Annotated in this window: 804 protein-coding genes, 2 tRNA genes, 9 pseudogenes and 3 riboswitches (1 of these 818 only partly in view); of the genes and pseudogenes, 396 read left to right on the top strand and 419 right to left on the bottom strand. The window is 69.8% G+C overall.

The genetic code is table 11. The annotated features are described in order from the left end of the window. On the top strand, positions 1–631 hold the 3' portion of the coding sequence (locus ACGFJ2_RS10385) for a TetR/AcrR family transcriptional regulator (RefSeq protein WP_393466792.1). The gene continues 143 nt to the left of window position 1, outside the view; 631 of the gene's 774 nt are visible here — the last part of the coding sequence; the start codon falls outside the window, past its left edge; the stop codon is at positions 629–631. Between the two features lie 59 nt (positions 632–690). Here ACGFJ2_RS10385 and ACGFJ2_RS10380 read toward each other — a convergent pair whose 3' ends face one another. The 8 genes from ACGFJ2_RS10380 to ACGFJ2_RS10345 all read right to left on the bottom strand — a co-directional run bounded on the left by ACGFJ2_RS10380 (position 691) and on the right by ACGFJ2_RS10345 (position 9795). Next, positions 691–1482: a hypothetical protein gene (locus tag ACGFJ2_RS10380; RefSeq protein WP_393466789.1), complete on the bottom strand. Its 792-nt coding sequence runs from the start codon at positions 1480–1482 to the stop codon at positions 691–693. A gap of 8 nt (positions 1483–1490) precedes the next feature. Further along, positions 1491–2069, bottom strand: a complete 579-nt coding sequence (locus tag ACGFJ2_RS10375; RefSeq protein ID WP_225290471.1) for an ATP/GTP-binding protein — start codon at positions 2067–2069, stop codon at positions 1491–1493. Continuing rightward, positions 2050–2412, bottom strand: a complete 363-nt coding sequence (locus ACGFJ2_RS10370) for a DUF742 domain-containing protein (RefSeq protein WP_357942881.1) — start codon at positions 2410–2412, stop codon at positions 2050–2052. The genes ACGFJ2_RS10375 and ACGFJ2_RS10370 overlap by 20 nt, the downstream gene beginning before the upstream one ends. 26 nt (positions 2413–2438) lie before the next feature. After that, positions 2439–2861 carry a roadblock/LC7 domain-containing protein gene (locus ACGFJ2_RS10365; RefSeq protein ID WP_214641598.1) on the bottom strand — a complete coding sequence of 141 codons (423 nt, stop codon included), beginning with the start codon at positions 2859–2861 and terminating at the stop codon, positions 2439–2441. 25 nt (positions 2862–2886) lie between these two features. After that, the gene (locus tag ACGFJ2_RS10360; RefSeq protein ID WP_393466786.1) at positions 2887–5796 is read right to left on the bottom strand and encodes a nitrate- and nitrite sensing domain-containing protein; all 2910 of its coding nucleotides are present in this window, start codon (positions 5794–5796) and stop codon (positions 2887–2889) included. Positions 5797–5927: 131 nt separating this feature from the next. Further along, on the bottom strand, positions 5928–8153 hold the full coding sequence (locus ACGFJ2_RS10355) for a [protein-PII] uridylyltransferase (RefSeq protein WP_357942877.1): 2226 nt from the start codon (positions 8151–8153) through the stop codon (positions 5928–5930). Beyond that, positions 8150–8488: a P-II family nitrogen regulator gene (locus ACGFJ2_RS10350; RefSeq protein ID WP_184756141.1), complete on the bottom strand. Its 339-nt coding sequence runs from the start codon at positions 8486–8488 to the stop codon at positions 8150–8152. Before ACGFJ2_RS10350 ends, ACGFJ2_RS10355 begins: the two co-directional genes overlap by 4 nt. Continuing rightward, the gene (locus tag ACGFJ2_RS10345) at positions 8485–9795 is read right to left on the bottom strand and encodes an ammonium transporter (protein ID WP_357942875.1); all 1311 of its coding nucleotides are present in this window, start codon (positions 9793–9795) and stop codon (positions 8485–8487) included. Before ACGFJ2_RS10345 ends, ACGFJ2_RS10350 begins: the two co-directional genes overlap by 4 nt. Positions 9796–9984: 189 nt before the next feature. On the opposite strand from ACGFJ2_RS10345, the gene ACGFJ2_RS10340 reads away from it, so the two are divergent. After that, positions 9985–10899, top strand: a complete 915-nt coding sequence (locus tag ACGFJ2_RS10340; protein WP_357942873.1) for an iron-siderophore ABC transporter substrate-binding protein — start codon at positions 9985–9987, stop codon at positions 10897–10899. Here the strand turns inward: ACGFJ2_RS10340 and ACGFJ2_RS10335 are convergent, their stop codons facing one another. Further along, on the bottom strand, positions 10900–11697 hold the full coding sequence (locus ACGFJ2_RS10335) for an alpha/beta hydrolase (RefSeq protein WP_357942871.1): 798 nt from the start codon (positions 11695–11697) through the stop codon (positions 10900–10902). A 113-nt stretch (positions 11698–11810) separates the two neighbouring features. On the opposite strand from ACGFJ2_RS10335, the gene ACGFJ2_RS10330 reads away from it, so the two are divergent. Beyond that, entirely contained in the window at positions 11811–12380 is a 570-nt protein-coding gene (locus ACGFJ2_RS10330; RefSeq protein WP_357942869.1) for a TetR/AcrR family transcriptional regulator, read from the top strand. 147 nt (positions 12381–12527) lie between these two features. On the opposite strand, the gene ACGFJ2_RS10325 is transcribed toward ACGFJ2_RS10330, so the two are convergent. The 4 genes from ACGFJ2_RS10325 to ACGFJ2_RS10310 form a co-directional block, all read right to left on the bottom strand. After that, positions 12528–13469, bottom strand: coding sequence for a sigma-70 family RNA polymerase sigma factor (locus ACGFJ2_RS10325; protein WP_357942866.1), 942 nt, complete (start codon positions 13467–13469; stop codon positions 12528–12530). A gap of 105 nt (positions 13470–13574) precedes the next feature. Beyond that, the gene (gene hutI, locus ACGFJ2_RS10320) at positions 13575–14738 is read right to left on the bottom strand and encodes an imidazolonepropionase (RefSeq protein WP_393466779.1); all 1164 of its coding nucleotides are present in this window, start codon (positions 14736–14738) and stop codon (positions 13575–13577) included. Then, complete coding sequence (locus tag ACGFJ2_RS10315) at positions 14735–16081, bottom strand: formimidoylglutamate deiminase (protein WP_393466776.1); 1347 nt, start codon at positions 16079–16081, stop codon at positions 14735–14737. The genes hutI and ACGFJ2_RS10315 overlap by 4 nt, the downstream gene beginning before the upstream one ends. A gap of 143 nt (positions 16082–16224) precedes the next feature. Further along, the gene (locus tag ACGFJ2_RS10310) at positions 16225–16911 is read right to left on the bottom strand and encodes an SDR family oxidoreductase (protein ID WP_393466773.1); all 687 of its coding nucleotides are present in this window, start codon (positions 16909–16911) and stop codon (positions 16225–16227) included. Positions 16912–16964: 53 nt separating this feature from the next. On the opposite strand from ACGFJ2_RS10310, the gene ACGFJ2_RS10305 reads away from it, so the two are divergent. The 3 genes from ACGFJ2_RS10305 to ACGFJ2_RS10295 are packed head-to-tail and all read left to right on the top strand — an operon-like array spanning position 16965 to position 19205. Beyond that, positions 16965–17498 carry a PadR family transcriptional regulator gene (locus ACGFJ2_RS10305; protein ID WP_357942857.1) on the top strand — a complete coding sequence of 178 codons (534 nt, stop codon included), beginning with the start codon at positions 16965–16967 and terminating at the stop codon, positions 17496–17498. A gap of 10 nt (positions 17499–17508) precedes the next feature. After that, positions 17509–18462 (top strand): ATP-binding cassette domain-containing protein, encoded by a 954-nt coding sequence (locus ACGFJ2_RS10300; protein WP_393466769.1) that lies wholly within the window; start codon positions 17509–17511, stop codon positions 18460–18462. Next, entirely contained in the window at positions 18459–19205 is a 747-nt protein-coding gene (locus ACGFJ2_RS10295) for an ABC transporter permease (RefSeq protein WP_393466766.1), read from the top strand. The genes ACGFJ2_RS10300 and ACGFJ2_RS10295 overlap by 4 nt, the downstream gene beginning before the upstream one ends. 62 nt (positions 19206–19267) lie before the next feature. Here the strand turns inward: ACGFJ2_RS10295 and ACGFJ2_RS10290 are convergent, their stop codons facing one another. After that, on the bottom strand, positions 19268–20092 hold the full coding sequence (locus ACGFJ2_RS10290; protein WP_393466763.1) for a MurR/RpiR family transcriptional regulator: 825 nt from the start codon (positions 20090–20092) through the stop codon (positions 19268–19270). A 234-nt stretch (positions 20093–20326) separates the two neighbouring features. Next, positions 20327–22039: an ABC transporter ATP-binding protein gene (locus tag ACGFJ2_RS10285; RefSeq protein WP_393466760.1), complete on the bottom strand. Its 1713-nt coding sequence runs from the start codon at positions 22037–22039 to the stop codon at positions 20327–20329. A gap of 219 nt (positions 22040–22258) precedes the next feature. On the opposite strand from ACGFJ2_RS10285, the gene ACGFJ2_RS10280 reads away from it, so the two are divergent. From ACGFJ2_RS10280 to ACGFJ2_RS10270, 3 genes are all read left to right on the top strand, one after another. Continuing rightward, positions 22259–23635: a DUF4331 domain-containing protein gene (locus tag ACGFJ2_RS10280; protein WP_357942849.1), complete on the top strand. Its 1377-nt coding sequence runs from the start codon at positions 22259–22261 to the stop codon at positions 23633–23635. Between the two features lie 162 nt (positions 23636–23797). Then, the gene (locus ACGFJ2_RS10275; RefSeq protein ID WP_393466757.1) at positions 23798–25003 is read left to right on the top strand and encodes a tetratricopeptide repeat protein; all 1206 of its coding nucleotides are present in this window, start codon (positions 23798–23800) and stop codon (positions 25001–25003) included. Next, positions 25000–26478 carry a nickel/cobalt transporter gene (locus ACGFJ2_RS10270; RefSeq protein ID WP_393466754.1) on the top strand — a complete coding sequence of 493 codons (1479 nt, stop codon included), beginning with the start codon at positions 25000–25002 and terminating at the stop codon, positions 26476–26478. The genes ACGFJ2_RS10275 and ACGFJ2_RS10270 overlap by 4 nt, the downstream gene beginning before the upstream one ends. Positions 26479–26526: 48 nt before the next feature. On the opposite strand, the gene ACGFJ2_RS10265 is transcribed toward ACGFJ2_RS10270, so the two are convergent. Then, positions 26527–27276, bottom strand: coding sequence for a TetR/AcrR family transcriptional regulator (locus ACGFJ2_RS10265; protein WP_393466751.1), 750 nt, complete (start codon positions 27274–27276; stop codon positions 26527–26529). Between the two features lie 120 nt (positions 27277–27396). On the opposite strand from ACGFJ2_RS10265, the gene ACGFJ2_RS10260 reads away from it, so the two are divergent. Together ACGFJ2_RS10260 and ACGFJ2_RS10255 are read left to right on the top strand one after the other, a co-directional pair. Continuing rightward, entirely contained in the window at positions 27397–28611 is a 1215-nt protein-coding gene (locus tag ACGFJ2_RS10260) for an FAD-dependent monooxygenase (RefSeq protein WP_393466748.1), read from the top strand. 145 nt (positions 28612–28756) lie between these two features. After that, positions 28757–29074 carry a hypothetical protein gene (locus tag ACGFJ2_RS10255; RefSeq protein ID WP_393466745.1) on the top strand — a complete coding sequence of 106 codons (318 nt, stop codon included), beginning with the start codon at positions 28757–28759 and terminating at the stop codon, positions 29072–29074. A 372-nt stretch (positions 29075–29446) separates the two neighbouring features. On the opposite strand, the gene ACGFJ2_RS10250 is transcribed toward ACGFJ2_RS10255, so the two are convergent. Then, positions 29447–30061, bottom strand: a complete 615-nt coding sequence (locus ACGFJ2_RS10250) for a DUF4232 domain-containing protein (protein WP_393466742.1) — start codon at positions 30059–30061, stop codon at positions 29447–29449. Between the two features lie 439 nt (positions 30062–30500). Here ACGFJ2_RS10250 and ACGFJ2_RS10245 point away from each other — a divergent pair, with 439 nt between their 5' ends. Further along, a complete protein-coding gene (locus tag ACGFJ2_RS10245; RefSeq protein ID WP_393466739.1) occupies positions 30501–31931 on the top strand; it encodes a WD40 repeat domain-containing protein in 1431 nt (476 codons plus the stop codon). 397 nt (positions 31932–32328) lie between these two features. Further along, entirely contained in the window at positions 32329–32517 is a 189-nt protein-coding gene (locus ACGFJ2_RS10240; RefSeq protein ID WP_393466736.1) for a hypothetical protein, read from the top strand. On the opposite strand, the gene ACGFJ2_RS10235 is transcribed toward ACGFJ2_RS10240, so the two are convergent. Then, on the bottom strand, positions 32514–33269 hold the full coding sequence (locus tag ACGFJ2_RS10235) for a hypothetical protein (protein ID WP_393466734.1): 756 nt from the start codon (positions 33267–33269) through the stop codon (positions 32514–32516). The two genes, ACGFJ2_RS10240 and ACGFJ2_RS10235, sit on opposite strands and share 4 nt — an antisense overlap. A 64-nt stretch (positions 33270–33333) precedes the next feature. Continuing rightward, positions 33334–34038, bottom strand: a complete 705-nt coding sequence (locus tag ACGFJ2_RS10230) for a FadR/GntR family transcriptional regulator (protein ID WP_393467014.1) — start codon at positions 34036–34038, stop codon at positions 33334–33336. A gap of 108 nt (positions 34039–34146) precedes the next feature. Here ACGFJ2_RS10230 and ACGFJ2_RS10225 point away from each other — a divergent pair, with 108 nt between their 5' ends. From ACGFJ2_RS10225 to ACGFJ2_RS10190, 8 genes are all read left to right on the top strand, one after another. Next, on the top strand, positions 34147–35523 hold the full coding sequence (locus ACGFJ2_RS10225; RefSeq protein WP_393466731.1) for a glutamine synthetase family protein: 1377 nt from the start codon (positions 34147–34149) through the stop codon (positions 35521–35523). Between the two features lie 5 nt (positions 35524–35528). Beyond that, a complete protein-coding gene (locus ACGFJ2_RS10220) occupies positions 35529–36872 on the top strand; it encodes an aldehyde dehydrogenase family protein (protein WP_357942827.1) in 1344 nt (447 codons plus the stop codon). A gap of 5 nt (positions 36873–36877) precedes the next feature. Continuing rightward, positions 36878–37642, top strand: coding sequence for a 3-oxoacyl-ACP reductase (locus ACGFJ2_RS10215; protein WP_357942825.1), 765 nt, complete (start codon positions 36878–36880; stop codon positions 37640–37642). Positions 37643–37680: 38 nt separating this feature from the next. Further along, complete coding sequence (locus ACGFJ2_RS10210; RefSeq protein ID WP_393466727.1) at positions 37681–38370, top strand: gamma-glutamyl-gamma-aminobutyrate hydrolase family protein; 690 nt, start codon at positions 37681–37683, stop codon at positions 38368–38370. Positions 38371–38462: 92 nt separating this feature from the next. Beyond that, a riboswitch (glycine riboswitch) is annotated at positions 38463–38560 on the top strand. Between the two features lie 130 nt (positions 38561–38690). Then, the gene (gene gcvT, locus ACGFJ2_RS10205) at positions 38691–39776 is read left to right on the top strand and encodes a glycine cleavage system aminomethyltransferase GcvT (RefSeq protein WP_357942822.1); all 1086 of its coding nucleotides are present in this window, start codon (positions 38691–38693) and stop codon (positions 39774–39776) included. Next, positions 39773–40162: a glycine cleavage system protein GcvH gene (gene gcvH, locus ACGFJ2_RS10200; RefSeq protein ID WP_357942820.1), complete on the top strand. Its 390-nt coding sequence runs from the start codon at positions 39773–39775 to the stop codon at positions 40160–40162. Before gcvT ends, gcvH begins: the two co-directional genes overlap by 4 nt. Positions 40163–40214: 52 nt before the next feature. After that, positions 40215–41591: an L-serine ammonia-lyase gene (locus tag ACGFJ2_RS10195; RefSeq protein ID WP_393466722.1), complete on the top strand. Its 1377-nt coding sequence runs from the start codon at positions 40215–40217 to the stop codon at positions 41589–41591. 45 nt (positions 41592–41636) lie between these two features. After that, on the top strand, positions 41637–41837 hold the full coding sequence (locus ACGFJ2_RS10190; protein WP_393466719.1) for a hypothetical protein: 201 nt from the start codon (positions 41637–41639) through the stop codon (positions 41835–41837). Positions 41838–42153: 316 nt separating this feature from the next. Here the strand turns inward: ACGFJ2_RS10190 and ACGFJ2_RS10185 are convergent, their stop codons facing one another. After that, positions 42154–42990: a helix-turn-helix transcriptional regulator gene (locus tag ACGFJ2_RS10185; RefSeq protein WP_357942815.1), complete on the bottom strand. Its 837-nt coding sequence runs from the start codon at positions 42988–42990 to the stop codon at positions 42154–42156. A gap of 87 nt (positions 42991–43077) precedes the next feature. Between ACGFJ2_RS10185 and ACGFJ2_RS10180 the strand changes: the two genes are divergently transcribed. From ACGFJ2_RS10180 to ACGFJ2_RS10160, 5 genes are all read left to right on the top strand, one after another. Continuing rightward, a complete protein-coding gene (locus ACGFJ2_RS10180; protein WP_357942813.1) occupies positions 43078–43986 on the top strand; it encodes an SDR family NAD(P)-dependent oxidoreductase in 909 nt (302 codons plus the stop codon). Positions 43987–44062: 76 nt separating this feature from the next. After that, entirely contained in the window at positions 44063–44662 is a 600-nt protein-coding gene (locus ACGFJ2_RS10175; RefSeq protein ID WP_393467011.1) for a transposase, read from the top strand. Positions 44663–44896: 234 nt separating this feature from the next. After that, positions 44897–45154, top strand: coding sequence for a Txe/YoeB family addiction module toxin (locus ACGFJ2_RS10170; protein ID WP_393466715.1), 258 nt, complete (start codon positions 44897–44899; stop codon positions 45152–45154). 78 nt (positions 45155–45232) lie between these two features. After that, positions 45233–46105: an SDR family NAD(P)-dependent oxidoreductase gene (locus ACGFJ2_RS10165; RefSeq protein WP_393466712.1), complete on the top strand. Its 873-nt coding sequence runs from the start codon at positions 45233–45235 to the stop codon at positions 46103–46105. Positions 46106–46115: 10 nt separating this feature from the next. Continuing rightward, positions 46116–46664, top strand: coding sequence for a MerR family transcriptional regulator (locus ACGFJ2_RS10160; RefSeq protein ID WP_393466709.1), 549 nt, complete (start codon positions 46116–46118; stop codon positions 46662–46664). A 5-nt stretch (positions 46665–46669) separates the two neighbouring features. Here the strand turns inward: ACGFJ2_RS10160 and ACGFJ2_RS10155 are convergent, their stop codons facing one another. Together ACGFJ2_RS10155 and ACGFJ2_RS10150 are read right to left on the bottom strand one after the other, a co-directional pair. Next, positions 46670–47170 (bottom strand): hypothetical protein, encoded by a 501-nt coding sequence (locus ACGFJ2_RS10155; RefSeq protein WP_357942805.1) that lies wholly within the window; start codon positions 47168–47170, stop codon positions 46670–46672. Positions 47171–47228: 58 nt separating this feature from the next. Further along, the gene (locus tag ACGFJ2_RS10150) at positions 47229–47828 is read right to left on the bottom strand and encodes a DUF6286 domain-containing protein (protein WP_357942803.1); all 600 of its coding nucleotides are present in this window, start codon (positions 47826–47828) and stop codon (positions 47229–47231) included. A gap of 134 nt (positions 47829–47962) precedes the next feature. Between ACGFJ2_RS10150 and ACGFJ2_RS10145 the strand changes: the two genes are divergently transcribed. Then, positions 47963–49156 carry an amino acid deaminase/aldolase gene (locus tag ACGFJ2_RS10145; RefSeq protein ID WP_393466705.1) on the top strand — a complete coding sequence of 398 codons (1194 nt, stop codon included), beginning with the start codon at positions 47963–47965 and terminating at the stop codon, positions 49154–49156. A 7-nt stretch (positions 49157–49163) separates the two neighbouring features. On the opposite strand, the gene ACGFJ2_RS10140 is transcribed toward ACGFJ2_RS10145, so the two are convergent. Then, a complete protein-coding gene (locus ACGFJ2_RS10140; RefSeq protein WP_357942799.1) occupies positions 49164–49496 on the bottom strand; it encodes a DUF3618 domain-containing protein in 333 nt (110 codons plus the stop codon). Positions 49497–49639: 143 nt separating this feature from the next. Here ACGFJ2_RS10140 and bcp point away from each other — a divergent pair, with 143 nt between their 5' ends. Further along, positions 49640–50113 (top strand): thioredoxin-dependent thiol peroxidase, encoded by a 474-nt coding sequence (gene bcp / locus ACGFJ2_RS10135; RefSeq protein ID WP_393466702.1) that lies wholly within the window; start codon positions 49640–49642, stop codon positions 50111–50113. Positions 50114–50203: 90 nt separating this feature from the next. Continuing rightward, a tRNA-Leu gene (locus ACGFJ2_RS10130) sits at positions 50204–50286 on the top strand. Positions 50287–50317: 31 nt separating this feature from the next. Here the strand turns inward: ACGFJ2_RS10130 and ACGFJ2_RS10125 are convergent. Next, complete coding sequence (locus tag ACGFJ2_RS10125; protein WP_393466699.1) at positions 50318–54115, bottom strand: S8 family serine peptidase; 3798 nt, start codon at positions 54113–54115, stop codon at positions 50318–50320. Positions 54116–54269: 154 nt separating this feature from the next. Here ACGFJ2_RS10125 and ACGFJ2_RS10120 point away from each other — a divergent pair, with 154 nt between their 5' ends. After that, positions 54270–55292, top strand: a complete 1023-nt coding sequence (locus ACGFJ2_RS10120) for a helix-turn-helix domain-containing protein (protein WP_358197111.1) — start codon at positions 54270–54272, stop codon at positions 55290–55292. Here ACGFJ2_RS10120 and ACGFJ2_RS10115 read toward each other — a convergent pair. After that, positions 55289–55798 carry a hypothetical protein gene (locus tag ACGFJ2_RS10115; protein WP_357942791.1) on the bottom strand — a complete coding sequence of 170 codons (510 nt, stop codon included), beginning with the start codon at positions 55796–55798 and terminating at the stop codon, positions 55289–55291. The genes ACGFJ2_RS10120 and ACGFJ2_RS10115 overlap by 4 nt on opposite strands. A 146-nt stretch (positions 55799–55944) precedes the next feature. Between ACGFJ2_RS10115 and ACGFJ2_RS10110 the strand changes: the two genes are divergently transcribed. The 4 genes from ACGFJ2_RS10110 (at position 55945) to ACGFJ2_RS10095 (ending at position 61137) form a co-directional block, all read left to right on the top strand. Continuing rightward, entirely contained in the window at positions 55945–57126 is a 1182-nt protein-coding gene (locus ACGFJ2_RS10110) for a sensor histidine kinase (protein ID WP_393466695.1), read from the top strand. Next, positions 57126–57776, top strand: a complete 651-nt coding sequence (locus ACGFJ2_RS10105; protein WP_393466692.1) for a response regulator — start codon at positions 57126–57128, stop codon at positions 57774–57776. Before ACGFJ2_RS10110 ends, ACGFJ2_RS10105 begins: the two co-directional genes overlap by 1 nt. Before the next feature lie 105 nt (positions 57777–57881). Next, positions 57882–58634: an ABC transporter ATP-binding protein gene (locus ACGFJ2_RS10100; protein ID WP_357942785.1), complete on the top strand. Its 753-nt coding sequence runs from the start codon at positions 57882–57884 to the stop codon at positions 58632–58634. Between the two features lies 1 nt (position 58635). Then, a complete protein-coding gene (locus ACGFJ2_RS10095) occupies positions 58636–61137 on the top strand; it encodes an ABC transporter permease (RefSeq protein ID WP_393466689.1) in 2502 nt (833 codons plus the stop codon). A 125-nt stretch (positions 61138–61262) separates the two neighbouring features. Here the strand turns inward: ACGFJ2_RS10095 and ACGFJ2_RS10090 are convergent, their stop codons facing one another. The 5 genes from ACGFJ2_RS10090 to rph all read right to left on the bottom strand — a co-directional run bounded on the left by ACGFJ2_RS10090 (position 61263) and on the right by rph (position 66741). Beyond that, a complete protein-coding gene (locus tag ACGFJ2_RS10090) occupies positions 61263–61532 on the bottom strand; it encodes a hypothetical protein (RefSeq protein ID WP_357942781.1) in 270 nt (89 codons plus the stop codon). Further along, a complete protein-coding gene (locus tag ACGFJ2_RS10085) occupies positions 61529–62182 on the bottom strand; it encodes a toxin glutamine deamidase domain-containing protein (RefSeq protein ID WP_393466686.1) in 654 nt (217 codons plus the stop codon). The genes ACGFJ2_RS10090 and ACGFJ2_RS10085 overlap by 4 nt, the downstream gene beginning before the upstream one ends. Before the next feature lie 1406 nt (positions 62183–63588). Then, entirely contained in the window at positions 63589–65370 is a 1782-nt protein-coding gene (locus ACGFJ2_RS10080; protein WP_393466683.1) for a molybdopterin-dependent oxidoreductase, read from the bottom strand. 64 nt (positions 65371–65434) lie between these two features. Then, entirely contained in the window at positions 65435–66025 is a 591-nt protein-coding gene (rdgB, locus tag ACGFJ2_RS10075) for an RdgB/HAM1 family non-canonical purine NTP pyrophosphatase (protein ID WP_357942775.1), read from the bottom strand. Then, the gene (gene rph, locus ACGFJ2_RS10070) at positions 66022–66741 is read right to left on the bottom strand and encodes a ribonuclease PH (RefSeq protein WP_225290424.1); all 720 of its coding nucleotides are present in this window, start codon (positions 66739–66741) and stop codon (positions 66022–66024) included. The genes rdgB and rph overlap by 4 nt, the downstream gene beginning before the upstream one ends. Positions 66742–66794: 53 nt before the next feature. Between rph and ACGFJ2_RS10065 the strand changes: the two genes are divergently transcribed. Further along, positions 66795–68048, top strand: coding sequence for an MFS transporter (locus tag ACGFJ2_RS10065; protein WP_357942773.1), 1254 nt, complete (start codon positions 66795–66797; stop codon positions 68046–68048). A gap of 7 nt (positions 68049–68055) precedes the next feature. On the opposite strand, the gene ACGFJ2_RS10060 is transcribed toward ACGFJ2_RS10065, so the two are convergent. The 3 genes from ACGFJ2_RS10060 to ACGFJ2_RS10050 form a co-directional block, all read right to left on the bottom strand. Then, the gene (locus tag ACGFJ2_RS10060) at positions 68056–68808 is read right to left on the bottom strand and encodes an MBL fold metallo-hydrolase (protein ID WP_393466678.1); all 753 of its coding nucleotides are present in this window, start codon (positions 68806–68808) and stop codon (positions 68056–68058) included. Next, complete coding sequence (gene murI, locus ACGFJ2_RS10055) at positions 68805–69629, bottom strand: glutamate racemase (protein ID WP_357942769.1); 825 nt, start codon at positions 69627–69629, stop codon at positions 68805–68807. Before murI ends, ACGFJ2_RS10060 begins: the two co-directional genes overlap by 4 nt. Before the next feature lie 74 nt (positions 69630–69703). Then, positions 69704–70495, bottom strand: a complete 792-nt coding sequence (locus tag ACGFJ2_RS10050) for a thioesterase family protein (protein WP_357942767.1) — start codon at positions 70493–70495, stop codon at positions 69704–69706. A 125-nt stretch (positions 70496–70620) separates the two neighbouring features. On the opposite strand from ACGFJ2_RS10050, the gene ACGFJ2_RS10045 reads away from it, so the two are divergent. Beyond that, positions 70621–70944, top strand: a complete 324-nt coding sequence (locus ACGFJ2_RS10045) for a hypothetical protein (RefSeq protein ID WP_357942765.1) — start codon at positions 70621–70623, stop codon at positions 70942–70944. Positions 70945–71111: 167 nt separating this feature from the next. Next, on the top strand, positions 71112–72938 hold the full coding sequence (locus tag ACGFJ2_RS10040; RefSeq protein ID WP_357942763.1) for a DUF3352 domain-containing protein: 1827 nt from the start codon (positions 71112–71114) through the stop codon (positions 72936–72938). Between the two features lie 57 nt (positions 72939–72995). Here the strand turns inward: ACGFJ2_RS10040 and ACGFJ2_RS10035 are convergent, their stop codons facing one another. The 5 genes from ACGFJ2_RS10035 to clpS form a co-directional block, all read right to left on the bottom strand. Then, positions 72996–73943: a PLP-dependent cysteine synthase family protein gene (locus ACGFJ2_RS10035; RefSeq protein WP_225290417.1), complete on the bottom strand. Its 948-nt coding sequence runs from the start codon at positions 73941–73943 to the stop codon at positions 72996–72998. Between the two features lies 1 nt (position 73944). After that, positions 73945–74217, bottom strand: coding sequence for a MoaD/ThiS family protein (locus ACGFJ2_RS10030; protein WP_225290416.1), 273 nt, complete (start codon positions 74215–74217; stop codon positions 73945–73947). Positions 74218–74357: 140 nt separating this feature from the next. Beyond that, positions 74358–74759 carry a M67 family metallopeptidase gene (locus ACGFJ2_RS10025; protein WP_357942759.1) on the bottom strand — a complete coding sequence of 134 codons (402 nt, stop codon included), beginning with the start codon at positions 74757–74759 and terminating at the stop codon, positions 74358–74360. Positions 74760–74769: 10 nt separating this feature from the next. After that, positions 74770–75300 carry a DUF2017 domain-containing protein gene (locus ACGFJ2_RS10020; RefSeq protein WP_393466672.1) on the bottom strand — a complete coding sequence of 177 codons (531 nt, stop codon included), beginning with the start codon at positions 75298–75300 and terminating at the stop codon, positions 74770–74772. 10 nt (positions 75301–75310) lie between these two features. Continuing rightward, the gene (gene clpS / locus ACGFJ2_RS10015; protein ID WP_372454859.1) at positions 75311–75586 is read right to left on the bottom strand and encodes an ATP-dependent Clp protease adapter ClpS; all 276 of its coding nucleotides are present in this window, start codon (positions 75584–75586) and stop codon (positions 75311–75313) included. 64 nt (positions 75587–75650) lie between these two features. Between clpS and ACGFJ2_RS10010 the strand changes: the two genes are divergently transcribed. The 3 genes from ACGFJ2_RS10010 (at position 75651) to ACGFJ2_RS10000 (ending at position 78342) form a co-directional block, all read left to right on the top strand. Further along, positions 75651–76934: a nicotinate phosphoribosyltransferase gene (locus ACGFJ2_RS10010; protein WP_357942755.1), complete on the top strand. Its 1284-nt coding sequence runs from the start codon at positions 75651–75653 to the stop codon at positions 76932–76934. A 15-nt stretch (positions 76935–76949) separates the two neighbouring features. Further along, positions 76950–77519 carry a nicotinamidase gene (locus tag ACGFJ2_RS10005; RefSeq protein ID WP_358197170.1) on the top strand — a complete coding sequence of 190 codons (570 nt, stop codon included), beginning with the start codon at positions 76950–76952 and terminating at the stop codon, positions 77517–77519. Between the two features lie 208 nt (positions 77520–77727). Next, a complete protein-coding gene (locus ACGFJ2_RS10000; RefSeq protein WP_393466668.1) occupies positions 77728–78342 on the top strand; it encodes a hypothetical protein in 615 nt (204 codons plus the stop codon). Here the strand turns inward: ACGFJ2_RS10000 and ACGFJ2_RS09995 are convergent. Continuing rightward, positions 78332–78709 carry an anti-sigma factor antagonist gene (locus tag ACGFJ2_RS09995; protein ID WP_357942749.1) on the bottom strand — a complete coding sequence of 126 codons (378 nt, stop codon included), beginning with the start codon at positions 78707–78709 and terminating at the stop codon, positions 78332–78334. The genes ACGFJ2_RS10000 and ACGFJ2_RS09995 overlap by 11 nt on opposite strands. Before the next feature lie 269 nt (positions 78710–78978). On the opposite strand from ACGFJ2_RS09995, the gene ACGFJ2_RS09990 reads away from it, so the two are divergent. Next, positions 78979–79110, top strand: a complete 132-nt coding sequence (locus ACGFJ2_RS09990) for a hypothetical protein (RefSeq protein WP_393466665.1) — start codon at positions 78979–78981, stop codon at positions 79108–79110. Here ACGFJ2_RS09990 and ACGFJ2_RS09985 read toward each other — a convergent pair. The 6 genes from ACGFJ2_RS09985 to ACGFJ2_RS09960 form a co-directional block, all read right to left on the bottom strand. Further along, on the bottom strand, positions 79107–80855 hold the full coding sequence (locus ACGFJ2_RS09985; protein WP_357942745.1) for a DEAD/DEAH box helicase: 1749 nt from the start codon (positions 80853–80855) through the stop codon (positions 79107–79109). The two genes, ACGFJ2_RS09990 and ACGFJ2_RS09985, sit on opposite strands and share 4 nt — an antisense overlap. Before the next feature lie 133 nt (positions 80856–80988). Further along, entirely contained in the window at positions 80989–81654 is a 666-nt protein-coding gene (locus tag ACGFJ2_RS09980; RefSeq protein WP_357942743.1) for a hypothetical protein, read from the bottom strand. Positions 81655–82372: 718 nt separating this feature from the next. After that, positions 82373–83899, bottom strand: a complete 1527-nt coding sequence (locus ACGFJ2_RS09975) for an MFS transporter (RefSeq protein WP_357942741.1) — start codon at positions 83897–83899, stop codon at positions 82373–82375. A 75-nt stretch (positions 83900–83974) separates the two neighbouring features. After that, positions 83975–84958 carry a zinc metalloprotease gene (locus ACGFJ2_RS09970; protein WP_357942739.1) on the bottom strand — a complete coding sequence of 328 codons (984 nt, stop codon included), beginning with the start codon at positions 84956–84958 and terminating at the stop codon, positions 83975–83977. A 77-nt stretch (positions 84959–85035) separates the two neighbouring features. After that, entirely contained in the window at positions 85036–85287 is a 252-nt protein-coding gene (locus ACGFJ2_RS09965; protein ID WP_357646610.1) for a DUF3039 domain-containing protein, read from the bottom strand. Positions 85288–85406: 119 nt separating this feature from the next. Continuing rightward, entirely contained in the window at positions 85407–87017 is a 1611-nt protein-coding gene (locus tag ACGFJ2_RS09960; protein ID WP_393466659.1) for an MFS transporter, read from the bottom strand. A gap of 153 nt (positions 87018–87170) precedes the next feature. Here ACGFJ2_RS09960 and ACGFJ2_RS09955 point away from each other — a divergent pair, with 153 nt between their 5' ends. Beyond that, positions 87171–87782 (top strand): TetR family transcriptional regulator, encoded by a 612-nt coding sequence (locus ACGFJ2_RS09955; RefSeq protein ID WP_358197190.1) that lies wholly within the window; start codon positions 87171–87173, stop codon positions 87780–87782. A gap of 31 nt (positions 87783–87813) precedes the next feature. Here the strand turns inward: ACGFJ2_RS09955 and ACGFJ2_RS09950 are convergent, their stop codons facing one another. After that, positions 87814–88392 (bottom strand): YqgE/AlgH family protein, encoded by a 579-nt coding sequence (locus tag ACGFJ2_RS09950; protein ID WP_225290402.1) that lies wholly within the window; start codon positions 88390–88392, stop codon positions 87814–87816. A 121-nt stretch (positions 88393–88513) separates the two neighbouring features. On the opposite strand from ACGFJ2_RS09950, the gene ACGFJ2_RS09945 reads away from it, so the two are divergent. Next, positions 88514–89038 carry a hypothetical protein gene (locus tag ACGFJ2_RS09945; protein ID WP_393466656.1) on the top strand — a complete coding sequence of 175 codons (525 nt, stop codon included), beginning with the start codon at positions 88514–88516 and terminating at the stop codon, positions 89036–89038. Between the two features lie 117 nt (positions 89039–89155). On the opposite strand, the gene ACGFJ2_RS09940 is transcribed toward ACGFJ2_RS09945, so the two are convergent. Further along, complete coding sequence (locus ACGFJ2_RS09940; RefSeq protein ID WP_357942731.1) at positions 89156–89767, bottom strand: TetR/AcrR family transcriptional regulator; 612 nt, start codon at positions 89765–89767, stop codon at positions 89156–89158. Between the two features lie 66 nt (positions 89768–89833). Between ACGFJ2_RS09940 and ACGFJ2_RS09935 the strand changes: the two genes are divergently transcribed. After that, entirely contained in the window at positions 89834–91234 is a 1401-nt protein-coding gene (locus ACGFJ2_RS09935) for an MFS transporter (RefSeq protein ID WP_393466652.1), read from the top strand. 253 nt (positions 91235–91487) lie between these two features. Here ACGFJ2_RS09935 and ACGFJ2_RS09930 read toward each other — a convergent pair whose 3' ends face one another. Genes ACGFJ2_RS09930 through ACGFJ2_RS09915 form a run of 4 tightly spaced genes read right to left on the bottom strand, consistent with a single transcriptional unit; the run spans position 91488 to position 95066 of the window. Next, positions 91488–92897, bottom strand: a complete 1410-nt coding sequence (locus tag ACGFJ2_RS09930; RefSeq protein ID WP_357942727.1) for an NAD-dependent malic enzyme — start codon at positions 92895–92897, stop codon at positions 91488–91490. Between the two features lie 56 nt (positions 92898–92953). After that, the gene (locus ACGFJ2_RS09925) at positions 92954–93583 is read right to left on the bottom strand and encodes a cytidylate kinase-like family protein (RefSeq protein ID WP_357942725.1); all 630 of its coding nucleotides are present in this window, start codon (positions 93581–93583) and stop codon (positions 92954–92956) included. Positions 93584–93592: 9 nt separating this feature from the next. Next, the gene (locus ACGFJ2_RS09920) at positions 93593–94531 is read right to left on the bottom strand and encodes a tetratricopeptide repeat protein (protein WP_357942723.1); all 939 of its coding nucleotides are present in this window, start codon (positions 94529–94531) and stop codon (positions 93593–93595) included. Continuing rightward, the gene (locus tag ACGFJ2_RS09915; protein WP_393466648.1) at positions 94515–95066 is read right to left on the bottom strand and encodes a MarR family winged helix-turn-helix transcriptional regulator; all 552 of its coding nucleotides are present in this window, start codon (positions 95064–95066) and stop codon (positions 94515–94517) included. Before ACGFJ2_RS09915 ends, ACGFJ2_RS09920 begins: the two co-directional genes overlap by 17 nt. Positions 95067–95299: 233 nt before the next feature. Here ACGFJ2_RS09915 and ACGFJ2_RS09910 point away from each other — a divergent pair, with 233 nt between their 5' ends. The 3 genes from ACGFJ2_RS09910 (at position 95300) to ACGFJ2_RS09900 (ending at position 97665) form a co-directional block, all read left to right on the top strand. Then, on the top strand, positions 95300–96661 hold the full coding sequence (locus ACGFJ2_RS09910; RefSeq protein ID WP_393466645.1) for a hypothetical protein: 1362 nt from the start codon (positions 95300–95302) through the stop codon (positions 96659–96661). A gap of 27 nt (positions 96662–96688) precedes the next feature. After that, on the top strand, positions 96689–97360 hold the full coding sequence (locus ACGFJ2_RS09905; protein ID WP_357942717.1) for a DUF4230 domain-containing protein: 672 nt from the start codon (positions 96689–96691) through the stop codon (positions 97358–97360). Positions 97361–97512: 152 nt separating this feature from the next. After that, a complete protein-coding gene (locus ACGFJ2_RS09900) occupies positions 97513–97665 on the top strand; it encodes a hypothetical protein (protein WP_225290392.1) in 153 nt (50 codons plus the stop codon). A 107-nt stretch (positions 97666–97772) separates the two neighbouring features. Here the strand turns inward: ACGFJ2_RS09900 and ACGFJ2_RS09895 are convergent, their stop codons facing one another. Further along, the gene (locus ACGFJ2_RS09895; RefSeq protein WP_357942715.1) at positions 97773–98957 is read right to left on the bottom strand and encodes an acetyl-CoA C-acetyltransferase; all 1185 of its coding nucleotides are present in this window, start codon (positions 98955–98957) and stop codon (positions 97773–97775) included. Positions 98958–99041: 84 nt separating this feature from the next. On the opposite strand from ACGFJ2_RS09895, the gene mce reads away from it, so the two are divergent. The 3 genes from mce (at position 99042) to ACGFJ2_RS09880 (ending at position 102167) form a co-directional block, all read left to right on the top strand. Further along, positions 99042–99491, top strand: a complete 450-nt coding sequence (gene mce / locus ACGFJ2_RS09890) for a methylmalonyl-CoA epimerase (RefSeq protein ID WP_357942713.1) — start codon at positions 99042–99044, stop codon at positions 99489–99491. A 166-nt stretch (positions 99492–99657) separates the two neighbouring features. Next, entirely contained in the window at positions 99658–100950 is a 1293-nt protein-coding gene (locus ACGFJ2_RS09885) for a DivIVA domain-containing protein (protein WP_357942711.1), read from the top strand. A gap of 131 nt (positions 100951–101081) precedes the next feature. Next, positions 101082–102167 carry an AI-2E family transporter gene (locus ACGFJ2_RS09880; protein WP_358427093.1) on the top strand — a complete coding sequence of 362 codons (1086 nt, stop codon included), beginning with the start codon at positions 101082–101084 and terminating at the stop codon, positions 102165–102167. A 114-nt stretch (positions 102168–102281) separates the two neighbouring features. Here ACGFJ2_RS09880 and ACGFJ2_RS09875 read toward each other — a convergent pair whose 3' ends face one another. The 6 genes from ACGFJ2_RS09875 to ACGFJ2_RS09850 form a co-directional block, all read right to left on the bottom strand. Beyond that, positions 102282–103073: an alpha/beta fold hydrolase gene (locus ACGFJ2_RS09875; RefSeq protein ID WP_357942707.1), complete on the bottom strand. Its 792-nt coding sequence runs from the start codon at positions 103071–103073 to the stop codon at positions 102282–102284. Positions 103074–103286: 213 nt separating this feature from the next. After that, a complete protein-coding gene (locus ACGFJ2_RS09870) occupies positions 103287–104048 on the bottom strand; it encodes an SDR family NAD(P)-dependent oxidoreductase (RefSeq protein WP_393466637.1) in 762 nt (253 codons plus the stop codon). Positions 104049–104160: 112 nt separating this feature from the next. Beyond that, a complete protein-coding gene (locus tag ACGFJ2_RS09865) occupies positions 104161–110298 on the bottom strand; it encodes an RHS repeat domain-containing protein (protein ID WP_393466634.1) in 6138 nt (2045 codons plus the stop codon). A gap of 164 nt (positions 110299–110462) precedes the next feature. Further along, positions 110463–113570, bottom strand: coding sequence for a LamG-like jellyroll fold domain-containing protein (locus ACGFJ2_RS09860; protein WP_393466631.1), 3108 nt, complete (start codon positions 113568–113570; stop codon positions 110463–110465). A 372-nt stretch (positions 113571–113942) separates the two neighbouring features. Beyond that, the gene (locus ACGFJ2_RS09855; RefSeq protein ID WP_357942699.1) at positions 113943–114647 is read right to left on the bottom strand and encodes an alpha/beta fold hydrolase; all 705 of its coding nucleotides are present in this window, start codon (positions 114645–114647) and stop codon (positions 113943–113945) included. A gap of 65 nt (positions 114648–114712) precedes the next feature. Then, positions 114713–115003 carry an ATP/GTP-binding protein gene (locus tag ACGFJ2_RS09850; RefSeq protein WP_393466628.1) on the bottom strand — a complete coding sequence of 97 codons (291 nt, stop codon included), beginning with the start codon at positions 115001–115003 and terminating at the stop codon, positions 114713–114715. 152 nt (positions 115004–115155) lie between these two features. Here ACGFJ2_RS09850 and nucS point away from each other — a divergent pair, with 152 nt between their 5' ends. From nucS to ACGFJ2_RS09825, 5 genes are all read left to right on the top strand, one after another. Beyond that, on the top strand, positions 115156–115818 hold the full coding sequence (gene nucS / locus ACGFJ2_RS09845) for an endonuclease NucS (protein WP_357942695.1): 663 nt from the start codon (positions 115156–115158) through the stop codon (positions 115816–115818). A 74-nt stretch (positions 115819–115892) separates the two neighbouring features. Beyond that, positions 115893–117203 carry a carotenoid oxygenase family protein gene (locus tag ACGFJ2_RS09840; protein ID WP_393466625.1) on the top strand — a complete coding sequence of 437 codons (1311 nt, stop codon included), beginning with the start codon at positions 115893–115895 and terminating at the stop codon, positions 117201–117203. Positions 117204–117206: 3 nt separating this feature from the next. Further along, on the top strand, positions 117207–117767 hold the full coding sequence (locus ACGFJ2_RS09835) for a GNAT family N-acetyltransferase (protein ID WP_393466623.1): 561 nt from the start codon (positions 117207–117209) through the stop codon (positions 117765–117767). Between the two features lie 37 nt (positions 117768–117804). After that, positions 117805–119277 (top strand): aldehyde dehydrogenase family protein, encoded by a 1473-nt coding sequence (locus ACGFJ2_RS09830; protein WP_393466620.1) that lies wholly within the window; start codon positions 117805–117807, stop codon positions 119275–119277. Between the two features lie 63 nt (positions 119278–119340). Then, the gene (locus ACGFJ2_RS09825; protein ID WP_357942688.1) at positions 119341–119964 is read left to right on the top strand and encodes a TetR/AcrR family transcriptional regulator; all 624 of its coding nucleotides are present in this window, start codon (positions 119341–119343) and stop codon (positions 119962–119964) included. A gap of 201 nt (positions 119965–120165) precedes the next feature. On the opposite strand, the gene ACGFJ2_RS09820 is transcribed toward ACGFJ2_RS09825, so the two are convergent. The 4 genes from ACGFJ2_RS09820 to ACGFJ2_RS09805 form a co-directional block, all read right to left on the bottom strand. Next, positions 120166–120483, bottom strand: coding sequence for an STAS domain-containing protein (locus ACGFJ2_RS09820; protein WP_357942686.1), 318 nt, complete (start codon positions 120481–120483; stop codon positions 120166–120168). 89 nt (positions 120484–120572) lie between these two features. Further along, positions 120573–121742, bottom strand: coding sequence for a histidine kinase (locus ACGFJ2_RS09815; protein WP_357942684.1), 1170 nt, complete (start codon positions 121740–121742; stop codon positions 120573–120575). 30 nt (positions 121743–121772) lie between these two features. Then, complete coding sequence (locus ACGFJ2_RS09810) at positions 121773–122882, bottom strand: ABC transporter permease (protein ID WP_393466616.1); 1110 nt, start codon at positions 122880–122882, stop codon at positions 121773–121775. Beyond that, positions 122879–123775 carry an ABC transporter ATP-binding protein gene (locus ACGFJ2_RS09805; protein ID WP_393466613.1) on the bottom strand — a complete coding sequence of 299 codons (897 nt, stop codon included), beginning with the start codon at positions 123773–123775 and terminating at the stop codon, positions 122879–122881. Before ACGFJ2_RS09805 ends, ACGFJ2_RS09810 begins: the two co-directional genes overlap by 4 nt. Positions 123776–123902: 127 nt before the next feature. Between ACGFJ2_RS09805 and ACGFJ2_RS09800 the strand changes: the two genes are divergently transcribed. Further along, a complete protein-coding gene (locus ACGFJ2_RS09800) occupies positions 123903–124493 on the top strand; it encodes a cob(I)yrinic acid a,c-diamide adenosyltransferase (RefSeq protein WP_393466610.1) in 591 nt (196 codons plus the stop codon). A gap of 134 nt (positions 124494–124627) precedes the next feature. Here ACGFJ2_RS09800 and ACGFJ2_RS09795 read toward each other — a convergent pair whose 3' ends face one another. From ACGFJ2_RS09795 to rpmE, 19 genes are all read right to left on the bottom strand, one after another. Then, entirely contained in the window at positions 124628–125008 is a 381-nt protein-coding gene (locus ACGFJ2_RS09795; protein WP_357942676.1) for a DUF2550 domain-containing protein, read from the bottom strand. A gap of 64 nt (positions 125009–125072) precedes the next feature. Beyond that, positions 125073–125474: a F0F1 ATP synthase subunit epsilon gene (locus tag ACGFJ2_RS09790; RefSeq protein WP_225290371.1), complete on the bottom strand. Its 402-nt coding sequence runs from the start codon at positions 125472–125474 to the stop codon at positions 125073–125075. 61 nt (positions 125475–125535) lie between these two features. Continuing rightward, a complete protein-coding gene (gene atpD / locus ACGFJ2_RS09785; protein WP_357942674.1) occupies positions 125536–126981 on the bottom strand; it encodes a F0F1 ATP synthase subunit beta in 1446 nt (481 codons plus the stop codon). Position 126982: 1 nt separating this feature from the next. Further along, positions 126983–127885, bottom strand: coding sequence for a F0F1 ATP synthase subunit gamma (locus ACGFJ2_RS09780; protein ID WP_357942672.1), 903 nt, complete (start codon positions 127883–127885; stop codon positions 126983–126985). Between the two features lie 3 nt (positions 127886–127888). Continuing rightward, complete coding sequence (gene atpA / locus ACGFJ2_RS09775) at positions 127889–129538, bottom strand: F0F1 ATP synthase subunit alpha (protein ID WP_357942670.1); 1650 nt, start codon at positions 129536–129538, stop codon at positions 127889–127891. 24 nt (positions 129539–129562) lie between these two features. Continuing rightward, positions 129563–130384: a F0F1 ATP synthase subunit delta gene (locus ACGFJ2_RS09770; protein WP_393466603.1), complete on the bottom strand. Its 822-nt coding sequence runs from the start codon at positions 130382–130384 to the stop codon at positions 129563–129565. Beyond that, positions 130381–130932, bottom strand: a complete 552-nt coding sequence (locus ACGFJ2_RS09765) for a F0F1 ATP synthase subunit B (RefSeq protein ID WP_393466600.1) — start codon at positions 130930–130932, stop codon at positions 130381–130383. Before ACGFJ2_RS09765 ends, ACGFJ2_RS09770 begins: the two co-directional genes overlap by 4 nt. Positions 130933–130960: 28 nt before the next feature. Then, entirely contained in the window at positions 130961–131200 is a 240-nt protein-coding gene (gene atpE / locus ACGFJ2_RS09760; RefSeq protein ID WP_357942664.1) for an ATP synthase F0 subunit C, read from the bottom strand. 74 nt (positions 131201–131274) lie between these two features. After that, positions 131275–132066: a F0F1 ATP synthase subunit A gene (gene atpB, locus ACGFJ2_RS09755; RefSeq protein ID WP_357942662.1), complete on the bottom strand. Its 792-nt coding sequence runs from the start codon at positions 132064–132066 to the stop codon at positions 131275–131277. Positions 132067–132133: 67 nt separating this feature from the next. After that, entirely contained in the window at positions 132134–132349 is a 216-nt protein-coding gene (locus ACGFJ2_RS09750; protein ID WP_214641702.1) for an AtpZ/AtpI family protein, read from the bottom strand. Between the two features lie 65 nt (positions 132350–132414). After that, complete coding sequence (locus ACGFJ2_RS09745) at positions 132415–132837, bottom strand: hypothetical protein (RefSeq protein WP_393466596.1); 423 nt, start codon at positions 132835–132837, stop codon at positions 132415–132417. Between the two features lie 131 nt (positions 132838–132968). Further along, positions 132969–134258 (bottom strand): MraY family glycosyltransferase, encoded by a 1290-nt coding sequence (locus ACGFJ2_RS09740; RefSeq protein ID WP_357942658.1) that lies wholly within the window; start codon positions 134256–134258, stop codon positions 132969–132971. 70 nt (positions 134259–134328) lie between these two features. Beyond that, positions 134329–135594: a serine hydroxymethyltransferase gene (gene glyA / locus ACGFJ2_RS09735; RefSeq protein ID WP_393466592.1), complete on the bottom strand. Its 1266-nt coding sequence runs from the start codon at positions 135592–135594 to the stop codon at positions 134329–134331. Positions 135595–136076: 482 nt separating this feature from the next. Beyond that, positions 136077–136454, bottom strand: coding sequence for a hypothetical protein (locus tag ACGFJ2_RS09730; RefSeq protein ID WP_357942654.1), 378 nt, complete (start codon positions 136452–136454; stop codon positions 136077–136079). Next, positions 136454–138370, bottom strand: coding sequence for a hypothetical protein (locus tag ACGFJ2_RS09725; protein ID WP_393466589.1), 1917 nt, complete (start codon positions 138368–138370; stop codon positions 136454–136456). The genes ACGFJ2_RS09730 and ACGFJ2_RS09725 overlap by 1 nt, the downstream gene beginning before the upstream one ends. A 213-nt stretch (positions 138371–138583) precedes the next feature. Further along, a complete protein-coding gene (locus tag ACGFJ2_RS09720) occupies positions 138584–139231 on the bottom strand; it encodes an L-threonylcarbamoyladenylate synthase (RefSeq protein WP_225290359.1) in 648 nt (215 codons plus the stop codon). 117 nt (positions 139232–139348) lie between these two features. Further along, positions 139349–140203 carry a peptide chain release factor N(5)-glutamine methyltransferase gene (prmC, locus tag ACGFJ2_RS09715; protein ID WP_357942650.1) on the bottom strand — a complete coding sequence of 285 codons (855 nt, stop codon included), beginning with the start codon at positions 140201–140203 and terminating at the stop codon, positions 139349–139351. Continuing rightward, positions 140200–141252 (bottom strand): peptide chain release factor 1, encoded by a 1053-nt coding sequence (gene prfA, locus ACGFJ2_RS09710; protein WP_357942648.1) that lies wholly within the window; start codon positions 141250–141252, stop codon positions 140200–140202. The genes prmC and prfA overlap by 4 nt, the downstream gene beginning before the upstream one ends. A gap of 89 nt (positions 141253–141341) precedes the next feature. Continuing rightward, positions 141342–141560, bottom strand: a complete 219-nt coding sequence (gene rpmE / locus ACGFJ2_RS09705; protein ID WP_225290356.1) for a 50S ribosomal protein L31 — start codon at positions 141558–141560, stop codon at positions 141342–141344. Between the two features lie 277 nt (positions 141561–141837). On the opposite strand from rpmE, the gene ACGFJ2_RS09700 reads away from it, so the two are divergent. Then, the gene (locus tag ACGFJ2_RS09700; protein ID WP_358197206.1) at positions 141838–142812 is read left to right on the top strand and encodes a hypothetical protein; all 975 of its coding nucleotides are present in this window, start codon (positions 141838–141840) and stop codon (positions 142810–142812) included. Here the strand turns inward: ACGFJ2_RS09700 and ACGFJ2_RS09695 are convergent, their stop codons facing one another. The 5 genes from ACGFJ2_RS09695 to thrC form a co-directional block, all read right to left on the bottom strand. Continuing rightward, positions 142813–143448 carry a response regulator transcription factor gene (locus tag ACGFJ2_RS09695; RefSeq protein WP_357942644.1) on the bottom strand — a complete coding sequence of 212 codons (636 nt, stop codon included), beginning with the start codon at positions 143446–143448 and terminating at the stop codon, positions 142813–142815. Between the two features lie 9 nt (positions 143449–143457). Further along, positions 143458–144669: a sensor domain-containing protein gene (locus tag ACGFJ2_RS09690; RefSeq protein WP_357942642.1), complete on the bottom strand. Its 1212-nt coding sequence runs from the start codon at positions 144667–144669 to the stop codon at positions 143458–143460. Positions 144670–145245: 576 nt separating this feature from the next. After that, a complete protein-coding gene (rho, locus tag ACGFJ2_RS09685) occupies positions 145246–147345 on the bottom strand; it encodes a transcription termination factor Rho (protein ID WP_357942640.1) in 2100 nt (699 codons plus the stop codon). 456 nt (positions 147346–147801) lie between these two features. After that, the gene (locus ACGFJ2_RS09680; RefSeq protein ID WP_358197209.1) at positions 147802–148773 is read right to left on the bottom strand and encodes a homoserine kinase; all 972 of its coding nucleotides are present in this window, start codon (positions 148771–148773) and stop codon (positions 147802–147804) included. A gap of 207 nt (positions 148774–148980) precedes the next feature. Then, positions 148981–150039, bottom strand: coding sequence for a threonine synthase (gene thrC / locus ACGFJ2_RS09675; protein ID WP_357942635.1), 1059 nt, complete (start codon positions 150037–150039; stop codon positions 148981–148983). Positions 150040–150197: 158 nt separating this feature from the next. Here thrC and ACGFJ2_RS09670 point away from each other — a divergent pair, with 158 nt between their 5' ends. Continuing rightward, positions 150198–151712 (top strand): glycosyltransferase, encoded by a 1515-nt coding sequence (locus ACGFJ2_RS09670; protein ID WP_393466580.1) that lies wholly within the window; start codon positions 150198–150200, stop codon positions 151710–151712. A 9-nt stretch (positions 151713–151721) separates the two neighbouring features. Here the strand turns inward: ACGFJ2_RS09670 and ACGFJ2_RS09665 are convergent, their stop codons facing one another. Next, positions 151722–153371 carry a glycosyltransferase gene (locus tag ACGFJ2_RS09665; RefSeq protein ID WP_358197211.1) on the bottom strand — a complete coding sequence of 550 codons (1650 nt, stop codon included), beginning with the start codon at positions 153369–153371 and terminating at the stop codon, positions 151722–151724. A 26-nt stretch (positions 153372–153397) separates the two neighbouring features. Next, on the bottom strand, positions 153398–154507 hold the full coding sequence (locus ACGFJ2_RS09660) for a glycosyltransferase family 2 protein (RefSeq protein WP_393466577.1): 1110 nt from the start codon (positions 154505–154507) through the stop codon (positions 153398–153400). Positions 154508–154744: 237 nt separating this feature from the next. Here ACGFJ2_RS09660 and ACGFJ2_RS09655 point away from each other — a divergent pair, with 237 nt between their 5' ends. The 6 genes from ACGFJ2_RS09655 to ACGFJ2_RS09630 all read left to right on the top strand — a co-directional run bounded on the left by ACGFJ2_RS09655 (position 154745) and on the right by ACGFJ2_RS09630 (position 161404). Beyond that, entirely contained in the window at positions 154745–155182 is a 438-nt protein-coding gene (locus ACGFJ2_RS09655; RefSeq protein WP_357942626.1) for a hypothetical protein, read from the top strand. After that, complete coding sequence (locus ACGFJ2_RS09650) at positions 155179–156675, top strand: glycosyltransferase (protein ID WP_358197212.1); 1497 nt, start codon at positions 155179–155181, stop codon at positions 156673–156675. The genes ACGFJ2_RS09655 and ACGFJ2_RS09650 overlap by 4 nt, the downstream gene beginning before the upstream one ends. Next, positions 156672–158639, top strand: coding sequence for a glycosyltransferase (locus ACGFJ2_RS09645; protein WP_393466573.1), 1968 nt, complete (start codon positions 156672–156674; stop codon positions 158637–158639). Before ACGFJ2_RS09650 ends, ACGFJ2_RS09645 begins: the two co-directional genes overlap by 4 nt. Beyond that, complete coding sequence (locus ACGFJ2_RS09640) at positions 158636–160312, top strand: glycosyltransferase (protein ID WP_393466570.1); 1677 nt, start codon at positions 158636–158638, stop codon at positions 160310–160312. Before ACGFJ2_RS09645 ends, ACGFJ2_RS09640 begins: the two co-directional genes overlap by 4 nt. 222 nt (positions 160313–160534) lie before the next feature. Further along, positions 160535–160741 carry a hypothetical protein gene (locus ACGFJ2_RS09635; protein ID WP_393466567.1) on the top strand — a complete coding sequence of 69 codons (207 nt, stop codon included), beginning with the start codon at positions 160535–160537 and terminating at the stop codon, positions 160739–160741. Between the two features lie 210 nt (positions 160742–160951). Further along, entirely contained in the window at positions 160952–161404 is a 453-nt protein-coding gene (locus ACGFJ2_RS09630) for a hypothetical protein (RefSeq protein ID WP_393466564.1), read from the top strand. Between the two features lie 452 nt (positions 161405–161856). Here ACGFJ2_RS09630 and ACGFJ2_RS09625 read toward each other — a convergent pair whose 3' ends face one another. Continuing rightward, the gene (locus ACGFJ2_RS09625) at positions 161857–162252 is read right to left on the bottom strand and encodes a RidA family protein (RefSeq protein ID WP_357943104.1); all 396 of its coding nucleotides are present in this window, start codon (positions 162250–162252) and stop codon (positions 161857–161859) included. Positions 162253–162378: 126 nt separating this feature from the next. Between ACGFJ2_RS09625 and ACGFJ2_RS09620 the strand changes: the two genes are divergently transcribed. Continuing rightward, entirely contained in the window at positions 162379–163353 is a 975-nt protein-coding gene (locus tag ACGFJ2_RS09620; RefSeq protein ID WP_357942607.1) for a WYL domain-containing protein, read from the top strand. Positions 163354–163495: 142 nt separating this feature from the next. After that, on the top strand, positions 163496–165739 hold the full coding sequence (locus ACGFJ2_RS09615; protein ID WP_393466561.1) for a hypothetical protein: 2244 nt from the start codon (positions 163496–163498) through the stop codon (positions 165737–165739). 66 nt (positions 165740–165805) lie between these two features. On the opposite strand, the gene ACGFJ2_RS09610 is transcribed toward ACGFJ2_RS09615, so the two are convergent. Together ACGFJ2_RS09610 and ACGFJ2_RS09605 are read right to left on the bottom strand one after the other, a co-directional pair. After that, entirely contained in the window at positions 165806–166102 is a 297-nt protein-coding gene (locus ACGFJ2_RS09610) for a hypothetical protein (RefSeq protein ID WP_393466558.1), read from the bottom strand. A gap of 370 nt (positions 166103–166472) precedes the next feature. Next, positions 166473–166907, bottom strand: coding sequence for a nitroreductase family deazaflavin-dependent oxidoreductase (locus ACGFJ2_RS09605; protein ID WP_393466555.1), 435 nt, complete (start codon positions 166905–166907; stop codon positions 166473–166475). Between the two features lie 80 nt (positions 166908–166987). On the opposite strand from ACGFJ2_RS09605, the gene ACGFJ2_RS09600 reads away from it, so the two are divergent. Then, positions 166988–170356: a WD40 repeat domain-containing serine/threonine protein kinase gene (locus ACGFJ2_RS09600; protein WP_393466552.1), complete on the top strand. Its 3369-nt coding sequence runs from the start codon at positions 166988–166990 to the stop codon at positions 170354–170356. Here the strand turns inward: ACGFJ2_RS09600 and ACGFJ2_RS09595 are convergent. Both ACGFJ2_RS09595 and ACGFJ2_RS09590 read right to left on the bottom strand, forming a co-directional pair. Continuing rightward, a complete protein-coding gene (locus ACGFJ2_RS09595) occupies positions 170353–170565 on the bottom strand; it encodes a DUF397 domain-containing protein (protein WP_393466549.1) in 213 nt (70 codons plus the stop codon). The genes ACGFJ2_RS09600 and ACGFJ2_RS09595 overlap by 4 nt on opposite strands. Then, positions 170556–171377 carry a helix-turn-helix domain-containing protein gene (locus ACGFJ2_RS09590; RefSeq protein ID WP_393466546.1) on the bottom strand — a complete coding sequence of 274 codons (822 nt, stop codon included), beginning with the start codon at positions 171375–171377 and terminating at the stop codon, positions 170556–170558. Before ACGFJ2_RS09590 ends, ACGFJ2_RS09595 begins: the two co-directional genes overlap by 10 nt. A 233-nt stretch (positions 171378–171610) precedes the next feature. On the opposite strand from ACGFJ2_RS09590, the gene ACGFJ2_RS09585 reads away from it, so the two are divergent. Next, a complete protein-coding gene (locus ACGFJ2_RS09585; RefSeq protein WP_393466543.1) occupies positions 171611–172027 on the top strand; it encodes an ATP-binding protein in 417 nt (138 codons plus the stop codon). Between the two features lie 572 nt (positions 172028–172599). Here the strand turns inward: ACGFJ2_RS09585 and ACGFJ2_RS09580 are convergent. Beyond that, positions 172600–173121, bottom strand: a complete 522-nt coding sequence (locus tag ACGFJ2_RS09580) for a hypothetical protein (RefSeq protein ID WP_358177991.1) — start codon at positions 173119–173121, stop codon at positions 172600–172602. Between the two features lie 164 nt (positions 173122–173285). Next, positions 173286–174236: an NADP-dependent oxidoreductase gene (locus ACGFJ2_RS09575; protein ID WP_393466540.1), complete on the bottom strand. Its 951-nt coding sequence runs from the start codon at positions 174234–174236 to the stop codon at positions 173286–173288. A gap of 48 nt (positions 174237–174284) precedes the next feature. On the opposite strand from ACGFJ2_RS09575, the gene ACGFJ2_RS09570 reads away from it, so the two are divergent. Beyond that, a complete protein-coding gene (locus tag ACGFJ2_RS09570) occupies positions 174285–174908 on the top strand; it encodes a TetR/AcrR family transcriptional regulator (RefSeq protein ID WP_393466538.1) in 624 nt (207 codons plus the stop codon). A 74-nt stretch (positions 174909–174982) separates the two neighbouring features. Here the strand turns inward: ACGFJ2_RS09570 and ACGFJ2_RS09565 are convergent, their stop codons facing one another. Further along, positions 174983–175474 carry a MarR family winged helix-turn-helix transcriptional regulator gene (locus tag ACGFJ2_RS09565; protein WP_393466535.1) on the bottom strand — a complete coding sequence of 164 codons (492 nt, stop codon included), beginning with the start codon at positions 175472–175474 and terminating at the stop codon, positions 174983–174985. A gap of 73 nt (positions 175475–175547) precedes the next feature. Here ACGFJ2_RS09565 and ACGFJ2_RS09560 point away from each other — a divergent pair, with 73 nt between their 5' ends. Then, entirely contained in the window at positions 175548–176828 is a 1281-nt protein-coding gene (locus tag ACGFJ2_RS09560) for an MFS transporter (protein WP_393466532.1), read from the top strand. On the opposite strand, the gene ACGFJ2_RS09555 is transcribed toward ACGFJ2_RS09560, so the two are convergent. Further along, a complete protein-coding gene (locus tag ACGFJ2_RS09555; protein WP_393466529.1) occupies positions 176821–177393 on the bottom strand; it encodes a TetR/AcrR family transcriptional regulator in 573 nt (190 codons plus the stop codon). The genes ACGFJ2_RS09560 and ACGFJ2_RS09555 overlap by 8 nt on opposite strands. A gap of 103 nt (positions 177394–177496) precedes the next feature. Between ACGFJ2_RS09555 and ACGFJ2_RS09550 the strand changes: the two genes are divergently transcribed. After that, positions 177497–178432 carry an SDR family oxidoreductase gene (locus ACGFJ2_RS09550; RefSeq protein WP_393466527.1) on the top strand — a complete coding sequence of 312 codons (936 nt, stop codon included), beginning with the start codon at positions 177497–177499 and terminating at the stop codon, positions 178430–178432. Positions 178433–178535: 103 nt separating this feature from the next. On the opposite strand, the gene ACGFJ2_RS09545 is transcribed toward ACGFJ2_RS09550, so the two are convergent. From ACGFJ2_RS09545 to ACGFJ2_RS09535, 3 genes are all read right to left on the bottom strand, one after another. Then, positions 178536–179309, bottom strand: coding sequence for a TIGR03084 family metal-binding protein (locus ACGFJ2_RS09545; RefSeq protein ID WP_393466524.1), 774 nt, complete (start codon positions 179307–179309; stop codon positions 178536–178538). Between the two features lie 116 nt (positions 179310–179425). Further along, entirely contained in the window at positions 179426–180094 is a 669-nt protein-coding gene (locus tag ACGFJ2_RS09540) for an SGNH/GDSL hydrolase family protein (RefSeq protein WP_393466521.1), read from the bottom strand. Positions 180095–180196: 102 nt separating this feature from the next. Next, positions 180197–181681: an MFS transporter gene (locus tag ACGFJ2_RS09535; RefSeq protein WP_393466518.1), complete on the bottom strand. Its 1485-nt coding sequence runs from the start codon at positions 181679–181681 to the stop codon at positions 180197–180199. Positions 181682–181894: 213 nt separating this feature from the next. Here ACGFJ2_RS09535 and ACGFJ2_RS09530 point away from each other — a divergent pair, with 213 nt between their 5' ends. Then, a complete protein-coding gene (locus ACGFJ2_RS09530) occupies positions 181895–182509 on the top strand; it encodes a TetR/AcrR family transcriptional regulator (protein ID WP_357942560.1) in 615 nt (204 codons plus the stop codon). Between the two features lie 245 nt (positions 182510–182754). Here ACGFJ2_RS09530 and ACGFJ2_RS09525 read toward each other — a convergent pair whose 3' ends face one another. From ACGFJ2_RS09525 to ACGFJ2_RS09500, 6 genes are all read right to left on the bottom strand, one after another. Then, positions 182755–183351, bottom strand: coding sequence for a hypothetical protein (locus ACGFJ2_RS09525; protein ID WP_393466515.1), 597 nt, complete (start codon positions 183349–183351; stop codon positions 182755–182757). 222 nt (positions 183352–183573) lie between these two features. Continuing rightward, entirely contained in the window at positions 183574–184035 is a 462-nt protein-coding gene (locus tag ACGFJ2_RS09520) for a hypothetical protein (RefSeq protein ID WP_357942556.1), read from the bottom strand. A gap of 253 nt (positions 184036–184288) precedes the next feature. After that, positions 184289–185578 carry a homoserine dehydrogenase gene (locus ACGFJ2_RS09515; protein WP_393466511.1) on the bottom strand — a complete coding sequence of 430 codons (1290 nt, stop codon included), beginning with the start codon at positions 185576–185578 and terminating at the stop codon, positions 184289–184291. Beyond that, positions 185575–186957, bottom strand: a complete 1383-nt coding sequence (gene lysA, locus ACGFJ2_RS09510; RefSeq protein ID WP_393466508.1) for a diaminopimelate decarboxylase — start codon at positions 186955–186957, stop codon at positions 185575–185577. Before lysA ends, ACGFJ2_RS09515 begins: the two co-directional genes overlap by 4 nt. Before the next feature lie 121 nt (positions 186958–187078). Continuing rightward, positions 187079–187681, bottom strand: a complete 603-nt coding sequence (locus ACGFJ2_RS09505) for an anticodon-binding protein (RefSeq protein ID WP_393466505.1) — start codon at positions 187679–187681, stop codon at positions 187079–187081. Positions 187682–187884: 203 nt separating this feature from the next. Next, positions 187885–189732 (bottom strand): hypothetical protein, encoded by a 1848-nt coding sequence (locus ACGFJ2_RS09500; protein WP_393466502.1) that lies wholly within the window; start codon positions 189730–189732, stop codon positions 187885–187887. Positions 189733–189802: 70 nt separating this feature from the next. Here ACGFJ2_RS09500 and ACGFJ2_RS09495 point away from each other — a divergent pair, with 70 nt between their 5' ends. Both ACGFJ2_RS09495 and treS read left to right on the top strand, forming a co-directional pair. Further along, complete coding sequence (locus ACGFJ2_RS09495; protein ID WP_357942546.1) at positions 189803–191437, top strand: asparagine synthetase B family protein; 1635 nt, start codon at positions 189803–189805, stop codon at positions 191435–191437. Positions 191438–191698: 261 nt separating this feature from the next. Next, positions 191699–193411, top strand: a complete 1713-nt coding sequence (gene treS / locus ACGFJ2_RS09490; RefSeq protein WP_357942544.1) for a maltose alpha-D-glucosyltransferase — start codon at positions 191699–191701, stop codon at positions 193409–193411. Here treS and ACGFJ2_RS09485 read toward each other — a convergent pair. The 3 genes from ACGFJ2_RS09485 to ACGFJ2_RS09475 are packed head-to-tail and all read right to left on the bottom strand — an operon-like array spanning position 193403 to position 196938. Beyond that, entirely contained in the window at positions 193403–195670 is a 2268-nt protein-coding gene (locus tag ACGFJ2_RS09485) for an FtsX-like permease family protein (RefSeq protein WP_357942542.1), read from the bottom strand. The genes treS and ACGFJ2_RS09485 overlap by 9 nt on opposite strands. A gap of 39 nt (positions 195671–195709) precedes the next feature. Next, positions 195710–196435, bottom strand: coding sequence for an ABC transporter ATP-binding protein (locus tag ACGFJ2_RS09480; RefSeq protein WP_357942540.1), 726 nt, complete (start codon positions 196433–196435; stop codon positions 195710–195712). Then, on the bottom strand, positions 196432–196938 hold the full coding sequence (locus ACGFJ2_RS09475; protein WP_358177959.1) for a PadR family transcriptional regulator: 507 nt from the start codon (positions 196936–196938) through the stop codon (positions 196432–196434). Before ACGFJ2_RS09475 ends, ACGFJ2_RS09480 begins: the two co-directional genes overlap by 4 nt. A gap of 128 nt (positions 196939–197066) precedes the next feature. Here ACGFJ2_RS09475 and ACGFJ2_RS09470 point away from each other — a divergent pair, with 128 nt between their 5' ends. The 9 genes from ACGFJ2_RS09470 to ACGFJ2_RS09430 all read left to right on the top strand — a co-directional run bounded on the left by ACGFJ2_RS09470 (position 197067) and on the right by ACGFJ2_RS09430 (position 206800). Next, positions 197067–198314: an ABC transporter substrate-binding protein gene (locus ACGFJ2_RS09470; RefSeq protein WP_357942536.1), complete on the top strand. Its 1248-nt coding sequence runs from the start codon at positions 197067–197069 to the stop codon at positions 198312–198314. 7 nt (positions 198315–198321) lie between these two features. Then, complete coding sequence (locus tag ACGFJ2_RS09465; RefSeq protein WP_393466496.1) at positions 198322–199647, top strand: ABC transporter substrate-binding protein; 1326 nt, start codon at positions 198322–198324, stop codon at positions 199645–199647. 11 nt (positions 199648–199658) lie between these two features. After that, positions 199659–201038, top strand: coding sequence for an ABC transporter permease subunit (locus ACGFJ2_RS09460; RefSeq protein WP_357942531.1), 1380 nt, complete (start codon positions 199659–199661; stop codon positions 201036–201038). Then, positions 201035–201934, top strand: coding sequence for a carbohydrate ABC transporter permease (locus tag ACGFJ2_RS09455; RefSeq protein WP_393466493.1), 900 nt, complete (start codon positions 201035–201037; stop codon positions 201932–201934). The genes ACGFJ2_RS09460 and ACGFJ2_RS09455 overlap by 4 nt, the downstream gene beginning before the upstream one ends. A gap of 101 nt (positions 201935–202035) precedes the next feature. After that, a complete protein-coding gene (locus ACGFJ2_RS09450; protein WP_393466490.1) occupies positions 202036–203424 on the top strand; it encodes a M1 family metallopeptidase in 1389 nt (462 codons plus the stop codon). 69 nt (positions 203425–203493) lie between these two features. Next, positions 203494–204171, top strand: a complete 678-nt coding sequence (locus ACGFJ2_RS09445) for a uracil-DNA glycosylase (protein WP_225290308.1) — start codon at positions 203494–203496, stop codon at positions 204169–204171. Between the two features lie 10 nt (positions 204172–204181). Next, positions 204182–204505 (top strand): hypothetical protein, encoded by a 324-nt coding sequence (locus ACGFJ2_RS09440; RefSeq protein WP_357646772.1) that lies wholly within the window; start codon positions 204182–204184, stop codon positions 204503–204505. Positions 204506–204587: 82 nt separating this feature from the next. Next, positions 204588–204878, top strand: a complete 291-nt coding sequence (locus ACGFJ2_RS09435; protein ID WP_357942525.1) for an MTH1187 family thiamine-binding protein — start codon at positions 204588–204590, stop codon at positions 204876–204878. A gap of 326 nt (positions 204879–205204) precedes the next feature. Continuing rightward, complete coding sequence (locus ACGFJ2_RS09430) at positions 205205–206800, top strand: FAD-dependent monooxygenase (RefSeq protein WP_357942523.1); 1596 nt, start codon at positions 205205–205207, stop codon at positions 206798–206800. A 67-nt stretch (positions 206801–206867) separates the two neighbouring features. Here the strand turns inward: ACGFJ2_RS09430 and ACGFJ2_RS09425 are convergent, their stop codons facing one another. From ACGFJ2_RS09425 to ACGFJ2_RS09410, 4 genes are read right to left on the bottom strand one after another with little or no spacing between them, the layout of a single operon-like run. After that, the gene (locus ACGFJ2_RS09425; RefSeq protein WP_393466485.1) at positions 206868–207689 is read right to left on the bottom strand and encodes an ABC transporter permease; all 822 of its coding nucleotides are present in this window, start codon (positions 207687–207689) and stop codon (positions 206868–206870) included. Next, the gene (locus ACGFJ2_RS09420; protein WP_357942519.1) at positions 207686–207895 is read right to left on the bottom strand and encodes a hypothetical protein; all 210 of its coding nucleotides are present in this window, start codon (positions 207893–207895) and stop codon (positions 207686–207688) included. The genes ACGFJ2_RS09425 and ACGFJ2_RS09420 overlap by 4 nt, the downstream gene beginning before the upstream one ends. Continuing rightward, positions 207892–208821 carry an ABC transporter ATP-binding protein gene (locus tag ACGFJ2_RS09415; protein ID WP_393466482.1) on the bottom strand — a complete coding sequence of 310 codons (930 nt, stop codon included), beginning with the start codon at positions 208819–208821 and terminating at the stop codon, positions 207892–207894. The genes ACGFJ2_RS09420 and ACGFJ2_RS09415 overlap by 4 nt, the downstream gene beginning before the upstream one ends. Next, complete coding sequence (locus tag ACGFJ2_RS09410; RefSeq protein WP_393466479.1) at positions 208821–209618, bottom strand: ABC transporter permease; 798 nt, start codon at positions 209616–209618, stop codon at positions 208821–208823. Before ACGFJ2_RS09410 ends, ACGFJ2_RS09415 begins: the two co-directional genes overlap by 1 nt. A 62-nt stretch (positions 209619–209680) precedes the next feature. Here ACGFJ2_RS09410 and ACGFJ2_RS09405 point away from each other — a divergent pair, with 62 nt between their 5' ends. Then, the gene (locus ACGFJ2_RS09405) at positions 209681–210604 is read left to right on the top strand and encodes a winged helix-turn-helix transcriptional regulator (RefSeq protein WP_393466476.1); all 924 of its coding nucleotides are present in this window, start codon (positions 209681–209683) and stop codon (positions 210602–210604) included. An 88-nt stretch (positions 210605–210692) separates the two neighbouring features. Here the strand turns inward: ACGFJ2_RS09405 and ACGFJ2_RS09400 are convergent, their stop codons facing one another. After that, complete coding sequence (locus ACGFJ2_RS09400; RefSeq protein WP_393466473.1) at positions 210693–211643, bottom strand: hypothetical protein; 951 nt, start codon at positions 211641–211643, stop codon at positions 210693–210695. Positions 211644–212036: 393 nt separating this feature from the next. Between ACGFJ2_RS09400 and ACGFJ2_RS09395 the strand changes: the two genes are divergently transcribed. Next, positions 212037–212378 carry a DUF4240 domain-containing protein gene (locus ACGFJ2_RS09395; protein WP_393466470.1) on the top strand — a complete coding sequence of 114 codons (342 nt, stop codon included), beginning with the start codon at positions 212037–212039 and terminating at the stop codon, positions 212376–212378. A 295-nt stretch (positions 212379–212673) separates the two neighbouring features. Here ACGFJ2_RS09395 and ACGFJ2_RS09390 read toward each other — a convergent pair whose 3' ends face one another. The 4 genes from ACGFJ2_RS09390 to glgX form a co-directional block, all read right to left on the bottom strand. Continuing rightward, positions 212674–213972 (bottom strand): hypothetical protein, encoded by a 1299-nt coding sequence (locus tag ACGFJ2_RS09390; protein WP_393466467.1) that lies wholly within the window; start codon positions 213970–213972, stop codon positions 212674–212676. 152 nt (positions 213973–214124) lie between these two features. Further along, positions 214125–215876, bottom strand: a complete 1752-nt coding sequence (gene treZ, locus ACGFJ2_RS09385; RefSeq protein ID WP_393466464.1) for a malto-oligosyltrehalose trehalohydrolase — start codon at positions 215874–215876, stop codon at positions 214125–214127. Then, positions 215866–218067, bottom strand: coding sequence for a malto-oligosyltrehalose synthase (treY, locus tag ACGFJ2_RS09380; protein ID WP_393466461.1), 2202 nt, complete (start codon positions 218065–218067; stop codon positions 215866–215868). Before treY ends, treZ begins: the two co-directional genes overlap by 11 nt. Beyond that, positions 218060–220153, bottom strand: a complete 2094-nt coding sequence (glgX, locus tag ACGFJ2_RS09375; RefSeq protein WP_393466458.1) for a glycogen debranching protein GlgX — start codon at positions 220151–220153, stop codon at positions 218060–218062. Before glgX ends, treY begins: the two co-directional genes overlap by 8 nt. Before the next feature lie 219 nt (positions 220154–220372). On the opposite strand from glgX, the gene mscL reads away from it, so the two are divergent. Together mscL and ACGFJ2_RS09365 are read left to right on the top strand one after the other, a co-directional pair. Next, positions 220373–220792 carry a large conductance mechanosensitive channel protein MscL gene (mscL, locus tag ACGFJ2_RS09370; protein WP_393466455.1) on the top strand — a complete coding sequence of 140 codons (420 nt, stop codon included), beginning with the start codon at positions 220373–220375 and terminating at the stop codon, positions 220790–220792. Between the two features lie 80 nt (positions 220793–220872). After that, complete coding sequence (locus tag ACGFJ2_RS09365; RefSeq protein WP_357942496.1) at positions 220873–221448, top strand: hypothetical protein; 576 nt, start codon at positions 220873–220875, stop codon at positions 221446–221448. 27 nt (positions 221449–221475) lie between these two features. Here ACGFJ2_RS09365 and ACGFJ2_RS09360 read toward each other — a convergent pair whose 3' ends face one another. Further along, positions 221476–222387 carry a threonine/serine dehydratase gene (locus ACGFJ2_RS09360; protein ID WP_393466452.1) on the bottom strand — a complete coding sequence of 304 codons (912 nt, stop codon included), beginning with the start codon at positions 222385–222387 and terminating at the stop codon, positions 221476–221478. A gap of 74 nt (positions 222388–222461) precedes the next feature. Here ACGFJ2_RS09360 and pip point away from each other — a divergent pair, with 74 nt between their 5' ends. Next, positions 222462–223433: a prolyl aminopeptidase gene (gene pip, locus ACGFJ2_RS09355; RefSeq protein ID WP_393466449.1), complete on the top strand. Its 972-nt coding sequence runs from the start codon at positions 222462–222464 to the stop codon at positions 223431–223433. Here pip and ACGFJ2_RS09350 read toward each other — a convergent pair. Further along, the gene (locus ACGFJ2_RS09350; protein WP_357942489.1) at positions 223378–223935 is read right to left on the bottom strand and encodes a phosphatase PAP2 family protein; all 558 of its coding nucleotides are present in this window, start codon (positions 223933–223935) and stop codon (positions 223378–223380) included. The two genes, pip and ACGFJ2_RS09350, sit on opposite strands and share 56 nt — an antisense overlap. 161 nt (positions 223936–224096) lie before the next feature. Here ACGFJ2_RS09350 and ACGFJ2_RS09345 point away from each other — a divergent pair, with 161 nt between their 5' ends. Then, entirely contained in the window at positions 224097–224891 is a 795-nt protein-coding gene (locus tag ACGFJ2_RS09345; RefSeq protein WP_357942487.1) for a universal stress protein, read from the top strand. Here ACGFJ2_RS09345 and ACGFJ2_RS09340 read toward each other — a convergent pair. Together ACGFJ2_RS09340 and ACGFJ2_RS09335 are read right to left on the bottom strand one after the other, a co-directional pair. Next, on the bottom strand, positions 224863–225993 hold the full coding sequence (locus ACGFJ2_RS09340) for a glycosyltransferase (RefSeq protein WP_357942485.1): 1131 nt from the start codon (positions 225991–225993) through the stop codon (positions 224863–224865). The two genes, ACGFJ2_RS09345 and ACGFJ2_RS09340, sit on opposite strands and share 29 nt — an antisense overlap. Continuing rightward, positions 225990–226961 (bottom strand): glucosyl-3-phosphoglycerate synthase, encoded by a 972-nt coding sequence (locus tag ACGFJ2_RS09335; protein WP_393466444.1) that lies wholly within the window; start codon positions 226959–226961, stop codon positions 225990–225992. The genes ACGFJ2_RS09340 and ACGFJ2_RS09335 overlap by 4 nt, the downstream gene beginning before the upstream one ends. 105 nt (positions 226962–227066) lie before the next feature. On the opposite strand from ACGFJ2_RS09335, the gene ACGFJ2_RS09330 reads away from it, so the two are divergent. Together ACGFJ2_RS09330 and ACGFJ2_RS09325 are read left to right on the top strand one after the other, a co-directional pair. Then, complete coding sequence (locus ACGFJ2_RS09330) at positions 227067–228020, top strand: Gfo/Idh/MocA family oxidoreductase (protein ID WP_357942481.1); 954 nt, start codon at positions 227067–227069, stop codon at positions 228018–228020. Next, positions 228013–229116: a zinc-binding alcohol dehydrogenase gene (locus ACGFJ2_RS09325; protein WP_393466440.1), complete on the top strand. Its 1104-nt coding sequence runs from the start codon at positions 228013–228015 to the stop codon at positions 229114–229116. The genes ACGFJ2_RS09330 and ACGFJ2_RS09325 overlap by 8 nt, the downstream gene beginning before the upstream one ends. Positions 229117–229125: 9 nt before the next feature. Here ACGFJ2_RS09325 and ACGFJ2_RS09320 read toward each other — a convergent pair. From ACGFJ2_RS09320 to ACGFJ2_RS09310, 3 genes and pseudogenes are all read right to left on the bottom strand, one after another. Then, positions 229126–230370: pseudogene (locus tag ACGFJ2_RS09320) on the bottom strand (hypothetical protein); the annotation flags it as partial. Then, entirely contained in the window at positions 230301–231086 is a 786-nt protein-coding gene (locus tag ACGFJ2_RS09315) for a sugar phosphate isomerase/epimerase family protein (RefSeq protein ID WP_358177923.1), read from the bottom strand. The pseudogene ACGFJ2_RS09320 and the gene ACGFJ2_RS09315, both read right to left, overlap by 70 nt. Continuing rightward, positions 231083–232090: a zinc-binding alcohol dehydrogenase gene (locus ACGFJ2_RS09310; protein WP_393466437.1), complete on the bottom strand. Its 1008-nt coding sequence runs from the start codon at positions 232088–232090 to the stop codon at positions 231083–231085. Before ACGFJ2_RS09310 ends, ACGFJ2_RS09315 begins: the two co-directional genes overlap by 4 nt. Positions 232091–232487: 397 nt before the next feature. Here ACGFJ2_RS09310 and ACGFJ2_RS09305 point away from each other — a divergent pair, with 397 nt between their 5' ends. Genes ACGFJ2_RS09305 through ACGFJ2_RS09290 form a run of 4 tightly spaced genes read left to right on the top strand, consistent with a single transcriptional unit; the run spans position 232488 to position 236762 of the window. Then, positions 232488–233849, top strand: a complete 1362-nt coding sequence (locus ACGFJ2_RS09305) for an ABC transporter substrate-binding protein (RefSeq protein WP_393466434.1) — start codon at positions 232488–232490, stop codon at positions 233847–233849. Further along, the gene (locus tag ACGFJ2_RS09300) at positions 233846–234766 is read left to right on the top strand and encodes a carbohydrate ABC transporter permease (protein ID WP_393466431.1); all 921 of its coding nucleotides are present in this window, start codon (positions 233846–233848) and stop codon (positions 234764–234766) included. The genes ACGFJ2_RS09305 and ACGFJ2_RS09300 overlap by 4 nt, the downstream gene beginning before the upstream one ends. After that, positions 234753–235598, top strand: coding sequence for a carbohydrate ABC transporter permease (locus tag ACGFJ2_RS09295; RefSeq protein ID WP_357942468.1), 846 nt, complete (start codon positions 234753–234755; stop codon positions 235596–235598). The genes ACGFJ2_RS09300 and ACGFJ2_RS09295 overlap by 14 nt, the downstream gene beginning before the upstream one ends. Before the next feature lie 3 nt (positions 235599–235601). Beyond that, the gene (locus ACGFJ2_RS09290; protein WP_357942466.1) at positions 235602–236762 is read left to right on the top strand and encodes an ROK family transcriptional regulator; all 1161 of its coding nucleotides are present in this window, start codon (positions 235602–235604) and stop codon (positions 236760–236762) included. Between the two features lie 10 nt (positions 236763–236772). Here ACGFJ2_RS09290 and ACGFJ2_RS09285 read toward each other — a convergent pair whose 3' ends face one another. Further along, positions 236773–237522 (bottom strand): helical backbone metal receptor, encoded by a 750-nt coding sequence (locus ACGFJ2_RS09285; protein ID WP_393466427.1) that lies wholly within the window; start codon positions 237520–237522, stop codon positions 236773–236775. Between the two features lie 144 nt (positions 237523–237666). Between ACGFJ2_RS09285 and ACGFJ2_RS09280 the strand changes: the two genes are divergently transcribed. Beyond that, positions 237667–238470, top strand: a complete 804-nt coding sequence (locus tag ACGFJ2_RS09280; RefSeq protein ID WP_393466424.1) for an SAM-dependent methyltransferase — start codon at positions 237667–237669, stop codon at positions 238468–238470. A 103-nt stretch (positions 238471–238573) separates the two neighbouring features. Here ACGFJ2_RS09280 and tpx read toward each other — a convergent pair whose 3' ends face one another. From tpx to ACGFJ2_RS09260, 4 genes are all read right to left on the bottom strand, one after another. Next, positions 238574–239074 carry a thiol peroxidase gene (tpx, locus tag ACGFJ2_RS09275; RefSeq protein ID WP_357942460.1) on the bottom strand — a complete coding sequence of 167 codons (501 nt, stop codon included), beginning with the start codon at positions 239072–239074 and terminating at the stop codon, positions 238574–238576. An 81-nt stretch (positions 239075–239155) separates the two neighbouring features. After that, on the bottom strand, positions 239156–242407 hold the full coding sequence (icmF, locus tag ACGFJ2_RS09270) for a fused isobutyryl-CoA mutase/GTPase IcmF (RefSeq protein ID WP_393466421.1): 3252 nt from the start codon (positions 242405–242407) through the stop codon (positions 239156–239158). A gap of 141 nt (positions 242408–242548) precedes the next feature. Further along, the gene (locus tag ACGFJ2_RS09265) at positions 242549–243397 is read right to left on the bottom strand and encodes a CHAP domain-containing protein (protein ID WP_393466418.1); all 849 of its coding nucleotides are present in this window, start codon (positions 243395–243397) and stop codon (positions 242549–242551) included. A 191-nt stretch (positions 243398–243588) separates the two neighbouring features. Beyond that, positions 243589–244359, bottom strand: coding sequence for a PP2C family serine/threonine-protein phosphatase (locus ACGFJ2_RS09260; protein ID WP_225290266.1), 771 nt, complete (start codon positions 244357–244359; stop codon positions 243589–243591). Positions 244360–244435: 76 nt separating this feature from the next. Here ACGFJ2_RS09260 and ACGFJ2_RS09255 point away from each other — a divergent pair, with 76 nt between their 5' ends. The 6 genes from ACGFJ2_RS09255 to ACGFJ2_RS09230 all read left to right on the top strand — a co-directional run bounded on the left by ACGFJ2_RS09255 (position 244436) and on the right by ACGFJ2_RS09230 (position 252041). After that, positions 244436–246184: an N-6 DNA methylase gene (locus tag ACGFJ2_RS09255; protein ID WP_357942454.1), complete on the top strand. Its 1749-nt coding sequence runs from the start codon at positions 244436–244438 to the stop codon at positions 246182–246184. A 43-nt stretch (positions 246185–246227) separates the two neighbouring features. Continuing rightward, positions 246228–247118 carry a serine/threonine-protein kinase gene (locus ACGFJ2_RS09250; RefSeq protein WP_358177909.1) on the top strand — a complete coding sequence of 297 codons (891 nt, stop codon included), beginning with the start codon at positions 246228–246230 and terminating at the stop codon, positions 247116–247118. An 87-nt stretch (positions 247119–247205) separates the two neighbouring features. Continuing rightward, the gene (locus tag ACGFJ2_RS09245; RefSeq protein ID WP_393466413.1) at positions 247206–250061 is read left to right on the top strand and encodes a BTAD domain-containing putative transcriptional regulator; all 2856 of its coding nucleotides are present in this window, start codon (positions 247206–247208) and stop codon (positions 250059–250061) included. Between the two features lie 169 nt (positions 250062–250230). Further along, a complete protein-coding gene (locus tag ACGFJ2_RS09240; protein ID WP_393466410.1) occupies positions 250231–251226 on the top strand; it encodes a LacI family DNA-binding transcriptional regulator in 996 nt (331 codons plus the stop codon). An 84-nt stretch (positions 251227–251310) separates the two neighbouring features. Beyond that, positions 251311–251553 (top strand): hypothetical protein, encoded by a 243-nt coding sequence (locus ACGFJ2_RS09235; RefSeq protein WP_357942446.1) that lies wholly within the window; start codon positions 251311–251313, stop codon positions 251551–251553. Positions 251554–251564: 11 nt separating this feature from the next. After that, positions 251565–252041: a hypothetical protein gene (locus ACGFJ2_RS09230; protein WP_357942444.1), complete on the top strand. Its 477-nt coding sequence runs from the start codon at positions 251565–251567 to the stop codon at positions 252039–252041. Positions 252042–252102: 61 nt separating this feature from the next. Here ACGFJ2_RS09230 and ACGFJ2_RS09225 read toward each other — a convergent pair whose 3' ends face one another. Then, positions 252103–253113, bottom strand: a complete 1011-nt coding sequence (locus ACGFJ2_RS09225; RefSeq protein WP_393466406.1) for a helix-turn-helix domain-containing protein — start codon at positions 253111–253113, stop codon at positions 252103–252105. 142 nt (positions 253114–253255) lie between these two features. Between ACGFJ2_RS09225 and ACGFJ2_RS09220 the strand changes: the two genes are divergently transcribed. The 3 genes from ACGFJ2_RS09220 to ACGFJ2_RS09210 all read left to right on the top strand — a co-directional run bounded on the left by ACGFJ2_RS09220 (position 253256) and on the right by ACGFJ2_RS09210 (position 254719). Continuing rightward, complete coding sequence (locus ACGFJ2_RS09220; RefSeq protein ID WP_357942440.1) at positions 253256–253597, top strand: glyoxalase; 342 nt, start codon at positions 253256–253258, stop codon at positions 253595–253597. Between the two features lie 121 nt (positions 253598–253718). Then, positions 253719–254132 carry a VOC family protein gene (locus ACGFJ2_RS09215; RefSeq protein ID WP_393466403.1) on the top strand — a complete coding sequence of 138 codons (414 nt, stop codon included), beginning with the start codon at positions 253719–253721 and terminating at the stop codon, positions 254130–254132. A 122-nt stretch (positions 254133–254254) separates the two neighbouring features. Then, the gene (locus tag ACGFJ2_RS09210) at positions 254255–254719 is read left to right on the top strand and encodes a YdeI/OmpD-associated family protein (protein ID WP_393466400.1); all 465 of its coding nucleotides are present in this window, start codon (positions 254255–254257) and stop codon (positions 254717–254719) included. 471 nt (positions 254720–255190) lie between these two features. Here the strand turns inward: ACGFJ2_RS09210 and ACGFJ2_RS09205 are convergent, their stop codons facing one another. Both ACGFJ2_RS09205 and ACGFJ2_RS09200 read right to left on the bottom strand, forming a co-directional pair. Then, entirely contained in the window at positions 255191–255544 is a 354-nt protein-coding gene (locus ACGFJ2_RS09205) for a hypothetical protein (RefSeq protein WP_358177896.1), read from the bottom strand. A gap of 47 nt (positions 255545–255591) precedes the next feature. Further along, entirely contained in the window at positions 255592–256191 is a 600-nt protein-coding gene (locus tag ACGFJ2_RS09200) for a dihydrofolate reductase family protein (protein ID WP_357942432.1), read from the bottom strand. A gap of 163 nt (positions 256192–256354) precedes the next feature. Here ACGFJ2_RS09200 and sigJ point away from each other — a divergent pair, with 163 nt between their 5' ends. Both sigJ and ACGFJ2_RS09190 read left to right on the top strand, forming a co-directional pair. Further along, positions 256355–257251 carry an RNA polymerase sigma factor SigJ gene (sigJ, locus tag ACGFJ2_RS09195; protein WP_393466396.1) on the top strand — a complete coding sequence of 299 codons (897 nt, stop codon included), beginning with the start codon at positions 256355–256357 and terminating at the stop codon, positions 257249–257251. Further along, positions 257248–258066 carry an NAD(P)H-binding protein gene (locus tag ACGFJ2_RS09190; protein WP_393466393.1) on the top strand — a complete coding sequence of 273 codons (819 nt, stop codon included), beginning with the start codon at positions 257248–257250 and terminating at the stop codon, positions 258064–258066. Before sigJ ends, ACGFJ2_RS09190 begins: the two co-directional genes overlap by 4 nt. A gap of 6 nt (positions 258067–258072) precedes the next feature. On the opposite strand, the gene ACGFJ2_RS09185 is transcribed toward ACGFJ2_RS09190, so the two are convergent. Then, complete coding sequence (locus ACGFJ2_RS09185) at positions 258073–258849, bottom strand: hypothetical protein (protein WP_393466390.1); 777 nt, start codon at positions 258847–258849, stop codon at positions 258073–258075. Positions 258850–258900: 51 nt separating this feature from the next. Here ACGFJ2_RS09185 and ACGFJ2_RS09180 point away from each other — a divergent pair, with 51 nt between their 5' ends. Continuing rightward, positions 258901–259368: a DoxX family protein gene (locus ACGFJ2_RS09180; protein ID WP_393466387.1), complete on the top strand. Its 468-nt coding sequence runs from the start codon at positions 258901–258903 to the stop codon at positions 259366–259368. Positions 259369–259696: 328 nt separating this feature from the next. Here ACGFJ2_RS09180 and ACGFJ2_RS09175 read toward each other — a convergent pair whose 3' ends face one another. From ACGFJ2_RS09175 to ACGFJ2_RS09115, 13 genes and pseudogenes are all read right to left on the bottom strand, one after another. Beyond that, positions 259697–260074, bottom strand: a complete 378-nt coding sequence (locus tag ACGFJ2_RS09175; protein ID WP_357942422.1) for a nuclear transport factor 2 family protein — start codon at positions 260072–260074, stop codon at positions 259697–259699. Between the two features lie 208 nt (positions 260075–260282). Then, on the bottom strand, positions 260283–261440 hold the full coding sequence (locus tag ACGFJ2_RS09170; RefSeq protein WP_393466383.1) for a hypothetical protein: 1158 nt from the start codon (positions 261438–261440) through the stop codon (positions 260283–260285). 721 nt (positions 261441–262161) lie between these two features. Further along, positions 262162–263205, bottom strand: coding sequence for a hypothetical protein (locus ACGFJ2_RS09165; RefSeq protein WP_358177881.1), 1044 nt, complete (start codon positions 263203–263205; stop codon positions 262162–262164). Between the two features lie 14 nt (positions 263206–263219). Beyond that, positions 263220–263459 (bottom strand): TrfB-related DNA-binding protein, encoded by a 240-nt coding sequence (locus ACGFJ2_RS09160; RefSeq protein WP_357942416.1) that lies wholly within the window; start codon positions 263457–263459, stop codon positions 263220–263222. 181 nt (positions 263460–263640) lie between these two features. Further along, positions 263641–264147 (bottom strand): annotated as a pseudogene (locus ACGFJ2_RS09155) (IS5/IS1182 family transposase); the annotation flags it as partial. 198 nt (positions 264148–264345) lie between these two features. Then, positions 264346–264720 (bottom strand): hypothetical protein, encoded by a 375-nt coding sequence (locus ACGFJ2_RS09150; protein WP_393466380.1) that lies wholly within the window; start codon positions 264718–264720, stop codon positions 264346–264348. Between the two features lie 145 nt (positions 264721–264865). Next, positions 264866–265243, bottom strand: a complete 378-nt coding sequence (locus ACGFJ2_RS09145) for a hypothetical protein (protein ID WP_357942412.1) — start codon at positions 265241–265243, stop codon at positions 264866–264868. A 48-nt stretch (positions 265244–265291) separates the two neighbouring features. Further along, positions 265292–265819 (bottom strand): carboxymuconolactone decarboxylase family protein, encoded by a 528-nt coding sequence (locus ACGFJ2_RS09140; RefSeq protein WP_393466377.1) that lies wholly within the window; start codon positions 265817–265819, stop codon positions 265292–265294. Further along, positions 265816–267336, bottom strand: a complete 1521-nt coding sequence (locus ACGFJ2_RS09135) for a glycoside hydrolase family 13 protein (RefSeq protein ID WP_393466374.1) — start codon at positions 267334–267336, stop codon at positions 265816–265818. The genes ACGFJ2_RS09140 and ACGFJ2_RS09135 overlap by 4 nt, the downstream gene beginning before the upstream one ends. Before the next feature lie 3 nt (positions 267337–267339). Beyond that, positions 267340–268272, bottom strand: coding sequence for a carbohydrate ABC transporter permease (locus ACGFJ2_RS09130; protein ID WP_393466371.1), 933 nt, complete (start codon positions 268270–268272; stop codon positions 267340–267342). Beyond that, positions 268269–269135: a sugar ABC transporter permease gene (locus tag ACGFJ2_RS09125; RefSeq protein WP_358177871.1), complete on the bottom strand. Its 867-nt coding sequence runs from the start codon at positions 269133–269135 to the stop codon at positions 268269–268271. The genes ACGFJ2_RS09130 and ACGFJ2_RS09125 overlap by 4 nt, the downstream gene beginning before the upstream one ends. A 5-nt stretch (positions 269136–269140) precedes the next feature. Beyond that, the gene (locus ACGFJ2_RS09120; RefSeq protein WP_357942402.1) at positions 269141–270490 is read right to left on the bottom strand and encodes an extracellular solute-binding protein; all 1350 of its coding nucleotides are present in this window, start codon (positions 270488–270490) and stop codon (positions 269141–269143) included. 143 nt (positions 270491–270633) lie between these two features. Then, the gene (locus ACGFJ2_RS09115) at positions 270634–271620 is read right to left on the bottom strand and encodes a LacI family DNA-binding transcriptional regulator (protein WP_357942400.1); all 987 of its coding nucleotides are present in this window, start codon (positions 271618–271620) and stop codon (positions 270634–270636) included. Between the two features lie 237 nt (positions 271621–271857). Here ACGFJ2_RS09115 and ACGFJ2_RS09110 point away from each other — a divergent pair, with 237 nt between their 5' ends. Continuing rightward, positions 271858–275121, top strand: a complete 3264-nt coding sequence (locus ACGFJ2_RS09110; protein WP_393466366.1) for a discoidin domain-containing protein — start codon at positions 271858–271860, stop codon at positions 275119–275121. A 219-nt stretch (positions 275122–275340) separates the two neighbouring features. Here ACGFJ2_RS09110 and ACGFJ2_RS09105 read toward each other — a convergent pair whose 3' ends face one another. Continuing rightward, a complete protein-coding gene (locus ACGFJ2_RS09105) occupies positions 275341–276213 on the bottom strand; it encodes a sugar kinase (RefSeq protein ID WP_357942396.1) in 873 nt (290 codons plus the stop codon). Positions 276214–276404: 191 nt separating this feature from the next. On the opposite strand from ACGFJ2_RS09105, the gene ACGFJ2_RS09100 reads away from it, so the two are divergent. After that, entirely contained in the window at positions 276405–277142 is a 738-nt protein-coding gene (locus ACGFJ2_RS09100; RefSeq protein ID WP_357942394.1) for a hypothetical protein, read from the top strand. Positions 277143–277311: 169 nt separating this feature from the next. After that, complete coding sequence (locus tag ACGFJ2_RS09095) at positions 277312–278016, top strand: maleylpyruvate isomerase family mycothiol-dependent enzyme (RefSeq protein ID WP_393466361.1); 705 nt, start codon at positions 277312–277314, stop codon at positions 278014–278016. Between the two features lie 18 nt (positions 278017–278034). Here ACGFJ2_RS09095 and ACGFJ2_RS09090 read toward each other — a convergent pair whose 3' ends face one another. From ACGFJ2_RS09090 to ACGFJ2_RS09080, 3 genes are all read right to left on the bottom strand, one after another. Further along, the gene (locus tag ACGFJ2_RS09090) at positions 278035–278262 is read right to left on the bottom strand and encodes a DUF3040 domain-containing protein (protein WP_357942390.1); all 228 of its coding nucleotides are present in this window, start codon (positions 278260–278262) and stop codon (positions 278035–278037) included. An 85-nt stretch (positions 278263–278347) separates the two neighbouring features. After that, on the bottom strand, positions 278348–278593 hold the full coding sequence (locus ACGFJ2_RS09085; protein WP_219526926.1) for a type B 50S ribosomal protein L31: 246 nt from the start codon (positions 278591–278593) through the stop codon (positions 278348–278350). Between the two features lie 28 nt (positions 278594–278621). Then, positions 278622–279383, bottom strand: a complete 762-nt coding sequence (locus ACGFJ2_RS09080; RefSeq protein WP_393466357.1) for an SDR family NAD(P)-dependent oxidoreductase — start codon at positions 279381–279383, stop codon at positions 278622–278624. Between the two features lie 42 nt (positions 279384–279425). Here ACGFJ2_RS09080 and ACGFJ2_RS09075 point away from each other — a divergent pair, with 42 nt between their 5' ends. The 3 genes from ACGFJ2_RS09075 (at position 279426) to ACGFJ2_RS09065 (ending at position 282741) form a co-directional block, all read left to right on the top strand. After that, complete coding sequence (locus ACGFJ2_RS09075) at positions 279426–280619, top strand: MFS transporter (RefSeq protein WP_358177860.1); 1194 nt, start codon at positions 279426–279428, stop codon at positions 280617–280619. A 4-nt stretch (positions 280620–280623) separates the two neighbouring features. Beyond that, positions 280624–282432, top strand: coding sequence for a DNA helicase RecQ (gene recQ, locus ACGFJ2_RS09070; protein ID WP_357942384.1), 1809 nt, complete (start codon positions 280624–280626; stop codon positions 282430–282432). Positions 282433–282537: 105 nt separating this feature from the next. Then, entirely contained in the window at positions 282538–282741 is a 204-nt protein-coding gene (locus tag ACGFJ2_RS09065) for a hypothetical protein (protein ID WP_393466353.1), read from the top strand. A 12-nt stretch (positions 282742–282753) separates the two neighbouring features. Here ACGFJ2_RS09065 and ACGFJ2_RS09060 read toward each other — a convergent pair whose 3' ends face one another. Both ACGFJ2_RS09060 and ACGFJ2_RS09055 read right to left on the bottom strand, forming a co-directional pair. Continuing rightward, a complete protein-coding gene (locus ACGFJ2_RS09060; RefSeq protein WP_357942381.1) occupies positions 282754–283350 on the bottom strand; it encodes a helix-turn-helix domain-containing protein in 597 nt (198 codons plus the stop codon). Positions 283351–283386: 36 nt separating this feature from the next. Beyond that, positions 283387–283728: a hypothetical protein gene (locus ACGFJ2_RS09055; RefSeq protein ID WP_393467029.1), complete on the bottom strand. Its 342-nt coding sequence runs from the start codon at positions 283726–283728 to the stop codon at positions 283387–283389. 18 nt (positions 283729–283746) lie between these two features. On the opposite strand from ACGFJ2_RS09055, the gene ACGFJ2_RS09050 reads away from it, so the two are divergent. Further along, entirely contained in the window at positions 283747–283896 is a 150-nt protein-coding gene (locus tag ACGFJ2_RS09050; protein ID WP_393467027.1) for a hypothetical protein, read from the top strand. A gap of 24 nt (positions 283897–283920) precedes the next feature. On the opposite strand, the pseudogene ACGFJ2_RS09045 reads toward ACGFJ2_RS09050, so the two are convergent. Further along, positions 283921–284130, bottom strand: a pseudogene (locus tag ACGFJ2_RS09045) (maleylpyruvate isomerase N-terminal domain-containing protein); the annotation flags it as partial. A 252-nt stretch (positions 284131–284382) separates the two neighbouring features. On the opposite strand from ACGFJ2_RS09045, the gene ACGFJ2_RS09040 reads away from it, so the two are divergent. The 5 genes from ACGFJ2_RS09040 to ACGFJ2_RS09020 all read left to right on the top strand — a co-directional run bounded on the left by ACGFJ2_RS09040 (position 284383) and on the right by ACGFJ2_RS09020 (position 288165). After that, positions 284383–286011: a CocE/NonD family hydrolase gene (locus ACGFJ2_RS09040; protein WP_393466350.1), complete on the top strand. Its 1629-nt coding sequence runs from the start codon at positions 284383–284385 to the stop codon at positions 286009–286011. Positions 286012–286080: 69 nt separating this feature from the next. After that, complete coding sequence (locus ACGFJ2_RS09035) at positions 286081–286227, top strand: hypothetical protein (protein ID WP_357942377.1); 147 nt, start codon at positions 286081–286083, stop codon at positions 286225–286227. Between the two features lie 252 nt (positions 286228–286479). Then, the gene (locus tag ACGFJ2_RS09030) at positions 286480–286962 is read left to right on the top strand and encodes a hypothetical protein (protein ID WP_393466346.1); all 483 of its coding nucleotides are present in this window, start codon (positions 286480–286482) and stop codon (positions 286960–286962) included. A gap of 127 nt (positions 286963–287089) precedes the next feature. Continuing rightward, positions 287090–287419 (top strand): hypothetical protein, encoded by a 330-nt coding sequence (locus ACGFJ2_RS09025; protein ID WP_357942373.1) that lies wholly within the window; start codon positions 287090–287092, stop codon positions 287417–287419. Between the two features lie 206 nt (positions 287420–287625). Further along, positions 287626–288165 carry a hypothetical protein gene (locus tag ACGFJ2_RS09020; RefSeq protein ID WP_393466343.1) on the top strand — a complete coding sequence of 180 codons (540 nt, stop codon included), beginning with the start codon at positions 287626–287628 and terminating at the stop codon, positions 288163–288165. 12 nt (positions 288166–288177) lie between these two features. Here ACGFJ2_RS09020 and ACGFJ2_RS09015 read toward each other — a convergent pair whose 3' ends face one another. After that, complete coding sequence (locus tag ACGFJ2_RS09015; RefSeq protein WP_393466340.1) at positions 288178–288987, bottom strand: alpha/beta hydrolase; 810 nt, start codon at positions 288985–288987, stop codon at positions 288178–288180. A gap of 75 nt (positions 288988–289062) precedes the next feature. On the opposite strand from ACGFJ2_RS09015, the gene ACGFJ2_RS09010 reads away from it, so the two are divergent. The 5 genes from ACGFJ2_RS09010 to ACGFJ2_RS08990 all read left to right on the top strand — a co-directional run bounded on the left by ACGFJ2_RS09010 (position 289063) and on the right by ACGFJ2_RS08990 (position 294300). Then, entirely contained in the window at positions 289063–290199 is a 1137-nt protein-coding gene (locus tag ACGFJ2_RS09010) for an NAD-dependent epimerase/dehydratase family protein (protein ID WP_357942367.1), read from the top strand. Continuing rightward, complete coding sequence (locus ACGFJ2_RS09005) at positions 290186–290875, top strand: PIG-L family deacetylase (RefSeq protein ID WP_358177839.1); 690 nt, start codon at positions 290186–290188, stop codon at positions 290873–290875. Before ACGFJ2_RS09010 ends, ACGFJ2_RS09005 begins: the two co-directional genes overlap by 14 nt. Continuing rightward, on the top strand, positions 290872–291804 hold the full coding sequence (locus tag ACGFJ2_RS09000) for a methionyl-tRNA formyltransferase (RefSeq protein ID WP_393466336.1): 933 nt from the start codon (positions 290872–290874) through the stop codon (positions 291802–291804). The genes ACGFJ2_RS09005 and ACGFJ2_RS09000 overlap by 4 nt, the downstream gene beginning before the upstream one ends. Next, on the top strand, positions 291789–293744 hold the full coding sequence (locus tag ACGFJ2_RS08995) for an NAD-dependent epimerase/dehydratase family protein (protein WP_393466333.1): 1956 nt from the start codon (positions 291789–291791) through the stop codon (positions 293742–293744). Before ACGFJ2_RS09000 ends, ACGFJ2_RS08995 begins: the two co-directional genes overlap by 16 nt. Positions 293745–293892: 148 nt before the next feature. After that, entirely contained in the window at positions 293893–294300 is a 408-nt protein-coding gene (locus ACGFJ2_RS08990) for an ester cyclase (RefSeq protein ID WP_357942358.1), read from the top strand. Between the two features lie 8 nt (positions 294301–294308). On the opposite strand, the gene ACGFJ2_RS08985 is transcribed toward ACGFJ2_RS08990, so the two are convergent. The 3 genes from ACGFJ2_RS08985 to ACGFJ2_RS08975 are packed head-to-tail and all read right to left on the bottom strand — an operon-like array spanning position 294309 to position 297578. Continuing rightward, entirely contained in the window at positions 294309–296105 is a 1797-nt protein-coding gene (locus ACGFJ2_RS08985) for a N,N-dimethylformamidase beta subunit family domain-containing protein (RefSeq protein ID WP_393466330.1), read from the bottom strand. Beyond that, positions 296102–297346 (bottom strand): condensation domain-containing protein, encoded by a 1245-nt coding sequence (locus ACGFJ2_RS08980; protein WP_357942354.1) that lies wholly within the window; start codon positions 297344–297346, stop codon positions 296102–296104. Before ACGFJ2_RS08980 ends, ACGFJ2_RS08985 begins: the two co-directional genes overlap by 4 nt. Continuing rightward, a complete protein-coding gene (locus ACGFJ2_RS08975) occupies positions 297339–297578 on the bottom strand; it encodes an acyl carrier protein (protein ID WP_357942352.1) in 240 nt (79 codons plus the stop codon). Before ACGFJ2_RS08975 ends, ACGFJ2_RS08980 begins: the two co-directional genes overlap by 8 nt. Before the next feature lie 144 nt (positions 297579–297722). Between ACGFJ2_RS08975 and ACGFJ2_RS08970 the strand changes: the two genes are divergently transcribed. Genes ACGFJ2_RS08970 through ACGFJ2_RS08955 form a run of 4 tightly spaced genes read left to right on the top strand, consistent with a single transcriptional unit; the run spans position 297723 to position 312302 of the window. Beyond that, the gene (locus ACGFJ2_RS08970) at positions 297723–299132 is read left to right on the top strand and encodes a class I adenylate-forming enzyme family protein (RefSeq protein WP_393466326.1); all 1410 of its coding nucleotides are present in this window, start codon (positions 297723–297725) and stop codon (positions 299130–299132) included. A 2-nt stretch (positions 299133–299134) separates the two neighbouring features. Beyond that, the gene (locus tag ACGFJ2_RS08965) at positions 299135–300619 is read left to right on the top strand and encodes a condensation domain-containing protein (RefSeq protein ID WP_393466323.1); all 1485 of its coding nucleotides are present in this window, start codon (positions 299135–299137) and stop codon (positions 300617–300619) included. After that, positions 300616–306834 (top strand): amino acid adenylation domain-containing protein, encoded by a 6219-nt coding sequence (locus tag ACGFJ2_RS08960; RefSeq protein WP_393466320.1) that lies wholly within the window; start codon positions 300616–300618, stop codon positions 306832–306834. Before ACGFJ2_RS08965 ends, ACGFJ2_RS08960 begins: the two co-directional genes overlap by 4 nt. Then, the gene (locus tag ACGFJ2_RS08955) at positions 306831–312302 is read left to right on the top strand and encodes an amino acid adenylation domain-containing protein (protein WP_393466317.1); all 5472 of its coding nucleotides are present in this window, start codon (positions 306831–306833) and stop codon (positions 312300–312302) included. The genes ACGFJ2_RS08960 and ACGFJ2_RS08955 overlap by 4 nt, the downstream gene beginning before the upstream one ends. Here the strand turns inward: ACGFJ2_RS08955 and ACGFJ2_RS08950 are convergent. From ACGFJ2_RS08950 to ACGFJ2_RS08935, 4 genes are all read right to left on the bottom strand, one after another. Continuing rightward, positions 312276–313331, bottom strand: coding sequence for a 2-oxo acid dehydrogenase subunit E2 (locus ACGFJ2_RS08950; protein ID WP_393466314.1), 1056 nt, complete (start codon positions 313329–313331; stop codon positions 312276–312278). The two genes, ACGFJ2_RS08955 and ACGFJ2_RS08950, sit on opposite strands and share 27 nt — an antisense overlap. After that, positions 313324–314304, bottom strand: coding sequence for an alpha-ketoacid dehydrogenase subunit beta (locus ACGFJ2_RS08945; RefSeq protein ID WP_393466311.1), 981 nt, complete (start codon positions 314302–314304; stop codon positions 313324–313326). The genes ACGFJ2_RS08950 and ACGFJ2_RS08945 overlap by 8 nt, the downstream gene beginning before the upstream one ends. Then, positions 314301–315179: a thiamine pyrophosphate-dependent dehydrogenase E1 component subunit alpha gene (locus tag ACGFJ2_RS08940; protein ID WP_393466308.1), complete on the bottom strand. Its 879-nt coding sequence runs from the start codon at positions 315177–315179 to the stop codon at positions 314301–314303. Before ACGFJ2_RS08940 ends, ACGFJ2_RS08945 begins: the two co-directional genes overlap by 4 nt. 176 nt (positions 315180–315355) lie before the next feature. Beyond that, positions 315356–316525: an FAD-dependent monooxygenase gene (locus tag ACGFJ2_RS08935; protein ID WP_393466305.1), complete on the bottom strand. Its 1170-nt coding sequence runs from the start codon at positions 316523–316525 to the stop codon at positions 315356–315358. Positions 316526–316593: 68 nt separating this feature from the next. Here ACGFJ2_RS08935 and ACGFJ2_RS08930 point away from each other — a divergent pair, with 68 nt between their 5' ends. Continuing rightward, positions 316594–317157: a TetR/AcrR family transcriptional regulator gene (locus ACGFJ2_RS08930; protein ID WP_393466302.1), complete on the top strand. Its 564-nt coding sequence runs from the start codon at positions 316594–316596 to the stop codon at positions 317155–317157. An 11-nt stretch (positions 317158–317168) separates the two neighbouring features. Here the strand turns inward: ACGFJ2_RS08930 and ACGFJ2_RS08925 are convergent, their stop codons facing one another. After that, on the bottom strand, positions 317169–317570 hold the full coding sequence (locus ACGFJ2_RS08925) for a hypothetical protein (RefSeq protein ID WP_357942331.1): 402 nt from the start codon (positions 317568–317570) through the stop codon (positions 317169–317171). Between the two features lie 107 nt (positions 317571–317677). On the opposite strand from ACGFJ2_RS08925, the gene ACGFJ2_RS08920 reads away from it, so the two are divergent. Genes ACGFJ2_RS08920 through ACGFJ2_RS08905 form a run of 4 tightly spaced genes read left to right on the top strand, consistent with a single transcriptional unit; the run spans position 317678 to position 320281 of the window. Then, a complete protein-coding gene (locus ACGFJ2_RS08920) occupies positions 317678–318151 on the top strand; it encodes a methylated-DNA--[protein]-cysteine S-methyltransferase (protein WP_393466299.1) in 474 nt (157 codons plus the stop codon). An 11-nt stretch (positions 318152–318162) separates the two neighbouring features. Beyond that, positions 318163–318849, top strand: a complete 687-nt coding sequence (locus ACGFJ2_RS08915; RefSeq protein WP_358177807.1) for a 2OG-Fe(II) oxygenase — start codon at positions 318163–318165, stop codon at positions 318847–318849. Next, the gene (locus tag ACGFJ2_RS08910) at positions 318846–319646 is read left to right on the top strand and encodes a hypothetical protein (protein WP_393466295.1); all 801 of its coding nucleotides are present in this window, start codon (positions 318846–318848) and stop codon (positions 319644–319646) included. Before ACGFJ2_RS08915 ends, ACGFJ2_RS08910 begins: the two co-directional genes overlap by 4 nt. Then, complete coding sequence (locus tag ACGFJ2_RS08905) at positions 319643–320281, top strand: alpha-ketoglutarate-dependent dioxygenase AlkB family protein (RefSeq protein WP_393466292.1); 639 nt, start codon at positions 319643–319645, stop codon at positions 320279–320281. The genes ACGFJ2_RS08910 and ACGFJ2_RS08905 overlap by 4 nt, the downstream gene beginning before the upstream one ends. Before the next feature lie 31 nt (positions 320282–320312). Here ACGFJ2_RS08905 and ACGFJ2_RS08900 read toward each other — a convergent pair whose 3' ends face one another. Both ACGFJ2_RS08900 and ACGFJ2_RS08895 read right to left on the bottom strand, forming a co-directional pair. Then, a complete protein-coding gene (locus ACGFJ2_RS08900) occupies positions 320313–320783 on the bottom strand; it encodes a hypothetical protein (protein WP_393466289.1) in 471 nt (156 codons plus the stop codon). 351 nt (positions 320784–321134) lie between these two features. After that, positions 321135–322019: a LysR family transcriptional regulator gene (locus ACGFJ2_RS08895; RefSeq protein WP_358177576.1), complete on the bottom strand. Its 885-nt coding sequence runs from the start codon at positions 322017–322019 to the stop codon at positions 321135–321137. 89 nt (positions 322020–322108) lie between these two features. Between ACGFJ2_RS08895 and ACGFJ2_RS08890 the strand changes: the two genes are divergently transcribed. From ACGFJ2_RS08890 to ACGFJ2_RS08880, 3 genes are all read left to right on the top strand, one after another. Continuing rightward, entirely contained in the window at positions 322109–322477 is a 369-nt protein-coding gene (locus ACGFJ2_RS08890; protein WP_357942318.1) for a VOC family protein, read from the top strand. Positions 322478–322594: 117 nt separating this feature from the next. Further along, the gene (locus ACGFJ2_RS08885; RefSeq protein WP_393466286.1) at positions 322595–323872 is read left to right on the top strand and encodes a serine hydrolase domain-containing protein; all 1278 of its coding nucleotides are present in this window, start codon (positions 322595–322597) and stop codon (positions 323870–323872) included. A gap of 93 nt (positions 323873–323965) precedes the next feature. Further along, positions 323966–324460, top strand: coding sequence for a hypothetical protein (locus tag ACGFJ2_RS08880; protein WP_393466283.1), 495 nt, complete (start codon positions 323966–323968; stop codon positions 324458–324460). An 80-nt stretch (positions 324461–324540) separates the two neighbouring features. Here the strand turns inward: ACGFJ2_RS08880 and ACGFJ2_RS08875 are convergent, their stop codons facing one another. The 3 genes from ACGFJ2_RS08875 to ACGFJ2_RS08865 form a co-directional block, all read right to left on the bottom strand. Beyond that, a complete protein-coding gene (locus tag ACGFJ2_RS08875; RefSeq protein ID WP_358177570.1) occupies positions 324541–325446 on the bottom strand; it encodes a CAP domain-containing protein in 906 nt (301 codons plus the stop codon). A gap of 131 nt (positions 325447–325577) precedes the next feature. Then, positions 325578–326375 carry a M56 family metallopeptidase gene (locus ACGFJ2_RS08870; protein ID WP_393466279.1) on the bottom strand — a complete coding sequence of 266 codons (798 nt, stop codon included), beginning with the start codon at positions 326373–326375 and terminating at the stop codon, positions 325578–325580. Beyond that, a complete protein-coding gene (locus ACGFJ2_RS08865; protein WP_357942308.1) occupies positions 326372–326758 on the bottom strand; it encodes a BlaI/MecI/CopY family transcriptional regulator in 387 nt (128 codons plus the stop codon). Before ACGFJ2_RS08865 ends, ACGFJ2_RS08870 begins: the two co-directional genes overlap by 4 nt. Positions 326759–326826: 68 nt before the next feature. Here ACGFJ2_RS08865 and ACGFJ2_RS08860 point away from each other — a divergent pair, with 68 nt between their 5' ends. The 7 genes from ACGFJ2_RS08860 to ACGFJ2_RS08830 all read left to right on the top strand — a co-directional run bounded on the left by ACGFJ2_RS08860 (position 326827) and on the right by ACGFJ2_RS08830 (position 333292). Then, a complete protein-coding gene (locus ACGFJ2_RS08860; RefSeq protein WP_393466276.1) occupies positions 326827–327690 on the top strand; it encodes a class I SAM-dependent methyltransferase in 864 nt (287 codons plus the stop codon). 35 nt (positions 327691–327725) lie between these two features. Further along, on the top strand, positions 327726–328355 hold the full coding sequence (locus ACGFJ2_RS08855; RefSeq protein ID WP_357942304.1) for a methyltransferase domain-containing protein: 630 nt from the start codon (positions 327726–327728) through the stop codon (positions 328353–328355). Between the two features lie 250 nt (positions 328356–328605). Continuing rightward, the gene (locus ACGFJ2_RS08850) at positions 328606–329442 is read left to right on the top strand and encodes a transporter substrate-binding domain-containing protein (protein ID WP_393466273.1); all 837 of its coding nucleotides are present in this window, start codon (positions 328606–328608) and stop codon (positions 329440–329442) included. A 15-nt stretch (positions 329443–329457) separates the two neighbouring features. Beyond that, positions 329458–330105 (top strand): amino acid ABC transporter permease, encoded by a 648-nt coding sequence (locus ACGFJ2_RS08845; protein WP_393466270.1) that lies wholly within the window; start codon positions 329458–329460, stop codon positions 330103–330105. Beyond that, on the top strand, positions 330102–330914 hold the full coding sequence (locus tag ACGFJ2_RS08840; protein ID WP_393466267.1) for an amino acid ABC transporter ATP-binding protein: 813 nt from the start codon (positions 330102–330104) through the stop codon (positions 330912–330914). Before ACGFJ2_RS08845 ends, ACGFJ2_RS08840 begins: the two co-directional genes overlap by 4 nt. After that, positions 330911–332086: an aminotransferase class V-fold PLP-dependent enzyme gene (locus tag ACGFJ2_RS08835; protein ID WP_393466264.1), complete on the top strand. Its 1176-nt coding sequence runs from the start codon at positions 330911–330913 to the stop codon at positions 332084–332086. Before ACGFJ2_RS08840 ends, ACGFJ2_RS08835 begins: the two co-directional genes overlap by 4 nt. Before the next feature lie 105 nt (positions 332087–332191). After that, complete coding sequence (locus ACGFJ2_RS08830; protein WP_393466262.1) at positions 332192–333292, top strand: HoxN/HupN/NixA family nickel/cobalt transporter; 1101 nt, start codon at positions 332192–332194, stop codon at positions 333290–333292. A gap of 3 nt (positions 333293–333295) precedes the next feature. Here the strand turns inward: ACGFJ2_RS08830 and ACGFJ2_RS08825 are convergent, their stop codons facing one another. Both ACGFJ2_RS08825 and ACGFJ2_RS08820 read right to left on the bottom strand, forming a co-directional pair. Next, the gene (locus ACGFJ2_RS08825; protein WP_393466259.1) at positions 333296–334708 is read right to left on the bottom strand and encodes a hypothetical protein; all 1413 of its coding nucleotides are present in this window, start codon (positions 334706–334708) and stop codon (positions 333296–333298) included. A gap of 54 nt (positions 334709–334762) precedes the next feature. Next, a complete protein-coding gene (locus ACGFJ2_RS08820; protein WP_358177555.1) occupies positions 334763–335452 on the bottom strand; it encodes an AraC family transcriptional regulator in 690 nt (229 codons plus the stop codon). Positions 335453–335562: 110 nt separating this feature from the next. Here ACGFJ2_RS08820 and ACGFJ2_RS08815 point away from each other — a divergent pair, with 110 nt between their 5' ends. Further along, entirely contained in the window at positions 335563–336192 is a 630-nt protein-coding gene (locus tag ACGFJ2_RS08815; RefSeq protein ID WP_357942290.1) for a TetR/AcrR family transcriptional regulator, read from the top strand. 39 nt (positions 336193–336231) lie between these two features. Then, positions 336232–337344 carry a hypothetical protein gene (locus ACGFJ2_RS08810; protein WP_393466255.1) on the top strand — a complete coding sequence of 371 codons (1113 nt, stop codon included), beginning with the start codon at positions 336232–336234 and terminating at the stop codon, positions 337342–337344. A 68-nt stretch (positions 337345–337412) separates the two neighbouring features. Here ACGFJ2_RS08810 and ACGFJ2_RS08805 read toward each other — a convergent pair whose 3' ends face one another. After that, a complete protein-coding gene (locus ACGFJ2_RS08805) occupies positions 337413–337613 on the bottom strand; it encodes a heavy metal-associated domain-containing protein (protein ID WP_357942286.1) in 201 nt (66 codons plus the stop codon). An 80-nt stretch (positions 337614–337693) separates the two neighbouring features. On the opposite strand from ACGFJ2_RS08805, the gene ACGFJ2_RS08800 reads away from it, so the two are divergent. From ACGFJ2_RS08800 to ACGFJ2_RS08760, 9 genes are all read left to right on the top strand, one after another. After that, positions 337694–338866 (top strand): NAD(P)/FAD-dependent oxidoreductase, encoded by a 1173-nt coding sequence (locus ACGFJ2_RS08800; RefSeq protein WP_393466252.1) that lies wholly within the window; start codon positions 337694–337696, stop codon positions 338864–338866. A 42-nt stretch (positions 338867–338908) separates the two neighbouring features. After that, positions 338909–339781, top strand: a complete 873-nt coding sequence (locus tag ACGFJ2_RS08795) for a F510_1955 family glycosylhydrolase (RefSeq protein ID WP_393466249.1) — start codon at positions 338909–338911, stop codon at positions 339779–339781. Positions 339782–340051: 270 nt separating this feature from the next. Beyond that, positions 340052–341425: an MFS transporter gene (locus tag ACGFJ2_RS08790; protein WP_357942280.1), complete on the top strand. Its 1374-nt coding sequence runs from the start codon at positions 340052–340054 to the stop codon at positions 341423–341425. Positions 341426–341680: 255 nt separating this feature from the next. Next, the gene (locus ACGFJ2_RS08785) at positions 341681–343399 is read left to right on the top strand and encodes a VanW family protein (protein WP_393466246.1); all 1719 of its coding nucleotides are present in this window, start codon (positions 341681–341683) and stop codon (positions 343397–343399) included. 346 nt (positions 343400–343745) lie between these two features. Then, positions 343746–345365 (top strand): ABC transporter substrate-binding protein, encoded by a 1620-nt coding sequence (locus ACGFJ2_RS08780; protein ID WP_393466243.1) that lies wholly within the window; start codon positions 343746–343748, stop codon positions 345363–345365. Further along, positions 345362–346321, top strand: a complete 960-nt coding sequence (locus ACGFJ2_RS08775) for an ABC transporter permease (RefSeq protein ID WP_357942274.1) — start codon at positions 345362–345364, stop codon at positions 346319–346321. The genes ACGFJ2_RS08780 and ACGFJ2_RS08775 overlap by 4 nt, the downstream gene beginning before the upstream one ends. Then, positions 346318–347169, top strand: coding sequence for an ABC transporter permease (locus ACGFJ2_RS08770; RefSeq protein WP_357942271.1), 852 nt, complete (start codon positions 346318–346320; stop codon positions 347167–347169). The genes ACGFJ2_RS08775 and ACGFJ2_RS08770 overlap by 4 nt, the downstream gene beginning before the upstream one ends. Further along, complete coding sequence (locus ACGFJ2_RS08765; protein WP_393466239.1) at positions 347166–348857, top strand: ABC transporter ATP-binding protein; 1692 nt, start codon at positions 347166–347168, stop codon at positions 348855–348857. Before ACGFJ2_RS08770 ends, ACGFJ2_RS08765 begins: the two co-directional genes overlap by 4 nt. Before the next feature lie 16 nt (positions 348858–348873). Continuing rightward, the gene (locus ACGFJ2_RS08760; protein ID WP_393466236.1) at positions 348874–349629 is read left to right on the top strand and encodes a hypothetical protein; all 756 of its coding nucleotides are present in this window, start codon (positions 348874–348876) and stop codon (positions 349627–349629) included. Positions 349630–349645: 16 nt separating this feature from the next. Here the strand turns inward: ACGFJ2_RS08760 and ACGFJ2_RS08755 are convergent, their stop codons facing one another. Both ACGFJ2_RS08755 and ACGFJ2_RS08750 read right to left on the bottom strand, forming a co-directional pair. Beyond that, positions 349646–350752: a serine hydrolase domain-containing protein gene (locus ACGFJ2_RS08755; protein ID WP_357942264.1), complete on the bottom strand. Its 1107-nt coding sequence runs from the start codon at positions 350750–350752 to the stop codon at positions 349646–349648. 222 nt (positions 350753–350974) lie between these two features. Then, entirely contained in the window at positions 350975–351670 is a 696-nt protein-coding gene (locus ACGFJ2_RS08750; protein WP_357942262.1) for a helix-turn-helix domain-containing protein, read from the bottom strand. A gap of 131 nt (positions 351671–351801) precedes the next feature. On the opposite strand from ACGFJ2_RS08750, the gene ACGFJ2_RS08745 reads away from it, so the two are divergent. Both ACGFJ2_RS08745 and ACGFJ2_RS08740 read left to right on the top strand, forming a co-directional pair. After that, positions 351802–352836: an alpha/beta hydrolase-fold protein gene (locus ACGFJ2_RS08745; protein WP_393466231.1), complete on the top strand. Its 1035-nt coding sequence runs from the start codon at positions 351802–351804 to the stop codon at positions 352834–352836. A 70-nt stretch (positions 352837–352906) separates the two neighbouring features. Continuing rightward, positions 352907–354070, top strand: a complete 1164-nt coding sequence (locus ACGFJ2_RS08740) for a sensor histidine kinase (protein ID WP_393466228.1) — start codon at positions 352907–352909, stop codon at positions 354068–354070. A gap of 38 nt (positions 354071–354108) precedes the next feature. Here ACGFJ2_RS08740 and ACGFJ2_RS08735 read toward each other — a convergent pair whose 3' ends face one another. Next, entirely contained in the window at positions 354109–357309 is a 3201-nt protein-coding gene (locus ACGFJ2_RS08735; protein WP_393466225.1) for a BTAD domain-containing putative transcriptional regulator, read from the bottom strand. Positions 357310–357368: 59 nt separating this feature from the next. Here ACGFJ2_RS08735 and ACGFJ2_RS08730 point away from each other — a divergent pair, with 59 nt between their 5' ends. Further along, the gene (locus tag ACGFJ2_RS08730) at positions 357369–358886 is read left to right on the top strand and encodes an MFS transporter (protein ID WP_393466222.1); all 1518 of its coding nucleotides are present in this window, start codon (positions 357369–357371) and stop codon (positions 358884–358886) included. 5 nt (positions 358887–358891) lie between these two features. Here the strand turns inward: ACGFJ2_RS08730 and ACGFJ2_RS08725 are convergent, their stop codons facing one another. The 3 genes and pseudogenes from ACGFJ2_RS08725 to ACGFJ2_RS08715 all read right to left on the bottom strand — a co-directional run bounded on the left by ACGFJ2_RS08725 (position 358892) and on the right by ACGFJ2_RS08715 (position 363693). Continuing rightward, positions 358892–360118, bottom strand: a complete 1227-nt coding sequence (locus tag ACGFJ2_RS08725; protein WP_393466219.1) for an RNA polymerase sigma factor — start codon at positions 360116–360118, stop codon at positions 358892–358894. Beyond that, positions 360118–360533: pseudogene (locus tag ACGFJ2_RS08720) on the bottom strand (YciI family protein). Before ACGFJ2_RS08720 ends, ACGFJ2_RS08725 begins: the two are co-directional and overlap by 1 nt. A gap of 286 nt (positions 360534–360819) precedes the next feature. Further along, on the bottom strand, positions 360820–363693 hold the full coding sequence (locus tag ACGFJ2_RS08715; RefSeq protein ID WP_393466216.1) for an AAA family ATPase: 2874 nt from the start codon (positions 363691–363693) through the stop codon (positions 360820–360822). A gap of 109 nt (positions 363694–363802) precedes the next feature. Here ACGFJ2_RS08715 and ACGFJ2_RS08710 point away from each other — a divergent pair, with 109 nt between their 5' ends. After that, positions 363803–364267: an SAM-dependent methyltransferase gene (locus ACGFJ2_RS08710; RefSeq protein WP_364012007.1), complete on the top strand. Its 465-nt coding sequence runs from the start codon at positions 363803–363805 to the stop codon at positions 364265–364267. Positions 364268–364281: 14 nt separating this feature from the next. Beyond that, complete coding sequence (locus ACGFJ2_RS08705) at positions 364282–365451, top strand: FAD-dependent monooxygenase (RefSeq protein ID WP_393466212.1); 1170 nt, start codon at positions 364282–364284, stop codon at positions 365449–365451. A 2-nt stretch (positions 365452–365453) separates the two neighbouring features. Here ACGFJ2_RS08705 and ACGFJ2_RS08700 read toward each other — a convergent pair whose 3' ends face one another. Beyond that, positions 365454–365876, bottom strand: a complete 423-nt coding sequence (locus ACGFJ2_RS08700) for a hypothetical protein (protein WP_357942244.1) — start codon at positions 365874–365876, stop codon at positions 365454–365456. A 75-nt stretch (positions 365877–365951) separates the two neighbouring features. Between ACGFJ2_RS08700 and ACGFJ2_RS08695 the strand changes: the two genes are divergently transcribed. Beyond that, positions 365952–366569, top strand: a complete 618-nt coding sequence (locus ACGFJ2_RS08695; RefSeq protein ID WP_393466209.1) for a TetR/AcrR family transcriptional regulator — start codon at positions 365952–365954, stop codon at positions 366567–366569. Here ACGFJ2_RS08695 and ACGFJ2_RS08690 read toward each other — a convergent pair. Both ACGFJ2_RS08690 and ACGFJ2_RS08685 read right to left on the bottom strand, forming a co-directional pair. Further along, positions 366529–366915, bottom strand: a complete 387-nt coding sequence (locus tag ACGFJ2_RS08690; protein ID WP_393466206.1) for a nucleotide pyrophosphohydrolase — start codon at positions 366913–366915, stop codon at positions 366529–366531. The genes ACGFJ2_RS08695 and ACGFJ2_RS08690 overlap by 41 nt on opposite strands. Before the next feature lie 67 nt (positions 366916–366982). After that, positions 366983–367885 carry an alpha/beta hydrolase gene (locus ACGFJ2_RS08685; RefSeq protein ID WP_357942238.1) on the bottom strand — a complete coding sequence of 301 codons (903 nt, stop codon included), beginning with the start codon at positions 367883–367885 and terminating at the stop codon, positions 366983–366985. A gap of 68 nt (positions 367886–367953) precedes the next feature. Between ACGFJ2_RS08685 and ACGFJ2_RS08680 the strand changes: the two genes are divergently transcribed. After that, complete coding sequence (locus ACGFJ2_RS08680) at positions 367954–368514, top strand: helix-turn-helix domain-containing protein (protein WP_393466203.1); 561 nt, start codon at positions 367954–367956, stop codon at positions 368512–368514. A gap of 8 nt (positions 368515–368522) precedes the next feature. On the opposite strand, the gene ACGFJ2_RS08675 is transcribed toward ACGFJ2_RS08680, so the two are convergent. From ACGFJ2_RS08675 to ACGFJ2_RS08650, 6 genes are all read right to left on the bottom strand, one after another. Then, positions 368523–369128 (bottom strand): response regulator transcription factor, encoded by a 606-nt coding sequence (locus tag ACGFJ2_RS08675; protein ID WP_357942234.1) that lies wholly within the window; start codon positions 369126–369128, stop codon positions 368523–368525. After that, the gene (locus ACGFJ2_RS08670; RefSeq protein ID WP_357942232.1) at positions 369125–370303 is read right to left on the bottom strand and encodes a histidine kinase; all 1179 of its coding nucleotides are present in this window, start codon (positions 370301–370303) and stop codon (positions 369125–369127) included. The genes ACGFJ2_RS08675 and ACGFJ2_RS08670 overlap by 4 nt, the downstream gene beginning before the upstream one ends. Next, positions 370300–371127 (bottom strand): hypothetical protein, encoded by an 828-nt coding sequence (locus ACGFJ2_RS08665; protein WP_393466199.1) that lies wholly within the window; start codon positions 371125–371127, stop codon positions 370300–370302. Before ACGFJ2_RS08665 ends, ACGFJ2_RS08670 begins: the two co-directional genes overlap by 4 nt. 95 nt (positions 371128–371222) lie before the next feature. Beyond that, positions 371223–371717, bottom strand: coding sequence for an SRPBCC domain-containing protein (locus ACGFJ2_RS08660; RefSeq protein ID WP_393466196.1), 495 nt, complete (start codon positions 371715–371717; stop codon positions 371223–371225). Between the two features lie 139 nt (positions 371718–371856). Then, entirely contained in the window at positions 371857–372501 is a 645-nt protein-coding gene (locus tag ACGFJ2_RS08655; protein ID WP_393466193.1) for a response regulator, read from the bottom strand. Then, the gene (locus tag ACGFJ2_RS08650; RefSeq protein ID WP_393466190.1) at positions 372498–373745 is read right to left on the bottom strand and encodes a sensor histidine kinase; all 1248 of its coding nucleotides are present in this window, start codon (positions 373743–373745) and stop codon (positions 372498–372500) included. Before ACGFJ2_RS08650 ends, ACGFJ2_RS08655 begins: the two co-directional genes overlap by 4 nt. 133 nt (positions 373746–373878) lie before the next feature. On the opposite strand from ACGFJ2_RS08650, the gene ACGFJ2_RS08645 reads away from it, so the two are divergent. The 8 genes from ACGFJ2_RS08645 to ACGFJ2_RS08610 all read left to right on the top strand — a co-directional run bounded on the left by ACGFJ2_RS08645 (position 373879) and on the right by ACGFJ2_RS08610 (position 383485). Then, a complete protein-coding gene (locus tag ACGFJ2_RS08645) occupies positions 373879–375030 on the top strand; it encodes an alpha/beta hydrolase family protein (protein ID WP_393466187.1) in 1152 nt (383 codons plus the stop codon). A gap of 126 nt (positions 375031–375156) precedes the next feature. Next, positions 375157–375600: a MarR family transcriptional regulator gene (locus tag ACGFJ2_RS08640; RefSeq protein WP_358177505.1), complete on the top strand. Its 444-nt coding sequence runs from the start codon at positions 375157–375159 to the stop codon at positions 375598–375600. 13 nt (positions 375601–375613) lie between these two features. Beyond that, complete coding sequence (locus tag ACGFJ2_RS08635) at positions 375614–376411, top strand: aminotransferase class IV (protein ID WP_393466183.1); 798 nt, start codon at positions 375614–375616, stop codon at positions 376409–376411. Positions 376412–376443: 32 nt separating this feature from the next. Further along, positions 376444–377250, top strand: coding sequence for an alpha/beta fold hydrolase (locus tag ACGFJ2_RS08630; RefSeq protein WP_393466180.1), 807 nt, complete (start codon positions 376444–376446; stop codon positions 377248–377250). A 94-nt stretch (positions 377251–377344) separates the two neighbouring features. Further along, a complete protein-coding gene (locus ACGFJ2_RS08625) occupies positions 377345–377767 on the top strand; it encodes a YbaB/EbfC family nucleoid-associated protein (protein WP_393466177.1) in 423 nt (140 codons plus the stop codon). Between the two features lie 101 nt (positions 377768–377868). Continuing rightward, positions 377869–380034, top strand: a complete 2166-nt coding sequence (locus tag ACGFJ2_RS08620) for a hypothetical protein (protein ID WP_393466174.1) — start codon at positions 377869–377871, stop codon at positions 380032–380034. After that, positions 380031–381152, top strand: a complete 1122-nt coding sequence (locus ACGFJ2_RS08615) for a DUF58 domain-containing protein (RefSeq protein ID WP_393466171.1) — start codon at positions 380031–380033, stop codon at positions 381150–381152. Before ACGFJ2_RS08620 ends, ACGFJ2_RS08615 begins: the two co-directional genes overlap by 4 nt. Then, positions 381140–383485 carry a transglutaminaseTgpA domain-containing protein gene (locus ACGFJ2_RS08610; protein ID WP_393466168.1) on the top strand — a complete coding sequence of 782 codons (2346 nt, stop codon included), beginning with the start codon at positions 381140–381142 and terminating at the stop codon, positions 383483–383485. Before ACGFJ2_RS08615 ends, ACGFJ2_RS08610 begins: the two co-directional genes overlap by 13 nt. A 218-nt stretch (positions 383486–383703) precedes the next feature. Here ACGFJ2_RS08610 and ACGFJ2_RS08605 read toward each other — a convergent pair whose 3' ends face one another. Beyond that, positions 383704–384408 (bottom strand): TetR/AcrR family transcriptional regulator, encoded by a 705-nt coding sequence (locus ACGFJ2_RS08605; protein ID WP_357942207.1) that lies wholly within the window; start codon positions 384406–384408, stop codon positions 383704–383706. Here ACGFJ2_RS08605 and ACGFJ2_RS08600 point away from each other — a divergent pair. Next, positions 384401–385963, top strand: coding sequence for a carboxylesterase/lipase family protein (locus tag ACGFJ2_RS08600; RefSeq protein ID WP_393466165.1), 1563 nt, complete (start codon positions 384401–384403; stop codon positions 385961–385963). The two genes, ACGFJ2_RS08605 and ACGFJ2_RS08600, sit on opposite strands and share 8 nt — an antisense overlap. Before the next feature lie 117 nt (positions 385964–386080). Here the strand turns inward: ACGFJ2_RS08600 and ACGFJ2_RS08595 are convergent, their stop codons facing one another. Beyond that, the gene (locus ACGFJ2_RS08595) at positions 386081–386665 is read right to left on the bottom strand and encodes a TetR/AcrR family transcriptional regulator (protein WP_357942203.1); all 585 of its coding nucleotides are present in this window, start codon (positions 386663–386665) and stop codon (positions 386081–386083) included. Positions 386666–386767: 102 nt separating this feature from the next. On the opposite strand from ACGFJ2_RS08595, the gene ACGFJ2_RS08590 reads away from it, so the two are divergent. From ACGFJ2_RS08590 to ACGFJ2_RS08560, 7 genes are all read left to right on the top strand, one after another. Then, on the top strand, positions 386768–387817 hold the full coding sequence (locus ACGFJ2_RS08590; protein ID WP_357942202.1) for an aldo/keto reductase: 1050 nt from the start codon (positions 386768–386770) through the stop codon (positions 387815–387817). A 258-nt stretch (positions 387818–388075) separates the two neighbouring features. Next, complete coding sequence (gene ilvA / locus ACGFJ2_RS08585) at positions 388076–389329, top strand: threonine ammonia-lyase IlvA (protein WP_393466161.1); 1254 nt, start codon at positions 388076–388078, stop codon at positions 389327–389329. 305 nt (positions 389330–389634) lie between these two features. After that, positions 389635–394683 (top strand): fibronectin type III domain-containing protein, encoded by a 5049-nt coding sequence (locus ACGFJ2_RS08580; protein WP_393466158.1) that lies wholly within the window; start codon positions 389635–389637, stop codon positions 394681–394683. 62 nt (positions 394684–394745) lie between these two features. Next, a complete protein-coding gene (locus tag ACGFJ2_RS08575) occupies positions 394746–396005 on the top strand; it encodes a hypothetical protein (protein ID WP_393466155.1) in 1260 nt (419 codons plus the stop codon). Between the two features lie 137 nt (positions 396006–396142). Continuing rightward, the gene (locus ACGFJ2_RS08570) at positions 396143–397072 is read left to right on the top strand and encodes a hypothetical protein (protein WP_393466152.1); all 930 of its coding nucleotides are present in this window, start codon (positions 396143–396145) and stop codon (positions 397070–397072) included. Between the two features lie 495 nt (positions 397073–397567). Continuing rightward, the gene (locus ACGFJ2_RS08565) at positions 397568–398509 is read left to right on the top strand and encodes a DUF5996 family protein (protein ID WP_393466149.1); all 942 of its coding nucleotides are present in this window, start codon (positions 397568–397570) and stop codon (positions 398507–398509) included. Between the two features lie 57 nt (positions 398510–398566). After that, complete coding sequence (locus ACGFJ2_RS08560) at positions 398567–400027, top strand: hypothetical protein (protein WP_393466146.1); 1461 nt, start codon at positions 398567–398569, stop codon at positions 400025–400027. Positions 400028–400037: 10 nt separating this feature from the next. On the opposite strand, the gene ACGFJ2_RS08555 is transcribed toward ACGFJ2_RS08560, so the two are convergent. The 3 genes from ACGFJ2_RS08555 to ACGFJ2_RS08545 all read right to left on the bottom strand — a co-directional run bounded on the left by ACGFJ2_RS08555 (position 400038) and on the right by ACGFJ2_RS08545 (position 403919). After that, a complete protein-coding gene (locus ACGFJ2_RS08555; RefSeq protein ID WP_393466143.1) occupies positions 400038–401963 on the bottom strand; it encodes a serine/threonine protein kinase in 1926 nt (641 codons plus the stop codon). A 118-nt stretch (positions 401964–402081) separates the two neighbouring features. Then, entirely contained in the window at positions 402082–403299 is a 1218-nt protein-coding gene (locus ACGFJ2_RS08550; RefSeq protein WP_393466140.1) for a hypothetical protein, read from the bottom strand. After that, on the bottom strand, positions 403296–403919 hold the full coding sequence (locus ACGFJ2_RS08545) for a hypothetical protein (protein WP_357942182.1): 624 nt from the start codon (positions 403917–403919) through the stop codon (positions 403296–403298). Before ACGFJ2_RS08545 ends, ACGFJ2_RS08550 begins: the two co-directional genes overlap by 4 nt. A 127-nt stretch (positions 403920–404046) precedes the next feature. Here ACGFJ2_RS08545 and mycP point away from each other — a divergent pair, with 127 nt between their 5' ends. The 9 genes from mycP to ACGFJ2_RS08500 all read left to right on the top strand — a co-directional run bounded on the left by mycP (position 404047) and on the right by ACGFJ2_RS08500 (position 410667). Then, positions 404047–405183 (top strand): type VII secretion-associated serine protease mycosin, encoded by a 1137-nt coding sequence (mycP, locus tag ACGFJ2_RS08540; RefSeq protein ID WP_357942180.1) that lies wholly within the window; start codon positions 404047–404049, stop codon positions 405181–405183. 96 nt (positions 405184–405279) lie between these two features. Beyond that, positions 405280–405606, top strand: a complete 327-nt coding sequence (locus ACGFJ2_RS08535; protein WP_357942178.1) for a WXG100 family type VII secretion target — start codon at positions 405280–405282, stop codon at positions 405604–405606. A gap of 28 nt (positions 405607–405634) precedes the next feature. Continuing rightward, a complete protein-coding gene (locus ACGFJ2_RS08530) occupies positions 405635–405934 on the top strand; it encodes a WXG100 family type VII secretion target (protein WP_357942176.1) in 300 nt (99 codons plus the stop codon). A gap of 8 nt (positions 405935–405942) precedes the next feature. Then, the gene (locus tag ACGFJ2_RS08525; protein WP_393466135.1) at positions 405943–406332 is read left to right on the top strand and encodes a hypothetical protein; all 390 of its coding nucleotides are present in this window, start codon (positions 405943–405945) and stop codon (positions 406330–406332) included. Between the two features lie 8 nt (positions 406333–406340). Next, a complete protein-coding gene (locus ACGFJ2_RS08520; protein WP_393466132.1) occupies positions 406341–407672 on the top strand; it encodes a hypothetical protein in 1332 nt (443 codons plus the stop codon). A 3-nt stretch (positions 407673–407675) separates the two neighbouring features. Then, positions 407676–408002: a hypothetical protein gene (locus ACGFJ2_RS08515; RefSeq protein WP_393466129.1), complete on the top strand. Its 327-nt coding sequence runs from the start codon at positions 407676–407678 to the stop codon at positions 408000–408002. 66 nt (positions 408003–408068) lie between these two features. Further along, entirely contained in the window at positions 408069–408827 is a 759-nt protein-coding gene (locus ACGFJ2_RS08510) for a hypothetical protein (RefSeq protein ID WP_393466126.1), read from the top strand. After that, the gene (locus ACGFJ2_RS08505; protein WP_393466123.1) at positions 408827–409258 is read left to right on the top strand and encodes a hypothetical protein; all 432 of its coding nucleotides are present in this window, start codon (positions 408827–408829) and stop codon (positions 409256–409258) included. Before ACGFJ2_RS08510 ends, ACGFJ2_RS08505 begins: the two co-directional genes overlap by 1 nt. Positions 409259–409395: 137 nt before the next feature. Then, the gene (locus tag ACGFJ2_RS08500; RefSeq protein WP_393466120.1) at positions 409396–410667 is read left to right on the top strand and encodes an aldehyde dehydrogenase family protein; all 1272 of its coding nucleotides are present in this window, start codon (positions 409396–409398) and stop codon (positions 410665–410667) included. 45 nt (positions 410668–410712) lie between these two features. Here the strand turns inward: ACGFJ2_RS08500 and ACGFJ2_RS08495 are convergent, their stop codons facing one another. From ACGFJ2_RS08495 to ACGFJ2_RS08470, 6 genes are all read right to left on the bottom strand, one after another. Beyond that, positions 410713–411774, bottom strand: coding sequence for an NmrA family NAD(P)-binding protein (locus ACGFJ2_RS08495; RefSeq protein ID WP_393466117.1), 1062 nt, complete (start codon positions 411772–411774; stop codon positions 410713–410715). After that, positions 411734–412768, bottom strand: coding sequence for an alpha/beta fold hydrolase (locus ACGFJ2_RS08490; protein WP_393466114.1), 1035 nt, complete (start codon positions 412766–412768; stop codon positions 411734–411736). The genes ACGFJ2_RS08495 and ACGFJ2_RS08490 overlap by 41 nt, the downstream gene beginning before the upstream one ends. 30 nt (positions 412769–412798) lie before the next feature. After that, positions 412799–412984 (bottom strand): hypothetical protein, encoded by a 186-nt coding sequence (locus tag ACGFJ2_RS08485; protein ID WP_393466112.1) that lies wholly within the window; start codon positions 412982–412984, stop codon positions 412799–412801. A gap of 800 nt (positions 412985–413784) precedes the next feature. Further along, positions 413785–414879 (bottom strand): NmrA family NAD(P)-binding protein, encoded by a 1095-nt coding sequence (locus tag ACGFJ2_RS08480; protein WP_393466109.1) that lies wholly within the window; start codon positions 414877–414879, stop codon positions 413785–413787. 523 nt (positions 414880–415402) lie between these two features. Further along, complete coding sequence (locus tag ACGFJ2_RS08475; RefSeq protein WP_393466106.1) at positions 415403–416218, bottom strand: oxidoreductase; 816 nt, start codon at positions 416216–416218, stop codon at positions 415403–415405. Positions 416219–416315: 97 nt separating this feature from the next. Further along, positions 416316–416885, bottom strand: a complete 570-nt coding sequence (locus ACGFJ2_RS08470; RefSeq protein WP_357942152.1) for a TetR/AcrR family transcriptional regulator — start codon at positions 416883–416885, stop codon at positions 416316–416318. 279 nt (positions 416886–417164) lie between these two features. Here ACGFJ2_RS08470 and ACGFJ2_RS08465 point away from each other — a divergent pair. Then, positions 417165–417311 (top strand): annotated as a pseudogene (locus ACGFJ2_RS08465) (zinc-binding dehydrogenase); the annotation flags it as partial. 14 nt (positions 417312–417325) lie between these two features. Here ACGFJ2_RS08465 and eccCa read toward each other — a convergent pair. Next, positions 417326–421324, bottom strand: coding sequence for a type VII secretion protein EccCa (gene eccCa, locus ACGFJ2_RS08460; protein WP_393466103.1), 3999 nt, complete (start codon positions 421322–421324; stop codon positions 417326–417328). Positions 421325–421454: 130 nt separating this feature from the next. Between eccCa and eccD the strand changes: the two genes are divergently transcribed. Then, a complete protein-coding gene (eccD, locus tag ACGFJ2_RS08455) occupies positions 421455–422846 on the top strand; it encodes a type VII secretion integral membrane protein EccD (protein ID WP_358177420.1) in 1392 nt (463 codons plus the stop codon). Positions 422847–422939: 93 nt separating this feature from the next. Beyond that, positions 422940–424769 (top strand): ABC transporter ATP-binding protein, encoded by a 1830-nt coding sequence (locus ACGFJ2_RS08450; RefSeq protein WP_393466100.1) that lies wholly within the window; start codon positions 422940–422942, stop codon positions 424767–424769. Here ACGFJ2_RS08450 and pta read toward each other — a convergent pair. The 3 genes from pta to ACGFJ2_RS08435 all read right to left on the bottom strand — a co-directional run bounded on the left by pta (position 424731) and on the right by ACGFJ2_RS08435 (position 428049). Beyond that, the gene (gene pta, locus ACGFJ2_RS08445; protein ID WP_393466097.1) at positions 424731–426833 is read right to left on the bottom strand and encodes a phosphate acetyltransferase; all 2103 of its coding nucleotides are present in this window, start codon (positions 426831–426833) and stop codon (positions 424731–424733) included. The two genes, ACGFJ2_RS08450 and pta, sit on opposite strands and share 39 nt — an antisense overlap. 176 nt (positions 426834–427009) lie before the next feature. Beyond that, entirely contained in the window at positions 427010–427225 is a 216-nt protein-coding gene (locus ACGFJ2_RS08440) for a DUF397 domain-containing protein (protein ID WP_357942140.1), read from the bottom strand. Beyond that, positions 427210–428049 carry a helix-turn-helix transcriptional regulator gene (locus ACGFJ2_RS08435; protein ID WP_357942138.1) on the bottom strand — a complete coding sequence of 280 codons (840 nt, stop codon included), beginning with the start codon at positions 428047–428049 and terminating at the stop codon, positions 427210–427212. Before ACGFJ2_RS08435 ends, ACGFJ2_RS08440 begins: the two co-directional genes overlap by 16 nt. A gap of 198 nt (positions 428050–428247) precedes the next feature. Between ACGFJ2_RS08435 and ACGFJ2_RS08430 the strand changes: the two genes are divergently transcribed. Both ACGFJ2_RS08430 and ACGFJ2_RS08425 read left to right on the top strand, forming a co-directional pair. Next, positions 428248–428700 (top strand): ATP-binding protein, encoded by a 453-nt coding sequence (locus tag ACGFJ2_RS08430; protein ID WP_393466092.1) that lies wholly within the window; start codon positions 428248–428250, stop codon positions 428698–428700. A 550-nt stretch (positions 428701–429250) separates the two neighbouring features. Next, positions 429251–430123: an NmrA/HSCARG family protein gene (locus tag ACGFJ2_RS08425; protein ID WP_357942134.1), complete on the top strand. Its 873-nt coding sequence runs from the start codon at positions 429251–429253 to the stop codon at positions 430121–430123. Between the two features lie 7 nt (positions 430124–430130). Here ACGFJ2_RS08425 and ACGFJ2_RS08420 read toward each other — a convergent pair whose 3' ends face one another. Next, positions 430131–430421 (bottom strand): hypothetical protein, encoded by a 291-nt coding sequence (locus tag ACGFJ2_RS08420; RefSeq protein WP_393466089.1) that lies wholly within the window; start codon positions 430419–430421, stop codon positions 430131–430133. A 503-nt stretch (positions 430422–430924) separates the two neighbouring features. Here ACGFJ2_RS08420 and eccB point away from each other — a divergent pair. After that, complete coding sequence (eccB, locus tag ACGFJ2_RS08415; protein WP_393466086.1) at positions 430925–432322, top strand: type VII secretion protein EccB; 1398 nt, start codon at positions 430925–430927, stop codon at positions 432320–432322. 45 nt (positions 432323–432367) lie between these two features. Here the strand turns inward: eccB and ACGFJ2_RS08410 are convergent, their stop codons facing one another. The 4 genes from ACGFJ2_RS08410 to ACGFJ2_RS08395 all read right to left on the bottom strand — a co-directional run bounded on the left by ACGFJ2_RS08410 (position 432368) and on the right by ACGFJ2_RS08395 (position 440631). Continuing rightward, entirely contained in the window at positions 432368–433456 is a 1089-nt protein-coding gene (locus tag ACGFJ2_RS08410; protein ID WP_393466083.1) for a transglycosylase SLT domain-containing protein, read from the bottom strand. Continuing rightward, on the bottom strand, positions 433453–433743 hold the full coding sequence (locus ACGFJ2_RS08405; protein ID WP_357942126.1) for a hypothetical protein: 291 nt from the start codon (positions 433741–433743) through the stop codon (positions 433453–433455). Before ACGFJ2_RS08405 ends, ACGFJ2_RS08410 begins: the two co-directional genes overlap by 4 nt. A gap of 22 nt (positions 433744–433765) precedes the next feature. After that, positions 433766–434764, bottom strand: a complete 999-nt coding sequence (locus ACGFJ2_RS08400) for a winged helix-turn-helix domain-containing protein (protein ID WP_357942124.1) — start codon at positions 434762–434764, stop codon at positions 433766–433768. Between the two features lie 473 nt (positions 434765–435237). Beyond that, positions 435238–440631: a VWD domain-containing protein gene (locus ACGFJ2_RS08395; protein ID WP_357942122.1), complete on the bottom strand. Its 5394-nt coding sequence runs from the start codon at positions 440629–440631 to the stop codon at positions 435238–435240. Between the two features lie 317 nt (positions 440632–440948). Between ACGFJ2_RS08395 and ACGFJ2_RS08390 the strand changes: the two genes are divergently transcribed. Continuing rightward, positions 440949–441851: a hypothetical protein gene (locus ACGFJ2_RS08390; protein WP_357942120.1), complete on the top strand. Its 903-nt coding sequence runs from the start codon at positions 440949–440951 to the stop codon at positions 441849–441851. A gap of 11 nt (positions 441852–441862) precedes the next feature. Here the strand turns inward: ACGFJ2_RS08390 and ACGFJ2_RS08385 are convergent, their stop codons facing one another. From ACGFJ2_RS08385 to ACGFJ2_RS08375, 3 genes are all read right to left on the bottom strand, one after another. Beyond that, positions 441863–443287, bottom strand: coding sequence for a lanthionine synthetase LanC family protein (locus tag ACGFJ2_RS08385; protein WP_358177403.1), 1425 nt, complete (start codon positions 443285–443287; stop codon positions 441863–441865). A 63-nt stretch (positions 443288–443350) separates the two neighbouring features. Further along, positions 443351–443830 (bottom strand): DUF1707 domain-containing protein, encoded by a 480-nt coding sequence (locus ACGFJ2_RS08380; RefSeq protein ID WP_357942116.1) that lies wholly within the window; start codon positions 443828–443830, stop codon positions 443351–443353. After that, positions 443827–444543, bottom strand: a complete 717-nt coding sequence (locus ACGFJ2_RS08375; protein ID WP_357942114.1) for a phosphotransferase — start codon at positions 444541–444543, stop codon at positions 443827–443829. Before ACGFJ2_RS08375 ends, ACGFJ2_RS08380 begins: the two co-directional genes overlap by 4 nt. 294 nt (positions 444544–444837) lie before the next feature. Between ACGFJ2_RS08375 and ACGFJ2_RS08370 the strand changes: the two genes are divergently transcribed. From ACGFJ2_RS08370 to ACGFJ2_RS08350, 5 genes are all read left to right on the top strand, one after another. Then, the gene (locus tag ACGFJ2_RS08370; protein WP_357942113.1) at positions 444838–445674 is read left to right on the top strand and encodes an ABC transporter ATP-binding protein; all 837 of its coding nucleotides are present in this window, start codon (positions 444838–444840) and stop codon (positions 445672–445674) included. Next, on the top strand, positions 445664–446485 hold the full coding sequence (locus ACGFJ2_RS08365) for an ABC transporter permease (RefSeq protein WP_357942111.1): 822 nt from the start codon (positions 445664–445666) through the stop codon (positions 446483–446485). The genes ACGFJ2_RS08370 and ACGFJ2_RS08365 overlap by 11 nt, the downstream gene beginning before the upstream one ends. An 84-nt stretch (positions 446486–446569) precedes the next feature. Beyond that, positions 446570–451282, top strand: a complete 4713-nt coding sequence (locus tag ACGFJ2_RS08360) for an SDR family NAD(P)-dependent oxidoreductase (protein WP_393466075.1) — start codon at positions 446570–446572, stop codon at positions 451280–451282. Next, the gene (locus ACGFJ2_RS08355) at positions 451279–455112 is read left to right on the top strand and encodes an SDR family NAD(P)-dependent oxidoreductase (protein ID WP_393466072.1); all 3834 of its coding nucleotides are present in this window, start codon (positions 451279–451281) and stop codon (positions 455110–455112) included. The genes ACGFJ2_RS08360 and ACGFJ2_RS08355 overlap by 4 nt, the downstream gene beginning before the upstream one ends. Beyond that, positions 455109–456269: an acyl-CoA dehydrogenase family protein gene (locus ACGFJ2_RS08350; protein WP_357942105.1), complete on the top strand. Its 1161-nt coding sequence runs from the start codon at positions 455109–455111 to the stop codon at positions 456267–456269. The genes ACGFJ2_RS08355 and ACGFJ2_RS08350 overlap by 4 nt, the downstream gene beginning before the upstream one ends. Here the strand turns inward: ACGFJ2_RS08350 and ACGFJ2_RS08345 are convergent. The 11 genes from ACGFJ2_RS08345 to ACGFJ2_RS08295 are packed head-to-tail and all read right to left on the bottom strand — an operon-like array spanning position 456264 to position 495478. After that, on the bottom strand, positions 456264–456920 hold the full coding sequence (locus ACGFJ2_RS08345) for a 4'-phosphopantetheinyl transferase family protein (protein WP_393466069.1): 657 nt from the start codon (positions 456918–456920) through the stop codon (positions 456264–456266). The genes ACGFJ2_RS08350 and ACGFJ2_RS08345 overlap by 6 nt on opposite strands. Continuing rightward, on the bottom strand, positions 456917–457702 hold the full coding sequence (locus tag ACGFJ2_RS08340; protein ID WP_393466066.1) for a thioesterase II family protein: 786 nt from the start codon (positions 457700–457702) through the stop codon (positions 456917–456919). The genes ACGFJ2_RS08345 and ACGFJ2_RS08340 overlap by 4 nt, the downstream gene beginning before the upstream one ends. Positions 457703–457708: 6 nt before the next feature. Next, positions 457709–458767: an HAD-IIIC family phosphatase gene (locus ACGFJ2_RS08335; RefSeq protein ID WP_357942099.1), complete on the bottom strand. Its 1059-nt coding sequence runs from the start codon at positions 458765–458767 to the stop codon at positions 457709–457711. Then, on the bottom strand, positions 458764–459921 hold the full coding sequence (locus ACGFJ2_RS08330; protein ID WP_358426185.1) for an acyl-CoA dehydrogenase family protein: 1158 nt from the start codon (positions 459919–459921) through the stop codon (positions 458764–458766). The genes ACGFJ2_RS08335 and ACGFJ2_RS08330 overlap by 4 nt, the downstream gene beginning before the upstream one ends. After that, positions 459918–460169 carry an acyl carrier protein gene (locus tag ACGFJ2_RS08325; RefSeq protein ID WP_357942095.1) on the bottom strand — a complete coding sequence of 84 codons (252 nt, stop codon included), beginning with the start codon at positions 460167–460169 and terminating at the stop codon, positions 459918–459920. Before ACGFJ2_RS08325 ends, ACGFJ2_RS08330 begins: the two co-directional genes overlap by 4 nt. Before the next feature lie 26 nt (positions 460170–460195). Continuing rightward, positions 460196–461041, bottom strand: coding sequence for a 3-hydroxyacyl-CoA dehydrogenase NAD-binding domain-containing protein (locus tag ACGFJ2_RS08320; RefSeq protein ID WP_357942093.1), 846 nt, complete (start codon positions 461039–461041; stop codon positions 460196–460198). A gap of 28 nt (positions 461042–461069) precedes the next feature. Next, positions 461070–470702 carry an SDR family NAD(P)-dependent oxidoreductase gene (locus ACGFJ2_RS08315; protein ID WP_393466060.1) on the bottom strand — a complete coding sequence of 3211 codons (9633 nt, stop codon included), beginning with the start codon at positions 470700–470702 and terminating at the stop codon, positions 461070–461072. 41 nt (positions 470703–470743) lie between these two features. Further along, on the bottom strand, positions 470744–475726 hold the full coding sequence (locus ACGFJ2_RS08310) for an SDR family NAD(P)-dependent oxidoreductase (RefSeq protein ID WP_393466057.1): 4983 nt from the start codon (positions 475724–475726) through the stop codon (positions 470744–470746). A 32-nt stretch (positions 475727–475758) separates the two neighbouring features. Beyond that, a complete protein-coding gene (locus ACGFJ2_RS08305; protein WP_393466054.1) occupies positions 475759–481242 on the bottom strand; it encodes an SDR family NAD(P)-dependent oxidoreductase in 5484 nt (1827 codons plus the stop codon). 27 nt (positions 481243–481269) lie between these two features. Continuing rightward, the gene (locus tag ACGFJ2_RS08300) at positions 481270–486795 is read right to left on the bottom strand and encodes a type I polyketide synthase (protein ID WP_393466051.1); all 5526 of its coding nucleotides are present in this window, start codon (positions 486793–486795) and stop codon (positions 481270–481272) included. Next, positions 486785–495478: an SDR family NAD(P)-dependent oxidoreductase gene (locus tag ACGFJ2_RS08295; protein WP_393466047.1), complete on the bottom strand. Its 8694-nt coding sequence runs from the start codon at positions 495476–495478 to the stop codon at positions 486785–486787. Before ACGFJ2_RS08295 ends, ACGFJ2_RS08300 begins: the two co-directional genes overlap by 11 nt. Positions 495479–495923: 445 nt before the next feature. On the opposite strand from ACGFJ2_RS08295, the gene ACGFJ2_RS08290 reads away from it, so the two are divergent. After that, complete coding sequence (locus ACGFJ2_RS08290) at positions 495924–497297, top strand: condensation domain-containing protein (protein WP_393466044.1); 1374 nt, start codon at positions 495924–495926, stop codon at positions 497295–497297. 117 nt (positions 497298–497414) lie between these two features. On the opposite strand, the gene ACGFJ2_RS08285 is transcribed toward ACGFJ2_RS08290, so the two are convergent. The 3 genes from ACGFJ2_RS08285 to ACGFJ2_RS08275 are packed head-to-tail and all read right to left on the bottom strand — an operon-like array spanning position 497415 to position 500437. After that, positions 497415–498638 carry a pyridoxal-dependent decarboxylase, exosortase A system-associated gene (locus ACGFJ2_RS08285; protein ID WP_393466041.1) on the bottom strand — a complete coding sequence of 408 codons (1224 nt, stop codon included), beginning with the start codon at positions 498636–498638 and terminating at the stop codon, positions 497415–497417. After that, positions 498635–500188: an acyl-CoA ligase (AMP-forming), exosortase A system-associated gene (locus ACGFJ2_RS08280; RefSeq protein WP_393466038.1), complete on the bottom strand. Its 1554-nt coding sequence runs from the start codon at positions 500186–500188 to the stop codon at positions 498635–498637. The genes ACGFJ2_RS08285 and ACGFJ2_RS08280 overlap by 4 nt, the downstream gene beginning before the upstream one ends. Before the next feature lie 9 nt (positions 500189–500197). Beyond that, positions 500198–500437 carry a phosphopantetheine-binding protein gene (locus ACGFJ2_RS08275; RefSeq protein WP_357647193.1) on the bottom strand — a complete coding sequence of 80 codons (240 nt, stop codon included), beginning with the start codon at positions 500435–500437 and terminating at the stop codon, positions 500198–500200. A 273-nt stretch (positions 500438–500710) separates the two neighbouring features. Here ACGFJ2_RS08275 and ACGFJ2_RS08270 point away from each other — a divergent pair, with 273 nt between their 5' ends. From ACGFJ2_RS08270 to ACGFJ2_RS08260, 3 genes are read left to right on the top strand one after another with little or no spacing between them, the layout of a single operon-like run. Next, entirely contained in the window at positions 500711–502417 is a 1707-nt protein-coding gene (locus ACGFJ2_RS08270; RefSeq protein ID WP_393466035.1) for a condensation domain-containing protein, read from the top strand. 21 nt (positions 502418–502438) lie between these two features. Beyond that, positions 502439–503323: a hypothetical protein gene (locus ACGFJ2_RS08265; RefSeq protein ID WP_393466032.1), complete on the top strand. Its 885-nt coding sequence runs from the start codon at positions 502439–502441 to the stop codon at positions 503321–503323. 39 nt (positions 503324–503362) lie between these two features. Continuing rightward, a complete protein-coding gene (locus ACGFJ2_RS08260) occupies positions 503363–504517 on the top strand; it encodes a cysteine desulfurase family protein (protein WP_393466029.1) in 1155 nt (384 codons plus the stop codon). A 53-nt stretch (positions 504518–504570) separates the two neighbouring features. Here the strand turns inward: ACGFJ2_RS08260 and ACGFJ2_RS08255 are convergent, their stop codons facing one another. From ACGFJ2_RS08255 to ACGFJ2_RS08165, 19 genes are all read right to left on the bottom strand, one after another. After that, complete coding sequence (locus tag ACGFJ2_RS08255) at positions 504571–505569, bottom strand: hypothetical protein (protein WP_393466026.1); 999 nt, start codon at positions 505567–505569, stop codon at positions 504571–504573. Between the two features lie 26 nt (positions 505570–505595). Next, the gene (locus ACGFJ2_RS08250; protein ID WP_358177358.1) at positions 505596–506774 is read right to left on the bottom strand and encodes an ABC transporter permease; all 1179 of its coding nucleotides are present in this window, start codon (positions 506772–506774) and stop codon (positions 505596–505598) included. Then, a complete protein-coding gene (locus tag ACGFJ2_RS08245) occupies positions 506771–507949 on the bottom strand; it encodes an ABC transporter permease (RefSeq protein WP_358177356.1) in 1179 nt (392 codons plus the stop codon). The genes ACGFJ2_RS08250 and ACGFJ2_RS08245 overlap by 4 nt, the downstream gene beginning before the upstream one ends. Positions 507950–507951: 2 nt before the next feature. Beyond that, on the bottom strand, positions 507952–508890 hold the full coding sequence (locus ACGFJ2_RS08240; RefSeq protein WP_357942061.1) for an ABC transporter ATP-binding protein: 939 nt from the start codon (positions 508888–508890) through the stop codon (positions 507952–507954). Further along, on the bottom strand, positions 508887–509882 hold the full coding sequence (locus ACGFJ2_RS08235; RefSeq protein WP_393466021.1) for a nitrous oxide reductase family maturation protein NosD: 996 nt from the start codon (positions 509880–509882) through the stop codon (positions 508887–508889). Before ACGFJ2_RS08235 ends, ACGFJ2_RS08240 begins: the two co-directional genes overlap by 4 nt. Further along, entirely contained in the window at positions 509870–510424 is a 555-nt protein-coding gene (locus ACGFJ2_RS08230) for a hypothetical protein (RefSeq protein ID WP_393466018.1), read from the bottom strand. Before ACGFJ2_RS08230 ends, ACGFJ2_RS08235 begins: the two co-directional genes overlap by 13 nt. Before the next feature lie 56 nt (positions 510425–510480). Continuing rightward, on the bottom strand, positions 510481–511269 hold the full coding sequence (locus ACGFJ2_RS08225; RefSeq protein WP_393466015.1) for an alpha/beta fold hydrolase: 789 nt from the start codon (positions 511267–511269) through the stop codon (positions 510481–510483). An 11-nt stretch (positions 511270–511280) separates the two neighbouring features. Further along, the gene (locus ACGFJ2_RS08220) at positions 511281–512141 is read right to left on the bottom strand and encodes a nuclear transport factor 2 family protein (protein ID WP_393466012.1); all 861 of its coding nucleotides are present in this window, start codon (positions 512139–512141) and stop codon (positions 511281–511283) included. A 1-nt stretch (position 512142) separates the two neighbouring features. Further along, positions 512143–512568: a phosphopantetheinyl transferase gene (locus ACGFJ2_RS08215; protein WP_357942051.1), complete on the bottom strand. Its 426-nt coding sequence runs from the start codon at positions 512566–512568 to the stop codon at positions 512143–512145. Then, complete coding sequence (locus ACGFJ2_RS08210; RefSeq protein WP_393466009.1) at positions 512565–513470, bottom strand: ACP S-malonyltransferase; 906 nt, start codon at positions 513468–513470, stop codon at positions 512565–512567. The genes ACGFJ2_RS08215 and ACGFJ2_RS08210 overlap by 4 nt, the downstream gene beginning before the upstream one ends. Before the next feature lie 52 nt (positions 513471–513522). Next, the gene (locus ACGFJ2_RS08205) at positions 513523–514389 is read right to left on the bottom strand and encodes an alpha/beta fold hydrolase (RefSeq protein ID WP_393466006.1); all 867 of its coding nucleotides are present in this window, start codon (positions 514387–514389) and stop codon (positions 513523–513525) included. After that, positions 514386–515627 carry an FAD-dependent oxidoreductase gene (locus tag ACGFJ2_RS08200; RefSeq protein WP_357942045.1) on the bottom strand — a complete coding sequence of 414 codons (1242 nt, stop codon included), beginning with the start codon at positions 515625–515627 and terminating at the stop codon, positions 514386–514388. Before ACGFJ2_RS08200 ends, ACGFJ2_RS08205 begins: the two co-directional genes overlap by 4 nt. Further along, positions 515624–516388 (bottom strand): nitroreductase family protein, encoded by a 765-nt coding sequence (locus ACGFJ2_RS08195; RefSeq protein ID WP_358177336.1) that lies wholly within the window; start codon positions 516386–516388, stop codon positions 515624–515626. Before ACGFJ2_RS08195 ends, ACGFJ2_RS08200 begins: the two co-directional genes overlap by 4 nt. Beyond that, positions 516385–518631: a beta-ketoacyl synthase N-terminal-like domain-containing protein gene (locus ACGFJ2_RS08190; protein WP_393466002.1), complete on the bottom strand. Its 2247-nt coding sequence runs from the start codon at positions 518629–518631 to the stop codon at positions 516385–516387. Before ACGFJ2_RS08190 ends, ACGFJ2_RS08195 begins: the two co-directional genes overlap by 4 nt. Positions 518632–518656: 25 nt before the next feature. Then, positions 518657–519721: a glycine cleavage T C-terminal barrel domain-containing protein gene (locus ACGFJ2_RS08185; protein WP_357942039.1), complete on the bottom strand. Its 1065-nt coding sequence runs from the start codon at positions 519719–519721 to the stop codon at positions 518657–518659. Positions 519722–519724: 3 nt separating this feature from the next. Next, the gene (gene fabZ / locus ACGFJ2_RS08180) at positions 519725–520210 is read right to left on the bottom strand and encodes a 3-hydroxyacyl-ACP dehydratase FabZ (protein ID WP_393465999.1); all 486 of its coding nucleotides are present in this window, start codon (positions 520208–520210) and stop codon (positions 519725–519727) included. Beyond that, positions 520207–520497 (bottom strand): acyl carrier protein, encoded by a 291-nt coding sequence (locus tag ACGFJ2_RS08175; protein WP_225290089.1) that lies wholly within the window; start codon positions 520495–520497, stop codon positions 520207–520209. Before ACGFJ2_RS08175 ends, fabZ begins: the two co-directional genes overlap by 4 nt. A gap of 172 nt (positions 520498–520669) precedes the next feature. Beyond that, positions 520670–521449 (bottom strand): 3-oxoacyl-ACP reductase family protein, encoded by a 780-nt coding sequence (locus ACGFJ2_RS08170; RefSeq protein ID WP_357647233.1) that lies wholly within the window; start codon positions 521447–521449, stop codon positions 520670–520672. A 57-nt stretch (positions 521450–521506) separates the two neighbouring features. After that, entirely contained in the window at positions 521507–521641 is a 135-nt protein-coding gene (locus ACGFJ2_RS08165; protein ID WP_358178036.1) for a hypothetical protein, read from the bottom strand. Between ACGFJ2_RS08165 and ACGFJ2_RS08160 the strand changes: the two genes are divergently transcribed. Beyond that, complete coding sequence (locus tag ACGFJ2_RS08160) at positions 521588–523198, top strand: FAD-dependent monooxygenase (protein WP_393467007.1); 1611 nt, start codon at positions 521588–521590, stop codon at positions 523196–523198. The genes ACGFJ2_RS08165 and ACGFJ2_RS08160 overlap by 54 nt on opposite strands. Here ACGFJ2_RS08160 and ACGFJ2_RS08155 read toward each other — a convergent pair. From ACGFJ2_RS08155 to ACGFJ2_RS08145, 3 genes are all read right to left on the bottom strand, one after another. Beyond that, positions 523114–524625 carry a BTAD domain-containing putative transcriptional regulator gene (locus ACGFJ2_RS08155; protein ID WP_393465994.1) on the bottom strand — a complete coding sequence of 504 codons (1512 nt, stop codon included), beginning with the start codon at positions 524623–524625 and terminating at the stop codon, positions 523114–523116. The two genes, ACGFJ2_RS08160 and ACGFJ2_RS08155, sit on opposite strands and share 85 nt — an antisense overlap. A gap of 389 nt (positions 524626–525014) precedes the next feature. Continuing rightward, complete coding sequence (locus ACGFJ2_RS08150) at positions 525015–525701, bottom strand: 4'-phosphopantetheinyl transferase superfamily protein (protein ID WP_357942028.1); 687 nt, start codon at positions 525699–525701, stop codon at positions 525015–525017. Positions 525702–525703: 2 nt separating this feature from the next. Beyond that, positions 525704–526552 carry a metallophosphoesterase gene (locus ACGFJ2_RS08145; RefSeq protein WP_357942026.1) on the bottom strand — a complete coding sequence of 283 codons (849 nt, stop codon included), beginning with the start codon at positions 526550–526552 and terminating at the stop codon, positions 525704–525706. 335 nt (positions 526553–526887) lie between these two features. Between ACGFJ2_RS08145 and ACGFJ2_RS08140 the strand changes: the two genes are divergently transcribed. Next, on the top strand, positions 526888–527853 hold the full coding sequence (locus ACGFJ2_RS08140) for an aldo/keto reductase (protein WP_357942024.1): 966 nt from the start codon (positions 526888–526890) through the stop codon (positions 527851–527853). Positions 527854–527925: 72 nt separating this feature from the next. Here the strand turns inward: ACGFJ2_RS08140 and ACGFJ2_RS08135 are convergent, their stop codons facing one another. The 3 genes from ACGFJ2_RS08135 to ACGFJ2_RS08125 form a co-directional block, all read right to left on the bottom strand. Continuing rightward, positions 527926–528594, bottom strand: coding sequence for a response regulator transcription factor (locus ACGFJ2_RS08135; RefSeq protein WP_357942022.1), 669 nt, complete (start codon positions 528592–528594; stop codon positions 527926–527928). Then, the gene (locus ACGFJ2_RS08130; RefSeq protein WP_393465989.1) at positions 528575–529297 is read right to left on the bottom strand and encodes a sensor histidine kinase; all 723 of its coding nucleotides are present in this window, start codon (positions 529295–529297) and stop codon (positions 528575–528577) included. The genes ACGFJ2_RS08135 and ACGFJ2_RS08130 overlap by 20 nt, the downstream gene beginning before the upstream one ends. A 450-nt stretch (positions 529298–529747) precedes the next feature. Continuing rightward, a complete protein-coding gene (locus ACGFJ2_RS08125) occupies positions 529748–530677 on the bottom strand; it encodes a UbiA family prenyltransferase (RefSeq protein ID WP_357942020.1) in 930 nt (309 codons plus the stop codon). A gap of 228 nt (positions 530678–530905) precedes the next feature. Here ACGFJ2_RS08125 and ACGFJ2_RS08120 point away from each other — a divergent pair, with 228 nt between their 5' ends. The 3 genes from ACGFJ2_RS08120 to ACGFJ2_RS08110 are packed head-to-tail and all read left to right on the top strand — an operon-like array spanning position 530906 to position 536385. After that, positions 530906–531676: an AfsR/SARP family transcriptional regulator gene (locus ACGFJ2_RS08120; RefSeq protein ID WP_357942019.1), complete on the top strand. Its 771-nt coding sequence runs from the start codon at positions 530906–530908 to the stop codon at positions 531674–531676. A gap of 2 nt (positions 531677–531678) precedes the next feature. Further along, positions 531679–533502 carry a 2-isopropylmalate synthase gene (locus ACGFJ2_RS08115; RefSeq protein WP_357942018.1) on the top strand — a complete coding sequence of 608 codons (1824 nt, stop codon included), beginning with the start codon at positions 531679–531681 and terminating at the stop codon, positions 533500–533502. A 30-nt stretch (positions 533503–533532) separates the two neighbouring features. Further along, complete coding sequence (locus ACGFJ2_RS08110; RefSeq protein ID WP_393465984.1) at positions 533533–536385, top strand: AAA family ATPase; 2853 nt, start codon at positions 533533–533535, stop codon at positions 536383–536385. A gap of 110 nt (positions 536386–536495) precedes the next feature. On the opposite strand, the gene ACGFJ2_RS08105 is transcribed toward ACGFJ2_RS08110, so the two are convergent. Then, the gene (locus tag ACGFJ2_RS08105; protein ID WP_393465981.1) at positions 536496–537917 is read right to left on the bottom strand and encodes an acyl-CoA carboxylase subunit beta; all 1422 of its coding nucleotides are present in this window, start codon (positions 537915–537917) and stop codon (positions 536496–536498) included. 232 nt (positions 537918–538149) lie between these two features. Between ACGFJ2_RS08105 and ACGFJ2_RS08100 the strand changes: the two genes are divergently transcribed. The 7 genes from ACGFJ2_RS08100 (at position 538150) to ACGFJ2_RS08070 (ending at position 547651) form a co-directional block, all read left to right on the top strand. Beyond that, the gene (locus ACGFJ2_RS08100; RefSeq protein ID WP_393465979.1) at positions 538150–541374 is read left to right on the top strand and encodes a GH92 family glycosyl hydrolase; all 3225 of its coding nucleotides are present in this window, start codon (positions 538150–538152) and stop codon (positions 541372–541374) included. Between the two features lie 122 nt (positions 541375–541496). Further along, positions 541497–542354 (top strand): iron uptake transporter permease EfeU, encoded by an 858-nt coding sequence (efeU, locus tag ACGFJ2_RS08095; protein ID WP_357942011.1) that lies wholly within the window; start codon positions 541497–541499, stop codon positions 542352–542354. After that, a complete protein-coding gene (gene efeO / locus ACGFJ2_RS08090; protein ID WP_358177303.1) occupies positions 542347–543486 on the top strand; it encodes an iron uptake system protein EfeO in 1140 nt (379 codons plus the stop codon). The genes efeU and efeO overlap by 8 nt, the downstream gene beginning before the upstream one ends. Before the next feature lie 13 nt (positions 543487–543499). Further along, positions 543500–544753 (top strand): iron uptake transporter deferrochelatase/peroxidase subunit, encoded by a 1254-nt coding sequence (gene efeB / locus ACGFJ2_RS08085; protein ID WP_358177300.1) that lies wholly within the window; start codon positions 543500–543502, stop codon positions 544751–544753. Positions 544754–544943: 190 nt separating this feature from the next. Beyond that, positions 544944–545498, top strand: a complete 555-nt coding sequence (locus tag ACGFJ2_RS08080; RefSeq protein ID WP_393465974.1) for a LemA family protein — start codon at positions 544944–544946, stop codon at positions 545496–545498. Further along, entirely contained in the window at positions 545498–546931 is a 1434-nt protein-coding gene (locus ACGFJ2_RS08075; protein ID WP_393465971.1) for a DUF2207 family protein, read from the top strand. The genes ACGFJ2_RS08080 and ACGFJ2_RS08075 overlap by 1 nt, the downstream gene beginning before the upstream one ends. A gap of 162 nt (positions 546932–547093) precedes the next feature. Further along, positions 547094–547651, top strand: coding sequence for a hypothetical protein (locus ACGFJ2_RS08070; RefSeq protein ID WP_357942001.1), 558 nt, complete (start codon positions 547094–547096; stop codon positions 547649–547651). A 129-nt stretch (positions 547652–547780) separates the two neighbouring features. Here the strand turns inward: ACGFJ2_RS08070 and ACGFJ2_RS08065 are convergent, their stop codons facing one another. Further along, the gene (locus ACGFJ2_RS08065; RefSeq protein WP_357941999.1) at positions 547781–548287 is read right to left on the bottom strand and encodes a helix-turn-helix domain-containing protein; all 507 of its coding nucleotides are present in this window, start codon (positions 548285–548287) and stop codon (positions 547781–547783) included. Positions 548288–548389: 102 nt separating this feature from the next. Between ACGFJ2_RS08065 and ACGFJ2_RS08060 the strand changes: the two genes are divergently transcribed. Both ACGFJ2_RS08060 and ACGFJ2_RS08055 read left to right on the top strand, forming a co-directional pair. Further along, a complete protein-coding gene (locus ACGFJ2_RS08060; RefSeq protein WP_357941997.1) occupies positions 548390–549175 on the top strand; it encodes an SDR family oxidoreductase in 786 nt (261 codons plus the stop codon). Positions 549176–549200: 25 nt separating this feature from the next. Beyond that, positions 549201–549560: a nuclear transport factor 2 family protein gene (locus ACGFJ2_RS08055; RefSeq protein ID WP_357941994.1), complete on the top strand. Its 360-nt coding sequence runs from the start codon at positions 549201–549203 to the stop codon at positions 549558–549560. 115 nt (positions 549561–549675) lie between these two features. Here the strand turns inward: ACGFJ2_RS08055 and ACGFJ2_RS08050 are convergent, their stop codons facing one another. After that, entirely contained in the window at positions 549676–550239 is a 564-nt protein-coding gene (locus tag ACGFJ2_RS08050) for a CGNR zinc finger domain-containing protein (protein WP_393465966.1), read from the bottom strand. A 29-nt stretch (positions 550240–550268) separates the two neighbouring features. Between ACGFJ2_RS08050 and ACGFJ2_RS08045 the strand changes: the two genes are divergently transcribed. The 4 genes from ACGFJ2_RS08045 (at position 550269) to ACGFJ2_RS08030 (ending at position 554359) form a co-directional block, all read left to right on the top strand. Next, a complete protein-coding gene (locus tag ACGFJ2_RS08045; RefSeq protein WP_393465963.1) occupies positions 550269–551168 on the top strand; it encodes an arginase family protein in 900 nt (299 codons plus the stop codon). Between the two features lie 149 nt (positions 551169–551317). Next, entirely contained in the window at positions 551318–552061 is a 744-nt protein-coding gene (locus ACGFJ2_RS08040) for a sugar phosphate isomerase/epimerase family protein (protein ID WP_393465960.1), read from the top strand. Then, positions 552058–553161, top strand: a complete 1104-nt coding sequence (locus ACGFJ2_RS08035) for a Gfo/Idh/MocA family oxidoreductase (RefSeq protein WP_357941986.1) — start codon at positions 552058–552060, stop codon at positions 553159–553161. The genes ACGFJ2_RS08040 and ACGFJ2_RS08035 overlap by 4 nt, the downstream gene beginning before the upstream one ends. Before the next feature lie 187 nt (positions 553162–553348). Then, on the top strand, positions 553349–554359 hold the full coding sequence (locus ACGFJ2_RS08030; protein ID WP_393465956.1) for an ABC transporter substrate-binding protein: 1011 nt from the start codon (positions 553349–553351) through the stop codon (positions 554357–554359). Here the strand turns inward: ACGFJ2_RS08030 and ACGFJ2_RS08025 are convergent. Both ACGFJ2_RS08025 and ACGFJ2_RS08020 read right to left on the bottom strand, forming a co-directional pair. Continuing rightward, positions 554356–555156: a transporter substrate-binding domain-containing protein gene (locus ACGFJ2_RS08025; protein WP_358177285.1), complete on the bottom strand. Its 801-nt coding sequence runs from the start codon at positions 555154–555156 to the stop codon at positions 554356–554358. The genes ACGFJ2_RS08030 and ACGFJ2_RS08025 overlap by 4 nt on opposite strands. Next, on the bottom strand, positions 555153–556481 hold the full coding sequence (locus ACGFJ2_RS08020; RefSeq protein ID WP_358177282.1) for a hypothetical protein: 1329 nt from the start codon (positions 556479–556481) through the stop codon (positions 555153–555155). Before ACGFJ2_RS08020 ends, ACGFJ2_RS08025 begins: the two co-directional genes overlap by 4 nt. A 143-nt stretch (positions 556482–556624) precedes the next feature. Here ACGFJ2_RS08020 and ACGFJ2_RS08015 point away from each other — a divergent pair, with 143 nt between their 5' ends. Together ACGFJ2_RS08015 and ACGFJ2_RS08010 are read left to right on the top strand one after the other, a co-directional pair. Beyond that, on the top strand, positions 556625–557527 hold the full coding sequence (locus tag ACGFJ2_RS08015) for an NAD(P)/FAD-dependent oxidoreductase (protein WP_393465952.1): 903 nt from the start codon (positions 556625–556627) through the stop codon (positions 557525–557527). Between the two features lie 127 nt (positions 557528–557654). Then, complete coding sequence (locus ACGFJ2_RS08010) at positions 557655–558917, top strand: hypothetical protein (RefSeq protein ID WP_393465949.1); 1263 nt, start codon at positions 557655–557657, stop codon at positions 558915–558917. Between the two features lie 80 nt (positions 558918–558997). On the opposite strand, the gene ACGFJ2_RS08005 is transcribed toward ACGFJ2_RS08010, so the two are convergent. The 5 genes from ACGFJ2_RS08005 to ACGFJ2_RS07985 form a co-directional block, all read right to left on the bottom strand. Beyond that, a complete protein-coding gene (locus ACGFJ2_RS08005) occupies positions 558998–560671 on the bottom strand; it encodes a DUF4434 domain-containing protein (protein ID WP_393465946.1) in 1674 nt (557 codons plus the stop codon). 126 nt (positions 560672–560797) lie between these two features. Further along, on the bottom strand, positions 560798–563380 hold the full coding sequence (locus tag ACGFJ2_RS08000; protein ID WP_393465943.1) for a family 78 glycoside hydrolase catalytic domain: 2583 nt from the start codon (positions 563378–563380) through the stop codon (positions 560798–560800). Positions 563381–563396: 16 nt separating this feature from the next. Next, positions 563397–564224: a carbohydrate ABC transporter permease gene (locus ACGFJ2_RS07995; RefSeq protein WP_357941970.1), complete on the bottom strand. Its 828-nt coding sequence runs from the start codon at positions 564222–564224 to the stop codon at positions 563397–563399. Next, on the bottom strand, positions 564221–565171 hold the full coding sequence (locus ACGFJ2_RS07990; RefSeq protein WP_358536375.1) for a sugar ABC transporter permease: 951 nt from the start codon (positions 565169–565171) through the stop codon (positions 564221–564223). The genes ACGFJ2_RS07995 and ACGFJ2_RS07990 overlap by 4 nt, the downstream gene beginning before the upstream one ends. Then, positions 565168–566475, bottom strand: coding sequence for an ABC transporter substrate-binding protein (locus ACGFJ2_RS07985; protein ID WP_393465938.1), 1308 nt, complete (start codon positions 566473–566475; stop codon positions 565168–565170). The genes ACGFJ2_RS07990 and ACGFJ2_RS07985 overlap by 4 nt, the downstream gene beginning before the upstream one ends. Before the next feature lie 249 nt (positions 566476–566724). Here ACGFJ2_RS07985 and ACGFJ2_RS07980 point away from each other — a divergent pair, with 249 nt between their 5' ends. Beyond that, on the top strand, positions 566725–567615 hold the full coding sequence (locus tag ACGFJ2_RS07980) for an NAD-dependent epimerase/dehydratase family protein (RefSeq protein WP_393465935.1): 891 nt from the start codon (positions 566725–566727) through the stop codon (positions 567613–567615). On the opposite strand, the gene ACGFJ2_RS07975 is transcribed toward ACGFJ2_RS07980, so the two are convergent. Next, positions 567605–569572 carry a family 10 glycosylhydrolase gene (locus ACGFJ2_RS07975; protein WP_393465932.1) on the bottom strand — a complete coding sequence of 656 codons (1968 nt, stop codon included), beginning with the start codon at positions 569570–569572 and terminating at the stop codon, positions 567605–567607. The two genes, ACGFJ2_RS07980 and ACGFJ2_RS07975, sit on opposite strands and share 11 nt — an antisense overlap. Positions 569573–569761: 189 nt before the next feature. On the opposite strand from ACGFJ2_RS07975, the gene ACGFJ2_RS07970 reads away from it, so the two are divergent. The 11 genes from ACGFJ2_RS07970 (at position 569762) to ACGFJ2_RS07920 (ending at position 583186) form a co-directional block, all read left to right on the top strand. Beyond that, positions 569762–571273 carry an N-acetylmuramoyl-L-alanine amidase gene (locus tag ACGFJ2_RS07970; RefSeq protein ID WP_393465929.1) on the top strand — a complete coding sequence of 504 codons (1512 nt, stop codon included), beginning with the start codon at positions 569762–569764 and terminating at the stop codon, positions 571271–571273. 216 nt (positions 571274–571489) lie between these two features. Further along, on the top strand, positions 571490–572581 hold the full coding sequence (locus ACGFJ2_RS07965; protein ID WP_357941958.1) for an ABC transporter ATP-binding protein: 1092 nt from the start codon (positions 571490–571492) through the stop codon (positions 572579–572581). Beyond that, a complete protein-coding gene (locus ACGFJ2_RS07960) occupies positions 572574–573728 on the top strand; it encodes an ABC transporter ATP-binding protein (RefSeq protein ID WP_393465925.1) in 1155 nt (384 codons plus the stop codon). The genes ACGFJ2_RS07965 and ACGFJ2_RS07960 overlap by 8 nt, the downstream gene beginning before the upstream one ends. Next, positions 573725–574684: a sugar ABC transporter permease gene (locus tag ACGFJ2_RS07955; protein ID WP_357941954.1), complete on the top strand. Its 960-nt coding sequence runs from the start codon at positions 573725–573727 to the stop codon at positions 574682–574684. The genes ACGFJ2_RS07960 and ACGFJ2_RS07955 overlap by 4 nt, the downstream gene beginning before the upstream one ends. A 95-nt stretch (positions 574685–574779) precedes the next feature. Further along, positions 574780–575532 (top strand): carbohydrate ABC transporter permease, encoded by a 753-nt coding sequence (locus ACGFJ2_RS07950; RefSeq protein WP_357647321.1) that lies wholly within the window; start codon positions 574780–574782, stop codon positions 575530–575532. Positions 575533–575543: 11 nt separating this feature from the next. Then, entirely contained in the window at positions 575544–575807 is a 264-nt protein-coding gene (locus tag ACGFJ2_RS07945; RefSeq protein ID WP_393465922.1) for a DUF2160 family membrane protein, read from the top strand. A gap of 19 nt (positions 575808–575826) precedes the next feature. Further along, positions 575827–577590, top strand: a complete 1764-nt coding sequence (locus tag ACGFJ2_RS07940; RefSeq protein ID WP_393465919.1) for an ABC transporter substrate-binding protein — start codon at positions 575827–575829, stop codon at positions 577588–577590. Between the two features lie 90 nt (positions 577591–577680). Further along, positions 577681–579795 (top strand): ATP-dependent RecD-like DNA helicase, encoded by a 2115-nt coding sequence (locus tag ACGFJ2_RS07935; protein WP_393465916.1) that lies wholly within the window; start codon positions 577681–577683, stop codon positions 579793–579795. A gap of 53 nt (positions 579796–579848) precedes the next feature. After that, positions 579849–581072, top strand: a complete 1224-nt coding sequence (locus ACGFJ2_RS07930) for an acyl-CoA dehydrogenase family protein (protein WP_393465914.1) — start codon at positions 579849–579851, stop codon at positions 581070–581072. 312 nt (positions 581073–581384) lie between these two features. Next, positions 581385–582569: a helix-turn-helix domain-containing protein gene (locus tag ACGFJ2_RS07925; protein WP_393465911.1), complete on the top strand. Its 1185-nt coding sequence runs from the start codon at positions 581385–581387 to the stop codon at positions 582567–582569. A gap of 5 nt (positions 582570–582574) precedes the next feature. Further along, positions 582575–583186, top strand: a complete 612-nt coding sequence (locus tag ACGFJ2_RS07920) for a hypothetical protein (RefSeq protein WP_393465909.1) — start codon at positions 582575–582577, stop codon at positions 583184–583186. On the opposite strand, the gene ACGFJ2_RS07915 is transcribed toward ACGFJ2_RS07920, so the two are convergent. Continuing rightward, positions 583162–583440, bottom strand: coding sequence for a hypothetical protein (locus tag ACGFJ2_RS07915; protein WP_393465906.1), 279 nt, complete (start codon positions 583438–583440; stop codon positions 583162–583164). The two genes, ACGFJ2_RS07920 and ACGFJ2_RS07915, sit on opposite strands and share 25 nt — an antisense overlap. A 10-nt stretch (positions 583441–583450) precedes the next feature. Between ACGFJ2_RS07915 and ACGFJ2_RS07910 the strand changes: the two genes are divergently transcribed. Beyond that, the gene (locus ACGFJ2_RS07910) at positions 583451–583615 is read left to right on the top strand and encodes a hypothetical protein (protein ID WP_393465904.1); all 165 of its coding nucleotides are present in this window, start codon (positions 583451–583453) and stop codon (positions 583613–583615) included. Positions 583616–583858: 243 nt separating this feature from the next. On the opposite strand, the gene ACGFJ2_RS07905 is transcribed toward ACGFJ2_RS07910, so the two are convergent. Continuing rightward, positions 583859–584284 (bottom strand): hypothetical protein, encoded by a 426-nt coding sequence (locus ACGFJ2_RS07905; protein WP_393465902.1) that lies wholly within the window; start codon positions 584282–584284, stop codon positions 583859–583861. Between the two features lie 498 nt (positions 584285–584782). On the opposite strand from ACGFJ2_RS07905, the gene ACGFJ2_RS07900 reads away from it, so the two are divergent. Next, entirely contained in the window at positions 584783–584977 is a 195-nt protein-coding gene (locus ACGFJ2_RS07900) for an acyl-CoA dehydrogenase family protein (protein ID WP_393465899.1), read from the top strand. Positions 584978–585141: 164 nt separating this feature from the next. Here the strand turns inward: ACGFJ2_RS07900 and ACGFJ2_RS07895 are convergent, their stop codons facing one another. From ACGFJ2_RS07895 to ACGFJ2_RS07865, 7 genes are all read right to left on the bottom strand, one after another. Further along, the gene (locus ACGFJ2_RS07895) at positions 585142–585372 is read right to left on the bottom strand and encodes a GntR family transcriptional regulator (RefSeq protein ID WP_393465897.1); all 231 of its coding nucleotides are present in this window, start codon (positions 585370–585372) and stop codon (positions 585142–585144) included. Positions 585373–585955: 583 nt separating this feature from the next. Beyond that, complete coding sequence (locus ACGFJ2_RS07890) at positions 585956–586441, bottom strand: NUDIX domain-containing protein (RefSeq protein WP_393465894.1); 486 nt, start codon at positions 586439–586441, stop codon at positions 585956–585958. A 10-nt stretch (positions 586442–586451) separates the two neighbouring features. Further along, positions 586452–586625, bottom strand: coding sequence for a hypothetical protein (locus tag ACGFJ2_RS07885; RefSeq protein ID WP_393465892.1), 174 nt, complete (start codon positions 586623–586625; stop codon positions 586452–586454). A 34-nt stretch (positions 586626–586659) separates the two neighbouring features. Continuing rightward, positions 586660–587469, bottom strand: coding sequence for an NAD(P)-dependent oxidoreductase (locus ACGFJ2_RS07880; protein WP_393467003.1), 810 nt, complete (start codon positions 587467–587469; stop codon positions 586660–586662). A 78-nt stretch (positions 587470–587547) separates the two neighbouring features. Next, on the bottom strand, positions 587548–588390 hold the full coding sequence (locus tag ACGFJ2_RS07875; RefSeq protein ID WP_393465889.1) for an MBL fold metallo-hydrolase: 843 nt from the start codon (positions 588388–588390) through the stop codon (positions 587548–587550). Positions 588391–588684: 294 nt separating this feature from the next. Next, entirely contained in the window at positions 588685–589650 is a 966-nt protein-coding gene (locus tag ACGFJ2_RS07870) for a zinc-dependent alcohol dehydrogenase family protein (protein WP_393465886.1), read from the bottom strand. Positions 589651–589753: 103 nt separating this feature from the next. After that, positions 589754–590377 (bottom strand): TetR/AcrR family transcriptional regulator, encoded by a 624-nt coding sequence (locus tag ACGFJ2_RS07865; protein ID WP_393465884.1) that lies wholly within the window; start codon positions 590375–590377, stop codon positions 589754–589756. Between the two features lie 177 nt (positions 590378–590554). On the opposite strand from ACGFJ2_RS07865, the gene ACGFJ2_RS07860 reads away from it, so the two are divergent. The 6 genes from ACGFJ2_RS07860 (at position 590555) to ACGFJ2_RS07835 (ending at position 596191) form a co-directional block, all read left to right on the top strand. After that, entirely contained in the window at positions 590555–591040 is a 486-nt protein-coding gene (locus ACGFJ2_RS07860; RefSeq protein WP_393465882.1) for a nuclear transport factor 2 family protein, read from the top strand. A 25-nt stretch (positions 591041–591065) separates the two neighbouring features. Further along, on the top strand, positions 591066–591785 hold the full coding sequence (locus tag ACGFJ2_RS07855) for a hypothetical protein (protein ID WP_393465879.1): 720 nt from the start codon (positions 591066–591068) through the stop codon (positions 591783–591785). A gap of 236 nt (positions 591786–592021) precedes the next feature. Further along, positions 592022–592774, top strand: coding sequence for an SDR family NAD(P)-dependent oxidoreductase (locus tag ACGFJ2_RS07850; RefSeq protein ID WP_393465877.1), 753 nt, complete (start codon positions 592022–592024; stop codon positions 592772–592774). 347 nt (positions 592775–593121) lie between these two features. Further along, on the top strand, positions 593122–593460 hold the full coding sequence (locus tag ACGFJ2_RS07845) for a nuclear transport factor 2 family protein (protein ID WP_393467000.1): 339 nt from the start codon (positions 593122–593124) through the stop codon (positions 593458–593460). Between the two features lie 73 nt (positions 593461–593533). After that, complete coding sequence (locus ACGFJ2_RS07840) at positions 593534–594124, top strand: flavodoxin family protein (RefSeq protein WP_393465874.1); 591 nt, start codon at positions 593534–593536, stop codon at positions 594122–594124. Positions 594125–594196: 72 nt separating this feature from the next. Beyond that, entirely contained in the window at positions 594197–596191 is a 1995-nt protein-coding gene (locus tag ACGFJ2_RS07835; RefSeq protein WP_393465871.1) for a hypothetical protein, read from the top strand. A 900-nt stretch (positions 596192–597091) separates the two neighbouring features. Here ACGFJ2_RS07835 and ACGFJ2_RS07830 read toward each other — a convergent pair. The 6 genes from ACGFJ2_RS07830 to ACGFJ2_RS07805 form a co-directional block, all read right to left on the bottom strand. Beyond that, on the bottom strand, positions 597092–597625 hold the full coding sequence (locus ACGFJ2_RS07830) for an NUDIX domain-containing protein (RefSeq protein WP_393465868.1): 534 nt from the start codon (positions 597623–597625) through the stop codon (positions 597092–597094). 519 nt (positions 597626–598144) lie between these two features. After that, complete coding sequence (locus ACGFJ2_RS07825; RefSeq protein WP_393465865.1) at positions 598145–599410, bottom strand: ABC transporter substrate-binding protein; 1266 nt, start codon at positions 599408–599410, stop codon at positions 598145–598147. Positions 599411–599415: 5 nt separating this feature from the next. After that, entirely contained in the window at positions 599416–600447 is a 1032-nt protein-coding gene (locus ACGFJ2_RS07820) for a branched-chain amino acid ABC transporter permease (RefSeq protein WP_393465862.1), read from the bottom strand. Continuing rightward, a complete protein-coding gene (locus ACGFJ2_RS07815) occupies positions 600444–601325 on the bottom strand; it encodes a branched-chain amino acid ABC transporter permease (RefSeq protein WP_393465859.1) in 882 nt (293 codons plus the stop codon). The genes ACGFJ2_RS07820 and ACGFJ2_RS07815 overlap by 4 nt, the downstream gene beginning before the upstream one ends. Positions 601326–601327: 2 nt before the next feature. Beyond that, positions 601328–602044, bottom strand: a complete 717-nt coding sequence (locus ACGFJ2_RS07810; RefSeq protein ID WP_393465857.1) for an ABC transporter ATP-binding protein — start codon at positions 602042–602044, stop codon at positions 601328–601330. Further along, positions 602041–602799, bottom strand: a complete 759-nt coding sequence (locus ACGFJ2_RS07805; protein WP_357941897.1) for an ABC transporter ATP-binding protein — start codon at positions 602797–602799, stop codon at positions 602041–602043. The genes ACGFJ2_RS07810 and ACGFJ2_RS07805 overlap by 4 nt, the downstream gene beginning before the upstream one ends. A gap of 183 nt (positions 602800–602982) precedes the next feature. Here ACGFJ2_RS07805 and ACGFJ2_RS07800 point away from each other — a divergent pair, with 183 nt between their 5' ends. From ACGFJ2_RS07800 to ACGFJ2_RS07785, 4 genes are read left to right on the top strand one after another with little or no spacing between them, the layout of a single operon-like run. Continuing rightward, complete coding sequence (locus ACGFJ2_RS07800; protein ID WP_393465853.1) at positions 602983–604392, top strand: PucR family transcriptional regulator; 1410 nt, start codon at positions 602983–602985, stop codon at positions 604390–604392. Next, complete coding sequence (locus ACGFJ2_RS07795) at positions 604379–605860, top strand: long-chain fatty acid--CoA ligase (protein WP_393465850.1); 1482 nt, start codon at positions 604379–604381, stop codon at positions 605858–605860. The genes ACGFJ2_RS07800 and ACGFJ2_RS07795 overlap by 14 nt, the downstream gene beginning before the upstream one ends. A gap of 47 nt (positions 605861–605907) precedes the next feature. Further along, positions 605908–606687 (top strand): SDR family oxidoreductase, encoded by a 780-nt coding sequence (locus ACGFJ2_RS07790; RefSeq protein ID WP_393465848.1) that lies wholly within the window; start codon positions 605908–605910, stop codon positions 606685–606687. A 14-nt stretch (positions 606688–606701) separates the two neighbouring features. Then, positions 606702–607523 carry a hypothetical protein gene (locus tag ACGFJ2_RS07785; protein WP_393465845.1) on the top strand — a complete coding sequence of 274 codons (822 nt, stop codon included), beginning with the start codon at positions 606702–606704 and terminating at the stop codon, positions 607521–607523. An 18-nt stretch (positions 607524–607541) separates the two neighbouring features. Here the strand turns inward: ACGFJ2_RS07785 and ACGFJ2_RS07780 are convergent, their stop codons facing one another. After that, positions 607542–609674, bottom strand: coding sequence for an alpha/beta hydrolase-fold protein (locus ACGFJ2_RS07780; protein WP_393465843.1), 2133 nt, complete (start codon positions 609672–609674; stop codon positions 607542–607544). A 187-nt stretch (positions 609675–609861) separates the two neighbouring features. Between ACGFJ2_RS07780 and ACGFJ2_RS07775 the strand changes: the two genes are divergently transcribed. From ACGFJ2_RS07775 to ACGFJ2_RS07765, 3 genes are all read left to right on the top strand, one after another. Further along, positions 609862–610674, top strand: coding sequence for an SAM-dependent methyltransferase (locus ACGFJ2_RS07775; RefSeq protein WP_393465841.1), 813 nt, complete (start codon positions 609862–609864; stop codon positions 610672–610674). A gap of 124 nt (positions 610675–610798) precedes the next feature. Then, a complete protein-coding gene (locus tag ACGFJ2_RS07770) occupies positions 610799–615061 on the top strand; it encodes a HAMP domain-containing protein (RefSeq protein WP_393465838.1) in 4263 nt (1420 codons plus the stop codon). A gap of 45 nt (positions 615062–615106) precedes the next feature. Next, positions 615107–617473 carry a SpoIIE family protein phosphatase gene (locus ACGFJ2_RS07765; protein ID WP_393465836.1) on the top strand — a complete coding sequence of 789 codons (2367 nt, stop codon included), beginning with the start codon at positions 615107–615109 and terminating at the stop codon, positions 617471–617473. A gap of 78 nt (positions 617474–617551) precedes the next feature. Here ACGFJ2_RS07765 and ACGFJ2_RS07760 read toward each other — a convergent pair whose 3' ends face one another. Together ACGFJ2_RS07760 and ACGFJ2_RS07755 are read right to left on the bottom strand one after the other, a co-directional pair. Next, a complete protein-coding gene (locus tag ACGFJ2_RS07760; RefSeq protein ID WP_357941879.1) occupies positions 617552–618343 on the bottom strand; it encodes a SigB/SigF/SigG family RNA polymerase sigma factor in 792 nt (263 codons plus the stop codon). A 178-nt stretch (positions 618344–618521) separates the two neighbouring features. Continuing rightward, positions 618522–619298, bottom strand: a complete 777-nt coding sequence (locus ACGFJ2_RS07755; RefSeq protein WP_358177205.1) for a phosphotransferase — start codon at positions 619296–619298, stop codon at positions 618522–618524. A 226-nt stretch (positions 619299–619524) separates the two neighbouring features. Between ACGFJ2_RS07755 and ACGFJ2_RS07750 the strand changes: the two genes are divergently transcribed. The 4 genes from ACGFJ2_RS07750 to ACGFJ2_RS07735 are packed head-to-tail and all read left to right on the top strand — an operon-like array spanning position 619525 to position 621615. Beyond that, positions 619525–620037, top strand: a complete 513-nt coding sequence (locus ACGFJ2_RS07750) for a hypothetical protein (RefSeq protein ID WP_357941875.1) — start codon at positions 619525–619527, stop codon at positions 620035–620037. Between the two features lie 49 nt (positions 620038–620086). Beyond that, on the top strand, positions 620087–620902 hold the full coding sequence (locus tag ACGFJ2_RS07745) for a hypothetical protein (protein WP_393465832.1): 816 nt from the start codon (positions 620087–620089) through the stop codon (positions 620900–620902). After that, positions 620899–621297 (top strand): YbaB/EbfC family nucleoid-associated protein, encoded by a 399-nt coding sequence (locus tag ACGFJ2_RS07740; protein WP_358177200.1) that lies wholly within the window; start codon positions 620899–620901, stop codon positions 621295–621297. The genes ACGFJ2_RS07745 and ACGFJ2_RS07740 overlap by 4 nt, the downstream gene beginning before the upstream one ends. Positions 621298–621300: 3 nt before the next feature. Then, entirely contained in the window at positions 621301–621615 is a 315-nt protein-coding gene (locus ACGFJ2_RS07735) for a YbaB/EbfC family nucleoid-associated protein (protein WP_357941868.1), read from the top strand. Between the two features lie 61 nt (positions 621616–621676). On the opposite strand, the gene ACGFJ2_RS07730 is transcribed toward ACGFJ2_RS07735, so the two are convergent. Then, a complete protein-coding gene (locus ACGFJ2_RS07730; protein ID WP_393465828.1) occupies positions 621677–622150 on the bottom strand; it encodes an RrF2 family transcriptional regulator in 474 nt (157 codons plus the stop codon). An 83-nt stretch (positions 622151–622233) separates the two neighbouring features. On the opposite strand from ACGFJ2_RS07730, the gene ACGFJ2_RS07725 reads away from it, so the two are divergent. Then, on the top strand, positions 622234–622977 hold the full coding sequence (locus tag ACGFJ2_RS07725) for an SDR family oxidoreductase (RefSeq protein ID WP_393465826.1): 744 nt from the start codon (positions 622234–622236) through the stop codon (positions 622975–622977). Here the strand turns inward: ACGFJ2_RS07725 and ACGFJ2_RS07720 are convergent. After that, positions 622974–623879 (bottom strand): hypothetical protein, encoded by a 906-nt coding sequence (locus tag ACGFJ2_RS07720; RefSeq protein WP_393465823.1) that lies wholly within the window; start codon positions 623877–623879, stop codon positions 622974–622976. The genes ACGFJ2_RS07725 and ACGFJ2_RS07720 overlap by 4 nt on opposite strands. Before the next feature lie 54 nt (positions 623880–623933). Then, on the bottom strand, positions 623934–624629 hold the full coding sequence (locus tag ACGFJ2_RS07715; RefSeq protein ID WP_357941860.1) for an SDR family NAD(P)-dependent oxidoreductase: 696 nt from the start codon (positions 624627–624629) through the stop codon (positions 623934–623936). A 101-nt stretch (positions 624630–624730) separates the two neighbouring features. On the opposite strand from ACGFJ2_RS07715, the gene ACGFJ2_RS07710 reads away from it, so the two are divergent. Further along, complete coding sequence (locus ACGFJ2_RS07710) at positions 624731–625573, top strand: helix-turn-helix transcriptional regulator (protein ID WP_393465821.1); 843 nt, start codon at positions 624731–624733, stop codon at positions 625571–625573. 216 nt (positions 625574–625789) lie between these two features. Next, entirely contained in the window at positions 625790–626764 is a 975-nt protein-coding gene (locus ACGFJ2_RS07705; protein WP_357941854.1) for a rhomboid family intramembrane serine protease, read from the top strand. A gap of 60 nt (positions 626765–626824) precedes the next feature. On the opposite strand, the gene ACGFJ2_RS07700 is transcribed toward ACGFJ2_RS07705, so the two are convergent. Both ACGFJ2_RS07700 and ACGFJ2_RS07695 read right to left on the bottom strand, forming a co-directional pair. Further along, the gene (locus tag ACGFJ2_RS07700) at positions 626825–627034 is read right to left on the bottom strand and encodes a DUF397 domain-containing protein (protein ID WP_358177182.1); all 210 of its coding nucleotides are present in this window, start codon (positions 627032–627034) and stop codon (positions 626825–626827) included. After that, positions 627024–627950, bottom strand: coding sequence for a Scr1 family TA system antitoxin-like transcriptional regulator (locus ACGFJ2_RS07695; RefSeq protein WP_393465817.1), 927 nt, complete (start codon positions 627948–627950; stop codon positions 627024–627026). Before ACGFJ2_RS07695 ends, ACGFJ2_RS07700 begins: the two co-directional genes overlap by 11 nt. Before the next feature lie 54 nt (positions 627951–628004). Between ACGFJ2_RS07695 and ACGFJ2_RS07690 the strand changes: the two genes are divergently transcribed. From ACGFJ2_RS07690 to ACGFJ2_RS07680, 3 genes are all read left to right on the top strand, one after another. Then, positions 628005–628418 carry an ATP-binding protein gene (locus tag ACGFJ2_RS07690; RefSeq protein ID WP_357941848.1) on the top strand — a complete coding sequence of 138 codons (414 nt, stop codon included), beginning with the start codon at positions 628005–628007 and terminating at the stop codon, positions 628416–628418. Positions 628419–628646: 228 nt separating this feature from the next. Beyond that, complete coding sequence (locus ACGFJ2_RS07685) at positions 628647–629405, top strand: SDR family oxidoreductase (protein ID WP_358177177.1); 759 nt, start codon at positions 628647–628649, stop codon at positions 629403–629405. Between the two features lie 16 nt (positions 629406–629421). Continuing rightward, positions 629422–629877: a MerR family transcriptional regulator gene (locus tag ACGFJ2_RS07680; protein WP_357941844.1), complete on the top strand. Its 456-nt coding sequence runs from the start codon at positions 629422–629424 to the stop codon at positions 629875–629877. Here ACGFJ2_RS07680 and ACGFJ2_RS07675 read toward each other — a convergent pair. The 3 genes from ACGFJ2_RS07675 to ACGFJ2_RS07665 all read right to left on the bottom strand — a co-directional run bounded on the left by ACGFJ2_RS07675 (position 629862) and on the right by ACGFJ2_RS07665 (position 632871). Beyond that, on the bottom strand, positions 629862–630971 hold the full coding sequence (locus ACGFJ2_RS07675) for a hypothetical protein (protein WP_393465814.1): 1110 nt from the start codon (positions 630969–630971) through the stop codon (positions 629862–629864). The two genes, ACGFJ2_RS07680 and ACGFJ2_RS07675, sit on opposite strands and share 16 nt — an antisense overlap. Before the next feature lie 148 nt (positions 630972–631119). Further along, positions 631120–631443: a peptidase inhibitor family I36 protein gene (locus tag ACGFJ2_RS07670; RefSeq protein WP_357943098.1), complete on the bottom strand. Its 324-nt coding sequence runs from the start codon at positions 631441–631443 to the stop codon at positions 631120–631122. Positions 631444–631623: 180 nt separating this feature from the next. Beyond that, on the bottom strand, positions 631624–632871 hold the full coding sequence (locus tag ACGFJ2_RS07665; protein WP_393465811.1) for a hypothetical protein: 1248 nt from the start codon (positions 632869–632871) through the stop codon (positions 631624–631626). 121 nt (positions 632872–632992) lie between these two features. Between ACGFJ2_RS07665 and ACGFJ2_RS07660 the strand changes: the two genes are divergently transcribed. Beyond that, positions 632993–633487 (top strand): DUF1772 domain-containing protein, encoded by a 495-nt coding sequence (locus ACGFJ2_RS07660; protein WP_357941838.1) that lies wholly within the window; start codon positions 632993–632995, stop codon positions 633485–633487. Positions 633488–633565: 78 nt separating this feature from the next. Further along, on the top strand, positions 633566–634507 hold the full coding sequence (locus tag ACGFJ2_RS07655) for a hypothetical protein (protein ID WP_393465809.1): 942 nt from the start codon (positions 633566–633568) through the stop codon (positions 634505–634507). 41 nt (positions 634508–634548) lie between these two features. On the opposite strand, the gene ACGFJ2_RS07650 is transcribed toward ACGFJ2_RS07655, so the two are convergent. Both ACGFJ2_RS07650 and ACGFJ2_RS07645 read right to left on the bottom strand, forming a co-directional pair. After that, positions 634549–635889, bottom strand: coding sequence for a 6-phospho-beta-glucosidase (locus ACGFJ2_RS07650; protein ID WP_358177165.1), 1341 nt, complete (start codon positions 635887–635889; stop codon positions 634549–634551). Between the two features lie 10 nt (positions 635890–635899). Continuing rightward, positions 635900–636658 (bottom strand): DeoR/GlpR family DNA-binding transcription regulator, encoded by a 759-nt coding sequence (locus ACGFJ2_RS07645; RefSeq protein ID WP_357941832.1) that lies wholly within the window; start codon positions 636656–636658, stop codon positions 635900–635902. Between the two features lie 131 nt (positions 636659–636789). Between ACGFJ2_RS07645 and ACGFJ2_RS07640 the strand changes: the two genes are divergently transcribed. The 5 genes from ACGFJ2_RS07640 to ACGFJ2_RS07620 are packed head-to-tail and all read left to right on the top strand — an operon-like array spanning position 636790 to position 643821. Further along, a complete protein-coding gene (locus tag ACGFJ2_RS07640) occupies positions 636790–638043 on the top strand; it encodes a PfkB family carbohydrate kinase (RefSeq protein WP_393465806.1) in 1254 nt (417 codons plus the stop codon). 4 nt (positions 638044–638047) lie between these two features. Further along, complete coding sequence (locus tag ACGFJ2_RS07635; RefSeq protein ID WP_358177162.1) at positions 638048–639418, top strand: extracellular solute-binding protein; 1371 nt, start codon at positions 638048–638050, stop codon at positions 639416–639418. Then, a complete protein-coding gene (locus tag ACGFJ2_RS07630) occupies positions 639415–640299 on the top strand; it encodes a sugar ABC transporter permease (protein ID WP_358177159.1) in 885 nt (294 codons plus the stop codon). Before ACGFJ2_RS07635 ends, ACGFJ2_RS07630 begins: the two co-directional genes overlap by 4 nt. Then, positions 640296–641123 carry a carbohydrate ABC transporter permease gene (locus tag ACGFJ2_RS07625; protein ID WP_357941824.1) on the top strand — a complete coding sequence of 276 codons (828 nt, stop codon included), beginning with the start codon at positions 640296–640298 and terminating at the stop codon, positions 641121–641123. The genes ACGFJ2_RS07630 and ACGFJ2_RS07625 overlap by 4 nt, the downstream gene beginning before the upstream one ends. Positions 641124–641139: 16 nt before the next feature. Beyond that, on the top strand, positions 641140–643821 hold the full coding sequence (locus tag ACGFJ2_RS07620) for a sugar-binding protein (RefSeq protein ID WP_393465801.1): 2682 nt from the start codon (positions 641140–641142) through the stop codon (positions 643819–643821). An 87-nt stretch (positions 643822–643908) separates the two neighbouring features. Here ACGFJ2_RS07620 and ACGFJ2_RS07615 read toward each other — a convergent pair whose 3' ends face one another. After that, complete coding sequence (locus ACGFJ2_RS07615; protein ID WP_357941819.1) at positions 643909–644529, bottom strand: hypothetical protein; 621 nt, start codon at positions 644527–644529, stop codon at positions 643909–643911. A gap of 422 nt (positions 644530–644951) precedes the next feature. Between ACGFJ2_RS07615 and ACGFJ2_RS07610 the strand changes: the two genes are divergently transcribed. Together ACGFJ2_RS07610 and ACGFJ2_RS07605 are read left to right on the top strand one after the other, a co-directional pair. Beyond that, positions 644952–646661 carry a hypothetical protein gene (locus ACGFJ2_RS07610; RefSeq protein WP_393465799.1) on the top strand — a complete coding sequence of 570 codons (1710 nt, stop codon included), beginning with the start codon at positions 644952–644954 and terminating at the stop codon, positions 646659–646661. 13 nt (positions 646662–646674) lie between these two features. Further along, positions 646675–647016, top strand: a complete 342-nt coding sequence (locus ACGFJ2_RS07605) for a hypothetical protein (RefSeq protein WP_393465797.1) — start codon at positions 646675–646677, stop codon at positions 647014–647016. A gap of 508 nt (positions 647017–647524) precedes the next feature. Here ACGFJ2_RS07605 and ACGFJ2_RS07600 read toward each other — a convergent pair. Beyond that, positions 647525–648373: a slipin family protein gene (locus ACGFJ2_RS07600; RefSeq protein WP_393465794.1), complete on the bottom strand. Its 849-nt coding sequence runs from the start codon at positions 648371–648373 to the stop codon at positions 647525–647527. Between the two features lie 590 nt (positions 648374–648963). On the opposite strand from ACGFJ2_RS07600, the gene ACGFJ2_RS07595 reads away from it, so the two are divergent. Together ACGFJ2_RS07595 and ACGFJ2_RS07590 are read left to right on the top strand one after the other, a co-directional pair. Continuing rightward, on the top strand, positions 648964–649302 hold the full coding sequence (locus ACGFJ2_RS07595; RefSeq protein WP_393465792.1) for a histidine kinase: 339 nt from the start codon (positions 648964–648966) through the stop codon (positions 649300–649302). A gap of 590 nt (positions 649303–649892) precedes the next feature. Continuing rightward, positions 649893–650369, top strand: a complete 477-nt coding sequence (locus ACGFJ2_RS07590) for a pyridoxamine 5'-phosphate oxidase family protein (RefSeq protein ID WP_393465790.1) — start codon at positions 649893–649895, stop codon at positions 650367–650369. Between the two features lie 246 nt (positions 650370–650615). Here ACGFJ2_RS07590 and ACGFJ2_RS07585 read toward each other — a convergent pair whose 3' ends face one another. Then, positions 650616–651143 carry a hypothetical protein gene (locus ACGFJ2_RS07585; protein WP_393465788.1) on the bottom strand — a complete coding sequence of 176 codons (528 nt, stop codon included), beginning with the start codon at positions 651141–651143 and terminating at the stop codon, positions 650616–650618. 276 nt (positions 651144–651419) lie between these two features. On the opposite strand from ACGFJ2_RS07585, the gene ACGFJ2_RS07580 reads away from it, so the two are divergent. Then, positions 651420–654332, top strand: a complete 2913-nt coding sequence (locus ACGFJ2_RS07580) for a BTAD domain-containing putative transcriptional regulator (protein WP_393465786.1) — start codon at positions 651420–651422, stop codon at positions 654330–654332. Here ACGFJ2_RS07580 and ACGFJ2_RS07575 read toward each other — a convergent pair. Beyond that, entirely contained in the window at positions 654321–656600 is a 2280-nt protein-coding gene (locus ACGFJ2_RS07575) for a hypothetical protein (RefSeq protein ID WP_393465783.1), read from the bottom strand. The genes ACGFJ2_RS07580 and ACGFJ2_RS07575 overlap by 12 nt on opposite strands. 289 nt (positions 656601–656889) lie before the next feature. Between ACGFJ2_RS07575 and ACGFJ2_RS07570 the strand changes: the two genes are divergently transcribed. Beyond that, complete coding sequence (locus ACGFJ2_RS07570; RefSeq protein WP_393465780.1) at positions 656890–657687, top strand: calcium-binding protein; 798 nt, start codon at positions 656890–656892, stop codon at positions 657685–657687. Between the two features lie 84 nt (positions 657688–657771). Here ACGFJ2_RS07570 and ACGFJ2_RS07565 read toward each other — a convergent pair whose 3' ends face one another. From ACGFJ2_RS07565 to ACGFJ2_RS07550, 4 genes are all read right to left on the bottom strand, one after another. Then, positions 657772–659385: an AbfB domain-containing protein gene (locus tag ACGFJ2_RS07565; protein ID WP_393465777.1), complete on the bottom strand. Its 1614-nt coding sequence runs from the start codon at positions 659383–659385 to the stop codon at positions 657772–657774. Between the two features lie 68 nt (positions 659386–659453). Then, positions 659454–661214, bottom strand: a complete 1761-nt coding sequence (locus ACGFJ2_RS07560; RefSeq protein WP_393465774.1) for an RNA polymerase sigma factor — start codon at positions 661212–661214, stop codon at positions 659454–659456. A gap of 201 nt (positions 661215–661415) precedes the next feature. Then, positions 661416–662075 (bottom strand): response regulator transcription factor, encoded by a 660-nt coding sequence (locus ACGFJ2_RS07555; protein ID WP_357941801.1) that lies wholly within the window; start codon positions 662073–662075, stop codon positions 661416–661418. Continuing rightward, positions 662072–663334 carry a sensor histidine kinase gene (locus tag ACGFJ2_RS07550; RefSeq protein ID WP_393465770.1) on the bottom strand — a complete coding sequence of 421 codons (1263 nt, stop codon included), beginning with the start codon at positions 663332–663334 and terminating at the stop codon, positions 662072–662074. Before ACGFJ2_RS07550 ends, ACGFJ2_RS07555 begins: the two co-directional genes overlap by 4 nt. Positions 663335–663518: 184 nt before the next feature. Here ACGFJ2_RS07550 and ACGFJ2_RS07545 point away from each other — a divergent pair, with 184 nt between their 5' ends. The 4 genes from ACGFJ2_RS07545 (at position 663519) to ACGFJ2_RS07530 (ending at position 669650) form a co-directional block, all read left to right on the top strand. Continuing rightward, positions 663519–664226, top strand: coding sequence for a hypothetical protein (locus ACGFJ2_RS07545; RefSeq protein ID WP_357941797.1), 708 nt, complete (start codon positions 663519–663521; stop codon positions 664224–664226). Positions 664227–664363: 137 nt separating this feature from the next. Beyond that, a complete protein-coding gene (locus ACGFJ2_RS07540; protein ID WP_393465767.1) occupies positions 664364–665389 on the top strand; it encodes a permease in 1026 nt (341 codons plus the stop codon). Then, the gene (locus tag ACGFJ2_RS07535; protein WP_393465764.1) at positions 665386–666090 is read left to right on the top strand and encodes a TIGR03943 family putative permease subunit; all 705 of its coding nucleotides are present in this window, start codon (positions 665386–665388) and stop codon (positions 666088–666090) included. The genes ACGFJ2_RS07540 and ACGFJ2_RS07535 overlap by 4 nt, the downstream gene beginning before the upstream one ends. Positions 666091–666308: 218 nt before the next feature. Continuing rightward, positions 666309–669650 carry a S8 family serine peptidase gene (locus ACGFJ2_RS07530; protein WP_393465761.1) on the top strand — a complete coding sequence of 1114 codons (3342 nt, stop codon included), beginning with the start codon at positions 666309–666311 and terminating at the stop codon, positions 669648–669650. A gap of 136 nt (positions 669651–669786) precedes the next feature. On the opposite strand, the gene ACGFJ2_RS07525 is transcribed toward ACGFJ2_RS07530, so the two are convergent. From ACGFJ2_RS07525 to ACGFJ2_RS07510, 4 genes are all read right to left on the bottom strand, one after another. Then, complete coding sequence (locus tag ACGFJ2_RS07525) at positions 669787–670722, bottom strand: methyltransferase (protein WP_357941789.1); 936 nt, start codon at positions 670720–670722, stop codon at positions 669787–669789. A 108-nt stretch (positions 670723–670830) separates the two neighbouring features. Further along, positions 670831–671610 (bottom strand): ABC transporter permease, encoded by a 780-nt coding sequence (locus ACGFJ2_RS07520; protein ID WP_393465757.1) that lies wholly within the window; start codon positions 671608–671610, stop codon positions 670831–670833. Further along, positions 671607–672380 (bottom strand): ABC transporter permease subunit, encoded by a 774-nt coding sequence (locus ACGFJ2_RS07515; protein WP_357941785.1) that lies wholly within the window; start codon positions 672378–672380, stop codon positions 671607–671609. Before ACGFJ2_RS07515 ends, ACGFJ2_RS07520 begins: the two co-directional genes overlap by 4 nt. Continuing rightward, positions 672377–673363 carry an ABC transporter substrate-binding protein gene (locus ACGFJ2_RS07510; protein WP_357941783.1) on the bottom strand — a complete coding sequence of 329 codons (987 nt, stop codon included), beginning with the start codon at positions 673361–673363 and terminating at the stop codon, positions 672377–672379. Before ACGFJ2_RS07510 ends, ACGFJ2_RS07515 begins: the two co-directional genes overlap by 4 nt. Before the next feature lie 575 nt (positions 673364–673938). Here ACGFJ2_RS07510 and ACGFJ2_RS07505 point away from each other — a divergent pair. The 4 genes from ACGFJ2_RS07505 to ACGFJ2_RS07490 all read left to right on the top strand — a co-directional run bounded on the left by ACGFJ2_RS07505 (position 673939) and on the right by ACGFJ2_RS07490 (position 679119). Further along, positions 673939–676581: a nitrate- and nitrite sensing domain-containing protein gene (locus tag ACGFJ2_RS07505; protein WP_393465753.1), complete on the top strand. Its 2643-nt coding sequence runs from the start codon at positions 673939–673941 to the stop codon at positions 676579–676581. After that, a complete protein-coding gene (locus ACGFJ2_RS07500) occupies positions 676578–677000 on the top strand; it encodes a roadblock/LC7 domain-containing protein (protein ID WP_393465751.1) in 423 nt (140 codons plus the stop codon). The genes ACGFJ2_RS07505 and ACGFJ2_RS07500 overlap by 4 nt, the downstream gene beginning before the upstream one ends. 153 nt (positions 677001–677153) lie before the next feature. Then, positions 677154–678458, top strand: a complete 1305-nt coding sequence (locus ACGFJ2_RS07495) for a PHB depolymerase family esterase (protein ID WP_357941778.1) — start codon at positions 677154–677156, stop codon at positions 678456–678458. Between the two features lie 82 nt (positions 678459–678540). Beyond that, positions 678541–679119, top strand: a complete 579-nt coding sequence (locus tag ACGFJ2_RS07490) for a TetR/AcrR family transcriptional regulator (protein ID WP_357941776.1) — start codon at positions 678541–678543, stop codon at positions 679117–679119. Positions 679120–679126: 7 nt separating this feature from the next. Here the strand turns inward: ACGFJ2_RS07490 and ACGFJ2_RS07485 are convergent, their stop codons facing one another. Continuing rightward, complete coding sequence (locus ACGFJ2_RS07485; protein ID WP_357941774.1) at positions 679127–680077, bottom strand: M56 family metallopeptidase; 951 nt, start codon at positions 680075–680077, stop codon at positions 679127–679129. Between the two features lies 1 nt (position 680078). Next, positions 680079–680453 carry a BlaI/MecI/CopY family transcriptional regulator gene (locus ACGFJ2_RS07480; RefSeq protein ID WP_357941772.1) on the bottom strand — a complete coding sequence of 125 codons (375 nt, stop codon included), beginning with the start codon at positions 680451–680453 and terminating at the stop codon, positions 680079–680081. 154 nt (positions 680454–680607) lie between these two features. Between ACGFJ2_RS07480 and ACGFJ2_RS07475 the strand changes: the two genes are divergently transcribed. Continuing rightward, positions 680608–681966 (top strand): glycosyltransferase family 4 protein, encoded by a 1359-nt coding sequence (locus ACGFJ2_RS07475; RefSeq protein WP_393465747.1) that lies wholly within the window; start codon positions 680608–680610, stop codon positions 681964–681966. Here ACGFJ2_RS07475 and ACGFJ2_RS07470 read toward each other — a convergent pair. The 3 genes from ACGFJ2_RS07470 to ACGFJ2_RS07460 are packed head-to-tail and all read right to left on the bottom strand — an operon-like array spanning position 681896 to position 684088. After that, positions 681896–682291, bottom strand: a complete 396-nt coding sequence (locus ACGFJ2_RS07470) for a tautomerase family protein (protein ID WP_357941768.1) — start codon at positions 682289–682291, stop codon at positions 681896–681898. The genes ACGFJ2_RS07475 and ACGFJ2_RS07470 overlap by 71 nt on opposite strands. Before the next feature lie 25 nt (positions 682292–682316). Continuing rightward, entirely contained in the window at positions 682317–682874 is a 558-nt protein-coding gene (locus tag ACGFJ2_RS07465; RefSeq protein WP_393465745.1) for a TetR/AcrR family transcriptional regulator, read from the bottom strand. Positions 682875–682924: 50 nt separating this feature from the next. After that, positions 682925–684088: an FAD-dependent monooxygenase gene (locus ACGFJ2_RS07460; RefSeq protein WP_393465743.1), complete on the bottom strand. Its 1164-nt coding sequence runs from the start codon at positions 684086–684088 to the stop codon at positions 682925–682927. A 226-nt stretch (positions 684089–684314) separates the two neighbouring features. Between ACGFJ2_RS07460 and ACGFJ2_RS07455 the strand changes: the two genes are divergently transcribed. The 6 genes from ACGFJ2_RS07455 to ACGFJ2_RS07430 all read left to right on the top strand — a co-directional run bounded on the left by ACGFJ2_RS07455 (position 684315) and on the right by ACGFJ2_RS07430 (position 690405). Then, a complete protein-coding gene (locus tag ACGFJ2_RS07455; protein ID WP_357941762.1) occupies positions 684315–684812 on the top strand; it encodes a hypothetical protein in 498 nt (165 codons plus the stop codon). A 74-nt stretch (positions 684813–684886) separates the two neighbouring features. Beyond that, positions 684887–686248: an ATP-binding protein gene (locus ACGFJ2_RS07450; RefSeq protein ID WP_357941760.1), complete on the top strand. Its 1362-nt coding sequence runs from the start codon at positions 684887–684889 to the stop codon at positions 686246–686248. 48 nt (positions 686249–686296) lie between these two features. Then, complete coding sequence (locus ACGFJ2_RS07445) at positions 686297–688585, top strand: glycoside hydrolase family 95-like protein (RefSeq protein WP_393465740.1); 2289 nt, start codon at positions 686297–686299, stop codon at positions 688583–688585. 166 nt (positions 688586–688751) lie between these two features. Next, positions 688752–689177, top strand: coding sequence for a hypothetical protein (locus ACGFJ2_RS07440; protein WP_357941757.1), 426 nt, complete (start codon positions 688752–688754; stop codon positions 689175–689177). Then, a complete protein-coding gene (locus ACGFJ2_RS07435; protein WP_358177103.1) occupies positions 689171–689404 on the top strand; it encodes a helix-turn-helix transcriptional regulator in 234 nt (77 codons plus the stop codon). The genes ACGFJ2_RS07440 and ACGFJ2_RS07435 overlap by 7 nt, the downstream gene beginning before the upstream one ends. After that, a complete protein-coding gene (locus tag ACGFJ2_RS07430; RefSeq protein ID WP_393465737.1) occupies positions 689401–690405 on the top strand; it encodes an NAD(P)-dependent alcohol dehydrogenase in 1005 nt (334 codons plus the stop codon). The genes ACGFJ2_RS07435 and ACGFJ2_RS07430 overlap by 4 nt, the downstream gene beginning before the upstream one ends. A 155-nt stretch (positions 690406–690560) precedes the next feature. Here ACGFJ2_RS07430 and ACGFJ2_RS07425 read toward each other — a convergent pair whose 3' ends face one another. Both ACGFJ2_RS07425 and ACGFJ2_RS07420 read right to left on the bottom strand, forming a co-directional pair. Further along, complete coding sequence (locus ACGFJ2_RS07425) at positions 690561–691223, bottom strand: hypothetical protein (RefSeq protein WP_393465735.1); 663 nt, start codon at positions 691221–691223, stop codon at positions 690561–690563. A gap of 157 nt (positions 691224–691380) precedes the next feature. After that, complete coding sequence (locus ACGFJ2_RS07420) at positions 691381–692388, bottom strand: hypothetical protein (RefSeq protein WP_393465733.1); 1008 nt, start codon at positions 692386–692388, stop codon at positions 691381–691383. 230 nt (positions 692389–692618) lie between these two features. Between ACGFJ2_RS07420 and ACGFJ2_RS07415 the strand changes: the two genes are divergently transcribed. The 4 genes from ACGFJ2_RS07415 (at position 692619) to ACGFJ2_RS07400 (ending at position 696321) form a co-directional block, all read left to right on the top strand. Next, positions 692619–693344 carry a helix-turn-helix transcriptional regulator gene (locus ACGFJ2_RS07415; RefSeq protein ID WP_357941747.1) on the top strand — a complete coding sequence of 242 codons (726 nt, stop codon included), beginning with the start codon at positions 692619–692621 and terminating at the stop codon, positions 693342–693344. A 117-nt stretch (positions 693345–693461) separates the two neighbouring features. Beyond that, positions 693462–693989: a hypothetical protein gene (locus ACGFJ2_RS07410; RefSeq protein WP_393465731.1), complete on the top strand. Its 528-nt coding sequence runs from the start codon at positions 693462–693464 to the stop codon at positions 693987–693989. A 148-nt stretch (positions 693990–694137) separates the two neighbouring features. Further along, positions 694138–695058: a M23 family metallopeptidase gene (locus ACGFJ2_RS07405; RefSeq protein WP_357941743.1), complete on the top strand. Its 921-nt coding sequence runs from the start codon at positions 694138–694140 to the stop codon at positions 695056–695058. A 126-nt stretch (positions 695059–695184) separates the two neighbouring features. Continuing rightward, positions 695185–696321 carry an FAD-dependent oxidoreductase gene (locus ACGFJ2_RS07400; protein WP_393465729.1) on the top strand — a complete coding sequence of 379 codons (1137 nt, stop codon included), beginning with the start codon at positions 695185–695187 and terminating at the stop codon, positions 696319–696321. A gap of 84 nt (positions 696322–696405) precedes the next feature. Here ACGFJ2_RS07400 and ACGFJ2_RS07395 read toward each other — a convergent pair whose 3' ends face one another. Next, complete coding sequence (locus ACGFJ2_RS07395) at positions 696406–696534, bottom strand: hypothetical protein (RefSeq protein ID WP_393465727.1); 129 nt, start codon at positions 696532–696534, stop codon at positions 696406–696408. A gap of 128 nt (positions 696535–696662) precedes the next feature. On the opposite strand from ACGFJ2_RS07395, the gene ACGFJ2_RS07390 reads away from it, so the two are divergent. From ACGFJ2_RS07390 to ACGFJ2_RS07375, 4 genes are all read left to right on the top strand, one after another. Next, the gene (locus ACGFJ2_RS07390) at positions 696663–697865 is read left to right on the top strand and encodes a hypothetical protein (protein ID WP_393465725.1); all 1203 of its coding nucleotides are present in this window, start codon (positions 696663–696665) and stop codon (positions 697863–697865) included. A 188-nt stretch (positions 697866–698053) separates the two neighbouring features. Next, positions 698054–699091 carry an ABC transporter substrate-binding protein gene (locus tag ACGFJ2_RS07385; RefSeq protein WP_225289951.1) on the top strand — a complete coding sequence of 346 codons (1038 nt, stop codon included), beginning with the start codon at positions 698054–698056 and terminating at the stop codon, positions 699089–699091. Then, on the top strand, positions 699088–700680 hold the full coding sequence (locus ACGFJ2_RS07380; protein WP_393465722.1) for a sugar ABC transporter ATP-binding protein: 1593 nt from the start codon (positions 699088–699090) through the stop codon (positions 700678–700680). The genes ACGFJ2_RS07385 and ACGFJ2_RS07380 overlap by 4 nt, the downstream gene beginning before the upstream one ends. Beyond that, positions 700673–701770 (top strand): ABC transporter permease, encoded by a 1098-nt coding sequence (locus ACGFJ2_RS07375; RefSeq protein WP_357941723.1) that lies wholly within the window; start codon positions 700673–700675, stop codon positions 701768–701770. Before ACGFJ2_RS07380 ends, ACGFJ2_RS07375 begins: the two co-directional genes overlap by 8 nt. Before the next feature lie 133 nt (positions 701771–701903). Here ACGFJ2_RS07375 and ACGFJ2_RS07370 read toward each other — a convergent pair whose 3' ends face one another. Beyond that, positions 701904–702857 carry a zinc-binding dehydrogenase gene (locus ACGFJ2_RS07370; protein WP_393465720.1) on the bottom strand — a complete coding sequence of 318 codons (954 nt, stop codon included), beginning with the start codon at positions 702855–702857 and terminating at the stop codon, positions 701904–701906. A gap of 231 nt (positions 702858–703088) precedes the next feature. On the opposite strand from ACGFJ2_RS07370, the gene ACGFJ2_RS07365 reads away from it, so the two are divergent. Both ACGFJ2_RS07365 and ACGFJ2_RS07360 read left to right on the top strand, forming a co-directional pair. Continuing rightward, entirely contained in the window at positions 703089–703172 is an 84-nt protein-coding gene (locus ACGFJ2_RS07365; protein ID WP_357943094.1) for a putative leader peptide, read from the top strand. A gap of 94 nt (positions 703173–703266) precedes the next feature. After that, on the top strand, positions 703267–704556 hold the full coding sequence (locus tag ACGFJ2_RS07360) for a dicarboxylate/amino acid:cation symporter (RefSeq protein ID WP_357941719.1): 1290 nt from the start codon (positions 703267–703269) through the stop codon (positions 704554–704556). Positions 704557–704612: 56 nt separating this feature from the next. Here the strand turns inward: ACGFJ2_RS07360 and ACGFJ2_RS07355 are convergent, their stop codons facing one another. After that, positions 704613–705212: a TetR/AcrR family transcriptional regulator gene (locus ACGFJ2_RS07355; RefSeq protein ID WP_393465718.1), complete on the bottom strand. Its 600-nt coding sequence runs from the start codon at positions 705210–705212 to the stop codon at positions 704613–704615. Positions 705213–705279: 67 nt separating this feature from the next. On the opposite strand from ACGFJ2_RS07355, the gene ACGFJ2_RS07350 reads away from it, so the two are divergent. After that, entirely contained in the window at positions 705280–706194 is a 915-nt protein-coding gene (locus ACGFJ2_RS07350) for an NAD-dependent epimerase/dehydratase family protein (RefSeq protein ID WP_393465716.1), read from the top strand. 10 nt (positions 706195–706204) lie between these two features. Here ACGFJ2_RS07350 and ACGFJ2_RS07345 read toward each other — a convergent pair whose 3' ends face one another. Both ACGFJ2_RS07345 and ACGFJ2_RS07340 read right to left on the bottom strand, forming a co-directional pair. Next, on the bottom strand, positions 706205–706555 hold the full coding sequence (locus ACGFJ2_RS07345; protein WP_357941712.1) for a hypothetical protein: 351 nt from the start codon (positions 706553–706555) through the stop codon (positions 706205–706207). Between the two features lie 73 nt (positions 706556–706628). Then, a complete protein-coding gene (locus ACGFJ2_RS07340) occupies positions 706629–707042 on the bottom strand; it encodes a hypothetical protein (RefSeq protein ID WP_393465714.1) in 414 nt (137 codons plus the stop codon). 208 nt (positions 707043–707250) lie between these two features. Between ACGFJ2_RS07340 and ACGFJ2_RS07335 the strand changes: the two genes are divergently transcribed. Both ACGFJ2_RS07335 and ACGFJ2_RS07330 read left to right on the top strand, forming a co-directional pair. Next, complete coding sequence (locus ACGFJ2_RS07335; RefSeq protein ID WP_393465711.1) at positions 707251–708501, top strand: sensor histidine kinase; 1251 nt, start codon at positions 707251–707253, stop codon at positions 708499–708501. Beyond that, positions 708486–709133 (top strand): response regulator, encoded by a 648-nt coding sequence (locus ACGFJ2_RS07330; RefSeq protein ID WP_393465709.1) that lies wholly within the window; start codon positions 708486–708488, stop codon positions 709131–709133. The genes ACGFJ2_RS07335 and ACGFJ2_RS07330 overlap by 16 nt, the downstream gene beginning before the upstream one ends. Before the next feature lie 7 nt (positions 709134–709140). Here the strand turns inward: ACGFJ2_RS07330 and ACGFJ2_RS07325 are convergent, their stop codons facing one another. Then, positions 709141–709701, bottom strand: a complete 561-nt coding sequence (locus ACGFJ2_RS07325; RefSeq protein ID WP_393465706.1) for a TetR/AcrR family transcriptional regulator — start codon at positions 709699–709701, stop codon at positions 709141–709143. A gap of 133 nt (positions 709702–709834) precedes the next feature. Here ACGFJ2_RS07325 and ACGFJ2_RS07320 point away from each other — a divergent pair, with 133 nt between their 5' ends. Further along, positions 709835–710608 (top strand): SDR family NAD(P)-dependent oxidoreductase, encoded by a 774-nt coding sequence (locus ACGFJ2_RS07320; protein ID WP_393465703.1) that lies wholly within the window; start codon positions 709835–709837, stop codon positions 710606–710608. 97 nt (positions 710609–710705) lie between these two features. Here the strand turns inward: ACGFJ2_RS07320 and ACGFJ2_RS07315 are convergent, their stop codons facing one another. After that, positions 710706–711377 (bottom strand): hypothetical protein, encoded by a 672-nt coding sequence (locus ACGFJ2_RS07315; RefSeq protein ID WP_358177056.1) that lies wholly within the window; start codon positions 711375–711377, stop codon positions 710706–710708. 92 nt (positions 711378–711469) lie between these two features. On the opposite strand from ACGFJ2_RS07315, the gene ACGFJ2_RS07310 reads away from it, so the two are divergent. From ACGFJ2_RS07310 to ACGFJ2_RS07300, 3 genes are all read left to right on the top strand, one after another. Further along, positions 711470–712096, top strand: a complete 627-nt coding sequence (locus tag ACGFJ2_RS07310; RefSeq protein ID WP_393465700.1) for a TetR/AcrR family transcriptional regulator — start codon at positions 711470–711472, stop codon at positions 712094–712096. 101 nt (positions 712097–712197) lie between these two features. Next, entirely contained in the window at positions 712198–712410 is a 213-nt protein-coding gene (locus ACGFJ2_RS07305; RefSeq protein ID WP_393465697.1) for a hypothetical protein, read from the top strand. Positions 712411–712566: 156 nt separating this feature from the next. Beyond that, complete coding sequence (locus ACGFJ2_RS07300; RefSeq protein WP_393465694.1) at positions 712567–712836, top strand: hypothetical protein; 270 nt, start codon at positions 712567–712569, stop codon at positions 712834–712836. 48 nt (positions 712837–712884) lie between these two features. On the opposite strand, the gene ACGFJ2_RS07295 is transcribed toward ACGFJ2_RS07300, so the two are convergent. Further along, a complete protein-coding gene (locus ACGFJ2_RS07295; protein WP_357941693.1) occupies positions 712885–713343 on the bottom strand; it encodes a carboxymuconolactone decarboxylase family protein in 459 nt (152 codons plus the stop codon). Between the two features lie 231 nt (positions 713344–713574). Here ACGFJ2_RS07295 and ACGFJ2_RS07290 point away from each other — a divergent pair, with 231 nt between their 5' ends. Together ACGFJ2_RS07290 and ACGFJ2_RS07285 are read left to right on the top strand one after the other, a co-directional pair. Further along, complete coding sequence (locus ACGFJ2_RS07290) at positions 713575–715854, top strand: ATP-binding protein (protein WP_393465691.1); 2280 nt, start codon at positions 713575–713577, stop codon at positions 715852–715854. Positions 715855–715974: 120 nt separating this feature from the next. Next, complete coding sequence (locus ACGFJ2_RS07285) at positions 715975–716460, top strand: DUF1801 domain-containing protein (RefSeq protein WP_357941690.1); 486 nt, start codon at positions 715975–715977, stop codon at positions 716458–716460. 54 nt (positions 716461–716514) lie between these two features. Here ACGFJ2_RS07285 and ACGFJ2_RS07280 read toward each other — a convergent pair whose 3' ends face one another. The 17 genes from ACGFJ2_RS07280 to ACGFJ2_RS07200 all read right to left on the bottom strand — a co-directional run bounded on the left by ACGFJ2_RS07280 (position 716515) and on the right by ACGFJ2_RS07200 (position 735372). Further along, positions 716515–717372 (bottom strand): 2OG-Fe(II) oxygenase family protein, encoded by an 858-nt coding sequence (locus ACGFJ2_RS07280; RefSeq protein WP_357941688.1) that lies wholly within the window; start codon positions 717370–717372, stop codon positions 716515–716517. A gap of 185 nt (positions 717373–717557) precedes the next feature. Next, positions 717558–718235, bottom strand: coding sequence for a response regulator transcription factor (locus tag ACGFJ2_RS07275; RefSeq protein WP_393465687.1), 678 nt, complete (start codon positions 718233–718235; stop codon positions 717558–717560). A gap of 48 nt (positions 718236–718283) precedes the next feature. After that, the gene (locus tag ACGFJ2_RS07270) at positions 718284–719246 is read right to left on the bottom strand and encodes a nucleoside hydrolase (protein ID WP_357941684.1); all 963 of its coding nucleotides are present in this window, start codon (positions 719244–719246) and stop codon (positions 718284–718286) included. Further along, positions 719239–719964 carry a GntR family transcriptional regulator gene (locus ACGFJ2_RS07265; RefSeq protein WP_357941682.1) on the bottom strand — a complete coding sequence of 242 codons (726 nt, stop codon included), beginning with the start codon at positions 719962–719964 and terminating at the stop codon, positions 719239–719241. The genes ACGFJ2_RS07270 and ACGFJ2_RS07265 overlap by 8 nt, the downstream gene beginning before the upstream one ends. Next, on the bottom strand, positions 719961–720890 hold the full coding sequence (locus ACGFJ2_RS07260; RefSeq protein ID WP_393465683.1) for a ribokinase: 930 nt from the start codon (positions 720888–720890) through the stop codon (positions 719961–719963). The genes ACGFJ2_RS07265 and ACGFJ2_RS07260 overlap by 4 nt, the downstream gene beginning before the upstream one ends. Continuing rightward, on the bottom strand, positions 720887–721798 hold the full coding sequence (locus ACGFJ2_RS07255; RefSeq protein WP_358177036.1) for a hypothetical protein: 912 nt from the start codon (positions 721796–721798) through the stop codon (positions 720887–720889). The genes ACGFJ2_RS07260 and ACGFJ2_RS07255 overlap by 4 nt, the downstream gene beginning before the upstream one ends. Positions 721799–721809: 11 nt before the next feature. Continuing rightward, a complete protein-coding gene (locus ACGFJ2_RS07250) occupies positions 721810–723876 on the bottom strand; it encodes a N,N-dimethylformamidase beta subunit family domain-containing protein (RefSeq protein WP_393465680.1) in 2067 nt (688 codons plus the stop codon). 4 nt (positions 723877–723880) lie between these two features. After that, positions 723881–725104: an ABC transporter permease gene (locus ACGFJ2_RS07245; protein WP_393465677.1), complete on the bottom strand. Its 1224-nt coding sequence runs from the start codon at positions 725102–725104 to the stop codon at positions 723881–723883. Then, the gene (locus tag ACGFJ2_RS07240) at positions 725101–726237 is read right to left on the bottom strand and encodes an ABC transporter permease (protein ID WP_393465674.1); all 1137 of its coding nucleotides are present in this window, start codon (positions 726235–726237) and stop codon (positions 725101–725103) included. Before ACGFJ2_RS07240 ends, ACGFJ2_RS07245 begins: the two co-directional genes overlap by 4 nt. 29 nt (positions 726238–726266) lie before the next feature. Then, a complete protein-coding gene (locus ACGFJ2_RS07235) occupies positions 726267–727286 on the bottom strand; it encodes a BMP family ABC transporter substrate-binding protein (protein WP_357941670.1) in 1020 nt (339 codons plus the stop codon). 68 nt (positions 727287–727354) lie between these two features. Continuing rightward, positions 727355–728137 carry an HAD hydrolase family protein gene (locus tag ACGFJ2_RS07230; RefSeq protein ID WP_393465670.1) on the bottom strand — a complete coding sequence of 261 codons (783 nt, stop codon included), beginning with the start codon at positions 728135–728137 and terminating at the stop codon, positions 727355–727357. Further along, positions 728134–729036 (bottom strand): ATP phosphoribosyltransferase, encoded by a 903-nt coding sequence (gene hisG / locus ACGFJ2_RS07225; protein ID WP_393465667.1) that lies wholly within the window; start codon positions 729034–729036, stop codon positions 728134–728136. The genes ACGFJ2_RS07230 and hisG (ACGFJ2_RS07225) overlap by 4 nt, the downstream gene beginning before the upstream one ends. A gap of 9 nt (positions 729037–729045) precedes the next feature. Next, positions 729046–729531, bottom strand: a complete 486-nt coding sequence (locus ACGFJ2_RS07220) for an NUDIX domain-containing protein (protein WP_393465665.1) — start codon at positions 729529–729531, stop codon at positions 729046–729048. Continuing rightward, positions 729528–731306 carry an ABC transporter ATP-binding protein gene (locus ACGFJ2_RS07215; RefSeq protein ID WP_393465662.1) on the bottom strand — a complete coding sequence of 593 codons (1779 nt, stop codon included), beginning with the start codon at positions 731304–731306 and terminating at the stop codon, positions 729528–729530. Before ACGFJ2_RS07215 ends, ACGFJ2_RS07220 begins: the two co-directional genes overlap by 4 nt. After that, the gene (locus tag ACGFJ2_RS07210; protein ID WP_393465659.1) at positions 731303–733051 is read right to left on the bottom strand and encodes an ABC transporter ATP-binding protein; all 1749 of its coding nucleotides are present in this window, start codon (positions 733049–733051) and stop codon (positions 731303–731305) included. Before ACGFJ2_RS07210 ends, ACGFJ2_RS07215 begins: the two co-directional genes overlap by 4 nt. 28 nt (positions 733052–733079) lie before the next feature. Further along, positions 733080–734129, bottom strand: coding sequence for a Gfo/Idh/MocA family oxidoreductase (locus ACGFJ2_RS07205; RefSeq protein ID WP_357941659.1), 1050 nt, complete (start codon positions 734127–734129; stop codon positions 733080–733082). Continuing rightward, positions 734122–735372, bottom strand: a complete 1251-nt coding sequence (locus ACGFJ2_RS07200; RefSeq protein WP_393466996.1) for an aminotransferase class III-fold pyridoxal phosphate-dependent enzyme — start codon at positions 735370–735372, stop codon at positions 734122–734124. The genes ACGFJ2_RS07205 and ACGFJ2_RS07200 overlap by 8 nt, the downstream gene beginning before the upstream one ends. Positions 735373–735674: 302 nt before the next feature. Here ACGFJ2_RS07200 and ACGFJ2_RS07195 point away from each other — a divergent pair, with 302 nt between their 5' ends. The 7 genes from ACGFJ2_RS07195 to ACGFJ2_RS07165 all read left to right on the top strand — a co-directional run bounded on the left by ACGFJ2_RS07195 (position 735675) and on the right by ACGFJ2_RS07165 (position 742257). Then, a complete protein-coding gene (locus tag ACGFJ2_RS07195) occupies positions 735675–736376 on the top strand; it encodes a phosphoribosylaminoimidazolesuccinocarboxamide synthase (RefSeq protein WP_357941657.1) in 702 nt (233 codons plus the stop codon). Then, complete coding sequence (locus tag ACGFJ2_RS07190; RefSeq protein ID WP_357941654.1) at positions 736363–737067, top strand: SDR family NAD(P)-dependent oxidoreductase; 705 nt, start codon at positions 736363–736365, stop codon at positions 737065–737067. The genes ACGFJ2_RS07195 and ACGFJ2_RS07190 overlap by 14 nt, the downstream gene beginning before the upstream one ends. A 16-nt stretch (positions 737068–737083) precedes the next feature. Then, a complete protein-coding gene (gene hisG, locus ACGFJ2_RS07185) occupies positions 737084–737974 on the top strand; it encodes an ATP phosphoribosyltransferase (protein ID WP_358177015.1) in 891 nt (296 codons plus the stop codon). After that, positions 737968–738393, top strand: a complete 426-nt coding sequence (locus tag ACGFJ2_RS07180) for a hypothetical protein (protein ID WP_393465654.1) — start codon at positions 737968–737970, stop codon at positions 738391–738393. The genes hisG (ACGFJ2_RS07185) and ACGFJ2_RS07180 overlap by 7 nt, the downstream gene beginning before the upstream one ends. A 14-nt stretch (positions 738394–738407) precedes the next feature. Beyond that, a complete protein-coding gene (locus tag ACGFJ2_RS07175; RefSeq protein WP_393465651.1) occupies positions 738408–739646 on the top strand; it encodes a CynX/NimT family MFS transporter in 1239 nt (412 codons plus the stop codon). 30 nt (positions 739647–739676) lie between these two features. Next, on the top strand, positions 739677–741137 hold the full coding sequence (locus ACGFJ2_RS07170) for a cation:proton antiporter (protein WP_393465648.1): 1461 nt from the start codon (positions 739677–739679) through the stop codon (positions 741135–741137). A 127-nt stretch (positions 741138–741264) separates the two neighbouring features. Then, positions 741265–742257, top strand: a complete 993-nt coding sequence (locus tag ACGFJ2_RS07165; protein ID WP_393465646.1) for an aldo/keto reductase — start codon at positions 741265–741267, stop codon at positions 742255–742257. A gap of 50 nt (positions 742258–742307) precedes the next feature. Here the strand turns inward: ACGFJ2_RS07165 and ACGFJ2_RS07160 are convergent, their stop codons facing one another. After that, entirely contained in the window at positions 742308–743798 is a 1491-nt protein-coding gene (locus tag ACGFJ2_RS07160) for a nucleoside hydrolase-like domain-containing protein (protein WP_393465643.1), read from the bottom strand. A 227-nt stretch (positions 743799–744025) separates the two neighbouring features. Between ACGFJ2_RS07160 and ACGFJ2_RS07155 the strand changes: the two genes are divergently transcribed. From ACGFJ2_RS07155 to ACGFJ2_RS07115, 9 genes are all read left to right on the top strand, one after another. Beyond that, positions 744026–745057 (top strand): sugar phosphate isomerase/epimerase family protein, encoded by a 1032-nt coding sequence (locus ACGFJ2_RS07155; protein ID WP_393465640.1) that lies wholly within the window; start codon positions 744026–744028, stop codon positions 745055–745057. Next, positions 745054–745962, top strand: a complete 909-nt coding sequence (locus ACGFJ2_RS07150) for a transketolase (protein WP_393465637.1) — start codon at positions 745054–745056, stop codon at positions 745960–745962. The genes ACGFJ2_RS07155 and ACGFJ2_RS07150 overlap by 4 nt, the downstream gene beginning before the upstream one ends. After that, complete coding sequence (locus tag ACGFJ2_RS07145; RefSeq protein ID WP_357941636.1) at positions 745959–746912, top strand: transketolase C-terminal domain-containing protein; 954 nt, start codon at positions 745959–745961, stop codon at positions 746910–746912. Before ACGFJ2_RS07150 ends, ACGFJ2_RS07145 begins: the two co-directional genes overlap by 4 nt. Continuing rightward, positions 746912–748393: a glycerol kinase gene (locus ACGFJ2_RS07140; protein WP_393465634.1), complete on the top strand. Its 1482-nt coding sequence runs from the start codon at positions 746912–746914 to the stop codon at positions 748391–748393. Before ACGFJ2_RS07145 ends, ACGFJ2_RS07140 begins: the two co-directional genes overlap by 1 nt. Next, positions 748390–749040, top strand: a complete 651-nt coding sequence (locus tag ACGFJ2_RS07135) for a DUF2291 domain-containing protein (protein ID WP_357941632.1) — start codon at positions 748390–748392, stop codon at positions 749038–749040. Before ACGFJ2_RS07140 ends, ACGFJ2_RS07135 begins: the two co-directional genes overlap by 4 nt. Further along, entirely contained in the window at positions 749037–750572 is a 1536-nt protein-coding gene (locus ACGFJ2_RS07130; RefSeq protein ID WP_393465630.1) for a sugar ABC transporter ATP-binding protein, read from the top strand. Before ACGFJ2_RS07135 ends, ACGFJ2_RS07130 begins: the two co-directional genes overlap by 4 nt. After that, positions 750565–751740, top strand: a complete 1176-nt coding sequence (locus ACGFJ2_RS07125) for an ABC transporter permease (RefSeq protein ID WP_393465627.1) — start codon at positions 750565–750567, stop codon at positions 751738–751740. The genes ACGFJ2_RS07130 and ACGFJ2_RS07125 overlap by 8 nt, the downstream gene beginning before the upstream one ends. A 127-nt stretch (positions 751741–751867) precedes the next feature. Continuing rightward, the gene (locus tag ACGFJ2_RS07120; protein WP_357941627.1) at positions 751868–752878 is read left to right on the top strand and encodes a D-ribose ABC transporter substrate-binding protein; all 1011 of its coding nucleotides are present in this window, start codon (positions 751868–751870) and stop codon (positions 752876–752878) included. 113 nt (positions 752879–752991) lie between these two features. Further along, positions 752992–753960 carry a sugar-binding domain-containing protein gene (locus tag ACGFJ2_RS07115; protein ID WP_357941625.1) on the top strand — a complete coding sequence of 323 codons (969 nt, stop codon included), beginning with the start codon at positions 752992–752994 and terminating at the stop codon, positions 753958–753960. 84 nt (positions 753961–754044) lie between these two features. On the opposite strand, the gene ACGFJ2_RS07110 is transcribed toward ACGFJ2_RS07115, so the two are convergent. Next, a complete protein-coding gene (locus tag ACGFJ2_RS07110) occupies positions 754045–754599 on the bottom strand; it encodes an RICIN domain-containing protein (protein WP_358176987.1) in 555 nt (184 codons plus the stop codon). A 235-nt stretch (positions 754600–754834) separates the two neighbouring features. Here ACGFJ2_RS07110 and ACGFJ2_RS07105 point away from each other — a divergent pair, with 235 nt between their 5' ends. Further along, on the top strand, positions 754835–756328 hold the full coding sequence (locus ACGFJ2_RS07105; RefSeq protein WP_393465623.1) for a M20/M25/M40 family metallo-hydrolase: 1494 nt from the start codon (positions 754835–754837) through the stop codon (positions 756326–756328). Between the two features lie 76 nt (positions 756329–756404). Here ACGFJ2_RS07105 and ACGFJ2_RS07100 read toward each other — a convergent pair whose 3' ends face one another. Further along, the gene (locus ACGFJ2_RS07100) at positions 756405–757094 is read right to left on the bottom strand and encodes an alpha/beta fold hydrolase (RefSeq protein WP_393465620.1); all 690 of its coding nucleotides are present in this window, start codon (positions 757092–757094) and stop codon (positions 756405–756407) included. 206 nt (positions 757095–757300) lie between these two features. After that, positions 757301–758062 carry a DUF2637 domain-containing protein gene (locus tag ACGFJ2_RS07095; protein WP_357941616.1) on the bottom strand — a complete coding sequence of 254 codons (762 nt, stop codon included), beginning with the start codon at positions 758060–758062 and terminating at the stop codon, positions 757301–757303. Positions 758063–758402: 340 nt separating this feature from the next. On the opposite strand from ACGFJ2_RS07095, the gene ACGFJ2_RS07090 reads away from it, so the two are divergent. Next, on the top strand, positions 758403–759662 hold the full coding sequence (locus tag ACGFJ2_RS07090; RefSeq protein ID WP_393465617.1) for an ROK family protein: 1260 nt from the start codon (positions 758403–758405) through the stop codon (positions 759660–759662). Positions 759663–759732: 70 nt separating this feature from the next. Here ACGFJ2_RS07090 and ACGFJ2_RS07085 read toward each other — a convergent pair whose 3' ends face one another. Further along, positions 759733–760488: an SRPBCC family protein gene (locus tag ACGFJ2_RS07085; RefSeq protein ID WP_393465614.1), complete on the bottom strand. Its 756-nt coding sequence runs from the start codon at positions 760486–760488 to the stop codon at positions 759733–759735. A gap of 49 nt (positions 760489–760537) precedes the next feature. Continuing rightward, on the bottom strand, positions 760538–761482 hold the full coding sequence (locus ACGFJ2_RS07080) for a C45 family autoproteolytic acyltransferase/hydolase (protein ID WP_393465611.1): 945 nt from the start codon (positions 761480–761482) through the stop codon (positions 760538–760540). A 507-nt stretch (positions 761483–761989) separates the two neighbouring features. On the opposite strand from ACGFJ2_RS07080, the pseudogene ACGFJ2_RS07075 reads away from it, so the two are divergent. Together ACGFJ2_RS07075 and ACGFJ2_RS07070 are read left to right on the top strand one after the other, a co-directional pair. After that, positions 761990–762193, top strand: a pseudogene (locus ACGFJ2_RS07075) (hypothetical protein); the annotation flags it as partial. A gap of 39 nt (positions 762194–762232) precedes the next feature. After that, positions 762233–762664 carry a hypothetical protein gene (locus ACGFJ2_RS07070; RefSeq protein WP_393465609.1) on the top strand — a complete coding sequence of 144 codons (432 nt, stop codon included), beginning with the start codon at positions 762233–762235 and terminating at the stop codon, positions 762662–762664. A gap of 19 nt (positions 762665–762683) precedes the next feature. Here ACGFJ2_RS07070 and ACGFJ2_RS07065 read toward each other — a convergent pair whose 3' ends face one another. Next, entirely contained in the window at positions 762684–763466 is a 783-nt protein-coding gene (locus ACGFJ2_RS07065) for a hypothetical protein (RefSeq protein WP_393465606.1), read from the bottom strand. Between the two features lie 422 nt (positions 763467–763888). Here ACGFJ2_RS07065 and ACGFJ2_RS07060 point away from each other — a divergent pair, with 422 nt between their 5' ends. The 5 genes from ACGFJ2_RS07060 (at position 763889) to ACGFJ2_RS07040 (ending at position 767905) form a co-directional block, all read left to right on the top strand. Next, positions 763889–764239, top strand: a complete 351-nt coding sequence (locus ACGFJ2_RS07060) for a hypothetical protein (RefSeq protein WP_393465603.1) — start codon at positions 763889–763891, stop codon at positions 764237–764239. A gap of 61 nt (positions 764240–764300) precedes the next feature. Beyond that, positions 764301–764960 (top strand): DUF305 domain-containing protein, encoded by a 660-nt coding sequence (locus ACGFJ2_RS07055; RefSeq protein WP_364009669.1) that lies wholly within the window; start codon positions 764301–764303, stop codon positions 764958–764960. Positions 764961–765486: 526 nt separating this feature from the next. Then, positions 765487–766431, top strand: a complete 945-nt coding sequence (locus ACGFJ2_RS07050; protein ID WP_358176961.1) for a C40 family peptidase — start codon at positions 765487–765489, stop codon at positions 766429–766431. Positions 766432–766580: 149 nt separating this feature from the next. Next, the gene (locus tag ACGFJ2_RS07045) at positions 766581–766952 is read left to right on the top strand and encodes a BlaI/MecI/CopY family transcriptional regulator (protein ID WP_357941598.1); all 372 of its coding nucleotides are present in this window, start codon (positions 766581–766583) and stop codon (positions 766950–766952) included. Beyond that, positions 766949–767905, top strand: a complete 957-nt coding sequence (locus tag ACGFJ2_RS07040) for a M56 family metallopeptidase (protein WP_364009665.1) — start codon at positions 766949–766951, stop codon at positions 767903–767905. Before ACGFJ2_RS07045 ends, ACGFJ2_RS07040 begins: the two co-directional genes overlap by 4 nt. Positions 767906–768243: 338 nt before the next feature. On the opposite strand, the gene ACGFJ2_RS07035 is transcribed toward ACGFJ2_RS07040, so the two are convergent. Together ACGFJ2_RS07035 and ACGFJ2_RS07030 are read right to left on the bottom strand one after the other, a co-directional pair. Next, on the bottom strand, positions 768244–768975 hold the full coding sequence (locus ACGFJ2_RS07035; RefSeq protein ID WP_357941594.1) for a CHAP domain-containing protein: 732 nt from the start codon (positions 768973–768975) through the stop codon (positions 768244–768246). Between the two features lie 14 nt (positions 768976–768989). Continuing rightward, a riboswitch (cyclic di-AMP (ydaO/yuaA leader) is annotated at positions 768990–769144 on the bottom strand. A 177-nt stretch (positions 769145–769321) separates the two neighbouring features. After that, positions 769322–769762, bottom strand: a complete 441-nt coding sequence (locus ACGFJ2_RS07030) for a C40 family peptidase (protein WP_393465598.1) — start codon at positions 769760–769762, stop codon at positions 769322–769324. A 556-nt stretch (positions 769763–770318) separates the two neighbouring features. Beyond that, a riboswitch (cyclic di-AMP (ydaO/yuaA leader) is annotated at positions 770319–770465 on the top strand. 12 nt (positions 770466–770477) lie between these two features. Between ACGFJ2_RS07030 and ACGFJ2_RS07025 the strand changes: the two genes are divergently transcribed. Continuing rightward, positions 770478–771149, top strand: coding sequence for a CHAP domain-containing protein (locus ACGFJ2_RS07025; protein ID WP_364009659.1), 672 nt, complete (start codon positions 770478–770480; stop codon positions 771147–771149). 225 nt (positions 771150–771374) lie between these two features. On the opposite strand, the gene ACGFJ2_RS07020 is transcribed toward ACGFJ2_RS07025, so the two are convergent. After that, complete coding sequence (locus ACGFJ2_RS07020) at positions 771375–771782, bottom strand: four-helix bundle copper-binding protein (protein ID WP_393465594.1); 408 nt, start codon at positions 771780–771782, stop codon at positions 771375–771377. Between the two features lie 220 nt (positions 771783–772002). Here ACGFJ2_RS07020 and ACGFJ2_RS07015 point away from each other — a divergent pair, with 220 nt between their 5' ends. The 12 genes and pseudogenes from ACGFJ2_RS07015 to ACGFJ2_RS06960 all read left to right on the top strand — a co-directional run bounded on the left by ACGFJ2_RS07015 (position 772003) and on the right by ACGFJ2_RS06960 (position 781837). Then, the gene (locus tag ACGFJ2_RS07015; RefSeq protein ID WP_358176952.1) at positions 772003–772365 is read left to right on the top strand and encodes a BlaI/MecI/CopY family transcriptional regulator; all 363 of its coding nucleotides are present in this window, start codon (positions 772003–772005) and stop codon (positions 772363–772365) included. After that, the gene (locus ACGFJ2_RS07010) at positions 772362–773312 is read left to right on the top strand and encodes a M56 family metallopeptidase (RefSeq protein WP_393465591.1); all 951 of its coding nucleotides are present in this window, start codon (positions 772362–772364) and stop codon (positions 773310–773312) included. Before ACGFJ2_RS07015 ends, ACGFJ2_RS07010 begins: the two co-directional genes overlap by 4 nt. An 18-nt stretch (positions 773313–773330) precedes the next feature. Beyond that, positions 773331–773768 (top strand): hypothetical protein, encoded by a 438-nt coding sequence (locus ACGFJ2_RS07005; RefSeq protein ID WP_393465588.1) that lies wholly within the window; start codon positions 773331–773333, stop codon positions 773766–773768. Between the two features lie 69 nt (positions 773769–773837). Beyond that, entirely contained in the window at positions 773838–774410 is a 573-nt protein-coding gene (locus ACGFJ2_RS07000) for a peptidoglycan binding domain-containing protein (protein ID WP_393465585.1), read from the top strand. After that, positions 774322–774615: pseudogene (locus tag ACGFJ2_RS06995) on the top strand (peptidoglycan binding domain-containing protein); the annotation flags it as partial. The gene ACGFJ2_RS07000 and the pseudogene ACGFJ2_RS06995, both read left to right, overlap by 89 nt. 42 nt (positions 774616–774657) lie before the next feature. Beyond that, on the top strand, positions 774658–775344 hold the full coding sequence (locus ACGFJ2_RS06990) for a VanW family protein (RefSeq protein WP_393466993.1): 687 nt from the start codon (positions 774658–774660) through the stop codon (positions 775342–775344). A gap of 153 nt (positions 775345–775497) precedes the next feature. Further along, on the top strand, positions 775498–777936 hold the full coding sequence (locus tag ACGFJ2_RS06985; RefSeq protein WP_393465583.1) for a heavy metal translocating P-type ATPase: 2439 nt from the start codon (positions 775498–775500) through the stop codon (positions 777934–777936). A gap of 171 nt (positions 777937–778107) precedes the next feature. After that, complete coding sequence (locus ACGFJ2_RS06980) at positions 778108–778881, top strand: SDR family NAD(P)-dependent oxidoreductase (protein ID WP_357941578.1); 774 nt, start codon at positions 778108–778110, stop codon at positions 778879–778881. A gap of 43 nt (positions 778882–778924) precedes the next feature. Next, positions 778925–779491 carry a HoxN/HupN/NixA family nickel/cobalt transporter gene (locus ACGFJ2_RS06975; RefSeq protein ID WP_393465579.1) on the top strand — a complete coding sequence of 189 codons (567 nt, stop codon included), beginning with the start codon at positions 778925–778927 and terminating at the stop codon, positions 779489–779491. A gap of 88 nt (positions 779492–779579) precedes the next feature. Next, positions 779580–779942, top strand: coding sequence for a hypothetical protein (locus tag ACGFJ2_RS06970; protein WP_357941572.1), 363 nt, complete (start codon positions 779580–779582; stop codon positions 779940–779942). Positions 779943–780000: 58 nt separating this feature from the next. Then, positions 780001–781551, top strand: a complete 1551-nt coding sequence (locus tag ACGFJ2_RS06965; protein WP_393465576.1) for a multicopper oxidase family protein — start codon at positions 780001–780003, stop codon at positions 781549–781551. A gap of 97 nt (positions 781552–781648) precedes the next feature. Further along, on the top strand, positions 781649–781837 hold the full coding sequence (locus tag ACGFJ2_RS06960; RefSeq protein ID WP_357941568.1) for a hypothetical protein: 189 nt from the start codon (positions 781649–781651) through the stop codon (positions 781835–781837). Positions 781838–781861: 24 nt separating this feature from the next. Here ACGFJ2_RS06960 and ACGFJ2_RS06955 read toward each other — a convergent pair whose 3' ends face one another. From ACGFJ2_RS06955 to ACGFJ2_RS06935, 5 genes are all read right to left on the bottom strand, one after another. Beyond that, positions 781862–782482 (bottom strand): MerR family transcriptional regulator, encoded by a 621-nt coding sequence (locus ACGFJ2_RS06955; RefSeq protein WP_357941566.1) that lies wholly within the window; start codon positions 782480–782482, stop codon positions 781862–781864. A gap of 65 nt (positions 782483–782547) precedes the next feature. Further along, entirely contained in the window at positions 782548–783549 is a 1002-nt protein-coding gene (locus tag ACGFJ2_RS06950) for a hypothetical protein (protein WP_357941564.1), read from the bottom strand. 210 nt (positions 783550–783759) lie between these two features. After that, the gene (locus ACGFJ2_RS06945) at positions 783760–784206 is read right to left on the bottom strand and encodes a hypothetical protein (RefSeq protein ID WP_358206910.1); all 447 of its coding nucleotides are present in this window, start codon (positions 784204–784206) and stop codon (positions 783760–783762) included. 213 nt (positions 784207–784419) lie between these two features. Then, positions 784420–785037: a DUF305 domain-containing protein gene (locus ACGFJ2_RS06940; protein WP_357941560.1), complete on the bottom strand. Its 618-nt coding sequence runs from the start codon at positions 785035–785037 to the stop codon at positions 784420–784422. 57 nt (positions 785038–785094) lie between these two features. Next, the gene (locus ACGFJ2_RS06935; protein ID WP_393465570.1) at positions 785095–785688 is read right to left on the bottom strand and encodes a DUF6153 family protein; all 594 of its coding nucleotides are present in this window, start codon (positions 785686–785688) and stop codon (positions 785095–785097) included. Here ACGFJ2_RS06935 and ACGFJ2_RS06930 point away from each other — a divergent pair. Continuing rightward, positions 785647–786042, top strand: a pseudogene (locus ACGFJ2_RS06930) (recombinase family protein); the annotation flags it as partial. The gene ACGFJ2_RS06935 and the pseudogene ACGFJ2_RS06930 overlap by 42 nt on opposite strands. Positions 786043–786357: 315 nt before the next feature. On the opposite strand, the gene ACGFJ2_RS06925 reads toward ACGFJ2_RS06930, so the two are convergent. Together ACGFJ2_RS06925 and ACGFJ2_RS06920 are read right to left on the bottom strand one after the other, a co-directional pair. After that, complete coding sequence (locus ACGFJ2_RS06925) at positions 786358–786780, bottom strand: hypothetical protein (protein WP_393465567.1); 423 nt, start codon at positions 786778–786780, stop codon at positions 786358–786360. Positions 786781–787001: 221 nt separating this feature from the next. Beyond that, positions 787002–787073, bottom strand: a tRNA-Arg gene (locus ACGFJ2_RS06920). 116 nt (positions 787074–787189) lie between these two features. Between ACGFJ2_RS06920 and ACGFJ2_RS06915 the strand changes: the two genes are divergently transcribed. Next, on the top strand, positions 787190–787576 hold the full coding sequence (locus tag ACGFJ2_RS06915; protein WP_357941552.1) for a response regulator: 387 nt from the start codon (positions 787190–787192) through the stop codon (positions 787574–787576). Between the two features lie 406 nt (positions 787577–787982). Here the strand turns inward: ACGFJ2_RS06915 and ACGFJ2_RS06910 are convergent, their stop codons facing one another. After that, a complete protein-coding gene (locus ACGFJ2_RS06910; RefSeq protein WP_358206073.1) occupies positions 787983–790727 on the bottom strand; it encodes an AAA family ATPase in 2745 nt (914 codons plus the stop codon). A 103-nt stretch (positions 790728–790830) separates the two neighbouring features. On the opposite strand from ACGFJ2_RS06910, the gene ACGFJ2_RS06905 reads away from it, so the two are divergent. Continuing rightward, on the top strand, positions 790831–791451 hold the full coding sequence (locus tag ACGFJ2_RS06905) for a LysE family translocator (RefSeq protein WP_357941548.1): 621 nt from the start codon (positions 790831–790833) through the stop codon (positions 791449–791451). Between the two features lie 4 nt (positions 791452–791455). Beyond that, the gene (locus ACGFJ2_RS06900) at positions 791456–792001 is read left to right on the top strand and encodes a TetR/AcrR family transcriptional regulator (protein WP_357941546.1); all 546 of its coding nucleotides are present in this window, start codon (positions 791456–791458) and stop codon (positions 791999–792001) included. 90 nt (positions 792002–792091) lie between these two features. Here ACGFJ2_RS06900 and ACGFJ2_RS06895 read toward each other — a convergent pair whose 3' ends face one another. The 4 genes from ACGFJ2_RS06895 to ACGFJ2_RS06880 all read right to left on the bottom strand — a co-directional run bounded on the left by ACGFJ2_RS06895 (position 792092) and on the right by ACGFJ2_RS06880 (position 796523). After that, the gene (locus ACGFJ2_RS06895) at positions 792092–793288 is read right to left on the bottom strand and encodes a hypothetical protein (protein ID WP_358206059.1); all 1197 of its coding nucleotides are present in this window, start codon (positions 793286–793288) and stop codon (positions 792092–792094) included. A gap of 9 nt (positions 793289–793297) precedes the next feature. Further along, positions 793298–793678, bottom strand: a complete 381-nt coding sequence (locus ACGFJ2_RS06890; RefSeq protein WP_357941542.1) for a Rid family detoxifying hydrolase — start codon at positions 793676–793678, stop codon at positions 793298–793300. Positions 793679–793704: 26 nt separating this feature from the next. After that, complete coding sequence (locus ACGFJ2_RS06885; protein ID WP_393465559.1) at positions 793705–794730, bottom strand: alanine racemase; 1026 nt, start codon at positions 794728–794730, stop codon at positions 793705–793707. 248 nt (positions 794731–794978) lie between these two features. After that, positions 794979–796523 carry an amidohydrolase family protein gene (locus ACGFJ2_RS06880; protein WP_357941538.1) on the bottom strand — a complete coding sequence of 515 codons (1545 nt, stop codon included), beginning with the start codon at positions 796521–796523 and terminating at the stop codon, positions 794979–794981. A 242-nt stretch (positions 796524–796765) separates the two neighbouring features. Between ACGFJ2_RS06880 and ACGFJ2_RS06875 the strand changes: the two genes are divergently transcribed. Next, entirely contained in the window at positions 796766–797215 is a 450-nt protein-coding gene (locus ACGFJ2_RS06875) for a hypothetical protein (protein ID WP_357941536.1), read from the top strand. Positions 797216–797227: 12 nt separating this feature from the next. On the opposite strand, the gene ACGFJ2_RS06870 is transcribed toward ACGFJ2_RS06875, so the two are convergent. Together ACGFJ2_RS06870 and ACGFJ2_RS06865 are read right to left on the bottom strand one after the other, a co-directional pair. After that, complete coding sequence (locus ACGFJ2_RS06870; protein WP_393465555.1) at positions 797228–800512, bottom strand: DUF4153 domain-containing protein; 3285 nt, start codon at positions 800510–800512, stop codon at positions 797228–797230. Next, positions 800509–801192 (bottom strand): response regulator transcription factor, encoded by a 684-nt coding sequence (locus ACGFJ2_RS06865; RefSeq protein ID WP_357941532.1) that lies wholly within the window; start codon positions 801190–801192, stop codon positions 800509–800511. Before ACGFJ2_RS06865 ends, ACGFJ2_RS06870 begins: the two co-directional genes overlap by 4 nt. A 72-nt stretch (positions 801193–801264) precedes the next feature. Here ACGFJ2_RS06865 and ACGFJ2_RS06860 point away from each other — a divergent pair, with 72 nt between their 5' ends. The 3 genes from ACGFJ2_RS06860 to ACGFJ2_RS06850 all read left to right on the top strand — a co-directional run bounded on the left by ACGFJ2_RS06860 (position 801265) and on the right by ACGFJ2_RS06850 (position 803575). Next, complete coding sequence (locus tag ACGFJ2_RS06860; RefSeq protein WP_393465552.1) at positions 801265–802119, top strand: arylamine N-acetyltransferase; 855 nt, start codon at positions 801265–801267, stop codon at positions 802117–802119. Between the two features lie 44 nt (positions 802120–802163). Continuing rightward, positions 802164–803267, top strand: a complete 1104-nt coding sequence (locus ACGFJ2_RS06855; RefSeq protein ID WP_358206024.1) for a protein kinase — start codon at positions 802164–802166, stop codon at positions 803265–803267. Positions 803268–803383: 116 nt separating this feature from the next. Next, positions 803384–803575 (top strand): hypothetical protein, encoded by a 192-nt coding sequence (locus ACGFJ2_RS06850; RefSeq protein ID WP_357941526.1) that lies wholly within the window; start codon positions 803384–803386, stop codon positions 803573–803575. A 36-nt stretch (positions 803576–803611) separates the two neighbouring features. Here the strand turns inward: ACGFJ2_RS06850 and ACGFJ2_RS06845 are convergent, their stop codons facing one another. Both ACGFJ2_RS06845 and ACGFJ2_RS06840 read right to left on the bottom strand, forming a co-directional pair. Next, complete coding sequence (locus ACGFJ2_RS06845; RefSeq protein ID WP_357941524.1) at positions 803612–803923, bottom strand: DUF3817 domain-containing protein; 312 nt, start codon at positions 803921–803923, stop codon at positions 803612–803614. A 2-nt stretch (positions 803924–803925) separates the two neighbouring features. Beyond that, positions 803926–804711: an SURF1 family protein gene (locus ACGFJ2_RS06840; RefSeq protein WP_357941522.1), complete on the bottom strand. Its 786-nt coding sequence runs from the start codon at positions 804709–804711 to the stop codon at positions 803926–803928. Positions 804712–804816: 105 nt separating this feature from the next. Here ACGFJ2_RS06840 and ACGFJ2_RS06835 point away from each other — a divergent pair, with 105 nt between their 5' ends. Then, on the top strand, positions 804817–804987 hold the full coding sequence (locus ACGFJ2_RS06835; RefSeq protein ID WP_357941520.1) for a hypothetical protein: 171 nt from the start codon (positions 804817–804819) through the stop codon (positions 804985–804987). A 161-nt stretch (positions 804988–805148) separates the two neighbouring features. After that, positions 805149–806603: a flavin-containing monooxygenase gene (locus ACGFJ2_RS06830; RefSeq protein WP_393465546.1), complete on the top strand. Its 1455-nt coding sequence runs from the start codon at positions 805149–805151 to the stop codon at positions 806601–806603. Here the strand turns inward: ACGFJ2_RS06830 and ggt are convergent. Beyond that, the gene (gene ggt / locus ACGFJ2_RS06825; RefSeq protein ID WP_357941516.1) at positions 806600–808369 is read right to left on the bottom strand and encodes a gamma-glutamyltransferase; all 1770 of its coding nucleotides are present in this window, start codon (positions 808367–808369) and stop codon (positions 806600–806602) included. The genes ACGFJ2_RS06830 and ggt overlap by 4 nt on opposite strands. 93 nt (positions 808370–808462) lie before the next feature. Here ggt and ACGFJ2_RS06820 point away from each other — a divergent pair, with 93 nt between their 5' ends. From ACGFJ2_RS06820 to ACGFJ2_RS06810, 3 genes are all read left to right on the top strand, one after another. Next, the gene (locus ACGFJ2_RS06820) at positions 808463–809575 is read left to right on the top strand and encodes a sensor histidine kinase (protein ID WP_393465543.1); all 1113 of its coding nucleotides are present in this window, start codon (positions 808463–808465) and stop codon (positions 809573–809575) included. Then, complete coding sequence (locus tag ACGFJ2_RS06815; RefSeq protein ID WP_357941512.1) at positions 809572–810222, top strand: response regulator transcription factor; 651 nt, start codon at positions 809572–809574, stop codon at positions 810220–810222. Before ACGFJ2_RS06820 ends, ACGFJ2_RS06815 begins: the two co-directional genes overlap by 4 nt. A 319-nt stretch (positions 810223–810541) precedes the next feature. Then, the gene (locus ACGFJ2_RS06810; RefSeq protein WP_393465540.1) at positions 810542–812029 is read left to right on the top strand and encodes an AAA family ATPase; all 1488 of its coding nucleotides are present in this window, start codon (positions 810542–810544) and stop codon (positions 812027–812029) included. Positions 812030–812084: 55 nt separating this feature from the next. On the opposite strand, the gene ACGFJ2_RS06805 is transcribed toward ACGFJ2_RS06810, so the two are convergent. The 4 genes from ACGFJ2_RS06805 to ACGFJ2_RS06790 all read right to left on the bottom strand — a co-directional run bounded on the left by ACGFJ2_RS06805 (position 812085) and on the right by ACGFJ2_RS06790 (position 817942). Beyond that, a complete protein-coding gene (locus ACGFJ2_RS06805) occupies positions 812085–812693 on the bottom strand; it encodes a hypothetical protein (RefSeq protein WP_393465537.1) in 609 nt (202 codons plus the stop codon). Between the two features lie 644 nt (positions 812694–813337). Beyond that, a complete protein-coding gene (locus ACGFJ2_RS06800) occupies positions 813338–813913 on the bottom strand; it encodes an XRE family transcriptional regulator (RefSeq protein WP_357949459.1) in 576 nt (191 codons plus the stop codon). Further along, the gene (locus ACGFJ2_RS06795) at positions 813913–814602 is read right to left on the bottom strand and encodes a hypothetical protein (protein WP_393465534.1); all 690 of its coding nucleotides are present in this window, start codon (positions 814600–814602) and stop codon (positions 813913–813915) included. The genes ACGFJ2_RS06800 and ACGFJ2_RS06795 overlap by 1 nt, the downstream gene beginning before the upstream one ends. Before the next feature lie 40 nt (positions 814603–814642). Next, a complete protein-coding gene (locus ACGFJ2_RS06790; RefSeq protein ID WP_393465532.1) occupies positions 814643–817942 on the bottom strand; it encodes an ATP-binding protein in 3300 nt (1099 codons plus the stop codon). A gap of 167 nt (positions 817943–818109) precedes the next feature. Here ACGFJ2_RS06790 and ACGFJ2_RS06785 point away from each other — a divergent pair, with 167 nt between their 5' ends. Beyond that, positions 818110–818592, top strand: a complete 483-nt coding sequence (locus tag ACGFJ2_RS06785) for a hypothetical protein (protein WP_357949449.1) — start codon at positions 818110–818112, stop codon at positions 818590–818592. Between the two features lie 62 nt (positions 818593–818654). Here ACGFJ2_RS06785 and ACGFJ2_RS06780 read toward each other — a convergent pair whose 3' ends face one another. Together ACGFJ2_RS06780 and ACGFJ2_RS06775 are read right to left on the bottom strand one after the other, a co-directional pair. Then, on the bottom strand, positions 818655–819578 hold the full coding sequence (locus tag ACGFJ2_RS06780; protein WP_393465529.1) for a hypothetical protein: 924 nt from the start codon (positions 819576–819578) through the stop codon (positions 818655–818657). A gap of 243 nt (positions 819579–819821) precedes the next feature. Continuing rightward, positions 819822–820094, bottom strand: coding sequence for a hypothetical protein (locus ACGFJ2_RS06775; protein ID WP_393465526.1), 273 nt, complete (start codon positions 820092–820094; stop codon positions 819822–819824). 55 nt (positions 820095–820149) lie between these two features. Between ACGFJ2_RS06775 and ACGFJ2_RS06770 the strand changes: the two genes are divergently transcribed. The 3 genes from ACGFJ2_RS06770 (at position 820150) to ACGFJ2_RS06760 (ending at position 824393) form a co-directional block, all read left to right on the top strand. Beyond that, complete coding sequence (locus ACGFJ2_RS06770) at positions 820150–820710, top strand: hypothetical protein (RefSeq protein WP_393465523.1); 561 nt, start codon at positions 820150–820152, stop codon at positions 820708–820710. Between the two features lie 150 nt (positions 820711–820860). After that, positions 820861–821298, top strand: coding sequence for a hypothetical protein (locus ACGFJ2_RS06765; protein ID WP_393465520.1), 438 nt, complete (start codon positions 820861–820863; stop codon positions 821296–821298). Positions 821299–821363: 65 nt separating this feature from the next. Beyond that, the gene (locus ACGFJ2_RS06760; protein WP_393465518.1) at positions 821364–824393 is read left to right on the top strand and encodes a tetratricopeptide repeat protein; all 3030 of its coding nucleotides are present in this window, start codon (positions 821364–821366) and stop codon (positions 824391–824393) included. Positions 824394–824462: 69 nt separating this feature from the next. On the opposite strand, the gene ACGFJ2_RS06755 is transcribed toward ACGFJ2_RS06760, so the two are convergent. Further along, entirely contained in the window at positions 824463–825560 is a 1098-nt protein-coding gene (locus ACGFJ2_RS06755; RefSeq protein WP_393465515.1) for a DUF418 domain-containing protein, read from the bottom strand. Between the two features lie 119 nt (positions 825561–825679). On the opposite strand from ACGFJ2_RS06755, the gene ACGFJ2_RS06750 reads away from it, so the two are divergent. Both ACGFJ2_RS06750 and ACGFJ2_RS06745 read left to right on the top strand, forming a co-directional pair. Continuing rightward, a complete protein-coding gene (locus tag ACGFJ2_RS06750) occupies positions 825680–826849 on the top strand; it encodes a sensor histidine kinase (protein ID WP_393465512.1) in 1170 nt (389 codons plus the stop codon). Continuing rightward, positions 826846–827502: a response regulator gene (locus ACGFJ2_RS06745; protein WP_393465509.1), complete on the top strand. Its 657-nt coding sequence runs from the start codon at positions 826846–826848 to the stop codon at positions 827500–827502. The genes ACGFJ2_RS06750 and ACGFJ2_RS06745 overlap by 4 nt, the downstream gene beginning before the upstream one ends. 62 nt (positions 827503–827564) lie before the next feature. On the opposite strand, the gene ACGFJ2_RS06740 is transcribed toward ACGFJ2_RS06745, so the two are convergent. Beyond that, a complete protein-coding gene (locus ACGFJ2_RS06740; protein ID WP_393465506.1) occupies positions 827565–828347 on the bottom strand; it encodes an alpha/beta fold hydrolase in 783 nt (260 codons plus the stop codon). A 35-nt stretch (positions 828348–828382) separates the two neighbouring features. Continuing rightward, positions 828383–828946 (bottom strand): permease, encoded by a 564-nt coding sequence (locus ACGFJ2_RS06735; protein WP_393465503.1) that lies wholly within the window; start codon positions 828944–828946, stop codon positions 828383–828385. A gap of 236 nt (positions 828947–829182) precedes the next feature. On the opposite strand from ACGFJ2_RS06735, the gene ACGFJ2_RS06730 reads away from it, so the two are divergent. Further along, positions 829183–831897 carry an AAA family ATPase gene (locus ACGFJ2_RS06730; protein ID WP_393465501.1) on the top strand — a complete coding sequence of 905 codons (2715 nt, stop codon included), beginning with the start codon at positions 829183–829185 and terminating at the stop codon, positions 831895–831897. Between the two features lie 108 nt (positions 831898–832005). Here the strand turns inward: ACGFJ2_RS06730 and ACGFJ2_RS06725 are convergent, their stop codons facing one another. Both ACGFJ2_RS06725 and ACGFJ2_RS06720 read right to left on the bottom strand, forming a co-directional pair. After that, entirely contained in the window at positions 832006–832923 is a 918-nt protein-coding gene (locus ACGFJ2_RS06725; protein ID WP_393465498.1) for a CU044_5270 family protein, read from the bottom strand. Beyond that, on the bottom strand, positions 832920–833516 hold the full coding sequence (locus ACGFJ2_RS06720) for an RNA polymerase sigma factor (RefSeq protein WP_393465495.1): 597 nt from the start codon (positions 833514–833516) through the stop codon (positions 832920–832922). Before ACGFJ2_RS06720 ends, ACGFJ2_RS06725 begins: the two co-directional genes overlap by 4 nt. 359 nt (positions 833517–833875) lie before the next feature. On the opposite strand from ACGFJ2_RS06720, the gene ACGFJ2_RS06715 reads away from it, so the two are divergent. Further along, entirely contained in the window at positions 833876–834127 is a 252-nt protein-coding gene (locus ACGFJ2_RS06715; protein WP_393465493.1) for a hypothetical protein, read from the top strand. 239 nt (positions 834128–834366) lie between these two features. Here ACGFJ2_RS06715 and ACGFJ2_RS06710 read toward each other — a convergent pair whose 3' ends face one another. Further along, positions 834367–834885: an ATP-binding protein gene (locus tag ACGFJ2_RS06710; protein ID WP_393465490.1), complete on the bottom strand. Its 519-nt coding sequence runs from the start codon at positions 834883–834885 to the stop codon at positions 834367–834369. Positions 834886–835086: 201 nt separating this feature from the next. Between ACGFJ2_RS06710 and ACGFJ2_RS06705 the strand changes: the two genes are divergently transcribed. Further along, positions 835087–836442, top strand: coding sequence for a helix-turn-helix domain-containing protein (locus tag ACGFJ2_RS06705; protein WP_393465487.1), 1356 nt, complete (start codon positions 835087–835089; stop codon positions 836440–836442). 97 nt (positions 836443–836539) lie between these two features. Here the strand turns inward: ACGFJ2_RS06705 and ACGFJ2_RS06700 are convergent, their stop codons facing one another. From ACGFJ2_RS06700 to ACGFJ2_RS06685, 4 genes are all read right to left on the bottom strand, one after another. Beyond that, entirely contained in the window at positions 836540–836926 is a 387-nt protein-coding gene (locus ACGFJ2_RS06700; RefSeq protein WP_393465484.1) for a Uma2 family endonuclease, read from the bottom strand. Beyond that, entirely contained in the window at positions 836838–837728 is an 891-nt protein-coding gene (locus ACGFJ2_RS06695) for a trypsin-like peptidase domain-containing protein (protein ID WP_393465481.1), read from the bottom strand. Before ACGFJ2_RS06695 ends, ACGFJ2_RS06700 begins: the two co-directional genes overlap by 89 nt. Before the next feature lie 175 nt (positions 837729–837903). Then, positions 837904–838428 (bottom strand): ATP-binding protein, encoded by a 525-nt coding sequence (locus ACGFJ2_RS06690; protein WP_393465478.1) that lies wholly within the window; start codon positions 838426–838428, stop codon positions 837904–837906. Between the two features lie 469 nt (positions 838429–838897). Continuing rightward, the gene (locus tag ACGFJ2_RS06685; RefSeq protein ID WP_393465475.1) at positions 838898–839299 is read right to left on the bottom strand and encodes a winged helix-turn-helix transcriptional regulator; all 402 of its coding nucleotides are present in this window, start codon (positions 839297–839299) and stop codon (positions 838898–838900) included. Positions 839300–839416: 117 nt separating this feature from the next. Here ACGFJ2_RS06685 and ACGFJ2_RS06680 point away from each other — a divergent pair, with 117 nt between their 5' ends. After that, the gene (locus tag ACGFJ2_RS06680) at positions 839417–840037 is read left to right on the top strand and encodes an NADPH-dependent F420 reductase (protein WP_393465473.1); all 621 of its coding nucleotides are present in this window, start codon (positions 839417–839419) and stop codon (positions 840035–840037) included. A gap of 29 nt (positions 840038–840066) precedes the next feature. Here the strand turns inward: ACGFJ2_RS06680 and ACGFJ2_RS06675 are convergent, their stop codons facing one another. Then, positions 840067–841545, bottom strand: a complete 1479-nt coding sequence (locus tag ACGFJ2_RS06675; protein WP_393465470.1) for an FAD-dependent monooxygenase — start codon at positions 841543–841545, stop codon at positions 840067–840069. 56 nt (positions 841546–841601) lie between these two features. On the opposite strand from ACGFJ2_RS06675, the gene ACGFJ2_RS06670 reads away from it, so the two are divergent. From ACGFJ2_RS06670 to ACGFJ2_RS06645, 6 genes are all read left to right on the top strand, one after another. Beyond that, the gene (locus tag ACGFJ2_RS06670) at positions 841602–841799 is read left to right on the top strand and encodes a helix-turn-helix domain-containing protein (RefSeq protein WP_214633670.1); all 198 of its coding nucleotides are present in this window, start codon (positions 841602–841604) and stop codon (positions 841797–841799) included. Between the two features lie 27 nt (positions 841800–841826). Continuing rightward, positions 841827–842294 carry a Clp protease N-terminal domain-containing protein gene (locus ACGFJ2_RS06665; RefSeq protein WP_357949390.1) on the top strand — a complete coding sequence of 156 codons (468 nt, stop codon included), beginning with the start codon at positions 841827–841829 and terminating at the stop codon, positions 842292–842294. A 170-nt stretch (positions 842295–842464) separates the two neighbouring features. Further along, entirely contained in the window at positions 842465–843214 is a 750-nt protein-coding gene (locus tag ACGFJ2_RS06660) for a class I SAM-dependent methyltransferase (RefSeq protein WP_393465467.1), read from the top strand. Positions 843215–843355: 141 nt separating this feature from the next. After that, entirely contained in the window at positions 843356–843595 is a 240-nt protein-coding gene (locus ACGFJ2_RS06655; RefSeq protein WP_358180005.1) for a hypothetical protein, read from the top strand. A gap of 317 nt (positions 843596–843912) precedes the next feature. Beyond that, positions 843913–844947: a sulfite exporter TauE/SafE family protein gene (locus ACGFJ2_RS06650; protein ID WP_393465464.1), complete on the top strand. Its 1035-nt coding sequence runs from the start codon at positions 843913–843915 to the stop codon at positions 844945–844947. A 52-nt stretch (positions 844948–844999) separates the two neighbouring features. Continuing rightward, entirely contained in the window at positions 845000–846388 is a 1389-nt protein-coding gene (locus tag ACGFJ2_RS06645) for a tetratricopeptide repeat protein (RefSeq protein ID WP_357949378.1), read from the top strand. 27 nt (positions 846389–846415) lie between these two features. Here the strand turns inward: ACGFJ2_RS06645 and ald are convergent, their stop codons facing one another. Further along, entirely contained in the window at positions 846416–847531 is a 1116-nt protein-coding gene (gene ald / locus ACGFJ2_RS06640; protein ID WP_357949376.1) for an alanine dehydrogenase, read from the bottom strand. A gap of 29 nt (positions 847532–847560) precedes the next feature. Continuing rightward, positions 847561–848943 (bottom strand): aspartate aminotransferase family protein, encoded by a 1383-nt coding sequence (locus ACGFJ2_RS06635; RefSeq protein ID WP_357949373.1) that lies wholly within the window; start codon positions 848941–848943, stop codon positions 847561–847563. Positions 848944–849174: 231 nt separating this feature from the next. Here ACGFJ2_RS06635 and ACGFJ2_RS06630 point away from each other — a divergent pair, with 231 nt between their 5' ends. Further along, a complete protein-coding gene (locus ACGFJ2_RS06630) occupies positions 849175–850530 on the top strand; it encodes a dipeptidase (RefSeq protein ID WP_357949370.1) in 1356 nt (451 codons plus the stop codon). 38 nt (positions 850531–850568) lie between these two features. Here ACGFJ2_RS06630 and ACGFJ2_RS06625 read toward each other — a convergent pair whose 3' ends face one another. Next, entirely contained in the window at positions 850569–851519 is a 951-nt protein-coding gene (locus tag ACGFJ2_RS06625) for an Lrp/AsnC family transcriptional regulator (RefSeq protein WP_357949367.1), read from the bottom strand. Between the two features lie 85 nt (positions 851520–851604). Between ACGFJ2_RS06625 and ACGFJ2_RS06620 the strand changes: the two genes are divergently transcribed. Both ACGFJ2_RS06620 and ACGFJ2_RS06615 read left to right on the top strand, forming a co-directional pair. Beyond that, the gene (locus ACGFJ2_RS06620) at positions 851605–852429 is read left to right on the top strand and encodes an NAD(P)H-binding protein (protein ID WP_393465459.1); all 825 of its coding nucleotides are present in this window, start codon (positions 851605–851607) and stop codon (positions 852427–852429) included. Between the two features lie 89 nt (positions 852430–852518). Continuing rightward, the gene (locus ACGFJ2_RS06615) at positions 852519–853112 is read left to right on the top strand and encodes a hypothetical protein (RefSeq protein WP_357949362.1); all 594 of its coding nucleotides are present in this window, start codon (positions 852519–852521) and stop codon (positions 853110–853112) included. 2 nt (positions 853113–853114) lie between these two features. Here the strand turns inward: ACGFJ2_RS06615 and ACGFJ2_RS06610 are convergent, their stop codons facing one another. From ACGFJ2_RS06610 to ACGFJ2_RS06590, 5 genes are all read right to left on the bottom strand, one after another. Continuing rightward, complete coding sequence (locus tag ACGFJ2_RS06610; RefSeq protein ID WP_357949358.1) at positions 853115–853708, bottom strand: TetR family transcriptional regulator; 594 nt, start codon at positions 853706–853708, stop codon at positions 853115–853117. An 83-nt stretch (positions 853709–853791) separates the two neighbouring features. Further along, a complete protein-coding gene (locus ACGFJ2_RS06605) occupies positions 853792–854502 on the bottom strand; it encodes a sulfotransferase family protein (protein ID WP_357949356.1) in 711 nt (236 codons plus the stop codon). 149 nt (positions 854503–854651) lie between these two features. Then, positions 854652–855194: a TetR/AcrR family transcriptional regulator gene (locus ACGFJ2_RS06600; protein ID WP_393465455.1), complete on the bottom strand. Its 543-nt coding sequence runs from the start codon at positions 855192–855194 to the stop codon at positions 854652–854654. A 41-nt stretch (positions 855195–855235) separates the two neighbouring features. Then, positions 855236–855745 (bottom strand): pyridoxamine 5'-phosphate oxidase family protein, encoded by a 510-nt coding sequence (locus ACGFJ2_RS06595; protein ID WP_393465452.1) that lies wholly within the window; start codon positions 855743–855745, stop codon positions 855236–855238. 75 nt (positions 855746–855820) lie between these two features. Next, the gene (locus ACGFJ2_RS06590) at positions 855821–856351 is read right to left on the bottom strand and encodes a cysteine dioxygenase family protein (RefSeq protein ID WP_357949348.1); all 531 of its coding nucleotides are present in this window, start codon (positions 856349–856351) and stop codon (positions 855821–855823) included. 92 nt (positions 856352–856443) lie between these two features. Between ACGFJ2_RS06590 and ACGFJ2_RS06585 the strand changes: the two genes are divergently transcribed. From ACGFJ2_RS06585 to ACGFJ2_RS06575, 3 genes are all read left to right on the top strand, one after another. Continuing rightward, complete coding sequence (locus ACGFJ2_RS06585; RefSeq protein WP_393465449.1) at positions 856444–857304, top strand: LysR family transcriptional regulator; 861 nt, start codon at positions 856444–856446, stop codon at positions 857302–857304. A gap of 110 nt (positions 857305–857414) precedes the next feature. Continuing rightward, entirely contained in the window at positions 857415–858047 is a 633-nt protein-coding gene (locus ACGFJ2_RS06580) for a LysE family translocator (RefSeq protein WP_357949343.1), read from the top strand. A 173-nt stretch (positions 858048–858220) separates the two neighbouring features. Further along, a complete protein-coding gene (locus tag ACGFJ2_RS06575; protein WP_393465446.1) occupies positions 858221–860050 on the top strand; it encodes a hypothetical protein in 1830 nt (609 codons plus the stop codon). Here ACGFJ2_RS06575 and ACGFJ2_RS06570 read toward each other — a convergent pair. From ACGFJ2_RS06570 to ACGFJ2_RS06550, 5 genes are read right to left on the bottom strand one after another with little or no spacing between them, the layout of a single operon-like run. Then, entirely contained in the window at positions 860008–861597 is a 1590-nt protein-coding gene (locus ACGFJ2_RS06570) for an acyl-CoA synthetase (RefSeq protein ID WP_393465443.1), read from the bottom strand. The genes ACGFJ2_RS06575 and ACGFJ2_RS06570 overlap by 43 nt on opposite strands. Next, positions 861597–862745: a thiolase domain-containing protein gene (locus ACGFJ2_RS06565; protein ID WP_393465440.1), complete on the bottom strand. Its 1149-nt coding sequence runs from the start codon at positions 862743–862745 to the stop codon at positions 861597–861599. Before ACGFJ2_RS06565 ends, ACGFJ2_RS06570 begins: the two co-directional genes overlap by 1 nt. A gap of 2 nt (positions 862746–862747) precedes the next feature. Then, positions 862748–863767 carry a thiolase domain-containing protein gene (locus ACGFJ2_RS06560; protein WP_357949332.1) on the bottom strand — a complete coding sequence of 340 codons (1020 nt, stop codon included), beginning with the start codon at positions 863765–863767 and terminating at the stop codon, positions 862748–862750. Further along, complete coding sequence (locus ACGFJ2_RS06555; protein ID WP_393465437.1) at positions 863767–864663, bottom strand: Zn-ribbon domain-containing OB-fold protein; 897 nt, start codon at positions 864661–864663, stop codon at positions 863767–863769. Before ACGFJ2_RS06555 ends, ACGFJ2_RS06560 begins: the two co-directional genes overlap by 1 nt. Beyond that, positions 864653–866203 carry an acyl-CoA synthetase gene (locus ACGFJ2_RS06550; RefSeq protein ID WP_357949326.1) on the bottom strand — a complete coding sequence of 517 codons (1551 nt, stop codon included), beginning with the start codon at positions 866201–866203 and terminating at the stop codon, positions 864653–864655. Before ACGFJ2_RS06550 ends, ACGFJ2_RS06555 begins: the two co-directional genes overlap by 11 nt. Positions 866204–866395: 192 nt before the next feature. Here ACGFJ2_RS06550 and ACGFJ2_RS06545 point away from each other — a divergent pair, with 192 nt between their 5' ends. Then, positions 866396–867205, top strand: a complete 810-nt coding sequence (locus ACGFJ2_RS06545; protein WP_393465434.1) for a crotonase/enoyl-CoA hydratase family protein — start codon at positions 866396–866398, stop codon at positions 867203–867205. A 52-nt stretch (positions 867206–867257) separates the two neighbouring features. Here ACGFJ2_RS06545 and ACGFJ2_RS06540 read toward each other — a convergent pair whose 3' ends face one another. Next, entirely contained in the window at positions 867258–868364 is a 1107-nt protein-coding gene (locus ACGFJ2_RS06540) for a nitronate monooxygenase family protein (RefSeq protein ID WP_225295762.1), read from the bottom strand. Positions 868365–868501: 137 nt separating this feature from the next. Next, the gene (locus ACGFJ2_RS06535) at positions 868502–869419 is read right to left on the bottom strand and encodes a DUF3068 domain-containing protein (RefSeq protein ID WP_357949320.1); all 918 of its coding nucleotides are present in this window, start codon (positions 869417–869419) and stop codon (positions 868502–868504) included. A gap of 280 nt (positions 869420–869699) precedes the next feature. On the opposite strand from ACGFJ2_RS06535, the gene ACGFJ2_RS06530 reads away from it, so the two are divergent. Together ACGFJ2_RS06530 and ACGFJ2_RS06525 are read left to right on the top strand one after the other, a co-directional pair. Then, on the top strand, positions 869700–870419 hold the full coding sequence (locus tag ACGFJ2_RS06530) for a class I SAM-dependent methyltransferase (RefSeq protein ID WP_393465430.1): 720 nt from the start codon (positions 869700–869702) through the stop codon (positions 870417–870419). A gap of 80 nt (positions 870420–870499) precedes the next feature. Then, positions 870500–871681: an acyltransferase family protein gene (locus ACGFJ2_RS06525; RefSeq protein WP_393465427.1), complete on the top strand. Its 1182-nt coding sequence runs from the start codon at positions 870500–870502 to the stop codon at positions 871679–871681. Here the strand turns inward: ACGFJ2_RS06525 and ACGFJ2_RS06520 are convergent. From ACGFJ2_RS06520 to ACGFJ2_RS06500, 5 genes are all read right to left on the bottom strand, one after another. Further along, positions 871599–875654, bottom strand: coding sequence for an alpha-(1->3)-arabinofuranosyltransferase family protein (locus tag ACGFJ2_RS06520; protein ID WP_393465424.1), 4056 nt, complete (start codon positions 875652–875654; stop codon positions 871599–871601). The genes ACGFJ2_RS06525 and ACGFJ2_RS06520 overlap by 83 nt on opposite strands. Beyond that, the gene (locus ACGFJ2_RS06515) at positions 875651–876754 is read right to left on the bottom strand and encodes a glycosyltransferase family 4 protein (RefSeq protein WP_358179975.1); all 1104 of its coding nucleotides are present in this window, start codon (positions 876752–876754) and stop codon (positions 875651–875653) included. Before ACGFJ2_RS06515 ends, ACGFJ2_RS06520 begins: the two co-directional genes overlap by 4 nt. Beyond that, the gene (locus ACGFJ2_RS06510) at positions 876751–877554 is read right to left on the bottom strand and encodes a glycosyltransferase (RefSeq protein ID WP_357949306.1); all 804 of its coding nucleotides are present in this window, start codon (positions 877552–877554) and stop codon (positions 876751–876753) included. Before ACGFJ2_RS06510 ends, ACGFJ2_RS06515 begins: the two co-directional genes overlap by 4 nt. 11 nt (positions 877555–877565) lie before the next feature. After that, entirely contained in the window at positions 877566–877700 is a 135-nt protein-coding gene (locus tag ACGFJ2_RS06505; protein ID WP_263655675.1) for a hypothetical protein, read from the bottom strand. A gap of 101 nt (positions 877701–877801) precedes the next feature. After that, a complete protein-coding gene (locus ACGFJ2_RS06500) occupies positions 877802–879400 on the bottom strand; it encodes a hypothetical protein (RefSeq protein WP_393465421.1) in 1599 nt (532 codons plus the stop codon). A 98-nt stretch (positions 879401–879498) separates the two neighbouring features. Here ACGFJ2_RS06500 and ACGFJ2_RS06495 point away from each other — a divergent pair, with 98 nt between their 5' ends. Next, positions 879499–881343, top strand: a complete 1845-nt coding sequence (locus ACGFJ2_RS06495; protein ID WP_393465418.1) for a hypothetical protein — start codon at positions 879499–879501, stop codon at positions 881341–881343. 58 nt (positions 881344–881401) lie between these two features. On the opposite strand, the gene ACGFJ2_RS06490 is transcribed toward ACGFJ2_RS06495, so the two are convergent. Next, a complete protein-coding gene (locus ACGFJ2_RS06490) occupies positions 881402–883579 on the bottom strand; it encodes an acyl-CoA dehydrogenase (protein ID WP_358179966.1) in 2178 nt (725 codons plus the stop codon). 62 nt (positions 883580–883641) lie between these two features. Continuing rightward, complete coding sequence (locus tag ACGFJ2_RS06485) at positions 883642–884646, bottom strand: hypothetical protein (RefSeq protein WP_357949297.1); 1005 nt, start codon at positions 884644–884646, stop codon at positions 883642–883644. Between the two features lie 79 nt (positions 884647–884725). Here ACGFJ2_RS06485 and ACGFJ2_RS06480 point away from each other — a divergent pair, with 79 nt between their 5' ends. Genes ACGFJ2_RS06480 through ACGFJ2_RS06470 form a run of 3 tightly spaced genes read left to right on the top strand, consistent with a single transcriptional unit; the run spans position 884726 to position 888243 of the window. Beyond that, on the top strand, positions 884726–886153 hold the full coding sequence (locus ACGFJ2_RS06480) for an AMP-binding protein (RefSeq protein ID WP_393465414.1): 1428 nt from the start codon (positions 884726–884728) through the stop codon (positions 886151–886153). 18 nt (positions 886154–886171) lie between these two features. Beyond that, a complete protein-coding gene (locus ACGFJ2_RS06475; protein ID WP_393465411.1) occupies positions 886172–887236 on the top strand; it encodes a S1C family serine protease in 1065 nt (354 codons plus the stop codon). 44 nt (positions 887237–887280) lie between these two features. Next, positions 887281–888243 (top strand): ArsR/SmtB family transcription factor, encoded by a 963-nt coding sequence (locus tag ACGFJ2_RS06470; RefSeq protein ID WP_393465408.1) that lies wholly within the window; start codon positions 887281–887283, stop codon positions 888241–888243. A gap of 55 nt (positions 888244–888298) precedes the next feature. Here the strand turns inward: ACGFJ2_RS06470 and ACGFJ2_RS06465 are convergent, their stop codons facing one another. From ACGFJ2_RS06465 to ACGFJ2_RS06435, 7 genes and pseudogenes are all read right to left on the bottom strand, one after another. After that, on the bottom strand, positions 888299–888835 hold the full coding sequence (locus ACGFJ2_RS06465) for an OmpA family protein (protein ID WP_357949287.1): 537 nt from the start codon (positions 888833–888835) through the stop codon (positions 888299–888301). Then, a complete protein-coding gene (locus ACGFJ2_RS06460; protein WP_393465405.1) occupies positions 888819–889418 on the bottom strand; it encodes a hypothetical protein in 600 nt (199 codons plus the stop codon). The genes ACGFJ2_RS06465 and ACGFJ2_RS06460 overlap by 17 nt, the downstream gene beginning before the upstream one ends. Positions 889419–889498: 80 nt before the next feature. Then, positions 889499–892576, bottom strand: a complete 3078-nt coding sequence (locus ACGFJ2_RS06455) for a BTAD domain-containing putative transcriptional regulator (protein ID WP_393465402.1) — start codon at positions 892574–892576, stop codon at positions 889499–889501. A gap of 165 nt (positions 892577–892741) precedes the next feature. Beyond that, positions 892742–893140, bottom strand: a complete 399-nt coding sequence (locus tag ACGFJ2_RS06450) for a hypothetical protein (protein WP_393465399.1) — start codon at positions 893138–893140, stop codon at positions 892742–892744. 60 nt (positions 893141–893200) lie between these two features. Beyond that, entirely contained in the window at positions 893201–893341 is a 141-nt protein-coding gene (locus tag ACGFJ2_RS06445) for a hypothetical protein (RefSeq protein ID WP_357949276.1), read from the bottom strand. A gap of 150 nt (positions 893342–893491) precedes the next feature. Beyond that, a complete protein-coding gene (locus ACGFJ2_RS06440) occupies positions 893492–894376 on the bottom strand; it encodes a hypothetical protein (RefSeq protein ID WP_393467025.1) in 885 nt (294 codons plus the stop codon). A gap of 76 nt (positions 894377–894452) precedes the next feature. Continuing rightward, positions 894453–894968, bottom strand: a pseudogene (locus ACGFJ2_RS06435) (protein kinase); the annotation flags it as partial. Between the two features lie 89 nt (positions 894969–895057). On the opposite strand from ACGFJ2_RS06435, the gene ACGFJ2_RS06430 reads away from it, so the two are divergent. Both ACGFJ2_RS06430 and fusA read left to right on the top strand, forming a co-directional pair. Beyond that, complete coding sequence (locus ACGFJ2_RS06430; protein WP_357949273.1) at positions 895058–895183, top strand: hypothetical protein; 126 nt, start codon at positions 895058–895060, stop codon at positions 895181–895183. A gap of 95 nt (positions 895184–895278) precedes the next feature. Beyond that, positions 895279–897336, top strand: a complete 2058-nt coding sequence (gene fusA, locus ACGFJ2_RS06425) for an elongation factor G (protein WP_393465395.1) — start codon at positions 895279–895281, stop codon at positions 897334–897336. 105 nt (positions 897337–897441) lie between these two features. Here fusA and ACGFJ2_RS06420 read toward each other — a convergent pair whose 3' ends face one another. Genes ACGFJ2_RS06420 through ACGFJ2_RS06410 form a run of 3 tightly spaced genes read right to left on the bottom strand, consistent with a single transcriptional unit; the run spans position 897442 to position 901366 of the window. Further along, a complete protein-coding gene (locus ACGFJ2_RS06420; protein ID WP_393465392.1) occupies positions 897442–898182 on the bottom strand; it encodes a DUF2071 domain-containing protein in 741 nt (246 codons plus the stop codon). 20 nt (positions 898183–898202) lie between these two features. Further along, a complete protein-coding gene (locus ACGFJ2_RS06415) occupies positions 898203–900626 on the bottom strand; it encodes an FtsX-like permease family protein (protein ID WP_393465389.1) in 2424 nt (807 codons plus the stop codon). Positions 900627–900631: 5 nt separating this feature from the next. Continuing rightward, positions 900632–901366 (bottom strand): ABC transporter ATP-binding protein, encoded by a 735-nt coding sequence (locus tag ACGFJ2_RS06410; protein WP_393465386.1) that lies wholly within the window; start codon positions 901364–901366, stop codon positions 900632–900634. Positions 901367–901464: 98 nt separating this feature from the next. Between ACGFJ2_RS06410 and ACGFJ2_RS06405 the strand changes: the two genes are divergently transcribed. Further along, positions 901465–902073: a DNA-binding response regulator gene (locus ACGFJ2_RS06405; protein WP_393465384.1), complete on the top strand. Its 609-nt coding sequence runs from the start codon at positions 901465–901467 to the stop codon at positions 902071–902073. On the opposite strand, the gene ACGFJ2_RS06400 is transcribed toward ACGFJ2_RS06405, so the two are convergent. Continuing rightward, positions 902070–904241, bottom strand: a complete 2172-nt coding sequence (locus ACGFJ2_RS06400; protein WP_393465381.1) for a histidine kinase — start codon at positions 904239–904241, stop codon at positions 902070–902072. The two genes, ACGFJ2_RS06405 and ACGFJ2_RS06400, sit on opposite strands and share 4 nt — an antisense overlap. 151 nt (positions 904242–904392) lie before the next feature. Here ACGFJ2_RS06400 and ACGFJ2_RS06395 point away from each other — a divergent pair, with 151 nt between their 5' ends. Next, positions 904393–905856, top strand: coding sequence for an alpha/beta hydrolase (locus tag ACGFJ2_RS06395; RefSeq protein WP_393465378.1), 1464 nt, complete (start codon positions 904393–904395; stop codon positions 905854–905856). A 46-nt stretch (positions 905857–905902) separates the two neighbouring features. Here ACGFJ2_RS06395 and ACGFJ2_RS06390 read toward each other — a convergent pair whose 3' ends face one another. Then, on the bottom strand, positions 905903–906169 hold the full coding sequence (locus tag ACGFJ2_RS06390) for a cell division protein CrgA (RefSeq protein WP_393465375.1): 267 nt from the start codon (positions 906167–906169) through the stop codon (positions 905903–905905). Positions 906170–906393: 224 nt separating this feature from the next. Here ACGFJ2_RS06390 and ACGFJ2_RS06385 point away from each other — a divergent pair, with 224 nt between their 5' ends. Further along, entirely contained in the window at positions 906394–907062 is a 669-nt protein-coding gene (locus ACGFJ2_RS06385; RefSeq protein ID WP_393465373.1) for a DUF6069 family protein, read from the top strand. Between the two features lie 64 nt (positions 907063–907126). After that, positions 907127–909823, top strand: coding sequence for an AAA family ATPase (locus tag ACGFJ2_RS06380; RefSeq protein WP_393465370.1), 2697 nt, complete (start codon positions 907127–907129; stop codon positions 909821–909823). Here ACGFJ2_RS06380 and ACGFJ2_RS06375 read toward each other — a convergent pair. Together ACGFJ2_RS06375 and ACGFJ2_RS06370 are read right to left on the bottom strand one after the other, a co-directional pair. After that, entirely contained in the window at positions 909809–912202 is a 2394-nt protein-coding gene (locus ACGFJ2_RS06375) for an FtsX-like permease family protein (protein WP_393465367.1), read from the bottom strand. The two genes, ACGFJ2_RS06380 and ACGFJ2_RS06375, sit on opposite strands and share 15 nt — an antisense overlap. Further along, a complete protein-coding gene (locus ACGFJ2_RS06370; protein WP_357949499.1) occupies positions 912196–912927 on the bottom strand; it encodes an ABC transporter ATP-binding protein in 732 nt (243 codons plus the stop codon). The genes ACGFJ2_RS06375 and ACGFJ2_RS06370 overlap by 7 nt, the downstream gene beginning before the upstream one ends. A gap of 218 nt (positions 912928–913145) precedes the next feature. Between ACGFJ2_RS06370 and ACGFJ2_RS06365 the strand changes: the two genes are divergently transcribed. Beyond that, complete coding sequence (locus tag ACGFJ2_RS06365; RefSeq protein WP_393465364.1) at positions 913146–913664, top strand: DUF4142 domain-containing protein; 519 nt, start codon at positions 913146–913148, stop codon at positions 913662–913664. 26 nt (positions 913665–913690) lie between these two features. Here ACGFJ2_RS06365 and ACGFJ2_RS06360 read toward each other — a convergent pair whose 3' ends face one another. Further along, positions 913691–915565: an MOSC domain-containing protein gene (locus tag ACGFJ2_RS06360; protein WP_393465361.1), complete on the bottom strand. Its 1875-nt coding sequence runs from the start codon at positions 915563–915565 to the stop codon at positions 913691–913693. Positions 915566–915709: 144 nt separating this feature from the next. On the opposite strand from ACGFJ2_RS06360, the gene ACGFJ2_RS06355 reads away from it, so the two are divergent. Next, positions 915710–915961 carry a hypothetical protein gene (locus ACGFJ2_RS06355; RefSeq protein ID WP_357949241.1) on the top strand — a complete coding sequence of 84 codons (252 nt, stop codon included), beginning with the start codon at positions 915710–915712 and terminating at the stop codon, positions 915959–915961. 10 nt (positions 915962–915971) lie between these two features. Here the strand turns inward: ACGFJ2_RS06355 and ACGFJ2_RS06350 are convergent, their stop codons facing one another. From ACGFJ2_RS06350 to ACGFJ2_RS06330, 5 genes are all read right to left on the bottom strand, one after another. Then, on the bottom strand, positions 915972–916169 hold the full coding sequence (locus ACGFJ2_RS06350) for a hypothetical protein (RefSeq protein ID WP_393465358.1): 198 nt from the start codon (positions 916167–916169) through the stop codon (positions 915972–915974). A 91-nt stretch (positions 916170–916260) separates the two neighbouring features. Beyond that, positions 916261–917337: a tyrosine-type recombinase/integrase gene (locus tag ACGFJ2_RS06345; RefSeq protein ID WP_393465355.1), complete on the bottom strand. Its 1077-nt coding sequence runs from the start codon at positions 917335–917337 to the stop codon at positions 916261–916263. A 250-nt stretch (positions 917338–917587) separates the two neighbouring features. Beyond that, positions 917588–918334, bottom strand: coding sequence for an SDR family NAD(P)-dependent oxidoreductase (locus tag ACGFJ2_RS06340; protein ID WP_393465353.1), 747 nt, complete (start codon positions 918332–918334; stop codon positions 917588–917590). Continuing rightward, the gene (locus ACGFJ2_RS06335; protein ID WP_393465350.1) at positions 918331–919311 is read right to left on the bottom strand and encodes an alpha/beta fold hydrolase; all 981 of its coding nucleotides are present in this window, start codon (positions 919309–919311) and stop codon (positions 918331–918333) included. The genes ACGFJ2_RS06340 and ACGFJ2_RS06335 overlap by 4 nt, the downstream gene beginning before the upstream one ends. After that, positions 919308–920192 carry a zinc-binding dehydrogenase gene (locus tag ACGFJ2_RS06330; protein ID WP_393465347.1) on the bottom strand — a complete coding sequence of 295 codons (885 nt, stop codon included), beginning with the start codon at positions 920190–920192 and terminating at the stop codon, positions 919308–919310. Before ACGFJ2_RS06330 ends, ACGFJ2_RS06335 begins: the two co-directional genes overlap by 4 nt. Positions 920193–920319: 127 nt before the next feature. Here ACGFJ2_RS06330 and ACGFJ2_RS06325 point away from each other — a divergent pair, with 127 nt between their 5' ends. Next, positions 920320–921267: a LysR family transcriptional regulator gene (locus ACGFJ2_RS06325; RefSeq protein ID WP_393465345.1), complete on the top strand. Its 948-nt coding sequence runs from the start codon at positions 920320–920322 to the stop codon at positions 921265–921267. 114 nt (positions 921268–921381) lie between these two features. On the opposite strand, the gene ACGFJ2_RS06320 is transcribed toward ACGFJ2_RS06325, so the two are convergent. Together ACGFJ2_RS06320 and ACGFJ2_RS06315 are read right to left on the bottom strand one after the other, a co-directional pair. After that, positions 921382–922215 (bottom strand): Tn3 family transposase, encoded by an 834-nt coding sequence (locus tag ACGFJ2_RS06320; RefSeq protein ID WP_393465342.1) that lies wholly within the window; start codon positions 922213–922215, stop codon positions 921382–921384. Positions 922216–922279: 64 nt separating this feature from the next. After that, the coding region (locus ACGFJ2_RS06315; RefSeq protein ID WP_393465339.1) for an HNH endonuclease at positions 922280–922746 on the bottom strand (467 nt) is incomplete at its 5' end.

Genomic DNA, 922746 nt, shown 5'->3' with positions numbered 1-922746 from the left:
CGAGGGCCTCCAGGCGCTGTCGATGCGCCGCGTCGCCGAGCGGCTGGGCGTCGGCACGATGTCGCTTTACACGTACGTGCCGGGCAAGCCGGAACTACTCGACGTCATGCTCGACACCGTGTACGGCGAGACTGCCAGGCCGGAGGAATCGCCCGGCGGCGACTGGCGAGCCAGGCTGACGCTCATCGCCAAGGAGAACTGGGCGCTCTACCAGCGCCACCCCTGGCTCCTGCAGGTGGCGACCAACCGGCCGGTGCTGGGACCGAACACCACGGCCAAATACGACTACGAGCTGCGCGCCGTCGATGGCATCGGGCTGACGGACGTGGAGATGGACTCGGTAATCACCTTGGTGACCGGGTTCGTGCACGGCACGGCCCGGGGGGCGGTGGAGGCCGCGCAGGCGGAGAGCCAGACCGGGCTGACGGACGAGCAATGGTGGGCGGCGCACGCGCCGTTCCTCAGCCGAATCACCGACCCGGCGCGCTGGCCCACGGCCTCCCGCGTCGGACAGGCCGCGGCGGAGGCCCTGGGCGGCGCCTACAGCGCGGAACACGCCTTCGAGTTCGGCCTCGAACGCGTCCTCGACGGCATCGACGCCCTGATCACCCGGCGCGCCGGATCGGCCTAGCCCGGAAGGGTCACCCAGCGGGTCGGATCGGCCTGGCGATCCCCGTTCCGCCGGTTCCGCTAGTGGTCGGCCGCCTGCTTGACGGTGGGTGCGGGGCGGCGATCAGGCAGGCCCGCGGTGGCGAGCGCGTTGCCGAGTTGCCGGTCCGTAGGCGGTACAGTCCAGGTCAGGCCGGGTCCGCCGTTGGCGATCGCGCTCGTCAGCACGCTCCGGAGCACCACCTCGTCGGGTGCCCCCGGCTGCCGGGCCCGCGACTCGTCGTACTGGTCACGGATTCGGGCCAGGTCGAGCAGCAGCGTGGTGCCGGGCCGCCCGTCGTCATCCGGCACGGCGACCCCCTGCGGGCTAAGGCCGTCCCCACCCGGTACGGCGACTCCCAGCACGCCCAGAGCGCTCCCACCAGGTACGGCGGCCTCAGAGCGGATGATCGCGCGCACCCTGGCGGCAAAGCCGTCGCCATCCGTCCAGCCGGGACGCAGGTGCAGCACCCCCGGCTCCTCGGTGGCCAGGAAGCCGGCCAGCAGCGCGCCGACCGTGGTCTGCGGGTCGTGCATGGCCGCCTGCCCCCGCGCGGCGAAGCGGCCGGCGAGCAGGTCGAGCGAGATGAGCCGCGGCGGCTCGAACACCGTCAGGACACCGCACTCCCCGCCGATGTCCACCGCGTTCCCCGCGTCGGCGTAGGCCCTCAGACCTTCCAGCAGCGCGGTCGCGGCCTCTTCGTCCAGCCGCGTCTCCCACCCCGCCCTGGGCCCAGCCTCAGGCACGCCGGATGATCCCGATACAGCGACACGGCGGGACCACCAGACGGCCACGCCGAGCACCACGGCGGCGGCCGCGAGCGCGATCCACATGATGCCCGCTAGGAGACGGGCGCCGCGCGCAGGCGAACGACGTGCTCCACGAGCGAGATCAGCGTCCCCTTCACCGACTCGCGGTGCCGCGCGTCCGTACGCACGATCGGCACGTTCGACGACAGCGCCAGCGCCTCGCGCACCTCTTCCTCCGAGTGCGGGAACTGACCCTCCCAGCCGTTGACGCCGACCACGAACGGCAGCTTGGCCTCTTCGAAGTAGTCGATCGCCGGGAAGCTGTCGGCCAGGCGCCGCGTGTCGAGCAGCACCACGGCGCCGATCGCGCCGCGCACGAGGTCATCCCACATGAACCAGAACCGGTGCTGTCCCGGTGTGCCGAACAGGTAAAGGATCAGGTCACGGTCCAGCGACACGCGCCCGAAGTCCATGGCGACGGTCGTCGTCTGCTTGTTCGGCGTCATGCCGAGGTCGTCGATGCCCGCGGACGCGTCGGTCATCACCGCTTCCGTGGTGAGCGGCAGGATCTCGGACACCGCCCCCACGAACGTCGTCTTGCCGACGCCGAACCCGCCCGCGACGACGATCTTCGTCGACGTGAGGCCGGGGCTAGAGCCTGCGAAGTCCACTGAGCACCCTTTCGAGCATGTTGAGGTCTGGCTGTCCCTCGCTGAGACGTGGCTGGTGCAGGCGGACAAGTCCTTCGTCGGACATGTCCGCCACGAGCACTCGAGCCACGCCCAGCGGGACGCGGAGCAGGGCCGAGATCTCGGCGACCGACCGGAACGAGCGGCAGAGCTGCATGATGGCCTCCTGCTCGGGAGTGAGCATGGACATCTCGTCATCCGGTATGGACATCGACGAGATCAGCGTCTCCATCGCCAGGTGGTAGCGCGGCTCTGAGCGGCCGCCGGTCACCGCGTACGGACGGAACAGGGGCTCATCGTCCCCGGTTCCGTCAATGCCGTACACGGCCCTCCCCCTTCAGTTCCATTGCATCACCGCGTCCTGGCCGCCTGAAGCTCCGCCCGCAGGGCCGGCGTCAGCGCCTGGCCCGCCCTGTCGACGAGCAGCGTCATCTGGTACGCCACCAGTCCCATGTCGCAGTCGATCCCCGCCAGCACAGTGAGGACGGAGCCGTCGCTGATCGCCATCACGACGAGCAGCCCGCGCTGCATCTCGACGACGGTCTGCGACACGGAGCCGCCCTCGAACACCCGGGACGCGCCCACGGTCAGGCTCAGCAGGCCCGCGGACACCGCGGCGAGCTGGTCGGCGCGGTCCGGCGGGAAGCCCTCGGAGCTGGCCAGGCAGAGGCCGTCGGCCGAGACGACGACGGCATGCGCGACTCCGGGCGTGTTCCGCACGAAGTCGGTGATCAGCCAGTCGAACCTGTGGGCCTCATGGCTAAGGGTGGTCACTCGCCCTCCCCGGCAGGACGCTCCATCACTGTTGTTCCTCCTGTCCACGTACTTCCGCACGACCCCGGCGTACTCCCTGCTGGAAGCTCGCCAACCTGCTGCGCGACCGCTCGGCGGAGACTGGTGGCATCGGGACCTGCCGCTGCGACTGCTGCGGTTGGCCGGCCGTACCAGGAACCAGGTTCGCCTTCGGAGTGCGCTTGGGTAGCCCCGAGGACGTGGTGCCCCCAAGGCTGGGATCGCTCGCGGCGGCCGCCGCCTGCCAACCGGCGTCAGCGGGGTTTCGCCACGAATCCTCCACAGAGAGTATGGCTTGTGCGGGGGTCGACTCATCCCGGCCCGGCGAATCCGGTGCCCGCTCTTCCGACGGCCGGCGGAACCAGGCGGATTCCACGGCGGCGAAGATCGGCAGGAACTCCTCCTGACCGGGCTCCATGGGCGAGACGTCCACCGACGGCGGCGCGTCCTGCCTACGCGGCTCACCGGTGCTGTAGGGCGTCTGGAACGCGCCATCAGAGCCGGGACCGGGGTAGGAGGGGAAGGAACCGGTACGTTCCTGGCTGGGGTACGACGGGGGCTGGGCCGGATACTGCGGCCCGGCGGCCGGCGGCTGCACCGGATACGCGCGGCCGGGCGACCGCGGCCCCTGGTCCGGCGTGGGATACGACTGCGGCTGGCTCGGGCTGGGGTACGACGGCGACTGGCTCGGGTACGACGGGAAGCCGCCCGAGTCGAAGGACGGCCGGTGCGCCCCACCGTCCGTGTCGGCGGTGAAGGGACGCGACGGCCCCGAGCCGGTGTCGAAGGAGTCGAAGCTGGCGAACGACCGGAACGTGCCGTTGGGCGCGGGCACGCCGTTGGACGGTGTTGCCGACGGCACGCCGTTCGCGGGCATGCCGTTCGGAGGTGTACCGGCGCCGAACCCGGGCCGCTGGGGCAGCGGCGGCCGGGAGCCGTCGGGGATCAGCGACGGCGGCAGCAGCACCATGGCGATCAGCCCGGTGCCTTCGCCCTTGCGCAGCTGGACCCGGATGCCGTGGCGCAGCGCCAGCCGGCCGACCACGAACAGGCCCATCCGCCGCGACACCGACACGTCCACGACCGGCGGCTCGGCCAGGCGCCGGTTGGCCTCGGCGAGCTCGTCGTCGGTCATGCTGATGCCGACGTCGTTCACCGACAGCAGTGCGCCGCCGCCTTCGATGAGGCTGCTCGACACCACGACGTTGGAGTTGTTCGGGGAGAACTGGATGGCGTTCTCGACCAGCTCGGCCACCAGGTGGACGAGGTCGTTGGCCGCGCTGCCGAGCACCGAGGTGGCTCGGTGCACCTTGACCTGGACGCGCTCGTAGCCCTCGACCTCCGACAGCGCCGCGCGGACCACGTCGACCAGCTTGGCCGGCTGACTGCGCCGGCGAGTGGCCTCGTGCCCGGCCAGGACCAGGAGGTTCTCCGAGTTGCGCCGCATACGGGTGGCCAGGTGGTCGAGCTTGAATAGGTCGGCCAGGCGGGCGCCGTCCTGCTCGCCCTTCTCCAGGCCGTCGATCAGTGAGATCTGCCGCTCGACCAGCGTCTGGGTGCGGCGCGAAAGGTTGACGAACATCGAGCTGATGTTGCTGCGGAGGTCGGCCTCCTCGCCCGCCAGCCGTACGGCCTGGCGGTGCACCTGGTCGAAGGCCCTGGCCACGTCGCCGATCTCGTCGTCGCCCTCGATCTCGATCGGGCGGACGTCGGCGGGGGCGTCACCGGTGACGCGGAGCTTGCGCACCACGTCGGGCAGCCGGAACCCGGCGATCTCCAGGGCCTCGGTGCGCAGGCGGCGCAGCGGCGTGACCATCGAGCGGGCGATCGCGACGGTGAACAGCAGGACGAGCAGCAGCAGCGCCACGATGAGCACACCGGCGATGATCGCGTTGCGGGTCTCGGAGTCGCGTAGCTCCTGGCTGCGCAGCGCCACCTTCTGGCTCAGGTCGCCCTCGATCGAGTGGAGGATGTCGATGGCGGTGGCGTTGTCGTCGAACCACTGGTCCGGCGCCGGCTTCTTGGGGTCGGTCTGGGCGAGCAGGTCGTCCCTGATCCTGACGCCCGGCGCCTTACCGGCGGCGAGGGTGATGGCGCGGGCCTTGGTCAGCTCGGTGTTGTAGTACTCGGGCGCCGTCAGCGCCTTCGACAGCGCGAGACCGACGACCGGTCCGGCCTCCTGGCCGACGGAGGCGATCTCCGCGCGCTGCCTGGCGTTGGAGGCGATGAACCGCTCGACCTCCTTGGCGTCCACGCTCGCGGAGTTGTAGTAGCCCTTGAGCAGCTGGACGCGCTGCTTGGAGACCTCCTCCTTCGCGCGCGCCAGCGCGCTCAGCGCGCGGAACTGGCCGATGATCTGCGAGTCGTCGCTGAGCAGGCTCAGCTCGTCGTGCAGCTTGAGCAGCGTGTCGAGCAGCGAGTCGTAGCGGGTGGTGTCCTTCTGGCCCTCGCTGCGGGTCCTGTTCAGGACGTTGAAGTCGTAGCGGGCCCGCTTGACCGCGTTGAGCACGCGGTCGCCGTAGGACTCGTCCATGACCGCCATGTCGGCCTGCACGGTCCTGACCAGCGCGTCGACCTTCGCCTTGCGCTCTTTGTACGGCTCGGTGAGCTTCTTGCGCACCCTGCTGGAGGCGGCCAGCCAGCCGCCGGTGTCACGCTCCAGCCCGAGCGCTTGTACCAGGTCGCGGATGTGACCTGCCTGCTCCGCGGCGAGTGCCGTGCGGTCGTAGTCGCCGATGCTCTGGACCGAGCCCACCACGCGCGCTCCCCCGAGCACGACTCCCGCCATGGTGGGAACGAGGACCAGCGCGGTGAGACGCCATCTCACGCGCCAGTTACGCAGCCCCAGCCGGGGCAGCAGCCGCTTTCCGCGGGCCTGCCTGGCGGTTTGGCCGCCTTCGGAGTTCCCCGTAGTCACTGCTTCCGCTACCCCTCAATCATCCCGTTCCGTCGGCGGGTTGAGCCCGTCCACTAGGTAAAGCACCCGACTTTCCCGGCAAAACGGGCACGTCGCTGCAAAACATACCCGTAACTCGTGTGTGCTGTTGGTTATCGAAGTGCCGCAAGCACCTGATCGCGGACCAGGGTCCGCTGGGCGCCGTCGCTGAGGGGCCGTCCGGCACGATCGACCACGTAGAAGACGTCCACCGCCTCCGCGCCGAGAGTCTCCACGCGAGCGGCCCTCACGTCAAGACCACATTCGCCGAAAGCCCGTCCAATGCGCCACAGGAGTCCCGGTCTGTCATGGGCCCTGACTTCAACGACGGTAGCGGTCGCCGAGGCATCGTCTACCAAGGTGACACGGGGTGGAGCGACAGGAACACGAGGGGGTCTCATAGACCTGGTACGGCGGGCAAGACGCTGCTCGATGTCAAGGCGCCCAGCAAGGACCAGACGGAGATCGGCCTCCAGCGTGGCGGGGTCCGGCGGGGTGCCGTATTCGGGGATGACGGAGAACTCGATCACCGCGGTGGAGCCGGCGGCGGCGGACGAGGCGGAGCGGACGATCAAGCGATGCGCGGCCAGCACGCCGGCGGCGCTCCACAGAAGCCCGGCCCGGTCGGGGGCGACGACCGTGACGGCTCCCCCATGGACGCGGATGGCGGCGCCGCCGTGACGGGCCAGCGCGGCCTGCTCGGCCGACAGGCTGGGCGCCTTGGGCGGCGGCGCGCCGGACAGCACGGAGCGGACGCGGCGCACGAGGTCGGCGACGAGCCCGGCCTTCCAGGCGTTCCAGGCGGCCGGGCCGGTGGCGTGCCCGTCGGAGACGGCCAGCGCGGCGAGCAGGTCCAGCACCTCGCGCGAGCCGACCGTGCCGGCGACCTTCTCGATCGTGACGGGGTCGTCGAGGTCCCTGCGGGTAGCGGTCTCGGGCAGCAGCAGATGGTGGCGTACGACGGTGGCCAGCGTCTCGACGTCAGCGGCGGGCAGGCCGATGCGGGTCCCGATGTCGCGGACCACGACCTCGCCGGTCGCCGAGTGGTCACCGGGCCAGCCCTTGCCGATGTCGTGCAGCAGCGCCGAGATCAGCAGCAGGTCGGGGCGGGAGACCTCGCGGGTGTGGCTGGCGGCGTTGGCGGCGGCCTCGATCAGGTGCCGGTCGACGGTGAACCGGTGGATCGGGTTGCGCTGCGGGCGGTGTCGTACGCGCTCCCAGTCAGGAAGCAGCCTGACAAGAATGCCCGCTTGGTCAAGCTCCTCCCAGACGGGCACGGCGGCCCGGCCCGCGCCCAGGATGGACACCAGCGCGTCACGGGCCTCCTCGGGCCACGGCACGGGCATGGGGGGCGACTGAGCAGCCAGGACGGACATGGTGGCGGGGGCGAGCGGCAGCCCCGAGTCGGCCGCCGCGGCGGCGGCGCGCAGCACCAGGACCGGGTCCTTGCGCGGGTCGACGCCACGCGCGAGCACCACTTCACCACCGTGCTCGACCACGCCGTCGGCCAGCGGCCGGCGGCCCCGTGGAGCCGGTCCCGACACCAGCCTGTCAACCGTGCGCCAGGTGGCGTCGAAGGCGTGAGAGATCGTCCGGCCCGCCTCGGCGAGCCTGCGCATCAGGGCCTCGGCGTCGAGCAAGCCGAGCAGCCCGGCGACGGCTTCCTGCTCCTGGAGCACCAGTCTGTCGGTGCCTCGCGCGGTGACGGTGTGCAGGGCGTGGCGTACGTCGAGGATGAACTCATAGGCCTCACGCGCCCGGGGACCGGGCGCGGAGGCGACCCAGGCCGCTGCCACAGCCTGCATGGCTTGGACGTCGCGAAGGCCGCCGCGGCCGTCCTTGAGGTCGGGTTCGAGAAGGAAGGCCAGCTCGCCGCTGGCCTGTGCGCGCCGGTCCGCCGCCTCACGCAGCTCGCCGAGCCGGCGGCGGGAGTCGGCGCGCCACTCGGCGAGCACGGACTCCCTGGCCTTCTTCGTCAGCTCGGGATCGCCCGCTATGTGCCTGGCCTGGATGAGGCCAAGCACGGCTTTGAGATCGTCGCGGGCGACCGCCACGGCCTCGTCCACGGTTCGCACCGAGTGGTCGAGGCCGACGGCGGAGTCCCAGATCGGATACCAGACGCGGTCGGCGATCCGCGCCACGTCGTCCCTGCCGTTGTGCAGGAGGACGAGGTCGAGGTCGCTGCCGGGGGCCAGTTCGCCGCGCCCCAGGCTCCCTACGGCGACCAGTGCGACGTGCTCGCCGTCACTCGCCGTACGGAAGAGGTCTTTGAGCCAGCGGTCAGTGTCCGCGGCCCGCTCCTTGCGGGCCGCGGCGTAGGTACGAGCCTCACCCCTCACAGGGCCTCTGGACCCCGTTCTCCGGTGCGGACCCGGATCACCGTGTCGACCGGGACGGACCACACCTTGCCGTCACCGATCTTGCCTGTCTGAGCCGCCTTGACGATGACGTCGATCACGTCCTCGGCGTCCTCCTCCTCGGTCAGCACCTCGAGGCGCACCTTGGGGACCAGGTCCACCTGGTATTCGGCGCCGCGGTAGACCTCGGTGTGGCCGCGCTGCCGGCCGTAGCCGCTGGCCTCGCTGACCGTCATGCCCTTGACGCCGAACTGTTCGAGGGCGGCCTTCACGTCGTCCAGCTTGAACGGCTTGATGACGGCGGTGATGAGCCTCATGCTTCCACCTTCTTGGTTACCGGGGCCAGAGGGCCGTTCGGGGAGCTCACGCCCGAGGCGTGGACCGTACCGAGGTCGTATCCCGTCTCGGCGTGGGTGGTGACGTCGATGCCGGTGACCTCGTCCTCGACCGGGATGCGGAAGCCCATCGTCTTGTCGATGATCTTACCGATGACCCAGGTCACGATGAAGGAGTAACCGCCGACCGCGATCGGGCCGAGCACCTGGAGACCGAGCTGGGTGAAGCCGCCGCCGTAGAAGAGGCCCTTGTTCTGCTGGTCCAGGAAGGGGTACACGGCCAGGAAGCCGAGCGAGACGGCGCCGATCACGCCGCCGACCAGGTGCACGCCGACCACGTCGAGCGAGTCGTCGAAGTTGAAGCGGTACTTCAGGCCGACCGCGTAGGCGCACACCGCGCCGGCGATCAGGCCGAGCAGCATCGCGGCCCACGGGTCGATGAACCCACAGGCGGGGGTGATGGCGACCAGACCGGCGACCGCGCCGGAGGCGACGCCGAGGCTGGTGGCGTGGCCGTCGCGCAGCTTCTCCACCACGATCCAGGCGCCGGCCGCGACGGCGGTGGCGATCTGGGTGTTCATGAACGCCAGGCCGGCCGTGCCGTCGACCGCCAGCTCGGAGCCCGCGTTGAAACCGAACCAGCCGAACCACAGGAGGCCCACACCGAGCAGCACCAGTGTCAGGTTGTGCGGCCGCATCGGCTCCTTGCGCCAGCCCTTGCGCTTGCCCAGCACCAGGGCCAGCGCCAGCGCCGCGGCACCGGCGTTGATGTGGACCACCGTGCCGCCGGCGAAGTCCTCGATGCCCAGGGCGTTCAGCCAGCCGGTGCCCCACACCCAGTGGGCGATGGGGAAGTAGACGATGCTCGCCCAGATGAAGCTGAACAGCACCCAGGCGCCGAACTTGGCCCGGTCTGCGATGGCGCCGCTGATCAGAGCGACGGTGATGATGGCGAACGTCAGCTGGAAGGCCGAGAAGACCAGGCTGGGCATGCCGGTGCCGTCGGGCTTGGTGGCCGTCTCGACCAGGCTCTGCAGCCCGAGGGCGTCGAGACCACCGACGAAGTTGTTCAGCCACGACATGCTGTTGTCGGTGAACGCCAGCGAGTGTCCGTAGAGCACCCAGGCGATGGTGACGGTGATGATGCTGACGAACGACATCATCATCATGTTCAGGACACTCTTGGCCCTGGTCATGCCCCCGTAGAAAAACGCGAGCCCTGGTGTCATGAGCAGCACCAGCGCGGTGGCCGCTAGCATCCAGGCCGTCGTGCCGCTGTCGATCTTCACGACGCGACCCTCCTTACATGTGACGTGTGGCCACAGCGTGTTCGCCCGGAGTTTCGTGGCTCGACCGGGTGTGTTTCACATTCGTGAATCTCGTCCCACTGGTGTTTCGTCCATGTTTCGGACCGCGCGTTCCGAATATTCGGGCATAGACTTAGGCTTGCCTAACCTAATCGATCAAGGGATCCCCCAATGCGTCTGGCGTTCCTGCTGCCCCTTCTCGTGCTCGCCGCCTGCGGCACCTCCACCACCGCCCAGCAGGCGGGGCCGACCAGGACGGTCACCCACGCCATGGGCCAGACGAAGGTGCCGATGGAGCCGAAGCGGGTCGTGGTTCTCGACACCGACAAACTCGACACGATGGTCTCGCTGGGCCTGGCCCCCGTGGGCGCGGCCCAGGCCACCGAGAGCCAGGCGTGGCCGAAGTACCTCGGCTCGGCGCTGTCGGCGACCAAGGCGGTCGGCACCCTCCAGCAGCCGAACATCGAGGCCATCATGGCGCTCAAGCCGGACCTCATCCTCGGCACCAAGTTCCGGCAGGCGGCCTTCTACGACAAGCTCAGCAAGATCGCCCCGACCGTGTTCACGGAGAAGGTCGGCGTCACCTGGAAGCAGAACTTCCTGCTCGACGCCGAGGCCCTGGGCAAGAAGGACCAGGCGGCCGGGCTGCTGTCGGCCTACGAGACGCGGGCCAAGCAGGTCGGCGCCAAGTACGCGAAGCTGAAGGTGAGCATCGTCCGCTTCATGCCGACGGAGATCCGGATGTACGGCCCCGAGTCCTTCAGCGGCATCGTCGTCGGCGACGCCGGCATCCCCCGCCCGGAGACGCAGATGCTGGCCACGCAGCAGGACAAGCGCTTCGGCAAGCTGAGCCAGGAGAACATCGCCCAGGCCGACGCCGACGCCGTCTTCTACACCGCCTACGGCCAGGCGGCGGCCAAGAGCCAGGCGTCGGTGACCGGCGGCCCGCTCTGGAAGAACCTCGGGGCGGTCAAGTCGGGCAACGCCCACAACGTGGACGACGAGGTCTGGATGCTCGGCATCGGCGTCACGGCCGCCGGCGGGATCCTCGACGACCTGGACAAGTACCTGGCCCCGCTCGCCTGATCAGCCCCAGAACCGGCGCAGGTGCGGCACCAGCTCGCCGGCCCGCTCGTCGGGGAAGAACAGCCGCCCGCCCTCGATCTCCACGATCTCCTTCACGCCAGGGATCGTGTCGCGCAGCCAGCGGGCCCAGCTCACGTCGAAGAAGACGTCGCCGGTCCCCCACACCACCAGGGTCGGCACGGCCAGCACGGTGAGCAGCGGCTCGATCGCGATCATGTCCTTGGCGTCGATCGAGGTCAGCAGCCGCTCGAAGGCCCGCCCGCCGTCGGGCTTGTCGAAGATCGGCCGCAGGTAGTGGTCGACCAGGTCCGCCGGATCGTCGATGCGCTCATAGCCGTCGCCGAGCGCCGTCCGGGCCAGCAGCTCCGGCTGGTCCAGCAGCGCGGCGGTCAGCGGCGCGAGCTCGCCCCGGGCGGCCAGGTCGACCGTGGGCTGGAAGGTCTCCGGCGGCGTGTTGGTGTGGACGTCGCAGTTGGTGAGCGTGAGTGAGCGCAGCCGCTCCGGGTGGCGTACGGCGAAGACCTGCGCCACCGCGCCGCCCGTGTCGTTGGCCACCAGGTCGACCTGGTCCAGCCCGAGCTCGGCGCAGAGCTCCTCCACCGCCTCGGCCATCGCGGGGATGGAGAGGTCGTCGCGCGGCGCGCTGCCGCCGTGCAGGGGCAGGTCGATCGCCACGCACCGGCGCTCGTCGCGCAGCTCGGCGATGACGTTGCGCCAGAGGTAGGAGCTGGTGCCTACGCCGTGCACGAACAGGGCGACCGGTCCGTCGCCGACGTCCACGTAACTGATGTCGTTCATGATCTTGTGTCCTCATGCCTGGATTACAAACCGACTGTCGGTATATGAAATTACAGACCGACTGTCGGTTTGTCTATGGCCTGCGGGCAGAGGTCCGCTTCTACAGTGGTTCCATGAACCTCAAGGCGGAACGCGGCGCGGCCACCCGCGACCAGCTCCTCGCGATCGCCACGCGGCTGTTCGCCGAGCACGGCTACGAGGGCACCTCGATCGAGGCGGTCCTCCAGGAGTCGGGGCTGAGCCGAGGCGCCCTCTACCACCACTACGCGGGCAAGGACGCGCTGTTCGAGGCGGTGCTGGAGGCGACGGAGGCGGGGATCGGCGTCAAGATCGTCGAGGCGGTCGCGGGCATCACCGACCCCGCCGAGGCGCTGCGGGCCGGCGTTCTGGCCTGGATCAGGCTCGCGGGCGATCCGGTGATCCAGCGCATCGTGCTGATCGACGCGCCGTCGGTGCTGGGGTGGGAGCGGTGGCGGGCGATGGAGGAGCGCTACTCCTTCGGCATGCTGAAGGGCGCGCTACGCGCCACGGACGCCATCCCCGACGGCTTCCTGGACCTGCACGCCCACATGCTGCTGGCCGCCATCAACGAGAGCGCCCTGCTGGTCGCCAGGGGCGGCGAGCGCGAAACGGCGGAGGCGGCGGTAGAGGAGTTCCTCCGGCGCATCCTGCACCACCCCTGAAGACGGCTGGGATCCACGGACCGGGGCCAAGAATGCGCACGTCACGGCGCCCAGCCCGCGCCACCGGAGGAGCGTGCCCCTGGACAGACGGCAACCGAGCACGGCGGGTGGGGCCCACCGTGCTCTGCCGTAAAAGAAAATTGGTTGTTATGCCGCCGCGGTGGCCATCTTCCGCAGCCGGGCCAGCGCGTCGCGCTCGATGCGGCGGGCGCGGTCGCGACCGATGCCGTAGCGTTCGCCCACCTCGGTCAGGGTGTGCTCGCGACCGTCCACCAGCCCATAGCGCCAGCGCAGCATGTCGCGGGTGTCACCCTCGAGATCGGTGAGCCACTGGTCGAGCCGCTCGCGCTCCAGGATGTCGATCGCCTGCTGCTCCGGATCGGCCCAGGTCTCGTCGGCGATCATGTCGCCCAGCTCGGTCTCGTCCTCGTCGCCCACCCCGAGCTGCAGCGACACCGGGTCCGACGCCCAGCGGCGCAGCTCCCGAACCCGCTCGATCGGCAGCTCCAGGATCCCGGCGAGGTCCTCGTCGGTCGGCTCGACGTCGAACTCCGCCAGCATGTCCCGGCGCACCCGCATCAGCCTGGTCATCTGCTCACCCGCGTGGGTGGGCAGCCGCACCGGCCGCGCCTGCTCGTGGATGGCCCGGCCCACGGACTGCCTGATCCACCACGTGGCGTACGTCGAGAACTTGTAACCCCGCTTGTAGTCGAACTTCTCCACCGCCCGGACCAGCCCCAGGTTCCCCTCCTGGACCAGGTCGATCAGCGGCATCCCGCGGCCGGAGTATTTGCGGGCCACCGCCACCACCAGGCGAAGGTTCGCCTGGATGAACTCGTCTTTCGCCCGCCGGCCGGAGACCGCGACGCGCTCCAGCTCCTCATCGGCCGCGTCACCGATGCGCGGCTCCGCACCCCCGCTGTCGAGCAGCTGCTCGGCGAAGAGGCCCGCCTCGATGCGCTTGGCGAGCTCCACCTCTTCCTCCGCCGTGAGCAGCGGGACCCGCCCGATCTCCGCCAGGTAGGTCCCCAGCAGATCGCGATCAGCGACGTGCTGCTCCTGCGTGCGACTCCCCGTAGGCCTTGCCATCCCCAGGCACCTCGTTCCGCAGCTACGTTCTTATCCGGCCAACGTCCGGCCAGATGCAAAGATTCCCTAAAGGGCTACGACCAGGGGACGGTTCTGGATGTCCTCCTAAAGGAGGAGACCACCGAGAAACACCTGGTGAACGAGGGGAACACCCGGCCGATAGGCGAGATGGACGTAGGACGGAGCGTCGAGCACGACGAGGTCCGCGCGGGCTCCCGGTAGCAACCAGCCTACGTCCGTACGCCGCAGCGCGCGGGCCCCTCCACGGGTCGCGGCCCTGACCGCCTCCAGCGGCGTCATGCCCATCTCCCGCACGGCCAGCGCCACGCAGAACGCCATCGACGAGGTGTATGAGGAGCCGGGATTGCAGTCGGTGGCCAGCGCGACGACCGCCCCCGCGTCGAGCAGCCTCCTGGCGTCGGGGTAGGGCGAGCGGGTGGAGAACTCGGCGCCGGGCAGCAGCGTCGCCACGGTGCCAGGGGCGTCCTTCGGGGCGCAGGCGGCCAGCGCGTCGACGTCGGCGGCGCTCAGGTGGGTGCAGTGGTCGGCCGAGGCGGCGCCTACCTCGCAGGCAATCTGCACGCCGGGCCCCTCACCGAGCTGGTTGGCGTGCACCCTGGCCTGCAGCCCCGCCTTGATCCCGGCCGCCAGCACCGCTCTGGTCTGGTCGCCGTCGAAGGCGCCGCGCTCGCAGAAGGCGTCCACCCACTTGGCGTACGGCGCGCACGCCCGCAGCATCTCGCCGGTGACCAGCCGCACGTAGTCGTCGGCCCCGATGCCCGACGGCACCACGTGCGCCCCGAGGTAGGTGGTCTCGTCGGTCAGGCCAGTGGCGATCTCCAGCGAGCGCCGTTCGTCCTCGACGGTCAGCCCGTAACCGCTCTTGATCTCCACGGTCGTGGTGCCCTGCGCCCGCATCTCGCCGGCCAGGGCGGCGGCCCTCGTCGCCAGCTCCGCGTCGGAGGCGGCGCGCGTGGCGGCGACCGTGGTCCTGATGCCGCCACCGGTGTAGGGCACGCCGGACATGCGCGCCTGGAACTCGTGCGTCCGGTCACCGGCGAACACCAGGTGCGCGTGGCTGTCCACGAACCCCGGGATGACGGCCCGGCCCCCGGCGTCCACCCGCTCGTCGGCGTCCGGCGCCCGCTCCGCCGGGCCCACCCAGGTGACCAGGCCGTCCTCGGCGACCAGCGCCGCGTCCTCGATCTCCTCCCGCTCCGGATCCCCGGTGTAGAGCAGCTTGATCCCGTCGAACAGCACAGAGGTCATCGAACCCATCCAATCGCCTCGGTCAGCATGGCGCCCACGTCGCCCAGCGTGTGCCGCCCGTCCGACACGACGCGCCGGCCACCTGAGATCACCGAGTGCACGTCGGCCGCCGTCGCCGCGAACACCACCGCCTCCACCCCGCCGGCACCCGCCGTACGGACCGAGTCGAGGCGTACGGAGACCAGGTCCGCCCAGGCGCCCGGCACCAGCAGCCCGGCGTCGGGGAAGCCCAGCGAGGTGTGGCCCGCGGCCGTGGCGGCGGTCAGGAGCTCCTCGGCGCGCCAGTGGCCGCGCTCGCCGGTGGCCAGCCGTTCGTCCAGCTCGACCGCCCTGGCCTCCTCGAACAGGTCGACGACGGCATGGCTGTCGGAGCCGAGCGTGATGGGCGCGCCGCGGTCGAACAGCGTCCTGGCGGGCCCGATGCCGTCGGCCAGGTCGCGTTCGGTGGTGGGGCACATGCAGATGTGCGTGCCCGACTGGGCGAGCAGCTCGATGTCGACGTCGCTCAGGTGGGTGGCGTGGACGGCGGTGGAGCGCGGTCCGAGCACGCCCCGCTCGTGCAGCACCTGCACCGGGCTGGCCGCGTACATCTCCACGCACGCGGCGTTCTCGGCCCGCTGCTCGGAGACGTGCGCGTGCAGCGGCGCCGCGTGGTGGCGGGAGAACTCGGCGACCACCGGCATCTGCTCCGCCGGTACGGCCCGCACCGAGTGGACGGCCGCGCCGATCTCCACGTCGGGCTGCCCCTTGTAGGCGGCGGCCAGCTCGTCGGCCCGGCTCGCCCACCGGTCGGCGTCCCCGTCCCCGAAGCGCACCTGCGCCCCCACCAGTCCCGTGCCGCCACCGGCCGCCGCGCCTGTGCCGATGCCGCCCGTCAGGTAGCAGGTGTCGAGCAGCGCGATGCGCAGGCCCGCGTCTCGGGCGGCCTGGATGAGCGCGTGGCCCATCGCGTTCGCGTCGTCGTACGGCCGGCCGTTCGGCGCGTGGTGCAGGTAGTGGAACTCGCCCACGCAGGTGACCCCCGCCAGCGCCATCTCCGCGTACGCGGCCCTGGCCAGGGCGAGATAACGGTCCGGGTCGAGCGCCGCGGCCACCTCGTACATCCGCTCCCGCCACGTCCAGAAGTCGCCCGCGCCCGCCTGCGTGATGCCGCGCAGCGCCCGGTGGAAGGCGTGGGAGTGGGCGTTGGCCAGGCCGGGCATCGTCAGGCCCGCCAGGCGTTCGGCGCCGTCAGGGTCGCCCTGCGTCACGTCGGCGATCCGGGTCCCGTCGACCCTGATGAGCACGCTTTCGTGGACGCCGTCGGGCAGCCAGGCGTGCTCGCACCAGTAGGTCACCGACACAGGTCCTCCAGAACGTTCGCGAGAGCGACGACCCCCGCCTCGCAGTCTGCCTGCTCGGCATGCTCGTCCGGGGATTGGGACACGCCGGTGGGATCGCGTACGACCCCCGGCGGGGGCGAGGACGCGGTAGTGAATGAATCCATTCAGTTGACCGGGCCCGCGCTGGGCCGCAGCGTGAGCTCGGTCAGGTGCGCATCGGGCCCGGCGTTGACGATGGCCAGCACCGCGCGGGCCACGGACTCGGGCTTGAGGTATTTGTCGGGCTCGTAGTCGCCGCCCTCTTGCTCACGGACGCCGCGCTGCATGTCGGTGTCCACCCGGCCCGGGTAAATGGTGGTCACCCTGAGCTCGGTCTCCTCCTGGCGCAGCGCGTCGGCGAAGGCCCGCAGCGCGAACTTGCTCGCCGCGTAGGCGCCCCAGCCGGGGTTCGCCCGGAGCCCGGCGCCGGAGTTGACGCAGATCACATGACCGCCGGCCCCTCTGAGCGCGGGCAGCAGCAGCCGGGTCAGCTCGGCGACGGCGATCACGTTGAGCTCCATCGTCCTGCGCCACACGTCGGTCTTCAGTTCCGCGACCTTGCCGAGCAGGCCGATCCCGGCGCTGTGCACCAGCAGGTCGAGTCGCTCGACGCCCGCCACGTCGGCCTCGGTGACCTCGGTCAGCTCGACCGGCCACACCCTGGCATCGGGCAGTTCGGCCGCCAGGGCGGCCAGCGCGTCGCGGTCGCGGCCGCCGAGGATGACGTGGTGCGTGGGCCCCAGCGCTCTGGCAATCGCTTCGCCGACACCACGGGAGGCGCCGGTGACCAGCGCGATCGGTCGTTCAGTCATGCGGCTCAGTTTATGACCTTGACATGAGTTCAAATTTGACTACAAACTTGTATATGTCTTCTTCAACCCGTGTGCTCATCCTCGGTTGCCTCCTCGACAAGCCGCTCAACGGATACCAGGTCCGCCGGCATCTGGAGGTGATGGGCGCGGAGCACTGGGCCAACGTGGCGTTCGGCTCGATCTATCACGGGCTGAGCAAGATGGCCGAAGAGGGCCTGCTTGAGGTGGTCGAGAGCGGCAAGGGCGGCAAGACGGTCTACGAGATCACCGAGGCGGGCCGCAGGGACTTCCACCGGCAACTGCTCGAGACCTGGTACGACATCAGGCCGATCATCGATCCCTTCCAGGTGGCGCTCACGTTCATGGACCGCCTGCCCAAGCAGGAGATCCTCGACGCGCTCGACGGCAGGATCCGGCAGCTCAGGATGTCGATCGAGACGATGGAGAGCATCTACGGCGTCAAGCAGCGCTACGGCGCCCCCCGGCACGTCGACGAGAACCTCCGCCTGACCGTCGCCATGCTCGCCGCACACCTCGACTGGGCGGAGAAGGCGGTCACCAGAGTCGAGAACGACGAACTACCGTAAGGAGCCGCAAATGATCATTGAGGCGCACGGCTTACGCAAGACATTCGTCACCAGAGGCAGAAGGGGCACCCAGACCGTGGAAGCGGTCCGTGGTGTCGACCTCGAAGTGGGCAAGGGCGAGATCTTCGGCGTCCTCGGCCCGAACGGCGCCGGCAAGACGACCACGATCAGAATGCTCGCCACGCTGATCACGCCCGACGCCGGCACGGCCACCATCGCCGGGCACGACCTGCTCAAGGCACCCGGCGCCGTCCGGCGCAACCTGGGCTACGTCAGCCAGGCCGGCGGGGTTGAGGAGAGCACCACGCCACGAGCGCAGATCATCATGGCCGCGAAGATCCACAGTGTGCCCGACCCGGCCGGGGCCACGGCCGACGTGCTCGCCAGGTTCGACCTGACGGAGATCGCCGACCGGCCCGGCCGTACTCTCTCCGGCGGCCAGAAACGGCGCGTGGCCATCGCGCTCGGGCTGGTGCACAGCCCGCCGCTGCTCTTCCTCGACGAGCCCACCACCGGGCTCGACCCCCAGAACCGCGCCAATCTCTGGGACCGCGTCAGGCAGCTGCGCGAGCTCGGCACCAGCGTGCTGCTCAGCACCCACTACCTCGACGAGGCCGACGCGCTGTGCGACCGGCTGGTGATCGTCGACCACGGCCTGGTGGTGGCCGAGGGCACGCCGGGCGAGCTCAAGCGCGAGGTCGCCGACGACGTCGTCACGCTCAGGCTGGACGAGACGGAGCGGGCCGCCGCAACGCTCAAGCCGTACGCCCGCGAGACGCGCGTCGACGACGACGTGCTGCGCGTGTACGTCGACGACGGCGAGCACGCCCTGCCCACACTGCTGCGGGCGCTGGAGGAGCAGCGCCTCGCCCTGTCCTCGATCGCGCTCGACCGCGCCACCCTCGACGACGTCTTCCTGGCCAAGACCGGCCGATCCCTGCGCGACACCGGAGCCGCCGCATGATCCGCCACACGCTGCTTTTTCTGGTGTACGAGCTGCGCAACACGTTCAGGAACCCGATCTGGCCGCTGTTCGGCATCGTCCAGCCGGTGGTGTACCTGCTGCTGTTCGGCCCGCTGGTGGCGGGTGCCGCCGGGCAGCCCATCTCCGCGCAGCTCACGAGCTTCGCGCCGGGCATGCTGGTGATCACCGCGCTGTTCGGGGCGATCGGCGTCGGCTACGGCATGATCTACGAGCTGCGCAGCGGCGTCCTGGAGCGCATCGCGGTCAGCCCCGCCTGGCGCCCGTCGATCGTGCTCGGCCGCACACTCCGCGACGGGGTCGTGCTCATGCTCCAGTCGGTCGTGGTGATCGTGATCGCGCTGGTCATGGGCATGCGCGCCAGCCTGCCCGGGCTCGTCGTCATGGTGCTGCTCATCGCGGTGACCGGCCTGTTCTCCTCCGGCATCGCGTACGGTCTGGCGCTGTCGCTGCGGGACGAGAACGGCATGGCGCAGATCATGCAGTTCTTCGCCCTGCCCGTGATGCTGCTGTCGGGGGCGCTGCTGCCGATGACGCTGGCGCCGGAGTGGATGCGGAAGGTGGCCGTGTTCAATCCGATGTACCACCCGGTGGTGGCGGGGCGGGCGCTGTTCGCGGGGAATCTGACCGACGTGTCGATCCCGATCGCGTTCGCGGTCATGCTGGTGCTGGCCGCGCTGACCGTGACCTGGTCGGTGCGCTCACTGCGCCGGATCGCCGGTTAGCCCCAAGCCGGTCGGGCCGGAACCGGAACCGGTCAGACCGGAAGCGGGCGGCCCGGAACCGGTCAGGGGAGATCGCCGGTGACGAATGTGCCGGTCTCGTCGGTCATCCGCTCGTACTCCTCCAGCCGGGCCTGGGTACGCAGCGGCGCGGCGTCGGCCATGGCATCGACCAGGGCCATGGCCAGCGTGAGCGGCGCCGCGTGGGAGTCGAACACCAGCCGGTCCCCCACCGGCGCGTCGAGCACCACCTCGGCGGGGAAGTCGGCTTTGTCGCAGATGGCGGCGATCCGCAGGCCCAGCTTCTCGGCGTACTCCAGGGCGTGCATCACCTCGGCCGGATAGCGCGGCAGCACCACGGCGAGCAGCCATTCGGCGCCCGCCCGCCGCGCGGCGTGCAGCCCCTCGATCAGCTCGGAGCCGCCGTGCGTCAGCAGCCGCACTTCCGGATGGATCCGCCGCGCGTAGTAGGCGAAGGTGGTGGCCAGCCCGCAGGAGACCCGCAGCCCCAGCACCGGGAGCGGCTCGGTGGCGGCCAGCGACTCCCCCAGCTCCTTCAGCGGCAGGCCCGCCAGCCGCTCCCTGACTGCGGCCAGGTTACGGATCTCACTGTCGATGGCGCCCTGGAGCAGGCTCTCCTCCGGCGGCCCGCCCAGCACCAGCGGGCGCAGCGCCTGCCGCAGCTCCGGATAGCCGGCGAAGCCGAGCACCATGGCGAACCTCGTCACGGACGGTTGGCTCACCCCTGACCGCTCGGCCAGCTCGACGCTGGACAGGAAGATCGCCTCGTCGAGATGCTCGGACAGGTAGTGGGCGATCCGCCGCTGCACCGGAGAAAGTCGCCGCCCGTCGAGAAGCCCGGCCAGACCACTGTGGTATCCACCTGTCACAGCAGCTCCAACACTATCTGTCCGACTTCTCATCCCTCCCGCGCCAGGTGGATCCACCCGGCCGGCGGCTCGTTGCCGGGGAACAGCTCCAGGATGGCCCGGTTGTCGGGCCTTGCGGCGCTCGCCCGGCGCGAGCCCTGAATGAGCATATTCACCTATGTCACTCGCAGTACTGGCCCGGTTCACCCAGACAGGGCTGGGCCCGCCAAGGGGCGGCACGTTCGGAAGACGGGGCTAGCTCACCAGGAACTGGGTCGCGGCCAGTTCGCGGTAGAGGTCGTCCTGGCCCACCAGTTCGTCGTGCGTACCGACCGCGCGTACCCCGCCCGCCTCCATGACCACGATGCGGTCCGCGTTGGTCACCGTCGACAGCCGGTGCGCGATGACGAGGACGGTCGTCTCGGCGGCCACCTCGGCGATGACCTCGCGCAGCCGGAGCTCGTTGACCGCGTCCAGCTGCGAGGTGGCCTCGTCGAGCAGGAGCAGCCTGGGCTTGCGCAGCAGCGCCCTGGCGATCGCCACCCGCTGCCGCTCGCCGCCCGACAGCAGCACACCCCGGTGTCCGACGGCCGTCTCGAGCCCCTCGGGCAGCCTGGCGACCAGGTCGTCCAGGCGGGTGCGGGTGATCGCGCGTCGCAGCTCCTCCTCGGTGGCGTCCTGGGCGGCGAAGAGCAGGTTCTCCCTGAGCGTGCCCGCCAGCACGGGCGCGTCCTGCTCGACATAGCCCAGCGTGGCCCGCAGCTCGGCGAGCGGCCAGTCGCGGATGTCCCGGCCGTCGACCGTGATCAATCCGTCCTGGTGCTCGTAGAACCGCTCCAGCAGGGCGAACACCGTCGACTTGCCCGCGCCCGACGGCCCGACGAGCGCGGTCAGCCCGCCGGGCGGCACCTCGAAGCTGACCCCGTCGTGCACGATCGGCCGGTCGTCCCCGTACCGGAACACCACGTCCTCGAACCGCACCCCGGCCGGCCGCGCCGCGAGGAGTGCCGGAACCGTGGCGCCGACGGGCTCGGCGGGCAGGTCCTCGATCTCCTTGATCCGCTTCATCGCCGCCAGGCCCTGCTGCAGCTGCACCATGCCCTCGACGATCTGCCCGATCGGCGCGACCAGGTAGAACAGGTAGAGCAGGAACGCGATCAGCGACGAGACCTCCAGCACGCCCGAGGCGACCCGCGCCCCGCCGACGGCCAGCACGCACAGGAAGGCGATCTGCACCGTCATCCAGGTCGCCACGCCGGCCAGCGAGGTCCACCCGGCCACCTGCAGCCCCCGGTCGCGAGCGCGCGTGGCGGCGCCGCCGACGACCGCGATCTCGCGCTCCTCCGCGCCGCTGGCCTTGACCGTCCGGTACGCCTGCAGCGCCCGGTCGAGCACGGCGCCCATCTCGCCGACGGCCTCCTGGGCCTGCTTCTGCGCCCGCTGGATCCTGGGCATCACCAGCCCGGTCAGCCCGCCGATCACCACCACCACGAGCAGAGTGACCAGCAGCAGCACGCCGTCCATGGTCGCCATCATGATGATCGCGCCGGCCATCATGAACACCGCGCCGATCGAGTTCACGACCCCGTTGGTCAGTACGGCCCGCAACAGCGTCGTGTCACCGGTCACCCGCGACAGCAGGTCGCCGGGCTTGAGCCGGTCCACGTCGGCGACCTTGAGCCGGAACATCCGGTCGATGAGCCGGCGCCGCGCGCCCAGCACGATGCCCTCGCCGGTGCGCTCCATCAGGTACGTGCCCAGAGCCGACACCACCGCTCCGACCAGCACCGCCACGGTCAGCCCGAGCAACGGCCCGGCCATCGACCGGTCCTGGCCGAAGGCGTCCACCACGTACTTGGCCAGCAACGGCATCGCCAGGCCCGCCGCCGAGCCGACCAGGCCGAGTAACCCCCCGAGCACCAGGATCTTCCTGTGCGGGCGCATGTAGGCGAGCAGCTCTCTGATCACCGTGTCTCCTCTCGCGACATATCCCGAAAACCCAACGAACGGCGGATCGCGATCCGCACCCGTCAACCTAAATTGACGACCAAAGTATGTCAACCTTCGTTGACGTCTCATTCTCGAGGAGGAGAAGACACATCCGTTCGCGGAGTTGCGACGAATACGCCGTCGAGGAACCCGGCCGGAACCTCTCGATCTCGATCAGCACTCTCGAAAGGACCGAACATGGAGCTCCGGATCAACCGGCGCGCTCTAGTCGGACTGGGCGTCGCGGCGGCGTTGACCGCCTCCTCGTTCGCCCTGCTCCGTACCGACTCCGGCGACGCTTCCTCGCACCGCGAGGCGCCGATGATCGCGGGGGACCCGCGTAACGACAACACCGACGTGTACGCGTTCGTCAGCCCCGACAAGGCCGACACGGTGACGCTGCTGGCCAACTGGATCCCGTTCCAGGAGCCGCAGGGCGGCCCGAACTTCTACACGTTCGACACCAAGTCCCGCTACAACATCAAGATCGACAACGACGGCGACGCCAAGCCCGACATCGTCTACCAGTGGACCTTCCGCGATGAGGACCGGCGCGGCAACGCCACGTTCCTGTACAACAACGGGCCCGTCACCTCGCTCCACGACGAGAACCTGCTCTTCCGCCAGCACTACACGCTCAGGCGGATCACCGAGGGCGGCACCAGGACGCTCATCTCGGACGGCATCGTCGCGCCGAGCAACGTCGGCCCCGCCTCGATGCCCGACTACGGCACGCTGCGCGCCCAGTCACTGAAGAGCCTCCCGAACGGCGGCAAGGCCTACGCCGGCCAGTCCGACGAGGCGTTCTTCCTGGACCTGCGCGTCTTCGACCTGCTCTACGGCGGCAACCTGTCCGAGGTCGGCCAGGACACCACCAAGGGCTACAACGTGAGCACCCTGGCCGTCCAGGTGCCCGCCCACGACCTGGCGCTCCGGGGCGACGCCCGGCGCAACCCGGTGGTCGGCATCTGGTCCACCACGGACAAGTGGCGCCCGAACGGCTACGTCCAGGTCTCCCGCCTGGGCAACCCGCTGGTCAACGAGGTCGTGATGCCGGCCGGTCTGAAGGACGCGTTCAACTCGCTGCCCCCGGTCAAGGACGCCGGAATCCCGGCCGTGGTCAAGCGCGTCACCGACCCCGAGGTGGCCAGGCTGCTGGAGGGCATCTACGGCATCAAGGCGCCGGCGACCCCGCGTGGCGACCTGGTCGAGATCTTCCTGACCGGCATCGCCAAGGGCAACGGGCCGATCAAGGCCGACCTGAACTCGCAGACCCTCAACAAGGACGCCGGCCGGCTGCGGCCCGCCGAGATGCTGCGGCTCAACATGGCGGTCCCGCCGTCCAAGGACCCCAACCGGCTCGGCGTGCTGGCCGGTGACCTGGCGGGCTTCCCGAACGGCCGCCGCCTGTCCGACGACGTCGTGGACATCTCGCTGCAGGCCGTGGCGGGCGCCGCGCTGTCCGGCAAGCTCGTCCCGGGTCTGACGGACAAGGTCGACAAGAACGACAAGCCCATCCTGGACTCGTTCCCGTACATCCCGCTGCCCAGCAACGTGGCGGTGAACCAGCGGTGAGCCCCGACCGGTCGGCCTCCTCTCCGGGCCGGCCGGTCCCTCCGCGGCGGGCCCGTCTCCCAAACTCCCGCCGCGCCCCCGGCCGGCCGGCCTTGTCCCCCGTCAGGGCCGGCCGGCCCTCGACCCGTCCGCGCCGACCCCTTCCGATCTCCGGAGCCTTGGATGCGATCCCTCGCCTTTGCCGGTGGCCTCGTCGTGGCCAGCGCGCTGGCCGTCACGGCCTACGCCGTCTACGCCCCGCCGGCGACCTCTACTGGAACCACGCAGGCCGTGACCTTCACGGAGACGCTGCAGGCCCGCCTGAAGCGCCTGCCCGGCGACTACCGCGGCTGGGCCCAGCTCGGCCTGGAGTACGTCGACCAGGCCAGGGTCACCGGCGACCCGTCGTACTACACCAAGGCCCAAGGCGCCCTGGCCACCGCCGCCCGGCTGAACCCGGCCGATGACGCGGTCCTGACCGGCCAGGCGGCGCTCGCCGCCGGCCGCCACGAGTTCTCCGACGCGGTACGTCTGGCGCAGCGGGCCATCGGCGTCAACCCCTACAGCGCGGTGGCGCACGGGGTGCTGGCCGACGCGAAGACGCAGCTCGGCGACCTGAACGGGGCCTCGAAGGCCGTGGACAGGATGATGGGGCTGCGTCCCGGCGTGGCGTCGTTCGCCCGCGCCTCCTACGCGGCCGAGCTGCGGGGCGACCGGACGGGGGCGCGCAAGTTCCTGGAGTACGCCCAGAACGACGCCTACGCCCCGGCGGACGTCGCCTACACCCGCTACTACCTGGGCGAACTGGCCCTGCATTCGGGCGACCTGGCCGCGGCCGGCGACTGGTACGCCAAGGCGCTCCAGGCCTACCCCGCCTACACCCCCGCGCTCGCCGGACAGGCCAGGGTCGCGGCGCTCGGCGGGCGGACGGCCGAGGCCCTCGATCTCTACCAGCGGGTGGTCGAGCGGCTGCCGCTGTCGCAGTACCTGATCGAGCAGGGCGAGACCCGGATCAAGGCGGGCCTGAAACCGGACTGGACCCTGCTGGAGGCCCAGCGGAAGCTGTTGCGGGCCGCGGGGGTGCGGGACGACCTCACCTGGGCCGAGTTCGAGGCCGATCACGGCGACCCGGCGCTGGCCGTACGGCATGCCAGGACCGAGTACGCGCGCAATCCCAACCTCGTCGCCGCCGACGCGCTCGGCTGGGCCCTGTTCAACGCGGGCAAGCCGCGCGAGGCCCTGCCGTACGCGAAGAAGGCCACCTCGACCGGCTGGCGCAACCCGCTGCTCGGCTACCACCGCGCCCGGATCGAGCGCGCGCTCGGCAAGCCCGCGCGCGTGCCTCCGGGCTTCGATCCGTCCCTGCCCGCACTGGCGAGGTTCTCATGAGGGTGCTCCGGCTCGGCCTGCTGTCCGTCGTCGCGGGCCTGGTGTTGTCGACGTGCGCCTCGGCGCTGTTCGTGGCGGCGGCGCGGGCGGAGACGGTGGCCCGGCATCCGCTCGGGAACTTCACCGTCAACCACTACAACGGGCTGCGCCTGCGGCCCGACCGGGTGGAGAACGAGGCGGTCGTGGACGCGGCGGAACTGCCGACGCTCCAGGCGAAACCGGGCGTGGACGGCTCGTACGCGGCCAGGACCTGCGCCACGCTGGCCGCCGCCCAGCGGCTCACCGTCCGGGGTACGGCGGTGCCGTGGCGAGTGTCGCGTTCGGCGTTCGCCTACGCTCCGGGGCAGGGCGGTCTGCAGACCAGCCGCCTGACCTGCGGGCTGGTCGCCGAGGCCCGGGTGTCGGGCGCGGTGTCCTTCACCGACGCGTTCGAGCAGGAACGGATCGGCTGGCGCGAGATCACCGCCGTCGGCGATGGGGTACGGCTGACCCAGTCGTCCGTGCCGGCGGTCAGCGTGAGTAACGAGCTGCGCGAATACCCGGAGGACCTGCTGACCGACCCGCTCGACCAGCGCACCGCCGCCGTCACCGTCGGCGGCGGCGCCTCCGCCCTGTCCGGCGGCTCCCCCGGCTCCGGCGGTACGCCTTCCGGGCTCGGCACGATCAGCGTCGGTGGACCGATCGGGGACGCGCTGGCGGCGCTGGACCGGACGTTCACCGGCCTGGTCGGCGCCGACTCGCTCACCGTGCCGCTCGGGCTGCTGGCCGTGGCCCTGGCGATGCTCCTCGGGGCCGGGCACGCGCTGATCCCCGGACACGGCAAGACGATCATGGCCGCGTACCTGGCCGGGCGGCGCGGACGACCGCGTGACGCCCTGGTCGTGGGGGCCACGGTGACGGCCACGCACACGGTCGGGGTGCTGGTGGTGGGCCTGCTGCTGAGCGCGTTCACGGCGCTGGCCGGGGAGGCGGTGCTGGGGTGGCTGGGGGTGGCCAGCGGCGTGCTGATCGCCTTCATCGGCCTGCGCCTGCTCCTGTCCACCCGCCGCGCCACCGGTCAGGGGCACGGCCACGGGCATGGCCACGGTCACGGTCACGGCCATGCGCACGAGCACGGCCACGGGCATGGGCATGGGCATGGGCACGAGGGCTCGACGCGGGCCGGGCTACTGGGGATGGGAGTGGCGGGCGGGCTGGTGCCGAGCCCGTCGGCGCTCATCGTGCTGCTGGGGGCGATCGCGCTGGGTCGTACCTGGTTCGGGGTGGCCCTGGTCACGGCGTACGGCCTCGGCATGGCGGCGACGCTCACCGTGACGGGCCTGCTGCTGGTCAAGCTCGTCGACCGCCTCGAACGGCGCGCCTCACGGGGGCGGGGCCTCGCCGCCCGGCTGTCCACCCTGGCGCCGCTGGGCACGGCCGGCATGGTGATGCTGCTGGGCGCGGGCCTGGCCCTCCGCTCGGCCATCGCGCTCTAGCCCGCCCCAGGACCACCGCACCCTGGCTCGCCTCGGGGCCGCCACGCTCTAGCTCGCCCCGGGGCCGCCGCGCTGACGGATGAGCGTGTCCACGCCGTCCAGGATCCGGGCGAGGCCGAAGGAGTAGTCGAAGCGCCGCTCCGGCTCGGCGGTGTCCGCCGGATAGTCGAAGGCGCCCGCGTCGACCGCCGTGCGCAGGGCCGGAAAGCGCCGCGCGTCGACGAGGTCGCCGAGCAGCGCGCTGTAGGCGGCGATCGACTCCCCCGAGGCGGCGGGGCCGAGATGCGCGCTCATCCGCGCGGTGGTGAGCATGTAGTTGGCGATCAGCAGGACCACGCCCGCTTTGTCGCTTTCGGGGAGCCCGGTGTCGCGCAGCGCGCCCAGGGCGCGATCGGTCCACGCCAGCTGGTTGGGGGTGATCGGCGGTCCGGTGACGGGCAGGTCCACGATCCAGGTGTGGGCGCGCAGCATCACCCACTGCGCCGCGCACCAGCGCTCCAGGCCGAGCCGCCAGTCGTCGCAGGGCTCGTCGAGCTCGGCGGGCACGGCCGCGACCGTGTCCAGCATCAGCAGCAGCAGCTCATTCTTGCTCTTGACGTGCCGGTAGAGCGACATCGTGGTGAAGCCCAGCCGCTCGGCGACCCTGGCCATCGACACGGCGTCAAGGCCGCCGGCGTCGGCCAGCTCGACCGCCGCGCGGGCGATGCGCGGCGGGCTGAGCCCCTGCCTGGGTTCAGGCGCCGGCTCGTCGAGTCTTCCCCAGAGCAGGTCGAGCCCCGGCGGCAGCTTGTCGTTCATGGTCCTCACCTTCGCGCATCGTCCTCACCTTTCGCGACGTCCGTCCATCCCCGCCGCCGTCGCCGAGGGGCTCGGCCGCACGCTTGCGCTCTCGTCAAGTGTATGACATACACTCAGTGTATGACATACACAGCATTGATCATCGGTGGTGGGATAGCGGGCTCGTTATGCGCGGTCGCCCTGCGCAAGGTGGGGATCACGCCGTTCGTCTATGAGGCGTACGACCGGACCGCGGACCACACGGGCGCCTTCCTGACGCTCGCGGTGAACGCGCTCGACGCCTTGCGCGCCCTCGATGTCGACCTCGGCGACGTCGGCTTCGACACGCCGCGCATCGTGTTCACCAACGGCTCCGGAAGGCGACTCGGCGAGCTGCCGTACGGCACCGCCCTGCTGGACGGCACGGTGAGCCGGACCGTCAAGCGGGCCGACCTCTACCGCGCCTTCCGCGAGCTGGCCGTCCGATCCGGCGTGCGCGTCGAGTACGGCAAGCGGCTCGTCGACGCCGAGAGCACCGGCGACGGGGTGCTGGCGAGGTTCGCCGACGGCACCTCGGTCCGCGGCGACCTGCTCATCGGCGCGGACGGCCTGCGGTCACGTACCCGCGAGATCATCGACCCGCACGCTCCGGACGCGCGCTACGGCGGGCTGCTCAACACGGGCGGCTACGCCCGCGGCGTCTCCACCGGCTGCGAGCCGGGCACGATGAACGCGATCTTCGGCAAGCGCTGCTTCTTCACCCACACGACGCATCCGAGCGGCGAGGTGTGGTGGGCGGCGAATCCGGCCCAGGCCGCCGAGCCCACCCCCGCAGAACTGGCCGCGATCACCCCCGAACAGTGGCGGTCCCGGCTGATCGACCTGTTCCGGCACGATCGCGGGCCCGCCGCGGACATCATCGCGGCGACCGGCGAGAGCTTCGCGGGCTGGAGCACCTACGACGTGCCGACCGTACCGAAGTGGCACGACGACCGGATGGTCATCATCGGCGACGCGGCCCACGCGACCGCCCCCTCGATCGGGCAGGGCGCGGCCATGGCCATCGAGGACACCGTCGTGCTGGCCAAGTGCCTGCGGGACAGCCCGGACATCGCCGCCGCGTTCGCCGCCTACGAACGGCTACGGCGCGAGCGCGTGGAACGCGTCGTCGCGCAGGGCAATCGCACCGGCGGCTGGAAGACGCTCGGTCCCGTCGCCCGGGTGCCGCGTGACCTGATCATGAGCCTGGCCATGAAACAGATGGCCCGCACCGGCAACGACCCGAGCCGCTGGATCTACGAACACCACATCGACTGGGACAAACCACTCCAAGAGGTGCCCTCCGAAGCCCGTTGAGCGTCTCGACCACTTCTTACCGAGGATCGGTGGGCAGGTCGGCGCTTCAGGGCTGCCGCACCCCCGTCTCGGTGGCCGCCGCATAGCCGGCGAGCATGGCGAACGCGACGTCACGTGCGGCGTCGTCGCAGCCGACAACCCCAGCGTGACCAAAGCGTGGACCGACGCCGGGTTCAAGAACGCGGTCATCGCTCATGGCGTCGGCCTGGGCCTCGATGTGGAAGTGGTGCCCCGCGACCCCCACACCATCGGGTTCGCGCCGCTGCCCAAGCGCTGGGTGGCCGAGCAGGTCTTCGGCATGCTGATGCTGCACCGCCGGCTGGCGCGTGACTATGAGGCGCTGCCCACCAGCTCCGAATCGATGATCTACTGGTCGATGACCGACAACATGACCCGGCGGTTGACCAGGCCGACCACCCCGACCACCCCAACCTGGCGCCAACCCAGCCAGACGCCGACATAGCAGGCTGGGGCGCGAATACGCGCGTTTCTGGAGTGCCTGGCCGAACGCCAAGCCGCCGCACAAGCCGAAGCCGACCGGCTGCACAAGCAGATCGCCGAACTATCCGCGCAGCTGAGCGCGGCCGAACAGGTGCTGTCCCGGCTGCGCATCACCCGCGACACGATCCTGGAAATGACCGGCGACCTGCCCGAATCCAGCCCCGAGGCGACCTCGCTCCCGCCCGCCTACCAGCAGACCTGGCGATCGTAGAGCAAGCACCGGACGGGCTGCGCGCCAAGGACATCTGCCGGATGATGAACACAGGGCTGGAGCCCAAGCACACCGAGAACATGCGCGCCAAGCAGTTCCTCGGTCATGGTCGACGTCGGAGCGTCACCTCGCGGTTGGCCAGGGAACGTCGCTGATGCGCCCCCCTTCAGGGGTTCGGGGGCTACTCGCCGGTTCCCAAGCGGTAACGCCCAGGCGGCCGGTCGAGCCGAGGTCGAAGTTGCCGGGGACGCGGTGGCCGCCGACCACGAGGGTGGTGCCGAGCGCGGGTGGGTGATCGGTGCCACCGTACGTGTTGCGCCACACCAGGGTGAAGCGGGCGGAGCGGCCCGGGCGGAGGGACAGGATTCTGGAGCCGGGGTCCTTGACCGCGGTCGTGACCTGTCGTGCACCTCTGTCGATCTCGATGTCGAGTGGCTCGCCGGCCTTGTCCAAGAGGCGGACGCGGGGGTAGCCGTGGACGCTGCGTACCTTGTTGCCGCAGTTGGTGAGGGTCACGGTCTGGACGCGGAGCCCCATGGCGGCGTTCGGCTCCTCGGCGGTCAACGACGTCCCCGAGCCGGGGCAGGACGGCGTGGGGGAAGGGGACCACGACGTCGGCCGCGGTGCGATCGTGGAGTGGTACGGGCCGACCGGCGCGGCGCCTGGCCCGTCTACGCCGCAGCCGGCGAGGCAGAGCACAAAAAGGGAGAACGCCCGGACGGCGGACATGACGGTCATCGGCCCCATCTTGCCGGACCGCCGAGGAAAGGACCGCCGGGTGGGATGGCGATCGTTGCCGTTCGACGCCAACCACCTTGGCGATGCCCTCTCTGTCAGATTCCCCGGTTCTCCATCTTCAGGCTCCGTCAGTGGTGTTCCAGTCCAGGATTCCGGGTCCGCGGAAAAACTGCCGCACCTCGTCGGCCCGGCCGCCACTCAGCCGCAGGGCGAGGGCAAGACTCGTGACAATAGCAAGCGGCCCAAGGGTTCGCTTCCGCTAGAGACACCGCGCGAGGTGGTGGGCGAGCCGGCCACGAAAGGGCTGAACACTCCGCCGCCGCTGACATGGGAATCCTCCCCGACTGTCACTGGATCAGCACAAGCGGCGAACGACAGCCGGCTCGCTGGTATTCGCGCAGTCTCTCATGAAGCCCCCTAGGGAGATAGATTTGATCTGATGGAGACTTTCAGCGAACACCCGTCGAATCCAAGTACTGGCAACGAACCATCTCCAGGGGAAAGGCGAGGCCGCTCGCTGTGGCTTCGCGTCGTCATCGGTTTGGTATGTGTTGCGCTGGTGGCGGCCGTGCCTATATATGTGCACCAGCAAGATTTGCTGGTCTCCCAAGCACGGGCGATTGCCCTCGACGGCGTCAAACAACGCGATCACGATTGGTATGCCGCAAAGCTATTAGGCTACGTTGCCGTGGGGATCCACTCGGATGATTACACTACATCTGCACTTGCGGATACGCTCGCCATAGAGCGTCGTGGCCTATTTCCGGGCAGTGCGACCATTGTCGATGTCGCGTTGGCTGCCGACGGCAGAACGGCGCTTATCTCTGACGCCCAGGAGGGCTACGGAATTTGGCAACTCCAGGGAAAGGGTCCTGAGTCAGGCAGAGAGAATCTTCAGGCCACCAGAACGGGCACCCTTGGTGCTGGGTCTGGGCCGATAGCCCTGTCCTCGGATGGGCGGAGGGCGGTAACAGGCGAAGACGTGAGCGGCGGCATCGATGTGTGGGATCTGGGCGATCCTGATAGGCCGTCCAGGACGCCCGTGCGTAAAGGTGACTACCGCGAACAGCTTCTCGAGTTGTCGTTGACCGCTGACGGCACGACCCTGTTCGCAGGGTTCGAGGACGGTTCCATTGAGATCTGGAATCTGGGTGCCGGACGGAAGCCAAGGCAGCTGGCGCGCAGGCATGAACATGCGTCTGGAGTTCGTATTTTATCCGGGACATCCGATGGTAAAACGCTGCTTACTGTCAGCGATGATTCTGCAATTTTCTGGTCCATGACTGATCCGAGCCGGCCCACCAAGCTTGCGGAGCTCAAAAGCGCGACACTCGAGCCGGAGGTGCGCGAATGGAGCAGTGGCGCGCTTAGCGCAGATGGCAAGAGGGCGATAATCGGACGAGGAGTGTGGGATACGACCAATCCGCAGTCGCCGACTCATCTGGGTGATTTGTCTATTATCCCCGAATGGGCGACTCCGGTGGCAATCTCCTATGACGGATCTATTGCTGTCACAGTGGATGATGAGCCAAGCGGTCCGGCGAGTTCTGACCCAGTTATCGTGTGGGGGCTGAAGGACGGCTACCGCCCGGTCAGCTTGGCAACGCTCAGAACGCCCGAGTCCGAGAGCTGGCTGGTGGCCATGAGCAAGGACGGAAGAACATTAGCCGTGGGGACGAGAACGGGAGGTGCCTATTCGTGGCTACTGCCCAACCTGCGCAAGGGTTTCATGGAGGACGCTTGTAGAGAGTCTCCGCCCCTTCCGCCCGTGCCGGGTTTTTGGGAGTCCGTAAGTACCGAGTCACCTCCCGACGTACTGGGCAAGAGGCCGTTTGCCATATGTCCTCTTGGCGGCAGGTCAGGGAAGTGAGCCTGTCGCTCAGTAAAGCGGCAGAATCGGGAGATGAATGAGCCGGTAAAGGCCAGCTTGCGGTAGTTGAGCCTGTTGTGCCCTTCGGGAAGTTGCCGACCGCCGTCGCCGCTGGGCCCGCTGCATTGCTGCAGCGGGCCTCAGAACCGGCCATGCCCGTTTCCGAGCAACCGGCTCAAGCAAGCTCCGTGGGCTCGCGGGCTGCCAGAAGTGCTGGCCGGTGTCGGCGGTCGGCCGACGGTGGCAGTGGGTGTGGATCAGGCGTGGGGCGGCGGGTTTGTCCGGCTTGCCGTTGCCCCTATCAGCGGTGATCGCGTGTTTGCAGATCGCGGTGCGGGTGACCTTGAGCCACTGTTCCCACTGGCTGGGGGTTTGCGGCTCGCTACGGCGCGAGCGCGTGGAACGCGTCGTCGCGCAGGGCAAGCGCACCGGCGGCTGGAAGACGCTCGGTCCCGTCGCCCGCGTGCCCCGCGACCTGATCATGAGCCTCGCCATGAGACGCATGGCCCGCACCGGCGACAACCCGAGCCGGTGGATCTACGAACACCACGTCGACTGGGACGAACCCGTCTACAGCGCGGGCTAGATCTGCCGGCGTCCACGCCGGGTGGAGGGCAGGTCGTGCCGCCCCGAGACGAACTCCTGGACCGCGATCTTGGCCCTGATCACCGGCCGGCGCCACCGTTCCTCCCGGTGCGCGGCCGTGGCCAGCCTCCGCGGGCGCCGCTTCTGGTAGAACAGGTGGGCCCACGGAGACCCGGGCCTGGCCAGCCGCACCGCGCCCACCAGCAGCAGCACGGGCACGAACAGGCCCACTATCCCGGTCCAGATCTTTCCCTTCAGCAGGGTGATCACGGCGAGCACCATGTTCGCCACGAGCAGCGCACCCGGGTTGACCGGGGTCCCGTAGTCGAACGACAGCGGCCGGAGCCCGGTGAGCAGCAGCCCCGTCATCGCGACCGCGATGAACACCGCGTCGACCGAGGTGCGGCCCTCTTCCTCCCAGTACACGTCGTGCAGGTGCAGGATCAGCGCGAACTCGTCCAGCACCAGCGCCGACCCGATCCCGAAGACGGCGGCCGCCGCGGCGTAGGCCACCTGCGACGCCGAGGACACGATCAGCCCGCTGACCCCGCCGACCAGCATGAGCACGACCCCGAACACCACGTGGTGGATGTGCATCTCGCCCACGTTGACGTTGCGGAACCAGCCGACCTTCGCCCTGATCAGCCGCACGTTGACGCGGGTGGCCACGAAGGCCCCGATGAGCGCGACGAAGAAACAGAACAGCGGCAGCCGTCCCGTGTCGACAATGCTCAGCTCGAACCAGTTCCCCATGACCTTGAAAACGATGCTACGAGGCCAATCGTCATCCCTTGACCATTTGGACCGGGAAACGAACTCAAGACAGGAACGCGCGCAGCAGCGCCGCCGTGCCCTCCAGGTGCTCCGCCACTGCTCGGCGGGCCCCTTCCGGGTCGCCCGCCAGGATGGCCGCCACGATCGCCTCGTGCTGGCGGGCGGAGTGGTCGAGGTTCACCTGGAGCATCGGGATGGCGTTGAGGAGGTCGCTGACCCGCAGGCGCGCGTCGGCGCAGGCGGTGGCGAGCAGGGCGGAGCCGGTCAGCTCGGCGATCGAGAGGTGGAAGGCCGTGTCCAGCCGCCGGTAGTCCCCGATGCCCGCCTTGTTGAGTGCCGCGAGCCGGCCGCGCAGGAGGGAGCGCTGGTCGTCGGTCAGCGTGGCCGCCGCCAGCACCGCCGCCGCGCCGCATTCGACCGCCATGCGGAAGGTCAGCGCGTCGGCGAGGTCGGCCGTGCCCATGTCGGCCACGACCCTGCGCAGGTCGCCGCTCTCCGGCGGGGGCGGGGCGTAGGTGACGAACGCGCCGCCGTATCGGCCGCGCCGTACGTCGAGGTAACCGGCGTCTTGGAGCGCCCGGATCGCCTCGCGCAGCGTCACCCGGCTGATGCCGAGCTGAACGGCCAGTTCACGCTCCGGGGGCAGTTTCCGGCCCGGCGCGACCACGCCGAGCTTGATCGCCTGGAGCAGCCGTTCTACCGTCTCCTCGAAGGCGTTTCCTGCCCTGACCGGCCGTAACACCGTCATCAACCGCGCCGAGTCGTCCAACGTGTCCTCAGGTCTTGACAAGCGATCCCCATATGCACATCAATGGTCTAAGAGTAGCCCAATTAGCGGGAAAGCGAGCGAACTTCTGTGAGCGAGCGAGGTCTTCCACAGCCCGGAGCGCTGTCCGTCGACGAGTTGCGTGACGAGGTGGCCGCCGGACGGGTCGACACCGTGCTGCTCGCCATCGCCGACATGCAGGGCAGGTTGCAGGGCAAGCGGCTGTCGGCGCGCTACTTCCTGAACGAGGTGCTGGGGCACGGCTCCGAAGGCTGCAACTACCTGCTCGCCGTGGACGTGGACATGAACACGGTCGACGGCTACGCGATGTCGTCGTGGGAGCGCGGCTACGGCGATTTCGTGATGAAGCCCGATATTTCCACGTTGCGGTGGGTTCCGTGGCAGGAGGGCACCGTCATGCTCATGGCGGACCTGACCTGGGAGAACGGCGACGACGTGACCGCCTCGCCGCGGCAGATCCTGCGCGCGCAGCTCGCCCGGCTCGCCGACCGCGGCCTGGCCGCCTTCGTGGGCACCGAGCTGGAGTTCATCGTGTACGAGGACAGCTACGAGGACGCGTGGAAGCGCGCGTACCGCGACATGTCCCCCGCGAACCTCTACAACGTCGACTACTCCCTCCTCGGTACGGCCCGCATCGAACCCCTCCTTCGCCGGATAAGGCGGGACATGGAGGGAGCTGGGCTGTACGTCGAGTCCGCCAAGGGCGAGTGCAACCTGGGCCAGCACGAGATCGCCTTCCGCTACGACGAGGCGCTGAAGACCTGCGACAACCATTCCATCTACAAGAACGGCGCCAAGGAGATCGCGGCTCAGGAGGGCAAGTCGATCACCTTCATGGCCAAGCCGAACCAGCGCGAGGGCAACTCCTGCCACATCCACATCTCGTTGCGGAGCGTGCACGGCGACCCGGTGATGGCGGGCGACGGCCCCCACGGGCTGTCCGAGCTCGGCGCCCGCTTCATCGCCGGGCAGCTGGCCCACATGCGCGAGCTCACCCTCTTCTACGCCCCGAACATCAACTCCTACAAGCGCTACGTCCCCGGCAGCTTCGCCCCCACGGCCGTCAAATGGGGCGTGGACAACCGCACCTGCTCGCTCCGGCTCGTCGGCCACGGGGAGTCGCTGCGCATCGAGAACCGGGTGCCGGGCGGCGACGTGAACCCCTACCTCGCGGTGTCGGCGCTGATCGCGGCCGGGCTGCGCGGCATCGACGAGGAGCTGCCGCTGGAGGACGCGTTCGGCGGCAATGCCTACGACTCCGGCGCCGAGACCGTGCCCCACACGTTGCGGGACGCGCTGGCGCTGTTCGAGGGGTCGAAGCTGGCGCGGGAGACGTTCGGCGACGACGTGGTGGCGCACTATGCGAACAACGCCCGGATCGAGCTGGCCGCCTTCGACGCGGCTGTCACGGACTGGGAGCTGTTCCGGGGTTTCGAGCGGATGTGAGCACGATGCAGATCATCAATCCGGCGACGGAGGAAATCCTCGCCGACGTGGAGCTGGCCGACGCGGCCGAGGTCGACCGGGCCGTGGAGCGTGCCAGGCGGGCCTACCAGGGTTGGCGCGACGTGTCGCCCGGCGACCGGGCGCGGCTGCTGCGCCGCTTCGCCGACCTGGTGGACGAGCACCGGGAGGAGCTGGCCCTGCTGGAGCTCACGAACTCCGGCCACCCGATCGGCAACGCCCGCTGGGAGGCGGGCGCGGTACGCGACGTGCTGCACTTCTACGCCGGCGCCCCCGAGCGCAACCACGGCAAGCAGATCCCGGTGCCCGGTGGCGTGGACATCACCTTCCAGGAGCCGCTGGGCGTGGTGGGCGTGATCGTGCCCTGGAACTTCCCGATGCTCATCATGAGCTGGGGCGTCGCCCCGGCCCTGGCCGCGGGCAACACGGTGATCGTCAAGCCCGCCGAATGGACCCCGCTGACCGCGCTGAGGCTGGCCGAGCTGGCCCTCGCCGCGGGCCTCCCCGAGGGGGTGCTCCAGGTGCTGCCTGGGGCAGGGGAGGTCGCGGGGGCCCGCCTGGTCGAGCATCCGCAGGTGGCCAAGATCGTGTTCACCGGCTCGACCGAGGTGGGCAAGGAGATCGCCGCCAAGGCAGCAACCCAGGTAAAGCGGATAACCCTCGAACTAGGCGGCAAATCCGCAAATATCGTGTTTGCGGACTCGGATCTGGAAAAAGCGGCGAAAACGGCGCCGTATGCCGTCTTCGATAACTCTGGGCAGGACTGCTGCGCCCGATCCAGGATCCTGGTGCAGGCGGAGGTCTACGACGCGTTCCTGGAGCTGCTGCTGCCGGCCGTACAGAATGTCAGGGTCGGCGACCCGCTCGACGAGAGCACCGAGATGGGCCCCCTGATTAGCGCCGAACATCTGGAACGGGTGCGCGGCTTTATCGACGGCCCGTCGTACTGGCAGGGCGACTGTCCGCAGGGCAAGGGGTTCTGGTTCCCGCCGACGGTCCTGACGCCGGCGCTCACCGACCGGGCGTTCACCGAGGAGATCTTCGGGCCGGTGGTGTCGGTGGTGCCGTTCGCGGACGAGGCGGAGGCGGTGCGGATCGCCAACGACACGCCGTACGGCCTGAGCGGCTCCATCTGGACCCGCGACGTCGGCCGGGCGCTGCGCGTCGCGCGAGCCGTGGAGGCGGGCGCGCTGTCGGTGAACTCGCACTCCTCGGTCCGCCACTGGACGCCGTTCGGCGGCTTCAAGGAGTCCGGCCTCGGCCGGGAGCTGGGCCCGGACGCCCTCATGGCGTTCACCGAGACCAAGAACGTCTTCATCTCAACGGAGTGACACACATGCAGCGTTTGCACAACCGCGTCGCCGTGATCACCGGCGCGGGCGGCGGCATCGGCCTGGCCACCGCGCGGCGGTTCGCCGAAGAGGGCGCCAAGGTGGTCTGCGCCGACGTCGACGAGGAGGCGGGCACCAAGGCCGCCTCCGAGGTGGGCGGGCTCTTCGTCAAGGTCGATGTGACCAGCGAGGACGACGTCGTCCGGATGTTCCGGACGGCGTACGACACCTATGGCTCCGTCGACATCGCCTTCAACAACGCGGGCATCTCGCCGCCCGAGGACGACTCGATCCTGGAGACCGGCATCGAGGCGTGGCGGCGGGTGCAGGAGGTGAATCTGACGAGCGTCTACCTGTGCTGCAAGCACGCGATCCCGTACATGCAACGGCAGGGCAAGGGCTCGATCATCAACACCGCGTCGTTCGTGGCGGTGATGGGGTCGGCGACGTCGCAGATCTCGTACACGGCCTCGAAGGGCGGGGTGCTCGCGATGTCGCGCGAGCTCGGCGTCCAGTTCGCGCGCGAGGGGATCCGGGTGAACGCGCTGTGCCCGGGGCCGGTCAACACGCCGCTGCTGAAGGAGCTGTTCGCGAAGGACCCTGAGCGGGCCGCGCGGCGCCTGGTGCACGTGCCGGTGGGGCGCTTCGCCGAGGCGTCGGAGATCGCGGCGGCGGTGGCGTTCCTGGCCAGCGACGACGCCTCCTTCATCACGGGCTCGGAGTTCCTCGTCGACGGCGGCATCTCGGGCGCGTACGTCACGCCTCTTTAGGAAGGACCTTTAGGAAGGGAACTTTAGGAAGGGAAGTTGTGGAGCGACCCGTCATCGGGATCACGTCCTATGTCGAGCCTGCCCGCTACACCGTGTGGGAGCTGCCGGTCGCCCTGCTGCCGTACATGTACGTGGAGCAGGTGGTCCGGGCCGGCGGGCAGCCGGTGATCCTGCCGCCCGCCGGGTCGCCCGCCCGGCTGGTGGCGCGGTTGGACGGGTTGATCCTGGCCGGTGGTGGTGATGTCTCGCCCGAGCGGTACGGCCAGGAGCCACACGACCAGACCGGCTACATCCGGAAATTTCGGGACACGGCGGAGTTCGCGGTGATCGAGGCGGCTCTTGAGGCCGACCTGCCCTATCTCGGGATATGTCGGGGCATGCAGGTGCTCAACGTCGCGCTCGGCGGGACCCTGCACCAGCATCTGCCCGATGTGGTGGGACACACCGGGCACTCCCCCGCACCCGGCGAGTTCGGCCACCTGCCCGTCCGGCCCGTCGCGGGAACTCTCGTCGGCAAGGCGCTCGGGGCCGAGCCGGTGGCCGTGCCGCACTACCACCACCAGGCCATCGACCGGCTCGCGCCCGGCCTGACCGTGTCCGCCGTGGCCGACGACGGCACGATCGAGGCGGTGGAGCTGGACTCCCAGACGTTCGCCATGGCCGTGCAGTGGCATCCGGAGGCGGCGAAGGACTGCGCGCTGTTCGAGGCGCTCGTCGCCACCTGCTGAGCCGCCCCCGGTACAGCCCTTTTGGCCCCAAGCGACCGGATCCGCACGCGACAACTCCCCCATAACAGCACTAGGCTTGCGGACATCACCGTCGAAACCGTGCGGGAGAGTGTCCTGGCATCCGGCCAGGTCCCCTGAAGGAGCAAGCCCTCCCCGCGAACCTCTCAAGGCAAAGGACCGCACGGACGAGGTGTCCTCTGGAAAGCAGGCCTGGCGGCCTCGCCGAAGGTGAAAGTCCGGCAAATTACGGGCGAAGCTCTCAGGCACCCATGACAGAGGGGGAGGATGTCTGGCATCCGATCCTGCCCTGAGGTGCGCATATGTCACGTCCTACACCGCTCCGAGAGGTCCACGAGAGCCTCGGCGCGACATTGACCGATTTCGCCGGGTGGCTGATGCCGCTCCGCTACGGCAGCGAGTCCGCCGAGCACAACGCCGTGCGCCAGGCGGCCGGGCTGTTCGATCTCTCCCACATGGGCGAGATCTTCGTGACCGGGCCTCAGGCGGGTCAGGCACTCGACTACGCGCTGGTGGGACACCTGTCAGCGCTCGCGCCCGGCCGGGCCCGCTACACCATGATCGTGAACGAGCATGGCGGGGTGCTGGACGACCTGATCGTCTACCGGCTCGGGGACGAGGAGTTCATGGTGGTGGCTAACGCCTCCAACTATGAAAAAGTCGGGGAAGAGCTGAAAAATCGCGCCAAGTCGTACAACGCGGTGGTCGAGGATCGCTCGGAGCAGTACGCGCTGATCGCCGTCCAGGGGCCGCGCGCGCAGGAGATCCTCGCCACGCTCACCGACGCCGACCTCGCCGGGCTGAAGTACTACGCGGGCCTGCCCGGTCTGGTCGACGGGCGGCAGGCGCTCATCGCGCGCACCGGCTACACGGGCGAGGACGGGTTCGAGCTGTTCGTGGCCAACCAGGACGCCGTCCCGCTCTGGCACGCGCTGACCGAGGCCGGCCGGCCGTACGGGCTGCGGGCGGCGGGTCTGTCCAGCCGTGACACGCTCAGGCTCGAAGCGGGCATGCCGCTGTACGGCAACGAGCTCGGCGTCGAGCTGACCCCGTTCGACGCGGGGCTGGGCAGAGTGGTGAAATTCGACAAGCCGGGCGACTTCGTCGGCAGGTCGGCGCTGGAGGCGGTCAAGGACACGCCGCCGCGGCGCCGGCTCGTCGGACTGGTCGCGCGGGGTCGCCGGGTGCCGCGCCACGGATACCCGGTGACCAAGGACGGCGCCGTCGTCGGCGAGGTCACCAGCGGGGCACCCTCCCAGACCCTGGGTAAGCCCATCGCCATGGCCTACGTCGACAATGGGGCCGACGCAGGTCTGGCCGTGGACATCCGGGGCAGCCATGAACCTATGGACCTCATTGAGCTGCCCTTTTACAGGAGGAACAAGTGAGCAACATCCCAGACGACCTGAGCTACACCAAGGAGCACGAGTGGGTGGCCGGGCTCGACGACGGCATCACCGTGACCATCGGCATCACGGCCTACGCGGCCGAGGCGCTGGGTGATGTCGTCTTCGTGCAGCTTCCGGAGGTCGGCTCGACCGTCGAGGCGGGCGACTCCGTGGGTGAGGTCGAGTCGACCAAGTCGGTGAGCGAGATCTACACCCCCGTCGGCGGCGAGATCGTCGAGGTCAACCAGGCCGTCGTGGACGATCCGTCGCTGGCCAACAGCGACTCCTACGGCGACGGCTGGATGTTCCGCGTGCGCGTGGAAGGCGACCCCGAGGACCTGCTCACCGCCGAGGAGTATTCGGCGCTCACCTCAGGCGAGTCCTGACCCACCCGCCGGGGTCCTGCCGGACCCCGGCCCTTCTGAAGGGCGCCCATCAATGGCGATCAGCGTCTTCGACCTGTTCAAGATCGGCATCGGCCCGTCGAGCTCACACACCGGCGGTCCCATGGCCGCCGCGCACAAGTTCGCGCGCGGTCTGCACGACGACGACCTGCTCACGCGTACGGCCCGCGTCGAGGCGATCCTGTACGGCTCGCTCGGCCTGACCGGCAAGGGCCACGGCAGCGACAAGGCCGTCCTGCTGGGGCTGTCGGGCGAGAAGCCCGAACTCGTCGACGTGGACTCCATCGACGCGCGCCTGGCCGCGATGCGCGAGTCCGGCACGGTCCGGCTCTACGGCACGCACGAGATCCCCTTCGTCGTGGGCGAGGACCTCGTCTTCGAGCGCAAGATCTCCCTGCCCGAGCACCCGAACGGCATGCGCTTCACCGCCTTCTCCGCATCGGGCGAGAAGCTGCGCGAGAAGGTCTACTTCTCGGTCGGCGGCGGCTTCGTGGTGGACGAGCAGGCCACCGGCGCCGACCGCATCAAGCCTGACGACACCGTTCTGCCCTACCCCTTCACGACCGGGGACGAGCTGCTCAAGCACTGCTCCAACACGGGTCTGTCCATCTCCGCGCTGATGCTGGAGAACGAGCAGGCGTTCGGCCGCTCCGCCGCCGAGATCCGCGCGCAGATCCTGCACCTGTGGCAGGTCATGTGCGAGTGCGTCGAACGCGGCATCGCCAAGGAGGGCGTGCTGCCGGGCGGTCTCAAGGTCAAGCGCCGCGCGAACCGCCTCCACCGCCGCCTGCAGACCGAGTCGCCGAAGACCGACCCGCTGCACGCCATGGACTGGGTGTCGCTGTTCGCGCTGGCGGTCAACGAGGAGAACGCCGCGGGCGGCCGCATCGTCACCGCTCCCACGAACGGCGCCGCGGGCATCATCCCCGCCGTTCTGACCTACTACTCCCGCTTCATCCCGCACGCCGACGACGACGGCATCGTCCGCTTCTTCCTCACCGCGGCGGCGATCGGCGTCCTGTTCAAGGAGAACGCCTCGATCTCGGGCGCCGAGGTCGGCTGCCAGGGCGAGGTCGGCTCGGCCTGCTCCATGGCCGCCGCGGGCCTCACAGAGGTCCTGGGCGGCACGCCCGAGCAGGTGGAGAACGCGGCGGAGATCGGCATCGAGCACAACCTGGGCCTGACCTGCGACCCGATCGGCGGTCTGGTCCAGATCCCGTGCATCGAGCGCAACGCCGTGGCCTCCATCAAGGCCATCGCCGCGGCCCGCATCGCCCTGCGCGGCGACGGCCGGCACTTCGTCGCCCTGGACAAGGCCATCAAGACGATGCGCGACACCGGCAAGGACATGCTCGACAAGTACAAGGAGACCTCGCGCGGGGGCCTGGCCGTCAACGTGATCGAGTGCTGACATTCGGCACCTGAGAACGTCGCAGAGAGCAGGTAGCGTGAGAGCATGACGGCACATCACCGCGACGAGGTCATCACCGTCCCTCGTGACGAATATGAGGCGCTCAAGGCCGAGGTCAGGCGGCTGCGCCGAGAGCTGGGACGCCAGCAGGCCTTGCTAGCCATCATGGACAACGCCGCCAACCCAGGCCGGCTGCGAACGTTCACGCGCGACGAGCTGGCCGCCGAGTGGGGCATCAGTGGCTGACCGGCGTATCGCCTTCCCTGAGCGTGCGTGGGAACAGATCGAGGCCCTGCCAGAAGTGCTGCGGAGACCCGTTCAGCTCGCCATTTTCACCCTCCTGGACGAGCCACGACCTACGCTCGCCGACCCATGGACGGCGTCCCAGACGCCTACGAGCTGAATCTCGTCCGCGACGATGTAACCATCTGGTACACGGTTACCTTGCACGAAGGTGCGGAAGTGATCACTATTCAAGTGGTCCGTCCAAATCTCTGATTGCCTGTGTGATCCATGGCCGCATGAGGCGCCCACAACAGGCTCTTCGCAGTTGAGGGTGTAGTCAGCTCCCGAACTGTGCCGATCCAACGACGCGGAGCAGGTCGAGCTTGCTGGCGGCGTCGGTTCCCGGTCGAGTGCTGTACACCATTACTCGGAGGTCCGAGTCCAGTGTCGTGAGCACGTCGCAGTCCAGCGTGACGAGGCCGACCGCGGGGCTGTCGATCGTCTTGGGCTGTGATCTGCGCGGGGTAAGAGCGAAGGTGTCGTACTGCTCAGCGAACTCAAGACTGCTCTCTCGGAGGTCTCGGACCAGCTCGGCGAGGGTGCGGTCGTTCGGGTACACGGCGGTGGCACGCCGAAGGTCGGCAGTGAGCTGTCGTCCGAACTGCTGGTGTTCCTCCTTGGTGTGGACCACGTGGTTCGGCAGGTCTCGGAAGTGGCGCCAGACCAAGTTCCGTTCTCGGGTCGGTAGCCGCTCGCTTAGTTCGAACAAGGAGACCCACAGCGCGTTTGCCACGACCAGGTCCCAGCTCGCGGTGAACACGGCCACTGGTGTGTGGGCAAGACTGTCCATGATTCGTGCGACACCCGGCCCGACGTGCTGCGGGACGCATCCGGACGCCGGCGTCTGTGCGCCGGCCGCGCGCCAGAGCAGGTCATGTTCCGCAGCGGACAACCTCAGTGCCCGGGCCAACGCCCCCAGTACCTGCGGTGAGGGGTGTCGCGCGCGTCCCTGCTCGAGCCGGACGAGGTAGTCGACCGAGATCCCAGCGAGTGATGCCAGCTCCTCTCGGCGCAGCCCGGGCGTCCGCCGAAGCCCAACGTCGGGTATTCCGACCTCGGCCGGTGTCACCCGCTCGCGCCAGGAGCGCAACGCACGGGACAGTTCGGGACTCATGTCCTCACTGTCGCACCCGCAGCATGATCACCGGGTGGTACTGGTAGTACCTGGAACGACCCAGGTCGTTGCACGGACGCTGGTGGCATGTCGAACCCAGTCGCAGTAATCACCGGGGCAAGCGGAGGCATCGGCGAGCAGATCGCGGTCGGTCTCGCTGATGCGGGCGCCACGGTCATCATGGTCGCGCGCAGCCTGGAGCGCCTGAGCTGGGCGTCGGAGCGGGTCGCACACTCCGTCCCCGGGGCGAGCATCGAGATCGACCCGGTCGATTTTGCCGACCTGGCCGAGGTGCGCGCGTTGGCCCAGCGACTGATCCCGCGCCAACCGAGTGTGGTGGTCAGCAACGCCGCGGTGATCGCACCGCTGGACGACCGCACGCCTGCTGGCCTGCACCGAACCCTTGCGGTGAACCACCTGGCGCCGTACCTCCTGCTGCGCCTGCTCGCAGCGAACCTGCCAGAAGCTGCGCGGCGATTCATCGTCGTGGGCGCATCGCCGCGCGCGCTCGCGCGGGTGCCGGTCGACCTGGATGACCTGAATACCGAGACTCGACGGGGACTCGGCTGGCCGCCCAGCTTCCGGCCGTTCGTAGCCTATGCCCGGACCAAGAACATGAACACGATGTTCGTCTATGCGATGGCCCAGCGCCTCGCCGGCACCTCCACGACCATCAACGGAGCCCACCCGGGCATCATCAAGGGAACCGGCCTAAGCCGGCACGATCGGGGCGCGCTGAAGCTCTTCGGCTCGACGCTGAACCTGTTTACGCCCGCCAGCGAGGCTGGCGCCCAGACCCCGCTCTGGCTTGCGACGGACCCCGCGGTCGAGGGAGTCACCGGCTCGTTCTTCGTGGATCGCACGGCTACCAGCACCGCTTCGCACACAACCGATCCTGTCCGCATCGAAGCCTTGTGGCGCGAGAGCGCACGCCTTGTCGGCATGCCCGCCGGCAACGACAGGGACGAAGCGCCAGATGCCGGTCATCAAGGTTAGCCTCGCAAAGGCCCAACGCCCAGTGAAAGCACACGTGAGCGACCTTCGGCGGCGGGCCCGGACGCGACAACTCGCCGTGCCTGACGCTGCCCCTGACCGAAGCTTCGGCTGCCCTGACCTGACCACCTTCTGCCGGCTCGACGTGCTCGGCCTCGAAGTCATCGGGCAGCGGCTCGAACCGGATCGCGCGGTGCTGGCGTGTCGGGTGGTCGAGCCCGACCAGTGGTGCCGGCGCTGCGGATGCGAAGGGACGCCACGTGACACCGTGACCCGGCGGTTGGCGCACGAGCCGTTGGGCTGGCGCCCCACGACCCTCGTCCAGCACCTCACTGTCGCCCGTGTCGCCGAGGGCCTCGGAGTCGCATGGAACACCGCCAACGATGCTGCCCTGGCCGAGGGCAAGCGGGTGCTGATCGATGATCCCGGCCGGTTCGACGGCGTCACGGTAATCGGGGTGGACGAACATGTGTGGCGCCACACCCGCCGCGGCGACAAGTACGTGACCGTGATCACCGACCTGACGCCCATCCGCGGCAACGGCCCGACCGAAGCGATCAACGGCCAACTCGAACACCTCCGCGGCTCCGCCCTCGGATTCCGCAACCTCACCAACTACATCGCCAGATCCCTGCTCGAAACCGGCGGCTTCAGACCGCAACTACACCCTCGACTGTGAAGAGCCCCACAACAGACGGCGATCGGCGGGGTGTACCGACCACATGAATGGACAAGGCCAATCAAGACGATGCGCCAGACCGGAGCGGACATACTGGACAAGTACCAGGAGACCTCGCGAGACGGCCTACCTGCTACGTTCCCCCGCCAACGCCCGTCGGCTGATCGAGTCGTACCAGGAGGCGGTCACTGGACGCCACGAGCGCTACGAGCTACTGGACGACGAGGCTCCCCGGTGAAGGTCGCCTTCACCAGCCAGGGCTGGGCGGACTACGTCCATTGGCAGACTGCCGACCGGCAGCTCCTCAAGCGGATCAACCGGCTCATCGAGGACGCGTCGCGCGACCCCTTCGAGGGGATCGGGAAGCCTGAGTCGCTCAAGTACGCGCTCGCTGGCGCATGGTCGCGGCGCATCACCGAGGAGCACCGCCTGGTGTACCTGCCCATGGACGACGAGATCGTCGTCCTGCAGGCCCGCTACCGCTACGAGTAGAAAGCCGATTCCCGTGCGGACCGCGCGCCTGGAAGCGAGTTTGCGTTCGAGCGCGCTCAAAGCCATAGCGTCGCCGACATGACGACACAGACACAGACACAGACCTGGATCATCACCGGCGCGTCCCGCGGGCTCGGGCGCGCACTCGCGGAGGCGGCGCTCGCGGCGGGCGACCACGTGGTGGCGGCGGTACGCCGGCCCGAGAGCGTGGCCGACCTGAAGGCCGCCTACCCGGACGCCTGCCTGATCGCCACGTTCGACGTCCGGGACACCACCGCCGCCGCGGACCTCGTACGGGACACCCTCGACCACTTCGGACAGCTCGACGTGCTCGTCAACAACGCGGGCCGGGGCATGGTCGGCGCGGTCGAGGAGATCGGCGACGCGCAGCTGCGTGAGCTGATGGACCTGCACCTGTTCGGCCCGGCCGCGCTCGTCCGCGCGGCGCTGCCCGCGATGCACGCGCGGGGCACCGGCACGATCGTGCAGATGAGCAGCCAGGGTGGGCGGATGTCCTTCCCCGGCGTGTCGGCGTACTCCGCGTCGAAGTTCGCCCTCGAAGGCTGGTCCGAGGCCCTGGCCGGGGAGGTCGCGCCGCTCGGGATCCGGGTGATGATCGTCGAGCCCAGCCGGTTCAGGACCGGCTTCCACGCCGGCGACGTGCTGGAGTTCGTCGAGGAGTCCGAGACCTACCGTGGCCTGCTCGCCGCTGTCCGGGCGGACATGGCCGGGGCCGACGGCCTCCAGGAAGGAGACCCGGCGCGGGCGGCCGAGATCATCGTCTCCCTCGCGCACAGTGACGAGGTGCCGCTGCGGCTGCCGCTCGGGCGCGAGGCGGTCGAGCGCATCTCGGGTGCGTACCGGCGCGGCCTGGACGAGGTCGAGCGGTGGGCCGAGACCTCCCGCAGCGCCGACTTCGAGGGTGTCCCGGCGGCGGTACGCCCGATTTAAGCTGGTTGTCATGGCCACCGACGAACTGATGACCAGGGCGCTCGAAACGCTCGGGGACGACGGCCCGCTGTCGGTCGAGGCGATCCACCGCCTCACCGACCTGGCCGACGTACCCGAGTCGATGACGATCGCCGAGCTCGCCGACCTGCTCGACATCTCGCCCCACACGCTGCGCTACTACGAGCGGGCCGGGCTGGTCGAGGTGGCCCGCGACGGCAACGGTCATCGCGTCTACGACGCCCAGGCGGTGCGGCGCCTGGTGTTCCTCACCCGGATGCGGCTGTCCGGCATGCCGATGCGCGACCTGCAGCACTACATCTCGCTCGTCGACGCCGGGCAGCACACCACACCCGAGCGGCTCGACCTGCTGATCGAGCATCGCGACACCATCCGCCGCCGGATCCGTGAGCTGACCCTCTCCCTCACGGCGGTCGAGTACAAGATCGCCACGTATGGGGGCTCGACCGGGCCGGACGTTCAGGCCCTCGACGCCATCGCCGGCGCGGACCGCACCGCACTGCCGCACGAGCCGCCGCGACGGGCACTACCGGCGGACTGACGCCGTCAGCGGCGGACGTGGACCCGGACCACGGTGCCGACCTCGTCGTCGCGGACCTCTCGGCGGATCCGGCTGACGATCTCCCGGTCCAGTTTGTGGACCACCGCGCCGACGTCGGCCGAGGCGGGGCAGCAGAGGGAGATGCGCAGGCGGGCGGCGTCTCCGACCACGCGGGCGCTGACCCCGGTGAGACCCTCCACGTCCTTGAGGCCGATACAGAGCATGGCCGTACCCGTGCCGCTACGGGTGCCGCGGCGGCCCCACCCGAGGCAGAGCAGCAGCCAGCGGAACGTCACCAACGCCAGTACCAGCATGACCAGCGCCACCAGCCACAAGGCCCAGGTCTGGTCGGCGATCGTCTGGGCGGTCCGGTCCGGCAGCACCTTGGCGCGCGGTGACATGCCCGGCAGCTTGTCCTTGCCGCGCAGCCAGGCGTAGCCGCCCAGGAGCAGCAGCAGCCCGCCGACCACGGCCAGGCCGATCCGGTTACCCGCGTACTGCCGCATCACAGCCCCCTCCGGTTGCCCACGCACTGCCGCATCCGGTTGCCCACGTACGGCCGCATCACAGCCCTCTCCGGCGCAGCCGTACGACGACCTCGCCCGCGGCCAGGGTGCCCACGCCCGCCAACCGGTCACCGACCGCGGTGCCGACCTGCTTGAGCATCGAACCGGAGCTCTCCGGGCCGGTGATGACCACGACCTCGATCGTCCGCCTGCGCAGCCGTACCCGCGCTCGTTGCACGCCGTCGACCTCCTGGGCGACGGCCCGCAGCGTACGGCGGAGGCCGGCCCGGGTGATGCCGATGACGATCAGCGGGTCGGACGTCTCGACCGGCACGAGCCTGCACCGGCCGGGTACGGCGGCCAGCAGCAACATCACGACCCCCACGGCCATGGTCACCACGGCGGGCAGGGACAGCTGCCCCCACGCCCGATGGGCCGCGAGGTCGAGGAGGTCGGACACCGGCAGCCAGCCGAGCGGCCGGCCCAGCAAGGCGGAGACCACCTCGGCGGCGGCGAGCCACAGCCCGGCGGTCAGCGTGAGTGCCACGACGGTCCCGGCGGGCGTACGCGCCGGTCTGAGCACCCGGCCCGACCTGCGCAGCGGGCTCTCCTGCGCGACGATCCCGGCGCCGGACAGTATCTGCTGGAGGGTGGTCACAACGCCACAGGTACACGGATCGGGCATGGTCCGGACCATGCCCTCGCCGCCGGTTTGCAGGATCATTACGAGGGCCGCAATTAAGATGAACTGCCCTCATATTCATTCGCCCGATATGTCGTTAAGCTGCCTTTATGAACGATCTCCGCCGCTATGACAGCGCAACCAGAGCGCTCGAGCCGCCGTTGGCGATCCTCGATCTCGCGGCCATACGCGCCAACGCGGCCGATCTCGTACGGCGGGCGGCCGGCAAGCCGATCCGGGTGGCGAGCAAGTCGATCCGCTGCCGCTCGGTCATGGAACGCATCCTGGCCATGGACGGCTTCCAGGGCATCATGGCCTTCACGCTGCCCGAGGCGCTCTGGCTGGTCGAGCGGGGGTTCACCGACGTACTCGTGGCCTACCCGACGGCCGACAGGCAGGCGCTCGCGACGCTGGCCGGGGACGCGCGGGCGGCCGGTGAGATCACGCTGACCATCGACGCCGCCGAGCATCTCGACTACGTCGACGACGCGGTGGCGGCGGTCCGTTCACGGGCGGAGATCCGGTTATCGATGGACCTCGACGCGGGATATGTCGCCCTGGGCGGCAGATTCCGGGCGGGGACCCTGCGCTCCACGATCCGCGAGCCCGAGCAGGCCGCCGACCTGGCCGCCGACATCGCCAAGCGGCCCGGCTTCCGTCTGGCGGGTCTGATGGCGTACGAGGGGCAGATCGCGGGGGTCGGCGATGACCAGCCGGGCAACGCCGCGTATGTCCGGGCCATCCGGATCATGCAGAGCCTGTCGGCCCGCGAGCTGGTCCTGCGCCGCGGCCGCCTCGTGAACGCCGTCCGGCAGGTCTGCGACCTGGAGTTCGTCAACGGCGGCGGCACCGGCTCCGTCGAGCGGACCGTGCGGGAGAAGGCGATCACCGAGGTGGCGGCGGGCTCCGGGTTCTTCCATCCGCGGCTCTTCGACTTCTACCGCGCCTTCACCGGCCGGCCGGCCGCGCTGTTCGCGCTCCCGGTCGTGCGGCGGCCGGGGCCGGACGCGGTGACGGTGCTCGGGGGCGGCTATCTGGCCTCCGGGCGGCCGGGGACGAGTCTGCTGCCGCAGCCGTACCTGCCCGCCGGGCTTCGTTACACGCGGGACGAGGGTGCGGGTGAGGTGCAGACGCCGCTGCTCGGTCAGGCGGCCCGGGATCTGCGGGTGGGCGACCGGGTCTGGTTCAGGCACGCCAAGGCGGGCGAGATGTGCGAGCGCTTCAGCGAGCTGCACCTCGTCGACGGGGACACCGTCGTGGAGACCGCCCCGACGTACCGGGGGGAGGGCCGGACGTTCCTCTGACGCCGCGTTAGAAGCGGCGGCGACGGCGGCGCCAGAGGGTGATGGCGGCGCCGACCACCAGCACGACCCCCACGCCGATCAGCACCGGTGCCAGGCTGGGACGCTCCTCGGCCCACAGCTGGTCGGGGTCGTCGGCGTACTCGACGGGGCGCTGCGTCACCCCGAGCGCGTCGCCGACCGAGGTCACCAGATTGCTCGCCCGCGTCTTCACATCCGCCACCGTGCGCTCGGCGACCCGCTTGGGGCTCACCCGGTCGGCGATGGCGTCGACCGTGTCCGCCAACTCCGCGCGCGTCCGCGCGATCCGCCGCTCCAGCTCGTCGGGATCGGTGTCAGCCATGGCTCTCCTTTCGGCCGCGCTCCGTGCGAGCTCCGCCCGGTGATCGTTGAAGCGCTCTTCGCTGATCAGTCTGTCAGGTCGGCGACCCGCCCGGCACTCCGGGCAGGCCGGTAGGTTTTGCACGACGAACTCTGGAGGGCCCCATGACCGAAACCAAGCTCGCGCCCGGCGACGCCGCGCCCGAGTTCACCCTTCCCGCCGCCGACGGCGAGACCGTCTCCCTCGAGACCTACCGCGGCCGGCGGGTGATTCTCTATTTCTACCCCGCCGCGATGACGCCGGGCTGCACCAAGCAGGCGTGCGACTTCCGCGACAACCTCGGCCAGCTGACCGCCGAGGGTTTCGTGGTGCTCGGCGTGTCGAAGGACAAGACGGCCAAGCTGGTTAAGTTCGCCGAGCGTGACTCGCTCACCTTCCCGCTCCTGTCGGATCCCGAGCTCGACGTGCACAAGGCGTACGGGGCTTACGGCACCAAGAAGCTGTACGGCAAGGAGGTCGTCGGCGTGATCCGCTCGACCTTCGTCATCGACGCCGACGGCAAGATCGAGCAAGCTCTCTACAACGTGAAGGCGACCGGTCACGTGGCGAGCCTGAAGAAGAAGCTCGGCCTGGCTTGATAGGCCAGGGGCCCGTCCGGTCATGCGACGGGCCCCCAGCGCACTGCCGGGACGCTAAACTCGGCTCAGGCCCGCTCTGGCAGGGGCTGCGCGGGCGTGGCGAAATGGCATACGCGGCAGGTTTAGGTCCTGTTGGTGGCGACACTGTGGGGGTTCGAGTCCCCCCGCCCGCACCTCCTCCTCGGCTACCTCAGCCTCCTCGGGCTACCTCAGCGCGTACGCCCTGATCACCTCCTGCGACAGGCTCGCCCCGCGCGTGTCGGTGGCCTTGAGGCGCAACGAGACGACTGCGGCGGACCGCGGCCGGTCCAGCGTGGCCTCGTAGGCGCCGTTCCCCTTCGAGGTGAGCCGCCGGACCGCGCGCCACGAGGCGCCGTCGTCGTACGACACCTCCAGCGACACGTCCTTGATCGGGGCGGCCGCCGAGCCGTCCTGGTGGCGCAGGGTCAGGCCGAGCCGCGGCGAGGTGGCCTGGTTCTTCAGGTCCGTCGCCACGTCATAGTCGGCGAGCAGCAGCGGGACCGTCGTGCCCGACCCGGCGTCGTGCTGTGACGGGAACGTCCACGCCGTCTTCGTCCTGGTCGACAGCCGGGCCCAGGTGGCGCGGTTCTCGACGTCGTACTCCATCCGATACGTGGCGGCGGCGGCCGGCAGGAGCAGTATCCCCTGGGGGCGCCGCTCGGTCTGCGCCAGCAGCGTGTCCCCCTGGTACAACCGCCAGCCGGTCTTCATGCCGGTCTCGAAGTTGTCGGTCTGGGCGACGCCGGTGTTCCGCCCCGCGTCGATGAGCCCCCACATGTCGACCTGGAGCAGGTCGCCCTCCCTGCGCAGCGGCCGAACCTTACCCGGGCCGGGCAGCAGCGGCTGCTTGAACCAGGTGCGGCCGATCCGCTCCCCGGCCCGGAAGGGCGCGTCGTCGGGGCCCGCGACGCCGATGTGGGCCTGGTCGTGCTCCCACGTGTAGTTGTACGGCCGCTCCGGCGTCTCCATGCTGCTGCTCCAGCGCACCTCGGGACCGGCGGTGAGGTAGTCGACCCGGTCGCGCGGCGTACGCGGGACGGGCCGGCCGGTGTCCCAGGAGGTGGTCTCCCACGGCTGCCAGCCGAAGCGGTTCTCGGAGAGCGTCACGTCGTCGGCGAGCTGGCTGAAGAAGTCCGAGTCCACCCGGGCCAGGGACTTCGCCCGCAGGGTGTGGTCGGGCCGGTCCCTGATCCCGCCCTCCTCGCTGAGGTACAGGTCGTACACGTACGGACTGGCCACGACGCCCTTGGCCAGGACCGGCACCGGCAGTTTGCGCAGCCGTTCGGCCAGCCGGGCGCCCTCCTTGCCGGTGAGCGCGACGGTCGGGACCTTCAGCTTCACCCCGCTCTCGGACACCGGCAGGTCTCCGTACACCGCGACCATCCGGGCCCCGGCCGCCGCGGCGGCGTTGGACTGGGCGGCGACCGTCAGGTCGGCCGTGCGGCGGATCAGCGCGAGCCGGCCGCGCAGGTCACGGCCCTTGAGGTCCGCGGGTGTGCCGGTCCCGGCGTCCACGGCCAGGAGCAGCGCGGAGCCGTCGAGGCGGGGGAAGTCGGCCGACACGTCGCTGAACCAGACGGGGTCGACGTAGTCGGGGTTCAGCTCCAGCCCGGCGGTCCTCAGGGTGATGGCGGGGGCCTCCAGGTGCCAGCGGGTGGCGAGGGCGAACCGGCCCTTGGTGACGCGCTTCGTGGGCTGCAGGTAGTACGTCTCGTCGGCGCTCTCGTCCTGGAGGACCGTCTCGGTGAGGGGCGTGCCCTTGACGGGCGCGCGGGTCCAGATGAGCTTGGTCGCGGTGCCCCTGTTCCGCTTGGTCACGTGGTCGGGCGTGTCGACCCGCATCTCGACCGCCTTGCGGGCGTCGAGCACGACCTTGGTGTCACCGGTGACCTTCAGCTCGGGCTCACCGGTGAAGCTCAGGTTGAGCACGGTGCCGCGGTCGGCGTAGGCCATGCTGTCGACCGACGGGCGCAGGGTGTTGATGACGCCGAGCACGGAGTAGGTGCCGGGCGGCACCAGCACGCACGAGGCACCCGGGTCGCTCTCGCACCGCCGCACCGGATCCCCGGGCATCTCGCGGCCGTCGCGGGTCCCGTCGTCCACGTTCAGCGCGGCGGCGTACGCCTGCGCGGGGCGGCCGTCCCTGGCGATCCCGCTCACCCGCAGCCGGACCCGCTTGACCTCGACGTTGCCGGTCAGCGAGGTACGGATCGGCGGCCCCTGGCGCGGCGTCGCGACGAGCTCCGCGCGCTGCCGCCCCGCCTGCGCCTTGGCCGGGTCGAGGGTGAGCCGCACCGTGGCCTGCGCCCCGCCGGGCAGGGACAGCTCGGCGGGCGAGACGCTGAACGGGCCGCCGGTGGCCAGGCCGAGGGTGACCGGGGTCTTGCCGGGATTGCGGTAGGTGACCTCGCGGGTGACCGGCGGGCCGGAGGACAGCTCGGACAGCCCGAAGTCGACCGCGCCCTCGGCGGTCAGCACCGGCTCCCCGAGCGCCGTGGCCACGTCCACCCGGCCGGTGCCCCGCTTGTCCACCGGGGTGTCGGGCATGGGCTTGGCCGTACCCATGAGCAGGGACTTCAGCTCCCCGGCCGAGATGCCGGGGCGTGACTGCCGCAGGAGCGCGGCGGCCCCGGCGACGTGCGGGGTGGCCATGGAGGTGCCGGACAGGCGGGTGTAGTGCTCGTCCACCGGCTCGCCGAGCGAGGTGCCCTTCGCCCGCGCCGCGACGATGCCGACGCCCGGCGCGGTGATGTCGGGCTTGACCGCGCGTTCCAGCCCGACGGGTCCGAAGCTGGAGAACTCGGCCAGCCGGTCCTGGCCGTCGACCGCGCCCACGGTCAGCGCGGCGGGAGCGTCTCCCGGGCTCCCGACGCAGGCTTCGCAGCCCCTGTTGCCCGCCGCCACCACGAACAGCGTTCCGTAGCCCGCGTACAGCGCGCCCAGGGCGTCGGTGAGCGGCCCGCCGGGGCTGGGGTCGCCCAGGCTCATGTTCACGATGTCGGCGTGCTTCTCCCCCGCCGCCCATTCCATCCCGTCGATGATCCAGGAGCTGAGCCCTTCGCCGTTGGCGTCCAGGACCCGGCCGTTGAGCAGCTTGACGCCGGGCGCGACGCCCTTGCGCGAGCCGCCGGAGGCCGCGCCGCTGCCCGCGATGATGTCGGCGACGTGCGTACCGTGCCCGAACTCGTCGGTGGCGCTGCCGCTGTCGGTGAAGTCGCGCTCGTCGGCGACCTTCCCCGCCAGGTCCGGGTGCCCGGTGTCGACGCCGGTGTCCAGGACCGCGACCGTCGTGCCCGCGCCGTCGTAGCCCGCCGACCACGCGGCCGGCGCGCCGATCTGCGGCACGCTGCGGTCCAGCGCCGGTTCCACCTTGCGGTCCAGCCAGATCTTGGTGACGCCGTCGAGCGGGCTCTTCGTACGGCCCGTGGCCAGCGCGGACAGCTCACCGCCGAAGCCCCGCGCCGCGCTCTTGGCCAACCGGACGCCCGAACCGCCGATGCTCTCCAGCGTGCGGACCGCCTTCAGCGCGGGGACGGCCGGCATCGCGCTCTGTTTCCCGTACGTGACGATGAGGGAGATGGCGTCCGACCGCTCGTCGGTGTAGCCCTGCGCGGCGAGGGCGGTCACGTTGAAGAGCTCGGGGTCGAGGCGGCCGGGGACCAGCCCCTCCACGTCGCTGGGCAGCACGGTGAGTTGCCCGGCGTCCTCGGTGATCCGGAAACGGGCCGGCGGCCCGTCCCCGCGCGGGGCGGCGGTGACGCTCGCTTTCTGGCGGCCGTCGGCGGCGACGGCGACGTGCACCTGGTCGCCGGTGATCAGCGTGATGTCGTAGCCGTGCTTGGCGGGGTCCGGCGCCAGAGCCGGAGCGCGGTCGGTCCGCGCGAGCGCCGGAGCGTCCGCCCGCGCGCCCGTACCGGTGATCGTGGTGACCGCGGCCACCGCCAGGGAGGCGGCCACCGCTGTCCAACGCCTGGGCCTCATCGGCCACCTCCAGAAGGCGAGAAATGTGCCGACCCAATTCCTAGTGATCTGGGGGCGTTCCGGTCCATAGGTCTCGTCTGGCGAGATCCCGACTTGTCGTAAACCCGCCTGGGCTACGCTCGCGTTCGAGACGACAGGACAGCGGGGGGCTGGCATGGCGCAACGGCGGTTACTGGAGGGCCTCGGTGTCAGCGTCGCCGAGGAGACGGCCTACCGTGCGCTGCTCCGCCACGGGCCCGCGACGCTGAGCCAGCTGGCCACCGAGACCGGCGCGTCCACCGCCGCCATCCGCCGGATGCTGCCCCGGCTGGAGGACCTCGGGCTGATCTCCCGGGTGGCCGGCCGGCCCCTGCGGCTGATCGCCACGCCGCCGAACATCGCCATCGACGTGCTGGTGGCCCGCCGCCAGGAGGAGATCACGCACAGCCGGGCCGCCGCGGCACTGCTCGCCACCGAGGTGGCCGACCGCACCGGACCGCATCCGGAGGAGGTGCTGGAGGTGGTGACCGGCCGTTACGCCGTCGCCCGCCGCTACCTCCAGCTCGAACGCAGCGTCACGGCCGAGATGCTCGTGCTGGTGCGCCCGCCGTACGCGGTCGACATCCTGGACGATCAGGAGAACCAGCAGCGCGCCGCCCACCAGGGCCCGGTCGTCCGGGGCATCTACGGGCCGCTGGCGTTCGAGGAGCCCGGCATGCTGGAGCACACGCGGCAGGCCATCGCCGACGGCGAGCAGGCCCGGCTGGGGCAGGTGCCCGTCAAGCTGGCCATCGCCGACGGCCGCACGGCCATGTTGCCGCTGGTGTCCGACGAGGACCGGGCGGTGGAGAGCGCGCTGGTCGTCCATCCGTCGGCGCTTCTCGACGCGCTCGTCGGGCTGTTCGAGGTGCTGTGGCAGGCGGCCGTGCCACTGCGGCTGTCAGCGGACCCGGCCGCGCACATCGAACGGGACGTGTGGCCACAGCCGGGCGACACCGAAGTCCTCGCCCTGCTGGCGGTGGGGATGAAGGACGACGCGATCGCGCGGCAGCTCGGTCTCAGCCCGCGTACGGTGCAGCGGCGGGTGCAGGAGCTGTGCGAGCGGCTGGGGGCCCGTACGCGGTTTCACGCCGGGTTCCTGGCCGCGCAGCACGATCTGCTGGTCCTGGATCGCGGGCCTGGCCTGCGGGCGCCTTAACCGGTCTTGGTGGGCATCGGCGTGGGCATGACGCTGGGGGGCATCATCGTAGGCACCGCCGTGGGCAACGGATACGGAGTCGCGGGCATCTGATACGGGCCGGGGTACGGCGGCAGCCGCCGGCAGTAACTCCCGCCAGGGCCCGGACGACAGTCCTGGTAGCCGGGATAGCGCTCCCAGTCCTGCCAGTAGACGCGGGCGGTGTCGCCTCGGTGGACCATGCCGCTGATCACCGCCACGGCGCCGCCCCCGAGCACGCCGCCGATGATCAGCCCGATCAGGCCCGCACCGATGATCTGCGTGGGCTTCAGCCGGAAGAAGTCGTGGAAGCTGTCAGAGCGCGGATGTGGAGCCGTTGTCGCCCAACTGCCTCCGGGCGGCGGACCCGAGACTCGGGTGGTCGCCGCTTCCGCTTCGGGGGGAGCGGCGGGCCGGTCTCCAGGGGTCGGGTCGCGTGGCGCTTCCTCTTCGCCACGCGACCCGGCGTCACGATCATGATCCGCCATCACGATCTCCCTTTACTCGCCCCTCAGGGCGCTCCCAAAGACAAGAGTGCCCTACGTCCCGTAAGGCTGATGTAAGACCTGAGTCGTACCCAAACCTCCCCCTACAGACTGACAAACCCATGCCGAAGCCTCCGTATCGTAATGATGTGTTCGGCAGGGTAATGGGATGGTCGGGACGCCATGGCAGGCTCATGGACGCCCTCCGGGTGGCGCCGCTGGCGGTGTTCTGCCTGTTCATGGCCGTGCCGTACGGGCAGAACGGCCCGTTCGACAACGGCAACCTGTACATCGGGGTGGCCGGCTACCTCGGGCTCTGCGCGGTGCTGATCGTCCCGCTGCTGTGGCGGCGGGACCGGCCGCTGACCGTCTTCGCGATCCTCTCACTGGCCTGTTTCGGGCAGTGGCTGGCCAAGATCGATCCGATGCCGGCCAACATCGCCGTGCTGGTGGCGCTCTACTCGGTGGCCTTCCGGTGCAGGTTCCCGTGGGCGGTCGCCGCGGGCGCGGTGGCCGAGGTCGGCGTGCTGCTGGTCATGGTGCACTGGCAGGCGCCGACGTTCAGCCTCTTCTTCAGCGGCTCGATCCTCGTCGTGACGGTCTGGCTGACCGGCCTGTACGCCAAGACCCGCAGCCGCTATCTGGAGAGCCTGGAGGAACGGGCGGAACGGGCCGAGCGCGAGCGCGACCAGCAGGCCCGGATGGCGGCCGCAGCCGAGCGCACCAGGATCGCCAGGGAGCTGCACGACGTGGTGGCCCACAACGTCAGCGTGATGGTGGTCCAGGCCGACGGGGCCGGGTACGCCATCGACAGCGACCCCGACCAGGCGCGGCAGGCGGTACACGCGATCTCCAAGACCGGACGCGAGGCGCTCGCCGAGATGCGCAGGCTGGTCGGCGTCCTGCGGGAAGACGGGTCCGACGGGACGGACTACACCCCGCAGCCGGGCCTCGCCCAGCTGGAGGAGCTGGTGCGCGGCGCGGGCGTGCCCGCGCGGCTGCGGATCGGGGGCCCGCCGGGCGAGCTGCCCGAGGGGCAGCAGCTCGCGGTCTACCGCATCGTGCAGGAGGCGCTGACGAACGCGCTCAAGCACGGCGGCCCCGGCGTCCGCGCGCTGGTCGAGCTACGGTACGCCGGGCGCGAGCTGGTCGTGCGGGTGACCGACGACGGCAGGGGCGCGGCGGCACCACGCAGCCCCGACGGGCACGGGCTGGTGGGAATGCGCGAGCGGGTCGGCATGTACGGCGGACAGGTGGCGGCCGGGCCGAGATCAGGTGGCGGGTTCGAGGTGCTGGCCAGGCTGCCGGTGCCGGGCACGAGGGCGGCCTGATGATCCGGGTGATGCTGGTCGACGACCAGGAGTTGCTGCGCGCCGGGTTCCGGATGGTGCTGGGCGCCCAGCCCGACATCGAGGTGGTCGCCGAGGCCGGTGACGGGGTGCGGGCGCTGGAGGTGCTGCGCGAGGTCGAGGTGGACGTGGTGCTCATGGACGTACGCATGCCGGGGATGGACGGCGTGGAGGCGACCCGGCGCATCGACGGCCCCAAGGTGCTCATCCTGACCACCTTCGACCTCGACGAGTACGCCTTCGCGGCGGTCAAGGCGGGCGCCTCGGGCTTCCTGCTCAAGGACGTGCCGCCGGCCGACCTGCTGACCGCGATCAGGTCGGTGCACGCGGGCGACGCCGTGGTGGCGCCGAGCACGCTCAAGCGGATGCTCGCCAAGTTCGCCGCGCAACTGCCGACGGAGGAGCTCGCGGCCGCGTCGGAGCTGACGCCACGCGAGCGCGAGGTGCTGCTCATGGTGGCCCGCGGCCTGTCCAACCTGGAGATCGCCACCGAGCTGGAGGTGGCGGAGGCCACGGTCAAGACCCACCTGGGCCGGGTGCTGGCCAAGCTGGGGCTGCGGGACCGCGCCCAGGTGGTGGTCTACGCGTACGAGGCGGGCCTGGTGGTCCCGTCACGTCAGCCGAAAGGCTGACCCGGGTCATCTCAGGACCTACACGAAACCCCTCCTCGGGGCCCATATTTCCTGCATTTTCCGCTTCTAGGTTGGTCACGTTCCCGCAGACGACAAGGAGTGAACGTGACCCTCACCGATATCCGGCGACAGGCCCCTGAGGCGGTGGTGGCCAAAGCGCTGACCAAGGTGTACGGCCAAGGCGACGCGCGGGTCCACGCCCTTCGTGGCGTGGACGTCGCCTTCGCGACGGGCGCGTTCACCGCGATCATGGGCCCGTCCGGTTCCGGCAAGTCCACGCTGATGCACTGCCTGGCCGGGCTCGACACCGCGACCTCCGGCACCGTGCACATCGGCGACGTGGAGCTCACCGGGCTCAACGACAAACAGCTCACGCTGCTGCGCCGCGAGCGGATCGGCTTCATCTTCCAGGCGTTCAACCTGCTGCCGACACTGACCGCCGAGCAGAACATCCGCCTGCCCCTGGAGATCTCCGCCCGCCAGCCGGACCGGCTGCTCTTCGACCGCGTCATCGAGACCGTCGGGCTGCGCGACCGGCTCGCCCACAAGCCGACCGAACTGTCCGGCGGCCAGCAGCAGCGCGTCGCCGTGGCCAGGGCGCTGATCAGCAAGCCACAGGTGATCTTCGCCGACGAGCCGACGGGCAACCTCGACTCGCGAAGCGGCGCCGAGGTGCTGTCGTTCCTGCGCACCTCCGTACGCGAGCTCGGCCAGACCATCGTCATGGTCACGCACGACCCGGTGGCCGCGGCGTATGCCGACCGCGTGGTCTTCCTGCGCGACGGCGAACTGGTCAGCGAGATCAACGCGCCCTCACCGCAGTCGGTGCTCGACACGCTGATGAAGCTGGAGGCCTGAGTTGCTGAGGACGACTCTGGCCGGGCTGCGCGCGCACAAACTGCGGCTGCTGCTCACCTCACTGGCGATCACGCTGGGGGTCGGCTTCATCGCCGGTACGTTCGTGCTGACCGACACCATGAAAGCCGGCCTGTCGCAGCAGGCCACGGCCGAGGCGGACAAGGTCGGCCTGGCCGTGCTGCCCGAGGACCCCGAGGCGGTGTTACCGGAACGCCTGCTCGACCAGGTACGCGGCCTGCCCGGCGTGCTGGAGGCGCAAGGACTGATCCGCGGCAGCGCGCCGTTGCTGGGCAAGGACGGCAAGGTGGTCGGGAACGCGCCGACCACGGCCGTCTCGATCGTGACCGGCCGCCTCGACCGCACCACCATAATCAGCGGCACCGGCCCCGGATCCGACGACCAGGTGGCGGTGCTCGACAAGAACACCGCCAAGGCCCAGGGCCTCAAGCTCGGCGACACGATCACCGTGCTCGACTCCCGGCACCGCGAGCAGCGGTTCAGGCTGGTCGGCATCATGGACACCGGCCTGGACCAGATGCTGGCCTACACCGGCGCGATCGGCTTCACCCCGGCCACGGCTCAGCGGATGACCGGCGCCAAGGGCTTCGCCGAGATCGACATCGCGGGCGACGGCGCGGCGCTCAAGCAGGCGGTCACCTCCGCCGCCTCCGCCGCCGGAGCGGGAGCGGTGGTCAAGACGGGCGCGGAGCTCGCCAAGGGCCTGGCGGCCGAGTCCGGCATCCAGATGGAGTCGCTGACCACCGGCCTGCTGCTGTTCGGCCTGGTGGCCATGCTCGTGGCCGCGCTGGTCATCTACAACACCTTCAACATCCTCGTCGCACAGCGGGCCAGGGAGATGGCGCTGCTGCGCTGCATCGGCGCCACTCGCGGGCAGGTGTTCGGCTCGATCATCCTGGAGTCCACCGCCGTCGGCCTCCTGTCGTCCGCGCTCGGCCTGCTCGCGGGCTACGGCCTCGGCGCGGCCACGCTGGCCGTACTCGGCGCGCTCGACGCCCCGCTGCCCACGAACGCGGCCATCGCGCTGACGCCGGTCACGACGCTCAGCGGGCTGGGCCTCGGCCTGCTGGTCACCGTGGGGGCGGCGCTGCTGCCCGCGCGGGCCGCCACCCGGGTCGCGCCGATCGCGGCGCTGCGCACGCAGGTGGAGGAGCAGACGTTCCGTACCGGCGTCGTACGCGTGCTGCTCGCCACGCTCTTCCTCGTCGCCGGGCTCGGCACGGCCGGCTACGGGGCGCTGGTGATGGAGCCGGGCCAGATGGTGCCGCTCTTCGTCGTCACGGGCGGCGGCGCGCTGACCTTCCTGGCGGTACTGATCCTCGGACCGGTGCTGGTCAAGCCGCTGAGCGCGCTGATCGGCTGGATCCCGGCCAGGCTGTTCGGCGTACCGGGACGGCTGGCCGTGGACAACTCCGGACGCAACCCCCGCCGGGCCGCCACCACGACCGTGGCGCTGACGATCGGCGTGACGCTCATGACGCTGATCTCGGTGGTCACCGCCTCGACGCGGGTGACGATGACGACCAAGCTCGACAACCAGTTCCCCGTCGACTACCTGGTGGCCACCCAGGAGCGCGACGCCGCCGTCCCCCGGTCGGTGGCCGACTCGCTGCGGCGCAGTCCGGAGCTGTCCTCGGTCGTACAGATCCGCGCGGCCAAGGCCAAGATCTCCGGCTCCGGCAATTCGGTGCAGGTCGGCACCTTCAACGGACCCTTCAAGCCGGAGGTACGGTCCGGTTCGATGGACCGGCTTGAGCCGGGGCAGGTCGCGGTGACCGCCCCCGCGGCCGGCCGGTTCGGGCTACGGGTCGGCGGCACGGTCGCGGTGCGGACCGCCAAGGCCGGGACCGTCACGTTGCGGGTGGTCGCCGTTCTCTCGGGCGATGCGTCCCTGCCGATGTTCACCGTGGCCGAACGGCCCTTCGACGAGTACTTCGGCCAGATACCCGACACGCGGGTGATGGTGAACATCAAGGACGGCGTACCCACCGCACAGGCCCGCAAGGCGGTGGACGCGGCGACGGCGGCCTACCCGATGGTCCAGGTGACGAGCGCGACGGAGGTACGCGGGCAGTTCGACGACACGCTGGACATGCTGCTGATGATCATCACCGGGCTGCTGGGCCTGGCGATCCTGATCTCGCTGCTCGGCATCGCCAACACGCTGTCGCTGTCGGTACATGAACGGACCAGGGAATCGGCGCTGCTGCGGGCCCTCGGGCTGACCAGGCCACAGCTGCGGCGGATGCTCTCGGTGGAGGCGCTGGTGCTCGGGCTCATCGGGGCGGTGGTCGGGGTGGTGCTCGGCGGCGTGTTCGGGTGGGCGGCGATGCGGGCGATGATCGACGGCGCCTGGTTCGTGCTGCCGGTGGGGCAGATCGTGCTGTTCGTGGTGCTGTCGGGGCTGGCCGGGGTGCTGGCCGCGGTACTGCCTGCGCGGCGGGCGGCTCGGGCGTCGATCGTGGGCTCACTAGCAACCGGATAAACCCCGACAAATCACGATAAAAACGGCAACTTCCGGAAAGGAACTATGCGGGACGGCGAGCCGCATCCCTCGTCGTCCCGCACCCCGCCTCCGCCGCTCCTCTGGTGAGCGAGGGGTACGGCCGATCAGCGGGGGGTACGGCCGGGCCAGAGCTCGGCGACCGTTTCCGGATCGAGAAGCGGCCGGGTGACCACCTCACCGGACACCTTGTCGATCACGATGCAGCCCCCGCCGACCGTACTGGGCAGGGTCGCCGGGTCATCGAGCTCAGGCTCTCGCACCCAAGCGACATAACCCTCATTGAACCCATGAATCCCCACCGAGACGGAGTCGTCCGCCCGCCGCACCCCGTTGAAGTACTCCTCCGCCAATGCCCTGGCCTGGTCGAGGTTCATCGCAGTTGCCCCTGCCTGTCGACGATCACGCAGAACACCCCGGTCACGGTTGTATAGGGCGGTTCGACGGCCATGTGGCCCCGCTGGGCATCGATCCAGATCACCTCGCCGCCCGAGTTGACGGCGTTCCACGCATGAGACCCGCCACCGGGCCAGCGCACCACGATCACGGCCGCCGCCCCGTGCCCCGCCTCCAGCAGCCGCCGCGCCACCATCGGATAGGCGTGCCGCCCCTGCCCCAGGTACTGGAACCGCTGCCCCACCCACCGCTCGATCCGCGCAGTGCCCCCGACCTCACCGGTGACCTGCGGCCGCCCGATCCGGTCGTACTCCGCCACCCTCGGCGCCGCCGCAGCGGGCTCGCCGTGCCAGGTGGACAGTACGGCCAGCGCGCAGTCGGCGGCGTTGGACGCACGAAACGGGTCATCGGCCGGACCGCCACCGTTGATCAGCCTGACCCACGTGCCACGCGGATCGGGAAACCGCGTACCGAGCGGAATCGCCAGCGCCAGATCGTGCTCCACCTGCGCATCGGGCTTCGCCAGCCCTCCGGGCACCCCGTAGGGCCGGTAACCGGCCAACCTCGGCGGCCGATGCGACCGCTCGAACCAGTCCCGCTCAGCGACCGTCTGCCGCCCAGCCGCCCCCACCCCATTCCCCTGCCACCCAGAGCCTCCGGCGCCAACCTCCTGCCGACCAGCACCCCCGCCCCCGGCCCCCTGCCACCCAGAGCCTCCGGCACCAACCTCCTTTGGACCAGCACCCCCGTCCCCCTGCCACCCAGAGCCTCCGGCGCCAACCTCCTGCCGAGCAGAACCTCTGGCGGCCCCGTGCCACCCGGAGCCTCTGGTTCCGGCCTCCTGCCGACCAGGACCGCTGGTCCCGGCCCCGTGCCGCCCAGTTGTCCCGACCCCGGTTTCGCTCAGGGCGGCCGGCCCGACCCCACCTCCCTGAGGCCCAAGCGCCGCAGCGCCCGAGGGCGTCGAAACGCTGTCGGGCGGGAGCCCCAGAATGGCCGCCGCCGGCCCCACCCCGGCTCCGCGCGGAACAGGCGCCACGACCCCACCTTCTTGGGACCCAACCGCCGCAACGCCCAATCCCGGCGAAACGCTGTCCGGCGAGAGCCCCAGAATGGCCGCCGCCGACCCCCCGAACATCCCTGCCCCACCCGTCGCCCCAGCGCCCGGCCCATCCGCACCACCGCTAACCCCGCCGCCGCTGATCCCGCCGCCGGTAATCCCCGCGCCCTCCACGAACGCCGAGCCACCTGCTGAGCCCGGCCTACTCCCGGAGTCCAAGCCGCTCCCGGTCACCGAGCCACGCCCGGAGACGGCACCGCTCCCGGAGGCCAGGCCATTCCCGGAGACCGAGCCGCTCGCGGGCGCGGGCCCGGGGGCCACAGCTGATTCCCCCACTTGTGCCGTGTCACCCGGCACACCGCTCGACGCCTTGTGCCGGGGGATGGCAGGCGCACCGTGTCGCCCGACCGACGAGGCGCCCCGCGAGGCCCCCGACCATGCGGACACGGAACCAGCCGAGGGCGTGGGTGGGTGGGCAGCCGACGTCCCAGCTACGGTCGACCCGCCAACCACAGCCGACCGCTCCGGCGGGGCCGGCCATCGCGCGGCCGACCTCCCGACGGACGGACCCGATAGCGCGGTCAGTGAGGCGCCCCACGGAGTCCCCGGCCATTCGGGTAGCGGGTCGGGCGATGAGTGGGCGGGAGAGGGCGAGCTGGGCGATACGTGGGCGGAAGACGGCGATGGGTGGGCAGAAGAGGGCGGGGCCGGGGTCGAGAGGGGGGAGGCGAGTAGGTCCGAGTCGGCGGCGCGCTCATAGTCGCGCCACCTGACCCCGTCACCCACCACAGGGTCGTAATGCCCCTCGGGAAGGACCCCCCGCACGCTGGACTTGCGGTCGCGGAACACGTCCTGCCTCCTGTCATGGCTCGACGACCGATCGTAGGGCGACGAGCCATCTCGAGGAGGGGAAGTCAGCAAGTTTTGGCGGTCCCAACCAGCCCCCGTACCTGCGCAAACAGGGAGAAGGGCCGCGCTCAGGCAACGTTGATCTGGATGGAGTGCCAGCCGCTCGCGCCGTCAGGCGCGGGTGGCGCCTGCTGTTCGGTCTGGGTACGGCCGGCCGCGTCCGTGGCCCGGACCTCGATCGTGTGCTTGCCGGCAGTGAGGTCCCAGTCGAGCGACCACTGACGCCACGTGTCGGGGCCCGGCACCTGGGCCAGCTTCGCCTGCCGCCACTCACTCCGGTCGACGCGTACCTCCACCGCGTCGATCCCCGTGTGCTGCGCCCAGGCCACCCCCGCGATCGTGGTACGGCCGGCCGTCACCGACGCGCCCGGCTTGGGCAGGTCGATGCGGGACTCCGTCTTGATGGGCCCCTTGGCGGACCAGCCGCGCGGCGTCCAGTACGCCTCGTCCCTGTCGAACCGGGTCACCTTGACGTCCACCACCCACTTGGTCGCCGAGACGTACCCGTAGAGGCCGGGCACCACCTGGCGTACCGGGAAGCCGTGCTCGACGGGCAGGGCCTCGCCGTTCATCGCGATGGCGAACAGCGCGTCGCGCCCGTCCATCACCACGTCGACCGGGGTTCCGGCGGTGAAGCCGTCGTCGGAGGTGGACAGCAGCATGTCGGCGCCGGACTGGAGGCCCGCGTCGCGCAGCAGGTCGGCCATCCGGGCGCCGAGCCAGCGGGCGTTGCCGATGTACTCGCCGCCGACCTCGTTGGACACGCAGGTCAGCGTGACGTACGACTCGGTGAGGGGGCGCTTCAGCAGGTCGGCGTACGTGATCTCGACCGGTCGGTCCACCATCCCGTGGATGCGGAGCGTCCACTGCCGGGGATCGACATGCGGCACGATGAGCGCGGTATCGACCCTATAGAAGTCCTGATTTTTCGTGACGAATGGGGAAAGGCCGCGTATGCCGAAATCCGTTCCTTGGGGCAGTGGTTTGGCCGCCACCCTGGGCCTGGGCAGCGCGACCGCCACCCGGGCGGTCTCCGCCGTCTGCCGCCCGCCGAGCACCCGCCCGGCCAGCGTGGCGGCTCCCGCGACCACCACACCGCCCGCGACGCCGCCGAGCAGCCGCCGCCGGTCGAACGAGTACGGCTCCGCCCCGGTCCGCATCACGGCAGGCCGCTCAGCCTCATCGCCGGGAGCCCCCGAAAAATCAGTGGGGGATCCGCCGCTGCCAGACTCAACATCCGAAGCCGACGAAGCCGGCGCCTTGACGCCCGAAGCCGCCGTCGCGCCCGAAGCCGACCGAGCCGCCGCCCTGACGCCCGAACCACCCGAAGCGCCCGAACCACCCGAAGCGCCCGAAGCGCCCGAAGCGGACGAGCCCAGGACCGCCGCCCCCGCGCCCTCGTACGACTCCCGCACGCCCCGCGCCAGCAGCCACGTGAGCGCCCAAGCCCCGACACCGACCCCCACCACGGTCGGCACCACGTCGAGCGCTCCCGCGCCCGGCCGGGTCACCACCGCCGCGATGCCCACGACGCCGAACACCCCGAGCCCCACCAGCCCGTACGCCACCCGGTGCCGCGCCAGCACGCCGATGACCGCCGCCACCACCGCGAGCACCACCAGCACACCCGCGATGAGCACGGTCTTGTCGTTCGAGCCGAAGTTGCTGATGGCGAACTCTTTGAGCCACGCGGGCGTGTTGTCCACGACCACGTTGCCCACGGCCACCACGGGAAAGGCCGCGGGCTTCAGCACCCCGGCGACGAGCTGCGCGACGCCGAGCGCCACAGCCCCGGCCACCACTCCCGCCAGCGCCCCAGCCCAGGCCGGCATCACATCGTTCTTCTGCACAATTCTGACGCTACGCCTCTGGCGGCCGATGGTTCTTACACGATGGTTACGTCAGCTCGCACAGTCAGCTCGCGATGAGGTCGCGCACGATCGGGGCGAGGGCGCGGAAGGCGCGGCCCCGGTGGCTGATGGCGTCCTTCTCGTCGGCGGAGAGCTCTGCCGCGGTGCGGGTCTCGCCCTCGGGCACCAGGATCGGGTCGTAGCCGAACCCGTTGGTGCCGCGGGGCGTCGTGACCAGGTGGCCCGCCAGCGTGCCCTCGACCACGCGCCACTCCCCCGACGGCAGCGCCAGCGCGGCCGCGCACGCGAAGTGGGCGGCCAGCTTGTCGGCGGGCACGTCGGAGATCTGTGCCAGCAGCAGGTCGAGGTTGGCCTTGTCGTCGCCGTGGCGGCCGGACCAGCGCGCCGAGAACACCCCGGGCATGCCGTTGAGCACGTCGACGCAGAGGCCGGAGTCGTCGGCCACCGCGGGCAGCCCCGAGCCCTGCGCCACGGCGTGTGCCTTGAGCAGGGCGTTTTCCTCGAAGGTGACGCCGGTCTCGGCCACCTCACCGATCGAGGGGAACTCCTCGAGCCCGACGATGTCGAACCCCGACAGGATCCGGCGCAGCTCGGCGATCTTGCCCGCGTTACGGGTGGCCAGGACGATTTTCATGCTCCCAGCGCCTCCTGCTGGATCAGGGTGAGCTCCTCGCAGCCGGTGACGGCCAGGTCGAGGAGCTGGTTGAGCGCGGCGCGGTCGAACGGCGCGCCCTCGGCGGTGCCCTGCACCTCGACGAAGCTGCCGGCGCCGGTCATCACCACGTTCATGTCGGTCTCGGCCGCCACGTCCTCGGTGTAGCAGAGGTCGAGCATCGGGACCGAGCCGACCACGCCGACCGAGACGGCGGCCACGGAGTCGACCAGCGGCTCGCCGGGGCACATCCGGCGCTCGCGCATCCACGCGACGGCGTCGGCCAGCGCCACGTAGGCGCCGGTGATCGCGGCGGTCCTGGTGCCGCCGTCGGCCTGCAGGACGTCGCAGTCGAGCAGGACGGAGTTCTCGCCCAGGGCCTTGTAGTCGACGCAGGCCCGCAGTGAGCGGCCGATCAGCCGGGAGATCTCGTGCGTGCGCCCGCCGATCTTCCCGCGGACCGACTCGCGGTCATTGCGGGTGTTGGTGGCGCGCGGCAGCATCGCGTACTCGGCCGTGACCCAGCCCTGGCCGCTCCCCCGGCGCCAGCGCGGCACGCTGTCCTGGACCGATGCGGCGCACAGGACCCGGGTGCCGCCGAACTCCACCAGCACCGAACCTTCGGCATGGGTAATCCATTGCCTGGTAATGGTGATGGGGCGGAGCTGATCGGGGTTTCGGCCATCCTGTCGCGACATGCAGATCACCCTATCTCCGCGCCGCAACGCTCTTGACCGAATGTGTCCGACACATGGATCCTTACGCAATGACAACGGGGGTGTTGCGAAACCCTGACTTTCTCCGGTTCCTCAGTTCGCACGTGGCCAACGAACTCGGAGCCAACATTTCCCGCGTGGCGCTCCCTTTGGTCGCCGTGCTGGCTCTGCACGCCGGACCCCTTGAGGTCGGCGTGCTCTCTGCGCTGCAGACGGCGGCGTTCCTCGCGATCGGCCTGCCCGCGGGGGTCTGGGTCGACCGATTGCGCAGGCGCCGCGTGATGGTGACCTCCGACCTGGTCAGGTGCCTCCTGCTGGCGAGCATCCCGGTCAGCGACGCGCTCGGGCTGCTGTCGGTCGGCATGCTGTACGTGGTCGCGCTGCTGGCCGGCACCGCCCAGGTCTTCAACGACGTCGCCGACCAGACCTACCTGCCGGAGCTGGTGAGCAGAGACCGGCTGAGCGACGGCAACTCCAAGCTCGAGTTCGTCCGGTCGAGCGGCTCGCTCGCCGGTCCCAGCCTGGGCGGCGCGCTCGTACAGCTGATCGGCGCCTCGCGCACGATGTTGGCGACCGCGCTGGCCGCGTTGGGCTCCCTGGTCTTCCTGAGCGCCATCAAGACGCCCGACCAGGCGCCGGTCGCCGAGGAACGCCCGCGGATGCGCCAGGGCATCGCCGAAGGGCTCGGGTTCGTCTGGCGCGACCGGCTGTTACGGGCGATCGTCGTCACGACCGCGGCGACGAACCTGAGTCTCAGCGGTGTGATCAGCCTGTCCGTGCTGTTCCTGGCCGACGTGGTCCGGCTGCCGCCCGGCCTGATCGGCGTCATGCTCATGTCGGGCGCGGTCGGCGGGCTGCTCGGCGGCCTCACCGGGAGCCGGTTATTCAGCAGGTACGGCACGGCGAGGGTGACCTGGCTGGCCATCGCCGTCACCTCGCCCTTCGGCCTGCTGCTGCCCATGACGCAGGCCGACTGGCGGGTCGCCTTCTTCGCTATCGCCTCGATCGCGCTGTCATGGGGCGCGATCATCTACAACGTCGGCCAGCTCACCTACCGGCAGACCGTCACGCCGGAGCGCATGCTGGGGCGGGTCAACGCGACGGTCAGGTTCATCGTCTGGGGCACGATGCCGCTGGGCGCGTTGCTCGGCGGCATCGTGGCTCAGCACATCGGGGTGCGAGAGGCCCTGTGGGTCTTCATGGGCGCGCGGCTGCTGTCGTTCCTGCCGCTGATGTTCTCGCCGCTGCCGCGGCTGCGGGACTTCTCGCAGATTCAAGCCAAGTCGTGAGACAGGCTCAGGCCAGGTCGTAGACGGCCCCGCTGCGGGCCAGGTCGATCGGGCCGCTGTAGCCGCCCCGGCAGGCGTCGTCCAGGATCCGCTGCTGGTCGTTCCAGGGGACGAGGTGGGTGAGCACCAGCCGGCCCACCCCGGCCTTGGCGGCGTGCTCGGCGGCCTGGCGGCCCGACATGTGCAGGTCAGTGGGCAGCTCCGGCTGGTCGAGGAACGACGACTCGCACAGCATCAGGTCGACGCCGGCGGACAGCCGCACCACTTCGGCGGACTCGCCGGTGTCGCCCGAGTAGGCCAGGCTCCGGCCGCCGTGTGTGACGCGGAAGCCGTACGCCTCGACCGGGTGGTTGACCTGACCGGCGACCACCGTGAACGGCCCGATTTCGAACGGACCCGGTGCGAGCGGTACGAAGTCGAAGGCCGTCTCCATGCCCGGCTCCTCCGGCATGCCGTAGGCGGCGGCCAGGCGGCGCGGCGCGTCGGCGGGCGCGTGGACGGGCACCTTGGGGTACGGCGCGGCCGGCCCGTAGGTCCGGGCCACGTGGTAGGCGCACATGTCGAGGCAGTGGTCGGCGTGCAGGTGGCTCAGGCAGATGGCGTCCACGTCGTAGAGCCCGATATGGCGTTGCAGCACTCCCAGGGACCCGTTGCCGAAGTCGAGGAGCAGCCTGAAGCCCTCGGCCTCGACGAGATAGCAGGACGAGGGGCTGTCGGGGCCGGGAAAGCTCCCCGAACAGCCGATGATGGTCACCTTCATGCGGGCCTCCCGTTAGAGGTAGTACCCCCCACTGGTGTGACTTCGACCGCATCGATCTCCGGGCCGAGGAAACGTCGCCCGAGCCGGGCGAAGAGCAAGGAGTCGCCTGTGGCGCGGAAGCGATGCCGGGGGGTGGCCTCGCTCCCTGCCGCCATGTCACGGTCGTGCAGGATGCGGTAGACGTCCTTGGCCGTCTCGTCGGCGCTGGAGACGAGCGTCACCCCGTCACCGGCGACATAGGAGATCGCGCCGGTGAGCAGCGGGTAGTGGGTGCAGCCGAGGATCAGCGTGTCGCACCCGGCCGCCCTGATGGGGGCCAGGTAGTCGCGCACGACCTCGATGAGCTCCTCGCTCGCCGTCTCGCCGCGTTCGACGTACTCCACCAGGCGTGGGGCGGCCACGCCGGTGAGCTGTACGTCGGGAGCCGCGGTGAAGGCGTCGTGATAGGCCATGGACTCGATGGTCGCCCTGGTGGCGATCACACCGACCCTGCCGGTGCGGGTGGCGCGCACCGCGCGCCGGGTGGCGGGCTGGATCACCTCGACGACCGGCACGTCGTAACGCTCGCGCGCGTCGCGCAGCACGGCGGCACTGGCGCTGTTGCACGCGATCACGAGCATCTTGACGTCGTTCTCGACGAGGTGGTCCATCACCTCCAGCGCGTAGGCCCGTACCTCGGCCAGGCGTTTGGGCCCGTACGGCTGGCGGGCCGTGTCGGCCACATAGGTGATGGATTCATGGGGCAGCTGGTCGATGATCGCCCTGGCGACCGTCAGCCCGCCCACCCCGCTGTCGAAGATCCCAATGCTCGCGTCCGGCACCTTTAGAGGGTAGGCGACCTGCGACATTCTCACTGCGTAAGAATGCTCACAGTTGAATGCTCACAGTCAGCGCGTCAGCCGCGGCCCACCCGCGCGAGCTGGCGGCACTGGGCGACCAGCCTGCCCTCGGAGTCCCACGCCTCGACCTCTTCGTCGAACCAGCCGTCCGAGATGAGGCGGCCGCTGCCGATCAGCGTGAGCCAGCCGGGGGCGGGCAGCGCCCGCAGGTGCCAGGTGAGGTCCACGGTGGGCGCCCAGCCCCGCGCTCCGGCCGAGAACACCACGGGCGGCAGCGCGTCCACGGCCAGCGCGAGCACGTAGGGGTCGGGGTCCTGGGGCTCGGCCATCCTGAAGTACGCCCTGGACTCGGGCCGGCCGCTGGGCTCGCCGGTCAGCCAGCCGATCGTGGGCGGGTCGAAGAGCATTTCCATCCGGGCGTTGAGCGTCATGTTGGACTCGGGCTTGGGCTCGGGCAGCTTGGCGCATTCTTCCGGCCGCGGCATGACATAGATGGATTTATCGGCGTAAGTGGGCTCGACGTCGTGCAACGTGGCCGTGGTGATCAGGCTCTCGATCTGCGCCACCCCGTCCTGGACGAGCGTCGCCCGGGTGAAGGCCGCCGTCCTGCCCGCCTTGAGCTGCTCGATCCGAACCCGGGCGGGGCCGGGCACGGGCGCCTTGAGGAACTGGGCGGACGTGCTCACCGGGTGCTCGAACGGCGACGCGTCCACGACCGCGCGCAAAATCACCGCCAGCAGGTAGCCGCCGTTGAGCGGGCCACCGATCACATAGCCGGGGTCGAGGCAGACGTCGTAGGTGGTCTCGTCGACCCGGATCGCCTGCGTGGCCTCGTCGAACTTGGTCATCGGTGCCGCCCTCGAATCAATCTGGAACTATATTCTAGTAGCCACACAGTCTATTGCAGACCCAGAACATCGGGCCATCAGCGTGCCTACCTGCGAAAACGCCCTCTCGCTGAGACAGTTCGATCATGGGAAGCGTTACCGAACTCATCGGGCAGTCGGTCTGGGACCCCAACGGGGTGTGGGTCGGCCACGTCGTCGACATCCGCGTGATCAAGCACAAAGGCGAACTGCAACAGAGCGCCACCGTCTACGGCCTGGTGGTCTCGGCCCACCGCAGGCCCCTGCTCTGCCTGACTCGCGACTTGCACGGCCGCTGGGGCTGGTTCTCCCGGGCGTTGGCGCGGGTGCTTTATGTGGGATCCACTTTCGTCCCATGGTCGAGCGTCACCGATCACGACGGCGGAGAGGTGCACATCAGCACTTCTCGAAAGGAACTCTCACGGGTCTAAGTACATTGCAAGCGTCCGTCTAGCAACATCAGCTACCGTCTCTGTGGTCATAAGTCCACATTGTGAGTTGAGTGATGTCTGCTAATAATCCCCCGAGTGGCCAGGATCCGAATCGGACGACGGCATACCGCTGGAACCAGGAGCAGCAGCCCGAGAACCCACCGACAATGCCATTGTCATCACAGGGCCAGCCGTATCCTCCGCAGCAGTCCTACCAGCAGCCTCAGTACGGCCAGCAAGCCCCGACAGGGCAGCAGCCGTCCTATGGGCAGCAGGCGTCTTACGGGCAGCAGGGCCCCCAGTATGGGCAACAGCCTTCATACGGCCAGCAGCCATATGGCCAGCAACAGCCCCAATATGGGCAGCAGCCGCCTTCGTACGGCCAGCAGGCCCCCACGTACGGCCAGCAGGCCCCGACCGGACAGCAGCCTTCCTACGGGCAGCAATCCCCCCAGTACGGGCAGCAGAGCTTTGGGCAACAGGCGTTTGGCCAGCAGGAACAGTACGGCCAGGCCGGTTGGCAGCAGCAGGGCCCCGAGGGCTTCGGCCCCGCCGAGCCCGCCAAGAAGAGCCGCAAGGGCTGGATCATCGCCATCGCCTCCGCGCTGGCCGTGGTCCTGCTCGGCGGCGGCGCGGTCTGGGCGGTCGGCGCGATCGGCGGCGGCGGCACGCAGCCGCACGAGGTGCTGCCCGCCAGCTCGATCGCCTATGTACGGCTCGACCTGGACCCGGCGGCCAACCAGAAGGTGGCGCTGTTCCAGATCGCCAGGAAGTTCACCGTCACCAAGGACACCTTCAAGGGCGACGACCCGCGCCAGGCGCTCTTCGACCTGACGCAGGACAGCGGTTTCTCCAAGGTCGACTTCGCCAAGGACGTCGACCCCTGGCTGGGCAGCAGGATCGGCCTGGCCATCGTCCCGTCGGGCGGCAAGGAGCCCGACTACGCCGTGGCCGTCCAGGTCAAGGACGAGGCGCAGGCCAAGGCGGGCATCACCAAGCTGATGGGCAAGGAGAAGTTCGGCCTGGCCTTCCGTGACGACTACGCGCTGGTGACCTCCAGCCAGTCGCTGGCCGACAAGTACGCCGCCGAGACCACCAGCCTCGCCGACAACGCCGAGTTCAACGACGACGTGAACGCGCTCGGTGAGCAGGGCGTGCTGTCGTACTGGGCGCACCTCGGCAAGGTCGGCGAGCTGGCGGTGACCGACAAGTCGAGCGAGGAGGCCAAGGCGCTCGAGCAGGTCAAGAACGCCAGGTTCGCCGGAGCGCTCCGCTTCGACAGCTCCTACGCCGAGCTGGCCGGTATCGTCAGCGGCGCCGAGGGCATGATCGACGGTGACCTGGAGCCCAGCAAGCTGTCGACGCTCCCCGCCTCGACCGCGGGCGCGCTGTCCTACTCGGGCCTCGACCAGATCATCACCAAGAAGTGGGCCGAAATCGAGCAGTCCGTCGCGGCGTCGCCGGCGGGGGCCCAGTTCAAGCAGTTCATCGACCAGGCCAAGCAGACCTACGGCCTGCAGCTGCCCGACGATCTGGCCACGATCCTCGGCAAGAACCTGACCCTCGCGGTCGACGCCCAGGGCCTGGACAGTGACAAGATCAAGGGCGGCCTCCGCATCACGACGGACCCGGCCAAGGCGCAGGCCGTCTACGACAAGATCCAGAAGGCCATGACGTCCAGCGGTCAGCCCGCTCCCCAGCTCGCCAAGGTCGCGGGTGACGGCACGTTCACGGTGGCGACCACCGACGAGTACGCCAAGGCTCTGGGTGGGGAGGGCACGCTCGGCGAGAGCGAGACCTTCAAGACCGCGATCCCGGACGGCGACGATGCCACCTTCGCCCTGTTCGTGGACCTCGACAAGGTCGAGAAGTACTACCTGCAGAGCATGGAGGGCGACGACAAGGCCAACGCCCAGGTTCTGAAGGCGGTCGGTATGAGCGGCAAGCAGACCGCCACCGAGGCCACCTTCTCGCTGCGGGTCCTGTTCAACTAGCACGAACACGAGTGGCCGCCCCCTACCTGGGGGGCGGCCACTGTCATGCGGTCACTGTCATGCCCAGAGCTGGCCTTCGAGGCGGTGCTCGGCCTCGTCCAGGGTGCCTTCGTAGGCGCCCGTGGACAGGTACTTCCAGCCTCCGTCGGCGACCACGAAGACGACGTCGGCGCTCTCCCCCGCCTTCACCGCCTTGGCGGCCACGCCCAGAGCGGCGTGCAGCGCCGCCCCCGTGGACACCCCGGCGAAGATCCCCTCCGCGGCGAGCAGTTCGCGGGTACGGCGCAGCGCGTCGGCCGAGCCCACCGAGAACCGCGTGGTGAGCACGGACTCGTCGTAGAGCTCCGGGATGAACCCTTCGTCCACGTTCCGCAGCCCATAGACCAGCTCGCCGTAACGCGGCTCGGCGGCCACGATCCGCACGCCGGGCACGCGCTCGCGCAGGAAGCGCCCCACCCCCATGAGAGTCCCCGTCGTGCCGAGCCCGGCGACGAAGTGGGTCACGGTGGGCAGGTCTTCAAGGATCTCGGGCCCGGTCGACTCGTAGTGGGAGCGCCAGTTGGCCGGATTGCCGTACTGGTAGAGCATCACCCAGTCCGGGTGCTCGGCCGCGAGCTCCTTGGCCACCCGTACAGCCTCGTTGGAGCCCCCCGCCGCTGCGGACGAGATGATCTCCGCCCCCCACATGCGCAGCAGCTGGCGGCGCTCCTCGGAGGTGTTCTCCGGCATGACGCAGATCAGCTTGTAGCCCTTGAGCTTGGCCGACATCGCCAGGGAGATGCCGGTGTTGCCGCTGGTGGGCTCCAGGATCGTGCAGCCGGGTGTGAGCAGCCCGTCCTTCTCGGCCTGCTCGACCATCCAGAGCGCGGGCCGATCCTTGATCGACCCGGTCGGGTTGCGGTCTTCGAGCTTGGCCCAGAGGCGTACCTCGGCCGACGGCGAGAGCCGGGGAAGGCCGACGAGCGGCGTGCGACCGACCGAGTCGATCAACGATTCGAAGCGCATGTCACCCGCCGGCGACGGCGGGCAGCACGGTCACCGTGTCGCCGTCGGACACGGGCGTGCCGAGGCCGCCGAGGAAGCGCACGTCCTCGTCGTTGAGGTAGACGTTGACGAAGCGGCGCAGGTTGCCCTGGTCGACCAGGCGGTCCTTGATCCCGGGGTGCAGGGACTCAAGGTTGCTGATCAGCTCGTCGAGGGTGGCGCCCTCGGCGTCGACGGCTTTGGCGCCGGCGGTGTACGTACGAAGAATGGTCGGAATGCGAACCTCGATGGCCATCGCGGTCAGTCTCCTCGGGTCAGGTCGTCGTCCCATCGGCAGCAACGCCGACGGCTGAACACGGATTCCTGATCAGCGACAGTCGTAGACGACGACAGCCGGGGTATGCGCGAAGAGGTAGCTCTGCACCGGCCGGACCATCATGGTACGAACCTTACCTCTTCCTCTGTTATCGCCCCATCGAGGATCCGGTACGAGCGAAACTCCGTCTCGTTCTCGTCCCTGGTCGAGACCAGAACGTAGTGGGCGTCCGGCTCTGAGGCGTAGGTCACGTCGGTGCGCGAGGGGTAGGCCTCGGTCGCCGTGTGGGAGTGGTAGATCACGACGGGCTCCTCGTCGCGGTCGTCCATCTCGCGCCAGACGCGCAGCTGCTCCAGCGAGTCGAAGCGGTAGAAGGTGGGCGAGCGCTCGGCGTTCTCCATCGGGACGAACCGCTCGGGCACCCCGCCCCGTCCCGCGATCACGCCGCACGCCTCGTCCGGGTGGTCGGCCCGCGCGTGGGCAATGATCTTGTCCACGAGTTCCTGCGAGATGGTCAGCATGTCGGGGAAATTACCAGAGGGCCCGGACCAGGGTGTCCTGCAGGTAGGTCAGCCAGTCGTAGGTGACGTAGGCCGGGTAACGAGGGTCGTCCTCGGACATCGTGGCGATCTCGTCGTGGATCTCCTCGGTCACCTCGAGCTTGGTGCCGAGGGCCAGCCGTACGTCGTTGAGCGAACGCAGCCACGCCTGGGCCTGCTCGGGCGTCAGCTCGCTGCGGCCCGGCCGGGCGCTGTCGAGCATGGTCTGCGCGTCGGCGCGCTTGCCGTCGCGCAGCGTCGCCTCGGTGTAGCGGCGGAACTCCGCCGCCTCCTTCTCATCCTGGTAGGCCGAGGGGAACAGGCGGGCGAGCACCGGATCGGACGGCGCCGCCCCGGCCCCGACGCCGATCCCGAGCGCCCGCTCCAGCGGGTCGTCGCCCGTCTCGCCCGGCGCCACCAGGCCGAGCACCTGGGTGACCAGCGAGCGCAGGATCGACACCTCCGCCGCCTCGAACTCCGCGATGACGCCGCCGCCGTCCCGCGTCGAGAACCCCGAGTTCACGTGTGCCGCCTCACTTGACCGAATCCGGCTGAACCGTCGCCCACAGCCCGTAGGAGTGGAGGATCTGCACGTCGCGCTCCATCTCCTCCCGGGTGCCGCTGGACACGACGGCTTTGCCTTTCTTGTGCACGTCCATCATGAGTTTTTCGGCCTTCTCCTTGGAGTAGCCGAACACCGTCTGGAAGACGTACGTCACGTAGGACATGAGGTTGACCGGGTCGTTCCAGACGATCGTCACCCATGGCAGGTCGGGCCGGACGTCCGTTGACGGACGCTCGACGGCCATTGGAGCAGTGCTACCCACATCCCCCATCCTGCCCTACCCCGGCCGTAGTCTTCGAGTCGTGGCAATGACCATGAGCACTGCGTTGCTCACAGATCACTATGAACTGACGATGCTTCAGGCGGCACTGCGGAGCGGCGCCGCCCACCGGCGGGCGGTTTTCGAGGTGTTCGCCCGGCATCTACCGGGCGGACGGCGCTACGGGGTTGTCGCCGGGACGGGACGTGTCCTGGACGAGCTGGAGAACTTCCGTTTCGGTGACGAAGAGCTGACCTATCTGCGGGAGAACGAGGTGGTCGACGAGGCGACCCTCGATTTCCTCGCCGGCTACCGGTTCTCCGGAGACGTCTATGGTTACCGCGAGGGCGACGTCTACTTCCCCGCCTCCCCGATCATGGTGGTGGAAGGAACGTTCGCGGAGGCCGTACTCCTGGAGACTTTGACCCTTTCCATCCTCAATCATGACTGCGCCATCGCCTCCGCCGCCTCCCGGATGACGAACGCGGCGGGCAAGCGCCCGATCATCGAGATGGGCTCGCGCCGTACGCACGAGTGGGCCGCCGTGGCCGCCGCCCGCGCCGCCTACATCGCCGGGTTCGCCTCCACCTCCAATCTGATGGCCGGGCGGGTCTACGGCGTACCGACGGCCGGTACGGCGGCGCACGCGTTCACGCTGCTACACGACTCCGAGCGGGACGCGTTCGAGGCCCAGATCGCCACCCTCGGCCCGGAGACCACGCTGCTGGTCGACACCTACGAGGTGGCCGACGCGGTCCGCACGGCGATCGAGCTGGCCGGCGCCAAGCTGGGCGCGGTGCGGATCGACTCGGGCGACCTGGCGGCGGCCGCGCAGGAGGTACGCGAGCAGCTCGACGCGCTCGGCGCCTTCAACACGCGCATCGTGGTCACCTCCGACCTGGACGAGTACGCCATCGCCGCCCTGGCCGCCGCCCCCGTCGACGGCTACGGCGTGGGCACCTCGCTGGTGACGGGCTCGGGTGTGCCCACCGCCGCGCTGGTGTACAAGCTGGTGGCGCGCGAGACCGCGGCGGGCGTCATGGAGCCGGTCGCCAAGCGGTCGGTCGGCAAGCCGTCACGCGGGGGGCGCAAGGAGTCCTACCGCCTGTTCGACGAGAGCGGGCACGCCGACACCGAGCTGATCACCACGTCGGGACCGGCGCCGGAGGGCGGCGTGCGGCTGCTGCACCAGCTCGTACGAGACGGCGAGGTCATCGGCAGGGAGCCGTTGACCGCGGCCCGCGAGCGACACGCCGAGACGATCGCACACCTGCCCCAGGAGGCGCTGCACCTTGGCAGGGGGTATGCGGCGATCGCCACGGAGTTCGCCTGACGTATGGTGCTTCGTATGGGGACCGCGCTGATCATCGTGGATGTGCAGAACGACTTCTGCGAGGGCGGGAGTCTGCCCGTGGCGGGCGGTTCCGAGGTGGCCGCCGCGATCACCCGCTACGTGGACGACCACGGCTACGACCACGTGGTGGCCACCCGCGACTACCACGTCGACCCGGGCGGCCACTTCTCCGACACCCCCGACTACGTGACGACCTGGCCCGCGCACTGCGTCGCGGGCACGCCGGGGGCGGACTTCCACCCGGCGTTCGACGTCTCGGCGGTGGAGGAGGTCTTCTCCAAGGGCGCCCACGCCGCCGCGTACAGCGGGTTCGAGGGCGCCTCCGGTGACGACGTGTCGCTGGCCGCCTGGCTGGACGAGCACGGGGTGAGCGAGGTGGACGTGGTGGGGATCGCCACGGACCACTGCGTCCGCGCCACGGCCCTCCACGCGGTCCAGCACGGCCTGGCCGTACGCGTGCTGCTCGACCTCACGGCCGGGGTGGCACGGGAGACCACGGACCGCGCGCTGGCGGAACTGAGGGCCGCGGGCGCCGTCCTGCAGGGCACACCGTCCGTGGGCTGACTTTCTTTCGCACGCCGACTTTCTTTCGCGCGGCGACTTTCTCTCGCGCGCCGTTCGTGTGCCGCCCATCGCAGGCCGCGTGGAGCGTCAGCCACGAAGAGTACGCGATGCGCGACGCTGCGGTCATGTGATATCCAGAAGGCGAACGCTCTCCGCGCCCACCCCGCCACGGAGAGCGATATGACTTCTTTCTGGTGTGAGGTTCCCCATGCTCACCTTTTCCCTCGGCCTCGCCTGGCTGCTGCTCGCCCCGCTCAGCCTCTGGGTGCTCGTCCGCGGACGCAACGGAGCCAGGGTCGGGGCCGTGGTGACGCTGGCACTGCTGGAGGCGGCCACGGTCGCGATGACCGCCGAGGAGCGGGAAGCCGCGGTCGTCGCCCATGAGGCGCCGCCGAGCGTGTTCTCGATGGCGTGCGCGGCGCGTACGCCGATGCCGCAGACGGCCCGGCTGAGCGGCGCGCGCGACGATCTCACGCTGTCCTGGCCCGCCGCGCCCGACGAGTGCGCGACGGCGCAGGTCACGCTCCGCCCCAAGGGACGCGGGCTGCGCGTCTGGATCCGCGAAGGGCCGACGGTCGGCGAGGGCAAGGAGGCGCGTACGGTGCCCGTACACGTTGTCGGGGGCGCTGCCTCGCTGCGAGTGCCGCTCGACCCGCCGGCCCCCGCGCGGCTCAGCCCGGTCGACGGCCGCACCGGCCACCGCATCCCAGCCGCAACCGACGACCGTCCTGGCACCTCAGCCGGGACCGCGGAACGTCCCGGCACCTCAGCTGAACATCCTGGAACCCCAGCAGCGACCGACAGACGACGTCCTATGAGATGACGGAGCCCTGCCGCAGCGCCTCGTCCAGATCGGCGTAGACCTCGAACGCGTGCCGCAGCCCTGTGATGAACAGCACCCGCCCCATGACCCCTTGAACCCCGCCCAGCAGCAACCGGGTCCCCCTGGCCTCGCACCGCTGCAGCACTTCGACCAGCTCGTTCATCCCCAGGGAGTCGCAGAAGGTGATCTCCCGCAGGTCCATGATCAGGACGGGCATCGCCGGGTGCGCCCAGACGCGCTCCATGTGCTCCCGGAAGACGGGCACCGCGGAGGCGTCGAGATCGCCGTTCAGCCGGGTGACGATGGCGTTTCCCGAGAGGCCGGAAGTGACGACGAACGTCGATTTACCCGTGGCCCCAGCTGACATGGAAGAAATCCTTCTGTTCATCCAAGGCAGCCATCGTGGGTCGTAGCCGATGCGGCTGGGCGTCCGCCGAAAGGCCACCGCGATGTGACCAACTGTGTTACTCACCTCTGGATCGGCGCCCGGCACGGCCATGAACAGGCTCTTCGCTGCCGTGTCCTAACCGTGACACCATTCGGGGCCCATGGCCACCGGATCGCGAAGATCCCTATCACGCCCGGCTTGGGGTCACCCGGCGAGACGGGTTCATCTCCGCCCGCCTGGTCCAGGACATGAACGATCACGTCTGTCTGGTCCAGGACATGGGCAATCACGTCGGCCTGGTCCAGGACGTGCCTGTGGACGACCACGTCGGCCTGGTCACCCGGCGAGGAGGGAACCCCCTCGCCGGGCGGCTGCGCTAGCGCCGCTGGGTGGCCCACTGGCGGATCTTGGCGATCCGCTCCTGGATCTCGGCGGCCGTGGCCTGGGCGATGGGCGGCCCGCCGCACGCCCGGCGCAGGTCCGAGTGGATGACACCGTGGGGTTGGCCGGTGCGGTGGTTCCAGGCGCCCACGAGGCCGTTGAGCTCCCGCCGGAGCTCGGCGATCTGCTCGTGCGGCGCCAGCGCGGGCGGTGCGCTCTCGGCCTTCTTGGCCTTGGCCGCCTGCTGGTCCGACTGCCGCTTGCGCAGCAGCGTGGCCACCTGGTCGGGCTCCAGCAGGCCGGGCAGGCCGAGGAAGTCCTCCTCCTCCGCCGAACCGACCTCCGCCCCGGTGCCGAACTCGCCGCCGTCGTAGAGCACCCGGTCGAACGTCGCCGAGGTCTCCATCATCTCGAACGGCAGCTCGTCACCAAGGACGTCTGGATTGTCCTTCTTCCTGTTGGCCTGTTCGAGCAGGCTGTCGTCCAGCCCGTCCTCCGGCGGACGGCGGTTGAGCACGTGGTCGCGCTCCAGCTCCATCTCGTTGGCCAGGCCCATGAGGGTCGGCACCGAGGGCAGGAACACCGAGGCCATCTCACCGCGCTTGCGGGCCCGCACGAAACGCCCGACCGCCTGGGCGAAGAACAGCGGCGTGGAGGTCGAAGTGGCGTAGACGCCCACGCACAGCCGCGGGATGTCGACGCCTTCGGACACCATCCGGACCGCCACCAGCCAGCGATCATTGGACGCGGCGAACTGCTTGATCTTGTTCGACGCCCCCGGATCGTCGGAGAGCACGACGGTGGCGCCCTCGCCGGAGATGTTGCGCAGGTGCCGGGCGTAGGCGCGGGCCGCCTCGTGGTCGGTCGCGATGACCAGGCCACCGGCGTCGGGGACACCGCGCCGCACCTCCGTCAGCCGCCGGTCGGCGGCCTCCATGACCTGGCGGATCCAGTCGCCCTTGGGGTCGAGCGCGGCGCGCCAGGCCTGGGAGAGCTGGTCCTTGGTGAGCGGCGTGCCCAGCGTGGCGGCGAGCTCGTCGCCCGCGCGGGTGCGCCACTTCATCTCCCCGGAGTAGGCCAGGAAGATGACCGGCCGGACGACGCCGTCGTCGAGGGCCGGGCCGTAGCCGTAGGAGAAGTCGGAGACGCTGCGCTTGAGGCCCTCGGTGTCCTCCTCGTAGCCGACGAACGGGATCGGGTTGTCGTCGGACCTGAAGGGCGTGCCGGTCAGCTGGAGCCTGCGGGTGGCCGGCTCGAACGCCTCACGGATGCCATCGCCCCACGACTTGGCGTCGCCCGCGTGGTGGATCTCGTCGAAGATGATGAGCGTCTTGCGGGCCTCCGTGCGCGCCCTGTGGAGGGCGGGGTGCATGGCGACCTGCGCGTAGGTCACGGCCACGCCGGTGTAGTCGCGGGAGGTGGCGCCCTGGCTGTTCTTGAACTCGGGGTCGATGCCGATGCCGACCTTGCTGGCGGCGTCGGCCCACTGGCGCTTGAGGTGCTCGGTGGGAGTGACGATGGTGATCGCCCGGATCACCCCATTGGCGAGCAGCTCGCTGGCGATGCGCAGGGCGTAGGTCGTCTTGCCCGCGCCCGGCGTCGCCACGGTGAGGAAGTCACGCGGCTCGCGCCTGAAATACAGGTCGAACGCCTCCTGCTGCCAGGCACGCAACTTGGGGGCGGTGCCCCATGCGGCGCGGTCGGGGTAGGAAGGCGAAAGGTGGGATGCGGCGAAGGTGCTCACCGCATCACCTCTGGGGTTCGTGTGCTTCGCTGTCTCACAGTGACCCAAGAGTAATCGGGCCCACCGACAAGACGTGCCGTGCACCGGGGATCCTGGCCAAGCTCATCCTTGCGTGCTAAGGGGCGTACGGGGCTTATCGCACGCTCGACATCACCGCGTCGAGCGCCTGCCTTCGGGTGGTTTCTTCGGGTTGGAGCAGGCCAACGAGCAGCACTGCCTTGCCGTCCCGGGTGAGGAGTGTGACACGTAGGTAGGCGGGTGTGTTCGCCACATCCTGGTATTGCGCTCGTAGCGCACGCGTGTGCCCTTGCGGGAGAACTTTGTCCTCCACGATGTCGACCTTGTCGCCTTTGAGCAGCAGCCTGGAGTACAGCTCCGCCGCGTCCTTTGTGGCCTTCGTCACGTCGGCCGTGGGATCGGGGACCGGCCTGGCCATGACGAGCGCGCCTCCGCTCCTGGCGGCCGAAGTGAATCCGGTCACAGGCGGCACCCCGGCCTCCTGCCACCCCGCCGGCAGCGTGATCGTCACCCCCGCCCGAGAGTCGCTCAGGCTCGCCGTCGCGGGCGTTGGGGCGACCAGCCGCAGTACGACCATGACCAGCGCCGCGATCAGCCCGGTGGCCAGGAGCAGTGTGAGCACCGCCCCGGCAGGCCGCCGCCACCGGCGCCCCCGTACCCGCCCTGACAGGCCGGGATCGGCGGGCACCCCGTAGTGGCGGGCGGACGGGGGCAGGGACTCCCAGGGCACCTGCGGATCGCCGTCGTCCCGCTCGAGCCCTCGCCCGGCGGTGCGCCGCAATTGCGGATTCCAGAGATCCTCCGGCTCGTCCCCCTCCTCGCCCTCGGGATCGCCCCTCCCGTGCCACGAATACCCCCCACCGACCTCGTCATCGTCGCTTGCAGACCCCCGCCGCACCCACCCGAGCCCCCCGGTCAAGGGACCGCGCCGCGCGGCCCCGCCATCGCGCTCGGGGCCCCGCCGTGAGGAACCGTCATCGTCCAGGGGGTCCCGCCGTGAAGCCTGGCCCTCGCGCAGGGGATCCCGCGCGGCCCGGCCATCGCGTAGAGGGTCCCGCGCCGTCCCGTCCTCGCGTAGAGGGTTCCGCGCGGCCTCGTCATCGCGCGGGGCGCCCCGCCGCGAGGACCCGCCATCGCGTACGGGCTCCCGCCGCCCGACCCGCGGGTACGGATCCCCGCCCCTGCGCCCCGGACTCGGCGCCTCCTCGCGCCGCTGAGACGCCGTGCCAGATGACCGCTGAGGCTCGGGGTCAGACGACTGCTGGGACTGGGGGTCAGACGACTGCTGGGACTGGGGCTCGGACGACTGCTGGGGCTCGGGGTCGTCGGGTGGAGGTGCGGGAGGTGTACGGCGGTGCCTGGCTCCCGAGCTCGGCGGCCAAACGCGGCGATCGTCCTCCATGACACCTCCTGCCCGCTGTCCTATCACTCCTGCCCGCGCGGGTCCGGCGTTCCGTGATCGCTGTGACAGGAGGGACAAGAATCACCCTTGAACCGGGTCAGTCGGAACGAGTGCGAGAGGCGAGAAGGGTCGCCGCGAGGGATATGGCCGACATCAGACAGCAGATGACCACGAAGCCCCGCGCGATCATCCCCGGGCTGTGCCCGATGACGTTGATCAGCGCGCCGCCGAGCCCCACCGCCAGCGCGGACCCCAGCATGTCCGTCACCGAGAGCGCGGCGGAGTTGGCCCCCTGCTCGTTGACCGGCGACTGCTTGAGCGCCGTGACGCTGACCGTGGTCATTCCTATGCCCATGCCGAACCCCGCCACGATCCACGCCGGCACCGCGACCCAGCCGGTGACCCCGGGCAGGACCGACAGCAGCCCGAGCAGTACCCCCGTCATGACGCAGGCGGCTCCCATCCTGATCCGCCTGTGCGGCTCGACCGAGCGCCTGCTCTGCAGGTAGGACCCGGTCGACCAGCCGAGGGCCCCGGTCGTGAGCGCGATGCCCGCCGCCGTGGGGCCGAACGACTTGACCTGCTGGAGGGCGAGGGGAATGAAGGAGTTCACGCCGAAGAAGGCCGCCGAGAACAGGCCCCGCATCATGATCGTGGTCGGCAGCCCCCGGCTGAAGCGCAGAGCGCCCGGCGGCAGCAGCTTGGCCAGGCCGTACCCGAGGCAGATCAGCCCCACCAGGACCGCGACGGCGCTCGGCACCGGCGAGACATGAAGCTTGTCCACGCCGTACAGCAACACGCCCGCCCCACCTGCTGAGGCGGTGGCGGCCACGGTCATCGCCAACGGCCTGGAACGCGCCCCCTCCACCGACCCACCACCCGCGCCAGACGAGCCAGACGAATCGGATGAGCCGAGCGAGCCCGATGACCTGGACGACCCGGACGACCCGGACGGCACCGACGAGCCGGGCAAGTCGGCCGAGCCCGCGTCCCCGGAGGCGTGGGACGCGTCCGGCTCGTGGGCGGGCTTGTTCAGGGCGGGGACCAGCATGACCAGGGCAGGCACCACGAGCGGGATGATCCCGAAGAACACCCACCGCCACCCCCACGTGTCCGCCACGAACCCGGCCACGGCCGGTCCGACCATGGCGGGCACCACCCACGCCGCCGACAGCCCCGCGAACACCTTCGGCCGCACGTCGGCCGGATACACCCGGGCGATCATCACGTACACGGCGACGATCGTGCATCCCGCGCCCAGCCCCTGCACGGCCCGCGCGGCCAGGAACAACACCTTGGTCGACGCCGCCCCCGCCAGCCCCATCCCGACCACGAACAGCACCACCCCGACCAGGAACGGGATCGTGTACCCCCGCCGGTCCGACCAGAGCCCGGACACCACGTTCGCGAACAGGCTGGCGATGAGGAAGGCCGAGAAGCTCAGGCCGTAGAGGTCGAGCGCGTCGAGTTGCTGGGAGATGACCGGCATGACGACGCCCACCGACATGCCCTCGAAGGCGATCAGCGTGATCACCAGCAGGATGCCGATGGTGGCCGTCCGATAGGCCGAACCGAAGATGCGAGGTTGATCGTACGGAGTGTCGAGTGCCTTCGGTGCTGTCACCCAAACATCCTAGTTGTGCCGCTATTTCAGGACGACGCGCCATCAGCGCGACGCCCATGTCATCGCGACGCCCCGTCAGAGGGCGGGCAGCGAGCCCCGACCCCGGTAGACGGCCCACATCTGGTGCATGCGTTTCGCCTGCTCAGCCGTGAACTCCCACATGCACCGGTCATGCGCGTAGTCCATGTAGTTGTGGATGGGGTCCAGACCCCGCTCCGCGCAGGTCTCCTTGGAGTCGGGGCAGCCCTCCGTGGGCCTGGCCTCGGGTGGGGTGTCGGCGATGCCGTCGCCCGGGTACGCGCAGCCGTTCTCGAAGGTGTGGAAGAGGCCGAGCCAGTGGCCGATCTCGTGTACGCCGGTGTAGCCGCGGTTGTAGTTGACCAGCGCGCCGCCGGGCAGGCTGCGCCAGTCGATGACGACGCCGTCGAGGGTGGGGCTGTCCTTGTACCAGTAGGGGTAGGTGGAGAAGCCGAGGACGAGGTCGCCCAGCTGGCCGATATAGAGGTTCAGGGTCTCGGGGCCGCCGCGGCGCAGGGCGGACTTCATGGCGCGCTCGTTGCCGATCGGGTCGATGAACCAGGAGGCGTCCTCCTTGACCGAGATGCCGTCGAGGCGGAAGCGCACCCCGGTGGCGGCGCCGCCCAGCGCGCCGCTGTAGGCGGAGTTGAGCGCGTCGATCTGCGCCCTGACGTCCGCGTTGGAGGCCCGCCTGGCGCCGTCGGTGAGTACGTGCACCCAGGTAGGAACGATCACCTCGTCCGGGACCGTCACTCCGGCGAGCCGCTGGGCGAGCTCGTCCAGCACCTGCTCCACGTCCCGTGGCCTGGGCTGCCGCGGCCCCAAGGACCGCGGATCGTCCCCCAGCCCCCCACCCGGCCTGGGCAACCCACCGTCGCGGGCCACGGCGCCATCGTGGGCAGCGCGCAGACCCACCTCGCGCGGCGAGTCCGCGGCGGCGCAGTCAGGTGCGGCCGGGGCCCCCGAGGCGGGACGGAGCGGCGGTGTGAGCCCGGCCGCGAGCAGGCATGCCAACGAGACGGCGGTCGCGCGCCGGGCCATGCAATCCCCCGTTACGGTATGAGTAGGTCCGTATGCAGACCGTAGCTCTACCGTGGGTGATCACACGTGATCAACACTCACTCGTTGTCGTCGTCGCCGCCCGACGGCAGCCCCTCGTAGATCTCCTTGCACTCGGGGCACACCGGATATTTCTTGGGGTCGCGGCTGGGCACCCAGACCTTGCCGCACAGGGCCCGGATCGGCGTGCCGGTTACCATGCTCTCGGTGATCTTGTGCTTGTCCGCGTAGTGCGCGAACCGCTCATGATCGCCGTCGCCATGCGACGTCCGCGGGGTGGTCTCCTGCTCAGGGAGGATCTTCGTGCTCACGCCACCGAGTCTATGCCCGCCTCCGAGCGCGTCTTCCCGGTCGAGATCGTTCAGCCCACCCCTTGGACACGCGTACGGCCCCCGCCACCAGGCGAGGGCCGTACAGATGAAAAGAAGGGTCAGCCCATGTGCACCGGCGCGCCCTCGGTCTTGCGGCCGCTCTTGACGAACAGCGCCAGGACCGCGGTGAGGACCGCGATGCAGGTGCTGACCAGGAAGGCCAGGTGCATGCCGTCCATGAACGCGTTGTGCACGGCCCCGCCCACCAGTTGCTGGAGCTGCTGCGGGGTGCCGGCCGGGAGCCCGCCGAACGCGGCGGCCTTCTCCAGCAGCGACAGCTGGTCCGCCGGGAGCCCCTTGGCCGTCTGGCCGAGGTAGCCGGGCAGCTTGCTGGAGATCTCGGAGGCCATGACGGCGCCCAGGATCGCGGTGCCGAGCGCGCCGCCGACCTGCATGGCCGACTGCTGCAGACCGCCCGCGACACCGCTGAGCTGGATCGGGGCGTTGCCCACGATGATCTCGGTGGCGCCGACGAAGACCGGCGAGAGGCCGAACGCCAGCAGTACGAACGGGATGCCGCTCTCGATGAACGAGGCGTCGATGCTCAGCTGCGACATGAGGAACATCGCGGCCGCGGTGATCAGCAGGCCGGTGGCCATCGTGATCTTCGGGCCGACCCTGCCGATCATCATGCCGGCCAGCGGCGAGGCCACGATCATGCCGGCGCTCATCGGCAGCATGCGCAGGCCCGCGTCCAGCGGGCTCAGACCGTGAACGCCCTGGAAGAAGAAGCCGAGGAAGAACATCGCGCCGAACATCGCGAACGCCACCATCATCATCAGCACGGTACCGATGGAGATGGACGGGTTCTTGAACAGCGACAACGGGACCAGCGGCTCCTTGGCCTTGCTCTGCCAGAAGATGAAGGCGGCGATGAGCACCACGAAGCCGGCGATGAAGGCGAGCGTCGTGCTGTCGCCCCAGCCCCACTCGGGGGCCTTGATGATCGTCCAGACGAGCGCGAACATCGCGCCCGACAGCAGCACCACGCCGAGCCAGTCGATCCTGGCCAGCGACGGGACGCGGTTCTCCTTGATGAGGAAGATGCCCATGATCAGGGCGATGATCCCGACCGGCGCGTTGATGAAGAAGACGGACTGCCAGCTGACGTTCTCGACCAGGACGCCGCCCACGATCGGGCCGGCCGCGCTGGACAGGCCGATGATGGCGCCCCAGGCGCCCATGGCCGCGTTCAGCTTCTCACCGGGGAAGGCACCACGCAGCAGGGCAAGGGCGGCAGGCTGAAGCAGGGCGCCGAACAGGCCCTGCAGCACGCGCAGCGCGATCAGCGCGCCGACCGGCGACAGGCCAGGAATGATGTCCGACAGCTGCTGGCTGAGGCCGATGCCGATCGAGGAGAGCGCGAACCCCGCAACGCCGATCAGGAAGACACGCTTGTGTCCGAACAGGTCCCCGAGCTTGCCCGCCGTGATCAGGAACACCGCCAGCGCCAGCAGGTAACCGCTGGTCACCCACTGCAGATCGGACAGCGAAGCGCCCAGATCGTGCTGGATGGACGGGTTGGCGATGCCGACCACTGTGCCGTCGAGCATCACCATGATGACGCCCAGGCAGACCGCCAGAAGCACCAGCCATGGGTTGCCGCCCCCGGTCCCCGTCTCCCTGGGGCCGGGCGACGACGGCGCGTCGACCGTCCTCGCGTGAGCCATGAAGTCCCCCTCAATGCCGCCCCATAACGGGGCATAAGTCACTTAAGCCTCAGGTAATCTATGGCAGTCCATGACAGATGACAAACGAGTTTTATTTGTCGGACTATGACTTATGGCACACTATGACAGGAAGGTTTCTAGGGAGTGACGCAAGTGGGTCTAAGGGAACGCAAGAAGGAGAAGACGCGCCTGGCGATCCTCGACGCCGCGCTCGACCTGTTCCTCGAACAAGGGTACGACTCGACCACCGTGGACCAGATAGCGGGGTCGGTCGAGATCTCCCCGCGGACGTTCTTCCGCTACTTCACCAGCAAGGACCATCTCGTGCTCTGGTACCACGACCAGGGCGAGGAGATCATGCAGGAGACCCTGCGGACCCGCCCGGCCGATGAGCCCCCGTTCACCTCGATGATCCACGCGGTGCGCGCGGTCGCGCACGACATGGACGACTCAACACCCGAGGACACGGCGAGATTCCTGAAGTTGCGGCGGCTTCTTGAGGAGAATCCGCGCCTGGTCGGCCTGTCTGTCGCCAGAGGCGCGGAGACGGAGCGGCGCCTGGCCGTCGAGATCGCCGCCCGCAGGGGCGTCGACGTTACGACCGATCAGCGTTCGCACCTTATCGTCGCGTTCGCGATGTCGATCCTCCGGGTCGGGTTCGAGTGCCCGCAGGCCGACTTGACGGACGTACGGATCATCGTGGACCGCATGGAGGAGACTCTCGAACTCGCCCAGAACGCCTTCCGCCCCGGCTGGGACGTCTAGCTCGGCGCCGGATCGTCGCTCGCGGACACCGCTAGTTCAGTGTCGGGTCGTCCGGGCAGGTTGCCACGAAGGCCAGTTCGCCCGGCTGACGCCGGAGGACGTTGCGCCACAGGGAGCCGGGGTCGGTGTGGAAGGTGTCGCCCACCTCCGAGTCGACGACGTACCAAGCCCCTTCGGCGATCTCGCTCGCCAGTTGCCCGGACGTCCAGCCGGCATAACCGGCGAAGATTCGCATCTGCGCGATCTCGCCCTGCAGGATCTCCGGCGGCGCGTCCAGGTCGACGGTGCCCAGGCGGGAGACGGCGGGTGTGCCCGCGTGCAGCCTGCGCCAGCCCAGCGGCTCCTCGCCGCTCGGCACCGCGGCCAGCGCCAGCGCGCTGTCGGTCTGCACCGGACCGCCCTCGAACAGCACAGGTGGCCCGGTCACCAGCGGGTCCCACACCGGCAGCACCTGCGTCACCGAGATGTCGCTCGGCCTGTTCAGCACTACGCCGAGAGTGCCGCCGTCGAGGTCGTGTTCGAGGATCAGCACGACGCTACGACGGAAGTTGGGGTCGTCGAGAAGCGGCGTCGCCACCAGTAAACCGCCGACGTAGATCGCTTCCGCCATACCTCCATCATGAAGGGTCAACCCCACATCTCGCTCCCCCACCACCTGGATGTTACTTTCTGTAGTCATATGGGCACCATAGGTATCAAGATCGCCATCCTGTGGGGCTCGGGAGGAGCTAATGCCCATCGCGAACCGTCGCACGCTCGCCCTCCTGCCACTCGGCGCGTGGCTGCTCCTCCCCGCGACCATGGGGGCCTGGGCGGGATCCCATCCCGGTGACCCGTTCACGATGTCCGCCGGGTGGACCGACTGCGGGAGCGGGCGGACGCTGGTCACGTTGCGCAACCAGACTCGCGAGCCGGCCCGCTTCGACCTCAAGGCCGGCTCGACCAGCCTCGCCACCGGATCCATCCCCGCCCGCAAGTCGGTGACCCGGAACGTCCATGTCCGCCGGGGCCACAGCATGGAGATCGAGGCGTTCTCGGTCACCGCCGACCAGCCCGACACGCTGATCGACTCGACGCGGGTACGCAACAGCTGCTCCCGACGCCAGAGTCGCCACCTCCCCCATACGAGCCGCCACCTCCCCCGCACCGGCCCGCCGACCGACCTGCTCGCCAAACTGGCCACGGCGGGTGGACTGCTCCTCACCGGCGCGGTCTTCTGGTGGTACAGCTCCGTCTGGCCACGCGGGTCCTTCTGATCCCACACGACCCGAGCCCGAACGACCCGATCGCGCATGGCCTGGTCCCGTACGGTCCGAGCCCGTACGCCCTGATCTCACGCCTGATCCCGTGCGGCAACGCGACGGGCAAGGCCGTCACCCGATGAAGGCCCCATTGCGGGCCGCCACGAGAGCGCGCGTCGCCGACCGCTCGGCCGTCGCCTTGTCCACCGGCTCCTTGGTGACCAGCAGGCGGTAGTAGAGGGGGGCCGAGATCGCCCGGATGACCTCGTGGCCGTCGGTGCCCTCCGGGAGCTCGCCGCGCCCGATCGCCAGGTCGATTGATTTGCCCCACTCCGCGATCCGGCGCTCGTAGAAGGTGCTCAGGGCGGCCGCCGCCTCCTTGTCGCAGGTGGCCGCCGCGATGACGGCCTGCAGCGTGGCGCCCAGGCGTTCGTCCGTGATGGCGGCCAGGACGCTCAGGGCGTTGGCGCGCAGGTCCTCCTCGATCGTGCCGGTGTCCGCGTGCGCGGCGGACTGGTCGGCCAGCTCGGTCATGAGGTCGGCCACCAAGCCCGCCGTACCGGCCCAGCGGCGGTAGACCGTGGTCTTCCCGACGCCCGCCCGGGCGGCCACCGCGTCCATGCTGAGGCCGTGGAAGCCGTGGAGCACCAACTCGTCCTGGGTGGCTTCCAGAACCGCCGCCCGAACCCGGGCCGTGCGGCCACCGGGGCGCACCGTTCCAGCCAAACGGGAATCCTGTTCCATTAAGGCTCCTTAGCGTGCTAGCGTCATCTCATCTTAACGGAACTAGAGACCCATTAGGGGGATGACATGTCCGTGGCCTTGCAAGCCGTCCGTATGACGGGGCGGCAGCGGCTGGTCCTGGTGCTGTTGCTCGGCTCCCAGTTCATGCTCGCCGTCGACTTCTCCATCCTGAACGTCGCCCTGCCGGTGATCGGCGCCGGACTCGGGTTCGAGCTGGCCGACCTGCAGTGGGTGGCTACCGCGTTCGCGCTCGCGGCGGCCGGGTTCACGTTGCTGTTCGGCCGGATCGCGGACCTGTTCGGGCGACGCCGGTTGTTCCTGGGCGGGATGGCGCTGCTCGGGCTCTCCTCGCTGGCCGGCGGGCTGGCCGGCTCGCACGGCATGCTCCTGGTCGCCAGGGTGGCCCAGGGGCTGGCCACCGCCGCCGTCACCCCGGCCGCTCTGGCGCTGCTGACCACCTCGTTCCCCGAGGGGCCGCTGCGGGCGCGCGCGCTGGGACTGAACGGGGCACTCATGTCAGCCGGATTCACCTCCGGAGCGATCCTGGGCGGGCTGCTGACGGACCTGCTGAGCTGGCGGTGGGCGTTCTTCGTGAACGTCCCGGTCGCGCTCGCCGTCCTGGCCGCCGCCCCGGCCCTGCCCGCCGAGAGCCGCCCCGCGGACCGGCCCAAGATGGACCTTCCGGGCGCGGTGACAGTGACCACGGGCCTGCTGGCCCTGGTGTACGGACTCACCCGCGCGGGCGAACACGGCTTCGCCGACCCGGCCGGGATCGGCGGGCTGCTGACGGGGGCGGGGCTGCTGGTCACGTTCTGGTTCGTCGAACGGCGGGCGCAGGCACCGCTGGTGCCGGTGACGATCCTGGCCAGGGCCAGCGTGAAGTGGGGCAACCTCGCGGGGTTGGTCGCGTTCGCCACGGAGACCTCACTGGTCTTCCTCATGACCCTCTACCTGCAGAAGGTCCTCGGCTACTCGCCCCTGGCCACGGGGATGGCGTTCGGCGTGCTCGGGCTCGGCACGGTTCTCGGCGGACTCGCGGCCCCGCGCGTGCTGTCCCGCCTCGGCAACCGCAGGACACTGGCGACCGGCTTCGCGGTGCAGGCCGCGGCGACGGCGGCGTTGGCCCTGCTCGGCCCGGAGGCAGGCTGGATCTGGCTGCTCCTGGTGGCCACCTTCGTCGGCGGTGTCGGCAACATGCTGGCGATCGTCGCCTTCATGGTGACCGCCACCTCGGGCCTGCCCGCCTCCGAACAGGGCCTGGCGACGGGACTGGCCACCATGACGCAGCAGATCGGCATCACGATGGGCATCCCGATCATGAGCGCGATAGCGACGGCCGCCATGGGCACGATCCTGCGAGGAGTGACGACCGCGGTCCTGATCAACGCGGCCCTGGTCCTGGCCATGGCAGCCCACACCGCGCTCAGAAGGGAAGATCGCACAGGAACGCAGCCAGCCGGCCGCTGAACATCTCCGACGAGGCGGGCGCCGGGGACCGGTCACCACCCACGGCCGGCGCCACAACCTCGTCCTCCGGGCGGACTACCGCATCATCCCACCGGTCACGGAAGAGTCGCCACCGGCTCAGAAGACGCCGTAACGGCGCCCCGCCACGCACCGGTCAGCGGCCGTCTTCCTGGAGGCCCTCAACCCCGGTCGGCGGGTGGCGGTGGGAGCGGCTGTGCCGTAAAGAAGGCGATTGTCTGCTTCTAAAAAGCAATCAGGCTTCTGTGAAGCCCCGCGCACGCCCACCCGCCGAGTCGCGGACGGCGGCGGCCACGGCCGTCGCCACGTCCGGGTGGAACACGCTGGGCACGATGTAGTTGGGCCCGAGCTCCTCCGGAGACACCACGGCCGCCAGCGCGTGCGCCGCCGCCAGCAGCATCTCCTGGCTCACCTCGGTCGCCTGGGCGTCGAGCAGGCCGCGGAACACGCCCGGGAACGCCAGCACGTTGTTGATCTGGTTGGGATAGTCGGAGCGGCCGGTCGCCACCACGGCCGCGTGCTCGCGGGCGTCGTCGGGCGACACCTCGGGCTCCGGGTTGGCCAGGGCGAACACCACCGCGCCGTCGGCCATCGTGGCGATGTCGTCGCCGGTCAGGATGCCCGGCGCGGACACCCCGATGAACACGTCGGCGCCCTTGACCGCCCCGCGCAGGTCGCCCGAGTAGCCTTCGGCGTTGGTGTGGTCGGCGATCCAGTGGAGCGACTCGTCGAGGTCGTCGCGACCCTTGTGCACGGCGCCGAGGTAGTCGCAGACGATGACGTTGCGCGCGCCCGCCGCGAGCAGCAGGCGCAGCACCGCGTTGCCCGCCGCGCCCGCGCCCGCCATGGCGATCTTGACGCCCTCGATGGGCTTGCCCACCACGCGCAGCGCGTTGGTGAGCGCGGCCAGCACGCAGATGGCGGTGCCGTGCTGGTCGTCGTGGAAGACCGGGATGTCGAGCAGTTCGCGCAGCCGCCGCTCGACCTCGAAGCAGCGCGGCGCGCCGATGTCCTCGAGGTTGATGCCGCCGAAGCCGGGCGCGATGACCTGGACCGTGCGGACGATCTCGTCGACGTCCTGCGTGTCGAGGCAGATCGGCCAGGCGTCGATGCCCGCGAAGCGTTTGAACAGGGCCGCCTTGCCCTCCATGACCGGCAGCGCCGCCTCCGGGCCGATGTTGCCCAGGCCGAGCACGGCGGAGCCGTCGGTGACGACGGCGACCGTGTTGCGCTTGATGGTCAGGCGCCGCGCGTCCTCCTTGTTGCGCGCGATGGCCATCGACACGCGCGCCACACCGGGGGTGTAGGCCATGGACAGCTCGTCGCGGTTGCGCAGCGGGACCTTCGACACCATCTCGATCTTGCCGCCGAGGTGCATGAGGAAGGTGCGGTCGGAGACCTTGTGGATGACCACGCCGTCGACGGATTCGAGCTGGTCGACGATCTCCTGCGCGTGGTCGGTGTCCCTGGCCGCGCAGGTGACGTCGATGCGCAGCTTCTCGTGACCCGCGTTGGTGACGTCGAGCGCGGTGACCACACCACCCGCCGACTCCACGGCGTGGGTGAGCTGGCTGACGGCCTTGCCGCCTGCGGGCACCTCAAGCCGCACGGTGATCGAGTACGAGACACTAGGGACGGTCGCCACGTCAATTGCTCCTTCGGGACTGACCAAGAAGTTATCCCATGGTAGGGCGGGTTCGGTCAGTCGAGTGCCTCGGCCGCCGTCGCGATCAAATCTACGCACGTCGCTACAGGAATACTCGTACTATCGATAACCAGGTGATATAGGGACGAATCCGACGGGTCCGCCCGATAGAAGTGGCGCACGTACGCCGTGCGCGCGCGGTCGTTGTCCTCGACGATCTTGCGCGCCTCGCGCTCGCTGAGCTCGCCCAGCGTGGCGGTCTGCCGTACCCGGCGTTTGAGCGGAGCGTCGAGCCTGACGTGCAGCGCGCCGGGATGGTCGGCCAGCACGAGAGCGCCCGCCCTGCCCAGGAAGACACCGCCCCGGTCCCGCGCCGTGTCCACGAGCAGGCGTTCGGTACGGCGGACGAACTCCTCCTGCGCGATCGGCATCGCGCCGGGGACGTACATGTCGACGCCGCCGAAGGTGACCGTCGGCAGCCGCATCGCGCCGGAGAGCAGCCGGCCGAGGCCGTGTTCGGCCCGGTCGTCGTGGGCCAGCGCCTCCTCCAGCGTGCAGCCGAGCTCCTCGGCGACGGCGCTGGGGATGGCCCGATCGACGAAGGGCACGCCCAAGCGTTCGGCCACGGCCGGACCTATGTGGCTACCGGCCGTGCCATATGTCGCCGAGATCGTGACGACCCGCATATAACCAGGTTAGAACAACGCGCTGGACAAAGCTCTACGTGCCTTGGCCAAAGAAGGGTCTTCGGCGGGTAGCGCGTCGAACAGGCCGAGCAGGTGACGCCTGGCCTTGTCCCGGTCGTCGCCCGAGGTGCGCTTGACCACGCCGATGATCCGGTCGAACGCCTCGTCGATCGCGCCCGACAGCATCTCCAGGTCGGCGGCGAGCAGCTGGGCGTCGATGTCGGCCGGGTCCTGCAGGCGACGCTGCACGTCGGCCGGGTCGACGTCGGCGGTCCGCTTGATCAGGCCGACCCCCGCCAGCCCCATCTTCGCGTCCTCGTTGGCCGGCGAGCGGGCCAGCAGCCGCTGGTAGGCCGCCTCGGCGGCGTCGAGGTCGCCCTTGTCGACGGCCTCCTCGGCGGCCAGCACGTCGGGGTCGGCGGGCGGGCCGGCGGGCTCGTCCTGCTGCTCTCCCACGTCGGCCGGGCGGGCGTCAGGGTTGGCCTGGTAGAACTGCTCGACGGCGCCCATCAGCTCGTCGAGCCAGCGGCGCACCTCCTGCTCGGGCAGCACCTGCTGGAAGCCGGTGACGGCCTGCCCCTGGAAGATGGCCAGCACGGTCGGCACCGCCTGCACCCGCAGCGCCTGCGCGATCTGCGGGCTGCCGTCGACGTTGACCTTGGCCAGGATCGCCCGGCCGCCCATGTCGCCGACCACTTTCTCCAGCACCGGGCTGAGCTGGGCGCTACCGGGAGCACGTGGCGACCACAGGTCGAGGACGACCGGCACGCTCATCGAGCGGTCGATGACCTCGGTAGTGAACGTCTCCTCGGTCACGTCGATGATCGAACCCGACGCGGCCGCCTGGGGACCCCCGGCCTCCCGCCGGGACTGTGCCTCGAGTGCCTGCTTACGCGCGCCCAGATCAACGGCTCCGTAGAGCGACCCAGGCCTAGAGAAGTCCGCCATGCTCCTCATCTTGCCGCATGGACGCGGCGGAGAAGTCACCCGCCGCCACCCTCAGCGTGCGCAACCGGTCAAAGAGCTGCCGCAGCTCGTCCTCGCCGTACATGGTCAGACCGAAGTCCGCCGCCATCAGATCGGCCGTGGCCCGTTGTACGACGTCACGTCCGGCGTCGGTGATCTCGGCGAGCACCCCGCGGCCGTCCTGCGGATTGGGCATCCGGCAGACGAATCCCGACTTCTCCAGCCGGTCGATGGTGTTGGTCACACTCGTCGGATGCACCATGAGCCGCTCGCCGATCTTCCACAGCGGAAGGGCTCCGGACCTGCTGAAGGTCAGCAGCACCAGGGCCTCGTACCTGGCGAAGGTCAGCCCGTACGGCTTGAGGAGCGAGTCGAGTTGCGACAGCAGGATCTGGTGGGCTCTCATGATCGAGGTGACGGCGGCCATGGCGGAGGAGGCCCCGAAGTGAGCGCGCCAGGTCTCCGCGGCGCGGTCGATGGGATCGAACGGCAGGTTGAGCGGCTTGGGCTGCGACACAGCGCTACCGTAGCGCGCCGCTCGTCCTGATTAGTATGGTTACGGAGAGCGATCGGACTCACGGCTTGACCAAGAATCCGGACGTCAATCATCACGCTCCGTTATGGTTCTCGCATCGATGGTGACGCGGAAGCCAAGTTCATTCGCCGTGGGGACCGGCCCGAACTGAATCGCTTCCGCCGCGCCGACATCGGGGCACGGGGGGTGCTTGGTGATCTTCAATGGAAAAACGGGTGCGTGAGCACGCGGGCGTTACACGTGAGGAGTTGAAGCAGAGCGCGGCCGTCACGGTTGCCGTGCTCCTTGCGCTCGGCTTGATCGCGGCGTGGAGCGTCCTGATTCCTGGTGTAGACGCGTGGGAAAATATCGTGGCCGCGGTCATCGGTTCGCTCCGGCTGACCGGGCCCGTGGCTGCCGCCTTCGCCGCGTGGGTGGCGATGCGCAAGCGCAGGGCGCTGCGCGGCCGCTCACTGACGACCTGGCGGGCGCTGAAGGCCCCGCTGGCGATCGTCGTGGTGGTGCTGGGCTCGTTCAGCGCGACCGTGCTGGTGCTGGCCATCAAGACGGTGCTCACCGAGCAGTCGGGCCGGCTGAGCCTGGCCGGGCTCGGTGTGGGCATGGCCGGGCTGGCCCTCTACTCGGTGATCGGGTGGATCACGGGCTGGCTGCTGCCCAGGGCCTACACGCCGCCGCTGGCCGGGCTGGCCTGCTACGGGCTGTTCACCTGGCTGGCCGGCGGCCGGGGCTGGGCCGACAAGCTGGCGCCCGGCACGGGCGAGCCGTACGACCTGTTCCAGGGGCTCGGCGGCACGGCGTTCCTCGACCAGACGGTCTGGTTGCTGGGCATCACGGCGGCGCTGCTGCTCGGCTGGGCGGCGGTGGTGACCAGGCAGGCCCTGGTGCTGGCGTGCGCGCTGCTGGCCGTGCTCGCCGCGGGCACGGGTGTGGCCCGGCTGCTGGGCGCGACCAAGCCCGCCGCCGCCCAGGGGATCGCCTACAGCTGCCAGGACTGGCCGATCACGGTCTGCCTGCATCCGGGCATGCGCGCGGGCCTGACCGAACTGGGCGCGGCCTTCACCAAGATCGCGTCGCGGCTGGCGGGCACGCCCGCCGGGTTCACCCGGGTCGAGCAACGGCCGCTGGAAGAGCCGCTGCAGCCGTCCGCCGGGCTCGCGCAGATCCACGTGCCCGACCTGTCGGCGGGCTTCGCCGACGAGGCCGTGTACGAGTACGTCGAGTCGCTGGCCGCCAAGTGCCCCGACACGCCCGCCGGCGGCTACCGCGAGATCGTGGTGGCCTGGCTGCGCGGCGAGCCGCTGCCGGGCGGGCCGCTGCCGGAGCACCAATACGCGGCGGCCTGGTTCTCCGGGTTGAGCGAGCACCAGCGGCGCGAGTGGCTGCGCATGTTCTTCAGCGACTTCCAGGCGTGCAAGCTGTCGAGTACGCACTTCGGCGGCGGGCCGGCGGGTGCCGCGGCGGCTCCGGTGGCGGCCTCTACGGGCTCGCCACAGGTCTATCCGGTCTATCCGAATCCCAGCGACGAAGAGGGCTCTGCCGACTGGGGATCGGAGATGTCACCTAAAAGCTGGCAATGATGATCGATCGTCGGGTAGTCAACCGCCATGACGACTTCCCAAACGGCGCCCCCCGCGGTCACACCGCAGCGGCGCCGCCGGTGGCGATATCTGGCCGGGTTCCTGGTCGTGGTGGTTCTGCTCGTGGTCGGCGGCCGCCTGGCCTGGTCCTGGCTCAATCCGTTCGGCGAGCAGACCATCGACCGCAGCCAGCCGGTGCTCCTGCAGTCCATCAAGGACCTGAGCCGGTTCGAGGCGGCGACCGGCAACTTCCAGGTCGTGGTCGACCTGGAGAAGGACGCCCGCTTCCTGCCCGACGCCATCAAGGGCAGCCGGACGCTGTTCGTGGGGGCGGGCAACGTGGACGCCTACGTCGATTTCTCCGGCATGGCGGCCAACGGCGTGACGGTCTCGAAGGACCGTAAGGAGGCCACGATCCGCCTGCCCCGCGCGCAACTGGAGAAGCCGAACCTCGACAACCGGCGTTCCTATGTCTTCGCGCAGCAGCGTGGGCTGCTGGACCGCGTACAGGGCTTCCTGTCGTCGTCTCCGGACGACCAGCGGGAGCTGTACGTCCTGGCCGAGACCAAGATCTCCGAGGCCGCGGCGGCCAGCGACCTGCGGGCCCGCGCCGACACCAACACCAAGGCCATGCTCGAAGGGATGCTCAAGTCGCTCGGGTTCGCCAAGGTGACGGTGAAGTTCGCCGACCAGCCCTAAGTGCCTTAGGTCCTCCGACCGGCGCCCTAGGTATCTCCTCATGTCGGCCTACGACCGCAGATAGGGCATCCGCCCGATGTGGCGGCAGGGGCCTTAGGAGCAATCTGGAAAGTGCCAGGGAAGAGGACCGAAAAGAAACCGGGAGCATTCGGATGAACGCCGAACTCGAATACGTCGTCATGAAGAACCACGCGGACGAGCTGCGCGAGGCCGCGGCCGAGCACCGCCGGGTACGCGAGGCGCTGAAGGGACAGAAGGCCGAGCGTCGTCACCGCTCGGTGTTCGCCAGATTCCTCTCCTCATGACCACCGCCAAGAAGCCCGGCCGCAACCTCCCTCGCGGCCGGGCCTACCTACCTCCGTAAGCCGAAGGGGTGAGAGCCGAGCTCTCACCCCTTCGGCGTATGCGGCCTCTAGGCGGGTACGCGGATGATGAGCGCGTCACCCTGGCCGCCGCCACCGCACAGCCCGGCCGCGCCCAGGCCGCCGCCCCGGCGCTTGAGCTCGTGGGCCAGCGTGAGCACGATGCGGGCGCCCGATGCGCCGATCGGGTGGCCGAGCGCGATGCCGCCGCCGTTGACGTTGACCCGGTCGAGGGGCACGCCCAGTTCCTTTGCCGACTGGAGCACCACGCTGGCGAACGCCTCGTTGATCTCCACCAGGTCGAGGTCGCCGACGCTCAGGCCCTGCTTGGCCAGGGCCTGCTTGATGGCGTTGGCCGGCTGCGACTGCAGCGAGGTGTCGGGCCCCGCCACGTTGCCGTGCCTGCCGATCTCCGCCAGCCAGGGCAGCCCCAGCTCCTCGGCCTTGGCCTTGGACATCACGACCACGGCGCAGGCGCCGTCGGAGATCTGCGAGGCCGAGCCGGCCGTGATCGTGCCGTCGGCGGCGAACGCCGGCCGCAGCCCGGCCAGCGTGTCCACGGTGGTGTCGCCGCGGATGCCCTCGTCCTCCTTGACGACCACCGGCTCGCCGCGCCGCTGCGGGAGCTCCACCGGAACGATCTCGTCCTCGAAGACGCCGTTCTTGGTGGCCGCGGCGGCCAGCTGGTGGGAGCGGGCGGAGAGCGCGTCCTGCTCCTCGCGGCCGATGCCGAGGCGGGCGTTGTAGCGCTCGGTGGACTCGCCCATCGCGCACTGGTCGAACGCGCAGAACAGCCCGTCGTGCGCCATCGAGTCGAGCACTTCGGCGCCGCCGTACTTGACGCCCTTGCGCATGCCCGGCAGCAGGTGCGGCGCGTTCGTCATCGACTCCATGCCACCCGCCACCACGATGTCGAACTCGCCCGCGCGGATGAGCTGGTCGGCCAGGGCGATGGCGTCGAGCCCCGACAGGCAGACCTTGTTGATGGTGAGTGAGGGGACGGTCATGGGGATGCCCGCCTTGACCGCGGCCTGGCGGGAGGGGATCTGCCCGGCGCCCGCCTGGAGCACCTGGCCCATGATCACGTATTCGACGTCCTCCGGCGACACGCCGGCGCGTTCCAGGGCGGCCTTGATGGCGATGCCCCCGAGCTCCACGGCGGGCAGCCCGGACAGGGCGCCCAGCAGTCTGCCGATCGGCGTACGAGCTCCGGCTACGATGACGGACCCAGACATGGCGACGGCCTCCTGTGCACGTGAGGGGTTCTTTGACACCATACCCACGAGTAGGTGCACGCTCGCTATGGAGGCAGGCCACACATGTTCATGCGGATCGACCACATCGGTATCGCCTGTCACGACCTCGACGCCAAGATCGCGCTATTCTCGGACACGTTCGAGCTGACCGTCGTCGCGCGCGAGGTCAATGAGGAGCAGGGGGTCCGGGAGGCCATGCTCCACATCGCCGACGGCGAGGGCGGGAGCTCCTACATTCAGTTGCTGGAGCCGTTGTCCCCCGACACGCCGGTGGGAAAGTTCCTGGCGAGACGGGGCGAGGGGGTGCATCACGTGGCGTTCGGCGTGCCGGACGTGGCCGAGGCGATGGATCGGTTGGCGGGCAAGGGTGTGCGGCTGCTCGATGAGCGTCCGCGACACGGCTCGATGGGGTCGGAGATCGCGTTTGTGCACCCCAAGGACGTGGGAGGAATGCTCACTGAGCTCGTACAGGCCACCGAGTCCCCAGCAAACCCCAAAACCGCTCGTATGTAACTAGTCACGCAGATAGTCGGACGGGGCTTCTCAGGCGGCACTAGCGGAGTACGCTGGCTTTCCACCGGACAAGGCGCCTGCCGCGAGGCACAGGCTCCTGGCTCGGCTGTCCCGAACCCCCCGTCCGGCCCGTGTAGCCGTCTCGACAACCCAGGATCGAGCCTCCATGCAGTCCGACATCGACGCCCAGCTCAACAATTTCTTCGAGGATGCCCCAGCACGCGAGTTCGACGTCGTGCTGCGTGGTTATGACCGCCACCAGGTCCACGATCATCTGAAGCAGCTCGACGGCGAACTCCGCCAGTCCCGCGAGCAGGTGACGTCCCTGCAGCGCGATCTATCCGACTCCCAGCGCCAGTTGCAGGAGCAGGAGCGCCCGACCTACTCCGGTCTCGGCGCCCGCATCGAGCAGCTGCTGCGCCTGGCCGAAGAGCAGGCCACCGAGCTCGTCCAGGCCGCGCGGTCCGAGGCCAACGAGATCAAGGCCGCCGCCAAGGTCGAGGCCGCCGACGTACGGGCCGCCGCCGAGGCCGAGGCCGCCGACAAGCGGGCGCAGGCGACGCGTGAGAGCGACGAGATGCGCACCAGCGCCGAGCGCGACGCGGAGGAGACCCGCTCGACCGCTCGCCGCCTGGCCGACGAGCTGACCAACACCACCGAGCGCGAGGTCGCCAAGCTGCGGGCCACCGCCGACCACGAGGTGGCGGAGAAGCGCGCCGACGCCGAGCGCGAGATCGCCAAGCTGCGCACGACGACCGAGCGCGAAGTGGCGCAGCTGCGGGCCTCGACCAAGCGCGAGCGCGACGAGGTGCTGACCACCGCGAAGCGGCAGGCCGACGAGATGCGGGCGCAGGCTCAGCGGGTGCTGGAGGAGTCCGAGGCCAAGCGGGCGCAGGACGAGGCGGAGTTCGAGATCCAGCTCGCGTCGCGGCGTGAGGAGGCCGAGCGCCAGGAGGCCGAGCGCCACGCCACCGCGCAGGCCAACACGCAGAAGCTGGTCGCCGAGGCCGAGCAGCGCGCGGCCACGGCCGAGTCGCGGGCCACGAAGGCCACCCAGCAGGCCGACCAGACCAGGCGCGAGGCCGACCTGCACGCCAAGCAGCTGGTCGCCAACGCCCGCAAGAGCTCCGAGACGATCGTCGCCGAGGCCAAGTCCAGCGCCGACACCATAGTGACCGAGGCGAAGAACGACGCGGAGCGCACGCGCACCGCGATGCAGCGCCAGGTCGACGAGCTCACCCGCCAGCGCGACAGCATCACCAGCCACCTGGCGCAGCTGCGTCAGCTGCTCGGTGGCGCCGCTCTGCCGGGCATGGAGCCCGAGCCCGCCGTCACGGCGGCTCCGCCGAAGCCGGCGATCGCGGCAGCGGCACCCGCACCGGCCAGCGACAAGCCCGCACCGGCCCCCGCCAAGGCGGAGTCCAAGGGTGAGGACGACGCGGAGTGGTGGCAGGAGTAGCCGTCACATAACCGACTACACGGGGGTGGGCTGACGGCTGAAGAGAGCCTGGTGACCTTGGGGTCGCTAGGCTCTCTTTGTTGTTCCGAACGGCATGTGTCGTGGTTTGTCGCAATTCCCAGGAGACCCCCGTGTCAGCAGAAGCCGAATCCCCTGCCGTGGCGGACGTCGCCAAGACCCCGCCGTACGCGCTGCCGCTGTCTCGGGGGCCGTTCACGTTCGGGCTGATCGGCGGGCTGGGCGTGCTGACCGCGATCGCGATCGCGCAGATGGTCGTCAGCTCGTTGAGCGTGATCGTCCTGATCGTGGTGGCGATGTTCCTGGCGGTCGGGCTGAACCCGGCCGTCGAGGCGTTGCAACGGCGCGGGCTGGCCAGGCGAGGGGCGATCTCGATCGTGTTCGCCGGGGTGATCGTGGCGTTCGCGCTGTTCGGGCTGGCCGTGGTGCCGCCGGTGAGCAAGCAGCTGGCCGAGTTCATCGCGGCCGTGCCCGGCTACGTGACCGAGCTCAGCAACCATCCGACGCTCCGGCAGCTCGACGCCGACTACCAGATCCTGCCGAAGCTGGCCACGTTCGTCACCAGCGAGCTGGGGCCCTCGCTGGCCAGCGGGGTCGTGGGGGCGGGGCTGGTGGTGCTGGACGGCGTGTTCACCACGGTGACGCTGCTGGTGCTCATGCTGTACTTCCTCGGCTCCCTGCACACCATCAAGTCGTACATGCTCAAGCTGGTCCCGGCCTCCCGGCGGGAGCGGACCGGTGAGATCACCGAGCAGATTCTCGACGGCATCGGCGGCTATGTCGCCGGCAACGTCCTCATCTCGGTCATCGCGGGCGTGCTGACCTGGATCTTCCTGTCGATCGTTGGCGTGAAGTACGCGCTGGCGCTGGCGCTGGTGGTCGCGCTCACGGACCTGATCCCGCTCGTCGGCGCCACCATCGGAGCGGTGCTGGTGACGGGGGTCGGGCTGCTCCAGTCGCTGCCCGTGGGGATCGCGTGCGCGGTGTTCTTCGTGATCTACCAGCAGGTCGAGAACTACCTGATCTATCCGCGCGTCATGAAGCGCTCCGTGGACGTGGCGCCGGCGGTCACGGTGATCGCCGCGCTGTTCGGCGGCGCGCTGCTCGGCATCGTGGGCGCGCTGGTGGCCATCCCGGTCGCGGCGGCCATCGCGCTGATCATCCGCGAGTTCGTCCTCCCCCGCCAAGCCCGCGCCTGACCACCCGTCGGCCCGCCAAGCCCGCGCCTGACCGTCCGTCGGCCCGCTGCGGGCCGACGGACGCGGCACGAGCCGGACGGACGCGGCACGCACGGACGGACGCGGTGCGGGCAGTCAGCGTGGTCGGGTGGCGCCGCCGAGTTCGGTGTCGAGGAACTTCGCCACGGCCGCGTTGAACGCCTCCGGCTGCTCGACCGCCGTCAGGTGCCCGGCCTTCGGAATGATCTCCAGCCGCCCGTCGGGTACGGCCCGCGCCATCGCCTCCGCGTCGGCCACGGTCGCCAGCTCGTCCTCCTCCCCCACCACGACCAGCAGCGGCACCTTGAGCGCGGCCAGCGTGTCGAAGGAGTCGGGCCGCCCGGCCATCGCCCGCTGCGCCCACGCCACCGCACCGGGTGGAGCCGACTGCACGAGCCCCTTGACCCGGCCGAACACCATGGCACGGCGCTCCTTGGTGGTCGGCCCGATCAGCGCGGGCAGCACCTCGGACACCAGCACCGCGCTGCCGTCGGACAGGACCGCCTGGGCGATGCGCTCCCTGTTGGCGCGGGCGGGCTCGGGATCCGGGCTCGCCTTGGTGTCGGCGAGTATCACGCCCTGCACCCGGTCGGGATGGCGACGGCAGAACGCCATCGTCACGTAGCCGCCCATGGACAGGCCGCCGATGACCGCCCGGTCGATTCCCTCTGCGTCGAGCAACCTGGCGACGTCGTCGGCCATGACCTCGACCGACGGCTCTTCCTCCCCCAGGCGCGACCCCCCGAAGCCGCGCAGGTCAGGCGTGATCACACGGCATGACCTGGCCAATCCTTCGCGCTGTGCCAGCCACATGGCCGACGAGAGCGGAAAGGCGTGAAGCAGTACGACCGGGAGTCCCGTACCGGCTGATCTCGTGTAAAGCTGCACGGACGATACGGTAGACCTCTTCGCCCCGACAATCACTGCACGGCTTATGCCGATATTCGCCGCTGTGCTGACCGCTTTATGAAACACCAGTCTTTTTTACGGCCGGCAGCGGCCGGCCCCACCCGCCATACGCGGCCGGGCCCCCTCCAGGGAAACGCTCCTCCGGTTCCCCGGCTGAGCACCGTGACGTGCGCGTTCTTGACCATCCCTGCCCTATCCGATGGCCGTGGCGCCCCCATCGATGAACAGCACCTGACCCGTCATATAGGCAGCAGCCGGACTAGCCAGAAAAACCGCCGGGTGCGCCATTTCCTCCACCGTCCCCCAACGACGCATCGGGACACTCGACACCGTCGCCTCGTTCGTCGCGGCGTCTTCCCACAGGTTCCGGTTCAGGCCGGTGGCCGTCCACCCCGGGCACAGGGCGTTGACCCGTACCCCGGCCCGCGCCCATTCCACGGCCAGGGTCTTGGTCAGCGCCACGACGCCCGCCTTCGCCGCCGCGTATGAGGCGAGGAACGGCGCGCCCAGCGCCGCCACCGACGCCACGTTGATGACCGTGCCGGTGCCCCTGCCCAGCAGATGAGGCGCCACCGCGTGACAGACCGCCATGGCCGAGTCGAGGTTGAGCCGGATGATCTTGTCCCAGCCGGACAGGCGCAGATCCTTGAACTCGACCAGGAAATTCGACCCGCCGGCGTTGTTGACGACGATGTCGAGGTGGCCGAGCCCGTCGATCGCCCCCGCCACGGCGCCTGCGGCCGCGTCGCGGTCGGTGAGGTCGGCGGGCAGGACGACGGCGCGCCGCCCCAGCGCCTCGACCTCCTTGGCGACCTCGGCCAGGGCGTCGGCCGAGCGGGACACGAGCGCCACGTCGGCCCCCGCCTCGGCGTAGGCCAGCGCGATGGCCCGCCCGATCCCCTTCGACGCCCCGGTGACCAGGGCCTGCTTACCGGTGAGATCGAACGCGCCCATGGGGCCTCCTCGCCTCGGAACCGAACAAGATTCTAGGGGCCAGGGTCCGGGAACGCCACCGGCGCGGAGCTGCGAGAGCCCCGCGCCGGTCCATCATCGGCTGAACAGAGTGCTAACCCAAGCCACCCAGGATGGTGTCGATCGTGTCAATGACGTTGTCCACGATCTTCTGGCTTCGGGCGCCCAGTTCAGCGATCGCGCCGGACCTCCTGGTCAACTCGATCTCCTCATTCCTCCAGAGCTGCTTCTCTCCCTGCCCGGCGCCGGCGCGCGGCGGGAGGTTCGTCGGCGGCCGGCCTTCGGGGTACATCCTGCCGTTGCCGTAAACGGTGTAGGACTGGGTCGGCTGTGTGGTGCCGTCGTTGCGATAGACCTGGCTCGGCCTTGGCTGTGCCGGCTGCCGGCTCGCCCTGGGCGGCGACTGCCGCTGTACCGCCCGTTGGCTGGTCGGCCGGTGCGCCGGACGTTGCCGTGCCTGCTGGATCCCGCGTGGGAGCCGGCCTGCCCGGTGGTTTCGCGCCCTGGCCGCCGCCGCGGCCCGCCTCTTCGCCGCCGCCTCCGCGGCCTCCCTTCTGGCCTGCCGTTTCGCCGCCGCCGCGGCCCGTCGTCTCGCCGCCGCGGCAGCGGCCTTCTTGGCCTTCTCGGCCGCCTTCTTCCTGGCCGCCGCCAGTGCCTTCTTCTTGGCCGCCGCAGCGGCCTTCTTCTTGGCCAGCTCCAGGGCCTTCTTCCTGGCCAGTGCCGCCGCCCGGCGCTTGGCCGCCGCGATGGCCGCGCGTCTGGCCGCCGCCCGTGCCGCCGCCAGCGCCGCCCGCCTGGCCGCCGCCTGGGCCAGCTTCCTGGCGATGATCCGGGCCGCGATCCTGGCCGCGATGCCGACGGCGATCCAGAACAGCTGCCCGTCGGGGTCGCTCATGGTGACGGGGCTGTTGTTGGCATAGGCGTAGGCGTTGAGCTGCTGCGGGTCCTCCTCATCGATGATGGGGTCGACCGACAGGAAGCGGCCGTTCTTGGCGTCGTACTCGCGGGCGCCGAGGTGGACCAGCCCGGTCGTCGGGTCGTTGCCGCCACCGACGAAACCGCGCTGGCCAGGCCACCAGGGTGGTGCCGACCCCCGGTCCTCGCCGAACGGCGTCATCCTCCTGATGGCCAGCTCACCGGTCCCGGCGTTGACCGCGGCCTGTCCGGTGCCCTGGTGGTCGTTGGCCAGGAAGTAGACCTGGTTGTCCGGCGTGCGGACCGCGATGGGCTGGTCGTTGATGGTGTAGTAGCGGGTCTGCTCGACCGCGTCCTTGGCGAAGTCGAAGCGCAGCTCCATGTCGTCGACGTACAGGGTGGCCTCGGTCGTGGTCTTGCGGAGCAGCCGCTCGCCGTCCGCGTCGTACACGAACGAGGTCGTCTTGCCCGCCTCCGTCACCGACTCCAGGTTGCCCTCGGCGTCCCAGACCAGGGATTGGTCCGAGTTGCCGACCTTGCGCCTGGTGGTGTTGCCCGCCTCGTCATAGGCGAACACGTCCGCCCCGACGCTCTGGAGCGCGTGCGGCTGCTTGCCGCCCGCCGCCGGGTAGGCGGAGGTGCGGACGGATTCGGCCGCGCCGCCCCAGGCGTGCTTGGTCTCCTTGGTCCGGTTGCCGGTGGCGTCGTAGGTGTAGCTGGTCGCGTAGGGGGCCACACCGCCGATCTTGTCCGACTGCGGGGTGCCACTGGCGCAGTCGTCGGTGGCCGTCCACGCCGAGGTCATGCGGCGCAGATGGTCGTACTTGAAGCACTGCGTGTCCTGACCGCCCGCCCGCTCGGCGATCTTGGTGACGTTGCCCACGGCGTCGTAGGTGTAGTTGAGGTCGAGGTCGGTGGCCGCCGCGCTCTCCCTGTCCAGCCGCATCCTGGTCAGCCTGCGGGTGGCCTCGTCGTGGGTGTAGGTGAGCCAGGTCTTCTTCCCGCCGGCGCCCAGCTCGTACTGCAGGGTCTCGCCGAGCTTGGAGTAGCGGGTAGCGGTCACGTATGACGACAGGCCGGTGACCTTGGTCGGCTGGCTGAGCTCGTCGTAGGAGTAGACGACCGACTCCTCCGCCAGGCCGCCCGCCGCGGGGAAGCTGACGGACTGGACCTGGTCGTCGAGCGTGTAGCGGGTGTTGAGCTGGTACGAACCGGCCAGCTTGCCCTCCCGCTCGGGGACGGTGACGGTCTGGCGCAGCGAGCGGTAGCTCGAGTCGATGGCGTTGATCTCCGCCTTGTACGCCTGCCCGCCCGCGTAGCGGATGCTGGCGTTCAGGTGGCCCTTGGCCAGCGCGTCGTACTTCCACTCGGCCAGCAGCGGACCGGTCGCGGAGCCGTCGCGCAGCTCCTTCTTGCGGCCCAGCTCGTCGTAGCCGTACCAGAGGGTCTTGCCGCGGGCGTCGGTCGTGGTGACCAGCTCGTCGGCGTCGTTGTAGGTCATCGAGGTGACGCCCTTGTCGGGGTCCTCGGTCTTGATCTCCCGTCCGCGCAGGTCGTAGTGGTGGCGCCACACGTTGCCCGCGGGGTCGGTCACGGTGGACAGCTGTCCCGCGGGGTCGTAGGTGTACTTGGTGGACTCGTACTCGCCGGTCGGGGTCGCGCCCTTGTACTGGCGCAGCTCGATGAGGCGGTCGTCGGCGTCGCCGATGCGGGTCGTCGCGGTGCCGCCCGGCGGCGGCGTCACGTGGATCCGGTCGCCCTCCTGCGTGGCGCTGACCCGGTACTTCTCCACGCCCTTCGCCTTGAGGACCTGGGCGTTGACGTCGCCGGCGCCGTCGAAGGACGACACGACCTGGGTCGGCACGTCGGCGTCGGCCACCGCGAGCAGCTCGGTGGACGGCGTTCCGGTGGCGAAGTAGCCGGTGTTGGACTTGGCCGCCTCGCCGAGCGAGTTGTAGACGGTGTCGGTGATCGTGCGCCCGTCACGCAGCGCGGGGTCCTGCGTCTGGTCGTCGCGGGGCGCGGGCTCCTGGGTCTGGCGCTCGCGCATCAGGCCGTCGTACAGCTCGTGGCTGGTGGTGTAGCCGCCGTCCGCGCGCAGCGTCTTCGTGGTGACGACGCTGGGGCCGTCGTTGCGCATCAGGTAGGAGTACTCGGTGTTCGGCGTCTGCCCGGCCTCCTTGCTCCGGTCGGGCTGCCAGACCTTGACCAGGCGGCCGAGCGCGTCGTGCTCCATGTCGACGCGACGGTTGTTCGCGTCGATCTCGGCGACGGGCTCGCCCCAGGCCGGTTCGAGCAGGGTGCGGTCGACGTGGCCGAGCTGGTTGGTCTCCGTGATCTCCGTCGCGGGGGCGCCCGCGGTCGGGGTGTAGGTGGTCACGGACTTGGTGCCGACCGCGTCGGTCTCGCTGGTCTCGCGGCCGTAGGTGTCGTAGGTGTGGGTGCTGTCGGTGGTCGTCGTGCCGTCCCCGGTGGCGAGCTGGACGGCGGTCACGTCGCCCTTGCTCGGTGCCTGGCCGTACGCCTTGCCGTCGTACTGGACCCGCTGGTCGGAGATCACGTCACCGGCGGCCAGCGCGGACACTCCGGTGCCGCAGCCGGCGGCGACCTTCTGGATCCTGCTGGTGTAGTCGAGCATCCAGGCCGTGTCGTTGCGGGCGTAGGTGTAGCGGGTGCACTGGTCGTCGTCGGCGCTGGCCAGGTCCCCCTTCTCCTCCACCTGGGTCAGCAGGCCCTTGGCGTCGTACGCGCGCTCCTTGCCGGTACGCCGCCACTTGCCGCCGCTCAACGCGGTGCGGGTGACCATCGACTTGGGCTCGACCGCGTACGCGGTCTTGGTGACGCCGCCCTGCGTGGACTCGGCGGTCTTGAGCGACCACGGCTCCTCGGCGGTCGCGGTCAGGATGGCCCCGCCGTCGCCGTCGTAGAGGATCTCCTCCCGCTCGAACCCGGACAGCTGGTCGAGGTCGTCCAGCTTGCCGCCCTCGGAGTCCACGACCTGCACGTCGCGCTTGGACCCGTCGGCCTGACGGTCGCCGTCCATGCCGCGGAAGTACCTGAACTCCGTGAGCGTGCGCTTGGTGTCCTGGCCGTCGCCCTCGCGCACCCGTACCCGGCCGAACCCGCGCCAGTCCGACCACGTGCGGTGCTCGGGCTTGACGAGGATGTTCTCGGCGTAGCGCCAGGCGCCGCCGTCCAGATACTCGTAGTCGGTGACCACGTTCGGCGAGCCCGCGACCCGGTCGGCCTCCACCGTCTGCGTCACCACGTACTTGTGGAACCAGTCGGTGACCTCGGCCTCGTTCGCCGGGGCCCAGCGCTGCGGGAAGCAGCGCCTGGTGTTCTTGTCGGCGGCCGGCAGGTCTCCCGGCTTGCAGTCGGCCGGGGCGTAGTTGATCCGGAGCTCGCCGCCGCTCTCGTTGTTCACGGCCTGGACGCGCCACTTGACCAGCGGGGCGCGGCCCTCGTTGGCGTCCACCCTGTTGGGCAGCTGGACACCGGTGAAGGTGATCTTCGGCAGCGTGATCGTGCCGCCCACGTGGCCGCTCTGCTGGATCGAGGCCAGCCACAGCGACGGGCTGAGGCCGTCACCGGTGGCGGGGAACTGGTGCGTCAGCGTCCAGGAGTCCACCGGGCAGTACTGCGCGCCACCGCACTTGGCGGTGTCGGTGTTGACCACCTGGGTGGTGACCTTGGACAGCCGCTTGCGCGTGAAGAACGTCGGTGACAGGCGGTCGGTGCACTTCACCCCGGAGTCGCAGATCTGGTCGAACGGGACGTCCGGCCAGCTGCTCGCGGTCTCCTTCTTGAGCTGGTCGGCGGCGCAGGTGATCGTCCCGCTGGGCAGGCAGCGCTCGGCCACGTCGAAGACCACGCGGGCCGCGGGCGCCTTGGTGAACAGCTCGTTCTGCAGGTAGCCGTAGTCGATGCGGGTGAGGTAGCCGCTGCGCGCGTACAGGGTGCCCAGCTCGGGCTTCATGTTGCGGCCGTAGTAGTTGTTCTCCAGGGCGTACCAGTAGGTGGTGGCGTTGCCGTGGGTGTCCACCGCGTAGTCCAGGTTCCACCGGTAGGCCTGCTGGCACCAGGCGTTGGCCGGGGTGCTGTTGTAGCAGGGCTCGCCGCTGTTGTTGCCGAACACCGGCACGGTCTGGACCGACTTCGTCTCCGGCTTGCCGGTGGCCCAGCCGGGCAGGCGGTTCAGGCCGAAGGTGAACTGGGTGCCGTCGGCGGTCGTGACGCGCCAGTACTCACCGTTGTTGTCGCCGTTCACGGCTCCGGTGAGGTATTCGATCCGGGTGCCGTCGTCGCGCTTGGGGCGCCACTGCTTGGTGGTGGCGTCCTTGACCAGCTCGACGGCCGAGTTCCCGAGGGAGAGCGTCGCGTTGTCCTGGTCCCAGCACAGGTCGCCGGTCTTCTTGCCGTCGATCATGCAGGACTTGTAGCGGCGTTCGACGTAGCCGCTGGGGTTGAGCTCGAAGCCCTCACCGGCCCAGGAGGGCTGGTTGTTGGTGGAGGCGGTACGGCCGTCCACACTCTGGGAGGAGTAGTCGATCGACAGGTCCGGCTCGTCACCGCCCAGCGCGGGCGGCGCGCGTAGCTCGTAACCCCAGCTGAAGTCGCCGGACTGGGCGCCGACGCTCCACTGTGCCGAAGGGGCGAGCGAGGTGGCCGCGTGGTCGCCCGACGAGCCCGAAGGGGCCGCCGTCAGCGCGTACATCGCCGGCATGTCCACGTCGGCGGTCAGCGTGCCCGCCTTGGTGTCGTTGTCGCCCGGCACCGGCTGGGGCTGCGGGCAGCCGGTCGCGGTGGCGGTCAGTACGCACTCGTCCAGCCGTACGAGCCGCAGCCGGGCGCCGTAGTCGCCGCCGGAGGCGTAGCGGAAGCCCGAGTAGTCGATCGCCAGGCGGGTCTTCCCGCTCTTGGCCGCCAGTCCCTGCCCCGGTGAGACCCGCAGGGCCAGGCCGAGCAGGCCGGCCCGCTGGGTCTGGGCGGGGTCCAGCAGCTCGACGCGGGCGGGGGTGGGAGAGGCCGCCGCCTTGGCGGTTTTCGTGCCCGCCTTCGGCGCGGCCAGGCGGATCGGGAAGGTGTCGGCGCCGAGCGTCCTGGCCTGCGCGTCGCCCGTCGTGGTCAGCTCGACCGTCTGCGCCTTAGGCCAGGTCGTGCCTGGTGGCGCCTTCCACGCCTGTTTCTGCGCCGGATCGGCCTGCGGCGGCAGCACCGGGACCTTCTTCCCGGTTACCGGCGTCTCTTTCTGCACGTTCGGCGCGGAACGGGTCGCGGCCTGGGCGGGCATCCCCGACACCAGTGTCGAGACCATGACCACGGTCAGTGTGGCCGCCAGCCGGCGGGGCCACGACGTCCGTTTCGCGGGTTGCTGTAAACGATTCCAGTAGGCTTCCGGCAGGTCTAACTCGCTCGGTTGATCCATTTCGACCTCTCCCGGTCTATGGGGGGTTACTGGGCGACTAGGTCTATGGGGGATTACTGGGCGGCTAGTTGAGAGATTTGCTCGGCGTTGAGCACACCGTCATAGGTGCGGACGTCGTCCACGGTTCCCGGCCAGTAGCCGGCGAAGACGCCCGCGGTCTTGGCCCGGCCGAGCTGCAGCGGGCCGGTGGCGTTCCACGCGCTTACGTGGTCGGTGATGGTGCTGGTCGACAGGCGGCCGTTGACGTAGACGCGCAGCTCGCCCTGGAGCGGGTCATAGACCCCGGCCACATGGGTCCACTCCATCGGCGCGGGTACGGCGTCGGACCGCGTGCGCACCAGCGCGGCGGTGTCGGTGTCGGCGGCGGCCATGCCGAGCACCCACCGCCCCTGCTCCTTGTCGAAGCCGAGCTGGAAACCGCTGGCCCGGGTGCCGGATTGGGAGACGGCGGCGGCGTCGCGGGTCGGCAGGTAGTCGAGCTGCGTCCAGACCGCGACGGTGAACCCGGCCTTGGTGTTGACGGCGGGCGCGCCGGCCTGCGCGTGGCCGTTGACTCCATCGAGCGCCAGGCCGCCGTCCAGCCAGCCCTCACCCCAGGTCGCGGCGCCGGCCAGTGTCGCGGCCGTGCCCTTGCCGGAGGAGTCGGCGGCGGTGGTGCCGGACTCCTCGTCCAGCTTCCAGTGCCCGACCAGCGTCGCGGCGCTGTTCACCAGGTCGGCGACCTCGTCGGCGAACATGGCTCGCCCATAGACGCGGACCTCGTCGAGGTCGCCGGGCCAGAATTCGGCCGCCGCCCCGTTGACCGTCCCCCTGCCGATGGCCAGCGCCCCGGTCGCGTCCCATGGCTGGGTGAAGGGGACCGTCGACTCCAGCCGTCCGTTGACGTACAGGGACAGCTCCCTGGCCGCCGCGTCGTACACGCCGGTGAGATGGGTCCACTCGCCGAGCCTCGGCGCCGCCGCCGACAGCGCGCGCACGCTCTGCGCCCCGTCGGCGTCCGCGACGGTACGGCTCAGCGCCCAGCGGTCGTCGGCCTTGGAGTACTGCAGCGCGAAGCCACCGGCCCGCGTACCGCCCTGGCTGACCGCTGTCGCGTTGGCGTTCGCGCTGGTCAGCCGGGCCCAGGCGGTGACGGTGAAGTTGCCCTGGGTGGACACGGCGGGGCCGTTGGTCTGCGCCTGGCCGCTCACTCCGTCCAGCCGCAGGCCCAGTCCGGTCCTGCCGGTCGTCCAGGTGGCCTGGCCGGACAGGGTGGCGTGGTGGGCGTTCGTACGGTCGGCGGCCACAGTGCCCTGGCCCTCGTCGAGTGCCCAGTGGCCGTCGGGGCCGGTGCCCGCGTTGACGTTGAACAGGTAGGTGCGGATCGGGCCCTGCTGTCCGGCGCGGTCCTTGCTGCGTACCGACAGCACGTTGGGGCCGTCATGCCGCGGGGTCAGCTGGATCGTCGCCGTGCCGTCCGCCTGGCCGGCCGCGACCTCCGTCTTCGGCGTGGTGTCGAGCCCGTAGACGTAGGTGGCGACGTCGGAGACGCCGTTGGGGGTGAAGGTGAAGGAGCCGGCCCGGCCGACGCCGTCGTTCCAGCCGCCCTCGGGGTACTGCGACGACGTCACGCCCGGCTCCTTGCCGGGAGCGGAGGCGTCGACCGTGGCCTCGCACCAGGGGCCCCAGGCGCTGTTGGCCTTGCCGTCCTCGGCGCGGACCCGCCAGCGGATCACCGAACCGTCGGCGTAGGCGCCCGCGGGAACCTGCGCGTAGAAGGCGCTGCCCGTGCTCTGCAGCCCGGTGACGTACTCGCTGACCTTCACACCGGCCGCGGTCCACCACTCGAACCGGCCCTTGACCGAGTTGTCGACGTCACGCAGCTTGGCCCACAGCTTCGGCGTCGTGCCGCCGATGACCGGCCGCGCGTCCCCGGAGACGCAGGCGCCTCCCGGGTCCGACCACATGTCGGCCGCGACGGGCACGGACGGCAGCGAGTTGTACTCGATCACCAGGCTCGGGTTGTTCTTGAACTTCTTCCAGCCGTAGTTGTCGCCCTCGTCCGTCGCCCTGAGCCCGATGGTGATGTTGGGCCAGCTCTTGGCGGCGGCGTCCACGACCTGGCTGGTGACATTGAACTCCACGCCGCCGGGCAGGCAGGACGATCCCCAGCCCTTCGCCACGTTCTGGGTGTCGAGGAGCTTGACCCACGTCGGCTGCTTGTTCCAGGTGGTGGCCTTGCTGATGGAGTTGGTGGACCAGGCTTCGACCGGCCGCTTGGTGCACGAGTAGGACCACGTCTCGTACGTCCGCAGCGTCCCCTTGATGATCTGCTTGCCGTGGATGGTCGAGCCGGTGTTCATCTGGAAGAACGACCTGTTGGTCTGCCCGGGGACGTGTCCCGCCCTGGCGACGTCGTTGGCGTTCAGGAAGTTGGAGGTGGGGTTGTTGCTCCAGACGGAGGTCCACGCGCCCCGGGCCGCCGAGAAGAACGGGTCCAGGTAGATGGGATAGCGGGTCGCCGGGTCCTCGATCATGCCGCGATGCGGCTTGAGCAGCAGCTTCTTGCCCACGAGCCGCAGGCCCATCACCTCGTGCCGGGCGTCGGCGGGTGAGCCTTCGCCGGCGGCCAGCGTGCGCGCGGCCGAGGATCCGGAGGAGTCCCACATCATCGGCGGCGAGGCGGTGAAGATCGTGCCGCCGTTCGCGTCGTTGGCCTCGAGGTTGCCGCCTTCGGTGGACTTCATCGACAGGCCGGCGGTCGAGATCGGGAAGCTCAGCTCGGTCAGGGCCTTGTTCTCGGCCGCCGCCCGCGACTTGACCACCAGGAGATGCGAGAAGCCGTCGACGTCCGCCTTCACCTGGAGATCCACGCCCGGCAGCACTTCGGCGTAGGTCGCGGTGTCACCGCTCAGCGTCGGCTTGGGCAGCTGCCCCGGCCAATTGAGTTCCATTGCCTTGGCGCCGCGGGCCATCCGGGCGAGCGGCGCGCCGCCCCCGCCGGAGAAGCGGAGATCCACCGAGGTGGCGACCGGGGCGATCGACCCGTCCGGCTGAAACCGGAGTGCCGCGTCCGCGGCCACCCAGCCGCCTGCCTTGCGGACGCGTACCGGCCGCGCGTACTGCTCCAGGAGGAGGGTGCCGCCCGGCTGGGCGAAGACCTGGCGCGTCTCGGTGCGCATCGACTCCACCTCGACCGGCCGGCCGTCCCGGCGGGCCAGGGCGAGAGCGGATTTCTCCGCCGGGGTCCCCGCGTTCGTGCTCTGTTCTCGGAGAACGGTGTCCGTGCTCTTCTGTCGCGCGCTGGCGACGGCATCCAGATGATCAAGGGGCCCTGCAACTACCGCCCCTGCCAACATCACCACGACCAGACCACGAACTACGCGCATCCACCCTCGCCGCTGCCGAGCCGGAGACGCCACGCAGGTCAGGCCCGCCCGGCGACGCCGCGATCTTCAATTGACGATCGGATTGTCACCCGCGATAGAGGATTCGTCTAGATCTTTCGGCGGATTTCATCAAGAACTACACGATGTCCGAAAATAATCGCCAACTCAGGCGTCGACGGGCAGCGGGGCCGCGGCCGGGTTCACCCGGCTGACGATCTGATCCAGCACGATGCGTACGTAAGGCTCGCCCACCCACAGGTGCTTGGCCCCGTCGACCCCGATGACCTCGGCCTGCGGCACCCGCGCGAAGCGCCGCCTGGCCTCCTCGGGCCGCAGGTAGTCGTCGAACTCCGGCACCAGCGCCACCAGCGGCCGGCCGAATTCGGCCCACGCGTCCAGGTCCTCGTCCGTGGCCCGGTGCAGCGGCGGCGAGAGGAGGATGGCGCCCTCCACGAGCGGGTCGCGGGCCCATTTCAGCGTCAGCTCGGTGCCGAACGACCAGCCGACCGCCCACACGTGCGGCAGGTCGTGGTATTCGGCGTACTCCAGCGCCGCCGCCACATCGAACCGCTCCCCCTCCCCTCCGTCGAAGGTGCCGGAGGAGGTGCCACGCTCGGAGGAGGTGCCGCGCGTGTTGAAGCGGAGCACGGCCAGGTCGGCCAGGGCGGGCAGGCGGTTGGCCGCCTTCTTGAAGACGTGGCTGTCCATGAACCCGCCGTGGGTGGGCAGCGGATGGAAGGTGACGAGTGTCGCCACGGGGGGCCGGTCGAGGGGCAGGGCCAGCTCCCCGACCAGGGTCTGGCCGTCGGCCGTGTGCAACTCGATCGGCTCTCGCCGGGCGGGCAGCACCGTCGCCGCGCGAATCTCCAAGGTCGGTCCCTTCAGTGTGATCTTGCCCCTTGGGGGGCGGGGGCTGGGGGCGGGGGCGGGGCCGCTCAGTAGCGACTGCGGCCAGGGCCGCGATCCAGTCTCTTTCGCCAGCAGGCCGGATGCCAATGGCGACGCTCGTCGTCGCCGCCGCTCCAGCTCGGCCAGGCCACCAGGTGCGGCTGGCCGCCGCGGATCTCCTGGTCGCAGCCGGGGCAACGGTAGTCCTTGGCCGAGGAGGAGCCGGTGAGCATGCGGACTTTCCACTCGCCGTCCGGCCATTCCTCCACCCGCTCCATGCCCCCGGGCAGGCCGAGCGGGCGCGACGACTCCCTGCGGCGGGCGCGGCGCGGGCTCATGGCTCCGCCCGTACGAATGGCTCCGCCCGTACGAATGGCTCCGCCCGAACGGACATCTCGCCGGCCCCCGCGCCCCTTGGGCCGGGGGCGACCACTCCCACCATCGCGAACGCCATGCGTCCAGTTTTCCAGAGCCGGTAGGGTTGGCCGTCATGCGGCTGGTCATCGCGCGATGCAGCGTGGATTACATCGGACGGCTCACGGCTCACCTGCCGATGGCGCCGAGGCTCATTCTCATCAAGGCGGACGGCAGCGTGTCCATCCACGCCGACGACCGGGCTTTCAAGCCGCTCAACTGGATGAACCCGCCGTGCAAGCTCAAGGAGGACGGCCAGACCTGGACCGTCACCCACGGCAAGTCCGGCGAGAAGCTGGTCCTGACGATGGACGAGGTCCTCCACGACTCCAGCCACGAGCTCGGCGTCGACCCCGGTCTGATCAAGGACGGCGTCGAGGCGCACCTTCAGGAGTTGCTCGCCGAGCACATCACGACGCTGGGCCCCGGCTACACGCTGGTCCGCCGCGAGTACATGACGGCGATCGGCCCGGTCGACATCCTGTGCCGCGACGCGGTCGGCGCGACGGTGGCGGTCGAGATCAAGCGCCGCGGCGAGATCGACGGCGTCGAGCAGCTGACCCGCTATCTGGAGCTGCTCAACCGCGACCCGCTGCTGACCCCGGTCCGCGGCGTCTTCGCCGCCCAGGAGATCAAGCCCCAGGCCCGCGTGCTGGCCACCGACCGGGGTATCCACTGCGTCACGCTCGACTACGACGCGCTGCGCGGGATCGAACCGGAGAACCCCACGCTCTTCTGATACACACCACGTTCCTGTGTTGACATGTCACGACTAGACATTCTAGTTTTGACCTATCAAGATTGGAGCGTGATATGACGACGCCCTTCTACCTGAGCGGCAACCTCGCCCCCGTCTCCGACGAGACCGAGGCCCACGACCTCCCCGTCTCCGGCGCCCTGCCCACCGAGTTGACCGGGCGATATTTCCGTAACGGACCCAATCCAAAGCCGGGCTTCGACCCCGGCCACTGGTTCGGCGGAGCGGGGATGCTGCATGGCGTACGGATCGTCCGGGGCCGGGCGGAGTGGTATCGAAACCGGTGGGTTCGCACCAAGAAGTTCACCGACGACGCGCCCTTCATCGGCGAGCGCGGCGTCGACCTGGCCGCCGTCACGGCCAACACCTCCGTGATCAGGCACGCCGACCGGATCTTCGCGCTCGTCGAGAACGGCCTGCCGTACGAGATGACGCCGGAGCTGGCCACGGTCGGCCCGTGCGACTTCGGCGGGCGGCTGACCACGGCCATGACCGCGCATCCCAAGGAGGACCCGGCCACCGGCGAGCTGCACTTCTTCGGCTACGGCTACGCCCCGCCGTACGTCACCTACCACCGCCTGTCGGCGGGCGGCGAGCTGGTGGAGAGCCGGGAGATCGAGGTGCCGAAGTCGACGATGATGCACGACTTCGCCGTCACCGAGCACTACCTGGTCTGGCTCGACCTGCCCTTCGTGTTCGAGGCCGGGCGCGCGGGCGGCATGCCGTACGCCTGGGAGGACGGATACGGCGCCCGGATCGGCGTGACGCCCAGGCAGGGCGGCCCGACCCAGTGGTTCGAGGTCGACCCGTGCTACGTCTTCCACGTCGGCAACGCGTGGGAGGACGCGGACGGCCGGATCGTGCTCAACGGCGCCCGCTACTCGCGGGAGTCCTTCACCCGGGTCTGGGCCCGCATCGGCAACACCGGGGACCCGGCCAGGCACGCGGCCACGATCGGCGGCGCGACACTGCACCAGTGGACGCTCGACCCGGCGTCCGGCCTGGTCAAGGAGGAGGCGCTCGACGACCGGGGCATCGAGTTCCCCACGTTCGCCGACGACCTGCTGGGCCGCCCCAGCCGCTACCTGTACACGGTGGGCGAGAACTCTAACTCCATCGTCAAGTACGACCACCAGACCGACACCGCTCAGGTCAGGATGACCGGCGACGACACGGGCGAGGCGGTGTTCGTGGCGGCCGAGGGGGCGCGGGCCGAGGACGAGGGCTGGCTGCTGTCGGTGGTCACCACGGGCGGCAGCTCCGAGCTGCTGGTGCTCGACGCGAGCGACCTTTCGGACGTGGCGTCGATCCGGCTGCCCCAGCGCGTCCCGGCCGGCTTCCACGGGACGTGGCTGGCGGAGGGCTGAGCCATGGACCTCGCACTCGTCGCGGACCCGGCCGTCATCGAGCTGGCCGGTGAGGTGCTGGCCAGGGCGTTCCACGATGACCCGGTGGTCAGGTGGCTGCTGCCGGACGATCCGGGCACGGCGCTGATGTTCACCACGCTCGCCCGCTACAGCCACGCGATCACCGAGGCCGCCTACGACGCCGAGGGCGCGATGGCGGGGGCCGCGCTCTGGGATCCGCCGGGTCACCAGCCGGACGAGGCCGGCCTCCCCGGCTTCGTCGAGGCCATGGGCGAGCGGGTGTCGCACGGCATGGTGCTGGAGGAGACGTTCGCCGCGCACCGGCCCGCCGAGCCGCACTGGTACCTGGCGCAGATCGGCACGCTGCCCGAAGTGCGGGGCCGCGGCGTGGGCGGGGCGCTGCTGCGAACCGGTCTGGCCCGATGCACCGGGCTGCCCGTCTACCTGGAGTGCAGCAAGGAGTCCAACGTGTCGCTCTACGAGAAGTACGGATTCCACGTCACCGAAGAGTTCCGGCTCCCCGACGGGCCACTCGTGTGGGGCATGTGGCGGGCGGCGTCCTGAGCTGGTAAGTGACGGCTTACCGGTCTAGGGTGACGCCATGACCACGCTGACGTTCGACTCACTGAACCCGGCTACCGGCGAGGTCGTCGGAAGTCACCCCAAGCAGTCCGCCGAGGGCGTACGCGATGCCGTCGGCCGGGCCGAGCAGGCCGCGACCTGGTGGGCCGGGCTGGCTCCCGCCGAGCGCAGGCGCCGCCTGCTCGACTACAAGGCCGTGCTCACCCAGCACCTCAGGGAGCTGGCCGGGCTCGTGCACGAGGAGACGGGCAAGCCGGTCGGCGACGCCACGCTGGAGATGGTGCTGGCGATCACGCACCTCGACTGGGCGGCCCGCAACGCGGCCAAGGTTTTGGGGCGGCGCCGCGTCTCGACCGGGGTGATCGGCCTCAACCTGGCCGCCACGCTCGAATACCTGCCGCTGGGCGTGGTCGGTGTGATCGGGCCGTGGAACTATCCGGTCTTCACGCCGATGGGCTCGATCGCGTACGCGCTCGCGGCCGGCAACGCGGTCGTCTTCAAGCCGAGCGAGCTCACCCCCGGCGTCGGGGTACGTCTGGCGGAGCTGTTCGCCGAGTCGGTGCCGGAGCAGCCGGTGTTCCAGACCGTGACCGGGCTCGGGGAGACGGGCGCGCTGCTGGCGAAGGACCCGCGGGTCAAGAAGGTGGCGTTCACCGGCTCGACCGCCACGGCCAAGCGGGTCATGGCGGCCTGCGCCGAGAACCTGACGCCGATCGTGACCGAGTGCGGCGGCAAGGACGCGTTCATCGTCGACGCCGACGCCGACCTGAAGGCCGCCGCCGACGCCTGTCTGTGGGGGGCGATGTCCAACGCCGGGCAGACGTGCGTGGGTGTCGAGCGGGTGTACGTCGTGGACGCGGTCTATGAAACTTTCATGCGCGAGCTGTCGGACCGGGTCGCCACGGTCAAAGCCGGCGAGGACTACGGGCCGATCACCATGCCGGGCCAGCTGGACATCATCCGGCGCCACATCGACGACGCCACCAAGTCTGGAAAAGTCGTGACAGGTGGCCCCGGCTCGGTGCGGGCGCCGTACGTCGACCCGGTGATCGTCGAGGACGTGCCGGAGGACTCCCCCGCGGTGCGCGAGGAGACGTTCGGCCCGACGATCACCGTACGGCGCACCCGCGACGCGCGGGAGGCGCTGGAGCTGGCCAACGCCTCCGCATATGGGCTGGCCGGCACGGTCTTCTCCGGCAACGCGCGCCGGGCGACGGAGCTGGCCCGGCTGATGCGTACCGGGATGACGGCCGTCAACTCGGTCATCTCGTTCGCCGGAGTGCCCGCGCTGCCGTTCGGCGGAATCGGCGATTCCGGCTTCGGGCGCATCCACGGGGCCGACGGGTTGCGGGAGTTCGCCAGGCCCAAAGCGATCAGCCGTCAACGCTTCGCGATGCCCGGCATGAACCTGACTTCGTTCAGCAGAGCCCCCGCTGAGCTTGAGCGGCTGATCAGGCTTGTCACGTTCTTGCACGGCCGACGTAAGAGATAAAGTATATGCTCTTTCCCAAAACGGATCATCCGTCCATAATTGTGTGCTCTGGGGGCCACGATCATGTTGGACGGGTGGAATGTGAACCGGTCTTACCGGGGAATGTCGGCTGAGCAAAGGCTGGCGGACAGACGCGAGCGGCTGATGACAGCCGCCTACACGCTATACGCGAAGCCAGGTTTCGTGGCTACGACCATCGAAAGGCTGTGCTCGGAGGCCCGGATCTCGAACCGCGCCTTCTACGAATGTTTCGGCGGCCGTGAGGAACTTCTTCAGGCGCTGCACGAGCGGTGCGCGGAGGAAACCCTCGCCGTTGTGGCCAAGGCGTTACAAGAGGCGCCTGCGACCCTGGACGACAGGATGCAGGCCGGGATTCGCGCGTATATCGAGTTCTCCACGGCCGACTGGCGTCGCGCCCGCATCATGCACCTTGAGGTACGCAGGTCGGGCGACATTCTGACCGCTTCCCGGCAGCGGGCCGTCGACTCCTTCGCCCGCCTTGTCGAGGAGGCGGCGGCGGAATTCCCTCTGGGCGCCGAACCGAATCGACGCCTGGTGGCGCTCGGGGTTATTGGAGCGCTACAAGAGCTGCTCATCGAATGGCTGCTGTCGGAGGAGCCGCCGTCCATCGACGAACTGGTCGGTGTGGCCGTACACATCTTCGGCAGATCCCTCGGTTCGCCGTGAGGCGCTGATTACGGTTCGTGTTTATCTGGCGATCTGGTAAGGAGATAATCACCAAGCTAAAGGGTGATATCTGAGTTCCAGAAACTACTACCGCGTGTGGGAGTATGGCCGCGGAAAAGAGGGCGAGCAGCGGCTGATCGCTGCTCGCCCCTATATATCGCGACATCCCGGCGCACTCCCGAGCACCCGCCGGGCGCCGCTTCAGGCCACCGCGGCTGCCTGAATCTCTACCCGCAGGACCCGATTCAGCCGGGTCACCGCCAAGACCCGCATGATCCGCGGTGGCACCCCCCGAAGAACGAGGTGGCGTTGCACGCTGAGCGCGCGCCGATGCGTGCCCACGAGCACTCCGAGACCGGTGGCGTCGATCATCTCCAGCTTGGAGAGGTCGAGGATCAGATCGCCCTCGCCGGAGTCGACCGCGTCGTGCAGACGTTCCCGCACCCCCGCCGACGTGCCCGCGTCGAGCCGCGCTCCGATCCGCACCACCTGGGCCTTGGGATTGCCCCGGACGCGCATGCCACCTCCTCAGTCACGCCGCACACCTCACGCGGCGTATTCATACCCTTCCGCAGGGCGTCCGCCGAGGTGAACCCGGCACCGTCCCCCTACCCACGCAGCGGAAGTGACACAACCGCCCGCAGAAGGAACTCTCCATCGCCTGTGGGACGGGCCGTCACCTTGCCGCCGATGTCCGCCAGCCGCTCCCCCATGCCCGTCAGGCCACTGCCCAGGTCGGACACCTGATGGCGGACCACTCCGTCGTTGCGCACGCTCAGCTCCGCCTCCTCCTCGGTGAAGCGGAGGGTGATCTCGCAGAAAGAGGCCGTACTGTGCTTGAGCACGTTCGTCGCCGCCTCGCGGACCGCGTAGGCGAACACGGGCGCCACGCCGCCGGGCGGCTCGCGGTAGGGCAGCAGCAGCTCGCAGCGGACGCCGGCCGCTTCGAGTACGCCTTTCACGCTATTCAGCTCAGCGCTCAGGTCAAGTTCGCGATAGCCGCGCACCGCCTGGCGCAGCTCCCGCAGCGCCGTCCTGGTCAGGGTGTTCACCGCCACCATCTCCGCCTTCGCGGCGACGGCGTCGGCGGCCGACAGCCGTACGGCCAGCTCGGTCTTGACCGCGATGGCCGAGAGCTGGTGCCCCACGAGATCGTGCAGGTCCCTGGCGAAGCGCAGCCGCTCCTCCGCGACCGCCAGCCGGGTGTGCGCCTCCCTGCCCTCGTGAGCCTGTACGGCGAGCGTGTAGATCCACGCCCAGAACCGGTTGGACGGCGGCAGCAGGGCGCACATGATCGCGTAGACGAGTCCCAGGGCGAGGACCGCCCCATCGTCGTACGGAACGAGGATCGACACGAGGGGCTGTCCCATGAGGAGGGTGACGACGCCCAGCCCGGTGCCAACCGCGGCCGTACCCACTGCCAGGCCCACAGCCGCCCACACGCGGATATTGATCAGCGCCACGGACACCCAGGCCAGCAGCCCGAAGCCCCATCCGAACGGGTCGGCGCCCCCCAACACCGCGGCGAGGACGGCGAGAGCGCCGGCCGCCACCACCTCTCTCGTGAGGTAGCGGCGCTCCAGGACGGCGCGGGTGATGCGCAGGAAGAGCCAGGTGAAGACGATCAAGGCGATCATCGCGGGCACGATGCGCAGCCAGGAGAGCGTGCCGGTGGCGAGGCCGCCGAGGGTCGCCAGGGCGATGCCGACCCACGTCATCACGATCATGGAGTTCAGCACGCACAGGGAGATGCGCCGCGCCCGCCTGATCGCATCCATCTATTTCGCGTCCACCTGTTTCGGGTCCATCTATTTCGCGCGCAGCACGTCGCCGAGCTTGACCCTGGCCCCGGTCCGCAGCACCGCCCGCTCGTACACCTTCGCGCCGAAGGACAGCACCCCCGCCACGGCGAGCACCATCAGCACCGTGGACAGCCCGATCTCCCAGAGCGGCACGTCGGCGGCGGCCATCCGCACCGGCATGACCATCGAGGAGAACGGCGGCACGAGCGAGGCGACCCTGGCCAGCGTCCCGGTGGGGTCGGTGGTGGCGTAGAAGGCACCGAAATAGGTCACCATGATCAGCATGGTCAGGGGAGACATCACGTTGCTCACCTCCTCCTGCCGGGAGACCAGTGAGCTGAGCGCGGCCGCGAGCGTGGCGAAGAAGGCGTAGCCGAGTACGAACCAGAGCAGCACTCCTGCCACGATCCCCGGCAGGCCGGGCGGGAAATCCACCGCGATGCCCGAGACGAGCGAGGCCGACACCCCGACCACCAGAATCGTGACGAGGTTGATCAGGCCGAGCGCGCCCAAGCCGATGATCTTGCCGGCGAGCAGCTGCCACGGCCGGACCGAGGTGAGCAGGATCTCCACGATCCGGCTGCCCTTCTCCTCCACCACTCCCATGGCGACCATCATGACCTGTCCGATGATCAGCATGAAGAGCACGAGGACGAGCACCACGGCGATCCCGGTCCTGGCGGCCTGGTAGCGGGTGTCGGCACCCACGGACACCATCTGGAGCGGCGGGATCGACACGCCTGCGGCGCCCAGCTTGAGCTCCCGGTTGGTGCTCTGCAGCAGCACGCCCAGCTCGGACTCGATCTCGCCGTCGGTGAGCACCTTGGCGTTGTTCACCAGCGCCACGTCCACATCGCCGTCGAGCACCGCCTTCTTGGCCGCCGCCTCGTCGGGGAACGTGCGCCACTCGAACTCCGCCTCCGGCAGGGCCGCCTTGAGCGGCAGTTGCTGGGAGTTCACAGTGCCGATCTTGTACGAATCAGGGCGGTCCAGGACCTTCGGCGCGAACGCCACCGCGCCCACCAGTACGGCGGTGATGAGCAGTCCGATGACGAAGGCCTTCGTCCGGATATGGGTGGTGATCTCGCGCCTCGCCACCAGCATCACGCTGTTCACGCCACGGCCTCCTTGAAGATCTCGGTCAGGGTCGGCTGTTCGGCGCCGAAGTGCTCGACCTGCCCGGCCTTCATGGCGCGGCGCAGGATCTCCTGGCCATCCCCGTCGGTGGTGAGCAGCACATGCCGATCGCCGGTGACGGTGACGGTGCCCGGCAGGCCGTCGGCCCACCCGGGCGCCGGGTCGCGCACCACGACGCGGAGCGTACGGCCCTCCGCCGCCCGCAGATCGCCGACCGTACCGCTGGCCACCATCCGGCCCGCTGCCACGATGCCGACCGAGTCGCACAGCCGCTCCACCAGCTCCAGCTGATGGCTCGAGAAGATCACCGGTACGCCCCCGCGACACCGCTCCTGCAACACCGTGGCCAGCGCGTCCACCGCGATCGGGTCGAGCCCGGAGAACGGCTCGTCGAGCACCAGCACCTCGGGATCGTGCACCAGCGCCACCGCGAGCTGCACGCGCTGCTGGTTGCCCAGCGACAGCGCCTCGACCGCGTCACCCCGGCGCTCGGTCAGGCCCAGCCGCTCCAGCAGGTCGTCGGCCGCCGTCCTGGCCGCCGCGGCGTCCATACCGTGCAACCGGCCGAAGTACTCGACCTGCTCGGCGACCCGCATCTTCTGGTACAGCCCCCGCTCCTCGGGCATGTAGCCGAACCGCCGCCGGTCGTTGTACTCCAGCGGCCGGCCCTGCCAGCCGACCGAGCCTTCATCAGGCTGCAGCACACCCATGACGATCCGCATGGTGGTCGTCTTGCCGGCGCCGTTCGCGCCGACGAACCCGAACATCTCGCCCGCCCGTACGGCGAAGCTGATCCCGTCGAGGGCCACCTTGCCCTCCGGCGCGTCCGGCCCACCGGCGAAGCGCTTACGCAGCTCGCTGATCTCGAGCATCAGATCCTCTCCTTAGTCATGCAAGCCATCGTCTCGGGCGGCGCCGCACGCTGGTAGTCGTGCAAATCACCGACGCCGTATGCGCCCCGCGTCCGTTCCGGGTGACTTTTGTCATTACGCTGACCTCATGACGCGTGCCGACAAGGACAAGCCGGTCGTCCTCTCCCGGATCTACACCCGCACCGGAGACGACGGCACGACCACGCTGAGCGACATGAGCCGCACCGCCAAGACCGACCTCCGCCTGGCGGCCTACGCGGACGTGGAGGAGGCGAACGCCCATCTGGGCCTGGCCATGTCGCACGGCACGCTGCCGATGGAGCTGACGGCGGTGCTGATCCGCGTCCAGAACGAACTCTTCGACGTGGGCGCCGACCTGGCGACGCCGGTCACGGACAATCCGGAGTTCCCGCCGCTGAGGGTCGAGCAGTCCTACATCGACTGGCTGGAGGCGCGGTGCGATGAGTTCAACGAGCAGCTCAAGCCACTGCGCAGCTTCATCCTCCCCGGCGGCGACCCGTCGATAGCCGGGCTGCACGTGGCAAGGGTCACCGTCCGGCGCGCGGAACGTACGACGTGGGCGGCGCTGGAAGCGCACGAGGACATGAACCCGCTGACGGCCAGATACCTCAACCGCCTGTCAGACCTGCTGTTCATCCTGTGCAGAGTCGCCCACGCGGGCGGCGAGATCCTCTGGAAGCCAGGCGGCACCCGCTAACTCCCTTTAGGGACCTCAGCCCCCACGGGCCGCGTTCTTCTGCTCCCCCGAAGGGGGTATCCCTCCCAAGGGACCTCAACCACCACGGACCGTCACAAAGACCGAAACGGTCGCGTGACGAACCCCACCGGAGCCTAGGCGACGTCCAGATAAGCGCTCGGCGGCGCGGACTCAAGCCAGGCGAGAAACCCGGTCAGCGCGTCCGCACTCATCGCCAGCGAGATGTCCCGCGTGGTGCCAGAGCAGTCCACCGCGAAGAACCCACTGTCCAACTCCCGCCGCGAGGAAACGACGAGGCCCCGCCTCGCGATAGCGTGGCGGGGCCTGAGTCGCAGACCTATGAGCGGGATCCAATGGAGCTCCCCGTCGGCGTAGCGGGCTACCCCGCGCTGCCAGCCGTGGTCTCCCACGCGCAGGCGGCAGGGCACACTCCCCCGGGAGCGGGCCACCAGGAGCCCGCGCAACACCACCAGGACGGCGACCAGCAGCACACAGATGAGAACCGTCGCTACCAAGCCGCCCCCTTGCATCAAACCCGCTTCAAAAAACTAGACCTCAAGGATCTAGACCTCAAAGGATCTAGACCTCTTCGCCGGCCGCACGCAGCCGGGCCTTGGCACGCTTGGCCTCGACGGCCGCGTCGGCGTCCGCCTGGTCGGCCTCGATCGAGGCCTGCGCCCGTTCGAGAGCGTCACGGGCCGCCGCGATGTCGACCTCCGAGCCGAGCTCGGCGACCTCGGCGAGCACGGACACCTCGTCGTCGGCCACGGAGATGAATCCGCCGTGGACCGCCGCGACCAGGTCGCCCTTGCCCTCCCGCTTCACGCGCAGCACGCCGCCCTCGACGAGGACGCCGAGCACAGGTGCGTGTTGCGGCATAATACCGATCTCGCCGTCCACGGTCTTGGCAATCACCATGTCGGCCTCGCCCGACCAGATCTCACGCTCGGGCGAGACAACGCCTACTCGTAGCTTCGCCACGTAGGCTCCTTTCCGGACAGGAGTGGGGGTACGGCTCGCGCCATACCCCCACCACGGGCGATCAGCGCTCGAGTTCCTTGGCCTTGGCGATGGCCTGGTCGATGCCGCCCACCATGAAGAACGCCTGCTCGGGCAGGTGGTCGTACTCGCCGGCGCACAGGCCCTTGAAGGAGCGGATGGTCTCCTCCAGCGGCACGTTCTCGCCGGGCTGGCCGGTGAACGCCTCGGCGGCGTACATCGGGTGCGACAGGAACCGCTCGATACGGCGGGCCCGCTGGACGGTCACCTTGTCCTCTTCCGACAGTTCGTCGATACCGAGGATGGCGATGATGTCCTGGAGCTCGCGGTACTTCTGCAGGATCCGCTTGGTCTCCTGGGCCACCGCGTAGTGCTCCTCGCCCACGATCTGCGGGTCGAGGATGCGGGAGTTGGAGTCGAGCGGGTCCACCGCGGGGTAGATGCCCTTCTCCGAGATCGGCCGGGAGAGCACGGTCTGCGCGTCGAGGTGCGCGAACGCGTTGTGCGGGGCCGGGTCGGTGATGTCGTCGGCGGGCACGTAGATCGCCTGCATGGAGGTGATCGAGTGACCACGCGTCGAGGTGATGCGCTCCTGGAGCACACCCATCTCGTCGGCCAGCGTGGGCTGGTAACCCACGGCCGACGGCATACGGCCGAGGAGCGTGGACACCTCGGAGCCGGCCTGCGTGAAGCGGAAGATGTTGTCGATGAAGAGCAGCACGTCCTGCTTCTGCACGTCGCGGAAGTACTCCGCCATCGTCAGCGCCGACAGGGCGACCCGCAGACGGGTGCCCGGCGGCTCGTCCATCTGACCGAAGACGAGCGCGGTGTCCTTGAGGACGTCCGCCTCTTCCATCTCCAGCCAGAGGTCGTTGCCCTCACGGGTGCGCTCGCCGACGCCGGCGAACACCGAGGTGCCACCGAAGTTGCGGGCGACCCGGCGGATCATCTCCTGGATGAGGACGGTCTTGCCCACACCCGCGCCGCCGAACAGGCCGATCTTGCCACCCTGTACGTACGGCGTGAGCAGGTCGATGACCTTGATGCCCGTGACGAGCAGCTCGGTGCGCGACTCGAGCTGGTCGAACGGCGGCGACGGCCGGTGGATGCCCCACTTCTCGTTGATCTTGAGAGAAGCGGTCGGCACGTCCAGCGACTCGCCGAGCGTGTTCCACACGTGACCCTTGACGACGTCGCCGACGGGCACCGAGATCGGCAGGCCGGTGTCCGTGACGGCCGCACCCCGGACCACACCGTCGGTGGGCTGCATGGAGATGGCCCGGACGATGTTGTCACCGAGGTGCTGGGCGACCTCGAGGGTCAGCAGCTTGGTGTCCTCACCGAGGGTTACGTCGATGGTCAGCGCATTGTAGATGTCGGGCATCGCCTCGACGGGGAACTCCACGTCGACGACGGGCCCTGTGACCCGAGCCACGCGGCCGACACCGGCCGCGGGGGTCTCAACGGTCTCAACAGCCTCTGCAGTCATTTCACTCTTTCCCCGCTGCGGCGTCAGCGAGCGCGTTGGCGCCACCGACGATCTCGCTGATTTCCTGGGTGATCTCCGCCTGACGAGCCTGGTTCATCTGCATGGTGAACACGCGGATCAGCTCGTTGGCGTTGTCCGTGGCGGACTTCATCGCGCGGCGACGCGCGGCCTCCTCTGAAGCCGCCGACTCCAGCAGCGCCGTGAAGATGCGGGACTCCACGTAACGCGGCAGCAGCGACTCGAGTACGTCGGCCGCGGTGGGCTCGAACTCGAAGTAGGGCGGGATCGCGTCGCTCTCGCTCGCCTCGGTCTCCTCGACCTCCAGCGGCAGGATGCGCTTGACCACGACGTTCTGCGTGAGCATCGAGACGAACTCGGTCGAGACGATGTGGATCTCGTCGATCCCGTTCTCGTCCTTGAACGACTCGATCAGCAGCTCGGCGATCTCCTTGGCGTCGCTGTAGGCGGGCTTCCTGGAGAAGCCGACCCACTGCCCGCCCATCGTCCGGTTGCGGAAGGAGTGCCAGGTGACACCCTTACGGCCGGTGACGAACGGGATGACCTCCAGGCCGCGGGTCTTCAGCAGTCCGCGCAGGGCCTCGGCCTCGCGCAGGACGTTGGCGTTGAAGCCGCCGCAGAACCCACTGTCGCTGGTGACGACGAGCACGCCCGCCTTGGTGGGATTGTCCTTCGCCACGGTCAGCGGATGGTCGACGCTCGCCGCGTTGCTGACGACACCGGTGACGGCGCGAGTGATCTCACGCTCGTACGGCAGCGCCGCCTGCATCCGCATCTGCGCCTTCACGATCCGCGAAGAGGCGATGAGCTCCTGAGCGCGGGTGATCTTGGCGGTCGACTTGACCGACTTGATCCGCCGCCGCAGCAGCCTTAGCTGGGCACCCATGGGCTACTTCTTCTCCGCCGAGCGGACGACCTTGCGAATCTTCTCCTGGCCGACCTCGCCCTCTTCGAGCGGTGCGACCGGCTCGTCCTTGACCAGGAGCTCGCCGGAGAAGGTGGTGAAGGACTTCTTGAACTCCGTGATGGCGTCCTTGAGCACGGTCACCGTGTCGTCCAGCAGATCGTTGGTCTCACGGATGCTGTCGAAGACACCCTTGTGCTTGCTCTGCAGGTAGTCCAGGAACTCCGACTCGAAGCGGCGGATGTCCTCGACCGGCACCTCGTCGAGCTCACCGGTGGTGCCGGCCCAGACCGACACGACCTCGCGCTCGACCGAGAACGGCGAGTACTGGGCCTGCTTGAGCAGCTCGGTCAGGCGCTGACCGCGCTCCAGCTGAGCCTTGGACGCCGCGTCGAGGTCGGACGCGAAGGCCGCGAAGGCCTCCAGGTCGCGATACTGCGACAGCGACAGACGCAGCGTGCCCGCGACCTTCCGCATCGCCTTGATCTGCGCCGAGCCACCGACTCGCGAGACCGAGATACCGACGTTGATGGCGGGGCGGATACCGGCGTTGAAGTAGTCGGTCTCCAGGAAGCACTGCCCGTCGGTGATGGAGATGACGTTGGTCGGGATGAACGCCGAGACGTCGTTACCCTTGGTCTCGATGATCGGCAGACCGGTCATCGACCCCGCGCCCATGTCGTTGGAGAGCTTGGCGCAGCGCTCCAGCAGGCGGGAGTGGAGGTAGAAGACGTCGCCCGGGAAGGCCTCACGGCCCGGCGGACGGCGCAGCAGCAGCGAGACCGCGCGGTAGGCGTCGGCCTGCTTGGTCAGGTCGTCGAAGACGATGAGAACGTGCTTGCCCTGGTACATCCAGTGCTGCCCGATGGCGGAACCGGTGTAGGGCGAAATGTACTTGTAGCCCGCGGGGTCGGACGCCGGGGCGGCGACGATCGTGGTGTACTCGAGCGCGCCCGCCTCCTCGAGGCGAGCCCGCACCTGGGCGATCGTCGAGCCCTTCTGGCCGACCGCGACGTAGACGCAGCGCACCTGCTTGTCCGGGTCACCGGACGCCCAGTTCTCGCGCTGGTTGATGATGGTGTCCACGGCGATCGCGGTCTTGCCGGTGCCACGGTCACCGATGATCAGCTGACGCTGGCCACGGCCGATCGGCGTCATGGCGTCGATCGCCTTGATGCCGGTCTGCAGCGGCTGCTTCACCGGCTGCCGCTGGACGACCGAGGGGGCCTGGAGTTCGAGGGCGCGCAGGCCCTCGGACTCGATGGCGCCCTTGCCGTCGAGCGGGTTGCCGAGGGGGTCGACCACGCGGCCGAGGAAGCCATCGCCGACGGGCACGGACAGGACCTCGCCCGTCCGGCGGACCGTCTGGCCCTCCTCGATGCTGCTGAAGTCGCCCAGGACCACGACACCGATCTCGCGGGTGTCGAGGTTGAGTGCCAGGCCGCGCGTGCCGTCCTCGAACTCGAGCAGCTCGTTCGCCATCGCCGAGGGAAGGCCGGAGACATGGGCGATGCCGTCGCCACAGTCGACGACGGTCCCGATCTCCTCGCGCGCGGCGCCTTCCGGTTCGTACGCCTGGACGAAGCGCTCAAGCGCGTCCCGGATCTCGTCCGGCCGGATCGTAAGCTCCGCCATCTCTTCTCTGTCTCCTCTATCGCCCTAGCCGGCCAACCGGCGGCGGACTTCTTCGATTCGTCCCACAATGGTGGTGTCGATGATCTCGTCGCCGATGCGGACCGAGAAACCACCGAGCACTCGGGGATCCACTTCGACGTTGACGTGCACGTCGCGACCGTAAGAGGTGCGCAGCCACGCCGTGAGACGCTGCTTCTGCTCCCCGGTCAGCTCGACCGCGGTGCGCACCGTCGCGACGAGGCGCTGGCGCTGCTGCGCCACCAGCCGGCTGAACTCCTCCAGGCCTGCCTCCAGGCTACGCCCACGAGGATGCACGACCACCTGCGTGATCAGACGCAGGCTGGTGGGGGCGGCACGGCCACCGAGCAGGTCCTGCAGCAGCTGCCGCTTGCCCTCCTCGGGAGCGGCCGCGTCGGTGAGGGCCAGGCGGAGCTCGAGGTTGGCGGCGACGATCCGGCCGAAGCGGAAGAGCTCGTCCTCCACGTCGTCCAGCTTGCCCTGCGCCTCGGCCTCCGCGGCCGCGGCGACGACGCCGAGCCGTTCGAGCACGTCGGCCACGTCTCCGGCGCGCGACCACTTGACCTCGACCGCGGCCTCGGCCGTGGCGAGCGCGGCCGCGCTGACCTTGCCATCGAGCAGATTCCGGATGACCTGCGCCTTCTGAGCACCGGGCCGGGCCGGGTCCGACAGGGCCCGGCGCAGTCCGTGCTCACGGTCCAGCAGGTCCGCGATCGCGTTGAGGTCCTCGGCCAGCCGGCCCAGGTCCGCCGAGCCCGCCACAGCGTTGAACCGCTCCTCGACCACGGCGAGCGAGTCTTTGCTGAGGCCCCTCATCTGGTCGCTCACCGCACCGCCTGCGCGTCCGAGCGCTCCAGCTCGTCGAGGAACCGGTCGATGACGCGGCTCTGCCGGGCCTCGTCCTCCAGGGACTCACCAACGATGCGGCCGGCCAGGTCGGTCGACAGCCGGCCGATCTCGGTACGGAGCTGGGCGAAGGCCGCCTGCCGGTCCGCCTCGATCTGGGCGTGCGCCGCCTCGACGAGACGGCGGGCCTCGGCCTGCGCCTCCTCGCGGAGCTCTGCCCGGATCTCCGCGGCCTGCTCGCGAGCCTCCTCACGGAGACGAGCCGCTTCCTGCCTGGCCTCGGCCAGCTGTTCGCGGTACTGCTTCTGCAGGTTCAGGGCCTCGGCCTGAGCGTCTTCCGCTCTCTTTATGCCGCCTTCGATAGCTTCGGTCCGCTCGGCCAGCGTCTTCTGGATACGCGGGACGAGCAGCTTACCGACTACAAAAAGGACGACGAAGAACGAGAAGATACCGACGACGAGCTCGAATGTGTGCGGGATGAGGGGGTTGGACCCCTCCTCCGCGGCCAGGAGCGTAGCTGCCTTGATCATGGATGCAGCCTTTCGTCAGAAGGGGTGATCAGGAGGCGCCGATGTTCTGGAAGATGAACGGCGCGACCAGACCGAGCAGGGCCAGGGCCTCGGTGAGGACGAAGCCGAGGAGCATGTTCTGGCGGATCAGGCCGTAGGCCTCGGGCTGACGCGCGATGGCCTGCACGCCCTGACCGAAGATGATGCCGACGCCGATGCCGGGGCCGATGGCGGCAAGACCGTAACCGATGGCGGTGACGTTGCCGGAGACCTCAGCGAGAACGCTCATTGCTGTATTCCTTTACTGGACGGCCGGTGAAGCGATGTCTCCACCGGTCATGGATATTCCGGTATGGATGGTTCTCAGTGCTCGGGGTGAAGTGCGTTGCCGATGTACATCGACGCCAGCATGGCGAACAAGAACGCCTGCAGGAACTGGATGAAGATCTCGAAGCCGGTGAAGATGATGGTCATGATCACGCCGATGACGCCGACGGGGGCGCCCAGCGGAGTCAGCTTCTCGAACAGGAACCAGAAGCCCACCATGCTGAAGAACGCGAGGAGCATGTGACCGGCGAACATGTTCGCGAACAGTCGGACGGCGTGCGTGAACGGCGCGATGATCAGGTTCGACAGGAACTCGATCGGCGACAGCAGGATGTAGATCGGCTTGGGCAGTCCCGGCGGGAACATCATGTTCTTGAAGTAGCCGATCGCGCCCTGGTGCTTGACGCCCAGGTAGACCTTCAGCACGTAGATCGAGATCGCGAGCACGGCCGGGAAGGCGATGTGCGAGGCCACGGGGAACTGGAGCAGCGGGACGACGCCCATGATGTTCCACACGAACACCAGGAAGAACAGCGTCAGCAGCAGGCCCATCCACCGGTCGGCGTCCTTGCCCAGGAAGGGCCGGGCGACCTGGTCGCGGACGAACATGTAGCCGTATTCGGCCACGTTCTGAACGCCCCGTGGCACGATCTTCGGGCTGGCGAAGGCTGCCCAGCAGAAGCCGATCACGATGATCGAGCTGAGGATCGCGAGAAGAACCGGCTTGGTGAACCAGTCCACCCCGGGAATGATGGGGGCGAAATTGAACAGTTCATCAGGCGACGGCGCCTTGAACTGATCGTCGGCGAGGACCGTCAGCGCACTCACGCGGCGTTCCCTTCAACGTCGTAGCGGATCACAAGGGTTTCCTCAGCGAAGTGGTCGCGCCGTGCGGCTAGCGACCGTACTTGCGGTAGACCAGGTACACGGACAGCACGATCCCCAGGACGACGCCTATAGGGAAGAACGCGGACGTGTCGAGCCAACGGTCCAGCAACCAGCCGCCGCCGCCGTAGATCGCCATCCCGGCGAGCAGGTAGCTGGGGATCGACCATGCGGCGTTGGCGAAGTCCTGACCGTCGTCTTCCGGTCGGCGTTCCTGTTCGCTCATCGCGGGGCCGACGATAGCAGGCAAGTAGAGGACTAGTCATATCGGACCCCATCCCTTTACCAGCCTCATGGGCCACCGTTCCCCGGGACCTTGGCTTCGGGGTCGACATAAAGCATTTTTGTCTTCATGAACGCCCGGACCTCGAAGGCCGTCCAGACGAGCGTGCATACCACGACGGACCAGGCAAAAGCCTTGTTGTTCCACGCCGTGGTGTCGCCGAAGGCCGCCAGCATCGCCATGATGGCGATGACTTTGATGAGGTAGCTCACCATGGCGACGATGGCCATGAGTTGCGGGGACACTCGGGCCGCGTAGGAGACGGCCACCACGCTGATGCTGAAGAAGACACCGACGAGCGCCGTGCCGATGGCCGCGCCCAGCGCTCCCTTCGCTCCCGACAGGAGCAGGGCCACGACCACGGCGACCACCCCAACCGCGAGGGTGGGGATCGCGGCACTCTTGAGTACGCGCACGTCGTTGGCCTGCATCGGTGCTCCAGTAAGCATGTTATCAAGCGAGCGTTTGCTACCCCCAAAGCCGGTGCATTGGGGGCCCCTGCTCGTGAAAGATATCACAAGCTCACTGAAGACCGCTTTTACCTGCCGTTTCTAGTTCGCGATCATGAACGGCCTGGAACGGCAGGAATGACCGGTTTCGCCGCAGCGCTCGCCCGCTCCTGCGACGGACCCGGCGGCGGTCCGACGGGCGGCGGGACCTGCCGCCTGACCTCGGCTTCCGGCACGATCGGCGGCATGGGGCCGGTGGGCGGGCCGTCGTCGTCGGACCTGCCGCGGGAGTGGAGGCCGCCCCTGCCCCGCCAGCGTGGCGCGGCCATCAGGACCAGCACACCGAGCGCGAGCAGGATGACCACCGGGAACAGCAGGATGGGCACACCGATCGTGGACAGCGCGACGATGCCGAACGCGAACAGGAACGTCCACGCGTACATGATCAGCACAGTGCGGCGGTGGGAGTGGCCGATGTCGAGCAGGCGATGGTGCAGGTGACCGCGGTCGGGCGCGAACGGCGACATGCCGTGCGAGGTGCGCCGCACGACGGCGGTGATCAGGTCGATGAGCGGGAGCACCAGCACCGCGGCGGGCACGAGCAGCGGCAGCAGCACCGGCACCCGGTTCATGCCCTCGATGACCGACGGGTCGACCGGCGTCACGGTGACGATCGAGGAGGCGAGCACGAGCCCGATGAGCATCGCCCCGGTGTCGCCCATGAAGATCTTCGCGGGATGGAAGTTGTGCGGCAGGAATCCCAGGCAGCAGCCGATGAGGATGGCGGCGATGGCCGCCGTGGTGGCGATGCGGTCGCCGCTGATGCTCTGTTTGAGGAAGATCGAGTAGGCCCAGGTGGCCATGCCCGCGATGCAGACGATGCCCGCCGCCAAGCCGTCGAGGCCGTCGACGAAGTTGACCGCGTTGATCGCCACCACCACGACCATGATCGTGATGACGGTGCTCAGTGTGTAGTCGAGGCTGGTGGAGCCGCCCCAGTCCTTGGGCAGCGGGATGTAGGTGAGCCGCAGGCCGAACCAGACGAGCACGCCGGCGGCCGCGATCTGGCCGGCCAGCTTGATGAAGGCGTCCATGCCCCACCAGTCGTCGAGGAACCCCGTCAACGTGATGAGGCCGCCCGAGATGATCAACGCCATCACCGGGTTGCCCTCGGCCTCGCTCAGCACCTTGCCGGTGTTGGTCAGCTCGCTGGCCACCAGCAGCCCGACGACCAGCCCGCCGTACATGGCCAGACCGCCCAGTCTCGGCGTCGGCGTGGTGTGCACGTCGCGTTCGCGGACCTCGGGCATGGCGCCGATGCGGATGGCGAAGCGGCGCACCAGCGGGACGAGCAGATACGTCACCGCTGCCGCAATGAGCGCCATGAACAGGTATTCGCGCACGGACCTAGTTTCCTGGATGCTCCGACCGGCTGTGACCGGAAATCGACACACACCAGCTTAATTTTGGCTCTTAATATTGGCTGTCATATGGCTGGAAGGCCCCCACCAGGGCCGCGACCCGCCCCTTGACCTCGGCCGCAGTGCCCGGATGGCGTACGGCCTGCACGAGCAGGGCCCCCACTTCCTTCAACTCCTGGGGCCCCATCCCCTGAGTGGTGAGACACGGAGTGCCGACACGTATCCCGGAGGTCACGGCCGGAGGCTCCGGATCGTACGGGATCACGTTCCGGTTGAGCGTGATCCCCGCCGCGGCGCACCGCCGCTCGGCCTCGGCGCCCGACACGCCCAGTTCGCGCAGGTCGATGAGCATCAGATGCGTCTCCGTGCCGCCTGACACCGGCCGCATCCCCTCGGCCGCCAGGGAGTCGCACAGGGCCTGGGCATTGGCGACCACCTGCTTGGCGTACGCGCCGAACTCGGGCCGCAGCGCCTCGCCGAACGCCACCGCCTTGGCCGCCACGGCGTGCATGAGGGGACCGCTCTGGATGAACGGGTACACCGCCCGGTCGATCCGCGCGGCGAGCTCCGCCGTACAGAGGATGCCGCCCCCGCGCGGTCCGCGCAGCGCCTTGTGCGTGGTGTAGGTGACCACGTCCGCGTACGGCACGGCGGACGGAATGGCGCCACCGGCCATCAGCCCGATCGGATGCGCCACGTCGGCGAGCAGCCAGGCGCCCACCTCGTCCGCGATGCCACGGAAGACGGCGAAGTCGATCAGCCGGGCGTAGGAGGTGGCGCCACAGACGATCACTTTTGGCTGGTGCCGCAGCGCGAGGTCCCGTACTTCGTCGTAGTCGATGAGTTCGGTGTCCCGTCGCACCCCGTATGACACGACGTCGAACCATCTTCCCGAGAAGTTCACCTTCGAGCCATGGGTGAGATGACCGCCGTGCAGCAGGTCCATGGCCAGCATGGTGTCGCCGGGCTGCAGCAGGGCCGCGTACGCCGCGAGATTGGCGGAGGCCCCCGAATGGGGCTGCACGTTGGCGTGCTCGGCCCCGAACAACCTCAAGGCCCGCTCGATCGCCAGCCGCTCCGCCCGGTCGACGACCTCGCAGCCACCGTAGTAGCGATGGCCCGGGTAGCCTTCGGCGTACTTGTTGGTCAGGGTGGATCCGAGGGCGGCGAGGACCGCCGGGGAAGCGAGATTCTCACTCGCGATCAGCTGGAGACCACCGCGGACCCGTTCCAGCTCGTCGAGCAGCACCTGAGCCAGCTCGGGGTCCTGCCGCTGGAGCCGTCCAAAGTCCGGACCGTAGTAGGGCGCTACACCCATTCTCCCACTGTACGGCCATTTGTCCGTTTTTCCCATGCCCCACCGTCGTTCCGGCAGTCAGGCGGGCTGCCGGAGCGCTGCTCCACGAACGCGCGCCGACCATCCGTCCTTCCTCTACCTGACGGGAACCCCAGCCACGACGGACCGTCATCTTCCACTCCCCCGACGGAGGACCCGCCCGAAGGGACCCAAGCCATCACGGACCGCCTCCTCCGCTCCCCCCGGGGCCGCTCGACGGCACCCCAACCCCCACGAACCGTCTTCCCCTACTCCTCGCAGGGGATATCCCTCCAAAAGATCCCAGCCACGTCAGACCGTCACCGAGATTGAGACGGTCGGGTGACCGAAACACCGGGGGACCGTTGGGGCCGCCGCCCCCGACGAGGCGACCAGCCGAGCAGCCGGTGTGACGGCCAGTCGAGTGACTGGGCTCAGCATCGACCCAGCCGAGCGGTCAGGTGGGCGGTCAGTGGGTCGGGCTGTCAGGAGAACGCGTGAGGGGCGCCGATCGCACTGGGCACCCAGCGAGGCGTGTCGGCGGCCTCCTCGCTGATCGACGTCAGCACGGCCTGACGGTAGAGGGCGAGCCTGGAGCGCCACGCGCCGATGTCCTCGACGTAGCGGGTGCCCACAGGGGCATCCCACGTCTGCGGGCTCTTGGCAAGCTGGTACGCCTTGTCAAGGGCCGTTGTGAGGCCCTCTAGCAGGGGTAGGACGGTCTGCCAGGCGGTGACCAGGCGCTGGTACTCGGGATTGAACTCCCAGGCCCTTGGGTGGGCTTCCAGGGGGTTGCCGTTACCGTTGACGGGCGGGTTCTCGCCCGGTTGGCGGGGTTGAGGGGCGGGCGGGTCCAGGTACATCACACGCTCCTCTCGTGGGTCCCCGGCTCGATTGTGCCGGGCGGCCCATCAGGCTGAATGTCTCTGAGCGCCCACTCGCCCTTGCCGTACTCGCCCTGTGGCACCTGCACGCTCGGCATGTCCATGGGCGGAACGTCACGGGCGTGTTCGACCAGGGTGCTGAGCGCGTCGGTGTCCAGCGGCTTCACGTCGATGGAGACGACGTCGCCGGCCCACTTCCCGGCATCTGCCCCTTGTGCCGCGTAGACGGTCGTAGCGGTGGTCTCGCGGGTGGAGGTGTCGGCGGGCGGGGGCGTCGCGCTGTCGGTGGCAGGCGGCGGGGTGGAGCCACCCTGATCCGCCGACGGCTCGGTAGGTGGCACCACGACCGGTTCACCGACAGTGGGCATCGAGACATCCGTGGCCCGCTGCCCCGACGGATTGGTCGGTGTCGTGTCACCTGCTCTGTGGTCGGGCACCTGCTGACCCGGCGGGTTGGTGGGCGTCGCATCACCCGCCTTCTGATCCGGAACCTGCTGACCCGGCGGATCCGCCGGTGTGACCACCGAACCGTCGCCGGTCGAGCGCGTTCCCGTGTCCGTTCCCTGGCACTCGCCGGTGTCGGTCGTGGCCGTGGGTGTGTCCGCCGTCGCGGTGGAGTCGGCTGTCTGGGCCGTAGCGGCCGTGTCCGCCGTCGAGCCCGATATGTCGTCTACGGACCGCGTGCCGGTTGCGGAGGCTATATCTCCAGTTGATGGGGTGTGGTGGCCCGTGGATGAGGTTGCACTGCCGGGGTCGATCGTCCCCGGCTGGCCGTCGGGGCTGATGTGCCTGGGTGCCCACTCGCCCGTGCCGTACTCGTCCGCCGGGACCTCCACCCTCGGCATCTCGGCCGGCTGGACGTCGCGCGCGTGGTCCACCACCGTCGACACCGCGTCGGGGTCCAACGGCTTGGCGTCGATGGACACTACGTCGCTGCCGTTGTTGGCCCAGGCGTTGACGTCCGCGCCGTGCGTGGACGCGTCGCCGGAGACCGAGGGCATCTCGGCGGGCTGCACCTTCTCGATGTCGTCGAGCAGCGCCCGCAACTCTTCGGCCGTAGGCGGATCAATGGGCACCTGGAGCACCTTGACACCGTCGACCACGATGACCCGAGGTTTGTGCGGGTCGGAGTCGTCGGGATGGTCCTTGGCCGGGGTGTCGATGATCCCGCTGTCGGAGTCGGCGCCGCGATCTCGCCTGCTGGCGATGTCGTCGTCCTTGGGCTCGTCACCGGTGTCAGGCGTGATGTTGTCGACATCCGGTTTGTCGTCACCCGTCTTGGCGTCCGGCTTGTCCGCACCGGTCTTGGCGTCCGGTTTGTCGTCATCGCAAGCCTTAGCATCAGGCTTGTCTTCGCCTGTCTTCGCGTCCGGCTTATCGTCGGTCTTCGCGTCCGGTTTATCGCCCGTCTTCGCGTCCGGCTTGTCATCCCTCTTCGCGTCAGGCTTATCGTCCGTCTTGGCATCCGGCTTATCGCCCGTCTTCGCGTCGGGCTTGTCCTCGCCGGTTTTGGCGTCCGGCTTGTCGGCAGGGGTGTCGTCGTCCGCTCGCGGGTTCTCGTACTTGGACCGCTCATCGCCTCGGTCCTTCTTGGGCTCGTCGCCGTCCTTGGCGTCGCTGCCCACCGTCGGCGCGGCCTCCTTGGCCTGATCCCCCATCCGCGGGTGATCGGCCTTCTTCTCCAGCAGCCCAAGCCGGGCCGTCACGTCACGGACCATCACCTCGGCGGCGTCGGCCACCTGGACCGGGCGATGGGTGGTCTGGGTGGCCAGACCCGCCCCGCTCATGACCTGCCCGACACGGCCCTCGACCGACCGCATCTGCGTGACCGCGTGCTTAACCTCGGCCAGCAGATCACGGACCAGCTTGGGATCCATGCCGTCGAACTTGCCCATGGGTCACTCCCGGACGTCTCGCCGCTCCGGACTTCACCGTAAGGGCCTGCTGGCATCGCCGCAGCCGGGATAATCAGACGGTATACGTCAGGCGTCCCTTCAAGCCGCACACGCCGACCGGACAAACCGAATAAACCCGCCGGGCAAACCAGTCGGACGGGCATACGAGACGAGCCGGGTGGACGAACAGACCAAGGCCGACAGGCCCCGTGGTCAGTCGTCCGTGGCGACGTAGCCGATGATGCCGCGCAGTTTCTCCACCGGGATCGCCCCCCGCCTGAGCATCCGCGGCACCGCCGTGGTCAGGTCCAGGATCGTGGACGGTGTGTTGTCCGTGGTCTTGCCGCCGTCCAGGTAGACCGCGACCGACTCACCCAGCTGCTCCTCGGCCTCCGCCGCCGTGACGGCCGCCGGGGCGCCCGAGCGGTTGGCGCTGGAGACGGCCATCGGGCCGGTCTCCTTCAGCAGGTCGAGCGCGACCGGGTGGAGCGGCATGCGCAGCGCGACCGTGCCCTTGGTCTCGCCCAGGTCCCAGGACAGCGCCCGGTTGGCCTTGCAGACGAGCGTGAGCGGACCGGGCCAGAAGGCGTCGATGAGGTCCTGACCGTACGGTCCCAGGTCGTCGACCAGGGCGTTGGCCGCCCTGACGGTGCCGACGAGGACCGGTGGCGGCATGTCGCGGCCGCGGCCCTTGGCCTCGAGCAGGGCGGTGATCGCCGCGGGAGTGAAGGCGTCGGCGCCTATCCCGTAGACCGTGTCGGTCGGCAGCACTACCAGCTCGCCGCGGCGTACGGCGGAGGCGGCCTCCGTCAGGCCCTCGGCCCGCTGCTCCATGTCCGTGCAGTCAAAGCGTCTTCCCACGGTCTTATCGCCTCGCTCCGCTCGGCGGGGAGCGGTGCTCTCGAGGCTCCCCCCTCCTCATTCGATCACTTCGCGACCTCTCGCCGTCAGGAGAAGGCCGCGCCGCTCGCGTGCATCCTAGTCCTGGCCAAGTCTGGCCGTGACGAAGCGGTCCCTGCGGGTCAGATCCTGCCGCAGCCGTACGTCCCGCCAGCCGTTGTCCTCAGGGAACGTCAGGTAGACGGCCCTGCCCTGCTCGTCGGCGTGTTCGACGGAGACCCAGCCACCGGGGCGCAGCAGGCGGCGCGCGGTACGTTCGACGGCGCGTACCTCACCCAGACCGTCGTCCCCGGTGCCGTAGAGGGCCCGTGAGGGGTCGTAGTCGCGCACCTCGGGGTCGCGCGGAATCGCGCCAGGAGGGATGTAGGGCGGGTTGGAGATGACCAGGTCGACCTTGCCGTTGAGCTCGGGCAGGGCTTCGGCCAGGTCGTCCGGATGCAGGTGGGTGCGGCCCTGGCCGTGTTCGGAGATGTTGCGCTTGGCCCAGCCGTACGCGCCGGGGTCGACCTCGACCGCGTGCACCTCGGAGAGCGCGACCTCCTGGGCGATCGACAGCGCGATCGCGCCCGAGCCGGTGCCGAGGTCGACGACCAGGGGCGCGGCGACGTCCATCGCGCGCAGCGTCTCGATGGCCCAGCCCGCCATGACCTCGGTCTCGGGCCGGGGTACGAACACGCCGGGCCCGACCGCGAGCTCCAGGTAGCGGAAATAGGCGTGGCCGGTGATGTGCTGCAGCGGCTCGCGGGCCTCGCGCCTGGCGACGCCCTCCCAGAAGAGCGCGTCGAAGTCGGCGTCCTTGACCGTGTGCAGCTCGCTCCTGCGCACGGCGTGGACGAAGGCCGCGATCTCCTCCGCGTCCGTACGCGGTGAGGGCACACCTGCCTCGGCCAGCCGTGCGGTGGCGAGGGCGATTTCGTCCAGCAGAAATGTCATGAGTGTTGTGCGAGCTTCTCCGCCATTTCGGCGTCGATGAGGGCCTGGGTGACGGCGGTGAGCTCGCCGTCGAGAACTTGGTCGAGGTTATACGCCTTGAAGCCGACTCGGTGGTCGGAGATGCGGTTTTCCGGGAAGTTGTACGTGCGAACCCGCTCGGAACGGTCGACCGTCCGCACCTGCGACTTGCGTTCGGCCTGCGCGGCGGCCTCGGCCTGCTCCTGGGCGATGGCCAGCAGCCGGGCGCGCAGGATGCGCAGCGCCGACTCCTTGTTCTGGAGCTGGCTCTTCTCGTTCTGGCAGGAGACCACGGTGCCCGTGGGCAGGTGGGTGATCCGGACCGCCGAGTCGGTGGTGTTGACGCTCTGGCCGCCGGGGCCGCTGGAGCGGTAGACGTCGATGCGCAGCTCGTTGGGGTCGATCTGGACCTCGACGTCCTCGGCCTCGGGGTAGATGAGCACGCCCGCGGCGCTGGTGTGGATGCGGCCCTGCGACTCGGTGACGGGCACCCGCTGCACACGGTGTACGCCGCCCTCGAACTTGAGCCTGGACCACACGCCCTCGTCGCCCTTGGCCTTGATCGCGACCGTGACGTCCTTGTAGCCGCCCAGGTCGGAGTGCTGGGTGTCGATGATCTCGGTCTTCCAGCCGAGCCGCTCCGCGTAACGCAGATACATCCGGAGCAGGTCGCCGGCGAACAGCGCGGACTCCTCGCCGCCCTCGCCCGCCTTGATCTCCATGATGATGTCTTTGTCATCGTTGGGGTCACGCGGGATGAGCAGGTGTTTGAGCCGCTCTTCGAGGCGCGGGATGCGCTCCTCGATCTCGGCCGCCTCCGCGGCGAAGCCCTCGTCCTCGCCCGCCAGCTCCTTGGCCGCGGCCAGGTCGTCGCGGGCCGACGCCAGCTCCCGGTAGGTGCCCACGATCGGGGTCAGCTGCCGGTAACGCCTGCCGAGAGTGCGGGCCTTGTTCTGGTCGGCGTGCACGGCGGGATCGGCGAGCTGCAGCTCCAGCTCGGAATACTCCTTGAGCAACTCGTCGAGATTCACCGTGTGTCCTTCGTCTGGGGTGTAACGGTCTCTTCACCAAGAACGCCGACCCGGCGCACGTGAGTGCGTCCGGGTCGGCGTCGGTGAAGCTAGTTGCCCGAGGACTTCTTGCCGAAGCGCTTCTCGAAGCGCGCGACCCGGCCGCCGGTGTCGAGGATCTTCTGCTTGCCCGTGTAGAACGGGTGGCAGGCCGAGCACACGTCGGCGTGGATGACGCCGTTCTTGGCGGTGCTGCGGGTGGTGAACGTGTTGCCGCAGGTGCAGGAGACCTGGGTCACGTTGTAGGCGGGGTGGATGTCGGGCTTCATTGCTGTCCTTTCGAGGTGCGGTCGCCGGGTCGCCAGAAGTCGCGATCAAACGCGGGCGGGAGCCGGAACCGCTGCGGGTCAGCTACCAGTGTGCCAGATGCTGTAACCGTCCCAGGCCACTGGGCATTCCCGGAACCTTATAGCGGACTCACTGCCGTCACATTAGGCTCCCGCGCACAAACCATTACTTTTATCCCATAAGGACTGCGATCAGATGAAGAAGGGGCTGCGGTCGCTACTCGCGACCGCTACGGGGGCCGCGCTTCTCCTCGGATGCGTGAACCTCTCGGCCGCGCAAGCGGCCAGTGCTGGAAGCGACTTCAACGGGGCGGCCACGTCGGACGCGTTCATCCCGGTCGACCGGGACATCGAAGTCAGCGTCACTCTCAGGCTGAAGGACCCGGCGACCGTCACGGCGGCCGTCACTGGCAGCATCACTCCGCCCGGCAAGTCGGGACGGGACGTGGACTTCGACTTCCGGCCGTCTCCGGCGAGCAAGGCCACGGAGACGACGATCACCGGCAGGTTCGGCATCGGCAAGGACGACCCCGCCGGCGACTGGAAGCTGAACGTCAGTGTCCCGCGTGCCTCGGGCACCGGAAACAACGCCTTCGTCCTCAATGTCTCCGGCAAGCAGGGCATCACCAGCGGCGGCGTCACGCCCAACCCGGTGCGCCTGGTCAAGGGCAAGGACGTCAAGGTCTCGGTGAAGGCTTCGGTGACCGATGCGGAGTCGGTCTCCGCCAAGCTCATCAGCGAGGAGTCCAACGAGTCCTACGACCTGGGCGACCTGGAGCGCGGCTCCGACGGCTATTACCGCGGCAGCACGTTCTTCAGCGACGACACGCCTCCCGGCGACTGGACGCTGGAGGTGTACGCCAACCGCGGCGGCCAGTCGCTCAAGGGCGTCAGCTCCTTCACCGTCGTCGCCCCGGTGGGCGGCGCCTCGAAGAAGGCCAAGGTCAGGATCACGATCAAGGCCCCGGCCAAGGTACGGAAGGGTGCTTCCGTCACGGTCTCCGGCAAGGTCTATCGCGGCTCCAAGGGGTATCCGAAGAAGAAGCTGGAGGTCTACTTCAAGACCAAGGGCACCAAGACGTACAAGCTCCTGCGCTTCGTGAAGACGAACTCGACCGGCAAGTACGCCAGGTCCTTCACCATGAAGAAGGACGGCTACTTCCGCGTCAAGGCGCCCGGCACGAGCAGGACCCGCAGCGCGCTGTCGCCGCAGGAGTTCGTGGACGTCAGGTAGTCAACGGCCCAGATAGGTGAGTACGGCGAGCACTCGCCGATGGTCCTCGGGCGCCGGCCCGAGGGCCAGCTTGGCGAAGATCCCGGAGATGTGCTTCTCCACAGCCCCTTCGGTGACGACCAGCCGGGCGGCGATGGCCGTGTTGGAGCGACCCTCGGCCATCAGCGCCAGCACCTCGCGCTCGCGCCGGGAGAGCGTGTCGAGCGGGGCGCCACGCCGCTGCCTGCTGAGGAGCTGCATCACCACCTCGGGGTCGATGACCGTGCCGCCCGCCGCCACCTGCCGCACGGCCTCCAGGAACTCGGCCACGTCGGCCACCCGCTCCTTCAGCAGATAGCCGACGGCCGGGCCGATGAGCTCGCCCGCGTAGCGTTCCTCGACGTATTGCGACAGCACCAGGATCGGGAAGTCCGGGCTGGCCGCCCGCACCTTCAGCGCGGCGCGCAGCCCCTCGTCGGTGTGGCTCGGCGGCATCCGGACGTCGACGATCGCCAGGTCGGGCGCATGCTCCTTGACCGCGGTGATCAGGGACGGCCCATCGGAGACCGCCGCGACGGTCTCGATGCCTCCGTCGGCGAGCAGCCGGGCCAGCCCCTCACGGAGCAGTACGGAATCCTCGGCGATGACCACGCGCATGTGCAATGCCTACCACTCACAGGGCAACTCCGCGCGCACGAGGGTGGGACCGCCTACGGGGCTGTGCAGGATGAGCACCCCGTCAATGGTGGCCGCCCGGTCGGCTAACCCCGCCAGGCCGCCGCCCGCGCTGACCAGGGCGCCGCCGATGCCGTTGTCCCAGACGTCGACGATCACCTGCCGGTTTTCCTTGGTCACCCGTACGGACGCCTCAGTGGCGGCCGAGTGTTTGGCCATGTTGGCCAGGGCCTCGGCCACGATGAAGTAGGCGATGCTCTCCACGGCCGGGGGCGGCCGCTCGTCGGCCGTGCCGAGCTCGACCGCCACGTCCACGTGCACCGGCGCCCGCGCGGCCAGCCCGGACAGCGCCGCGTCGAGCCCCCGATCGCTCAGGATGGCCGGATGGATGCCCCTGGCCAGGTCGCGTAGCTCGGCGATCGCGGCCTTCGTGCCACTGTGCGCCTGGGCGATCAGCAGCCTGGCCTCTTCGGGGGCGTGGTCGAGCTTGGCCTGCGCCCGTCCGAGGTCCACCGCGACGGACAGCAGCCGCTGCTGAGCGCCATCGTGCAGGTCGCGTTCGATCCTGCGGCGCTCCGCCTCGGCCGCGTCGATGCCCCTGGCCCTGCTGGCCCGCAGCCGCTCCTCCTCGCTCCCGCTGAGCAGCACCACGGCCAGCGTGCCGTGCAGCCAGGCCATCCCGCGTACGGCATAGGCGGTCACGGCCAGCATGCAGAAGCCCAGGATCGTGCCGAGCACCGCCCCCGGCCAGCTGTCGAGGGCCAGGGTGTCGTTGAACCGCAGCACCTCACCCTGCGCGTGCCAGAAGGGCGCGGTGATCAGCGTGAGGGTCCCCACCCATGACAGGGCGGACACCACGAACTCCACCAGGCTCAGCGGGAACAGCAGTAACAGATAGCCGAGGTCCTTCCAGGTGGCCGGATCCTTGAACAACCACCCCACATGAGCGCCGATCCCCCGCTCGGGCCGAGCGCGGTAGGGATCGGCGATCCGTACGCCCAGCGCGGCCCACAGCACCCGGCGCTCCAGCATCGCCGCTCCGCGCCACGTGAACATGGTCAGCAGCACCAGTGGGATGCCCACCCACAGGACCACCAGTATGAGGGAGAACGGCACCGCCACGGCCAGCACGGCGAACCAGCCGACCCCGAAGGCCAGACTGACCAGCATGTAGGGCACGGCCCGCCACGTGGCCGGATCCACCACAACGCCAATGGGCCCCCGGGGCCCCAACGGCACGCGCTCCCTCAACGGCACAGCAACCATGCCATCAAGGGTGCCCGGTCAACGAGCCGCTGAGAATGTGGCGGACTTCCGTCCTCAGGTGGGGTTATCCCCAGTGGCGCTCTCACCGCCTCGTCACAGCCCCATGGGGTCAGCGGTTGTGCCCCTTGCAGTGGCTCGGGCGGTCCGTCATACGACCGCCTCGATCCCTGTGACGGTCCGTGGGTGGCTGGGGTCCTTTGCAGGGATATCCCCTCCGGGGTGAGGAAGAAGACGGTTCGTTGTGGCTGGGGTCCTTAACGAGGAAAACCCCCTCAGGGGGGGGAGAAAACGAAGACGACCCGTCGTGGCCGAGGCCCTACCGAGGGACGCCCCCTCCGACCGAGCGGACCAAGACGGCCCGTCGTAGCAGGCCGTCCCTGGTGGAAGCAGCCGCCTTGTCCCTCGAGGCCCCAGACCCCGTGTGGGGCCCGTGATGCATGCCGTACCAAAGAGAGAAGGCCGTACAAAGAGAAAGGGGCGGCAGAGAAGAACTCTGCCGCCCCTTCACCAGCGTCAGTCGCGGTCGTTGCTCACCGTGGTCTTCTGGACCTGCAGGAGGAACTCGGCGTTGGACTTGGTCTCCTTCATCTTCTCCAGGAGCAGTTCCAGCGCCTGCTGCATGTCGAGCGCGTGGAGCACCCGGCGCAGCTTCCAGACGATCTGGAGCTCGTCCTTGGCCATGAGGATCTCTTCCTTACGGGTGCTGGACGCGTCGACGTCCACCGCGGGGAAGATGCGCTTGTCGGCCAGGGAGCGGCTGAGCTTGAGCTCCATGTTGCCGGTGCCCTTGAACTCCTCGAAGATGACCTCGTCCATCTTGGACCCGGTCTCGACCAGGGCCGTGGCGAGGATCGTCAGCGAGCCGCCGTTCTCGATGTTGCGGGCGGCGCCGAAGAAGCGCTTGGGCGGGTAGAGCGCGGTCGAGTCGACACCACCCGACAGGATGCGCCCGCTCGCGGGAGCCGCGAGGTTGTAGGCGCGCCCGAGGCGGGTGATCGAGTCGAGCAGCACGACCACGTCGTGGCCCAGCTCCACCAGGCGCTTGGCCCGCTCGATGGCGAGCTCGGCGACCGTGGTGTGGTCCTCGGCGGGACGGTCGAAGGTCGAGTGGATGACCTCGCCCTTGACCGACCGCTGCATGTCGGTGACCTCTTCAGGCCGCTCGTCCACCAGCACGACCATCAGGTGGCACTCGGTGTTGTTACGGGTGATCGCGTTGGCGATCGCCTGGAGGACCATCGTCTTACCGGCCTTGGGCGGCGAGACGATGAGGCCGCGCTGGCCCTTGCCGATCGGCGAGACGAGGTCGATGATCCGCGTGGTGAGGATGTTCGGCTCGGTCTCGAGGCGCAGGCGGTCCTGCGGGTAGAGCGGCGTGAGCTTGTTGAAGTCAGGCCGGTTGCGGGCCTGCTCCGGGTCCATGCCGTTGACGGTGTCGAGGCGGACCAGGGCGTTGAACTTCTCGCGGCGCTCGCCGTCGCGCGGCTGCCGGACGGCGCCGGTGATGACGTCGCCCTTGCGCAGGCCGTTGCGGCGGATCTGGGCGAGCGAGACGTAGACGTCGTTGCTGCCGGGCAGGTAGCCGCTCGTCCTGACGAACGCGTAGTTGTCGAGGATGTCGAGGATGCCGGCGATCGGGATGAGTACGTCGTCGTCGCCGATCACGGGCTCGTTGCTCTCGAAGCGGTCACGGCCACGGCCGCGGTTGCGCTCCCTGAACCGGCCCCGCCTGCCACGACCGCCGCGGTCGTCGTCGTCGCCACCGCGCGGATCGTTGCGCGAGTCGCCCCGCTGATCGTTGCGGGAGTCGCTCCGCTGGTCACCGCGCTGGTCGTTGCCGCCACGCGGGTCGCCGCCGCGGCCGCCGTCGGCGACGCGCTCACGCTGCTCCACGCGACCGCCGTCACGGCCACCATCACGACCGCTGTCACGGTTGTCACGACCGTCGCGGCTGTCGCGAACATCACGACTGTCGCGGCTGTCGCGAACATCACGGCCGTCGCGGCTGTCGCGACCGTCACGAACATCGCGGCCACCCTCACCGCGGTCGTTGCCGGAACGGTCGCTGCCGCCACGGTCGCCACGCTCACGGCGCTCGCCTCTGGTGCGCCGCTCACGGCGGCTCTCACCACGGTCGCCACGCGGGTCGAGCTGGGTGTCGGCGGGCTGTGCCTGCTCCACGACCGGCTCGGCCGGGGCGGCGGCGGCCACGGGCTCGGGGGCCGCGGCCACCGGCTCGGGAGCCTGCGCGACGGGCTCTTCAACGGTCTTGGGGCGGGAACGTTCCCGGCGTGCCCTGGTGGGCCGCTCCGCGGCGGGCGCCGCGTCGGCGGCGGCCGGGGCCTCGGCTACGGCAGCGGGCGCGCCTTCTCCGGTGCCGCCACCCTGCTTCTCCTGGATGGCCGCGATCAGCTGGCTCTTCCGCATGCGCCCGGTGCCGCTGATGCCCAGCTCAGCGGCCATTTTCTGCAGCTCGGGCAGCACCTTGGCGGACAGGCCGGTGCCGGAGCGACGCGCGCGCGGCTTGGCCGCGGCGCGGGTGGGGGTGTCGCCGGACGCGGGCTGCGCAGGTGAGCCTGGTGCGTCGGAGAGGAGTTCGGTGGTGTCGCTCAACTAAAGGTCCTTCCCAGGGGTCGGGCGCCGGTTTTGTTCTGCCGGGCGTCCCGGAGGTGCTTGCGATCCGGCGGGACAGACCGGGTCGGGGTGCACGTTGCGATCTTCGGCCGCCGCTGGGGACGACCGCCACTCTTGGGGAGGGGCACGTCCAAGCGGCCACAGGACAGTGACGCGTGGATGACACCCCTCAGATTGCTGTCGCCAGCCAGATGTCGAGGTGATTCGAACGCGCAGACCCCCGTCGTCGCCGCCTCACGTTGGGCCAACCGGGTGTGGGCCAACCGGAGGCAACGGATTCCGGGGAGACAGCCGCGCTGCACACGCCTCGCGACGTGCAGCATTATGCAGCGATGTGTGGCTGACAAGCACGCACCCAACAAGGGGGCATCTGGTGCGGCTATCAGCCTAACATCACCAGCGCACACGGCTATTCCCTGAAGGTCTAAAGAGGCATCAGCGTGTCTCGGGGAACTGAACGTTCGCACCAACTGGGTCGACGTCCATAAGCTGGATGTGCCAGTCATTACCCACTTCTGGCGCGATCAAATCCTGCGAATCCGATGTCGAAAACGCAAGGACTGTGGGACCTGCTCCCGAAACGACCGCAGGCACGCCCACTGCACGGAGACGTTCTACCAGATCCGCACTGGCCCGCATCGCAGGCGCACGGTATTTCTGGTGAAGTCGGTCTTCGGTGGCGGCGAGCAGCAGCCCGCGCTCCGGCCGGTGAGTCAGCGCCGCGATCAGCAGCGCAGCCCTGCCGGCGTTGAAAGAGGCGTCCTTGTGGGGCACGTCCTTCGGCAACAACCCCCGTGCGGTCTCCGTGGCCAGACGCGTCGCCGGAACGAACACGACAGGCCGGATGCGCACATCCGGGAGCAGTTTCACCATACGCGGTGATCCGGAGTGGTCGGTCCACGCAATCGTCAAGCCTCCGGCCAGGCATGGCGCGACATTGTCCGGATGCCCTTCCATCTCGGTGGCCAGGGCGAACACCTCGTCGTCGGAAAGGCCGTATCCGTCGGGGAATCCGGCCGCGCGCGGCCCCCCATCGCCGGTTTCCGCACCCGTATATTCGCCGGGCCGGGCCAGCGCCCTGGCGGCCAGGATGCCCGCGCAGATCGCGGCCGAGGACGAGCCCAGGCCGCGGGCGTGCGGGATGCGGTTGAGGCAGTGCAGCCGGATGCCCTCGGGCTGGGCGGCCCCCATGCGGTCGAACGTCCTGCGCATGGCCTTGACGACCAGGTGTCCTTCGCCGAGGTCGAGCTCGCCTTCGCCCTGTCCTTCGACGGTGACGTGGACGCCCCGCTCGCCGGTCAGCGTGGCCCGGACCTCGTCGTACAGGCCCAAGGCCAGGCCCAGGGTGTCGAAGCCGGGGCCCAGGTTCGCCGACGTGGCAGGCACACGGATGTCAACGGTGCTCATTCGCCTGATCTTTCCCCCGCCGCCTTCAGCGGCGACGGGTCTGTTTTCCGTACGGCAAAGCATCCGTGCGGCAAAGCTTCCCGTACGGCAACGCTTCCGTATGGCAACGCTTCCGTATGGCAACGCTTCCGTATGACAAACCATCCGTACGGCAAGCAGAGCGCAGGCCACGGCATGCGCCCGCACGCTGTACGAGTCCCGGCGCTCCTAGCCCAGGTTGAGGGCGGCCGCGGCGGCGTGGACGTCGATGGGAATGGTGACCGGAGCCGGCGCGCCGGCGATCGCCCAGTCAGGGTCCTTGAGCCCGTTGCCCGTGACCGTGCAGACGATGCGCTGCCCGGGCTCGATGAGCCCGCGCGCGTGCGCCTGAAGGAGACCGGCGACGCTGGCCGCCGAGGCGAGCTCGACGAAGACGCCCTCCTCCTGGGCCAGCAGTTTGTACGCGGCCGCGATCTGCCGGTCCGTGACCGACTCGATGGCGCCACCGGACTCGTCGCGCGCCGCCGTGGCGAGTTGCCAGGAGGCGGGGTTGCCGATGCGGATGGCCGTGGCGATCGTGTGCGGATGGGCGACGGGCCCGCCGTTGACGATGGGGGCCGCGCCGCTGGCCTGGAAGCCGAACATGCGCGGCGCCTTGGTAGCGATCCCGTCGGCGGCGTATTCGCGGTAGCCCATCCAGTAGGCCGAGATGTTGCCCGCGTTGCCCACCGGGATGCAGTGGATGTCGGGCGCGTCGCCGAGCGTGTCGACGATCTCGAAGGCGGCCGTCTTCTGGCCCTGCAGCCGGAACGGGTTGACCGAGTTGACCAGCGCGATCGGGTAGCTGGACGACAGCTTGCGGGTCATCTCCAGGCAGTCGTCGAACGAGCCCTCGACCTGGAGCAGCGTGGCCCCGTGGACGAGCGCCTGGGCCAGCTTGCCCATCGCGATCTTGCCACGTGGCACCAGCACGGCGCAGGTGAGCCCGGCGCGTACGGCGTAGGCGGCGGCCGAGGCCGAGGTGTTGCCGGTGGAGGCGCAGATGACCGCCTTGGCCCCCTCTTCGACGGCCTTGCTGATGGCCATCGTCATGCCACGGTCTTTGAAACTGCCCGTCGGGTTGGCGCCCTCCACCTTGAGGTAGACGTCACACCCGGTCAGCGCGGAGACGCGGTGCGCGGGCACCAGCGGCGTGCCGCCCTCCAGCAGCGTGACGACGGGCGTCTTCGTGGTGACCGGAAGGCGCTCTCGGTACTCCTCGATGAGGCCACGCCACGACCTGCTCATACTGACTCCCTACCTGCGGTCTTGGGCACCGAGTGTACGGGGTCCCGGCGGTGTTCACGGAGTCGAGTCCCGGGCCGCCGAGCCTTGGCCGCAACAACCCATATTTCAGGAAATTCTCAGCATCTCCCGGTAAGGTCCCCGGCAGGGGGGTCACCACCATGAACGCGCGTCCTGCCATGACGCAGAACGACTATTCTCCGCTGTCGCCGCCAGAGCTCGGCACCTGGTCACCGGCCTTGTCCGTGAGCGTGGTGATACCCGCGCACGGCGGGCCCCATCTGGAGCTGACGCTGGCCGCGCTGGCCGCTCAGACGTACCCGGACCACCTCATGGAGGTCCTGGTCGTGGACGACGGCAGCGAGCCGCCGATCCGGCTGCCGGAGATCCGCCCGGTCAACACCCGGATCGTCCCGGTGAAGACCGGCTGGGGCATCTCGAACGCCGTCAACACCGGCGCCAAGGCCGCCGACGGCGAGATCATCCAGCGCCTCGACGCCGACATGGTGGCCTGCCGCGAGCACATCGAGGCCCTGGCCCGCTGGCACCACGTGACCGACTATCTGGTCACGATCGGGATGAAGCGCTTCATCGAGGTGCCGGCGATCACCGCCGAGCAGGTCTTCCGGGCGGGACACCTGGGAGACGTGTTCGACCTGGCATCGGGCGTGTCGAGCTCCACCGAGGCGACGATCGCCAAGACCGACGGGCTCCGCAAGAGCCGCAATCCCTACCACGTGTGCACGGGACCGACCTTCGCCCTTCCCCGTGAGGTCTTCCACGCCGTGGGCGGTCTCGACCCGAACGTCGTACGCGGTGAGGACACCGAGTTCGCCTATCGGCTGGCGATGCACGGCGTCGTGTTCATCCCGGACATGGAAGCGCAGGCCGTACATCTCGGGCTGCCCGCTCAGCACCGTGACAGGGATCGCGCTGTCCGGGCCGTCGAGCCGTACCTGGCGCACCGGATCCCGCTCCGCCGCGACCTGCGCAAGGACCAGGGCCGCCGCTGGCTCGTGCCGTACGTGGAGATCGTCCTGGATGTCACGGACACCTCGGAAGCGGTGGTCCGGCAGGCGGTGGCGGCGGCGCTCGACGGCAAGCTTCAGGACGTCGTGGTGACGCTGGTGGGACCGTGGGCGCGGCTGCACGACGGGCGGCGGGCCGTGCTCAGTGATCCGCTCTTCGAGATGCGGCTGATGCGCGACCTGTTCGCCCACGACGACCGGATCCGGCTGATCGACGAGGCGGCCCCGACACCGGCGCCCGCGCCGTTCCGCTACCGGGGCCCGATCGACGTGCCGCTGCACAAGGCGACGCTGGAGCGGATGATCGAGACGGTGCAGAAGGACCTGACGGGCGTGCTCGTCGTGGACCTGCCCGACGGCCGCGCGGCCCGCCTCGAACGCACCTCCGCCCTGGGCCGCGCCCTGCTGCTCGCCGCACCGGGCGACGATCTCGACGAGATCATCCAGACCACGCACGGCGTACGGCACGAGGACCCGGACCGCTACTGGCCCCCGGCCCCGCAGCCGAAACCCGCAGCCGAGAAGACCACGGCTCAGAAGGTGGCGCCCCAGAAGCCCGCCGCGCCGCTACCGCCGATCGTCACGGTTCCCGCCGCCGAGGAACGGACCCTCCTGGGCCGCCTCAAGTCCGCGCTCCGGCCCAGCTGAAAACGCAGGCTAGCCGCGCAGCCTCTTACCCAGGGCACGCTTGACCGTGGTGGCCAGCAGGACGCGCATGCTCTGCTGGGCCCGGTTGGCGGCGGCCAGCTGACGGCGCAGCGTGCTGACGTCGCGCCGCAGCTCCACCGCGCTCTTGCGCCAGCGCCCCGCCTCGTCGCGCCACTTGGTCACCTGCGCGCGCAGCCGTTCGGCCTCCTTGGTCAGCCGCGCCACGTCGGCCTCCGCCTTGAGTCTGGCCCGGTAGGCGCTGCGGCGGCCGAGCAGTTCCGCCGCCTCCTCGGCGAACCCGTACGTCTCGCCCTCTACCCACGCGACGCCCGCCACGTCGTCCACCGCGTCGTCGAGCTCCTCGCCGGGGCGTACGACGATCCGCGCACGGGCGAAGGAGGAGGCGCGCTCCAGCCGGGCGGCCACGATGCCGTCCTTGGACTCGTGGAGCAGCACGTTCACCAGCCCCAGCCCTTCGCCGCGGGCCAGGTCGAGCAGCCTGGCCAGGCTGTCCTCCCCCGGCACCCAGCCGGCGGGCAGCCGTAGCACGTACGGCACGCCCGGGTCGACCTCGCCGGAGACCGCGAGCCGTACCCGGCCCTCGTGCAGGTAGTGGCCGTGGACCAGCACCAGGTCGAGGTCGGGGTCCTTCAGCGGGGCCCGGCGCTCGCGCCCGAGGGAGTCCCAGGGACCCACCACGACGATGGACAGGTCCAGCATGGTGCCCGCGAGCAGGGCGTCGACCGTGGCGCGGACCTGTTCGTAGCCGGCGGTGCCGTCGACGACGATCGCGATGTACGGGACCTTCCACTGGCGGGAGGGGTGCGAGCGGAGCCACCGGTAGGCGGGGATGCGGTCGGCGACGAACGCGTAGCTCACCCGGTCGATGGGCCGCTGGTCGCGCATGCGCATGGTCGGCCCGAGATGGTAGGCGCGGGCCCTGGGCTCCGGTACGAACACCGCCCCGGCCTGGTAGAGCCGGTAGCCCATCTCCGTGTCCTGGCCGAGGATCAGCTCGTCGTCCATCGTCCCGGCGGCGGCGACCAGCCGGGCGTTGACCGACGTCGCGCCGCCGACGTGCAGGCTGAAGGGGCGCTGGGTGTTGTCGGTGAGGCCGTTCGTCCGCTCGATGAGGTCGACGATCCAGGCGTGCGGCTCGGCCGGCTCGAAGGCCTTCTCCAGGTCATCGGGCAGCTCGGCGGGAAGCGGCGCGTCGGTGAACCTGATGTAGCTGGTCACGGCCAGATAGGGCGCGGCGTGGTGCCAGCGCATGTGCGCCTCGATCGAGCCGGGAGTGAGCACGACGTCGGAGTCGAGCCAGTGGATCACGTCGCCGGTGGCCTCGGCGAGCCCGGCATTGCGCGCGGCGGCCCGGCCCGGGTCGTGGCAGACGATCAGCCGGGTGCCTTCGGGGCGTTCGGCCGGCAGCCGCAGGGGCGGGGAGCTGCCGTTGTCGACGACGATGACCTCGATCAGCCCGGCGGGGTAGGTCTGCCGGGCGAGCCCGGCCAGTGCCAGGTCGAGCTTGTCCTGGCCGCCGTACGCGGGCACGACCACGCTGACCCGCAGCGTCGGCGTGTAGGTCTCCGGCGGTTCGAGCATCCGGTAGTCGTTGCCGCGAACCCTCGTGCCGCTTCCAGAAGCAGGCTCGGCCCTCATGCCGCTTCCAGAAGCAGGCTCGGCCCTCATGCCGCTTCCAGGAGCAGGCTCGGGCGGAAGCCGCGCCACTGGTTCGTGGCGACCTTCAGGAAGTGGGCGAGCGGGAGTTGCCAGGTGTGCTGGTCGCTCAGCGTGCGCCGGAGCATGTAGCCGAGGCCGTGGGTGCGGTAGATGCTGGCCCCGGCCGCCTGGGCGGCCTTGAGGAAGTCTCTGTCCACCGCCCGCGGCTGGGCCGGAAATCCCCCCAAGTCCTGAAATATCGTTCTTGAGGCGAGAATCGTGCCGCCTGCCACATGATCGCTGGAGACCTCGCTCGGATAAGCGGCGCCGCTGGCGAACGTGGTACGTCTGATCGTGGCGTGCAACGGCTCAAGGTAAAAGAATTCGGCCGTCGTGCCCACGATGTCGGCCCCCGAATAGGACGCCGCCATGATCAGGTCGGCGAGGTGGTCGGGGCCGTACCAGTCGTCGTCGTCCCACTTGGCCACGTAGTCGCCGGCCGCCAGGGCCGCGGCCTCGTTCAGCACCTCGCCGAAGGACGTCGTGGCCGGGGCCTCGACCCAACTCACGGGCAGGGGACAGCTCTCGACCGCCTGCCGTACCTGCTCGAAGGGGACGCCATGCAGGCCCAGCAGTACCTCGATGTCGGTGTCGCGCTGCCGGGCCATCTGCGCGAGCGCCCCGGCGACCAGCGCCGGGCGCCTGGTGGACATGACCACGCTGATCCGCGGCGTACGCGAGGGCGGCAGGCGGTGGGTCAGGCGGCGCAGCCTGACGCTGTGCTCCTCGCGGCGTAAGTCGGCCAGCGACCTGGGGCCGGTCCCGGTGTGAGCGAGCCAGTCGCGGTCCGTGAGCAGCGCCGCCAGCTCCGGGGGGATCCACGCGGGGGCGTCGTCGGCGGTCAGCGGCACGCCCGCCGCCGCCAGCCGGACCAGCCCGGCGAGTGGCACCTCGTGATCGGGCCACTCGATCTCCAGGCCGCGCAGCGGACGCAGGGACGGCACGTCGGGCTCATGGCCGTCGACGGCCCATCCGGTGAAGGCTTCGGGCAGCTCGGCGGGGCGGCCCTCACTCCAATGCAGGCGAGCGAGCCCCTTCTCCGGAGTACGCGCGAAGCCGCAGGGGGTGACGGACATGGTGCTCCTCGACCGACGGGGACTCAGTCGGCGCCTACCTTACGCCGGTCTGACACCATCTGAGATGTTGAGTTCACCTTAGGGGTTGATGCCGGCGTGGACGGCGATCTGAGCTGAACTAGCAGGATCCTCCCAGTTTTTGTCCAGGAAGCTATGGCACGGTAGTGGCGAATGTTTATTAAGGTGTCAATATCCCATTGCCACCAGATACGTCATGACTACGAAAGGTATGCGCGGATGTTCTCGCCCCGCCGACTGGCAGCGACCGCCGCAATCCTCGGAGTTCTGGCCGTCGCCGTGCTCGTGCTGCTCGTCCTCACCGATCTGCTCACGCTCGGCGCCGCCGCCGCCTCGGGGGCGTTCGCCGTCACGCTGGCCGGGCTCGCCGTGCTCGTGCTGACCGTACGACGCCTCGACGGCAAGGCCCAGCGCATCGACCTGCGAGCCAAGAAGCACGAGGCCGAACTGGCCAAGACCGCCACCGCGCTCAAGCGCATCGAGGGGCGGCTGGACCGCCTGACCGAGGCCATCGAGCAGTCGGCGACGCGGCGCGAGGAGGACCTCGGCGCGATCCTGGCCTCGCTGGGTGAGGACCGGGTCAACGCCATGACGCGGGCGCGAGAGGTGGAGGAGCTGCGCGAGGAAGTCCGCGCGCTGGCCAAGGACCCGGTATGACGCGGATCAGGCACAACGACTGGGGCACGCTGGATCCGCCGGCCATCGGCGCCTGGCAGCCCGCGCTGACCGTCTCCGTGGTGATCCCCGCCTACAACTGCGCCCCGGCACTCGCCCGGACCGTGGCCGCGCTGGCGGAGCAGACCTATCCGGCCCGATTGGTCGAGGTCGTCGTCGCCGACGACGGCAGCGAGCCGCCCATCGACCTGCCCGGCGTCCGGGTCGTCCGGGTGAACGAGGGCTGGGGGCGCGGCACGGCCAGGGAGACCGGCCGGCTCGCCGCCACCGGCGACGTGATCCACTGGCTCGACGCGGACATGGTCCTGGCTCCGGACCACCTGGAAGCGCACATGCGCTGGCACCACCTCATCGACCACGCCGTCGTGATCGGCGACACCCGGTTCGTGGCGGCGTTGGGCGAGGAGGGCACCCAGACCGAGTACACCCGCGCGACCCTCGAGTCCACCAGGATGCTCAAGGACGCGGGTTCGAGCGCGTACCTGCTGCACACCGGCGCCTCCTCCTCCGTCCGCGCCGACCTGCTGCGCGACGCGGGCGGCGTCGACCGGACCCTGAACATGGCCGAGGACACCGAGCTGGGCTACCGGCTGGCGCAGGCCGGGGCGGTGTTCATCCCCGACGAGCAGGCACGTGCCTGGCATGTCGGGCAGTCCACCGTGATGCGCCGCGAGAAGGACGTACACCGGCACAACTGGTCGTTCCTCGGCGATCTGATCCCCGATCTGCGCTGGCTGCGCGGCCATCCACGACGCCGCTGGCTCGTGCCGTACGTCCAGGTCGTCGTGGCGGCGACCGGCTACGAGGAGACGCGCGCCGGCGTGGACTCCGCGCTCGCGGGCACGATCACCGACACGGCCGTGGCGATCGTCGGCCCCTGGGACAAACTGACGGACGAGCGCCGCGACAGCCTCGACGACCCGCTGCTCGACCTGCGCCTCATCCACAACCTCTACCGGAACGAGCCGCGCGTCACGTTCGTGACGGCCGCCCCAGACTCGGCCGCCCCCGCCCCCTTCCTGCTCACGCTCCCGTCCGGCTGGGTGCTGGGCGCCGACACGCTGTCCCGGCTCGTACGCCTGGCGGAACAGGACACGCTGGGCCTCGTCTGCGCCGCGCTCGCCGAGGCCGAGACCGGCGTCGTGACCGCCAGGCTGGAGCGCACCGCGGCCTTCTCCCGCGCGGCCCTGTTCCACGGGGGGACCGACGACCTGGTGGACGAGATGTTCGGGTCGGTCTGGGTGAGCGGGGCCGAGTACGGCTTCGCCACGGAGGACCAGGCCGAGCCGCTGGCCGGAGACGCCGCCAAGTGGCGGGCGCTGGCCGGCAAGCGGCAGAACGAGGTGAAGGAGCTGCGCGCCGAGATCGACCGGCTGGCGGCCGAGGTGGACCGGCTGTCGGCCGATCCCGCCCCCGACACCGCCGCCACCGGACCGCTGACCTCGCTCATCAGGCACCTGCGGAGCGCCGGATGATCCGCGAGCTGCTGGCCGAGATGCCCAAGGCGCGCATCTTCCTGGCCGGGGTCGAGCACGACGTCACCGCCGTGGACCTGGACCGGGACCTGCTGGAGCCGTCGGCGGACACGGAACGGGTGCACGAGGTGCTCGTGCTCGCCCGTACCCCCGCCGACCTGCGCCGGGCCGCCACGCTGCACAAGCTGCTGCCGGAGGCCCGGCGGGTGGTCGTGGCCGTGCTCGACACACCCGCCTCCCATCCGGCCCCCGTGCCCACCCCGACGCCCGCGCACCGCTGGCGCTCGCTCACGGATCTGCGGGTCTACCAGCCGAAGGACCGGGTCTGGGTGGTGGACGCGCGGTTCTCGGCGCCCACGCCCGCCGGCCGTACGGTGACGGCGACCGCTCGGGCGTTCGCCGGGCACCGGCTCGACGTCATCACGGCGCCCGCGGCGGCGATCGCGGGCGTCGGCGCGGCGGCCTGGCGTCCCGGGGATCCGAACGCGACGCCCGCCGAGGTGACCGGGCCGGTGCCGGAACGGGTCGGCGCCCCGGGCAGCGACGTCGTGCTCCGCACAGTCGACGCTTCCGAAACACGCGGCACTTCACTCGCCGCTTCACTGGCCCCTTCGGGAACACTCGCGGCTTCCGGATCAGCTTCCGGATCCGAGGAGGGCGCGAGCGACACGGCTGTGGTCGGCTGGTCGGGATCGCAGACGCCGATCGAGCGGCCGACCGCACGGTCCGCGAGCTGGGAGCGGCTCGGCCGTCCCGGCGGCGCCGGGCTGTCCCTGGCCGACCCCGACGTGCTCGGTCAGCCGTCCATGATCCCGCCGGTCGACGAGCGGCTGGTGAACCCGCAGGGCTTCGTCACCACCCCGTCCCGCGGCCTGGCCTCCCTGGTGGAGCGCGACGGCCGCTGGTCGGTCGTGCTCGACGGGAAGATGGTGACGGCGTTCGCCGAGTCGGGCGGCGTCACGGACGCCGACGTGGGCAGGCTCAGGCAGCTGCGCGGCGTGGAGATCGACTGGCACCACGCCCACAGCGGCCCTCTCGCCGCCGTCCGCGTGCTCACGGGCCTGGCGGCGGCCGGCGTGCCGCTGATCGCGGACACGGTGCCGCGCTGGGCGGGCGCACTCGGCGACGAGCTCGCCCGGCTGCTGATGTCCGATCCCGACCTCTCCGACGAGCTCCGCCGCGAGGAGCACAGCATCCGGCTCCGCCGCGAGGCGCTGCGCACCCACGGCGTCGCGGCCCGCTGGGAGCAGCTCGGCGCCCCCGCCCCCGCTCCCCCGCTGACCTCGGTACTGCTGGCCACCCGGCGCACCGACATGGTCGGGTTCGCGCTCGACCAGGTCGCCCGGCAGCGCGACGCCCAGCTCGAAGTGATCCTCGCCCTGCACGGCGTGCCCCAGGGCCATCCGGACGTGGCCGCGGCCATCGCCGGCTTCGACGGCCCGCTGACCGTCCTGGAGGCCGACCACCAGGCGGTGTTCGGCCAGGTGCTCAACGACGCGGCGGCGCGGGCCTCGGGCTCGTTCCTGCTGAAGATGGACGACGACGACTGGTACGGCCCCGACTTCCTGGCCGACCTGCTGCTCGCGCACTCCTACTCGGGGGCCCAGGTGGTGGGCACCGTGCCGGAATTCGTCTACCTGTCGTCGATCGACGTCACCGTGCACCGCAAGCAGATCACCGAGCAGATCACCAGCTTCGTCGCGGGTGGCACGATCCTGGTGGAGCGCTCGGCGTTCCAGGCGGTGGGCGGCTTCCGGCCGCTGCGCCGCTCGGTCGACACCCAGTTCCAGGAGGCGCTGCAGGCGGCCGGCGGGCAGATCTACCGTACGCACGGACTCGGCTACATCCTGCGCCGCGGCCCCGCGGCCAACCACACCTGGCAGGAGCCGATCGGCACGTTCCTGCAGCGCAACAGGAACCAGTGGCGTGGCTTCCACCCCAGCCTTCTCATGGAACTACCGTGACTCCTCGTATCCGCGGCAACGACTACGGGGTGCTCACCCCGCCCCTCCTCGGCCAGTGGACACCCGAGCTGACCGTCACCGTCGTCATCCCGGCTCACGATCGCCAGGAGACCCTCGACCTCACCCTGGCCGCGCTGTCGGCGCAGAGCTATCCGGCCGAGCTCATGGACGTCATCGTCGTGGACGATGGCAGCGCGGTGCCGGTGCGCCTGCCCGATCTCGTCCCGGCGCGTACCCGCCTCATCACCAGCCCGCCCGGCGGCTGGGGCCGGGCCTGGGCCGTCCAGACCGGCGTCGACGCCGCCACCGGCGAGATCGTCTTCGTGCTGGACGCCGACATGGTGCCTCATCGCCACCACGTCGAGGCGCAGCTCCGCTGGCACCACCTGGCCCCGTACCTGGTCGTGCTGGGCTGGATCGACTTCACCGCCGGCGACGTGCTGCCCACCCCCGGCGAGGTGCGCCAGGCGCTGGAGGACGGGCACGAGGACAAGCTGTTCCCCCTCTCCCCGCACCGCCACGACTGGGCCGAGAAGATCATTCTCGACCACGACGGCCTGCGTACCGCCCCGAGCTCCCTGGCCACCCGCATCCACGTCGGCGCCACCGTCTCCTACCCCGCCGCGCTGCTGCGCTCGATCGGCGGGCTGGACACCTCCCTGGTGCTGGCGGAGGACACGGAACTCGGCTACCGGCTCACGCAGGCGGGCGCCGTGTACGTACCGGACCCGGACTCGCGCGTGTGGCACATCGGGCTGCCGACGGCCATGCGTGATTTCCTGTCGTTGAAGCGGTACAACGACCCTTACGTGGCGGACCGCGTACCGTACCGGCGCTATCTGCGCACGGACCCGGGCCGGCAGTGGCTCGTCCCGTACGTGGACGCGGTCGTCCCCGCGGCGGGCTACGAGGACGTCCGCGCGACGGTCGACGCCCTGCTGGCCGGCTCGCTGCCGGACGTCGCGATCACCATCACCGGCCCCTGGTCCGCGCTGGGCGACGGCCGCCGCTCCCCGCTCCGCGACCCCGACCTGGACCTCCGCCTCATCCACGCCACCTTCGAACACGACCCCCGGGTACGGCTGTCCGACACCGCGGATCCTTCCGGCGTCGTGTCACCGTTCCGCCTCCTCATGCCACCCGGCTGGGTCGCGGCTCGCGACACCCTTGAACGCCTGGTCGGCCACCTGGAAGAGCACGACGGCGGCGCCCTGTGCGTCGCCCTCGACGAAACCGGCCAGGGCGTCACCGTGGCCAGACTCGAACGCACCGCCGCCCTCTCCCGCGCCGCCCTGGTGGCCCGCCCCGGCGAGCACCTGGACACGGTCCTGGACGAGGTCTTCGGCCTGGAATGGGTGGACGGCGACACCTGGGGCTTCACCCGCCGCCCCCCGATCTACCCACCCCGCCGCCGCCCCCTCCCCGACCTGGACCGCGTCACGGCCCAGTACGAGAAGGAACTCACCCGCCTGCGCAAGCGCACCACCCTCATGCAGGCCGAACTCGCCCAGCTCCGCAGGGAGGCGAGCAAGGGCCGCAGGGACGCGGAACGGTGGCGCGAGAAGGCCGAGTCGTGGCGCCGCGAGGCGGTCCGCCTGTCCCGCGCCCAGGACCGCACGGTACTCAAACGCGCCGTCAAGCGAGTCCGCAACCTGGCCTTTCCCGACAGCTAACCCCCTAACTGCATCGCCTTCGCCAATGGGGGGCGCTTCGCGCCTTCGGAGCTCAGACTGTGTCTATTGGGGCTGCGCCCCAAAGCCCGTCGAGGGGCTGCCGCCCCTCGAGCTCCCCGCCCTCTGGGCCGGAGCGGATGGACAGCGGAGCAACCGAAGTCCGAGGCCTGACAAGCTACGTTGGGGAGCACACGCGAGTTGTCGACGATGAAAGGAGCGGCCATGAGCGTGGTCCTGTTGCCAGGCGACGTCTTGCGCGTTCCCACCGTCGACACACTGCCCAACGGGGCCAAAGTGCACGGCACTCGCGATCTGCAGCCGGGCGATCCGGGCTATGAAGTGTGGCTGCCGTGGGCGGAACCCGAAAGGGCTCAGTGGGGGGAAGACACTGACCACCACGCATCGATGACCAGCGTTGACAACGTTTGAGACTCTTGGGGCGTCTGCTCACCAGGAGGGGTTTTGTGGAAGTTCCGAGCGGCCTGGAGGACCTGCAGCTGGATTTCCTCCCCATCGAGCCCTGCGCGATGAGGAGCGACTGCGCAACCTCAGCCTGCTCCAACAGATCCTCAACTCATACTCAACAACCCCGCCTCTAGTCTCAACCGGAGACACCAGCCACGGGAAGGGGATTGCGAAATGATGCGCATAGTCGGAAAGGCCGCGGCAATGCTCAGCGGGGCCGGCCTGTCGCTCGTCCTGTTAGCCTCCGGCGCACACGCCACCGCTGTTCCGCTGCATCGCGTCAAGGCAAGTTGCACGATGAGTGATGGCCAGAAGGCGGACTTCGAGCTGAGATACCGGACGTCCGGCGGGTACCACCGCGTCTCCGACATCATCTACCGATGGAGCTCCGAGGTGCCGATCCGCCTGAAGACCGCACACCTTCGCCTGATGGTCGAACGACACGGTAAGGACAAGAAAGTCTTCGGGGATATTCTCCATGAGAAGGACGCCTCCAATGGCGCCTCCTACGACATCATCGTCGACGTCAAGGTCCCGACCAAGAGGAAGCTCTATCTCGTCGTCGACTCCACGTTGGTGAAGAAGGGCAAGTCCATGCGCTGCGCGGGGCACACCGCCAGCATTTGAGGTGCTCCCCGGTGTGAACCGGGGTGAGGCGTCTTCCCACAACTTCACGATCGCTGGATACTTACCGCCCAGACCTCGGCGAACTCCAAGAACCGAGCCAGCGTGCTTAGGACCAGGCCATGACCAGCTGGGTATGACGTTTGCGGAAGATGCGGCCCACGGCAGGCGCAGGCGGAGCGGCCTCGGCGGGGTAGAGGGTGAACGTCGGGATCGGGTGGTCTCGCCAGTGGCGATCCCAGGTCAGGACGTGATCGTGAAGTTGCCGGGCGAGTTCAGCGCCGGTGCGACCATAGCCGCAGACGCCGAACTCCCACCGCTCCGGTGCGGCCTCGTCGCGATCAGGCTCTCGGATCGTGAGATAGGCGAAGCTGTCTCGGGTGATGGATTTCGGTTCCCACCTGCCTGCTACTCGTGCCGCCTCCGGCAGCCCTGCCGGAGGCGGCGAGGTCGCATCACGCGACGGCGGTCCCCTCAAGTTCGATCATCAGAGTGGGGATCGCCAGCCGTGTCACCCCGAGCATCGTGGTGGACGGTGCCACCCCGGCGGCGCCCAACCGCGACGCCAGCACGCCGTAGTGCTGGAAAAGCAGATCGACGTCGGTGGTGTAGACGTTGAGCCGGACGAGGTTCGCGAGGGACATGCCGGCCTCGCCGAGCACGGCCTCCAGGTTGTCGAGGGTCAGCGCCAACTGCGCCGCCATGTCACCGTCATGCTGGGGTTTGCCCTCGCCGCTCATCGCGGTCTGCCCGGAGCAGTAGAGGGTCCGGGTGTGCCCGGAGACGATCTCCCCCTGGTTGTACCCCATCTCCACCGACCACGCCCACGGGTTGACCGCCGTTCGCTCCATTGTCATATCAGCTCCATTCGATTCGTCGAGATCATGTGCGTCGAGCAGCTCAGTAGCCGCTCGCGCTTGATGAGCCTCCCAACAAATCACGACATCCTGTGTCGTGTATTTCGCTAAAGTTCTTGTATGCGCGCCGACCGGTTGGTCTCGCTGGTGCTGCTGCTGCGCCAGCACGGTCGGCTGTCCGCGGCCGCGCTGGCCCGCGAGCTGGAGGTATCCACCCGCACCGTGCTGCGCGACATCGAGGCGCTGTCCGCGGCCGGTGTCCCGGTCTACGCCGAACGCGGCCGGCACGGCGGTTTCGCGTTGCTGCCCGGTTTCCGTACCGAGCTCACCGGACTGAACCCCGACGAGGCCCTTGCCCTGCTGGTCGCCGGATCGCGGCGCGGCGCGCAGGCATTCGGCCTCGGCTCGGCGCTCGCTTCGGCGATGCTCAAGGTGGTTGACGCGCTGCCCGAAAGCTATCGGGACACCGCGGCCGGCGCGGCCGAGCGCTTGCTCATCGACCCGGAGACCGACCTGCTCTCGCGTCGACTGGTCGCTGAGGAGGTACCTGACGCCATAGCGGCCGAGGTCCTGCGCGCGGTGTTCGCCGGACACAAGCTGCGGATCCACTACGCGGCCATGGACCAGACCCCGGAGTGGCGCACGGTGGACCCGATCGGCCTGGTGACCATACGCGACCGGGGCTATTTGCTGGCCACGAGGTCTGGCGCGGACCGTACGTACCGGCTGTCCCGGATCTTGGCCGCCGAGGAACTCGCCGAACCCGCGCAGCGACCAGACCGGGTCGACCTGGACCGAGCCTGGCAGGAACGCAGCACCCGGTTTCGGGCCGGCGGCGACCAGGTCACCGTGCTGGTACGGATGAACCCGGCACGGCGGGAGGAGCTGCTGGGCACCGCGCTGGCCGTCCGCGCCGAAGAAGCCGACCCAGACGGGTGGCTGCGGCTGGAGGTGACCTTTCAAGACGCGAGACACGCCGAATGGGCGCTGTGGCAGCTCAGCACGAGCGCGGAAGCCCTGGCCCCGCAGTGGTTGCGCACCTCACTGCGCAACCGCGCCACCGCGATCGCCACCCGCTACGAGGTCTCCTCTTGAGAGAAGTCTCCTCCTGAGAGTTGTCGCCTTCTACGGGCCTGATCACCCGGACAGAGACCGGCGTACGCCTCCGGTTCCGGAAGCGTAGGGGCCTGATCATCCCGCCCGTGCCCGCCGGGGTCGCGCTCAATAGGCTGATCACATGCTTGATGAGGCAACCTTATTCCGGGCCTGTGCGACCGGTCAGGTCCTTCGGGCGCAGGACGGCGAGGAGTTCGTCGTCCAGAGCCGTCTGCTGCGTGAGCTGTGTCGGCGGGGCAGCGCGGACATCGACCCGCGCGGGTTGGCCATCGAGGGGGCGAGGATCGCCGGCGACCTCGACCTGAGCGGCATGCAGGTGCCCTATCCGCTGCGCTTCGTGAACTGCGTGTTCGACCGTCCGCTCGCCCTGGACGGCGCCGAGTTGCACCTGCTGGTGCTGGACGGCTGCACGGTGCCCGGCATTCTCGCCAACGGCCTGCGCGTACGCCGTGACCTGGATCTGTCCAGGTCACGGATCAGCGGCGGCCTGTGGACCTCGGCCAGCACCTCCTGCAGCGCGGCGGTGTGGTTGTGCGAGTCGGAGATCGGCGGCCGCCTGATCTGCTTGGACACCGTCATAGACGCCGACATGCGGGCCGTACAGGCGGACCGGATGCGGGTCGGCGGGACGATCCGGTTGTTGCACGGCTTCGAGGCGCGCGGCGGGATGCGGCTCCTCGGCGTCGAACTGGCGGGCTCGCTCGACCTGACCGGTGCCCGGCTGACCCGGCCTGACCGCGGGCTGGCGTTGGATCTGGGCGACGCCCAGATCGGCGGCAGCGTCTTCCTCATCGACGACCAGACGGGCCGCCGTCCGCTGATCGACGGCCGTCTCACCATGAGCAACGCCAGGGTCGCCGGGAAGTTCCTCATCCGCAATGCCGACTTCGAACCCAGCGAAACGGTCACAGGTGCGGGCTATTCCAGCCAGCGCGACGGCGGGACCGCGATCAGCGCGCCGGGCCTTTTCGTGGGCGGAGATCTCAGCGTCGAAGGCGAGTGCCGGTTCGGCGGCGGCGTGGATCTGTCCATGGGGTCCTTCAGCACCATCCAGATCCGCAAGGGGTGCGAGTTCGCCGTCGGTGGCGGGCGCGCCCTCGACCTGACCAACGCCGAGCTGCGGTCAAGTCTCATCTTCGAAGAGGGCGTGGCGGTCCAGGGCATGCTGAAGCTGACCGGGGCCCATATCAAGGGAGCCCTAACCCTCCGGGGAACCCGGTGGAGCGAGCCAGAGGACGGCTCGCTCATCTCAGCGCAAGGCGTGATCGTCGACAGCGCGGTGGACCTGCGGGACGTGGAGACCACGGGTGGCAGGCTGCTGTTCCGCTCGGCGACGGTCGGCGGCATCGTGGACGCCCACCGCGCCCGGCTGCACAACCCCGAGGGGGAGGCGCTCTCGCTCCAGCGGGTGGTGGTCAGAGGGTCGATACAGCTCACCGGCGGGTTCACCGCCGACGGCCGCGTGTCGCTGAGCCGGTGCGTCGTGGAAGGGCGGCTCGACTGCGCGGACGGCACCTTCACCGACGGGATCGAGGCGGTGTCGGCCACGGTCCGCGGCGGCATGCACCTGCGTTGGAAGGACGTCCCGAAGTCGGTGGACCTGACGGGCGCGGTCACCACCGTGCTCGCCGACGACCCGGCCAGTTGGCCGCGGCGTTCGGCGATCGCCGGATTCGTGTACGACCGGTTCGACGGCCCCTGGGACTGGCGGACGCGTCGCGACTGGCTGCGCGCCATGGTCCCGTTCGACGCGGGACCGTACGAGCAGGCGGCCAGGGTGTTCCGCCAGCACGGCCATCCCGCCGAGGCCGAGCGCCTGCTCATCGAGCAGCGCAAGCGGGCCAGGAAGGAGCAGCCACCAGGTGGCCGCTCACCGGGCCGCCGGCTTCGCGACCTGCGGGATCTTCTGTATGGGGTCACCGTCGGCTACGGCTACCGTCCGGGCCGTACCTTGTGGTTGCTGGGCGCCCTGCTCGCCCTGGTCGGCGTCATGATGCTGACTCCTGCGGTCCAGCAGACGCTGCGCGCCACCGACCCCCGCGGCAACGTGTACGCGGTCGATGGCCGCCTGGTCACCGTGAACGGAACGTCGGCGGCGACGGACGGCACCGCGACACCGGCCCGGCTTGCCGCCCGGCCCGGGCCGTGCGGTGACGGTCAGGTGCGCTGCTTCGACCCGGTGTTCTACACGGTGGACACCGTCATCCCGCTCCTCTCACTGGGCCAGCGCGCCACCTGGTACGCCGAGACGCGCAGCTCAGCGGGCACCCTTACCTCTACGCTTCTGAACCTGGCCAGCATGCTGGGCTGGCTCCTGTCGACGGTCGTCGTCCTGTCCTTCGCCCGGCTGGCCCGACCGGCGTAGCTCCCGCCCCGTAGGCCACCTGGAACGGCCCTTTTCGTGGGCCCAAGCCGCGCCGGTTCTATACCGTCACCCGCTCCACTTCTCCGGGCGCTGATAGATGCGCCCGTCTGGACCCGGAACAGTCTCAGGCAGCAGGGAGGCCTGAAGGTGCTTCTCAGGTATCGCAAACGAGAGCACCTGTCCCAAGAAATCGTGCTTCGGACCAACGCGGCCGGGTGGGCAGGCGATCATCACCGGCCGGGCAGGGGCCAGCCGAAGCGATGCCTCGATTGCGGGGCGAAAGTCGGTGTCAGTCGACATGAGCAGCGACATATCACCGTAAGCGGATGCCGCATCCATGGTCATGGCCACTGCCAGTGCCACGTCTGTCAGCTTTTCCTCGTATGTGTGGAACGTCTGCACAGGATGACACACGCACGTCCATCGAGAACCGCAGTCTCTGCACCGAGCGGTCTTCTTGTACCAACTCGACGAGATCAAGCCACAAGTACGCACGCCCGTACTTGCTCTTCAGCCCGTGATACAGGTTGAAGCCGTCGATGTACGCGACCACATTCACCAGCAGACACCTCCAACATTGGCCAGCCTCGCCGATGGTAACTACGATGGAGGTACACGAAGTTGGTTACGGCCAACTGGGCGGCCCCGCAAGGGGCCGCATTTTTAGGTGATGTCCCGAGTCTCCGGGGTGGCCGATGCCAGTCCCGACCCCGCGCTGCTGGAGATCAGTTGATCAGCGCTCCAGGATCACCAAGGGGATCTCTCGCTCGGCCTTGCTCTGGTAATCGTCATAGAGCGGGAAGACCGATGCCATGATCCGCCACAACGACGACCTCTCGGCACCGGTGACAGTACGGGCTCGGGCGGTGAACACGTCCGCGAGCACCTGCACCGTCACCTCCGGATCGGCGACCAGGTTGAGATACCACGCCGGATGGCTGTCCGACCCGCCATTGGACGCCACCAGCAGGTAACGGTCACCGTCCCGGCCGTAGATCAAGGCCGTGCGGCGCAGTTTGCCGGACTTCCGGCCGCGCGTGCTGAGCAGCAGCGTCGGCCATTCCTGGTACAGATGGCCGTCCCGGCCGTCCGTCTCCACGTATCGGCGGATGTGGTCGGCCACCCAGCCGGTCGGGCTGTCGAGCACTTCTTCGCTGTTGTCTGTCATAGCGGACAGGCTCCTCCCTGAACTGGGGTTTAAGTCAAGCGCCCCGCAACCATCTGGTCGGGCCGGTAGTCCAACCGGGCATGGGAAGCACGTTGCTCGACGGGGATCCGCAGCGGCTCGGCGACTATTGGCTGGCCGCGCGGATCGGGGCGGGCGGGCAGGGCGTCGTCTACGAGGCCTACGATCCGGCGGGGGCCAGGGTCGCGGTCAAGGTGCTTCATGGTGACCCGGCCAACCAGGACGAGCTGCGCGGTCGCATGGCCAAGGAGGCGGTCGCGACGCAGCGGGTGGCCTCGTTCTGTACGGCCAGGGTGCTCGGCGTTCATCTCGAAGGGTCCAGGCCGTACATCGTCAGCGAGTATGTCGAAGGCCCGAGCCTGCGTAAGGCCGGGCGCGTGTTCCGGGGCGACGACCTGCACCGGCTGGCCACGGCGATCGCCACCGCGCTGACCGCCATCCATGACGCGGGCGTCGTACACCGTGATCTCAAACCCGACAACGTGCTGCTCGGCCCCGACGGGCCCCGGGTGATCGACTTCGGGGTGGCCCGCACGCTGGAGATGTCGCTCACCGCCTCGGGAGTGGTGGCGGGCACGCCCAATTACATGGCGCCGGAGGTGTTCTCGGGCCAGCGGGCGGGGACGGCCGCGGACGTGTTCGCGTGGGGCGCGGTCATCCTGTACGCCGCCACCGGCGAGGACCCGTTCACCGCCGAGGCCCTGGGCGCGGTCATGCACCGCGTACTCTCCCACGAACCCGACCTGTCCGCGCTGCCCGACTCGCTGCGCCACCTGGTGCGCGCGGCGCTGGCCAAGGAACCGGCCGGCCGCCCCACCGCGCGCGAACTCCTGCTCAGCCTGGTCAACGGCGACGGCATCCTCGACACCTCGCGGCTGCTCGCCTTGGGCGCCGGCGACGGCCAGCGGGTCGGGATCACCGCCGACGGCGAGCCGGTCGGGGCCGCCGCCGATGACCCCGCGCTCGGCGTCATCGCCGAGGACGCCTACGCCGCGCTCTCTCCGGCCGACAAGGAGCTGGTCCCCGAGCTGTTCCTGCGGCTGGTCACGGTGACGGCCAAGGACGAGCTGGCGCTGCGCGAACTACGCAGGTCCGAGCTCCCCGACGACATCGAGCGGGTGCTGGAGGCGTTCACGTACCTGGTCTCGAAAGGGGATCCGGTACGGCTGCTGCGTCCGGCCCTCCCTCTGGCCTGGCCCCGGCTGCGCACCTGGATCGCCACGAACCGGGACGGTCTGGTCATGCATCGCCAGATCTGGACGGCCGCCGAACGCTGGCAGGAGCACGGACGCCGGGACGCCGACCTGTTCCACGGCAGCTCGCTGGACGACGCGTTGCGCTGGGCCGCGGCCGAGCGCAGGAACATCACTCTCACCCCCAGCGAGCGGGACTTCCTCTCGGCGGCCGCCGCGCTCACCAGGCGACGGTCCCGCAGGACCAGGCTCCTGTCCATCGGCTTGGCCGTACTCCTGGTGCTGGCCCTGGTGGCGGGCGGTCTGGCCGTACGGCAGAGCGTCATGCTCGCCGAGCAGCGCGACTCGGCCGAGTCCGCGCGGCTGGCCGGAGTGGCCGACACCGTGAGAGGCGCGAACCCTGTGCTGGGCATGCTGCTCAGCGCCACGGCCGCGCGCCTGTCCCCCACGGCCGAGGCCCGGTCGAGCCTGTTCGCCTCGGTCGCCGACCAGGGCCGCGCCGCCTTTCGCGACCCGGACACCGGCCCCGACGTGCTACGCGCCCTCAGCTCCGACGGCCGGTCACTGATCAGCGTCAGCTCTGACGAGGTCAAGGTGTGGGACGTGTCGTCCGGCAAACGGACAGGCGGCTTCGCCGGGCTCGGCGCCACCAGCAGGCCCCTGCGCGAGGCCGCGGTCAGCGAGGACGGGCGGCTGCTGGCCGTCGGCGACAGCAAGAGCGTCAGGCTTTGGGACCTGGCCAGCGGCAAGCGCACGGGCCCGCGGGTGCTCGCCTCCGAGATGGGCGACCTGGAGCTCAGCTTCAGCGGCGGCCTCCTCATCATCGACTGGGGGCAGGGGAAGACCGTCTACAACCCGCGTACCGGAAAGACGACCATGCTGCCCGCGTTCGCCAGGGCCGCGATCCACCCGGGCGGCGACTACGCGGTGGCCGGCGGCCGGCGCTGGGCACTCCCGTCAGGCAAGGAACAGCCCGGATTTCCCGGCATCTGCTCCGACTGTCTCCCCTTCTCGGCGTTCAGCCGCGACGGACGGCTACTCGCCGTCGGCGGCAACAACGGCCTCACCGTCTTCGACACCCATTCTCGCAAGGAGATCACCTCGATCTCCGACTGGGAGAGCATGGCGGTGCCGGTGTTCAGCCCGGACGGCAAGGTGCTCGCGGGGATCGGCTCGACGATCAGGCTCTACCGGCTGAACGCCGACGAGCCGCTGATGCTCGAACGCGCCATAGTGGACCCGGTGTCCGCGGTCGCCTTCGGTTCGACCGGGCTGCGCTACCTGAGCGAGGACACGGTCGTCACGCTCCAGCCGTACTTCGCCGGGGAAGAGGCCCTGGACGAGGTACAGTTCAGCGCCGACGGCAAGCTCCTCGCCGCCCACGCGCTGGACTCCACCAAGATCACGCTGAACGGTAGGGACTTCGAGGCAGGGGCATTCCAGAGCTACGACGCCGACCTCTCCTTCAGCCGGGACGGCGGGCGGCTGGCGATCAAACGCAGCGACGACGTCACCGTCTGGGACACCGCCACCCGGCGCGAGCTGGCGAAGATCCCGGCCGCCACCGGTTCGGACGGCGTATTGCTGGCCCCGGCCGGGCTCTGGACGCCCGATGAGAAGACCTTCACGCTCTGGCAGGTCCCCGGCGGCCGGCGCCTCAAGCAGGTGGCCAGGCCACGCCTGCTCGGCTGGACGGTCGCCCCCGACGGACGTCTCATCGGCCTGGACGCGAGCCTGCTGCGCCTGGTCGACCTGGAGTCCGGGCGGGCGTTCGGACCGAGGCTCCTGTTCTCCGGCACGGCGGAGGAGGTCTGGTTCAGCGCCGATCTGAAGCTGGTCGCGGCGAACTTCGCCGGCAAGGTGGGCATCTGGGACACGAGCACGGGCGCGCAGGTCGGCGATTGGCTGCGGGCAGGCCAGGCATCGTGGACCGCCGCGTTCTCCGCCGACGACCGGCTGCTCGCCTTCGCGTCCCAGGAAAAGTCGCTGACCGTCTGGGACGTGCGGCTGGGCCGGCGGATCGGGCCCGAGTTCCAGCTTCCGGACGACGCGCGATCGATCGCCTTCTCCGCCGACTCCGCCGAACTGCTGGCCATGGGCAGGGCGGGCCGTCTGACCCGGCTGCCCATGGCAATGGAACCTCTGATGAAGGCGGTGTGCGCACGGGCCGGACGAGCACTGACCGAGGCCGAATGGACCAGGTACCTGCCCGACCAGCCGTTTAGAAAGGTGTGCTAGAAGTCGAATTCGCCGTTTCGCCAGCCTTTGCCGAAGGCGGCCCAGACTGAGCCGCTGACCACCCACGGCTCCAGGTCGGGACGCTCGGTGTCCCGCATCGCGACCCGCCCACCGCTCAGCGGAGCGACCTCGATGCAGTCTCCACCGTTGTCACCCGAGAACGAGGACTTGCGCCACGCCGCGGTCCTCAGTTCCTCGTTCAGCTCCATGCTGTCACCAATCTCTCTTTGATCACCTTTAGCGATACATGCTGGGGAAGCGCCTCCGCGCGTATCGCCTCGTATTTAACAGTCAGAGCGGCGACTTCGTCCGGTGCGTCCCGCACCTGACCTTGACCAGCCGACTCCAGATAGGCGGCGTCCGGCATTCCGTCGGCTTGGGCCAGCACGAACCCACCGAGAAGGCCGGTGGTGGAAAGAGCGGAGTAGGGAAGCACGTGTATCGTGATGCGCGCGCTTTCGGCCAATGTGATGAGATGTTCGAATTGATGACGAGTCACAGCCTCGCCTCCAATCGGACGATACAGGATTCCCTCATCCAGAACAGCCCAAAACATCGGCGGGTTCGAGCGGGCAAAGATGGCTTGCCGCTCCATTCGCGCCGCCAGAGCCTCCTCCACCAGCTCCTTTGTCGTGCCCGGCTTACCGGTGAAAATCGCACGAGCGTAGTCGGCGGTTTGTAGCAGCCCCGGGACGATGAGCGGTTGCCAGGTCCGCAAGGCCGTGGCGCCCTGCTCGATCTCCAGCCACGGCCGGAACCATTTGGGGCTTCGCTCCCGGCTTATGCTCGGCCAGCGGGCGAGAAGTTCGCCGGACAGGCCCAGCGCCTCTTCGCAACGCTCCGTGAAGTCCTTGCTCGGGTTTCTGGCGGCCCGCTCGACGCTACCGACGAGGCTCGGACTGAAACCGACCCTGTTCGCGAGTTGATCGATGGTCAGCCCTTTGTCGATACGGAATTTCCGCAGCTCGTATCCGAACCAAGCCAGCGGCCCAGCGTCCGGGTCCCATTCACTAACGCTCACCAAGCACCTCCGCCGTTCTGTCGCCACGAAACCACACAGGACGACACACACAACATGTGCCCAATCTGTGCGGTGATTGTCCCGCCGATCCCTCACTTAACGTAGCCGTTCGCTGGCACCGTGAGAGGTGACTTTCGAGAGACATCCGCGTGAATTGAGGCTCGCTCATACGCCAGAAAAGCGATCTTGTGTGCGGGCGACAAACGTAGCAACAGGACAAACTCGGGGATTTCATGCTCATACGAACAGAGGCGGTAACGCTCATCGGAGCGACCAGGCTACGCCGTGGCGACAAGGCTCCGAAGCAGGCCCGGGCGGCCATGACGTGGTGGCTCACGACCGGCCATGCCGTGCTGCTTGACGCGCAACAGGTCGTCAGCGAGCTGGTCACGAACGCCTGCACTCACGTGGAGGGCGGCGTACACCGCGAATGGGTCATGGTAATCGCCAGTCGCGGCCCTGGCTTCCTTCGCATCGAGGTCACCGATCCGGGCGCGTTCGCGTCCGAACCGCACGTTCCCCAATGCCCTTCTCCAGAGATCGAGTCAGGGCGAGGCATTCACATTGTGCGGGAACTGTCCGACGGAAATTGGGGGACGTTCGTCAATTCAGCGGGCCACCGGGTGGTGTGGGCCGACCTGAGGTGCTAGTCCCGTGAGGGGAGGCCGGGCCGACATTCGGACCGTGGGTGGATGGCGGCGGCGGCGCGTTCTTGAACACTGGGCCAGGCCAAATCCCCGAAGGAAGGTCTGTCCGTGTTCGAACGGCTCTCCGATCGCGCCGCGTCGATCGTTTTCATCGTCCTGGCGCTCACGATCTCGCTGGGCACCGCCAACATCGCCGATGGGCTCGTGCTCGCCTTATCACCCTTGCTCGTCGTGCTGGCGATGCTGCTCGTCGTCACGCGAGAGGGGGCGCGACGTGCGCGGCGACGGTATAGACGACGATCGCCTGCGCGACGTTGGCCGGCAACGGGATCGGCACCACCGCCAGCTGAACGGCGAAGGCCGCGGCCGAGCAGGCGAGGACCGCGGTCGGAAAGCGCCGCCGTACGGCGAGAGGGAGGATGGCCGCGGTGCCGATGAGAAAGGCGGGCAGCGAGGAAAGTCCGCTGTTTCAAGGATCCCTCGACCTTCCGTGACCATTCAGCCGAAACGGAGTCCCAGGATAGAGCGGACGATCCTCTCCAATTGCTCGGCGAACGACGCGGCGGCTATGGGGGCTAGTACCTGACGCAGTCCTGCGTGGCCAGAACCAGGCTCATGTCGGCCACCTTGTTGTGCGACACATAGAACATGTAGAACGCCTTCTTGTTGCCCGGCACGGTGGCGGTCGGATACCCACCCGGGCCACGCCGCAGACCGGGGTAGGCGGCCTTCAGTTGCGCGTTGCTGGAGCCAAGTCCGATGCCCTGCGGTGTCTTCAAGCCAGGCGGCGCGACGATCATGGAGACACCGCGCTTCTTGGAGACGTACACCCCCACCCGGTACTCGCCGTACGGGTTCTCCTTGAGGTCCCAGCCCGTGCATCTGGCGGAGTCGCCGACCGCTTTGTGGACGATCCGCCCGGTCGCCCTGGCCTTGGAGGCGGTCATGCCGAGCTTCAGGTTGCCGTACCCGTACGGCCCCAGTGTCGCCTTCCGCGCGGCGAGCGCCGGGGACGCGACGCCAGCGGTCACGACGCCTCCCGCCAGCGCCACCACCAGCATGGAACGGCCGATCCGCCGGGCGATCGTCTGCTTCACCAGGTTCCTCCTCGATCTTTGACTTGATCACCTTAGTGAGAGTTCGGATCGCTTGTTGACTATTTGCCGGATTACGAACAGGCGCACCGCCGCCGCCGTGGGGCTGGTCTCGGCCCATTGAGCGGCATCGGGCCCGTGACCGGTGAACGGCCACGGGCTGCCGATCAGTTCACCAGCACGATCTTTCCGCGGGCGTGGCGGCTTTCGCTCAGTTCGTGCGCGGCCGCGGCCTCGGCGAGCGGGAACGCCGCCGCGACCGGCACCCGCAGCCGACCCTCGGCGGCGAGCGTGACCGCGATCGTGAGGCCATGCACCGCCTGCGGGTCGGCGGGGGCTCCCACGGCCGTACCCGTCTCCTCGGCCGGCGCTCCGTGCGACATGTGTACGCCGTGGGCCGCCGCGGTGAAGTCGGCGATCGTCACCACACGCGCCGTGTCACCGGCGATGGCGATGAGGTCTGGCAGCGCGCCTCCGGCGCAGTCGAACACCGCGTCCACCCCGGCCGGCGCCAGCGCGCGGACCCGTGCGACGAGCCCCGGCCCGTACGTCGTCGGCTCCGCGCCGAGAGAACGCAGGAAGTCGTGGTTGTGCTCGCTCGCCGTACCGATGACGGTGGCGCCGCGGGCGACCGCGAGCTGGACGGCGACAGTGCCCACCGCACCGGCCGCGCCCTGTACGAGCACGGTGTGCCCGGCACCGACCGCGAGCCGGTCGAGGACCCGGGTGGCCGTCTCGACGCTGCCCGCGGCGCCGCCCGCTTCCTCCCAGCTCCACGCGGCCGGTTTGGGCGCCCAGGCGGCCAGGACCGCGAAGTCGGCATTGACGCCGCGCGCGAGCGTGTCGGCCATGCCGAACACCTCGTCGCCGACGCTCACGCCCGTGACGCCGTCGCCGACCTCGTCGACCACGCCCGCGGCGTCGAAACCGGTCCGATACGGGAACGTCGTCGGCACCATGTCACGCAGCGCCCCGGAGCGGATGTACGTCTCCCCGGGCGAGACACCGGAGGCCCGTACGGCGATGCGGATCTCGTCCGGTCCTGCGTGCGGCGCCGCCACCTCGGCGACGTGCACAACACTGGGCGGGCCGTACTCAGTGAATTGGATTGCTCTCATGCGCCGAACGTAACGGAGCACCCTCTCCGTTTAGCTAAAGTGAGAGCGATGACGGCCCAAGTGATAACGAAGCTCCGCTCGGACGCCCGCGACAACCGCGAGCGCATCCTCGCGGTCGCTCGCGCGGCCTTCGCCGCCGAGGGCCTCGACGTGCCGATGCGGGAGATCGCCCGGCGCGCCGAGGTCGGTGTCGCGACCGTCTACCGGCACTTCCAGACCAAGGAAGCGCTGATGGCCGAGGCCTTCGCCGAGCAGATGGCTTCTTGCTCGGCGATCGTGGAGGAGGGCATGGCGGCGGGCGACCCGTGGCGCGGCTTCAGCCTGGTGATCGAGAGGCTCATGGAGGTACACGCCCTCGACCGGGGCTTCGCCCGCGCATTCACCTCGCAACTCCCCCAATCGGCCGACTTCGCCGCGGAGCACGCTCGCACGCTGCGTCGACTGCTCGAACTGGTACGGCGCGCGAAGGAAGCAGGCCCTTTGCGGAAGGATTTCGTGCTGGAGGACATCAGCCTGGCGCTGATGGCGAACGACGGCATCCGCGCCGAGTCACCCGAGATGAGAGTGGCGGCGTCGCGCCGCTTCGCGGCCCTGATGATCCAGTCGTTCCAGGCCAACCCGGCCCCGACGCCACTTCCACCGCCCGTCCGGCTGCCCCTCTCCAGGCACTAGAGGCACGGCTACCTGCTTATTCGAATGAGATAACCGTGTTCTAACAGGACTGGAAGGACACCCAGCGCGCCGGGTCAGGATTCCTTATCGGTAGCGGGCAGTTGGCCGGCGACGTGTTCACGGAGCTGTTTGAGGATGGTCAGCAGGGCGCCCCGGTCGGCTTCGCTGAGGATGGCGAAGGTGCGTTCGGCGTGCGTGTCGTGCAGGGCCTTGATCTCGCCGAGGTGTTCGCGGCCCTTGGTGGTGATCTCCAGACGGATGGACCTGCGGTCGGCCGGATCGGTGCGCCGTCGCAGCAGGCCCTCATCTTCCAGGCCGTCCACCAGGGACGTGATCGATCGGCCCGTGACGCCGAGTCGGTCCTTGAGGTCGCCCATCCGCGGCGAGCCCGCTTCGTCGACGGCGAGCATCAGCAGAACCCGGGACGTGGACCAGCCGCGTTGCTGGTAGGGCTGCCCGGCGAACCGCCGCAGCGCATGTGTGGTGCGCATCAGCGCCTCGGCCAGCTCGGCGCCCGATGGTGGCTGTTCGCGCCCGGGAGGTTCCGACGTTTTCTCGGTTGACACACCCCCAGGATACGTTCAATCCTGATAGTGACAATTGACATTATCCGGGATGTAACTGTCTCAGGGAGAGTGGATGGATTCGGCTAGGACGAGCGCAAGCCCGCCCACTACCTCGCCGTCGGCGAAGGTGGGTCCGTGGCAGAGCCGTAACTACAGGTTGCAGATAGTGGGCGCGGTCATATCCGTGTTAGGTACGTCCGCCGCTCCGGTAGCGATGGCGTTCGCCATCCTCGACGCGGGAGGTTCGGGCACCGCGGTCGGCCTGGTGTCGGCGTCGGGCACGCTGCCGGCCGTGCTGTTCTTCGTGATCGGGGGCGTCGTGGCCGACCGGCTGCCACGGCACCTGGTGATCGTCGGCGCGAACCTGGTCAGCGCGGTGGCTCAATCACTGTTCGCGCTGGTGGTGTTCACGCATTCGGTCCAGGTATGGCAGCTGATGCTCTTCGCCGGCGTCAACGGGCTCGCCATCGCGTTCCGCATGCCCGCCACCGAAGGGCTGCTGATGCGCAGCGTGGATCGAGCGTACGCGAACAAGGCGTTCGCCATCTTCCGGACCAGCCTCAACTGCGCTCAGGTCGCCGGTGCCGCGCTTGGCGGCGTGCTGGTCGCCGCCTTCGGTCCGGGCTGGGTGCTCGCGCTCGACGCGGCCACATTTCTCATCGTCGGAGTACTGGCCGCGACGATGCGGGTCGAAGGGCGGCTGCGTAAACGTGTCGGCCTGGTCATCGAGCTGCGAGAAGGCTGGAGCGAGTTCGTCGGCCGACGCTGGCTGTGGAGCGTGGTGGCGCAGTCCGCGGTGGTCAACGCGCTCGGCGTCGGCGCGTTCGCGGTGCTCGGCGCGCTGGCTTCCGGCCGTCAGCTCGGCGGGGCACGTGACTGGGGGTTCATTCTCTCGTGCGACGCGATCGGAATGATCCTTGGCGGCCTGCTGATGGTGCGGTTGCGGCCGCGGCGGTTGCTGGTCACCGGTACTTCCGCTGCCGCGCTGCTCGTGCTGCCGCTGGCGGCGTTCGCGGCCGGGGCGCCACTGCCGGTGATCTGCGCGGCGTCGTTGTTCGCCGGGGTGGGGGTGGAGATCTTCAGCGTCAACTGGATGACCACGATCAGACAAGAGGTGCCGCACGAGAAGTTCTCGCGGGTCGCGGCCTACGAGGCGCTGGGTTCCTTCGGCATCACCCCATTGGGGGCAGCACTCGCCGGTCCCGCCGCAGACCGATTCGGTCTTGACCGTACGCTGTGGGCCGCGACCGGCGCGATCCTGGCCGCCACAGCGGTAGTTCTTGCCGTTCCAGACGTACGAAGAATGCGACGCGCACCAGAAGACGACACTGCCGGGGGCGGTGGGCCTAGGTGACCCCCGCGCCCGCGGTCAGTGCCTTCAGCTCGTCGAATGATTCTCGGATGAGTTGCGGGAAGTCTGGCTGGCCGGTGGCGAGCCAGCGTACGAACGCGATCTTGAAGACCGCGATCCCCGCCTCGGCGACCAGGCTCGCGGCCGTGTCCGCGACCCCGCGCAGTCGCAAGGCGTCGGCGAGCGCCGAGGCGAACGACTCGAGTTTGATCAGCTCACGCTCTCGAAGCTCCGCGTTCGCGGCGATGATGGCCTGGCGCTGCCGGGCGTGTTCGCGGCGCTCCTGAAGCTGGGCGGCGGCGGCCTCAAAGGCGGCGGCGACCGCGTCGATCGGCGCTGTGGAATCAGGGGCATCGGCGACGGAGCTCACGAGGAGCTCTTGCAGCGCGCCCCCGCCCCAGAACAGCACCTCACGCTTGTCGGCGAAGTGCCGGAAGAACGTTCGCTCCGTGAGCCCCGCCCGGTTGGCGATCTCGGCCACCGTGGTCTGTTCGTACCCGCGTTCGCCGTAGAGCTCCATTGCCGCTTGCACCAGCCGGCCGCGCGCGTTCGGCTCCCATCGCCCCATGCCCCGATCGTACCGTGATGACAGCGACTGACATTGCTTGCTACTGTGATGACAGCAACTGACATCAGTCGGCCGCTCGGCCGACTTTTCCGGAGGTTTTCTCATGCGCGTTTTCGTCACCGGCGCGTCCGGCTGGATCGGCTCCGCCGTCGTTCCCGAGCTCATCGGCGCGGGCCATCAGGTCACCGGGCTGGCACGCTCGGACGCCTCGGCCACCGCCCTCGCCGAGGCTGGGGCGCAGGTGCACCGCGGCACACTCGATGATCTCGACGGCCTGCGGAGTGCGGCCGACGCGTCGGACGGCGTGATTCACCTCGCGTTCAAGCACGACCTCGCCTTCTCTGGAAACTTCCAGGGCGCCGTCGACGCGGACCGCCAGGCCGTCGAGACGATGGGCGAGGCACTCTCGGGATCTGATCGACCGTTCGTTCTCGCCTCCGGGCTGCTCGGGGTGGCACCAGGGCGAATGGCGACCGAGCAGGACGGGCGTGGTTCCACATCGGATACGGCGCAGCCGGGCAGCGGTCCGCATGCTCGTCAGGCCACCGCGCGGCTGACGCTCGCCCTCGCTTCCCGCGGCGTCCGCTCGTCGGTCGTGCGGCTACCGCCGACGGTGCACGGCGAAGGAGACTACGGCTTCATGGCGGCTCTGGTCGGCATCGCCCGCGACAAGGGCGTCTCCGGTTACATCGGCGATGGGGCCACGCGCTGGCCCGCCGTACACCGGGTCGACGCCGCCCACCTGTTCCGCCTGGCACTGGAGCAGGCCCCGGCGGGATCGGCGCTGCACCCTGTCGCCGACGAGGGTGTGCCGATCCGCGCCATCGCCGAAGTGATCGGCCGGCATCTCGGCATCCCGGTGACCGCCGTCTCACCGGAGAACGCGGGCGAGCACTTCAGCTGGCTGGCCGGTTTCCTCTCGACCGACAGCCCGGCCTCGAGCACGCTGACCCGCGAGCTACTGGGGTGGCAGCCGACCCAGCCCGGACTCATCGACGACCTCGACAAGGGGCACTACTTCCACAGTTCATCCGCTTGATCGGCTGCGGCTCTCTTTAGATGAGCCTGCTGACGGACGCGCTCAAGGCAAAGGTCCGCCTGCGTTCAGGAGGGCGGACCTGAGCTGATGTCTACTCGCCTCCTCAGAGGAAGACGCGAGCGATCTCAAGCCACTTCTGCGCGTCCTCGCCGACTGCCGTGAGGTGCGTCTGGGCTCGGGACCTGCGCTGGGTGACTCGAAGGCAGAAGTCGAGGGCGCTGCCCTGAACCCGTTGTTCAGCATCTCCTGGGCCCCACACCCAGGTTTGGCCGTCGGGAGCAGTCAGCTCGACACGGAACGGCTCTGCCGGAGTAGGCAATTGGGCGGCGTAGAACGACAGCTCTCGCCCTATCACTCCCAACGAGGCCACGTGCTGGAGCCGGCCCGTCGGACGGCGTGAGACACCCAGCGCGTCGAAAACGTCCTGCCCGTGAGCCCACGTCTCCATCAGTCGAAGCGGCACCATGAGCGCTGTGGTCAACTGCGAGCCGTACCACGGAAGCCCTTGGTCCGGTAGAAGGTCACGTAGCTCCGCCGCCACCTCGGCCCGGCCGGCGCGCCATTGTTCCAGCAGCGCCGATCGCGGTTTGGCTGCTCCCGCGGCGGCGTCGAGATCGGCGTGTTGGCTGCCCGCGGCTTCTGCCTGCTTCAGCACGGCGTCGAACGCCTCCGGGGTCCGGATAGCGATGAGAACGTTCGCATCGGCTGAAGCAAGGTGAGCGATCTGGTGGGCGATCGTCCACCCCGCTGCCGGCGTCGGCTTCGACCAGTCGGCCTCCGCTGATACCAGGGCGTCAAGCTCATCCCCTTCAGCCACCAAATCGGGCAGAGCCCGGTCGAGCTCTACACCGGACAGGTCAAGGCCATAGTTCAACATCGGTGTCACCTCCACGCAGTTGATCTAGGGGGGTCAGGTTATCTGAGGTCGATCTCGGCAAGCCGAACTGGCTCTGGTTCACGCGTCGCCGACAGGTTGAGAACCGGGGCGCCCGGTCACGAGACCAGGCGCAACCAGGCCGCCGCGAGGGCGGCGTGACCGGCCGGTGTCGGGTGCACGCCGTCCTCGGCCCAGTATTCCGGCCCGGTCGTCGCCGCGAGTTCGGCGAACATGCCGTCGGCGGGAAGCAGATGGGCGCCATACTTGCCGGCGAGTTCCCGCACGGCTTGGATCTTCGGGTTCAGGTCGGCGCGCCATTCCTTCCGCTCTTCCTCTCCGATACGTGCGCGTGCGACACCCGCCTCGACGACGCCGTGAATCGGCAGGAGGAACGGCTCGATGAGGATCAGCTCCGTGCCCGCCTTGGCGAGGGGCGCGAGCAGGCGGTCATAACCCGCTTCGAACTCCGCCACGGAGATCACGTACCCCTCCGGGTCCAGCGTGTGCCAGCCCATGTCGTTGACCCCGACGAGGATCGACACCACATCCGGGTGCGCGTCGAGCACGTCCGCCTGCCAGCGGGCCTCGAGGTCCATCACCTTGTTGCCGCCGATCCCGGTGTTCAGCCAGGTCACGGGACGGTCCGGATGCCGCAGGCCCCACTCGCCCGCGATGCGCAGCGGGTAGCCGGACCCGAGACCGTCTTCGCTCTCCAGCCGCCGGCAGTCGGTGATCGAATCGCCGGCGAACACCACGGTGCTCCCGGGTCGGAGGGTGATCGTCATGTGTGCTCCTTGAAATCGGTTCGGGGAATGCAGTGCTGCGCAGCTCTCCGAAGTGCCGTGTGGCCAGGGCCGCCTTGGCCGGCGATGATGGTGCGCGGGGAGTCAGGTGTCCTGGGAGACGGTGTCGTCGATGGGAGTGGCCGCCTGGTCGCCGGCCGCGTACCGGGTGCGGGCGATCCCCCAGCCGACGAGGACCGCCGCGACGATGGTGAGGGTGAGGCCCGCGATCGTGACGGCCCGGTGGAACTCGCCGGTCTGCCGCGGGCTCCAGTGGGAGGTGGCGATGTCGCCGGTGAACAGGGTGGCGAGGATGGTGCCGGTGACGACTATGCCGGTGCCGGAGGTGACCTCGGTGGCGGTGTCGACGAGCGCGGTGCCGATGGTGGTCCGGTTCTCGGGCAGGCCGCGGACCACGTTGAGCCCGGCGACGACACCGACCACGCGCATCCCGGCCGCCACGAGGACGAGCGCGATCGCGACCCACAGGTAGCCGGACCGGCCGAGCAGGCCGTAGACGGCCAGGCCGGACACGACCGCCGCGGCGCTGATCCATGCGGCCCGGTCCAGGCCGACACGCTGTACGAACGGGTTGACGAACGCGCTGCCGGCGATGAGGACGACGACCTGCGGCAGCATCCCGATGGCGGCCAGTGCGGGCGTCCAGCCCCAGTCGAGCTGCAGCTGCAGCGTCACCATGTAACCGAGTCCGGCGGTCGCCAGCCCGGTGGCGGCCTTGTAGGCCAGGCCGCTGGAGACCAGGGGGAGGGCGAGGAGTTTCAGGTCGAGCAGCGGATGGCGGGCCAGGCGCTCGCGCAGGACGAAGCAGATCGCCGTCACGGCGGCCGCGGCGGTGACCGACCAGGGCGCCCAGGAGCCGGCGCCCTGGTCCACGAACGGCGTCGGCGCGAGGAGCGCGAGTACGATCGTCGCCGTACCCAGCAGCATCCCGGGTACGTCGAGGGGGTCGCGGTGGAGGCCGGCCGGGTCGTCGGCGGCGATGCCGGACCGTACGCCAAGGAACGCGAGCACGGCGATCGGCGCGTTCACCAGCAGCAGGACCTGCCAGGGCGCGATCGCCAGCACCAGGCCGCCCGTCGTCGGGCCGACCGCGAGCCCGACCAGGCCCACGGTCGAGATGAGGGTCAGCGCGCGCACGCGCAGGCCGTCCTCGTCGAACAGCCGGAACGCCAGCGCCATCGATCCCGGGGTCGTCATCGCCGCGGCGACCCCCATCGTCGCCCGGGCGGCGATCAGCTGCTCGGCGCTGGTGACCACGGCGGTCGCCAGACTCGCCCCGCCGAGCAGGACCAGCCCGATCAGCATGATCCGCCGCCGGCCGAACCGATCGGCGACCGCGCCGAACGCCAGCATCAACCCGCCGAACACGACCGCATAGGCGCCCGTCATCCACTGCAACGCGGTCGTCGAGGCGTGCAGCTCGCGTCCGATCACGGGCAGCGCGACGTTCAGGATCGAGTTGTCCAGCATCTCGAAGAGGAACACCGCCGACAGCCCCGCCAACGCGACCCACGCCTCCCGCAGCGACCTGGGGGTACGACCGGGCCGGGCCGCCGCCCTCTCATTCATGGAGACCTGCGCCTGTGGGGCGATCCAGCACGGGGCGATCCGGCCGCTCGTGCGGGTCGGTCACCTCCCCTGCCCCCTACGGGACGCGGCCGGGGTACCGCGGCCCGCTGGGGTCCACCGGGGCCCGCTCCGGCGACAATGACGGTTGTCTGTTCGATGAACACGCCACTACGTTAACCGACTAAGTTTAGTGACACAAGGAAGTGGGGCCGAATGCCCAGGACCGGAGCGCGAGGCGGCCCGCAGACGCGCGCGAAGATCTCAGAGGTGGCGACCCGGCTGTTCCTCGAACGCGGATTCGACACGGTCACGGTCACCGAGGTCGCGCGGGAGGCCGGGGTCTCGGCCGTAACGGTCTTCAAGCACTTCCCGCGCAAGGAGGACCTCCTCCTGGACCGCGAGGTCGACGCCGTCGAGCTCCTGCGCTCAGCGGTACGCGACCGCGCCCCGGACGCCGGAGTGCTCAGGTCCCTGCGCGATACGGCGTTCCGTCTCCTGGAGGAGCGGCACGCCCTGTCCGGCCTCAAGGAGGGGTCCGTCCCCTTCTTCCGGACCGTCGCGGCCTCGCCCGCGCTGGTCGCCCGCGCCAGGGAGATCGCCTCCGACCTCCAACAGACCCTCGCCGGCGAGCTCGAACACGACCCGGCCTTCGACGGCGACGCCTCGCTGCTCGCCGCCTTCTTCATCGCCGGCTACACCGCCGTGCTGGTGGAGACCGCCCGGCTCCTGATCGCCGGAGAACCGGCCGACACCATCGCGGACGACCACCGCGCCCGCCTGGAGCGCCTGTTCGACGCCCTCAGCAACGGAGTCGTGCCCCGGCCATGAGGTTCACCGCCGTACTGCGCGCGGTGGCGGGCGAGGCCGCGCCGACCTCGCCCGCATCCGCCAGGAACTCGTGTGGAGGTTCGGTGAGGAGATCATCTCCCTCTGACCTGCGATGAGAGGCCGGCATCAACTCCCGTGACGATGCTGACCTTGTCGGCGGGTCCTGGAACCTCGGGTTGACGTTCCGATCTGCTGCGACCGGTTCGTGAGATCGGCTTGAAGGGGTCGTAGGCCAGGTCGAGTGGTCACGTGGTGCGGTGCGCCTTGTCCGCCGTCTTGCGGAACCGCGTGCCGTCCCACCTGTAGGTTTGGCTGACGATCAGGTCTGGACAGCATCTGGGAGCCCGGTCGCTGATCGCCTTGCCGTGCAGGTGCGCGCTCCCGCCCTGGATCGCGACCTTCAGGGTCCTGAAGTAGCGGTTCTTGCCGAGTTTCCCGAGCAAGCGCGGAGCCGAGGGCTTGGAGGCTCCGTCGTAGACAAAGGCGATCAAGGGATTGCTCGACGTCGAGCTCGGGCACGACGACACGACGACGGTCTCACGCTTGCCGTCACGGGTAAGGTCGCCGACGGCCGCTACGCGGGCGTGCACGACGTACCAAGCGGCCCGCGGCCTCGGTTTGGGGCAGTTCAGAGCCGACTCCACAACGGAAGCCCAGTCGACCCGGCCGGCGGCATTCGCCGCGATGGTGGTAACCGGTGCCGCCGCACCGTCCACAGTGGCCGCGTTGGCGATACCTCCGCCGAGGACGACCGTCAGGCAGGCGGCCAGGGAGGCGGCGCTGGTCCAGGTTTGGTATCGGCGGGCTCTTGGGTGGCTCGTGCGCTCGGTGAGTGAGGTCATAGTCAGTCCGACGCGGGAAACCTCGGAGATGTTGTGGGCTATTTGCTCCTGCCGTGAGACAAATGCCGATCCCATCGTGATGCTTGACCTCGTCGGCCCTGCTTGGAACGGCGTGTTGAGAGCACCGGTCTCCTCATCCCTTGGCGGCATCGTTTGTCGCGAACCGCAACCGCCATTCGGCACCCACCGGTGGCGGTGCCACATCATCTCCGCGCTTTGGGCTCACGGTGCGAATACCTCGCCGTGCTCCTCATCGGGCAAAGGCTGGCCCGCCTGCGCGGCCAAAGCCGGATCGGCCAGGATTCGGGCAGTCGCCCGCCATTCAGCCGTAACTCGATGCAACGTGGCATGCACGTCGAGATCGACGACATCGCGAGTAGCGTCGACGATGTCACGGAAGAATTCCTGACGCTCGCCAACCGAAAGGTGGCGAGCCCACGGGAAGACCACCGGCAGGGCACGTTCGACCGCCCGCGTCCCCTCATCGCTCGCGACCAGTGCGGCCAGCAGGCGAGACACGACATCGGCCGTCTCCTTCCGCTCCCCATCGTGCCGCGCGGTGGTGATGTACAGGTCTTCGCCGTCGCGGCGTTTGACATGCAACCGGTGCACTCGGCTGAGCGTGGCCGCCACTCGTTTGGAGTGCTTCGAGAGGTCGGAGAAAGGCACGGTCGGAGTAGCCATACCGCGACGCTACTTCGGAACCGATTCCGAAGTCATGGGAACGCCCGGCCGATCAAGACGGTCCCGGATTGCTGTCGGACACGCTCAGGCCAAAGGTCCGCCTGCGTTCAGGAGGGCGAAGCCCTCCTGTGGAGGGACGCCCGAGCGCAGCGAGGACCATGCCTTTGTGGGGGTGTGGGGGGCGCCGAGCCCCCCACAGAACACAGCCCGACCCCTCAGAGCGCGAAGCGGCCCAAGGGGAGGACCATGCTTGTCAGAGGTCGCCCTCGACCCGCATCACGCTGGCCACCGCCCGCACGATGTCGAGGTCGCGCAACCCCTCCATGGTGGCCGACAGTGCCGCGTCCGTTGCCCGGTGGGTCACGATGACGAGTTGGGCGTCGTCCCCGTGGCCCTCCTGGCGTACCGTCTGGATTGATACGTCGTGCTTGGCGAACAGGTCCGCCACCCGGGCCAGCACGCCCGGCTTGTCCGCCACGTCCAGCGCCACGTGGCACCGCGTGACGGTCGCCCCCATGGGGTGCACGGGCAGGTCGGCGTACGTCGACTCCGAGGGGCCGCGCGTGCCCGCCAGGCGGTTGCGGGCCACCGCCACCAGGTCGCCGAGCACGGCCGAGGCCGTCGGCGCGCCGCCCGCGCCCTTGCCGTAGAACATGAGCTGGCCCGCCGACGCCGCCTCCACGAAGACCGCGTTGTACGCCTCGCGTACGCCGGCCAGCGGGTGCGTCCGGGGGATCATCGCCGGGTGTACGCGGACCCCGACCGAGCGGCCGTCGTCGGAGCGGGCGCAGATGGCCAGCAGCTTGATGACGTAGCCCATGGCCTTGGCCGAGGCCACGTCGGTGGCGGTGATCTCGGTGATGCCCTCGCGGTGCACCTCTTCCGCCGTCACCCGGCTGTGGAAGGCCAGGCCGGCCAGGATCGCGGCCTTGGCGGCGGCGTCGAAGCCCTCGATGTCGGCCGTGGGGTCGGCTTCGGCGTAGCCGAGCGTCTGGGCCTCCTCCAGGGCGTCGGTGAACGAGGCGCCCGTGGAGTCCATCTTGTCGAGGATGTAGTTGGTGGTGCCGTTGACGATGCCGAGGACCTGTTTGACGTGGTCGCCGGCGAGTGATTCGCGCAGCGGGCGCAGCAGCGGGATGGCTCCGGCCACGCTGGCCTCGAAGTAGAGGTCGCCGCCGCCCGTACGGGCGGCCTCGTGCAGGGTCGCGCCGTCCTCGGCGAGCAGGGCCTTGTTGGCGGTGACGACCGACTTGCCGCTGGACAGGGCGGACACGATCAGCGAGCGGGCGGGCTCGATGCCGCCGATGACCTCGATCACGATGTCGACGTCATCGCGGGTGACCAGCGACTCGGCGTCGGTGGTCAGGAGCTCGGGGGCCACCTCGACGTCGCGCTTGCGGCCCAGCCGGCGTACGGCCACACCGGCCAGTTCCAGCGGCGCCCCGATGCGGGCGGCCAGGTCGTCGCCCTGCTCGTGGATCAGGCGGATGACCTGCGAGCCCACCACCCCGCAGCCCAGCAGGGCCACTTTCAGCGGTTTCACAACTGCCCCCTCAACAGGTCGTCCTCGGTCTCGCCCCGCACGATGACACGTGCCTCGCCGTCGGTGACGGACACCACGGCGGGCTTGGGCAGATAGTTGTAGTTGCTGGCCAGCGACCGGCAGTAGGCACCGGTGGCCGCCACGGCGATCAGGTCGCCCGGCGCGAGGTCGGCGGGCAGGAAGCAGTCGCGCACGATGATGTCGCCGCTCTCGCAGTGCTTGCCGACCAGGCGGCTGAGCATGGGCTCGGCGGAGCTCTCGCGGCTGGCCAGCACGGCGGTGTATTCGGCCCCGTAGAGCGCGGTGCGCACGTTGTCGCTCATGCCGCCGTCGACGCTCACGTACGTGCGCAGCCCCTCGACGTCCTTGACGGTCCCGACCTCGTAGAGGCTGATCCCGCCGGGCCCGACGATCGTGCGGCCGGGCTCCACGGTCAGCCTCGGCACCGGCAGCCCGGCGTCGGTGCAGACCTTGGTGACGATCTCGCGCAGGCCGTCGGCGATCTCCTTGATGTCGGGGGCCTCGTCACCCTCGACGTAGGCGATGCCGTAGCCGCCGCCCAGGTCGAGCTCGGGCAGCACCACGTCGTGCTCGTCCTTGATCTGCACGAGCAGCGTGGCCAGGCGGCGCGCCGCCACCTCGAACCCGGCCGTGTCGACGATCTGCGAGCCGATGTGCGAGTGGAGCCCGACGAGCTCCAGCGCGGGCAGCGCGAGAATGCGGCGTACGGCCTCGGCGGCGGCCCCGGTGTTGAGCGACAGGCCGAACTTCTGGTCGTCGTGCGCGGTGGCGATGAACTCGTGCGTGTGCGCCTCGACCCCGGTCGTCACCCGGATCATGACCTTGGGCCGCGTGCCGTGCCTCTCGGCGAGGAACCCGAGCCGGGCGATCTCCTCGTAGGAGTCGACGACGATGTGCCCGACGCCCGCCTCCAGCGCCCTGGACAGCTCGGCGGCCGACTTGTTGTTGCCGTGCAGCGTGATGCGCGCGGCCGGGAAGCCGACGCTGAGCGCCACCGCCAGCTCGCCGCCGCTGGCCACGTCGAGGCCGAGGCCCTCGTCCTGGAGCCAGCGGACGATCTCCTTGCACAGGAACGCCTTGCCGGCGTAGTGGACCTCGGAGCCCGCGAAGGCCGTGGCGTAGTCGCGCATGCGCGAGCGCACGTCGTCCTCGTCGAACACGTAGAGGGGCGTGCCGTGGTCGCGGGCCAGATCGCGGACGTCCACGCCGCCGATCGTGAGCGCGCCATCGGTCCGGCTCGACGTTCGCGGCCAGATCGAGGGATTGATCCGGTTGAGGTCGGCGGGCGCCAGCGGTGGGCGCTCGTGGGGCAGCATCTCTGCGTGCCGGTCCCCGGCGGGATGGACGAATCGACTCACCCGAACGAGGCTATCGGAACCGTCGAACCGCCCGGACCCGCTGCCCACGTATCGAGACGCGATCAAGCTCCAGGAGGGATATTTTTACGATTTTTCGCCCTTTGGCCGGATATTTTGCCAATCACAGACGCGCCGGGCCCGGCAGCACCTTGAGCACCGCCGCCGCCAGCCGGACGCGCGCCGTGTGCAGCGGCGCGGGCGGCTCGTCTCCCATGGGTACGGCGGGGGCCAGCTCATGGGCGTCGTGGTACGCCGTCGCCAGCCGTACCAGATAAGGCTCCCACCCAGGAGACCTGCTCAACCGCCGGCCCGGCAGCTCGGCCAGGACGCGGAGCACGGCGCGGTCACGCGGGTCGGCCAGCAGCTCTGGGCGGAAGGGGCCGGACGGGACGCCCAGGTCGCGCGCCCATCGCTGGACGGCGGCCGCCCGCGCGTGGGCGTAACGGACGACGAAGCCCGGGTTCGCCCATGTGCGGGGGAAATCCGGCCAGGGGTCCTCTGGTACGTCGAGCGGCTCCACGGAGTCCACCAGCGTCCCTGGTACGTCCACGACGATCCGTAGAAAGCCGTTGTCCAGCACCTCGCCGGAGACGCGCGCCGCCAGGGAGACGGGGGGCACGCCGCGACGGAGGGCGGCGGCCGAGATGTAGACCGCCTCCCGCTCCCACGTCCCCTCCGGCACCGGCGGCTCCCCCAGCACCTCGGCCAGCTGTTCTGGCGTCACGGGGTGGCCGCCCTGGACGCTGGTGCGGTGGTCACGATGGTCCCCCGTCCCACGACCGTCTCAATCCCTGTGACGGTCTGTTGCGGCTGGGGTCCTTTGGGAGGGACACCCCCTCCGGAGGAGTGGAAGAGGACGGTCCGTGGTGGCTGGGGCCCTTAGGAGGGACACCCCCTGCGGGAGAGCGGAAGAGCGGATACACCGCGCTAGATGAGCGCGTGTGGCTCGGCGGAGCCGTACTCGACCAGTTGGGCGGCCCCCAGCAGCCACCTGTCCTCCTCGCGTACCCGCACATAGCCGAACCGGTCGGCCGAGAACACCTTGATCCCGTCCGCCCGGCACTGCCGCATCAACACCTCGTCCCACCCGTCCGTGAGGTCGGCGAAGCCGAGCTCACGCAGGGTGTTGCGGCGGGCCAGGAGCGTGGCGCCGGCGATCTCCGGCAGGTAGGAGTATTCGGCGTCCGGCTGCTTGAGCAGGGTCGCCTGCGGCTTGCGGAGGTGGGCGTAGAAGGCGGCCTTGCCGACGATGTCGGCCGTGCTGAACAGGAACGCCCGGCGCAGGTCGGTCAGATAGTGCGCCCCGTAGACGTCGCGCGGGTCCATCACCGCGACCAGGTCGGCCTCGCACAGGTCGAGACCGTGGTTGAGCATGGCGCCCGTGCTGGCGGCCGGGTCGAGGTCGCGGAAGACCACGTCGACGCCCGTCAGGACCTCGCGGACCCGCTGCTCGGCCCCGCGCCAGGCGAACACCACCACCTGGGTGACCCCCGACTGCCTGGCCACCTGGGCCAGCGCGTGCTCCAGCAGCGCCGAGTCGGGCACCGGCAGCAGCACCGAGACGTTGAGCGTGGCGCGTACGGCGGGCAGGCCGATGGCCTCCAGCAGCTCGTCGGTCCGCTCGGACATCGTGCCGGTGGCGTGGGCGCGGCGCAGGGCCGCGTGCGCGCGGCGCGCGTCGGGCTCGGTGCCGATCGAGGTGTTGCAGGCCGCGAGCTCGGCCAGCACCCACTGCGGGGTGCCGGGCGGGCACTCGACGGCGGCGGGCCAGCGGTAGGAGGTCAGCACGTCGGGGTAGGTCAGGTGCTCGGGCAGCAACTGGTCGAGCGTGAGCACCCGGTCGATGCGGCCGCCCGAGAGCGGGATCGGGTTGTGCACCCGCGGCTGCACCCCGAAGTGCAGGCGCGGCCAGCCCACGGTGAGGTCGTTGGTGAAGCGGTGCTCGAACAGCTCGGCGGCGGCCGTGTAGGGGGCCACGTCACCCAGCGTGTGCCAGAACACCGTGCGGATGCCCCGCTCGGCGCACCAGGCCAGCAGGGCCTTGAGCCCCTCGCCCGGCTCGCCGGTGATCTCCTCGGCCCACGGACCCTGGGTGACCGACTCGACCACGAGCAGGTGCGGCACCTCCAGCGGCAGCACCCTGGCGAAGTCGCGCGGCGTGAAGCCGGTCGTCTGCCGCCACTCGTAGCGCAGCAGCGCCTCGGTGTGCGGGTCGGCGATCACCGCGGCGGTCAGGTGCGGGCGGGTGTTGGGCCCGGTGGGCACGCGGAACGGCTTGAGCTTGAACGAGGCGCCGTTGAGCGTACGCACGGATGTGGTGGCCTGGTAGGCGGCGCCCGGCCGCTCGTCCTTGTCCTTGGCCGCGGCGGCGACCGGCTTGCGCTTGGGCGCGGTGGGTCGTTTGACCGGTTTGGCGGCGCCCTTGAGACCTCTGGCCAGGCGGACCGGGTTGCTCTTGCCGCTTCTGATCGCGTCGCCGAGCCGGTTCCAGCGGGCCACCTTGATCGAGGAGAGTTTCCAGTTGGCCACCTCGGCCTGGAAGCGCTGCTCGGCGAGCTCCTTGCGGAGCTTCTCCGCTGCGGCGCGCTCGATCTCCAGCCGCTCCTCCGCGTCGGTGAGCCGCTCGGCGAGCGCCTTGGCCTCAGCGGCGTGGTGCTCGGCCTCCACGAGCCGCGCCTGGGCCACGTCCAGCAGCCTGGCCAGCTCGGCCGCGTGCTCGGCCTGGGCGATCGCCTCACGCAGCGCTCGCCTAGTGCTCTCCAGCTCAGTGCTCACCGAGACCTCCGATTCCTAGCCCGGCAAAGGATACTCTTTTGCGGGAAGCAGCTCGAAGGGATGAGATCCGGTGCAGTTCAACGTGCGGCCCTATGTCTGCGGCGGTCTCGGCCGGATCGACACCGTGATACTCGGCAAGCTCGCCGCCGCGGGGCCTCGGGTCAGACCGGCGCTCCAGACGGCCGAGGCGGCCCTGTACAGCTCGACGCCGCTGCCGCCCTATCACCGCGCCGGGGGCTCGTTCGCGTTCTCCTGGGGTGAGCGCAGGCCCTCGGCTCTCGACGGCTGGATGTCCATCGCCGAGACGTACGAGGTGCCGGGGCTGATCGGCGACGGCCCGCGGGTCACGCTGCACGCGGGCGCGCTCGGGCTGGTCGACGTCTATTACGTACGGCACGGCGACGCGATCTATTTCTCGTCCCTGATCCAGCCGTTGCTGTCGCTGGTCCCGGTCGAGATCGACTGGTCGGCCTGGGCCTCGATCATCCAGGTGACGTTCCCGCTCGGCGAGGCGACGCCCTACCAGCGGATCAAGCGGCTGCCGGGGTCGAGCGCGCTGGTGTTCGACGGCGAGCGGCTGGCCACGGAGCGCGGGCTGCCGCGCTGGCTGCGCCGCGAGCCGTACGAGAGGTGGACCAGCGCCCACGAGATCGTCGAGCTGCTGCACGAGGTCTACAAGGACTACGACGGGCGCAAGCTGCTGGTGCCGGTCAGCGGCGGCTACGACTCGCGGCTGCTGGCCAGCGTGGCTAAGGCGCGCGGCTTCGACGTGGAGTCCTGGACGACCAGCCCCGACGAGGGCACCGACACCGACATCGCCTTCGCCCGCTCGATCACCCGCGAGCTGGGCATCCCGCACCGGGTGATCACCCAGTCCGCCGACGCCTACCCCGGCGACGCGGCCGAGGTGGCGCGCCGGCTCGAATACCTGACGCCGCACCACGCCTGGTACGCCCCGTTCGCCAAGGAGGTGCAACGGGCGGGCCGGGTGCTGGTCGACGGCCTGGCCGGCGGCCCGCTGCTGAAGAACTTCATGGTGAGCGGGGCCGCGCTGGAGGCCACCTCGCAGGCCGAGCGGTCGGCCGCGGTGCTGAAGTCGCTCAGCCTGGGCGCCCCGTCACAACCGTTCCTGTCGGCGGCGGCCGGCGCCTGGATGGAGGAGGCGGTACGCGAGCAGTTCGCCGCGGCGACCTCCATGCTGCACGGGCACCGGGCCGAGCTGCCGCTGTCGGTGCTGCACACGCGCACCGTGCGGGGCATCGCCCGCTCGGCGGTCAACCTGGTCGGGCCCGAGGCGTCGTTCGCGGCGCCGTTCATCCACCCCGACTTCTTCGACGCGGCACTGTCGGTAGGGGTGGCCCGAAAAGACAAGGGTCGCTTCTATCGCGAGATATTGCACGCCGCCAACCCGCGGGTGGCGGCCCTGCCGTCCACGAACGTGGTCAAGCAGCCGCTGCTGCGGGTCCCGCTGCGCTCCACGGCCGCTCCCGCGCGGGCGTACGCGCACCGCATGCTGGAGACCGTCGCCGGGCGGGTGCCCGAGCTGCTGTCGGATGAGCTGCACATGGTCATCGCGGGCGGCCCCGACGCGCTGACCCGGTTCAGCGGGTGGAACGACCGGTTCTGGGTCCGGGGGCTGGTGCTTTTCGGGCTCTGGCTGAGCGACTTCGAGAACGATCTCAGTGATGTGTCGTCCCCTTTCTGATGAACTCTCGGTAACATCACGGTTACACAGTGATCTCGTGGGTATTAACTCGAGCACAGCACAAGCGGGTTCCGGAAAGCCAACGGGCTGGTAGTGTTCGGCCCGTAAGCGCCGCACAAGCGGGCACCGGGTCACAAATCCGGTCCGTTCAGGGCATGAGGTTCGCAGGGATGACGACCTCAGGCGGCGCGGTCACCAGCTAGTTAGCGCCGGGGAAACCGGTGACTCCGTCCTGCCCACATCTCCTTCTGTGAGCGACATATGATCAACGCATCCCCAGCACCGGAGCCGATTTCCGAGGCGTTCGTCTCGGAGGATCCCTCCTGGTACAAGCGGGCGGTGTTCTACGAGGTTCTTGTCCGAGGGTTCAAGGACTCCAACGGCGACGGCACCGGAGACCTGCGTGGTCTCACGGAGAAGCTCGGCTATCTGGAATGGCTGGGTGTCGACTGCCTTTGGCTGCTGCCCTTGTACGAGTCGCCGCTGCGCGATGGCGGGTATGACATTTCCGACTATATGAAGATCCTTCCGGACTTCGGGGACCTCGGGGATTTCGTCCATCTGATCGAGTCGGCGCACGAGCGCGGGCTGCGGATCATCACCGACCTGGTGATGAACCACACGAGCGACCGTCATCCCTGGTTCCAGGCGTCGCGGCACGACCCGGAAGGGCCGTACGGCGACTTCTACGTGTGGTCCGACGAGCCGACCGGCTTTCCCGACGCCCCGATCATCTTCATCGGCGCGGAGGAGTCCAACTGGACCTACGACCCGGTGCGCAAGCAGTACTACTGGCATCGCTTCTTCCACCACCAGCCGGACCTGAACTATGACAACCCGGCCGTGCAGGAGGCCATGCTGGAGGTGCTGCGGTTCTGGCTGGACCTCGGCATCGACGGCTTCCGGCTGGACGCGGTGCCCTACCTGTTCGAGCGCGAGGGCACGGCGTGCGCGGGGCTGCCCGAGACGCACGCGTACCTGAAGAAGGTCCGCGCCGAGGTCGACCGCCTCTACCCCGACCGGGTGCTGCTGGCGGAGGCGAACGGCTGGCCCGAGGACGTCGTCGAATACTTCGGCGACCCCACCGTGGGCGGCGACGAGTGCCATATGGCCTTCCACTTCCCGCTCATGCCGCGCATCTACATGGCGGTCAAGAAGGAGACGCGCGAGCCCATCTCGGAGATCATGTCGCGCACCCCCAAGCTGCCCGACACGGCCCAGTGGGGCATCTTCCTCCGTAACCACGACGAGCTCACGCTCGAGACGGTGACCGAGGAAGAGCGCGACTACATGCACAGCGAGTACGCCAAGGACCCGCGCATGCGGGCCTACCTGGGCATCCGCCGCCGGCTCGCGCCGCTGCTGGACAACGACAGGGACCGGATCGAGCTGTTCACGGCCCTGCTGCTGAGCCTGCCGGGCTCGCCGATCATGTACTACGGCGACGAGATCGGCATGGGCGACAACATCTGGCTGGAGGACCGCGACGCGGTGCGCACGCCGATGCAGTGGAGCCCCGACCGCAACGCCGGTTTCTCCTCCGCCGACCCGGGGCGTCTCTACCTGCCCGCGGTCATGGACCCGATCTACGGCTTCCAGGCGGTCAATGTGGAGGCGCAGCAGCGCAGCGAGGGTTCGCTGCTCCACTTCACCCGCAAGATGCTGGAGATCCGCCGCAGCCACCCGGTGTTCGGCCTCGGCGCCTACACCGAAATGTGGTCCTCCAACAACAGCGTGCTCACCTACGTCCGCGAGTACGGCGACGACGTCATGCTGTGCGTGAACAACCTGTCGAAGTATCCCCAGCCGGTGGAGCTCGACCTGCGCCGCTTCACGGGCATGACGCCGGTGGAGGCGCGGGGCGGGGTGCACTTCCCGGTGATCGGCGAGCTGCCTTACCTGCTCACGCTGCCCAGCCACGGGTTCTACTGGTTCGCGCTGAAGAACCTGAAGAAGGACGACGCCTCAGCGTGAGGTGACGGGCACCTGGGCGCGGGCCGCGCGGCGGGCCGGGATGAGCGCGACCGCGAGCGCCGCGCCCACGGCGACCAGCACGGCGACGATCAGCGTGAGGACCGAGGGCGGGCGGCCGATGCCCGCCCCGACTCCGCTGGTGTAGCCCTGGAGGTCGATCAGGCCGGTCACCACCGAGGCCCCGGCCGCCGTACCGGCCACGATGCCCAGCACGACCAGCAGCCCGGTGCCCGTCACCAGGGTGGCCATCACCTGCCGCGGGGTCAGCCCCATCGCCTTGAGCACGGCCAGATCGAACGCGTGGTCGCGCAGCCCCAGGGCGCTGGCCGTGAGCAGGTTGGCCAGGCCGATCAACGCCAGCACCGCGATCAGCGCCACGATCACCACCCGGATGACCGACAGCCGGTCGGCCGGGTTGACCACCCGCTGCACGTCGAGGCTCTCCCCCGAGGCCGCCAGCAGCCTGTCGCGCACCTCGCCCGGATCGGTGCCCTGGCGCAGCGCGAGGGCGTAGAACTCGGGCGGCACGGAGTCCTTGGCCGCCAGGCTGTCGAGCCCCACGGACAGCACCTCGCCGTCGAGGTCCGGCTCCACGGTGCGGCCGACGATCCGTACGATCAGCGGCGAGCCGCCGACGGTCAGCCGGATCCGGTCACCGATCCTGGCGCCGAGCAGGTTGAGCAGCCCCTGCCCGGCGACGGCCTCGCCGGGCTGGCCGTACATGCGGCCTTCGACGACCGGGAACGGGTAGGGGTCGGCCGAGCTGCCGATGGCCCGCACCCTGACCGAGCGGGCCGCCCCGGGGGCCAGGGCGTTGACGTCGGTGCCCGGGTAGACGCTCTGGACGGCCCTGTCGGACTCGGCGATGCGCTGGGCGTCGGCCGCCTCCAGCTTGCCCGGCCGGACGTACAGGCTGGCGTGCTGGCCCACCTGCTCGGGGTGGCTGAGGAAGTTGTCGAGCGTGGCCCAGACGCCGAGCCCGATCGTGATCATCATCATCGGCACGGCCAGGCCGAACGCGGTCAGGAAGGCCGGCAGCCGCCTGGTGAAGGCGTCGCGGGTGCCGAGGATGAGCGCGGGTGGCAGCCGTACGAGCAGGGCCAGCCTGGCCAGACGGGACAGGTGGCCGCGCGGCGGCGCCGCCGGGGCACCGGGGATGGGCGGCGTGCGCCCGCCGCGCCAGGCGGGCACTCCGACCGCGGCGAGCACGGTCAGCGTGGTGCCACCGACGATGGCCAGCACGGGCACGGGCGCGACAGAGGTCGTGCCGAGCACCGCCACCGTCGCCGCCCAACCGGCGAGCGTGCCGACGCCGACGCCGAGCAGGCCGAGTGCGCCGTGCTCGACCAGGAGCAGCAGGGCGACCTGGCCCCTCGTGAAGCCCATCGACTTTAGCGTGGCCAGGTCACGCAGCTGGCCGAGCACCCGCCCGCCGGCCGCGTTGGCCAGCGCCAGGGCGGCGGCGACCAGCCCGACCACGCCGAACAGCGCCAGCAGCGTGCCGAGCAGCCGGTTGTCGAGCTCCATCGCGGCGCGTACCTCGCGCCAGGTGTAGACGCGCTGCAGCTGGTCCTCCAGCATGACCACGACGCGCTGGGAGACGACCTGGGTGGCGTCGGGGTCGGCCAGGCGCAGGCCGGTCACCCACTCGCTGCGGCCGAGCATGGGCTCGATCCGGTCGAGCGTCGCCGGCAGCACCCAGGCCAGGCCGGGCGTCCACTCGGGGTAGAAGCCCTGCTCGGCGGAGTCGGCGATGCCGCGTACGTACAGGGTGTGGCGCTCCCCGCTCAGCGCGATGATGGAGAAGGCGTCGCCGAGCTTGAGCCGCAGCGCCCTGGCGAAGGAGCGCTCGACCACCACGCCATCGGACTGGGCGGGGTCGAGCCAGCGGCCCTCGGCCACGACCGGGTGCGCCACCCGGGGCGGCGCGGCGGGCATGGCGCGCAGCGCCGCGGGCTCCTTCTTGCCGTCCTGGACCACGGTGACGGGCGCGGACCTGTAGGGCCCCGCGGTCTGGGTGACGCCGTCGATGGCGCCCAGCGGGACCTGGGGGCTGTCCTTGGTGTAGAACCACACGTGGGCGCCATCGGTCTGGGCGAACAGGCTGCGCCACGGGTTGGTGCCGTCTTCCAGCAGGGTGACGGCGGTGATCAGCGCGGCCACGATCCCGGCCACGGCGAGCACGGTGAGCAGCGCCTGGCCCCGCCTGGCCCGCAGGTCGGCCCTGATCCACCGGCTGCCCGCTCTGGCCGTGCTCATTTCGCTGAGCTCATTTCGCTGAGCTCATTTCGCTGAGGCTCATCGGAGGTCGATCACCTCACCGGCTGTCCCCGTACGCCTGCGGGCGATCCGGCCGTCGTCGACGATCTCGCCGTCGAACAGCGACACCAGGCGGTCCGCGAGGGCGGCCACCCGGGCGTCGTGGGTGACCATGACGATGGTCTGGCCGTCCTTGTGCACGTCGCTGAGCAGCCGGAGCACGTCGCGGGTGTTGCGGCTGTCGAGGTTGCCGGTCGGCTCGTCGGCCAGCAGCACGCTCGGCTGGTTGGCCAGCGCGCGGGCCAGCGCGACCCGCTGCTGCTCGCCGCCGGAGAGCTGGCCGGGCGCGGCGTCGGCGCGTTCGGTGAGGTTGAGGGCGCCCAGGAGGCTCTCACGGCGTTCGCGGGCGTCTTTGGGCGAGGCTCCGGCCAGCAGCGCCGGCAGCTCCACGTTGTCGGCCACGGTCATGTTGGCGACCAGGTTGAAGAACTGGAAGACGAAGCCGACCTTCTTGCGCCGCAGCAGCGCCCAGGCACTCTCCGACAGCGTGTCGACGCGCTTGTCGTCGAGCCAGATCTCGCCGCTGGTGCGGGCGTCCAGCCCGCCGAGCATGTGCACCAGCGTCGACTTGCCCGACCCCGACGGCCCCATGATCGCGACGAACTCGCCCGGCTCCACCCGCAGATCCACCCCGCGTACGGCCGGTACGGGCACCGCGCCGTCGGAGTAGATCTTCACCAGGTTGACGGTCTTGATCACGCTCATGCCAGATCCTCCTGACACCGGGCCAGCCAGTCCAGGTCGGCCTGCAGGTGCAGCATGGCCCCCTCGATGAGCAGGACCGCCACGGTGTCGGCGGGCGCCGTGCGGGAGAGGAGGTCGTTGAGGTCGCTCATGAGCGAAAGATAGTGCCGGCGCTGCCGGTTGATGAGGGCCATCCGGTCCGCGATGCCGGTGAGCGGGGCCAGCACGAGCTTCATGAAGAACTCGTCGCGCACCCGGGGGCCCTCGGTCGGCTCGTCCACCCAGGTGGTGAGCACGTCGCGGCCCTTGGCCGTCAGGTAGTAGACCTTCTTGTTCGGCCGGTTGGACTGCTCCACGTCGACGGCTCTGACCAGGCCGTCCTTCTCCAGCCTGCCGAGGGTCACATAGATCTGGCCGATGTTGGGAGAGGGATAGGCGCTGCCGAAGGTCTGCTCAAGGGCCTGTTTGAGCTCGTACCCGTGGGCAGGTTCCTTGGCCAGGAGCGCCAGCAGGTGCAACCGCAAGCCCCACCTCCCCCTTGTGTTACGGATGCGTTACGCGCTTCTCCGTTGACCGTCAGATTACATGTGTGCATAACATGAATGCATCTACCTAACACGAATGTAATCCTTCTGAACTGGGAGGTCATCGGGTGCATCGCTCGTTGCCGATCGTGCTGGCCGTCTGTCTGGCGGCCGGGTGCGCGGCGACGGGTGACGAGGTCGGCGGCGATACCGGCACGGGCGGCACCGGCCCGATCACCTTCGCCACCGGACGCGACACGACGGCGTACCTGCAACCCCTGCTGGATCGCTGGAACCAGGCCCACCCGGCCGAGAAGGTGACGCTCCTCGAACTCCCCGAGGCCGCCGACGAGCAGCGCGCGCAGATGGTGGCCAACCTCCAGGCCCGGAGCAACCGCTACGACGTGCTCGGGCTGGACGTGGTGTGGACCGCCGAGTTCGCGGAGAACGGCTGGATCATCCCCCTGGAGCGCGGGCTCTTCCCGCTCGACAGGCTCCTGCCGCCCGTCGTGGACACCGCGGTCTACAAGAACAAACTGTGGGCGGTGCCGTACACGAGCAATGCCGGTCTCCTCTACTACCGAACCGATCTGATCAAGAAACCGCCGCGCACCTGGGCGGAGCTTCGCGAAAAGGCCCTAGAGGTCACGAAAAAGCGGGACATCGGGGGTTACGCCGGGCAGTTCCTCGCGTACGAGGGGCTGACCGTGAACTTCTCCGAGGCCGTGCAGTCGGCGGGCGGGCAGATACTCAGCCCGGACGGCACGGAGGTGACCCTTGACCCGGCCAAGGCCAGGCTCGCCCTGGACTTCCTCATCCAGGGCCTGCGCGAGGGCTGGATCCCCAAGGAGTCGCTGTCGTACAAGGAGGAGGAGTCCCGCCTGGCCTTCCAGGAAGGGCGGTTGGCCTTCGCCCGCAACTGGCCCCACGCCTACGGCCCGGCGACGGCCAAGCTCGGCGGCAAGTTCGCGGTGACCAGGCTTCCCGGGCTCAACGGCCCGGGGTCGAGCACGCTCGGCGGGGTCAACCTGGCCATCAGCGCCTACTCCAAGCACCAGCACACCGCCCAGGAGTTCATCCGCTACTTCACGGGCCTGGAGAACGAGCGGCGGGTGCTCACCGACGGCTCGTTCCCGCCGGTGTGGACCGAGCTCTACGACGACCCGGCCCTGATCAAGCGCTTCCCCTACCTGCCCGTACTCAAGGAGAGCATCCTCGCCGCCAAGGCGCGGCCGGTCAGCGCGAACTACAACCAGCTCAGCCTGGTGATCGCCAGCTCGGTCGCCAAGGCGCTGAGCCCTCCCTACACCGAGTCCGCCGACGATGTCGCGGTCTCCATGAAGTCCGAACTGCAAGAGATCATCAGCACACAGTGAGGCAGCCATGCGAAAAGCCAGAGCAGCAGCGATCCTGGCCGGGCTCGCGGTAGCGGTCGCCGCCTGCGGAAACGCGCCGACGACCACCCAGCCCACAGCGTCGGGCTCGGCGCCGGCGAGCGACGGCGGGAGCAAGACGCTCCAGGGCGTCAAGCTCGAGATCGCCGCCAAGTGGACCGGCGAGGAGCAGAAGAACTTCGAAAAGGTGCTCAAGGCTTTCTCCGACAAGACCGGCGCCATGGTCACCTATGCCTCCACCGGTGAGGACACGGGTGCCTACCTCGGCCCGCGCATCCAGGGCGGCAGCCCGCCCGACGTGGCGGTCCTGCCGCAGCCGGGCCTGGTGCAGCAGTACGCCAAGCAGAACGCGCTGAAGCCGCTGACCTCCGAGGTCACCAAGGAGATCGACACCAACTACACGCCGTACTGGAAGGAACTGGGCTCCGCCGACGGCAAGCCCTACGGCGTGCTGATCAAGGCCGCGCACAAGTCGCTGGTCTGGTACCGCGCGCCGGCGTTCGAGGACGCGGGCGTGCAGCCGCCGACGAACTGGGACGAGCTGGTCAAGGCCGCCCAGACGATCGCCGACTCCGGCACGGCGCCGTTCTCCCTCTGCGGCGCCTCCGGCTGGACGCTGACCGACCTGTTCGAGAACGTCTACCTGTCGAGCGCGGGTCCGGACAACTACGACAAGCTCTCCAAGCACGAGATCCCCTGGACCGACCCCAGCGTGGCCACCGCGCTGCAGAAGATCCAGCAGATCGTGGGCAAGAAGGAGTTCGTCCTCGACGGCAGCTCCGGCGCGCTGCAGACCGACTTCCCGACCTGCGTGACCAAGGTGTTCGGCCAGAAGAAGGCGGCCATGGTCATCGAGGCCGACTTCGTCGCCACCCAGGCGACGCAGGACGGCGCCAAGGTCGGCGAGGACGCCAAGATCTTCCCGTTCCCCAAGGCCGGTGACACCGCTCCGGTCGTGCTGGGCGGCGACGTGGCGGTCGCGATGAAGGACTCCCCCGGCGCAATGGCGCTGCTGCAGTTCCTCGCCTCCAAGGAGGGCGGCGAGATCTGGGCCAAGCTGCCCGGCTACCTGTCGCCCAACAAGAACGTCTCCCCCGACAACTACCCGGACCCGCTGACCAAGCAGCTCGGGCAGACGATCATCTCCGCCGGTGACGCCGTCCGTTATGACATGTCAGACCTGTCGCCCAGCGCCTTCGGCGGCACCGACGGCAAGGGCGAGTGGAAGGTGCTGCAGGACTTCCTGCGCAACCCGAGTGACATCAAGGGCGCGCAGACCAAGCTCGAAGATGAGGCCAAGAAGGCCTGGAAGTAAGAGGTAAGGCCGTGACCGAAAAGGTGGACGGCCCGAAGGCCCCGCGCGAGGACGACACCTCGCGCGGGCCCGCCTCCGGACCGGCTGAAACCCCCCGCACGCAACGACGCCTCGGCCCTTCGCCGACGGTCGCGATCGCCTTCCTTCTCCCCGCGGCCCTGCTGCTGGGAATCTGGGTGGTCTACCCCATCGTCTACTCGATCTTCCGCAGCCTGTTCGACGCGACCGGCAGCGGATTCGTGGGCCTGGGCAACTACGCCACGATCTTCACCGACGCGGGCATGCTCACCACGATCAGGAACAACCTGATCTGGGTGGTCGTCGCCCCGATCGTGGTGACGACGCTGGGCCTGATCTTCGCGGTGCTCACCGAGCGCATCAAGTGGGCGACCGCGTTCAAGCTGATCGTCTTCATGCCGATGGCGGTCTCGCTGATGGCCGCGGGCGTGATCTTCCGGCTCGTGTACGACGAGGACCCGGGCAAGGGCGTCGCCAACGCCATCCTGACCACGGTGCACGACACGTTCTCCTCCTCCCAGGGCTACCCGGACGCGCGACCCCGCGAGGGCGACCAGTCCGCGGTCGTGGCGGACAAGGGCGCGATCGTCACCAAGCAGCCCGTCCAGTCGGGCCAGCCGGTGCTGATCCCTATCGTCGGCATCAAGCCGAACATCATGCCGAGCGCCGCCCAGCCCGCCAAGGCCGCGCCGCCGGGCAACGCCCTGTCCGGAACGGTGTGGTTCGACTTCACCCCGGGCGGCGGCGGCAAGAACGGCACGCCCGACGCCACGGAGAAGGGCCTGCCCGGCATGACCGTGGAGGCGGTCAAGGACGGCCAGGTGGCCGGTACCGCCACGACGGCCGACGACGGCTCCTTCCGCTTCGACGGGCTGGCGGCGGGTTCTTATGTCGTACGGCTGCCGCAGTCGAACTTCGAGGCGGCCTACCACGGCCTGACCTGGCTCGGCCCGACGCTCATCACCCCCGCGATCATCGGCGCGTTCGTCTGGGTGTGGGCCGGGTTCGCCATGGTGCTGATCGCGGCCGGGCTGGCGGCCATCCCGCGTGACGCGCTGGAGGCGGCCCGCATCGACGGCGCCACGGAGTGGCAGGTGTTCCGCCGGATCACCGTGCCGCTGCTGTCCCCGGTGCTGCTCGTCGTCTTCGTGACGATGATCATCAATACCCTGAAGGTGTTCGACCTGGTCTTCATCATCGCGCCGCCATCGGTCCAGCCGCAGTCGAACGTGGTCGCGCTGGAGATGTGGCGGGTCTCGTTCGGCGGTGGGAACAACCAGGGGCTGGGCAGCGCGCTCGCCATCTTCCTGCTCATCCTGGTCCTCCCCTTCATGATCATGAATATCCGCCGGTTCAGAAGGGAAGACACGTGACCACGGCAACCGCCCCGGCTCCTGCCGAGGTCTACACGGGCGCTCCCCGCCGGAGTGTGATCACGCGCATCGTCGACCGTCTCGGCGGTGGCGCCATCCAGGTCGTGATGGTGCTGCTGGGCCTGTTCTGGCTGGTCCCGACGCTCGGCCTGATGGTCGTCTCGCTGCGCACCCCGGCGGTCAACGGCGCCGAGGGCTGGTGGACCATCTTCACCAAGCCCGCCGAGCTGACCATCGAGAACTACAAGAACCTCCTGGCCAGCGGCTTCACCTCCTCCTTCTGGAACACCGTGTTCATCACGGTGCCGACCACGGTCCTGGTGATCGGGATCGCCGCGATGGCCGCCTACGCGTTCGCGTGGATGGACTTCCCGGGCCGTGACCTGTCGTTCCTGATCGTGGTCGGGCTGCTCATCGTGCCGATCCAGATCGCGCTGATCCCGGTCGCCATCTTCTACGGCGGCGTCGGCATCTTCGGCACGATCCCCGGCGTGGTGCTGTTCCACGTGGCGTTCGGCCTGCCGTTCGCGATCTTCCTGCTCCGGAACTTCTTCGTCGGCATCCCGGCCTCCCTGCTGGAGGCGGCGCGGATGGACGGGGCGTCGGAGCTGAAGATCTTCGTGCGGGTGGTGTTCCCGCTCGGCAAGCCGGCGATCGCCTCGCTCGGCATCTTCCAGTTCTTGTGGGTATGGAACGACATGCTCATCGCGCTGGTCTTCGCCGACACGAACAACCAGCCGATGACCAAGCAGCTCCAGTCTCAGATGCGGCAGTTCGGGTCGAACGTCGACATCCTCTCGTCGGGCGCCTTCCTGTCGTTGATCATCCCGCTGGTCCTCTTCTTCGCCTTCCAGCGCTATTTCGTGCAGGGCATGATGGCCGGTTCGGTGAAGTAGGTCCACATGTGCCAGCCAGATGCGGGGGCATGGGCACCCGCCTGCCGAAGGGGGCAGGCGGGCGCCCGTAACGCTCTCTCTGACGGCCCCGAAAACCAGACATGAAGCTCCTCGCGGCGGCGGTCGCCACCCTCATCGCTCTCGGCCCCGGCTCCGCCGGCGCGGACGCCGGCTCCATCGGCGTGGGCGCGGCCCCCGGCGCCGAGGGCGCGGGTGATCCCTACTTCCCCCAGCAGGGCAACGGGGGCTACGACGCCACGCACTACGACCTCGCGCTGGGCTACGAGCCGGGATCCAACCAGCTGAGCGGCGTGGCAACGATCACCGCCCGGGCCACGCAGGAGCTGAGCCGCTTCGACCTGGATCTCGTCGACACCCTGGCGGTGCGGTCCGTGGTGGTGAACGGCGCGGCGGCCTCGTTCCGGCGCAGCGGCCCGGAGCTCGTGGTCACCCCGCCCGGCAGGCTGGCCTCCGGGCGCCCCTTCTCCGTCGTGGTCCGGTACGACGGCAAGCCGACATACCTGGTCGACCCGGACGGCTCACACGACGGCTGGATCCGTACGGATGACGGGGTGTTCAACGCCAACGAGCCGCAGGGGGCCATGACCTGGTATCCCGGCAATCACCACATGACGGACAAAGCCACGTACCGTTTCACGGTGACCGTGCCGAGCACGCGGGTCGCGGTGGCGAACGGCGACCTGGCGTCGAAGACGTCCCAAGGCGGTCGCACGACGTACGTGTGGGACGAGAGGGAGCCGATGGCCAGCTACCTCTCGACCGTCACCATCGGAAAGTTCCAACTTTCCGACACCAAGATCGGAAATTTCCGGGTAATAACCGCCGTGGATCCCCGGAACGCTGCGAAAGCCGGGGACTTCGCGAAGCGTCACAAGCCCATCCTTGACTACTTCGGCTCGCTCTTCGGCCCCTACCCGTTCTCCTCGACCGGCGGCATCATCGACCGCGCGTCGGACGTCGGCTACTCGCTGGAGACGCAGACCCGCCCGATCTACCCCCAGGTGCCGAGCGAGCCGCTGCTCTCCCACGAGCTCGCCCACCAGTGGTTCGGCGACGCCGTGACGCCGACACGCTGGAAGGACATCTGGCTCAACGAGGGCTTCGCCACCTACGCCGAATGGCTCTGGCAGGACAAGCTGGGCACCAAGAAGCTCCAGGACTCCTTCGACGAGGCGTACAGCCGTGCCCCGGAGGACGAGTTCTGGCAGACGCCCGCCGCCGACCCGGGCGGCGCGGCCGGCCTCTTCGGGGACCCCGTCTACTCCCGCGGCGCGATGACGCTGCACGTCCTGCGCGGCGCGGTCGGCGACCGCGCGTTCTTCACCATCCTCAGGACCTGGGTCAACGACCACAAGTACGGCAACGCGGACACCGCCGCCTTCATCGCCCTGGCCCAGCGGGTCTCGGGCCGGGATCTCGGCACGCTCTTCGACCAGTGGCTGTTCCAGCGGGGCAAGCCCACGCTGTGATCATTCTGGTACGGCCGCCCACCGGATTCGGACCGCAAGCCCTATCAGACCTGGCTAAGCTCAACAGCCATGGCCAGTCGTCCCTTGAACGAAGTCGTCGAAGCCGGATGGGCCAGTGCGCTGGAGCCCGTCTCCGAGCGCATCTCCCATATGGGCGAGTTCCTCCGCAATGAGATCGCCGAAGGCCGGCAATACCTCCCCGCGGGCGCCAACGTACTGCGCGCCTTCAACCAGCCCTTCGACGAGGTCAAGGTGCTGATCGTGGGCCAGGACCCCTACCCCACGCCCGGTCACCCCATCGGGCTGTCGTTCTCCGTCGCCGCCGACGTGCGGCCGCTGCCCGGCAGCCTGCTCAACATCTACAAGGAGATGGAGACCGACCTCGGGCTGCCGCGGCCGTCCAACGGCGACCTGACCCCGTGGGCCGACCAGGGCGTACTCCTGCTCAACAGGGTGCTCACCGTGATGCCCGGCAAGCCCGCCTCCCACCGGGGCAAGGGCTGGGAAGAGGTCACCGAGCAGGCCATCCGCGCGCTCGTGGCCCGTGACAAGCCGATGGTCGCGATCCTGTGGGGGCGCGACGCGCGCAACCTGGCGCCGATGCTCGGCAGCGTGCCGCGCATCGAGTCCGCGCACCCCTCTCCGCTGTCGGCGCGCAACGGATTCTTCGGTTCCCGGCCCTTCAGCCGGGCCAACGAGCTCCTTGTTCAGCAAGGCGCCGGTCCTGTCGAGTGGAAGCTGCCCTAGCATCTTCGCCATGAGTGATAACGAGAAGTTCCTGCGCCTGACGGTCGAGCTGACCGTCGAGGTGCTCGACGTGGACGCGCTGCAGGCCGCGGCGCTGGCCGAGATCCGGCACCCCGACGCCGACCTCACTGAGGAAGAGCGGGCCGAGCAGGTGGAGCTCGTCAACTCCGACGACACCGGCGCGTCGGCCCTGCAGTGGCTGATCGAGCCGGACCACGTCCTGCAGCTCGTCGACCACATCGACGAGATCGAGCCGCGCGAGGCCGTCCTGGGCGTCGAGCCCTCCGACGGTCCCAGCGAGGAAGAGGAAGAGGACGACCACGAGCACGCCTGAGTCCAGGGCGGGCCACGAGGTCTGTTCGATCGACATCGATCGGCATCGTGGCCCGCGCTGTGAGTTGTGAGGGGGTACTGAGTTGATCGTCGCGTTCTCGATCACGCCGCTGGGTGTCGGCGAGGGGGTCGCCGAGCCGGTCGCGCGCGCCGTCAAGGTGGTGCGGGAGAGCGGGCTGCCCAACCGGACGGACTCCATGTTCACCACCATCGAGGGTGAATGGGACGAGGTCATGGCGGTGGTCAAGCAGGCGGTGGACGCGGTGGCCGAGGTGGCGCCGCGGGTCAGCCTGGTGCTGAAGGCCGACCTCAGGGCCGGTGTCACTGACGGCATGACCAGCAAGATCGAGTCTCTGGAACGCCACCTGTCCTGACCGGCGGTTGCGACTGGGGTCGGCCAAGAAGGCGGCCCCTGACCAGCCCTGCCCTCCCTCTCGAAGGACCCCAGCCACCACGGACCGTCACGGGGATAGAGACGGTCGTGGGACGGCACCCCCCGGAACCCCAGCACCCACTGACCCGCGCAGTCCGGTCAACCGTTGCGGTCCGCAGCCGCCGCCTGCTTCCGGCCCACTCCTTTCGGGTTTCGCCCTGTCGCCCTCTAGGACATTTCGAGATATGTCTTGACCTGCCCAACAGACGCGACATATCGTGTCGCTCGACGATAACGCGATACTACGCGTTCCAGGAGGTGGGTTGAGTGCACGAGCGAGTACCCGTTCTTGTCGTCGGCGCCGGTTACGCCGGGCTGAGTGCGGCGGTGCTGCTGGCGTGGCGTGGCGTGCCCGTCATGCTGGTCGAGCGGCACCCCAGTACGTCGGTCCAGCCCAAGGCGTTCGGGATGGGCCCCAGAGCCGTCGAGTTACTGCGGCCGGTGCCCGGGGTCGAGCAGTCACTGCGGGAGATCTGGCAGGGCATCGGTGACGGCATGCGCATCGCGATCGGATCGAACCTGGCCGACCCGAACCCGCACATGATCGTGACCGGCGACGAGGACGACTTCGCCTTCCTCGCCGACATCACGCCCGCCGTCCAGGTGGGTGCCCCGCAGGCGGAGATCGAGCGGGTGCTGCGGGCCAAGGCCGAGGAGCTGGGGGCCGACCTGCGGTTCTCCACCGAGCTGGTCTCCCTGGAGCAGGACGCCGAGGGGGTCACGGCGGTCATCCGCGCCGACGGCGTCGACAGTGTCGTACGGGCCGACTACGTGGTGGCCGCCGACGGCTTCCGCAGCCCGCTCCGCGCCCAGCTCGGCATCCCCGCTTCGGGGAAGGGGGAGCTGGGGCTGATGTGCTCGATCATGTTCGATGCCGACCTGACCGGGCTGGTACGGGAGCGCGAGGTCACGCTCTGGTACCTGCGGAACGAGGTCTTCACCGGCGCCATCCTGACCGGCACGGGCGTGGGCGCGCATGTGTTGGGCGTCAACTACGACCCCGCCAGGGGTGAGAGCGAGGCCGACTTCACCGAGGAGCGCTGCGTCGAGCTGGTACGGGTGGCCACCGGCGTGCCCGACCTCGACGTACGGGTGCTCGACAAGACCACCTTCGCCATGGCGCACGTCGTGGCCGACCGCTACCGCGACGGGCGGGTGTTCCTGGCCGGCGACGCGGCTCACACGATGCCGCCCACCGGCGGGCAGGGCGGCAGCACGGCGCTCCAGGACGGCTGCGACATCGCGTGGCGGCTCTGGCTGGTGGCGACCGGGCAGGCCGGGCCGGATTTCCTCGACACCTATGACGCCGAACGCCGTCCCATCGGCACGCTGACGGCCGACGCCCAGCTCGCGAACCTCGGCCACCGGATGCCTCCCGCGATGCGTGCCGAGTACCCGGAACCGCTCGAAGATCCCATGGCCGCCATGATTGGATACCGCTACCACTCGACGGCGATCCTGGAGGAGCCCGATGACGACGGGTCGATCCTGGAGGATCCGCGCGTACCGACCGGGCGTCCGGGCAGCCGCGCCCCGCACGTTCCACTTGACTGGGACGGGCAGCTGATCTCGACCATCGACCTGTTCGGATCCGGTTTCGTGCTGATCGCCGGGCCTGGCGGGCAGAACTGGATGGACGCGGGGCGGCTGATCAAGGAGCGGTTGCGCATCCAGCTCACGCGTGTGCTGGTGGACGAGGAGCTGATGGACGTCGAAGGCTGCTGGGCGGAGAGGTACGGCGTGGACAGGGGTGGCGCCGTGCTGATCCGGCCCGACGGCTACGTCGCCTGGCGCTCGCCGTACGCCGACCCGGACCCCGCGACCACCCTCGAACGAGTGCTCCGGCAGGTGCTCAGCCGCTGACGGCGGCCCCAAGAGACGCGCCATCGGTCGCTCAGACGTGGCGCGGCCGCCCAGTTCCTCAGTCGCCTCAGAAGAGGCGTAGCTGTCCGGTCCGCTGGGCTCGTGCCTCTCCCAGCCGGAGCGCGACGACCGCGGCGAGCAGCAGAATTCCGGACAGTACGGCCAGCCCGGTCAGCTCCCCGGCCAGGTCGCCGATGCCCTGGCCGTCGAGCAGCGCACCACGTACGACCGCCAGGCTGCCGGTGAGCGGAAGCATCGAGCCGACGGCCCGGATCCAGCCGGGCAGCGCGAACACCGGCAGCCGCACCCCGCTGGCGAACCACATCGGATCGTCCAGCAGCGTGTAGAGGAAGGCGGCGTCCCTGGAGAAGATCAGCAGGCTGTTCAGGAACGCCCCCCACGCGACCGCGGGCACCAGCATGGCCAGGAAGACCACCGCGTACATGGCCGGGTGCGCCACATTCACCACGTCCAGCAGCGTGAACATCGCCACCGCGAAACAGGCGAACAGCCAGGCGTTCTGCACCAGCGCGCCGAACCCGTTGGCGATGACCACGACCAGCCGGTTCGCGGGTGACAGGAAGAGGAGTTCCAGCGTGCCGGTCTGGCGCTCGAAGGAGAAGTGCCAGGCCGACTGCACCAGCGAGAAGAAGAACGTGAAGCCGAGCGCGCCCGTGGCCAGGAAGGCGAGCAGCCGTTCCGGGTCGGCGGCGAGCGGCCAGCGTTCGGCGATGCCCGGCGTGGCGGCCAGCGGCCGGAGCGTGTAGTAGGTCTCGGCGAGCTTCAACAACGGCCAGACCAGCATCGAGAACAGGACTAGCTTGCTGCCGAAGATCTGGCGATGCTGCTTGAGCGCCTCGGCCCGCATGACCTTCATCGCGTGCCTCACGTCATCACCTGCCAGCGGCTGGTGGTGCGGCTGCCGAGCGCACATGCCGTACAGCCGGTGCCGGTCTCGGTGCGACACCACGACGGCGTCGTACCGACCTCCGCGCGGGTCCACGGTGGAGTGACGCCCATCCGGAGGCGGCACCACGTCGACGTCACGCCCAGCCCCGTGCGGCACGGCGACCAGCTCGTGTGCGGCGCGATCATGCGACCACCTCCGGGGAGCGGTCGCTCAGCGCGAGGATCGCGTCCTCGAGAGACGGCTCGACGATCTCCAGCCCGCCGAGCGCGCCGCCCGCCTCGATGATCGTCGTGGTCAGCGCCCCGGTCAGGTCGTCCGGATGGTTCAGCTCGACCACCCCGCCCGGTGCGAGCCGTACGCGGCTGTCGAAGGCCCGTACGGCGGCCTCGATCTGGGGCGACAGGTTCGTGACCGTGACCCGGACCGTACGATGGCAACCGGTCTGGGCCATCAGCTCGGCCGGCGAGCCTGCCGCGAGGTGGCGGCCGTCGCCGATCACGTACACGTGCTCGCAGAGCTGCTCGACCTCGGCCAGGTAGTGGCTGGTGAGGAGCACGCCCTTGCCCCGCTCGGCCAGCCCGGCCACGACCTTGCGCAGGTCACGGGCGATCGGCGCGTCGAGCCCCAGCGTGGGCTCGTCGAGCAGCAGGTAGTCGGGGTCGTTGATCAGCCCCCGGGCGATGGACAGGCGCTGGGTCATGCCGCGCGAATACTGTTCGACCCGGGTGGTGGCGGCGTCCGTCAGACCGACGAGTGCGAGCAGCTCTTCGATGCGCGGCTTGAGGACTTTTGTGGGGATGTCATAAAGCTGGCCGAAGTACCAGAGATTCTCCCGGCCGGTCATCCGTGCGTAGACCATGCGCTCGCCGCCGGCGATCAGGTTGATCCTCTTGCGTACGGCATGCGGCTGTCTGACCGGGTCGAGGCCGCCCACGCTGACGGTGCCGGACGTCTGCCGGAGCAGGGTGGCCAAGATCTTGATGGTGGTGGTCTTGCCCGCCCCGTTCAGCCCGAGCAGCCCGGTGACGCGGCCGCCGGGGATCGACAGGTTCAAGCCGTCAACGGCCACCTTCGCGCCGAACTCCTTACGCAGGTTCATGGTCTCGATCATCAGTAACTCCGTTCCATGGCCCTGCGCTCCGCCCAGGGCATCGCGAGTAATCCGGCGGCGGCGTAGGCGAGACCGAGCGCGACGGCGACAGCGAGGCGGCCCGGATCCAGTCCGGTGCCGCCGGTGAAGACGCCGCGGATCACGTCCATGGCGGCCGTCACCGGCACCACCTCGCCGAGCCATCGGAACGCCTCAGGCAGGTACTCCCTCGGAAAGGTGAACCCGGACAGCAGGGCTATCGCGTGGAACACACTGTTCTGGGTGATGTGTGCCTCACCGGCGACGATCATCACGTTGCTCAGCACGGCCGACATCCCGAACACCGCCAGAGCCAGCCCCGCCACGGCCAGCACGGCGTCCACCGCTCCCGTGGTCGCCGGCCGTACCCCGAACAATGCCGCGCACCCGAACAACACGGCCACCTCGACCGCCACCGCGGTGAAGGCGAACGCCGAGAACCCCAGCAGGTACGGCAGGCGCCGCGCCGGAGCGACGAGCAGCGCGCCCATGGTGCCTTCGCGCTGCTCCTGGATCATCGCCTTGCCGGTCCAGAGGATGCCGTGGACGACGAACATGTACACGCCGGCGCCCACGGCGATGTACCCGAGATAGTCGCCGGTGCCCGCCTTTCCACGGAACTCCGCGGATATCTCCCCGCCCGCCACGGCCCGCAGCCCCAGGTAGGCCAGCCCGATGGTGAAGACACCCAGCAACAAGGTGCCGATGAAGTATGACCATGGGTAGGCCCGCCTGGTCACCAACCACGACCGTCTCAGGGTCGCCCATGCCACGCTCATGAGTCTCCTTTGGGAACTGACTAAGTTTCTATCAGAGACTCACTTGACGGTAAAGTCGGGGAATGGCCAGAGAGCTGCGCTCGCAGGACGCCGACTGCTCGATCGCCCAGGCAGCCGCCGTCATGGGTGATTGGTGGAGCCTGCTCATCGTCCGCGAGGTGACCCGCGGACATCGCCGGTTCGACGACCTGCTGGGCGAGCTAGGCATTTCCCGCAAAGTCCTCACAGAACGCCTCAAGCACCTGGTGGAGCACGGGGTGCTGACTCGTGAGCCGTATCAGAGCGGGCCGGTGCGGTACGAGTACGTACTCACGGACGCGGGCTGGGCACTGGCGCCCATGCTGATCACGATGCAGGACTGGGCGGACCGCTGGCTCCTCGGCGACGGCACCCTCACGGGGGTGGCAGCCCCGCGAAGCCAGGAAGCCGCCCGCGTCCACGCCCTCCTGGGCACCCACATCCCGGACCCGCTGCAACTGCCCGCCGCCATCAACCGTCCATCGGTCGCCGTGGGACGAACCGCCTCCACGGATGAGCGCACGGCGTCGCTCGATGTCGTGGCGGACGCGCGGGCGACGGTCCTCTTCGCATACCCGTCGACGGGTATGCCCGCGCCGCTACCGCCCGGCTGGAATCAAGTCCCCGGAGCCGCGGGCTGCACGCTCGAGAACCGCATCTTCCGTGACAGGCACCCCGAGTTCGCCGGCCATGACATCGCCATCCACGGAGTGAGCACGCAACGCCCCGACGAGCAGGCCGCCTTTGCCGCCGCTGAGGACATCCCGTTCCCCCTGCTCTCGGACATGGACCTGCGCCTCGCGGCGGCTCTTCGCCTCCCCACCTTCCGCGCCGGCCAGGCCCTGCGGCTCAAGCGCCTGATCCTGGTCGTGGACCGTTTCCGGGTGATTCGCCACGTCATCTTCCCCGTACTGGACATCCCGGCCGCCATCACCGAGGCGCTGACAGCCGCCGAAGCCATCAGCTGACACAAGGCAGGCACCCGACGCAACGCAGACACCTGCCGATCCTCGTCCGGTATCCCCTCAGGCCCATCCCCCGATGCTCGCCAGAGGGTCAGTTGGCGAGTAGTTGCTCGCGCTCTGCCAGCAGTGCTCTGTGCTGGGCTTCCAGTTGCGTACTGCGACCGGCCAAGGCCTGTACGGTCTCGGTGACCCACTGGGAGATCGAGGCCACCGCGTCGCGGGTCTTGTTGATGCGCTGGTGTCTGAGCGCGTCAGTGACGATGTTGTCGAAGAACGCGTCCACGAACCACCGCGTGTCCACCTTGGGCATCTGGAGGTCGCTGACCCACCCGATGTCCGCCAGTTCGCGGGAGAAGACGTCGAGCGCTCGCTGGGCGTGCCAGGCCGCCTGGTCCGCACTCGACAGATGACTGTGTTCGATCGCGTCGGCCACCACACCGCCACCGAGCATGTCCCAGGTCGACGCGCCGCGTGCCTTGTTCAGCAGCGTCAGGACGATGCCCAGCGCCTTGCCCGCGGCCTTGCCTGCTTGCCAGGCTTCGAGGTGTTCCCTGATGTCGGCTTGCGTGTCGGCCAGTTTCTTCGATGTTCCGAGCAGCTTCTGACCGCGTTCGTCGCCCAGCCCGATCAGCAGCCGCTCCTTGTCGGCCAGCAGTTTCTCGTACGCCTGATGTGCCCCCGAGATCGAGGCCAGTTCGCGGTCGGTGGCCTCCAGGTCGGCGGTCAGATCCTCGAGCCGCCTCCGCTGGCCGTGCAGCCGCTCCCAGGCGGCCTCGGCTTCGGCTCGTTCCCTGGCCAGCCTGTCCTCCTTGGAGCCCGCGACGGGGGCCGCGACCCGGGCCAGGAAGCCACCTAGCCTGCCTTCCAGGCGGGCGACGTCGTGCTGCTCTTTGGCCAGTTGTGTCTCCAACTGGCCGGTCAGCTCGGTGACCTCCCGGATCTGGTCGGCTGTCGCCTGCCGCCGGGTGGTCAGGTGGTCGAATCGGCGAATCTGCTCGCGTGACTCACGTAATTTACGGTCAACGTCTTCGAAAGCGTCCACACGGGTTTTACGAATGGCGGCCACACGAGGTTCCTCCTGGAAGGGTATGGGCCGGTCAGATTTTCCGCGGCGCCCTGCTTGTTGGTACTTGATCTGGTTGAGCAAGGCGAGGTTTGAGGGCGTGGATCCTCGGTGCGGATCAGTACGATTCCCGCGTGACTGAAGATGATTTCTGGGAGATCGTTGAGTCATGTCGGGCTGCGAGTGGCGGGGGCTTCGCGGAGCAGGTGTGTTTTGCAGCGTGAACGGCTGCTTGCTCTCACGGTGGATGAGCTGATGAGTTTCACAGCCCTTTGGAACGCGGTGGTCAACCGCGCCTGCACCTGACCGATCTGGGACGCTGCGGCCCTGGTTTCTGGCAACCCCGAGGACTTCGACGTCGACCCGTGGGCCATGCGGTTCGATCCTGCGCGGTACGGCGACAAGGGGTTCAATGACGATGCGTTCGAGGACTTCCGCGCGTGGCTCATCGGGCAGGGACGTGTGGCGTTCGATCGGGTCGTCGACAATCCAGATAACTTCGCTGATCTGTACGACCAGCGGAACTGTGAGAGCGGCGAGCAGGCGGAGGAATACGCTTCGCAGGTCTATGAGGTCTATGAAGAACGCACCGACGCTGGGGTGCCGCTGTCGACCGCTGAGCCAAGTGGCGAATCGGTGGGTGTGGATGATGAGCAGATCGCCCGACCGCGGTTCCCTCGGCTGGCCGGGTACCGCTATCTCGGCGACGATTAGCGCCGAGTTCGGCGACTGAAGCGGCGTACCGGTTGTCCGGAGCGGTCCAGGCGCGGGCACTGAGGTTGGCTCGCCGCTGTTGACCGACTCGGTGGCGAAGATCCTGCGGAAGTCGTGCGGGGCGAACCGCACGGTCCGAAACTGCGGGTAGTGCTCGGAAAGTTCCTCGCAGCGCCGCCTGAGCTACTGCGACACCGTGGCAGGAGAGATGACCCGCCGTGTGGAGCCGTGTTGGCGCTGGAACAGGCCCGCCGCCGCGCCGCCGGGCTTCCTCCTGGAAGGTGGGTGGGCTGGCTTATGCCACGAGAGCTGAGGACGGGTCCGTCAGGTCACAGCCGAGGACGGTCGGCATGTCGTGGGTGGTGCGGTGGGTGGCGCACAGCCAGTCGTTGAGGGAGCCGCTGAAGCCCGATGGTGGGCCCACCTTGAGGTGGGTGACCTGGCCTGTGCCTGGAGGTCTGTCGGTCCTGAGGTAGGCGACCTGGCCCGCGCCTGGAACTGGGGCGACCTTGAGCCGGCCGATGCGGCCGATGCGGCCGTGGCTGGTCGGGTCGGTGTCACAGGGGGTGAGGTGGACGGTGAAGGGTGAGCCGCCGTGCCCGGCTGAGGCCACTATTCGCACGTGGTCGTCGATCGAGCGCTCGGTGGCGTCCGGGTGGGTCGCGAGGAAGGCCAGGTGATCGGTGACGAGGTGGTGTGCCACTCTGCGGAGCAGGCTCGTGGCGCACAGGCTGTGGGCGCAGGCTGCGCCGTCCAAGGTGATCTCGGGCAGGGCGAAGCGACGCAGGCCCCGGGAGGTGACGCGCAGGCAGTCGCAGGCGCCGGTGTCAGCCGGGTCCCACGGCGGGCAGGTGGCGTCCCCGTGCACCTGCACGTCCCAGCCCAGCCAGTCGTCGGCCAGGCGGAACACGGGCGACTCACCGATGGCCGGAAAGGCGACCGGCTCGTCTCCCCGCCGACGACCGACCGCCCCGGACCCCGGCCCGGCGACGACCGACCCAAAAACCGACCCGGACACCGGACCAGAGGTCAGCCCGGACACCGGCCTAGAAACCGCCCCGGAGACGGATCCGGACACCGGCCCGGCTACTCGTCTGGGTACCGGTCCAGAGGTCGGCCCAGAGACCGACCCGGACACCGGTTCAGAGGTTGGTTGGAAGTCGCCGGTGCTGGGTGGTGGCGAGGGAGTGGGCGGGATGTCGGCGTGTCGATCGCAGCTGAGCAGTGTGATGCCCGTCAGCGGATCTATGACCAGACCCTCGCACTCCTGTGCCACCGCGCGCGCCGCCGCGCGGGCTACCTGGGTGCTGGTGGGCAAGGCGTGCGGGGGTGCTGTCGAGGAGACCAGGACGTGCTGCTGAGCTCGGCGGAGCAGATGGCGCTCCTCGATCGCGAGCGTGACACCGGCCGGTCTCCAAGGGGAGCGGTGATGGGTGACGGTCAGGAGCGGGCTGCCCAGGGCGGCGCTCACCGCCCGTCTGTAGGGTCTGCCGACCCGCCATGGCATGAACGACTCGATGTCGAAAGGGACGTGCACGACGGGGACGACGAAGTGGGACGTCAGGCGGGCAGGCAGGGGGAGAGTGATCTTCACGTAAGCCTCCGGGGGTGCGGTGGGGCACCAGGATCGGTGATCGGGAGGTGGAGGCGTGGAGGCGAACGGCGTTCTGGGGATAAGTTTCGGCAGATGGGGCCGGGGCTGTGGACAAAGGACATCCGTCGCAGTTCCTGCGGGGCGCCGGATGGTCAGACAGCTGATCCAGGTCCGCTCTTCTGACCGCTAGGGGACCTGAAGATCGCCATGCTCTGCCCAGGTAGCCAAACCCCATCCTCACCAGCGGCGACCGGCTCATCAGACGCCAGCAGCGCCGCCCCCACAGACACCGGCAGCGTCACCGAGTCCGCCCCGAAATTGACGGTGACGCACAGCGATCCCCTCCACATCACCAGCCACTTCCCGTCCGGGTCGAACTCCACCCGGACGCTGTCGAAATGCGGGTCCGACAGCTCGGGCAGCGCCTTGCGCAGTGCGATCAGGTCGCGGTACCAGCACAGCAGCGACCAGTGGACCTCCTGTTTCACCTCGTCCCAGTCGAGCTTGGAGCGCAGGAACGTCTCCTCACGCGACGGGTCGGGAGCGTCCCACGCGTACCCGAATCCGTCGAACTCCTGCTCCCTGCGCCCGCCCTCGCTCTCCCGCAACTGCGGGTCGACGTGGTCGGAGAAGAACAGGAACGGCGTACCGGCCCCCCACTCCTCCCCCATGAACAGCATCGGGGTGAACGGGGAGGTCAGCAGCAGTCCGGCGCCGAGTTTGAGCGCGGAGACGGGCAGCCGGTCGCCCAGGGGCCGGTTGCCGATCTGGTCGTGGTTCTGCAGGCAGGCGACGAGCCGGTGGCCGGGCACTCCGGCGTACGGCGCCCCGTGCGTACGGCCACGGAAGCTCGACCAGCCGCCCTCGTGTACGACACCGCGGGTCAGTGCCTTGGCCAGCGCGGACAGGTCGGTGAAGTCGGCGTAGTAGCCGTGGCTCTCGCCGCTCACCGCGCAGTGCAGCGCGTGGTGGACGTCATCGTCCCACTGCGCGGTCATTCCCAGCCCGCCCGCGTCGAGGGAGCGGACCATGTGCGGGTCGTTGAGGTCGGATTCGGCGATGAGCGACAGCGGCCTGCCCACCGCGCAGGACAGCGCGTCCACCTGGTCGGACAGCTCGGCCAGCAGGTGGGTGGCGCGCTTGTCGTGCAGCGCGTGCACGGCGTCGAGCCGCAGGCCGTCGATGTGGTAGTCGCGCAGCCACTGCAGGGCGTTCTCGATGAAGTAGCGGCGTACCTCGTCGGACCCCGGCCCGTCGAGATTGACCGCCTCGCCCCAGTAGCTCCCGCTGAACCCGGCGAAGTAAGGGCCGAAGGGGTGCAGGAAGTTGCCCGACGGTCCCAGGTGGTTGTAGACGACGTCGAGCAGGACGCCGATACCGGCGCGATGGCAGGCGTCGACGAAGGACTTGAGCCCGTCGGGGCCGCCGTACGTCTCGTTGACCGCGTACAGGTCCACCCCGTCATAGCCCCAATTACGCCCCCCGGGCACCGGAGCCACCGGCATGACCTCCACGAAGTCCACGGACAGCTCGACGAGATGCGGCAGCTTCTCGATCGCTGCCTCGAACGTGCCGGCTGGGGTGAATGTCCCGATGTGCAGCTCGTAGATCACCGAGCCGCGCAGGTCACGGCCGGTCCACTCGTGGTCGGCCCACGTGTACCGCGCGTGGTCGTAGACGGCGCTGGGCCCGAAGACGCCATCGGGCTGGCGGCGGGAGCGGGGGTCGGGGTACGGGCCTTCGCCGTCGAGTACGTACCGGTAGCGAGTCCCATGCCCGGCCTCCGGTACGTCGGCCGCCCACCAGCCGCCCGCACCGGCGGTCATCGCGCGGCGCCCGTCGAGGACGTCCTCCAGGTCGACCTCCACAGTCGTGGCATTCGGAGCCCACACCTCAAAGATCATGTCTCTCCAGCAGCGCGACGGGGTATCGGGCGAGCAGGTGAGCGAGCGGGACGCGGCCGGTGAAGACACCGCCGGTCAGCAGTTCGCGCCAGGTGCCGGTCGGGAGGGTCAGCGTGGTGCCGCCCCAGCCGAGGCACATCTCCCGCTCCCCAGGCCATACATCCGGGGTCAGCGCGTCCGCAGTCTGTGCTCCAGAGGCGCGGCGGGCGAGGCGGACGGGCAGGCGCGTGGCGACCGCGACCGCGCGCGGCGGCTCGTCACCGCGGGCGAAGGCGATCGCGTGCTCCGCCGCCTCCCCTTCCGCCAGAAGCGGTGTGTACGGCGCCGCGGGGTCGAGCCGGCGGCGCAGCCGCAGCGCCTGGGTCGTCACGGCGAGCTTGGCCGCGTCCCAGCGGGACACCGGCGACCGCCCGAACGTCACCGGCCGCCGATTGTCCGGGTCGACCAGCGAGAAATCGGTCATCTCATTGCCCTGGTAGACGTCCGGCACCCCCGGCATCATCAGCTGGACGAGCTTGGCCCCGAGCGAGTTGGCCATGGCGAAGGCGCCGATGCGCTCGGTGAACTCACCCACCGGCAGCTTCACGGCCGCCGCAGAAAAGTCGCGAAGCCGCTGTTCATACCCCGGATCCGGATTTATCCAGGAAATGGAGGTCTTGGCCTCCCGGGCCGCCTTGAGCAGGTATTCGGCGAACCGTTCGCCGGAGATCGGCCAGGCCGCCATCAGGTTCTGCCAGGCCAGATAGTCGAGCCGCGGATCGAAGCTCACGGCCGCTGACCATTCCGACACCGCCTCCGCCCACTCCCCGGGCAGCTCCGACAGCACGGCCAGCCGGGCGCGTACGTCTTCCGACCGCTTGGTGTCGTGCGTGGACAGCGTGGTCATCGTGTACGGCCGCAGGTCACGGCAGAACGCGTGGAAGTCCGGCACCGAGACGCCGAACAGGTCCGGATCGCCGCCGACCTCGTTCAGACACGACAGCGGGAACCACCGGTATAGCGCCGTGTCCTCGACCCCCTTGGCCATGACCGGCCCGCAGGTCTGCTGGAAACGCGTGATCACGTCGTCGGGGCCGTACAGGACCTGCTGGACGAATGGTTGCACGGCGGGCGAGCATGCGTCGGCGGCCCGCTCGACGATCTCCACCGATGCGGGCGGCGGCGGCTCGCCCGGCACCATGTACGCCCGGTACACCGGCATCGCGGCGAGCAACTCGGCGACGGCGGCCGGCGGGCAACCGGCGGCGCGGGCCAGGCGGCGCACCTCGGCGCCGAAGAACAGCTCGATCACCTCGCGCTTGGACTCCGCCACCACCGGCCGGAAGTCGCCGGGCAGGCCGGTGAGCCGGGTGAACAGCTCGACCAGCGGCGCCTCACCGGCCGGGTCGACGAACAGGCCGTTGACGCGGTTCAGCACCTCGTAGCCGGTGGTGCCCTCGCAGTCCCAGTCCTCGGGCAGCCGCTCGTCGCCGATCAGGATCTTCTCCACGACCGTCCAGGCGCCGCCGGACCTGGCGCGCAGGCGTTCGAGGTAGCCGCGCGGATCGGCGAGCCCGTCCGGATGATCGACCCGCAGCCCGTCGGCCAGGCCCTCGTCGAGCAGCCAGAAGATCACCTCGTGCGTGGCGAAGAGCACCTCGGGGTCCTCGACCCGCAGCCCGATCAGCGTCGACACGTCGAAGAAGCGCCGGTAGCCCGGCCCCTGACGCCAGTCGACCAGCCGATAGTGCCCGGGGTGGGGGAAGACGTGCTCGTGGTAGCGCAGCACGTCGCCGTCGACCACCGGCTCGACGTCGTCGCCGAGCACCGGCAGCGCCACCTTCCCGCCGTCCCAGTCGATGTCGAACCAGGCGGCGTACGGGGAGGCCGGGCCTTCGGCGAGTACGGACCAGAACTGGGCGTTGATCGTGTTCATGTGGTTGGGCACGATGTCGAGGATGATGCCGAGATCGTGTGCGGCCAGCTGCTCGGCCATCTCCCGAAACCCCTTGGCGCCGCCGAACTCCGCCCTGATCCTGGAGTGGTCCGTGACGTCGTAGCCGTGCAGCGAGCCGGGCGTCGCCTGCAGGATCGGCGACAGGAACACGTGGCTGACCCCCAGATCCCGCAGATATGCGGCGATCTCCCCCACCTGGGCGAACCCGAAGTCGGGCGTCAGCTGGACCCGATAGGTCGAGACCGGCCTAGACACGACGGAGCACCCGCACGCTGCGACCAGGCACCGCGACCCCTTCCCCGGCTCGGCACATCCGGACGTCGAGGATGATCGGCATGGCGGTGTCGATCTCGGTCTGCCACATCTCGCCGTAGTCCTTGGGGATCGTGAACGTGATCATGTCGTGGTGGGCGTTGAACAGCAGCAGGAACGAGTCATCCCTGATCGGCCGGCCGCGCCGGTCGGGCTCGGTGATGGCCTCGCCGTTGAGGAAGACGGCCAGCGACTTGGCGTAGCCGACGTTCCAGTCGCTGTCGGTCATCTCCTCCCCCGACGGGGTGAGCCAGGCGATGTCGTTCAGGCCGCGTACCGGTTTGCCGTAGAAGAAGCGCCTGCGCCGGAAGACCGGATGCTTCTTGCGCAGCGCGGCCAGCCGCTGCGTGAACTCCAGCAGCAGCCAGTTCTCCCTGACGTCGGACCAGTCGACCCAGGTCAGCTCGTTGTCCTGGCAGTAGCCGTTGTTGTTGCCTTGCTGGGTGCGGCCCAGCTCGTCGCCATGGGACAGCATCGGCACGCCCTGCGACAGGAAGAGCGTGGTCAGGAAGTTGCGCTTCTGCTGCTCGCGCAGCGACTCGATGGCCAGACCCGCCGGGCCCTCCGCGCCGCAGTTCCAGGACCGGTTGTCGTCGGTGCCGTCGCGGTTGCCCTCCTTGTTGGCCTCGTTGTGCTTGACGTCGTACGAGACCAGGTCCTGCAGGGTGAAACCGTCGTGGCAGGTGACGAAGTTGATCGAGGCGGCGGGCCGGCGGCTGTCGTCCAGGTAGAGGTCGCTGGAGCCGGTGAACCGGGAGCCGAACTCCGGCAGCGTCGCCGGCTGCCCGCGCCACAGGTCGCGGATGGTGTCGCGGTAGCGGCCGTTCCACTCGGTCCATCGTGAGGGGAAGTTGCCGACCTGGTAACCGCCCGGCCCGAGGTCCCACGGCTCGGCGATCAGCTTGACCTGCGACAACACCGGGTCCTGCTGGACCAGGTCGAAGAAGGAGCTCAGCCGGTCGACCTCGTGCAGCTCACGGGCCAGGGTCGAGGCCAGGTCGAAGCGGAACCCGTCGACGTGCATCTCGATGACCCAGTAGCGGAGCGAGTCCATGATCATCTGAAGCGCGTGGGGCGAGCGCATGAGCAGGCTGTTGCCGGTGCCCGTGGTGTCCAGGTAGTAGCGCTTGTCGCCGTCGACCAGCCGGTAGTAGTCGGGGTTGTCGATCCCCCTGAGGGACAGCGTCGGCCCGAGGTGGTTGCCCTCGGCCGTGTGGTTGTAGACGACGTCGAGGATGACCTCGATCCCCGCCTCGTGCAGCGCCCGCACCATGGCCTTGAACTCCAGCACCTGACCACCCCGCTGCCCCTGGCTGGAGTAGCGGTTGTGCGGCGCGAAGAAGCCGATCGAGTTGTAGCCCCAGTAGTTGGACAGCCCGCGCTGCTCCAGGAGGTCGTCGGTGACGTATTGGTGGACGGGCATCAGCTCGAGCGCCGTCACGCCGAGCTTGGTGAGGTGGTCGATGATCTCCGGGTAACCCAGCGCGGCGTACGTGCCGCGCAGGTGCTCGGGGATCTTCGGGTTGCTGATCGTCAGGCCGCGCACGTGCGCCTCGTAGATCACGGTGTCGTGGTACGGCGTGGCGGGTGGCCGGTCGTGGCCCCACCCGAAGAACGGATTTATCACGATAGAGCGGTGGACATAGGGCGCCGAGTCGGCGTCATTGCGCGCGTCGGGCTGGCCGAAAGGGTAACCGTAGACCGCCTCGTTCCAGGTGACGCCACCCTCGATCGCCATCGCGTACGGGTCGAGCAGCAGCTTGGCCGGATTGCACCGCAAGCCCCGTTCCGGCTCGTACGGCCCGTGGACGCGATACCCGTAGCGCTGGCCCGGACCTATGCCCGGCAGATAACCGTGCCAGATGAACCCGTCGACCTCGGTCAGCGGCACCCTGGACTCGACGTTGGCCTCGTCGAAAAGGCACAGTTCGACCTTGTCCGCGACCTCCGTATAAAGCGAGAAATTGGTGCCTGCCCCGTCATATGTCGCACCGAGAGGATAGGGGTCTCCCGGCCAGATTTCGATCATCGAGGCTCCCTTGCCGTCTTTCCCCATGTTCCGTTCCCGCGCTCCGCCGGACAAGCCCAGCCTCGAAGGAGGCGTCCGGCCCTGGCTGATCACAGGTCCTTCCCACCAGACGGCTGAACACGCTTCCTGCCGGTGGGCAGCCTCTGACGAAGGCAACCCACGTAGACGTAGCTGCGGGGAAGGGTTTGACCGTTCTTTGCCCGGCTATTTACCGATGCCATGGGCGGTTTCAAGAAGTTCCTGTTACGCGGCAACATCGTCGAGCTGGCGATCGCGGTGATCGTCGGCGCCACCTTCAGCGGACTCGTGCAGGCGCTGGTCGCCGACCTGATCACCCCGCTGATCGGGGCGGTCACCGGGGGGAGGCAGCCGAACTTCGCCGAATACTCCTTCACCGTCAACGGGAGCGAGTTCAAGTACGGTGACTTCCTCAATCACCTGCTCACCTTCCTGATCATCGCGGCGGTGGTCTACTGGCTGGTCGTGCTGCCGATGAACCGGCTGATCAGCCTGTTCGACAAGGACGAGGCCGCGACGACCCGGCCGTGCCCCGAATGTCTGAGTGACATCCCCCTTGAGGCGCGCCGATGCGCTCACTGCACGGCGCAGCTGGTTCCGGAGTCGGAGAAGCCGCGCTAGAGGCGGTCATGAAGCCGGGCGTTCCCGCTTGTGCGGGGGTGAGTGCCACCAACTGCTGCTCAATCCGACAAGATGAGCGGGTGAGCGTTGAGTTGATGGTCTGGGACGAGTCCGCGCCGATCAGCCGGGATCAGGCGCGGGCCGCCTACCTGGCGGTCAAGAAGACCGAACCCGTCGCGGGCGAGGTGCCGGAGGTGGCCAAGGAGCTGCCCGGCGTGGTCACGGTCTATCCGGGACATCTCCTGGTGACGATGGACCTCGACACGATGGACGAGATGTCGGCCCAGGTGTTCACCATCGCGCGGGCTCATGGTCTGGTCTGCTACGACCCGCAGCGCGATCTCGTGCACAACGTGGCGCCGCTCGGTGTCTACGAGGGCATGCAGCTCCACACCGGTGACGGGATGATCGTCCACGACCCGGACCTCGGGCTGGTGCACGACGTGCTGGCCACCATGTCGCCACAGAACCCGTTCGTCACGCTGGTGAACTTCGGGCGCCACTTCATCCAGGTCTCCCCCGGCTACGAGCTGGAGTACAAGGAGGCGGCGCTGGCGCGGACGATGGTGGCCGAGCTGGCGGAGGTGCAGCGGGCCTTCCAGGAGTACGCCACCGGGGACCGGTCGTTCCTGGCCCGCCACGAGTGGACCGCCTGAACGACTGGACGTCTGAGAGGTCCAGGCTTAGACGACCTCGCGCAGCAGGTCAGGGTTGACGTTGCCGCCGGACAGCACCAGGACCGCCCGGCCCTCGGGGACGCGCCCCGACAGGTAGGCCGCCGTCGTGACCGCCCCGCTCGGCTCGGCCACCAGGCGGGCCGAGCGGGCCAGGTGGCCCATGGCGTGGCGGATCTCGTCCTCCGACACGGTGACGATGCCGTCGAGGTGCTCGCGTAGGTGCGCGAACGTCAGCTCCGACAGATCGGCCCGCAGCCCGTCGGCGATCGTACGGAAGGTCCGGGCCGGCTCCCAGGGGACCACGTGGCCGGCCGCCAGGCTCTCGGCCGCGTCGGCGGCGAGTTCGGGTTCGACACCCAGCACGGTGGCCTCCGGCCGCAGCGCCTTGACGGCCGCGGCGATGCCCGAGGCGAGTCCGCCACCGCTGACCGGTACGACCACCACCTCGACGTCCGGCAGGTCCGCGACGATCTCCAGCCCGATGGTGCCCTGCCCGGCGATCACCGCCAGATGGTCGTACGGCGGGATCATGGTGAGCCCCCGCTCCTCGGCCAGCTTGAGTGCCCCGACGATCCGCTGCTCGGGCGGCACGACGACCAGCTCGGCGCCATGTCCCTTGATCGCCGCCGCCTTGACCTCGGGTGTCCCCTCGGGCACCACGATGACGCACGGCACCCCGAACTGCTTGGCCGCGTACGCCAGCGCCTGGCCGTGATTGCCGGAGGAGTGGGTGACGACCCCGTCGGGCCGCAGCGCCGCGACGGCGTTGTAGGCGCCGCGGATCTTGAACGACCCGACCCGCTGCAGGCTCTCCGGCTTGACCCAGACCTCCCCCATGGGCACCAGCGGGGTCCGCACCGCGACCGGCTTGATGCGCTGGGCCGCGTCCCGGATGTCATCGATCGTCACCAGCTCCATGGCCTCACCCTAGTCTCGGTGAAGAGCAGGCCATATCGGCTAAGTTCCGGAAGGAATCAACCACAGGAGCGCGCATGAGTAACCTGTATCCCCCCATCGAGCCCTACGACTCGGGCCTGCTCGACGTGGGCGACGGCAACCAGATCTACTGGGAGGTCTGCGGCAACCCGGACGGCAAGCCCGCGATCATGCTCCACGGCGGCCCCGGCGGCGGCTGCAGCGCCAAGCACCGCCGTCAGTGGAACCCGGAGCTCTATCGCATCGTCCTGTTCGACCAGCGCAACTGCGGTCGTAGCCTGCCGCATGCCAGCGACCCGGGCGTCTCACTTGAGGCCAACACCACCTGGCACCTGGTCGCCGACATGGAACGGCTGCGCGAGCACCTGGGCATCGACAGGTGGCAGGTGTTCGGCGGGTCGTGGGGCAGCACGCTGGCCCTGGCGTACGCGCAGACGCATCCGGACAGGACCACAGAGCTGGTGCTGCGCGGCATCTTCACCCTCCGCCCCGAGGAACTGGGCTGGTTCTACCAGGAGGGCACCTCCCGCCTCTTCCCCGACGTGTGGGAGTCGTTCATCGCGCCGATCCCCGTCGAGGAGCGCGGCGATCTGATCGCCGCCTTCCGCGCCCGGCTGGAGGGGGACGATCCCGAGGCGCGGCTGGCCGCGGCCAAGGCGTGGGCGCAGTGGGAGGGCAGCACGGTCACGTTGCGGCCCGATCCCGAGCTGGTCGCCGAGTTCGGTGAGGAGAAGATGGCGCTGGCGTTCGCGCGGATCGAGAACCACTACTTCACCCATCTGGGCTGGTTCGAGCCCGAGCAGCTGATCGCGAACGTGAACCGGATCCGCCACATCCCCGCCGTCATCGTGCAGGGCCGCTACGACGTGTGCACGCCCATGGCCACCGCCTGGGACCTGCACAAGGCGTGGCCGGAGGCGCGGTTCGAGGTGGTGGACGACGCCGGGCACGCCGCCACCGAGCCGGGCATCGTCAGTCGGCTCGTTGCGGCGACAGACGGCTTCGCGCCAGCCGTACCATCGGCGTGACGGCCCCCACCAGCAGCAGCGTGAAGAGCGGGGCCAGCGCCAGGCCGATCAGGAAGCCAGCGGCGACGTCGTGCGGGTAGTGCACGCCGACGAACACCCGCGAGAACGCCATCACCGCCGCCAGCGGGAGCACCACCCAGGCCAGAGCGCGCCAGGCCAGGATGAGCGCCCCAGCGGCGCCGGCGGCGATGACGGAGTGGTTGCTCGGGAACGACCAGTCGCTCGGGGGCGGGCATTCGGCGATCGTCGGGATCCCGCCCCGGCACGGCCGGTCCTCCCTGACGAAGGTCTTCACGACCTCGCTGAGGACGTACGCGCACACCACACCGGCGGGCCCGGCGATCGTGATGGCGAGGTCACGCGCCGGCGCGTTCCTCTCCCGCCACCAGCACCACGCGAACAGCGCCGCGAAGAGGAACAGCCCGGCGTCGGTACCCTTCTCGGCGAGAGTGTGCAGCCACGCGGGCGTGGAGAGGGCGAAGTCGACGATGTCGCGGTACAACAGGTGTCCAATCCGTGAACGGGCAATGACCATAAACCCTACGGAACGATCACCGCTCGCCGCCTCCCCCGAACGTCCAAAGGTGCTGAACGCCGGCCGATCCCCCGGAGAGGTCCGGCAGGCTCGCGTAGTCCCAGCTCAGAGCGGGTAGGGAGGCAGTCGTGATCGGAGAGCACGTGGTCGTCGGCTATACCGGCGAGTCAGGGGGACGCGACGCGCTCGCCCTAGGTGCCGCGATCACGCGGGTCACCGGCGGCGAGCTCACCGTGGCCGCCATCTACCCGCCGGGCAGCCCGGGGTTGGCGGTCGAGGCACAGGCCGGCCTCGCGGACGCGGCGGAGGAGCTCGGCGATGTGCCGGCCGAGTACATCGCGTTCGAGAGCAGGGGCGCGGGTCGCGGGCTGTCGGTGCTGGCCAGCCGGATCAAGGCCGATCTGATCGTGGTCGGCTCGGCGGGCGGCGGACAGGCCGGGCGCATCTCGATCGGGTCGACGTCCGACAGCCTGCTCCACCTGTCGTCCGAGGCGGTGATGCTGACGCCCGCCGGCTACCGGCCGCCGGCCGAGCCCTCGCGGCTCACGCTCGCCTACGTCCACCGCCCGCAGTGTGACGAGGCCGTCGAGCGGATCGCGCAGGCCGCGCTCCGGCTCGGCGTGCCGCTCCGGCTGATCACGCTCGACCTGCGTACGGACGATCCGGGCCGGCTCGGGGACGACCTCGCGCTGGCCGTACGACTGGCCTGGGAGTCGAGCGGGATCGAGGCCGAGACGGAGATCGCCGAGGGGCACGACGTGACGGCGGCGCTGGAGGCGATCGAGTGGCTGCCGGGCGAGCTGCTGGTCTGCGCGGCCAGCGAGGACGCGCAGCCGCACCGGGTGTTCCTCGGAGAGCTGGCGATGAAGGTGCTGCGGGCGTCGTCGTGTCCCGTCACCGTGCTCCCGCGCGGCTTCTCGTGACTTCCGTGTACAGCTCCAGGTAGCGCTCGGCCATGACGGACGGTGAGAAGCGGCGGCGAGCCTCCCGGCGGCACTCCTCGGGGTCGATCTCCGCCACCCGCAGCACCCACTCGGCCAGCTCCTCCTCGGTGTCGGCGAGGAACCCGGTCCGGCCGTGGTCGATGATCTCGGGCAGGCAGCCGCGGCGCAGCCCCACGGGCGGCACGCCCAGGGCGAGGGCCTCGACGACGGCGGTGCCACCGGGCTCGTCCCACTGAATGGGGAACAGGGCGGCGCGGGCCGAGGCGTAGAGGTGGTCGCGGGCCTCGCCCCCCACGGAGCCGACCCATCTGACCAGGTCGCCGTCGAGGTAGGGGGTGACCGCGTGCACGTGGTAGCGGACGTCGGGGTGGCCGTTCAGCGGATGGTCCGGGTCCTGGACGACGGCGTCCAGCTCGGCGGGGGTGTTCAGGCCGCTCACCGGGCCCGCGAGGACCAGCGGGAGGCCGAGCTTCTGGCACAGTCTGGCGGCCACGTGCGTGCCCTTGAGGCCGCAGACGCGGCCCATCGCGACGAGGTGCTCGCCGCGTTCGGTACGCACGTCGCGGTCGGCGAGCGGGGTGGCCAGGTGGATGGCGCCGAGCGAGGCGGCGCGCAGTGCGTCGGGCGCGCGGGCGAGCTGGGAGTTCGAGACACCGTTGACCGCGATCGACGGTGGGAAGGCCCCGTAGAAGGCGGCGTGCTTGCGCAGGTCCCAGTGCAGGGTGTGCAGGACCGGCGGGCCGCCGAGCGCGGACAGCACGGCCGGACCGACCACCTCCAGGTGGTCGTGGACGAGGTCGAGGTCGTCGCGACTGCCGATTTCGCGCGCCACGCGGGCCTGGTGCGCGTGCGCGAGGCCCATCACCTGGTTGTACGGCTTCTGCAGCTCGGCGAACTGGCCGTCGTCGAAGACGTTGATCAGCTCGTCCACCTCGAGGGTGCTCGATCCCACGGAGGCCAGGACCACCCGCACCCCGCGCTCACGCAGGGCGGGGACCAGCGTGGCCACCACGTTCTCGATCCCGCCGTAGCCCGGTGGCGGCACCCGCAGCCACGGTCCGGCGTTCACCAGGACGTTCATGCCACGTCCTCGACGGCGAGGGAGGCCAGCGGCGGGCGCTCGGCCACGGACATGTCCACCAGGTCGACCTGCCCGTCGAGCCCGAACTGCAGCAGTCTGCGGTCGGGGGGCGTGGCGGACAGCACGCGGCCCTGGCGCTCCAGCCGCGACCACGCGGTGAGCATGATCTGGCCGGCCATCCGGCCGAGCGCGGGCATGGCCTGGTGCCCGTGTGCCCGGACACCCAGGTCCACCTGGGCCATCGCGTCCAGCCCGACCAGCTCCAGCAGGTCCACCAGCAGCCCGAACTCCACCCCGTACTCGGTGACGAACGGGACCCGTTCCAGCACCGCGCGGCGGGCGGCGTACTCCCCGCCGAGGGGCTGGACGAAGCCGGCCAGCTCCGGCCAGAACATGTTGATCAGCGGCCTGGCCACCAGCTCGGTCACCCGCCCGCCCCCGCCGCGCCACACCATCCCGTCCGCGCCGGTGAAGGGCCGCTCGTAGGCGGCCTTGACGAACTGGATGGCGTTGTCGGCGAGCAGCGGCCCGAGCAGCCCGGTGACGAAGTGCGAGCGGAAATTACGCAGGTCGGCGTCCACGAACACGATCAGATCCCCGCTGGAGGCCGCCAGCCCCTTCCACAGCGCCTCTCCCTTGCCGCTCAGCGGCGGCAGATGCGAGAGAACGGCGCCCTGCGCCACCACGCGGGCCCCCGCCGCGGCCGCTCGGGCGGCGGTCGCGTCGGTGGAGTTCGAATCGACCACGATGATCTCGTCCACGAGCGGCGCCCGCTCGACGAGGTCGCGACGGAGCACGGTGACGATCTCGCCGACCGTCCGCTCCTCGTCGCGAGCGGGCAGGACGACGCTGACTGCGGTCCTACCCTTGGCCCGGAGAAGCGCCTCTACCGGCCACTCGGCTGCGACGCTCGAGTGGGGTCCGTACCAGTCCTGGACCCTGGCCAAGGCGCGCAGATCTGTCTCCATACGGTTAGCCCCGATCTCATCTGGTCAGGTTTGCGACATCTGCCCCGACGATGCATCCTCGAACATGTTTGTTTCATTCTCCGTAAATGTGGGATAAGCCGGTCTGTGTTCCCCATCACTCGGGTCGGCATCATCGGTGCCGGAAATGTCGCCGCTCGCCACGCGGATGTCCTGTCAGGTTTCTCCGACGTGGTGATCGCGGGAATCGCCGACACAGATCCCCGCAGGGCCGGGGCTCTGGCCGCACGGCATGGCTCCCCTGCCTACGGCAGCCATGCCGACCTTCTGGATGCCGGCGGATTGGACGCGGTCTATGTCTGTGTTCCTCCTTTTGCGCACGGTAACCCGGAAAAGGATGTTCTAGCATGCAATCTGCCGATTTTTGTAGAAAAGCCGCTTTCACTTGACCTGTCGACAGCGGAAAAGATCGCCGATGAAATTGATCGCCGGGGCCTGCCTTCGGCCGTCGGACACCATTGGCGTTACCTGGACATCGTTGACCAGGCACGCGAAGTCCTGGGCGACCGTCCAGTACGGCTGGCGCTGGGCCACTGGCTGGACAAGGTACCGCCGGTCGGTTGGTGGCTGAAGCCTGAGATGTCGGGCGGCCAGCTGGTCGAACAGGCCATCCACATCCTCGATCTGGCCAGAGTCCTGGTGGGCGAGGTGACGATGGTGCATGCCGTACCGGCGGACAACGAGACGGACGGCGAGGTCGACCGGGCCACGGCGGCGGTGCTGCGGTTCGCGGGCGGCGCGGCGGGGCTGCTCGCCGCGACCAGCCTGCTCGCGCGCAAGCACCGGGCGGGGCTGGAGGTGCACGCCGAGGGCGTTTCGCTCGACCTGAGCGAGGACCGGCTGCTGGTGGACGGCGAGACCACCGTCCAGGACGGCGGGGCCGCGAAGGTACGGGTCGACCGGACCTTCATCGACGCCGTACAGGGCAAGGAGGCCGACGTGCGCGTGCCCTACCGGGAGGCGCTGAAGACCCACCGGCTCGCGCTGGCCCTGGCGCGGTCCGCGGCGTCACGGAAGCCGGTGACGACGCTCGATGGGTGAGGTGCTGAGCATAGAGGCGCCCGGCGAGGTCAGGCTGGTCGGGGAGAAGCTCGGCGCGGTGCCCGAGGGCGGGTTCCGGGTGGTCACCACGTACAGCGGGATCTCGGCGGGCACCGAGCTCACCTACGTCAAGGGCAGCAACCCTTACCTGGCCGCGACCTGGGATCCGGCGCTCGGGCTGTTCGCCGAGGGCACCCCGTCGATCGGCTATCCGGTGCGCGGCATCGGGTACATGCAGGTGGGCCGGGTGGTCGAGACGCGCACCCGGGCCGTCCGCGAGGGCGCGCTGGTCGCGATGGCCTACGGGCACCGCACCGGCTACGTGGCCGACCCGATGAACGACCGGTTCGTGGAGCTGCCCGGCGACCTCGACCCGATGCTCGGCGTCTTCGTCGCCCACATGGGGCCGATCTGCGCGAACGGGCTGCTGCACGCGGCCACCGACCTGCACGGTCCCGGGGTCGCGGACCTGGGTGACGGGGTACGCGGGCGGCGCGTGGCCGTCGTCGGCGCGGGCGTGGTCGGCCTGCTGACCGCCTCCTTCGCCCTCTCGTACGGCGCGGCGGAGGTCGTGGTCGTGGACGAGACCCCGGCCAGGCTGGACATCGCCGAGGCGCTCGGCGCCGGGACTTTGGCCTTCGACGAGGACCCGGCCATCGAGCTGAAGCGGCGCTGGCGGCACGCGCCCAGCGACCGCGGCGCCGACGTGGTCTTCCAGTGCCGCGGCAGGCCCCGCGCCCTCGCTCTGGCGCTGAAGCTGCTCAGGCCGCAGGGCACGGTGATCGACCTGGCCTTCTACACCGACGGCGCCGACGAGGTGCGGCTGGGCGAGGAGTTCCACCACAACGGCCTGTCGCTGCGCTGCGCCCAGATCGGCCGGGTGCCGCGCGGGCTGGCCCACGTCTGGGACCGGGAGCGGCTGTCGTACGAGACGATCGCGCTGCTCAGGCGGCGGGGCGAGCTGCTACGCGAGCACCTGATCACCGATGTCGTCGGCTTCGCCGACGCCCCCCAGCTCCTGGCCGATCTCGCCGCCCGCAGGAGGCATACCGTCCAGGCCGTGCTCCGCGACCACGTCGAGGATGAGCGCGGCTGACCAGCTGAAATCACGGCAGCCGTGGCCCTGCAGGGTGAACGGGTCGAAGTACTCGCGGAAGCCGGACTCGGTGACCGCCCTGATCATGCCGTCGGCCAGCGGGTCGGCCAGGTCCGGGCGGCGCTCCCGCAGGCCCTGCCAGACCAGCCAGGTCAGATTGATCCAGCTCGGCCCGCGCCAGTAACGCGCCGGGTCGAACTCCGGCGCGGCGGGCGCGAAGCTGGGCAGCACGCCGTCCTTCAGCCCGAACCGGTCGAGCGCCGTGCCGATCAGCGCGTTGACGATGTCGCGCGGCAGGTCGGGCAGCATGAGCGGGACCAGCCCGGCGGCGCTGTTGGAGCGGATCGGGCAGCCGGTGAGCACGTCGCGGGCATGGAACAGGCCGTCGTCGTAGAGGTGCTCGACCATGGCCGCGGTGACCGCGGCGGCCTCGCGCAGGTGCGGCTCCGGGTCGCCGCCGCACACCTTCGCGATCTCCGCCAGGGTCAGCTCCGCCACGCCGTACGCGGCGTTGAACAGCGGGTCCTCGACACAGAACGCGCCGGCCCGGCGGTAGCCGGTGTCGCGGTAGGCGCGGGCGAGCGCGATGTAGCGCTCGTAGTCCAGGTCGGTGGGCCGCTCGTCGGCGCTGACGGTGTCCAGATCCCGGCGCGTGAACGCGACGGACCCCGCGTCGACGGCGGCCAGCGGGACGTCCCAGGCCGGGCTGTTGTCCATGCCCGACTCCCACGGGTGCACGATCGAGATCAGCCCCTCGGGAGAGCGCCGCGCGTTGCGCAGGTATTGCTGCTGCGCCACCAGCCGGGGATAGAGGCGGCGCAGGAAGGTCGGGTCCGGCTCGGCCTGGTGCACCCGCCAGACGGCCAGGGCGTGCACGGGCGGCTGCACGATGCCGGAGGTCGACGACCCGGACGGGGCCCGTGACTGCCAGAACTCGGGGCCGGGGAAGTAGGCCCCCTCGGGCACCCTGGGGTTGAACGCGATGTGCGGCACCCTGCCGTCGCGCCACTGCGAGCCGAACAGGGCCAGCAGCTCCGACCTGGCCCGGCGCGGGGACCAGCGGGCGTTGCCGATCGCGACGAAGGCGGAGTCCCAGCTCCACTGGTGGGGATAGAGACGCCGGGAGGGAACCGTGTAGCTGCCGTCCCAGTTGGCCACCAGCACGCGCACGGCGTCGCGGAGGATCACAGGAACTTCCTGATGAAGGCGGCCGTCTGCGGCAGAACGATCTCGGGCTCGCCGCGCAGGCGGCATTCGAGCGCGAGGTAGCCGTCATAGCCGAGGGCGTCGAGCGTGGCCAGCTGCGCGCCCCAGTCGAGATGGCCGGTCCCGGGCTCGTTCCGGTTGGACTCGCTGATCTGCATGTGCGCGAGGTAGGGGGCCGCCTCGATCAGCGAACGGCAGGGATCGTCCTCCTCGATGTTCATGTGATAGGTGTCGCCGACGACCTTGATGGAGTCCATGGAGCAGTACGACACGGCGTCGGCGAGGGTGTTGACCATGTGGTTCTCGTAGCGGTTGAGCGGCTCCAGCATGATCAGCACGCCGTTGCGCTGCGCGTGCTCGCCGAGCACCCCCAGCGCCTCGGTGAGCACCTCGCGGTCCTCCGCCGCGCTGCGGGGCGGCTCGAACGGCGGCAGCCGGCGCGAGAACTGGCCCCAGGAGGCGGGCGTCATCACCCCGACGCCGCCGAGCTCGGCGATGACCGTGAGCTGCGATCTGAGTTGCTGGATCGCGTCCGTGCGCTTGGCGGGGTCGAAGTCGCCGATGAAGTGCGGCATGTCCACGCACACCGTCGGCATGACCACGCCGTCGGCCAGCGCCCGCTTGAGCTCGGTCAGGCGGTTGGCGAAGTGGAAGTCCCCCTTCCCGCGCAGCTCGATCGCGTCGAACCCGGCCTCGGTCGCGAACGCGAACTTCTCCTGCAGGGAACGGCCGGGCAGCAGCTGCTCCTGTGCCGCGAGCTTCACTGTGACTCCTCCTCTTGCGGTGCCTCTTCTCGCCAAGGCTCCTCTTGCGGTGGCTCCTCCCCGAAAGCGAAGACGAGCTGGAGCACCTCGGACGGGTGTTTGTCGAGCAGGTCGAAGGCCTCGGCAGCGCTGCCGACGGGTACGACATGGCTGATCAGGCCGGTCACGTCGACCTCGCCCGTGTATATGAGGTCCATGAACGTGCGCTGCAGGCGTTCGACGTCCCAGCGGTGGGCCAGCCAGGAGGCGACGCCGCCGATCTGGGAGGAGACGAGCTGCACCTGGTTGTGGTGGAACTCCTCGCCCAGCCGCAGCCCGATGCCTTCGCCCTGGTAGAAGCCGCCGGCCACGACCCGGCCGCCCTTGCGGACGGTCCTGATCGCCTCTTGCAGGCCCAGGTGGCTGCCGCTCAGCTCGATGGCGGTGTCGGCGCCCTCGATCCGCTTGCGGACGAACTCGGCAACGGAGCCGGACGCGATGTCGAACGTCTCGGTCGCGCCGTAACGCCTGGCGAGTTCGAGGCGGGCGGGGATCGCGTCGGCGGCCACCACCCGGGCGCCGCTCAGCACGGCGAGGCGGGTGGCCAGCAGGCCGATGACGCCCTGCCCGAAGATCGCGACCTGGTCGCCCAGGTGCACGTCGGCGGCGTGCACGGCGTTGAGCGCGATGGCGCCCACGCGGGCGAAGACACCGCTCAGCGGATCGGCGCCCGGCGGCAGCACGTGGCCGACCAGCTTCTCGGCGGGCACCACGGCCTCGGCCCGGTGACCCCAGACGCCCCAGACCAGGTGGCCGACCGGCGGATCGGTGACATCGGGAGCCGCCTCCACCACCTCACCGACCTCCTGGTAGCCCCAGCCGGTCAGCGGGTAGGCGTGCGTCTGGCCGTCGAGGAACAGCCGCTGCTCTGTGTCCCACTTTCTGGTGAGATAGGGATTTGTGCCGCGATAGGCGGTCAGTTCGGTGCCGGCGGAGACGCCCGAGTAGATCGTGCGAACCCGCACGCAACCCGGTTCAAGCTCGGCGGGCGACTCCAGGCTGACGCGGACACGGCCTGGCTCTTCAAAGGTGATGACGCGCATTCCCCACACTTACGCTTTATGATCAATCGCAACTTAAAGGTTTAGTAGGCGTTTCTATACCATAGTTGCTCTCCCGGCACCCTTAAGTCAAATGACGGCCACCGCTGGCAACTAGCGAATTAGGGGTTTCTCTCCGACGGTCTTCCGGTAAGCGATCTTACCGACATAACCCGCCCGGAGATCGCTTTCCGTGATCGACGCGCCAGAAAGCCCGGGACGGAACACGGACGGAGTACGGACGGATCTCGGAATCGCCTACGTAGTTGCGTCTTCTCACATGGGGGTAAGTGCGGCATATCCCCGGACGTAGGAGCGCGCCATGCCGAAGAAGGTAGTCGCCGTCCTCTCCATCGCACTGCTGGCCGCGGCCTCGACCGCCGCGTGTGGCGATGACAGCAAGAAGGCCGCCAACGAGATCACGGTCTGGACCGAGGAGAACCTCGACGATCGCATGACCGTGCAGAACCAGATCATCGCCGACTTCACCCAGAAGACCGGCATCAAGGTCAAGCTGGTCGGCGTGGCCGAGGACCAGTTCAGCCAGGTGATCACGTCTGCCGCGGCCGCGGGCGACCTGCCCGACGTGATCGGGGCCCTCCCCCTGGCCTCCATCAGGGAGCTGGAGGCCAACGACCTGCTCGACACGGAGACGCCGGGCCAGGTCGTCGACAAGCTGGGCAGGAGCGACTTCTCGGCGCGGGCCCTGGAGCTCGACAGCGCGGGCGGGAAGCTGCTGGCCGTACCGAGTGACGCGTGGGCGCAGCTGATCCTCTACCGCAAGGACCTGTTCCAGAAGGCCGGGCTGGAGCGGCCCGACACCTACGAGGCGCTGGAGGCGGCGGCCGCGAAGCTCAACACGGGTGGGGTCGCCGGCATCACGCTGGCCATCGCGCCGAAGGACTCGTTCACGGCGCAGAGCTTCGAGCATGTGGCGCTGGCCAACGGCTGTCAGCTGGTCGACAATTCCGGAAATGTCACCCTTTCCTCCCTGCAGTGCGTGAATGCGTTCGCGTACTACGCGAAGCTGGCGAGGGACTACTCGGTCAAGGGCAAGCAGGACGTCGACTCCACCAGGGCCACCTACTTCGCCGGCAAGGCGGCGATGACCATCTGGTCGTCGTTCATCCTGGACGAGCTGGCCGGGCTGCGTAACGACGCGAAGCCCAGCTGCGCCGAGTGCAGGACGGACCCCGAGTGGCTGGCCAAGAACACCGGCGTGGTCACGGCGCTGAAGGGCCCCGACGGCACGCCCGCCCAGTACGGGGAGATCGTCTCCTGGGCCGTCACCCGGGACGCCGCCAAGGATGCCGCCGCGCAGTTCGTCACGTACATGATGAACGAGGGCTACGAGCGGTGGATCGGGATGGCGCCTGAGGGCAAGTTCCCGATCCGGAAGAGGTTCGCGGACAAGTGGAACAAGCTGCCCGCCGGGGTCGACGCCAAGAAGCCGCTCGCGGACGTCTACCCCGCCGAGGTGCTCGACGCGCTGCGCGAGAGCCCTGACACCTTCGCTCGCTGGGGCATCCCCCAGGGGCAGGGCAAGCTGGTCGGAGCCACGATGGGCGAGCTGCCCGTGCCCAAGGCGCTGAGCGCGGTCGTGGACGGCTCGCTCACCCCGGAGGCCGCGGCAGTGCGGGCCAAGACCGACGTGGAGACCATCAAGCGCGGGATCCGGCAGTGACGGGACGGCGTGGCGGGACGCTACGGGAGCAGGAGGGCAGGGCGGGACTGGCGCTGATCTCCCCGACGCTGATCATCACGCTCGTCGTGGTGGTGCTGCCGCTGCTCTGGGCGATCATGCTGGCCTTCCAGGACGCGCGGCTGATCAACATCCGCCGGGTGGGCATCTTCGGGCACTACACGCTGGAGAACTTCGGCTACGTCATGTCCGAGCCGGGATTCTGGACCTCCCTGGTCAACACGCTCGTCTACACGGTGGCGGGCACCGCGCTGTCGATCGCGATCGGGCTGGTGGCCGCCCTGGCGCTGCGCGACCGCTTCCGGGGTCGCACGTTGGTCAGGGCCTCGATCCTGGTGCCGTACGTGGCGCCGGTGGTGGCGGTGGCCTTCCTGTGGGAGACGATGCTGAACCCCCAGTTCGGCATCGTGAACTCCTGGCTGAGCACCCCCATCGCCTTCCTCACCCAGGCCAAGGGCACCTTTCTCGGCATCCAGGTGCCGGTGGCGCTGCTCACCGTGATCGCGTTCGAGGCGTGGCGGTATTTCCCGTTCGCCTTCCTGTTCATCCTGGCCCGGCTGCAGGCGCTGCCGGCCGAACTGGACGAGGCGGCCGTGGTCGACGGTGCCACGCCGACGCAGCGCTTCCGGCATGTGATCCTGCCGCAGCTCTGGCGGATCATCGCGCTGCTGTCGGTGCTGCGGTTCGTGTTCACCTTCACCAAGTTCGACGACGTCTACCTGCTCACCGGCGGCGGGGCCGGCACGGAGGTGGTGAGCGTGCGCGTCTACAACTTCCTGACCGCGCGCGACGACATCGGCGCCTCGGCCGCCCAGGCGATCGTGCTGGCGGTCGTCCTGGTCGTGTTCCTGACCCTGTATCTGAGGTTCTTCTCGGGAGGTGAGCGTGACCAGGGATAGATTTGAGCGCGGGTTGTTCCGGGTGCTGAAGCCGCTGGTGATCCTCTTTCTGTTCGTGATCACCGCGTTCCCGTTCTTCTACATGGTGACACTGTCCTTCCGCGACATCCAGGAGCTGATCCTGGACCCCGGCTCGATCTGGCCGCGCAGCTTCACCTTCGACACCTACGCCAACGTGCTGACCAGGCAGGGCTTCCTGACCTTCATGCGCAACAGCGCCATCGTGGCGGTCTCCTCGGTGGCGGTCACGCTGTTGATCTCGATCCCGGGCGCGTACGCTGTGGCCAGACTGCGGTTTTTCGGGCGGCGGCAGGTGCATTTCGTGTTCCTGGCCGTGTACCTGTTTCCGGCGATCGTGCTGGCAATCCCGCTGTTCGTGCTCTTCACGATGCTCGGACTTCGCGGGTCTCTGCTGGGTTTGATCCTGGTTTATTGCGCGCAGACGGTGCCTGTCACGGTATACATGCTCCGCAATTACTTCGAGACCGTGCCGCAGAGCGTGGAGGAGGCGGCGGCGATCGACGGCTGCACGCGCCTGTCGACCATCTGGCGGGTGGTGCTCCCGCTGTCCAAGCCCGCGCTCATGGCCACCGGCCTCTACGCGTTCATGATCGCCTGGAACGAGTTCCTGTTCGCCCTGCTCTTCCTCGTCGAGAAACGGGAGAGCTGGACGGTCTCACTGGGGCTCTCCCAGCTGGCGGGCAGTATCGAGATCCCGACGACGGTTCTCATGGCAGGATCGGTGGTTCTGACGCTGCCGATCGTGATCGTGTTCTTCGCCGGCGAGCGGCTCCTGACCGAAGGACTCACGGCGGGGGCCGAGAAGGGATAGACCATGCTGACGGCAGGGCAGATCCTCCAGTTGATCCGCAATGGCACCTGCCGTACCCGCAAAGAACTCATCGCCTACACCGGGCTGTCCCGCTCGACGATCACCGAACGGGTGGACCGGCTGATCGAGGCCGGATACATCCACGAGTCCGGCTTCGCCATCTCCGGGGGCGGGCGACCGCCCTCAGTGCTCGACATCGACGCGACGAAGCGCCTGGTGCTGGTGGCCGACCTGGGCGCCGGTCACGTACGGGTGGCGCTGACCGACCTCGCGGCCCGGTCGCTGGTCGAGGAGCACACCGAACTGCGCATCGACCGCGGCCCCGAGGCCGTCCTGTCCTGGGTACGCCAGGCGTTCCAGCGCCTGCTCGACCGCTCCGGACGGACCTCGGACCAGGTGTGCGGCATCGGCCTGGACCTGCCCGGCTCGGTCGACCACGCCTCCGGCCGGGTGACCAGGTCGTTCCTCATGCCCGGCTGGGACGACCATCCGATCGGCCAGGCGCTGCGGGAGGCGTTCGACGTGCCGATCCTGATCGAGAACGACGCCAACGCGATGGCCTTCGGCGAGTGGTGGTCCTCCTGGCGCCGGAGCCGGTCGCTGATCCTCATCAAGGTCTCCACGGGCATCGGCACCGGCATCGTCCTGGACGGCCGGATCTACCGCGGCGTCGAGGACGCCGCCGGGAGCATCGGCCACGTCCGCCTGCGCGAGAGCGACGACCGCGTCTGCACCTGCGGCTCCCGGGGCTGCGTCGCCTCGCTGGCCAGCGGCCACGCCCTCGCCGCCGACCTCGGCAGGCAGACCAGCCGCGAGGTCGTACGCCTGGTCCAGGCCGGCGACCCGACGGCCATCGCCCTCACCCAGGAGGCCGGCCGCACGGTCGGCATCGTCCTCGCCACGGCGGTCAGCCTGCTCAACCCCTCCGTCCTGGTGCTGGCCGGCGACATGGCCGAGACCAGGGAGCACTACCTGACGGGCATCAGGGAAAGCGTGTACCGCCGCAGCCTGCCGTTCACCACCCGCAACCTGGAGATCGTGACGAGCACGCTGGGCGACCGCGCGGGGATCGTGGGGACCGCGGTGATCGTCATCGACCACGTGCTGTCCCCCGCCGCCGTGGACGCCGCCTTCGCCAGTCCACCGACGACGAACGTCGTCTGACTCCCGCTGGTCAGCCCAGGTCCCGGACGAGGCGGTCGCGCGCCTGGACGAGAGAGGGGCCGTACCAGGTCAGATCGCGTCCGCTCACCAGCGCGCACCGGTGGCCCGGGAACGACTCCGGCCCGTCCTCGGCGCTGAACGCGTAGGGCTCGTCGGGCAGGACCACCAGGTCGGCACCCTGAGCCACCAGCTCGGCCAGCGGGATCTTGGGATAGCGCTCGGCATGACCGGCGTAAAGGTTGCCCACCCCGAGCCGGGCGAGCACATCGCCGGTGAACGTGTCGCGGCCCACCACCATCCACGGCCGCCGCCAGATCGGGATGATCGCCGTCCGGCGCACCTCCACCGGCTCGGCCCACACCGACTCCGCCCGGTCGAGCCAGCCGGGGCGCCCGGTGCGGCAGGCGTACCGGAACATCCGGTCGAGCGACCGGAACGCCTCGTCCACCGTCTCGATCCTGGTGACCCACACCGCGAGGCCCGCCGCCCGCAACGCGTCGACGTCCGGCTGCCGGTTCTCCTCGGCGTTGGCGAGCACCACGTCGGGGGCGAGCCGCCGGATGGCGTCGAGATCGGGGTTCTTGGTCCCCCGCACCCTGACCACGTCCAGGTCGGCCGGGTGCGAGCACCAGTCGGTCGCGCCGACCAGCGCTTCGGGGAGGGTCGCGGCCACGGACTCGGTGAGTGAAGGCACCAGCGACACGATCCGCCGGACGTTCGGAGGAACGGGGACGGGTACACCGGTGTCATCAAGGCTCACACTCGCACCTTAGACCGCCACCCAAACGACAAAAGGGACTAAAGGCAACTAACGCCCAGCGTGCGGGAATATCGCCCCAAGGCAGGTCACAAATCCGTAGAATCCCGAGAAAAGATCGTTAACTCTCGATCGGGGGATCGCTGGGTGGAGCGAGAATCGCTGGGCTTCGACCCGAACACGCCCAACGTCGCCCGGCTGTACGACTACTACCTCGGCGGGAAGGATCATTTCCCGGCCGACCGGCGAGCCGCTGAACGACTGCTGCGGGTGGCTCCCGAGGTCCGTACCGCCGCCCGCGCCAACCGGGCCTTCCTCGGTCGTGCCGTACGCTTCCTCACCGGCGCCGGCGTCACCCAGTTCCTCGACATCGGTACGGGTCTGCCGACGCGGGGCAACGTCCATGAGGTGGCCAGAGCGGTCGCGCCGGAGTCACGGGTGGTCTATGTCGACCATGACCCCGTCGTCCTGGTCCATGCCAGGGCGCTGCTGGCGGGCAGCGAAGGAATCACCGTGGTGGACGGCGATCTCCGCGATCCCCACGACCTGCTGAAAAATCCGGACGTGGTGGGGGCGTTGGACTTCGACCAGCCGGTGGGCGTCCTGCTCGTCGCGATCATGCACTTCATCGGCGAAGCCGACGACCCCCTGCGCATCATGGCCGCCATCCGCGAATCGCTGGCCCCCGGCAGCTATGTCGTCATGTCCCACGGCACGAGCGACGCCCGCGCCGCCGCCGTCAGCAAGGGCACAGAGGTCTATCGCCGGGCCAGCGCGCCCCTGACCCTGCGTACCCGCCGGCGGATCGAGGAGCTGTGGGCGGGGTTCGAGCTGGTCGAGCCGGGCCTGACCTGGCTGCCGCAGTGGCGCCCCGACGAGGCCGACCTGATCGACCTCGCGGCCGGCCCCGAGTCGTCGCTCATCCTCTGCGGGGTGGGCAGGAAGAACTGAGACCCGGGGGCGGACCGGTGTGCGGCTTGGCCGAGCGCCAGGGACGACCCGACTTACGGCCTGGCCGAGCGCCGGGGTGGACCGGCGTACGGCCTGGTCGGGCCTACTTGAGCGCGCCCAGCGCGCCCTCGTAGTCGGGCTCCTGGGTGATCTCGGGAACCAGCTCGGAGTAGATGACGCGGTTGTCGCCATCGAGCACGACCACCGCGCGGGCAGCCAGCCCGGCCAGCGGCCCGCTCTCCTGCGCCACGCCGTAGTCGCGCAGGAACTCGCGGCCCCGCATGAGCGACAGCATGGTCACGTTGTCCAGCCCCTCGGCGGCGCAGAACCGCTTCTGCGCGAACGGCAGGTCGGCCGAGACGCACAGCACCGCGACGCCGGGGTGCGCGGCGGCCACCTCGTTGAACCTGCGCACCGAGGCGGCACAGACGCCCGTGTCGAGGCTCGGGAAGATGTTGAGCACCTTGGTCGCGGAGCCGAACCCGGCCAGCGTGGTGTCAGCGAGGTCCCCGCCCACCAGCTGGAACGCGGGCGCCTGGTCGCCGGGCTTGAGGAACGTGCCGCCCACGGTGATTGGGTTGCCCTTGAAAGTGACGTCTGCCATGAATGCCTCCAGTTAGCAGGTGGTGCCCACCTCGGTCAGCAGGTGGTACCCCGACCCGCAATCCTATCGGCGCCCACTGACTCAGACGTTGCGGCGGTACTGTCCCCCGGCCTCGAACAGCGCGTCCGTGATCTGGCCGAGCGAACAGACGCGGGCCGCCTCCATCAACACCTCGAAGGCGTTGCCATCGGTCATGGCGACGTCCCGCAACCGGGCCAGCGCCACGGGGGCCTCGGCCCGGTTGCGGTCATGGAAGGCGTGCAGGCGGTCGAGCTGGGACCGCTTCTCCTCCTCGGTCCCTCTGGCGAGCTCCACCTTCTTCTCGTGGGGCTCGTCGCCGCGCGGGTTGCGGAAGGTGTTGACGCCGATGATGGGCAGCGAGCCGTCGTGCTTGCGCGACTCGTACAGCATCGACTCGTCCTGGATCCTGCCCCGCTGGTAGCCGGTCTCCATAGCGCCCAGCACGCCACCCCGGTCCGACAATCGCTCGAACTCCTGCAGCACCGCCTCCTCCACCAGGTCGGTGAGCTCGTCGATGATGAACGAGCCTTGGAGCGGGTTCTCGTTGCGGGCCAGGCCCCACTCGCGGTTGATGATGAGCTGGATCGCCATCGCCCGGCGTACCGAGTCGGCCGACGGCGTGGTCACGGCCTCGTCGAAGGCGTTGGTGTGCAGGCTGTTGCAGTTGTCGTAGACGGCGATCAGCGCCTGCAGCGTGGTGCGGATGTCGTTGAAGTCCATCTCCTGGGCGTGCAGGGACCGGCCCGAGGTCTGGATGTGGTACTTCAGCTTCTGCGAGCGCTCCGCCGCGCCGTACTTCTCCCGCATCGCGACCGCCCAGACGCGGCGGGCCACCCGCCCGAGCACGCTGTACTCGGGGTCCATGCCGTTGGAGAAGAAGAACGACAGGTTCGGCGCGAAGTCGTCGATCCGCATCCCCCTCGCCAGGTACGCCTCCACATAGGTGAAGCCGTTGGCCAGGGTGAAGGCGAGCTGGCTGATCGGATTGGCCCCGGCCTCGGCGATGTGGTAGCCGGAGATCGACACCGAGTAGAAGTTGCGGACGCTGTTTTGGGTGAACCACTGCTGAATGTCGGCCATCATCCGCAGCGAGAACTCCGTGGAGAAGATGCAGGTGTTCTGGCCCTGGTCCTCCTTGAGGATGTCCGCCTGCACGGTCCCCCTGACGGTGGCGAGGGTTCGCGCGCGCAGCTCGCGCTCCTCCTCCGCGGACGGCCGGCGCCCGTGTTCGGCCTCGAACCGGTCGAGGGTCTGGTCGATCGCGGCGTTGAGGAAGAAGGCGAGGATCGTCGGGGCCGGGCCGTTGATCGTCATCGACACCGAGGTGCTGGGGCTCGTCAGGTCGAACCCGTCGTAGAGCACCTTCATGTCGTCCAGCGTCGCGATGGACACGCCCGACGTGCCTACCTTGCCGTAGATGTCGGGCCGCAGGTCCGGGTCGTGGCCGTACAGGGTCACCGAGTCGAACGCGGTGGACAGCCTGGTCGCGGGCTGGCCCTCGGACAGCAGCTTGAAGCGCCTGTTGGTACGGAACGGGTCGCCCTCTCCGGCGAACATCCTGGTGGGGTCCTCGTCGTCCCGCTTGAACGCGAACACCCCGGCGGTGAACGGGAACCGGCCCGGCAGGTTCTCGCTACGCAGGAACCTGAGCAGCTCGCCGTGGTCGGTGTAGCGGGGCAGGGCCACGCGGGGGATGCGGTTGCCCGAGAGGGTCTCGCGCCAGAGGGGGGTGTGGATCTCCCGGTCGCGTACCTTCACGACCAGTTCGTCGGCGGAGTACTGCTCCCTGGTGGCGGGCCAGTCGTCGAGCAGCGCGCGGCTCTCGTCGCTCAGCTCCCGCTCGGCCCCGGCCGCGAGCTCGGCCAGCCTGTCGTCGGTCCGGCCCGTACCATCGGCGCCCGTACCGGTGGCGCCACTGCCCAGGAGGGCCTGGACGGCCGAGAGCTGCTGGCGGCGGCGGGCCACCTCCGCCTGGGCGAGCGTCTCCGCGTGGTAGTCGCGGACGGTCTCGGCGATCTCGGCCAGGTAGCGGACGCGCGCCGGGGGGACGATCGCGGCGGCCACCTGGGATGTACGGCCGCGCACCGGTGCCAGCAGGCCTGGCCCGGCCCGCAGGCCCTTGTCCGCCAGCTGCGCCTTCAGGTGGTGATAGAGCGCCGTGACACCGGCGTCGTTGTAGCGGGCGGCGATCGTGCCGAACACCGGCATGTCGTCGGGCGCGACCCCGAAGGCCGCGCGGTTGCGCACCATCTGGCGGCGGACGTCGCGCAGGGCGTCCTCGGCGCCGCGCCGCTCGTACTTGTTGATCACGACGGCCTCGGCGAAGTCGAGCATGTCGATCTTCTCCAGCTGGGAGGCCGCGCCGAACTCCGGGGTCATGACATAGATGGGCACGTCCACATGCGGCACGATCCCGGCGTCACCCTGCCCGATGCCCGGGGTCTCCACGATGACCAGGTCGTATCCGGCGGCCCGGCAGGCGGCGATCACGTCGTCGAGGCAGACGGGGACCTCGTTGGCGGCGCCCCTCGTGGCCAGCGAGCGGAAGTAGGTCTGGGGGCCGAGGCTGTTCATCCGGATGCGGTCGCCGAGCAGTGCTCCCCCGCCGCGCCTGCGGGTCGGGTCGATCGCGATGATGGCGACGCGCAGCTTGTCGTCGTTGTCAACGCGCAGGCGGTGTACGAGCTCGTCGGTGAGCGAGGACTTCCCGGAACCGCCCGTACCGGTGATGCCGAGCACGGGAGCGCGGTTGTCGCCTGAGCCGGGAGCGGCGCGCAGGCCGTCCAGGAGCTCGGCCGGGGCGCGGCCCGACTCGATCAGGGTGATCGCCCTGGCCAGGGCCGCCTGGTCGCCGGAGCCGACGGCCTCGACAGAGGGAACGCCGTCCAGCTCGACGTCGCACTCCTCGATCAGCTTGTTGATCATGCCGGGCAGGCCGTACCGCTGGCCGTCCTCCGGCGAGAAGATGCGGGTGACGCCGCGGGAGTGCAGCAGGTCGATCTCGTCCTGGACGATGACGCCGCCGCCACCGCCGTAGACCTTCACATGCCCGGCGCCGCGCTCGCGCAGCAGATCCACCAGGTAGCTGAAGAACTCCACGTGGCCGCCCTGGTAGGAGCTGATCGCCACACCCTGGACGTCCTCTTGGACGGCGGCGGTGACGATCTCGTCCACCGATCGGTTGTGCCCGAGATGGATGACCTCCGCCCCCTGCGACTGGAGGATCCGCCGCATGATGTTGATCGCCGCGTCATGGCCGTCGAACAGCGCCGCGGCGGTCACGAAACGGACAGGGTTCGCCGGAACGTGCACGCCTGATCACTCCTTTGTGAGGGGTCCCTTTACAAGATACTAGGACGTCCTACTAAATCCCAAGGTTTCAGGCGGGTAGCGATCCGGCATGCGAACGGCGCCGGGTTCTGGTTTCGGGAGGTCGTCAGCGAACTGTGCTGGTCAGGGCCGCTCGTACGGATTGCGGCGGGTGGTGGAGCGGTGGGCGGCCACGAGAGTTCTGGCCGGAGCGGAAGTCGCGTCCGGGTCAGGCGGACCACCCACCCGGACCGGCTCGGGCGGCGCCTCCGCGTAGCTGGCGGACCTCGTCTTCTTCTCGACGGCCTTCTTCTCGACGGCCTTCTTCCCGACGGTCGCCTTCCCGACGGTCGTCTTCCCGACGGCGGCGGCACGCGTCTCCACCTTGATGTGGCTGCCGCGACGGCGGCCCGCGAGACGGAAGGAGACCACGACCGTGGTAAGCACCATCATGGTGAGCAGGGCCAGCGGGGACCCCAGGACGTCCATCGGCGATCCCTGCGACACCGGCTCCGGCTGGCGGGCCAGCGGCTGCTCGGTGGTCCGGATCTCGTTCAGCGTGGCGTTGGCCTTCACCATGCGGGGTAAGCCGTAACCCACGACCTTGTCCGTGTCACGGAACTTGCGCTTGAGCCAGACGCGATCGACGTTGGCCTCGATCGTGTGGATCTTCTTGCCGTCGACCCGCTCGACGATGCCGACGTGGTCGATGCCTTTGTAGCTCTTGCCGCCGCCCCAATCGAAGAAGACCAGGGCTCCGGGCTCGGGCTGCTGGGACCAGGCGCGCTGCTTCATGAACCAGGACGCGTGCGAGGGGGTCCAGGCGAACTGGCCGACGTAGTCACCGACCCCGGCCTTGTCGGCCGCCCAGGCGATGAACATGTCACACCACGGCGCGTCCCGGTATTGCGGGTCCTTGACGCGATCCGCGTACCACTGCCCGAACTTGGTGAGCTGGCCGCCCTTCTCGCGGTAGCCGACTTCCCCACGCACCTCTTTCAGCAGATTTTCCGCGATCGGGTCCAGAGCCCACTCCTCCCAGAAAAACCGGCAGATCAGGATGGACTGTAATAGCGACATCCCGCTTGCGCGCCGAACAATGGGAAAGTGTCAACCTATGAGCCGAAATTTCGGCTATGTGGCTGGTGTGACTCCTGAGACTCCGTACCAAGGTGAGATCGTTTTCAGGCCCCCGCGCCCACCCGGAAGATCTGCTCGTCGCCCGCGCCCGGCGCCACCACGTCGGCGACGATCACGGTCACGTTGTCGGGTGAGCCGCCCTCGTTGGCCAGGTCGATCAACCGCTGGACGGCCGCCGCCGGGTCTGTCACCGTGGTCAGCACCTCGTGCAGGACCTCGGGCCCGAGCACGGTCGTCAGCCCGTCCGAACAGAGGAGGTAGCGATCATCCGGCTCGGACTCGCGCAGCGCCATGTCAGGCTCCGCCCTGCCCTCGCTGCCCAGCACGCGCAGCACCATCGACCGGCGCGGGTGCACGGCCGCTTGATCCTCTGTTATCCGTCCTTCGTCCACCATGGACTGCACAAGTGTGTGATCCTTGGTCATCTGGTAGAGAGCACCATCGCGCAGCAGGTATCCGCGGGAGTCACCAAGATGAGCAAGGGCGAACCGGTAACCGTCCCACAGCATGGCGGTCACGGTGGTCCCCATCCCCCTGCGCGCGGGGTCGATGTCGGCCAGCTCCACCAGCCTGCGGGCCGCCTCGTGCACGGCGCCCTCCAGGGCCGCCTCCAGGTCCGAGCCCGTCTCGGGAAGCGTGGCATCCAGCTCGCGCATGACCGCGATCGCGGCCGAGCTCGCCAGCTCGCCGGCCGCGTGTCCGCCCATCCCGTCGGCCACCACGAGCAATCGGCCACTCGCGTAGCCGGAATCCTCGTTCTGCTCCCTGCGGCGGCCCACGTCTGATCCGGCGGCATAGCGGATGTTGTGCTTCATACCCAGCAGTAAATCATTGGTTGAAAGACTTCACAAGCAGATGCACTGAAGACTCTTGTGAACTACTGTGGGCTCCATGACCCACGACCCGACCGTGAACGCCGGGGACATAGCCCGGCTCGCCGGTGTCGGGCGGGCCGCGGTGAGCAACTGGCGCCGCCGCCACGACGACTTCCCACTGCCCATCGGCGGCACCGCCAATCAACCGTTGTTCTCGCTGCGCCAGGTCGAGTCATGGTTGCGGCGCTATGGGAAGTCCTACCAGGTCTCGCTGGGTGATCGCGTGTGGCAACGCCTGAAAGCCGCCGGCGATTTGCGGCTGGGCGAGTTGGTCGCGCAGGCCGGCGTGCTGCTGACCACGGGCGAGAGCAAGCTGGAGCCCGAGCTGGCCGGGCTGGTGTCCGAGCTGGCCGAGCAGCACGATCCGCTCACCGCCTACGAATTCCTCTGTGAGCGCTACCTGGAGGCGCACTCCAGGCAGCTGTCCGTCACGCGTGACGACGTGGCCGAGCTGATGGTCGGGCTGGTCCGCACCGACGACGCGACGATCCTCGACCCCGCCTGCGGCGTCGGCACGCTCCTGCTCGACTCCGGGGCGGTCAAGGTGCTCGGCCAGGACCTCAGCGAGACCTCGGCGGTCATCACCGCCGCGCGGCTGCGGCTGCGCGGCGCCGAGGCGGAGGTCGTGCCCGGCGACTCGATGCGCCACGACGGCTTCGCCGGCGTGAAGGCCGACGCCGTCGTCTGCGACCCGCCGTTCAACGAGCGGGCCTGGGGCTACGAGGAGCTGACCGGCGACCCCCGATGGGAGTACGGCCTGCCGCCGCGCGGGGAGCCGGAGCTGGCCTGGGTCCAGCACTGCCTCACCCACGTCAGGCCCGGCGGCATGGTGGCCGTGCTGATGCCCCCGGCCGCGGCCAGCCGTAAGGCGGGGCGGCGGATCCGGGCCAACCTGCTGCGCGCCGGCGCCCTGCGCGCCGTGATCGCGCTGACGGGCTCCGACCTGTGGCTGCTGCGCCGCCCGGCCGCGGGCGAGCGCCCGCCCTCCGACGTGCTGATCGTCGACGCCACGGCCGACCTGTCCATCGTCGATCCCGCGTGGCGGGCCTACCTCGATGAGCGCTCCGACCAGACCGTACGCATCATCGACCTGCTGGCCGATGAGGTGGACATGACCCCGGCCCGCCACCAGCGCCGCGACGACCTCGGCCGGGCCTTCACCGAGGCGCGCGACCGGTTCCTGGCCGCGGCGGCCACCCCGCCCGATCTCAAGGTGCTCGATGAGCCGCTCGACCAGCCCGTCACCACGGTCGGCGACCTGATCAAGGAGGGCCTGCTGACCACGTTGCAGGCGCCGCCCAAGATGGCGACGGGCGGCGGCGACCTGCCGATGCTCACCGCGGACGACGTGACCGGCGGTGGCGCCGCCTCCGGCCGGGCTCCGGCGCAGCAGGGGCTCGTCCCGATCCAGCCGGGCGACGTCGTGGCGTCCTATTCCAGCGTGCGGGTGATGACCGAGGGCGGCTGCGTGCTCGGCCCGCATCTGACGCTCTACCGGGTCGACGCGCGCCGGCTCGACCCCGACTTCCTGGCCGGCCACCTGCGGGCGGCCGGCGGGCGCGCGACCACCGGCTCCAGCCGGTTCGACGTGCGCCGCACCCGCCTGCCCCGCCTGTCGCTCAAGGACCAGAAATCCTACGGCGAAGCCTTCCGGCAGCTGGCCGTGCTCGAAGACGCCTTGCGCGAGACCTCGGCCCTCGGCCAGGCGCTGATCCGCCTCGGCCTCGACGGCCTGACCGACGGCCACCTGCGTCCGCAGTCCTGACGGTGTAGCTTTTTCCGGGAAAAGGCGGGGCTGGGAGGGGCAAATGGTCATCGGTGACCGCTATGTGCTCGACCATCTCCCGCTCGGTCAGGGCGGCATGGGCGCCGTCTACGCGGGTCATGATCGCCACCTCGATCGCCGGGTGGCGGTGAAGCTGCTCCACCTGCCGGGCGGCCCCGACGAGGAGCTCGAACGCCGCTTCATCCGCGAAGCCCGCATCCTGGCCCGGCTGGAGCATCCGGGCGCCCCGGTGCTCTACGACTTCGGCGCCCACGAGCAGCGTCTCTACCAGGTGATGCAGTTCATCGAGGGCGTCACGGTGGCCGACGTGGTCAGCGAACACGGCCCGCTGCCCGTGCCGTGGGCCGCCGCCATCGCGGCCCAGGCGTGCGCGGTCCTGTCGGCCGCCCACACCCTGTCGATCTGCCATCGCGACCTCAAGCCGACCAACCTGATGCTCTGCCCCGACGGCAGCGTGAAGGTGCTCGACTTCGGCCTGGCCCTGCTGCGCGACGCCGACGTCACCACGTTCACCAGGATCGGCCAGATCCTCGGCACGCCCGCGTACATGGCTCCCGAGCAGATCCAGCACGGGGTCGCCGAGCCGCGCAGCGACCTCTACGCGCTTGGCTGCGTGCTGCACGAGATGCTGACGGGGCGGCAGCTGTTCACCGGGCCGACCGACTATGTGGTCTTCGAGAAGCAGGTCAAGGAGCGCCCGCCCGCGATCCCGGGCCTGCCGGACGGGCTGGGCGCGCTCCTGGCCGGGCTGCTGGAGAAGACGCCGGGCAACCGTCCCGCCGACGCCGACACGCTGTACGAGCGGCTGGAACCGTTCGCCGTCGGGCTGCCGATGCTGCCCGGCTTCCTGGCCAGGTCGCCGAGTCCGGGCCGGATGTACGCGCGGATGGTCGGCCGCGTCCTTAGTGACTAGCCGAAATCCTCTGCTCGTTCATGGGAAGAAATCTGTTAAGTCCCCATACAATCGCCACAAAATGGTTACAGCAGGGAGCGGAGCCCGTTGGCTGATGCCATCTTCGGCGTCCTCGGTCCCGTTCGCGCACGTCACGCGACCGGGCGCCACATCCGTCTGAGCGGCAGGCAGCGCGCCGTGCTGGCCACCGTGCTGCTCAACGTCAACACGACCGTCTCCCGTGACCGCCTCATAGCCGCCGTCTGGGACGATCCGCCGCCGTCCGCCGTGGCCAACCTCCAGACGTACGTGGCCCAGTTGCGCAGGGCGCTGCAGCCCGAGGCCCGGCTGCACACCAGCGGCGCGGGCTACCTCTTCGAGGCCGCGCCCGACGAGCTCGACCTGCTCCTGTTCGAGGACGAGGTACGGCGGGCCCGGGTCGAATCCGACCCCGCGGCGGCCGCCCGGCGGCTCGAGCACGCCCTGGCCCTGTGGCGCGGCCGGCCCGCCGAGGACGCCTCGCTGGGCAACGCCATGACCCCCCGGCTGACCGAGCTGGAGGAGCGGCTGGCCGACGTCCGCGCCGACTGGGCCGACCTGCGGCTCCAGCTGGGCATGCACGATGAGGTGATCGGCGCGTTACGCGTGTTCGTGGCCGAGCAGCCGCTGCGCGAGCGGGCCTGGCAGCAGCTCATGCTGGCGCTGGCGCGCTCCGGCCGGCGGGCCGAGGCGCTGGAGACCTACCGGCAGGCCCGCGAGACGCTGGTCACCGAGCTGGGCATCGAGCCAGGACCCGAGCTGCGGCTGCTCCAGGCCGCCGTCCTGTCCGGCACCCCGTCCGCGAACAGACCGGAGCAGCGGGGCGCGATCTGCCAGCTACCGGCCGACATCGCCGACTTCGTGGGCAGGTCCGAGGAGCTGACCGCCATCACCACGCTCCTGCGCCCCGAGATCACGCCCACCGCCCTCCCGATCGTCACTGTCACAGGACCGCCGGGGGTCGGCAAGAGCACCCTGGCCGTACGTGCCGCGCACCTGCTGCGCGAGGACTTCCCCGACGGCCAGCTCTACCTGCGACTCTCCGGCGCCTCGCCGGCGCCGCAGGAGCCCGGCGCGCTGCTGGCGGAGTTGCTGCGGGCCCTGCGCGTCGAGGGCGACTCGATCCCCGACACGGTGGCCGAGCGGGCCGCGCTCTACCGGTCGCTGCTCGCCGACAAGGCCGTCCTCGTGGTGCTCGACGACGCCGCCGACGGGCTCCAGGTGGCGCCGTTGCTCCCGGGCACGCCGCGCTGCGCCGTACTGGTGACGAGCAGGGGTCCGCTCATCGCGCTGCCCGGCGCGGTCGCGGTCTCGCTGGGCGTGCCACCGGAGCGCGAGGCCCGGGAACTGCTGGAGAGCGTGGCGGGCGGCTCCCGCGTACGGGACGAGCCCGACGCGGCGCGGGCCATCCTGCACGCCTGCGGGCGGCTGCCGCTGGCCGTCAGGATCGCCGGCGCCCGGCTGGCCGCCAGGCCTGCCTGGTCGCTCAAGGACCTCGCCGCGCGACTGGCCGTCACCGGAGCGCCGCTCGACGAGTTGGCGCTCGGCGGCCAGAACGTGCGGGCCCACTTCGTGGCGAGTTACGAGGTGCTGTCCGCGCCCGCGCGCCGCGCGTTCCGCCTGCTGGGGCTGGCCGGGCTGGAGAGCGCCGCGGACTGGAGCGTGGCGGCGCTGATGGGCGTACCGCGGCGCGAGGCGGAGTCCGCGGTCGAGACGCTGGCGCTGGCCGGGCTGGTCACGGCGAACGAGGTGGACGAGAGCGGCCAGCCCCGTTACCGCATGCACGACCTGCTGCGCGCCTTCGCCCGTGAGCGCGCGGAGGCGGAGGAGAGCCCGGCCGGACGGGCCGCCGCGCTCCTGGGATTCGTCGAGGAGTGCCTGGCCCGAGTACGCGCGGCGGCGCTGGAGTACCCACCGCCCATGAGGCCGCCCATGGACAGCGTGCCGCCACCCGTGGAGTCCGCGCGGGTGGACGGCGGCTGGCAGCGGGCGTGGCTGCACGCCGAGCGCAAGACGCTGGCCGACGCCGTCGCGCTGGCCGAGCCCGTCACCGCCGCCGAGCTCGCCCAGCGGCTGGCGCCGTTCCTCGTGGCGCACGGCTTCTTCGCCGAGGCGATCGGCCTGCTGGAGAACGTCGCCGAACGAACCGGCGACACCCATACGACCATGCTGATCCGTCTGGTCAGAGCCGACATCCTCACCGACCGCCGCCGGACCGCGCTGGCCGAGCCCGAGCTGCGGCTGCTGATCGACTACTTCGAGGGCGTGGGCGACCGGCACGCGGTCGCGTACGCGCTGGCCACGCTGGCCATCTGCGAGCTGATCTCCGGCCGGCACGAAAGCGCTCTCACGCTCGTCACCCGCTCCTTGCCGCTCTTCGAGGCGTACGGGGACACCAACGGGCTGATCAGCGCGCTGGTCACGACCTCCGGGATCCACCTCGACCGGGCCGAGTACGACCTGGCGATAGCGACCTGCCGGCGCGGTCTGGAGCTGGCGGCCGACCCGCGCTTCGCCGACTTCGCGATCAGGTTCCGCCGCGTGCTCGGCATCGCGCACTTCGAGCTGGGCGAGGTCGAGACCGCGATCGGGCACTACGAGGCGAGCATCGAGGCCAGCCGTGAGCTGGGCTGGGGCACCGGTGAGCGGATGGCGCTGCGCAGGCTCGGCCAGGCGTACTCCGAGCTCGGCCGGTACGAGCTCGCCGCCACCACGCTCGACCGGTGCGCCGCCATGTTCGCCCAGGCGGGCGACGGCCATGGCCAGGGGATGACGTTCTACGCGCGGGGCGAGGTCAGCCTGAAGCAGGACCGGCCCGACGAGGCGCTGCACTACTTCCGGCTCTGTCTCGACCAGGTCGAGGAGCCGATCTGGCGGGCGAGGGCGGCCGAGATGGTCGAGCGCCTGCGCCGCGACCCGGCCTGAAGGCGCCGGCTCGGGTACCCAAGGACAGTGCGCTGTGGTAGCGGGGCGTGATCCGCAGGAACGGCCTGTAGATTCCTTCCGTGCTCTCCCACATGGCGAACTTCCTCGCTGAGACGGTGCGGCCGACCGTGGATTCGGTCGGCGTCCGCGCCGAGACGGTGGTGCGGTCGTGAGGCGGCCGACGTTGGAGGCGGTCGCCGCCCGCGCGGGGGTCTCGCGCGCCACCGCGTCCCGGGTGGTCAACGGGCAGACGACGGTGGCACCGGACATCCGCGACGCCGTGCTGCGGGCCATCGACGAGCTGGGCTACCTGCCCAACCCGGCGGCGCGCAGCCTGGTCACCCAGCGCACCGACTCCGTCGCCCTGGTCGTCTCCGAACCGCCGACCAGGGTGTTCTCGGAGGACCCGCTGTTCGCCACGGCCATCCGCTCGGCCAGCGTCGAACTGGAGGCGGCCGACAAGCAGGTAGTCCTCATGCTCGCCTCCTCCCCCAAGAGCCATGCGCGGGTGGAGCGCTACATCGCGGGCGGCCACGTGGACGGCGTCATGCTCATCTCCATGCACGGCGCCGACCCCCTCCCCACCGCGCTGTCCCGCCTGCGCGTCCCGGTCGTCTCGTACGGCAGGCCCGCCGTACCCGTCAACATCCCGTACGTCGACAACGACAACGTCGGCGGCGCCGAGGCGGCGGTCCGCCACCTGGTCGAGGCGGGCAGACGCCGAATCGCCACGATCGCCGGCCCCCAGGACATGATCGGCGGCCAGGACCGCCTCACGGGCTACCGCAACATCCTGCGCGACTCCGACCGCCGCTCGATCGTCGCGGTGGGCGACTTCACCCGGCAGTCCGGCGCGGTGGCCATGCGCCAGTTGCTGGGCGACGACCCGGGTCTGGACGCCGTCTTCGTGGCGAACGACCTGATGGCGGTGGGCGCCCTGCAATCACTCCGCCTGGCCGGTCGGCGGGTGCCGGACGACGTGGCGGTGGTGGGCTTCGACGACATAGAGGCCGCCAAATACACCGAACCCCCGCTGACCACGGTGCGACACCCGGTGCCCGAACAGGCGGCGGCCATGGTGCGATTGCTGCTGGGCTTGTTCACAGGCGGCTCCGCCGAACCCATCATCCTGCCCACTGAGCTGGTCGTCCGCGAATCCGCCTGAAGGCGATGGCCTCCCCTATGGGGCGCTTCGCGCTTTGGGGCTTCGGGCTGTGTTGCCGGGGGCTGACTGCGCCAGCGTTCGAGCATGCGCAGCCTCGCCCTCGATCAGGTAGGGCTGGCTTTCGCGCACCTGATCAACGGGGACCTCGATGAGGCCGTCTCCGTAGGCAGCGCCGCGACGGATACAGCCGGACAGGTCCAGTCAGATCGAGTGCGCGTGCAACTCCGCGAGTTCTACCTTGAGGTCAAGACTCGCGATGATCCTGCGGCGGCGGGCCTGAGCCAGCAGATCCGCGACACACTGGCCGCTAGGGATCACCTGACGTGAAGGGTATGGCTATGCGGATCGGCGTGACCGGCCACATGAACCTGACTGAAAGCACGAGTTCCCTCGTGTTCGCAGCGATTCGCGAGCACCTCGCGCAGGTGGGCGACGACCTGACGGGCGTGTCCTGCATCGCTCGCGGCGCCGACTCGCTGTTCGCCGACGCCGTCTTGGCAGCTGGCGGGACACTCGAAGTGGTCCTCCCGTCGCGCGATTACCGACAGGCCAAGGTGAAGGCGGACCACGCCGAGCAGTTCGACCGGCTGATGGACGTCGCGAAGCTGGTCCGCGTCATGGATTTCGATCACGCGAACAGGGGTGCGTACGAGGCGGCCAATGAAGCCATGCTCGGATCTGTGGACGAGATAGTCGCCGTCTGGGATGGCCGGCCGGGGACCGGGGCAGGCGGGACGGCTGAGGCGGTCGCCGAGGCCAGGACGCGCGGGGTGAAGGTGGTCGTGATCTGGCCAGAGGGTGCGGCCCGGGAATAGTGCGAGCGTGGGCCGGAGCCGCCTCGGTCCCGGCGGTGACGAAGGTGAACACATCGAAGGGTCAGTTCCGTTCGCGGCGGAAGTCGGCGGGGGTGCGGCCGTACCAGCGGTGGAAGGCGCGGCGCAGCGCTCGCACGTCGATGTAGCCGACGCGGGTGGCGATCGTGTCGATGGTGAGTCCGGTGTCGCGGAGAAGGCGGGTGGCCTCGGCCTCGCGGACCTTCTCCACCTCCTCGCGCCAGCTGGTGCCCTCCTCGTGCAGCCTGCGCTGAAAGGTGCGGGAGCTCATGGTCATCCGCTTGGCGACCCTGTCGAGCGCCGGCGGTCCGTCGGCGAAGCTCGCGGCGATCTCGGCGTGCACCTTGTCCAGCCAGCCCAGGATCAGCCTGGCGTTGGCGACCGTATGGACGGCATGGTCACGCACGATGGCCGCCAGGGCAGGGTCGGCGCCGGGCAGCGGCGCGGTCGCGTCGGGGGCGGAGAAGGTGACCGATGAGACCGGTGCGTTGAACTGGACGTCCGTCGTGCCGTACATGTCGAGGAGGTCGCTGCGCGATCGCGGTGGCTCACCGGCGACGGTGATGGCGACGGGCGTGACTGGGCGGCCCAGCGCCGTGCCGGCCTGCTGGATCAGCAGGCCCAGGACGAACTCGCCGATCAGTTCGCCGACGCGGCCGAAGGTGGAGACCGGCCGGGTGGCAACGGTCAGGCGGCCCGCCGGGTCTTGCTGGACGATGAACGCGCTGTGGGGGTCGGTGATGGCGGGAATGTGCTGTGCCGCGAGCGCGAACGCCTCGGTCAGGTCGGCCGAGGACTTGATGACGTAGTCCCAGACGTGGAACCGGCCGGGAGTCCATAGCCGTGCGACCCGGGGAGCACCCCCTGCCTCGGCGAATGCGGCGGAGGAGATCTCCCAGACGCGCGTCAGCATCTTCGTCGGCACGCGGATGCCCTCCTGGTCGAGGACACCTACTCCGGGGAGACGCTTGAGCTCCTCCTCGGAGACACCCGCGGTTCTCGCCGCTTCGAGGACAAGGCGCACCACATGGGGAGGCATGGACCCTTTTGTCACGCCTTGCACCCTAGGGCAGGCATTGGCGGATTCGGACCCGTTCGTGGCGCGTTCTGGCCTCATCGCCGGCGCGCCGCGATCCATACCGTTGTTCACACCGGCGACAAGTGTTCACAACGGCGACAGGGAGAGCGGAGACATCGTGCCGACCGCGAAGATGATCATCTATCCGGTCAGTGACCTCACCAAGGCCAAGGAGGTGTTCACCCCGCTCATCGGGGTCGAGCCCTACGTGGACGAGGTCTACTACGTCGGTTACCGGACCGGCGATCAGGAGATCGGCTTGAACCCCCGCGGGCATCGGCAGGGTATGGCGGGACCGGTCTGCTACTGGCAGGTCGAGAACATCCGGCAGACCCTGCGGCGCCTCCTCGCCACCGGGGCCGTTCTGCGGCAGGACGTCACCGACGTCGGCGGCGGCCGCCTGGTGGCCACCATTGCCGATGCCGACGGCAACGACCTCGGCCTCCTGCAGGACCAGTGAGCATCGCGCTCGCGATCAGTCTCACCGGCGAACAACCGCGCCGGGGTGGCGTACCGGGCCCTGCCCGGATGCCCGGCCCGGCACATAACCACCCAGCACCACATAACACAAGGAGTAAGACATGAAGGCACACGTCAGCTCGATCCTTCTTGGCGTCCGGGACATGGACCGGGCCAAGCAGTTCTACACCGAGGGGCTCGGCTGGAAGATCCAGAGCGACTACGGCATCTCGGTGTTCTTCGAATCGGACGGCGCCTCGCCCGTCGGCTTCTACGGCCGCGCAGGCCTGGCCAACCAGGTGGGCACGGACCCGGAAGGCAGCGGCTTCAGCGGACTGGTTCTGACCTACGTCGTCCGTACTGAGGCGCGAGTCGACGAGATCATGGCGGAGGTCGAGAAGGCCGGCGCCACGGTCCTCAAGCCCGCGGGCGCTCTGCCTTGGGGTGGGTACGGCGGCTCCTTCGCGGACCCGGACGGCTATATCTGGAGTCTCGGCTACAGCGCCCAAGGAACCGACCAGCCCTACGCGGAGTAGCCGCGATCTTTGTCTCACAGCCGTCCGGGACGGCGGGGCGCGTGCCGCTGCCGTCCCGGACGACTGTGACCCCGGGTGTGGGAAGCGGGAGTGGCGATCGGAGCCGGCCGGCGAGATCCGCGGTGAACCGGCAGGACAAACAGGAGAAAATCATGAAGTTTCGGGCCTACGTTGAGCCCCCTGAGCCCATGCGGGGTCTAGAAGTTCCGTCCGAGGTGGTAGCAGCGCTCGGCGGGGGCACGCGGCCGCCGGTGACGATCACAGTCAACGGGCATTCCTGGAAGAGCCGGGTCGCCCTCCTGCGCGGCCGCCACTTGCTCGGCCTCAGCAATGCCAACCGGCGGGCCGCGGGTGTTGCGATCGGCGACGAGGTCGAGGTCGAACTGGAGCTCGACACCGAGCCGCGCGTCGTTGTCGAGCCAGAGGACTTCGCCCGCGCCCTGGACGAGGACCCCGTCGCCCGCGCCGCGTACGACAATCTTGCGTACAGCCACAAGCGCGAGCACGTGCGTGCGATCGAGAGCGCGAAGAAGCCCGAGACACGTCGGCGGCGTATCGAGAAGGCCATTTCCACCCTCGGGGCTTGAGCAGCAACCAAGCGGCCAGTCACGTTGGTGAGCTCGGCGGGCGTCGCCAATCGTGAGTGGTCTTTCCGATGTGGGTGGTTGTTGTCTTCGACCCAGTCAGCGTGCCGCGCGGCGCGGATCTCGGCGTCGGCGACTTCGTCGGCGAGGAGGGTGTAGAGCTGGGTGGTCTCGGTGGAGGCGTCGCTTCGTCGTCTCGTCCCGGACCCTCGCGACCAGCCGGCCCGCAACTGGCCGCTCGGTTGCTGCTCAACCCCCGCCGCCACCATTTCGACGGTGACCGCCTTGCGCACCTCCCTCCCCGGTGCGCAGGGTCTGGTGGTTGACCCCGGCACGCCCTGCGACCGGCCCGGTGAGCAGGAACGGCTCCTGAATCTCATGCGACATACGTGCCCCCGTCAGCCACCACGCCCCGGCCCGTGCTGCCGCCGTCGAAAAAGCCTCTCATGATCGGTCGTCCAGCCACCTGCGGGTTCACGCCGACGAGACAGCCGCGTCGGCCTGCCGCTGGAGTGCGTCCAGCACGTCGACCCGCTGCTCGGGCACCCGAACCTCCAGGCACATAGCGCCGTCGGCGATGGTGAGCGTGAAGGTGAAGAAGGCGCAGCAGCCGTTCTCCCGGGCCGCCAGCTCAGCGGCCCGGGCCGCGTTCTCCGCAGCGAAGATCAGATCCAGCCGCAGCCGGGTAGGGTCCGGCCGGTGGACTGCCCGCACGACCTCGGCGAACAACGCGTCGAACTCGGCCACCCGCAGCGGCTGCTCAGCGGTGGGCAGTGTGCACGCCGAAGGAACCCACTCCTGGCCAAGGGCTATGTCCTGGTGCGTCATACCTCGACGGTAAACCTGGACCTAAGTACCGGATGCAAGCCTCGCCGCTACCGGACCACGCGGTACTTCAGGTGCGTGACCAGACTGGTGCCCGACACCTCGCCAACCGGTTCAAGGTTGGTGTCCCCGACGCCGTCGAACAGCCGCTCGCCCCTTCCGAGGATCACCGGCGCGACGTGCAGGCGCAACTCGTCGATCAGACCCGCCGCGAGGTACTGATTCACCGTCAGCGCGCCGCCCGCGATGGCGACGTCGCGGTCGCCGGCGGCCTCGCGGGCCTGGGCCAGGGCCGCCTCGATCCCCTCAGTGACGAAGTTGAACACCGTGCCGCCCTTCATCGGCAACGGCTCGCGCGGGTGGTGGGTGAGGACGAAGACCGGCGCGTGGTACGGCGGCTCGTCGCCCCACCAGCCGTTCCAGTCCATGTCCCAGGCGTCCCGGCCGGGGCCGAACATGTTGCGGCCCATGATGAAGGCCCCCGCCGCCGTGATGCCCTCGATCACGGCCGCGTGCGCCTCGGGCTCGTCGAACATCCAGCTGTGCAGGCGCTGCTCCGCGCCCTCGCCGATCGGGTTCTCCAGGCTCTGGTTCGGTCCCGCTACGAAGCCGTCGACGGACATCGCGATGTCACAGGTGACCTTGCTCATCTCGCTACCTCCTATGTTGGGTGCCTGTTCATGGGGAAGTCGGAGCCGCCCGCCTGTTCTCTACATGGTCCAGTGAGATGCGGGTCACATTTTCCGGGATCCGGTCACACTCCTGGGTGCGCTGCCGCTCTCAGTTGGTGACCCTGGAATGTGGGAGGAGCACATGGTGAGCGAGCAGGCGACCAGCGTCTTCACCGGCTATCGCGAGCTGCTGTTCTCGATCGTCTACAACATGCTGGGCAGCGTCGCCGACACCGAGGACGTGCTGCAGGAGACCTGGCTGGCCTGGGCGCCCAGGAGCGAGGCGGGTGAGGAGATCGTCAATCCGCGCGCGTACCTGGTGCGGATCGCCGTCAATCGGGCGCTGGCCCGGCAGGAGAGCATCAGCCGGCGCCGGGAGGACTACGTCGGTCCCTGGTTGCCCGAGCCGCTCATCACCCAGGAGCCCGATGTCGTGGATCCGGCGGTGCGGGCCGAGTCGGTGTCGATGGCACTGCTCGTGGTGCTGGAGACGCTCACCCCGCTGGAACGGGCGGTGTTCGTACTGAACGAGGTCTTCGGGTACGCCCACACCGAGATCGCCGGCATCCTGAACCGCAGCCCGGCGGCGATCCGCCAGCTCGCGCACCGCGCCCGCGAGCACGTGCACGCCCGCCGCCCGCGCTACCAGGCCGACCCGCGAGTCCGGCAGGAGGTGACGGAGCGGTTCGTCGCGGCCGTGGCCGGCGGTGACCTCGACGAGCTCATGCGGGTCCTGGCGCCGGACGTGGTCATGTGGGCCGACGGCGGGGGCAAGGCACGGGCGGCCGGGCTGCGGCCGCTCCACGGGCGGGACAAGATCGCCCGCTTGATCGTCGGAAACGCGACCCTTCATCCTGTCGCGGATCTCAACATTCGCTTCCGGACCGTCAACGGTGATCCGTCAGCGCTGCTGCTGTCCGGTGACACCACGTTCGCGGTCATCGTTCTCGACCTGGTCCCCGACGGGACTCAGGTGTGCGGCATCTACGCCGTGACCAACCCCGACAAACTCTCCCATCTGGAAAGAGGAACCGCATGATTCTGGTATCCGGAGCCACCGGCAACATCGGCCGTCCGCTCGTCGCCGAGCTGGCCGCCAAGGGTGTGAAGGTACGCGCCCTGACCCGTACCCCCGAGACGGCCCGCTTCCCTGAGGGAGTCGAGGCCTGCGACAGCGCCAAGCCCGACTTCGACGGCGTGACCGCCCTCGTCCTGAACATCTCGGGCGGCTCCGCCGCCCTGCTGGAGGCGGCCAGGACGGCGGGGGTACGGCGGGTCGTCACCGTCTCGGCCCTGGTCGTCGCCGAGGAGCAGGACCCGGAGGAGGGCAGCAACGCCGCGATCCACCGGGAGCTTGAGGCGGCGGTGGAGGCCGCCGTCCCGGAATGGACGCATCTGCGCCCCGGCGCCTTCGCCGCGAACTCCTTGCGCTGGACGCCCCAGCTCCAGGCCGGAGACGTGGTCCGCGGACCGTACGCCCAGGCTCGTACCTCGCCGATCCACGAGGCGGACATCGCCGCAGTCGCCGTACGGGCGCTGCTCGGGGACGACCTGCTGGGGCAGGCGCCCACGCTGACCGGGCCGGAGGGGCTGTCCTTCGCCGAGCAGGTGGAGATCATCGGCTCGGTGGTGAGCCGGCCGCTGCGGTATGAGGAGATCAGCCCGGACATGGCCGCGCAGGCGATGATGGCGCACGGGGTGCGCAAGGAGCAGGTCGACTCCTTGCTGAGCTATTTCGTGGACAGCATCGGGAAGCCCGTACCGATCACGGGCGAGGTGGAGCGGATCCTCGGCCGCCCCCCGCGCACCTTCGCCCAGTGGGTCGCTGACAATGCCGACGCCTTCCGGCGGTGATCCGGGCTACCGGCCCGTCTTCGTGGACCAGAGCGGCGTCCTGCCGTCGTAGATGACGACATTACCGTCGTCCTGCATTTCGAGTCTCGCCCCGGGGTTCTTGCCGGTCTCGGAGTTCCACAGCGGCGTCTTGCCCAGGTAGACGACGAGGTTGCCGTCTTTCTGCATCTGGGTGACGGCCCCGGGGTTGCCTCCGGTCTTGGAACTCCACAGGGCCCGGCGGGCGCGGTAGAGCACCAGATTGCCGTCCTCCTGCTGGACGAGCTGGTAGTCGCCGTTGCGGGAGCGGACGTACTGGTTCGGCTTGAGCGCGTAGCCCGGGGCGAGCACGCTGATCGTGGCATGGCGGTTCCACACCGGCGTCTTGCCGTCGTAGATCACCAGGTTGCCGTCGTCCTGCACCGCGAGGCGGGCACCTGGGCTGTCTCCGGTGTTGGACGCCCACAGGGGCGTCCTCCCCCGGTAGACCACCAAGTTGCCGTCCGTCTGCATGGCGGCGAACGCGCCGGGGCTGTCGCCGGTCTGGCTGCTCCACAGCGGCGTGCTCCCCCGGTACAGCACCAGGTTGCCGTCTTCCTGCTGGTGCAGGCCATAGGCGCCGTTGGCCGAGCGTACGGAGTCGCCGGCCTTCAACGTCTGACCGGGGTTCAGCCATACGGTACGGTCGGCGCTCACCGCCGCCGAGGAGCGCTTCGCCTCCGCCCAGGCCGCTGGCGAGACCGAGGCCACGGCCATCGTGCTCGCCAGCGCCAGCGCACCGATGTACATCGGCGTTCTTCTCATTCTGTTCCCCCATGAAAGTGGATGATCAAGCGAGAAGGACGCTATCCAGACATGATCGGCGATCGGTCCATTTCGAAATGCCTGGAACTTTCGCCAAAGTTGTCCGCGTTGAGGTCGATGATCGACAGCGGTCAGGACACACCCGCCGATTCCTGGAGAACTTCGATGCTCATCGCGACCATCGTCTTGTCGATACTGCTCGGCCTCCTGTTCATCGTGACGGGCGGGATGAAGTTGGGGAGCGTTCCACAGTCGCTGGCCATTCGCGATCATCTGGGCGTCAAGCCAGAGTTGTGGCGCGCGATCGGTTTCTGTGAGGCGGCGGGCGGCGTCGGCCTCCTCGTCGGACTCTCACTGCCGGTGCTCGGCCTGGCCGCGTCCATCGGCCTGATCGTGCTGATGATCGGCGCGATCGTCAGCAGAGTGCGGGTCGCCGACCCGGTTACGATGATCTCCGTCGACGTCCTGGTCCTGGCACTGGTGGTCGCCCTCATGACCATACGCGCGCTGGCCGCCTGACCTCCTCCAGGCGGGGACGGCCGCGTTCGCTTCGTCACAGCGCTCCGATCACCATGGCGATCAGGATCAGGGCGACAAGGGTGAAGCGGAAGGCTGCGGAAAAGGCCGGGCGCCCGTCTTTCATGAGGGGCCTTGGCACAGCATTCTTCTGGAACGCGAACTACTTGCGCACGTCATGCGTCAACCATAGGTTGACGATTGGCTATCGTCAACCTTGGATTGACGCCGGGTGGCCACTCGCGATACCTGCAAGCCGTTTCTGTCACCAAGGTCAGCTCAGCGGGCGTGCCGCTTCACCACTGGGCTCAGGGAGGATGCCCTGAAGAGATCAGTCCACTGTGGTCGCCTGAGACCACACGGCCTGCCAGCGTCCCTCGCGCAGCTCATAGCAATCGGTATGCCAGCAGGTAAGGGACAGCAGATCTCCGTGATCCGCGGAAACGTCGATCCGCGCGCGGTACCGCAGGATGGCCATCTCGTCGCTGCTGCGTACGACGATGTCCGAGACGGCCTCGAACACCTGGTAGCGAAGTTGTCCCGAAGCGATTTCGCCCAGGTACTCCGCCTTAGACAGCGCAATGCCGCGCGGAGTGATCAGCTGATAGTCATCCGCGTGCAGAACGTCCGCGACTTCCATGTCTCCCGTGACCAGTGAACGCAGGCGCTGCCGCTCGATGTCACGTATCGCCTCGGCTTGTGGCCTCATTCCGCCTCGTTTCTCCGCCTTGCCAGCCGTTCTCCGAGCCGAACGATCAAGATCCTATGGTCATGTGGGTCGAGCACGTCAGGGAGAACGCGCGCCTCCTCTGGGAAGGACTTGCCCTTCCCTAGGTGCGCGGCGCCACGTACTCGAACGACACGACGCCGAGGCGGCGCGGGTCGAGCGTCTGCCGCCAGCTACATGGCCGGGACGGTCAGTACCCGCTGGTGAGCCGTACGCCGGGGCCGATCGAGCGTGGGATGCCGACGTTGTCGACCAGGTTGCCGGTCGACGCGATGGACAGCGCGTTGCCCCTGCCCCTCCTGAACAGCAGGCCGGTCTCCTGTCTGGTGCCGTGGCCGAGGATGGTGTTGCCCGTCACGGCGGCGTGTCCTTTGCCGTAGTTCACATCGTCGAGGGCGAGGAAGACGAAGCGGGCGTCCTGTTGTGTCGTCCTCGACTGGGTCATGTTGCCGAACTTGTGGATCCGGTTGTTGGAGATCGTGGTGCCGGCTTCGCCCTGGAGGTCGCAGCGGATGCCGTAATAAGTCTGCCTCGCGGCGGCCTTGGTGCCGAAGTCCTCGATGTAGTTGTTGCGGATGGAGGTGCCGAAGCAGCGGTGGGCGTCGATGGCGTGCTTCGGCGTCGCGTACAGGTGCAGGTCGCTGAACGTCCATCCGGCCGAGTTCTCCGCGTCGACGCCGCTCTCGCCGCTGAAGCCGATCCACGAGCGCTGGAACGTCCAGTCGGTCACCGCGTTGCCGGGGTCGACCACCTTGAGGCCGGAGCCGCCCGCCCGCTCGATGTAGACGTCGCTGATCACGCTGTTGACCATGGTGTTGCGGAGCCGGGTGCCGTTCTTGGACGGGTTGCTGACGCGGATGCCGTCGCTGGGCGTGCCGAGGATGTCCACGTCATAGATCCGGCTGTCCCACGAGCGCAGCATCAGGCCCACCGTGCCGGTGTTGTGGTCGCGGTTGCCGTCCAGTGTCAGGCGCTCGATGCGTACGGGGTCGGAGCTGTACGCCTGGTCGGTGACCCAGGACTCCGAGGCCAGCATGGCGGGCAGGTTCGCGCCGTCGGCCTGCTTGATCACCGTTCCGGCCTTGGCGTCGCCCCGGTACGTCCGGCGGCCGCGGAGAGTGATGGTCCTGTTGATCAGGCACGGGCCCTTGAGCACCACCTCGTCGCCCTCCTTGGAGGCGTCGATGGCGGCCTGGATGGTCCTGGCGTCGGTGGCCGTGTTGACGCAGGTGGCGTTGACCCTTGCGGCTATGGCCGGGGCCAGCGGCTGGATCACCACCGCGCTGCCGGAGGCGGCCAGCGTCAGGGCGATGGCCCCCGCGGTCTGGCGTGAGCATGGTTGAGGCACGTGCAATCCCCTTCCGGGCATTCCGGAAATGACCTGAGGACCGCGGCGTGTGAACGTCCCCCGACGCCCCTGCGGTCTCCGGTGCCGAGCCTCATGGAAGGATCCCGATCCGCTCGGGAGAACTCCCCAGACCTGCCCGAAATTTGGTGCCTACCGGGACCGTTCCAGGCGGTGGCGGCCGTGCCTGCCGTAGGTATGAGTAGATGAAGGCGGGTGTGACTCGAGGCGCGGCACTGCGGCGGGCCGGCGGGCCGGTCAACCTGCTCACGATCTCGCGAGAAGGCCGCTCACCTCCCGGGTGAACACCTCGACGTTGTCGATCATGATGTTGTGGCCGGCGTCCGGGACGGCGATCAGCCGTACCCCGGCGGTCACCAGCTCGGCCGCCCCGATGGCTGGCTCCGGGAAACCTTGGCCGCGCTGGGTGCTTAGAACTCCTAACAGAATGATCAGCGGGTGAGGCGGCGCGAGCAGTGGTCGCGGCGGCGAGGGTCATGAAGGCCTCGTGGATGTCGTCTCGGATCTCCCAGTGGATGCGCAGGCCCTGAGTTGGCTCAATTAGTGCGCAGCGGGATCGCTGTGCACACAGTCGAGTGCTTGGTGCAGGTCGCCTGAGAGAAGGTCGGCGGCGGTAATGATGTGGTTCCGGCCTGACACTCGATCTGTGCGAACTCAGCGGCTCGGACAGCTGAGGCGGTCACCTGGGCCGGCGCGGAGAACGTCATCCGGCCTCTTGCTGGCGGTAATAGCGCGCAACGGCATGGAAAGACTCTTTGGGTTCCCAGCCAACGTCGGGATACGTCGTGCCGTGCTGGCCCCGACGGAGGGCGCGGACGATACTGAGTGCCGTGGCGTCGAGGTCGTGGCACGGGTCCTCACTGTAGGGCGCGAGCGGGAAGCTGAAGCTCATGACGAACGCCCGGTCGACGCCGACATGGTCGAGCAGCTGGAGCTGGTCGATGAGGAGCCTGGCCTGAGCCTGTTCATCTCGGTGGTGTACCGTCCGCACCCGCGGCCGGATGAGCTGCCTCAGGACTGGTACATGCATTCCCAGCAGGGACAATGGTGCCGCGTTGAAGGTGCTGAGGAATTCGGGGTCGTCGGCGTTCCGGCAGGCCGCGAACCCGAGTTCAGTGATGGCGACAGGCTTCCCTGTGGCATGGAGCCGGCTGATCTTGGCCAGGTACTGGTCGGTGGTGGAGGCTTGCTGGCGGTAATAATTGACGCCGACAACGTCGAAATGGTCCCAGTCGACTCGCTCGAACGGCAGAGCGCTGTAGCTGACCGGGCCGCTGTAGACGCGACGTACCGAGGCTTCCGCCTCCGCCAGGAATGCGCGTAGCGTGTCCTGCCGGGACAGCACAACTTCGCGGAGGCGTGGTGAACGACTGCGCTGCGCATGGCTGCGGCCTGGCACGATGCCGCGCATAAGCAGGGTGAGCTCGTTGCCGATGCTGAAGGTCAGACGGTCCGGCCGGCGTCGGAACAGCGGCTCAGCCGCGGCGGCGACCTCGGTGATGTAGCGCAGCGTGTGCTGCGGCGTGGCGTTCCACAACTCGGGGCCAAGCCACACGTTGAGGCCGATGGATGTCGCGTAGTCGGCGGCCGCCAGCAGGCGGCGGGGGGCACGGCCGCCCAGTCGCACGGCGTTGGCGTGCAGGTCGGTCCGGATGATGTCCAGTTCCCGGCGCATCAGAGCCTGTGTGTAGTCGGGCCGCCAGTTGATGGACAGCGAGCCCATCGAACGTCCGACGTCGTAGACCACCCCGCGCTGTCGAATCATCGGTGCGGCCCGTCCTGACCGGCCGCGGCCATCTTCTGGATCGCCTGGCGAGTCACCCCCAGTTCTCTGGCTAGATCGGCTTGCGAGAAGCCCTCGGCTAGCAATGCGTCGATCAGCCGGCGGCGCTGCCGGGACAGCTCCCGCGCCGCGTGGGCGTGCTCGATCGCTGCTGCGCGGACCTGCTTTAGCTCGGCGAGGAGTGCAGCGTGAGCCGCCGATTCGATGTGCTTGATCACGAGTCCATAATGACAACCAAGGGTTGTCATGACAACCAAGGGTTGTCATATGCGACATCGGGCCGCCTTATGGCCTCGTGTTAGTGCGTATATTTATCCGCCACAAGCCACGAACCTGCAGGTCACAGTGACGCGCCAGTGGAAAATCCTTGATCGTGAACCAAGTCGGGTAACAGAATGATCAGCGGGTGAGGCGGCGCCAGCAGATGATCGCGACTGCCAAGGTCATGAAGGCTTCGTGGATGCCGTCACGGACCTCCCGGCGGATCCGCAGCCTGCGGAACCAGTGCAGCAGCGCCAGGGTGAGTTCGATGACCCATCGATGCACGCCCAGCCCAGAGCCGTGTGGAGTGTTGCGGCGGCCGATGACGGGCTTGATGCCGATCCGCCAGACCAGGCGACGGCACTTGTCATGGTCGCACCCGCGGTCGGCGTACAGCTGGTTGGGGCGCGAGCGGGAGCCCGCCGCCGTCGGCGATGACATGGTGTTTCGAGCCCGGTTTAGCGCGGTCGACCGGGCTCGGTCCGGTTTTGGGCCGCCTTTGAGCGCCCTGACGTGCAAGCTGTCGATCACCGCCTTGGACCAGTCCAACTGGCCGGCCGCATGCAGTTCGACCAGGAGGAGTTGGTGTAATCGGTCCCACACTCCGGCCTGATGCCAGTCCCGCAGCCGACGCCAGCAGGTCACTACAACGACCATCATCGCCGTGAGGATGCGGCCAACTTCATTCTGTTAGCACCTCTTAGAGCGGCGAGCATGTGCCGCAGCCATCCGGCGGCATACTTGAGCGCCTGGCTGAACGCGCATGCTGGGCGAGCCAGCCGCGAAGGGGCTCGCGCCCTACGCGCCCAGCACACGTGCCTGACGATGGCCGGGCGCGGGTGGTCAGCGGGGTGAGGAGGGTGCGAGGCGGATGGTCGCCGAGTTCGCGGTGATCGACAGCACTCGTACGGTCAGCGCGCCGACCGAGCCGTTGCCGCCCGCGCTCAGCTGCGTGGACGAAGAGACGCCGGGCCCCGTCCCCTCGGCCTTTACCGTGGCGCCGATGCGCGCGATCGACAGCGTGGTGAAGCCAAGGGTGCTGGAGACGGGGAAGCTCACCGGCTTGGTGATGGTGATCTTGCATTTACCGTCAAAGCACTCGCTGACGTCGTCGTCCGTCTTCGCCACCACGGTCGCGGCCGAAGCCGGAGCCGCGGCGACGGGCGCGCCGGAGACGACGACGGTGGCGGCGGCGAGCGCCAGGCAGGTTGTGGCCATCCGATGCATGTTGTCCCTTTCGATGGTCTTCGCGAGGTCAAGCGACCCGATGTGACTGATCAGCTACCAAGGGTAGTGACGCGAAGAACGCCGAGACGCGGAAGACACGCAGCTGGAGTGCCAGCGTGGTGCAATAGCCGTCGGGTCAGCGTGGGGCGAGGCGGACGGTCGCCGACTTCTGGGTGACCGACACCCTCACGGACAGGTTGTTGATCGTCCCCCGGCCGCCCGAGCCGAGCACCACGGTCGAGGAGACGCCGGGCCCCGTACCCTGCACCTTCACCATTCCGGAACCGACTCGCGCGATGGACAGCCGGGTGAAGCCGTACCGGCTGGAGATGCGGAATTTCACCGCCTTGGTGATCGTGATCTTGCACTTCCCGTCGAAGCACGCGCGTACGTTCGGCGGCTTCGCGGCCGCGGTCGCGGCCGGAGCGGCGGCCGATGCTGGAGCGGCGAAGATGGGGACGGCGGTGATGGCGGCGAAAGCGAGTGTCAGGCAGGTTGTGGCCGTTCGATGCATGTTGTCCCTTTCGTTGATCTCAACATACGGCTCGGACGGCGCAACGGCCTAGACGCGGAAGACGCGCAGTTGGAGTGCCAGGGTGGTGTAGTAGCCGACCAGCGTGGTCAGCTCGAACACCACGCGCTCCCCCAGCCGCGCGTACTCCGCGTCGTCAAGGTCGGCCCGTGCCACCAGCGCCCTGGTGACGCCGAGCACCGCGGCCTCCTCCGGATCCGGCAGGTCCAGCGGCGCGCCGGTGCGCAGTGCCGCGAGTTCGTCGTCGGTCAGGCCGAGCCCGCGCCCGATCTCCTCGTGTACGCGCTGCTCGAAGGCGCTGTCGCAGTGGCCGGCCACGACCAGGATCGCGATCTCCCTGGCCCGGGAGCTCAGCATGGAGCGGTAACGGATCGCCGCGCCGAGCTCCTGCAGCGCGTCGCCCACCGGAGGGCTGAGCAGCATCGCGTTGAACGGGCCGATCAGTCCGCCCGCGTCGTCGAGCATCGAGGTGCCGCGCGGGCCCGCGATGATCTTCTCGTAGAGGGCCAGGGCGTCGGCGTCGAGGTGGGCGGGTGGCTTGGACGGCAGGCGTTTCACGCCAGCGATGTTAGCCAGACGGTCGTGTCGGACGGCAGGGCGCCGTCCTCCAGGGGTCCGCTGGTCAGCAGCACCCGGCCCGGCGGCAGCGGTACGGGAGCCGTGCCGAGGTTGGACACGCAGGTCAGGCCGGACTCCCGGGTGAAGGCCAGGACGTCCGGTCCCATCGTGAGCCACGTGAGCGTGCCGTCGCCGAGGAGGTCGCGGCGGTGGGCGAGCGCGGTGCGGTAGAGGTTGAGCATCGAGCCTAGGTCGGCCGACTGGGCCTCGGCCGTGACCTTGCGCCAGCTCTCGGGCTGCGGCAGCCAGGTGGGAGCCTCACCAGAGCCGAAGCCGAACGGCGGCTCGTCGCCCGCCCACGGGAGCGGCACCCGGCAGCCGTCCCGGCCCCGGTTGGTGCCGCCCGAGCGGTGGTACATGGGGTCCTGGCGCTGCTCGTCGGGCAGATCCTCGACCTCCGGCAGGCCGAGCTCCTCGCCCTGGTAGACGTACACGCTGCCGGGCAGCGCCATGGCCAGCAGGGCCGCCGCCCTGGCCCGGCGGTGGCCGAGCTCCGGGTCGGAGGGCATGCCGTGCAGGCGCCCGCCGTGCGCGAACGTCGTGTCCGCCCGGCCGTACCTGGTCACCGGGCGGGTGACGTCGTGGTTGGACAGGACCCAGGTCGGCGGGGCGCCGACCGGCGCGTGCGTGGTCAGCGTGAGGTCGATGACCCGGCGCAGTTCGGCGGGCTCCCACGGGCAGGCCAGGAAGTCGAAGTTGAAGGCGGTGTGCAGCTCGTCGGGACGCAGGTAGCGGGTGAAGCGTTCCTGGTCGGGCAGCCACACCTCGCCGATCAGCACCCGGTCGCCGTACTCGTCGGCGACCTCGCGCCAGCGCCGGTAGACCTCGTGCACCTCGTCGAGGTCCTCGTACGAGGTGTCCGACTTGAACAGCAGGGCCGCCGAGTCGATCCGGAAGCCGTCGACGCCGCGCTCGAACCAGAAGCGCAGCACGTCCTCGAACTCGCGGTGGACCGCCGGATTGTCCCAGTTGAAGTCCGGCTGTTCTGGGGCGAAGAGGTGCAGGTACCACTGTCCGTCGGCGACCTGCGTCCAGGCGGGTCCGCCGAAGATCGACTGCCAGTCGTTCGGCTCGTCGCGGAACCAGAACCGGTCCCTGGCCTCGCGGTCGGTCAGCGCCTCCTGGAACCAGGCGCTCGCCGTGGAGCTGTGGTTCGGCACCACGTCGATGATGACCTTGATGTCGAGCTCGTGCGCCTCCTGGATGAACGTCTCCGCCTCGGCCAGCGTGCCGAACACCGGCTCGATGCCCCGGTAGTCGGCCACGTCGTAGCCGCCGTCGGCCATCGGCGACGGGTACCACGGGTTCAGCCAGATGGCGTCGATGCCGAGATCCTTCAGGTACGGCAGGCGTGAGCGCAGCCCGGCGAGGTCGCCGATGCCGTCACCGTTGCCGTCGGCGAAGCTGCGCAGGTAGACCTGGTAGATCGCGGCCCCCCGCCACCACGTTTGCGACATGCGCTATCCCTTAATGCTCCCGGCGGTGAGGCCCGCCATGATGTGCCGTTGGAAGATGAAGAAAACGATGATCATCGGGATACTGGAGATGACCAGGCCGCCCATGATCTGGTTCTGGCTCACCGCGCCGGCGGTCTGCGACAGGCCGACGCTGACCGTCATGTTCTCGCTGTCGGTCATGACCAGCAGCGGGAGCAGGAAGTCCTTGAAGGCGGTGACGATGGTGAAGATGGAGACCACGCCGAGGATCGGCCTGGAGATCGGCAGGATCACCGACCACAGGACCCGCAGCGGTCCGGCGCCGTCGATCTGGGCCGCCTCGACCAGTTCCCGTGGGATGGAGTCGAAGAAGCGCTTGAGCAGGAAGATGTTGAATCCGTTGGCCGCCGCGGGGAACCACAGGCCCCAGGCGTTGTTCAGCAGGTGCAGGTCGACGATCGTGACGTACAGCGGGATGATCACCACCATCGGCGGGATCATCAACGTGGCCAGCATCGCGCCCAGCACCACGTTCCCGAACATCGGCCGGAGCTTCGACAGCGCGTACGCCGCCGCGACGTCCACGGCCATGGAGAACAGCCAGGCACCCAGCGCGTAGAACGCGGTGTTCTTCAGCAGTACGCCGATGTCGAACAGGTCCCACGCCTCGATGAAGGCGTCGAACGTGGGATGGGCGGGGAGCAGGGTCGGCGGCATCTGGGCGATCTCCTCGCCCGTCTTCATGGCGCCGGTGATCATCCAGTAGAGCGGGAAGACGAAGACCAGGGTGGAGCCGGTCACGACCGCGATCAGGACGGTCCAGTAGATGCGCCGTCCCCATCGGCTGTTGAGTTGGTGCGGCGAGACGATGGTCCTGAACTGCACCTCGATGCGCTTGGGCGCTCTCTTCTCCCGCCGCGTCCCGGTAGCCGACGCCCGGGCACCGACGGAGATCATGCTTTGTCCTCCCGAGTGAGCCGGAGCTGGAAGGCCGCGAAGGCGAGGAGCACGATCATCAGCATCATGCCGAGCGCGCCGCCCGCGCCGTAGTCCTGGAGCGTGAACGCGAACTGGTACATCTGGAAGGCGACGGTCATCGTGGCGTCCTCCGGGCCGCCGCCGGTGAGCATGTACGGCTCGATGAACACCTGCATGGTGGCCACGACCTGCAGCATCAGCATGAGCAGCAGGATCAGCCGGGTCTGCGGGATGGTGACGTGCCTGATCCGCTTGAAGATGCCGGCCCCGTCGAGCTCGGCCGCCTCGTACAGCTCGGGCGGGATGTTCTGCAGCGCGGCCAGGTAGATCAGGGTCGCGCTGCCCATGTTCATCCAGGTCGCGACGATGACCAGGGAGATCAGCGCGGTCGAGGAGGAGTCGAGCCAGGCCAGCGCCGGCAGGTGGAAGAAGTCGAGCAGCTGGTTGAACAGCCCGGGCCCGGGATCGAAGAACCACCTGAACAGCAGCACCGCGACGATGGGCGGCAGCATGACCGGCAGGTAGACCACGAACCGCAGGTAGGCCCGGGCGTGGCGCAACTCGTTGAGCACCAGCGCCATGACGAACGGCACGGCGTAGCCGCAGAGCAGGGCGAGTGCCGTGAACTCCACGGTGTTCAGCCACGCCTTGCCGAACGCCGGGTTCTGGACGACGGTCAGGAAGTTGTCCAGTCCCACCCAGGTGGGCGGGTTGACCAGGGTGGTCTTCTGGAAGCTGAGGACGAACTCCCTGATCATCGGGTACCACGCGAACACCGCGAAGCACGCCAGCGCCGCGCACAGGAACCCGTAGGCCGTCAGATTGCGCCTGAGGACACGCATTCAGGTCAGCCCTTGGTCGCCAGCATCGAGTTGGCCTTGGTCTCGGCGTCGGAGAGCAGGCTGTCGATGTTGGCGTCCTGGCGGCTCAGCACGCCCGACATGGCCACGTCGAGAATGGCGTACAGCTCCTGGGCGTGCACCGGCTCGGCCTTCGGCGGAATGGTGGCGGCGGCGTCCACGTACGGCTGGTAGTTCGCGACCGGCAGCGTGGCGTTCGCCGTGCGGTCCTGCTTGATCGCCTTGCCGGTGGCCGAGTCGCCGTAGACGTCGTTGTCGGGTACGCCGACGGGGTTGCCGAGCGTCTTGCCGCGGGCGAAGTCGAACCGGCCCTTGCCCGCGGTGTTGAAGCGGAAGTCGACCCACTCCAGTCCGGCCTTGGCCTCGGCGGGGGTGGCCTTCGGGTTGATCATGTACGCCTCGCCGCCGCTCAGCGATGCCTTGGCCTCGGGGAAACCGGTGATGCCGTAGTCGGCGACGCTGCCCTTGAACTTGTTGACGACGTCGGTGACCACGTCGGGCGCGCCGAGCATCATGCCGACCTTGCCGCTGCCCATCGCCATCATCAGCGACTCCCAGCCGACCAGGAGCTTGTTGCCCATGCTGTTGTCGACCCAGCGCATGTCGTGCAGGTTCTGCAGCACGGCCTTGCCCTCGGGCGAGTTGAACGCGGCCTTCTTGCCGTCGTCGGTCACCATGCTGCCGCCCCGGCCGTAGATGGCCTGGGTGAAGTGCCAGCCGCCGGTGTTGCCGCCGGAGTATTCGCCGTAGCCGACATATCCGGCGCCGAGTCCGGCGATCTTCTTGGCCGCCTCGCGGACCTCGGCCCACGTCTTGGGCGGGGTGTTCGGGTCGAGCCCGGCCTTGGTGAACAGCGCGCGGTTGTAGACCAGGCCCACGCCGTAGTGCACGTTCGGCACGCCGTACACCTTGCCGTCCTTGGTGACCAGCTGCCTGACGTCGGGGCGCAGGTCGTTCCAGTTCTTGATCTCGCTGGTGTACGGGGTGATGTCCAGCGCCTGGCCCTGGCCGATCACGTCGTTGTAGTTCGTCACGGGCACCACGAAGACGGTCTCCATCTGGCCACCCGCCAGCTTGGGCCCGAACGTCTTGGGGTCGTAACACGGCTGCTGGTCCGTGCTCTTCACCGTCACGCCGGGGTGCGCCTTCATGAACGTGGCCACGTCGTCGTCCCAAGCCTGCCGCTCCTTGGGCGCGGACTTCGCCGGCTGGCAGGCCACCGTGATCGACACCGGGGCGGCTCCGCCCGCCGTCGACTTGGCGGGCTCGCCCGAACCACAGGCCGTGGCGGACAGGCCGAGAACGGTGACGACTAACAGTCCTGTGGATTTCTGCATGGGCTGACCCTTCTAATGCGAGGTGCCCACACCATAGGTTCGCCGACCGATCTCCGCAATATTACGACTGTGTATTGCAAGATAACGACTGGATCACAGTAGGTCGCGTTCAGCGACCTACTGCAGGTTGCGGGGTTCAGCGCCTACGCCTTGCGTGCGGTGGACGCGCGTACGACCAGCTCCGGCTCGAACAGCAGCTCGTCGGCGGGGACCACGGCCTTGTCGATCTGGGCGACCAGCAGGTCCACGGCGGCCCGGCCCATCGCGTCGATCGGCTGGCGGACCGTGGTCAGGGGCGGGTCGGTGCAGTTCATCAGCGCCGAGTCGTCGAAGCCGATGACCGACACGTCGGCCGGCACGGCCAGCCCGGCGCGCCGGGCGGCCCGGACGGTGCCGAGCGCGAGCAGGTCGCTGGCGCAGATCACGCCGCTCACGCCCCGCCTGACCAGCCTCGCGGCCGCCGCGTGCCCGCCCTCCAGCGAGAACATCGTGTGCTCGACCAGCTCGGGATCGCCCCCACCGGCGAGGAACGTCTCCAGCTTGCGCCGCGACGGCATGTGGTCCTTCGGCCCGAGCACCATGCCGACGCGCTCGTGACCGAGCGCCCGCAGGTGGGCCAGGGCCATCTCGGCGGCCACGATGTCGTCGCACGACACCTGGGGGAAGTCGAGATGGGCGACGGCCGCGTTGACCAGGACCGTGGGCAGCTTGCGCTCGTGCAGCAGCGCGTAATGGGCGTGCGAGGCGTCGGCCTGCGCGTAGTGGCCCCCGGCGAAGACCACGCCGCTGACCTGCTGCTGGAGCAGCAGATCGACGTAGTCGGCCTCGGAGACGCCGCCGACCGTCCTGGTGCAGAGCACCGAGGTGAAGCCCTGCTGGGCCAGCGCCCCGCCGACCACCTCGGCGAACGCGGGGAAGATGGGGTTCTGCAGCTCGGGCAGCACCAGGCCGACCAGCCGGGCCCGGTCGCCGCGCAGCTGGGTGGGGCGCTCGTAGCCGAGGACGTCGAGCGCGGTCAGCACGGCCTCGCGGGTCGCCTCGGACACCCCGGGCTTACCGTTGAGCACGCGGCTCACGGTCGCCTCGCTCACCCCGACCTTCTTGGCCACCTCTGCGAGTCGTCGTGTCATGCGCAAACTATAAGGCCGATCACGCAAGCACTTGCAACCGCTTACGTGGATCCGACGTACGCTGCTTGCGGCCGGTCGCCGCCGATATTCAGCGCTTCTAACGCTCTGACCAGCCGTCTCGGTGGGTAGAAGCCTGCACTTGCCAGTCAATTCTTTGCGAAATGTCGTCGAAATATTGCTGCTATCTGCTGGACATCTTATGGTTCGGCCATCGTCTTCCTCGAAGGGCCATCCCCCATGAGAGCTGTCCTAGCCGCCCTTGCGTTAGTCATCGGAGTCCTGGCCGCCCCCGCGTGGGCGGCCGACACCAACCTCTCCGCCGGCAAGACCGCCACCGCGAGCAGCTTCACCGACGTCTATCCCGCCCCCAACGTCACCGACGGCAACCAGGCGACCTACTGGGAGTCGGCCAACAACGCCTTCCCGCAGTGGGTGCAGGTGGACCTCGGCTCGGCCGCCACCGTGAACCAGCTGACGCTCAAGCTTCCGAGCGGCTGGCCCAGCCGTACGCAGACGCTCACCGTGCTGGGCAGCGCGAACGGGACCAGCTTCAGCACCATCAAGGACGCGGCCACCTACACCTTCAACCCCACGGCGACGATCCCCGTCAGCGCCTCGGCCACGCGCTACGTACGCCTCCAGATCACCGCGAACAGCGCCTGGCCCGCCGGTCAGCTCTCCGAGTTCGAGGTGTACGGCCAGGCAGGCGGCCAAGATCCCGGTGACGCGACGAACCTGGCGACCGGCAAGCCGATCACCGAGTCGTCGCACACCCACACCTACGTCGCGGCCAACGCCAACGACGGCAACGTCCAGACGTACTGGGAAGGCGCCGCCTACCCCGGCACGCTGACCGTGCAGCTCGGCGCGAACGCCGACCTCACCTCCATCGTGCTCAAGCTCAACCCCGACCCCGCCTGGGCCAGGCGTACGCAGACCATCCAGGTGCTCGGCCGCGAGCAGAGCGCCGGCGGCCTGTCGAGCCTGGTGGCGCAGGCCGTCTACACCTTCGACCCGGCCACCGGGAACTCCGTGACCATCCCGGTGACGGCCAAGGTCGCGGACGTGCAGCTCAAGATCACCGCGAACTCGGGGGCGCCCGGCGGACAGATCGCCGAGTTCCAGGTCTTCGGCACCCCGTCGGCCAACCCCGACCTCACGGTCAGCGGGCTGACCTCGTCGCCGGCCTCTCCGGTCGAGACCGACGCGGTCACGTTGTCGGCCACCGTGAAGAACGCCGGCACCGCCCCCTCCGCCGCGACCTCCGTCAACTTCTACCTGGGCAGCGTCAAGGCGGGCACCGCGAACGTGGGCGCCCTGGCCGCCGGGGCCTCGGCCACCGTGTCGAGCGCCATCGGCGCGCGGGACGCGGGCACCTACCAGGTGAGCGCCAAGGTCGACGAGGACGGCAAGGTCGTCGAGCTGAACGAGGGCAACAACACGGCCACCGCCTCACTGACCGTCAAACCCGTCGACACCGCCGACCTGATCGCGGCGCCGGTGGCCTGGACGCCGGGCAATCCCGGCCAGGGCGACACCGTGACGTTCTCGGTGGGGATCAAGAACCAGGGCACCATCGCCTCCAGCGGCGGCTCCCACGGCATCACGCTGACCGTCTCCGACGAGTCCGGCACCGTCGTCAAGACGCTGACCGGCGCCACCAGCGGCGCGATCGCACCGGGCGCCACCGCCGGACCGGCCGGGCTCGGCACCTGGACCGCCGCCAACGGCAAGTACACGGTCAAGGTGGTGCTGGCCGACGACGCCAACGAACTGCCGGTCAAGCGGGCCAACAACACCAGCACGCAACAGCTGTTCGTCGGGCGCGGCGCGCACATGCCGTACGACACCTATGAGGCCGAGGACGCGGCCATCGGCGGCGGCGCCACCCGGATCGGCCCGAACAGGACCGTCGGCGACCTGGCCGGCGAGGCGTCCGGCCGCCGGGCGGTGACACTGGGGACGAACGGCTCCTACGTCGAGTTCACCACCAGGGCGGCCACGAACACGCTGGTCACCCGGTTCTCCATCCCGGACGCGGCGGGCGGCGGCGGGAACAGCTCGACGCTGAACGTCTACGTCGACGGCACCTTCCTCAAGACGATCGACCTGACCTCCCGCTACGCCTGGCTCTACGGCCCCGAGTCGAGCCCCGGCAACTCCCCCGGCTCCGGGGCGCCGAGGCACATCTACGACGAGGCCAACCTGCTGCTCGGCACCACGGTCCAGGCGGGACACAAGATCAAGCTGCAGAAGGACGCGGCCAACGGCTCGGCGTACACGATCGACTTCGTCGACCTGGAGCAGGTGACGCAGATCCCGAACCCGGACCCGGCGCACTATGCCGTACCGGCCGGTTTCACCCACCAGGACGTGCAGAACGCGCTCGACAAGGCGCGCCAGGACAGCACGCTCGTCGGCGTCTACCTGCCTGCCGGCGACTACCAGACGGCCAGTAAGTTCCAGGTGTACGGCAAGGCGGTCAAGGTCGTCGGGGCCGGGCCGTGGTTCACCAGGTTCCTCTCACCGGCGGGCCAGGAGAACACCGACACCGGCTTCCGCGCGGACGCCACGGCCAACGGGTCGACGTTCGCGAACTTCGCCTCCTTCGGCAACTACACCTCGCGCAACGACGGACCCGGCAAGGTCTTCGACCTGGCCAATGTGGCGAACATGGTGATCGACAACATCTGGGTGGAGCACCAGATGTGCCTGCTCTGGGGCACCAACACCGACAACATGACGATCAAGAACTCGCGCATCCGCGACACGTTCGCGGACGGCGTCAACATGACCAACGGCAGCACCGGCAACCTGGTCACGAACATCGAGGCCCGCTCGACGGGCGACGACAGCTTCGCGCTGTTCTCGGCCATCGACATCAACAACGGCGAGCAGCGGGACAACGTCTTCGAGAACCTGACCTCGCTGCTCACCTGGCGGGCGGCTGGTGTGGCGGTCTACGGCGGGTACGCCAACACGTTCCGGAACATCTACGTCGCCGACACGCTGGTCTACTCGGGCGTCACGATCAGCTCGCTGGACTTCGGCATCCAGATGCTCGGCTTCGGGGCCAGCCCGCCCACGAGCTTCGAGAACATCTCGCTGGTCAGGGCCGGTGGCCACTTCTGGGGGCAGCAGACCTTCCCGGCGATGTGGGTGTTCTCCGCTTCCAAGGTGTTCCAGGGGATCAGGGTCAGCAACCTGGACATCGTCGATCCGACCTACCACGGGATCATGTTCCAGACGAACTACGTGGGCAACCAGCCGCAGAACCCGGTCAAGGACACGATCTTCACGAATGTGTCGATCAGTGGGGCTCAGAAGAGTGGTGATGCCTTCGACGCCAAGTCCGGCTTCGGGGTCTGGGCCAATGAGCTGCCTGAGCCGGATCAGGGGCCGGCTGTGGGGGCTGTGACGTTCAACAATCTGCGGTTCGGTAACAACGCGCAGAACATCAAGAACACGACGTCTACCTTCACGATCACGGTCAACCCCTGACAACCCGGGGGTCCGCCACGCGACCGTCTCGATCCGTTGACGGTCGCGTGGTGGCTGGGGTCCCTTGGGAGATACCCCCTTCGGGGGAGCGGGAGAAAACGGCCCGCCGTGACGAAGTCCCCAAGGACGGACACCCCCGCCAGGGGGAGCGGAACAAGACGGCCCGTCGTGGCAGCGGCCCCTAGAGAGGGGCGCCCTCTTCGGGGAGAGGATGTCGCGCTAGATGTCGGCCCTGATGGGGAGGCCCTGCCAGTCGCTGGCGCTGGTTACCGCGGCGGCGCCCAGCAGCGTGCCGCGGTGCAGGCGCTCCGGCGGGGTCAGGCCGTCCAGGGCCGCGCTGATGTAGCCGGCCACGAAGGCGTCGGCCGCGCCCGCGGTGTCCACGATCGGCACCTGCAGGCCGGGCGCGTCGTAGCGCATGCGGTCCGCCCGTACGCTCGCGCCCTTCAGGCCGCGGTTCACCACGACCTCGCGCTCCGGCGTGAGTGCGGGCTTGACCAGGTCGAGCTCGTCCTGGCCGAGGAAGAGCAGGTGGGAGGCGCAGGCCAGCTCGCCCAGCACCTCCTCGGCCTCGCGTACCGACGGCCAGAGCTCGGGTACGTAGTCGACGGCGAAGGAGATGGCCACCTCGGCGGTCTTGGCCGCGCTCACGGCCGTACGGACCGCCTCCAGGGTGTCCCTGCCGAGCCCTGCCGTCAGGCCGGTGACGTGCAGCATCTTCGCGGCGCCGATCCGGTCGATGGGCACGTTGCCGGGCTTCAGGCTCGTACCGGCTGATCCGGTGCGGTAGTGCGTGAGGCGCTGTTCGCGGCCCACGCGCGCCTCCCGGAGCAGCAGCCCGGTGTGCGCGCCCTCGATGACCCTGACGTCCGCCGCGTCGACGCCCTCGCCCCTCAGCACGGTGAGGACCCTGGCGCCCAGCTCGTCATTGCCGACTTTGCCCAGGTAGGCGACCTTATGGCCGAGCCGGGACAGGGCGATGGCGAGGTTGAACTCCGGGCCGGTGACGTCCAACCGGGCTTCGGTCTCATGACGCACCCGGCCACTGGACACGACCCCCAGCGCCTCGCCGAGCGTGTAGACGTCCGTCATGCGGCAGACTGTAGCCGGTCAGGCGATCACAAATCGGATTTTTTGGTAACGGTACTGGTCAGGACCGTGATCAAAGATTTTCTGTAACTTTAGCGAACTTTTTCCCCATCTTGTGCCTCAAAGTAGTAGAGGAGGTTGGCTATCCCGAGCCGGCCTCAGCGAAACGGGGAACGAGAGGAATCAGCACCCTCATGAAGAACATCGCTGTAGGACTCGTCTCTGCCCTTGTGGGCGGGACACTTCTGATTTCGGGCGCCGGGGCCGCGTCGGCTACGACGAAGGCTCCGACCGTCGATATCAGGGACATCTCACCGAACCCGGTCGTGGTCAAGGCCGGTAGCGAGACGGAGGCCTTCTTCAAGGTCGACGCCAGCTCGGACGTCGAGAAGGTCCAGCTCAGTGTGGAGCCGGTCAACCCGGTCGCCCGCACCCTGCGGGCCAAGGACGTCAACAAGGTCGAGAGCTGGCGCTTCTCCGTCCCGTTCAACGAGAACGACCAGGACGGCAAGTGGAAGGCCACCGCCCAGGCGTTCAACAAGGACGGCAAGGTCGTCGACACCGACACCGCGTTCTTCGCCGTCGAGATCGAGAAGGGCAAGGCGGAGACGCGCATCTCGCGCTTCAGCGCCGACCCCTCGAAGGTCCGCAAGGGCAGGACCATCTGGTTCTCCGGTCGTCTCCAGGTCAACGACGACGACCGCTGGAAGGGCGTCCGCGGTGAGCGGGTCAGCATCTTCTACAAGGCCAACGGCTCCAGCGGCTGGAAGTGGGTCGCCTCCGACCGTACCGGCTGGAACGGCAAGTTCGAGGCCCAGACGCGCGCCTACAAGAGCGGCGTGTTCAAGGCCGTGTACGCCGGCGACGACGAGCTCGAGGGCGCCACGAGCGGCACCGACTACGTGCGGGTCGTCCCGCGCTGGTTCCGCTGAACGCTGGTCCCGCTGAACACACTGACTCCGCTGAGCGGAAGCTCGGCTAGTCACATCTGAGCGGAAGCCCGGTCCCCGTGTGGGGGCCGGGCTTCCGTCTTGTCCGGAGCTTGACCGTTCTGCGCCGCGCCTTTCGTGAGAGACGACAGCCGACGGGTAGCTTCGAGGTATGGCTGATGATCTGTTGAAAGAGTTCGATCCGTTCGACATCTTCGACGCGGAGGCGGCCAGACTCGACCGCTTCTTCGCCGGTCTCGACGACGCCGGATGGGCGCGGCCGTCGCGCTGCGAGGGATGGTCCGTCCGCGATGTCCTGGGCCACCTGGCGGGTGAGGAGCTGTACAACCACGCCTGTCTCGACGGCAACGTGCAGGACCTGCTGGCCCGCCTCGCCAGGGAGGGCGTCAACGGCTTCCACGACTTCAACGAGTGGAGCGTACGACAGCGCCGGGACATGCCCGTCGAACAGGTGCTGGCCGAATGGCGGACCGAGAACGCCGACACCCGGCGCCGCATGCGCGAGCTCGGCCGGGACGCCTCGCTCGACACGATGGCCGGCCCGTACCCGGTGGGGTTGCAGGCCTTCCACTACGACTCCGAGTACGCCACGCACGCCGACGACGTCGGCGCGCCGGTGACGGCGGAGGAGGCCGAGAACCGGACGCGCTGGCGGGTGGCCGTCGGCCGGTTCGCCCTGTCGGAGCAGGAGGCGGAGGTTCAGGTGGAGCAGACGGCCGAGCGGGTGGTGGTGCGTACGGACGGGTTGAGCGCGACGCTGTCGCCGCAGGAGTTCGTCGAGGCCACGGTGGGGCGCCTGCCGACCGGCCACGATCTCGACCCGCGGATCGCCTCGGCCCTGAGGTGCCTGGCCTGAGCTCACATGTGTGTTCGCTCAGGCGGTGATGACAGCTAGCACGAGCAAAAGTACGGCGATCACCCCGAGCAGCGCGATCAGCCAGAGGTGCGCCCCGGCCCACGACTGCATGCGCTCGCGGTACGCCCCCGCGTCCGACTCGATCTTGTTGATTGCGGCTACCCGCCGCGCCATGTCGGGGTCTTCCAGCTCAAGTGCCTGCTCGATTTCCCCGAGGATGCGGCGTTCCCTTCCAGATAGGCTCATTCTGACCACCATCACTCCACGCCGGTGAAAGCCATGTACCCACTAGTAACCGGCACATGCGGGCTTCCACCGGCGGAAGTAGCGATCAGACCTTGCCGTAGCGCTGCTTGAAGCGCTCGACGCGACCGGCGGTGTCGAGGACCCGTCCGCGCCCGGTGTAGAAGGGGTGGCTCGCCGAGGAGACGTCGACGTCGACGACCGGGTAGGTGTGGCCGTCCTCCCACTCGACGGTCCTGTCACTCGTCAGGGTCGAGCGGGTGAGGAAGGCGAACCCGACGCTCGGGTCGCGGAAGACGACGGGCTGGTACGAGGGGTGCAGGTTCTTTCTCATGCCCCCTGCAACCGTACGACAATGGTTTTCATTCCCTCGACTCGGGATCGAGTCCGAGTGCCGCGCGGCCGCCGTCCACCGGGAGGGTCGCGCCCGTCACGAAGGCGGCGCCGTCCGAGAGGAGGTACGCCACCGCGTCGGCCACCTCGTCCGCCCCCGCGACCCTGCCGAGGGGGTGCAACCTGGCCATCTCCGCCTCGATTCCCGCCGCCACCTCGGGCGGCTGGGCGGCCAGGAACTCGGCGTACCTCTCCGTCGCCACCGAACCGGGCGCCACCGCGTTGACCCGGATGCCGCGTCTGCCGTACTCGACGGCTAGCGCCCTGGTCAGGCCCTCGATGGCGGCCTTCGCGGTGGAGTACGGCAGGCTGCCGGGCACCGCCCTGCGCGCCTGGTGGGAGGTGATGTTGACGATGGCGCCGCCCGTACCGGACCGGAGGAAGCGCCGCACGGCGGTGGCGCAGCCGACCACGGCGAGGTCCAGGTTGACGGCGATCAGGGCGCGGATCTCCGCGGTCGTGGCGGTGTGCACGGAGGCGTCCCTGAAGACGGCGGCGTTGTTCACCCAGCCGGACAGCCGGCCCGCGCCCTGCGCGAGGTCGGCGGCCCGCTCGGTGACCGTCTCGTCCGCCGCGTCGCCGACGACCGGGATCACCCGGGGGCCCGCCCAGTCCAGCGCGGCGGAATCGCGTTCGACAGCGACCACGGTGGCCTCGTCCTTGAGCAGCCGTTCCACCACGGCCCGGCCGATGCCCCGCCCGCCACCTGTGACGACATAGCTGCGATTCATGTCACAGTGTCCATAGATTGATGAACGGGAACGAAACCATTCGTGATCGCCTCGTCTGCTCGCTTGGTCGGTGCGCTGGCGATCACCCAGACCGCCGGATACGGCATCCTTTACTACGCTTTCTCGGTCTTCATCACCCCGATGGCTCGCGATATGCACGCGGGGGTCGCCGAACTCACCGGCGCGATAACGCTGGCCGTACTCGTGTCGGCGATCGTGGCGCCGCCCATCGGCCGCTGGCTCGACCGGCACGGCGGACGGGCTCTGATGACGGCGGGCTCGGCGCTCGGCGCGCTGGCCGTGCTCGCCTGGTCCCAGGTGCACACTCTGCCCCAGCTCTACCTGGTCTGCGTGGTGCTCGGCGTCGCCTCCGGAATGGTGCTGTACGAGGCCGCGTTCGCGGTGATCGTCGCCTGGTTCGACGCGGCGCGACGCTCGCGGGCCCTGCTCGCCGTGACCGTCGTGGCCGGCTTCGCCTCCAGCATCTTCCTGCCCTTGACCGGCTTCCTCGTCGATCGGTACGGCTGGCGGCAGGCCCTGGTCATCCTGGCCGTCGGATACGCCTTGACGGCCGTACCCCTGCATTTCCTGGCGGTGCGGAGCCGTCCCTCTTCCAAGGTCGTGGACCGGGGCGTCGTCGGGGCGGCGCTTCGGGAGCGGCCGTTCTGGCTGCTGGCGGCGGCGTTCCTGACGCAGACGGGCGCCGTGTCGGTCATGGGCGTGCTGCTGGTGACGTACCTGATCGCGCTCGGCCACTCGCCCCTCTTCGCGGCGACCGTGGCGGGCCTGCTCGGCGTGCTGTCGGTGACCGGACGCCTGGTGACCACCGGCCTGCAGGGGCGGTGGCCGGTCGCGCTGATCACCGCGAGCGTGTTCGGGCTGCAGGGCGCCGCCGCGCTGCTGCTGCCGGTGGCCGGGCGGAGCGTGGCGGGCGCGGTCTGCGGGGTGGTGCTGTTCGGGCTGGGGTTCGGGGTGGCGACGATCGCCCGTCCCGCGCTGCTCACCGAGCGGTACGGCACCAGCGCGTACGCGACGCTGAGCGGGGCCCTGGCCCTGCCGATCACCGTGGCCAAGGCCGTCGCCCCGCTGCTCGCGGCGGGCGTGGCGCAGCTGGCCGGGTACCCGGCGGTGATGGTGGCGCTGGCGGCGGCCTGTGGGCTCGGCGCCCTCTCCCTGGTGGCCTACGATCGCCGTGGGCGAAAAGAGCGAACGGCCTCCGGCGAACACGTAAGGTAGCCGCATGGATACCCCCACCGAGGCTCTCCACCGCGTGTTCGGCTACGACTCGTTCCGGGCCGGGCAGCAGGAGATCATCGATCACGTCGTCGATGGCGGCGACGCGCTGGTGCTCATGCCGACCGGCGGCGGCAAGTCGCTGTGCTACCAGATCCCCGCGCTGGTCCGCGCCGGGGTCGGGGTGGTCATCTCACCGCTGATCGCGCTGATGCAGGACCAGGTCGACGCGCTGACGGCGCTCGGTGTGCGCGCGGGGTTCCTCAACTCCACCCAGGACTTCGACGAGCGACAACGGGTCGAGGCGGCCTTCCTCGCCGGCGAGCTCGACCTGCTCTATCTGGCGCCGGAGCGGCTGCGGGTCGAGGCGACGCTGCGGCTGCTGGCCAAGGGCGAGATCTCGCTGTTCGCCATCGACGAGGCGCACTGCGTGTCGCAGTGGGGACACGACTTCCGCCCCGACTACCTGGCGCTGTCGGAGCTGCACGAGCGCTGGCCGGAGGTGCCGCGCATCGCGCTGACCGCGACCGCCACCCCGGCCACCCACGCCGAGATCGCCTCGCGGCTCCGGCTGGAGCAGGCCCGGCATTTCGTGGCCAGCTTCGACCGGCCCAACATCCACTACCGCATCGCCACCAAGAGCGAGCCGAAGCGCCAGCTCCTCGACTTCCTGCGCACCGAACACGACGGCGACGCGGGCATCGTCTACTGCCTGTCGCGCTCCTCGGTCGAGAAGATCGCGGCCTTCCTGGTCGACAACGGCATCGCCGCCGTGCCCTACCACGCGGGCCTCGACAACCGCACCCGCGCCGCGCACCAGGCGCGCTTCCTGCGCGAGGACGGGCTGGTCGTGGTGGCCACGATCGCGTTCGGCATGGGCATCGACAAGCCCGACGTACGCTTCGTCGCCCATCTCGACCTGCCCAAGTCCGTCGAGGGCTACTACCAGGAGACCGGCCGGGCCGGGCGCGACGGGCTGCCCGCGTCCGCCTGGATGGCCTACGGGCTGCAGGACGTGGTCCAGCACCGGCGGCTGGCCATGGAGGGCGACGAGGCCCACCGCCGCCGCCAGGTGCTCCACCTCGACGCGATGCTGGCGCTGTGCGAGACGGTCGAGTGCCGCCGGGTGATGCTGCTCGACTACTTCGGGCAGAAGGACTCCAAGCCGTGCGGCAACTGCGACACCTGCCAGGCGCCGCCCGAGTCGTGGGACGGCACGGTCCCCGCCCAGAAGGTGCTGTCCACGGTGCTGCGGCTGCGCCGCGAGCGGGGGCAGAAGTTCGGCGTCGGGCAGATCGCCGACATCCTGCTCGGCAAGAAGACGGCCAAGGTGCTGCAGCACGGCCACGACTCGCTGAGCGTGTTCGGGGTGGGCGCCGAGCTGGGCAACACCGAGTGGCACGGGGTGGTGCGCCAGTTGCTGGCGCAGGGGCTGCTGGCCGTGGAGTCCGACTACGGCGCGCTGGTGCTCACCGACGCGAGCGCCGATGTGCTGCGCGGGCAGCGCGAGGTGCGGCTGCGCCGCGACCCGGAGCGGGCCGCGCGGGCGAAGACCGCCAAGACCTCCGGCAAGGACCGTCCTGTGGTGGAGCTGCCGGCCGATGCCGCGCCGGTCTTCGAACGGCTGCGCGCGTGGCGGGCGGCGACGGCCAAGGAGCAGGGGGTGCCGGCTTACGTGATCTTCCATGACGCGACACTGCGGGAGATCGCGACACTGTCGCCGTCGACGCTGGCGGAGCTGGGGACGGTCAACGGGGTAGGCGAGAACAAACTGGCCAAGTATGGCGAACAGGTTTTGGAGACGCTCGCGTCGTGACGTGGTGCGCTCGTGACGGGGTTCGCTCGCTCGTGACGGGTGGCGGCTTGTGGCGGGGGTGACGGCTTGTGGCGGGGGTGACGGTCTGCTCGTGGGCGGCCGTTAGTGGGGGCGACGGCCGCACGAAGATCGGCCGTCGCCACCACGCTGCTCGCCCTGGTCTCGGCGCTGGGCTTCACCGCCGCGTCGACAGGGCCGCACATGCACTCATCGGTCTGGCACGGCCTGGGGTACAGGGCCGCCCTCGCACTCATGCGCCGCTATCCGTACCCGCATCTCGGCCGGATCATCCGTCGGCGAACCCCCTGATTAACGAACAGATCACCCATCAGTGCTCTGTTTCCCCACAGATGGGTGGATAGCGATGACCAGACGGTGGGGCCGACCACCCTCGGCCTGTTCGTCGTGATACTTGCTGACCAGCGCAGTAACCACCCCGGACAGCTCCTCGGCGAAGGCGGCACGGTCGGCGGCCGAGGCGAAGCGGACCTCGCCGTCGATGCCGAACGTCGCCACCCGCCTCTTGGCCTTCGTGGCACCGGTGATGAGGGCGCCCACATCACGTACCAGGCGAGCGGCGAGGGCGAGCAGCCAGCGGGCCGAGAGCTGGTCGGGGGAACGGGACGGGTCGGGCTGGACCGCCGACAGGGCCGTCGGCGAGATGACGTAGGAGGCGGCCGATGCTTGCATGACGCGTTCGGTGCAGTTGCCCTTGCGCCGCTCTTCGACGAGTTCGACCAGACCATGGCTTTCCAGGGCTCGCAGGTGGTAGTTCACCTTCTGCCTGGCCAGACCGACCTTGGCGGCCAGCATGGTGGCCGAGCCCGGCTCGGCAAGTTCGGCCAGCAGCCGGGCGCGTACCGGATCCAGCGACGCCTCGGCGGCGGCCGGGTCCTCGATCACCGCGACTTCGTACATGGCTCCACGCTGACACCGACAATTAATGCTGTCAAGCTACTTCCTGTTGTCAGACCAGTGGGGGTCGCGGCCCAGGTAGGCGAGCAGACGATCCTGAGCCGGGGCTCGAGGGGCGACGTCCAGGGGTACGGCGAATCGGGCCGGCCGGTCGGCGTCCGTGACGAAGAGCCGGGCCAGCGGGAGGAGCTCGGCCGCCACGTCCTCCGGGATGGGACGGGGGTGGCCGCATGTTTGGGCCACGTCCCAGGCGTGCACGGCCACCTCGACGGCGCCTACGGCGGACACCATCGCGGCCGTCAACGGGCAACCACCGACGGAGACCATCACGTCCTTGGACCCAGCCCAGACGCGAAGGAGGCTGGTGGTGCGGTTTCGCAAGCCGCCATCGTCATCACCGTGACCGTCGCGTCCACCGTCGCCGCCATGTCCGCCGCGACCGTCGTGTCCACCGTCGCCGCCGAGGGCGTCGCCGTCGCCAAGGCCGCAGTCGCCAAGGCCGCAGTCGCCATGGCGGTCACCGCCGTCGTCGCTCAGCGGAGGGACTAGGGCGACGTGTCCTAACGCTGCGGCTTCTGTCAGTGCCGCGAACGAGTCGTTCGTGTGTGCCAACAGTGTCCGTAGGTCCCAGCCGTGGCACGGGGTTGGACGGTCCAGATCGGCGGATGTGACGAGGCGCAGGCAGGCCAGTGCGTAGTCGGCGGCCCGGCCCAGCAGGGCGACCCCACCAAGCCAGGCGTCACCGGCGGTGTCGGCGCGAGTCGTGGGTGGGAGCTTTCGCATCTTCGCCGCCTTCTCGTCGGTCCTCGTCTGTCTCGTCTGTGCAGACAAGGCAGCGAGGAGAAAATCACCGGTCTCACGAGGTGACGGTCCCTGCGGCCGTTGGTCGGCTCCGTGCGTGCGCGTGCGAGCTCGATGACCCCACTGACCTCCCGCAGGCGCCTTGGTTCCGTTAAGGCAACATCCTTCTCACCGTCAGCGACCGTGCCTTCCGCCCCAGAGCTCTACTCTGGAGGTCGAGCGGGAGGACTTCTCATGAGCGTGCTCGGCAGGCTGTTCGACAGGTTCCTCGGGCTGCCGGAGGCGGTGGTCGATGATGTGGCGGTCACTCGTGATCTGCGGGTCTCGATGCCCGACGGCGTGGTGCTGCTCGCCGATCGCTACCGGCCGCGCGGTGCCGGGCCGCTGCCCGTGGTGTTGATGCGCACCCCGTACGGAAAGCACCGGATCGACGCGAAGGCGTTCGCGAGCGTGCTGGTCAGGCGCGGGATGCAGGTCGTCGTCCAGAACACCCGGGGTGTCTTCGGCTCCGGTGGCCGCTTCCACGCCTTTCACCAGGAGAAGGACGACGGCCTGGCCACGGCGGCCTGGTTGCGTGCGCAGCCGTGGTGTGACGGGCGGCTGGCCATGGCGGGGGCCAGCTATCTCGGGTACACGCAGTGGGCGGTCGGGCCCTACCTGGATCCGCCGCTGGAGGCGATGGGGCTCGGGATCACGACCAGCGAGTTCGTCAGCACGTTCTATCCGGGTGGCGTGATGGGCCTGCACAACACGCTGACCTGGTCGGCGCTGATCGGCACCCAGGAGGAGGCGCCCCTGGGCGGGCTGCTGCCCGACCCCCGCAAGCAGCGGCGCGTACGGCGGGCCATGGCGCACGTCCCCATCGGCACGTCCGACCTGGCAGCGATCGGCAAGCCCGTACCGTTCCTGCGCGAGGTGGCCGCGCACGCGGAGCCGGGCGACGACTTCTGGGCGGCCACCGACCACCGCGCGGCGGCGGCCGAGATGACCACGCCGACGAGCATGGTGACTGGTTGGTGGGACCTGTTCCTGCCCGCACAGCTGCGTGACTTCGCCGCGCTGCGGGAGGCGGGGCGGCGCAGCCGGATCACGATCGGCCCATGGGGTCATGATCCGGGCGCGCTGCGTGCCGTGCTGATCGACCAGGTGTCGTGGCTGTCGGCGCACCTGCTCGGCGACACCGCCCAACTGCACCAGGCACCGGTACGCCTCTACCTGCAGAAGGCCAACCGCTGGCTGGACTTCGACCAGTGGCCGCCCGCGGAGTCCACTCCCACTCCGCTCTACCTGGGCCACGGCCGGGGGCTCGGCTGGGAGGTGCCGGACAAGAGCTCTTCCGACACGTTCGTCTACGATCCGGCGCACCCCACGCGGTCACCCGGCGGTCCGATGCTGTCCGCCCAAGAGACCGGCCAGCGCGACAACCGGGAGGTGGAGCGCCGGTCCGACGTGCTCGTCCACACCACCGCACCGCTCCCCCGCGATCTCGACCTGATCGGTCCGGTCTCGGCGGTCGTGCACGTACGCACCGACACGGGACATGCCGACCTGTTCGTACGGCTCTGCGACGTCGATCCTACGGGCGTCTCCCGGAACGTCACGGATGGCATCGTGCGCCTGCCCCAGGACTCGCAGAGTGTGACCCGGGCGGAGGTCGAACTCCACCCGACCGGCTACCGCTTCCGCAAGGGCCACCGCCTGCGGATACAGGTGGCGGGGGGCGCGTTCCCGAGGTTCGCGCGCAACCATGGGACCGGAGAGCCGGCGGCGGAGGCCGTGCGGACCCGGCGTACCCGGTTCGAGATCTTTCATGGTCAGGAATATCCCTCCGCATTGATCCTTCCCATCTTCGGAAATAGATAAAAGCCACAAATGCCCCTTCAGTACGGCCATGGTCAATTAGCCGGGGCGGGAAAGAAGTAGCCTCTTAGCATGGATCCAGATCGTGGTCGTCACGAATGGGGCGATCGAGGCAGGAAACGAACAGTCATCACAGGCTGCCTGGTGGTCTGCGGCATCGGCGCCATTATCTGGCTGATCGCCCTGGGCCTGATCTGGTATTTCTTTTTACGATCATAAAGCTCTCCCGGGGCCTTGGGGCGGACTGGGTGGAGGGATCTTCATGCTTACGGTGGGGCAGATGTCCCCGTGGGCGGACGTCGCTGCCCGTTATGCTCATGGACACAGGGCGACGACTGCGGGCACCCGCATGATCAGTACGGCGGCCCGGCGGAAAAGGCGCTGGGGATGCCTCAACGATGGCGACGCGAGCGGCTCACATCTCATGCATGCGGCATTTGCGCCGGAAAAGCACTGGTCCGGGGAGCGGCCTTGAAGCCGAAAACCTATGTCGCCGCTGGTTTAGCAGTGCTGTCCGCCACCTCATTAGGCCTGCTCTATCCGGCGATCGGCGAGTTCACTGGTTTCTACTGCGTTCCCCGCAAGCTTCACGACATCCGGCCGCCGGCGGAGAACGCCTCTCCCGAAGACACGGTAGGGGCCTACCTGCAGGCGGTCGTGGCAAGGGACATCGACGTCGCCCGCCGCTTGTCCACCCCAGAATTCGCCGATCGCGAGGAGTCCTTCGCCGACAGTGCTTTCTGCGACTGGACCGATATCACGGCCACGACGATCTGGCCGGGGCATCCGGATTCGGATGGCACGGGCAGGTACACCACGGTAATACAGGTGTCCGTGAAACTCGAGCTAAAGAAGCGCGGTCGAGAAGCGCCAGATGATTTCAGCTGGGGTTACTGGCTCGAAAGAGAGCCGCCCACGGAGAGATGGCGCATTTTTGAATCGGGAGAGGAATAGGACCTTGACCGCTTCCGGGAGACGGGGCTGCCGCCGGCTCCGGCCGCTGATCGCGAAGGCATCCGGTGGAACGGGATGGAACGCCTCTCAGACGTAAGCCCCAACGATCGAAGCTCGGGGAGATCCTATGAAGTACCTGACCAAAAAGCTGCTGGTCGCGCTGGCTGCGACGACGCTGGCCGGTTCCGGCATCGTCGCGGGTGCCCTTGTCGCCGCTCTGCCCGCCTCCGCCGACACCTCCACCACCATCAACGCCGGGATCGGCGCGCTGTTCGACGGGTTCGGCAAGGGCATCGAGGAGGACGCCGCGCTCGCCAGCGCCGAGGCCGCTGCCAGGCAGAACGCGCTGAACCACGGGTTCACGTCGTGCGAGGTGTTCGAGTCGGTGACGTCCCAGGACGCGCGTTCGCATGTGTGGTTCGCGATCGTCACGGTTCGCTGCGAGGACGCGTCGTAGGGCGCCAGCTGAGTACAGGTGCCAGCCGACTACGGGTGCCAGCTGGGTGCGGGCGTCAGCCGAGTACGGGCGCCAGCTGGGTACGGGCCTCTCGCTCCATGGGCGGGAGGCCTGTTGGCCTTCTCCAGACCTACGCCGCGCCGAACCTGAACCAGGAACCTCTTGCCGCTCTCCGGAGTACGTGTCGTGAGTGCGAAGGAGGTTCGATGAGGCGGATGACAATCGGAGCGGTGCTCGTAGTGGTCGCGGGGTGCGCCACGAGCGGCCCAGCGACCCAGGCCCAACCGCCATCGGCGACCATGGCGCCCGCCGCCACCGGCGGGACCGGGACGCCGACCGGAGACGAGACACCGGCAGTGTCGCAGAAGCCGACGCCCGCAACCACCCGGGTGGCGTGCCATGGGACGCTGCTGATCACCCATCCGGACGGGTTTCCCGAGGTGCGCGGCGTCTCGCGGGACGCTGAGGTGTGGGGGCTGCTGTTCGCTCCGGTTCCGTTCAAGCGGGGCAAGGAGGTCAAGATCGTGTGGCGGATGACGGGTGAAGGGCCGCTGAAGGTCACGGCCGCGCTGCCCGACGGCACCCGCGCGAAGCCCACGTTCGGTCCCGAACAACACACCGGCTCGAACTGGCAGCGTCCGGGTGAGGAGTGGGGCACGGGCTTCGTCTTTCCCAAGGCCGGCTGTTACCGGGTGGACCTGACGCGGACTCGCGGATCCGGGCACCTGTGGTTGCCCGTGAAATGACCCCCGGTGCCGTCAGTGGCCGAGGACGCGGTCGATGAACGTCGTGACGTCCGTCAGGACCTCGTCCCGGTTCGTCTCGTTGAACACCTCGTGCCGGGCATCGGGATAGATCCGCTCCGTCAGGTCGTCGCCGCGGATCGTCTCGATCCCCGTACGGCTGGAGGCCAGCGGCACGAGCTGGTCGTCGGCGCCGTGGATCCAGAGCGTCGGCAGGCTGCCGAGCGAGCCGCCCTTGGCGATCGTGGCGATCGTCGTGGCGAACGCCTCCAGCGTGGGCCGCTTGAACGGTCCGTGCCAGACCAGCGGATCCTCGGCGTAGGCGGCGCCCACGGCCGGGTCGCGGGAGAGCGTGGCCGGGTCGATGGGGATGTCGGGCAGTTCGTCGAGGGCGAGCAGGGCGGGGATCACCTCCCATTCGCCGATGACCGGGCCCGACAGTACGAGCGCGGCCAGCCCGTCGCCGTAGCGCTGGGCGTAGCGGGCGGCGATCATGCCGCCCATCGAGTGGCCGATCACCACCACCGGTACGCGCGGGTGGTCGGCTCGGGCCTGTTCCTCCACGGCGTGTACGTCGGTCACCACGTCCTCGAAGTCGATGACGAGCACCCGGTCGCCTTCCGACTTGCCGTGGCCGACATGGTCGAGCCCGTACACCGCGGCGCCGTGCCGGACCAGGGTGTCGGCCACGTACTCGTAGCGGCCGATGTGCTCGCCGTACCCGTGGACCAGGATGGCGACGTAGCGCGGCTGCTCGTGAGGCCATTCGCGCACCACGTTCGCGGCGCGGGTGCCGGTGAAGGTGCGTTCCCTCGACGTGGCCATGTCACTCCCTGTGCCCGAATTGCGGCGAGCGTACGCCCGATCCGGCTGATCGGTCCAGGAAGCCTGCGCCAAACCATGAAAACTTGTGCCATGCGTGACAAGCGTGGCGAAAACTGTTTTAATCCCACGCTAGGTGCCACCGGGGCGGCACAGGCCCCGAGTGACCGTTTTTCCTCGAAATCACGGCTTCGTGGGAAAGGCAGGCCCGTGGGAGCTCCAAGTGGCGAAGTCATCGTCACGGGCGGTCTCGGTTTTATCGGCTCACATCTGGTGGACGCGTATCTCGCCGCGGGCCACCGAGTAACGATCATCGACTCCAACGCGGGTGCGGTGATCGACGGCGAGGACTACGACGCCGACCCTCGCTGCACGGTCGTCCGGCAGCGGGTGGAGGACTATCTGGCGGCGGGCGGCGACTTCGCGGGGGCCGACCGCGTCATCCATGCGGCCTCGTACGTCGGCCCCGCGAGCATCCTGTCCAGGGCGGGCCGGCTCGGCCACGACATCATCGGCAGCACCGCCCCTGTCATCGACGCCTGTATCCGGGCGGACGCGCCGTTGTGCCTGTTCAGCTCGGCCGAGGTGTACGGCCGCAGCGGCGTGCTCGACGAGAAGGACGACATCGTCGTGCCGACGCAGTACAACACCCGCATCGAGTACGCGATCGCCAAGACACTGGCCGAGGCGATGGTCTCCAACAGCCGCCAGCACGGGCTGCGCGGGATGGTCATCCGGCCGTTCAACGTGGCGGGTGCGCGGCAGTCGCGGGCGGGCGGGTTCGTCATGCCCACGTTCGTCCAGCAGGCGCTGGCCGAGAAGCCGATCACCGTGTTCGCGGGCGGCGAGCAGGTCAGGGCGTTCATCGCGGCGAGCGACCTGACCGGGTTCCTCATCGACTACATGGACGCGGCGCTGAACTGCGACGACATCATCATCAACGTCGGGAATCCGGCGAACGCCGTCACCATCATGGAGCTGGCCCAGCGGGTGAAGGAGTTACTCGGCAGCCCCTCGCCGATCGTCAGCGTCGACGGCAGGACCGTGCACGGGCCGTACTACGCCGAGGCCGAGTCGTTCCACAAGATCCCGGCGCTGCGGGCGGCGACCGACCTGGGCTGGCGGCCCCGGATCGCGCTCGACGAGCTGATCCTGAGCACCGCCGAGTACTATCGCGCCCGCGAAGACCGGAGGGCAGTGAATGCGCCGCTTTGACCGAGTGCTGGTGATCTCCCCGCACGCCGACGACGAGGTACTCGGCTGCGGCGGCCTGATCGCCGCGCAGGTCGAGGCGGGGGCCGAGGTCCACGTCCTGTATCTGGCGGTCGACGGCATGCGGCACTACGGCCTCGACGGCGCCACCAGCTATCGGCAGCGGCTGGAGGAGATCGAGGCCGTACAGGCCACGCTGGGCTTCTCGTACGACATCGCGTACGGCGACATGGACCTGACCGAGCGGCTGGACACGCTGCCGCGCAGGGAACTGGTCGACCTGTTCGAACGGGCACTGAACGAGCGGCGGCCCGACCTGCTCCTGCTGCCCAGCTTCGCCGACTACGACCAGGACCATCTGGCGGTGTTCGGCGCCGGGTTCGCGGCGGCCCGGCCCATCGCCCAGCAGTTCGGCAAGTGGCTGGTGCCGACCGTACTGCTGTACGAGATGTCGAAGATCCAGTGGGCGGCCGAGCCGATGCCGCGCTCGACGGCCTTCTGCGACATAAGCCACCATATGGAACGCAAACTGGAAGCATTGCGCGGCTATAAGAGCCAGCACCGGCCCTCCCCGCACATCAGGAGCGAGGAGTCGGTGACGGCGCTGGCGACACTGCGCGGCGCGGAGATCGGTGTCACGCACGCCGAAGCGTTCGGGGTGCTGAGGGAGGTCTTGTGAAGACGTTCGCGTTCGCCACGGGCATGGAGTTCGCCGCACCCGCCGTGGACGTACTGGCCGCGCAGGGCACTCCCCCGTCGCTGCTCATCGGCTATCCGCCGAAGCTGCAGCACCGTTCGGGGTACGCGCCGCTGCGGGAGGCGTCCGAGAAGCACGGCATCCCGCTGCTGGAGACCGCCGACATCAACGACGGCGAGGCGTACGAGCGGGTCAAGGAGATGGACCTGTTCGTGATCGCCGGGTGGTCGCAGCTCGTACGCGAGCCGCTGCTGTCGGTCTGCCCGCTCGGCTCCATCGGCCTGCACCCCACTCGCCTGCCGGAGGGCCGGGGACGCGCCGCGCTGCCGTGGACCATCATCAAGCGGCTGACGACGAGCGCGGTGAGCCTGTTCTTCCTCGACGAGGGCGCCGACACCGGGGACCTCATCGCGCAGCGGGAGTTCACGATCAGCCGCCGCGACGACGTCACCGAGGTGTACCGCAAGGTCACCGAGATCAACATCGAGCTGCTCGCCAAGTACGTGCCGCTGCTGCTGGCGGGACAAGTGGTGGCACGACCGCAGCCCCCGGGCGGCTCGTGGTGGGACAAGCGCCGTCCGGAGGACGGGGTGATCGACTGGTCCAAGCCGGCCGACGACCTCTACGACTGGATCCGCGCGCTGGCCGCGCCGTACCCGGGGGCCTTCACCTTCGTCGGTGGCCGCAAGCTGTTCGTGCACAGCGCCGACCTGATCGAATACGGCGGCCAAGAACCGCCCGGCACCGTACTCGCGCCCGTCTGGTCCACCGGCGTCGCCGGGGTGCTGGTGGCGTGCGGCTCGGGGCTGCTGGTCGTCCGCGAGGTGCAGTGGGACGGCGGGGAGCGGCGCGACGCCCTCGACCTGCTGGAGTCGGGCGAGCTCGCGGTAGGCGCATGCCTGGGCGCGTGAAGCTGACCGGGGCTGTGATGGCGCATCCCCAGCGCAGGGAGGCGGCCGTCCGGCTGGCCGGTGGCGTCTTCGACGTCGTCACCGATCCCGATCCGGCGGGGCGTCCGTCGGCGTTCCGTACCTCGCTGCTCGCCTGGTCCAGCATCCCTCCGGACGCCACGCATCATCTGCTGCTGCATGACGACATGGTGCTTTCGAGCACGTTCTTCGAACGCGCCGAGAGTGCCGCCCGCGCCATGCCGCACGCGGCGCTCGCCCTGTTCGCCTTCTGGAATTCGCGCAACGGCGCCGCCGTCCGGCAGGGCGCGCTCGCCGGGGCGCGGTGGGTGCCCGGGGCCGGCGAGTACACGCCGGTGGCGGCCCTGCTGCTGCCCAGACAGGTCGCGGGCGGGTACGTGGAATGGGCCCGCGACCGGGGCGACACCTGGCCCGACGACGTGCTCATGGGGCGGTACCTGCGCCAGGCGGGGGTGCCCGTGTTCGTGGCGGTGCCGAGCCTGGCCGAGCACGAGGACCTGGCGAGTCTGGTGGACAACGACTTCCAAGGGCTGCGGCGCTCTCCCTGCTTCTTTGCCGACGACCCGCAGGGCTTGTTCCCGGACGACCCGGACGGCTTCCCTCTCGACGACCCGCAGGCGGGCCGGTCCTCCGAGGAGAGGGTGCTCGTGGAGCTGCCGGTGATCCCGTTCTTCAAGCGTGGGGTGGCCCAGTGCGCCGTCCGCGTCCCTGGGACCGGGCGGTGGCGGGACATCCGCTGCGAGGACTACCTGGCGGGGCGGGGCATCGACGCCGAGTCGCTGCGGACCAGGGCGGCGACCCGGCACTGGCCGCTCTGGCTCACGGCCTACACCATGGGCATCGTCCACGGCCAGACCGGTGGAGATGGTGTCCCGGATGACCCTGGGGACGACGACGATCCGCGTGGGCTGGACCAGGCGGACGTGCGTGGCGGGTTACGCGCCGACCCGCGCGTACTGGACCGGGCGCTCGCCACGATGGGTCCCGGTGGGCTCTGCCATGAGCTCGGGGCTCGGGAGCTCGCCCGGCTCGCGCCCGAATTGCACGAGATGGCCCGTGCGGGCCTGGAGGCGGGCTTGACCGACCGGCCCGGACACCGTCCCCGGGCCAATGCCGACCGTCCCGTGGTGGCTCTGACGGGCGCCGGTACGTTCGTCCGCGACCACCTGGCGGGCGCGCTCGCCGACCATGGCTACCGAACAGTCGGTCCCGAGGCAAGCGCCGCCGTGGTGGTGCACGTCTGCGCGCTCGGCTGGGACGAGGACGCCGACCCGGAGGAGGAGCTGCGCCTGGCGCGCGCGGCCTTCGCCGACGGACGCGGCGGCGTCCTGCTCAGCTCGTGCGCCGTCTACGGGGACGGGAAGCACGCGGCCTCCTCGCCACTCGCAGACGCTCCCGCCGCCCCATCGCCATTCACGGAGGACCCTGCCGGCCCACTGCTCGCGGACGCGTCCGCCGCCACGCCGCTGGTGCGGGCCATTCGTCAGGTGGAGGAAGCGGCAGGCGGCGCCGTGGTGTTGAGGCTCGGCGAACCCTATGGGCCCGGGATGCCGCAGCGGGGCGCGGTCGCGGAGCTGGTGCTGCGGTCCTCGCTCAACCGCCCCGCGCCCGTCACGGGCGCTCCCGTGCAGTTGGTGCACGTCCAGGACGTCGCACGCGCGGTGCTGGCGGCGCTGGCGGGGAATCCGGTGTCGCGGGTGTTCAACATCGCCAACCCGGAACGGCCAGGCATGCGGGAGTTGGCCGAGGCGGTGTCAGGGGCGGTGCGGCCGCTGAACGTCGAAACGTCCGACGGCCCGCCGAAGCCGCTGGTCGATGTCGAGCGGGCCGCCGCCGAGCTGGGCTGGCGGCCGAGCGTGACACTGGACTACGGGCTGCACACCTGCGCGCAGTGGCTGGCCTACGAAAGTGACCGTCCGTAGAAGCGGCCTCCGTGCGATCCCGGCGACACACCCGCCCAGGACCCACCCCTGCAGACGCTTGCCGCCTAACCTGCAGAAACAGAGTCGTACGAAGATCCACTGTTCGTGGGACGTGACCGGCCATCGCCGACCGACTGCAGGGAGAGACATGACCTACGAGGCCAACCTCGCCGCCCAGCAACGCTTCGCCACCGCGGTGATGGGCGGCGACTTCGCCATCTTCGACGAAGTGGTCGCGCCCGATGCCGTGGACCACGATCCCGCCCCCGGGCAAGGGCCGGGTCCTGACGGTTACAAGGCGATGTTCGGCGAGATGCGCGCCGCGTTCCCAGACCTGCGCGTCGAGGTCGAGCATCTGATCGCCACCGATGATGAGCTGGCCTTCGCCTACACCATCAGCGGCACGCACCTCGGCGACCTCATGGGCCATCCGGCCACCGGCAAGAAGGTGAGTTATCGCGGCATGCAGATCAGCCGCTTCGCCGACGGCAAGCTGGTGGAACGGTGGGGCAGCAGCGACCAGCTCGGCATGCTCCGACAACTCGGTCTCCTCTGACCCCGCTCTCACTGCCAGGAGAGGCCGGTCCCCGGTCCGGTGCCGATGAGTCGTCCGGCGGCGGCCGCGAGGACGGTGTGGCCTTCAGCCGGGCCCAGGTCCTGCCAGGCGGTCTCGTGCCGCTCGGCCGATCTGGTCAGGATCCGGTCGGCGGAGATGGCGAACAGGCGCCCGTTCATCGCGGTCAGGCTCACCGCGCCCCCGGCTGAGCCCGCTCGGGCCCAGTCGTGGGTGTCCAGCCGCCGGATCGGGAGGTGCCACAGCTCGCCCGCCGAGGTGACGGCGAACAGGCCCTCGTTCACGGCGGCCAGGCCGGTGGTGCCCTCTGGGGCCCGGCTCACGTCCTGCCAAGTGGACCTCGTCAGGACGGGTTCGCGGTAGCGGATCGTGCCGTCTGGTGCCACCCCATACAGGCCGGCGGGTGGGCCGCCGTGTGCCTCCCGAGGGGCCGCCAGAGCGATCACGTCGGTCTCGTCGATCATCTGCCATGGCAGGTTCTGTCCGGAGATGTCGCGGACGGCGAGTGTCCCGTCCGAGCAGGCGGCGAAGAGCCGGTTGTCGCAGGCGACAAGAGCACCAGGAGGCGGGCAGGTCGGGGCGGGGCCGATTGAGTCCCAGGAGGGTGGGTGGCTTGGGGGTTGGGACAGGCGGTCGAGGATGTTTCGGGTGATTCTGTCCAGGACGGGGTCGTGGAGGGAGTTGCCCCAGTTGATGGTGCCGGCGTTGAAGACGGTCCCCGCGCCGAGGCGGTGTACGCCCATCGTGGCCGCGCCGCCCTTCCCGTACCGGCGCCAGTGGCTCAGGTCGGCCGTGGCGAGTACGACGAACGACGGTGGTGTGCCGTCGCGGCCCGTCGCCCTTGGCACCCCGTCCACCCATTCGAGGTCGGCGGCGTCCGTCTCGTAGCCGAGCGCGCCCCTGCCGAAGGTGTCGCCGTCGGCCAGTCCGGTGCCGTCGAACACCCAGTGGCCGGAGAAGCGGGCCGTGTACGACTCGTGGGCCATCACCCGTGAGTCGACCCAGCAGCCCGCGCCGTTCCGGAAGGTGAGGCCGGTCAGGGTGTTCTCCGGGCGGTTGACGGGTTCGCTGGGCCATTCGACGGTGGCCCGGCCGGGGTCGGTGGTGGCGAGGGGGTCGGCGACGGCGTCGCGGTAGCAGACCATCGTGCGGAGGTCGTCTTCGAAGCGGACCTGCCACCAGCAGGTGTTGCCAGAGAATATGGCGATATTTCCACCGGCCCGCGCGAACGCCTCCACCGCGTCCCGCATCTCCCACGACCAGTACTCGTCGTGCCCGTTGATCACCAGCAGCCGGTAACGGCTCAGCAGGTCGAGACCGTCGTGCAGGTCCAGCCCCGAGCAGTAGTCGACCGGATGGCCCGAGGGCCCGAGCCACCGCAGCAGCCCCAGCTCCCATTCCTCGATCTGCGGCCCCGCCCCCGGCCGGTCGAAGCTGACCTTGACCGCCCGGTCGGGCTGCTCGGCCTGGTAGAGCCCTTCACCGGGTACGCCGGGCCGGTTGTACGCCTCCCAGGTGGGAAAGGGAATCGCCACCACAACCGGCGAAGCGGGCACAGCCGCACGTACGACGAAATATGCGGATGTGTCGCCCAAGATGGCGCGGTAGAGCGAGCTGGGCCAGTCCGTGCCCACCTTCAGCGTCCAGGTGTCGCCCTCGGCCGTGTCCTGAAGCACGACCCGACCCGACGGCACGTCCTCGATGGTGATCGGGCCGCCGCCCCCGAGCAGGTGGAACCGGAGCGACTCGCCCTGCGCGCACGATGTGGCCGCCGCGTACAGGCTCATGCGAACGCCGCCTCGACCAGCGTCGACTCCATGTCGTACAGGAAGCGTTCGATCCCCGATGGCGCGAGCAGCCCGGTGTCGGCGTACAGCGACACCTCCATCCGCCCCGGCTCGCCGCCGACGTGCAGCCGGAAGTCGCAGATGTTGCGGTCCATGGTGTCCGTCCAGACCAGGTCGGTCCGCTCCATCGAGGCGCGTACGGCCCGTTCGTCCAGACCTGTCGCCTCGTCGCGCTGCACCAGCCGCTGGTCGTTGAAGCAGCCGAACGACCTGATCCCCGGCCCCATGCCCGACACCGCCTCCTCCATCGCGTACGGGTCGAACTGGGCCTGCCGGTAGGCCCGTAAGGCCACCTGCCAGCCCTGCCGTACCAACTGCCCGAAGTCCGGCGTATCCAGGTCGAGCAGGACGAGCCCCTCCTGCGAGATCGTGGAGACCACGTCGCGGCGCTCGGCCGCGAACCGGTTGTTGACGATCACCCGCATGCCACAGAAGCGCTGGCCCGTGAGCCGCCCGGCGAGCCGGATCGCGGCCGTGAGCAGCACCGTCGAGGAGCTCACCCGCTCGCGGGCGGCCACGGCCTGCGCCGCCGCGGCGATGGCCGCCGAGGTCATCGTGGCCTCCCAGAACCGGGGGCGGCGCGGGACGTCCGCCAGGGTCACGGGATCCATCCGCCGGTATTCGGCCGTCCAGAAGGCCAGAGCCTCGTCGGACGTGCGCTTGCCCTCGGCCGAGCGCTGCCACTCGGCCAGTTCGCGCGGCGTGGCGCTCTCCGGCGGCGGCAGCGAGTCGCGCAGCAGGAGCAGCCGGAAGTCCTTCACCAGGAGATCGGCCGCGTGCCCGTCTGCGGCCAGATGGCAGAGCACCAGCACGACATGCCGGACATAATCGCCGGTCACGAGGAACGCCACCCGCAGCGGCCACTCCTCCCAGTAGTCGAACGGCTCACCCGACAGCCGGTCGCACACCACCTGAGCGGATTCGTCCGTCACCTCGACGTACGGCCGGGCGATCGGTGAGATCCGCTGCCGGGGGCAGTCGCGCGGCCCGCTGAGCCGGGTGCGCAGCGCCTCGTGTCTGGCGACGAGGTCGTCCAGGGCCTTGACGGCGCGCTCGACGGTGACGGGCCGCTTCGGCGCGGCGAAGATCCGGCCGATGTTGAGATAGTGCTCCTGGGGCCGCGCCGCCACCACGGCCCGCCAGATGTCCTGCTGCCCCCAGGTCAGCGGCGACTCAAGCATGGAGCCGTAAGTAGTCCACCAGCTCGTCCAGGCTGTCGGCCGAGGTCATGTCGAGCTCGATGCCGAACTCCGCCTCCACCGCGTCGATCAGCCTGAGATAGCCGAGCGAGGTGACGCCGAGATCGGCCAGCCTGGCCTCCCCGGCCAGCACCTCGGCGGCCTCGACCGCGCCGTCGGTGGCCTCGGCCACCATGTCCGCGAGGCGTCCGCGTAGATCCCCGTCCGTCTGCACCTGGCGAAGCCCTCCCGTTTCCAGGGAAATCCGGGGCGAGTGTGTCACGCGGGGCCTGACGGCGGCAAGCGTCTGGCGGTAAGGGGTTGACGCAATTGTGCATTTTTTCTAGCGTCTTGCGACATCCCGATAATAATTTTGGGGGTGGTTCAGTCGGCCCGTCCTGTCCCTGCTCTGCTGAGCTCACGAGCCGCCACCGACCCCGACCACGAGGCCCTCATCGTCGCCGGAACGGGCGGCCTGACACTCGGCGAGTGGGACGAGCGCTCTGACGCCGCCGCCCACCGCCTGCTCGACCAGGGAGTACGGCCAGGAGACAGAGTCGCGCTGGTGTTCGGCGGCCGTGACTGGCTCGACTACGCGGTGAGCTGGATGGCGGTGTTGAAAGCGGGCGCGGTCGCGGTCCCGCTGTCGGACCGCTTGGCCGAGCCGGAGCTGGCCCGCCTGATCAAGCACTGCGGGGCGACGACGATGATCCGGAGCGGCGACGAGCTCGGCGGCCCGGCCGGCCCGGTCCCGGTCCAGGTCGATCCGCTCGGCTACGCCCAGATCCTCTACACCTCGGGCACCACCGGGCAGCCCAAGGGCGTGGCGGCCAGCCACGCGAACCTCACCTCCCCGCCCGTACACCCCAAACGCCGCCCGTTCGCTCACTCCAGGCATCTCGTGCACGCCTTCCCCATCGGCACGAACGCCGGCCAGGTCATGCTGCTCCACGCGCTGAGCGCCGCCCCCACCGTGGTCACGCTGCCGCTGTTCACGCCGGCCCGCTTCGCGGCGCTCATCGAGTCGTACGCGGCCGGGACCGTGTTCGTGGTGCCCGCGATGGCCATCGAACTGCTCGGCGCGCGCGTCCAGGACCGTCACGACCTGTCGAGCGTGCTGCTGCTCGGCTCGGCCGCCGCCGCGCTGCCACCGAAGGTCGCCGCCGAGCTGACCGAGGCGTTCCCGAACGCGACGGTCGCGAACTACTACACCTCGACCGAGGCGGCCCCCGCCCAGACCGTCATGATCTACGACCCCGACCGGCCGGGCGCGCTCGGGCACGCCGCCGGCAGCCTGCGGATCGTGACCGCCGACGGCGACCCGGCCCCGCCCGGCGAGACCGGCGAGGTGTGGCTGCGCGCCGCCGCGCACTCCCGCTCCTACTACCGCGAGCAGCGGCAGGACACCTTCCAGGACGGCTGGGTACGCATGGGCGACCTCGGTTACCTGGACGACGACGGCTACCTGTACCTGGTCGACCGGGAGAGCGACGTCATCAAGTCGGGCGCCTTCAAGGTCTCGACGCTCCAGGTCGAGGCCGCGCTGCACGAGCATCCGGCCATCTCCGAGGCGTCGGTGTTCGGCGTGACGCATCCGGTCATGGGCATGGTGGTGGCGGCGGCGGTGGTGTCCCGCGAGCCGGTGACGCTGGCCGGCGTACGCGCCTTCCTGGCCGAGCGGCTCGCCCAGCACGAGCTCCCCACCCGGCTGCTGTGCGTGAACGCGCTGCCCAGGAACGCCGCCGGAAAAGTGATCAAGCGAGAACTGCGCAGTATGGCAGAGGAGTGAGCATGGTCCTGGCGTCACAGGCCCAGCACGGGATGTGGATCACCGAGGTGCTGCACGGCACCGGCACGGCGTACCACATGCCGTTCGCCATGTGGTTCGACGGACCGCTGGAGCGGGAGGCGATGCTGGCGGCGTGCCGGGCGGTGCTCGCGCGGCACCCGGTGCTGGGCCGCGCCTTCGAGGAGCGCGACGGCGTGCTGCACCTGGTGCCCGCCAGGGAGCTTCCGCCGGTGGCGTTCGTCGTGGAGCCGGACCCGGAGGCGCTGATCGAGCGGGAGATCGCGCGGCCCTTCGAGCTGTCCGCCGGGCCGCTGGCCCGGTTCACGCTGGCGGAGGTCTCGTCGTCGCGGCATCTGCTGCTGTTCGTGGCGCATCACCTGGTCTTCGATGGCATGTCCAAGGATCTGCTCGTACGAGATCTCGCCGCCGCCTACTCCGGGGCGCCGCTTCCGCCGCTGCCCATGCCGTACGGGGCGGAGGAGAAGCCGTCGCCGGAGGCGGAGGCGTACTGGCGGGCGCGCTGGCGCGAGGTGCCGCACGTGGTGATCAACGGGGTGACGCGATCGCCGCGGCTGGCCGAGCGCGGTGAGACCGTCCTGCTCACCCTGACCGATGACATGCCCGACTTATCCGGCCTGACGAGATTCGAGGTCTTCCTCGCCGCCGTGCACGCCCTCCTTCACCGATACGGCAACGCCGAGACGCCTGTGGCCGTGGCCATGTCGACCCGGACCGATGAGACCCGCGACGACATCGGCCTGTTCGCCACCGAACTGCCGGTGTTCGTGTCGTTCTCGGCCGAGGGCTCCTTCCGTGAGCTGGCCCTGGGCGTCCGGAGCGAGCTGCGCGAGCTGAACGCCTTCCGCGAGGTGCCCGTGGCCAGGGCGGTGGGCGGGATCAAGCCGAGAGTGGCGCTGGCGCCGGTGTCCATCAGCTTCCGGCGGCGCGCGCCCGAACAGGTCTTCCCCGGGCTGAAGCTGTCGGTGGAGTGGAAGATGTCCAGCCATACGATCAGGAACGCGCTCCACCTCCAGGCCGTCGACGGCGACGACGGGCTGCACCTGACGCTGCACTACAGCCCGGACGTCATTCCCCGGCGGGATGTCGAGCTGGCCGGGGACCACCTCAGGGCTGTACTGCGCGCGGTCGCCGCTGATCCGGACGTACGGCTAGCCGATCTACTCCCGGCCGTCCCCCAGGTCGTTCCCCACGTCGCTCTGGAGGCGCCGCCGGATGCCGGGCCCGCGCATGACGAGGTCGACGCGGAGTTGGTCGAGCAGGTGCGGCTGATCTGGATGGAGGTCCTGCGGATGGATCACATCGCGCCGGACGAGGACCTCTACGACCTCGGCGGGCACTCGCTGACCATCACGCAGATCAGCGCGCGGATCAGGAAACGGCTCGGGGTGGAGGTGCCGTTCGACGTGTTCCTCGACGATCCGACGATCACCGGGGTGGCGGCGGCCATCGGCGGGCTGCGGCCATGATCTCCCTGGGCCAGGAGCGGCTCTGGTTCCTGCAGCGGCTCGATCCGTCGGACGCGGCCTATCGGGTGGCGGCGGTGCGGCGGTTGCGGGGGGCGCTCGACGTCGGGGCGCTGACGGGGGCGTTCGGGGATGTGGTGGCGCGGCATGAGTCGTTGCGTACGAGGTTTCCCGACCAGGACGGGCAGCCGATCGCGGTGATCGACCCGCCGGGGGCGGAGGTGCCGGTGGAGTTCGTGGTCCTCGATCCGGTAGTCCCCGGCAACCCCTCAGGCGTCGAGCCGGACGAGTCTGAGGTCGTGCGGTTGCTGGAGGAGCGGGTCAACACGCCCTTCGACCTGGCCGCTGCTCCGCCCTTGCGGATCACGCTGGTCCGGCTGGCGGACGACCACCACGTGCTGTGCGTGGTGCTGCACCACATCATCGGCGACGGCTGGTCCCTGAACGTGCTGTTGAGCGACCTGGCCGCCTACTACCTCGCCCGCACGGAGGGCGAACCGGCCGCGCTGCCCGACCTGCCCGTCAGCTACGCCGAGTACGCCGGCACCCAGCGGGTCTCCCACACCGACGCCGACTACTGGACGGCCAAGCTGGCCGGGGCGACGCCGCTGGAGCTGCCCACGGACCGGCCGCGTCCCGCGCAGCGCGGCAGCGCGGGCGGCGAAGTGCACTTCGACCTGCCGCCCGAACTCGCCGGCGCGCTGTCCCGGCTGGCCAGGGCCGAGCGTTCGACGGTGTTCATGGTGCTGCTGGCCGCCTACCAGGTGCTGCTGGCCCGGCATGCCGGGCAGGACGACATCGTGGTCGGCTCGCCCATCGCCGGACGCGACCGGCCGGAGCTGGAGCCGATGGTCGGGCTGTTCGCCTCCACGCTGGTGCTCCGGGGGGATCTGTCGGGGGATCCGCCGTTCAGCGAGCTGCTGCGCCGTACCCGCCGGACCGTCCTGGAGGCGATGGCGCACCGCGAGGTGCCGATCGAGCGGGTGCTGTCCGCGCTCGACATCGAGCGGGACCTGTCGCGTACGCCGCTGTTCCAGGCGATGCTGGCGCTGCACAACTCCGCTGTCGGATACGCGGAGGCGGAGTCGTTCGCCGGGATGGAGAGCCTGCCGTTCCCGCACGGGGCGCCGCCGGCCATGGTGGACCTGCGGATGGATCTCTGGCCGTCGGGCAGGGGCTGGCACGGGGCGCTCTTCTACAGCGCCGAGCTGTTCGGCCGGGAGACGGTGACCCGGCTCGTGGCCCGCTTCCAGACCCTGCTCGCCTCGATCGTCGCCGCTCCCGAGGCTCGTCTGTCCGAGCTGGACCTGCTGCCCGCCGCCGAACGAAAGCTGCTCGACCGGACCTGGAACAGCACCGCCCTGGACGTGCCGGCCGCGACCGTGGTGGACCTGGTCATGCGGCAGGCGGAGCTGCGGCCGGACGCGATCGCCGTCTCGTGCGGCGACCGCCGCCTGTCCTACGCGGAGCTCGTCGCCCAGGCCGTACGGGTGGCGGGGGAACTGCGGGAGCGCGGCGCGGGGCCCGGATCCGTGGTCGCGGTCCGTGGACGGCGGTCGGTGGAGCTGCCCGGGACCCTGCTCGGTGTGTTGCTGGCGGGGGCCGCCTACCTGCCGATCGACCCGGCGCTGCCGGCCGACCGGGTGGCCTACATGCTGGCGGACTCGGGCGCCCGGTTCACGCTGGACGACTCCCGGCTCCCGACTGCCGACCCCGGCCCCGTCGCCGCCGGGCCCGATGGCGGGTCGGCCGCCTATGTGCTCTACACCTCCGGCTCGACCGGCCGCCCGAAAGGGGTGGTCGTGCCTCACTCGGCGCTGGTGAACCTGCTGGCCGGGATGGAGCACCTGCTCGGCTCCGGCCCGGCGGACGTGTGGCTGGGCAGCACCTCGTTGTCCTTCGACATCGCGGGCCTGGAGCTGTACCTGCCGCTGGTGACCGGCGGTCGGCTGGTGCTGGCCGACGACGAGACCGTACGGGACGGCGCCGCGCTCGCCGACCTGATCTCCGCGTCGGGCGTCACGCACGTCCAGGCCACCCCCTCGGGCTGGAACATGCTGCTCTCCGCCGGGCTCGACGCCTCCGGGCTGGTGGCGCTGGCGGGCGGCGAGGCGCTGCCGCTCGCGCTGGCCAGGCGGCTGCGGCGGCGGGTGGCGCGGTTGTTCAACATGTACGGGCCGACGGAGACCACGATCTGGTCCACCGCCTGGGAGGTCCCCGCCGAGCCCGGCCGGGTGAGCATCGGGCGGCCGATCGCCAACACCCGCGTCCACGTGCTCGACGGCTCCGGCCGACCGGCGCCGATCGGCGTACCCGGTGACCTCGCGATCGGCGGGGCCGGGCTCGCGCTCGGCTACCTGGGCCGGCCGGAAGCGACCGCCGAGCGCTTCGCGGACGGGCTCTACCGGACCGGCGACCGGGTCAGGTGGCTCGGGGACGGCACCCTGGAGTTCCTGGGCCGGGGCGACGGACAGGTGAAGCTGCGCGGGCACCGGATCGAGCTGGGCGAGATCGAGACCGCGCTGGAGTCGCATCCGGGCGTACGGCGGGCGGCCGTCGTCGTCCGCGGGGACGAACTGGTCGCCTACGTGGAGACCACGCCGGACCAGGCGACCAGGCCGGACGTGGCAACCAGGCCGGAGGTGGCGACCACCCCGGACCGCCCCACCGACCTGCTCGAACACGCGGCCGGGTGGTTGCCCGCCTACATGGTCCCCGGCGTCGTGGTGGTGCTGGACGCGTTGCCGATGACGCCCAACGGCAAGGTCGATCGGCTGTCGCTGCCCGAGCCGGCCGGGCCGGTGGCCGGGCGGGGCGGCCCGCCGCGTACCGCGCGGGAGCGGCAGGTGGCCAGGATCTTCGGCGACGTGCTCAGGATCGGCGACGTCGGCGCGGACGACGACTTCTTCGCCCTGGGCGGGCACTCGCTGCTGGCCACCCAGGTCATCGCCAAGCTGGCGGCGGCGGGGACGACGGTGCCGTTGCGGACGTTGTTCGGGCAGCCGACCGTGGCCGGGTTCGCGGCGACGCTGGAGGGGCTGCCGGAGGCCCCTGGCCTCTCGCTCGCCCCGCGGCCGTCCGGAACGCTGCCCCCGCTGTCGGCGGGCCAGGAACGGCTGTGGTTCCTGCACCGGCTGGATCCGGGTGACGCCTCGTACAACATGTACATCGTGCGCCGGCTCCGCGGCCGCCTCGATCCCGAGGCGCTGCGGCGGGCGCTGACCGCGTTGCTCACCCGGCACGAGTCGCTGCGCACACGCTTTCCCGAGGTGGACGGGCGGCCGGTCGCCGTCGTCGAGCACGCCGGACGGCCCGCCGACGTGGAACTGCTCGACGCGGGTGACGAGGCGGAGGCCCGCGCGCTGGTCGCCGCCCGCACCAACGCTCCCCTGGACCTCGGTGTGGCACCGCCGCTCCGGATCACGCTGATCCGCCTGGGCGGGGACGACCACGTGCTGTGCGTGGTGCTGCACCACATCATCGCCGACGGCTGGTCGATCACCGTCCTCCTGGACGACCTGGCCAGACTGTACGCCGGGTCGGAGGGCCTGGCGCCGCTGGCCGTACAGCATGGGGACGTCGCGCGCTGGCAGCGGGAGCAGGACGGGAGCGCGGCACTGGAGTACTGGCGGGAACGCCTCGCCGACCCGCCCACGCTGGCGCTGCACACCGACCGCCCGCGCACGCCGGGGCCGGCGCGCGGCGACTTCCACCTGCTGGACATCCCCGACGACCTGGCCAAGGCGCTGGACGCGACGGCGCGGCGGCAGCGGAGCACGCTGTTCATGGTGCTGCTGGCGGCCTACCAGGTGCTGCTGGCGCGGCACACCGGGCAGACGGACATCATGGTCGGCTCGCCCACCGCCGGGCGGGATCGGGTGGAGCTGGGGCCGATCGTCGGCTACCTCAGCACCACGCTGGTGCTGCGCGGCGACCTGTCGGGCGATCCGACGCTGGACGAGCTGCTGACCAGGACGCGGCGGACGGTGCTGGAGGCGATGGCGCATCAGGACGTGCCGTTCGAGCGGCTGCTGGCGGAGCTGGACATCGAGCGGGACATCACCAGGAAGCCGATGTTCCAGACCATGCTGACGCTGAACAGCCAGCCGGCCGACGGGGAGCGGGATCGGCTCGCCGACGGTCTGGAAATGTCGTACTTCGACGATGGGTATCGGCAGGCCAAGTTCGACCTGGTGGTGGAGGCGTGGCAGGCGCCGGGGCGGCTGCGGGTGGCGTTCGGGTACGACGCGGGGCTGTTCGACGCGGAGACGGTGGCGGGGCTGGCGGAGCGGTTCGCGGTGCTGTTACGCGGGATCGCCGACCCGGACAACCGGCACGCCCCCGTGTCGGCCCTGCCGACGCTCACTGTGGCCGATTCGGCGCTGATCGCCTCGGCTGGGGGCGACGTTGGCAACGGGATGATCGAAGCGGATGGCGAGGGGGCCATCGAGCCGGGCGTGCCGGAGATGATCGCGGCGGCCGTCGCCGCGCACTCCGGTGAGACGGCCGTCGTCTGCGGGTCCGAGAGCGTGACCTACGGCGAGCTGGCCGAGCGGGTGACCCGGCTGGCGGCCGAGCTGGCCGGGCGCGGCGCGGGCCCTGGCGACATAGTCGGGCTCCGTCTCGGCCGGTCGGTCGACGCGGTGGTGGCGATGCTGGCGATCTGGCGCGTGGGAGCCGCCTACCTGCCGCTCGACCCCGCCTATCCGTCCGTCCGTCTGCAGCACATGATCGCCATGAGCGGCGCCCGCCTGATCGTCCCGGACGACCTGACCACCACGAGCAGCACCGGGCCGGTCGTCTCGGACGCCCGGAGAGCCGCGGACGACCTGGCAGCCGCATACGGCCTGACCGCCGTGGACGATCCCCGCGCTCAGGCGCCGGGCCTCGCCTACGTCATCTACACCTCCGGCTCCACCGGCACCCCCAAAGGCGTGGCGGTCGAGCACGCCGGGTTGGCCGCCCGGGTCCGGTGGATGCGTGACGAGTACGGCCTGGGCCCCGGCGACCAGGTCGTCCAGCTGGCCTCCCTCAGCTTCGACACCCACGCCGAGGAGCTCTACCCCGCCCTGACCACCGGCGCCACAGTCGTGCTGGTGCCCGACGGCGGCGCCACCCTCCCCGACCTGCTCGCCGAACGGCCCGACGTCACCGTGCTCGACCTGCCGACGGCGTACTTCCACCACCTCGTGGACCTGATCGACGAGATCGCCTGGCCGACTGCCCTCCGCCTGGTCGTCATCGGCGGCGAGCAGGTGCACGCCACCGCCGTGGCCCGCTGGCGGCGGCGGTTCGGCGACCGGGTACGCCTGGTCAACACCTACGGCCCCACCGAGACCACGATCGTCGCGACCGCCACCGACCTGACCGGCGACGACCCGCACCCGCCGATCGGCCGCCCCATCCGGGCCACCACGGTCCGGATCCTCGACCCGCACGGCACGCCCACTCCCCCCGGCGCCCCCGGCGAGCTGTACATCGGCGGACCCGGCGTCGCCCGCGGCTACCTCGGCGCGCCCGAGCTGACGGCCCAGCGCTTCGTCCGGCTGCCCGACGGTGGCCGGTACTTCCGTACCGGAGACCGGGTGCGGCTGCGTCCCGACGGGCTGCTGGAGTTCCTCGGGCGCGTCGACGAGCAGGTCAAGGTGCGGGGCTTCCGCATCGAGCCGGGCGAGGTGGAGCACTGCCTGCGTACGCATCCGGACGTACGGCAGGCCGTGGTGGTCGCCAGGGACGGCGAGCTCGTCGCCTATGTCGTGGGCGAGACGGCCGAGCTGGCCGACCACGTGGCCGGGCGGCTCCCGCCGTACATGGTCCCCGCTCATTGGGTGGTGCTCGACGCGCTGCCGCTCACCGCGAACGGCAAGCTCGACCGGGGCGCGCTGCCGGATCCGGGCCGCGCAGCGGCCACGGACGCCACGCCACCGCGCTCGGACGCTGAAGAGCTGGTCGCCGACGTCTGGGCCGAGGTGCTCGGCGCGGACAAGGTCGGCGCGTTCGACGACTTCTTCGCGCTCGGCGGGCACTCGCTGCTCGCCATCAGGGTGGCGGCCCGGCTGCGGGCGATCGCGGGTGTGGAGTTGCCGATCCGTACGCTGTTCGCCCGCCGTACCGTCGCCGAGCTGGCGCGCGCCGTCGAGGAGGCGCTGGTGGCGGAGGTGGCCGGGCTGTCCGACGAACAGGCGCGCAGCATGCTCGACCCGGAGGACGCGTTGTGACCGAGCTGACCGAGGCCCAGCGGGCGCTGCTGACCCAGCGGTTACGGCGGCGCAAGAGCGTGCCGACGATTCCGGCGCTGCCGGACGGTCAGGCGCCGCCGCTGTCGTACGCGCAGGAGCGGCTGTGGTTCATGGAGCAGTACGCGCCGGGGAACCCCGCGCACACGGTCCCGTTCGTGCGGCGGCTGCGCGGCCCGCTCGTCGCCTCCCTGCTGGCCGGTGCGCTGAACCAGGTCGCCGCCCGGCACCAGGCGTTGCGGACCCGCTTCCCGGTCGGCGACGACGGACAGCCCACGGTGACGGTCTCGGCCTCCGACGTCCCGCTCACTGTGGCCGCCGCCGACGACGTGGACGAGGCACGGGCGTTGGTCGACAGCTTCCTCGCCGAGCCGTTCGACCTGGTGACCGGGCCGGTGATCAGGGCTCTGCTGGTACGGCTGAGCGCCGACGACCACGTGCTGGCCATCGCCGTCCACCACATCGCCGCCGACGGCTGGTCGGCGAACATCCTGCTCCGCGAGCTCCTGACCGGCTACGACCGGAACCCCCTGCCCGACCTGCCCGTCACCTACGGCGACTTCGCCGCCTGGCAGCGCGAGCGGCCCGGCGAGGCGGCCGACGTGGCCTACTGGCGGGAACGGCTGGCCGGGCTGTCGCCGCTGGAGCTGCCCACGGACTTCCCCCGACCGCCCGAGCTGACCTACCTCGGCGCGGCGCACTCGTTCACCATCGACCCCGCGCTGGTCGCGCGGCTGGAGCGGCTGGGGCGGGAGCACGGCGCCACGCCGTACATGGTGCTGCTGGCCGCCTTCGCGGCACTTCTCGGCCGGTACGCCGGGCAGGAGGACGTGGCCATCGGCTCCCCCGTGGCCGGTCGGTCGCTGCCGGAGCTGGACGGGCTGATCGGCTGCTTCATCAACATGCTCGCGATGCGGGTGGATCTGTCGGGGGATCCGTCGTTCCTGGGGTTGCTGCACCGGGTGCGTGACCTGGCCATGGACGCGTACGCGCATCAGGAGCTGCCGTTCGAGCGGCTGGTGTCGGAGCTGAACGTGCCCCGGGAGGTGCCACGGTCGCCGCTGTTCCAGGTCCTGTTCGCGATGCAGAACTACGGCGGCGAGCCGTCGTCCGGTGGGCTGACCGTGGAGGGGTTCTCGCCGGGGGTGTGGGCCACCCGGTTCGATCTGGAGCTGTACACCGGTGGCGATGGTTCGTTCCTGTTCGTGTACAACGTCGCGTTGTTCGGGGCCGAGCGGATCTCGCGCATGGCCGGGCATTTCGCCGCCCTGCTCGACGGGATCGTGGCCGACCCGTCGGCCCCCGTCTCCACGATCGAGCTGCTCACCGCGCCGGAGCGAGAGGAACGGGAACGGTGGAACGACACCGGGCTCGACCTCGGCGACCCCGGCCTCCTGCACCGCCCGTTCGAGGAGCGGGTGCCGCAGGCGCCCGACGCCGTCGCGGTGGCCCATCCCGGCGGCGAGATCAGCTACGCGGAGCTTGAACGCCGGGCCGGGCTGCTGGCCGCCGAGCTGACGTCGGCGGGCGTCGGGCGCGGGGAGCTGGTCGCGGTCGTGATGGAGCGGGGGTGGGAGCAGGTCGTGGCGGTGCTGGGCATCAACATGGCCGGGGCGGCCTACCTGCCGATCGACGCCGATCTGCCCGACCAGCGGCGCTTCGAGCTGATGGCACGCGGCGAGTGCCGGGTCGCGGTGACCCAGCCGTGGCTGGACCTGACCCAGCCGGGGCTGGGCCTGACCTGGCCCGCCGACGTGACCCGCCTTTCGGTGGCTCCCCCGCCTGGCCCCTCGTCCGCTCCTCTGACGCCCCCCGACTGCCCGGCCGCGCCTGACGACCTCGCGTACGTGATCTTCACCTCGGGCTCGACCGGCACCCCGAAGGGCGTGATGATCGAGCACCAAGCCGCCCTGAACACCGTCCGCGACCTCAATTACCGCTTCCACGTCGGCCCGCACGACCGGATCCTCGCCCTGTCGGCCCTCAGCTTCGACCTGTCCGTGTACGACGTCTACGGCGCCCTGGCCGTCGGCGCCACCCTCGTCATGGGCGAGCCGTCGGCCGACAAGGACCCCGCCGCCTGGGCCCGGCTGGTCACCGAGCACCGCGTCACCGTCTGGAACTCGGTCCCCGCCCTCATGGAGCTCCTGGTCGACCACGCCGAGCACGAAGGCACCGACCTGAGCTCGCTGCGCTTGGTACTGCTGTCCGGCGACTGGATCCCGCTGACCCTCCCCGACCGGATCCGCGCCCTCGCCCCGGCGGCCGAGATCATCAGCCTGGGCGGCGCCACCGAAGGCTCGATCTGGTCCATCAGCTATCCGATCGGCGAGGTGGAGCCGGGCTGGTCGTCCATCCCGTACGGCCGTCCGCTGGCCAACCAGTCCTTCCGCATCCTGGACCGCGGCCGGTGTGACGTGCCCGTCGGCGTACCCGGTGACCTGTACATCGGCGGCGTCGGCGTGGCCACCGGCTACTGGCGTGACCCGGAACGCACCGCCGCCGCCTTCATCAGCCACCCCCGCACCGGCGAGCGCCTCTACCGAACGGGCGACCTGGGCCGCTACACCGCGGACGGCACGATCGAGTTCCTCGGCCGCGCCGACGCGCAGGTGAAGATCCGCGGCTACCGCATCGAACTGGGCGAGATCGAGACCCACCTCGCCCGCCACCCGGACGTGACCGAGTGCGTGGTCACCACCCACGGCTCGGGCACGCAGGCGCAGCTGGTGGCGTACGTGGTGGGCCAGGTGGATCCGACCCGCCTGCGCGGCCACCTCGCTGAGACCCTGCCCGCGTACATGATCCCCACCCGTTTCGTCCCCCTCCCCCAGCTGCCCCTGACCGCCAACGGCAAGGTGGACCGGCGCCGCCTCCCCGCCCCCACGTCATCGGCGGACGGTGCGGAACCGGGCCGGCGCGTCCCCCCGGCCACAGAGGCGGAGCGCCTGGTCGCCGCGGTCTGGGCCGAAGCGCTCGAGATGGCCGATCTCGGAGTGGACGACGACTTCTTCGACATGGGCGGGCACTCGCTGCTGGCGATCAAGGTGGTGGCCAGGCTGCGCAGGGCGCTGCCGCCCGGTGCCGCGCCGATCGCCGTGGTGGACCTGTTCAAGCACCCGACCGTCCGCGAGCTGGCCACGCTCGTCGACGGCACCGCCACCGCCTCGCGCGGGCTCCTGCACGAGCTGACGCCGCGCCGTACCTCTCCCGCCGAGCTCACCTACGTGTGCGTGCCGTACGGCGGCGGCGCGGCGGTGGTCTACCAGCCGCTCGCCGACGCCCTGCCCGCGACCTACGCCCTGTGGTCGGTGTCCATCCCCGGCCACGACGTCGGCCTGGACGAGGAGCGGCTGCCCCTGGACGAGGTGGCGGCCCGGTGCGTGAGCGAGATCCAGGAGAAGGTACGCGGACCGGTGGCGCTGTACGGGCACTGCGGCGTGGGGTCGGCCCTGGTCGTCGAGATCGCGCGACGGCTGGAGGCGGCGGGCCGCGAGCTCGAAGCGGTGTACATCGGGGCGATCTACCCCTTCGCCCGCCCTGGTAAGGGGCCCATGGCGCTGCTGTCCAAGCTGGCCAGGCGCGAGTTCCTCCGTAGCGACCGGAGCTACGCCAACTGGCTGATGTCCATGGGGCTCGACATGGGCGACCTGGAGCCGGGGCAGGCTCGGCACATCATCAGGAACATGCGGCGCGACAGCGAGGCCGCGGAGGAGTACTTCACCGGGCTGTTCGCGAGCTCGGTGGAGCGGCTGCGGGCGCCGATCGTCAGCGTGGCGGGAGAGCACGATCCGGCGACCGAGTACTTCGAGGAGCGGTACCGCGAGTGGCACTTCCTCACGCCCACGGCCGCCGTGGTGGAGCTGGACGAGGCCGGACACTTCTTCCTGAAATATCGGGCGGACGAGCTCGCCGAGATCGTCACCCGTACCCACGTCGCCATCGCAGCAGGCGGCGCAGAGGCAGTTGGTTCAGTGGACGCGGAGGCAGTTGGCTCAGGCGCTGTGGAGGCGGTTGGCTCAGACGGTGTCGAGGCAGTTGGCTCAGGCGATATCGAAGCAGTCAGCGGGGCCAGTTGGCGGGTGCGGGAGGTGTCGCGGGGCGGGGTGTCGGCCGTCGCGACCGGACCGCAGCCCAGCATGAAGCGGTTCACGGCCGTCGCCAGTGGGCAGCTGGTGTCCCTGCTGGGGTCGGCGCTGACCGGGTTCGCCATCCCCATCTGGATCTATCTGACCACGGGCTCGCTGGCGCAGTTCGCCCTGCTGTCGGTGGTCGGGCTGGTCCCGGGGATGGTGGTGGCGCCGCTGGCGGGGGCGATCGTCGATCGCGGGAACCGGCGGGCGGTCATGCTCGGCGGTGACGCCGCCGCCGTCGGTACGCAGCTCGTCTTCGGAACGCTGCTCTGGACCGAGAACCTGCAGATCTGCCACGTTTATCCACTCCTCGCACTGCTGTCGGTGGCGCTGACGTTCCAGCGGCTGGCCTACACCTCGGCGGTGCCGCAGCTCGTCCCCAAGCGGTACCTCGGGCACGCCAACGGCATCGTCCAGATGGCCGGCGGCATGACGCAGCTGCTCGTCCCCCTCGCGGCCGTCGGGCTGATGGCCGTGATCGGGCTGGAGGGCATCCTGGTGCTCGATGTGGCCAGTTACGTGTTCGCGATCGGGGTGACACTGCTGGTGCGCTTCCCCGCCGCGATGGCCTGGCGCCGCAAGGAGCCGGTGCTGGCGGAGATGGCGGCCGGGTTCCGCTACTCCTGGGGCAACCTGGGCTTCCGTCAGATGCTCCTCTACTTCGCGGTGCTGAACGTCTTCCTGTCCCCCCTGTTCCTGCTGATCTCACCGCTGGTGCTCTCTTTCGGCACGCTGCAGGATGTGGGCCGGATCTCGTTCGTGTCCGGGCTGGGGGTCTTCCTCGGCGGTCTGACCATGACGGCCTGGGGCGGGCCGAGCCGGGGGCGGATGCGAGCGGTGCTGTGGTGCACGCTGGCGCTGGCGGCGTTCTGCCTGGTCACGGGGTTGCGGGCGGATCTGGTGACGATCGGGATCGGGGCGTTCGGGATGTCGCTGTGGCTGACGCTGCTGAACGGTGTCTACGCCACGATCGTGCAGGTGAAGGTGCCGCAGCGGTTCCACGGGCGGGTGTTCGCGCTGAACACGCTGATCGCCTGGTCCACACTGCCGCTCGGCTTCGGTCTCGTGGCGCCGTACGGGGCGGCGGTGTTCGACCCGCTGCTCGCCCCCGACGGCCCGCTCGCCTCGACCGTGGGGGCGCTCATCGGCACCGGCGCCGGGCGCGGGGTGGGGCTGATGTACGTGCTGTTCGCCGTGTCGATGGCGGTGCTCGCGGCAGTGGCGCTGCGGTCACGGCTACCGGGCCTGCTCGACCAGAGCGCCGACGCGACCCCGGACGACCTGGTCGGGCTACAGGCTCTCGGGCGCAGTCTCTAGGATCTCCTTCAACGCCTGCAGGAACAGGACGACGTCCCTGCCGTTGATCAGCCGGTGGTCGTAGGCCAGGCCGATCGCCGCTGTCATCCGCTCACCGTCCGGCTGCGGTGAGGTGAGGGCGATGGCGCAGGTCTGGCCGGGGAAGATGATCGGGATGGCCATGATGATGTCGGCGTCGTGGTGGAGGGTGACGACGATGTTCCCGCCGGTGAGGTGCGCCTCGCTGAAGCCGCCGTGCTGCGCGAGTTTCCGGAACTCGGCCAGGCGTTCGGCGATGTCCGGCACGGTCAGGTGGTCGCGGATCACCGGCACGTAGAGGCCGGTTCCCATGTCGATCGTCACGCCTATGCGTGGTTGGTCGGGGACGTGGGCGGTTCTGTCGTCGATGAGTTCGGCGAAGAACATCGGGAAGTCGGCGTGCAGCCGGGCGACGGCGGCGATGAGCAGGTCGGGCAGGCCGATCAGCTTGCGTAGCCGTCTGGTCAGGGCTCGGGCCGTCTTCTGGGCCGGGGTCACGTCTACTTTTATTGCGGTGTATCCGGCGGGGATGGTCTGGTGCGACAGGGTCACGGTTCTGGCGACCGCGCGCTGGTGGTTGGAGAGCGTGTGGGCCTGGCCGCTTTTGGGAGGTGCTGCCGCGAGCCGTTCCACGTCGGCTCGGCGTACCACCTTGACCTCCAGCCCGGCCACCAGCGCGGGGTCGAGGCCGAGTTCGTCCAGCAGGGCGCGGGCCGGTGCCGTGATGATCGGTCCGCCTTCGACGGCGGGGACCGGCTCCTCCGCATCGGGCAGGGTCGGCTTCGGGCCGATTCGGGCGATCAGCTGGCCGGGGGCGCATGACGCGCCGGCCCCTACGAGTTGGGTGAGCACCCCGTCCTGCTCGCTGACCAGCTCCTCCACCGCCTTGGACGTCTCCAGCGTCACCAGCGGGTCATTTCGCCACACCCGCGCGCCGTCGGCCGCCAGCCACTCCAGCAGCGTGTACTCCGAGTCGTTGTTGTTCAGTTTCGGGACCCGGATCTCATCCATCGAGCGCCTCCAGTACGGCCCTGCTGATCGTGCTGTCCTGCAGCACCACGGCACGCTCCAGGTGCGAGGCGGTGGGGATCACGCTGTCGGCCGAGCTGACCAGGCGGATCGGCCGCCGGAGCGAGCCCCACAGCCTGGTGTGCAGGTCGGCGGCCAGGTGGCCGCCCCAGGTGCCGCCCGCGCTGCCGTCCTCCGCCACACAGACCAGCCCCACCTGTCCGAGGAGCGGCAGCACGGCGGTGGGGTCGAACGGGTACAGGCGCGACGGGACGAGCAGCGCCCCGGCGAGGTCGTGGGAGAGCAGCAGCGTACGCATGGCGGCGATGGCCCGGTGCGCCACGCCGCCGGGGGCGATCACCGCGTAGTCGAGGTCGCCGTCGAATCGCACCACGGCCACGTCCTCGACCAGGTCCCAGGAGAACAGCTCGTCCACCTCGTACATCCGGCGGGTGTAGAGGACCTTGTCCTCGAAGAGCAGGCAGGGCTCTTCCAGGGCGAGCATGCGGTCGAGGACGGAGCGGTTGTCGTGGAACGGCGACATCTCGAACAGCGAGAGACCGGGCACGCCGATGAAGTGCTTCTGGAGGTTCTGGCTGTGAGTGGGGCCGTAGCCGCGGTTGCCGCCCGAGGGGCAGCGGATGATCAGTGGCATCGGGACGCGGTGGCCGTACATGGAGACCGATTTGCCGGCGAAGTTCACGATCTGGTCGAAGGCGAGCGCGGCGAAGTCGCCGAACATCATCTCGACGATGGCCTTCTCCCCCGCCAGCGCGAGGCCGGAGGCGGCGCCGACGATCGCGCCCTCGCTCAGCGGTGTCGTCAGGACCCGGTCGGGGAAGCGGGTGGACAGGCCGCGGGTGATCTTGAAGGCGCCGCCGTAGGGGTCCAGAAGGTCCTCGCCGAGCACGTAGACGCCGGGGTCGTCGCCGAGCAGGCCGTGCAGGGCCTGGTTGAGGTCCTCGCCGACCCTCACGCGGACGTCCAGACGGCTGGGGGTCTGGCAGCCACTTCGTCGGCGATCACGTCGATGCGGGCGCGGGCCGCCGTTTCGAGGCGGGCCGACTGGTCGGCGTGTTCGGTCTGGTAGGCGGCGTACCAGTCGGGGCGTACGACGTCCGGCGGGCGCGTGTCGTCGCCCTTGCTGTGCGGGCCGAGCCGATGCGTGGCGAACTCCACCACCAACGGCACACCACCCCTGACCGTCTCCACCAAGGGCCCGAGATCTCGCCTTATTTCGGAAATATCCAAGCTAGTCACCCGGGTGTGCTCGATCCCGAAGGCCGCCGCCCGCCCCGCGATGGTCCCCGCCATCTGGAGCTCCGTCGGCGTGGACTGGGCGATGCCGTTGTGCTCGACCACCACGAGCAGTGGCAGCCGCCAGAGCTGCGCCATGTTCAACGCCTCGTACACCGCCCCCTCGCCCCACGTACCGTCACCGATGTAGACGCAGGCGAGCCCGCCGGGCTCGCGCCGCTTCAAGTGCAGGGCGACCCCGGTGGCCACCGGCAGGCTCTGCCCCTGTACCCCGGTCGACAGGTAGCGGTCGCGGCGCAGATGCTGGCTGCCGCCCACCCCGTCGCACACGGCGCCCTTCCGGCCCATGATCTCGGCCAGCAGCCCTTCGGGATCCTCGAACCGGGCCAGATAGTGGCCGTGACCGCGATGGTTGCTGAAGACCCAGTCACCGTCACGGAGCAACGGGCGCAGGGAGACGGGGACGTACTCCTGCCCGAGGCAGGTGTGGGTGGTGCCGTTGAGCTCGCCCCGCTCGAAGAGCGCGAGCAGCTTCCGTTCGAAGGACCGGATCAGCAGCAGCAGCGCCAAGTCCTCGTCAGCCAGCCTGTTCATAGGCCCCTTGAGTCCCGGGAGAACCTCCAGAAAGGCTATACAACAGCGACATATCACGTCTACGGCTACTCAGTGGCGAACCGAAAGGCCGTAGACGTCAAAGCTCGGCCATATCCCCGATGACGGCGGCCGGCGCGCCCTGGGCCGCCAGGCCGGCCCGACCGCAGCCACACCACCTAGCGGGCTGGGGCGTACTCCGGCAGAGGCCGGGCGTTCCTGGCCTGCACCCGGCGCTCCACCGCGCCGATCGCCTTCATCAACGGCAGGCGGGCGACGACGTCGCGGACGCACCGGCCGCCTTCGGTCTTGGGCACCATGAGGCGGACGTTAGGACCGATCTGCTGCTTCTTGACGACCAGCGGACGGTGGGCGAGGTCGTAGCGGGTGAAGGCGATGCGGTGGTCGCCGCCTGCGGCGGCGAGTTCTCCGGCGAGGCGGTAGGCACCGACCAGAGCCAGTTCCGCGCCCGCGCCCGAGGCGGGGGACGCGCACCAGGCGGCGTCGCCGACGAGCGTGATGCGGCCACTGGACCAGGAGTCCATCCGCACCTGGCCCAGGGCGTCGAAGTAGAAGTCGGGGTCGGCCAGGGCCGTGTCGAGCAGTTCCGCGGCCCGCCAGGACGGGTCGTCCCCGAACGCCTCGCCGATCAGTCGCTTGTGCTCGGCGACGTCCCGGTGGTCGAACTCCAGCGGCGCGGAGCGGAAGATGAAGTACGCCTTGGCCTGAGCGTGGTTGCCGGATCGGTAGATTCCGGTCATCTTGCCCGGCGTGTTGAACATCGTCACCCAGCGGTCCTCACCGAGCGAGGCGTCGGCATTGGCGAAGGCGAAGTAGTGGTCCTTGAACTGGACGAACTGCTCTTCGGTGCCGAAGGCGAGACGGCGGACGTTGGAGTGCATGCCGTCGGCGCCGACGACCAGGTCGAAGCGGCGGGCAGGCGCGTGCTCGAAGGTGACCGTCACCCCGTCGTCGTCCTGCCGCAGGCCGAGGATGGAGTCGCCGAACAAGTACTCGGCGTCGGTCACCTCGTGCAGCAGGGCGACCAGGTCGCCGCGCATGATCTCGACGGAGGCCGGATCCCGGGTGTCGATCCGGGCGACGGCCCGGTCGGCGGCGTCGACGAACTTCATGCCGCGTACGTCGGTGGCGAGCTCGCGGACCCGTGGCAGGAGTCCCATCCGCTCGATCACCTCGACGGCGTTGTCGCGCACGTCCACCCCGTTGCCGCCGGGGCGTAGCGCCGAGGCGCGCTCGACCACGGTGGGCTTGAAGCCGTGCCGGGCCAGCCAGTGGGCCAGGGTCAGGCCGGCGATGCTCGCACCGGAGATCAGGATCCGCTCGTTCATGGGGACTCCTTCGCGCTACGATAACTGAAATGGACGTTCCAGTTGATTATGTGAAATGAGCATTCCAGTTGTCAACATCCACTGAACCCCCGCGCCGGGCCGACGCCGTTCGCAATCGCCGGCTCGCCCTGGACGCGGCCACCGCGCTACTGACCGAGCCGGGCGTATCCCTTACTGTCGAGGCCATCGCCAAGAAGGCGGGCCTGGGGGCGGCGACTGTCGTGCGCGCCTTCGGCGGCAAGGACGCACTCCTGGACGCCGCTGTGTCCCGGCTCCTTGAACCGGTGGTGCAGCATGCCCGCGACCTCCTCGCCGAGACCACGCCCACGCAGGCCCTGCGGATCTTCCTCCGCGAGCTGATCGCCTTCCAGGCCGCGCACTACGCCATCAACGACCAGCTAGGTGGCCTGGACCTACCCGCCACCACGGCCCTGCGCGCCGACCTCGTCCGCGCCGTCGAGGAGATGATCGACGGGGCACGCCGCGACGGCGCGGTCCGCACCGACATCGACCCCGCCATCATCACGACTCTGATCGGCCAGACCGCCCTAGCGGTCGCTCGTATTCAGCCGCCGTCCCAGGAACTCACCGACGCCTACCTCACCGTCCTGCTGGACGGACTCCGCCCTTGACGGCCTCGCCCTCACCGTTCACGACCGCCATCATCAACAGCGCCGTGAACGCGAGCGTTTGAGACGAGCCACCGCCAGCGCGGCAACTCCAGCACCACGGTTACCACGGCCAGCACGGACACCAGCACGGCGGCGAACACGTGCCAGGCGGCCCACGCCGCCACCACGGCGGCCACGACCTGCAGAACGACCAGCGCGATCGTCACCGCCCCAGGCACCGCGACGATCACATTCCGCTTGTCACCCGGAGTGGAGAACAGCGTCGGCAACCCGATCAGCACCACCACCGACAGCACGGCCAGCGGCACCGAATGGGCGGCCAGGGCCCACGGAGTCGCGACCCAGGCGACCAGCTCGGTGGCGAATCGGAAGGCGGATGCGACGCGGTCGTCCGGACGCGGTGTGGAGAGCACGCGCGTAACATACCGTCCCCGTCCATGCCTGCGAACGTGCGGGCATCGGTATGCCCAAAGGTCCGAAAACCGCTGACTTTCTGGCTGGTGGCGGTGTTGTAGAGAGTATGAGCATCTACACAACGATCGACAGCCCACTGGGCGAGATCCTGCTCGTAGGCGACCCCGTACTGACCCGTGTGGCGTTCGGTGGTGCCGTGCGTCCCGAGTGGCGGCGGGACTCTGGCGCGTTCGCCGAGGCCGAGCGTCAGCTCCGCGAGTACTTCGCGGGCGAGCGGACGGCCTTCGACCTGGACCGCGTCTCGGGCGGCACCGCCTTCCAGGAGCGGGTCTGGGCCGCCGTGGACGCCGTCCCGTACGGGACCACCACGACGTACGGCGAGCTCGCCGCGAGCATCGGCGTGGCACGCGACCGGATCCGCGCGGTCGGCGCGGCCATCGGCGCGAACCCGCTGCTCGTCATCCGCGCCTGCCACCGCGTCGTCGGCGCGAACGGCTCCCTGACCGGCTACGCGGCCGGCGTCGAACGCAAGCACGCGCTGCTCACGCTCGAAGGCGCGCTGCAGCCGCAGCTCATCTGATGGAGGACATCATGAAGGCCGACTGGACGGCCCTGACCGAGGAGGTCAACGCGTACGGCTGCGCGCTGACGCCGCCGGTCCTCTCTCCGGCCGACTGCAAGGAGATCGCGAACCTGTACGGCGAGGTCGGCCGGTTCCGTTCCACGATCGACATGGAGCGCTACCGGTTCGGCCGCGGGCAGTACCGCTACTTCCGCGAGCCCTTCCCGCCGCTGGTGGCGGAGCTGCGGGCGGCGTTCTACCCGCACCTGCTGCCCATCGCCCGCGATTGGGCCGCCCGCCTGGGACAGCCCGCGCCCTGGCCGGACGACTTCGCCGAATGGCTGGACATGTGCCACGAAGCCGGGCAGACCAAGCCGACGCCCATCCTGCTGCGTTACCAGGAGGGCGACTGGAACGCCCTGCACCGCGACCTGTACGGGGACCTGGTGTTCCCGCTGCAGGTGGTCATCGGGCTCGACAAGCCGGGCGACGACTACACCGGGGGCGAGTTCCTGCTGGTGGAGCAGCGCCCTCGGGCGCAGTCGCGCGGGACGGTGACCCTGCTGCCGCAGGGACACGGGCTGATCTTCACCACCCGGGACCGGCCCGTGCGGTCCTCGCGCGGGTGGTCGGCGTCGCCGGTGCGGCACGGGGTCAGCACGGTCCGCTCGGGGTTGCGGCACACGCTGGGCCTCGTCTTCCACGACGCCTCGTGACGTACACGCTGATCGGGGCCGACGGCTGGCCGTACGTCAGCGTGCTGCCCGGGACACTGGGCGGGCATCGGCGGGCACGGCTGTACGGGCGGCTGGACTGCCCGTCGGCCCTGCGGGCGATCTCGCGTGGGGGGTATGTGCGGGAACGGGTGTTCTTCGCGGACGAGGTGACGGCCATCGCGGCTGGATACCGGCCGTGCGCGGTGTGTTTGCCGCAGGCGTACCAGGTATGGAAGACGGAACAGGCGGCGGCCGAACGGGCGATGGCTGGGCATACGGCGGCTGAGCTGGGCGGACTGCTCGGCCTGCTGGCCGCGGCCCGGCCGCGCGTGACGGCCGTCGTGATCAGTCACGGCCGCGACGCCGCCCTCTCCGCGAAGGCGTTCGCCGCCGCGTGGGAAAGCGGCCCGCAGGCGGACAGCGCGTGGGAAGGCGGCGCACAAACGGACATCGCGCGGGTAGGGACCGTGCTGGCAGACAGGGCATGGGAAGGGATTGTGCTGGGCGTTGTCGACTGGCCGGAGGAGGCGGCGTCGTGGCTCCGGCAGGCCAGGCGGTTCGTGGCGGGCCCGCCGGACGCGTGGGTGGTGGCGGGGGCGCCACTGGGCTGGGCCCGGATGAGCGAACGCCTCCGGCAGAGCACCGACTGGGACCCCGGCCGTACGTTCGGCTTCGCCTCCACCGCGCAAGCCGTCGCCCTGGCCCCGCCTGGAACACTGGAGGGCATGCGCGGAGCGGACATCGACGGCACCACCTGGCGAATCAGCCGCAACCTGATCCACCGGGACCCGGCATGATCCCACTCCCGACACGAGAGATCGCTCCAGGCGCCGTGCACGCGCCGAGCTGGCTGACGCTCGACGAGCAGCGTCATCTGGTACGGGCGTGCCGCGAGTGGGCGGCGGGCCCGGTGCCGATCCGGCACACCGTACTGCCCCGAGGCGGCGTCATGTCAGTGCAGACGGTGTGCGTCGGCTGGCACTGGCAGCCGTACAAGTACACGCGCGTGGCGGGCGACGTGAACGGCCTCCCGGTCGCCGACTTCCCCGACTGGATGGTCGCTCTGGGCCGCCGCGCCTTCACAGCGGCGTACGGCGAGCCCGGCGACGACTACACACCCGACACGGCGTTGATCAACTTCTACGACGACCAGGCCAGAATGGGCATGCACCAGGACAAGGACGAACGATCCGCCGCCCCGGTGGTGTCGTTGAGCATCGGCGACGACTGCCTGTTCCGCTTCGGCAACACGGAGACGCGCGGCAGGCCGTACACAGACGTGCGACTCGGCAGCGGCGACCTGTTCGTCTTCGGCAGCCCTTCCCGCTTCGCCTACCACGGCGTCCCCAAGGTCTACCCGGGCACCGGAGACCCCGCCACCGGCCTGACCTCGGGCCGCCTCAACATCACCATGCGGGTGACCGGTCTGTGACGTAGTGTCGCCATAACCCGTCAGCGTCCTGTCAGTGGCAGCGCATGTCGAACCCGACATCGTGATATCCGTCGAAGAACTCCACGATGACGCCCTTATACCCGTCCCGCCATGATCCGCTCGGGTTGACGTACACGGTGCCGGAGAGCTCGCGACCCTCGACACCCTCGACCACAGCGGACTCGTAGTAGCGCGCGATCTCGGCGTCCGGCAGCTTGGTGAGCAGAGACATGCGGACCAGATAGTCGCAATGATTGCTGTTGCCGGACTGAATACCCACTGTGCCCTGCACGCTGGGATCGCCTTGCTCCGTGTCTGGTGGGAGCGGGAGCATGCTCACCCGCTCCTCCAGCCGGGTCAGCTTCTCGTCGTTGCGCCATTCGGGGACCTTGAACACCAGGGCGTAGGCGACGACGGAGGCGAGGAGCGCCAGGCACACGAAGAACGGCCATCTGCTTCGCTGTTTCGGTAACGCCTCTGGGGCGGCCTCGATCAGCACCATGCCATCCTCCAGAACGCTCGTCGGGTGATCACCATTCAACAACCCGCACCGGTGGTTGCGCGGATGCCGCAAGGACACGGCTGAGCCGGGGCGCCTGCCGACCACTGTCAATGAGTTCAACGGCGACGGCGAGCCGATCGAGACCGAGGAGCCCTGCGGCCAGCGACCCCAACCCGGCTATCGCCTGGCCGGGGTGCCGGACAGCCCGGCGGCGTAGTGGAGATGTCGCCGAGAAGCGCGCGATGAGCCGCTGAACCGAGCCTGAGCTGGGCTTTCGGAAGGGCTGAACCTGCTGGTCAGCCAGGCCGACCTAAGCGCGTGCGTACCGGGGCGGCACGGGCGCGTACGGGTTCAAAGGGCGATGGGGCCGAGGTCACGGGCGGTCTCGGCGAAGTCCCTGATCAGGGTGGTCTCGGTGGCGGTGCGCCAGATGAGTGCCCAGCGGGCCAGGGGGGCGTCGCGGATGGGCACGTAGATGTGGTCGGGCCGGGCGTAGTAGCGAATGGAGTGTGCGAAACACGGTGAGACGGCCTCGCCGTTCGAGAGGAGGGGGATCATCTCGGCAGAGGTGGTGACGGTGGGGCCGACCCGAATCGGACGCCCACTGGGCGTGTGGGTGGGGACAAGCCAGTCGCGCCAGTAGTCCGGCCGGGCTCCGCCGAAGACGATCTCGTCGCCGAGGTCTTCGTACGACACCGATTCCCGCTCGGCCAGCCGGTGGCCGGGGCCGACCACGAGCACGACCGGTTCGGTGCAGACGACGGGGCCTACGGTGAGGTCGCTCTCCCGGACGGGTAACCAGGCGATCAGCAGGTCGATGTCTCCGGAGCGCAGCAGTCTGAAGGGATCGGCGAAGCCGGCGTAGCGGAGTTGGAGGTCGCATTCGGGGTTGCGGCTCTTGAAGGCGTCGAACAGCGGGCGCAGGTCCTGGGGGTTTTCGTTGACCATGCCCAGGCACAGCACGTTCGACTTGCCGCGGGCGGTCAGGGCGGCGCGTTCGATGCCGTCTAGCAGCCCGCGGTACATCGGCTTGATGTCGTCGAAGAGCTGCTGTCCGATGGGGGTGAGCGCCACGCGGCGGTTGTCGCGTTCGAACAGGGCGGCGCCGACGCGGCGTTCCTGCTTCTTGATCGCCTGGCTCACGCGGGCCGGCGTCACGTGCAACCGTTCCGCCGTACGGCCGAAGTGCAGCTCTTCGCAGAGGGTCAGGAAGATCTCGATATCGCGAAGTTCCACACGGCCCCGTTCGTTGTTTAGTGAGAGGTTAAGGCACGGTACCGAATCCGGCGTTGTCGTCGCGGATGGCCTGGCGGCACGCTGGTCGCGTGAACATCATCGCTTCCGCGGTGACGCTGAACGTTGACGACGTGGCAGCGTCCAGTGCTTTCTTCACCACCCACCTGGGCTTTCACGAGTCGGTGGCGAATGGGGCATATGCCTGTCTTGTCCGGCCGGACACCACCGCCGACATCGTGCTGCAACTGCGAGAAGCCGGAGAGCGGCCCGCGACCGGGGTCGTGGTGACCTTCACCGTCACCGACGTCGCCGCCGAGCACGACCGGCTCGTGCGTGAGGGGGCCGCCGTCAGCGTGCCGCTGCGCAAGGAGCCCTGGGCGGAGCGGCTGTTCGAGTTGACCGACCCCAACGGCATCGTGGTCCGGCTCGTCGAATGGGCGGCGCCGGCCGGCGCCTGAGCGCCATGGCCGTGGCCAGGCATGCGGCAGAGCCCGGCAAGACCAGTAGAGCAATCCACACCGGACTGAGTGCCGTGTGCGCAGAGCAAGAACACATACCCGAAAGGACGTTGAGACATGTCAAAGATCGCCAGCTGGGACATGAAAGGCAACTGGCAAAGCACAGGCGCTTGGGAGACCCAGGGACGCTGGGAAGAGCACCAGCGCGCCCAGCTGTCCAAGGCGGGGCTGCAACGGATGCGTGAGGTGCTGAGCGGCCACGTCGCGTCCGGCGCGGTTCCCGGCCTGGTCGCGCTGGTCAGCCTCGGAGACGACACGCACATCGAGGCGATGGGCACGATGCACGTGGGCGGCGCCGAGCCGATGCGGCGGGACACGCTCTTCCGGATGGCGTCGCTGACCAAGCCGGTCACGGCCACGGCGGTGATGATCCTCGTCGAGGAATGCCGGCTGCGCCTGGACGACCCGGTCGACGAATGGCTGCCCGAGCTCGCGAACCGCCAGGTGCTGGCCCGGATCGACGCCCCGCTGGACGAGACGGTGCCCGTGGCCCGGCCGATCACCGTACGCGATCTGCTGACCTTCACCTTCGGCTTCGGGGTCGTGCTGGCGCCGCCGGACACGTACCCGATCCAGACCGCGATCCGCGAGCTCGGCCTGGACACCACCTCGCCGGACTTCGGGCCGGAGGAGTGGATCCGGCGGCTCGGGACACTGCCGCTGATGCGTCAGCCGGGCGAGCTGTGGCAGTACCACGTCGGGTCCGACGTGCTCGGCGTGCTCGTCGGCAGGGTGACCGGGCAGTCATTGGAGGAGTTCGCGCGCGAGCGGCTGTTCGGGCCGCTCGGTATGAAGGACACCGGCTTCCATGTGCCCGCCGACCAGATCCACCGGCTGCCCACCAGCTACGCGCACGACCCCGAGACCGGCGAACCGGTGGTCTGGGACGAGGCCGCAGGCGGGAAGTACAGCCGCCCGCCGGTTTTCCAGGCCGGCGGCGACGGGCTGGTGTCGACCGTCGAGGATTACCACGCGCTTTACCGGATGCTGCTCAACAAGGGGACCTTGAACGGCGAGCGGATCCTTTCCCCGGCCTCGGTCGCGCTCATGACGATGGACCACCTGACGCCGGAACAGAAGGCTGAGAAGGACGCCTTCGGCGACCACTTCGGCCGGCACGGCGGCTTCGGCTTCGGCATGGCGGTCCGCACCCACCGCCGCGACCTGGCCTCGCCGGGCCAGTTCGGCTGGGACGGAGGCCTCGGCACCACCGCGTACGCCGACCCTGCCGAGGACCTCGTCGGCATCCTGCTGACGCAGAGCGCGATGGACTCCGTCCATACCCCCCGCCTCCACCGCGACTTCTGGACCACCGCCTACCAGACAATCGGGTAAAGCCCCGAATGTGATTCAGGTCATGGAATGAGTGTGCACTTCGGCCAGGAGCGTTATCGGCACGGTTCCTATCGTTGGTCCATCAGAGCAGTCATGACCATCGAAAAGGAAAACGTCATGTCGATTAAGCGCCGGATGTTAATCCTGGCCGCAGGCGCTGCCGCCGCCGGTACGATTCTCGCCGGATCTGCCACCGCCGCCAATGCCGCACCCTCGCACACCATTAAAACGTTGGCGAACATCTGCGTCAGCGCTCCCGTCATCGGGACCACGTGCGCCCCTCTCAGCCCGCCGCCGGTCAATGTGCTGGACTCCGGCCGACCCACTGCGGTCAATGTGCTCCAAGTAACGTCCGGCGCGTTCACCGGAAAGATCGAGCTCAAGGCCCAGATCGACGCGGCAGGCGTCGTCCGCCATCAGCTCGTTTCCGCGCGGCTGCTCCAGAACGGCAGCCTGGTGGCCAGCCCGCTCTCCACCTCGCCTACGATCGTCCAGCCCACCGGCGGCCCCACCAACCTTGCCGGAGGGACCATCAGCGGGTCGGGAGGCAGCATGGTTTTCGGGGCAAGCACCGAGATCCTCAACTGAAGCCCAGCCATACTGGCTGACGCAAAGGCTTGTCGTACGCGGTTCGACCCCCGCCGTCTGACCCTGGAAACGCCCGTGCGTCAGCGGGCGGCGAAGTCCTGCGTCCAGTAGAGCTGTCCCTGCGCGTCCTTGGCCGCGCCCACCCCGATGAGGGTGTACGAGCAGTTCATGATGTTCTGCCGGTGGCCGGCGCTGTTCATCCAGGTTTTGACCACCTCGGCTGCCGATCGCTGACCCATGGCGATGTTCTCGGCCCAGGCCGAGCCGGTGAAGCCGGTCGCGCGCATGCGGTCGACCATGTCGCGGCCGTCCTGAGAGTCGTGGTCGAAGTAGTCGTTCTTCGCCATGTCGGCTGAGTGCCCGAACGCGGCCTTGCGCAGCCGCGCGTCATGCTTGAGGGGGTGGCAGCCGCCCTTGGCCCGCTCGGCGTTGGCCAGCCGGACGACGTCGTTCTCCAGTGCCGTGCCGACGGACGTGATGGACGCCTTCCTCTCAGGAACCGTCGGCGCCTTCGTCTCCCGCGTTGCGCGGCTGGGGGTGACGCACGTCAGCCGTACGGCCTTGGACCTGGCGGTGCCGCCCCGGTAGTCCGTGGCGACCGCGTAGTACGTGCCCGGCGCGCAGGGCAGTTGCAGGGCGATGCGGCCCTTCCTGGTGGCGCCGCTCTTGACCACCGGATCGGCGCCGGGGACGGCGCGCATGACTCGGATGCGCAACAGCGCCGGGTGCACACAGCCTTGGCGGGTGGCCGAGGTCCGGATCCTGAGCGCGGAGACGTCCGGCCTGACCGCGTTCACGTGGCACTCGTCCGATCCAGGGGTCGGCCGGGGAGCCGGCTGTGCCGGCGTCGACGCCGGTGCCGCGCCGTCCGCAGGCGCGGTCGCCTCGGGCACCGCTCCGGCCGCTCCGCCCGGCGGCAGGTCGGCGGACGGGGTGCAGGCGGCGAGGCTGGCGACGGCGGCGAGTACCCCCAGGGGTCTCAGCATGGGTTCCTCCAGTGGCGGAGCGGCTGGTGGTCCCGCATTCTGTCGCCCCATTACCGGACTTGTCACGCAAAACTGGACATTTCCCCTTGTGATTAATGTCAAGCGATTGGCCAGCGCCCGCACCGGTGCCGTCACGCCGTCAAGGCGCCCCACGCTGCCTGCCCGATGCACATGACCAGGCTGACGACCACGACCAGACCGATCAGAGAGAAGATCACTCCGGCCCTGGACGGTTTGCGGATCGGCAGGTCGTCGCCCAGCAGTTGAGCGATCCTGGCCTCGGCTGCGCCGTCGAAAGCCGCGGCTGTCGCCGGTGCGGGGCCGGCGCCGTCCATCCGGGTCAGCGCCCGTGCCACCGCCTTGGCGCCCAGCCGGTCGATCGCGGCCCGGTCGGCTGACAGCTCGGCCCGTTCGCTCTGCCGCCCGAACCACCATCCCGCCAAGGGCAGGAAGAACAGGACGTCAGCGGCGGCGCGGAGCATGAGACGGCGCAGCGGGTCACGGCGCCGCGCGTGTGCGGCCTCGTGGACGAGGATCGCGTCGAGCTCTTCGGCGGGGATCGCCTCGGCGGCCTCGGCGGTGAGGTAGAGGCGTGGCCGCAGCACTCCGGCGCAGAAGGCCGCCGGATTCGCACCGGCCAGACAGACGACACCTGGAACGCCGCTTCGCCGTATCGCGCCCTCAAGACCGGCCGGCTCGGCCGCCCGCGGGAGTGCGGCCAGACTGCGGGCGGCGGCGACGCCGAGCCAGGTGGCGCGGGCGGCGACAGCCAGCAGGCTCGCCCCGGCCACGACGGCGATGGAGACGAGCCAGCACTGGGCCATCGTCATCCCGGCGGAAACGCTGGGGTGCCATACCAGGCGGACGCCTATCAGTCCGGCCAGCACTGCCAGGCCGATGCGGTTGTGCCGCCACAGGTAGACGATCACTCGGTCAGCTCCCGCAGGCGGCGCCGCTGCTCGGGCGACAGGCCGTCGAGGTGTGCGGCGAAGGCGGCCAGTGCGGCGTCGCCGTACTTGTCCACGAAGCCCGCGGCGGCCTGACGGCTCGACTGGGAGAGGAACTGAGCGGGCGTGACCGCGGCCCGGTATTCATGGGCGCGGCGACCCGGCTCGGCGTGAGCCGCCAGCATTCCCTTGTCGGCCAGCCGTCGCAACGTGGTCATCACGGTGGTGTAGGCCAGCTCCGGCACCAACCCCTGCACGTCCCGGACCACGAACGGCTCAGTGACCGCTCCCGTCCACACGGCCCGCATGAGCCGCCCCTCCAGCGGGCCGAGAACGGCGACCGCCCGATCCAGTTCATCCTGCACGACGTCATACTACTATCCACTGTGAGTACTATCTTTAGATAGTAGATCGTCCGATTCGAGGAGCTTCTATGTCGCACACCGAACATGCGTCTGTCGCCAACCCCGAGCAGGCCAAGGCGTGGAACGAGGGCGACGGCCGGCACTGGGTCGCCCACCGGGATCGCTACGACGAGATGATGAAAAGGATCAGTCCCCACCTGTTCGAGGCGGCCGCCATCGCCCCCGAGGACCACGTGCTCGACATCGGGTGCGGAAGCGGCCAGACCACCTGCACGGCCGCTCGGGGCGCGCAGGACGGCCAGGCACTCGGCATCGACCTGTCCGCTCCCCTGCTGGAGGAGGCCCGGCGCCGAGCCAAGGGCGAGAACCTCGGCAACACGCGCTTCGAACAGGCCGACGCACAGGTTCACCCCTTCGCCGCGGCGAGCGTCGATGTGGCGATCAGCCGTTTCGGGGTGATGTTCTTCAACGATCCTGTGGCGGCCTTCACCAACATCGCACGGGCGACTCGCCCCGATGGGCGTCTGGCGTTCCTGTGCTGGCGGAAACCGCTCGACAACGAATGGATCACCGAACTGGGCGCGGTCCTGGCCTCGTACGTCCCCCTGTCCGGTTCCCTCGACAACGACGGCCCGGGGCCCTTCTCCCTGGCGGCATCCAGTCGGATCACCGATCTCCTGCGCACAGTCGGCTACACCCAGATCAGCGTGGACCCTGTGGACGAGCCCATGAGACTCGGGGACGACGTGAACGACGTGCTGGACTTCGTCTCCCAGATGGGCCTGGTCAGCGGCCTGCTCGACAAGGCCGACGAAGAGACGAGAGTCAAGATGCTCGACGCCCTCCATGAGCGCCTCGCCTCGCACGAGACGGCGGCCGGAGTCTTCCTCAGGAGCGCGGCCTGGCTGGTCACCGCTCGACGTCCCAGATGAGCTCCCGGTACTGAGATCAGCGAGAGGTGAGACGGATGGAATCGAGGCCGCGCGACGAACGGTTGCGCCGCTACTGGGACAAGCAGTCCGGCTCCTACGACAAGCAGATGACCTTCCTCGACCGGAAGGTGTTCGGAGACACCCGTTCGTGGATCTGCGGGCAGGCCGGCGGCGACACCCTTGAGGTCGCCATCGGGACGGGCCTGAACCTCCCCCTCTACCCGGAGGACGTACGGCTGACCGGCATCGATTGGAGCCCGGCCATGCTGGACATCGCCCGGCGCCAGGCCGCCTCCCTGGGCCGGGAGGTGGACCTGCGTGAGGGGGATGCTCAGGCGCTCGACTTTCCGGACGAGAGCTTCGACACGGTTGTCGGCACCTTTTCCCTTTGTGCGATCCCTGATGATCGGCGAGCGATCGCCGAGATGGTGCGCGTACTCCGGCCTGGCGGCGTTCTGCTGCTCGGTGACCATGTGGCCGCGTCAGCGTGGCCGGTCCGGGCGGCTCAACGCCTGATCGAACTGGTGACCGTGCCCCTGGGAGGCGAGCACTTCCTGCGCCGCCCCATCGAGCGGCTACCTGATCACGGCCTGACCGTTGAACGTCACGACCGGTTCAAGCTCGGCATCGTCGAACGGTTGGCCGCCCGGAAACCTCCCGGGTGACCAACGTACGGCTATGAGACGGCGGACACCGGGATGTCCGTAAATTTGGTGCCTTCGCAGGACAACCACCACCAGAAGCTGTCAATTACCCCCTCCGATCAGGAGGGATGCAAAATTACCCCAGGGGGGTACTTGACGCTTCGGACATAATGGCCCACCGTATACGCCATGGACATGTAAGCCCCAACCTGGGGATGTCCACGGTTCACGGGGGTTTAGAGCCGGGCGACTGCTGCATGACAAGGAGCCCATGGTGGCGAAGAAGATACGTATTCAACCCCTGCTGGCGGCAGGCCTGTCCACCGCCCTAACGATCACCCTGTCGGCGTGCGGCCACAGCTCCGCGGACGCCGCCGACCTCCTGCAGCGGGTCAAGGAGTCCGGCACCCTCCGGGTGGCCCAGACGCAGGCCAATCCGCCGTGGAACTTCCTGGACGGCGGCAAGCCCGCGGGCTACGACGTCGACGTGGCCAACGAGCTCGCCAAGCGGCTCGGCATCGCCAAGGTCGAGTTCGTCGCCTCCAACTACCAGAGTTTCATCGCGGGCGTTCAGGCCGGCCGGTTCGACGCTGTCGTCGCCGGTCAGACCATCACCCCGGAACGTGCCAAGCAGGTGGACTTCTCCCGCCCGTACGAGGTCAACGGGATCTCGATCTTCGTGGCCGACGCCAATTCCGACATCACTGGGCTGACCGATCTTCAGGGCAAGAAGATCGCGGTGACGGCCGGGACCACGCAGGCGGCCTTCGCCAAAAAGAGCATCGCCGACGCCGACATCAAGACCTACGACAACGCCACACTCGGGCTGACCGAGGTGGCGCGGGGGCGGGCCGACGCCGTGCTGGCGTCACGGTTCCAAGGGGCGTTCCTGGCGGCGAAGAACAACCTGAAGGTCAAGGCCGCAGGGCCGCTGCTCGAATCGGAGGTCAACGGGATCTCCTTCGCGAAGGGCTCGGCGAGCTTCAAGCAGGCCGTCGACAAGGCGCTCAACGACATGATCGCTGACGGCACCCTGACCGCCATCTCCCGCAAGTGGCTGGGCGGTCTCGACATGACGCAGGAACTCGCCAAGGTTCCGGCGAGCTGAGCAGGGAAGGTACTCATGGATCTGCTGGTCGACTCCTTTCCCGATCTCCTCACCGGCCTGGTGATCACCCTTCTCCTCGGTGTGGTCTCCTTCATCCTGGGCAGCGTCCTCGGGGCCGCGATCGTGCTGGCGAAAATCTCCGGCAACCGCGTCCTCTCCGCCGTGGCGACCGCGTACGTCTCGGTCTTCCGCGGCACGCCGCTGCTGATCCAGATCATGATCATCTACTTCGGGCTGCCGCAGATCGGCCTGGAGATTCCGCCCATCCCGTCGGCGATCATCGCCTTCACCCTGTTCACCGCCGCCTACCTCAGTGAGAACTTCCGCGCGGGCATCCTCGGCGTCGACAAGGGACAGTGGGAGGCGGCGGCCTCGATGGCCATGCCGTACGGGAAGACGCTGCGCCGCGTCATCTTCCCCCAGGCCATCAGGATCGCCCTGCCGCCCGTGGGCAGCCGGTTCATCGCCCTGATGAAGGACACCTCCCTGGCCTCCGCGGTCACCGTGGTGGAGCTGACCAGGGTGGCCGAGGGCATCGGCACCTCCACCTTCCGCTACATGGACGCGCTGCTGATCGTCGGACTCATGTACTGGATGATCAACACCCTCCTGCAGGTCGGCCAGCAGGCTCTCGAACGCCGGATGAGAAAGGCCTACGCATGAGCAACTCAGAACCCATCGTGAGCGTGCGCGGGCTGACCAAGCGCTTCGGTGACAACGAGGTGCTCAAGGGCATCGACCTCGACGTGCGGCCGGGCGAGGTCGTGGTGGTCATGGGCCCGTCCGGCTCCGGCAAGACCACCCTGATCCGCTGCCTCAACCTGCTGGAAGAGCCCGACTCCGGCACCGTCCGCCTGTGCGGCAACCACGTCGACTGCGGCACGCGCCAGGGCGGGCGTCGCGCCAGGGCCACCCGGATCCGCGAGATCCGTCGGCATTCGGCGATGGTGTTCCAGCAGTTCAATCTCTTCCCGCACCTGACGGCGCTGCAGAACGTCATGGAAGGCCCGATCTCCGTACGGAACGTGCCCCGCGCCGAGGCGACCGAGCTCGCCCGGCGGCTGCTCGCGCTGGTGGGCCTCGGCGACAAGTGCGACTGCTACCCCGCCACGCTGTCCGGCGGTCAGAAGCAGCGCGTCGCCATCGCCCGGGCACTGGCGATGGAGCCGCAGGTCATCCTGTTCGACGAGCCCACCTCCGCGCTGGACCCCGAATTGCACGCCGAGGTCCTGCAGGTCATCCGTGACCTGGCCGGAAACGGGATGACCATGGTCATCGTGACGCACGAGACCGCCTTCGCCCGCGATGTGGCCGACCGGGTGGTGTTCATGGACGGCGGGAACGTCATCGAAGAGGCTCCCCCGCAGCGCTTCTTCACCGCGCCCGCGCATCCCCGCGTGCAGGCGTTCCTGCGCCTCATCGGCCCTTCGCACAACGGCCGCCCCTCACTCGAGAACGTGGAGCGAACATGATCGACCTCGCACGGGCCCGGGAGCTGACCCCGGGCACCGCGAACACCGTCCATCTCAACAACGCCGGAGCCTCGCTGCCCTCCACAGCCGTACTGGAAGCGACTGTCGGGCATCTGCGCCTGGAGGCGGAGATCGGCGGGTACGAGGCGGCCGACCGCGCCGCCGACCGCGTCGAGGCGGCCTACGACTCGGCCGCCCGGCTGCTGAACTGCTCCCGCGACGAGATCGCGATCGTCGACAGCGCGACCCGCGCCTGGGACCTGGCCTTCTACGCCATCCGGTTTCGCCCCGGCGACCGGATCCTCACCAGCAAGGCCGAGTACGCCAGCAACTTCATCGCCTACCTGCAGGTCGCTCGCCGCCATGGCGTGAGCGTCGAGGTGGTGCCCAACGACGGACTCGGCCAGCTCTCCGTCGACGCGCTGCGGGCGATGATGGACGAGCGCGTACGCCTCATCTCCGTCACCCACATCCCCACCAACGGCGGCCTGGTCAACCCGGCCGCGGAGATCGGCAAGATCGCGGCCGAGGCGGGCGTGCTGTACCTGCTCGACGCGTGCCAGTCGGTGGGCCATATCCCCGTCGACGTCGAGCAGATCCGCTGCGACATGCTGTCCACGACGGGGCGCAAGTACCTGCGTGCGCCCCGTGGGACTGGCCTGCTGTACGTCCGGCGGGCCGTACTCGACCAGCTCGATCCCCCCTTCCTCGATCTGCGGTCCGCCAAGTGGACGGCGCCCGGCCGGTTCGAGATCCAGCCGGGCGCCCGCAGATTCGAGAACTGGGAGTACGGCGTGGCGGGCCGGGTCGGCCTGGCGACCGCCGTCGAGGAAGCCCTCGCCTGGGGCCTGGACGACATCCGCGACAGCGTCTACCTGCTCGGCGAGACCCTGCGCGAACGGCTGGCGGCCGTTCCCGGCTGTACCGTGCGGGACGTCGGCGCCGAACGCTGCGGCATCGTGACCTTCACTCTTGACGGTGTCACGGCCGACACGATCAAGGCCTTCATGGCGGAGCGCCAAATCAATGTCAGCGTGTCGCGAGCTCCGTCAACGCTCCTCGACATGACCGACCGCGACATCTCCGAACTCGTCCGAGCGTCGGTCCACTACTACAACTCCGAGGAGGAACTGGACCTCTTATGCGAGGAACTGACCCGGCTCAGTGCATGACGTGAGACCGCCCGGGCACGCATGAAGATCCCTTCATCTGCTATGCCATCTAGTAGCGAATATTCAGCAGTTGCTAGATTTATGCAAAAGCGATGAAGGGCTCCCATGCAGACCAGCAGCCGACGATTCACCCGGACCGACGTCCTACGCCTGATCCCCCTGCTCGGCGTGGTCGCCGCTCTCCACGTCGCGGGGTTCGGGCTGTTCGCCTACTACAACGCCCAGCCCGCCTACCACAACCTGACCGACGGCCGCGGCCAGCTCGTCTTCGCCTCCGCCGCCGGGATCGTCTACCTGCTCGGCATGCGCCACGCCTTCGACGCCGACCACATCGCCGCCATCGACGACACCACCCGGCTCCTGCTGCAGAAGGGCCGGCCCTCGCAGGGCGTGGGGCTGTTCTTCTCGCTCGGCCACTCCACCGTCGTGCTGGCACTGTCGGTGGCGGTCGCGTTCGCCACGCAGGCGGCCGTGCGGTTCCAGAGCTCGTTCGCCGACATCGGTGGCATCATCGGCACGACCGTCTCAGGCACCTTCCTCTACCTGGTGGCCGGGCTGAACCTGGTCATCTTCGCCGGCATCTGGAAGATGTGGCGACAGGTACGCCAAGGTGCCTACGAACCGGAGCGGCTCGAACGCCTGCTGGCCGAACGCGGCCTGCTGAACCGCCTGCTCAAAGGCCGCTACACCCGGCTGATCAGCGCCGGCTGGCACATCTACCCGGTCGGCCTGCTGTTCGGGCTCGGCTTCGACACCGCCACCCAGGTCGGCCTGATCGGCGTCTCCGCCGGAGCGGCCGCAGGCGGTCAGCTCCCTCCGCTGGCCATCATCTCGCTGCCGTTGATCTTCGCCGCGGGCATGTCGCTGTGGGACACCCTCGACGGCGCGTTCATGGCCCACGCCTACAACTGGGCCTTCAGCAACCCGCTCCGCAAGATCTACTACAACCTCTCCACCACCGGCCTGTCCATCTTCGTCGCCTTCGCCGTCGGCACCGTCGAACTGCTCGGTATCCTCGCCGACCAACTCGGCCTGGCCGACCGTCAGCCGTGGGCCGCTCTTGCCGCCATCGACCTCAACACGATCGGGTACGGGATCGTCGGCGTCTTCCTCCTGACCTGGCTGGGCAGTGTCGCGTACTGGAAGCTCGCCAAGCTCGAACAGCGGTACGCCCAGCCGGTGACCGCCGAAACCGACCTCCGATGAACATCACGCGCGGCTTCGTCTGGCCAGGTACACGGTCAGTGACAGCATGACCAGTCCGGCCAGATACAAGCCGGCGCCCGCTGCGATCTGCCCGCCGGTCACTACCGCCTGACCTGCTGGAAGGTAGATGTCACGTCTCTGCCGCACGACCTTGCGGTCAATCGGGAGCCAGGCCTCGACCACGCCGCCCCGATAACGCATCTCCGCGTACAGGAACCACCGGCCCTCCTGGTCGGCCCGTACCTGGCCACGGCATCCACCAGGTGTCGAACCAAGCGGACCGGCTATCTCCTCTCCGGCCCGGCGAGCGACCACTCTGAGCGGCGTCATACCCCCACACCCCTCGACCGTGAGCGTCATCCCCCCAGAGCCGTCCGAGGTGCCGGTCAGCACGGCCGTAGCGACAACCTGCCCCTGTCCGGGATCGTGCGCCGAAGCAGGCTCTGGATCCAGGACGGTCAGACCGAGCGGCAGCAGCAGTGCGACGACCGCGACCGCGCCACGCATCCGGCGCTCGCCCAAGATCACGACCGCGCCGAGGGCGGCCACCACCAACGCGGGCACGAGCACGGCGTCGGGACTGACACTGCCGATGCCCAGCACGGAGGACAGGTAGGAAGTGACGGCGGCCCCCGCCGCTCCTGCCGCGTAAGCGGTCACGGGCCGCCGCCACGGCAGGTCGATCACCGCCAGCCCGACGACGGCCAGCGGAAGGTCGGGGCTGGTACGCCCGAGGGCCGGCAGCAGCGCGGTGATCACCAGCCGCGCGAGCACGTAGACGCCGACCGCTCCCGCCACGAGATGCCGGCGCGGTGCCAGCGACCGCAGCAGCACGGCCGCGTACATCGAGCAGACCAGCAGCACGGGGAAGTACAGCACCTCGGAGAACTGCGGCACGTCCGTCTCGAACTCCATCACCGACGTGACAGCGCTGCCCAGCAGCAATGCCCCGCCGGCCCACCACAGCGGTCGAGGGCTGTCCGGCCGCATGCCCGCGAGCACCCCGCCGATCAGGGCCAGTGTGCTGAACACGGTCAGCATGTGGCTCGGGCTCCACAGCACCGAATCCCGGCCGAAGGCGTCGTGCCAGAGTGCGTCGACGGGCGCGGAAGCCAGCGTGGCCACGCCGCCGACAGCGGCGATGAGCAGCGGAGGTTGTCTCAGCACGGCGATCAGCGATCGCGTACGCCACAGCGTGAGCAGACCCCAGCCTGCCACTGTCAGCCCCACGACGGCCACCGCTCCATACAGCAGCAGGTGCGGCGGTATTAGCGCGTCGTCCCTGCCGATATCGGTGTGCCAGGCATCGTCCCAATACGTGGCGAACAGCGAGATAAAGCCGGCCGCCACCACGAGGACGACCGCAGCGGGAGAAAGGCGCTGTGGCGCTCCGTCGTCCGGCATGTCATCAGTCATGCCGTCAGCCTGGCCCTGCCGCCTCCTCGATCGCTTGTACGGAGCGGCTGACCTTCACTTCCAGCTCATCCCGCGAGCCAGCACCGAGGGTGCCAGTCCGAACATGGCATGCGTCACCCGGGTCAGATGGGCGCTGTCGGTGAATCCGGCGGCATGCGCGGCATCCGTCAGCGAGCCACCTGCGCGTACGGTGTCCATCGCCGCGCGCAGCCGCGCCCACCGTACGTACGCCGTGAACGGCAACCCCCATTGCTCACTGAACAGATGCCCCAGCCTGCTCGGCGACAGGCCCACCCGCGCCGCCAGGTCGCGCAGCCGCAAAGGACCGGCGATGCCCCGCCCGACCAGCTCCATCACCTGCCGGACCACCCGATCCGGACAGGCGGCGCGCGACTCGCTCAGCAACGCCAGCGCCGCATCGGCGAACTTCTCATCAACCTGAAGCGCCAGCAGGCCGGCCACCAGGCTCTCCCCGTCGTCCTCCAGAAGAGCCGGATCGAGATAGACGGACGCTCCGAACGCGTCCTCGGCGCGCATGGCGTGCGGGACCCCGGCGGGTATCGCCACTGCCGACACGCTCCTCTCGGCTGCCCGCTCGTCGGTGAGGATGACGCGGCCGGAGCTGACGACAAGCAGTTGCACGGCGGCATGCGCGTGAGCGCGCGCGTCGCCGAGCCTGCCGATGTACACCAAAGCGCCCGGCCTCAGCCACACCGCTCCCGTCCATGACGCCATGTCTGACATGACTACGATGATAGATAGTAGGAACGGTCCAGGCGCAGCAATCCCACCAAAGGGGATTGACCACCATGAGTCGGTGAATTAAAACCAATTCACCGACTCATTCTCACGCTATGGACATCAAACCTGTGCGCCGCGAGCGGCGCGGACGACGGCGGCTGGCCACTGAGAACCCCGAGGTCCAGCGGCGGTTGCTCGCTGCCGCAGGGGAGATCATCGCCTCAGATGGCTGGCCGGCCCTACGCATCGAGGACCTCGTCCGGCGTGCCGGGCTGTCGGTCGGCACGTTCTACCTGTACTTCGACAACAAGGCCGACCTGTTCGTCCAGCTCGTCATCCAGCACACCGAACGGCTGCAGGCACGGCTGCGCGAGGCATACGACGCAGAAGGCACCGCGCAGGACCGCCTCGACCGGGCCCTGGACGCCTACCTCGACTTCGTCACCGACACCGGACCGGGCTTCCTGCACTTCCGCAACGCCGGCAACATCGAGACCACCATCGGCCCGCTGTCCACGTGGGCCTTCGAGCAACATGCGAGCGACCTGCGGCCCATCCTGGAGACGGCGATGGGTGAAGGGGCGGTCCGCCGCGACGACCCGGACCTTCTCGCGCAGGCCATGCTCGCCCTGAACCAGCACATCGCCGCCTTCTGGCTGGAGCACCCCGACCGGTACTCCCGCCGGCAGATCAAGCAGTTCCTCTCCGATTTCGTCGCCTTCGGCCTGAACGGCAACCGCTGAGCAGGCTCATACTTCCTGGCTGAAACAAGGGAGACGCACATGCGAAATCGCACCCTCGTCGTGCTGGTCAGCGCGCTCCTCCTGGTGGTGATGTCCGCGCCTGTCAGGGCCGGCGCGGCGTCGTACGAGCCCCCCGCCTGGAATCCGCCCGCCGGTCAGAACGTCACGACCGTCCGCTGGGGCCCCATCACCATTCCCGCCATGTCCGGCGGCAAGGTGGGCGAGATCAAGAACGAGATCGCGCTCGACGGCAACTGCAACCCGCTCATCGGCATCATCACCAGTTGCCGCAGCATGAAGATCGCCAAGCCGTGCGAGAACTGCTACATCACCGGCATCATGCCCGACCTCGTCTTCGCCGGGACGAACACCGGCGTCAACATGGACACCGGCGGCATGCTCCACCACGCCGTCAACGTCAACTTCAGCCGCTGGGACGCCACCTGCCCACCCGGCCTGGGAGACTCGATCAACCGACTCGGCCTGCTCCAAGGCGGCAACGAACGCTTCTTCGCGGCCGGCAACGAACGCACGCTCAACACCCTCTACACCACCGGCAACAACGGCTACTACGTCAAGGCCGGTGACAAGTGGGGTCTCATCTACGACCTGATGAACATGACCGAGCGGCCGATCACCGTCGAGTTCAAGTACACCTTCAGCTGGGTCCCGAACGCCACCCGGGTCGACCCGGTCTGGCTGGACATCGACCAGTGCGGCGACTCCGAGCGCTCCATCCCGGCCGGCTACTCCGACTCACACTGGACCACGATCGCGGCGCGCGCCGGGACCCTGGTGGCGGTCGGCGGCCACGCCCACGACCACAGCATCAGCGTGTCCCTGGAGAACGCGACCAAGAACCGCTACTTCTGCACGTCAGTCGCGGGGTACGCGCCGGACTCCATGGACGTGCCGGCAGGACCGGGAGCCGGTACGGACGGGCATCCGGCGAGCGCGAACACCGTGACCACGGACGGGCATCCCAACGCACCGCTGATGGCATACATGGGATCGGTATCGGACTTCAGCCCCTGCGAACCGGACCTGTCCTTCTCTCTCGGCGACCGGATCCGGGTGCACACCCAGTACAACGAGCCGGCCGCCTATGACAGCGCCATGGGCATCATGGTGGCGTTCGTCCGCTGGCGGTGACCAGTTGAGACCGGCCCTGGCGCTTTGGCGCGCCCGGGCCGGTCACCAACGAGCCGAGGACGGTCCGATCAAACGGCGGTCAGTTCGTAGCCCGCCTCTTCGACGGCATCGCGAACGAGGGCCTCTTCTGCGGTTCCGGCCACGGTGACCGTGCCACTGGTCAGGTCCACCTCAACGTCGGTGACCCCGTCCACCTTGGAGATCTCCGACTTCACCTTGCCCGCGCATCCGCCGCAGGTCATTCCGCTCACCTTGTACGTGCTGCTCATGACATTTCCTCCTGGTTCAGATAACTAACCCCCGAGGGGTATTTTGCATCATATACCCCCTATGGGTATAGTCCGCGACCATGAGAACGCTGAACACCGTTGCCGTCGTCGGTGCCTCCCTGGCCGGCCTGCGTGCCGTGCAGACGCTCAGGCGGGAGGGCTTCGCGGGCGACATCACCCTGATCGGCGCCGAGCGCCACCTGCCCTACAACCGCCCGCCCCTGTCCAAGAGCATGCTGAGGGGCGACGACGAGATCACCCTCCCCGGCGCCGAGGAGCTCGGCGACCAGTGGCTGAAGGGCCGCCAAGCGGTCCGCCTGGACACCTCCGACCGGCGTCTTACCTTGGACGACGGCACCGAGCTCGGCTACGACGGGCTTGTCATCGCCACGGGCGCCCGCCCGCGCCGCCTGCCCGACCACCCCGACGGCGTCCGCACCCTCCGCACCATCGACGACGCCTTGGCCCTGCGCGCCGAGCTACAGGCCGGGCACGAGCGCGTCGTGGTCATCGGCGGCGGTTTCATCGGCGGCGAGGTGGCCTCGACCGCCCGTGCCCTCGGCCTGGGCGTCACCCTCGTCGACGCCTCCCCGTACCCCATGACGAATGTCCTGGGTGCCGCGGCGGCGCGCTGGCTCGCGCGCCACCACCGCGACAACGGCGTCGAGCTGGTCAGCGACACGCGCGTGACCGGTTTCGAGAGCAACGGCCGGGTGACGGGCGTGCGGTTGGGCAACGGCCGGACGCTGCCCGCCGACCTGGTCATCGCGGGGATGGGCGTCACCCCGAACACCGCCTGGCTGGAGGGCAGCGGCCTGACGCTCAGTGACGGCGTGGTGTGCGACGAGACCCTGTACGCCGCCGACAACGTGGTGGCGGCGGGTGACGTCGCGCGCTGGCCGCACGGCCTGTTCGGCGGCGAACTCGTACGCGTCGAGCACTGGGCGAACGCCAACGACCAGGGCGCCCTCGCCGCCCTCAACCTCCTGGCCGGGCCGGAGAACGCCAAGCCGTACGCCGACCTCCCCTCCTTCGCGACCCACATGCACGGCGCCCGCATCCAGACCGCCGGGCTGCCGCACCTGGCCGGCGAGAGCCGCCTGGTAACCGGGGAGCCGGACGAGAACCGATTCGCGATCGCCTTCGCCAGGAGCGGCGTGCTCGTCGGCGCCGTCGCCGTCAATGCCCCCAAGGACCTGATCCGCCTCAAGCGCGCCACCGCCGCGGGTGACCACCTGGACGCTGTCGGGTGACCCAAGGGCGCTATCTACGATAGTCAATAGTAGTATTTGGCCATGCAACATGTGGGTCGGCGGCTGCTGTCGGCAGCCGCACTGAGCTTCGCCTTGGTCGCGTGCGGACAGGCGGCCCCGGAGCACGGCGGAACGAGCGGGTCGCCGGACCTCGGGGTCGGCCACGTCCACGGCGTCGGCGTCGATCCGGCCGATGGCGTCCTCTACGTCGCCGGGCATTACGGGCTGTTCACGGTCACCTCCTCGACCACCGTCGCCCGCGTCGCCGACCGGGACCAGGACCACATGGGCTTCACGATCACCGGCCCCAAGACCTTCCTGGCCAGCGGCCATCCCGCCGCCGAGGACGTCTCCCCGGATCGTCCGCCGCACCTCGGACTGGTCCGCTCCACCGACGCGGGGCTCACCTGGAAGACGATCTCGCAGGACGGCTCCGCCGACTTCCACTCCCTCCAACTCGCCGGCGAGAACCTGTACGCCTTCGACAGCCAGACCTCGAAGGTCTGGCGCAGCGGAGACGGCGGCGCCACCTGGACCCAGGGCACCGAAGAGAAGGTCCTCGACCTGGGCGTGAGCGCCGAGAAGCCCACCCGCCTGTACGCCACCACCCCGGAAGGACTGAAGGTGAGCGAGGACGGCGGCGTGAACTTCGTCGAGATGCCGAAGGCACCACTGCTCAGTCATGTGGACGTTCTGGCCAATGGCCTGCTGGTGGGCGCGGGGGCCGACGGCCGCATCCACACCAGCCAGGACGACGGCAAGACCTGGACCACCGTCGGCAAGCTACCCGGCCAGGCCACCGCGTTCACGGCCGTGGACCGCCGGCGACTGCTGGCCGCCCTGGAAGACGGCGCCATCCTGGAGTCCAAGGATGGCGGCAAGACCTTCACCACAGCCTTCGCCCCCGCGAACTGACCCACCGCCCGGCCCCTCTCTACGGGCCAGAGCGCGCTGTCTGACCCGAGCGGTCTTGCACCCCTTCCTCCTCCCGGTCGTCGGTGTGGGAGAAGTCGGGCAGGTCGGGGATCTCACCGAGCCGGCGCGGTCCTGCCGGCGCCGACGGTTGCCGAGCTCGAGTTCGTAGCTTGACATATACCCCCGCCTAGTATAGAAAACTCTCGATGTTAATACCCCCAGGGGGTATATAGCTTGATGGTGACTGCGGTTGCCCGGGAGGAGACGGACATGGGATTGTTCGCGATTCGCGACTACCGGCGGCTGTTCAGCGCTCAAGTCATCGCGTTGTTCGGTACCGGTCTGGCTACCGTCGCGCTGGGGCTGCTCGCGTACGAGCTCGCAGGTCCGCGCGCCGGTGCGGTTCTCGCCACCGCACTGACGATCAAGATGGTCGCGTACGTGATCGTCGCACCGCTCGCGGCCGCGTACGTCGATCGGCTGCCCAGACGTTGGTTTCTCACGATCCTCGACGCGGTGCGCGCTCTGGTGGTGATCGCGCTGCCGTTCGTCACCGAGGTGTGGCACATCTACGTCCTGATCGGGGTTCTCCAGACCGCGTCAGCGGCATTCACCCCGACGTTTCAGGCGGTCATCCCCGACATCGTGACCAAGGAGGCCGACTACACCCGCGCCCTGTCCGCATCGCAGGTGGCCTACACCATGGAGAGCCTGTTGAGCCCCGTGCTCGCGGCTGTGGCGCTCACCTTCATGTCGTTCAACCTGCTGTTCATCGGCACCTCCGTCGGGTTCGCCGTGTCCGCGCTGCTGGTCCTGTCCACGCGCATCCCCAACGCGCGCCCCAGTTCACACACGAACGCCTGGGACCGGGCCGTGGCGGGGATCCGCACCTTCGCGGCCACCCCGAGTCTGCGCGGCGTCATGGCACTGAACCTCGTAGTCGCCGCCGTCGGCTCCATCGTGGTCGTCAACACCGTGAACTACGTCCGCGACGTTCTCGGCGGAGCCCAGTCCGACGTGGCCTGGGTGCTCGCCGCGTCCGGAACGGGGACGCTGCTGGTGGCCCTCGTCCTCCCGCGCGTCCTGGACCGGGTGGCGGACCGGTTCGTGATGCTGATCGGTGCCGCCGTACTGATAGTCGCGGTCGGCGCGGCGGTCACGATGTCCGCGGCGAGCGTCGCCGCACCACTGCCGACCGGGGTGATCTGGGTAGCGATCGGCGGCGGGATGGCGCTGATCGTCACGCCGACCGGGCGGGTACTTCGCCGGGCGGTCGATCCCACCGGAATTCCCGAGGTCTTCGCCGCCCAGTTCTCGCTGTCCCACCTGGCCTGGCTGGTCACCTATCCCATCGCCGGATGGGTCGCCACGAACGCGGGCTTCACGATCACCTGGACCGTGCTGGCGGGCCTGGCGGCAGTCGGAGCTGTAACGGCACTGGCGATCTGGCCGCGCGACGAGAAGGTCGAGGTCGGAGAGCGTACGGCAGCGGCGGTCCAGCCGCGCATCAGGAAGGCCGAGGCCGGAGGCCGCGTCGCAGCGGTGGTTGCTTCCGCCAGGACCGAAGGCGCCACGCGGGAAGTCGCAGAGGCTGCGGAGGGTACTCTCGCGGCATGCCAGTGCGCCTGCGTTCGCACCGTCTGAGTTCGCCGACCAACACCGCGTAGCGGCCGGCCCGCTCTCCACCTCGCCTACGATCGTCCAGCCGGTGGCCCCACCAACCTTCCCGGAGGGTCCATCAGCGGGTCGGGAGGCAGCATGGTTTTCGGAGCAAGCGCCACGACGGAACAAACGGGTCGTCGAGTGGCAGGCTTCCTAACTATCTACGGCTTGCGCTAGTAGGGCAGTTAGACTTCGCGCCATGTGCCATGTCGATCCACGATCTCGCGGGGCCTTGCGATGAGCCCGCGTGCCGCTCTGGCGCAGCAGGTGGCGCCCAGGAGCGGCCGCGCGGGAAGGCGCCGACGTCGCTGGATACTCGTCGTGGTCGCAGCGGTCGCCGTCCTGGCTGCGGCGTATGCCGTTCCCGCGATCGCCTTGGGGGGCCAGGTGCCGTCCGGCAGCAGCATCGGCGGCGTGGACGTCGGCGGCCTGCCGGAGGCGGACGCTCGCGCCCGGCTGGAGCGTGAGCTCGGCAAGCGGGCCACCCGGCCGATGGCGCTGTCCGTGGCAGGCAAGACGACACGGCTCACCCCCGCCGAGCTCGGGCTGGGGTTCGACATCCCGGCGACACTCGAGGCGGCGCTGGCCGGCGCGGGCAGCCCGGCCGGAGTCGTCCGGTCGTTGTTCGGCGAAGACAGAGAGCTCCAGCCACGGATCACGGCCGACGAATCCCGCCTCACCACCCGACTCGCCGTTCTGGCCAAGACAATCGACCGCAAGCCTCGCGAGGGCGGCGTGCGCTACCAGGGCCTCGAACCGCAGGTGATCCCCGCCAAGTCGGGCCGCGCCCTCGACCGCGACGCCGCCGCACGGCTGCTCCGCGAGGCCTTCCTGGGAAACCGCGCTACGGTCGCGCTGCCCCTCCGCACGCTACCGCCCCGGATCTCGTCGGCCGAGGTGCGTCGCGTCGCGGGCTCCATGGCCACCACGGCGGTCGCCAGTCCGCTGACCTTGGTCAACGGCGACAGGAAAGCGAGCCTGACCCGCGCCCAGTTGGCCGCCGGGCTTCGCTTCGTCTCCGACGGCCAAGGCGGCTTGCGCCCCTCTTTCCGCAGCGGAGAGCTCCTCCCTGACTTGCAGAAACAACTCGTCCCGGCCAGCCATCAGCCCCAAGACGCCTCCTTCAAGATCGTGAAGGGCAAGCCGCGCGTCCTCCCCGCCCGTCCCGGCCGAGGCATCGACGCGAAGGCTTTCGGCGGGGCCGTCTCCGCCGCCCTGGCGGCCGGCCAGCGTGAGGTGAAGGTACCGGTGGCCGAGGCGCAGCCCCGGTTGACCACCGAGCAGGCCAGGAAGCTGGGGGTCGAGAAGAAGGTCAGCACCTTCACCACCCGCCACCCGTGTTGCGCGCCACGAGTGACCAATATCCACCGCATCGCCGACATTGTGGACGGCCATGTCGTCATGCCCGGCGAGACGTTCTCGCTCAACGGCCTGGTCGGCAAGCGCGACAAGGCGCGCGGCTTCGTCGAGGCGCCGATGATCCTGAACAACCGGTTCGTCAACGACGTCGGCGGCGGGGTGTCGCAGTTCGCCACCACGATGTTCAACGCCGTGTTCTTCGGCGGATTCCAGGACGTGCAGCATATGGCGCACCAGTACTACATCTCCCGCTATCCGGCCGGCCGCGAGTCCACCGTCTCCTATCCGCAGCCGGACTTCCGCTGGCGCAACGACTCCCCGTACGGCGTGCTGATCAAGACCTCCTACACGAGCACGTCGATCACCGTGGACTTCTGGAGCACCAAACGCTACGACGTCACCGCCCAGAGTTCGGCCCGCTACGACGTCAAGACCGCCCCCTCCCTCACCGACTCCGGCAAGGACTGCATTCCCATGGGCGGCGCGGAGGGCTTCGCGATCGATGTCTGGCGCATCTTCAAGAAAGACGGCAAGGAAGTGCGCAGGCAGAAGTTCCACACCGTCTACGCCGCCGAGCCGCGTTTGACATGCAAGTGAGCCAGGCTCTCGGACCACGTGCACGGCTTGGTTGCCGTCCCGTCGCCCCCCTCGACCGCCTGACCCTCCTTCCCGCCACAGTCTCACACGGCAATCTACGACGAAACTTCGTAGATGCCTGCCCATGCGGGATAGTCGCCACCCAGGAAAGCCGCCCGGCAGGGCGGCCACATGGGCGATCAGTCCACCATATACGCAGCTCAGCCGACTGAACAGCTCCCCTGCGGGGAATTGTGGTGTTAACCGAACTGGCACTTGTATCTACGGAAAATGCCTATAGAGTCACCTGAAACCCCGCCCCTGACACCGAGGACGTCTCGACCTCTCATACCCCCCGGAGGTTTCTGTGCATCGCCGCTTTCTGAGTCTGATCGCTACGGCAGCAGCGCTGACGGCGCTGGCCGGCTGCGGCGCCGGCACCGCGCCACCCGCCGGCGGAAAGGCCCCGGCAGCGGCGAAGAGCCTCACCATCGCCATCTCGTCCGACGAAGGCACCTTGACCCCGTTCACCAACCAGACCGGCTACCCGGGCAACAACCTGGTGAAGCTGCTCTTCGACACGCTGGTCGTCGTCCAAGGTGACGGGGTGACGCCGCTGCTGGCCAAGGAGCTGCGGACCACCGACAACAAGGTGTTCACGATGCCACTCCGCCAGGGCGTCACCTGGCACGACGGCAAACCGCTGACCGCCGAAGACGTCGCGTTCAGCGTCGACTTCTACAAGAAGCACATGGAGGGCGACTCCTCGATCGACCTACGCCCGATCGACAACGTGACCGTGTCCGGCGACACGGTCACGATGACGCTCAAAGCGCCCGACCCCGAGTTCCCGCGGCGGATCCTGGCCGACATGGCGATCCTGCCCGAACACGTGTGGTCATCGGTGGCGAAGGTCAGCGAGGCCGGGACCGACAAGGCGATCGGCACGGGTCCGTACAAGCTGACCAAGTATGACAACGCCCGCGGCTACACCCTGACGGCCAACACCTCGTACCCCATGGGCAAGGCGAAGGCCGACACCGTGAAGATCGTGGTCATTCCGGAGGAGTCAACGCAGTTCGCCGCCCTGCGGACCGGTGAAGTGCACATGTCCACCAGGATCGTCCCGCCGCAGCAGCTCTCCGCACTGGAGAAGCAGCCGAACATCGGCGTGGTGAAGGGCACCGAGTTCGCCTCTACACTGCTGGCCTTCAACACCGGCCGGGCTCCGTTCGACAAGCCCGAGGTACGCCGCGCGCTGGCCAAGGCGATCGACGTGACCGACCTGGTCAAAACCGCGCTGCTGGGTCAGGGCACGCCCGGCAACCCCGGCTTCATCCACGCGGATTCGCCCGTCAAGCCCGATCAGCTCGCTCCCCTCTACGACGTCGAGGCGGCCAAACGGGAGCTCGACGCCCTGGGCGCCAGGCCGGGCGCCGACGGGATCCGGGTGCTCGGCGGCAAGCCGATGTCGTACGAGCTGCTGGTCCAGAGCACCTCCACCGACCGGCTGCGCAGCGCGGAGCTGATCCGGGACATGCTCAAGGCGGTGGGCGTCGCGGTGAAGGTGACCGCGCTCGACCCCGACTCCCTGGACGCCAAGGTGTGGCCCGACTACGACGTGAGCAAGGGCCGCAACTATGACATGTCGATGTGGGGCTGGTCCGCGCCGGTCATGCTGAGCAGCGGATCGATCGCCCAGCTCCTCGCCTCCGATCCGGAGGACGGCTCGCTCAACGTGGTCGGGTTCAAGAACGACAAGGTGGACGAGATCATCCGGACGCTGACCTCGGCCCCCACCATGGAGGGCAGGACGGCGGCGGCCAAGCAGCTTCAGGCCCAGATCGCGGAGCAGCTGCCGTTCCTCACGCTGTACTACCGCAATGGCGCCTACGCCTTCCGCAAGGACGTCTACAGCGGCTGGACGTGGCAGAACGGCTCCGCGGCGCTCAACAAGTTCTCGCTCGTCGATTTCCAGCTCTCATGAGCTGGAGATACACGGCAGGCCGGTTCGGCGAGTACGCGGCGGTGCTCGGGGTGGCGCTCACGCTCAACTTCGCGCTGCCTCGGGCCCTGCCCGGCGGGCCGCTGAAGCTGTTCGGCAGCCCTGAGGCGCTGGCCCGGCTCACCGCCGACGAACGCGCCCAGCTCGCCACCCAGTACGGCTTCGGCAAGCCCCTGCCCGAACAGTTCCTCGACTACCTCACCGGCGTCTTCACCCTCAACCTGGGCACCTCGCTGTCCGACGGCCGCCCGGTCACCGAAGCGCTCGGTGAGGCGCTCCCCTGGACGCTGCTGCTGGTCGGCACCAGCACCGTGGTGACCGCGCTGCTCGGGGTCACCCTCGGTGTGGTGGGCGGGCTGCGCAGGCGCGAAGGCAAGGGCTCCGGCCTGCTGAGCACCGCGATCGTGCTGGACTCGCTCCCCCAGTTCTGGCTGGGCATGTTGCTCATCGTCCTGTTCGGGGTGCGGCTCCAGTGGCTGCCGACCTTCGGCGTGTCGGGAATCGAGGGTGTGACCGTCCAGGGTGTGCTGCTGCACCTGATCCTGCCGGTCAGTACGCTGACGCTGACCGGCCTCGGTTACCTGTTCCTGTACACCCGCTCTTCTCTGCTGACCGTGCTGACCAGCGAGCCCATCCAGCACGCGCAGGCCCGGGGCGTACCGTACGGGCGGCTCGTCCGGCGGCACGCGCTGCGTCCGGCGCTGCTTCCCGTGCACACGATTCTCATGATGGAGATCGGCTTCCTGGCCGCGGGCTCGATCGTGGTGGAGACGGTCTTCGCCTATCCCGGGCTCGGGCGGCTGACGTTCGGCGCGATCTCGGCCCGTGACTACCCGCTGATGCAGGGCGCGTTCCTGGTACTGACGCTGCTGGTCGTGCTCATGAACGCGCTGGCCGACGCCACGTACCCGTTCCTCGACCCCCGGGCCCGCCGATGATGTTCCTACGCGCACCACGCCGCCGGCTACTCGGAGTCCAGGGCCTGATCGGAGCAGGGATCCTCACGGTCGTCCTCGGGGTCGCCCTGTTCGGGACGACCCTTCCCGACGACGCGGGCCGGGCCCGAGTCGCGGAGCCGTACGCCCCTCCCGGGGGCGGGCTGCTCTTGGGCACGGACGACCTGGGCAGGAACCTGCTCGACCAGCTCATCGTGGGCGCGGGCACCTCGTTGAGCCTGGCGTTCATCGTCGCCGCGGCCACCACACTGCTCGCCGCGCTGGTCGGCGGCGCCGCCGGGATCGGGCCACGTTGGCTGTCGGCCACGCTGATGCGCGGCACCGACATCATGCTGGTGCTGCCCGAGCTGATCCTCTACATCCTCGCGGCGGCCTTCCTCGGCCAGTCGTTCGGCATGCGGGTGGCGATCTTGGCGCTGATTCTCTGGCCGGTCCCCGCCAGGGTGCTGCGCGCCGCCGTACTGACGGCGTGGTCACGAGGACATCTGGAGGTGGCCCGCGCCATGGGAGCGCCGCGCTGGTGGCTCCTCCTGCGGCACGGCTCCTACCTGATCGGCCCGCTGCTCATCCCCGTTTTCGTGCGTACGGCGATGCGGGCCGTCATCTACGACGCCACCCTGTCCTTCCTCGGGCTCGGCGACCCGACGGCGCCGAGCTGGGGCACCACGCTGTACTGGGTACAGACCAACGGCGTGTTCCTGTCGGACGCGTGGCTGTGGTGGGCGCTCCCGCCCGGCGCCGCGATCTCGCTCACCGTTCTCGCCCTCGCCCTCATCGGCACCGCCGTCGAGGAACGTCTCAACCCCGCGCTGAGAGAGGCCGCCCGATGACCCTGGCGCTGAAGGAGCTCACAGTCGGCTACGGCGGCCTGACCGCGGTGGACGGGATCAACCTCGACGTCGCGGACAGCGAGATCGTGGCGCTGGTGGGCGAGAGCGGCTGCGGCAAGACCTCGCTCGTCCGCGCGCTCCTCGGGCTGCTCCCCCGCACCGCCACGGTGACCGGCTCCGCCCTGCTCGACGGCGAGCACGAGCTGACCGGCCGCGTCGACTGGCGAGGCATACGCGGCAGCCAAGTGGCGATCGTGCCACAGGGCGCGATGACCGGCCTGAGCCCCGTCCACCGGATCGAAGCACAGCTCACCGAGATGCTCACCTTGCACGGCGGCCAGGCGCAGCCCGGTGACCTGCTCGAACGCGTCGGTCTCAAGCACGGCATGCTGCGCCGCTACCCACACGAACTGTCCGGCGGGCAGCGGCAGCGGGTCGCGATCGCGCTGGCCCTGGCCGGCGAGCCCCGCCTGCTGATCGCCGACGAGCCCACCACCGGGCTGGACGCGATCACCCAGCGGCAGGTCCTCGCGCTGTTGTCCGGGCTCGGCATCAGCACGCTGATCGTGTCGCACGACCTGGCCGGGCTCATGCCGTACGCGGACCGGGCCGCGGTGATGTACGCGGGACGGCTGGCCGAGGTCCGCTCCGCCGGCACGCTGTCCCGCGAGCATGCCCACCCGTACACCACCGGCCTGCTCACCGCCACACCGGTCGCCGACCGGCAGGTGCCGTGGGGCAGCATCCCCGGCTCGGCACCCGCGCTCGACCTGCTGCCGGACGGCTGCAGGTTCGCCCCGCGCTGCCCGCTCGCCACCGACCGCTGCACCTCGGAACAACCGCACCTTCGTCCGCACGGCGAGGCCCAGGTCGCCTGCCATCACCCGGACGAAGCGGCCTATCCGGTGGTACCGCGGGCCGAGCATGCCCAGGGACCGCCGGTGGTGCGCGTCAACCAGGTCCGGCACGCGTACAGGACCCGTTCAAGAACCGTGGAAGCGCTGCGCGGCGTGGACCTCGACATCCACGCCGGGGAGATCGTCGGCTTGGTCGGCGAGAGCGGATCCGGCAAGAGCACCCTGGCCAGGATCATCCTCGGCCTGCTCCACCCCTCCGAGGGCCAGGTCGAGATCTCCGGCGAAGACCTGACAGCACGGCGCGGCCGGGCGCTGCGCCGTCTCCAGCGGCGGATCGGCTTCGTGCACCAGGACCCGTACGACGCGCTCCATCCCGGCATGCGGGTCGCGAGCCTCGTAGCCGAACCGCTCGTACTGGCCGGTGTAAAAGGGGAACAACGGGTGCGGGACGCCATCACCGCTGCTGGACTGCCGGAAACCTCCGAGTTCCTCCAACGCTTCCCAGGTCAGCTGTCGGGCGGACAGCGGCAACGCGTTTCCATCGCGCGAGCACTCGCCGCCGACCCCATCCTCCTCATCGCCGACGAAGCCACCTCGATGCTGGACGTCTCCACCCGAGCAGGCATCGCCACCACGCTGCGCGCTCTGGCCACGGACCGCGGCTTGGCGGTCCTGTTCGTCACCCATGACCTCGGTGAGGCGGTGCAGTCCTGTGACCGGATCGTCGTGCTGCGCAACGGCACCGTCGTCGAGGACGGCGCCTCGGAGGACGTCTCCCGCACCCCTTCCCACCCGTACACCGTGCAGTTGCTCGAAGCGGCTCAGACATGAAAGACAAGGACGGCAAGTGACAGACGTCTTCACGCGACTGGAGTCCTTCGGCGAACGTTTCCGGCTCGAACAGGGGCTCGCGCCAGGAGAGGACTGGATCGCCTGTGACCGGCTGCTGGATCCGCGGTCGGCGGAGCTGGGCCGGATTCTCGAAGCCGAGCGCCGGGCGAGCGGCCAGGTTTCCGATCACGCGACCGCGCTCACGGTCATGGCGGTGTACGCCGGCACCGTGACGGCGGCCGCGGTGCTGGCCTGGGCCGTCGAGGGCGTGGTGATCGACATGCGTCCCGGGAACGTCGCCATCCGGCTGTCTCCCCACCACGGCTTCGAGGCAGTCGGGCTGCGCGAGCCCCGGGTCGCGGAAGCCCCCGTGACCACCCTGGTGGAATGGGTCCTGGACGACCATCTTCTGCCGCTCGCGCAGGCCATGCGGGTTCGTACCCGAGCCGGACTCCGGCAGCTTCATGGCGGCGTGGCGCATGGCTGCGCGGCGGCCTTCTGCATCGCCAGCAGACGCGGCGGGAACGTCGATCAGCTGGAGAGCGCCTACAAGACCTTCTCGGCCGCGTCCACCATCGACCTCGACCGCCTGGGCAAGGTCGTCCGGCTGACGGCAGACGACCGGAAGGGACTGTTCTATCTGCGCGACACGTGCTGCCTGTACTACACCTCCATGGAGGAGACGAAGTGCTCCAGCTGCTGCCTGGACAGCGTGGACCAGCGCATCGCCAACTATCGGCGGGTTCTGGTCGAGGGCGTCGTCCCGCACTAGGGAAGCGAGGGCCTGGTCAGTCCTCGCCTACCACGGTCAGGTCGTCGTCCAGCGCCGCGGCGATCGCGGCGGCGCGGGAATGATCATCCAGTCGTCGCGTCAGGTAGGCACAGCCGTGCCCGTGCTTGAGCGACCACCAAGCGGCCGAACCGCCGATCCCGCCCTTGGCGATCTTGCCGCGGTCTCGTACGAACCCCAACGTCCAGGTGATCCTGGTGCCGAAGACCTCATCGAAGTCGGTGACCTGGGAAGCCAGGAGGTCGGCGTGCAACCGCGGCCCGAGCAGCGCGCATACGGGGCCGTCCGCGCTGGTCAGCTCGGCGAAGAACTTGGCCATGGCGGTCGCGGTGGTGTGCAGGTTGACAGCGCCGAACACCGCCTGCCGCCACGATCGTGAGTTCGCCCGCTCGACGTCCAGGGTCCCGTCGGGGATCTGCAGCCACGGCGCCGCGTGCAACTGGCTGGGCCATTCCGGGTCGGCGTACTCCAGGTCGGCGACGCGCTCCAGCGCGTCATCCGGCACCCCGAACCAGGCGTCCAGCCCCAACGCGGGCCGCACCCTCTCGTTGAACACCTCCCCTAGCGTGGTCCCGGCGCCGGCGCGCAGGATGCCGTCCACGAGATGTCCGTAGGTCAGCGCATGCTCTCCGAGCGACGTCCCGGGGACGTACTCCGGCGCCGCCCTCGCCAGGCTTTCCCGCAGCCCCGCGTCGTCCAGCAGGTCCAGGCCTGCGGCTTCGGCCGGGAACCGAGGCTGCCCCGACCGGTGCGTGAGCACCTGACGCAACGTGGTGCGCTCCTTACCGCTGACCCCGTACTCCGGCCAATACCGGGATACCGGCTCGTCCAGGACCAGCGCGCCATCACGCACCGCCACCAGAGCGGCGAGCGTCACGAACGACTTCGACAGGGAGTACGGCTGCACCAGGGTGTCGGCGCGCCATGGACGGCCCTGAACAGCGTCGGCCCAGCCCCCGCTCAGCCGGACGACCTCGCGACCGTCCCGCCAGACCGACACTCCGGCTCCTGTCTCCCGGCCGTCGCGCACCAAGTCCTGGAAGACCTCGCGCACCCTGTCGTACCCGTCCGCAACGAATCCTGCGACCTGCACCGCTTCGCTCACCCCTGTCCGACTTCTCTCTCGAATATACCTATGGAGGGTATATGGAGAACATGAGCATCTGCGAAGTTCCTGGGGCAGGCCCTTGTTACGAGCGGACACCGAGAACAACTAGATAGAAGAAAGCCCCCTCCACGAGGGAGGGGGCTTTCCAACCGCGGCTGTTCAGCGGCGGCTGGGCGAGGCCAGAGTCAGCACGCCGGGTCGGCTCTCCAGACCACCGGATCACTCAACGGAAGTGTCGAAGCCCGCCGGGCCTACTTTGCGCTCCAGGATTCTGACGATCTTGCCGGACTCGTCGTTCTCGCCCGGGACGTAGAACGGCTTTCCGTCGCGGCCGAAAGTGATCGCCGACGGACCGCCCTCCCAGGTGCCCAGGACGTGGGAGGCCGAGTCGAAGGTCACGAACGGCTCCAGGCCCAGCGTGCGGGCATAGTCGACCGAGCCGAAGACGAGATGCTGAGCCAGCTCGATCGGCGCCTCCTGCCAGCCCGCGTAATCGCTGAAGAAGTACTCGCGGAACCTGCTGAGCTGCCGGTCGTCGATGACGTCCGGCCCGATCAGGTCCTTGACGCCCGTGCAGTAGACGTCGGCGAGGTAGCCGCAGACCGTCATCCGGTCCCACTTGTGCCGCCTGGCCACCAGCACGCACACCTTGCCGTCCAGCCCGTCGGCATCCGGCTTCTCGTCGATCCAGCCTCGGGCGGGGTCGACGGTGAGGCCGTTGCTCCAGCCGACGTTGATCCAGCAGCCGGCCACCTCGGGCTCCCCCGTCGCCGCCGCGCTGCCCTCGGCCGCCACGGCCCGGACGAGCGGGGCCACCACCGACGGCGACACCCCCAGCGTGCGGGCGATCTCCTTGGGAGACCGGCCTTCGGCTCGCAGCTCGCGTACCCGGTCCTTCAGTTCTGCGCTGTCCACGGAGGAAGCCTAGCGACCTCCGGTGCCCCGGACGTCCGCGCAACGGCAAAGCGGAGGTGGCAGGCTGATCTCCAAGTGCCATCGGGGATCGACATCTCGGTCGGCTGACGCCGGCCAAGGAGAGGAAGCCCATGCTGCCCTGGTCCGACGAGCTGGCCGGCCGCCTTGACCACAACGTCATCGACAGCGTGCTGCTGCGCGGCAACCCCCTTGGGGATCCGCATGAGCGGCCTCTGTACGTGTACGTCCCCCCGGGGTACGACGACCAGCCCGACCGGCGTTACCCGGCCATCTACGTGCTGCAGGGCTACACCGGACACGTCGCCATGTGGTTCAACCGGACGCCGTTCCGCCGTACGTACCCGGAACTGGCCGACGGCGTGTTCTCGGCCGGTGACGTGCCGCCCGCGATCGTCGTCTACGTCGACGCGTGGACCTCGCTGGGCGGCAGCCAGTATCTCGACTCGCCCGCGACCGGCCGCTACCACTCCTACCTGTGCGACGAGGTCGTGCCGTGGGTGGACGCCCACTACCGTACGCTGGCCGGCCGCGACCACCGCGCGGTCACCGGCAAGTCCAGCGGGGGCGGCGGGGCGATGGTCACCGCCATGCTGCGGCCGGACGTGTTCGGGGCGCTCGCCACCCATGCGGGCGACTCGCTGTTCGAGGTCAGTTTCCGGTCCGCGCTGCCGGTCGTCGCGCGGCGGCTACGCGACATGTACGGCGGTTCGTACGACAAGTTCCTGTCCGACTTCCGGAGCAGGATCGCCGGGACCAGGGAAGGCGACCTCGAACTGCTGGAGATGTACGCCTACGCGGCGGCGTACTCGGCCGATGAGGACGGCACGGTCCGCCTGCCGTTCGACGACACGGGCGCCGTCATACCCGAGGTGTGGGAGCGTTGGCTGGCCCGCGACCCGGTGCTCATGGCGGCGCGGCCCGAGTACGCCGAGGCGCTGCGGTCGATGCGGGCGATCTGGGTGGATGCCGGCAACAGGGACGAGTACTTCCTGGACTTCGGGGCCACGGCGTTCCGGCGGGCGCTGGAGGTGGCGGGGGTGCCCGATGAGCGGATCTACTTCGAGCTCTTCGACGCCGGGCACGGCGCCATCGAGTATCGCTACCCGCTCGCCCTGGCCTGGCTGAGCCGCCGCCTCTCGCCCTGAGGCCCCACTTCTCGCCCTGAGGTCGGCGACAGCGTCAGAGGGCGGACGGGGTCCCGTTAGGCTGGCGGGCGTGTCTCGACTGACGGCCTCTTTCCGGCTGATGGCGATGACGACGCCGTGGAGTCGGCGGACCGATGTCGTGCTGGCGGGGACGCTGGCCGGGTTGTCGTTCGTGCCCGGGATCGCTCATCAGGGCGTCGATCTGGCGGACCTGCCGGACCTGCCGCTGGACGCGGTGGGAGTGCTGCTGATCCTGGCGCAGAGCCTGCCGTTGGCCATGCGGCGGCGGTGGCCCGTCTGGTGTCTGGCGGTGGTCGGCGGGGCGTTCATAGCGTTTCAGCTGCTGCGCTATCCCACGGCGTTCGCGGCGCTCGGGCTGATCGTCGCGTTGTACAGCGTGGGCGCCCACCTGCGGCGTCGGTCGCTCGCGGTGGCCGTGGTCGCGGTGGTGGCGTACGTGGGGCTCGCTGTCGCCCTGCACGAGCTGGGGTCGCCGGAACGTCCGCTGGACTACACGACCTTCCTGCTGTTCCTGGTGGCGTGCTGGGCCACGGGTGTCGTCGTACGGGAGCGGAGCGCCGCCGAGGCGGAGCGGGTACGGCTGGCCGAGGCGGCGGTCGTCGCGGCGGAGCGCGCCCGGATCGCGCGGGAGCTGCACGACGTGGTCACCCACCACGTGACGGCGATGGTGGTCCAGGCCGACGCGGCGCGGTTCCTGGCCGGGCAGCCCGAGCGGGTCACGACCGGCCTGGAGGCGATCAGCGAGACCGGCCGCCATGCGCTGACCGACCTGCGCTACCTGCTCGGCGCCCTGGACGGTACGCCGGACGCGGACGGAGAAGGCCGCGAGCCGTCGGTGAGCCGGCTGCCCGATCTGGTGGCGCGGACCCGGGGCGCCGGGCAGCCGGTGGAACTGGTCGAGGACGGAAAGCCGGGCGCCATGGAGAAGGCCGCGGAGGTGGCCGCCTACCGGGTCGTCCAGGAGGCGCTCACCAACGCGGTGAAGCACGCCGCGGGCGAGCGCACGCTTGTCCATGTACGCCATGGCGAGAAGTGGATGGACGTGGAGATCACCACGGACGGACCCAGCCGCCCCGGACTGGGCCGTGGTGGCGGGCGGGGGCTGGTCGGGTTACGGGAGCGCGTCAGTGTGGTCGGTGGTGAGCTGAGCGCCGGGGTACGGTCCGGCGGCGGATTCACGGTTCGGGCCCGGATCCCGATGGGCCTGCGCTGAGCGCGATCCGGGCGCTGGGCTTGACAGCCGCACAGGCCTTACGGGCTCAGGTCGGCCGCGTCCTCGAGTTTCAGCCTGCCGCCCTGCTCGTACGCGATGCCGAACGCCGCCTCCCCCAACGCTTCCACGACCACCTCGGTGACCCGCGTGACCTCAGCCGCCTCCGACGGCGCGGCAGGCGTCTGGTTGTGCTCGCGGACGCCCGCCGCCAGCCCCAGCAACCGGGCGGCCCGTTCATGGGCGCCTCCGGCGGCCACGGCGGAGGCCAGGCCCTCCACGGCCCACGTCGCCGAGCGCGGGTCGCCGATGCGCTGCGCCGCCGTGAGCGCCTCCAGGTGCAGGTCCCTGGCGGTCGCGACGTCGCCCCGCCGCTCGATGAGGAAGCCGAGCTCGACGAGAGTGTCCGGCAGGTGCAGGGCGGGCTCGACGCCGGGACCCCTGGCGATCCCTTCGAGCAGATGGTTCAGGCGCTGCTCCGCCAGGTCGAGGTGGCCGGCCCGGCGCTCGGCATAGGCGAGCCCCATCTCGGCCATGATCGTGGTCTCTCGATGGCCCTGTCCGGAGGCGATGTGCAGGGCCCGCCCGCACAGCTCCATGGCCCGCTCGAAGTCGCCCGCCCCCAGCTCCATCCAGCCCAGCCACGCGGTGCGCCCGGCCACCTCCGGCCAGAGCCCGAGGTCCTCCGCCATCCGCAGCCCGTCGGCGAACAGCCGCCTGGCCCGCTCCGCGTCGCCCCCCATCTCGGCCAGCCCGCCGAGCCACTCCGTGGCCTGGAGCACTCCCCACCGGTCGCCGAGCTGCCGGAACAGCCGCGCGCTCTCCTCACCGTCGCGTTCGAGGGCCACGAAGTCCCGTCGCGTGAAGGCGTCCCGCGCCCGGCAGCTCAGGGCCGCGGCGATCCCCCACTCATCGCCCATGGTCCGGAACGTCGCCAGCGCGCTCGTCACCAATTCCTGCCCGGTCACCATGTCGAGCGCCGACGAGCCGATGAACCACTCGGCCCTGGCCCGTACGCCCGGATCCGCCACCTGATCCACGGCGGACCGCCAGTCGACGTCCTCCCCCAGCATGACGGCGAACCCGGCCCGCCACGCCCCCGCCCTGGCCCGAGCCTCCGAAACAGCACCGTCGTCCGCGATGGCCTGGGCCGACTCCAGGGACCGGCGCCCCTCGGCCAACCGGCCGCGCAGCACCCAGTACCAGGCCAGCGCGTTCACCAGCGTCAGCGCACCGGCCGCGTCCCCCGCCGCCGCGGCCGCGTCGAGCGCCGCCCGCATGTTCGTGGCCTCCGCGTCCAGCCGCAGCAGCCACTCCCGCTGGGCGTGCCCGTAGAGAAACGGCTCAGCCTGTACGGCCAGCGCCGTGTAATAGGCCGAGTGCGCCTGTCGTACCCGATCCAGCTCACCCGCCTCCGACAACCGCTCCAGGCAGTACTCGGCCACCGACTCCAGCAGCCGATACCGCATGCCCCCCGTACCGTCGGCCACGACCACCAGCGAGCGGTCGACCAGCCGCGCGAGCAGGTCGAGCACGTCGAGCCCGTCCTCCGCGCAGGTCTCCTCCGCGGCCTCCAACGTGCAGCCGTCGGCGTGGACGGCCAGGCGGCGCAGGACGGCGCGTTCTGGCTCGGTGAGCAGCTGCCAGCTCCAGTCGATCACCGCCATCAGCGTCTGCTGACGCGGCGGCGCGCCGCGCTGCCCGGAGGCGAGCAGCCGGAACCGGTCGTCGAGCCTGGCCACCACCCCGTGCACGCCGAGCGCGCGTACCCGCGTCGCGGCCAGCTCCAGAGCCAGCGGGATGCCGTCGAGCCGCCGGCAGAGCTGCGCGACCGCCCCGGCGTTCCCCTCGTCGAGGGTGAAGCCGCGTGCGGAGGCGGCGGCCCGCGCCACGAACAGCTGGGCCGCCTCGGACCGCGCCACCTCATCGGGGTCGGCGCCGGCCGGTACGTCCAGCGGCGGCACGCTCCACAGCACCTCACCGGCCACCGCAAGCGGTTCCCGGCTGGTGGCCAGCACGCGCAGCCCGGGGGCGGCCCGCAGCAACCGGCCGGTCAGCTCGGCGACCCGCTCGATCACGTGCTCGCAGTTGTCGAGGACGAGCAGGAGCCGCCGGGAGCGCAGCGCGTCGGCCAGCCGGTCGACCAGGGGCGTCCCGTCGGACTCTTCCCGGATGTCGAGCGCCGCCGCGACGGTCTCCGCCACCGCCCGGATGTCGAGCTCCGCCGCCTCCGCCCGCCCGTCGGGGTCCGGTGAGCGCGTCCCCCGGTCGAGGGGGGCCAGCTCGACCAGCCACGCGCCGTCCGCATACGCGTCGGCGAGCCGGGTGGCGGTCTCCAGGGCCAGCCGGGTCTTGCCGACGCCGCCGCTGCCGGTCAGGGTGACGAGCCGGTTGCTCTCCAGCAGGGTACGGACCTCGGCCAGCGCGCCGTCCCGGCCGATCAGGTCGCTGAGCGAGGCGGGCAGGTTCGTGACGGGCCGGTCGGCCGGGCTGCTCAGCGCCGGGTCCTGGCCGAGTATGGCCTGGTGCAGCGCGGCCAGCTCGGGCCCGGGATCGAGGCCGAGCTCCTCGGCCAGCCGTTCGCGCAGGTCGGCGTAGCTGGCCAGCGCCTCGCTCTGCCGTCCCGCGCGGTACAGGGCCCGCATGTGTACGGCCCGCAGCCGCTCCCTCAGCGGATTGCGGGCCACCAGGTCACCGAGCTCACCCACGAGCAGGCCGTGCTCGCCCAGCTCCAGCCGCGCCTCGGCCTGCTGTTCCAGGGCGGACAGCCGCTGCTCCTCCAGCCGGAGGATCGCGGACCTGGTGTACTCCTCGTCGGCGAAGTCGGCGAACGCCGGGCCGCGCCACAGCGCCAGCGCGTCGGACAGCAGCTCCGCCCTGGTCCGCGGGCTCTCGGCCGTCTCGGCGCGGGCCAGCAGGTCGGCGAACCGCGCGGCGTCGACCGTACCCTCGGCGGCCTTGAGCAGGTAGCCGGGCGCGCGCGAGATGATCAGGTTCTTCCCGCCGGGCTCGGCCTCCTCCAGCGCGCGCCGCAGCTGCGAGACCCGCACCTGGAGCGCGCCCGCGGACTTGGCCGGCGGTTCGCCCGCCCACAGGTCGTCCACGAGCCGGTCGGTCGACACCGGCCGGCCCTCGTCCACCAGCAGGTCGGCGAGTAGCGCGCGGACCTTCAGCCCGGGGATCGTGACGGGCTCCCCCTGGTCGGTCCATACGGCCAGCGGCCCGAGCACCCCAAAGCGCATAAGGGCCACCTTAAGCGGACGAGAAGTGGATCTGAAGGCCGCTCCAGCACCGTGAAGGCATGGGAAACACGATGAACGACCTCGCCGGACGACGGGAATGGCTCGGGCTGGGCGTCCTGGCCTCGGTGGCCCTGCTTCTCTCCCTTGACGGGAGCGTCCTCTACCTGGCGCTGCCGCGGCTGAGCGCCGGTCTGGGCGCGAGCGCGCCGCAGCAGCTGTGGATCCTGGACATCTATTCGTTCATGCTGGCCGGGTTCCTGGTCACGATGGGAACACTGGGCGACAGGATCGGCCGCCGCCGGCTCCTGATGATCGGCGCCGCCTGCTTCGGCGCCGCGTCCGTGCTGGCCGCCTTCTCGGTCAGCGCCGAGATGCTCATCGCCACCCGGGCTCTGCTGGGCGTCGCGGGGGCCACCTTGATGCCGTCGTCGATGGCGTTGCTGCGCAACATGTTCCGGGATCCGAAGCAGATGGGTGCCGCGATCGGGATCTGGTTCAGCTGCTTCATGGTCGGCATGGCGCTCGGTCCCCTGGTGGGCGGTCTGCTGCTGGAGCACTTCTGGTGGGGCTCGGCGTTCCTGCTCGGCGTGCCGTTCATGGTGCTGCTGCTGGCCACCGGGCGGGCGCTGCTGCCCGAGTATCGCGACCCGGCCGCCGGGCGGCTCGACCCGGCCAGCGTCGCGCTGTCGCTGACCGCCATCCTGCCGTTCATCTACGGGCTCAAGGACGCCGCCAGGAACGGCGTCAACCCCGTGGCCGTCGCCGCGGTCGTGATCGGTGTGGGTGTCGGCGTGGTGTTCGTCCGCCGCCAGCGCCGTCTGGCCAGCCCGCTGCTCGACCTGCGCCTGTTCGGCAACCGCGCGTTCGCCGCCACCCTCGGGATCATGCTGCTCGGCGGCGTGGTCATGGCGGGCACCACGCTGATGTCCACGACGTACCTGCAGACGGTCGCCGGGCTGTCGCCCCTGAGCGCCGGGCTGTGGCTGGTGCCGCAGAACATCGTGATGATCGCCGCGCTGACGCTCGCCCCGGTCCTCGCCCGCCGGTTCGGGACGGCGTACGCGATGGCGGGTGGGCTGGTGGTCGGCGCTGTGGGGCTGTTCGTGCACACCCAGGTGCCCAGCGTCGGCGGTACGTGGCTGGTCGTGGTCGGCCTGATCCTCGCCTCCGCCGGGATCGCGGTGCCGATGGGCGCGGGCAACGGCCTGATCATGACGGCCGCCCCGGTGGAGAAGGCCGGATCGGCGGCGGCGCTCGGCGAGACCTCCGGCGAGTTCGGGGTGGCCGTGGGCGTGGCCGTGCTGGGCAGCCTCGGTACCGCCGTCTATCGCAACCAGCTGCCGGACACGCTGCCGGTGGAGGGTGCCCGCGAGAGCATCACCGCGGCGGTGACGGTCGCCAAGGATCTGCCCGGCGTACTGGAGGTCGCCAGGGACGCCTTCACCACCGGGCTCAACGCGGTGGCGGCGGTCGGCGTGGTGGTCTTCCTCGTCCTCGCCGCCGTCACGATCGCCGTGCTCCGCCACCACGACCGCGCCGCGCAGGCGGACAACTCGGAGGCACTCGCCGCCGCATGACGCCCTCAGCCCAGCTCGGCCGCCTTGCGCAGCAGCACTGAGCGTTCGCGCTGGTTGGCGCACAGCCGGGCGGCCAGCTCCAGCTCGGCGCGCGCTTCCGGTCGCCGTCCGAGCCGGGCCAGCAGCTCGCCGCGTACGGTCGGGACCAGATGCGAACCGGGAAGCCGGTCCGAGGCGATCAGCTCGTCCACGATGGCCAGGGCTTGCGCCGGGCCCGAGGCCATGGCCACGGCGACGGCCCGGTTGAGTTCGACCACCGGCGAGGGCGCGACCCGGCCGAGTGCCTCGTAGAGCACCACGATCCGGTCCCAGTCGGTCGCCTCGACCGAGGGCGCCGACGCGTGGGTGGCGGCGATCGCGGCCTGCAGGCCGTAGGGGCCGAGGCCGCGCGTCGATGCCTTGGCCAGCGCGGCCAGCCCACGGCGGATCGCCGAGAAGTCCCACAGCCGCCGATCCTGATCCTCCAGCAGGATCGGTGAACCGTCCGGCCCGGTCCGGGCCGGGAAACGCGCGGCCGTCAGCTCGCACAACGCCAGCAGGCCATGCACCTCCGGTTCGTCCGGCTGCAGCGCGGCCAGCGTGCGGGCCAGCCGAATCGCCTCGTAGGCGACCTCGGGGCGCAGCAGCCGGTCCCCCGACGTGGCCGTCGACCCCTCGGTGAAGATCACGTAGAGGACGCTGAGCACGCCGCCCAGCCGTTCCCGGCGCTCGGCGGCCGGCGGCAGCTCGAACGGCACCCCGGCCGCCGCGATCGTCTTCTTGCCCCGGGTGATGCGGGCCTGCACGGTCGGCACGGGTACGAGGAACGCGCGGGCGATCTCCTCGCTGGACAGGCCGCCGACCACACGCAGGGTCAGCGCCACCCGAGCCTCCGGGGAGAGCACCGGGTGACAGCTGACGAACATCAACGCCAGCACGTCGTCATCGATCTTGTCGGGATCGATGTCTTCGTCAACCGCCGAGTCGGCCGCCAGGTCGGCCGCCAGCAGGGCGTATCGGTCCTGCAGGGCGGTCCGGCGGCGGATCGCGTCGATCGCCCGCCGCCGGGCCGTGGCCATCAGCCAGCCGGCCGGATTCGCCGGAGAGGCGAGCGGCCACGACACCAGCGCCTCGGCCACCGCCTCCTGGGCCGCGTCCTCTGCCAGCCCGAAATCGCCGGTGAACCGGGTCAGCGCGGCGACGATCCGCGCCGACTCGATCCGCCAGACGGCCTCGACATCAGCCGCACCCATCAGATCTGGCCGTTGCTCTCGCGCCCGGCCCAGTCCTTGACGATCACCGGTCGACCTGCGGGACCTCGTCGCTCCCGGCCACCCGCCGGACCTCGATCTTGGACCCGGGGGCCGCCGGGACCCGCTTGGCCCACTCGATCGCCTCCTCTTTCGAGGCGACATCGAGCAGGAAGTAGCCCCCGAACAGTTCCTTGGTCTCTCCGTAAGGCCCGTCCGTGACCACCGGGGCCTGGCCGCTGAAGTCGACCACGACGCCCCGGGCCGGATCATCCAGCCCTTCCGCCGCGAGGAGAACGCCGGCCTTGACCATCTCCTCGATGAACTGGCGGGTCGTGGCCATCATCTCGTCGATGTCGGCCATCATGGCCGCGTTCGACTCATCGGTGCCCCGCATGATCAGCATGTACTTCGACATCGCGTTCTCCTCATCCGGCGGGGCCGCCTCTCGGCCCTCACACCCACATGTCGAACGAGCTGCCCGCGGATCGACACGGCCCCGGAGAAATCTCTCGCCGCGACGCGGCCGATCCCGCCAACCCGCGTTTCGCCCGTCAGATCGGCCCCTGAGCGGTGGCTGACGCGCGGACGCCATGCTGATCAGAAAGCTTGCCATGCTGATCAGAAAGCTTAACGTCGCAGCTCTGGAAGGCGACAAATCCCGCCCCCTCCACACCGCCGAAAGGCGGCACGTGGTGTTTCCGTCAGGCGGGCCAGCCCAGGTCGATACCCGCCAGGTCCGTGCGCGAGGAGACGCCCAGCTTCGGGTACGCCTTGTACAGGTGGAACCCCACCGTCCGCGGGCTCAGGAAGAGCTGGGCGGCGATCTGCCGGTTCGTGGCGCCCGTCGCGGCGAGCCGGACGACCTGCAGTTCCTGCGGGGTCAGCGTGTCGAGTGGTCTGGCCTGGCCGCCGGGCTCCGGCAGGTCTGCGCGGGCGCCGGTGGCGGCCAGCTCCGTACGGGCGCGTTCGGCCCAAGGGTTCGCGCCCAGCGCGGCGAACCGGTCCATCGCGGCACGCAGCCGCACGCCGGCATCGGACCGCCGGCGGCCCCGCCGCAGCCACTCGCCGTACAGCAACTCGGTCCTGGCCCGCTCGAACGGCCGCCCACCCTGGGTGTGCCGCTGGAGCGCCTCGGCGTAGTGCGCCTCGGCCTCGCCGGGTGGGGCGAGCAGGGCCCGGCAGCGGTACGCGACGGCGGCGGCCCACGGCTGGGCACTGGCCGCCGCCCAGGCGTCGAACCGGGCGAACGCCTCGGTGGCCAGTGACGGCTCACCCAGGCGGGCGCAGGCCTCGACGTAGTCGGCTATGGCGAAGGTGACGATCACGGTGTGGCCGAGCGGTCCGCCGAGGACCCGCGCCATCCGCTCGGCCACCGCTTCGTGCCGAGCGCGTACGAGGTCGAGCAGGGTCAGCGCGCAGCCGCCCCAGCCGGATCCGTTGCGCTCCTGGGCGGCGCCCTCGGCTTGCTGAGCGAGCCGTACGCACCTCTCGTCATCGCCTTCTATGGCGGCGAGGCGGGCCAGGATGCCGTGCAGGTGGCGCAGCCGCCCGGCCTGCCCGGTGTCATGCGCGATCTGCCACGCCTCGGCACCTGAGGCCGCTGCCTCCGCGTGCCGGCCGTGGAGGATCTGGGCCTGGGTGAGCAGTTGGAGAGCGTGCGGCAGAGCGCCGATCAGGCCCTGTTCGCGGCAGGTGTCCACCTGCGCGGCCGCCATCTCGCAGGCGGCGGCGTCATCGCCGGTCATCAGGGCGCTGAACACGGCGTACGTCCCGATGACCCGGCCGGCGGCGGGCGTGGGGAGGTTCGCGTGCGGCGACGGGACGGCGGTGCTTGTGGGGAGATTCGCGTGCGGTGCCGGGATTGCGGCGCTCGTAGGGAGGGTCGCGGTGCTTGTGGGGAGGGCCGCGCGTAGCGGGACGATGGCGGCGCGCAGGAGTGGGAGTCCGGCGGCCGGGTCTCCCGCGGCCACCCGCTCCATGCCGCGTACCGCTCCGACAACCGTCGCGAGGGAGTCGTCGATCCCCGGGCCGAGAGCGGCCAGGAGGTCCGTGATCTGCCCGAGCGCGGCACGGTCGCCCGCGAACCAGGCCTCACCGGCGGCGGTGGCGAGGAGGGTGGCCGCGTCGTCCGGCGCGTTCCCGGCGATGCCCGCCGCGGCTTCGATCAGGGTGTGCGCGGCCGGCGTCGGGCCGCCGTGTTCGGCGTCGACCGCGGCCCGTACGGCGGCCAGCCGGGCCAGCACCGCGGGATCCCCGGTCAGGCGTCGTCCCCGGTCGGCGGCGGCGCCCGCGCGGGCCAGCTGCCCGGTGCCGATCGCCGCCTCGGCGGCCGCGGCCAGCCACTGAGCCCGCAGCCGCCGGTCGACGGTCAGCTGCGCGGCCCGCTCGTACGCGGTGGCGGCCGAGGCGTGGCTGCCGCGTTGCCGGGCGCGGTCCCCCGTCGCGGCCAGTACGGCCGACGTCTCCTCGTCCGGCCCGACCGCGGCGGCGGACAGATGCCAGGCGCGGCGGTCGGCCTGCTCGTCACCGTCGAGGACCCGCGCCAGCGCGTGATGGGCGGCCACCCGATGGGCGAGCGGCGCCTCGCGATACGCGGCGGTCTTGACCAGCGGGTGGCGGAACCACAGCCGATCCTCCGAGACCCGCACCAGCTGGCGGCGCTCGGCCGGTTCCAGATCGGCCAACCCGGCCCCAAAGCCCGCCGCCTCGAAGCTCTGTGCCGCTCGCAGGACGAGGTCCAGGTCGCCGGAGTCCTCGGCCGCGGCGATCAGGAGTAGCCGCTGGGTGCGTTCGGGGAGCAGCCGGATCGCGGCGCGCAGCGACTGTTCGAGGCGGCCGGCCAGGGAAAGCCGGGGTGGTTGCAGGGGCAGCGGGCTCAGCCGGCCGGCCCGCTGCTCGGGAGTGAGGGTCCCGGCGAACTCCAGCAGCGCCAAGGGATTCCCCTCGGCCTCCTCGATCACCCGATCCCGCGCCTCGGGCACCAGATCGGCCGCCACCTCGGCCAGCAGCGCCTCGCAGTCGGGCCGGGCGAGACCGGAGAGCCGCAGCTCGGGTACGCCGTCGACGGGCCGCTCCGTACCGTCGTCGCGAGCGGCCAGGATCATGGTGATCCGCTCGGCGCCCAGCCGGCGGGCCGCGAACACCAGCGCGTCCACCGAGGCACGGTCCAGCCACTGCACGTCGTCCACGAGGCACAGCAGGGGGCGTTCGCCGGCGAGGTCGGCGAGCAGGGTCAGCACCGCGAGGCCGACCAGGAACCGGTCCTGGGCCCCGCCCTCGCTCTGGCCGAAAGCGCCGCGCAAGGCGTCCCGCTGCGCCGCCGGAAGCTCCGCGATGAGCTGCCGGGCCGGCCCCAGCAGCATGTGCAGGGCGGCGAAGGGCAGCTCGGCCTCGGCCTCGACGCCGGTGACGCGGAGCACCAGCGGGTCCCCGCCGGCTGTCCGGGCGACCTCCGCGAGCAGCGCCGATTTGCCGATCCCGGCCTGGCCGTACACCACGATGGCGTTGCCCTGGCCGGCCCCGGACTCGGCGATCATCCCCCGCAGGAGGGCGATCTCCGCGTGTCGGCCGATCATGCTGCCCGACCCTACCTAACCGGTGACCGAATCCCGTGAGCCGCCCTCCCAGGTACCGGTCACCGTGACGGATTCGGCCGGGGCGGCGCGGCCCTTACGGTCCTGAGTTATGGAACATGTGAGCCTGCAGCCGGTGGGGACCGTCGTCGGCGGGCGTACCGAGGCGTTCGACGACGACTGGAACACCGAGGAGGCCGTGATCCGGCTCGACGGGAGCCGCTTCGCGCCGGACTCCCTGGCCGGTTTGGAGGCGTTCTCGCACCTGGAGGTGGTGTTCCAGTTCCACCTCGTGGACCCCGCTTCGGTGAACACCTCGGCCCGCCGTCCCAGGGGCAACCCGGACTGGCCGCTGGTGGGCATCTTCGCCCAGCGCGGCAAGAACCGCCCGAACCGGCTGGGCGTCTCCCGCTGCCGCCTGCTCGGCGTCGACGGCCTCGACGTACGCGTCCGCGGCCTGGACGCCATCGACGGCAGCCCGGTCCTCGATCTCAAGCCCTATATGGCGGAGTTCGGCCCGCAGGGCGAGGTCGTACAGCCGGCCTGGGCGACCGAACTGATGCGTCACTACTACTGAGGGGACTCCACAACATGAATGCCAAGCTTCCCGCCAGTACGGACGTCCTGATCGTCGGCGCGGGCCCGGCCGGGCTCTCCTTGGCCACGGCGCTGGCCGGGCAGGGGGTGGACGCCGTACTCGTGGACAAGGCGCCGGAAGGCGCGAACACGTCGCGAGCGGCGGTCGTGCACGCCCGCACCCTGGAGGTGCTGCGCGCGATAGACGTGAGCGACGAACTGGTGGCCGCCGGTGTCACCGTGCCCCGCTTCACCGTCCGCGACCGTGACCGGGTCCTGCTCACGGTGGGCTTCGACAAGCTGCCGACCGATTTCCCGTACACGCTGCTGGTCCCTCAGAACATCACCGAGCAGGTCCTGCTGAACCGGCTGCTCAGCCAGGGCGGCACGGTCCACCGCCCGTACGAGATCTCGATCGTCGAGCAGCAGCCCACCGGCGTCACCGCCAAGACCTCCGACGGCGGGCTGATCCACGCCTCGTACGTCGTCGGCGCCGACGGCATGCACAGCACGATCCGCGAGCAGAGCGGGATCTCCTTCACGGGCGACACCTACGCCCAGTCGTTCATCCTGGCCGACGTCCATCTCGACTGGACGGGACCCGCCGACGAGGTCGCGCTGTACTTCGCCCCGGAGGGGGTGACCGTGGTCGCCCCGCTGCCGGGCGGCCGCCACCGGATCGTCGCGACGGTCGACGAGGCTGCCGAGCACCCGACTGCCGCCGACATCCAGGCGCTGCTCGACGCCCGTGGTCCCCACGCTCACCGGTCCATGGTCACCGGCCTGGTCTGGAGCTCCCGTTTCCGGGTCCACCACCGGCTGGCCGACCACTACCGGGCGGGCCGGCTGTTCCTGGCCGGCGACGCCGCCCACGTCCACAGCCCGGCCGGCGGCCAGGGCATGAACACCGGTATCCAGGACGCGCTCAACCTGGCCGGGAAGCTCACCGCGGTGCTGCGCGACGGCGCTCCGGAGACGGTCCTGGACGAGTACGAAGCGGAGCGCCGCCCGGTCGCCGAGGAAGTGGTCGCCTTCACCCACAAGATGACGAAGATCGCGACCGTGGGCAACTCACCGCTGCGAGTCCTGCGCAACACGGCCCTGCGCGCCCTGGACTGGATCCCGGCGGTCCACCACACGATGGCGATGAACCTGTCCGAGCTGGCCGCGGCCGACAGGCACTGAGCTCACGCGGTCGCCGCCCGGCGCCCGCGCTGGGCGGCGAGCAGCATGCCCGCCGGGATCACGACGAGTACGAACGGCGTGGGCTCCAGCACCACGGCCGCGACCAGGCCCCACACGGCCACCCCGATCGCGATGTACGGCGGCGGCACCTGTCCGAGCCGCCCGAACCGGACCACCAGCGCCCCGACCAGCCCGAGCGGCACGGCGAAGCTGCCCCACACCATCCAGAAGGCGCCCGCCGCCGGTGCCGGATCGCGCAGGCCGTCGAGCCCGTCCGCGCCCAGCCACAGCGCACCGCTGAACCAGTCCGGCAGGTGCTGGGCACTGATCACTCCGGTGATCAGCAGGTGCCCGGCGGCCAGGAACATGATGATCCCGCCCGCCCACACCACCCCTCTTACGGAAACATCAGTTTCGGAACTCATAGTTCCGTATCATGGATCTGCTTTGACCTCTGCGCAAGTCTTTTCCGGAACTATGAGTTCCGTATACTCGCCGCCATGCGGGAACGAAAGCAGCCCCTGGGCCGCCCCCGGGACGACCGGGTGGACAAGGCCATCGCCACCGCCGCGCGCGAGCTGATCGCCGAGCACGGTTACGCGCAGCTGACGGTCGACACGGTCGCGACCAGGGCAGGCGTGGGCAAGGCCGCCATCTACCGACGGTACGCCACCAAGCAGGAGATGATCTTCGCGGTGGCGCTGCACGACCTGGAGCTCGACACGCCTCCCGACGCGGGCTCACTCCGCGCCGACCTCGCCACCCTGACCCACCTCATGGTGGACCAGCTGGCCGCGCCGCCACCCGGCGTGGTGCCCGGCCTGCTGGCCGACGTCCACGCGGATCCGGCTCTGGCGGCCAAGTTCACCGCCACGTTCGTCGCCGCCGAACGGCGCTGCCTGGTCGAGATCCTCGACCGGGCGATCGGGCGGGGCGAGCTGGCGCGGCGGCCCGAACCGGCGGTGGTGCACGCGCTGCTGCTCGGGCCGGTGTTCGCCTGGCTGTTCCTGCTGCTCGAAGACCGATCCAACCTGCCCGCCTTCGCCACCACCGTCGCCGACGCCACGGCAGCGGCGCTCACTCGCGAGGAGGCCGGCTCTCGCGAGGAGACTCGTTGAGGGGTGGGGCCTTTCTGGCGGAGCCGCGGTAGAGGTCGGCGTCATAGCGTTGTTCGCCCTCGTCGAGCTTGGCGTTGGCGGCCGCCACCAGGTCGACGCCGAGCACGTCCGCCAGCCGTACCAGATAGAGCGTCACGTCGGCGAGCTCCGAGCGGACCCGGGCGAGCGCCTCGGGGTCGAGGTCGGCCGACTCGTCGGGGGTGAGCCATTGGAACTCCGCCAGCAACTCCCCTGCCTCCCCCGCCAGTGCCATGGCGAGGTTCTTCGGCGTGTGGAACTGCTCCCAGTCTCGCGCACGCGCGAACTCCCGCTGCCGTTCGGCGAGTGGCTCCAACTCGTTCGTCACGCCTGACGACCTTAGCGGGCCGCGCGGCGCCCGCCGTCAACTGCCGAGGAGGCCATGGAGGTCGTGGTCACCCGCTGAGGAGATCGTGGATCGCCTGGAAGACGGCGTCGGGCCGGCGGAAGCTGATGGAGGCGTGGCCGACGTCGTCGACCAGGCGGTTCTCGCCGCGCGAAACCGAGGCGGCCAGCGCGTCATACAGTCGCCGCTTGCCGTCGATCTCCTCGCGCAGCAGCGACTCGGGGGTGCCCTGGGACACCGCTTCCTTGAAGGCGTCGATACCCGTGGCGGTGAGCACGATCAGCGGCACGTCGGGCAGCCGCCCCGCCCCGCGTACCTCGTCGTGGAGTTGGTAGCGGTTCGCCGCCTCCTGGGCGCCGATCCCTATCCATTCCGGGCTGACATGGCGTTCGACGAGCAGCTCGCGGGTGGCCGCCGGCCAGTCGGCCAGCACCTGCGTGAACAGGCCGCGGTAGAACTGGATGACCTCGTCGGGCAGCTCGTCGGGAACCGCCTGGTCGGGGTCCCATTCGGCCCAGGTCTCGACCAGCTTCGGGGGCATGTACGCGTCGTAGTCCTCGTGTTCGGGTTCGACCAGGACCAGGCCCGACACCTCGCCGGGGAAGCGCTGCGCGTAGTGGCGGGCGTACAGGCCGCCGAGGGAATGGCCGACCAGCAGGTACGGCGCGGGCACGCCGGCGACCCGCAGCAGCTCGCGCAGCTCGTCGGTGACCTCGGTGGAGGTGCGCGGCAGCTCGGCCCGGTCGCTCCATCCCGTTCCGGCACGGTCGTAGAGCACGCTCGTGGTGAGCTCGGCGGCCCGCTCCTGGACGTTCAGGAAGTCCATGCCGGACGATCCGGCTCCAGGCAGAAACACCACCGCCGGGCTCCCGTCGCCCGATCGGTGCAGCGGCAGCCGCCGCCCTCCCACCTCGTAGAACCGCCCCAATGGAAGCGTCGGTTGGTCCTTCATCGCGGAACCCCTCCTGTACGTTGCTTTCCCAAGTTTGGGAACAGTACCAGATATGGGATCGTAGCCAGATGGACACGCTTGACCTGCTCCTGCACCCGGTTCGGCTGCGCATCGTGCACGCCATGTCCGGCGGACTGACCCGCACCACGTCCGACCTGTGCGCTCGCCTGCCCGACGTCCCCAAGACCACGGTGTACCGGCACGTGGGCCTGCTGGCCGAGGCGGGAGTCCTGGAGGTGGAGGGCGAGCAGCGGGTGCACGGCGCCGTCGAACGCCACTACCGGCTACGACGGACGCGGGCGGTGATCGATCAGGACGCGGCCGCGTCGATGTCCTTGGAAGACCACCGGCACGGCTTCGCCGCGGCCATGGCGGCCCTGCTCGCGGAGTTCAACGCCTATCTCGACCGCGAGAACGCCGACCCGACCACGGACTCGGTGTCGTACCGGCAGTTCCCGCTCTGGCTCAACGAGGACGAACGCACCGAGATGATCAGCGACATGGTCGGCGTCATCATGCCCCGGCTGCGGAACGAACCCGCACCGGACCGCGGCCACCACCTGCTGAGCACGATCTTCTTTCCGACCGAGGATCCACAGCCGGAAAGTCACCGACCTCAAGGTGAGTAGGACGGGGTTCAGAGCCAGCCGGCGTCGCGGGAGATGCGGATGGCGTCGATGCGGTTGCGGGCGCCGACCTTGTTGATCGCGTTCGACAGGTAGTTGCGTACGGTGGCCTGTGACAGCGAGAGATCGGTGGCGATCTGGGCGACGCGGATGCCGGTGGCGGCGGCGCGCAGGACCTCGGTCTCGCGAGGGGTGAGCGGGCTGCTGCCGGTTTCGAGGGCGGCGGCGACGAGTTCGGGGTCGATGACGCGTTCGCCGCGGGCTATGCGGCGGATGCCGTCGGTGAGGGCGTGGGCGGGGGCGTCCTTGACGATGAAGCCTCTGACGTGGACCTTCAGGGCGCGGAGGAGGTTGCCGGGCTGGCTGAGGCCGGTGAGGACGAGGGTGCGGCAGGCGGGGAGCTGGGCGGACAGTTGTTCGGCGGCGGACAGGCCGTCCAGGCCGGGCATGTCGATGTCGAGGACCGCCACGTCGGGGTGGACGCGGAGGGCGGTGGCGAGGACCTCGTCGCCGCGTTCGATCTCGGCGACGACCTCCATGTCGTCCTCCAGCGACAGCAGGGCGACCAGGGCTGAGCGGATCATGTGCATGTCCTCGGCGATCAGCACGCGGATCACGCGACCTCCTCGGGGACTTCTACCGACAGCAGGAACAGGCCGTCGTGGACGGTGGTGAGCCACGTGCCGGAGGCGGCGCGGGTCCGCTCGGCCAACCCGGAGAGCCCTGTGCCGGGCGGGGTGAGGTGGGGTGGGGTGCGGGTCAGGTCGGCTGCCCCAGAGGAGGGCTGGACGCCGTCGTTGACGATTTCCAGGCGTATCGTGCCCTGGTGGTGGGTGAGGGTGATGGCGCAGGTGCGGGCGTCGCTGTGACGTAGCAGGTTGGTGGTGCCTTCGCGGATCGCCCAGGCCAGGGCGTTCTGGGCGGGGGCCGACAGGGGCGGCAGGTCGGCCACGTCCAGGCGGGTGTCGACGCCGGCGGCGCCGAGCAGGGCCGCGGCGCCGTCGATCTCGGTGCGCAGCGATACGGAGTGCTCGTCGCGGGTGATCGCGCGTACATCCCGCAGCGCGTCCCTGGCGACGCCGGTCAGGCTCTCGACCTCGTCGCGGGCGGCGGCCACATCTTTCGCGAGCAGGCGGAGGGCCAGGTCGCCTTTGAGGGAGATGGCCGACAGGCTCTGGCCGAGCAGGTCGTGCAGGTCGCGGGAGACGCGGATGCGTTCCTCGCCGACGGCGGTGGCGGCCAGCTCGGTGCGGGTGGCCTCCAGCTCGTTCAGCAGCCGGACCAGCCGGGCGCCACCGACCAGCGTGCCGGCATACAGGATGAGGGCGAACAGGGCGTACGCGCCCAGAAGGAGGGCCTGGGGGATGGTGTGGGCGTCGTCGCGCAGCATGGCGATCACCTCCTTCGCCGGGTTGTGCAGGAGCTGCGCGATCACCGCGAACAGCATCAGACGGCCGCGCAGCAGCATCACGATCGAGGCGAGGGCGAAGCTGGTGAAGGCCTGCCAGTTCGAGCCGAACCACCAGAGGGGGACGTTGGCGAGGATGACGAGCGCCGCCAGCGTCCAGGGCCAGCCCGCCGGGCGTTCGCCTCTGGAGGCGGCCAGGCTGTGTCGCAGGCTCAGGAAGAGGGCCAGGGCGCAGGCGACGGTGGCGACGACCGGGTTGCCGGATGGACCGTCCATGCCGAGGGTCGTGTAGACCGGGACCTGTACGGCCAGCAGGACGTGCAGGGCGATCAGCGGCCAGAGGGGGTGGCGCACGACCCACCGCGGCGCGATCGGCGGGGTCATGGGCGGGCCTCGGACGTGTGGATGTGGGGCCGCACGTCGATGGTTTCGATGGTGTCGTCGGCGCGCACCTCCAGGCGCACTCCGCCGGCCAGGAGGGTTGCCGTGATCGTGCAGGTGCTCACGCCGTCGGCGCGCAGCAGGCCGGTGACCGTCGCGCGCAGAGCCGCCCGGGGCCGCGGTGCGATCGTGTCGGGGATGCCCGTGCGGGGCAGTTGCAGGCGGGTCTCGATGCCGGCTGCGGAGAGCAGGGTGGCGGCCGTGTCGAGTTCGGCTCGGAGGGACGGCTGGCGGTAGCCGCGTACCCGCTGCCTGGCCTCGGCGAGCGTACGCCGGGAATCGTCGGCGAGCCCGGACAGCTCCGCCTCCAGATCAGCCCGCTTGTCGAGCGGGGTCGTCAGCAGGTCGGCGGCGCGTGCGCCGCGGGCCGCGAGGGACTCCAGGGCGGTGCCGAGCGTACGGCGGAGGTCGTCGTCGATGCGGCGCCGCTCCTGTGCGACCGCCCGCTGGGCGAGCACCTCCCTGGCCGACCGCAGGCGGACGAGGGCGGCGGAGAGCCAGACGAGCAGGAGTACGGCCCCGCTGCCGCAGAGCTCCGAGAGAGTGAGCCACGGCGCGGCGTTCCATGGCAGGCCCAGCAGCAGGGCGACGGGTGCCGCCGCGATCGCCAGCGACAGGTACGCGACGAATGACCACGGGCCGGGGAGGACCAGGACGGCCGACACGGCGAGGCTCGCGTAGGTGCGCGGCGACCGCGCCGACCGGAGCCAGCCGGACGACGCGGTCGGATCGCCAGAATGCCACCAGCCGAACCACCCCCTGTCCACGTGTCCCGGCTGACCAGGGTAGGTGGCCCGGCCGAGTGGCGGCCACCAGCGGTGGCCTGGTCGGGGAGAGGAGCAGGGTCATGGCTTGGCCATGCCTACGCGCCTGCCTCGTCGGCGTCGATCACACGGCCGAGGTTGTCGAGCTCGTTGGCGCGGCCGGCGGCCAGCCGCTGGGTCCACTCCTCGTCGTGCATCGCGTCCGCCGTCATCGTGACGCGGACACCGCCCTCGACAGTCTCGAGCTCGACCACGGTGAGGAAGTCGTACGGGTCCACGCCGGGGATGAAGTCGGCGAGCGAGGTGTAGGAGAGCCTGCCCGGCTCCGACACCTCGACGAACTTCTTACGGGATTCGGTGCTCAGCGGCATCCCGTGGCTCTCCATGAACGCGATCTGCTCCGGCGCCGTGGCGCTCATCGTGTAGATGAGGTCGCCGCCGGGCCGCAGGTCGAGCTTGCCGACCTCGACGGTGAAGCCGTCCGGCGACCACCAGGAGGCGATGCCCTCGGGGGTGGTCCACAGCCGCCAGACGTGCTCGGGGGTGGTCGGGTAGGTACGTGTGATACGCACGCTCTCGTTGGCCAATGTCATGGTCTGCTCCCTAGCAAGTGGGTGATGAACCCAACCCTGCACCCGCGTCGGCCAGGACAAACAGATACAGATGTCACTTAGCGCCCCGTGTATTTTGCGTGGATATTTTGCGTGGACGGGCAAGAACTGAAAGACAAGCTCAGAGGTCGGCGTCGTGGACGAGGATGGCGGCCTGGACGCGGTTGGTCAGGCCGAGTTTGGCCAGTACCCGGCTCACGTGCGCCTTGACCGTCGCCTCCGAGAGGCTCAGGTCGCGGCCGATCTCGGCGTTCGACAGACCGCGGGCGAGGGCTCTGATCACGTCCTCCTCGCGGCCGGTGAGCGCGGCGAGCTGCCTGCGGGCCGAGTCCGACCGCGAAGGCGCACGGTCCACGAACGCGTCGATCAGGCGCCTGGTGACCGACGGGGAGAGCATGGCCTGGCCGGCGGCCACCGTACGGACGGCGGCGGTCAGGTCTCTCGGCGGCGTGTCTTTGAGCAGGAAGCCGACCGCGCCGAGCCGCAGCGCCTCGTGGACGTACTCGTCCAGGTCGAACGTGGTCAGCATGACGATCTTGGGCGGGTCCGGGGCGGCCAGTACGCGGGCGGCGGCGGTCAAGCCGTCGGTGCCGGGCATCCGTACGTCCATGAGCACCACGTGCGGCCTGAGCCGGGCCGCCGCCCCGACGGCCTCCTCGCCGTCCCTGGCCTCGCCCACCACCACGATGTCGTCGGCCGTCTCCAGGATCATCCGCAACCCGGATCTGACCAGGGCCTCGTCGTCCACGACCAGCACCCGGATCATGCCGCGGCCCTCACGGGAATGTCGGCGGTGACGCGGTAGCCGCCCTCCCGTCTGGGGCCCGCCGCCAGCGACCCCCCGAGCAGCTCGACACGCTCACGCAACCCCGCCAGCCCCCACCCCGCCCCGGGCAGCGCCCGTTCCGCCCCGGACAGCGCCTGCTCCGCACCCGGCCCGTCCGACCGTGTCGTGTCCCGCCCGTTCGACAGCGTCGTGTCCTGCCCGTCTGGCAGCGGCCGCTCCGCGCCCGGCCCGTCGGCGGTGCCTCGGTTCAGGATCTCCACCTGGAGTGTGTCGTTCAGGAAGCGCACGTGTACGTCGGTGTGGGCGTCGCGGGCGTGTTTGTGCACATTGGTGAGTGCCTCCTGAACCACCCGGTAGGCGGTCCGCTCCACCGTAGAGCCGAGTGCGCGCGGCTGACCGTGGTCGTGCCTGCGTACCGAGATGCCCAGCGCGCGCGACTGGTCGAGGAGCCGGTCGAGGTCGGCCAGCGTGGGCTGCGGGCTGAGCTCGGCGGGCTGCTGGTTCGAGCGCAGTACGCCGAGCAGCTCACGCAGGTTGGCGAGCGCCTCCCGGCCGATGTCGCCGATCATGGACGCCGTACGGGCCGTGGGCTCGTCGGCGGCCCGTACCTCCAGGGCCCCCGCGTGCAGCACCATCAGCGAGACCCGGTGCGCGACCACGTCGTGCATCTCCCTGGCGATACGCGCCCGTTCCTGGGCCCTGGCCTGCTCGGCCCGCATCACCTGCTCGCGTTCGAGCCGGTCGGCCCGCTCTCTGGCGGCGGCCAGCACGTCGCGCCGGGCCCGGGTCCAGAGCCCGAACACGAACGGCAGCCCCACCAGGGCCATGGCCATCAGCGCCACGTTGGCGGGGGTAGCCGTCACCATCTCCCGGCGTCCGCCGATCAGGTCGCCGACGACGACGGCCGTGCCGAGCGCCACGGCGGTGCCACCCAGGTAGCTCGTGATGCCGCGGGTGCCGCGCAGGGTCGTACCGGCGTAGTAGGAGGCGACCATCAGCGGCGGCCACATCACCAGCCACACGTAGAAGACGGCGCCGAGTACGGCGAGTGGCCACCACGACCGCCGCGCCCACCACGCCGCCACGCCCGCGGCGGCCGCCGTCGTGACGAACACGGGCGAGGTCAGGCCGTCGGTCTGATCGAACGGCACCGCGGACACCACGAACACGGCCGGCCCGAGCAACACCGGCAAGCCGCCCTCGATCCGTCTGCTCACCTGCATGTTCGTCAGCCTATGGGGCGACGCGGGGCCGCCGCCCGAGCCGATCGTCGATCGGGACCGCTACGAAAGGAGGGGGTGCCGGTCGACTTCCCGGGCAAGCCGGGCCGGTGGGTACGGGCCCAGGCTGGGCCGCATGAAACGACACCTGATCGTGGCCTTGGGCGTGGCCCTGCTGGCGACGCCGACCGTACAGGCACAAGCACAAGCACAAGCCGAGACCGCGCGCACCGGGCCTCTACAGACAACTGCGGGCACCTCGTTGCCCGTGCCCACCGGGAAGTACCCCGTCGGACTGGCCTCCCTGCATCTGGTCGACACAGACCGTCCCGATCCGTGGGTGCCGCAGGACGGGCCGCGGCAGCTCATGGTCTCCCTGTGGTACCCGGCCACGAAGGCGGGCACGCGGGCGGCTCCCTACGTGACGCCGCAGGAGTCGGCGCTGATCGTCAAGCCCTATCCGAACGTCCCCGCCGACACGCTCGCCAAGACCCGGACCTACGCCACGGTCGACGCGAAGCCGCTCACCCGCAGCCTGCCGCTCGTGCTCGTGTCTCCGGGTTTCAGCTTTCCCCGCGCGACGATGACCTCGCTGGCGGAGGACCTGGCCGGCAAGGGGTATCTGGTCGCGGCCGTCGAGCACACCTATGAGTCGGCGGCCACCACGTTCCCCGACGGGCGGACCACGACCTGCGCCGCGTGCGCTGGGGAGAACACCGAGGAGAGAGGGGCCGCGATCGCGAAGAGCCGGGTGATCGACCTGTCGTTCGTGCTCGACCGGCTCACCGCCAAGAGCGGCTGGGGGCGGCTGGTCGACAGGTCGCGGATCGGCGTGGTCGGCTTCTCGGCGGGCGGCAACGCCGCCCCGCAGCTCATGGCGGCCGACAAGCGGGTGCGCGCCGGGGTGAACCTCGACGGGAGCTACAACCCGAAGCAGCCCACGGGTACGGTACGCGGGCCGCTTCTCATGATGGGCACCAAGGAGAACCACACGCCGGCCGGTGACGTGTCATGGGTCAACTGGTGGTCGAAGGTGAACGGGTGGAAGCGCTGGCTGTCGGTCGCGGACACGGACCACGCCTCGTTCACCGACTACGCGGTGATCAGGCCGCAGGTGGGTCTGCCCGCACCGGCGCTGGACGGTGAGCGCGCCGTGTCGATCACCCGGACGTACGTCGGCGCCTTCCTCGACCGGCACCTGCGCCAGCAGCGGGAGCCGCTGCTGGACAAGCCGTCGAAGGACTTCCCCGAAGTGACGTTCTGGCCTGAGCCCGCCTCTCGGCGCTGAGGGTCACAGCAGCGCCGCGTGCAGCCGGGTCATCATGGCCCAACACCAGCCACAACGGACCGTCACCTGGGACCTCGTGAGCACCGTAGATCCAGCCCGCCCCCGTTCAGCTGTATCGTGCCTGAGGTGAACGGGGTCGAGTTGTTCCTGCTCGGGCGGACGCTGATGAAGATCGGCGAGGAGGCCATGCCCACCGAGGGCATCGGCGAGCACTCCACCAGCGTCCGGACCGTCCTCATCGTGGTGAGCGACATCCGGGAGCACCCCGACACCTCCGTGGGCGAGGTGGCGGCCCGTACCGGCCTGCCGCAGAGCGCCGTCTCCGCCGCCGTCGCGCGGCTCAAGACCGTGGGCGCCCTGGAGACCATGACCGACCCCCGCGACCGGCGGCGCTCCCTGATCAGGGAGTCGCCGCAGGTTTCGGCGCGGCTGTCGGAGGTACGTGCCGCGCCGGTGGATGACGCCGTGGCCGCGGCCCTCGACACCGACGACCGGCACGATATCGCCGAGACGGTCGAGATGCTGGAGGAGCTGGCCCGCCGCCTCATCCCCAGGACGCTCAGCCGTTAGCCGTACGAGGGAGTTGATCGACATCGAACGCACCGTGATCGACGGCAGGCTCGCCGAGGCGCCGGAGGTGACGCTGGCCGTCTCGGCGAGATACGGGCACTTCACCGCGATGCAGGTCAGGCAGGGCCGGGTACGCGGCCTCGACCGCCACCTCGACCGGCTCGACCGGGCCACCGAGGAGCTGTTCGGCCGCCCGCTCGACCGTGGGCTGGTGGTCGACTCCATCAGGTCGGCCCTGGGTCTGGACCGGCGGCCGGCGGTCGCGCCCGACGCGTCCGTACGGGTCTACGTGTGCGAGGTCGCCCGCCTGCACGTACTGGTGACCGCCAAGCCGCCCGTCGAGGTCGCCACCACCCCGCGCAGCCTCAAATCGGTCCGCTACCAGCGCTTTCTCCCGCACGTCAAGCACCTGGGCGGCTTCCCCCAGGGCTACCTGGGGCGGAAGGTGCAGGCGGAGGGCTTCGACGAGGCCCTGCTCACCGCGGACGACGGGGTGATCTCCGAGGGTTCGATCACCAATCTGGGCTGTTTCGACGGCACCCGGGTGATCTGGCCGGACGCGCCCATGCTGCACGGCATCACGATGCAGCTCATGGAGGCGGGGCTGACTCAGGCGGGTGTGCCGTACGAGAGCCGGGTGTTGCGGGTGGCAGATCTGGCGGACTTCGAGACGGTGTTCCTGACAAACTCGCACGGCGTCGTGGCCGTGGGGCAGGTCGACGATCTGACGCTGAAGGTGGACGAGGCGGCGATGGGCCGGCTGATCGGCTACTTCGAGGGCATGCCCTGGGAGGAAATCCATCATTCTTGATACATCATTCTTGATGTATTAGGGTGAGTGCCATGGAAACTGGCATGTTGCGGGTGGCCGGCGCGCACCTCTACTTCGAGGTACGGGGCACCGGCCCCGTCCTGCTGATCTCGCAGAGCGGCGAGGGTGACGCCGGACGCAGCGTCGACCTCGTGGACCGGCTCGTCCCCGACCACACGGTGATCACGTACGACCGGCGCGGGCTCTCGCGCAGCACCCTGGACGACCCGGCTCGGGGCGCGACCGTCGAGGAGCACGCCGACGACGTCCTGCGCCTGCTCGACCACCTGACCAGCGAGCCGGTGACGATGCTGGGCATGAGCTTCGGCGCCACCATCGGGCTGCACCTGGTGGCCAGCGGCCGGCTGAACAGGCTGATCGCGCACGAGCCCGTCGCGCCGTGGCTGCTCCCCCCTGACCAGTGCCTCGGCCACCGGCGGGAACTGGCCGAGGGGCAGGAGATCTATCGGCGCGACGGCCTGCCCGCCCTGATCAAGGAGATCAGCAGGACGCTCGGCATCGACCTCGCCGCCAAGGACGTCGAGCCGGACTTGACCCCGCAGCCGATGACCGAGCAGCGGGCCGCCAACTTCGGCTACTTCGTGGAGCACGACTGGACGGCGATCATCGCCGACCGGCTGGACCCCGCCACGCTGAAGGGCGCCCCGATCGTGCCCGTCGCCGGTCGCGCCACGCCGCGCACGGTCTTCGACTATCGATGCGCCGAGGAACTGGCGCGGCTGCTCGACACCGACCTGGTGCACTTCCCGGGCGGGCACAACGGCAACACCTCGCACCCCAGGGCGTACGCGGCCTCACTACGCGAGGTCCTCGCGTAACTCTTTCGCACGGTCGGGCCCCCGGAACCTGCGGTCGCTTCGACTTTTCCCGAAATATGGCTGGCGCAGGTGAAGTGTCGGCGATCATCCCGGCATGGACGCTGCGGAATTCCGCCCCGAAGACCTCGAACGGATCACCGCCCAGGCGGAGCAGATGCTGCTCCGCGTCGAAGAGGTACGCAAGGAGGTCGACGTGGTCGTCGGCCGGGGCACCGGCGCGGACGGGCAGGTACGAGTGGCCGCCGGCGCCAACGGGCGGCTCGTCGAGCTGGTCATCGCCCCGCGCGCGATGCGCCTGGACAGCCAGAAGCTCGCCGAGGAGCTGCTGGGCGCCGCCCAGCAGGCGCAGGACGAGGCCGACAGGAAGGCCAGGGAGATCATGGCCGACACGCTCGGCGAGTCGATGCCGACCCAGCGGGAGCTCGACGACCGGTTCGGCCAGGTCCTCGAGTCCTTCGAATCGTCGATGGACGAGCGCATGCGGGCCATCGACGAGCGGCGCCGGGGCACGACCTGACCGACACTTCGAGGTTGTTTGAAGAGTGCCCCCAGCCGACCCCGCCGCTCTAGGGTGTCGGCGGGTATGCATGTGCGCAAATGTCGCGGGATGTGAATTTGGTGGCCATTCGGTGGCAGAAGGCGGCACGGCGGAGAGTGGCGGGCCTCGTCGCGCTCGCGATCGTCGCCGCGCTCACGGGCATCGGGTTCTTCCTGGGTACGGGTGTGTCCAGCGCCCGGCCCAAGCTCGCCGACATCGGCGCCTGGCTCGCCAGCGCGCTCAACGGTGAGGTCGTCCACGCCAACGGCCTGTCCGGCCAGGTCGACGGCCGCGTGGACCTGGCCGCCGCGAAGGGCGACGAGCTCAAGGTGGTCCAGGACGGCAACAGCGTGCTCGTCGTCGACGAGTCGACCGGCCAGGTCAGCCGCATCGATCCGACCCAGCTCGAAGTCGCCCAGACCAAGAGCCTGGGCGCCGGCGGGACGCAGCTGGTCATGGGTGCGGGCAAGGCGTACGCGATCGACCCGCAGGCGGGCACCGTCCAGCAGGTGAACCCCCTGACCGTGGACACGATCGGCGCCGCGATCACGCTCAAGGGCCCGCTCGGCCAGGCGGGCATCGACAAGAACGGAACCCTCTGGGTCCCCGTACCGGAAGAGGGCACGCTGGCCCAGATCAACGGCGCCCAGCAGGGCAAGGCCGTCACCGTGGGCGAGCCCGGCGACCCGCTCACGCTGACCATGGCGGACGGCGTACCGCTGGTCACCAACTCCGCCGCCGCGTCGGCGATGGTCATCGGCTCGACCGGTACACGGCTCACGGTGAGCCTGCCCAGCACGGTGACCGAGGCCGGGCGCGGCGGCATGCTGATGCCCGCCGTCGCCGAGGCCACGATCGTCCCGATGCTCGCGCCCAAGCAGGGCGCGCTGGTGCTCGTGGACACCGCGAGCGGCGCGCTCAGCACCGTGTCGGTGAAGGGCGGCAAGCTCGGGCCGCCGCAGGCTCTCGGCCGACGCGTCTACATCGCCGATGAGAGCACCGGGCGGCTCATCGTGTACGACACGGTGGCCAAGAGGTTCGACGCCGAGAAGGTGATCACCGGCAAGGCGGGACCGCTGGAGGTGTTCGTCAAGGACGGGCTGCTCTGGGTCAACGACCAGTTCAGCGAGACCGCGCTGGTCGTCGAGCAGGACGGCAGGGCGCACCGGGTCGGCAAGTACGACGAGGCGCTCGGTCAGAAGGACACCCCTACCCCGCTGCCCGTACCCACCGGCACGCCCACCATGGCGCTCCCGACCACCGTCCCGACCCGGCAGACCACCCAGCCCACGGCACGGCCCACGGTGACGGTCACGCGCACCCCGAAACCCACCACGACGAAGCGCTCGGAGACCCCCAGCCCGCCCCCGACCAGCACCCCCACACCGACGCCTACCCCGACACCCACGCCCACACCGACGCAGACCCCCGGCCCGCCGGGCACCGTCACGGCGAACTCGGGACCCGGCTGGATGGAGATCGTGTTCACCCCGTCGAGCCAGGGCAAGGCCACCGGCTACACGCTCAAGGGCGCCCCGGACAGCGCGAACGTGACCCCGGACCGCGTACGCTCCGACGGCCCCTTCCAGTTCCGGGTCACCGGAGGCCGCTGCGACCAGGAGTACACCTTCCGCGTCGCGGCCCAGTACGACGGCGGCGAGTCCGTCTCCGACCCCACCATCCCGGTACGCCCCTGCGTCGCCCCGGGCAGACCGGCGAGCTTCGAGGCCAAGGGCAAGAACCACGGCGCCGACCTCACCTGGTCGGCCCCCGACAACGCCAAGGACGGCGGCGTCAGCTACGTACTCGAAGGCCCCGGCCAGCACCCGGGCACGCTCGACGGGACCAGCGCGGAGGTGACCGGCCTGAAGAACGGCCAGGACTACACCTGGACATTGCGTGCCAAGAACGGCGCCGGCGAGGGCCAGGAGCGCGCCGAGGCCAAGGCGGGGCTGCAGCCGCCGTCGGCGCAGTTCCGCAACGCGCACAACGACAACAGGGACACCCTGATCCGGTCCGGCCCCTCAGCAGGGGCGGAGGCGGGCCGCATCCCCAAGGGCGAGTACATCACCATGACCGTGATCTGCCAGACCAAGGGCGCGGGCTTCACCGACACCGACACCGGCATGAGCAGCGACGTCTGGAACAAGGTGGAGTCCAGCCGGGGCAGCGGCTGGCTGAACGACGTGCTGATGGACACCCCGAAGGGGGGATTCCCCGCCGCCCCCCTCTGGGAGTGCGAATGATCACCAGAGCCGGCTGGGGCACCCTGGCCGCCTCCGTACTGCTGTACGCGGTGGCGGCACCGCTCGGCTACCAGCAGGCGGGCGCGCTGTCGGCCGGCGGGATCGCCGCCGTCGGCGCCGGTCTGCTGTGGACGCTGCGCCGGCCACGCCTGGAGGTACGCCGCGAGGTCACGCCCGTCAAGGTCGCCAGAGGCGAGGCGGCCATCGCGATGCTGCGCGTCACGAACAGGGGCCGCTGGCGGCGCGACGCCCTGGAGGCCCATGACACCTGCCGGGACACCGCGATCGTGGTCGGCGTACCGCCGCTGGCCAGGAACTCCACCGGAACCGTGTCGTACCGGCTGCCCACCCGCAGGCGCGGCGAGACCCCGGTGGGCCCGCTGCGGCTCGACCGGGCCGACCCGTTCGGCCTGGCCCGGCGCACGACCTCGTACGGCCAAGCGGATCTGCTGCTGGTCCGGCCGCGCACGGTTGCGCTGGAGCCGCTGAACTCCGGCCGGCAGCGCCACCTCGACGGCTCCGCCTCCCGCTCGCCGAGCGGCACGATCACCTTCAACGGCGTCCGCGACTACGTGATCGGCGACGACCTGCGGCACATCCACTGGCGGTCCACGGCGCGTACCGGGACCCTCATGGTCAAGGAGCTCGAGGACGTCAGCCTGCCGTACACGACCACGATCCTCGACACGCGCGCCGACTCCTACGGGGGTGACGACGAGTTCGAGCTGGCGGTGGACGCGGCGGCGTCGGTCGCCTGGTCGGCGAGCCGCCGCCGCTTCCCGGTGCGGCTGCTGACCGGCGCGGGAGAGCTGCTGTCCGTCAAGGGCGGCGCCGAGGAGGCCGAGGAGGTGCTGGACCGGCTGGCCCTGGTCGAGCGGACGGCCGACGCGGAGACGCCGGTGGACGCGGTACGCCGCGCCGGCTCGGGTGGGGCACTGATCCTGGTCACCGGGGCGCGGACCGCCCTGTCAAGCGTCGCGTCGGTGCGGCGGCGCTTCGACCAGGTGGTCTGTGTCTGGGTCGGGGCCTCCTCCGGCGACCGGCCGCCGATGGTGCCCGGTGTGACGGTCATCGAGATCGGCGAACTGGCCGAACTGGCGGCGGCATGGCCGCGCTGACCACCCCGCCGGGCAGGCCGGTCGCCCCACCCCCGCCGGACGTGCCGCCTACGCCGGACGTGCGGGCCATGCCGGTCGCCCCGCCCACACCGGTCGCCCCGCCCACGCCGGGCGTGCGACCGGGGACGTCCGAGGCTGCGCCGCTGCCGTCTGTGCCCGAGTGGCGGCGGGTGGCGTCGATCGTCATCGTGATCCTGCTGGCGGGTACGGCCGGGCTGGCGTTCGACGGGGTGTTCACGCTGGGCGCACTGATCCCCGTGGTGGCCGTGGCGGCGATCGTGCCGGGCGTGGTGTCGTACGCGCTGGCCAGGATCTTGCCGCTCTGGGTGTCTCTGGCCGTGAATCTCCTGGCCTGGCTGATCGCGGTGTCGGCGACCCTGTTCAGGACGCAGGCCCTGGCCGGGTTCCTGCCGAGTCCGGCCAGCGTGCGAGCCGCGCTGCTCGGCGTGCGCGACTCGGGGAAGGCACTGCTCACGACCATCCTGCCGGCCGAGGGGGACGGCAGGACGATCGTGCTGGCGCACTTCCTGGTCTGGGCGGCGGCGGTGGCCGGGACCGAACTGGCCCTGCGGACCAGGGCGGTGGTGCTCCCGGCGGCCCCGGCCGTACCGGTGCTGGCCGCCGCCGTCGTGCTGGGCGTGTCCGGTCCCGGCTCGCAGCTGCCGACACCGGCCGTCCTCGTCGGGCTGGCCCTGCTCCTGGCCCTGGTCCGGGCGGCCCGAGCGGCCAGGACGTTCGTGGCGGGCGTCCCGCTGCTGGCCGTCCTCGTGCTGATCGCCGTCGCGGCCGGACCGGTGCTGCCATTCGCGAGCAACCCGTACGACGTGCGCCAGTTGGTGGCCCAGCCGCCCCCGCGCCCGCTCGCCGGCGTGAGCCCGCTCGACCAGGTGTCGGCCTGGCTCCAGAACCCCTACCGCCAGCTCTTCACCGTCAAATCCACGACCGAGGCGAACTGGCGGCTGGCCGTACTGGACCGCTTCGACGGCGTCACGTGGACCTCCAGCGCCGGATACCTGCCGACGGGCGGCCGGGTCCCCGCCGACGGCGACGACCTCGGGGGCGCCCGCGACGTCGTCGAGCAGCAGTTCACGCTGCAGAAGCTGTCCGGTCCCTGGCTGCCCGCGGCGGACCGCCCGCAGCAGGTGACCTTCACCGGACCGGCGCCCGACTCCGCGGCCGGCCTGATGGCAGATCCGGCGACCGGGATGCTGGCGAGCGCCACCACCACCGCTCGCGAGGGCATCACGTACCAGGTGATCTCCGGCATCCGCCGCTACTCCGCCGCAGACCTGCGCGAGGCGGTCCCCGCCGCCGACCAGGCCGCCCTGGCACTGCCCAACGGCCCCGACGGCCGTACTCCCCCACAACGGGCCCGCCTCGCGGCCATCGCGCGCAAGGCCACGGCCGGCGCCACCAGCCCCATGCAGCAGGCCGTACGGCTGGCCGCCTACCTGCGCAAACACGCCGACTACGACGTCAACTCCCCGCCGGGGCACAGCTATCGCAGCATCCAGTTCTTCCTCACCGAGGCGAAGAAGGGCACGACCGAGCAGTTCGCGGCGTCGTACGCGCTGCTCGCCCGCTCGCTCGGCCTGCCCAGCCGGGTGGTCGTCGGCTTCGGTCCGGGCAAGGCGGAGGCAGGCGGCGTACGGCAGGTGCTGGCGGGTGACGTGCTCGCCTGGGCGGAGGTGGAGTTCAAGGGGATCGGCTGGGTGCCCTTCTACCCGACCCCGGCGCGCAGCCACGCGGGCGAGAGCGGCGACGTCGCCGAAGGCGTGTCCAAGCAGCGCCAGGAGATCGAACAGGAGATCAGCGGCGACCACGCCGACCCCGCCGCCACACCGTCGACCCACCGGCCCACACCACAGCCATCACCCCGCCAAGCCGGCCACGGAGCCGGAACCACCTGGCTGCCGATCGCGGGCGCGGTGGCCGGGGGGCTGCTGGGCGGGTACCTGCTGGCGGTGACCGTACTGCCGCCCCTGCGCCGCCGACGCCGCCGGACGGGCGATCCGCGGGCGCGGGTGGCGGGCGCGTGGCGGCAAACGGTGGTACGACTGCGCGCCGCCGGGGTCCCGGCCTCGTCGCGCGTACTGACGGCTCGGGAGGTGGCCACGCTGGGAGTGACGGCTTTGGGCACCCACGCGTACGAGCCACTGACGGGGCTGGCAGACCTGGCGAACCTCACCCGATTCAGCGACGCCCCCGCGGACCAGGAAGCTGCGGACATGGCCTGGCGGCACTACGCGAACATCGACCTGCTGGTCAGACGGAAGATCGCGCTACCGCGCCGCCTCGCCCACCGCCTGGCACCCGGCTCGCTGCTCCACTGAGCGGGGTCAGCCAGATCAAGCGTCGCAAGAACGCACTTGAACGCAACGACGTATCTTCACCTGCACGATCATCGGTTCCTTTCATCCTCAGGCAGCCAGTGCGACGCGGTGGTTTTGAAGGCCGGCGACGGCCTTGCACAGGTGTCCGGCCTTGGAAGTCGTCTTCCGCTCAAGGGCCTCCGGGCGAGCGCCCTGGGGTGCATCCGTGCTTTTCGTGGTCAGTGACCGCGGTTTTGCGGGCTGGCCGGGACCGCGAGCAGGCCTCGCAGCCCCTCGGCGTAGCTGGCTGCATCGAGCTTGAGCAGCGCTCTTTGGACGATGAACCCGTGGATGGCGCCAAGCAGGACATTGGCCAGGTGCTCCGGTGCCACCGGGCCGGAGGTGAGGCCACGATGCCGGTGGGCTTCGACGAGCTGGACGAACCATTGCCTGACAGGCGCGATGGCCTCGGCGAAGAGCGAGGCCATCGCCGGATTTCGTAGGGCCTCGCTCCAGATCTGGATCGCGAGCCGTGGCGTGCCCTCGTGGTCGTCCAGCCGTTCGATCGCACGCAGGATCTCGGTGAGCGCCTCCAGCAACGGGGGCGGCTCGTCAAGGAGCGTTTTTTCGAACGCGGCGGTGACCTCAGCCAAGGTGGCCTCCACGATCGCGAGCACGATGGCGTCCTTGCCGGGGAAGTACCGATAGAGGTTGCCGGGCGACATCTGCGCTTCGCGCAAGATGTCCTGCATAGAGGTCGCGTGGAAGCCGTTGGCGAGGAAACAGCGGCGCGCGGCTGCCAGGACATGCTGACGGCGCGTGTCGGCGGCTGGACTGTGTGAGACGGGCACCCCCCGAGGATGGAATGAACGTTCATTCTTGTCAACCACGCCAGAGATGTGCTGAAGTGATGAGAACGAACGTTCCTTCGCAAGGATGGTCATGAACAATCCCCACCCCGTGGTCACCACCAAGCCGGGCGCTGTTCAGGGAAGCTGGGACGGGCGCGTCGCGTCCTTCCTCGGCGTGCCCTTCGCGGCCGCCCCCATCGGCGACCTTCGTTTCGCTGCTCCGCAGCCGCATGCCCGGTGGCAAGGCATCCGTCCGGCGACCGCCTTCGGCCCTGCCGCTCCGCAGCCACCCGCCAACCCCGCCAGACCCGCCGATGCGATGCAACTGCTCACCGGCTCGCCAACGCTGGCCCAGGCCGAGGACAACTGCCTCACCTTGAACATCTGGACCCCCGGCGTCACCGGCAAGCCCCGGGCCGTGCTGGTATGGATCCACGGCTCCGGCTGGCTCAGCGGCGCCAGCGCCTGGCCCGGCTACCACGGCCGCAACCTGGCCGCCGCCGAGGACATCGTCGTCGTCACGCCGAACTACCGGCTCGGTCCGCTGGGCTTCCTGCGAGTCCCAGGCATCGCCGAAGGCAACATGGGGTTTCTGGATGCGATCTCGGCGCTGCGCTGGGTGCGGGAGAACATCGCCGACTTCGGCGGCGACCCCAACCGCGTCACCGTGGCCGGTCAGTCCGGAGGCGCGGTGACCGCCGTGGCGCTCCTGAGCTCCCCCTCAGCCACAGGCCTCTTCCATCGGGTCTTCGCCCAAAGCGGCCCCCTCGGCATCGCCATGCCATCCCCGCACGAAGCCGAACAGGTCGCGGAGGAATACCTGCGCCTCCTGGGCCTGAGCGTCACGACAGCCCATCGTTTGCGAGACCTTCCGGCCGAAGAGCTGATCATCGGTTGCCAGCGACTCGTCGCCGACAGCGGCCGGCGACGCATCGGCGCCCCGGCCCCGCCGATGCATCCGATTGCCGGCGCCCCAGGGCTGCCCGGGCCTGTTCTGCCCGCCGTCGCCGCCGGCGTCGCTCCCGGCATCGACGTCCTGATCGGCGCCACCGCCGAGGAGATGAACCCGTTCCTGGCCATCGACCCCGCCTCCGCGGCCATTACCCGCGATGCCGTCCTGCAGCTTGTGGAACGCCTGGCGCCCGACGCGGCCCCACAGGTGGTCTACGACCACTACGCGGCCCGGCGGCCGGGCGCGTCCGCCTCTCAAGTCCTGGCCGACATCACCACCGATCGCCTGGTCAGGCTACCGGCGCTCCAGGTCGCCGAGGCGCGCGCTCGTCACGGTCATCCTGGCTTCGTCTACCAGGTGGACTGGAGATCGGCCCTCGGTGCCTGCCACACCGTGGACATCCCGCTGCTGTTTGACAATCTTCCAGCCTGGTCGGCCTCTCCCATGTTCCGCGATGTCGACTCCGCCGGCGTCGAACCGACCGGTCACGCCTTCCGGCGGGCCGTGGCAGCCTTTATCCGCACCGGAAATCCGAACGCCCCGGGCGTCCCGGCGTGGGAGGCATACACCGAGCTTCGCCGCTGCACCATGCGCTTCGACACGTTCGTCACCGCAGCGAACGACCCCGCCTACAGCGAACGCGGCCTCTTGCTTCCGCCTGCTCAACACTCGTCCGGTAGCAACGACAACTCATGAACACCTCGCACATGTCCCCTTCTCGTCACAGGCGGAGTCCTCGCCTCGCTGGAGTCGCGTGCGCAGGTTTCGCCGCTGTAGTCGCTGCGGCGAGCGGTGCGCTCAACTCGGCTGTGCTCAGATCGGCTGGGGTGCCTCTTTCAGCCCCGAAAAGACGGCGGCGATCAGACGCCGTCCTTGGGCCACACCGTCGTCGTTGTTCGCGACGCGCCACAGAAAGCTCATAAGCATGATGATGTCGGCGGGGTCGTGCCCGGGAGCGATGGTGCCCTCGGCCACGCAGGCCTCGACGAGCTTGGCCACCGCCGCGGTGGTCGGCGCCCACGAAGCGCTGATCACGTCCTGGGCCGCGGCGCTGTGCAACGCGTCACCGAGGCCGTGCTTGATGCGGATGTAGGCCGACAGAGTCTCGAACCACTCGACGAACGCGTCCTTCGCCGATGGATGGCGCGCCAGCGCCTCGTCGGCGGTGGTGGTCAGGCGTTCGATGTCGTGCTGGTAGGCCGCCAGGATCAGATCCTCCCGGGTGGGGAAGTGCCGGTAGAGCGTGCCGGCGCCGACGCCGGCACGCTTGGCGACCTCGCTCAGCGGCACGAGCGGGTTGTCCCCGAACAGTTCGTGGGCGGCCTCGATGATCGCCACACGGTTACGCGCGGCGGCCTTGCGCTGCGTGCCGTAGGTGCTCGGCGTCTGGTCGGTCATCACCCTATGGTGCCTCCGATGGACTTGCGGACAATCCTCCGCTAGTTTGGGTGAGAACTTGCGGAGAATCGTCCGCAAGTTCAAATCCCACAGGAGACGCCCATGCGTTATGTGAAGCTCGGCACCACCGGCCTGGACGTTTCGCCCATCGCGATCGGTGCGATGACCTACGGCGAGCCCGACCGCGGCCACCCCGTCTGGTCCCTCGGCGAGGAGGATGCGCGCCCGCTGATCAAGCACGCTCTCGACGCGGGCATCAACTTCTTCGACACCGCCAACATGTACTCCAACGGGTCCAGCGAGGAGATCCTCGGCCGCGCACTGCGCGACTTCGCGAACCGCGACGATGTAGTGATCGCGACCAAACTGCGTCATCCCATGCGCCCCGGCCCGAACGGGAAGGGCCTGTCCCGCAAGGCGATCATGACCGAGGTCGACCACAGCCTGCGACGGTTGGGCACCGACTACATCGACCTTTACCAGGTGCACCGCAACGACCACGCGACGCCGCTGGAGGAGACCCTCGAAACGCTCAGCGATCTGGTCAAGGTCGGCAAGGTGCGCTACCTGGGCGCGTCGTCGATGTTCGCGTGGGAGTTCGCGAAGGCCCTGCACCTGCAGAAGCAGAACGGCTGGGCCCGGTTCGTGTCCATGCAGGATCACTACAACCTGCTCGCCCGCGAGGAGGAACGCGAAATGATCCCGCTGTGCCTGGACGAGGGCGTCGGCACCATCATCTGGAGCCCACTCGCGCGGGGCCGTCTGGCCCGTGGCTGGGATGAGGCGAACTCCACTGCCCGCTCCGAAACCGACGGTGCCTACGCCGACACGCTCTACTCGCCCGAGCAGGAAGCCTCGAACCACGCCATCATTGATGCGGTCGGCCAGGTCGCTGCCGCCCACCGCGTGAGCCGCGCGTCCATCGCCCTGGCCTGGCTGCATCGCCAGCCGGTCGTCACCGCTCCGCTGGTCGGCGCCGGGTCGATCAAGCAGATCGACGACGCGATCGCGTCGTTGGACGTCGAGCTCACCGATGAGGACGTACGCGCCCTCACCGCCCCCTACACACCGCGGTATGACTGGCAGGGCGTCTCGGACGAGGCGGCCATGGATGCGATCCGCGCTCGTGTCCCGGGAATGGCGCTGAGGTGAGGTTGATTGTTCGCTCCGGCGCGGCAGTCCGCCAGCTGGCGAACTGAGCAAGCGTCGCAAGAATGTCGCTGGTCGGTAGCCGTCCGGCTGAGGGAGACGGGCGCTGCGGGAATCGCATGACCTGTTGGGATCGTTGTGACCAGTGTGCTCGCTTGGCGACGGGCACCGTTCCCAGTGATCCTCTGTACGGCTGCCGTCGTCACCACCACGCGACGCCTTGCTACGATCCCTTGATCAACCGCTGTGCCTGGAGTGTGCATGACCGACCGTCTCACCACCGCGATGATCAGCCAGGCGGCCGAACGGTTGCGGCCGGTGGTACGTCGCACCGCGCTGGAGCCGAACCAGCGGCTGTCCGACCTGCTCGGCGGTCAGGTGCTGCTCAAGCGCGAGGACGCGCAGGTCTGTCGCTCGTACAAGGTGCGCGGCGCGTTCAACCTGATCGCCTCGCTCACGGACGAGGAGCGGCGGCGCGGTGTGGTCTGCGCGAGCGCGGGCAACCACGGGCAGGGAGTGGCGTTCGCCTGCGCGCGTCTCGGGATTGGGGGGCGTGTGTACGTACCGTCCACCACACCGCGGCAGAAGCGTGAGCGCATCGCGGCGCTCGGCGGCGACTGGGTGGAGGTCGTGGTCGGCGGCGGTACCTACGACGAGGCGAGCACCGCCGCGCACGCCGACAGCGAGCACACCGGTGCGATCTACGTACATCCGTTCGACGACGTCAGGACGATGGCCGGGCAGGGCACGGTCGGCCTGGAGATCCTGGCGCAGTCAGGGGAGGCGCCGCACACCGTGGTCGTCCCGGTCGGTGGAGGCGGTCTGATCAGCGGCATCGCCATCTGGCTGCGCGAGCACTCACCCCGCACCCGCATCGTCGGCGCCGAACCCGCCGGCGCGGCCAGCATGCGCGCCGCCCTCGACCACGGCGGGCCCCTCGCCCTGCCCGAGCTGGACACCTTTGTGGACGGCGCCGCCGTCGGAAGGGTGGGAGAGGCCACGTTCCCCCTGGTCAAGGACTTGGTGGATGAGGTGGTCGCGGTCGATGAGGGTGCGGTGTGCACCGAGATGCTGGATCTGTACCAGACCGATGGCATCATCGCCGAGCCCGCCGGAGCCCTCGCGGGAGCGGCCGCCCGTGAGCTGCTGCCGTACTCCTCCTCCGGAGGGCCGCTGGTGTGCGTGGTGTCGGGCGGCAACAACGACGTCAGCCGGTACGGCGAGGTGCTGGAGCGCTCTCTCGTCCACATCGGGCTGCGGCACTACTTCCTGGTGACCTTCCCGCAGCGCCCCGGCGCCCTGCGGCACTTCCTGGACGAGGTGCTGGGCGAGGGCGAGGACATCATCGCCTTCGAGTACGTCAAGAAGAACAACCGCGAAACCGGCCCGGCGCTCGTCGGCATCGAGCTTGAGCGGGCCAGTGATCTCGACAGCCTCCTCTTCCGCATGAAGGCCAGCCCACTCACGGTGGAGCGCGTCCCGCCTGGCTCGCCGCTGTTCACCTTTCTTCTCTGACCTCCCGCCACGGCGTGCTGGCGATCGAGCGGGGAGTAATCAGGACGAGGCCGACCGGCTGCGTTTTCGGCCTGCTCAACTGCGGTCGTTGAAAGAAATGCCGGCCGCGCTCGCCTCGTACACGCGGGCCGGGCCCCTCCCGAGGGCTGAGGCGGCTACCGCCGAAGTTGTAGGCGGACGCCCCGTCGTACGCCGCTGGTTGACGAAAAATCTCTACTTTTCGTCGTATTTAACGAGTTCAGGGCGGTTGGTAGCGTCAGGCGCGCAACGCGGAATGATCCCGAGCCCAGGAGGCCGGTGTGGTCATGCGATGGTTGACGGCGCTCGCTCTGATCTTCTCCGGAGTCCTCGTGGCGACGGGGGCGGCACCGGCCTCGGCCGAGTCGGCGCAGCCGGGGCCGGGCCAGTTCTACGGCGTGCGGGTGCGGGTGCTGAGCAACGTGTCGATCCCCGCCGGCGCCACCACGACGGTCAGCGTGGCGGGCGTCGGCGCGGTGCCCGCCAGCGGCGTCGCGAGCGTCGCGGTGAACTTCGCGGCCAAGGGCGCGAGCGCCGCCGGCGGCCTCGTCGTCTTCCCGTCGGACCTGGCCGCCGCGCCCGCGGTGACCGGCACCCGCTACCGGTCGGGCGTGTGGGACGACCAGCTCGTGACGGTCAAGCTCGGCGCGGACGGCGCGCTCAAGGTCAAGAACACCGGGACGGCCGCCGTCAACGTCTACGCCGACGTGCACGGGTACGTCACCGCCGTGGCCGCCGCGGCGCCCGGCGCGCGGTACGTACCGTTGAACACCGCGCGGATCATCGGCAACCAGAGCGTCGCCGCCAACTCGACCGCCACGTTCGCGGTGGCGGGGGTGGGCGGAGTGCCGGCGTCCGGGGTGGCGTACGTGGCGCTGACGTTCGCGGTGAAGAGCACCGGGTCGGGCAAGATGATCGCCTACCCGTCGGGCGGCACGCCACCCGCCGGGTCGAACATCGACTACCGGCCCTCCTACTTCCAGTCCAACCTGGTCATCGCCGCGCTCGGGACGGACGGCAAGATCGCCGTCAACAACAACGGGCCGGCCGCGCTGACGGTGTACGCCGACGTGGCGGGCTACTTCGCGACGCCCGCCGCCGCGGTCGCCGCCTCGGCCCTGGTGCCCGTCGCCCCGTCGCGGACTCTCGCCTCGGTGACAGTGGCGGCGGGCGCCTCGTACACGGTGGCACCGCTCGGCAAGGGCGGCGTGCCGCCCACTGGGGTGAGCGCAGTCGGGGTGAACATCACCGTCAAGGGCACCGTGAACGGCCTGCTGCGCGTGTACCCCGCGGGCCAGGCGAGCATCCCGGGCGGCGGTTCGATCGCGTACCAGCCGAACGACTTCTGGTCGAGCCTGGTGCCGGTCAAGGTGGGCACCGGCGGCACGTTCGTGATCCTCAACACCGGCACCGCGAGCGTCAGCGTGACCGTCGACACCTTCGACTACTACCGGTCGCCGTCCGCGCCGTCCGCGCCGTCCGGCGTGACCGCCTCGGCCACCGACGGCGGCGCCGACGTCGCGTGGCAGGCTCCGGCAGACGGCGGCGCGTCGATCTCCACGTACACGGTGACCGTCTCGCCCGGCGGCGCCCGCGTCACCTCCGCCACGACCTCCGCGCACGTGGGCGGGCTGACCAACGGCAGCGCGTACGTGTTCACCGTGACGGCTGCGAACGCGGCCGGCACCTCGCCCGCCTCCGCGCCCTCCGAGCCGGTCACCCCAGCCGCCCCCCGCGCACCCGGCACGCCGTTCATCACCGCCGTGACCATGCGTGACGCGGCGGCGAAAGTGGACTGGAGCCCGCCGGACACCGGCACGGCGGGCATCGTGAAGTACCTCGTCACCGCCTCGCCGGGCAACGTCGTCGTGGACGCCGCCGCCGAGGCGACCCAGGCGACGGTCGGCGGGCTGACGAACGGGACGGCCTACACGTTCGTGGTCACCGCGGTGAACGGCACGGGCAGCGGCCGGCCCTCGGCGCCCTCACAGCCCGTCACCCCCGCGCCCGCCACGACGCCGCTGCGGCCGCCCGTCCTCTCGGTGGTCCCGCTGGACCAGAAGGTCGAGCTCCAGTGGGTGGAGCCGCCCGACGGCGGCGCGGCGATCAGCGGGTACCACCTGACGGCCGAGCCCGGCGGGCTCACGCTGGACACACCTGCCGCGACCACGGTCGCCACGTTCGCGGGGCTGACGAACGGGACGGAGTACACGTTCACCGTCGCGGCCCGCAACGCCGCGGGCACGGGTGAGGCCGAGACCGCCGGCCCGGCCACCCCGGCGGCGCGGCGGGCTCCGATCGCACCCGTCGGGGTGACCGCCTCGACCACCGCCGACGGCTCGGTCAAGGTCACGTGGAACGCGCCCAGGGACACCGGAACCGCGCCCATCACCTCATACACGGTGACAGCGAGCCCCGGCGGCGCGACGGCCACGGTAACGACGACGAGCGCGGTCCTGTCCGGTCTCGACGTGGCGACGGCGTACACCTTCACCGTACGGGCCGCCAACCAGCACGGCGCCGGCCCCGAAAGCGCGGCCAGCCAAGCGGTCGTGCCGGAGGTGAGCGCCAAGGCCACCCCTGTCGTGCTGTCGGCCGCCTCGCTGGCCCGCCTGATCTCGGTCGGCACCGACGGCACGCTCGACTTCGACTCCCCGCCCGCGCAGGTGAGCGACCTGACCGCCGGCGCGTACGTCGTCGCCCCGGTCTCGGCGAACACGCCACGCGGCCTGTTCCGCAAGGTCACCGCCGTGACCACCCGCGGAGCCATGCTCAGCGTGATGACCGAGGAGGCCGCCATCCCCGACGTCGTGGGAGACGGCGACGTGGCCTTCGACACGGTGACGGACGCGTCCGCCGTCCAGTTCACGCCGCTCGCTCCAGGCGTACGGGTCGCGCGGCCCACCCAGGACGGCAAGCCGGTGGGCACGGCGGGCGGCCCCGGCAGCATCGGCCTGCGCGACGGCGCGCTCGTGGTGGAGGTCGCCACGAAGGCCGGCCCGGCCGGGCACGACGACGTCGGCAGGAAGCTGGAGATGTGGATGACGCTGGCCCCGCACGGCCACGGCAAGATCCACCTCAAGGGCGGGGCATTGGAGCTCGATCACTTCGGCGCCAGCGTCAACGTCGCGCTGAACACGGTCGGCAAGATCGGCGCGATGGCCGGGTGGCAGAAGAAGTGGCTGATCGGACGCATGCGCACGCCCTGCATCGACCTCCAGCTCGGCCCGCTGCCGGTGCTGATCTGCCCGGAGTTCGATGTCTACGTGCAGTTCGAGGTGGACGGCTCGCTCGGCATCGCCTTCCAGGCCGGTTACAGCCGGGAGGTCGGCGCCACGGTCACCCTCCAGGGCGGCGATCTCAGCATGGACAAGATCGACATTCCGGGGCGGCAGAACCACGCCGAGCTGATCGCGTACGGCGACGCGGGCGCAAAGATCAGCTTCCCGTTCGAGGAGGTCATGTACATCTACGGCGCCGCGGGTCCCGGCGCCAGCTTCGCCCCCTACGTCCAGGTCATCGCCGACACCACCCAGAACCCGTGGCTGGAGTTACGCGTCGGGCTGACGCTCGGCGGCTTCATGAAGACCAGGAGCCTGTTCGGCAAGGCCCTGTCGATCAGGAAGGACGACCTGGTCAACTGGTGGTACTCGGCCTGGCACTCGGGCCCGTTCACCGGCATCGAGATCGACCCTGCGCACGTCGAGGGCGGGCCAAACACCGCGTACGACTTCGATTTCAAGGTCACCGGCATTCCCGAGATCACCGCCGTCGAGTGGAGCGTCATCACCGGTCCTGGCACCATCGACCAGAACGGCACGTACACCTCTCCCTCGTACGGTCATGCCACGATCCAGGCGTACAGTCCCGCCAACGGCACCCGCCCGCCCCAGTACGCCGAGGCGGAGATCACCATTTGCGACTGCCTGCCAGGACCGCCGCAGAACGCGGTGGCCCGGCCCGGCCCGCTGCAGGCCACGGTCTCGTGGACGGCCCCCGCGCCCGTGCCGGGCTCCCCGCCCGTTGACGGCTACGCCGTCGTCACCGACCCGCCGAGCGGCACCCGCTACACCAAGGAAACGCAGGTGGTGGTGGACCAGCTCAAGCCTGGAGTCATGTACACCATCTGGGTCTACGCCCACAACTTCCGCGGATACGGCGAAGCCTCCCAGCCCACCGCGGTCATGCCCACCCGCGCGATGATCGGCTTCGGCGCGCCCGTCAACGTGGCCGTGGACGCCGACGGCAATCCCGACACCATGAACTTCGCCGGGAGCTGGGGTTCCAAGCTGTCGGCCGACGGCCGCTACGTGTTCTTCGCGGTACGCTCCGGCAGCAACCTCGCGCCGAACGAGGTGTACGAGCCCAACGGCAACGCCATCTACCTGGTACGCAAGGACCTCCAGACCGGCGAGATCATCCTCGTCTCGCGCGGCGGCGACGGCCGTACCCCCAGCTACATCCCCATCACCGTGCCGGGCACGGGCATGGCCACCAACCGAGACGGCTCGATCGTCGCCTACATCGGTGACAGGAACGCCCCCTTCACCTCTCCGGCGATCATCATCAGGAACCTCAGGACCGGGCAGGTCTGGGTGGAGGACCCGGGCGTGGCCTACGAGGACTTCGACACGATGTCGCTGCGCCTCAGCGAGGACGGCACGGTCATCGCCGTCCGCGTCGGCCTGACCACCGACGCTCCGCCGCCGCGTGAGGCCACCATTTACCGCGGCGTCGTCGGCCAGCCGCTGACCAGGGTGGACACGGTCTGCGTCGCGAAACCGGGCTGCCACACCAACAACTACTTCGGCATGACGCGGGACGGCGTCCTGGTCTGGTACGGAGTGAGCCTGACCGCCTTCGTCGGCACCCTTCAGGTCTACAACGCCAACAGCGGCACCACCGTGGACCTGCACCCCAACGCCACCGAGGACGACCACTTCCTGCAGGCGATGCTGTCCGGCGACGGCAGCACCATCGCCGCCTTCTACGCCTGGGGCACCGAGACCACCAGCGGCCAGGGACTGGTCATCAAGCCCGTCAACGCCGGCCGCATCGTGGCGGGCGACATCCTGATCTCCAGCACGTCGAACGTCGATCCGCAGGCGATCAACAGGAACGGCCGCGTCGTCGTCTACACCGAGCACTACGACGTGGACGGCAGCAGCCGTACCCGGTACAAGATCTACGACCGGGGCGCGGGCGGGCCGACCGTCACGATCCCCGGCGTCAGCTCCTACCCGTACATCCGGCCGCAGCTCGACGACGACGGCGGCCTGCTGGTGTGGACCTCGGAGAGCCCGGACTACGACGGCGTGTACGCGTGGCGGTACTGACCAGTGCGCCAGTGTCGCCGCCTGCTCATTTTGCCCACCTCGCCGCGAGGAAGGACCACCTGATGCTCGTCCGTCGCGTTTCGACAGCCGCCCTCCTCACCCTTGTCGCATCCTTGATCACCCTGCTGCCGGCCTACGCCTGGACGCCTTCCGCCGAGTCCTCGGGCGTGCCCTTACCTGGGGGGATATATCCAGGTTCGTCCCGCTATGACGGCGCTGGTTACTACCAGTACGCGCCGTCCATCGTGCAGACCTCCGACGCCCAGAGGATCATCTATTACTGCGCCAACACGGTCGAGTACTCATCGAGCAGCGGCAACGCGCTCCAGGCCACTCACGATCACGTCCTGTTCAACGTCGGCACCCGGCAGCCGAACGGGTCGTACACGTGGGGTGCCACCCAGGTAGCGCTGCGGCCCCGCCTTCAACCGGCCGACCCGCACTACCAGCCTGCCACGCCGAGCTGGGCGGCGTACCACATCTGCGACCCGGACGTCGTCAAGGGCAGCTTCACCTACACGACGCCCCAGAGCGGCGAGAAGACCTACACGTGGGCGATGTTCTTCACCGCCGCCGACAATGACGACCATGGCGCGGACGGCCGGTTCAACGTGGTCGGCGTTGCCCTCGCCACCTCTCCGCTGGGGCCGTGGACCATCATCGCCTCCCCGCTCATCGACATCACCGAACCCGACTACAACGCGGCCGGGTACGGTGTCGGCCAGCCGAGCGTGACCAGTGTCGATCAGCGGGGGAATCTCCTGCTGTTCTACAGCGGGCTGGACTGCGCCGCGCTGGACGTGCCGGAGCCGTCCTGCGACGGGACCGCCCGGGGCACCGCCGTACGCACACTCAACCTGGGCAACGCCAACGCGCCGGTACTCGGCACGAGGTCGTTCATCACCACGGCCGGTCTGACGCCGGAACCGTTCCTGCCCGGCTCCGGACGATTCCTGCACAACGCGTCCTGGGCCTACGACCCCGAGCGGGACTCGTTCGTCGTCTCCCGCGACACCGGGCAGCTCGACGGCAACGAAGTACAGGCGAACGTCGAAGTCGACCGAATCGCCGGATCGAGCGTCTGGACGGGCGGTGGCGCCTGGACGGTCGTCGGTCAGATCACCAGCGCCCAGACGGGCTACCGGTGGAACCACAATTCTGGCCTGGTGCGGGACGTTTATGGCGGTCTGGCCTATCAGCGCCCGCTGGACTACTCGGGGGTCGACGTGTACTTCGCCACCGAACCCGGACCGGCGAACACCGCGCCACCTTGGGACGGCTACTTCAAGTACCGCATGCACCACAGCGCCTCTCCGCTGTAATCGCGCTCAAGGCGTGCGCCCCGACGCCGCCGGAGGTCTCCTGGGCTGCCTGGTGGCGGCGTGACGGTGGCGGGGCGGCAGGTGGGCGCAGGCGGTGTCGTCGAGGTTCCAGGTGCCGGAAGGCTAGGATTCCGCGCATGCAGCGCCCTCTCGCCCACAAGTCGGCCGTCGGCCTGCTCGCCGTCCTCTGGCCCGGCCTCATCGGTGGCATCGTGCTCGTCTGGCGGAACGACGCCGCCCCCTTCGAGATCTTCGTGGGAGTGTTCTGGAGCGCGGTCTGGTATTTCTGGCTTGCCCGGATCTGGCTGGGCGGCCCGATGGCGATCGGGCTGATGCGCAAGGCGCTCTTCGCGATCTGCCCGATCATGATCGCCGCCGCCGTGGCCGTCGGGATCGCCGACGGCGAGGTGTACCCGTCGCAGCTGGTCGGGCTCGCGGCCGCATTGTGCGGGATCGCCAGCGGGGTGCTGCTCAGCCGCGGGGACGTCAAGAAGTGGAGCCTGTCCACGGTCGCGGTGCGGACGGTCCGCCAGCCGCCTGACGGAATCGCCTTCGACCTGCGTTCCGCCGCGCTTCGCCGAAGCAGGGGTATGTTCGGCTGCCTGATGATGGTCGTCACCGTGCTCATGCTGCTCGTGGTCGGCGTCATCGGCGCGACGCTGCCCGAGGGCCGGGGGACGAATGCCCCGGACTACATCGCCTTCATGGTCGGCGTGGTGCTGGTGGTGATCATCGGCATAACCGGATATATCCGGCTAAACATCCAGGCTAGGGCTATGGGCGTGCTGACCATCACCGAGCGGCACATCAACGAGCATCCCTGGCCAAGGCTCCGCTCGGTCACCCTGTCGTACAAGGGCGAAGCGGCGGTCGTGGGCGGAATCACCAGATACCCGTCGGCGCGGCTCGACCTGTCCTTCTACGACCAGTCGGACGAGCACCACCTCAGGCTGCCTGACGCCGCCGCCTTGCACCGCTCGATCGCGGAGGCGCTTTCGACGCACAGCCCCGAGGGCGTCTTCGCCGGCTGGGTCCCGCGAACCGACGCGACACATCCGGTCCGGTGAGTGCCTGATCTCCGCGCAGGCTAATCCAGGCGGAACTCGGCAGGCCAATGCCCTTCAGGTAGCGATCTCGCTGGAAGCGGGGCTGAGTTCCCTGCGCCGAAAACTGGAAGCGATGCTCGGAATGGAGGTGGACGTGTCGATTATCCGCATAGGCGGCTCGTTCGACAACCCGCCGTTCGTCAAAATCCCATGATGCCGGAAGAGAATAATTATCGCTACTGCAAGGTCTTCACAACAGCGCCTGAGGTGGCGGTGAAGGCATTGCTGGTCGAGCTGCTCGGCAGTGAATTCGACCGTCACACCATGGACTTGACGAGCTTCGTAGTTGAGGTTCGCAGGAATCCAGACGCATATATCCACACAGTACCCGGGGACGAGTTTCTCGGCTGGCCAATCCTGGTCGAGCTGGAAGAAGGCGAAGATGCCGAGTCCGCCATGGTTGAGGTTGCGGCCGGCGCATGGATAGCGCTGCGAACGTGTGGGAACGATGGGGTCATGGAGTTGTACACCGCCGTGCCGTCGGCCGAGTGGCGGGACACCAAGGCGACGCTGCACCGGTTCTGCCAGGTAGTGGGCAAGATCCGGCTCGCCTCGGCGGCCCGGCGCAACCACTGGTGGAACGCGCCGTTCCACGTCACCGGGCGAGGGATCACCACTCGTCCGATGGGACAGGCCGACGGTAACCCGATCTTCACGATCGACTTCGACTTCGTCGGCCACCAGCTGCTCCTCAGCACGGTGGACGGCCGGGAGGTGTCGTTCTCGCTCCCCGGCCAGTCGGTGTCGTCCTTCTACCACCAAACCATGCGGGCACTGACGGCCCTGGACGTGCGAGTGGACATACCCCTACCACGGCCGTTCGACCTGCCCGACTCCGACCGGCCGTTCGCCGACGACACCGAGCACGCGCACTACGATCCGGCCGAGGTCACCCGCTACTGGCAGGTCCTCAGCCAGGTGAACCTCCTGCTGGAGGAGTTCGCCGCGGGCTACTCCGGCAAGATCAGCCCGGTGCACCACTTCTGGCACACCTTCGACATCGCCTGCAGCCGCTTCTCCGACCGCGTGATCGACCAGCCGCCCGGAGCCGACCCGGTGACGCGGGAAGCGTACTCGCGGGAGGTGATCAGCTCCGGCTTCTGGTTCGGTGACGACGCCTTCCCGGACCCGGCCTTCTACTCCTACACCGCTCCCGAGCCCAAAGCCCTGGACAACGAGCCCTTGGAGCCCGCGCCCGCGCAGTGGATCGAGCAGCGAGGCGGCCATCTGGCCGTGCTGCGCCACGCCGACGCCCTGGCCGAGGCCGATCCGCGCGCCGCCGTCCTCGCCTTCTACGACAGCGCTTACCAGGCGGGAGCCCGGCGCGCCGGTTGGGACATCGCCCAGCTCGCCTGCCCCGGCGGGGTCACCGATCCGGTGCTGACCGCTGGAACGTGACCGCGCACTGTATTTCGACCCCGTACGGCGCCAGCTGAAGCTCACTACTATCCGGCCATGATCTTCGACCTTTCGATACTCCTGAGAATCGGCGTGGCCATGGCCATTCCCGCGGTGTTCGCCTGCGCATCTGTGACGATCGCGGCGCAGTCCGCCCCACGGAATCGCCACGTACGCGTACGCCGCCGCTATGTGGTCGGGGGATTGTTCCTGTCGTTCGTCGGCGTCTGGATGATGGCATTCGGCGCGTGGTCGGCGCGTGCGGACACGCGCTACGGCGGCGCCGTCTTGATCGGGCTCAGTCTGCTGACCCTCATAGGCGGAGGTCTGCTCCTCTTAGGTTTCGGCCCGCTAGCCTCGTGGCTGCTGGAAATCCTCGGTCGGTACACGAAACGGCTGCCGCTGCTCGTCCGCCTGGCGGCCCGCGACCTGGCCGGTCGTCGCCCGACTACGGCTCCCGCGATCACGGTGACGATGATGGCGACCAGCTTCGGCATCGCGCTCACGATCGTCGCGGTCGGCATGACGGCGCAGGACAGGGCCGCCTACTCCCCCAGCGCCCGGCCCGGCACCCTCCTGGTGCGGCTCTTCTCGGCGGAGCAGGCCGGTCCCGTACGTACGGCGATCCAGCGGGAGTTACCCGGAGTTCCCATCGCCCAGAGCGAGAGTCCGCGTGAATACCGACACTTCGCGGCGAATGCCGAGAACGTCGACCTGCCGGAAGAGTCCGTCTACCCGAACGGAGTCATCGGCGACGAGGCACTGCTGCGGTATCTCACGGGCGACCAGTCGACGCCGTACGACGAGGGCAAGGCCGTGGTGGTCACGACCGCCGACGTGAAGGTCGACTCGGTCGAGATCGACTACAACGTGACCGGGAGCGACGGCCCGCCGACGAGCAAGACCACTCCGGCGACCGTCGCCAGAACCCTCGACCCTCACATGGAGACGATCTTCGTCCCGGCGAAGGTCGTCCGGGACCTCGGCTATCAGCTGAAGCCGGACGAGCTGATCATCGATCCCTTCCTCCATCGAGTCTCGGCGGGCGAACAGGACCGGCTCGACAGCCGGCTGGGCGACGTCACGGAGACTTATGTCGAGCGGGGATTCCAGGCTTCGACCACCTGGCTGGTCGTCGCCGCGGCGACGCTCCTCATCGCCCTCTGCGGTGCTTGGGCCGCCGGGGACGGTAAGGACACGAGTTCGCGAGCGGGTCGGGTGCTGAGGCGGGCCGGTGACGGATCGGCCGCGACTTTCCGGTGGTTCGCCGCTTCCCGTGCGGGGCTGAGCATGCTGTGCGGAACGGTGCTGGGCGCGGTCGCCGGGTGCCCCATCGGGATGTTGCTGCTATGGCCTTTCACCGCGTCGGGCTCATGGGATGATCCGGTACGGGTGCCCTTCGAAACTCCGTGGCCGGCGATCGCGGCCGTGGTGGTCGGGCTGCCCGTCATCGCCGCCGCCCTCGGCGGACTCCTCGCGCGTGAGCAAGCCGGCGGCGAGCCGACCGCCACTCCGTGATCAGCGGCTTTCAGGTGGGTGGGGTGGCCAGTGGGAGGACGATGGGCGGCTGGACCTGCTCGTCCCGGCCGCCTGGGTCGGTTTCCACCGCGCCTCGGATGCACAGGGACGGTGACCACGCGACGGACGACGGCTGGCCGAGCCTGACCACCGTGCCGACCTTGAAGCAGTAGCCCGTGGCCGCGTCCAGGCCGCCGACCGTGTACGTGATGCTGCCGCTGCCCATCGACAGCACGCGGTCACCGGGAGACTGCTGGAGCACCATGGGGAAGTCGCTCTTGCGCTGCTGCTTCCAGGACAGCGTCACGGTCGTGCCGTTGTCGGTCACCAGCCTCAGGTCCTTGGGCCGCTGCGCGCTCATCGCCGCCGCGTCCAGGGTCTTGGCGGGACGGGCGATGGACGGCCCGGTAGAAGGCTCGGTAGAGGGCAGGGCACTGGGTGGTGGGGTCCGGGCGGCCGAGTCGGGTGGCTTGGCGGTCGTCGTGGGGTCGGTGCCTCCGGTCCCCGGGTCGGTGCCTCTGGTCGTGGCGGACTGGGGCTCCAGGGTGATCCGCGGTGGGGTCGACGGGCGGCCGTTCATGGCGGCGGCGACGCTGGCCGCGCCGATCAGCACGGCCAGGCCGGAGGTGCCGGCGATGAACAGGGGGACTTTCTTGCTCCTGCGCCTCGGCTCCGCCTGGGCCTGTGGCTGCGCCGTACCCGGCTGGTGGGAGGACGGATAGAGCGGGCGGGGCGGTCGGGGAAGTGACGCCGAGCGGTCGGGGTCGACGGTCCAGACGAGAGCCCGCGGCACCGACGTCTCAGCGGCCACCGCTGACGACGGCACCGCTGACGACGGCGTCGCTGACGCTGGTGGAACCGAGGGGAACGACGGCATCGACGGCGAGCCGGGCGGCAAGTCCCCCGGCCCCGTCTGCGACAGTCCCGGTGACAACGCGGGTCCGACTGGGGTAGGCGGCGAGCCGGGTCCGGTCCGCGAGGGTCCCGGTGCCAACGCGGGTCCGGCTGAGGTGGGCGGCGAGCCGGGTCCGGTCTGCGAGGGCTTCAGGCGGGAACTCGGAGCGACCAGTTTGTAGGTGGGTGGGACCGCTGGATTGAACGTGGATGGGGCCGAATGGTCGAGGGCGGGTGGGGCGGCGTGGGCGAAGCGGGTGGCGAGGTCGGCGGCCGTAGGGCGGGAGTCGGGGGACTTGGCCATCGCCTGATTGACGGCGTCCACGACGTCGGGTGGCAGGCCGGGGGACGCCAGGGGCGGCGGCTCCTCGCTCAGCACGCCGAAGACGAACCGGGCCGAGGTGTCCGGCCCGTCCAGGGCGAACGCGGGCCGCCCGGCAAGCAGCTCGTACAGCATCGACCCGAGCGAGTACACGTCCGACGCCGGACTGGCCGAGCGGCCCTCAAGCAGCTCGGGCGGGCTGTGGACGGACACGGACGTCCCGTCGGGCAGCTCGGCCAGTGACATCAGCCCGCTCATGCCGAACCCGGTCAATCTGGGCTCGCCGTACTCGGGCAGGACCACGTTCTCCGGCCGTACGTCGCCGTGCACCCCGCCCGCCCCGTGCGTGGCCGCGAGCGCGGCGGCCACCGCGCGCGCGACGCGCAGCGCCTCGCCCGGCGGCGCGGGCAGGGTCCGGCCGGGCCGTTCGGCCAGCGTGCAGCCTCCGTGCAGCTCGGTCACCAGGTACGGGCGGCCGTCGGCGGTGGTGCCGATGTCGAGTACCGGGATCACGTTCGGATGGGTCGCGAGTGCGTCCGGGAAGCGGAAGCCGCGCAGCAGCGGCTTGAGCCGGCGCTTGTCCACCCGGCGGCAGGCCAGCGACCGCAGCAGCACCGAGGCGCCGTCGCGGTCGGCCGTCGCGAGGTACGCGCTCCACGGCCCGTCCTGCCCGGCCCGCTCCTGGAGCCGGTAACCACGGACCTTCTCCGTCACCGTCACGCGTTCACTTCCCGGACCCGACAGCCACCGGCCCTCTTCCTCGCCGTCACGGGTTCACTTCCCCGATCCGGCGTCACCGCTTCCCGGAGGCAGCAGCCACCGGCCCTATCCGTCGCCGTCATGCGATCACTGCGGGACCGCCCAGGTCGTCGGTCTCGAACGCCTCGTCCTCGATCATCGGGAACCGGGTCCGCTCGCGGTCCTGCTCCTGGCCTTGGCCGCCACCTCCCATGCCCGGCGGGTACATGCCCATCGGCATACCGCCGGTCCCGCCCCGCGCGGCCCCGCCGGCCGTCAGGCCACCCGCGCCCTGCGCGGCCGTCGTGGCGGTGCCGGTCCCCGAGGGGGTGAGCGGGCCGGTGGAGGGTACGCCCGTGTTCACCCGGTGGGCCAGGTCGGGCGACATGGTGTCCGGGAAGCCGGCCAGGTTCGCCTTGGTGTCGGGCAGGCCGGGGGTCTTGAGGTCGCCGGGATTCTTCAGGTCCGGGGTCTGGGGACTCTGCAAGTCGGGGGTCTTCACTCCAGCCTGGTCGAGGCCGGGGAGGTTCGGGTTCTGGGCGCCGTTGGGGTCCGGCAGGTTCGTGCCGGGATCGGTCGGGCGCTGGTTCGGGTCGGTCAGGCCGGACGGGTCCCCGACACCGGACGACGTGGGGTCGGGCAGGCCGGACAGGCTGGAGTACGGGCTGCCGAGGCCCGTGTACGGATCGGAGACGCCGCCACCACCGAGTCGGCCGTTGCCGCCCAGGCCGTCCATCTTCGGCAGTTCCACGGGAGTGACACCCGCGCCGGGGGGCGGAGCCGCGCGCTGCTCCAGTTCGGGGGCGATCCGGTCGTAGACCACTCCCATGAACCTGTTGAGTTGTCGCAGGTGGTGCCGGGCCAGGGCGTGAGCGTTGCCGTCGGTGCCGAACACGCTGTCACGCAGATCGTCGTCCCAGCCCGCGCTGCCGACCTGGGGGACGTTGTCCCGGAAGAAGGGCAGCACATCACGGCCGTACCAGATGAGCGGGTTGGCGACAGTCTGAGCGCTGTAGTTCACCGCGGCGAGATCCTTCTGGAGCTCGCCGATCTTCTTGAAGACGCCCTCCAGTGGCTCCCCGCCGAGGGAGGCGGCGATGCGCTGCGCCTCCGTCTGCAGGTTCCGCATCGACTCCTCGCAGCTCGCGGCCAGGGTCGCGTAGTTGTGGCCGGCGTCCTCGATCTTCCGCGGGTCGGTGTGGTTGCGGATGAGGTCGACGATGCCCTGGCTGTTCTCGCTGTCGCCTTTGCTCGTGGCGATGTCATCGGGCAGCGGACGGGTGCCGTCCTTGAGCTGGTACAGGGTGTAAGCGGTCATGTCGCCGTCCCGCGCAGGCCTTGGGCCACGGCCTGGTCGGCGTCCATGGCCGCCTTCACGGTCTGGTCGAGCGTCTCCAGGATGGCCTCGTAGACCGAGCAGAGCTGGGTGACGGCGCTCTTCAGACTGGTCTGCGCCTTGTCGGTGGTGAGTCTCAGGTCGGTGGCCGCCTGCCAGGTGCCCAGGTCGCGCTCGGTCAGCGTGGAGCGGCTGACGAGAACCTCCAGGCTCGGCGTGCCGCCCAGCCCCCTGAGCCGGTCGAGGTCGGCGCGGAGCTTCTCGACGGGCGAGTCGGGACGCGGCTTGCCGGTCTCCGGGTCCACGAAGTCGGCGATCTTGATGAACATCTCCTTCTTCGCCCCGCCCGGATCGACGTGGTATTTGGTCACCAACTCATCGCGCGTCGCCTCGGAGACCCGTGGCCGGGCGGTCGGCGGGTACCCTCCGTGCCCGTAAGTCTGCAGGTAGTCGGTGTACTCTTCCTCGGTGTTGCGCGGGTCCAGCTGTACCTCGTAGACGCGCCCGTCCTCGCCCGACTCGACGCCGTTGCGCTGGTCTCTCGGGAGGCCGAGGCCGTCCCTGGTGTCGTCCCGCTCGCCGCCGTCGTCAGGTGTCGGCATGAATCTCTCCCGGATATCGGTCTGCGCCCCTCCCCTCTGTATCCCGTACCGGGCGCACCGGCGTTTCACTTCAAAGAATTTGGAACGGAATCCGGCTTGCCGCTCAAGACCGGCAAAATCCCCTTACATGGCCATTTCCTGGGCCGGCACCACCGCCCTCGCCCTGCTGCTCGCCATCACGCCCATTACCTCCGCGCAGGCGGACGGGATGGCTCCCTCCTGCAACCCCGAGGCCGGGGTCCAGGACGTCAGTGGCAAGCCCTGGCCGCAGGAGCGGCTGCGCTTCCAGCGGGTGTGGCGGCTGACCCGAGGCGAGGGCGTCACCGTCGCGGTCGTCGACAGCGGCGTGGACGCGCGGCACCCGCAGCTCGCCGGGGCGGTCACGACCTCCGAGGACCTGACGGGTACGGATCAGCGCGACTGCGTGGGCCACGGTACGGCCGTGGCGGGCATCATCGCGGGCCGGGACCTCACCTCGCGCGGCGTACCGTTCCTCGGGGTCGCGCCGGGCGCGCGGATCCTGTCGATCAAGCAGACCGAGACGCCGGACGGTGAGGTGTCACTGCTGGCCCGGGGCATCAGGCGGGCCGCCGAGCTCGGCGCGAAGGTCATCAACGTGTCCGTGGAGGCGCACGACCAGCCGGAGCTCAAGTCGGCCGTCGCGTACGCGCAGAGCAGGGACGTGGTGATCGTCGCGGCGGCCGGCAACGTGAAGCGTGAGGACGGCGAGGTGACGCCGTCCTACCCGGCCGACTACCCCGGCGTGATCGCGGTGGGCGCGGCCTCCCCCGACGGCACGAAGTCGGCGTTCTCCAACGGCACCACCAGGGTCTCCGTCACCGCCCCCGGCTCCGGGATCACCAGTACGTGGACGGGCGGCGGCTACCGTACGGACCTCGACGGCACCAGCTTCGCCGCGCCGTACGTGTCGGGGGTCGTGGCGCTGGTCAGGGCCCGGCATCCGGAGCTCGACCTGTGGCAGGTCAAGCGCCGGGTGGAGCTGACGGCCGAGGGCGGCGGCGCCACCGGGACCGGCGCGGGCCTGGTCAACCCGCTGCTCGCCGTCACCGCCGTACTGCCCGACTCGGTGGAGAAGGCGGGCGGCGGGGTGCCGGTCGTCGTGGCCAAGGCCGCCGCCCCCGACCCGCGTACGCGCGGGCTGGCCGTGGGCATCGCGGGAGGCACGGTCGCGGTGACGGGGCTGGTGATCTTCGTGGCGATCATGCTCCCCAAGGCCAGGCGGCGGGGCTGGCGCGCCGGGTGATCCAACATTTCCAGGAATGTTGAAGTCAGATCGGCCCTCCCGCGCACCGGCTTATGGTGCTCGCGTTGTCCCATGTTCGATACCGGGAGGTGAACCGTGGCGCAGCCGACCACTTATCAGCAGGGCAGTCAGCACGACGCGGCCGCTCGCGCGCTGACCGCGCACGAGCACATCACGCAGATCCACAACAGACTGCTCCAGATCCCCGAGCAGCTCGGCGGCTCGTGGAAGGGCGAGTCGGCGACCGTCTACACGCAGGTTCTCAACGAGTGGAACCCGCAGTTCAAGAAGGTCATCGACGCCCTCCACCAGATCGCCGAGAACCTCAAGGGCTCGGGGATCGAGTACGAGGAGGCCAGCACCTCCACCCAGGCCGTCACGAAGAACCTCATGGCCGCGCTCAACGGCGGTGCCGTCCGATGAGCGGGATCGACGTCAGGGAAGGATCTCAATGACCGGTGGCGGAGACATCATCCTCGCCAATTTCGACGAGATGGAAGAGATCGCGGCCGAGCTCGGCCGGGCGTACGCCAATCTCGTCGGCGAGCTGACCGACCTCGAGAACGACCTGAAGATCCTGGAGACCTGGGACGGCTCCGCGAAGGGCGTCTACCTGGAGGCCAAGCGCGAGTGGAACGAGGCCGTGGTGACGATGGGTGACACCATGCAGCGCTTCGGCCCGGCCCTGCACGACGCGACCGAGATCATGCGCGACGCCGAGCAGGCCAACGTCCGGCGCTGGGGCACCTGAGCCGAACGATGGCTGAAGGCGACAACGGGATACCCGCCGAGCTGGTCATCGACCCGGCGGCGGCCGGTGACCAGGCGATGTGCCGGCCGGACGCGCTGCTGGACGTCGCCGGGGCGATGGCGAGGGATCTGCTGCCCCGGCTCGAGTCGGCCGGGCACCGGGTGCCCGACCTGTCGTTCACGGCCGTCGGCGACTGGGATGTGGCACGAGGGTACGCCGAGACGATGCAACGGGCGCGCATGGCCACGGTGGACACGATGGGGTTCGTGACCGAGCTGGTCAACAGGGTCGTCGAGGATCTGGTCGCCACCGCGAACACCGTCAGGGACGCCGATCAGCGGGCCGGCGACACCGCTCGCCGTACCGGATCTGCCGGATCTACCGGATCTGCCGGATAGAGGGCCGCGTGGGAGAACCGAAGCCGATCAAGGAGGGCGCGCTGCCGGCCGGCGCGCCCGAGAGCTACGGCGGGCGTGACTCGATCCGGCGGTTGATCATGAACACCCGGCCGGAGGAGTTCGGCGGTGTCGCGGACGCCTACCAATCGGCCGGCACGCTCCTTGACCAGACGATCAAGGAGTTGTCCCAATACGCCTCACGTCTCGTCGCCGATGGAAACTGGGGCGGCGAGTCGGCGCGGGCCATGCTCGGGCGGATGGCGCGGGTGCAGTCGTATCTCGGCACGCTGCGGAGCCAGATCGGCGACATCCCGTCATCCGTCCAGCAGGCCAGCCGTGAGCTGGCCACGGCGAAGGAGCAGTTCGAGCCGGCCACCCGGGAGCAGTACGCCACGGTGGACACCGGGTCGTACATCTCCCGGGAATTGAGCAACGACCCCGACGCCGACGCCCGGCGCTTCCTCGCGGATCTGAACGGCCGCTTGAGGGACGCGCACGGGATCCTGCCCGAGCGGCTACCGTGGGACGCCGACCTGGCCTCCAGCGCGCCGTACCTGCCTCCAGTTGTGCGCGACAGCACTCCGACCGGTGGCGGGATCGACTTGGAGTCCACGCGCCCGGTCGCCCGGCTGGCCAGTGTGGATCCGACGGCGTCACCTATCTCGGCGGCGCCGCAGACCGCGCCGCTCGCTGCGGCGGTCCCTGGAACCGCCACTCCCCCGACCCTCGGGACCACGCCGGGCCAGGTCCCCGGGCTGATCACGTCAACGAGCGGAACGCCCTCCGTGGCCCAGCTCACCGGGTACCCGCCGACGACCGGCCCCGCGCCGATCGGGACCAACCCGACCACGTCCGAGCCGACACGCTCCTTGACCGGCGCCCGGCCCGACACCGCGCGGACCGACCCCACGCGGACCGACCCGACGCGGACCGGTGACCCGCGAACCGACAACCTGCGGACCTACTCCGAGCGGACCGACGGCGCGCGGACCGGTGACCCGTACCGGTCCGGCCCCATGCGCTCCGTCCTCGACCAGAGCAGCCCCATCGCCGACCAGGCCCGCAGCCCACTCGGCGGCCTCCCGCGCGAGACCGGCCCGTCCGTACGCCCCGGCGTCGTGCCGGTCGTGGACGGGACGTGGCCCGCCACGAACCCCACATCGTCCGGCGGCCCCACAGGGGCGGCCGCCGGTACCGGTGGCATGCCGTTCATGCCGATGGGCGGCGGCCCGGCCGGGTACGAGGGTGCGCCGGTCGCGCACCGGACGGCCCCGCCGCCCCCTGATGAGCCGGGCCTGTTCCGTCCCGCGTACGATCCCGGCCAACCGGTGGTGGACTGACCCATGACATCCGACAGCGACCTCAAGCGCATGGAGATGAACGCCGACTCCGTCCGTGAGGTCGGCCGCAACATCGCCGGCAAGCCCATGCAGCGCCTCAACGACATGACCCGCGTCGTGGCGGGGCTCAACGTGCACTCCGGCGCTTTCGGCCTGTTCGGCTTCTTCGGCTCGTCGCTGGCGGACGCGCTCGACCAGGTCAAGCTGGCTGCCCACCAGTACGTGTCGGCGACCAGGCACGAGCTGGCTCAGATGGAGTCGAAGGCGTTCGACACGGCCAACGCCGCCGTCCAGGGCGACGGCGCGGCCACCCGCGTCACGGCCGTCTGAGAGCCACCGTCCGAGAGCTACTGTCCGAGAACCACCGTCTGAGAGCAAGTCTGAGAACGAGGACACATGCCGACACAACCGCAGTCCGTCATCGCCGGCGCGGGCATGGCCCAGCTGGGCTCGGCGCTGCTGGGCGGCGGCCGCGCGAAGTACGCCGGACTGATCATCGCCCTCACCGCCGCCGACACCCCCGAGCTGCGGCGGGCCGCGCAACAGTGGGAGGAGCTGTCGGCGGGGCTACGCGAGCACCCCCAGCTGATCCAGGAGTCCGTCAAGGACGTGCACTGGATGGCGACGAGCGCCGAGCTGTTCCAGCAGACGGTCGACACGCACAGCGACGAGGTCGCCGACAAGGCCGACCTGCCGCAGGCCACGGCGGACTCCATGCGCACCTCGGCCGACGCGCTCGACTTCGCCGGGAACCTGATGTTCGACGTGGGCGCCGCCATCCTCCTGGCGGGGACGATCTACCAGCTCGGGCGGATCAACCCTTATGTACGGCCCGCCGCGGAGGTGGCGGCGACGATGTTCGGCCGCCGGGCCGACCAGCAGGCCGGTCAGGGCGCCTTGAAGCTGCAGACGTTCCTCAGGGGGTCGGAGGGACTGGCCGGGAAGATCGCCGGCCGGTTCACCAAGGTGTCGCCCGTCAAGAAGCTGCTCTTCGGCGGCGCGACTGCGATAGGCGGCGGGATGCTCGCCAATTCGGCCGTGGCCGACGACCTCAGCGAAACGGCCCTCCCGCAGGGCAACCAGCCGCATCCGACCCAGCGCGACCAGCCGAATCCAATGCAAGGCAACCAGCCGAACCCGACGAAGGAAGTGTGATGCCGGCTTTCGACGAAGCGGCCATCGACCGCATGATCGCCGACACCCAGCGCCCCCTGGACGGGTTCGCGGAGCTGTACGAGCAGGTCCTGGCCGTGCAGGGGTTCGCCCAGGACGCGGAGAAGCTGGTGACCGTGGAGTGCTCCACCCAGGGCGTCACCGCGCTGGACATCAACCCGCGCGCGCTCCGCTGGGGCTCGGACAGGCTCGCCACCACGATCCTGGAGCTGATCGGCGCATCGCTGGCCGACCTGCAGGAGAAGTCGAACGCGCTCATGGCCGAACGGTGGGGCGCGGCCCCGCCGGACCTCACCGAGGAGGGCAACCCGGCCGAGCTGCGCCTGCAGAACGCGCAGGACACGTACGACAGGGTCATGGAGAACGCGATGGCCGAGCTGGCCCGCATCCACCGACGCGTGGACGGTTCCTAGAAGATCACTAAAGACCGTGGCCCGTGAGGTGGTGGAGCGGCTGGCTGCACAGCGAATGAGACCATTTTCATGGGGATTGTTGAACGATGCTACAATCCCCTTATCTTGCCATGCGCCCGGTCGACGGAAGGACGCCCTTGACCAGCAACGAGCACCGTCAGATCAGCTCTGTCGAAGATGAGGTGCGTGCCTGCGCGATCCGGGCCGAGCAGAGCTGCGCGTCCCTCCACAAGGCGACGGATGCGGCCATCGACACCGCGCTGCGTGCCATGGCGGAACGGTTGCGGGCGGCGCGGGACATCCTCACGACCGCCAACGAAGAAGACCTCGCGGCAGCCGTGTCCGCTGGGATGTCGCCGGCCCTGCAGGACCGGCTGCGGTTGACCGGCCCACGGTTGGAGAGCATGGCCGCCGAACTGCGCACGCTGGCGGATGTGGCGCACGAGCCTCGCGACCAGGTCCTCGAAGAGCGCGCGGATGGCCTTACCCTGCTGGAACGTCGCCGGCCGGTCGGCGTCATCGGCGCGAACTTCGAGGCACGTCCGAACGTCACCCTCGACATCGCCTCCCAGTTCCTCAAGTCACGCAACGCAGGCGTGTTGCGCACTGGTTCGGCCGCGCTGCGCTCGTCCCGGGCCCTCGTGGACCAGGTGATCGCACCGGCCCTCGGCGAGGCCGGCCTCGATCCGGACGCCATCCAGCTGATACCCAGCGAAGACCACTCGGCGGCGTACGCGCTGGTGTCCCTGCCCCAGCTCATCCCACTGGTCATCCTGCGCGGCAGCGGCGACAGCACCCGCGACCTCGGCCGCCACGCGGCCCGCCACGGCGTCCGTACCCTCGCCCACGCCGACGGCGGCGGGGTCCTGTACGTGCATCCGGCCGCCGACGACAAGGTCGTGCACCAGCTGATCACCGACAGCCTGGACCGGCTGGGCGTGTGCAACCGGCTCAATCTGCTGCTCATCGACCAATGCGTGTACGACGAGCGGCTACCCGGCATTCTTGAGGCCCTGGACCGCCTGGGCGTGACCGCCTCGCTGCCCCCGCACACCCACCCACGTGGGTATGAGTGGTCGCTCGACTCCAACCGTGCGGCCACCGTGACCGTCGACGCCGTCGACGGCCCACTGCACGCGGCTCGAATCGCTAACGAAGAGACATCCGGGCTGGCCGCCGCCATCGCGACCGAGGACCCGGCCGCCGCCGCGCAGTTCATCGACGCCTACACCGGCTCCGGCGTCTTCTGGAACTCCACCACGCGGCTCCTCGACGGCTTCAAACTGCTGCGGCTGCCAGAGACCGGAATCAACATCGACCGGGTGCCCGGCCCACGCGGCCCGGTGAGCTTCCGCGACCTGTACCTACGGCAGTACATGATCGTGCCGAGCGGCCGGCTCACGTCCTGACCGGACCGTCCGTCCCTGCCAATCTTCTCCGGGGCGCTCAGCGGCTCAGGCAGTCGCCATTTCCCGGATGCGCGGATGGATCTCCAGTGCCCACCGCACAGTCTTCGGCGGGCGCCCGAGCAGGGTCTCCAGCTGGTCGGTGACGCCGCGGTATCCTCCACCGCCGATCAGCCGGGTCAGGGTCTTCATGTGCTCCGCGGTGTGCGGATACTCGGCCAGGGCGGTGTCCACGTAGGTCTCGTTCCAGGCTTCGATATCTTCGGGAATGTAGGTGACCGGGCGTCCCAGCACGGCCGCGAAGTCCTCTGCGAACCCATGCATGTCCTTCAGTTCCGGACCGTTGAGCTCGTAGGACTTGGAGATGTGCGGTGCCGGGTCGGCCAGGATCTTCGCGCATACCTCCGCCACGTCGTAACCCGCGACGGGCGCGAGCCGGTGGTGGCCGAAGGGCAGGCGCAGTTCGCCCTTGCTCAGCGGCTCCAGCGCCAGCCAGGTCATCAGGGGGTTCTCGACGAACATGGCCCCCCGGATGTTGACAGTCGGCAGGCCGGACCACTGCAGCACCCGCTCGGCGATCCAGTGGGCCCGTTGCTGCGGCGACCAGTCCGCGACGAGTCCGCCGAGCCAGGCCAGCCGCTCTTCCTCCGGTGCGGTCATTTTGTCGAACGTCATGAACGACTGCTCGAACTCGGAAATGTTGACGAAGGCCTCGATGTCGCCCTGGGCCCGCGCCGCCGCGGCCATCAAGGTGACGGCGTCGGTGTAGTACGGCGACAGGCTCATGCTGAAGTAGATGCGTCGGCAGCCTTTCAGCGCGGCGGTCACGTCGGCGATGTTGAGCAGGTCTCCGACGAAGATCTCGGCCCCGGCCTGGCGCAGCGCGTGCGCGCGTTCGTCGTCCTGTCGCACGAACGCGCGCACCGGGTGCCCTTGGTCAAGCAGCATCTCGACCATCGTTCGGCTCACACCACCGATATGACCGGCGGCACCGGTGATCAGGATGGGATTGCGTTCTGGCATCGGTGTGTCCTTTGTTGGGTTGGGTTGGGTCAGCAGTTCAGCGGTGTCATCGGGGCGGCGAGCCGTCGATGCGGGCGAGGAAGTCAAGGAGTGCGGCGTTGACCTCCGCGGGACGCTCCTGCTGCGTCCAGTGGCCACATCCCGGCAGCACCACCGGGCCGTGCAGTTGGGGCGCGAGGGCGCTGAGCGGGTTGCCCGGCCCGCCCTGGCCACGCAGAAGATCGCTCAGCGAGCTGCTCCCGTCCGGGCCGCGCAGTGAGGTGACCATGTCGCGGTCTCCCACCACGTACAGCGCGGGGACGTCGATCCCACGCCCGTGGAAAGGCGCGAGCAGTTCGTTGTTGCGTTCGATGTTCCGGTACCAGTTGAAGGCTCCGGTGAAGGCCTGCTCGCCGTGCAGGGCGAAGTCCTCGGCGTACGCCTGGATGTCCTCTTCCGTCAGCCAGGCCGGCAGAGTGGGCGACTCCGGCATGGTGTCCAGCAGGCCCCGACCCTCGGGTACGACCAGCGGGCGGGGCTCCCTGCCGAGCGGGTTGTCGCCTGAGGCGCCGACCAGGAGGCGGCGGAAAGAGTCCGGGATGTCTTTGGCGAACTCCGCATCGGCGACTCCCGGCTGCTGGAAGTAGACCTGGTAGAAGCCCTCGCCGTACTGGGTGCGGGTGATCGAGGGCGGGACCATCCCGCCGGGCAGAATCGGCGGAATACTGAGCCCGGCCACCGCGCGGACCTTGTCGGGGCGCAGCATCGCGGTGGTCCAGGCGACGGGTGCGCCCCAGTCGTGGCCCACGGCGACCGCCTGCTCCTCGCCGAGTTCCTCGATCAGGGCGATCACGTCGCCGACGAGGTGGAGCAGGGTGTAGGAGGAGACGTCCGGCGGCTGCTCACTGCGGGCATAGCCGCGCTGGTCGGGGGCGACGACCCGGTATCCGGCCGCTGCCAGCGCCCCGAACTGGTGACGCCAGGAGTACCAGCTCTCCGGCCAGCCGTGCAGCAGCAGGACCAGCGGCCCCTGCCCCTGCTCGGCGACGTGCAGCCTGACACCGTTCACGTCGACGAAGCGGTGGGTGAGCGAACTTTCCACAAGGACCTCCTTGAAATCGGTGAGCGCGTGCTACTTCTTCAGCTGCGCGTACAGGGCTGCCAAGTCAGCCGACAGCTGCGACTTGACCCAGCGGGTGATGTCGTCGGCCAGCACCTCATGCGCTCCCGCCTCGATGCCGTCGAGCGCGGCCACAGGGACGTCGCGAGGGTCGGCCTTGGGCGCGTCGACGGGGGTGGGGCACCGTGCGCGGGTCACGTGCCGTGGCGTAGACCTTTCTGGCACCGCGCGCGTAGAGCTCCTCGACCAGCGCCTTGCCGATACCGCGGCCGCCTCCGGTGACGAGGACGTTGGTGCCCTTGAGTGCTGTCACGACTGCCTCCACGCGAGAAACCGATCGGTTTCCTCCACCGTAAACCGATCGGTTTCTCCATGGCAAACCGGCTGCGCCAAACCATCACCACGCGCGTTTCAAAACTGAACCATGGAGGTCAGCCGAGCGAGGAGGCGCTCACCAAGTGCATGAGCGAGGACGCGCACCGCGGCAACCGATCATTCATAATTCCGGCGGACCCGGTGGGACTCCATTCGGGTGAAGTCGAGGGCGTCGCAGCTACCACAGCACGCGCGAGCAACAGCTCTGGCAACGAGGCCAGCTGCGCGCGAGGTTCGTGCCGGTGCTGCATGTCGGCCGGCCGGAGGCGGTCAAAGCCGTGGTCAACTCGGCGCCGGATGCACGATGGGTCGTGGTCTACCTGTGGTGTCCTCGCGATATCACGGCCGCGCTCATCCGCATCCGCGCCGACCTGGCGGCCGGGGCGACTGAGCGGGCGCGGCGTCGTGGCGCTCGTCCAGTGGGTTAACGCATTTGCCCGACGAGGCGTCGTGCAGGTGCAACCGGAGGCTCAGGACGTGGAGCAGGTGCCGGTCCCGCAAGGCTGCGGGTCGCGGGGGTGGCGAAGGCCGAGCTGAACGCGTTGGCTGCCCACATCGCGGAAGCCGAAGGCGGCCCGTGCGACGAGTTCGGGCGAGATCGGGTTCGTATTGCCGCTTACCGTTTACAACTTGCCCGTCCTCAAATCCGCACTGCTCTTAAGGACAGGAGAGTCGCTGCGCCAGTTCTCCGGTTGGACCCTCTCCCAGAGACTTCCCTTGCCGAGGGCTTGTCCCACCTGGTCTTCTCGCCTGAACCACTCCTCAGCACTTCGGATCCTGTTGGGATGAATTTCGTCGAGCAGAGCATAATCCCTGGAGACGATTCCGTGCTTCCATACATTCCAGAAGCCCGTGAAATTGTCCCTGAAGCTCATGGTGGCCTTGTCGTTGGGATCGGCGTTGTATCCGGCAGGGAGATCGGCAACCGCCTTCAGCGGTCCGCTCCAATATGTGTCCAGATCAGTGTCGATGTACTGTGCTGGATGCCCGGTGACCTTCTCGAATGCCGCCGCCATATCGGCATAGGTCATATGTTCGACGGCGACTTCGAGGTCCATGCCATTCGCCCGCTCTGGATGGTCGAAGAGCCAGCGAACGTAGAATCCGCAATCTTCGAGATCCACATGGGGAACGGCTCCCTTGCCGAGAGGGACTCGCCATGTGACGACACCGTTCTCGACGGAGGGTGTCATGGGCGTGAGCGGTGAGATCACCATGTCCATGTAGGGACCTGAAGTGAAGACCGCCGCTCCCATCCTGTCCCTGTTCTTTTCGTTTTGAAACAGCACCCATTCAGCCATGCGGCCTTTGCCATCATAGTGGCCGGTGCGGAACCTGGAGTCGTAGCCGGACTTCTTAAGGACGTAGTCGAGGTTTCCGTAGACGAAGAACTTGATTCCTTCTTCAATCGCTATCTCGTAACTGCGGATGGCCCAGTAGGTCTCGGTTTTCTCACCGGTGTTGAACCCGTCGATGTTGATGAATGCCCCGTCACAGCCGCGAAATCCTTCTCGCAGCACGTCTTCGTCGGCGAATGACCCTTCGAGGAAGGAGACGTTGCCGAGCGCGAGGAGGGCCTGGGCTCGGGGGGAGGTGGAATCGCGGGTGAGGACTCGAACGGAGTACTTCTTGTCGGCGACAAGAGCGCGGACGATGGGCATCCCTTGAGCCCCTGTGCCGCCGATGATGAAGATGGTAGAGGTGGTGTGAGAAGACATGGCTTTTGACTCCAGAGGTTAAGTACGCACACGATCAGTACGCGATGAGCGCGGCGTGTTCGAGACGGATCTCTGCATCAGCTTGGCGATCAACGGCACCGGCGACGCTGCGCCGATGACCCGTGGGTCGCGGGCGGTCGCGCAGACCTTGGCGACTCCACCCTCGCAGGGGCCTCCACCAGCGCCTTCCCAGCGCTGCTCTGGCCGATAGCTCAAGCCACCGAGGCCAGCAGGTCGGCTACGACCTCCGGCTTCTCGAGTGCGATGAAGTGGCTGGCTCCCGGCACCTGCGTGAAATCGGCCGCATGCAGCAGTTCCTTGTTGGCTTCCCGGTCCGACCGCCGGGACCAGTCCTTGTCCCCGTAGAGGAGGTGAATGGGGGCCTTGACCTCGGGGTAGCGCGCGGGCCGCGATGAGGCTGGGCAGGTTCTGGTGCACGGCCCAGGCAACGCTCGGCTAGCCGGGCCGACTGCCTGCCTGCCTGCCTGCCTGCCTGCCTGCAGGAGCTTATGGCGGGCAGGCGTCAGCCGGCCAGCTGGTTGAGCTTGCGGATCTGCTTGTCGAAGACTCGGGCAGGAGCGATGCGGCGCAGTGTGCTGGCGCGTCCTGCCAGGGAGCCGGCGGTGTAGCGCAGCTTCGGCTTCGGGTCGGTCGCTGCCTCGACGATCACCTTGGCGACGATGGCGGGGTCGTCGCCGTCCTTGATCGCTGTCTCCATCATGCGGCCGAAGGCGCGCCGCTGGTCCGCGTAGACCTGCAGGGGCGTGTCGGGCCGCGGACTGTTGGCCTCGAATCCGGTGCTGGTGTAGGCGGGTTCGACCAGAAGCGCCCGGACGCCGTACTCGCGGACCTCGTGGTCCAGGGACTCGGAGTAGCCCTCGATCGCGTGCTTGGAGGCGGCGTAGGCGGCCATGTAAGGCGAGGGGAGGAAGCCGACCACGGAGGAGAGGTTGATGATGCGCCCGCGTCCTTGAGCGCGCATATGGGGCAGGACAGCCTTGGTCATGCGCATCACACCGAAGACGTTGACGTTGAACAGGTCCTGGACCTGCGCGACGGAGCTTTCCTCAACGGCACCGATGGCGCCCATGCCAGCGTTGTTGACCAGCACGTCAATCCGCCCGAACCGCTCGATCACCTGCTGGACCGCGACGGTGGCCGATGTGTCACTGGCCACGTCGAGGTCGAGGAAGGTCACACCGTCGAGCGAGGCGACGCGTGAGGTGTCGCGGCTTGTGCCGACCACGCGGAAACCCGCTTCGACCAGCGCGCGGGCAGCCGCTTTTCCGATGCCGGATGACGCACCCGTCACGAGTGCGACCGGCTGATTTGTCGCCATTCTGGACTCCCTAGCTCAGCAAGAAAACCGATCGGTTTCCCTCACTGTAAACCGATCGGTTTCCGCGCGCAAGCTCAGGTAGGAAACAGGCGACGTGTCAGCGCACGCCTGCCGCATCGAGCAGGGTGACCACGGTGGGCGCGATGAGCCCCGTCAGGTTGTCGGCGCCGATCCCCGCACGAGCACTGGCGCCGTCGAAGACCACACTGAGCTGCCGGGCCAGCAGATCCGGATCGCGCGCCCCACCCTGCTCGGCCTCGGCACGGAAAAAGGCCATCAGGTTCCCCTTGACCCGGTGCGCCACCCGGCTCGCCGGGTGGCTCTGATCCTTGAGCTCAATCTGCACCGCCAGGTACTGACACCCCCGGAACTCGGGCGCACCCGCCTGCAACTCCACCTGCTCGAAGACGTGCAGGATCCGCTCACGGGGCGAACGGCCATCACCCGCCGCGGGCAGCAGCGTCGCCACGAAGGCAGATGAGCGCTCCTCCAGGCTCGCTGCCAGCAGTTCGTCCTTACTCTCGAACAACTGGTACATGGAGCGCTTCGACACCCCCGCCGCCTTGCACAGCGCCTCGATGCCGATGCCGACACCGTTTCGGTAGGTGAGCGTGGCCGCCGCCTCCAGCAGCCGCTCTCGGGGACTTAGCCTCACTTCGGTGGTCATACTGCGAGGTTAACTCGATTCCGACGAAATGAAAACCGATCGGTTTCCAGCGTGTTCCATGAGGCGACACACCGGGACCACTCCGCACCGTGGCCCCCGATCCTGGGTGAGTCGCGCTCCGCCATGCCGGGACGGCGCTCTCCTCAGGCTTCGTCTCGGCGCCGGCATGTCGGGTGCGCCGCCCCAATTTGACCGGATGCCGCCTGCAGCGCAGCGTCACTTTCTGGATCGCCTTCAGCGGGCTGCCGGAGCCACTCATGGCCGCGGCCAGGGCACAGGAGCGACCTGGAGGACATGAACAGGGTCATCGCGGCGCACAAGCTGCGGCCGGTGATCGACCGCGTCTTCCCCTTCGATCAGGCCCTCGACGCAGCCTCCTACCTGGCCGGCGGTGCCCACTTCGGCAAGGTCGTCATCAGCCACTGAGCAGCCACGATCTTCTAGCCCGCTTCCGGGGGCGTCAGATACGCCGTCTGGATGAGCCGCGCCCCCGAGCGCCGGTCCACATAGAACCCCCGCCCCGGCGGAAGCTGCTGTGGCCGCACGTTGCCGAACAGCGCCCCCTCGTCCCGAGGCCCCGACAGCAGCACGGCCGGGGTGTTCATCTCCTTCAACCGCCGCACGACCGGGTCGAGCAGGCTGCGCCCCGCCCCACCCATGGCCCGCCCCAGAATGAGGTGCAGCCCGATGTCCCGGGCCTGTGGCAGCAGGTCCCCGAGTACGGCCAGCGGATTGGCGGACGTGGCCACCAGGTCGTAGTCGTCCACGATCACGTACAGGTCCTGGCCGGTCCACCAGCTCCTGGTCCGCAGCTGCTCGGAGGTGAGGTCGGGCGGCGGCAGCCGGGTCTGCATGACCTCGTGGATGCCCTTGAGCACGGTGGCCGCGGCGGTGCTGGAGGCGGCGTACCCGATCCGGTGCTCGTTGTCGGCCGTGTCGAGCAGTGAGCGGCGGTAGTCGATGATGACGATCCGCGCCTCCAGCGGCGTGAACCTGTCGACGATGCCCTCGGCGACGACGCGCAGCAGGTTGGTCTTGCCGCTCTCGGTGTCGCCGAAGACGACGAAGTGGGCGTCGGCGTCGAAGTCGAGCGAGACGGGCGCCAGGGCGGCCTCGTCGATGCCGATCGGGATGCGCGGGCCGCTCTCGTCCGGTCCGGGCAGCGTGTGCACGGGGAACAGGTCGGGCAGCAGCCGTACGGGCGGCGCCGGTGGCTCGTGCCAGGCGTTCGCCGCGTCCGCCACCAGCGCGGCGACCCCTTCGGCCAGGTCGTCCACGGTGGCCTTGCCGTCCACGCGGGGCAGCGCGGCGAGGAAGTGCAGCGCCTCGCGGGTCAGGCCGCGGCCCGGCGCGCCCTCGGGTACGTTGGCGGCGGCCTTCCGGTCGATCTCCGACTCGAAGGAGTCGCCCAGCCTGAGCTCCAGCCTAGTGGAGAACATGTCGCGTACGTTGGACCGGAACTCCGACCACTTGTTGGCCGTGCCGACGACGTGGATGCCGAAGCCGAGCCCCCGGGAGACCAGCTCGCTCAGCGGCGCCTCCAGCGACTCGAACTCCTGACGCATCGTGGCCCAGCCGTCCACGACGAGGAAGACGTCACCCCAGCCGTCGCCCTCGTACTCCCCTGCGGCCACGAGCCGGCGGTAGGTGGCGATCGAGTCGATGCCCCGTTCCACGAACAGCCGTTCCCTGCGTGCCAGCAGGGCCGTCATCTCCGCCACCGTCCGCCTGACCCGGTTGGTGTCCAGCCTGGTCGCCACGCCGCCGACGTGCGGCAGCCCGGCCAGCGCCGACAGCGTGCCGCCGCCGAAGTCGAGGCAGTAGAACTGCACCTCCTTGGGCGTGTGGGTGACCGAGAGCGCGGCGATCAGCGTACGGAGCAGGGTGCTCTTGCCCGTCTGCGGCGATCCGATGATCGCGGCGTTGCCCGCCGCGCCCGACAGGTCCAGCCAGTACGGGTCGCGCCGCTGGTCGAACGGGCTGTCCACGATGCCCACCACGGCGTGCAGCCGGCCGGGGCGGTTCTGGCCGGTGCCGGCGGCGGTGAGCCCGTGCGACGCGGTCGCCTGGAGCGGCGGCAGCAGCCGGTCGAGCGGGGCCGGTTCCTTAAGTGGGGGCAGCCAGATCCGGTGGGCGGCAGGTCCCTGCCCGGTCAGTCGGTCGACCACGATATTGAGCAGGCTGTCCTGCTGCTCCCGGTCCTCGGCGACGGGCTCGGGCTCGACCGCGGGCGGCGGCGGCAGCGGCACCCGCTCGGTGCCGTACCAGACGATCTTGCCCTGGTGGCCGGGACGGGCGGCGACCGCGCGGTTCTCCCGCTGCGCCACCTGGTAGGGGCCGGACACGTAGGCGGCCTTGAACCTGGTCATCCCGGTCGTCTCGAACATCAGGTACGCGTTGCCCGGCTCGGGCGGCAGCGAGTACGCGTCCGCGACGCCCAGCACCGCCCGGCTCTCGGCCGCCGAGAACGTCCGCAGCCCGATCCGGTACGACAGGTGCGTGTCCAGCCCGCGCAGCCGCCCCGACTCCAGCCGCTGGGACGCGAGCAGCAGGTGCACGCCGAGCGAGCGGCCGAGCCGCCCGATCATCACGAACAGCTCGATGAACTCCGGCTTGGCCGACAGCAGTTCGCTGAACTCGTCCAGCACGATGAACAGCGTCGGCAGCGGGCTCAGCCGGGCGCCCTGCTCGCGAGCCTGCTCGTAGTCGCGTACCGAGGCGTAGTTGCCGGCCGAGCGCAGCAGTTCCTGGCGGCGTACCAGCTCGCCGTGGAGCGCGTCGTGCATGCGGTCGACCAGCGGGAGCTCGTCCTCCAGGTTGGTGATGACGGCCGAGACGTGCGGCAGCGTGTCCAGGCCCAGGAACGTCGCGCCGCCCTTGAAGTCGACCAGGACGAAGTTCAGCACCTCGGAGGAGTGGGTGATCGCCAGCGCGAGCACCAGCGTACGCAGCAGCTCGCTCTTGCCGGAGCCGGTCGCGCCGACCACGAGCCCGTGCGGACCCATGCCGCCCTGCGCGGCCTCCTTGATGTCCAGCTCGACGGGCCGGCCGTCGGCACCCAGGCCGAGCGGCACCCGCAGCCGGTTCCTGACCGGCCGGGCCTGCCAGGTCACGGCGGCCGAGATCCGGCGGGCGTCGCCGATGCGGAGCAGGTCGGTGAGCGTGGTGTTGGTGGCGAACGCGTCGCCCTCCTCCTCGGCCCCGCCGGCCGCGCCGGCCCGCATGGGCGCGAGCTGCCTGGCCAGCGCGGCGAACGCGGGCAGGCCCAGCACGTCGGGCCGGCCGAGCGCGGTTCTGACCTGCTTGCCCATGTCGTCCTCGACGACCCGGACCACCTCGTCGGCCGTGACGTCCAGGTTCAGCGAGAGCTGCGCGGGCGCCTGTCCCGCCGACCCGCTGAGGTCGATCACGGTCACGCCCTCGATGGCGTCGGTGCCGAGCTGGCTGCCAGCGGGCACCCGGCCGCCGTCCAGGATCACCACGTGGTACGGCAGTACGTCCTGCGACAGGCCCCTGCTGAACCTCGGCCGATCCTTCAGCTCGAACCCGAGCAGGTCGTCGAGCTTCCCGAGGTCCCTGGTGACCAGCCGGACCGGGCCCGCCCCGTCCTCCTCCTCGGGGTGGAAGGCGTGCGGCAGCCACTTGACCCACTCCCACTCGGCCGCGTGCTCGGGCCCGGTGCACACCGAGACCCGCAGGTCCTCGGGCGAGTGCAGGGCCACGGCCTGGGCCAGCGCGGCGCGGACCAGGCCGCGGACGGCCTCGGGCTCGCCCGCGAGCGTGATGCGGGCGAAGGAGTGCAGCGCCAGCGCGACCGGCAGGCCGGGGACCGTGGCGTGGGTACGGACGAAGCGGCGCAGCGCCCCGGCGGACATCGGGTCGAGGTCCTCGATCGGCCGGCTCTCGGGCGGGATGAGCGGCAGCGCGAGGCGCTGCGCGGAGGTGGCGATCCGCAGCTGGCCGAAGTCGTCGTCGCGGGGGCGCCGCTCCCACAGCCGCGAGGTCATGACCAGCGACCACAGCGTGACGGGGTCGGGATGGTTCCAGGTCATGGCCTTGCGCTGCTGCTCGGCGGCCTTGCGTACGCGCTTGCGCACCTGCTCCAGGTAGCGGTAGTAGTCGCGGCGCTGGCCGTTGATGCGGTTCTTGCGCTCGCCGGTGTTCCTGAGCATCTGGCCCATCGTCATGCCCACCATCGAGACGGCGAACAGGCCGCTGGAGACCATCATGATCGGGTTTCCCGTGCCGCCGCCGGTGAACATGAGCGCCATCGCGCCCGCCCCGGCGATCATCGGCAGGTACGTCAGGATCTGGGTCAGGCCACCGCCCGTGACCGTCTCGGGGATCTCGGGTGGCGGCTCCAGCAGCACCTCACCGCTCGGCTGCTCCGGCGGCCTGCGCCGGTCGGGCCGACGCACCACCCATGTGTTGCCGCTCACCGCACCTCACCGAACCGGCCACCAAACAACCCTCATAAAAGCCCGTCAGACCACGTATTCAGCGACATTTCAAATTTTCTCGACATATTTACGGCGGCGCGGCGGGGAGCCAGTCCATACACTCCTCCAAGTGAGCGCCACCGGAACCGACCTGTGCCGGGTCACGATCGTCACCCCTCGGGGGTCCCTCGATCTCGGCCTGCCCTCGGACATGCCGCTGGCGAGCATGCTGCCGACGCTGCTGCGCATCGCCGGCGAAGGGCTGGCGGAGGCCGGGCTGGCCCACGGCGGCTGGGTGCTCCAGCGCGTGGGCGGGCAGCCGTTCGACGTGAACGTCACGCTGTCGGACCTGGCCGTGCACGACGGGGAGCTGCTGCACCTGCGGCCCCGGGGGCACGAACTGCCCGAGACCGTCTTCGACGACGTGGCCGACGCCGTCGCGACCGGCGTGCTCGAACGCACCAGCCGGTGGCAGCCCGCCGTCACCAGGTCGTACGGGCTGCGGACTGCCGCGGTGGCGCTGGGCGCGGGCGCCGCCGCCCTGCTGCTGACCGGCCCGCCGTGGACGCCCGCCGCCATGGTCGCGGCGGGGATCGCGCTGGTGCTGCTGCTGGCCGCGGCGGCGCTGTCGCGGGCCCTGGGTGACGCGGGCGCGGGAGCGGCGATCGGGTACGCGGCCCTGCCGTACGGGTTCGTCGCGGGGCTGTTCGGACCCGATTCCCCGACCGGCCTGACCGGGCTGGGCGCGCCGCACCTGCTGGCGGCGTTCGGGGTCACGTTGATGCTGGCCACGGCCATCGGGTTCGCCGTCGCCCAAGGGTTGCCGACGTTCCTCGGGGTGGCGTTCGCCGCGTTCTGCGGCCTGCTCGGCGCGCTGGCGGTCATGGTCCTCGCCGTGCCGGCGGCCGGGGTGGCCGCGCTGCTGGCCACCCTGGCCGTGGGCATGACGACGGTGGTGCCGTCGGTGTCGTTCCGGCTGGCCGGGCTGCCGCTGCCCGCCCTGCCGACGACCGCCGACGAACTGCGCCGCGAGGGCGGCGACCTGGACGGCCGGATGGTGATCGACCGGACGGTCGTCGCGGACGCCTTCTGCACGGGCCTGCTCGGCGGGGTGTCGCTCCTCACGCTCGGCGCCCAGATCCTCCTGGCGGTGGCGGGCACCTGGCCGGCGGTCGCGATGAGCCTGTCGCTCTCGGCCGCCCTGCTGCTACGCGCCCGCGTCTTCGAAGGCCGGGCCCAGCGGCTGTGGCTGCTGACCTCGGCCCTGCTCGGCTCCGGCCTGCCGATCCTGGCCGTGGCGGTGGGGTCGGCTCGCGAGGTGGTGCTGTTCGGGGTGGTGCCCGGGCTGGTTTTGCTGGCGCTGCTGGTGGCCGGGGTGGCGCTCTGGCTTTCGGCCTCGCGGCCCACTCCGTTCTGGGGGCGGCTGGCCGACATCCTCGACATCGTGCTGATGATCGCCCTGCTGCCGCTGGCGCTGGCCGTACTGGATGTGTACGAGACGATCCGCGGGCTGGTCAGCTGAGGCCCAGGGCCTAACGGCCGGAAAATCAGTCGCCTCCGCGTACGCCCTGCGGCAGCATGGTCACGGCCGGTTGTCGGGGTTCGGGAGGGGCGGATGGCTGTGCTCGGATCGCTTCAGGGCTCCGAAGGCGTTTCATCCGTACGAAAGTCGGCGGTCCTGCTCGCGCTGCGTCACTACTCCGGTGAGCTGGTGCGCCAGTGGCGCGTCGCGGTGCCCGCGCTGATGACGCCCGCGCTCGGGAACATCTGCCTGTTCTACCTGGCGCCGCTGGCGGTGGCCGGCATTGTGGGGCGACTGTCCGCGGGCGGCGACGGCTCCGTCGGCGCGCTCCTGCCGTACGTGCTCGGCTTCGCCGGGTTGCTGCTGGCCGGTGAGGTGCTGTGGCGGATCGGGCTGCATTTCCTGAACCGTACGGACGCCCGCGGCATCGAGCGCCTCGGCGTGATGGGCATGGACGAGTTGCTGACCAAGGACACCGCGTTCTTCCACAACAACTTCGCCGGGTCGCTGACCAAACGGGTGCTGGGGTTCTCCTCCCGGTTCGAGGACTTCGTCGACACGCTGACCTTCTCCATCATGGCCAAGGTGGTGCCGATCGCCTTCGCCTCGGTGGTGCTGTGGACGTATCACCCGCTGCTGGTCTTCGTTCTGGTGGGCCTCATCGTCGTCACGGGCTGCCTCGTCGCGCCGCTCATCCGCCGCCGCCAGGCGCTGGTCGACCAGCGTGAGGCCGCCAAGGTGCGGGTCTCGGGCCACGTCGCCGACGTCCTGTCGAACATGGACACCGTACGCGCGTTCGCCGCCGAGGACCGCGAGGCTGCCGAGCATCGCGTCAGGGTCGCCGAGCTGCGGAAACTGTCGCTGCGCTCCTGGGACTACGGCAACCTGCGCGTGGACACCGTGGTCGCCCCCATCTCGATCCTCACCAGCGCCCTCGGCCTGTTGCTCGCCGTCGCGCTCCGGGGCGGTCTGGGCGTGGAGGCCGTCGTGGTGACGTTCACCTATTACTCCAACACGATCAGCGTCATGTTCGAGTTCAACCAGGTATACCGGCGCATCGAGAGCGTGCTCACCGAAGCCGCCCAGTTCACCGAGCTGCTGCTCGTACCACCGAGTGTGGTCGATCCGGCCGACCCGCAGCCGCTGCGCCGGGCGGACGCGAGCATCCGCTTCGACCGGGTGACGTTCGCGCACGCCGGCGGCTCGTCCCTGTTCGAGCGTCTGGACCTGGACATCCCCAGTGGCACCAAGATCGGACTGGTCGGCCAGTCCGGCGGCGGCAAGACCACGCTCACCCGGCTGTTGCTGCGCCTCATGGACGTCGACGGTGGCCGGATCCTGATCGGGGGCCAGGACATCGCCCGCCTGCGGCAGGCCGATCTGCGCAGCCTCATCGCGTACGTACCCCAGGAGCCGGCCATGTTCCACCGGTCGGTGCGCGACAACATCGCCTTCGCCCGGCCGGGCGCCACCGACGCGGAGATCATGCGGGCGGCGCGGGCGGCGCACGTCACGGAGTTCGTCGAGTCGCTGCCGAAGGGATTCGACACCCTGGTCGGCGAGCGTGGCGTCAAGCTGTCCGGCGGCCAGCGACAACGGGTCGCCCTCGCCCGAGCCATTCTGCGCGACGCTCCCATCCTGCTGTTGGACGAGGCGACCAGCGCCCTCGACTCCGAAAGCGAGATCCTCGTCCAGGAAGCGCTGTGGGAACTGATGCAGGAGCGCACCGCGCTCGTGGTCGCGCACCGCCTGAGCACCGTCGTCCGCATGGACCGGCTCGTCGTGCTGAACCAGGGCGAGATCGTGGAGCAGGGCACCCACGGCGAGCTGCTTGAGTCCGACGGCTCCTACGCCCGGCTCTGGCGTCACCAGTCCGGCGGCTTCCTAATGGAGGACGACACTCCGGACGCGCTCCACCGATGAAGGGGCGTCCGCGTCCTCGCGGTCGGCGGTTGACGCGTCGTCGCGTACCTGGGCGGCGGTGATGGCCACGGTGGTGACGATGTCGGCGACGGTGGCACCGCGAGACAGGTCGTTGACGGGCTTGCGCAGTCCTTGCAGCACCGGTCCCACCGCGACGGCGCCGGCGCTGCGCTGGACGGCCTTGTAAAGGTTGTTGCCGGTGTTGAGGTCGGGCACCACGAAGACGGTGGCGTGGCCGGCCACCTGGCTGTCGGGCATCTTGGTCCGCGCCACCGAGGGGTCGACCGCGGCGTCGTACTGGATCGGCCCCTCCACCATCACGTCGGGACGGCGCTCGCGGACCAGCTCGGTGGCGGCGCGGACCTTGTCGACGTCGGCGCCGGCACCCGAGGCACCCGTCGAGTACGACAGCATGGCGATCTTAGGGTCGACGCCGAACAGGGCGGCGGTGCGAGCCGAGGAGATCGCGATGTCGGCAAGCTGCTCGGCACTCGGATCGGGGTTGACCGCGCAGTCGCCGTAGACCAGCACCCGATCGGCCAGGCACATGAAGAACACGCTGGAGACCAGCCCCAGGCGCAGGATCTCGAACGCCGGCCTGATGGTGTGCGCGGTGGTGTGCGCCGCGCCCGAGACCATGCCGTCGGCCATGCCGGTGTGGACCATCAGCGTGCCGAAGTAGGACACGTCGGTGACCGTGTCGCGGGCCAGCTCGGTGGTCATTCCCCGGTGCGCCCGGACTCTCGCGTACTCGCGGGCGAACCGCTCGCGCAGCCGCGCGTCGAACGGGCTGAGCACCCTGGCCTCGTCCAGATCCAGGCCGAGCTGGGCGGCCTGTACCCTGATCCGCTCCTCGTCGCCGAGCAGAGTGAGCTCGGCCACGCCACGGCGCAGCAGGACGTCGGCCGCGCGCAGGATGCGCGGCTCCTCGCCCTCTGGCAGCACGATGTGCCGACGCCGGGTACGTGCTCGATCCAGCAGCTCGTACTCGAACATCAGCGGCGTGACGACGTCGGTCTTGGCGATGGCCAGCCGATCGAGCAGCAGTCGGCCGTCGACGTGTTCGGCGAACAGGCGCAGCGCTGTGTCGATCTTCCCGCCGGCTTCTGGTGTGAACTGGCCCTCCACGGCCGACAGGCGGGTCGCGGTGTCGAAGGTGTCATGGTCGGTGGCGATGACCGGCAGGGGAATGGTCATGCTCCGTAGCAGCCGGTCCACCGGGGCGGGCAGGTCCGTACCACCCGTCATGATCACCGCCGACAGGGCGGGGAAGCCCGGCGCCGCGTGCGCCGCGATCAGCCCTGGGAGTAGCGCGGCGGCCCGATCGGACGGGATGATCACCGCGGCGCCCTCGGTGTAGCGGTCCAGGATGCCGGGCAGTGACATCGCGCCCACCATCAGCGCGCTCGTCTCCCGGCCCAGCCCGTCGCGCTCGCCGAGGAAAAACCTGCCGTCGCAGGCATCCAGCAGGTCGGCGACCGTGGGCGCGCGCAGGGAGGGGGTCTCGGGCAGTACGAACACCGGCGTAGGGTGATCGATCGCGATGCGCTCGGCAGCCGCCCGGGTGACCACGACCGCCAGTTCCTGGGCGTGGTGCTGCGCCAGTTGCCGGGACGACAGCTCGATCGCGGCGCTGATCTCCGAGACCGTCCTGGTTCTCCCGCTCACCACGTTCAGCACGGGCGTTCCCAGGTCTGCGGCGAGCCTGGCGTTGAACTCGAACTCGGTCGGCGCGCCCACATCGGTGTAATCGGTCCCGACCACGACCACCGCGTCGCATCGCCCCGCGAGCGCACGGTAACGAGCCACGATGTCACCGGCCGCACGCTCGGCGTCGGCGTGCACCTCGTCGTAGGTGACGCCGGCGTACGTCTCGTAGGGCAGGCTGAGCTGGAACCTGCTCCGGATGGTGTTGATCAGGTTGTCCTCACGGCCTGCCCGCACCACCGGACGGAACACACCCACGGTCCCCACCTGCCGGGACAGCAGCGCCACCATGCCCAGGGCGACCACGCCCTTGTTGCTTCCCGCCTCGCCCGCCGCGACGTACACCGCACGTGTCATGTGCACCATTGTCTGTTGGCTTCTTCTCGACCTCGGCAGCGGGCTGTCGGCAACGGCCGCATGCTTTCCGGCACCGCCGCGATGGCCGGAGCCAGCGGGTCAACGACCTGGAAGAGCAGGAACCGGCCATGCGTAGCAGGGAGCCTGACCAAAGGCCAGACCCCCTCCACCGGTGTCTAGAAGTCGAATACTCCCTCTTTCACCCCACCGGCGAACGCCTTCCACTCTGGATCGGTGAACACCAGAGCAGGCCCATCGGGGTCCTTGCTGTCTCTCACCGCGACGCGTCCGGCCGACAGGGGAGCTACCTGTACGCAGTTCCCCTGAGCGTCCGAGAGGGGGCTCTTTCGCCACGCCGCGTTCCTGAGTTCTTCGCTCAGTGCCAGATCCATTCTTGTGTCAGCCTCTCTTCGATCAGCGCCATCGAGTCTGCCCGGGACAGCGCATCCGCCCTGATCGTCTGAAACCAAGCCTTCAGCATCTCCACAGACTCGAGCCGGTCCACCATGCGGCCCCCGTCAGGGGTGTCGATGAAGACGGCTTCGTCGCCATCTCCAGCGGTCCGAGCGATCACGAACCCTGCCACCAGGCCACGCGTAGACATAGCGCGTAGGGGGACGATCTGAATCACTATGTTCGGACTTCTACCCATCATGAGGAGATGTTGAAGCTGATCCCGGGTGATTTCCTCGCTTCCTACGGGGCGTAGCAGTGCGCACTGGTCGAGAACGGCATATAGGAACGGAGGGTTCTCCCGGCGCAAAATGGCTTGTCGCTGCATCCGCGCCTCCACGGCTTCTTTCACCTGCTCAGGGGTTGTACCGGGTCTGCCTTGACAGACAGCTTCCGCGTACTCCCGAGTTTGGAGCAGTCCCGGAATGATCAACCCTTCATAGGCGCACAGCTCCGTGGCCCGCTTCTCCCTGTCCAGCCACGGCAGGAAGTTGCGAAAGGTCACGTTGCTGCGAGACCTACGGGGAAGGTGCTGCACGAGATCACCTGGCGGGAGTCCCATGGCCTCCTCGCACCGGCGCGCCCTGTTCTCATCCATCCGGCGGTCGGCCCGCTCGATGTTGCCGATCTGCTGACCCGTGAGGGCGACCCGGGCCCCCAGCTGAGCCAACGTCAATCCCGCCTCTTTACGCCGTTTACGCAATTCATAACCATATCGCGCGTCTGGGCTTGTTTCGGGGTCTAGTTTTACCTCGATTCCCAAGCCACACCCCTCCTTACGTGCCACTGCGGCGAAACTCCGCAGCCCGGAAACTGTGTCGCTACAGACTTTGCCGACCACTGAGAAAAATATCGCCCCAATGCCATTCTGGCTAGCGGTTCACCACACCCTCCACCCGTGGTGACACAGCCTGAATAAATCCAGAGGCGAGCACGACACGGACAAAGTCGGTGAATAATCATGAATGCGGCGCTCCACTCCCCCGCCCAATGCCACACCTTCGAGATGAAGGATCTGGATCCCCGCGTGATCCCCGCCAGAGCGCGCGACACCATCGCGTTGTGGGTGGGAGCGGACCACCCCCGGGCCTATGACCTTCAGACGCTCGCCACGGAGTTGGTCACCAACGCCATCAGGTACGGCCTCGGGACCATGCCGGCGGCGCGGTGGGTGCGCATGAGGCTAGAGGCGGAGAAAGGCTTCATCCGGCTGGTCGTGGTTGATCCTGGACACGCCAGTACCTTCCCTCAGCTTCGACAGCCCGTGAACGACCCCGGCCCCGACGATGAGTACACGGCGATCGAGTCCGGCCGTGGGCTGCACGTAGTGCACGAGATCACCGACGGCTCGTGGGGTCATTACTACAACACCCGCAACGAGCGGGTCGTTTGGGCTCTGGTGTCCCGCCACTAGACATCCCCACGGTCGGCAGGACGGTGCCTCTGCCTGCCGTGGGGAGCACGCCTCCCCAGGCACCCCGGGTCCAGCACCGCCCGGCCGCGACTGAGTGCGGCGGTACTAGTGGCCCGTCCCGGAACGTTGACCCGGTAATTGACGGGTGCGTGGGCACATCTGCCTGATCGCCCGGACGGTTCCCGCCGAGTGGGATATAGCCGGTCATTCCACCTGGAGCCTGCGCACCCTGGCCGAACACCTCATCTCCCCGGGGTGTGGTGGCGGCGATCAGTCGAGAGGGCCTGCGAAGCATCCTGCACGCGAGCGTAATGAGCTGACAGCCCACCACGATCTGGAAGGCGTCCAACGACCCGCACTTCATCGCCAAGAACCAGCGGGTGGCCAGCCCGACGGGTGATGCTCAAGGCAGCGTCAGACTGTCCGGCGCTTGACCTCAATTGTGGTTGAGGTCCCAGAATCGCTGATGCGGGCGGCGCGGCCGGATGGGCCGGTCAAAACGCGCCCGCATGTCCTGGATCGAATCTCAGCCCAACCATGGAGATGTTTCATGACCAAAGTCGTCGTTACCGGCGCCACCGGCAAGCAGGGCGGCGCAGTCGCCGACCTGCTCTTGGAGCGCGGCCACGAGGTGGTGGCGTACGTGCGCTCGCCCGAGTCGCCGGCCGCCAAGACGCTGTTAACCCAGGGAGCACGGCTTGCCACCGGCGACCTCGCCGATCCCGACGCGCTCCAGCGGGCCTGCACAGGCGCCGACGCGGTTTTTGGCCTGTCGGTGCCGTTCGGGGAGGGTGGCAAGGACGAGGAGGTCGCGCAGGGACGCCAGCTCGTCGACACCGCCGCTCGCCTCGACATCCACCTGGTGTACTCCTCTGTGCGGGGCGGCGACCGGCTGGTGGCCACCAACGTCGACCACGCCGACAGCAAGCAGCTCATCGAGGCGTATTTGCGCGAGCGGCCGGTGCGCGCGACGGTGCTCGGCCCGGTGTATTTCATGGAGAACGTGCTCAACCTCGGCTTCAGTCAGCTCGGGGACGGCTTGCTCGCCAACCCGCTGACTCCGGGCAAGCCGCTCGACCAGGTGAGCGTCCTGGACATCGCCGGCATGGCCGTACATGCCGTCGAGAACCCCGACGAGCTCATCGGCCAGCGGATCGACATCGCCTCCGATCGCGTCACCGGGCAGGAGGCGGCCCGGATTCTGAGCGAGGTGCTCGGCCGGGAGATCCCCTACCAGCAGATGCCGCTGGACATGGTGCGGCAGTGGGCCGGCGAGGAGGTGGCCACGATGTTCGAGAACTTCGAGAACAACACCGATTTCCTTGACATCGAGACCCTGCATGCCAGGTACCCCGCCGTGCGCTGGCACAGCTACGCCGAGTGGGCCAAGACGGTGGACTGGGACAGAATCCTCGCGGGCTAGCGGCCCGTCACGCAGCCTTGGCCGGGTAACTGGTCCAGCTTCGGATGGGTGAGCTGGCGGCGAAGCAGCGGTTGTAGGTGGCGCGCAGTCGGGCCGGGCTGTCGGCCGGTCGCCAACGTTTGCTGCCCAACCACCTGGGTAATTCAGTGAGCCGATTACCCTTCAGGTTGAGCTTGGTAAGACCGGTGAGGTCGCCCAGCGCCTCAGGAAGAGTATCAAGACCGAAGTCAGCAAGGTCCAATTCAGTAGCGCCGCTATCCAGCGCTGCGGCGATCCGCTCCTCAGCCTCTGAAGACACTCCAACCCGCCTCATTTCGATGTCTTGCCATCAAATACCATGCGTCCGATAAAGCGGCCATTGGCCGACGATCGACAGACAATACCGCGTGATCGCCCATCGATCGCGTAAGAACCGCCTCCGCCGTCGATCTTCGGTTTGGTATCGGGCGGGTGGCGCTCCGACAATCATGTCGGAGGTGCCGATTCCACTGGCCGGTGCGGGTGCTGCTGTCAGGGGTGCTCGCCAGTGCGGGTGCTGCTGTCAGGGGTGCCCGCCGGTGCGGATGCTCGGCCAGGGGCGCACGACCATACGCAGCCCAGGCGCGCGCCGACACACGACGTCCCCGGCTCAAGACCGGCAGGATTGGCGCCGAGCCGGAGTCGCGGGTGCAAACGCCTGGTGGCGGACGCCGGCAGCCGAGGGTGCGCGGCGAGTGTGTCCATTACAGAACTGTTGAAGTGTCACGCCTTTGCCGTTCTTATCTGGATAAATTAGGCCGGGCGAATTCCGGGGAGGTGGGCGTGCACAGCCAGCGCGACCTCTACCAGGCGTACCGGCTCACGGTCCAGCGGATCGGCCTGGCGCTGATGCGGGCCCAGCCGAACCAGCCCGAGTGGCCGCTGCGCCGCCAGAACATCGGCTTCCTGGCCGGCGCCATGGTCGCCGTGCTGCTGGGTGTCGGGTTCGCGGTCGTCGGCCTGCTCCGGCCCAGCGGTACGAAGGCGCTGCGAGACCCGGGGACGCTGATCATCGAGCGCGAGACCGGGGCCCGCTACGTCTACAGCCAGCCCCAGCGCAGGCTGATCCCGGTCGCCAACTACGCCTCAGCCCGGCTCGTGCTCGACTCGCCGCAGATCACCGAGCGGGTGGTCGCCAGGGACGCGCTGAGCTCGTACGAGCGCGGCACGCCGGTCGGCATCCCCGGGGCGCCCGACTCGCTGCCGGCCGCCGATCGGCTCGCGAGTGGTCCCTGGTCGGTCTGCGTACAGGAGCGCGAGAGCGACACGGGGCGCAAGCCGTACGTGACGTTGATCGCCGGGCGGCAGGCGGGCGATCGGCCGCTCGCCGAGGACAGCGCGATGCTCGTGGACGTCGGCGGGCAGACCTGGGCGATCTGGCGCGGCGCGCGGATGCGCGTACCCGCCGGGATCGCGCGCGGTCTGAGCGGCACCGACCCGGCGGCCGTGCCCGTGGCCTGGCTGAACGCGCTGCCCGAAGGGCCCGATCTGGCCGCGCCCGCGATCGAGGGGCGGGGCCGGCCGGTGAGCGGGCCCGGTGGTGAGAAGGCCGCCGTGGGGCAGGTCTTCCGGGCCACGGCCGTCGCCGGAGGCGAGCCGCGCTGGTATGTGCAGCTGGCCGACGGCTTGGCGCCCGTCACGCGCACGCAGGCGACGCTCCTGCTGAGCGACCCGGCGGCGTACAGCGGCGGCACCACCGCCGAAGTCAAGATCGACGCGGCGACGGCCAACGCCGCCCCGCGCTCCCGCACCAAGCTCCCCGCCGACGGCTTGCCCGCGTCGATGCCGAAGATGACGGCCTATGACCCGGCGAGCCCGCTCTGCGCGGTCTACGCCGACGCCGACAAGGGCTCGGCCCGCGCCCGGCTCATGTCGGGCGGCACGCTGCCCGCGCCACGCGGTGACGCCACGGATCTGGTACGTCTGCCGCCCGGCCGGGCGATCGTCGCCGGGGTCCTGCCCGGTGACGGCCAGCTCGACGCGGTGCAGTCGTACTACCTGGTGACGGACGAGGGGCGGCGCTACGCCGTGCCGAACGCGGATGTGCTGGGCAAGCTGGGGTACGACGCCAAGCGCGCCACCCCGGTGCCCGCCAACGTGCTGCAGCTCATTCCCGAAGGGCCGGTGCTGGATCCCGCACGCGCCGCCAAGCCGGTGGCCACCGCCTCGCCGGCTCAGTGACCACGAATCGGCTCAGTGACAACAAATCGGCTCAGCGGCAACGAGTCAGTAACCCCGGTAGCCGCCGCCGGTCTTCGTGCCGACGACGCCGGGCACGTTGGAGACCGAGCCGTAGCGTTCGATGGCGTAGCGGACGCCGGCGATGATGTTGTCGACCGGGTTGTAGATGTTCTCGTGCCCCGGCAGCTTCCACCGGTTGAACGTGGGGTCGATCGTCTGCATGAGCCCCTTGGACGGCGTGCCCTTGGCGGCGTTGGAGTCCCAGTTGTTGATCGCGTTGGGGTTGCCGCCCGACTCGTGCCGGATGATGGTCCAGATGTCGTTGGCGTTCATCTTCTCGACCGGGTAGCCCTGCGCCTTGAGGACGTTGACGGCCTGTGTGATCCAGTCGGCCACCTGTCCCTGCGGGGCTGGTCCGCCGCCCGCCGGGGGCGGACCGCTCGGCCCGTATCCCCCGAAACCGGGCAGGCTGCCTCCCTTTCCACTGGCCTGGGCGAGGGAAGTGCCGCTCCCGGTTTGCTGTCGCGACGGGGTCCAGTCCAAGGGCTTCCCCGCGCCTGGGGCGAAGGGCTCTGTGTCCGGCTCCGGCCAGTTCTCGGTGGATTTGCCCAGCCCGCCCAGCAGGCCCCGGATACCGGCCGCGGCCGTGCCCAGCGCGTTGTTCGCGGTCGTCCGCTGCTCCTCCAGCTGCTTGCGGGCGTCACCGGCCAGCCCCTGCACGCCCTCCAGGATCTGGTCCTGCGTGGCCTGCGGGTTCCTGGCCTGGAAGTCGCGTACGGCGGCGGCGTAGTTCTGGCAGATCCCGTTCGCCTGGGACTCGGCCGTCCGCAGGGCCTCGGCGGCCGTGGCCAGGTGCGTGGCGCATTGCGACAGCACGCTGTGCAGCGTGTCGCCGATCTTTCCGGCCCGGTCCATGTACGTGACGAACGCGTCGGCGCTCGCCCCCTGCCAGGCGGCGTCCAGATCGCCGACGGCCGACCTGACCGCGGCGGTCTGGCCCCGGCCGGTGTCGGCCGTCGCCCGCCACACACCGACGACGCGGCCCACAGCGCCGGGGTCGCCCACCAACGTCGCGGCCAGCGTGGCCAGTTCGGCGCCGCCGGGGACGCCCCGCACGTCGTCGATGGCGCTCACCGGCGCACCGCGGCCCCGTCGGCGTCCGTGAACGTCCGCTCCACGGCGTCCAGCGCCTGTTCCACCGCTTGGAGATGCCCGCCGAGCGTCCGCGCGGTGGTCCCGGCGGCCGCGTTCAGTTCGCTCACCGCCGCGGCCAGCGCCCCGGAGTTGTCGAGCCGGCCGAAGGCGGCCTGGTCGATCGCCGCGCCGGACACGGACGCGGCGACCTCGGCGTAGGCACCGGAGGCGTTCTTCGCCGCCGTTCCGCACCCGTCGAGCGCTTCACGGTGATATTTCAGGACCACAGTAGATCTCCTCGGTCAGCACTCAGCGGCGGAAGAGCGACAGCAGTTCCTCCGCCCGGTCGGTGCGGGCGATCCAGACCTCGCGTCCCCGCCGCTCCCTGCTGATCAGCCGCGCGGCGTGCAGCCGGTCGCAGTGATAGGTGATCCCGCTGGGCGCGATCTTGACGTTGGCGGCCAGCATGCTCATCGTCATGGGCTGGTCCAGCTGGCAGAGCAGTTCGGCGCGCACCGGGCCGACCAGGGCGGACAGCTCGTCCACGGCGGGCGCGACGGGCCGGCGCCACAGCGACTCGGCACCGGGGACGGGGTAGGCGATCCACACCGCGTCGGGATGGTCCAGGCTGACGATCACGGCGTCCTTGCCCGCCAGCATCGGCACCAGGATGATCCGCCGGTTGCCCAGCTCGTACGTGCTGGCCTCGATGTCGGCGATCAGCAGGCCGCGCTCGCCGTATCGGATGCGGTCGTTCAGTGAGCCCAGCAGCAGCTCGGGGCCGCCGCGGACGGAGGTGATGCCGACGCGCTCGATCTCCCGGTCGAGCAGGGGCCGCGCCCGCTGCCAGAGCGGCTCGGTGGTGTGCCAGACGTCGTTGAGCGCGGTGGCGTACCCGCGCAGCCAGCGGCCGGGCCGCTCGGCGGCGGCCCTCCAGTGCGTCGGCAGCGATCCGTCGCCGAACGCCTGCTCCAGGTCCTTGATCAGGGATTCGGGCGGTATGTCGCTCAGCGCGCTCACCTGGGCCGACACGGACATGTCGTCCATGGGGGTGATCGGCGCGACGCTGTCGGGCACGACGGAGTAGCCGGGAGCGGCGAGCGGAAGGACCGCCTCGCGTCCCAGCGGGCTCACCCTCGACTGGACCGCGCGCCGCCACAGCTCGGGCAGGCCACGCCGGCGGCCGGCCAGCGCGTCGGCGATCATGGCGAGAGCGGTCAGGTTCGGAGAGATCGACACGGACAGCTGAGGAGCGGAGGTCACTCGTAGCTCGCTCCACACGTTCGTTCTGATTACCGGAGCCCCCACGGGTCGTACTGTAGGCAAAGCTGACATCTCTGGATGGATGCTTCAAATAAGCTGGAAAGATCCGTTGGCACAGGTCGCATGAGGTGGGGGCCGGACCTGCACCTTCCGGCCCCCACCGGCTATGTGGTCACCCTCATGCTCAGGTGATGCGGACGCTCTTGGCCCTCAGTCGCATTGGATGCGCTCCGTTCAGGATGTTCCGCCTGTGCTTGGTGCATAAGGAACGTAAGCCTCAACGCTCACATCTGACTTACAAGTCACTTACAGCCCCACGATCGGTGCGAAGGAGAGCGTCTACCTGCGGCAGGAAATCGTGTTGAACGGCGATGTTCCTTCACCGTTGAACCCGCCGTCAGGCTGCCGTTTCCGGACACGCTGCCGGCGGCCCAGGTCCCAACACCCGTAAACGCCACGGCGGCGTGGGTTCGGTGGCTTTCACCACCGAGCCCACGCCGCCGGTTCGTCGTGCCGATCTAGCTCGCCAGCGCGAGTTTGACGGTCAGGGCGCCGGTCTTATCGGCCTTGGGGTCGAAGAGGATGGTGTAGGTGCCCGTGGCGGGCAGAGTCGTCGCGGAGATGGTGCAGTTGCGGCCGCAATAGGTGGTGGAGCCCAATGCGGTGCCGTCGGGCTTCTTCACCGATACCTGGGCGTCGATGGAGCTGCCGAAACTGGAGTTGGTGAAGGTGAAGGTCACCTTCTGGTTGGTGGTGCCGTTGAAGGTCCAGGTTCCGTTCTGGCCCGGGGTCATGGTGGTCAGGGTCGAGGTGGCACCACCGATGGTGATCCTCACCGGAGAGAGGTCGGCGACCGAGTAGGTCCTCAGCGTCAGCTTGCCGACCTGTTCCTCTCGCGGGTTGTATTCGACGGTGTAGGTGCCTGTGGCTGGCAGGGCCACTGGGTCGAGGAAACAGTTGCGGCCGCAGTAGGTGGCCGCCACCAGCACGGAGCCGTCAGGCTTCTTCACCGTCACCTGGGCGCCGGTGCTGTTGGCGAAGTCGGCATCGGTGAAGTTGAACGAGACGAGCTGGCCCGAGGTGCCGGAGAGGGACCAGGTTCCGTTCTGGCCCGGCGTCGTCGTCGTGAGACTGGACGCGGCGCCTCCGACCGTGACGCTGCCGGTCAGGTGAGTCACCGTGTAGAGCTGAGCGGTCAGCTTTCCGACATTCCCATCCTGCGGGTCGAATTCCACCGTGTAGGTACCCGCCACCGGAAGAGCAACCGGTTCCAGGAAGCAGTTACGACCGCAGTAAGTGGCCGCCACCAGCACGGAGCCGTCAGGCTTCTTCACCGACACCCGAGCACCGGTCGCACTGGCGAAACTCGCTTCGGTGAAGTTGAACGAGACGAGCTGGCCCGAGGTGCCGGAGAAGGACCAGGTTCCGTTCTGGCCCGGCGTCGTCGTCGTGAGACTGGACGCGGCGCCTCCGACGATGACGCTGCCGGTCAGGTGAGTCACCGTGTAGAGCTGCAGGGTCAGCGAACCCGTCTTGGCGTTCTGCGGGTTGAGCTCGACCGTGTAGGTGCCGGTCACCGGCAGCACGGTCGGCTCGAGCAGGCAGTTGACGCCGCAGCGGGTGTCGGCGACCAGGTCGGTTCCATCCGGCTTCTTGACCTTGACCTTGATGTCCGAGCTGGAGGTGAACGTCGAACCGGTGAAGTTGAACGACACCTGCTGGCCCTCGGTCCCGGCGAACGTCCACACACCGTGCTGTCCGGCGATCGTGGTCGTCAGCGTGGACGCCGGCCCGCCGACGGTGACCTGCGCCGCCACGTCCTGCGCCACGAGGTTCACCTGGGCGGAGGCCGAGCCGGTGTAGATACCGGCCGGGTCGACCACCACCTGGTAGGTGCCGTCCGCCGGCAGTACGGTCGCATCGAAGAAACAGGAGGTGGAGCAGGACTTCTTCGGCAGGAAGACCGAGCCGTCCGGTCCGAGCACCAACGCCTGCGCGCTGGTGAACGTTCCGCCCGAGATCGCGATCGAGATCCGCTGCCCGGACTTTCCTGCCAACGACCAGGTCGGGTTCTGCCCCGGCTCGGTGGTGGTCAGCTTGACCGCGGCGCCGCCCGGCGTGAGCGTCCCGGTGACGTCGCCCGCGACGACCTGCGCGGAGATCGAGCCCACGGCCGTTCCATACGGGTCGGCGACCACTGTGTACGTTCCGGTCTCCGGCAGCGTGGAGGTGTCGAACGCGCACGACGGCTGGCAGTAGACCGGCTTGAACAGGTCCGATCCGTCGGGATTGCGCACCGACGCGCGTGCGTACCCGTTGTTGTCGAACGTCCCGCCCGTCAGAACGAACGCGATGCGCTGACCGGCCGTCCCGGCGAACGACCAGGTGGCTTTCTGCCCCGGCCCGGTGGTGGTCAGCTTGACCGGTGCCCCGCCGGCGGTCAGGGAGCCGGTGACGTCGCCCGCGACGACCTGCGCGGAGATCGAGCCCACGGCCGCCCCGTACGGGTCGGCGACCACCGTGTAGGTCCCGGTCACTGGCAGCGTGACCGTGTCGAACGTGCACGACGACTTGCAGTAGGTCGGCTTGAACAGGTCCGTTCCATCCGGGTTACGCACCGAGGCGCGCGCGTACCCGTTGTTGTCCCACGTCCCGCCCGTAAAGGCGAACGCGATACGCTGACCGGCCGTCCCGGCGAACGACCAGATGGCGTTCTGCCCCGGCCCGGTGGTGGTCAGCTTGACCGGTGCCCCGCCGACGGTCAGGGAGCCGGTGACATCGCCCGCGATCACCCCTGCCGTCATCGGCCCCGGCCGCGCGACGGTCGGATCGACGATGATCGTGTAGGTGCCGTCCGCGGGAAGCGTGATGGTGTTGAAGGCGCAGGCCGTCGAGCAGTAGGTGGAGCCGTACAGCGGGGTTCCGTCCGGTTTGCGGACCGAGGCGTAGGCGGAGCTGGTCAGCCCGCTGACCCCGAACGCGATCTGCTGCCCGGCCTTACCGGCGAACGACCAGTACGCGTCCTGTCCGGGAACCGTGCTCGTCAGTGTGGAGGGCGCTCCGAGCGCGACCGTCCCGGTGAGGTCGGTCACCTCGAACAGTTGCAGCGCGAGCGAGCCGGTCTTGGCGTCCTTCGGATCCCACACCACCGAGTAGGTGCCGGTGGCAGGCAGGGTCTCGGTGTCGATGAAGCAGGTCTTGCCGCAGCTCTGCGACGCCAGGACGGCCCCGTCGGGTCGCTTCACCCGCAGGGTGGCGTCACTGCTCGAACTCAGGGTGCCGTCGGTGAACTCGAAGGAGACCTTCTGGCCGGCTGTTCCGGCGAACGTCCAGGTGCCGTACTGGCCCGGCTGGGTGGTCGCCAGCGACACCTTCGGCCCGCCGATCGCCGCGGTCTTGACGACATCGGGCGCGATCGTGCTCACGCTGAGCTTGTAGGCGCCGAACTCGTCCTCGTGCGGTGAAACGCGTAGCCGGTACGCGCCCGCCGCGAGGCTGTCGAGGCGCTTGTCACCGCACAGAGAGTTGGCGGCAACGCTCGCGCCCGCGGCGTTGAACAGCTCCCAGTTGAGCCAGAGCCCCGGGCACTCCTGCGCGTCAACGAAGATCGAACCCTGCTGGCCCAGCGTGAACTGGTACTCGTCGCGCGCGACCTCGCTCTCCAGGTTGCCCGCTCCCGCGGCCGGGACGCCGTCCGAGGCCGCGAACGGCAGCGACACCGTGAACGTCTGTGGCGGCGTGACGTCCAGATCGAGGTTGACGTTGTCGATGCCGAACGCCTGGTTCGAGATGCCCGCCACCCCGGTGGCCGTGGTCTTGAACTCGATCTGGCTCTTGTTGTGGGTGACCGGCATCGTGATCCGGTACTTGGCCCACGGCAGGCCGGTCGCCAGTTTCCCGGTCGCGACGGGCGTCAGCGTACTCGGCGTGATCGTGTACGGGGTGCCGCGGTCGGTCTCGACCTGGACCGTCTCGGTGTCGGTGTCGGACGCCCAGTCGCCGACGGCCAGCAGGTCGAAGCTCAGCGTCCCGCTCTTGTGAGACGGTAGCGACTGCGCGTAGAACCGGTACGAGTCCGTCCCGCTGAACGGCCCGGCGAACGTGCTCACCGTCGGATCGGTCGACACCCGCGACGGCCGCACGTTCGAGCTGAGCGCCCCCTGGAAGTCGATCGCCAGGTCCCCGTTCTCGTTGGCTACCTGCGCCGTCGGGTCGAGGATGGCCTTCGTCTGCTCGGCGGCGGCCTTCGCGAACGAAGTGTCCGCCGTGAGCGCGATGTCCAGGATGCAGTCGTTGAACTGGAGGCCCGCCGGGACGCCGTTCGCCTCGCACTGAGTGGTCGCCAACTGGACCTGCTCGGGCGTCAGGTCGGCGACCGAGACGATCTTGGATGGGAACTGCTTGTTCGTGAAGGTCGCGGTGCTCTGGCCCGGACCGTAGGTGAACAGCGACTCGTTGTCGTCGATCCGCCAAGAGTCGGCGAAGCTGCTGTGCAGCACGGTCGGCGAGGCGTTGGCGGGCAGCTGGGTGCCGTCCCGCAGACGCAGGTCGTTCTTCGGGTCGCCGTCGGCGTTGCCGAGCAGGCCCACGAGGTCGCTGTCGGGGGTCGGCGGCACGTAGAGGCTGGCGGCGCCTCTCCTCCAGGACAGAGCAGGACCGGCCACGCCGTCGAACATGACGGCCCACTTGTCGTCCTTGCGCAGGATGAACGCGTTCTTGCCCAGGTGGAGGAGCTTGCCGGTGTCGAGCGTGCGCTTCTGGTTGTCGATGTACAGGTCGTCCTCGTGGAACTCGACCAGGTGGTCGCCGGCCTCCATCGCGGCGTCGAACATCACCGAAACGTCCCTGCCACCGCTGGCGGGGCTGAGCCGGCCCTGGATCTCCAGGTTCCACTTGTCCGACTGGGCGAGGATGAACTCGCCGACGGACTGCAGGTCGTAGCCCAGTCTGTCCGGGGTGGTGAAGTGCGGTTCGCCCTTCACCAGACTGCCGTGGTGGCTGAAATACCACCACAGGATGAGGCCGACCAGCCCCACAATGCCGAACGCCAGCGCCGCCTCGGCCGTGATGAAGCCGGCGTCGATCAGGAACGCCCTGCCCGCCTGGCTTGCGAGGAACAGCTCGATCTCAGCGGTCAGCTCGGCCGCGGCGAGTTCGACGCTGCCATAGGCGCCGATGTCCTGGGCGAGCGTGGTCGGACCGACGGTCCGGATGCCCCTGATCAGCGGCAGAAGGTAGTCCGGGGGGTCCCACTTGAAGTCGTCGTCGTCCTCGTCCACGTTGGGGATCTTGGCGGGCGGGCTGTTGGGATCCGCCGGGTCCTTCTGCCTCTCGCACTTGCGCTCCTTCTTCACCTCCCGGATGTCCAGGAGGCCGGAGGCCGGCGAGGTGGCCCGGTAGGTGGACAGCTGGTATCCCTTGTCGCCGCCACTGAGCGGGCACGTCTTTCCCTTGCCGTAGACCTGGAACCAGTCCTCGTACCCGCCCCAGCGGTCGAGGACCGACCCGGCGCGGACGCCGTTGACGCCGTTGGCGGCGATCGCCGCGACGTACCGGCCGACCTGGCGTCCCCAGCCCTCATAGTCCGGGTTGCCCTTGACCTTGGCCTCGACCACCTCGGCGAAACTGGTGCCGATCCGGTCGTAGTAGACGATGTCGGGCCGATCGCGGCCGTTGTTGAGGTACGTCTCCCACTGGACGTTCGGGTTGATGACCGCGCCGGGCTGTGCGGGCGGCCGGACGCCGAGGTGGTCGTTCACGTACTTGATGGCGCGCGCCTGCCCGATGGCCTCGATGCCGCCGCCGCTGCTGCACTCGTTGGGCTGCTGGTAGATGTAGGTGCCGAGCGCGGGACGGGCGGTCAAGCAGCTGCTGTTGATGCGGCGGCGGGTGGCGTACATGGCGTTGAACACGCAGCGTTTGTCACCTCTGCCGGCGTTCGACCAGTCGTCGCTGTTCGGGGGGCAGGGGGCGGCGGCTGCGTTCACCGCCGCTGCCGCTGCCGCCATTCTGGCGGTTAATGTCTCGTGGACGGGTCCTAATAAGGACGCCACGAGCACGCCCACCATGATTACGCAGAGACGCCGCATGCACTCACCTCGGATAAATGGGGCATAAATATCGCAGCGGGGAACGTACACCATGAAGATCGGCTTGCGGCAGATCTGGAATCACCACGTTCCGTGATCATTGACTAGGCTGCGGTTCGGATCCGCTCTTGGGAGGTACCGTGGTCGTCCACCGGTCGTGGGAGATCGCATTCGACGCGCCGGCTTCACGGCCGGTGCGGGCGGCTCGGATGGTCGTCGCGGCTCATGGCCTCGATCGGGACGCCGTGCTCGTGCTGGACGCCGACAGCGACGAGTTCGTGACCGTCCCGGGGCTCCCGGGCCACCTCTCCCGCAATACGGTGTCGCTGTCGTCCGACGGGACCCGGCTGGTGTTCCTGTCGCGGCAGGACGACGGCGCCGAACCCACGCGGGTGGTGCTGCACGCGCTCGCCACCGGAGCGCGGCAGGAGTTCGTCTCGGACGGTTTCGTGCGGGCGGCGCTCTCACCGGACGGCAGCCGGATCGCCGTCCTGGCCGACCTGTCGAACGGACCCGGAATCCCCGGCGTGGGCGACGAGATCGTCGGCATCGTGCTGATCGAGACCGCCACCGGCGCCCGGCAACCGCTCTGGTCGGCCGAGGGCTACTGGCAGGAAGACGCCATCAGCTGGTCCCCGGACGGGCGACTCCTCGCCGCCACCTATCTGACACTGGACGACGTCATCACCACCGTCGTCCTCGACCTTTCCGGCAAGGTGATCGGCGTCCACGAGGACCGGGTCGCCCTACCCGGGGCGCACTCCGTCTGGACATCCGACCGCGAACTCATCGTCTACCCGGAGCCCGACGACGAGAGCCCCCTCATCGCGATCGACGTCCCGACCGGAACCGAGCGCCGCTTCACCAGGCGGAACTTCAGCGGCTACCTCGCCATCACCGGTGGCCGGGTCGTGCGTCCGGGATCTTCGCCCGAGCGGTTCGTCACGACCGACCTGAACGACAGCGACGAGCGTCCCTTCCTGACCTTCCGCCCCGCCGTGTCGATCGAGGCCATCGACATCGTCCCATCCGCCGTCAGATGACCCTGGCGCCGTCAGCTGCCTTGATTCTTGCCCAGACGGTGCGCGGGCACGGGGATCGAGGGGAACGGGTTGTCCGGCAGCAGGATCACCCGGCGGGCCTGGTCGCCCTGGAGGGCGGCGTCCAGGTGCAGGAGCGCGGCGCCGATGCCCGCCGCGCCGACCATGTAGCCCGTGTCCGCCGACACCTCGCCGGGGCGCAGCCGCCGATACGCCTGGTACCAGCGCAGTCCCCGCCCGTCGTGGTCGACCGCGCGGCCGATCAGGTGCTCGGCGAGCACGCTCGCGAAGTCCAGGTACGACTTGCGCCCCGTCGCCGCCCACAGCCCCACGAACAGCTCCAACAGTCCGGCCGTGCCGCAGCACTGGCAGGAGACGTTCCAGAAGCCCGGGGTACGGCGGTGCGGGACGCCGCTCTCCACGATGCCGTGCGCCAGCCGCTCGCACCAGGCCAGGTCGTCGGCCTCGCCCGTGACCCGGTACAGCTCGTAGAACAGCCGCGCCACCCCGGCCGAACCCGAGCAGAAGCCCAGATAGTGCAGCCCCCGGCCCTGCGGCACATGGTGCGGCACGGCGGCGCACCTCCCGGCCACGACGCTGACCATCTGGACGAAGCCGGCGCCTCTGCGGGCCGCGTTGAGGAAGAGCGGGTCGCCGGTGACGCCGTACAGGCGGGCGAGCAGGAACGCCGTGCCCGCCGTACCGGACAGGAAGCCCGGGGTGACGGCGTCCACCGGCAGATCGGCCCGGCCACCGGCCGCGTCACCGGGCTTTCCCGGCAGGTCGGAGCAGTCGCCGGGCCAGGCCTGCGCGTCAGGCAGGCCGGTGGAGTCACCGAATCGGTGGCCGGGGACGGCCAGGCGGGCGATGCGGGCGCCCGCCTCGACGGCCAGGTCCTGATAGGCGGGCATGCCGAGCATCGAGGACGCGTGCAGCAGACCGAGCACCACGCCGCCGTCACCGCTCTGCGCGGGATCGCGCGACCAGCCGGGGCCGCCGTCGAGCGGGCGGGCGGAGCGGACGATCCGGTCGGCGGCGGCCACGGCGGCCGCCTCGAACTCCCCGTCCCCGAGCACCCAACCGGCCTCGGCGAGCGCGACCACCGTGCCGGACAGACCGTGATAGAGCGACAGGCTGGTCTGGTTCGCCCAGGTCGCGGAGAGGTAGCGGGCGCCCGCACGGGCCTCTTCGAGGTACGCCTCGTGGCCCGTCGCGGCGGCCAGCTCCAAGAAGAACAGCATGATGCCCGCCGCCCCCGCGTAGAGCGAGGCCGGTTCGGCGGCGAGGGCCGACCTGCCCCGGGGGTCGGGGTTGGCCCGCCAGTGCCGGCCGCGCTCGTCGTCGACGGCCGCCGAGCGGATCCAGCGGCCGGCCATGATGGCGGCGTTCAGCGGTGTCTCAGCACGCTCGCTCGATGAGCGCGTCCGATCCAAGCTCATGCCGCCCATTATCCCACACATTTGGTAGGAAATTAAGGGTTGCCGACACCGCTTTCCGGGCAGTCAGCCGCCGTCGAGGGGTGAGGGCGTCGCGGCGGCTTCCATAGGGGCACGGCCACGGCGCATCATGGTGGTCGCGGCCGACAGCCCGAACAGCGCGGCGCCCGGCGGCCCGATGATCCACATGGGCCAGAAGTACACCAGGGACGCGTCGGACACGCTGAGCATGACCCAGACCACGACGTTGATCGACACCTTCACGGCCCAGATCGCCCAGAGGATCCTGAGCCATCTCGGCAGCGTCGCCAGCAGTCCGGCCGGGACCGCCGCCCCCCGCGGCGCGGGCTGCGGTTTCGCCTTCGCGCGGGGCAGGTCGCCCAGGAGATCCGCCAGTTCGCCGTACGTCACCGCCTGGAAGGCCCGGCCCAGCCGGTCGTCGTACTCCTGCATGCTCAGGCGGCCCTCGGCCAGCGCGGAGCTGAGCCGCTCGGCGACCACCTCGCGATCGCCGTCCGACGCCCGGATCTTTCGCCGCTCGTTCATCGGTTCTCCTTGAGCGTGGAGTCTTTCGGCGTGAGCCGTGGGGAGGATGTCGCGGTCTCGCGGGCGAGCAGGCGGTCGATGGCGGCCCGCTCGGCGTCGTGGGTGTTGTCGTCGTCGCGGCGGCGCTCGGCCATCGCGGTCAGGTACGGCAGCACGGCCGGCCGGTCGACGGCGTCCGCGAACGCCTTCGCCATGAGAAGGCGCCCGGCCCGCCGGACCGGCCCGGACACGGGGGCGGCGGCGATGATGAGCCAGGTGCACGCCACGTCGGCGGCCGGCGCGCCACGGCCGGCGTTCGCCCAGTCGATGACCCGGGGGCCGTCGCCGGTGACGAGCACGTTGCCGGGGTGCAGGTCCAGGTGGAGCAGGTTGTTGCCGGGCGCCCCCTCGGCGGCTGGCAGCCAGCCGGGCGCGCGTACGGTGGCCAGTCGCTGGAGCAGTTCCACCAGGAGGCGCCCGTACGCGGGCGCCCGCCACGGCCGCCGGGTGGCGTCGCGCGACACGCTGACGCCCACGACCCGCTCCATGAGGATGTCGGCCCCGTCGGCGTCGAAGACCTCGGGCGCCGGAAAGCCCTGCCTGCGGGCGTGCCGCATGACCGACGCCTCGCGTTCGAGGCTGCGGCCGTCGCGGGCCCGCCGGATCACCTTGCCGGTCCCGGCCTCGTACACGTCGCAGTCCTGCCCTGCCGCGAGCAACGTTCCCACACGCATGGTGGTCAGATTATGCGGTAAAGGTGAGTCATTCTAGTTGTGCGATAACTGGCGCACTGGCAGCAAATTACCGTCATTTGATGACAGTGGACCTGTAGTGCGGATTTACCAGTTGTGGCGACAAAATCCCGCAGAAGGTCAGTGGCCTACTGTTTCCGGAACTTCCTGCCATCGGTCACCTAGGTCAGCTACCGCTATCGTAGCCACCAACACCAGTTAATCGTATTCAACCGATTAATTTCCGACAAAGAGCAGACGTCGCATTCGGTGTGAATACCTGGAGGAGGTGACACATTGCTGGAGGCAATCGATCTTGTCAAGTGTTATGGCCCGGTCAGAGCCCTCGACGAGTTCAGCCTGAGCGTGGCCGCGGGCGAGATCGTCGGGCTCGTGGGGCACAACGGCGCGGGCAAGACGACCTTCGTGGAGATCGTGTCGTACCTGACCCGACCGGACGGCGGCCACGTCACCATCGACGGTAAGCCACCGTCCGCCGTCAAAGGCCAGGTCGGAGTCGCACCGCAGCACATCGCGCTCTACCCGTCCGTCAGCGTCAGGGAGCACCTGGAGCTGTTCGGCAAGCTGGCCGGGCTGCGTGGCCAGGCGCTCACCACCGCCATCGACGACATCGTGGTCGCCCTGCGGCTGACCGACTTCATCGACCGGCACGCGGCGGTCCTGTCCGGCGGCCAGCAGCGCAGGACCCAGGCGGCCACCGCGCTCATCCACCGGCCGGCGCTGCTGCTGCTCGACGAGCCCACGGCCGGCGCCGACCTGGAGACCAGGCAGGCGATGCTCGACGTGGTCAAGCAGCGCGCGGGCGAGGGCGCCGCCGTCGTCTACACCACCCACTACCTGCCCGAGCTCACCGAGCTCCAGGCCACGATCGCGGTCGTCAGGGACGGCCGGGTCATCGCCAGGGGCACCCACGAGGAGCTGGTCGACGGCCTGCCCGGCGAGGTACAGCTCACCTTCGACAACGAAGAGGAGATCACGGTCTCGACGACCCACCCGGCCAACACCCTGATCGACCTGCTCAGCCGTGCCGACCGCCCGATCAGCACCGTCGACGTGCGCAACCCCTCCCTCGACGACCTCTACCGATCCCTGGCGGTCAGCAATGCTCCTTGACACCCCCCACACCCAACAGCGGATCGAACCCCCGCCGCCCGCGGGCCTGGTCGAGAACCTGCGCGGCGCCGCGTACCGCATCGGCGCGCTGGCCAAGCACAACACGCTCATCCGGCTGCGCGACCCGGGCCAGATGATCAGCTACGTCGCCATGCCGATGGTGCTCATGCTGGTGCTCAAGCCGCTGTACGTCCGGGCCGTCGAAGGCGGCGCCACGCAGGTGGCGACCGGGCTGATGGTGATGTTCTCGGTGTTCGCGATCTCCATCGCGGGCAACGCGATCCTCGTCGAGCGCACCTGGCGTACCTGGGACCGCCTGCGCGCCAGCCGCGCCCCGGCGACCGAGCTGCTGCTCGGCAAGACCATCCCGATCTTCGTGGTGATGGTCGTGCAGCAGTCGATCCTGCTGGTGTACGGCTGCCTCGTCATCGGGCTGCCGATCCCGAGGGCCCCGCAGTACGTGGTCTTCGCGATCGCGATCTGGGCCTTCGCGCTGCTGTCGATCGGCGCGGCACTCGCCACGATCGTCCGCAGCCACGGGGAGCTCAGCGTGATCTCCGACGTCGGCGCCCTGACGCTCAGCTCGCTGGGCGGCGCCCTGGTGCCCTTGAGCATCATGCCCGAGTGGGCCCAGGTAGCCGCGCACATCTCGCCCGGCTACTGGGCCCTGACGATGATGCAGGCCGCGGTCCGCGGAGACGCGGCGGGCACTCTGGCACCGGCCGGGGTGCTGCTGGCGATCGGCCTCGTCGCCGGCACGTTCGCCGTCCGCAGGCTCACGCGCGGATGGGGGCGCGGACACCTGCTCTGAAGTGCCGACCCGCGGCCAGGGGGCCGCGGGTCGCTCGCCTTTCTATCGGTAATTCAGTGACATGTACGGAATTGAGGCATGTTGATGGATCAGCAGCATTCACCCGGCGACTCGAAACACTCGGCGGACGAGTCGAATATCGCGATCATCGGCATGGCCGGCCGATTCCCCGGGGCGGACAACGTCGAGACGTTCTGGCGCAACATCAGCACCGGCGTGGAATCGTTCACCCGATTCTCCGACGAGGAGCTGATCGACGCGGGGGTCAGTCCGGCGACCTTCCAGCAGCCGAACTATGTCAGGAGCCGGCCGATCCTCGAGGACATCCGGGGATTCGACGCCGGATTCTTTGGTTACAACCCGCGTGAGGCGACCTTGGCCGATCCGCAGCAGCGGATCTTCCTGGAGGTCGCTTGGGAGGTCCTCGAAGCCGCCGGTTACGGCTCGCCCGACGCGCGGGGCAGCGTGGGCGTGTTCGCGGGCACCAACATCAGCGGTTACCTGCTCACCCGGCTGAGGGCGTTCGAGATGGGCATCGACCCGTCCGCCCTGATGATCGGCAACGACAAGGACGCGCTCACCACGAACGTCTCCTTCCGCCTGAACCTCTCGGGCCCGAGCGTGGCCGTGCAGACGTTCTGTTCGACCTCCCTCGTCGCCGTGCACCTGGCGAGCGACGCGCTGCGCCGGGGCGACTGCGAGATCGCGCTGGCCGGCGGCGTGTCCGTACGCATCCCCGACCGGGTCGGATACCTGTGGGAGGAGGGCGGCCAGGAGTCGCCCGACGGCCACGTGCGCACGTTCGACGCCGAGGGCAAGGGCAGCATGTTCGGCGACGGGGCCGCCGTGGTCGCGCTCAAGCGCCTCGACCGCGCGATCGCCGACCGCGACACCGTGCTCGCCGTCATCCGCGCCTCCGCGATCAACAACGACGGCGCGCTCAAGTTCAGCTACCTCGCGCCCAGCATCGACGGGCAGCGCAGGTGCGTCAGCAAGGCGATCGAGCGGGCCGGGGTCGACCCGTCCGAGATCTCGTACGTCGAGGCGCACGGCACCGCGACCGAGGTGGGCGACCCGATGGAAGTGGCCGCCCTGACCAGCGCCTTCGGCCCCACCAAGGACAAGCGGTACTGCCTGCTCGGCTCGATCAAGCCGAACATCGGCCACCTCGACCGGGCCTCGGGCGTCACCGGGCTCATCAAGGTCGTCCAGTCACTGCGCAACGAGCTCATTCCGGGCACCCTGCACTACACCTCCCCGAACCGGGAGATCGACTTCGACAGCAGCCCCTTCCGCGTCACCTCCGAGGTCACGCCGTGGCCGCGTGACGACGACCGGCCCCGGATCGCGGGCATCAGCTCGCTCGGCATGGGCGGCACGAACGCGCACGCCATCGTCACCGAGGCCCCGCGGCCCGAGCGGCGCCCCGAGCGGTCCCGCCGCTGGCAGGTGCTGCCGCTGTCGGCCCGCTCCGAGTCGGCTGCCGAGAACGCCTGCGTCAGACTCTCCGACCGGCTGGAGATCGACTCCGACCTCGAACTGGGCGACGTCGCCTACACGCTGCAGGTCGGCCGCAAGGTCTTCAACCACCGCAGGGTCGTCGTGGCCGACTCGACCGGCAAGGCCGCTACCCTGCTGGCCGACCCGGCCGGGCGGCTGGGCCGTAACGACGCGACCGTGGGCCGCCGGGTCGGCTTCCTGATCGCCGGGGTCGGCGAGCAGTACCCCGGCATGGTGGCCGCGCTCTACGCCGACGAGCCCGCCTTCCGCGACGACGTCGACGAGTGCCTGACCGTCCTCGGCCTCACCGAGGCCGCGCAGCTGTCCGACGTCTTCGTGGCCGCCGAGCGCCAGGACACGGGCGGCGACCTGGCCCGGCTCCTGGGCCGGACCGGCGAGGCGGCGACTCCCTCCACGGTCGAGGCGCACCTGATCCAGCCCGCCGTCTTCGTGGCGGAGTACGCGCTGGCCCGCCAGCTCATCCGCTGGGGCATCGCCCCCGAGGTCATGGTCGGCTACAGCCTCGGCGAGTACGTGGCCGCCTGCCTGTCCGGCGTGCTCTCGCTCCCCGACGCGCTGCGGCTGGTCGCCTACCGGGCCAAGCTGATCACCTCGCAGCCCGAGGGCGCCATGCTCGCGGTGGCCACCGACGAGCGGCGGCTGCGCGCGGTGCTCGGCGACCTGCTGACCCGCGACCTGGACGTGGCGGTCCGCACCGGCTCGCAGCTGGTCCTGGCCGGGCCCGTCGCGGCGGTCGAGGCGGCCGGCGCGTTGCTGCTGGAGGCGAAGATCGGCTGCCGCCGCCTGGACACCACGCACGCCTTCCACTCCCGGATGCTGGAGCCGGTGGCCGCCGAGCTGACCGCCTGGATCAGCGACAACGTCACCCTGCACCCCCCGGTCATCCCGTACGTCAGCAACGTCACCGGCCGCCTGGCCACCGCGGACGTCGTCACCGACCCCGGCTACTGGTCACGGCACATGTGCGAGACCGTGGAGTTCGGCGCCGGGCTCGCGCACGTGCTCGGCTCCGGCGACCTCGCCCTGGTGGAGATCGGCCCCGGCCAGTCGCTCGGCGCGCTCACCCGCGGCCACCCGGAGTGCGACCGCGCCCAGTGGCCGCTGATCGTCACCACACTGCCCGCCGCGAACGACCGCGTCGACACCCACGCCGCCACCGCCACGGCCGTCGGCAAGCTCTGGCTGGCCGGCGTCTCCGTCGACTGGGCGGCGCTGCACGCCGGCTGGGCGCCCGGCCGGATCCCGCTGCCGACCTACCCCTTCGAGCACCAGGACTACTGGCTGGAGATCGACCAGACCGCGGCGAGCACCGGCGCGCCCGCGATCGACGACAGCGACCCCACCAGCATCCTGAACGCCCTCCCCCGGCTGCCCGACGAGCGCTGGATCAACGTGCCGACCTGGCGGCAGACCGCGCCGCGCCCGGCGCGCGAGGAGGAGGCGGGCCGCTGGCTGGTGTACACCGACGCGGGCCGGGCCGACACGCTGGCCACCGCGCTGCGCGCGCATCTGGAGGCGGCGGGGCGCCAGGTGGTGCTGGTCCGTCCCGGTGAGCGGTTCGCCGCCGGGCCCGACGGCCTGGTGGTCCGGCCCGGCTCGCCGGAGGACGCCGTCAGCGCGCTGCGGGCCCTGGCCGAGCGGAACTTCGAGCCCGAGCGCGTGGTGCATCTGTGGACCGCCGAGGAGAACCCCGACTCGACCGACGAGTGCCTGCGGCGCGGCCTGCACACCCTGGTCGCGCTCGCGCGGGCCGCGGGCGACATGGGCATCACGCGGTGGTCGCTCGACATCGTCACCATCGGCGGCCAGCGAGTGCTCCCCGGCGACCGGGTCATCCCGGAACGCGGCACCCTGCTCGGCCCGACCCGCCTGATCCCGGTCGAGTACCCGCGCGTGCGCACCCGCCTGATCGACATCGACACGGCCTCGTCACCGCGCGACCTCCTCACCGAACTGCGCGCCGAACCCGCCGACCAGGTCGTGGGGCTGCGCAGTGGCCGGCGCTGGGTCCCGGAGTACGAGGTGCTCGACGCGTCGTGCATCGACCAGGACGCCCCCAAGGCCCAGGTACGCCGGGGCGGCACGTACCTCGTGACCGGCGGCCTCGGCGGCATCGGCCTGGCCATGGCCGAACGGCTCGCCGAGCACTACCAGGCCCGCCTCGTCCTGATGGGCCGCACCCCCGTGCCGCCCAAGGACCAGTGGGGCCCCATCCTGGCCTCGGAGCGCACCGCCGACGAGGTGCGCAGGCGGATCGAGGGGCTGCGGCGGCTGGAGGCCGCGGGCATCGAGGTCGTCACGGTCGCCGGCGACGTCTCCCAGCCCGCCGACGTGCGCCGGGCGGTCGGCGCGGCGATCGAGACGTTCGGCGAGCTGAACGGCGTGCTGCACTGCGCCGGGGTGCCGGCCGTCGGCCTGATGCAGTTCAAGACGGCCGCCGACATCCAGCGGACGCTGGCGCCGAAGGTGGCGGGCACGCTGGCCATCGGTGAGGCGCTGAAGGACATACCGGTTGATTTCGTCGCGCTGTTCTCCTCCACCACGTCGGCGACCGGCGGCGGCGCCGGCCAGGTCGACTACTGCGCGGCCAACGCCTTCCTCGACGCGTACGCGCTGAGCGACCCGCTGCCCGGCGTGACCGTGACGGCGATCGACTGGTGCGAGTGGACCTGGAACGGCTGGACCGACGGCCTGGAGAACTACGACGAGGGCTCCAAGCACTACTTCACCTGGTATCGGGAGAACTTCGGCATCACCTTCGACCAGGGCTACGAGACGCTGCTGCGGGTGCTGGCCAGCGGCGAGGCCCACGTCATCACCTCGACGCAGGACTTCGCCCCGCTGGTCGCGATGAGCCGCCGCTCGTCGATCGAGAGCCACCAGGCCACGGTGAAGAAGATCCGCGACGCCTTCGGCCGCCACCCACGGCCCGAGCTGTCGACCGCGTACGTCGAGCCGCAGTCACCGGCCGAGGAGGCCATCACCGCGGTCTGGGCCGAGGCGCTCGGCCTGGAGCAGGTCGGCATCCACGACAACTTCTTCGAGCTCGGCGGCAACTCGCTGCTCGGCATGGAGATCATCGCCGAGGTCCGCAAGGCCCTCGAACTGTCCTACCTGCCGCCGCACATCCTCTACCAGTCGCCCACGGTCGCCTCGCTCGCCGAAGCCGCGACCTCGGGAGGCGAGCAGGACCAGCAGACCCTCGGGGCCCTTGACCAGCGGCGGTCCCGCATCGAACAGCGACGCAACATGCTCCGCGGGAAGGCGGCATCATGACGGACACTGAGACGGACTACGACTCGGCGGTCGCCCTGATCGGGATGTCCGGTCGCTTTCCGGGGGCGAGCAGCGTCGGCGAGCTGTGGCGCAACGTGCTCGCCGGGATCAAGGGGCTGCGCGAGATCACCGACGAGGAGCTGGCCGAGTCCGGCGTCGAGCCGGGCAAGGTGGCCGACCCGCGCTACGTCCGCGTCGGCGGCCCGATCGACGGCCTCGACCAGTTCGACGCCACGGTCTTCGGGATCAACCCCCGCGAGGCCGAGACGATGGATCCCCAGCACAAGCTGTTCCTCGAATGCTCGTGGGAGGCGCTGGAGAGCGCCGGCTACTGCCCGACCGACACGCCGGGGCAGGTCGCCGTCTTCGCCGGCTGCGGCTTCCCCGACTACATCGTCCAGAACATCCAGCACCTCGCCGGCCAGCCGGGCGGCGCACTGCTCATGGCCACCGGCAACGAGCGCGACTCGCTGGCCTCGACCGTCTCCTACAAGCTCGGGCTGCGCGGCCCGGCCGTCACCGTGCAGACCTTCTGCTCCACCTCGCTGGTGTCGGTGCACCTGGCCTGCCAGAGCCTGCTGACGTACGAGTGCGACATCGCGCTGGCCGGCGGCGCGTTCGCGCCGCTCCCCCAGCCCGCCGGTTACCTGTACGAGCAGGGCGGGATCATGTCGCCCGACGGCCGGGTGCGCAGCTTCGACGCCGAGGCGGGCGGCACGGTCATGGGCAGCGGCGTCGGGACGGTCGCGCTCAAGCGCATGTCCGACGCGCTCAAGGACGGCGACGTCATCCACGCGGTCATCCTCGGCTCCGCGGCCAACAACGACGGCCGGACCCGCGCCGGATACACCGCGCCCGGCGTCGACGGGCAGGCCGAGGTCATCGAGTCCGCGCTGGGCGTGGCCGGGGTCAAGCCCGACACCGTCGGCTACGTCGAGTGCCACGCGACCGGCACCATGCTGGGCGACTCGATCGAGCTGGCCGCGATGAACCGGGTGTTCGCCCAGCCCCGCGAGACGCCGTGCGTGCTGGGCTCGCTCAAGCCCAGCATCGGTCACCTCGACCGCGCCTCCGGTGTCACCGGGCTGATGCGCGCCGCGCTCACCCTCAAGCATGAACTGCTGCCGGGCACCCCGCACTATGAGACGCCCAACCCGGCGCTGGCGACGGCGCGGGACCGGTTCACGGTGCTCACCGAGCACCGGGCCTGGCCCGCGGGTCCGCATCCGCGGCGGGCCGGGGTCAGCTCGTTCGGGCTCGGCGGCACCAACGCGCACGTGGTGCTGGAGCAGGCGCCGGTACGGCCGGCGCGGGCGGCCCGGCCAGGACCGCACCTGTTGACGTTCTCGGCCGCCGACGGGCAGGCGCTGTCCGACCTCACCGGGCTGCTGCGGGAGCACCTCTCCGGTGACCTGGCCGACGACCTGGCGGACGTGGCGTACACGCTCCAGGTGTCGCGCGGCGGCTTCGCGACGCGGCGGGCGGTCGTGGTCCGGGACCGGGAGGACGCGGTCGCGGCGCTGGGCGACCCGGCGCGCTGGATCGACGCCAAGACGCAGCGCCGCAACCCCAAGGTCCGGCTGGTCACGCCGGGCGGCGACGTACCGGCCGCCTGGTGGGCGGACCTGCGCGCGACGGCCGACCGGCTGACCCGCCCCGGCACCGCTGGCGCTGCCGCCTCCATCGGCGCCACCGCCTCCCCCGAGGACGCGGTCGCGGCGCTCGCCGAGGCGCTCACCGCGCTCAGCGTTCGCCTGCTCCACGACGGGACGGACACGTCCGGCGTCGAGGAGATCGCCGTGGCCCCCGCCGGCGGCGAGAGCGCCGCCGAGTGGCTCCTGGCCACTCTGGGCAAGCTGTGGCAGGCCGGTAGCGCCATCGACTGGGCGGTCCTGCACCAGGGCGCGGGCCTGCGGGTCGAGCTGCCCACCTACCCCTGGCAGAAGCGCCGGTTCTGGGTCAAGGCCAACCCGAGCATGCTGGCCGCGCCGCCGAGCACCGGCAAGACGTTCGACCGCTCGAAGTGGACCCATCTGCCGACGTGGCGGCAGCGGCCCCTTACCCTCAACGGCCTGGACGAGCAGCTCCGCCTGGCCGGTCCCTGGCTGGTCTTCACCGACGACGCCCGGGGCGAGGCCCTGGTCGAGCGGCTGACCGAGGCGGGCGCCGAGGTGACCGCGGTGCGCCGGGGCGACCGGTTCGACGAAGACGACGCCGGACATTTCACGATCCGCCCCGACAAGGCGGACGACATGGCCGAAGTGCTCTACTCGCTCGTGGTCAATCCGCGCTCGATCATTCACGCCTTCAGCCTGTCCGCCGCCGAGGCGGGACCGGACCCGGTCGCCCACTTCGACGCCGAGCAGAGCCGCGGCTTCTACTCCGCCCTCGCGCTGGCCCGCGAGCTCGTCGACAACACCGGCTCCGCGCCGCGCGCCGAGCTGGTCCTGCTGACGTCGGGAGCGGTGGGTGTGGTCGGCTCGGACCTGCGCCACCCCGAGCACGCGACGCTCGCGGCGCTGGCGCCGAGCCTGCAGCAGGAGAACCCGCGCCTGCGCTGCCGCCACATCGACGTCGGCTCCGACATCGATCCTGAGCAACTGGCCACACAGATCCTGGCCGCATCCGTAGCTCCGCACGAAGGGCCGGTCGCGGTGCGCTCGGGCGAGACGTGGCTGCGGCAGTACGAGCAGTACCCCATCGACGAGCCCGGCCCGGAGGAGCAGCCGTTCCGCGACGGCGACACCGTGCTGATCACCGGCGGTCTCGGCGACGTCGGCCTCATGCTCTCCCGCCACCTGGCCGGCCGGTACGGCTGCCGCCTGGTGCTCACCGCCCGCGCCCCGCTGCCGCCCCGCGAGGAGTGGGACGCCTTCCTGGCCGCGGTGCCGCAGGGCGGGGAGCGTACGGCCCGGCACATCCGCAACATCCGCGACCTGGAGGAGCGCGGCGCGACCGTGCTCGCCCTGTCGGCCGACGTGGCCGACGAGGCCGGGATGCGGACGGTCGTCGAGGCGGCGGTCGAGCGCTTCGGCGGCATCGACGTGGCCGTGCACGGCGCGGGCGTCCAGGACGGCGGCTACTTCAACTTCGCCCACCTCATGGACCGCGACCAGTGCGACGCCCACCTGGCCGCCAAGGTCAAGGGCTTCCACGTGCTGGAGGCCGTACTGGGAGAGCAGGCCCGCGACCGGCGCGTCACGCTGTCGTCGATCGCGGCGGTGCTCGGCGGGATGACGCTGGCGCCGTACGCGTCGGCGAACGCGGCGCTGGACGCCTACATCCGCGTGGCCCGGCTGCGCGGCGGCCGATGGGTCACCGTCGACTGGGACACCTGGAACATCGACCCCGACCGGCTCGAAGGCCACAGCGGCGCGGTGATCGACTACGCGATGACGCCCGCGGAGGGCGTGGACGTGTTCGAGCGGGCGCTGTCGGCGGCCGACCGCGTCGGGCACCTGGTCATCTCGACCGGCTCGCTGGAGGCGCGCATCGCGCAGTGGGTCACCGGTGACATCCATGACGCCGGCGACGACGATCTCGACGACGACCGCGAGCGCCACCCGCGCCCGGACCTGAGCACCCCGTACGTCGAGCCGAACGAGGGCACCGAGACCACGCTGTCCGGCATCTGGTCGAGGGTGCTGGGCATCGACCCGATCGGCGCCACGGACAACTTCTTCGAGCTCGGCGGCCACTCGCTGCTCGCGATCGAGCTGACCACCCGGATCCGCAAGGCCCTGAACGCCTCGGTGCCGGTCACCGGGCTGCTGGAGTGCCCGACGATCCGCCAACTCGCCGCACTGCTGGACTCAAGGGAGGACGCGTGAAGCAGCCCGAGTATCTCCGCAAGATCCAGAGTTTCGCCCGGCGCGAGCTGCTCGACAAGGACGCCTACCTGGACTCGCTGGCCGAGGCGCCGATGCCGCTCTACAAGCGCTTCGCCGACACCGGCCTGGCGAACTGGTGGCTGCCCAAGGAGGCGGGCGGGCTCGGGCTGGGCCTGGAGGAGAGCGTCCGCATCGTCTCCGAGCTGGCCTATGCCGACGCGGGCGTGGCGTTCACGCTGTTCATCCCGGTGCTCACGACGAGCATGGTCCAGTGGTACGGCTCCGCCGAGCTCCGGGAGCGCCACCTGGGCCGTATGGCGGCGGAGAACGGGTTCTGCGCGACCCTCGGCAGCGAGCACGCGGCGGGCAGCGAGCTGGCCAGGATCTCCACCACGGCGACCCGCGACGGCGACGAGATCGTGCTCAACGGCCAGAAGGCGTTCTCCACCAACACCGACTTCGCGCAGTTCATCGTGGTGATCGCGCGGGCCCAGGACGACCCGGCGGGCTACCTCGCGGTCCTGGTGCCGCGCGACACGCCCGGCATCCGCGTGGACAAGCGGTGGGACGTCATCGGGCTGCGCTCGTCGGCGACTTACCAGGTCTCGCTCACCGACTGCCGGGTGCCCGCGGCCAACGTACTGCGCGGCAACGGCCTGCGGCTGCTGGAGGTCGGGCTGAACGCCAGCCGCATCCTCATCGCCACGACCGCGCTCGGCATCGCCCGCCGGGTGCGCGACGTGTGCATGGAGTACGGCAAGTCCAAGTCGGTGAAGGGCTCGCCGCTGGCCAACAACGCGGTCTTCGCCAGCCGGCTGGGCCAGTTCGAGATGCAGATCGACGTGATGGTGAACCAGTGCCTGGCGGCGGCGCGCGCGTACGACGCGGTCGCGGCCCGGCCGGACGCCGGCGAGGAGTTCCTGCGGGTCGGGACGCTCAAGTCGGCGCTCACCGCGAAGATGTTCTGCGGGCAGACGGGGTGGCAGATCGCATCCACGGCCTCGGAGATGTTCGGCGGGCTCGGTTACACGCACGACTCGGTCATCGGCAAGCTGCTGCGGGACGTGCGCTATGTGTCGATCGTCGAGGGTGGTGACGACGTACTGCGTGACCTGGTGTTCAGCCGGTATGTAGTGCCCGTGTCGAAACGGTCATGAGGCGGCCGCGGTGGTGACGACCGCCGCGGCGTAGCCCGGCGCGACGCCGAGCCAGCGGACAGGCAGGGCGGCGCCGGGCGGCGAGGGAAGGGAGAGCACGGCCCCATGGGTCGTGCTCTCCTCGCGTACCAGGACATTGCGGAGTCCGGCCAGGCCCACGCCGACGGCTTTGACGTACGCCTCCTTGGCCGTCCAGAGGCGGAAATATCCGGTACGGAGGCCGGAAGGGCCCGCCTCGCGCAGCCGGTCGACCTCCTCCGGCTGGTACATGCTGCCGGCCATCGCCAGGCAGTCGAGGTCGTCGCGGATCCGCTCGACGTCGACGCCGACCCTGGAGCCCGGCGGCGCCACCGCCACCAGCGCCCACTCCTCGGAGTGGGACAGGTTGAAGTCGGGCGCTCCCCGGCCGCGGAGCAGAGCTACGTACGGCCGACCACTCTCCTCCGCGCCGAAGGCCAGACGCGCGGCGCGCACGCCGCAGACCTCGCCGAGTATGGCGCGGAGCGCGGCGTGCGCGACCATGAACCGGTGCCGCTCCCGGGCCGAGCCGAGCCGTCGGGCCCGCTCGCGCTCGGCGTCGGAGAGCGACCGCCACCCGCCCGGCGCCAACGGCCGGTCGAGGTGGATCTTCCACACTCTGGGCTGCGTCATACCCACGCGCGCAGCGCCTCCGAGACGTGCTTGTACGTCAGCTTCGCCTGCTCGAAGACGGCGAAGTGCCCGCCGACGTACGTGTGCAGGTCGAACCGCCCGGTCGTCTGTTCCCGCCACGCGGCCACCAGCTCCCGGCCGGCCCGCGGGTCGTCGGTGCTCGGCAGCGCGGTGATCGGGACGTCCAGCGGGGGTTCGGGGTAATACGTGTAGGTCTCCTTGACGCTGAAGTCGGCCTGCATGGCGGGCAGGATCATCTCCAGCACGGACGGGTCGTTCAGCAGCCAGTCGGGGGTTCCGCCGAGCTTGCGCAGCAGCTCCACCAGCTCGGAGCTGCTCATGCCGCGCACCGGCGGCCCGTCGTCGAACGACCGGTGCGGGGCGACGCAGCCGGAGACGAACAGGTGCACCGGCGCGGGGCCGCCTCGGCGGCGGATCTCCCTCAGCAGTTCAAAGGAGACCAGCGCGCCCAGGCTGTGCCCATAGACGGCGTACCGGCGACCTCCGCTCACCTCGGCCAGGATGACGTCGGCCAGGTCGGCCACCAACGGCGTCATCCGTTCGTACGGAGGTTCGCGCAGCCGGTTCTCCCGGCCGGCCGGCTGGACCGGCAGCACCGCCACACCCGGCAACCGGTGCTGCCACGCCCGGTAGGCGGAGGCCCCGCCCCCGGCGTGCGGCAGGCAGAACAGCGCGAGCGCGTCGGCCGCCGCGCCGGTCTGGGCCCGGAACGGCAGCCACCGCTGGATCGCGTCTTCGCTGGTCACATCATTGACGGTCATCGTGCCTCAATCCACGATCTCTAGCTTCACGTACGGCGGAGGCGGCTGCACGTTCGTCAGATCGGCCTCCAGCACCACGTGGGCGCCGTTCCGCTCCACCTCCCTGAAACCCGCGAACGCGTAGGTGACCTGCATCATCCGGTTACGTCCCGTCTCCACGAAGTCGGCCCGCACCGAGACGCCGGCCTCCTTCGCCAGCCGCATGACGTGGTTGAGCATGACCATTCCGACACCGCGCGACATCACCCGGCACGACATCAGCATCATGCAGAGCCGCCAGACCGACTCCTCCTTCTCCACCAGCGCGAGCCCGATCTTGCCGTAGCTGCCGAACCGGTCGGTCAGCGAGGCCACCAGCAGCAGGTGGTCCGGCGACTCACGCAGCTCGTCGAGCTCCTCGTAGGAGTAGGTGCGCCCGGTCGAGTTGAGCTGGTTGGTGCGTACCGTCAGCTCCTCGGCCCGCTGAAGGTCCTCCCGGCGGGCCGGCGCGATGGTGAACGCCATCTTCAGCCCGGCCAGGAACTCCTCGTTGGTGCCGACGAACTCGCTCTCCAGCTCGTCCCTGGCGATCTGCCCCTGGTACATGCCGCGCCGCTGCGCCGACTCGTCGGTGACGAAGCGAGGGGTGAACTCCGGTCGTACCAGCGCCTCGTCCACGTCGGCGACGTCGACGCAGGTCACCTCCGGCACCTCGTGCGCCACCTCGGCGCGCTCGAACTCCTGGTCGTCGACGAACGCGAACGCGTCGAGCCCGAGGTTGAGCGCCTTGGAGATCTGGCGGATGGAGTCGGACTTGGCGTTCCAGTTGATCCGCGGGTACAGGAACAGGTCGTCGAGGCCGAGCTCGCGCAGCTTGCCGAACGCCGCCTCGTGGTCGTTCTTGCTGGCCACCGAGTGCAGCACGCCCATGCGGTCCAGCCGCCTGATGTGCTCGACGACCGCCGGGCGTACCTTGACGTTCTCGTCCTCCAGCAGCACGCCGTCCCACAGCGTGTTGTCGAGGTCCCACACGACGCACTTGATGCGGCCCTGCTTGGGCTTCTCGTGGAGTACGGCCACACTCATGACGTCACCTCCCGGTCCGCCTGGCCGGCGATCGTGATCCGCTGGATCTCGTTGCTGCCCTCGATGATCTCCATGACCTTGGCGTCCCGGTAGAAGCGGGCCACGGGGTAGTCGGGGCTGCAGCCGTTGGCGCCGTGGATCTGGACCGCCTCCGACGCGTGCCTGGCGGCCGCGGTGGACGCGAAGTACTTCGCCACCCAGGTCGCCATGATCGTGGACGCCTCGCCGGCGTCCTTGAGCCGCCCCGCCTCGGCCAGCAGCAGCCGGGCCGCCCGCGCGTCGGTGACCATGTCGGACAGCTTGGCCTGGATCAGCGGCAGGTCCCGCAGCACCGAGCCGCCGACCTCGCGAGCCGAGGTGTACGTCGCCGACGCCTCCAGGCACGCCTGGATGATGCCGACCGACCCGGCCGCCACGCTGTAGCGACCGAGGTCGAGCGTGCCGGTGAGCACCATGCCCGCGGTGAACCCGCTGGGCCCGAGCAGCGCGTCGGCGTCGAGACGCACGTCGTCGAACGTCACCTCCGCGAGCATCGACGCGCGGGTGCCCAGCATGTCGTCGATCGGGCGCACCTCGACCCCGGGGCTCTCCCTGGGCACCAGGAACGCGCCGATGCTCGACGCGGTGCGGGCGAACACCAGGTACAGGTCCGCCCGCTGGCCACCGGTGATCCACTTCTTGCCGCCGTTGAGCACCCAGCCCGTACCGGACTGGACGGCCGTCGTGGTGATGCCCGAGGTGTCGCTGCCCGCGCCGGGCTCCGACAGGCAGAACGCGCCCAGGACCGTACCCTTGGCCAGGGCCGGAGCCCACTTCTGCCGCTGCGCCGCGCTGCCCCACCGCTGCACCGCCCACGACACCATGGTGTGGACCGTGAGCAGGCTGCGGACCGACGAGCAGCCGCGGCCCACCTCCTCGTGGACCTCCCCGAGGGTGACCAGGTCCATTCCGGCGCCGCCCACCTCCTCGGGCAGGAAGGGGGCCCACAGACCCGCCTCGGCCATCCGGTCCAGCAGTTCCTCGGGGATGTAGCCGGCCTGGTCGTACGCCTCGGCGTACGGAACGATGAAGGTGTCCACGAACGCGCGGGCGCTGGCCCGGTCGGTGACCGGGAGCGTCTTTTGCGCGACCGGCGCCTGGGTGACGATCGTCACGCGGCCAGCTCCTCCGACAGGCGGCCCACCAGCTCGGCCATCGAGCCGGCGGTCCGGAAGTTGTCGATGCGCAGCTCCTCGTTCGGGATGGTGACCTCGAAGGTCTTCTCCACGAACATCACCAGCTCCATCGCGAACAGCGAGTTGACGAAGCCCAGGGAGAAGATGTCCTGGTCCCCGGTGATCTCGGCCTGCGGGTAGCGGCTGCGGACGAAGGCGAGGATCTGCGCCTCAGCGGTGTTCGACATGGCTGAGCTCCTTTTCGGTGTTTTGGTTAGTTGGCGTAGGTGAAGAAGCCGCGGCCGGACTTGCGTCCGTGCAGGCCGGCGTCGGTCATCTGCTTGAGCAGCGGGCACGGCCGGTACTTGCTGTCGGCGTAGTGCTCGTACAGCACCTCGACGCTGTAGAGGATGGTGTCGACGCCGATCAGGTCGGCGGTCTCCAGCGGCCCCATGGGGTGGCCGAAGCAGCTGCGGAACACCTCGTCGACGGACTCGGCCGTGGCCACGCCCTCGTGGACGAGGTAGGCGGCCTCGTTGACGGTGAGCATGAGCACCCGGTTGGAGATGAAGCCGCACGAGTCCTTGACGTCGACGGCCCGCTTGCCCATCGCGGCCAGCAGGTTCCTGGTCCGCTCGATGGTGTCGGGGGTGGTGTGGAAGCCGGGGATCAGCTCGACGGCCGGCTTGGCGGGCACCGGGTTCATGAAATGTACGCCGATGACCTTGTCCGGACGGCCCGTCACGGCGCCGACCTTGGTGATCGGAATGGCCGAGGTGTTGACGACGAACACGGTGTCGGGTCCGCAGGCCGCGTCGAGCGCCTCGTAGACCTCCCGCTTGACGTCCCAGTTCTCGGTCACGTTCTCGATGACGATCTCCGCCTTGGCCAGGGCGTCGGCGCCGACGGCCGTGGTGATCCTGGCGAGGATCGCGTCCGCGTCCAGGGCCGGGCCGCCCATCAGGCGGCTCATCCGGCTGTTGCGCTCGATGTTGGCGAGCGCCTGCTTGAGGATCTGCTCGTCCTTGTCGACCAGGACCACGTCGTGGCCGGTCTGGGCCAGGTTCTGGGCCACTCCTACGCCCATCACACCGGCGCCCACTACGCCGATCACTGTCATGACTCTGCTCCATTCACTGGGTTGTGTCTCACCGGCCGCGTCTGCGGGCGGCGGAGGCTTCGAGTCCCGATCGGCGCAGCTGGGCACGTACGTGGCTGCCGCCGTCGGCGCCGGTCCCGAGCACGTGGCCCGCGCCCGAGGACATGGCCTCGATGGTCTGGCCGAGTGCCGACACGGTCGGCGCCTCGTAGAGGATGTGCGGCGGCAGCTCGTCCAGCTCGAACGCCCGGCGCATCGCGGCCACGATGCTGACGCCGAGCAGCGAGTTGCCGCCGAGCTCGAAGAAGTTGTCCAGGACGCCGACCCGGTCGAGCTTGAGCGAATCGCACCAGATGCCGGCGATCTGCTCCTCGGCCGACCCCGACGGCTCCTGGTAGGGGGTGACCAACTCGGGACGGGGGTGCCGCTCGCCGCTCACGCCACCCACGGCGGGCGAGGTGACCGCCTCCAGGTTGAAGCGCGAACTGCCGAGCACCACCGTCGGGAAGTCCTGCGTGGACACCACGACCCGGGACTCACCGCTGGCCAGGGCGCGCAGCAGCGCCCGCCAGCCGTCCTCGAAGTCGATGCCGACACGGGCCCGGTTGTCGCGGAAGAACTGCTGCAACGCGCCGTCGTACCCGGCCAGGCCCTCCTCCCAGGCGTTCCAGGTCCACTCGCCCCAGTCGATGGCCAGGACCCGCCTGCCGGTGTCGGCGAGCTGATGGGCGTACCCGTCGAGGAAGGCGTTGGCGGCGCAGTAGTCCACCTGCCCCGGCCCGCCGCCGGTCGCCGAGGTGATGGAGGCGAACAGCACCAGGAAGTCCAGCTCGACCTCATCGGGCCGGCCGATGCGCAGCGCCTCGGCGATGGCCAGGGTGCCGCCGATCTTCGGGGCGAGTACTTGGTCCAGCTCGTCGGACCGCTTGAACTGCATCAACCCCATGCCGGGGACGCCCGCTGCGTGGAGGACACCGTGGAGGGCACCGAACCGCTCGACCGCCGTGTCCACGGCCCGGCGGACGTCCTCGGGCTTGCTGACGTCGCCGGTGACGATCTCGACCCGGCCGCCGAGTCTCTCGATCTCGAGCACTTGGGCGATTCGCCGCCGGGTCGCCTCCTCGGCCGTCCCCACACCGTTGGGCCCCGCGCTCGCCAGGATGCGGGACCACTCCGCTCGGGGTGGCAGGCCGCGGCGGGCGAGCAGGACGAGGTTGGCGTGGCAGTCGCGGGCCAGCCGTGCGGCCAGGCCGAGGGCGATGCCGCCGAGCCCGCCCGTGATCAGGTAGACACCGCCTTCGCGGAGCGTCTCCAGGTCCGGATCGGCCGCCATGGTCTCGTAACCGGGCACCCAGCGTCGACCGTTGCGCAGCGCCACGATCCGGTCGGCCTGCGGCCTCCGCAACTCGGCCGCCAACCCACCGACCACCGAACCGCCCCTGCCGCTGGTTGCCAGGTCGATGAGGCGGGTGGCGACCTTCGGGTACTCCAGGGGGATCACCAGGCAGGGACCGATCAGCGTCGCGCCGTCCGGGTTGGACACGTCGTCGCCCAGTACCTGCTGCGTGCCGGTGACGGCGACGTCCAGGGACCAGTCGTCGGTGCCGGACTCCGCCGCCGCCCTGGCCAGTGCGACGAGCGTGTGCAGGCCGTACCGGATGGTGGTGTCGCCGGTAGCGGCGTCCAGCGTCCAGAGGTGGACCACCCGCTCCAGGGGCCGGCCGGCGGCGCGCAGGTCGCGCAGCAGCGAGAGCGTGTCGCCCACGCTGCCCGGCCGCACCGTGTAGCCGTCGGGGGTGGCGGTGTACGCGTCGCCGGGGCGTACCAGCGTGACCGTGGCGCCCGCCGTCCGCCGCAGCTCGGCGGCGACCTGGTCGGCGAGCCCCTCGCGGGTGTAGACCAGCCACGAGCCCGGCTGCTCACCCGGCGCTGGCGCGGCGGTCTGCCGCCACACGGGCAGGTACATCCACTGGTCTTCCGGCAGCCTGGGCAGGTTCGTGATCGCCTCGAACAGGTTGTCCGGGTCGAGCGCCGGCAACGCGCCGACCGGCTGCCGCCGCGCACCGGTCGCGGGCGGGTCGATCCAGTAGCGCTGACGCTGGAAGGGGTACGTCGGCAACGGAATCCGCCCCGGCAACCCGGCACCGGACACATCAGCCGCCCCGGCGGCGAGCCCGGCATCGGACCCTGCGGTGTGCCCGGTGTTCCGGTGTCGGCCGTGGTGGGCGGCCCAGTCGAGGTCGGCGCCGAGCAGCCACAGCCGGGCCAGGCAGCCCGCGAGCACCTCGTCGTCCGGGCGGCTGTCGCTGCCGCCGGGCAGCGCGTTGAGGATGAGCGGCCACCGCTGCGGCGGGCATCCGGCGGCGCGCACCAGGGCGCCGAGCGACTGCCCCGGGCCGATCTCGACCACGGCCAGCTCCGGGTCGGCGAGCAGCGCGTCGACCCCGTCCGCGAACCGTACGGTCCCGCACATGTGCCGGGCCCAGTAGCCCGGCTCGCACACCAGGTCCGCGTCGGCGATCCCGCCGGTCACGTTCGAGATGTACGGCAGGGCGGGCGGGTTGAGCTGGACGTTCGCCTCGACCCAGGCGGTCAGCTCGTCACTCAGCCGGGCCAGCATCCTGGAGTGGAAGGCGTGGGTGGTCTGCAGCGGCCGGCACGGGATCTCGGCCCGCCGCAGGTCGGCGAGGAGCCCGTCCATCGCCTCGACCGGACCGGCGACGACCGTCACCTGCGGGCCGTTGACGGCGGCCAGGTCCAGCCCCCGCTCATCCAGCCTCAACCGGCGGCGCAGCTCGCTCGCGGGCAGCGACACGGCGACCATCGAGCCGGGCGGCACACCGTCGATCAGCTTCGCCCGGTACGCCACCAGCGCGATGGCGTCCGGCAGCGACAGGACTCCGGCCAGGCAGGCGGCGACGTACTCGCCGAGGCTGTAGCCCAGCATGATCCGTGGCTGTACGCCCCAGGTCATCAGCGTGCGGGCCAGGGCGTACTCGACGGCGAACAGGGCCGGCTGGACGACCTCCGTACGCTCCAACACGCCGACCCGCTCGTCCCCACCCGAGCCAACGGAACCGCCCGAGCCCGTGCGGCCCAGCAGGGCGGCGAGGTCCGGTGCGCTGCCGCGGCCGCCCGCGAGCAGGTCCGCGAGGTCCACGTCGCCCAGCGGCCCGCGCAGGAGCTCCAGGCATTCGTCGAGCGCCGCGCGGAACTCCGGCTCGCGCCGGTACAGCTCGGTGACCAGCCCGGGATACTGCTCCCCCGCCCCCGCGAACAGGAACGCCACCGGACGCCCCTGAACCGTGTCGACCCGGCTCAGCACGCCAGGGTTCGCCGACCGCACATCGAGGTTCGGCGATCCCCCACTCAACACGCCGGGCGTCGGCGACTCCCCGCCCAGCACGGCGGCGGCCGACTCAACGCTGTCGACGACGGCGACACGCCGATGCTCGAACGTCTTGCGCCCCACCTGGAGGGTGAACGCCACATCCGCCAACCGGATATCGGGCGACGAGGCCAGGTGCCGCCCAAGGCGCTCGCCCGCCTGGTCGGCCGCGGTGGCGTTGCGCGCGGACACGGGCAGCACCTGGTACCTGCGGGAGGACTCGGGCGAAACGGGCGGCGCCGGGGGCCGGACAGGCGCCTCTTCGACGACCATGTGCACGTTGGTGCCGCCCATGCCGAGCGAGTTGATGCCCGCGATGCGCGGCCGCCCGTCGCGGGTCCGCCACGGGGAGAGCTCGGCGTTGACGTAGAAGGGGCTGTTCTCGAAGTCGATCTCCGGGTTGGGGCTGGTGTAGTGCAGGCTGGCCGGGATCACCTGTTCGCGCAGCGCGAGCGAGGTCTTGATCAGGCCGCTCGCGCCCGCGGCGCGGTCCAGGTGCCCGATGTTGGTCTTCACCGAGCCGATCGGGCAGTACTGCGTCTGCTCGGTGTCGCCGAACGCCCGCGTCAGCGCCGCCAGCTCGATCGGGTCGCCGAGCTCGGTGGCGGTGCCGTGCGCCTCGATGTAGCTGATGTCCTCGCCGGTCACCCCGGCGTCGGCCATCGCGTCAGCGATCACCCTGGCCTGGCCGACCACGCTCGGCGCGGTGAAGCCGACCTTGAGCGCGCCGTCGTTGTTCATCGCCGAACCGCGGATCACGGCCCAGATGTGGTCGCCGTCGCGTACCGCGTCCGACAGCCGCTTGAGCAGCACCACCGCGGCCCCGTCACCGAACATGCTGCCCCGCGCCCGCGCGTCGAACGTCCGCACGTGACCGTCGGGCGACTCCTGCCCGCCGGGCCCGAACTTGTGCCCGACCCGATCGGGCACCCGGATCGACACGCCTCCGGCCAGCGCCAGCTCGCATTCGCCGTTGCGCAGGCTCTGCACCGCCAGGTGCGCCGCGACCAGCGAGGTCGAGCAGAACGTCTGCACCGCGACACTCGGCCCGTACAGGTCGAACAGGTAGGAGACCGTCGTGGTGAGCGCGTCCTTGTCGTTGCCCATGATGATCTCGTAGTGGCTGACCTCCTCCTCGTCGTTGAGGAGGTGCTCGCCCATGCGGAGCAGGTACGTGCTGATGTTGCTGCCGCCGAACACGCCGACCCGGCCCCTGCTCTCCGGCACCGCGTACCCGGCCTGCTCCAGCGCCTCCCAGCACACCTCGATGAACGCCCGCTGCTGCGGATCGGTGATCGCGGCCATCCGGGGGCTCAGGCCGAAGAACGCGGCGTCGAAGCCGCTGACGTCGTCGAGCACGGGGCGGGCGGGGACGTACGAGGGGTCGTGGATGAGGTCGGGGGCCACTCCGGCGGCCAGCAGCTCTTCCTCGGAGAAGAAGCTGATGGATTCGACGCCTTCACGGAGGTTGTTCCAGAACGCACCCACGTCGGTGGCGCCCGGGAAGTGGCCGGCCATGCCGACGATGGCGATCCGCCGGTCGTCGTCCATGTCGCTGCCGGAGCCGGAGCCGATGCCGGAGCGGTCGACAGGTCCGGCGGCGCCTTCCACGGCCTTCCGGGCGACCCGCTTGGCCACCGTCGCGGTGCGGGCACTCGTCTTCCCGGTACGGCCGGCGCCGGCGCCCTTCTCGTCGAGGATTCCGGCGAGCGTGTGCACCGTCGGCGCCTCGAACAGCATCACCGTCGGCACCGCGATCCCGAACCGCTTCTTCACCAGGGCCAGCATCTGCAGCGCGACGAGCGAGTTGCCGCCGAGGTCGAAGAAGTTGTCCCTGGTCCCGACCGGCTCGATGCCGAGCACGTCCGACCACAGCTCGGCCAGCGCCCGCTCGGTCGCGGTCAATGGCGGGCTGTACGGCTGGGGCAGCTCGGGACGGGGGAACCGGGTCCCGCCCGCCCCCGGCTCCGGCCCGGCCACCACCCGGGGCAGCCGGTCGTCGAGACCGCCAGCAGCCACCACAAGGCTCGGCCGATCGTCGGCCACCAGCCGGTCGAACGCCGCCAGCCCCTCCTCGGTGCTCATGGCGTGCGCGGCCATCGCGGCGCCGATGCCGCCTTCCATGCCTTCGAGCGTCCGCGACCACGTGTCCCAGCTCGCGGCCACCCACCGGGTGGGCGAGGCGGCGGTGTCGTGCGCGACCGCCGTCAGCGCGGCGTTCGCCGCCGCGTAGCTACCGAACGTGATGCCGCCCAGCAGCGACGACGTCGAGGAGAACAGCAGGCAGAAACCGGGCGCTCGCTCGGCGGGGAGCTCGGCGAGCACCTCACGCAGGACCAGCGCGCCTGTCACCTTCGCACCGAAGTGTCTGGCGACGGCTTCCTGGTCGAGGTCGCGCATCGACAGGAACGTGTCCCGGCCGGTCTCGGCCGCGGCATGAATCACCCCGTCGAGCCGCCCGCCCTCCCGCAGCACCTCGGCCAGTAGGGCGCGCATCGCGTCGGCGTCTGTCACGTCGGCCTGCGGTGTCAGTACTTCGGCCCCGAGCGCCCGCAACCGCTGGACGCCCTCGTGGCGCGGGTCACCGGCCGTGGCGGGCACGCCGCCCCGGCTGGTGAGGATCAGCCGGGCGGCTCCGGCCCGCACCAGGTGCTCGGCCACCAGCAGCCCGACGTCCCCGAGACCACCGGTCATCAGGTACGTCCCACCGGGCCGCACCCCCAGACCGGCCGTCAAGTTTCCGCCCGACCCGACCGCCTGCTCCCCTTCCGGGCTGACCGTGTGCGCTCCGTCCGGGTCGGCGGGGACGTAGTCGCGGGTGTGGCGGCGTCCGTCGCGGTAGGCCACCAGAGCGTCGGTCGCCGGATCGCGGAGCTCGGCCACCAGGTCCCGGGCCGTCGCGGCGACGTCGGCTCCCACCTCGACGTCCACGCAGCGGCAGTCGAGGTTGAGGTACTCCTGGTTGGCGACCAGCGGCAGCGTGGCGGCGGCGGCGTGGCCGGGGTCCGGCACCTCGCCCGCGACGACCGCCTGGCCGCCTCGGGTCGCCACGATGATCCTGGTGCTGTCACCGCCCTCGCTGCCCCAGGCGTCCAGCATCCGGGAGAGCGGCAGCACCACCTGGCGCCCGTCGCCACCGGAGCCGGCGTGGTCGAGCAGCCGCAGGTCGAGCAGGACTGTCGGGGTCTCGCTCGCCAGGCTCCTGGCCAGGGTGGCGTGGTCGGCCGCCGACTCGGGGTCGATCGTGTAGCCGCCGGTCATCTCGGCGAACGCGCCGCCCGGCCGTACCAGCACGATCTCGGCGCCGTCGGAGCCCAACGACTCGACGACCGCGTCGGCGACCCCGCCGGTGTCGGCGAGCACCACCCAGCGCCCGGCCGCACTCGAGGCGATGGGAGCAGCCGGTACGTCGATCGCGACCCAGCGCGGGACCATGAGCTGGACGTGCGGAGCCGCCTCCTCAGGAGGGGGAGCCAGAGCGGCGGCGACCGGGGCGGGCCTGGCCTGGTGGCGGGGCGGGTCGATCCAGTAGCGCTCCCGCTGGAACGGGTAGCTGGGCAGCCCCACCTTGCGTACCGGACGATCCTGCCGGTATCCGGCCCAGTCGACCGGCACGCCCGCCAGCCACAACCGCCCCAGGCCCTCGGCCAGCACGGTGCCGGCCGGGCGGGGGTCGGCGGCGGCGGGGAGCGTGGAGACCACCAGCGGCCAGCGGTCCCGGGGGCAGTCGCGGTGACCACGGGCCATCGCCCCGAGCGACTGTCCGGGGCCGATCTCCAGCAGCGCGAGTTCCCCCTGTTCGAGCAGCGTGCCGAGCACGGCGTCGAACAGCACGGGCCCGCACATGTGCCGCGCCCAGTAGCCGGGGTCGGTCGCCTCGGAGGCGGTGATGAGGGCGCCGGTGACGTTCGAGACGTACGGGATGCGCGGCTCTTCGAGCGTGATGTGGGTGGCGATCCAGCGGGTCAGCTCGTCGCGTACCGGCTCCATCATGCGCGAGTGGAACGCGTGGCTGGTGGCCAGCGGCCGGCACGGCACCGACTCGCCCCCCAGGAACTCCCTGACCGCCTCCATCACGGCGGGCGGACCGGCGAGCACGGTGAGTTCGGGGCCGTTGACCGCGGCCACGTCGACATCGGTGATGCCCGCCCGGTCCAGCCGGGTCCGCAGGTCGTCGGCGGCCAGCGGCACGGCGCTCATCGCGCCGGCCGGGAGCGCGTCGATCAGCCGCGCGCGGTAGGCGACCAGCGCCAGCGCCGAGTCCAGGGTGAGGACGCCCGCCAGGCAGGCGGCCACGTACTCGCCGAGGCTGTAGCCGGCCAGCAGTGCCGGTTCGATGCCCCAGGAGCGTACGAGCTGGGCCAGGGCGTATTCGACCGCGAACAGGGCGGGCTGCAACACCGCCGTGGGCATGGTGTCGACCGGCGCCGCCTCCCGCCCGAGCAGCCGGTCGAGCCCGGCGGCCTGGCCGGGCTGCCTGGGGAGCAGCAGCTCGGCGAGCGGGTCGACCCCACCGAGGTGGTCGCGGAGCGTGGCCCGGCACTCGTCGAGCGTCTGCCGGAAGACCGGCTCGGTCTCGTACAGCTCGGCGGCCAGGCCCGGGTACTGCTCGCCGGTGCCCGCGATGAGGAACGCGACGGGCCGGTCCGCGCGGCTGTCCGCGCGGGCCAGCACCCCGGCGTCGCGCAGCCCGGCGACGGCCTCGTCCACGGTGGCGGCGACCAGCATCCGGCGATGCCCGAAGACCTGCCGCCCGGCCTGCAGCGTGTGGGCGACGTCGGGCAGGTGCGGGTTGTCGGGATCGGCCGCAAGAGGGTCGGTCGTCGCACTGGCCGCGGCGGACCCGAGGTGGCCGGTCGCGGCGGACGTGAGGTGGTCGGCGAGGCGTTCGGTCATGGCGTCGGCCGCGGCGGCGGACCGCGCGGACCACACCAGCAGTTCCGGACGCGACGCCGCGGCCGAAACCGGAACGGAGGGCACCGGAACAGCGGGCGCCTCTTCCAGCACCACGTGCGCGTTGGTCCCGCCGATGCCGAACGCGCTCACCCCCGCCCGCCGGGTCCGGCCGGGCCTGCGCGGCCAGGCGATGAGCCTGGTGACCACCTCCAGCTCGGCCTCACCTGCGCTGAGCTGCGGGTTGGGCTCGGTGAGGTTGCGAGTGGGCGGGATCTCGTCGTGGCGTAGGGCGAGGGCGGTCTTGATGAGGCTGGTGACGCCGGCCGCCCGGTCGAGGTGGCCGAGGTTCGTCTTGACGGAGCCGATCAGGCACGACTCGTCGTGGAACACCTGCTGCAGCGCCGCCAGCTCGGCCGCGTCACCGAGCGCGGTGCCGGTGCCGTGCGCCTCGACGTAGTCGATGTCGGCGGGCATCAGCCCGGCACTGGCGAGCGCCTCGGCCATGACGGCGGCCTGGCCCTGTACGCCGGGAGCGGTGAAGCCCACCTTCCTACCAGCGTCGTTGTTGACGGCCCAGCCCCGGATGACGGCGTAGATCTGGTCACCGGCGGCCAGCGCGTCCTCCAGCCGACGCAGCGCCACCACGCCGACGCCGCTGCCGAGCGGGCTGCCCAGGCCGCCCGCGTCGAAGGCCCGGCACTCGCCGTCGGGCGGCGCGATGCCGCCCTGCTGGTACAGGTAGCCGACCCGGTGCGGAACGTTGACCGCGACGCCGCCCGCCAGCGCCAGGTCGCACTCGAACCCGGCCAGGCTGGAGGCCGCCGCGCAGACCGCGACGAGCGACGTGGAGCAATAGCTCTGCACCGCGTAGCTCGGGCCCGACAGACCCAGGGTGTGGGCCACGCGCAGGGTCAGCGAGTCCTTGTCGTTGGCCAGGCCGAGGGCCAGCTCGCCCATGGTGGCGGCGATGTCGTTCGGCATGAGGTTGTGCTGCAGGTACGAGCTCCAGCCGGACCCGCCGAAGACGCCGATCGCGCCGTCGAAGCGGGTGGGGTCGCACCCGGCGTCCTCCAGTGCCTCCCAGCTGTGCTCCAGGAACAACCGGTGCTGCGGGTCGAGGATCTGCGCCTCCTTCGGGCTGAACCCGAAGAAGCCCGCGTCGAACAGCTCGACGCCGTCGATCACCGCCCCGGCCTTCACGTACCCGGGATCGGCCAACAGGTCCTCGGGCACTCCGGCGGCCCGCAACTCGTCATCGGTGAACCGGGTGATGCCGGAACGGCCATCACGGATGTTCGCCCACAATCCGGCCACATCGGCGGCGCCGGGGAACCGCCCCGACATCCCGACTATCGCAATGTCATTGCCGGAGACCTCGCCGGCCAGCTCATCAGTCACGTCAACGGTCCTTATCTCGGGACTCAAGCTCAAGTCGGGCTTCATTTCCGTCCGCCCCCGGAACGGGCCCGGCGCCGTCGCTGCCCCCGAGCCGAGCTGGTGGTGAGTGCCTGCCGTGCGGAGCCGTCGTCCGACCGCTCCAGCGCGGTCGCGAACTCCGCGACCGTCGGGTGCTCGAACAGCACCGCGGGCGCGATGGCCACGCCGAGCTCCTTCTCGATGGCGAGCACCATGGCCATGCCGACCAGGGAGTTGCCTCCGAGGTCGAAGAACGGGTCGTACACGCCGACCTGCTCGATGCCCAGATAGGCGCCCCACAGGTCGGCGATCTTGGTCTCGGTCTCGGTCCTGGGCGCCACGTACTCGGTCCGCAGCAGCGGCCGCGGGAACCGCTCCCCACGAGGCGCCGACGCCGCGCCGACCAGGGCGTCGAGGTCGATCATGGACGACCAGTCGCGCAGGACGTCCCGCAGCGGCTGGCGCGCGGCCAGGACGCTGCCGTGGCCGCCGGTCACGATCCGGTCGAGGAACGCGCAGCCCGCCTCCTCGGCGAACCCGTACCTCTCCCGGTAGGCGGTCACCCGCTGGGCGAGGCTGGAGGCGCCCTTGAGGGAGTCGGCCTGCCAGTCGTCGTGCTGCCACGGGCCCCAGGCGACCGACACCACCCTGGTGGACGGCGCGGTGGCGGCCAGCGCCTCGCCGTACGCGTCGAGCACGGTGTTGGCCGCGCAGTAGTCGCCCTCGCCGATGCCGCCGAACGCGGTCACGGCGGAGGAGTACAGGACCAGCAGCTCGGGCCGCTCCTCGGCAGGGGTGTCCGGGCCGACCAGCTCGGCGAGGGGTCCCATCGCCAAGATCTTGGGCGCGAGCACCGCCCCCGCCTCGGCCACGGTCCGCCGCTGCACCATCCCACCCGCCGGTACGCCGGCCGCGTGGACCACGCCGGTGAGCATGCCGAAGTGCTCCCGGCACTGGCGTAGCGCCCGCCGCAGCTCGTCGGGGACACCGGCGTCGGCGGTCAGCAACAACACCTCGGCTCCGGCTGCCTCAAGCTCGGCAACGTCTGCCAGACTCCGCGCCACCTTCCCGCCCGACTCGGGCAGGGCGGCGTTCAGGGGGGTACGGCCTACGAGGGCGAGCCGCCGTACTCCGGCTCGCACCAGGTGCTTGGCCAGCCCCATGCCGAGTCCCCGGGCACCACCGGTGATCAGGTAGACGCCGTCAGCCCGCCACGGGCTCCCGATCGGCTCACCCTGGTCCGGGACCTCGCCCCAGCTCTTCACCCAGCGACGGCCGCGCCGCCAGCCGGTCAGCCGGTCGTGCGCCTCGTCGGGCTCCCTGAGCAGCTCGTGGACGAGCTGCCCGGCCGCCTGCGGATCGTCCTCCGGGTCGAGGTCGACACCGCTCCAGGTCAGTCCGGTGTACTCGTGGTGCGCCGCCCGCCCGAGCCCGTGCGCCACGGCCCGGTACGGCGCGAGGGCGTCGCCACCCAGGATCTCGGCGGCCCCTTGGGTCACCGTCAGCAGCCGTACCCCCTGGCGCGCGGGCAGCTCACCAAGCGCCTGTACGGCCAGCAGCAGGCTGTCGAACCCGTACCCGATGGCCGCCCGCAGCTCCGCGTCGCTGGCGTACACCGGGGTGGTGGCCGTGGCGAGCCGGCTCCACAGATGGACCACATGCACCGGCCCCGGCTCGGTGACGGCGGCGAACACCTGGGCGTAGTGCTCGGGCACAGCGGGATCGATGACGATACGGCGACCGTCCTGCCGCAGCCCGGTCCCGGCGACGACCTCGATCACCTGGGTCCCTGCTGCTGCGACCGACTCGGCGAGCGCGGCACCGACCCCCGCTGAGTCGGCGAACACCACCAACGGCCCACTGAGCCGTACAGCAGGTGCGACGCCCCCAGGACGGCCGTCGCCAGAGGCGAGGTGCACCGGGCCAGGGCGGGAGGCGAGGTGCGTCGGGGTGGGGCGGGTGGTGTCCTGCTGCCAGATCGGGGCGAAGGCGAAGTCGGCCGGTTTGGCGGGCCGGTCGGTTCGGGGGACGTCCCGGCCCTGGTCCGGCCAGAAGCGGGTGCGCTGGAACGGGTAGGCGGGCAGGTCGACGAGGCGGGCGCCGGTGGGGCGGGTGGGCTCCCAGTTCAGCGTGACGCCCAGCTCCCACAGCCGCCCGCACGCCTCCAGCAGCTCGGACCGCGCGTCCCGCCGTTCCCCGGCCGTCCACAGCGGCGGCAGGGTGCCGAGTACGGTGGCCGGCCGGTCGGACAGGTTCTGCCGGACCAGCCCACCGAGGGTCTGACCGGGGCCGAGCTCGACGAATACGTCTACTTCCTGGACGTTCACTCCCTGCGAGACGCAGTGCCGTACGGCGTCGGCGAACCGGACCGGGCTGACCAGCTGATCGGCCCAGTACTGGGAGCTGGTGGCCTGCTCGGCCGTCAGCGCGACGCCGGTGAGGTTGGACACGATGGTGGTGGCCGGTGCCTGGCGCGGCACGGAGTCAAGCAGCGCGGCCAGCTTCTCGCGGGCCGGCTGGAGCAGCGACGAGTGGAACGCGTGCGCGGACCGCAGCGGCCGACAGGCGATGCCCTCGGCGGTGAGGCGCCGGGTCACGGCCTCGATGTCCTCGGGGCGCCCGCTGAGCACGGTCATCGAAGGCCCGTTGAGCGCCGCGACGTCCACCTCGGCCTCGGCACCGACAAGCAGTTCCCGTACGCGGTCCTCGCCTGCGGCGACGGCGACCATGCGGCCCGGCGGGGCGGCGGCGATCAGGCGGGCTCGTTCGGCCACCACGTACAGGGCGTCCTCGAGGGTGAACACGCCGCCGAGGCAGGCCGCCACGTACTCGCCGAGGCTGTAGCCGATGAGCAGGTCCGGGGTGACGCCCCAGTGGGACAGGAGCCGGGCGAGCGCGTACTCGACGGTGAAGAGGAACGGGTGCGCGATCTCGGCGTGGCTGAGCGGGTCGTCGGCCCGGTCCTGCCCAGAACCGTCACGACCCAGCAGCGCCACGAGGTCCCCGTCCGAGGGCCGCGCCCGGTCCAGGCCCGCAGGCCGAGCCGGGTCCCCGCCCGATGGCCGTGACGGGTCCACTACCGAGGGCCGTGCCTGGTCGGCGACGGGCTTCGCATCGTCGCTCCGGTCGTCGGCGGGGCCGAACAGGGGGCGCAGGTCCACGCCGCACCGATCGGCGGCCAGCTCGACGCAGCGGTCTACCGCCTCGGCGTAGACGGGCTCGGTGCGGTACAGCTCCCTGCCGAGGCCGACGTACTGGTCGCCGACGCCGGGCAGCAGGAACGCGACCCGGGGACGGCCCTTCACCCGATGCACGCCACCCTCGGTGGCGACGCGGCCCAGCAGGCGTACGGCGTCCGGGAGGTCGGCGCAGACCAGGGCCCGCCGGTGATCGTGCTCGGCGCGACCGGCCTGCAGCGTGCGAGCCACGTCGGCCAGGGCCGCTGCCGACCGGGCCGTGTCCGGCCGGGCCGCCAACGCCGCGGACAGGCGCCCGGCGTGCTCTCGCAGGGCGGCGTCACTGGCCGCCGACACGGGCAGCACCAGTGCCCGAGCAACGCCGTGCCCGGCGACGGTGGCTTCCGGCAGGTGGTTGGACGACCTCTGGGAATCGCCGGGCTCGGGGGCGGATTCCAGGATGACGTGGGCGTTCGTGCCCGACCAGCCGAACGAGCTCACCCCCGCCAGCCGCGGCCCCGGCCCCGTGAATGCCTGTGGTGTCCCGGCCATCGGCACTACCGTCCCGTCCTCCGGGATCGCCGCCGCCGGTTGCGACAGGTGCAGGTTCGGTGGGATCAGTTCGTTCTCCAGCACCAGGACCGTCTTGATCAGTCCGGCCACCCCGGCCGCCGCCTGGGTGTGGCCGATGTTGGTCTTCACCGCGCCGACCCGCAGCGGTCGAGTGCCGGGGCGCTGGCCGAAGACGTCGTGCAGGGCCGACAGCTCGATGGCGTCCCCCAGGTGGGTGCCCGAGCCGTGCGCCTCCACGTACGAGATGTCCTGGGGGGTGACCCGCGCGGCGGCCAGGGCGCGGCCGATCACGTCGGCCTGGGCGCTCCGGCTCGGGGCGGTGAGACCGTTGCTGCGGCCGTCCTGGTTGACGGCCGAGCCGCGGATCACCGCGCGGATGCGCCGGCCGTTCTGGATCGCCTTGGACAGCGGCTCCAGCACCACGACGCCCCCGCCCTCGCCCATGACGTAGCCGTCGGCGCTCGCGTCGAACGTCTTGCACTTCCCGTCCGCGCACAGCATCGACGCCGCGCACGCCTGGATGAAGGTGCTCGGATGAAAGGTCATCGACGCCCCGGCGGCGATCGCGAGGTCGCATTCGCCGCGCCGCAGCGCCTCCGCCGCGAGGTGGACCGCGATCAGCGAGGACGAGCACGCCGTGTCGATGGCCATGGTGGGGCCGCACAGGTTGAGCAGGTACGCGATGCGCCCGGCCGCGACGCTCATGGACGAGCCCTGGCCCAGGTACGGGTCCGCGAGCGCCTCCGCGCCGTGCCGCTCGAGCTGGAGCCTGCCGTACTGGAGGCTGTCCATGTAGCCGACCATCACGCCGGTACGGCTGCCCGACAGGCGCGACGGCGGCGCGCCCGCGTCCTCCAGGCCCTCCCAGGCCAGTTCGAGCAGGAGGCGCTGCGTCGGGTCCATCCGCAGGGCCTCGCGCGGCGAAAGACCGAAGAACTCGGCGTCCCAGCCGGCGATGTCCGGCAGGAAGGAGCCGTATCTGGTGTACATGCCGCCGGGGGTACGCGGGTCGGGGTCGTAGTAGTCGTCGATGTCCCACCGGGAGGACGGCACCTCGGTGACCGCGCTGCCGCCGTCGCACAGCAGGTTCCAGAAACCCTCGACCGTGTCGCCGCCGCCGGGGTAGCGGCACGCCATCCCGATGATCGCGATGGGCTCGTGCTGACGATCTTCGGCCTCGGCGAGGCGGCGGCGCGTCTGGGTCAGTTCGACGGTGACGCGCTTGAGATAGTCGCGAAGTTTGTCCTCGGTCGCCATCGGACGAGCCTTTCCGGTAACGAGAGTCATGGTCAGAAGTCGTTGTCGATGAGCGCGAAGATCTCTTCATCGGTCGCGGAGTCGATCTTCTCCGCCGCGCCGTTCATGCCGTCGGGATCGGCTCCGAGCCTGGTCAGGGCACTCTGCAGAATCGGGATGAGCTTGCCTCGGATGCGCTCGGCGTCGCCGTTGGCGCGGGCGAGTATCGAGTCGACGCGTTCCAGCGCGCCGCGCAGCGTGTCCTCCGCCGAGGGGGCGGCCGGGGCGAGCTTCCTGAACAGGTAGTCGGCCAGCGTCGTGACGGTCGGGTGGTCGAAGACCAGGGTCGCGGGCAGCCGCAGCCCCGTATCGGAGTTGAGCCGGTTGCGCAGCTCGACGGCGGTCAGCGAGTCGAAGCCGAGTGTGTTGAACGCGCTGCCGACGTCGACCGCGTCCACGCTGTCGTGCGCGAGTACGGCGGCGACGTGCGCGCGGATGACGTCGGTGATCAGCCTGCGGGCGTCGGTCTCGGACAGGCTGGGCAGCCGGGCCGCCAGCCCGGGGTTGCCCGCGTGCTGCCCGGATCCGGTACGGCGCGGTGCGCGAACCAGTCCGCGCAGCAGGGGCGGCAGGTCACCCGCCGCGGCCCTGGCCCGCAGCCCGGGAGCGTCCCAGCCGGAGGCGACGACGAGGGCCTCCTCACCGCCGAGCGCCGCGTCGAACAGCTCCAGCCCCTCCGCCACGCTCAGCGGCGCGACGCCCGCGCGGGCCAGGCGGGCGGTGTCGGCCGGCGTCAGCGCACCGGTCATGCCCGAGCCGGTGTCCCACAGCCCCCAGGCCACCGACACCGCGGGCAGGCCCAGCCCGCGCCGGTGCGCGGCCAGCACGTCGAGGAACGCGTTCGCGGCGGCGTAGTTGCCCTGCCCGGCATTGCCCAGCACGCCTGCCAGTGACGAGAACACCACGAACGAGGTCAGCGGCAGGCCACGGGTCAGCTCGTGCAGGTGCCACGCCGCGTCCGCCTTCGGCGCGAACACCACCTCCAGCTTCCGCTCCGACAGCCCCTCCAGGGTGGCGTCGTCCAGGACTCCGGCGGTGTGCACCACGCTGGTGAGTGGCCGGTCCTCGGGGATCGAGGCCAGCAGTACGGCCAGAGCGTCGCGGTCGGACACGTCGCAGGCGGTCACCGTGACCCGCGCCCCGAGTTCCTCCAGGCTCGACGCCAGCTCGCCTGCCCCCGGTGCCTCGGGGCCGCGCCGCGAGACCAGCAGCAGGTCCCGGACCCCGTGCCGCTCCACTAGCCGCCGCGCGACAAGCGCGCCCAACCCACCGATCCCGCCGGTCACCAGCACTGTGCCCTGGGGAGAGGCCGTGGTCGCGCCTTGAGGAGAGGTCACGCCCGCGCCGTGGGTCGTGTCCGCGCCATGGGTCGTGTCCGCGCCGGTCGTGTCCGTGCCATGGGCGGACGATGCGGCCGGGCGGCGGGTCAGGCGGGGCGCCAGTGGCACTCCGTCGCGTATCGCCAGCTGCGGCTCACCGGCGTCGATCGCCGCCGCCACCAGGTCCCAGTCCGTGGCACCCTCTTCCACGTCCACCAGCGCGAACCGCCCCGGCTGCTCGGCCTGCGCCGACCGGACGAGACCCCAGACGACCCCGGCGGCCACGGCCGCGGCGTCGACACGATCCGTGGCCAGGACACCCTGGGTGACGAACACCAGCCGGGCCCGCGCGTCGGCCGGCCAGCTCCGCAGCAGATCCAGCACCCGGCCGAACAACTCCCGCGCCCCGGCGGTCACACTCGTGGCGGCAACCGAGCAGCGCACCGCGACGAAGTCCGCCTCCAACGCCGCACCCTCGTCGTCCAGCCAGACCCAGCGCGAGCCACCGTCCTTCGATGAAGGGCCGCCGAGTTCCGCGGGCACCTTCACCCAGTCGAGCCCTTGCGGGACCGCGCCCGTCAAGGCCGACGGCTCGACCGGTACCGCCCTGGCCCGCAGCGACTCGATCGACAGCACCGCCCGGCCCGAGACGTCGGCCGCCTCCACCACGGCGTCGTCGCCCGCCCACGCCAGCCGTACCCGCAGCACCGAGGCCCCCGGCACACCCAGCCGCACTCCCCGGAACACGAACGGCAGCCGCAGCTCCCCGGAGCCGGAACCGGAGCCCGCGAGCAGCAACGGGTGGAACGCCGCGTCGAGCACCGCCGGGTGCATCCCGTACCCGTCGAGCTCCACCCCGTCGGGCGCCACGACCTCCGCGAACAGCTCCTCGTCGCGCCGCCACACCGCCCGCACGCCCTGGAACGCCGGACCGTACTCGTAACCGGAGTCCGCCAGCCGCTCGTACCCGCCGTCGACGTTCACCGGCGACCCGCCCGCGGGCGGCCAGGCCGTGGCCCAGCCGAACTCTCCAGCGGAAACGCACGTTTCGAGGAGCGTGCCCGACGCATGACGTACCCACTCGGAGTCCGGCAAGGCGGAGAAGACGGTCAGCGCACGCCGCCCGGCGGCGTCGGACGGACTCACCGTGATCTGCAGCCCGACCTCACCCGTCGCGGGCAGGACCAGCGGCGCCTCCAGCGTGAGCTCCTCCAGCAGGTCGCAGCCCGCGACCGCGGCCCCCTCCAGCGCCAGCTCGACGAACGCGGCCCCGGGCAGCAGCACGCTCCCGGAGACCGAGTGGTCGGCGAGCCACGGCAGCGCGGCCGCCGACAGCCGGCCGGTGAGCAGGTACCCGTCGTCGGCCACCGGAACGACGGCGGTCAGCAGCGGATGCCGCGAGCCGCCGATCCCCGCGCCGCCCGCGTGCTGCGCGCGCCGCTCGGCGGTCTTGAGCCAGTACGTACGCCGGTCGAAGGCATAGGTCGGCACGTCCACCTGCCGGTACGGCACATCCGCCAGCACCGCCCGCCACTCAACCTCGGCCCCGAGCACCCACGCCTGGCCCAGCGCGGCCAGGAAGCGGCGCCAGTCACCGGCACCACGACGCAGCGACCCGCAGACCCCGGCGGTCATGCCCGCTTCATGGCAGATGTCCTCGATGTCGCCACCCAGCACGGGATGCGGGCTGACCTCGACGAACAGCGGCGTACCGAACGACGCGAACGCCCCGATGGACTCGCGGAAGAGGACGGGGTTGCGCAGATTGTCGTACCAGTAGGAGGCGTCCAGCTCGGTCGGCTCGACGAAGGTGCCGGCCATGGACGAGCAGAAGGCCACGTCCGTCGCCTGCGGCGCGATCCCGGCCAGCGTGGCGAGCAACTCCTCGCGCAGCACTTCTACGTGCGGGGTGTGCGAGGCGTAGTCGACGGCGATCCTGCGCACCCGGACCGTCTCGCCCCACGCCGCCGCGAACTCGTCGAGCGCGTCCACGTCTCCCGCCACGACCGTGCCCGCGGGCCCGCTGTGCACGGCTATCCACAGGCGGTCCGCCCACGGCTCCAGCCGTACCTCTTCGGCGGGCAGCGCCACCGCGAGCATCCCGCCCGTGGCGGCCAGCCCGCGCACCACGGCCTGGCTGCGCAGCGCCACGATCCTGGCCGCGTCGTCGAGCGTCAGCGCCCCGGCGACACAGGCCGCCGCGATCTCCCCCTGCGAGTGCCCCACCACCGCCGCCGGATCCACACCCAGCGACCGCCACACCTCCGCCAGCGACACCATCACCGCGAACAACGCCGGCTGAATGACCTCAGAGCCCACCAACTCACCCGCACGCAGAGCCGCCACCACAGACCAGCCCGTGTACGGGGCGAGCGCGGCATCGCACCGGGTCATCCACTCCCGGAACACCTCACTGGACTCCAGGAGATCAACCGCCATGCCCGTCCACTGCGAACCCTGACCCGGGAACACGAACACCGGCCGCACATCAGCCAGCGCCGCACCACTGCTCACCGCCGCATGCGACTCACCCGCCGCCAACGCCGCCAAGCCCGCCACCAGCTCATCCCGGTCCGCGGCCACAACGACCGCGCGGTGCGCGAACCGCGCCCGCCGAGCGAGTACGGCTCCCGCGACGGCCAGATCCTCATCTGCCGCGGTGGCCGCGTACGTCCGCAAACGGCCCGCCTGCGCATGTAGCGACATTTCCGTCTTGGCGGACAACACCCACACCAGCGGGCCATCCACCGTCACAGGTTCGGGCACCACCTCCGGCGCCTGCTCCAAGATCACATGAGCGTTGGTCCCGCTGATGCCGAACCCCGAGACCGCGGCCCGCATCGGCCGGTCCGAGACCGGCCAGGCCACAGCCTCCGTCAGCAGTTCCACGGCCCCGGCCGACCAGTCCGCGTGCGGCGTCGGCTCGTCCACGTGCAGGGTGGCCGGCAGGGTCCGGTGTTCCAGCGCCTTCACCATCTTGATCACCCCGGCGACGCCGGCGGCGGCCTGGGTGTGGCCGATGTTCGACTTCACCGAGCCGAGCCGCAGCGGGCGGTCCGCCGGCCGGTCCTGCCCGTAGGCGGCGATGATCGACTCGGCCTCGATCGGGTCGCCGAGCCGGGTGCCGGTGCCGTGGGCCTCCACGGCGTCCACGTCGCGGGGTTCGAGCCGGGCGTCGGCCAGCGCCTGCCGGTACACTTCCCGCTGCGCCGGACCGCTCGGCGCCGTCAGGCCGTTGCTGGCGCCGTCCTGGTTGACGGCCGAGCCGCGGATCACCGCGAGGATCCGGCGGCCGTCGCGCTGCGCGTCCGACAGCCGTTCCAGCAGGATCACACCCGCGCCCTCGGCCCAGGCGGCGCCGTCGGCGGCGGCCGAGAACGCCTTGCACCGGCCGTCGGGCGACAGGGCCTGCTGCCGCGAGAACTCCACGAACGGGTCCGGCGCCGCCATCACCGTCACGCCACCGGCCAGCGCCAGGGCGCATTCGCCGCGCCTCAGGGCCTGGACCGCCAGGTGTACGGTGACCAGCGACGACGAGCAGGCGGTGTCCAGCGTGACGGCCGGGCCCTCCAGCCCGAAGGTGTACGCCACCCGGCCCGACAGGACGCTCGGCGTGCTGGAGGTGAGCAGCGTACCCTCGACGGACTCGGGGATGGCCCCGAGGTAGCGGTCGGCGTAGTACTCGTACATGGTCCCCGCGTAGACCCCGGTCCTGCTGCCGCGCAGCGCGTCCGGGTCGAGGCCGGCCCGCTCGAACGCCTCCCAGCTCACCTCCAGGAACAGCCGGTGCTGCGGGTCGGTGGCCAGCGCGCCGCGCGGGCTCATCCCGAAGAAGGGCGCGTCGAAGTCGCCGGCGTCGTACAAGAAGCCGCCGTGCCGCGTGTACGACTTGCCGAACGCGTCGGGGGCCGGGTCGTACAGACCGTCGAGGTCCCAGCCACGGTCGGCGGGGAACTCGCCGATCGCGTCCACGCCCGAGGACACCACCTCCCACAGATCCTCGGGCCCGGCCACGCCGCCGGGGTAACGGCAGGCCATCCCGATGATCGCGATGGGCTCGTGGCGACGGTCTTCGATCTCGGCGAGGCGGCGGCGTGTCTGGGTCAGTTCGACGGTCACGCGCTTGAGGTAGTCGCGCAGCTTGTCCTCGGTCGACATCTGTCGCCTTTCGCAGGTACCGGTGATCTAGAGTGCGTTGTCGATCAGTGCGAAGATCTCTTCATCGGAGGCGGAGTCGATCTTCTCCACCACGCCGTCCCCGCCGTTCGGACCGGCGCCGAGCCTGGTCAGGGCGCTCTGCAGGATGGTGACGAGCTTGCCGCGGATGGCCTCGGCGTCGCCGTTGGCGCTCGTGAGCATGGTCTCGACCCGTTCGAGCGCGCCGCGCAGCGTGTCCTCGGGTGACGGCGCGGCGGGGGCGAGCGTCTTGTAGAGGTGTTCGGCCAGCGAGGTGACCGTGGGGTGGTCGAAGACCAGGGTCGCGGGCAGCCGCAGCCCGGTGTCGGCGTTGAGCCGGTTGCGCAGCTCGACGGCGGTCAGCGAGTCGAAGCCCAGCTCGTTGAAGGCCCGGTCCACGTCGACGGCGTCCGCGCTGCCGTGCGCCAGGACGGCGGCCACGTGCCCGCGTACCAGGTCGGCGACCTGCCGCCGGGCGTTGGCCTCGGTCAGACCGGCCAGCCGCTCCGTCAGCACGCCCGCTCCGCCCGTTGTGCCCGACGCGGCGCCGGCCGTCCTGCGTGGCGCGCGGACCAGGCCGCGCAGCATCGACGGCAGGTCACCCGCCTCGGCCCTGGCCCTGAGCCCGGCCGCCTCCCACCTGGTCGCGACGACCAGCGGCTCGGACGCGTCGAGCGCGCCGTCGAACAGCTCCAGCCCCTGCTCGACACTCAGCGGCGCGATACCGGAGCGGGCCAGCCTGGCCGTGTCGGCCGCCGAGAGCGTGCCGCCCATGCCCGAGCCGGTGTCCCATAGGCCCCAGGCCACGGACACGGCGGGCAGTCCGAGGCCGCGCCGGTGCGCCGCCAGGGCGTCCAGGAACACGTTCGCCGACGCGTAGTTGGCCTGCCCGGCGTTGCCCAGCACGCCCGCCAGCGACGAGAACAGCACGAACGAGGTCAGCGGGACGTCCCTGGTCAGCTCGTGCAGGTGCCACGCCGCGTCCGCCTTGGGGGCGAACACCGTCTCCAGCTTCCGCTCCGACAGCCCCTCGACCGTCGCGTCGTCCAGCACGCCCGCGGTGTGTACGACGCCGGTCAGCGGGCGGTCCTCGGGGATCGAGGCCAGCAGTACGGCCAGAGCGTCGCGATCTGACACGTCGCACGCGGCCACCGCGACCCGCGCCCCGAGGCCCGTCAGGGTCGACACCAACTCGCCTGCCCCTGGCGCCTCGGCTCCACGCCGCGAGACCAGCAGCAGGTCCGTCACGCTGTGCCGCTCCACCAACCGCCGCGCGACCAGCGCACCGAGACCGCCCGTCCCCCCGGTGACCAGCACAGTGCCCTGGGAAAGGCCCATGTCCGGGGCGGCGGAGCCGGTCTCCCTGCGCGCCAGGCGCGGGACGAGCACCTTCCCCTCGCGTACGGCCAGCTGCGACTCACCCGCCGCGACGGCGGCGGCTACCAGCTTCCAGGCGGAGAAGCCCGCCTCCACGTCCGCCAGCACGAACCGGTCCGGATGCTCGGCCTGCGCCGACCGCACCAGCCCCCACGCCGCCGCGGCCACCACACTCCCGGCCCCGCCACCGGCGGGGTCGAAGACTCCATGGGTCGCGAACACCAGCCTGCTGCCGGCGAACCGCTCCTCGGTCACCCACTGCCGCACCAGCCCGAGCACCCGCCCGGTCAGCTCACGCACCGCGACAGGCACCGGCGCTCCCGGAGCCGCCGCGAGGGAGACGACCACGACGTCCGGCACCGGCTCCCCGGCACCGGCCCCGTCCTGCCCGGCACCGAACGCGCCGAGATCCGGGTACGCGTCCAGCCCCGGCACCGGTTCCCCGGCCGAGACCCACCGGGCGCCGTCGTTGACCGGCTCGACCGTGGCCTCGGTCCAGTCGACGCCGTGCGGCACGGGGTCCGTGCGGCCGCCGGTCGTACCGGACAGCGCCGCCGCCGGGACCGTACGTACCCGCAGCGACTCCATCGAGAAGACCGGCCGGCCAGCGGCGTCGGCGGCCTCGATGGCGGGGCCGGACCGCGACAGGCGGAGCCGGAGCGCCCTGGCTCCGGCGGCGGGCAGCCGCACGCCGCGGAACTCGAACGGCAGCCGCAGCTCGTCACTCGGATCGGCGATCAGCATCGGGTGGAACATCGCGTCGAAGAGCGCGGGGTGCAGGCCGAACCCGGCCACGTCCACGTCATCGGCCAGCGCGACCTCGGCGAACAGCTCCTCGCCCTGGCGCCACACCGCCCGCAAACCTTGGAAGGCGGGCCCGTAGTCGTAGCCCGCGTCGGCCAGCCGCTCATAGGCGCCCTCGACCGCGACCGGCGAGGCGCCCGCGGGCGGCCAGGCCGTCGCCCAGGCGAGCACGCTCGCGTCGGGGGCCGTGTCCGCGCCGATCATGCCCGAGGCGTGGCAGGTCCACGCGGCCTCCGGCTCTCCGGCCGGCCGCGAGTAGATCCGCACAGACCGGGATCCTCCACCCTGGAGGCCACCCTGCACATCGCCGCTCTCGGGCCGCCCCACGACGACCTGTACCGCCACGCCACCCCGCTCGGGCAGCACCAGCGGCGCCTCGAACATCAGCTCCTCGACCAGATCGCAGCCGAGCTGACCACCCGCCTCCAGCACCAGGTCCACGAGCGCGGCACCAGGCAGCACAGCCGCCCCCAGCATCACGTGATCGGCCAGCCAGGGCGCGTCGGCCAGCGACAGCCGCCCAGTCAGCACCATCGCCCCGTCGTCGGCCACGTCGACCGCCGCCTCCAGCAGCGGGTGACCGACCTGGCGCAGTCCGGCCGACGACACGTCGGCGGCGCGCGCGGGCGGGGCGAGCCAGTACCGCTCCCGGTCGAACGCGTACGTCGGCAGGTCCACCCGCGCCCCGCCGCCGAACAGCGCGGACCAGCCGACCGCCACCCCCGCCACACACGCCCGAGCCAGGCAGCCGATCAGCGCATCAGGCTCGGCGAGCCGCTTGCCGTGCAAGGCGAGGATCGGAGTGTCCGCCTCGGTGACGCACTCATGCGCCATGGCCGAGAGCACCGCGGCGGGGCCGACCTCCAGGTACGTGTCCACGCCGTCCGCTTCGAGCCGGCCGATCGTGGCGTGGAACATGACGGCCCGCCGGATCTGCTCCACCCAGTAGCCGGGCTCGGCCCAGGAGCCGTCGGGGAGGTTGGGGGCGTACGGGATGCGCGGCTCGTGGAACTCCACGCCCGCCAGCTCGGTGGCGAAGTCCGCCAGCATGGGCTCCATCAGCGGCGAGTGGAAGGCGTGGCTGACCGCCAGCCGCCTGGTCCGCCGGCCGAGCTCGCGCCAGTGTTCGGCGACCGCCAGGCACGGCTCCTCCGCGCCGGACACGACGACGCCGGCCGGTCCGTTGACGGCGGCGACTGACACCAGGTGTTCCTGTCCGGCCAGGGTCGGCGCCACCTCCTCGGCGGTCGCCTCGATCGCGACCATCGCGCCCGGCGTGTCCAGCTCCTGCATCAGGCGGGCGCGCGCGGTGATGAGCCGGGCGGCGTCGGCCAGCGACCAGACCCCGGCGACGTACGCGGCCGCGTATTCGCCCACCGAGTGCCCGGCGACGTGGTCGGGCGTCACGCCGAGCGCCGCGAGCAGCCGGAAGGCGGCCACCTCGAAGGCGAACAGCGCCGGCTGGGTGTAGCGGGTCTCGTTCAGCAGGTCGGCCTCGGGAGTGCCGGGCTCGGCCCACACGATCTCGCGCAGCGGCCGGTCGAGGTGTTCGTCGAGCTCCGCCCACACCTCGGCGAGCGCTTCGGCGAAGACCGGCGACGCGGCGGCCAGCTCGCGGCCCATGCCGATCCGCTGCCCGCCCTGGCCGGTGAACAGGTAGGCGAGCTTGGGCTTCTCCTGAGCGGCGCCCGCGACCACCTCGGCCACCGGGTGGCCGGCCAGGAAGTCGCCGAGCCGGGCGGCCAGGGCGTCCCGGTCCGCGCCGACCACGACGACGCGGTGCTCGAACAGCGACCTACCGGTGACCAGCGACCGAGCCACGTCCACTGCCTCGGGGGCGTCGGCTGAGGTTACAAGCTCGTGCAGGCGGGCGGCCTGCGCGCGCAGCGACCGGCCGCCGCGGGCGCTGATCACCCAGGCGAGCGGGCCGTTGACGACGGGCGGCTCCTGGTCCGTACGCGGGCTCTCCTCGGCCTCCTCGATGACGAGGTGCGCGTTCGTACCGCTGATGCCGAAGGACGAGACGCCGAACCGGCGCGGTTGCTCGCCGCGTACCCACTCCCTGGCCTCGGTCAGCAGCTCGACGCCGCCGGCCGACCAGTCGACGTGCGGGGTCGGCTCGTCCACGTGCAGGGTGGGCGGCAGCACGCCGTGCCGCATCGCCATCACCATCTTGATCACACCGGCGACGCCGGCGGCGGCCTGGGTGTGGCCGATGTTCGACTTGACCGAGCCGAGCCAGAGGGGGCGGTCGGCCGCGCGGTTGCGGCCGTACGTGGACAGCAGCGCCTGGGCCTCGATGGGGTCGCCGAGCCGGGTGCCGGTGCCGTGCGCCTCGACGGCGTCGACGTCCCGCGTGTCGAGCCGGGCGTCGGCCAGTGCCTGCTGGACGACGCGTTCCTGGGAGGGGCCGTTCGGGGCGGTGAGGCCGTTGCTGGCGCCGTCCTGGTTGACGGCCGAGCCGCGGATCAGCGCGAGGATCCGGCGGCCGTTGCGCCGCGCGTCCGACAGCCGCTCCAGCACGAGCACGCCGGCGCCCTCCGACCAGGCGGCGCCATCCGCCGAGGAGGAGAACGACTTGCACCGGCCGTCCGGCGACAGCGCGCGCTGCCGCGAGAACTCGATGAACGGGTCCGCCGTGGCCATCACGGTCACGCCGCCCGCCAGGGCCAGCGCGCACTCGCCGCGCCGCAGCGCCTGGACCGCCAGGTGCATCGCGACCAGCGACGACGAGCAGGCCGTGTCGACCGAGATCGCCGGGCCCTCCAGCCCGAAGGTGTACGAGACCCGGCCGGACAGCACGCTGGAGGCGCTGGAGACCATCAGGACGCCCTCGACCGACTCCGGCACGGCACCGCCGGTGTAGCGCAGGGAGTAGTCGTTGTACATGTTGCCCGCGTACACGCCGGTCTGGCTGCCGCGCAGCGTGGCCGGGTCGATCCCCGCCCGCTCGAACGCCTCCCAGCAGGTCTGCAGGAACAACCGGTGCTGGGGGTCGGTGGCCAGCGCGCCGCGCGGGCTCATCCCGAAGAAGGGCGCGTCGAAGTCGCCGGCGTCGGGCAGGAAGCCGCCTTGCCGGGTGTACGACTTGCCGAGGGCCTCCGGGTCGGGGTCATAGAGGTTCTCGTCCCAGCCCCGGTCGGTGGGGAGGTCGCCTATCGCGTCCGCACCGGAGGCCACCAGCTCCCACAGGTCCTCGGGCCCCGCCACCCCGCCGGGGAACCGGCATCCCATCCCGACGATCGCTATGGGCTCGTGGCGACGGTCTTCCATCCCGGTGAGGCGCTGCCGAGTCTCCGTGAGCTCGACGGTCACCCTCTTCAGGTAATTGCGCAGCTGTTCCTCAGTCGCCATGGTCGGGCCTTTCCAGAGAGGACCTCAGAGGAGACGTCATTGTTTGGTCGTCGATCAACGCGAAGATCTCCTCGTCCGAGGCGGAATCGATCTTCTCCGCGGCACCGTTGGACCCGGCGCCGAACCTGGTCATCAGCCCGGCACCGAACCTGGTGACGGCGCTCTGCGCGATGGCGACGAGCTTGCCGCGAATGGCCTCGGCGTCGCCGTGCGCGCTGGTCAGCATCGACTCGACCCGCTCGACCGCACCGCGCAGCGTGTCCTCGGGCGACGGCGCGGCGGGGGCGAGGGTACGGAAGAGGTACTCGGCCAGCGCCGTGACCGTGGGGTGGTCGAAGACCAGGGTCGCGGGCAGCCGGAGCCCGGTGTCGCTGTTCAGCCGGTTGCGCAGCTCCACCGCGGTCAGCGAGTCGAAGCCGAGCTCGTTGAAGGCCCGGTCCATGTCCACGTTGCCGGCGCTGCCATGCGCGAGCACGGCCGCGACGTGCGAGCGGACCATGTCCGCCAGGTGGACGCGGGCCTCGGCCTCCGCCATCTTCGCCAGGCGCTCGGCCATGCCGGCCGCCCCGGCCCGCATGGGGGCACTTGTGGCGTTCGCGGCGGCGGTCCGGCGGGGCGTACGGACCAGGCCGCGCAGTACGGGCGGCAGCTCGCCCGCCTCGGCCCTGGCGCGCAGCCCGGCGGTGTCCCACCTGGCGGCGACGACCAGCTCGGCCGGGGCGGTGATCGCGCTGTCGAAGAGCTCCAGCCCCTGCTCGGCGGTCAGCGGCGCGATGCCCGACCGGGCCAGCCTGGCCGTGTCGGCCGCCGACAGCGCTCCGGTCATACCGCTGTCCGCAGTCTCCCACAGGCCCCAGGCCACCGACACGGAGGGCAGGCCGAGGCCGCGCCGGTGTGCCGCGAGTACGTCGAGGAACACGTTGGCGGCGGCGTAGTTGGCCTGCCCGGAGTTGCCGATCACGCCCGCCACGGAGGAGAACGTCACCAGCGGGACCTCCGGGGCCAGCTCGTGCAGGTACCAGGCGGCGTCGGACTTCGGGGCGAACACCGAGTCGAGCCGCTGCGCCGACAGCCCTTCCACCGTGGCGTCGTCAAGTACGCCCGCCGCGTGCACCACGGCCACCAGCGGGCGCTCCGCCGGGACGCCGGACAGGAGCCGGGCGAGCGAGTCGCGGTCCGACACGTCGCACGCCGCCACGGTCACCCGCGCGCCGAGCGCCTCCAGCCGGGCCACCAGGTCGCCACTCGCTTCGGGGCCGCGGCGGGAGGCCAGCAGGAGGTCCTTGGCGCCGTGCCGCTCCACAAGGCGGTGCGCCACCAGGGCGCCGAGACTGCCGGTGCCACCCGTCACCAGGACGGTGCCCGTACCGGCGTCGAACAGCTCGGGGGCGTCGGCCGTACGACGGATCAGGCGCGGGACGAGAACCTTTCCATCCCGTGCGACCAGCTGTGTCTCGCCAGCCGCGACCGCCGCCGCCACCAGTCCCCAGTCGACGGTGGCCGCGTCGACGTCCACCAGCACGAACCGCCCGGGATGCTCGGCCTGCGCCGACCGCACCAGCCCCCACACCGGCCCGGCCACCACGCCCGCCACGTCCGCTCCCCCGGGCCGGAACACACCCTTGGTCACGAACACCATCCGGCACCCGGCGAACCGCTCGTCCCCCACCCAGCCCTGCACCAGGTCGAGCGCCTGGTAGATGCCGTCGCGCACGCCGTAGGGCACGTCGTCGGCGTCGGCCTCGGGCAGGTACGGCACCAGGACGGTGCTCGGCATCTCCCCGACGGTCATCTCGGTCAGGGACGCGAGGTCGTAGTAACGCGGGGCGTCCACCGCCGCGCCGATCTCGTCGGCGAACTCGTCGTAGCCCACCACGGCCCAGCGCTGCTCGGCCGGGTCCATCGCGGACACCGCCAGGTCGATCCAGTCGAGCGTGTACGAGGCGGCGTCGGACGGGCCGCGCGTGACGGCCCCGTGCCTCGGCACCGGGCGCAGGGTCAGCGCGTCCACCCCGGCGATGCGGTCGCCCGCACTGTCATGGATGTCGAGCGAGACCCGGTCGCCGTCCCCGGCCGCGATCCGTACCCGCAACACCTCGGCGCCGAGCGCGGACACCCGCACCCCGCTCCACGCGAACGGCAGCAGCAGCGCCCCGCTGTCCTCGGCCGACTCAAGCACCAGCAGGTGCAGCGCCGCGTCCAGCAGGGCTGGGTGGAGCGTGAACAGGCCCGCGTCCGTGCGGATCGGCTCCGGCAGCGCCACCTCGACGTACGCGTCGCCGTCCACGCGCCAGGCCGCGCGCAGCCCTTGGAAGGCGGGACCGTACTCGTAGCCGCGCTCCGCGAGCCGCTCGTAAGCGTCGTCCAGGTCGATCTCGACACCGTCCACGGGCGGCCAGACGGCAAGCCACTCACCGGCGCCAACCGCGCCTGCGGTCAGGGTGCCGCTGGCGTGGCGGGTCCATCGGGCCTCGTCGTCGTCCGCCGTCCTGCCGTAGACGGTGAGGTCGCGGCGGCCCTCGGCGTCGGCGCCGCCGACCGCGAGCTGTACCTGGACCGCGCCCGTCTCGGGCAGCGGCAGCGGCGCCTCCAGCGTCAGGTCCTCGATCTCGTCGCACCCGGCCGTCGCGGCGGCCTCCAGGGCCAGTTCGACGAACGCGGTGCCAGGCAGCAGTACGCCGCCGTCCACGGCGTGGTCGGCCAGCCATGGCAGCGCGCCGCGCGACAGCCGCCCGGTGAGCAGGAACCCGTCGTCGCCCGCCACGGGCACGACCGCGTCGAGCATCGGGTGCCGCGGCCCACCGGCCCGTGGGCTCTCGTTGATCCAGTACCTGGTGTGCTCGAAGGGATAGGTCGGCAGATCCACGTGATGGTGTGGGGCCGGATCGACGGCCGCCCAGTCCACGTCGGCGCCCGCTACGTACGCCTGGGCCGCCGCCAGCAGCAGGCGCCGCCGGCCGCCGTCGTCGCGGCGGAGCGTCCCGGTGGCGCCGCCGGGGGCGCCCGTGGCCGCCAGGGTGTCCTGGATGTGGCCGGTCAGCACCGGATGCGGGCTGGCCTCGATGAACAGCGGGGCGCCGTCTCCGGCGAACGCCTTGATCGCCTGCTCGAAACGTACGGGATTGCGAAGACTGCGGAACCAGTAGTCGGCGTCCAGCCCGGTCGGCTCGACGAAGTCGGCGGCCATGGACGAGCAGAAGGCCACGTCGGTCGGCCGCGGCGCGACCTCGGCCAGGCTGGCGAGCAGTTCGTCGCGGAGCACCTCGACGTGCGGGGTGTGCGAGGCGTAGTCGATGCCGATCTTCCGAACGCGGACCGTCTCGCCGCACGCCGCCGCGAACTCGTCCAACGCGTCCAGGTCCCCGGCGACCACCGTGCTGGCCGGCCCGCTCCGCACGGCCACCCACAGGCGGTCCGCCCACGGCTCCAACCGGACCTCATCGGCGGGCAGCGCCACGGCGAGCATCCCGCCGGTTCCGCCCAGCTTGACGAGCGCCTGGCTGCGGAGCACGACCACCTTCGCCGCGTCGTCGAGCGTCAGCGCCCCGGCGACACAGGCCGCCGCGATCTCACCCTGCGAGTGCCCCACCACCGCCGCCGGATCCACGCCCAGCGACCGCCAGACCTCCGCCAACGACACCATCACCGCGAACAGCACCGGCTGGATGACCTCCGAGCCCACCAGCTCGCCCGCGCGCAGGGCCGCCACGACGGACCAGCCGGTGTACGGGGCGAGCGCGGCGTCGCAGCGGGTCATCCACTCGCTGAACACCTCACTGGAGTCCAGCAGGTCCACCGCCATGCCTGTCCACTGCGAGCCCTGGCCGGGGAAGACGAACACCGGCCGGATGTCCGGCAGCGCCGTGCCGCTGGTCACCGCCGCGTGCGGCTCACCCGCGGCCAACGCCGCCAGGGCCGCCACCAGCTCGTCCCGGTCCGCGGCCACCACCACCGCACGGTGCGCGAACCGGGCCCGGCGGGCCAGCAGGTGTCCGGCGGCGGCCAGGTCGTCTTGGGGGGCGTCGGTGGCGTAGTCGCGCAGGCGCGCGGCATGCGCTTCGAGCGCGGCCGCCGATTTCGCGGACAACGCCCAAACCAGCGGCGCCGCGGCCGTCTCGGCGTCCGCGCGCGCCGTCTCAGGGGCCGCGTACGCCGACTCGGGTGCCGCACGCCCGGTCTCGGGGACCGTGTACGCCGACTCGGGGACCGCACGCCCCGTCTCCGGGACCGCGTACCCCGTCTTGGGGGCCCGCTCCAGGATCAGGTGAGCGTTCGTGCCGCTGATTCCGAAGCTGGAGACCGCGGCCCGGGTCGGCCGGTCGTCGGGCAGTTCGACGGGCTCGGTGAGGAGTCGTACCGCGCCACCGCTCCAGTCCACGTGCGGCGTGGGCTCGTCGGCGTGCAGTGTGCGCGGCAGCGTCCCGTGTCGCATCGCCATCACCATCTTGATGACGCCGCCGACTCCGGCCGCGGCCTGTGTGTGGCCGATGTTCGACTTGAGGGAGCCGAGCCAGACGGGCCGTCCGGGGTCGCGGTCCGCGCCGTACGCGGCGATGATCGACTCGGCCTCGATCGGGTCGCCGAGCCGGGTACCGGTGCCGTGCGCTTCCACCGCGTCCACCTCGGCGGCGGCGAGCCCGGCGTCGGCCAGTGCCTGCCGGATCACCTCCTGCTGGGCCTGGCCGTTCGGTGCGGTGAGGCCGTTGCTGGCGCCGTCCTGGTTCACCGCGCCGCCCCGGATCACGGCGAGCACCGGATGCCCCTGGCGGCGCGCGTCGGACAGGCGCTCCAGCAGCAGCATCCCGGCGCCCTCGCCCCAGCCCGTACCGTCCGCGCCCGCCGCGAACGCCTTGCACCGGCCGTCGGGAGCCAGCCCCGACTGGCGGCTGAACTCGACGAAGATCCCCGGGCTGGACATCACGGTCGCGCCGCCGGCCAGAGCCAGCGAACACTCACCGCGCCGCAGCGCCTGCATAGCCAGGAAGATCGCCACCAGCGACGAGGAGCAGGCCGTGTCGGCGGTGATGGCGGGCCCGCGCAGGCCCAGCGCGTACGCGATCCGCCCGGACGCGACGCTGAGCGCGGTGCCTGTCAGCAGGTGCCCGTCGACCGTCCCCGTGGCCTGGTGCAGCCGGGGACCGTAGTCGGAGGCCATGGCGCCCACGAACACACCGGTGGCCGACCCGCGCAGCCCCGCCGGGTCGAACCCGGCCCGCTCGACGGCCTCCCAGCTGACCTCCATCAGCAACCGCTGCTGGGGATCCATGGCGGTGGCCTCGCGCGGGCTGATGCCGAAGAACGCGGCGTCGAACCGGTCGGCGTCGTGCAGGAAACCGCCGTACCTGGTGTCGCTGGTGCCCGACCGGTCGGACCCGGCCGCGAACAGCGCGTCCAGATCCCAGCCTCGGTTGGCGGGGAACTCGGTGATCGCGTCGGTGCCGGTGCTGACCAGCCGCCACAGCTCCTCGGGCGAGTCGGCTCCACCGGGGTACCGGCATCCCATGGCCACGATGGCGATCGCGTCGGGATCGTCGGCGAGGTCACCGTTGAGGCCGCCGACGAGACCGCCACCGGGGTCCCCGACGAGATCGTCTGCGGGCGCGTCGTCGAGGGGCATGGGCGTGGCGGAGTCGCTCTGATGGGCGGCGGCCGACGCTGCGGATCCGGCGTCGTCGAGGAGCGTCCGCAGATGGGCGATCAGCAGATCGGGGGTCGGGTGGTCGAACAGCAGGCTGGTCGGCAGCCGGAGCCCGGTCGCGCTCCGCAGCCGGTGCCTGAGGTCCTCCGCCGTGGCCGATTCGAGCCCGAGGTCCTTGAACGTCCTGCCCGGCTCCACACCGGCCGCGTCCTCGTACCCGAGCAACCCGGCCAGGACGGTCAGCACCAGCTCACGCACCTCACGCGGCGAAAGCCCGCCACCCACCGAACCGGGGCCATGGCCGCTGCCGCCACCTGCGGGGCCTGTTTTTGTCGTCGAGCGCCGGGTGTCCCCCGGGAGCGTCTGTGCCGTGGGGCGCCGGGCGTCGGCGGGCAGCGACGGCCAGTGGCGTTCGCGCTGGAACGCGTACGTCGGCAGCTCCACCAGCTCTGCCCCCGCCACCGGATCGGGTCCGGTCCAGTCGACCTCGGCCCCTCGCGTGTACGCCTCGGCGAGGGAGCGCCGGAACCGCGTCAGCCCGCCCTCACCCCGCCGCAGCGTCCCGATGACCGCGGCCTCACGGTCCGCTTCCTCGGCCGTCTCCTCGATCCCGGCCCCGAGCACCGGATGCGGGCTGCACTCCACGAACAGGCCGCCCTGGTGGTCGAGCGCCCGCCGGGTCGCCTGCGCGAACCTGACCGGCTGCCGGAGGCTGCGGTACCAGTAGTCGGCGTCGAGTTCGGCCGTGTCGATCGGCTCGCCGGTGAGCGTCGAGATGAACAGCGTCCCCGCACTTACCGGCCGTACGGGTGCCAGCGCCGCCAGCACCTCGTCGCGGATCTCCTCGACCTCGGCCGAGTGCGAGGCGTAGTCGACCGGGATGATCCTGGTGCGGTACCCGTCGTCGGTGAGCCGCCGCCCCAGGTCGTCGAGCGCTTCAAGTCGCCCGGAGACGACCACGGACCTCGGCCCGTTGTAGGCGGCAATGGACACGTGCCCCGCCAGCGAGCGGATCGCAGACTCGACCACGTCCAAGGGGGCGGCGATCGACATCATCCCGCCGCGCCCGGCGATCCCGGCGATGGCGCGGCTGCGCAGGGCCACGACCCTGGCCGCGTCGGGCATGGACAGCGCGCCGACGACGGTGGCGGCCGCGATCTCGCCCTGCGAGTGGCCGATCACCATCTCGGGCTCGACGCCGTACGAGCGCCACAGGCCGGCGAGCGACACCATGACGGCCCACAGCGCGGGTTGTACCACGTCGACCCGGTCGAGACCGGGCGCGCCCGGCGCCCCACGCAGCACGTCGAGCAGCGCGTAGTCGACGAACGGTTCGAGCGCTCCGGCGCACGCCTCGGCATGCGCCGCGAACACCGGCGAACCGGCGAGCAGATCACGAGCCATCTCCGGCCACTGCGACCCCTGCCCCGGAAAAACGAACACCCGGCGCCCACCAGGCACGGACCCGGTGACCACCGACCCCGTGACCACGGACTCGTCCAGTCGCCCGGCCGCCAGCGCCGCCAACCCCGCCTGCCGGTCGGTGCCCAGAAGCACCGCCCGGTGCTCGAACACGGCGCGACTCCGCAACAACGCCAGCGCCACAGCACCGCCCTCGACACCGGTATGGGGCCCGACGTGTGAGCCAGCAGGCGAGCCGACCGGCGGGCCGACGTGGGCGAGCAGCCGCTCGGCCTGGGCGCTGAGAGCTCGGGCTGAGCGTGCCGACAGCACCCAAGGCGTGTCCTCGCTCGCCGACCGAACCCCGTACTCGCTCCGCGGCGCCTCCCCGAGCACCAGGTGGCAGTTCGTGCCGCCCATCCCGAACGAGCTGACGCCCGCGACGAGCGGCCGGTCGGCGCGCGGCCACGGGCGGGTGTCGCGTACGACCTCCAGCCTCAGCTCGTCCAGCGGGATGTCCGGGTTGGCCGTCTCGAAGTTCAGGCTGGGCGGCAGTTCGCGCTGCTCCAGGCTCAGTACGACCTTGACCAGGCCCGCGATCCCGGCGGCGCCTTCGAGGTGTCCGATGTTGGTCTTCACCGATCCGACCAGCAGCGGCGACTCGCCATCCGCATGGTCGGGGCCGTAGGCGGCGCCGAGGGCGGCGGCCTCGATCGGGTCGCCGACCTTCGTGCCGGTGCCGTGCAGCTCGACGTACTGGACGTCGCCCGGCTCCACGCCGGCGCGCTCGCAAGCCAGCCGGATGACCTCCTCCTGCGCCCGCCGGCTCGGCACGGTGAGTCCGTCGCCGCCGCCGTCGTTGTTGACGGCGCCGCCGAGGATCACGCACCGGATGGGGTCGCCGTCGGCGAGCGCCGCGGACAGCGGCTTGAGTACGACGAGCGCCCCGCCCTCTCCGCGCACGTAGCCGTTGGCCCGGCCGTCGAAGACGTAGCAGCGGCCGTCCGGCGACAGCGCGCCGAAGTTGCCGATGGCGGCGGTGGTCTCGGCCAGCAGGTTGAGGTTCACGCCGCCCGCGAGTGCCAGCCCGGTCTCGCCGCGCCGCAGGCTCTCGCAGGCCATCTGTACGGCCAGCAGCGACGAGGACTGCCCGGCGTCGAGCGTCAGGCTGGGCCCCCGCAGGCCGAGGAAGTAGGAGACGCGGTTGGCGATGATCGCCCGGTTCGCCCCGGTGTAGGCGTGTCGTCCGAGGCCATCGGCCCCCACGCGGTCCTGCAGCGCCGCGTAGTCGTTGGAGATCGCCCCCAGGAAGACCCCGGCGCCGCTCCCGCTCAGCCGGGAAGGCAGCACGCGCGCGCTCTCCAGCGCCTCCCAGGCCAGCTCCAGCACGAGCCGCTGCTGGGGGTCCATCGCGGCGGCCTCGTTCGGCGAGATCCCGAAGAAGGCGGCGTCGAAGCGGTCGACCTCGGAGAGGAAGCCGCCACGCCGGTACGCCGCAGCCGACCCGTCCGACCGGTCCCCGGCCGACCCGTCCGGCCACCGGCCCTCGGGCACGGCCGTCACAGCGTCCACGCCTTCGCGCAGCAATTGCCAGAACCGTCCGGGATCGGCGGCCTGAGGAAGCCGGCAGGAAACACCGACCACGGCGACGGGCTCCACGGCGGACGAAACGCGACCGGTCCGCGACCGGCCGGCTTCCCCGGCCGTCATGCCGTTTGGCTGAATCGACTCACCAACCATCAATGCGCCACCTCAAGCTTCGGGCATCACCAACAAGACAGTGCCGGTTTCCATAAAGACGATCGCTTTGAATAGTTGCTGTGACCCTAATCGCCGCGCCCTTTCCGGACCACGGCCACGGGCTGGCACATTGTTTCCGGCAGAAGCTGTCAGCGCGGGCGCGTTGACATAGGTGTAGGCGGTTCGCATCCTGTGTGGGACAGGTAGCGACATTGGCCTGAGACTTCTGCCGAGCCGAAATAGATAAAGCCTTTTACCGGGCGCTCGGTGCGATCCGCAGTACGTGCGCGGTGGAGAGCCGTCGGCGGGGCCACTGTCAGCGGTCCGCAACAGCTCACGAGGAGACCACATGCCCGTCGACGCCCCCCTGAGCAATGGCCAGCTATGGAGCTGGCGAGAAGTGGAGCGTTACCCCGAGGACTGGATGCGGGACGCCAACCTGCCCACGACCTGGGACCTGCGCGGCCTTCCCCTGGACCGGGTCACGACGGCGTTGCGGCGGCTCGTCGACCGGCACGAATGCCTGCGCACCACCTACCACGTACGAGACGGACAACCCGTGCAGCGCGTCCACCGGACGGTGACGCCGCCGGTCGAGCACGTGGACCGCGCGGTCACCGACCGCGGCGACCCGGAGCGTACGAAGGAGCAGCTGGCCACGATTCCGTTCCCGATGACCGACGCGCTGCCCTGGCGCGGCGTGCTCGTCACGACCGACGGGGCCCCGGTCTTCCTGGCGTTGTCGTTCTCCCACCTGATCGTGGACGTGTGGTCGATCCATCATCTGCAGGACCAGTTCCGCGCCCTGGTGGTCGACCCGGATGCCGACGCGCAGATGGGTCCCACCCTGCGCGAGCTGGCCCAGCAGCAGCGCGACGAGTCGTGGCGCGGCCAGCAGGAGAGCTCAGAACGCTACTGGCGGCGCGTGCTCACCGACGGCCTGATGGACGAGCTGCCCACGCTCCCCGCCCGCGCCGAGCGGAACCGGATCGAGGCCACGCTGCACTCACGCCGCCTGGGCGGGCTCGCCGCCGAGGCCGCCAAGCGCCATGGCGTGACACCGCCCGCGGTGTTGATGGCGTTCATCGCCGCCGGCCTGGCCCGGCACACCGACACCGACCGGGTCACGATGAGCCTGATGGCCTCCAACCGGTTCGCCGAGGAGCACCAGCACGTCGTCGGCACCATGAACCAGCTCATCCCGGTCAGCGCCACCGTCGATCCGGGCGCCACGCTGGCCGAGCACGTCAAGCGCTGGCACTGGGCGAGCGCGCGCACGTACCGCTACTCCTGCTACGACTTCGACCGCGTCGCCGCGCTGGCCGCCGACGCGGCCACGCACAGCGGGCAGGAGCCGGGGCACGACTGCTGGTTCAACCACCTGTTCCGCAGCTGGTTCAACTACATGCAGATCGACCGCGCCCCGCTGAACCCCGCCGACCCGACCCCCGCCGAGCTGGTCTGGACGCCGCTGGCTCAGCAGTACGGTCAGGCGTTCCGGGTGCGGGTGGCGGTCCAGGGCGGTCTCACCAGCGTCATGCTGCTCGCGGATCCGACGATCATCCCGCCCGAGGCCGTGACCGACATCCTGCGGGCGATGGCGCTCGGCGTACAGCTCGCGGCGACCGATCCGGAGACGTGCCTGAAGGACCTGTGGAGCGCCAGGAGCGAGGGCCTGCCGCCGTCGCTGTTCCCCTCTGAGGTACCGGCGCCGCCGCACTAGACGTCCGTGGGCCGGCGCGACAGCCCCCGCCGCGCCGGCCCACGGATCCCGCTCACAGCGACAAAGCACCCGCCAAAGGGCCCGCAGTGACACTGCGGGCCTGCTTTCATTCCGGGCTCAGACCAGCACCTCGACGGGCGCCGGGTGGCTCAGGAACGCGGTGGGGCTCGCTGTCAGCCCGTACGCACCGGCCTGGAACAGCACGATCAGATCCCCCACCCCCACCTTGGGCAGCGAGACGTCGTCCCCCAGCAGGTCGAGCGGCGTGCACAGGCAGCCGACCACGGTCACGGGCTCCTCGGGCGGGTCGTCCATCCGGTTCCCCACCGCGATCGGGTAGTTGCGCCTGATCACCTGGCCGAAGTTGCCCGAGGCCGCGAGCTGGTGGTGCAGGCCGCCGTCCACGACGACGAACACCTTGCCGCGCGACTCCTTGCGGTCCACCACGCGCGTGACGTACACGCCGGCCTCGCCGACCAGATAGCGCCCCAGCTCGACGACGAGCCGCGCCTCCGGCAGCCGCGGCTGGACCAGCGCGTCGACCAGCCGCGCCAGGTTGTCGCCGATCGGGCCGAGGTCGAGCGGCCGGTCGCGCAGCGCGTACGGGATGCCAAAGCCGCCGCCGATGTTGACGTAGCGCACGGGCCCGGGCGCCGCGTCCGCGAAGCCGAGAATCAGCTCGACGGTACGGCGCTGCGCCTCGCAGATGTTGTCGACCCGCAGGTTCTGCGACCCGGCGAACACATGGAAACCTTGAAAATCGAGGTCAACACCGGTCAGCCCGGCCAGGACGGCGGGGATCCGCTCCGCGTCGATGCCGAACTGCTGCGGCCCGCCGCCCAGCCGCAGGCCGGACCCGCGGATCGCGAAGTCGGGATTGACACGCAGCGCGACCCGCGCGGGCACGCCCACGGCGGCACTCGCCGACCGGACCCGTTCCACCTCCAGCTCGGACTCCAGCTCGACGGTGACGCCGGCGGCGACCGCCTGCGTCAGCTCGGCCATGGACTTGCCGGGCCCGGCGAAGCTGATCCGCGAGGCGGCCGCCGGGGTGTCGAGGGCGTGCCGCATCTCCTGCGCGGAGGCCACGTCGAAGCCGTCGACCAGGCCGCTCATGTGCTGGAGCAGGGCCGGCATCGGATTGGCCTTGACCGCGTAGCTGAGCTCGACGTCCTCGGGCAGGGCCGCGCGTACCGACGCCACCCGCCGGTTGACCAGCTCCCGGTCATAGGCGAAGAACGGCGTGCTCCCCACGCGGGCGGCCAGCCGCTCCACAGGGATACCGCCCACGGTGAGCTGGCTGTCGTACCTGCCGTACCAGCCGCTCGGGATGGCGGTCACCAGGTCACCGACCTGCGCAGCTCCGTACGGTCGAACTTGCCGTTGCCCGATCTCGGCAGCCGGTCGCGCGCCACCACCCGGCGCGGGACCATGTAGCGCGGCAGGTCGCGTTCGAGCGCCTTGACCAGCGTCTCGGTGTCGCACGACGCGCCGCCCGGCCCGCTGACGACGAGCACCACCTGCTGGCCGAGCGTGTCGTCGGCGACGCCGAACGCCACCGCCTCGCCCACCAGCCCGGTGGCGTAGGCCGCCTCCTCGATCTCGCTGGGGCTGACCCGGTATCCGGAAGTCTTGATCATCTCGTCGGTACGTCCCACGAAGTAGATGAATCCCTCGTCGTCGCGGTAGGCGACGTCGCCTGACCAGACCGCGAGCTCGCTCCCCCATGGGCTGCCGCCCGGCGGGTAGGGGCGGAACCGTTCGGCGGTGCGTTCGGGGTCGTTCCAGTAGCCGAGCGCCACGAGCGCGCCACGGTGCACGATCTCCCCCTTCTCGCCGGGCTCGCAGACGCCGCCGTCCGGGCGTACGACGAGGATCTCCGCGTTGGGAATCGCCTTCCCGATCGAGTCGGGCCGGCGGTCGACCTGCTCGGGGTCGAGGTAGGTGGAGCGGAAGGCCTCCGTCAGCCCGTACATGAGGTACGGCCTGGCCTGCGGGAACGTCGCCCGCAGCGAGTCCAGCGCGGGCTTGGGCAGGCGCCCGCCGGTGTTGGCGAAGTAGCGCAGGCGACGGGTGGCCGCCTCCGGCCAGGTCTGCGTGGCGAGCTGCAGCCACAGCGGCGGTACGCAGGTCAGCCCGGTGACGCCGTGGCGGGCGCACAGGCGGACGACCGCGCCGGGCACCAGGTAGTTCATCAGGACGACGTGCGCGCCCGCGATGAAGGAGGTGGTGAGCTGGCTGAAGCCGGTGTCGAAGCTCAGGGGGAGCACGCCGAGCACCACGTCGTCGCGGGTGTGGCCGAGGTAGTGGGCGACGCTTTGGGCGCCGGCGAGCAGGTTGCGGTGCGACAGGACGACGCCCTTGGGGTTGCCGGTGCTGCCCGAGGTGTAGAGGATCGCGGCCACGTCGGCGTCGATCGCCTCCTCAGAAGCCGGTACCTCGTCGTCGGAGGCGCACAGCTGGGACCAGGTCGTGATCGGCAACGGCTCTGGGACGCGCGGCCGGTCGCCGATGAGGATCAGGTGACGCAGCGACTCCACCTCCTGGAGCCGGGCGCCGACCAGGCGGTGCCGCTCGACCGAGGTGACCACCGCGACCGCCCCGCAGTCGGCGGCCACGTAGCCCACCTGCTGCGGCTTGAACAGCGGATTGACCGGGACGAACACCCCGCCGGCCGCGGACACGGCGAACATGGCGACGACGGTCTCGATCCGCTTCTCCAGGTAGACGACGACCCGCTCACCCCGGCGCAGCCCGAGACGGCGCAGCCCGCTCGCGGCTTGGCCGACGCGGCGGGCCAGCTCGCCGTAGCTGAGCGTTTCGTCCTGGTACGTCACGGCGGGGCGATCAGGGTCGCCGCACCGCACCACGTCGTCGACTCGCGTCAGCATCGGCGATCCTCACACTCGTAACGGCGCTCGCTCATCACCGACGGTTCCTTGGGGGTGAATGAGCGCGGACAGGGCCTGCCACAGCGAGCCGACGGTGTCGAACGTCTCCTCGTTGAGGAGGTCGTCGGGCAGCTCGATGTCGTAGCGGTCCTCGATGTCGGCCAGCAACCGCACGACCCCCATCGAGTCGAGCCCGAGGCCCGCCAGCTCGTCGGAGGCGGAGAAGTCGCCCGCGTCCGCGTACGGCAAATGCGAGCGCAGAATATTCTGAAACTCGGGTGGTATTTCCAACATAGTCACCGCGCCACCTCAGGCCGAAAGCCGAGCCGCTCCATGCTGTTCGCTCCGAGCTTGGCCGAATGCGCGACGACGCGTCAAGACCGCCATTCTCGAAAAGCCGCCGCAGCCATTGGCAGGTAATCGCCTTCCGGAGCCGGTCATCGGCGCCCGGTTGTCGCACCCCTGACCGGCGCAGATTATGAAACACATTAACCGGCGACCGGCGCACATGGGGAGGCTGAGTTGTCCGCCGCGAAGAACGCGAATCTGTGCTGGGGCCAGCGTTACATGTGGCTGAAATACCACCGGCTGCCGCCGGGCGAACGGCATGACACGCACATCGTGCTGCGGCTCGCCATCCCGCACGACGTCACGGTGGCGAACTGCCGCGCGGCGATCAACTACCTGACGCGCCGCCACGAGTCGCTGCGGACCACGTACCACCTCGACCCCGGGCCGGAGCCGCGCCGGCAGGTGCACCCGCCGGCCGCGCTGCCGATCCTCCTGGCGACCACCGAACGCGACGGCACCCCCGCTCCCGCCGAGATCGTCGAACGGCTCGGCACCACCGACTTCCGCCTCGACACCGACTGGCCGATCCGCGCCTGCGTCATCACCACGGGCGGCGTCCCCAAGCAGATCGTCCTGGTGCTCAACCATCTGGCCGTGGACGCGTGGACGGTCCGGGAGATCAAGCGCGAGCTCACCGTCCAATGCGCCGGCTTCAGCTCCCGGCGACCGGCCGCGCTGGAACCCGTCCGCAACCAGCCGTCGGACCTGGCCCGGCACGAGTCGTCGGCCGAGGCCACCGCCGTGGCGGCCCGCTCCCTGGCGTACTGGGGCACGGAGATAGGCCGTCTCCCGGCCGACCCGTTCGCCGCCCGACGCACCCCCGACGGCGACCCGACGCTCCCCGACCGCGAGCCGGTCGCGCTCGACGGCAGACCGCTGACGCCTGATCGTGAGCCGGTGGCGCGGAGTGCGACCCTGACGTCTCCTTCGCTGCTCGACGCCGTGCGGCGGATCGCCGCCGCGGACCAGGTGTGGCCGTCGCTGGTCCACGTGACCGCGTACACCGCCATGATGGCCGCCTACACCGGCCTCGGGACGGTCGCGCACCTGTCGTTCTCCGGCAACCGCGAGCCCGGCCCGTACGCGGGCGTGATGACGTGCATGTTCGCGCCGATGCTGGTGACCGTCGACTGCCACGACGACCCGACGTTCGCGGAGCTGCTGCGCCGGGTGGCCGAGCGTTTCGAGCTCGCCCGGACGCACTCGTCCGTGCCCTACGACCAGGTCGTGGAGCTGGTGTCGCGCGAGGGATCGCGGCGTGGCCGGCCGGTACGCCTCGGGTCGGAGGTCAACTTCATCAAGCAGCGCTCCAGCGAGGCCCGGGCCCGGCGCACCACGTTCGCCTGGAAGACGGTGCCGACGGCTTGGGCGTATGAGGAGATGGACACGTACTTCAGGATCGACGAGTGGCGTGACGCGGTCGTCGTCGGCTTCCACGCCCGGTCCTCGGTCATGGGAGCCGGTGACATGGAGCGCTTCCTGCGCGGCTACGAGACCGTCCTGCTCGCCGGTGCCGACATCCGGATCAGCGACGTCACGCGCCTCGCCGCCTTCAGCGCACCGGCGACCCGCAGCACACCCGCCCCCGACACAACACCCGAGAGCGCCCCCGAGGCCGAGCAGGCGCTCGCCGAGGTCGTCCGGCAGGTGAACGGGCTCGGCGAGGTGGATCTGTCCGACAGCTACACGCTCGCCGGCGGCCGGGCCCTGCGGATCCCCCGGGTCCTGGCCCTGCTGGCGGCCCACGGATGGGCGGGCGCCTCCGTCCACCACCTGACCGGCCCCCAGCCGCTGCGGGCGCTGGCCCGCAAGCTGACCCCTGAGATCACCCCGGAAGCCGTCATCGAGTCTCCGAGGCACGTACTCACCCAGCCCTGACCCACCCTGGAGTGGTCCACCATGACAGACGCGCTCGCCGCCCGAGTATCCAAGAGCCACCAGCTCGTCGGCTCCGAAGAGGAGCTGCGCCGGCTGATAGACCGTGAGCTGACCGCCTCCGGCATAGAGAACCTGGTCGTCATGGGCGGCCATTTCATGCTTTTCGAGGACGAGGGGAAGCTCGTCCCCGGCGTCATCGGGGCGCAAGAGTCCGATGTGATGCGGCGTCGGATAGCCGGCCGGGTGGGGATCTTCCCGGAGTACAGCTGGCAGCTGTCGACCGACCTCCTCAAGTCGTACGCGCGGACCCGCACCGACGCACGGCTGCTCCTGCTGGTCAACGACTGGCAGTACGTCCCCACGTCGGGCCGCCCGGCGAGCGAGCTGCGGGCGGAGTTCTTCGAGCGCTTCACCGGGCTGCCAGCGGAGTACGAGCGGATCCTGGGCGAGGCCGGATTCGGGACTGACCGCGTGCTGCCGAGCCGCAAGCACCCGCTGGCCTTCCCCGAGACCTGGCTCAAGTACCGCTTCCAGAAGGCCGCCGACCGGTTCGTCAAGCAGGGGCGGCTGGAGAAGCGGTTCCTCGACTCGGGTACGAAGGACACCGAGGTGGCCTTCCTCGACGACGAGGGCAACTACCGCACGCTGATCAGCTGCGGCATCACCGGATGCGCCGGCGAGATCACCGAGATGATCTCCGAGGTGCACAACGCCGGCTACCGGGCGATCGTCATCTTCGCGCCTGGCGAGTGTCTCGCACCCGTCCAGACGGGCGTCGACATCGCCCTGGAGCTCTACCGCCTGTCGGACATGCTGGTGATCATCGCCGACCCCGGCGGGAGCGGGGAGATGTCCACGGACGAGATCTACTCGAAGCTCGTGACGGTCAGCACGTTCAGGAGCTGACGCGGCGCGAGACGGACCACCGAAAGTGACGGGCCGCCCATGAAGATCATTTATCTGGACAACTGCGCCACCACCCGCGTGGACGACGAAGTGGTCGACGCGATGCTGCCGTACCTGAGAGAGGACTTCGGCAACCCGTCCTCGCCGCACGTCCTCGGCAAGCGGGCCCGCCGCGCGGTGGACCTCGCCGCCGTGTCCGTGGCCGAGCTCCTGGGCGCCGATCCGCGCGGCATCGTCTTCACCTCCGGCGCGACCGAGAGCAACAACATCGCGCTGCTGGGCATGTTCGCCCATGAGGAGCGCGCGCCCGTCAACGCGCTGTTCTGCCCGACCGATCACAAGTCCGCGCTGGCCATCGGCCGGGCGCTGGCCGGGCGGGGCATCGAGACCCGCACGATGGCGGTACGCCAGGACGGGCTGATCGACCTGACCCGGCTGGCCGACCAGCTCGACGTCCACTCCCGCGTCGCCACGGCCGCCCTGGTCAACAGCGAGATCGGCACCATACAGCCGATGTCGGAGCTGGCCGCGCTCTGCCACGAGGTCGGCTGCCTGCTGCACGTGGACGCCGCCCAGGCGGCCGGCCGGATCCCGATCGACGTGGTCGAGGCCGGCGTGGACACGCTGTCCATTTCCGGGCACAAGGTGCGCGGCCCGAAGGGCATCGGCGCCCTGTACGTGCGGCCCGGCGTGCGCCTGCGGCCGATCACGTACGGCGGCGGCCAGTACGAGCTGCGCAGCGGGACCATCCCGACGCACCTCGTGGTGGGGCTGGGCAAGGCGTGCGAGCTGGCGCTGCGGCGGCTCGACGACGACTGGATGCGGGCCGTACGGCTGCGCGAGGCGGCCCTCGAACTGATCACCACCCGGCTCCCGGGAGTACGGATCAACGGCGATCCGCTCAACGGAGTGCCTCATGTGCTCAACCTGGTGCTGCCCGGGGTCCGGGGGGAGAGCCTGGTCTCCAGCCTGCGTACCGTGGCCGTGTCCACCGGGTCCGCGTGCAACTCCGACTCCCAGGAGCCGTCACACGTCCTGACGGCGATCGGGGTGAGCGCCGAGGACGCGAACAGCTCCATCCGGATGTGCCTCGACCCGCGCATGGCGTTCGACGAGCTGGTGCGGGGTGTGGAGCTGGTCTGCGAGCGGGCCCTGGACCTGGCCGAGGTGTCGGTCGCGATGCAGGCCACATGACGTACGGCAGCGGGCCCGCCGGGGGCGGGCCCGCACAGACGACCGAACACTTGTCATGCCCCGTTGGGCAGGAACTTCCTGGCCGCCTGCACCCCGGCCTGGAATCGGCTGGTCGCGTCGAGGTCGCGCATCAGGGTGGCGATGTGCCGGCGGCAGCTGCGTACCGACATGCCCAGCTTGCGTGCCACGACCTCGTCGGTGTAGCCCTTGGCCATCAGCGCCGCGATGGCCTGCTGCAGGTCGTCGGCCACGTCGGCGTACCCGGCCTCGACGCCCTCCAGCGGCGTGGCCGTCTCCCACAGGTGGTTGAACAGGTCCAGCAGGAACTGCGCGACCCCGTGGTTGTGCACCCGCGCCACGTTGGTCTCCCCGTCCGACAGCCCGAACAGCACCACCAGCGACCGGTCGAACACCACGGCCGAGCGCGGGATGTGGCTGACGGTGCACACCGAGGCCCCCGCGTCGGTCAGCTTCTTCATCCGCATCCGGGTGGCGAGATCGGCCCGGTTGCGGTGCTGGCAGATGATGCGCACGGTGATCCCCCGCCCGAGCAGCGGTGAGTACGCCTGCGACAGCTCGTCCGCGTCCGTCAAGCTCGACTGGAGCACCAGCACCTCGTCCCGGCACGAGTCGCCGGCCGTCTTGAGGAAGCCCCGGACCTCCATCGACCCCACCAGATACTCGATCGCGCTGGGCGCCGAGGTCCCGCCGGTGTAGTCCTGCCGGAACACGCTGATCCGCTCGCGGATCTGGTCGATCAGCTCCCGGCGCTGGTAGATCTCCCGTTCGACGGAGGAGACCAGCGAAGCCGCGGCCACCTCGGGATCCACGGGGACGAACCGGCGGCCCGCCCTGTCCTCCATCATGAGCAGCCGGTTCTCCACCAGATGGGCCACCGCCTCGTGCATCTCATGCAGGCCAATGCCGAGATCGACGGCGGCCACCTCAAGCGCCTCGATCGCGCCCTTGCGGGCCGCGTAACGATAAACGTCGGTGGCGTGGTCGCCGCCCACTGGGGCCATTCCCGGAAAGAACGGAATAGTCGTCATCATGGTCTCCCATCAACTCAACGGAACTCTCAGGTGAAGGTTCGGGTGCGGCGGTTGAACAGGAACAGCGACAGGCCGAGCAGCGCCGCCGCCATCCCGGAGAGCACGGCCACCTCGGGGAGCACCGTGCCGATGCCCGTGCCCGGCTTGGTCAGCGCCAGCAGCGCGTCCATGCCCCAGGCGTGCGGGAACAGATAGCCGAGCGAGTTGAGGAAGTCGCCCGCCGACTCCCTGGGCCACAGGCAGCCGCCCAGCATGCCGAGCACGATGCCCAGCGGCGGGCCGATGGCGGGCGCCTGCGAGGGCGAGCGTACGAGGCTGCCGACCAGGATCGCGGCACCGGTCGCCACCAGCGAGAACGAGCCGACCACCGCGGCGACGCCCAGCGGGTCACCCCACGACACGCCGAACACCAGCGAGCTGACCACCATGATCAACAGCGACTGCGCGACGGCCACGACGAACCTGCTCAGCGCCTCCCCCGCGAGCACCGACCGGCGCCTGACAGGGGCGGTGAGCGCGCGCTGGATCATCCCGAGCCGCCTGCTCTCGGCGAGCGCGGCGGCCACGGCCATGGAGTTGATGAAGGTGAACAGCAGCAGGTTGGCCGGGGCCGTGTAGGCGAAACCCCTGGGTGTGGCGCCGGGCGTACCGGAGCCGACGACCGCGACGCGGCCCGAGTCGGCCTGTGCCTCGCGCACGCGCGCGGCGGCCTGCGCGGGCGTGGCGCCCGCGGCCTCGACGGCCCTGGTGGCCTCGAGTACGGCGGCCACCCGGCCGACCGCGACGTCCACGGCGCTGCGGGCCGCCATGCCGCTGCCGTTCATCTGGGTCATGACGAGTTCGAGCTTGGTCGAGCCGGCCGGGATCACCAGCCCGGCGGCGAGGGACCCTTCGCGTACGCCCGACTGGAGGTCCTGCTTGGTCGCCACGGTCGTGATGGCGAGGTCGGGGTGCGCGCGCAGCTCCTTGAGCACGGCGGCCGAGAGGGGGTCGGAGCCATCGGCCACGACGCCGACGGGCAGCTTGGCCGCCCCCACGGCGCCCCCGCCGAGCGCCATGCCGACGAACACGATGTTGACGAACGGCATGATCACCATGAAGAACAGGCCGACCTTGTCGCGGGAGAGCCGGCGCAGGTTCGCCGCCACCAGCGCGAGGATGGGACGTGGCCTGATCCGAATCCGCACGGCCTCTTGTGGCCTCATCCGAGCAGCCCCTTCCTGAAGCCGGCCGCGGCCAGGCCGCCCGCCACCAGCGCGATCGCGCACAGCACGCCGATCGGGACGATCACCGTGGTCAGTCCCCCGCCGGAGCCCGCGAGCCGGATCAGCCCGGTCGACGTCCAGCCGTTCGGGGTGAGCAGCGCCACCTTCTGCAGGAAGCCGGGCAGGTTGTACAGCGGCACCAGGCTGCCGCCGAAGAACGCCATCACGAACGAGACGACCATGGTCACCCCGTCGGCCTGGGCGTCGGTCTTGGCCCGGCTGGCCACCAGCATGGTGATCGCGGCGGCGGCGAGCACGTGCGCGACCAGCAGCGCGAAGACCGCCACCGGGTCACCCCAGCTGGTGCCGAAGATGAGCGAGGAGGACGCCCAGGTGGCGACGACGCTGACCACGCCCAGCCCGAACCCCACCATGGCCTTGCCGGCGATCGGCGTCCACTGCGGGATCGGCCCGGCCCGCATCCGGTCGAGCGTGCCCTGCCGCCGCTCGGTGAGCAGGCTCCTGAACGAGGCGCCCACCACGAAGAAGGCGAACAGGGCGGCCATGCCGGAGCCGTAGTACACCGACAGGTCGATCTTGCCGCCCTCCATGGGGTCGTCGGCCAGGCTCAGTCCGGGCCCGGCGGCGCCGTTACGCTCCACCAGCTCCTTCACCCGGTCACCGGGCACGCCGTACGCCAGCGAGGCGCGGACCGCGAGCGTGCGGGCGTCCACCACCGAGGAGATGCGGTCGACGATGGCGTTCGCCACCACGCCGGCCAGCGGCGACTCGGCGGAGGTGAGCACCGCGACCTGACCGCCCGAGCCCGCGCCGACGCTCTTCGTGAACCCCTGCGGGAACACGATGGCCGACCCGATGTCACCGGCGTCGAGCGAGCGCTGCGCCTCCTGCCTGCTGGGCAGGTCGCGCAGCGTCAGCGTGCCCTTGAGCTGCTCGTTGGACATGACCTCCCGCCGCACACTGGCGGAGAACTCGCCGCGGTCGAGGTCGACGAAGCCGATCGTGGCCCGTAGCGGCGGGTCGTCCCCGCCCAGGGCGAGGCCGAACAGGGTGGCCAGCGCGATGGGCACGATCAGCGCGACCACCAGGGCCGTTCCATCGCGTAGGCGGGTACGCAGTTCCAGCGCGGCGACGGACAGAAGGGGTCTCAGCATGATCAGTCCCGCAGCTTGCTGCCGGTGAGGTGGAGGAAAGTGGCCTCCAGGTCGGGTTCGATGACCTCGACGGCGGTCACGGTGGCGCGGCCGTCCACGGCGGTGATGATCGCGGGCAGCACGTACCGGCCGCCTTCCGCGAGCAGCCGCACCGAGCCGGTGCCGGTCCTGACCGCCTCGACGACGCCTTCCAGCGCCTGGAGCTTGTCGAACGCGCCGTCCACGTCGCCGTCCAGGATCAGCTCGATCTTGTCGGCGCTGCCGACCATGGCCACGAGCTCGTGGCGGGTGCCCTCGGCGACGATCCGGCCGTGGTCGATGATCCCGACCCGGTCGCAGACCCGCTCGACCTCCTCCATGTAGTGCGAGGTGTAGAGCAGGGCCATGCCGTCGGCGACCAGCCGTTCCACGCCGTCGAGGATGGCCTTGCGGCTCTGCGGGTCGACGCCGACGGTCGGCTCGTCGAGGATGAGCACCTCGGGCCGGTGCAGCAGGGCCGCGCCGATGTTGATCCGCCGCTTCATGCCGCCCGAGTACGTGCCGAGCTTGCCGTCGGCCCGATCGGAAAGCCCGACCAGGTCGAGCACTTCGCTGATGCGCGCCGCCAGCTCCCGTCGCGGCAGGCCGAACAGCCGGCCGAAGAAGCGCAGGTTCTCCCGCCCGGTCAGCTCCGGGTAGAGCGCGATCTCCTGCGGTACGTAGCCGATCTTCGCCTTGGCCGCCAGCGGCTCGGCGGCGAGGTCCGTGCCGCATACCGTCACGTTCCCGGTGCCGGGCTTGAGCAGGCCGACGAGCATGGAGATCGTGGTCGTCTTGCCCGCGCCGTTCGGCCCGAGCAGGCCATACGCCTCGCCGGGGGCGATGGCGAACCCCACGTCCTGTACGGCGAGCACGTCGCCGAACCGCTTGCTCAGGCCGGTACATGCCAGGGTGGCGGTCATCGGCCCCACCCGTCCGGCTCGCCCTTGTCGCTGGTGTTGCCCGCGCAGACCTGGCGTTCCAGGTCGACGCCGAGCTGGTGGTCGAGCGGGCTGTTGCCGGTCACCCGGTTCCACAGGATGTGGTTGTCCACGGCGTCGTCGCCTCCCCAGTCCTTGGACGAGCCCATGACGAACGCGGCGCCCATGACCGACTCGCCGCTGGGATGGTTGTCGTGGATCCGGTTGTCCACGACGCTGACCCGGTGCGTCCCGATCAGCGCCAGGCCCACACCGGAGATCGGCGGGCCCGCGGCCCCCAGCGCGTCGGGGGCGTCGCCGCCCGCGGCCAGGCCGTTGCCGTACAGGTCGTTGCCCGAGACGAGGCAGTCGCGCACGCCGCCGTCGGGCTCGCCCTCGTAGGTCTGGTTGAGCATCAGCAGCCCGGCGGCGTTGCCGTGGCAGGAGTTGCGCAGCACCCGGACGCGGGAGGAGTTGTCGACGAAGATCCCGAAGGCGTTGGCGAAGCTCTCGTTGTCCGCCACCAGGCCATCGGCCTCGGGGCAGAAGCTGAGCGCGATGCCGCCGTACTGGCTGCCTGACGTGGTGCAGCCGGTCACCTCGCATCGGCTCGACTCGCGCACGTAGACGCCCCAGACGGCGTTGCCGGCCGTCTCGACGTTCCGTACGGTCAGGCCGGTCACGGTGTGGGCGTAGATCCCCGCGCCGGTCGAGCCGCGCACGCTCAGCCCGGCTATCGTGACGTCGCGGACGCCGTGCAGGCTGATGCCGCTGATGACGTCCGCCGCCGCGTCGTGCAGCTTCGGGATCCCCGCCGGGACGGCGTCTCCCGGGACCAGCACCGTACGGCCCGCCCCGGCGCCGGTCAGCGTCACGCCGTGGTGCCTGATCCAGACGTTCTCCGCGTACATGCCCGCCGCCAGCTCGATCGTCGCTCCGGCGCCCGCCTCGTCCAGCGCCCGCTGGATCGATTCACCGGGCTTCACCTGGGACATCCTGGGTCTCCCTCCCTGTCGCCGAAACCGCCGTAGACGTCGCCGTCACCGTCGGCGTATCCGTCGCCGATGCTGTCGGCATACACGTCGCCATCACCGTCGCCGAGACCGTCGGCGTACACGATGGCCAGGGAGACGAGCAGCCCCGCGCCCATCCCCCACCGGGCCGCCCCGGCCACCCGGCTCCGGCGCGGCGCCAGCCGTACCAGGGCCGCCTGCTCGCTCGCACCCCGGACGGCGAAGGACGAGCCGCCCGTCAGCGCGAGCCCGGTCGAGGCGGTCAGCTCCGCGGCCGCCTCGTCGAGCAGCCGCCGCGCCCAGGCGGCGGGCCGCCCGGCGCGGGCCTCGAAGTCGTGCCAGGTGAAGCCGGGCGGACGCCCGCCCACCGCCTTGATGAAGCTCTCCTTGACGGAGAAGGCCACCTCCTCAGCGCCCAGCTCGCGCTCGGCGGGCGTGGTGAGGTGCTCGGTGAACACGGCACCACCGCGCCCGGCCGCCCTGGCGAGCCGGTCCGCGTCCACAATGTCCACCCCGACCAGCACGGGAGGGAACATGGGAGGGGTGGCCGGCCGCATAAGCTGTTGCCCGCCAGACAGCGTCATGCCGCGACCTTCGCGCAGCGGGCCACGAATGGTTCGAGCACCGCGTTGTACTCGTCCGGCCGCTCGATCATCGGAATGTGCCCGCTCTCCTCGACCACCACCACGTCGTTCTGCGGATAGTCGGCCAGCAGCTCCAGCCAAGGGCCGACCGGCGTCATCCGGTCGTGCCTGCCCCAGACGTACAGGGACGGGCAGCGGACCTTGTCCAGGGCCGGCTTGACCTGGTAGCGGCGGGTGGCCTTGAGGCTGCGGGCCATGCTGACCATGGACTCCGGCTGCCGGAGCATGGTGCCGACCTCGTCCATCTGCGCCCGCGTGAAGTAGAGCTCCGTACCGTGGAAGAGCGCGGACACCATGCGGACGCCGAAGTCGTCGCCGAACGGCTGCACGCTGGCCCGGCGGTCGAAGCTCAGCCCGACGTCGGGGTCGGGGGTCAGTCCGGGGGCGCCGCTCACCACGATGCCCTTGATCCGCTCGGGGCGGCGGCCGGCCAGGTCGATGGCGACCAGGCCGCCGAGCGAGTTGGCGCAGAGGACCAGATCCTCGACGCCGGCCTCGTCGCAGGCGTGCAGCAGCGCGTCGCCGAGCCGCTCGATCGAGCCGGCCACCCGGCGGTCGAGCGCGCAGATCGCCTCGTGCGTACGCAGCACCGGCACGCCGGCCTCCGCCAGGTAGCGGTAGGGGTGCTCCCAGATCCAGCCGCCGGCGAACAGCGCGGACATGAAGACCACGGCGGGCCCGCCCTCGCGGTCGCCGAGCCGGTGCTCGGTGGTGAAGTCGGACATGAAGGCTCCAGTCACAGTAGGGAGGCGTCGCCCGGGATCCACCCGCAGCCGCAGGCGGCGTCCGGTCCGACCCGGAGGACGGTGTCGCAGTCGGGGCAGCGGGCGTACTCACGGATGTCGGAGGGGATCCAGACGCTGGTGAGCACCCGGGTGCACAGGCCGCCCTTGAAGAAGCGGCGCATGCTCCGCTGGTGCGGCCGGGCGTGCACCGCGCGGACGGACTCGGGCCGGTCGAAGGCGGTCACGGTGAACTTGCGGTCGCCGACGTCGAACGTCGCCAGGCCGAGGAAGCCCTTGGAAGCCCGCAGCGACTTGACGACCTCCACGCTGAGCAGGTCCACGTCCGCCGCCTCCGCGTCGTCGCGGACCTCCAGCCAGGTCAGGGTCAGTACGCCCGGCGGCTCGGTGCGCCCGCTGGGGACGCGCGCGCTGACGCCGAACTGCCTGACCCCGCCCGTCTCCGCGTCGGCCGCCGGCACGAACCGGGCCGAGTAGCCGAGCGCCTCCGCGACCGCCAGCCGGTCGAAGCGGCGCCGCACGCGCGGACCGTCCGGGCCGAGGGTCACCAGGTCGCTCCCCTGGACGCCGACGCTCCCGCCGACCGCCGGCATGCCCAGGTAGGGGGCGCGGTGGTCGGCCTGGAGCGTCCACCACAGCGTGACGGCCTCGCCGTCGCCGATGACCTCGTCCACGACGAATTCCGGCCGCTGGAAGCGGGCCAGCGCGGCGGCGGCGTGGGCGGCCAGCGCGGCCCCGCTCAACTCACCGCCGGAATCGGGGTCGCTGTAGGAGGCGGCGGTGGCGGCCACTGCCTCGGGGTCACCGGCCTGCCACGCCTCAAGGTGCCGCTCGGCGGCCTTCCTGGCGTCCATGTCATGCCTCGTCTTCGTCTTCGGGCAGGCGCGCGGAGGCGACGGCCACCGCGAGCACCTTGCCGTCGGTGTGGCTGAGCGAGAGCCGGATCTGCTGGCCGGACCCCGCCGCCGCGCGCAGCGCCCCGGCGAGCCGGACGGCCGGCGGGTGCCCGGTGTGGCAGACGGCGGTCTTCGCGCAGTTGGCGGTGGGCCTGGGCAGCACCTCCGCCTGGCCGAGGTGCTCGGCCGTAGGAGAGACACCGAGGAGGCGGAGCACCGCGTACTTGCCCGCCAGACGCCCGGCCCAGTGCTGGAGCGTGCGGCCGTACCCGGACCTGAGGCGCTCGGCCGCCGTGTACACCTCTTCGAGGCGCATGTCGCCGACCAGCTCCTGAGGCCGGGAGAGCCCGGCGAAGCCGACCATCGCGCTGCCCCACCGGTTCATGCCGCGATCTCCCTGGACAATCGCCGGAGGGTGGCGGGCTCGGCCAGGCTCAGGCAGCGCGCGCCCGCCCGGCGCGACAGGCCCGCGAGTACCTTGCTGTCGCCCACCTCGACGCCGGGGGCGAACTCCTCCACCGCGTTCACCGTGTCCGTCCACCGGACCCGGCCGGTGAGCTGGGCGATCAGCGCGTCCCTGAGCGTGGCGAGGTCGGTGGTGGGCTCGCCGGTCACGTTCGGGACCACGGGTACGAGGGGCTCGCTCATCGGCGCGGCCCGCACCGCCTCGGCCCAGGCGGGAACGGCCGCCGCCATCAGCGGTGAGTGGAAGGCGTTGCCCACCCGCAGCGGCACGATCTTGCTGGCCCGGGTGGCGAGCTTGCCCAGCCGGTCCAGGGCCGGCAGCGCGCCGGAGACCACCACATGGCCGGGCGCGTTCTCCAGGCCCACGACCAGCGGCTCGTCCGCGGAGCCCGCCTCGGCGGCCAGCGCCTCGACGTCCTCGACCGGCAGCCCCATCACCGCGTGCATCCCGCCCGTGTCGCTGACCTCGGCCATCAGCCGGGACCTGAGCTCGACCAGCCGTACAGTGTCGGCGAGCGTGAGCACGCCCGCCGCGTGCAGCGCGCTCAGCTCGCCGACGCTGTGCCCGGCGACCACGAGCGGCTCGAATCCCTCCTCCAGCAGCACGGCCAGCGCCGCCAGGTTGCACGCGGTCACCGCGACCTGCGCGTGCTCGGTCGCCACCAGCCGCTCCAGCGGCCCGCGAGCGCACAGCGGGGTGATGGGCTGTGCGAGCAGCGCGTCAACCTCGTCGAGCCGCGCTCGCGCCACGGGTCTGCGACGCAGCCACGCACCCATACCGACACGGACCGTGCCTTGTCCTGGGAAGAGAAATCCAAGCATTGCGCAGCACTCCTTTCGCCTAAACTCCCTCTCGCCCAAACTCTCCTTTCGCCTACAGCCGCCTGCGCGGTCGCCTCTCCTCGTGCGCGGCCTGCTCGGTGCCGAGGAAGCCGAGGAGCAGCTTGTTCACCTCATCGGGGGCGTCGAGCGGGAGCCAGTGGCCCGCGTCCTCGACGCGCTCGTAGCGCCAGGGCCCCTTCACGTACTTGCCGGAGGCCGACATGCCCTCCTCCAGCAGCGCCTTGTCCCCCGCTCCCCAGATGCCGAGCGTGGGCGCCAGCACGGGCGGGAAGGGGCGGGCCGGCCGCAGCTCGGCCTCGGGCGAGCGGTTGGCGCGGTACCAGTTCAGGCCCGCCGTCAGGGCGCCGGGCCGGGCCAGGTCGCGCAGGTAACGGTCGTAGTCGCCGTCGCGGCCCATGATCTCCTTGAACAGCCGCCAACCGTTGCGCCGCAGCAGCTCCTCGCTCACGCCGGGGAACTGGTAGAAGAGCATGTACCAGGAGGCCGCCCGCTGCTCCAGCGAAGGAGTGGCGAAGACGCCCGGGTGCCCGACCGACAGCACCGCGAGGTGGTCGAGCCTGCGGGGCATCAGGAAGGCGTACATCCAGGCGATGGCCGCGCCCCAGTCGTGGCCGACGATGTGCGGCCGGCGGATGCCGAGCTTCATGGTCAGGGCGACGACGTCGTTGACGATCGTCTGCATCCCGTACGCCTCGATCTCCTGCGGCTTGCCGGAGTCGCCGAAGCCGCGCAGGTCCGGCGCGATCACCCGGAAACCGCCCTCGACCAGGGCCGGGATCTGGTGCCGCCACAGGTAGGAGGAGTCGGGGAAGCCGTGCAGCAGGACGACGGGATCGCCTTCGCCCTCGTCCACGTAGGCGAGTTCGACGTCGTTGACCTGGACTCTCTTCTTGTTCATGCCGTCTCCCTGAACAACCGCTCGGCGAAGAACTCGCTGAAACCGAACTCCGGCACGTCCTCGGGGGCGACCATGTTGAGCAGCCCGGTCACCTGCGCGGCGAAGTTCTTGGCCATGAGCTTGCGGACCCGGCGCCGCCGCTCGGTGGCCGCGGGCCCGAACTCCACGTGCAGCCTGCTGATGATCGACGCGCCGAAGTCGAGGCGCTCCAGGCGGAAGTCCCGCTCCTCCAGGTACGGCGCGAACGCCGCGGGCGACCAGTCGTCGCCGCCGAGCAGGATGTCGCAGACGGTACGGGAGTCGCGCAGGGCGCAGGAGAGCCCGGTGCCGAGCACGGTGTCGGCGTTGCCGGCCTCGTCGCCGATCAGCACCACGCCCTCGGTCAGCGGCGGCCCCTCGGGAACGCTGGACACCGACGGCCACACCGACAGCGGGCCCGCCGGGACCGCCTCGGTCACCGCCTTGCCCCTGTCGGGCAGGCAGTCGAGCTCGAAGGCGGCCAGGAAACGCTCGACGCCGCCGGGGCCGCGGTAGCGGAGCTTGTTGACCGTGGGGAAGTTCAGGTAGAGGCGGGCCCGGCCATAGCCCTGGGGGAAGACCATGAACATGACGTCGCCTTCGGTGCCCATGGCCTGGACGTCGGCGGGCCAGCCGTCCATGCCCTCGACCATCATGCCGCCGCCCCAGTGGTGCATGGAGTTGCGCATCCGGACGCCGATCTGACGGCCGACGGTGTTGCCCCGGCCCGTCGCGCCGAGCACCATCCTGGCCCGGATCTCCTGCGGGCCCTCTTCGGTCTGGTAGGTCACCACCGGCTCGCGACCCGGCGTGACGGTGACCCGGGCCGCGTCCAGCACCAGCCGGGCGCCGCTGTCCACGGCCTGCGCCGCCATCAGCTCGCACACCTGGTGGTGCGGGAACGACATCGGCCCGCCGATGCCGGGGATGAAGCGGGTCATGTCCACCGCTTCGACCTCGTCCTCGGTGACGGCCTCGTCCCAGGTCATCCACTCCCGGATCTCCCAGCCGCCGCCCGCCCCGAAGCAGTCGTAGACGCCCAGCCGCTGCGCCTCCCTGATCCCCCAGGGGGCCAGCCACTCGCCGCGGACCAGGTCCCGGTACTCCTCCTGCTTCTCCAGCAGCACGACGGACAGCCCGCCGGCGGCCAGCTTGCAGGCCGCCGAGGCGCCCGCGATGCCGCCTCCGGCAATGACGACGTCGGCGTAGTCGACGGTCATGCCTCCCACCTCTCCCAGTACGTACGTTCGTGGGCCCCGTACCGATCCGCCGGCCGGAACTCGGTGCCGAGCGTGTAGGCGACCGGGATCAGGCACACCTGGGTGACCCCGGTCGGGATGCCGAGCAGCTCGCCCACCTGACGCTCGTGGGGGACGTGCATGCAGGTGATCGTGCTGCCGAGCCCCCGGCTGCGCAGTGCCAGCTGGAACGACCAGATCGCCGGGAAGATGGAGCCGTAGAAGATGCTCGCCCGCATCGGGCCGTGCTGGACCAGGTGACCCGGGTCCTCGGGGACCTTGTCGGCCATCCGCCGGTCCCAGGCCGTGTTGATGGCCTCGATGTCCGGCGGGCGGCCCAGGACACAGGGCATGACCAGGACGGGCACCCGCCCGATGGTCTCGACCAGCGCCTCGGCCGAGTCGTAGTTCTTGCGGGCCTGCCGGTTGTTGCGGCGTCTGCCCGCGTTCGTCCACATGTCGTTGCGGTGGAACGTCCAGGACGTCGAGATCATCTCGGCGATCCGCTCCTTGACCGCCGGATCGGTGATGACCAGCCAGCGCCAGTTCTGGTGGTTGTTGGCTGTCGGGGCCTGGACGGCGACCTCTAGAGCCTCCTGTACGACCTCGCGGGGCACGGGCCGGTCCAGGTCGAGCCGCCGCCGCACCGACCGGGTGGTGGTCAGCAGCCGGTCCGTCTCGGCCACGTCGAAGGGCGGTGCCTGCGCGGGGCCGAGGACCTCCGACTTCAGGATCACAGTCATGGCGCCCCCAGCAGTACGGCCCCGCGCACCGAGCCGGGCGCGGCGGTCAGCACCAGCGCCTGGCCGATCGGGTCGGGCAGGTCCGGCTTGGTCACGTACGAAGTCGGCTCGCCCGCGTGCGGCTCGACGAGCCCGGTGAGGGCGGGCGCGATCCCGTCGCGGATCGCCAGGGCGGCCATGGCGATGTTCATGGCGCCGGTGGCGGCCTGGCAGTCGCCGGTGAGTCCCGCCGACGCGGTGAGCACGGCGTCGGGCAGAGCCGTCAGCACGGCGGCCGACTCCTCGGCGTCGCCAGGGACCCCGGTGCCCGCACCGACCACCAGCTCGGGCCGGGCACCGGGCAGCCGGGCGAGCACCCGCGCCACCAGATCCCCGCCGCTCGCGTGGCCGGTCCCCATGACCCGGGCGTACGGCCGACCGCCGCGTCTCGTGCAGTGCTCGGCCGACTCCACCAGGAAGGCCACCGCCGCCGACCCGGGAACCGTGCCGGAGTGCCGCCGGTCGTACGGCGACACCACAGCGTCCCCGACGGTCGTGGTGACCGTCTCGTCGGCCGCGACCACCAGCACCACGTCCGCCTTGCCCGCCCTGATCATCTCCAGCGCGCAGTCGAGGGCGATCGAGGCCGAGGCGCCGCCGTTGCAGATCGTGGTGGTGGGCCCGCGCAGGCCGAGCGTCTGGCAGACCGCGCCGCCGGTGGCGTTCAGCACGACGTTGGAGAAGCTCAGCACGGCCGGTTTGTTCGGGTTGGCGGCGATGCTCTCGTCGAACCCGCCGGTGCTCTCCGCCGACCCGGCGCCCGTGGCGAACACCAGCCCGACGTCGTCGAGCTCCTTCCTGGGCAGCTGCAGCCCGGCGTCCTCCCAGGCCAGCCGGGAGGCGGCGATAGCCATCCTGGACAGGTGGTTCATGTGCCGCCACAGCGAGCGCGGCGCGAACGTCCGCCCGTCGAGCGACGGCGCCTGCCCGGCCGCCTGGCGCCCGGCGACGATCGCCTCGGTCACCTCGCCGATGCCGGTGCCCAGCCCGGTGACGGGTCCAAGCCCGGTGATCACGGCCGCCGCCTCCGGCAGCTCGTCGTACTCCCGCGCGGCCCGTGGCGTCGTCAGCACGAGCGAGACGTTGTTGCCGCCGAACGCGTAGTTGTTCGACACCACGGTGTCGATCGGCAGTTCCCGTGCCACGTTGGGCACGAAGTCCAGGTCACCTGGTACGGCGTCGGCGTCGAAGCCGATGGTGGGCGGCGCCGTGCCGTGCCGCAGGGCCAGCACGCTCGCGACGGCCTCCACCGCGCCCGCGGCGCCCAGCGTGTGGCCGACGAACGACTTGATGCTGCTGGTGGGCACCCGTCCGGCCCGCTCGCCGAACACCACCCGCATGACCTTGGCCTCCATGGCGTCGTTGGCGGGGGTGCCGGTGCCGTGGCCGCTCACGTAGCCCACGTCGTCCGTGGTCAGGCCCGCGTCCGCGAGCGCCCGCCGTACCGCGCTCGCCCCTCCCCGCCCGGTGGGGTCGGGTGCGGTGGCGTGGTAGGCGTCGGCCGACAGGCCGTAGCCGGCGACCTCAGCCAGCGGCGTGGCGCCTCTCGCGAGCGCCCGGTCCAGCGGCTCCAGCAGCAGGAACGCCGCTCCCTCGCCGAGGTTGAGCCCGTCGGAGTGGCTGTACGGGCGGCACGGGCCGGTGCTGAGCGCCTTGAGCCCGGCGAAGCCCGCGTACGTGCCGAACAGCAGCGGGTCCACACCCCCGGCCAGGACGACGTCGGCCTCGCCGGTGAGGATCTTGTCCTTGGCGAGCCCGACGGCGTTGCCGCCCGCCGCGCAGGCGGTGGACACCAGGATGCGCGGACCGCGCATGCCGAGCCGGTCCGCGACCACGTCCTCGGTGCGGTGCATGGGCTGGTAGCGGCCCACGGCGTCGGGGGTCGCCTGGCACTTGCCGAGGATGATGCCGAACCGGTCGGGGTCCGCACCGGTCAGGCCCGCCTGCTCGATCGCCTGGCGGGCGGCGATCAGCGCGAGCCGGGCGGTACGGTCCAGGCCGGCGTCGGAGTCCGGTAGCCCTCCGTCGATCCACTCGTCGGGTACCTGGCCCGCGTGCCGCGCCTCGAACACCGCGAAGTTCTCGTCCAGGACCGGCGTGAGACCGCCGGTGCCCGACACGAGCCGCTGCCAGAACTCCGCGGGATCGCGGCCGATCGCACAGATGATGCCCAGGCCGGTGACGACGACAGGCCGCAGCGCCATGCTTGTCTCCTTCTCAGAAGGCCGATCAGATGATCGGGATGCTCCAGCTCTTGGGCACGATGTACGGGCTGGTCAGCGTGGTCACCTCGACGCCGTCCACGGTGAAGTCCAGACCGGCGGCGGCCAGCTCGGCGTCGACCCTGGCCAGCCCGAGCGTGGCGCCCAGACCGGCGCTGTGCACCGCGTGCACCACCTCGCCGATGTCCTGGCCGCCCGCCAGCACCCTGGCGCCCGCCTCGGGGATGGCGTCGCCGCCGGTGAAGCCGACCGTGCGGCGGCCCTGGCCCGACTCGAACGCCGCCAGCACCGCCTCCCTGCCGACGAACTCGTCCTTGGTGACGTCGACCAGCCAGTTGGCGCCGATCTCGATCACGCTCGCACCCGCCGTCGCCTCGTGGCGCGGGATCGGCTGGCGTACCTCCAGCATGGCCAGCTCCAGGGCCTCCTGGCCGGCCGCTCCCGCGTGCTCCAGCGCCTGGCACCACAGCTCGGCCGCGGACTCGATGGGCACGATCATCTGGTAGCCGTACTCGCCGGTAAAGCCGGTCCGGGCGAAGATGATCTCGGTGCCGTTCCACTCGGTCTCCACCACCGACTCGAACGGCAGCGAGGCCAGCTCGCCGTCGATCAGCCGCCCGACCACGCCCCAGGCGTACGGCCCCTCCAGGGCCAGGACCGTGAGGTCGGCCGACCGGTCGGTGATCACCACGCCCTCGTCGTTGTGCTCCTCCAGGTGCTCCAGCAGGCGCGTACCGGCGCCGCAGGAGCTCTCCAGCAGGATCCCGTTCTCCCGGCCGAAGGCCAGCACCTGGTCGACGACCTGCCCGGACTCGTCCAGGACCAGGCTCATCATGCAGCGCTCCGAGGTGAGGTACTCCACGTCGCGGGCGAGCAGCCGCTGCGCGAAGTCCACGGCCGCGGGCCCGGTGATCTCGATGAGGCGGTTCCCGCCCAGGTCGAGGACGGCGGCGCGCTCCCTGAGCACCCGGTACTCGTCGGCCGACTCGGAGAAGCGCAGCGGGACCGAGCTGTCACCCACCTCGCCGTAGACGGTGCCCTCCGGATGCAAGTTCGCGAGGACGGTTGCCATGCTTCACACCTTTCGTACGGAACGTTGACCCGCCGGATCGGCGATCGTGAGGTTTCCTTCGGCGGCGACCTGGCCGTCCACCCGCGCCGACACCCGGTACTCGGCGAACCCGGCGCCGCCCCCGGTCCGCTCGGCCGACAGGGTCAGCTGGTCGCCGGGGACGACGGGACGGCGGAACCGCATCGACCTGACCCCGGCCAGGTAGCTGATCTCGCTCGCGCCCGCCAGGGCGAAGACCACCCCGGCGAGCTGGGCCAGCGCTTCGATGATCACGATGCCGGGCAGCACGGCCGCGGTCGGGAAGTGGCCCTGGAACCAGAGTTCGGTCCCGGCGACGTTCTTGGTCGCGGTGCCCTTGACGCCCGGCTCCACCCTGCTGACCCGGTCGAGCAGCAGCATCGGCCAGCGGTGCGGGAGCACCTGCCTGATCTGGTCATGGTTCAGCCCGGTCGCCGTGGCCGCGGCGAGCTGGGTGGCGCCGATCGTCATGGCGTCGCCCGCAGAGCGGGATTGACCTCGTCCGCCAGCCGCGACACCGAGCCGAAGACGGCCATCTCGCTGTCGTACAGCGCCACGCCGAACTCGGCCTCGATGGCGACGTACAACTCCAGGACGTCGAGGCTGTCGAGTTCGAGGCCGCGCCCGAAGAGCGGCTGGTCGTCGGTGATCCAGTCCGGCTCGATCTCCAGGTCGAGCCGGGACACGATCATCTTCTTGATCTGGGTGCACGTCTGCCGGCGCTCGGCGGCCTTCGCGCGGAGCTGGTCGAGGGTCATCCATCCTCCATGTGCCTCGTGACAGGGGCTTGCGGTCGGGGACTGGTTCACGGTTCGTGCCGGGATCGGCTCACAGCGGGTGGGCTCAGCAAGCGGGGGCTCAGCAAGCGGGGACTCAGCGAGTGGGGCTCAGCGGGTGGTTTCGCGGCGGGTGGACTCGCGCCGCGGCGGGTCAGCCGAGGCCGCCGCCGTGGGCGACCACCACCGCGCCGGACATGTACGACGCCTTGTCGGAAGCGAGGAAGCTCACGATCGTCGCGATCTCCTCCGGCCGGCCCATGCGGCCCAGCCGGATGCGCGTCTCGTAGTCCTTCCTGATCTTGGCGGGCACCTTCCGCGTCATGTCGGTGGTCACGAACCCGGGCGCCACCACGTTGGCCCGGATCCCGTGCGGGGCCGCCTCGTTCGACAGCGCCTGGGTGAAGGCGATGATCGCGCCCTTGGAGGCCACGTAGTTCGTCTGGCCGGGGAAGCCGCCGTCCAGCCCGCTGGTCGAGGACACGGTCACGATCGCGCCCCGCCGCTGGTGCTGCATGATGCGCAGCGCCTCCCGGCAGGTCAGGAAGGTGCCGGTGACGTTGGTGTCGATGGGCCCGCGGAACTGCTCCAGGCTCATGGCGACGAGATAGCGGTCCAGCGTGATGCCGGCGCTCGTCACCAGCACGTCCAGGCGGCCGTGATCGGCTCGTACACCCTGGAACATCCGCCGTACCTCGGCCTCGTCCGTTACGTCGGCGCGCACGGCCGTCGCGCTGCCGCCCTCTTTCCCGATCAGGGCGACGACCTCCTCGGCGTCCGCCTCCGAACGGGCGTAGTTGACCACGACGTGGGCACCCTCCCGGGCCAGGTCGAGCGCGACCGCCCGGCCGATGCCGCGCGACCCGCCCGTAACCAGGGCCACGGAGCCTTCGGCAAAGAGCATCATCGTCTCCAGGGGTTTGACAATGCGCATACCAAACAATTGGTACCTGCACCGACAAAGCTACTAAAGGCGGATATCACGCCTGTATCATCCGGTTATCCGCGCATTGACGGCGATAAGCAGATATACGACGCTAACAACATGCACGAGGTCGATGTTGAGGTTCTTATCGTCGGTGGCGGGCCCGTCGGCCTGGCGGCATCCATCGAGCTCTCCCGGCACGGAATATCCTCCCTTCTCGTGGAGAGGCATCCGGGGACCGCGATTTTCCCGAAAGCGCGCCTCATTTCCACCAGAACCATGGAAATCTTCCGGTCCTGGGGAATCGCCGAGGAGGTGGAGGGCGCGGGAATGCCCCGCGAGGACGTGCTGGCGGTCGGCGTCGGCACCTCGCTGGCCGCCGATGACTTCGTCCGGGCCGCGGCGGCGATCGACCGCGACGCGCCGCAGAGCCCCACGTACACCTACCTCTGCTCGCAGGACATCCTCGAAGTGATCCTCCGCAGGGTCGCCGAGTCCCACCCACGGTCCGACGTCCGCTTCGCGACCGCCATGACGGACCTCCGCGTCACCGCCGACGGTGTGGAGGCGGTGATCGAGCCCACGACCGCGTCGGATAGCGGGCCTGTGCTCGTGCGGGCGCGTTATCTCGTGGCGGCCGATGGGAGTCGCAGCGGGATCCGAGAACGGCTCGGGATCGAGGTCGTGGGGCCGCCGCCGCTGGGGCACATGGTCAGCGTCATGTTCGACGCCGACCTCGGCGAGCTGCCCGCCGACCGCCGGGTGGCGCTGTCGTTCCTGCGCAGCGACCCGCCGTGCGCGGTGGAGGCGGTCGACAACAAGCGGCGCTGGATGATCCAGACCGGCTACGACCCGAGCACCGGCGGCAGCGCGGCCGACTTCACCGAGGAGGCGTGCGTGGCGGCGGTACGCTCGGCCGTCGGCCTGCCCGACCTGCCCGTCACCATCGTCGGGGTCATGCCGTGGCTGCAGCAGGCGGTGGTGGCGACCGGGTTCGGCGGCGGGCCGGTCTTCCTGGCCGGCGACGCCGCGCACGCGACCACTCCGCAGGGCGGGTTCGGGATGAACTGCGGCATCCAGGACGCGCACAATCTCGCCTGGAAGCTGGCCGCCGTCCTTAACGGGTCGGCCGGTGCGGAGCTGCTGGCCACGTACGACGCCGAGCGCCGCCCCATAGCCGCCAGGACGGTGGACGAGAGCCTGACCAACGCCCTGATCACGCTGCGCATGATGCAGGGACAGCTGTCGATGAGCCAGGCGATCGAGCAGCAGGCCGAGCGCCGCAGCTCCGAGGGCCTGATCCTGGGCTTCCGCTACGAGTCGGCCGCCGTGGTGCCCGACGGCACACCGGACCCGGCACCGGCGGATCCCTACCGGACCTACGTCCCGACCGCCCGCCCCGGCCACCGCGCCCCCCACGTCTGGCTGACCTCCCGGGAGGGCAGGGTGTCGACGCTCGATCTGCTGGGCCCGGCCTTCACCCTCATGACCCCGACCGGCAGCGGGTGGGTCCAGCCCGCCAAGGAGGCGGCGCACCGGCTCGGCGTCACGCTGTCCGTCGTCGAGATCTCCCGCGCGGGCGAGAGCGAGCCCGACGCGCCGCTCACCTCCCCGACCTGGGCGGAGGAGTACGGCGTCGGCGACACCGGGGCCGTGCTGGTCCGCCCTGACGGTCATGTCGGCTGGCGTTCGCCCGGCGGCGCGGCGTCGCAGGACGCGCTGGCCGGCGCGTTGGGCGCCATCCTGGCCAGGTCGTGATGGTGGCGGGCCCGCGAACGCATCTGCGCCGCCCCGAGTCGTACGGACAGGGGGTTGCCTGACGACGTGGCGACCAGGTCGGTGACGGCCTGGGCCACGGTCGGCGTGTAGGGCGCGCCGACGAGCATGTCGGCGAGCTCCCGCGCCGCCTCGGCCGGGAGCGGGCGGACGAACTCGCGGTGCGCGCCCTGCCTGGCCACGAGGTCGTCGAGCGGGTCGGCGCTGGTGACGATGACCCGGCAGTTCGCGCCGCCGGGGAGCAGCGGCAGCACCTGAGCGCTGTCCTTGACATCGTCGAGCACCACGAGCAGCCGCCTGCGCGCCGTACAGCTGCGGTAGAGCGCCAGCTTCTCGGCGGGGTCGAGGGGGATGTCCTGGGCGGGCACGCCGAGCGCCCGCAGGAACCGGTCGACCACCGCGCCGGCGGACACGCCGCGCATGTCGGCGTACAGCTGCCCGTCCGGGAACCAGTCGATCCTGGCGTGCGCCCAGCGCAGCGCCAGCGCCGACTTGCCCACCCCGCGCGGCCCGCTCAGGACCATCGTCCCCGGCACCGCCACCTCGGGCTCGGGCCGCAGCGCCGCGTCCAGCGCGGCGAGCTCACCCGTGCGGCCCACGTACGGCAGCACCTGCGGGGGCAGCTGCGACGGTACGACCGGCCCCGCGCCGGACGGGCGGTGGGCGGCGGGCCGCATGAGCCCGGACTCGTCGCGGAGGACCTGGTCGTGCAGCCGCCGCAGCGCCGGGCCCGGTTCGAGGCCGATCTGCTCCAGCAGGTAGCGGCGCGTGTCCTGGTAGGTGCGCAGCGCCTCGGCCCGCCGGCCGGCCCGGTACTGCGCGAGCATGAGCTGGGCCCGGACCCGCTCCCGGAACGGGCATTCCGCCACGAGGGCCAGCAGTTCGGGGATCACCCGGTGGTGGTGCCCCAGGTCGATCTCCAGCTCAAGGCACGCCTCCAGCGCCTCAAGGCGGGACTCCTCCATCCGCGCGACGTCGTACCGCAGGCCGCGAATGTCCTCGAACGGGTTGCCCCGCCACAGCGCGAGCGCCTCCCGCAACAGCAGGACGGCATCCTCGCGCGCCCCGCCCGCCGCCTGGCCGCGCGCCCGCGCCACCAGCGCCCCGAACCGCAGCCAGTCGATGTCCTCGGCCGAGACCCGCAGCAGGTAGCCGGGGCTGGAGGTCTCGATCGCCGCGGCTCCGAGGGTCCTGCGCAGCCGCGACACGCAGATGGCGATCTGCCGCCCCGCGCTCTGCGGCGCCGAGCCGGCCCAGACGGTCTCGATCAGCCGGTCGACGCTGACGACCCGGTTGGCGTTCAGGACCAGGCTGGCCAGGATCGCCAGCTCCCTGTTCGCGCAGATCTGTAGCTCTTCTCCGTCGTCGAACACCCGGAGCGGGCCGAGGACGTGAAATTCGAGTGCCATCAGCGTTCCGTCCCGGCCAGATAAAGATAATGTCGCGCCATGTGGAAATCTCTCCCGCCGATAACTCGGGATACGCACTACTCACAAAGCTAGTAACGGCTCCCGGGCCGAGTCACCCCTAAGCGGCCCCTGACGGAAGGCCGAACCCACTCGATAGGGGTGCCGCCGAATCCGCACCCCATGGCCGTCTCCAGGGGTTACCTAGGGGTCGGAAACCTATTCCGGCGGTCCTAGGATTCAACTCAGACGGATTGACCGGCACTTTGTCCGCTCGGGAGGCGATGCACAGTTCTCCGCCGTTGCACCCCCGGAACGCGAGAGGCCATCACACCATTCGGTGTGATGGCCTTCCGCATTGTGCTCGGCGCAAGAAGCTCACCGGGGGAAGTTCACCGGGCCGGGCCGCTGCTCTGGACGGCCGGCTGCGGGGCCAGGACGGCGATGGCGGTCACGATCAGGCCGTTGCCGGTCATCCACCGGCCGGTGAAACCGCCCAGCCGTTGCCCCTGCCAGCGGGGCCCGAGAACCAGGAGGCGCGCGGTGAACGTCCGCCGCACCGGGTCCACCGTGATCGCCGCGTCCTGGAAGTCGAGCCACCGCTTCGCCAGCGGGAACCACGCCTTGTACACCGACTCCTTGGCGCAGAACAGCAGCCGGTCCCAGCAGACGGCCGGATGCTCGGCGGCCAGAGCGCGGAGCATCTCGCGCTCCTGCGGCAGCGAGATGGCCTCCACCACGCCTGCGGCCAGCGGCTTGTCGGGCTCGGCGTCGATGCCGATCGTCCCCGCCGCCTGGGCGAGCGCGGCGGCCCGGTAGCCGGCGCAGTGGGTGATGCTCCCGATGACGCCCAGCGGCCACAGCGGCTCGCCGCGCAGCCCCGACAGCACGGGCACCGGCGCCACGCCGAGCCGTTCCATCGCCTTACGCGCGCACAGCCGCGCCGTCGTGAACTCCTTGCGCCGCTTGTCCACGGCCCGCTGGATCAGCCGTTCCTCCTCCGGGAAGAGCATCGTCCCGGGCGGGTCGTCGAAGGTGTCGTACGCCTTGACCGTCGCGGGCAGGATGTGCTCGATCATCTTCACTCCGGAGCTGGAAGTACGGTCCTGAGCGGGCCGCCGGTGCGCCCGCGCGGAACCCACTCGCGCGGATAGCCCAGAGAGACCTCCTCGAAGCGCACCCCGTCGTGGAACGTCGTGCGAGGGATGTGCAGGTGCCCATAGACGACCGCGACCGCGTCATAGTGCAGGGGCCAGGTGGCGGTCCGCTCGGTCCCGCACCACAGGGCGAACTCCGGGTGCCGCAGGATCCGGGTCGGCTCGCGGACGAGCGGATAGTGGTTGACCAGGACGGTGGGCAGGCGCGGATCCCGCTCGCCGAGGCGGCGCCGGGTCTCCGCGAGCCGCGCCCGGCACCAGGCGTCGCGGGTCGGGTAGGGGTCCGGATGCAGCAGATACTCGTCGGTGCAGACGACGCCCGCCTCGTGCGCGCGTTCCAGTGCCAGGCGCTTGCCCGCGCCGTTCGCGCCGAAGGTGTAGTCGTAGAGCAGGAACAGCGGGGCGACGGTCACCGGACCGCCGAGTCCCGTCCAGACCGGATAGGGATCCTCCGGCGTCAGCACGCCGAGGCCCCGGCACATCTCCACCAGGGCGAGGTAGCGGTGCTCGCCCCGTAACTGGATCGGATCGTCGCGCGGTGTCCACAGCTCGTGGTTTCCTGGCGTCCAGACGACCGTGGAGAAACGGCTCTTGAGAAGGGTCAGCGCCCATTCGATGTCGGCGAACCGCTCGGCGACATCTCCGGCGATCAGCAGCCAGTCGTCGGCCGAATACGGAAAGACGTTCTGGACGACGGTCCTGTTCTCGGAGAAGGCCACATGGAGGTCGCTGACCGCCAGCAACCTCCCGCCACCCGACCCTCCAACGACCACCAGCACAGCTTATACAGCAGCATATCTCTGCGAAAGCCGACATAACTACTTTATGGGGCGCCATCCCCGGAAGTAGGGGGGACGCCTAGGGGTTGTCGCAGGTCAGGGCGTTCCCTCAAGGAGTTCCCAGGTCAGCGGGTACGGGCAGAACTCGTGTCATCCAGGGGGCCCCGCAAAACGTATATATAAGAGGATAAATACCTAGCTTCCACCTCAGCGCAAAGCCGATCCGTAACGCTGGATCCGACTTTGACCGGTCTTTGACCGCGCTTTGAGTGATGCTAGGTATCAATAGAAATGCAGCAGTCTGCGATTGGCACACTAAGGCGGCCCAATTGCGTTACACGAGGCTGGGACGAGATGGACCGGACATCTCGAACATCGGACTCGGCTCGCTGGCGCTCAGCGGCGCCTATGGCCCCATCGACCGCGATGAGGCGCTCGGGCTTATTCGCCGGGCCTTGGACGGCGGCGTGACGCTCCTGGACACCGCCGACTTCTACGCCGCCGGAGAGGTGGAGCGCCTCGTGGGCCGCGCCATCGCCGGGCGGCGCGACGAGGTGGTGGTCTCGACGCGCGGCGGCGTGCGCCGCGGCGCCCCCGGCGAGCCGATCGAGTTCGACGCGAGCCCCGACCATCTGGCGCGGGCCTGCGAGGCGTCGCTGCAACGCCTCGGCGTCGACTGCGTCGACCTGTACTACCTGCACTGCCAGGACGACCGCGCCCCGGTGGAGGAGGCCGTGTCCCGGCTGTCGGAGCTCGTGCGGTCGGGCAAGATCCGCCATCTCGGGCTGACCAACGCCACGGTCGACCAGGTACGGCGGGCGCATGCCGTACATCCCGTCACCGCGCTCGCCCTGGAGTACTCGCTCTGGGGCCCGCACGCCCCGCCGGAGCTCCTCGACGAGGCGCGGCGGCTCGGCCTCGGCGTGGTCGCTGCCCGCCCGCTCGGCCGCGGCTTCCTCACCGGCCGGATCAGGTCGTCGCTCCAGCTCGGCGCCGCCGATTGGCGGCACGAGGACCCGCGCTTCCAGCAGGAACACCTGCGACTGAGCACGCGTCCGCTGCGGCAGATCGAGGCCGCGGCGGCCCAGCTCGACCTGGGCGCCGGCCGGCTGGCGCTGGCCTGGCTGCTCTCCCACGGCGATCACGTGGTGCCCGTGCCGAGCACCCGCGACCAGGTGCACCTGGAGATGAACCTGGCCGCCTCCGGTGTACGCCTGACGCCAGAAACCCGCGACCGGCTGGCCGGCATCCTCCCGGCCGGCGGCGCGAACCAGTCGGGCTCACTCCTGCTCTGACCCAGGCGCCCAGCCGAGTTCAGCGCCCAGACCTCGGGGCCCGATTGGCTCGGGGCACGGGGTCAAGGCGGCTCAGTCGGGATCGTTCCGGCTTTGGGGCGAGATCAGGGACGCGGCGAGCGCCTTGTTGACGGCGTCGATCCTGGACACGGCGTTGAGCTTGACGAAGATGTTGCGCATGTGCCGCTTCACGGTCGCCTCGGCGAGCCCCAGCCGGCGGGCGATCTGCCCGTTGCTGAGCGCCTGCGCGGCCAGTTGCAGCACCTCCTGCTCCTTCTGCGACAGCACGCCGGGCGCCGGCCCCTCCACATGCGCGAGGCTGTGGCGCGACACCGCGAGCACCACCCGCGCCGGGTCCTCGTACACGCTCCTGATCGCCGCGATCAGCTCGTGCCGATGGACGCTCTTGAGCAGGTAACCGCGGATGCCCGCGGCCAGCAGCCTGGTGAGGAGCTGCGGCCCGTCGTACATGCTCAGGATGATGATCTGCGTCTCCGGGGACAGGCACCGGATCCGGGTGACCGTCTCGGTCACCTCGTCACCGGGGATCTCCACGTCGAGCAGGACCACGTCGGGCCGGGTCTCGACGACGACGGCCAGCGCGGTCGCGGAGTCGCCGGCCTCGCCGACGATGCTCATCTCTCCGGAAGCCTCAAGGATCTCGCGCAGGCCCTCCCGGAAGAGCGCATGGTCGTCCACGATGGCGACGCTGATCTTGGTGTTACGGTCGGTCCGGTTCATGGGACTGTCTCTTGAGAGGGATGAGGAGCTCGACGAGACAGCCGTTGCCCGGGACACTGGAGATGGCCACATTGCCCCCGAGTAACTCGGCGCGCTCCCGCATGGACGTCAAGCCCACGCCGCCACGCTCGCGGGCGCACGACGGGTCGAAGCCCTGCCCGTTGTCCTGGACGGTAGCGCTGAGCTCGTGCGGCGCGATGTCCACTCGCATGAGGATCACCGAGGGCCCGGCGTGGCTGAGCGCGTTGCGGGCGGCCTCCCGGATGATGAGGAACGCCTCGTCGAGGACCCTCGGCTCCGCCCATGACTCGTCACCGTTCACATCGAGGCCGACGGACACGACATCGTCCTCGACCGCCTCCAGGAAACCGAGCAGCGCCTTCTCCAGACTCCTCACGGGGACCTGGGGATGCAGCTCGGAGGTTATCTGCCGCAGGTTCTCCATCGTCTCCTGGATGGCCTGCTGAGCGACCCCGACCTTGACCTCCGCCCGCGCCGGGTCGCTGGCCCGGTGCACCTCCGACAGAGCGAGCTGCTGGTGCGCGACGCTGATCCCATGGCCGATGCGATCGTGCAGCTCACGGGCGATGCGGCGGCGCTCCTCCCCCTGGGCCTCCTGCACCTGGTTGAGCAGGAAGCGGTGATAGCTCTCGGCGGACTCGCGGATTCGCCGGGAGAGGCTCTCCTCCATTCCGGTGGCCACGAGTGTGAATGCTTCGGCCGGCGAGTCCGCCTCGACGGCGATAAGCCGCGCGAGGTGACTCAGAGCTACTCGGAAAAAAAGCGAGCCCGCCTCAAGTGAGGCCTTCGGATGAACTCCGGTCGAGGCGCGAGTAGTGCCGACTTCCCATGCGTGGAACTTATAGAGCTCGTTGACCTGCACTTTTCCGGCACGGAGCGTGGCCGCCACATCGTCGAGGACGAACTCGGCGGTCATTACGGCTTGGTGCGTGGCGCGCGGATCTGCGGAGAGCGCGTTGCCGGTGGCCTGGAGCTGCGACTCGAATTCCCTGAGGATTTCTTCTCGACAAGCATCAACGAATCTCGCAGGGTCGTTCTCAGCATCGTATGCCGCATCCAAGGAGCCCCCTTGGCCATGGGACGCGCGTGCCCCAACTATCTCGCAGGTGCCTCACCAAAGCAACATATAAGGTCAGATATTAGAGATCAGCGCGGTAATGTGAACTAGGTGCTGCGTCACCATGAACGCCCTGTAAGGCCGGCGTTGTTGATCACTTCCGCCCTTGGCGGCTGATTGGCCCGCCGCGATCACCGCGACCGTCCCCGCCGCCATGGCGAGGCATACACCGGCGAGCGGCACGCGGAAGAACACGACGGCCACGCCGAGCGCGGCGGCCAGCGTGAGCGCGGCGACGTACATGCAATGACGTGACTTCCGCTCTCCGCAGGTCACCGCGATGGTCCGCCGGCCCGCCGCGGCGTCTCCCTCGATGTCGGACAGATCCTTGGCGGGTACGCCCACGAAGGCCATCCAGCAGGTGGCGGCGACCGCGAACACGATCAGGCCCTTCGGCGTGGACAGGCTCTCGCCGCCGGTGACGGCGGTCAGCCCGCCCCAGTACGACAGCAGCCCCGACGTGCACAGCACCACGACCGTGCCGGTCGAGCCGCTCTTGAGGTGGAACGGCGGCGCCGAGTAGAGGTAGCCGAGCACCAGGTTGAGCCCGACGATCCAGGTCAGCGCCGGGGGCAGTCCGGCGGTCGCGGCGATCGAGAGAGCGGCCGCGACGGCGGCGACGACGGCCGCGGTCCGCGGGGCGAGGTCACCCCGGGCGATCGGCCGGCCGGACCCGTTGACCCGGTCCTCCGTGACGTCGGTGACGCCGTTGAGCAGGTAGATGGCGAAGATCGACAGAACCCAGGCCGCGGCCCCCTGCAGCACTTTCGCCGGTTCCGGCACCGGCGAGACCGGGAGGGCGAGCACGGCTCCGGCCATGAATCGAAGGGTGGACACGGCGAGTACGGCAGGACGGGCCTCGACGAAGCACAGCCGGAGCACCCGCGCACTGGATCGCAGGGCGGTGACACCTGGCGCTTGATTGGACACCGATAAGCTGACCATGACCGGATTGTCGCCTTCGGTAAGGGATCCGGTAAGGGCGGTATCCGAAAGTTGTAGTCGGCATTGGTACTTTAGATACCCCCCGTACTACTCTCGGCGCGCCACCCCGAACTCCTGGGGATCCGCCTTGTCCGGTCACGACCGCCCCTATAGCTTGAGATCGCCGGTCGGGGCACGGAATCCAATTTCCACCTCACCGGACTGAGAATCCTCACGTTAGGGAATCTGATGCCGGATTTCAAGTTACTGGGACCGATGGAGATGGTCGACGACCGCGGCCAGTCCCATATCCCGGTGGGGCCTAAGGTCCGGCAGGTTCTCGCGCTACTCGCGCTCAACGCTGGAAAGGTCGTCGAGGTCGATCTCCTTATCCATGAATTGTGGAGCGAGAACGAGCCGAAAGACGTCGTCAAGACCCTTCAGACGCACATTTATCACCTCCGCCGAATTCTGCTGAGAATGGGGCCGGCCGTGGCCCAGCTGGTCGTCACCCGAGCGCCCGGCTACCTGCTGCGCGCAGACCCGGGACGGGTGGACGCGCTCGTCTTCCCCCGGCTGGTCGAGCGGGCCGCCGGGCACCACCGCGCGGGCGACCACGAGGCCGCCGACCTGGTCCTTCGGAAAGCGCTGTCCATGTGGTCCGGCCCCCCGCTGGCCGACGTGCCGAGGGGCGCGGTGCTCGGCCCGCGCGCCACCGCGCTCGACGAGCAGCGGCTGCGGGCGGTGGAGATGCACCTGGAGACCAGGATCCGGCTGGGCCTGCACGGCGAACTCATCGACGAACTCCGCGTGCTCGTGGCCGCCTATCCCTTGAACGAGAACTTCCATACCCAGCTCATCACGGCACTCGGCCGCGCGGGCCGGCGCGCCGACGCCTGGCGCGCCTATGAAGGGCTGCGCGCGCTGCTGGAAGCCGAGCTGGGTGTGGAGCCCGCCTTCGACATCCAAAACCTCCATTTGACCGCTCCAGCAGGAAGTCATTCAGGAAAGGACGTCTGACGATGAAAGGCTTTGAGCGTTACGCCGGATTCACGCCCGTAGACCTGACCGACCGCACTTGGCCGAGCAATCGGATAGTGGCGGCGCCCCGCTGGTTATCGACCGATCTACGTGACGGCAACCAGTCGCTGGCCAACCCGATGACGCCTGAGCGCAAGCTCAAGATGTTCGACCTCCTGGTGGAAATCGGCTACAAGGAGATCGAGGTCGGCTTTCCCGTCGCCAGCCAGAACGACTACGACTTCGTCCGCCTGCTGATCGAGCGGGACCGGATCCCCGACGACGTGCGGATCACCGTGCTCACGCAGGCCCGCGACGAGCTGATCGAGCGGACCGTGGAGTGCCTCGAAGGGGCGCCGCGCGCCATGATCCACGTGTACAACGCCACGTCGCCGCTCTTCAGGCGGGTGGTCTTCGACATGAGCCGCGCCGAGTGCAAGGACCTGGCCGTCCAGGGCACGCGCCTGATGATGAAGTACGCCGAGCGGACGCTGCGCGACTGCGACCTGGGCTACCAGTACTCCCCCGAGCTCTTCAACGAGACCGAGCTCGACTTCTCCCTTGAGGTGTGCGAGGCCGTCATGGACGTCTGGCAGCCGGAGCGGGGGCGCGGCATCATCCTCAACTTCCCGACGACGGTCGAGCGGTCGCTGCCCAACGTGTTCGCCGACCAGATCGAGTGGCTCGACCGCAACCTGTCGCGCCGCGAGCACGTCTGCCTGTCCATCCACCCGCACAACGACCGCGGCACCGGGGTGGCCGCCGCCGAGCTGGCCCTGCTGGCGGGCGCCGAGCGGATCGAGGGCTGCCTGTTCGGCAATGGCGAGCGCGCCGGCAACGTCTGCCTGGTGACGCTGGGCATGAACATGTACGCCCACGGGATCGACCCGGGCATCGACTTCTCCGACATCAACGCGATCCGGCGCACGGTCGAGCTCTGCAACGAGCTGCCGGTGCATCCCCGGCACCCCTACGGCGGCGACCTCGTCTACACCGCCTTCTCCGGCTCGCACCAGGACGCCATCAAGAAGGGCTTCGACGACCTGGAGCGGACGGCCGACGAGAGCGGCGCCGACGTCGCCGAGCTGCCGTGGCGCATGCCGTACCTGCCCGTCGACCCCAAGGACGTGGGCCGTACATACGAGGCGGTCGTGCGGGTGAACAGCCAGTCCGGCAAGGGCGGCGTCGCCTACGTGATGAGCGCCTGGCACGGGCTCAACCTGCCACGCGGGATGCAGGCCGACCTGTCGGCCAAGGTGCAGGCGCAGGCCGACGCGGTGGGCGGCGAGCTGTCGCCGAGCCGGATCGGGGCCATCTTCCGCACCGAGTACCTCTTCCACGGCGACCCGTCGGAGCCCCTGCCCGTGGGGCGGGAGCCGGTGACGGCGGCGCTGTACATCGACGGGCGGTTCGACGTCGGCGGCGACCGGGCGGACGCCTGCCGCGCGCTCGGCTCGGTGCTGGCGCCCTGGGGCATCCAGGTCCGCGTCGTGCACCGCACCGGCCGCCCGCTCGACCACGAGCGGCCGAGCGGGCTCGGCGACCGCTCGGGCGACGAGACCGTGATCTACGCCGAGTGCCGGATGGGCGGCGCCGTCACCTGGGGCGCCGGCATCGACGCCGACATCGCCACGGCCGCCTACTCGGCCGTCCGCGCCGCCCGCGCCCGCCTCACCCCCGACGCACGACCCACCGAGGAGAAGGAGACCCGTGATGCTGAAGAGAATCCACCGGCAGCGCCCGCGCGGCCCCCGTACCCGAGGCCGTCTGGACCTGCGCACCCCGTCCGGCCGCAGGCTGCCCTTCTGACACCCAGCCGACTCTGACATCCGACGAACGAAAAAGGGAGGCCGATCATGGCCATGGACGAACGGCGGGAGGGCCTGACCTCCCTGGAGGAACTGCTGCGCGAGACGGTGGCCGGCAAGGGCAGGATCGCCATGGTGACCGGCGCCATCGCGACCGGCAAGAGCGAGCTCCTGTACGCGTTCGCGGAACAGGCCTTCGAGCACGGCGCGTTACCGCTCACCGCCACGGGATCCCTGGCGGAGAGCGGCCTGCCGCTCGGCGTACTGGCCCAGCTGCTGCACAACGCGCCCCTGACGGAGGAGCAGCGGGCCGCGACCATGGACCTGCTGCACGAGGGCATGAGCTCGCAGCTGTCGAGCGACCCCCAGGCCGAGGCCATCGACCACATGGACGTGCAGATCGTCGACGCGCTCTGCGCGGCCCTGCTCGAACTGTCCGAGCGCTGCCCGCTGGTGATCGTCGTGGACGACGTCCACCAGGCCGACCGGGCCTCGCAGCTCTGCCTGGCCTATCTGGCGCGGCGGGTCAAGTTCGCCCAGGTCATGCTGGTCTTCAGCGCGCCGGACCACAGCGCGCACGTCCAGACGCTCTTCCACACCGAGGTGCTGCGGCAGCCGCACTGCCGGCCCATCCGGCTCACCCACCTGTCCGCCGAGGAGGTGGCGCACTGGGTGACCGTCCGGGCGGGCGCCGCGGCCGCCGACGGGTTCGCGGCCGACTGCTACGCGCTGAGCGGCGGCAACCGGCTGCTGGTGACCGCGCTCGTGGAGGACTTCCAGGCCACCGGCGCCCCTGGCGCGAGGTACGGCGAGGGCACGGTGGCCTGCCTGCGCCGCGCCGATCGTCGGATGACGGTCGTCGCCAGGGCGCTGGCCGTACTGGGCGAACCCGCCTCGATCGGCCCGCTGCTCGGCGGTGGCGAGAGCGCCGTCATCAAGCTGCTGAGCAGCGGCGACCTGCCGGGCGGCCGGTCTCCGGGCGGCGAGACGGCGGCCGACCGGCTGCTGGACGAGGGCGAGGCGGCGGTCGCCAAGGCGATCCAGGCGCTGACCGGCGCGGGCGTGCTGGAGCACGGTCACTTCCGCCACCCGGCGGCCAGGGCGGCCGTGCTCGCCGACCTCGACGCCGCCGAGCGCATCGACCTGCACCGCCGGGCCGCCGAGCTGACGTACGAGAGCGGTGCCCCGGCGGCCGTCGTCGCCGAGCACCTGCTGCAGGCCAGCCACGCCGGCGACCCCTGGGCCATCTCGGTCCTTGAGGAGGCGGCGCGGCAGGCGCTCCGCGACGACGGCGTGGAGTCGGCCATCGAGTACCTCAAGCTCGCCTGGCGGGCCTGCGTGGACGAGCGGCGGCGGGCCAGGATCACCACCACGCTCGTACGGGCGGAATGGCGGATCAACCCGAGTGCCCCCGCCACGCACCTGGCCGAGCTGACCGACGCCCTGCACAAGGGCTACCTGGGCGGCGGCGACACGGTGGTGCTGGCCAAGGCGCTGCTGTGGCACGGGCACGTGGCGGACGCGAAGGGCGTCCTGGCCCACCTCAACGAGCTGGCCGAGCTGGACCAGGAGACCGTGGCCGAGCTGGCCGCGGCCCGCCCCTGGTTCCGCAGTCTGTACCCCTCGTTCCTGCCGCATCTGCCGGAGGTCAGCGGTGAGCAGGCGAGCAGCGCCGCCTCGTCCGTCGTCGTCGGCCGCCGGATGGAGTCGGCCGGGGTGCTGGCCAGCGTCCTGACCCAAGGTCCCCGAGAGGAGACCGTGGCGACGGCCGAGCGCATCCTGCGCGGCTCCCGGCTGGATGAGATGACGATGGACACGGTGGAGACCGCGCTGCTGGCGCTGACGTACACGGACCGGCCGGGCAAGGCGGCGCCCTGGTGCGACGCGTTCATCGACGAGGCGGCCTCGCGGCGCGCGCCGAGCAGGCAGGCCCGGCTGTCCGCCATCCGGGCGGAGATCGGCCTGCGCAGGGGCGATCTGGCCGCGGCGGCCTACGACGCGCAGCGGGCCCTGGAGATCATCCCGGCCACCAGCTGGGGTGTGGCCGTCGGCGGGCCGCTGGGCAGCCTGCTGCAGGCGGGCGCGGCGATGGGCCGGCTGGACGACCATGTGCGGCAGTTCAACCAGCCGGTGCCCGAGGCGATGCTGGAGACCCGGTTCGGCCTGCAGTACCTGCACGGCAAGGGCCGCTTCAACCTCATGGCGGGCCAGCCGCACCAGGCGCTGCGCGACTTCCAGCTCTGCGGCGAGCTCATGCGCAGGTGGGAGCTGGACGTGCCGGGATTCATCGCGTGGCGTACGGACGCGGCCGAGGCGCTGATCCGCCTGGGCGACCAGGAGGAGGCGCGCCGCCTGATCGACGAGCAGCTCGCCCGGTGCGGGCAGCAGTCCAGGCGGGTCCAGGGCATCGCGATGCGCCTGCTGGCCGCGGTGAGCGAGACACGGCACCGCCCGATGCTGCTGCGTAAGTCGGCAGACCTGCTGCAATCGGGCGGCGACCGGTACGAGCTGGCCAGAACGCTGTTCGACCTGACGGCGGCCTACCACGCCAACGGCGAGTACCGGCGGGCGGGCATGTTCGGCAGGCGCGCCCGGCTGCTCGCGGTGGAATGCCAGGCCGAGCCGCTGACCCTGGCGCTCAACCGGGGCGGCAAGGGCGACCGGAGCGCCGCGAACTCCGCCGGCGTGACGGGAATCCTCAGCGACGCCGAGCGGCGGGTGGCGGCGCTGGCGGCCGAGGGCTACACCAACAGGGAGATCTCCGCCAAGCTGTTCATCACGGTGAGCACGGTGGAGCAGCATCTGACGCGGATCTACCGCAAGCTCAATGTCACCCGGCGCACCGAGCTGCCGGCCAGCCTCACGGGCGAGGAGTCCATGCGGGCGCAGGTGTTCAGCTGACGCGAAAGCCCCGAGAAGCGCGTGTAAGCCCCCGAAAAGCGCATCGCACGCCTTTCGCGGGCTTCTCGTGTGCGGTTTGCGGGCTTTCACAGGGGATGTTCTGGCGGGCTTCACAGGGGGATGTTCGAATGCCGTCCTCTCGTGTGCGGTGCGCGGGCAAGGGCCTCGGCGAGCCGGAAGCGTGTGGTCGCGGGTGCGATGACCTCGTCGACCACGCCGAGCGACATCGCCCGCTCGACCCCGCCGGAGATCCGCTGGTGCTCCTCGACCAGCCGGGCCAGCAGCTCGGGCCGCTCAACCTCGGAGGCCGCGGCGAGTGCCTTCCTGTGCAGGACGCCGACCGCCGCCTCGGCGCCCATCACCGCCACCTCGGCGTCGGGCCAGGCGAAGACCGTCGTGGCGCCGAGGGAGCGGGAGTTCATGGCGATGTACGCGCCGCCGTACGACTTGCGGGTGATCAGCGTGACCCTGGGCACGACCGACTCGGCGAAGGCGTGCAGGAGTTTGGCGCCCCGCCGGACGACCCCGCCCCATTCCTGCCCGACTCCCGGCAGGTAGCCGGGCACGTCCACCAGGACGACGAGCGGGACGCCCAGCGCGTCGCACATCCGGACGAAGCGCGAGCTCTTCTCTGCCGACAGCGAGTCGAGGCAGCCGCCCTTGCGCAGGGGGTTGTTCGCGAGCAGGCCGACGGTCCGGCCGCCGAGACGACCGAGGCCGACCAGCATGTTCGGCGCCCAGCGGGGCTGCAGCTCCTCGAACACCGGCCCGCGCTCGTCACGGTCCATGACGCCGCGCACCAGGGGCCGCACGTCGTAGGCGCGGCGCGGCGATTCGGGGAGCAGCGCGCCCAGGTCCTCCCAGTCGTCCTGCAGCAGGTCGAGGTCGAAGCTGCCGGGGCGGGCGAAGAATCCGGCGAGGCGGCGGGCCCGCTCATATGCCTCGTCCTCGTTTCCGACGACGATGTGGGCGACCCCGGATTTACCGCCGTGCGCTTCCGGACCGCCGAGTCCGGCCATGTCGATTTTCTCGCCGGTGACGCTCCGCACGATATCGGGACCGGTCACGAAGACGCGTCCCGCGTCGGCCATGATGACGATATCGGTGAGCGCCGGGCCATAAGCCGCGGCGCCCGCGGCGGGCCCGAGAATGACCGAGATCTGCGGAACAACACCGGACGCCTTCGTCATGGCGGCGAACATCCGGCCCACGCCGTCCATGGATTCAACGCCGTCCGCGAGCCGGGCCCCGCCCGAATGCCATAACCCGATCACCGGGCAGTCGAGCCGTACGGCGGTCTCGATGGCGGCCACGATGTGGCGGGCGCCCGGCGCGCCCAGGGCACCGCCCATCCGCGTGGCGTCGGTGCAGTAGGCGACGATGGGCGAGCCGCCGACCAGGCCGGACACGGCCTGGACACCGCTGTCGTCGGCGGTGTGGAGCGGCATGAGAGAGCCGGGATCCGCCAGCCGCGCGAGGCGGACGGACGGCGATCGGGTGTCTGCGGATTGCTCGACCAGAACAGTGGACATGGGCCATTTCCCTGCTGCCGTGAATCGATCAGAAGTCGTGAATCGACCAGGAGTAACGCCGAATTTGTCAAGGGCGCCGTTATCAGCCAACCCCTAGCAACTCCGCCGGTGGTCGTCAGGCCGGTGGCAACTTGTGGCCGGAACTTCTGCGCGTTGACGCGCGAGGGCGATTCACGCTGCCATGAAATGATCTCAACCCTGGAGGACGACCTTGTCTCTGTGGTCTTTACCGATGGTCGCCGCCCTTGTGGCCGCGACGGCGATCCCGGCAGGCGCCGCTGTTACCGCCGCTCCGGGGACCGCCCCAGAACCGTATCCGGTCGCGTTGGTCAACACTTTCCTCGGCACTCAGGAGGCGGGTCCCGACTTCGGTCACGGCGGTGGCGCCGGGATGAATTTCCCCGGCGCCGTCCTGCCGTTCGGGATGATGCAGTGGAGCCCCGACACGGTGGCGAACGCCGGAGGTGGCTACAAGTGGGAGGACAACCGCTTACGCGGCTTCTCCATGACCCACATCAACGGCCCCGGCTGCACCGGGGCGCAGGACTTCCCCGTGATGCCGATCTCCGGAAAAATCGATAAGTCGCCTGCTACGCATGGCATGGACTACGTCCAGACGTACAAGCATGACAATGAGAAGTCCACGCCGGGCTCCTACACCACCACCCTCGACACCGGGGTGAAGGCGGAGCTGGCCGCGACCCAGCGGGCCGGCGTCGGGCGGTTCACCTTCCCCGCCGGCAAGCCGGGCACGCTGCTGCTCAACACCAGCGGCTCGATCAACGGCGTGGACGACGGCGAGACCAAGATCAGTGGCAACACCGTCCAGGGCTGGGTGCAGACCGGCGGTTTCTGCGGCACGCCGATGCGCTACAAGGTCTACTTCCACGCCACCTTCGACCAGCCGATCACGTCCTACGGCACCTGGAAGGACGACCTCGTCCAGCCGAGCGCCCTGTCCGTCAAGAACGCCTCGGCCGCCAAGGTCGCCGAGGCGGAGGCCGTGACGGCGGGCGACGTCGTCGTGAACGGGCCCGGCTCGGGCGCCTACCTGGAGTTCGACGGCACCAAGCCGGTGCAGATGCGGGTCGGCCTGTCGTACGTGAGCGTGGACGGCGCGAAGAAGAACCTCGACGCGGAGGTCGGCACCACCGGGTACGACTCGGTCGCCCTGAACGGTGCCTCCATCTGGAACGACCGGCTCAGCCAGGTGCTGGTCTCCGGCGGCACCACCGACCAGCGGCGCACCTTCTACAGCAACCTCTACCACGCGCTGCTGCAGCCGCACGTCGCCGAGGACGCCGACGGCACCTACACCGGCTCGGACGGCAAGCTCCACACCGTCGCCGCCGGCCGCCACCACTACGCCACGTTCTCCGGCTGGGACGTCTACCGCAGCGAGGTGCAGCTCCTGGCCCTGCTCGACCCGGCCGTGGGCAGTGACATCGCCCAGACCATGTACGAGAACGCGCACCTGCTCGGCGACGTCTGGGACCGCTGGTCGCTGCAGAACGAGATCACCGGCGTCATGGTCGGCGACCCGTACCACTCGATCGTCTCCAGCCTGTACGCCTTCGGCGCCCGGAACTTCCCGGCGGCCGACGCGATGAAGTCGATGGTCACGGCGGCCCAGCGGGTCGGCGGGATGGACATCGGCCACCCGCAGATCAAGTACGACGAACGCCCCGGCAACGCCGCCTTCATGAACAAGGGCTACGTCGTCTCGGACCCGTCCATGACGCTGGAGTACGGCATCGCCGACTTCGGCATCGCCCAGCTGGCCTCCCGGCTCGGCTACCGCGACGTCTCCGCCACCTTCATGAAGCGCTCGCAGTCCTGGCAGAACACCTACAACCCGGCCAACTCCTGGATCCAGCCCAAGATGGCGGACGGGTCGTTCACCTCGCCCTTCGACCCCGCGAGCCCCGACTCCTACATCGAGGGCAACGGCGCCCAGTACCACTGGATGGTCCAGCACAACCCGCGCGGGCTGTTCGACGCGATGGGCGGCAACGCCAAAGCCATCCCCCGGCTGGACACCTACTTCAAGGCGCTCAACGCCGGCCCGAACGAGCCCTACGCCTACCTCGGCAACGAGCCCGCGCTGCCGTCGCCGTGGCTGTACGCGTGGGCCGGGCAGCCGTACAAGACCCAGGACCTGGTGCGGCGGGTGCAGCAGGAGCTGTTCAAACCGGGGCCTGACGGGCTGGTCGGCAACGACGACCTGGGCGCGATGGCGTCCTGGTACGTCTGGTCGGCGATGGGCCTGTTCCCGGCGATCCCCGGCCGGGCCGAGCTGCTGGTCAACACCCCGCTGTTCGACAAGATCAGCATCAAGCGGCCCCAGGGCAACATCGACATCTACTCCCCCGGCTCCACCAACCGCTACATCCAGTCGCTCAAGGTCAACGGGACGACGTCCGGCAAGGCGTGGCTGCCCGAGTCGTTCGCCCTGCAGGGCGGCCGGCTCGACTTCACCCTCGGCGCCTCCCCGAACACCACCTTCGGCACCGGCACGACGAACGCGCCGCCGAGCTTCAACGAGGGCGCCAAGACCTACCTCGCCGGGTTCAACCCCGGCAGCGGGCCCGTCGAGCCGGGCGGGACCTTCGCGGCCACGCTCGCGGTGCAGTCCACGGGCGCCGCCGGCACGGTCAAGTGGCAGGCCAAGCCACCGGCCGGGATCACCGTGACCCCGGCGAGCGGCACACTGACCGTCCCGGCGCTGGGCAAGGCCACTCAGGCGGTCCAGGTCTCGGCGGCCTCGGGCACCGCGCTCGGCTTCATCACCGTGCCGATCTCCGTCACCGCGCCGACCTACTCCGGCGGCGCCACGACCGTCAGCGACCTCACGGCCAGCGTGCGGCTGAACGTGGCCACCCGCGGCACGCCCGAGTGGTCGCACAACCTCGCGGGCATCGGGGACGACGCCGAATCGGGCCTGGCCAACCTCGACGCGGCGGCCTTCAGCTACTCGGGACAGGCCCTGGCCGCCGCCGGGCTCAAGCCGGGCGGCAAGGTCTCCTGGAACGGCTTCGAGTTCACCTGGCCGAACCGCAAGCCCGGCGAATGGGACAACGTCAAGGTGGGGACCCAGCCGATCGAGGTGGCCGCGCCCGCCGGGGCCACGAAGATCGCCTTCCTGGGCTCGACCACCAACGGCTGGTCGGAGGTGACCGCGACGATCACCTACACCGACGGCTCCACCGGCACCGGCAAGCTCGGGCTCAGTGACTGGATGCTGGACTTCGGGGGCGGCCAGCCCCGATACGGCAACCAGGTCGTGGCCTCGACGCCGTATCAGCTCTACAACGGTTCGTGGATGATGCGGCCCCTCGGCTCGTACGTCTTCGCGGCGCAGCCGATCGCGCTCGACCCGGCCAAGAGGGTGAAGAGCATCACCTTCTCGCCGGTCCAGGAGGGGGCGATGCACATCTTCACCTGGGCTTTTGCCTGATTTTTAGCCGCGGCTCCCCCCTGTCTGGCAGGGGGGAGCCGCGCTTTTGTGCGACAGCGCGCTTGCATTATGTAGGCTCCACCTGCCCTAATTTAGGTAAGCCTTTCCTACAGCGTGCGGGAGTGTCGGTGTTCGCCAGCTACCTCATAGGACTGCGTGAAGGACTGGAGGCGACACTCGTCGTCTCAGTCCTGATCGCCTTCCTGGTCAAAAGTGACCGAAAGGACAAGCTGCCTCACGTCTGGATCGGCGTCGTGGCCGCCCTCGCGCTGGCCGTCGGGTTCGGCGCGCTGCTGACCTTCACGGCGGCCAACCTCGGTCACACGGGGCAGGAGCTCTTCGACGCGATCACCTCGCTGCTGGCCGTGGTGTTCGTCACCTGGATGATCTTCTGGATGCGCCGGATGGCCCGCGCGCTCTCCAAGGAGCTGCGCGGCAAGCTCACGGAGGCGCTCGAGATGGGCTCGCTCGCCGTGGTCGTGATGGCCTTCCTGGCCGTGGCCCGTGAAGGGCTGGAGACGGCACTGCTGTTCTTCGCCTCCGTCCAAGGCGCCACCACCACCGCGTCGCCGCTCATCGGCATCAGCCTGGGCCTGCTCACCTCGGTGGCGATCGGCTGGGGCATCTACCGCAGCGCCCTGAAGATCAACCTCACCAAGTTCTTCACCTGGACGGGCCTGCTGCTGATCCTGGTGGCCGCCGGCATCTTCAAGTACGGCGTGCACGACCTGCAGGAGGCCAACATCCTGCCGGGCCTGACCACCTATGCCTTCGACATCAGCGCGATCCTGCCCGCCGACTCCTGGTACGGCGCGCTGCTGGCCGGAATGCTCAACATCACTCCCCAGCCGACCGTGCTGGAGGCCCTGGCCTGGGTCCTCTATCTCGTCCCGACCCTCATCCTCTTCCTGCGCCGCCCCCAGTCGACCTCAGCCCCGGCGAAGTCCACCGCCGCGCCCGAACAGGAGCGTCATGCTTAACTCCACCGCCCGCGGCCTCGCCTTGGTGTTCGGGGCGTTCACCCTGGCCGCCTGCGGCTCCGGTACGCCGGCCACGCCCGGCTCCGCCGCATCCGCCAAGCCGGGGAAGATCAGCGTCGCCGCCTCCGACACCGAGTGCAAGGTCGCCACCGCCGAGGTGCCCGCGGGCACCAGTACGTTCACGATCACCAACGGCGGCAGCAAGGTCACCGAGTTCTACGTGTACGCGCCGGGCGACCGCGTCATGGCCGAGGTGGAGAACATCGTGCCGGGCCTGACCCGCGAGGTCATCGCCGAGTTGCCCGCCGGGTCGTACGAGACGGCCTGCAAGCCCGGCATGGTGGGCAAGGGCCTGCGCAACGCGCTCAAGGTGACCGGTGAGCACAAGCCGCTCACCGACAACGCCAAGCTGGCCGAGGCCACCGCCAGCTACAAGCGCTACATCAAGACGCAGAGCGACACGCTGCTGGTCAAGACGCAGGAGTTCGTCGACGCGGTCAAGGCGGGCGACATCGCCAAGGGCAAGGAGCTCTTCCCGGTCGCGCGTACGTACTGGGAGCGCATCGAGCCGGTCGCGGAGATCTTCGGCGACCTGGACCCGGCGATCGACGCCCGCGAGGCCGACCTGGCGGCCGGCGAGAAGTGGACCGGCTTCCACAAGATCGAGAAGGATCTCTGGATCACCAAGGACATCAGCAAGGACGGCCCGGTGGCCGACAAGCTGATCGCCGACGTCAAGACCATCGTGGCGAAGTCCAACTCCGCCGAGCTGACCCCGCTCAACCTGGCCAACGGCGCCAAGGAGCTGCTCGACGAGGTCGCCACCGGCAAGATCACCGGCGAGGAGGACACCTGGTCGCACACCGACCTGTGGGACTTCGACGCCAACCTGCAGGGGTCCAAGGCCGCCGTGCAGGCGCTCCGCCCGGTGCTGGACGAGCGCGCGCCCGACCTGGTCAAGACGCTGGACGAGAAGTTCGCCGCGGCCGAGGCCGCCTTGGGCAAGCACCAGAAGGGCGACGGCTGGCAGTTGCACAACGAGCTGTCCAAGGCCGAGCTGAAGGCGCTGTCGGACGCGATCAACGCGCTGGCCGAGCCGATCAGCAAGATCGCCCCGATCGTGACGAAGTAGGAGAGGCAGGACCATGAGCGAGCGCATGAGCCGCAGGAAGCTGTTCGGCATGGGCGCGGCGGGGGCGGCGGCCGTCGGCGTCGGCGCCGTGGCCACGCGCTCGCTGCTCGAAGAGCCGCCGGTCGCGCACGCGGCCTCGATCTCCGACCCCGTCTCCTTCTACGGCGAGCACCAGGCGGGCATCGTCACGCCCGCCCAGGACCGGCTGCACTTCGTCTCCTTCGACGTGACCACCGACAAGCGGGCCGAGCTGGTCGAGCTGCTGCAGGAGTGGACGGCCGCGGCCGCCAGAATGGTGCAGGGCAAGGAGGCGGGCACGTTCGGCACGCTCGGCGGGGTTCCCGAGGCGGCGCCCGACGACACGGGCGAGGCGCTCGGCCTGCCCGCCTCCGGGCTGACGCTGACGATCGGCTTCGGGCCGTCGCTCTTCGACAAGCGGTTCGGCCTGGCGGGCAAGCGCCCCGCTGCCCTCGCCGATCTCCCGAAATTTCCTGGCGAGGCGCTCATTCCGGAAATATCCGGTGGCGACATCTGCGTGCAGGCGTGCGCGCACGACCCCCAGGTCGCCGTGCACGCCATCCGCAACCTGGCCAGGATCGGCTTCGGCAAGGTGTCGGTCCGCTGGTCCCAGCTCGGCTTCGGCCGTACGTCCTCCACCTCGCGCGCCCAGGCGACGCCGCGCAACCTGATGGGCTTCAAGGACGGCACGAACAACCTCAAACTGGAGGACGCCGAGCTGCTGCGCCGGCAGCTGTGGGTGGACGCCCAGGACGGCCCCGCCTGGATGACCGGCGGCAGCTACATGGTCACCCGGAAGATCCGCATGATGGTCGAGACCTGGGACCGTACCTCGCTGGCCGAGCAGGAGGCCATCTTCGGCCGGGACAAGGGCGCCGGCGCGCCGCTGGGCAAGAAGGCGGAGTTCGACCCGCTGGACTTCGCGGCCAAGGGCGCCGACGGCGGGCCGCTCATCAAGGCCGACGCCCACGTCAGGCTGGCCCACCCCAGCACCAACGGCGACGCCCACCTGCTGCGCAGGGGCTACAACTTCGTGGACGGCTCCGACGGGCTCGGCCGCCTGGACGCCGGGCTGTTCTTCATCGCCTACCAGCGGGATCCGCGCAAGCAGTTCGTGCCGGTGCAGATGCGGCTGGCCAAGAGCGACGCGCTCAACGAGTACATCAAGCACATCTCCAGCGGGCTGTGGGCCTGCCCGCCGGGGATGCGGGACGCGGGTGACTACTGGGGACGCGCGCTCTTCGCGTGACTGGGGACGTGCGCTCCTTGCCTGACTGGGGACGCGCGCTCCTTGGCTGACTGGGGGCGCGCTCCTTGCCTGACTGGGGGGCGCGCTCTTCGCTTGACGTAGAGCCGATCTTCTTCGCCTGATGTACAGCCGCTTGCAACCCTGACCTGTTCATATGAAGCACGCGCAGTGACACGTCAGGGAGGCCGTTGTGATCATTGCTGTTGGCGCCTTCGCCTTACTCCTTCTGCTGGTCGCCGTCCTCATCGTCGTGCTCTACAACGGGCTGGTCCGCAAGCGCAACGCCGTCGAGAACGCCTGGGCACAGGTCGACGTGCAGCTCAAACGCCGCCACGATCTGGTCCCCAACCTGGTGGAGGTCGTACGCGGCTACGCCGGCCACGAGCGGCAGACGCTCACCGCCGTCACGGCCGCCCGCGCGCGGGCCCTCGGCGCGCACAGCCTCGCCGAGCAGGCCGGCGCCGAGAACGCGCTGACCGGCGCACTGAAGACGCTGTTCGCGGTCACCGAGTCCTACCCCGACCTCAAAGCCAGCCAGAACTTCGCCGAACTGCAGGAGGAACTGGCCACCACCGAGAACCGGATCGCCTACTCCCGCCAGTACTACAACGACGCCGTCCTCACCTACAGCAACGCGATCCAGACCGTCCCGGCCAACATCGTCGCGGGCATGGGCGGGTTCACCGCCCGCGAATACTTCCAGGCGCCCGGCGAGGAGCGCGGGCCCGTACAGGTGCGGTTCTGATGACCGTCTGGTTCGCCGCGGCGGCCGTCGCCACCGCCTTATGGGCGCTGCTCCTGCTGGCCCTCGCGATCGCGACCCGCACCCCGGACGTCACCCCCGGCCCGCCCGGCGGCGCGCCTACGGACGAATCACCCGCCGTGGTCGATCTCATCACCGGCGGCTGGCGCCTGTGCGACGAGGCCGCCTCGGCCACCCTGCTCGACCTCGCCGCGCGGGGCGCCGTCCAGATCGAGGAGGTCGGCCCGGAGCTGTCCCTGGTACGGCTGCGCAAGGCCGAGGGGCTGAACCCGTACGAGCAGCTTGTCTATGAGCACGTACGCTCACTCGCGCGCGACGACGTCGTGGCGAGCGGCGCGCTGGCCGAGGGCTCGCGCAACCTGGGCCGCTGGTGGAAGAGCTTCCGCAAGAAGGTCATCGCCGACGCCCGGCGGCGGGGACTGTCGCGGGCGCGCTGGAGCCGGGCGCACGCGACGCTGCTGTTCGCGGCGGCGCTCGTGCCCGCCGCGCTGGTGGCCGTCGCGGTCACCCTGGCCGACGCCTCTGCCGACTCCGACCGCGACGGCGGCATCGGCGCGGGCGTCCTCGCTTACGCCGCGCTGGTCTACCTAGCGGGCCGGCTGAACGGCGAACGCGGCACCGACCTGGGCGTCCAGGCGGCGGGGCACTGGCTGGCCGTACGCGAGAGCCTGTCGAACTCCCGCTTCGCCGACAAGCCCGCGGCGAGCGTGACCATCTGGGGCCGCCCCCTGGCGTACGCGGCCGCTCTCGGGCTCGCGCCGCGCGCGGTGCGCAGCCTGCCGGTGAGCGTGCCCGCCGACGACCGCCGCGCCTGGTCCGACTACGGCGGCATGTGGCACGCCGTGGACGTACGCTACCCGTCGCGGCTCATCTGGGGCCGGCCGCCACTGCACGCCATCGGCCGCGGCCTGGCGGCGGGGTTCTTCGCCGGCTTCTGGACGTGGATCGTGCTGATCGCCCTGTCCGCGTTCGAGCTGTGGCCGCAGGCCCTGGCCCAGCCAGGCGGCTTCGCCGTCGGCCTCGCGATCGCCGCCGTGCCCGCCGGCCGCGCCCTCCTGGACCTCACCGGCCAGACCTGGATCGAAGGCCAGATCGTCCGCCTGCGCAGACGCTGTTCGGGAGGCAACGAGAACCGGCCGAAGTACGTCTACTGGTGCGCCGTCGACGAAGGCCGGCGCCGCGAGCTCAAGGCGTACGGCATGGCCGAGGAGCAGTGGAGCCGCCTGTCGGAGGGCGATGTGGTCCGCGCCAAGGCCGGGCGGCGGGTCGGCTGGATCAGCGAGATCGAGGTGCTCCGGAACACCACCCACCTAGGCCACTACGCCGACACCCGGGACCACCTGATCGACGCCCCACGCAACCTCGGCGAGGTCCGTCCGGGGTGGCGAGGGCAGGACGGCGGTATGGGTTACTGATCGTGCCGCCGGCCTTACGGCCCTCGATCGGCTCCAAAAGGGGCATGCGCTTACGGATATTCACCTCGGCGGAGCAGCGACACCCCCAAATCTGGGGATCTTCCTGCGGCGCTACGCACGGGATTCTGGAGGGGCAGCTCAGGAGAGAGGAACGAGGGTCACATGGGCATTTGCACCATTCGAGGATTCCGCAAGGCGGCCACGGTACTTCTGGGGGCGACGCTGATCGCCGCCCCGTTCAACGCGGCACCCGCGTCAGCCGCCGGTGACGAGGACTTCAAGGCATTCAGCATGTGGTTCGACGTTGGCGAACTCTCCAACACCAACGAATGCATTCCCGTGTGGGTGACCGCACGCTACCGGGATGCGTCCGGTAGCGACACCTGGACCCGGCTCATCAGGACGAACACCAACGGCTGCGACCCCGACCAGGAACATCTGCAGAAATTTGGTGATTTTCAAAACACCCACAGCACGGTCCACCTGCTGGCCGGTCCGAAGCCGACCCATCACTTCCGCTGGAAAGACCTCACGAGCCTGACACTTACGGTGACCACTCCGAACACGCCGCCGGGGCGCCAGAAGAACGTGAAGATAACCAAGGAGGTCATCGCCGCGCAGGACCTCGACAACAACTGGCATGAGCTGTTCAACGAACAGTATGTGCACGTATTCGCCGACGGCTTCAACGACTTCGAAATGTTCGTCAAACACCCCTGATCGTGATCTTGCCGATCACCGGTTGGTGCTGTGACCGGGAAGGTTCACCGGGTTGGGCCGCGCCGATGACTCCCTCCAGCTCAGATGGGCTCCGGGGGCCCAACCCATGATGGCGATGCTTGGGCGGCCCTACGCCTGCGCGGGGGTGGTCGGTCGTGTCGCGTATCGGTGGCGCATGGCGTCGCTGGCCGCAGGACCTGCGGTGAAGACGTAGGTGTCGCTGTCGTCGAGTCGACGGCCGGTCTTGGCGTCAACGACGATGGGCTCGACTTCCTCGCCGCTGTGCGCGTCGATGAGGATCATGCTGCGGTCGGCCGGTGTGAGGCGGGAGTTGCCCCACGCGGCCAGGGCGACGACCACCGGTCGGAGGGAGCGCCCGAGTTCGGTGAGGACGTACTCGTGACGCACGGGGTTGGTCTGGTAGGGCCGGCGCTCCAGCAGTCCGTCGGCGACGAGGGTTTTCAGCCGGGTGGTGAGCATGCTGGAGGAGATGCCCAGGCTCTCCTGGAACTGGTCGAAGCGGGTGTAGCCGTCGAAGGCGTCGTGGAGGATCAGCAGCGTCCACCACTCGCCGACGTGTTCCACCGTCGTGGACAGCGGGCACTCCCTGTCCTCCAGCCTGATCCGGCTTGCCATGGCAGCCATCCCCTCAGTTGCTGCTAAAGTCGAAGTTAGTAGCTTCTATTTTAGCAGCAATGACGGGAGCGGCGCCTTCCGCGCCCGGGAGCGGAGCACACCGTGACCACATCCATCAGCGAATCCCTCGAAGGCCGACACGCTCTGGTCACCGGCGGCACCAAGGGCACCGGGGCCGCCATCGCCCGACGTCTCGCCCAAGCCGGCGCGACCGTGCTGGTCACGGCCCGCAGCCGCCCCGACGGCGTCGAGGAGAAGACGTTCATCCCCGCCGACCTGTCCAGCGCCCAGGGCGCCTCTCACGTGGCCGCCGAGGTGGACGCCCGCGTGGGAGGCATCGACATCCTGGTCAACACCCTCGGCGGGTCCGAGGCACCGGCTGGAGGGTTCGCGGCGCTCGGCGAGGACGACTGGGCCAGGGAGCTGAATACGAACCTACTGGCCGCCGTCCGCCTGGACCGCGCGCTCCTGCCGCACATGATCGCCACAGGTAAGGGCGTAATCGTGCATGTCACCTCGATCCAGCGCCGCATGCCGCTGTGGAACGGAACCCTGGCCTACGCCGCCGCCAAGGCCGCCCTGACCACCTACAGCAAGGGCCTGGCCAACGAGGTCGCCCCGCATGGCGTCCGCGTCAACACCGTCTCGCCCGGCTTCGTGCAGACCTCGGCCGCCGACAACCTCGTCGCCCGGATCGCCCACGACGCAGGCATCACGCAGGAAGCGGCGCTGGGCCGGCTCATGGACTCCCTGGGCGGCATCCCGCTGGGCCGTCCAAACCGGCCCGAGGAAGTCGCCGAGCTCGTCGCCTTCCTAGTCTCCGACCGCGCCTCGGCCATCGTCGGCGCCGAACACGTCATCGACGGCGGCACCACCCCCACCGTCTGAACCAGCCACCACCCCAAGGAGCGTCATGCACGACAACCAGCCCCGAACCAGCCCCCCGGGCCCCCTGCCCGAGGTGATCACCCGCTACCTGGCAGCGCACCACGCCCACGACACCGTCACCGCGATCACGGCGTTCACCCGCGAAGCCACAGTGATCGACGACGGCAACTCCTATGAGGGCACGGAGGCCATCGGAGAGTGGCTCGACCGATCGGCCACCGAATTCACCTACACCATCCACCTCACCGGCGCCCAGCAGACCGACGCAACCCGCTACATCGCCACCCACCACCTCGAGGGCGACTTCCCCGGCGGGACCGTCGATCTGCGTTACCAGTTCACACTCCGCGATGGCCTCATCGAACGCCTCGTCATCGAACCCTGAATCCCTTCCAGCACCACCCGTTGCCGTCTCATACGAGAAGCCCCGCTCGCCCCGCAATCTCGGTGTCTCGATTCCCGGCGCGTGGAGTCCTCCGATGTCGGGCAGGGAGGGCCGGTCAGGTGTGGTGGCGGGCGCGGGAGGCGGCGGCGTGGGCGCGGTTGGCGCAGCGGGTCGAGCAGAACTGCCGCCGCCCCGGCCGGCTCCGGTCGATGAAGGCGTCCCGGCACGGCGAGGCCGCGCACAGCCGCAACCGCGCCCAATCCCCCGCAGCGGCCACGTCGAGCAGTTCGCGCACCGCGCGCACCGCCAGCCGGTCCGCCGTCCCCGCGCCGTCGTCCGCCCCGAGCCGTAGCACCGGCACCCCGTCCACGTCCTCCACGGCCACACGTGTCGGCAGCCCGGCCGCGAACCTGGCCAGCGCGCGCGTCCGCTCCGGCGGCTCGCAGGCCAACACGGCCCGCAGCCGCCCGCGCATCTCCCGCACAGCGGCCAGCTCAGGCTGCTCACCAGGCGACTCGGGCTCTTCACCAGGCGATTCGCCGAACTCCTCCTCGCCGAACTCCGCGCAGAACTGCCGCAGGGCCGCAGGGTCCGGCAGCCGCTCCGGCTCGTCCAGATACTCATCCCACGTGTTGGCGAGGTCCAACGCCACCAACCCCGTATCGACGTACTGGCGCATCTCGTTTTCCTCCTGCTACCGTCAGGACTATGAGCACTATAACCCCTGACACAAGATTCGCCATCCTCGACGCTCCCTCGAACCTCGGCCTGCGCCCGCCCGCCCCTGACGCGGTTCCCGGCTGCTACAAGGCCCCATGGGCGCTGCGCGACGCCGGGCTGCGGGAGCGGATCGGCGCGGACGACGCGGGCGCGGTGGTTCCGCCGCGCTACGTGGCCACCTGGCAGCCGGGCGACGGGGTCCGCAACGGCCCGGCCATCGCCGCGTACGCCAGGAAGCTGGCCGACCGCGTCGCCGCCGTACGCGAGTCGGGGGCCTTCCCGATCGTCCTCGGTGGCGACTGCTCGATCCTGCTGGGCCCGGCCCTCGCGCTGCGCGAGAGGGGACGCTACGGCCTGGCGTACCTGGACGCCCATGCCGACTTCCGCAACCTGGGCAATTCCCCGTACGTGAGCTCGGCAGGCGGAGAGAGCCTCGCCCTGGTGACCGGACGTGGCGACGACTACCTGACGGACATCGGCGGTCTGCGCCCGTACGTGGCCGACGAGGACGTGATCGTGCTCGGCGTCCGCGATGAGGAGGACCTGCGGGACGTCAAGGAGTCCGGTCTCGCGTACGTACCCGCCGCCGACCTCGGCCCCGGCACCCTCGACCTCGCCAGGAAGGTGCTGGTCCGCGACGACCTCGACGGCTTCTGGATCCACGTCGACGCCGACGTGCTCGACTCCGCGGTACTGCCCGCGGTCGACTCCCCCACGCCCGGCGGACCCGACGCGGACGGCCTGGCCGGGCTGCTCCGTGGCCTGCTCAGTCTCCCGGGAGCCGCCGGACTGGAGCTCACCATCTTCGACCCCGACCTCGACCTCGACGGCAGCCAGGCCGCCCTCCTCGTGGACGTCCTGGCGACGGCGCTCGCCACCGATCGGTGAGGCTTACCCGTCCATCGAGAACGACGATGACCCGTCCGGTGCGGGTGTCCCGACTGGTGGGACGACGGGCCGTACTCCCTTGACGATGCCTGATCCACCTCGGAGGATTATGTACAGATTGTGGACTAAAAGCAGTCAGGGGAGCCGAAGTGACCAAGCCGCTCAGCGTGCAGCTCTACTCCGTAAGGGATCAACTGGCCGCCGACCGTAACGACGTGCTGCGCCGAATAGCCGAAATCGGTTACGGGGCCGTCGAGCCCTTCGATCCGACCGGCGATCCCAAAGGCTTCCGGCAGGTGGCCGACGATCTCGGACTGACCGTTTCGAGCACGCACGCCTACGCGCTGCTCAGCAAGGAGCCGGCCGAGGTCTTCGACGCCATCGCCACCGTGGGCACCGACCTCGTGATCATCCCGGGCGGCATCAAGGAGGAGGAGTTCACCACGCGCGACGGCCTGTCCAGGACCGCCGACCTGCTGAACGGCCTGGCCGAGCAGGCGGCCGCGTACGACATGCGGATCGGCTACCACAACCACTGGTGGGAGATCGAGCCGCGGATCGACGGCCGCCACGCCCTGGAGGCCCTCGCCGACCTGCTGGCTCCGGAGGTGTTCCTGGAGATCGACACCTACTGGGCCGCCGTGGGCGGCGCCGACGTGCCCGCCCTGCTGCGCGGTCTTTCCTCCCGGATCCTGGCGCTGCACGTCAAGGACGGCCCGGGCGTCAAGGAGGAGCCCCACGTGGCCGTGGGACAGGGCGTCATGCCGGTGCCGGAGATCCTCGCGGCCAGCCCGGACACCTGGCGGATCGTGGAGCTCGACAGCTGCGCGGGCGACATCTTCGAGGCGCTCGCCGGCAGCCACGACTACCTCACCGAGCTGAGCGCTTCATGAGCTCCGGACCCGTAGGCGTCGCCATCGTCGGCGCCGGTGTGATCAGCGGCACCTATCTCCGTCAGCTGACCTCCTTCCCCGACGTCCGCGTGCTCGGGATCGCCGACCTCGACACGGCCAGGGCCGCGACCGCCGCGCGCGAGCACGGGGTGCCGGTCTCCGGCACCGTCGAGACCGTACTGGCGGTGCCGGAGGTGGAGATCGTCGTCAACCTGACGATCCCGGCCGCGCACGCCGCCGTGGCGCTCGCGGCGCTGCGCGCGGGCAAGCACGTGTACAGCGAGAAGCCGCTGGCCCTGGACATGGACGAGGCGGCCAAGGTCACCGCGGAGGCGGCGAACCTCAACCTGCTCGTCGGCAACGCCCCCGACACCTTCCTCGGCGCGGGGCTCCAGTCGGCGGCCAGGGCGCTCGCTTCCGGTGTCATCGGCACCCCGGTGAGCGCCGCGGCCGCCTTCCAGAGTCTTGGTCCCGAGTCGTGGCACCCCAATCCCGAGTTCCTCTACCAGCGTGGCGCCGGTCCCCTGTTCGACCTGGGCCCCTACTACCTGACCGCCCTCGTCGCCCTGCTCGGCCCGGCGGCCCGCGTCACGGCCAGCACCCGGCGGGCCCGCGACCACCGGGTGATCGGCTCGGGGCCGAAGGCGGGTACGGCGTTCGCGGTGGAGGTTCCCACGCACGTCAACGCGCTGATCGACTTCGCGGGCAGCGCCAGCGCGACCGCGACGTTCAGCTTCGACTCGCCCATCCGCCGGCAGACGATCGAGATCATCGGCACCGAGGGGGCGCTGTCGCTGCCCGACCCCAACAACTTCGACGGGCAACTGCTGGCCCGCGGTCCGCATGACGCCGAGTGGCGGGAACTGCCCGTCACGGGTACGACGGCCGGGCGCGGCCTGGGCGTCCTGGACATGGCCAGGGCGCTGCGTACCGGGACCCCGCACCGGGCCTCGGGGGCGCTCGCCCAGCACGTACTCGAGATCATGACCGCCATCGGCGACGCCGGAGATGACGGCGAGGCCCGCCGCCTGCACACCACATCACCCACCCCGCCACCCCTCCCCGACGGCTGGGACCCGCACGCCGCCACGCTGACGTAGACATGGCAGACCGGCCCGTTCACGCTTGGTCAGCCAAGCATGAGCGGGTCGGCCTCAATCGCGAGCAGGCCTGCCTCGATCGTGAGCGGGGCGGCTTCAAGTGGAGATCGGTTGCGTGACCTCGTGACGGAGTGTCGAATGGGATCGGCACGTGGGCGCGACGTCGGCGAACCGCTTGGAGTGGCAGATGAGGCCGTTGGTCATCGCATTGATCGCGATCCTGCTGGCCGCGGGCTGTTCGACGCCGAGACGGGACAAGATCACGGTGGCGTGCGGCGCGAGCGAGCGATGGTGCGCGATGATGGTCAAGAGGTTCTCCGATTCCACCGGGGTGGAGGCCGAGTTCGTCCGGCTGTCGAGTGGGGAGGCGCTGGAGCGGATCAAGGCGGCCAGGGCGCGGCAGGAGTTCGACGTCTGGCATGGCGGTCCGGCCGACTCCTACGTGGCCGCCAAGAGTCAGGGACTGCTGGCGCCGTACAAATCCGAAAAAGCCAGTGAAATCCGGCACGGGTGGGCCGATCCGGAGTATGCCTGGAGCGGGATCTACGCCGGTGTGCTCGCCTTCTGCAACAACACCAAGGAGCTGGCCAAGCGCGGCATGCAGCCGATCCACTCCTGGCGGGAACTGCTGGACGAGCGACTGCGCGGCAGCGTCGCCATCGCTCACCCGGCCACCTCCGGAACCGCCTACACCGCCCTGTGGACACAGGTGGAACTCAACGGCCGCGACCAGGACAAGGCACTGGGCTACATGCGCGGCCTCCACCCGAACGTACTGAGGTACAACTCCTCCGGCAGCGCGGCCGCCTTGCAGGCCGCCAAGGAGGAGGCGGCGGTCGGCGTCGTCTTCTCCCACGATTGCGTCGCCGCCCAGGAGCAGGGCTATCCGAACCTGCAGGTGACCTTCCCGCAGGAGGGCACCGGCTACGAGCTCGGCGGCCTGGCCGTACTGGCCGGAGCCCACAACCCCGACAGCGCACGCAAGTACGTCGACTGGGCGCTGAGCGGAGAGTCACAGCGGCTGGGGCCGCTGGTGAACTTCTACGCCCTGCCCACCAACACCACGGTGCCGGCGCACTCCAAGGCGGCCGACCCGGCGACGGTCAAGCTGGTCTCGTACGACGTGGAGGTCGCCGGCCGCGCCAAACAGTCACTCGTCGACAGGTTCAGCGCGGAGATAGCCCGGCCACCCGTCTAGGAGCAGCCCTCGAACTGCGGGACGGAGACCACCGACAGGTCGATGCCCGACTTGCCGAACCACTTGTCCAGCAGCATGTTCGCCGTGCCGTCCTGGTACATCTCGGTGATGGCCCGGTTGAGCTCCTCGCAGCCGTCGACATCACCCTTGCGAATGCCGATCGCCGTACGTTGCTCGTTGAAGGTCGCGCCGACCAGGTGCAGGTCGACGCCCGGTTTGGTGAGCAGCCCCGCCAGGATCTGGCTGTTGGTGGAGATGGCGTCGATCCTGCCGTCCTTGATCATCTGCAGGCAGACGTTGTAGTCGGGCGCGGGGACGGCGATCGCCTTGACCCGGCGCTCGTCGATGATCCGCTGCGCGATGTTCGTGCCGCGCACCCAGCAGATCTTGCGGCCCGCCAGGTCGCGGACGTCGCGGATGACGTCCTTGTCGGCCGGCCGCACCGCGATGTCCTGGAAGTCGACGTGGTACGGCCCGGCGAAGTCGATCACCTTCTTCCGCTCCGGGGTTACCGACATGTGGGCGAAGACCAGGTCGGCACGCCCCTGCGTGAGCACGGTGAGCTGGTCTCCGGCGGTGATCTCCAGCCAGTGGATCTTCTTGCCCAGCCGGGAGATCAGATATTTGGCCACGTCGATGTTGAAGCCGTCGTATCCACCGTTCTGCCCCTTGAAACTGATCAGCGGGACGTCGGAGCGGATGGCGACGATCAGCTCGTCCTTGTCCACAAGGGACTCCGGCCGCCCCGCGCCGCAGGCGGTGAGCAGCAGCATCAGGCAGATCAGCAGCTTTCTCACCGGTACTCCCTGAGTCGTGGCCAGATCCCGACCAGGATGAGCAGGGCACCGGCGGCCAGCCCGGCGGGGATCAACCGCCACAGCGTCTCCAGGGCCCCGTCGCCGCTGTCGATGGCGCGCTCGAAGTCGGACTCGTGCCGCCGGACCAGCTCCTCCAGCATCTTGTCGTAGCTTTCGTAGGTCTGGGTGAGCTCGCCGTCCCAGTATTTGATCGCCGCTTCGGCCGTCATGGTCCGCATTCGCGCGTCCGCCTGCTGGAACTTCTGGTAGACGGCGAAGAGGCGTTCCCGGTCCTGGCCCGTCAGGCTGCCGAGCAGGCCCTGGAAGTTGCCCCGCAGCTTGCTCTGGTAGTCGGGCAGGCTGGTGGAGTCGACGGCCGCGATCGTCTGTGACTTGTCCAGGAAGTTGTGTTCGTAGGTGTCCTTGCGGAAGCGGTCGAGCAGGTAGCGGTTCTGGTCTCCGTGCATGCTGTTGCTGATCGCCCGTGCCCTGGTCAAGGTGAGCACGGCGTCGAAACCGCCGCGCTTGGCCTCGTCCAGCGCCTGGCCCTGCCGGTTGAGCAGGACCGTGCCCGTCACCAGACCGGCCGCGGTGAGCACGGTGGCGACCACCAGGGCCGGCGCGAAGACCCGGCGGAACCTGCGGGTCAGGTACATCTGCAGGCCCAGCAGGCAGGCCAGCGCGAGCAGCCCGGCGACGATGACGGCGACGCGGGCCAACGAGGTGGTCGAGCGCTCGGCCACGTGCGCGCGCCGGACGATCGTCCCGGTTTCCAAGGTCAGGTTGTAGGCCTGGGGAAGCAGTTCGCGGTGCATGAGGTCGGTGGCCTTCTGATAGGCCTGGACCACATTGTCGGGCGGCTGTCCCGCGGTGTGCTTGGACTGCACGTCCAGCAACCGGGCCTGGGTCGCCAGCCGCTCGTAGCGGCCCAGCCCCTCGATCAGCGACTCGACCGTGCGTTGCTCGGCGGGATTGTCCAGGGCCAGCCGGTACGCCTTGAGCAGGCTCTCGGAGATCTCCAGCCGCCGCTGGTCATAGTTGGTCAGGTCGGCCTGCTGCTGGGGTCCGTACTCGCTGCCCAGCAGCAGGGTCTCGGCCACCAGCGCGTCCATCTCCGACATCTGCCGATACAGGCCGGTGGTGGCGAGCACCTGGGGCCCGGCGTCATGTCCGATGGTGCGTAAGCCGGCGCCCGTACTCGCCGCGCCGGCCAGGATCGCGGCCAGCAGGAGCGCCAGCGTCAGAAGGGACAGCCCGGCCAGCGTACGCAGCCGCCCGGAGACCGACTTCTCGCGCCGGGCCGGAGGCGCCGCTGTCACCGTCATGGCCCGCTCCGGCGGGAGACGCAGGGATCGTCGGTGTGCAACGCGCCTCCCGAGATCGACTCGTGCTGGGAAATTCGAGCATGGCCGCGGAAGTGACAGATCCGCAAGAGGGACTGCCGGTCGCACCGCCGAAGAGGACAGGTTTGCCCCCGTTCGGCCGCCGGAAGCTAACGTGCTGGCTGCGCTTCGACGGCGGCCTGTGGTGGACGACCCCCGACGGGGCCGAGGCGACCCGCGCACGGCACGCGCACGAGGTCGCGAGCGGCTACGAGTCGCACCTCATCGGCCGCGCGGACACCAGCGACCGGGTCAGCGGGGTCCAGGTGGGGGCGGGCCTCGCGATCCACAATCCGGGTGACGGCTGGGTCTCCCTCCCCCACCTGATCCGCGAGCTCGCGGACGAGCTGGTCCGTCGTGGGGGACGGCTCGTCACCGGCGCGGGCCGCTGCTCGGTGCTCGTGGAGGACGGCCGGGCACGGGGAGTGCGCGGCGCCGACGGCACGTCATGGCGTGGCGACGCCGTCGTGGCCGCCTGCGGTGCGCAGACCCCGGCGGTGCTCGCGGAGCTCGGCGTGGACCTGCCGGACGCGTCCCCCCTGTCCATGCTCGTCATCACCGAGCCGGTCGAGACCGAGGTCGTGACCGTGCTGAACACGCCGCGCGCGGCGATGCGCCCCAACCCCGGATCGACGTTCGCGATCGACCACAGCTGGTACGAGGAGCACATCACCGAGCACGCCAACGGCTCCTGCTCGATCGACGAGAAGTACGTCAAGGAGCTCATCGCCGAGGCGTCCGTCCTGCTCCAGGGTGATGTCACTCTCCGGGCGGCGTCGTGGCGGCTCGGCCGCAAACCGATACCGGCGGACGGGGAGCCGGTCTTCGGCGAGTTGGAGTCGGTGCCCGGCTGCCATGTGGCGTTCACCCACTCGGGTGCGACGCTGGGGCTCATCGCCGGGGAGCTCACCGCGTACGAGGTGCTCACCGGCACCGGGCATCCGCTCTTGGCGGACTTCCGCCCGGAGCGCTTCTCCCGAACGGGGTGACCCCGGGCACCCGCGAAACCGCGAAACTGGACGGTCTTGGTGCTGCAACTCGCTACTGATCGCGTATCAAGCGACTGGCGTTCAAATTGCCGTGACATTTGCACTCAGATCGCGAGCGGAAGAAGTGATGTCAGCAAACAAGCAACGTCCTGACGACCAGCCGGAGTTATCCGACGGCGGCAACAGCGGCAGACAATTCCCAGCAGACGTCGTCGTGCCGGAGCTCTCTCGCAGAACCTTTCTGGGGAGCAGCCTCGGAGCCATGGCTGTGGCCTCGCTGCCCTGGGCCGGCGCCCCCATCCCGACGTCATGGCACTGGGCTCTTCACGGCAAGCCCGGCCCTGGGGTGACGTACGGGATCGGCGCGGTGGCGGTCCAGGACACGACAGTCTCGATGGCCTCCCGTCCTTTCGTATTCGTGCGAGGGGATGACAGTCATCTGTACATTCTCTGGGAAACCCCCGCCGGTATATGGGAATGGGTCGACCAAGGGGGAAAGGTCGACCGACCCGTTGGTGTCATCGCCCTCGGCGACGATCCGAATGGGAATCGACCCTACGCGTTCGTCGTGCGAGATGGACATCTCTGGGTGCGCTGGTGGAACGGCACAACTTGGATCTGGTCCGATCAGGGCCAGCCGGCGAGCGTCGACGTTCTCGATGGCCTCGGCGCGGTGACGGTCGCGCTGAAGCGGACGCTGGATCTCGCCCCCTTCGCCGTCGTAACCGGCAGCGACGGCAATGCGTGGGTGAACTGGTGGAACGTGTCGTCCTGGAACTGGTACAACATGGGTTCGCCCGGCGTCGCGATCGCCTCCTCGATGGGAGTTCTCGCCGTCCCGGACGAGAGAACCGGCGGGGAGAGCCTGCAGGTCTATGTGTGGGGCGGCGACAGGCAGCTGTGGCTCGGTGTCACGGACATGGTGTCCACGCGATGGACCGCCCTTGGTGGGCCCCCCGCGGTGATCAGTGGATCGGCCGGTGCGGCGATCATCATAGGCGCCTCGGAGGTGCTCTCGCAGCCCTGCTGCTTCGTTCTGAGCGCATCACACGGCGACCTCTGGGCCTGTCAGGACGGCACCTGGCTCAACATGGGCGCCCCGCCGAGTGACCACTACGCCAAGATCGGTTTGGGTGCGAGAAGCGTCCTGGACATGAACAACGGCTCCCAATACGCACTGGTCTTCGTGACCGACGGCAACAACTCCGTCTGGGCCTGTCGGTGGGACGGCACCAATCCGGTCTGGGAGGATCACGGGAATCCGACTGGCCATACCATCGACGCGGGCATCGGCATCACCAACACACAGACCTCGCCTGCGGCAGCTTGGCTGCCCCATGCCTTCATGCGAACCACAGACGGGCTCGTATGCGAGAACTGGCAGCAATAGGGCCCATCTGAGCGACGTCGCCGGATATCGCTCAGGTCTTCAAAGCAAGGCGACCCGCCTCAGAAGCCGGGGCGCGTCCGCTACGAGGGAATGACGTACGCGTTGGTGCTCGACCGGCCGGTGCCGTTCACGGCGGTGATGTAGAGGAACGGGCGGCGGGGATCGACGTCGGTGGGCGTGGGGAAGGGGATCCAGGCGGCACCGGCCTCGTCCGGTCCCTGGGCGACGGTCACCGTCTTCATCCCCGCCCCGGCGCGGGCGTACTGGACCTTGATCGTCCCGCCCGCGAGGTTGCGGCCGGTGATCGCGATCCCGGCCGCGTTCCTGGTCGCGCCGACGATGAGCGGCGCGTTCCAGGAAGCGTGGAGGTCGTCGCTCAACGACGGGGTCATCCAGTTGAGGCGGCAGGTCAGGAACGGGTCCCAGCCGTAGGAGATCACCTTGGTCACGGCCTCCCCGGCCGCCATGACCTGGGCGTCGAGCCGCTTCTTGGTCGTCCGGCCGCGCAGCGGCAGCGGGTCGGCCCGGCCGCACTCGCCGGCCACCGGGGCGGGCTCGAAGGCCTCCGCGTTCATCCACAGCTCCACCCCCGGCGGCCGGGACCGCGCCGCCGCCTGGAGGTAGTCGTAGGTCGAGCCGTAGTACGCCTTCCGGTTGGTGACGTCTCCCACCATCGGCACCAGCCGGCGATCGACTTTGGCGTCCACCTCGTCGCGGCCGTACACGGGCACCTTGCCCGTCCCGCGCCCGTCCTGCACGGCGACGATCATGGGCGCGCCGTGCGCGGTGGCGGCGATGGCGAGCAGCCCCGGCCCCACCCGCTCGGGCGGGAAGCCCTTGTCCCTGCGCGCGTCGAAGTAGGGACTGACCAGGATCTTCTTCCCCGGCAGCGTGGCGGCCACGACGGTGTGCTGGGCCTGGTACAGGTCGATGGTCGGATCGACGCTGGGCCGCGACTTCACCGCCAGCTCGAACGACTGGTACACCCCGGCGAACGCCGCCGACGGCCCGTACCTGCCCCGATAGTCCGTCACCACCCGCTCGGTGAACGCGGTCACGGCGCCGAGGTGCGTGAGGTCGGGCAGCCACGGCCGCTTGACGTCCTGCGGCGCGGCGGGCAGCCCGGGGAACACCTTCATCCCGTACCCGGCCGCCTCCGTCATCAGGTTGCCCAGCCCGTCGCCGTCGGTGGCGATCAGCACGAGGTCGTACGGGCCGCGTGAGCAGGATCTGCCCAGCAGTAACCGGTAGTAGATCCGCTCGCCGCTCTCGATCCGCCGGTCCAGGCCCGGACACCGCAGCAGGCCGTCGCCGAACAGCTCGTTCGCCGCATAGCCGTAGACCCGGCGGATGCGCGGAACCGCCTCCCGAGCGGCCCGGTAGCACGTCTTCCCGTTCTCGACGCAGCCGGTGAAGTCGGGGTCGGGCGCGCCCTCCTTCAGCAGCCGCCCCGCCCGGTCGACCCGGCTGGGCACCAGACGCGGGCCGAACGTGATGAGCGTGTCACCGCCGACCCCGTGGATCGCCTCCACGGTCCGCCGCGTGACACACGGGTCCGAGCGAGGCACCAGCCAGTAACCGGTGATCGCGTACGGCGCGTCGACCCGGGTGTCCCGCGCCGGACAGCCCTCGTCGACCGGCGTCACAACAGGAGTGAGAGAGGGCGTCGTGGCCTCGGCCCGCGTCCCAGGAACGACGGTGGCCGCCAGCACCGCCACGGCCGCGAACCCGCGCAGGATCCACCCGGATACCACATGACCTCCTCGCGCGAGTGTCCGCTCGCGGCCAGAACGGTCGTACCCGTTAGATCACCCCATGCACCTTATCGTGGCCCGGCCGGACCCCCAGGAAACAAACCTGGGGGCCACGACACGGACTGCTCAGGCCACCGGGTCGTCCGCCGGATCGCGGTACGGCGTGGTGAAGGTGTGCATCCCCGACCCGACCTCCACCAGCTCCCCGGACGGCAGGTCGACCTCGGCGGTCGTCCCCGACGGTACGGAGACGGTGACCGTGAGGTTGCCGCCCGTCCGGGACCAGGCCACCGCCGCCGGGCCGTACGGCGTCTCGTGCTCGGCGGAGGCGTGGGTGAGACCGGCGCCGGGTCGCGGCGCGACGCGGATGCGGCGGTAGCCGGGCGCGGCGGGGGCCAGGCCGGCGAGCGTGCCGTGCAGGAAGTCGGCGACCGCGCCCAGCGCGTAGTGGTTGAACGAGGTCATCTCACCGGGGTTGACCGAGCCGTCGGGCAGCATGCTGTCCCAGCGCTCCCAGATCGTGGTCGCGCCCATGGTCACCGGGTACAGCCACGAGGGGCATTCGCGCTGCGTCAGCAGCCGGTAGGCGGTGTCGTGCTCCCCCGCCGCGGCCAGGGCGGCGCAGACCAGCGGCGTGCCGACGAAGCCGGTGCCGATGCGGTAGTCGTCCTGGTCCACCAGCTCGGCCAGCCGCTTGCCCGCCCGCGCCCGCTGCTCCGGCGTCTCCGCCAGGCCGAGGTGCAGGGACAGCGCGTAGGCGGTCTGGGTGTCGCTGACCAGACGGCCCGACGGCGAGAGGTATTCACGGCGGAAGGCCGCCCGGACGTCGGCGGCCAGCTCACCGTACTTCTTCGCGTCCTCGCCCCGGCCCAGCAGTTCGGCGGTGTCGGCCACGAGTTGCGCGGTCCACGCGTGGTAGGCGGTGGCGATGAGGTACGGGTCAGTCCGGGCCTTGCCGGGCCGGTCCGGCGGCGCGGCGGGGTCGAGCCAGTCGCCGAACTGGAAGCCCTCGTCCCACAGGTGGTCGTCCCCGGCGATGCCGGCGATATGGTCGACCCAGCCCTTCATGCTGTCGTACTGCGTCTCCAGCACCCCGAGGTCCCCGAAGCGCTCGTAGAGCACCCAGGGCACGATCACCGCCGCGTCGCCCCACGCCGCCGTCGGCATGGCGGGGAACTCGAGGCCGACCCACGGGATGTAGTAGGGCACCATGCCCGACTCGTCCTGTTCGGCGGCCAGGTCAGCGAGCCAGGAGCCGAGTGTGCCCGCGCAGTCGTACAGGAAGGCCGCGGTGGGGGCGAAGACCTGGATGTCGCCGGTCCAGCCGAGGCGCTCGTCGCGCTGGGGGCAGTCGGTCGGCAGGTCGACGAAGTTGCCGCGCATGCTCCACACCACGTTGTCGTGCAGGCGCTGGAGCTGCGGGTCCGAGCAGGTGAACCAGCCGGTACGGCGCATGTCGGTGTGGCAGACGACGGCCTGGACGCTGTCGGGGCGCAGCTCGCCCGGCCAGTCGATCACCTCGGCGTAGCGGAAGCCGTGCATGGTGAAGCGCGGCTCCCACTCCTCCTCCGCGCCGCCGGCCAGGGTGTACTCGTCCCGGGCGGCCGCGTTGCGCAGCGGGCGGCGTGACAGGGCGCCGTTCTCCAGAACCTCGGCGTGGAGGAGGGTGACGGTGTGGCCCGCCGGTCCCTGGACACGGATGCGCAGGCGGCCGGAGATGTTCTGGCCGAAGTCGAGGATGGTCTCGCCGGCCGGCCCCTTGATGACCTCGACGGGGCGCAGTGTCTCGAAGCGGCGCACCGGCGGGCCGGTGGGGGCGACGAGCAGGCCGCGGTCGTGGTCCACGACGTCGGCGGGCAGCCAGGCGCCGTCGTCGAAGCCGGGTGCGGACCAGCCGGCGGGCAGCAGGCGGGCGTCGTACTTCTCGCCGTCATACAGGCTCGCCGCGAGGATCGGGCCGCGCGCGCAGCGCCAGGAGCCGTCGGTGGTCACGACGTCGGTCGAGCCGTCGGTGTAGACGACTTCGAGCTGGGCGATGAGCGCGGTGCGCGAGCCGTACGTCTCGACCCGGCCGTCCTTGAAGCCGACGCGGCCGCGGTACCACCCGTCGGCGAGCATGGCGCCGATGGCGTTGTCACCCTCCGACAGCAGCGCGGTGACGTCGTGCGTGCGGTAGCGCAGGCGGTGGTCGTAGCTCGACCAGCCCGGCGCAAGGACGTCATCGCCCACGACCTGCCCGTTGATCTCCACCTCGTACAGGCCGTGGCCGGTCACGTACAGGCGGGCCCGCTCGACCGGCCCGCGGAGGGCGAAACCGCGCCTGAGCATGGTCGCGGGCCCGTCCGGCGCGCCGAGCAGTTCGGCGGGCGGCGCCGCCGCCTCCGCGCGCCACTCCTCCGCCTCCAGCAGACCGGCCTCGACCGAGGTCCACTCGCTCCACTCGCTCGCCTCGCCGTCCTGACCGCGGACCCGCACGCGTACGGCCCGGCGCTCCCGCGAGCGCAGGTCGTCACCCGGCCACGGGACCAGCACGGAGTCGGAGCGCCCGGTCGAGGAGACGACCTTGCCCTCCGAGTCGCGGATCTCGACGTCGTAGCCGTGCTGTTGCCAGCCTGGACGGTCGTTGCGGACCGTCCAGGACAGCCGTGGCCTGGGTTCGCCGATGCCGAGCGGCTCTCGGTGGTGCTCGAAACGCAGGTCGATGGTCATGCGGCTCCTCTGAGCGTCAGCCCTTGATCGCGCCGGCGGTCATCCCCGCCACGATCTTGCGGTTGAAGAAGATGAAAGCGAGCAGTGGCGGGATCGTGATGAGCACGATGTCCATGAACAGCAGGTTCCACTGCGTGCTGTATTGGCTTTGGAAGTTGTACAGGGTGAGCTGAACGGTGGCGTTCTCGTCACCGGGCAGGAAGTAGAGCGGGTTGACGAAGTCGTTGAAGACGGCGACCGACGTGGTCAGGATGACGGTGATCGTCACCGGCCGGAGCAGCGGGAAGATCACCTTGAAGAACAGCCGGAACCCGGTGCATCCGTCGATCATCGCCGCCTCGTCCAGCTCGCGCGGCACCGCCGCCACAAAAGCGCGATAAAGCAGCACCGAGTACGACATGTGGAAGGCGACTTCGACGAAGATGAGCCCCGGCAGCGTCTTGAACAGGCCGAGCGTCTGGAGCACCCAGATGGTCGGCACGATCGCCGGCGGGATGATCAGCCCGGACAGCACCAGGAAGTTGACCACCGACCGCATGCGGCCCGCCCGGCGCTGCAGCACGAACCCGGCCATGGAGCAGAAGACGACCAGCAGCGTGACCGCCACGACCGTGAGGATCGTGCTGTTGAGGAAGGCGCGCAGCAGCACGTAGTCGCGCGCCTCGATCACCTCGACGAAGTTCTGGACTATGGGCCAGCTCGTCGGCCAGCCGAAGTCCAGCTCCGCCGACTGGACCTCGTCCTTGACCGCCGTGAGCACCATGAACGAGAACGGCACGACGAAGATGACGACGGCCAGGAGGACCACGATGAGTTCGGGCCCGGATCTGCGCAGCGCCCTCATGCGGCGACCTCCCTGGCGCTCAGGAAGCGGGTGAGCGGCACGACCAGCGCGGTGACCACGATGAACAGGATCACGTTCCCGGCGGTCGACAGGCCGAAGAACCCCGCCTGATACTGCTTGTAGATGATCGAGGCGATGACGTCGCTGGTGAAGCCGGGTCCGCCGCGGGTCATCGTCCAGATGAGGTCGAAGGACCGCAGCCCGCCGATGAAGGACAGGATGATCACTGAGTTGGTGGCGGGCCAGCTCAGCGGCAGCGTCACGAACCTGAACCGGTGCCAGGCGCCGCCGCCGTCGACCGCGACCGCCTGGTAGTAGTCACGCGGGATCGACATCATGCCGGCGATGTAGATGACGGTGGCCAGGCCGACGCCCTTCCAGACGTCCACGAGCGCCACCGACAGCAGCGCGGTGTTGGCGTCGCCGAGCCAGTCGGGGCCCGAGATGCCCACCAGGGCCAGCGCCTTGTTCACCAGCCCGGTGTCGGGCTTGAGCAGCACGCTGAACGTGATGCCGACCGCGACCGTGCTCACCAGCACCGGGAAGAACACCACCGAGCGCAGGAAACCGCGCAGCTTGATCCGCGAGGTGAGCAGCACGCCGAGCGCCATCCCCAGCACGACCTTCAGCCCGCTGGTGGTCACCGCGTAGATCAGGGTGTTCTGGAAGCCGATCCGCAGGTTCTGCTCGGCGAAGAAGTCGGTGAAGTTCTCCAGCCCCACGAAGGTGCTGTCGAACAGCGTCCACCTGGTCATCGAGAAGTAGAAGGCCATGATCGTCGGAACCAGGAAGACGATCGTGTAGACGAGTCCCGCGGGCACATAGAACAGGTAGGGGTACGGGTTGCCGCCGCGCCCGCCCTTCCCCTTGCGCGCGCGGGCACGCCGCCCGGCCGCCGCGGTGGGCGGCTCGGGCGACGTGGCCGTGCTCGGCCTCGACGAGGTCACCACCCCGCGAGCCCCAGTTGCTTGGCCTGCTTCTCCACGTCCTTGTCGTACTGGGCCGCCCCCTCGGCCGCCGTGGTCAGGCCGGAGCCGACCGCGACGGTGATCTGCTCAAGGGACGGGCCCTTGACCGGGGAGACGAACTCCAGCGCGGGCGCGGACGCCTTGTTGTCGAGGTAGACCTGCAGGTCCTTCGCCACCTGGACCGCGTCGTCCGGCAGCTTGGCCCCCTTGATCCGGTACGGTCCGGCCGGCGGGGTGCCCTTGCCAAGGGCGGCCGTACCTTCCGGGGAGGCTATGAAGGCCAGGAACTTCTTGGCGGCGTCGAGATGCTTGGTCGTCTTGGGGATGTAGGCGGCGCTCGGCTCCCAGACCGTGGCGCCGTTCTTGGCGGCGTCGTCACCCGGCAGGCCGAAGAAGCCGACGTCGGTGCCCACCTGCGGGAACTTCTTGATGAAGCCGGGCACCACCCCGGTGAGCAGGGGATAGTGCACGCCCTGGCCCTCGGCCAGCAGCTTGACCCCCGCGTCGAGGTTGGCCGAGCCGAAGCCCTTGTTGAGGTACCCCTTGGCGTGCACCTCTTCCAGGCGCTTGAAGCCGGTCAGCGCGGCCGGGGTGGTGGCGTACTTGGCCTTGTTGGCCGTGTAGTCCTGCGCGAAGGTCGGCGAGGCGGCCTGCACGTTGAAGAAGTCCGCGAGCACGAACAGCTGCGAGGTCCAGGTGTCCTTGAACGTGGAGATCACCGGCGTCAGCCCGGCGGCCTTGATCTTGTCGTTGTTGGCCGTGAACTCGGCCCAGCTCTTGGGCACCTGCAGCCCGAGCTTCTCGTAGACCTTGCGGTTGTAGAGGATGCCGCCTCCGGTGGCGGTTCCGGTCGGCACGCCGTACGCCTTCCCGCCCTGGGTGACAACGGGTAGGTACGACTCCTCCACGTTCTTCATGACCGGGTCGCCGGTGAGGTCGACGAGGGTCTGACCGGGGTTCAGGGCCTGGAGCAGGGACCCGGAGTTGTACCAGAAGACGTCGCTCATCTCGCCCGTGGACAGCCGGGTCTTGATGATGTTGTCGCCCTCGGTGCCCGCCGGGCGGGTCTCCGACTCGATCTTGATCTTCGGGTTGGCCGCCTCGAAAGCTTGGACGACTGCTTTGGCCCCGTTGACCGTGGCTTCGTTGTTGTCGTAGAGGAAGGAGATCGTGACGCTGCCGTCGGCGGCCGTCGTGCTGCCGGACGAGCCGCATGCCGCCAGGGAAAGGAGGGGGAGGGCGGCGGAGAAGGCCACCCCGAGTCTGTGAAGCGTGGTCTTCATAACACCCCTTGGGGCTCGAAGCTTAAATCGTTTCAATGGCCTCGTTAGGGCGTTAACATAGGCTTTACGTTCCGGGGCCGTCAAGGCTCTCCTGCGGTAACGAAACGGAAACGTATCAGCGACTCAAGGCGTGTCATCCGCCCAGATACCCGCAAACTTCCGCTCTGAAGCGAAACGATTCAAGCCTTCAACGCCGACGACCCGTCCCCTTATCCTGGACGTCCGACCCCTGGCGCCTAAGGAGTTCCCATGCACGTCGTCGTCACCGGTGCCCACGGAAAGGTCGGACGTGCGGCCACCCAGGCGCTGCTCGACGCCGGTCACGAGGTGACGGCCGTCGACCTCACCCGCCCGGTCTGGGAGCGGACGGAGCCCGGCGCCCCCCGCTACCAGCAGGCCGACCTGACCGACGCCGGAGCGGCGTACGCGGTGGTGCGCGGCGCCGACGCGGTCGTCCACGCCGCCGCCATCCCCGAGCCCAGCACCAACCCGCCGCACGTGGTCTTCCAGAACAACCTGATGTCCACCTTCAACATGCTGGAGGCGGCGATCAGGTTCGGCGTGACCCGCTTCGTGAACATCTCCAGCGAGACCGTGCCCGGCTTCTTCTTCCCCGAGCGGCCGTTCCTGCCCGACTACGCGCCCGTGGACGAAGAGCACCCGATCCGGCCGCAAGACCCCTACGCCACCGCCAAGCACTTCGGCGAGCAGCTCATGGACGCGGCCGTGCGCCGGTCAGACATCCGATGCGTCTCCATTCGGCCGAGCTGGGTGCAGCACGAGGGCAACTACGAGCGCAACCTGGGCCCGCAGATCCGCGACGGACAGCCCGGAGCCGGGCTGTGGAGCTACATCGACGTCTACGACCTGGCCGACGCCATCGTGCTGGCCACCGAATCCGACCTGCCGGGACACGAGGTGTTCTACATCGCCTCGCCCGACAACGTCGGTGGCCACGACTTCGCGACGGCCCTGCGGGAGCACTACGGCGACGCCATCGCGCTGCGGCCGCTCAGCCGTCCGGACGCCTCCGGCATCTCCTGCGCCAAGGCGGTGCGCATGCTCGGCTGGGCGCCCAAGCGCTCGTGGCGCGACTACCTGGACGAGGACGGCCGGGCGCTCAAGGCTCCTATGAAGTGATCTTGGTGATGCGTACGGCGTCCGCGATGACGTACCCGGTCGTGGAGGTCCAGCGGCTCACCCCGACCACGTTGTAGGTGCCCGCGTCGAGGGTGTAGGTGCCGAGGGTCCGCCACTGCCCGCCGCCCGAGCGCTGGTCCACGACCACGGTCTGGTTCCCGCCCGACGCCGCCACGAGATACGGCGTGGCGCTGTTGTAGCCCGCGTTGGCGGCGTACCAGACCTCCACCCGGTAGTTCCCGGCGCTCGGGATGGCCGCCTTGAACCACGCCGGGTCGCTGGCCGCGACGGGGTCGGCGAAGCGGTAGTCGGCGCCGTAGAGCTGCGCCGAGAACGACGAGGTGCCCCAGGAGGAGCTCGCGGCGAACCCGGCGTCGGAGTTGTCGACCACGACGCTGAACGCCGCCGTGCCCGTCACCACCGCGCCCGCGCTCGGCGCGCTCTCCTGGTGCGTCCGGTTCAGTGCGGTCACGTAGTAGGTGTAGCCGCCGGTGGCCGTCGCCGTGGCGTCGGTGAAGGTGGTCTTCCTGGTCGTGCCGAGCAGGTTGCGGGCGTCGGCGTACGCGCACGGATCGGCCGCCGGTCGGGAGCCGTCGACCCGGTAGATCGCGTAGGCCGTGGCGCCGGCGCCCTGCCACGACAGCGCCACGCCGCCCGAGCCCCTGGTCGCCGCCGCGCTCGTGGGAGCCGCCGGTGCGGCGGCGGTGCCGCGGGCGGGCAGCAGGGCGGGCTTGGCGTAGTGGGCGTTGACCAGCGCGGCGATGGCGCCGATCCGGTTCGCCTTGACGTCCTTGGCGCTGAAGTAGATGTCGCCGGCCACCTCGGGGTGCTTCCTGTTGTCGTAGAGGTGGTCGCTGAGCTCGGCGGGATCCTGCCAGGCCGCGTCCTGGCCGCTGGCGCCCGCGCGGTAGGCGGCCTGGCCGACGACCAGCTGGACCCCGGTGCCGCGCACCACGCTCGACCACCAGGCGGTCAGCACCGCGTAGTCCGCCGGGGCGTACCCGATGTTCCAGTAGATCTGCGGCGCGAGGTAGTCGACCCAGCCCTGCTTGACCCAGAGCCTGCTGTCGGCGTAGATCGCGTCGTAGGACTGCAGGCCAGAGGTGCTGGACCCGAGCGGGTCGGTGCTCGCGTTGCGCCAGATGCCGAACGGGCTGACGCCGAAGGAGACCCAGGACTTGGCGGCGTGGATGCGCTGGTCCATCTCGCGCATCAGCTGGTTGACGTTGTCGCGCCGCCAGTCGGCGATGTTGCCGAACCCGCCGCCGTACTGGGCGTATGTCGCGGCGTCCGGGATGGTCTCGCCGCTGACCGGATAGGGGTAGAAGTAGTCGTCGAGGTGCACGCCGTCGAGGTCGTAGCGGGTGACGGCGTCCATGATGGCGTCCTCGATGAAGTCGCGGACCTCCGGGATGCCGGGGTTGTAGTAGAGCTTGCCGCCGTAGGCGAACCGCCAGGCCGGATGCGTCCGGGCCGGGTGGGTCGCCACCAGCTTGCTCGGGTCGGCGTTGTTGGCGATCCGGTACGGGTTGAACCAGGCGTGAAACTCCAGGTTGCGGGCGTGCGCCTCGGCGACCATGAAGGCCATCGGGTCGTAGCCGGGATCCTTGCCCTGGGTGCCGGTGAGCCACTGTGACCACGGCTCGTACGACGAGGGCCAGAACGCGTCCGCTGTCGGCCTGACCTGCACGAACACCGCGTTCATCCGCTTGGACACGGCCAGGTCCAGCCACGCCCTGAACTCCGCCTGCTGGGCCGCCACGCTCAGCCCCGCGCTGCTCGGCCAGTCGATGTTGGCGACCGAGGAGACCCACATGCCCCGTAACTGCCGCTTGGGCGTCGCGGGATCGGTCACGCACGCCGCCGCCGAGACGGCGGGGGTCGTGGAGGGGACGACGAGAGCGGTGAGCACAAGGGCGACCGTGGCCAGGATGGTGCGCAGGGGGTGCGTGGTCACGAAAAGAAGTTTCATCTTCTCCCGGACTGAGCGCAATAGTCTTCAGCCAATCCGGGGGACCCAACTTTCCGCCCCAGATGTCCGAGTACGGGCGGAAAGTTTCTTCTAACTCGTCAGTAATGTCAATTATCGACATCTGTCAGGAACCGGCTTACTGTGCAGCCGTCGACCCTTAACGAGGGAGCTCCCATGTCACTCTCCCCCAAGCGATTAACGGCTCTCGTCTCCACGGTCCTCGCCGCCCTCCTGGTCTTCGCCGGCCAGCCCGCCGTCGCGGCCAAGGACACGCCGCTTTCGGACGCCTTCGCCCGCGCCGCCGCGGCCCAGGACGTCCCGCGCGACCTGCTCGTCGCGCTCGCCTACGCCGAGACCCACCTCGACGGCCACAACGGCGAGCCCAGCGCCAGCGGCGGATACGGCGTGATGCACCTGGTCAGCAACCCCACCACGAAGGCGCTGGAGAAGGCGTCCGGGCTCACGGGGCTGCCGGTCAAGAAGCTGCGCGCCGACACCGCGGCCAACATCCTCGGCGGTGCCGCGCTGCTGCGCGCCAACGCCGACGAGCTCGGCCTCGACGAGGCCGCCAGGAAGGACCCCGGCCGCTGGTACGAGGCCGTGGCGAAGTACGGCAACACCGCCTCGCCCCAGCTCGCCCGCCTCTACGCCGACGCCGTCTACGAGCTGCTCGGCCTCGGAATCCAGGCCAAGGACGTACGCGTGGCGCCGCAGGAGGTGACGGCCGATCGCGGCCAGTACGCCGAGACGCGCTCGTTCGGCGCCGCCGAGGCGGCCAGCCCCGACTACCCGGACGCCACCTGGGCGGCCGCCAGCTCCAGCAACTACACCGCCTCCAGCCGCGAGTCGAGCTACGCCATCGACCGGGTGATCATCCACGTGACGCAGGGCTCCTACGCCGGGACGATCTCCTGGTTCCAGAACCCCAGCGCCCAGGTCTCGGCCCACTACGTGGTCAAGTCGTCCAACGGCGCGATCACTCAGATGGTCCGGGACAAGGACATCGCCTGGCACGCCGGCAACTGGACGTACAACACCAGGTCCATCGGCATCGAGCACGAGGGCTACGTCAGTGAGGCCTCGTGGTTCACCGACGCGATGTACCGCTCCTCGGCCGCGCTGACCAAGTACATCTGCGACAAGTACGGCATCCCGAAGGACCGCAGCCACATCATCGGCCACTCCGAGGTGCCCGGCGCCGACCACACCGACCCGGGGCAGTACTGGAACTGGACCACGTACATGAACTACGTGACCGGTGGCGGCGGCACCCCGACGTGGACCACCACGGTCGACAACACCACCTCCGGCCAGTTCACCGCCAGCGCGAACTGGGGCACCTCCACCTACTCCACCCAGCGCTACGGCGCCGACTACCGGTTCGCCGACCCCGTGGCCGCCAGCGACCCGGCCTGGTACCAGGCGACCATCCCCAGCGCGGGCACCTACCGCGTGGAGGTCTGGTATCCGGACGATCCCGGCTACAACAGCTCCGCGCCGTACATCGTGGCCTCCTCCGGCGGCAACCAGACGGTGTACGTGGACCAACGCTCCGGCGGCGGCAGCTGGAAGAGCCTCGGCACCTTCTCACTCGCGGCGGGCACCGCCAACGTCGTGGGAGTCAGCCGGTGGACCTCCGGCACCGGCCTCGTCATCGCGGACGCCGTCCGCATCAGCAAGGTCTGAGATCTGGTACGGCCCGTGCCCGATCGCACGGGCCGTACTTGTTCACCGCGGCCAAATAAACATCGATAAATATATGCCCATTCGCTAATAAGTGGACCGATGGAAACTTCCCCCTTTGCACGTCCTGGCAAAGGATGTTAGATGGAGGGGTCTTGACCGGCCACGCTTCGGGGCGGCGCGGCAGTCGATCGCACTCCGGCAAGGAGGCTCGTGCACATGGCGCTGGTTCTTGACGGCGTCCGCGTACGGCAGCGCGGGGAAACCTGGCTGCACGACATCCACCTGGAATTATCCCATGGAATGACCACGCTCGTCGGGCCGATGGCAGCGGGGAAGACGACCCTGATGCGGGTCGTCGGAGGACTGCTTCCACCCGACGCGGGGCGGGTCGTGGTGAACGGAAAAGACGTAACGGCTATTTCCGTGCGCAAACGCTCGGTCGCCTTCGTCTATCAGCAATTCATCAATTATCCCTCGCTCTCGGTCTACGAGAACATCGCCTCACCGCTGCGCATGGCGCGCTCCTTTCCCAAGAAAGACATCGATCGGCGGGTGCGCGAGGTCGCCGAAATCATGGGCATCGGCGACCTGCTCGACCGCCGGCCCGCCGAGCTGTCGGGCGGCCAGCAACAGCGCACCGCGATCGCCCGCGCGCTGGCCCGGCCGGTCGACGTACTGCTGCTCGACGAGCCGCTGGCCAACCTCGACTTCAAGCTCCGCGAGCAGTTGCGGGGCGATCTGAAGAACATGTTCCGCGACTCGCCGAGCGTGGTCCTCTATTCGACGGCCGACCCGGCCGAGGCGCTGACCTTCGCCTCGCCGACGGTGGTCCTGGGCGAGGGCCGGGTGCTGGACGTGGGCGACGTGGCGGACATGTACGCCCAGCCGCCGACGCTGGCCGTCGCCGCGACGCTCAGCGATCCGCCGCTCAACCTGCTGCCCGGCGTCGTGCGCGAGGGCCGGATCGAGTGCCTGGGCAGCTCGTTCCCCTCTCCCGGCGCGCACGCCTCGGGACGGAACGTGGTGCTCGCGGTACGCCCCCACCAGGTGACGATCCAACGAAGTGGAGCCGGCGTGCTGGAGTTCCCGGCGGAGATCAGGCTCGCGGAGGTGACGGGCAGCTCGACCTTCCTGCACCTGCAGCTGATCGACGGGCGGCACCTGGTCGCCCAGCTGCCGGGCCCCCAGCTCTTCACCCCCGGCGAACGGGCCATGGCCTACGTGGACCCGGCGCACATCTTCGTCTTCGACGAGGCCGGCGGTCGCCTGCTCGCCACCTCCGCCGCGGAGGTCGACCTGCATGGCTGACATCCGGCTCGAAGGCGTGGGACACAGCTACGACGGCGGCCGGACCTGGGCGCTGCGGCCGATGACGTGGACCTGGCGGAGCTCACGGGCGTACGCGCTCCTCGGCCCGAGCGGGTGCGGCAAGACGACGCTGCTGAACATCATCTCGGGGCTGCTCTCCCCCACCGTGGGACGGATCTTCTTCGACGACCGCGAGGTGACCGCCGTGCCGACGGCGGGCCGCAACATCGCGCAGGTCTTCCAGTTCCCGGTGCTGTACGAGGAGATGTCGGTCTACGACAACCTGGCCTTCCCGCTGCGCAACCGGAAGTATCCCAAGGCGGAGATCGACCAGCGGGTACGCCGGGTCTCGCAGCTCCTCGGCCTGGACGACCACCTCAAGCGCAGGTCGCGGCGGCTGGATCCGGGCCGGCAGCAGATCGTCAGCCTGGGGCGCGGGCTGGTCCGCTCCGAGGTGGCCGCCGTACTCCTCGACGAGCCGCTCACCGTCGTGGACCCCGCGCTCAAGTGGACGCTGCGCAGCAAGCTCAAGGAGATCCACCGCGACACCGGGCACACGCTCATCTACGTCACCCACGACCAGACCGAGGCGCTGACCTTCGCCGACGAGGTGGTCGTGCTCAACGAGGGCGCGATCGTGCAGGCGGGCGAGCCGACGGAGCTGTTCCTGTCGCCCGCACACGAGTTCGTCGGCCACTTCATCGGCTCGCCCGGCATGAACGTCGTGCCCGCCGAAATCGCCGACGGGGTGGTCAGAGTGGCGGAGACGGACGTCGGGCAGGCGGTCAGCGACCAGGAGGGCGAGCTGGAGCCGGGGCCGGTGCGCATCGGGGTGCGGCCGGAGTTCGCCCGGCTCGGCGGTGAGGGAGCCTCGCCCGGACTGCCCGTACGGGTGACGGGGGTGGACCGGATGGGCGCCTACAACCTCGTGCACGTCGAGGCCGGTGGCCACCCGGTGATCGCCAAGACGGAGGCGGACGCCCGGTTCGCGCCGGACGCCGTGGAGTTCCTGCGCTTCGCACCGGATCGCGCGTTCCTGTTCAGGGACTCGGTCAGGTGCGGGTCCATCGCACCACTCAACGGGCTCGATGGAAAGGGCGCACCGCTCGACGGGCTCGACGAACTCGACGGAGAGGGCGCATCGTGACCGAGCAGAGCGTCACCGTCGCGGGCAGCCAGGTGGGCGGCGAGATCGTCACCGGCGCCGCCCCCCAGGACGGCACGCCCGACACCCGGGTGAGCCTCAAGCCGAAGAACAACCGCGCCTGGCTCCTCGTACTGCCGGTCGTCGTGTCGGTGGCCTTCACCGCCGTGATCCCGCTGATGACGGTCGTGAACTTCTCCGTCCAGGACATCTTCAGCCCCGACGACCGGATCTTCGTGGGGCTGGAGTGGTTCAGGTCCGTCGCCCGCGACCCCGAGATCCGCGCCGCGTTCGTGCGGACCCTGCTGTTCTCGGCCCAGGTGCTGCTGCTGGAGATCCCGCTCGGGGTGGCGCTCGCGGTGGCGATGCCGCGCCGCGGGGTCTGGGTGTCGGTGGCCCTGGTCATCGTCGCGCTGCCGCTGCTCATCCCGTGGAACGTGGTGGGCACCATCTGGCAGATCTTCGCCCGCGCCGACATCGGGCTGGGCGGCTGGACGATCAACAACGTCCTGGGCATCGACTTCAACTACACGCTGGATTCCACCGACGCCTGGATCACGGTCCTGATCATGGACGTCTGGCACTGGACCCCGCTGGTGGCACTGCTGGCCTACGCGGGCCTGCGGTCGATCCCCGACCCCTACTTCCAGGCCGCGCAGATCGACGGCGCCTCGGCCTGGGCGACCTTCCGCCACATCCAGCTGCCGCGCCTGCGCGGGGTGCTGACGATCGCGATCCTGCTCCGGTTCATGGACAGCTTCATGATCTACACCGAGCCGTTCGTGGTGACGGGGGGCGGACCGGGCAACGCCACCTCGTTCCTGAGCATCCTGCTGTCGAAGGTCGCCGTCGGGCAGTTCGACCTGGGGCCGGCGGGCGCTTTCTCGCTGCTGTACTTCCTCGTCGTACAGATCGTCTCGTACGTCTTCTTCACCGTGCTGACCAGGTCAGGGAGGTGACCGCGATGGCCGAGGGGCAGGTCGCCGTGGCGCGGCGGGCCGGGTGGCAGCTGCCATGGGCGCGGGCGGTGTTCTGGTTGTACGCCGCCACCCTGATGCTGCCGCTGTTGTGGATGTTCGGCATGTCCATCCGCCCGAACGAGGACATTCTCGGCAGTTTCTCGCTCATTCCGCAGCGGACCACGCTCGACAATTACCGGACTTTCTTCACCGACCCGGTCTGGTATTCGAGCTACCTGAACTCCATCATCTACACGTCGCTGAACGCGGTGATGTCGCTCATCGTGGCGCTGCCGGCCGCCTACGCCTTCTCCCGGTTCAGGTTCGCCGGGGACAAGCACCTGTTCTTCTGGTTGCTGACGAATCGCATGGCGCCGCCGGCCGTGTTCCTGCTGCCCTTTTTCCAGATTTATCAGAGCGTGGGGTTGTTCGATACGCACCTGGGCGTGGCCATCGCGCACATGCTGTTCAACGTCCCGCTCGCCGTCTGGATCCTCGAAGGATTCATGTCCGGGATACCGCGCGAGATAGACGAGACGGCGGCGATCGACGGCTATTCCCTGCCGCGATTCTTCCTGCGTATCTTCCTGCCGATGATCCGCTCCGCGGTGGGCGTCACCGCTTTCTTCTGCTTCATGTTCAGCTGGGTCGAACTGCTCATCGCCAGGACCATCACCTCGGTCAACGCCAAGCCGATCGCCGCCACGATGACGCGGACGGTGAGCGCGGCCGGAGTGGACTGGGGCCTCCTGGCCACGGCGGGCGTGCTGACCATCATCCCCGGAGCCATCGTCATCTGGTTCGTGCGCAACTACGTGGCTAAGGGCTTCGCTCTTGGAAGGGTCTGACGATGCAGTGGATGGTGTGGACCCTCCCCACGGCCCTGGTCTTCATCGGCCTGGCGCTGATGCTGTGCGGCATGGCGATCTGGGGCCACTTCTCACCCCCGGTGGCCCGGCGCGGCTTCCTGCGCATCGAGACCGACCGTGGCGACCGCTTGTACATCGGCCTGATCAGCGCGGCCGTCGTACTCGCCGGCTGGATCGCCGTCACCGACCTGTCCATGTGGCTGGCTCTGGCGTGCGCGCTCCTGGTGACCATCGTGATCGGGATTTGGGGCTGACCGAAGGAGGCATGAGGCGATGAGACGTCCAAGAGGCAGGACCACGGCCGTTGGCCTGGCCGTGCTCGTCTTGCTGGGGGCCGGGTGCTCAGCGGGCGAGCAGAAGCCCAAGAGCGATTTCACCGAGGCCCAGGGGAAGGCGGCGGCACAGAAGTGGGTGTCGAGCGAGTTCACGCCGAGCACCCTGTCCAAGGATCAGCAGCTCGCGGAGATGGACTGGTTCACCAAGGCCGCCGCGCCGTACCGCGGCATGGAGATCAACGTCGTCTCCGAGACGATCACCACCCACGAGTACGAGTCGCAGAAGCTCGCCAAGGCGTTCACCGACATCACCGGGATCAAGGTCAAGCATGACCTGATCCAGGAAGGTGACGTGATCGAGAAGCTGCAGACGCAGATCCAGGGCAACCAGAACATTTACGACGCCTACGTGAACGACTCCGACCTCATCGGCACCCACTTCCGCGGCAACTACGTCTTCCCGCTGTCCGACTACATGGCGGGCGAGGGCAAGGCGGTCACCTCGCCCACCCTCGACCTGAACGACTTCATCGGCACCAGCTTCACCACCGGGCCGGACAAGAAGCTGTATCAGCTCCCCGACCAGCAGTTCGCCAACCTCTACTGGTTCCGCTACGACTGGTTCACCAATCCCACGTACAAGAAGCAATTCAAGGAAGCCTACGGCTACGACCTCGGCGTGCCCGTCAACTGGGCGGCCTACGAGGACATCGCCGACTTCTTCACCAACAAGGTCAACGGCAACGGGACCATCGACGGCAAGAAGGTCTACGGCCACATGGACTACGGCCGCAAGGACCCCTCGCTCGGCTGGCGCTTCACCGACGCGTGGCTGTCCATGGCCGGCAACGGCGACCCGGGCATCCCGAACGGCCTGCCGGTGGACGAGTGGGGCATCAGGGTGGAGAACTGCCGCCCGGTCGGCTCCTCGATGACCCGCGGCGGCGACACCAACGGGCCCGCCTCGGTGTACGCGCTGACCAAGTACGTCGACTGGCTGAAGAAGTACGCGCCGAAGGAGGCGGCGGGCATGAACTTCAGCGAGGCCGGACCGGTGCCGGCGCAGGGCAACATCGCCCAGCAGGTCTTCTGGTACACCACGTTCACCGCCGACATGACCAAGCCGGGCCTCCCGGTCGTCAACGCCGACGGGACGCCGAAGTGGCGCGTCGCGCCCAGCCCGCACGGCGTCTACTGGAAGGAAGGCAACAAGCTGGGCTACCAGGACGCCGGCTCCTGGACCCTGCTCAAGAACACACCCAAGGAGCGCAGGGCGGCGGCCTGGCTGTACGCCCAGTTCGTCACGTCGAAGACGGTCTCGCTGAAGAAGTCGATCACCGGCCTGACCTTCATCCGCGACTCCGACATCAAGAGCGACTACTTCAAGGACAACTCCGCGAAGTACGGCGGCCTGATCGAGTTCTACAACTCCCCCGCCCGCAAGCAGTGGACGCCGACCGGGACCAACGTCCCCGACTACCCGAAGCTCGCCCAGCTCTGGTGGCAGAACGTCGCCACCGCCGTCACCGGTGAGACCACCGCCCAGCAGTCGATGGACAACCTGGCCAAGCAGCAGGACGACATCCTGTCGCGGCTGGAGCGCCGCGGCGGCAACTGCGCGCCCAAGCTGAACCCGGAGCGCGACGCCCAATACTGGCTGGACCAGCCCGGCGCCCCCGCGCCGAAGCTGGCCGACGAGCGCGGCAAGCCGGCGACGCTGGACTACGACAAGCTCATCGCCCAGTGGAAGACCGGAGGCTGATCAGTCGCGGCGGGACCGGCGGGTAATCTGTCGGTCCCCTCTCTTAGTGTGCCTACGCGGCCGGTAAGCGCGAATGATTGGATCGGTGCCGTGGAGGCCTCTGTCGAGCAGCTCGTGTACGTCCGTGAGGACGAATACACGGTTGCCCGGATGAGCGCGGAGACCACCCCCTCCTTCGTCGCCGCCGGCCGCGCGCTGGCCGGGGTACAACCGGGCGAGACGCTCGCGCTCACCGGCGAGTGGGGCGAGCACCCCCGCCACGGCAGGCGCTTCACGGTGACGGCGTGCGAGCGAATCGTGCCGTCCACCACTCGGGCCATCCAGCTCTACCTGGGCTCCGGCCTGATCCGCGGCATCGGCCCGCGGCTCGCCCAGGCCATCGTCGGCCACTTCGGCGAGGCGACGCTGACCGTCATCGACACCGAGCCCGAGCGGCTGAGGGAGGTCGTCAACATCGGCCCCGCCCGGCAGGGCCAGATCCTGGAGGCGTGGCGGGAGCAGAAGGAGATCGCCGCGCTGATGGTGGTCCTCCAGGGCTTCGGAGTCAGCCCGCTGCTCGCGGCCAAGATCTTCCAGGTCTTCGGCCGCGACTCGGCGGAGCTCGTCACCTCCGACCCCTACCAGCTCATCGGCCGGGTGCGCGGCATCGCGTTCGGCACTGCCGACAAGATCGCCCTCCAGTCGGGGGTGCCCGAGCACAGCCCGCAGCGGATCAAGGCGGCGCTGCTCGACCGGCTGGAGACGGCCGCCGCCAGGGGCGGCCACTGTTACCTGTCGCTCACCGCCCTGCTCACGCAGACCGCCGAGCTCGTCGAGCAGGATCAGGACGTGGTGCGGCCGATGATCGACGCCCTCACCGCCGAGCGGCGCGTGGTCGTCGAAGCGACTGCCGACCAGATCGTGGTCTACGGCAAGGAACTGCACAGCCGCGAGCTCAAGCTGGCCGAGCACCTGGGCAGGCTCTGGCAGGCCCGCTCGACGCTGCCCATGCGCGACTTCCGTGAGGACCCGGAGCTGCACGACGACCAGCGCGCGGCCGTGACCATGGCGCTGACCAGCACCGTCTCCGTCCTCACCGGCGGTCCGGGTTGCGGCAAGAGCCACACCGTGCGGGTCATCGCGGCCACCGCGCGGGCGATGGGCGGCCGGGTGACACTCGCCGCGCCCACCGGGAAGGCGGCCAAGCGCCTCTCGGAGCTCACCGGGCTGCCGGCCATGACCGTCCACCGGATGCTGGCCTACGAGCCCGACCCCGACGCGCTGTTCGACCAGACGCCCGCGCAGGCCGACCTGATCGTGGTCGACGAGGCGTCCATGCTGGACCTGCACCTGGCCACCCGGCTCACCTCGGCCATCCCGTCGGGCAGCCACCTGCTGCTCGTCGGCGACAGCGACCAGCTGCCCAGCATCGGGCCCGGCAGCGTGCTGGCCGACCTGCTGCGGGTCGAGGAGATCCCGCGCGTACGGCTCACGCATGTCTTCCGCCAGGCCGACGGCAGCGGCATCATCCACAACGCGCACCGCATCCGGGCCGGGCAGTTGCCCGGGATCCCGGGCGGTGGCGGCTTCTGGTTCGAGGAGCTCGACGACCCCGAGGCCGTCGCCGAGCGGGTCGTCCACCTGGCGACGGTGGCGATCCCCCGCAAGCAGGGCGTCGAGCCGGGCCAGGTGCAGGTGCTGTGCCCGATGCGCAAGGGCGCGGCGGGCACCGCCGAGCTCGGCCGCCGACTCCAGGAGCGGCTCAACCCCGCCCAGGAAGGACGGGCCGAGCACTGGTCGGGCGCCTCGGCCTTCCGGGTCGGCGACCGGGTCATGCCGATCCGCAACAACTACGACAAGGGCGTCTTCAACGGCGAGACGGGCACGATCACCGGCATCGTCCAGGAGCAGCGGCTCGTGGAGATCGCCATCGACGACGGCGAGACGGTGACCTACGGCTTCGACGAGCTCGACGACCTGTCCCACGCCTACGCGATCAGCGTGCACCGCTCGCAGGGCAGCGAATACCCGTTCGTGGTCGCGCCGCTCGTCGCCGAGTCCGGCGGCATCATGCTGCGCCGCCGGCTCCTCTACACCCTGGTCACGCGGGCCCGGTCGTGGGTGGTGCTGGTCGGCGAGCGCAAGGCCCTGGAGCTGGCGGTCGCCCGGCTCGGCGACCGCCGCAACACCGGCCTCACCCGGCGTCTGACCCATCTGCTGGCCTGACACCACCCGGCGTCCGGCCCATCCGCTGGCCGGACATCCCCCGAAGGAGCACCATGGCCATCGACTTCACCCTCGCCCCCGAGCACGAGAAGATCCGCGACCGGGTCCGGGCCTTCATCCAGGGCACGGTCATCCCGGCCGTCGACGAGGTGCCGGAGAGCGACCGCGCCGCCTATCTCCGGACGATCTTCCGGCTGCGTGAGAAGGCCAAGGCCGAAGGGCTGTGGCTGCCGCACATGCCGAAGGAGTGGGGCGGCATGGGGCTCGGCCACGTCGAGCTGGCCATGGTGCAGTCGGAGGCGGCCAAGACCCGGCTCGGGCCGTGGGTGCTCAACTGCATGGCGCCCGACGAGGGCAACATGCACACGCTGCTGCACTGGGCGAGCGACGCGCAGAAGGAGAAATACCTGCGCCCCCTGCTTGAGGGGAGCACGATGTCGTGCTTCGCGATGACCGAGCCAGAGGTCGCCGGCTCCGACCCCACGCTCATCCGCACGAGCGCGGTCAAGGACGGCGACGAGTGGGTGATCAACGGCCACAAGTGGTTCATCTCCAACGCCCGCCGGGCGGGCTTCGCCATCCTCATCGCCAGGACCGAACTCGACCTGCCAGAAGGGGCGCGGGGCGCCAACACGGCCTTCCTCGTCGACCTGCCCTCGCCGGGCTGGAACGACATCCGCGAGGTCGAGACCATGCACGGCTCGACGGGCCACAGCGAGATCGTCATCACCGACCTGCGGGTGCCCGACGACCAGGTGCTCGGCGGGCGGGGCAACGGCCACCGCCTCGGCCAATACCGCCTGGGCCCGGCGCGGCTGGCCCACTGCATGCGCTGGATCTCGCAGGCGGAGACAGCGCTCGACATGATGGTCGACCGCGCGCTCAGCAGATACAGCCACGGCTCCGTGCTCGCCGACAAGCAGGGGGTGCAGTGGCTCATCGCCGACTCGGCCATGGAGCTCTACCAGTGCAAGCTGATGGTGCTGCACGCCGCGTACAAGATCGACAAGGGCGAGGACTTCCGTACGGAGGTGTCGATGGCCAAGCACTTCGTGGCCAACAGCCTCAACCGCATCATCGACCGGGCGATCCAGGTGCACGGCGCGCTCGGCTACTCCACCGACACCCCGCTGGCCGGCATGTTCCAGCACGCCCGCTGGGCCAGGTTCGCCGACGGAGCCGACGAGATCCACCAGATGCGCATCGCGGAGCGGACGATCGCCGCCTACCGCGACACCGGCTCGACCGGTGCGGCCACCGGCGGCCTCCCCCTGTGACCCGCTGTCAGGGGCCCCGACCCGCCCGACTGCCAGCCGAGCAGGCGGCGCGGATGGGCGGGCGGCCGACCCGACCTCCGTTCTGCTGGGCGCACGACCGACGAACAGCCCGACCAATAGCCCATTCCTGCACCTCAACAGCGCCGGAAACACAAGAGCGGCGGCATCACCACGGCTTCCGCCGCTACTGGCGCATCAGCGCTACTCGTGACCGCTCTCGACGAGCGATCGTCGGATCCTTTGATCGGGGCTGGCTGCTCTCTTCCCTTCTTGAATCAAGATAGTATCCTTGATTCAAGAAGGGAGGCGGCCATGGACATCCGCGCCATCGGCGAGCGCGTCCGCACCGAACGAGAGCGGGCCGGACTCAACCAGCGGGACCTGGCCCGGCTGGCCGAGCTGCCGCAGCCCACCCTGGCCCGGATCGAGCTGGGCACCCGCACTCAGCTGACCGTCGCCGAGCTTGACCGCATCGCCACTGCCCTCGGCATTCCCCTGACTGATCTCACGCGCGGCAACCCGGTTCGCGAGCGCATCCGCATCGCCGCACGCATCGGCCAAGCCGAGCCGGAGGCAACCGCAGCCGCGGTAAGGCAGGCCGTCGACATCCTGGTCCTCGACGACCGGCTGGACCAGTTGGCCGCACCGCACCGCGCCCCCGACACAACAGCACCAGAACTGCCGGATCCCGGCCTTCCACCCGATGCGCAGGGGCAGGGGCTTGCTCGCACGGTCCGCTACCTCCTCGACCTCGGCGGTGCCCCGCTGGCCGACCCGGGGGAGCTGGCAGAACGGCTGACCAGCGCCGACACCGCAGTGCTCGACTTCCCCGCTGGAATCGACGGGTTCACCATCACCGATCCCGTCCGCGGCGTCGTCCTCATCACCGTCGGCTCCCGGGCCGTCGCCGAACGGCAGCGCTTCACCTTCGCCCACGAACTCGGTCACCTACTCTTCGGGGACGGCGCTCACAGTGATGCGGTCAGCGCCTGCCGTACCCCCGCCGAAATCCGTTGCGATGCCTTCGCCCGGCATCTGCTGGCTCCGCAGGACGGGATCCGCGCCTGGCTCGGTCCCGCCCACGGCCCGCTCGACGAACGGGCCTGCGCTCTGCTCGCCCGCCACTTTGGCGTCAGCCTCATGGTGATTCTCATCCAGCTGCAACACCTGGGCCTGCTGACTGCAACCCAGGTGGACACGCTGCGAGGACCGACCGGGGCGCAGCTCGCGCGCCGCTACGGATGGGGCTGGCAGTACGAATGCGAACAGGAAGCCGCCCGCACCCGGCGTCCACCCCGCCGGGTCCTCGAACGCGCCACCATCGCCTACCGTGCAGACCGGCTCGGCATCCGGGCACTGGCCAGACTCGAAGGCCGCGACCCTGAGGATCTTGAAATCGGCCTCGCCGACGCCGGCATCAGCCCATGCCCCGCCAATATTCGCCACGCCGATCTCGGACGGCTCCTCACCCGTGCCCGCACCAGCGAGGAAGCTTAACCCGCGTGTCCGATCCCGACGACGATATCTGCATCCTCGACGCGGTGATCTGCGTCCACTTCACCGGCGCCAACCTGCACCCGATCCTGATCGACGTGCTCACCCGGGCCGGGCTCATCCTCCTGGTCCCCCAGGAAGTCTGCCGTGAGATCGCCGGAAAGGACCGGAAATACCCGGGCCTGCGACAACGCTGGGCAAGGCTGGAAGCAAGCGATCGCATCCGCGTACTCCCCGAGCTCGAAGTGGCAACCGCGCCACCTCGTGTCGTCGAGGTGATCGAGGAGATCCGCGGGCTCGAACTCGAACAGGCCATCCGCGCCCGCCGCGATCTGGGCGAGGTCGTCGTGGTCGCCCACAGCGTCCACCTCGCCGAGCAGGGCCATGAGGTCATCGCTGCCATCGACGACCAGGAAGGACAGCGTCTCGCAGCCCGCTGGTGCATCCCCGTCCTCGGCATCGAAGACGTCCTCAGCCTCGCCATCCAGCTCGGCCATTTCCCCACACTCACGGACCTCCGCCAGGCATACACGCGACTCCGCCAGTACGGCGACGGGCTCCTGCCCCTGGAGAAGACCGGCCTACTCGATACTCATCAGCAATGGCTCCAGACATCCTGATCGCCGGTGTGATCGTGCGTGCATTCGGCCTGCCCGGCGTCGATCATCCGCCACAGCGCGCGCTCGGCCCCCGATCTCGTCGGGAAGACCTCGGGATAGGTGCGCACCTCGCCGTGCCGCTGGAACCGGACACGATGCCCCTCACCCTTCTTGGGACCTCGGATGCTGCCCACCGGGCGACGCCCCACCTTGTCCGCCAACTCGAAGACCTGCCCCCGCCGGCTTCGGCGCATCAGCCGGACAGCGAGTCCCACCAAGGGGTGCGTGACAAGCTACCGGCCGCTGGCCAGTATGTTCCAGCACGCCCGCTGGGCCAGGTTCGCCGACGGGGCCGACGAGATCCACCAGATGCGCATCGCCGAACGCACCATCGCCGCCTACCGCGACACCGGCTCCACCGCCGCAGCCACCGGCGGTCTTCCCCTGTGACCCGCCGGCAACTGCTAGATCTCACCGGGCTCGGCGCGTACCCATCCTGCGCCGAGCCCGGTGCTTCTTCCACGGCTTGGGGAACGGACCTCCGCCGGATCTACGGTCTGCACGCCGGCAAGGGCCAGCCCGGTGCTGCCATCCGCTACTCCGGTGGCCAGCCATACACCCGGCCCACCGCCGCCAAGCTCACCATGCGAGCGGGGCCTGCCCGAGGCCGGCGACCTGGGCGCGGAGTTCGTCTTAGAAGGTGCGGGTGGTGACCCAGTTTGCCTGACTCGACGGATTATTCAGGTCGAACGTGGTCCCGGACAGGCGCCTGTCCGAACCCAGCGAGCCGGTGTATCGGCCTCTGGCTCCGTTCGACCACCCAACGGTGAAGAAGATATTCCGGCCTTCCACCGCGCCTTCTTCGATCGTCCCCACGGCGCCGGACCAGGCGGCGGTCCCGAAGAGCCTCCCGCTGCTGTCCTGTGTCACGTTCATCGTGACTGTGATCCCGCCGCTCTGAATGAACTGCCACGTGCCATTGACGGAGAACTCGGGCGCCGCGACGGCCGCCGTCCGCGAAGCGGAGGACACGCCGGCGGCGCCGGCGGCAGGGGCCAGAGCGAGACCAACGCCACCCAGAACAAGAGCGAGGCCGGCCGTGGCAAGCTTGGTGCGCATGGGAGATCCCTTCGTCGATGTTCGATCGATCCGCTGAGCGGATCTGAGCGCTCCTCGGCGTCTTTTCTCGGTCGGGTGGCCTGACGCCTCGTGAGGGCACATCTGATGGTGCGCTTACGGCCAGCGCACCCGGCATCCCATGCTTTCGGGGATTGACCTGGGCATCGTCGCCGACTGCACTGGTATGGGCTGGTTGAGGTGCCCCGAACCTTCCGAGCATTGGCCCAACCATGATGGGGCGATCTGGAAAGGGAAGGGTACGTAGACCCGGATCTTTCACGATCATGAGCGGTGACCGTCCGCTCGGCTTGTGCTCTTCGTTTCTGGATAGGGCACGGCGAAGGCCTGGTGGTCGCCGGGTGTGGCCCCTGGTTTCCCTGGCGTGCCGGTGAGCGGGGCCTTTCATCTCGTCGTGACGGCCGGGTCGGTGATTATGGTGGGGTGAGAGCGGCCCCGAGAGCCCGGATCTTGTCCCAGGGCGGCGATCAGATCGGCGGCATGAGCGTGGTTGAAGACCGCGCGCTGGGCTACTCCACCGACACGCCGCTGGCCAGTATGTTCCAGCACGCCCGCTGGGCCAGGTTCGCCGACGGGGCCGACGAGATCCACCAGATGCGCATCGCCGAACGCACCATCGCCGCCTACCGCGACACCGGCTCGACCGGTGCGGCCACCGGCGGCCTCCCCCTGTGACCCGCTGCCAGGGGCTGAGGGCTCTTGGGGCGATGAGGGTCGCCCGCCTTCCGCCGGGCGACACCGTGGGCGGCACAGCGAGTGGTCGACGACGGCGCTTCCCCACGGTCCTCATCCCACAGCTGGCGAAAGTACCCCACCGGGTCATCCTCAAGCGCCAACTGTCAGTCCTTCAATCGCAGATCCTCGGCCGCTTGGCGCTCCTCCGGGGTGGTCACGAAGCTACCCATGCCTGGCTCGGTACGGATCAAGCCGTCGGCTCGCAGAGCACGCATGACCTTCTGCCCGGTGGCGTTAGCGATGCCGAACTCCTCGATGAGGTCGACGAGGGAAGGGATGCGCTCGCCTGGCTTGTACTCACCGGTGCGGATGCGCTCCGCGATGATGGCGCGCACTTGCCGCCACCTGGGCTGATTCGCCTTCAACTCCACCACCTGAGCACCGTAGAAAGCCACTGCGTGCCATGGCGATGGACAGCGCGCTATAGCGCACTATAGCTTTCCCCGCTTAAGATGCGGTCATGGCTCCCTTGGAGACGCCGTCATCTGCCCTTGACTGGTGCCTGAGTCCGCATGTGGCGATGCCGCAGCGCGACCACATGCGCCTGGAGTGGCACGTCTCCGGCCTCCGCGTCCACAGGACACGATCGCTCGCCTGGACCTGCGACTGCCGTGCCACGGTGTACGAGCTGTGCGCCGGCGGCGGTCAAGCCTTCATCCGTAGGACCATTCAGCTCGACGAGGGCCATCAAGACCACGAAACGTACCCATCGTCGATGAGGGAAGCGTGGACGCTGTGGGTTCAGCTTCTTTCAGGAGCCGCCCGCTAGAAGAAAGGACTGGACCCGCGCCCAGTCCTGCTCCTGCACCGCCTTGAAGATCCTTTGCCTCAACCGCCGTACGTTATCCTCAACAGCCGACGATGACTGTCTGCCTACCTGTGTGAGTGCTCCACCGAGTACGCCGATACGTGCACAGCTCAGGCATCGCGCTCTGCGGGCAGGAAGATCGTCTGCTGGTTCTTGCGGGCGGTTCGGGCGGCCGGGATGCGGGCGGCGGTCGTGGCGGGCAGCTTGGTGGCCGCCTCCTCCCAGGGCCAGAACTGGGCGGCGTCGAGCTCGTCGGTCTGCAACCGGATCCGGCAAGGATCGGCGATGATCCCGCCGTCGAAGATGAAGTTCATCATCGGCCGCCGCCGATCCCCCATCGGGGCCACCCAATCGACCACGAGCAGAGCGCCGGCGGGGACCTGCAGGCCGAGTTCCTCGCCGACCTCGCGCGCGGCGCACACCTGAGGAGGCTCACCGTCGTCCACCATCCCGCCGGGCACCGCCCAATAGGGGCGGTAGTTGGGTTTGACCAGCAGGACGCGATCGGCGTCATCGGTGAGCAGCATGCACGCGGAGAGGTGAACAGTGGGCAGGCTGGCATACCACTGCTCGGGCGGCAGATAGGTCTGACTCACCTCATCCACGCTACCCCGGCACGGGCTGCCCGCCCGCGATTTGGCCGATCTGTCCAGAGGGCAGCTGGTCCGGCAGTTGATCGAGGAACGCGCTCACCTCGGCGACGGGCCGATACGGGATCAGCACGTCGGCCAGCAGGGTGATGCGGGCGGTGACCCGCCGCGAACGAACTCGCCGCGCCATCAGCAGCGCCTGGGTCCCCAAGAGCGCGGCCTGGTCAACGTGACCGGCCCGCGCATGCGCGGTAGCGGTCAGGGCGGTATGCAGCGCCCGGGTGCGCGTGTTGGCCGGGCCTAGGTCGAGGGCTTGGTGCTGATAGCGCAGCGCCTCGCCGGGCAGGCCCAGATCCAGCAGCGAGCGCATCGCGGCGCCGGCCAGATGCGCCGGGCTGAAATAGCGGGTCCAGGCCGGGCCGGTCTCGGCGCGCTCCAGGGCGCGGGTTGGCTCGCGCGAGCGCCTGGGCGAACCCCTGCCGGTCACCGGCCAGGGCGTGAGCGCTGGCCGCGGTGGCATGCAACCATGCGATGGTGTCCATTCCGAAGGCCTGTCCGATCCGTGCCACTCCGGAGCCGACGCGACCGAGGCCCAGAATGCCGAGAGTCCTGCCGTGCAGCCCCTCGCCGACCGATACCTGCCAGCCGCCGGCGCGCATCGACTCCGCCTCGACGACCAGGTTTCTCGTGGCACCGAGGATCAGCGCCCAGGTGTGCTCGATGGTGGCGTGGGACTCATAACGGGTCCCGCACACCGTGATGCCGAGTCTGTGGGCGGCCGTAAGGTCGATGGCGGCATTGGCCGGGCCGGTGCTGACCAGGAGCCGAAGGTCGGGCAGCCGCTCCAGGACCTCGGCCGGGAATCGCGTGCGCTCCCGCATGGCCACGAGCACGTCGAACCCGGCGAGGCTACGGACCACCTCGTCGGCATCGGCGAACGGCTCGGTGAAAACGACGACCTCGGCAACGAGCGACCCCCAGTCGGCCAGGCTCGTCGCGACGTTCTGATAGTCGTCGAGGATCGCGATCTTCATGCGGGTGGCCATGGCGGCAACCTCCGTATTTCGTCGAGGTGATGCGCCTGTCTTCGCGGGGTGGCGACCCGGCGTGGCTCAGGCGAGCAGGCCCAGGGCGCTGTACCAAAGGGGTCCCGGGTTGAGCCGGTCACCGTGGAGCTTCGACATCTCCTCGAAGAACTCCAGCGGCTCCGGCTTGCCGGCCAGGAGCCGGATCGCGTCGCGCAGGTACTGCCGGGTCTCGTCCAGGATCTTCGGGTCGTCGGGCAGGTCTGCCTTCTTGTGGCCGGCGATCACGTGGCGCGGATCGAGTGCGGCGAGCCGGTCGATGCCGTCCAGCCACGCCTGAAGGCCGCCGTCACCGCCTTCGAGCATCATCAGGTGCACGCCGTTGTAGACCACGTCCCCGGCGACGACGAGACCGATCGACGGCACGTGCAGGACGCTGGAGTCGTCGGTGTCGGTGTGACCGGTCTCGACGGCCCGGAGGACTCGGCCCTCCAGCCGGAATCCCTCGGTCGGCACGGGCACGGCGAGGACCGGGGTGTTCTCCGGGACCCCGGGGAAGGTCTTCGCGAACCCCTTGTCCTTGCTCTCCAGTTGGCTGCGCATCTGCCGGATGGTGCCCTCGGTGGCGTACACCACGCTGTCGGCGTCGCCGAACCGTTCCAGCAGCGTCGCGGTGCCGAACCAGTGGTCGGGGTGGCCGTGGGTGACGTAGACGAACGCCAGACGCTTCCCTGAGCGCGCCAAGCCCTCGGCGACCTGCGCGATCTGGGTGTGAGTCAGCGGCGGGTCCACCAGGACCGCGTCGCGTTCTCCGGTGATCAGGGTGGATGAGATCGGCGAGGACACGATCCCGTCGCCGTTCGGCAGCTGAAGATCGATCTTCCGGGGAACGCCGTCAGAGACGAGGACTTCGTAGGACAGTTCGGGCATCTCGATACTTCTCTCGTGGCAGGGGCTGCCCCTCACCGAACTCGCGAATGAGCGGCGGTTTGCCTGGCGAGGGTGAGCACTATTGATCAGTGGATCTACATCCCACACGCTGGAAACCCGTGGCGCGCGTTGCCGGCGTGCACGCGGTGGTCTGGAGAGTTCCGGCAGGTCAGGCCAGGCGCCGGGTTGTCATCGTCCCCGGCGGAATGGCCCTGATGCCGCTTCGAACGCCCTGCTACGGCTCGGCTCGCGTCCGCGCGGGACCCGCGACGGTGCGAGTTCCTCCGGAGATCGTCATGACCGGGCCACCTTGAGCAGGATCTTTCCGCCGCGGACGACCTGCTCGATCGCCGTATGGATGTCATCGAGGTCGAACACGGCACCTAGCGGAACGAACAGGGCTCCGCTCGCGACCAGGGGCGCGGCCTCGCGGATGACGGGGAGCACCTTTGTCGCGTGGTCGAAATGGCCGGCGAAGAATCCGTGTACCGTCGCGCGCTTGCCGATCAGGGTCAGTGCGTCGATGGACATCGGCTGCCCGGTCGCCGAGGCGTAGCTGACGAGCGCACCGCCCTCGGACAGCAGGTCGAGCAGGCGGGCGAGAGCGTCGCCGCCCACCGAGTCGACGGCGAGCCCGACCCGGGCATCGCCGATCGCCTTGCGAACCTCTTCGACCGCCGTCGCGCCGTCGAGGCGGACGATGTCCGCGCCGGCCGCGGTCAGTTCGGCGAACACGGACTCGTCCCGGACGAAGTTGATCGTCCGGAATCCGCGGGCCTTCGCCAGGGCGATCAGGGAACGTCCGACGCCGGAGTTCGCGGCGTTCTGCACGATCCAGTCCCCGGGCCTCAGGTCGGCGTACTCGCTCAGGATCAGACCGGCCGTGGGCGGATTGCTGCCCAGCATCGAGAACTGCTCGACGCTGCCTTCCGGCAGTCGGAACAGCCCGTCGGCGGGCAGCAGCAGCCGCTCGCGCCAGGCACCGGCGAACAGCGGCAGAACCACCAGGTCGCCCGCCGCGAGCGTGTCGACGCCGGGGCCCGCCTCGACAACCCGGCCGACGCCCTCGTTGCCGAGGACCAGCGGGAGCGGTGGCCGCCCGAGCTCGCCCCTGACGACCTTGAGGTCGTGCAGGTTCAGCGGTGAGAACTCGACCGCGACCTTGACCTCGCCGGCGCCGGGAGCGTTCGGCTCCTGGAGATCGACGACGCGTACGACGTCCTCCGGCTTTCCGAACTGGGTGATCTGGATGGCACGCATAGGGACTCCCGGTGAGAGGCGGCGAGCTCTTCGCCACAGTCAAACTGCACATTTTGCTTATGTCCGCCGCGGCATGTCCGTCGCCGGACGAAAGGGGGGAATGTCAGCGCCGCACGTACGGTGCGTCCGCCCGGGGGATCAGGTCCAGCGCCGACCGGGCCGTCTGCCGGAGCGTCGTGGCGTCGACACCCGCCTTGGCCATGCAGTCGATGCCCCTGACCACGCTCAGCAGCAGATATCCCAGGGCCGTGGCGTCGACGTCATCGGCCACTTCTCCCGCGTCCTGGGCGTCGCGTAACGCGGACGCGAGGGCGCCGGCGAGATCCTCGAACGCGCGACGGGCCGTGCCCGCCACCATGTCGTCCTCTCCGGCGCGGTCCGCGGTGACCTTGCTGAGGAAGCATCCCCGGCGGGGCGACTCGGCCGCGAAGGCGTCGGCGAGTGAGACGACGTAGCGCTCCAGGCGGGCCATCGGCGAGGTGAGCACCGCGTGCGGGCCCTCCCGCAGGTCCTCGCGGGCCTGGGCGACGAGGCCCTGGCAGTAGTCGGAGAAGACGCGCACATAAAGGGCGTGCTTGTTGCCGAACGCCTTGTAGATGCTGCCCTTGCCCAGACCGGTCGCATCCATGAGGTCATAGGTGGACGTGCCGTCGAATCCGGTGGTCCAGAACCGGTCGCGGACGACATCGAGCACGGTGGTCTCGTCGAAGCCTCGGTTTCGCCCCATGACCTCACGATACCTCATTGTGGTCCAGATGGACCACAACGGTCGGCAATCCCCCGTGCGGGTACGGGCGCATCGCCTGAGCTCTTCGTTTTGTTGACCGATTGGACCACTTCATGCTTCCATTGTGGTCCAGCTAGTCAACAAAGCCGTGTCAGTCGGCAACCCCGTGGAGGACTGATGGCTCAGAGCCGAACGAAGACGGAGACGGAGCGGAACAAGGCCGTCGTCCTCGAATTCCTGACGACCGCGTTCAACTCGAAGGACTTCACCGCGCTGGACCGGTACCTGCACCCCGACTACATCCAGCACAACCCGTTCATCCCGCCGGCCAGGGCCGGGCTGCGCAAGTTCATCGCGGACCTGCCCGACGCCAGCCGGTACGAGCCGGGAGCGGTCATCGCCGAGGGAGACCTGGTCATGATCCACGGCAGGTACTCCGGCAGCACCGAGACACCCCTCCTGGCGGTCGATATCTTCCGCTTCGAGGAGGGCCTGGTGGTGGAGCACTGGGACGTCCTGCAGGACGAAGTGCCCGCGAAGGACACGGTGGCGGGCAACCACATGTTCACCAACCCGCAGGCCAGGGGCTCGACCCTCGCCGTGCCGGACCGGCGGACGCCGTGCCGGCCCCCTGTGGGCCACCGGCATGCGGAGGCATCATGAACATCGATCAGAATGAGGATTTGCTATGACCACCTTGCTGGATCTTGTTGTCGAGGCCCATGGCGGCCTGGACCAGTGGCGACAGGCGCGCACGATCCGCGCCCGCGGGGCCATCGGCGGCGTCCTGTGGGATCTCCGCGGCCGGCCGGGCATCCTCGCCACGGCGGACATGACGGCCGATGTGCAGCAGCAGCGCTTGGTGTTCGAAGGCTTCACCGGCCCGGGCCTGCGGGGCGTCTTCACCCCCGAGCGCGTCACGATCGAGCGGAGGGACGGAGAGGTCGTTGCCGAGCGCACCTCTCCACGGGATGCCTTCACCTCCCAGGACCAGGACACCCCCTGGGACGATCTCCACGTGCTGTACTTCGCGGGCTACGCCATGTGGAACTACCTCACCGCCCCCTACCTGCTGACGCTCCCAGGCGTCGTGGTGGAGGAACTGGAGCCTTGGACCGAGGCCGGCCAGGATCTGCGACGGCTGCGGGCGACCTTCCCCGACACCCTCGCGACCCACGCCACAGAGCAGATCTTCCACTACGACGCCGCAGGCCTGCTGCGACGCCATGACTACGCTGCCGAGGTGCTCGGCAGCCCGCCGGCGGCGCATCTGTCGGAGACGCACGAGACCGTGTCGGGGCTGGTCTTCCCGACCCACCGCTACGTGCTGCCCCTTGCGGCGGACGGGCGGGTCCTGCCGGAGCCGAGGCTGATCACCATTGATCTCAACGAGATCTCTGTCGCCTGACCACGACACGGGACCGTTCGGCACCGCCCTCTCGCGAAGACGGCCGGGCCGGGGTGCTCCACAACCTCCAGCCCGGCTCCAACGACCGGCGGGGGCGGGCTGGATGCTCGCGCGGGACCTGGCGGCGATCACCCTGCGCGATGTCTACCAGGCGACGCCGTTGACTTCCCCTGATCGGGGCGTTCTGCGCCCATCAATGCAACAGCAATAGTTACGTCAAGAAATTGGAGAATCTCATGGGACAGCTGGACGGCAAGACCGCCCTTGTCACCGGCGCCTCCAGCGGCATAGGCCTGGCGATCGCCCGCCGTTTCGCCGCCGAGGGCGCGACCGTCTACCTGACCGGCCGCCGCAAGGACGCGCTGGACGCCGCCGTCGCGCAGGTCGGCGCCCGAGGCATCGCCATCCAGGGCGATGCCTCGGACCTCGGCGACCTCGACCGGCTCTTCGCCGAGATCGCGAACCGCAGCGGCTGCCTGGACATTGTGGTGGCCAACGCCGGGGTCGCGGACTACAGTCCGCTCGGCGCGATCACCGAGGAGGAGTACGACCGCACTACCTCGATCAATATCAAGGGCACGGTCTTCACCGTCCAAAAGGCGCTGCCGCTGCTGACGGCTGGCGCCTCGGTGCTGCTGCTCTCCTCCAGCTCGGCCCTGCGGGCGCGCCCGGGCCTGGGCGTCTACGCCGCAACCAAGGCCGCGATCCGCAGCCTCGCCCGCACCTGGGCCGCTGAGCTGGCCGGCCGCGGAATCCGCGTCAACACCCTCACCCCAGGCCCTGTCGAGACCCCGGGCCTGGACGAGCTCCACGCCGCTTTCCCGCACAGCGATCAGCCCACTGCGGCCGAGCCCGCCCCACCGACCCCGTTCGGCCGCGCCGGCCGTCCCGACGAGGTCGCCGCCACCGCCCTCTACCTGGCCAGCGACCAAAGCAGTTTCACCACCGGCGCGGAACTGTTCGTCGACGGCGGAGCCACACAGCTCTAGGCGCCAAATCGCGGGACGCATCCGATACCCCAGGGCGTCTGAGCCGCGTACTTGCGACCGTCGCCAGAGCAACGGATTCGACACAACGACACAGCAGGGAGTGAGTCATGAAGAGCCGAATTCGGGTTCGCACCGGTCGACCTTGGCGCGCCGCGTGAAGACGGGGCGCTCATTCAGCTCGGCGGGCCGCTGAGCGGCAAGCACTTCCTGTTCCAGGGCTGAGGCCCGACCGACACCTGATGCAAGCGAAGAGACAAAGGACAAGGACCGATGACAACAGATACGCAGACCTCGCGGACCGTGGCCAAGAAGTTCGTGGAGCGCCTCGGCAAGCATGACCCGACGGCATCCAGGAACTGTTCGCCGAGGAGATCGACTGGCACGTCCCCGGCAGTGACGCGCTGCCCTGGACCGGGCGCCGTACCCGCCGGGAGGAGGTCGCGCCGTACTTCACCACGATGTGGTCGCACTTCGCGCACGGCAGGAGCAAGGCCGCGCTGGAGCGCGTCATCGTCGACGGTAGTGACGTGGTGCTGCTGGCGGTCTTCACGCACACCGTCGCGGCCAATGGCAAGGAGTTCACCACACCGGTGGCCATGCACCTGGCGGTCGAGGGCGGCCGGATCGTTCGCATGCACCTGTACGAGGACACGCTGACCGTCGCCGAGGCGATCAACGCCGGCTGAGCGGACAGTACCCAAGGGCCGCGCGGCCCGGATCCCGCGTGGCCGGACATGCAAATCCGAAGGAGCAAGTAACGTGACCACCCCTGTCGTCTCCATCGCTTACCACTCCGGCTTCGGCCACACCGCCGTCCTCGCCGAGGCCGTCCGCGATGGGGTGACCACCTCCGGCGCCACCGCCCACCTGATCAACGTCGAGGAGATCTCCGAGGAGCAGTGGAACCTGCTCGACGCCTCGGACGCGATCGTCTTCGGCTCGCCCACCTACATGGGCACCGCCTCCGCCGTCTTCCACGCCTTCGCCGAGGCCAGCTCCAAGCGCTGGTACACCCAGGCGTGGAAGGACAAGATCGCCGCAGGATTCACCAACTCCGCGGGCAAGAGCGGCGACAAGCTCAACACCCTGCAGTACTTCACCGTGCTCGCCGCGCAGCACCACATGCACTGGGTCGGCCTCGGCCTGATGCCCGGCTGGAACACCTCCACGGCGTCCGAGAACGACCTCAACCGCCTCGGCTTCTTCCTCGGCGCCGCCGCCCAGAGCAACAACGACCAGGGAGCCGAGGGCGTACACAAGGCCGACATCGCCACCGCCGCCGAACTCGGCAAGCGCGTCGTCGAGGTCGCCCGCGTCTACGCCGCAGGCCGCACCGCCCTCGCCGCCTGAGCGACCGACGCCGGGGCGGATGCGCGGCCCGGACGACGAGATGCCGAGGTCAACCTCGCCGACGCCGTCGCCGTGACACTGGCCGGGGCCATGCTGGTGGGCGGGGTATGGGCCTGGGCCCGTCGCTCCACCTCCGCAGCCGACACGGCCGATACGGACGCCGATGTGAAGACTGCCGCGCAGGTGCTGGCTGGCCTGGTGGAGCGGCAGTGGCGCGACGAAGCCCGCCACCGGCCGCTGGATAACCCCGAACCGATCCCGGTGCACTGGAAGCTCATCGCCGAGAAGACGGTGATAGGCCCGCCCGACCAGATTACGCCCGGCGATGGGCGGGCGTTCACCGGCCGTAGTCACCACATCGCCGCGCTGGCGGACGCCTTCCGCGCCCTGAAGCGGCGGCGGCTGGTCATCGCCGGCGGCGCGGGCATGGGCAAGACCACCTTGGCGATTCAGCTGCTGCTGCAGCTGCTGGCCACCCGCGCGGCCGACCAGGCCGCCGCGGCCGAGGGGGAGGTCGTTCCGGTGCCGGTGCTACTGCCGGTCTCCGGCTGGGACACCGGCGTTCATCCCCGGCTGCAGGACTGGCTTGCCGTCCGTCTCACCCAGGACTACCCGGCGCTGACCGCCCCGCAGCTCGGTTCCGGCGCCGCCGCCGCGCTGGCCGAAGGCGGCCACATCCTGCCCGTCCTGGACGGTCTCGACGAAATCCCCGTACCCGCGCGGGCCCGGGTGATCGACGCGCTCAATGCCTCGCTGACCGCCCGCGACCAGCTCATCCTCACCAGCCGCCGGACCGAGTTCACCACCGCTGTTCACGAGGTCGGCCGTCCGCTGAACGCCGCCGCGGTCATCGTCCCCAAGCCCATCACCCCGCACGCCGCAGCGGACTACCTGACCGCCTGCCTGTTCGCCTCCCCATCCGATGCCTGGACCCAGGTCCTGACCGCGCTGCGTTCCCGCGCCGTCCCCGGCCTATCCGAGCTCGCCGCCACTCCGCTGGGCCTGTGGCTGATCCGCGCCGTCTACCTGACCCCCGGAGCCGACCCCGCCCCGCTGACCGGTCCACTCGGCCGCGACGCCGATGCGCTGCGCGCCCACCTGCTCGACCGGCTCATCCCCGCCCTGATCAAGGCGCGCCCGCCCAGCACCGACCCCACCACCCACTTTCGACCCCGTCACCGGCTCGACCCCGACGCCACCCGACGCCACCTGACCTATTTGGCCCGCGCCTTCCCCCCAGTCGCCACCCGCGACATCGCCTGGTGGCGCATCGCTAGCACCACGCCTCACATCCAGTCAGCAGTCGGACTCACGTTCGGACTCACGATCGGACTCACGATCGGACTGATGTTCGGGCTCGGCGTCGGGCTCGGCGTCGGGCTCGCGGTCGCCCTCATATCCGGCATAGTCGGGCTCGCGTGCGCCAGGGATTGGGCAAACGACACACCTGGCTGCGCCAACCTCCGCCTGCGCGGACGAACACTGCTTCTCCTCCGCTCCATCAGAGGCGGCCTCGGGGGCGCGCTGAAGGTCGGGCTCTGGGCCGGGCTCGTGGTCGGGCTCCAGTTCGGGCTCGTGGTCGGGCTCGTGGTCGGGCTCATTGCTGGGGCCATGGCCTGGATTGCGGCCGGGCCCATGTCTGGGCCGATCACAGTGGCAATCGGGCTGATCAAATGGGCGGAACAACCCACACTCACATCGACCAGCACATCCCGCTCTAGCTGGCAAGCCGACGGAGCCCTCACCCTTCTCCGCATGGTCCTGGTCGGGCTCGTGTTCGGGGTCACGGGCGGGCTCGAGTTCGGGCTCGCGGCCGCACTCCTGGGCGGGCTCGCGTTCGGACCTTTGGGCGGACTCGTAATGGGGAACCATAATGCGTGGCTGGTCTGCACCATCGCCGTGTCCCGGCTGACCCTCCAACACCGGCTTCCCTGGCGGATCATGGAGTTCCTCGACGACGTTCACCGCCTGGGGCTGCTGCGTGCCGTCGGCCCGGTCTATCAGTTCCGCCACGCCGCCCTGCACGACCACCTCGCCGCAGCGGACACCTCTAGTGAAGCCTCGTAATCACTGACGCTGCCACACAGCCTCCGCGTCCGTGATCGGCCGGCGCCGCGACGCTCCGGGCTACACCGTCGGGCATCGGGACGTCGCCGAGACATCTGCAAGAGTTCAACACGCAGACTTGACGGGGAAGACCACCACCCACGACACCGACTCATCGGCGGCCACCGCTCGTTCAGCCCGGTAGTGCCGCTCGTCCGCATCTGACCTGCCCAACATGCCGTACGGACCCCCAGATACTGTGCGTCAAGTAGCCGTCAACACTACTTGAAGTACTTGCTTCACGACTGAGAGTCACCAAAGATAACGATGCGGACACCCTCCCCCGCCCCCGCACACGGGTCCATGCCCGTGCCGTCTCTGCCTGAGGTGGGAAGGGTCCGCGCGTTATGGGGTGGACGAGCGTACCCGGACCGAGATGACCGGTCGGGGAAACACACGGTGGAGGCACAGGGACGGGCAGGAATCGGCCGGAGAGCCACCCATGGCGACCCTGCCCAGGGGAATCTCAGGCCAGGTGTGGCGACGCGGGCGCGGGAAAGAACCGCGCCGCCGCACCGGCTGTAGCAGTGACGCCGATGCGCCCTGTGATGCGAACGCTGGGGGTCCCATCATCACCAGGGCGTCACTGAACAACCTCGGCAACGCCCTGGCCGCCGCCGACCGCACCGCCCCCGAACTTCATGCCAAATTCCGCCCTCCAGCCCCTGGCCAGCCTCGGGCACTACGCCCGTCTGGGCGAAGAGACTTCCGCCGCCGCATCACCGTCGACGCCGACTATCGCCCGACGCCGCACTCCGTGTCCTCCTTCCGACGAATCACCGCAGGCCACGGACAGGGCCATTGGATGTTCGTGGGTACTGCCGGCACCCCAACAGCCGATGCTCGGTCGGGCGGGCCGCATCAGACCCAGGAGTACTCCTTGTCCGTTATTGCGGGCAGTTCCACGGTGCTTGGTCTCGCGGTCGGACTGGCCAACTGGGCGAGCGCCGCTCCGATAGGAGGGAACAACCGCAGGTCCGCGGCGGCCTGCTGGTAGTCGATCCACTGCACATGGCCGACCTCATGGCCGCCGTCGGTGAGTTCGTCGAATTCGTGAGTGGCGAGAGTGCGACGGACATCCGTGCTGACGTGGAGGCGATAGATCAGGTGGAGCTTGCGCGGCGAAGGCGTGTTTCCCGGCCGCGTTACCCTCACATCCATCAGCCACAGCAGTTCCGGCTCCGTTCCCAAGCCTGGCGCGAGGGCGAGCTCTTCTTCGAGTTCACGGGCGAGGGCGGTATCGAGTGGTTCGCCCGCGGAAACGTTCCCGCCGATCGTGGTGAAGAAGTGGATGTTGTTGGCGCGGTCCCTGCGCAAAAGTGCGACCTCGTTGCCGCAGAAGACCAGGGCGCTGACACGGACCTTGATCCTGCCGAACGGGGCATCGAGAGGCATGGCGTGATGGTCACTCAATGGCAGTCCTTACAGCGCTGTAGTGGGGCCGAGCGCCCACGAACACTAGCGTCCCGCTGGCATCACTCGGTACGGCGCCAAGCCCACTGTGGCAGTCGAAGTGAACCCGACAGCTCCGTTTCCGACAACCCCTTGACCTAATGAACGCCGGGCGGGGTGCAGTGGGTGGAGGTGGCACGGTCGCGGCGGCCCCACGTGTGCAAAAGGTACGTCTCCGGAGGGGGACTCGAACGCCCCTTCCATGGGCGCAACCACTACTGAGTGCCAAACCCGGGCGCCGTTGTCGTCGGCTTTGGCACGGCTTCTTGATGCTGAGTGATCGCCTGTTGGAGCTGGATGGGCTCGCTCCGGTCATGGGGCCGCTTGCGTTTGGGAGGCGCCCGAGCGATTAGCGAGGACCACGCTTGTGAAGGTGGGGGCGTGGGGGGCGCTGCCCCCCACTGGACGCAGCCCGAAGCCGACAGCGCGACAGCGCCCCCAAAAGCGAAGGCCCATGCTTGTTCAGCCCGTCAGCGGCCCGAACTCCTTGCGGGTGTCGATCACGTTCCCGAACAGCTCCCACCGCTCGCCCCTGAACTTCATGAGCTGCATCGACTCGATCGGGAAACCGTCATCGGCGGCGGTGTTCATCGTCACCCCCGGGAGCAGCATGTTGATCTGCACGTTGCTCAGGCTGCGCATCGCGTCGCGCAGCCCCTCGCGGGTCGGGCACTTCGCGGCTGACATCGTCTTGTTGAAGGAGTCGGCCACCGCCCAGCCGAAGGTGAAGAACGGTACGTTCGGGTCGGTGCCCGGGGCGTACTGCGCCATCTTCGCCTTGTAGAGCTTCATCTCCGCGTCGTCGTTCCACGTCGCGTCCCTGGGGTCCTTGTAGTAGGTGGAGGACACGACGCCTTGTACGTTCTCGAAGCCGACCGGCTTGAGCACGGTGATCGAGGCGGAGACGTTGTTGAGGATGTGCAGCGGGTTCCAGGTGGTGTTCTTGGCGTCGGCGGCCAGTGCCTGTGAGCCGAACTTGGGTGTGGTGATGTTGAGGAACACGTCGGCCTTGGAGCCGGCGAGGTTGCGCATCTGAGGGTCGACGCTCGGGTCGGTGACCTCGTAGCTCTGCTCGCCGACGACGGTGATCCCGCTGCCCTCGATGGCCCGCTTGAAGCCGCCGAACAGGTCCTTGCCGAAGTCGTCGTTCTGGTAGAGCACCGCGACCTTGGCGTTGGGTTTCTCCTTCTTGAGGTATTGGGCGTAGACGCGCGCCTCGGAGATGTAGTTGGGCTGCCAGCCGATGGTCCACGGGTGCTTGGTGTCGGTGCCCCACTTCGAGGCGCCGGTCGCGACGAAGATCTGCGGCACCTTCTGCTGGTTGGTGTAGTCCCAGGTCGCCGTCGTCGAGGGGGTGCCCAGCGTCTGGAACAGCGCGAACACCTGCTCCTGCTCGACGAGCCGGCGGGCCTCCTCGACCGCCTTGGGCGGCTGGTAGCCGTCGTCGCGGACCACGAACTCGACCTTGCGCCCGCCGATGCCGTTCTTCTCGGCGTTGATGTAGTCGAAGTACGCCTTGATGCCCTTGGGGATGTCACCGTAGGCGGAGGCGGGTCCCGACAGCGGGTAGATGCCGCCGAGCTTGATGCTCTTGTCGGTGATGCCGGTCGTCTGCTGGCCCTGGCACGGCCCCGACGCCGTGGTGCCCGGCTCGGTCCCGCCCCGCCCCCCGCAGGCCGCCACCGCGGCCAGGAGCATCGCCGTACAGCCGATAACGGATACGCGCATGCCTGTTACTCCTTCCGGAGGGTCTTCTTGATCGAGTACGCCGCGCGGCCCGCCAGCCCGGCCAGGCCGGTCGGGGCGACGTACATCACCGCGATGATCAGCAGGCCGAAGACGACGCCGGGCGCGGCGTCGTTCACGCTCTGGGCGATGCTCGGCACGAACATGACGAACAGCCCGCCCAGCAGCGGCCCCCAGTACGAGCCGAGGCCGCCCACGACGAGGCCCGCCAGCAGCGTGATCGAGAGCGTGACGACGAACGAGTCCGGCGAGACGTACCCGATCACCCACGTGTAGAGGCAGCCCGCGATCCCGGCGAGCATCGCGCTCCAGGCGAAGGAGAGCGTCTTGTAGAACGACAGCCGCACGCCCATGACCTCGGCCGCCGCCTCGTTGTCCCGGATGGCGTGCAGCGCCCGGCCGACCCGTGAGCGCAGCACGCTGCGGGTCACCAGGAACGCCGCGACGGCCACGGCCAGCGTGAGGAAGTACAGCCATTGGTCCTCGGCCAGTCCCGTCCACGCGGGCGGCGCCGGCTTGGCCAGCGTCAGCCCCATGGAGCCGCCGGTGACCGACTCGAACCGTTTGAGCAGCGGCACCAGGAAGATCGCGATGGTCAGGGTCACCAGAGCCAGGTAGAGGCCGCGCAGCCGGACGGCGGGCACGCCGAGCGCCAGTCCCAGCGCGAACGCCACCACGGCGGCGGCCGGCAGCGTGGCCGGGTACGGCACGTCCCAGCTGTGCAGCAGGATCGCCGTGGTGTAGGCGCCGACGGCGAAGAAGGCGCCGTGCCCTAGCGAGATCTGGCCCGCGTGCCCGACGAGCAGGTTCAGCCCGAGCAGCGCCACCGCGTAGATCAGCACCATGGTGAACTGGAAGACCCGGAACGGCACCAGTTGGAAGGGCGCGTAGCAGGCCAGCGCGAGCAGCAGCGCCACGACGATCCAGCTCCAGTTCGCGGGCACCCGCCACCGCCGGAAGACCCGCCCGCCAGGCCCCTTCGCGACCGGCGCACCGGTCGCCTCCGCCGACTCGCTCATACCCGCTCCACCACCGCTCGCCCGAACAGCCCTTGAGGCCGCAGCAGCAGGACGCCGAGGATGATGACCAGCGGCACCCCGATCTTGAGATCCGATCCGATGAAGCCGACGTACGCCCCGGCCAGCGTCTCGGCCACGCCGACGATCAGGCCGCCCACGACCGCGCCCACCGGGCTGTCGAACCCGCCGAGCGTCGCCGCCGCGAACGCGTAGATGAGCACCCCGCCCATCAGGTTGGGGTCCAGGAAGAGCAGCGGCGCCACCAGCACGCCCGACACCGCGCCGACCGTGGCGGCCAGGCCCCAGCCGAGCGCGAGCGTCCAGCCCACCCGGATGCCGACGAGCCGGGCGGACTGCGAGCTGGAGGCCACCGCGCGCATGCCCAGACCGATCTTGGTGTGCTGGAAGAGCAGGTACAGCAGGCCCATCACCACGGTGACGACGCCGAGGATGCCCAGCGTCGAGTACCCCACGCTGACGCTCCCTGCCGTGAGCGCGCCCTCGGGGAACGGGTTGGGGAAGTCCTTGATGGTGAACGACCAGATCCACCCGGCGGCGGCGTTCACGAAGATGAACAGCCCCACGGTGACGATCACCACGGTCAGCTCGGGGGCGCCTTCGACCGGGCGGATGATCACTCGCTCGATGAGCATGCCGCCCGCGAACGACACCACGAGCGTGCTGACCAGCGCCAGCCAGAACGGCAGCCCGGCGGCGGTGAACTGCCAGGCCAGGTAGGTGGAGAACATCGCCAGCTCGCCCTGGGCGAAGTTGACGATGCCGGTGAACTGGTAGATCAGCACCAGCGCGAGAGCCAGGCTGGCGTAGATGGCGCCCGCGCCGAGCCCCTCGACGACCTGCTGCAGGAAGCCGGCCATGGCTAGACCCGGTATCCGAGGTAGGACTGGGCGACCTGCTCGTCCGCCCTGATCCGCTCCGCCGTACCCGACAGCACGATCCGGCCGGTCTCCAGGACATGCGCCTGCTGGGCGATGCCGAGGGCGAGATGGGCGTTCTGCTCGACGACGACCACGGTGGTCCGCTCCTGTTCGTTGATCGCCCGCACGATGCGGAACAGCTCCCGGGTGACCAGCGGCGCCAGGCCCAGCGACGGCTCATCCAGCAGGAGCAGCCGGGGGCGCAGCATGAGCGCGCGGCCGATGGCCAGCATCTGCTGCTCGCCGCCGCTGAGGCTGCCCGCCGCCTGCCGCAGCCTGGGCTTCAGCGCCGGGAAGTAGGTGTAGATGCGGTCGAGGTCGGCGTCCACGCCGGTTCTGCCCCGGCGTACGTAGGCGCCCAGGCGCAGGTTCTCCTCGACGGTGAGCGGCATGAACGTGCCGCGGCCCTCGGGCACGTGGGCGACGCCGCGCCGGGCGATCGCGTCCGGCGAGCGGCCGGTCAGCTCGGTCCCGCCGAGCCGGACGCTGCCGCGCCCGCGGACCATGCCGGACAGCGCCCGCAGCAGGGTCGTCTTGCCGGCTCCGTTCGGCCCGAGTATCGCGCAGATCTCCCCCGGACCGACCGTCAGGCTCAGCCCGTGCAGCACCTTCGCGTCGCCGTATCCGGCGACCAGGTCCGTCACCACCAGCTCGCTCATACGGCGGTCCCCAGGTACGCCTCGATGACCCCGGGATCGCGCTGAACCTCGGCCGGAGCTCCCTCGGCGATCTTGCGGCCGAAGTCCAGGCAGACGATCCGGTCGCAGATTCCCATGACGAAGCCCATGTGGTGCTCGACCACGACCATGGTCAGGTCGTACTCGTCGCGGATCGCGCGCAGGACGCCGGCGAACTCCTCGACCTCCGCCGAGCTGAGCCCGTTCACCGGCTCGTCGAGCAGCAGCAGCTCGGGGCGGCCGACCAGCGCCCTGGCCAGTTCCACCCGCTTGAGCGTGCCAAACGGGAGCCCGGCGGCCGGGTGGTCGGCGACCTCGGTCAGCGCCAGCCGGTCGAGCACCGCGTCGGCCTCGGCGCGCAGCCCGGCCTCCTCGCGGCGCACGCCGGGCAGGCGCAGGCCCGCGGTGAGGAAGCCGGCCCGGCCGCGGTGGTGCGCGCCGACCAGCGTGTTGTCGCGGACCGACATGCGCGGGAAGAGGCCGAGGTTCTGGAAGGTCCTGGCGATGCCCAAGGCCGCGATCGCGTGCGGAGGTACGGCGAGCAGGTCCCGCCCCTCGTACTCGACCCGGCCCGCGTCGGCGTCGTGGCGGCGGGTCAGGCAGTTGAACAGCGTGGTCTTGCCCGCGCCGTTCGGCCCGATGAGCCCCACCATCTCGCCGCGCCGCACCGAGAAGCCCACGCCGTCGAGCGCCGTGATGCCACCGAATCGGACCGTGAGCTCGCTTACCTCCAGCACTCCGGCCTCCCGCTGACGGTGAGCGGCGAACAACGTGCTGAAAGCGTAGAAGTCACCCGTCCGACACCACATTGGGCACGGTCACCCAAGATGCGTGCCGGCTGTTGTCCGCCGGGCACAGGGTCTGTCTCGGACCGGTTACGACCTGTTGACCGCCCGGCAAAGTGCATGGATCATCCCGGCATGTCCGGTGGTTTCAGCACGGAAACGCTCACCGGTTCGGCGACGGTCCGCGTCCAGCGCACGCGCATCCTCTCCGAGCTCCTCGATCATCTAGCCGACCTCGCCGACACGGCCGTTCAGACGATGCGGACCGAGATCCCCGCCTACGCGGCTCAGGACGAGAACTTCCTCGCCGACGTACGCGACCAGGTGGTCCGCCATTACCGCAGCAAGCTGGCCGTGATGCTCGAAGACCGCACGGTCACCGTCGACGACATCGCCTTCGCGCGCCGGGCCGCCATGCGGCGGGCCAGGGCCGGGCTCGCCCTGGCCGACTACATCAACGCCTTCCGCGTCGGCCAGCGGGTCTTCTGGGGGTCGGTGCTGGAGCGGGCCGGCCACTCGGCCGCCGGCCACGAGGCCGCCCTCTCTCTGGCGGGCCCGATCATGCGTTACTGCGACTTCGCCAGTACGCACGCGGCCAACGCGTACATGGAGTTCCAGCACTACGCCGCGGCGGAGGCCGTACACGAGAGCAGGGACCTGCTGGAGACCCTGCTGGCCGGCGGCGCGCCCACGCGCGGCGGGCAACTGGCCGCGGCCCAGGCGTACGGTCTGGGGTCCGACACCCGCTCGCCCCTGCTGGTGGTGATCGCGGTCCTGCTCGGGCCGCGCGCGCTCGTGATCGGCGGGAACCCGGACTCCGACCGCGGCGTGGACGCGCGGCACGCGGCCTGCGCGGCCCTGTCCAGGGCCGGGGCGAACGGCGCGCGGACGCTGTCGGTCGTGCGGCAGTCGGAGATCGTCGCCATCCCCGCGCTCGGCCCCGGCGGCGACCCCGAGGAGCTGTGCGAGCGGCTGCAGGCCGTGCGCGAGAGCCTCATGGGCGAGGGGATCGTGCTGGCGATGGGCGTCAGCACGGTCGTCGCCGGGACGGCCGGGATCCCGCAGGCGTACGACGAGGCCCGTACCGTGCTGGAGTTCCTGCCGGAGGACGGCGGTGTGGCGGCGCTCCCCCGGCTCTCGCCGTTCCAGTACTTGGCGCTGAGGGCCGACGACACCGCCCGCCATCTGGTGGATCCGCGGATCACCGCGCTCCTGTCCGAGGACCGGGCGCGCGGCGGCGTGCTCACCGCCACGATCCGCGCCTTCGCCGCCGCCGACCTCAACCTGCGCGCCTCGGCCGAGCGGCTGCAGATCCACCCCAACACCGCTCAGTACCGCCTGCGCCGCATCCAGGAGCGCACCGGTCGCAGCCTGCGCCGGATCAGCGACCTGCTCGACCTGCTCGTGGCCATCGCCCTCCACGACTCCCTGCCACTCACCCCCAAGCAGCCGCCCAACACCAACCACGGGGGGCAAAGACTGGCCACCGTGACCGATGAGCGACGTGGGAGCGGGGACGTACGGTCGTTCCATGAATCTCGCTGACCGGCTCCACACCGTCGCCGATCGGCTCGGCGGGAGGACGGTTGTCACGCTCGACGACGAGGCGCTCACCTACGGCGCGCTCGACCTGATGAGCGCCCGCGTCGCCGCCCTGCTGCGGCTGCGCGGGATCGGCGCGGGCGACCGGGTGGCGATCATGCTGCCGAACGTTCCGGAGTTCGCCGTCGTCTACTACGGGGTGCTGCGGATCGGGGCAGTCGTCGTTCCGCTGGATCCGCTGCTGCGCAGGAGGGAGATCGCCGCGTACGTCGGTGACTGCGGGGCCTGCCTGCTGATCGCCTGGCACGCCTTCGCGGAGACCGCCGAGGCGGGCACCGCCGGCACCCTGACCGACTGCTTCTTCGTCGTGCCGGGCGAGTTCCAGCGGCTGCTGCGCGGCCTGGCCGCCGAGCACGACGTCACCGCGCGCGCGGACGGCGAGACGGCGGTCATCCACTACACCTCCGGCACGACCGGCCGGGCCAAGGGCGTCGAGCTGACCCACGGCAACCTCGGCGGCAACGCCGCGGCCGTCGCCCGCATGCACGCGCTCGGGGTGGACGACGTCGTGCTCGGGGCACTGCCGCTCTACCACTCCTTCGGGCAGACCTGCTCGCTCAACGCCACCGTCCAGGCCGGCGCGCGCCTCACGCTGCTACCTCGCTTCGAGGCGGGCCGGGCGCTGGAGGTCATCCGGCGGGACGGCGTCACGGTCTTCCAAGGCGTGCCGACCATGTACATCGCGCTGCTCGACCATCCGGGCGCCTCCGACATGTCACTGCTGCGCATCCTGGTCTCCGGCGGGGCGGCGCTGCCGCTGGACGTGCTGCGGGCGTACGAGACGCGGTTCGGCTGCTCGATCGTGGAGGGCTACGGGCTCAGCGAGACCTCGCCCGTCGCCTCGTCCAACCGGGGCCGCAACGGCACCCGGCCGGGGTCGATCGGCCGCCCGATCAAGGACGTCCAGATGAAGGTGGTCGACGAGGACGGCGGCGAGGCGCCGACCGGCCACATCGGCGAGATCGTCGTCCGGGGCCCCAACGTGATGAAGGGCTACTGGAACAATCCGGCCGCCACCGCTGAGGCGATCCGCGACGGCTGGTTCCACACCGGCGACCTCGGCCGGGTCGACGAGGACGGGTTCTTCTTCCTGGTCGACCGCCGCCGCGACGTGATCATCCGGGGCGGCTACACCGTCTACCCGCGCGAGGTGGAGGAGGTCCTGTACGAGCATCCCGCCGTACGGCAGGCGGCGGTCATCGGGGTCCCCCACCCGGAGCTCGGGGAGGAGATCGCGGCCGTGGTGACGCTGCGCGCGCCGGTCGAGGCCGACGAGCTGCGGGCCTTCGTCAGGGAGCGGGTGGCGGCGTACAAGTATCCCCGGCACGTCACCTTCGCCGACGAGCTGCCCATGAGCCCCACCGGCAAGGTCCTCAAGCGCGCCATCGAGACGTTGACTCGCCACCGGTAGTAGAACTACGTTCTGGATACCGGCTGGTCGGTTAGGAAGGTGGCTTCATGCGGGTGCGGGACAAGGTCGTCGTCGTCACGGGGGCGGCGAGCGGGATCGGCCGGGCCATGGCGCTCAGGTTCGCCGCCGAGGGGGCGGCCGGAGTGGTGGTCGCCGATCTCGACGAGGCGGGCGCGGGCGCGGTGGCGAAGGAGATCGGCGACCGGGCCATGGCCGTACGGACCGACGTGTCGGTGGAGGCCGAGGTAGCCGCGCTGGCGGAGACGCCCTTCGGCCCGCCCGATCTGTTCTGTTCCAACGCGGGCGTCATCGCCGGGCACGGGCTGGAGGCCACCGACCAGGAGTGGGACAGCCTGTGGTCGGTCAACCTGCGGGCCCACGTGTACGCCGCGCGAGCGGTCGTGCCCGGCATGGTCGAGCGGGGCGGCGGCTACCTGCTCAACACCTGCTCGGCGGCCGGACTGATCAGCTGCCCCGGCGACGCGCCCTACGCGGTGACCAAGGCGGCGGCCATCTCCTTCGCCGAGTGGGTCTCGATCCACTACGCGACCAAGGGCGTCAAGGTCAGCGTGCTGTGCCCGCAGGGCGTACGGACCGCCATGCTGGAGCGCGGCGTCGCGGAGGACCACCTGACGGCCCGCGCGGTCGGCGCGTCCGGGGCGATCCTCGACCCGGCCGACGTGGCAGGGACGGTGGTCGAGGGGCTGGCGGCGGAGCGGTTCCACATCTTCCCGCACCCCGAGGTGGCCGACTTCGCCCGCCGCAAAGCCGACGATCCCGACCGGTGGCTGGCCGGGATGGCGCGGTTCGTGGACTCACTGTCATGAAGGGGGACGCTGACATGAGGGCAGCGCGACAGGCTTGGCGGCGGCTGGAGCCGGTGCACGGCATGATCTACTTCGTCCCCGAGGGCCGGAAGCGGTACGCCGCGCTGGGGCTGAACGCCCGCTCCGGTTACTTCGCCTCGCGCGGGGCGGCGCTCGGCCGCGCCTCCGCCGAGCTGGTCATCGCGACCTTCTACAACTTCCACCCCGGCCTCGTACGGAAGGCGCTGCCCGCCGCCTGGGACCTGGCGACGCCCGAGCAGGTGCTGGCCGCGCGGTACGAGGCGGCCGACGAGGCCCTGCGCCGGGCGGGCATCCACGAGCAGCCCGAGCTGGAAACGGTCCTCGAGCTGGCCCGGCGCGCCGCCGAGGCCGCCTGCGAGCATCCGCAGGGCCGCCCGCTGTTCGCCGCGCACGCCGCGCTGGCCTGGCCGGACGACCCGCTGCTCCAGCTGTGGCACGCGCAGACGCTGCTGCGCGAGTTCCGTGGCGACGGGCACATCAGCATGCTGGTCGCCGAGGGCGTCGGGCCGCTGGACGCGCTCGTGCTGCACGCCGCCAGCGGGGAGGTCCCGGTGGACTTCCTCAAGCTGAGCCGGGCCTGGCCGGAGCCGGAGTGGGCAGCGGCCGGGGAACGCCTGCGCGAACGCGGTCTCCTCGACGGCCACACGCTCAGCGCCGAGGGCAAGACGCTGCGCCAGCACATCGAGGCCCGCACCGACGCGCTGGCCCTGCCCGCCTACTCGGCGCTGGGCGAGGAGGGCTGCGAACGCCTCGCCGAGCTGGCCCGCCCCTTCGGCCGGGCCATCGTCGACGCGGGCCTCCTCACCCCGGCCTGACCTCATCACCCCTTGGGATCACCCCTTGGGCAGGCCGGTGGCCGGGTCGATCGTGGTGGTGAAGACGTCGCCGTTGCCCGGCGCCTCGCCGCCGGTCGGCGTGCCGTAGGTCAGGCCGGAGACGGCCACCTGCCCCGACGGGGTGGCGGCGGCGTACAGGTTGACCTCGGAGAACGGGTCGACGCCGTCGTCACGGGCGGTGCCGAGCTGGGCGGCGGCCTGCTGCTTCCCCTTACCGTCCAGCCGGACCGTCAGGACGTCGGCCGCGCCCGCCACCACGCCCACCCGGCCCCGGGTGTATCCGGCCAGCGCGACCGCGCCCCCGGTCAGCGGCACCACGGCGGCGCCCTCGTCGGCGGCCGGGGTGGCGACGGTGGCCTGCCAGCGCTGCTTGCCCGCGCCCGTGTACGCCGCCGCGACCAGATCACCGCCGACGCCCCCGGTGGCGACCGCGAGGCCCGCCGTGGTGATGGCTACCGCGTTCAGCCGGTCGTCACCGGTGCCGCCCACCGCGGTGGCCCACTTCCGGGCCCCGTTCGGGTCGTAGGCGGCGAGCCAGCCGTCGAGCCCGCCGAGCGCGGTCGTCCCCGGCAAAGCCGAGGTCGCGCTGCCCGTCACGTACAGGTTCGTCCCGTCCGAAGCCACTCCGTACGCCTTGTCCTCGCCCACCCCACCGTACTGGCGGACCCAGGAGACCGCGCCGTCGGCGGACAGGCGGGCGACCAGCGCGTCCTTGTCCCCGCTGTTGGCCCCGTCGAGGGCGCCCTTGGTGTAGCCGGCCACGTAGGCGCCGCCGTCAGGGGCGGCGGCCAGGCCGTAGAGGCGGTCGGCCACGCCGGGCGCGCCGAACTGGGTGAGCCAGCGGACCGCGCCCTTCGCGTCGAGCCGGACCACGAACGCGTCGTCCGTGGCGTTGCCCGCGTGGTGACCGTCCAGGTCGCCCTTGGTGTAGCCGGCCGCGAGGACGCCGCCGTCGGGCAGCGCCGCGACTCCGTACAACCGCTCGTCGGCGGCGGTGCCGAGCTGCCTGGTCCAGCCGTCCGCGCCGCCGCGGACCAGCACCGCGTCGAGGCGGCCCGCGTACGGCTGGCCGCCGACGGGTCCGCTCGCCGCGAACCCGGTGGTCAGCGAGCCGTCGGCGTGGGCCGCGACGCCACCGGCCCAATCCTGGGCGGCCGTGCCGTACAGCGGGGCGGGCAGCCCGGCCGGCGGCGTGACGCTCAGCCCCGGGCCGAGCTCGGCCATCGCCTGCTCGAACGCGGACGCCCAGACGGTCCAGTCGTGGCCGCCGTCGAGCACGCGCAGCTGCGCCGAGATCGCGGGCGAGCGCCGGGCCGCGTTGTAGAGCGCGGCGGACTCGAAGTCGAGGTCGTGCTGGGCGTCGGCGGGGTCGGGGTTGGCGTACTCGTCGTCGCCGACGGCCACGAACAGCCGTACGGGCAGGTCCTGGTCGAGCTTGGGGAGCAGGGCGGGGTAGTTCGACTCCCGGTACACCGCGTCGGCGAACTTCTCGCCGCCCTGGCCGAAGGCGCCGTAGTCGCGTGTGGAGGAGTCGCCCGGCGGCAGCGGCGTATAAACGGCCGGGCTGAGCACGATGGCGCTGCCGAACAGGTCCTGGTGGGCCAGCGCGAAGCGCAGCGCGCCCGAGCCGCCCATGGAGTAGCCGCCGACCATGCGGGCCTGGCGGATCGGCGCCGTGCGGTACGTCGCGTCCACGTGGGCGACCAGGTCGCGGGTCAGCGCGGTCTCGACCGGCCGTCCTGGCAGGTCGGAGCCGGTGTAGCGGGAGTCCACGTACCAGCTGCCGCGCTCGCTCCACGGCGCGTCGGGCATGACGGCGATGAGCGGCGGTATCCGCCGGGTCCGGATCATCGCGTCGAGCGTGTCCTTGACCCGGGTCCACGCCTGCATCGTGTCGCCGCGCCCGTGCAGCAGGTACAGCACCGGGTAGCGATCGGCGCCCTTGGCGTAGCCGTACGGCAGATACAGGTTGTAGGCGATGTTCTCCCCCAGCGCCGCCGAGGGCGCGGCGGCCGCGGTGATCGTCCCGGTCCGGTCGGCCCGCACGCGCGCCTCTCCCGGTACGGCCAGCAGGACGACGAGGGCGAGGGCTATGAGCGCACCGACACCGCTCCATCGAGATAAGGGCATCGGTCGCTCCCTGTAAACGTTTACCGAACAATCTGTCCGGTGGTGCAGGAGAGTTTCCTGGTGGCCTTTGATCCGTGTCAAGTATTCAAATGATCACATGTCGTAATTCTTGCGATTTGCCAGTGAAATGACCTCTAGGCTGAGCCGAGATAAGCCCTCCATTACCGCGACGACCTGGGGACCCCTGATGACCGAGGACGCGAACAACGACGTCATGGAACAGCTCAGCCGCATAGACACCTCGGTGGCTCATCCGGCGCGCGTCTTCGACTACTGGCTGGGCGGCAAGGACCACTACGCCGCCGACCGCGAGACGGGCGAGCAGATCCTCCAGGTCATGCCGGAGCTGGCCATCATCGCCCGCGCCGAGCGGGAGTTCCTGGCCCGCGTGGTGCGGCACCTGGTCGTGGAGGAGGGGGTTCGCCAGTTCCTCGACATCGGTACCGGCATCCCGTCGGCCGACAACACCCACGAGGTGGCCCAGGCCGCCGCGCCCGAGGCGCGCATCGTGTACGTCGACAACGACCCGATCGTCCTGGCCCACGCCCGCGCGCTGCTGCGCGGCACCGACGAGGGCCTGACCACGTACATCGACGCCGACCTGCGCGACCCGGAGACGATCCTGGAACACGCGGCCAAGGCGCTGGACTTCACCCAGCCGGTCGGGCTGATGCTGCTGGGCGTGGTGGAGTTCGTGCCGGACGACGAACAGGCGTACACGGTCGTCGCCGAGCTGATGCGGGCGCTCCCCTCGGGCAGCTATCTGACCGTCGCCTCCAGCGTGAGCAGCCCGGCCATGGACCGCGCCGCGGCCATCTGGAACGACAGCGGCGCCACGCCCATCACGATCCGTACGATCGAGCAGCTCATGGAGTTCTACAAGGGGATGGAACTGGTCGAGCCGGGCATGGTGTCGCTGCCGAAGTGGCGCCCCGAGCCGACCACCCAATATCGCGGCCAGGAAGTGTCGCAATATGGCGCTGTCGGCCGCAAATCCTGACCTTCCACCAAGCCTTTCAGACAGTTGCTTGACCGACACTCGGCGATCAGCATGATGAGCTCGCACGCTTGACTATTCTCCTGGTGAAGCTTTGACAACTGCAGGATCAGAACCAGGGGTGAACATGAGTGACGCAGCGGGGGCCTCACGTTCGTCCGGACGTCCCAAGCGGGCACGTGACGTCGGCGAGGTCGGCGAGCCGGAGCTCCGGCAGCTGCTGGCCGGCCTGACCGCGGTCCGCGACGGCGACTTCGGCACCCGGCTGCCGGACGACGCCGACGGGCTGCTCGGGGAGATCGCCTCCGTCTTCAACGGCATGGTCGACCAGCTCTCGCTGTTCACCTCCGAGGTGACCCGCGTCTCCCGCGAGGTCGGCACCGAGGGGCGGCTCGGCGGGCAGGCCGAGGTGCCGGCCGTGTCCGGCACCTGGAAGGACCTCACGGAGTCCGTCAACGCCATGGCGGGCAACCTCACCGACCAGGTACGCAGCATCGCCCAGGTGACCACGGCCGTGGCCCGGGGCGACCTGTCGCAGAAGATCACCGTGGCGGCTCGCGGCGAGATCCTGGAGCTGAAGAACACCGTCAACACGATGGTCGACCAGCTGTCCTCCTTCGCCGACGAGGTCACCAGGGTGGCCCGCGAGGTCGGCACCGAGGGCGAGCTGGGCGGCCAGGCCGACGTCAAGGGCGTGGCGGGCACCTGGCGGGACCTGACCGACTCGGTGAACTTCATGGCCGGCAACCTCACCGCCCAGGTCCGCAACATCTCGCAGGTGGCCACCGCCGTGGCGCGCGGCGACCTGTCGCAGAAGATCACCGTCGCCGCCCGAGGCGAGATCCTGGAGCTCAAGAACACCCTCAACACCATGGTCGACCAGCTGTCCTCCTTCGCCGACGAGGTCACCAGGGTGGCCCGCGAGGTCGGCACCGACGGACGGCTCGGCGGGCAGGCCGACGTAAAGGGCGTCTCCGGCACCTGGAAGGACCTCACGGAGTCGGTCAACGTCATGGCCGACAACCTCACCGCCCAGGTACGCAGCATCGCCGAGGTCACCACCGCCGTGGCCAAGGGCGACCTGTCGCAGAAGATCCGGGTGGACGCCCGAGGCGAGATCCTGGAGCTGAAGGAGACCATCAACACGATGGTCGACCAGCTCTCCGCGTTCGCCGACGAGGTCACCAGGGTCGCCCGCGAGGTCGGCACCGAGGGCAACCTGGGCGGCCAGGGCACGGTTCGTGGCGTGTCGGGCACCTGGAAGGACCTGACCGACAACGTCAACGTCATGGCCTCCAACCTGACCAACCAGGTACGCAGCATCGCCCAGGTCGCCACCGCCGTGGCCAAGGGCGACCTGTCGCAGAAGATCACCGTCGAGGCCAAGGGCGAGGTCGCCGCGCTCGCCGAGACCATCAACACGATGGTGGACACCCTGTCCGCCTTCGCCGACGAGGTCACGCGCGTCGCCCGCGAGGTCGGCACCGAAGGCCAGCTCGGCGGCCAGGCCCGGGTCCCGAACGTGGCGGGCACCTGGAAGAACCTCACCGACAACGTGAACTCGATGGCCGACAACCTGACCAACCAGGTACGCAGCATCGCCCAGGTGACCACGGCGGTGGCCAAGGGCGACCTGACCCGCAAGATCGACGTCGACGCCCGCGGCGAGATCCTGGAGCTCAAGACCACCATCAACACGATGGTCGACCAGCTGTCCTCCTTCGCCGCGGAGGTCACCAGGGTGGCCCGCGAGGTCGGCAGCGAAGGGCGATTGGGCGGCCAGGCCGAGGTCGAAGGGGTCTCCGGCACCTGGAAGCGGCTGACGGAGAACGTCAACGAGCTGGCCGGCAACCTCACCCGCCAGGTCCGCGCCATCGCCGCGGTGACCAGCGCGGTCACCTCGGGCGACCTGACGCGCTCCATCACCGTCGACGCGGAAGGCGAGCTCGCCGACCTCAAGGACAACATCAACTCGATGGTGGAGTCGCTGCGCGAGACCACCCGGGCCAACGAGGAGCAGGACTGGCTCAAGTCCAACCTGGCCCGCATGTCCGGGCTGATGCAGGGGCATCGCGACCTGGCCACGGTCGCCGAGCTGGTGATGGACGAGCTGGCACCTCTGGTCTCGGCTCAATACGGCGCCTTCTTCCTGGCCGAGGAGACCGAGCTGCAGCTCATCAGCGCGTACGGCTTCGCCGCCGACCCCGAGCGGCCGATCCGGTTCCGCATCGGTGAGGCGCTGGTCGGCCAGGCGGCGCGCACCCACAAGACCATCGCCATGACCGACATCCCGGCCGACTACATCACTGTCTCCTCCGGGCTCGGCCGCACGGCCCCCGTCTCGGTGATCGTGCTGCCGATCGTGGCCGAGGAGCAGGTGCTCGGCGTCATCGAGCTGGCCTCGGTCTACGCCTTCACCCCGGTCCACCGGGCGTTCCTCGACCAGCTGATGGAGACCATCGGCGTCAACCTCAACACCATCGTCGCCAACGCCCGCACCGACGAGCTGCTGGTGGAGTCGCAGCGGCTCACCGTCGAGCTGCAGACCCGCTCGGCGGAGCTGCAGAACCAGCAGGAGGAGCTCCAGCGCTCCAACGCGGAGCTGGAGGAGAAGGCGACGCTGCTGGCCACCCAGAACCGCGACATCGAGACCAAGAACCTGGAGATCGAGCAGGCCAGGCAGGAGCTGGAGGAGCGGGCCCAGCAGCTCTCGCTGGCCTCCAAGTACAAGAGTGAGTTCCTGGCCAACATGAGCCACGAGCTGCGCACCCCGCTCAACTCCCTGCTCATCCTGGCCCAGCTGCTCGCCCAGAACCACACCCGCAACCTCACGGCCAAGCAGGTCGAATACGCGGGCATCATCCATTCGGCCGGCTCCGACCTGCTGCAGCTGATCAACGACATCCTCGACCTGTCCAAGGTCGAGGCCGGCAAGATGGACATCAACCCCGAACGCGTGTCGCTGCGCCAGCTGCTCGACTACGTCGAGGCCACCTTCCGGCCGATGACCACGCAGAAGAGCCTGGACTTCCTGATCACCACCATGCCGGGCGTGCCGACCGAGCTGCTCACCGACGACTCGCGGCTGCGCCAGGTGCTGCGCAACCTGCTCTCCAACGCGGTCAAGTTCACCGAGACGGGCAGCGTCGAGCTACGGATCGAACCGGCCAGCCCGGCCGAGCTGCCCGTTCCCGCGCGCCCGCACGGCGCGGCCGTGGCCCTGCGGGTCATCGACACCGGCATCGGCATCCCCGAGCAGCAGCTGGAGGTGATCTTCGGCGCGTTCCAGCAGGCCGACGGCACCACCAGCCGCAAGTACGGCGGCACCGGGCTGGGCCTGTCGATCAGCCGCGAGATCGCCTACCTGCTCGGCGGCGGCATCACCGCGCAGAGCACTCCGGGACAGGGCAGTGTCTTCACGCTCTACCTGCCGATCGCGCGCCCCGACTTCGAGGACTACTCCACCCCCGAGACCAGGCCGCTGCCGTCCGCCGCCAAGCAGAGCCTGCCCGCCGCGCCCGTGGTGCCGCAGCAACGGCGGCTCCTGATCATCGAGGAGCGGCAGCGCGGGCTGCTGTCCCTGGTCGCCGAGAGCGTCGTGACCGACCTGGCCAACACCCGCGACCTGGCCCACCTCCACGGGACCGTCGAGGTGGTCACCGCCGCGGGTGCGGAGGAGGCCGCCGCCACGCTCGCCGCCGAGCCGTGCCACTGCATCGTCCTCGACATCGACATGCCCGATATGGCGGCGTACGGCCTGCTGGAGGCCATGGACGGCGACCCCGCGCTCCAGCAGGTGCCGGTCCTGGCCTACAACAACTGGCGCACCAACCCGCAGCAGGAGGCGACCCTTCAGGCCCGCGCCAGCAACCGGCCGCTGGAGCTGCTCTCCAGCCTCGACGAGCTGCGCGAGCGCATCGCCCTGCACCTGACCGCCGACCAGCCGAGCGACGTGCTCCCCCTGGTCCGCCCGGCCAACGTGGGCGTGCCCGCCGGGCGGGAGGTCGACGACACGCTGGCCGGGCGTACGGTGCTGGTGGTCGACGACGACGCCAGGAACCTGTTCGCGCTCACCAGCATGCTGGAGATTCACGGCATGAACGTGCTGCACGCGGAGAACGGCCGCAAGGGCATCGACATGCTCATCGCCCACCCGGAGACCGACCTCATCCTGATGGACGTGATGATGCCGGAGATGGATGGCTATGCCGCCACGGAGGCGATCCGGGCCATGCCTCAATACGTCGGCCTGCCCATCATCGCGGTGACGGCCAAGGCCATGCCGGGCGACCAGGAGAAGTCGCTCGCGGCGGGAGCGAGCGACTACGTCACCAAGCCGGTCGACTCCGACCATCTCATCGAGGTGATCCAGCGCTGGATGACCTCCTAGCGCAGTCCCCCGGGCAAGCCCGTGTCCATCCCCAGGAGTCCCACCTTGCAACCAGCACAGCAGCCCGGCACCGCCCATGCGGAGGCTTCAGCCGATGACGCGAACGTCGGGCGGCTGGCCGCCACGATCGACCGGCTGCGCAAGGAGATCCAGGACGCCCACCTGGCCGCCGACGGACGCGCCTTGATCGAGCTGGCCAAGGGCGTCCTGGTCGAGCGGCTGCGCTGCGGCCCCGCCCAAGCCGCCCGCCAGCTCACCACGCTCGCCGAGCAGGCCGGGATGTCGCAGCTGGAGCTGGCCTCGGTCATCATCGACCAGGCGGCGCAGGACCGCATCAGCGAGACGGCCGGCGAGTTCCTGCGCTTGGCGACGACGGACCACGACCGTGCGCGCCACTCCGTCTCCCTGCGGCTGCGCGCCGCCGAGAGCGGCGCGCTCGGCGCGAGCGACACCCAGGCGGTCGCCGAGTCGCTCCTGGAGCACGCGCTGGTGCCGCTCGGCGCGACGACGGTCGCCGTGTGGGCCGCCGGTCCCGACGCCTCGCTCAGCCTGGCCGGCTACGCGGGGCTCAGCGCCGAGGAGGCCATGCGGTGGCGGTACGTCCCTCCGGGGGTGGCCACCCCGGCTCGTCAGGCTCTCTCGGAGCGCCGGACCGTCTGGTTCCCGGCCCTGCGCGAGGCCGGGCTGCCCACCATCGGGCACCGGCCGACGGCCGAGGGCGGGCGGGTGACGGTGCCCGCCGGTACGGGCGGCCGCATCCTGGGTGTCCTGGAGATCGGCTGGCCGCATGACCTGGAGCCGCAGCCGCCGCAGATAGAGCGGCAGATCGAGGCGCTGGCGGACCTGTGCGCCCATACCCTGGACACGTTCGCGCCGGACGGGCCCGTGTCGCCCGACCCGGCCTTCTCCGAGCTCGTCGACCTGGCCGACGGACTGCACGATCCCGCCCTGGTGCTCTGCCCGCACCTCGACAGCCGCGGCAGACTGACCGATTTCCGCATCGTGCACGCCAACGGCCGGTTCGCCGACCCGGCCGGGCGCCCGCACCACCGGGTCACCGGGGCGCTGCTGCTGGAGGCGTACCCGCTGGCGGCCGAGAACGGCGGCCTGTTCGCCAAGGTCGAGCACGTACACGCGACCGGCGAGCCGTTCCGCACCGACCGCATGACCCTCGACACCCTGGTGGACCAGGTACGGCTGAGCACCGAGGCCGGCGTCAGCGCCACCCGCCACGGCGACTGCGTGCTGCTCATCTGGCGGCCGCAGGACGAACGGGCGCGGCTGGCCGGCATCCTGCAGCACGCCCAGCGCCTGGGCCGCATCGGCGGCTTCGAGGAGAACGCGCTCACCGGCCGGGTCACCTGGAACGACCAGCTCTTCGCCCTGTACGGCCTGTCTCCCGGCGACGAGCCGATCCCCCTCGAACGGCTGCGCGAGCACGCCCATCCCGACGACGAGACCGGTATCGGCCGGTTCCTGCGCACCGTGCTGCACCATCGGCGCTCGGCTTCGACGGCGTTCCGGCTTCAGCGGCCCGACGGGATCGCCCGGCACATCCGCGTGGTGGCGGAGCCGGTTTTCGGAGCCGACGACCGGTTGCTGGCCGTACGCGGTGCTTATCAGGACATTTCCTCACAGCACTGGACCGAGGTGGCGCTCGCCGCGACCCGCGACCAGCTCGCCCACAGCGAGCAGCAGACCGCCGAGCGCAACCGCCTCGCCCTGCAACTGCAGCGGGCCATCATGCCGTCGACGCACGCGACGACGGACGCCTTCGGGCTGCGGATCGCCGTCCGCTACCGGCCCGCCGAGGAGGAACACCTGGTCGGCGGCGACTGGTACGACGCCGTCGTACTGCCGTCCAAGCACGTGCTCCTGTCCGTGGGCGACGTGGCCGGACACGGCATCCAGGCGGCCACCGGCATGGTCGTGCTGCGCAACGCCCTGCGCGGCCTGGCCGCCACCGGCGCGGGGCCCGGCCAGCTGCTGACCTGGCTCAACCTGGTCGCCCACCACCTCACCGACAGCGTGACCGCGACCGCGATCTGCGGCCTGTACGACCCGCGGACCAAGGTCCTGCGCTGGGCCCGCGCCGGGCACCTGCCGCCGCTCCTGGTCCGGGGGACGAACGCGTCGGAGCTGCCGATGGTCCAGGGACTGCTGCTCGGCGCGGTGTCGGAGGCGGCGTACGAGGAGGGGCAACTGCAGCTCGAAGCCGGCGACACCCTGATGATGTACACGGACGGGCTCATCGAACGCCGGGACCGCGCCCTGCAGCACGCCCAGAACCACCTGCTGGTCATCGCCGGGCAGCCGGCTCGTACCCTCGACCTGCGGCTGGACCACCTGCTGACGCACTGCAACTCCGACACCGACGACGACACGTGCCTGATCGGTGTCGAGTTGCGGTGACGCCTGTGGTGGCGCCTGTGGTGACGCCGCTTCGGCCGGCGCGATGTGGCGCCGGCCGAAGCGGTGCGGCCGCGGACCTCAGTCCGACAGGCCCTTGCGCAGGTCGTCGAGGACCTTGCGCAGGATGCGCGAGACGTGCATCTGCGAGATCCCGAACTCCGCGGCGATCTCGGCCTGCGTCATGTTGCCGTAGAAGCGCAGCAACAGGATCTTCTTCTCCCGTACGGGCAGCGCGTCGATGAGCGGCTTGACGGCGTGCTTGTCGACCAGGGAGTCGAGCGATTCGTCGTGTTCGGGGATGACGTCGCCGAGGGAGGCGGAGTCGTCGTCGACACCCGTCGGGGCGTCGAGCGAGAGCGTGCTGTAGGCCGCCGAGGCGTCCATCGTGAGCAGCACGTCCTCCTGGGAGATCTTCATCTTCTCGGCCAGCTCGGCGACCGTGGGGGCGCGCCCGAGGGTCTGGCTGAGGTCGGAGACGAGCTTGTTGAGCTCGGAGCGGCGCTCCTGGTAGACGCGCGGCACCCGGATGGCCCAGGTACGGTCCCGGAAGTGGCGCTTGACCTCGCCGGTCATGGTGACGACCGCGTAGCCCCTGAAGTCGTGGCCGAGCTCGGCGTCGAAGCCGTTGATCGCCTTCATGAGGCCGACGTAGGCGGCTTGGCGCAGGTCTTCGATGGGCTCGCCGCGGTAGCGGTAGCGGCGGGTGATGTCGTTGGCCAGCCACTCGTGCATTGCTACGAGACGCTCGCGGATCCGTACCCTGTCGAGCTCGGAGGTCTCCGGCTTGACCATTTCGACCAGGAGTTGTTCGGCGGTCATCTCGTCGAGCACGAGTGCCTGAGGCTGAGCGTGAGCCTGCTGGACGGTCATTCCTGCTCCTCATATCTACTGCAGGCGGTCCCGTCCAAAGACAAAAGCCCAGACAGAGACACGCCTCGATAACACGAGACGAAGCCCTCTGCTGGACTTCGCTTTCATTATCTCCTCTTTTCCGGAGATGTCACGCCCGCAGGATAACAAAAAGGTCACGCATCTCGCGGGCGATCCCTCAGCCGCGCTCCCAGAAGGCCTCCGGCAGCGCCTCGATCTCGACCACGGCCTGTTCGAGGTTCGCGGCGAACGGCAACAGCGCCTGGTAGACCGGCTCACCGCCCTCGGCGAGCCGGCGGATGACCTCGGCGTTCATCCGCGCCCGGTCGACCACCTCGGAGCGGAACGCCGTACGGTCGCCCTCGTAGCCGTAGGCGTCGAGCAGCAGGTGCAGCCGCCGGGAGCGATCCTCGAACGCCGTGAACCCCTGCTCCGTGACGACCCGCCGAGCGTGCAGCGGAACCCACGTCAACGCGCTGTAGGCCAGATCGCGCTCCCGCGAGGACGGCCCGGCGGTGTCCCAGTCGACGAACCCGACCAGGTCGTCCTCCTGCCATACCGCGTTGTAAGGAGAGGCGTCGTGGTGCCCGATGACCAGCCCCGGCCGCCAGGGACGCCCGGTGAACCAGACCGCGTCCGGCTCGGGCACGAACGTCGCCGTCGCGTCGTGCAGCCGCCGCATCCAGGCCCCGACCTGCTTGAGCGCGCTGTCCGACCAGGGCCACGCGGGCCAGGGAGCCTGCTCCCCGATCGTGTCGCCCGGGAGGTAGGTCAGCACCTCGCGCCCTCGCTCGTCGAACCCGAGGACCCGCGGCGCCCCCTCGAACCCGGCCGCCTCCAGATGGTTCAGCACGGTGTGAACGGTGCGCGTCCAGGGGTTGGCGGGCCGATGGACGGTATCGCCGATGCGTACGCCGCCGACATGTCTGCCACCCGGCAGGGGCTGCTCGTCCATGACGCCGTTTCTACTCCCGGCCCGCCGGTCGCCGCACCTGGTTTTCCGGCCTGGCCGGGGACGAGCCTGGTCAACTGGTCCGCGTATCTCGTCCCAGCTCGTCATGGCAGGGACCATAGAGATCACTACCGACACAAACCCCCCACCCCGCGGAAACGGGGGCTCGCGCGGACAATTACCATGATCGTGGTAAAAATGTCCCGTGTCGTCCGATAAACCTTTATCCATGGCCAGTCAACCGCCCGGCAACCTTTCGCCGACCACCTCTCCGGGCTCGCCGGCGTTCGGGACGCCCGGCCCCTCGCCGTCGCTGGTAAGCCCGTGTCCGCACGTCCCCGCGTGCCCGCCGCCCCTGTGCCTCCCGTCGCGGCTACGCGCGCAGCCGGTGCAGGCCTCACTGGCCAAGTCCGCGCCACTGCTCGAGGACACCGACGGCCCCGCGAAAGGCTACGAGACCGACGCGGGGTACGTGCGGAAGTTCGCCGGCACCATGGACGACTCGGCCACCGGCGTGGACACCGTCAAGCAGTGGACTCCTCGCTTCGAGGGCTGGAATCTGGCCCCCATGGCCGGAGTGCCCATTGTCGGGCTGATGTTCGTCAACCGGTTGAACACCATCGCCGACACCTGGCGGGACAGCGCGGGCATCCTCTCCGAAGTGCTGCGCACCGACAGCGGCAAGATTGACAAAGCCGCGGACAACTACGTCGCCGCCGCGCGGGCCAGCACCGCCGAGTGAGGAGAGATTCGCGATGTCGACTCCGTCTGGAGAACCGCCGAAGCTGATCGTGCCGGGCAGCACCACCCCTGTGGCCAATCAGCAGCTCTATATCTCCAACGCCAGCGGCACCGTACAGCGGACCGTCACAGTCGCTCCCAAGCCGCGCACCGACCCCGGCTTCTACAAGCGGCTGATCACGGAGCTGAATCCGCTGCGCCAGTCCAACAGGGCCGCGATGGCTGTTTCGGGGCTCGGCGTCGCCGCGCTCGCGCTGGACGTGGCGGCCACCCTCAACCTGGGCAACCCGTTCCTGTTCTACGATCGGCGTGAGCAGTGGAAGAGCATGGCCGGACTGCTGGAAGGCAGCCGGTCCGACTTGTGGCGTGCCTTTTTTGATGACATCTCCCCCAACTGGAAGGGTCAAGCGAGGGATACGCTCCAGCAGTACGTCCGCTTTAACGTCAACGGCTTGTACGGCCAGCTTGGCAAGATCACTGACGAGATGAGCGGCGCCATGCACGGCCAGTACAAAGAGGTACTGGAGTACGACCTGTCGGTGTTCGGGCTCTACGCCACTTCGGCCCCCATACTGCGCGCCGTCGCCGCCATGAGCGCACACCCGGTGGGGAGGGTCGCCCTGATGACCCAGGTCGGCCTGTTCATGAGCGCGGCAGGAAATCTGGTCAAGCAGTTCGCCGACGTGTACAACTCCTACGAGGGCACCCTCAACAAGCTCGAACTCAAGCTCAACGATCTGAGGGGCGCCTTCTACCGGTCCGGCAACCCGGCGCTGGGGCCACGCGATCTCCACCTCACTCCTGCGATCGCGGACCCCACCCAGCTGGAAAACTACTGGGTTCCCATGTCGAAGGAAGCCTCATGAGGCGTGTCGAGGCGTTCGCCGGGGGTCGGCAGGACGACGTCGACGGACTGCTGCGCGAGACGGACGGCTGGGCGCGCACCCTGGCCGGGGCGCTGGGCGAGTTGGAGGAGGAACGGCTGGCGGGCGCCGACCCGTCCGAGGTCGTCCGCGCCGAGGTGTCCGGCACTGGCCGCCTGCGCGGGTTGTCCATCGACCCGCGCGGGCTGCGCGGCCTGGACCACGTCCAGCTCGCCCAGGCCGTTTGTGAGGCGATCGCCGCGGCCCACCTCGCGATGGGGGAGCGGCTGACTCAGGTCGTCCAGGATCTGACGGGACAAGCGCCTGACACCGCGAGCGCAGAGGGCGCCGCCGACCCGCTCGACGGCCACATCCGCAACGTGCTGCGAGGAGAGTGAGCGATGGAGGGCATGGAGGAGGCGCAGGCGCGGCTGGAGGCGTTGATCGCCGCCGCCGAGCAGGCGGAGGCGAGGGTGGAGGAGTGGAGTGCCGCCGAGTTCGCCGGCGTGGCCGACGAGGGTGGGATTGTGGCCGTCACCGACGCGCTCGGCACCATCACGCGGTTGGAGATCTCCCCGCGGAGCAGGAGGCGACTGGACGCGACGGGCTTGGCCGCCGCCATCCTCGCGGCGATCACGACAGCCGAGGAGGCCGCGGCGGCCTCCAGGGACGCGCTGCTAGGGAGTTTGCCCGCCGCTTCGGGCACGATCGCCTAGCCCTTCACCTGCGCTTTGAGATTCTTGAGCTTGCGCCGGCTCGCCGTCCTGCGGGGGCGGCCTACGCCGTCCCCGCCAGGAGCCGCCGGGTGCGGACCGGCGCCGAAGGGGGCAGCTCGGCGAGGATGTCGGCGAGGGTGACCCCGGCAAGGCTGCCTCGCCATGCCTCGTGCGCGTCGGCCATCTTCTCGGCGAGGACGCAGGTGCGGCGGCAGTCCTCGGCAGGCAGCGCGCCCCGTCCTCGCCGGCGGATCTCACGGCACTCGTACGGAGGGGACGTGCCGTCGACGGCCTCGACGATCCGCAGGAGCGTAATCTCGGAAGGGGGCAGCGCGAGCCGGAACCCGCCTCGCGGACCTGTGGTCGCGCCCAGCAGGCCGGCCCTGACAAGTGCCTTCAGCTGCTTGGTGAGATAGGGCGCCGGAAGGTCGTAGTACTGCGCGAGCTGTGCCGCCGACGCACTGGCTCCCGCATCGAGCTGCGCCAGCGTCGTGGCGCAGTGCAGAACCCATTCAGTGCTCACCGGCAGCTTCACGCCTCCGAGCCTATCGCAGATATTATGGACCTGTTTAGTCCGTGATAGCGTCTCGCGGGTCAGCCAGAGAAAGAGAGATCATCATGCGGATCGCGATCGCCGGTGCGACCGGGAACATCGGGGCCCTCACCGTCGCCGCCCTCGAACGCGGCGGGCACGAGGTCGTGCGGATCAGCCGCTCGCTGGGCGTGGACCTGGTGACCGGCGACGGCCTCGACGACGCGCTGGCCGGCGTCGAGGCGGTCGTCGACGTCACCAACGGACCGGCGACCGACGAGGCCGAGACGGTGGCCTACTTCGGCACCGCCACGCGAAACCTGCTCGCCGCCGAGGAACGAGCCGGCGTCCGTCACCATGTGCTGCTCTCGATCGTCGGGATCCATGGCATCGAGGGCAACGCTCACTACGCCGGCAAGCGGGAGCAGGAGCGCCTCGTGTCCGAGGGAGCGGTGCCGTGGACGATCGTCCCGGCCACGCAGTTCCACGACTTCGCCGCGCTGCTGACGAGCTGGACCGAGCAGGACGGTGTCGCGACGATCCCGCCGCTGCTCGTACAGCCGATCGCGCCCGCGGACGTGGCCGACATCCTCGCCGAGATCGCGGCGGGCGAGCCGCGGGGACGTTACGTCGACGTCGCCGGTCCCGACCCACAGGACCTGGTGGACATGGCCCGGCGCACCAACGAGGCGCGCGGCCGTACGGTGAAGCTCGTGCCCACGTGGTCGGCGGCACTCGGCCCGGAGGCGGCCGGCAACGCGCTGCTGCCCGGCAAGGACGCCCGCATCGCGCCGACCACCTTCGACGAGTGGCTCGCGCAACAGCGCTAGCCCGGCGGGGCAAGACGGATGATCTGGTCGCGGAGGGCATCATCAAGGGCCGCATTGAGAAACCCGTTGTCGATGCCATGATCACAGCCCAGCACGATCGACACCCGGACAGGTGGCCCTTCCGCGTATCCGAACAGGAGATCGAACCAGTCGGCCGGGTTGCAGCTGATCTCATTAAGGATCTCCTTCCCCCCAGCGTCCAGGGCGTTCAGCGTTTCCGCCAGAGATCCTGCCGTCCGACTGCCGTGCTCACGCCGCGGAGCCCTCTCACCAGCCCCGGTCGCACGCCTGCACACCAGGACGGAGATGGGCTCGTCGGGCACCATCCGCTCGTCCTGCCCCCGGCGCTCGCCGGGCATCTGGCAGGGGTCGTCGGGGTGCACGAGCCGCCATGTTCCGGTCCGGTAGGCGGCGGTGAGGCTCCGGCCTACGTACGAGCGGGATTGGACCGTGCCGTTCGTGGTCCGGACGCAGCCGTTGGCCTCCTCGGCGCTGCCCACCCAGAGCCCTCCGCCGCCAGGGTAGGCGAACCGGATGAGGTAGTTGGTCATCGGGCCGCCCATCAGCGTGCATATGACATCGCGCTCCTCCGTGCTGACCGGAAGGTAGCCGAGGTCGCGGGCCATGGCCTCGGCGTCCCCGGTCAGGGTCCGCGTTCCGGCCAGCCGCTCGCCGCCCATGCGGGTGTTGTCGCCCGGGTACGCGCAGATCATCGCGGTGACCGGCCTGCCGGGTACGAGGTAATCTCCGGCCTCGTCGATCTGCCCGGCGGCAGGCACCCAGCCACCGGCGTGGTGGCCTCCCCACTGTCGCGGGCACGACGTCGGGACGGTTGGCGGGCTGCTCGCCGAGGATGTTGTCAGGACGGTGACCGCGCAGATCGCTGTGACGACGACGGCCACGTGACGGAGATTCACAAAGGTGAGACGTCACCTGCCCGCCGACCGGTTCAGGCGTTACCAGGGTGCCACTCCGGCGGGGTCGAAGAACGCGCCGGTGGGCCCGTCGGCGCCGAGCAGCGCGGCTCGTACGATCGGGGCCGCGCCTTCCTGGACGGTCTGGGTCCCACTGAAGCCGTTGAGATCGGTGGCGGTGTAGCCGGGGTCGACCACGTTGACCCGCAGCTCGGGGCAGAGCCTCGCGTACTGGACGGTCAGCATGGCGAGCGCGGCCTTGGAGGCGGTGTAGGCCAAGGCGGGCACCTTGGACTCGATGCGCTCGGGGTCGTGGACCCGGGAGAACGAACCGAGGCCGCTGCCGACGTTGACCACGACTCCATGCCCGCCGCGCAGCAGCAGCGGCAGGAACGCGTGGGTCACCCGGACGACGCCCACGACATTGGTGTTCAGGACGGTCTCCAGGTCCGCCCCGGTGAACTCGCTCGCCGGAGGCGCACCACCGGCGATGCCCGCATTGTTGACCAGGACGTCCAGGCCGCCCTGCTCCTTGTCCACGAGTTCCGCGGCCGCCTGGACCGACGCCTCGTCGGTGACGTCGATGAGCAGCGGCAACGCGCCCAGCTCCTTCGCCGCCCGCCGGGCGTTGTCCTCGTTGCGTGCGCCGATGTAGACGGTATGGCCCGCTGCGACGAGTTGGCGGGCGGTCTCGAAGCCGAGGCCCTTGTTGGCCCCGGTGATCACTGTTGTTGTCATGACTCCAGCCTCACACCGTCGTCGCAGGTCGTACCAGCGAAGGGTCTTCCTGGGAACACCCGTACCAGGCACGAGCGGCGGGGTGGTGCGACGATGAGGGGGTGAGTGGCAACGGCGAACTGGCGACGATCCTGCGAGTCTGGCGCGAGCGACTGCCCCCCGCACAGGCGGGCCTGCCCGCCAACGGACAACGGCGCACGCGGGGCCTGCGGCGCGAGGAGCTCGCGATGCTGGCGGGCGTGTCGGCCGACTACATCGTGCGCCTTGAGCAGGGCCGCGCCTCGACGCCGTCGGCGCAGGTGTGCGCCGCGCTGGCGCGGGCGCTGCAACTGGACGACGCCGAACAGACCCATCTCTTCCTGCTGGCCGGCCACGCGGTCGGCAGCGGGCGGATCGGCCAGTTGATCCCGGCGAGCGTACGCAGGCTGCTGAACCGGCTCGATGACCACCCGATCGCCGTGTACGACGCGATGTGGACGCTCATCCTCTGGAACCGGCCATGGGCGGCGCTGATGGGCGACCCGTCGGCCCTCGACGAGCAGGAACGCCATGTGCTCTGGCTCGCCTTCACCGGCCAGCCGCACCGGATCATCATGACACCCGCCGAGTGGACGGACTTCGAGCGCTCGATGGTCGCCGACCTCCGGCGGACCGCCGCCCGCTATCCCGACGACCCGCGGCTGCACGCGTTCGTCCAGCAGCTCCGCGAACACAGCGACTCCTTCCGCACGCTGTGGGACGCCCATCTGGTCTCCGACCGCCACCAGGCAACCAAGAGCGTCGACCACCCCGAGGTGGGCAGAATCGACCTGGACTGCGACATCCTCACCAGCCAGCACGGCGACCTGCGGATCGTGATCTACACGGCGCAGCCGGGCAGCGAATCGGAGACCAAACTCGCCCTGCTCGGCACCATCGGCACCCAGACCATGACCCCCGGCTAGCCTCTTACCCTCCTCCAGGACAGGACGGGCCCACTCCGCAAGGATCTTGACCCGTGGTCATGGCCGCGGACAAGATGCGCGACGCCCACGCAAGGAGGCCGAACGACCGAACTCGGGGCCGAATCGGATCACAATCGATTTGATCAATAAAACGCCTATATACCGGTAATTCGATACTCTCGCTCTCCGCCGGAACCGTCGAAGGTGTGGAGTGACGTGGAAGAGCAGATTTCCGAGGTGCCGACCTGCTACAGGCACTCCAAGAGCGAGACCTATGTCCGCTGCACGCGCTGCGACCGCTACATTTGCCCTGACTGTATGCGGGACGCGGCCGTGGGTCATCAGTGCGTCGAATGCGTACGTGAGGGCAACAAGTCGGTACGGCAGGCCAGGACCGTCTTCGGTGGCAAAGTGTCCGCCGTTCCGGTGGTCACCTACGCTCTGATCGTCATCATCGTCCTGGCCTACGCCGGGGAAATCGCCATGCCCTCGCTCGTGGACCGGCTGGACGGCCTGGGCATCGGACTGCTGGGCGCGGACGGACAGTACTACGTTTACGAGAGCGACACCGGCCTGACGCCCATTGGTGTGGCCGCCGGCGAGTGGTATCGGCTCATCACGGCCAATTTCCTGCACCTGCAACCCACTGAGGGCGGTTTCGGCATCCTGCACATCGTCTTCAACCTGTACTGGTTGTGGACCCTGGGCCGGGCGGTCGAGGAGATGCTGGGCAGGCTGCGCTTCGTCGGGCTCTACCTGCTGGCGGCCGTGGGCAGTTCGGTCTTTGAGTACCTCATCTCCCCTGACACGGAAGCGGTCGGCGCGTCGGGAGCGATCTTCGGGTTGGCGGCTGCGTACTTCGTTTTCAGCCGGCGGCTTGGCCACGACCCGCTCGGGGGCGGTCGGCTCATGATGTTCTTCCTGATCTGGCTGGTGATCTCGGCCGGGTTCACCTCCTGGGAGGGACATCTCGGTGGGCTCATCGTGGGTGGCGCCACCGCGCTCGCTCTGGCTTATCTGCCGCGCAAATACCACCTTGCCGCGATGGGTGCGATGCTCGTTCTGCTCGCTGTCTTGGTGGCGGTGAAGACCCACGACCTCGGCTTGTTCTGGCCCAGCGGCAGTTCATTGAATCAAGGCGATGTGGAAGCGTATGTGCGGGGGCTTCCAGGTGAAGTAGCCAGGCAATGACGAAGTCCAAGCCGTGCCCACAAGGGGCCCACCCGACCGGGCAGGCCCCCGCCGGTCCGACTAGAAGTCGAACTCTCCCTTGGACATCCCATCCCGGAAGGCATCCCATTCAGCCTGCGTGTAGACCAGGACAGGACCTTCCGGATGCCGACTGTGCCGCACCCCTACGCGTCCACCGCTCAGGGGGGCGACCTCGACGCAGTTGCCTCCATTACCGCCGCTGGCCGTCGCCTTTCGCCAGGCAGCGGTGACCAACTCCCTATCGGTCATGACTTTCCATCACCCTCTGAATGATCTTCTCGGTCTCGTAGATGGGCTGCGCAAGAGCGGACAGCACCTCCCATCGCTCGCCTAGCTTCCGGATCATTTCTGTCTGGTGCGTAACCTCGCCGCTCTCGGCGCTGTCGATGTAGCCAGTCTGCGTACCGTCGTCAGTGTCGGCTATCGCGAATGCGCTAACCAATCCAGCCGTAGCCCCTGATGCCAGGGGAATCACCCGAACCGTAATGCATGGACGGGCCATCAGAGCAAGCAGATTTGCCAGCTGCGCTCTCATCACCTCACGTCCGCCGACCTCCCGCCGCAAGACGCTCTCATCCAGGATGACGGAGAGGGTAGGCGGAGAGACCCGAGACAAGATCGCCTGGCGTTGGAGCCGAACCTTGACCTCCTCTTCTACGTCGGCGGGTAGGGCCCCCGGTTCGCCCTGAAAGACCGCCTTGGCGTAGTCGGCGGTCTGGAGGAGGCCGGGGATCAACGCCAGTTCGTAGACCCGGATGAATCGCGCCGCTTGCTCGGCTGCCGGCCATTTCCTGAACCACTTCTGGCCCAAGCCTCTGATCGGGGGCAGCAGCTCCAGCAGCTCGCCATGCAGCCCCAATGCCTTTTCGAGCTGCCGGGTGAACGGTTCGGTGGGCAGCCGGGTGCCTCGCTCAACCGCGCCTATCAAACTCTCACTGCAGGGAAGGAGCGGTGCGAGACGGGCGTGAGTGAGATCCTTTGCTGTTCGATACTTCAGCATTCGGGCCCGATATTCCTCGCTGGCGTTTCTCGCAGCTTTATTCCCATCTTCCGACATGTCACACCCTTTCACCGCCGCGTGCACACCCGTACGCACAAAGACAACCACAGGTTGTGAAGCTTTTGGAGGGGGATTCCGGAAGACATCCGCATTGACCATGGCCATGCTTGTGACCTGTAACCGCACAATCGCAAGAGATCCGTACGTTCCGAGGTGGCCATGCGAGCAGCTGTGTCTAACCCCCCGTACGCAGGTGTCAAGGTATGGACGACGGGCGAGACGGAATCCCGCCGGATTCCCTCGTTGGCCCGCCGAGAACTCGTGGAATGGGTGGGCCCGGACCATCCCACCCTTCTCGACCTTCAGGAAATAGCCTCAGAACTGCTCACCAACGCCATCATTCACGCGAACGCCATATGGGTCCGAATGCACCTAACCCCCGAGTCGGGGTTTTGGCGATTGACCATCACCGACCCCGGCAACTCCGGCGAAACTCCACGCGCGCGCCGGCCTCGACCGAACGAGACCGGAGGCCGCGGACTCCTGGTCGTGGACGCCCTCACCAACGGCCAATGGGATACCCACCGCAGTCCGGTTGGCGAGCGCGTCGTGTGGGCGCTGCTGCCTCGCTAGACCTCCCCACGGTCGGTACGACGGTGCCTCTACCTGCCGTGGGGTGCAGACCTCCCTTGCCCCCAGGGAGGAGAAGGCCCCCAGACGCGCATCCGCCGCAGCGTTCCGTCTGAGGGCCTTTCCCAGCCGCCCGCGTCGTAACTCGAGGACGGAGCCCCCATTTTGACCTTGACCCCCAGGTCAGCCTTTAGCGTCGCGGTCACTCACCTGTGGACAGAGAGGACACTCATGGACGGCCTGGCAGGCAAGGGCGTGGTCATCACCGGAGGCGGCACGGGGATCGGCCGTGCCACGGCTCACCAGTTCGCCGCCGAGGGCGCGCGAGTGCTCGTGGTCGGTCGCACCGCCGCGCGTCTGGAGGAGACCGCTGCCGCGTACCCCTCGATCAGTACCTTCGTCGCGGACGGCGCGGCAGCCGATGGGCCCGAGCGCATCGTCGCGGCGGCGGTGGAGCGCCTGGGCAGGATCGATGTCCTGGTCAACAATGCCGCGATCACTCGGCCCGCCGCGCTCGGGACGATCGATCGCCACACCGCTGAAGAGCAGATCGCCACGAACCTCCTCACGCCCCTCTTCCTGGCCCAGGCCGCCCTGCCGTACCTGGCCGCCGCGAAGGGGACGATCGTGAATGTGTCCTCCAACCCGCCCTCGTACGGCTGGCCGGACAACTCCGTCTACGGATCGACCAAGGTCGCCCTCGACTTCCTGACGGCCACCTGGGCGGTCGAGCTCGCGCCCAAGGGTGTGCGGGTCGTGTCCGTGGCGCCTGGCATCACCGCCACGCCCGTGCTGGCGCACGCCGGGTTCACCCAGGAGCAGATCGCCGCCGCGGGCGAAGGACTTGTCGGACGCATTCCGCTCGGTCGCATCGCCCAGCCCGGTGAGATCGCCTGGTGGATCGTGAACGTGACGCGGCCCGAGGCCGGGTACCTCACCGGCACGGTGGTTCGCGTCGACGGCGGCCTCTCCGTGGCAGCGGGAGCATAAGGCATAAACTGCAGTAGTGCTGATCGGGGAGCTGGCGCGCGCGAGCGGCGTCACCGTCCGGGCCTTGCGCTATTACGAGCAGCAGGGCCTGCTTGAGCCGGAACGGGCCGTCAACGGGTACCGGCATTACGACGGCAGCGCGGTGGCCAAGGTCCGCAACATTCAGCTCCTGCTGTCGAACGGCTTCACCGCCCAGGACGTACGCGGCTTCCTGCCCTGCCTGGACGATGGCGAGGTGTCGCTGGGACCGGCCTGTCCGCCCAGTGTGGAAGCGGTGAGCAGGAAAGTCGCGGCTCTGGAGGAGCGGATCGCCGAGCTGAGCGCCGTACGAGATCGGCTCGTGCAGGCTCTGACCGGCAACGCGACGCCTCGGCAAGCGGCTCTGAACGGCAACGCGACGACGCGGCAACCCGGCACCATCGCTCGCCACCCCGCCTACACCCGCCGCACTCACGATCAGGAGACCAGCTGAGGTGACGGGCGGTCGGCGCCTTGGCCGCAGTGGCGGCACTGGCCCCGGCGGCGCAGGTGGTAGGCGAGGGCCGCCGCTGCCAGCGCTCCTCCCCAGACCGGCCACAACGTCTCCGGCAGCCAGGCGCCCCACTCCGACATGGAGAACCGGCCCGCGATCGCCCCACGGATGTACGTCATGCCGGCCACCGTGATGATGATCGCGACCAGCGTCGCCGGGATGATGGCGAGCAGCGGCGGCACAAGCCTGCCCCTCAGGCCGAGGATCCAGCGCGGGAAGACCTCGCCCCAGCGCTGCGCCAGCCCGAGAGTGAGCAGGCCGCCGCCGGCGCCAAAGGTGGCGAGGTAGGCACCGGCCAGCCAGATGCCGGGAGCATCGCGTGCGCCTTCAACGAGGAACTCCTTGCTCACCCCCAGCGGGACGCCGAGCGCCCAGCACCACCGGGTCGCGCAGTAGACCAGCGGCACGGTGGCGGCGATGTAGACGGCCCGGTGCCCCCACCGAGCCGCCGCCTCGGGCGCGGTCCAGCCGTCCTGGCCGGTACGCCCGCACGTACGGCAGGCGTCACGGCGACGCCGCTGATAGGCGAGCGCCGCGGCGGCCAGCAGCAGTCCGCCCAGCACGCACACGAGCTGGTTGACCACCGGCCACGGCCAGGCATCGGCCAGGGTGGTGTCGCCCACGTTCAGGTCGAAGAGCGGCGCGGCAACCAGCAGCGGTGAATAGGCCACGCCCATCATGAGGCGGGAGTCGGGGATCACGACGATCAGTACTGCCGCCATGGGCCAGGCCAGGAGCAGGGGTGTGAGAGAGGCCGGACCGCGTCCGCGTCCGGTACGGGTCAGTGTCAGTGCGAGGATCGCGCCGAGCGCGCCGAACGCGGCGATCCACCAGCCGCCGGGCCGTGGGGTGGCGCCGGCGAGGATGGACAGCTTCCCGTCGAGATCGGGGTCGGAGGCGCCCCAGGGGAAGCCGGGCGCGCCGAGCGCCCAGGCCGCGCCGAGCAGGCCGTAGCTCAGAGACCACAGGGCCGCCGCGTAGGCCGACCACGCGGGCCAGCGCGAGATCAGGGATCGTGGGGTTGTCGTTGCCATACGACCAGCCTGCTGGCCTGGGTCGACGCGGCCCATGTGCCGTTCGGCCGATCTTTGCCCTGTTCGGGGGTTGCGGGTATGCCATTCGGCAGAGGCGGGCGCCGTAATGCCCAGAACCGCCATCGTACAGAGGCTGGTGGAGCTCGTGTCAGGCCCTCGACGCGTAGTGAGCGTCGAATCCGATGTCGGTAACCCTTTCGCCTGGACCAACGTGGATGCTTTCCCCCTCACATCCGCTTTCTCGCCAAATGTTGTGTGCGAACAATGTGTTGTTGATCACCGATCTGGCGGCGAATGAGCTACCGAGGCAAAGGTGAAGTGGAACTGACCGATTAACATCCAAAGTTCCGTTGAAGTCGGTGTCGTCGTAGAAGCACAGCCTGGACTGGGGACATGCTGCAGCGGTACGCGGCGAGGGGGCCGCCGTTGACACCGCCGAAGCGGACGACGTGATGCAGAGCCCGCCGAGCATGGTGACGACGGGCAGGAGCACCAACATCGTGGATCTGCGCATCTTGCTCTCCAATGCAGTCCCGGGGGTCATCCGCCGAACTGGCGGTGATCCGCCCTGTCAGCCCCCACAGTCACCCGGGCAGCGTGCGCGACGGCATCCCCAAACCTCGGGGTTGCCGCGGAAGACCCCAACCGCGGTTCAGCGGCGGTCTCGGCGCATTTCGTGGCGTTGCCGCAGATAGAGGCCGAGCAGCAGCCCCACCCCGACCGCCACCACGGCCACCGTCAAGCCGTAGATCCCCCAGTATCGGCCGGCGAACATCGACACCCGCGCATCCACCTCATGCGCGTTCACCCCGAAAAAGGTGAGCACCAGGGTCACCGGTATCGCCACCGTGGACACGAACCCGACCGCCACCGTCCACCGCAGCCGCCGGTCCTCGTCCGCCCGCCGCTCCAGGCTCTCGATCGAGGTCAGCTCGGCCCTGATCGCCCGGGCGAGCCGTTCGAGCATGCGTGCCACGTTCTCCGCCTTGCCCACCAGCCCCATCGTCGCGTACAGGGCGTCGTGGTAGCCCGCCACCCGCAACGACGGCACCATCATCCCGAGGTCCGCCGTCGCCTCGACGCTGTAGCTGAGGTCCAGCTCCAGGTCGCCGAGCTGGTCGGTCAGTGACTCCAGGCTCCGCCGCCGCTCCCGCGTGTCCTGCCAGCCCCGGTCGCGGCCGCGGAACGCCTCCACCGCCTGGTAGGCCACCGACCGGATCTCGCGCAGCCGCGCCGCGCTCGCCACGCCCTGCACGGCGGAGAGGAAGATGCCGTCCTCCACGTACTTCGGCTGGCCGCAGAGCACGCTGACGTACGGGCCCACGGCGGCGGTCGTCTCCGGGCGCCGGTTCAGCTCGCTCGGGTACGTGATCGTGCTGAACTCTTCGCGCTCCGGGAGATCACCACGGTAGATCACCCGCTTGACCAGGTCGTCGGACGTCTCGGGCGGAAGCTGGGAGCTGAAGGCGAGCTGGTGGCGTTCGGGGAAGAACCCGCCGGTGCCGCCCGCCAGCTCCGCGGCCACATCCTCCAGCGAGCGGCCGTCGATCTTCAGGTCGGCGTAGAAGCAGTCCTCCAGCAGATCGACCGTGTCGGCCAGCTCGTCCTCGACGTCCAGGGTCAGCACGGCCACGATCTGCGTGGACGGCACCGCGAACAGCCACAACCGGGCACTCGCGAGCGGCCGGTCCCAGCTCTCGAACTCGACCTTGTGATGGTCGAGAGCCAGCTTGTGCAGGACCTGAGGGGTCGCCGAGCCGGTGAAGTAGGTTTCCGGCCGCCCGAGCCGTGGCCGCTCGCCCGCCGGCGCCACCTTCCCGCCGTCCGTCACGTGCCAGGGTGTGGCGAAGATGTTGGTGAGTCGTACGCCCTGTTCTGGACGGATGCCGAACAACGTCACGATCTCGAGGGTATCGCGGGGTTCAGCCGCCCCCCACGACAGCCGCGCGACAGGGGCGCGACAGGGGCCGCTTGTTATCCTCAACGAGCCACAAACCCCCCGTCTCCCCAGGAGTAGCACCATGGACGTGTTGCGGGTTGTCTCGCTGATGGCCGCCACGATGACGATGGGGCTGGTGGCCGGTGTCTTCGGCCTTTACGCGCACACCGTCATGCCCGGCCTGGCCAAGACCGACGACCGCACCTTCGTCGGCGCGTTCCAGGCCATGGACCGGGCCATCATCAACCCGTGGTTCATGGGCGGCGGCTTCCTGGGCGCGCTGATCTTCACCGTGGTCGCCACGATCACCCACATCGGGCGGCCCGAGCTGCCGTGGGTCGCGGTCGCGCTCGTCCTCTACATCGTCACGTTCGTCATCACGATCGCGATCAACGTGCCGCTCAACGACGCGCTCAAGGCGGCCGGCGACCCCGACTCCATCGCCGACCTCGCCGCGGTCCGCGCGCGGTTCGACGAGGCCCGGTGGGTGGGCTGGAACCTCGTCCGCGTTCTCGGCTCCACGACCGCCTTCGGCCTGCTGGCCTGGGCGCTCGTCGTACACGGCAAGTCGAGCTGATCAAAGCGGAATCCGCCCTGAGCGGCGGCGCCCGAGAGTAATCTTCCGGCAACAGCCAGTTGCCAGGAGGCCCCCACCGTGTACTCCTCCCCCGCCCGGCAGCCGTTGACCGACGAGTCGATCGATCGGCTTCTCGAGGGCGTGGCCGAGATCGCCGAGCATGCCGTGACCGACCACGCCACCGCGGAAAAGCACTACCGCGACTCCTACAGCCTCGCCGAACGGGTGCGCCAGCAAGACTCCTCGTCCGGCCGGGTGGTCGGCGGGACGAGGCTCGAACCGCTGGTGTCGCTCATCGTCCAACGGGTGCTCCTCGCCGAGAGCATGGTCGACGAGCACGAGGAGGCCGCCCAGAAGTTCATCGCCTGGTGGGTCGACCTCGCGGTCTGCGCGGTGATGGCGCTGCTCACCGGCGTTCCGCTGACCCGTGGACGCGCGGCGGCCGGCGATCCGAGCTCGTGCATGTGCCCGGCCGAACTCGCCTGTCTGCCCCCCATACCCGAAGACGACCGCCGGCTGGCCGAGCTCGCCGGCAGCATGGATCAGTGCTGGACGCCGGAGGGCATCCCGGTCGGCGGCAAGGCGTTCGCGGCGGAGCTCGGGCTGATCCTCCAGCGTGACCATGAGGGCAATCCGATGCTCGTCGAGGACGGGACTCCGGAGGGGCGGCGGCAGCGCCTGTGGGGCGAGATGTGGCGTAAGCACCGGATGCCGCTCCTGCCGGAGAGCGACGACCTCGTCCAGGCCCTGACCGCCGCCGGTGTCGCTCCGCCCATGGTGGACAACGTCCGCTTCGCCTCCAGGGCCGTGGAGATCGCCGTCGCGGCCAAGGAACGCGCCTGGGAGCTGTCCGATGAATGGGACGGTGCGCAATCGTCAGAAGAGAGCGACCTCGTCGACTCCCTGTGGGAGCAGGCGGATGAATTGCCCCATCTGCTCACCGCCTACGCCCGCGTCCTGACCGCGCTCCTGCCCACGCTCCGCGCGCTCGGAAACGTGCCCGAAGAGCGCCACGACTGACCGAAGAAGGGGCGGGCGGGTGCTACGTGTGCGGGCGAGTGCTACCCGCGAAGGACGGCGGCCAGTTCCGGGATGCGGGCCCGGTAGCCGTCGAGCAGCTTGCGCGCCGTGCCGACCGAGTCGACCAGGGGGTGCAGGGCGAACGCCTCGACGGCCAGGCGGGACGAGCCCGACAGGGCGGCCTCGATGGTCGTCTGCTCGACCGCCTTCACCTGCTGGACGAGCCCGAGGAAACGGCCGGGCAGCGGGCGGGTGGCCAGGGGCCGGACTCCGGAGCCGTCCACCGCGCAGGGGATCTCGACGACCGCCTCCGCGGGCAGCCCGGCCACCGCGCCGCCGTTGCGGACGTTGAGGATCATGGTGGAGGGCTCGCCACGCGCGATGGCGCCCACCAGGGCGAGCGCGATGCCTTCGTAGCCGCCCGCCTCCAGGTCGACGGCGTCGCGCTCACCGGCGTCGGTGATCTCCCGCGTATCCGCCATGTACGACTCGTCGCGCTCCTTGCGTGTCCTGCCCCACTCGGCGAGGGCCTGCTCGGGCCGGGCGCGTACGGCCTCGTAGAAGCGATCCTGCTGCCCGAGCAGAGACTCGCCACGGGTCTGCCCGGACATGGCGGCGACGGATTCGCGGGTGAAGTAGTAGTAGTACAGATACTCGTTGGGCAGCGCCTCCAAGGTCCGTACCCAGTCGCCGCCGAAGATCCGGGCCTCCTCGACCCGCCCCAGCGCCGCGTCGTCGGCGAGCAGCTCGGGCAGCACGTCACGGCCCTGGTAGGTGAGCCCGCGCAGCCAGCCGAGGTGGTTCAGCCCTACATAGTCGGGCGACACGCGGGACGGGTCGAGCCCGAGGGCGGCGGCGGCCCGGCGGACCAGCCCGATGGGCGAGTCGCAGATGCCGATCACGCGGTCGCCGAGCACGCTCCGCATGGCTTCGGTGATCATGCCGGCCGGGTTGGTGAAGTTGATCACCCATGCCTGGGGCGCGAGGGCGGCCACCCGTTCGGCCACGCGTACGGCGACCGGAATCGTGCGCAGGCCGTAGGCGATGCCGCCGGGCCCGGTCGTCTCCTGACCGAGCAGGCCCAGCTCCAGGGCCACCCGCTCATCCGCGGTGCGGCCCGCCAGCCCGCCGACGCGCATCGCCGAGAAGACGAAGGTGGAATCGCGCAGCGCGGTGTCCAGGTCTGTAGTGGTCAGCACCTCGGGCGGGTCGTCGTGCCCGGCGGCGAGCTGTTGGAGCACGTGCCGGATGGCCGCCAGGCGGTCGGCCGACACGTCGTACAGCATCACCTGCTCCACGCGCGGCTTCGCGGTGTCGCGCAGCAGCGCGCCGTAGACCAGCGGGACCCGGAAGCCGCCACCACCGAGCACGGTCAGTCTCATGGAAACCCCTTCACACGACCTGCACTTCGGCACCCGCGGCCGCGCAGTTGCGCAGCGTCGTCTCGTCGGCGCCCGCGTTCGTGACCAGCACGTCGATGTCCTCCGGACCGCACACCCGCAGCGCGCCGGTGCCGGGGAACTTGTGCCGGTCCACGAGTAACACCACCTGGCCCGCCGCCGCGATCATGGCGCGCTTCAGCGGCACCTCGGCGAGCGTGGTGTCGACGAGCTGGCCGTCCGGACGTACGCCGCTCACGCCCAGGAACACCCGGTCGGCGCACACCTGGCGCAGCGCCTCCTCGGTCAGCACGCCCACCAGCGAGTGGTACGGCCGGCGGACCATGCCGCCGAGCAGCAGCAGCTCGACCGCCGGGTCGGCGCGGAGGACGTCGAGGACGGCGAGGCTGGAGGTGACCACGGTGACGCGGCGGCCACGCAGCCGGCGGGCCAGTTGCATGGTCGTCGTCCCGATGTCGAGCAGGACCACGTCGCCGTCGCGGACGAGCTGCGCGGCGCGCCCGGCCACCGCCTCCTTGTCCCGCTCGTCGACCACCGCCACCTCGGCGAAGGGCCGGTCGGCGTCGGCGTCGACCTCGGCGAGAGCGCCGCCGCGCACCCGCCGCAGCGTGCCGTCGCGGTCGAGCACCTCAAGGTCGCGGCGGATGGTCGACGGACTCACGCCGAGCTGGCTGGCCAGATCGCTCACGCTCGTGGCGCCTGAGAGGCGGACCCGGCGCATGATCTCGGCATGCCTGAGGCGCTGAAGCACGCGGGAATCGTATCAGTCATATCTGTTCATGTGTGAGCATCATTGACCAAAACCTCGCGCAAAACACTTGAAGTGCGCGAGCAAACATGCAAGATTGCGCACATCTCGCTCTGCCGAGGAGGACTTGTTCTGTGTCTGCCCAGGCGTATGACCCTCTAGCCGATCAGCGAACCCCGGAGGGGCCGCAGTTCGACGTCTTCTTAGCGGGCACGGTCTTCCTCGACATCGTGTTCACCGGGCTGCCCGCCATGCCCGCGGCCGGCACGGAGATCTGGGCCGACGGCATGGGTTCATGTCCGGGTGGCATCGCCAACCTGGCCATCGCGACCAGCCGGCTGGGTCTGCGCACCTCGCTGGCCGCCGCGTTCGGGGACGACGACTACGCCGACTTCTGCTGGCGTACGCTCGCCGAGCAGGAGTCGGTCGACCTGTCCAGGTCCCGGCGCTTCGAGAACTGGCACTCGCCGGTGACGGTCTCCATGGCCGTCGACCGCGACCGCAGCATGGTGACCCACGGCCACTCCGCTCCCATGGCCGCCTCGGACATGATCGGCGCCCCGCCCCGCTCCAGGGCGGCGATCGTGACGCTGTCGGCCGAGGAGCCGCTCGGCATGCCCGGCAAGTGCAACTGGGCCGAGAAGGCGCAGCTCGACGGCGCCCTCATCTTCGCCGACGTGGGCTGGGATCCCTCCGGCACCTGGTCGGCCGCCCTGCTGGAGCAGCTCGCGGTCTGTCACGCGTTCATGCCCAACGCGGTCGAGGCCATGGCCTACACCGGCACCGACAGCCCGCGGGACGCGCTGTACGCGATCGCCGACCGGGTCCCCCTCGCCGTGGTCACCGACGGGGCGAACGGCGCCATGGCCATCGACTCCCTGACGGGTGAGGAGGCGTTCGTCCCGGCTCCGCGGGTGACCGCGCTGGACCCGACCGGCGCGGGGGACGTCTTCGGCGCGGGCCTCGTGCTCGGCACCCTGTGCCACTGGCCGCTGGCCGATCGGCTGGCGTTCGCCGGGGTCTGCGCGGCGCTGGCCGTACAGCAGTTCGGCGGCTCGCTGGCCGCGCCCGGCTGGGGGGACATCGCCGACTGGTGGCACGAGGTGCGGGCGGCGGCCGGCCACAGCGGCGCCTACGGCGACTCGCTGGCACGCCGCTACGGCTTCCTCGACAAGCTGGTGCCCACCGACCCGGTGGGCGCGGTACGCCGGGCGGCCGCCACCATCGCCCGGCAGGCCGACGTGGGAATGGCGCCGCGGACGCCGGGTAAGCCACCGGCCAGGACCGCCGCCGAGGCGTCCGGCGGGCCTGAGGGCGCCACGGCCGACGGTCCACCCGACGAGCCCGAGGGTCCGAGCACGTCCCGCGTGCCTGCGCAAAAGGAGTAACGCCATGATCCCCCCAACGCCTCGCACGCGTGCCGTACTCGCCGCCACCGCCGTGGCCCTCGCCGCGACCGCGTGCGCGCCCGGCTCCTCGGCTCCACCGCCGGCCGCCTCGTCGGCCGCGCCCAGCGCGGTGCGCACCGACGCCGCGGCGCTCGGCAACGTGACGCTCACCATCTGGGACCAGGAGGTACGCGGCGGGCAGGCCGCCCAGATGAAGCAGCTCAACGCCGCGTTCGAGGCGAAATACCCCAACATCAAGCTCAAGCGGGTCTCCCGCTCCTTCGACGACCTCAACACCACCCTGCGCCTGGCGCTGAGCGGCAACGAACCGCCGGACGTGGTGGAGGCCAACAACGGCCGGTCCTCGATGGGCGCGTTCGTCAAGGCCGGCCAGCTCCGTCCGCTGAACGCCTACGCCGAGGCGTACGGCTGGAAGAAGCGCTATCCGGACTCCGTCCTGCGCTATTCGAGCTACAGCGCCGACGGCAAGGTGTTCGGCGAGGGCAACCTGTACGGCCTGCCGCAGGTCGGCGAGGTCGTCGGCATCTACTACAACGCCGCCAAGCTGACCAGCCTGGGCCTGCAGCCGCCCAAGACCTGGGAGGAGTTCCAGGCCGCGCTGGCCAAGGCCAAGGGCGCCGGCGAGGTGCCCATGCAGCTGGGCAACCTCGACAAGTGGCCGGCCATCCACGTGTTCGGCACCGTGCAGGGCCGTAACGTTCCGGCCGCCCAGATCAGCACGCTGGCCTTCGGCCGCAAGGGCGCCTCCTGGAACACCCCCGAGAACACCAAGGCCGCCCAGCAACTCGTCGACTGGGTCGACAAGGGCTACTTCAACAAGGGCTTCAACGGCCAGGGCTACGACCCGGCGTGGCAGGCGTTCAGCAAGGGGACGGGCGTCTTCCTGATCGGCGGCACCTGGCTGATGGCCGACATGGAGAAGGTCCTGGGCAAGAACCTCGGCTTCATCCTGCCGCCCGGCGCCACACCCGACGCGCCGCCCGTCGCGACCGGCGGCACGGGCCTGCCGTTCGCCATCACCGCCAAGAGCCCCAACCCCGACGCGGCCGCCGCGTACATCGACTTCATCACCAACGCCGACGCCATGAAGGTGCTCACCGCCACGGGCAACCTGCCGGTGGCCGACACGGACCAGCAGAGCGTGCCGGCGGGTGCGCAGCAGGACGTCTTCAAGGCGTTCGGCACCGCGACCAAGAACGACGGCCTGGTGCCCTACCTCGACTACGCGACGCCGACCTTCGCCGACACGCTGGGCGCGGCGCTGCAGGACCTGCTGGCCAAGAAGGCGACGCCGCAGGAGTTCCTGGCCACGCTGGAGAAGGACTACAAGACCTTCGCGGAGAGCAACGGGTGAGCGTGGGCCGACCTCCCGGGGAGCCCAGACGCGTCGCCTACCTCTACATACTTCCGGCATTCGTCATATACGCGGCGTTCCTCCTTTATCCAATCGGCCGGGCGGTACAGCTGTCGCTGTACAACTGGGACGGGCTGTCCGTCGGCACCTGGGCTGGATTGTCCAACTACGCGGCGATCGTCGCGGACGAAGGGCTCCGCGACGCCTTCGTCCACGCCCTGGTCCTCGTCGGGTTCTACGCCCTGGCGCCGCTGGCCATCGGGCTGATGCTGGCCGCGATACTCAACCACGCCAAGGTGCGCGGGCTCGGGTTCTTCCGGACGGTGGTGTTCCTGCCGCAGGTGGTCGCCATGGTCGTGGTGGCCGTCGCCTGGCGGCGCGTGTACGCCCCGGACGGCACACTCAACGGCCTGCTCGGCGCGCTCGGACTCGACTCGCTCACCAGGGGCTGGCTGGGCGACTACACCTTCGCGCTGCCGGCGGTCGGCGTGGTCGGCACGTGGTTCGAGACCGGCCTGGTGACCGTGCTGCTGCTGGCCGGGATGAGCCGCATCCCTTCGGAGCTGTACGAGGCGGCGCGGCTCGACGGGGCCGGGGCGGTCAAGGAGTTCTTCGCGGTCACGCTGCCCTCGGTGCGCGGGGAGATCGCGGTCGCGCTGACGCTGACCGTGATCGCCGCGCTGCGGACCTTCGACCTGGTCTACATCACCACGCGCGGCGGTCCCGGCACCTCGACGTCGGTGCCGTCGTACGAGGTCTACCACCGCGCCTTCGGGCTCAGCCAGATCGGCTCGGCGGCGGCGATCGGGGTCACCCTGACGGTCGTCATCTTCGCGATCTCGTTCATGATCAACCGCTTCGCGGACAGGGGGGCCTCGTGATCTCACGCGGGGAGCGGCTGGCCAACTACGTCATCCTGTCGGCGTTCGCCGCGTTCGCGCTCTTCCCCATCCTGTCGATCCTGTTCGCCGCGCTCGGCCCCGACGACAGCGCCGACGCCACCGGGCAGGGGCTCAGCGTGGCGGGGTTGCACGTGGGCAACTTCTCGGCGGCGTGGGAGATCGGGCGGTTCGGCACTTACCTGCGTACCAGCCTGATGGTGTCGGCGTTCGTCGTGGTCGTCAGCGTCGTGCTGTCCATCATGAGCGGGTACGCCTTCGGCACCATGCGCTTTCGCGGTCAGTCGGTGCTCTTCTACCTGTTCATGCTCGGGATCATGATGCCGAGCGAGGCCATCGCGGTGCCGCTCTACTTCGACCTGCGTTCGCTCGGCCTCATCGACACCTTCTGGTCGGTCGCGCTGCCGCAGGTCGCGCTGTCGGTGGCGTTCGGCACGTTCTGGATGCGGGCGTACTTCCGCGCCAGCAGCCGGGCGATCGTCGAGGCCGCCCGCATCGACGGCGCCTCGACCTGGCGCATCCTGTGGCAGGTGCTGGTGCCCCCGGCCCGGCCCGCCGTCGTGACCCTGACCGTCCTGGTCTTCATGTGGACGTGGAACGAGTTCCTCATCCCGTTGATCATGGTGACCAGCGAGTCGCTGCGGACCGCGCCGCTCGGGCTGGCCTTCTTCCAGGGCCAGTACACCTCCGGCTTCACCCTCCTCGCCGCCGGGTCGGTCATCGTCGCGACCCCGGTGGTGATCTTCTACCTGTTCCTCCAGCGTCACTTCGTCCGCGGACTGCTCCAGGGGGCGGTCCGCGAATAACCCCCCGGAGGTTCCCTTGAAGAGGTCGCTCTACGCGCTGGTAGCGGTGGCCGCCGCGCTGGCTTTCGTACCGGCGGCGCCCGCGCTGGCCGAACATGCCCCCGCTCCCCCGATTGACCTCGACGCGCTGTTCGTCGGCGCCCATCCCGACGACGAGGCGTTCAGCCTTTCCACGCTCGGCCAGTGGAACGAGGACCACCGGGTCCGCACCGGCGTCGTCACCGTCACCCGGGGCGAGGGCGGCGGCAACGCCGTCGGGCCGGAGGAAGGCCCGGCACTCGGCCTGCTGCGGGAGGCCGAGGAGCGGACCGCGGTCGGCAAGGCCGGTGTGCGGGAGGTGTTCAACCTCGACGACGTCGACTTCTACTACACGGTCAGCGCCCCGCTCACCGACCAGATCTGGGGGGACGACACCCTGGAGAAGGTCGTACGGGTCGTCCGCCAGACCCGGCCCGAGGTCATGCTGACCATGGACCCCGCCCCCTCCCCCGGCAACCACGGCAACCACCAGCAGGCCGCCCGGCTGGCCGTCGAGGCGTTCTACGCGGCGGCCGACCCGAAGGCGTTCCCCGAGCAGCTCACCCGTGAGGGGCTGCGGCCCTTCGCACCCGCCCGGCTGTTCCTCGGCGGCGGGCGCGGCACCTCCCAGGTCGGTCCGGCCTGCGCCGCGACGTTCCGCCCCACCAACCCGGCCCAGAACGTGTACGGCGTGTGGAGCGGACGCCCCTCCCAGAGCCAGGGCGGCAAGACCTGGGCCACCATCGAGCGCGAGGCCCAGCGCTCGTACGCCTCCCAGGGCTGGGCCGTCTTCCCCGACGTGCCGTCCGACCCGGCCCAGCTGGGCTGTGACTTCTTCACCCAGGTGGACTCGCGGGTACCCTTCCCCGAGCCGGGGAGCGCGGCGGCGGCCGCGCCGACGGCGATCCTGGACGGCGCGCTGACCCGCGCGGCCGGCACCGTGCCGCTCGGCACCCTGCTCGACCTGCGGCCCAGTACGTTCGACGTCCGCCCGCGAACGGCCTTCACCGTCAAGGTCACCGCGACCGCCCCATCTGGCGAACCGCTCGGCCGATCGTCCGCCGCGCTGCGCGCCCCCCAGGGCTGGGTGGTCAGCGGCTCCGGTGACCTCGGCAGGATCGCCCAGGGGCGTACCGGATCCGCGACCTTCACGGTGACGCCACCCCAGGGCGTGAGCGCCGGTGACCGGGTTCGCCTGGCGGCCACGCTGACCACCGAGCATGGACGCGGTTACACCGACCGGCAGGTCGAGGTCAGCCCGGCCGTACGAGGTGGGCAGCAGTTGCTCCCCCAGGTCGCCCAGTACGAGAAGTGGACCGCCGAACTCGGCGTACCGCAGCTGCGTGGCCTGGTCACGCCCGTGCTCACCCTCCCGTCCGGCGGCTCCCGCCAAGTGGGCGTCGTGGTCACCAACGTGAGCGGCACCACCCAGTCCGGCACCGTACGGCTGGACCTGCCCGCGGGCTTCACCGCCGACCGAGCCGAGGCGCCCTACAGCGGGCTGGCGGCCGGGGCCTCGACGACGGTGCCGTTCACCGTCACCAACTCCGACCCCGCGCTGAAGACCTCGAACCAGGGCGGCGACTACGCGTACACCATCACCACCACCAGCGCGGACGGCTCGTCGGTGAGCAAGCCCGCGCTCGAACTGGTCCCGGCGGCGGCCATCCCGCAGGCCACGGCGGCGCCGGCCGTCGACGGCGTGGAGGGCGACGGCGAATACGCCGGCCCCGCCCTCGACATCTCCCGCCTGTGGGAGGGCACCGCGTGCTCGTCGGCCGCGGACTGCTCCGGCACGGCCAAGGTGACCTGGCGGGACGACACGCTGTTCCTGATGGTCCACGTGAAGGACGACGTCGTCGGCACCCGCCTGCCCGCCTCCGACTGCAAACGGCACTGGCGTACCGACTCGGTGGAGGTGACCCTCGACCCGCGCGGCACGTCGGAGAACACCTCCACGACGTTCAAGGCCGCGGTGCTACCGGTGACGGCCGAGGGGCCGCCCTGCGCGCTGCGCGACGCCGACAACCACCAGGGACCCGCCACCGGCATGCGGGTGGCCTCGAAGGTCTCCGCCGGGGCGTACGACGTGGAGATGGCCATCCCGATGGAGACCCTGCCGGGTGCGGTCGATCCCGCGCATCTCGGGCTCAACATCCTGGTGTACGACTCCGACACCCAGGACAAGACCGGCCAGACCCGGATCGGCTGGTCGACCTGGGGCGGCGTACAGGGTGACCCGTACCGGTGGGGCGTCGCGACACTGCCCGGCTACCAGCCGCCGGCCGATCGGCCGACCACCCCGCCCGACCCGGTGATCCCCGACACCGGGCTGTCCAGCCTGGACTCGCCGCAGTCGCTGGAGCAGGCGGTCCGCGTCCACCTCCCGCTCGCCGGCGGTCCCGCGGCGACGGAGTCGGAAAGCGGCCGGGTGGTCTCCGCCACGAGCGGACGGAACGCGGTGAAGGTGACGCTGCGCGCCAACGCCGCCGGTAAGGCGCACCTGTTCGTCCGCGACGACCAGGGCACGGCGGGCGGCCGCGTCGTCACCGTCTCCGGTAAGGGCACCACGACCGTGACCGTACCCCTGACCCGTGCGACGGGCGGCCACCCAACAGTGGTGGCGGGATGGCAGGCCACGAGCGGCGGCACGCTGGCCTCACAGGTCCGCGTGCGCTGACGACTCCGGCGTCCGCATCGTCGAACCCCTCGTCTCGACGATGCGGACGCCGGGCTTCGGGACGATCCTCTGTCCCTTTGATGTCGTCTAGATGTCGTCGGCCTTCCAGTGGGTCAGGCCGTAGGTTTCCGCGATGGGGCGCCACGCCTCGACGAATCGGGCCTTCGCCGTCTGGGCGTCGCCCGATTTGTCGAGTCCGCGCTGGTAGTCGGGATCCGCGGCGATGGGTCCTGTGCAGCCCTTCGCCAGGTGGCGCCGGGACCAGGTGAGGAAGGCGGCGTCGGCGGAGTAGGAGGCGTGGAGCGCGGCGACGAGGGACTCCTTGAGCGCCGGTCCCTCCGGCAGGGCGGTCAGGTCGAGTGCCTGGGCCATGGTCAGCTGGTCGCGCCGGTTGACGGTGATGTTCTGGATGGCGTTCACGCCGCTCCGCTCGCATTTGCTCGCGCGGGCGATGGCGCCCGACAGGCTGGCGCGGGTCGAGTGGCTGTTGGTCAACAGATCATCCAGACCGGTGGCCTGCCGGGCGGCCTGGTCGGTGTCGGCCGCCGGCGCTCCGGTGTCGGTCGCCGGTGCTGAGGTCGCGCCGGTGGCATCGGTGAGCACGGGCACCTCGTCCTGCCGCGCCTGGGTGTCTCCTTCACCGGAGGGCCAGGGGAGACCGGAGGCGAGCCACCAGACCAGCCCGAGGGCGAGCGCCGGCAGGATCAAGCCGAGGAAGACCAGCGACGTCCAGGGCCGCGGCCGATCCCAGGGGTCCCATTCCCCACCGTCCGCTGGCGCCGGTGGCTCCGCGAGGGCCGCTCCACACCTCGGGCACCGGTCGAGGTTCCCGGCGTCGGCCCCGCATCGCCCACAAAGGCGGCCGGAGCCCGATTCATCCACCAATGCACCTCTCCCTAATTAATCCCGAAAAACCAGGACAAATGCTTTATTGCTGATTCGTCGTGTCGACAGCCGCCCGCATTACCGAAAGAAGACTATTTGATAACGAGCCACTCTTGAGATATTCGCCCACTATAGGCTCACCGCCACGCACGAATGAGCGGGAGGCGGCCACGATGCTCAACAGCTCCGGAACGGATTCCCCGCACACGCGGACCGCGAATGTGAAAATGTCTCGCATGGGCAATGTGACGCGTTACCTTTGCGGCGCCGCCTACCTGGATAGCGGCTTCCGCGACAAAGTTCTGGCCGAGCTGCTGTTCGACCAGTATCGGGCGATCCCTCCCTCTTACGGGGGTTTCGACGTGATGCCGGTGATCTATCACTGCCGACGATCCCGGACGATGCTCGTGGTCCGCGACGCCCTGATCACCGGGTTTTTCGCCATCGGCTGTTTCATCGCCCCGTTGAGCACATTCGCATGGGTGACGACCCTCATCCCGTTCGCCCTTCTCACCGTGGACGGGATCCGGCGCGGGCCGCTGTACGTGCGGGCGCTGATCTGGCTCTGGGCCGGCTACTCGGCCTTCTCGCTGCTCTTCCTAGCGATCTTCAACGCACTCTTCTCCGTGCTCTTCTCTGCTGCGACGGGCCTGCCCACCGCACGCCGCTCATCAGTTCCCGATATATACGGAATTGAGCCTGCTGCCCCGGACATCGTGAGCGACAGCACCGGCTCCCTGCTGCAAGCGCTCATGGTTCCGGCCGTCACGCTCGGCGTCGCACTCGTGTACCGGATCGCGATCTACCTGACCCTCGTCGGGAACCTCAAGCCGGGCGCACCGGAACCCGTCATCAGAACCACGCACCCCAAACTGGCGCGCCGCCTCGACTACATCCGCGGCGCGCAGTGGGGAAACATCACCATGTACGCGAACGAGGACGCGTTCCTCGGCGCCGGGACGATCCAGCGGAACTGGTCCATCGCCGTCGAACTCGACCGCGTACGCGAGAATCACCGGCCGGCACGACGGGCGGACCCCGTCGACATCGACCCGGTCGAGCTGCACGGCTTCGTCCGCAGCCGCCTCATCGACATGCGTGACCGCGTACTCCGGCCCAACGAGGGCATCCAGCGGCTCGACATCGGAGACCACGTGGTGACGCGCGGGATTTTCACCGTCGCCGACGGGCAGCGCGACCGCGCGGCCGGGCCGCATCCGATGATCGACCGCAACGGCCTGCCCCGCTACCTGGCCACCCCCGAGGAGATCGCGGCGATCGCCCGCCATCCGCAGGGCGGCGTTCGGTACTACCAGCGCGTCACCATCAACAACGCCGGCCAGGAGATCCGCGACCTCAACGGCAACCTGGTCGCGCCGGCCGAGGACCAGGAGGCGCTGACATCCGCGTTCATCTACCTCGCCGTCGAAGGCCGAATGCTCTACACGCAGTTCGTGGTCACCGTGCTCCCGCCGGCCCACGACCTCTATCACGTAGTCGACAGCCTGCCCGCCATGACCAGCGGGCGGATCACCTGGGAGGCGGTCAAGGTCCTGAAGCTCCAGCTCCTGCGCGACGTGCTGGCGGCTCCGGTCCGGGTCGTCCGGACGATCGTGCAGAGCGTACGGCAGAGCTCGATGACGCCGAACCCCCGCGACCACATCGTCTATCCGTACGGGGCCCGCTTCAGCGTCCGCGAACTGGGCGCCAGCGAGCGCCTCCAGACCCACATCCAGGTGCTCGACGTCACGAAGTACATCAAGATGATCGAGCAGCGGCTCACCGAGGCGGTCCTCGACTTCCTGGAGGAGCGGAAGGTGGAGACCGGCGCCTACCGGCTGCAGGCGGCCAGCGTGACCTCGTACTCGATGTCGGTGGGGCCCGGCGGCACGGTGAACGGCCCGATCGCGTTCGGCGAGCACGCGTCGGCGACCTACGGCCAGGCACGTGACTAGCGGGGAGGATTCGATGGGAACGGAATACGGCCTGCACATCACCGGTGGGCAGGTCAATGGGCCCATCGCGATGGGCGCGCACGCCCGCGCCACCGTCAACCACCTGGGCTCTTCGGCGCCTGGTACGGCCGAGCAGCTGCTGGATCAGTTGGAGAGGCTGCTCGGGGAGCACGAGTCGGTCGTGGACGAGCCGGGCAAGGCGCGGCGGGACGCGGCTGACGTCCGGCGGGAGCTGGCCGAGGCCGAGCCGGACCGGTCGCGCATCCTCGACGCCCTGAAGCGGCTCTCGCTCAGGGCTGGCGAGGTGTCGGTCATCGTCGAGGTCATCGGCAAGATCCGCGAGCTGTTCTCCTAGGACCCCGGCTGTCTCGTCATCCGACCGTCTCGATCCGTGTGACGGTCCGTGGTGGCTGGGGTCCTTTGAGAGATACCCCCTTCGGGGGGAAAGGGAAGCGGTTTGACGTGGCTGGGGTCCCCATTGAGGGATCCCTCTGGGGAGAGATGGAAGGAGGTCCGTCTTGGCTTGGGTCCACAAGGAGAGACCCTCCGGGGAGAGAAGGCGGAGACCCTCCGTTGTGGCGGAGGCCCCATGGACGGGCGCGACGTGGGTCAGAAATCGTCGGGGGTGCGGACCCGGTCGCGGACCCAGACGCCGGCCGCCTTGAGGCGAGAAGTGCCCACTCGGTCGGGTGAACAGGCGGGGGTTGGTCTCGTAGCCGTCCTCCTGGATGTACATGCAGATGTGCAGCACGTCGGCCTTCCAGTCGTCGGCCAGCGCGTTCAGTGACGCGGTGTTGAGGCACTGCAGGCCGTGCGAGCTCATGCCGCGGAGTCGACAGCCGCAGTGCGTTCATCCGCCCTGCTCAGGCGATCTCGACGGTGCCGTTGCCCGCAGGAACCTCGACCGGGACGGCGACGTCCTTGGCAGGGACGGGTTGGGCGGCGGCCTTCTGCTCACGGGCGAGGAAGGCGCCGAGTTCGGCGATGGTGGTCATCAGCGGGGCGGGGAAGACGACGGTGCTGTTCTTGTCCACGCCGATCTCGACCAGGCTCTGCAGGTTGCGCAGCTGCAACGCCAGGGGGTGGGCCATCATGATGTCGGAGGCCTCGCCCAGCGCGGCGGCGGCCAGGTGCTCACCCTCCGCGTTGATGATCTTGGCGCGCTTCTCACGCTCTGCCTCTGCCTGGCGGGCCATGGCGCGCTTCATGCTGTCGGGGAGCTGGATGTCCTTCAGCTCCACCAAGGTCACCTCCACCCCCCATGCGACGGTGGTGACATCGAGGATCTGGCGGATGTCCAGGTTGATGCGGTCGGTCTCCGACAGCGTCTCATCCAGGGTGTGCTGGCCGACGACCTTGCGCAGCGTGGTCTGGGCGATCTGGTCGATGGCCGCGCGGACGTTCTCGATCGCCACGACCGACTTGATCGCATCGACCACCTTGAAGTAGGCGACCGCGGACACGTCGACGCTGACGTTGTCGCGGGTGATGATGCCCTGGGACTGGATCGGCATCGTGACGATCCGCATAGACACTCGGCGCAGCACGTCGACGAGCGGAATGATCAACCGCAGGCCTGGTTCGCGTACGCCCAGCACCCGGCCCAGGCGGAACAGCACGCCCTGCTCGTACTGCTTGACGATCCGCACCGCCAGCGCCAACATCAGCAGCAGCACGGCCACGATGATCGCAGGGATGGTCCAGCCGTTCATGGTCAGCTCCGTTCGCTCGCCAGCGGAGATCGCCGGGTCCGGCAGGATCGACGAGACATCCTCGTCAACCCGGCTGATGGACGCCCTGTGGGCGATCCCCTTACCGGAAGCCTCCAGCCGGGCGCGCCTGGCCGCCAGAGGCGAAAGACCTCAGCCGGCACGACCGCGAGGGGCGTTCGGCGGCGCGGGGTGGGACCCTCTGCCCTGTCGCGAGAAGGCAGGCGCTTCGCTCCTCGCCCGTGAGCCGTCATCAGGTTGCACCGCCCAGAGCGTGCTTTTGGCACCGCAAGGGGCGTAGGGTCGAGATCAGGAGGAGCACGACACACCAGCCGGGCCGCCTTCTGCCGGGTCCGGCACCAGGCGTTGCCCCAGCCCCCGGCGGCATCCACCAGTCCACGGCAGCGCAGGCCATCCCATCGCCTTCCCCGACGGCCAGGGATGTGGAGTCCACGGCGGACGACGGGCACTGTCGCGGTCATGGACATCGCTTCACGATCGCCCACCAGCGTCGGCGACCACTGGACTGGCCGCCCGGAAACCCTTCCGGTCGGCGGGACGGCGAGCCGGTTGGCGCAGCGAGGAACGCCGCCATGCACGGCACCGATTTCGGTCAGACCCATCCGCGTGAAACCGGCCTTGCCGGTCACGTGAACGCCCCCGTTCATGCGCCGCAGAACCCTGTCGCAGACGACTACCGCATCGCCTCCGACCTGCGCGACATCCTGGTCAATCAGATCTTCATCGTCAGCCTGGACCTGCACGCCGCCCTCTCCCTGACCGACGATGCCCAGGCCAGAACGCGAATCACTCGCGCCATCGGCGGGCTGGATCACGCCGTCGTCGACCTCAGACGCACCCTCTTCGACCTTGACAGACACAGTTCTCTCACCGAGGAGGGCCCGACCCCGGACGTGGCCACGATCGACTAGAAAGCACTCTTGCCTGCCCAACATGGGGTGAGCCTGGCAGATCGCCGGGCTCATTCCCGTTACCGGCGAGCCCGAGGCAGACCCACCAGACAAGAAGACCTTGACCGCACGAAGCCCATGCACATTCCGACGTTGGCGTTCGGCTGCATGCTCACAGACAACCAAGGTCGTTGGCTGGGTCCTCGCCCGCATCAACGATCCTGACAACATGTGGCTTTTCGATCGGCGCTGGGGTGTCGACGTAGCGCTTCCCGCAGCGACCCCGCTGGTGTCCCTGATCGAGGAGGCCGTGGGCACCACCGACACCATCGGCCTGATGCGGCTCGCGGCCGCGACACCGTTCTCGTCGTCACCCACAGCGCGACCGAAAGCGATATCCACCTCCTCTTCCAATAGCCGAATGCGGCCCTGGGCGGGTTGCTGCCGCCTCTGATCTGCCCGCGGCCGCATGCGCGGCAGTCTCTTCGCTTCCCCATCGCACAAATGACGCCCACCACCCGCAAACCCTCTGAAGTGCCCGGGAGGAGTGCGTAGGCGTACAGCGGCGAAGCCTGACGTGCGGCTGACGAGTCACATGAGAGGCTGCGTGCATGGAGCAGCAGGACAAGCGATCGCATGCCACCGGCCACATCCAGATCCTGGACCGTGATGCCTGCCTGGCGCTGCTGTCAACGGTCGCCGTCGGGCGTATCGCCTGGACGGCACCCGGCACCGATGCCCTGGAGATCGTGCCCGTCAATTTCGTGCTGGACGACGACGGCATCGCGTTCAGAACCGAGAAGGGCGGCAAGCTGGATGCCATCGAACACGGTGTGCCGCTCATCTTCGAAGCCGACGACACGGAGCCGGCCTTGCACGTGGGCTGGAGCGTCGTACTGACCGGCCGGGCCGAAGTGGTCACCGACCCTGGACAGGTCCGTCGTCTGGAGCGCATCGTCGGAGCGCCCTGGGTCGCGATGGCCGAACCGGTGTTCGTACGGCTGTCCCTGAACGAGGTCAGCGGTCGCCGCCTTCCCCTGCACCCAGGCGGTGTCATTGCCCCCTCGGCCGAGGATCGGGGCTTTTGAGTCTCCCCTTTCGGAGCGGACATCTCCTGACAATAGATCTTGTTTGCGAGGTCTTCCGGCGAGCAAGCCCAAATCTGACCGCCCCAGTCAGACTCGGGTCTTGCTCGCCGAGGACCGCGTGCGGTGTCCCCATCCAGGGCCGCCGCCGGGCCCTGCGGTGCGGCCACCGAGGGCCGCACCGGCTCAGCCGCCGAGAGCCGCGTCCTGGCCGATGGGTGCGATGCGGTGGCCAGGACGCGGTCCCTGTCACCAGGGGGCGGTGCAGATGGCCCGGCTGCCGGGCACGCCCCTCGGTGCCCCGCAGGCGCGGAACTGCAGGTTCGGATCGCTCGAGGTGCGCGCGGCGGGAGTGGTCACGATGTCCCCGTCCCAACGGGCCTCGAACGGGCCGCAGTAGCCCCAGGTACGGCCCCCGTCGCTGGTCACGTCAAGGGTGACCCAGTCGCCCTGCTTGGCGCCGGACAACTGGGCCCAGCCGTGCTGGATGCCCTGGATCTTGCCGTACATGAGGTTGAACTGCGGGCGTCCGTTGGTGCCACCCCAGCGGACCATACGGGCGGACTTCGGGTCGTTGCCCGTGAAGTGCCACCATCCACTGCAGTCGATGGGATCGGCCGCAGCCACCGCCGGACGTGCCATCGCGGACACAGACGCCGCCCCCGCCGGACGTGTCGTCACGGACGCGGGCGCCGCCGACGCGCTCGGCGCGGACACAACGGCGCCGGCGAGTAGAATGGCCGACACCGCAGCCACCCCGAGATGTCTTTTCTGCATGTTTCTCCCCCTGGCCTACGTGAAATTCCTGACCCCTTGTCGTCATCACGGTAAACAGCGGCTCTGTCAAAAGGCTGACGTCATCCTTTCGGCAACCTGTCGCCCCAGCGCGGGGCGGCCGTATTAAGGATGGCTACGAAGTAGAACTCCGGACAGGATGTATTCCGGTACACGCGGAAACTGTCCTTCCTTGCTGCATGGTGGAGAGTGCGAACAGGTGATCGTGTCATTGGGGATGGCGCGCACACCGACGGGAGATCGCGGAAAGGTCCACGGATGGAAACGGGTACGGGGATCCGGTTCAGTGTGCTGGGACCACTGGAGATAACACGGGGCGGCCGGCCGGTACGGCTCTCGGCGGCCAAGCAGCGCATCGCGCTGGCGACATTGCTGGTGAACGCCAACCACCACGTACCGCCCGACAAACTCATCGAGTACGTGTGGGGCGACGATGTGCCCAAGCAGGCGCGCGCGGCCCTGCACACCCAGATGACCAGGCTGCGCCGGGCACTGGACGACGGCGCCGACGGGCGGCCGCTGATCGAGACCATGGGGGCGGGATACATCCTGCGGGCCGACGCCGACACCCTCGATGTCGAGCGGTTCCGCGAGCTGGCCGGACAGGCGACGCTGGCGGCCGGGGCGGGCGACCAGGCGGGAGAGTCCGGTCTGCTGCGCGAGGCGCTCGCGTTGTGGCGGGGCCCGGTGCTGGTCGACGTGGTGTCGGAGTCGCTGCACCGCGACGAGGTGCCCCGGCTGGGAGAGGAGCGGATGCGGCTGCTGGAGCGCTGGTTCGACCTCGGGCTGCGGACCGGCCGCCACGAGGAGATCATCGCGGACCTCAAGGCCGCCACCGCCGAGCACCCGCTGCGCGAGCGGCTCTGGGAACAACTGGTGCTGGCCCTCCATCTCGCCGAGCGCCGGGCCGAGGCGCTCGAGGTCTACCGCCACGTCGCCGCCCTGCTGCGCGAGGAGCTCGGCATCGATCCCGGCAGTGATCTGCGGCGTCTCCAGCAGGCCGTGCTGAACGGCATTCCCCTGACGACGACGGAGTCGGCGCCCGCCGAGCCCGCGACCTATCCCCCGGCCCCGGTGCCGCGCCAGCTGCCGTCCGATCTCGCCCGGTTCACCGGCCGCCACACGGACCTGGCGAAGCTGTACGACTTACTTCCGGAAGAAGGGGAGCATCGGCCCATCGTCATCGCGGCGATCGGTGGCGCGGGCGGGGTCGGAAAGACCGCGCTGGCCGTGCACTGGGCCCACCAGGTGCGGGAGCGCTTCCCCGACGGGCAACTGCACATCGACCTGCGCGGGTTCGGCCCCGGCGAGCCGATGGCGCCCGCCACCGCCCTGGAGATGATGCTGCGGTCCCTGAACGTACCCGCCGACCAGATCCCCACGGCGGTCGAGGCCCGCTCCGCGCTGCTGCGCAGCACGCTGGCCGGTCGGCGGGTGCTGGTTCTGCTGGACAATGCCCGCAACACCGCCCAGGTACGACCTCTGCTCCCCGGGTCTGACTGCCTGGTGCTGGTGACCAGCCGCACCCGCCTGGCCGGGCTGGCCGTACACGATGACGCGCGGCACGTCTTCCTCAGCAGGCTGCCTGAGGCGGAGTCGTACACGCTCCTGGGCAAGATCCTCGGCGCCGGGCGCGTGTCCGCCGAGGCCGAGGCCGCGGCCGAGCTGGCCCGGCTGTGCGCCCACCTTCCGCTGGCGCTGGCGATCAGCGCCGAGCACGTGACCCGGCGGTCCGGCGCGCGGCTGGCGGACCTGGTCGCCCAGTTGCGCGACGAGCGGTCCCGCCTCGACCTGCTCGACGTGGACGACGATCCGCAGATGAGCCTGCGGGCGGTGTTCTCGTGGTCGTACCAGGCGCTCGATCCGCGGGCCGCGCGGGCGTTCCGGCTGCTCGGGCTGCACAGCGGGACGGAGTTCGGGGTCGGCGCCGCCGCGGCGCTGATCGGGGTCCCGCCCGCCGAGGCACGGCGGCTGGCCGAGATCCTGACCGACCGGTGCCTGCTGGAGACGGGCGGCGTCGAGCGGTATCGCATGCACGACCTGATGCGCGTCTACGCCGGCGAACGGGTCGAGGCGGAGGAGTCCGACGCCGACCGGCTGGCCGCGGTCAAGCGCCTGCTGTCGTGGTACCTCCACACCGTCGACCAGGCCGATCAGGTGCTCAACCCCCAGCATCAGGGCCTGCCGCTCCCGCCGCTGGAGCCGTCGTGCGAGCCGTACACCTTCTCCGGCTACGACGCCGCGCTGTGCTGGCTCCAGACCGAGCACGCCAACCTCATGGCCGCCGTACGGCGGGCCTTCACGCTCGGCCAGTACGGCGTGGCATGGCAGCTGCCGTGCGCGCTGTGGAGCTTCTTCAACCTGCGTAAGCACTGGGACTCCTGGATCTCCAGCAACGAGATCGGCCTGGAGGCCGCGCTGCTGCTGGGCGACGCGCACGCCGAAGCCACGATCCGCACCAGCCTCGCGCTGGCTCACTGGGACCGCCGGCAGTTCAAGGACGCGCTCCCGCACGCCGAGATCGCGCTGGCGCTCCAGCGTGATCTCGGCGACCGCTGGGGCCAGGGCAACGCGCTGAACACGCTCGGCCTGGTGCACCGGGACCTGGACGCGGCGGAGGCGGCCGTCGTGTGCCACCGGGAGGCGCTGGCCATCTTCACCGACCTCGGCTATCACTGGGGGCAGGCCATCGCCTCGGCCGGGCTCGGCCGGGCGCTGCTCGCTCTCGGCCAGCCGCGTACGGCACTCCAGCACCATCTGTCCGCGCTCGCCGCCTTCCGCGCGATCGACAATCTCTGGGGCGAGGGCATCGCGCTGACCGACATGTGCATCACGTACGCCGCGCTGGGCGACCACGAGGAGACGATCCGCTGGTGCTTCCGCTCGCTCGACCGCAGCCGTGAGATCGGCGACTGCAACACCGAGGCCCGCACCCTGCACATCCTCGGCCAGGCCCTGGCGGCGACCGGCTGCCCGGTGCTGGCCGTCGAGACCTGGCGGCGGTCCCTGACCATCTTCGACCACCTGGCCGACAGCGAGGCGGCACAGGTGCGCGCCGACATCGCCGAGGTGGAGGCGGAGACCGGCTTCTCCACGGAATCCATGCTCGAACCGGAGAAAGCCTGGCTCTCGGACATCGTCGCCTCATCCCGCGTCATCTCATCCCGCTGAGTCCTGCGGGCTCCACCGGCTCAGCACGGATCGCGCGAAGCCGGTGAAGAGATGGGTCTCGCCATAGATCCGGGCCGCGTCCTCGGCCGCTCGCGCGCAGCGCCGCACCGCGGCTTCGGGGTCGCCGAGCCTGCCGAGCTGGTGCGCGAGGATGACCTCCCCTGCGAGGACATGCGCGTCACCGGCGCCGAACACGCTCCGGCCCACCTCCAGGGCCCATTCGGCGATCTCTCTGGCCCGCTCGTGATCTCCCGCCCCGTCCATCCGGCCGCCCACCCACCAGGCCAGGTTGGTGAACAGCGTCATGGCGCCCCAGCCGTCAAGCGCCCCCTCCTGGAGCACACGTTCACCCAGTTCGTCGAGCCAGGCGACGGCATCCGCGTCAAGCCGCGGGTCGCCGATCTCCTCGAGGGCGGCCTCGATGTTGTCCAGGCTGTCGGCGATCTCGCTGTCACCGATCGCGACCTTGTCGGCGGCGAGCTCCTGCCAGAGCTCGACCGCCCGGCGGGGATTCCCGCCCCACCGGGTCCAGATCGCGATCTCGAAGCGCCCACCGTGCACGATGCCGCTGTCCGCCCCGTGCACCCGCGTACCGACCTCGACCAGCTCCTCCGCCAGCGCGAGCGCCTCTTCCGTGCGGCCCACCGCGCCGATCTGGCGGGCCAGCGTCAGGCGGCACGCCAACGTCTGCGCGTGCTCCGCGCCCAGGAGGCGTTCGCTCTCTTCCGCGGCCGCCCGCGCCAGGTCGAGCGCCCGGGCGGGATCTCCGCTCTGGTGAAAGCGCGCCCCGATCCACCAGGCCACCCGGTCTCGGAGGGCGATCACCTCCTCCGGCGGGGCGCCGCTCTCGGCCGCCCTGGCCAGGGCTCGTTCCAGCCAGCTCACCACGTCCTCATCGCGGCCGGCCGAACTCATCATGTGGGCGAAGTCCAGCGCCGCCTCGAGAAGCCCCGCGTCGAACGCCTGGTGAAGGGCACGCTCGGCGATATCCGTACGGTTCCGGAAATATGCCGACCAGCCGACCTCCACGACATCACTCGCGGTGACGAAGGAGACGACCGCCTCCCAGGTCTGTCCCGGCACCTCGGGCAGGCCCTGGGCCTCGTCCAGAGCGTCGGCCAGATAGTCGAACGCCACATACAGCTCGTCCTCGGCCGGAACCAGCAGGCTGCTGGTCGAGTGCAGCGGTTGGGTCGCCCAGTCCAGTGCCTGCTCCCACGATTCCGGGCGAACACCGGGCCGCAGGTAGCCCTCGTGTAACTCGCGCAGCAACGACAGCGGCACCGGCCGCTGCACCCCCGCCCGCCGTACATCGACCGCCGCGCTCACCAGCGCGGCGCCGCGCGGCCGGCCCTCCGGCCAGGAGCCCTGAGCGTCCAGCCATTCCTGGAACAGCTGCGGGCCGGCGGCCAGATATTGGCTCACGCCGTACTGGTCGCCATGCTCGAGCGCCTGGCGGATCCGATGATCGTCGACGTCGGCCGCCGCCCGCCGCTCGTCCGGCGACCACAGGCGCTCGATCCGGATCTCCAGCGCCTGCTTCAGCACGGCTCCCGCCAACCGGTGCGCCTGCCGGTCACTGTCGCTCAGACCCGAGCTCGCCCGAGGGCTGTAGCGAGCCCGCTCGTGCGACCTCATCGTGGCCAGGACCACGCAATGACGGTCCGGGGCGGCGATCAGTGGGCTGATCATCTCCGCCGTCAGGCCGTCCACGCCCAGGTACAGGTCCAGGTCGTCCAGCCAGACGACGCTCTTGCTCCGGCGCCGCGCCAGGTCCAGGGCCTGCGGCAGGTCCGGCTTGCCCACCGGGCGGATGAACGTGTGGTCCGGCAGGCACGCGCGCATCGCCTCGTAGGCGGCTCTGGTCTTGCCGGCCGTCGACTCGCCCACGACCAGGACGAACCTGCTCACGGCCAGCGCCCGCTCCAGGTCGTCGCTCCGGTCGCGGCGGGTGTACGGCGGGCATCGGTCGATCGTGCCGTCGGGCCCGGTCAGCGGGGGCGCCAGGTGGACCCCGATGCTGAGCGGGTCTTCGATGTCGCGCACCTGGAGCGGCTTTCGGCGTTCGCCGGTGTAGAGCTGCGGCTGCGTGGCCGCGTTCCGGTCGATCGCGCGCTCGGCTCGTACGGTGAGGACCGCGGCCCCGCCGCTGACCGCCCCCACCAGCACGGAGCCGACCAGCGCGGGCATGGACGAAGCCAGGAGGGAGACGACCGCGCTGGCCGTCGCCGCGATCACCAAGAGCCACCAGCCGCGCAGCCGCCTCACGTATCCGCCGCCCTCCGTCGCCCCATATGCAGCAGAGTATGACTCAGATGTACATGATCTTGCATGGGAATCGGCGCGATATTCGACGGCGAACGCCTCCCGGCTACGGCGTTCCATTCCGTTCCACTCGGTTCCATTGTCGGGACAAATATCGACCGCGCGACCCCGCCACCAGGCAATATGCATAATTGTCCGCGCCATAAAGAATATGCGCCCTTTTACCTGTCCCGGGACCGTGCGCATACCCTCTAATTGCGGCACATCCCCTTCAGAGAGGTGTGCACCACACATGAGAAAGATTCTGTCCATCCTGGCGTTGGCCGCGACCATGGCCGGTGTTCAAGCGGTCTTCGCCTTACCGTCCCGCGCGGACACGTTGGCGGCCCTCTTCGGTAACAACCTCCAAGTGGTGGCGGCCCAGGGCAAGGTGAACAACATCACCGTCTCCACCGACGCCTCCGGCAACGTACTGGTCTCCGACACCGGCGACGTGGTCCGCGCCGACGGCGGCGCCTGCGCGCAGGTCACGGCCAACCAGGTACGGTGCCAGGGCGTCATCGTCATCCGGATCTTCGCCGGCGACCTGGACGACACCATCACCAACAACTCCGCGGTGACCACGCAGCAGTTCGGCGAGGCCGGCCGGGACACCCTCAGGGGCGGCAGCGCGGGCGACACCCTCTCCGGCGGCCTGGGCGACGACACCGCGTTCGGCAACGGCGGTGACGACATCTATCAGGCCGACAGCATCGATGGCCGGGACAGCTTCTCCGGCGGTCCCGGATCGGACCTGGCGGCGTACAACAACCGGGGCGCCGCCCAGACCATCACCCTGGACGGGGTGGCCAACGACGGCACGGCCGGCGAGGGCGACAACGTCGGCGGCGACGTGGAGCGGGTGTTCGGCGGCGCGGGCGCCGACCGGATCACCGGCAACGCCGCGGCCAACGAGATCCGGGGCGGCAACGGCGACGACGTCATCAGCACCGTCGACGGGATCGGCGGCAACGACACCATCAGCGCCGACGGCGGCACCGACACGTGCGACTCCGACAGAGGCGACACCGAGCTCAACTGCGAGATCTGACGAAAGGTGCCCGGGCGGCGCGGTCACACCGCCGCCGCCCGGGCACTCGGGTCAGGTGGTCGGGCTGAAGGAGCCGTCGCCAGGTCAGGCGGTCGGCTTGAAGGAGCTGTCGCCGCGGAACAGCGTCGTGTCCTCTGCCTTGTCCAGGCGGAGGGCATCATCGCGGTGGCGGACGAACCGACCGGGGTAGTTGGCCGACTCCAGCCGCACCGAGCCGTCCACCGTGCCCTGGCGAGCGTGGAAGGTCGCGTCACGCTTGAACAGCGCGGTGCCGTCGTTGATGTCGAATCGGACCAGGAAGTCCTTGTGCCGCAGGCATCGGCCCGCGGAGTCGACGAAGGAGTATCCCTTGGCGTCGGACAGACCGGGCACGACGCGCAGCGCGAGCGCGGTCGCCCCGATGCGGCCCATGGCACCCGCGGCCTGGATGTACGCCTTCGGGCGATTGACCGACTGGAAGGCCCGCGAGACGCCCGTCGGCAGCAGCCCGCCCCCGCCCGCGGCCGTGGCCCTGGTGAAGGTCAGCGTGCCGAAGCCGAGGTTGTCATACTTGCTGCCGCCGTAGTCCCCGCCTCCCCCTTCGGGGGCGAGCCGCTTGCCGTACGCCTCGATGTGGGGCACCGGCAGGCCCCGGCGGACCCCGTAGTGGTTGTAGAGCACCGCCCAGACCGGGTCGTTCATGCCGCGCCCCGCCGCGCTGACCTCCGTCTGCTCACGGGGTGCGCAGTTCTGTCCGGTCCCCCACTTGTACGTGGTGAACGGCACGCTCTCGCCGAGGTTGTATTTGGCGACATACTGGGCGCCCTTCATGAACCGGTCGTCGGCGTAGCCGTACAGGTCGATGCCCTGGTTCCAGGCCATCTCGCACAGCACGCCCATCAGCCCGATGCCCAGGCTGGCATGGCCCTGGTCGCGGCCGCTCTCCTGCCACTGGCCGAGGCCGCCGGGGTGGAGGAACGGCACCGCGTTCATGATGGCGCCGTTGCCCTTGCCGTGCTTGAAGTACTCCACGGCCTGGTCGACCTTGGCCTGGTCGTCGCAGAGAATGCCGATGGCCAGGATGGAGGCCATGGCGCACAGGTCCCAGTTGGCCCAGTAGTTGGTGATGCAGGCGTCGTTGTGCCCCCGCAGGAACCGGTCGTTCAGCGGGTAGAAGACGGTGAGCATCATCTTCTTGAAGCGGTCGAGGTCGAAACCCGGGTAGCCGCGCATGATCTCGCCGACGTTGGCCAGTTGCCAGCCCTGGATGCCCGCCGCGAGGAAACGGTCGGCGTTGCCCGTCACCGCCTTCAGCGCGGCCGACCAGGCGTTGAGGATGTCGCGGGCGGCGTCGCCGTGGGCCTTGTCGCCGCTGATCTTCCAGCGCAGCGCGTTCTGGTAGGCGGCGGCCACGTCGATGGCGAGCTGCACGTGGTTCGCCCCCGTACCGCCTCTGACGACCGTCTCCACCGGGCGAGCCTTCCAGGTGCTCTTGGAGCGGCTGTTGGCCACCAGCTTGTCCCAGCCCGCCTTCCACGGCTGGGCTCCGGCGTTCACCTGGGCCCGCATCCGGTCGAAATCCGGCTGCGTGTGCAGCATGCCGGGGTGCCTGAGCGCCGCGGCCGAGGCGCCGGCGGGCAGGGCGGGGAGTACGGCGGCGCCCGCGCCCACGGTCACGGCCGCCTTCAGCAGGCTCCGGCGGGAGGGCTGCGTGGTCATGGAAGTCCTTTCCCAGGGGTCACTCTTGTCACAGGAGACGGAGCCGCCTGCCGCTGATAACAGAAATTTCAGGATGAGACCCGACTGCGCTGGGGCACCGTCGCGGGGTCGGCGGGCCGCGCCCTGGTGACGTACTGCGGGACGGGGGCACGGTCGTCACCGGTGTCGCGAGTCAGGCCGTAACGGACGATTCCCCTGGCGGGGTCGAGCCCGGTGGAGATGTCCCGCCAGACCTCGCTCCAGGTCCGGGGCGCCACGTTGAGGTCGATGTCCGTGCCGCTCTCGTTGTTGTGGATGGTGACCCGGCCGTCCAGGTAGTAGAACTCGTTCTGCCACATCTGCTGCTGACCGGGAGGCAGCCGGACGAAGCCGGTCTCGGGAGCGCCCATCCAGGTGACGCCCGGCGCCTGCTCGTCGTCCATCCGCCGCCCACCGCCAGACGCGACGTGGAACAGTTTGCCCTTCAGCCCGGTCCAGGTGGCGGCCCGGAAGTCGCCGATCCGGTTGCGGTAGAGGATGCCCCAGCGGACCTCGAAGTAGCCCTTGCCGGTGATGGTGATGTAGTCGCCCCGGTGCGTTATCTGGGGGGCGCCGCCATACCTCGAGTAGCCGTGTTTCCCGCCGATGGCCAGCGTGCCCGCGGCGCGCCGGGGCAGCGGGGCGGGACGCCGAGCCTTGGGCGGCGCCTGGTCCACCGTGTCGACGGTGCGCCCGTACAGGCCCGCCGGACGGCTCCGCGTCGGCGTCGGCGTCGGCGTCGGCTTCGGTGTCGGCTTCGACTTCCGCAAGGGGCGCGGGGAGGAGGCGGAGACGGAGGTCGCGATCACCGGCGCGGCCTGCCGGGGCGGCGGCTCGGGCTGGAGGTTCTGGACGATCACCGCACCACCGGCGATCAGCGCGGTGCCGACCGCCGCGATCGCGACGGGCTTGGCCGCCAGCGAGGAACCCACCGCGCCGGCCGCCACCTTCCCCTTCGCCACCAGGCCGCCCTTCGCCACCAGGCCGCCCTTCAGCACTGGTACGGCTGCCGTCCGCGCCATCTCCAGCAGGCCCACCGCGAACCCCGCCGGGACGGCCACCAGGCCCAGCCCCGCCAGCAGCCGGTCGGCCGGAACCAGGTCTGACAGACGATCCGCGCAGATCCGGCACTCGCGTACATGCCGCGACAGCCGCTTGCGCCACAGGGGTGACGGCGTGCCCGTCCAGCCATCGGCCACGTACGCCAGCCCGGCGCAGGGGGGACGGGCCGAGAGGGCCCGCACCACCGCGCGGGCCGACTCCAGCCGCCGCTTGACCCGCTGCACGCGGACGGCCGCGTGTCTCTCCTTCAGGTCCAGGCCGGCTGCCAGCTCCGCCCGGGTGATCTCGTTCGCGGCCTCCAGCCACCACAGCGTGAGCACCTCACGGTCGTCGGCGTCGAGCCAGCGACTGGCCTCCACCGTCTCCTTGCGCTGCCCGGAAAGGCCGAGCCGGGTGACGGTGAGACCGGCGAAGTCGGCACTGGCGTCCGCCATGCCCAGCGCCTCGTCGAGGGCGGCGGTGTTGGTGGTGGCGGCGGCGGCCCGCCGCCACTCCCGCACCTGGTTCAGGGCGATGGCGACCAGCCAGGATCGGAAGCTCCTGGGATCGCGCAGTCCGGACAACCCGGTCACGATCCTGGCCATGGTCTCCTGCACGACGTCGTCCACGTCCGGGTGGCCGTTCATGGCGCGGCCGGCGATGTTGTACACGAGCTGCAGATGGCTCCTCACCAGCTCGTCGACCGCTCCGTGGTCGCCCGCCCCGGCCGCCAGCACCGTTTCGACCTCGTACGTCGAGCGCGCGTACATCCATCACCCCGATCCGGAACTCCGATGCTCCGACCAGGAGACGGGAACATCACCACTGAGATAACACAAAACACAAATTTGTCGCTTATATGCCTGTTGGTGGCGTGGTGCGCACGATGAGGTCGTGGACATGCGACGAGGTGAGTGGTGGTGTGGGTGCCGCCGGGCAGCGCTGTCGTGCTCGGACAGGAGCGTCGTGGGTCAGTTGCCGGCGCGGATGAGGCCGTGTTCGTAGGCGTACACGACGGCCTGGACGCGGTCGCGGAGGGCGAGTTTGGTGAGCATCCGGGCGACGTGGGTCTTGACGGTGGCTTCGCTGACGTACAGACGGGCCCCGATCTCCGCGTTGGACAGGCCGCGCGCGACCAGGTGCAGGACCTCGAGCTCGCGTGCGGTCAAGCTGGCGACCTGCGGTGGCGGCGGGAGTGGTGCGGGGGTGCGGGCGAACTCCTCGATCACCCGCCGGGTGACGGCCGGGTCGAGCAACCCCGCGCCGGAGGCGACGACGCGGATGGCGTGGACGAGGTCTTCCGGGGGCGCGTTCTTGAGCAGGAAGCCACTCGCCCCCGCCCGAAGCGCCTCGTAGACGTACGAGTCGATGTCGAACGTGGTCAGGACGATGACGCGGGTCGGCGGCGGGGTGTCGGCGAAGAGGCGTTGGGTGGCCTGGATGCCGTCCAGCCTGGGCATGCGGATGTCCATGAGTGTCACGTCCGGGCGGAGCCTGCGTGCTGCGGTCACCGCGCCGAGCCCGTCACCGGCCTCGCCCACCACCTGGATGTCGGGCTCCGCCGAGATGATCAGGCGCAGCCCGGCGCGGATCATCTGCTGGTCGTCGGCCAGAAGCACGCGGATCGTCATGAGCCCTGCCCGGACTGCCCGGACTGCCCGGACTGACCGGTCAGCCGGAGGACGGCGGTGACACGGTAGCCGCAGCCCGGCTGCGGACCGGCCTCCAGTGTCCCGTCGTAGAGCGCGACCCGTTCGCGCATTCCGACAAGTCCGTGGCCGCTCCAAGGCGTCGGCCCGTCGGCTGGTGGTGACCTGCCGTCCGTCCGTGCTGACCTGCCGTCCGTCCGTGCTGACCTGCCGTCAGTCCGTGCTGACCCACCGTCCGCCTGCGGTGGCCTGCCGTCGTCGAGGACATCGAGGCGTAGCGTCTTGTCGCCGTAGTGGATCACGCAGTCGATCCGGGTGGCGTCGGCATGCTTGCCCACGTTGGTGATTGCCTCCTGCAAGATCCGGTACGCCGACAGGTCGATGCTGGGCGGCAGCGGTAAGGGAGTGCCCTCAACCCGCAGCTCGGCCTCCAGGCCGCCCGCCCGGAGCGGTTCGAGCAGGTCACCGGCGTCGGCCAGCCGTGGCAGGGAGGTGTGCGACACGGGTGCGTCCGGTTCGCGGAGCAGGGCGAGGAGCCGGTGCATCTCGGTCAGCGCTTGACGCCCGGTCTGCTCGGCCACCAGGAGCGCCTCCCGCTCGGCCTGCTGTTCGGGCCGCAGGAGCCGGCGGATCCCGCCGACGTGCAGCGCCATCGCCGCCATGCTGTTGGCCACCACGTCGTGTAGCTCGCGGGCGATCCGGGCGCGCTCCTGGTTGACCGCGGCCGCCGCCTGCCAGTCGGCTTCGCGCTTGATCTGCGCGGCCCGCTGTTCGGACAGCTCGGCGCGGATTTGTCTGATGCTCACCGCGTGACCGGCCAGCCACACACCGGTCACGAACACACCCGCGTAGAGCAGGTCGGCGGGCGAGGGTCCCTTCTCGATCAGCACCGCCACCGCGGCCAGGCCCAGTGACACGGGCAGGACCGCCATGAGGTGCCGCGCGTGGAAGGCCGCCGAGAAGACCGCGATGACCAGGGCGAACAGCGTCGAGAAGCCGCTGTTGGAGTCCACGCCGAGCGCGGCCTGAACGATCTGGCCGCCGAACACGATCACCAGCACCACCGTCGGGGCCCGTCTGCTCCATGCCAGTGCCAGGCCCGTCACCAGCACGGTGGCGGCCACCGCCGGCCGGGAGCCGCCCACGACGGCGCCGGACCACACCTCCGCCTGGGCGAGGCCGGCGATGCCCAGCGCCAGGAGCACTTCGCGCCGGTGCGGCGATGCGGTAAGCCTGACCATGGGTTGACGATAAGCCTGCGGGGAGCTGCGGCGAGTCAGCCTGGGGGACGACGTTTTCAGGTGCGGCCGTCATCCCGTGGGCGGACCCGGATCGAGCCGTACTACTGACGACCGCGGTGGCGTCCCGGCAGGACATTGAGGCGTCGGCCGCCATCGAGGCGGTCGCGACCACGGGAGGGACATCATGTCCGCTTTCTCCGACGCCCGGCGTCTCCGCCGCATCGCGGCGGGGCTCAGCCTGATCGGGCTCGGCACGCTGCTGGTAGCCCAAGACCCACTCGACCCGACCGGCGGAACCGGTTTCTACGGCGCCGCGGTCGGCCGACCGGGACTGATGACCGCCTCGGCGCTGACACTGCTGGCATCGGCGGTGCTCACCGTGCCCGCGATCGGCGGCATCGTCCACCAGGCTCGCGACCGCGGCTCACTGCTCGCCCACCTGGGAGGACTGTGCACCCTGCTCGGCGCGCTGGGACACATGGGACTCGCCACGGTGTACCTCGTCATGCGGTCACTGGCCGGCGGCGATCCGGCGCAGATGCGGGCCTTCGAGGACAGGCTCAACGCCGACCCGGCGCTCGTGACCTTCTTCGTCCTGCTGACCAGCTTCGGCATCGGCATAGCGCTGCTGACCTGGGCGGCCTGGCGAGCCGGGCTGATCGGCTGGTGGGCCCCGGCGCTGATCACCGCCGTCGTGATCGTACACAACGTGTTACCCGATGACCCGCCGGCCGCGGTGGAGCTCGCCGCGCTCGGCGCGATCGCGGTGGTGTTCGGCCGGCTGGGCGTACGCACGCTCAGGCTGTCCGACACCGACTGGGACGTCACCGCCACGCCCGCACCACGGCCGGCCACGACGGCCCCCACCGTCCCCCGAACGTCCGAAGCCTGAGCGCCTTGGGCGAAGGAGGGCTCCCCGGGACAGTGACAACCGGGCACCCTTGGTTTCGGCCTGCGGCAAGGACACCGCGGAACCCGCTAATCTGCTGCTCGCGTGTCATCAGAACCGAGCGCTGGGCAGGGAGGACGATGACACAGGGAACCCCGCTGGATTGGCCCGAGGCGGAAGATCATCTCCCACCGGACTCGTGGGGGCGCGGACCCGCCCATGAGTCGTGGCTGCCGTGGTCGTTCGTCGGCCTGGTCGCGCTGCTGGTGGCGGGCCGGTTCCTGCTGGCGCCCTACCTCACGACTCCTGTGCTGCAGACGTGGGCCACCATCTTCGTGGCAGTGTGTGTGCAGGCGCTGCCGTTCCTGGTGTTCGGGGTGGCGTTGTCGGCGGCCATCACCGCGTTCGTGCCCGCCTCGTTCTGGACCAGGGCCCTGCCGCGTCAGACCTACGCGGCGGTGCCGGTGGCCGGGGTGGCGGGCGCGGTGCTGCCCGGGTGCGAATGCGCCTCGGTGCCGGTGGCCTCGGGGCTGATGGCGCGTGGTGTGGCGCCCGCCGCGGCGCTGGCGTTCCTGCTCGCCTCGCCGGCGATCAACCCGGTTGTGCTGGTGGCCACGGCGGTGGCCTTTCCCGGCGACCCGGCGATGGTGGTCGCGCGGTTCGGCGCCTCGCTGGCCGTGGCCGTGCTGGCCGGCTGGATCTGGGCGCGGTTCGGGCGCACCGAGTGGCTGCCGGTGCTCCGCCGTACCGCGGCGCCGGGGCATGGCAAGTGGGGCGCGTTCGTGGACGCGATGTGCCACGACCTGCTGCATACCGGCGGGTTCCTGGTCGTCGGCGGGCTGACCGCGGCGACGCTCAACGTGGTGGTCCCCCGCTCGTGGCTCACCTCCGTGGCCGGGATTCCAGTGCTGTCCGTGCTGGTGCTGGCGCTGCTGGCGGTGCTGTTGTCGATCTGCTCGGAGGCCGACGCGTTCGTGGCCGCCTCCCTGACCGCCTTCTCGCCCACGGCCAAGCTCGCCTTCCTGGTGGTGGGGCCGATGGTCGACCTGAAACTGATCGCGTTGCAGGCGGGTACGTTCGGGCGGCCCTTCGCCTGGCGCTTCGTGCCACTCACGCTGACGCTGGCGATCGGCGTCAGCTTCGTCACCGGATGGGTGCTGCTGTGAAACGCCAGACGCAGAGTCTGATGCTGCTGATCCTCGGCGGGGCGCTGCTGAACATCTCCGCCTTCTCCACTACGTACGTCAACTACGTCAAACCGGGTTTCCGGCCGTTACTCGTCGGAGCCGGGGTGGTGCTGGCGATCCTCGCCCTGGTGTCCCTGGTCAGGCAGTGGCGCGGGCAGGGTGATGGGCACGACCACGGTCACGACCACGGGTCACGGGTGGCGTGGCTGCTGGCCGTGCCGGTGTTCGCCATCGTGCTGATCGCACCTCCCGCGCTGGGCTCGTTCGCGGCAGGCGGCGAGGACGACGCGCCCGCGCCGCGCCCGCCCGCCCCCGCGGCCTTTCGTAAGCTCTCCGACGGCGCGCCCCAGCTGGCGCTCGGCGAGTTCATCGGGCGCGCCTACGACCCCGCCGGCACGTCGCTCGCGGGCCGGCAGGTCAAGCTGACCGGCTTCGTGGTGCCGTCGAAGAAGCAGAATCTCTGGTACGTCACCAGGATGCAGATGAGTTGCTGCGCCGCCGACGCCCTCGCCTTGAAGGTGGCGGTCCGGGGCGTACCGGCTCCGAGGGAGAACTCCTGGGTACAGGTCACCGGCTCATGGATCCCGTGGAAAGGCAAGATCCCCAACGGCTACGTAATCCCTGACATGACCGCTACCGACGTAGTGAAGATCGATCAGCCGGCCGAGCCGTACGAATAGCCAAATTGCCCGCCGGATTATGGCAACTCAGTGGGGTTCTCGGCCGGGTGATCGCTGGTTACACTCCGGTCGGTACCGAGCCGCCCCACCGGGCGGCTCATACGGCTTGTCACCCACCGGGGAGGGTTCAGTGATCTCTCCGGTGTGCCTCGACGCAGGGTGACCTGACGCCTCCTTGGCGCGTGGTGAGTCCATGCAGCCTCGACGAGGAGGAACTTGTGTTATCCAGTCCCCGCTTATCCCGTGCGCGGCGGCTCGCGTCGGTGGTCATCGGCCTGAGCATGGTGGCGGTGATGAGCCCGGCAGCGGCGCGGGCCACCCCCACCCCCTCTCCCGCGAACGGGAAGTGGCAGGCCACCCCCGTCACCGGCGCCCAGCTCGTCGAGGGCGCCAAGTCCCCGACGGGCAAGCTCGCCAAGAGTGACCAGGCGCTGTTACGGACCACGTCGCCGGCGCCGATCAACATCATGGTCAAGCTGGACTACGACTCGCTCGCCGCCTATCGGGGCGGGCTGCCCGGTCTGCCGGGCACCAGTCCCGCCGTCACCGGCAAGGCACTCGACACCAGGAGTGCCGAGGTCAAGAAGTACGGCCAGCACATCGAGAGCGTGGAGAAGGCGTTCCTCGACCAGCTGGCCGGCAAGGTCCCAGGGGCCGTGGTGGGCCAGCGGGTCAGGACCGTCTATGGCGGCATCGCGCTCCGGATCCCGGGCAACAAGGCGGCCGAGGTGTTGAAGCTGCCCGGCGCGGTCGCCGTACAGGAGGACAAGCCCCAGCAGCTCCTCACCGACTCCAGCCCGGAGTTCATCGGCGCCAACACCATCTACAACCAGCTCGGGGGCAGCAACTCCGCGGGCAAGGGCGTGATCGTGGGCGTGCTGGACTCAGGCGCCTGGCCCGAGCACCCCCAGTTCGCCGCCCCGACCGGCCTGCCCGCGCCCGGTCCGACCAAGGACGGCACGCCCCGGGTCTGCGACTTCGGCGACAACCCGCTGACCCCGGCCAACGATCCCTTCACCTGCAACAACAAGCTGATCGGCGGGCAGCCGTTCCTGGAGACCTACAACGCGGTCTTCGGTGGCGAGGTCTACCCCGACAGCGCCCGTGACTCCAACGGGCACGGCACCCACACCGCCACCACGTCGGCCGGCGGCCCGGTGGCCGACGCGAACCCGATGGGGATCAGCCGCGGCCCGATCCACGGCATCGCGCCCGCCGCCGAGGTCTCGGTCTACAAGGTGTGCGGCGCGCAGGGCTGCTTCCCGTCCGACTCGGCGCAGGCGGTGGCACGTGCCATTCTGGACGGCGTCCGGGTCATCAACTTCTCGATCTCCGGTGGCTCCGACCCCTACAGCGACCCGGTCGAGCTGGCCTTCCTCGACGCGTACGCGGCGGGCGTGCTGGTCTCGGCGTCGGCGGGCAACTCGGGGCCCGGCGCCAACACCACCGACCACCGCAGCCCGTGGGTGACCACGGTGGCCGCGTCCACGCAGACCAGAACGTTCCAGTCCACGATCACGCTGTCCGGCGGTGGCGCCACGGCGACGATCAAGGGCGCGTCCGTCACCTCCGGGCTCGCCTCGCCGCTGCCGGTGGTGCTGGCGTCCGCTCCGCCGTACTCCAACTCCTTGTGTGACACCCCGGCGCCGGCCGGGATCTTCACCGGGAAGATCGTCGCCTGCGAGCGCGGCCCGAACCGGGTGCTGAAGAGCTTCAACGTCAAGCAGGGCGGCGCGGCGGGGATGATCCTCTACAACGCCTTCCCGTTCGACGTCTTCACCGACGCCCACTGGGTCCCGTCGGTGCACGTCAACAAGCCCGAGACCGACGTACTCATGAGCTTCCTGTCCGCGCATCCGGGCGCGACGGCGTCGTTCACCCAGGGGGTCAAGGCCAGCTGGCAGGGCGACGTGATGACCTACTTCTCCTCGCGCGGTCCCGGCGGGGACTTCCTCAAGCCCGACGTCACCGGGCCCGGCCTGCACATCCTGGCGGGCATGACCCCGACTCCCGAGTCACCGCTCGAAGGGCCGCCCGGCAACCTGTACCAGGTCATCCAGGGCACGTCCATGTCGGCGCCGCACGTGACCGGCTCGGCCGCGCTCGTGTTCGCCCTGCACCCGACCTGGACACCGGGACAGGTGAAGTCGGCTCTGGAGACCACGGCCAAGACCGCGGTCACCAAGCAGGACCGCGTCACCCCCGCGGACCCGTTCGACATGGGCGGCGGGCGCATCGACCTGACCAAGGCCGGTGACCCCGGACTGACCCTGGACGAGAGCGCGGCCAACTTCATCGCCTCGGCCACCGACCCGCTCAACAGGATCGACCTCAACCTGCCCTCGGTGAACGCGCCGACCATGCCCGGCCTGATCACCGCCAAGCGCACGGTCACGAACACCACCAGCAAGTCGCTCACGTTCTCCGCCTCGGCCACGACCGTCAGCGGCGCCAACATCACGGTGCTGCCGGCCAGCTTCACCGTCGCACCGGGCAAGAGCACGAAGCTGACGGTGGTCATCACCGCGCCGGACCTGCCCGACGGGCAGTACTTCGGCCAGGTGAACCTCAAGCAGGTCGGCGGCTCGCGGGCACTGCACCTGCCGGTGGCCTTCTTCCGCCAGGAAGGCATCGTGCCGGTCGACCAGACCTGCGCGCCGGCCACCATCCCGAGGAACACCGGTGAGTCCACCTGCACGGTCACCGTGCAGAACAACAGCCTGTCCAGCACCGAGGTGACCGCGCTGAGCACACTCGACGCACGCCTGCGGCTGAACAGCGTGACCGGGGCCACCAAGATCGGGACCCAGATCGCGACGGCCAAGGCGACACTGCCCGGCCGCCAGCCCGACAAGCCGACCATCGCGCCGGGTGCGGGTCCTGCCGGATATCTTCCGCTGGACGCCTTCGGCATCACACCGACGCCGATCGGGGACGAGCAGGCGCTGAACTTCACGGTGCCCGCCTTTACCTTCGCCGGTAAGACCTACACCAGGATCGGCGTGGTCTCCAACGGCTACAGCGTCGCCGGCGGAACCAACGGCGCCGACGACATCGCCTTCCTCCCGCAGACACTGCCCGACCCGGCGCGGCCGAACGCCGTGCTCGCCTCCTACTGGACCGACCTCGACGGCACCGGCGCCCCCGGCGTCTTCGCCGGGACGCTGACCGACGGCGTCAGCCGCTGGCTGGTGCTGGAATGGCGGGTCCACACCTTCGGTACGAGCAGCCTCAAGGTGTTCCAGCAGTGGATCGGGCTCAACGGCGTGGAGGACATCAGCTACGCCTACGACCCGGCCAACCTGCCGGGCGACGCCCCCGCGGGCGCGGGACTGACCGTGGGCGCGGAGAACGACGAGGGTACGGCGGGCGACCAGATCTCCGGGCCGCCCACCCAGGACCTCGTGGTCACGAGCACACCCGGCGCGCCCGGCGGTGCCCTGACCTACTCGATGAAGATCAAGGGGGTCAGCCCGGGCGTCGGCAACGTGACGACGGCCACCTCGACCCCGCAGGTCAAGGGGATCACCGTCGAAGTGGACAAGATCACCGTCCAGTGATCCGGTAGCGCCGCGGGCGGCTCGCCCGCCCGCGGCGTCACCGCCCGAGGCGTCACCGCCCGCGGCGTCACCCTCCGATGGCCATATCGGTCATATCGGGTAGCGAACGGCCGCGGATCCGCTCAGGACGCCTGCCTCAGACGGGCCTGGCCTCAAGGAGGCTCGCTCCCGCACCCAGCTCGATGACCTCCGCCAACTCCAGGTCGGCCTGCTCGAACAGTGTCGCGTACTCCTCCCGGCTGCGCTCAAGGCCGCCGTTGAAGATGGCCAGCATGCGCAGATCGAGATCCTTGCCCAGATGCGGCGCCTCGTCGTCGGGCAGTGCCACCTCCAGCACCAGCACCCGCCCGCCGGGGTTCATCGCGCGGCGGACATTGCGCAGAATCCGCAGGGCGTCGCCGTCGTCCCAGTTGTGCAGGATGCTCGCCAGTAGATAGGCGTCCGCGCCCGCCGGAACCGAGGCGAAGAAGTCGCCGGCCACGACCTCGTACCGATCGGCCAGGCCCTCGGTGGCCAGCAGGTTCCTGGCCCGGGCCGCCACCTGGTCGAGATCGAAGAGGATGCCGCGCATGCCCGGATTGGCGTGCAGGACCGTGGCCATAATGTGGCCACTGCCCCCGGCGACGTCCACCATGGTCTCGATGCCCGCGAAGTCGTACCGCTTGACCAGGCCGTCCGTGAACGTGATCGCCCTGGTGGCCATGTAGTCGTCGAATATGCGGCCCACATCAGGATTTTTCGCCAGATGCTCGTACAACTTCCCGTACTTCGCGACGAATGCTGAGCTGCCCTGGCGCACCGTGTCCGGCAGCTTGCCCATCGCGTACCAGAAGCCTTCCTCGCCCAGCGCGCGGATCGAGGAACGGATCGAGCCGGGGACGTCGGAGCGGAGCGTGGTGCCCATGTCGGTCAGGCCGTAGATGTCGGCGCCGACTGTGTGGACGACCCCCATGCTCGCCAGCTCACGCAGGACCCGGCGGAGCGAGGGGGCGTGCGCCCCGCACCTCTTGGCCAGTTCATCGGTGTCGAGCGGGCCGTCCGCCAAATGGTCGGCGACGCCCAGCTCCGCCATGGTCAACAAAGCCGCGAATCGCGAAATTTCGGAAACAGATCTCCAGAGGAGGCTGTCAGAGTGTGGCATGTGTCCCTTCCAAAAGGTTCCAAGGGGTTCCAAGAGAGGTCATGGCGTCTGGGTGGCCTGCCTGTGCCATACCAGCACCCGGCGCTCCGCCACCACGAAAAGCGCGTTCACGATGAAGCCGAGCATCCCCAGCAGCGCGATCGTCGCCCACACCGCGGGTGTGTCGAAGCTGCGCTGTGCCGTCAGCAGCTGGTAGCCGATGCCGTCCGTGCTGCCGAACACCTCAGAGATCACCATGAGGATCAGCGCCAGCGACAGGCTCAGCCGCAGGCCCGCGAAGATCTTGGGTGAGGCGGCGGGGATGACGATCCGGCCCAGGCGCTGCGCCCTCGACAGCCCGAAGACGGTGGCGGTCTCGGTGTAGGTCCGGTCCACCGACCTGGCCCCGTCCATCGAGTTGAGCAGCACCGGCCAGATCACACCGGACACGATCACGGCAAGCTGTATCCGCAGGCCCGCCTGGAACAACACGATGAACAACGGCAGCAGCAACGGCGGCGGAATGGCGCGGCCGAACTCGATCAGCACGCTCACGTAGTCGGTCGCCACCCGCGAGCGCCCCAGGAGCACTCCCAGCACCACTCCGATGAGCGACGCCAGGATCCACCCGGAGAACATGCGTCCCAGGCTGGGCAGGATGTTGGCCAAGGCGTCGTCTGTGAGGAACAGCCGGGCGGCCGGGCCGGAGAACCACAGCTCGTACATGCGGGAGACGATCGTGGTGGGCGGCGGGAAGTCCGTGTCCTCGAGCCGCCGCGCGACGAGCTCCCAGAAGACGATGACGGCGAGGATCACCCAGGACCTGGCGAGCGACTTCACGACACCGCCCCCGTCCGCACCAGGCGCCAGCGGAACAGGCGGCGCTCCGCCGCCTGCAGCGCCACGTTGGCCAGCAGCCCGAACGCGCCGGCCCAGAACGTGGCCGCCATGATGAGGTCGGTCCTGTTCCCGCTTCCCGCCTGGACCACGAAGACCCCCAGGCCCGCGACGCCTCCGGCGAGCAGCTCGGCGCTGACGGCGATGATCAGCGCGATCCCGGCGGCGATCCGGATGCCGGTGGCGACGAAGGGCGCGGCACTGGGCAGGCTCACCCTGCCGAGCACGGCCAGCCTCCCGAATCCGAAGCTGCGCAGGGACTCCTTGGCCAGCGGGTCGACGTCGTGCATGCCGTACAACGTGTTGATCAGTATCGGCCAGACGGACGCGTAGACGATGACGGAGACCTTCATCAGCTCGTCCTCCGGGATCAGCAGGATCGCCAGCGGAATGATCGCGACAGAGGGGATGGGTCGCAGGAACTCCAGCAGCGGCCGGAGGGCGCGCTCCATCGGGGTCAGCGCGCCGAGCAGGACGCCCGCCGGGACGGCCACCGCCACCGCGACCAGCAGGCCGAGCGCCCAGTTCGTGAGCGTCGTGAGCGCTCCCGTCAGGAAGTCTCGGTCGGCCAGGAGGAGCACCGCCTCGTACAGGATGGCCGAAGGCGGCGGGAAGACCAGGTCGCGGCTCAGCCCGAACCGGATGACCAGCTCGCCGACGGCGAGAAAGCCCGCGGCGCCCACGACGCCGCGGAGCAGTTGTGCACGGGTCATCCGCTCGACGGTGCCGCGATGATCGACTTCACGTCGAAAGCACTGGTGAGGTACTTGTAGTCGAGCATGAGATCGGCCACTTTCTGCAGTCGGGTGGCGCTCAGCTCGCTCGGAAAAGTGCCCAGCGTGATGACCGAGGCGGTCTTCGCGTCGATCTTCGTGTACGTGGGCAGTATCGCTTCGATCTCCTTGCGGTTACTCGACGCGAGACTCTGAGCCTTGCCGATCGCCCGTTGGAAGGCGGCCAGCGTCTTCGGGTTCTTCTTCGCCCACTCGTCGGTGGCCATCCAGCCCGCGATCGGCAGGTCCTCGGTCTCGCCCGTCATGGTGTCGGCCAGCTTGCGGAAGCCCAGCTTGCTCTGGTTGGCGGTGATGAACGGCTCGGTGATCCAGCAGGCGTCAGCCTGCCCGCTGGTAATCGCGTTGCCCATGTCGGGGAACGGCTTCTCGGCGAACTTGACGTCGTTCTCGGTAAGTCCCGCCACCTTGAGTTGCGTAGTCACAGCCAGCGTGGCGATGTTCCGGAGATTGTTGACCAGGACGGTCTTTCCCTTGAGGTCAGCGACCGTTTTGATCGGTGAATCCTTCGGAACCATGATGTTGAAGGTGTTCGGACCGGCCTGGTACGCGTCCGCGACCAGCTTGAGCTTCTCACCCTTACTGACGGCCAGGAAGGTCGAGGCGTAGTTGGTTTGAGAGATGTCCAGTGCGCCGCTCTTGACCTGCGGAATCGCCGCCGCTCCGCCAGTGATGGTGACCGGCTGGACCGTCAGGCCCTCTTCCTTGAAAAAGCCCTTGGCGTTGGCGATATAGAGCGACACAGCGTCAGGAATCGGTAGCGCACCGACCTTGATGGTGGTCTTCTCCAAGCCGTTGCTGTTGGCCGACGCGCCAGGAGAGTCGCTGTTCCCACCACAGGCGGTAAGGGTGAGAGCGACTGCGGCGCCGAGAAAAAGGGCGCGACAGCGCAGTGTGCGGGTCATCGGGGGGTCTCCTACCAGGGGAAGCAGCGTCTGGCGATCCGACATCGAGAACGCCGAGCGTGAAGCGTAGCGGAGGGAAGATCAAACCTGAAGCGCCATGCCACGCATATCCAAATATTTCAATGAAACGCAATATATGTGGAGATATAGACTCTATGTACTTAGAGTACTATTGATGATCACATGCCCGGATTGGCATGATTTTTCAGATATATGCACTGTAATGTAAAATATGATTAAAGTATCAACAAAAAAATATCGCGTTGGACCCGTTGAAACTTCCGAGGAGTTGGCTAACCTCTCGACTTCGTGATCAACTTGCCTGCACTAACTCGACAGTGTGACGAATTCCGTGACGAATTCCCTGTAGCAGGCCACGCGAGAGGTTGCCACCAGTGAGGACAACGACGACCAAACACGGACGCGTCGGGGCCCCCGCTCTGCCGGGACATTCAGTAGCGAATTCGAAGTCAACCGACTCGGCGCCCGCCCGCGGTAGCGCAATGGCCTTGCGCAATTGGCGGGTGCGAACCCGCCTCATTTCTCTCATTGCCATTCCCACCCTGGTAGCCGTTATGCTGGGCGGGCTACGCGTCGCCACCTCGATCAGCAGCGCACAGCAGTATCAGCACATCAGCAACGTGAGTTCCCTCGTCGCGCAACTCGGCGAGCTGTCCCGCGAGATGGCCCTCGAACGTGACCTCTCGGCGCAGTTCGTCGCCTCCAACAGGGCATCGGCCGAGAAGGAGCAGCTCGCGGCCCAGCAGGGGATCGTGAACGCCAGCGTGGCGCGCACGAACGCGGCCGCCGCGACGGCCGAGGACTCGCTGTCCGATCTCGGCCGCAGGAAGCTGGCCACCATACGCACCAGGCTGACCCAGCTCGCCTCGCTGCGAGCCACCGTGGCCGGCACACTGCTGCCGCCGCTCCCGACGATGGAGAAGTATTCCGAGGCCATCGCCGAGATGCTGCAACTCTACGACGAGGTCACACAGGGCTCGACAGACGAGCAGCTCATCTCCACGACCGCGGCCCTGCGAGCCATCGCCCGCTATGAGGAGGAGACCTCCAAACTGCGAGGCCTGCTGATGATCGCGCTGGTCAGAGGGTCGTTCGAAGAACCCGAGTACAAAGCGTTCCTCGATGCCCGCTCCAGGCGTGAGAGCGAACGCACCTCGTTCCGCACCGTGGCCACCGTCGCCCAGCGGCAGTTCTTCGACAACACGGTCGCCAGCGTGAAGGTCGGCCGGGGCGAGTTCTACATGAACAGGGCCGTGTTCCTCACCAACACGGGCCTGTCCCTGCGGCGGCTCGACACCTCGACCACCGACGACGTCGCCCGCTGGTTCGAGTCCATCAGCGACACCGTCGACAGCGCGCACACCGTGCAGAAGGCGATGTCGCAGCAGGTCGCCACCATCAGCGCCGACGTCCAGGGCAACGACCAGTACGTGGCCGGGCTCAACATCGCCCTCGTCATCACCCTGATCATCCTGGTCCTCGCCGTCACCGCCGTCATGGCCCGCTCGCTCGTCCGGCCGCTCAGGCGGTTGCGCGGAGACGCGCTCAAGGTCGCCGGCCAAACGCTGCCTGAGCTCGTTCGGCAGCTCCGCACCAGCGAGGTCAGCGCGGACGATGCCCAGGTGCCGCCGATCGCCATCTCGTCGACGGACGAGATCGGTGAAGTCGCGCGGGCGTTCGACGAGGTACACCGGGAAGCCGTCCGGCTGGCCGGTGAGGAGTCCCGACTCCGAAGCAACGTCAACGCGATGTTCGTCAACCTCTCGCGCAGAAGCCAGACGCTGGTCGAGCGGCAGATCACCCTCATCGACGGGCTGGAGCAGGGCGAGCAGGACGAGAGCCGGTTGGCGAACCTGTTCAAGCTGGACCACCTGGCCACCCGCATGCGCCGTAACAGCGAGAACCTGCTGGTCCTCGCCGGTCAGGACCCGCCGCGCCGCTGGAGCCAGCCGGTCAAGCTGGTCGACGTGGCCCGCGCCTCGCTGTCGGAGGTCGAGAACTACGAGCGGGTCGTCCTGCAGGTGCCCGACGGCGTTGCCGTCGCCGGTCAGGCCGTCAACGACGTCATCCACCTGCTGGCCGAGCTGGTGGAGAACGCGCTGTCGTTCTCGCCTCGCGAGACTCGCGTGACGGTCTCCGGCAGCCGCATTGACGGAGGCGGCGTGATGGTGTCGATCACCGACTCCGGCATCGGCATGACCCAGGACGAACTGACCCAGGCCAACGACCGCCTTACCAACGCGCCCATCGTGGACGTCTCGGTGTCGCGCCGCATGGGCCTGTTCGTGGTCGCCAGGCTGGCGCACCGGCACGGCATCCGCGTACAGCTGCGCCCGCACGGCTCCGGCGGTCTCACCGCCATGGTGCTGATTCCGGAGGCGCTGCTGGGCATGCCTTCGCCCGCCTACGCCGGCATGCCCGTCGGGGGCCGCGAGGAGGCCTACTCCACGCCGCCGCCGTTGCCGGCGGCCACGTACCAGATGGGCCCGGGACACCCGTCGTATCCCTCCAATCCTCCGGGCTCGGCAGGCGCCTGGCCCTCGCCGCCCCCGCGGCCTGCCGAGACCGGTCGGCCGGCCGTGCCGCGCGCGAGCTTCGGCTCCTACGACACCGGCGACATCTGGACGCCGTCGAGAACGCCGGTCGGCTGGTCCGGCGATAACGACCCGCCGAAATGGCCCACTGGCGACCAGCCGCCGAGCAGGAGCCTCGGCGACCGCGTGGACGGCCCGGCGCGGGCCGGATACGACTTCCCCGAGACCGAGTCGGCCGCCACCGGCCCGATCCCGGCCGTGCGGCCGGCCTCCGGGGGTGATGAGTACCTGCCGATCTACGAGTCGATCGAGTCGGCCTGGTTCGAGCGTGGTGAAAGCGGCGCGAACTGGAGTTCCGCCCAGGCGGATGCCGGCTGGCACGCCGCGGCGGCCGCGGTCGAGCCGGTACGTGACGGCGCGACGGCCGCCGGGTTGCCCAGACGGGTGCCCAAGGCCAACCTCGTGCCGGGTTCGGCCGGCGCGTCCACCGCGCCGAAGGACGTCCCGCCGGCGCCGCCGATCTCACCCGACCGGGCGCGCAACCGCCTGGCGAGTTTCCAGAAGGGCCTCCGGGCCGCGCGCGAGGACATCAGTCAGGGCAGGGCCCCTTCTACTGGCCCCGTGAATATGGAACGCCCAATGAACAGGGAACTGGGTGCATGAACGACCTGACTTACGTGGGGCATGGGCTCGACTGGCTGGTCACTGAATTCGTCAGCACCGTCCCAGGCGTCGCCCACGCGATCGTCGTCTCATCCGATGGACTGCCCCTCGCGGTCTCGGCGGCCTTTCCCGCCGACCGGGCCGAGCAACTGGCCACGATCGCCGCGGGGCTGGTGAGTTTGACGCTGGGAGCGGCCAGGGTCTTCGAGGCCGGCACCGTCACCCAGTCCGTGGTGGAGATGCAGCATGGGCTGCTGCTGACGATGTCGATCAGGGACGGCTCATGCCTGGCCGTTCTCGTCGCGCCTGACTGCGACATGGCGCTCGTGGCGTACCACATGACGCTCATGGTGGAACGGGCCGGCCAGGTGCTGACCCCCGCCGTACGCGCACACCTACGTACCAGCCTGACCAGGTGATTTCCGAAACTTTCAAGAATCCGAGCCTGGGTTAAGCAGATTCCCCAGGTCACTCGAATGCCGGGTATGGCGGCCCACTTGGGTCCTTGTCTCTCGAAAAGTTTTTAAGAATACTCCGAATATTTCGGGGTCACATCGAGAGAGGGGCAGCGGATGAGGATGACCACCAGAGTGCTCGGCGCCTTGATCGCCGCCGCGATGTTCGTCATCGCGTGGCTGACCATGGCGCCGCCGGCCTCGCCGGCCTCGCTCACCGAGGTGACCAACTTCGGCACCAACCCCAGCGGGCTGCGGATGTACGTGTACGTACCGAACAACGTCGCGGCCCGGCCGCCGATCCTGGTGGCCGTGCACTACTGCACGGGCTCCGGCCCGGCCTTCTACTCCGGGACCGAGTTCGCCTCGCTGGCGGACAGGTACGGATTCATCGTCATCTACCCCTCCGCCACCAGGAGCGGATCCTGCTTCGACGTCTCCTCGCCACAGGCGCTCAAGCACGACGGCGGCAGCGACCCGGTGGGGATCGTGTCCATGGTCAAGTATGTCGAGCAGCACAACAACGGCGACGCCTCCCGGGTCTACGTGACCGGCGCGTCCTCGGGCGGCATGATGACGAACGTGCTGCTGGGCGACTATCCCGACGTCTTCAAGGCCGGGGCGGCGTTCATGGGCGTGCCGTTCGGCTGCTTCGCCACCACCGACGGCTCCAGCTGGAACAGCGCCTGCGCCAACGGCACCATCATCAAGACCCCGCAGCAGTGGGGCGACCTCGTACGCGGCGCCTTCCCCGGCTACACCGGGGCGCGTCCGCGCATGCAACTGTGGCACGGCACCGAGGACGCCACGCTCCGCTACCCGAACTTCCAGGAAGAGATCAAGCAGTGGACCGACGTCCACGGCCTCAGCCAGACGCCCACGTTCACCGACCACCCGCAGGCGTCCTGGACCCGGACCCGTTACGGCGGCACCGGCACCATGGTCGCCGTCGAGGGCGTCAGCATCCAAGGGATCGGGCACAGCCTTCCGCAGGGCGGCATGGCCGCCGGGGTCATCCAGTTCTTCGGCCTGGACGGCGGGTCCACCGGCCCTTCGCCGACACCCACCCCGACACCCACCCCGACTCCCACGCCGACGCCCGGCGGACCCTGCGGCGTCACCTACACCATGAACAGCTGGAACACCGGATTCACCGCATCCGTCACCATCACCAACACCAGCGCGTCCCCGATCAACACCTGGGCCCTGACCTTCACCCTCCCCGGCGGGCAGACGGTCACCTCCGCCTGGAACGCCACCGTCTCCCCCTCCAGCGGTCAGGTCACGGCCAGGAACGTCAGCTACAACGCCACCATCGCGCCCGGAGCCTCCACCAACTTCGGCTTCCAGGCCACCCACACCGGTAATACCGGCAAACCCACCTCCTTCACCTTGGGCGGCACGACCTGCACCATCGCCTGACCAGGTGGCTCCGGGCGGCGGCCCGCCCGCCGCCCGGATTTAGAGCATCGACAGAAGTGCTAGCGATGCTAGAGTTGTCGGCATGTCGATTCAGGAGCGCAAGGAACGCGAGCGGGCGGAGCGGGAACGGTTGATCATCACAGCGGCCCGGACGCTGGCCGAGGCCGAGGGCTGGGAGGCGGTGACGACGCGCCGCCTGGCCGAACAGGTCGAATACAGCCAGCCGGTGCTCTACAGCCACTTCAAGGGCAAGGACGCCATCATGGCGGCGGTCGCGGTGGAGGGCTGCGCCGACCTGGCCGTCGACCTGCGCGCGGCCCGTACTTCGACAGACGACCCCCGGCAGGCCCTCGCCGCCGTCGGCGCCGCCTACGCGGACTTCGCCGAACGGCGGCCCGCACTGTACGACGTGATCTTCAATCTGGCCGTCGACCTGCCCTTCGCCACCCCCGAGGCACCGGCTCCCCTGCAGGCGGCCTTCGGCGAGCTGAGCCAGGCGCTGGAATCGCAGGTCGGCGACGACGACCTCGGCCTGCTCACCGAAACCTTCTGGAGCGGCCTGCACGGGCTGGTGACGCTCATGCGCGGCGGCAGGCTCCCCCGCGAGTTCCACGACCAGCGGCTGGCCATCCTGGTCGACCGTTTCTCCCACCGCCCCTGACCCAGCTTCAGGCCGGGCAGTGGGGAGCGCAGAGCAGGAAGATGGGCGCCCCGCTGTGCACCAGCAGCGACTCGGCGTCCTGGTTGGCGTTCAGCGGCGCCCACAGCGTCAGGACGGCCAGGGCGGCGAGCACGGCCACGAGCACGGGCCGGCGCCGTGGCCGGGGGCTGAGCAGGGAGCGCACTCGCTCGGGTACGTCCGACGAGTGGTAGCCCATCGCCGGGGCCGCGGGAGAAGACGATGCGGCCAGCGAGGCGAGGGCGGCGCGAGCCAGCGCCCGGGCGGCGAGCGCGCGATCACCGACGGCGCTCGCGGCTTCTTCGTCGGCCCAGCGTTCGGTGGCGTAGCCGACGGCCCGGGGAAGGCGATACAGGAGGGGATTGACCGCGGCGGCCGCGTCGGCGAGCGCCCGGCACAGGTGGTGGCGGTGGGCCAGGTGGGCGTTCTCATGGGCCAGCAGGACGTGTCGCTCGTCCGGGCTCAGGGCGTTCAGCATGCCGGTGGAGACCACCACCCGCCCGCCACGCCGGGCGGGCAGGGCGAACGCCTCGGGGCGGACCTCGTCGATCACGACCAGGTCGCCCGGTCCGCCGTCCAACTCGTCGGCGACACGGCGGACCTCGGCCATGGCCCGGCGATGCCGGAAGATGGTGCGGGTCAGCCGGATCGCGGCGACACCTAGAGCGAGCGCCGCGCCCAAGGCGACCGGGGTGGGCACGGGATCGGCGTCGTCCCAGGACTGCAGGGACCAACCGCCGAGCCAGGCCACCAGCCGGATCTGGGCCAGCAGGGTCCAGGTGAGCAGCGCGAGCGCGTACGCGGTGCTGACCGCCGATACCAGCGCGGCGGCCACCAGGGCACGGCCGGCGGTGGACGGTGGCAGCCAGCGCGCCAGCGGCGCGGCGACCAGGCCGAGCAGCAGCGAGATGAGCAGCGGCAGGTAGACGTCGACGCGCATGTCAGGTGCCGCCGCTCTCGCGCAGGAGCCGCTGCAGCAACGCCTCGTCCTGCTCGGACAGCTCCCCGACGAACTGGGCCAGCACCCGAGCCCGGTCCTGGCCCTCACCGAGCAGGCTGCGCATCTGCGCCGCCCGCCGGGCTGCCTCGTCGCGCTGGATGGAGTAGGCGTAGGCGCGGCCGGTGCGGACCCGGCTGACGGCGCCCTTGTCGTGCAGGCGGCTGAGCACCGTCATGACCGTGGTGTAGGCCAGCGGGGATGCGAGCCGCTGGGCCACCTCACCGGGGGTCAGCGGACCAGGGGTGCCGGCCAGGATGGCCAGCACCTCACTCTCCAGGCCGCCCCGGTCCCGGCGTTGGCGCGATGGTGAGGTCATAAGCGCTCACTCTCTACTTACAGCTTGTGTAGCAGGGTAGCTGTAGTGCCTGGGCGATTCACCCCCTTCAACTACTACAAACTATGTAGTAGAAAGGTAGGGGGGTTCTGACATGTCCTTCTCGTGACGATCATCCAGGTAGGGGGCGGCTGAGGTGTACGAGCGATCGCGAAATTGGCTGCTGGGGTCGGGGGCACGCTGGGTGCGATGGACGGCCTTGTGGCTGCTCCGGCTGGCGGACCTGCGGCGGGCCCGCACGGCACCCGCGCCCGATGCCGGCACGGTGCGCATCCTGTTGTTCCACGCGTACGGCATGGGTGGCACCATCCGCACGGTGCTCAACCTCGCCGGATACCTGGCGCGCGACCACGACGTCGAGATCGTCAGCCTGATCCGCGAGCGGAACCAGCCGTTCTTCCCGCTCCCCGCCGGTGTGCGGATCTCGGTTCTCGATGACCGTACGCGCGACAAAGGCAGGCTGCGCCGATGGCTGTCGCGGCTGCCCAGCGTACTGGTGCCCCCGACCGAGCCCTCCTACCGGCGCTGCTCGCTGCTGACCGATCTGGTGCTGCTGCGCTACCTGCGCTCGCTGCGCGGCGGGGTGCTGATCACCACCAGGCCGAGCCTCAACCTGTTCGCCGCCGGTTTCGCGCCGCCCGGGGTCATCACCATCGGCCAGGAACACCGCAACCTGGCCGCGCACAAGCCCGAGCTGCGCAAGGTCATCAAGCGCCGGTACGGCAAGCTGGACGCGCTGGTCACACTGACCCGTGCCGATCTGGAGCGCTACACCAGGGCGGTGCCCCAGCTCCATCTGACCTGCATCCCCAATGCCCTGCCACCCCTGGGCGGCGGCGACGCCTCGCTGGACGGCACGACCGCCGTCGCGGTGGGGCGGCTGGATCGGGTCAAGGGCTTCGACCTGCTCCTGGCGGCCTGGCGGCTGGTCGGCGAGCGGCACCCGGAGTGGACGCTGCGCGTCTACGGGTCGGGGCCGTGGCGCGAGCGGCTGAGGGCCCAGATCGAGGAGTCGGGGCTGGACGGACGCGCCTTCCTCATGGGGCGTACCGATCAGGTCGGAGAGGAGCTGGCGAATGCGGGGATGTTCCTGCTCAGCTCACGTTCCGAGGGGATGCCGATGGCGTTGATCGAGGCGATGAGCAAGGGTCTGCCCGCCGTCGCCTTCGACTGCCCCACCGGTCCGGCCGAGGTCATCACCGACGGTCTCGACGGCCGCCTGGTCGAGCCGGGCGACGTCGGCGCCTTCGCCGAGACGATCTGCGAGCTCATCGAGAACGAGGACCTGCGCCGCAAGTTCGGCGCCGCCGCGAAGCGCACCGCCAGGGCCTATGACCTGCGGGAGATCGGCGCCCGCTGGGACAGCCTGCTGGCCGAGATCACGGAGCCTCGGCGGCCGTCCCGGCCCGGGACGGCCGTGGAGATCACGGAGCGGCCCGCGCATACTGGGCCACGCCGTCGCCGAACGACCAGTCGAGCGGCTCGTTCTCGGTGACCGTGACGAACACGTTCCGCGGCTCGGTCCCCGCGTAGTCCTGGGCGAGCTCGGCGATCCTGCGGTAGAGAGCCTGCTTCTGGTCCGCGGTGCGGCCGGAGCGCATCGTGATGGCCACGAACACGAGGTCGTCGTCCCGGTGGATGCCGAGGTAGTTGTCGTCGTAGCTGACCATCCGCCGCGTTCCGTCATGGCCGGTGATCACCTGGAACCTGTCGTCCGGCGGGATGCCGATGGCGTCGACCAGGGCATCGTGCACGGCCCGGCCCAGGGCCGCCAGCCGCTTCTCGTCTGCACGAACCGCATCAATGCGTACAAATGGCATTACTTCTTCCTTTCAACGATCCGGTTCAGTGGGCAGCGAGCAGGCCGAGCGCGCCGTCAACGGCCTGCGCGTAGACGTCCGCGTCGCCGGCCGCGCGGGCCAGCACATACGCGCCCTGCAGCACCGCGACGAGCGCGGTGGCGGTGGCCGCCGGGTCGAGCGCGGTGGCCAGCTCACCGGCCGCCCGCGCTTCGGTGAGGACCCCGGCGAGCCGGTCGCGCAGCCACGCGAAGGTCTCCTCGATCGGCCGGCGCAACGTGGGATCGGCCATGACGTCCGAGTCCTGGGTGAGCCGGCCCACCGGGCAGCCCCGGAGAGCCTCGCGCTCCCGGCGCAGGTAGGTGGCGATCCGCTGGACCGGTGTGCCCGAGCCGCCGAGCTCCGCCTCAGCGCGATCCCGCAGCTCCTCGGCGCTACGGGTGATCGCGGCCAGCGCCAGGTCGGACTTCCCGCGGAAGTGGTGGTACATGCTGCCCTGGCCGGCCCCGGATCGCCGCTGGATCGCCTTCGGCGAGGTGCCTACGTAGCCGCACTCCCACAGCAGCTCCCGGGTGCTCTCGATCAGCCGTTCCCTCGTGTCCACGGCACTGACCGTACATACTAGTAGGTACAGAACGCAAGACCAAAGCTCGGTCAGTGCTTGGGATCGCGCGCCAGCCCGAGCTTCCCGGCCACTTGGTCCAGCCGGTAGTACAGCCGCGGCGGGATGTGCGGGAGCAGCACCGAGTGCCGCTGGCCGAGCAGCGCGAACAGCTGCCAAGGCGGCAGGTTGATGTAGCGGGGCAGGCTCTCGTACCACCGCGCGCTGTAGCGGGCCGCCCGCTGGGTGGCCCGGATGACCGCCCGGCGTTCCCGCTCGTAGCGGGCGAGGGCGGGCTTGAGCGCCGTCTCCTCGTGCAGCGCGTTGACCAGGAATGCGGCGTCCCCCAGCGCGAGGGCGGTGCCCGCGCCGATGGAGTAGTGCGTGGTGTGCGCGGCGTCCCCGACCAGGACGAGGTTGCCGTGGTACCACTTCCGGTTGGTCAGTGTGCGGAAGTTCAGCCAGTGCGCCCGGCCGTCGGGGTGCGCCCGGCCGATCAGGGGGTGCCCGTCCAGGATTTGGGCGAAGAGCTTCTCCAGGAGGGCCAGGCCGTCGGCCTCGTTCGCCTGGTCGAGCCCGAGTCCCCGCCAGGTCTCAGGGGCGCATTCGATGACGCAGGTGCTGTGGTCCTTGCCGAATCCGTAGCCGTAGTACCAGATCCAGCCGTGCTCGGTCTCCACGAAGGCGAAGGTGAACGATTCGAAGATCTTGGTGGTGCCGAGCCAGATGTAGACGTTCCGGCCGACCGCGACCTGGGTCCCGAAATGGTCGGAGTGGCGCTCGCGCAGCACGCTGTTGACCCCGTCACCGGCGACGACGAGGTCGGCGTCGGCCAGTTCCTCCTCCTCGGCGATCTCGCGCTCGTACTCGATGCGCACACCGAGGGAGCGGGCCCGCTCGGTGAGGATGTCGAGCAACCGATGCCGGCCGATGCCGAAACCCTCGTCCCCGTGATCCACCGTCACCGTGGCGCGGTCGCAAACGTGCATGACCCAGCCGTCCCAGCGGACCGAGCTCTCGCTGATGGCACGCGCGGACTCGGGGTCGACGCCGTGGAGACTGTGGAGCAGTTCGTAGATATATGTCACGCCCCAGCCATAGGTCGACCCGGCCGGATTTCGCTCATAGACGGTGATGTCGTGGGACGGGTCCACCCGCTTCATCAGGATCGAGAAGTACAGGCTGGCGGGCCCTCCGCCGACGCAGGCGACCTTCACGCTAACTCCCCATAACTACGCAACGTCATCAACTCATCTCATAGCGTAGCAATGAGGTATGTATTCCTGCGGTCTCCTCCGGCTGAACCACCAGTCACAAAATGCCCAATAATCGGCACAGCTCCCACCTCCTCAGGGTGGCCAAGTGCGTTCCCGTGCAGGTGGGACAATGGGGGTGTTCATTCCGTGCTCCCCCCTTGGCGACAATTTCAGGAAGGGGGCGGCCATGGCGACCATCGCTCATCACCCGGCGACAGAAGCGGCGCCCGGCGCCCTGCGGCTCGGCGCGGCGCTCATGGCACTGGCCGGCCTGACATTCATGGGTTACGCGGTGATCTTCTTCATCCGCAACTTCACCGGCGGGTTCCTGGAGCTCGGCATCGGTCCGCACGAGGTCGATGTCAGCCGGGCGCAGGTCCAGTCGTTCAGTCCCGACCTGTTCAGGTACATCGCGCACCTGCACATCGCGCTGTCAGGGTTCCTCGCCTCGACCGGGCTGGCCACCGCGGCACTCGCCTGGTTCGGGGTCAGGCACGGGCTCTGGTGGGCGTACGTGACGTCGATCGTGGTCCCAGTGCTGGGCCTGGTCGTCGCCCTGCCCGCGCACTACCCGTACCATTTCGCCACTCTCGGCCACCTCGGGCTCATCTACCTGGCCACCGCGATATTCGCCGTAGGCGCACTGGTGGCGCTGAAACCGATGCTGCACGCGCGGCACACCTGATCGCGTCAGGCGAACCAGGAGCGGCTGTCTCCACATCCGCTCCTGGCGCGTGATCGTCAGGCGGACGGAGAGACATGGTGACCTTGCGGCACGAGTTGTCCGTACGGACACGGATGACGCTGCTGGCCGGTGCCGTCATGGCGGCGTTGTGCGTGGTCTTCTGCGTGTTCATCCTGCTGGCCGCCCACGACCGCGCCATGGACGACCGGACCGACGTGATCCTCCAGTCCGAGCTGCACGTGGCCCGGCACATCTCGCGCGACCAGCTCCCTTCCCTGCTCCCCGACCATGGAATCGCCGCTCTCCAGGTGGTGGACGCCCACGGCAAGCTCGTGGCGGCGAACCTGCGGATGCTCGGCCAACCACGCATGGCCTCCTTCGCCCCACCGGATGACAACCTGATCAAGGACCGGATCGTCTGCACCGTGCCGAGCTTCGGGGACACGTGCATGATCGTCGTGGCCATACGGGTCGCCGGGGCCGGAGGCGACTGGATCGTCTACGGCGCCGATTTCGTCATCCCCGGGTACATCGATCGCTCGGTCGTCATCACCCTGCTCGTCGGGTCCGCGCTGCTGATCAGTGCCACGGCGATCGGCGCCTACCGTACCGTCAGCAAGACCCTCGACCCCGTCGACGACATCGTCGCCGAGCTGGCCGAGATCACCTCGACCGACCTCGGCCGCCGGGTGCCCGTGCCCGACCACCACGACGAGATCCGGAAGCTGGCCGAGACCGCGAACCTGACCTTGGAGCGGCTGGAGGCGGCGGTCGAGCAGCAGCGGCGCTTCGCCTCCGACGCCTCGCACGACCTGCGCAGTCCCATCACCGCCATACGCACCCAGGTGGAAGCGGCCATGCTGCACCCGGACGAGGCGGACTGGCCCGCGATGGCGCAAGCCCTGCTGGCCAGCCTCGACCGGCTGGAGGCGATCGTCGTCGACCTGCTGGTGCTGGCCCGGCTCGACGCCGGCGCCCACTGCGACGGCGACCGCGTGGACCTGCGCGAGCTGGTCAAGTCCGAGCTCGAACGCCGGGCCCCCAAAGCACGCGTCGTGACCGACCTCGGGCCCGACGCGGTCGTGAACGGAGACCGGCTCCAGCTCGGCCGCCTGCTCACCAACCTCCTGGACAACGCCGCGCGGCACGCCGACTCCACCGTGGCGATCTCGGTCCGCCGCAAGGGTGACGATGCGGTGCTCGAGGTGAACGACGACGGCCCCGGCATCTCCCCTGACCAGCGGGAATTCGTCTTCCAGCGCTTCACCCGGCTGGATGCCGCCCGAAGCAAGGACATGGGGGGTACGGGACTCGGCCTGGCGATCGCCAGGGAGATCGCCGAGCGTCACGGCGGGTCGCTGACCATCGAGGATTCGGAGAAGGGCGCGCGATTCGTGCTGAAAATCCCTGTCGCCCCTGCCGACCCAGCACGTTGAGAAGGGTTGACAGAGCCAGTCATCGGGATAGATCTTCTCATTCATCAGATGAATTGCCTCATCAGTCCCCCCAGTGGAGGCACTATGTCGGAAAATCCATCCTCGCGACGAACATTCCTCGGAGGTCTTGCCTTAGGCGGAGCCGCTGCCGTGGTCGCCACCTCCCCCACCGCGTGGGCGCAGGCCGTACCGGAGAAGACGGACGCGTACGGGGACGTCCTGCGTGACGCCGCCATGATCTGGAAGCGGCTGCCCAGCGGCTGGCAGAACGGGCCGTTCCTGGGCAACGGGTTTCTCGGCGTGCACGTCTACAACAAGGGCGGTGAGGGGAACGTCCTGCGGTTCATGCTCAGCCACTCCCTCGTGCAGGACCAGCGAGGGCAGTGGGAGGCGGCGATCGGCTACTCGCGGCTGCCCATCGGCTATCTGACGCTGACCTTCGCCGGGACCGTCACCGCGGTGGACTGGCGGCTGGACCTCGAACGCGCCGAGCTCACCGGGACCGTGACGACCACCCAGGGCGGCGTCCGGTTCAGCGCGCTCGTGCTCAACCAGCGCGGCGTGCTGCTGGTGTCCATGACGCCGACCCCGGGAGAGGAGGCGGCGGCGTGGGGCTTCACGCCCCTGCCCTCCCATACGACCAGGACGATCCGGCTCCCGCCCGAGTACACCGGCAATCCCGAACCGGTGGTCGCCGAGGGGCACGTCGAGCAGCCCATGCACGCCGGAGGCGGGTACACGACGGCTTGGCGCGAGGTCCGGCACGGCACCGGGCGGGTGTTCGCGGCCACGATCGCCTATGGATACCCGGACTCGACCGGGGTCGAGGAGGCCGTACGGACCGTGCGCCAGGTGCTCGACGGGAACCCGGAGGCGCAGGTCGTGGCCCACCGGCTCTGGTGGCAGCGGTTCTACCGGCGCAGCCTGCTGTCGGTCCCGGACAAGCGGCTGCAGCGGTTCTACTGGATCCAGCTCTACAAGATGGCCTCGGCCACCAGGGACGGCGCGCCCGTGGTGACCGAGTGGGGGCCGTGGTTCCCCGAGGCGGGCAACAGCTGGACCAACATCTGGTGGAACCTGAACGTCCAGGTCAGCTATCCGATGATCAACGGCTCGAACCACCCGGAGCTGGACGCGGTGACCACAACGTTCCGGAAATATCGCGAAAATCTGGAGCTTAATGTGAATCCGAGTTATCGCGATGGGAAGTCGTACGCACTGTGCCATCCGGGCGATCGCATGCTCAGGCCCGGCCCGCGATACGTCGGCGTGCCCGGCGTGAGTCCCAACGACCACACCGGCAACCTCACCTGGGGCATGCACAACGTCTGGCTCGCCTACCGCCACTCCATGGACGACGGCGTGCTGCGCGACGTGCTCCACCCGATCCTCACCGGCGCGATCACGTACTACGAGCGCTTCCTGGTCGAGGGCGCCGACGGGCGGCTGCACCTGCCCGAGACCCGCTCACCCGAGTACGCCAACGCCTCCGACGCCACCTACGACCTCTCGCTCATCCGCTGGGGCTGTCGCACCCTCCTCGACAGCGCCGAGCGGCTACGCCTCGACGACCCGCGCAAGTCCCGCTGGCAGGAGATCCTCGCGCGGCTGGTGCCGTACCACCAGAACGAGGACGGGGTGATGATCGGCGCGGACGTGCCGCTGGCCGAGTCGCACCGCCACTACTCGCACCTGCTCTGGATGTATCCGCTGCAGGAGTCGCTCGACCGGCGCAGCTTCGAGCACTGGGCCGGCATGCGCGAGCGGTGGCACGGCTACAGCTTCGCGGCGGCCTCCTCGATGGAGACGCTGTTCGGCAACCCGGAGGAGGCGCTGGCCCAGCTGCGCTTCTTCATCGACGGCAACGTCGTGGACAACTGCGCGATCACCCCGAACACCATGTACAGGGAGGGCGCCAACTTCGCCATCGAGAGCCCGCTGGCCGCCGCCCAGTCGATGCTCGACATGCTGATCCAGAGCCATGGCGGGGTGGTCAAGGTGTTCCCCGCGGTCTCCGCCACCTGGGCCGACGTGTCGGTCGAGCGGCTGCGTACGCAGGGCGCGTTCCTGGTGGACGCCTCGCGGAGCCAGGGGCGTACGGACTGGATCAGGGTCCACAGCGAGGCGGGCGAGCCGCTGCGGCTCCGGCACGGCATCGAGGGCCCGGTCGAGGTCCGCGACGAGCACGGCAGACCGCTCCCCCACCGCGGTACGGACACGCTCGAGATCCCGCTGCGCAGAGGCAGGACGGCCGTCATCAGCCGGCCAGGTCAGCACCCTTCTCGGCCGCGCGATGTCCCGGGCGATGACAGCGCGCCCGCGTGGGGACTGCCCTAGCGGCTGCCAGATCGAAGACCGTCGACGGACTCCGGTGAGTCCGTCTGCGGTCTTGCGTGTGTTCGGCCCGGGCTTGGACCGGAGAGCGATGTAAAACTTTCTAGACATGAAGTCAAAGATTTGCTACTTTCGAGATGTCAAAGATTCTGTACATCAGGGAGCTGTCATGACACTCGAAGAGAGACGGGCGTGGATCCGGCTGATCGTCTCCGTCGCCGCGTACGGCGGGTACGCGTTCGTGGTCTTAGGCCGGACCGGCGAGCGCCCGCTGGCCGAAGTGCCCTATGGCGCGGCGCTGCTGTGGAGCGTGGCAGCGGCCATCCTCGGCACGATCGCGCTCGAGATCGTGGTCGCCGCGGCCAGGCCGGCGTCCCTGGTCAAGGACGAGAGGGACCGGGAGATCGGGCGGCTGGGCGACCACGTCGGCCAGGCGTTCGTGGTGATCGGCGCGGTCGCGGCGATGCTCATGGCGATCGCCGACTGGGACCGCTTCTGGATCGCCAACGTGATCTACGTGTGCTTCGCCCTGTCGTCGGTCCTCGGCAATGTCGCCAAGGTCATCGTCTACCGCAGGAGCCTGCCTCAATGGTGAAACCGACCCGTGTGACCAACCGCATCCGTGCCCTGCGCTTCGCACACGACGAGATGACGCAGGCCGAGCTGGCCGACCGCATCTCCGTGACCCGCCAGACCGTCATCGCCATCGAGCAGGGCCGCTACTCGCCGTCCCTGGAGATGGCCTTCCAGATAGCCCATGTGTTCAAGGTCCCGCTCGACGAGGTGTTCCAATACCCCGACTCCCAGGAGGAGACACCATGAAAGCGATCGCTCAGGACGTGTACGGCTCGGCCGATGTCCTCCGGTTACGCGAGATGGACCGGCCGTCGATCGGCGACGACGAGGTGCTGGTCCAGGTAAACGCCGCCGGGGTGGACCCGGGCGTGTGGGTCTGCATGACCGGCCGGCCGTACGGGGCGCGTGCCTGGTTCGGCCTGACCAGGCCCAGGGTGTCCGTACGCGGCCGGGCCCTGGCCGGGGTGGTCGTGGCGGTCGGCGCCGGCGTTCAGCGGTTCAAACCCGGTGACGAGGTGTACGGCACCAGCCCGCGCAGCGGCACGTTCGCCGAATACGCGGCCGCCCCCGCCAAGCGGCTCGCGCCCAAACCGCCCAGGCTGTCGTTCGAGCAGGCCGCCGCGGTGCCCATCTCGGCGGTGACCGCGCTGGAGTGCGTCCGCGACGGCGGGCAGGTACACGCCGGGCAGAGAGTGATGGTCATCGGCGCGGCCGGCGGCATCGGATCGTTCGCGGTGCAGCTCGCCAAGGCGTCCGGCGCGAAGGTCACCGCCGTGTGCGGCACCGGCAAGGCCGATCTGGTGCGGTCACTCGGCGCCGACGAGGTGATCGACTACACCCGGGAGGAGGTCGACCGCGACGGGCCGAGCTACGACGTGATCATCGACCTCGCTGGCTGCCGCCCACTGGCGCTGCTGCGGCGCGCCCTGACCCCGCGCGGGACCCTGGTGCTGGCCGGCGGCGGACATGACGCCGGCGGGCTGCTCGGTGGCTACACCCGCCAGCTGCGCGCCCCCTTCGTCTCGATGTTCACCAGCCAGCGGCTCCGTGGCCTGACCTCCAAGGAACGCCCCCAAGAGCTGGAGGAGCTGGCAGAGCTGATCGAATCGGGCGCGGTCACCCCGGTCATCGACCGCACCTACCCCCTCGCCGACGCCCCCGACGCCATCCGCTACCTCGCCGAAGGCCATCCCGCCGGGAAAGTCGTCATCACCGTCGGAACAGGTCCGTCGGCTGACGCTCCATGACCTCCGCTCCCGCCCGCCGCTCACCAGAGCCTGATGACAACGCTCACCAGAGCCTGATGGCAAGAGGAGAGCGACGGCCCGCTGGTCAGGGGCCGTCGCTCTCCCGTTTCGCCGATCGGACGCTTGCGGGTCATTCGCCGTGTTTGGCGGCAAAGCTAATTTTCAAGAAAAATGTCCCGTACTGCTTTCGTGAACTCGTCTCTTGGAAACGCCTGTCGCCGAGTGGTGTAGGCAGGCAAGTCCAGGGCCCCCAGAGCGCGTTCGGTTTGGCGTTCCGTCCGCAGCGCCAGGACGAGGGTGACCGTCGGATCACCCGAAGCCTCGCTCCGGTGCACCACATCTGCGGGCATCGTATAGATGCTCCTTGCGAAATGGCGCGTCTTCCGCTCGGCCTCGATCCTCACCAGGGTTTGGGTGGGCACCACGCGGTCGACCACGCCCTCGCCGTAGATCGTGAACACCCGGAAATCAGCATCGGACGGCTCGTCCACCTCAACGACACTTACCTCGACGTTTTCCAGGGCGCCGTGGGCGATATAGCTGACGAGGTCCCATGTGTGATCGTGCATGGGAGACACCTCGTCGGCCGTCAGGTGCCGACGCCGTGCCACCGGCGGCCACAGATGCAGGCGCAGAGTGGCGTGTGGCCAGCGGGCGAGCGGGGCGTAGACGAACCCGAGAGGGTGCAGCAACGGCTCCACGGGATGGCGATCGCGGGCGACGGCATCGAGCAGTCTGGCGCACGGCTCTTCGAGAAGGCGAGGGTCCTGCTTGCGAAGCAGGTCGCCGATCTCCGCAAGATCGGGTCGGTCGCCCATCGGGGACACGGCTCTCCCTGAGGTCTTACATGCTGGTGCGAGCTGCGCATCCGAAGATCGCTAGAGGCTTACCTTAGGACATGCGGGCATGCCAGACGCCCCGAACACGCGGAGCCTTGACGAGGCGGCCTCCGGCCTCCGGAGCCACGGAACGAGGTCAGTCGCCGTAGGGGTTGGTGGGGGTCAACGCCTGCCGGCGGATGTGTGCGATGTCATGATCCGTATAGGAGTGCAATGGAAGATGGAGCTGGTCGAAAAGCTGTCTGATCTCCGCGGTCGACGGTATTTCGGCTAATACGCTGTCACCGAGGCCGCTCAGGCGCACCGCCCGAGCTTGCCGGAAGCTGACCGACAGGTGGGTCGAATAGTCCGCGTAGAGCTTCGCATTGCTACGGATCCGGTAGGCGGGCCAACCTTTGTCCCGCACGGTTATGAGCAGATGGTCGTTGTAGCGGTCGAAGCGCTGATTGGACCATACCGAGGAGAGGGAGAGCTCGATATCCAACGGAGATCGCTGATTATACCGGAAAGCGGAAAGAACAGTCGCGAAACAATTGAGCTGAATACGCTTCCCGACTCCTTCGCCGTTGTCCTGCGGCCATAGTTCGTGCGCTATCTGCTGCTGATATCTGGCATAGGCGTCGCACAGCTCGAAATCGGCCGGATCCAGGATGTCAACGCGAATACGTATGGGCCGGTTCCGCAGTCGCGACAGCCGGGCGAGCTCTGGCAACGTCTTGGCCCGAAGGTATGTGCCCGTGCCTCCCTTGAACTCCCAGAAGTCGCAGGATCGACGAGCCTCGGAGAATGCCCGGCTGATCGCCGGGCCCGCTAAAACCTCGACTTCGGCCAGGCCGCGAAGCAGCCCGTACACGGGCGCCATCTCACCACCCAGCTGCCTCACCTCTCGAAGCTCGTACAGCGAATCATCCAGATCACCAATGAGCTCCGAAAACCTGCGCAGCGCCGTCTCACCGGTCTCCTGCTTCCGCCAGCGATCCCGCAGGAGAGAGAAGGCCAGCACCGCCAGAGTCACCAGGATCGTATTGTTGATCACGTCACCCGGGACCGCTTCCAGCACACCGAGAACACTGAACACAACAGCCAGAATGAGTGCGATTACGGCGTCGGCCTGGTCCTTTATCCGAGCAAGCCATCGCCGCATGGCTACCACCTTGGGAAATAATCGGAGCAAACCTCTCTGGAGAACTTCTACCCTCAGGCGCCATCGGTCAGTCATAAAGGACTATTCGCATTACCGGCTCCACTCGCATTACCAGCTCCACCCGCGGCTCGACCACCCGCGCCGCGGCGCAGCTCATGCAGGCGCTGCGAGAATGGTCGGCAACTGCCAGGGGGTTCGCGTCCGGACGGCGCGGTAGGCGAAGGAGGCGTGTGGACGAGAGCGTGTCGTTGGCTCAGCTGGCCCATCGGCTGGAAGAGGTGGTGGGCGAGCTGCGCGGCATCCCCGTCGACGTCGAACGGCTGGAGGACCGCGAGCTCGTACGGCAGCAGATCGCGCAGGCCGCCGCCTCGGCCGGGGAGCTGCGCGCCATGCATCCGGTGGGCTCGTCGGAGAAGGGCCGCGAGGAGCAGAGGAGCCGGGTCGACGTGCTCGACGCCCTGCGGGACGGCATGACGATGCGCACGATCATCCACGCGAGCGTGCTGGACGACCCCCGCAAAGCGGCCCGGCTCAGGGAGTTGCACGCGGCCGGTGACCTGCACCGGGTCGTCGACGAGCCGATCCAGCAGTTGCTCATCTTCGACCGGACCATCGCGTTCGTCCGCATCACCCCCGTCGCCTACTCGCCGGGCGCGCTGGTGATCCGGCAGCAGAGTCTGATCGCCACCCTCATCGATCTGTTCGAGCAGACCTGGTCCAGGGCCAGGGAGGTCACTGAGGCTGCTCACCAGCTGACCCCGCGCGAGCGCGAGGTGCTGGCGCTGATCGCCGAAGGGCGCTCCAACAAGGCCGTCGCCCGCACCCTGTCCATCACGGAGGCGGCCGTGGGCAAGCACGTGGCCGGCGTGTTCGCCAAGCTGGAGCTACCTGCTTCCGATGACGACAACCGGCGGGTGCTGGCCGTGCTGGCTTACCTGCGCGGCGCAGTCAGGTAGTGCCCAGTCCCGCCTCTCTGCCACCGCGCGGCGCGGTAGTGCCAGACCTACCTCGTCCTCGGCCCAGCCCCACTGCGGCCCCCACCCGATATGGAGTTCGATAAGATCATGCAGCGAATGACTGGATTGCTGGTTGGCGCGGTCTTCGGCGCGGTCTTCGTCGTCGTCAACGCGCAGAGCCCGCTCAACACCGTGACCGTGAACCTCTTGCGGGTGGCCGCGTGCCTGGCGGCCGCGAGTGTCCTGGCCCTGTGGTTCGTCACCGCCCGCAAGGAGCGGTCCGCCGCGGGCCCGCAGCGGAACATGTTCAGCCGCGGCTACCTGATCATCGTCGCCGCCGAGGCGATTCTGCTCTTCGGTGGCCTCCGGGTGCTGGCCGCCTGGGAACGCCCTGTTGAGACCAATGTGGCCTGGGTGGCGTTCGTGGTCGGTGTGCACTTCATCGCGTTGGCGCCCATATGGAAGGACTGGAGCATTGCCGTGCCCGGTGTGGTGCTCACCCTGCTGGGCGTCGCCGGTCTCGTTCTGGCGTCCACGGCGGCCGTGGCCTGGGTGCCGCTCATCAGTGGCGTGCTGTCCGGCCTGGTGCTTCTGGTCGGCTCCGTCACCTTCGGGTGGCGGACGGTGGCGGCTCGGACGGCTTAGCTCACCGGCCGGATCGCCGGTCCTTGCCGGGCGTACGGAGGGCCACGTACGGACACGGAGCGGAACCATGCAGTTTCTGTATGTTTTCTGTACGGATTTTTCCCACCCTGGGCCCTAGCAAGACATACACGGTGCGGAAGGGGTCCAGTTGAAACTCCGAGCAATCGCGATCGCGGGCTTAGCCCTGTTCCTGAGTGTCGCCGCCGCCGACCCAGGCGAGGAGAGCGGTGGCGACCCGCCCAACCAGGTGACAGCGGACGCGAGCATCATGGCCACGAACTTCCAGCTGCCCTTCCCCTGTGGGCAGGCGTGGACCGGCAACTCCAACGGGAGCAGCGCCCATCTGTCGTGGGAGATCGACTTCAACAGGGGCAGCACGGCCGACGCCGACCTGGGCGACCCCGTGGTGGCCGCGGCCGCGGGCACGGTGGTCATCTCCGCCCACCAGGGCTCGACCAACGGCTACGGCAACCTCGTCAAGATCGACCATGGCGGCGGCTGGGCGACCTACTACGCGCACCTGAACACTCGCTCGGTCAGCGAGGGAGCCACCGTCTCCCAGGGACAGAAGATCGGCACGGTCGGCAACACCAGCAAGCCAGGTAACAACATCTCCCCCCACCTCCACTACGAGGTACGGCTGGGCACCGACTACCCCTCCAACATCCAGAAGGCCGTCTTCAACGGCACGACCTTCGGCTACCCCAACCAGACGGTGACCTCCAAGAACTGCGGCAACACCACCAACCCGTACACCCCGCAGGAGGTCTGCGGCGCCGGCTACGACGTGATCGACTCGGCGGCGCTCGGCACCTCCGGCACGGTCTACCTGCTCTACAACAGCGGCAACGGCAACAACTGCGTCACCACCCTGAAGCGAACCTCCCTCGGCACCGCCACGGCGACGAGCGCCTACCTGGAAGTGCAGGGAAGTAGCAGGGTCACCGACTCAGGCAATTTCGCGTACTACGCGGGGCCGGTACGCGCCGCGGCGGCGGACAAGTGCGTGAGGTGGGGCGGCAAGGCAGGCTCCTCCACCTACGACAGCATCTTCGAACACTGCAGCTGACCATCAAGCGTTGACAGGGCCTCCACGGCGCGGTGGAGGCCCTGTTCCATGCGACCTTGTGGACGGTGGCCAGATGCTCTATAAGGGGTAGTACTACTTCTCGTAGAGTTGAAGTGGAGGCCGCCGGTGCGGGTGCTTGTGGCAGGAGCGGGGATCAGCGGGCTCGCGGCGGCACGGGGATTGATCGGCGCGGGCCACGAGGTGGTCGTGCTGGAGCAGGCACCGGAGCCGCGCGTCCAGGGCGGGGCCATCACGCTGTGGCACAACGGCACGGCCATCCTCGGGGACCTGGGCGTCGATCTGGAAGGGACCGGACAACCGCTGACGACGTTATGCCTGCGGACCGCACGCGGGCGCCGGGTGCTGGAGTTCGACCTGGCGGCGCTGGCCGAACGGTTCGGGTCGGTGGCGCGGGTGATCCCGCGCGGGTCGCTGATCACCTTCCTGGAGAGCGGCCTGCCGCAGGGGACCGTACGGTTCGGCGCACGGGTCGCGGAGCTGCGGGCCGACGGCGGCGGCGTACAGGTGCGGACTCAGACAGGTCAGGAGTACGCCGGTGACGTCCTGGTCGGAGCCGACGGGGTGCGCTCGCGGGTGCGTACCCTCGTCCTGGGCGACGGCCCGGCGGCCCAGACCGGTGTGGCGACCTGGCAGGGCCTGACGCCGGCCCCGTTCGATCCCGGGTCGGCCACGACGATGATGGTCGGCCGGCGGGGTGACTTCGGGTACATGGGGGCGGGTGACGGGCTCATGCAGTGGTTCTTCGACGTGCCGTGGTCGCCGGGCGCGCCGCCGGAGGACAAGCCGCTGGAGATGTTGCGCCGGCGGTTCGGGGGGTGGGGCTCGCCGGTCGAGCGGGTGCTGGCGTCGCTGGGTGAGGGCGACGCCGAGGTGTTCCCGCACACCCGGCACAGGGTGCCGCGCCGTTGGGGTGGCGGGCGGTGCGTGCTGCTCGGGGACGCGGCGCACGGGATGCCGCCCGTCATGGCGCAGGGCACGAACCAGGCGTTAGAGGACGTGGCGACGCTGGTGGACTGCCTGGGCGCCGTGCCCGACCCGGCCTCCGTCGTAGAGGTGTACTCGGCCAGGCGGAGGCGGCAGGCGGCCCTGGCCTCCACGATCGCCACGCACAGCCTCGCGGTGTCCGGCCCGAGGACGCTGCTGCAAGGCGAATACCTCCTGCGCATGAACGGAGCCGCCCCGCCGCGTCTCGCCACTCGCGGGTTCGGCGCACTGCTGCGCACCCTCAGCGACCGGATCTGACGCCAGAGGGGTTCGGCCCTGAAATACGGCTGCTTCCCAGGCGACCATGCCACGACATGACCGCCTGGGAAGCGAAGCGAACTGTCATTCGGGCACGATGCTCAGGATCAGCGCCAGCTCGGCACGCAGGTGCGCCTCGCTCACGGACTTGCCGCCCGCGGTGCTCAGGTCGCGTGCCGCTGACATCAGGGCCTCGAGCTCTTCCTCGGGCATGGCCGCCGCGAGCACCTTGCCCGCGCCGAGATGCAGCGGGAGCCGCCGATCTACCGATTTAGGGTTAACGAGACAGCCCAGGGAAACGGACAATAGAGACAAATCACTCGGACGCTGAAGGAACGCCAATGGCTGACATCGATGTTCCGATCTGGGCCGCCCGCCTGAGGGTCCTGCGCCGTGGACGGCTGTGGAGCCGCGACGAGCTCGGGAGACGGCTGGCCGACGCGGCGGACGAGACGACGCGTGATCAGCTCCCCGAACCGGAGGCGCTCAGCTCCATGATCCGGCTGTGGGAGACCGGAGAGCGGCGGCTCGACGAGTCGCACGCGGAGTTGCTCTGCCGGGCGTTCGGCGTGGACGAGGCGGACCTGTTCGTCGGGGACGCGGCCGGCACCACCCGGTGGCACTACGTCACGAACATCCCGTTGCAGTCGGGGATGTTCAGCGCCGAAGAAGAGGAGCGTACCGGCCGGGCGATCGAGGCGCCCCAGCGCGCCGATGACGGGACGGTCCGTTACTTCAGGACCCTCCTCGACGCCTACTCCCGGACCGACCTCCGCCCCGCCGACCTGATCAACACGCTGCGGCCGGTCTTCGCCGGGATCGAGGAGTTCCACCGCGACGCCAGTACGCCGGTCAGGCGCGCCTTCCTGGCGCTCGCCGCGGAGAACGCCGAGCTGATCAGCCGCATGCACCACGAGGCCGGCGACCCCGATGGGGCGCTGACCTGGTCGGACGAGGCCATCAGCGATGCCCGTGGAACGGCGGACGCGCTGCTGGAGGCGTACACGCTCGCCCAGCGGGGCGGTCTTTCCGACACCACCGGCGATCCCGGCCGGCTCGTGGACCTGGCCATCGCGGCCCGCGAACGCGCCGAACTGCCGCCACGGATGGACGCTTTGTGCCGGCATCACGAAGCGCAGGGCCACGCCCTCGCCGGGGACGTGGACATGTGCCATCGCCGCCTGGAGGAGTCGGCGCAGTCGCTGGAGGAACCGGACGAGGACCCGCCCTACCGGTTCGACTGCTCGGCCGAGGCGCACAACGCGCTGTGCGCCGGGTGCCTCATCGACCTCGGTCAGGCCGGTGGCGCGATCGAGATCCTGGAGCTGGGACCGCCGAAGGCGCAGCCGACGTACGCCGTCGCCTACGCCCTGGCCCGCATGGCCCACGCGTACGCCGACGCCCATGACAAGGAGCGCTCGGCCGAGGCGGCCCGTCAGGCGCTCGCCCTGGCCAGGCGGAGCGGCGCGTCGCGCGCCCTCCGCGAGCTCGCCAGGGTCCAGCGCCCTCGCCAGTACGCGGGGCACCGCCGCATCCTGCTGTAACCGCTGTAGTCGCTCAACCGCCGCCGCTGTGGCGCTCAGCGGCGCGGTGGTTGGCGGATGCGAGTAATGAGTTCTTTTCTCTTTACTAGTTTCGAACCAGTGAATTCCCAGGCTTTGCTGGAAGGGTGTTCTCGGGGGCGCTACGACCGAGAGCGACTGCCGCCTGAGACACCTTTCAGGGGGTCGTCATGGCTAGTTCTCGAATCGTTTTCTCGCTCTCGCTGGTCGCGGCGATCGCGCTGGTGGCGCTGGTACTCGGGGTGGTGGGAGGCCGGGCGACAAGTACGGCCGGACACGCCGCGGGCGGCGGCGCGGGCGGGCTGGCGAGCGGCAAGAAGATCGATGTGATCATCAAGGCGAGCGACTCCTCGTTCTGGCAGACGATGATCGCCGGGGCGAAGCAGTCGGGCGGGGATTTCGGGCTCAACGTGAGCACGTTCGGCCCGACTTCCGAGACGAACATCGACCAGCAGGTACAACTGGTCGAGAACGCCATCTCCCGGGGCGTCGACGGGCTGGTCATCGCGCCCAACTCCTCCAGCGCCCTGAACTCGGCGATCGACCGGGCGCGCAAGGCGGGTCTCAAGGTCATCACCGTGGACAGCCGCGTGACCACCGCCTCAGAGGGGTTCATCGGCACCGACAACGTCAAGGCCGGGACCCAGGCGGGCAAGCGCATGTGCGAGCTGCTCAAGGCGCAGAACAAGACGAGCGGCACTGTCATGATCGAGTCCTCGGTGGCCGGCATCCAGTCACTCGTCGCTCGGGACGCCGGCTTCAAGCAGGGCATCGCGAACAACTGCCCGCAGGTCAAGGTGGGGCTGCAGCGCTTCAACAACAACGACATCAACACCGCGGCGTCGCAGGTCAACGACGCGCTGACCGCCAATCCGAACCTGGCGGGGGTCTTCGCCGACAACAACACCTCGGGTGTCGGCGCGGCTCGGGCGATCCAGGACAACCACGCCGCCGCGACCGTCCCCGTCGTGGCGTTCGACTCCGACCCGCAGGAGAACGCCGCGCTCGTCGCCGGCACGATCGACGCGCTGGTGGTGCAGAACCCGTACTTCTTCGGATACCAGGGTGTCCTGGCGGCCGGGATGGCCACGGTCAAGCGCATCCCGCCGCGTGACATCGACCCCGGGGCGGTCGTGGCCGACAAGGGCAACATGACGGCGCCGGATGTGAAGCAGCTGCTCAACCCGCCGACGATGAAGGCGGAATGATGACCGCGCCGGTCGTCGAGCTGCACGGCGTCTCCAAGGCGTTCGGCCCCGTCCAGGCGCTCAGCGACGTCTCGCTCCGCCTGGTCCCCGGCCAGGTGAACTGCCTGGCCGGGGAGAACGGCGCGGGGAAGTCGACCCTGATCCGGGTGCTGACGGGTGCGCTGCGCCGCGACAGCGGCAGCTACGAGATCGACGGCCACCCGGTCACCGCGCCGACCCCGGCATCGGTACGCGCGGCCGGCGTGCAGGCCGTCTACCAGGAGCTCAGCCTGCTCCCCCACCTGTCGGTCGCGGAGAACCTGTTCATGGGCCGCCTCCCGGCACGGACCGGGATCATCGCCAGGAACCAGCTGGAGACCCGCGCCAGGAAGGCACTCGACGAGGTCGGCCTGACGGAGCTCAGTCCGCACGCGATCGTGGAACGCCTTCCGGCGGCCACCCGCCAGCTCGTGGAGATCGCCAAGGTGCTGACCGCGGACTCCGTCAAGGTGATCGTCTTCGACGAGCCGACCACGGCGCTCACCGAGGCGGAGTCGGAGCGCCTCCTCCAGCACATCCTGCGGCTGCGCGAGCGCGGCATAGCGATGCTGTACGTGACGCACCGGCTGGAGGAGATGTTCGAGATCGGCGACTGGGTGACCGTCCTGCGGGACGGGGGCCTGTCCGAGGCCGGGCCGATCAGCGGGTACGACGAGGACCGGCTGATCACCGCGATGGTCGGCCGGGAGATCAGCTCGCTCTATCCGGAGACCCACCGGCACGCGGGAACGCCCGCGCTGCGGGTCCGGGGCCTGCGCCGGTTCGACCGCTCGCCGAGCATCGACCTGCACGTCGGGGAGGGCGAGATCCTCGGCATCGGCGGGCTGCTGGGGGCGGGGCGGAGCGGGTTGCTGCTGTCCATCTTCGGCGCCGCTCCCATCGTGGCCGGTGAGGTGGAGGTCAGGGGCAAGTCGGTGAAACCGTCCGGGCCGCGCACGATGATGAACGCCGGGGTAGGACTTCTTACCGAGGACCGCAAGGTGCTGGGGCTGCTGCCGGAGCTGTCGATCCGGGAGAACGTCACCATCGCGAGCCTGCGCAGCGGCTCTCGCCGGGGCCTCCTGCCCGGCCGCGAACAGACCGAGGAGGCGGACCGGCTGCTCGACAGCCTGCGGCTGCGCGCCGGTTCGTACGACCAGCCGGTCTCGACGCTGTCCGGCGGCAACCAGCAGAAGGTGCTGCTCGCCCGGTGGCTGCTCACCAAGCCGAAGGTACTGATGTTCGACGAGCCCACGAAGGGCATCGACGTGGGGGCCAAGGGCGAGCTCTACAACGTCATCGGTGACCTGGCGGGCGACGGGCTGGGGATCATCGTGGTCTCGTCGTACCTGCCGGAGTTGCTGGGGCTCGCCGATCGCATCCTCGTGCTGCGGGACGGCGCGATCGCGGGCGAGCTTCCCGGAACCGCCACTGAGGAGGACGTACTCCGCCTGGCCAGCGGCGCCGGAGGCACTGACCTCCCGGACGGCGCGCTCCAGAGCGGCGAGCTTCCGAAGAGCGAGCTCCAGAGCGGCGGAGATGACCCAGGAGGGATGAGCCGAGATGCCTAAGCTGGTCTGGCGCGAGCCGATCGAGACCACGACGATCACCAACAGGCCGCCCGGCGGCGCGGCCGACGACACGGCGGCGCTGGAGACGGTGCCGCAGCCCAGGCAGGCGCCCGAGCCGACGGCCGAGCCGAAGCGGCGGGTCGTCACGCTGGGCGACATCGCCGGACGAGAGAGCGGAGGGCTCGTCGTCCTGCTCGTGGCGATCGGTGCACTCACGCTCGCCAGCGACGAGTTCCTCACCGGCAACAACCTGGCCAACCTCGCCCGTCAGGTCGCCATCTTCGGGATCATCGCGATCGGGCAGCTCCTGGTCATCCTGACCGCCGGGATCGACCTGTCGGTCGGCTCCATCCTCGGCCTGTCCGGCGCCTCCACCGCGCAGTTCCTGGTCGCCGGTGTGCCGATCCTGCCGTCGATCCTGCTCGGCGTGGGAATCGGCACAGTGCTCGGGATCGTCAACGGCCTGCTGGTGACCAAGGCCCTGCTACCGCCGTTCATCGCGACGCTGGGCATGCTCGGCATCGCCCGCGGCCTGGTCCTGGTCACCACGGACGCCCAGACCATTCAGGGTGTGCCGGACGCGTTCCAGACCATCGCCAACGGCACGATCCTGGGGATCCCCAACCTGCTCATCATCGCGGCCGTGGTCACCGCCGTGATGTGGTTCGTCCTCGCGCGGACGGTCTTCGGCCGCTACATCTACGCCGTCGGCTCCAACCCCGAGTCGGCCCGCCTCGCGGGCGTCCCCGTCCGCCTGGTGACGATCTCCGTCTACATGATCTCGGGCCTGCTCGCCGGCCTCGGCGGGGTGCTGCTCGCCTCCCGTCTGGGAGCGGGCATCCCCACCGCAGGAACCGGCTTCGAGCTCAACGCGATCGCCGCCTGCGTCATCGGCGGCGCCAGCCTCTTCGGCGCGAAGGGCAGCGCGATCGGCGCCGCCACCGGCGCACTGATCATGGGCGTACTCAACAACGGCGGCAACCTCCTGGCGATCAACGCCTTCTACCTCCAGATCGCCATCGGCGTGCTCATCCTCGTCGCGGTGGGGTTCGACCAGCTGAACACCAGGCGATCGGCCGCCGGCGGCTGACACCGCCCAGAGGGCCGCCTTGAGGATCTTCGGACCTCCGCCATGAAGGACTGGGCCTGCTATTACCCACCAGAGGGTTACGACCTCTGGGTCCTCCTGCCCTGACCAAAGCTCACCACAACCGAGAAGCCTGTCAGGTCAGCAGGAGGGTCTTGCCCAGGGTGTCGCGGTTCTCGAGGGCGGTGTGCGCTTCGGCGGCGTGTTCCAGCGGGAACGTCTGGCCGATGAGCGGACGGATCCGGCCGGCTACCGCCTCCTTCAGCACCCGTCCCACCCACGTCCTTCGATGCTGCTGGCCCTCGACGAGCTGCTCCATGCCGATCGCGGTCACCCCGCGGCGCGCCGCCTCGTCGCGGTCGATCTCGGTGAACCCGCCGCCACCGGAGAATCCGTAGTTGGAGTACGTGCCGCCCGGCTCCACCAGGTCGAAGACGGCCCGGCCGAGCTCCCCGCCGACGCCGTCGAAGACCACGTCCACCCTGCCGACCTGGTCGAGCCAACCGGGCGTGGTGTAGTCGACCACCACGTCGGCGCCGAGCTCCTTGACGGCCTTGAGCTTGCGGGAGCCACGGGCGGCGCCGATGACCCGGGCGCCGGCGGCGTGGGCGAGCTGCACCAGCCCGCTGCCCAGGCCGCCGGCGGCGGGTTGGACCAACACGGTCGCGCCGGGCCGCAGGTCGACCCGGTCGAAGAGTTGCATCGCCACGGAGCCGTCGTGGAGCAACGCCAACGCCTCCCGCGTCCCCAAGCCATCGGGGATCGGGATGAGGTTCTCCAGCGCTGTGACGACCTGCTCGGCGTACGCGCCGTTCTCGACGTCGGCGAGGACCCGCCGGCCGATCCACTCCCGATCGACGCCCTCGCCGACCGCGCTGACCTGCCCCGCCGCGCCGACGCCCGGCACATAGGGCAACTCCACCGGGAAGATCTCACCGGCCAGCCCGCTGCGGATCACCGTGTCGATCGACAGGACTCCGGCGGCCTCGACGTCGACGACGACCTGGCCCGGCCCGGGGACCTGGTCCGGCACGGTCGCGATCTGAAGGACCTCCGGGCCGCCGAACTCCGCCACTCGTACAACTCGCACAACTGCTCACTTCCTCGCTTGACGACTACGAGCCCCAGTCTGGAACCTCAACTGCGGTAGAGGTCAAACGCGGCCATTCACCCCTGACTGATCAGAGCCAATAGTCACTACGCGCGCCGGTGAGCACCCGGCCGTCCATCCCCTGACATCTGGTCGGGAAAGTCTTGATTTGTGAGATAGATCGCTCGTAGAGTCGGAATAGTGTCCCGTTAACTACGGTTAAGTGATCCTGTGAGGTTCATCGTCCTGTCTGTGTGGCTTGTTGAGCGGCTGCACATCGATCTCTGTCGTCTGACCGGCTCCCTCTGTCGCTGACCGCGCTCTGACGAGCGCTGGATCCCCCGACCCCTCACCCGCCCCCCTTTCGCATGCCTTCTTAGGCATGCCGTCTTTCGGAGCCTTCCTCATCGTGAAGAGATTCTCTTTTTCCCTGCAGTTGCTGCTGGGCCTGGTCGTGGGCATCGCCCTCGGCTTCGCCGCCCGTATCTGGGACCTCGCCTGGCTGGCCACCACGCTCACCGAAGTCGGAAAACTCTTCGTTCAGCTGCTGAAGCTGGCAGTGCCGCCGCTGGTGTTCACCGCTGTGGTGGTCAGCGTCGCCAACCTCCGCAACGTCAACGGCGCGGCCCGGCTGGCCGGCAAGACGCTGTTCTGGTTCCTGGCCACCGCGCTGATCGCCGTCGTCATCGGCATCGGCCTCGGCCTGATCCTCAACCCGGGCCAGGGCATCACCCTGAACACGGCGGGCGCGAAGGCGCCCGAGAACGTCGGTACCTGGGTCGACTTCCTCACCGGCATCATCCCGACGAACATCGTGACGGCGTTCACCGAGCTCAACGTCCTCCAGATCGTCTTCCTGGGGATCGTCCTCGGCGCGGCGGCCATCGCGATCGGTGAGAAGGCCGAGCCGTTCCTCACCTTCAGCCGTTCCATCCTCGAGCTGGTCCAGAAGGCGCTGTGGTGGGTCATCCGCCTGGCCCCCATCGGGACCGCCGGCCTGATCGGCAAGTCGGTCGCCACGTACGGCTGGGACCTGATCGCGCCGCTGGCCAAGTTCAGTCTCGGCGTCTACGTCGGCTGCTTCATCGTCCTGCTGGCCGTCTACCCGACGCTGCTCGCGGTGGTCGGCAAGGTCAACCCCATCACGTTCTTCCGCAACGCGTGGCCCGCGATCGAGCTGGCCTTCGTCTCCCGCTCCTCGGTCGGCACGCTGCCGCTGACTCAGAAGGTCACCATCGAGCGCCTGGGCGTGGACCGCGACTACGCCTCCTTCGCCGTGCCGTTCGGCGCGACCACCAAGATGGACGGCTGCGCCTCGATCTACCCGGCGCTGGCGGCGATCTTCGTGGCGCAGGTGTTCAACGTCCCGCTGGGGATCGGCGAGTACCTGTTGATCGCGTTCGTCTCCGTGGTCGGCTCGGCCGCGACGGCCGGTCTGACCGGCGCGATCGTCATGCTCACGCTGACGCTGAGCACCCTGGGCCTGCCGCTTGAGGGCGTCGGCCTGCTGCTGGCCATCGACCCGATCCTCGACATGATCCGCACCGCGACCAACGTCGCGGGACAGATGGTGGTGCCGGTCCTCGTCGCCCGCGGCGAGAGCCGTCTCGACGAGGCGGTGCTCAACGCTCCCCCGCAGTCGCTCGACGAGGCTCCGGTGAGCGCGCCGCGCCCCTCGGGCGAACCGGCGATCGCCTGACGCCCTCCCCCTCCTGAAAAGACCGGGCGGCCCCGCACAGGGGCCGCCCGGTCTTGCTATTCGGTGGCGCGCAACCCTCGCATCATGGTGTCAAAGGCGTCGTCCCAGTGGCGGCGTGCCTCGTCGGCGCCACCAAGGGCGCCGCGCAGGTCGAGGCTGCACAGCCCGTGCGCGAGCGCGTTGATCCGCACGGCGAGGGCATAAGGCTCACCGGGCGCGAATTCGCCTTCCTGTACGCAGCGGGCCACGGCGGCGACGAGAGTGTCGAAGGTCGGCTGGATCAGCGCGGCCGTGGCGGCGTCGGGCTGGAAGGCGGGGATCGGCCGGCCGAACATGAGCTCGTACAGGTGCGGGTTGGCCACGGCGTTGGCCCGGTAGGCGTGGCCGAGCGCGAGCAGGTCGGCGACCGGATCGCTGGTGCGGGGGACGGCGGCGAAGGCCTCGGCGAGGCGCTCGAAGCCGGCCAGGAACATCTCGCGGACGAGTCCGGCCTTGTCACCGAAGAGCTGGTAGACGGCCGTGGTGGACACGCCCGTCTCCTGTGCGACCCGGCGGGTGGTCAGCGCGGCCGGGCCCTCTGCGGCCAGGAGCCGACCGCCGGCATCGACGAGTTCGTGCCGAAGCTCGCCGTAGTCACGGTTTCTCGGTCTTGCCATGGGAGCAAGATTAGCATAACGTTGTTACATAACAACGGTTTGAAATCAGCTTCCGGGGGACTTTACTATGTCTGACCTGCACGTTGTCCTTGGCGCCACCGGCGGGGTCGGCTCGGCCGTCGTCGCCGAACTCACCGCCCGCGGCCACCGAGTCCGCGCCGTCAGCCGGGGCGCGGCCGTGGACCGGCACGACGTCACCACCTCTGAGGGCGCCATCGCCGCCTGCCAGGGCGCCGCGGTCGTCTACCAGTGCGCGCAGCCGAAGTACGAGCGCTGGGCCGAGGAGTTCCCCGGCCTCATCCGTACGATCCTGACCGGGGTGGAGGCTGCCGGGGCGAAGCTGGTCATGGCCGACAACTTGTACGTCTACGGACCCGTCGACGGCCACATGACCGAAGACCTCCCGCACGCCGCCACCACCCGCAAGGGCCGGGCCCGCGCCGAGGTCGACGAGTTGATCCTCGACGCCCACCGGTCCGGGCGGGTCCACGCGACCATGGGGCGCGCCTCCGACTACTACGGCCCCGGAGGCGTCAACACCACCTACGGCCCGACCATCTTCGCCGCCGCCCTGGCCGGCAAGACCGCCCGCTGGGTCGGCGACCTCGACCAGCCGCACACCGTCGCGTACCTGCCGGACATCGCCGCCGGGCTGGTCACCCTCGGCGAGCGCGCCGACGCCGACGGCCGCTCCTGGCACCTGCCCGCCGCCGAGGCGATCACCGGCCGCCAGTTCCTCGACCTCGTGCGTGCCGCGGTGGGAGGCGAGCTGAAGACCGCCGGACTGGGCCGGGGTATGCAGCGCCTCATCGGCCTGTTCAACCCCACCGTGCGCGAACTCGGCGAAACCTGGTATCAGCGCGACCGCCCGTTCGTCGCCGACGACTCGGCCTTCCGTAAAGCGTTCGGACCGGTCGAGGTCACCCCGCACGCCGAGGGCATCGCCGCGACCCTCGACTGGTATCGCCGCAACGCCGGCTGATGATCGCTACTCAATACGTGCAGGCCGGTGCGATGCCAGGCTGGATGATGACGCTTGCCGACCGGCGAAATTCGGCAGGCACGCTCCCGCGGCCGACGCACAGCACTTTCGGGGTGCCCGATAGGTTGACCAGCACGGCCTGACAGCCGGGCAGCGGCTCGTTGACGAATGCGTCGATCTCGTACTGCCGCACCGGATACTGCCGCGGACTCTGGCAAGCGGAGTACGCGATGGTGGCGGCACCTGTGCCGCTGATCAAGGTCAGCCGCCCGGTGGCCGCGTTCGCCGCACCCGCGGTGCCTGCCACTGCCACGCAGGCCAATGCCGACGCGGCGAGAAACGCCTTCACTGTCGATTTCATGGAGCCAGTGTCAATCGCGGTTGGCCGCCGATCCAGGGCATTGACCGGACATCGGCAATGGCCGGCCAGTCGATCATCTGGGGAAGGCGGCGCGCAGTCGGGACCCGTTGACGATGAAGGCGACCGCGGCGATGGCAAGGGCGCAGGTGGCCTGCAGCATGGCGAACCAAGCCGTGGTGACACCGGGGATCAGGTCGACGCCGATGATCGCGACCGGCATGACGATCGAGATGATGCGTACGCGGAGAAAGGCCCCTCGTGCTCCTCGTGCTCCTCGTGCGGCGAGGACGGTCAGCCAGTAGGTCACCGCCGCGCTCGCGAGCACTCCGGCTGATCGCCCCCACATGAACGAGGTCACCGTGTGCCCGGTGATCGCGAGGATGGCGACCGTGATGAGGACTGCGGCGCTGAGGGCTCCGTAGACCGCGACGAGGATCTTCGCCTTGCCGAAGGCCCGCTGGATGCCTGGATGGTTGGTGGTTTCCATGTCTCTTCTTCTCTCGTGTCGACTGGAGCGGTGTCGACGTTAGGGAGCGCATGAGTGGCGCGGTATCGGCCTGGACGTACAGGTAGGTAGGGCTAGACCCACTCCACAGCCGACCTGGTGGGGACCAGGGGCGGGTGCGGTGCACAGTGGAGACACCAAGCCGTACTGGCCGGATCGGCGCAGGGTCATGAAGTGCGAAGGAAGAGTCATGCGACAGTGGGTGACGAGCGCCTGCGTGGGGTTCGTGCGAGCGTGCGTCGTGGTGGTCGTCGCCATGCTGGTGCCGGCCGTGTGGGCCGCTGCCGTGGCGCTGTGGTTCTGGTGGTGGGGCGGAAACCCGTGGTCGGGGATAGCGCCGTTCATATGGGCGTGCATCGGCACGCTCGCCCTGTCCCGCCCGGTGTGCCGAATGGTCCGCTCCCTCGTCGCGAAGTGGACGGGCACCGTTATTCCCGCCGGATATCGGCAGGCCGGGCCGGTGACACAGATGGCGACCGGGCACTGGTGGAACGGCTACTCCTACGAGCGCACCAGCCGGGACGCCCGCATGGATCTGCGGTGGCGAACCCGGTGGCGCGATCCCACCGTCTGGCGTGACCTGCGGTTCGCGGCGATCGTACCGATCACCGCGGGAGTGATCTGCGCGATCCCACCGGCCGGAGTCGTGGCGGCGGTCCTCGGGTTGTCCCAGCCGGCGCTCTCCGCGCGCCTGGTCGGGGTGCTCGGCCTGGCCGTGGCGATCGGCGGCGCCCCGTACGCCTGGCGGTCCGTCGAGCCGGTGGCCGTCCGCTTCCTGCGCGCCTCCCCCGCGACGGCCCTGGCGGACCGGGTGGACGAGCTGACGGCCCAGCGCGCGGACATCACGATCGCCCAGGCCGCCGAGATCCGCCGGATCGAGCGGGACCTGCACGACGGAGCGCAGGCCCGCCTGGTCGCGCTCGGGCTCTCCTTGGCGACCGCGGAGAAGCTGATGGAAACCAACCCCGACCAGGCCAAGGCGCTGATGCGGGAAGCACGGGTCGGCGCCGCCACGTCACTGACCGAGCTCCGCGAGCTGGTCAAGGGAATCAACCCGCCGATACTGAACGAGCGCGGACTGGTCGATGCCGTACGCGCTCTCGCCCTGGACAGCCCGCTCGAAGCGACGGTCAGCACCGACCTTCAGCTACGCCTGGACCCGCCGATCGAGTCCGCCGTGTACTTCGGAGTCGCCGAACTGCTGACCAACGCCGTCAAACACGCCCATGCGACCCGGGCGCGCATCTCGATCGCCAGGGATGACACCGGCATCGTCGTTGACGTCGAAGACAACGGCCGAGGCGGGGCCGGCATGTCAGCCGACGGTGGACTCGCGGGGCTCCGCCGCCGCCTCGCGGCCTTCGACGGCACTCTGCGGATCACCAGCCCGGTGGGCGGTCCGACCTGTGTGAGGATGGTGGTGCCATGCGAATCGTTGTAGCCGAAGACCTCTACCTCCTGCGCGATGGGATGGTCCGCCTCATCGAGGCGTACGGACACCAGGTCGTGGCGACGGCGACCACCGGGCCCGAGACGCTCGACGCGCTGCTGAAGTGGCGGCCTGATGTGTCCATCGTCGACGTCCGCATGCCGCCGACGCAGTCGGACGAGGGCCTGCGGGCGGCGCTCGCCGCCCGTCGCGAACTGCCCGGACTGCCGATCCTGATCCTCTCTCAGCACGTCGAACAGCTGTACGCTCGCGAGCTCCTGGCCGACGGCGCCGGTGGCATCGGCTATCTCCTCAAAGACAGCGTGTTCGACGCCGACCAGTTCATCGACGCTCTGCACCGAGTCGCCGGTGGCGGGACCGCGATGGACCCGGCCGTCATCTCCAAGCTGCTGTCCAGCGGGTCTTCGACCCGGCGGCTCGGCGGACTCACCGAACGCGAACACTCCGTGCTCGGCCTCATGGCCGAAGGGCTGTCCAACCAGGCGATCGGCCAGCGGCTCTTCCTCAGTGAGAGCGCCATCAGCAAGTACACGACCTCCATGTTCGGCAAGCTCGGCATCGCCGATGACGACGGCAGCAACCGCCGCGTCCTCGCCGTCCTCACTTACCTCAACGAGCCCTGATTCGGCCTCACCTGGTGAAGAGGGCGCGGTGCAGCATGCCCCGCACCCGCCTGATGCGCCCCTCGCGGCGGACCAGGTCATCGCTGGCCACGACGCTCTCGCCCATCGAGATGGCCAGCATCAGGTCCTCGATGTCGATGACCGGGTGGACGATCCCGGCCGTACGACCTCGCTCAAGCAGCGGCTCGAAAGAGGCGGCGATGCGACTGTAGAGGTCGGTGAACCACTGCGTGTCCACTCCGGCGAGAACCTGCGCGAGGCCGCGATTCTCCACCTGCATGTCCAGCACGAAGTCGAGCAGCTTCACCACACCGTCGGGCACCTCACGCAGCTCTGCTGCATAACGCTCGATCTGGGCGGCGTTGTCCTCGAAGACCGTGGCCACGAGCTCTTCACGAGTCGCGAAATTTCGGTAGATGGTGGTGCGACTGACCCCGGCTACCCGCGCGACCTCTTCCAGCGCCACGTCATGACCGTGCTCGGCGAACACCTGCCGGGCCGCCGACAGCAATCGGTCTCGGTTGCGGGCAGCGTCACGCCGCATCGTCGGTGGGCCGTCTTCACGCACGATCCAACCCTAGCGGGCATAAACGTACACAGGTGTACGGTTAGCTGATGTGCGGTCCCGCACCTGTGGGATCACGGCGACTTACATCACGTACACGGACGCCAGGGCGTCGGATGGATCGGAGCACAACACAATGCGCGGTTTGCTGGAGAAGACGTTCATCGTGGCCGGCGGGGCGACCGGCATCGGCGCTGGTACCGCGGTCAGGCTCGCCGAGGAGGGCGCCAACGTCGTCGTCGGCGACATCAACCTGCCCGGGGCGGAGTCCACCGCCGCCAAGATCACCGAGGCGGGCGGCTCGGCGATCGCGGTGCACTTCGACCTTGCCGACGAGCCGTCCATCAACGCGATGGTGGCCAGGACGATGGAAGCGTTCGGCGCGGTGCACGGCCTGTTCAATGTCGGCGCTGATCTCTCGCCGGGCAATCTCGGGCGTGACAAGTCGCTGCTCGACACCGATCTCGACGTATGGGAGCGCACCATGGACGTCAACGTGGTCGGCTACGTACGGACCGTCCGCGCCGTTCTGCCCCACCTGCTCGCGAACGGCGGTGGCAGCATCGTCAACACGTCCTCGGGCACCGCCGTGAGCGGCGGCGACCGCAAGCGCCCCGCCTACGCGGCCTCGAAGTCGGCCATCAACGCGCTCACGCGTCACATCGCCGGGAACTGGGGCTCCGCGGGCGTGCGCTGCAACGGGGTGATGCCCGGCCTCGTCATGGGCGAGACGCAGAAGGAACAGAACGACGTCCAGCTGCAGAAGATGTTCCTGGAGATGGTCCCCACGACCCGCCTGGGCCGCCCGAGCGACCTGGCCGCGACCGTGGCCTTCCTGCTGTCGGACGACGCCGAGTGGATCAACGGCCAGGTGTGGGCCGTGGATGGCGGCGCCAACATGCGCGCCTGAACCGCCGTATTTCGCGCCCGACCCACCCCCTGCGGAGCTGAAGGGCGCGCCCGAACCACCGCCCGTGGAGTTGCGGCCAAGCGGTGGAGCCCAAGTCCTAACCCACCTGAGCGGGACGTCGCATCAGACGGCGGCCCGCCCAGATGAGGACCGCGAGCGCGAAGCCGTACACGGCGACCAGGCCGTGGCCGTTGTCCTGCAGGAACCACATGAGCAGCCCGAGCGCCGGGACGCCGGCCGCCAGGACCCGCTGCTTCACGGCCCTGGTGCGGGTCAGCAGGGCCAGGGCCAGGGAGACGCCGAGGAAGTAGGTGGCGCCCGAGCTGCCGGCGAAGTTACGGGGATCGGTGCTGGGACCGCCCATGCCGAGCAGGGCGTCGATGCGTTCCGGGAGGAGGACGCCGGCCAGGAAGAGGATGGCGCTCGTCCACGTGCCCCAGAGCCACTGGGCGAGCGCCGCCACGATGGCGAGGGTGGCGATGTTCCAGACGGCGCCGCCGACGCCGCCGTTCTGCAGGAAGACCGACGTGAACACCCGCCACCAGCCGCTCTTGGCGGGGTCGTGATCCAGCGCGGCCATGGCTCCCGGCCAGGACGACTGCAGCACGACTCCCGCCACGGCCAGCGTCGTCAGCACCACGGCGACCCACGGGACGGGACGCCCGCGCACCATGTCACGCACCGGCCCGCCCCCGAGCGCGCCGAGCCCACAGTTGATCATCATCACCATCAACGCGGCCGTGGTCGCGAAGAACAGCAGCCCGTCCAAGGTGACCCACCTTTTCTAACAGTGTTTGAAACCGTACGGCTCACGCTAGCACACGATTCAAACACCGTTTGAAAACGGGATACGGTAGGCCCATGAAGCTCACGAAGGAGCGGATCGTCGAGGCCGCGATCGACGCGTTCGCCGAGGTCGGCTACCACGGCCTGTCCATGCGCCAGGTGGCCGAACGGCTCGGCGCGCACGCGGGCAGCCTGTACTACCACGTGCGCAACAAGAAGGACCTGCTGGCGTTGGTGGCCGACCGCGTCTGCGGGCAGGCCTACGACGCGGGCACCGCCGCCCTGACCGCGCTCCCGCCCGGCGCCACCTGGCAGGACGAGATCCAGGCCCAGGCCGGCGCGCTGCGCCACGTCATCCTGCGCCACCCCAGCGGCGCGATCCTGCTGGCCGACAGCCCCAAGATGCTCAGCCCCGGCGCCCTGTCCCTCATGGAACGCCTCCTGTCCACCCTGGAGGGGGCGGGCGTACCCGCCGGGCCCCGCATCGTCGCCGCCGACACCCTCCTCAGCCACGTCACGGGGTTCGTCCTGCAGGAGCAGGGCACTCCTCCGGTACGGGACCTCACCCCGGACGCCTACGCCGCCATGCTCGAACGCTTCCCACGCGTCTTCCAGGAGGCTCCCGGGATGAGCCAGGACGAGAAGTTCCTGCGGAGCGTCCGCCTTCTGTGCACGGCCTTCGAGACCCTCATCGAGAAGTGACCCGGCGAAGGCTCGACGCCGACGAAGTTCTGTTCGATCTCCGCCAAGGGGTAGAGATCGAGGATAATTACGCGATTCACCCCTTCGGCAATGAGGCAGACATGGGCTGGGACGAGGAACTGAGCGAGGCGTTCGGGCTCCTGCTGGGCAGGAGGCTCGCCGACTACGACCCGGCGGCGACGTACGCGGTCTACTACGGTGGCGACGTCCTCAACGAGATGGCGCCGCCCGCTGACTGCTCGACGGTCCGTTCTCCGGCGCTTTCGCGGACGACGTCCGCGCCGCCGCCGCCCTGGACGGCGTCGACCTGCTGATCCGTGGCGCGGACCTGTCTCGCATCCTGACTCGCCACGGCATCGACCTGACCGCCGAGGACCTCGGCGACTTCCACTACTCGATCACCGCGACCCTGCGCCTGGCCACCGACGGCACCCTCCTTCACCCACCGAGGCCCTGCCCACCGCATCCCCATGGGCGGCGACGACGGCTACGTGGAAGAGGCCGAACCCCAATGGGAAAAGGCCCTTCTCCCCATCCAGAACCAGGCCCTCCGCGACCACCTCCGCTTCCACTGTGTGGGCGACGCGGACGCCGTCTCCGCGGGCGCCCAGTACCTCGCCACCACGGAATGGCCCCCCGGCAGCGGCGCCGTCGAAGACCTGGGCGCCACCCTCATCGCCGGCTGGAGCTTCGGCGAATATCAGCACGGAGCCGCGGTCGTCCGCCTCCCTAGCTCCTGAAATGACCGGTGGGAGCCCGCCCAAGGGCTCCCCCCTCACGCGACGCGCTTACCACTTGCCGCCCGCCTGCTGGCGGGTCGGCGCGTTGAGGCGGTTGAAGGCGTTGGTGATGGCGATGTTGAGTACGAGTGCGGCGAGTTCTTTCTGGTCGAAGTGCTTGGCTGCCATGTCCCACACCTCGTTGGGCACCGGATCGGGCCGGTCGGCGAGCCGGGTGATGGCCTCGGTCAGGGCCAGCGCGGCGCGTTCCTCCTCGCTGAACCAGGGCGTCTCACGCCAGGCGACGACGGCGTGGGCCTGTTCGTCGGTGGCGCCGTGGTGGCGGAGCTGCTGGGCGCCACCGGCCACGCAGGGGCTGCAGCCGTTGATCTGGCTGGCTCGCAGGTGGCACAGCGCCAGCAGCTTCCCGTCCACTCCGGCGCCCACGATGGCCTTGTTGACGGCCATCAGCGCCTGCATCGCCTCGGGGATCAGGGTCGCCGGGTTCGGCATGCGTTCGGTGGGCATCGCTTTCTCCTTCGTGGTCATGTTCTGAGCGAGTGTTCTGAGCGAGTGTTCTGACGGGTGTCGGCCCATGTGGTGACGGGTGTCCGTCGTGTTCCGACGGGAGTCATCTGACCACCGGCGGGTCCGGAACCGCCCCGTCCGTGGGACAGCGTGGGACACCCGGAATGCGGCCCAGCTGCGGAAACGACCCTCTGTTCCGTGGTCGCGTGCTGGGACGGGTACCGTGTGCGGGTGTCGAGCGCACCCGAACACCTGACCGCCCAGCTCACCCAGATCAAGGAGTTGAGCGGGCTCAGCGTGCGCGCCCTCGCCCGCCAGGCGGGCCTCAGCAGCTCCTCCCTGTCCCGGTACATGACCGGCCGGCTGGTGCCGCCGTGGGAAGCCGTCGTGGCACTGTGCCGGGTCGTCGCCCGCGATCCCCGTCCGCTGCGCACGATGTGGGTCGAGGCGTCCAAGGCCGGCGCGGCGCCCAGCCCGCGCCGGAACGACCTTCCGGCCGACCTCGCCGACTTCACCGGACGCGAGAGGGAGGCGGCGCTGGTCGAGGAGCTGCTGCGTACCACGGGCGCGGTCGCGATCGACGGCATGGCGGGTGTCGGGAAGACCAGCCTCTCCGTGCACGTGGCGCACCGGCTCGCGCCGTCCTTTCCTGACGGTGGGCTCTATCTCGACCTGCGCGGCTTCACTCCGGGCCAGGAACCGTTGGAGCCGTCCGCCGCGCTCGGCCGGCTGCTGGGCGCCCTGGGTGTCGCGCATCCCCCGGCCGACACGGTCGAACGCGCGGCGCTCTGGCGGTCGGAGCTGTCCCGGCGTCGGGCGCTCGTCCTGCTCGACAACGCGGTCGACGCGGAGCACGTACGTCCGCTCCTTCCTGGCGCGGGCAAGTCCGCGGTACTGGTCACCAGCCGCAACCGGCTGGTGAGTCTGGACGGGGTGCCGCCGGTCTCCCTGGAGGCGCTCCCCCCGGCGGACGCGGCGTCGCTGTTCGGCCGGGCGGCCGGGGTGGAGCTGACCGACGAGGAGGCGGTCGCCCAGGTGCTGCGGCAGTGCGGCGGCCTGCCGTTGGCGCTGCGGATGGCGGGCGCGCGGCTACGGCACCGGCCGGGTTGGACGGTGGCGGTGCTGGCCGAGCGGCTGCGGGACAGCGCCAGTCGCTTCGACTCGGTGTTCGGCATGTCGCTGCAGCAGCTCGACGCGGGACAGCGCCGGGTGTTCCGGTTGCTGGGCGTGCTGCCCGGCGCCGACTTCGACGCGGCGGTGGCGGGCGCGCTCGCCGACATGACGCCGGACCGCGTCAACGCGGTGCTGGAAGAGCTGGTGGACGCGCATCTGGTCCAGGAGCCCTCGCCCGGACGGTATCGGCTGCACGACCTGATCCGGCGGTACGCGGCGGACCTCGCCGCCGATGAGGAGCCGCAGGCGGATGCCGCCGTACACCGTGTTCTGAGCCACTATCTGGCGCGGGCGACCGCCTACGATCGGACACTGCCCCTGCCCCACCGCAAGGAGGCCGTCCCGGGCGATCCGGCGAAGGCCATGGTCTGGTTCGACACCGAGTACGCCAACCTGATCGCCTGTTTCGACGCCGCTGTTCGGCTCGGCGCGGACGAGGTGGTGGCTGAGCTGCCGCCGGCGATGCGCGTCTGGTTCTTCCGGCATCGCGGAACCGACGACCAGATACATCTGCTCGAGGCGGCCGCGGCCGCCGCCGAACGTCTCGGGCGCGACCAGCAGCGTGCCTCACTGCTCCTGGATCTCGGGTTCGCCCGCGCCGCCGCCGGACGTCTCACCGAGGCGCTCGCCGCGTACGAACTGGCCGAACAGTCCGGTGTGGCCGATGACGAGCTGGCCGGCGCGCTGGCGCTGCGTACCGGCTTCGTCCGCCGGGATCTCGGCGACTTCGAGGCGGCACAGGCGAAGTTCCGGCTGGCGCGCCTGTTGTTCGAGAAGACCGGGCATCGCTCCGGACGCTCCCAGGCGCTGGCCTTCGACGGATGGGTGACCCTCCACCTCGGACGGCACGGCGAAGCCGCCGAACTCGCCCGCGCGTCACTGGCTCTGGCCGATGGCCCCGCCCGGATGACCGGGCTGGTCACGCTCGGTGTCGCCCTGGCGCCGGACGACCCGGCGGAGTCGCTGCGAGCGCTGCATGAGGCGTTGGAGCTCGCCGAGGCTCAGCACAACAAGGCGTGGTGCCACAACTATCTCGGTGTCGCGCTGCGCGTCATGGGTTCGCTCGACGAGGCGCTCGAGCACCATCGACAGGCCTTCGAGCTGCTGGAACCGCTGGCCGAGGCCCAGCTGGAGATCGACTTCCTGCCCGCGTACGCCGAGACGTGCCGCGTGGCGGGCCGCCAAGACGAGGCGCTGGCGTTGCACGAGCGCACGATCGAGCTGGCGCGCAAGCTCGGGCGGCCGCACAACGAGAAGCTCGCGCGTGCGGCGTACCAAGCCACCGTGGGTGCCGTCCCAGCCCGCGAGCATGGAACGGAGCCTCGTTTCCGCAGCTAGGCCGCGTTCCCGATGTCCCACGGTGTCCCACGGACGGTGCGGGCCTTGACGCGTCGGTGGTCAGATAACTCCTGTCGGAACGCACCGACGAACTGCCACCCAGACGGAAGGACGCACGCCATGAGCGCCGCCAAGCAGCCCGCCAAGACCACCAAGACCGCCACTGAGGCCGACAAGAAGTACGACGGGTTCACCGACGAGGAGCGGAGCGCGATGAAGGAGCGCTCCAAGGAGCTGAAGGCCACCGCCCGGCGCGGCTCGCGCTCGGCCAAGGCCGACGGGGAGAGCGAGGTGCTCGCCAAGCTCGCCGAGATGTCGGAGCAGGACCGCGCCACCGGCGAGCGGCTGCACGCCATCATCAAGGCCAACGCGCCGGAGCTGTCGCCGAAGCTGTGGTACGGAATGCCGGCCTACGCCAGGGACGGCAAGATCGTCTGCTTCTTCCAGCCCGCGCAGAAGTTCAAGACGCGGTACGCCACGCTCGGCTTCAACGACCAGGCGTACCTCGACGACGGCACCATGTGGCCGACCGCCTTCGCCCTGACGACGCTGACCGCCGAGGACGAGGCGCGGATCGGCGAGCTCGTGAAGCGGGCGGCGGGCTGAGGGACGCTCCGGCAGCGACCAAAAGGCCCTGCCCGCCGCCCGGGTCTCGGGTGACTACTTTCCCAAGCCCTGGAATCTGTTCTCGATGAAGTCGCCCCATGTCGCGTTCAGCGTCATCAGCTCGCCGTCCACCATCTTCCACTGCCGGGCCTTGTGCGGCGGGTAGGCGAAGAGCACGGACGACAGGCGCCGGTAGCCCGCGGGCATGGGCCGTGTGTGCACCCGATGCGTGGACGGCCGGAAACGTCCGTCGGAGGCGCTGGTCAGCATGCGGCCGATGTTGCACAGGACCACGTCGGTCTTGGCGATCACCGGCTCGACCCAGGTGCCGTCGTGCAGGACGTACTGGAGGCCCTGGTCGGAGGGGGGAAGCTGGAGGCCGAGCATCTGGATCCCCGAGTGCTCGTGCGCCAGCACGCGGCGGTCGCCGACGTCCCGGTAGTTGATCACCCGCAGGTTCGTCGCGTCACGCGACAGCTCCAGCTCCGGGGTGCCGTCCGGCAGCATGCCGCGTACGACCTCGCCGAAGCGGGAGATCAGCCGGAACGCGATGTCGAACACCTCGGTGGCGGCGGTGCCGAAGGCCGGGAAGGCGCGAATGAGGTCTCCGGCTCCGGGCGGCTGGTCGGAGATCATGGCTCCGCTGACGTGAATGAATTCCTTGGGATCCGGTACGCCGTTGGCCAGCCGGGGGATCTCCGAATTGTACGGGAAGAACCCGTGGGTGCCGCCGACGCCTAACTGCGGCACGGCGGTGTGCGTGTAATCGGAAAGACTCGGCTCGGTCGACGCGCAGGCCGCGGCGAATTCGTTCATCATGGTCTCGACGCGGGCGCCGATACCGGGCACCTCGGCAGCCATGAATCCCCATCCGGTCAGCTGTGACCTGATGGCTTCCGTGGCGGACGTCATGTCCGCCTCGATTTCCGCCGACCGTACCATGGGAACGCGACCACTGAGTTCCAGGGGCGGGATTTCCATTGTCACTCCATTTCTCGATGACCTTTTCCTGTTTGCGGTTCATACCTTTCATTGGGGGGCGGCCAAGAAAGACATATTTTTGGGGCACGAACAAAGCGGATCAATTCCGGTGATGCTTACATGGCCTTCGGCGGCGCGGAATCCAGCCCCAGCCGCTGGGCGACCAGAGCCACCTCCGTCCGGTTGGAGCAGTTGAACTTCACCAGCAGGTTCGAGACATGCCGTTTGACGCCGTGGACGGATATCCCCATGGCCCGGCCGATCTGGTGGTTGCTCATCCCCCGCAGCAGCAGGGCCAGCACGAAACGCTCCCGCTGGGTCAACTTCCCGTTCAGGTGCGTGTCGGGGCGGTGCACCGTAGTGGGCACGTCGCCGCGGATCAGCCGGTCGAAGGTGCGGGCCAGGCTCGCGACATTGATCTCGTCCCAAAGGAGGCAGCCGGCCACGCCGTGCCGCCAGGCCAGGCGCGAGACGATCTCTCCTTGCTCCCGCACGAGGGCCAATATCCTCGGGCGGTTTCGCCGGGGACCGCCGTCCAGTACCTCCGGCAACATGGTGAGCGGTATCACCGCCACGTCGAAATCCTCGCCGGCGAGCCGCGATCTGGCCTCCGCCGCGCTCCGCCCGACCGCGGCCTTGGCGACGTTCGGCACCTTCATGAGCAGCAGCGGCAGCCCGTAATAGGAGACCTCGTCCATGGCGAGGCAGAAGACCGACAGCTTGGAGCTCCCTGTCCGGTGGCCGGACAGGGAGGCTGGGAACGGCCTGGTGACCTCCAATGTTCTCGTACTCATCGCATGATCCTTTCTTCTTGATCCATGAACCGCGGATCCCGGATTAGGTCAGAGATTCGGTGGCTTATCCGGGGTTAGTGTGGTGAGGAAGTGCTGGTAGAACCGGTCGGCGTCGACCGCGCGTGCGCATCTGACAGGCCGCCCGTCAGGGAGCCGGACGATCCGTCCCTGGCTCTCTCCTTGGGTGATCACGTCGCAGCGCACTGTCTCGAACGTGCAGATGTCGGGTTCGGCCAGGTACGAGGTGGTCAGGCTGTCCCAGCAGCAGTACGGCAGGCCGGTGGTCTCCAAGGTGCCGAATGTCAGCGCGAGCAGCGATCCGGCGAGGTCGCTAACGTGCCACCCGTAGTGGCGGCCGAAGGCCCGGACGAAGTCGTGGGTCACCGGCACGAGGTTGGTCACGTCCAGGGGGAACATCGTGATGGGGACGGACGAGTCGAAGACCCGCTTGAGCGCGTCGGGGTCCCAGAAGACGTTCCATTCCGCGCTGCCGTCATGATCCGGCTGTCTGACGTTGCCGGCGACGTCGAGCGCGCCGCCCATGAAGACCACCTCCTCGATGCGTGACTCGACCTGCGGGTGGTGATCGAGACACCAGGCGAGGTTGGTCAGCGGGCCGGTGGCGAGCACGGTGACCGGAGCCGGCGCCCGCATGAGCCAGGTGGCGAGCTGTTCGTGCGCGGGAAGCGCGTCCGCGTCGCCGGGGCGCTCATCCTTCTGATTGAGCACTGGTAACGCGTCCGCCCGCAGGGCGTCGATCCGCCAGGCGAGGGGGAACGGGTTGCGTCCGGGCAGCACGCCCACGGCCGTCGGCACGTCCCTGCCCACCAGGTCGAGGATCTTGTGGGTGGCCGACAGGGCCGGCCGGGGAAGGCAGTCGGCGGGGGTCACCGCGACTCCGCGCAGGTCGACGTTGTCGTACTGGGTCAGCAGGAGAAGCGACAGCAGGTCGTCCGGTGCGCCGTCCTGGTCGAACAGAACCTGACGGCGGCGCCTCAAGGTGTCAGTCACGGTGCCTCACCAGGTGGAAGGAGAAGTCGGTGCCCCGGTGGTAGTCCTGGGAGTACAGCAGCGGCCGGCCCGCACTGTCGTGGTGGGTCTGAATCAGCAGCAGCCACGCGCCGTCGGCTTCGAGGCTGCCGATGCGCTCCGCCTGCGCCTGGCTGAGGGTGACGGCGCGGACCTGGGTGATCGCGTACGCGATGTTGTGGCCGTACTCGGTGAGCAGCTGGAACAGCGACCCGGTCCAGTCCACCTCGTCCAGCGGCCGGCCGATGAGCGAGCGGGGGAACAGGTCGATCGAGTAGAGCAGCGCGTCGTCCTGGTAGCGGCGCAGGCGCTCCAGCCGGACGATGGCCTCGCTGCCAGGCAGCTGAAGCAGTTCGCGCTGGTTGCGGTCCGGTTCCGTCGCCGCGATGTCCAGCACCGTGTTGACGCCGGTGTAGCCGCGGCTGGCCAGCATCTCCGTCACGCCTTCGAGGCGGGTCAGCGGGCGGTCCAGGCTGGGCTGAGAGGTGAGATACCGGCCGTCGCCGTGGCGGGACTGGATGAGTCCTTCCTGCTCAAGGAGCTTGAACGCTTCTCGGATGCTGGTCCGGCCGACGTCGAAGAGGGTGATGAGCTCGTTCTCCGAGGGCAGTCTGTCCCCGGGGCGCAGCCCCTGTTCGACGATCAGCGCGTGGAGCCGATCGCGTACCTGAATCGCGAGGGTGGGGTGTCGTCGTGTCACGTGGTTCTCTCCTGCCCGGGCGCACCTTGGAGCGGAGCGACACCGAGCTCTGCGGCTGATGGGTAACTGGGAGCACAGAACCGGCGTGTGACGGAAACGGCTGCCACCCGGCAGGCGAGCCGGACTCCTTGCGCCAGGCTCGCGCCGGTGCAGAGGGCGGCCGCCAGGGCCCCGGTGAAGGCGTCACCCGCGCCGGTCGTATCCACAGCGTTCACGCTGGGTACGTCGATCAGCATAGTGCCGTGGTCGTCGGTGATCTCGGCCCCGTGCTCGCCGCGAGTGACGATCACCGTGCGCCCTCTGGTTCTGCGGCGCAGGCACTCCACCGCGTCGTGTGTGTCCGAAGCCAGCGCGGACAGCTCGCTCTCGTTGAGCACCAGCACATCGGCCCGGCTGAGCAGGTCCTCTCCGGTTTCGCTGAGGAATGGTCCGGCCGGGCTGGGGTTGAGCAGGACGCGCACGTCCGGCGAGGCAGCGGCGGCCGCCGCCGACGAGGTCGCCACGGGGATCTCACCTTGAAGGACGAGTACGGAAGTGCCCGGCAGTTCGGACACTGTGGCGGCCGCCCGGGAAGGGGGAAGCAGATTCGCCGCGCCCGGCCAGGTCATGACGATCTGCTGACCATGCGCGTCGACGTAGACGAAACTGCGCCCGGTCGCGATGCCGTCGGCAGTGGCGCAGTCGTCGACCTCGACGCCGTCGGCGGCCAACGCGGCCAGCGCCGTCAGCCGGTCGGTGTCGTCTCCCAGGCAGCCGACGAAGCGGGTGGGCGCGCCCAGCCGAGCCGACGCGACCGCCACGTTCGCCGCCTTGCCGCCGTGCGCGGTGGCGTAGTCGACCGCGTCGACGCTCTCCCCCTTGGCCGGCAGGTGGTCGCCGAACATGTAGAGGTCCACGGTGTAGGCGCCGATGGCGAGGACGGTCATGAGCCGAGCCCCAACGCGCAAGGGGCGATGCTGTCGGCGTCCAGGCTCACGTGCACGTTGGGGTGGCGATGCGCGAGGGTGACCGGGAGCTGCACCTCGGGTTCGGTGGTGAGCAGGAGGACCCGCACGATGTAGCGCTTCCAGGCGCCTCCGTCGGTGATGAGGTGCAGCCGCCGGGCCGACAGGATCTCCGACATGCCCAGGGTGATGGCCATGCGGGGAATGGCCTGGGTGTAGCCGCCGGTCACCCGGTGGGAGTGAGCCATGATCGTGTCGTCGAGCAGCGGGACGATGCGCGTGGTCGAGGCGGCGAACTCCTCCAGGCCGTAGTGGTGCCAGCGCGTGGTCGGCGGCTCGTTGAAGGCCAGATGTCCCCGGTAGCCGAATCCCGCGAAGCAGGTGTCGGCGCCGCCCACCTGGCGCAGGCGCGCACCGTACGCGTCGGGGTCGAAAACGTCCGGGTAGATGATGTTGTCGGGGTGGGGCCGCAGATCGGGGTCGAGCAGCTGGTAGAGGTTGCGGTCGCAGTAGCCGCGGAAGCTGAAGGGGTGTGACGGGTCCACGGGCCGGCCCTGCCAGTCGAGGAACTCATCCATGTGGAAGGCGAACACCTCGGTCCAGCTGATGCGCTCCTGATTGCAGATGCGGGCGAGGATGGGATATTGCGCCTTGGGGCCGACGGGGAGGATCCAGCGGGTGGGTTCGCCGCGCATGTTGTTCGCGCGCAGCTCATCGGCCATCTGGCGGGCCAGCCGGTGATAGAGCTCGGTGGTGTCCGCGTACACGGTCAGGGGGTGGCGGGCGATCGCCGCGAGGTCTTCGGCGGGCATGGACAACTGCTCATCGGTGAGGTCACTCGACTTGTCGGGATAGGGGTAACCAATGTGCCGCTCGCTGACGTTGGTCATGTCACTCCTCCTCACAGGGGCGGGGAGAGCAGGAATCTGGACAGGACATTCCGGGTGACGCGTCTGATGTCGCCGTCGCAGCAGGCGAGGCTGGCAACCCAGTTGATGGATCCGGCCGCGAACACCGCGCCGCCGTTGCCGAGGCGTCGCAGGGTCATGTCGGCGCGTACGGTATGCGCGCCCAGCGCGGCCTCCTCGGTGGCCGGCTGGTAATGGTGGCTGTGCCCGCCCGCGGATGTGGCCAGCAGCAGGGTGCCGGGCGGGGTGCCGAGCTCTGGTGCGGCGCGGTCGATCTCGTCTCCGGCCGCTCCGCCGAGCGCGAGCCCGCAGCGGCCCACGGTGTCCGTCTCGACACCGGCGAAGATCCAGGAGGCGTCGTCGCGGTAACTGTCGGGCAGGCGGGTGTAGCCGGGTGCCGGTCCCCAGCCTTGCGCGGCGAAGCCGACGCCGAGGAGCTCCTGTGGTGCCAGGCCCCGGTGGCGCCAGAGCCCGCCGGGCTCGCCGGTGGAGGTGAGGACGTCCTCGCCCGGCTCGTTGTCCCACCAGTCGCCGGCGTGGCCGCGGCGGACCTCGATGGCGTGGGGGTGGCGGGGGTCGACGCCGGTCACCCAGTAGAACCCGTTGCCGCCGAGGTACATCAGCCGTCCGCCGCCGGACACGTACGCGCTCACGGCCGCGCGCTCCGGCGCGCTGATGTACTCGGGGTGGCTGCCGGTCATGACGACGCGGTAGCCGGCGAGCAGGCCGGCTCCGCCCGCGTGTACGTCCTCGTCCGTGAGGACGTCGAAGGCGAACCCCTCGGACCGCAACCAGCGCAGGAGCAGGAGGTCGGCGGAGAAGTGCCGTGGCGCTCCGGTCATCCACCAGCGGTAGCCGGGGGCGAAGTTCAGCACGGGGCGGCGCCCGGAGGAGTAGTAGACGGGGCCGCCCTCCTGCCGCTGGTCGTACAGCGACAGGCCCAGCTCTCGGTGCTCGTTGAGGTAGACGTCCGTCGGCGAGAGCGTGATCCCGTGGTCGGTTACCCGCGAGTAGTCCCCGAAGTACTCGGCCTCGCTGAGCTGGCGGTGGTTGGCATAGGCCAGGTAGGTGAAGGTGGGCAGGACGACCGCGACCGGGGCGCGACCCGGACCGGTGGGACGGACGATCACCGGGATGACGCAGGACTGGCTCCGGGTCCGCAGGCGGACGCCGAGCACGGTGGAGGTCGTCTCCTCCGGGATGGTCAGCGCGCACGTCTCTTTCCATCGGGCGTCGTCGAGGTCTTCAGGACTCAGCTGTACGGCGGTGCGGTCCGTGCCGCTGCCCGGCCCGATCAGCCCGGCGAGTGGCCGGTTGACGGCGCGGGCGTGATGGCCGTTCCCGCTGATGTCGGTGACGAGGCAGGCGCCCGGATCGATGGAGGCGTCCCAGAGGGCCAAGACGTCCTCACCGAGGTGCTTGACCAGCTCGGCACCGGTGGTCAGGTCGAGCAGCGGAGCGCACGTGGTGATCAGGCCGCTCGTCAGCATCGGCAGGGCGATCCGCCCCACGAAGGAGCCCGCTCCGAGCCGCACCTCTCCGGTCCCGTGCGGCAGCGCCAAGCCCGCGGCCCGCGCACTCACACCAGGAGCGCGGCCAACGGCCAACCGCACGGTGGTCGTCGACGGCGTCGCCTCCCAGGCCACCACCAGCAGCGACCAGGATCCCCGCTCAACGGCGGTGTGCCCACGGCAGGTCAGGAGTCCCGATGTCGTCTCCAGACTCGCCTCGGCCCGGTTCTCCTCGTCCAGCGCGAGCAGCAGTCGCCAGCCAGGGGTGCCCAACTCCGCCACGACCTGGCGGGTGCCGAGCCGGTGCGGGCGAATCCACAGCGCGACACTCCCCCTGGCGGGCACCGGGACGGAGGCTTCCAGGTGGGAGCCGGTCTTCAGAGGTTGTGGCGCGAGGGAGATCGGTTCGGCCGGGGTGCGGCCGGCTTCGTCTATCAGGTCGACCAGGTCCACGGTCCCGGCTCCCGGCGGGCCTGCGGCGTACAAGGTCAGCTGTTGTCCGGGGACGGCGGACCAGCGGTCGGCGTACCCCATCAGACGCGGTTCCATCCGCTCACGCACCTCCTCGGCGGTACGGGACGCCGACACAGGCCGGCATGCGCAGCCGCTGGGCGACCGTGACCAGCACCAGCAGGGTGACGAGGTACGGCGTGGCGTAGATGAGCTGCGTGGGCACCGAATCGGTGCTCTGGAAGACCACGAAGGCGGCCGCGCCGAGCAGCGCCAGGGTCAAGGGCAGGCGGGGCCGCCGACGGACGAACACGATCGCCGCCGTCCACAGCAGCACGGCGGCCAGGAGCAGCAGTACGTGTACGGCACTCGGCTCCCGCAGTTGCAGGGCGTCGGCGTACCCGAACAGCAGGGCCCCACCCGCCGTGCCGGCCGGGCGCCAGTTGCCGAAGATCATGGCGGCGAGCCCGATGAAGCCCCGGCCGCCGGTCTGGCCCTCCCGGTAGATGGTGGAGGAGACGGTGACCAGGTACGCCCCGCCGAGTCCGGCGAGCGCACCGGACACCAGCACCCCGTAGTACCTCATCCGCTGGACCGGGACGCCGAGCGAGTCCGCCGCGGCGGGGTGCTCGCCGACGGAGCGCAGGCGCAGCCCGAAGGCGGTCTTCCAGAGCACCACGAAGCTGACCGGGATCAGCGCGACGGCGAGCACGGTGAACCAGGAGACCTCGTGCAGGAATCCCCGCAGGATGCCGCTGACGTCGGCCAGGAGGAACCACCGGCTCCGCTCCAGCTGTCCGAGCAGGTCCGGCGTGCCCCAGCCGCCCGCCAGGAACGGCATGCTCACGGTGCCGATGGCACCCGTGACGGGAGGCGACTGGGTGGCTCCCGCCCCCGGCAGGCCGCTGAAGGCGATGACGGACAGGAAGCGGGCGACACCCACGGCCAGGATGTTGACGGCGATGCCGCAGACCACCTGGTCCACGCCGAATGTCACGGTGACGACCGCATGGAGCAGGCCGGCGATGACGCCGCCGAGCGCACCGGCGAGCACCCCGGCCCAGACACCGTAGAAGTGGCCGGCCCAGGCCCCGCACACGGTCCCGATGATCATCATGCCTTCGATGCCGAGGTTGACGACGCCCGCGCGTTCGCTCCACAGGCCGCTGAGGGCGGCCAGCCCGATGGGGACCGCCAGCCGCAGCGCGGCGCCCATCGCGCCGGAGCCGGTGAGGGCCTCGGCTCCGGTGAAGGTTCTGACGGCCGACATCGCGAGCAGGAGGATGAGTACGGCGAGCACCCAGCCGCGCGGATTCTTCATGGTCATGTCGCGGGCCTCACCGGCTCGGGCGTGACGACCGGGACGCTCTCCTCGCGCATGAGCCGGGCGGCGCGCCTGAGGTCCATGCGGCGCACCACTTCATGGGCGCCCACGACGCTGATCACGATGACGCCCTGCATGATCGTGACGATCTCCTTGGGCAGGCCCTGGATGTCGAGGATCAGCGCCGAGCGCTCCAGGAAGCCGAAGAGCAGCGCGGACAGCGCGATGCCGACCGGGGTGTTGCGGCCGAGCATGGCCACGGCGATCCCGGTGAATCCCGCCCCGGAGGGGAAGTCCACGCCGTAGCTGTAGGTGTTGCCCAGCAGGTCCGGCAGCCCGGCCAGGCCGGCCAGCCCACCCGAGACGAGCATCGTGAGGAGGATCATGCGGCGCGGCTCGATGCCGTGGACGTGGGCCGCCGCCGGGTTCAGCCCGCTGGCCCTCAGCTCGTAGCCGTACCGCGTGCGCGTGAGCAGCAGATGCACCGCCACCCCCAGCACGACCGCGCCCAGCGCGGCCCCTCCGAGGTGGGTGCCCGCGGGCAGCGAGAGCCCGAACAGCGACATCAGCCCGTCGAGTTCGGGCAGCCGGGCCGACGGCGGGAGTTCCGGCGTCGATCCGGAGGCGCTGCCGGCCGCGAAGAAGTCGGCCAGCAGGTAGGCGATGACGGCGGTGGCGACGTAGTTCAGCAGGAGCGTGGACAGCACCTCCGAGACCCCGCGCCACACCTTGAGCACCGCGGCGATCCCGGCCCAGAGGGCGCCGGCGAGCACGGCGACCAGGCCGACGAGGGCCAGGTGCAGCGGACCTGGCAGGTTCACGGACGCGCCGACGACCGCGGCGAACAGCGCGGCGACGCGGTACTGGCCTTCGACCCCGATGTTGAACAGCTTCATGCGGAAGGCCACGGCCACGGCGAGACCGGCGAAGAAATAGATGGCCGACCTGTTGACCGCGGAGACGAGCGAGTCCGGCCGGAGCCCGAACTCCAGCATCGTCAGGTACGCCCGTCCCGGCGAGGCGCCCACCGCGGCGAGGAGCGCCGTGGTGACCGTGAGCGCGATCAGCAGCGCGAACGCAGGAGCAGTGAGCGCGCTCAACATCCGCCTGGTGAGCGAAGCTGCGCGGGGGGACATCGGGCCTCCTCTCCTCCTGGGTCGGTCGGTCAGGGGACGACGGGGACGGTGATCCCGCCTGAGATGATCTTTTTGCGGATCTCCTCAAGACGCGGCTCGACGTCGGTGAGGCCGCCGCCGCTCGTGGCGTAGCCCACCCCGTCCTCCTTGAGCCCGAACTCGCGCAGCCCGGAGATCGTCTTGCCCCGCACCGCCTCCTGGATGATGCGCAGGACCGCGACGTCGAGCTTCTTGGTGGCGCTGGTGAGGATCACCTGCGAGAGCCCCTGGTCGACCGTCTTGCGCTGGTCGACGTCGACCCCGATCGCCCACTTGCCCGCGGCCTTGGCCGCCTGGAACACCCCGATCCCGGAGGCGCCGGCGGCGTGGTAGACGACGTCGGCGCCGCCGTCGTACATGCCGCGAGCCGCTTCCTGGGCCTTGTCCGGCGCGGAGAATCCGCTGAAGTCGGGCGGCTGGCTCATGAACACGCTGGAGAGCTGGATCTTGGGGTTGGTCGCTCGGGCGCCGGCCGCGTACCCGGCCAGGAACTTCTGCTGCGGCGGCGTCTGCACGCCTCCGATGAAGCCGATCCGCCCGGTGCGCGACTTGAGCGCCGCGGCCACGCCGACCAGGTAGCTGGCCTGCTCTTCCCGGAACACCACGTTGGTGACGTTCGGCAGCTTCACGGTCGCGTCGTCGATGATGACGAACTGCGTGTGGGGGAAGGCGGGCGCGATCTTCGTCAGTGGCTGGGCGTAGAAGAAGCCGACGGCCAGTACGGGGTTGTGGCCCGTCTCGGCCAGCAGCCGCAGGACCTCCTCCAGGTCCGACCCGGCCGAGTTGGGGCTGAGTTCCTTCACCGACACGCCCAGCTGCGCCTTGGCCTGGTCCACCGCGGACCCGACCGAGTCGTTGAAGGACTTGTCACCGCGTCCACCGCGGCTGTAGGCCACGCCGACCGCGATGGCGGAGTCGGCGGCCGCGCCGTTCCTGCCGGGAGCCGGGTTCACGGTGGCACAGGCCACCAGCGAACACAGCACAAGGCAGAGGGTGACTAATCGGGACATGCGCACCTCCGAGGGAATCCCGGCTCAGCGCCCATCGTGAATACTCATCAGACAAGTGTCAAGGGTTCTCAGATGAGTTGCTCCAGCCGCTCGGCGACCCCGTCGTCGTCGTTGGACGCGGTCACCTCGTCGGCCGCCGCGAGCACCGCCGCATGGGCGTTGGCGACGGCCACCGCCGTTCCCGCCCAGGTCAGCATGGGCAGATCGTTCGGCATGTCGCCGAACGCGATGACGTCCGCGCTGCCGAATCCGAGCCGCCCCGCCATCGACTCCAGGGCGGCCGCCTTGGTGACACCGGCGCGCATCACCTCGCAGAACACGTCCGCCGAGATGGTTACCTCGCACCCGGAAAGGAGCGCGCGCACGCCCTCGTAGTACTCGCGGGCGGTCCCCTCCAACTGCACCATGAGCTTGCCGACCTCGTGCCGGGCAAGCGCCTCCTCCAGGCGTGGCACCCGCCGCGCGCTCCGTGACAGGGGGGCGGGCAGTTCGAAGGCGTCCTCCAGCAGCAGCTCCATCCGGCACTCCGCGCCAAGACGCACGCCGGGAAACCGGTCGCGCAACACCGACAGCGCCGTCACCAGGCGCGTCTCGGCCAGCGGGCAGTAGTCGACCACCTCCTCCCGGACGAAGTCGAAGGTGATGGAGCCGTTGCCGCAGACCGCGATGGGCGCGCCACCGACCGCCGCCGCCACGTGCCGCGTGTCACGGACCGGCCGGGCCGTCGCGATGACGAACACGTGCCCCGCGTCCTGTACGCGGCGCACGGCCGCCCGCGTACGTTCCGACACCAGGCCACGGGAGTCCAGGAGGGTCCCGTCGAGGTCGCACACGATCATCCGGCGCTTCACAGTGGCTGCTCGGTCAGGTGCGGCGTCACCCATTTCGCGACCTGCGATTCGATGACGTCGAGGGCGCCCGCCGTCAGGACGCCGTCGATGGTCTCGGCCAGGTTCCGCCGTGGCGCCAGCCCCTGGAGGACCACCAGGTCGGCGTCCGCGAGGCCGGTGCCGGCCCGCCAGGACGGCTCCGGCATGGATCTTGCCACGCGCGGCAGGTCGCGCGCGGAGGTGCGCACTGTCAGCAGCGCACATGCCGCGCCCGCGCCGACCGAACCCAGGAGCCGGGCGACCTTCTGGATTCTGGTCCGCCTGTCCGCGTCACGCCAGGCGGCCGGACTGGCGATGAGGTGGGGGACGCACGAACGTAGTGTGCAAATAATCCGCATATGGTGGTGCGCCATTGCCGAATCGGGTCCGTCGACGTCGATGACGGCATCGGCGAGTTCGGGAATCTTGGCCTCTCCGGCGCCGAAGGAGTGAATCACCTCGGCCGGCACTGACCGGCTCTCGAAGAATTGCCGGGCGATTTTCGGATACTCGGTCACGACCCGGATTCCGGGCAGCAGATCGTCGGCGCTCTCCGCCGGATGATCGCCCGGAACGGCGAGCACCATCCGCCAGGGCGGATCCGCCCCCACGACGTGCGTGAACGCCTCCACGAACTCGACCTTCGCGCCGGTCTCCTCGATCCAGTCGGTGCCGGTCAGGCCGAGGTCGAAGGCGCCGCTCTCGACGACCAGCGGTATTTCGCGTGGTTTGTAGAAGGCCACTTTCAGGCGATCGCCGTACTCGATACTCGCCCGATAACTGCGGTCGGAGGTTCTGCGCACGTCGAGACCGGCGGCGGTGAAAAGGCTCAGGATCGGCCGCTCAAGATACGACCCCTTGGGCAGCGCGAGCGAGACCATGCAGTCCTCCTAAGCCTGTTTCATGAGAGCTCGCAGGGCGAGGTCGATCATGCCGGTGTCGGTGGCGGCCGACGCCATGCGCCGCAGCGTGGCCCGATCCATCCAGCGGGCCTCGACGAACTTGTCCTGCTCGATCCGGGGCCGGGTCAGGTCGCCCGCGACGGTGGCGAGCACGTCGATCTCGCGTCTGCGCGCTCCGTCGCCATCGCTCCAGTCGAAGACGTCCACCACGCTGTCCACCTGGACCAAGCGCCACCTCGTCTCCTCCTCGATCTCCCTGGCGAGTGCACCGCACAGCGTCTCCCCCTCTTCGACGTGCCCTCCGACGATGTCCCAGCAGCCGGGAAAGAGCCGCACGTGGGGCGCGCGCCGCTGCATGAACACCGCACCGGCCGAGTTGACGAGAACGGCGCCCACCACGCACCGCACGCCTTCCGCCGCCGCCTCCCGCTGGACGCGCTCGAACTCCGCCGGATGAGGAGCACAGCCGCTCATACCGCCTCCTGGTGCGCGTAGTAGGTCGCGTACAGGGCGGCGAACGGGCCGTCGCGCCGCAATAGCTCGTCGAAGCGGCCCTCCTCGGCGACCTCGCCCTGGTCGAGGACCAGGACGCGATCGGCCCGCCGGATGGTCGAGAGCCGGTGGGCGATCACCAGCACCGTCCGGCCGGTGAACAGCCGGGACAACGCGTCCTGGATGCCTCGCTCGGTCAGCGGGTCGACGCTGGCCGTCGGCTCGTCCAAGAGGAGGATGTCCGGTTCGCGGAGGAACATCCGGGCCAGGGCGATGAGCTGCCGCTGCCCGACGGACACCCCCCGGCCGCCGGCGCTCAGGTGGTCGTCCAGGGACATCGGCATGCTCCGCGACCACACGTGGTGCCCCATGCGCTCGATGGCGCGTTCGGTGTCCGCGCGGCTCGCCCCTGGCCGGCCGTACGCGATGTTCTCCGCGAGCGTGCCCGCGAAGACGAACGGGTGCTGCGGGACGACACCCACCCGCTGCCGGTACGCCCGCAGGTCGAGCGAGCGGATGTCGCGGCCGTCGACCAGCAGCTCGCCGCCTTGGAACTCATAAGCCCTGGCGATCAGCTTGGCCAGCGTGGACTTGCCGCCGCCGGTGTGCCCGACCACGGCGACCGTCTCCCGTGCGGCGAGCCGTACCTCGAAATCCTCGAACACCGGGCTGCCGGGCCCGTAACCGAAGCGCAGGCCGCGCGCCTCGATCTCACCGGCCAGGGCGGTCACCGGCTCGTTGCCGCGCTGGACGACGGCGTGCTCGCTGTCGATCAGCGCGAAGACCCGCTCGGCGGCCGCGAGCCCCTGCTGGAAGAGGCTCCAGAAGGCCGCCGCCTGCGTGACCGGCTGCCACAGCATGCCGAGCGCCTGCAAGGCGAAGTACCACTCCCCCGGCGAGAGCCCGCCGAGCACCGCGAACCGGCCGCCCTGGTAGAGCACCACGGCCGTGGCCAGACCGGCCAGCAGCGTCAGGACCGGCAGGATGACCGCGTAGATGAGGCCCTGCCTGACGTAGACCTGGTACGACAGCCGGTTGACCGCGTCGAAGTCGCGATAGACCGTCTGTTCCCGGCCGAAACTCTTGGCGACCGAGATGCCCATCATCGTCTCGTGCACGTTGGCGTTGACCCTGGCCATCACCCGGCGCGTGGCCGCCGCCGCCGTCCTGGCCACCCTGCGGAAGGCCAGGGCCGCGGCGAGCAGGATCGGCAGCGCCGCCAGGATGATCAGGCCGAGGTCGACGTCGATCCAGAACACCGCGCCGCCGAGCAGCAGCACCAGGAGCATCTGGCTGAGCAGGTTCAGGGCGAGGGTCATCACCGAGCCGAAGCCCTCGGTGTCGCCGGTGACGCGGCTCAGCACCTTCCCGACCGAGTTCTCGTCGTAGAACGCGACGTCCTTGGCCAGGGCGGCGTCGGCGGCCTCGCACTGCAAGCGGTAGACCATCCTGCCCACCAGCCGGGCGGTGATGGCCTGGCGGGCCCAGTTCATCGCCCAGGCCAGCGCCGCCGCGGCGACCACGAACACGCACAGCTGAAGGCCCAGCCCGGCTCCCCCGCCGATCTGGTCGATCATGCGGGAGATGACGATCGGCACCGATGCGGTCAGCAGGACCGACCCCACGACAAGCACGGCCGAGCCGAGCATGGCGCCGTGCTGGGCCCGCAGATAGCGCAGGATTCGGGCCAGCAGCCGGCGGTTGCCGTAGACGCGGTCGTACTCGTCGGCGTGCAGGCCCGCGAAGAGGTCGCTCACGTGTAGATCTCCCGGTACAGCGCACAGCGCGCGATCAGTTCGTCGTGCGATCCCTGGTCGACGACCCGCCCGCCGTCCAGCAGCAGGATGACGTCGGCGCGCCGGATCTGGCCGGGGCGGTGCGAGACCAGCACGGTGGTACGGCCGGCCGCCGCGCGCTCGATCGCCTCGGTGATGGCCGTCTCGGTCCGGGCGTCGACCGCGCTGGTCGCGTCGTCCAGGGTGAGGACGCGCGGCTCGGTCAGCAGCGCCCTGGCGATGGCCAGCCGCTGCCGCTGCCCGCCGGACAGCGTCGTCCCGCCCTCGTTGAGGATGGTGGCGTAGCCGTGCTCCATCTCCTGTACGAACTCGTCCGCGCACGCCTGCTTGGCGACGCGCAGCACGTTCTCGTACTCGGCCTCGTCCGGCGAGCCGAAGGCGATGTTGTCCAGCACGCTCTTGGCGAACAGGAAGATCTCCTGGTCCACGTGGCCGATCTGGCGGCGCAGCGCGCCCGGTTCCCACTCGCGCACGTCCCGGCCGTCGATCAGCACCCGTCCCTCGGTGGCGTCGTACATCCGGTTGACCAGCTTGACGAGCATGCTCTTGCCGCTGCCGGTGGGTCCGACGACGGCGAGGGTGCGGCCGGCGGGCAGGTGGAAGGAGACGTCGCGCAGGATGTCCTTGCCTCCGTGACGGAAGGACACGTGGTCGAAGGTGATCGCGCCGTTGATCTCCGTCACCGTGCCCCGGGCGTCCTCACGCTCGGCGGGGTCGCCCTCGATGATCTGCCGCATCCGGCCGGCGGCGACGAAGCCCTCCTGGATGACCGGAACGGCCTGCTCGGACATGGTGACCGGCTGCGCGAACAGCACCAGCCAGCCGAGATAGGTCACCACCTGGGCCAGGCCCAGCCCGCCTTGGGAGTAGAGGTAGAGGGAGTGGAGGGCGCCGATCGCCATCGCGAGCGCGAAGCTAAGCGCCGGCAGGTAGACGGCCTGCGCTCTGCCCCGCCTGACGAACGCGTCCCGGTAGGCGGCGGCGGTGTCCCTGAACGCTCGCCGTTCGAGGTCCTCCTGTGTGGACGCCTTGACGGTGGCGATGCCGGCGAGGGTGGCGGAGAAGCGTTCGTTGAGGTCGGCGAAGGTCTCGCGGGTGCGGATGACCAGCGGGTTCAGCCGCCGCAGGTGGTAGTACAGCGCGTACGCGAACACCAGCACCAGCACGCCGGGAGCCAGGAGCAGCTGGGCGTTCAAGGTGGCGATGAACAGGATCGGGACCAGCAGCGCCAGAACGCCGTTGGCGGCGGTGGCGACCCCGGGGCTGAGCATGTAGTCGACGAGCCTGGCGTCGTTGATGGCCCGCGCCAGGATGTCGCCGATGCGCTGCTGGTCGTGGAAGGACATGCGTTTGGCCAGCAGGCTGCGGTACAGCTCGTCGCGTACATCCCGTTTGACCCGCTGGGCGATGATCTCCATCGAGCCGTTGGACATCAGGTCAGCGGCGAACCGGCCGGCCGCCAGCAGGCCGGCCGTGATCGCCGCCGCCCCGACCGCGGCGAGGTCGTGGCGGGCGCCGGTGGCCTCGGCGAACGCCGCGCCGATCTGTACGGGGATGAGCGTCGAACAGAGGTTGGCCGCCACCGCCGTGATGGCGAACAGCAGCAGGAGCATCCTGTGCCGCCGGAGATGACCGGCGACCCACCCCACTATGCTCCGGGACGCGGCCGGTGGGGCACCACCGGCCGGCCGCGTCTCCTCAGCCATGTCTCACTCCGCTCACCGCGACTTCCGCCTACGCCCACGCCTGGACCGGATGCTTCAGCAGGCCCGAGCCGTTCTCCCCCGCCGCGTTCAGCTCCTCCATCGCCCGGTCGCAGAGCACGGACGCCGCCAGGGCATCGGTGATCGACGGTGCGTCCTTGGCGTGGCCGTTCGTCTGGTGTCCGTCCCGCGTCGCACGGCAGGCGTCGACGAAGGCCTGGAGCTCCGGTCCGAACCCGCTGCGCGCCCAGCCGTGGTCCAGGTTGCGCGTGCTGTGCAGTTCCTGGCCGTACGGCAGGCCGTCGGACAGTTCGAGCGTCACCCGCTCCAGGGAAGGGGCGCTGTAGCGGCTGCCGTCCATGCCCTGCACCTCGACGCCCACCAGGAAACGCTTGACATGGTTGCCCATGCGCAGCGTCGAGAGTGAGCCGTCGTCGTGACGCAGGAAGAGGTTCACCTGGAAGCGGTCGGGCGCGCCGGGGATGGCGTGCGCGTCCACCTGGACGACAGGCGAGGGCACGAACCAGCGGGCCAGGTCGAGGGCGTGCACCCCGTTGTGCCGGATCCACGCCTCCAGGGTCGTGTCCACCCCCCACTGCGGAGCGGACGGGTGGCGGCTGTAGAAGTCGATGGTCACCGAGCACGGACTGGACCGGATGTCGGTGCTCAACTCGTGCAGCCGCTGGAGGGTTTCGGCGTAGCGGAAGTTGAAGCCCACCTGAACGTGCCGGCCGCTGCGGCACACCACGCGCTCCAGATCCTGGAGCGCGTCGGTGGACGGCCCGGCCGGCTTCTCGACGAAGCAGTCGACGCCGCGTTCGGCCAGCTGCCGGGTGAGCCGGTAGGAAGGCTCCGGTGGCACGGCGAGGATCGCCGCGTCCACGGTCTTGAGGTCGATCGCTTCGATGGAGTCGGCGCAGACCGCGCCGCGGGCCAAGGCCTGGACCTCGGCGGCCAGCGACAGGTCAGGGTCGACGCAGGCCACGACCTGGTAGCCGCGGATCCGCTGCAGGAAGGGGAAGAGGTTCTGCTGCATCTGCCGGCCGCAGCCGACGAGCGCGAGGCGCAGGAGATCAGCCACGGTCGGCTCCGTTCCAGTCTTGGAAGGCGCGGCGCGCCCGGTCATGGAAGTCGCTCCAGTCGAGGTCACGATGGGCCAGGCTCACGAAGGACGGGTGCCCTTCGAGCAGGAGGATGCCGGCGCCGGTGAGAGCGCCGAGCAGCGCCTCACGCCGCTCCTTGTCGCCAAGGAGCGCTTCGTCGTGATAGACCAGCTCGAACATCCCGCCGCCGAGCACCGGGCGGGCGCCGAGCAGGTCCGCCACCCCCGCCTCCTTGGCGGCAGCGGAGAGAACGGCCGCCACCTCGGTGCCGATCCGGCCGACCTCGGCCCAGCCGTCCGGCGCGTCCTGGGTGGGCTTCTCCAGAATGTCCCTGGTCGCCAGTGCGGCGTAAATGGCGATCATCTCCTTGGAGAACGTGCCGCTGAGCCGGGCCCGCTCCGCGTGGGCGAGCAGGTCGGCGCCGCCCACCAGGATGCTCAGCGGCGCCCCGTTGGCCAGCGCCTTGCCGATCACGATCAGGTCCGAGCCGATGCCGTTGTCGTGGTCATAGCCCAGCGCCGAGATCCGGCCACCGGTCTTGGTCTCGTCGAAGACGGTGAGCAGGCCGGCATCGCGGCACATCGCGACGGCCTGCCGCAGCACGTCGGGTGTGGTGAACGAGGCCAGGTAGGCGTCGAAGACGAAGCAGCCCAACAGGCCCCGGTGCCGCTCCAGCAGCTCCGACAGAGACTCCAGGCGCAGATCGACCCAGTTCAGTACGGGCTCGGACTCGCCGATCCCGCGCATCCCGTCGGTGTACCGGAGCTTTTCGCGCAATGGCGAGTGCAGCGGCTCGTGCCACTTCAGGGAGTTGGCGATCTGGGAGTCGTGCCAGCCGACATAGCCGCTGCGGACGATACCGAGCCGACCGGTCCGCATAGCGGCCAGCCGGAAAGCCGCGGTGACGGCCTCCGAGGCGGTCTTGAAGAACGCGCCCCTGTCTCCGGGCCGCTCGCCCAGCAGCCGTTCCAGATATTCCTGGTGGAAGGTGGTGAACCCCGGCATCATGATGCCGTTGGTCAGATAGCCGCCGAGAATTTCGTTGAAGAGGTCGTCCGAGTGGCCGATTATCACTGGCCCATAACCCATGACGAAGTCGATGTACGGCACGCCGTTCGCGTCCGACACCTCGCCTCTCTTACCTCGCGAGAACAGGAGCTGTTGTCCTTCTGCCCTGAACTTTTTGGTGATCTTCGAGTGAGCGATCCGCTCATATTGCAACAATGATCCTCTCCTTCCGGGCCAGGCTTAATAAGATCGAAATGTAATTCCAGCGACAATACCTTCGCCCGGCCGGACTCCGTCAAGTACTCCTTTTTCCAGGGTCAACCGATATTCCGGGTTCCCCGCGCGATGAAAAGAAAAGAGATCACGCGGCGCCGATCACGCGCGGGCCAGGCGACTCGGCGGCGACATAGCAAGGCTTCGAGAGCGCCGTCAAGTGAACCTTTTTCCAGGGTTGACAAAACGGTCGCCGCATATCAAGTTGTGTGGGCCATTGTCGGCGGTGATGTGGAGGCGACGTGGACCACGAAGCGACCCGGGGAAGCCCGGATATCATCGGGCGCAGTAAGCGTCTGTGGTTACTGCCCGGCGGGCAGTGCCTCGTGCAGATAATCCCCAGCCTGCGCAGTTTCACCTACCAGCGTGATGAAATCGTCGAGCGCACCGGCCCGCTGCGGCTCGCTTTCTACGAAAGGGCCGCGGCCATGATCGAGGCCGCGGGGGTGCGGTGCGCGTTCAGGGAACGGGTCGCCGAGGACTCCTACCTCGCCGACTACTGCCCCGCGCCCCCCTTCGAAGTGATCGTGAAGAACAGGGCCACCGGATCGACCACCCGGAAGTACCCCGGCCTGTTCGAGGACGGCGCGCCGCTGCCCCGCCCGGTCGTGAAGTTCGACTACCGGATCGACCCCGAGGACCAGCCGATCGGCGAGGACTACCTGAGAGTCCTCGGGCTGCCGGTCGAGGAGATGCGCGAACGCGCGCTCGCCGTCAACGACGTGCTGCGATCGTGGCTGCGCCCGCTGGACGTGTGGGACTTCTGCCTCATCTTCGGGCAGGCGGGCAACGGCGAGCTGACCGTCATCTCCGAGATCTCCCAGGACTGCATCCGGCTGCGGCACGAGGACGGATCCCCTCTGGACAAGGACCTGTTCCGGGACGGTGTCGAAGGAGACGAGATCGTCAACCAGTGGAGTCGCGTCCTCGATGTCATCAAGTGACGCCCGGGTCGCGCTGGTCACCGGCACCAATCGCGGCAGCGGAAAGGCCATCGCCGGGGAACTACGCGACCGCGGCTACCGCCTGTTCTCCCTGAACCGGTCCTTGGCGAGGGAGGACTGGCTCGGCGAGCTCCGGTGCGATCTGGCCGACCCCGCGCAGATCAGGCGGGGGGTCGGCCAGGTGCTCGACGAGGCGGGCCGGATCGACGTCTGCGTGTCCAACGCGGTCGAGCGGGTTCTCGACCCGATAGCCGAGTTGACCGAGGCGGACTGGGAGCGGCTGGTCTCGATCAACCTCAGCGCCAGCTTCCACCTGGTCAAGGCCGTCCTGCCCGCGTTGCGGGCCGGCCGTGGCGTCTTCGTCGCGATGGGCAGCCACGCCGGCACCCGCTACTTCGAGGGCGGCGCCGCCTACAGCGCCACCAAGGCCGGGCTGAAGGCGCTGGTCGAGACGCTGCTGCTGGAGGAACGCCGCAACGGGGTCCGGGCCTGCCTCGTCTCTCCGGGAGCCATCGCCAACCTGGACGGCGATGACTCGGCGCACAAGATGAGCACGCGGTCCGTCGCCCGCTGCGTGGGCACCATCGTCGACTCCTGGCCGACGGACCTCGTGGTGGGAGAAATAGAGGTACGCCCGGCCGACCTCGCCGAACCGCCCATCACCGGCATCGACCGTCTTCTGCATGTGTAGTTTCCGAGGAGGAATCATGCTCTCCCTCGTACTGCCGAAGGGGTCGCTGGAGCGGCGGGCCCTGCAACTGTTCGCGGCCGCGGGGCTGCCCATCCGGCGGCCCTCCGAACGGTCGTACCGTGGCGTGATCGACTACACCGGCGTGACGCACGTCGCGTTCTACAAGCCGCGCGAGATCCCCTTGGCGGTCGAGAGCGGGACGTTCGACCTCGGACTGACCGGCGCCGACTGGATCGAGGAGACCGGCGCCAAGGTCGAGGTGGCGGAGTCCTTCGACTACTCCAGGAACACCGAGCGGCCATGGCGGCTGGTGCTCGCGGCCCCGGCCGACCACCCCGCCACCAGCGTGACCGATCTGCCCGACGGCGTCCGTGTGGCCACCGAATACCCGAACATCGGCCGCCGCTTCTTCCAGGCCGCCGGACGGCGGGCCGAGGTGGTCGTGTCCTACGGCGCGACGGAAGCCAAGATCCCGGAGCTGGCCGATGTGATGATGGACGTCGTGGAGACGGGCCATTCGCTCCGCCAGAACAACCTGCGGATCATCGAGACCATCCGGACCTGCGGCGCGCAACTGATCGCCAACCCGGCCGCGTACGCCGAGAAGAGCAAACGCGGCGTGATCCAGAACATCGCGCTGCTGCTGCGTGGCGCCTGGGTCGGCCCCTCCCACGTGCTGCTGACGGTCCGGACGCTGGCCGAAAGCCTGCCCCAGGTGGTCACCGCGATGCCCGGCCGATCGTGGCGCGCCGGGTCGGACCTGGCGGACGAGAATGTGGTCGTGCTCCAGGGAGTGCTGCTGCGCGGGGACGTCCCTGAGACGATCGACGTCCTGCTGTCGGCCGGAGCGGTCGACGTCACCGAATCGGGAATCGGCCTCCTCGCCTCGAACGTGTCGCGATGCTGATCCGTACCACGAACGACCGGCTCGTCCCCGCGGACGGAGCCGGCTGGCGCGCGTCCTCCGGCCTGCTCGAACTGCGTCTGGCCACCCCCGTCTCCGCCGATTCCGTCGTGGCGGTCACCCGCGGCGTCCTGCTCGCCGTTGACATGGACGGCCGTTCCCGCGTGCTCGACGTCGACCTCATCGGGCTGCCCGCCGAACTGCTGGCGCCACTGAGCCGGTACGCCGTCCCTCCCCGCCCGACCACCGACAGCGGCCCCGTCGCCTTGGACCTGGACGCGGCCTGGTTGTGGATCCATGTCCAGGACGGTCACCGTGTGTCCCGCCATCGCCGGCCCGCCGACGTGCGCTTCTCCTTCGCCGGAGCCGGGCTGGTGGGCATCCAGGCGCGCCTGACCGCAGCGGCGGATGAACCAGATTAGATCGAAGGAGATTCATGGATCGCCAGCCAACGCCAGGCATCTCGGAGCCGGGCGAGCAATCGCCGCAGCGCTCCCAGTGGGTGCTGATCGCCCTCGTCTACCTCGGCGGGGTCGCCGCGGCGATGAGCCTCGGCAAGTTCGCCTCCGTCGGGCCGGCGGTGGCCGGTGAGCTCGGGCTGTCGCTGTCGGAACTGGGCTGGGTGATCTCGGCGGTCGTCGGCGTGGGCGCCGTCGTCGGCCTGCCCGCCGGATACCTGGTCCGCCGCTTCGGCACGGAGCGGTCGCTGATCGCCGGGCTGGTCCTGATCGCGGCGGCGAGCGCGGCGAGCGTGTGGGCGGGCGACTTCGGCTGGTTGCTGGCCGCCAGAGGCGTCGAAGGCACCGGATACGTCCTGGTCACCATCGCCTGCCCGGCGCTGATCCTCCGCCTGGCCGGCGAACGGGACCGCGGCACCGCCCTGTCGATCTGGGCCACGTTCGTCGCCGTGGGCATCGGACTGAGCACCCTTGGGGGCGGCGCGCTGGGCTCCGCTCTGGGCTGGCGGGGCTGGATCGGGCTGATCGCCGCACTGACGCTGGCGATGGCCCTGGTGGTCTGGGTACGGCTGCCGCGCGGGTCCGGCCGGCAGGCGGCGGCCGGACCCGTTCCCAAGATCGGGGCCCTGAAGTGGCCGGCGGCACTCGCCCTCGCCTTCTGCCTGGGCGCGCTGGTGACCATTCCGGTGATCGTCCTGCTGCCCACGCTCCTCATCGAGGAGTACGGCCGCACGGCCACCGCCGCCGGCGCGGTGACCTCGGTGATCTCCCTGCTCAGCGCGCTCGGCGGATTGGCCGTGGGAGTGCTGCTCCGCCGTGGCACGCCGGTCCGCGTGCTCGCGCTGGTCGGCCTCCTCACCGTCCCGGCGGCCTGGCTCATGTACGGTGGCGCGGCCTCGCTGACGGCGGCGCAGGTCGGCGCGGCGATCATCTCGATGGAGAACGGCTTCCTGGGCGCCCTCGTCTTCGCCGCGCTCCCGATGGTGCTGGACCGTCTCGACCACGCCGATGTCGGCAACGGCGTCGTCGCTCAGGCGGGCAGCCTCGGATCGTTGCTCGGCCCGCCGATGTTCGGCCTGGTGGTCGCCGGGCCGGGCTTCCAGGCCCTCGTACCGGTCATCGCCGTCGGGATGATCGCCGCCGTCGGCGCGCTGCTGCTGGTCGGCGGGCGAGCGGCCCGGTCGTCGGCTGAGCCCTTCAAAGCGCAACCCATGTAGCCATCGCAGACCGCCGGAGGGGGCGTCAGCATGCGTGGACAGAACCCGCTCGAAGACACCGAACAACGCCTCCTGCCCGCCCCGGCCTGGGGTCTGGTGATCGCGCTCACGCTGACCGCCGTGGCCGCCGTGTCGCTCCTGATGGTCTTCGGCTGGGGTGTCCACCCGGTGGCGCGCGGGGTGGTGCCATCGCCGGCAGCGGAGGCGACGCCCATCCAGTCGATCCTGAGGTTGTTCCTCGCCGTGGCGGTCATCGGCGGACTGGCCTCACTCGGCGGCATCGCGGCCCGTCGGATCGGCCAGCCCTCAGTGGTGGGACAGATAGTGGCCGGGCTGCTGCTGGGGCCGTCCGCGCTGGGCGCGCTGGCGCCGGCGGCGACCGAGCTGATCATGCCCGCCGCCGCCATGCAGCACTTGAACCTGCTCGCCCAGGCCGGACTGGCGATCTTCATCTTCACCGTGGGAACGGAGTTCGACCACACCGCCCTGGGCAGGCAACGCACCGTCGTGGGCGTCGCCGCCCTGTCAATGGTGGCCGTCCCCTTCGCCCTGGGCACGGTCGCGGCGATCCCGTTCGCTTCCGCGCTCGCCGGCCCGACGGCGGGCAAGACGGAGTTCGTCATGTTCATCGGGACCGCGCTGAGCGTCACCGCGTTACCCGTGCTGGCCAGGATCCTGCAGGAAGTCGGCCTGACCGGCACCCGGCTGGGCTCGCTGGCCATCCTGTGCGCCGGCATCGCCGACGTACTCGCGTGGTGTGCGCTCGCCGCGGTGATCGCGCTCGCGCACGCCCGCTCACCCGCCGGCGCGCTGACCACGATGCTGCTCTCCGCCGTCCTGGTCCTCGTCGCGCTCCTCGTGCTCCGCCCCGCGCTCAAGACCCTGGCCGACAGGTACGCGGCGACCAGGTTGCCCGCGCCCGCCAGCCTCGTGCTCGTCCTGGGCCTGATCTTCTCCCTGGCGGCGGCGACGGACGTCATCGGCGCGCACGCGATCTTCGGCGCCCTCCTGGCCGGCGTCGTGATCCCCCGTAACGCCCGCGTCCTGGGCACGGTGCCCGACCGGCTCGCCTCGCTCAACCGCGCGCTGCTGCTGCCGGTGTTCTTCGCCTCGATCGGGCTGCAGGCCGACGTACGCATGGCCTTCGACGATCCGACGGTGCTGTTGGGCGGGGCGGTGCTGCTCGTGGCCGCGGTCCTCGGCAAACTCGGCACCGCCGCTGTGACCGCCTGGGCCGGCGGCATGCCGGGACGGCTCGCGCTCGGCCTCGGCGTCCTCATGAACGCGCGCGGCGTCACCGAGATCGTCGTGCTCAGCACGGGGCTCAGCATCGGCGTGATCGGAGCGGGCACGTTCACGGTGCTGATGCTCATGGCGCTGATCACCACCGTGATGACGGTGCCCGCGCTGCGCCTGCTGGGGCTGTGCCATCCGGAGCGGACATCGCCCGCCCCGATGCCACGACCAGCCGAAAAGGAGCGCCTTGCCTGAGCGTCTATGCGGTGTCAACGAATCGTGAATGGCCGCCCGGCAGAATTCGAGCGCGCCTGACGCATTGACCTCGAGTCGCCTCTAGGGTGCACAATCCCGCCCAACGCTCAATTTGGAAGGGATTCCCATGAGGTATCGCACGATCGGCAGTGATCCGAAGACCCGTCGTCAGGTCAGTGTGCTGAGTCTTGGCGCCATGCTGTTCGGCACCACCATCGACGAGGCGACGTCGTACGCCATCCTCGACCGCTACGTCGAGGCCGGCGGCACTTTCCTCGACACCGCCAACAACTACGCCTATTGGGTCAACGGCACTCAGGGGGGTGAAAGCGAGGCGCTGCTCGGCCGCTGGCGACGCAGCCGCGGCATCACGGACGAGATCGTCATCGCCACCAAGCTTGGCGGGCGGCCGAACGTGCCGGCGTCTGCCCTCAGCCATGACCTTGAGGGCTTGTCGGCCCGGGTGATCCGGGAATCCTCGGAGCGAAGCCGGGAACGGCTCGGCGTGGACAAGCTGGATCTCCTGTACGCACACGCCTACCTCGAAGGTTGGAAGGTGCCGCTGGAGGAGACGGTCGAGGGTTTCGCGGGTCTGGTCGAGGAAGGCACTGTTGGTCTGCTTGGGGCGAGCAACCACTGGGCGTGGCGACTCGAGCGGGCCCGGGGTCTGGCGGCCGCGGCGGGGCTGCCCGGCTATGAGGTCCTGCAATATCACCACACCTACCTCCGTCAGCGCACCGATCTTCCGACGCTGCGCTCTCAGGACGGCAACCTCGGCGTGGTCGGCGGTGATCTGCTCAGCTACCTGCGAGCCGAGCCCGAACTCGCGCTGGTCGCCTACTCACCCTTGCTGAGCGGCGGTTACGTACGTGACGACAAGCCGCTCGGCGACGCGTTCGAGCACGCGGGCACCCCCCGGCGTCTCGCGGCGCTGCGGGAAGTGGCCCAGGAGACAGGAGCGACCGTCAACCAGGTGGTGCTCGCCTGGCTCATCGGCGGCGAGATCCCGGTGATCCCGCTGGTCGGCGCTTCCTCGGTCGAGCAGTTGGAGGAGAGCCTGGCCGCGGCGGACCTGGAGTTGACGGCGGAACAGCGAGCGAAACTCGACGCCGCCCACTGACCCGGATCGCCCGGCGGGCGGAACGGCTCGCCGGGCGATGCCGCGCGTCGTCAGACGACCCGGATGAACAGGCGGTCATAGCGGGTGAGGGGGAACGTGCCGTCGTCGGTGCCCTGGAGGATGATCGAGATGGTCTGGCCCGGTGTCGCGTCCGCCGGGACGGTGACGGCGACCCGGCCGTGACCGCGGTCGGTGATGGTGACAGTGCCGGGGTAGCTGCCTTCTTCCCGGTACTGCGACCAGCGGAGCGCCACCGGGTCATTGTCAGGATCGGTGGCGCGGCCGGTGAGCGTGACGACCGAGCCGGGCCGGGCCCGGACGGTGTCGTTGCCATGGATGCCGACCGTGGGCGGGTGGTTGCCGTCGCGGTATTTGGGGGTCAGCGTCCACTGCATGCGGGCCGCGAAGTCGTTCTGCGCGGCTCCGGCCCACCGCAGCGTCGTGTAGTTCTTGACGTCGGCGCCGGTTTCGTCCTTCTCCGCGCCCACCATGGTCCACAGGTTCGGCGTGGTGGTCGTCTGGGTCGCGCGGCCGCCCCAGCCGCCGAGCAGCGGGTTCTCCGGTTCCTGGATGCCGGTGTTGAGCAAGGGGTTGAAGGCCACGTTGTCGCCCTCGGAGAGGAAGTCGTACGGCGCCAGCGGCTTGCACCAGCCGCCAGCCGCACGCTCGGGGTCGCCGAAGATGTCGAGTTGGTCGCCCGGCATGGACTGGCCGTCCAGCCATGACCGGTAGAGCGAGCCCAGCGGCCCGATCTGGATGTTCTTCTTGATCCACGCGCCGCTGAAGTAGACGCGGTCAGCCGGTAGGCCTCGGACGTTGCCCTGCCCGCGCTCGCAGTTGTAACCCCAGGTCGCGTAGCCTGCCGCCAGGTTCTCGACGCGGATCTCCGGCCAGACGGGAGCGATGTACTGCGCGTAGGTGTCGTCCTGGAAGCCGCTGGCCAGGATCACCGCCTTCTTCGAGACCGCGGCCTTGACGCGAGGCCATTGCCTCGTGCTGCCGAAGCGGTCCTCGATCGACTTGAGGGCCCGGGCGATCGTGTTGGTGCCGCCCCACGCCTGGAGGTACAGAGGCCGGGAATCGTGGTCCAGCAGCAGGTCGCGGATGAGGTCGGAGCCCTCGGTGTCCTTGGCCATCTCGTTCTCGAACTCGATGTTGCCGATCTTGACCTTGGACAGCAGCTCGCCCGGCGCGGGGTAGCGGGAGTCATGCCTGCGCAGATTGGGGTAGACCTCGGCGTACGCGCGCAGGGCCTGGTCCTGGATGGTCCGCGTCCCGGTCCATCGCCATGAGGTCTGCGGCGTGGTGTACTCCCGGCCGGGGAGGAAGAACGGCGTGCCCTTGCCATCTCCTGACCAGTGGAACCGGCCGCTGCTGTAGATGATCCCCTCGGTGTCGACCTCGTTGGTGTAGAGCAGATAACGGATGAGCGAGGCGTAGTCGTCCTGCTCCATGTCGGTGGTGACGACCGTTCTGGGCAGGTTCCCTTCCGGGTGGATGCTGTCGGCCTCGGCCGCCGCGGGGAGCGTGGCGACAGTCATGCCGAGAGCCGCGATCATGCAGGTCAATGCCCGGATACGTCGCCTGCTCCGGGGGGCGGGGAGTCTGGAGGGGGGCACGGCAACTCCTTCTGCGAATACCTATTCACCGCTGAGTGGCGAAGGGCATGCGCAGTATTCATGCTGCTCCTGGATGTCGTCAAGGTTGCCGACGCATGACCAAGGGCACCCCATTGACACCTCTTTTCATCCTCCCGTAACTTGCTTGCATGTCTGATCGTGATCGCATAAACATTCAGCCCCACGATGAGCCGGTCTACGGGGCCGGCATCTGGCACTTCGCCACCTATGTCGACCGGTATGCGACCGACGGCTACGGCGCGCCGAAGACGGTCTTGGACTGCATCAAGCTTGCCGGGGCGGTGGGCGACCTGTCCGTGGTCGACCTGAACTGGCCGTTTCCGCCCGGCGGCATCAGCACCGCCGAGGTACGGGCGGCGCTCGACGAGCAGAACCTGCGCGCGATCGCGGTGACGCCCGAGTTCTACACGGGCAAGTTCGCCAAGGGCGGTTTCACCAACCCCGACCCCGCCGTCCGCCAGGACGCCATCGACCTGGTGGCGGCCGCGGCCGAAGTCGGGCGTGAGCTGGGTGTCGACTACGTCAAGTTGTGGCCCGGGCAGGACGGTTACGACTATCCCTTCCAGGCCGACTACACCGACCTGTGGGACAAGTCGGTCGGCGCGGTCCGCGAGCTCGCGCAGGCCTTCCCCGACTTGAAGTTCGCGATCGAGTACAAGCCGCGCGAGCCGCGCAACCGGATGGTCTTCTCCTCCGTCGCGCGCACCCTGCTCGCGATCGAGGACATGGGCGTGGACAACGTCGGCATCCTGCTCGACTTCGGCCACTCCCTGTACGGCGGCGAGACGCCGGCCGAGGCCGCCAAGATGGCGATGAGCCGCGGAAAACTCTTCGCGATCGACGTCAACGACAACTTCCGCGGCTGGGACGACGACATGGTCGTCGGCTCGGTGCACCTGCTGGAGACGTTCGAGTTCTTCTTCGCCCTGCGCGACGCCGGCTGGCAGGGCGTCTGGCAGCTCGACCAGTTCCCCTTCCGCGAGGACTCCGTCGAGGCGGCGCGGGCGGGCATCCGTACCATGCGCGCCTTCCACCACGCGCTGGGCTACCTCGACCGCGACGCGCTCGCCGCCGCCCAGTCGGCGCAGGACGCCCTCGGCGCCCAGCGCATCGCGAAGCGGGCGCTCTACCGGGCACTCGCCGAGAGCGAGTCCGCATGACCGCCGTGAAGATCGCGTCCAGGCCCCTCGAACTGGACGCGCCCGTCGCCAACGCCTACGTCGAGCGGAGCGCGCTCCTGCGCGCGGCCTCGCCCGCCGAGGCGGCCCCCGAGCTGGCCGGAATCGCCACCCGCATCCGGCGCGACATCCTCACGACCATCCAGGCGGCCCGGATGGGGCACGTCGGTGGCGACCTGTCGGTGACGGACCTGCTGGTGACCGCCATGTGGGGGACGCTGCGGCTCGACCCGCACGACCCGGCCAACCCCCTGCGTGACCGGTTCGTGCTGAGCAAGGGCCACTGCGCCGCCGCGCTGTACTCGACGCTGGCCTCCTGCGGCTTCTTCCCCCAGGATCGGCTCGCCGAGTACATGGCGCCGCTGTCGCCGCTGAACGGCCACCCCAACCGGGTCAAGGTGCCCGGCGTGGAGACCAACACGGGCCCGCTCGGGCACGGCTTCCCGGTCGCCACCGGCTGCGCCCTCGGCGCCAAGCTGCGCGGCGAGACCTGGCGCACCATCGTCGTCCTCGGCGACGGCGAGATGCAGGAGGGCAGCAACTGGGAGGCGGCCATGACGGCCGCCCACTACGGGCTGGACAACCTCACCGCCGTGGTCGACCGCAACCGGCTGCAGCAGGGCGCGCGTACCGAGGACACCAAGTCGCTGGAGCCGCTCGACCAGAAGTGGGCGAGCTTCGGCTGGGAGGTGCGCGTCATCGACGGCCACGACCACGCCGCGATCAAGCAGGCGTACGCGCCGTCGTCGACGGGCAAGCCCGTCGCCGTCATCGCCAACACCGTCAAGGGCAAGGGTGTCTCATTCATGGAAGACCGGGTCGAGTGGCACCACAAGGTGCCCACCGACGAGCAGGTCCAGCTCGCGCTCGAGGAGCTGAGCCGATGACCGCCCTCGCCGAGCAGGCCCCCACGTTCGACTGCCGCGTCGACTTCGGCGAGGAGCTGGCCGCCCTGGCCCGCGCCGACGAGCGGATCGTGGCGGTCTGCAATGACTCGGTCGGATCCAGCAACCTGGTCAAGTTCCGCGAGGAGTTCCCCGACCGCCTGATCAACGTCGGCATCGCCGAACAGGACCTCGTCGGCGTGTCAGCCGGCCTGGCCAACGCCGGTTTCATCCCCTTCGTCTCCGCCGCGGCGCCGTTCCTCACCGGGCGCGCCCTGGAGCAGATCAAGGCGGACGTGGCCTACAGCGACCGGCACGTGGTGCTGTGCGGGCAGAGTCCGGGCATGGCGTACGGCGAGCTGGGGCCCACCCACCACTCCATCGAGGACCTGTCCTGGATGCGCGCCGTCCCCGGGCTGCGCATCGTCGTCCCGGCCGACCCGTCGCAGACTCGCGACGCCGTCCGCTGGGCCGCGGCGTCCGGTCTCCCCTCCTATATCCGGATCCCCCGCTTCAAGGTCCCCGCGGTGACACCGGCGGGCACGCCCTTCGAGGCCGGCCGGGCGACGCGCCTGGCCGAAGGCGACGACGTGACCGTGATCGCGATCGGCACGATGGTCTCGCGGGCCCTCGACGCGGCCGCGCTCCTGCGCGCGGAGGGCCTCACCGCGCGGGTTGTGAACATGACCTTCGTCGAGCCGCTGGACGTGGCCGAGGTCGTCGCCGCCGCGGAGCAGACCGGCGCGATCATCACCGCGGAGGAGGGCCTGCTGTCCGGCGGTCTGGGCGCCGCCGTCGCCAAGGTCGTCGCGGAGCGCCATCCCGTGCCCGTACGCATGCTGGGCGTCCCGACGTTCGCACCGACGGGAAGCACGTCCTTCCTGCTCGACCACTTCGGCCTGAACGCCGAGGGCATCGTCAAGGCCGCCCGTGAGGCTTTGGGACGGGACTGATGGAACCGCTCGTCCTCGCCATCGATCAGGGCACCGGCTCCACCAAGGCCCTGCTGGTCGACGCCGCCGGCCAGGTCGTGGCCCGCGCCAGTGCGCCGTTGTCCCAGAGCCACCCGGCTCCGGGGCTGGCGGAGCAGGACGCCGAGGAACTGCTCGGCAGCGTCCGCGACGCCGTCGCCGCCTGCCTGCGGCAGGCCGATCCACGGGCCGTACGCGGGATCGGGCTGAGCACCCAGCGCGAGTCGGTGGTCCTGTGGGACGCGGCGACCGGACGGCCGGTCGCGCCACTGGTCGGCTGGCAGGACCAGCGCGGCGCGGACCGAGCGGCCCAGCTCTTGGACGAAGGGTACGGCGACCTGGTCCGGAGTCGTACCGGGCTCCCGCTGGACCCGATGTTCTCGGCGCTGAAGATGGGCGCCCTGCTCGACCGGCACGACCCGGCGCGCGAGCGCAGCGGGCGCGGCGAGTTGCGCCTGGGCACCGTGGACGCGTGGCTGCTCGACGCGCTCACCGGCGAATTCGTCACCGAGGTGGGCAACGCCTCCCGCACTCAGCTGCTGAACCTCGCGACCGGTGACTGGGACGACGAACTGCTGGAGATCTTCGGCGTCCCCCGCGCGGCGCTGGGCCGCGTCGTCGCCTCCACCGGCCCCTTCGGCACGGTCCGCGACCTGGACCCGCTGCCTGCCGGGGTGCCCGTGCTCGCGGTGCTGGGCGATTCGCACGCCGCGCTGTTCGCGCACGCGGGCTGGCGGCCGGGCGTGGTCAAGGTGACCTACGGCACGGGATCGTCGGTGATGACGGTCGCGGAGTCGCCTGGGCTGGGTGGGCCGGGCAGCCCGGTCTGCGACACGATCGCCTGGTCCACGGGGCAGGGGCCGACGTTCGCCAGGGAGGCGAACATCCGCTCCACCGGCCGGACCCTGACCTGGCTGGCGGACTTGCTCGGCATCTCCGCGGACCAGGTCGTCGACCTGGCGGCCGGCTCCGACGCGGGCGACGTCACCCTCGTACCGGCATTCGGCGGCCTGGGAGCGCCGTGGTGGGACCCCCGGGCGGTGCCGGTGCTGGCCGGGTTCGACCTCGGCACCGGACGGGAGCAGCTCGCGCGGGCGGCCCTGGAGTCGGTGGCGCACCAGGTCGACGACGTCCTGACCGCCATGCCGGGCCTGCGCCGGATCGTCGCCGACGGCGGCCTGACCCGCAGCACCGCGCTCATGCGGCTGCAGGCCGGCCTCAGCGATGTCGAGGTGGCCCGCACCCGTCATCACGAGCTGTCGGCGGGCGGCGCGGCCGACCTGGCCGGTCTCGGACTGGGGCTGTGGACCACCGGCGACCTCGAACGCCGGGCCGACGGCGACGTGGAGATCTTCACCCCTGACTGGAGCGCGGAGCACCGCAGGGCAGCCGCGGCGAGATGGCACCAGCGCCTCACGGTCGCCCGCGACCTCGGCGCACGCGCGAACGGGAGTACGTCATGACAGCAGTGCAATCCACCCGGCCCGGCTGGCTCACGCTGGGCCGCGGCAGCCTGATCGCGCTCGTGCTCGTGATCATCGCGATCATCGCCAGTACGACGTACCGCTCGGACACCGCGCCGCGCGCCGGCGAGCAGGCGAAGTTCGACCCGGCCCGCTACGGCGCCGCGACCTACGGGCCGAAGGTCGTACCGGCGATCAAGAGCAAGGCCGTCGACATCGTCACGCTGAGCAAGGCGATCGCCGACGACACGGACGCGGCCGGCCAGAAGTACGGCCACCGCGCCGGCACCGGGCCGTACAGCTACGCCGTCACGCTGACCGGCACCGCCGGTTCGGCGAAGAGCGGCCTGCTGCCGGTCGAGGTGCCCGGCATCGGCAAGTCCAGGGTCCAGGTGCAGATCGGCCCGGCCATCAACGGCACGGCGCTGCGCGACGCGGTCGGTTTCATCGCGTTCGGCCAGTTCGTCAACCAGGTCGACTACGCCGACGCGGGCACCGCCCTGAACAACGAGGTCAAGGCGAAGGTGCTGTCGTCGCTCGATGTCCCGTCGCTCGACGGCAAGAAGGTCACCGTGGTCGGCGCGATGACGCCACTGACGGCCGACGTGCTGACCGTCACGCCGATCTCCGTCGAGGCGGCGTCGTGACGGCGACCCCGGTGCTGCGGGCGGTCGACGTCACCAAGGTGTACGGCGGGACGCAGGCGCTCAAGGGCGTCTCGCTCGACATCGTCCCGGGGCGCGTGGTGGTGCTGTTCGGCGAGAACGGCGCCGGCAAGTCGACGCTGATGAAGATCCTCAGCGCGGTCGAGTCGCCCACCACCGGCCAGGTGGAGCTCGACGGGAAGGTCGTCGAGTTCGGCAGCGCCCGCGACGCGGCCGATCGCGGCATCTCGATCATCCATCAGGAACTCAGCCTGTGCTCGAACCTCAGCATCCAGGACAACCTGTTCCTCGGGCGGGAGCGGACCCGCGGCGGCGTCCTCGTCGACCGCGCGACCATGCGCTCGCTGGCGGCCGGCGTGCTCCGCCGTCTGGACGGGGCGCTGAACCCCGACCTGATGGTCGGCGACCTGCGGCTGGGCCAGCAGCAACTCGTCGAGATCGCCCGCGCGCTGCTGCAGGACGCCCGGATCCTGATCATGGACGAGCCGACGTCGGCGCTGAGCGCCCCGGAGGTGGAGGTCCTCTTCCAGGTCATCCGCGAGCTCACGGCCGAAGGCGTGGCGATCGTCTACATCTCCCACCACCTGGAAGAGGCGCTCGACATCGCCGACGACGTGGCCGTGCTCCGCGACGGCTCCATGGTCGCCACGGCCGCCGCCGACGACGTCGACCTCGCCTGGGTCGTACGCAAGATGGTCGGCCGCGACCAGGACGACCTCTTCCCGACCCGCGAGCCCAAACTCGGGCCGGTGGCGCTCGAGATGGTCGAACTGTCGGTCGCCGACCCCGCCAACCCCGACCGCCTGGCCGTCGACGGCGTCTCGCTCACCGTCCGCGCCGGCGAGACCGTCGGCATCTACGGGCTCATGGGCAGCGGCCGTACCGAACTCCTGGAGTGCCTGGCCGGCCGCCTGCACGCCGAATCGGGAGAGATCCGCCTGTACGGGGAGCCGGTCGTCGGCAACGTACGCAGCCGCATCCAGGCCGGGCTGGCCCTGGTCCCCGAGGACCGCCAGCGTGACGGGCTGGTCCAGACGATGAGCGTGGGCCAGAACCTGTCCCTGGCCGCGCTGACCGGTTTCGTGCGCCGCCTCTTCGTGAATCGCACGAAGGAACGCGCCGCCGTCCAGAAGATGATCACCGATGTCACCGTCAAGACCAGCGGCCCCGACGCCCCGATCGGCTCGCTGAGCGGCGGCAACCAGCAGAAGGTCGTCATCGGCAAGGCCCTGATGACCGGCCCCCGCGTACTGCTGCTCGACGAACCGTCCCGCGGCGTGGACGTCGCCGCCAAGGCCGACGTCTTCGAACTGATGGCGCGGCAGGCCGAACGCGGCCTGGCGGTGCTGTTCACCACATCTGAGACCGAAGAGGCGCTGCACATACCCGATCGCCTGCTCGTCCTGGTCCGCGGCAGGCTGATCGCCGACCTCCGAGCCGGCGAGATCACCCGCGACCAGCTGATGAGCCTGGCCGACAGCGCCGACACCACCGAAGAGGTTAGCCATGGCTGACACCCTGACCAACGACCACGCAGCCGTGCTGCGGCAACGCCGCCGGGCGGCGGCGGAGGCGCGCCGCCTGAAGACGCTCAATTCGATCTTCGAGCTACGTGCGTTCATCGCGCTCGGTGTCCTGATCATCGTCTTCGCCCTGCTGTCCGATTCCTTCCTCACCATCGACAACCTGATCACGATGATCAAGCATGTGGCCATTAACGCCGTCCTGGCGCTCGGCATGCTGCTGGTGATCCTCAAGGGCGGCATCGACCTGTCGGTCGGCTCCATCGTCGGGTTGTCGGGCGTGATCGCCGGCGAACTGCTCCAAGGCGTACATCTGAGCCTGTTCGGCGTCATCGCCTACCCGCCGGTGTGGGCGGTGGTCATCCTGTGCATCGCGGCCGGCACCGTGATGGGCAGCATCAACGGCCTGCTCATCACCAGACTGAACGTCGCGCCCTTCATCGCGACGCTGGGCATGCTGTACGTCGCGCGCGGCGCCGCGCTCCTGATCTCCGGCGGCACCACCTATCCCAAGCTCGGCGGCGACCCCAGCACCCACAACACCGGCTTCGACTGGATCGGCGGCGGCCGGCCGCTCGGCCTTCCGGTGGCGATCTGGATCATGATCATCCTCGCCGCCGTCGTCGCCGTACTCCTGCGCTCGACGCCCTTCGGCCGCTGGCTCTACGCCACGGGCGGCAACGAGCGGGCCACCGAACTCACCGGCGTCCCCGTCCAGCGCGTCAAGGTGATCGTCTACATGATCTCCGGCGCCTGCGCCGCGATGTCTGGCCTCATCATCGCCTCCGAGCTCACCTCGGCCGCGCCGCAGGCCGGCGACAGCTTCGAGCTCAACGCCATCGCGGCCGTCGTCATCGGCGGCGCCGCCCTGTCCGGCGGGCGCGGGAACGTACGCGGCACTCTCGTCGGCGCCCTGGTCATCGGCTTCCTCGCCGACGGCCTGGTCATCGTCGGCGTCTCGACGTTCTGGCAGATCTTCATCAAGGGCACCGTGATCATCGTCGCGGTCATCCTCGACCAGACCCAGCAGCGCTTCCAGCGCCGCGGCGCCGCCGCATCGGCGGTCGCGGTGGCGGTCGCCGACGAACCGGCGACCACCGACGACGAACCGGCTGCAACCGACAACGCCCCGGTCAGACCCGGCACCCCCGCCCGCTGACCCTCATCTTTTTCCAAGCGCCGACCCTCACCCCACCCCATTGCCAGATGCCAGACCGGAACGGTTTCAGAACCGGTCCCATCCCCCATCCCGCGTCCACGCCGGCGCGTCTTCCAGGAGGTAAACCATGTCCCACCCCAGCCGTCGCCTGGTCGTCCAGGCCGCGGCGGCCCTGACCACAGGGCTGCTGACGCTGACCGCATGCGGATCATCCGGCGAACCCGCGGCCTCGACGTCGTCGAGCGCCTCCTCGTCGTCGAGCGCCTCCGCGCCCAAGAGCAACCTGATCGCGATCATCACCCCCTCGCCGGACAACCCGTTCTTCAAGGCCGAGGCGGACGCGGCCAAGAAGAAGGCCGAGTCGCTCGGCTACCAGACCTCGGTGGACTCCCACGACGACGACCCGAACAAGCAGAGCGAGCTGATCGACTCGGCCATCTCGCGCAAGGCCGCGGCGATCATCCTCGACAACGCCGGCGCCGACGCCTCCATCGGCCCCGTGCAGAAGGCCACGACCGCCGGGATCCCGGTCTTCCTGATCGACCGGGAGATCAACCAGACCGGCATCGCCAAGGCCCAGATCGTCTCCAACAACGCCCAGGGAGCCCAGCTCGCCGCCCAGGAGTTCGTGAAGGGTATGAAGGAGAAGGGCAACTACGTCGAGCTGACCGGCAAGGAATCCGACACCAACGCCGGCGTGCGTTCCAAGGGCTTCGGCGACGTCATCTCGCAGTACCCGGACCTGAAGCGGGTCGCCCAGCAGACCGCGAACTGGGACCAGCAGGAGGCTTTCAGCAAGATGGAGACCATCCTCCAGCGCAACCCGGACATCCAAGGCGTGATCGCCGGCAACGACACGATGGCGCTCGGCGCCGTGGCGGCGTTGAAGGCCGCCAAGAAGACCGGCGTCATCGTCGTCGGCTTCGACGGCAGCCCGGACGCCATCGCGCAGATCAAGGCCGGAACCATGCTCGCGACGTCCCTGCAGCCGGCCGCGCTCGGCGCCACGACCGCGGTCGAGCAGGCCGACAAGTTCGTCAAGACCGGTGCGACCGGGCAGCCGGAGAAGCAGTCGATCGACTGCGAGATCATCACGAAGGACAACGCCGACCAGTACGGCGTCTTCGCGAAACTCTGAGGCGCCGGAGGCTAGGGGCGACGACATCGCCTCTAGCCACTCCAACGTCTAGCATGCAGACCGGACGCTCCGGGCGACGCGCTCACCGGAGCGAGAAAGGACGGGGAACTCACGTGGTGATCGCTTCGACTCCCAGCCCCGACCACATGCGGCTACTGGTCAAGGTGGCCCGCATGTACCACGAGCGCGGGCTACGCCAGCCAGAGATCGCCGCCCATCTCAACATGTCGCAGCCGCGCGTCTCGCGCCTCCTCAAAGAGGCCGCCGACCGCGCTGTCGTACGCACCGTGGTCGTCTCCCCCGACGGCGTGCACGCCGAGCTCGAGGAAGCCCTCGTGGAGCAGTACGGGCTGCGCGACGCCGTCGTCGTCGAGACCGAGGGCGTGGGACCTGACGTCATCCCGGCGCTCGCCGCCGCGACGGCCACCTACCTCGACGCCACGCTCAAAGGCGGCGACGTCATCGGCATCTCCTCCTGGAGCGCGACGCTCCTGGAGGCGATCAACGTCATGCGGGCCAAGACGACCCCCGTCGCCGAAGAGGTCGTCCAGATAGTCGGCGGCTCGGGCAGCCCCGAAGTGCAACTGCACGCGACCCGCCTCACCAGCCGCCTCGCCGAGCTGACCGGCGCACGGCCCGTCTTCGCGCCGTCGGCCGCGCTCGTCCACAGCCGCGAACTCCGCGACATGCTGTCGAAGGAGCCCGCCGTCGCCGAGGTCATGAAGTCATGGTCGCGCCTCACGCTGGCCCTCCTCGGCATCGGCACCCTCGAACCCTCCCCACTGCTCCGCCGCTCCGGCAACGCCATCGCCCCCGAGGACCAGCGCCAGCTCCAGGAGCTCGGAGCCGTGGGCGACGTCTGCACCCGCTACTTCGACGCCGACGGACGAGCCGTGGAAGCCGACTTCGACGACCGCATCATCGGCATCGCCCCCGACCAGCTGCGCGCGGTGGAGCGCCGCATCGGGGTCGCGGGCGGCGCGGCCAAGCTCGCCGCGATCCGGGGAGCGGTACGGGGGCGCTGGATCAACATCCTCATCACGGACGTCGACGTGGCCCGGGCCCTGCTGGGCCGCGCCTAGAGCACGTGTTCTTCTGTCAGCCGGCAGCGCCCAGGACCTCCCCCAGTGGGAGGTCCTGAGCGCTTCCGGCTGCGAAGAAGTGGATCAGGAAGCGAATCCGAAGGCCGCGGGAGAGTCAGGCAGCCCCCATTGCTGGTCGGGGTGGAGGTGGCAGTCCCAGATCACGAGCGGGGTGCCATTGGCGGTGCTGCCGTTGTTGGCCAGACCGACACACTTGGCGGTGCTGGCGGCGAAGCTGCGGATGGAGTAGATGTTGGCGCCCAGGGCCGCGAACCTCCATTGCTGATCCGGGTGAAGATGGCAGTCCCAGATCACCAGCGGAGTGCCGTTGGCGGTGCTCCCGTTGTTCGCCAGCCCCACACACTTGCCGCTGCCGGCGAGCGTACGGATGGAGCGGTCGTTGTTGCCCTGCCAGATCTGGTCGGGGTGGAAATGACAGTCCCAGATCACGAGCGGGGTGCCGTTGGCGGTGCTGCCGTTGTTCGCCAGGCCGATGCACTTGGCGGTGCCGGCGGCGTTGCTGCGCAAGGCGGTCGAGGAAAGAGCGCTCGCCTGGGCGGCGGCCGGGAGCCCGAGGGCCATGGCGAACATGACCAGGACGGTTAACACGCGGCGCTGGAAGCCAGTCTGGTGGCGCATGTGGTCTCCTTTCGAACGGTGACGGTTCTCCTCTCTAGGGCGTTCCACGGCCGTTCCACCGGGGTGGTGCGCTAGGGGCGATCGGACATCGGCCATAAAGAGCCGCAAGCCTGGAGTATCGCCGCATTTATCACGTAAGCCCTCTATCCCACAGAAACCATGGCTATGATCTTGGATCTGCGCGGATCTCTTGACTCCGATTCGCGAAGTCAGTCATGAACTTGGGAGGGCACACGTGCGCAAAATTGCTATTGGCACCTTAATCGGCTTAGCGGCAACTCTCGGCGCGACACCGTCCGCCAACGCCGGCACCCCGAGCCTCGCTGACCTGGTCCAACTCAAGGACATCCGGACGCACCAGTTGGCATTCCAGACGATCGCCAACAACAACGGCGGCAACCGGGCTTCGGGCGAGGTCGGATTCGAGAAGTCAGCGAATTACATTGTGGCCAAACTCACGCTGGCCGGTTACAAACCCACGATCCAGCGCTTCGCTTTTCCCTTCTATAAAGAGGTCACACCCTCGGTCTTCGCGCAGACCGCTCCGTCCCCGACCTCTTACACCCATGGCACCGACTACCGCACCCTCGACTACTCGGGCGCCGGCGACGTGACGGCAGCCGCGGTGGCCGTGGATCCCGACGCGGCCGGATTGGGCAGCGGCTGCGAGGCTGACGACTTCGCCGGTTTCACCACCGGCAGCATCGCGCTCATCCGCCGGGGCGGCTGTACCTTCGAGGTCAAGACGGACAACGCCCAGAAAGCCGGCGCGAGCGCGGTCGCCTACTATCAGCGGCCTGATGTCCCCGATGCGCCAGTGGAGGGTACGGCGCTGCGCCCGTTCACCATCCCGCTGATCGGCTTCACCAACAAGCTGGGCGTCGAACTGGTTCAGGCGGCCAAGGCGGGCGACCTGAAACTCCACATCAAGACCGACACCATCAGCGAACAGCGCACGACCTCCAACATCGTGGCCGAGACCGCATACGGCAACCCTGACCGCGTGGTCACCGTCGGCGCCCACCTCGACAGCGTGGCCGCGGGCCCCGGCATCAACGACAACGGCAGCGGCGCGGGGACGGTCCTCACCATCGCCCAGAAGATCGGCGAGATTCGCGGCCGGGTCAACAACCGGGTCCGCTTCACCTTCTGGGGCGCCGAGGAAGGCGGCGACCTCGGCTCCAAGTACTACGTGGCGAACCTCAGCGCCGAAGAGAAGGCGAAGATCGCGCTCTACCTGAACCTCGACATGATCGGCTCCCCCAACGGAGTCCGCGGTGTCCTGGACGGTGACGACTCACTCGGCACCAACAGCTCCAAGCCGCCGGCCGGCTCGGCCGCGATCGAGAAGACCTTCACCGACTACTACGCCGGGCGCAAGCTCCCGCTCAAGCAGGACGCGTTCACCGGTACCTCCGACTACCAGTCGTTCATGGACGCGGGCATCCCGGCGGGCGGCGTACGATCCGGCACCGACACCGTCAAGACGGCTGAGGAGGCCGCTGTCTTCGGCGGCACGGCCGGGGTGGCGTATGACCCCTGCTACCACAAGGCCTGCGACACCTACAACAACGTCAACACGTCCCTCCTGAACGAGCTCGCGGACGGCGCGGCGTACGCGACTGAGACGTTCGCCAACAGCGTGCCGACGGTGAAGCGCGACAACGTACGGACACCTACCAGCCAGACGGCCACCCAGACCGGCGAGGACCACACCCCCGCCAGCTGATGATGAGGGCAGCCCGGGGGGCTTACCCTGGGCTGCCCATGGCCGGACGAACCCACGGGATCTACGGATCGTTCGCTCAGCCGGCAGCGGCCGCCTGCTTGATCAGCGCGACGACGGCCTCCGGCTGGGAGATATAGATAGCGTGGCTACCCTCGGCTTCGACCACGGTGGCTCCCGCACGCGCGGACATCGCCCGCTGCGCGGCCGGCGGGATCGTCTGATCACTGGAGGCGACCAGGTACCAGGCCGGCTTGGTGCGCCAGGCGGGTTCGGTGACCGCGGCACCGGCCGCGCCAACGCCCCACGGCACCTGCGAATCGGCCATGAACGCCGCCAACTCCGCCGGCAGATCGCCCGCGAACGCGCCATGGAACTTGTCCCGCTCAATAGCGAGGAACCCACCCTCCAGGGGCACGATCGGCGGCGCCGGCGTACCCGGCGGCGAATCGGCGAGCAGCGACTCCACGCTCTCGCCCTTGTCGGGCGCGAACGCGGCGACGTAGACGAGCGCCGACACCCGCGGATGAGTACCGGCCTCGGTGATGACCGAGCCACCGTAGGAGTGCCCGACGAGCACGGTGGGACCGTCCTGGAGATCCAGCACCCGCCGCGTGACCTCGGCGTCCCCCTCCAGCGTCACCGTGGGGTTCTGGACGACGCTGACCCGGTAGCCATCCTGTTTGAGCAGGTTGTAGACACCCTGCCAGCCCGACCCGTCGACGAACGCGCCGTGCACGAGCACGACGTTGACCGCAGTGGAGCTCATGACGCTTTCTCCTCGCGTAGCGGTGGGATGCAGACGTGACTGGGGGTCAACAGCCACCCGTGCGCTCTGACCTCAAGCGCCCGTCAGTTGCATCGCCTCGTCACTCACGTCCGAAGCGTAGGAGTGCGTACTTCCTAGTTTGTGAACGGCGAGTGGAACCAGCGCCCGCAGCACTGACCCGGCTGAAGGCACGCCCCGGTTTGGCGTTATGCGGAACGACCGTTGCCGTTGAGTGCTTCGCGGCGGTATTTGCGGCCGGTGGTCTCGTGCACCCCGAGCGTACGGGCGAGCGCGGCGCCGGTCATGTTGGGATCCTGAGCGAGCAAGGCCGCCACCCGCGCTCGCCGGTCGCTGTCCGCGCGGGTTTCGCCCGCCGATGCGTCTTGGTCTGCCCGTGTGGCAGCAGGTTCGGGCTCGGCGGGCGCTGACCGGCGCTCGCCTGTTTCTTGCATCGGCTCGCCCGGGTCGATCTGCGGCGTGACGTTCACCACTGGGCCGGGCTGCGGCACCCGCGGCGCCTGGTCTGAGTGACCGCTCGGGGCGCTCGGGGGTGCGGGCTCGGCGAGCACTCGCTCGGGCTGCCCCACGTCGTACGCGCGATCGGCAAGTTCGCGACCCGAGCGCACCACCCACATGATCAGCTCGTAGGAGATCACCAGCGCGATCGCCGGCCACGCGGCCAGCGCCGCGGCCAGGGGTCCCCGCTCAATCCCGTGCAAGATGTTCGCCGCCAGCGTCGCAGCGACTCCCAGTGCCAGCGCCCAGCGAGCCAGCGACGGCACCTTCAGGCGGTAGCGGGCACACCACAGCAGCACCATCGAGGAGGCGTAGATCATGCCGTCCACGGTCGCCGGGACCAGATGCGCCGACATCTCGTCCTCGGCACCGTACTTCTCGATCACCGCCACCGCATGCCAGTACGACACCCACGCGGCCACCGCCGCGACCGCCAACACCACAACCGTCATGGACACACGGATCAGCCGATCCCCGCCCCGAGGCACCTGCTTGACCCTATTCACACCAGAAATGGTGCCATGCCCGATGTATCACTATGTGCCCATCCGTCACTTCTGCCTCAGGCAGGCGGCGTGGATGAGGGCGACAGCCGATCTGCTGGGGTCGAACCTCGGTGGACATGCCAGCCGACACGGTCGAAGATTGGCGCGTGCCTCGAACCCCACCTGGGCGCGTGTTCAACCGAGCGATCGTCGCACTGGTCGCGGCCGCCATCCTCGCGGAGGGACGGGATCTCCCGTGGACCCCGATGCAGTGGAAATGGATTGAAGTAGCCGGGAGACTCGGTTCATGAAGATCACAAAGCCCGGAGCGCCGAATGAGGAGACCCGCCGGAGGAACGTCGGGGCGTTACTACGCCATGTCCACCTGAATGGCCCGACTTCGCGTGCTGTGCTCGGGGAAAAGCTGGGGCTGAACCGCACCACAATCATGGGGCTGACCGCCGAACTTGCCGCACTGGGCGTGGTCGAAGAAAAGCTTCCCCAGGACACCCACAGAGCGGGCAGACCGTCCCTGGTGGTCAGCCCGGACACTGATCGCGTATTCGTGCTCGCCTTTGACGTGGCAGTGGACCGCCTGCTGGCCGCGCGAGTGGGCCTGGGCGGCGTGATACTCGATCGCCGTGAGGCCGTACGCCAACGCAAGTACCCCGACCTGGACGATGTCGTTGGAACTCTCGCCGAGTTCGCCCGCCAACTGCTCCGCGACGTCCCAAGCGATGCCGTGTGCGTCGGCATTGGCGCGTCGTTCTGCGGCATGATCCGGCCAGCGGACGGCACCGTACGATTCGGACCAAATACCGGCTGGGTAGATCAGGCGTTCGGCCCGGAACTCGAGCGCCGTTTGGCCCTGGGCCTGCCTGTGCGAGTTGGCAACGAAGCTCACCTGGGTGCAGTCGCGGAGAACCAGAGGGGCGCTGGGATCGGATTCCGGAATCTCATCTATCTGCACGGCGATGTTGGCGTGGGCGGCGGCATCATCGTCGACGGCAAGCGCCTGGACGGCAATGACGGCTACGCCGCCGAAGCCGGTCACATGATCGTGAACGCACACGACGGGCGGCCGTGCGGGTGCGGTTCGCGCGGCTGCCTGGAAGCGGAGGTCGGGGAGGACGCACTGCTCAGTGCGGCCAACTGGCCCCCTGGGTTGATCGGGCGGGACGCGGTGGCGTCCGTGGTACATGCCGCTGAGCGAGGCGACGAATCCGCCAAGGCGGCGCTGACCCATGTGGGAGATTGGCTGGGTGTCGGGGTTGCCAATCTGATCAACCTGTTCAACCCGGGTGTCGTGGTCTTCGGCGGAATACTGCGCGATATTTACCGAGGGGCCTCAGCACAGGTCCGGAATCGCATCGCCGCCAATGTACTGCCAGTTTCCCGCGAACGAGTGAAACTGCGGATCGCAGCGCTGGGAGATGACACCACCCTTGTCGGCGGCGCTGAGCTGGGGTTCGCCGAGCTGCTGGACAATCCGGTTGAGGTCGTCAGCAGGGGGTATCGTCGCCAGGCTGACGCCAACATGAAATCGCAGGCTACAGGCCTTGCTTAGTGTCTCCGCTCTACCCCGGACGAGAGGCCCCGTGAATGCAGAGCGTGATGCCTCCCGAAAGGGTTGCCTCTCAATCGTGAGTGTCCCTGGCCAGCGCCCCCCGCAGATATTCCATGTCGGTACCAAGGGCCTTCCGGGTCGTCAGCCGTAACACCGGAACGAGCAGCGGACTGCGTAGATCCAGGTCGATGCGGTGGAGGATTCGGGTACCCTCCGGTACGCGATCGAGCCGGAAGCTGAGTTCGGCCCGTCGGAACAGGCGGGACTCCAGCAGCACGAAGGCCAATTCCCGCTCGGCGTCGTACTGGGTGATGCGAAACCGCTGGCGTTTGCCCGACGGCGCGATGGTCATCGCCTCATATCCCACGCCGACCGGCGCGGTCGACAGCGGGACCACCTCCGCGATACTGCGGTCCCAGCGGGGCGCGGTCAGCGGATCACCGAGGAAGCGCCACACCTGCCGGATGTCCTGCGGGACGACGATGGACGAGTTGAGCTGCATCAGACGACTGCCTCCTTCACAGGATGGGGCGGAACACCGCGCAGCGCGACTGCCCGAGCCGCAATATCTGCTTGGCACAGAGGCTGCCGCACTCGATCCTGCACCGCCTGGCCGCCAGGTCGTGACGACCACCATGCCGTCGGGGGTGTCAACGGTCAGCTTCACGTTCGGGTCGAGGACCCGCAGCAGCGCTTCGAAGTCGCCACTGACTGCGGCAGCACGGAATGCCTGGACGACCTGCTGGTGCTCGCGGCCGGGGCACGCCGGCCGGTCCGTGGCGTGGACCTTGCGGCGGGCGCGGCTGGCGGCGGCGGGTGGAATCACGTTCTTGCAAGATCTTCGTGTAGGGGTGAGCAGGAGTCCGGAAAGCCTCTCAGCTGGCCCGGCCCAAGGTCACGGTGCGGGTTCCGGGTGTGAAGTCGCCGAAGGACTGTTGCCAGGACTCACCGGGCCAGTAGTACGTCACAAGGCCCTCGGCGGGCCGGTAGTGGGCGGTGTAGAGCGTTACCGTCCCCTGCTCGTCGACGGATCGATACAGCGGCGGCTTGAGCATTGCCGCCACGTCCGTACCCGCGGCGCGGATGGCTCGCAGCCGTTCCTGCGTCCGCATGGCCCGCTCCTGCTCGTCGGTTACCGGCAGGTGCTGGTGATTGGCGGCGCAGGCGTCCGGTGCCACCGTCGGGGACATATCCGGTCCCACGAACACCGTCATCGCCTTGGTGGGATCGACAAGGGTGAGGTTCTGGGGGACGGCGACCGGCAGGGACCGCAGCCTGTCGACCGCCTCATCGACGGTCTCGCACGTCTCCAGCAAGTAGCGCACGAGGATGAGAATGGCGAAGCCGCGTCCGTAGACGGAACGTCCGCCCCAGGTGAGCGAGACCGCGAGACCGGCGTCGTTCATCCCGTCGAGTAAGCCCCACAGCATGTCCTGCATCCCGATCACGGGGCGCAGGAAGCAGGAGGAGACGATGGTCCCCTCGCATTGATCGGGCCGTAGGTCATAGTTGCGCAGCAGAGTGCCGTTCTGGCCGATCTGGGTGCAGGCCTGGGAGAACGGCCGCAGTGCCGCATGGGTGAGGAAGACTTCCGCCTCGGGCCGGTCGAGTTGGCCGGCCAGGCGGTCCAGAACCGGGACCAGTTCTGGCATGTGCGCACGGAACAGCGCCCGAACGCGGTCCGCGCCCTCCGGGGTCCGGCCCTCCTCGGTCAGCAGGCGCTCCATGTCCTGCCACAGGGCCCGGGCGTAGGCGGCCCACCGCCCGTCGCCGCCGTCGCCGACCTCGATCGCCTGGAAGGTCTTGTGCTGTTGCCGCAAGGCTGCCACTCCCCTGTGAGAATCGGACGAGGTGGGGGCAACCTAGCTACTTGGGCAGGTGTTCACCAGGTGGCCGCCATCGGCGACGGCCAGGCGCTGGATCTGATGAAGCCGCTGAACGCGAGCGTGGCCGATTCCAAGTAGGCGATCATGTCCCGCGTTGGAGAAGCCGGGAGTCAAGGGCGAGAAACGACATGTCGAGCGGTCGAAGCTGAAGCGGCTCGCCACGAGGGACTGGCTGAGCGAGAGCGAGCCGGGAGCCTTCGCCTTGACCCGGCAAGGGGTCCGGCAGCCAGGCATCATGATCGCAAGCGGCGAGGCTCTTCGCCGCGCTGGAGGGTGTCAACCACCCCCTGCAGAGAGAAGAGCCCGCATGTCACGCTACGCCGACCCGCCATCCTCGTAGGGGTTATCGAGGAGATCGAGGGGGTTGCCTCCTCCGCGAGCCTGTTCGCCGCGCCGGCGGACCCCGCCGGCGCGGCGATGACCCACGATGAGCTGGAGAATCTCCTCCCGACCCTGATCGCAGGAGCGGCGATGGCGTTCTCCAGCGTGTTCGTGGTCAGCAACGGCCTTCGGCTGCGGAGTTTCAAGGAGAGCTGCGCAGTTTCAAGGAGAAGGGCCTTGGGCGGACTCGGCTCCGGTCCTCATTCTCTGGCTCGGCGCCCTCCAGCTCCCGCCTTGACTTATGGTGCTGCGCCCCCACCGTAAGTCGTACATATCTGTTCGAGTTAATGAGAATCGGGGGTAATGGTGGTGGTGCTGAGCACGGAAGCCAAGCTGGTTCTCCTGGCGGCCGGACTGATCTTTCTGTTGGTGTTAGTGCTCGGCGTGTGGAAATACCGCCAGATGGTCGTCTCGGCCGAACACATGGCTCATCCCTACGTCGACATCGCGCATCGAGCCGCCTTGCTCTACTCGTTCGCTACGCTGCTGCTCGCAGTCTTTGTCGCCCTGAGCGGCTGGTCGGCGTGGGTGAACCTGGCTGCGGCGGGCATCGTGATCTTCTTCTTCGTAGCCGCAATCGGGACCTACGCCTACCACGGCTGGCGCCGTGACACCGACAACCAGTTGCGCCATCCGGTACGCGGCACAACCGCGTTCATGGTCTCGCTGATCGTCGGCGAGATCGGCGGCTTCGCCGTACTTCTGGCCGGTTTCGTGCAGGCACAACTGCTGTGACGCGGGCGGCGTTTAGAGATCATTCGTCGGGCAGCAGATAGCGCCAGGAGACCGCGAGCGAGGCACCCGACCGAGCACGGAACACCCGCCACCCGCCACGCTGGTCCGCGTCGCGCGGAATCAGTCGGATGGCGGCCATGGCGGCCTTCCCGGACAGGTCGCGGGTGCGAACGGGTGAGCCCGCGGCCCGTGGTTCAGGCACGCCCCTCGGCCAGGGTCGGGCCTTGCCACCCCTCAATGTCGTCTGCTCCGCGACCAGCCGTACGCGTCTGGACACGTAGTTCTGGCCCTTGCCCGTGATGCGCCGGGCGAGACGGCCGAAACGATCGCGTGCGTCGTACAGGGCCTTTGCGTAGGAGCCGCGCGTCTCGTCAAGGGCCGGGATCCTCACTTCTCGCTTGCCTCCCGCCGTACGGACGCCCAACACCGTGGTGGGTGCGTCCATCACGACGGGGGCGCCGGGCCGGGGCGTGGCCGTCGCCGGCTGGCCCGACAGATCGCGATCAAGCGCCGCGAGCAGCTTGTTCAGATCGGCCTTCGCAAGCCGCAGGGTTCGGGCCGCATCCACGATCGCCCACCCGTCGGCGTACACGACGACCCGTGGCGGACGGATCGCGAGCAGTCCCGGGGGGAGGAAGCCGCCCTCCAGGCGCCACATGGCCACAGGCCCTTTGTCTGTCGCGACAGGTAACGCGGAATTCCATCCCGCGGCCGACGCCGAAGCGGTGGGGGTGTCGGTCCGGCCGCACGATGTGGTCACGAGCAAGGCGGCGAGGATCAGTGCCAGGGGCCTGTACCTCATACCGCCCATCATGCGAGCGACGGGCGCAAGGTTCAAGCCGATGCTGTGGCTGGCGGGTGCCCGTACGTTCCCCTCTGCCACAGCGGCTGAAGCGGACATGGTGCTCCGGCGATCGGCGGGCCAGGCGGCCACTGTCATGTCAGTCCGGCCATCGCGACGGCCCAGCAGCTGGGGAGAGATAGGGGCGTCGTCTCATCGATACATGCATATTGCAACTTCGACATGTCTTCCAGAGGGCAAGCCTGCTACGACAATCCGTCGTACAAGCTCACCCCTCAGAGACGAGATTCCGATGACGGTGAACCCGAGGCCATCAGCCCGCGTACCCAATAGCACCCGCCTCCTCTAACGCCTGCGAGGTGCCCGCATTGGGACGGCGCCTGACGCGGGGTGAGGCGGAAGATTCCCGATCGGGAGGTGACATGAGCTGGACGGGCCGACGCTGGATGGTCTGGCTGCTGCTCGTCACACTCACCTCCGGCATCGTCGCCGGGCACGTTCTGGAATGCCAGGATCGGTCGGGGCACACGAGTTCGCAGCTTGTCGCATCTGGTTCTCCAGGCGATGGCGCCAGGGTGGCCTGCGCCGCATCTCACGGACCCGCGTCGATGTGCGTGGCCGTACTGACCACGGCGATCGCCTTTCTGCTGGCCCTGGCATTGCCGAGCGAGCGGCGCAGTGACGCCCGTGATGGTCGCGGCTGGAGGCTGGTACAGCGAGGGAGGGAGCCACCGGCGGCCGATCTGGCTTTTCTTTCGGTTCTGCGGATTTAGGAGGGTCGTTCCAATCCGACCCGTCCTATCCGATCCCCCATTTCCGAAGGAGAGATTCCCCATGACCGTCGCACACCGGATCACCATGCTCACCGTCGCCGGAATCGGCGCCGTCGCCCTGCTCACCGCCTGCGGCTCATCCACCCCCACGACCACCGCCGCCGGTGCGGGAGCCGCTCCGGCCGCCTCGTCGAACGACGGGGCCAGCGCAGATGTCACGAACATGGACGGCATGGACATGTCCTCGTCGAAGCCCAAGGCGGACTTCAACGATGGCGACGTGATGTTCGTCCAGATGATGCTCCCGCATCACCAGGAGGCCCTGCGGATGGCCAAGTGGGCCCAGACCAACGCCTCCAACGCCAAGGTCAAGGATCTCGCCATGAAGATGCAGATGGAGGCGCAGCCGCAGCTCAGCAAGCTCAACAACTGGCTCACCGCCTGGGATAAGGAGCCCATGGCCGACGACGACCCGATGATGACGTCGATGCCCGGCATGATGTCCTCCGCCGAGATGACCAAGATGCGGCAGATGAAGGGTGGCATGTTCGACCGCATGTTCACCCAGATGATGATCAGCCACCATCAGGGCGCCATCAAGGTGACCCAGAACGAGATCGCCAGGGGCAGCAACGCCAAGACGAAGACGATGGCCAAGACCATCCAGACGAGCCTGCGCAGCGAGCTCGCTGAGCTGAAGCAGCTGCTCCCGACGCTCTAGCCGCGGCGGATCCCGTACGGCGCCCGGCCGTACGGGGCCGAGGCATGCCAGATTCAACCAGCGGCTTTGACCACGGAGGTCACGAAGCTGAGTTTCACTCCGCTGACCTGCCCAGTGACCTCCCAGAACCTTCCCTTCCGAAGAACGGACCGAGCGTCTGGCCAGAGGGCCGGGGAGCGCTCGGCAGCGTCACAGAACAGCCACCGGAGGTGGCGGCCGTGCGCGATGGGATCGTGGACGTGGACGACGTGGCTACAGGTGGCGCCGTTGTGGCCCGTGATGTGTGTCCGCGATGGACGAACAGCCCGCCGACAGCAGGGCGAGTTGAGCACCTGAACACTCCGGAGATGGCGCGCGTATCCACACATGGGCGGCGGCCTTCCGCTATGCCGGGTAGTACGTCCTGCCCTCGAGGCCAATCGGCTCGAACAGGCTAATAAAACCCTTCACTTCGGTACTATTCGCCCCAGATCTTGGATGTTTACGAGGAGGCATCGTAGTGGCTGCGCCGACAAGGCTTGGGCAGATGGCAGGGGCCACAGCGCTGGCATTGGTCACATTAGTCTCCGCCCCCGGCACCGCCGCCGCCGCGCCGTCACCTGCCAAGGCCAGGGCCAAGTTGGTGAAGCTGAACGAGCGGGCCGACAAGGTGGTCGAGCAGTACAACCAGGCCACCGAGGCGTACAAGAAGGCCAAGCAGAAGTACGACGCGGCCAACGCCGACCTCGGCCGCAAGACGGTGCGCTCGGACGCCCTGCGCGCGGATCTCGTCACGGTGGCGGTCAACCAGTACCAGTACGGCGGCTTCGAGAACTGGCAGACCTACGCCGGCCAGGGCGAGACGCTGAGCAGCATGGCGGCACTGGGCCAGATCGCCACCGAGCGGTCGGCCAAACTACGGGCGTACGAGGACAGCATCAAGGACCTGCGCGACCGGCGCAACGAGGCCAAGAATGTCCTGGCCGAGGCCGACAAGGCGCGCGAGAAGGTGGACGACGACAAGACCGAGGTCGAGAAGCTGATCGCCCAGCAGACCAAGATCCTTCGCAAGCTCGGCGCCTTCAAGTCGGGCAATCCCAACAGCACGGGAATCAAGTACACCGGCCCGGCCTCGGGCAACGCCCGCATCGCGCTGCAGTTCGCGTTCGCGCAAGTGGGCAAGCCGTATGGGTACGGCGCCAATGGGCCGAACTCCTACGACTGCTCCAGCCTCACCCAGGCCTCCTGGCGTACCGCCGGGGTCGCCATTCCCCGCACGACGTACACACAGTGGGCCTGGGGCGCCAGTCGTCGCGTCTCGCTGGACGCCCTCCAGCCTGGGGACCTGCTGTTCAGCAAGGGCCTGGGACATATGGGCATGTACGCGGGCAACGGGAAGATGGTCCACGCGCCGCAGACCGGAGACGTGATCAAGGTCGTCGAGCTCGACGACTACTGGCGCAACCGCCTCCTCGGCGCAGTCCGCCCATAAAGCCGCCGCCGAGCCCCGCACGTCGAAATGGCGCTGGAAGTACTGGCAACGTGGAGCTATGTGCGTTGTCCACAAGGTTGCACACTGTGGCCCCGTATCAACGATCCCAAGTAGCATGAAAACAAATCGCGGCAGGAGGCCACAAGAAGATGCGGACGTTGGGCGACCTGGAGTCGGTGATCATGGACCGGATGTGGTCGTACCACCGCCCCGCCGCGGTGAGAGACGTGCTGAAGGATTTGCGACAGGATCGCGAGATCGCCTACACCACCGTGATGACCGTGATGGACAAGCTCTACAAAAAGGGCCTGCTGAAGCGCGAGCCGGTGGGTAAGGCGTACGTGTACAAGCCAGTCGGCACCAAGGAGTCCTACACCGCCGAGCTGATGCGCGAGACGCTGGCCAGCGGCGGTAACCAGGCGGCCACGCTGGTTCACTTCCTTGAGCGGCTGACCCCGGAGGAGGCTGCCGCGCTGGAATCCGCCCTTCAGGTGTTCCCGGCGCACACCCGTCGATCATGACGGTCGCCCTGGTCCTCGTCGTCTACGCCGTGGGTGCCGCCACGGTGTTGCCGCGACTGCTCGTCAAGGCCGCCTGGGCCGAGCGGGCCCCCCGATTGGCGATCTCCATGTGGCTGGCCGCGGACATCTCCGCGGTCCTCTCGGCGGTGATGGCCGCGCTGAGTGCCGCGATCCCCGGCGACGCGGTCGGGCACGGGTTGGCCAGGCTGTTCGAGGTGTGCAAGCAGTTTCTCGGCCACGGATCCGACGTCGACGTGGCCTCCGCCGGATTCCGGCTGGCCGTCCTGGTCAGCGGGTTCATCACCGCACGGACTGTGTTCTGCGTGATCAGGGTGCTGCTGACCTCACGGCGCGAGCGTGCCCGGCACTCGGAGATGCTGAGCCTGCTGGGCCGGCGTGACGGCGAGTTGGACGCGGTGGTCCTGGAGTACGACGAGCCGCTCGCGTACTGCCTGCCCGGCAGGGCGAACAAGGCCGTGATCACCACGGCGGCGCTCCACGCTCTGCCGCCCGAGCATGTGGCCGCGGTGCTGGCGCACGAGCGAGCCCATCTCCGGGGACGCCACCATCTTCTCCTTGCCCTGGCTGAAGGCCTGGCCAAGGCATTTCCTGCTCTCCCGCTGTTCGCAACGGCCAAAGCGGAGGTGGCCCGCCTGGTGGAGTTGCGGGCCGACGATGTGGCCGCGGGACAGCATCCGCGCCTGCACCTCGCCGCGGCTCTGGTCGGTCTGGCCACCGGGCGGGTGCCCGCGTTCGCGCTGGGCGCTGCAGGCGAGAACGCGTTGAGCAGGGTGCGCCGCATGCTCAATCCGGCCGCGCCGCTCCACCGCCGCGAGCGGCTGGTGGGCACGGTGGCCGTCACCTTGTTCCTCGCAGGACCGGCGGCTCTGGCGGTGTTTCCGGGGGTGAGCGCGCTGATCGCGCATCATTGCCACACGCTCTCGCTGCTCTGAGCTCAGGCGTACAGCAACTCCTGATCGATCACGAGGGCCGCGGTGACGCCCTGACCGGCGGCGATGATCACCTGGCCAGCCGGGGAACGGCATGGACGCCCGCCTGGCCATGTCGCCGGCCGCGAAGACTCCCTTCACCGAGCTCTGCCCGAACTCGTTGACCTCCACCAAGCCGTCCTCCAACATGGCGCAGCCCAGTTGCTTCGGCAGGTTGCTGCGCTGGCGGACACCCGACCCGCAGCGACTGGTAGCCGCCACCGAGGACGGCACGGTCTATGGGCCCAAGAACGGCGGGCCGGACTTCACCGTCGCCTTCCGCCCTGCGAGATCATGAACCGCTACGCCATGATCGAACGGTGACGGCCGGCATACCGCTGCTGCCTGCCTCTGGCAGAGCTTCGACGTCTCACCTGCCTGACCACGACGGCAACGCAGAGCACGCCCGCGAACACGACCCCAGACACCGCGATGCTCTCCGTGGAGGCCGTCGGCAGGACGACATCGGTCTCCTGCGCCTTCCCCGCCGCCTGCACGACCCCTTTCCGGACCAGAGGCGTCCGCGGGTTGCCGCCCGTCAGGACGAACGTCTCACCCTCCCCGAACTTCTCCTTGACCTTGCGGGGAAGGCCGTAGCCGACGACCTTGCTCTGGTCCCTGTCCTTGCGCTTGAGCCACACCTTGTCGACGTTGGCCTCGATCGTGGAGATCTGGTCTCCCTGTACCTTCTCGACGATGCCCGCATGGTCGATCCGCTCCACATCGCGTGACCCGCTCCAGTCGTAAAAGACGATGGCGCCGGGCTCCGGCTTGTCACTCCAGGCGTCCTGCTCCTTGAACCACTTGGCGTGGTCGACGGTGTAGGCGAAATCCCCCACGTACTTCTCGACGCCCGCCTGGTTGGCGGCCCAGGTAATGAACATGTCGCACCATGGGGCGGTCTTGAAGTAGGGGTCGCTGTTGTCCACGTTGGCGTAGTACCAGTTACCGAACTTGCTGTAGCCGTCGGTTTTCTCGCGATAGCCGAGATTTTTCTGGGCAGCGTCGAGCAGCCCGTCCACAATGGATGGCATAGGTCCGGGGTTTGACCCTTTCTCCTAATGGCCTACCGGGTTAGCTGACGGGTTCGGGCCAGGAGATGACGCCCTACCGCCGCATCCGTGGCGGATTCACCCCATGCGTGGATCGCTCCAGGCTCTGGTTCCCCGGTTCCCGCGGCGCGGGCCTCGGCACCAGCCGGCCGCCTCCACCGCGAAGGCAAGTCACCGGCAAGTACGAAGGACTGTAGTAGGTAGAAAGGGTGACTGGTTACCGAAATGAGATTTTTGGCATAAAAGATCTATCCAACGCAGACCGACCAATACCGTGCGCTACACGTTGTTATACGCAAGGCAAGCACCGCAGCGGGTCAACGCGTGATCACTCAATCACCCTCACCACGCCTGCGAGATTGCGCGTGTGGACGGGCACCAGTTTGACGACGTCCCCCGCCTGCGGGGCTTGGATCATCTTTCCGTCGCCCCAGTAGATCGCGGCATGGGAAATGTAGCCCGGGTTGGTGGGGTCCAGCCGCCAGAAGATCAGGTCACCCGATCGCATCTGGGAAAACGGGACCCGGGGTCCACTGGCGAACTGCTGATGCGTCACCCGCGGCAGCCGAATACCCGCCCTGCCAAAGGCCCACTGGATCAGGCCGGAACAGTCGAAGGCGTCAGGTCCCTCGGCGCCCCAGACATACGGGGCGCCCAGTTTGCTCTTCGCCGCCGCGCACGGTCGGCTTGGGCGTGTAGGCCCGGAAGGTCGATGGTTCCACCCCCACCGTTCCCACCCTCCTACCGCCGAGCGGTATCGCCGCCGCATCGACGATCTCCATGGAGCTCACACTTTTGCGTACTCGAACCCGCTCGATCATTTGTTCAGGCAGCGGACGATTCGCGACCACAAGCAGGTGTGGCTCCCGCAGACGGTCGAGGGCCGCCACAACAGGCGGTTCAGGCGCCGGCGAGCTTTGCCCGGCTTCCCGGGTCCAGCCCGAAGACGCCGGGGCGGCTTCGCCGGTCGCTCGTAGTCGACGAGGGCTAACATCCCCGCCATCAGCGTTGCAACCACGAGTCCGGCCACGAGGTACACCGCTCGGGGCAGCACGCTACTACGGTTCATAGTCACTGCGACATTATGCACAACCCGAACAGCGACACAGCGGCCCACGCTCAGGCACGGCACCACGCCGTGGTAAAGGTAAAGGATTAATGGCTGAACCCTAGGCCACACAGGGCCTTCGGGTCGGCTTCCAAAGGTTTCGCTTGCGCTGGCCATTTGGCTTGCATACCTTTACAGGCCCAAGGCCGCAGCGTTCCGATGGTGGCCTGTAATGCCGAGACCGCGTCTCGTCTGCACCGGCGTTGTGTGCAGATCGCAGCCGCGGCCGCCGAGTCCGCTTTCTCGCGGAGCCGGGGATCCACTTTCTTGGGGTGAATCGGTGCGCCCGTCCCAACGGGGCTCCGTAGGGCACTTCCACGCCCGAACCCGTCAGCTAACCCGGTAGGCGGCATGGAAGCAAGGAGCCATTCCCCGCATGTCCAAACACCTCTTGCCGAACTACGGCAGGTCCGCCCGTAAGCACGGCCTCACCCTCGCCGCAGCGGCCGTGGCCAGTGCACTCATCACCAGTACGCCCGCCTTCGCCAGCGACCACGCCAGCGAGACCCAAACTGGCGTCTCGCGGTCTGCGACTTCCTCCCAGCCCCAGCGCCAGGTCACGGCGGACGCCGTGCTGAAGCTGGCCCAGCAGCAGGTGGGGACGACGGAGAACGCCAGCGGCGGCGGCACCCGATTCCACAGCTGGTACATGACTTCCCCCAGGGCCCAGGAGACTCTGGCCCGCGACGGAGGAAGCCTTCAGGCCTACGCCAACGCTCCGTGGTGCGCCATGTTCGTCTCTTGGGTCGGTGAGCAGACCGGCGTTAGGCCGACGATGGGATGGGACGCCTATACGGTCACATGGGCGCGGTGGTTCAAGAACAACGGACGCTGGGGCACCCTTGCCAAGCCCGGAGCCGTCGTTTACTACGCATGGGGCGGCGACAAGAGCATTACTTCCATCGACCACATGGGCCTGGTGAAGAAGGACAACCGCGACGGCACCATCACCGCGATCGAAGGCAACACCGGCAATGGGAAGGTCGAGGAGCGGGTGCGACCCAAGTCCGACGTCGTCGGCTATGGCTATCCGCAGTACAAGTCCTGACATCAGGGAAGCCGTCGCTTCGGCAATTGCTGTAAGAGAGCTGCTATGCGGTTATCCGCGCATCAGCATTAGCGGCCGATCCTACTATGTCATATAGTGAAAAGTCGGCTGGCTGGTCCTCCCGGGAGGGGACAACCGCAGCCATCCGTTCGGACGTACTCGGCATTCGCCCCCGTGATGCCGGGCACGTCGTCCTAGGAGATCGACTTCCGGTCGTGCCGAGGCCTAGCCGAGAACCCCAAGCAGGTCCCGGCAAGCGCGTTCGCAGTCACGGCAGGCCTGTGCACAGATGCCACAGTGGGCGTGCTTGGTGTGCCGCCCGCACTCGTCGCCGCACGCCTTGCATGCCTGGGCGCAGGCTTCGAGGACCACACGCGTCATGTTCGCGTCATAGCCCGTGTGCCGCGAGAGCACGCGCGCAGTGGTCTCGCAGATGTCCGCGCAGTCCAGATCGCTGCGTATGCATTTGACCATTTCGGCCACCATGTCCTCACTCAGGCAGGCGTCCGCGCAGGCCGTACACGTTTGAGCGCACCGGAGACACTCTTCGATGCATTTCGTAAGCTTCGCCTGGTTGACATCACCAAGGTCCTTGGGGTAGGCGGAGAGCATCTCCCCGACTTGCAACGTCATCTCTCGTCCTCGCTTTCGCTGCACCGGCCACCGCGACGGCGGCTCAGACCTCCGTTACCCATCCCCCCGCGCACGTAACACCTCTCCCACTACACGAAGCAGTAGATAGTCGACCGCTCCGGACGGAGATGAATGCAGGGAGACGGGCCACATCCGAGCAGCAGTCTTCGCGCCGTCGCCAACCATCGCTACTATGATGGATAGGATTAGGAGGGGCGGGATGGCGCGCGGTCTTGGTGAGCTGGAGTCCGCTGTCATGGGCCACATCTGGTCATGCGACGGCCCTGTGTCTGTTCGTGAGGTGCTTCAGGCGCTGCAGCGCCGCCGGGTCCTTGCCTACACCACGGTGATGACGGTCATGGACAACCTCCACAAGAAGGGCTTGTTGCGCCGCCACCCATCCGGCCGGGCCTACCTGTACGAGCCCGTGATGAGCCACGAGGCTTACAGCGCCCAGATCATGCAGGAGGCCCTGGCCAAGGGCGGCAACCAGGCCATGACGCTCGTCCATTTCCTGGAGCGGCTCACCCCTGAGGAGCACGCTGCCCTCGATGCCGCCATTCACCGAAGCGACCAGCAGTGATCGTCGAGGGCGCCCTTGTTGCGCATGCGGCGATCACGGCATGGGGACTGCCACGACTAATCATGCGCAGCCAACGGCTTCGCGACTCTCCCCGGCTGTCGATCGCCGCGTGGCTGGCCGGCTGTGCATCGGTGATCGCGTCGGGAGCCTTGGCCGGGCTGCAGCTCGCCTTCCCCGCCCACGCCATCGGGGACGAGGTCGCCGCGCTGATCATAACCTGTGGTGAGATGCTGTCGGGTCATGTTTCTCCGTTCACGGCCCGCCCGCTGGCCGCGCTGGCGGGCCTGTCCGTCGCCGGCGGCATCGCCATCAGGGTCGGCTGGGCCAGCCTGACCGTGCTCTGGACCGGACGGCGTTGCCGAATCAGGCACCGGAAGGCTGTCCGGCTGATCGGACGCGAGCGGCAAGAGCTCGGCGCGCTCGTCGTCCAGCACGACGAGCCCGCTGCCTATTGCGTCCCAGGCCGCCGCGCTGTGATCGTGATCACCAGTGGAGCACTCGCGGCGCTTGATCACCGTCAGGTGGCTGCGGTGCTCGCCCACGAACGGGCCCATGTGACCGGCCGTCATCACCTCCTGCTCACGGCCGCCCAGGTCGCCGCCAAGGCATTTCCCGGACTTCCCGTGTTCGCCGCGACGGGAACCGCGGTGCCCCACCTTGTGGAACTGCTGGCCGATGACGTCGCCGCACGGAAGCATGCGCGCGGCGTAATCGCGTCGGCGCTGATAGCCGTCGCCAGGGCATCCACCCCCGCGGCCACCTTGGGAGCCGGCGGCGAGTCGACCGTCACCCGTGTCAAGCGCCTGCTCAGCCCCGTCACGCCGGCCTGCGGGCGCGACAGAGTGCTTGGCATTCTCGGTGTCAGCGGGCTGTTGGCGGCGCCGGGGTTCGCGCTGATCGTCCCCTCCTTGATCACCTTTCTGATTTCCTGCCCGGTCATCGGGTAGTCGAAAGGACCTCTCGCGATGCGTATCTGGACCAGGAGACAGTGGCTCGTTGGATTCGTGGCCGGGTGCGTCACCGCAGTGATCGTCGGCGTTCCCACCGGGATCATTCCCACCTCGTACTTTTCCCGCATGACGCCGGTGTTGTGGTGGAACTACCCGGTGTGGCTGGTCACCGCGATCCTGAGCGGTCTGATCGTCGCCACCTATGTCGCCCCGGTTCAGCCCCCGCCGAGCCAGCAGAAGAAGACGCTGAGCGGAGGGTTGCTCTCTGCCTTCGCCGTCGGCTGCCCCATATGCAACAAGCTCGTCGTCACCGCTCTCGGGACGAGCGGCGCACTCACCTACTTCGCTCCGGTGCAGCCTGTACTGGCGATCGCCTCGGTGTTCATGCTCGGCGAGGCGCTCCGCCGCCGGATGCGCGCCCTCAAGATTTGCCCTACCTACTATGAATGTTAGTAGAGCGGGCTACGCTCTTCCCATGCGCGATCCACGGCTAGGGATGTCAGCCTACCGTCCCGCGACGCCATGAACCGCTCGACGAGCACCCAGCCAAGCCCGCCGGTGTCCCGGAGCGGCTCCCGGCGTGCCCTGCGGAGTCGGCGGGCCCGGTTGGCCGTCGTCGTGACCGCCGTCATCGCCGTTCCAGTGCTGGCTTACGCCCTGCCCGCCATCGCGCTTGCCGGAGAGGTTCCGCCGGGCACACGTGTCGACAACGTCGACATCGGCGGTTTGTCTCCGGCCGAAGCCCGCTCCCGCTTGGAGCGGGAGTTCGGCAAACGGACCGCGCTTCCGCTCGCGCTTGTCGCGGTCGGCAAGACCAGACGGGTGACTCCCGCCGACCTGGGCCTGGCCTTCGATGCAGAAGCAACCGTACGGGCCGCCCTCGACGGCGCGACCACGCCGGCGGGCATCCTCCGATCACTCTTCGGCAGCCGTCAACTCCAGCCAACGGTCACCGTGGACGAGCAGCGCCTCACCACCAAGCTCGCCGACCTGGCCAAGAGCATCGATGCCACGCCCCGCGAGGGCACCGTACGATACCGCGGGCTCGAACCTCAGGTCGTACGGCCCAAAAGCCGGACGCGCTCTCGACCGTGAAGCCGCAGGGAGAGCCATACGCGCGGCCTTCACCAGCAAACGCCAGTCAGTCGACCTGCAAGTACGTGCGCTGCCCCCTCAACGCCCCAGGGACGCCTCGTTCAAGATCTCGAACGGCAAGCCGCAACTCATCCACGCCCGCGTTGGACGCGGTATCGACGTCAACGCCCTTGGCACGGCGATCTCCGCCACTCTGGCGGCGGGCGGCCGACGTGTGGACGTGCCCGTCGCCCAGACACAACCTCGGGTGACCACCGAGGCGGCCAAGAAGCTCGGCATCAAGGAGAAGGTCAGCTCCTTCACCACCCGCCATCCCTGCTGCGCGCCACGCGTGACCAACATCCACCGCATCGCCGACATCGTCGATGGATACGTGGTCAAGCCCGGCGAGACGTTCTCGCTCAACGGCCTGGTCGGCAAGCGGGACAAGGCACGCGGCTTCGTCGAGGCACCCATGATCCTTAACAACCGGTTCGTCAACGACGTCGGCGGCGGCGTCTCGCAGTTCGCCACCACCATGTTCAACGCGGTGTTCTTCGGCGGCTTCCAAGACGTGCAGCACACTCCGCACCAGTACTACATCTCCCGATACCCGGCCGGACGTGAGTCCACGGTCTCCTTCCCCCAGCCCGATTTCCGCTGGCGCAACGACTCCCCGTACGGCGTGCTGATCAAAACCTCGTACACGGGCACCTCGATCACCGTCCAGTTCTGGAGCACCAAGCGCTACGACATCGAGTCGCAAAGCTCATCCCGCTACCAGGTCAAACCCATCACCACGATCACCGACTCCGGCCCCGAGTGCATCCCGATGGGCGGCGCCGAGGGCTTCACCATCGACGTGTGGCGCATCTTCAAAGAGAACGGCAAGACCGTACGCAAGCAGCAGTTTCACACCGTGTACGCCCCCGAACCCCGCCTCACCTGCACTTAAGGGCTCTTGGGGTGGTCGGTGCGATCCGCGGCGTGGAGTCGGCGAGCGCCATGACTGGGCGTGAGCCTCAGTCCGGAGCCAGGAAGAGTGAATCTACGATACGTGATAGGAGAGTGCCTGCCGGGCACCCTCCGGTGTGAAGGAGGCAGGCCCGTGACAGGTCCCATGCATGCCCACCACGATCATCACAAGGGCTCCCGCACCGCGATCCTGGACGTAAGCGGCCTCCAGTGGGCGTCGGAGCAGAACGCCGTGGCCGCCCGGCTCGGCCGCCGGCCAGGCGTGCTCGACGTCGAGGTGAATCCGGTCGGCCAGACGGCGACGGTGGTGTTCGACCCGTCCCGGACGTCGCTGGCCGACCTCCGGAAGTGGGTGATCGAGTGCGGTTACCACTGCGCCGGGCAGGCGGTGCCGTCTCACATCTGCGACCCGATGGCCGAACCCGGCCAGCCTCGTCAAAACATACCGGGGAGCCACGCAGCGCCCGCACACGTAGAGCATCAGGCAGAACACGGCGACGGCCGGGAGCCATCCTCTCCGCACGAGATGATGGGACATGGCGGGCACGCCGGCATGTCGATGGCCGCGATGGTGGCCGACATGCGCAACCGGTTCCTGGTGGCGGCGCTGCTGTCGGTTCCGATCGTGGCGTGGTCGCCGATCGGCCGAGACGTGCTGGGCTTGAACCTGGCGGTGCCGTTCGGGCTGCGCATAGACGTCTGGGCGTTGCTGCTCAGCCTGCCGGTGATCTTCTATTCGTGCTGGATCTTCTTCGACGGGGCAGTGCGGGCACTGCGGGCGCGCACCCTGGACATGATGGTGCTGGTCGCCGTCGCAGTGGGCGCGGGCTGGCTGTACTCGGTGGTGGTGACCCTCACCGGCGGTGGGGAGGTGTTCTACGAGGCGGCCACCGTGCTGGCCTCGTTCGTGCTGCTGGGGCACTGGTTCGAGATGCGCGCCCGGGGCGGCGCCAGCGACGCCATCCGTACCCTGCTCGACTTGGCCCCGCCCAAGGCGGTCGTTATCCGCGACGGACAGCCGGTGGAGGTGCCCACCGCCGAAGTGGCCGTCGGGGATCTGCTGCTGATCCGCCCGGGGGCCAAGGTCCCCGTCGACGGCGTCGTCGAGGAGGGCGAGAGCGAGGTGGACGAATCCATGGTCACCGGCGAGAGCCTCCCGGTGCACAAGCGGCCGGACTCGGCCGTCGTCGGAGCGACCATCAACCGCAACGGCACGCTGCGGGTGCGGGCCACCAACGTCGGCGCCGACACCGCGCTGGCCCAGATCGTCAAGCTCGTCCAGCAGGCCCAGAACTCCAAGGCCCCCGGGCAGCGTCTGGCCGACAGGGCCGCGTTCTGGCTGGTGTTCGTCGCTTTGATCGGCGGTGGACTCACCTTCGCCGTCTGGTTGCTGGCCGCCGGTCGGCCGTTCAGCGCCGCGATCCTGTTCGCCATCACGGTGGTGGTCGTCACCTGCCCGGACGCGCTCGGCCTGGCCACCCCTACGGCCATCATGGTAGGCACCGGGTTGGGCGCCAAGCGCGGCGTACTGTTCAAGAACGCCATGGCGCTGGAGACCTCCGCACGTATCCAGGTCGTGGTCATGGACAAAACCGGCACCCTGACCAAGGGCGAACCCGAGGTCACCGATGTGATCACCGACGGCTGGACGGAAGACGAACTGCTGCGGTTGGTGGCCGCCGTGGAACGCGAATCCGAGCATCCCCTGGCCGAGGCGATCGTCCACCATGTCGACGCGCGTGGCCTGGGCATCGTGCACGCCGACCGGTTCGAGAACGTGCCGGGGCATGGTGCGATCGCCGAAGTGACCGGACACACCGTGGTCGTGGGCAACCGGCGCCTGCTGGAGCGCGAGGGAATCGAGTTGGGCGAACTCGGTCCGCGCCGTGAGGAGGTGGCCGCCGGCGGCCGGACGGCGGTCATGGTGGCCGTCGACGGCACGGTGGCCGCGGTGATCGGCATCGCCGACGCGCCCCGCGAGACCTCCGCGGCGGCGGTGGCCGCCCTGCACGAACTCGGCGTCGAGGTCGTCATGCTCACCGGCGACAACGCCGCCACCGCCCAGCGGATCGCCGAACGACTGGGCATCGACACCGTGATCGCCGAAGTGCTGCCCGGCGACAAGGCCGCCAAGGTGGGCGAACTGCAGGCGGCCGGACGAAAAGTCGCCATGGTCGGCGACGGCGTCAACGATGCGCCCGCCCTGGCCCAGGCCGACCTGGGCATCGCCATCGGCGCAGGCACTGATGTGGCGATCGAGACCGCCGACGTGGTGCTCATGCGCTCCGACCCGCTGGACGTGCCCACCGTACTGCGCATCGGCCGCGGCACCCTGCGCAAGATGCGTCAGAACCTCGGCTGGGCGATCGGCTACAACGCCATCGCCCTGCCCATCGCCGCGGGCGTCTTCGAACCCGCCTTCGGCCTGGTGCTGCGCCCCGAGATCGCCGCGCTGTCGATGTCCGGCTCCAGCGTCATCGTCGCCGTCAACGCCCTGGCACTCAAACGCCTGCGCCTGCCCGTCCCAGGCAAGGTCGAAGCCGCAGACGCCGAACCTCTCCCGGCCCGATGAGTCGCCCATCCCTCGCTCGCGCTGCACAGCACCTTCCAGGCAGCGATGTGATTGAGGCGTACCACCAGATCTATGAGGACGCGATCATCGCGGAAGCGACCCGGCAAAGTCTGTTCACGGGGCGGTTGCTACTGTCTCCACGCATTTGTCCTCAAGATCGGCGGTCATGGCATGAGGTTCGCGCAGAAGTACGGGAAGTGGGCGGTGATCGCCGGCGCCTCCGAGGGCATCGGCGCCGCGTTCGCGGGCGCGCTGGCCGAGCGGGGGCTCAACCTGGTGCTGGTCGCCCGGCGTCCGGAGCCGCTGAGCGAGTTGTCCACCCAGCTGGGCGTCCAGACGATTACCGTCAGCGCCGACCTGTCCACCGCGGACGGGCTGGCTGAGGTGTTCGCGGCCACGGAGGACCGCGAGGTCGGACTGGTGGTGTGCAACGCGGCATACGCGCCGGTCGGTTCGTTCCTGGACCTCGATCAGGCCGCGCTGACCGCGATGCTGGACCTGAATTGCCGCACTCCCCTCCTGCTGGCTCGGCACTACCTGCCGGCGATGGCGGCCCGGCACCGTGGCGGGCTCGTGGTGATGTCCTCACTGGCCGGCAATCAGGGCTCGCCCGGCATTGCGGCGTACGCGGCGACCAAGGCGTTCGGCGCCGTGCTGGCCGAGGGGCTGTGGTCGGAGCTTCACGGCAGCGGTGTCGATGTCCTCACCTGCGTCGCCGGGGCGGTCGCGACACCGAACCTGCGCGAGGCCATGGCCAAGCCGGCCCCCGGCACGGTCACGCCCGACGTCGTGGCCGCCGCCGCCCTGCGGGCACTTGGGCGAGGACCGCGTATCGTCCCGGGTGCACTGATGCGTGCCTGCGCGCCGCTGATCAGCCATCTGCTACCGCGCCGGACCGCCATCACCCTGATGGGCCGCGCATCGCGGGGCCTCTCGGCACCCTGAGTCTCGGATTGGCAGCGCCTACGGATTGACGGCAGGCCACAGTATGTACGAGTCCGAGCGCGGCCTGCTCAACCGCGTCTTCAAGAGCCGCTACAACCGCTTCATCAACCACAGCCGGCAGCTGTATCCCGTCGGCCTGCTGTTCGGGCTCGGCTTCGACACCGCCACCCAGGTCGGCGTCATCGGCATCTCGGCGGGAGCCGCCTCGGGCGGCGCCCTGCCCCCGCTGGCGATCATCTCACTGCCGTTGATCTTCGCTGCCGGCATGTCGCTGTGGGACACGCTCGACGGCGCCCTCATGTGCCGCGCCTACGGCTGGGCCTTCTCTCATCCCCTGCGCAAGATCTACTACAACCTGTCCACCACCAGCCTGTCGATCTTCGTCGCGTTCGTCGTCGGCACGATCGAGCTCATCGTCGTGCTGACCGACAAGCTCGGCGTCGCCGATCGCCAGCCCTGGGCCCTCCTCACCGGCCTGGATCTCAACACGATCGGCTACTTCGTCGTCGGGACGTTCCTGATCACCTGGCTGGGCAGCATGGCGTACTGGAGGCTGGCCAAAATCGAGCAACGGTACAGAACCACTGCTACTGCTGATAGTAAATTGTAGGGAAGCTTCACCTGCTACTTCGCTGCCGATCATGGCGAAAGGCGGTGTATCTTACGACGCACCATAGCGCTTGCCATATGCTCTGCTCATGAAGCATGCGCATCGGGTCGTTCCGCGCCTGATGCTGCTCATGCTCGTGGTTCTCGGCGTCATGGCGATGCACACGATCGGCCATGCGGGCGAGCACGATTCGCCCATGGTGGGCAACCACGCCTCGTTGAGCGACGTCATCTCCCACTCGGGACAGCATCCCGGCGATCCGACGACATCGGCCTGGGTATGCCTGGCGATTCTCGGCGTGGCCGCCGGTTGGCTGCTTCTCCGGCCGCGCTCCGGCAGTGCCGGCCAGGCTCCTTCACACGCGGGATCGCGTGGGGGCCTCTGGTTCAGTCGATCCCTGCGCGGACCGCCGCCGCCCGAGCTGACGCGCTTGGTCGTGCTCCGGATCTAGACCGTCCCCGGACCGCCGTCATCCCACTGAGCGCGACCTTACAAACGAGGCGACACCCATGGACATCGATCGACGCACCCTGCTCAGAACCGGACTCGGCCTGCTGGGCGGAGCCGCACTCACCGCCTGCAGCGATGCCGGCCCCACCCCATCGCCCGCATATGTCACGCCGACTGGCGCACAAGTGCGGGCCGCGGAGCAAGCCCGCCGGCCAGGCACCGTCAGGGACTTCCGCCTGATCGCCGCGCAAGCGCAGGTGGATCTGGGCGGTACGACAGTACGGACTTGGGCCTACGACGGGCGCATCCCCGGCTCCGAGATCCGCGTCAACGCGGGCCAGATGGTAAGGGCCCGTTTGACCAACCAACTGCCTACCGACACCACCATCCACTGGCACGGCCTGGCACTACGCAACGACGCCGACGGCGTGCCCGGCGTCACCCAGCAGCCGATCAAGCCAGGGGCCGAGTTCGTCTACGAGTTCACCGCGCCGCATCCCGGCACCTTCTGGTTCCACCCACACTCCGGCACCCAGCTGGACCGCGGCCTGTACGCGCCGCTGATCGTGGAGGACCCGCGCGAGCCGCTGGACTACGACGAGGAATGGGTCGTGGTACTCGACGACTGGCTCGACGGTGTCACCGGCAACCCGGACGAGGTACTGGCCGAGCTCTCGCGCGGTATGAGCGGCATGATGCAACCGAGCTCGTCGGCGTCCTCGATGCCCGGAATGGACCACGGCAGCATGAACATGACGCCCAGCCCATCATCGGGCATGGGCAACCACATGCTCATGGGGGCGACAAGTCCGCTGCTGGGCGGCGACGCGGGCGACGTGCGCTACCCGCACTTCCTGCTCAATGGCCACATCCCGGCAGATCCGGCGACCTTCCGCGCCAAGCCGGGCACCCGGCTACGCATCCGGATCATCAACGCGGGCGGCGACACCGCCTTCCGCGTCGCTCTCGCCGGTCACCGGCTGACCGTCACCCACACCGACGGCTTCGCCGTACAACCCGCCGACACCGACGCGCTGCTCATCGGCATGGGCGAACGCTACGACGTCCTGGTCACCCTCAAAGACGGCGTCTTCCCCCTGGTCGCCCTGGCGGAGGGCAAGGACGCGCTGACCCGGGGCCTGATCCGAACCAGCACGCAAGCCTCCGCGCCAAACCCCACGCTGCGCCCCAAAGAGCTGGACAGCGACGTCATCGACTACGCCAAGCTCCAACCCCAGGACGCCGTACGACTCCCACAGAAGCAGCCGGATCGGACCATCAGGCTGGAGCTCACCGGCAGCATGATGGACTACAGCTGGGCGATCAACGGCAAGAAGTACGACCCGAGGACCATCACGCCCATCCGATCAGGAGAACGGGTCCGCCTCTCCTTCGTCAACCGCACCACCATGTGGCACCCGATGCACCTGCACGGACACACCTTCGCCCTGCCCACCGGCATCCGCAAGGACACCGCCATCGTGATGCCCAACGACAAGCTCGACGTGGACTTCAACGCCGACAACCCGGGCATCTGGATGATCCACTGCCACAACGTCTACCACGCCGAGTCCGGGATGATGACCCTCCTCGGATACCAGCAGACTTGATCGCGTACCTCACGCTGGACGTGATCGGCTGGTACGTCCTCGTTCCCGTGAGCATCGCCTCGCTGGCCACCGGACTGCTGCGGTCATGGGGCACCAGATGGGGACTGTTCCAGCACTACTGGGTGGTGATTTCACTGCTCATGAGCACAAGGGCAGGGTCGCGGCGGACGCCGACACCGCCTCGCTCGCGCTCGCGCTGGTCGGCGCGGCGCACCAGCTCCTGCTCACCCGTGGCCTGTATGCCCCCGACCTGCGTGAACGCTGCGCCAGGTGGTCACGGCGTTGATAGCGGGCGTCACCTGAGATCTGCCTACCCGGTGGCCTTTGCCTGCCTCCTGCCGACGTGGCAGTCCGCTCGGGCGAGCCGTCGCAGCGCGTCGAAGAGCTTTTCGTAGAAGACGGCGGCCTGCGTCAGCGGCGGAGTTCGACGCGACGTTCTGACCAGGCGCATTTCGATGGCGACCGTTTCCCTGGCGAGCCGCGCGTATCCGGCCAGCAGGGCGGGCTGGAGGTCGTGGCCGAGCTCTTCGAAGGCCACGAGCACGTCCGCCACCGTGTCGAGCGCTTCCGCCTCGGGCTGCACCCGCCATCCGCCCGCAAGGAGCAGGTTGATCAGCTGTTCCCTGGTCTGGCCCCACTTGGCGGGCCGAATCGGGGTGCGCCGCGAACCCGCGGGCGGGTGTTGCCGTACCGGCTGCGACGGGTCCTCCGTCGCGTCGATTAGTGTGCGGATGGTGGGCAGTGACAGGTCGCCGATCTCTACCAGAGCCCGGATCAGCCGTAGGCGATAGAGGTGGCCGTCGTCGTATTCGACCTGGTTGCAGCGCAGCGGACGCCCAGGAGGAAGCAGGCCCTCGCGCCGGTAGAACTTGATCGTAGCGATTGACAAGCCGCTCTTGTTGCTCAGCTCGCCTATCCGCAAGGTGCTCACCCCTACCGGTTCGAGACGGACATCAGCGGGGTGAGTCCCACCCACCCCGCTGACCTGTATTGCCGTTATGCGTGGCGACGGACCTGGGCGAGGAACGCGTCCTGCTGCGTGCCGTTCAGACGCGCCACACCCGGAACCGTGCTGAAGGTGCGGACCACGCCGCCGTCAAGCAGGTACCGGCCTTCGGGTGAAAGTACGACCTGCCGGCCGTCGGTCCGCTTGCCGTCCAGGATCAGTACATACTGCTGGCCGATCTGGTAGGCCGGGTCGTCGGCGATGCCGGAGGCGTCGTCACCGGTCCTGAACAGCGTGACCGTCGCGTCCGCGGACCCCTTGAGGGTCTCATCGGTCCGCAGGGTGATCGCCTGGGTGGGCACCCGGTCTACTCCGCCCGGCTCGGCCTGGGCTCCGACGACCAGGTCGTCTGCCTGACGCACCTCGGTCACGGTCGCCCGCACCACCGCGCTGCCCATCCGTACCGCCTGGCTCAGTGACCTGGGCTGGCTGCGCCAGATGGCCGCGTACTGCGGCGGGCCGCCGATCGTCTCGGTGCCCTCGACCGCCGCCGTGTGGTGCGAGGTGCGGTACATGGCCGAGATGTCGTTCCAGTTGTGCTGGACGGTGTTAGTGAGGTTGTTGTAGTAGCCCATCCCCATGCAGCCGTCGTTGGAGTGGTCCAGCCCGAACAGGTGGCCGACCTCCTGGCAGAAGATGCCGGTCTTCTCGGCCGAGGTGTAGCTGTAGTAGTAGTTCAGCCGGGCATGACCGTGGGTGATGTGGCTGCCGGAGGTGTAGTTGATGATCTCGGCGAGGCCGCCCCAGCCGGTGTTGCCATAGTTGCCGTCGAAGACACTGATGTCGGTGTGGGAGCCCACACGGGGCAGGGACAGGAGGGTGTGGCTGTCCCAGTCGTTGATGGACGCCTCGGCCTGGCTGAAGTTGGTCGCGGTGTCCTGGATCTGGATGGTGACGGTGGCGCCGTAGCGGTTCCAGTGCCAGCTGCCCCACTGGTGCGCGAACGCGGGTGGCGTTGTGGAGACCAGGACGAGTCCGATCGTTGCGGCCATTGCGAGTGCTGCCCTGATGGGTCGCAAGGCTGCACCTCCTTCGACACGGGGGGGTGAAAGTGCGGAAGGCACGTGCCAGCGTTTGTTACGCATGTCAGATCTGAGGCGAACGAAACGTAACAGGCTGGTCAAAGCCGGACAAGAGGGCATGGCGATTCCGCATTACCGCATCCCGTCAACCTGCGGCAATCGTCGTGTCGAGCTGATAGGTCAACTATCAGCTATAGGAGCGCGGCGCAGCCATCGATAGAGAACCAGCACTCCGCCCACCAGCGCGACACCTAGGAAGACCAACAGGTACGGGGAGGTCCCGCCCTGCTCGATGGCGATCGACCTGGTACGAGTACAGGCGTTGTCCTGGAACGGACTGCTCGCGTTGAGCGGATGGAACTCGTACCGCGCACCGGTCTTATACGTCCGATCAGCCGTAGTAATACCGCTCTCCGACGGCGTACCGACCACTTGGACGTCCTGACCGTCGTCCGTGCGTACGTGCGCGACGCGCCCCTCTCGCTCCACCGACAGCACCACGCCGATGAACACGTGCGGAGAAGGCGGAGGGGTCCCTGTGCAGTCGGCGAGAGCAGCTGCCGGCGCGACCGCCAGGGCCGCGCCCACGATGGCGCATAGGAGGCTGATCCGCAGTATGGCGGCCATACCCTTTTGACGTTTCGCAGCCCCTAGGCGTTCACCAACTCGTATCCGGCCTCTTCCACGACGGAGGAGCCCCAGGTCAAGCGTGGTCACGAACAGCCCCTTATGCGCCTCGGCGGCGGCTGTGGCGCCCCCAGCGGTACGGAGCCGGCCGCGAAAGGGTATGGCCTCGCTGAACCATGGGCACCCGGGCCGCAGCCCGGGTGCCGCTGTTGGTCAGAGTCGCTTGAGCAGGCCCTGCATCTGCTCGACTTCCGTCTGCTGGGCGGTCTCGATGGTCTTGGCCAGAGCCTTGGCCTCAGGGTTGGAGCCCTGGGACTGCTCGGTGCGGGCCATCTCAATCGCCCCGTTATGGTGAGCGGTCATCAGCTGGACGAACTGCTTGTCGAACGCGGCGCCCTTGGCCGCCTCCAGCTTCTTCATGTCCGCCTCGGACATGATCCCGGGCATGTTGTGACCCATGCCGCCGGAGGGCGCGGGCTTGCCCCAGGTCTTCAGCCAGCCCTGCATGGTCTGGATTTCCGGATCCTGCGCCGCCTTGATCTTCGCAGCCAGCTCCTTGACCTCCTTGTCGCTCGCGCGCGTCTCCGCCATCTCGGCCATCTCGACCGCCTGCTGGTGGTGCGGGATCATCATCTGCGCGAACATCACGTCGGCGTCGTTGAACGCCGCACTACTCGACTCGGTCGCGGTCGGAGCACTGCTCGCTTGGCTAGCGGCCGGAGCGCTGCTGGACATGGTGGACATGTCGTGCTCGCTGCCCCCGCCGCACGCCGTTAGCAGCGCCAGGGCGCCTGCGGCGATGCCGATGCTGAATACCCGGTTCGTGGTCATATTTGGCCATCTCTCTGCTGGTCTGCGTACGGGTCCTGAGCTGCCAAGCAGCCGGGCCTATATGCGCAGCACCGATAGGTGAGCCAGCTGTATCGAGGTCGGCGAGGGAGGCGGCCTAGCCGTCCGGGCCACCCAGGAGGGCCTGCTGGACTCGGCCTCCGGTGTCCACCGCGCCAGGGCGGCGCTCGCGATCAGCGCGATTGTCAGAAGCGACGTCAGTACGGCAAGGCAGACAGACGTCGGGTCGAGCCCGGGCATCTCATCGTTCAACACCCGACTGGCGTAGGACGGCAGCGCTGCAGCCGCTTGGTGCGACTCCATGGCGCGGTCGCCGGACATCTCGCCCATGGCCACGTGCCCGAGCGTGTGCATCCCACAGACGCCAAGTACGAGCATGACGAACAGGAGCCAACGCCCGGCAGCCAGCCCGGTAACGCGGATTGACCTGCCCATCGTCCCCCGAATCGCAATGGCGCCCTCCTCGTACATGAGACATCTTACGAGGATGGGTCGTAGAACATTGCGGCATTGCACGATCTGGAGCAGGCCGGAGTCGCCCTGTTCGCCGCCGACGAGCCCATCACCTTGAACGGCAAGCGCGCCGACAAGGTGCCCCACCCGGTGCCCGCCAAAGCCGCCGAAGGCAAGCACAAGACGCGCCTGATCCCCGATCCCATCAAAGGACCGATCGTCACTCAGATCTACACCTGGCGGGTCACCGAGCACCTCGGGTACGGCGACATCGTCGATCGGCTCAACGCCGACCTTGGACCGCTATCCCCCAGGGCAGTCGCTCAATCCCAATTACCGCGGCACGCCCGGATGGGGGCGCTCTGCCATCGTCGAAATCCCGAAGAACCCAAGTACACCGGCTACATGGTGTGGAACCGCAAGGCCACCACCAGCCGCAAGGGCAAAGGTCGGGGCACAAACAACCCGCCCAGCGCCTGGGTCTGGTCCGACTACCCCACGCACGAACCGCTCGTCACCTGCGAGATGTACGACGCCGCCCAAGGCGTCGGCCGGCAGCGTGCCCGTTCGCGCGTCGGCTCAACGGTGAACAAGCATCCCCAGACCAAGCGGACCTATGTGCTGAGGTCGTTCGTTGTATGCGAGATCTGTGGCACCCGCATGTACGGCAAATGCGATCTGCGTCATGCCGCCAAGACCGTCTACATGTCCTGCCAGCCGGGTCAGAACCGCAAGAACCGAGCGGTTCCGGAAAGCCACCCCACTGGCATTCGAGTCCGTGAGGACCATCTCCTCACGGCCGTTCACGACCTGTTCGCGCGCCGCGTGTTCGGACCGCACCGCCGTGAACTACTGGCAGTCGAACTGCCCAAGACCGACCAACGGGCACTGACGGACTGGAAGGCGACCCGGGGGGCGGTGAGTCGGACTCTGACCGAGTTGGGCCTGCGTATAGACCGACTGACCCGGCAGTTCGAGGAGACCGACCTCAATCCGGTCCTGGCACAGAAGCTGAACGTCCGCTTCATCGAGTTGCAGTCCGACCACCGCGCCAGGTCCGACCGGCTCGCCGAACTCGACGCCAACCCGCCTGAACCCGACCACGCGGAAGATCTGATCGACCGCCTGCCCATCCTGACCGGCAACTTGGCGCACGCCCCGGAGGAACTCCAGCGTGAACTGTTCGAGGTCTTCAACCTGGAGATCCGCTACGACGCCCGCACCAACCTCGCCACCATCAGGGTCACGCTGGACAGTGACACGATCGGCCATCTGATGACGGTGAGCAGAAAAGTGGTAAGTGAGCTGTCACCTTCCGGCAGGCCCGTGACCTGCACCGTGTCGGTCGGGTCGAGACCGCCTGGCGCATCAGCGACCGATCGCCTCCCGACGCATCGCGGTGAAGCAAGTCGGGCGAACCGCCCTCAACAAGACGAAAACGGGCCCCCTTTGCCCCGAAAGGCGAAGAGTGCCCGCTACGCAGATCTGATGAGTGCCCCCTGTAGGATTCGAACCTACGCACCCGGCTCCGGAGGCCGGTGCTCTATCCCCTGAGCTAAGGGGGCTCAACGAGTGATAAGGCTACCAGTATCGGGCCACCACTCCGCACCACGATAAAGGTCCAGCCACACATCCAAGGAAAACCCCACGTGACCGCGCCACTACGGGTAGCTTTGCGGCCGTGGGCGAGGTTCTTGGCAGGGTACTGGTCGTGGACGATGACGAGGTCATCCGTCAGTTGATCGCGGTGAACTTGAGCCTGGAAGGGTTCGAAGTCGCCACCGCCACCGATGGGCAGGACTGTCTCGAGCGGGTGCTCGATGTCATGCCCGATGTCATCACGCTTGACGTGATGATGCCGTTTCTTGACGGCTGGGTGACAGCGGAGAGGCTGCGTACCGATGAGGCGACCAGTCACATCAAGGTCGTGTTGATCACGGCGCGGGCGCAGGACGACGACAAGCGGCGGGGGCGAGGGATCGGCGTCGACGCCTATCTCACCAAGCCGTTCGACCCGGCGGAGCTCATTGAGGTGGTCCGCGATCTTGCGGCGGGAAGCCGGGTCTGAGCCCAACTCGTTTCGTTCAACGAGTGAGTGGGGTTGAGCTCAAGCGCCTCGATGGGCGTTGAGATCGAGCGGCCTCGATGGTGATCGCCGTCAATCAGGTCGCTGTTCGGGTGAAGGATTCTGGTAGGGGTTTGGGTCGGGCGGGGTGGGCAGTTGCGGCGCAGAATGCGCGAAGTGTCCCGATGTGCCGACCTCAGGGCCCGTCGACGTCGTCGTCGGGCCACTCCCCCACCACCGAAGCGTCAGCGTCCGCCACAGCCAGGCACGCGGGGCTATCGGTCCTCGGCCCAGTGCAGGCGTGCGGGTGGCATAGAGCGATAGAGCTAGGGCAGCACGCAGGGCCACGGGCGCCCAGTGCAGCCGCGTGAGGGCACAGGGCAAGAGGAGCGCACGAAGGTCGTCGGGGCTACAGCAGTGCGCGTGTCCGGGCCTCCGCCGCAGCCTGTGTACGCGTAGAGACCTCCAGCTTGCCCAAGATGTTGGACACGTGCACGCTCACCGTCTTCTGCGCGATGAACAGCCGTTCCGCGATCTCCCGGTTCGTCAACCCCTCCGCCACCAGCCTCAGCACCTCGGTCTCGCGTGCCGTCAGGCCCCCGTCGCCATGCCCGCCGCCGCCGGTGGTGAAGCGGGCTCGGCGGGCGAAGTCGCTCAGCGCGGTCTCCAACGGCGTGGCGCGGAGTTTGCCGGCTGCCTCGCGGGCCAGGTCCCACTCGGCCTGGGCTTCTGTACGGGCGCCTGCTGCCAGCAAGGCCTCCGCGAGGCGCCAGCGGGCGCGGGCTGCCTCATAGACGAAGCCGAAGTCGAATGCCGCCACCACGCGCCGCCACAGCTCCACGTCGAGGCGGCCGTGGACGCGGTGCCATTCGGCCTCCGCTCGCAGGGCCCAGGCTTGGCCCTCCGGGCCCATGGGGCCACGTTCGCCCACTGGGCCGGATTCGACGGCGAAGCGGACGCGGTTGAGGAGGTCGTCGGCGCCCTCCACCTGTCCTAGGTCGGCTAGGGCCCACAGGCCGATGGCGGCGACGCGCAAAGTGCCCGTCTCGCCGGGTTCGAGGGTGGCCATGGCGGCCTCTACGTGTTCGAGGGCCAGGGCGGGGTCGCCGCACCAGAGGGCGTGTTCGGCGGCCATGCCTCGGGACATGTAGGCGACGAGGAGGTCGGACCAGAACGGGCGTAGCCAGTTGAGGCGGGCTTCGACGGCGGGCAGGCCGCGGGCGACCTCTACGAACAGGGCGAACGACGACAGGACCGCCTCCGGCAGTGTGCCGACTCGAGCGCCGAAGCCGGCGGCGGTGGCCTCGGCCTCGTCCCATTCGCCGGCCACGTAGTGGATCAGGAAGCGAAGGAAGCGCAGGTCGGTGCCGTAGGTGCTCCAGTTGAGGCCGGTTTCGACCGCCAGGTGGATGCCCGCGTCGGCGATCTCGGCCGCCTCTACGAGCAGGCCCTGCTCGTAGAGGATGCGGGCGTAGTGGAAGCGGGCACGGAGGTCCATGGCCAGGTGGCCGGTGTTCGCGGCGGCGGCGGTCTGGGCGAGCGAGCGGGCCCGGGTCATGTCGCCTTCGTTTTCCGCGTGCAGAGCCAGGGTGAGCAGGGCGCCCGCTTCCGCGTCGCGGGCGCCTGCGGCTCTGGCCGTCTCGATGGCGCGGCGGGCGATGTCCTCGGCTTCGGCGTGCCAGGCGGACCAGGTGATCGTACGGGCATGGGTGGCCAGGGCTCGGGCGAGGGTGGGCGGGTCGGCGGCGGCTTCGACGGCACGTTGGGCCGCGGCGATGGCGCCTTCCTGGTCGTCGAGCTCGACCAGGTAATAGGCCAGCCGCTCGTTGACCTCGGAGGTCGGGGGCAGGGCGAGCAGTTGCTGGACGGCGCGGTGGTTGTCGCCGCTGTCGGCCGCCATCACCGCGCTGCGGAAGGCCAGCGTGGCCCGCTCCTCACCGGCGAGTTCGGCGGCGTCGGGGACTCGGTCCCACAGGCTCAGCACCCGGTCGTAGTGGCTGTGGGCTTCGGCGGGCGCGCCCAGGCGCTCGGCCAGCCGGCCGGCCTTCGCCGAGGCTGCCAGGGCTCCCGCCAGGTCGTGGCCGGCCAGGTGGTGGTGGGCGAGCTCGGCGGGCGAGGTGAGCAGTCGTGCGAAGTCGGCGTGCAGTCTGCTGCGCTCTCCGGGCAGCAGGTCGGTGTAGGCGGCTTCCTGCAGCAGAGCGTGCCTGAAGGCGTAACCGTAGCCGTCGACGCGGAGCAGGCCGCGCGAGACGATCTCGCGTACGGCCTCCTCGAAGTCGGCCAGCGGGAGCCCGGAGACCTCGCGCAGCAGCTCGTCCTCGACGCGGCGGCCGGCGACCGCGGCGGCGCGCAGCACTCGCTGGCCGGGCTCGGACAGCACCTCGACCCGGGACATCAGCAGGCTCGCCAGCCCGTCGGGCAGCGTGTCGCCCTCGGCCAGGGCGGCGAACAGCTCCTCGGCATAGAACGGGTTGCCGCCCGCGCGGGTGACGATCACGCCGAGCTCCTGTGCGTCCACATCGCCCAATGTCGCGACGTAATCAGACATCTCGCCGGAGTCGAGAGGGCCCAGTTCCAGGTGGGTGACGCTGGGCAGGCGCTTCAGCTCGGCCAGCACCGGCCGCAGGGGATGACGGCGGTGCAGGTCGTCGGTGCGGTAGGTGCCGACGACGCACACGCGCTCGCTCTGCACCATGCGGCTCAGGAACACCAGCAGGTCACGGGTCGAGCGGTCGGCCCAATGCAGGTCCTCGATCACGAACAGCACCGGCTGGACCTCGGCCAGCAGCCCCAGCAGCGAGCCGAACAGCCGCTGCTGCGTGAGCCCCGCCGGAGGCGCGCTCTCCACGCCCGGCAGCAACTGGCCGAGCAGGGGATGGGCGGCGGCCGCCTCGCGGACGGCGGGCTCGGCGCCGCGCAGGGCGTCGGCGAGCGGGAGGTAGGGCAGCGTGTCGCCCAGCTCGGCGCACTGCCCGACCAGCACGTTGAAGCCACGGGAACCGGCCTCGGCGACCAGCTCGGACACCAGCCGGGTCTTGCCGATGCCGGCGTCGCCGCCGACGAGCGCCACCTCGGCGGTGCCGAGAGCGGCGGATTCGAGCACACGCGCGAGTCTCGCCAGCTCAGCAGCGCGCCCGACCAGGAGACCCTTCACGGCAGCAACTATGCCACGCCTGGCCGACATTCCGATTGGCCCAGGAACGGGGTACCCGATTGGCTCTCAACAGCGGGCCAAAGCCGCTTTACGCTTATATTTCATGATCCCTTGGTCCACGTACGTGCTCTTCGTGGGCGCCTCGCTCGCGCTCGTGCTCATCCCTGGTCCGAACCACCTCTACATCACCGCCAGGGGCCTTTCCCAGGGCCGGGCGGCGGGGCTGGCCAGCGCGTTCGGCGTGGAGACCGGCACGCTGGTGCACATCGTGGCGGCCGCGGCCGGGCTCTCGTACCTGATCACGAGGTCCGCGACGCTGTTCGGGATCGTCAAGTGGGCAGGAGTCGCCTATCTCGTCTATCTGGGGGTACGCGCGCTCACCGGCAAGGAGCAGGCCGAATCCGAGGTGGCGCGGCCGCCGCAGCCGCTCGGCAAGGTGTTCCTCGAAGGCGTCGTGGTGAACCTGCTCAACCCCAAGGTCACGCTGTTCTTCCTGGCGTTGCTGCCACAGTTCGTGAAGCCGTCTGCGGGGTCGCCGGCGCTGCAGATCGTGGTGTTCGGCGTCACGCTGCTGGTGCTGGGGGTGCTCTCTGACCTGGTGTACGCGTTCACAGCCGGGGCGCTCGGCAGCCGCCTCGTCAGGAGGGCCAGGGGGCTGCGGCTCTTCAGCGGTGTGGTGTACCTGGGGCTGGGCGTGATCACGGCGTTCGCCGGGAGAAAATGACCGCATGGCGCCGAGGAAGCAGCAGGAGATCTTCGACGCGACGCTGCTGCTGGTCGCGGAGAAGGGGTATGACGGTCTGACCGTCGAGGGCGTGGCCGAGCGGTCGGGCGTCAACAAGACGACGATCTACCGCTGGTGGCCGTCGAAGGCCGCACTGCTGGGGGCGGCGCTGGTGGAGGCGGAGGCGCTGGAGTTCGAGGCGCCGGACACGGGGAGCCTGCGTGGCGATCTCGTCGCGCTCGTGGAGGGGGTCAGGCGGCTCCTCACCCAGCCGCCGGCCAGGGACATCGCGGTGGCCGCGCTCGGCGCCGCCGTACGCCATCCCGAGCTGGACGCGCGGCGGTTCTTCGCGGATCGGTTCGCGCGGGAGCGGCAGGTTTTCGAGCGTGCGGTACGGCGGGGCGAGCTGAAGCGGTCGGTCGACCCGATGCTCGTGGTCGATCTGCTGGCCGGGGCGGTGTGGGTCAGGGCGGTGTTCCGGGGGTTGCCGCTCACGGACGAATTCGCGAGTCAGGCGGTGTCCATGGTGCTCGATGGTGTCATGTCCTAAGGGACGACTTCGCGAGCCAGGCGGTGCCCGTGATGCTTGGTGGCGGTGTCATGTCTTAGTGGGATAAATCGGGACCGCCCACGCAGCCTGTCAGAGGGCCTCGGCAAGTGCGGCCGGAATGCGGTCCAGCACCGGGTACGACATCAGTCCATAGGCGTAAAAGTCCACCGCCAACGCCCCCGCCGCCTTGGCCCCCCGCGCCTTCGCGACCAGCCGATCGGCCGAGTCGCTGTCGGGATAACCGGGCCGCAGCACCGCGCGTACCTCCCGATCCTTGCCCACCGACCGCAGATACGCGCCCACGTCGTCGGCCACCCGGGCGGCGTCGCGCGCGTAGGCGAGCACCCCGAACGCGGGCACGAGGTCGCCGAGCGCCACCAGATCCACGCCCAGCTGCCAGGCGTCGTGCGCGGCCAGGCCGGGCGAGGGCAGCCCGTCGGTGTAGCCCTTGACGGCGCCGGTGGAGTCGATGAACACCAGCTTGGAGCCCTCGTCCGCCACGGCGGAGGCCACCTCGGAGACCAGCGTGGTGACGGTCTCCGACCGGGCGCGGGCGTAGGCGACCACCTCGGGCCCCGCGTACGCCGTCAGCGCCGCCCGGGTCACCTCGCCCTGCGCGGGCGGATCGCCGTCGAACACCCCGCCCACGATCCTGGCGCACTCCTCGCGGGCCACCTCGGCGTTGACGCCCAGGTCGGTGGCCCGGCGCATGCAGTAGTCGCAGAAGCACAGGCCGAACAGGTAGGCGTCCATCGGCCCGAGCGGTACGAACGAGCGCTGCGGTTTGAGCGGTCTGAAGTGCAGTGACTCGGCCACGACGCTGTCGACGCCGAGCCGGGCGACCGCCCTGGCCAACGCGACGGCGTACTGCCGCACATCGGGATGCGCCGGGCACAGGTCGGTGAGCGAGCCTCGATCGCCGAAGCAGTCGCGTACGGTCACATCTGGATGCTGGGTGCCGATCGTGGCATTGCGCAGGAAAACCGTCCAGCCATGGAGCTTCAGCCCTCGCTCCGAACAGGCTTCGCGCAGGCCGTCGAGCGCGTTCTGGTATCCGGCCGTCGGCCTGAGCCGCAGACCGGAGAACAGGTCGGCCGGCGGGACGAAGTGGGCGCCGTCGTGGCGGAGCGTGAGCCTGGACAGTCCGTGCGGGGTGACGTCGCGGGAGGCGTGGTGTACGGCGCCGACGGTCACGCCCGCCACGCCGTACCCGCTGATCCTGTCGAGCACCCGCTCGACGCCCTCGCCGCGTAGATCTTCGACGAAGACGTACACCGAACTGTCCACGGACCGACCTTACGCGCTCTTGTGCGCGACGAAGTCGATCTCCACCAGGATGTCCATCAGGTCCGAGCCGACGGTCGTGCGGACTGGGTACGGCTGGCTGAAGTACGACTTGTACACCTCGTTGTAGGCGGCGAAGTCGCGCTTGAGATGCTGCAGGTGGACCGTGGCCTTGACCACGTCGTCGAAGCCGAGGCCGTGGGCGGCGAGAATGGCGCCGAGGTTGCGCATGGTCTGGTGGGTCTGGGCGGCCACGTCGTCGCCGACGACCTCACCGGTCTGCGGGTCGAGCGGCCCCGCGCCCGAGGTGTAGACGAAGTCGCCGACGACCAGACCTTGGGAGTACGCGCCGACCGGGGCCGCGCCCTCGGTGGTCCTCAATTCCTTCTTCACAACATCTCCCTATTTACCAGCATTTATCAGCCAAATTGGGTGCTTATTGTGCCGACGCGGCGGTAGTCCCGGTCGACCACCGGGAGCGTGCGCCACTTGTCGAAGGCGGTGCACGGGTGCGAGATGCCGAAGGCGAGCAGGTCGCCCGGCTTGAGCCCGTCGGCGCGAACGACCGTGTGCTGGTCCTGCATCTTCACGATCGTGACGCCGCCGCGCCGGGGAACGGGCAGGCCCTCGTCGTACGGCGCGTCCCGCTTGCCCAGGCCGACGATCGCCAGCCCCGGCTCGGGCGTGGACAGCACGTGCGCCCACACCTCCATCGCGGGCCGCAGCTCGCCGGGGACGCGGTTGAAGGGCGTGCGCTCGCGGTAGTAGCCGTCGTCGTGGGTGACGTACGCTCCGGCGCGCAGGACGATCCTGGCCTGGGTGGCGACGAGCTCGCGCCCGATCACGTCGAACCACTGGCTGCCGCCGACGGTCAGGATGGGATTCTTGACGCGGATGTGCTCGGCGGCATCCTGCAACAGATACAGATATTTCCGGACCTCGGGCGCCGTCTTCAGCGCCCCTTCGTACCCGGCGATACCCGCCAGCTCCACCCCGTCGGTCCGCTGTACATGCGCGGCCACCTCCAGCAGCTGATCCAGCGTCCGGCACCCGGCCCGCGCGCCCTCATGCCCGAGCTCGACCAGCACGCTGAACGGCCGCGACGAGGCATGCCGGGCCAGGATGTCCACCCCGGCCACGGAGTCCACGAAGGACAGGAAGTCGAAGCCCGGGTCGGCGGCCAGCTCCGTCGCCGCCCACTCCAGCCCGGCCGGGTCCACCATCTGGTTGGCCACCATGACCCTGGCCGCGCCGAACTCCCGCACCGCCATCGCCTGCCGCGCCGTCGCCACGGTGAGCGCCCATGCGCCCGCTTCGAGCTGCATGGTGGCGATCTCTCGGGACATGTGCGTCTTGGCGTGCGGCGCCAGCTCCATGCCGTGATCGCGGGCGAAGGCGGCCATGGTCGCGATGTTGTGCTCGAGCGCCTCCTGATGCACGAGCATCAGGGGGAGGGTGGCCCCGTCGAAGACGGACCGATTGTGTTCGTGGATTCCCTGCACAACACCCCCATTTGTCCGCGCCTGACCCTATCTCATGTTTATTTTATGATCTTGTACGGCAAGCCCGGTGAGCCCCACCCGCCGCACGGGGCCGGGCCCTGTCCAGGGGCACGCTCCTCCGGTGGAGGTGGCTGGGCGCCGTGACGTGCGCATTCTGGGCCCCGTCCGTGGTTCCAGGGGGCGCCGACCGGTTACGGGCGCAGTGCTCGTCCCGGAGTCTTGCCCGTCAAGACGCCGTTCGCCAGCACCGGCACCCCCGACACGAGCACGTCGTCCACGCCCATCGCCGGTGTGCGCGGAGTCTCGTACGTGGCCAGGTCCGTCACCGTCGCCGGATCGATCACCACCACGTCGGCCGCGAAGCCGCGCCGGAGCAGGCCGCGGTCCGTCAGGCCGAAGCGTCGCGCCGGGTGCGACGACAGGTGAACGGCGGCCTGCCCCCACGTCCAGTCGCCCAGCTCACGCACGTGCCGTCCCAGGAACCGGGCGAACGCGCCGAAGCCACGAGGATGCGGGTGCCCGCCCACGTAGATGCCGTCCGAGCCGCCCGTATGCGAAGGGTGGCGCAGCACGCGGCGTACCGACTCCTCCCCCTCCGGGCCCTCGTCGGGACGCGCCGTCACGCAGCCCGCCTCCAGGCGCGTCTCTATGAGCAGGCGGCGGCAGAACTCGTGCGGCGCCAAGCCCGCCCGCTCGGCCGCCTCGACCATGCCCAGGCCCTCCGCCCACTCCAGGCCGGGAGCGTGGGAGATGGTCAGGCGCGGCCAGGTCTGCGCCAGCTCCGGCCACCAGGCGTCGAGCTCCCCGGACGACAGCATCTCCAGGGCGCGGTCCGGCTCGGCGCCCGGGACCTCGGGTGGCAGGACGACCATCGCGAGGATGGTGTTGCCGCGCAGGTAGGGGTAGGAGTCGAAGGTCAGGTCCACGCCATCGGACAGTGCCTCCTCCACCAGGGGGAGCAGGACGTCGGCGGGTCCGTGCAGGTGGGATATGTGCACGGCCGTACCGGATCGGTGGGCTATCTCGACGACCTCCGACATGCCTACGTCGGCTCGCTCGCCGTAGGCGCGCATGTGGGTGACGTACGGCAGGCCCGCGAGTGGTGCGCACAGGGCGGCCAGTTCCGCCGCTGAGGCGTAGCGGCCCGGCAGGTACTCCAGGCCGCTCGACAGGCCGACCGCGCCGTCCGCCAGGCCGCGTTCGACGTGGGCGAGCAGGCGGGTCAGCTCGTCGGGTGCGGGGACGCCTGAGGAGGGGCCCATGACGTCGTAGCGGATCGTGCCGTGCGGGATCAGGTAGGCGGTGTTGAGCGCGACCGCGCGGTCGTACCCCTGGAGCAACTCGGCGACCGACAGCCCGCCACCGGAACGCACGCCATCCGAGACACGGGGGCCGTTCACCGCTGCGAAGTAGCGTTCGGCGTAGGCGACGGTGTCGGCGGAGCCGGGGGCGAAGGACAGGCCATCCTGTCCCAGTACGAAAGTGGTCACTCCCTGGCGAAGCGTCGCCAACTGTACGGCGGGGTCGAAGACGGCCGCGTCGCCGTGGGCGTGGCAGTCGATGAACCCCGGTGCGACGAACCGTCCGTTCGCGTCGATCACGGAGGCGGCCTCCGCGCCGTCGAGGCGGCCCACGGCGGCGACCCGGTCGCCGGTGATCGCCACATCGGCTCGGTACGGCGGCGCCCCCGTCCCGTCGAGCACGTGTCCGCCGCTGATGATCACATCGAAAGCCACTCAAGGATTAAACATGATCCAGCAGGTACCGCGCGGCTGCGGTCCTACCCGGGAAACCCGTCCGGCGGCTGTCGTCGACTCGAACGGCCGACAAAACAGAACATGATCACTTTTGATCAAGCTTGAGATGGTTAATGCGCTACATGGCTATTTGTCCACTATATGAGCGGGAATTACCTCAAGACGCTCGTTGGTCGAGGCGGGACACATGGCCGTGCTCTTCGCCGGAGACGGAGAAGGTCATGATCGAAAGAGGTGCGCTCGTCGTCCTCGGATCGGCTCTTGTCGCCGCCCTCGCCCTGCCTCAGGGCTTCACCGCGGCGATCCCGGCCACCCGTACGGCGGCCCTGTCGACACGGCTGAACCCGTGCGACGACAAGGGCCAGGGCTGCCCGAAGGGCTACTCCGACGGCTATGCCAACGGCGTACGGTGCCAGCCCTCCCGCCCAGGTAAACACCCGGCCTCAGGCCAGCCGGACTACAGACTCGGCTACAAGGTCGGCTGGGCGGTGGGCCGGAAGCACGCCGGCTGTGGCGGGGGCGGTACTTCCGGGCGCGCCCAGTCCAGGCACCAGGGCAAGAGACGGGGCGCCGCGGACGCGGCCAGGTTCCACCGGTGTGTGAAGAAGCACTTCAAGGGCCGGTCGAAGACGTTCAAGCACGGTTATAAGGCCGCCAACCCCCACTGCTAGGACCACCGGCCGTCAGTCGGAGATCCGGAGCTCCGGGCGGTCGCAGCCCGTGGTCGTGGTGGCGACCGGATGCTTGGCGAGCAGTTCGCGGGCCTGCGACCTGGCCAGGTTCCAGCCGTTCCACGCGTCCGGCTGGTTCAGGCCGTTGGTCTTGATCACGTCGGTCAGTACGCAGCTGCGTTGCGGCTCCGGGAGCCGGTCCAGGGCCGGTACGGCTTCCGCGCCGAGGTCGCCCAGGTAGTCCGCGTCCAGCTTGGCCGGCCCGCGTACCACCACCTGTGTCCGGGCCACCTGGAAGTCCGGGTTGACGATCGCGAACGCGCCCAGTCCGAGCCCGGTGACCAGCACGACCGTGCGGGGCAGCCAGCCGGAGCCGCGACCGGCCAGCCGGGCCGCGCCCGCCAGTATGACCAGGGCGAACAGCGCGCCCAGCCACCACACCGTGGCCTGCACCGACAGGCGCAGCCGGGACAGGCCGTACGCCTCGGTGTAGAGGTCCATACGGTGCAGCGCGGAGGCCAGCACGACCATGGTGAGAGCGCAGAGCACGCCGAGCTGGCCGGCCAGCAGCCAGCGTTCGCGCCGCTCGGTCCGGAGCAGGCCGGCCACGACGGCGACGATGCACAGCACGAACACGCTGACGACGACGAGCTGGAAGAAGCCCTGCCGGGCGTACTCGGCGTAGGTGAGGCCGGCGGTCTTCAGCACCCAGGAGTCGCCGCCGAACAGCACGGTGATCTGTACTGCCACGAACGCCGCGAACAGCAGGTTCACCGCGGTCAGCGGCACCACCCAGACGCTCCTGGAGACGCTGAACTTGACCTCGGGCCCGACCGGATCCACCACGGGCCGCAGCGCGACCAGCACCACGGCGGCCAGCAGCACGGCCCCGACCACGAACAGGAAGATCCGCAGCGGCACCGACTCGGCCCAGTCCGGGGTCGCGGTCAGGCGCTCCAGGTAGGTGGCGAACACGGCGTCGGCCGAGGCGAACAGCAGGCCGAACACCACCAGCAACACCGCCGTGATGCCCAGCGCCGCGACCATGGGCAGGATGCGCCGCTTGGCGGTCAGCCGCTTCAGCGGCTTGGCCAGGAACCACGGCACCGGCCCCAGCGCGAGCAGCACCGACACGCCGCCCCTGATCACGCCCAGCCAGCCGAACCCCGCCCCGGAGACGGCCAGCGCCAGCAGCCCGCACCCGGCCATGAACAGGATCCCGACCAGCCAGTCGGCGTCCCGTACGGCGGCCATCGCGATCAGCCAGTAGGCGGTCAGGCCGAACAGCACCGTCCACGGCGTGATCCGCCGCAGCACCGCGGGCAGCGCCGCGGCGCCCAGCACCATCGTGACCAGGACGATGCCCAGCCCCACCTGCGCGTCCGGCAACGCCACGGCCGTGAACACGCCGGCCCCCGCCGCCGCCGGCAGCAGCCAGCGCGGCGTCTCGGGCAGGTCCGGACGTGGGAAGAGCGGCGGCGGGACGTACGGCGGAGGCGGGGACTGCGGCCCATGCACCTGCGGACCAGGCACTTGCGGCCCATGCACCTGCGGACCAGGCTGCCCCGGCCCCTGGTACGGCTGGCCCGGCAGCCGACCCTGAGCGGGCTGGTACGGCAATGCACCGGCAGCCCGTCGCCCGGTGCCCGCCCCCAGAGACACCCCGACACCCCCGATGAGCGCGGTGACCAGCACGAGCGTGATGAGCGCGGCCGTATCGCTGCCCGTCGCCACACTGACGAACACGGCCCCGAACAGCCCGGCCAGGAACCCGAGAAGCAACCCGATGACTCCTCCCCCGACCATCCGCGCAAGCCGCCCAGCGGACACCGGCACCGCCGACATGGCCGCCCGCGCCGACGACGGCGAAGCCCCCGACAAACCCCCCGCCGGAGCCAGAGCGACCGGCTGACCCGAGACCATCGGCTGACCCGGAACCACCGGCTGAGCCAGCGCGACCAGCTGCGCCAACGAGTCCGACAAAGCCGCTGGGACCGGCTGGGCCGACGGGACCGGTGGGACCGACGACACCGGCGACTCCGGCTCCTGAGCCGACGAAGCCGACGTAGCCGCGAGCACCGCCTGCCCCGCCGTCTCGGTCTCCGGCGTGGCCTCCGCATCCCCCGCGGCCTTCACCTCAGACAGACCCGGCTCAACCACACCGACGGCCGGCGCCACACGAGCCTCCGGCACCCCGCCCTCGAGTGCCTCCGGCACCCCGCCCTCGAGTAAGGCATCGCCCGCCGTAACGGGCGCCACCCCTTCGTCGGCCCCCGAAACGGGTTCTAATGGCGTATCCGCCATGATGGTCCTCCCTGGTAGATCGACGATCATGCGGCACCCCGCGCAGTCGTCGATGCGGATCGAACCGCCGTGCAGTTCGACGATCTCCTTCACGATCGCCAGCCCCAGCCCGGCACCCCCGCCGTCCGCCGTCCGCCCCGCGTCCAGCCGGGAGAAGCGCTCGAACACCCGCCCGTGAGCCGAGGCGGGGATCCCCGGCCCCTGGTCGGCGATGGTGATGCGGACCCCGTCCCCGTCGGGCGCGCCCGTCACGGTGACCGAGCCTCCGGGAGGGCTGTGGCGTACCGCGTTGTCGAGCAGGTTCGCCAGGACCTGGGCGAGCAGGTCGGGGTCGGCGCGTACGACGAGGTCGGCGGGGGCCGCCGGGGTGAGCCGGACATCCTCCCGCGCCAGCGCGGCCTCGCGCACGGCCTGCTCCAGCAGCGGCGCGAGCTCGACCGCCTCCGGTTCCATGAGGCGTACGCCCGAGTCGAGCCGTGACAGGTCGAGCAGTTGCGCCACGAGCCGGCCGAGCCGTTCGGTCTGGGCGAGCGCGGTCTTCATGGTGACCGGGTCGGCCGCGGAGACGCCGTCCACGACGTTCTCCAGGACGGCGCGCAGGCCGGTGATGGGGGTGCGCAGCTCGTGGCTGACGTTCGCGACGAGCTCGCGCCGTTGCCGGTCGACCTCGCCGAGGTCGGCCGCCATCGCGTTGAACGCCCTGGCCAGCTCCCCGACCTCGTCGCGCGAGGTGGCGCGGACGCGCAGCGTGTAGCGGCCCTTGGCGATGGTCTGGGCGGCCCTGGCCATCTGGCGCAGCGGCTTGGTCATGCCCATGGCGAGCACCTGCACCATGATCAGGGCGAGGATCAGCGCGACCACGATCCGGATGGGCCGGGACAGGCCGGAGTTGATGCCGACCTCGTTGACCAGGAAGGCGGTGCCCACGGCCAGCACGATCACCAGGCCGAGCTTGACCTTGATGCGGCCGAGGAAGTCCAGCGGCTGTCTCATCGGCGGACCAGCGCGTAGCCGACGCCGTGCACCGTACGGACGACGCCGGAGCCGAGCTTGCGGCGTAACGCGCGTACGTGGCTGTCCACGGTCCTGGTCGCGGCGGCCTCGGAGAAGCCCCACACGTCCGACAGCAGCCGGTCGCGCTCGAAGACCTGGCCGGGCCGTTCGGCCAGGCGGCGCAGCAGGTCGAACTCCGTCCTGGTGAGCTGCGCCTCGGCGCCGCGGACGAACACCCGGCGGGCCGCGGTGTCGATCTCCACCTCGCCCACCCTGATCACCGTGTCCTCGGAGGCGAGCTGAAGGGCCCGCTCGACCCGGCGCAGCAGCGCGTGGATCCGGGCCACCAGCTCTCGCATGCTGAACGGCTTGGCCAGGTAGTCGTCCGCGCCCACCCCGAGCCCGACCAGCACGTCGGTCTCCTCACCGAGCGCGGTCAGCATGAGCACCGGCACCGGCCGGGCCGCCTGCATCCGGCGGCACACCTCCAGCCCGTCGAGTCCCGGCAGCAGCCGGTCCAGGATCACCAGATCGGGCTCCGCCCTTCCGTACTCGGTCAGGGCCGTCTCCCCGTCCCCCGCCACCCTGACGTCGAACCCCTCGGCCGCCAGCCGGTTCCGTACGGCCAGGGCGATGGTCTCGTCGTCCTCGACCAGGAGGATGCGTCGCTGCTCTGCCACGGACGAAAGCCTAGAAGGGGGCTGTGCAGACGGCACTCCCCAATCTGTGCATATCCGGTGCAGACTGAGCCGGTGAACACGGACGGATACCTGCGCCGCCTCGGGCTTCCCGACCTGCTGACCGCCCCGCCCACGGCCGAGAACCTGCGCCGGCTGCACGTCGCGCACATCGAGCGGGTCCCGTACGAGGCGCTGGAGATCTGGCTCGGCCGTCCCACCACGGTCGATCCCGTTGAGTCGGCCGGGCGGATCATCCGCGGCCGCGGCGGCTACTGCTACCACCTGAACGGCGCGTTCTCCCTGCTGCTCATGACGCTCGGCTACGACGTGACCAGGCACGTGGGCGGCGTGCAGGTCCCCAACGGCGCGCCCGGCATCACCGCCAACCACCTGGTGCTCACCGTGCGCGGGCTGCCGTCCGACGACAATCCGGGCGGCGAGTGGCTGGCCGACCTCGGGCTGGGCGACGCGCTGCACGAGCCGCTCCCGCTGGTCGCGGGCGTCTACCGGCAGGGGCCCTTCTCGTACGGCCTGCGGCGTTCCGAGGTCGCGCCGGGAGGCTGGCGGTTCGACCACGACCCGAGCGGCTCGTTCCCGGGCATGGACTTCGACCCCGCCTCAACCGACATGTCAGCTTTTACTGCGATGCATCATCACCTGTCGACGTCGCGGGAGTCGGGTTTCGTGCGGGTCGCGACGGTCGCCCGGCGGGACGCTTCCGGCGTGGACCTCCTCCGCGGGCTCGCCTTGTCGCGCGTGGGCAACGGCGCCCATTCCATCACCCTCCACACGGCTCGTGACTACTACTCCGCGTTGTCCGACGTGTTCGGATTGCACCTGGACGACGTCAGTCAAGAAGAGAAAGAAGCCCTGTTCGGGAAGGTTCACGACGCGCATGAAAAGTGGCTGTCGGGAACCCACGCCTAGCCCATGGCTTTGCCATAGAACGTGGCGATATCGTGCACCTCGGGATGGGAGAGACCAAGAAGCTCGCCGGTCGCTACCGGCTGCTGAACCCTTTGGGCGCGGGTTCCGTACGACTGGCGTTCGACGAGGTAGAACATCGTGACGTCGCGGTCAGGGAGCTACGTGTGCCCGCCGAGTTACGCGGATCCGCGCTGCAGGACGCGCGGCGGGCCGCCGGGCTCCGGCATGCCTCCGTCGTACCGGTTCTCGACGTGGTGGTGGAGGACGGCGAGCCGTGGCTGGTGATGGAGTTCGTCTCCGGCACCTCGCTGGAGCAGACCGTGGACTCGCGGCACCCCTTGCCCGTGCAGCAGGCCGCCCGGGTGGGCGTGTGCCTGCTGTCGGCGTTGCGGACCGCTCATGACACGGGGATCGTGCACGGGCGGGTCAATCCGGGCAACGTGCTGCTCACCTCGACGGGCCGGGCGGTGCTCACCGGGTTCGGGCTGCCGGGGCTGGGCATGCGGCCGGCCGCCGACATGTGGTCGATGGCCGCGACGCTGCACTTCGCCGTCGAGGGCAGACCGCCGGGGCGGGCCCCCGCGGAAAGCACCGACGCCTTCCGATGGCTGGTCAGGGCCATGCTGGAGCCCTCCGGACCGCCGCCGGTCGACGTGGTGGCCGGGATGCTCGACCGGCTCGCCGTGGAGCAGACGCTCGGGCACGTCCTCGCCACGGCCGGGCCGCTGCCACCCGCCCGGGTGGCCGAGATCGGGCTGGCCGTACTCGACCAGCTTGCCGACCTGCACGCCCGGGGCTCGCATCACGGCGGTGTACAGCCGGGCAACGTCCTGATCGACACGGCCGGCCGGGCCACGCTGGCCACCACTCCCCTGCCCGCGCCGGTGTCGCACGCGCCCGTTATGCCGGCGACGATCCCGGCCTACACGGCGCCAGAACGCGTGCCAGGACCGGCGGCGGACCTGTGGTCGCTGGGCGCCACGCTGTTCGCGGCCGTCGAGGGGCATCCGCCCGCGCCCGGCGCCCCGCTGGCCAAGGCGGGCGCGCTGGCGCCGGTCCTGTTCCGCCTGCTGTCGGGGTTCCCGGCGCACCGGCCGGGGCCGGACGCGCTCCGCAAGGACCTTAAGGCCGTCGCGGACCTGTTTTGAGATACGAATCTTTAAGACATATCGCGAATGGAACCACTGGAGTGGTCCACTCGTTGGACTCAAGACGCACAATGGGAGAGGCGGGGCGCGCGCTCCGCGTACGGAGGAAGTTGAGGATGTCACCAGTCCAGAAGTACGCCATCGGCGCAGGCGCCGCGGTTCTGCTCTCGCTGATCTTCTTGCCCGGCTGGCTCACCCTGCTGGTCGTCCTCGGCGTGGTCGCCGCCCCGGTGGTCGGTTACCTGATGCTCGACCCGTCGCAGCGCGAGCGGCTCAAGCGAGCCCGCAGACGCGGCATCGGCAGCTGAACCCAGCCCGACCCGGGCCGGGTGCGCGGCGGGGCCTCAGGCCGCCGCCGCGGCCAGGGCCGTGTGCACCCGGCTCGTCACCCGGCGTTCGATGTAGAACGACAGGAACGGCACCGTGCCGCCGAGCATGATGCCCAGCATGTACGGCCAGCTCCAGCGCGCCTTCATCCCCAGGTTCATCACCGTGATCAGGTAGATCATGTAGAGGAAGCCGTGGATGGGCGCCACGATCTTCGACAGGCCCACGATGCCGAAGCCGTAGCGCAGCACCATGGCCACGCAGAGCACGAGCAGCATCACGCCGACGATGTAGGCGAGCACCCGGAAGGGCTTCAGAGCCGATTCCACCGTTAACCTTCCAGAACCATCTCAGGGGACTTGCCACTGTCCCGATCACGATCCGCTCGCACGGCGTCGCGTACGAAGTGGAACCACATGAACACGGCGAACCCCGCGAAGATCCACCAGTTGGCGGCATAAGCGAGATTACGCCAAGTCAACTCCCCGCCGACGACCGGCGGCCGGACCTTCACCGGCGTCAGCGGCCCCGAGGCGGGCTGGGCGACGACATAGCCGTTGCGCACCTTCTGCCCGCTCCACAGGTTGATCAGCTCACCGGTGGACACCGTCTGCACCTGCCCCGCGGGTAGCCCCTCGGTGCGGCGCTGAACGCTGTCGGTGCCCTGCGACGGGCGCAGCCGCCCGGTCACCGCGACCTTGCCACCGGGCACGGCCGCCGCCGGATCGCCGGCCTTGGCCACCCAGCCGCGAACGACCGGCACCAGCGTGCCGTCGTCCAGCCGGAGCGGCGTGAGGACCCAGTAGCCCTCGTCGCGCGAGACGTTGCCGCCGGGCGCGTCGACGTCGGCCGGCCGGTCGGCCACGAGCAACTGGCGCGGCGCGTCGTAGACGCCCTCCGCCGAGACCTTGCGGCCCACTGCGGGCCCGGTCAGCTGCGCGCCCACCTGGGACAGCGTGGCGACGCCGACGGCGGCGGGATCGGTGTCCGCGTGCGGCTTACCGGAATCCTGGAACACGCCGAGCTGCCAGCGGCCGAGCAGGATGAACGCGATGAGGACCCCGATCGTCAGCAGGTGCAACCCCACCACGCGTGGGGAGAACAGGGTCCGGAGCATGCTTCAAAGCTATCCGGCCACTAGGCCGGTCCCCTAATCAGCCCATGTCCACAGATCACACCAAAAGCGGCAAGCGCACCAGACGATCACGCTAAGCTGCTGGGCATGTCTGACCAGCATATCGACCCTGCCGGCAACACTCAGCAGTTCCGCGCGTTCGCGCAGCGGTCCGAGCAGGAGGCGGCGCCGAGCAAGAAGTCCCCCATTCTGCCGATCGTCGCGGTGATCGCCGTCGTCGTGATCATCGGCGTCGCGGCCTTCCTGCTCCTGCGCTAACCCCGCGCACTTCAGAGCGCCGACGGCCACCCGCTCTCGGCGCTTTTCGTGTGCCTTGAGGGCAGGTAACATACCGACCAGTCGGTGTGATATGGGTCACCCTGGACGGACCCGGACGCTCTCATTACATTGGACAAGTCGTCTAATAAAGCGGAGGAGCAGTGGACGAGCCAGGAATAGTGATCATCGGTTCGGGCTTCGCCGGGATCGGCATGGCGATCAAGCTCAAGGCCGCCGGCTACCACGACTTCGTCATCCTGGAGAAGGCCGCCGACCTGGGCGGCACCTGGCGCGACAACACCTATCCCGGCTGCGCGTGCGACGTGCCGTCGCCCATGTACTCCTACTCGTTCGACCTCAATCCCGGCTGGTCGCGGATGTTCTCCCCGCAGGAGGAGATCTGGGACTACCTGCGGGCGTGCGGCGAGAAGCATGGCATCACCCCGCATTTCCGGTACGGCAAGCGCGTCGTCGCGCTGGAGTACGACGACGTCGACCGCCGGTGGGCGGTGACCACGGACGACGGCGAGACCCTGCGGACGAATGCCGTGGTGTCGGGCATCGGCGCCCTGCACATACCCTCATTCCCCGAAATTTCGGGACGTGAGGTTTTTGCGGGGGCGGCTTTCCACTCCGCCGAGTGGGACCACTCGGTCGATCTGACCGGCAAGCGCGTCGCGGTCATCGGCACCGGGGCCTCGGCCATCCAGTTCGTGCCGCGGATCGCCGAACGCGCGGCGCGACTCACCGTGTTCCAGCGCACACCACCCTGGATCCACCCCAAGCCGGACTTCGGCTTCTCGCCCTGGGCACAGCGGCTCATGCGGTTGCCGGGCGCCGCCAGGACGGTCCGCAACGCCATCTACTGGCTGCTGGAGACCAGGGCGCTGGGCTTCACCGTCGACCCGAAACTGATGAAGGCGTCCGAGCAAGCGGCGCTCAAGCACCTGGAGAGGCAGATCCCCGACCCGGAGCTGCGTGAGCGGCTGACGCCCGACTACACGATCGGCTGCAAGCGCATCCTGCTGTCCAGCGACTACTATCCGGCGCTGACCCGGCCGAACGTCTCGCTGGTCACCGACGGGATCGCCGAGATCAGGGAGCACTCGATCGTCGACGCCGCCGGGGTCGAGCACGAGGTGGACGTGATCGTCTACGGCACCGGGTTCAAGGTGACCGAGGCGCTCCAGCGGCAGCGGATCGTGGGCCGCGACGGGCTGAAAATCCAGGACGCCTGGCAGGACGGTATCGAGACCTATTACGGCATCTCCACCGCCGGGTTCCCGAACCTGTTCTTCCTCCTCGGCCCGAACACCGGCCTCGGCCACAACTCGGTCGTCTTCATGATCGAGTCGCAGGTCCGCTACGTGATGGACTGCCTGCGGCTGCTCTCCAAGACCCAGGCCAGGGCCATCGACGTCAAGCCGGGACGGCAGCGGGCGTTCAACCGGCGGCTGCGCGAACGGCTCGACCCGCTGGTGTGGAACGCGGGCGGCTGCCGGTCCTGGTACCTGGACGAGCACGGGGTGAACCGGACGCTGTGGCCGGGCTTCACCTTCGAGTACTGGGCGCGTACCCGGAAGATGAAGCCCGGCGCGTACGAACTGATCTACTAGCCGGGTTTCACCACGAGGGCGCTGCCGCCGCCCCGCCGGACCGGCTCGGCGACCGCCTGCACCTTGCCCCGGCCCAGGAACTCCAGCGCGGTGGCCGCGCCGATCTCCGTGGTCAGCGCGAGCTTGTGCCCGCGCGCCTCCAGCTCGGCCCGGTACTTGTCGAGGAAGGCCTGCTCGGCCAGCGTCTGCTCGGTGTTGCGCTGCGTGGCCCGCGGCGCGGCGACCGCGTCGGGCAGGCTCATGCCCAGCTCGAAGCGGTTGACCAGGATCTGCAGCACGGTCGTGATGATCGTCGAGCCGCCCGGCGAACCGGCCGCCAGCAGCGGCCGGCCATGGGCGAAGATCAGCGTCGGCGCCATCGACGAGCGCGGGCGCTTGCCGGGGGCCGGCAGGTTCGGGTCACCGGGGGCGGGGCCGAAGGTGAAGTCCGTGAGCTCGTTGTTGAGCAGCACCCCGCGCCCCGGGACCACGATGCCGTTGCCGCCGGTGGACTCGATCGTCAGGTTGTAGGCGACCACGTTGCCCCACCGGTCGGTGATGGTCATGTGGGTCGTCTCGGGGCCTTCGTCGGTGGTCGCCGTGGCCGTGCCCGCCGGGGTGGCGCACGCCTCATAGCTGCCGTCGGGGTTGCCGGGGGGAGCGGGGTTGGGCATCGCCTTGTCGCCGATCAGGCAGGCGCGTTCCTTGGCGAAGCCGTCGGACAGCAGCTCCTTGAGCGGCACGTTCGGGATGTCGCCGACGTACTTGTTGCGGTCGGCGAAGGCCAGACGGGAGGCCTCCAGGTATTCGTGCAGGCCCACGCTCGGCAGGGACTCCAGGATGTTGAGCGCCTCGCCCACGGTCGAGCCGCCGGAGGAGGGGGGCGCCATGCCGTACACCTGCATGCCGTTGTAGTCCACGCGCGTGGGGTCGCGCTGGAGCACCCGGTAGGCGCGCAGGTCGGACAGCTCCATCAGGCCCGGCCGTACGTTGCGGGTGGCGCCGGGGGTGACGGGCGGCTGCTTGACCGTGGCGACGATCTCTTTGCCGAGCTGCCCGTCGTACAGCCAGCCGATTCCGCGTTTGCCCAGCTCACGGTAGGTGGCGGCGAGTTCGGGGTTCTTGAAGACGGAGCCGACGGGCGGCGGGGCGCCGTTCGGGAGGTAGAGCTTGGCGGTGGAGGTGATGTCCTTGAAGCGGGCGAGGTTCGCGGCGGTCTGGTCGTAGAAGGTCTGGTCGACGACGAAGCCCTTGGAGGCCACCTCGATGGCGGGCTGGAGCGCCTGCTTCAGCGAGAGCGTGCCGTACTTCCGCAGGGCCACATCCCACTGCGCGAGCGTGCCGGGGATGCCGGCCGACAGGCCGCTGGTGACACCCTCGTCGAACGGGATGCCCTCCAGCGTGGTGGCGGTCATGGCCTTCGGGGCGGTCTCGCGGCCGTCCAGCGTGACCACCCTGCGGCTGCGGGCGTCGTAGTAGACCATGAAGCCGCCGCCGGTCAGACCCGAGGAATAGGGCTCGGTCACGCCGAGCACCGCGCCGGCGGCGACGGCCGCGTCCATGGCGTTGCCGCCCTGCTTGAGTACGGCGATGGCGGCCTTGCTGGCGTCGAAGTCCACCGTGGCGACCGCACCGCCGTACCCCTCGGCGACGGGGGCCTTCTGCTGCGGTGTGGGGGTGGCGGCCGGCGCTGGGGTGGACACAAGCGTTGGCGTGGATGCCAGCGCGGGGGTGGACACCAGCGAGATGAGGATTGCTGCTGCTGCAGGAACGATCACTCGGCGCATGTATCCACCTTGGCCCAGGTACGCCCATCGTGGTAGGGCCCCCTGCGGCGGGAGGATGATGCGCAGGTCAAGCGGGTGGCCTAGCGTTGGGGGGTGCGAAAGAAGCCGGGAAACGACGTCTACATCGCTTTGGTCGTCGCGGTGATCCAGGTGGTGCTGTCGCAGGGGGCGGCCTGGGGGCAGCAGGGGTTCAGGGCGCCGCTGGATTCGCTGGCGTACGTGTTGCTGCTGGTGGGGCCGGTGGCGATCGTGGCCCGCCGGAAATTTCCCGTTCTTTCGACTGCCATCACGCTTTTGGCGACATATGCGTATGTGGTGGTTGGCTATCCGTATGGGCCGGTTTTTCTGGCGCCGGTGTACATGCTCGGGTCGCTCGTCGTCAGCGGGCGGCGGCTGGTCGCGTGGATTCTCTCGGGGGTCACGCTCGCCGTTTTCCTGATTTATGCCTATTTGGTGGCCAACCAGACCCTTTGGATCTTCCACACGCTGGCGATCACCGCGTTCATCCTGCTGTTCATGGTGATCGCCGAGCTGGTCAGGATCCGCAGCGAGCGGCGCGCCGAGCACCAGCGGGTCGTCGAGGAGGAGTCGAGGCGACAGGCCAGCGAGGAGCGGCTGACGATGGCGCAGGAGCTGCACGACGTGCTGGCGCACAACATCTCGCTGATCCACGTCCAGGCGTCCACCGCCCTGCATCTCATGGACGATCAGCCCGAGCAGGCCCGTACCGCCCTGACCACCATCAAGTCCGCCTCCAAGGAGGTTCTCGGCGAGATGCGCTCAGTCCTCAACGTGCTGCGCGAAGGAGCCCCCCGCTCCCCCACGGCCGGGCTGGACCGCCTCGACGAACTCGTGACACGCTCCGGCCTGGACGTGACGCTCAAACGCGTCGGCTCCCGGCCGCTGCCGCCGCAGCTCGAACGCGCCGCGTACCGGATCATCCAGGAGGCCCTCACGAACGCCGCCCGCCACGCGCCCGGATCCCGGGTGACGGTCCGGCTCGAGTACGGCACAGGCGCGCTGGGCATCCTGGTCACGGACACGGGCGCGACGAAACCGGCCGTACTGACCGAGGCAGGCAGCGGCAACGGCATCCCCGGCATGCGCGAACGCGCCTCAGCCCTCGGCGGCACCCTGACCGCCGGCCCCGCAGGCAACGGCTTCCAGGTCGAGGCCACACTGCCCCTCCCCGAGGAGACCTCGTGATCAAGCTCGTACTGGCCGACGACCAGGCTCTCGTCCGGGCGGGCTTCAAGGCCCTGCTGGATGCCCAGCCCGACATGACGGTGGTCGCGGAGGCCGCCGACGGCGCCGAGGCGGTACGCCTGTCCCGCGAGCACGAGCCGGACGTGGTGCTCATGGACATCCGCATGCCCGGCACCGACGGCCTGGCCGCCACCCGCCAGATGCCACCGGGCCCGCGCGTCATCATCCTGACCACGTTCGAACTGGACGAGTACGTCTTCGAGGCCCTGCGCGGCGGCGCCAGCGGCTTCCTCGTCAAGGACACGGAGCCGGCGGAGCTCATCCAGGCGGTCCGCGTGGTCGCGGCCGGCGAAGCCCTCCTGTCCCCCAGCGTCACCCGCCGCCTGATCGCCGAGTACGCCACCCGCGCCAAGGAACCCTCGACCACCAACCACCACCTGGACCAACTGACGGACCGCGAACGCGAAGTCCTGTCACTGGTAGGCACCGGAAAGACGAACGACGAGATCGCCGCGGACCTCTTCATGTCCCCCGCGACGGCGAAGACCCACGTCAGCCGAGCCATGATGAAACTCCACGCCCGAGACCGCGCCCAACTCGTCGTCATCGCCTACGAATCCGGCCTGGTAAAACCCGGCTGGCTATAGACAGGCACGGCCTTCGCCTGGGCTACCGCCCCTTAGCCGGGTCCGGGGCCGAAGCGTTCTCAGGGGGTGGGACAGCTGCGGGCATTCGCGTGCCATCGCCCCCGATCGACGTGCTCATCCACCACCTGGAGCACATCACCGTCACCGACCCACTGACATGGTTCCGACTGACCGGACGCGAGTGACTGGGTGATGGCAGAATGTGACCATGCGGCCACCCCGAGCGAGATCCTTCAATACCACTGGCCCGTGCGACCCGCGACGCCATTACATGCTGCCCCCCACGCCACGGCTCCCCGAGGCACGGGTACTCATCGAGATGGACCGTTACTTCGTGCTGCACGCGCCCCGCCAGACCGGCAAGACGACCGCGCTGCGCACCCTGGCGGCCGAGCTGACCGCCGAAGGCGACACCGCCGCCCTGATGCTCTCCTGCGAGCGCGCCAAGGCGGCTGGCGACGACGTAGCCTGGGCGGAGTCGATCCTGCTGAAGTCCCTCCGCGAAGCCGCCGCGCGCTCGGGATGGCCAGAGCAACTGCTGCCGCCGGATCACTGGCCGCAGGACCCGGCGGGCACCCGGTTCGGTGCGGCGCTGAGCGAGTGGTGCCGCCGCTGCCCGCGCCGGGTGGTGCTGTTCCTCGATGAGATCGACGCCCTGCAGGGCAACAGCATGGTCAGCATCCTCAGCCAGCTCCGCGACGGTCACAACGCACGGCCAGAGGGCCAGCCGTTCCCCACATCCGTGGCGCTGTGCGGGTTGCGTGACGTGCGTGACTACAAGGTCGCCTCGGGCGGCGAACCCGGCCGGTCCAACCCGGCCAGCCCGTTCAACATCATCACCGAGTCGCTGCGCCTGGGCGACTTCACCGCCGACGAGATCGCCGAGCTGTACGACCAGCACACACAGGCGACCGGCCAGGAGTTCACCAAAGACGCGGTAGACCGGGTCTTCGAGCTGACCCAGGGACAACCGTGGCTGGTCAACGCCCTCGCCTTTGAGACCATCCTCCAGATGGGGAAGACCATTACCATCACCGCCGGTCAGGTGGAAGATGCCAAGGAGCGGTTGATCCGAAAGCGGGTCATGCATCTGGACTCGCTGGTCGCCCGGCTGCGGGAGCCGCGGGTCAAGCGGGTGATCGAGCCCATCCTGGCCGGGGACTTCCCCGACGTCGACTCCACCTTCGACGACGACCTGTCCTACGTCCGCGATCTGGGCCTGGTCAAGCAGAAAGCCCTGCTGGAGGTGGCGAACCCGATCTATCGGGAGGTCATCCTGCGGGTGCTGGGTGCCCCGTCGGAATCGTACGTGATGGCCGATCCGCACAGTTTCGTGCTGCCGGACGGCCGTTTCGACCTGCCGCGCCTGCTGCAGGAGTTCGTCGCGTTCTGGCGCGAACACGGCGAAGTCCTCATCCGGCAGGAGGGCTACCACGAGGCCGCCTGCCAGATCATCCTCATGGCCTTCCTGCACCGCCTGGTCAACGGCGGAGGCCACCTCGACCGGGAGTACGCCGCAGGCACCAAGCGCCTGGACGTGCTCGTCCGCTGGCCCTACACCGGCCCCGAAGGCGAACGGCAGGTGCAACGGGAAGCCATGGAGCTGAAGGTCTGGCGAACCGGCGAAAACGACCCCATGCCCGACGGCCTCGCACAGCTCGACCGATACCTGGACCGCCTCACCCTCACCACCGGCGTGCTGGTGATCTTCGACCGGCGCCCCGAAGCCCCGGCCTGGAAGGAACGCGGCGGTTTCGAAGAGGCGACCACCCCGTCCGGCCGCCAAGTCAGCCTTCTGCGGGTTTGATGGGTGCAGCCGTATCTCGGGCCGCCTGGTCATCGCCCAGGCCATGACCAGGCGATCAGTAGAACAGCTCCCAATCCCCGGTGGTCGTCGAGCGCGCCCGCAGCATGCCGAAATTGGCGCCCGTGTATTCCACCTCGGCAGCCACGAGTTTGTCGTTGGCGAGAGACCTCATGGAGCAGAAGATGGACCCGCACTGGAGACGGAACCTCTCCCATGGTCCGACGGAGGTCGCGCGCGCCCGTAGCATGCCGGAATTGGCGCCCGTGTATTCCACCTCGGCGCTCACATAACGCTGGGCACCCACCGAATAGATGGTGTCGGACGTTCCGTCATAGCAGACTCTGAACCTCTCCCATGGACCGGAGGTGGTCGCCCGAGCGCGGAGCATGCCCCAAGAGGATCCCGTGTATTCGAGTTCGGCGCTGACAAGACGGTCGTTGGCCTTGAGCCTCATCACACCCTCCCCACATGAGGGCCTCAGGGTACTCGCGCCGTCGCGGGCGGCGTCGCGCTGTTTCACGTAGTCGGCTAGATTTTTGAACGTGCCGACCTCCCTAGCGGGAGTGGGGGTCGTGTCGGCGCTCGCCGCGGGCGCCGCCATCAGTACGACGGCCCCCGCCGCCAAAGCCATGCCGAACTTGCGCGAGACGTTCCTAAATTTCATGTTCCTGCTTTCTGTGAATTTTCTGCGAATACTGTCTGTCGGCTACCGGTGGCCGCCGATGGCAGGGACGTGAAGGCGTTGCGGACAAAGCCAGCCGATCACCTGCACGGTCTCATTCCGCAGTGAATTACCAGTTACTCGACTACACCCTGCCCTCTGAGTGCGTTCAGTCGGAATCCACTTCCTTCTGACAGCGTCCACTGAACAGGATGTGATCGATGTGCCACCAGATCAGAAAGGGCTCGTCACCGCCGACGCGGCCGAATTCACGTGTGAAGAAGAGCGATTCAGAGGCCGGCCGCACCGGCTCCTCAACGGCCTGCGGACGTTGCCGGTTCGTCGACTACCTGACCACGAAATGCGGCATCAGCGTCGGCCAAGCGATGTGCTGGCTCGAGTTACCGCGTGGAGCAGAGGGAAAAGAGGCTGCTGCACGCTATCGCCGATCGCGTGAGCACTCCCGAGAGTCCCGTCCCGCCCAGGACGGTGGAGGGCTGGCCCAGGACGGCCAAGAGTCCAAGATTGGCCGATGACCGCGGCGGTGACGGCTTGGACGATCTCCGGCAGGCGCCGGCGGTGTTGTCGCTGGTGAACATGCGCTGGGGTGAGGCGGGGACAGTCACGCTCATGTTCATGCGTGTCTTTCAGCTGATGATGGGCGAGGCGATGACGACGGTGACGTCGGCCGCCTCAGGGCCGGTGCGGTAGATGTGCGGGACGTCTCCCGCGAAAGCGAGCAGGTCACCGGGGTGCAGGTCGGTGGGGGCGTCGGCGGGTCCGGCGGTGAGGTGGCCGGAGGAGACGAGCAGGTGCTCGATGGTGCCGGTCGCGTGCGGTACGCCGTCCAAGTGCGTACCGGGCGGCATGCGCAGCCGCCAGATCTCCAGGCTGTTGCCGCTGCTGATCCGGCGCAGCAGCTCGCGTCCCACTTCGCCGGCGGCCAGGTCGGTGCCCGGTACGAACACCGGCCCCGGGTCGGTGTCGCGCGCCAGGAGGTCGGTCAGCGGGATGCGCAGGGCGATCGCGAGCGCGTCGAGGGTCTCAATGGTCGGGTTGCCCCGCCCGGCCTCCAGCTGCGACAGCGTCGCCTTGCTCAGACCCGCCCGGCGGGCCAGCTCGGCACTGCTCATGCCGCGCTGCTCACGGCGGTGGCGGATCTGCGCCCCGACCGCGATGGCCGTGCTGCTGGCGGGCCGGCGGTCGCCGGATGAAGGTGCCATCAGCGTTCCCGGTGGGCGGCGCTGTAGGAGACGCGGATCCGGCCCTTCTTGACCTTCAGCGTGGGCAGCACGACGTCGGCGAGGTCGCCGAGGCTGTGTACGTGGGTTCCCCCGCACGGAGCCGAGTGCAGTTCGGCCAGGTGCACGATACGGCGCCCCTCGGCGTCGTTCTCCCAGGTCACGGGCAGGTCCTGTGCGATGGCCTTGGCGACCTCCGTCCGCAGCGCCTCGGTGGCGTCCTCCCGGCCCTCGGGGGTCTCCAGGCGGGCGTCGGGCCGCGGTGCGGTGAACTCGATCCTGGCCTGGCCGGGGAAGTGGTTGTTCGCGGCCAGCACCCAGCCCTGCGCCCGTCCGGCCGCCTCGATCAGGTGGCCGGCCGTGTGCAGCGCGGCATGCGCGATGCGCGACGGAAGGTCGATGCGGACCTCGACCGACTGCCCGAGCGAGAAGAGCGGCAGCGTGGCTTCGCCGGAGGCCATGGCCACGACCAGCCCGGAGTCGTGGTCCCGGAACGGGGCGATCTCGTGGCCGTCTATCCACCCGCGATCGGCGGGCTGGCCCCCGCCCTGCGGATGGAACAGACAGCGCTCGACCGCTACCCATGGGGCGCCGTCGCGCTCACCTATGGCGGTGACCTGGGTATGGGCCTGCTCTTCGTACGTGTCCGCGTAGTAGGCGGGGACTTGCATGACAACCCTCATTAGGAAAGATTGGCGAACTTTACGTTCATTATAACGAACGATGGTGAGTATCGCGTCTGGCCGGTGCGAGCCGAATGGCCACCTCCTGGGCGCGGCGCAGGTCGTACGGTGCCGACAGGCGTTCTGCCGCCCGTACCGCCTGCTCCGCGGCCTTCGCCGCCGCCCGCCGTTCGCCCGCGGCGGCCAGGACGAGCGCGCGAGCCCAGCCGATGCGGGCGGCGGCTCCCGGATGGCGGGCCTGGTACTCGGCGAGGTGGCGGTAGAGCCTGCGGGCCGTCGCGGGGTCCGGGTCCGGGGACATATGGCAGAGCAGCTCGGCCAACCCCGACCAGCACTCCAGCATGCCGCGCTGGGCCTTCGGCAGGCGGGCGGCCAGATCCAGCGCCCGAGCCAGCGCCTCCCGCGGGCCGTCCGCCATCAGAGGGACCGCGAGCGCCTCACGCGGGCCGTCCGCCATCAGACGGACCGTGAGAACCTCTCGCCGACCGTCCGCCATCAGACCGACCGCGAGAACCTCTCGCCGGCCATCCGCCATCGAACGAGCCGCGATCAGGCGGGCCGAGGCCGTGAGCAGGCGCAGCTCCTGGATCACCGGCATGACCGCGCCGTCCCGCAGGCCGAGGCGCTGCTCGTGGGCGCGGCGGCGTTCGGTCGAGGCGCGGGCCGCCGCCAGCACCTCGGCGACCCGATCGAGGCTGGCCCCCTCGATCCGCAGCAGGGCCTCGGCCTGGCCCGTCAGGCACCAGTGGCGGCCGATGTCGCCGCCGACCCGGCTCGCCGCCTGTTCCGCCGTGGCGGCGTACAGGTTCGCGGCCTGCTCGAAGTCGCCCCGCCAGAGCGCCGTCTCCGCGAGCATGCCCGCGCAGTTCTCGGCCACCCGGGGGTCCAGTGTCCTGGCCCGGCACTCGGCGAACGACCCCTGGGCCGCCTCGAACTCCCCCGCCGAGAGCTGGTCCAGGCCCCGGGCCAGGCGGGCGCGGCTGGCAGGCTCCGTGGGATGCGCGATGCCGGTCAGGGCCCTGTCGGCGAGCGCGCCGTAGCGATGGGCCAGGCGGTGGCGGCCGGCGACGCGGGCGATGGTGGCGAAGTTCGCGTACGCCTCCGCGCGCAGGTCCGGGGCGGAGGTACGGTCGGCGGCGTTGAGCTGGCGCAACGAGACCGCCAGCATCGTTGGCACGTCCTGCTGGTGGTAGGCCAGCCGGGCCAGGAACGTCAATGCCTGCGCCACCTCGGCGTCCCGCTCGGATCGGGGCACCGGCAGGACCCGATGGAGGACCTGGCGCGCGGCGGCCGTCAGAATGGCGGCGACCAGGCCGGGCCGGGAGGCCGGCAGCGGCCTGCCTACCGTGTCGAGTGCCGCCCTGACCAGCCGGTACGCCTCCCGCTCCCGGGCCAGCTGATGCTCGCTCACGCACGCCATCCGCAACCATCGCGCCCGCAGGCGGGGAGCCTCGGGCGTACGGGCGAGATGCAGCCGTACGACGGCCCCCGACTCCTCATACAGCCGCAGCCGCAGGCACAACACCCAATAGTTGTCCAGGAACCCGGGCTCCCCGGACACCGCCCAGGCCAGCCGGATGTTGTCCATCTCCGCCCCCAGCACGCGGGTCACCTCCGCGTCCGAGGCATCCTGCAGGGCGGCGGCGTGCCGGTCGAGCAGGCGCGAGAAGTACGCGGCGTGCCGCTCCCGCGCCGCCCGCCGCTCGCCCGGCGACAAGTGCGCGGCGGCGAACTGCTGGATGAGCGGATGGATGACGTACCGTCCGGCCGGGGTGAGCTCGATCATGCTCTGGTCGACCAGCCGGACCAGCACGTGCGGCCCGGTCCTGGCCACCTCCAGCGCCGCGGGCAGGGTGCAGCCGCCGCCGAACACCGCCAGCGCCGCCAGCGCCTTCTGCCCGGCCGGGTCGAGGAGCCGCCAGGAGGTCTCGAACACCGTACGCATGCAGGCGTGCCGCGACCGGGCCGCCGGTCCCCCGGCCGACAGCAGGCCGGAGTCCACGCCGAGGTGGCGGCCCAGCTCGGCGGGTGGGACGGCCCGCAGCAGCCCGGCCGCCAGCTCGATGGCCAATGGCAGACCGCCTGTGGCGGCGCAGATCGCGGCCACGGCGGCGGCGTCCCGGTCGGCGTCGAACGCCGGTTGCGTCCGCGCCGCCCTGGCCGCGAACAGGGCCTCGGCCGCCGGCCCCGGCAGGCCCGCCACCTCGTACGTCACCTGACCGGGCAGATCGAGCCGCCGCCTGCTCGTCGCCAGGACCCGCACGCCCGGGGCCGTACGCAGGATGCGCCCGATGACCGCGTCAAAGGCGGGCAGGTGCTCGAGGTTGTCCAGCACCAGCAGGACCTCCTGCCGGGCCAGCGCCGCCAGGAGCAGGTCCAGGGCGGGGCGCTGCGGCGTGAGGTCCACGCCGAGGCGGCGGGCGAGTGTAGTGACGGCCGCTTCCGGGCGTACCCCGGCAAAGGAGACGAAACGGGCCGAGTCCGAGGCGGCGGCGATGGCCAGGCGGGTCTTGCCGACGCCGCCCGGGCCCAGCAGGGTGACCAGGCGTTCGGCGGCCAGCAGTGTACGCAGGCGCCCCAGCTCCGCCTCCCGGCCGAACAGCTCCGTACCGGGAACCGGCAGGGGCGCGCGCCGGACGACCGTCCGCTGGGTGAGCAGGCGCCGCCTGGCCGCCGCGGTCTCCGGCGCGGGGTCGACGCCCAGGTCGTCGGCCAGCCGCAGCCGCAGGTCGTCGTAGCAGGCCAGGGCCGCCGCCCGGTTGCCCGCCGCGGCCAGGGCGGCCATCAGCAGGCGGTGCGCCTCCTCGTCGTACGGGTCCAGCCCGGCCACCAGGCGCGCCAGCCGTACGAGATCGGCCGGTGGCGCGGAGCCGGAGCGCAGCAGCAGCTCGCGCAGCCGCAGCCGGGCCCGCCCGCGCTCCGACTCCAGCCATCCGCCGAAGGCCGGGGCGTCGCAGAACCACACCCCGTCCATGAAGTCGCCCCGCCACAACCGCAATGCCTCTGCCACGGTCGCCGTCTCGGCCAAGCGTCCGTGGTCCACGTAGCAGCCGCCGGGGCGGAACCGTACGTGGTCGCGGGTGATGTCCAGCCACCCGCCCACCTCCTTGCGCAGCTCCGACAGCGCCAGGCGCAGACTGCCGCGGGCGTTGGCGTCCGGCCGCTCGCCCCACAGCAGCGCGGCCAGCTCGGAGCGCGGGCGCGGGCCCGGCGTGGTGGCGAGGTAGCAGAGCAGGGCGCGGGTCTTGGCGGAGCGGATGCCCACCGGCCGCGCTCCGACGGCCAGCTCAGGCGGACCGAGCAGCAGCAGGGTCAGCGAGTCTCCCATAGCCACAGGAGGGTAGGCGCGTCCCCGCCGCGTGACTGCGGAAAAAGGCGTGCCCGGAACGTGCACTGTGCCACTGACCAGCGCTCTAACGATGTGCTCACGCTGCCTGCCCCACTCTGATGCCGCGTTTCACCACGAGGCGCGATCCTCATCAAAGGAGAAGCAGCATGCGCTCTCAGAAGCTGATCCCCGCGCTCGCCTTGGCGGCGGGCCTGGCCGTTCCGGCAGTGCTGGCCACGGCCTCGCCCGCCGGCGCGACCACCTTGGCCGCGAACTGCTCGGTCGCGTTCTACGACCTCGACGCGTCCGCCGTGGACGAGGTCGACGGCAAGGACGAGCTCAGGCTCGAGGTCGGATCGAGACTGTTCCCCAGCAGCTGGGTCAACATGAACGCCGGCAGCGACGCCGACCCTGTGGACTTCGACTACGCGAGCGTCAACCTCAGCAGCACCTCGTCGTTGGCCTTCAACCTGCGCGAGGTCCAGCCGCCGATCGTCAAGTCGGGTTTCAACCTCGGCACGTACATCGTGTACGGCTCCACCTGCGCCGGGCTCTCCACCGGTCAGTCCGTCATCGTCGGGGGCATCATCTCCGGCACCCATGACAGCTACTACGAATACAACCTCAGGTTCAGAGTGACCGGGCTGTAACCCGACCGAACGTGAAGGCCCTGCCGTGGTCCCGAGGCAGGGCCTTCACCACGCCGACAGGCTTACGTTTTCTGCTTCTTGGTCGAGCCACCAGACGTATTGCCCCTCTTGCGCTTGCTCGACGGCGTCTCGAAGATGCTGTCAGAGGACTCCTCGTCGTCCTGCCGCGCCCGCTCGGCCTCCTGCCGCGCCCGCTCGGCTTCCTGGCGAGCCCGCTCAAGAGCCTCCTGCACGTCCTTCTTCGAGGGCAGCAGTTTGTAGACGATGCCGAGCTCGTGGACGTCCCATTCCTCCAGCTCGACCGCGCCCGCAGGCGATTTCACGCCGGTCGCGCTCTTCTTCTTCCGGTAAATCGCCCCGGCCTTCTTTTTCTGCTCATCGGTCTGCGTTCCCGCGGCGCGCCTGATCGGCTCGTACGTCTGCGAGAAATAGACGTGATCGTAATCGTCAAGCCATTCGGTGAAGCTGGTCGATACCTTTGCGTTCTCCGCGGGGACGGTCTTCCCTTTCTCGTTCGTCGACTGGGTCCAGTCCGAGGTGAAGAAGACGCCGAAGGCCAGGCGGGCGCAGTCGGTGTGGTCCTCGTCCACCTCGTCGAGTTTGGCGACGTCGGCCTCGAAGTCGTTCTTGAAGTCCTTGAGCCGGCCCAGCGACTGGGTCTTCACCTCGACGATGACCTTGTCCGAGCTGGAGTCGGCCACGGTGCCGTTGAGGACGAAGTCAGCCTGCTTGGGCTTCGGCTTCTTGGTCTCGTAGACGGCGCGAGTCTGCGGGGCTCCCAGATCGGCCCACGGATGCTTGCCCTCGACATAGGTCGACAGGGCGGTCCTCAGCGAGTCCTCCCATCCCTCCCCGGGCATGGCCCAGAACTTCGCGATGGTGTTGAGATTCTCATCGGCCCATGCGAACAGCAGCGTGAGGAATCCATCGGCGGTGAGGAGCTTCGTCCCCGATCCCGGCTCCACGGTGAATGTCTGCTCGGTCATTTTCCTGTTGCCCTCTCCCCCAGGTCTGGTCGGCTTCCACAACATGGGCGAGGGCATTCAGCAACGAATTGACGAATACTTGACGCGCTGCTCACGCCTTTGAACGAGGCCCGGCAGCCGAAATGGTGGCGATTTATTTCGCGTGATTAATTCTCGCGAATCAAATCGCCATCCGCATGATGATCTGCGAATCAGGCGCGTAGCGGGTCGCTCCGTCACAGTCCAAGCAGGGCCAAGCAAACGTCAGCACCTCCGCATCGCGGCGCGAGTCTGTTCGGTGGACATCGGCGGGGCAGGCAAGGGCCGGGCGGCGACGGCGCGCAGGCCGTCCAGGGCCAGGGCGAGGTGCCGCCGCCAGGCTCCTGGCGCCACCGTGTACGTGGCCTTGACGGTCGCCGCCACACCCCAGAGCACGAAGGCCAGGTCGGCGAGTGTGATGTCGCTCCGCAGGTCCCCGGATCGCTGGGCGCGTTCGAGGATCTCGCGCATCAGGCCGTACCCGCGATCTCCGTCCACCGCCCCCCCCCTGCGGCGAGGTCGTTGTAGCCGAGGACCTCAAGTCGACGCGCTCGTGCTCGCCGCGTTCCGGTTCAACCCGGCACGGGTGGAGACCGAGGAGGGGTTCGAGCACACCTTCGCTCTCTATGTGCTCAACCGCTGGCTCATGGCCGAAGGACCACGCGACTCGCTGGAGAACGCACCGACGCCGATGATCATCAACCTGTGCGGCGCTGGGCAGGGCGGCCGAATCCACTGGGACGACCTTCAACTGGAGAACCGGTACCGGGCTCTCACCGCAACCATGCAGGGGGCCAAAGCCAGCGAACTGCTGGGGGCGGCCTATGCCTCTGAGCGCACGAAGTATGTGCTGTACAACCCGGTGTTTGTCGCGACCGGACTACATGAGTCCTTCAGGCAACCGCTGCGCGGCCTTGTACGGGTGGCATCGGCGGTATTCGCCAAGGCATTGCCGCCGATCACCGCGCTCATCGACCAGCCGCCAACCTCGCCCCTCACGACCTGGAAGAAGGGCAAGCCCATAGATCTTGTCGCGGACCGGAACGAGGCGCGGCGTTTGGCGGAAACCATTCACGCCCTGGCCCAATCCGCCTCTCATAATGGTCGTATTTGAAGACCGGCCGCGGGTGTGACTCTCGCCGGTATTCGGTGCTGGTCCTTCGTAGGGGCCCGCATGTGGTTGCTCATTGATCGTCCGTTCTAGGACGTGGCTGGTTGTGCTGTTTGGCTGGGCTGCGGGCGAGTTCGAGTCCATAGTGACGCTATGGCAGGGACAGGTACCTCTGTACGCAGGCCGCTGTTGCTGGCGGCGTCGGTGGTGTTGCCGGTGGGCGGGGCGGTGGCCGGCAATCAGATCCTCAACGACGGGCAGTGGTCGTGGTGGTGGGCGCTGATCGCGGTCGCCTTGTCGGCGGCGTGCGCATGGGTTACTCATCGCCTTACGCGTACGGCCAAAGGGGCGGCGGCGGGTCAGTCGGTCTCCGGCTCAACAGTCGGTGGCGGCGTTACCCAGGTCAAAGGTGTCACGGGCACGCTGCGTCTCGGAGCCCCTTCATCCCCCGCTCCCGCGTCAGGACCTGGCCCCGCATCCGAGCCGGTGTTGCCCGCGCCGGAGAGCGGGCAGACGGTGACCCGATCGCAGATCGGTGGCGAGGTGGTACAGGTCGATGGCGTCGGCGGCGACGCCGAGATCGACCGATGATCGGCTCCATCCCGTTTGATGGCGGAGACCGATCCGGCCACGAGGTCGTGGCAGCCTCCCAGTCAGTGACCGACAGCCTGGTGCTGGGCGATGTGATCCAGGTCCACGGGGTGGCCGGCAGCGTGACGATCACGTTGAGCAGGCCGGTGTATCGGGTGGAGCCGTTCCCTCCGTCGCGGAGCTGGCCGGGCGTAGAGCAGGCGCGGGCGCAGCCGTCTCGCTTGTTGCTGGCCCGGTATGAGGTGGTGCCGTTCACCGGCCGCGAATCCCTGCAACGGGAGCTGGCGGACTGGATGCAAGGCCCGGCGGGGTCGATGTCGGTGCGGCTGGTGCACGGGCCGGGCGGGCAGGGCAAGACCCGGCTGGCCGCTTTTCTGGCCGGTGAGCATGCCAACGGCGAGCGGGGCTGGCAGGTGTGGCAGGCGCGCGAGGCGCTGCCGAGCTCAGCCGTGCCGTCCCGGCTGAGCATGCCGGCGGGTGCGGCGAGGGTTTTGGTGGTGGTGGATTACGCCGACCGGTGGGCGTTCACGCACCTGCAGGCGCTGCTCAGCGATCTGCGCACGCTGGCGGTGAGAATGCCGGGTGGGCCGACGGTGCGGGTGTTGTTGCTGGCCCGCTCGGCCGGGTGGTGGTGGCAGGGACTTCAAGAATGGCTGGATGCCGACCTGGATCTACCCGCTGAGCAGGTGCCGTTGCAGCCGCTGGGTGGCGAGGTTGACCGGTATGAGCTGTTCACCGCTGCTCGGGACCGTTTCGCCGCCGCATTGGAGGTGGCGGGATGCCAGGCCATCGATCCTCCTGCGCGGCTGGGTGACGTGCGGTTCGCGCAGGTGCTGTCGGTGCACATGGCCGCGCTGGCCGCCGTCGACGCGCACCATCGTGGCACCACGGCGCCGGTCGATCCGGAACGGATCTCGGCCTACCTGCTGCGCCGCGAACGCGCGCACTGGCAGGCCTGGCACAGCCGTCACGACGATCCGTTGCCCACACCGCCGCCGACCATGGGGCGCGCGGTGTGGGCGGCCACCTTGACCGGGCCGCTCCCGCACCTCACCGGGATCGCGGTGCTGGAGCGGGCTCAGATCGCCACTCTGCCGGAGAACGCTGCCCAGGTCCTGGCCGACCACCAGCGCTGCTACCCGGCTGACGATCCGGCCACCGTACTGGAGCCGCTGTATCCCGACCGGCTCGGTGAGGACTTCCTCGCCCTGTCCATTCCCGGCAACACCGCTGCCGGGTGCGATACGAGCGCCGTGGACGCCTGGGCAGGCACCGCGCTCCTCCCGCTCCTCACCCCGGCTTCTGGCGAGGAACAGCCGCCTCCGTGGACTCGCGCCGCGCTGACAGTACTGATCGAGACCGCCCGCCGCTGGCCGCACGTGGCCAGCAGGCAGCTGTACCCCCTGCTTACCGCCCACCCCGAGCACATGCTGTACGCCGGCAGCGCCGCTCTCGCCGCCCTGGCCGACTTGCCCGATATCGACCTGGCCCTCCTGGAAGCCGTCGAGGCCTTGCTGCCGCCCGGTCGGCACATCGACCTCGATCTCGGAATCGCCGCCCTGTCCACCCGCCTGACCGACCATCGCCTGACGGCCACCACCGACCCCGCGCGAAAAGCAGCGCTTCATCTCAACCATGCCAATCGCCTGGGCAACGCGGGCCAGCACCAGCCCGCCCTGGAAGCCGGCCAGCGGGCCCTCAAGCTGTATGGCGAGCTGGCCGAGTCGAATCGTGACGCCTACCTGCCCAATCTGGCCATGTCGCTGAGCAATCACGCTGTTGGATTGGCGGCGGTGGGGCGGCGAGCCGAAGCCGTGCCCATCTCTGAGCAGGCAGTCGAGCTGCGCCGCGAGCTGGCCGAGTTGAATCGTGACGCCTACTTGCCCGACCTGGCCATGTCGCTGAGCAATCACGCTGTGCGGTTGGCGGAGGTGGGGCGGCGAGCCGAAGCCGTGCCCGTCTCCGAGCAGGCCATCGAGCTGCATGGCGAACTGGCCGAACACAACCGCGACACCTACCTGTCCAACCTGGCCACGTCGCTGAGCAACCACGCCGCCCTGCTGGCGGAGGTGGGGCGGGTAGCCGAGGCCGTGCCCATCGCCGAGCAGGCCGTCGAGCTGCATGGCGAACTGGCCGAACACAAGCGCGATGCCTACCTGCCCGACCTGGCCATGTCGCTGAGCAATCACGCCAACCGGTTGGCGGAGGTCGGGCGGATAGCCGAAGCCGTGCCCATCTCCGAGCAAGCCGTCGAACTCCGCCGCGAACTGGCCGAACTCAACCGCGACGCCTACCTGCCCGACCTGGCGGCCTCGTTGAACAACCACGCTGTTCAGTTGGCGGAGGTGGGGCGGGTAGCCGAAGCCGTGCCCATCTCCGAGCAAGCCATCGAGCTGTATGGCGAGCTGGCTGAACTCAACCGCGACGCCTACCTGCCCAATCTGGCCACGTCGCTGAGCAATTACGCCAACCGGTTGGCGGAGGTCGGGCGGATAGCCGAAGCCGTGCCCGTCTCCGAGCAGGCCGTCGAGCTGCGCCGCGAGCTGGCTGAACTCAACCGCGACGCCTACCTGCCCGACCTGACCATGTCGCTGAGCAATCACGCTGTGCGGTTGGCGGAGGTGGGGCGGCGAGCCGAAGCCGTGCCCGTCTCCGAGCAAGCCGTCGAGCTGTATGGCGAACTGGCCGAACTCAACCGCGACGCCTACCTGCCCAACCTGGCGGGCTCGTTGAACAACCACGCCGCCCTGCTGGCGGAGGTCGGGCGGATAGCTGAAGCCGTACCCGTCTCCGAGCAAGCCGTCGACCTGTATGGCGAACTGGCCGAACACAATCCCGACGCCTACCTGCCCAACTATGTGCGCAGTCTCGCTGTCCAAGGACGGACGTTGAGCCAGGCGCAGCGGCACGGTGAAGCCGTCGTTCCCCTGGTTGAAGCGCTGGCCATCGGCCTGGAACTTCCGGAGTACGCACGCGATCTTGTGGGAGCCGCCGCCGAGGTTCTCCATGAGGTGTACCGAGCCGGCCCGCAAGAGGTCAGCGAGACGTTCGAAACCCTGACTGGGCAGCCCTTGCCGGACTGGATCAAGGAGTGAGGCGTTCGGCCGGGTGAGAGGACAGAATGCCCTCATGATGATGTATCGCCACCCACTTCTAGAACCCCCTCAGGGAGTGTGGCGTAGGTGTGGGCGGTGGCCCCAGGTGGCCCAGCGCCAGAGCCACTCGAGGGGCCCGAAGCGGTATCGGCGCAGCCAGAGAGTAGACCACACCCACTGAGTGCAGAGAATGGCAGCGGCGATCCCGGCCACCATCGTCAAGGACCAGTTGTCCGGCGAGCCACCGATGACACGTTGGGCAGCGAGGACGAGGATCGTGGCCGTCAGGTAGTTGGTCAGCGCCATCCGGCCCAGCGGCGCGTAGATGGCCTGCAACGCCGGGCGGAGCGGCGTCCGGAGCAGGACCAGCAGAGCGCAGATGTAGAAACCGGCAACCAGCAGCCCACCCACGCCCATCGCGAGGCCGAAGCCGGGGTCGTCGGACCGCAGCCCGACCTGCCACCACAGGACAGGCGCCGCCACCGCCGCCAGGGCCGAGCCCAAAACGATCGGCACACGGGTGGAGCGCTCGATCCGGTCGATCACCCCGTACCGGGTCAGTGTCGAGCCCAGCAGGAACAGCCCGGGGACCAGGCCGAAGAAGCCGCTTCCGAGGATCGGCGAGATCGCGAGGAGCGCGGCGGACAGGCCGGCTACGGCCCATCGGGGCAGCCAGGTCGAGGGCAGCAGTATCACCAGGCCGACGATGGCGTAGATGGCCAGGATGTCGCCCTGCCACAGCAGGAAGTGGTGCACCAGACCGAGCGCGAGCAGCACCAGCAGCCGGCGCAGCAGGAGCACCCGCGGGTGAGCGGTACGGCCCGCGGACGACTCCAGCAACAGCGAGAAGCCGACGCCGAACAGCAGGGAGAAGATCGGGAAGAAGCGCTGCTCGACGAGCAGCCCCATCCACACATCCCCCGCTGTCGGCGACCCATGGGTCACGACCGGGCCGCCGAGGCTGGCAATCGGCTGGACGTTGGCCAGCAGGATCCCGCACAGCGCGAATCCGCGGATTACGTCGAGCGCGCCGATGCGTGGGCGGCTGGAGGAGGTCATCGCCCGGCCGCCGGATTGAGCCGGGCGCCCGCCAGCAGGTGCACGGCGGCGCTCAGGCTCGGTCGGGTCCGTGGCCTTCGGCGTCGGATAGGGATCTTGATGTGGCATGAGGCTCATCCTGCGGGCCCGGTCCGGTGCCGGGCATCGAGCGAAAGCAGGGTTACGCGGTGCTCGACGGTACTTTCGGCTGGTTCGGTGCGGGGCAGTCATCTCCTAGCCTGAGCGGTGTGAAGGGTCGGGGATCGCTGAGCGGGTGGGTCGGGTTCGCGGTCGATGCCGGGCTCGGCGTCGGGTTCGCGGCGGCGCTCGCCTTCCAGGCGTACCGGCTCGCCGACAGTTGGGGTGGCGCCTACTGGCAGTTCGGCTGCGTGGCGGGGGCGGTGGTGTGCGGGCTGGCTCTGGTGCGCCGACGCGGCCGGTTGTGGGCGGCCATCGCGGGCCTGGCCGTCGCGGCGGTCGCCCTCGTGGTCGCCCGGCTGGCCGGGCTGCCGAGTGAGCCGGGGCCCGCTATGGCGTTGGGCCTGTCGGTGCTGGTCGGGTCCGCGGTCAGAGTGCTGCCGGCCTGGCGGGCGGGCGCCGTCGCGGCCGGCGGGGGCGCGGTGGTCGCCGGTGGGCTGCTGGCCGCGTTCGTCTTCTCCACCGGCTCGGTGGTGGCGGTGCTGAACGGCGCGGCGTGGCTGGCCGCGCTGGTGGCCGGGCTGGGGCCGCGGCTGCTGACCGCCCGGCGCCGGGCCATGGCCGAGCGGGTACGTCGCAACGAGCGTCTGGAGCTGGCCCGCGAGCTGCACGACGTCGTCGCCCACCACATCACCTCCATCGTGCTCCAGGCCCAGGCCGGCCAGCTCCTGGCCCGCAAGCAGCCGCACACGGCGGAAGGCTCCCTGGCCGACATCGAGGCCGCCGGATCCGACGCGCTGGCCGCGACCCGTCGCGTGGTCGGCCTGCTGCGCGACGCCACCGACAACGGCAACGACAAAACGCACTCCGCCGAACAGCTCGGCGAGCTCGTCAAACGGTTCGACGGCCACGGGCTTGTGGTGCGCTTGAGCTTGCCTGACGGGGAGTCGGGGTGGCCGCCCGAAGTGGCCCGTACCCTCTACCGGGTCGTACAGGAGTCGCTGACCAACATCTCCCGCCACGCCCCGAACGCCCGCCACGTCACAGTCACCGTCACCGTCGCCCGAGACCAGGACGCCGTCAGGGTGCAGGTCGTCGACGACGCCCCGCCGGGCGTGACCCCCTACCCTCACCGGGGCGGGTACGGCCTGATCGGGATGCGCGAACGCGTCGAGGCTCTCGGCGGCACGCTCAGCGTCGGCCCGCGCCGCGGAGCCGGCTGGTCCGTGCTCGCCACCCTGCCCATCTCCACAGCCGCTTCCGTGAGCGGGCGCCGATGAACATTCGGGTCCTGCTGGCCGACGACCAGGCGATGATCCGCGCCAGCCTGCGCATCATCCTGGAAGACCAGCCCGACATCAGCGTGGTCGGCGAGGCCGCCGACGGCGCCGAGGCGGTCGCCCTGGCCCGGAGGCTGCGCCCGGACGTGTGCCTGGTGGACATCCAGATGCCCCGCCTGGACGGCATCGAGGTCACCCGCGAGCTGGCCGGCCCTCGCGTCCCCGACCCGCTGCGGGTGATCGTGGTCACCACCTTCGACCTGGACGAGTACGTCTACGGCGCGCTACGCGGCGGAGCGGCCGGCTTCATCCTGAAAGACGCCGGGCCCGCCCTGCTCGTCGAGGCCGTCCGGGCCGCGCACGCCGGAGACGCGTTGATCTCCCCGTCGATCACGCTGCGGCTCCTGCGCCACCTCACCGCTTACGGAGGGCCGGCCACTGGCGGAGCCGCCGCGCCGCTGTCCCAACGAGAGACCGAAGTCGTCCGGGCCATGGCCGCGGGCCGTACCAACCAGGAGATCGCCACCGAGCTGTTCATCTCGGTGAGCACGGTCAAAGGTCACGTCACCGCCATCCAGGCCAAGCTCCAGATGCGCAACCGAGTCGAGGTCGTCGCCTGGGCCTGGGAGAACCGCATCGTGGGCACCGCCTGAAGGCTGTTTCCTGGATCAGCGCGGAATCGGCCGTTCACCGAACTACTGGCAGCCCGATGAGATCAGAAGACGTTCTTGAGGAACGGCAGCAGCGCTTCGGCCGTGCGCTCGGGGAACTCCGACATGGGGTAGTGGCCCGCGCCGTCGATCAACACGGCCTGCCCCCGCAGCAGTGACGCCTGAGTCCGCGCCTCCGCCGCCGGGTCGGGGAAGTCGGGATCCTTGACGCCCATGAGGACCAGGGCCGGGCAGCGGACCTGCGGGAGGACCTGCTCGGCGTCCGGCGCCCGGTCGAAGAGCATGCGGCGCATCGCCTCGTGCCGCCGCGGGTCGCGCAGCATGGCCACCAGCTTGGCGCGGTGCCCGTCCAGGTCGGTGGGCTTGGCGGTGGGGTGCGCCATGCCGTAGTAGATCTTCCACAACCAGGGGGAGGAGCCGATGACCCGGACGAGCGCTCGGACGGCGACGTTGAGCGGGATGGCTCTGATGAACCCGTCGATGGGGACGATGCCGGCCACCCGCTCGGGAGCCTCGGCGGCGGCGCGGACGATGCCGCCTCCGGCGTAGGAGTTGCCGAGCAGGACGGCGCCGGGCGCGTCCAGTTCCTCCAGAAGGGCCACGATGTCGCCGCCCACGGCGGACTGCGAGTAGTCGTCCCACCCCGCCGACGACTCCCCGTGGCCGCGCAGGTCCAGGGTCACCACCCGGTACCCCGCTTCCACCAGCGCGGGACGCAGGAACCGGTAGACCTCCCGGGTGTCTCCGAGGCCGGGCACGCACACCACCAGCGGCCCCTCGCCGGCGGAATCGTAGGCCAGTCGCCCGCCCGGCACGTCAACGAACATGTCAGCACCCTTCGCGAAAGAGGACATGGGCGGTCTCAGCTGAGGACATCGACGGCGAGGCCCAGGACCAACAGCGCCGCCATCACGCCGCCGGAGACCATCGCGCGCCAGGTGACGGGTGCGCGCTGCCGTACCGAGCGGAAGTACAGGACGGCGCCGACCACCAGGAGGATCCCTTCGATGACGGCCGTGGCCCAGGGGACCTGCCACAGTCCGAGGCCGAGCAGCGGCAGGCCGCCGGCGTTGCCGGGCAGCAGCGGCAGGTCGGCGCGGTGGACCAGCAGGTCGAGCAGCCAGTGGCTGAACACCATCGCGCCCAGCAACCAACCGGTCCTGCGGCCCCACCGCCGGGCGCTGAGGCCGCCGTACAGCGCCGATAGCAGTAAGGCGCCCAGCAGCGAGTGGGTGTACTGCGCGTTGATCAGCGCTTCGCCGTAGGTTCCGGGGGCGACGGCCTTGAAGGACTCGATCCCGCCCGCCAGGTACAGGGCCACGAAGACGACGTCGAGGAACTGCGTGGCGAGCATGAGCGACCACAGCGGGACGCGCGGTTCGCGGGCCTTGACCGCAGCGGCCAGGCCGAAGTGTCCGATGAACATCTAGCGTCCTTCCTTGGCGACGGGCTCGGCGGCGCGGGTGGCCCAGTGGTCAAGCCACCCGCACAGCACGACGAACAAGATCAGAAAGATAAGGAAGTCCACATGTTTCCCCTTACGTCTGCGCGCGGATCGCGCTTGCGGTACGACGCTAGGGACCGGAGGCGTCCGGCCGGTATCGGACGATTGTCGGGTGATACGACTGATGCCCGTCTGGCGAGTGACGGTACATTCTGATCGTGCTGCGAGGGCGGGAACGAGAACTGGCGGAGATCGAGGCGCTGCTCGCACGGGCCAGGGACGGCCGGAGCGCAAGCCTGATACTCCGGGGCGAGCCCGGCATCGGCAAGTCCGCGCTCCTCGACCACGCGGCCCAGTCGCCGGAGGGCCTGCGACCGCTGCGCGGCACCGGCATCGAGACCGAGGCCGAGCTGCCCTTCGCGGCGCTCCACCTGCTGCTCCGCCCGGCCCTCGACCGGATCGGCCGGCTGCCGGCGCCGCAGGCCCGGGCGCTGGAGGGCGCGTTCGGCCTGGCCACCGCCCGCGGGGACGCCCCTGAGGACCGCTTCCTCATCGGCCTGGCCGCCTTGTCACTGCTCACCGAACTGGCCGAGGACGGCCCGCTGCTCTGCCTGGTCGACGACGCCCAGTGGATGGACCGATCGTCGGCCGAGGCGCTGCTGTTCGCGGCCAGGCGGCTGCACTCCGAGGGGATCGCCCTGCTGTTCGCCGCCAGGGACGGCTTCCACGCGCCCGGGGTCCCCGAGCTGCGGCTCGAAGGACTCGACCGGCAGGCCGCCGGCGAGCTGCTGCACGAGCGCACGCCCGGGCTGGGCCCGTCGGTGCGGGAAAGGATCCTCGCCGCGAGCGGCGGGAACCCGCTCGCCCTGATCGAGCTGCCCCGGGCCCCCGAGGCGCTGCGGCACGCGCAGGAACCGCTGCCGCTGCCGCGCCGGATCCAGGAGGCCTACGAGGCGCGCATCGCCGTCCTGCCGCCGGGCACCCAGACGATGCTGCTGGTCGCGGCCCTCGACGACGCCCGGGACCTCGACGTCGTGCTGCGCGCGGCCGGCCGGCTGGGGGTCGACGGCAGTGCCCTGGGCCCGGCCGAACACGCCGGTTTCCTGTCCACTGCCGACGGGCGGATCTCCTTCGGCCACCCGCTCATGCGCACTGCGGCGGCGCGGCGGGCGGTCTACGACGAACGCCTGGCCGTGCACCGCGCCCTCGCCGGCGTACTCGACGACGAGCAGGACGCCGACCGCCGCGCCTGGCACCTGGCCGCCGCCACGACGGGCCGCGACGAGCCGATCGCCGCCGCGCTGGAGCAGGCGGCGGGCCGCGCCCGCGAGCGCGCCGGCCACGCCGCGGCCGCCGCGGCCCTGGAACGGGCGGCGCGGCTCACCCCCGGCCTGGCCGAGCGGGCCCGGCGGCTGGCCCTGGCAGCCGAGGCCGCCGCGGACGCCGGCGTCCTGGAGCACGCGCAGGGCTTGGCCGATCAGGCGCGGCGGCTCGACGACGACCCGCTGACCGTCGCGCGGCTGGCGGGGCTGCGCGGCCGGATCGCCTTCGACCGGGGAGCCGTGCACGACGCCCATCGAATCCTGCTCGACGGCGCCGCCTCCATCTCCGCCCTGGATCGCAAGGCCGCGGCGCTGATCCTGCTCGACGCCGTACGCAACGCGTGGTACCTCAGCGATCCGGCGGCCGTCGCCGAGTCCGCGGCGCGGCTCGCCGAGCTGCGGTTGTCGCCGGAGGACGGGCTGGACGGCTTCGTCCGGGCGGCCCGCGCCATGGCCGACTTCCTGGCCGGCGACCTGGACCGGGCACTACCGCCGTTCCGTGAGCTCATCGCCGTGGCCGTGGCGATCCCCGCCGGCATGACGGCCCTGAGAATCAGCCTCTGCTCGCTGGCCGGGATCTCGGGGGACTTCGACAACGGGGAGGCTATCGCCCAGTCGGCGATCGAGGAATGCCGGTCCGTCGGCCTGATCGGGCTGCTGCCGCTCGCCCAGGCTGTGCTGGCGATCCACCAGTTGTACCTCGGGCGTTTCCGCGACGCCGTCACGACCGCGACGGAGGGCCGTCGGCTCGCCGTCGACATCGGCCACACGCACCGCGTCGCGCACTTCGAGAGCGTCATGGCCATGGCGAGCGCCGTCCAGGGCCGCGAACAGGAGTGCCGCGAGCTCGCCGAGCGGACGATCGCGCACGTCGCCGCCCATCCGGTGGCGACCATCGTCGGCTGGGCCGAATGGGCGCTCGGCCTGCTGGACCTCGGCCAGGGCCGCTTCGAGGCGGCGCTGGAACGCTTCGACGCCGCCGCCCGCGGGCCGCTCCGGCACCAGATCATGCCGATCTACTTCGCTCCCGACCAGATCGAGGCCGCCGTGCGACTGGGCCTGCCCGCCCGCGCGGAGCAACCGCTCGCCCGCTTCGCCACCTGGACCGCGGCCGCCGGTCATCCGTGGGCGGAGGCCGTACTGCACCGCTGCCGTGCCCTCCTCGCCCACGACGACCACGAGGCGGAACAGCACTGGGAGCAGGCCGCGCGCTCGCACGCCGAGGCGAACCGCCCCTACGAGCGGGCCCGCACCGACCTGCTCCACGGCGAGTGGCTGCGCCGCAACCGCCGCAGGCACGAGTCCCGGGCCCGCCTGCGCGCGGCGCTGGAGACCTTCGAGCGCGTCGGCGCCCGCCCCTGGGCTGAGCGGGCCCGCGCCGAGCTGCGCGCGGCGGGCGAGAACGTGGCCCAGGGCAGCCCCGATCTGGCCGCCCTGCTCTCACCCCAGGAGCAGCAGGTGGTACGCCTCGCCGCCACGGGGATCACCAACCGGGAGATCGCCGCCCAGCTCTTCCTCAGCCCGAAGACCGTCAGCCACCACCTGTACCGCGCCTTCCCCAAGCTCGGCGTCACCACCCGCACCGAACTCGCCCACCTCGACCTGAGCTGAACGACCCAAATCGCCTGATCCGGCTGCGGAACCGGGATCTGGGCTGGTGCCTGGCGACGGGTCTCACCGTCACCAGGCATCAGGCATCAGGCATCGCCTTGCCCTTGGTCACGGGCGGTCCTTCGGCGTCGCGGGGAGCTCGTCCGTCCAATCGGTGGTCACGGAGATGTATCCGTCGGTGTGCCCCGAGTTTCCGTTACCGGCGAGGAAGAGGTTGGCGCGGACGACCCGGGCGGTCTCGGGATCGACGACCATCTGGATCCAGTTATCCGGGTCGTCAGGGTCGGGAATCCGCAAGGCCTGACCGCCTTCGACCGCGCCCGTGTTCTCGACTCCCGGCGTCGCGGCGAGCGCCTGGAACGCCGCGGAACGGACCTCCGCAGGCGTGGGCAGCTCCGTGATCAGCGCGAGCAGGCTGAGTGTGGGGTCGCCCTGGGCCTCGGACGTGGACATGTCATCCGGGTCGCCTTTGCGCTGGACGATCCACGCCTTCAGGGCCTCCGGGTCCGTCGGCAGCTTCTCGAGGTCGTCGAAGCTCACGTCGGCTCCCTTGAGCCTGAGCGAGATCGAGTCTGGTACGACGGTGTCCGGAGTGTCGCCCGGCTCGTTCCTCGTCCAGCGCTTGCCGTCGCGCGAGGTCCAGCTCTCCATAGGGGGAATCTCGCTGTTCGACCACTTGGCGGTGACGTGCCAGTAGGTCCCGGAGCTTTGCGGCGTACGTTCCGCGCTGACGGCCGCCATGAGCAGGACCTCCTTGCCCGAGACCGGAGCCGCGGCGATCACATGCGCCGGAGCGCCCGCGTTCGTGACCGCCCCCGTAGCGATCACGACCGCGGCGGCCGCCCCGGCGGCGACCAGCGCCACGCCCGGCACGAACCACCTGACGCGCCCCCGGCTCCGCATCCTCTGGCCCAGAGTTCTGTGGCCCAGCGTCCTGTGCTGGAGCCTGCTCCGGCTACGCGCGACCACCTCCTCGGACGGCTCCGGCTTGGCCAGCAGACTGGCCACCTCTTCCAGGTCGTTCATGGGGTCTCCTTGCCTCTGAGCGTGCTGTCTATGAGGGTGCTGTCGATCCGGGCGTGGATCTTGGCGCGGGCCCGGCTGAGCCGCGAACCCACCGTGCCGATGGAGATGCCGAGCGCCTGGGCGATCTCGTCATAGCTCAGCTCTCCCAGTGCCAGGAGCAGCAGCACGTCACGCTCGCCGGCGTTCAGCGAGGCGAGCGCCATGGCCAGTTGCGGCTGCATGCGCTGGGCGGATACTGAGGTGAGGACCCGGTTCTCGTGCCCTTCCACGACCGGCGCGGGGTCCAGCCGGGCCAGCGCCTTGTAGTGGCGGGCCTCCTTACGGCGATGCCTGGCCACCAGGTTCGTGGCGAACCCGAACAGCCAAGGCCGTAATCCCCCCTGCCCCGGATCGAAACGATCGCGCCGATCGAACGCCAGCAGGAACGTCTCCGCCGCGATGTCCTCGGCCACCTGCGTGTCCAGGCGGCCCGCAACGTACAGGTAGATGTCGCGGAAATAGCGGTCATGCACGGCGGTGAACAGCTCGGGATCCCGCCGGTAACCGGCGACGAGGTCGGCGTCGGTCACCTGGTCGCCCACGTCGGCGGTCACGTGCCCGTCTCCGTCATGAGTGTGCCTTCCGGATGGTGATCGTTGCTTTCACCCACCCTTCGCCGTACGCCCACTTCTTCTTCCCATCAGTCCCCTACGGCCCGCCCAGTGCCGGATGTCCCACCACTCCCACCGCACGTCGACGGGGCTTCGGGAAGGAGTTCATCAAGCCTTATCCCTCGCATACAGACGGCGAGTTCGCCCGGCTCTACCCTTCGCAGTACAGGGGGAGTATCCCTTCGCAGCAGCCTCGTCATTTACGGTGCAGCCCCGCTCCATGGGCCCCCGGGGCTGTTGGTCCGTCCCTGAACCGGGCGGGAGAGACCTCTGGCAAGCTTCGCGCTGCCAGGAGGCCGTCAGTGCTCGACTTCTTCAAGACAGTGGGCTTAAGTGCCTCGGTACTGCCACTCGCCTTGGCGATCATCGTCGTCGCAGCAGGCCTGACCGCCCTGTGGGCGCCGTCGGTTAAGCGCCAAAACCGCGCTGTCCAGGTGCTGCGGATCGTGCTGCGCGCCCCTGACAGGCGGACGCGAGACGGCCAACTCCGCACACCGCCGTCGGGCGCCGAGGCAACTTCGCAGGAGAGCTCCAAACCCGAACAGACGCCGTAGAGCCGTGCTGCCCTTGGCTCAACGGCTGGGTCGACGACTCTTGTTGCGGCCCCGCCGCGTACACCGGGCCAGGCTCGGCGGCGGAGCCGCCCCCCAACGTCCACTTCCGAGAGACAGGCATGGAGGGACGGAGCCCGTCTCTCTTATCTCCGCCTCTCAGCGGTAGGACCATGGGGGTGCGTGACCAGCCACAGGGGGGAAGGCCGATAGACGGCGCTCGGCTGGTCACGGACTTGTGGTTAGGGATCACGGACCAGAGATGGCCGGGCAGACGGGTAAGGCAAGTCGGCCCAGACCACACGGCGTTGGCCGCTCAGGTATGTGCCCCAGGCGCGAGAAAGCGTCTTCACGATGTGCAAGCCCCGCCCTGATTCCGTCAGGACCCTCAGCCCCTCGCACGTCGACGGATCTGGGGCCGACGGTTGCCGCACAACGTGCGGTCCATCCCCATCGAGGGCGCCCGCGTCGATGACCTCGATACGAAGAGAGCCGCTGGCACGAATCACCCGCAGCACCACCCAGTCGCGCCCCTCACCGCCCTCGACATGTGTGACGGCATTCGAGATCAACTCGGTCACGATCTGTTGCGCATCCAGCAGGAGCGGATCATCTTGCCCAAGCCAACCGCACAAGGCCATTCGCGCCTCTCGCGGCGTCTTGTTGCTGCGCCACAGGCTCGCGGCCGAGATCAGGGCCATACCGCCCTGCAGATCAGTGCTGGTGGGTGTGGGAGTTCCGTGCTGATGGACCAATGACACCGTCTGCCTCCATCACCGTCATCACGTCCGAACTTGGGGATAGCGAGGCGCTGGGGATCGCGACGTTCCAGATGCGCCAGTTCGACCGTCCGATTACGCTCCGATCAACCGCCAACACGAATCGTTACCTGATTGCCGGTCGACTGCCAGAGGGCTGGCGTTGCCGCAACACCGCAGCAACAGGCAAGAGAGCTGGTCGCGATGGACGAGCATCACAACATCACTGCACAGATGTTCGGCCTGGTCCTGCGCCACCTGCGCACCCAGGGCGGACTGTCGCAGCGCGAACTGGGCAAGCGAGCCCTGTACGACCACACCCGGATCTGCCGCGCGGAGAACGGCGAGATCCTTGCCCCGATCGAGACGGTCAAGGCCATAGATACGGCCCTGCGCACCAACGGCTTGCTGTACGCCCTGCGCCAGCTCGCCGAATCCGCCGATACCCGACCCGTCCCTGCGGGGTTGGCTGGCATCCAGGACGGCGAACCAGTCATCCTGGACATGCAGACGACGGACGGAAGGAGCGTGCGCGTGACGCTCTCACGACGCCAGTTCACCCACCTGCTCGCCGGCGGAGCACTCACCTCCCTCCTGCCCGGCCTCGGCGACCCGGATCAAGCCCAGCGTGTGGCCCGCGCGATCGAGCAACCGTCGCGCATCGACGGCGAAGTCATCGACTACTTCCGGCGCGTGCTGGCCGAGCACTACGCCGCTGACAAGATGCTCGGCCCTCGCTCCCTGCTTCGTCCGGTGCTGGCGCAGATCGACGCCTTGGACGAGCTTCGCCGCGGCGCCGGCACCCGCCACTCCGCGCCACTCCTTCAGGTGCTGGCCCAGTACGCCGAGATGGCCGGCTGGCTGCACCAAGACCTCGGCGAACTCGATAGCGCCATGCACTGGACCAGGCGAGCCGCCGAATGGTCCCAGTGCGCGGGAGATTGCCAAATGTCGGCCTACCTACTGGTGCGGCAGTCCAACATCGCCTGCCTGACCGATGATCACGCCGCCGTCGTCCAACTCGCCGGCGCCGCCCGCCGCAACACTGACGCGCTAGAGCCGAAGCTGGACGCCCTGGCCGCCCAGCAACAGGCCCGTGGACTGGCCATGCTCGGTGACCTCGACGAGTGCTTCGCCCTCCTCGACCAAGCCGCCGAAACCCTCCGTGACCATCCGCAAGTCACCCGCCAGCACGTACCGGTCTACCTGTATTCCTACGACCTCGACACACTCCAGGAGCAAAGCGCCGTCTGCCACCGGGCCGCTGGCCGCGCCGACACCGCCGCCACCATCCTCCAGGCCCAGATCGGCAAACTTCCCCCCAACCTCACCCGCGACCGCGGCCACCTCACGGCCAAACTTGCCGTAGCCGTCGCCCAATCCTCCCTCGCGGAGCCGAGCCGCGCCGCCCACCTGGGGCACGAGGCGCTGGGCATCGCCCATCAGACAGGCTCAGCCCGCATTCGCCGCGAGCTACAGACGCTGGACAGCGAATTGCGCGAGCGCTGGCCTGACGACACCGACACACGGACGTTCCACGAAGCGCTCATCAGCCTCTGAGTCGTGGCAGAGCGACATGCAACCACACCCGCAGGCCTGCTGTCGGATTTGAGGCGCTGGTGTTCGCGGGTGCACGCGACGAGCACACTGTCGGTTGTCAGGGAGCGGTCAGGGCGAGGAACGGGATGGTCGCCCTGATGGGGAGTTCCAGCTCGAGTTCGGACCTGTGGACCTGGTGGAGCCGGTACTCCGAAGCGATGGCGTCGAGGTGGAACTCCTTCACCTCAACGATCTCGTACTTCTCGTCTAGCATGATCAGGAGGTAAAGCGGGATACCGGCGGCCGCGTACTGGACGCGTTCGGTGAGGTCTTCGCGGACCGTTCCCGGCGAGGAAACGTCGACAACCGCAAGGGTCTGCGATGCCTCCGGCTTCTGGCCAGGATCGTCCAGGCATTTATAGACCACGACATCCGGACGCCGGAATTGGCAGGCTGGTCGCTGAAGACCTTCGGCGGCTCGCCGATCTTCTTGCAGCGTTCTCATGCCGTGAGACCGAGCCCGGTCCCCGAACCGAGGTTCGCGCGGACGAGGCGGATGTTGGACGGTCCACATCGCACTGCTGGGTCGAGACCCGCCTCGTGGCATCACTCGCGGCGTCGGTGATAGGCAGGAGTTCCTTAGCGGCTAGCGCGAAGCCGCGGTCCGGATGATCCACCGCCGCGGCGAAAGTCATCCCGGAGACTGTGGCCCCGGGAAGAACCAGCGGCGCGCCGATCATGCCTGAGCGCATGTCCGCGGACAATGTGAGAACGGTCCGCGTGACCTGGTGTTTGTGGTAAATATCCATGCTCTCTGCCTCAACACGACGGTCGACCCTGATCGGCTCTACCACCGCATGCTCTGTGTCTTTCCGATAGCCGAGCAGGTAGGCATCGCCGAGCGGCGCCTCGGAGAGCGTTTCAGCGATGTGGAGCGCAGGTGCGGAAAGATCTGGTACGTAAAGAACCGCGACATCAATATCCGGATCAAAGGCAACGACACGGGCTTGATATCCCTCACCCTCATCGGCGGTGACCACGAGGGACTCGACGACGCCGGCCACCACATGAGCCGCCGTGACCACCCGCTGCGGGGCGTATACGAAACCGGTCCCCTCGATCTTCTTGCCACACGACGGCGCCGGTCCCGAGACGCGTACCACGCTCTGCTTCTCACTGACGATCTCCGGCGGGATCACGACGTCACCCGCGTGCGGCGGGGAAGCGGTGGGCAGCGACCAGAAGGGCACCGTGATCGAGCATCCGCTCAGGACGAGGAGGATCGGTAACCAGAGCCAGCGCATCATGCCTTCCATCTCTTCGTGGGAACCTGCGTCCCGGGAAAGGCCCGCTGTCCTGGTCGACGTCACATGCGCTCCGGGGACACATATTCGATCAAGCTACCGACGGCTGATGACGGTCATGTCACGTATCGGGCCGTCTCGCTGCACCTGTTCGACGGCTTCACCGCCGTCCGATAACTCATTCCAGCGGCGAGCCGCCAACGCAGGCGGCGATGGTCTTGGCCACCTGGAATGGCGGAATCTCGGTCGTGTCGATGATTTTCCCTTCACGGCCAAGCCAAGGCAGAGCGTCGCGGTATTCCGGAAGGTGATCCAGGCGCCACTTTCTGATCTCTGGGGTATCCGCTTCGATTCGACGGGTGAGTGTGCCCTCGTCCGCGTGGAGTACGAAGTGATGGACAGGGATGCTTGCTCTCTGGAGACCCGTGTGAATCTCCTGCCAATACCGCTCGACGAGGACGGTCTGCGGCATGACGAGTACACCGCCGACATAGTCGAGCAGTTGTGCGGCCGTCTCAACGACAAGACCGCGCCACGGCCTCCAGTGCTGGAAGTCACCGAGACTGGGGAGGTCTGAGACGGTTTGCAGCAGGTAGCCAACCTGCTCAGGGTCAAAGTACCGAGCTTCAGGGATGAGCGATATGAGGTCATTCGCAGTACTTGTCTTGCCTGCGCCAAATGTCCCATTCAGCCAAATAATCATGGAGCCGAGCATAGTGAGAAAGCCCCATGGTGGCGGCGAGCGTGATGTTGCGGGTGTTGGCGCTGCTACGTGAGGTCGAGATATTTGAGCCCGCTTCCCCGGAGCTCCAACCGCCCCATGTTGCCCGGCTCCCTCCGGCCCGCGCACCCGATGGTGCTGGGAATGCGCCGGTCAACGCTGGGGCAAGGAGGAGAGGCAGTCATGCTCTGCTCCCTTTCCTCGACTCAGGTCATCGAAGTAGCCACTCCAGGCAGGCCAAGGGGTCGGGGAGTTCGAGGGGCGGCAGCCCCTCGTTTCGGGGTTTGGGGCGGAGCCCCAATAGACACAGTCTGAGGTTGATCGGCGCGAAGCGCCCCACTGGCGAAGGCGATGCAGTTGGGCGGGGTGTGGGGGCCGCGCCCCCACTGGACACAGTCTGAGTTCTTGAGCGCGAAGCGCCCCTCTGGCGAAGGCCTTGCTTGGAGGGGTTTCAGCGGTCGCGTGCGTCGTACTCTTCGCGGGCGGCGTCGATCCGGTCGATGTTCTGCTCGGCCCATTGCTTCATGACCGCCATGACGGGCAGGAGGCTCCGGCCCAGGTCGGTGAGCGCGTAGTCGACGCGTACCGGCACCGCCGGAGTGACCGTACGCGAGATCAGGCCGTCGCGTTCGAGGTGGCGCAGCGTCTCCGTGAGCATTTTCTGGCTGGCGCCCGCGATCGCGCGAGCCAGGTCGCCGAAGCGGCGCGGGCCGTCGGCCAGCTCGTTGAGCAGGACGGCCACCCACTTGTCACCGATGCGCTCGATCAGCCGGTTTGCCGGGCAGGCGGTGAAGCGGGCCTGGTAGGAGAGCCGACTCTCGGCGCGCCGCTGGGTGGCGGTGCGAGTGGTCATGGCATCCCCTCACGTGCGTTGGTCACCTTGAAGTGCGTACTGCCGTTCGACCGTAGCACCGCCTAACTTCGCTCGTGAGCAGGGCTCATCCTGCCTGATCAAAGGAGTGAAGAGAGCATGACGACGATCGCTATTCTCGGCTCGGGCGCTGTGGCCCGAGCCCTCACCGGCAGGCTGCGCGACGCGGGGCACGAGCTCGTCGTGGGCTCTCGTGCCCCGCGCGAGGACGCCGACTTTCCCGTCATCGGCCTGCGTGAGGCGGCGGGTTCGGCGGAGGTGGTGATCAATGCCATGCCCGGCCCCGTGTCGGTGGAAGTGCTCACCGGCCTCGCGGTGGAACTGGCGGGCAAGGTGCTGGTCGACGTCGCCAACGCCACCGAATCCGACGCGCACGGCTTCGCGTCGGCGCTGCTGTATCCGGGTAGCAGCCTCGCCGAGGAGATTCAGCGGGCATTGCCGGATGTACGTGTGGTGAAGACACTCAACACCGTGCACGAATCGATCATGGCTCAACCGGCTCGGCTGTCCATCCCGCCCACTGCCTTTCTGTCCGGGAACGACGCCGACGCCAAGAAGGCCGTCGGTGGTCTGCTGGCCGACCTGGGGTGGGCGGCTGAGTGGATCATCGATCTCGGTGGTGTGGAGACGGCGCGGGTGCCGGAGGCGTTCATGCTGATGGTCGGCGACCTCGTCCGCGCGCTCGGGCCGGTGCCCTTCGGCATGGCCATCGCCCGTTGACGACACTTGTTTACGCCTGCTGATGCTCGTTACGCCGGTTGGGGGGTGAGCCAGGTGGTCATCGCCTCGGGCAGGCCGTCCGTGCCCGCCCAGGCCACGTAGCCGTCGGGGCGGATCAGCAGGACGTCGGCGGGCGGGTCCGGGCAGTGCGCGGCGACGACGTGGAGGCGGTCGTCGCCGACCAGGTCGCCCAGCTCCGAAGGGCCCAGGTTGAGCAGTACCCAGCCGGCCGGGCGCATGAGCTCCGCCACCCGGGTCGGCCCTTCCGTGGTGGTCAGTGCCAGGTCGGGGGCGAATCGGCCGGTCAGTGGGTGGGGCGCGGCGCCGTACCGGATGTCGGAGTCCTGAGGCAGGGTGCCGTACCGGATGTCGGAGCCCTGGAGCATCTCGCCGAGACGACTCAAGGGCTGGTCGAAGGCGAACAGTTCCGCGAGCAGGTCGCGCAGGGCCGCGCCGTCCTCGCCGGTGAGGCGTTCCAGGACCGCCTGGGCGCGGGTGTGGCGCAGGGTGTGGACGGCCACCGGGCGGCGTTCCGACTCGTACGTGTCGAGCAGGCCGGGCGGGGCCTGGCCGTGCAGGTGGGCGGCCAGCTTCCAGGCGAGGTTGGCGGTGTCCATCAGGCCGACGTTCAGCGCCGAGCCGCCCGCGGGGAACAGGTGGGCGGCGTCACCCGCCAGGAACACCCGGCCCTCGCGATAGCGGTCGGCGACGCGGGCCTGCGAGACGGTGCTCGACAGCCAGATGGGCTCGCCCAGCGGCAGGTCGACGCCGATGACCCGGCGCACCGCGGCCTCGAACTCCGCCAGTGTGACGGCCGTGGCGGGCGCCGTCCCCTTCTCGCGTACGCCGACGATGTGGACGCCGGACTGGAGCGAGGTGAGCAGCAGGCGGCCGTTCGGGGTATGGTTCCAGCCCTGCTGCAGGCCATTGACCTGTGGTGTGTCGAAAATCCTCGCATCCGGCGCCGCGAAGTGGCCGAGCCGCAGCACCTCGTCGTCCGTCGTGCCGGGGAAGCCGATGCCCGCCTGCTCGCGTACCGGGCTGTGGCCGCCGTCGCAGCCGACGACGTAGCGGGCCTGGAGCCGGAAGCCGTCACCCTCCAGCGTCACGCCTTCGTCGTCCTGGGCGAGCGTCCTCAGCCGGTGGTCCCAGCTGATCTCGGCGCCGAGCTCGGCCGCGCGCTCCCGCAGCAGCCGCTCCAGACGGGGCTGCTGGATCATCAGCAGCTGTAACGGGGACTCGCCGCCCAGTTCGGCGAACTTCAAGGGCACCGAGCCGAACGGGAAGCCCGGCGCGCGTCCGGCGAACGGGCTGCCCGCGCTGAACCGTTCGAGCAGACCCCGATGGTCGAGCAGCTGGATGATCTGCCCGCCCAGGCCGTTGGCCTTGGGGAGGTCGCCAGGCTCGGCTCTCTTCTCCAGCACGGTCGTACGGACACCGGCCAGGCGCAGCTCGCAGGCCAGCATGAGCCCCGTGGGGCCCGCTCCTATGATCACTACTTCTTCCATGCCTGTCAGGCTAGATTGACAAACTTCGCCTGTCAATCTAGCCTGACGACGTGGACATGGGAGAACTCTCTGAACGCATCAAGTCGAACGACCCCGCCATGGGACTGCGCGCGGTCGGCGCCCTGCACCGGCTGGCCGAGCAGGTCGAAGCCGTCTCCGTGGCCCTGGCCAGGGAGCAGGGGTGGACGTGGGAGCAGATCGGCGACGCGCTCGGCATGTCGCGGCAGTCGGTACACGCGAAGTACGGAAAGTGACGCTAATTACGGCAGGTTAGGAGTGGCATGTTCGGCAAGGAGAAGAGCCCGTTCGCGGTGGTCGTGACCGCGGCGCTGGAAGAGGCCAGGCAGCGCGGCGACCGGCGGCTGGGGACCGAGCATCTGCTGCTCGGGTTGCTGCGCCAGCCGGATCTGGCCCCCGCCCGAGCGCTCGGCGTGGATCTGGAACGGGCGCGGGCGGCACTCGAAGAGCTCGACCGGGCGTCGCTGCGGGCGCTCGGGATCGACGTCGGCGATGTACCGCGGGCACGGCCGCGCAAGCATCCGGCCGTGCCGGGCACCGCGCTGACGTCCAGCGCCCGGGCGGCGATCAACCAGACGATCAAGACGACCACCCGCAAGGTCAGGAACACCGCCGCGCCGGCCCAGCTGCTGCTGGCCCTGCTCGCGCAGGGACGGCCCGATCCGGTGGCCGAGCTGATCGACCAGCTCGGCATCGACCGCGCCGAGGTCCGCGCCCGCCTGGCCGCCTAACCGACCGGCCGGTGCCCTGCCCACGACGACCGACAACCGACCGACCACCGGTGACCGGCCGACCGGCCGCCTAACTGACCGACCGGTGACTGGCCCACCGACAACCGACCGACCGGCTGACCGGCCGAAATCGGGTTGATCGTGCCTCACCCCACTGGCAGGCTCGAACGATGGACCACCGCACGTTCGACGAACTAGTCGCAGAGGCCGAGTCGGTCTCCGTGGACGGCTGGGACTTCTCCTGGCTCGACGGCCGGGCGACGGAGGCCCGCCCCTCCTGGGGATACTCCCGCCGGCTGGCCGGCCGGATGGCCACCGCCGAGGCCACGCTCGACATCGAGACCGGCGGCGGCGAGATCCTGGCCGGGGTCCCGAAGCTCCCGCCGGTCACCGTCGCCACCGAGTCGTGGCCGCCCAACCTCGCCCTGGCCGCCAAGCGGCTGCGCGCCCGCGGCGCCGCGGTGGTGGCCGACGACGAGCTGCCCCGCCTGCCGTTCCGCACGGCGGCCTTCGACCTCGTCGTCAGCCGTCACCCGGTGCGCACCTGGTGGGCCGAGATCGCCCGCGTACTCAGGCCGGGTGGCACCTACTTCTCCCAGCAGGTGGGCGCACGCAGCGTCGCCGAGCTGACCGAATTCTTCATGGGCCCGCAGGACGGCTCCAGCCGCGACCCCGAGAAGGCCAGGGCGGCGGCCGTGCAGGCCGGGCTCACCGTGGTCGATCTGCGGGCCGAGTCGTTGCGGATGGAGTTCCGGGACATCGGCGCGGTGATCTATTTCCTGCGCAAGGTGATCTGGACCGTGCCGGACTTCTCGGTCGACCGCTACCGGAAAGAGCTGCGCGAGCTGCACGAACGCATCCAGGAAGACGGGCCGTTCATCGCCCATTCCACCCGTTTCCTGATCGAGGCCAGAGCCTGACGCGTCGCCCGGCCCCTGCGGCTGGACATCCGACTACCTCCGCGGGCGTACGACGAAAGAGGCCGGACACTCCCCTGGGTGGAGCGCACGACGAGCCCACGGTCCGATGCGCCGGGGCCGCACGGTGGCGATCCTCAACGTATGAACACAATGACGCATTGGGGCTGGGGCGCTGGATTCTGGCCGATCATCCCGGTTCTCTGGGGCCTGTTCTGGGTGGCCGTCGTCGCCCTGGCCGTTCGGACCTGGCAGAAAGGTCGCTGGCACCGTACCGAAGCCGGAGCGACCACGTCCGCGGAGCGGATCCTCGCGGAGCGGTACGCGCGCGGCGAGATGAGCGACGACGAGTACTTCCAGCGGATATCAGTGCTCAAGAGCTGACCCACCCGCCACGGCAAAACCTAAACCGTCACGCGAGTAAAACAACTGTGACTGGCCGCATCCGGTTCGCGACGTTAAGTTGCCTCTAGGGACTGTCGAGAAGTGGGGGCCCTTATGCAGTCGATCGCCCGATTCTGCGGCCAATGCAACTGTGGCTGCCCCGAGTTGTTCGTTGACCGTTCGGCGCCGGAAGAGCGTCAGGTGCTGATCACCGACGACTTCGGGCAGCGGGTGGAGATGAGCCTCGACCAGTTCGGCTCGATCGTCGAGGCGGCCAAGAGCGGAGCGCTGGACGACCTGGCGCTCCGCGGCTGACCGTGCAGGCCATCACCCTGCTCGCCAGCGGGCTCGCCGCCGGGCTGGTGGCGGGGACCGCGTCCTGCACCGCGGTGCAGGGCGGGCTGCTCGTGGGCCTCACCTCGGGCGGCTGCGATGGCGACGAGCGGGGGCCGTCGCGCGATCCCGTGCTCGTGGGGTGGTTCCTGGCGGGTCGGCTGCTCTCCTACGCGGCCGCCGGGGCACTGCTCGGCCTGGCGGGTTCGGCCGTCAGCCTGCCTCCGCAGGCGCGGGCGCTGCTGCTCGTGGCGGCGGGCGTCGCGGTCATCACGTACGCGATCAGACTGCTCCGCCGACGGCAACCCGGCTGCGGGGCCCCCAGGCGGGCGCCCCGGAGCGCGCCGCTGCTGGGCGCGGCCACCATCCTCATCCCCTGCGGGGTGACGCTCGGCATGGAGATGGTCGCGGTCTCCAGTGGCTCGCCGCTGGGCGGCGCGGCGGTGATGACCGGATTCGTGCTCGGCACCGCGCCCGCCTTCGCGCTGCTCGGCTGGGTCCTGCGGCGCGTCTCGCGGACCAGGCTCGCCCGGCTGGCCGGGGTGGCGGCGCTCGCGGCCGGCGTGTGGACGGTCGGCTCGGGTGTCAGCCTGGGCGGCTGGCTCGCGGCTCCGGCAGGTTCGGCGGGACTGGCAGGTTTGGCGGGGCTGGCGGGACTGGCGGGTCCTACGGGCTTGGCGGGTCCGGCGGGCTCGACAGGTTGGGCGGGTCCAGCAGGTTCGGCAGGTTCGGCGGCGTCAGGCGGCGCCTCAGGCGGGGACAGCGCCGGGCAGGGTGCCCATACGGTCACCGTCTGGGCGACCCGCGACGGCTACCGGCCGCAGATCGTGACCGCCCGTGCCGGAGTCCCCATCGAGATCGTCTTCAAGCTGGCCGACCAGGGCTGTACGAGCACGGTCACCATCGCCGGGCGCGACGTCGCCCTTCCCGCGACGGTGCACCTGCCGCCGCAGCGCCCGGGGTCGCTTCGTTACGTATGCGGGATGGGGATGTACAGCGGCTACATCAACTTCTCCTAGTCCCTCGGCGATTACTGTTCGCATTCGCGCGATTACCTGGCACCCTGTGGCCATGGCGTGGTGGCAAGAGGAGGTGGCGGCACCGGCGATTCCGGCGCCACGGGTGGGAGACGAGCCCGAGCTGCTGATGGCCGCTCGGGCCGGCGACCCGCAGGCGGCGCACCGGCTCGGCCGGCTCTGCGCTCAGCGAGGCGACCGCTCGGCGGCCAAGGAGTGGTGGGAACGGGCGGCGGCGGGCGGCAACATCGACAGTGCCTACAACCTCGGCGTCTGGCACGAGAAGCACGGCAGCCTGGAGGAGTCCGTCTCCTGGTACAAACTGGCCGCCGCCACCGGCGACGTCGAGGCCGCGGTCAACCTGGCCACGTTGCTGCTGGAGCAGCGCGGAGACGTGCCGGCCGCCCGGCGCTGGTTCGAGATCGCGGCCCGCGAGGGCTCCCGGACGGCCGCCCGGCGACTGGCGCTGATCTGCGAGGACGCGGGCGAGGTCGCGGCCGCGCGCGAGTGGCACCGCAGAGCGGCCGCCGACGGCGACGCGGCCTCCGCGCACGACCTGGGCTTCCTGGCGTACGCGGCGGGCGAGGACGAGGAGACCCTGCACTGGTGGGAGTGCGCCGCGCGCGGCGGCCACGCCGAGTCGGCCTACTGCCTCGGCCTGCTCCTCCAGGCCAGCCGTGACCCCGAGGGCGCCGGCGCCTACTTCCGGCTGGCCGCCAAGAGCGACCATCCGGGCGCCGCCTCGCAGCTCGGCGGCAGCGCGCTGGCCCACGGAGACCTGCGCACGGCCCGCGCCTGGTTCGAGCGGGCCGCGAGCGCCGGCCGGCTGGCGGACCAGCGGATGGCCGGGTTCGTCTGCGTCGAGCTGGGCGACACCGCCGGAGCCGGCCACTGGTTCGGCCGGGCGGCGGCCAGCGGCGACGCCGAGTCCGCCTTCCACTTCGGGCTGCTGCTCATCGCCGAGTTCAACGACCTGGCGGCCGGTCGGCACTGGTTCCGGCAGGCCGCGCTGGCCGGACATCACCAGGCGGCCATCGAGCTGGCCGGGCTGCTGTCGGCGGCAGGGGAGACGGAGGAGGCCGCGCGGTGGCTGGCCGACCCGCCGCCTCCGTCATGGGACCGGCCGGCCGAGCCCGAACTGGCCGCGCGGGCCGAGCTGGCGGCGTCCGCCACGGGCCGCAGGGGCGGCGTCCCGCTGGCCGTACGCGAGCTGGCCGAGATTCTCGGCACCTGGGACCTGGCGACCAGACCGCTGCACGACCACGCGGACGTGCTGGGCTGGCTGGCCCGGCGCAGCGGCCTGCACGCCAGCGCGATCGAGCACCTGGCGTCGGTGCGCGGCACGTTGCTGCGTCCGGGCAGCGCGCCCTGGCCCAGCCCCGGCGAGATCGACCACGTCCTCGCCACGGCCCGCGACCTGCGACAGCGGCTCGGCGTCCGTTAGCCAAGCCGCTGTGCTCCAAACAGTTGGTCAGGCGGCGAGGACCTCGGTCACCGGCGTGACCGGGAGTTCGAGCGCCTGCGCGACCGGCCCGTTGGTGAGCAGCCCGTCGTAGGTGTTGAGCCCGCCCGCCAGGCCCGCGTCCGCCTTGAGCGCGTCCCGCCAGCCCAGGTCGGCCAGCTTGACGGCGTACGGGAGCGTCGCGTTGGTCAGGGCGTAGGTGGAGGTGTTGGCCACCGAGCCCGGCATGTTCGCCACGCAGTAGAAGATCGATCCGTGCACGGTGTAGGTCGGCTCGGCGTGCGTGGTCGGGCGGGAGTCCTCGAAGCAGCCGCCCTGGTCGATGGCGATGTCGACGAGCACCGAGCCCTTCTTCATGCGCGAGACCAGGTCGTTCGAGACCAGCGTCGGGGCCTTGGCTCCGGGGATCAGGACCGCGCCGATGACCAGGTCGGCGTTCAGCACCTCCCGCTCGATCGCGTACGAGGTGGAGACCAGCGTCTTGAGCCGGCCCTGATAGATGGCGTCGATGAAGCGCAGGCGGTCGACGTTCGTGTCGAGGACGGTGACCTCGGCGCCCATGCCGACGGCGATCTGGGCGGCGTTCAGCCCGGAGACGCCGCCGCCTATCACGACCACCTTGGCCGGGGCCACACCGGGCACCCCGCCCGGCAGCACGCCGCGTCCGCCGTTGAAGCGCATCAGGTTGTACGCCCCCACCTGCGGAGCCAGGCGGCCCGCGACCTCCGACATCGGGGCGAGCAGCGGCAGGCTGTTGCCGACCTGCACGGTCTCGTAGGCGATGCCCGTCGTCTTCGCGCCGAGCAGCGCGTCGGTGCACGGCCGGGAGGCGGCCAGGTGCAGGTAGGTGAACAGCACCAAGCCCTCGCGCAGCCGGTGGTACTCCTCCGCGATGGGCTCCTTGACCTTGAGCACCATCTCCGCCTCGCCCCACACGGCGTCGGCGCTTTCGACGATCTTCGCGCCCGCCGCCAGGTATTCCTCGTCCGGGATGTGCGAGCCCAGGCCCGCGCCGCGCTGAACGGTGACGTCGTGGCCGTGACGGACCAGCTCGTGCACGCCTGCCGGGGTTGCGGCGACTCGGTATTCGTGGTTCTTGACCTCGGCGGGCACGCCGATCTTCATGGCTGATCCTTTCGTTCCTTGAACAGTCGTTAGAGGCGAGCCCACGCTTCCGTGAGCACGTTGCGGAGGATCGACCCGATTTCGTCGAACTCCTTCGGCCCCGCGATCAGCGGCGGCGCGAGCTGGATGACGGGGTCGCCACGGTCGTCGGCGCGGCAGTAGAGCCCGGCCTCGAACAGCGCCTTCGACAGGAACCCACGCAGCAGCCGCTCCGACTCCTCGTCGGTGAACGTCGCCTTGGTGGTCTTGTCCTTGACCAGCTCGATGCCCCAGAAGTAGCCGGAGCCCCGGACGTCGCCGACGATCGGCAGGTCCTTGAGACCGTCGAGGGTGGCCTGGAAGAGCGGCTCGTTCTTGGTGACGTGGCCGAGCAGGTCCTCGCGCTCGAAGATGTCGAGATTGGCCAGCGCCACGGCCGCGGAGACCGGGTGCCCGCCGAAGGTGTAGCCGTGGGCGAACATCTGGTCGCCGCTCTTGAACGGCTCGAACAGCCGGTCGTGCGCGATCATGGCCCCAATGGGCGAGTAGCCGCTGGTCAGGCCCTTGGCGCAGGTGATGATGTCGGGCACGTAGTCGAACTTCTGGCCGCCGAACATCGTGCCGAGCCGGCCGAAGGCGCAGATGACCTCGTCGGAGACGAGCAGCACGTCGTACTCGTCGCAGATCTCGCGCAGCCGCTGCCAGTAGCCGGCCGGCGGCGGGAAGCAGCCGCCGGCGTTCTGCACCGGCTCGGCGAAGACGGCGGCCACCGTGTCGGGGCCCTCCATCTCGATCGCGCGGGCGACGCGGTCGGCGGCCCAGATGCCGTACTCCTCCGGGCTCATCCCCTTGATGCCGCTGATCTCGTCGGCGCGGTAGTAGTTCGTGTTCGGTACCCGCACCGAACCGGGCACGAGCGGCTCGAACATCTGCTTGAACGCCGGGATGCCGGTGATCGACAGGGCGCCCTGCGGGGTGCCGTGGTAGGCGATCTGGCGGCTGATGACCTTGTGCTTGAGCGGCTTGCCGATGAGCTTGTAGTACTGCTTGGCCAGCTTCCAGGCGGACTCGACCGCCTCGCCGCCGCCGGTGGTGAAGAAGACCCTGTTGAGATCGCCGGGGGCCAGGCTCGCGAGCCGCTGTGCCAGCTCGGCCGCCTTCGGGTGCGCGTAGGACCACAGCGGGAAGAAGGCGAGTTCCTGTGCCTGCTTGGCGGCCGCCTCGGCCAGCTCGCTCCGGCCGTGACCGGCTTGGACCACGAAGAGTCCTGCCAGGCCGTCCAGGTAGCGTTTGCCGTGGATGTCGTAGATGTAGGAGCCCTCACCGCGAACGATGGTCGGGATCTCCGCCTGCTGGTAGGCGCTGTGCCTCGTGAAGTGCAACCACAGGTGATCCTGCGCGGCCTTGAGAATCTCGTTTTCCGGCTGCGTCATGATTATCTTCCCTCGTGTCCGATCTCCCCACAGTCTGCATGTTCACCTCGGGTTTGCCAAGCGAAAGCGTCGCAGCAGTGTGCAAGAAAACCGAGATCCGCAGGAACGGTATGTAACAGCTGCGAAATCCGCAGGTAGATGAGTGCGCATGTCATGCCCGTTTCACGGTTTGTGAAGGCTTTGTGATGCAATGAGGCGTTAACCATCGAGAACGACCCCGGGGGACCGTCCGTGACTCCTGACCAGATCGAGAGCGCCGTCGCGGCCGCGATGCCGCAGTCCGTCGAGGACCTCAAGCGGCTCGCCGCCATCCCGTCGGTGGCCTTCCCCGGGCATCCCGAGGAGCCCGTGCTCGCCGCCGCCGCCATGACCGAGGAGCTCCTGCGTAGCACGGGGCTGACGCACGTGCAGCGGGTCGCGGTCGAGGGCAGCTTCCCCGCGGTGTACGGCGAGGTGGCCGCGCCGCCCGGCGCGCCCACGGTGCTGCTCTACGCGCACTATGACGTGCAGCCCGCCGGTGACCCGGCCGCCTGGCGCACCTCGCCGTTCGAGCCGACCCTGATCGACGGCCAGCTGTACGGCCGGGGCACCGCGGACGACAAGTCGGGCATCATCTCGCACGTCACCGCCCTGCGCGCGTTCCAGGGGCAGTTCCCCGTCGGGGTGAAGGTCCTCATCGAGGGCCAGGAGGAGTACGCCGGGGAGCGCCTGGAGGCGTTCGTCGAGCGCAATCCCGACCTGCTGCGGGCCGACGCCATCGTGGTGGCCGACTGCGGCAACCCGCGCCTCGGCGACCCCGCGGTCACCACCTCGCTGCGCGGCATGGCCGCGTTCACCATCGAGGTCCGCACCCTGCGCGAGCCGGTGCACAGCGGCCAGTTCGGCGGCGCCGCCCCCGACGCGCTCTCGGCGCTCATGCGCATGCTGACCTCGCTGCACGACGACAACGGCGACATCCGGGTGCCGGGCCTGCCCCGCGGGACCTTCCTCGGCCAGGGACCGTCGGAGGAGGAGTTCCGCAAGACCGCCGGTGTGCTGGACGGCGTGTCGCTGGTCGGCTCCGGCTCCTTGGCGGACCGCCTGTGGGCGTCGTACGCCATCACCGTGACCGGCATCGACGCGCCCACGGTGTCGGGCGCCATCAACGCGGTCCAGCCCGCGGCCCGCGCCCGCGTCACGGTCCGCATCCCTCCGTCCGGCGATCCCAAGACGACCGTGAACGCGGTGGTCGAGTTCCTGCGGCAGGTCACGCCGTGGGGCGCGCAGGTCTCGTTCGGCGACTACACCGTGGGGTCGGGCTTCCAGGCCGACTCGGGCGGCAAGGCCCGCACGGCGCTCAACCGGGCGATGGAGCGCGCCTTCGGTCGGCCGCCGCGCGACGTCGGGGCGGGCGGGTCGATTCCGCTGGTGAACACGCTGCTGAAGCAGTTCCCCGCGGCGGAGATCCTGCTGTTCGGGGCCGAGGACGAGGAGGCGGCCATCCACGCGCCCAACGAGCGGGTGGACCTGGAGGAGCTGCGCCGCGTCGCCACCGCCGAGGCGCTGTTCCTGCGGGAGCTCAGCCTGCCCTCCGCGCTCGGCGTCTGATTCCCCCTACAACCTCAGCGATCCGCCGCTGCTCCCCGCTACAACCTCAGCGATCCTCCACGCTTGACGGTGCGGATGATGGGGGCCGTCTCCATGGTGGTGACGGCCTCCAGGGCGGCGAGCCGTTCGGTGAGGTAACGGCCGAGGTCCAGTGGGTCGCGGCAGTTCAGGGCCGCGACCAGATTGGTGGGGCCGGTGGTGAGGGCGGCGAAGGCGATCTCGGGATGCCGCGCCAGCGCCGCACCGACCTCGACCGCCTTGGCCGGCGGGGCGGCGATCCACAGCCGGGCCTCGGTGCCGAATCCGAGCGCCGAAGGCGGTACGTCGAGCTGGTAGCTCAGGATTCCCTGGCCGCGTAGCGCGTACAGGCGGCGTTTCACCGTGGTCTCCGACCAGCCGGTGGCGGCGGCCAGCTCGGCGTAGGACGCGCGGCCGTCCAGATTGAGCGCCCGCAGCAGCGCCTTGTCGCCCTCGTCGAGGTCGATCGGGCCGTCTCCGGCCTCGACCGGAGGTGGGCGCAGCCGGTCGGCCTGTTCGGGTGACAGCCAGGCCAGCCCCTGCCAGCCGTCCGGCAGGACGAAATTGCGCAGCAGCAGGTGAGCGGAGACCGAGACGACCCGGCTGGTGCGGGGCAGTTTGTCCAGCAACAGGGCGTCCTGGTCGCGGGTGCCGCGCGTCCGTACGGTGCAGGAGATCTCGGTGCCGCCGGACATCAGGTACACGAAGGACGTATCGTCACGGGCGGCCAGCGCCTTGGCGACCGGCACGGCCGCGTCCGGGGTGCAGCGCAGCCGGATGGTCCACTGGGTGTGCCCCAGCCGAGCGCCGTTGACCAGGCCCGCCACCCGCAGGACACCCTGGCCGCGCAACCGCCGGTAGCGCCGGGCCACGGTGTTCTCCGAGACCCCGAGCACGTCGGCGATCGTCCTGAACGGGGCCCGGCCGTCGATCTGCAACGCGTGAACCAGGCCCCTGTCGACGGTATCCATCCAGACATCCCTGTGCGGTGACGGTTTCCGGCGATCCTAGCCGCCTGAATGGGACGGTTGGACGGTCGTGCGCGACGCTCGTCGCATGAACATCCTCGTCCTCGCCGCCACCGGAAACGTCGGCGGCCAGATCATCACCCAGCTGCGCGAGAGCGGCCACGCCGTACGGGCGGTCACCCGTGATCCGCGCACCGCTCGTTTCCCCGCCGAGGTCGAGGTGACGCGCGGCGACCTGTCCGCGCCGGACACCATCGCGGCCTGCCTGGACGGCATCGACGCGGCGTTCCTGCTCTGGCCGCTGCACACCGGCGAACAGCTGCCCGCCGTGCTCGACGTGATCGCCCGGCGGGCCCGCCGGGTGGTCTTCCTGGGTACGGGCGGTGTTCCCGATCTCAGCTTCGAGGAGCAGGAGAAGCTGGTCCACGGCTGCGGGATCGAGTCCACCATGATCAGGCCGAGCACCTTCGCGGTGAACACGTTGTGGTGGGCCGACCAGATCCGGGCCGGTGACGTCGTCGAGGGGGCTTACGGCGAGCTGCCGATGTCCCTGATCCATGAGGCCGACATGGCGGCCGTCGCGGTCCGCGCCCTCACCGAGCCGGGGCACGACGGCGCCACCTACACCTTGACCGGCCCGGAGGTACTCACACAGGCCGAGCAGGTCCGCGTCATCGGCGAGGCGCTGGGCCGGCCGCTGCGCTGGCGGGAGCTCACCCGCGAGCAGGCCCGAGAGCGGCTGCTGGCCGACGAGAGCTTCCCCGACTCCTTCGTCGACGTGCTGCTCGACGGCTACGCCGCCATGCTCGCCGGGCCGCCCCCAGTGCTGACCGCCACCGTCAATGACGTCACCGGGGCCCCGGCACGATCCCTGCGCCAATGGGCCATGGACCACGCGGCCGACTTCAGCTGACGGGGGCTGACAGGGTGAGCGGGGGGCGGGCGCACCGGATTGACACCTATGTCACCGGACGTCAGTTTTGATTTATGGAGGAGTTTCGCATGGTGCGCGAATTCTCGCTCGCGACCGCTGCCCGATTATTCAGCCCACTCATCCTGTTGGTCCCGGTATGCCTGATGCTCCCGGGCTCTCATGTCGCATGGGGGTTGACCGCCGCGGTAATGGCGATGCTCGCCATTGGCGTACGGCTGGCCTGGCACCGGCAGATGGCCGCCGACACGGTCGTACGTTTCTCCGCTCAAGGCGTGGAGATGGAAGACGCGTACGGGTCACGCGTACGCCTGGCATGGCGGCACATTGAGCGCGTCGATGTCGTGGAAAGTCGAGTGCCGAGCCCGCGCACCATCGCCGAGGCGGACCGGATTTATGTCCGGACCGGAACCAGGAAATGCATCGGCGTGGTCGGCTGGGGGGAATATGAGGTTTCTCCCAGCGCTCCTGGCTGGTTGTTGTGCCATCTGGAACGGATGCCGGTCGACCCGGCGACGGGATTACAGAAACTGAGCATTCCCCTTGGCGTGGTCGACCCACTGTGGGAACACGGGCCGATGGGCGATCGGGTCCGCCACCACCGGCCCGATCTGCTGGCCGGCGATCAGCTCCGGGTCAGCGTGGGAGGCGACGGAAGGCTCTGAGATCAGGCGTCGGCGTCCTCGAGCAACGTGCGGATGAGCGGTACGGCCAGGCGGAGGACATCGTCGAGGTCGGCCTCGGCCAGGTCGGGCATGCGCACCAGGTGGCGGTGGACGGTGATGCCAAACATCATCGCGCCCGCCAGCGCCGCCCGCAGGCGCGCGTCGGGACCGTGGACCCCGGCCGCGATCCGGTCGATCGCCTCCGAGGTCACGTGTTCGCGGAGCAGCTGGGCGGCTTCCTGGCTGGTCATGCTGGTGCGCAGGAGTACGGCCATCGGGCTGTCGGGGACGGCGGCCCAGCGCTCGAGCATGGCGCGCAGGTAGTTTTCGGCGGAGCGGCCCGGGTCGTCGGTGGTCAGGGAGTCGACGTCGAGGCAAAGGTCGAGCGACTCCCGGAACAGTTGCTGCTTGGTGCCGAAGTATTGGATGACCGAGGACTTGTCGACGTCCGCCTCGGCCGCGATCGCGCGGATGGTGGCGCGTTCGTAGCCGACCTCGCCGAAGGTGCGGCGGGCGGCCTCCAGGATCCGGCGGCGAGTGCGCTGGCCCTTGCTCTCGTTCTCCCACGCCTGGCCGGCGATCTCATCGGTCGACATGGGCCCACCACCTCCTGCTGGCCTCCGATGGTAACGGGCTCAGGCACCACCAGAGGCCGGGCAGGGCGTCGGGTCGAGCGGATCTAGCGGACCTCCTCGATGGACGAAGGGAACTGCCCCGCCATCAGCTCGCCCATCCTGCGCTGCAGCGACTCGGAGTCGTTGAGATGCGGGAACGGCTCATCGGGAACCTCGACGTCCAGGAACTCGCACAACGGCTCCCACCCCTGGCGCACGTCGAACACCAGGAGCCGGCTCGCGGGCAGGCTCGCCTCGACGGTGGCCCGGTGGCGCTCGAACGCCTCGATGGCGACCTTCTCGTCGGGCATGCCGCCCATGGGGGTCCAGCCCTGGCCGAAGGTGTCCTCCCCGATCGCGCTCAGCACCGGCTGCATCTTCTGCATCCCCTCGAAGATCTTCGCCGCGGCGGGTGGCAGCGTCGACGGGTCCATGGACATGGTCCGGCCGGGGCCGTTGGAGAAGAGATTCTGCATGCTGACGTACCAGCGAGCGGGGTCGCGGACGGTCAGGATGACCTTGGCGTCGGGGTAGGCCGCCGCCTGCTCGCGCCAGAACCCGCTGGCCGGCCAGTCCTGGGCCGACTGGTAGCCGTCGAACACCTGGTCCCAGTCCACCGGCTCTCCGGAGGTGACTTTCACCCACCGGTCGGCGTGCTCGGGCTTGGTCAGGATCTCGAACATGTGGTAGCAGGGGCCGAAGCCGAGCCGCTCCAGCGCGGCCTTCATCGAGCTGGTTCCGGTACGCGGGAACCCCGCGCCGATCACTTTCAGCATTGCTGTGCCTCCCGTTTCCAGCGGCTGACGCGCGCCTCTGGCTGAGAGTAAAGGACTAGCCCACAGATCTCAACGCTTGTACATTTTTTCCCATTATGGCCGGGTCGGTGCCGCTTTTGGCCGCGCTTTTGGTCGCGCTTTTGGGCGGGTCAGCGCCTGCCGGCCGTCCCGTACCTGAGCAGGTCGAGCAGCCGCGCGGACTGGTCCGAGCCGGTCAGCGCTATCGCGTTGGCGAGGGTCATCAGCTCGCGGACGGTCAGGTCGGCGCGGACCTCGCCCGCGTCCTGGGCCCTGATGAGCAGGGCAGAGGCGGTGGCCAGCATCTTCTCGTGCCACTCGCCGAACAGCGCCGAGCCGTCGCGCGGGAGTTCCAGCGCCAGGTCGCGCTTGCCGGCGACGTGCGCGACGAAGGCGCCCAGCCACTCGTGCAACGCGTCGCCCGGCGAACCGGCCGCCAGGAGGGCGTCGCCGCTCTCGCACAGCTCGGTCACCTCGTCGGCGTAGACGGCGATGATCAGATCCTGGCGGGTCGGGAAGTGCCGGTACATCGTCGCGTTGCCGACCCCGGCATGGCGGGCGACGTCGTCGAGCGGCACGTCCACGCCGCGCTCGGCGAACAGCTTCCTGGCCGCGGCCAGGACCGCGTCGTGGTTGCGGCGCGCGTCCGCCCGCCTGGGGCGCTCTGCCGGCATACGGCTCAGCCTAGCCGCGCTGGAAGCACCCTTGCGGAAGGCTAGCGGCGCTGGAAGCGCCAGCGGGTTTGGCTGAAGTCGCCCTTGCGGAAGCCGAACGCCTTGGCCGGGGCCACCGCGAACACCAGCGCCCGGTCGCCGCCCGAGTTCAGGAAGGCGTCGTCGCCCACCTCGAAGCGCCAGTCGCTGCCGTACTTGTCCCCGTAGGCGTCGGCGAGCCGCTTGAGCCGGCCGGTGTCGGTGACCCGCTCCGCGACGCCTTCCACGACCACGTCGAGGCCCTCCTCCAGAGAGTTGGTGCCGGTCGTGAGCGTGCAGTGCTGGTTGGACTCCAGGTTGCGGGCCTTCTGCTCGCCCGCGCCGGTACAGAAGTAGAGCGTGCCGTCCTGCCAGACGGCCAGCAAGGTCGTGACGTGCGGGCTGCCGTCAGAGCGTACGGTGGCCAGCCAGAATGTCTGGGCGTGTTCCAGGGTGTCGCGCGCCCGCGCCCACTCGGTCGCGGTGGCGCCCTCGGCGCTGTATCTGGCGTCCAGCTCGGTGATCGGTTCCATGATGGCTTCTCCTCGATGGGCCTACCCGGGTACTGACCGCTCCGCAGGTGGAAACTCATCGGTGAGAGCCGGTGACTAGGCCGGCGTCCTGACGGGCAGGTCGTAGACCCGGCGCACGCTGCTGCCGAGCCTGCTCACGTCGGCCCCGTACACGTGCACCGACACCCCGACCTCGTCACTCACATTGATCACCTTGTGGATGTCGCCGGGCGGCGCGAACCCGCTGGCCTCTCCCGGCAGGTTGGCGGCCTGTCCGATCTCCAGCAGGTGGTCCCCCATGTCCCGGTAGAGCGTCTCGTGTTCGATCCCGCTGATCACGCCGAACGCGCACCACGACACGTGGTCGTGGATCACCGTGTACTGGCCCGGCCGCCATACGACCGTCACGATCGAGAAATCGTCACACGCGTACAGCGCCTGGGACACGTACGTCTCGGGCGATCCCGCTCGTTCCTCCGCCGTGAGCAGGTCGAGCCCGGGCAGCCGCGGGCGGAGCAGATCCGCCACCGCGAACGCGGTCTCCCTCGGGGCGAGACGGCGGGCGGTGATGTCGCCGATGTCCGACACGAGGGCGTCGAGCCCCGGCCGAATCAACACCGTGTCCATGTTTGCCTCCCTCTCTCCCCTCTTACAGTGCTACGTCGAGATCCATAGGTCCAACAGAAGTTTTGTGGCTCATCAATAGATATGGTTGATGAATGCTGGATGTCGTACGGCTCCGCGTCCTCGTCGCCGTCGCGCGTACGGGCTCGCTGACCGCCGCCGCCAAGGAGCTGCACTACTCGCAGCCGTCGGTCAGCCACCACCTCGCCCGTCTCGAAGCCGAGACCGGCGCCAAGCTCGTGCAGCGCGTCGGGCGGGGCATCCGGCTCACGGAGGCCGGCAAGCTGCTCACCACGCGGGCCGACGACATCATCGGCCGCCTCGACGCCACCGCCGACGAGCTCGCCGCGCACGTGGGGCTCCGCTCGGGGCGGGCCCGGCTGGCCGCGTTCCCCTCGGCGCTGGGCACCTTCATCCCCAGGACGGCGACCCGGCTGGCGGGTTCGCATCCCGGGCTGCGGCTGCACCTCACGGAGACCGAGCCGCCGGAGGCGCTCCGGCTGCTGCGGAGCGGGCGGGTGGATGTGGCGGTGATGTTCCGCTATGACGACACGGCGCCGGAGGACCCGGGGATCCAGATGATCCACCTGCTCGACGACCCGAGCTACCTGGTGTTCTCTGGCGGCTCGGGGGATTTGGGGGCACACGCCGGGGACCCCTGGATCGCCGGGTGTGACCGGTGCCGTAGCCATCTGCTCGACATCTGCGCCAAGGCGGGGTTCGAGCCGCGAATCTCCTTCACCAGCGACGACATCGTGGCCGTACAAGCGCTGGTGGCGGCGGGCATGGGGCCCACTGTGCTGCCCGGACTGGCGCTCAGCGCGCACCGGCATCCGGACGTGGAGGTGGCCCCGATCCCGGGTTCCATCAGGCACGTGTACGCGGCGGTCTACGGCGACCCGCCCCACCCGCCGGCCACAGAGGCGCTGCTGTCGGCCCTGGTGGAGAGCGTCTGACCCATCGCGCGGAAATGGGTTGGCAGCAGCGAGGGCGCCTGCCATCCGCCGCCCCACGGCGGCGGAATTCCGTTGACTGCAGCGAGGGGCCCACGCCTACCATGAGCGACATGCCGGATTTCGCGACGCTCGCTCTCTTCTGCGCGGCCACCCTGGCCCTTCTCCTGGTGCCGGGTCCCGCGGTTCTGTTCATCGTCACCAGGAGCGTCGCGCAAGGCAGGTCGGCGGGCCTGGTCTCGGTGCTCGGCGTCCACACGGGCTCGGTGGTACACGTGGTCGCCGCCGCCCTGGGCATCAGCGCGCTGGTGGCCGCCTCCGCCACGGCGTTCACCGTGATCAAGTACGCGGGCGTCGCCTACCTCGTCTGGCTCGGGGTGCGCAAGCTGATGAACCGGACCTCCGCCTCGGCCGAGGAAGCGGTCGAGGTGGAGACGCATTCCAAGCGGCGGATGTTCTGGGAGGGCTTCGTGGTCAACGTGCTCAACCCCAAGACCGCCATCTTCTTCCTGGCCTTCCTGCCGCAGTTCACGGATCCGGCGGCGGGGCCGGTCGCGCCGCAGATCCTGGTGCTCGGGCTGGTCTGGATGGGGCTCGGGATGACCACCGACGGCACGTACGCGCTGCTCTCCTCGGCCCTGGCCGGCCGGGTCCGCCGCTCCACGCGGGCGCGGCGCCGCCTCGACATCGGCAGCGGCCTCGTCTACCTCGGCCTGGCCGCCCTGCTCACGGGCGAGAAGGCGTAGCACCTGCCCGTCCTGGTCACAGGCAAGAAGCCGTAGCACCTGGCCGCCCTGGTCACGGGTGCGGAGACATAGTAAGCGGGGCAATTTCCTGCCTGGGGGCAAGCCCGGATGGGATAATGGTGGCACCCTCGTCGGGGGACGACACATCGGGACGTAGCGACTAGGCGGGCCCCATGGACAGGCCACCGCACCGCCTCGGGGTCGAGCGCGTCGTCGAGGTCCACTCTCTGCCGAGCCTCCTGCGGCGCGCCCGCGAACCGCTGCCGCCCGACTGCCCGGACTGGCCGCTGCTGGTGCCGGAGCACGCTGTCGTCCCCTTCCTGGGGCGCCGCGAGGAGCTGGCGACGCTGCGCGCCTGGGCCGACGACCCGGCACCGCTGTCGATCGCGGTGCTGACGGGCCGGGGCGGCACGGGTAAGACCCGGCTGGCGGGCGAGCTGTGCACGGAGCTCGCCGAGGTCGGCTGGGACGCCGGTTTCCTCACCACCCCTTACCCCTGCGCCACCCGCCTCGACGTACTCCGCCCCACCCTCCTCGCCGTCGACCACCCGGAACCGTGGGCGGCGGCGATCGGCGAAGTCATCGGCCACCTGACCGGTCGGCGGCTCCGTCACCGGGTCAGGATCCTGCTGCTCACCCGCGGCTTGCCCGACGTCGACGTCCTGCCGAAGGGGCTGAGCAGCGTCACCGTCCAGCTCGATGACCGTCCGCTGACGCCCGCCGAGCGGGTGGGGCACGCGGTGGCGGCCATGCGGGCGTTCGCGTCGCCCCGCGCCGTCCTGCCCGCTGTCGACGATCCGGGGTACGGCGATCCGCTGCGTGTGCACCTGGCCGCCTTGATGCGGCTGCGCGGGGACGACGTCGATGGCGGGGAGCTGCTGAGCCGGTTCCTGATGTACGAGCAGCAGCAGTGGATGACGGTATGGCCCGACGGGCACGAGCCGGTGGACGCCGTGACGGCCCGGCAGGCGGTGGCCCTGGTCACGCTCACCACACCCACCCGCCAAGAGCTGCGGGAACTGCTGTCGGCAGTGCCCGGATCCCAGACGTACGACCGCGGTCTGGCCTTGGGCGACTGGCTGGCCCGCCTCTTCCCGGGCCGAGGCGGGCCACGGGGGAGGCTGGCGCCTCTGGGGCCGGAGGTCGTGGCTGAGCAGTTTCTGGCCGAGACCGAGGGTTTGGACGCGCTCGTGCTGGCGGTACACGACCATCCGGCCAGATCGGCCGGGCACCTCCTGCGGATGCTGGACGTCCTGCGGCGGTCGAGCGAACGGCCCGCCGTACGGTCGGCGCTGCTGTCACTGCTCACCGCCCGGCTCGACGGGCTGCTGGAGGAGGCGGCGGCCGAGCCGTCCGCGCGACTCGGCGACCAGGTCGAGGCCGCACTCCGGCCGCTGCTGGGGGACACGGATGGGGACGTGGAACGCGGCACGCTGGTGCGCTGCCTGTGCGTCTACGCGAGGGCGCTGCTCGGGCGGCAGCGGGCCGTGGAGGCGCTGGCGCAGGTCGAGCGGGCCGCCGATCTCTGCGACGAGCTGGACGAGCCGGTCGGCGCGGCCATGACGTACGCGGTCCTGGGCGCGACGCTGGCCGCTCTCCACCGGCCGCACGACGCGCTGGAGGCCATCGCCTGGTCCCAGGCCGAAGCCACCGCGCTCATGCGCCAGGGCAGGCACGCCGACGCGGTGCGGCCGCTGGGTGAGGCGGTGGCGGCGCTGGAGCGCTTCGCGTCCGGCGATCCGGTCCTCATGGGTCATCTGGCCAACGGGCTGCTCATGCTCGGAGACGCCCTGATCGAGGCGGGGCGGGTGCTGGAGGCCAGCGTCGTGCTGCACCGGGGCACCCAGGTGATCGAGGACGACCTGCTCGGCGCCGTGGCCCAGGCCCGGCTCGACTTCTGCCAGGCCGAGCTGAGCCGCCGCGAGGAGGCGGAAGAGGCGCGAGCCGCTGAACCCGGGGCTTACGAGCCGCCGGACTCCGCCTGCCGCCGGGCCCACCGATAGTCGGCCTTGCCCGCCGGTGACCGGACCATCTCGTCCACGAACACGTACGTACGAGGCACCTTGTACCCCGACAACCGCTGCCTGCAGTGCGCGTCCAGTTCGTCCGCCGTCACCGCCACCCCCTCGCGCGCCTCGACCACGGCCGCCACCCGGTTGCCCCACCGCTCGTCCGGTATCCCGGTCACCACCGCGTCGAAGACCGCGTCATGCCCCTTGAGCACCGCTTCCACCTCTTCGGGGAAGACCTTCTCCCCGCCGGTGTTGATGCACTGGGAGCCGCGCCCGAAGACGTTCACGGTGCCGTCGGCGTCGACGCTGGCCAGGTCGCCGGTCAGCAGCCATCGGGTGCCCTCGGCGTCGGTGACGACCGTACGGGCGGTCTTCTCCACGTCGTTGTAGTAGCCGAACGAGATCGGCCCCGACTTCGCCACCGTGCCCAGCTCCCCCGAGCCCGGCTGGACGGGCCGCAGCTTCTCGTCGAGCACGGCGAGGCCGGACGTGGCGTTCGGCTGGTAGCGCAGCCCGGCCTCGGGTGAGGAGCCCGCCACCCCGGAGGCGGTGTAGCCGGACTCCGTGGAGCCGAAGCTGTCGAGGATCATGACGTTGGGCAGGGCCCGCTGCAGCCGGTCGCGTACGGATCCGGTGAGGATGGCCCCGGTCGAACTGAGCGCGATGAGTGAGGACGTGTCGTAGTCGCCGCTCTCCAACGCCTCCGCCAGCGGCCTGGCCATGGCGTCGCCGGTGATGCTCAGCGTGGCCACCTTTTCGCGGGCGAGCGCCCGCAGCACCGCGTCGGCGCTGAACTTGCGCACGTAGACCACGGTCGAGCCCATCCACCAGCTGACGAACGTGCCCATCTGCGCGGCCCCGTGCATCAGCGGCGCGGCGGCCATCATCACCATGGGCGGGTTCGCGGCGGCCGCCTGGTCGATCACCGCCTGCGGGGTCGGGAGCGGCGCGCCGTACGGGTTGCCGCCGCCGAAGGCCACGAACAGGTCCTCGACGTGCCACATCGCGCCCTTGGGCATGCCGGTCGTACCGCCGGTGTAGATGATGTAGACGTCCTGGCCGGATCGCGGTTCGAAGCCGCGCGTGGGCGCGCCGCGTTCCAGCACCTCGGTGTACGGCACCGCGGTCGCGACGGACGACTGGCCGCCGACCGAGATCAGGTGCTCCAGCAGGGGCGCCTCCCCCATGACCGCCGCCACCCGCGGCTCGAACTCCACGTCGTAGATCAGCGCCCGGATGTCGGAGTCGCGGTAGAGGTAGAGCAGCTCGGCCTCGACGTAGCGGTAGTTGACGTTGATCGGCACCGCCCGGATCTTCAGCGCGGCGAGCATCCCGGCGACGTATTCGATGCTGTTGTACAGGTGCAGCCCGACGTGCTGGCCGGGCTTGATACCGAGGTCCTGGAGGTAGTGGGCGATCCGGTTCGCCTCGGCGTCCAGTTCGGCGAAGGTACGGCGCTCGTCGTCGCAGACGACGGCCGTCCGGTCTCCGACCGCGTCCGCGATCCCTTCGAACAGGTCGGCGTGGTTGAACTCCATCAGGGCTTCTCCCGTCCGACGATCCACATCGCGAAGAACTGGGCTCCCCCGCCGTACGCGTGGCCGAGCGCCAGCCGGGCGCCGTCCACCTGGTGCTCCCCCGCCGTCCCGCGTACCTGGAGCGCGGCCTCGGCGAACCTGATCAGCCCCGACGCCCCGATCGGGTTGCTCGACAGCACGCCGCCGGAGGCGTTCCACGGGGTGTCGCCGTCGAGGGCGGTGGCGCCGGATTCGGTGAGCTTCCACCCCTCGCCGTCGGCCGCGAACCCCAGGTTCTCCAGCCACATCGGCTCGTACCAGGAGAAGGGGACGTACACCTCGGCCACGTCGATCTGGCGGCGCGGGTCGGTGACGCCCGCCTGCCGGTAGACGTCGGCCGCGCAGTCCTTGCCCGCCTGCGGGCTGACCGTGTCGCGGTCGGCGCGGAAGATCGGCTCGGAGCGCATGGCCGTGCCGTGCAGCCACGCGGGCGTGCCGGTGACCGCCGACTCCGACGACAGGACCATGGCGCAGGCGCCGTCGCTGGACGGGCAGGTGTCCAGGTAGCGGATCGGCTCCCACAGCATGGGCGTCGACTCGACCATCTTCAGGTCGATGCCGGGGATCTTCAGGTGGGCGTAGGGGTTCTTGAGTGCGTTCAGCCGGTCCTTGACCGCCACCAGGTGGCCGATGTGCTCGGGCGCGCCGGTCCTGCGGATGTACTCCCTGATGTGCGGCGCGAAGTAGCCACCGGCTCCGACCACCAGCGACGCGCTGAACGGCAGGTGGGTGGACAGGGCCCAGGTGGCGTTGGACTCCGACTGCTTCTCGAACGCCACGACCAGCACGCGGTCGTGCACCCCGCCCTGGATGAGGCTCGCGCCGACCAGTGCGGTGGAGCCGCCGACGCTGCCCGCGGTGTGCACGCGCATCATCGGCTTCCCGGCCGCGCCGAGCGCGTCGGCCAGGTACGCCTCGGGCATCATCACGCCCTCGAACAGGTCGGGCGCCTTGCCGACGACGACCGCGTCGATGTCCTTGAACGTCAGCCCGGCGTCCTCCAGGGCCCGGACGGCCGCCTCGCGGACCAGCCCGGCGATCGACACGTCCCTGCGCTTGGTCGTGTAGTGCGTCTGACCGACGCCGATCACGGCACACCTGTTGCCCATTTTCATGCCTCCAGGACGGTCACAAGGTTGTGCTGCAGGCAGGGGCCGCCGGCGGCGTGGCCGAGCGTGCGGGCGGCCGTGCCGTCGTGGATGCGCCGGGCCGCCTCGCCGATGCGGATGAGGCCGGTGGCCATGACCGGATTGGCGGCGAGCGGGCCGCCGGACGGGTTGATCACCGTGCCGTCGGGCAGCTCCAGCGCCCGGCGCAGGATCGGCTCCTCGTGGGCGAACTGCGTGTGCAGCTCCGCCACCTCGACGGGCCCCTTGCCGACCCCCGCGGCCCGTGCGGCGTCGGCCGCGGAGACCGACCGGGCCAGGTCGCGGGTGCCCAGATAGTGCGGCTCGATGCGGTGCGCGATGCCCCTGATGTACGCGGGTTTGGCGCACAGCTCCCTGGCCAGGTCGCCGGCCGCCAGGACGATCGCCGCCGCGCCGTCCGTGATGGGGGCGACGTCCGACTTCCTGATCGGCTCGACCGCGTACTCGTCGCCGACGTCCTCGGGCAGGTCGAGCGCGTACGGGTTGCTCCGGCCGTCGGCCCGGCTGCGCCGGACGATCTCGTCGAGCTCCTTGCGTTCGGCGCCGGCAGCGCTGGCCTGGAGGGCGGCGAAGGAGAGCTGGTCGAGGCCGAGCGGCGCCAGATAGTACGGGTCCAGCTGGAGCGTCATGATTTCGCGCAGGTCGCCGAGCGACGACTTGCCGAAGCCGTACACCAGGGCGGAGTCGATGTCGCCGTGCTGCAGGCGTACCCACGCCTCGTACAGCGCCCAGGCCGCGTCCATCTCCACGTGGCTCTCGGAGATCGGCGGCCACGCGCCGAGCGCGTCGAGCGCGGAGACGAACGAGAACGGCGCGCCCGCGAGGTAGTCGCAGCTGCCGGAGCAGGTGAAGCCGAACCGCTTCAGCCCGGTCGACTCCTTGACCTCGTTGATGACGGGCAGGATCAGCTCGGGCTCGCTCAGGCCGCCGTCATGGTCGGTGTGGCGGGTCTGGGCGAACGCGACGACGGCTACCTCACGCATCAGAGCTCCACATCCGGCTCGCCGGTGGGGGCGAACCATCGGACGTTGGACATGGACTTCGTCCGCTCACCCTCCGGCACCCATTCGGCCCTGACCCGCATGCCCTGCCGCACCTCGTGCGCGGGGACGCTGCCGACCAGGGCGATCATGGGAATGTCCGCCCCGTCGAGCAGGATGTAGGCGGAGACGAAGGGCACCTCGGGGGCGCGCGGGTCGGGCAGGTTGTTGATGGCGTACGTGGTGATCGTGCCGGTGTCGGGTAATTCCAGCTGGTCGGCGATCGGGCCACCGCAGGCCGGGCAGAAGACGCGGTACGGGACGTACACCTTCTCGCAGCTGGGGCACCGGCCGCCGAGGAACACGCCGCGCTCGACGCCTTCCAGGAAGGTCAGCAGCGATCCGCCCACCTGCAGCCGGTACTCGGCCCGCACGGGGGACACGATCTTCGTGACCTCCGGCGCGAAGTAGGAGATGTCGGTGATGTGACCGGTACGCTCGCTCCGCCAGACGGGCCAGACCCGGCTGCCGATCCGCAGCGCCTTGGCGTTGCCCGCGTCGACGGCGTGCACCAGCGCGGTGTCGGCGCCGTCGAGTTTGATCGTCGCCCAGGCGAACGGCCGGTCGAGCGGGTGGCTGTCGCGCGGCTCGGCCACCCATGCCCACGCGGTCACCGTCCCCGCGGGCCCGACCTCGACGAACTCCTCCGTGACGGCCTCGCCGCTGGCGGGGTCGTACTCCAGCGGAGGCACCAGCACCTTGCCCTCGGCGGTCCGCACGCCGACGATCCGGCCGCCGCGCAGCTCGGTCAGGAAGCGTCCGATCACCGGCCCGGTCGTGCGCGCGTAGCCGCCGGGGAACTCCAGTACGTGCTCCGCCACCAGCGGTTCAGATGGCACGGTCGTGTCCCTCCCAGTAAGGTGCGCGGAGTTTGCGTTTGAGCAGCTTGCCGTTGGGCTCGCGGGGCATCTCTTCGATGAAGTCGATCGATCTGGGCCACTTCATCCTGGCCAGGCGGCCTTCCAGCGAGGCGAGAATCTCGGCCGCGAGCTCGGGACCCGGCGCCGAGCCCGGCGCGGGCTCGACGATGGCCTTGATCTGCTCGCCCCACTCCTCGTCCGGGATGCCGAACACCGCCACGTCCGCGACCTTGGGGTGGATCATGATCTCGTTCTCGATCTCGGCGGGGTAGATGTTCGCCCCGCCCGAGATGATCATGTCGGCCTTGCGGTCGCACAGGTAGAGGAAGCCGTCCTCGTCCAGGTAGCCGATGTCGCCGACGGTGAAGTAGTCCTTGAGCTGGTTCTCGGCGGTCTTGGCGGGGTCGCCCTTGTACTCGAACCGGGCGCCGAGCATCTTCATATAGATCGTCCCGGGTGTTCCGGTCGGCTGGGGTTCGCCCGCGTCGTCCACGATGAGCAGTTCGCTGATCGGCCAGGCCGAGCCGACCGTGCCCGGATGCGCCTTCCAGCCCTCCGGCGTGGCCAGGGTGCCGCCGCCCTCGGTGGCCGCGTAGTACTCGTAGACGCAGTCGCCCCACCACTCGAACATCGCCCATTTCACCGGCACCGGGCAGGGGGCGGCCGCGTGGATCATCCACTTGAGCGAGGACAGGTCGTACTTGTGGCGGGTCTCCTCGGGCAATGCCAGGAGGCGCTTGAAGTGGGTGGGCACCATGTGCGAGTTCGTGACCTGGTACTTCTCGCAGAGGCGGAGCATCTCCTCCGCGTCCCACTTGTCCATGTAGACGAGGGTGTGGCCCATGTGCAGGGCCGTGCCGCCGAACTGGGTGACGGCGGTGTGGTAGTTCGGCGAGGTGATCAGGTGCGCGTTCGGCCGGCCCCGGGTGATGCCGAACAGGCCCGGCAGGAACGACAGCATCTCGGCGGCGTCGTCGGGGTCGAGCCCGTTCAGTGGCCGCCGGACGCCCTTGGGCTTGCCGGTCGTGCCGGAGGTGTAGTGCATGGTCAACCCGGCCGTACGGTCGGGGGGCGCGGTGTCCGGCTGCCCGTCGGTCAGCTCACTGATCCGCCGGAACCCCGAAATATCGCCATCATCTACGGCGAAGCGCCGCTCAGGCGCGATGGCCTCGGCGCCCCTGGCTCCTTCGGCCGCGTACCTGGGGTGCACGAAGAACGCCTGGGCCTCACTGTCGGCCACGATGTAGGCGATCTCGGGCCCGGTCAGGTGCCAGTTGATCGGCGTGTAGTACCAGCCGGCCTGTAACGCGGCCAGGTAGAGGACGAGCCCGTCCACGCCGTTCGGCACCAGGCCGCAGACGCCGTCTCCCGGCTTCAGCCCGAGCTCGCGCAGGCCGTGCACCAACTGGTTCGACCGGGCGAGGAGGTCGCCCGCGCGGTGCTCCGTACCGTCTGGGTCCACGCACGCGATCCAGTCCGGATCCGCCTGCGCCAGTCTCCAGAAACCGAGCGTGCCCATCGAAACTCCTCTTCAGGTGGTCCGAGGCCCCGATAAACAAGAACTTGTTCTCGTTTTGCCTGGGCAGCGTATCCCGGCACCGGAGTCGTAGCAAGCGCTTGATCGAGGTCGTGCCGCCATCATCGTCCGCGGGCTCGTCACAGGGTAGGATCGCTGCCTAACAAGCGCTTGATTTGTTACCTGGAGGCGTCCGTGGAGCTCCTGCCGATCAGCACCCCCCACTGCCGAGTCGAACGCGACGGCCACGTCGTCATCGTCACCATGAACCGGCCGGAGGCGCGCAACGCGCTCTCCTCCGACATGCTGATCGGCCTGGCCTCGGCCTGGGCGTACGTGTCGGCGGAGCCGGAGGTCAGGGCCGCCATCCTCACGGGAGCGGAGGGCACCTTCTGCGCCGGCGCCGACCTCAAGGCCATGGGGCAGCCCTCGACGGACGCCGACGTCCAGGCGCGGGCCGCCCAGATCCCCAACTTCCACTGGAAGGGCCTGCTCCGCGAAGACCTCCCGACCAAGCCGATCGTCTCGGCGGTCGAGGGCTACGCGGTGGCGGGCGGCACCGAACTGCTGGTCGGAACCGACCTGCGGGTGGTGGCGGAGTCGGCCACACTCGGCCTGTTCGAGGCCAAGCGGGCGCTGTTCCCGATGGGCGGCAGCGCGATCCGCCTGCCCCGGCAGATCCCGTACTGCCACGCCATGGACCTGCTGCTCACCGGCCGCTCCATCACCGCGGCGGAGGCCCTGTCCATGGGCCTGGTCAACCGGGTCGTACCGGACGGGCAGGCGCTGGCGGTGGCGCGGGAGATCGCGGACGACATCGCCGCCTCGGGGCCGCTCGCGGTGCAGGCGATCCTGCGCACGTACCGGGACACGCTGGGCATGCCGGAGCCGGAGGCCCTCAAGGTCTCGGACGAGATCGGCTGGCCGGTGATCGGCTCCCAGGACGCCCGCGAGGGCGCCAGGGCCTTCAAGGAGAAGCGGGCGGCCACCTACAAGGGCCACTGAGCGCGACGGCGCCGAGGTAGCGGGGACTCCCCCGCTACCTCTGACGGCTGGGTCAGTCCCCCGTGATGCGGCCCAGGCGTTCCGTGGCCTCCGCGTACTCCTCCATCAGTGAGTACATGACGTCGCGCGTCGACCGGACCTGGTTGGTGATGCCGATGATCTGGCCGGCCGGGAAGGTGGCCAGTTCGGCGGCGTCCGAGCGGCCGATGCGGCGCAGCGCGTCCGATACCAGCATGAACTGCAGGGGCATCGGCAGCGTCCCGGGCGACTCCTGCGACTCCCAGGCGTCCGTCCACTCGTTCTTGAGCAGGCGGGCCGGCTTGCCCGTCCAGCTGCGCGAGCGGACCGTGTCGCGGGAGGTGGCCTCCAGGATGCGCTTCTTGGCCATCTCGGGAGTGTCGGCCTCCTCGACCGTGAGCCAGAGCGAGCCGGTCCAGACTCCCTCGGCGCCCAGGGCCATGCCGGCGGCCATCTGGCGGCCGTTGCCGATGCCGCCCGCCGCCAGGACCGGTACGTCCACCGCGTCCACCACCTGAGGGATCAGGACCATGGTGGAGATCTCGCCGGTGTGCCCGCCGGCCTCCGTGCCCTGCGCCACCACCACGTCCACGCCGACCTCCACCTGCTTGAGCGCGTGGCGCGGGGTGGAGGCGAGGGCGGCGACCTTGACACCGTGCGAGTGGGCGAGCTCGACCACGTCCGCGGGCGGCGGGCCGAGCGCGTTGGCCAGCAGCGCGATCGGGTGCCGCAGCGCCGTCTCCACCTGTGGGCGGGCGGTGACGTCCGTCCAGCCGAGCAGCACCTTGCCCGCGTCGGCGTCCGAGGACAGGGGCGGCACGCCGTGGGCGGCCAGGAGGTTCTCGACGAACTGCCGGTGGCCCGCCGGGACCATCGTCTGCAGGCGGCCCACCAGCTCCTCGGGCGCGAAGTCGGCGCCCTCGTAGGAGGCGGGCATGACCACGTCGACGCCGTACGGGTGGCCGTCGACGTGGTCGTCGATCCACTTGAGCTCCATTTCGAGCTCTTCTGGGGTGAAGTAGAGGGCACCGAGAACGCCCATCCCGCCGGCCCGGCTGACCGCGGCGACCACGTCGCGGCAGTGGCTGAAGGCGAAGATCGGTAGCTCGATTCCGAACATGTCCGTGACACGTGTCCGCATGGGCCGACAATACGACCGGCGGCGAAGAAACTGCAACGTGTTCTAGTACTAGAACTTTTCGTCGGTCCGACAAATAACCACACAAACGGACAGGGCGCCCGGAACGAGTCGCGGGCGCCCTGTACCAGCCGTACGAGTTACTCGCCTTCGCGGCGGCGGCGGCCGAGGAGGACCGCGACGGCCAGCGCGAGCAGCCCGAGCACGAGCAGGACGATCGGGATCGTGGTCTTCAGCAGCGTGATCTGGTTCTTGGCGTCAGTGGCCGTGCGCACCATCTCGGTGATGGTCTGCGGGGTGAACGAGGCGGTGGCGACCAGGGCCTTGGCGCGCTCGACGCCGTCCTGGGTCTTGAGCGTCTCGTTACGACGCACTTCCTCCTTGACCGGGGCGCCGCTGTTGGGCTCCACCCAGTAGGTGTCGGTGCCCTCGTACCAGCGGTCGAGCTGGATGTCGCCCGACTGGGTCACACCGAAGAGCGAGCCGGGGGCGGTCAGCGTGGCGACCTTCGTAGCCGGGACGACCTGCTGGAACTTGTAGACCGGCAGCCCGTTGACGGTGTCCTCACCGACGAAGGTCGTGTCGAACGCCTTCTTGGCCGTCTGGTTGAAGACCTTGTACGTCTTCTTCTCCACGCCGAACGGGAACAGGTAGATCTGCCCCTCCAGCTTCACCGGCTCCTTGTTGACGCTGACCCCGCAGCAGTTGACGCCCACCCCGGTACGCCGGTCGAAGGCGCTGCGCCGCTCCGAGAGGCTGATCTGCGGCTTGCTGTTGGTGACGTCGTCCACCACGGTGAACTCGTCCCAGACCACCCGGTTGTCCGTGGCCTCTTTGACGTCGCCACGGGTGGTGACGAGCATGCTGAGGTCCGCGGTCAGCACCTTGCCGTCGGCGATGGAGAAGTATTGCGCTCCCGGGGCCTGCAGCTTGGTGACGCTGTATTGGGCCGCCGGAGCCGCGATGATCCTTTCCGCCGCCCAGAAACGGATCATTCCCGCCAGTACGACCAGGAACGCGCCGACGGCGACGAGAATGAGTACAGGTGTGCGTCGCATTCTGGGATCCTCCTGGCGGTCGAGGGATACGACGAAGGCCGGCTTACTTGTCCCCCCGGACATCAAGATCGCGGGTGTGATGAACCCGCAACATGATCGCTACTGGAAAGTAGCATTCGATCACAGATCGCTGCAGCTACATCCGCATAACGAATCGGAACAGGTTCTACGATGAAGCCGGTCCGAGCGGGATGTTATCGCGCCCGTCCCGCAGCGGTATCGCCTCCGCCAGAGCTTCGTTCTATTGTGGGAGCCCGTCAAGCATCCGGGAGCCGCGAGTATGCGCGCCGATCTGGCCAGATCCATCCGCCTCTTCCGCGCGTTCAGGTCCGAGCAGACCACGCCGAGCGACTACTACACCACGCTCGCCGCCGACACCGCCGCGCAGCTGCGGCATTACGTCACGTTGACCGGCAAGACGGTGCTCGACGTGGGGGGCGGGCCTGGATACTTCGCCGACGCCTTCAGACGCGACGGCGCCCGCTGCCTGTGCGTGGACGTCGACGCCGGCGAGCTGGCCGGACAGGGCGCGCCCAGCGGCGGTGTGCTCGGCAGCGCGCTCGACCTGCCGCTCGCCGACGCCTCCTTCGACGTCTGCTTCTCGTCCAACGTCCTGGAACACGTTCCAGACCCGTGGCGGATGGCGGCCGAGATGACGCGCGTCACCCGGCCCGGCGGCCTGATCTTCCTCGCGTACACGAACTGGCTCTCCCCCTGGGGCGGCCACGAGACCTCGCCCTGGCACTACCTGGGGGGCGACCGGGCCGCCCGGAAATATGAGGATAAAAACGGTAAGCCGCCTAAAAATCGTTACGGCCAGAGCCTCTATCCGGTCTCGGTGGCCGACGGGCTGCACTGGGCGCGGACCCGTACGGACGCCGACCTGGTCGACGTGCTGCCCCGCTACCTGCCCTGGTGGTGGCGGCCGATGCTGAAGGTGCCGATCGTCAGGGAGTTCGCCACGTGGAATCTCGTCCTCGTGCTCAGGAAGCGCCCATGAGTGCCCCACAGACGCCCGCAAGCCCTCCGCAGACGCCCCCAAGCCCTCCGCAAGCGCCCGTGAGTCCGCCGGAAGCGCCCGTGAAGGACCCACTGGCGCCCGCGACGGACCCGCCGGCGGGCCGGGATGCCGCGCTCGACGGCATCCGCGCCCTGGCCGCGCTCGGCGTCTGGGTGCTGCACGTCGGCGGCAACACCGGGATCATGTACCGCGAGGGCATGTTCGCCTGGATGACCACCCGGCTGGGCATCGCCGTGCCGATCTTCTTCCTGCTGTCGGGCCTGCTGCTCTACCGCCCGTGGGCCCGCGCGGTCATCGAGGACACGCCTCGCCCCCGGCCGGGACGCTACCTGTGGCGCCGTGTGGTCCGTGTCATGCCCGCCTACTGGCTGGTCACGGCGCTGGCCCTGTGGGCGTGGAGCTCGCTCGACTGGACCGGCTGGGTGAAGTGGCTATTGCTGCTGCAGAACTACACCGAGCAGAACCGCGCCCCCGACGGCCTCTACCAAATGTGGACGATGCCGATCGAGATGGCGTTCTACCTGGCGCTGCCGGTGCTCGCCTGGGCCCTGCACGCCTGGGCGCGCGGCGGCAACCGGCCGGTCAGGCTGCTCGCGGGCATCGCCGTGCTGCCGGTGGTCTCCCTGGCCAGCGTGGTCGTCTCGCACGTCTTCGACCAGCCGCAGCTGGCGCTCTGGCTGCCGCATCACCTGATCTACTTCGCCGCCGGCATGGCCATGGCCGTCCTGTCGGTGTGGATCAAACAGAGCCAGATCGTGGACGCGCTCGCGCCCCAGCTGCTGGTGCTGGCCCTCCTGCTGTACGCGGTGCTGAGCACCGAGTTGGCCGGGCCGCGCACGCTCACCCTGCCCACGCTGTCGCAGTCGCTCTGGCGGATGATCCTGGAGACGTCGGTGGCCGTCCTGGTGGTCGCGCCGTTCGCGCTCGCCTCCAGGCACGACTCGCTGAGGCACCGCGTGCTGGGCAATCCCGTCACGGCGTACCTGGGCCGCATCTCCTACAGCTTCTTCCTCTGGCACGCCCCGGTGATCACCCTTTACTACAAGATCACCGGGGACCAGCCGTTCACCGGTGACTTCGTCAAGGTCGCGATCCTGACCTTCATCGCCTCGCTGCTGATCAGCGCCACCAGCTACCACCTGGTCGAGGAGAGCGCGCTCAGGCTGGCCGGGCGCCGGCCAGCTCCTGTTCCTCCACCGCCGCCGGCTCCGGCTCAGCCGCCGGTGGTTCCGGCTCCGTGACCAGTTGCCCGAAGAGCACGCCCATGGCCGCGCAGGCGATGAGCTGCGGCACCTGGTCCATCAGCAGCCCCACGTCCACCCCGTAGTCGCGCAGCGCCATGGCCGCCGCCAGCGCCGCCGTGGCCCCGCCGAACAGCCAACCGGCCACCCAGTGCACGGCCACCGCCCGCCGTACGCGTAGCAGCAGCACCGCCACGACGGCGGCCAGGACCGCGAGCATGCCGGGCCAGTCCGCCACCCAGCCGCCGAACGCCAGCCCCAGCACGATCACGTACGGCACCCGCCAACGCGACAGCCGCGAGTCGGCGGCGGCGGCGGTCGCCATGACGTGTTCAGGACGCGGCCCGCGCAGCGCCAGGGCGAGCAGCGTGAGCAGGGCGATCCCGGCCAGCCCCACGGCGAGGGCGAGCCAGTAGGGCCGGTCGGGCAGGTACTCCATGCGCACGGTCCCCGTCGTGCCGGCGGGCAGCTCCCATGCCTGCTTCCAGCCGTCGATCCGGACCGGTCGCAGCGCCTTGCCGTCGAGCTCGGCGCGCCAGCCCGCGTTGTAGTTCTCGTTGACGACGAGGAAGGCGTCCTTCGGCGCCGTCACCCGCGCCTCGCGCACCGACGACGACCACGTGCTCGGGACCGCCGCGCCCTCCACGGCCGGGGGCCCGGCAGGGAGCGCGCCGATCACCAGGTTCTCCACCGCGAAGGGGTCCCAGCCGGCGGCCCTGACCCGGTTGTCGCCGGCCGCCAGCGCGGCCTTGGAGCAGCCGGTGAACTTCACCGGCCGCTGTTCGAGCAGGTCGGCGAAGGTGCCGCTCACCTTGGTCGCCACGCTCGCGCCGTTGACCTGCAGCTGCGGGCCCTGCCCACAGGGCAGCCGGAACGGCACGCCCTCCGGCCTGCTGGCCGGCGCGACGCCGGGGATCACCAGCTCGGTGACCTGCAGCCGCTTGGAGGCGGGATAGAAGCGCAGCTTGAGCCGGGTCGTGGTGAGGGGCTTGAACGTCAGGTAGCCGTTGGCGTCCACCCGGCCGCTGCGGACGGCGCCCTTGTCGCCGGTCACGGCCACGTCGAGCGGCTGCTTGTCGCCGCCGGGCCGGGCGATCTGGATCCGCGACAGGACGCGCTTGGCCCGCCAGCCGAGTGTGAGCGTGGGCTCGGGGTCGTCGGCGGCCGGGAGCCAGGTGGTGGCCGCGTCGGCGTCGAACGCCGACCGGGGCGCGACCACCGCGTCCTTGGTCGCCTGCGACGAGCCGGTCACCGTGGTCAGGTCTCCGCCCAGCCGGGTGAAGCGGTCGACGAGCTTGGCGTCGCGCAGGACGGCGGAGCCGCGCACCGCGGCCTTCCGCCCCGCCTCAACGGTGAAAGTACGGTCGAATCCGGCGCCTTCTTCGCCCGGTCTGGCCAGCAGCGGGTTGCAGATCCAGCGGCTCTGGTTCCGCATGCACCAGGGGCGGGAGTCGAGCCCCCGGTCCATGACGAAGGCGTCGCCGCCCTCGCCGGGCAGCCGGATCGTCCGGCCCGGCAGGATGCCGGGGATCGTCAGCTCGGTGATGCCCACCCGCTGCACGAAGCTCCAGTTCCGGTTGTACGTGGCCAGGATCTTGACGCGCAGCCAGCTCGTCGCGCCGGGCGGGACGCGCAGCCACTGGGGGCTGTTGGTCTGCTGGACGTCCTGCTCGATCCGGCCGCCCTCGGTCTCCACGGCCACGCGCTTGACCGACTGCCCGAGCAGCACGTTGTTGGTGAACGTGGCCTGGAAGCGCGGGATCACCCGCGGCCTGGGCAGGTCCACACGCAGCCATTCGCCCTGGGGCCGGTGCCAGCCGCCGCTCTCCCAGCCGGTCTCGTAGTCGCCGTCCATGGCGGCCCACGGGCTGCGCCCGGTGGCGCTGAGGCCGGGCACCGCCTCGGCGTCGGCCACCGAGGAGGAGGCGGTGATGCTGGAGATGCCGTCGTACTCGGCGGTGGCGGCGTCGCGCAGCCAGCCGTTCTCGAGCAGGTCGAGCGTCTTGACGCCGGAGAAGTCGTCGCGTCTGTCGGCCGTCAGCGTGGGCGTCCAGTTCGACCGGATCTCACCGAACTGCCGCTCGCGTAGCCGCAGCGCGTCGCTGGCCACGACCGGCGCTTCGCGCTTGCCGGCGTCGTCGTTCACCAGTACGGGTCCGTCGCCGAGCAGCCCGAGATCGCCCATCGCGAGCAGGGAGTCCGGGCCGCCGCGCACCTGTACGGCGTCGCCCGCCGACTGCACGCTGAGTAGGTCGGAGCTGCCCGACACCTCGTAGATCTCCAGCGCGGGGAACGGCCAGTCCACCGACTCGATCACGTCGTCCGTGACGGTGTCGCCGACCTCCCCGCCGAACGAGCGCACCTTCGTGATGCCCGGCGACTCGCGCAGCGCCTCGTAGACCCTGGACGGCCAGGCGCCCTGCAGGTTCGCCCGCATGAGGTCGTTCCTGACGACCAGGTAGCGCACGCCCATCCTGCGCAGCACGTCGGTCAGCCCCACCGAGCCGTAACCGGCCGTGAGCCGCTGGTCGATGACGTCGAGCAGCCGGGTCAGGCCCACCGAGCCGGCCGCCGCGACCTGCCGGGTGGTCCAGCGGGCGGTGAACAGCGGCTGCATGGGATCGTCCATCGGCCGGCCCCAGAGGTATTCGCCGAACTTGGCGCCCGGCACGACCAGCACGCCGTCGTCCCCGGCGTTCTCGTTCACCCAGGCCGCCGCCTGTTTCCAGTAGAGCGGCACCTCCTTGAAGTCGCCCGGAGCGCTCAGTCCCTGGTTGAAGACGGGGAGCACGAGTCCGGCCAGGGCCACCAGGGCCACCGAGCGCAGCCGCAGCCGGGCCCCGGCCAGCAGGTGCGCCAGGCCGAACGCGAGCGGCAGCCGTACGAGCGGATCGAACTTCCGCAGGTTGCGCAGCGGCGCGAGCGGCCCGTCCAGCAGCCAGCGCACCGGCTCGGCGACCACCGGCTCCAGCGCGCTCACGTGCCCGGCGACCAGCGCGGCCACGCCCACGACGAACAGCACGAGCAGGAAGCCCTTCGCGGGCAGGTCGCGCCGGGCCAGCCCGGCCAGGCCGAGCGCGGCCAGCAGGCCGGTGATCGCGACCAGCACGGCGGAGGTGGCGATCGCGTAGCCGGCGGGCTGGTCGGTGACGCCGCCGACGGTCAGGTAGCGCACCCAGTCGGAGGCGCCGCGCAGCACGTTCGTCAGCGAGGTGACCTGCGTGGTCGTCGAGGCCGTCTCGGTATAGGGCAGGAAGGAGAAGGCGTAGCGGCCCACGAGCAGCAGCGGCAGCCACCAGAACAGGGTGGCCACGGCGACCGCGCCCGTCCACCAGCCGAGCATCCGCCAGCGGGGCACCGGGCTGGGCCGGGTCAGGATGTAGAGCACGGGGGCGACGAGGACGGCCAGCACCGCGACCGCGTTCACGCCGCCGCACAGCGCCACGGCCAGTCCCGACCTGACCGCCGCCCTGGCCCGCTGGCCCGTCTCCGAGGCGGTGAGCAGCGGGATCAGGATCCACGGCAGCATGGCGGCGGGCAGCCACTCGATCGAGATCTCGCCGATGATCGACAGCGTGCGCGGCGCCAGCGCGTACGCCAGCGCGGCCACGATCCGGGTGCCCGGCGTGCCGATGCCGAGCTGCCTGCCCAGCCGCTCCACACCGAGGAAGGCCACGCACAGCAGCACCGTCATCCAGAGCCGCTGGGTCACCCAGGGCGCCAGGTTGACCAGGTCGCCGAGCGCGAAGAACGGGCCCATCGGGAACAGGTAGCCGGCCACCTGGTTCTGCAGCTGGCCGAAGTGCTGCGGGTCCCAGAGGTGGGCGGCGCGCTCCAGCCAGCCGACCGGGTTGAGCGCCAGGTCGAGTTTGGTGTCGGAGATGATGCTGCCCGGCTTGGTGGTGAACGTCAGCACGGCGAAGCCGAGGCAGCAGAGCGCCAGCCAGAGCCTGTGCCGGACCCTGTCGATCACGGCTCCTCCCAGCCGGGTCCCGTCGGACGGCCATGCACCAGCGCGGCCAGCCGTTCCGCGCTCCGGTCCCAGCAAAACTTCCCCGCCCATTCCCGACATTTCATGCGATAGGTGTCGTTGAGTTCGTCGAGGGCCGCGGCGATGCCCTTGGCCAGGCCGGTGCTCCCGACGCCCTCGGGCACCAGCCAGCCCGTCTCGCCGTGGCGTACCGCGTCCCTGAGGCCGTCCACGTCGTACGCGACGGTCGGCACCCCGAGCGCGGCGGCCTCCAGCACGCACAGCCCCCAGCCCTCGCCCTGCGAGGCGTTGACCTGCAGCCAGGCGGCGGCGATCAGCCGCTCCTTCTCGTCCTCGGGCAGGTAGCCGTGCATGGTGACGCCCTCCGGGAGCCGGGCGCGCAGCCGCGCCTCCTCCGGGCCCCTGCCGATCACGTCCACGGTGAGGTCCGGCCACTGCTTCCTGAGCTGGCCCACCGCGTCGAGCAGCAGGTCGACGCGCTTGTGCGCGACCAGCCTGCCGACGCAGACCAGCCGCGGTGTCCGGCTTCTGGGGAAGTCTCCGTCGGTGGAGACGTTCACCCCGTTGGGCACGATGTGGATGGGGCCGACCCAGCCGAGCCGCTCGCGCATGGCGCTCACGGTCGAGGGCGAGACGGCCACGCTGTCGCGCCCCTTGTACGTCCACCGCGACGCGGGCCCCTCCAGGAAGCGCCCGAACACCGCCAGCCACCGGGGCAGGTGCACGTCGAACTGCCGGTCGTGCACGTGATGGACGACGCACATGACCTTGGTACGGCGCGGCAGCACCAGCGGCGTGAAGAACGGGATGCCGTTCTGGCAGTCGAGCACCGCGTCGAACACGCCCCGGCGGAGCACCAGCCAGACCAGGACCAGGGGGTAGACGGTGAACGGCCCGCCCATGCGGGCCAGCCGTACCCCCTCGACGGTCTCCTTCCTGAGCTGGCCCGGCGCCCGCGCGGTGACGAAGCACACCTGGTCGCCGGCCCGCGCGAAGCGGCGGGCCATCTCCCAGGCGTACGTCTCGGCGCCACCGGCGGCCGGGTGCCACGGATCACGCCAGTTGACGAAGGCGACGTTCACGGAGATCCGACGGGGTCGAGCGGCTGCTCCCACCTCGGAGTGACACCGGGGCTCGGCACGGCGCGCAGTCTGAGCCAGATCCGGCCCAGCTCCAGCAGGATGCCGACGCTGTGCCTGGCCGGGGAGAAGCGGGAGCCGGGCATGTCCCGCCAGTTGACGGGGATCTCCAGCACCGTGGAGCCGAACGCGACGCAGCGGGCCAGCAGCTCGACGTCGAAGGCGAAGCCGTAGGTACGCAGCCCGGCGACGGCCTCGCGGACGAGCGCGCCGTCGAAGAACTTGAAGCCGCACTGCGTGTCGCTCACCCCGCGCACCAGTACGCGGGCCAGCGCGCGGAAGCCGACGGCGCCCAGCTCGCGCACCCGGCTGTGCCGGTTCTCGACGTCGGAGAAGGCGTGCGCCCGAGAGCCCACGACCACGCGCTCACCGGAGAGCAGCAGGCCGAACGCGACATCGATGGCGGCCAGATCGGTGGCCATGTCGGCGTCGCAGAACCCTACGAAAGGAGCGCTGGTGTCGAGCAACCCCGCGCGGACGGCGGCACCCTTGCCGGGAGTCGCGCACTCGACGAGCCGAACCGGAACCGGTCCCCGCGGCCAGGTCCTGACGATCTCAGCGGTGCTGTCCGTGCTGTTGTTGTCGACGACGATGACGGCGGTCGGGAACGGCATGCGGGCAAGCTTCGCGCACAGCTGCAGGAGCCCCCCCGGGAGTCGCCGTTCCTCGTTGAAGGCGGGAACGACGATCTCGAGCAGTGGTGGTCGGCTCGTCCTCTCGTCCCCTTGGGGGGAGGGCGGCATAACGGCTCGGACTACCGGTCGCCGTAGTTGTAGAGCGGGCGGTTGACGGGCGTCGCGGTGGCCCCGGTGAAGGACACGGTGGTGACCGTCGCGACGAGCGCGGCGACGGCGACACCGATGATCGCTGCTAAGAGGATCTTGATCACGGGGGGTTCCTCCTCGAGCGGCTAATGAACGGGCGTCCCAAACTTAGAACCAATTCTTGCTACTCGGAAGTAGCTCTACGAAATCTTAATAAATACGCTGATCAGCGGACCGAGTGTTGTAAAAAACGTACAAACCGGCGGTCGGTTCGGTACAGTCTCAGCTCATCTGTGTCCACTAGCAGGCTCGCTCCGCTGAGCCAGCCCGCGAACCGCTGCCGCTCCTCCGGTGTCCCCGCGTCGACCACGATGTACCGGAAACCCGCTGCGGCCAGGTCTGGCGAGGGGCCTACTAGTACGCGTTCTAGCTTGCGTACCCTCTTGTCCTCAGCCTGGACGACCATGCTACCGACGCGTACCGAGTCGTTGGCGACCACCTCCCGGCCCGGCACGGCGAAGTAGCGCTGCGCCGGATCGAGCACCGCCCGGTCCCCGTTCCACGGGAACCTCCGGTAGGACTCGAACGGCAGCACCAGCACGTCGCCCGGCTCCGGATCGCGCCGCATCACCTCACGGGCCTGGCTCCAGCTCTCCGGATAGCTCACGGCCCGCAGCGCCCCCGCCCCGCCCCAGGCCAGGGTCGGCAGCACGGCCACAGGCACGAGCACCATCAGGACCGCCCACCGCCCGGCCTTCCCCGCCTCTTTTGTCAGCGCCTCTCGCTTCGGCGCCTCCCGTGTCAGGGCTTCTCTTGTCAGGACTTCTCTTGTCAGGGCGCCCAGGCCGACCGCGGCCAGCAGGGCCAGCGGCGCCACGAACTGCTGGGCGTCCCTGAACACCGCGAACCCGCCCCACACCCCGACCAGCCACCTGAACACCGCGCGCCCCGGCTCGGTCACCCCCAGGCAGGCGATCCCGAGCCCGATGGCCGCCGCAGCGCCCAGCCCTCTCGGCCGGTCCCTCATCAGGACGAACCCCACGATCCCCGCCACGGCCAGCGCCAACCGGGCCACCGAACCCACCACGGTCTCGTACCCGGCCGGGACGGCATTGGCGTTCCAGATCCCGCCCAGCGACAGCAGGCTGCCCACCGCCCCGAACGGCCCGTCCGCCCTGGCCGCGAACGCGTCCACACCCACCGGATCCCCGCTCAGCCCGCCCGGCCGCAGCAGCGCGAGCAGCAACCACGGCAGGCTGACGGCCAGCAGCACCGCGCCCACCCGGACCCGCCGCCCCGCGACGGGCAGCGCCGTGAGTGCCGTGACGGTCATGGCCGCGAACCCCCCGACGGCGGCGGGCAGCACGGCGAGCAGCAGTCCGCGCCGGGCGAGGACCGCGCGCACCACCCACGGCAGCCCCGCGTACCCCAGCAGCAAGGCCCACTGCCCCATCAGCAGCCGCTCGGCCACGTACGGATTCCACACGTAGTACGCCCCGGCCACCAGCCGAGCCCCGAGAAGGCCCGAGGGCACGAGCAGCGCGGCACCCGAGCAGCCCAGCACGAAGATCCCCAGCAGGATCGCCTTCTGCACCAGCTCGGCCGGGACGACGGTGGCCAGAGCGGTGACCACCGCGTCACTGGGCACCACCCGTGGCGCCCCGCCGGCCAGCCCGAACGTGAAGCGTGAGAAAGCCGGGTCCGGCACGAAGACCATGTCCTGCACCAGGATGAAACCCCAGCCCAGAGCGGGTCCGAGGGCGAGGCAGCCGAGGACGAGCCCGAGCACGGCCGACAGCGGTCCGGCTCGGGTCGTGTGCGGCATCCCGCTATGACATCACAACCGAACAACGGCCATTCCCCGTAAATCACCCAATGACTACGCTTCCCGCTGGAGGCTTGAGGGGGCCTGGAGGGGGCGGGGTGGCGACGAGCGAGACGACGGTGGGGGCCCGTCATTGGCTGCGCGGCGGGGACGCCGTGATGGCCACCGCCCTGGCGATGATCGCCGTCCAGCTCGTCTGGAAGTCCGGCCTCGTCCGGCGTACGTACTTCCGCCAGGACGACTTCACCTTCATCGCCCGCGGCCTGGAGCACGACCTGACGTGGGACTACCTCATGCGGGTCGACTACGGCCACCTGGTCCCCGGCCCGTTCGCGATCCAGTGGGCGATGGGCCGCCTGGGCGTCTACAACGACGTCCTCGCGCACGTCGTGACGGTCACCCTGTTAGGCACGGCGGGCCTGGCCCTGCTGCGGCTGCTGCGCCTGCTGTTCGGGGCGCGCCCGGCCATCCTGGTGCCGCTGGGGTTCTACCTGCTGACGCCGATGACGATCTCCTCGCTGTCGTGGTGGGCGGTGGTGATCGAGACGCTGCCGTTCCAGATCGCGCTGCCGATGGCGTTGTGCTCGCACGTCCTCTACACCAGGACGGGGCGCTTCAGGCACGCGCTGGCCGCGGCGGGCTGGACGCTGTTCGCGATGGCGTTCTTCGTCAAGGCGCCGTTCATCCTGCTGCTGGCCGTCGCGCTGAGCATGGGCTGGCTCGGCTGGAGCCGGCGGCGACAGTGGCCGGCCCTGCTGCTGTACGCGGGCCTGCTCGCCGGCTACGCGGCCGTCTTCTTCCGCCAGCTGCTCACCTCGGTGCAGCTCACCAACGACACGATCCAGCCCAGCCTGCCGGACGCGGGGCTCGCGGCGAAGTTCGCCTGGACGCTGCTGTCCAGCTCACTGGTGCCGACGTCGCTGGGCGGGCCCTGGCAGTGGCGCCCGATCGGCGAGGACTACGCGATGGCGGGGACGCCGCCATCGCTGGTCTGGGCCGGGCTCGGCGTCGCGGTGGTCGTGCTGGCGGTCTCGGTGCTCTTCCGGCGGCGGGCCTGGCTGGCGTGGCTGGTGCTGCTCGCCTACTTCGCGCTGGCCGACGTCGTGCCCGTCATGATCGGCCGGATCCAGCAGCTCGGGCCGGACCTGAGCGGGGCCGAGCTGCGCTACGTGTCGTCCACGGCCACGGTCGTGGCGATCGCCATCGGCCTGGCGTTCATCCCGCTCGCCGGTGAGGAACGCCCCTGGCTGCGCGCCTGGCCGCGCCTCAGGTTCGCCTGGCTCCCGCTGGCCGCCGCGGTCGCGCTCGGCTCGGTCTGGTCGGTCGCGGCCTACGCCCGGCTGCCGTTCGGCGCGGACGTCAAGAGCTACGTCGAGACCGGCAGGCTGGCGCTCAAGCGTGCCCCGGAGCACGCGGTCGTGCTGGACACGCACGTGCCCGCCAAGGTCGTCTACCCGATCTTCTTCTACGACTACGCGCTGGCCTCGAAGGTGCTCGGCCCGATCGCGCCGCACCCGGTGACCTGGACCAGGCGCCTCAGCGGCCCGGTACGCAACCCGCTGACCTTCGACCCGCAGGGCCGTCTGCGCCCGGTGAGCATCGACGGGCTGACGATCCCCCAGCCCGCCGGCTGCAAGCCGGTCGGCGCGCGCGAGGTCCGCTTCCGGCTGCCGGCGCGGCTGCCCGAGGGCGAGTGGACGGTCCAGGTCGGCTACCTCAACCCGGCCGCCACCCGGTTGTCGGTACGGCTCGGCACCGGGCGGGACGAGGTGGTCGCGGAGAAGGGGTTCGGCTGGACGTTCGCCGCGGTCAAGGGCGGCGGGACCGAGCTCGTCATCCGTACGGCGAACGGCCCGGACGCCTGCCTCGGCGAGATCAAGATCGGCATCCCGAGACCGTGGGCAGACGGGACGCCGAGCCCGCTCCAGCCGGTCACCCCCTGAGCTCCCTCAAGGGTTCGATGCCCGTGGAGGGCCGGGCCCCCGAGCCCGGCCCCCGCCGTCATTTACCCGGCTCAGGGTCCCTCGGCAGGCCGAGCATGCGCTCCCCGATGATGTTCAGCTGCACCTCGGTGGTGCCGCCGTAGATGGTCATCGCCCGGGTGGCGAGCACCGCCCGGTTCCAGTAGCCGGCGTCGCCGAGCTTCATGTCGGCGGCCACCACGGCCGCGGACCCCAGCAGCTCCACCGCCGACTCCGAGACGTGCTGGGCGTGCGCGGTGGACAGCAGCTTGCGTACCGAGGCGTCCGCGCCGGGCTCGGCCCCAGCCAGCTGCTTGAGCGTCACCCGCAACGACAGCGCGTTGATCGAGTGCCCCTCGCAGATCACCTGCGCGACCTGGTACGCCTCGACCGGCGACAGCTCCCGCCCGAGCCGGCCTGCCAGCCCGAGCAGGTCCGGCACGGACGCGCCCGTACCGCCCGACCCGGACGAGAGCGAGACCCGCTCGTTCGACAGTGTGTTGCGGGCGACCTTCCAACCCTGCCCGACCTCGCCCACGACCAGCTCGTCCGGCACGAACACGTCGTCCAGGAACACCTCGTTGAACAGGTTCTCGCCGGTCATCTCCGTCAGCGGCCGGACCGTGACCCCCGGCGCCTTCATGTCGACCAGGAAGTAGGTGATGCCCTCGTGCTTGGAGCCCTCGGAGGAGTTGCGGGCGATGCAGATGCCCCACTCGGCGACGTGCGCGACCGAGGTCCAGACCTTCTGGCCGTTGAGCTTCCAGCCGCCCTCGACCTTGTCCGCCTTCATCTGCAGCGAGGCCAGGTCGGATCCGGCGCCGGGCTCGGAGAAGAGCTGGCACCAGATCATCTCGCCGCCGAGCGTCTTGAGCAGGAAGCGTTCCTGCTGCTCGGGGGTGCCGTACGAGACGATCGACGGCACCACCCACGCGCCGATGATCATCGCGGGCAGCTTCACCCGCGCGGCCTTGAGCTCCTGGGCGATCAGCACCTGCTCCAGCGGCTTGGCGCCGCGGCCCCACGGCTTGGGCAGGTGCGGCATGACCAGGCCGCGCGCGGCCAGCGCCCGCTTCTGCTCCGTGCCCTCCAGCTCCTTCAGCGAGGCGATCTCCGCGCGGATCGACTCGCGCAGCTCTTCGGCGTCCTCGGGCAGGTCGAGCTCCATCTCGCGCGTGACGCCCTGCAGCGCGAGCGCGGTGACGGTGGCCGCCCACTCGGCCGACGAGCCGAGCAGCGCGCGGATCGTGAGCGCGCGGCGGTAGTAGAGGTGGACGTCGTGCTCGAAGGTGTAGCCGATGCCGCCGAAGGTCTGGATGGCGTCCTTGGCGCACTGCACGGCCGCGTCGGGCGCCATCACGGCGGCGATGGCGGCGGCGTAGTCCAGCTCCTTGCCGTCGGCGCGGGTGGCGTCCCAGACGGTGGCGCGCGCCTGCTCGAGTGCCACGAGCATGCGGGACAGCTTGTGCTTGATGCCCTGGAACTGGCCGATCGGGCGGCCGAACTGGACGCGGACCTTCGCGTAATCGGCGGCGGCCGTCACGCACCAGGAGGCCAGGCCCGCGGCCTCGGCGCCGAGCAGGATCGCGGCGAGATTGCGTACGTCGGAGCTCTGGACGCCACCCAGGATGCCCAGGTCGGGCACCGGCACCTCCGACAGCTCCACCTTGGCCACCGGCCTGGTGAGGTCGAGGGACTTGATCTCCGTGATGGTGGCCGACGAGGCGTCGATGATGACCCATTCCTCGCCCTCGTCCGTGGCGACCGGCAGCACCAGCGCGTCGGCCAGCGAGGCGCCGAGCACGTTCTCGGCCGTGCCGGAGACGATCAGGCCGCCGTCCTCGGTGAAGGTTCCGGTCAGCGTGCCGGTCAGCGCGACCGCGGCGGTGAGCGAGCCGTCGGCGAACGACTCCAGGTGCTCGGGCCGCTTGGAGGCGTTGATCACCGCGCTGGCCAGCACCGTCGGCACGTACGGCCCCGGCGCCATCCGCTCGGCCAGTGCCTCGACGGCGACGGCGGCCTCCAGCAGCCCGTAGCCGGACCCGCCGAACTCCTCGGGCAGGTGCAGGCCGAGCAGGCCCTGCTCGGCGAGCCCCGACCAGAACGCGGGACGCCCGTCCGTCCCGGATCGCAGCAGCTCGGCGGGGATGTTCCGCGCCGCCCAGCCGCTCACCGACTCGCGGAGCGCCTCGTGTTCCTCGCTCAACCCGATCGCCATCGCACATCCTCCAGCCAGGCCCCGTCATATGCCAGAACCATATTCTAGAGCATGCTTCTGGCCTAGAGGGTCCGTATGTTGAGGGCGATCGTGTTCAGGTCACGGTAGTGCGACTTGCCGCTCTGGGGGATCGAGGCGAACAGCATCGCCGGCTTGGCCTTCTCCACGTCGTGGATCGAGACGATGGCCTGCGAGGTCTTCTGCTTGCCCGAGACCGTATAGGTCACCTTGTAGCCGACCATCCAGCCCTTGCCCACCGGCACCTTCTGCGATCCGGTCCAGGCGATCGTGGCGCCCGCCGGATACTGCGTGCGCAGCGTCCAATTGACCGCCCTGACGGCGAGGTCGCGGTAGTCGGCGTTCTTGGCCGGCTTGGGCTTCGGGGCGGCGCCGGGAAGCATCGCCGAGCCGATCACCGTGTGCGGGACGGCGACCTTGCCGACGCGCTGGGCGATGGCGAACGGCGCGAACGACTTGGCCGTCCACGGCAGGCCCAGGCGCGGGTAGCTGATGCCGGTGGCCAGGTCGGAGATGGTGCCGATGGTGACGGTCGCCGTACCGGCCTGGTCGGGGTACGCGAGGCTCTTCGGCACCTCGGGGAGCACGATCCCGGCCGCCGACGGCTTGGGCGAGGCGGAGCCACCCGGCACGGGCGAGACCGGGACCACCTGCCGCGGGGGCTGCTGCGTGTCCTTCGGCACGTCACCGGAGAAGATCACGAACACCAGCAGCACGGCCAGCACGGTCGCGATGATGGCGCCGAACAGGTAGATGACCTTGATCGGGATGTCGCCGACCCGGGCGACCAGCCCACCCTTGAGGGGTGGGGGCGGCGGTGGGATGGGCGGCAGCGGCTGGACCGGCTGACCTTGACCAGGCTGGGCCGACAGGCCCTGGCCGTGCTGACTCTGGCCGGGCTGGGCCGGCTGGCTCGGTGAATGGTCGGGCGGCTGTGGCCGCTCTAACGGCCGGGGGACCATGACCGTCTCATCGGCGGGCAGGACGATCTTCCTGAACGGGGTGGTGGGAGAGTCCGAGGTAGGTATCTGGTCGCCGACGTCCGCCATGGCTTTCAGGTTACGTTACGAAGGAGCGGGATAATTCCGCTATTCGCTCGCCAGAATCTAGTTCTGTATCGTCGCGAGCATGAGGGGTTTTTACGAGATAGCCGCCGCCGACGCCGAGCGTCCCGCCCTGCTGGGCCCGGACGGCGCGACGTACGGGGAGTTGCTGGCCCGCGCCAACCAGGTCTCCCACGGCCTGACCGCGCGCGGAGTGGCGCCGGGCGACTCGGTGGTGACCGTGCTCAGGAACGGGCTGGACGCCCTGACCATGATGCTCGCGACGTACCAGATCGGCGTCTACCTCGTACCGGTCAACTGGCATTTCACCGACGAGGAGATCGCCTACATCGTGGCCGACTGCGGCGCGAAGGTCGTGGTCTCCCCCGCCGCGCTCACCGTCGGCGAGCTGGTGGCCGGTCAGCCGGACACCGCGCCGGAGCACCGGCGGGCCGGGTCGATGATGCTCTACACCTCCGGCACGACGGGGCGGCCCAAGGGCGTGCGCCGGCGGCTGCTCCCCCTGACGCCCGAGGAGCTGTACCCGATCCTCATGCGCAAGAGCTGGCGGCATTTCGGGCTGCCGGTCGGCGGGGTGCATCTGGTGTGCTCGCAGCTGTACCACTCGGCGCCGTACGGGCAGGCGATGATGGCGCTGCAGCTCGGGCACTCGATCGTGGCGCCGGAGCGGTTCGACGCCGCCGAGACCCTGCGGCTGGTGGAGCGGCATCGGGTGACGAACGCGTTCATGGTGCCCACGATGTTCCACCGGCTGCTGGCCGTACCGGATCGGGAGAAGTACGACCTCTCATCGCTGACGCACCTCTACCACGGCGCGGCGCCGTGCCCGCCCGCGACCAAGCAGGCCATGATCGACTGGCTCGGGCCGGTGCTGTGGGAGTACTACGGCTCCACCGAGGCGGCCGTGGCCACCATGGTGTCGTCGCGGGAGTGGCTGGCCAGGCCGGGCACGGTCGGCAGGGCGCTCGACGGCATGACGTTCACGATCGTGAGCGACGAGGGCGAGGAGGTGGCGCCCGGGGAGCCGGGCCTGGTCTACATCGGCGGCGTGAACCGCTTCGAGTACCACGGCGACCCCGGCAAGACGGCCGCCGCCATGCGCGGACCCGCGTACACGCCCGGCGACATCGGCTACCTGGACGATGAGGGCTACCTGTTCCTGCTCGACCGCAGGACCGACCTGATCATCTCCGGCGGCGTCAACATCTACCCCGCCGAGATCGAGGCGGTGCTGCTCGAACACCCCTCCGTGACCGACGTCGCGGTGATCGGCGTGCCCGACCCCGAGTGGGGTCAGCGGGTCGTCGCGCTCGTCCAGCCCGCCGAGGGAGCCGACACCGGCAAGCTCACCGCCGAGCTGATGCGGCACTGCGCGCCGCGACTGGCCAAACTCAAGCATCCGCGCGTCATCGAGTTCCGCGACGCCCTGCCGCGTACGCCCACCGGCAAGCTGAGCAGACGAAACGTCCGCGAGGCGTATCTTTCCAGTTGACCGGGGCAGTAGCTCTGCATGAGCAAGGCCGTCGTCGCGATCGTCGCCGCCACGCTGCTGGTCGCCTGCTCAGGACCGTCGGCCATCCATGCGGCCCGCTCGACGACGCCCACCGCCTGGCCGTCTTCCCAGACGCCCGCCGCCCAGGAGTCCGCGCCGCCATTGGAAGCGTCCTACGAGCGCGTCATCAAGCAGGCGCTCCCGTCGATCGTGCAGATCACCACCGATGAGGTGCTCGGCTCGGGCATCGTGTACGACTCAGCGGGACACATCCTGACCAACGCGCACGTCGTGGGCGGCGCGAAACAGATGACCGTGACACTGGCCACGGGCAGCAAGTCGCACAGCGCCCGGCTCGTCAAGAGCTTCGGCGGCGGCGACCTGGCGGTCATCAAGGTGGACGACCCGAAGGGGCTGACACCGGCCAGGTTCGGCGACTCGTCGAAGCTCCGGGTCGGCCAGGTGGTGCTCGCCATGGGCAACCCGCTGGGGCTGTCGGGCAGCGTCACCCAGGGGATCGTCTCGGCGCTGGGCCGTACCGTGACCGAGCCGCAGGATCCCGACTCGCCCGGCGCCACGATCACCGGCGCCATCCAGACGTCGGCCGCGATCAACCCTGGCAACAGCGGCGGCGGCCTCATCGACCTGTCCGGGCAGGTCATCGGCATCCCGACACTCGCCGCGACGGACCCGGACCTCGGCGGCGGGGCCGCGCCCGGCATCGGGTTCGCGATCCCGAGCAACACCGCCAAGGACATAGCCACTCAGATCATCCGCAACGGCAAGGTCACCAACAGCCACCGGGCCGCGCTCGGCATCAGGGGCACTACGGCCATAGAGGACGGCCAGGCCGCCGGGGTCGCCGTGGTCAAGGTCGACAAGGGCAGCGCGGCCGCCAAGGCGGGCATCAAGCCGGGGGACGTGATCATCTCCCTCAACGGCCGGGAGACGTTGTCGATGGCCACGCTGGCCGAGGCGCTGAGCACGCTCCAGCCGGGGAAGCAGGCCAAGGTGGGAGTCGTCAGGCTCAATGGCTCGACCACGACGATCACGGTGACCTTGGGCGTCCTGCCGGGCGACTGACACCGCATTAAGATGACCGTTCTTTTCATCGGGAGGTGGGACGGATGGCTCATCTGGAGTGCACGCCCGAGGATCTGGCGAAGGTCAGGTTCGGTCTGTCGCCCATGAGCCAGGTCGTCGGCGCGCTCAACGTGCTGAGCGGCCAGAACGTGCCGCCCGGCCTGCCCATCTGGACGGCCCGCGTGCGCGACCGCTACCAGCGGCTGCTGGCGGCCAGCCCGGTGCTGCGCGCGCTGATCCGGCTGCACCGGGTGACCGACTACGCCCCCGACTTCTACTGCGTGCCGCCCGACGGCGTGGACACCACGTTCGAGCGGGAGGTGGCCGCCGTCCGGCGCATGCCCGCCGACCGGGTCGCCGCCGACTTCCGGCTCAGCCACCGGGACCGGCCGGTCGATCCGGCGCTGGACGTTCCCGACGCCGCCGAACGGGTCGCCGACGCTCTCGAAGCGCTCTGGACCGAGCTGCTCGCCCCCGACTGGCCCCGGCTGCGCGCCCTGCTGGAGCGCGACATCGTGCAACGGGCCGGGCGGCTCGTGGTGTACGGCTGGATGGAGGTGTTCGGCCGCCTCGGCATCGACATGGAGCTGAAGGAGGAGCGCATCCTGCTCGGCAAGGTCCGCGGCGCCTCCCACCGGCTCGGTGGGGTGGGCGTGGTGCTGATGCCGAACGCGTTCGGCGCCAGGTACGTCTACCTCGATCCACCGCGCGCGTACGGCCTGACCTACCCCGCGCACGGCGTCGCCGCGCTCTGGGAGCGGGGCTCACCCGCCGCCGACGGCCTGGTCGCGCTGCTCGGCCGGGGCCGGGCGGCGGTGCTGACGGCGCTCGACAGCCCGGCCAGCACCAGCCAGCTGGTCGCCCAGCTGTCGATGACGCTTGGCGGGGTGGGCGGTCATCTGGCCGTGTTGCGCCGGGCGGGCCTGGTCTCGCGTACGCGCAGCGGCCGGTCGGTCCTCTACAGTCGCACCCCGATGGGGGACGGCCTGGCCCAGCTCACCACCTGATCTTTGGCCGAGCTCACTTGCTTTGACCGGGCTGACCGCATGGGCTTGGCCGGGCTCACTGCTTGACGTTGAAGACGAGCTCGACGCGGCGGTTTTTCGCCCGGTTCTGGGCGACGGGCTTGCCGTCGACGATGTTGGGCACCTTCGGGCGGCTCTCGCCGTACCCCTTCGCCTGGAGGTTCGCGTTGCCGCCGGTCAGCATGGCGCGCATGGCCTGCTGTACGGCCTGCGCCCGGCGCTGCGACAGCCTGACGTTGTAGGCGTCGGAGCCCTGGTCGTCGGTGTGCCCCTCGACCTTCACGACGCCCCCGGCGCCCTCCGCGTCGATCTTGCGCGCCACTTCCCTGAGCCGCTGTTTCGCCGCGGCGGTCAGCACCCACTTGTCCACCGCGAACAGCACATCGCTGGTGAGCGCGACCGTGACCTGCTCGCCCTGCTTGGTCTCGCTCTCGGTGCCGTCGAGCGACTCGACCTCGCCGATGATGTCCTCAACGGGAAGCACCAGATCCTCCACCGGGCCGGTGGCGTCGGCGGGCGGAGCGGGGGTCGGCGAAAGCAACAGGGCCAGCGCGACGCTAAGAGATCGGAACATCGGTGAACACGCCCATCATCGGCATCTCGACATTGATCTTCGTGACGTCCGGGGGCGGGGCGGCGAACACCGCGTAGAGCGTGGAGGCGTCGCCGCTGTCCAGGAACTGCCCCTGGGTGCCCGAGCAGACGCACTTCGCGTCTTCGCCCGTACCGTTGCGGGCGACGCGGTAGCGCTTGGCGTTGACCGGATCGATCAGGGAGACGGCCGACACCGTGAAATCGAGCGTGCCGCCGCCCATGCCGTTGTGCAGGTTGACCTTGCCATCGGTGGCGGTGACGGTCCAGTTGAGGCTGATCGTCCTGCCCTGCCGCTTGAGCGCGGTGATGTCGACGCGAGCCTTGCCGTACTGACCGCCCGCCCCGACCTTGACCTCCCGGCTCGCGATCACCTTGGCCTCCTGCGCGGGCGTGGTCGGCTGGGCTTCGGCCGGTGCGCTCCCCGTGGTGGCGGCCCGCTCGGGCTGCGCGGCCTGCGCGGTCTGCCCCGTCTGCTCCTCGCCGCCGCCGCCCTGCTGGCCAGGGAGCATCCCGCAGCCGGTCAACGCGACGGCCGTGACAGCCAGCGCGATCGTCTTCCGCATGTTCTGATCACTTTCGCCGGTAGGGGTGGAACTCGTGGCCCCGAAGGTAGCCGGGCGACCTTCAGAATCCGCATAGTGGGCTAAATCCCCAGGCCACGACGCCTGTGCAGCTCTTGCGCCAGAAGCTCGACCTCGGCACTCGGGGGCTCACCGAAGCTGTCAGACTCTCCCATAACACGCGCAAGCCCCTCAACCGCAGCATCGATCTCATCAAGGTCAAGGTGCGCTTTTATAAGGACAATCAGGGCTCTTGACGCGTTTCTCCGGTCACCGTGAGCCGTGAACATCACCTCGGCCTGGCTCGCCAGCCTGGCCGCCGCCTCCGAGTCTCCCTCGGCACTGGCGATGTCGGCCAGCACGAGCAGCCCGGCCGCCTCCGGCAGCCGGTCGCCCAGGCGCCGGTTGATCCTTATCCGCCGCTCGGCACAGTCGCGGGCCCGCGCGTAGCGATGGGCGCCGAGGTGCAGCCGGGCCAGGTCGAGCAGGGCTTCGGCGGCGCCGCGCGGGTCGCCCAACTCCTCGTACGCCTCCAGGCTGCGATCCACCAACCCCAGATCTCCGCGTACGACGCCCAACGCCCGGAGCGCGTCGGCCGTGCCGCGCCGGTCAGCGGCCTCCTCGAAGACGTGCAGGCACCTGGCCAGCGCGCGTTCCGCCTCGGCCGGCCGCCGCTCCACCAGACCGAGCCGCAGCATGATCCGAGCCAGCTCCAGGCCCTCGACCAGCGGCTGAGCGGCCCTCAGCGCGGCGGCGGCCGACTCAGGACGGCCTTCCACCCGATGCAGATCGGCCAGAGCACGCAACAGCAGCGCCTCACCCTCCCGATGCCCGGCCGCCCGCGCCGCGTCCAGGCCGGTGGCAGTGGTGACGTGCCAGTCGTCGTGATGCGCGCCCAGCTCGAACAGCGGAGTCAGATAGAAGGCCAGCCGCCAGGCCGCCTCGTACAGACCGGCCCGGTAGAAGTCGCCCACGGTCGCCACGAGGAATCGACGTTCGGCACTCAGCCACCGAGCGTCGGCCCGCAACCGCCCGGTCTCCAACGCCCACCCACCTGTCAGCCCCCACCCACCCGCCACGCCGAGACCCGGCTCACCCGCCCAACCCGAACCAACATCCAGCCCACGCTCCCCCACCCAACCGGGGCGGGCGTCCAGCCCACGCGGATGGGCGTCCAGCCCTCGGTCTCTTGCTCCGCCCGGACCGGACCCCAGCGCCTGCTCGCCCGGCCACCCCGGACCGGTCGCCTGCGCCTGGTGGTCGGTGTGGGTCAGGGTGCGGCCTGAGCCGGGTTCGGCGGGGAGGAGGGCCGTCCTCGCGTGGCGGGTGCGGTCGAGGATCTCGCCCGCGATCCCGGCCAGTACCGCTGCGGGGCCTCCGTCCTCGACGGTCAGGCGTTCGGCGGCGTACAGCCGGGTCAGGTCGTGCCAGCCGTACCGCTCACCGCCGGACTCATCCAAGCCGAGCGACTGGAGCAGCCCCGCCTCGGCCAGCGGTTCCAGCTCTGCACCGAGCGCCCAGGACGCGAAGTCGGGCGCGGACAGCGCGCCCAGCCTGCGCAGCAGTCGCCGTTCGGAGTCGGCAAGCCCGTGGTAGCCGAGCGCCAGGCTGCCGCGTACGGCCAGGTCGCCCGCGCTCAGCTCGTCCAATCGGCGCCGCTCATCGCCCAGCCGTCCGGCCAGATGGTCGAGGGTCCAGCCCGGCTTCCTGGCCAGGCGGGATCCGGCGATGCGCAGGGCCAGCGGCAGACCACCGCAGAGCCGCACAATCCGGTCTGCGGCCTCAGGCTCGGCGCCGACCCGTTCGCGCCCCACCACCTCGGCGAGCATGGCCACGGCCTCGCCGGGTTCGAACACCCCCAGCTCGTACGCCCTGGCCGCCTCCAGCCCCGCCAACGGGGAACGACTGGTCACCAGCGTCAGGCTGCCCGGACCGGTGGGGAGCAGCGGGCGTACCTGGGCCTCCTCCGTGGCGTCGTCGAGCACCACGAGCAGGCTGCGGGTCGCCGTCATGCCGCGATATAGCCGCACACGCTCCTCGAACGCGGCAGGCACGGCCCCGTCGGGACACTCCAGGGACCGGAGCAGGTCCTCCAGCACGGCGCCGGGCGGCCGGTCGCGGAGTGACGCGTAGAGACGACCGTCCGGGAGGTCGATCATGGTCGCGGCGCGAACAGCCACGGCGGACTTACCGCACCCCGGCGGCCCATGTAGGACGAGGTGCACGGGGGCGCCTCCTGGCGCAGGCACCCGGGCGACGATCCAGTCGAGAACAGCCCGGCGCCCTGTGAAGTCCGAAATATCCGGCGGTGCTTCGCTCTTCACCGGTACACGCTGCTGCGGTCCCTCGCTCGACAGCGCGCGCCGATGTGCCTCGACCAGTTCGGTGCCCGGTTCCAAGCCGAGCTCGTCCACCAGCATCCGGCGCGCCTCCTGGTAGGCCGCCAGCGCCTCCGCCCGCCGCCCGGCCTGGCGCAGCGCGTCGAGCAGGCGCGCCCAGACCCGCTCGCGCAGCGGGTACGCGCCGACGAGCGCCCGCAGCTCGCCGACCACCTCACCGCCCCTGCCCAGCCGCAGGTCCAGCTCCACACGTTCTTCGAGCGCGGTCAGGCGGAGCTCTTCCAGGGGTACGGCGTGCGTTCTGCGCAGGTATGAGGACTCGATATCGGCCATGGCGTCCCCTCGCCACAGCGCCAGCGCCGCCCGGAACCCCTCGGCCGCCGCTGCGACCCTGCCCGCCTCCCTCGCCCGCCTGGCCTCACCGACGAGCCGCTCGAACCGATGGCAGTCGACCGCATCCGGATCCACCTCGATCAGGTAGCCACCGGGCACGGTCCTGATGCCGTCGACGAGCTTGCGCAGCGCGCTGATGTACACCCGTATCACCGACTCCGCAGAGGCCGGCGGCCGGTCGTCCCAGACCACGACCATCAGCCGCTCGATCGGCACCACCCGCCCGGCGGAGACCAACAGCGCGGCCAACACCGCCCGATGCTTCGCCGGCCCCGGCCCAGAGCCCGGCAGCGGCTGCGGCCCAGCGCCCGGTACAGACGGTGGTCCCGGCTCCGGGTCCGGGCCGCTTTCGAGTCGCAGTGGTCCCAGCAGCCGGAACCGGAGGGGACCGCGCCCCTCTTCGCCGGGCAGCGCCGGGAATTTCGGCATTTGTGGGGCTTAGTCCTTCGTGCGGTCGATGGCGAACGACTCGAAGCGTACGCGCAGCGCCTCCCCGGCGTCCGGAGCCACCTGGACCCCGGCCGCCCCCGGCCCCAACGGATCACTCGCATCGGACGCTACGGCGCTTGACGATCGTGACCCGCCCCGAGCCGCTCACCCCGAACTCACGACCCCGGCGCCATGAATCGCACCGAGCGCGGTCGCGATGCCCATCGCCAGCGCTTCCAGGTCGGACCCGGACAAGGGCCCCTGTTCCCGTACGGCCTTCGCCAGATCCGGCCCTTTTGCGTATTCGGTGACGAGATAGGCGACATCCCCATCCATCCCGGCATCCAGCACCGGAGCCGTACAGAATCTGGCCACCCGGCGAGCCGCGGCCACCTCGCGCTCGAACCGCCGCCGGAACGCGGGATCGCGGGCCAGCTCGGGATGGATCACTTTGATGGCGGCCAGTCCACCGGTGGGCGTGCCGGCGAGATGAACCTCACCCATGCCACCCCGGCCGAGCACCCGCCGCAGCGTGTACCCGCCTATGACCCGCTCGCCACTCATCGCAGACACCCTAGCCAGGGTCAGCGCACATTCCCGAGGTCGCCCACCTCCAAGGCTGGGTCAGTCCGGGCCCGCGACCATGAGAAATGTCGTCAATGCGGTGAGTATGAGGAACACCACCCCGACCAGCACCAGGCCGACGGCCAGCAGCCGTTTCGGCGGGTCGGGCCGTTCCCCCGAGCGTTCCGAATCCCTTTCCACGGCCGACAAACTAACACCTGACAGCGATGGTGACAAATAATGTCAGGCAGCTCAGTCGGCCAAACCAAGAATGGCGGGTTTCTTTACCGAATTCAGCTTTCTCTAAAGCATTCAGCGCAAAAGAATGAACATTTCGGAATGACAGCCGACCTAGTCCTGGGCGCTGCGGCCTTCCGTACGGGCGATGGCGATCGAGCCGGTCGAGCCGCGCAGGCCGAAGCCGTACCGATACTGCTGCCGCGCCTGCGGCGTCGCGAGCATGTCACCGATGGAGCCGGTGCCCAGCCGGCGCCATTTCCCGCCGCTCTCGGCGTAGGAGGTGATTCTGTCGCCGGACAGCATCAGGGCGAAGCGGTCGCCCTGCTTGAGAGTCAGTGGCGTCGAGCCCGGGACGCTGACGAAAGCGCCCTCCATCTGGACTTCGAGCCCCGATTCCTTGCGGGTGTTGTTGTACCAGGCGGTCACAAAGCTATTGCCGTTTTTCACCCACCCCACGAAAAGGCTGTCCTCCGGCTGCCCGGTGTTCGCGAACGTGCCCGCCGTCAGCACGCTGACGGCCGCACCGGCGGGTGGCAGGCCGCTCTCCCCGGCGGCCAGGCCGAAGAACGGCGCCGATCCGGTCCCGGTGAACCGGCCGCCCCCGGCCCTGATCGCGGGCATGGCCTCATTGTTGTTCGGCTGGAAAGTGGCGTACTGCTGGGAGGTGTCCTTGCCGAACTGGTCGGCGACATCGAGGTGCGAGAACGTCGCGAGGTCGAAGGGCCCAGTCGGCTGTCCGCCGCCCGAGCCGCTGAGCCAGTGCGGCACGACCAGCACCGCAGCCGTCACGGCCGCCGCCGTGAGCACGGCGGCCACCGCGATCACCGCCCCTCGCGGACGCTTCCGGGATGACCTGGGATGTACGGCCCTGCCCGACGGCGAGGTCGCCCCGCGCTCCGGGTCCCCGCTGGACAGCGAGGCCGGTCCGCGCTCCGGGCCCCGGCCGACGGGCTGGAACGCCGCTCCGCCCATCGGGCCCGCCTGGACGGCGCCCATCGGACCCGCCTGCGCGGCCGCGGGCGATGCCGAAGTCGATCACCACCGGCCCCTCCGGCCCGAGGATCACGTTGCCCGGTTTGAAGTCACGGTGCACGATCCCGGCCCGGTGGATCGAGGCCAGCGCGGTCAGCGTACTGACCGCCAGCCGCTCCAGCCCGCTGCCGGTACGCGGCCCGTCGTTCTTGACCAGCGCGTCGAGCGAGGGCCCTGGTACGTACTCGCTGATGATGTACGGCCGTTCGTCCACCATCCCCGTGCCGATGACCCGGGCCGTACAGAAGGCGGCGACGCTCGCCGCCACCTCCGCCTCGCGCAGGAACCGGCGCCGGATCTCGGGATCGGCCGCCAGCCGGGAGTGCAGCACCTTGATGGCCACCGGCGCCTGCCCCGGTGACTGCCCGAGATAGACCGTGCCCTGGCCACCCTCCCCCAGCACCGCTGAGATCCGATGGTCACCGATGCGTTCCGGCTCCTTGAAACCCAGCGCACGAGGAACCGTCACCGTCCACCCCGCTAAGATCGGATGATCCCCCAAAGCCGCGCCCAGGCTAACGTCCGCCCTCACACCAGCGCCGGAGAACACCGACATTTCCCGCTTAAATCGGTTTTCCGCTTATGGCCGTTTCAGTACACTCGCCCGGAAACGTGGCGCGCATTGACGAGTGAGGGGAGCCGACCGTGCACAGCACCAGCAACAGCACCGCCTCGGTCATCCCCACGTCTCGCTACGAGGTGATCCTGGTGTCTTCGTCCGCCCGGCGTCGGCTGCGCGGCCGACACTGGACGTCTCTGACGAACACCTGATCAGCCCTTTCCTTTCGGAATCGAACAAACATCGGGCGGTGTTCGTCCGGGAATCGCGCTGTCCTGTCTGAAGCGTCCCGAAGGGCCATGAGGCCGTGCGTACCGAACTGCACCGTCATCACACCGACTCGCTGAACGCCGTCCGCAACCTGGGCATCCTCGCCCACGTCGACGCCGGCAAGACCACCATCACCGAGCGGATCCTGTACCTCACCGGCGCCACCTACAAACGCGGCGAGGTACACGACGGCACGACCATCACCGACTTCGACTCCCAGGAGCGCGACCGTGGCATCACCATCTTCGCCGCGGCCGTGAGCTGCTCCTGGGACGGCCATCGGATCAATCTGATCGACACCCCGGGACACGTCGACTTCTCCGACGAGGTCGAGCGCTCGCTGCGGGTGCTCGACGGCGCGATCGCGGTGTTCGACGGCGTCGCGGGCGTCGAACCGCAGAGCGAGTCGGTGTGGCGGCAGGCCGACCGGTACGGGGTGCCGCGCATCGCCTTCGTCAACAAGCTGGACCGTGCCGGTGCCGACCTCGACACGGCGGTCGAGTCGATCCGCGAGCGGTTGCGCGTGGTCCCGCTGGTGCTCCACCTGCCGATCGGGCGGGAGGACGGCTTCACCGGAGTGGTCGATCTGCTGAGCATGCGGGCACTGGCCTGGCCCGGCAGTGGTGACCCGGTCGAGGAGGGCCCGATTCCGGACGGCCTGCGGGAAGAGGCGCACCGGCGCCGCCGGCTGCTCGAGGAGGCGGTGGCCGAGCTGCATCCATTCGCGTTGGAGGAGTTCTGCGCGGAGTCGGCGATCTCCGAGCGGACTCTCGCCGCCGCGCTGCGCGACCTGACCCGTACCGGTGAGGGGGTGGTGGTGTTGTGCGGATCGGCGTACCGCAACCGCGGCATCGAACCGCTCCTCGACGCCGCCGTGGCCTACCTGCCCTCGCCGCTGGACGTGCCGGCGGTACGCGGCACGCATGACGGCACCGAGCAGGAGCGCGCCGCCGACCCGGCGGCGCCGTTCGCCGCGCTGGTGTTCAAGGTGCAGTCGACCGCCACCGGCCGGCTGACGTACCTGCGGGTGTACTCGGGAACGATGCGGAGAGGAGACGCGGTGCTGGACACCGGCGCGGGGCGCACCGAGCGGATCGGCCGGATCCTGCGGGTGCAGGCCGACCGGCACACCGAGGTGGACCGGGCGGCGGCCGGGGACATCGTCGCGGTGGTCGGGCTGAAGGCGGCCCGCACCGGCGCCACGCTGTGCGCGCCTGCGGCGCCGCTGCTCCTCGAACCGCCGACCGTGGCCGATCCGGTGGTCTCGGTGGCGGTCGAGGCCCGCAGGAGCACCGAGACCGACCGGTTGACGTCGGCGCTGGCCCGGCTGGTGGAGGAGGACCCTTCGCTGGTGGTACGCACCGACGCCGAGACCGGTCAGACGGTGCTGTCGGGGCTGGGCGAGCTGCATCTGGAGGTCGCGGCGGAGAAGATCCGGCGCGCCCACGGGCTGGAGGTCGCCATCGGCCGGCCTCAGGTGGCTCACCGGGAGACGGTCGAGCGCGGAGTTTCCGGGTTCCTGTACCGGCACGTCAAGCAGGACGGCGGGGCGGGGCAGTTCGCGCACATCGTCCTCGATGTGGATCCGCTGGACGTCGCCGACGGCGTGGTGTTCCACTCGACCGTCGTCGGCGGACGGGTGCCGCGCGAGTACGTCCGGGCGGTGGAGGCCGGCTGCCGGGACGCCCTGGCAGACGGACCGCTCGGCGGCCACCCGGTGACCGGCCTGCGGATCACCCTGACCGACGGGGCCACCCATCCCAAGGACTCCTCGGAGATGGCGTTCCGTACGGCCGGCCGGCTCGGGCTGCGCGAGGCACTGCGCGCCAGCCTCCTGGTGCTGCTGGAGCCGGTGGTCGAGGTCACGGCCACGGTGCCGGACGACGCGGCCGGCGGGGTGCTCGGCGACCTGGCGGCCCGGCGCGGCCGGATCTCGGGCTCGACCGCGCGGGCGGGCACCGTGGTGATCACCGCGACCGTGCCCCTGGCCGAGGTGTTCGGGTACGCGACCCGGCTGCGTAGCCGGACGCAGGGCCGGGGCACCTTCACCACCCGGGCCGCCGGCTACGCCCCGGTCCCGAGGCCGTCCCGGTAGACGACGGCGCTCCGGCTCCCGGGGCCGCCACCGGTAACGTCCACCGCTCCGAGGCCGTCCCGGTAGACGATGGCCCCGTCCGTACTCGGACGGGGCCATCCGGACCTACGTTCCCGGGCGGAAGCGGCGCGGCGGGGTGTGGATGTCGAAGCTCAACCGCGCCTGAGCCAGAACCGAGTGCGGCGCGGCGTCCGGCGTGATCAGCCCGAGCCGTTCGAAGACCGGAAAGCGCGCGGAGCCGGCGACGAGATACCGGGGACGCATCGGCGGATGCCAGATGCTGTGGACACCCACCCGCCCGTCGCGCCGCCGGTACCAGCCCTGGGTCGGATGGGTGAGCCGTTCCAGCCAGTCCGGCTCGTCCGTGAACCCGGCCAGCCGGGTGAGGGGCTCGGCCAGCTCGACCGCCTCGCAGCGGGCGTCCCCGGCCACCAGCCGCCAGCGGGCCGGGTCGGCGTCCCAGTCCGCCTCGATGCGGATGCGATCGCGACGCCACGGCATGCCCCACAGATGCTGCGGGATCGCGACGACCGGGTGATCCAGGCTGGTGCCGAAGAACCAGACGCCCGCCTTGCCGTACGCGGTGACGTAGGCACGGTAGTTGATCTGCCCGCAGTCGATCCCCACCGACGGGAGGAACCGGAAGTGGAAGTCCCGGTCCCGGAAGGCGACGGCGGAGACCAGGGCTCCGGGACCGTCGTCCATCCTCATCGGGACGAACCCCTCGGGCAGGTGCCGGGCGAGCGCGTCGGCGTCCACCCGGTAGCTGACGATCGCGAAATCCTCCAGCTCCGTCCGCGCGTGGAACCAGCGCGGCCGCGGCCGGGGCGTACCGACGAAGCTCATGCCCAAAGGCTAACCACGCCTCAGTCACGCGCCCCGATCAGCTCGACCGGCCGCCGGCCGAGGACGAGGCGGCCGGGCAACGCCGTGGCCAGCAGGGCGAGGCCGGTCGCGGCGGCGATCACCGCGAGGTAGGTGAGCAGTGGGATGTGCGGCACGATCGACCCGGTCATCCCCAGGCTGAACGCCGACAGCGTGACCAGCGCGATCACCGTCCCGATGGTCACCGCGACGACGACCGCCGCCAGAGTCTCCAGCCTCAGCATCCGCAGCACCTGCCGCCGGGTGGTGCCGACCAGGCGCAGCAGGGCGAGTTCCCGCGACCTCGACGAGGTGGACATGGCGATGGTGTTGACCACGGCGATCGCCGTGAACGCGATGATCAGCCCCATCGCCACGTAGTTCACCTCACCGTTGGCCCTGCCGACCGAAGACGAGGCGGCCCGGTCCAGTACGCCGACCCCCGGCACGGCCCGTTCCAGGTCCGCCCGCGTCACCGATGGGGCCGCGACCAGCACGGTCCCGAGCGGGTCGTCCACGTGCCCGGCCACCAGCGCGTGGGAGAGCGTGAGTTCGCCGAATCCCAGCCCGCGCGAGTAGATCGCGACGACGCGCAGCTCGACGGGGGTGCCGTCACCCAGGGTCAGGTTGATCTTCGCGCCCGCCGAGACGCCGAGCCGCTCGGCCGCCGTCCGGCTGACCGCGACGGAGTCGTCGTCGAGGTCGTCGAGCGAACCGGAGACCACTCCCAGGTCCATGGTCCTGCCGAGCCCATCGGCGGTCACGGCTTGAGCGCCGTACTTGTCCAGGCCCACCCGTACGGAGGTACGCAGCACTTCGGTGACCGCCTCGACGCCCGGAAGCCGCCGGACGACCGCCGCCGTGCCGGAGGGTACGTGCGGGCCGAGGACGTGCTCCGCTCTGGTGCCCGCCGTCGCCTGCTCCTGGGCCGCGTACCCCATGGTCGTCTGTACGAACAGGATCGTGCAGGTCATCGCCACCATCAGGCTGAGCGGCGTGACGACCGAGCTCAGCCGCTTGGACGTGGCCCGCAGGCCGGCGGCGGCCAGGTACCCGCTCGTCCGGGCCGCGCGCAGCGGCACCCCGAGCAGGGCGGTCGCCACCTGCGCGAGCACCGGGCCGAGCAGGGCCACGGTGACCGTCCACACCAGCGCGGTGAGCAGGGTGACCGGGCCGGAGGCCGCCTCGCTCGACAGGGCCGACAGCACCAGCGTCAGCGCGACGCCGCCTGCCCCGCACAACAAACCGGCGATCATTCTGCCCAAGGGGATGCGCGCCGTCGGCAACTCCGCCTCGCCGAGTGCCTCCACCGGGCGGATCCGTACGGCACGCCGAGCCGAGAGGTAAGCCGCCGCCCAGGCCGCCACCACGGCCGCGCCCAGCGCGGCGAGCAGCGGAAACGGACTGACCATTAGCCGCAGGTTGTCCGGCATCGCGCCCAGCGCGACGAACCTGGACCGCAACCAGAATCCCAGCCCGACCCCGGCCGCCGAGCCGAGTGTCCCGGCCACCACGCCGACCAGCAGCGCCTCGCCACCGAGCATCCCGCGCACCTGGCGGGGAGTGGCGGCGACGGCCCTGAGCAGGGCGATCTCCCGCTGGCGTTGCTGGATGGACAGCGCGAACGTGCCGACCACGACGAGGATCGCCACCAGCAGCGAGGTCCCGCCGAGCGCGCCGCCCAGGCTGATCAGCTTCACCCGCGACTGCTCGGCGTCCAGGAACTCCACGGCACCGCGCTCGTCCCCGGTGTAGGCGAGCGCGCCCTTGACCACCCCGGACACATTCACCTGGGGAAAGACGCCGATCGCGGCCACCTGCCCCGGCCGTCCCGCCAGGCGCCGCGCGTCGACGGGTGCGAAGAACAGCGTGTCCTGGCTCGGCAGGTCCTGGGCGGTGACACCGGTGACCAGGTACGTCCTGTCCCCGGCCGCCGTCCGCACGGGCACGCGCGCGCCCACGGAGAGCCCTGACGCGGCCTCCACGACCACCTCTTCCGCCGCCCTGGGCTCACGTCCCGTGCGCAATGTGTACGGAGTGAGCGCCGCCGACTCCCAGCCGTGCCCCTGGAACCGGCGGCCCGCGACGTAGGCGGGGAAGGTCACCTCGGCGACCACCCGCGACACTCCGGGGATCCGGCGCAACCGGTCGGCCAGGGACGCGGGCACCCAGGCCCGCTCGGACAGCTGCTTGGCCTTGGTCTTGGTCTTCGTCTCGGAGGCGCGGACCGTCTGGCGGGCGAACCGGTCCCCGCTGACGATCACCGGGGCGCCCGCGTAGCGTTCGGGCGCCACGCTGCCGCGCAGTCCCGTCTCCAGCAGCATGCCGCAGGCGCAGACCAGCGCGGCGGCGCAGAACAGGGCGACGAACGCCCCGGCGAAGGCGGCCTTGCGGTGCCGGAGCGTCTTCAGGGCCACAAAGATCATGGAGCTCAACGCACCCACGCTCCCAGCCTGGTCATCCGCTCGGCGACCTGCTCCGAGGTGGGCGCCGCGACGGAGTCCACGATCCTGCCGTCGGCCAGGAACAGCACCGCGTCGGCGTACGAGGCGGCCACCGGGTCGTGGGTGACCATCACCACCGTCTGTCCCGTCCCGTCCACGATCTCCCGCAGCAGCGTCAGCACGTCACGGGCGGTCATCGTGTCCAGCGCGCCGGTCGGCTCGTCACCGAACACGACCTGCGGCCGGGTGACCAGCGCCCTGGCGATGGCCACCCGCTGCTGCTGGCCACCGGACAGCTGCGCGGGCCGGTGGCCCGTCCGTCCCGTCAGGCCCACCTTGGACACGACCTCGTCGAGCCATGCCCGGTCCACCCGTACGCCCGCCAGGCGCAGCGGCAGGGTGATGTTCTCGATCACGGTGAGCGCCGAGACCAGGTTGAACGCCTGGAACACGAAGCCGATCCGCTGCCTGCGCAGCTCGGTCAGCGCGGTCTCGTCCATCCCGGCCAGTTCGGTGCCGCCGAGCCGTACCGACCCCGAGGACGGCACGTCCAACCCCGCCGCGCAGTACAGGAACGTGCTCTTGCCCGAGCCCGAAGGGCCCATGACCGCGGTGAAACTCCCCCGGGGAATGCCTATCGACACCTCGCGCAGGGCCGCGACCGCGCCCTGCCCCTTGCCGTACACCTTGCTCACCGCGTCCAAGCGCAGCACGTCTGTCATGACTCTCAGCCTGCTGACCAGGTACGGCGTGGACCAGAGACGCGATCACGCCTGCACCATGACCTCATCATGATCCGGACACTGGTAGACATATCCCTGTGATTCGCGTGCTTCTGGCCGAGGACCAGCACGTCATCAGGGGCGCCCTGGTGGCCCTGCTCGGCCTCGAACCGGACCTGGAGATCGTGGCGGCGGTCGAGTCGGGCGACGCCGCCGTTCCGTCTGCCCTGGTCCACCGGCCGGACGTCGCGGTGCTCGACATCGACATGCCCGGCACGCTCGACGGCCTGGCCGCCGCGGCCGAGATACGCGCGAAGCTGCCGTCGTGCCGCACGCTCATGCTGACCGGGCACGGCAAGCCGGGGCACCTGCGCCGGGCGCTCGGGGCGCAGGTGGACGGGTTCCTGCTGAAGACCGCGCCGCCGGAGGACCTGGTGGCGGCGATCCGCGACGTCGCGGCGGGCAAGCGGGTCCTCGACCCCTCACTGGCGGTCACCGCCTGGGACCTGGCCGACAACCCGCTGACTCCGCGAGAGGCCGACGTGCTGCGGCTGGCGGCGGGCGGCGCCGACGCGGCCGAGATAGCGGCCAAGCTCTTTCTCGGCGCGGGCACGGTACGCAACTACCTGACCGCCATCGTCGCCAAGCTCAACGCCCGCAACCGTACGGACGCCGTCCGCATCGCCACCGAGGCGGGCTGGATCTAACCGACCATGTGCATGGAGCTCGGCGCCTGGGCCGTCAGCTCGAACCAGTCGTCGTCGCGCTCCGTGCCGAGCCGCCCGTCCAGGGCCGCCAGGCGGGTGGTCAGGTTACCGATCCCGGCCGAACCGGGCCGCCCCTCCGACGAGCGCACGCCGTCGTTGCGTACGCGGAGCCGTACCACCCCGTCCTCCACCACCGTCGTGATCGCACAATGCCGGGCGGAGCTGTGCCTGAGCACGTTGGTCACCGCTTCCCGGAGCACGGTGCCCAGGACGTTCTCCACCTCGGCGGACAGCTCCGCGTGCGCGAGGCCGAGCTCCACCTGGATGCCCGCGGCGGCCAGCACGGACCGTGCCGACTCGGCCTCGGCGGCCAGCGACAGCGTCGGCCGCGCACCGGAGATGACCCGCAGATCCCCCTCCGCCTTCTCGGTCATCGCCAGTACGTCCGTCAACTCGGCCCGGGCCCGCGCGGGGTCCAGGCGTCTGGCCAGCTCGCACTTGAGCAGGATCGCGGCCAGGCTGTGGCCGAGCAGGTCGTGCAGGTCGCGCGCGGCGCGCAGGCGCTCCTCGACCACGGCGGCGCGGGCCAGCGCCTGCCTGGCCTCCTGCAGCTCCCGTACCAGCTGAGCGAGCTTGAGCAGCCCGTACACGACCAGGCCGGTCACGAGTGTGCTCGCGGTGAAGTTGACCGTCAGCGGGACCGGCAGGCCGAGCAGCACCGCGCTTACCGCGACGCTCGCCATCACGCACCCGACCAGCGGCCAGGCCACGCTCCATGGGAACGCGAGCAGGATCGGACCGGCGAGGAACCCGGCCGCGCCCAGCCAGGCCCGCCCGAACACCGGAATCGGCAGGTAGACCAGCAGCGCCAGCAACGCGAGCGCGAGCATGTGACGCCCGTTGATCGAACGGAGCTGCATGACGACGATCACGGCGAGACAGGCCGCGGCGGGCACCATCAGGCTCGCGGGTACGAACAGCAGTGCCTTGATCGAGAAGCCGACCAGCACCGCGGCCAGCAGCGCGACCGACAGCCGGTAGGCGCCCGGGTCCTCGGCCGCCTCCGCCGGTCCCTCGGGCAGGACGGCGTCCACGGTCAGCCGACCCTCGGCGGACAGGCCCGTGGTCAGGCTGCCGCCCGCCGCGCCCAGCTGCCGGGTCAGGTCGGCCAGGCCCTCGTCCTCGGCCGTGCGGGCGCCGTCGTGGGTGACGCGCAGGCGTACCGTCCCGTCGGCGGTGGTGGTCTCGATGACGCACGTCGTGGCCGTGTTCTGGCGTACGGCCTCGGTCACCACCTCGCGCAGCACCGCCGCGAGCAGCGCGCCCGCGGGGCCGAGCGGCTCGGAGTGCCCGACCCGCGTCTCGGTCTCGATCGCCGCGGCCGTCAGCATCGCGCGGGCGGTCGTCATCTCGGGCGCGAGTGACGTGGCGCGGTAGCCCGCGGCGGCGTTCCTGGCGTCGGCCAGGGAGCGGCGGGCGGTGGCGACGACCTCGCCGAGCGTCTCCGCGACTCGTTCGGGTCGATCCACGGCTTGATCCACAACAGAGGTGCGTTCCGGTCGATCCACGGCTTGATCCACAACAGAGGTGCGTTCCGGTCGATCCACGGCTTGATCCACAACGGAGGTGCGTTCGGGTCGATCCACAACAGACCGGACGCCGTCGGCGATCGCCGCGAGCCCTCTGCCGAGGCCGTCGCTCAGCCCGGTGGCGATGCGCAGCCGCTCCTCGGCCGCCGCCGCCAGCGCCAGCGCGAGCCGGGCGGCGTACATCTCGTCCACCCGATCGGTGAGCCGGGTGAGGCCGTAGATCACCAGGGCGATCAGCACCATGCTGATCGCGGGGTCCGCCGGACCGACGACGGCGGCGCTGACCGCCACCAGCGGGGCCAACGGCCAGGCCGGGGTCAGCAGCAGCGATCCGCCCAGAAAGCCGAGGATCCCGACGGAGGTGCCGAAGCCGAGCGTGGCCGCGTAACCGACCAGCGCCTGTACGACCAGCAGCCACGGCCCCCTGAACCGCCGCAGGGAGCGCAGTACGTAGACGAGCTGCAGCCCGAACGCCACGATCGCGAGTGGTGACCCCGCCAGCACATAGACGGACGCGAACCCGGCGAGCACCACGACCACGATCCCCCGCGCCAGGCGCGGCACCGGAACCTGCGACAACTCACTCCCCCGTGTCAGACCGGGGCAAGCCTACGGGTTGTCCGTTTTATGAGGAGGTCATGGGTCTTCGGTGACACGGTCTCTGGTTCGGAGATCCGCGACTCGGCAGAGTCGTTGACGCAAGCCGAACGATCACTGAAGAGGACCCCTGATGCGAAACCTCGCGATACTGTCCGCCGCCGGAGCGGCCACCGCCATCCTTGCCACCGCCCTCGTGACCCCCGCGCAGGCGGCGGCCGTCTCGTGGAGCGCCTGCCCCGCCGGGCCCGGTGTCGACGCGCGACAGGAATGCGCCACGCTGAAGGTGCCCCTGGACTATCAGGCGCCCGGTGGGCCGACGATCTCGCTGGCGGTGTCGCGGATCAGGACCGCCAAACCCGCGTCGCGTCGTGGCGTACTGCTGATCATCCCCGGCGGGCCGGGCAGCCCGGGCCTGAACCGGCCCAGCGTCCAGGTCAAGCGGCTGCCGCAGGACGTGCTCGACCGCTACGACATCATCGGGTTCGACCCGCGTGGCGTGGGCCAGAGCTCCCCCGTCTCCTGCGGGCTGGCGACCGGTGATCTCTCGCTCACCAAGCTCAAGCCGTACCCCGACGCCGACGGCGGCATCGCGGAGAACGCCGCCTGGTCGCGCAGGATCGCCGAGGCCTGCGCCCGCAACGGCGGGCCGCTCATCCGGCACATCAGCACCCGCAACGAGGCCAGGGACATCGACGCCATCCGCCGGGCGCTGGGCGAGAAGAAGCTCTCCTACTGGGGCGTCTCCTACGGCACCTACGCGGGCGCGGTCTACGCCACCATGTTCCCCGAGCGCACCGACCGGGTCGTCCTGGACAGCAACGACGATCCCGATCCGAGCCGGGTGGCGCGGCAGTGGCTGGCCAACTACTCCGTCGGCGTGGAGGACCGCTTCCCCGACTTCGCCAACTGGGCCGCGGCCCGTGACGCCGACTACGGCCTCGGTACTTCCGCGGCGGCGGTCCGCCGTACGTTCCTGGAGCTCGCGGCCGAGCTGGACCGCAAGCCCTTGCCGTGGCCGGGCGCCAACCCCGAGGAGCTGAACGGCAACCTCCTCCGGGAGACCATGCTCAACGCGCTCTACTCCGACGCGAACTTCCCCATGCTGGCCGGGCTCATGCACGCCGCCCTGACCACCGCCGAACTGCCTCCGCCGAACACGCCACCGGCGGCCGTCCTGCAGAACACCGCCGCCCACGCCGGCGCCACCATGTGCAACGACGTCGAGTGGACGGACTCGGTCGCCACGTTCCAGCGGCAGGTGGCGCGCGACCGGATCGCCCACCCGCTCACCGGGGGCATGCCGGTCAACATGGGGCCGTGCGCGTACTGGCCTGTCAAGCCCGCCGAGCCGCCCGTACGGGTCGGCTCGCGCGGCCCGGCCAACGTGCTGCTCATCCAGAACCTGCGTGACCCGGCCACGCCGTACAGCGGCGCGCTGAAGATGCGGCAGGCGTTCGGGCAGCGGGCCCGCATGGTCAGCGTCGACTCCGGTGGCCACGGCGCCTACCTCGCCAACGGCAACGCCTGCGGCGACCAGACCGTCACCGGCTTCCTGACCACCGGCCAGCTGCCGAACCGCGACAAGGCCTGCTGACCGGCCTCGCCGTGAAGGCTCCTCCGTACGGTCACATAGGCCCTTCTCAGGGGCGGCGGCGCGCCGACATGACCAAGGCCACCAGCAGGAACACGCCGAACACCGCGCCCAGCAAGAGCAGCCCGAACCCGAGCAACAGATTCCAATTCCCGAACTCACCGAGAACCGGGAAGGCGGGATCCACGTAGTACATGACGATCCACAGGATGCCGACGATCCATGCGGCAAGCATCGCCACGGCCCAGCGTCGCACCCAGCGTGTGGACCGCGGCGGCGGCGCGGGCGTTCCTTCACGGGGATAGGGCCCAGACACCGATTTCGCTCCTACCGTCAGCCGGGAATCGCGCCGACGACGCTATCGGAGAAGGGGCGGCCATTAAACCCCTTGGCCATTCGGGGACCGATTCCTATGAGCTGGGGACCGAGAAGCGAGGCGATCTACGGGACCCACCACGCGCACGGCGCGTCATCCGCTCTTGACAGCGCGTGTAGGGTTCCGTAAGTGCTTGATCAGCATTCGCGACAAAGGTGATTCGCATGTCATATCCCTCCCATGACCGCCATGATCGCCATCCGGGGTCGGCCCGGCCGAGAGTCAATCCGGCGCGAGTGTGGGGAGGCGGCGTGGCCGCCGCCGTGGTGGCCGCACTGGTCGTGGTCGTCGGAGCCATGATCAGCAACCGGCTCCTGGGCATCCGCGCGCTGACTCCGTACGGGAACTCCGCTTACGGCAGCACGGCGATCACGGGATACGCGATCTCGGCCGCCACGGCCGCGCTCGTCGCGACGCTGCTGCTCTATGTCCTCATGCTGTCGACGCCGGAGCCGACCAAGTTCTTCGGCTGGATCGCCGGGCTCTTCACCGTGATCATCACGATCCTGCCGTTCATGTACTCCGTCGACCTCATCAGGCAGGTCGCCACGGCCGCCATCAACCTCGTCGTCGGCATCGCCATCTTCTCGCTCCTGGCCTCGATCGGCCGCACGGCCATGGACTTCGAGCACGTATCGGACCCCGACCCGTACCCGTACGAGCAGCCCCGGGGGTATGAGCCGCGCGGATACGACCAAGGGGGATACGACCAGCGAGGATACGAACCTCGGGGACACGAGCCCCGGGGACACGAGCAGCGCAGGTACGAGCGCACCCGCGCGTATGAACAGCGCGAATACGAGCAGCGCCGAAGCCGCGACCCGTACAACTGATCGGCTTTTGCCAGCCCGTACTCTTTTCCGGTGATGTGGCATCACCTCTCGGGGCTGACCGAGCATGCTTAAGGGCAGACGCGAGGACCAGGCGGTCGTCGACGGGCTGCTGGAGAGCGCGCGAGCGGGGCGCAGCGGCGCTCTCGTGATCTACGGTGATCCGGGCATCGGCAAGAGCGCCCTGCTGAGAAGCGCCTCCGAACGGGCCACCGATCTGCGCGTGCTCCGCAGCGTCGGGGTGGAGACCGAGGCCGAGCTCCCGTTCGCGGCGCTGCACCAGTTGCTGCGGCCGGAGCTGGCTCGCGCGGAGGCGCTGCCCGAGCGCCAGGCGCTCGCGCTGAAAGGCGCGCTCGGCCTCGGTGCGGCCGCGGGCGAGGACCGTTTCCTCATCGGACTCGGGACGCTGTCCCTGTTGTCGGAGATCGCCGAGGACGGCCCGCTGCTCTGCCTGGTGGACGACGCGCACTGGCTGGACCGGGCCTCCGCGGACGCGCTGGTCTTCGCGGCCAGGCGGCTCGACGCCGAGGGAGTCGTCCTGCTCTTCGCCGCACGTGACGGGTTCAACGCGCAGGGCCTGCCGGAGCGCCGGCTCGGCCCGCTCGACGCGGAGTCGGCCGCCGAGCTGCTGACCGAACGCGACCCGCACCTGGCGGAGAGCCTCAGAAACCGGGTACTGGCCGAGAGCTGCGGCAACCCGCTCGCGTTGATCGAGCTGCCGCGCACCACCGACCCGTTCACTCCGATGCCGCTGCCGCGCCGGATCCAGGAGGCGTACGCGACCCGCATCGCGCGACTGCCGGACGGAGCCCAGCTGATGATCCTGCTCGCCGCCGTCGAGGACACCGGCGACCTGGGCACCGTACTCCGGGCGGCCGAACGGCTCGGGATCGGCGCCGAGTCTCTCGGTACGGCCGAGCGGGCCGGCTTCCTCACGGCCGGCGGCGGCCGCACCTTCGCCGACGCTGGCGGCGTCACTTTCGCGCACCCGCTCATGCGGGCCGCCGCCGTCCATTCGACCGCCTTCGACCGGCGGCTGGTCGCGCACCGGGCGCTGGCCGACGTACTGGACGACCAGGACGACAGGCGGGCCTGGCACCTGGCCGCGGTCGCCCTGGGGCCCGACGAGCAGGTGGCCATCGCGCTGGAACGCGCCGCGGAACGGGCCAGGACACGGCACGGCCACGCGGCGGCGGCGGCCGCGCTCGAACGCGCCGCCGAACTCACCACCGACCCGGGATCGCTGGCCAGACGGCTGACGGAGGCGGCTGTGGCCGCCGCGGACGCGGGGTTGCCCGACCGGGCCCAGGCACTGGCGGAAAGGGCCGCCCGCCTCGTCGACGACCCGCGCTCCATCGCCAGGCTCGCCGGGCTCCGCGCCAGGGTCGCCTTCGAACGCGGCTCCGTCCACACCGCCCACGACATTCTGCTCGCCGGCGCGAGCCGGGTCGCGGAGCTGGACCCGGTCGCCGCCGGTCTCATGCTCATCGACGCGGGACGCAACGCCTGGCAGCTCAGTGACCCGCGGCGGGTCGAGGAGGCCGCCGTACGGCTCCGCCGCCTGCCGCTGCGCGAGGAGGACGGTCTGGACTCCGCCGTGGACGCGGTCGAGGCGGCCGCCGAGTCGCTCGGCCACGGTCCGGCCAGAGCGCTGCCCGGCATGCGCCCGCTGGTGCTCGACGCGCGCGGTATCGAGCGCGGCTCCTACGGTCTGCGGGTCAACGGCGCGTTCGTGGCCGGGCTGGTGGGTGAGTTCGAGGCGCAGCGGGAGATCTCGGCGGCGCTGGTCGAGGAGTGCGGTGCGCTCGGCATGACCGGCTGGCTGCCGCTCGCGCACGTGACGCTGGCCGCGTCCGCGGTCTATCTCGGCCGGTTCACCGACGCCAAGGCCGATGCCGCGGAGGGGCTGCGGATCGCCAGGGACTTCGGCCAGCCACACCGGACCGGCTACCTGGAGGGCATGCTGGCCTGGATCGCCGCCGTCGAGGGCGACGACGCCAGGTGCGCGGAGCTGGCCGCGCGCTGTGCCGAGCATTTCGCCGTGACCGGCATCGCCAACGGCGTGGCCTGGTCGGAGTGGGCCCAGGCGATGCTCGATCTGAGCCGTGGCCGCCACACGCAGGCGCTGGACCGGCTGGAGTCCGCCCTCGCCGGGCCGGTACGCCACCAGATCCAGGCCGTCTACTTCGCTGCCGACCAGGTCGAGGCGGCCGTACGCGCGGGACTGCCGGACCGGGCGAAGGAGCCGCTCGAACGGCTGGCGGAATGGGCCGGCGCGGCCCGGCTCGACTGGGCCGACGCGGTGCTGGCCCGCTGCCACGCGCTCGTCGAGCCGGGCGACGAGCTTTTCTCCGCCGCGCTGAAGCCACACGGCCGGCCCTTGGAACACGCCAGGACCGAACTGGTGTACGGCGAATGGCTCCGCCGCGAGCGGCGCAAGCGCGACGCGCGTACCAAACTGCGTGCCGCGCTGGAGACGTTCCAGCGGCTCGGCGCCGCCCCGTGGGCCGAGCGGGCCGCGGCCGAACTCCGCGCCGCCGGGGAGGTCATCGCCGCTCCCGCCGCCTTCGACAAGCTGGCCGACCTGTCGCCGCAGGAGCTGCAGATCGTCCGGCTGGCCATGACGGGCCTGACGAACCGGGAGATCGGCGCCCGGCTCTTCGTCAGCCCCAAGACCGTCAGCTACCACCTTTACCGGGCCTTCCCCAAGCTCGGCGTCTCCTCCCGGGTGGAGCTGGCCAGGCTGGACCTAGGAGCGGCGTAGCGCGGGCGCCACGGCGGCGGCGACCGCGAGCGCCACGCATCCGGCGATCACCGCGCCGACCGCCGGCCAGGGCACACTGATCGCGATCGGCCCGGCGATCTGGACCAGCGAGCTCCAGAGCCCGCCCAGGCTGATCGCCGCGACGGCGGCGGCCAGCAGCACGCCGATGGCCACGACCAGGAGCGCCTCGCCGGCGACGTACCTCACCACCTGACCACGAGTCGCGCCGAGCAGTCGCAGCGACGCCCGCTCCGAAGTCCGATCGGAAGCCGCCATCAGCAGGATGTTGACCAGCGAGATCGCGGTGTAGGCGAGGATGATGCCGAGCACCACCAGGAGCCCGAGGCGGCTGGCGGAGCCGCGCCGGTCGCCCGTCTCGCTCACCCAGGCGTCCTTGGTGAGCGCCCGCGCGTTGTGCCCCTGCGTGGACCGCCGCAGAGCGGACTCCACATCCCGCGCCGAGGCTCCTGGCCGCAGCTTCACATAGGCCGTGGTCACCGGCGCGGAGAAGGCGTGTGCCGTGGTGACGTAGGAGTCGGACGGCGCGTTCGGGGCGAGCAGCGCGACCACCTTGAGCGAGATCTCGCTGCCGTCGGCCCGCCACAGCTTCGCGCTCTCGCCGAGTTCGAGTTCCCACGTCTCCGAGACCGCGATGGTCCGGTCGTTCAGCTGAGCCAGGGAGCCCTTGGTCACCGGGATGTCGAGCATGCTCCCGAACCGGGCCGGGTCCACGGCCTCGGTAGGCCGCTGGATCAGCGCGGTCTTGCCCTCAAGGGTGTACATACTGGTCGGGGCCGTGGTCGCGATCTCCACCTCGCGGATGGCCCGCAGCCGCTCGACGAGTTGCCGATCCAGTCCTACGGATCCTTCGGGGAGCACCAGGTAGTCGGCCCGTACGGGTGCCGCCTGCATCGCGGTCTTGGCCGCGTCGGTCATCGCGGCCGCGCCGAGCAGCGCGGCGGCCAGTCCCACCGCCACCAGGACCGGTGCCGCCGTCGCCGCGGTCTGCCTGACGGAGGTGGCCGCGGCGGCGGGCACCAAGGTGGCGCCCGCGCCACGAAGGCGGCTCAGCGGTACGGCGAGCAGCCTGGCGACCGGTCGCACGACGACCGGGGCGAGCAGGCCGACGCCCGCCACGAGCAGCATAAGGATCGGCATGAACGACTTGTTGTTGGTGGCGCCCTGCGGATCGCTCACGGCGTTCACCGCCATGCTGATCAGCGCGGCGGTGAACAGCCCCACGCCGACGAGCAGGCGCCCCCAGGTCATCACCCGAGGCTCGATCGCGGCCTCGCGCATGGCCTCCGCCGGGTGCACCCGACCGGCCCGCCTGGCCGCGACGCTCACGCCTGCCAGCGCGACCACCACGCTCACGGCGAAGGCCGTGACCGCCGGCCAGGTCTGCCTGCTCGGCACCAGCCAGGCAGGCGCCATCCCGAGGCCGACCAGCCAATCCAGAATCGGCCCCGCGGCGTACGGCCCGGCCAGCGCCCCCAGCGCGGAGGCGGCCACGGCGACGAATCCGGCCTCTGCGTACACCATGCGCCGCACCTGGCGGCGGGTCGCGCCGACGGTCCGCAACAGCGCGAACTCGCGCCGCCGCTGCGCCACCGCGAACGCGAACGTCGACGACACCACGAAGACGGCGATGAACACGGCGAATCCGGCGGCGATGCCGACGATCGTATTGGCGTTGTTACGGGCCCGCTCGTCGCCCTCGCGGTTGGGATCCATCAGCGCCCGCTGCTGTCCGGTGAGCACGGGTACGCCGCTCGGCCTCGTCCACAGGGCGAGCGCGTCGATGCGCGGAGACAGGCTGGCGGCCTGATCGTCGGTGAAGAACACGGTGGGCGGGCCGTCCGTCACACCCACCACGGTGTACGGCTTCGTCCCCGACCGCGTGATCACACTCACCTTGTCGCCCACCCGGGCTCCCGCGCTCACCACGATTTCCCGCGCGGTCTGCGGCGCCCGGCCTTCGACCAGCCGCTGCGGCGCCGTACGGGACGCCGACCAGGGCCGGCCCACCGCGTCCTGTCCCCCCTCGCCCTGCCCCTGGCCGCTCGCGACCTGCGCGGGGAAGATCCGGTCGACGACCGCGTCAGGAAAGCGGGCGGCCAGCTCGGCGGTCAGGCCGTGTCTCTCCGCCAGCGGCCGGCTCTGCTCTCCCTGCCACGTGTCCACCCGCAACCGCTCGTCGGGCACGACCACGTACGGCGCGGCGGCGTAACGCTGCGGGGCGCGGTCGGGAGAGTCCACAGTGGTGGCCAGCACCTGACCCATCGCGGCGATCAGGGCGGTGCCGAGCGCGAGTGCGAGGAATGTGCCGACGAAGGAGACCAGGCGAGTACGCAGGGTGTGCCACGCGATGTTCAGCACGACTCCTCCAGCATCAGCATGCGGGCCGAGACGGCCTCAGCCGTGGGGTCGAGCAGCTGGCCGCAGATCCGGCCGTCCGCGAGGAACAGGACCCGGTCCGCGTACGCCGCCGCGGCCGGGTCGTGGGTGACCATCACGACCGTCTGCGCATGCCGGTCCACCAGCGAGCGCAGCAGCCTCAGCACGTCCCGGCTGGTGTTGGTGTCCAGCGCGCCGGTCGGCTCGTCGCCGAAGAGCACGGCGGGCCTGGCGACCAGCGCCCTGGCGATGGCCACGCGCTGCTGCTGGCCGCCGGACAGCTCGGCGGGCCGGTGCCCGGCCCGCTCCGCCAGACCGACCGCGTCCAGGCTCTGCCGTACCAGCTCACGGTCCACCCTGCGGCCCGCCAGCTTCAACGGCAGCGCCACGTTCTGCTCCGCGGTCAGGGAGGGCAGCAGATTGAACGACTGGAACACGAATCCGATGCGGTCGCGGCGCAGCAAGGTCAGCTTCCGCTCCGTCAGCCGGGTCAGGTCCCTGCCGTCCACCATGATCCGCCCCGACGTGGGCTTGTCCAGGCCGGCCGCACACTGCAACAACGTGGACTTGCCCGATCCGGACGGCCCCATCACGGCGGTGAAGGTGCCCCGGCCGAACCCGACGCTCACGTTGTCGAGCGCGGTGACACCGTGCGCGTAGTGCTTCGTGACCGCCGTCAACTCAACCGCGGAGTCCAAGGCTTCCATGAGTTTCACGATCAGAACGCTAGGGACGCCGGCCCGCCCGCGGTATCGGACAAGTGACTAGGACCAGACCTCCGCCGCGTTGTTCCCTTCGCCAGGAGCAGGTGCTTGGCGGCCGATTGGGTGCGACCCATGCGTTCATTTTGATCACACATGAGTTCATCTGGAGCCAACGGAGGGCACCAAGTCGGAACGAACAAACCGACCAAAGGGGACATTCAATGCCCAAAGCGATCATCCCCATCGTGTTCGCCCTTGCGATTACCGTGATGCCTCCCGCGGCGGCCGGCGCACGCACGCACCTGGACGTGAACGAACAGGACCGGACCTTCCTCCGGCAGGCGCACCAAGGCAACCTGGCCGAGATCCAGGCCGGACAGGCCGCCCAGGACATGGGCGCCGGCAAGGCGGTCCGGGAGCTGGGCGCCAAACTGGTCAGCGATCACACCAAGATGGACGGCGACGTGAGCCGGGTCGCCAAGCAGGTAGGGGTGGACCTGCCCGACAAGCCGAGCGAGGTCCAGCGCCGCCAGCTCGGGGAGCTGGCCGCCAAGAGCGGCGAAGCATTCGACCGAGCATGGCTGGCCGCGCAGATCGCCGGACACCGCCAGAGTCTCGCCAACGGCGCCAAGGAACTGCGGAAGGGATCCTCGCCGGAGGTGAAGCAGCTCGCCACCGATGCCAAGCCCATCGTCCAGACACACCTGGACCTGCTGATGGAAGCCAAGGGCGGCACCTGAGGCGATCAGCTGTAGGTCCGAGCGCGTCAAAGGTCCAGGATGACGTCCTCACGTGGCCGGGAGCAGCAGATGAGCGCGTCGCCTTCGGCGGGTGCGTCGAGTGGCTCGGGCGAGTAGTCGACGCTTCCGGCCAGCAGGCCGCTCTCACAGTTGTGGCAGACGCCGGTGCGGCATGACCAGCGGGTGGGCACGTCACAGGCTTCGGCGAGCTCCAGCAGGCTCGCGTACGCGGCGCTCCAGCTCACCGTCAGCCCGCTGCGCGCGAAGGAGACCGCGGGCCCGTCGCCTGGCGGACCCGCGGGCGGGTGCACGGGAGTCACCGAGCCGCCGGTGACACCGGGGGTCAGGGACGGGCCGGCGCCGAAGATCTCCGTACGGACATGGGAGGGAGCGAGCGCGGAGGCGGCGAGCGCGACCGGGAGGTCCCGCATGAGCGCGGGAGGGCCGCACACGTACGTGTCGGCGCCGCGTGGCAGGCCGAGATCGCAGAGCAGGTCGAGGGAGAGCCGGCCCCTGGAGTGGTAGTCGACGCCCTGCCGGTCGCCGGGGGCCGGGCGGCTGTAGCAGACGTGCCGGTGCGCATTCGCCAGCCGGCCGAGCAGGTCGCGGCTCTCGTCGGCGAAAGGGTGCTCGGTGCCGTCTCGAGCGCCGTACAGCCACCACACCTCACGAGAGGATCGCTCGGCGGCGAGCGTGTGCAGCATGGCCATCACGGGGGTGGCGCCGATGCCCGCCGAGATGAGGACAACGGGACCGTCACCGGCCACGAGGGTGAAGGCGCCTCGCGGGGCCGCGCACTCGAGAACATCTCCGGTACGCAGATGGGCACGCAGGTATCCGCTGGCCGCCCCGTGCGGCTCCTGCTTGATGCTGAGGCGATACTCCGCGCCGCCCGGCGGGCCGGACAGCGAGTAACTGCGGATGAGCGACGGCCCGCCGCCCTCGGACGGCACCCGAACGGCGAGGAACTGGCCCGGCAACGCGGCAGGAAGCGGGCCGCCGCCGGGCGCGCCAGAACGCGGGTCGCCGTCGGAGGCGGCAGGGAGCGGCGCTCCGTCGGAGGCGGCAGGACGCAGGTCACCGCCGAGCGCGGCAGAACGCGAGTCACCGCCGAGTGCGGCCAGCGTCACGGAGAACACGCTGGCGCTCTCCGCCTCGATCCGCCTCACCCGGAGCGGCCGGAACCCCGGCCAGGCCGGCGGCGGAGAGACGGCGGGGGCCAGCCCCGCGTTGCCGCCCGCCGCGCCGGAAGCGCCGTCGGCCTGGTCGAGCAGCGCCTGCAACGACGTTCTCCAGCCGGGGCTGAGAGCGGGAATGCGCAGCGCCCGCGCGAGCTGCCGACGGGAGTGGCCCGGCAGGTACAGCAGCGCGTCGATGTCGGCGACCGTCACCCCCTCGGGACCGGAGGCGACCTTGACGAACTCCTGCCCCGCCTCCACCCGGCCCTCGACGAGGACTTTCAGGTAGAACCCCGGCCGCCGGTGGGACACCAGCAACGCGGCCATCTGGGGCTCGCCCATCCGCAACCCCACCCGGTAGCAGGTGACACGCGGCTGGGTGACCTCGAACAGGGCCTCGCCCACCTGGAACCGGTCTCCGATACAAACCTCGTCGTCCGGCAGCCCGTCGACGGTGAAGTTCTCCCCGAACTGCCCGTAGGCGAAGTCGTCGCGGCCGAGGTGCTCCTGCCAGTGGCGGTAGGAGTCGAGCTGGTAGACCAGGACGGCACGGTACTCACCGCCATGCCCGGCCAGATCCCCCTGGCCGTCCCCGTCGACGTTGAGCCGCCGCACCATCCGCGGGCCGGCGACGGCGTACTTCCACACGCCGGTATGCACCGTCTTGCCCTGCCAAGCGACGTCCTGCGGAAGACCCACGTTGACCGATACCAGCCGCGCCATGCGTCCCTCCTCGCGTCAGGGTCCGTGCAGGGGGCGTGGACTACCGAACATACAGAACGAATAGCAACAAAACGGTCAGGTACTGTTCGCCGGAACGGAGGGCGGTGCATTGCCTACCATTAAATTATTAGTTAACTTTCCTTTATGAAGTCGCGCCCCCTAGCCGCGCTCACATTGGCCGCGGCCACCCTCATCACCGCATTCAGTTTCGCCTCGCCCGCACAGGCCGAAATACCCGGCTATGTCAAGCAGGGCACCTACGGCTGGCCCGACCAATGCGCCGGGATCGGCTACAACGGTCAGACCAACCACACCTGGCGCCAGTACTACTGCGAAACCGTCATCCCGACCAACTGGAACGCCCCGGGCCTTTACTACCTGTGGGTGCAGTACTAAAACAGCAGCTCTAGGCCGGATCGGCACCGTCAGCGAAGTGCGCCAGAACCATCTCGACCAGTGCGGCCACGTCGGCGTCGACCATCGGCTCGCCGGTCATGCCCATCCGGTGGAGCAAGGTCCCGACGACGACGTCAATGAAGAACAGGACCCGATTCTCCGGCTCGCCCAGCGCTTTCTGGAGCGCGAGCCGGTACGGGTCCTGCAACCGCGCGGACAGCCCGCCGCTCCCGAACGTGTCCCCAGCCGCCAGGTAGGCCCGGAACTCCTATAGCTCCGGCCAGCCGCCACCCGGTTGATCAGTGGGTACGGCGACGGGGCGCCAGAACGTCAGTGACCTTGGCGATGGCCTCGGCTCCGGGTTTGATGTAGCGCATGGCGGTGCGAGGGTTCTTGTGCCGGGTCTTACCCATGATGAGCTGTAGCGGGACTTCGGCCTCGCCGAGGTGGGTGGCGGCGGAGTGGCGTAGCTGGTGCAGGTCGAGACCGGCGTACTTCTCCAGCAGGACGCGGGCGCGGTCGTAGCCGAGCCGGGCGCGGCCGGTGTGCGGGCAGATGTCGTCGGCCGCCGGGCGGCGGGCCGGGACGGGGCGCCGTTCGGACAAGAACACCGGCCCGTGCGTGCGCGTGCTGCCGTCGGGCAGCCGGAGCAGACGGGGCAGCAGGTGGGCGGTGCCGCTGTCCCAATACACCCACTCCATGGCGCCGCCCTTGGACCGGACGGGGGCGCGCCGATGCTCCAGGTCGAGGTCCTCGACGTTGAGCGCGAGGATCTCGGCCGCTCTGGCCGCCGTTTCATAGAGCATCCGCCACAGCGCCCGCTCGCGAAGGGGGATGTCGCGGCGTGACAGCAGCCGGTGGATGGTGGTCTTGGCCACGGCGCGGGTCTCGTCGGCGCTCTCCTTGCGGCGTTCGGCGTCGGCCGGGACCGACGGCGCGGCCCAGTGCTTCTTGAGGCACCAGGACAGCCAGGAGGCGATGGCGGCGCGGTTGCGGTTCCAGGTCGCCGGCGCGCTCGCCCCCCACAACTCGGCGAGCGCCTGGCCGATCTCGGCGTCGGCAACTTCGGCGAGCGGCCGGTCCCGGCCGACCAGCGCGATGACCCGGTCGATGGCCGAGGCGTAAGCGCGATGCGTGTTGAGGTTGGCCGTGCGCTGGGTGGCCAGGAAGGCGTCGGCGGCCGCGGCGAGGCTGACGTCTCCGCCGCGCAGCGCGGCGACCTTCGGCGCGGCGCTCATGCCGAGCGCCGCGCGACGTCCGGTGCGATGTACCGGATAACGTGCCGGAGTCGCGCACCGTCCCGGCGAGACGTTCTCCTGGTCGGCGCCCCGCGATGATCGCTCATGTACGTGATAATAGACAATTATCACGTACATGCGCAGATAGGAGCGGGCCTCAGGGCGTCCCTGACTTGGACCTGTGGCCGAAGGCCCCTGATCAGATGGTGGCTACCCGGGCCTCCGCGGCGGTCTTGATCGAGTCGAGCCAGCGGGTCAGCTCGGCGTGCAGCTTCGCGCTGTTGTAGAAGAGCCCGAGCAGGGTTCCGGCCATCGACTCCTCAGTTCGCAGGAGCGTGGTGCCGTCCTCACGGGTGGTGATGACGGTGTCTACGGGGACCGGCGGTGATCAGGCGATGATCGCATTCACAAGGCCGCCGTCGATGACCAAGTCCTGGCCGTTGATGTAAGACGCCTCACGGGAGGCGAGAAACGCCACTGCTGTGGCAATCTCCTCCGGTTGGCCGAATCTCCCCGCCGCGATACGACCGGTGATGGCCGCGGTCTCTGTCTCGCTCAACGCCGCAGCGGGATACATCGGAGTGTCGATGTATCCGGGACTGATCGAGTTGACGCGGATGCCCCGGGGCGCGAGATCCGCCGCAAGAGTGCGGGCCAGGTTGTGCACGGCCGCCTTGGTAGCCGAGTACAGCGTGAGGATGCCGTTGCCGCGGTGCAAGGTCCAGGAGGCGTTGATGACAATGGAGCCGTTCTCGGCGATCAGCGGCAATGCCTTCTGGATCGTGAAGAACACGCCTTTGAAGTTCACGTCGACGGTGTGATCGAAGTCGGTCTCGGTGATGTCGGCGAAGGGTGCGAAGGCGCCCACTCCGGCGTTGGCGAAGACGACGTCCAGCCTGCCGAATCGCGTCCTGATCGTGTTCATCAGGGCGTCCAGGGCCTTGAGGTCGGTTGTGTCCGCCACCACGCCGAGAGCGCGCGGGCCGAGCATGGCGGTGGCCTGGTCCACGCGTTGCCGGGTGCGGCCGGTGACGATTACGTGGGCGCCCTCGGCGATGAGGCGGTGTGCGGCGGCCAGTCCCATGCCGCTCGTGCCGCCGGTGATCAAGGCGGTCTTGTCGGTGAAGCGTGTCATGCGAGTGCTCCAGAGATCCAGTCGGCGGCCGTGGCCAGCCAGTCGGGGCGGGCGTTGCCGAGCAGGTGGTCGCCATGTGGCAGGGACACGTAGCGCCCGTGCGGTGCCAGGCGGGCCAGTGGCTCGCCGTTGGCCACGCCGGGGATGACGTCCTGGCCGCCGTCGATGACCAGCAGCGGGCAGGTGATCTGCGGGGCGAGGGCGGACAGGTCCACCTGGCCGGCGAAGCGGCGGGCCGCTTCTTCGCCACCGGCCCGCTGAATGAGGAGATCCCGTACGGGAGGTGGCAGGACGTCCCAGTGCAGCCGGAAGGGGCCACTGACGGTGACGGCGGCCGCGACGCGGCTCTCCCGGGCGGCGCTTTCTGCGACGTAGTAGCCGCCGAGGCTGAGCCCGACGAGTCCCACGTTCCGCGGGCCGAGTGTGTCGATGACCTGGCCGATCACGTGGTGATAGTCGGCGCGGACGGTGCTGGTGGCGGCGAGCGCGCCCTGTCCCGGCCCGTCCATGGCGAACACGGCCATGCCCCGGCGCAGCAGGGCGGTGACGACGTCGTGGAACTCCTCCTTGCCGGAGTCCAGCCCAGGAACCACCACCACCGTCGCGGCGGCATCGGCTGGACCGCGCAACCAGCCGGTGAAGCCCGGCCCTTCGATCCGGCGCGCCTGCGGCTCCAGCAACTCCAGCGCCCGTCCCATGGCGGTGTCCGCCTCGGCCGCCGCGAGCGCGCTCTGGCGGTTCGGTCCCAGGGTGGCGAAGTGGAACCAGCGCGCCGCCGCCTGGAGGTGCTCGCCCGTTGAGATCGCCGTGGCCGCCTGCCCGGCGCGCGCCAAGTGCTCGCGTGCGGCGCGCATGAAGACCTCGCCCCACTGGTCCAGGTCCGTCAGGTCGCCGGTGACGCGCAGGTACTCGTGCGGGTCCAGCCCGGCTCCGGTGGCGCGTGACAGGTTGGCGGCGGCGAAGTCCGCAGCGCTCATCGCGATGCTCCGATCGTCAGTACGGCCTTGCCGCGGATCCGGCGTTCCCGCAGGTCGACCAGGACGTCGGCGGTCCGGCTCCAGTCGGCGGTGCGGCCGATCTCGGGGTGCAGCCGCCCGCCGGCCGCCAGACGTACCAGGGCGGCCAGGTCAGGACCATACGGTGTGCCCGCGTAGTGGAAGTGCCGGATCACGGCGTTCTGCGGCCCGGCCAGCAGGTCGAAGAAGTTCACCGTCGCAGGGGTACGGCTGGCCTGCCCAAACCACACCAGCAGGCCATCCGGCACCAGCCGGGCCAGCGCGGCCGGGAGCGCGTTGCCGCCGGTGGACTCCAGCACCACGTCGAACGGCCCGTCCGTCTCGTCCACGTCGCGCACGATCGCAGCGGCGCCCAGCTCGCGCAGGCGCGCGCCGCGCTCTGCCGTGGCGGTCACCGCGGTCACCTCCGCCCCGGCCGCGGCGGCCAGCTCGGTCAGATAATGCCCCACCCCGCCGGAGGCCCCGGTCAGCAGCAGTCGCCTGCCCGTCACGGCGCCGGCCGTGCGAAGCAGCCGCAGCGCGGTGATCCCGGCCAGTGGCAGAGCGGCCGCCTGCACGGTGGTAAGCCCATCGGGCAGGACAGCGATCGAATGGGTGGGCACGGCCGCGTACTCGGCCCAGCCGCCCATGAGCGGATGGCCCACCACCCGGCTGCCGGCCGATGGGCCCGAGCCGTCGGCGGCGGCCTGCACGACCAGTCCAGCGACGTCCTTGCCCGGCTGCAGACCGGGCTCCGGCGTTTCCAGCAGGAACGTCTCTCCGCGATTCGGGGAGAACGCCTCAACCTTGATCAGCACCTCGTCCGGGGCGGGCACGGGCTGAGCGGCCTGGGCAAACTCCACAGGCCGCGAGGCATCTCCCGTAGGGATCAATCTACGCATGTGGCCATGAAACCGGCGAGCGGATCGCCTGAGCCAACAACGGACGCGAGGAGCCGACAACCATGGGTTGTCGCCTATGGTGACAGCCGTGGACTTGGACCTGGCGCAGGTGCGCGCGTTCGTACAGGCGGCAGAAGAGCTGCACTTCGGCCACGCGGCCGAGGAGCTGTCGATCTCCCAGCAGGCCCTCTCGAAGCGGATCGCCCGCCTGGAGTCCACGCTCGGCAGGCGCCTGCTCGACCGCGGTGGCCAGGGGGTGCGCCTCACCCAGGCCGGCCAGCATTTCCTGGAGCCCGCCCGGCAGGCGCTGGCCGCCGCCGACCTGGCCGTGGCGGCGCTGCTGGACACACACCGCCCGCTGCGGATCGACGTGTGGGGCCACTTGTACGCCCCCATGCGCACCCTGGCCCAGGTGGCGACCGGTGAGCCGCGGCTGGAACTCGGCCACGGCCGCGACCTGCCGACGGTGATCACCGCGCTGCTGCATGGCGACATCGATGCCGCCTTCGGCCGCGTCCACGCGCCGCTGCCCGCAGGGCTGACCCATCGCCTGGTACGGCTGGAACCCATGGACGCCATCCTCCACGCCGATCATCCGCTGGCGAACGCGCCCGCGATCCGTCCGGCGCAGTTGCGCGACGGCGTGCTGTGGACTCCCGGCGCGCTCCACCGGCTGGACTTCCTGCATCGCTTCGCCATGGCCTTCGGCATCCACCAGCACGCCGAAGGCACGAACCTGGGACTGGACCGCCTGCTGGCCGACCTGGCGGCCGACACGCACCGCTTCAGCCTGCTGCCCGCAGACCTGCCCCTCCCGCCGCACCCGGCGATCCGCTCGGTCCCGCTGATCGACCCCACACCGCTGTACGCCTGGTCACTGCTCTGGCGCGGCAACGGCGGCCACCCACTGCTGGACACCTTGACAAGCGCCTTCGTGACGGAGGCCGAGCGCAATCGGTGGCTGGAACACGATCCCGCCCGCGATTGGCTACCCGAGTGCCACAGCACGGACGCCAGCGCATTGACTACATCATGAGGAGCCTGGTCGGCCAACGGCCCGTGCGCGAGTGCAGGCGATTGCGTAGTGAGTAGGCGGCGCAAAACATGAGGTAGCGCCGGAACCACCGCACAGTCCCGCCCGGAGGTGCGCTCACGCGGCGGTGAGATCAAGCCGGGTCTCCATGTCCAACCGGAACCGGCCATAGGGGTTCACATGAGCCCAAAACAGCGGGCTGAGGGCTCGCCGGTCTTCCTCCGTCAGCTTGCCGGCCCACTGCGGATCTCGCAGAACGGCCTGAAGGAGCTGGGTATTAATGAACACCAGCGAGGACTGCAGCAGGTGCAGGGTGAGCATGGACACCTCGGCGTGCTCACGGTCGGCCCCGGTCAGAACGCCTTCACGCCCGTAGAAGATCTTGTCGTTGGCGCTGTTCCAGTTCTCCACGACCTGCAGGCCGCTGTTGATCTCCCGGCGCAGCTGCTCATCGGCGAGATAGTCGCAGGCGAAAATCGTGCGCACGACCCGGCCGAGTTCCTCCAGGGGCAGATAGCCCGGATGCTTGGGGCCGTTGCCCTTCATGAAGCGGCGCAGCACCTGCTCGGTCTCGGCCGTGCGCAGCCGCAGGGCCGTCGCGTACTTGATCATCTGGTCGTAGTTGCGGGCGATGAGGTCCCAGTTGATCGGCCGCTTCTTGAGGATCTTGTCCACCTTCGGCCACGCGGCCTGAGCGGCCTCGGGGCTGTACAACTCGATCGCGCCGATGTTCTTCATCCGGGGCAGCAGCTTGCAGCCCAGCAGTTCGGTGAAGGCGAACCCGACCGTGGTCGCGCCGTGGGTGTCAGTGTAATTCGCCTCGACCTCGGCGTTGGTGCAGTGCCGCAGCAGACCCTCGATCATCGCCGCCACCTCCGAGGAGGAACACGACTTCAGCTGGGAGTAGATACACAAGCGGCCCTTGTCGACGGTCGGGTAGCCGGGGCCCATTGCTGGAACCCCGGCCCCCTCAGAACCGGGCGAGCGGCTTGCACCGCACCACGGCTCAAGCAGGTCACTGGGACCGCGCCGCATCGCTTGCTTCGATCGCGTGATGCTGCTGATGGCATTGCGAGTGCAGGAGGATGAGGTTCTTCAGCTCATTGCCGCCGCCGTGCTGGCGGTGCACGATGTGGTGCACATTCAGCGTCCGGCGAAGCGAGTCGAACCAGGACATCCAGTCGTGGATGTTGTCCGGCTCGAACTCGGCTCCTTCGACGAGGTCGAGGCCGCACCGTGCGCATCGGCCGCGCTGGCGGACCGCCAGAGCCTGGATGAACTTGTTCTCCAGGCCCAGCTTGGTCCGCCTGGCCGCGCGCTCGGTCCAGTAGCCCGTCAGCGCCGGATCGTCCTTGGAATGGGTTCCAAAGACGGACACGTGGCGGACGATCCGGGTCATCGCGGCGGGCTTGATGTAGGCCGAATCTTCTCCGAAGATCCAGCGGTTCTCACTCCCGGCGATCCGCTTGCCCCAGTACCGGG

The sequence above is a fragment of the Nonomuraea sp. NPDC049028 genome, from assembly GCF_043197735.1.
Classification (GTDB): Bacteria; Actinomycetota; Actinomycetes; order Streptosporangiales; family Streptosporangiaceae; genus Nonomuraea.
The sequence above is the reverse complement of the archived record's forward strand: the minus strand, read 5'-3'. Positions and strand labels throughout refer to the sequence as shown.

Bases quoted from the DNA above. Each gene is read 5' to 3' on its own strand.
- ACGFJ2_RS08565 (WP_393466149.1), top strand. From the start codon at position 397,568: ATGGAGTTGTACACCGCCGTGCCGTCGGCCGAGTGGCGGGACACCAAG.
- ACGFJ2_RS09960 (WP_393466659.1), bottom strand. From the start codon at position 87,017: ATGGCTCACGCGAGGACGGTCGACGCGCCGTCGTCGCCCGGCCCCAGG.
- ACGFJ2_RS09550 (WP_393466527.1), top strand. From the start codon at position 177,497: ATGCGCGTTTTCGTCACCGGCGCGTCCGGCTGGATCGGCTCCGCCGTC.
- ACGFJ2_RS07345 (WP_357941712.1), bottom strand. From the start codon at position 706,555: ATGAAATCGACAGTGAAGGCGTTTCTCGCCGCGTCGGCATTGGCCTGC.
- ACGFJ2_RS08735 (WP_393466225.1), bottom strand. From the start codon at position 357,309: ATGCGCTTTGGGGTGCTCGGGCCGCTGGCCGTATGGACCGACCAGGGG.
- ACGFJ2_RS06455 (WP_393465402.1), bottom strand. From the start codon at position 892,576: ATGCCGAAATTCCCGGCGCTGCCCGGCGAAGAGGGGCGCGGTCCCCTC.
- ACGFJ2_RS07170 (WP_393465648.1), top strand. From the start codon at position 739,677: ATGCGTGGACAGAACCCGCTCGAAGACACCGAACAACGCCTCCTGCCC.
- ACGFJ2_RS10325 (WP_357942866.1), bottom strand. From the start codon at position 13,469: ATGGCAAGGCCTACGGGGAGTCGCACGCAGGAGCAGCACGTCGCTGAT.
- ACGFJ2_RS09730 (WP_357942654.1), bottom strand. From the start codon at position 136,454: ATGTACCTGGACCCGCCCGCCCCTCAACCCCGCCAACCGGGCGAGAAC.
- ACGFJ2_RS08615 (WP_393466171.1), top strand. From the start codon at position 380,031: ATGATCACCAGAGCCGGCTGGGGCACCCTGGCCGCCTCCGTACTGCTG.
- ACGFJ2_RS09450 (WP_393466490.1), top strand. From the start codon at position 202,036: ATGAAGCTCCTCGCGGCGGCGGTCGCCACCCTCATCGCTCTCGGCCCC.
- ACGFJ2_RS09325 (WP_393466440.1), top strand. From the start codon at position 228,013: ATGGGTGAGGTGCTGAGCATAGAGGCGCCCGGCGAGGTCAGGCTGGTC.
- ACGFJ2_RS07830 (WP_393465868.1), bottom strand. From the start codon at position 597,625: ATGCCTCTCGATGCCCCGTTCGGCAGGATCAAGGTCCGTGTCAGCGCC.
- ACGFJ2_RS08100 (WP_393465979.1), top strand. From the start codon at position 538,150: ATGGTCGCCGCCCTTGTGGCCGCGACGGCGATCCCGGCAGGCGCCGCT.
- ACGFJ2_RS06510 (WP_357949306.1), bottom strand. From the start codon at position 877,554: ATGCCGCCCTCCCCCCAAGGGGACGAGAGGACGAGCCGACCACCACTG.
- ACGFJ2_RS09725 (WP_393466589.1), bottom strand. From the start codon at position 138,370: ATGGGCAAGTTCGACGGCATGGATCCCAAGCTGGTCCGTGATCTGCTG.
- ACGFJ2_RS07875 (WP_393465889.1), bottom strand. From the start codon at position 588,390: ATGCCCGAACTGTCCTACGAAGTCCTCGTCTCTGACGGCGTTCCCCGG.
- ACGFJ2_RS06415 (WP_393465389.1), bottom strand. From the start codon at position 900,626: ATGATCTTTGTGGCCCTGAAGACGCTCCGGCACCGCAAGGCCGCCTTC.
- ACGFJ2_RS09820 (WP_357942686.1), bottom strand. From the start codon at position 120,483: ATGCGCGTCCGGGGCAATCCCAAGGCCCAGGTGGTGCGGATCGGAGCG.
- ACGFJ2_RS07700 (WP_358177182.1), bottom strand. From the start codon at position 627,034: ATGACCGATAGGGAGTTGGTCACCGCTGCCTGGCGAAAGGCGACGGCC.
- ACGFJ2_RS10125 (WP_393466699.1), bottom strand. From the start codon at position 54,115: ATGAGGCCCAGGCGTTGGACAGCGGTGGCCGCCTCCCTGGCGGTGGCC.
- ACGFJ2_RS06950 (WP_357941564.1), bottom strand. From the start codon at position 783,549: ATGGCCGCAACGATCGGACTCGTCCTGGTCTCCACAACGCCACCCGCG.
- recQ (WP_357942384.1), top strand. From the start codon at position 280,624: ATGGATACCCCCACCGAGGCTCTCCACCGCGTGTTCGGCTACGACTCG.
- ACGFJ2_RS09415 (WP_393466482.1), bottom strand. From the start codon at position 208,821: ATGATCGAGACCATGAACCTGCGTAAGGAGTTCGGCGCGAAGGTGGCC.
- ACGFJ2_RS09480 (WP_357942540.1), bottom strand. From the start codon at position 196,435: ATGAGCGTGATCAAGACCGTCAACCTGGTGAAGATCTACTCCGACGGC.
- ACGFJ2_RS08045 (WP_393465963.1), top strand. From the start codon at position 550,269: ATGAGCACTATAACCCCTGACACAAGATTCGCCATCCTCGACGCTCCC.
- ACGFJ2_RS07055 (WP_364009669.1), top strand. From the start codon at position 764,301: ATGACCGTCGCACACCGGATCACCATGCTCACCGTCGCCGGAATCGGC.
- ACGFJ2_RS10260 (WP_393466748.1), top strand. From the start codon at position 27,397: ATGACATACACAGCATTGATCATCGGTGGTGGGATAGCGGGCTCGTTA.
- ACGFJ2_RS08235 (WP_393466021.1), bottom strand. From the start codon at position 509,882: ATGTCCCAGGTGAAGCCCGGTGAATCGATCCAGCGGGCGCTGGACGAG.
- ACGFJ2_RS08190 (WP_393466002.1), bottom strand. From the start codon at position 518,631: ATGGCGCTGCGGCCTGTCGTCGTCACCGGCCTGGGCATCATCTGTGCG.
- ACGFJ2_RS08880 (WP_393466283.1), top strand. From the start codon at position 323,966: ATGACCATCGAAAAGGAAAACGTCATGTCGATTAAGCGCCGGATGTTA.
- ACGFJ2_RS10340 (WP_357942873.1), top strand. From the start codon at position 9,985: ATGCGTCTGGCGTTCCTGCTGCCCCTTCTCGTGCTCGCCGCCTGCGGC.
- ACGFJ2_RS06980 (WP_357941578.1), top strand. From the start codon at position 778,108: ATGAGGTTCGCGCAGAAGTACGGGAAGTGGGCGGTGATCGCCGGCGCC.
- ACGFJ2_RS07950 (WP_357647321.1), top strand. From the start codon at position 574,780: ATGCTGCCGCTGTTGTGGATGTTCGGCATGTCCATCCGCCCGAACGAG.
- ACGFJ2_RS08580 (WP_393466158.1), top strand. From the start codon at position 389,635: ATGCGATGGTTGACGGCGCTCGCTCTGATCTTCTCCGGAGTCCTCGTG.
- ACGFJ2_RS07145 (WP_357941636.1), top strand. From the start codon at position 745,959: ATGACCGCCCTCGCCGAGCAGGCCCCCACGTTCGACTGCCGCGTCGAC.
- ACGFJ2_RS06645 (WP_357949378.1), top strand. From the start codon at position 845,000: ATGGCGTGGTGGCAAGAGGAGGTGGCGGCACCGGCGATTCCGGCGCCA.
- ACGFJ2_RS09575 (WP_393466540.1), bottom strand. From the start codon at position 174,236: ATGAGAGCAATCCAATTCACTGAGTACGGCCCGCCCAGTGTTGTGCAC.
- ACGFJ2_RS07750 (WP_357941875.1), top strand. From the start codon at position 619,525: ATGGCCAGTCAACCGCCCGGCAACCTTTCGCCGACCACCTCTCCGGGC.
- ACGFJ2_RS10005 (WP_358197170.1), top strand. From the start codon at position 76,950: ATGGGGACCGCGCTGATCATCGTGGATGTGCAGAACGACTTCTGCGAG.
- ACGFJ2_RS08310 (WP_393466057.1), bottom strand. From the start codon at position 475,726: ATGGCGACCGAGGACAAACTTCGCGACTATCTCAAGCGCGTCACCGTC.
- ACGFJ2_RS09405 (WP_393466476.1), top strand. From the start codon at position 209,681: ATGGCCAGAGAGCTGCGCTCGCAGGACGCCGACTGCTCGATCGCCCAG.
- hisG (WP_393465667.1), bottom strand. From the start codon at position 729,036: ATGGTCTCGCTCGCGCTGCCCAAGGGGTCGTATCTTGAGCGGCCGATC.
- ACGFJ2_RS09605 (WP_393466555.1), bottom strand. From the start codon at position 166,907: ATGACAGACAACAGCGAAGAAGTGCTCGACAGCCCGACCGGCTGGGTG.
- ACGFJ2_RS07330 (WP_393465709.1), top strand. From the start codon at position 708,486: ATGCGAATCGTTGTAGCCGAAGACCTCTACCTCCTGCGCGATGGGATG.
- ACGFJ2_RS06680 (WP_393465473.1), top strand. From the start codon at position 839,417: ATGACGACGATCGCTATTCTCGGCTCGGGCGCTGTGGCCCGAGCCCTC.
- ACGFJ2_RS07420 (WP_393465733.1), bottom strand. From the start codon at position 692,388: ATGCGGCGATGGCTTGCTCGGATAAAGGACCAGGCCGACGCCGTAATC.
- ACGFJ2_RS08325 (WP_357942095.1), bottom strand. From the start codon at position 460,169: ATGTCGAACACCGCTGAGGCGCAGATCCTCGCCTTCGTCCGCAGCCGC.
- ACGFJ2_RS06835 (WP_357941520.1), top strand. From the start codon at position 804,817: ATGTCTGACCAGCATATCGACCCTGCCGGCAACACTCAGCAGTTCCGC.
- ACGFJ2_RS08240 (WP_357942061.1), bottom strand. From the start codon at position 508,890: ATGACCGCCACCCTGGCATGTACCGGCCTGAGCAAGCGGTTCGGCGAC.
- ACGFJ2_RS09950 (WP_225290402.1), bottom strand. From the start codon at position 88,392: ATGGCGGAAGCGATCTACGTCGGCGGTTTACTGGTGGCGACGCCGCTT.
- ACGFJ2_RS09620 (WP_357942607.1), top strand. From the start codon at position 162,379: ATGCGCGCCGACCGGTTGGTCTCGCTGGTGCTGCTGCTGCGCCAGCAC.
- ACGFJ2_RS09865 (WP_393466634.1), bottom strand. From the start codon at position 110,298: ATGGTCTCGACACTGGTGTCGGGGATGCCCGCCCAGGCCGCGACCCGT.
- ACGFJ2_RS07770 (WP_393465838.1), top strand. From the start codon at position 610,799: ATGAGTGACGCAGCGGGGGCCTCACGTTCGTCCGGACGTCCCAAGCGG.
- ACGFJ2_RS08300 (WP_393466051.1), bottom strand. From the start codon at position 486,795: ATGGCGACTGAGGAACAGCTGCGCAATTACCTGAAGAGGGTGACCGTC.
- ACGFJ2_RS07850 (WP_393465877.1), top strand. From the start codon at position 592,022: ATGGGACAGCTGGACGGCAAGACCGCCCTTGTCACCGGCGCCTCCAGC.
- ACGFJ2_RS07815 (WP_393465859.1), bottom strand. From the start codon at position 601,325: ATGGCCGGCTTCCTGCAGCAGGTCGTCGAGGGGCTCGGCGCGGGCGCC.
- ACGFJ2_RS06665 (WP_357949390.1), top strand. From the start codon at position 841,827: ATGTTCGGCAAGGAGAAGAGCCCGTTCGCGGTGGTCGTGACCGCGGCG.
- ACGFJ2_RS06885 (WP_393465559.1), bottom strand. From the start codon at position 794,730: ATGCTCGTGCATCAGGAGGCGCTCGAGCACAACATCGCGACCATGGCC.
- ACGFJ2_RS10380 (WP_393466789.1), bottom strand. From the start codon at position 1,482: ATGTGGATCGCGCTCGCGGCCGCCGCCGTGGTGCTCGGCGTGGCCGTC.
- ACGFJ2_RS06725 (WP_393465498.1), bottom strand. From the start codon at position 832,923: ATGAACGACCTGGAAGAGGTGGCCAGTCTGCTGGCCAAGCCGGAGCCG.
- ACGFJ2_RS09840 (WP_393466625.1), top strand. From the start codon at position 115,893: ATGACGACGCCCTTCTACCTGAGCGGCAACCTCGCCCCCGTCTCCGAC.
- ACGFJ2_RS07380 (WP_393465722.1), top strand. From the start codon at position 699,088: ATGATGACCGCGCCGGTCGTCGAGCTGCACGGCGTCTCCAAGGCGTTC.
- ACGFJ2_RS07275 (WP_393465687.1), bottom strand. From the start codon at position 718,235: ATGAGTACGAGAACATTGGAGGTCACCAGGCCGTTCCCAGCCTCCCTG.
- ACGFJ2_RS07135 (WP_357941632.1), top strand. From the start codon at position 748,390: ATGACAGCAGTGCAATCCACCCGGCCCGGCTGGCTCACGCTGGGCCGC.
- ACGFJ2_RS07385 (WP_225289951.1), top strand. From the start codon at position 698,054: ATGGCTAGTTCTCGAATCGTTTTCTCGCTCTCGCTGGTCGCGGCGATC.
- ACGFJ2_RS07410 (WP_393465731.1), top strand. From the start codon at position 693,462: ATGACTGGATTGCTGGTTGGCGCGGTCTTCGGCGCGGTCTTCGTCGTC.
- bcp (WP_393466702.1), top strand. From the start codon at position 49,640: ATGACCGAAACCAAGCTCGCGCCCGGCGACGCCGCGCCCGAGTTCACC.
- ACGFJ2_RS06635 (WP_357949373.1), bottom strand. From the start codon at position 848,943: ATGACGCAGCCGGAAAACGAGATTCTCAAGGCCGCGCAGGATCACCTG.
- ACGFJ2_RS07210 (WP_393465659.1), bottom strand. From the start codon at position 733,051: ATGGCTGAGGAGACGCGGCCGGCCGGTGGTGCCCCACCGGCCGCGTCC.
- ACGFJ2_RS08070 (WP_357942001.1), top strand. From the start codon at position 547,094: ATGGGCATTTGCACCATTCGAGGATTCCGCAAGGCGGCCACGGTACTT.
- ACGFJ2_RS09665 (WP_358197211.1), bottom strand. From the start codon at position 153,371: ATGAGGGCCGAGCCTGCTTCTGGAAGCGGCACGAGGGTTCGCGGCAAC.
- ACGFJ2_RS06925 (WP_393465567.1), bottom strand. From the start codon at position 786,780: ATGGCCGATCGTGTCACTGTCCAGCGTGACCCTGATGGTGGCGAGGTT.
- ACGFJ2_RS07045 (WP_357941598.1), top strand. From the start codon at position 766,581: ATGCGGACGTTGGGCGACCTGGAGTCGGTGATCATGGACCGGATGTGG.
- ACGFJ2_RS09215 (WP_393466403.1), top strand. From the start codon at position 253,719: ATGAAGGCACACGTCAGCTCGATCCTTCTTGGCGTCCGGGACATGGAC.
- efeB (WP_358177300.1), top strand. From the start codon at position 543,500: ATGAGCGAGCGCATGAGCCGCAGGAAGCTGTTCGGCATGGGCGCGGCG.
- ACGFJ2_RS06970 (WP_357941572.1), top strand. From the start codon at position 779,580: ATGAAGCATGCGCATCGGGTCGTTCCGCGCCTGATGCTGCTCATGCTC.
- ACGFJ2_RS09990 (WP_393466665.1), top strand. From the start codon at position 78,979: ATGAACGATCACGTCTGTCTGGTCCAGGACATGGGCAATCACGTCGGC.
- ACGFJ2_RS06875 (WP_357941536.1), top strand. From the start codon at position 796,766: ATGATCGAAAGAGGTGCGCTCGTCGTCCTCGGATCGGCTCTTGTCGCC.
- ACGFJ2_RS09410 (WP_393466479.1), bottom strand. From the start codon at position 209,618: ATGAGCGTGGCATGGGCGACCCTGAGACGGTCGTGGTTGGTGACCAGG.
- ACGFJ2_RS08705 (WP_393466212.1), top strand. From the start codon at position 364,282: ATGAATGCCAAGCTTCCCGCCAGTACGGACGTCCTGATCGTCGGCGCG.
- ACGFJ2_RS07785 (WP_393465845.1), top strand. From the start codon at position 606,702: ATGAGGGCAGCGCGACAGGCTTGGCGGCGGCTGGAGCCGGTGCACGGC.
- ACGFJ2_RS06840 (WP_357941522.1), bottom strand. From the start codon at position 804,711: ATGCTCCGGACCCTGTTCTCCCCACGCGTGGTGGGGTTGCACCTGCTG.
- ACGFJ2_RS07100 (WP_393465620.1), bottom strand. From the start codon at position 757,094: ATGAGCTCCACTGCGGTCAACGTCGTGCTCGTGCACGGCGCGTTCGTC.
- ACGFJ2_RS08775 (WP_357942274.1), top strand. From the start codon at position 345,362: ATGAGCTGGAGATACACGGCAGGCCGGTTCGGCGAGTACGCGGCGGTG.
- ACGFJ2_RS10190 (WP_393466719.1), top strand. From the start codon at position 41,637: ATGACGGCACATCACCGCGACGAGGTCATCACCGTCCCTCGTGACGAA.
- pip (WP_393466449.1), top strand. From the start codon at position 222,462: ATGAGTAACCTGTATCCCCCCATCGAGCCCTACGACTCGGGCCTGCTC.
- ACGFJ2_RS07000 (WP_393465585.1), top strand. From the start codon at position 773,838: ATGAACCGCTCGACGAGCACCCAGCCAAGCCCGCCGGTGTCCCGGAGC.
- ACGFJ2_RS10050 (WP_357942767.1), bottom strand. From the start codon at position 70,495: ATGACCAAGTTCGACGAGGCCACGCAGGCGATCCGGGTCGACGAGACC.
- ACGFJ2_RS06470 (WP_393465408.1), top strand. From the start codon at position 887,281: ATGGCTCATCTGGAGTGCACGCCCGAGGATCTGGCGAAGGTCAGGTTC.
- ACGFJ2_RS08885 (WP_393466286.1), top strand. From the start codon at position 322,595: ATGTCAAAGATCGCCAGCTGGGACATGAAAGGCAACTGGCAAAGCACA.
- ACGFJ2_RS09190 (WP_393466393.1), top strand. From the start codon at position 257,248: ATGATTCTGGTATCCGGAGCCACCGGCAACATCGGCCGTCCGCTCGTC.
- ACGFJ2_RS08000 (WP_393465943.1), bottom strand. From the start codon at position 563,380: ATGACCATCGACCTGCGTTTCGAGCACCACCGAGAGCCGCTCGGCATC.
- rpmE (WP_225290356.1), bottom strand. From the start codon at position 141,560: ATGAAGCCCGACATCCACCCCGCCTACAACGTGACCCAGGTCTCCTGC.
- ACGFJ2_RS09335 (WP_393466444.1), bottom strand. From the start codon at position 226,961: ATGGAGACAGATCTGCGCGCCTTGGCCAGGGTCCAGGACTGGTACGGA.
- ACGFJ2_RS06670 (WP_214633670.1), top strand. From the start codon at position 841,602: ATGGGAGAACTCTCTGAACGCATCAAGTCGAACGACCCCGCCATGGGA.
- ACGFJ2_RS09800 (WP_393466610.1), top strand. From the start codon at position 123,903: ATGACGCGTGCCGACAAGGACAAGCCGGTCGTCCTCTCCCGGATCTAC.
- ACGFJ2_RS09645 (WP_393466573.1), top strand. From the start codon at position 156,672: ATGATCCGCGAGCTGCTGGCCGAGATGCCCAAGGCGCGCATCTTCCTG.
- ACGFJ2_RS08875 (WP_358177570.1), bottom strand. From the start codon at position 325,446: ATGCTGAGACCCCTGGGGGTACTCGCCGCCGTCGCCAGCCTCGCCGCC.
- ACGFJ2_RS10165 (WP_393466712.1), top strand. From the start codon at position 45,233: ATGACGACACAGACACAGACACAGACCTGGATCATCACCGGCGCGTCC.
- ACGFJ2_RS06370 (WP_357949499.1), bottom strand. From the start codon at position 912,927: ATGGAAGCCTTGGACTCCGCGGTTGAGTTGACGGCGGTCACGAAGCAC.
- ACGFJ2_RS09040 (WP_393466350.1), top strand. From the start codon at position 284,383: ATGAGCGTGCTCGGCAGGCTGTTCGACAGGTTCCTCGGGCTGCCGGAG.
- ACGFJ2_RS10115 (WP_357942791.1), bottom strand. From the start codon at position 55,798: ATGGCGGATCATGATCGTGACGCCGGGTCGCGTGGCGAAGAGGAAGCG.
- ACGFJ2_RS10185 (WP_357942815.1), bottom strand. From the start codon at position 42,990: ATGAGTCCCGAACTGTCCCGTGCGTTGCGCTCCTGGCGCGAGCGGGTG.
- ACGFJ2_RS08430 (WP_393466092.1), top strand. From the start codon at position 428,248: ATGAATGCGGCGCTCCACTCCCCCGCCCAATGCCACACCTTCGAGATG.
- efeO (WP_358177303.1), top strand. From the start codon at position 542,347: ATGCTTAACTCCACCGCCCGCGGCCTCGCCTTGGTGTTCGGGGCGTTC.
- ACGFJ2_RS07065 (WP_393465606.1), bottom strand. From the start codon at position 763,466: ATGAGGTACAGGCCCCTGGCACTGATCCTCGCCGCCTTGCTCGTGACC.
- ACGFJ2_RS09525 (WP_393466515.1), bottom strand. From the start codon at position 183,351: ATGACCTCACTCACCGAGCGCACGAGCCACCCAAGAGCCCGCCGATAC.
- ACGFJ2_RS07160 (WP_393465643.1), bottom strand. From the start codon at position 743,798: ATGACTGTCGCCACGCTCCCCGCGGCGGCCGAGGCCGACAGCATCCAC.
- ACGFJ2_RS07600 (WP_393465794.1), bottom strand. From the start codon at position 648,373: ATGAACGGCTGGACCATCCCTGCGATCATCGTGGCCGTGCTGCTGCTG.
- ACGFJ2_RS10060 (WP_393466678.1), bottom strand. From the start codon at position 68,808: ATGAAGGTGACCATCATCGGCTGTTCGGGGAGCTTTCCCGGCCCCGAC.
- ACGFJ2_RS07760 (WP_357941879.1), bottom strand. From the start codon at position 618,343: ATGACCGTCCAGCAGGCTCACGCTCAGCCTCAGGCACTCGTGCTCGAC.
- ACGFJ2_RS07235 (WP_357941670.1), bottom strand. From the start codon at position 727,286: ATGTCCCGATTAGTCACCCTCTGCCTTGTGCTGTGTTCGCTGGTGGCC.
- ACGFJ2_RS08175 (WP_225290089.1), bottom strand. From the start codon at position 520,497: ATGACCCTCGACCAGCTCCGCGCGAAGGCCGCCGAGCGCCGGCAGACG.
- ACGFJ2_RS08795 (WP_393466249.1), top strand. From the start codon at position 338,909: ATGCAACATGTGGGTCGGCGGCTGCTGTCGGCAGCCGCACTGAGCTTC.
- ACGFJ2_RS07190 (WP_357941654.1), top strand. From the start codon at position 736,363: ATGTCATCAAGTGACGCCCGGGTCGCGCTGGTCACCGGCACCAATCGC.
- ACGFJ2_RS07885 (WP_393465892.1), bottom strand. From the start codon at position 586,625: ATGGCGCGGCGAGTTCGTTCGCGGCGGGTCACCGCCCGCATCACCCTG.
- ACGFJ2_RS06780 (WP_393465529.1), bottom strand. From the start codon at position 819,578: ATGACCGAGCAGACATTCACCGTGGAGCCGGGATCGGGGACGAAGCTC.
- ACGFJ2_RS07790 (WP_393465848.1), top strand. From the start codon at position 605,908: ATGCGGGTGCGGGACAAGGTCGTCGTCGTCACGGGGGCGGCGAGCGGG.
- atpD (WP_357942674.1), bottom strand. From the start codon at position 126,981: ATGACTGCAGAGGCTGTTGAGACCGTTGAGACCCCCGCGGCCGGTGTC.
- ACGFJ2_RS09090 (WP_357942390.1), bottom strand. From the start codon at position 278,262: ATGAGCCTATCTGGAAGGGAACGCCGCATCCTCGGGGAAATCGAGCAG.
- ACGFJ2_RS09465 (WP_393466496.1), top strand. From the start codon at position 198,322: ATGCGAAAAGCCAGAGCAGCAGCGATCCTGGCCGGGCTCGCGGTAGCG.
- ACGFJ2_RS10250 (WP_393466742.1), bottom strand. From the start codon at position 30,061: ATGACCGTCATGTCCGCCGTCCGGGCGTTCTCCCTTTTTGTGCTCTGC.
- ACGFJ2_RS07635 (WP_358177162.1), top strand. From the start codon at position 638,048: ATGATCCCCCCAACGCCTCGCACGCGTGCCGTACTCGCCGCCACCGCC.
- ACGFJ2_RS08985 (WP_393466330.1), bottom strand. From the start codon at position 296,105: ATGAGCCTGTACGCGGCGGCCACATCGTGCGCGCAGGGCGAGTCGCTC.
- ACGFJ2_RS07495 (WP_357941778.1), top strand. From the start codon at position 677,154: ATGAGGATGACCACCAGAGTGCTCGGCGCCTTGATCGCCGCCGCGATG.
- ACGFJ2_RS07855 (WP_393465879.1), top strand. From the start codon at position 591,066: ATGACCACCTTGCTGGATCTTGTTGTCGAGGCCCATGGCGGCCTGGAC.
- ACGFJ2_RS07560 (WP_393465774.1), bottom strand. From the start codon at position 661,214: ATGTACGCGCGCTCGACGTACGAGGTCGAAACGGTGCTGGCGGCCGGG.
- ACGFJ2_RS09135 (WP_393466374.1), bottom strand. From the start codon at position 267,336: ATGTCGCAAACGTGGTGGCGGGGGGCCGCGATCTACCAGGTCTACCTG.
- ACGFJ2_RS06610 (WP_357949358.1), bottom strand. From the start codon at position 853,708: ATGTCGACCGATGAGATCGCCGGCCAGGCGTGGGAGAACGAGAGCAAG.
- ACGFJ2_RS10220 (WP_357942827.1), top strand. From the start codon at position 35,529: ATGCAGATCATCAATCCGGCGACGGAGGAAATCCTCGCCGACGTGGAG.
- ACGFJ2_RS09860 (WP_393466631.1), bottom strand. From the start codon at position 113,570: ATGCGCACCGAGACGCGCCAGGTCTTCGCCCAGCCGGGCGGCACCCTC.
- ACGFJ2_RS06945 (WP_358206910.1), bottom strand. From the start codon at position 784,206: ATGGCCGCCATACTGCGGATCAGCCTCCTATGCGCCATCGTGGGCGCG.
- ACGFJ2_RS10195 (WP_393466722.1), top strand. From the start codon at position 40,215: ATGGCGATCAGCGTCTTCGACCTGTTCAAGATCGGCATCGGCCCGTCG.
- ACGFJ2_RS07995 (WP_357941970.1), bottom strand. From the start codon at position 564,224: ATGAGGGCGCTGCGCAGATCCGGGCCCGAACTCATCGTGGTCCTCCTG.
- ACGFJ2_RS07525 (WP_357941789.1), bottom strand. From the start codon at position 670,722: ATGGCGGAGCTGGGCGTCGCCGACCATTTGGCGGACGGCCCGCTCGAC.
- ACGFJ2_RS09570 (WP_393466538.1), top strand. From the start codon at position 174,285: ATGACGGCCCAAGTGATAACGAAGCTCCGCTCGGACGCCCGCGACAAC.
- ACGFJ2_RS07310 (WP_393465700.1), top strand. From the start codon at position 711,470: ATGAAGCTCACGAAGGAGCGGATCGTCGAGGCCGCGATCGACGCGTTC.
- ACGFJ2_RS08010 (WP_393465949.1), top strand. From the start codon at position 557,655: ATGTCAGCAAACAAGCAACGTCCTGACGACCAGCCGGAGTTATCCGAC.
- ACGFJ2_RS06690 (WP_393465478.1), bottom strand. From the start codon at position 838,428: ATGATTATTTGGCTGAATGGGACATTTGGCGCAGGCAAGACAAGTACT.
- ACGFJ2_RS07355 (WP_393465718.1), bottom strand. From the start codon at position 705,212: ATGGCAAGACCGAGAAACCGTGACTACGGCGAGCTTCGGCACGAACTC.
- ACGFJ2_RS09130 (WP_393466371.1), bottom strand. From the start codon at position 268,272: ATGATCTCCGTCGGTGCCCGGGCGTCGGCTACCGGGACGCGGCGGGAG.
- ACGFJ2_RS08220 (WP_393466012.1), bottom strand. From the start codon at position 512,141: ATGGACGCCAGGAAGGCCGCCGAGCGGCACCTTGAGGCGTGGCAGGCC.
- ACGFJ2_RS08860 (WP_393466276.1), top strand. From the start codon at position 326,827: ATGTCGCACACCGAACATGCGTCTGTCGCCAACCCCGAGCAGGCCAAG.
- ACGFJ2_RS06365 (WP_393465364.1), top strand. From the start codon at position 913,146: ATGCCCAAAGCGATCATCCCCATCGTGTTCGCCCTTGCGATTACCGTG.
- ACGFJ2_RS08835 (WP_393466264.1), top strand. From the start codon at position 330,911: ATGATCGACCTCGCACGGGCCCGGGAGCTGACCCCGGGCACCGCGAAC.
- ACGFJ2_RS07015 (WP_358176952.1), top strand. From the start codon at position 772,003: ATGGCGCGCGGTCTTGGTGAGCTGGAGTCCGCTGTCATGGGCCACATC.
- ACGFJ2_RS09530 (WP_357942560.1), top strand. From the start codon at position 181,895: ATGCCCAGGACCGGAGCGCGAGGCGGCCCGCAGACGCGCGCGAAGATC.
- treS (WP_357942544.1), top strand. From the start codon at position 191,699: ATGATCAACGCATCCCCAGCACCGGAGCCGATTTCCGAGGCGTTCGTC.
- ACGFJ2_RS07480 (WP_357941772.1), bottom strand. From the start codon at position 680,453: ATGACCTCACCATCGCGCCAACGCCGGGACCGGGGCGGCCTGGAGAGT.
- ACGFJ2_RS09900 (WP_225290392.1), top strand. From the start codon at position 97,513: ATGAACGCCGAACTCGAATACGTCGTCATGAAGAACCACGCGGACGAG.
- ACGFJ2_RS09885 (WP_357942711.1), top strand. From the start codon at position 99,658: ATGCAGTCCGACATCGACGCCCAGCTCAACAATTTCTTCGAGGATGCC.
- ACGFJ2_RS06940 (WP_357941560.1), bottom strand. From the start codon at position 785,037: ATGACCACGAACCGGGTATTCAGCATCGGCATCGCCGCAGGCGCCCTG.
- ACGFJ2_RS06440 (WP_393467025.1), bottom strand. From the start codon at position 894,376: ATGGGCGCCGTCCAGGCGGGCCCGATGGGCGGAGCGGCGTTCCAGCCC.
- ACGFJ2_RS07945 (WP_393465922.1), top strand. From the start codon at position 575,544: ATGGTGTGGACCCTCCCCACGGCCCTGGTCTTCATCGGCCTGGCGCTG.
- hutI (WP_393466779.1), bottom strand. From the start codon at position 14,738: ATGACCTCTGTGCTGTTCGACGGGATCAAGCTGCTCTACACCGGGGAT.
- ACGFJ2_RS06490 (WP_358179966.1), bottom strand. From the start codon at position 883,579: ATGGCGATCGGGTTGAGCGAGGAACACGAGGCGCTCCGCGAGTCGGTG.
- ACGFJ2_RS06320 (WP_393465342.1), bottom strand. From the start codon at position 922,215: ATGGGCCCCGGCTACCCGACCGTCGACAAGGGCCGCTTGTGTATCTAC.
- ACGFJ2_RS07295 (WP_357941693.1), bottom strand. From the start codon at position 713,343: ATGCCCACCGAACGCATGCCGAACCCGGCGACCCTGATCCCCGAGGCG.
- ACGFJ2_RS08645 (WP_393466187.1), top strand. From the start codon at position 373,879: ATGAAACGACACCTGATCGTGGCCTTGGGCGTGGCCCTGCTGGCGACG.
- ACGFJ2_RS07350 (WP_393465716.1), top strand. From the start codon at position 705,280: ATGTCTGACCTGCACGTTGTCCTTGGCGCCACCGGCGGGGTCGGCTCG.
- ACGFJ2_RS06565 (WP_393465440.1), bottom strand. From the start codon at position 862,745: ATGGGCAACAGGTGTGCCGTGATCGGCGTCGGTCAGACGCACTACACG.
- ACGFJ2_RS07150 (WP_393465637.1), top strand. From the start codon at position 745,054: ATGACCGCCGTGAAGATCGCGTCCAGGCCCCTCGAACTGGACGCGCCC.
- ACGFJ2_RS10335 (WP_357942871.1), bottom strand. From the start codon at position 11,697: ATGAACGACATCAGTTACGTGGACGTCGGCGACGGACCGGTCGCCCTG.
- treZ (WP_393466464.1), bottom strand. From the start codon at position 215,876: ATGATCTTTGAGGTGTGGGCTCCGAATGCCACGACTGTGGAGGTCGAC.
- ACGFJ2_RS07180 (WP_393465654.1), top strand. From the start codon at position 737,968: ATGCTGATCCGTACCACGAACGACCGGCTCGTCCCCGCGGACGGAGCC.
- ACGFJ2_RS09095 (WP_393466361.1), top strand. From the start codon at position 277,312: ATGGCTGATGATCTGTTGAAAGAGTTCGATCCGTTCGACATCTTCGAC.
- ACGFJ2_RS08185 (WP_357942039.1), bottom strand. From the start codon at position 519,721: ATGGCAACCGTCCTCGCGAACTTGCATCCGGAGGGCACCGTCTACGGC.
- ACGFJ2_RS09185 (WP_393466390.1), bottom strand. From the start codon at position 258,849: ATGAGAAGAACGCCGATGTACATCGGTGCGCTGGCGCTGGCGAGCACG.
- ACGFJ2_RS08715 (WP_393466216.1), bottom strand. From the start codon at position 363,693: ATGATCGGCCGACACGCGGAGATCGCCCTCCTGCGGGGGATGATCGCC.
- ACGFJ2_RS07165 (WP_393465646.1), top strand. From the start codon at position 741,265: ATGAGGTATCGCACGATCGGCAGTGATCCGAAGACCCGTCGTCAGGTC.
- ACGFJ2_RS06595 (WP_393465452.1), bottom strand. From the start codon at position 855,745: ATGGAACCGATCACCGAGCTGGACGCCAGATACAGCGCCGAGGGCGCC.
- ACGFJ2_RS07870 (WP_393465886.1), bottom strand. From the start codon at position 589,650: ATGCGTGCCATCCAGATCACCCAGTTCGGAAAGCCGGAGGACGTCGTA.
- ACGFJ2_RS09695 (WP_357942644.1), bottom strand. From the start codon at position 143,448: ATGCGCGTGGTCATCGCCGAGGATTCCGTACTGCTCCGTGAGGGGCTG.
- ACGFJ2_RS08590 (WP_357942202.1), top strand. From the start codon at position 386,768: ATGCGTTATGTGAAGCTCGGCACCACCGGCCTGGACGTTTCGCCCATC.
- ACGFJ2_RS10270 (WP_393466754.1), top strand. From the start codon at position 25,000: ATGAGGGTGCTCCGGCTCGGCCTGCTGTCCGTCGTCGCGGGCCTGGTG.
- ACGFJ2_RS09235 (WP_357942446.1), top strand. From the start codon at position 251,311: ATGCGCAGCCTCGCCCTCGATCAGGTAGGGCTGGCTTTCGCGCACCTG.
- ACGFJ2_RS08610 (WP_393466168.1), top strand. From the start codon at position 381,140: ATGGCCGCGCTGACCACCCCGCCGGGCAGGCCGGTCGCCCCACCCCCG.
- ACGFJ2_RS07565 (WP_393465777.1), bottom strand. From the start codon at position 659,385: ATGACCACGCAGCCCTCCCGCCGGAGCCTGCTGAAGGCGGCCGTGACC.
- ACGFJ2_RS07285 (WP_357941690.1), top strand. From the start codon at position 715,975: ATGAGCGCCGCCAAGCAGCCCGCCAAGACCACCAAGACCGCCACTGAG.
- ACGFJ2_RS06615 (WP_357949362.1), top strand. From the start codon at position 852,519: ATGGTGCGCGAATTCTCGCTCGCGACCGCTGCCCGATTATTCAGCCCA.
- ACGFJ2_RS07695 (WP_393465817.1), bottom strand. From the start codon at position 627,950: ATGGCCATGGTCAATGCGGATGTCTTCCGGAATCCCCCTCCAAAAGCT.
- ACGFJ2_RS10065 (WP_357942773.1), top strand. From the start codon at position 66,795: ATGGATCCTTACGCAATGACAACGGGGGTGTTGCGAAACCCTGACTTT.
- ACGFJ2_RS09545 (WP_393466524.1), bottom strand. From the start codon at position 179,309: ATGTTGAACTATGGCCTTGACCTGTCCGGTGTAGAGCTCGACCGGGCT.
- ACGFJ2_RS06500 (WP_393465421.1), bottom strand. From the start codon at position 879,400: ATGCCGCACACGACCCGAGCCGGACCGCTGTCGGCCGTGCTCGGGCTC.
- ACGFJ2_RS10350 (WP_184756141.1), bottom strand. From the start codon at position 8,488: ATGAGGCTCATCACCGCCGTCATCAAGCCGTTCAAGCTGGACGACGTG.
- ACGFJ2_RS08355 (WP_393466072.1), top strand. From the start codon at position 451,279: ATGACGGACACTGAGACGGACTACGACTCGGCGGTCGCCCTGATCGGG.
- ACGFJ2_RS10010 (WP_357942755.1), top strand. From the start codon at position 75,651: ATGACCATGAGCACTGCGTTGCTCACAGATCACTATGAACTGACGATG.
- ACGFJ2_RS08075 (WP_393465971.1), top strand. From the start codon at position 545,498: ATGACCGTCTGGTTCGCCGCGGCGGCCGTCGCCACCGCCTTATGGGCG.
- ACGFJ2_RS07025 (WP_364009659.1), top strand. From the start codon at position 770,478: ATGTCCAAACACCTCTTGCCGAACTACGGCAGGTCCGCCCGTAAGCAC.
- ACGFJ2_RS08475 (WP_393466106.1), bottom strand. From the start codon at position 416,218: ATGGCGACAAATCAGCCGGTCGCACTCGTGACGGGTGCGTCATCCGGC.
- ACGFJ2_RS07900 (WP_393465899.1), top strand. From the start codon at position 584,783: ATGAGCGTGGTTGAAGACCGCGCGCTGGGCTACTCCACCGACACGCCG.
- ACGFJ2_RS07505 (WP_393465753.1), top strand. From the start codon at position 673,939: ATGCTGGGCGGGCTACGCGTCGCCACCTCGATCAGCAGCGCACAGCAG.
- ACGFJ2_RS07545 (WP_357941797.1), top strand. From the start codon at position 663,519: ATGTCCGCTTTCTCCGACGCCCGGCGTCTCCGCCGCATCGCGGCGGGG.
- ACGFJ2_RS10030 (WP_225290416.1), bottom strand. From the start codon at position 74,217: ATGGCCATCGAGGTTCGCATTCCGACCATTCTTCGTACGTACACCGCC.
- ACGFJ2_RS08685 (WP_357942238.1), bottom strand. From the start codon at position 367,885: ATGAAGGACCAACCGACGCTTCCATTGGGGCGGTTCTACGAGGTGGGA.
- ACGFJ2_RS08700 (WP_357942244.1), bottom strand. From the start codon at position 365,876: ATGAGTTCCGAAACTGATGTTTCCGTAAGAGGGGTGGTGTGGGCGGGC.
- ACGFJ2_RS07740 (WP_358177200.1), top strand. From the start codon at position 620,899: ATGAGGCGTGTCGAGGCGTTCGCCGGGGGTCGGCAGGACGACGTCGAC.
- ACGFJ2_RS09635 (WP_393466567.1), top strand. From the start codon at position 160,535: ATGAGCGTGGTCCTGTTGCCAGGCGACGTCTTGCGCGTTCCCACCGTC.
- ACGFJ2_RS07090 (WP_393465617.1), top strand. From the start codon at position 758,403: ATGAAGATCACAAAGCCCGGAGCGCCGAATGAGGAGACCCGCCGGAGG.
- atpA (WP_357942670.1), bottom strand. From the start codon at position 129,538: ATGGCGGAGCTTACGATCCGGCCGGACGAGATCCGGGACGCGCTTGAG.
- ACGFJ2_RS08385 (WP_358177403.1), bottom strand. From the start codon at position 443,287: ATGAGCTTGGATCGGACGCGCTCATCGAGCGAGCGTGCTGAGACACCG.
- ACGFJ2_RS08595 (WP_357942203.1), bottom strand. From the start codon at position 386,665: ATGACCGACCAGACGCCGAGCACCTACGGCACGCAGCGCAAGGCCGCC.
- ACGFJ2_RS07970 (WP_393465929.1), top strand. From the start codon at position 569,762: ATGTCACTCTCCCCCAAGCGATTAACGGCTCTCGTCTCCACGGTCCTC.
- ACGFJ2_RS07940 (WP_393465919.1), top strand. From the start codon at position 575,827: ATGAGACGTCCAAGAGGCAGGACCACGGCCGTTGGCCTGGCCGTGCTC.
- ACGFJ2_RS07280 (WP_357941688.1), bottom strand. From the start codon at position 717,372: ATGACGTCCGCCACGGAAGCCATCAGGTCACAGCTGACCGGATGGGGA.
- sigJ (WP_393466396.1), top strand. From the start codon at position 256,355: ATGGTGAGCGAGCAGGCGACCAGCGTCTTCACCGGCTATCGCGAGCTG.
- ACGFJ2_RS09830 (WP_393466620.1), top strand. From the start codon at position 117,805: ATGACCACGCTGACGTTCGACTCACTGAACCCGGCTACCGGCGAGGTC.
- ACGFJ2_RS06660 (WP_393465467.1), top strand. From the start codon at position 842,465: ATGGACCACCGCACGTTCGACGAACTAGTCGCAGAGGCCGAGTCGGTC.
- ACGFJ2_RS09025 (WP_357942373.1), top strand. From the start codon at position 287,090: ATGAAGTACCTGACCAAAAAGCTGCTGGTCGCGCTGGCTGCGACGACG.
- ACGFJ2_RS07925 (WP_393465911.1), top strand. From the start codon at position 581,385: ATGGACATCCGCGCCATCGGCGAGCGCGTCCGCACCGAACGAGAGCGG.
- ACGFJ2_RS06960 (WP_357941568.1), top strand. From the start codon at position 781,649: ATGGGGACTGTTCCAGCACTACTGGGTGGTGATTTCACTGCTCATGAG.
- clpS (WP_372454859.1), bottom strand. From the start codon at position 75,586: ATGGCCGTCGAGCGTCCGTCAACGGACGTCCGGCCCGACCTGCCATGG.
- ACGFJ2_RS07820 (WP_393465862.1), bottom strand. From the start codon at position 600,447: ATGAGCGAGTCGGCGGAGGCGACCGGTGCGCCGGTCGCGAAGGGGCCT.
- ACGFJ2_RS09970 (WP_357942739.1), bottom strand. From the start codon at position 84,958: ATGGCCCGGCGCGCGACCGCCGTCTCGTTGGCATGCCTGCTCGCGGCC.
- ACGFJ2_RS08695 (WP_393466209.1), top strand. From the start codon at position 365,952: ATGCGGGAACGAAAGCAGCCCCTGGGCCGCCCCCGGGACGACCGGGTG.
- ACGFJ2_RS08115 (WP_357942018.1), top strand. From the start codon at position 531,679: ATGAAAGGCTTTGAGCGTTACGCCGGATTCACGCCCGTAGACCTGACC.
- ACGFJ2_RS09630 (WP_393466564.1), top strand. From the start codon at position 160,952: ATGATGCGCATAGTCGGAAAGGCCGCGGCAATGCTCAGCGGGGCCGGC.
- ACGFJ2_RS08515 (WP_393466129.1), top strand. From the start codon at position 407,676: ATGACATCCGACAGCGACCTCAAGCGCATGGAGATGAACGCCGACTCC.
- ACGFJ2_RS10275 (WP_393466757.1), top strand. From the start codon at position 23,798: ATGCGATCCCTCGCCTTTGCCGGTGGCCTCGTCGTGGCCAGCGCGCTG.
- ACGFJ2_RS09005 (WP_358177839.1), top strand. From the start codon at position 290,186: ATGCGCCGCTTTGACCGAGTGCTGGTGATCTCCCCGCACGCCGACGAC.
- ACGFJ2_RS10105 (WP_393466692.1), top strand. From the start codon at position 57,126: ATGATCCGGGTGATGCTGGTCGACGACCAGGAGTTGCTGCGCGCCGGG.
- ACGFJ2_RS07220 (WP_393465665.1), bottom strand. From the start codon at position 729,531: ATGAGCGGCTGTGCTCCTCATCCGGCGGAGTTCGAGCGCGTCCAGCGG.
- ACGFJ2_RS06410 (WP_393465386.1), bottom strand. From the start codon at position 901,366: ATGACAGACGTGCTGCGCTTGGACGCGGTGAGCAAGGTGTACGGCAAG.
- ACGFJ2_RS09120 (WP_357942402.1), bottom strand. From the start codon at position 270,490: ATGCAGAAATCCACAGGACTGTTAGTCGTCACCGTTCTCGGCCTGTCC.
- ACGFJ2_RS09395 (WP_393466470.1), top strand. From the start codon at position 212,037: ATGCGGTTCGATCCTGCGCGGTACGGCGACAAGGGGTTCAATGACGAT.
- ACGFJ2_RS07470 (WP_357941768.1), bottom strand. From the start codon at position 682,291: ATGCCATTTGTACGCATTGATGCGGTTCGTGCAGACGAGAAGCGGCTG.
- ACGFJ2_RS07905 (WP_393465902.1), bottom strand. From the start codon at position 584,284: ATGCGCACCAAGCTTGCCACGGCCGGCCTCGCTCTTGTTCTGGGTGGC.
- ACGFJ2_RS08135 (WP_357942022.1), bottom strand. From the start codon at position 528,594: ATGAACCGGACCGACCGTAACACCAAGATCAGCGTCGCCATCGTGGAC.
- ACGFJ2_RS08785 (WP_393466246.1), top strand. From the start codon at position 341,681: ATGAGCCCGCGTGCCGCTCTGGCGCAGCAGGTGGCGCCCAGGAGCGGC.
- ACGFJ2_RS10180 (WP_357942813.1), top strand. From the start codon at position 43,078: ATGTCGAACCCAGTCGCAGTAATCACCGGGGCAAGCGGAGGCATCGGC.
- ACGFJ2_RS10280 (WP_357942849.1), top strand. From the start codon at position 22,259: ATGGAGCTCCGGATCAACCGGCGCGCTCTAGTCGGACTGGGCGTCGCG.
- ACGFJ2_RS09020 (WP_393466343.1), top strand. From the start codon at position 287,626: ATGAGGCGGATGACAATCGGAGCGGTGCTCGTAGTGGTCGCGGGGTGC.
- ACGFJ2_RS06395 (WP_393465378.1), top strand. From the start codon at position 904,393: ATGCGAAACCTCGCGATACTGTCCGCCGCCGGAGCGGCCACCGCCATC.
- ACGFJ2_RS09935 (WP_393466652.1), top strand. From the start codon at position 89,834: ATGTCCGTGGCCTTGCAAGCCGTCCGTATGACGGGGCGGCAGCGGCTG.
- ACGFJ2_RS06695 (WP_393465481.1), bottom strand. From the start codon at position 837,728: ATGATGCGCTGGCTCTGGTTACCGATCCTCCTCGTCCTGAGCGGATGC.
- ACGFJ2_RS08815 (WP_357942290.1), top strand. From the start codon at position 335,563: ATGGACATCAAACCTGTGCGCCGCGAGCGGCGCGGACGACGGCGGCTG.
- ACGFJ2_RS09520 (WP_357942556.1), bottom strand. From the start codon at position 184,035: ATGGCTACTCCGACCGTGCCTTTCTCCGACCTCTCGAAGCACTCCAAA.
- ACGFJ2_RS08940 (WP_393466308.1), bottom strand. From the start codon at position 315,179: ATGAACAGGCTGGCTGACGAGGACTTGGCGCTGCTGCTGCTGATCCGG.
- ACGFJ2_RS07965 (WP_357941958.1), top strand. From the start codon at position 571,490: ATGGCGCTGGTTCTTGACGGCGTCCGCGTACGGCAGCGCGGGGAAACC.
- ACGFJ2_RS09445 (WP_225290308.1), top strand. From the start codon at position 203,494: ATGGCCAGTCGTCCCTTGAACGAAGTCGTCGAAGCCGGATGGGCCAGT.
- ACGFJ2_RS10120 (WP_358197111.1), top strand. From the start codon at position 54,270: ATGGCGCAACGGCGGTTACTGGAGGGCCTCGGTGTCAGCGTCGCCGAG.
- ACGFJ2_RS07735 (WP_357941868.1), top strand. From the start codon at position 621,301: ATGGAGGGCATGGAGGAGGCGCAGGCGCGGCTGGAGGCGTTGATCGCC.
- ACGFJ2_RS07050 (WP_358176961.1), top strand. From the start codon at position 765,487: ATGGCAGGGGCCACAGCGCTGGCATTGGTCACATTAGTCTCCGCCCCC.
- ACGFJ2_RS08280 (WP_393466038.1), bottom strand. From the start codon at position 500,188: ATGCTGACGCGAGTCGACGACGTGGTGCGGTGCGGCGACCCTGATCGC.
- ACGFJ2_RS09080 (WP_393466357.1), bottom strand. From the start codon at position 279,383: ATGAATCGCAGCTATGTCGTCACAGGTGGCGGGCGGGGCATCGGCCGG.
- ACGFJ2_RS07690 (WP_357941848.1), top strand. From the start codon at position 628,005: ATGCGAGCAGCTGTGTCTAACCCCCCGTACGCAGGTGTCAAGGTATGG.
- ACGFJ2_RS10235 (WP_393466734.1), bottom strand. From the start codon at position 33,269: ATGGGGAACTGGTTCGAGCTGAGCATTGTCGACACGGGACGGCTGCCG.
- ACGFJ2_RS06605 (WP_357949356.1), bottom strand. From the start codon at position 854,502: ATGCTGAAAGTGATCGGCGCGGGGTTCCCGCGTACCGGAACCAGCTCG.
- ACGFJ2_RS08630 (WP_393466180.1), top strand. From the start codon at position 376,444: ATGGAAACTGGCATGTTGCGGGTGGCCGGCGCGCACCTCTACTTCGAG.
- ACGFJ2_RS07865 (WP_393465884.1), bottom strand. From the start codon at position 590,377: ATGGGGCGAAACCGAGGCTTCGACGAGACCACCGTGCTCGATGTCGTC.
- ACGFJ2_RS09115 (WP_357942400.1), bottom strand. From the start codon at position 271,620: ATGACACGACGACTCGCAGAGGTGGCCAAGAAGGTCGGGGTGAGCGAG.
- ACGFJ2_RS08440 (WP_357942140.1), bottom strand. From the start codon at position 427,225: ATGGATCTGGCACTGAGCGAAGAACTCAGGAACGCGGCGTGGCGAAAG.
- ACGFJ2_RS06585 (WP_393465449.1), top strand. From the start codon at position 856,444: ATGCTGGATGTCGTACGGCTCCGCGTCCTCGTCGCCGTCGCGCGTACG.
- ACGFJ2_RS09420 (WP_357942519.1), bottom strand. From the start codon at position 207,895: ATGATCGCGCCGCACACGAGCTGGTCGCCGTGCCGCACGGGGCTGGGC.
- ACGFJ2_RS08855 (WP_357942304.1), top strand. From the start codon at position 327,726: ATGGAATCGAGGCCGCGCGACGAACGGTTGCGCCGCTACTGGGACAAG.
- ACGFJ2_RS09485 (WP_357942542.1), bottom strand. From the start codon at position 195,670: ATGAGCACGGCCAGAGCGGGCAGCCGGTGGATCAGGGCCGACCTGCGG.
- ACGFJ2_RS06810 (WP_393465540.1), top strand. From the start codon at position 810,542: ATGGACCGTTACTTCGTGCTGCACGCGCCCCGCCAGACCGGCAAGACG.
- ACGFJ2_RS07425 (WP_393465735.1), bottom strand. From the start codon at position 691,223: ATGGGCGACCGACCCGATCTTGCGGAGATCGGCGACCTGCTTCGCAAG.
- ACGFJ2_RS08765 (WP_393466239.1), top strand. From the start codon at position 347,166: ATGACCCTGGCGCTGAAGGAGCTCACAGTCGGCTACGGCGGCCTGACC.
- ACGFJ2_RS07155 (WP_393465640.1), top strand. From the start codon at position 744,026: ATGTCTGATCGTGATCGCATAAACATTCAGCCCCACGATGAGCCGGTC.
- ACGFJ2_RS09205 (WP_358177896.1), bottom strand. From the start codon at position 255,544: ATGACGCACCAGGACATAGCCCTTGGCCAGGAGTGGGTTCCTTCGGCG.
- ACGFJ2_RS07755 (WP_358177205.1), bottom strand. From the start codon at position 619,298: ATGGACGAGCAGCCCCTGCCGGGTGGCAGACATGTCGGCGGCGTACGC.
- ACGFJ2_RS08360 (WP_393466075.1), top strand. From the start codon at position 446,570: ATGGATCAGCAGCATTCACCCGGCGACTCGAAACACTCGGCGGACGAG.
- ACGFJ2_RS06870 (WP_393465555.1), bottom strand. From the start codon at position 800,512: ATGAGACAGCCGCTGGACTTCCTCGGCCGCATCAAGGTCAAGCTCGGC.
- ACGFJ2_RS08825 (WP_393466259.1), bottom strand. From the start codon at position 334,708: ATGACTGATGACATGCCGGACGACGGAGCGCCACAGCGCCTTTCTCCC.
- ACGFJ2_RS06570 (WP_393465443.1), bottom strand. From the start codon at position 861,597: ATGGAGTTCAACCACGCCGACCTGTTCGAAGGGATCGCGGACGCGGTC.
- ACGFJ2_RS06755 (WP_393465515.1), bottom strand. From the start codon at position 825,560: ATGCCACATCAAGATCCCTATCCGACGCCGAAGGCCACGGACCCGACC.
- ACGFJ2_RS08510 (WP_393466126.1), top strand. From the start codon at position 408,069: ATGCCGACACAACCGCAGTCCGTCATCGCCGGCGCGGGCATGGCCCAG.
- glyA (WP_393466592.1), bottom strand. From the start codon at position 135,594: ATGGGTGTAGCGCCCTACTACGGTCCGGACTTTGGACGGCTCCAGCGG.
- ACGFJ2_RS09650 (WP_358197212.1), top strand. From the start codon at position 155,179: ATGACGCGGATCAGGCACAACGACTGGGGCACGCTGGATCCGCCGGCC.
- ACGFJ2_RS08770 (WP_357942271.1), top strand. From the start codon at position 346,318: ATGATGTTCCTACGCGCACCACGCCGCCGGCTACTCGGAGTCCAGGGC.
- ACGFJ2_RS08920 (WP_393466299.1), top strand. From the start codon at position 317,678: ATGAGCATCTACACAACGATCGACAGCCCACTGGGCGAGATCCTGCTC.
- ACGFJ2_RS06740 (WP_393465506.1), bottom strand. From the start codon at position 828,347: ATGTTCGTTGACGTGCCGGGCGGGCGACTGGCCTACGATTCCGCCGGC.
- ACGFJ2_RS08375 (WP_357942114.1), bottom strand. From the start codon at position 444,543: ATGCGTGTGGGAACGTTGCTCGCGGCAGGGCAGGACTGCGACGTGTAC.
- ACGFJ2_RS09850 (WP_393466628.1), bottom strand. From the start codon at position 115,003: ATGAGCCCGCGCCGCGCCCGCCGCAGGGAGTCGTCGCGCCCGCTCGGC.
- ACGFJ2_RS07860 (WP_393465882.1), top strand. From the start codon at position 590,555: ATGGCTCAGAGCCGAACGAAGACGGAGACGGAGCGGAACAAGGCCGTC.
- ACGFJ2_RS08265 (WP_393466032.1), top strand. From the start codon at position 502,439: ATGACAGACGCGCTCGCCGCCCGAGTATCCAAGAGCCACCAGCTCGTC.
- prmC (WP_357942650.1), bottom strand. From the start codon at position 140,203: ATGACATTTCTGCTGGACGAAATCGCCCTCGCCACCGCACGGCTGGCC.
- ACGFJ2_RS09440 (WP_357646772.1), top strand. From the start codon at position 204,182: ATGAGTGATAACGAGAAGTTCCTGCGCCTGACGGTCGAGCTGACCGTC.
- ACGFJ2_RS08680 (WP_393466203.1), top strand. From the start codon at position 367,954: ATGGACACGCTTGACCTGCTCCTGCACCCGGTTCGGCTGCGCATCGTG.
- ACGFJ2_RS07335 (WP_393465711.1), top strand. From the start codon at position 707,251: ATGCGACAGTGGGTGACGAGCGCCTGCGTGGGGTTCGTGCGAGCGTGC.
- nucS (WP_357942695.1), top strand. From the start codon at position 115,156: ATGCGGCTGGTCATCGCGCGATGCAGCGTGGATTACATCGGACGGCTC.
- ACGFJ2_RS09655 (WP_357942626.1), top strand. From the start codon at position 154,745: ATGTTCTCGCCCCGCCGACTGGCAGCGACCGCCGCAATCCTCGGAGTT.
- ACGFJ2_RS08345 (WP_393466069.1), bottom strand. From the start codon at position 456,920: ATGACGCAGCCCAGAGTGTGGAAGATCCACCTCGACCGGCCGTTGGCG.
- ACGFJ2_RS06335 (WP_393465350.1), bottom strand. From the start codon at position 919,311: ATGAGCGCTGCGGACTTCGCCGCCGCCAACCTGTCACGCGCCACCGGA.
- ACGFJ2_RS07800 (WP_393465853.1), top strand. From the start codon at position 602,983: ATGTCCGGTGGTTTCAGCACGGAAACGCTCACCGGTTCGGCGACGGTC.
- ACGFJ2_RS10040 (WP_357942763.1), top strand. From the start codon at position 71,112: ATGCCATTGTCATCACAGGGCCAGCCGTATCCTCCGCAGCAGTCCTAC.
- ACGFJ2_RS08900 (WP_393466289.1), bottom strand. From the start codon at position 320,783: ATGGTGCTGATCGAGGCCGCCCCAGAGGCGTTACCGAAACAGCGAAGC.
- ACGFJ2_RS07485 (WP_357941774.1), bottom strand. From the start codon at position 680,077: ATGCGCGTCGACGTCTACCTGCCGCTGCTCATCTCGCTGCTGCTCGGC.
- ACGFJ2_RS06745 (WP_393465509.1), top strand. From the start codon at position 826,846: ATGAACATTCGGGTCCTGCTGGCCGACGACCAGGCGATGATCCGCGCC.
- ACGFJ2_RS08205 (WP_393466006.1), bottom strand. From the start codon at position 514,389: ATGAACAAGAAGAGAGTCCAGGTCAACGACGTCGAACTCGCCTACGTG.
- ACGFJ2_RS08820 (WP_358177555.1), bottom strand. From the start codon at position 335,452: ATGTCAGACATGGCGTCATGGACGGGAGCGGTGTGGCTGAGGCCGGGC.
- ACGFJ2_RS07590 (WP_393465790.1), top strand. From the start codon at position 649,893: ATGGAGCAGCAGGACAAGCGATCGCATGCCACCGGCCACATCCAGATC.
- ACGFJ2_RS09940 (WP_357942731.1), bottom strand. From the start codon at position 89,767: ATGGAACAGGATTCCCGTTTGGCTGGAACGGTGCGCCCCGGTGGCCGC.
- mycP (WP_357942180.1), top strand. From the start codon at position 404,047: ATGGCCATTTCCTGGGCCGGCACCACCGCCCTCGCCCTGCTGCTCGCC.
- ACGFJ2_RS08155 (WP_393465994.1), bottom strand. From the start codon at position 524,625: ATGGCACTCGAATTTCACGTCCTCGGCCCGCTCCGGGTGTTCGACGAC.
- ACGFJ2_RS08245 (WP_358177356.1), bottom strand. From the start codon at position 507,949: ATGCTGAGACCCCTTCTGTCCGTCGCCGCGCTGGAACTGCGTACCCGC.
- ACGFJ2_RS07660 (WP_357941838.1), top strand. From the start codon at position 632,993: ATGGACGTGTTGCGGGTTGTCTCGCTGATGGCCGCCACGATGACGATG.
- ACGFJ2_RS10045 (WP_357942765.1), top strand. From the start codon at position 70,621: ATGGGAAGCGTTACCGAACTCATCGGGCAGTCGGTCTGGGACCCCAAC.
- ACGFJ2_RS07880 (WP_393467003.1), bottom strand. From the start codon at position 587,469: ATGAAGATCGCGATCCTCGACGACTATCAGAACGTCGCGACGAGCCTG.
- ACGFJ2_RS07040 (WP_364009665.1), top strand. From the start codon at position 766,949: ATGACGGTCGCCCTGGTCCTCGTCGTCTACGCCGTGGGTGCCGCCACG.
- ACGFJ2_RS07300 (WP_393465694.1), top strand. From the start codon at position 712,567: ATGGGCGGCGACGACGGCTACGTGGAAGAGGCCGAACCCCAATGGGAA.
- ACGFJ2_RS06380 (WP_393465370.1), top strand. From the start codon at position 907,127: ATGCTTAAGGGCAGACGCGAGGACCAGGCGGTCGTCGACGGGCTGCTG.
- ACGFJ2_RS07725 (WP_393465826.1), top strand. From the start codon at position 622,234: ATGCGGATCGCGATCGCCGGTGCGACCGGGAACATCGGGGCCCTCACC.
- ACGFJ2_RS07060 (WP_393465603.1), top strand. From the start codon at position 763,889: ATGAGCTGGACGGGCCGACGCTGGATGGTCTGGCTGCTGCTCGTCACA.
- ACGFJ2_RS07260 (WP_393465683.1), bottom strand. From the start codon at position 720,890: ATGACCGTCCTCGCCATCGGCGCCTACACCGTGGACCTCTACATGTTC.
- ACGFJ2_RS08505 (WP_393466123.1), top strand. From the start codon at position 408,827: ATGCCGGCTTTCGACGAAGCGGCCATCGACCGCATGATCGCCGACACC.
- ACGFJ2_RS09825 (WP_357942688.1), top strand. From the start codon at position 119,341: ATGTTGGACGGGTGGAATGTGAACCGGTCTTACCGGGGAATGTCGGCT.
- ACGFJ2_RS08905 (WP_393466292.1), top strand. From the start codon at position 319,643: ATGATCCCACTCCCGACACGAGAGATCGCTCCAGGCGCCGTGCACGCG.
- ACGFJ2_RS09805 (WP_393466613.1), bottom strand. From the start codon at position 123,775: ATGCTCGAGATCAGCGAGCTGCGTAAGCGCTTCGCCGGTGGGCCGGAC.
- ACGFJ2_RS06340 (WP_393465353.1), bottom strand. From the start codon at position 918,334: ATGACACGCTTCACCGACAAGACCGCCTTGATCACCGGCGGCACGAGC.
- ACGFJ2_RS06590 (WP_357949348.1), bottom strand. From the start codon at position 856,351: ATGGACACGGTGTTGATTCGGCCGGGGCTCGACGCCCTCGTGTCGGAC.
- ACGFJ2_RS08575 (WP_393466155.1), top strand. From the start codon at position 394,746: ATGCTCGTCCGTCGCGTTTCGACAGCCGCCCTCCTCACCCTTGTCGCA.
- ACGFJ2_RS09340 (WP_357942485.1), bottom strand. From the start codon at position 225,993: ATGAACGTCCTGGTGAACGCCGGACCGTGGCTGCGGGTGCCGCCACCG.
- ACGFJ2_RS06530 (WP_393465430.1), top strand. From the start codon at position 869,700: ATGCGCGCCGATCTGGCCAGATCCATCCGCCTCTTCCGCGCGTTCAGG.
- glgX (WP_393466458.1), bottom strand. From the start codon at position 220,153: ATGATCGAAATCTGGCCGGGAGACCCCTATCCTCTCGGTGCGACATAT.
- ACGFJ2_RS07780 (WP_393465843.1), bottom strand. From the start codon at position 609,674: ATGCCCTTATCTCGATGGAGCGGTGTCGGTGCGCTCATAGCCCTCGCC.
- ACGFJ2_RS07245 (WP_393465677.1), bottom strand. From the start codon at position 725,104: ATGACCATGAAGAATCCGCGCGGCTGGGTGCTCGCCGTACTCATCCTC.
- ACGFJ2_RS08660 (WP_393466196.1), bottom strand. From the start codon at position 371,717: ATGACATTGGCCAACGAGAGCGTGCGTATCACACGTACCTACCCGACC.
- ACGFJ2_RS08545 (WP_357942182.1), bottom strand. From the start codon at position 403,919: ATGCCGACACCTGACGACGGCGGCGAGCGGGACGACACCAGGGACGGC.
- ACGFJ2_RS06420 (WP_393465392.1), bottom strand. From the start codon at position 898,182: ATGAGCTTCGTCGGTACGCCCCGGCCGCGGCCGCGCTGGTTCCACGCG.
- ACGFJ2_RS08995 (WP_393466333.1), top strand. From the start codon at position 291,789: ATGCCTGGGCGCGTGAAGCTGACCGGGGCTGTGATGGCGCATCCCCAG.
- ACGFJ2_RS09180 (WP_393466387.1), top strand. From the start codon at position 258,901: ATGATCGGCGATCGGTCCATTTCGAAATGCCTGGAACTTTCGCCAAAG.
- ACGFJ2_RS08125 (WP_357942020.1), bottom strand. From the start codon at position 530,677: ATGGTCAGCTTATCGGTGTCCAATCAAGCGCCAGGTGTCACCGCCCTG.
- tpx (WP_357942460.1), bottom strand. From the start codon at position 239,074: ATGGCAGACGTCACTTTCAAGGGCAACCCAATCACCGTGGGCGGCACG.
- ACGFJ2_RS06345 (WP_393465355.1), bottom strand. From the start codon at position 917,337: ATGTACGTGATAATTGTCTATTATCACGTACATGAGCGATCATCGCGG.
- ACGFJ2_RS06790 (WP_393465532.1), bottom strand. From the start codon at position 817,942: ATGGGAGACTCGCTGACCCTGCTGCTGCTCGGTCCGCCTGAGCTGGCC.
- ACGFJ2_RS08745 (WP_393466231.1), top strand. From the start codon at position 351,802: ATGCTGCCCTGGTCCGACGAGCTGGCCGGCCGCCTTGACCACAACGTC.
- ACGFJ2_RS08380 (WP_357942116.1), bottom strand. From the start codon at position 443,830: ATGAACGAGCGGCGAAAGATCCGGGCGTCGGACGGCGATCGCGAGGTG.
- ACGFJ2_RS10230 (WP_393467014.1), bottom strand. From the start codon at position 34,038: ATGACGGTGTTACGGCCGGTCAGGGCAGGAAACGCCTTCGAGGAGACG.
- ACGFJ2_RS08850 (WP_393466273.1), top strand. From the start codon at position 328,606: ATGGTGGCGAAGAAGATACGTATTCAACCCCTGCTGGCGGCAGGCCTG.
- ACGFJ2_RS06765 (WP_393465520.1), top strand. From the start codon at position 820,861: ATGGCAGGGACAGGTACCTCTGTACGCAGGCCGCTGTTGCTGGCGGCG.
- ACGFJ2_RS06785 (WP_357949449.1), top strand. From the start codon at position 818,110: ATGCGCTCTCAGAAGCTGATCCCCGCGCTCGCCTTGGCGGCGGGCCTG.
- ald (WP_357949376.1), bottom strand. From the start codon at position 847,531: ATGAAGATCGGCGTGCCCGCCGAGGTCAAGAACCACGAATACCGAGTC.
- ACGFJ2_RS08965 (WP_393466323.1), top strand. From the start codon at position 299,135: ATGGTCCTGGCGTCACAGGCCCAGCACGGGATGTGGATCACCGAGGTG.
- ACGFJ2_RS09995 (WP_357942749.1), bottom strand. From the start codon at position 78,709: ATGTCAGCTGGGGCCACGGGTAAATCGACGTTCGTCGTCACTTCCGGC.
- ACGFJ2_RS08650 (WP_393466190.1), bottom strand. From the start codon at position 373,745: ATGCAGGTGAGCAGACGGATCGAGGGCGGCTTGCCGGTGTTGCTCGGG.
- ACGFJ2_RS09560 (WP_393466532.1), top strand. From the start codon at position 175,548: ATGGATTCGGCTAGGACGAGCGCAAGCCCGCCCACTACCTCGCCGTCG.
- ACGFJ2_RS07585 (WP_393465788.1), bottom strand. From the start codon at position 651,143: ATGCAGAAAAGACATCTCGGGGTGGCTGCGGTGTCGGCCATTCTACTC.
- ACGFJ2_RS06675 (WP_393465470.1), bottom strand. From the start codon at position 841,545: ATGGAAGAAGTAGTGATCATAGGAGCGGGCCCCACGGGGCTCATGCTG.
- ACGFJ2_RS10090 (WP_357942781.1), bottom strand. From the start codon at position 61,532: ATGAACCTCGACCAGGCCAGGGCATTGGCGGAGGAGTACTTCAACGGG.
- ACGFJ2_RS08470 (WP_357942152.1), bottom strand. From the start codon at position 416,885: ATGACCACCGAAGTGAGGCTAAGTCCCCGAGAGCGGCTGCTGGAGGCG.
- ilvA (WP_393466161.1), top strand. From the start codon at position 388,076: ATGACCGACCGTCTCACCACCGCGATGATCAGCCAGGCGGCCGAACGG.
- ACGFJ2_RS08810 (WP_393466255.1), top strand. From the start codon at position 336,232: ATGCGAAATCGCACCCTCGTCGTGCTGGTCAGCGCGCTCCTCCTGGTG.
- ACGFJ2_RS09260 (WP_225290266.1), bottom strand. From the start codon at position 244,359: ATGAAGCACAACATCCGCTATGCCGCCGGATCAGACGTGGGCCGCCGC.
- fabZ (WP_393465999.1), bottom strand. From the start codon at position 520,210: ATGACGATCGGCGCCACCCAGCTCGCCGCGGCCACGGCGACCGGGCTG.
- ACGFJ2_RS10035 (WP_225290417.1), bottom strand. From the start codon at position 73,943: ATGCGCTTCGAATCGTTGATCGACTCGGTCGGTCGCACGCCGCTCGTC.
- ACGFJ2_RS10245 (WP_393466739.1), top strand. From the start codon at position 30,501: ATGGAGACTTTCAGCGAACACCCGTCGAATCCAAGTACTGGCAACGAA.
- ACGFJ2_RS08120 (WP_357942019.1), top strand. From the start codon at position 530,906: ATGCCGGATTTCAAGTTACTGGGACCGATGGAGATGGTCGACGACCGC.
- ACGFJ2_RS07795 (WP_393465850.1), top strand. From the start codon at position 604,379: ATGAATCTCGCTGACCGGCTCCACACCGTCGCCGATCGGCTCGGCGGG.
- ACGFJ2_RS08210 (WP_393466009.1), bottom strand. From the start codon at position 513,470: ATGCTTGGATTTCTCTTCCCAGGACAAGGCACGGTCCGTGTCGGTATG.
- ACGFJ2_RS08335 (WP_357942099.1), bottom strand. From the start codon at position 458,767: ATGAGTGTGGCCGTACTCCACGAGAAGCCCAAGCAGGGCCGCATCAAG.
- ACGFJ2_RS09015 (WP_393466340.1), bottom strand. From the start codon at position 288,987: ATGGCCACGTCGAGGGAACGCACCTTCACCGGCACCCGCGCCGCGAAC.
- ACGFJ2_RS07960 (WP_393465925.1), top strand. From the start codon at position 572,574: ATGGCTGACATCCGGCTCGAAGGCGTGGGACACAGCTACGACGGCGGC.
- ACGFJ2_RS08105 (WP_393465981.1), bottom strand. From the start codon at position 537,917: ATGTCCACTGTTCTGGTCGAGCAATCCGCAGACACCCGATCGCCGTCC.
- ACGFJ2_RS08020 (WP_358177282.1), bottom strand. From the start codon at position 556,481: ATGACGGTGACAGCGGCGCCTCCGGCCCGGCGCGAGAAGTCGGTCTCC.
- ACGFJ2_RS09360 (WP_393466452.1), bottom strand. From the start codon at position 222,387: ATGGAGCTGGTGACGATCGATGACATCCGGGACGCGGCCCAGCGCATC.
- ACGFJ2_RS08225 (WP_393466015.1), bottom strand. From the start codon at position 511,269: ATGTCCGACTTCACCACCGAGCACCGGCTCGGCGACCGCGAGGGCGGG.
- ACGFJ2_RS10310 (WP_393466773.1), bottom strand. From the start codon at position 16,911: ATGACTGAACGACCGATCGCGCTGGTCACCGGCGCCTCCCGTGGTGTC.
- ACGFJ2_RS07030 (WP_393465598.1), bottom strand. From the start codon at position 769,762: ATGCGGCGGCGATACCGCTCGGCGGTAGGAGGGTGGGAACGGTGGGGG.
- ACGFJ2_RS06550 (WP_357949326.1), bottom strand. From the start codon at position 866,203: ATGGGCACGCTCGGTTTCTGGAGACTGGCGCAGGCGGATCCGGACTGG.
- ACGFJ2_RS06975 (WP_393465579.1), top strand. From the start codon at position 778,925: ATGTACGAGTCCGAGCGCGGCCTGCTCAACCGCGTCTTCAAGAGCCGC.
- ACGFJ2_RS07550 (WP_393465770.1), bottom strand. From the start codon at position 663,334: ATGGTCAGGCTTACCGCATCGCCGCACCGGCGCGAAGTGCTCCTGGCG.
- ACGFJ2_RS09765 (WP_393466600.1), bottom strand. From the start codon at position 130,932: ATGATCAAGGCAGCTACGCTCCTGGCCGCGGAGGAGGGGTCCAACCCC.
- ACGFJ2_RS09815 (WP_357942684.1), bottom strand. From the start codon at position 121,742: ATGGATGCGATCAGGCGGGCGCGGCGCATCTCCCTGTGCGTGCTGAAC.
- ACGFJ2_RS06700 (WP_393465484.1), bottom strand. From the start codon at position 836,926: ATGAGAACGCTGCAAGAAGATCGGCGAGCCGCCGAAGGTCTTCAGCGA.
- ACGFJ2_RS09290 (WP_357942466.1), top strand. From the start codon at position 235,602: ATGCTGACGGCAGGGCAGATCCTCCAGTTGATCCGCAATGGCACCTGC.
- ACGFJ2_RS09660 (WP_393466577.1), bottom strand. From the start codon at position 154,507: ATGTCCGTCACCCCCTGCGGCTTCGCGCGTACTCCGGAGAAGGGGCTC.
- ACGFJ2_RS07500 (WP_393465751.1), top strand. From the start codon at position 676,578: ATGAACGACCTGACTTACGTGGGGCATGGGCTCGACTGGCTGGTCACT.
- ACGFJ2_RS08305 (WP_393466054.1), bottom strand. From the start codon at position 481,242: ATGTCGACCGAGGACAAGCTGCGCGACTACCTCAAGCGCGTGACCGTC.
- ACGFJ2_RS08200 (WP_357942045.1), bottom strand. From the start codon at position 515,627: ATGACCGTCGACTACGCCGACGTCGTCATTGCCGGAGGCGGCATCGCG.
- ACGFJ2_RS09200 (WP_357942432.1), bottom strand. From the start codon at position 256,191: ATGAGCAAGGTCACCTGTGACATCGCGATGTCCGTCGACGGCTTCGTA.
- ACGFJ2_RS07580 (WP_393465786.1), top strand. From the start codon at position 651,420: ATGGAAACGGGTACGGGGATCCGGTTCAGTGTGCTGGGACCACTGGAG.
- ACGFJ2_RS06600 (WP_393465455.1), bottom strand. From the start codon at position 855,194: ATGCCGGCAGAGCGCCCCAGGCGGGCGGACGCGCGCCGCAACCACGAC.
- ACGFJ2_RS07515 (WP_357941785.1), bottom strand. From the start codon at position 672,380: ATGACCCGTGCACAACTGCTCCGCGGCGTCGTGGGCGCCGCGGGCTTT.
- ACGFJ2_RS08530 (WP_357942176.1), top strand. From the start codon at position 405,635: ATGACCGGTGGCGGAGACATCATCCTCGCCAATTTCGACGAGATGGAA.
- ACGFJ2_RS09835 (WP_393466623.1), top strand. From the start codon at position 117,207: ATGGACCTCGCACTCGTCGCGGACCCGGCCGTCATCGAGCTGGCCGGT.
- thrC (WP_357942635.1), bottom strand. From the start codon at position 150,039: ATGAGCAGGTCGTGGCGTGGCCTCATCGAGGAGTACCGAGAGCGCCTT.
- ACGFJ2_RS08980 (WP_357942354.1), bottom strand. From the start codon at position 297,346: ATGCTTGAGTCGCCGCTGACCTGGGGGCAGCAGGACATCTGGCGGGCC.
- ACGFJ2_RS09105 (WP_357942396.1), bottom strand. From the start codon at position 276,213: ATGACGGACGTCTACACGCTCGGCGAGGCGCTGGGGGTCGTGTCCAGT.
- ACGFJ2_RS08560 (WP_393466146.1), top strand. From the start codon at position 398,567: ATGATCTTCGACCTTTCGATACTCCTGAGAATCGGCGTGGCCATGGCC.
- ACGFJ2_RS07980 (WP_393465935.1), top strand. From the start codon at position 566,725: ATGCACGTCGTCGTCACCGGTGCCCACGGAAAGGTCGGACGTGCGGCC.
- ACGFJ2_RS06965 (WP_393465576.1), top strand. From the start codon at position 780,001: ATGGACATCGATCGACGCACCCTGCTCAGAACCGGACTCGGCCTGCTG.
- ACGFJ2_RS07595 (WP_393465792.1), top strand. From the start codon at position 648,964: ATGCACGGCACCGATTTCGGTCAGACCCATCCGCGTGAAACCGGCCTT.
- ACGFJ2_RS07490 (WP_357941776.1), top strand. From the start codon at position 678,541: ATGTCGATTCAGGAGCGCAAGGAACGCGAGCGGGCGGAGCGGGAACGG.
- ACGFJ2_RS08600 (WP_393466165.1), top strand. From the start codon at position 384,401: ATGGTCATGAACAATCCCCACCCCGTGGTCACCACCAAGCCGGGCGCT.
- ACGFJ2_RS09895 (WP_357942715.1), bottom strand. From the start codon at position 98,957: ATGTCTGGGTCCGTCATCGTAGCCGGAGCTCGTACGCCGATCGGCAGA.
- ACGFJ2_RS09925 (WP_357942725.1), bottom strand. From the start codon at position 93,583: ATGCGGGTCGTCACGATCTCGGCGACATATGGCACGGCCGGTAGCCAC.
- ACGFJ2_RS09010 (WP_357942367.1), top strand. From the start codon at position 289,063: ATGAAAACTTGTGCCATGCGTGACAAGCGTGGCGAAAACTGTTTTAAT.
- ACGFJ2_RS09085 (WP_219526926.1), bottom strand. From the start codon at position 278,593: ATGAGAAAGAACCTGCACCCCTCGTACCAGCCCGTCGTCTTCCGCGAC.
- ACGFJ2_RS08845 (WP_393466270.1), top strand. From the start codon at position 329,458: ATGGATCTGCTGGTCGACTCCTTTCCCGATCTCCTCACCGGCCTGGTG.
- ACGFJ2_RS06540 (WP_225295762.1), bottom strand. From the start codon at position 868,364: ATGCGGACACGTGTCACGGACATGTTCGGAATCGAGCTACCGATCTTC.
- ACGFJ2_RS08830 (WP_393466262.1), top strand. From the start codon at position 332,192: ATGCAGACCAGCAGCCGACGATTCACCCGGACCGACGTCCTACGCCTG.
- ACGFJ2_RS06685 (WP_393465475.1), bottom strand. From the start codon at position 839,299: ATGACCACTCGCACCGCCACCCAGCGGCGCGCCGAGAGTCGGCTCTCC.
- ACGFJ2_RS07340 (WP_393465714.1), bottom strand. From the start codon at position 707,042: ATGGAAACCACCAACCATCCAGGCATCCAGCGGGCCTTCGGCAAGGCG.
- ACGFJ2_RS06655 (WP_358180005.1), top strand. From the start codon at position 843,356: ATGAACACAATGACGCATTGGGGCTGGGGCGCTGGATTCTGGCCGATC.
- ACGFJ2_RS07445 (WP_393465740.1), top strand. From the start codon at position 686,297: ATGAATTGCCTCATCAGTCCCCCCAGTGGAGGCACTATGTCGGAAAAT.
- ACGFJ2_RS08050 (WP_393465966.1), bottom strand. From the start codon at position 550,239: ATGCGCCAGTACGTCGATACGGGGTTGGTGGCGTTGGACCTCGCCAAC.
- ACGFJ2_RS07255 (WP_358177036.1), bottom strand. From the start codon at position 721,798: ATGACCAACGTCAGCGAGCGGCACATTGGTTACCCCTATCCCGACAAG.
- ACGFJ2_RS07375 (WP_357941723.1), top strand. From the start codon at position 700,673: ATGCCTAAGCTGGTCTGGCGCGAGCCGATCGAGACCACGACGATCACC.
- ACGFJ2_RS09600 (WP_393466552.1), top strand. From the start codon at position 166,988: ATGGGAAGCACGTTGCTCGACGGGGATCCGCAGCGGCTCGGCGACTAT.
- ACGFJ2_RS08960 (WP_393466320.1), top strand. From the start codon at position 300,616: ATGATCTCCCTGGGCCAGGAGCGGCTCTGGTTCCTGCAGCGGCTCGAT.
- ACGFJ2_RS08195 (WP_358177336.1), bottom strand. From the start codon at position 516,388: ATGACTGTGATCCTGAAGTCGGAGGTCCTCGGCCCCGCGCAGGCACCG.
- ACGFJ2_RS08365 (WP_357942111.1), top strand. From the start codon at position 445,664: ATGCTCCTTGACACCCCCCACACCCAACAGCGGATCGAACCCCCGCCG.
- ACGFJ2_RS08290 (WP_393466044.1), top strand. From the start codon at position 495,924: ATGCCCGTCGACGCCCCCCTGAGCAATGGCCAGCTATGGAGCTGGCGA.
- ACGFJ2_RS08605 (WP_357942207.1), bottom strand. From the start codon at position 384,408: ATGACCATCCTTGCGAAGGAACGTTCGTTCTCATCACTTCAGCACATC.
- ACGFJ2_RS07320 (WP_393465703.1), top strand. From the start codon at position 709,835: ATGCGCGGTTTGCTGGAGAAGACGTTCATCGTGGCCGGCGGGGCGACC.
- ACGFJ2_RS09540 (WP_393466521.1), bottom strand. From the start codon at position 180,094: ATGACGATCACCCTCCGACCCGGGAGCACCGTGGTGTTCGCCGGCGAT.
- ACGFJ2_RS09945 (WP_393466656.1), top strand. From the start codon at position 88,514: ATGCCCATCGCGAACCGTCGCACGCTCGCCCTCCTGCCACTCGGCGCG.
- ACGFJ2_RS07430 (WP_393465737.1), top strand. From the start codon at position 689,401: ATGAAAGCGATCGCTCAGGACGTGTACGGCTCGGCCGATGTCCTCCGG.
- ACGFJ2_RS10295 (WP_393466766.1), top strand. From the start codon at position 18,459: ATGATCCGCCACACGCTGCTTTTTCTGGTGTACGAGCTGCGCAACACG.
- ACGFJ2_RS06905 (WP_357941548.1), top strand. From the start codon at position 790,831: ATGATCCCTTGGTCCACGTACGTGCTCTTCGTGGGCGCCTCGCTCGCG.
- ACGFJ2_RS08035 (WP_357941986.1), top strand. From the start codon at position 552,058: ATGAGCTCCGGACCCGTAGGCGTCGCCATCGTCGGCGCCGGTGTGATC.
- ACGFJ2_RS09585 (WP_393466543.1), top strand. From the start codon at position 171,611: ATGCTCATACGAACAGAGGCGGTAACGCTCATCGGAGCGACCAGGCTA.
- ACGFJ2_RS06735 (WP_393465503.1), bottom strand. From the start codon at position 828,946: ATGTTCATCGGACACTTCGGCCTGGCCGCTGCGGTCAAGGCCCGCGAA.
- ACGFJ2_RS06385 (WP_393465373.1), top strand. From the start codon at position 906,394: ATGTCATATCCCTCCCATGACCGCCATGATCGCCATCCGGGGTCGGCC.
- ACGFJ2_RS09670 (WP_393466580.1), top strand. From the start codon at position 150,198: ATGAACGCGCGTCCTGCCATGACGCAGAACGACTATTCTCCGCTGTCG.
- ACGFJ2_RS07605 (WP_393465797.1), top strand. From the start codon at position 646,675: ATGGGAACGGAATACGGCCTGCACATCACCGGTGGGCAGGTCAATGGG.
- ACGFJ2_RS07035 (WP_357941594.1), bottom strand. From the start codon at position 768,975: ATGCCATCCATTGTGGACGGGCTGCTCGACGCTGCCCAGAAAAATCTC.
- ACGFJ2_RS10025 (WP_357942759.1), bottom strand. From the start codon at position 74,759: ATGCTGACCATCTCGCAGGAACTCGTGGACAAGATCATTGCCCACGCG.
- ACGFJ2_RS09035 (WP_357942377.1), top strand. From the start codon at position 286,081: ATGGATCCAGATCGTGGTCGTCACGAATGGGGCGATCGAGGCAGGAAA.
- ACGFJ2_RS07555 (WP_357941801.1), bottom strand. From the start codon at position 662,075: ATGACGATCCGCGTGCTTCTGGCCGACGACCAGCAGATGATCCGCGCC.
- ACGFJ2_RS09100 (WP_357942394.1), top strand. From the start codon at position 276,405: ATGAAGAACATCGCTGTAGGACTCGTCTCTGCCCTTGTGGGCGGGACA.
- ACGFJ2_RS07450 (WP_357941760.1), top strand. From the start codon at position 684,887: ATGGTGACCTTGCGGCACGAGTTGTCCGTACGGACACGGATGACGCTG.
- ACGFJ2_RS08800 (WP_393466252.1), top strand. From the start codon at position 337,694: ATGAGAACGCTGAACACCGTTGCCGTCGTCGGTGCCTCCCTGGCCGGC.
- ACGFJ2_RS06800 (WP_357949459.1), bottom strand. From the start codon at position 813,913: ATGGCACCTTCATCCGGCGACCGCCGGCCCGCCAGCAGCACGGCCATC.
- ACGFJ2_RS10160 (WP_393466709.1), top strand. From the start codon at position 46,116: ATGGCCACCGACGAACTGATGACCAGGGCGCTCGAAACGCTCGGGGAC.
- ACGFJ2_RS07685 (WP_358177177.1), top strand. From the start codon at position 628,647: ATGGACGGCCTGGCAGGCAAGGGCGTGGTCATCACCGGAGGCGGCACG.
- ACGFJ2_RS09060 (WP_357942381.1), bottom strand. From the start codon at position 283,350: ATGTACGAAGTCGCGGTGATCGAGGACCCGGCCGCCGCCGAGGCGTCG.
- ACGFJ2_RS08730 (WP_393466222.1), top strand. From the start codon at position 357,369: ATGGGAAACACGATGAACGACCTCGCCGGACGACGGGAATGGCTCGGG.
- ACGFJ2_RS06705 (WP_393465487.1), top strand. From the start codon at position 835,087: ATGGACGAGCATCACAACATCACTGCACAGATGTTCGGCCTGGTCCTG.
- ACGFJ2_RS08215 (WP_357942051.1), bottom strand. From the start codon at position 512,568: ATGAACCGGTGGGGCAGCGCGATGGTCGGCTTCGCCGGGCTCTCCCGG.
- ACGFJ2_RS07930 (WP_393465914.1), top strand. From the start codon at position 579,849: ATGGCCATCGACTTCACCCTCGCCCCCGAGCACGAGAAGATCCGCGAC.
- ACGFJ2_RS07440 (WP_357941757.1), top strand. From the start codon at position 688,752: ATGACACTCGAAGAGAGACGGGCGTGGATCCGGCTGATCGTCTCCGTC.
- ACGFJ2_RS07675 (WP_393465814.1), bottom strand. From the start codon at position 630,971: ATGGCAACGACAACCCCACGATCCCTGATCTCGCGCTGGCCCGCGTGG.
- ACGFJ2_RS07570 (WP_393465780.1), top strand. From the start codon at position 656,890: ATGAGAAAGATTCTGTCCATCCTGGCGTTGGCCGCGACCATGGCCGGT.
- ACGFJ2_RS08255 (WP_393466026.1), bottom strand. From the start codon at position 505,569: ATGATGACGACTATTCCGTTCTTTCCGGGAATGGCCCCAGTGGGCGGC.
- ACGFJ2_RS07070 (WP_393465609.1), top strand. From the start codon at position 762,233: ATGGTGGTGGTGCTGAGCACGGAAGCCAAGCTGGTTCTCCTGGCGGCC.
- ACGFJ2_RS08990 (WP_357942358.1), top strand. From the start codon at position 293,893: ATGACCTACGAGGCCAACCTCGCCGCCCAGCAACGCTTCGCCACCGCG.
- ACGFJ2_RS07775 (WP_393465841.1), top strand. From the start codon at position 609,862: ATGACCGAGGACGCGAACAACGACGTCATGGAACAGCTCAGCCGCATA.
- ACGFJ2_RS10215 (WP_357942825.1), top strand. From the start codon at position 36,878: ATGCAGCGTTTGCACAACCGCGTCGCCGTGATCACCGGCGCGGGCGGC.
- ACGFJ2_RS09555 (WP_393466529.1), bottom strand. From the start codon at position 177,393: ATGGGGCGATGGGAGCCGAACGCGCGCGGCCGGCTGGTGCAAGCGGCA.
- ACGFJ2_RS08670 (WP_357942232.1), bottom strand. From the start codon at position 370,303: ATGACCCCGCCGATCGCGCCGCGGTGGGTCGTGCGCCACCCCCTCTGG.
- ACGFJ2_RS09305 (WP_393466434.1), top strand. From the start codon at position 232,488: ATGCCGAAGAAGGTAGTCGCCGTCCTCTCCATCGCACTGCTGGCCGCG.
- ACGFJ2_RS07305 (WP_393465697.1), top strand. From the start codon at position 712,198: ATGGGCTGGGACGAGGAACTGAGCGAGGCGTTCGGGCTCCTGCTGGGC.
- ACGFJ2_RS08570 (WP_393466152.1), top strand. From the start codon at position 396,143: ATGCAGCGCCCTCTCGCCCACAAGTCGGCCGTCGGCCTGCTCGCCGTC.
- ACGFJ2_RS06580 (WP_357949343.1), top strand. From the start codon at position 857,415: ATGCCGGATTTCGCGACGCTCGCTCTCTTCTGCGCGGCCACCCTGGCC.
- ACGFJ2_RS07020 (WP_393465594.1), bottom strand. From the start codon at position 771,782: ATGACGTTGCAAGTCGGGGAGATGCTCTCCGCCTACCCCAAGGACCTT.
- hisG (WP_358177015.1), top strand. From the start codon at position 737,084: ATGCTCTCCCTCGTACTGCCGAAGGGGTCGCTGGAGCGGCGGGCCCTG.
- ACGFJ2_RS06625 (WP_357949367.1), bottom strand. From the start codon at position 851,519: ATGGATACCGTCGACAGGGGCCTGGTTCACGCGTTGCAGATCGACGGC.
- ACGFJ2_RS09750 (WP_214641702.1), bottom strand. From the start codon at position 132,349: ATGAGCGAACAGGAACGCCGACCGGAAGACGACGGTCAGGACTTCGCC.
- ACGFJ2_RS09230 (WP_357942444.1), top strand. From the start codon at position 251,565: ATGCGGATCGGCGTGACCGGCCACATGAACCTGACTGAAAGCACGAGT.
- ACGFJ2_RS06460 (WP_393465405.1), bottom strand. From the start codon at position 889,418: ATGCGGAAGACGATCGCGCTGGCTGTCACGGCCGTCGCGTTGACCGGC.
- ACGFJ2_RS09125 (WP_358177871.1), bottom strand. From the start codon at position 269,135: ATGCGTGTCCTCAGGCGCAATCTGACGGCCTACGGGTTCCTGTGCGCG.
- ACGFJ2_RS08550 (WP_393466140.1), bottom strand. From the start codon at position 403,299: ATGACCGCTTACACCCTGTACCAGCTCAAGGACGGCACCCGTCCGCTG.
- ACGFJ2_RS07125 (WP_393465627.1), top strand. From the start codon at position 750,565: ATGGCTGACACCCTGACCAACGACCACGCAGCCGTGCTGCGGCAACGC.
- ACGFJ2_RS09680 (WP_358197209.1), bottom strand. From the start codon at position 148,773: ATGAGCACCGTTGACATCCGTGTGCCTGCCACGTCGGCGAACCTGGGC.
- ACGFJ2_RS08340 (WP_393466066.1), bottom strand. From the start codon at position 457,702: ATGACCGTCAATGATGTGACCAGCGAAGACGCGATCCAGCGGTGGCTG.
- ACGFJ2_RS07390 (WP_393465725.1), top strand. From the start codon at position 696,663: ATGGCTGACATCGATGTTCCGATCTGGGCCGCCCGCCTGAGGGTCCTG.
- ACGFJ2_RS07175 (WP_393465651.1), top strand. From the start codon at position 738,408: ATGGATCGCCAGCCAACGCCAGGCATCTCGGAGCCGGGCGAGCAATCG.
- ACGFJ2_RS10140 (WP_357942799.1), bottom strand. From the start codon at position 49,496: ATGGCTGACACCGATCCCGACGAGCTGGAGCGGCGGATCGCGCGGACG.
- rdgB (WP_357942775.1), bottom strand. From the start codon at position 66,025: ATGAAAATCGTCCTGGCCACCCGTAACGCGGGCAAGATCGCCGAGCTG.
- ACGFJ2_RS08250 (WP_358177358.1), bottom strand. From the start codon at position 506,774: ATGAGGCCACAAGAGGCCGTGCGGATTCGGATCAGGCCACGTCCCATC.
- ACGFJ2_RS06620 (WP_393465459.1), top strand. From the start codon at position 851,605: ATGAACATCCTCGTCCTCGCCGCCACCGGAAACGTCGGCGGCCAGATC.
- ACGFJ2_RS09625 (WP_357943104.1), bottom strand. From the start codon at position 162,252: ATGGAGCGAACGGCGGTCAACCCGTGGGCGTGGTCGGTGGAGATGGGG.
- ACGFJ2_RS07005 (WP_393465588.1), top strand. From the start codon at position 773,331: ATGCGTATCTGGACCAGGAGACAGTGGCTCGTTGGATTCGTGGCCGGG.
- ACGFJ2_RS06450 (WP_393465399.1), bottom strand. From the start codon at position 893,140: ATGAGTGGCGAGCGGGTCATAGGCGGGTACACGCTGCGGCGGGTGCTC.
- ACGFJ2_RS08320 (WP_357942093.1), bottom strand. From the start codon at position 461,041: ATGACAGTGATCGGCGTAGTGGGCGCCGGTGTGATGGGCGTAGGAGTG.
- ACGFJ2_RS06480 (WP_393465414.1), top strand. From the start codon at position 884,726: ATGAGGGGTTTTTACGAGATAGCCGCCGCCGACGCCGAGCGTCCCGCC.
- ACGFJ2_RS09870 (WP_393466637.1), bottom strand. From the start codon at position 104,048: ATGGGCGCGTTCGATCTCACCGGTAAGCAGGCCCTGGTCACCGGGGCG.
- ACGFJ2_RS10155 (WP_357942805.1), bottom strand. From the start codon at position 47,170: ATGCGGCAGTACGCGGGTAACCGGATCGGCCTGGCCGTGGTCGGCGGG.
- ACGFJ2_RS06575 (WP_393465446.1), top strand. From the start codon at position 858,221: ATGGACAGGCCACCGCACCGCCTCGGGGTCGAGCGCGTCGTCGAGGTC.
- ACGFJ2_RS07395 (WP_393465727.1), bottom strand. From the start codon at position 696,534: ATGCCCGAGGAAGAGCTCGAGGCCCTGATGTCAGCGGCACGCGACCTG.
- ACGFJ2_RS09110 (WP_393466366.1), top strand. From the start codon at position 271,858: ATGAGAGCTGTCCTAGCCGCCCTTGCGTTAGTCATCGGAGTCCTGGCC.
- ACGFJ2_RS09255 (WP_357942454.1), top strand. From the start codon at position 244,436: ATGACCCACGACCCGACCGTGAACGCCGGGGACATAGCCCGGCTCGCC.
- ACGFJ2_RS08450 (WP_393466100.1), top strand. From the start codon at position 422,940: ATGGCTGTGCTCGGATCGCTTCAGGGCTCCGAAGGCGTTTCATCCGTA.
- ACGFJ2_RS06485 (WP_357949297.1), bottom strand. From the start codon at position 884,646: ATGGCGGACGTCGGCGACCAGATACCTACCTCGGACTCTCCCACCACC.
- rph (WP_225290424.1), bottom strand. From the start codon at position 66,741: ATGTCGCGACAGGATGGCCGAAACCCCGATCAGCTCCGCCCCATCACC.
- ggt (WP_357941516.1), bottom strand. From the start codon at position 808,369: ATGCGCCGAGTGATCGTTCCTGCAGCAGCAGCAATCCTCATCTCGCTG.
- ACGFJ2_RS09920 (WP_357942723.1), bottom strand. From the start codon at position 94,531: ATGGCGGACTTCTCTAGGCCTGGGTCGCTCTACGGAGCCGTTGATCTG.
- ACGFJ2_RS07120 (WP_357941627.1), top strand. From the start codon at position 751,868: ATGTCCCACCCCAGCCGTCGCCTGGTCGTCCAGGCCGCGGCGGCCCTG.
- ACGFJ2_RS08260 (WP_393466029.1), top strand. From the start codon at position 503,363: ATGAAGATCATTTATCTGGACAACTGCGCCACCACCCGCGTGGACGAC.
- ACGFJ2_RS08170 (WP_357647233.1), bottom strand. From the start codon at position 521,449: ATGCGCATTGTCAAACCCCTGGAGACGATGATGCTCTTTGCCGAAGGC.
- ACGFJ2_RS06360 (WP_393465361.1), bottom strand. From the start codon at position 915,565: ATGGCGCGGCTGGTATCGGTCAACGTGGGTCTTCCGCAGGACGTCGCT.
- mscL (WP_393466455.1), top strand. From the start codon at position 220,373: ATGGGCGGTTTCAAGAAGTTCCTGTTACGCGGCAACATCGTCGAGCTG.
- gcvT (WP_357942822.1), top strand. From the start codon at position 38,691: ATGTCACGTCCTACACCGCTCCGAGAGGTCCACGAGAGCCTCGGCGCG.
- ACGFJ2_RS07435 (WP_358177103.1), top strand. From the start codon at position 689,171: ATGGTGAAACCGACCCGTGTGACCAACCGCATCCGTGCCCTGCGCTTC.
- ACGFJ2_RS08110 (WP_393465984.1), top strand. From the start codon at position 533,533: ATGGCCATGGACGAACGGCGGGAGGGCCTGACCTCCCTGGAGGAACTG.
- atpE (WP_357942664.1), bottom strand. From the start codon at position 131,200: ATGAGCGTTCTCGCTGAGGTCTCCGGCAACGTCACCGCCATCGGTTAC.
- ACGFJ2_RS08030 (WP_393465956.1), top strand. From the start codon at position 553,349: ATGAGGCCGTTGGTCATCGCATTGATCGCGATCCTGCTGGCCGCGGGC.
- ACGFJ2_RS10330 (WP_357942869.1), top strand. From the start codon at position 11,811: ATGAACCTCAAGGCGGAACGCGGCGCGGCCACCCGCGACCAGCTCCTC.
- ACGFJ2_RS08150 (WP_357942028.1), bottom strand. From the start codon at position 525,701: ATGATCGAGCACATCCTGCCCGCGACGGTCAAGGCGTACGACACCTTC.
- ACGFJ2_RS07455 (WP_357941762.1), top strand. From the start codon at position 684,315: ATGGCGACCATCGCTCATCACCCGGCGACAGAAGCGGCGCCCGGCGCC.
- ACGFJ2_RS08525 (WP_393466135.1), top strand. From the start codon at position 405,943: ATGGCTGAAGGCGACAACGGGATACCCGCCGAGCTGGTCATCGACCCG.
- ACGFJ2_RS07985 (WP_393465938.1), bottom strand. From the start codon at position 566,475: ATGAAGACCACGCTTCACAGACTCGGGGTGGCCTTCTCCGCCGCCCTC.
- ACGFJ2_RS06355 (WP_357949241.1), top strand. From the start codon at position 915,710: ATGAAGTCGCGCCCCCTAGCCGCGCTCACATTGGCCGCGGCCACCCTC.
- pta (WP_393466097.1), bottom strand. From the start codon at position 426,833: ATGACACGTGCGGTGTACGTCGCGGCGGGCGAGGCGGGAAGCAACAAG.
- ACGFJ2_RS10300 (WP_393466769.1), top strand. From the start codon at position 17,509: ATGATCATTGAGGCGCACGGCTTACGCAAGACATTCGTCACCAGAGGC.
- ACGFJ2_RS09535 (WP_393466518.1), bottom strand. From the start codon at position 181,681: ATGAATGAGAGGGCGGCGGCCCGGCCCGGTCGTACCCCCAGGTCGCTG.
- ACGFJ2_RS08950 (WP_393466314.1), bottom strand. From the start codon at position 313,331: ATGGATGAGATCCGGGTCCCGAAACTGAACAACAACGACTCGGAGTAC.
- ACGFJ2_RS07650 (WP_358177165.1), bottom strand. From the start codon at position 635,889: ATGAGACTGACCGTGCTCGGTGGTGGCGGCTTCCGGGTCCCGCTGGTC.
- ACGFJ2_RS07250 (WP_393465680.1), bottom strand. From the start codon at position 723,876: ATGGAACCGCGTCTGATGGGGTACGCCGACCGCTGGTCCGCCGTCCCC.
- ACGFJ2_RS09615 (WP_393466561.1), top strand. From the start codon at position 163,496: ATGCTTGATGAGGCAACCTTATTCCGGGCCTGTGCGACCGGTCAGGTC.
- ACGFJ2_RS08655 (WP_393466193.1), bottom strand. From the start codon at position 372,501: ATGATCCGGGTGCTGGTCGTGGACGACGAGGCCCTGGTCAGATCCGGG.
- ACGFJ2_RS08055 (WP_357941994.1), top strand. From the start codon at position 549,201: ATGCACGACAACCAGCCCCGAACCAGCCCCCCGGGCCCCCTGCCCGAG.
- ACGFJ2_RS07715 (WP_357941860.1), bottom strand. From the start codon at position 624,629: ATGACAACAACAGTGATCACCGGGGCCAACAAGGGCCTCGGCTTCGAG.
- ACGFJ2_RS09150 (WP_393466380.1), bottom strand. From the start codon at position 264,720: ATGGCCACAACCTGCCTGGCGCTCGCCGCCGCCACCGTCGTCGTCTCC.
- ACGFJ2_RS07510 (WP_357941783.1), bottom strand. From the start codon at position 673,363: ATGACCCGCACACTGCGCTGTCGCGCCCTTTTTCTCGGCGCCGCAGTC.
- ACGFJ2_RS09145 (WP_357942412.1), bottom strand. From the start codon at position 265,243: ATGCATCGAACGGCCACAACCTGCCTGACACTCGCTTTCGCCGCCATC.
- ACGFJ2_RS09175 (WP_357942422.1), bottom strand. From the start codon at position 260,074: ATGAGGCCACAAGCCGAGGCGATACGTGACATCGAGCGGCAGCGCCTG.
- ACGFJ2_RS10000 (WP_393466668.1), top strand. From the start codon at position 77,728: ATGCTCACCTTTTCCCTCGGCCTCGCCTGGCTGCTGCTCGCCCCGCTC.
- ACGFJ2_RS08915 (WP_358177807.1), top strand. From the start codon at position 318,163: ATGAAGGCCGACTGGACGGCCCTGACCGAGGAGGTCAACGCGTACGGC.
- ACGFJ2_RS07110 (WP_358176987.1), bottom strand. From the start codon at position 754,599: ATGCGCCACCAGACTGGCTTCCAGCGCCGCGTGTTAACCGTCCTGGTC.
- ACGFJ2_RS08790 (WP_357942280.1), top strand. From the start codon at position 340,052: ATGGGATTGTTCGCGATTCGCGACTACCGGCGGCTGTTCAGCGCTCAA.
- ACGFJ2_RS09745 (WP_393466596.1), bottom strand. From the start codon at position 132,837: ATGCAGGCCAACGACGTGCGCGTACTCAAGAGTGCCGCGATCCCCACC.
- ACGFJ2_RS08840 (WP_393466267.1), top strand. From the start codon at position 330,102: ATGAGCAACTCAGAACCCATCGTGAGCGTGCGCGGGCTGACCAAGCGC.
- ACGFJ2_RS06805 (WP_393465537.1), bottom strand. From the start codon at position 812,693: ATGAAATTTAGGAACGTCTCGCGCAAGTTCGGCATGGCTTTGGCGGCG.
- ACGFJ2_RS07240 (WP_393465674.1), bottom strand. From the start codon at position 726,237: ATGTCCCCCCGCGCAGCTTCGCTCACCAGGCGGATGTTGAGCGCGCTC.
- ACGFJ2_RS08725 (WP_393466219.1), bottom strand. From the start codon at position 360,118: ATGGGTGCGGCTGATGTCGAGGCCGTCTGGCGGATCGAGTCGGCGCGG.
- ACGFJ2_RS09250 (WP_358177909.1), top strand. From the start codon at position 246,228: ATGGTCATCGGTGACCGCTATGTGCTCGACCATCTCCCGCTCGGTCAG.
- ACGFJ2_RS08935 (WP_393466305.1), bottom strand. From the start codon at position 316,525: ATGAACGAGCGGATCCTGATCTCCGGTGCGAGCATCGCCGGCCTGACC.
- ACGFJ2_RS09595 (WP_393466549.1), bottom strand. From the start codon at position 170,565: ATGGAGCTGAACGAGGAACTGAGGACCGCGGCGTGGCGCAAGTCCTCG.
- ACGFJ2_RS06465 (WP_357949287.1), bottom strand. From the start codon at position 888,835: ATGTTCCGATCTCTTAGCGTCGCGCTGGCCCTGTTGCTTTCGCCGACC.
- ACGFJ2_RS08065 (WP_357941999.1), bottom strand. From the start codon at position 548,287: ATGGCAAGCCGGATCAGGCTGGAGGACAGGGAGTGCCCGCTGTCCACG.
- ACGFJ2_RS07825 (WP_393465865.1), bottom strand. From the start codon at position 599,410: ATGCGCGTATCCGTTATCGGCTGTACGGCGATGCTCCTGGCCGCGGTG.
- ACGFJ2_RS07540 (WP_393465767.1), top strand. From the start codon at position 664,364: ATGACACAGGGAACCCCGCTGGATTGGCCCGAGGCGGAAGATCATCTC.
- ACGFJ2_RS08710 (WP_364012007.1), top strand. From the start codon at position 363,803: ATGGAACATGTGAGCCTGCAGCCGGTGGGGACCGTCGTCGGCGGGCGT.
- ACGFJ2_RS08480 (WP_393466109.1), bottom strand. From the start codon at position 414,879: ATGTCTTCTCACACCACCTCTACCATCTTCATCATCGGCGGCACAGGG.
- ACGFJ2_RS10265 (WP_393466751.1), bottom strand. From the start codon at position 27,276: ATGAACGACAAGCTGCCGCCGGGGCTCGACCTGCTCTGGGGAAGACTC.
- ACGFJ2_RS07810 (WP_393465857.1), bottom strand. From the start codon at position 602,044: ATGAGCGAGCTGGTGGTGACGGACCTGGTCGCCGGATACGGCGACGCG.
- ACGFJ2_RS10305 (WP_357942857.1), top strand. From the start codon at position 16,965: ATGTCTTCTTCAACCCGTGTGCTCATCCTCGGTTGCCTCCTCGACAAG.
- ACGFJ2_RS06900 (WP_357941546.1), top strand. From the start codon at position 791,456: ATGGCGCCGAGGAAGCAGCAGGAGATCTTCGACGCGACGCTGCTGCTG.
- ACGFJ2_RS07095 (WP_357941616.1), bottom strand. From the start codon at position 758,062: ATGACGGTTGTGGTGTTGGCGGTCGCGGCGGTGGCCGCGTGGGTGTCG.
- ACGFJ2_RS10145 (WP_393466705.1), top strand. From the start codon at position 47,963: ATGAACGATCTCCGCCGCTATGACAGCGCAACCAGAGCGCTCGAGCCG.
- ACGFJ2_RS06850 (WP_357941526.1), top strand. From the start codon at position 803,384: ATGTCACCAGTCCAGAAGTACGCCATCGGCGCAGGCGCCGCGGTTCTG.
- ACGFJ2_RS06855 (WP_358206024.1), top strand. From the start codon at position 802,164: ATGGGAGAGACCAAGAAGCTCGCCGGTCGCTACCGGCTGCTGAACCCT.
- ACGFJ2_RS08425 (WP_357942134.1), top strand. From the start codon at position 429,251: ATGACCAAAGTCGTCGTTACCGGCGCCACCGGCAAGCAGGGCGGCGCA.
- ACGFJ2_RS09905 (WP_357942717.1), top strand. From the start codon at position 96,689: ATGACGACTTCCCAAACGGCGCCCCCCGCGGTCACACCGCAGCGGCGC.
- ACGFJ2_RS07140 (WP_393465634.1), top strand. From the start codon at position 746,912: ATGGAACCGCTCGTCCTCGCCATCGATCAGGGCACCGGCTCCACCAAG.
- ACGFJ2_RS06475 (WP_393465411.1), top strand. From the start codon at position 886,172: ATGAGCAAGGCCGTCGTCGCGATCGTCGCCGCCACGCTGCTGGTCGCC.
- ACGFJ2_RS06535 (WP_357949320.1), bottom strand. From the start codon at position 869,419: ATGCGACGCACACCTGTACTCATTCTCGTCGCCGTCGGCGCGTTCCTG.
- ACGFJ2_RS08625 (WP_393466177.1), top strand. From the start codon at position 377,345: ATGGACGCTGCGGAATTCCGCCCCGAAGACCTCGAACGGATCACCGCC.
- ACGFJ2_RS09780 (WP_357942672.1), bottom strand. From the start codon at position 127,885: ATGGGTGCCCAGCTAAGGCTGCTGCGGCGGCGGATCAAGTCGGTCAAG.
- ACGFJ2_RS06795 (WP_393465534.1), bottom strand. From the start codon at position 814,602: ATGCAAGTCCCCGCCTACTACGCGGACACGTACGAAGAGCAGGCCCAT.
- ACGFJ2_RS08805 (WP_357942286.1), bottom strand. From the start codon at position 337,613: ATGAGCAGCACGTACAAGGTGAGCGGAATGACCTGCGGCGGATGCGCG.
- ACGFJ2_RS07670 (WP_357943098.1), bottom strand. From the start codon at position 631,443: ATGCTCGGCGGGCTCTGCATCACGTCGTCCGCTTCGGCGGTGTCAACG.
- ACGFJ2_RS06560 (WP_357949332.1), bottom strand. From the start codon at position 863,767: ATGCGTGAGGTAGCCGTCGTCGCGTTCGCCCAGACCCGCCACACCGAC.
- mce (WP_357942713.1), top strand. From the start codon at position 99,042: ATGTTCATGCGGATCGACCACATCGGTATCGCCTGTCACGACCTCGAC.